The organism is Streptomyces sp. NBC_00005, assembly GCF_045160215.1.
Lineage (GTDB): Bacteria > Actinomycetota > Actinomycetes > Streptomycetales > Streptomycetaceae > Streptomyces.
Genome location: NZ_CP108316.1, coordinates 8,443,331 through 9,366,076 on the forward strand (window position 1 = coordinate 8,443,331; position 922,746 = coordinate 9,366,076).

At 70.7% G+C, this 922,746-nt stretch carries 807 protein-coding genes, 8 tRNA genes, 3 rRNA genes, 14 pseudogenes and 3 riboswitches (2 of these 835 only partly in view); of the genes and pseudogenes, 516 read left to right on the plus strand and 316 right to left on the minus strand.

Annotated features, from left to right (window positions below; all coding sequences use genetic code 11):
* A protein-coding gene (locus OG303_RS38605; protein ID WP_405874447.1) for an ABC transporter permease subunit crosses the window boundary here: on the minus strand, positions 1-2,002 show its 5' portion. The gene continues 1,322 nt to the left of window position 1, outside the view; the window shows 2,002 of its 3,324 coding nt (coding positions 1-2,002); the start codon lies at positions 2,000-2,002; its stop codon lies beyond the left edge, outside the window.
* Positions 2,002-2,478, minus strand: a complete 477-nt coding sequence (locus OG303_RS38610; RefSeq protein ID WP_405874449.1) for a hypothetical protein — start codon at positions 2,476-2,478, stop codon at positions 2,002-2,004. The genes OG303_RS38605 and OG303_RS38610 overlap by 1 nt, the downstream gene beginning before the upstream one ends.
* A 135-nt stretch (positions 2,479-2,613) precedes the next feature.
* Here OG303_RS38610 and OG303_RS38615 point away from each other — a divergent pair, with 135 nt between their 5' ends.
* The 4 genes from OG303_RS38615 (at position 2,614) to OG303_RS38630 (ending at position 6,495) form a co-directional block, all read left to right on the plus strand.
* The gene (locus tag OG303_RS38615; protein WP_405874450.1) at positions 2,614-3,192 is read left to right on the plus strand and encodes a hypothetical protein; all 579 of its coding nucleotides are present in this window, start codon (positions 2,614-2,616) and stop codon (positions 3,190-3,192) included.
* The gene (locus OG303_RS38620) at positions 3,161-4,486 is read left to right on the plus strand and encodes an ABC transporter substrate-binding protein (RefSeq protein WP_405874452.1); all 1,326 of its coding nucleotides are present in this window, start codon (positions 3,161-3,163) and stop codon (positions 4,484-4,486) included. The genes OG303_RS38615 and OG303_RS38620 overlap by 32 nt, the downstream gene beginning before the upstream one ends.
* Positions 4,487-4,575: 89 nt before the next feature.
* Positions 4,576-5,385, plus strand: a complete 810-nt coding sequence (locus OG303_RS38625; protein WP_405874454.1) for a hypothetical protein — start codon at positions 4,576-4,578, stop codon at positions 5,383-5,385.
* A gap of 69 nt (positions 5,386-5,454) precedes the next feature.
* On the plus strand, positions 5,455-6,495 hold the full coding sequence (locus OG303_RS38630) for a helix-turn-helix transcriptional regulator (RefSeq protein ID WP_405874456.1): 1,041 nt from the start codon (positions 5,455-5,457) through the stop codon (positions 6,493-6,495).
* A gap of 43 nt (positions 6,496-6,538) precedes the next feature.
* Here OG303_RS38630 and ctaD read toward each other — a convergent pair.
* Positions 6,539-8,065, minus strand: a pseudogene (ctaD, locus tag OG303_RS38635) (cytochrome c oxidase subunit I); the annotation flags it as partial.
* A gap of 448 nt (positions 8,066-8,513) precedes the next feature.
* Between ctaD and OG303_RS38640 the strand changes: the two are divergent.
* Entirely contained in the window at positions 8,514-8,729 is a 216-nt protein-coding gene (locus OG303_RS38640) for an I78 family peptidase inhibitor (protein ID WP_405874457.1), read from the plus strand.
* 134 nt (positions 8,730-8,863) lie between these two features.
* Here the strand turns inward: OG303_RS38640 and OG303_RS38645 are convergent, their stop codons facing one another.
* The gene (locus OG303_RS38645; RefSeq protein ID WP_405874459.1) at positions 8,864-9,886 is read right to left on the minus strand and encodes a phosphatase PAP2 family protein; all 1,023 of its coding nucleotides are present in this window, start codon (positions 9,884-9,886) and stop codon (positions 8,864-8,866) included.
* Between the two features lie 238 nt (positions 9,887-10,124).
* Complete coding sequence (locus OG303_RS38650) at positions 10,125-11,435, minus strand: hypothetical protein (protein ID WP_405874461.1); 1,311 nt, start codon at positions 11,433-11,435, stop codon at positions 10,125-10,127.
* 262 nt (positions 11,436-11,697) lie between these two features.
* Between OG303_RS38650 and OG303_RS38655 the strand changes: the two genes are divergently transcribed.
* Entirely contained in the window at positions 11,698-13,302 is a 1,605-nt protein-coding gene (locus OG303_RS38655) for an MFS transporter (protein ID WP_405874463.1), read from the plus strand.
* A 116-nt stretch (positions 13,303-13,418) separates the two neighbouring features.
* Positions 13,419-14,609: an acyl-CoA dehydrogenase family protein gene (locus OG303_RS38660; RefSeq protein WP_405874464.1), complete on the plus strand. Its 1,191-nt coding sequence runs from the start codon at positions 13,419-13,421 to the stop codon at positions 14,607-14,609.
* 37 nt (positions 14,610-14,646) lie between these two features.
* Here the strand turns inward: OG303_RS38660 and OG303_RS38665 are convergent, their stop codons facing one another.
* Positions 14,647-15,087 (minus strand): cell division protein SepF, encoded by a 441-nt coding sequence (locus OG303_RS38665; RefSeq protein ID WP_405874465.1) that lies wholly within the window; start codon positions 15,085-15,087, stop codon positions 14,647-14,649.
* Between the two features lie 302 nt (positions 15,088-15,389).
* On the opposite strand from OG303_RS38665, the gene OG303_RS38670 reads away from it, so the two are divergent.
* Together OG303_RS38670 and OG303_RS38675 are read left to right on the plus strand one after the other, a co-directional pair.
* Positions 15,390-16,556 (plus strand): DUF5685 family protein, encoded by a 1,167-nt coding sequence (locus OG303_RS38670; RefSeq protein WP_405874466.1) that lies wholly within the window; start codon positions 15,390-15,392, stop codon positions 16,554-16,556.
* A gap of 131 nt (positions 16,557-16,687) precedes the next feature.
* Positions 16,688-17,284 carry a GTP-binding protein gene (locus tag OG303_RS38675; protein ID WP_405874467.1) on the plus strand — a complete coding sequence of 199 codons (597 nt, stop codon included), beginning with the start codon at positions 16,688-16,690 and terminating at the stop codon, positions 17,282-17,284.
* A gap of 93 nt (positions 17,285-17,377) precedes the next feature.
* Here the strand turns inward: OG303_RS38675 and OG303_RS38680 are convergent, their stop codons facing one another.
* Positions 17,378-18,340, minus strand: a complete 963-nt coding sequence (locus tag OG303_RS38680; RefSeq protein WP_405874469.1) for an ABC transporter substrate-binding protein — start codon at positions 18,338-18,340, stop codon at positions 17,378-17,380.
* A gap of 420 nt (positions 18,341-18,760) precedes the next feature.
* Here OG303_RS38680 and OG303_RS38685 point away from each other — a divergent pair, with 420 nt between their 5' ends.
* The 9 genes and pseudogenes from OG303_RS38685 (at position 18,761) to OG303_RS38725 (ending at position 28,523) form a co-directional block, all read left to right on the plus strand.
* On the plus strand, positions 18,761-19,618 hold the full coding sequence (locus OG303_RS38685; protein WP_405874470.1) for an amino acid ABC transporter permease: 858 nt from the start codon (positions 18,761-18,763) through the stop codon (positions 19,616-19,618).
* Positions 19,615-21,369 carry an FAD/NAD(P)-binding protein gene (locus OG303_RS38690; RefSeq protein WP_405874472.1) on the plus strand — a complete coding sequence of 585 codons (1,755 nt, stop codon included), beginning with the start codon at positions 19,615-19,617 and terminating at the stop codon, positions 21,367-21,369. Before OG303_RS38685 ends, OG303_RS38690 begins: the two co-directional genes overlap by 4 nt.
* A 34-nt stretch (positions 21,370-21,403) precedes the next feature.
* Positions 21,404-22,165, plus strand: coding sequence for an amino acid ABC transporter ATP-binding protein (locus tag OG303_RS38695; protein WP_405874473.1), 762 nt, complete (start codon positions 21,404-21,406; stop codon positions 22,163-22,165).
* A 13-nt stretch (positions 22,166-22,178) separates the two neighbouring features.
* Positions 22,179-23,258, plus strand: a complete 1,080-nt coding sequence (locus OG303_RS38700; RefSeq protein WP_405874474.1) for an LLM class flavin-dependent oxidoreductase — start codon at positions 22,179-22,181, stop codon at positions 23,256-23,258.
* A gap of 29 nt (positions 23,259-23,287) precedes the next feature.
* The gene (locus OG303_RS38705; RefSeq protein WP_405874476.1) at positions 23,288-24,610 is read left to right on the plus strand and encodes an NtaA/DmoA family FMN-dependent monooxygenase; all 1,323 of its coding nucleotides are present in this window, start codon (positions 23,288-23,290) and stop codon (positions 24,608-24,610) included.
* Positions 24,611-24,634: 24 nt separating this feature from the next.
* Positions 24,635-24,971 (plus strand): annotated as a pseudogene (locus tag OG303_RS38710) (hypothetical protein); the annotation flags it as partial.
* A gap of 229 nt (positions 24,972-25,200) precedes the next feature.
* Complete coding sequence (locus OG303_RS38715) at positions 25,201-26,097, plus strand: S1 family peptidase (protein ID WP_405874477.1); 897 nt, start codon at positions 25,201-25,203, stop codon at positions 26,095-26,097.
* A 189-nt stretch (positions 26,098-26,286) separates the two neighbouring features.
* Positions 26,287-27,210, plus strand: a complete 924-nt coding sequence (locus OG303_RS38720) for a slipin family protein (RefSeq protein ID WP_405874479.1) — start codon at positions 26,287-26,289, stop codon at positions 27,208-27,210.
* 230 nt (positions 27,211-27,440) lie between these two features.
* Complete coding sequence (locus tag OG303_RS38725) at positions 27,441-28,523, plus strand: S1 family peptidase (RefSeq protein WP_405874480.1); 1,083 nt, start codon at positions 27,441-27,443, stop codon at positions 28,521-28,523.
* A 190-nt stretch (positions 28,524-28,713) separates the two neighbouring features.
* On the opposite strand, the gene OG303_RS38730 is transcribed toward OG303_RS38725, so the two are convergent.
* A complete protein-coding gene (locus OG303_RS38730) occupies positions 28,714-29,748 on the minus strand; it encodes a DUF3533 domain-containing protein (RefSeq protein WP_405874482.1) in 1,035 nt (344 codons plus the stop codon).
* 498 nt (positions 29,749-30,246) lie between these two features.
* On the opposite strand from OG303_RS38730, the gene OG303_RS38735 reads away from it, so the two are divergent.
* From OG303_RS38735 to OG303_RS38745, 3 genes are all read left to right on the plus strand, one after another.
* Positions 30,247-33,699 carry a DNA polymerase III subunit alpha gene (locus OG303_RS38735; protein WP_405874483.1) on the plus strand — a complete coding sequence of 1,151 codons (3,453 nt, stop codon included), beginning with the start codon at positions 30,247-30,249 and terminating at the stop codon, positions 33,697-33,699.
* Positions 33,696-34,676 (plus strand): DNA polymerase thumb domain-containing protein, encoded by a 981-nt coding sequence (locus tag OG303_RS38740; RefSeq protein WP_405874485.1) that lies wholly within the window; start codon positions 33,696-33,698, stop codon positions 34,674-34,676. The genes OG303_RS38735 and OG303_RS38740 overlap by 4 nt, the downstream gene beginning before the upstream one ends.
* Positions 34,677-34,912: 236 nt before the next feature.
* A complete protein-coding gene (locus OG303_RS38745; RefSeq protein WP_405874487.1) occupies positions 34,913-36,736 on the plus strand; it encodes a glycoside hydrolase family 15 protein in 1,824 nt (607 codons plus the stop codon).
* 164 nt (positions 36,737-36,900) lie between these two features.
* Here the strand turns inward: OG303_RS38745 and OG303_RS38750 are convergent, their stop codons facing one another.
* The 3 genes from OG303_RS38750 to OG303_RS38760 all read right to left on the minus strand — a co-directional run bounded on the left by OG303_RS38750 (position 36,901) and on the right by OG303_RS38760 (position 41,851).
* Positions 36,901-38,217, minus strand: coding sequence for a DUF2254 domain-containing protein (locus OG303_RS38750; RefSeq protein WP_405874488.1), 1,317 nt, complete (start codon positions 38,215-38,217; stop codon positions 36,901-36,903).
* Positions 38,214-39,971, minus strand: a complete 1,758-nt coding sequence (locus OG303_RS38755) for a cation:proton antiporter (protein WP_405874489.1) — start codon at positions 39,969-39,971, stop codon at positions 38,214-38,216. The genes OG303_RS38750 and OG303_RS38755 overlap by 4 nt, the downstream gene beginning before the upstream one ends.
* Positions 39,972-40,486: 515 nt before the next feature.
* Positions 40,487-41,851: a glutamate decarboxylase gene (locus OG303_RS38760; protein ID WP_405874491.1), complete on the minus strand. Its 1,365-nt coding sequence runs from the start codon at positions 41,849-41,851 to the stop codon at positions 40,487-40,489.
* A 680-nt stretch (positions 41,852-42,531) separates the two neighbouring features.
* Between OG303_RS38760 and OG303_RS38765 the strand changes: the two genes are divergently transcribed.
* From OG303_RS38765 to OG303_RS38780, 4 genes are all read left to right on the plus strand, one after another.
* On the plus strand, positions 42,532-43,368 hold the full coding sequence (locus OG303_RS38765; protein WP_405877686.1) for an SDR family oxidoreductase: 837 nt from the start codon (positions 42,532-42,534) through the stop codon (positions 43,366-43,368).
* 6 nt (positions 43,369-43,374) lie between these two features.
* Complete coding sequence (locus OG303_RS38770) at positions 43,375-44,703, plus strand: NAD(P)/FAD-dependent oxidoreductase (protein ID WP_405874493.1); 1,329 nt, start codon at positions 43,375-43,377, stop codon at positions 44,701-44,703.
* A 97-nt stretch (positions 44,704-44,800) separates the two neighbouring features.
* Positions 44,801-46,285, plus strand: coding sequence for a cytochrome ubiquinol oxidase subunit I (locus tag OG303_RS38775; RefSeq protein WP_405874495.1), 1,485 nt, complete (start codon positions 44,801-44,803; stop codon positions 46,283-46,285).
* Complete coding sequence (locus OG303_RS38780) at positions 46,285-47,325, plus strand: cytochrome d ubiquinol oxidase subunit II (RefSeq protein ID WP_405874496.1); 1,041 nt, start codon at positions 46,285-46,287, stop codon at positions 47,323-47,325. Before OG303_RS38775 ends, OG303_RS38780 begins: the two co-directional genes overlap by 1 nt.
* 35 nt (positions 47,326-47,360) lie before the next feature.
* Here the strand turns inward: OG303_RS38780 and OG303_RS38785 are convergent.
* Positions 47,361-47,678, minus strand: a pseudogene (locus OG303_RS38785) (dehydrogenase); the annotation flags it as partial.
* Between the two features lie 358 nt (positions 47,679-48,036).
* Between OG303_RS38785 and OG303_RS38790 the strand changes: the two are divergent.
* The 6 genes and pseudogenes from OG303_RS38790 (at position 48,037) to OG303_RS38815 (ending at position 55,812) form a co-directional block, all read left to right on the plus strand.
* A complete protein-coding gene (locus tag OG303_RS38790; protein WP_405874497.1) occupies positions 48,037-49,080 on the plus strand; it encodes an aldose 1-epimerase family protein in 1,044 nt (347 codons plus the stop codon).
* Between the two features lie 692 nt (positions 49,081-49,772).
* Positions 49,773-51,146: a chloride channel protein gene (locus OG303_RS38795; protein WP_405874499.1), complete on the plus strand. Its 1,374-nt coding sequence runs from the start codon at positions 49,773-49,775 to the stop codon at positions 51,144-51,146.
* Between the two features lie 430 nt (positions 51,147-51,576).
* A complete protein-coding gene (locus tag OG303_RS38800) occupies positions 51,577-51,969 on the plus strand; it encodes a hypothetical protein (RefSeq protein WP_405874501.1) in 393 nt (130 codons plus the stop codon).
* 29 nt (positions 51,970-51,998) lie between these two features.
* Entirely contained in the window at positions 51,999-52,217 is a 219-nt protein-coding gene (locus OG303_RS38805) for a hypothetical protein (protein WP_405877688.1), read from the plus strand.
* 306 nt (positions 52,218-52,523) lie between these two features.
* Positions 52,524-52,921: pseudogene (locus OG303_RS38810) on the plus strand (SDR family NAD(P)-dependent oxidoreductase); the annotation flags it as partial.
* Between the two features lie 254 nt (positions 52,922-53,175).
* Positions 53,176-55,812: an alpha-L-rhamnosidase C-terminal domain-containing protein gene (locus tag OG303_RS38815; RefSeq protein ID WP_405874503.1), complete on the plus strand. Its 2,637-nt coding sequence runs from the start codon at positions 53,176-53,178 to the stop codon at positions 55,810-55,812.
* 100 nt (positions 55,813-55,912) lie between these two features.
* On the opposite strand, the pseudogene OG303_RS38820 reads toward OG303_RS38815, so the two are convergent.
* Positions 55,913-56,152 (minus strand): annotated as a pseudogene (locus OG303_RS38820) (aminoglycoside phosphotransferase family protein); the annotation flags it as partial.
* A 420-nt stretch (positions 56,153-56,572) separates the two neighbouring features.
* Between OG303_RS38820 and OG303_RS38825 the strand changes: the two are divergent.
* Complete coding sequence (locus tag OG303_RS38825) at positions 56,573-57,709, plus strand: NADAR family protein (protein ID WP_405874504.1); 1,137 nt, start codon at positions 56,573-56,575, stop codon at positions 57,707-57,709.
* On the opposite strand, the gene OG303_RS38830 is transcribed toward OG303_RS38825, so the two are convergent.
* Complete coding sequence (locus tag OG303_RS38830) at positions 57,687-58,061, minus strand: cupin domain-containing protein (protein WP_405874505.1); 375 nt, start codon at positions 58,059-58,061, stop codon at positions 57,687-57,689. The genes OG303_RS38825 and OG303_RS38830 overlap by 23 nt on opposite strands.
* Positions 58,062-58,258: 197 nt before the next feature.
* On the opposite strand from OG303_RS38830, the gene OG303_RS38835 reads away from it, so the two are divergent.
* Positions 58,259-58,705, plus strand: a complete 447-nt coding sequence (locus OG303_RS38835; protein ID WP_405874506.1) for a MarR family winged helix-turn-helix transcriptional regulator — start codon at positions 58,259-58,261, stop codon at positions 58,703-58,705.
* A gap of 172 nt (positions 58,706-58,877) precedes the next feature.
* A complete protein-coding gene (locus OG303_RS38840) occupies positions 58,878-59,750 on the plus strand; it encodes an esterase/lipase family protein (protein WP_405874507.1) in 873 nt (290 codons plus the stop codon).
* A 59-nt stretch (positions 59,751-59,809) separates the two neighbouring features.
* On the opposite strand, the gene OG303_RS38845 is transcribed toward OG303_RS38840, so the two are convergent.
* Positions 59,810-60,790, minus strand: a complete 981-nt coding sequence (locus tag OG303_RS38845) for a lytic polysaccharide monooxygenase (RefSeq protein ID WP_405874509.1) — start codon at positions 60,788-60,790, stop codon at positions 59,810-59,812.
* 179 nt (positions 60,791-60,969) lie between these two features.
* Between OG303_RS38845 and OG303_RS38850 the strand changes: the two genes are divergently transcribed.
* Positions 60,970-61,419: a GNAT family N-acetyltransferase gene (locus OG303_RS38850; RefSeq protein ID WP_405874511.1), complete on the plus strand. Its 450-nt coding sequence runs from the start codon at positions 60,970-60,972 to the stop codon at positions 61,417-61,419.
* A 6-nt stretch (positions 61,420-61,425) separates the two neighbouring features.
* Here OG303_RS38850 and OG303_RS38855 read toward each other — a convergent pair whose 3' ends face one another.
* Entirely contained in the window at positions 61,426-61,560 is a 135-nt protein-coding gene (locus OG303_RS38855) for a hypothetical protein (RefSeq protein WP_123964172.1), read from the minus strand.
* Between the two features lie 139 nt (positions 61,561-61,699).
* Between OG303_RS38855 and OG303_RS38860 the strand changes: the two genes are divergently transcribed.
* Positions 61,700-62,350: a class I SAM-dependent methyltransferase gene (locus tag OG303_RS38860; protein ID WP_405874512.1), complete on the plus strand. Its 651-nt coding sequence runs from the start codon at positions 61,700-61,702 to the stop codon at positions 62,348-62,350.
* Positions 62,351-62,363: 13 nt separating this feature from the next.
* Here the strand turns inward: OG303_RS38860 and OG303_RS38865 are convergent, their stop codons facing one another.
* Together OG303_RS38865 and OG303_RS38870 are read right to left on the minus strand one after the other, a co-directional pair.
* Positions 62,364-62,864 carry a DUF402 domain-containing protein gene (locus tag OG303_RS38865; protein WP_405874514.1) on the minus strand — a complete coding sequence of 167 codons (501 nt, stop codon included), beginning with the start codon at positions 62,862-62,864 and terminating at the stop codon, positions 62,364-62,366.
* Positions 62,845-63,774, minus strand: coding sequence for a GNAT family N-acetyltransferase (locus OG303_RS38870; RefSeq protein WP_405874515.1), 930 nt, complete (start codon positions 63,772-63,774; stop codon positions 62,845-62,847). The genes OG303_RS38865 and OG303_RS38870 overlap by 20 nt, the downstream gene beginning before the upstream one ends.
* Before the next feature lie 84 nt (positions 63,775-63,858).
* Between OG303_RS38870 and OG303_RS38875 the strand changes: the two genes are divergently transcribed.
* Positions 63,859-64,227: a GntR family transcriptional regulator gene (locus OG303_RS38875; RefSeq protein WP_405874517.1), complete on the plus strand. Its 369-nt coding sequence runs from the start codon at positions 63,859-63,861 to the stop codon at positions 64,225-64,227.
* Between the two features lie 24 nt (positions 64,228-64,251).
* On the opposite strand, the gene OG303_RS38880 is transcribed toward OG303_RS38875, so the two are convergent.
* Both OG303_RS38880 and OG303_RS38885 read right to left on the minus strand, forming a co-directional pair.
* Positions 64,252-65,022 (minus strand): DUF72 domain-containing protein, encoded by a 771-nt coding sequence (locus OG303_RS38880; RefSeq protein ID WP_405874519.1) that lies wholly within the window; start codon positions 65,020-65,022, stop codon positions 64,252-64,254.
* 23 nt (positions 65,023-65,045) lie between these two features.
* Positions 65,046-66,140: a DUF5925 domain-containing protein gene (locus OG303_RS38885; RefSeq protein ID WP_405874520.1), complete on the minus strand. Its 1,095-nt coding sequence runs from the start codon at positions 66,138-66,140 to the stop codon at positions 65,046-65,048.
* Positions 66,141-66,319: 179 nt separating this feature from the next.
* On the opposite strand from OG303_RS38885, the gene OG303_RS38890 reads away from it, so the two are divergent.
* On the plus strand, positions 66,320-67,741 hold the full coding sequence (locus OG303_RS38890; RefSeq protein ID WP_405874521.1) for a GH39 family glycosyl hydrolase: 1,422 nt from the start codon (positions 66,320-66,322) through the stop codon (positions 67,739-67,741).
* A gap of 77 nt (positions 67,742-67,818) precedes the next feature.
* Here the strand turns inward: OG303_RS38890 and OG303_RS38895 are convergent, their stop codons facing one another.
* From OG303_RS38895 to OG303_RS38920, 6 genes are all read right to left on the minus strand, one after another.
* Entirely contained in the window at positions 67,819-71,658 is a 3,840-nt protein-coding gene (locus tag OG303_RS38895) for a lipopolysaccharide biosynthesis protein (protein ID WP_405874523.1), read from the minus strand.
* Entirely contained in the window at positions 71,651-72,451 is an 801-nt protein-coding gene (locus tag OG303_RS38900; protein WP_405874525.1) for a polysaccharide deacetylase family protein, read from the minus strand. Before OG303_RS38900 ends, OG303_RS38895 begins: the two co-directional genes overlap by 8 nt.
* Positions 72,444-73,451, minus strand: coding sequence for a glycosyltransferase family 2 protein (locus tag OG303_RS38905; protein WP_405874526.1), 1,008 nt, complete (start codon positions 73,449-73,451; stop codon positions 72,444-72,446). The genes OG303_RS38900 and OG303_RS38905 overlap by 8 nt, the downstream gene beginning before the upstream one ends.
* Positions 73,448-74,299, minus strand: coding sequence for a glycosyltransferase family 2 protein (locus OG303_RS38910; RefSeq protein ID WP_405874528.1), 852 nt, complete (start codon positions 74,297-74,299; stop codon positions 73,448-73,450). Before OG303_RS38910 ends, OG303_RS38905 begins: the two co-directional genes overlap by 4 nt.
* Positions 74,300-74,646: 347 nt before the next feature.
* A complete protein-coding gene (locus OG303_RS38915; protein WP_405874529.1) occupies positions 74,647-74,946 on the minus strand; it encodes a hypothetical protein in 300 nt (99 codons plus the stop codon).
* A gap of 306 nt (positions 74,947-75,252) precedes the next feature.
* A complete protein-coding gene (locus OG303_RS38920; RefSeq protein WP_405874531.1) occupies positions 75,253-76,464 on the minus strand; it encodes a S8 family peptidase in 1,212 nt (403 codons plus the stop codon).
* Positions 76,465-76,779: 315 nt separating this feature from the next.
* On the opposite strand from OG303_RS38920, the gene OG303_RS38925 reads away from it, so the two are divergent.
* A complete protein-coding gene (locus OG303_RS38925) occupies positions 76,780-77,586 on the plus strand; it encodes an SGNH/GDSL hydrolase family protein (protein ID WP_405874533.1) in 807 nt (268 codons plus the stop codon).
* On the opposite strand, the gene OG303_RS38930 is transcribed toward OG303_RS38925, so the two are convergent.
* The 4 genes from OG303_RS38930 to OG303_RS38945 all read right to left on the minus strand — a co-directional run bounded on the left by OG303_RS38930 (position 77,587) and on the right by OG303_RS38945 (position 84,651).
* Positions 77,587-79,200 (minus strand): serine/threonine-protein kinase, encoded by a 1,614-nt coding sequence (locus OG303_RS38930; RefSeq protein ID WP_405874534.1) that lies wholly within the window; start codon positions 79,198-79,200, stop codon positions 77,587-77,589.
* A 63-nt stretch (positions 79,201-79,263) separates the two neighbouring features.
* Positions 79,264-81,006: a sulfite exporter TauE/SafE family protein gene (locus tag OG303_RS38935; RefSeq protein ID WP_405874536.1), complete on the minus strand. Its 1,743-nt coding sequence runs from the start codon at positions 81,004-81,006 to the stop codon at positions 79,264-79,266.
* Positions 81,003-82,859 (minus strand): tetratricopeptide repeat protein, encoded by a 1,857-nt coding sequence (locus OG303_RS38940; RefSeq protein ID WP_405874538.1) that lies wholly within the window; start codon positions 82,857-82,859, stop codon positions 81,003-81,005. Before OG303_RS38940 ends, OG303_RS38935 begins: the two co-directional genes overlap by 4 nt.
* Positions 82,860-83,118: 259 nt before the next feature.
* Positions 83,119-84,651: a DUF4331 domain-containing protein gene (locus OG303_RS38945; protein WP_405874540.1), complete on the minus strand. Its 1,533-nt coding sequence runs from the start codon at positions 84,649-84,651 to the stop codon at positions 83,119-83,121.
* A gap of 229 nt (positions 84,652-84,880) precedes the next feature.
* Between OG303_RS38945 and OG303_RS38950 the strand changes: the two genes are divergently transcribed.
* The 3 genes from OG303_RS38950 to OG303_RS38960 all read left to right on the plus strand — a co-directional run bounded on the left by OG303_RS38950 (position 84,881) and on the right by OG303_RS38960 (position 86,640).
* Entirely contained in the window at positions 84,881-85,423 is a 543-nt protein-coding gene (locus OG303_RS38950) for a sigma-70 family RNA polymerase sigma factor (protein ID WP_405874541.1), read from the plus strand.
* Positions 85,420-86,244 carry an anti-sigma factor domain-containing protein gene (locus OG303_RS38955; RefSeq protein ID WP_405874543.1) on the plus strand — a complete coding sequence of 275 codons (825 nt, stop codon included), beginning with the start codon at positions 85,420-85,422 and terminating at the stop codon, positions 86,242-86,244. Before OG303_RS38950 ends, OG303_RS38955 begins: the two co-directional genes overlap by 4 nt.
* Before the next feature lie 126 nt (positions 86,245-86,370).
* Positions 86,371-86,640, plus strand: a complete 270-nt coding sequence (locus OG303_RS38960; protein WP_405874544.1) for a hypothetical protein — start codon at positions 86,371-86,373, stop codon at positions 86,638-86,640.
* A 214-nt stretch (positions 86,641-86,854) separates the two neighbouring features.
* Here the strand turns inward: OG303_RS38960 and OG303_RS38965 are convergent, their stop codons facing one another.
* Both OG303_RS38965 and OG303_RS38970 read right to left on the minus strand, forming a co-directional pair.
* On the minus strand, positions 86,855-87,637 hold the full coding sequence (locus tag OG303_RS38965) for an ABC transporter permease (protein WP_405874545.1): 783 nt from the start codon (positions 87,635-87,637) through the stop codon (positions 86,855-86,857).
* Entirely contained in the window at positions 87,634-88,638 is a 1,005-nt protein-coding gene (locus tag OG303_RS38970; RefSeq protein ID WP_405874546.1) for an ATP-binding cassette domain-containing protein, read from the minus strand. The genes OG303_RS38965 and OG303_RS38970 overlap by 4 nt, the downstream gene beginning before the upstream one ends.
* A 63-nt stretch (positions 88,639-88,701) precedes the next feature.
* Between OG303_RS38970 and OG303_RS38975 the strand changes: the two genes are divergently transcribed.
* Positions 88,702-89,415: a TetR/AcrR family transcriptional regulator gene (locus tag OG303_RS38975; RefSeq protein ID WP_405874547.1), complete on the plus strand. Its 714-nt coding sequence runs from the start codon at positions 88,702-88,704 to the stop codon at positions 89,413-89,415.
* An 87-nt stretch (positions 89,416-89,502) separates the two neighbouring features.
* On the opposite strand, the gene OG303_RS38980 is transcribed toward OG303_RS38975, so the two are convergent.
* Genes OG303_RS38980 through hmgA form a run of 3 tightly spaced genes read right to left on the minus strand, consistent with a single transcriptional unit; the run spans position 89,503 to position 92,852 of the window.
* The gene (locus OG303_RS38980; RefSeq protein WP_405877690.1) at positions 89,503-90,663 is read right to left on the minus strand and encodes a type ISP restriction/modification enzyme; all 1,161 of its coding nucleotides are present in this window, start codon (positions 90,661-90,663) and stop codon (positions 89,503-89,505) included.
* A gap of 26 nt (positions 90,664-90,689) precedes the next feature.
* On the minus strand, positions 90,690-91,439 hold the full coding sequence (locus OG303_RS38985; RefSeq protein ID WP_405874548.1) for a GntR family transcriptional regulator: 750 nt from the start codon (positions 91,437-91,439) through the stop codon (positions 90,690-90,692).
* A 27-nt stretch (positions 91,440-91,466) separates the two neighbouring features.
* Positions 91,467-92,852 carry a homogentisate 1,2-dioxygenase gene (gene hmgA / locus OG303_RS38990; RefSeq protein ID WP_405874549.1) on the minus strand — a complete coding sequence of 462 codons (1,386 nt, stop codon included), beginning with the start codon at positions 92,850-92,852 and terminating at the stop codon, positions 91,467-91,469.
* Between the two features lie 161 nt (positions 92,853-93,013).
* Here hmgA and OG303_RS38995 point away from each other — a divergent pair, with 161 nt between their 5' ends.
* From OG303_RS38995 to OG303_RS39045, 11 genes are all read left to right on the plus strand, one after another.
* Positions 93,014-93,628, plus strand: a complete 615-nt coding sequence (locus OG303_RS38995) for a hypothetical protein (protein ID WP_405874551.1) — start codon at positions 93,014-93,016, stop codon at positions 93,626-93,628.
* Positions 93,625-94,242, plus strand: coding sequence for a TetR family transcriptional regulator (locus tag OG303_RS39000; protein WP_405874552.1), 618 nt, complete (start codon positions 93,625-93,627; stop codon positions 94,240-94,242). Before OG303_RS38995 ends, OG303_RS39000 begins: the two co-directional genes overlap by 4 nt.
* A 125-nt stretch (positions 94,243-94,367) precedes the next feature.
* A complete protein-coding gene (locus OG303_RS39005) occupies positions 94,368-96,620 on the plus strand; it encodes a molybdopterin oxidoreductase family protein (protein WP_405874554.1) in 2,253 nt (750 codons plus the stop codon).
* Positions 96,621-96,754: 134 nt separating this feature from the next.
* Positions 96,755-98,170, plus strand: coding sequence for a CitMHS family transporter (locus tag OG303_RS39010; protein ID WP_405874556.1), 1,416 nt, complete (start codon positions 96,755-96,757; stop codon positions 98,168-98,170).
* 70 nt (positions 98,171-98,240) lie between these two features.
* Positions 98,241-99,485, plus strand: coding sequence for an MFS transporter (locus tag OG303_RS39015; protein WP_405874557.1), 1,245 nt, complete (start codon positions 98,241-98,243; stop codon positions 99,483-99,485).
* 102 nt (positions 99,486-99,587) lie between these two features.
* A complete protein-coding gene (locus OG303_RS39020; RefSeq protein ID WP_405874558.1) occupies positions 99,588-100,280 on the plus strand; it encodes a hypothetical protein in 693 nt (230 codons plus the stop codon).
* Entirely contained in the window at positions 100,270-100,980 is a 711-nt protein-coding gene (locus OG303_RS39025; protein ID WP_405874560.1) for a class F sortase, read from the plus strand. Before OG303_RS39020 ends, OG303_RS39025 begins: the two co-directional genes overlap by 11 nt.
* Before the next feature lie 181 nt (positions 100,981-101,161).
* Complete coding sequence (locus OG303_RS39030; protein ID WP_405874561.1) at positions 101,162-102,505, plus strand: ABC transporter ATP-binding protein; 1,344 nt, start codon at positions 101,162-101,164, stop codon at positions 102,503-102,505.
* Between the two features lie 144 nt (positions 102,506-102,649).
* Positions 102,650-104,038, plus strand: coding sequence for an aldehyde dehydrogenase family protein (locus OG303_RS39035; RefSeq protein WP_405874562.1), 1,389 nt, complete (start codon positions 102,650-102,652; stop codon positions 104,036-104,038).
* A gap of 11 nt (positions 104,039-104,049) precedes the next feature.
* Positions 104,050-105,132, plus strand: coding sequence for a zinc-binding dehydrogenase (locus OG303_RS39040; RefSeq protein WP_405874563.1), 1,083 nt, complete (start codon positions 104,050-104,052; stop codon positions 105,130-105,132).
* Between the two features lie 195 nt (positions 105,133-105,327).
* A complete protein-coding gene (locus OG303_RS39045; protein WP_405874564.1) occupies positions 105,328-106,650 on the plus strand; it encodes an MFS transporter in 1,323 nt (440 codons plus the stop codon).
* Here OG303_RS39045 and OG303_RS39050 read toward each other — a convergent pair.
* The 3 genes from OG303_RS39050 to OG303_RS39060 form a co-directional block, all read right to left on the minus strand.
* On the minus strand, positions 106,642-107,607 hold the full coding sequence (locus OG303_RS39050) for a DMT family transporter (protein WP_405874565.1): 966 nt from the start codon (positions 107,605-107,607) through the stop codon (positions 106,642-106,644). The two genes, OG303_RS39045 and OG303_RS39050, sit on opposite strands and share 9 nt — an antisense overlap.
* A gap of 179 nt (positions 107,608-107,786) precedes the next feature.
* Positions 107,787-108,497 (minus strand): ArsR/SmtB family transcription factor, encoded by a 711-nt coding sequence (locus OG303_RS39055; protein WP_405874566.1) that lies wholly within the window; start codon positions 108,495-108,497, stop codon positions 107,787-107,789.
* 46 nt (positions 108,498-108,543) lie between these two features.
* Positions 108,544-109,185 (minus strand): TetR/AcrR family transcriptional regulator, encoded by a 642-nt coding sequence (locus OG303_RS39060; RefSeq protein WP_405874567.1) that lies wholly within the window; start codon positions 109,183-109,185, stop codon positions 108,544-108,546.
* A gap of 115 nt (positions 109,186-109,300) precedes the next feature.
* Here OG303_RS39060 and OG303_RS39065 point away from each other — a divergent pair, with 115 nt between their 5' ends.
* The 3 genes from OG303_RS39065 to OG303_RS39075 all read left to right on the plus strand — a co-directional run bounded on the left by OG303_RS39065 (position 109,301) and on the right by OG303_RS39075 (position 111,456).
* The gene (locus tag OG303_RS39065; RefSeq protein WP_405874568.1) at positions 109,301-110,452 is read left to right on the plus strand and encodes an acyl-CoA dehydrogenase family protein; all 1,152 of its coding nucleotides are present in this window, start codon (positions 109,301-109,303) and stop codon (positions 110,450-110,452) included.
* 59 nt (positions 110,453-110,511) lie between these two features.
* Positions 110,512-110,757: a YiaA/YiaB family inner membrane protein gene (locus tag OG303_RS39070; RefSeq protein ID WP_405874569.1), complete on the plus strand. Its 246-nt coding sequence runs from the start codon at positions 110,512-110,514 to the stop codon at positions 110,755-110,757.
* Positions 110,758-110,829: 72 nt separating this feature from the next.
* Complete coding sequence (locus tag OG303_RS39075) at positions 110,830-111,456, plus strand: TetR/AcrR family transcriptional regulator (RefSeq protein ID WP_405874571.1); 627 nt, start codon at positions 110,830-110,832, stop codon at positions 111,454-111,456.
* Positions 111,457-111,484: 28 nt separating this feature from the next.
* Here the strand turns inward: OG303_RS39075 and OG303_RS39080 are convergent, their stop codons facing one another.
* On the minus strand, positions 111,485-111,946 hold the full coding sequence (locus OG303_RS39080; protein ID WP_405874572.1) for a MaoC family dehydratase: 462 nt from the start codon (positions 111,944-111,946) through the stop codon (positions 111,485-111,487).
* 180 nt (positions 111,947-112,126) lie between these two features.
* Between OG303_RS39080 and soxR the strand changes: the two genes are divergently transcribed.
* A complete protein-coding gene (gene soxR, locus OG303_RS39085; RefSeq protein ID WP_405874573.1) occupies positions 112,127-112,612 on the plus strand; it encodes a redox-sensitive transcriptional activator SoxR in 486 nt (161 codons plus the stop codon).
* 46 nt (positions 112,613-112,658) lie between these two features.
* Here the strand turns inward: soxR and OG303_RS39090 are convergent, their stop codons facing one another.
* Complete coding sequence (locus tag OG303_RS39090) at positions 112,659-113,726, minus strand: RNA ligase (ATP) (protein WP_405874574.1); 1,068 nt, start codon at positions 113,724-113,726, stop codon at positions 112,659-112,661.
* Positions 113,727-113,882: 156 nt separating this feature from the next.
* Between OG303_RS39090 and OG303_RS39095 the strand changes: the two genes are divergently transcribed.
* Positions 113,883-114,614: a hypothetical protein gene (locus OG303_RS39095; protein ID WP_405874575.1), complete on the plus strand. Its 732-nt coding sequence runs from the start codon at positions 113,883-113,885 to the stop codon at positions 114,612-114,614.
* Here OG303_RS39095 and OG303_RS39100 read toward each other — a convergent pair.
* Positions 114,560-115,297 (minus strand): 3-keto-5-aminohexanoate cleavage protein, encoded by a 738-nt coding sequence (locus OG303_RS39100; protein WP_405874576.1) that lies wholly within the window; start codon positions 115,295-115,297, stop codon positions 114,560-114,562. The genes OG303_RS39095 and OG303_RS39100 overlap by 55 nt on opposite strands.
* Positions 115,298-115,443: 146 nt before the next feature.
* Complete coding sequence (locus OG303_RS39105) at positions 115,444-116,046, minus strand: hypothetical protein (RefSeq protein WP_405874578.1); 603 nt, start codon at positions 116,044-116,046, stop codon at positions 115,444-115,446.
* 221 nt (positions 116,047-116,267) lie between these two features.
* On the opposite strand from OG303_RS39105, the gene OG303_RS39110 reads away from it, so the two are divergent.
* A complete protein-coding gene (locus OG303_RS39110; RefSeq protein ID WP_405874579.1) occupies positions 116,268-119,051 on the plus strand; it encodes a penicillin acylase family protein in 2,784 nt (927 codons plus the stop codon).
* A gap of 74 nt (positions 119,052-119,125) precedes the next feature.
* Here the strand turns inward: OG303_RS39110 and OG303_RS39115 are convergent, their stop codons facing one another.
* Positions 119,126-120,454 carry a serine-threonine protein kinase gene (locus OG303_RS39115; protein ID WP_405874581.1) on the minus strand — a complete coding sequence of 443 codons (1,329 nt, stop codon included), beginning with the start codon at positions 120,452-120,454 and terminating at the stop codon, positions 119,126-119,128.
* Between the two features lie 82 nt (positions 120,455-120,536).
* Positions 120,537-121,775 (minus strand): exo-beta-N-acetylmuramidase NamZ domain-containing protein, encoded by a 1,239-nt coding sequence (locus OG303_RS39120; protein ID WP_405874583.1) that lies wholly within the window; start codon positions 121,773-121,775, stop codon positions 120,537-120,539.
* 165 nt (positions 121,776-121,940) lie between these two features.
* Between OG303_RS39120 and OG303_RS39125 the strand changes: the two genes are divergently transcribed.
* Genes OG303_RS39125 through OG303_RS39135 form a run of 3 tightly spaced genes read left to right on the plus strand, consistent with a single transcriptional unit; the run spans position 121,941 to position 125,010 of the window.
* A complete protein-coding gene (locus tag OG303_RS39125) occupies positions 121,941-122,714 on the plus strand; it encodes an SDR family oxidoreductase (RefSeq protein ID WP_405874584.1) in 774 nt (257 codons plus the stop codon).
* Positions 122,711-124,390 (plus strand): class I adenylate-forming enzyme family protein, encoded by a 1,680-nt coding sequence (locus OG303_RS39130; protein ID WP_405874585.1) that lies wholly within the window; start codon positions 122,711-122,713, stop codon positions 124,388-124,390. Before OG303_RS39125 ends, OG303_RS39130 begins: the two co-directional genes overlap by 4 nt.
* A gap of 26 nt (positions 124,391-124,416) precedes the next feature.
* On the plus strand, positions 124,417-125,010 hold the full coding sequence (locus OG303_RS39135; protein WP_405874586.1) for a TetR/AcrR family transcriptional regulator: 594 nt from the start codon (positions 124,417-124,419) through the stop codon (positions 125,008-125,010).
* Between the two features lie 81 nt (positions 125,011-125,091).
* Here the strand turns inward: OG303_RS39135 and OG303_RS39140 are convergent, their stop codons facing one another.
* The 3 genes from OG303_RS39140 to OG303_RS39150 all read right to left on the minus strand — a co-directional run bounded on the left by OG303_RS39140 (position 125,092) and on the right by OG303_RS39150 (position 127,841).
* Positions 125,092-126,306 (minus strand): acyl-CoA dehydrogenase family protein, encoded by a 1,215-nt coding sequence (locus OG303_RS39140; protein ID WP_405874588.1) that lies wholly within the window; start codon positions 126,304-126,306, stop codon positions 125,092-125,094.
* Between the two features lie 6 nt (positions 126,307-126,312).
* Positions 126,313-127,335: a phosphotransferase family protein gene (locus tag OG303_RS39145; protein WP_405874589.1), complete on the minus strand. Its 1,023-nt coding sequence runs from the start codon at positions 127,333-127,335 to the stop codon at positions 126,313-126,315.
* Between the two features lie 209 nt (positions 127,336-127,544).
* On the minus strand, positions 127,545-127,841 hold the full coding sequence (locus OG303_RS39150; protein ID WP_405874591.1) for a hypothetical protein: 297 nt from the start codon (positions 127,839-127,841) through the stop codon (positions 127,545-127,547).
* A gap of 113 nt (positions 127,842-127,954) precedes the next feature.
* Between OG303_RS39150 and OG303_RS39155 the strand changes: the two genes are divergently transcribed.
* The gene (locus OG303_RS39155) at positions 127,955-128,902 is read left to right on the plus strand and encodes an NADP-dependent oxidoreductase (protein ID WP_405874592.1); all 948 of its coding nucleotides are present in this window, start codon (positions 127,955-127,957) and stop codon (positions 128,900-128,902) included.
* On the opposite strand, the gene OG303_RS39160 is transcribed toward OG303_RS39155, so the two are convergent.
* The 4 genes from OG303_RS39160 to OG303_RS39175 form a co-directional block, all read right to left on the minus strand.
* Complete coding sequence (locus OG303_RS39160; protein ID WP_405874593.1) at positions 128,899-129,222, minus strand: DUF202 domain-containing protein; 324 nt, start codon at positions 129,220-129,222, stop codon at positions 128,899-128,901. The two genes, OG303_RS39155 and OG303_RS39160, sit on opposite strands and share 4 nt — an antisense overlap.
* The gene (locus tag OG303_RS39165) at positions 129,219-129,611 is read right to left on the minus strand and encodes a YidH family protein (protein WP_405874594.1); all 393 of its coding nucleotides are present in this window, start codon (positions 129,609-129,611) and stop codon (positions 129,219-129,221) included. Before OG303_RS39165 ends, OG303_RS39160 begins: the two co-directional genes overlap by 4 nt.
* A 69-nt stretch (positions 129,612-129,680) precedes the next feature.
* Complete coding sequence (locus OG303_RS39170; protein WP_405874595.1) at positions 129,681-130,214, minus strand: NUDIX hydrolase; 534 nt, start codon at positions 130,212-130,214, stop codon at positions 129,681-129,683.
* A 23-nt stretch (positions 130,215-130,237) separates the two neighbouring features.
* On the minus strand, positions 130,238-131,131 hold the full coding sequence (locus tag OG303_RS39175) for a DMT family transporter (RefSeq protein ID WP_405874597.1): 894 nt from the start codon (positions 131,129-131,131) through the stop codon (positions 130,238-130,240).
* Positions 131,132-131,519: 388 nt separating this feature from the next.
* Here OG303_RS39175 and OG303_RS39180 point away from each other — a divergent pair, with 388 nt between their 5' ends.
* The 4 genes from OG303_RS39180 (at position 131,520) to OG303_RS39195 (ending at position 135,540) form a co-directional block, all read left to right on the plus strand.
* Positions 131,520-132,470 (plus strand): hypothetical protein, encoded by a 951-nt coding sequence (locus OG303_RS39180; protein ID WP_405874598.1) that lies wholly within the window; start codon positions 131,520-131,522, stop codon positions 132,468-132,470.
* 33 nt (positions 132,471-132,503) lie between these two features.
* Positions 132,504-134,045: an APC family permease gene (locus OG303_RS39185; RefSeq protein ID WP_405874600.1), complete on the plus strand. Its 1,542-nt coding sequence runs from the start codon at positions 132,504-132,506 to the stop codon at positions 134,043-134,045.
* Positions 134,046-134,177: 132 nt separating this feature from the next.
* A complete protein-coding gene (locus OG303_RS39190) occupies positions 134,178-134,930 on the plus strand; it encodes a molybdopterin-dependent oxidoreductase (RefSeq protein ID WP_405874601.1) in 753 nt (250 codons plus the stop codon).
* A complete protein-coding gene (locus OG303_RS39195; RefSeq protein WP_405874602.1) occupies positions 134,914-135,540 on the plus strand; it encodes a cytochrome b/b6 domain-containing protein in 627 nt (208 codons plus the stop codon). The genes OG303_RS39190 and OG303_RS39195 overlap by 17 nt, the downstream gene beginning before the upstream one ends.
* Here OG303_RS39195 and OG303_RS39200 read toward each other — a convergent pair.
* The 5 genes from OG303_RS39200 to OG303_RS39220 all read right to left on the minus strand — a co-directional run bounded on the left by OG303_RS39200 (position 135,478) and on the right by OG303_RS39220 (position 140,436).
* Positions 135,478-136,542, minus strand: coding sequence for a hypothetical protein (locus OG303_RS39200; RefSeq protein WP_405874604.1), 1,065 nt, complete (start codon positions 136,540-136,542; stop codon positions 135,478-135,480). The two genes, OG303_RS39195 and OG303_RS39200, sit on opposite strands and share 63 nt — an antisense overlap.
* A gap of 101 nt (positions 136,543-136,643) precedes the next feature.
* Positions 136,644-137,672, minus strand: a complete 1,029-nt coding sequence (locus OG303_RS39205) for an L-idonate 5-dehydrogenase (RefSeq protein WP_405877692.1) — start codon at positions 137,670-137,672, stop codon at positions 136,644-136,646.
* A 23-nt stretch (positions 137,673-137,695) separates the two neighbouring features.
* Positions 137,696-138,454 (minus strand): SDR family oxidoreductase, encoded by a 759-nt coding sequence (locus tag OG303_RS39210; RefSeq protein ID WP_405874605.1) that lies wholly within the window; start codon positions 138,452-138,454, stop codon positions 137,696-137,698.
* 10 nt (positions 138,455-138,464) lie between these two features.
* Positions 138,465-139,862, minus strand: a complete 1,398-nt coding sequence (locus tag OG303_RS39215) for a gluconate:H+ symporter (RefSeq protein WP_405874606.1) — start codon at positions 139,860-139,862, stop codon at positions 138,465-138,467.
* Between the two features lie 46 nt (positions 139,863-139,908).
* On the minus strand, positions 139,909-140,436 hold the full coding sequence (locus OG303_RS39220; RefSeq protein ID WP_405874607.1) for a gluconokinase: 528 nt from the start codon (positions 140,434-140,436) through the stop codon (positions 139,909-139,911).
* A gap of 141 nt (positions 140,437-140,577) precedes the next feature.
* On the opposite strand from OG303_RS39220, the gene OG303_RS39225 reads away from it, so the two are divergent.
* Positions 140,578-141,279 carry a FadR/GntR family transcriptional regulator gene (locus OG303_RS39225; protein ID WP_405874609.1) on the plus strand — a complete coding sequence of 234 codons (702 nt, stop codon included), beginning with the start codon at positions 140,578-140,580 and terminating at the stop codon, positions 141,277-141,279.
* Positions 141,280-141,294: 15 nt separating this feature from the next.
* On the opposite strand, the gene OG303_RS39230 is transcribed toward OG303_RS39225, so the two are convergent.
* A complete protein-coding gene (locus OG303_RS39230) occupies positions 141,295-141,720 on the minus strand; it encodes a YchJ family protein (RefSeq protein WP_405874610.1) in 426 nt (141 codons plus the stop codon).
* 370 nt (positions 141,721-142,090) lie between these two features.
* Here OG303_RS39230 and OG303_RS39235 point away from each other — a divergent pair, with 370 nt between their 5' ends.
* The 20 genes from OG303_RS39235 to OG303_RS39330 all read left to right on the plus strand — a co-directional run bounded on the left by OG303_RS39235 (position 142,091) and on the right by OG303_RS39330 (position 171,984).
* Complete coding sequence (locus OG303_RS39235; RefSeq protein WP_405874611.1) at positions 142,091-143,956, plus strand: phage tail sheath family protein; 1,866 nt, start codon at positions 142,091-142,093, stop codon at positions 143,954-143,956.
* 33 nt (positions 143,957-143,989) lie between these two features.
* Positions 143,990-144,514: a phage tail protein gene (locus tag OG303_RS39240; protein ID WP_004003113.1), complete on the plus strand. Its 525-nt coding sequence runs from the start codon at positions 143,990-143,992 to the stop codon at positions 144,512-144,514.
* Positions 144,515-144,558: 44 nt separating this feature from the next.
* A complete protein-coding gene (locus OG303_RS39245; protein WP_405874612.1) occupies positions 144,559-145,293 on the plus strand; it encodes a hypothetical protein in 735 nt (244 codons plus the stop codon).
* Positions 145,286-146,008, plus strand: a complete 723-nt coding sequence (locus OG303_RS39250) for a hypothetical protein (RefSeq protein ID WP_405874613.1) — start codon at positions 145,286-145,288, stop codon at positions 146,006-146,008. Before OG303_RS39245 ends, OG303_RS39250 begins: the two co-directional genes overlap by 8 nt.
* A 60-nt stretch (positions 146,009-146,068) precedes the next feature.
* Entirely contained in the window at positions 146,069-146,899 is an 831-nt protein-coding gene (locus OG303_RS39255) for a Pvc16 family protein (protein ID WP_405874615.1), read from the plus strand.
* 33 nt (positions 146,900-146,932) lie between these two features.
* Positions 146,933-148,888 (plus strand): ATP-binding protein, encoded by a 1,956-nt coding sequence (locus OG303_RS39260; protein ID WP_405874617.1) that lies wholly within the window; start codon positions 146,933-146,935, stop codon positions 148,886-148,888.
* Entirely contained in the window at positions 148,879-149,175 is a 297-nt protein-coding gene (locus tag OG303_RS39265) for a hypothetical protein (RefSeq protein WP_405874619.1), read from the plus strand. Before OG303_RS39260 ends, OG303_RS39265 begins: the two co-directional genes overlap by 10 nt.
* Positions 149,172-155,669, plus strand: a complete 6,498-nt coding sequence (locus OG303_RS39270; RefSeq protein ID WP_405874621.1) for a DUF4157 domain-containing protein — start codon at positions 149,172-149,174, stop codon at positions 155,667-155,669. The genes OG303_RS39265 and OG303_RS39270 overlap by 4 nt, the downstream gene beginning before the upstream one ends.
* Positions 155,666-156,898 (plus strand): hypothetical protein, encoded by a 1,233-nt coding sequence (locus OG303_RS39275; RefSeq protein ID WP_405874623.1) that lies wholly within the window; start codon positions 155,666-155,668, stop codon positions 156,896-156,898. The genes OG303_RS39270 and OG303_RS39275 overlap by 4 nt, the downstream gene beginning before the upstream one ends.
* Positions 156,899-156,915: 17 nt before the next feature.
* Complete coding sequence (locus tag OG303_RS39280) at positions 156,916-157,602, plus strand: hypothetical protein (RefSeq protein ID WP_405874624.1); 687 nt, start codon at positions 156,916-156,918, stop codon at positions 157,600-157,602.
* 10 nt (positions 157,603-157,612) lie between these two features.
* Positions 157,613-157,966, plus strand: a complete 354-nt coding sequence (locus OG303_RS39285; RefSeq protein WP_405874626.1) for a LysM peptidoglycan-binding domain-containing protein — start codon at positions 157,613-157,615, stop codon at positions 157,964-157,966.
* Positions 157,959-159,098 (plus strand): hypothetical protein, encoded by a 1,140-nt coding sequence (locus OG303_RS39290; RefSeq protein ID WP_405874628.1) that lies wholly within the window; start codon positions 157,959-157,961, stop codon positions 159,096-159,098. The genes OG303_RS39285 and OG303_RS39290 overlap by 8 nt, the downstream gene beginning before the upstream one ends.
* Positions 159,099-159,170: 72 nt before the next feature.
* Entirely contained in the window at positions 159,171-159,707 is a 537-nt protein-coding gene (locus tag OG303_RS39295) for a phage baseplate assembly protein V (RefSeq protein WP_405874630.1), read from the plus strand.
* Between the two features lie 21 nt (positions 159,708-159,728).
* Complete coding sequence (locus OG303_RS39300) at positions 159,729-160,064, plus strand: hypothetical protein (RefSeq protein ID WP_405874632.1); 336 nt, start codon at positions 159,729-159,731, stop codon at positions 160,062-160,064.
* Positions 160,061-160,450, plus strand: a complete 390-nt coding sequence (locus tag OG303_RS39305; RefSeq protein ID WP_405874634.1) for a GPW/gp25 family protein — start codon at positions 160,061-160,063, stop codon at positions 160,448-160,450. The genes OG303_RS39300 and OG303_RS39305 overlap by 4 nt, the downstream gene beginning before the upstream one ends.
* Entirely contained in the window at positions 160,447-163,560 is a 3,114-nt protein-coding gene (locus OG303_RS39310; RefSeq protein ID WP_405874635.1) for a putative baseplate assembly protein, read from the plus strand. Before OG303_RS39305 ends, OG303_RS39310 begins: the two co-directional genes overlap by 4 nt.
* A complete protein-coding gene (locus OG303_RS39315; RefSeq protein ID WP_405874637.1) occupies positions 163,557-167,321 on the plus strand; it encodes a putative baseplate assembly protein in 3,765 nt (1,254 codons plus the stop codon). Before OG303_RS39310 ends, OG303_RS39315 begins: the two co-directional genes overlap by 4 nt.
* Positions 167,321-169,483 (plus strand): hypothetical protein, encoded by a 2,163-nt coding sequence (locus tag OG303_RS39320; RefSeq protein WP_405874639.1) that lies wholly within the window; start codon positions 167,321-167,323, stop codon positions 169,481-169,483. The genes OG303_RS39315 and OG303_RS39320 overlap by 1 nt, the downstream gene beginning before the upstream one ends.
* Before the next feature lie 54 nt (positions 169,484-169,537).
* Positions 169,538-171,088, plus strand: a complete 1,551-nt coding sequence (locus OG303_RS39325) for a DUF6519 domain-containing protein (protein ID WP_405874640.1) — start codon at positions 169,538-169,540, stop codon at positions 171,086-171,088.
* Positions 171,088-171,984: a peptidoglycan-binding protein gene (locus tag OG303_RS39330; RefSeq protein ID WP_405874641.1), complete on the plus strand. Its 897-nt coding sequence runs from the start codon at positions 171,088-171,090 to the stop codon at positions 171,982-171,984. The genes OG303_RS39325 and OG303_RS39330 overlap by 1 nt, the downstream gene beginning before the upstream one ends.
* A 19-nt stretch (positions 171,985-172,003) precedes the next feature.
* Here OG303_RS39330 and OG303_RS39335 read toward each other — a convergent pair whose 3' ends face one another.
* The 3 genes from OG303_RS39335 to OG303_RS39345 form a co-directional block, all read right to left on the minus strand.
* A complete protein-coding gene (locus OG303_RS39335; RefSeq protein WP_405874643.1) occupies positions 172,004-173,389 on the minus strand; it encodes a M1 family metallopeptidase in 1,386 nt (461 codons plus the stop codon).
* A gap of 77 nt (positions 173,390-173,466) precedes the next feature.
* Positions 173,467-177,333 (minus strand): Pls/PosA family non-ribosomal peptide synthetase, encoded by a 3,867-nt coding sequence (locus OG303_RS39340; protein WP_405874645.1) that lies wholly within the window; start codon positions 177,331-177,333, stop codon positions 173,467-173,469.
* A 295-nt stretch (positions 177,334-177,628) separates the two neighbouring features.
* Positions 177,629-177,716, minus strand: a tRNA-Leu gene (locus OG303_RS39345).
* 186 nt (positions 177,717-177,902) lie between these two features.
* Between OG303_RS39345 and OG303_RS39350 the strand changes: the two genes are divergently transcribed.
* The 3 genes from OG303_RS39350 to OG303_RS39360 all read left to right on the plus strand — a co-directional run bounded on the left by OG303_RS39350 (position 177,903) and on the right by OG303_RS39360 (position 180,554).
* Positions 177,903-179,228, plus strand: a complete 1,326-nt coding sequence (locus OG303_RS39350) for a M20/M25/M40 family metallo-hydrolase (RefSeq protein WP_405874647.1) — start codon at positions 177,903-177,905, stop codon at positions 179,226-179,228.
* A 174-nt stretch (positions 179,229-179,402) separates the two neighbouring features.
* Complete coding sequence (chpH, locus tag OG303_RS39355) at positions 179,403-179,636, plus strand: chaplin ChpH (protein ID WP_061921333.1); 234 nt, start codon at positions 179,403-179,405, stop codon at positions 179,634-179,636.
* A 132-nt stretch (positions 179,637-179,768) separates the two neighbouring features.
* Positions 179,769-180,554, plus strand: coding sequence for a chaplin (locus OG303_RS39360; RefSeq protein ID WP_405874648.1), 786 nt, complete (start codon positions 179,769-179,771; stop codon positions 180,552-180,554).
* 113 nt (positions 180,555-180,667) lie between these two features.
* Here the strand turns inward: OG303_RS39360 and OG303_RS39365 are convergent, their stop codons facing one another.
* The gene (locus OG303_RS39365) at positions 180,668-180,856 is read right to left on the minus strand and encodes a DUF5703 family protein (RefSeq protein ID WP_005485166.1); all 189 of its coding nucleotides are present in this window, start codon (positions 180,854-180,856) and stop codon (positions 180,668-180,670) included.
* A 47-nt stretch (positions 180,857-180,903) separates the two neighbouring features.
* On the opposite strand from OG303_RS39365, the gene OG303_RS39370 reads away from it, so the two are divergent.
* Positions 180,904-181,617 carry a hypothetical protein gene (locus OG303_RS39370; protein WP_405874649.1) on the plus strand — a complete coding sequence of 238 codons (714 nt, stop codon included), beginning with the start codon at positions 180,904-180,906 and terminating at the stop codon, positions 181,615-181,617.
* 94 nt (positions 181,618-181,711) lie between these two features.
* Here the strand turns inward: OG303_RS39370 and OG303_RS39375 are convergent, their stop codons facing one another.
* Entirely contained in the window at positions 181,712-184,000 is a 2,289-nt protein-coding gene (locus tag OG303_RS39375) for a helix-hairpin-helix domain-containing protein (RefSeq protein WP_405874651.1), read from the minus strand.
* A complete protein-coding gene (locus OG303_RS39380) occupies positions 183,997-184,989 on the minus strand; it encodes an aldo/keto reductase (protein WP_405874652.1) in 993 nt (330 codons plus the stop codon). The genes OG303_RS39375 and OG303_RS39380 overlap by 4 nt, the downstream gene beginning before the upstream one ends.
* Before the next feature lie 194 nt (positions 184,990-185,183).
* Here OG303_RS39380 and OG303_RS39385 point away from each other — a divergent pair, with 194 nt between their 5' ends.
* The gene (locus OG303_RS39385) at positions 185,184-186,239 is read left to right on the plus strand and encodes an LLM class F420-dependent oxidoreductase (RefSeq protein WP_405874653.1); all 1,056 of its coding nucleotides are present in this window, start codon (positions 185,184-185,186) and stop codon (positions 186,237-186,239) included.
* Positions 186,240-186,480: 241 nt separating this feature from the next.
* Complete coding sequence (locus OG303_RS39390) at positions 186,481-187,269, plus strand: ferritin-like domain-containing protein (RefSeq protein ID WP_405874654.1); 789 nt, start codon at positions 186,481-186,483, stop codon at positions 187,267-187,269.
* A gap of 18 nt (positions 187,270-187,287) precedes the next feature.
* On the opposite strand, the gene corA is transcribed toward OG303_RS39390, so the two are convergent.
* Positions 187,288-188,286: a magnesium/cobalt transporter CorA gene (gene corA / locus OG303_RS39395; protein ID WP_405874655.1), complete on the minus strand. Its 999-nt coding sequence runs from the start codon at positions 188,284-188,286 to the stop codon at positions 187,288-187,290.
* A 62-nt stretch (positions 188,287-188,348) separates the two neighbouring features.
* Between corA and OG303_RS39400 the strand changes: the two genes are divergently transcribed.
* From OG303_RS39400 to mshC, 4 genes are all read left to right on the plus strand, one after another.
* A complete protein-coding gene (locus OG303_RS39400) occupies positions 188,349-189,035 on the plus strand; it encodes a histidine phosphatase family protein (protein WP_405874657.1) in 687 nt (228 codons plus the stop codon).
* A gap of 111 nt (positions 189,036-189,146) precedes the next feature.
* Entirely contained in the window at positions 189,147-189,737 is a 591-nt protein-coding gene (locus OG303_RS39405; RefSeq protein WP_405874659.1) for a DUF3090 domain-containing protein, read from the plus strand.
* Positions 189,701-190,528: an SCO1664 family protein gene (locus OG303_RS39410; RefSeq protein ID WP_405874660.1), complete on the plus strand. Its 828-nt coding sequence runs from the start codon at positions 189,701-189,703 to the stop codon at positions 190,526-190,528. Before OG303_RS39405 ends, OG303_RS39410 begins: the two co-directional genes overlap by 37 nt.
* A 94-nt stretch (positions 190,529-190,622) precedes the next feature.
* A complete protein-coding gene (gene mshC / locus OG303_RS39415) occupies positions 190,623-191,852 on the plus strand; it encodes a cysteine--1-D-myo-inosityl 2-amino-2-deoxy-alpha-D-glucopyranoside ligase (protein WP_405874661.1) in 1,230 nt (409 codons plus the stop codon).
* 72 nt (positions 191,853-191,924) lie between these two features.
* On the opposite strand, the gene OG303_RS39420 is transcribed toward mshC, so the two are convergent.
* The 11 genes from OG303_RS39420 to OG303_RS39470 form a co-directional block, all read right to left on the minus strand.
* Positions 191,925-192,542, minus strand: coding sequence for a hypothetical protein (locus OG303_RS39420; RefSeq protein WP_405874663.1), 618 nt, complete (start codon positions 192,540-192,542; stop codon positions 191,925-191,927).
* A gap of 61 nt (positions 192,543-192,603) precedes the next feature.
* The gene (locus OG303_RS39425) at positions 192,604-194,325 is read right to left on the minus strand and encodes a S8 family peptidase (RefSeq protein WP_405874664.1); all 1,722 of its coding nucleotides are present in this window, start codon (positions 194,323-194,325) and stop codon (positions 192,604-192,606) included.
* 319 nt (positions 194,326-194,644) lie between these two features.
* Entirely contained in the window at positions 194,645-195,625 is a 981-nt protein-coding gene (locus OG303_RS39430; RefSeq protein WP_405874665.1) for a PAC2 family protein, read from the minus strand.
* Between the two features lie 178 nt (positions 195,626-195,803).
* A complete protein-coding gene (locus OG303_RS39435; RefSeq protein ID WP_405874667.1) occupies positions 195,804-196,475 on the minus strand; it encodes a FadR/GntR family transcriptional regulator in 672 nt (223 codons plus the stop codon).
* 93 nt (positions 196,476-196,568) lie between these two features.
* Complete coding sequence (locus OG303_RS39440) at positions 196,569-197,870, minus strand: amidohydrolase (RefSeq protein ID WP_405874668.1); 1,302 nt, start codon at positions 197,868-197,870, stop codon at positions 196,569-196,571.
* Positions 197,867-198,619 carry a nucleoside phosphorylase gene (locus OG303_RS39445; protein WP_405874670.1) on the minus strand — a complete coding sequence of 251 codons (753 nt, stop codon included), beginning with the start codon at positions 198,617-198,619 and terminating at the stop codon, positions 197,867-197,869. Before OG303_RS39445 ends, OG303_RS39440 begins: the two co-directional genes overlap by 4 nt.
* Entirely contained in the window at positions 198,616-199,482 is an 867-nt protein-coding gene (locus OG303_RS39450) for an ABC transporter permease (protein ID WP_405874672.1), read from the minus strand. Before OG303_RS39450 ends, OG303_RS39445 begins: the two co-directional genes overlap by 4 nt.
* Positions 199,482-200,552 (minus strand): ABC transporter permease, encoded by a 1,071-nt coding sequence (locus OG303_RS39455; protein WP_405874673.1) that lies wholly within the window; start codon positions 200,550-200,552, stop codon positions 199,482-199,484. The genes OG303_RS39450 and OG303_RS39455 overlap by 1 nt, the downstream gene beginning before the upstream one ends.
* A 1-nt stretch (position 200,553) precedes the next feature.
* Positions 200,554-202,194 carry an ABC transporter ATP-binding protein gene (locus OG303_RS39460; RefSeq protein ID WP_405874674.1) on the minus strand — a complete coding sequence of 547 codons (1,641 nt, stop codon included), beginning with the start codon at positions 202,192-202,194 and terminating at the stop codon, positions 200,554-200,556.
* Positions 202,175-203,227 carry a BMP family ABC transporter substrate-binding protein gene (locus OG303_RS39465; protein WP_405874676.1) on the minus strand — a complete coding sequence of 351 codons (1,053 nt, stop codon included), beginning with the start codon at positions 203,225-203,227 and terminating at the stop codon, positions 202,175-202,177. Before OG303_RS39465 ends, OG303_RS39460 begins: the two co-directional genes overlap by 20 nt.
* An 80-nt stretch (positions 203,228-203,307) precedes the next feature.
* On the minus strand, positions 203,308-203,436 hold the full coding sequence (locus OG303_RS39470; RefSeq protein WP_405874677.1) for a hypothetical protein: 129 nt from the start codon (positions 203,434-203,436) through the stop codon (positions 203,308-203,310).
* 81 nt (positions 203,437-203,517) lie between these two features.
* On the opposite strand from OG303_RS39470, the gene mtnA reads away from it, so the two are divergent.
* Positions 203,518-204,549 carry an S-methyl-5-thioribose-1-phosphate isomerase gene (gene mtnA, locus OG303_RS39475; RefSeq protein ID WP_405874679.1) on the plus strand — a complete coding sequence of 344 codons (1,032 nt, stop codon included), beginning with the start codon at positions 203,518-203,520 and terminating at the stop codon, positions 204,547-204,549.
* Positions 204,550-204,623: 74 nt separating this feature from the next.
* On the opposite strand, the gene mtnB is transcribed toward mtnA, so the two are convergent.
* Genes mtnB through OG303_RS39490 form a run of 3 tightly spaced genes read right to left on the minus strand, consistent with a single transcriptional unit; the run spans position 204,624 to position 206,559 of the window.
* On the minus strand, positions 204,624-205,232 hold the full coding sequence (mtnB, locus tag OG303_RS39480) for a methylthioribulose 1-phosphate dehydratase (protein WP_405874681.1): 609 nt from the start codon (positions 205,230-205,232) through the stop codon (positions 204,624-204,626).
* The gene (gene mtnC, locus OG303_RS39485) at positions 205,229-205,948 is read right to left on the minus strand and encodes an acireductone synthase (protein WP_405874682.1); all 720 of its coding nucleotides are present in this window, start codon (positions 205,946-205,948) and stop codon (positions 205,229-205,231) included. The genes mtnB and mtnC overlap by 4 nt, the downstream gene beginning before the upstream one ends.
* On the minus strand, positions 205,945-206,559 hold the full coding sequence (locus OG303_RS39490) for a 1,2-dihydroxy-3-keto-5-methylthiopentene dioxygenase (protein WP_405874683.1): 615 nt from the start codon (positions 206,557-206,559) through the stop codon (positions 205,945-205,947). Before OG303_RS39490 ends, mtnC begins: the two co-directional genes overlap by 4 nt.
* Before the next feature lie 527 nt (positions 206,560-207,086).
* On the opposite strand from OG303_RS39490, the gene OG303_RS39495 reads away from it, so the two are divergent.
* From OG303_RS39495 to mtnK, 4 genes are all read left to right on the plus strand, one after another.
* Positions 207,087-208,184 (plus strand): substrate-binding domain-containing protein, encoded by a 1,098-nt coding sequence (locus OG303_RS39495; RefSeq protein WP_405874684.1) that lies wholly within the window; start codon positions 207,087-207,089, stop codon positions 208,182-208,184.
* Positions 208,185-208,287: 103 nt separating this feature from the next.
* On the plus strand, positions 208,288-209,763 hold the full coding sequence (locus tag OG303_RS39500) for a sugar ABC transporter ATP-binding protein (RefSeq protein ID WP_405877694.1): 1,476 nt from the start codon (positions 208,288-208,290) through the stop codon (positions 209,761-209,763).
* Between the two features lie 65 nt (positions 209,764-209,828).
* On the plus strand, positions 209,829-210,875 hold the full coding sequence (locus OG303_RS39505; protein WP_405874686.1) for an ABC transporter permease: 1,047 nt from the start codon (positions 209,829-209,831) through the stop codon (positions 210,873-210,875).
* Between the two features lie 23 nt (positions 210,876-210,898).
* Positions 210,899-212,065: an S-methyl-5-thioribose kinase gene (gene mtnK, locus OG303_RS39510; protein WP_405874688.1), complete on the plus strand. Its 1,167-nt coding sequence runs from the start codon at positions 210,899-210,901 to the stop codon at positions 212,063-212,065.
* A 13-nt stretch (positions 212,066-212,078) separates the two neighbouring features.
* On the opposite strand, the gene OG303_RS39515 is transcribed toward mtnK, so the two are convergent.
* The 5 genes from OG303_RS39515 to OG303_RS39535 form a co-directional block, all read right to left on the minus strand.
* Positions 212,079-212,618 carry an SMI1/KNR4 family protein gene (locus tag OG303_RS39515; protein ID WP_405874690.1) on the minus strand — a complete coding sequence of 180 codons (540 nt, stop codon included), beginning with the start codon at positions 212,616-212,618 and terminating at the stop codon, positions 212,079-212,081.
* An 86-nt stretch (positions 212,619-212,704) separates the two neighbouring features.
* Positions 212,705-214,321, minus strand: coding sequence for an FAD-dependent oxidoreductase (locus OG303_RS39520; RefSeq protein ID WP_405874692.1), 1,617 nt, complete (start codon positions 214,319-214,321; stop codon positions 212,705-212,707).
* 8 nt (positions 214,322-214,329) lie between these two features.
* Positions 214,330-215,868, minus strand: coding sequence for a glycerol kinase GlpK (gene glpK / locus OG303_RS39525; protein WP_405874694.1), 1,539 nt, complete (start codon positions 215,866-215,868; stop codon positions 214,330-214,332).
* A gap of 76 nt (positions 215,869-215,944) precedes the next feature.
* Positions 215,945-216,739 carry an MIP/aquaporin family protein gene (locus OG303_RS39530; protein WP_405874695.1) on the minus strand — a complete coding sequence of 265 codons (795 nt, stop codon included), beginning with the start codon at positions 216,737-216,739 and terminating at the stop codon, positions 215,945-215,947.
* A gap of 364 nt (positions 216,740-217,103) precedes the next feature.
* A complete protein-coding gene (locus OG303_RS39535; RefSeq protein ID WP_405874696.1) occupies positions 217,104-217,868 on the minus strand; it encodes an IclR family transcriptional regulator in 765 nt (254 codons plus the stop codon).
* A 294-nt stretch (positions 217,869-218,162) separates the two neighbouring features.
* Between OG303_RS39535 and metH the strand changes: the two genes are divergently transcribed.
* The 4 genes from metH (at position 218,163) to OG303_RS39555 (ending at position 226,276) form a co-directional block, all read left to right on the plus strand.
* Positions 218,163-221,678, plus strand: coding sequence for a methionine synthase (gene metH, locus OG303_RS39540; RefSeq protein ID WP_405874698.1), 3,516 nt, complete (start codon positions 218,163-218,165; stop codon positions 221,676-221,678).
* Between the two features lie 204 nt (positions 221,679-221,882).
* The gene (locus OG303_RS39545; protein WP_405874699.1) at positions 221,883-222,578 is read left to right on the plus strand and encodes an HAD family hydrolase; all 696 of its coding nucleotides are present in this window, start codon (positions 221,883-221,885) and stop codon (positions 222,576-222,578) included.
* A 443-nt stretch (positions 222,579-223,021) separates the two neighbouring features.
* Positions 223,022-224,626: an ABC transporter substrate-binding protein gene (locus OG303_RS39550; protein ID WP_405874701.1), complete on the plus strand. Its 1,605-nt coding sequence runs from the start codon at positions 223,022-223,024 to the stop codon at positions 224,624-224,626.
* Between the two features lie 69 nt (positions 224,627-224,695).
* Positions 224,696-226,276 carry an ABC transporter substrate-binding protein gene (locus OG303_RS39555; RefSeq protein ID WP_405874702.1) on the plus strand — a complete coding sequence of 527 codons (1,581 nt, stop codon included), beginning with the start codon at positions 224,696-224,698 and terminating at the stop codon, positions 226,274-226,276.
* Positions 226,277-226,352: 76 nt separating this feature from the next.
* On the opposite strand, the gene OG303_RS39560 is transcribed toward OG303_RS39555, so the two are convergent.
* On the minus strand, positions 226,353-227,024 hold the full coding sequence (locus tag OG303_RS39560) for a response regulator transcription factor (RefSeq protein WP_053748983.1): 672 nt from the start codon (positions 227,022-227,024) through the stop codon (positions 226,353-226,355).
* A 77-nt stretch (positions 227,025-227,101) separates the two neighbouring features.
* Positions 227,102-228,118, minus strand: coding sequence for a RecB family exonuclease (locus OG303_RS39565; RefSeq protein WP_405874704.1), 1,017 nt, complete (start codon positions 228,116-228,118; stop codon positions 227,102-227,104).
* A gap of 175 nt (positions 228,119-228,293) precedes the next feature.
* Here OG303_RS39565 and OG303_RS39570 point away from each other — a divergent pair, with 175 nt between their 5' ends.
* The 3 genes from OG303_RS39570 (at position 228,294) to OG303_RS39580 (ending at position 231,637) form a co-directional block, all read left to right on the plus strand.
* The gene (locus OG303_RS39570) at positions 228,294-229,904 is read left to right on the plus strand and encodes a site-2 protease family protein (RefSeq protein WP_405874706.1); all 1,611 of its coding nucleotides are present in this window, start codon (positions 228,294-228,296) and stop codon (positions 229,902-229,904) included.
* Between the two features lie 38 nt (positions 229,905-229,942).
* On the plus strand, positions 229,943-230,845 hold the full coding sequence (locus OG303_RS39575; protein WP_405874708.1) for a tRNA (adenine-N1)-methyltransferase: 903 nt from the start codon (positions 229,943-229,945) through the stop codon (positions 230,843-230,845).
* A 222-nt stretch (positions 230,846-231,067) separates the two neighbouring features.
* Complete coding sequence (locus OG303_RS39580; protein WP_405874709.1) at positions 231,068-231,637, plus strand: hypothetical protein; 570 nt, start codon at positions 231,068-231,070, stop codon at positions 231,635-231,637.
* Between the two features lie 58 nt (positions 231,638-231,695).
* On the opposite strand, the gene OG303_RS39585 is transcribed toward OG303_RS39580, so the two are convergent.
* Positions 231,696-232,001, minus strand: coding sequence for a ferredoxin (locus tag OG303_RS39585; RefSeq protein ID WP_405874710.1), 306 nt, complete (start codon positions 231,999-232,001; stop codon positions 231,696-231,698).
* A 245-nt stretch (positions 232,002-232,246) separates the two neighbouring features.
* Between OG303_RS39585 and arc the strand changes: the two genes are divergently transcribed.
* From arc to prcA, 6 genes are all read left to right on the plus strand, one after another.
* Positions 232,247-234,013, plus strand: coding sequence for a proteasome ATPase (arc, locus tag OG303_RS39590; protein WP_405874712.1), 1,767 nt, complete (start codon positions 232,247-232,249; stop codon positions 234,011-234,013).
* A gap of 234 nt (positions 234,014-234,247) precedes the next feature.
* The gene (dop, locus tag OG303_RS39595; protein ID WP_405874713.1) at positions 234,248-235,759 is read left to right on the plus strand and encodes a depupylase/deamidase Dop; all 1,512 of its coding nucleotides are present in this window, start codon (positions 234,248-234,250) and stop codon (positions 235,757-235,759) included.
* A 155-nt stretch (positions 235,760-235,914) separates the two neighbouring features.
* The gene (locus OG303_RS39600) at positions 235,915-236,133 is read left to right on the plus strand and encodes a ubiquitin-like protein Pup (protein ID WP_405874715.1); all 219 of its coding nucleotides are present in this window, start codon (positions 235,915-235,917) and stop codon (positions 236,131-236,133) included.
* A gap of 234 nt (positions 236,134-236,367) precedes the next feature.
* Positions 236,368-236,586: an endonuclease VII domain-containing protein gene (locus tag OG303_RS39605; RefSeq protein WP_405877696.1), complete on the plus strand. Its 219-nt coding sequence runs from the start codon at positions 236,368-236,370 to the stop codon at positions 236,584-236,586.
* Positions 236,538-237,383, plus strand: coding sequence for a proteasome subunit beta (prcB, locus tag OG303_RS39610; RefSeq protein ID WP_405874716.1), 846 nt, complete (start codon positions 236,538-236,540; stop codon positions 237,381-237,383). Before OG303_RS39605 ends, prcB begins: the two co-directional genes overlap by 49 nt.
* Positions 237,384-237,445: 62 nt before the next feature.
* Positions 237,446-238,183, plus strand: a complete 738-nt coding sequence (gene prcA / locus OG303_RS39615) for a proteasome subunit alpha (protein WP_405874718.1) — start codon at positions 237,446-237,448, stop codon at positions 238,181-238,183.
* A gap of 69 nt (positions 238,184-238,252) precedes the next feature.
* Here the strand turns inward: prcA and OG303_RS39620 are convergent, their stop codons facing one another.
* Positions 238,253-239,269 carry a LacI family DNA-binding transcriptional regulator gene (locus tag OG303_RS39620; RefSeq protein ID WP_405874720.1) on the minus strand — a complete coding sequence of 339 codons (1,017 nt, stop codon included), beginning with the start codon at positions 239,267-239,269 and terminating at the stop codon, positions 238,253-238,255.
* Positions 239,270-239,374: 105 nt separating this feature from the next.
* Here OG303_RS39620 and OG303_RS39625 point away from each other — a divergent pair, with 105 nt between their 5' ends.
* The 12 genes from OG303_RS39625 to OG303_RS39680 all read left to right on the plus strand — a co-directional run bounded on the left by OG303_RS39625 (position 239,375) and on the right by OG303_RS39680 (position 251,563).
* Positions 239,375-240,634: an MFS transporter gene (locus OG303_RS39625; RefSeq protein WP_405874722.1), complete on the plus strand. Its 1,260-nt coding sequence runs from the start codon at positions 239,375-239,377 to the stop codon at positions 240,632-240,634.
* A 9-nt stretch (positions 240,635-240,643) separates the two neighbouring features.
* The gene (pafA, locus tag OG303_RS39630; protein WP_340382033.1) at positions 240,644-242,005 is read left to right on the plus strand and encodes a Pup--protein ligase; all 1,362 of its coding nucleotides are present in this window, start codon (positions 240,644-240,646) and stop codon (positions 242,003-242,005) included.
* Positions 242,006-242,132: 127 nt separating this feature from the next.
* Complete coding sequence (locus OG303_RS39635) at positions 242,133-243,134, plus strand: FKBP-type peptidyl-prolyl cis-trans isomerase (protein WP_405874723.1); 1,002 nt, start codon at positions 242,133-242,135, stop codon at positions 243,132-243,134.
* A gap of 60 nt (positions 243,135-243,194) precedes the next feature.
* Positions 243,195-243,566: an FKBP-type peptidyl-prolyl cis-trans isomerase gene (locus OG303_RS39640; protein WP_405874724.1), complete on the plus strand. Its 372-nt coding sequence runs from the start codon at positions 243,195-243,197 to the stop codon at positions 243,564-243,566.
* Between the two features lie 131 nt (positions 243,567-243,697).
* A complete protein-coding gene (locus OG303_RS39645) occupies positions 243,698-244,651 on the plus strand; it encodes a helix-turn-helix transcriptional regulator (RefSeq protein ID WP_405874726.1) in 954 nt (317 codons plus the stop codon).
* A gap of 18 nt (positions 244,652-244,669) precedes the next feature.
* Positions 244,670-245,707: a helix-turn-helix transcriptional regulator gene (locus tag OG303_RS39650; RefSeq protein WP_405874728.1), complete on the plus strand. Its 1,038-nt coding sequence runs from the start codon at positions 244,670-244,672 to the stop codon at positions 245,705-245,707.
* The gene (locus tag OG303_RS39655; RefSeq protein WP_405874729.1) at positions 245,704-245,997 is read left to right on the plus strand and encodes a hypothetical protein; all 294 of its coding nucleotides are present in this window, start codon (positions 245,704-245,706) and stop codon (positions 245,995-245,997) included. Before OG303_RS39650 ends, OG303_RS39655 begins: the two co-directional genes overlap by 4 nt.
* A gap of 10 nt (positions 245,998-246,007) precedes the next feature.
* Entirely contained in the window at positions 246,008-246,202 is a 195-nt protein-coding gene (locus OG303_RS39660; protein WP_405874731.1) for a hypothetical protein, read from the plus strand.
* A 260-nt stretch (positions 246,203-246,462) separates the two neighbouring features.
* The gene (gene tatA / locus OG303_RS39665; protein ID WP_405874733.1) at positions 246,463-246,750 is read left to right on the plus strand and encodes a Sec-independent protein translocase subunit TatA; all 288 of its coding nucleotides are present in this window, start codon (positions 246,463-246,465) and stop codon (positions 246,748-246,750) included.
* 47 nt (positions 246,751-246,797) lie between these two features.
* Positions 246,798-247,748, plus strand: a complete 951-nt coding sequence (tatC, locus tag OG303_RS39670; RefSeq protein WP_405874734.1) for a twin-arginine translocase subunit TatC — start codon at positions 246,798-246,800, stop codon at positions 247,746-247,748.
* Positions 247,749-247,779: 31 nt separating this feature from the next.
* On the plus strand, positions 247,780-248,670 hold the full coding sequence (locus tag OG303_RS39675; protein WP_405874736.1) for a diacylglycerol kinase: 891 nt from the start codon (positions 247,780-247,782) through the stop codon (positions 248,668-248,670).
* A gap of 40 nt (positions 248,671-248,710) precedes the next feature.
* The gene (locus OG303_RS39680) at positions 248,711-251,563 is read left to right on the plus strand and encodes a DEAD/DEAH box helicase (RefSeq protein WP_405874737.1); all 2,853 of its coding nucleotides are present in this window, start codon (positions 248,711-248,713) and stop codon (positions 251,561-251,563) included.
* Between the two features lie 89 nt (positions 251,564-251,652).
* Here OG303_RS39680 and atzF read toward each other — a convergent pair whose 3' ends face one another.
* Genes atzF through OG303_RS39700 form a run of 4 tightly spaced genes read right to left on the minus strand, consistent with a single transcriptional unit; the run spans position 251,653 to position 258,312 of the window.
* The gene (gene atzF, locus OG303_RS39685; RefSeq protein WP_405874739.1) at positions 251,653-253,314 is read right to left on the minus strand and encodes an allophanate hydrolase; all 1,662 of its coding nucleotides are present in this window, start codon (positions 253,312-253,314) and stop codon (positions 251,653-251,655) included.
* A gap of 14 nt (positions 253,315-253,328) precedes the next feature.
* Positions 253,329-256,844 carry a 5-oxoprolinase/urea amidolyase family protein gene (locus OG303_RS39690; protein ID WP_405874741.1) on the minus strand — a complete coding sequence of 1,172 codons (3,516 nt, stop codon included), beginning with the start codon at positions 256,842-256,844 and terminating at the stop codon, positions 253,329-253,331.
* Positions 256,841-257,491 carry an urea amidolyase associated protein UAAP2 gene (locus tag OG303_RS39695; protein ID WP_405874743.1) on the minus strand — a complete coding sequence of 217 codons (651 nt, stop codon included), beginning with the start codon at positions 257,489-257,491 and terminating at the stop codon, positions 256,841-256,843. The genes OG303_RS39690 and OG303_RS39695 overlap by 4 nt, the downstream gene beginning before the upstream one ends.
* Complete coding sequence (locus tag OG303_RS39700; RefSeq protein ID WP_405874745.1) at positions 257,488-258,312, minus strand: urea amidolyase associated protein UAAP1; 825 nt, start codon at positions 258,310-258,312, stop codon at positions 257,488-257,490. The genes OG303_RS39695 and OG303_RS39700 overlap by 4 nt, the downstream gene beginning before the upstream one ends.
* A gap of 168 nt (positions 258,313-258,480) precedes the next feature.
* On the opposite strand from OG303_RS39700, the gene OG303_RS39705 reads away from it, so the two are divergent.
* From OG303_RS39705 to OG303_RS39730, 6 genes are all read left to right on the plus strand, one after another.
* Positions 258,481-259,116 (plus strand): TetR/AcrR family transcriptional regulator, encoded by a 636-nt coding sequence (locus tag OG303_RS39705; protein ID WP_405874746.1) that lies wholly within the window; start codon positions 258,481-258,483, stop codon positions 259,114-259,116.
* A gap of 341 nt (positions 259,117-259,457) precedes the next feature.
* Positions 259,458-261,053 carry a sensor histidine kinase gene (locus tag OG303_RS39710; protein WP_405874747.1) on the plus strand — a complete coding sequence of 532 codons (1,596 nt, stop codon included), beginning with the start codon at positions 259,458-259,460 and terminating at the stop codon, positions 261,051-261,053.
* Positions 261,050-261,457, plus strand: a complete 408-nt coding sequence (locus tag OG303_RS39715) for a roadblock/LC7 domain-containing protein (RefSeq protein ID WP_016434374.1) — start codon at positions 261,050-261,052, stop codon at positions 261,455-261,457. The genes OG303_RS39710 and OG303_RS39715 overlap by 4 nt, the downstream gene beginning before the upstream one ends.
* Complete coding sequence (locus OG303_RS39720; protein WP_405874748.1) at positions 261,454-261,867, plus strand: DUF742 domain-containing protein; 414 nt, start codon at positions 261,454-261,456, stop codon at positions 261,865-261,867. Before OG303_RS39715 ends, OG303_RS39720 begins: the two co-directional genes overlap by 4 nt.
* Positions 261,848-262,468: a GTP-binding protein gene (locus OG303_RS39725; RefSeq protein ID WP_405874750.1), complete on the plus strand. Its 621-nt coding sequence runs from the start codon at positions 261,848-261,850 to the stop codon at positions 262,466-262,468. The genes OG303_RS39720 and OG303_RS39725 overlap by 20 nt, the downstream gene beginning before the upstream one ends.
* A 54-nt stretch (positions 262,469-262,522) precedes the next feature.
* The gene (locus tag OG303_RS39730; protein WP_405874751.1) at positions 262,523-264,004 is read left to right on the plus strand and encodes a cytochrome P450; all 1,482 of its coding nucleotides are present in this window, start codon (positions 262,523-262,525) and stop codon (positions 264,002-264,004) included.
* On the opposite strand, the gene OG303_RS39735 is transcribed toward OG303_RS39730, so the two are convergent.
* On the minus strand, positions 263,998-264,963 hold the full coding sequence (locus OG303_RS39735; protein ID WP_405874752.1) for an RluA family pseudouridine synthase: 966 nt from the start codon (positions 264,961-264,963) through the stop codon (positions 263,998-264,000). The genes OG303_RS39730 and OG303_RS39735 overlap by 7 nt on opposite strands.
* A 39-nt stretch (positions 264,964-265,002) precedes the next feature.
* On the minus strand, positions 265,003-266,547 hold the full coding sequence (locus OG303_RS39740; RefSeq protein WP_405874753.1) for an amino acid permease: 1,545 nt from the start codon (positions 266,545-266,547) through the stop codon (positions 265,003-265,005).
* A 240-nt stretch (positions 266,548-266,787) separates the two neighbouring features.
* Here OG303_RS39740 and OG303_RS39745 point away from each other — a divergent pair, with 240 nt between their 5' ends.
* From OG303_RS39745 to OG303_RS39755, 3 genes are all read left to right on the plus strand, one after another.
* The gene (locus OG303_RS39745; protein WP_405874754.1) at positions 266,788-267,408 is read left to right on the plus strand and encodes a PadR family transcriptional regulator; all 621 of its coding nucleotides are present in this window, start codon (positions 266,788-266,790) and stop codon (positions 267,406-267,408) included.
* A gap of 169 nt (positions 267,409-267,577) precedes the next feature.
* A complete protein-coding gene (locus OG303_RS39750; protein WP_405874755.1) occupies positions 267,578-268,594 on the plus strand; it encodes an ATP-binding cassette domain-containing protein in 1,017 nt (338 codons plus the stop codon).
* Positions 268,591-269,367, plus strand: a complete 777-nt coding sequence (locus OG303_RS39755; RefSeq protein WP_405874756.1) for an ABC transporter permease — start codon at positions 268,591-268,593, stop codon at positions 269,365-269,367. The genes OG303_RS39750 and OG303_RS39755 overlap by 4 nt, the downstream gene beginning before the upstream one ends.
* Positions 269,368-269,419: 52 nt before the next feature.
* On the opposite strand, the gene OG303_RS39760 is transcribed toward OG303_RS39755, so the two are convergent.
* On the minus strand, positions 269,420-270,268 hold the full coding sequence (locus tag OG303_RS39760; protein ID WP_405874757.1) for a siderophore-interacting protein: 849 nt from the start codon (positions 270,266-270,268) through the stop codon (positions 269,420-269,422).
* 101 nt (positions 270,269-270,369) lie between these two features.
* Positions 270,370-271,302 carry a 5'-3' exonuclease H3TH domain-containing protein gene (locus OG303_RS39765; RefSeq protein ID WP_405874758.1) on the minus strand — a complete coding sequence of 311 codons (933 nt, stop codon included), beginning with the start codon at positions 271,300-271,302 and terminating at the stop codon, positions 270,370-270,372.
* Positions 271,303-271,501: 199 nt separating this feature from the next.
* Here OG303_RS39765 and OG303_RS39770 point away from each other — a divergent pair, with 199 nt between their 5' ends.
* The 4 genes from OG303_RS39770 (at position 271,502) to OG303_RS39785 (ending at position 277,342) form a co-directional block, all read left to right on the plus strand.
* Positions 271,502-272,587: a glycine betaine/L-proline ABC transporter ATP-binding protein gene (locus OG303_RS39770; protein WP_405874759.1), complete on the plus strand. Its 1,086-nt coding sequence runs from the start codon at positions 271,502-271,504 to the stop codon at positions 272,585-272,587.
* Positions 272,580-275,189: an ABC transporter permease/substrate binding protein gene (locus tag OG303_RS39775; protein WP_405874760.1), complete on the plus strand. Its 2,610-nt coding sequence runs from the start codon at positions 272,580-272,582 to the stop codon at positions 275,187-275,189. The genes OG303_RS39770 and OG303_RS39775 overlap by 8 nt, the downstream gene beginning before the upstream one ends.
* Before the next feature lie 840 nt (positions 275,190-276,029).
* Positions 276,030-276,608 carry a helix-turn-helix domain-containing protein gene (locus OG303_RS39780; protein ID WP_405874761.1) on the plus strand — a complete coding sequence of 193 codons (579 nt, stop codon included), beginning with the start codon at positions 276,030-276,032 and terminating at the stop codon, positions 276,606-276,608.
* A gap of 5 nt (positions 276,609-276,613) precedes the next feature.
* Positions 276,614-277,342, plus strand: coding sequence for a helical backbone metal receptor (locus OG303_RS39785; RefSeq protein WP_405874762.1), 729 nt, complete (start codon positions 276,614-276,616; stop codon positions 277,340-277,342).
* Here the strand turns inward: OG303_RS39785 and OG303_RS39790 are convergent.
* Complete coding sequence (locus OG303_RS39790) at positions 277,254-278,426, minus strand: TDT family transporter (RefSeq protein WP_405874763.1); 1,173 nt, start codon at positions 278,424-278,426, stop codon at positions 277,254-277,256. The genes OG303_RS39785 and OG303_RS39790 overlap by 89 nt on opposite strands.
* Positions 278,427-278,496: 70 nt before the next feature.
* On the opposite strand from OG303_RS39790, the gene OG303_RS39795 reads away from it, so the two are divergent.
* Positions 278,497-279,480 (plus strand): LysR family transcriptional regulator, encoded by a 984-nt coding sequence (locus tag OG303_RS39795; RefSeq protein WP_405874764.1) that lies wholly within the window; start codon positions 278,497-278,499, stop codon positions 279,478-279,480.
* A gap of 110 nt (positions 279,481-279,590) precedes the next feature.
* Here OG303_RS39795 and OG303_RS39800 read toward each other — a convergent pair whose 3' ends face one another.
* Together OG303_RS39800 and OG303_RS39805 are read right to left on the minus strand one after the other, a co-directional pair.
* Complete coding sequence (locus OG303_RS39800) at positions 279,591-280,286, minus strand: gamma-glutamyl-gamma-aminobutyrate hydrolase family protein (RefSeq protein ID WP_405874765.1); 696 nt, start codon at positions 280,284-280,286, stop codon at positions 279,591-279,593.
* An 86-nt stretch (positions 280,287-280,372) separates the two neighbouring features.
* The gene (locus OG303_RS39805; RefSeq protein ID WP_405874766.1) at positions 280,373-281,107 is read right to left on the minus strand and encodes a FadR/GntR family transcriptional regulator; all 735 of its coding nucleotides are present in this window, start codon (positions 281,105-281,107) and stop codon (positions 280,373-280,375) included.
* Positions 281,108-281,192: 85 nt separating this feature from the next.
* Here OG303_RS39805 and OG303_RS39810 point away from each other — a divergent pair, with 85 nt between their 5' ends.
* The 4 genes from OG303_RS39810 to OG303_RS39825 all read left to right on the plus strand — a co-directional run bounded on the left by OG303_RS39810 (position 281,193) and on the right by OG303_RS39825 (position 285,832).
* Positions 281,193-282,563 carry a glutamine synthetase family protein gene (locus OG303_RS39810; RefSeq protein ID WP_405874767.1) on the plus strand — a complete coding sequence of 457 codons (1,371 nt, stop codon included), beginning with the start codon at positions 281,193-281,195 and terminating at the stop codon, positions 282,561-282,563.
* A gap of 12 nt (positions 282,564-282,575) precedes the next feature.
* Positions 282,576-283,949, plus strand: coding sequence for an aldehyde dehydrogenase family protein (locus OG303_RS39815; protein ID WP_405874768.1), 1,374 nt, complete (start codon positions 282,576-282,578; stop codon positions 283,947-283,949).
* Complete coding sequence (locus tag OG303_RS39820) at positions 283,946-284,728, plus strand: 3-oxoacyl-ACP reductase (RefSeq protein WP_405874769.1); 783 nt, start codon at positions 283,946-283,948, stop codon at positions 284,726-284,728. The genes OG303_RS39815 and OG303_RS39820 overlap by 4 nt, the downstream gene beginning before the upstream one ends.
* Positions 284,729-284,920: 192 nt before the next feature.
* Positions 284,921-285,832, plus strand: a complete 912-nt coding sequence (locus OG303_RS39825) for a DUF2510 domain-containing protein (protein WP_405877698.1) — start codon at positions 284,921-284,923, stop codon at positions 285,830-285,832.
* 20 nt (positions 285,833-285,852) lie between these two features.
* On the opposite strand, the gene OG303_RS39830 is transcribed toward OG303_RS39825, so the two are convergent.
* Positions 285,853-287,055 (minus strand): amino acid deaminase/aldolase, encoded by a 1,203-nt coding sequence (locus OG303_RS39830; RefSeq protein WP_405874770.1) that lies wholly within the window; start codon positions 287,053-287,055, stop codon positions 285,853-285,855.
* Positions 287,056-288,865: 1,810 nt separating this feature from the next.
* On the opposite strand from OG303_RS39830, the gene OG303_RS39835 reads away from it, so the two are divergent.
* Positions 288,866-289,714: a hypothetical protein gene (locus OG303_RS39835; protein ID WP_405874771.1), complete on the plus strand. Its 849-nt coding sequence runs from the start codon at positions 288,866-288,868 to the stop codon at positions 289,712-289,714.
* A complete protein-coding gene (gene mycP, locus OG303_RS39840) occupies positions 289,714-290,931 on the plus strand; it encodes a type VII secretion-associated serine protease mycosin (protein ID WP_405874772.1) in 1,218 nt (405 codons plus the stop codon). The genes OG303_RS39835 and mycP overlap by 1 nt, the downstream gene beginning before the upstream one ends.
* A 15-nt stretch (positions 290,932-290,946) precedes the next feature.
* On the opposite strand, the gene OG303_RS39845 is transcribed toward mycP, so the two are convergent.
* On the minus strand, positions 290,947-291,954 hold the full coding sequence (locus OG303_RS39845; RefSeq protein ID WP_405874773.1) for a serine hydrolase: 1,008 nt from the start codon (positions 291,952-291,954) through the stop codon (positions 290,947-290,949).
* 149 nt (positions 291,955-292,103) lie between these two features.
* Between OG303_RS39845 and OG303_RS39850 the strand changes: the two genes are divergently transcribed.
* A complete protein-coding gene (locus OG303_RS39850) occupies positions 292,104-292,883 on the plus strand; it encodes an SseB family protein (protein WP_405874774.1) in 780 nt (259 codons plus the stop codon).
* A gap of 31 nt (positions 292,884-292,914) precedes the next feature.
* Here OG303_RS39850 and OG303_RS39855 read toward each other — a convergent pair whose 3' ends face one another.
* Positions 292,915-293,274 carry a DUF1844 domain-containing protein gene (locus OG303_RS39855; RefSeq protein ID WP_405874775.1) on the minus strand — a complete coding sequence of 120 codons (360 nt, stop codon included), beginning with the start codon at positions 293,272-293,274 and terminating at the stop codon, positions 292,915-292,917.
* Between the two features lie 351 nt (positions 293,275-293,625).
* On the opposite strand from OG303_RS39855, the pseudogene infC reads away from it, so the two are divergent.
* The 10 genes and pseudogenes from infC (at position 293,626) to OG303_RS39905 (ending at position 304,844) form a co-directional block, all read left to right on the plus strand.
* Positions 293,626-294,370: pseudogene (gene infC, locus OG303_RS39860) on the plus strand (translation initiation factor IF-3).
* Positions 294,371-294,481: 111 nt separating this feature from the next.
* Complete coding sequence (gene rpmI / locus OG303_RS39865; RefSeq protein WP_007829094.1) at positions 294,482-294,676, plus strand: 50S ribosomal protein L35; 195 nt, start codon at positions 294,482-294,484, stop codon at positions 294,674-294,676.
* 101 nt (positions 294,677-294,777) lie between these two features.
* Positions 294,778-295,161: a 50S ribosomal protein L20 gene (gene rplT, locus OG303_RS39870; RefSeq protein ID WP_232654097.1), complete on the plus strand. Its 384-nt coding sequence runs from the start codon at positions 294,778-294,780 to the stop codon at positions 295,159-295,161.
* Between the two features lie 97 nt (positions 295,162-295,258).
* On the plus strand, positions 295,259-296,107 hold the full coding sequence (locus tag OG303_RS39875; RefSeq protein WP_405874776.1) for a TrmH family RNA methyltransferase: 849 nt from the start codon (positions 295,259-295,261) through the stop codon (positions 296,105-296,107).
* Between the two features lie 53 nt (positions 296,108-296,160).
* The gene (locus OG303_RS39880) at positions 296,161-297,312 is read left to right on the plus strand and encodes an ATP-binding protein (protein WP_405874777.1); all 1,152 of its coding nucleotides are present in this window, start codon (positions 296,161-296,163) and stop codon (positions 297,310-297,312) included.
* A gap of 129 nt (positions 297,313-297,441) precedes the next feature.
* A complete protein-coding gene (pheS, locus tag OG303_RS39885) occupies positions 297,442-298,587 on the plus strand; it encodes a phenylalanine--tRNA ligase subunit alpha (RefSeq protein WP_405874778.1) in 1,146 nt (381 codons plus the stop codon).
* Positions 298,587-301,100, plus strand: coding sequence for a phenylalanine--tRNA ligase subunit beta (gene pheT / locus OG303_RS39890; RefSeq protein ID WP_405874779.1), 2,514 nt, complete (start codon positions 298,587-298,589; stop codon positions 301,098-301,100). Before pheS ends, pheT begins: the two co-directional genes overlap by 1 nt.
* Positions 301,101-301,431: 331 nt before the next feature.
* Positions 301,432-302,505 (plus strand): PP2C family protein-serine/threonine phosphatase, encoded by a 1,074-nt coding sequence (locus tag OG303_RS39895; RefSeq protein ID WP_405874780.1) that lies wholly within the window; start codon positions 301,432-301,434, stop codon positions 302,503-302,505.
* Positions 302,506-302,850: 345 nt separating this feature from the next.
* Entirely contained in the window at positions 302,851-304,191 is a 1,341-nt protein-coding gene (locus OG303_RS39900) for a transcriptional regulator (protein WP_405874781.1), read from the plus strand.
* A gap of 113 nt (positions 304,192-304,304) precedes the next feature.
* On the plus strand, positions 304,305-304,844 hold the full coding sequence (locus OG303_RS39905; RefSeq protein WP_405874782.1) for an NUDIX hydrolase: 540 nt from the start codon (positions 304,305-304,307) through the stop codon (positions 304,842-304,844).
* A 31-nt stretch (positions 304,845-304,875) separates the two neighbouring features.
* Here OG303_RS39905 and OG303_RS39910 read toward each other — a convergent pair whose 3' ends face one another.
* Together OG303_RS39910 and OG303_RS39915 are read right to left on the minus strand one after the other, a co-directional pair.
* Positions 304,876-305,133: a hypothetical protein gene (locus OG303_RS39910; protein WP_405874783.1), complete on the minus strand. Its 258-nt coding sequence runs from the start codon at positions 305,131-305,133 to the stop codon at positions 304,876-304,878.
* A 209-nt stretch (positions 305,134-305,342) separates the two neighbouring features.
* Entirely contained in the window at positions 305,343-306,203 is an 861-nt protein-coding gene (locus OG303_RS39915) for a 3-hydroxybutyryl-CoA dehydrogenase (protein WP_405874784.1), read from the minus strand.
* A gap of 188 nt (positions 306,204-306,391) precedes the next feature.
* On the opposite strand from OG303_RS39915, the gene OG303_RS39920 reads away from it, so the two are divergent.
* Entirely contained in the window at positions 306,392-307,663 is a 1,272-nt protein-coding gene (locus tag OG303_RS39920; protein WP_405874785.1) for a glycoside hydrolase family 10 protein, read from the plus strand.
* A gap of 11 nt (positions 307,664-307,674) precedes the next feature.
* Here OG303_RS39920 and OG303_RS39925 read toward each other — a convergent pair whose 3' ends face one another.
* Positions 307,675-307,869, minus strand: a complete 195-nt coding sequence (locus OG303_RS39925) for a DUF1918 domain-containing protein (RefSeq protein WP_405874786.1) — start codon at positions 307,867-307,869, stop codon at positions 307,675-307,677.
* A gap of 93 nt (positions 307,870-307,962) precedes the next feature.
* A complete protein-coding gene (locus OG303_RS39930; RefSeq protein WP_405874787.1) occupies positions 307,963-308,880 on the minus strand; it encodes a DMT family transporter in 918 nt (305 codons plus the stop codon).
* Here OG303_RS39930 and OG303_RS39935 point away from each other — a divergent pair.
* The 3 genes from OG303_RS39935 to OG303_RS39945 all read left to right on the plus strand — a co-directional run bounded on the left by OG303_RS39935 (position 308,879) and on the right by OG303_RS39945 (position 311,590).
* Complete coding sequence (locus OG303_RS39935; protein WP_405874788.1) at positions 308,879-310,342, plus strand: PLP-dependent aminotransferase family protein; 1,464 nt, start codon at positions 308,879-308,881, stop codon at positions 310,340-310,342. The genes OG303_RS39930 and OG303_RS39935 overlap by 2 nt on opposite strands.
* Before the next feature lie 87 nt (positions 310,343-310,429).
* On the plus strand, positions 310,430-310,867 hold the full coding sequence (locus OG303_RS39940; RefSeq protein ID WP_405874789.1) for a GNAT family N-acetyltransferase: 438 nt from the start codon (positions 310,430-310,432) through the stop codon (positions 310,865-310,867).
* Positions 310,868-310,996: 129 nt separating this feature from the next.
* Positions 310,997-311,590 (plus strand): histidine phosphatase family protein, encoded by a 594-nt coding sequence (locus OG303_RS39945; protein ID WP_405874790.1) that lies wholly within the window; start codon positions 310,997-310,999, stop codon positions 311,588-311,590.
* Here the strand turns inward: OG303_RS39945 and OG303_RS39950 are convergent.
* A complete protein-coding gene (locus tag OG303_RS39950) occupies positions 311,572-312,060 on the minus strand; it encodes a DUF6314 family protein (protein WP_405874791.1) in 489 nt (162 codons plus the stop codon). The genes OG303_RS39945 and OG303_RS39950 overlap by 19 nt on opposite strands.
* 133 nt (positions 312,061-312,193) lie before the next feature.
* Between OG303_RS39950 and OG303_RS39955 the strand changes: the two genes are divergently transcribed.
* Positions 312,194-314,680, plus strand: coding sequence for an alpha-L-arabinofuranosidase C-terminal domain-containing protein (locus tag OG303_RS39955; protein ID WP_405874792.1), 2,487 nt, complete (start codon positions 312,194-312,196; stop codon positions 314,678-314,680).
* On the opposite strand, the gene OG303_RS39960 is transcribed toward OG303_RS39955, so the two are convergent.
* Both OG303_RS39960 and OG303_RS39965 read right to left on the minus strand, forming a co-directional pair.
* Positions 314,667-315,110, minus strand: coding sequence for a carboxymuconolactone decarboxylase family protein (locus OG303_RS39960; RefSeq protein WP_405874793.1), 444 nt, complete (start codon positions 315,108-315,110; stop codon positions 314,667-314,669). The genes OG303_RS39955 and OG303_RS39960 overlap by 14 nt on opposite strands.
* Before the next feature lies 1 nt (position 315,111).
* On the minus strand, positions 315,112-315,534 hold the full coding sequence (locus OG303_RS39965; protein WP_405874794.1) for a MerR family transcriptional regulator: 423 nt from the start codon (positions 315,532-315,534) through the stop codon (positions 315,112-315,114).
* 271 nt (positions 315,535-315,805) lie between these two features.
* On the opposite strand from OG303_RS39965, the gene OG303_RS39970 reads away from it, so the two are divergent.
* The 3 genes from OG303_RS39970 (at position 315,806) to OG303_RS39980 (ending at position 319,905) form a co-directional block, all read left to right on the plus strand.
* Complete coding sequence (locus tag OG303_RS39970) at positions 315,806-318,442, plus strand: YfhO family protein (RefSeq protein ID WP_405874795.1); 2,637 nt, start codon at positions 315,806-315,808, stop codon at positions 318,440-318,442.
* Between the two features lie 21 nt (positions 318,443-318,463).
* Positions 318,464-319,414 (plus strand): glycosyltransferase family 2 protein, encoded by a 951-nt coding sequence (locus tag OG303_RS39975; RefSeq protein WP_405874796.1) that lies wholly within the window; start codon positions 318,464-318,466, stop codon positions 319,412-319,414.
* A gap of 146 nt (positions 319,415-319,560) precedes the next feature.
* On the plus strand, positions 319,561-319,905 hold the full coding sequence (locus OG303_RS39980) for a GtrA family protein (RefSeq protein WP_405874797.1): 345 nt from the start codon (positions 319,561-319,563) through the stop codon (positions 319,903-319,905).
* Positions 319,906-319,929: 24 nt separating this feature from the next.
* Here OG303_RS39980 and rox read toward each other — a convergent pair whose 3' ends face one another.
* Entirely contained in the window at positions 319,930-321,357 is a 1,428-nt protein-coding gene (rox, locus tag OG303_RS39985; RefSeq protein WP_405874798.1) for a rifampin monooxygenase, read from the minus strand.
* Between the two features lie 287 nt (positions 321,358-321,644).
* Here rox and argC point away from each other — a divergent pair, with 287 nt between their 5' ends.
* The 5 genes from argC to OG303_RS40010 all read left to right on the plus strand — a co-directional run bounded on the left by argC (position 321,645) and on the right by OG303_RS40010 (position 326,662).
* On the plus strand, positions 321,645-322,673 hold the full coding sequence (argC, locus tag OG303_RS39990) for an N-acetyl-gamma-glutamyl-phosphate reductase (RefSeq protein ID WP_405874799.1): 1,029 nt from the start codon (positions 321,645-321,647) through the stop codon (positions 322,671-322,673).
* Positions 322,670-323,821 carry a bifunctional glutamate N-acetyltransferase/amino-acid acetyltransferase ArgJ gene (argJ, locus tag OG303_RS39995; RefSeq protein ID WP_405874800.1) on the plus strand — a complete coding sequence of 384 codons (1,152 nt, stop codon included), beginning with the start codon at positions 322,670-322,672 and terminating at the stop codon, positions 323,819-323,821. Before argC ends, argJ begins: the two co-directional genes overlap by 4 nt.
* 162 nt (positions 323,822-323,983) lie before the next feature.
* Positions 323,984-324,925, plus strand: coding sequence for an acetylglutamate kinase (gene argB / locus OG303_RS40000; RefSeq protein ID WP_405874801.1), 942 nt, complete (start codon positions 323,984-323,986; stop codon positions 324,923-324,925).
* Positions 324,922-326,115: an acetylornithine transaminase gene (locus OG303_RS40005; protein WP_405874802.1), complete on the plus strand. Its 1,194-nt coding sequence runs from the start codon at positions 324,922-324,924 to the stop codon at positions 326,113-326,115. The genes argB and OG303_RS40005 overlap by 4 nt, the downstream gene beginning before the upstream one ends.
* 7 nt (positions 326,116-326,122) lie before the next feature.
* On the plus strand, positions 326,123-326,662 hold the full coding sequence (locus tag OG303_RS40010) for an arginine repressor (RefSeq protein ID WP_405874803.1): 540 nt from the start codon (positions 326,123-326,125) through the stop codon (positions 326,660-326,662).
* 70 nt (positions 326,663-326,732) lie between these two features.
* On the opposite strand, the gene OG303_RS40015 is transcribed toward OG303_RS40010, so the two are convergent.
* The 5 genes from OG303_RS40015 to OG303_RS40035 all read right to left on the minus strand — a co-directional run bounded on the left by OG303_RS40015 (position 326,733) and on the right by OG303_RS40035 (position 331,652).
* The gene (locus tag OG303_RS40015) at positions 326,733-327,473 is read right to left on the minus strand and encodes an FAD:protein FMN transferase (RefSeq protein WP_405874804.1); all 741 of its coding nucleotides are present in this window, start codon (positions 327,471-327,473) and stop codon (positions 326,733-326,735) included.
* A gap of 55 nt (positions 327,474-327,528) precedes the next feature.
* Positions 327,529-328,335, minus strand: a complete 807-nt coding sequence (locus tag OG303_RS40020) for an FMN-binding protein (RefSeq protein ID WP_405874805.1) — start codon at positions 328,333-328,335, stop codon at positions 327,529-327,531.
* A gap of 28 nt (positions 328,336-328,363) precedes the next feature.
* Positions 328,364-329,746 carry a ferric reductase-like transmembrane domain-containing protein gene (locus tag OG303_RS40025; protein WP_405874806.1) on the minus strand — a complete coding sequence of 461 codons (1,383 nt, stop codon included), beginning with the start codon at positions 329,744-329,746 and terminating at the stop codon, positions 328,364-328,366.
* A 75-nt stretch (positions 329,747-329,821) separates the two neighbouring features.
* Positions 329,822-330,289 (minus strand): FMN-binding protein, encoded by a 468-nt coding sequence (locus OG303_RS40030; protein WP_405874807.1) that lies wholly within the window; start codon positions 330,287-330,289, stop codon positions 329,822-329,824.
* 10 nt (positions 330,290-330,299) lie between these two features.
* Positions 330,300-331,652 carry a ferric reductase-like transmembrane domain-containing protein gene (locus OG303_RS40035; protein WP_405874808.1) on the minus strand — a complete coding sequence of 451 codons (1,353 nt, stop codon included), beginning with the start codon at positions 331,650-331,652 and terminating at the stop codon, positions 330,300-330,302.
* 150 nt (positions 331,653-331,802) lie between these two features.
* Here OG303_RS40035 and OG303_RS40040 point away from each other — a divergent pair, with 150 nt between their 5' ends.
* Complete coding sequence (locus tag OG303_RS40040) at positions 331,803-332,543, plus strand: response regulator transcription factor (RefSeq protein ID WP_405874809.1); 741 nt, start codon at positions 331,803-331,805, stop codon at positions 332,541-332,543.
* Complete coding sequence (locus OG303_RS40045; protein WP_405874810.1) at positions 332,540-333,997, plus strand: sensor histidine kinase; 1,458 nt, start codon at positions 332,540-332,542, stop codon at positions 333,995-333,997. The genes OG303_RS40040 and OG303_RS40045 overlap by 4 nt, the downstream gene beginning before the upstream one ends.
* Here the strand turns inward: OG303_RS40045 and OG303_RS40050 are convergent.
* The 3 genes from OG303_RS40050 to OG303_RS40060 all read right to left on the minus strand — a co-directional run bounded on the left by OG303_RS40050 (position 333,984) and on the right by OG303_RS40060 (position 336,283).
* Positions 333,984-334,682 (minus strand): L,D-transpeptidase family protein, encoded by a 699-nt coding sequence (locus OG303_RS40050; protein WP_405874811.1) that lies wholly within the window; start codon positions 334,680-334,682, stop codon positions 333,984-333,986. The two genes, OG303_RS40045 and OG303_RS40050, sit on opposite strands and share 14 nt — an antisense overlap.
* Before the next feature lie 3 nt (positions 334,683-334,685).
* Positions 334,686-335,273 carry a pyridoxamine 5'-phosphate oxidase family protein gene (locus OG303_RS40055; protein ID WP_405874812.1) on the minus strand — a complete coding sequence of 196 codons (588 nt, stop codon included), beginning with the start codon at positions 335,271-335,273 and terminating at the stop codon, positions 334,686-334,688.
* Between the two features lie 134 nt (positions 335,274-335,407).
* A complete protein-coding gene (locus OG303_RS40060; protein ID WP_405874813.1) occupies positions 335,408-336,283 on the minus strand; it encodes a hypothetical protein in 876 nt (291 codons plus the stop codon).
* 214 nt (positions 336,284-336,497) lie between these two features.
* Here OG303_RS40060 and OG303_RS40065 point away from each other — a divergent pair, with 214 nt between their 5' ends.
* The 5 genes from OG303_RS40065 (at position 336,498) to OG303_RS40085 (ending at position 342,672) form a co-directional block, all read left to right on the plus strand.
* Complete coding sequence (locus OG303_RS40065) at positions 336,498-337,691, plus strand: argininosuccinate synthase (protein WP_405874814.1); 1,194 nt, start codon at positions 336,498-336,500, stop codon at positions 337,689-337,691.
* Between the two features lie 100 nt (positions 337,692-337,791).
* A complete protein-coding gene (argH, locus tag OG303_RS40070; protein WP_405874815.1) occupies positions 337,792-339,219 on the plus strand; it encodes an argininosuccinate lyase in 1,428 nt (475 codons plus the stop codon).
* A gap of 176 nt (positions 339,220-339,395) precedes the next feature.
* Positions 339,396-340,367, plus strand: coding sequence for an aldo/keto reductase (locus tag OG303_RS40075; RefSeq protein WP_405874816.1), 972 nt, complete (start codon positions 339,396-339,398; stop codon positions 340,365-340,367).
* Between the two features lie 104 nt (positions 340,368-340,471).
* A complete protein-coding gene (locus OG303_RS40080) occupies positions 340,472-341,068 on the plus strand; it encodes a TetR/AcrR family transcriptional regulator (protein WP_405874817.1) in 597 nt (198 codons plus the stop codon).
* Positions 341,065-342,672, plus strand: a complete 1,608-nt coding sequence (locus OG303_RS40085) for an MFS transporter (RefSeq protein ID WP_405874818.1) — start codon at positions 341,065-341,067, stop codon at positions 342,670-342,672. Before OG303_RS40080 ends, OG303_RS40085 begins: the two co-directional genes overlap by 4 nt.
* Before the next feature lie 95 nt (positions 342,673-342,767).
* On the opposite strand, the gene OG303_RS40090 is transcribed toward OG303_RS40085, so the two are convergent.
* Complete coding sequence (locus tag OG303_RS40090; protein WP_405877700.1) at positions 342,768-343,439, minus strand: lysophospholipid acyltransferase family protein; 672 nt, start codon at positions 343,437-343,439, stop codon at positions 342,768-342,770.
* A 422-nt stretch (positions 343,440-343,861) separates the two neighbouring features.
* Here OG303_RS40090 and OG303_RS40095 point away from each other — a divergent pair, with 422 nt between their 5' ends.
* The 3 genes from OG303_RS40095 to OG303_RS40105 all read left to right on the plus strand — a co-directional run bounded on the left by OG303_RS40095 (position 343,862) and on the right by OG303_RS40105 (position 346,150).
* Positions 343,862-345,025 carry a glycerophosphodiester phosphodiesterase gene (locus tag OG303_RS40095; RefSeq protein ID WP_405874819.1) on the plus strand — a complete coding sequence of 388 codons (1,164 nt, stop codon included), beginning with the start codon at positions 343,862-343,864 and terminating at the stop codon, positions 345,023-345,025.
* A gap of 74 nt (positions 345,026-345,099) precedes the next feature.
* Entirely contained in the window at positions 345,100-345,606 is a 507-nt protein-coding gene (locus tag OG303_RS40100) for an RNA polymerase sigma factor (protein WP_405874820.1), read from the plus strand.
* A gap of 46 nt (positions 345,607-345,652) precedes the next feature.
* Positions 345,653-346,150, plus strand: coding sequence for a GNAT family N-acetyltransferase (locus OG303_RS40105; RefSeq protein WP_405874821.1), 498 nt, complete (start codon positions 345,653-345,655; stop codon positions 346,148-346,150).
* A 91-nt stretch (positions 346,151-346,241) separates the two neighbouring features.
* Here OG303_RS40105 and OG303_RS40110 read toward each other — a convergent pair whose 3' ends face one another.
* Both OG303_RS40110 and OG303_RS40115 read right to left on the minus strand, forming a co-directional pair.
* Complete coding sequence (locus OG303_RS40110; protein ID WP_405874822.1) at positions 346,242-346,673, minus strand: hypothetical protein; 432 nt, start codon at positions 346,671-346,673, stop codon at positions 346,242-346,244.
* Between the two features lies 1 nt (position 346,674).
* Positions 346,675-347,034: a hypothetical protein gene (locus tag OG303_RS40115; protein WP_405874823.1), complete on the minus strand. Its 360-nt coding sequence runs from the start codon at positions 347,032-347,034 to the stop codon at positions 346,675-346,677.
* Positions 347,035-347,103: 69 nt separating this feature from the next.
* Between OG303_RS40115 and OG303_RS40120 the strand changes: the two genes are divergently transcribed.
* From OG303_RS40120 to OG303_RS40165, 10 genes are all read left to right on the plus strand, one after another.
* Positions 347,104-347,754, plus strand: a complete 651-nt coding sequence (locus OG303_RS40120) for an HAD family hydrolase (protein WP_405874824.1) — start codon at positions 347,104-347,106, stop codon at positions 347,752-347,754.
* A gap of 320 nt (positions 347,755-348,074) precedes the next feature.
* Entirely contained in the window at positions 348,075-349,106 is a 1,032-nt protein-coding gene (locus OG303_RS40125) for a methionine ABC transporter ATP-binding protein (protein WP_405874825.1), read from the plus strand.
* On the plus strand, positions 349,103-349,840 hold the full coding sequence (locus OG303_RS40130; protein ID WP_405874826.1) for a methionine ABC transporter permease: 738 nt from the start codon (positions 349,103-349,105) through the stop codon (positions 349,838-349,840). The genes OG303_RS40125 and OG303_RS40130 overlap by 4 nt, the downstream gene beginning before the upstream one ends.
* Before the next feature lie 71 nt (positions 349,841-349,911).
* Entirely contained in the window at positions 349,912-350,748 is an 837-nt protein-coding gene (locus OG303_RS40135; protein WP_405874827.1) for a MetQ/NlpA family ABC transporter substrate-binding protein, read from the plus strand.
* A 160-nt stretch (positions 350,749-350,908) separates the two neighbouring features.
* Positions 350,909-351,547, plus strand: coding sequence for a GNAT family N-acetyltransferase (locus OG303_RS40140; RefSeq protein ID WP_405874828.1), 639 nt, complete (start codon positions 350,909-350,911; stop codon positions 351,545-351,547).
* A 123-nt stretch (positions 351,548-351,670) separates the two neighbouring features.
* Complete coding sequence (cbiE, locus tag OG303_RS40145; RefSeq protein WP_405874829.1) at positions 351,671-352,891, plus strand: precorrin-6y C5,15-methyltransferase (decarboxylating) subunit CbiE; 1,221 nt, start codon at positions 351,671-351,673, stop codon at positions 352,889-352,891.
* A gap of 391 nt (positions 352,892-353,282) precedes the next feature.
* Positions 353,283-357,692 carry a nicotinate-nucleotide--dimethylbenzimidazole phosphoribosyltransferase gene (gene cobT, locus OG303_RS40150; protein ID WP_405874830.1) on the plus strand — a complete coding sequence of 1,470 codons (4,410 nt, stop codon included), beginning with the start codon at positions 353,283-353,285 and terminating at the stop codon, positions 357,690-357,692.
* A 145-nt stretch (positions 357,693-357,837) separates the two neighbouring features.
* Positions 357,838-359,070, plus strand: coding sequence for a uroporphyrinogen-III C-methyltransferase (cobA, locus tag OG303_RS40155; protein WP_405874831.1), 1,233 nt, complete (start codon positions 357,838-357,840; stop codon positions 359,068-359,070).
* Between the two features lie 64 nt (positions 359,071-359,134).
* Positions 359,135-359,953, plus strand: a complete 819-nt coding sequence (locus OG303_RS40160; protein WP_405874832.1) for a TrmH family RNA methyltransferase — start codon at positions 359,135-359,137, stop codon at positions 359,951-359,953.
* 8 nt (positions 359,954-359,961) lie between these two features.
* A complete protein-coding gene (locus OG303_RS40165) occupies positions 359,962-360,354 on the plus strand; it encodes an NUDIX domain-containing protein (protein WP_405874833.1) in 393 nt (130 codons plus the stop codon).
* Positions 360,355-360,358: 4 nt separating this feature from the next.
* On the opposite strand, the gene OG303_RS40170 is transcribed toward OG303_RS40165, so the two are convergent.
* On the minus strand, positions 360,359-361,795 hold the full coding sequence (locus tag OG303_RS40170; RefSeq protein ID WP_405877702.1) for a protein kinase domain-containing protein: 1,437 nt from the start codon (positions 361,793-361,795) through the stop codon (positions 360,359-360,361).
* A gap of 196 nt (positions 361,796-361,991) precedes the next feature.
* Between OG303_RS40170 and OG303_RS40175 the strand changes: the two genes are divergently transcribed.
* The 4 genes from OG303_RS40175 to OG303_RS40190 all read left to right on the plus strand — a co-directional run bounded on the left by OG303_RS40175 (position 361,992) and on the right by OG303_RS40190 (position 364,531).
* Positions 361,992-362,267 carry a hypothetical protein gene (locus OG303_RS40175; protein ID WP_405874834.1) on the plus strand — a complete coding sequence of 92 codons (276 nt, stop codon included), beginning with the start codon at positions 361,992-361,994 and terminating at the stop codon, positions 362,265-362,267.
* Between the two features lie 199 nt (positions 362,268-362,466).
* Positions 362,467-362,661, plus strand: a complete 195-nt coding sequence (locus OG303_RS40180; RefSeq protein WP_405874835.1) for a hypothetical protein — start codon at positions 362,467-362,469, stop codon at positions 362,659-362,661.
* Between the two features lie 551 nt (positions 362,662-363,212).
* Entirely contained in the window at positions 363,213-364,148 is a 936-nt protein-coding gene (locus tag OG303_RS40185; protein WP_405874836.1) for a phosphotransferase family protein, read from the plus strand.
* An 80-nt stretch (positions 364,149-364,228) separates the two neighbouring features.
* Positions 364,229-364,531: a zf-TFIIB domain-containing protein gene (locus OG303_RS40190; protein WP_405874837.1), complete on the plus strand. Its 303-nt coding sequence runs from the start codon at positions 364,229-364,231 to the stop codon at positions 364,529-364,531.
* 62 nt (positions 364,532-364,593) lie between these two features.
* On the opposite strand, the gene OG303_RS40195 is transcribed toward OG303_RS40190, so the two are convergent.
* The 5 genes from OG303_RS40195 to OG303_RS40215 form a co-directional block, all read right to left on the minus strand.
* A tRNA-Val gene (locus OG303_RS40195) sits at positions 364,594-364,665 on the minus strand.
* A 34-nt stretch (positions 364,666-364,699) separates the two neighbouring features.
* Positions 364,700-364,771: transfer RNA gene (locus OG303_RS40200), tRNA-Val, on the minus strand.
* Positions 364,772-364,791: 20 nt separating this feature from the next.
* Positions 364,792-364,863, minus strand: a tRNA-Val gene (locus tag OG303_RS40205).
* 1 nt (position 364,864) lies between these two features.
* Positions 364,865-364,938 (minus strand) — tRNA-Cys (locus OG303_RS40210).
* Between the two features lie 39 nt (positions 364,939-364,977).
* Positions 364,978-365,050: transfer RNA gene (locus OG303_RS40215), tRNA-Gly, on the minus strand.
* Between the two features lie 178 nt (positions 365,051-365,228).
* On the opposite strand from OG303_RS40215, the gene OG303_RS40220 reads away from it, so the two are divergent.
* The 3 genes from OG303_RS40220 to OG303_RS40230 are packed head-to-tail and all read left to right on the plus strand — an operon-like array spanning position 365,229 to position 367,972.
* Positions 365,229-366,275 carry a chorismate-binding protein gene (locus OG303_RS40220; RefSeq protein WP_405874838.1) on the plus strand — a complete coding sequence of 349 codons (1,047 nt, stop codon included), beginning with the start codon at positions 365,229-365,231 and terminating at the stop codon, positions 366,273-366,275.
* Positions 366,272-367,093: an aminotransferase class IV gene (locus tag OG303_RS40225; RefSeq protein WP_405874839.1), complete on the plus strand. Its 822-nt coding sequence runs from the start codon at positions 366,272-366,274 to the stop codon at positions 367,091-367,093. Before OG303_RS40220 ends, OG303_RS40225 begins: the two co-directional genes overlap by 4 nt.
* 54 nt (positions 367,094-367,147) lie before the next feature.
* Positions 367,148-367,972, plus strand: coding sequence for a GNAT family N-acetyltransferase (locus tag OG303_RS40230; protein ID WP_405874840.1), 825 nt, complete (start codon positions 367,148-367,150; stop codon positions 367,970-367,972).
* Between the two features lie 3 nt (positions 367,973-367,975).
* Here the strand turns inward: OG303_RS40230 and OG303_RS40235 are convergent, their stop codons facing one another.
* Positions 367,976-368,497: a DsbA family protein gene (locus OG303_RS40235; protein ID WP_405874841.1), complete on the minus strand. Its 522-nt coding sequence runs from the start codon at positions 368,495-368,497 to the stop codon at positions 367,976-367,978.
* 230 nt (positions 368,498-368,727) lie between these two features.
* On the opposite strand from OG303_RS40235, the gene OG303_RS40240 reads away from it, so the two are divergent.
* Both OG303_RS40240 and OG303_RS40245 read left to right on the plus strand, forming a co-directional pair.
* Positions 368,728-369,183, plus strand: a complete 456-nt coding sequence (locus OG303_RS40240; RefSeq protein WP_405874842.1) for a hypothetical protein — start codon at positions 368,728-368,730, stop codon at positions 369,181-369,183.
* A 154-nt stretch (positions 369,184-369,337) separates the two neighbouring features.
* Positions 369,338-369,490, plus strand: coding sequence for a hypothetical protein (locus OG303_RS40245; RefSeq protein ID WP_405874843.1), 153 nt, complete (start codon positions 369,338-369,340; stop codon positions 369,488-369,490).
* Between the two features lie 58 nt (positions 369,491-369,548).
* Here OG303_RS40245 and OG303_RS40250 read toward each other — a convergent pair whose 3' ends face one another.
* Both OG303_RS40250 and OG303_RS40255 read right to left on the minus strand, forming a co-directional pair.
* On the minus strand, positions 369,549-370,109 hold the full coding sequence (locus OG303_RS40250; protein WP_405874844.1) for a CGNR zinc finger domain-containing protein: 561 nt from the start codon (positions 370,107-370,109) through the stop codon (positions 369,549-369,551).
* 242 nt (positions 370,110-370,351) lie between these two features.
* The gene (locus OG303_RS40255) at positions 370,352-370,765 is read right to left on the minus strand and encodes an SsgA family sporulation/cell division regulator (protein ID WP_004002642.1); all 414 of its coding nucleotides are present in this window, start codon (positions 370,763-370,765) and stop codon (positions 370,352-370,354) included.
* A gap of 191 nt (positions 370,766-370,956) precedes the next feature.
* Here OG303_RS40255 and OG303_RS40260 point away from each other — a divergent pair, with 191 nt between their 5' ends.
* The 7 genes from OG303_RS40260 (at position 370,957) to OG303_RS40290 (ending at position 378,517) form a co-directional block, all read left to right on the plus strand.
* A complete protein-coding gene (locus OG303_RS40260) occupies positions 370,957-371,409 on the plus strand; it encodes a TIGR02611 family protein (RefSeq protein ID WP_405874845.1) in 453 nt (150 codons plus the stop codon).
* An 88-nt stretch (positions 371,410-371,497) separates the two neighbouring features.
* Positions 371,498-371,569 (plus strand) — tRNA-Val (locus tag OG303_RS40265).
* A gap of 333 nt (positions 371,570-371,902) precedes the next feature.
* Positions 371,903-373,192, plus strand: a complete 1,290-nt coding sequence (locus tag OG303_RS40270; protein WP_405874846.1) for an ABC transporter substrate-binding protein — start codon at positions 371,903-371,905, stop codon at positions 373,190-373,192.
* A gap of 32 nt (positions 373,193-373,224) precedes the next feature.
* Positions 373,225-374,181, plus strand: coding sequence for a carbohydrate ABC transporter permease (locus OG303_RS40275; RefSeq protein ID WP_405874847.1), 957 nt, complete (start codon positions 373,225-373,227; stop codon positions 374,179-374,181).
* Positions 374,178-375,062, plus strand: a complete 885-nt coding sequence (locus OG303_RS40280) for a carbohydrate ABC transporter permease (RefSeq protein WP_405874848.1) — start codon at positions 374,178-374,180, stop codon at positions 375,060-375,062. The genes OG303_RS40275 and OG303_RS40280 overlap by 4 nt, the downstream gene beginning before the upstream one ends.
* A 10-nt stretch (positions 375,063-375,072) precedes the next feature.
* Positions 375,073-375,663 carry a hypothetical protein gene (locus OG303_RS40285; RefSeq protein WP_405874849.1) on the plus strand — a complete coding sequence of 197 codons (591 nt, stop codon included), beginning with the start codon at positions 375,073-375,075 and terminating at the stop codon, positions 375,661-375,663.
* Positions 375,664-375,781: 118 nt separating this feature from the next.
* Positions 375,782-378,517, plus strand: a complete 2,736-nt coding sequence (locus OG303_RS40290; protein ID WP_405874850.1) for a Tat pathway signal sequence domain protein — start codon at positions 375,782-375,784, stop codon at positions 378,515-378,517.
* Positions 378,518-378,593: 76 nt separating this feature from the next.
* Here OG303_RS40290 and OG303_RS40295 read toward each other — a convergent pair whose 3' ends face one another.
* The gene (locus OG303_RS40295) at positions 378,594-380,957 is read right to left on the minus strand and encodes an SCO7613 C-terminal domain-containing membrane protein (RefSeq protein ID WP_405874851.1); all 2,364 of its coding nucleotides are present in this window, start codon (positions 380,955-380,957) and stop codon (positions 378,594-378,596) included.
* 103 nt (positions 380,958-381,060) lie between these two features.
* On the opposite strand from OG303_RS40295, the gene OG303_RS40300 reads away from it, so the two are divergent.
* Both OG303_RS40300 and OG303_RS40305 read left to right on the plus strand, forming a co-directional pair.
* Positions 381,061-381,507: an SRPBCC family protein gene (locus OG303_RS40300; protein WP_405874852.1), complete on the plus strand. Its 447-nt coding sequence runs from the start codon at positions 381,061-381,063 to the stop codon at positions 381,505-381,507.
* A 39-nt stretch (positions 381,508-381,546) separates the two neighbouring features.
* A tRNA-Val gene (locus OG303_RS40305) sits at positions 381,547-381,621 on the plus strand.
* 173 nt (positions 381,622-381,794) lie between these two features.
* On the opposite strand, the gene OG303_RS40310 is transcribed toward OG303_RS40305, so the two are convergent.
* Positions 381,795-382,520, minus strand: a complete 726-nt coding sequence (locus OG303_RS40310) for a 3'-5' exonuclease (RefSeq protein ID WP_405874853.1) — start codon at positions 382,518-382,520, stop codon at positions 381,795-381,797.
* A gap of 168 nt (positions 382,521-382,688) precedes the next feature.
* Between OG303_RS40310 and OG303_RS40315 the strand changes: the two genes are divergently transcribed.
* The 3 genes from OG303_RS40315 (at position 382,689) to thrS (ending at position 386,576) form a co-directional block, all read left to right on the plus strand.
* A complete protein-coding gene (locus OG303_RS40315) occupies positions 382,689-383,255 on the plus strand; it encodes a DUF4365 domain-containing protein (protein WP_405874854.1) in 567 nt (188 codons plus the stop codon).
* The gene (locus OG303_RS40320) at positions 383,252-384,478 is read left to right on the plus strand and encodes a hypothetical protein (RefSeq protein ID WP_405874855.1); all 1,227 of its coding nucleotides are present in this window, start codon (positions 383,252-383,254) and stop codon (positions 384,476-384,478) included. Before OG303_RS40315 ends, OG303_RS40320 begins: the two co-directional genes overlap by 4 nt.
* Positions 384,479-384,599: 121 nt before the next feature.
* The gene (thrS, locus tag OG303_RS40325) at positions 384,600-386,576 is read left to right on the plus strand and encodes a threonine--tRNA ligase (protein ID WP_405874856.1); all 1,977 of its coding nucleotides are present in this window, start codon (positions 384,600-384,602) and stop codon (positions 386,574-386,576) included.
* Positions 386,577-386,623: 47 nt separating this feature from the next.
* Here the strand turns inward: thrS and OG303_RS40330 are convergent, their stop codons facing one another.
* A complete protein-coding gene (locus OG303_RS40330) occupies positions 386,624-387,277 on the minus strand; it encodes a potassium channel family protein (RefSeq protein ID WP_405874857.1) in 654 nt (217 codons plus the stop codon).
* 67 nt (positions 387,278-387,344) lie between these two features.
* On the opposite strand from OG303_RS40330, the gene OG303_RS40335 reads away from it, so the two are divergent.
* Positions 387,345-387,905 carry an HIT family protein gene (locus tag OG303_RS40335; protein WP_405874858.1) on the plus strand — a complete coding sequence of 187 codons (561 nt, stop codon included), beginning with the start codon at positions 387,345-387,347 and terminating at the stop codon, positions 387,903-387,905.
* A 105-nt stretch (positions 387,906-388,010) separates the two neighbouring features.
* Here OG303_RS40335 and OG303_RS40340 read toward each other — a convergent pair whose 3' ends face one another.
* Positions 388,011-389,672 carry a hypothetical protein gene (locus tag OG303_RS40340; RefSeq protein WP_405874859.1) on the minus strand — a complete coding sequence of 554 codons (1,662 nt, stop codon included), beginning with the start codon at positions 389,670-389,672 and terminating at the stop codon, positions 388,011-388,013.
* Positions 389,673-389,893: 221 nt separating this feature from the next.
* Positions 389,894-392,089 (minus strand): elongation factor G-like protein EF-G2, encoded by a 2,196-nt coding sequence (locus tag OG303_RS40345; protein ID WP_405874860.1) that lies wholly within the window; start codon positions 392,087-392,089, stop codon positions 389,894-389,896.
* 228 nt (positions 392,090-392,317) lie between these two features.
* On the opposite strand from OG303_RS40345, the gene pgsA reads away from it, so the two are divergent.
* From pgsA to OG303_RS40420, 15 genes are all read left to right on the plus strand, one after another.
* The gene (gene pgsA, locus OG303_RS40350) at positions 392,318-393,061 is read left to right on the plus strand and encodes a phosphatidylinositol phosphate synthase (protein WP_405877704.1); all 744 of its coding nucleotides are present in this window, start codon (positions 392,318-392,320) and stop codon (positions 393,059-393,061) included.
* Positions 393,058-394,011, plus strand: coding sequence for a phosphatidylinositol mannoside acyltransferase (locus tag OG303_RS40355; protein ID WP_405874861.1), 954 nt, complete (start codon positions 393,058-393,060; stop codon positions 394,009-394,011). The genes pgsA and OG303_RS40355 overlap by 4 nt, the downstream gene beginning before the upstream one ends.
* Complete coding sequence (locus tag OG303_RS40360; RefSeq protein WP_405874862.1) at positions 394,008-395,177, plus strand: glycosyltransferase family 4 protein; 1,170 nt, start codon at positions 394,008-394,010, stop codon at positions 395,175-395,177. The genes OG303_RS40355 and OG303_RS40360 overlap by 4 nt, the downstream gene beginning before the upstream one ends.
* A gap of 133 nt (positions 395,178-395,310) precedes the next feature.
* On the plus strand, positions 395,311-395,862 hold the full coding sequence (locus OG303_RS40365) for a hypothetical protein (protein ID WP_405874863.1): 552 nt from the start codon (positions 395,311-395,313) through the stop codon (positions 395,860-395,862).
* Positions 395,863-395,978: 116 nt separating this feature from the next.
* Entirely contained in the window at positions 395,979-396,890 is a 912-nt protein-coding gene (gene pdxS / locus OG303_RS40370) for a pyridoxal 5'-phosphate synthase lyase subunit PdxS (RefSeq protein WP_405874864.1), read from the plus strand.
* A 6-nt stretch (positions 396,891-396,896) separates the two neighbouring features.
* Positions 396,897-397,502 carry a pyridoxal 5'-phosphate synthase glutaminase subunit PdxT gene (gene pdxT, locus OG303_RS40375; protein WP_405874865.1) on the plus strand — a complete coding sequence of 202 codons (606 nt, stop codon included), beginning with the start codon at positions 396,897-396,899 and terminating at the stop codon, positions 397,500-397,502.
* Positions 397,503-397,550: 48 nt separating this feature from the next.
* Complete coding sequence (locus tag OG303_RS40380) at positions 397,551-398,303, plus strand: YebC/PmpR family DNA-binding transcriptional regulator (protein WP_164434277.1); 753 nt, start codon at positions 397,551-397,553, stop codon at positions 398,301-398,303.
* Between the two features lie 146 nt (positions 398,304-398,449).
* Positions 398,450-398,998 (plus strand): crossover junction endodeoxyribonuclease RuvC, encoded by a 549-nt coding sequence (ruvC, locus tag OG303_RS40385; protein WP_405874866.1) that lies wholly within the window; start codon positions 398,450-398,452, stop codon positions 398,996-398,998.
* Complete coding sequence (gene ruvA / locus OG303_RS40390; RefSeq protein ID WP_405874867.1) at positions 398,995-399,600, plus strand: Holliday junction branch migration protein RuvA; 606 nt, start codon at positions 398,995-398,997, stop codon at positions 399,598-399,600. Before ruvC ends, ruvA begins: the two co-directional genes overlap by 4 nt.
* Positions 399,601-399,632: 32 nt before the next feature.
* Positions 399,633-400,703 carry a Holliday junction branch migration DNA helicase RuvB gene (gene ruvB / locus OG303_RS40395; protein ID WP_405874868.1) on the plus strand — a complete coding sequence of 357 codons (1,071 nt, stop codon included), beginning with the start codon at positions 399,633-399,635 and terminating at the stop codon, positions 400,701-400,703.
* Positions 400,704-400,893: 190 nt separating this feature from the next.
* Complete coding sequence (yajC, locus tag OG303_RS40400; RefSeq protein ID WP_405877706.1) at positions 400,894-401,385, plus strand: preprotein translocase subunit YajC; 492 nt, start codon at positions 400,894-400,896, stop codon at positions 401,383-401,385.
* Positions 401,386-401,517: 132 nt separating this feature from the next.
* On the plus strand, positions 401,518-403,293 hold the full coding sequence (gene secD, locus OG303_RS40405; RefSeq protein WP_405874869.1) for a protein translocase subunit SecD: 1,776 nt from the start codon (positions 401,518-401,520) through the stop codon (positions 403,291-403,293).
* A gap of 1 nt (position 403,294) precedes the next feature.
* Entirely contained in the window at positions 403,295-404,419 is a 1,125-nt protein-coding gene (gene secF, locus OG303_RS40410; RefSeq protein WP_405874870.1) for a protein translocase subunit SecF, read from the plus strand.
* On the plus strand, positions 404,416-404,955 hold the full coding sequence (locus OG303_RS40415) for an adenine phosphoribosyltransferase (protein ID WP_405874871.1): 540 nt from the start codon (positions 404,416-404,418) through the stop codon (positions 404,953-404,955). The genes secF and OG303_RS40415 overlap by 4 nt, the downstream gene beginning before the upstream one ends.
* 633 nt (positions 404,956-405,588) lie before the next feature.
* Positions 405,589-408,144, plus strand: coding sequence for a RelA/SpoT family protein (locus OG303_RS40420; RefSeq protein WP_405874872.1), 2,556 nt, complete (start codon positions 405,589-405,591; stop codon positions 408,142-408,144).
* 82 nt (positions 408,145-408,226) lie between these two features.
* Here the strand turns inward: OG303_RS40420 and OG303_RS40425 are convergent, their stop codons facing one another.
* Both OG303_RS40425 and OG303_RS40430 read right to left on the minus strand, forming a co-directional pair.
* Positions 408,227-409,456 carry a DUF349 domain-containing protein gene (locus OG303_RS40425; RefSeq protein ID WP_405874873.1) on the minus strand — a complete coding sequence of 410 codons (1,230 nt, stop codon included), beginning with the start codon at positions 409,454-409,456 and terminating at the stop codon, positions 408,227-408,229.
* Between the two features lie 156 nt (positions 409,457-409,612).
* Positions 409,613-410,458, minus strand: coding sequence for a peptidylprolyl isomerase (locus OG303_RS40430; protein WP_405874874.1), 846 nt, complete (start codon positions 410,456-410,458; stop codon positions 409,613-409,615).
* Positions 410,459-410,649: 191 nt separating this feature from the next.
* Between OG303_RS40430 and OG303_RS40435 the strand changes: the two genes are divergently transcribed.
* Entirely contained in the window at positions 410,650-411,357 is a 708-nt protein-coding gene (locus OG303_RS40435) for an MBL fold metallo-hydrolase (protein WP_405874875.1), read from the plus strand.
* A gap of 11 nt (positions 411,358-411,368) precedes the next feature.
* Positions 411,369-412,631: a histidine--tRNA ligase gene (gene hisS / locus OG303_RS40440; protein ID WP_405874876.1), complete on the plus strand. Its 1,263-nt coding sequence runs from the start codon at positions 411,369-411,371 to the stop codon at positions 412,629-412,631.
* 147 nt (positions 412,632-412,778) lie between these two features.
* On the opposite strand, the gene OG303_RS40445 is transcribed toward hisS, so the two are convergent.
* Genes OG303_RS40445 through OG303_RS40460 form a run of 4 tightly spaced genes read right to left on the minus strand, consistent with a single transcriptional unit; the run spans position 412,779 to position 416,303 of the window.
* Positions 412,779-413,402, minus strand: a complete 624-nt coding sequence (locus tag OG303_RS40445) for a response regulator (RefSeq protein WP_405874877.1) — start codon at positions 413,400-413,402, stop codon at positions 412,779-412,781.
* Positions 413,399-414,598: a sensor histidine kinase gene (locus OG303_RS40450; RefSeq protein WP_405874878.1), complete on the minus strand. Its 1,200-nt coding sequence runs from the start codon at positions 414,596-414,598 to the stop codon at positions 413,399-413,401. The genes OG303_RS40445 and OG303_RS40450 overlap by 4 nt, the downstream gene beginning before the upstream one ends.
* A complete protein-coding gene (locus tag OG303_RS40455; RefSeq protein WP_405874879.1) occupies positions 414,595-415,440 on the minus strand; it encodes an ABC transporter permease in 846 nt (281 codons plus the stop codon). The genes OG303_RS40450 and OG303_RS40455 overlap by 4 nt, the downstream gene beginning before the upstream one ends.
* Positions 415,437-416,303 carry an ABC transporter ATP-binding protein gene (locus OG303_RS40460; protein WP_405874880.1) on the minus strand — a complete coding sequence of 289 codons (867 nt, stop codon included), beginning with the start codon at positions 416,301-416,303 and terminating at the stop codon, positions 415,437-415,439. The genes OG303_RS40455 and OG303_RS40460 overlap by 4 nt, the downstream gene beginning before the upstream one ends.
* Before the next feature lie 146 nt (positions 416,304-416,449).
* Between OG303_RS40460 and OG303_RS40465 the strand changes: the two genes are divergently transcribed.
* The 3 genes from OG303_RS40465 to rpsD all read left to right on the plus strand — a co-directional run bounded on the left by OG303_RS40465 (position 416,450) and on the right by rpsD (position 419,428).
* The gene (locus tag OG303_RS40465; protein ID WP_405874881.1) at positions 416,450-417,112 is read left to right on the plus strand and encodes a vitamin K epoxide reductase family protein; all 663 of its coding nucleotides are present in this window, start codon (positions 416,450-416,452) and stop codon (positions 417,110-417,112) included.
* A 44-nt stretch (positions 417,113-417,156) separates the two neighbouring features.
* Entirely contained in the window at positions 417,157-418,512 is a 1,356-nt protein-coding gene (locus OG303_RS40470; protein WP_405874882.1) for a replication-associated recombination protein A, read from the plus strand.
* 301 nt (positions 418,513-418,813) lie between these two features.
* The gene (gene rpsD / locus OG303_RS40475; RefSeq protein ID WP_095754424.1) at positions 418,814-419,428 is read left to right on the plus strand and encodes a 30S ribosomal protein S4; all 615 of its coding nucleotides are present in this window, start codon (positions 418,814-418,816) and stop codon (positions 419,426-419,428) included.
* 24 nt (positions 419,429-419,452) lie between these two features.
* On the opposite strand, the gene OG303_RS40480 is transcribed toward rpsD, so the two are convergent.
* Positions 419,453-421,606: an ATP-binding protein gene (locus tag OG303_RS40480; RefSeq protein ID WP_405874883.1), complete on the minus strand. Its 2,154-nt coding sequence runs from the start codon at positions 421,604-421,606 to the stop codon at positions 419,453-419,455.
* A gap of 153 nt (positions 421,607-421,759) precedes the next feature.
* Here OG303_RS40480 and OG303_RS40485 point away from each other — a divergent pair, with 153 nt between their 5' ends.
* The 13 genes from OG303_RS40485 to nusB all read left to right on the plus strand — a co-directional run bounded on the left by OG303_RS40485 (position 421,760) and on the right by nusB (position 434,746).
* Entirely contained in the window at positions 421,760-422,215 is a 456-nt protein-coding gene (locus OG303_RS40485) for a DUF948 domain-containing protein (protein WP_405877708.1), read from the plus strand.
* Between the two features lie 7 nt (positions 422,216-422,222).
* Positions 422,223-422,582: a hypothetical protein gene (locus OG303_RS40490; RefSeq protein WP_405874884.1), complete on the plus strand. Its 360-nt coding sequence runs from the start codon at positions 422,223-422,225 to the stop codon at positions 422,580-422,582.
* The gene (alaS, locus tag OG303_RS40495) at positions 422,582-425,254 is read left to right on the plus strand and encodes an alanine--tRNA ligase (RefSeq protein ID WP_405874885.1); all 2,673 of its coding nucleotides are present in this window, start codon (positions 422,582-422,584) and stop codon (positions 425,252-425,254) included. Before OG303_RS40490 ends, alaS begins: the two co-directional genes overlap by 1 nt.
* Before the next feature lie 2 nt (positions 425,255-425,256).
* On the plus strand, positions 425,257-425,721 hold the full coding sequence (gene ruvX, locus OG303_RS40500; RefSeq protein ID WP_405877710.1) for a Holliday junction resolvase RuvX: 465 nt from the start codon (positions 425,257-425,259) through the stop codon (positions 425,719-425,721).
* A 121-nt stretch (positions 425,722-425,842) separates the two neighbouring features.
* Complete coding sequence (gene mltG, locus OG303_RS40505) at positions 425,843-427,606, plus strand: endolytic transglycosylase MltG (protein ID WP_405874886.1); 1,764 nt, start codon at positions 425,843-425,845, stop codon at positions 427,604-427,606.
* Positions 427,606-428,424, plus strand: coding sequence for a shikimate dehydrogenase (locus tag OG303_RS40510; RefSeq protein WP_405874887.1), 819 nt, complete (start codon positions 427,606-427,608; stop codon positions 428,422-428,424). The genes mltG and OG303_RS40510 overlap by 1 nt, the downstream gene beginning before the upstream one ends.
* A gap of 166 nt (positions 428,425-428,590) precedes the next feature.
* The gene (gene aroC / locus OG303_RS40515; protein WP_405874888.1) at positions 428,591-429,775 is read left to right on the plus strand and encodes a chorismate synthase; all 1,185 of its coding nucleotides are present in this window, start codon (positions 428,591-428,593) and stop codon (positions 429,773-429,775) included.
* Positions 429,772-430,287, plus strand: a complete 516-nt coding sequence (locus OG303_RS40520; protein ID WP_405874889.1) for a shikimate kinase — start codon at positions 429,772-429,774, stop codon at positions 430,285-430,287. The genes aroC and OG303_RS40520 overlap by 4 nt, the downstream gene beginning before the upstream one ends.
* On the plus strand, positions 430,284-431,375 hold the full coding sequence (gene aroB / locus OG303_RS40525; protein WP_405874890.1) for a 3-dehydroquinate synthase: 1,092 nt from the start codon (positions 430,284-430,286) through the stop codon (positions 431,373-431,375). The genes OG303_RS40520 and aroB overlap by 4 nt, the downstream gene beginning before the upstream one ends.
* 165 nt (positions 431,376-431,540) lie before the next feature.
* The gene (locus OG303_RS40530) at positions 431,541-432,407 is read left to right on the plus strand and encodes a Pro-rich N-terminal domain-containing protein (protein WP_405874891.1); all 867 of its coding nucleotides are present in this window, start codon (positions 431,541-431,543) and stop codon (positions 432,405-432,407) included.
* Positions 432,408-432,584: 177 nt separating this feature from the next.
* Entirely contained in the window at positions 432,585-433,691 is a 1,107-nt protein-coding gene (locus OG303_RS40535; protein WP_405874892.1) for an aminopeptidase P family protein, read from the plus strand.
* A 51-nt stretch (positions 433,692-433,742) separates the two neighbouring features.
* Complete coding sequence (efp, locus tag OG303_RS40540; protein WP_020128856.1) at positions 433,743-434,309, plus strand: elongation factor P; 567 nt, start codon at positions 433,743-433,745, stop codon at positions 434,307-434,309.
* Between the two features lie 2 nt (positions 434,310-434,311).
* Positions 434,312-434,746 carry a transcription antitermination factor NusB gene (nusB, locus tag OG303_RS40545; protein WP_405874893.1) on the plus strand — a complete coding sequence of 145 codons (435 nt, stop codon included), beginning with the start codon at positions 434,312-434,314 and terminating at the stop codon, positions 434,744-434,746.
* Between the two features lie 176 nt (positions 434,747-434,922).
* Here the strand turns inward: nusB and bldD are convergent, their stop codons facing one another.
* Complete coding sequence (gene bldD, locus OG303_RS40550) at positions 434,923-435,423, minus strand: transcriptional regulator BldD (protein ID WP_030946861.1); 501 nt, start codon at positions 435,421-435,423, stop codon at positions 434,923-434,925.
* A gap of 253 nt (positions 435,424-435,676) precedes the next feature.
* Between bldD and pyrR the strand changes: the two genes are divergently transcribed.
* From pyrR to OG303_RS40620, 14 genes are all read left to right on the plus strand, one after another.
* On the plus strand, positions 435,677-436,267 hold the full coding sequence (gene pyrR, locus OG303_RS40555; RefSeq protein WP_405874894.1) for a bifunctional pyr operon transcriptional regulator/uracil phosphoribosyltransferase PyrR: 591 nt from the start codon (positions 435,677-435,679) through the stop codon (positions 436,265-436,267).
* Positions 436,268-436,348: 81 nt separating this feature from the next.
* Positions 436,349-437,326 (plus strand): aspartate carbamoyltransferase catalytic subunit, encoded by a 978-nt coding sequence (locus OG303_RS40560; RefSeq protein WP_405874895.1) that lies wholly within the window; start codon positions 436,349-436,351, stop codon positions 437,324-437,326.
* A gap of 5 nt (positions 437,327-437,331) precedes the next feature.
* On the plus strand, positions 437,332-438,618 hold the full coding sequence (locus tag OG303_RS40565; RefSeq protein ID WP_405874896.1) for a dihydroorotase: 1,287 nt from the start codon (positions 437,332-437,334) through the stop codon (positions 438,616-438,618).
* On the plus strand, positions 438,615-439,175 hold the full coding sequence (locus OG303_RS40570; protein ID WP_405874897.1) for a hypothetical protein: 561 nt from the start codon (positions 438,615-438,617) through the stop codon (positions 439,173-439,175). Before OG303_RS40565 ends, OG303_RS40570 begins: the two co-directional genes overlap by 4 nt.
* Positions 439,172-440,329 (plus strand): glutamine-hydrolyzing carbamoyl-phosphate synthase small subunit, encoded by a 1,158-nt coding sequence (gene carA, locus OG303_RS40575; protein WP_405874898.1) that lies wholly within the window; start codon positions 439,172-439,174, stop codon positions 440,327-440,329. Before OG303_RS40570 ends, carA begins: the two co-directional genes overlap by 4 nt.
* A complete protein-coding gene (gene carB / locus OG303_RS40580) occupies positions 440,322-443,630 on the plus strand; it encodes a carbamoyl-phosphate synthase large subunit (RefSeq protein WP_405874899.1) in 3,309 nt (1,102 codons plus the stop codon). Before carA ends, carB begins: the two co-directional genes overlap by 8 nt.
* 75 nt (positions 443,631-443,705) lie before the next feature.
* Positions 443,706-444,812 (plus strand): quinone-dependent dihydroorotate dehydrogenase, encoded by a 1,107-nt coding sequence (locus OG303_RS40585; RefSeq protein WP_405874900.1) that lies wholly within the window; start codon positions 443,706-443,708, stop codon positions 444,810-444,812.
* Positions 444,813-444,868: 56 nt separating this feature from the next.
* Positions 444,869-445,711, plus strand: coding sequence for an orotidine-5'-phosphate decarboxylase (gene pyrF / locus OG303_RS40590; protein WP_405877712.1), 843 nt, complete (start codon positions 444,869-444,871; stop codon positions 445,709-445,711).
* A 299-nt stretch (positions 445,712-446,010) separates the two neighbouring features.
* Positions 446,011-446,334, plus strand: coding sequence for an integration host factor (locus tag OG303_RS40595; protein ID WP_003977346.1), 324 nt, complete (start codon positions 446,011-446,013; stop codon positions 446,332-446,334).
* A gap of 58 nt (positions 446,335-446,392) precedes the next feature.
* Positions 446,393-446,950, plus strand: coding sequence for a guanylate kinase (gene gmk, locus OG303_RS40600; RefSeq protein ID WP_405874901.1), 558 nt, complete (start codon positions 446,393-446,395; stop codon positions 446,948-446,950).
* A gap of 72 nt (positions 446,951-447,022) precedes the next feature.
* Positions 447,023-447,295 carry a DNA-directed RNA polymerase subunit omega gene (gene rpoZ / locus OG303_RS40605; RefSeq protein ID WP_003977348.1) on the plus strand — a complete coding sequence of 91 codons (273 nt, stop codon included), beginning with the start codon at positions 447,023-447,025 and terminating at the stop codon, positions 447,293-447,295.
* 122 nt (positions 447,296-447,417) lie between these two features.
* Positions 447,418-448,620 carry a bifunctional phosphopantothenoylcysteine decarboxylase/phosphopantothenate--cysteine ligase CoaBC gene (gene coaBC / locus OG303_RS40610; protein ID WP_405874902.1) on the plus strand — a complete coding sequence of 401 codons (1,203 nt, stop codon included), beginning with the start codon at positions 447,418-447,420 and terminating at the stop codon, positions 448,618-448,620.
* 240 nt (positions 448,621-448,860) lie between these two features.
* On the plus strand, positions 448,861-450,069 hold the full coding sequence (gene metK / locus OG303_RS40615; protein WP_405874903.1) for a methionine adenosyltransferase: 1,209 nt from the start codon (positions 448,861-448,863) through the stop codon (positions 450,067-450,069).
* 139 nt (positions 450,070-450,208) lie between these two features.
* Positions 450,209-452,362: a primosomal protein N' gene (locus OG303_RS40620; RefSeq protein WP_405874904.1), complete on the plus strand. Its 2,154-nt coding sequence runs from the start codon at positions 450,209-450,211 to the stop codon at positions 452,360-452,362.
* A gap of 662 nt (positions 452,363-453,024) precedes the next feature.
* On the opposite strand, the gene OG303_RS40625 is transcribed toward OG303_RS40620, so the two are convergent.
* On the minus strand, positions 453,025-453,567 hold the full coding sequence (locus tag OG303_RS40625) for a hypothetical protein (protein ID WP_405874905.1): 543 nt from the start codon (positions 453,565-453,567) through the stop codon (positions 453,025-453,027).
* A gap of 247 nt (positions 453,568-453,814) precedes the next feature.
* Here OG303_RS40625 and fmt point away from each other — a divergent pair, with 247 nt between their 5' ends.
* Both fmt and OG303_RS40635 read left to right on the plus strand, forming a co-directional pair.
* Positions 453,815-454,747 carry a methionyl-tRNA formyltransferase gene (gene fmt, locus OG303_RS40630; RefSeq protein ID WP_405874906.1) on the plus strand — a complete coding sequence of 311 codons (933 nt, stop codon included), beginning with the start codon at positions 453,815-453,817 and terminating at the stop codon, positions 454,745-454,747.
* 64 nt (positions 454,748-454,811) lie between these two features.
* Positions 454,812-456,230, plus strand: coding sequence for an RsmB/NOP family class I SAM-dependent RNA methyltransferase (locus tag OG303_RS40635; RefSeq protein WP_405874907.1), 1,419 nt, complete (start codon positions 454,812-454,814; stop codon positions 456,228-456,230).
* Here the strand turns inward: OG303_RS40635 and OG303_RS40640 are convergent.
* Positions 456,211-458,379 carry an MMPL family transporter gene (locus OG303_RS40640; RefSeq protein ID WP_405874908.1) on the minus strand — a complete coding sequence of 723 codons (2,169 nt, stop codon included), beginning with the start codon at positions 458,377-458,379 and terminating at the stop codon, positions 456,211-456,213. The two genes, OG303_RS40635 and OG303_RS40640, sit on opposite strands and share 20 nt — an antisense overlap.
* Before the next feature lie 134 nt (positions 458,380-458,513).
* Between OG303_RS40640 and rpe the strand changes: the two genes are divergently transcribed.
* From rpe to OG303_RS40705, 13 genes are all read left to right on the plus strand, one after another.
* Entirely contained in the window at positions 458,514-459,200 is a 687-nt protein-coding gene (gene rpe, locus OG303_RS40645) for a ribulose-phosphate 3-epimerase (protein ID WP_405874909.1), read from the plus strand.
* A 78-nt stretch (positions 459,201-459,278) separates the two neighbouring features.
* Complete coding sequence (locus OG303_RS40650; protein ID WP_405874910.1) at positions 459,279-460,322, plus strand: sugar-binding transcriptional regulator; 1,044 nt, start codon at positions 459,279-459,281, stop codon at positions 460,320-460,322.
* A 40-nt stretch (positions 460,323-460,362) separates the two neighbouring features.
* Positions 460,363-460,734, plus strand: coding sequence for a ribonuclease domain-containing protein (locus OG303_RS40655; RefSeq protein WP_405874911.1), 372 nt, complete (start codon positions 460,363-460,365; stop codon positions 460,732-460,734).
* Positions 460,731-461,048, plus strand: coding sequence for a barstar family protein (locus OG303_RS40660; protein ID WP_405874912.1), 318 nt, complete (start codon positions 460,731-460,733; stop codon positions 461,046-461,048). The genes OG303_RS40655 and OG303_RS40660 overlap by 4 nt, the downstream gene beginning before the upstream one ends.
* Positions 461,049-461,222: 174 nt before the next feature.
* On the plus strand, positions 461,223-461,771 hold the full coding sequence (locus OG303_RS40665; RefSeq protein ID WP_405877714.1) for a YciI family protein: 549 nt from the start codon (positions 461,223-461,225) through the stop codon (positions 461,769-461,771).
* A 189-nt stretch (positions 461,772-461,960) separates the two neighbouring features.
* A complete protein-coding gene (locus OG303_RS40670; protein ID WP_405874913.1) occupies positions 461,961-463,427 on the plus strand; it encodes a GuaB1 family IMP dehydrogenase-related protein in 1,467 nt (488 codons plus the stop codon).
* 73 nt (positions 463,428-463,500) lie between these two features.
* Complete coding sequence (locus OG303_RS40675) at positions 463,501-464,025, plus strand: GNAT family N-acetyltransferase (RefSeq protein WP_405874914.1); 525 nt, start codon at positions 463,501-463,503, stop codon at positions 464,023-464,025.
* 15 nt (positions 464,026-464,040) lie between these two features.
* Positions 464,041-464,421: a hypothetical protein gene (locus OG303_RS40680; RefSeq protein WP_405874915.1), complete on the plus strand. Its 381-nt coding sequence runs from the start codon at positions 464,041-464,043 to the stop codon at positions 464,419-464,421.
* A gap of 247 nt (positions 464,422-464,668) precedes the next feature.
* Positions 464,669-466,153 carry an amino acid permease gene (locus OG303_RS40685; protein ID WP_405874916.1) on the plus strand — a complete coding sequence of 495 codons (1,485 nt, stop codon included), beginning with the start codon at positions 464,669-464,671 and terminating at the stop codon, positions 466,151-466,153.
* Positions 466,154-466,163: 10 nt separating this feature from the next.
* Positions 466,164-466,616, plus strand: coding sequence for an Lrp/AsnC family transcriptional regulator (locus tag OG303_RS40690; protein WP_405874917.1), 453 nt, complete (start codon positions 466,164-466,166; stop codon positions 466,614-466,616).
* A gap of 162 nt (positions 466,617-466,778) precedes the next feature.
* Entirely contained in the window at positions 466,779-467,996 is a 1,218-nt protein-coding gene (locus OG303_RS40695; RefSeq protein WP_405874918.1) for an MFS transporter, read from the plus strand.
* Positions 467,997-468,055: 59 nt separating this feature from the next.
* Positions 468,056-470,017: a nitrate- and nitrite sensing domain-containing protein gene (locus tag OG303_RS40700; RefSeq protein WP_405874919.1), complete on the plus strand. Its 1,962-nt coding sequence runs from the start codon at positions 468,056-468,058 to the stop codon at positions 470,015-470,017.
* Positions 470,014-470,385 carry a DUF742 domain-containing protein gene (locus tag OG303_RS40705; RefSeq protein WP_405874920.1) on the plus strand — a complete coding sequence of 124 codons (372 nt, stop codon included), beginning with the start codon at positions 470,014-470,016 and terminating at the stop codon, positions 470,383-470,385. Before OG303_RS40700 ends, OG303_RS40705 begins: the two co-directional genes overlap by 4 nt.
* A gap of 25 nt (positions 470,386-470,410) precedes the next feature.
* Here OG303_RS40705 and OG303_RS40710 read toward each other — a convergent pair whose 3' ends face one another.
* Positions 470,411-470,953 carry a hypothetical protein gene (locus OG303_RS40710; RefSeq protein WP_405874921.1) on the minus strand — a complete coding sequence of 181 codons (543 nt, stop codon included), beginning with the start codon at positions 470,951-470,953 and terminating at the stop codon, positions 470,411-470,413.
* 295 nt (positions 470,954-471,248) lie between these two features.
* Here OG303_RS40710 and OG303_RS40715 point away from each other — a divergent pair, with 295 nt between their 5' ends.
* The gene (locus OG303_RS40715; protein WP_405874922.1) at positions 471,249-472,037 is read left to right on the plus strand and encodes a carbon-nitrogen hydrolase family protein; all 789 of its coding nucleotides are present in this window, start codon (positions 471,249-471,251) and stop codon (positions 472,035-472,037) included.
* 44 nt (positions 472,038-472,081) lie between these two features.
* Positions 472,082-473,797: a flavin monoamine oxidase family protein gene (locus OG303_RS40720; protein ID WP_405874923.1), complete on the plus strand. Its 1,716-nt coding sequence runs from the start codon at positions 472,082-472,084 to the stop codon at positions 473,795-473,797.
* A gap of 41 nt (positions 473,798-473,838) precedes the next feature.
* Here the strand turns inward: OG303_RS40720 and OG303_RS40725 are convergent, their stop codons facing one another.
* Positions 473,839-474,768 carry an LLM class F420-dependent oxidoreductase gene (locus OG303_RS40725; RefSeq protein WP_405874924.1) on the minus strand — a complete coding sequence of 310 codons (930 nt, stop codon included), beginning with the start codon at positions 474,766-474,768 and terminating at the stop codon, positions 473,839-473,841.
* A 79-nt stretch (positions 474,769-474,847) separates the two neighbouring features.
* Positions 474,848-475,543, minus strand: a complete 696-nt coding sequence (locus tag OG303_RS40730) for a DUF5995 family protein (RefSeq protein ID WP_405874925.1) — start codon at positions 475,541-475,543, stop codon at positions 474,848-474,850.
* A 183-nt stretch (positions 475,544-475,726) separates the two neighbouring features.
* Between OG303_RS40730 and OG303_RS40735 the strand changes: the two genes are divergently transcribed.
* Entirely contained in the window at positions 475,727-476,836 is a 1,110-nt protein-coding gene (locus OG303_RS40735) for a glycoside hydrolase family 6 protein (protein WP_405877716.1), read from the plus strand.
* A 34-nt stretch (positions 476,837-476,870) separates the two neighbouring features.
* On the opposite strand, the pseudogene OG303_RS40740 reads toward OG303_RS40735, so the two are convergent.
* Positions 476,871-477,395: pseudogene (locus OG303_RS40740) on the minus strand (solute carrier family 23 protein); the annotation flags it as partial.
* A 137-nt stretch (positions 477,396-477,532) separates the two neighbouring features.
* Here OG303_RS40740 and OG303_RS40745 point away from each other — a divergent pair.
* A complete protein-coding gene (locus tag OG303_RS40745) occupies positions 477,533-478,795 on the plus strand; it encodes an alginate lyase family protein (protein WP_405874926.1) in 1,263 nt (420 codons plus the stop codon).
* A gap of 437 nt (positions 478,796-479,232) precedes the next feature.
* On the opposite strand, the gene OG303_RS40750 is transcribed toward OG303_RS40745, so the two are convergent.
* Entirely contained in the window at positions 479,233-480,447 is a 1,215-nt protein-coding gene (locus tag OG303_RS40750) for an MFS transporter (protein WP_405874927.1), read from the minus strand.
* A 154-nt stretch (positions 480,448-480,601) separates the two neighbouring features.
* Here OG303_RS40750 and OG303_RS40755 point away from each other — a divergent pair, with 154 nt between their 5' ends.
* Entirely contained in the window at positions 480,602-481,813 is a 1,212-nt protein-coding gene (locus tag OG303_RS40755; protein WP_405874928.1) for an ROK family transcriptional regulator, read from the plus strand.
* 483 nt (positions 481,814-482,296) lie between these two features.
* Here the strand turns inward: OG303_RS40755 and OG303_RS40760 are convergent, their stop codons facing one another.
* Complete coding sequence (locus OG303_RS40760; RefSeq protein WP_405874929.1) at positions 482,297-483,037, minus strand: SDR family oxidoreductase; 741 nt, start codon at positions 483,035-483,037, stop codon at positions 482,297-482,299.
* 93 nt (positions 483,038-483,130) lie between these two features.
* Positions 483,131-484,018, minus strand: coding sequence for an RNA polymerase sigma-70 factor (locus OG303_RS40765; RefSeq protein WP_405874930.1), 888 nt, complete (start codon positions 484,016-484,018; stop codon positions 483,131-483,133).
* 228 nt (positions 484,019-484,246) lie between these two features.
* Positions 484,247-484,377, plus strand: a riboswitch (FMN riboswitch).
* 145 nt (positions 484,378-484,522) lie between these two features.
* Between OG303_RS40765 and OG303_RS40770 the strand changes: the two genes are divergently transcribed.
* The 9 genes from OG303_RS40770 (at position 484,523) to OG303_RS40810 (ending at position 491,894) form a co-directional block, all read left to right on the plus strand.
* The gene (locus tag OG303_RS40770) at positions 484,523-485,128 is read left to right on the plus strand and encodes a riboflavin synthase (protein ID WP_405874931.1); all 606 of its coding nucleotides are present in this window, start codon (positions 484,523-484,525) and stop codon (positions 485,126-485,128) included.
* Positions 485,125-485,766 (plus strand): nicotinamide riboside transporter PnuC, encoded by a 642-nt coding sequence (pnuC, locus tag OG303_RS40775; RefSeq protein ID WP_405874932.1) that lies wholly within the window; start codon positions 485,125-485,127, stop codon positions 485,764-485,766. Before OG303_RS40770 ends, pnuC begins: the two co-directional genes overlap by 4 nt.
* Entirely contained in the window at positions 485,763-487,052 is a 1,290-nt protein-coding gene (locus OG303_RS40780; RefSeq protein WP_405874933.1) for a bifunctional 3,4-dihydroxy-2-butanone-4-phosphate synthase/GTP cyclohydrolase II, read from the plus strand. Before pnuC ends, OG303_RS40780 begins: the two co-directional genes overlap by 4 nt.
* Before the next feature lie 47 nt (positions 487,053-487,099).
* Positions 487,100-487,585, plus strand: a complete 486-nt coding sequence (ribH, locus tag OG303_RS40785; RefSeq protein WP_405874934.1) for a 6,7-dimethyl-8-ribityllumazine synthase — start codon at positions 487,100-487,102, stop codon at positions 487,583-487,585.
* A gap of 34 nt (positions 487,586-487,619) precedes the next feature.
* Positions 487,620-487,892: a phosphoribosyl-ATP diphosphatase gene (locus tag OG303_RS40790; protein ID WP_030946750.1), complete on the plus strand. Its 273-nt coding sequence runs from the start codon at positions 487,620-487,622 to the stop codon at positions 487,890-487,892.
* A gap of 51 nt (positions 487,893-487,943) precedes the next feature.
* On the plus strand, positions 487,944-488,801 hold the full coding sequence (hisG, locus tag OG303_RS40795; protein WP_405874935.1) for an ATP phosphoribosyltransferase: 858 nt from the start codon (positions 487,944-487,946) through the stop codon (positions 488,799-488,801).
* Positions 488,802-488,828: 27 nt separating this feature from the next.
* Complete coding sequence (locus OG303_RS40800) at positions 488,829-489,284, plus strand: PH domain-containing protein (protein ID WP_405874936.1); 456 nt, start codon at positions 488,829-488,831, stop codon at positions 489,282-489,284.
* 202 nt (positions 489,285-489,486) lie between these two features.
* Positions 489,487-490,812, plus strand: coding sequence for a hemolysin family protein (locus OG303_RS40805; RefSeq protein ID WP_405874937.1), 1,326 nt, complete (start codon positions 489,487-489,489; stop codon positions 490,810-490,812).
* A complete protein-coding gene (locus OG303_RS40810) occupies positions 490,809-491,894 on the plus strand; it encodes a hemolysin family protein (protein ID WP_405874938.1) in 1,086 nt (361 codons plus the stop codon). Before OG303_RS40805 ends, OG303_RS40810 begins: the two co-directional genes overlap by 4 nt.
* Before the next feature lie 158 nt (positions 491,895-492,052).
* Here OG303_RS40810 and OG303_RS40815 read toward each other — a convergent pair whose 3' ends face one another.
* Complete coding sequence (locus OG303_RS40815; RefSeq protein ID WP_405877718.1) at positions 492,053-493,918, minus strand: AAA family ATPase; 1,866 nt, start codon at positions 493,916-493,918, stop codon at positions 492,053-492,055.
* Between the two features lie 426 nt (positions 493,919-494,344).
* Positions 494,345-494,998, minus strand: a complete 654-nt coding sequence (locus tag OG303_RS40820) for a uridine kinase (protein ID WP_405874939.1) — start codon at positions 494,996-494,998, stop codon at positions 494,345-494,347.
* Positions 494,999-495,217: 219 nt separating this feature from the next.
* Between OG303_RS40820 and OG303_RS40825 the strand changes: the two genes are divergently transcribed.
* The 5 genes from OG303_RS40825 (at position 495,218) to OG303_RS40845 (ending at position 500,397) form a co-directional block, all read left to right on the plus strand.
* Positions 495,218-496,168, plus strand: a complete 951-nt coding sequence (locus OG303_RS40825) for a hypothetical protein (protein WP_405874940.1) — start codon at positions 495,218-495,220, stop codon at positions 496,166-496,168.
* A 130-nt stretch (positions 496,169-496,298) separates the two neighbouring features.
* On the plus strand, positions 496,299-497,753 hold the full coding sequence (locus tag OG303_RS40830; RefSeq protein ID WP_405877720.1) for an amino acid permease: 1,455 nt from the start codon (positions 496,299-496,301) through the stop codon (positions 497,751-497,753).
* Between the two features lie 214 nt (positions 497,754-497,967).
* Entirely contained in the window at positions 497,968-499,320 is a 1,353-nt protein-coding gene (locus OG303_RS40835; RefSeq protein ID WP_405874941.1) for a peptidase C39 family protein, read from the plus strand.
* Positions 499,321-499,476: 156 nt separating this feature from the next.
* The gene (locus OG303_RS40840) at positions 499,477-499,617 is read left to right on the plus strand and encodes an SCO1431 family membrane protein (RefSeq protein WP_405874942.1); all 141 of its coding nucleotides are present in this window, start codon (positions 499,477-499,479) and stop codon (positions 499,615-499,617) included.
* 120 nt (positions 499,618-499,737) lie between these two features.
* Complete coding sequence (locus tag OG303_RS40845) at positions 499,738-500,397, plus strand: TetR/AcrR family transcriptional regulator (protein ID WP_405874943.1); 660 nt, start codon at positions 499,738-499,740, stop codon at positions 500,395-500,397.
* Positions 500,398-500,448: 51 nt separating this feature from the next.
* Here the strand turns inward: OG303_RS40845 and OG303_RS40850 are convergent, their stop codons facing one another.
* Positions 500,449-501,690 carry a glycoside hydrolase family 18 protein gene (locus OG303_RS40850; protein WP_405874944.1) on the minus strand — a complete coding sequence of 414 codons (1,242 nt, stop codon included), beginning with the start codon at positions 501,688-501,690 and terminating at the stop codon, positions 500,449-500,451.
* 349 nt (positions 501,691-502,039) lie between these two features.
* Between OG303_RS40850 and OG303_RS40855 the strand changes: the two genes are divergently transcribed.
* Entirely contained in the window at positions 502,040-503,212 is a 1,173-nt protein-coding gene (locus OG303_RS40855) for an acyl-CoA dehydrogenase (protein WP_405874945.1), read from the plus strand.
* On the opposite strand, the gene OG303_RS40860 is transcribed toward OG303_RS40855, so the two are convergent.
* A complete protein-coding gene (locus OG303_RS40860; protein ID WP_405874946.1) occupies positions 503,175-503,423 on the minus strand; it encodes a hypothetical protein in 249 nt (82 codons plus the stop codon). The genes OG303_RS40855 and OG303_RS40860 overlap by 38 nt on opposite strands.
* A 140-nt stretch (positions 503,424-503,563) precedes the next feature.
* Here OG303_RS40860 and OG303_RS40865 point away from each other — a divergent pair, with 140 nt between their 5' ends.
* Positions 503,564-504,664 (plus strand): hypothetical protein, encoded by a 1,101-nt coding sequence (locus OG303_RS40865; RefSeq protein ID WP_405874947.1) that lies wholly within the window; start codon positions 503,564-503,566, stop codon positions 504,662-504,664.
* 12 nt (positions 504,665-504,676) lie between these two features.
* Entirely contained in the window at positions 504,677-505,771 is a 1,095-nt protein-coding gene (locus tag OG303_RS40870; protein ID WP_405874948.1) for a phosphotransferase family protein, read from the plus strand.
* A gap of 29 nt (positions 505,772-505,800) precedes the next feature.
* On the opposite strand, the gene OG303_RS40875 is transcribed toward OG303_RS40870, so the two are convergent.
* A complete protein-coding gene (locus OG303_RS40875) occupies positions 505,801-506,232 on the minus strand; it encodes a hypothetical protein (protein ID WP_405874949.1) in 432 nt (143 codons plus the stop codon).
* A 267-nt stretch (positions 506,233-506,499) separates the two neighbouring features.
* On the opposite strand from OG303_RS40875, the gene OG303_RS40880 reads away from it, so the two are divergent.
* The 4 genes from OG303_RS40880 to fxsA all read left to right on the plus strand — a co-directional run bounded on the left by OG303_RS40880 (position 506,500) and on the right by fxsA (position 510,609).
* Entirely contained in the window at positions 506,500-506,940 is a 441-nt protein-coding gene (locus OG303_RS40880; protein WP_405874950.1) for an Lrp/AsnC family transcriptional regulator, read from the plus strand.
* 78 nt (positions 506,941-507,018) lie between these two features.
* Entirely contained in the window at positions 507,019-508,629 is a 1,611-nt protein-coding gene (locus OG303_RS40885) for an amidohydrolase (protein WP_405874951.1), read from the plus strand.
* Positions 508,630-509,166: 537 nt separating this feature from the next.
* The gene (locus OG303_RS40890; RefSeq protein WP_405874952.1) at positions 509,167-509,961 is read left to right on the plus strand and encodes a polyprenol monophosphomannose synthase; all 795 of its coding nucleotides are present in this window, start codon (positions 509,167-509,169) and stop codon (positions 509,959-509,961) included.
* Positions 509,962-510,054: 93 nt separating this feature from the next.
* Positions 510,055-510,609 (plus strand): FxsA family membrane protein, encoded by a 555-nt coding sequence (fxsA, locus tag OG303_RS40895; RefSeq protein WP_405874953.1) that lies wholly within the window; start codon positions 510,055-510,057, stop codon positions 510,607-510,609.
* A 119-nt stretch (positions 510,610-510,728) separates the two neighbouring features.
* On the opposite strand, the gene OG303_RS40900 is transcribed toward fxsA, so the two are convergent.
* The 4 genes from OG303_RS40900 to OG303_RS40915 form a co-directional block, all read right to left on the minus strand.
* Positions 510,729-511,103: an RNA polymerase-binding protein RbpA gene (locus OG303_RS40900; RefSeq protein WP_003977404.1), complete on the minus strand. Its 375-nt coding sequence runs from the start codon at positions 511,101-511,103 to the stop codon at positions 510,729-510,731.
* A 267-nt stretch (positions 511,104-511,370) separates the two neighbouring features.
* Positions 511,371-512,705, minus strand: a complete 1,335-nt coding sequence (locus OG303_RS40905; protein ID WP_405874954.1) for an MFS transporter — start codon at positions 512,703-512,705, stop codon at positions 511,371-511,373.
* 61 nt (positions 512,706-512,766) lie between these two features.
* Positions 512,767-513,534 (minus strand): glycerophosphodiester phosphodiesterase, encoded by a 768-nt coding sequence (locus tag OG303_RS40910; RefSeq protein ID WP_405874955.1) that lies wholly within the window; start codon positions 513,532-513,534, stop codon positions 512,767-512,769.
* On the minus strand, positions 513,531-514,184 hold the full coding sequence (locus OG303_RS40915; protein WP_405874956.1) for a YitT family protein: 654 nt from the start codon (positions 514,182-514,184) through the stop codon (positions 513,531-513,533). Before OG303_RS40915 ends, OG303_RS40910 begins: the two co-directional genes overlap by 4 nt.
* Positions 514,185-514,284: 100 nt before the next feature.
* Between OG303_RS40915 and OG303_RS40920 the strand changes: the two genes are divergently transcribed.
* Complete coding sequence (locus OG303_RS40920; protein ID WP_405874957.1) at positions 514,285-515,784, plus strand: PLP-dependent aminotransferase family protein; 1,500 nt, start codon at positions 514,285-514,287, stop codon at positions 515,782-515,784.
* A 68-nt stretch (positions 515,785-515,852) separates the two neighbouring features.
* On the opposite strand, the gene OG303_RS40925 is transcribed toward OG303_RS40920, so the two are convergent.
* Positions 515,853-517,532 carry an ATP-binding protein gene (locus OG303_RS40925; protein ID WP_405874958.1) on the minus strand — a complete coding sequence of 560 codons (1,680 nt, stop codon included), beginning with the start codon at positions 517,530-517,532 and terminating at the stop codon, positions 515,853-515,855.
* A 40-nt stretch (positions 517,533-517,572) separates the two neighbouring features.
* Positions 517,573-517,767 carry a hypothetical protein gene (locus OG303_RS40930; RefSeq protein ID WP_266677874.1) on the minus strand — a complete coding sequence of 65 codons (195 nt, stop codon included), beginning with the start codon at positions 517,765-517,767 and terminating at the stop codon, positions 517,573-517,575.
* Between the two features lie 260 nt (positions 517,768-518,027).
* Here OG303_RS40930 and OG303_RS40935 point away from each other — a divergent pair, with 260 nt between their 5' ends.
* From OG303_RS40935 to OG303_RS40955, 5 genes are all read left to right on the plus strand, one after another.
* Positions 518,028-518,420: an ankyrin repeat domain-containing protein gene (locus tag OG303_RS40935; RefSeq protein WP_405874959.1), complete on the plus strand. Its 393-nt coding sequence runs from the start codon at positions 518,028-518,030 to the stop codon at positions 518,418-518,420.
* A 300-nt stretch (positions 518,421-518,720) separates the two neighbouring features.
* Complete coding sequence (locus OG303_RS40940; protein WP_405874960.1) at positions 518,721-520,139, plus strand: HEAT repeat domain-containing protein; 1,419 nt, start codon at positions 518,721-518,723, stop codon at positions 520,137-520,139.
* A 186-nt stretch (positions 520,140-520,325) separates the two neighbouring features.
* Entirely contained in the window at positions 520,326-521,471 is a 1,146-nt protein-coding gene (locus OG303_RS40945) for a glycosyltransferase family 4 protein (protein ID WP_405874961.1), read from the plus strand.
* Positions 521,468-522,625: a glycosyltransferase gene (locus OG303_RS40950; RefSeq protein ID WP_405874962.1), complete on the plus strand. Its 1,158-nt coding sequence runs from the start codon at positions 521,468-521,470 to the stop codon at positions 522,623-522,625. The genes OG303_RS40945 and OG303_RS40950 overlap by 4 nt, the downstream gene beginning before the upstream one ends.
* On the plus strand, positions 522,622-523,470 hold the full coding sequence (locus OG303_RS40955; RefSeq protein ID WP_405874963.1) for an SGNH/GDSL hydrolase family protein: 849 nt from the start codon (positions 522,622-522,624) through the stop codon (positions 523,468-523,470). Before OG303_RS40950 ends, OG303_RS40955 begins: the two co-directional genes overlap by 4 nt.
* Positions 523,471-523,587: 117 nt before the next feature.
* Here OG303_RS40955 and OG303_RS40960 read toward each other — a convergent pair whose 3' ends face one another.
* From OG303_RS40960 to OG303_RS40980, 5 genes are read right to left on the minus strand one after another with little or no spacing between them, the layout of a single operon-like run.
* Positions 523,588-524,457, minus strand: a complete 870-nt coding sequence (locus tag OG303_RS40960) for a biotin-dependent carboxyltransferase family protein (protein WP_405874964.1) — start codon at positions 524,455-524,457, stop codon at positions 523,588-523,590.
* Positions 524,454-525,071 carry a 5-oxoprolinase subunit PxpB gene (gene pxpB, locus OG303_RS40965; RefSeq protein ID WP_405874965.1) on the minus strand — a complete coding sequence of 206 codons (618 nt, stop codon included), beginning with the start codon at positions 525,069-525,071 and terminating at the stop codon, positions 524,454-524,456. Before pxpB ends, OG303_RS40960 begins: the two co-directional genes overlap by 4 nt.
* Entirely contained in the window at positions 525,068-525,826 is a 759-nt protein-coding gene (locus OG303_RS40970; RefSeq protein ID WP_405874966.1) for a LamB/YcsF family protein, read from the minus strand. Before OG303_RS40970 ends, pxpB begins: the two co-directional genes overlap by 4 nt.
* A 19-nt stretch (positions 525,827-525,845) precedes the next feature.
* Positions 525,846-526,667 (minus strand): putative hydro-lyase, encoded by an 822-nt coding sequence (locus OG303_RS40975; RefSeq protein WP_405874967.1) that lies wholly within the window; start codon positions 526,665-526,667, stop codon positions 525,846-525,848.
* A complete protein-coding gene (locus tag OG303_RS40980) occupies positions 526,664-527,959 on the minus strand; it encodes an MFS transporter (protein WP_405874968.1) in 1,296 nt (431 codons plus the stop codon). The genes OG303_RS40975 and OG303_RS40980 overlap by 4 nt, the downstream gene beginning before the upstream one ends.
* A 173-nt stretch (positions 527,960-528,132) precedes the next feature.
* Here OG303_RS40980 and OG303_RS40985 point away from each other — a divergent pair, with 173 nt between their 5' ends.
* From OG303_RS40985 to OG303_RS41000, 4 genes are all read left to right on the plus strand, one after another.
* The gene (locus OG303_RS40985) at positions 528,133-528,828 is read left to right on the plus strand and encodes a GntR family transcriptional regulator (protein WP_405874969.1); all 696 of its coding nucleotides are present in this window, start codon (positions 528,133-528,135) and stop codon (positions 528,826-528,828) included.
* A gap of 102 nt (positions 528,829-528,930) precedes the next feature.
* Positions 528,931-530,457, plus strand: a complete 1,527-nt coding sequence (locus OG303_RS40990; RefSeq protein ID WP_405874970.1) for a hypothetical protein — start codon at positions 528,931-528,933, stop codon at positions 530,455-530,457.
* 52 nt (positions 530,458-530,509) lie between these two features.
* Entirely contained in the window at positions 530,510-531,400 is an 891-nt protein-coding gene (locus OG303_RS40995; RefSeq protein ID WP_405874971.1) for a hypothetical protein, read from the plus strand.
* Between the two features lie 37 nt (positions 531,401-531,437).
* On the plus strand, positions 531,438-536,060 hold the full coding sequence (locus OG303_RS41000) for a hypothetical protein (protein WP_405874972.1): 4,623 nt from the start codon (positions 531,438-531,440) through the stop codon (positions 536,058-536,060).
* Between the two features lie 10 nt (positions 536,061-536,070).
* Here the strand turns inward: OG303_RS41000 and OG303_RS41005 are convergent, their stop codons facing one another.
* A complete protein-coding gene (locus OG303_RS41005; RefSeq protein ID WP_405874973.1) occupies positions 536,071-536,676 on the minus strand; it encodes a hypothetical protein in 606 nt (201 codons plus the stop codon).
* Between the two features lie 419 nt (positions 536,677-537,095).
* Between OG303_RS41005 and OG303_RS41010 the strand changes: the two genes are divergently transcribed.
* The 5 genes from OG303_RS41010 to OG303_RS41030 are packed head-to-tail and all read left to right on the plus strand — an operon-like array spanning position 537,096 to position 545,108.
* Positions 537,096-540,029 carry a nitrate- and nitrite sensing domain-containing protein gene (locus OG303_RS41010; protein WP_405877722.1) on the plus strand — a complete coding sequence of 978 codons (2,934 nt, stop codon included), beginning with the start codon at positions 537,096-537,098 and terminating at the stop codon, positions 540,027-540,029.
* Entirely contained in the window at positions 540,026-540,463 is a 438-nt protein-coding gene (locus tag OG303_RS41015; protein ID WP_405874974.1) for a roadblock/LC7 domain-containing protein, read from the plus strand. Before OG303_RS41010 ends, OG303_RS41015 begins: the two co-directional genes overlap by 4 nt.
* Positions 540,464-540,472: 9 nt before the next feature.
* On the plus strand, positions 540,473-540,868 hold the full coding sequence (locus OG303_RS41020) for a DUF742 domain-containing protein (protein ID WP_405874975.1): 396 nt from the start codon (positions 540,473-540,475) through the stop codon (positions 540,866-540,868).
* Between the two features lie 24 nt (positions 540,869-540,892).
* Positions 540,893-544,522, plus strand: coding sequence for a hydantoinase B/oxoprolinase family protein (locus OG303_RS41025; RefSeq protein ID WP_405874976.1), 3,630 nt, complete (start codon positions 540,893-540,895; stop codon positions 544,520-544,522).
* Positions 544,503-545,108, plus strand: coding sequence for a GTP-binding protein (locus OG303_RS41030; RefSeq protein ID WP_405874977.1), 606 nt, complete (start codon positions 544,503-544,505; stop codon positions 545,106-545,108). Before OG303_RS41025 ends, OG303_RS41030 begins: the two co-directional genes overlap by 20 nt.
* Before the next feature lie 74 nt (positions 545,109-545,182).
* On the opposite strand, the gene glpK (OG303_RS41035) is transcribed toward OG303_RS41030, so the two are convergent.
* The 5 genes from glpK (OG303_RS41035) to OG303_RS41055 form a co-directional block, all read right to left on the minus strand.
* Complete coding sequence (glpK, locus tag OG303_RS41035) at positions 545,183-546,694, minus strand: glycerol kinase GlpK (RefSeq protein ID WP_405874978.1); 1,512 nt, start codon at positions 546,692-546,694, stop codon at positions 545,183-545,185.
* Positions 546,695-546,733: 39 nt separating this feature from the next.
* A complete protein-coding gene (locus tag OG303_RS41040; RefSeq protein ID WP_405874979.1) occupies positions 546,734-546,931 on the minus strand; it encodes a hypothetical protein in 198 nt (65 codons plus the stop codon).
* A gap of 335 nt (positions 546,932-547,266) precedes the next feature.
* Complete coding sequence (locus OG303_RS41045; RefSeq protein WP_405874980.1) at positions 547,267-548,919, minus strand: EAL domain-containing protein; 1,653 nt, start codon at positions 548,917-548,919, stop codon at positions 547,267-547,269.
* Between the two features lie 172 nt (positions 548,920-549,091).
* A complete protein-coding gene (locus OG303_RS41050) occupies positions 549,092-550,282 on the minus strand; it encodes a lipid-transfer protein (protein ID WP_405874981.1) in 1,191 nt (396 codons plus the stop codon).
* Positions 550,279-550,704, minus strand: a complete 426-nt coding sequence (locus OG303_RS41055; protein WP_405877724.1) for a Zn-ribbon domain-containing OB-fold protein — start codon at positions 550,702-550,704, stop codon at positions 550,279-550,281. The genes OG303_RS41050 and OG303_RS41055 overlap by 4 nt, the downstream gene beginning before the upstream one ends.
* A gap of 246 nt (positions 550,705-550,950) precedes the next feature.
* Here OG303_RS41055 and OG303_RS41060 point away from each other — a divergent pair, with 246 nt between their 5' ends.
* Positions 550,951-551,766, plus strand: a complete 816-nt coding sequence (locus tag OG303_RS41060; RefSeq protein ID WP_405874982.1) for a M15 family metallopeptidase — start codon at positions 550,951-550,953, stop codon at positions 551,764-551,766.
* A 47-nt stretch (positions 551,767-551,813) separates the two neighbouring features.
* On the plus strand, positions 551,814-552,350 hold the full coding sequence (locus OG303_RS41065) for an NUDIX domain-containing protein (protein ID WP_405874983.1): 537 nt from the start codon (positions 551,814-551,816) through the stop codon (positions 552,348-552,350).
* Position 552,351: 1 nt separating this feature from the next.
* Here OG303_RS41065 and OG303_RS41070 read toward each other — a convergent pair whose 3' ends face one another.
* Positions 552,352-554,718: a glycoside hydrolase family 31 protein gene (locus tag OG303_RS41070; RefSeq protein ID WP_405874984.1), complete on the minus strand. Its 2,367-nt coding sequence runs from the start codon at positions 554,716-554,718 to the stop codon at positions 552,352-552,354.
* Positions 554,719-554,932: 214 nt separating this feature from the next.
* Between OG303_RS41070 and OG303_RS41075 the strand changes: the two genes are divergently transcribed.
* Together OG303_RS41075 and OG303_RS41080 are read left to right on the plus strand one after the other, a co-directional pair.
* Entirely contained in the window at positions 554,933-556,900 is a 1,968-nt protein-coding gene (locus tag OG303_RS41075) for an acetoacetate--CoA ligase (RefSeq protein WP_405874985.1), read from the plus strand.
* 476 nt (positions 556,901-557,376) lie between these two features.
* Positions 557,377-558,270, plus strand: a complete 894-nt coding sequence (locus tag OG303_RS41080) for a hypothetical protein (RefSeq protein ID WP_405874986.1) — start codon at positions 557,377-557,379, stop codon at positions 558,268-558,270.
* A 78-nt stretch (positions 558,271-558,348) separates the two neighbouring features.
* On the opposite strand, the gene ptsP is transcribed toward OG303_RS41080, so the two are convergent.
* A complete protein-coding gene (gene ptsP / locus OG303_RS41085) occupies positions 558,349-560,019 on the minus strand; it encodes a phosphoenolpyruvate--protein phosphotransferase (protein ID WP_405874987.1) in 1,671 nt (556 codons plus the stop codon).
* 78 nt (positions 560,020-560,097) lie between these two features.
* On the minus strand, positions 560,098-560,547 hold the full coding sequence (locus OG303_RS41090; RefSeq protein WP_405874988.1) for a PTS glucose transporter subunit IIA: 450 nt from the start codon (positions 560,545-560,547) through the stop codon (positions 560,098-560,100).
* Between the two features lie 558 nt (positions 560,548-561,105).
* Here OG303_RS41090 and OG303_RS41095 point away from each other — a divergent pair.
* The 13 genes from OG303_RS41095 to OG303_RS41155 all read left to right on the plus strand — a co-directional run bounded on the left by OG303_RS41095 (position 561,106) and on the right by OG303_RS41155 (position 576,442).
* Positions 561,106-562,633, plus strand: a 16S ribosomal RNA gene (locus OG303_RS41095).
* Positions 562,634-562,948: 315 nt separating this feature from the next.
* Positions 562,949-566,070: ribosomal RNA gene (locus OG303_RS41100) — 23S ribosomal RNA — on the plus strand.
* Between the two features lie 93 nt (positions 566,071-566,163).
* Positions 566,164-566,280 (plus strand): 5S ribosomal RNA (rrf, locus tag OG303_RS41105).
* The 16S, 23S and 5S rRNA genes sit together here, the layout of an rRNA operon.
* Before the next feature lie 109 nt (positions 566,281-566,389).
* The gene (locus tag OG303_RS41110; RefSeq protein WP_405874989.1) at positions 566,390-566,998 is read left to right on the plus strand and encodes a CDP-alcohol phosphatidyltransferase family protein; all 609 of its coding nucleotides are present in this window, start codon (positions 566,390-566,392) and stop codon (positions 566,996-566,998) included.
* A 115-nt stretch (positions 566,999-567,113) separates the two neighbouring features.
* Positions 567,114-569,609: a sugar phosphate nucleotidyltransferase gene (locus tag OG303_RS41115; RefSeq protein WP_405874990.1), complete on the plus strand. Its 2,496-nt coding sequence runs from the start codon at positions 567,114-567,116 to the stop codon at positions 569,607-569,609.
* A gap of 107 nt (positions 569,610-569,716) precedes the next feature.
* Positions 569,717-570,622 carry a DUF881 domain-containing protein gene (locus OG303_RS41120; protein WP_405874991.1) on the plus strand — a complete coding sequence of 302 codons (906 nt, stop codon included), beginning with the start codon at positions 569,717-569,719 and terminating at the stop codon, positions 570,620-570,622.
* Entirely contained in the window at positions 570,619-570,951 is a 333-nt protein-coding gene (locus OG303_RS41125; RefSeq protein WP_003988855.1) for a small basic family protein, read from the plus strand. Before OG303_RS41120 ends, OG303_RS41125 begins: the two co-directional genes overlap by 4 nt.
* A gap of 5 nt (positions 570,952-570,956) precedes the next feature.
* Positions 570,957-571,787, plus strand: a complete 831-nt coding sequence (locus OG303_RS41130) for a DUF881 domain-containing protein (RefSeq protein WP_405874992.1) — start codon at positions 570,957-570,959, stop codon at positions 571,785-571,787.
* A 64-nt stretch (positions 571,788-571,851) separates the two neighbouring features.
* Positions 571,852-572,757 carry an FHA domain-containing protein gene (locus OG303_RS41135; RefSeq protein WP_405874993.1) on the plus strand — a complete coding sequence of 302 codons (906 nt, stop codon included), beginning with the start codon at positions 571,852-571,854 and terminating at the stop codon, positions 572,755-572,757.
* A gap of 43 nt (positions 572,758-572,800) precedes the next feature.
* A complete protein-coding gene (locus OG303_RS41140) occupies positions 572,801-573,538 on the plus strand; it encodes a MerR family transcriptional regulator (protein WP_405874994.1) in 738 nt (245 codons plus the stop codon).
* A gap of 85 nt (positions 573,539-573,623) precedes the next feature.
* Positions 573,624-574,097: a bifunctional nuclease family protein gene (locus OG303_RS41145; protein WP_004002801.1), complete on the plus strand. Its 474-nt coding sequence runs from the start codon at positions 573,624-573,626 to the stop codon at positions 574,095-574,097.
* Between the two features lie 259 nt (positions 574,098-574,356).
* Positions 574,357-575,001 carry a MerR family transcriptional regulator gene (locus tag OG303_RS41150; protein WP_405874995.1) on the plus strand — a complete coding sequence of 215 codons (645 nt, stop codon included), beginning with the start codon at positions 574,357-574,359 and terminating at the stop codon, positions 574,999-575,001.
* A 79-nt stretch (positions 575,002-575,080) separates the two neighbouring features.
* Positions 575,081-576,442 carry a DNA polymerase IV gene (locus OG303_RS41155; protein ID WP_405874996.1) on the plus strand — a complete coding sequence of 454 codons (1,362 nt, stop codon included), beginning with the start codon at positions 575,081-575,083 and terminating at the stop codon, positions 576,440-576,442.
* A 219-nt stretch (positions 576,443-576,661) separates the two neighbouring features.
* Here the strand turns inward: OG303_RS41155 and OG303_RS41160 are convergent, their stop codons facing one another.
* Positions 576,662-577,039 carry a PRC-barrel domain-containing protein gene (locus tag OG303_RS41160; RefSeq protein ID WP_405874997.1) on the minus strand — a complete coding sequence of 126 codons (378 nt, stop codon included), beginning with the start codon at positions 577,037-577,039 and terminating at the stop codon, positions 576,662-576,664.
* Positions 577,040-577,152: 113 nt separating this feature from the next.
* Positions 577,153-577,248: riboswitch (glycine riboswitch) on the plus strand.
* Positions 577,249-577,425: 177 nt separating this feature from the next.
* Here OG303_RS41160 and gcvP point away from each other — a divergent pair.
* Positions 577,426-580,311, plus strand: coding sequence for an aminomethyl-transferring glycine dehydrogenase (gene gcvP / locus OG303_RS41165; RefSeq protein WP_405874998.1), 2,886 nt, complete (start codon positions 577,426-577,428; stop codon positions 580,309-580,311).
* Positions 580,312-580,389: 78 nt separating this feature from the next.
* Here gcvP and OG303_RS41170 read toward each other — a convergent pair whose 3' ends face one another.
* The 4 genes from OG303_RS41170 to OG303_RS41185 form a co-directional block, all read right to left on the minus strand.
* Positions 580,390-581,586 carry an ABC transporter ATP-binding protein gene (locus tag OG303_RS41170; RefSeq protein ID WP_405874999.1) on the minus strand — a complete coding sequence of 399 codons (1,197 nt, stop codon included), beginning with the start codon at positions 581,584-581,586 and terminating at the stop codon, positions 580,390-580,392.
* Between the two features lie 25 nt (positions 581,587-581,611).
* Positions 581,612-582,469, minus strand: a complete 858-nt coding sequence (locus OG303_RS41175) for an ABC transporter permease (protein ID WP_405875000.1) — start codon at positions 582,467-582,469, stop codon at positions 581,612-581,614.
* The gene (modA, locus tag OG303_RS41180) at positions 582,466-583,293 is read right to left on the minus strand and encodes a molybdate ABC transporter substrate-binding protein (RefSeq protein ID WP_405875001.1); all 828 of its coding nucleotides are present in this window, start codon (positions 583,291-583,293) and stop codon (positions 582,466-582,468) included. The genes OG303_RS41175 and modA overlap by 4 nt, the downstream gene beginning before the upstream one ends.
* A 185-nt stretch (positions 583,294-583,478) precedes the next feature.
* Positions 583,479-583,874: a molybdopterin-binding protein gene (locus OG303_RS41185; protein WP_405875002.1), complete on the minus strand. Its 396-nt coding sequence runs from the start codon at positions 583,872-583,874 to the stop codon at positions 583,479-583,481.
* Positions 583,875-583,978: 104 nt separating this feature from the next.
* Between OG303_RS41185 and OG303_RS41190 the strand changes: the two genes are divergently transcribed.
* Positions 583,979-584,599 carry a DUF1707 domain-containing protein gene (locus OG303_RS41190; RefSeq protein WP_405875003.1) on the plus strand — a complete coding sequence of 207 codons (621 nt, stop codon included), beginning with the start codon at positions 583,979-583,981 and terminating at the stop codon, positions 584,597-584,599.
* Here the strand turns inward: OG303_RS41190 and OG303_RS41195 are convergent.
* The 3 genes from OG303_RS41195 to OG303_RS41205 form a co-directional block, all read right to left on the minus strand.
* Positions 584,577-585,095 (minus strand): hypothetical protein, encoded by a 519-nt coding sequence (locus OG303_RS41195; protein WP_405875004.1) that lies wholly within the window; start codon positions 585,093-585,095, stop codon positions 584,577-584,579. The two genes, OG303_RS41190 and OG303_RS41195, sit on opposite strands and share 23 nt — an antisense overlap.
* 480 nt (positions 585,096-585,575) lie before the next feature.
* Positions 585,576-587,525 (minus strand): amino acid transporter, encoded by a 1,950-nt coding sequence (locus OG303_RS41200; protein WP_405875005.1) that lies wholly within the window; start codon positions 587,523-587,525, stop codon positions 585,576-585,578.
* 561 nt (positions 587,526-588,086) lie between these two features.
* Positions 588,087-589,679 carry a Na+/H+ antiporter gene (locus OG303_RS41205; RefSeq protein ID WP_405875006.1) on the minus strand — a complete coding sequence of 531 codons (1,593 nt, stop codon included), beginning with the start codon at positions 589,677-589,679 and terminating at the stop codon, positions 588,087-588,089.
* 183 nt (positions 589,680-589,862) lie between these two features.
* Between OG303_RS41205 and OG303_RS41210 the strand changes: the two are divergent.
* The 3 genes and pseudogenes from OG303_RS41210 to OG303_RS41220 all read left to right on the plus strand — a co-directional run.
* Positions 589,863-592,316 (plus strand): annotated as a pseudogene (locus OG303_RS41210) (ATP-binding protein); the annotation flags it as partial.
* 728 nt (positions 592,317-593,044) lie between these two features.
* Positions 593,045-593,887, plus strand: a complete 843-nt coding sequence (locus OG303_RS41215; RefSeq protein WP_405875007.1) for a DUF4118 domain-containing protein — start codon at positions 593,045-593,047, stop codon at positions 593,885-593,887.
* Between the two features lie 97 nt (positions 593,888-593,984).
* The gene (locus OG303_RS41220; RefSeq protein ID WP_405875008.1) at positions 593,985-595,901 is read left to right on the plus strand and encodes an NAD-binding protein; all 1,917 of its coding nucleotides are present in this window, start codon (positions 593,985-593,987) and stop codon (positions 595,899-595,901) included.
* Between the two features lie 58 nt (positions 595,902-595,959).
* On the opposite strand, the gene OG303_RS41225 is transcribed toward OG303_RS41220, so the two are convergent.
* Complete coding sequence (locus OG303_RS41225) at positions 595,960-596,517, minus strand: hypothetical protein (protein WP_405875009.1); 558 nt, start codon at positions 596,515-596,517, stop codon at positions 595,960-595,962.
* Between the two features lie 275 nt (positions 596,518-596,792).
* On the opposite strand from OG303_RS41225, the gene OG303_RS41230 reads away from it, so the two are divergent.
* The 7 genes from OG303_RS41230 to OG303_RS41260 all read left to right on the plus strand — a co-directional run bounded on the left by OG303_RS41230 (position 596,793) and on the right by OG303_RS41260 (position 606,829).
* Complete coding sequence (locus OG303_RS41230; protein ID WP_405875010.1) at positions 596,793-598,634, plus strand: APC family permease; 1,842 nt, start codon at positions 596,793-596,795, stop codon at positions 598,632-598,634.
* A gap of 242 nt (positions 598,635-598,876) precedes the next feature.
* Complete coding sequence (gene kdpF / locus OG303_RS41235) at positions 598,877-598,966, plus strand: K(+)-transporting ATPase subunit F (protein ID WP_016434100.1); 90 nt, start codon at positions 598,877-598,879, stop codon at positions 598,964-598,966.
* Positions 598,967-598,974: 8 nt separating this feature from the next.
* Positions 598,975-600,639 (plus strand): potassium-transporting ATPase subunit KdpA, encoded by a 1,665-nt coding sequence (kdpA, locus tag OG303_RS41240; protein ID WP_405875011.1) that lies wholly within the window; start codon positions 598,975-598,977, stop codon positions 600,637-600,639.
* Entirely contained in the window at positions 600,636-602,768 is a 2,133-nt protein-coding gene (kdpB, locus tag OG303_RS41245) for a potassium-transporting ATPase subunit KdpB (protein ID WP_405875012.1), read from the plus strand. The genes kdpA and kdpB overlap by 4 nt, the downstream gene beginning before the upstream one ends.
* A 5-nt stretch (positions 602,769-602,773) precedes the next feature.
* Positions 602,774-603,481: a potassium-transporting ATPase subunit C gene (locus OG303_RS41250; protein ID WP_405875013.1), complete on the plus strand. Its 708-nt coding sequence runs from the start codon at positions 602,774-602,776 to the stop codon at positions 603,479-603,481.
* Between the two features lie 118 nt (positions 603,482-603,599).
* Positions 603,600-604,283: a response regulator gene (locus tag OG303_RS41255; protein WP_405875014.1), complete on the plus strand. Its 684-nt coding sequence runs from the start codon at positions 603,600-603,602 to the stop codon at positions 604,281-604,283.
* A gap of 2 nt (positions 604,284-604,285) precedes the next feature.
* Positions 604,286-606,829, plus strand: a complete 2,544-nt coding sequence (locus tag OG303_RS41260) for a DUF4118 domain-containing protein (RefSeq protein ID WP_405875015.1) — start codon at positions 604,286-604,288, stop codon at positions 606,827-606,829.
* A gap of 71 nt (positions 606,830-606,900) precedes the next feature.
* Here OG303_RS41260 and OG303_RS41265 read toward each other — a convergent pair whose 3' ends face one another.
* Complete coding sequence (locus tag OG303_RS41265; protein ID WP_405875016.1) at positions 606,901-607,461, minus strand: universal stress protein; 561 nt, start codon at positions 607,459-607,461, stop codon at positions 606,901-606,903.
* 374 nt (positions 607,462-607,835) lie between these two features.
* On the opposite strand from OG303_RS41265, the gene OG303_RS41270 reads away from it, so the two are divergent.
* From OG303_RS41270 to OG303_RS41295, 6 genes are all read left to right on the plus strand, one after another.
* The gene (locus tag OG303_RS41270; RefSeq protein WP_405875017.1) at positions 607,836-608,216 is read left to right on the plus strand and encodes an SAV_915 family protein; all 381 of its coding nucleotides are present in this window, start codon (positions 607,836-607,838) and stop codon (positions 608,214-608,216) included.
* 5 nt (positions 608,217-608,221) lie between these two features.
* Positions 608,222-609,688: a glycoside hydrolase family 43 protein gene (locus tag OG303_RS41275; RefSeq protein WP_405875018.1), complete on the plus strand. Its 1,467-nt coding sequence runs from the start codon at positions 608,222-608,224 to the stop codon at positions 609,686-609,688.
* Positions 609,689-609,869: 181 nt separating this feature from the next.
* On the plus strand, positions 609,870-611,165 hold the full coding sequence (locus OG303_RS41280; protein ID WP_405875019.1) for an extracellular solute-binding protein: 1,296 nt from the start codon (positions 609,870-609,872) through the stop codon (positions 611,163-611,165).
* A 6-nt stretch (positions 611,166-611,171) separates the two neighbouring features.
* On the plus strand, positions 611,172-612,179 hold the full coding sequence (locus tag OG303_RS41285; RefSeq protein WP_405875020.1) for a carbohydrate ABC transporter permease: 1,008 nt from the start codon (positions 611,172-611,174) through the stop codon (positions 612,177-612,179).
* Positions 612,180-612,238: 59 nt separating this feature from the next.
* On the plus strand, positions 612,239-613,003 hold the full coding sequence (locus tag OG303_RS41290) for a carbohydrate ABC transporter permease (RefSeq protein ID WP_405877726.1): 765 nt from the start codon (positions 612,239-612,241) through the stop codon (positions 613,001-613,003).
* 52 nt (positions 613,004-613,055) lie between these two features.
* Positions 613,056-614,108 carry an endo-1,4-beta-xylanase gene (locus OG303_RS41295; protein WP_405875021.1) on the plus strand — a complete coding sequence of 351 codons (1,053 nt, stop codon included), beginning with the start codon at positions 613,056-613,058 and terminating at the stop codon, positions 614,106-614,108.
* A gap of 94 nt (positions 614,109-614,202) precedes the next feature.
* On the opposite strand, the gene OG303_RS41300 is transcribed toward OG303_RS41295, so the two are convergent.
* From OG303_RS41300 to OG303_RS41310, 3 genes are all read right to left on the minus strand, one after another.
* On the minus strand, positions 614,203-615,255 hold the full coding sequence (locus OG303_RS41300; protein WP_405875022.1) for a LacI family DNA-binding transcriptional regulator: 1,053 nt from the start codon (positions 615,253-615,255) through the stop codon (positions 614,203-614,205).
* A 237-nt stretch (positions 615,256-615,492) separates the two neighbouring features.
* A complete protein-coding gene (locus OG303_RS41305; RefSeq protein ID WP_405875023.1) occupies positions 615,493-615,699 on the minus strand; it encodes a DUF5999 family protein in 207 nt (68 codons plus the stop codon).
* Between the two features lie 388 nt (positions 615,700-616,087).
* The gene (locus OG303_RS41310; RefSeq protein WP_405875024.1) at positions 616,088-616,672 is read right to left on the minus strand and encodes a hypothetical protein; all 585 of its coding nucleotides are present in this window, start codon (positions 616,670-616,672) and stop codon (positions 616,088-616,090) included.
* Positions 616,673-617,223: 551 nt separating this feature from the next.
* On the opposite strand from OG303_RS41310, the gene OG303_RS41315 reads away from it, so the two are divergent.
* Positions 617,224-618,741 (plus strand): glutamate-cysteine ligase family protein, encoded by a 1,518-nt coding sequence (locus OG303_RS41315; RefSeq protein ID WP_405875025.1) that lies wholly within the window; start codon positions 617,224-617,226, stop codon positions 618,739-618,741.
* A 19-nt stretch (positions 618,742-618,760) separates the two neighbouring features.
* Here OG303_RS41315 and OG303_RS41320 read toward each other — a convergent pair whose 3' ends face one another.
* On the minus strand, positions 618,761-620,524 hold the full coding sequence (locus tag OG303_RS41320) for a substrate-binding and VWA domain-containing protein (RefSeq protein ID WP_405875026.1): 1,764 nt from the start codon (positions 620,522-620,524) through the stop codon (positions 618,761-618,763).
* A 186-nt stretch (positions 620,525-620,710) separates the two neighbouring features.
* Here OG303_RS41320 and OG303_RS41325 point away from each other — a divergent pair, with 186 nt between their 5' ends.
* Complete coding sequence (locus OG303_RS41325) at positions 620,711-621,511, plus strand: CPBP family intramembrane glutamic endopeptidase (RefSeq protein WP_405875027.1); 801 nt, start codon at positions 620,711-620,713, stop codon at positions 621,509-621,511.
* A gap of 7 nt (positions 621,512-621,518) precedes the next feature.
* Here the strand turns inward: OG303_RS41325 and OG303_RS41330 are convergent, their stop codons facing one another.
* On the minus strand, positions 621,519-622,328 hold the full coding sequence (locus OG303_RS41330) for a PhzF family phenazine biosynthesis protein (RefSeq protein WP_405875028.1): 810 nt from the start codon (positions 622,326-622,328) through the stop codon (positions 621,519-621,521).
* Positions 622,329-622,481: 153 nt separating this feature from the next.
* Here OG303_RS41330 and OG303_RS41335 point away from each other — a divergent pair, with 153 nt between their 5' ends.
* The 3 genes from OG303_RS41335 (at position 622,482) to OG303_RS41345 (ending at position 625,691) form a co-directional block, all read left to right on the plus strand.
* Positions 622,482-623,267, plus strand: coding sequence for a cyclase family protein (locus tag OG303_RS41335; protein WP_405875029.1), 786 nt, complete (start codon positions 622,482-622,484; stop codon positions 623,265-623,267).
* Positions 623,264-624,904 (plus strand): thiamine pyrophosphate-binding protein, encoded by a 1,641-nt coding sequence (locus tag OG303_RS41340; RefSeq protein WP_405875030.1) that lies wholly within the window; start codon positions 623,264-623,266, stop codon positions 624,902-624,904. The genes OG303_RS41335 and OG303_RS41340 overlap by 4 nt, the downstream gene beginning before the upstream one ends.
* A 148-nt stretch (positions 624,905-625,052) precedes the next feature.
* A complete protein-coding gene (locus OG303_RS41345) occupies positions 625,053-625,691 on the plus strand; it encodes a PadR family transcriptional regulator (RefSeq protein ID WP_405875031.1) in 639 nt (212 codons plus the stop codon).
* Between the two features lie 77 nt (positions 625,692-625,768).
* Here the strand turns inward: OG303_RS41345 and OG303_RS41350 are convergent, their stop codons facing one another.
* A complete protein-coding gene (locus OG303_RS41350; protein ID WP_405875032.1) occupies positions 625,769-626,197 on the minus strand; it encodes an SRPBCC family protein in 429 nt (142 codons plus the stop codon).
* A gap of 127 nt (positions 626,198-626,324) precedes the next feature.
* Positions 626,325-626,513: a hypothetical protein gene (locus tag OG303_RS41355; RefSeq protein ID WP_405875033.1), complete on the minus strand. Its 189-nt coding sequence runs from the start codon at positions 626,511-626,513 to the stop codon at positions 626,325-626,327.
* A gap of 197 nt (positions 626,514-626,710) precedes the next feature.
* On the opposite strand from OG303_RS41355, the gene OG303_RS41360 reads away from it, so the two are divergent.
* From OG303_RS41360 to OG303_RS41370, 3 genes are all read left to right on the plus strand, one after another.
* Positions 626,711-627,256: a Clp protease N-terminal domain-containing protein gene (locus OG303_RS41360; protein ID WP_405875034.1), complete on the plus strand. Its 546-nt coding sequence runs from the start codon at positions 626,711-626,713 to the stop codon at positions 627,254-627,256.
* Between the two features lie 83 nt (positions 627,257-627,339).
* Positions 627,340-628,344: an EamA family transporter gene (locus OG303_RS41365; protein ID WP_405875035.1), complete on the plus strand. Its 1,005-nt coding sequence runs from the start codon at positions 627,340-627,342 to the stop codon at positions 628,342-628,344.
* A 171-nt stretch (positions 628,345-628,515) separates the two neighbouring features.
* A complete protein-coding gene (locus OG303_RS41370; RefSeq protein ID WP_405875036.1) occupies positions 628,516-629,460 on the plus strand; it encodes a DMT family transporter in 945 nt (314 codons plus the stop codon).
* A 43-nt stretch (positions 629,461-629,503) separates the two neighbouring features.
* Here the strand turns inward: OG303_RS41370 and OG303_RS41375 are convergent, their stop codons facing one another.
* On the minus strand, positions 629,504-630,151 hold the full coding sequence (locus OG303_RS41375) for an FMN-binding negative transcriptional regulator (protein WP_405875037.1): 648 nt from the start codon (positions 630,149-630,151) through the stop codon (positions 629,504-629,506).
* The gene (locus tag OG303_RS41380) at positions 630,151-630,834 is read right to left on the minus strand and encodes a pyridoxamine 5'-phosphate oxidase family protein (protein WP_405875038.1); all 684 of its coding nucleotides are present in this window, start codon (positions 630,832-630,834) and stop codon (positions 630,151-630,153) included. The genes OG303_RS41375 and OG303_RS41380 overlap by 1 nt, the downstream gene beginning before the upstream one ends.
* A 79-nt stretch (positions 630,835-630,913) precedes the next feature.
* On the opposite strand from OG303_RS41380, the gene OG303_RS41385 reads away from it, so the two are divergent.
* A complete protein-coding gene (locus OG303_RS41385) occupies positions 630,914-632,245 on the plus strand; it encodes an aminotransferase class I/II-fold pyridoxal phosphate-dependent enzyme (RefSeq protein ID WP_405875039.1) in 1,332 nt (443 codons plus the stop codon).
* Between the two features lie 21 nt (positions 632,246-632,266).
* On the opposite strand, the gene OG303_RS41390 is transcribed toward OG303_RS41385, so the two are convergent.
* Positions 632,267-633,292, minus strand: coding sequence for a DMT family transporter (locus tag OG303_RS41390; protein WP_405875040.1), 1,026 nt, complete (start codon positions 633,290-633,292; stop codon positions 632,267-632,269).
* Positions 633,293-633,367: 75 nt separating this feature from the next.
* Between OG303_RS41390 and OG303_RS41395 the strand changes: the two genes are divergently transcribed.
* Positions 633,368-634,270: a LysR family transcriptional regulator gene (locus tag OG303_RS41395; protein WP_405875041.1), complete on the plus strand. Its 903-nt coding sequence runs from the start codon at positions 633,368-633,370 to the stop codon at positions 634,268-634,270.
* A 1-nt stretch (position 634,271) separates the two neighbouring features.
* Here OG303_RS41395 and OG303_RS41400 read toward each other — a convergent pair whose 3' ends face one another.
* On the minus strand, positions 634,272-634,739 hold the full coding sequence (locus tag OG303_RS41400) for a pyridoxamine 5'-phosphate oxidase family protein (protein WP_405875042.1): 468 nt from the start codon (positions 634,737-634,739) through the stop codon (positions 634,272-634,274).
* A 142-nt stretch (positions 634,740-634,881) separates the two neighbouring features.
* Here OG303_RS41400 and OG303_RS41405 point away from each other — a divergent pair, with 142 nt between their 5' ends.
* Positions 634,882-635,538 (plus strand): cysteine hydrolase, encoded by a 657-nt coding sequence (locus OG303_RS41405; RefSeq protein ID WP_405875043.1) that lies wholly within the window; start codon positions 634,882-634,884, stop codon positions 635,536-635,538.
* Here OG303_RS41405 and OG303_RS41410 read toward each other — a convergent pair.
* Positions 635,525-636,031 (minus strand): Rieske (2Fe-2S) protein, encoded by a 507-nt coding sequence (locus tag OG303_RS41410; RefSeq protein WP_405875044.1) that lies wholly within the window; start codon positions 636,029-636,031, stop codon positions 635,525-635,527. The genes OG303_RS41405 and OG303_RS41410 overlap by 14 nt on opposite strands.
* Before the next feature lie 191 nt (positions 636,032-636,222).
* Here OG303_RS41410 and OG303_RS41415 point away from each other — a divergent pair, with 191 nt between their 5' ends.
* From OG303_RS41415 to OG303_RS41445, 7 genes are all read left to right on the plus strand, one after another.
* Positions 636,223-636,987 (plus strand): HipA family kinase, encoded by a 765-nt coding sequence (locus OG303_RS41415; protein WP_405875045.1) that lies wholly within the window; start codon positions 636,223-636,225, stop codon positions 636,985-636,987.
* Positions 636,984-637,433 carry a DUF3037 domain-containing protein gene (locus OG303_RS41420; protein ID WP_405875046.1) on the plus strand — a complete coding sequence of 150 codons (450 nt, stop codon included), beginning with the start codon at positions 636,984-636,986 and terminating at the stop codon, positions 637,431-637,433. Before OG303_RS41415 ends, OG303_RS41420 begins: the two co-directional genes overlap by 4 nt.
* 126 nt (positions 637,434-637,559) lie before the next feature.
* Positions 637,560-638,321: a 3-oxoacyl-ACP reductase FabG gene (gene fabG, locus OG303_RS41425; protein ID WP_405875047.1), complete on the plus strand. Its 762-nt coding sequence runs from the start codon at positions 637,560-637,562 to the stop codon at positions 638,319-638,321.
* Between the two features lie 15 nt (positions 638,322-638,336).
* Entirely contained in the window at positions 638,337-639,107 is a 771-nt protein-coding gene (locus tag OG303_RS41430) for an SDR family oxidoreductase (protein WP_405875048.1), read from the plus strand.
* Between the two features lie 212 nt (positions 639,108-639,319).
* Positions 639,320-640,903: an ABC transporter substrate-binding protein gene (locus tag OG303_RS41435; RefSeq protein ID WP_405875049.1), complete on the plus strand. Its 1,584-nt coding sequence runs from the start codon at positions 639,320-639,322 to the stop codon at positions 640,901-640,903.
* Between the two features lie 117 nt (positions 640,904-641,020).
* Positions 641,021-641,704, plus strand: a complete 684-nt coding sequence (locus OG303_RS41440) for a uracil-DNA glycosylase (protein WP_405875050.1) — start codon at positions 641,021-641,023, stop codon at positions 641,702-641,704.
* Between the two features lie 117 nt (positions 641,705-641,821).
* Positions 641,822-642,343, plus strand: a complete 522-nt coding sequence (locus OG303_RS41445) for a hypothetical protein (protein WP_405875051.1) — start codon at positions 641,822-641,824, stop codon at positions 642,341-642,343.
* 39 nt (positions 642,344-642,382) lie between these two features.
* Here the strand turns inward: OG303_RS41445 and OG303_RS41450 are convergent, their stop codons facing one another.
* The 3 genes from OG303_RS41450 to OG303_RS41460 all read right to left on the minus strand — a co-directional run bounded on the left by OG303_RS41450 (position 642,383) and on the right by OG303_RS41460 (position 644,189).
* The gene (locus tag OG303_RS41450) at positions 642,383-642,871 is read right to left on the minus strand and encodes a hypothetical protein (protein WP_405875052.1); all 489 of its coding nucleotides are present in this window, start codon (positions 642,869-642,871) and stop codon (positions 642,383-642,385) included.
* A gap of 112 nt (positions 642,872-642,983) precedes the next feature.
* Positions 642,984-643,496 (minus strand): DinB family protein, encoded by a 513-nt coding sequence (locus OG303_RS41455; RefSeq protein ID WP_405875053.1) that lies wholly within the window; start codon positions 643,494-643,496, stop codon positions 642,984-642,986.
* A 42-nt stretch (positions 643,497-643,538) separates the two neighbouring features.
* Complete coding sequence (locus tag OG303_RS41460) at positions 643,539-644,189, minus strand: TetR/AcrR family transcriptional regulator (protein ID WP_405875054.1); 651 nt, start codon at positions 644,187-644,189, stop codon at positions 643,539-643,541.
* Positions 644,190-644,305: 116 nt separating this feature from the next.
* Between OG303_RS41460 and OG303_RS41465 the strand changes: the two genes are divergently transcribed.
* On the plus strand, positions 644,306-645,493 hold the full coding sequence (locus OG303_RS41465; protein ID WP_405875055.1) for an FAD-dependent monooxygenase: 1,188 nt from the start codon (positions 644,306-644,308) through the stop codon (positions 645,491-645,493).
* 13 nt (positions 645,494-645,506) lie between these two features.
* Positions 645,507-646,412, plus strand: coding sequence for a Gfo/Idh/MocA family protein (locus OG303_RS41470; RefSeq protein ID WP_405875056.1), 906 nt, complete (start codon positions 645,507-645,509; stop codon positions 646,410-646,412).
* Here the strand turns inward: OG303_RS41470 and lnt are convergent.
* Together lnt and OG303_RS41480 are read right to left on the minus strand one after the other, a co-directional pair.
* Positions 646,336-647,910, minus strand: coding sequence for an apolipoprotein N-acyltransferase (gene lnt, locus OG303_RS41475; RefSeq protein ID WP_405875057.1), 1,575 nt, complete (start codon positions 647,908-647,910; stop codon positions 646,336-646,338). The two genes, OG303_RS41470 and lnt, sit on opposite strands and share 77 nt — an antisense overlap.
* A 71-nt stretch (positions 647,911-647,981) precedes the next feature.
* The gene (locus OG303_RS41480; protein WP_405875058.1) at positions 647,982-648,467 is read right to left on the minus strand and encodes a nuclear transport factor 2 family protein; all 486 of its coding nucleotides are present in this window, start codon (positions 648,465-648,467) and stop codon (positions 647,982-647,984) included.
* 158 nt (positions 648,468-648,625) lie between these two features.
* On the opposite strand from OG303_RS41480, the gene OG303_RS41485 reads away from it, so the two are divergent.
* Entirely contained in the window at positions 648,626-649,606 is a 981-nt protein-coding gene (locus OG303_RS41485; protein WP_405875059.1) for an LLM class flavin-dependent oxidoreductase, read from the plus strand.
* Between the two features lie 21 nt (positions 649,607-649,627).
* On the opposite strand, the gene OG303_RS41490 is transcribed toward OG303_RS41485, so the two are convergent.
* A complete protein-coding gene (locus tag OG303_RS41490) occupies positions 649,628-650,239 on the minus strand; it encodes a TetR/AcrR family transcriptional regulator (protein WP_405875060.1) in 612 nt (203 codons plus the stop codon).
* Between the two features lie 131 nt (positions 650,240-650,370).
* On the opposite strand from OG303_RS41490, the gene OG303_RS41495 reads away from it, so the two are divergent.
* The gene (locus OG303_RS41495; RefSeq protein WP_405875061.1) at positions 650,371-651,288 is read left to right on the plus strand and encodes an alpha/beta fold hydrolase; all 918 of its coding nucleotides are present in this window, start codon (positions 650,371-650,373) and stop codon (positions 651,286-651,288) included.
* A 21-nt stretch (positions 651,289-651,309) separates the two neighbouring features.
* On the opposite strand, the gene OG303_RS41500 is transcribed toward OG303_RS41495, so the two are convergent.
* The 3 genes from OG303_RS41500 to OG303_RS41510 form a co-directional block, all read right to left on the minus strand.
* Positions 651,310-651,513, minus strand: coding sequence for a hypothetical protein (locus OG303_RS41500; RefSeq protein WP_405875062.1), 204 nt, complete (start codon positions 651,511-651,513; stop codon positions 651,310-651,312).
* Positions 651,514-651,581: 68 nt separating this feature from the next.
* Positions 651,582-651,761 carry a hypothetical protein gene (locus OG303_RS41505; protein ID WP_405875063.1) on the minus strand — a complete coding sequence of 60 codons (180 nt, stop codon included), beginning with the start codon at positions 651,759-651,761 and terminating at the stop codon, positions 651,582-651,584.
* A gap of 112 nt (positions 651,762-651,873) precedes the next feature.
* On the minus strand, positions 651,874-652,152 hold the full coding sequence (locus OG303_RS41510) for a winged helix-turn-helix transcriptional regulator (protein WP_405877728.1): 279 nt from the start codon (positions 652,150-652,152) through the stop codon (positions 651,874-651,876).
* A gap of 193 nt (positions 652,153-652,345) precedes the next feature.
* Here OG303_RS41510 and OG303_RS41515 point away from each other — a divergent pair, with 193 nt between their 5' ends.
* A complete protein-coding gene (locus OG303_RS41515) occupies positions 652,346-652,906 on the plus strand; it encodes a carboxymuconolactone decarboxylase family protein (protein WP_405875064.1) in 561 nt (186 codons plus the stop codon).
* Positions 652,907-652,972: 66 nt separating this feature from the next.
* Here OG303_RS41515 and OG303_RS41520 read toward each other — a convergent pair whose 3' ends face one another.
* On the minus strand, positions 652,973-653,848 hold the full coding sequence (locus OG303_RS41520) for an undecaprenyl-diphosphate phosphatase (protein ID WP_405875065.1): 876 nt from the start codon (positions 653,846-653,848) through the stop codon (positions 652,973-652,975).
* 295 nt (positions 653,849-654,143) lie between these two features.
* Here OG303_RS41520 and OG303_RS41525 point away from each other — a divergent pair, with 295 nt between their 5' ends.
* Genes OG303_RS41525 through OG303_RS41535 form a run of 3 tightly spaced genes read left to right on the plus strand, consistent with a single transcriptional unit; the run spans position 654,144 to position 657,000 of the window.
* Entirely contained in the window at positions 654,144-655,340 is a 1,197-nt protein-coding gene (locus tag OG303_RS41525; protein ID WP_405875066.1) for a Gfo/Idh/MocA family protein, read from the plus strand.
* Positions 655,337-656,263 (plus strand): PmoA family protein, encoded by a 927-nt coding sequence (locus tag OG303_RS41530; protein WP_405875067.1) that lies wholly within the window; start codon positions 655,337-655,339, stop codon positions 656,261-656,263. Before OG303_RS41525 ends, OG303_RS41530 begins: the two co-directional genes overlap by 4 nt.
* Entirely contained in the window at positions 656,257-657,000 is a 744-nt protein-coding gene (locus OG303_RS41535) for a cupin domain-containing protein (RefSeq protein WP_405875068.1), read from the plus strand. Before OG303_RS41530 ends, OG303_RS41535 begins: the two co-directional genes overlap by 7 nt.
* 12 nt (positions 657,001-657,012) lie before the next feature.
* On the opposite strand, the gene OG303_RS41540 is transcribed toward OG303_RS41535, so the two are convergent.
* The 3 genes from OG303_RS41540 to OG303_RS41550 form a co-directional block, all read right to left on the minus strand.
* Positions 657,013-658,266 (minus strand): MFS transporter, encoded by a 1,254-nt coding sequence (locus tag OG303_RS41540; RefSeq protein WP_405875069.1) that lies wholly within the window; start codon positions 658,264-658,266, stop codon positions 657,013-657,015.
* A 116-nt stretch (positions 658,267-658,382) separates the two neighbouring features.
* Positions 658,383-658,991 carry a DUF4328 domain-containing protein gene (locus OG303_RS41545; protein WP_405875070.1) on the minus strand — a complete coding sequence of 203 codons (609 nt, stop codon included), beginning with the start codon at positions 658,989-658,991 and terminating at the stop codon, positions 658,383-658,385.
* A gap of 113 nt (positions 658,992-659,104) precedes the next feature.
* Positions 659,105-659,620, minus strand: coding sequence for a winged helix-turn-helix transcriptional regulator (locus OG303_RS41550; protein ID WP_405875071.1), 516 nt, complete (start codon positions 659,618-659,620; stop codon positions 659,105-659,107).
* 94 nt (positions 659,621-659,714) lie between these two features.
* Between OG303_RS41550 and OG303_RS41555 the strand changes: the two genes are divergently transcribed.
* Positions 659,715-660,884, plus strand: coding sequence for a thiolase family protein (locus OG303_RS41555; protein ID WP_405875072.1), 1,170 nt, complete (start codon positions 659,715-659,717; stop codon positions 660,882-660,884).
* A gap of 25 nt (positions 660,885-660,909) precedes the next feature.
* On the opposite strand, the gene OG303_RS41560 is transcribed toward OG303_RS41555, so the two are convergent.
* Positions 660,910-661,683: a TVP38/TMEM64 family protein gene (locus OG303_RS41560; protein WP_405875073.1), complete on the minus strand. Its 774-nt coding sequence runs from the start codon at positions 661,681-661,683 to the stop codon at positions 660,910-660,912.
* Between the two features lie 49 nt (positions 661,684-661,732).
* Here OG303_RS41560 and OG303_RS41565 point away from each other — a divergent pair, with 49 nt between their 5' ends.
* From OG303_RS41565 to OG303_RS41575, 3 genes are all read left to right on the plus strand, one after another.
* Entirely contained in the window at positions 661,733-662,455 is a 723-nt protein-coding gene (locus OG303_RS41565; protein ID WP_405875074.1) for a DNA alkylation repair protein, read from the plus strand.
* A 269-nt stretch (positions 662,456-662,724) separates the two neighbouring features.
* On the plus strand, positions 662,725-663,894 hold the full coding sequence (tuf, locus tag OG303_RS41570) for an elongation factor Tu (RefSeq protein WP_405875075.1): 1,170 nt from the start codon (positions 662,725-662,727) through the stop codon (positions 663,892-663,894).
* A gap of 116 nt (positions 663,895-664,010) precedes the next feature.
* Positions 664,011-664,856 (plus strand): spermidine synthase, encoded by an 846-nt coding sequence (locus tag OG303_RS41575; protein WP_405875076.1) that lies wholly within the window; start codon positions 664,011-664,013, stop codon positions 664,854-664,856.
* Positions 664,857-665,013: 157 nt separating this feature from the next.
* Here the strand turns inward: OG303_RS41575 and OG303_RS41580 are convergent, their stop codons facing one another.
* Together OG303_RS41580 and OG303_RS41585 are read right to left on the minus strand one after the other, a co-directional pair.
* Positions 665,014-666,057, minus strand: coding sequence for a hypothetical protein (locus OG303_RS41580; RefSeq protein WP_405875077.1), 1,044 nt, complete (start codon positions 666,055-666,057; stop codon positions 665,014-665,016).
* A gap of 76 nt (positions 666,058-666,133) precedes the next feature.
* Positions 666,134-667,090, minus strand: coding sequence for a hypothetical protein (locus OG303_RS41585; protein ID WP_405875078.1), 957 nt, complete (start codon positions 667,088-667,090; stop codon positions 666,134-666,136).
* Positions 667,091-667,176: 86 nt separating this feature from the next.
* On the opposite strand from OG303_RS41585, the gene OG303_RS41590 reads away from it, so the two are divergent.
* Positions 667,177-667,614 carry a DUF4442 domain-containing protein gene (locus OG303_RS41590; RefSeq protein ID WP_405877730.1) on the plus strand — a complete coding sequence of 146 codons (438 nt, stop codon included), beginning with the start codon at positions 667,177-667,179 and terminating at the stop codon, positions 667,612-667,614.
* A 57-nt stretch (positions 667,615-667,671) separates the two neighbouring features.
* Here the strand turns inward: OG303_RS41590 and galU are convergent, their stop codons facing one another.
* On the minus strand, positions 667,672-668,637 hold the full coding sequence (gene galU, locus OG303_RS41595) for a UTP--glucose-1-phosphate uridylyltransferase GalU (protein ID WP_405875079.1): 966 nt from the start codon (positions 668,635-668,637) through the stop codon (positions 667,672-667,674).
* A 359-nt stretch (positions 668,638-668,996) separates the two neighbouring features.
* Here galU and OG303_RS41600 point away from each other — a divergent pair, with 359 nt between their 5' ends.
* The 4 genes from OG303_RS41600 to OG303_RS41615 all read left to right on the plus strand — a co-directional run bounded on the left by OG303_RS41600 (position 668,997) and on the right by OG303_RS41615 (position 675,889).
* Entirely contained in the window at positions 668,997-670,856 is a 1,860-nt protein-coding gene (locus OG303_RS41600; protein WP_405875080.1) for a ricin-type beta-trefoil lectin domain protein, read from the plus strand.
* Between the two features lie 272 nt (positions 670,857-671,128).
* Positions 671,129-673,594, plus strand: a complete 2,466-nt coding sequence (locus OG303_RS41605; protein ID WP_405875081.1) for a beta-glucosidase — start codon at positions 671,129-671,131, stop codon at positions 673,592-673,594.
* Positions 673,591-675,153, plus strand: a complete 1,563-nt coding sequence (locus OG303_RS41610; protein WP_405875082.1) for a carboxylesterase/lipase family protein — start codon at positions 673,591-673,593, stop codon at positions 675,151-675,153. The genes OG303_RS41605 and OG303_RS41610 overlap by 4 nt, the downstream gene beginning before the upstream one ends.
* Positions 675,154-675,244: 91 nt before the next feature.
* Positions 675,245-675,889 carry a DedA family protein gene (locus tag OG303_RS41615; RefSeq protein WP_405875083.1) on the plus strand — a complete coding sequence of 215 codons (645 nt, stop codon included), beginning with the start codon at positions 675,245-675,247 and terminating at the stop codon, positions 675,887-675,889.
* Between the two features lie 87 nt (positions 675,890-675,976).
* On the opposite strand, the gene OG303_RS41620 is transcribed toward OG303_RS41615, so the two are convergent.
* Entirely contained in the window at positions 675,977-676,504 is a 528-nt protein-coding gene (locus OG303_RS41620) for a gamma carbonic anhydrase family protein (protein WP_405875084.1), read from the minus strand.
* Between the two features lie 116 nt (positions 676,505-676,620).
* On the opposite strand from OG303_RS41620, the gene OG303_RS41625 reads away from it, so the two are divergent.
* Positions 676,621-677,385, plus strand: a complete 765-nt coding sequence (locus OG303_RS41625; protein ID WP_405875085.1) for an acyltransferase — start codon at positions 676,621-676,623, stop codon at positions 677,383-677,385.
* A 7-nt stretch (positions 677,386-677,392) separates the two neighbouring features.
* On the opposite strand, the gene OG303_RS41630 is transcribed toward OG303_RS41625, so the two are convergent.
* Positions 677,393-678,250, minus strand: a complete 858-nt coding sequence (locus OG303_RS41630; RefSeq protein WP_405875086.1) for an EamA family transporter — start codon at positions 678,248-678,250, stop codon at positions 677,393-677,395.
* A gap of 116 nt (positions 678,251-678,366) precedes the next feature.
* On the opposite strand from OG303_RS41630, the gene OG303_RS41635 reads away from it, so the two are divergent.
* On the plus strand, positions 678,367-678,939 hold the full coding sequence (locus OG303_RS41635) for a helix-turn-helix domain-containing protein (RefSeq protein ID WP_405875087.1): 573 nt from the start codon (positions 678,367-678,369) through the stop codon (positions 678,937-678,939).
* Positions 678,940-678,971: 32 nt separating this feature from the next.
* Positions 678,972-679,529, plus strand: coding sequence for a YbaK/EbsC family protein (locus OG303_RS41640; protein ID WP_405875088.1), 558 nt, complete (start codon positions 678,972-678,974; stop codon positions 679,527-679,529).
* 238 nt (positions 679,530-679,767) lie between these two features.
* On the opposite strand, the gene OG303_RS41645 is transcribed toward OG303_RS41640, so the two are convergent.
* The 5 genes from OG303_RS41645 to OG303_RS41665 all read right to left on the minus strand — a co-directional run bounded on the left by OG303_RS41645 (position 679,768) and on the right by OG303_RS41665 (position 684,992).
* Positions 679,768-680,367, minus strand: coding sequence for a DUF1353 domain-containing protein (locus OG303_RS41645; RefSeq protein WP_405875089.1), 600 nt, complete (start codon positions 680,365-680,367; stop codon positions 679,768-679,770).
* Between the two features lie 105 nt (positions 680,368-680,472).
* The gene (locus tag OG303_RS41650) at positions 680,473-681,693 is read right to left on the minus strand and encodes a 4-hydroxybenzoate 3-monooxygenase (protein WP_405875090.1); all 1,221 of its coding nucleotides are present in this window, start codon (positions 681,691-681,693) and stop codon (positions 680,473-680,475) included.
* A gap of 74 nt (positions 681,694-681,767) precedes the next feature.
* The gene (locus OG303_RS41655) at positions 681,768-683,405 is read right to left on the minus strand and encodes an APC family permease (protein WP_405875091.1); all 1,638 of its coding nucleotides are present in this window, start codon (positions 683,403-683,405) and stop codon (positions 681,768-681,770) included.
* A 135-nt stretch (positions 683,406-683,540) separates the two neighbouring features.
* Positions 683,541-684,530 (minus strand): formylglycine-generating enzyme family protein, encoded by a 990-nt coding sequence (locus tag OG303_RS41660; RefSeq protein WP_405875092.1) that lies wholly within the window; start codon positions 684,528-684,530, stop codon positions 683,541-683,543.
* Positions 684,531-684,584: 54 nt separating this feature from the next.
* A complete protein-coding gene (locus tag OG303_RS41665; RefSeq protein WP_405875093.1) occupies positions 684,585-684,992 on the minus strand; it encodes a CoA-binding protein in 408 nt (135 codons plus the stop codon).
* Between the two features lie 167 nt (positions 684,993-685,159).
* Between OG303_RS41665 and OG303_RS41670 the strand changes: the two genes are divergently transcribed.
* From OG303_RS41670 to OG303_RS41695, 6 genes are all read left to right on the plus strand, one after another.
* On the plus strand, positions 685,160-685,492 hold the full coding sequence (locus OG303_RS41670) for a DUF190 domain-containing protein (RefSeq protein WP_405875094.1): 333 nt from the start codon (positions 685,160-685,162) through the stop codon (positions 685,490-685,492).
* Between the two features lie 147 nt (positions 685,493-685,639).
* The gene (locus OG303_RS41675) at positions 685,640-686,404 is read left to right on the plus strand and encodes a hypothetical protein (RefSeq protein WP_405875095.1); all 765 of its coding nucleotides are present in this window, start codon (positions 685,640-685,642) and stop codon (positions 686,402-686,404) included.
* Complete coding sequence (locus OG303_RS41680; protein ID WP_405875096.1) at positions 686,401-686,958, plus strand: SixA phosphatase family protein; 558 nt, start codon at positions 686,401-686,403, stop codon at positions 686,956-686,958. The genes OG303_RS41675 and OG303_RS41680 overlap by 4 nt, the downstream gene beginning before the upstream one ends.
* A 128-nt stretch (positions 686,959-687,086) precedes the next feature.
* Positions 687,087-687,713, plus strand: a complete 627-nt coding sequence (locus OG303_RS41685; RefSeq protein WP_405875097.1) for a YigZ family protein — start codon at positions 687,087-687,089, stop codon at positions 687,711-687,713.
* A gap of 107 nt (positions 687,714-687,820) precedes the next feature.
* The gene (locus OG303_RS41690) at positions 687,821-688,984 is read left to right on the plus strand and encodes an exonuclease SbcCD subunit D (protein WP_405875098.1); all 1,164 of its coding nucleotides are present in this window, start codon (positions 687,821-687,823) and stop codon (positions 688,982-688,984) included.
* Positions 688,981-692,199 carry an AAA family ATPase gene (locus OG303_RS41695; RefSeq protein WP_405875099.1) on the plus strand — a complete coding sequence of 1,073 codons (3,219 nt, stop codon included), beginning with the start codon at positions 688,981-688,983 and terminating at the stop codon, positions 692,197-692,199. Before OG303_RS41690 ends, OG303_RS41695 begins: the two co-directional genes overlap by 4 nt.
* Before the next feature lie 10 nt (positions 692,200-692,209).
* On the opposite strand, the gene OG303_RS41700 is transcribed toward OG303_RS41695, so the two are convergent.
* A complete protein-coding gene (locus OG303_RS41700; RefSeq protein ID WP_405875100.1) occupies positions 692,210-692,656 on the minus strand; it encodes an Lrp/AsnC family transcriptional regulator in 447 nt (148 codons plus the stop codon).
* A gap of 171 nt (positions 692,657-692,827) precedes the next feature.
* Here OG303_RS41700 and OG303_RS41705 point away from each other — a divergent pair, with 171 nt between their 5' ends.
* Positions 692,828-693,310, plus strand: coding sequence for a rhodanese-like domain-containing protein (locus OG303_RS41705; RefSeq protein ID WP_405875101.1), 483 nt, complete (start codon positions 692,828-692,830; stop codon positions 693,308-693,310).
* Positions 693,311-693,343: 33 nt separating this feature from the next.
* Here OG303_RS41705 and OG303_RS41710 read toward each other — a convergent pair whose 3' ends face one another.
* Positions 693,344-694,135, minus strand: coding sequence for an ATP-grasp domain-containing protein (locus tag OG303_RS41710; RefSeq protein ID WP_405875102.1), 792 nt, complete (start codon positions 694,133-694,135; stop codon positions 693,344-693,346).
* Positions 694,136-694,213: 78 nt separating this feature from the next.
* Between OG303_RS41710 and OG303_RS41715 the strand changes: the two genes are divergently transcribed.
* Positions 694,214-694,726 carry an immunity 21 family protein gene (locus OG303_RS41715; protein ID WP_405875103.1) on the plus strand — a complete coding sequence of 171 codons (513 nt, stop codon included), beginning with the start codon at positions 694,214-694,216 and terminating at the stop codon, positions 694,724-694,726.
* A 141-nt stretch (positions 694,727-694,867) separates the two neighbouring features.
* Entirely contained in the window at positions 694,868-695,713 is an 846-nt protein-coding gene (locus tag OG303_RS41720; RefSeq protein WP_405875104.1) for an SDR family oxidoreductase, read from the plus strand.
* A 45-nt stretch (positions 695,714-695,758) separates the two neighbouring features.
* Here the strand turns inward: OG303_RS41720 and OG303_RS41725 are convergent, their stop codons facing one another.
* Positions 695,759-697,450, minus strand: coding sequence for a DUF885 domain-containing protein (locus tag OG303_RS41725; RefSeq protein WP_405875105.1), 1,692 nt, complete (start codon positions 697,448-697,450; stop codon positions 695,759-695,761).
* Between the two features lie 32 nt (positions 697,451-697,482).
* The gene (locus tag OG303_RS41730; protein ID WP_405875106.1) at positions 697,483-697,974 is read right to left on the minus strand and encodes an Lrp/AsnC family transcriptional regulator; all 492 of its coding nucleotides are present in this window, start codon (positions 697,972-697,974) and stop codon (positions 697,483-697,485) included.
* Positions 697,975-698,034: 60 nt separating this feature from the next.
* Between OG303_RS41730 and OG303_RS41735 the strand changes: the two genes are divergently transcribed.
* A complete protein-coding gene (locus OG303_RS41735) occupies positions 698,035-699,279 on the plus strand; it encodes a trans-sulfuration enzyme family protein (RefSeq protein WP_405875107.1) in 1,245 nt (414 codons plus the stop codon).
* Between the two features lie 14 nt (positions 699,280-699,293).
* On the opposite strand, the gene OG303_RS41740 is transcribed toward OG303_RS41735, so the two are convergent.
* From OG303_RS41740 to OG303_RS41760, 5 genes are all read right to left on the minus strand, one after another.
* The gene (locus tag OG303_RS41740; protein ID WP_405875108.1) at positions 699,294-700,637 is read right to left on the minus strand and encodes a GNAT family N-acetyltransferase; all 1,344 of its coding nucleotides are present in this window, start codon (positions 700,635-700,637) and stop codon (positions 699,294-699,296) included.
* Between the two features lie 152 nt (positions 700,638-700,789).
* Entirely contained in the window at positions 700,790-703,450 is a 2,661-nt protein-coding gene (locus tag OG303_RS41745) for a DUF6493 family protein (protein WP_405875109.1), read from the minus strand.
* A complete protein-coding gene (locus OG303_RS41750) occupies positions 703,447-704,853 on the minus strand; it encodes an SWIM zinc finger family protein (RefSeq protein ID WP_405875110.1) in 1,407 nt (468 codons plus the stop codon). The genes OG303_RS41745 and OG303_RS41750 overlap by 4 nt, the downstream gene beginning before the upstream one ends.
* 141 nt (positions 704,854-704,994) lie before the next feature.
* Positions 704,995-706,578, minus strand: a complete 1,584-nt coding sequence (locus tag OG303_RS41755) for an alkaline phosphatase D family protein (protein WP_405875111.1) — start codon at positions 706,576-706,578, stop codon at positions 704,995-704,997.
* A 186-nt stretch (positions 706,579-706,764) separates the two neighbouring features.
* Entirely contained in the window at positions 706,765-708,246 is a 1,482-nt protein-coding gene (locus OG303_RS41760) for a PLP-dependent aminotransferase family protein (RefSeq protein ID WP_405875112.1), read from the minus strand.
* A 47-nt stretch (positions 708,247-708,293) separates the two neighbouring features.
* Between OG303_RS41760 and OG303_RS41765 the strand changes: the two are divergent.
* A pseudogene (locus OG303_RS41765) lies at positions 708,294-709,082 on the plus strand (DMT family transporter); the annotation flags it as partial.
* A 93-nt stretch (positions 709,083-709,175) separates the two neighbouring features.
* Here the strand turns inward: OG303_RS41765 and OG303_RS41770 are convergent.
* Together OG303_RS41770 and OG303_RS41775 are read right to left on the minus strand one after the other, a co-directional pair.
* Entirely contained in the window at positions 709,176-710,006 is an 831-nt protein-coding gene (locus tag OG303_RS41770) for an alpha/beta fold hydrolase (RefSeq protein ID WP_405875113.1), read from the minus strand.
* Between the two features lie 111 nt (positions 710,007-710,117).
* Complete coding sequence (locus OG303_RS41775; protein ID WP_405875114.1) at positions 710,118-710,771, minus strand: NADPH-dependent F420 reductase; 654 nt, start codon at positions 710,769-710,771, stop codon at positions 710,118-710,120.
* A gap of 111 nt (positions 710,772-710,882) precedes the next feature.
* Between OG303_RS41775 and OG303_RS41780 the strand changes: the two genes are divergently transcribed.
* Positions 710,883-711,767 carry an RNA polymerase sigma-70 factor gene (locus OG303_RS41780; RefSeq protein WP_405875115.1) on the plus strand — a complete coding sequence of 295 codons (885 nt, stop codon included), beginning with the start codon at positions 710,883-710,885 and terminating at the stop codon, positions 711,765-711,767.
* Positions 711,768-711,958: 191 nt separating this feature from the next.
* Positions 711,959-712,720 carry a GntR family transcriptional regulator gene (locus OG303_RS41785; RefSeq protein ID WP_405875116.1) on the plus strand — a complete coding sequence of 254 codons (762 nt, stop codon included), beginning with the start codon at positions 711,959-711,961 and terminating at the stop codon, positions 712,718-712,720.
* A 120-nt stretch (positions 712,721-712,840) separates the two neighbouring features.
* On the opposite strand, the gene OG303_RS41790 is transcribed toward OG303_RS41785, so the two are convergent.
* From OG303_RS41790 to OG303_RS41800, 3 genes are all read right to left on the minus strand, one after another.
* Entirely contained in the window at positions 712,841-713,998 is a 1,158-nt protein-coding gene (locus OG303_RS41790) for an ROK family protein (RefSeq protein WP_405875117.1), read from the minus strand.
* 124 nt (positions 713,999-714,122) lie between these two features.
* Complete coding sequence (locus tag OG303_RS41795) at positions 714,123-714,785, minus strand: response regulator (RefSeq protein ID WP_405875118.1); 663 nt, start codon at positions 714,783-714,785, stop codon at positions 714,123-714,125.
* Between the two features lie 14 nt (positions 714,786-714,799).
* Positions 714,800-715,966 (minus strand): sensor histidine kinase, encoded by a 1,167-nt coding sequence (locus OG303_RS41800; protein ID WP_405875119.1) that lies wholly within the window; start codon positions 715,964-715,966, stop codon positions 714,800-714,802.
* A gap of 108 nt (positions 715,967-716,074) precedes the next feature.
* Between OG303_RS41800 and OG303_RS41805 the strand changes: the two genes are divergently transcribed.
* Positions 716,075-716,995, plus strand: coding sequence for an ABC transporter ATP-binding protein (locus OG303_RS41805; RefSeq protein ID WP_405875120.1), 921 nt, complete (start codon positions 716,075-716,077; stop codon positions 716,993-716,995).
* Between the two features lie 2 nt (positions 716,996-716,997).
* Complete coding sequence (locus OG303_RS41810; protein ID WP_405875121.1) at positions 716,998-717,720, plus strand: ABC transporter permease subunit; 723 nt, start codon at positions 716,998-717,000, stop codon at positions 717,718-717,720.
* Between the two features lie 116 nt (positions 717,721-717,836).
* Here OG303_RS41810 and mug read toward each other — a convergent pair whose 3' ends face one another.
* The 10 genes from mug to OG303_RS41860 all read right to left on the minus strand — a co-directional run bounded on the left by mug (position 717,837) and on the right by OG303_RS41860 (position 728,497).
* The gene (gene mug / locus OG303_RS41815; RefSeq protein ID WP_405877732.1) at positions 717,837-718,385 is read right to left on the minus strand and encodes a G/U mismatch-specific DNA glycosylase; all 549 of its coding nucleotides are present in this window, start codon (positions 718,383-718,385) and stop codon (positions 717,837-717,839) included.
* Complete coding sequence (purB, locus tag OG303_RS41820; protein WP_405875122.1) at positions 718,382-719,824, minus strand: adenylosuccinate lyase; 1,443 nt, start codon at positions 719,822-719,824, stop codon at positions 718,382-718,384. Before purB ends, mug begins: the two co-directional genes overlap by 4 nt.
* 73 nt (positions 719,825-719,897) lie before the next feature.
* Positions 719,898-720,242 carry a DUF4326 domain-containing protein gene (locus tag OG303_RS41825; RefSeq protein ID WP_405875123.1) on the minus strand — a complete coding sequence of 115 codons (345 nt, stop codon included), beginning with the start codon at positions 720,240-720,242 and terminating at the stop codon, positions 719,898-719,900.
* A 9-nt stretch (positions 720,243-720,251) separates the two neighbouring features.
* Positions 720,252-721,034, minus strand: a complete 783-nt coding sequence (locus OG303_RS41830; RefSeq protein ID WP_405875124.1) for an SGNH/GDSL hydrolase family protein — start codon at positions 721,032-721,034, stop codon at positions 720,252-720,254.
* 67 nt (positions 721,035-721,101) lie between these two features.
* Entirely contained in the window at positions 721,102-722,115 is a 1,014-nt protein-coding gene (locus tag OG303_RS41835; protein ID WP_405875125.1) for a hemolysin family protein, read from the minus strand.
* Positions 722,112-723,458 carry a hemolysin family protein gene (locus OG303_RS41840; RefSeq protein WP_405875126.1) on the minus strand — a complete coding sequence of 449 codons (1,347 nt, stop codon included), beginning with the start codon at positions 723,456-723,458 and terminating at the stop codon, positions 722,112-722,114. The genes OG303_RS41835 and OG303_RS41840 overlap by 4 nt, the downstream gene beginning before the upstream one ends.
* A gap of 156 nt (positions 723,459-723,614) precedes the next feature.
* Positions 723,615-724,040, minus strand: a complete 426-nt coding sequence (locus OG303_RS41845; RefSeq protein ID WP_405875127.1) for a GNAT family N-acetyltransferase — start codon at positions 724,038-724,040, stop codon at positions 723,615-723,617.
* 60 nt (positions 724,041-724,100) lie between these two features.
* Positions 724,101-724,991: an LLM class F420-dependent oxidoreductase gene (locus OG303_RS41850; RefSeq protein WP_405875128.1), complete on the minus strand. Its 891-nt coding sequence runs from the start codon at positions 724,989-724,991 to the stop codon at positions 724,101-724,103.
* 46 nt (positions 724,992-725,037) lie between these two features.
* A complete protein-coding gene (locus tag OG303_RS41855) occupies positions 725,038-727,605 on the minus strand; it encodes an ABC transporter permease (protein ID WP_405875129.1) in 2,568 nt (855 codons plus the stop codon).
* 4 nt (positions 727,606-727,609) lie between these two features.
* Positions 727,610-728,497 carry an ABC transporter ATP-binding protein gene (locus OG303_RS41860; RefSeq protein ID WP_405875130.1) on the minus strand — a complete coding sequence of 296 codons (888 nt, stop codon included), beginning with the start codon at positions 728,495-728,497 and terminating at the stop codon, positions 727,610-727,612.
* 196 nt (positions 728,498-728,693) lie between these two features.
* On the opposite strand from OG303_RS41860, the gene OG303_RS41865 reads away from it, so the two are divergent.
* Entirely contained in the window at positions 728,694-728,936 is a 243-nt protein-coding gene (locus OG303_RS41865; protein WP_405875131.1) for a toxin-antitoxin system HicB family antitoxin, read from the plus strand.
* 4 nt (positions 728,937-728,940) lie between these two features.
* Positions 728,941-729,315 carry a fic family toxin-antitoxin system, toxin component gene (locus OG303_RS41870; RefSeq protein WP_405875132.1) on the plus strand — a complete coding sequence of 125 codons (375 nt, stop codon included), beginning with the start codon at positions 728,941-728,943 and terminating at the stop codon, positions 729,313-729,315.
* A 14-nt stretch (positions 729,316-729,329) separates the two neighbouring features.
* Here OG303_RS41870 and OG303_RS41875 read toward each other — a convergent pair whose 3' ends face one another.
* Both OG303_RS41875 and OG303_RS41880 read right to left on the minus strand, forming a co-directional pair.
* Positions 729,330-730,031 carry a class I SAM-dependent methyltransferase gene (locus tag OG303_RS41875; protein WP_405875133.1) on the minus strand — a complete coding sequence of 234 codons (702 nt, stop codon included), beginning with the start codon at positions 730,029-730,031 and terminating at the stop codon, positions 729,330-729,332.
* A 74-nt stretch (positions 730,032-730,105) separates the two neighbouring features.
* A complete protein-coding gene (locus OG303_RS41880) occupies positions 730,106-730,792 on the minus strand; it encodes an esterase/lipase family protein (protein ID WP_405875134.1) in 687 nt (228 codons plus the stop codon).
* A 116-nt stretch (positions 730,793-730,908) separates the two neighbouring features.
* Between OG303_RS41880 and OG303_RS41885 the strand changes: the two genes are divergently transcribed.
* Positions 730,909-733,602 carry a LuxR C-terminal-related transcriptional regulator gene (locus tag OG303_RS41885; protein ID WP_405875135.1) on the plus strand — a complete coding sequence of 898 codons (2,694 nt, stop codon included), beginning with the start codon at positions 730,909-730,911 and terminating at the stop codon, positions 733,600-733,602.
* Between the two features lie 4 nt (positions 733,603-733,606).
* On the opposite strand, the gene OG303_RS41890 is transcribed toward OG303_RS41885, so the two are convergent.
* Both OG303_RS41890 and OG303_RS41895 read right to left on the minus strand, forming a co-directional pair.
* Positions 733,607-734,638, minus strand: coding sequence for a lipase (locus OG303_RS41890; RefSeq protein WP_405875136.1), 1,032 nt, complete (start codon positions 734,636-734,638; stop codon positions 733,607-733,609).
* Positions 734,623-734,817: a hypothetical protein gene (locus tag OG303_RS41895; protein ID WP_405875137.1), complete on the minus strand. Its 195-nt coding sequence runs from the start codon at positions 734,815-734,817 to the stop codon at positions 734,623-734,625. The genes OG303_RS41890 and OG303_RS41895 overlap by 16 nt, the downstream gene beginning before the upstream one ends.
* A gap of 378 nt (positions 734,818-735,195) precedes the next feature.
* On the opposite strand from OG303_RS41895, the gene OG303_RS41900 reads away from it, so the two are divergent.
* From OG303_RS41900 to pqqE, 6 genes are all read left to right on the plus strand, one after another.
* Complete coding sequence (locus OG303_RS41900) at positions 735,196-736,326, plus strand: PQQ-dependent sugar dehydrogenase (protein ID WP_405875138.1); 1,131 nt, start codon at positions 735,196-735,198, stop codon at positions 736,324-736,326.
* A 93-nt stretch (positions 736,327-736,419) separates the two neighbouring features.
* The gene (pqqA, locus tag OG303_RS41905; RefSeq protein WP_405875139.1) at positions 736,420-736,560 is read left to right on the plus strand and encodes a pyrroloquinoline quinone precursor peptide PqqA; all 141 of its coding nucleotides are present in this window, start codon (positions 736,420-736,422) and stop codon (positions 736,558-736,560) included.
* 8 nt (positions 736,561-736,568) lie between these two features.
* A complete protein-coding gene (gene pqqB / locus OG303_RS41910; protein WP_405875140.1) occupies positions 736,569-737,468 on the plus strand; it encodes a pyrroloquinoline quinone biosynthesis protein PqqB in 900 nt (299 codons plus the stop codon).
* A gap of 2 nt (positions 737,469-737,470) precedes the next feature.
* On the plus strand, positions 737,471-738,202 hold the full coding sequence (gene pqqC, locus OG303_RS41915) for a pyrroloquinoline-quinone synthase PqqC (RefSeq protein WP_405877734.1): 732 nt from the start codon (positions 737,471-737,473) through the stop codon (positions 738,200-738,202).
* Entirely contained in the window at positions 738,199-738,471 is a 273-nt protein-coding gene (gene pqqD / locus OG303_RS41920) for a pyrroloquinoline quinone biosynthesis peptide chaperone PqqD (RefSeq protein ID WP_405875141.1), read from the plus strand. The genes pqqC and pqqD overlap by 4 nt, the downstream gene beginning before the upstream one ends.
* On the plus strand, positions 738,468-739,694 hold the full coding sequence (gene pqqE / locus OG303_RS41925) for a pyrroloquinoline quinone biosynthesis protein PqqE (RefSeq protein WP_405875142.1): 1,227 nt from the start codon (positions 738,468-738,470) through the stop codon (positions 739,692-739,694). The genes pqqD and pqqE overlap by 4 nt, the downstream gene beginning before the upstream one ends.
* 15 nt (positions 739,695-739,709) lie before the next feature.
* Here pqqE and bioD read toward each other — a convergent pair whose 3' ends face one another.
* From bioD to bioB, 3 genes are read right to left on the minus strand one after another with little or no spacing between them, the layout of a single operon-like run.
* The gene (gene bioD, locus OG303_RS41930) at positions 739,710-740,426 is read right to left on the minus strand and encodes a dethiobiotin synthase (protein WP_405877736.1); all 717 of its coding nucleotides are present in this window, start codon (positions 740,424-740,426) and stop codon (positions 739,710-739,712) included.
* A gap of 2 nt (positions 740,427-740,428) precedes the next feature.
* A complete protein-coding gene (locus tag OG303_RS41935; protein WP_405875143.1) occupies positions 740,429-741,709 on the minus strand; it encodes an adenosylmethionine--8-amino-7-oxononanoate transaminase in 1,281 nt (426 codons plus the stop codon).
* Entirely contained in the window at positions 741,702-742,919 is a 1,218-nt protein-coding gene (gene bioB, locus OG303_RS41940; RefSeq protein WP_405875144.1) for a biotin synthase BioB, read from the minus strand. The genes OG303_RS41935 and bioB overlap by 8 nt, the downstream gene beginning before the upstream one ends.
* Positions 742,920-743,066: 147 nt before the next feature.
* On the opposite strand from bioB, the gene OG303_RS41945 reads away from it, so the two are divergent.
* On the plus strand, positions 743,067-744,194 hold the full coding sequence (locus OG303_RS41945) for an 8-amino-7-oxononanoate synthase (protein WP_405875145.1): 1,128 nt from the start codon (positions 743,067-743,069) through the stop codon (positions 744,192-744,194).
* Between the two features lie 41 nt (positions 744,195-744,235).
* Here OG303_RS41945 and OG303_RS41950 read toward each other — a convergent pair whose 3' ends face one another.
* Positions 744,236-744,463, minus strand: a complete 228-nt coding sequence (locus OG303_RS41950) for a DUF397 domain-containing protein (protein ID WP_405875146.1) — start codon at positions 744,461-744,463, stop codon at positions 744,236-744,238.
* Between the two features lie 9 nt (positions 744,464-744,472).
* Entirely contained in the window at positions 744,473-745,333 is an 861-nt protein-coding gene (locus tag OG303_RS41955) for a helix-turn-helix domain-containing protein (RefSeq protein ID WP_405875147.1), read from the minus strand.
* Between the two features lie 213 nt (positions 745,334-745,546).
* Here OG303_RS41955 and OG303_RS41960 point away from each other — a divergent pair, with 213 nt between their 5' ends.
* Positions 745,547-746,005: an ATP-binding protein gene (locus tag OG303_RS41960; RefSeq protein ID WP_405875148.1), complete on the plus strand. Its 459-nt coding sequence runs from the start codon at positions 745,547-745,549 to the stop codon at positions 746,003-746,005.
* Positions 746,006-746,116: 111 nt separating this feature from the next.
* Here the strand turns inward: OG303_RS41960 and OG303_RS41965 are convergent, their stop codons facing one another.
* The 3 genes from OG303_RS41965 to OG303_RS41975 all read right to left on the minus strand — a co-directional run bounded on the left by OG303_RS41965 (position 746,117) and on the right by OG303_RS41975 (position 748,094).
* Positions 746,117-746,590, minus strand: a complete 474-nt coding sequence (locus tag OG303_RS41965; RefSeq protein ID WP_405875149.1) for a C40 family peptidase — start codon at positions 746,588-746,590, stop codon at positions 746,117-746,119.
* Positions 746,591-746,593: 3 nt separating this feature from the next.
* Positions 746,594-746,805, minus strand: a riboswitch (cyclic di-AMP (ydaO/yuaA leader).
* 337 nt (positions 746,806-747,142) lie between these two features.
* Entirely contained in the window at positions 747,143-747,451 is a 309-nt protein-coding gene (locus OG303_RS41970) for a hypothetical protein (protein WP_405875150.1), read from the minus strand.
* A gap of 7 nt (positions 747,452-747,458) precedes the next feature.
* Complete coding sequence (locus tag OG303_RS41975; protein ID WP_405875151.1) at positions 747,459-748,094, minus strand: ATP-dependent Clp protease proteolytic subunit; 636 nt, start codon at positions 748,092-748,094, stop codon at positions 747,459-747,461.
* Between the two features lie 63 nt (positions 748,095-748,157).
* Here OG303_RS41975 and OG303_RS41980 point away from each other — a divergent pair, with 63 nt between their 5' ends.
* The 8 genes from OG303_RS41980 to OG303_RS42015 all read left to right on the plus strand — a co-directional run bounded on the left by OG303_RS41980 (position 748,158) and on the right by OG303_RS42015 (position 755,264).
* On the plus strand, positions 748,158-748,436 hold the full coding sequence (locus tag OG303_RS41980) for a type II toxin-antitoxin system Phd/YefM family antitoxin (RefSeq protein WP_405875152.1): 279 nt from the start codon (positions 748,158-748,160) through the stop codon (positions 748,434-748,436).
* A gap of 351 nt (positions 748,437-748,787) precedes the next feature.
* On the plus strand, positions 748,788-749,090 hold the full coding sequence (locus OG303_RS41985) for an urease subunit gamma (protein ID WP_405875153.1): 303 nt from the start codon (positions 748,788-748,790) through the stop codon (positions 749,088-749,090).
* Positions 749,091-749,100: 10 nt separating this feature from the next.
* The gene (locus OG303_RS41990) at positions 749,101-749,412 is read left to right on the plus strand and encodes an urease subunit beta (RefSeq protein WP_405875154.1); all 312 of its coding nucleotides are present in this window, start codon (positions 749,101-749,103) and stop codon (positions 749,410-749,412) included.
* Positions 749,405-751,126 (plus strand): urease subunit alpha, encoded by a 1,722-nt coding sequence (locus OG303_RS41995; protein ID WP_405875155.1) that lies wholly within the window; start codon positions 749,405-749,407, stop codon positions 751,124-751,126. The genes OG303_RS41990 and OG303_RS41995 overlap by 8 nt, the downstream gene beginning before the upstream one ends.
* A 53-nt stretch (positions 751,127-751,179) precedes the next feature.
* Positions 751,180-751,854: an urease accessory protein UreF gene (locus OG303_RS42000; RefSeq protein WP_405877738.1), complete on the plus strand. Its 675-nt coding sequence runs from the start codon at positions 751,180-751,182 to the stop codon at positions 751,852-751,854.
* A 236-nt stretch (positions 751,855-752,090) separates the two neighbouring features.
* The gene (gene ureG, locus OG303_RS42005; protein ID WP_405875156.1) at positions 752,091-752,774 is read left to right on the plus strand and encodes an urease accessory protein UreG; all 684 of its coding nucleotides are present in this window, start codon (positions 752,091-752,093) and stop codon (positions 752,772-752,774) included.
* Positions 752,762-753,529: an urease accessory protein UreD gene (locus OG303_RS42010; RefSeq protein ID WP_405875157.1), complete on the plus strand. Its 768-nt coding sequence runs from the start codon at positions 752,762-752,764 to the stop codon at positions 753,527-753,529. Before ureG ends, OG303_RS42010 begins: the two co-directional genes overlap by 13 nt.
* Positions 753,530-753,668: 139 nt before the next feature.
* Complete coding sequence (locus tag OG303_RS42015; protein WP_405875158.1) at positions 753,669-755,264, plus strand: alpha/beta hydrolase; 1,596 nt, start codon at positions 753,669-753,671, stop codon at positions 755,262-755,264.
* 77 nt (positions 755,265-755,341) lie between these two features.
* Here the strand turns inward: OG303_RS42015 and OG303_RS42020 are convergent, their stop codons facing one another.
* The 6 genes from OG303_RS42020 to OG303_RS42045 form a co-directional block, all read right to left on the minus strand.
* The gene (locus OG303_RS42020) at positions 755,342-756,073 is read right to left on the minus strand and encodes a lysophospholipid acyltransferase family protein (RefSeq protein WP_405875159.1); all 732 of its coding nucleotides are present in this window, start codon (positions 756,071-756,073) and stop codon (positions 755,342-755,344) included.
* 262 nt (positions 756,074-756,335) lie between these two features.
* Positions 756,336-757,565: a PP2C family protein-serine/threonine phosphatase gene (locus tag OG303_RS42025; protein ID WP_405875160.1), complete on the minus strand. Its 1,230-nt coding sequence runs from the start codon at positions 757,563-757,565 to the stop codon at positions 756,336-756,338.
* A gap of 70 nt (positions 757,566-757,635) precedes the next feature.
* Positions 757,636-760,098, minus strand: a complete 2,463-nt coding sequence (locus tag OG303_RS42030; protein ID WP_405875161.1) for a SpoIIE family protein phosphatase — start codon at positions 760,096-760,098, stop codon at positions 757,636-757,638.
* Positions 760,099-760,296: 198 nt separating this feature from the next.
* On the minus strand, positions 760,297-761,523 hold the full coding sequence (gene rocD / locus OG303_RS42035) for an ornithine--oxo-acid transaminase (RefSeq protein ID WP_405875162.1): 1,227 nt from the start codon (positions 761,521-761,523) through the stop codon (positions 760,297-760,299).
* Positions 761,520-762,332, minus strand: a complete 813-nt coding sequence (ddaH, locus tag OG303_RS42040) for a dimethylargininase (protein ID WP_405875163.1) — start codon at positions 762,330-762,332, stop codon at positions 761,520-761,522. The genes rocD and ddaH overlap by 4 nt, the downstream gene beginning before the upstream one ends.
* 154 nt (positions 762,333-762,486) lie before the next feature.
* Positions 762,487-762,972: an Lrp/AsnC family transcriptional regulator gene (locus OG303_RS42045; protein WP_405875164.1), complete on the minus strand. Its 486-nt coding sequence runs from the start codon at positions 762,970-762,972 to the stop codon at positions 762,487-762,489.
* Positions 762,973-763,049: 77 nt separating this feature from the next.
* Here OG303_RS42045 and OG303_RS42050 point away from each other — a divergent pair, with 77 nt between their 5' ends.
* From OG303_RS42050 to OG303_RS42065, 4 genes are read left to right on the plus strand one after another with little or no spacing between them, the layout of a single operon-like run.
* Positions 763,050-763,799: a LytR/AlgR family response regulator transcription factor gene (locus OG303_RS42050; RefSeq protein WP_405875165.1), complete on the plus strand. Its 750-nt coding sequence runs from the start codon at positions 763,050-763,052 to the stop codon at positions 763,797-763,799.
* 2 nt (positions 763,800-763,801) lie between these two features.
* The gene (locus tag OG303_RS42055) at positions 763,802-764,164 is read left to right on the plus strand and encodes a hypothetical protein (protein WP_405877740.1); all 363 of its coding nucleotides are present in this window, start codon (positions 763,802-763,804) and stop codon (positions 764,162-764,164) included.
* Between the two features lie 19 nt (positions 764,165-764,183).
* Complete coding sequence (locus tag OG303_RS42060; RefSeq protein ID WP_405875166.1) at positions 764,184-765,896, plus strand: cation acetate symporter; 1,713 nt, start codon at positions 764,184-764,186, stop codon at positions 765,894-765,896.
* Positions 765,893-767,104: a sensor histidine kinase gene (locus OG303_RS42065; RefSeq protein ID WP_405875167.1), complete on the plus strand. Its 1,212-nt coding sequence runs from the start codon at positions 765,893-765,895 to the stop codon at positions 767,102-767,104. Before OG303_RS42060 ends, OG303_RS42065 begins: the two co-directional genes overlap by 4 nt.
* Positions 767,105-767,107: 3 nt before the next feature.
* On the opposite strand, the gene OG303_RS42070 is transcribed toward OG303_RS42065, so the two are convergent.
* The 7 genes from OG303_RS42070 to OG303_RS42100 all read right to left on the minus strand — a co-directional run bounded on the left by OG303_RS42070 (position 767,108) and on the right by OG303_RS42100 (position 774,898).
* Complete coding sequence (locus tag OG303_RS42070) at positions 767,108-767,278, minus strand: hypothetical protein (RefSeq protein ID WP_405875168.1); 171 nt, start codon at positions 767,276-767,278, stop codon at positions 767,108-767,110.
* A 14-nt stretch (positions 767,279-767,292) separates the two neighbouring features.
* On the minus strand, positions 767,293-769,137 hold the full coding sequence (locus tag OG303_RS42075; RefSeq protein WP_405875169.1) for a protein kinase domain-containing protein: 1,845 nt from the start codon (positions 769,135-769,137) through the stop codon (positions 767,293-767,295).
* A 37-nt stretch (positions 769,138-769,174) separates the two neighbouring features.
* Complete coding sequence (locus tag OG303_RS42080) at positions 769,175-770,554, minus strand: DUF6777 domain-containing protein (RefSeq protein WP_405875170.1); 1,380 nt, start codon at positions 770,552-770,554, stop codon at positions 769,175-769,177.
* A gap of 67 nt (positions 770,555-770,621) precedes the next feature.
* Complete coding sequence (locus tag OG303_RS42085) at positions 770,622-771,572, minus strand: cytochrome c oxidase assembly protein (protein WP_405875171.1); 951 nt, start codon at positions 771,570-771,572, stop codon at positions 770,622-770,624.
* 125 nt (positions 771,573-771,697) lie between these two features.
* Positions 771,698-772,723, minus strand: a complete 1,026-nt coding sequence (locus OG303_RS42090) for a 6-phosphofructokinase (protein WP_405875172.1) — start codon at positions 772,721-772,723, stop codon at positions 771,698-771,700.
* Positions 772,724-772,913: 190 nt separating this feature from the next.
* Positions 772,914-773,642 carry a type 1 glutamine amidotransferase gene (locus OG303_RS42095; RefSeq protein ID WP_405875173.1) on the minus strand — a complete coding sequence of 243 codons (729 nt, stop codon included), beginning with the start codon at positions 773,640-773,642 and terminating at the stop codon, positions 772,914-772,916.
* A gap of 17 nt (positions 773,643-773,659) precedes the next feature.
* Positions 773,660-774,898: a MurT ligase domain-containing protein gene (locus tag OG303_RS42100; RefSeq protein ID WP_405875174.1), complete on the minus strand. Its 1,239-nt coding sequence runs from the start codon at positions 774,896-774,898 to the stop codon at positions 773,660-773,662.
* 147 nt (positions 774,899-775,045) lie between these two features.
* Between OG303_RS42100 and def the strand changes: the two genes are divergently transcribed.
* A complete protein-coding gene (gene def, locus OG303_RS42105; protein ID WP_405875175.1) occupies positions 775,046-775,585 on the plus strand; it encodes a peptide deformylase in 540 nt (179 codons plus the stop codon).
* A 37-nt stretch (positions 775,586-775,622) separates the two neighbouring features.
* On the opposite strand, the gene OG303_RS42110 is transcribed toward def, so the two are convergent.
* Positions 775,623-776,267 carry a TetR family transcriptional regulator gene (locus OG303_RS42110; RefSeq protein ID WP_405875176.1) on the minus strand — a complete coding sequence of 215 codons (645 nt, stop codon included), beginning with the start codon at positions 776,265-776,267 and terminating at the stop codon, positions 775,623-775,625.
* 172 nt (positions 776,268-776,439) lie between these two features.
* Between OG303_RS42110 and OG303_RS42115 the strand changes: the two genes are divergently transcribed.
* A complete protein-coding gene (locus OG303_RS42115) occupies positions 776,440-777,669 on the plus strand; it encodes an acyl-CoA dehydrogenase family protein (RefSeq protein WP_405875177.1) in 1,230 nt (409 codons plus the stop codon).
* 109 nt (positions 777,670-777,778) lie between these two features.
* Here OG303_RS42115 and OG303_RS42120 read toward each other — a convergent pair whose 3' ends face one another.
* The 3 genes and pseudogenes from OG303_RS42120 to OG303_RS42130 form a co-directional block, all read right to left on the minus strand.
* Complete coding sequence (locus OG303_RS42120; RefSeq protein WP_405875178.1) at positions 777,779-778,300, minus strand: cupin domain-containing protein; 522 nt, start codon at positions 778,298-778,300, stop codon at positions 777,779-777,781.
* 7 nt (positions 778,301-778,307) lie between these two features.
* Positions 778,308-779,522, minus strand: coding sequence for a cytochrome P450 (locus OG303_RS42125; RefSeq protein WP_405875179.1), 1,215 nt, complete (start codon positions 779,520-779,522; stop codon positions 778,308-778,310).
* A 7-nt stretch (positions 779,523-779,529) separates the two neighbouring features.
* Positions 779,530-780,603, minus strand: a pseudogene (locus tag OG303_RS42130) (type III polyketide synthase); the annotation flags it as partial.
* Between the two features lie 190 nt (positions 780,604-780,793).
* Here OG303_RS42130 and OG303_RS42135 point away from each other — a divergent pair.
* Positions 780,794-781,456, plus strand: a complete 663-nt coding sequence (locus tag OG303_RS42135) for a transcriptional regulator (protein ID WP_405875180.1) — start codon at positions 780,794-780,796, stop codon at positions 781,454-781,456.
* A gap of 34 nt (positions 781,457-781,490) precedes the next feature.
* Here OG303_RS42135 and OG303_RS42140 read toward each other — a convergent pair whose 3' ends face one another.
* From OG303_RS42140 to OG303_RS42160, 5 genes are all read right to left on the minus strand, one after another.
* A complete protein-coding gene (locus OG303_RS42140) occupies positions 781,491-781,727 on the minus strand; it encodes a DUF6213 family protein (RefSeq protein WP_405875181.1) in 237 nt (78 codons plus the stop codon).
* 25 nt (positions 781,728-781,752) lie between these two features.
* Entirely contained in the window at positions 781,753-783,147 is a 1,395-nt protein-coding gene (locus tag OG303_RS42145; RefSeq protein WP_405875182.1) for an NADP-dependent succinic semialdehyde dehydrogenase, read from the minus strand.
* Between the two features lie 76 nt (positions 783,148-783,223).
* Positions 783,224-783,691, minus strand: a complete 468-nt coding sequence (locus tag OG303_RS42150; RefSeq protein ID WP_405875183.1) for an NUDIX domain-containing protein — start codon at positions 783,689-783,691, stop codon at positions 783,224-783,226.
* Complete coding sequence (locus tag OG303_RS42155) at positions 783,688-785,226, minus strand: ATP-dependent DNA ligase (RefSeq protein WP_405875184.1); 1,539 nt, start codon at positions 785,224-785,226, stop codon at positions 783,688-783,690. The genes OG303_RS42150 and OG303_RS42155 overlap by 4 nt, the downstream gene beginning before the upstream one ends.
* A 127-nt stretch (positions 785,227-785,353) precedes the next feature.
* A complete protein-coding gene (locus OG303_RS42160) occupies positions 785,354-786,286 on the minus strand; it encodes an NAD(P)/FAD-dependent oxidoreductase (protein WP_405875185.1) in 933 nt (310 codons plus the stop codon).
* A gap of 64 nt (positions 786,287-786,350) precedes the next feature.
* Between OG303_RS42160 and OG303_RS42165 the strand changes: the two genes are divergently transcribed.
* The 6 genes from OG303_RS42165 (at position 786,351) to OG303_RS42190 (ending at position 791,598) form a co-directional block, all read left to right on the plus strand.
* Complete coding sequence (locus OG303_RS42165) at positions 786,351-786,926, plus strand: helix-turn-helix domain-containing protein (protein WP_405875186.1); 576 nt, start codon at positions 786,351-786,353, stop codon at positions 786,924-786,926.
* A 95-nt stretch (positions 786,927-787,021) separates the two neighbouring features.
* The gene (locus tag OG303_RS42170) at positions 787,022-787,999 is read left to right on the plus strand and encodes an NADPH:quinone oxidoreductase family protein (RefSeq protein WP_405875187.1); all 978 of its coding nucleotides are present in this window, start codon (positions 787,022-787,024) and stop codon (positions 787,997-787,999) included.
* Positions 787,996-789,177: an acyl-CoA dehydrogenase family protein gene (locus tag OG303_RS42175; RefSeq protein ID WP_405875188.1), complete on the plus strand. Its 1,182-nt coding sequence runs from the start codon at positions 787,996-787,998 to the stop codon at positions 789,175-789,177. Before OG303_RS42170 ends, OG303_RS42175 begins: the two co-directional genes overlap by 4 nt.
* Positions 789,174-790,259 (plus strand): acyl-CoA dehydrogenase family protein, encoded by a 1,086-nt coding sequence (locus tag OG303_RS42180; protein ID WP_405875189.1) that lies wholly within the window; start codon positions 789,174-789,176, stop codon positions 790,257-790,259. The genes OG303_RS42175 and OG303_RS42180 overlap by 4 nt, the downstream gene beginning before the upstream one ends.
* A 171-nt stretch (positions 790,260-790,430) precedes the next feature.
* Positions 790,431-791,294 carry a phosphatidylinositol-specific phospholipase C/glycerophosphodiester phosphodiesterase family protein gene (locus tag OG303_RS42185; RefSeq protein WP_405875190.1) on the plus strand — a complete coding sequence of 288 codons (864 nt, stop codon included), beginning with the start codon at positions 790,431-790,433 and terminating at the stop codon, positions 791,292-791,294.
* A 109-nt stretch (positions 791,295-791,403) separates the two neighbouring features.
* Positions 791,404-791,598, plus strand: coding sequence for a hypothetical protein (locus OG303_RS42190; protein WP_405875191.1), 195 nt, complete (start codon positions 791,404-791,406; stop codon positions 791,596-791,598).
* A gap of 3 nt (positions 791,599-791,601) precedes the next feature.
* Here OG303_RS42190 and OG303_RS42195 read toward each other — a convergent pair whose 3' ends face one another.
* The 4 genes from OG303_RS42195 to OG303_RS42210 all read right to left on the minus strand — a co-directional run bounded on the left by OG303_RS42195 (position 791,602) and on the right by OG303_RS42210 (position 796,424).
* Positions 791,602-792,810, minus strand: coding sequence for a phosphodiester glycosidase family protein (locus OG303_RS42195; RefSeq protein ID WP_405875192.1), 1,209 nt, complete (start codon positions 792,808-792,810; stop codon positions 791,602-791,604).
* A 135-nt stretch (positions 792,811-792,945) separates the two neighbouring features.
* Positions 792,946-793,305: a DUF779 domain-containing protein gene (locus tag OG303_RS42200; RefSeq protein ID WP_405875193.1), complete on the minus strand. Its 360-nt coding sequence runs from the start codon at positions 793,303-793,305 to the stop codon at positions 792,946-792,948.
* Positions 793,306-793,383: 78 nt separating this feature from the next.
* Positions 793,384-795,735, minus strand: coding sequence for an FtsX-like permease family protein (locus OG303_RS42205; protein ID WP_405875194.1), 2,352 nt, complete (start codon positions 795,733-795,735; stop codon positions 793,384-793,386).
* Entirely contained in the window at positions 795,732-796,424 is a 693-nt protein-coding gene (locus OG303_RS42210) for an ABC transporter ATP-binding protein (protein WP_405875195.1), read from the minus strand. The genes OG303_RS42205 and OG303_RS42210 overlap by 4 nt, the downstream gene beginning before the upstream one ends.
* Positions 796,425-796,698: 274 nt before the next feature.
* Between OG303_RS42210 and OG303_RS42215 the strand changes: the two genes are divergently transcribed.
* Both OG303_RS42215 and OG303_RS42220 read left to right on the plus strand, forming a co-directional pair.
* Entirely contained in the window at positions 796,699-797,865 is a 1,167-nt protein-coding gene (locus OG303_RS42215) for a sensor histidine kinase (RefSeq protein ID WP_405877742.1), read from the plus strand.
* On the plus strand, positions 797,862-798,548 hold the full coding sequence (locus OG303_RS42220; RefSeq protein WP_405875196.1) for a response regulator: 687 nt from the start codon (positions 797,862-797,864) through the stop codon (positions 798,546-798,548). Before OG303_RS42215 ends, OG303_RS42220 begins: the two co-directional genes overlap by 4 nt.
* On the opposite strand, the gene OG303_RS42225 is transcribed toward OG303_RS42220, so the two are convergent.
* Positions 798,517-799,071, minus strand: a complete 555-nt coding sequence (locus OG303_RS42225; protein WP_405875197.1) for a GNAT family N-acetyltransferase — start codon at positions 799,069-799,071, stop codon at positions 798,517-798,519. The genes OG303_RS42220 and OG303_RS42225 overlap by 32 nt on opposite strands.
* Positions 799,072-799,083: 12 nt before the next feature.
* A complete protein-coding gene (locus OG303_RS42230) occupies positions 799,084-803,163 on the minus strand; it encodes a discoidin domain-containing protein (RefSeq protein WP_405875198.1) in 4,080 nt (1,359 codons plus the stop codon).
* 368 nt (positions 803,164-803,531) lie between these two features.
* Here OG303_RS42230 and OG303_RS42235 point away from each other — a divergent pair, with 368 nt between their 5' ends.
* Genes OG303_RS42235 through OG303_RS42290 form a run of 12 tightly spaced genes read left to right on the plus strand, consistent with a single transcriptional unit; the run spans position 803,532 to position 816,226 of the window.
* Positions 803,532-805,574, plus strand: a complete 2,043-nt coding sequence (locus tag OG303_RS42235) for a glycoside hydrolase family 27 protein (protein WP_405877744.1) — start codon at positions 803,532-803,534, stop codon at positions 805,572-805,574.
* 14 nt (positions 805,575-805,588) lie between these two features.
* Positions 805,589-806,878, plus strand: a complete 1,290-nt coding sequence (locus OG303_RS42240) for an ABC transporter substrate-binding protein (protein ID WP_405875199.1) — start codon at positions 805,589-805,591, stop codon at positions 806,876-806,878.
* A 1-nt stretch (position 806,879) separates the two neighbouring features.
* Positions 806,880-807,815, plus strand: a complete 936-nt coding sequence (locus OG303_RS42245) for a carbohydrate ABC transporter permease (protein ID WP_405875200.1) — start codon at positions 806,880-806,882, stop codon at positions 807,813-807,815.
* Complete coding sequence (locus OG303_RS42250) at positions 807,815-808,663, plus strand: carbohydrate ABC transporter permease (protein ID WP_405875201.1); 849 nt, start codon at positions 807,815-807,817, stop codon at positions 808,661-808,663. Before OG303_RS42245 ends, OG303_RS42250 begins: the two co-directional genes overlap by 1 nt.
* A gap of 14 nt (positions 808,664-808,677) precedes the next feature.
* The gene (locus tag OG303_RS42255; RefSeq protein WP_405877746.1) at positions 808,678-810,729 is read left to right on the plus strand and encodes an alpha-galactosidase; all 2,052 of its coding nucleotides are present in this window, start codon (positions 808,678-808,680) and stop codon (positions 810,727-810,729) included.
* A gap of 51 nt (positions 810,730-810,780) precedes the next feature.
* Positions 810,781-811,557, plus strand: a complete 777-nt coding sequence (locus tag OG303_RS42260; RefSeq protein ID WP_405875202.1) for an SDR family NAD(P)-dependent oxidoreductase — start codon at positions 810,781-810,783, stop codon at positions 811,555-811,557.
* 43 nt (positions 811,558-811,600) lie between these two features.
* A complete protein-coding gene (locus OG303_RS42265; RefSeq protein ID WP_405875203.1) occupies positions 811,601-812,335 on the plus strand; it encodes a FadR/GntR family transcriptional regulator in 735 nt (244 codons plus the stop codon).
* On the plus strand, positions 812,332-813,477 hold the full coding sequence (gene dgoD, locus OG303_RS42270; RefSeq protein WP_405875204.1) for a galactonate dehydratase: 1,146 nt from the start codon (positions 812,332-812,334) through the stop codon (positions 813,475-813,477). The genes OG303_RS42265 and dgoD overlap by 4 nt, the downstream gene beginning before the upstream one ends.
* A gap of 2 nt (positions 813,478-813,479) precedes the next feature.
* A complete protein-coding gene (locus OG303_RS42275) occupies positions 813,480-814,283 on the plus strand; it encodes a hypothetical protein (RefSeq protein ID WP_405875205.1) in 804 nt (267 codons plus the stop codon).
* Between the two features lie 55 nt (positions 814,284-814,338).
* Positions 814,339-814,971: a bifunctional 4-hydroxy-2-oxoglutarate aldolase/2-dehydro-3-deoxy-phosphogluconate aldolase gene (locus OG303_RS42280; protein WP_405875206.1), complete on the plus strand. Its 633-nt coding sequence runs from the start codon at positions 814,339-814,341 to the stop codon at positions 814,969-814,971.
* Positions 814,968-815,246 (plus strand): hypothetical protein, encoded by a 279-nt coding sequence (locus tag OG303_RS42285; protein WP_405875207.1) that lies wholly within the window; start codon positions 814,968-814,970, stop codon positions 815,244-815,246. The genes OG303_RS42280 and OG303_RS42285 overlap by 4 nt, the downstream gene beginning before the upstream one ends.
* Complete coding sequence (locus OG303_RS42290; protein WP_405875208.1) at positions 815,243-816,226, plus strand: sugar kinase; 984 nt, start codon at positions 815,243-815,245, stop codon at positions 816,224-816,226. Before OG303_RS42285 ends, OG303_RS42290 begins: the two co-directional genes overlap by 4 nt.
* Before the next feature lie 3 nt (positions 816,227-816,229).
* Here OG303_RS42290 and OG303_RS42295 read toward each other — a convergent pair whose 3' ends face one another.
* Positions 816,230-817,495 carry a YhgE/Pip domain-containing protein gene (locus OG303_RS42295; protein WP_405875209.1) on the minus strand — a complete coding sequence of 422 codons (1,266 nt, stop codon included), beginning with the start codon at positions 817,493-817,495 and terminating at the stop codon, positions 816,230-816,232.
* 293 nt (positions 817,496-817,788) lie between these two features.
* Between OG303_RS42295 and OG303_RS42300 the strand changes: the two genes are divergently transcribed.
* From OG303_RS42300 to OG303_RS42315, 4 genes and pseudogenes are all read left to right on the plus strand, one after another.
* The gene (locus tag OG303_RS42300; protein ID WP_405877748.1) at positions 817,789-819,864 is read left to right on the plus strand and encodes a molybdopterin cofactor-binding domain-containing protein; all 2,076 of its coding nucleotides are present in this window, start codon (positions 817,789-817,791) and stop codon (positions 819,862-819,864) included.
* 44 nt (positions 819,865-819,908) lie between these two features.
* Positions 819,909-820,367 carry a (2Fe-2S)-binding protein gene (locus OG303_RS42305; protein ID WP_405875210.1) on the plus strand — a complete coding sequence of 153 codons (459 nt, stop codon included), beginning with the start codon at positions 819,909-819,911 and terminating at the stop codon, positions 820,365-820,367.
* A gap of 95 nt (positions 820,368-820,462) precedes the next feature.
* Positions 820,463-823,837: a pyruvate carboxylase gene (locus OG303_RS42310; RefSeq protein WP_405875211.1), complete on the plus strand. Its 3,375-nt coding sequence runs from the start codon at positions 820,463-820,465 to the stop codon at positions 823,835-823,837.
* Positions 823,838-823,949: 112 nt separating this feature from the next.
* Positions 823,950-824,962 (plus strand): annotated as a pseudogene (locus tag OG303_RS42315) (VOC family protein).
* On the opposite strand, the gene OG303_RS42320 reads toward OG303_RS42315, so the two are convergent.
* From OG303_RS42320 to OG303_RS42335, 4 genes are all read right to left on the minus strand, one after another.
* Positions 824,943-825,914, minus strand: coding sequence for an ABC transporter substrate-binding protein (locus tag OG303_RS42320; protein ID WP_405875212.1), 972 nt, complete (start codon positions 825,912-825,914; stop codon positions 824,943-824,945). The pseudogene OG303_RS42315 and the gene OG303_RS42320 sit on opposite strands and share 20 nt — an antisense overlap.
* 61 nt (positions 825,915-825,975) lie before the next feature.
* The gene (locus OG303_RS42325) at positions 825,976-826,779 is read right to left on the minus strand and encodes a formylglycine-generating enzyme family protein (RefSeq protein ID WP_405875213.1); all 804 of its coding nucleotides are present in this window, start codon (positions 826,777-826,779) and stop codon (positions 825,976-825,978) included.
* An 83-nt stretch (positions 826,780-826,862) separates the two neighbouring features.
* The gene (locus tag OG303_RS42330) at positions 826,863-829,223 is read right to left on the minus strand and encodes an arylsulfatase (protein ID WP_405875214.1); all 2,361 of its coding nucleotides are present in this window, start codon (positions 829,221-829,223) and stop codon (positions 826,863-826,865) included.
* A gap of 191 nt (positions 829,224-829,414) precedes the next feature.
* Positions 829,415-830,308, minus strand: a complete 894-nt coding sequence (locus OG303_RS42335) for a LysR family transcriptional regulator (protein WP_405875215.1) — start codon at positions 830,306-830,308, stop codon at positions 829,415-829,417.
* A gap of 182 nt (positions 830,309-830,490) precedes the next feature.
* On the opposite strand from OG303_RS42335, the gene OG303_RS42340 reads away from it, so the two are divergent.
* From OG303_RS42340 to OG303_RS42360, 5 genes are all read left to right on the plus strand, one after another.
* The gene (locus OG303_RS42340; protein WP_405875216.1) at positions 830,491-831,576 is read left to right on the plus strand and encodes an S-(hydroxymethyl)mycothiol dehydrogenase; all 1,086 of its coding nucleotides are present in this window, start codon (positions 830,491-830,493) and stop codon (positions 831,574-831,576) included.
* Positions 831,576-832,205: an MBL fold metallo-hydrolase gene (locus OG303_RS42345; protein ID WP_405875217.1), complete on the plus strand. Its 630-nt coding sequence runs from the start codon at positions 831,576-831,578 to the stop codon at positions 832,203-832,205. The genes OG303_RS42340 and OG303_RS42345 overlap by 1 nt, the downstream gene beginning before the upstream one ends.
* Before the next feature lie 200 nt (positions 832,206-832,405).
* On the plus strand, positions 832,406-832,768 hold the full coding sequence (locus OG303_RS42350; RefSeq protein ID WP_405875218.1) for a bifunctional 3-phenylpropionate/cinnamic acid dioxygenase ferredoxin subunit: 363 nt from the start codon (positions 832,406-832,408) through the stop codon (positions 832,766-832,768).
* Complete coding sequence (locus OG303_RS42355) at positions 832,765-833,925, plus strand: NAD(P)/FAD-dependent oxidoreductase (RefSeq protein ID WP_405875219.1); 1,161 nt, start codon at positions 832,765-832,767, stop codon at positions 833,923-833,925. Before OG303_RS42350 ends, OG303_RS42355 begins: the two co-directional genes overlap by 4 nt.
* A 172-nt stretch (positions 833,926-834,097) precedes the next feature.
* Positions 834,098-835,225: an aromatic ring-hydroxylating dioxygenase subunit alpha gene (locus tag OG303_RS42360; RefSeq protein ID WP_405875220.1), complete on the plus strand. Its 1,128-nt coding sequence runs from the start codon at positions 834,098-834,100 to the stop codon at positions 835,223-835,225.
* Positions 835,226-835,310: 85 nt separating this feature from the next.
* On the opposite strand, the gene OG303_RS42365 is transcribed toward OG303_RS42360, so the two are convergent.
* Positions 835,311-836,057, minus strand: coding sequence for an IclR family transcriptional regulator (locus OG303_RS42365; protein ID WP_405875221.1), 747 nt, complete (start codon positions 836,055-836,057; stop codon positions 835,311-835,313).
* Positions 836,058-836,259: 202 nt separating this feature from the next.
* Here OG303_RS42365 and betA point away from each other — a divergent pair, with 202 nt between their 5' ends.
* Together betA and OG303_RS42375 are read left to right on the plus strand one after the other, a co-directional pair.
* Positions 836,260-837,936 (plus strand): choline dehydrogenase, encoded by a 1,677-nt coding sequence (gene betA, locus OG303_RS42370; protein ID WP_405875222.1) that lies wholly within the window; start codon positions 836,260-836,262, stop codon positions 837,934-837,936.
* A gap of 3 nt (positions 837,937-837,939) precedes the next feature.
* Positions 837,940-838,776, plus strand: coding sequence for a 5,10-methylenetetrahydrofolate reductase (locus OG303_RS42375; RefSeq protein ID WP_405875223.1), 837 nt, complete (start codon positions 837,940-837,942; stop codon positions 838,774-838,776).
* A 184-nt stretch (positions 838,777-838,960) separates the two neighbouring features.
* On the opposite strand, the gene purU (OG303_RS42380) is transcribed toward OG303_RS42375, so the two are convergent.
* On the minus strand, positions 838,961-839,833 hold the full coding sequence (purU, locus tag OG303_RS42380) for a formyltetrahydrofolate deformylase (protein ID WP_405875224.1): 873 nt from the start codon (positions 839,831-839,833) through the stop codon (positions 838,961-838,963).
* Positions 839,834-840,051: 218 nt separating this feature from the next.
* Here purU (OG303_RS42380) and OG303_RS42385 point away from each other — a divergent pair, with 218 nt between their 5' ends.
* The 10 genes from OG303_RS42385 (at position 840,052) to OG303_RS42430 (ending at position 855,649) form a co-directional block, all read left to right on the plus strand.
* Positions 840,052-841,521, plus strand: coding sequence for an aldehyde dehydrogenase family protein (locus OG303_RS42385; protein ID WP_405875225.1), 1,470 nt, complete (start codon positions 840,052-840,054; stop codon positions 841,519-841,521).
* A 19-nt stretch (positions 841,522-841,540) separates the two neighbouring features.
* Entirely contained in the window at positions 841,541-842,629 is a 1,089-nt protein-coding gene (locus OG303_RS42390; RefSeq protein WP_405875226.1) for a glycine betaine/L-proline ABC transporter ATP-binding protein, read from the plus strand.
* Entirely contained in the window at positions 842,629-844,629 is a 2,001-nt protein-coding gene (locus OG303_RS42395; RefSeq protein ID WP_405875227.1) for an ABC transporter permease, read from the plus strand. Before OG303_RS42390 ends, OG303_RS42395 begins: the two co-directional genes overlap by 1 nt.
* Before the next feature lie 14 nt (positions 844,630-844,643).
* Positions 844,644-845,606, plus strand: a complete 963-nt coding sequence (locus OG303_RS42400) for an ABC transporter substrate-binding protein (RefSeq protein WP_405875228.1) — start codon at positions 844,644-844,646, stop codon at positions 845,604-845,606.
* A gap of 244 nt (positions 845,607-845,850) precedes the next feature.
* Positions 845,851-848,289 (plus strand): FAD-dependent oxidoreductase, encoded by a 2,439-nt coding sequence (locus OG303_RS42405; RefSeq protein WP_405875229.1) that lies wholly within the window; start codon positions 845,851-845,853, stop codon positions 848,287-848,289.
* Positions 848,290-848,433: 144 nt separating this feature from the next.
* A complete protein-coding gene (locus tag OG303_RS42410) occupies positions 848,434-849,294 on the plus strand; it encodes a bifunctional methylenetetrahydrofolate dehydrogenase/methenyltetrahydrofolate cyclohydrolase (RefSeq protein WP_405875230.1) in 861 nt (286 codons plus the stop codon).
* Positions 849,291-850,586 carry a serine hydroxymethyltransferase gene (gene glyA / locus OG303_RS42415; RefSeq protein ID WP_405875231.1) on the plus strand — a complete coding sequence of 432 codons (1,296 nt, stop codon included), beginning with the start codon at positions 849,291-849,293 and terminating at the stop codon, positions 850,584-850,586. Before OG303_RS42410 ends, glyA begins: the two co-directional genes overlap by 4 nt.
* Entirely contained in the window at positions 850,583-851,815 is a 1,233-nt protein-coding gene (locus OG303_RS42420; RefSeq protein WP_405875232.1) for a sarcosine oxidase subunit beta family protein, read from the plus strand. Before glyA ends, OG303_RS42420 begins: the two co-directional genes overlap by 4 nt.
* Before the next feature lie 11 nt (positions 851,816-851,826).
* The gene (locus tag OG303_RS42425) at positions 851,827-855,054 is read left to right on the plus strand and encodes a sarcosine oxidase subunit alpha family protein (RefSeq protein ID WP_405875233.1); all 3,228 of its coding nucleotides are present in this window, start codon (positions 851,827-851,829) and stop codon (positions 855,052-855,054) included.
* On the plus strand, positions 855,047-855,649 hold the full coding sequence (locus OG303_RS42430) for a sarcosine oxidase subunit gamma (protein WP_405875234.1): 603 nt from the start codon (positions 855,047-855,049) through the stop codon (positions 855,647-855,649). The genes OG303_RS42425 and OG303_RS42430 overlap by 8 nt, the downstream gene beginning before the upstream one ends.
* A 67-nt stretch (positions 855,650-855,716) precedes the next feature.
* Here the strand turns inward: OG303_RS42430 and OG303_RS42435 are convergent, their stop codons facing one another.
* The 4 genes from OG303_RS42435 to OG303_RS42450 form a co-directional block, all read right to left on the minus strand.
* Complete coding sequence (locus tag OG303_RS42435; RefSeq protein ID WP_405875235.1) at positions 855,717-856,199, minus strand: thioesterase family protein; 483 nt, start codon at positions 856,197-856,199, stop codon at positions 855,717-855,719.
* Positions 856,196-857,170, minus strand: coding sequence for a 3-hydroxyacyl-CoA dehydrogenase NAD-binding domain-containing protein (locus OG303_RS42440; RefSeq protein ID WP_405875236.1), 975 nt, complete (start codon positions 857,168-857,170; stop codon positions 856,196-856,198). Before OG303_RS42440 ends, OG303_RS42435 begins: the two co-directional genes overlap by 4 nt.
* 37 nt (positions 857,171-857,207) lie before the next feature.
* Complete coding sequence (locus OG303_RS42445; protein WP_405875237.1) at positions 857,208-858,095, minus strand: 3-keto-5-aminohexanoate cleavage protein; 888 nt, start codon at positions 858,093-858,095, stop codon at positions 857,208-857,210.
* Positions 858,096-858,229: 134 nt separating this feature from the next.
* Positions 858,230-859,063, minus strand: coding sequence for an IclR family transcriptional regulator (locus OG303_RS42450; protein WP_405875238.1), 834 nt, complete (start codon positions 859,061-859,063; stop codon positions 858,230-858,232).
* 251 nt (positions 859,064-859,314) lie between these two features.
* Between OG303_RS42450 and OG303_RS42455 the strand changes: the two genes are divergently transcribed.
* The 15 genes from OG303_RS42455 (at position 859,315) to OG303_RS42525 (ending at position 875,162) form a co-directional block, all read left to right on the plus strand.
* On the plus strand, positions 859,315-860,859 hold the full coding sequence (locus OG303_RS42455) for an ABC transporter substrate-binding protein (RefSeq protein WP_405875239.1): 1,545 nt from the start codon (positions 859,315-859,317) through the stop codon (positions 860,857-860,859).
* A complete protein-coding gene (locus tag OG303_RS42460) occupies positions 860,840-861,874 on the plus strand; it encodes an ABC transporter permease (protein WP_405875240.1) in 1,035 nt (344 codons plus the stop codon). Before OG303_RS42455 ends, OG303_RS42460 begins: the two co-directional genes overlap by 20 nt.
* Positions 861,874-862,752, plus strand: a complete 879-nt coding sequence (locus OG303_RS42465) for an ABC transporter permease (protein WP_405875241.1) — start codon at positions 861,874-861,876, stop codon at positions 862,750-862,752. Before OG303_RS42460 ends, OG303_RS42465 begins: the two co-directional genes overlap by 1 nt.
* A 185-nt stretch (positions 862,753-862,937) precedes the next feature.
* Positions 862,938-863,306: a hypothetical protein gene (locus tag OG303_RS42470; RefSeq protein WP_405875242.1), complete on the plus strand. Its 369-nt coding sequence runs from the start codon at positions 862,938-862,940 to the stop codon at positions 863,304-863,306.
* A complete protein-coding gene (locus tag OG303_RS42475; RefSeq protein WP_405875243.1) occupies positions 863,303-865,222 on the plus strand; it encodes an ABC transporter ATP-binding protein in 1,920 nt (639 codons plus the stop codon). The genes OG303_RS42470 and OG303_RS42475 overlap by 4 nt, the downstream gene beginning before the upstream one ends.
* The gene (locus OG303_RS42480) at positions 865,222-866,298 is read left to right on the plus strand and encodes a serine hydrolase domain-containing protein (protein ID WP_405875244.1); all 1,077 of its coding nucleotides are present in this window, start codon (positions 865,222-865,224) and stop codon (positions 866,296-866,298) included. Before OG303_RS42475 ends, OG303_RS42480 begins: the two co-directional genes overlap by 1 nt.
* Complete coding sequence (locus OG303_RS42485; protein ID WP_405875245.1) at positions 866,295-866,918, plus strand: thioesterase family protein; 624 nt, start codon at positions 866,295-866,297, stop codon at positions 866,916-866,918. The genes OG303_RS42480 and OG303_RS42485 overlap by 4 nt, the downstream gene beginning before the upstream one ends.
* 31 nt (positions 866,919-866,949) lie before the next feature.
* On the plus strand, positions 866,950-868,110 hold the full coding sequence (locus OG303_RS42490) for an acyl-CoA dehydrogenase family protein (protein ID WP_405875246.1): 1,161 nt from the start codon (positions 866,950-866,952) through the stop codon (positions 868,108-868,110).
* 11 nt (positions 868,111-868,121) lie between these two features.
* Positions 868,122-870,287, plus strand: a complete 2,166-nt coding sequence (locus OG303_RS42495; RefSeq protein ID WP_405875247.1) for an acetate--CoA ligase family protein — start codon at positions 868,122-868,124, stop codon at positions 870,285-870,287.
* Complete coding sequence (locus OG303_RS42500; protein WP_405875248.1) at positions 870,265-871,086, plus strand: enoyl-CoA hydratase-related protein; 822 nt, start codon at positions 870,265-870,267, stop codon at positions 871,084-871,086. Before OG303_RS42495 ends, OG303_RS42500 begins: the two co-directional genes overlap by 23 nt.
* Before the next feature lie 196 nt (positions 871,087-871,282).
* Positions 871,283-871,471 carry a hypothetical protein gene (locus OG303_RS42505; protein ID WP_405875249.1) on the plus strand — a complete coding sequence of 63 codons (189 nt, stop codon included), beginning with the start codon at positions 871,283-871,285 and terminating at the stop codon, positions 871,469-871,471.
* A 22-nt stretch (positions 871,472-871,493) separates the two neighbouring features.
* Complete coding sequence (locus tag OG303_RS42510) at positions 871,494-872,213, plus strand: hypothetical protein (RefSeq protein ID WP_405875250.1); 720 nt, start codon at positions 871,494-871,496, stop codon at positions 872,211-872,213.
* The gene (locus tag OG303_RS42515) at positions 872,210-873,136 is read left to right on the plus strand and encodes a DUF6895 family protein (protein ID WP_405875251.1); all 927 of its coding nucleotides are present in this window, start codon (positions 872,210-872,212) and stop codon (positions 873,134-873,136) included. The genes OG303_RS42510 and OG303_RS42515 overlap by 4 nt, the downstream gene beginning before the upstream one ends.
* On the plus strand, positions 873,133-874,053 hold the full coding sequence (locus tag OG303_RS42520; protein WP_405875252.1) for a DUF6895 family protein: 921 nt from the start codon (positions 873,133-873,135) through the stop codon (positions 874,051-874,053). The genes OG303_RS42515 and OG303_RS42520 overlap by 4 nt, the downstream gene beginning before the upstream one ends.
* On the plus strand, positions 874,050-875,162 hold the full coding sequence (locus OG303_RS42525; RefSeq protein ID WP_405875253.1) for a serine hydrolase domain-containing protein: 1,113 nt from the start codon (positions 874,050-874,052) through the stop codon (positions 875,160-875,162). Before OG303_RS42520 ends, OG303_RS42525 begins: the two co-directional genes overlap by 4 nt.
* A 62-nt stretch (positions 875,163-875,224) precedes the next feature.
* On the opposite strand, the gene OG303_RS42530 is transcribed toward OG303_RS42525, so the two are convergent.
* The 4 genes from OG303_RS42530 to OG303_RS42545 all read right to left on the minus strand — a co-directional run bounded on the left by OG303_RS42530 (position 875,225) and on the right by OG303_RS42545 (position 880,773).
* Positions 875,225-876,601: a carbohydrate-binding protein gene (locus OG303_RS42530; protein ID WP_405875254.1), complete on the minus strand. Its 1,377-nt coding sequence runs from the start codon at positions 876,599-876,601 to the stop codon at positions 875,225-875,227.
* Positions 876,602-876,678: 77 nt separating this feature from the next.
* The gene (locus OG303_RS42535) at positions 876,679-878,856 is read right to left on the minus strand and encodes a glycoside hydrolase family 36 protein (protein ID WP_405875255.1); all 2,178 of its coding nucleotides are present in this window, start codon (positions 878,854-878,856) and stop codon (positions 876,679-876,681) included.
* A 184-nt stretch (positions 878,857-879,040) separates the two neighbouring features.
* The gene (locus OG303_RS42540) at positions 879,041-880,273 is read right to left on the minus strand and encodes a PP2C family protein-serine/threonine phosphatase (protein ID WP_405875256.1); all 1,233 of its coding nucleotides are present in this window, start codon (positions 880,271-880,273) and stop codon (positions 879,041-879,043) included.
* Positions 880,270-880,773 (minus strand): zinc-binding dehydrogenase, encoded by a 504-nt coding sequence (locus OG303_RS42545; RefSeq protein ID WP_405875257.1) that lies wholly within the window; start codon positions 880,771-880,773, stop codon positions 880,270-880,272. The genes OG303_RS42540 and OG303_RS42545 overlap by 4 nt, the downstream gene beginning before the upstream one ends.
* Positions 880,774-880,791: 18 nt before the next feature.
* On the opposite strand from OG303_RS42545, the gene OG303_RS42550 reads away from it, so the two are divergent.
* Both OG303_RS42550 and OG303_RS42555 read left to right on the plus strand, forming a co-directional pair.
* Positions 880,792-881,415, plus strand: coding sequence for a DUF6629 family protein (locus OG303_RS42550; RefSeq protein WP_405875258.1), 624 nt, complete (start codon positions 880,792-880,794; stop codon positions 881,413-881,415).
* A gap of 79 nt (positions 881,416-881,494) precedes the next feature.
* Positions 881,495-882,292 (plus strand): VOC family protein, encoded by a 798-nt coding sequence (locus tag OG303_RS42555; RefSeq protein ID WP_405875259.1) that lies wholly within the window; start codon positions 881,495-881,497, stop codon positions 882,290-882,292.
* Positions 882,293-882,334: 42 nt separating this feature from the next.
* Here OG303_RS42555 and OG303_RS42560 read toward each other — a convergent pair whose 3' ends face one another.
* Both OG303_RS42560 and OG303_RS42565 read right to left on the minus strand, forming a co-directional pair.
* Entirely contained in the window at positions 882,335-882,589 is a 255-nt protein-coding gene (locus tag OG303_RS42560) for an EF-hand domain-containing protein (protein WP_405875260.1), read from the minus strand.
* Between the two features lie 95 nt (positions 882,590-882,684).
* Positions 882,685-884,751: a SpoIIE family protein phosphatase gene (locus OG303_RS42565; protein ID WP_405875261.1), complete on the minus strand. Its 2,067-nt coding sequence runs from the start codon at positions 884,749-884,751 to the stop codon at positions 882,685-882,687.
* Positions 884,752-884,953: 202 nt separating this feature from the next.
* Here OG303_RS42565 and OG303_RS42570 point away from each other — a divergent pair, with 202 nt between their 5' ends.
* The 4 genes from OG303_RS42570 (at position 884,954) to folP (ending at position 890,156) form a co-directional block, all read left to right on the plus strand.
* Complete coding sequence (locus tag OG303_RS42570; protein ID WP_405875262.1) at positions 884,954-887,425, plus strand: SpoIIE family protein phosphatase; 2,472 nt, start codon at positions 884,954-884,956, stop codon at positions 887,423-887,425.
* Between the two features lie 258 nt (positions 887,426-887,683).
* Complete coding sequence (locus tag OG303_RS42575; protein WP_405875263.1) at positions 887,684-888,064, plus strand: bifunctional 3-phenylpropionate/cinnamic acid dioxygenase ferredoxin subunit; 381 nt, start codon at positions 887,684-887,686, stop codon at positions 888,062-888,064.
* Positions 888,061-889,254 carry an NAD(P)/FAD-dependent oxidoreductase gene (locus tag OG303_RS42580; protein ID WP_405875264.1) on the plus strand — a complete coding sequence of 398 codons (1,194 nt, stop codon included), beginning with the start codon at positions 888,061-888,063 and terminating at the stop codon, positions 889,252-889,254. Before OG303_RS42575 ends, OG303_RS42580 begins: the two co-directional genes overlap by 4 nt.
* Positions 889,255-889,259: 5 nt before the next feature.
* A complete protein-coding gene (gene folP, locus OG303_RS42585; protein ID WP_405875265.1) occupies positions 889,260-890,156 on the plus strand; it encodes a dihydropteroate synthase in 897 nt (298 codons plus the stop codon).
* 66 nt (positions 890,157-890,222) lie between these two features.
* Here folP and OG303_RS42590 read toward each other — a convergent pair whose 3' ends face one another.
* Positions 890,223-891,023, minus strand: a complete 801-nt coding sequence (locus tag OG303_RS42590) for an IclR family transcriptional regulator (RefSeq protein ID WP_405875266.1) — start codon at positions 891,021-891,023, stop codon at positions 890,223-890,225.
* A gap of 29 nt (positions 891,024-891,052) precedes the next feature.
* Positions 891,053-891,238: pseudogene (gene purU, locus OG303_RS42595) on the minus strand (formyltetrahydrofolate deformylase); the annotation flags it as partial.
* Here purU (OG303_RS42595) and OG303_RS42600 point away from each other — a divergent pair.
* Complete coding sequence (locus OG303_RS42600; protein ID WP_405877907.1) at positions 891,182-891,376, plus strand: hypothetical protein; 195 nt, start codon at positions 891,182-891,184, stop codon at positions 891,374-891,376. The pseudogene purU (OG303_RS42595) and the gene OG303_RS42600 overlap by 57 nt on opposite strands.
* 45 nt (positions 891,377-891,421) lie before the next feature.
* On the plus strand, positions 891,422-892,972 hold the full coding sequence (locus OG303_RS42605) for a protein kinase domain-containing protein (RefSeq protein ID WP_405875267.1): 1,551 nt from the start codon (positions 891,422-891,424) through the stop codon (positions 892,970-892,972).
* Between the two features lie 45 nt (positions 892,973-893,017).
* Here the strand turns inward: OG303_RS42605 and OG303_RS42610 are convergent.
* Positions 893,018-893,197: pseudogene (locus OG303_RS42610) on the minus strand (dehydrogenase); the annotation flags it as partial.
* Positions 893,198-893,538: 341 nt separating this feature from the next.
* Here OG303_RS42610 and OG303_RS42615 point away from each other — a divergent pair.
* The 4 genes from OG303_RS42615 (at position 893,539) to OG303_RS42630 (ending at position 897,247) form a co-directional block, all read left to right on the plus strand.
* Positions 893,539-894,513 carry a hypothetical protein gene (locus OG303_RS42615; RefSeq protein ID WP_405875268.1) on the plus strand — a complete coding sequence of 325 codons (975 nt, stop codon included), beginning with the start codon at positions 893,539-893,541 and terminating at the stop codon, positions 894,511-894,513.
* A 150-nt stretch (positions 894,514-894,663) separates the two neighbouring features.
* Positions 894,664-896,070 carry a rhodanese-like domain-containing protein gene (locus tag OG303_RS42620; RefSeq protein WP_405875269.1) on the plus strand — a complete coding sequence of 469 codons (1,407 nt, stop codon included), beginning with the start codon at positions 894,664-894,666 and terminating at the stop codon, positions 896,068-896,070.
* Positions 896,067-896,447: a rhodanese-like domain-containing protein gene (locus OG303_RS42625; RefSeq protein ID WP_405877750.1), complete on the plus strand. Its 381-nt coding sequence runs from the start codon at positions 896,067-896,069 to the stop codon at positions 896,445-896,447. Before OG303_RS42620 ends, OG303_RS42625 begins: the two co-directional genes overlap by 4 nt.
* A complete protein-coding gene (locus OG303_RS42630) occupies positions 896,444-897,247 on the plus strand; it encodes a sulfite exporter TauE/SafE family protein (protein WP_405875270.1) in 804 nt (267 codons plus the stop codon). The genes OG303_RS42625 and OG303_RS42630 overlap by 4 nt, the downstream gene beginning before the upstream one ends.
* 111 nt (positions 897,248-897,358) lie before the next feature.
* Here OG303_RS42630 and OG303_RS42635 read toward each other — a convergent pair whose 3' ends face one another.
* Positions 897,359-897,646: a metal-sensitive transcriptional regulator gene (locus OG303_RS42635; RefSeq protein WP_405875271.1), complete on the minus strand. Its 288-nt coding sequence runs from the start codon at positions 897,644-897,646 to the stop codon at positions 897,359-897,361.
* A 125-nt stretch (positions 897,647-897,771) separates the two neighbouring features.
* On the opposite strand from OG303_RS42635, the gene OG303_RS42640 reads away from it, so the two are divergent.
* The 5 genes from OG303_RS42640 to OG303_RS42660 all read left to right on the plus strand — a co-directional run bounded on the left by OG303_RS42640 (position 897,772) and on the right by OG303_RS42660 (position 902,722).
* A complete protein-coding gene (locus tag OG303_RS42640) occupies positions 897,772-898,359 on the plus strand; it encodes a rhodanese-like domain-containing protein (RefSeq protein WP_405875272.1) in 588 nt (195 codons plus the stop codon).
* 83 nt (positions 898,360-898,442) lie between these two features.
* Positions 898,443-899,675 (plus strand): 4-hydroxybenzoate 3-monooxygenase, encoded by a 1,233-nt coding sequence (locus OG303_RS42645; RefSeq protein WP_405875273.1) that lies wholly within the window; start codon positions 898,443-898,445, stop codon positions 899,673-899,675.
* Positions 899,676-899,800: 125 nt separating this feature from the next.
* Positions 899,801-900,196, plus strand: a complete 396-nt coding sequence (locus OG303_RS42650) for a VOC family protein (RefSeq protein ID WP_405875274.1) — start codon at positions 899,801-899,803, stop codon at positions 900,194-900,196.
* A 52-nt stretch (positions 900,197-900,248) separates the two neighbouring features.
* Positions 900,249-900,767 carry a GNAT family N-acetyltransferase gene (locus OG303_RS42655; RefSeq protein WP_405875275.1) on the plus strand — a complete coding sequence of 173 codons (519 nt, stop codon included), beginning with the start codon at positions 900,249-900,251 and terminating at the stop codon, positions 900,765-900,767.
* A gap of 233 nt (positions 900,768-901,000) precedes the next feature.
* Complete coding sequence (locus tag OG303_RS42660) at positions 901,001-902,722, plus strand: hypothetical protein (RefSeq protein WP_405875276.1); 1,722 nt, start codon at positions 901,001-901,003, stop codon at positions 902,720-902,722.
* Positions 902,723-902,813: 91 nt separating this feature from the next.
* Here the strand turns inward: OG303_RS42660 and OG303_RS42665 are convergent, their stop codons facing one another.
* From OG303_RS42665 to OG303_RS42675, 3 genes are all read right to left on the minus strand, one after another.
* A complete protein-coding gene (locus OG303_RS42665; protein WP_405875277.1) occupies positions 902,814-903,455 on the minus strand; it encodes a cutinase family protein in 642 nt (213 codons plus the stop codon).
* Positions 903,456-904,208: 753 nt separating this feature from the next.
* The gene (locus OG303_RS42670; RefSeq protein ID WP_405875278.1) at positions 904,209-904,979 is read right to left on the minus strand and encodes an isocitrate lyase/phosphoenolpyruvate mutase family protein; all 771 of its coding nucleotides are present in this window, start codon (positions 904,977-904,979) and stop codon (positions 904,209-904,211) included.
* A 138-nt stretch (positions 904,980-905,117) separates the two neighbouring features.
* Entirely contained in the window at positions 905,118-905,393 is a 276-nt protein-coding gene (locus OG303_RS42675) for an SRPBCC domain-containing protein (RefSeq protein ID WP_405875279.1), read from the minus strand.
* Positions 905,394-905,614: 221 nt separating this feature from the next.
* Between OG303_RS42675 and OG303_RS42680 the strand changes: the two genes are divergently transcribed.
* From OG303_RS42680 to OG303_RS42720, 9 genes and pseudogenes are all read left to right on the plus strand, one after another.
* Positions 905,615-906,103 (plus strand): MFS transporter, encoded by a 489-nt coding sequence (locus tag OG303_RS42680; RefSeq protein ID WP_405875280.1) that lies wholly within the window; start codon positions 905,615-905,617, stop codon positions 906,101-906,103.
* Entirely contained in the window at positions 906,100-906,279 is a 180-nt protein-coding gene (locus OG303_RS42685) for a hypothetical protein (RefSeq protein ID WP_405875281.1), read from the plus strand. Before OG303_RS42680 ends, OG303_RS42685 begins: the two co-directional genes overlap by 4 nt.
* Positions 906,280-906,437: 158 nt before the next feature.
* Positions 906,438-907,472, plus strand: coding sequence for a sigma-70 family RNA polymerase sigma factor (locus tag OG303_RS42690; protein ID WP_405875282.1), 1,035 nt, complete (start codon positions 906,438-906,440; stop codon positions 907,470-907,472).
* Positions 907,469-907,753, plus strand: a complete 285-nt coding sequence (locus tag OG303_RS42695) for a hypothetical protein (protein WP_405875283.1) — start codon at positions 907,469-907,471, stop codon at positions 907,751-907,753. Before OG303_RS42690 ends, OG303_RS42695 begins: the two co-directional genes overlap by 4 nt.
* 89 nt (positions 907,754-907,842) lie before the next feature.
* Positions 907,843-908,112 (plus strand): hypothetical protein, encoded by a 270-nt coding sequence (locus OG303_RS42700; protein ID WP_405875284.1) that lies wholly within the window; start codon positions 907,843-907,845, stop codon positions 908,110-908,112.
* Positions 908,113-908,312: 200 nt separating this feature from the next.
* Positions 908,313-909,044, plus strand: a complete 732-nt coding sequence (locus OG303_RS42705; protein ID WP_405875285.1) for an SDR family NAD(P)-dependent oxidoreductase — start codon at positions 908,313-908,315, stop codon at positions 909,042-909,044.
* Between the two features lie 5 nt (positions 909,045-909,049).
* Positions 909,050-910,507 (plus strand): MFS transporter, encoded by a 1,458-nt coding sequence (locus OG303_RS42710; protein WP_405875286.1) that lies wholly within the window; start codon positions 909,050-909,052, stop codon positions 910,505-910,507.
* Positions 910,508-910,840: 333 nt separating this feature from the next.
* Positions 910,841-911,206: pseudogene (locus OG303_RS42715) on the plus strand (transposase family protein); the annotation flags it as partial.
* 25 nt (positions 911,207-911,231) lie between these two features.
* On the plus strand, positions 911,232-911,534 hold the full coding sequence (locus tag OG303_RS42720; protein ID WP_405875287.1) for a DUF2625 family protein: 303 nt from the start codon (positions 911,232-911,234) through the stop codon (positions 911,532-911,534).
* Positions 911,535-911,541: 7 nt separating this feature from the next.
* On the opposite strand, the gene OG303_RS42725 is transcribed toward OG303_RS42720, so the two are convergent.
* The 6 genes from OG303_RS42725 to OG303_RS42750 all read right to left on the minus strand — a co-directional run bounded on the left by OG303_RS42725 (position 911,542) and on the right by OG303_RS42750 (position 921,946).
* Positions 911,542-912,789, minus strand: coding sequence for a PucR family transcriptional regulator (locus tag OG303_RS42725; RefSeq protein WP_405875288.1), 1,248 nt, complete (start codon positions 912,787-912,789; stop codon positions 911,542-911,544).
* A 122-nt stretch (positions 912,790-912,911) separates the two neighbouring features.
* The gene (locus OG303_RS42730) at positions 912,912-913,853 is read right to left on the minus strand and encodes an alpha/beta hydrolase (RefSeq protein WP_405875289.1); all 942 of its coding nucleotides are present in this window, start codon (positions 913,851-913,853) and stop codon (positions 912,912-912,914) included.
* A gap of 9 nt (positions 913,854-913,862) precedes the next feature.
* On the minus strand, positions 913,863-917,873 hold the full coding sequence (locus OG303_RS42735) for an acyltransferase domain-containing protein (protein ID WP_405875290.1): 4,011 nt from the start codon (positions 917,871-917,873) through the stop codon (positions 913,863-913,865).
* Complete coding sequence (locus tag OG303_RS42740; protein WP_405875291.1) at positions 917,870-919,636, minus strand: fatty acyl-AMP ligase; 1,767 nt, start codon at positions 919,634-919,636, stop codon at positions 917,870-917,872. Before OG303_RS42740 ends, OG303_RS42735 begins: the two co-directional genes overlap by 4 nt.
* A 69-nt stretch (positions 919,637-919,705) precedes the next feature.
* The gene (locus OG303_RS42745; RefSeq protein ID WP_405877752.1) at positions 919,706-921,175 is read right to left on the minus strand and encodes an acyl-CoA carboxylase subunit beta; all 1,470 of its coding nucleotides are present in this window, start codon (positions 921,173-921,175) and stop codon (positions 919,706-919,708) included.
* A gap of 240 nt (positions 921,176-921,415) precedes the next feature.
* The gene (locus tag OG303_RS42750; RefSeq protein WP_405875292.1) at positions 921,416-921,946 is read right to left on the minus strand and encodes a CGNR zinc finger domain-containing protein; all 531 of its coding nucleotides are present in this window, start codon (positions 921,944-921,946) and stop codon (positions 921,416-921,418) included.
* A 26-nt stretch (positions 921,947-921,972) separates the two neighbouring features.
* Here OG303_RS42750 and OG303_RS42755 point away from each other — a divergent pair, with 26 nt between their 5' ends.
* Positions 921,973-922,455: a GNAT family N-acetyltransferase gene (locus OG303_RS42755; protein WP_405875293.1), complete on the plus strand. Its 483-nt coding sequence runs from the start codon at positions 921,973-921,975 to the stop codon at positions 922,453-922,455.
* A gap of 264 nt (positions 922,456-922,719) precedes the next feature.
* A protein-coding gene (locus OG303_RS42760) for an MFS transporter (protein ID WP_405877754.1) crosses the window boundary here: on the plus strand, positions 922,720-922,746 show its 5' portion. The gene runs 951 nt beyond the window's last position; the window shows 27 of its 978 coding nt (coding positions 1-27); the start codon lies at positions 922,720-922,722; its stop codon lies beyond the right edge, outside the window.

Below are 922,746 nucleotides of genomic sequence, written 5' to 3' on the forward strand. Positions count from 1 at the left end.
CCCCCTGTCGCCCATCGGTCGTCCCGCCCGGCAGCCCGGCCACCCCCCTTTCCTCGCCCTGCCCGTACCGGACTGTTGCCCCGGCGTGTGGCGTTGCGGTTGCGGCCGCCAGGGCCGGCTGTAGGGGTGCGGCCTGCTGTTTCACCGAAGCCAGTTTCTGGCGCGCGCGTGCCCCCACCGGCGTCAGTCCCGCGTTCCGGCCGAGCCGCAGCCGCAGGCGTACCGCCGCCGTCCGCAGGGCTTCGTACGGTCCTCCGGGGAAGCGTCCGACGAGCACGGCCAGTACCCCGATCAGTGCCGCCGCCACCCCGCCCCGTGCGCCCGCGTCGAGGCCCACCAGGAGTGCGGCGGCGGCCAGTGCGCCCAGGGTGCTGTCGGCGCCCAGTACCACCACCGCGGCGAACCACAGCAGGCCGCGGACGGGGTCGTAGGCGCTCGGGTCGAAGGCTCGCAGGCCCATGCCGAGCATGCCGCCGCCGAGGGCGGCGAGCGCGGCGCCCGTGACGAAGGCCAGGAGTTTGAGCGACGGGACCTGGACACCTGCCGCCGACGCACCCGACTCGTGGTCCCGCATGGCGGCCAGGGACCGGCCCGTGCGGCCCCTGCGCAGTGCCCGTGTCGCCAGCAACGCGGCGGCCAGCAGAGCGAGTTCGAGGACGTAGTACGCGCGGTCGCCGTCGAAGCCCGCCGGGCGGTCCAGCGAGAGTCCGGACGTGGCGTACGGCTGGGCGAAGACGAAGCGGCTCACTCCGACGCCCACCGCGAACGTCGCCAGCGCGAGGGCCAGGCCCCGGCGGCTGATCGCCGGCCAGCCGGTCAGGAGGCCGAGCGGGGCCACCAGGACGACCGCCACGGCGAGGGCGGCCAGTTCGGGCAGGCGGGGCAGGCCCGGGAAGCGGCCCGCCGCGAGCAGCGCCGTGAACAGGGCGCCCAGACCCGCGTATGCCGCCTGGCCGAGGGAGATCTGTCCGCCCCGGCCCGTGACGACCACCAGGGAGAGCAGGACCACGCCCAGCGCCGGCACCTGGACCGACGTGTGCAGATCCGAGCCCGCGAAGCCCAGCGGCAGCAGGAACAGCACCATCGCCACGATCCAGGCACCCTGCGGAGTCGGCACGCGCGCGGTGGCCGTGCGCGGGAGCGCGTCGCGCGTGCCGATCCGCGGCAGCACCAGCGCCGCCACCAGCAGGGCCACCACGAACAGGTTCGCGCCCACCGCCTGCAGCAACGGCTCGCCCCAGCCCGACGGATGCAGCCGCGTCAGCTGGCTCTGCGCGACCCCGATGCCCAGCGCCACGACGACGGCCACCGGCAGGCTGCGCATCCGCGCCGCCACCGCGACCGCCACCACCTCCATGACGAGCAGCGGCAGCCCGTACGGGTCCAGGCGGACGTACGGCGCCAGCAGCACGCCTGTCAGGCCCGCCGTGAACGAGCCGAACGCCCAGCCCGCCGCGGCCACCCGGTCCGCGTCGATCCCGCCCAGCACCGCGAGTTGCCGGTCGTCGACCACGGCCCGCAGCTCCCGCCCGAACCGCGTCCAGCGAATCACCGCGCCGACTCCCACCGCCAGCACGAGCGCCACTCCCAGTTGCCCCCACGGATCCGCCGACACCAACTCCGGCGCGTCGTCCCGCGCTCCCTGCCCCCACACCAGCGCCGCCCCGCCGACCAGCAGCACGAACACCCCGATGGAGGCCACGAGTGTCTGCGCGGGGTCGCCGCCCAGGACGGCGAGCGGCCGGAAGACGAAGCGTTCCAGTGCCACGCCGATCGCCGGGGCCAGGACGAGTAGTGTCACCGTCGCCCCCAGCCACAGCGGCCAGCCCCACTCGACCAAGCACTGCCGCAGCACGTACGCGCACACCATCGCGATCGCGCCGTGCGCGAAGTTGAGCACGCCGGTCGCGCGGTACGTCACGATCAGGCCGATCCCGGTGAGCGCGGCCGCGCTGCCGACCGAGAGACCGGCGAGCGTGAGGTCGTACGTCAGCGAGGACATCAGTCGGTTTCGTCGGCGGGCTCGCAGATCGGGCACGGACCCAGTTCGCCGCTCGTCAGCAGCTTCGCGTCCACCGGCACCGCCTCCACCTTCCCGGAGACCAGCGGGCAGTCCGCGCGGTGCCACAGCGTGCCGCCCGGCACCATCAGCAGATCCCCGCTGACCGCGAGGGGCAGTGCCGCCACCGGCAAGGACTCCTCGGCGTCGGCGGATTCGGCGGCCACCAGGAGGCCGTACAACTCCTCCACGCGCGCGGCGGCGAGCGCGTTGCGCCCGTGGGTGAGCAGGACCGACCCGGCGATGATCAGCGCGGCGCCGGGCACCGTGCAGGAGGCGAGATAGGGCAGCTGGCGCTCGGCGTAACGCTCGCCGGAGATGCCGTACCAGCCGATGACGCACAGCACCGCGCCCGCCGCGAGCGCTGCCCAGCCGGCCCACAGGACGGGGTGCACGGTCCGCAGTCGACCTGTCCGCATCGCTGGCTCCCACACGTCGCGTATCTGTGCATGTGCCTGTCCATGTCAGCCAATGGCTTGCACTATGCCTTCTGGAAGCTGACCCTGAAAGCACCGGGCGCACCTTGCCCGGACCGACACCCGGTGGTGAGCCAGATGGTTCTCGGGAGCGACCTCACGCGGGGGAAAGCACGAAGGGGGCGCGGCCCAAGGGCTGCGGGACGGGGCACGGCGGCGTTGTCCGCCCTCGTTCTCATCCTGGCCCCGGTCCTCGCGGCGTGCAGCGACGACAGCGGCGGCGGCAGCGAGAGCACACCCCCGACTCCGTCCGTTGAGAAGACGACGACGAGCGCCCCGGCCACCGCGCCCGCGGATCCGGCGGCGGCGAAACAGGAGATCACCCAGAACTGGGCGAAGTTCTTCGACCCGAAGACGTCGCTTGCGGACAAGCAGAAGGTCCTGGAGAACGGCGACGAGATGGCCCCGGTCCTGAAGGCCTTCAGCGGTGACAAGCGCGGCGGACAGGTGCAGGCGAAGGTCCAGAAGATCGAGTTCACCAAGGCGACCGAGGCGACCGTGACGTACGCGCTGACCCTGAACGGCGCCACCGCCCTGCCGAACGCCTCCGGGACCTCGGTCGAGCAGGACGGCACCTGGAAGGTGTCCGTCAACACGCTGTGCGCGCTGGTCCAGCTGAGCGGCGATGCGTCGGGTTCACCGGCCGCGGGCTGCTAGCGCACCAGGGGCACGAGGTGCCGCGGCCGCGGTGCTGATGCTCCTGGTGGGCACGGCCTGCGGCAGCCGTCTGCCGGAGAGCGACTTCGAGCACGACGGCCGCACGAACGCGCCCGCGTCTTCGCACAACGGCGCCCCGGTCCGCATCGGCATCGTCACCAGCGCCACCAGCCCGGTCGGCGGCAACACCTTCACGGGCCCGCGCGACGGAGCCAAGGCCTGGTTCGACCGTCTCAACGCGCGCGGGGGCATCGACGGCCACCCGGTCGAGGTGCGCGAGTGCGACGACGGCGGCAGCGGCGTCGGCAACAACACCTGTGTGCACAAGCTGATCGACGAGGACAAGGTGGTCGCGCTGGTCGCGACCACCTCGCTGGACTACGCGGGCGCCTCCCGCGTCTCCCACGCGCGCGTGCCCGACATCGGCGGCCAGCCCATCGGCGCCGCCTACGACACCTGGCCGCACCTGTACGGCATCTACGGCAGCCTGGCCCCGAGGAACGGCACGCCCGGCTGGGGCGGGAAGCTCTACGGCGGCACGGAGGTCTACCGGTACTTCAAGCGCGAGAAGGGCGCCCGCACGGCCGCCGTCGTCTCGTACAACCAGGCCGCGTCCGCCGCCTACGCCCGGCTCGTCCAGCAGGGCCTGAAGGCCGAGGGCTACAAGGTGGTCACCGAGCAGGTCGACTTCGCCCTGCCCAACTTCCGTGCCGCCGCGGCGGACTTGAAGGAGCAGGGCGCCGACCTGGTCTTCGACGCGATCGACACCCACGGCAACGCCCAGCTGTGCAAGGCGATGGACGAGGTCGGCGCCAAGGTCATCGCCAAGGTCACCAACGTGCAGAACTGGACGTCCACCGTCCCCGACGACTACAAGGACTCCCCGCGCTGCCGCAACGCCCTCTGGGCGACCGGCTCCAGCCGCGACTACGAGGACACGGACAACGCGGCGGTACGGCAGTTCCGGGACGCCACCAAGGGCCTGAAGACGCACTCCCAGTGGCAGTTGGAGGGCTGGGCGGCCGCCATGTGGTTCACGGACGCGGCGACGTCCTGCGCGAAGGCGAACACGGGCATCACGCGCGCGTGCGTCGACGACTTCATGAACCGCAGCGAGAACTACACCGCGGACGGCCTCCTGGTCCCCGTCGCGTTCGAGCGGCTGGCCGAGCCGCCGAAGGACCGCAGGACCTGTCTGTCGGTCGCCCGCTGGCAGGACGGCCGGGGCTGGGTCGCCCAGGGCGACATGAACAGCACCTGTTTCGACGTGCCGCAGCTGCCCTATCAGCCATAGGTCCGGGTAAAGCGCAACCAAAGTGCCTGTGCGCAGGTCTAACCGGGCAGTACAGGCCGAGACGGGAAGGGAAAGGGATCCGTAACCGCATGACGACGTTGGCTCCGCAGTCCACGCCGCCGCGCGCCGACTGCATCGCCGACTCCGCGGGCGGACTGACCTTCGACGTCACCGCGGGCGGCGAAGCCGGGTCGGCGCACCTCGTGCTGCGCCGCCGCGAGGGGCGCGAGGAGGTCTGCCTGCCGCTGGCTCCGGCCGCGGACGGCCGGCTGCGCGCTGCGCTGCCCAGCATCGTCGCCCTCCCCGAGGGCCGCTGGGACGCCTACGCGCGCGTGGACGCCGGCGAGCCGCGCCGCCTCGTGCCCGGCGTCACCGACCTGCGCTCGCTCGCCGCGCGGATACCCAGCGGCTCCCGCGGCCACGTCGCCGTCCGCATTCCGTACGCGACCCGGCAGGGCAACCTCACCGTCCGCAGCTGGCTGCGCGCCCCGCACGCCGAGGCGGGCGAACTGCGCATCAAACAGGGCGTGTTGACCGTGCAGGGGCGCGTCTACGGCACCGGGCTCGACCCGCATGCGTACGCCGAGGTCCGCGGCCGGCACGCGCAAGTCCCGGTGCTGCGTTCCGAAGTCCTCGCCGACCAGACCGAGTTCCGCTTCAAGGTGGTGTACGGCGCCCTGGAGCCGGGCGTGTGGGACCTGTGGCTGCGGCCCGCGGGGGAGACGGGACCGGCGGTGCGGATCGCGCGGCTGCTCGACGACGTGGCCGACAAGAAGCCCGTGTTCACCTACCCACGCGTGCGCGTGGACGCCTCGTACGGCCCGGTCGAGGCCGGGCCGTACTACACGCGGGACAACGACCTGTCCGTGTCCGTCACACTGTGTCCGCCGCCGCAGTGACCGGAAGAACTCCCTGACGCCACCCGTCAGCAGGCCGGGGACCCAGGACCGTGCTGGAGACTCGAGACCATGTTGGAGACCTCGGCACGACTGCTGCGCCTGCTCTCGCTCCTCCAGGCGCACCGCGACTGGTCCGGCGCCGACCTCGCCGACCGCCTCGGCGTCACCCCTCGCACCGTGCGCCGGGACGTCGACCGGCTGCGTGAGCTGGGCTACCCCGTCAACGCCAGCCCCGGCACCGGCGGCGGCTACCAGCTGGGCGCGGGCGCCGAGCTCCCGCCCCTGCTGCTCGACGACGACGAGGCGGTCGCCGTGGCCGTCGGGCTGCGCACCGCCGCCGGGCAGGGCATCGAGGGCATCGGCGAGACCTCCGTACGGGCCCTCGCCAAGCTGGAGCAGGTCCTGCCCAGCAGGCTGCGCCGCCGGGTCAGCGCCCTGAACACCTTCACCGTGCCGATGCTGCGCGGCCCGCAGCCCTCCGCCGTCGACCCGGCCGTCCTCACCGAGCTGGCCAACCTGTGCCGGGACGCGGAACGCCTCCGCTTCGAGTACAGCGACCACGGCGGCACTTCCACCCGCCGCACCGTCGAACCGCACCGCCTGGTGTGCACCGAGCGCCGCTGGTACCTGGTCGCCTGGGACCTCGACCGGGACGACTGGCGCACGTTCCGCGTCGACCGCATCACCCCCAGACCGCCGCACGGGCCGCGCTTCGCCCCGCGCACCCCGCCCGCCGAGGATCTCGCCGCGTACGTCTCGAAGGGCGTCTCCACGCGCGCGTACGCCGCCCACGCTGTGGTCCGACTGCTCGTGCCCTTGGAGGAGGCCGCCCAGCGCATCTCGCCCTCGGCCGGGCAGCTGGAGGCCGAGGGGCCGGACTCGTGCATCCTGCGCACGGGCGCCGCGAGCCTCGACGTGATGGTCATTCACGTGATGCTGATGGGCTTCGAGTTCGAGGTGCTGGAGCCGGCCGAGCTGACCGAGGCGATCAGGACCGCTCGGGACCGGCTGTCTCGCGCTCTGCAGCGGGGCCTTCAGGCACCGCCCCGTACTCGGGATGGTGCAGGTCGAACGCCGGGGACTCGGAGCGGATCCGGGGCAGCGTCGTGAAGTTGTGCCGCGGCGGCGGGCAGGACGTCGCCCACTCCAGGGAGCGCCCGTAGCCCCAGGGGTCGTCGACCTCGACCTTCTCGCCGTACTTGGCGGTCTTCCAGACGTTGTAGAGGAACGGCAGCGTCGACATGCCGAGCAGGAACGCGCCGATCGTCGAGATGGTGTTGAGGGCCGTGAACCCGTCCGCCGCGAGGTAGTCGGCGTACCGGCGCGGCATGCCCTCCGCGCCCAGCCAGTGCTGCACCAGGAACGTGGTGTGGAAGCCCACGAACAGCGTCCAGAACTGGATCTTCCCCAGCCGTTCGTCGAGCATCTTGCCGGTGAACTTGGGCCACCAGAAGTAGAACCCCCCGAAGATCGCGAAGACGACCGTGCCGAACACGACGTAGTGGAAGTGCGCCACGACGAAATAGCTGTCCGAGACGTGGAAGTCCAGCGGCGGCGACGCCAGGATGACCCCGGTCAGACCGCCGAACAGGAAGGTCACCAGGAAGCCCGTCGCCCACAGCATCGGCGTCTCGAAGGACAGCGAGCCCTTGATCATCGTCCCGGTCCAGTTGAAGAACTTGACGCCCGTCGGGACGGCGATCAGGAAGCTCATGAAGGAGAAGTACGGCAGCAGCACCGCGCCGGTGACGAACATGTGGTGCGCCCACACGACCACCGACAGTCCGGTGATCGCCATCGTCGCGCCGATCAGCGTCAGATAGCCGAAGAGCGGCTTGCGGCTGAAGACCGGGAGGATCTCCGTGATGATGCCGAAGAACGGCAGCGCGATGATGTACACCTCGGGATGGCCGAAGAACCAGAACAGGTGCTGCCACAGCAGCGCCCCGCCGTTGGCCGCGTCGAAGACCTGCGCGCCGAACCGTCGGTCCGCCTCCAGACACAGCAGCGCCGCCGCGAGCACTGGGAACGCCATCAGGATCAGGATCGACGTGAAGAGCGTGTTCCACACGAAGATCGGCATCCGGAACATCGTCATGCCGGGGCAGCGCATCCCGATGATGGTGGTGATGAAGTTGACCGCGCCCAGGATCGTGCCGAAGCCGGCCAGCGCGAGCCCCATGATCCACAGGTCGGGGCCCACACCGGGCGAGCGCACCTCGCTGTTGAGCGGCGCGTAGGCGAACCAGCCGAAGGCGGCCGGACCGCCGGGCACGATCAGTGAGCCGAACACGATCAGAGCGCCGAACAGGAAGAACCAGTACGACAGCATGTTCAGGCGCGGGAACGCGACGTCGGGCGAGCCGATCTGCAGGGGCATCAGCTCGTTGGCGAAGCCCGCGAACATCGGGGTCGCGAAGAGCAGCAGCATGACCGTGCCGTGCATCGTGAACAGCTGGTTGAACTGGTTGTTGTCCATGATCTGCAGCCCCGGCCGGGCGAGTTCGGCACGCATCAGCAGCGCCATCACCCCGCCGGCCAGGAAGAAGACGAACGAGGTGATCAGGTAGAGGTGCCCGATCTTCTTGTGGTCGGTGGTCGTCAGCCAGTCGACGATCAGTCGCCCCTGCTGATCGGGCCGCACGGGTCGCGCCGCCGTCTGCACGGTCTGGGTCCCCATCGTTCGCTCGCCCCTTCGCTCGTCGCGCCCCGGGTCCGCCGAAGCCCACGCGCGCGTGCCCGCGAGCTCACGTCATGATGCTCGCGTCGCCGCGCGCTCGGACAGGGGGCGTACGGGGGTTCTGTGCTGGAACCGTGTATTTCTTATGCGGCGTCAGCTCCCGCGAACCCGCCCGGAATCGGACGGGAAAGAAGTCCGGGGCAGTTCTCACGGCACTTTCCGACGGGCTATTCGGAGAGCCGTCGCGACACGCGGGAATTACGTTCGATTGCCTGCGGAAGGCGTACGGAACCGCTCGTACGTGTGACGTCCCGGGGGCGGCAGTCGGTGCCGCCGCGACCGGAACGCGTGTCGTGATCCTGTGACAGAAGTGTGACCGGAGGGGGACTCGTGACCCCGGTGCCGGCCCGGCCTTCCCCGTCCGCCGGGGAAGGCCTAGCGTGGCGGCATGGCACCGATTCCCACTCCTCCAGCGGAGCCCCAGGACAGTCCGGACGGGTACGTCGGCCTCGATGCGGGCAGGGCCGAGCGGCTCGCGCGCGAGAAGGGCTGGTCGACGGTGCGCTCGCTGCCACCGGGCGCGATCATCACCATGGAGTACCGCGTGGGGCGGCTGAACTTCGAGGTCGACGACGGCAGAGTGGCCCGCGCCTGGAAGGGCTGAGCAGGACCTGTCCGGGCTCGTGGGGCTGAGCAGGGCCGATACGTGACGAAGGCCCCGGTTCCTGGACGGGAACCGGGGCCTTCGCTGTGCGGGGATGGTGGTGCGTACCGACCCCGCCGGCCGTGTGTCGGCGGTCAGCCGCCCGTCAGGGGGCGGGCCGTCGAGGCCGTGGCGCCGCGTGGGACGCGGTCGGAGTGCGGCGGTCTTCGGCTGCCGACGGGAGTGACCGGTGTGCGCTCCGAGCGGGTCGTGTGCGGGCCCGGGGCCAGGTAGACGGGCGCCCGGGCCGAGCGGGCCGCGGAGGCGACCGTCTCGCGCGCCGCAGCCTCGTCCTGCTGGGTCGCGCACGGCTGGAGCAGCACCGGAGAGCCGACGGGAGCGGCCGGCGCGGTGGCGCCGCCACGGGCGCGCCAGCGGTCGCGCAGGTCGAAGAGCCAGACCTCGGCGTGGGCGATCAACGGCTCGCACCACGGGAGGGCGAGCAGGACCAGCAGGCCCGCTGCCCAGCCGAGGAGCACATCGCTCAGCCAGTGCGTACCGAGGTAGACGGTGGCCAGGCCGACGCCCAGCGCGGTCACCGCGGAGAGGGCGGACAGCCAGCGGCGGGCTCTCGGGGTGGAGGCGAGGTAGGCGAGGATTCCCCAGGTCACCACGGCGTTGGCGGTGTGGCCGCTGGGAAATATATCGCCGCCCAGGCCCATCTCGTTCGAGCCGATGGTGGTCGCGTAGTGGGGGCCGAGACGGCCCATGCCGAGCTTGGCGGCGCCCACGGTGATGTTCAGCAGCAGCAGTGAGGCGCCCAGCGTCAGCATCGGGCGCAGCGTGTGCTGCCGCCAGGAGCGCCAGGCCAGCCAGGCCGCGACCATCACGGCGGTCGGGCCGCGCTGGCCGAGGACCACGTAGTAGTCCACGAACCAGTGGATACCCGCCCACTGCTGGTACGGCCGGAAGAACATGACCTGCCAGTCGAAACGGACAAGCCACGACGTGGTCACGACGGCCCACACGATCGCCAGGTAGAAGGCCAGGGTCCCGGTCAGCAACGCGACCCGGTGCCTGCTCATCTTCGGCACATCGATGTGGGCCGGTCGTTCCGGCTCCCGGTCCAGCCTCGTGAACACCCGGTCCAGACGGGTGAGGTTTCGTTCGGTACGCACCCAATCGACGTTACAGCGAGTGAGCTCAGTTCTCCGTCGAATCAGCTGCTTTGTGATGACGATGTGATGTGGGATTCCTCTCAGGAGGGCGTTTATTTCCAGGGAATCCGTAATGCCGGGCGGCCGCTCCCTTCAATTCCTTTGATCATTCCGCGAATCAGTTTTATGGGACTTATGAATTCGTTCACCGAATGCTGGAGCGGATTTTTCCGGATGCTCACCGGGCGCCCGGGGTGGATCATGGAGGGCCGGAGCCGTTCAGCCAGAACGCTCCGTACACGGCCGACGCCACCGCGACACCGCTCACCACCAGCGCCGACCTGGACGTACGCAGCCGGGCCAGGGCCAGGGCGAGGGGCAGCAGCAGGGGGAAGGCGGGCAGCAGCAGGCGCGGTTTCGAGCCGAAGTAGCTCGACGCGCACAGGGCGAGCGCGGTGACCACACCCGCGTAGACCAGCAGCGGGAGCGGCTGGCGCTGCCGTACGCAGACGACGTACAGCCACACCACCAGGGCGACCCCGACGATCAGCCCGACGCCCGCGAGGGCCGACGGGAACGACGTGAACTTGTCGGCGACGAAGCGGGCGAAGGCCTGGCCGCCGTCGAAGCCGTTGCGCCAGCCCGCCTGGACGTGCAGGTACCCGAGCGGGCCCCTGTCGGTGCGGTGGCCGACCCACAGGACGTAGCCGGCGGCGCCGAGCGGGGCCACGAGCATGGCCAGCGCGCGTCGTACGGCGGAGGGGGCGCGCGGTGCGTCCGGCGCGCTGTCGGGCGCCGCAACGCGCTCTGCGGGCTCGTCTCCGGACGCGGAGGGGGCGCGTTCGCCCATACGGGCGACGCCCGTGTCCGCCGTGCTTCGCTTCCGCACGAACGAGGCGATCCCGGCGGCCCACACGGCCGCGACGACGGCGAGCCCGACCGGCCGGGTCAACCCCGCCAGCGCGGCCAGCGTGCCCGCGGTGAGCCAGCGGCCGGTCAGGACCGCGTACAGCGACCAGGCGGCGAGCGCGGTGAACAGCGACTCGCTGTACGCCATCGACTGCACGATCCCGACGGGCAGCACGGCCCACAGCAGCACCGCGCAGACGCCCACCCGTCTCCCACCACCACCCTTCCAAGGCCGCGCTTCGCGCCTTTCTTCTTTCCTGCGGCCGTACACATGGTCCGCGACCGCGAAGATCCCCCAGGCCGCCGCGAGCGAGGCGAGCAGGCTGACGACGAAGCCGGCGTCGGCGTACGACAGCGGGGTCACCGCCGCCAGGCCCCGCTCCAGCCAGGGCAGCAGCGGGAAGAAGGCCAGGTTCGAGTGCACGTCGCCGTTGGGCAGACGCACCTCGTAGCCGTACCCCAGCTCGGCGACCCGCGTGTACCAGAGCGCGTCCCAGCGGGCCGTCAGCAGCGTGTACGCGCTCTTGTCGCGCGCGGCGCTCCAGAGCGCCAGGGCGAGCAGGCCCAGGGCACGCACCGCCGCGTACCCGAGGAGGGCGGGGGCCGCACGGCGCAGGGCCGCATCGCGGGCCGGTGCCACGCGCGTCGCAAGATCGGTCACGGGCTCGATTATCGACGGCCGGCGGAACCGGGTGGCCGGACGGGGGCGTGGTCGCAGGCGAGGGGGAGTGGCGTACGCCACACGAGTCCGTGCGAAGTCTGAGAGGTCCGCCACGTGACCGTGGCGCGAACTCGCGTACATTGACGTGTCACTCGCCTTCGTTGCGCGGGCCGGAGACCACCGCTCCTCTCCGGCCGAGATCACGGGGAGTCCCCAACCCGTGTGCCCGCCGATCGCGAGGGAACATCTGGGAGGTACGTGCATGTCCGGGACGACCACGGCCGCCGCTGCGCTGCGCCGTCGGGCGGCCGGGGCCGGTGCCAACCGCTGGGTCGTCCTCGTCGTCCTGTGCGTGAGCCTGCTGCTGGTCGCGGTCGACGCGACCGTGCTGCATGTGGCGGTGCCCGCCGTCACCGAGGACATCAAGCCCGACGGCATAGAGCTGCTCTGGATCGTCGACGTCTACCCTCTGGTCTGCGCCTCGCTGCTGATCCTCTTCGGCACGCTCGGCGACCGGGTCGGCCGCAGACGGATCCTGCTGCTCGGCTACACCCTCTTCGGCGTCGCGTCCGGCCTCGCGGCCCTCGCCCACGACCCCCAGGTCCTGATCCTCGCGCGGGCGCTGCTCGGCGTCGGCGGCGCGATGATCATGCCCGCGACGCTCTCGATCCTCCGCCAAGTCTTTCCCGACCGGCGTGAGCGGGCGCTCGCGATCGGCGTCTGGAGCGCGGTCGCCGCGGTCGGCGCGGCGGTCGGCCCGCTGCTCGGCGGCTTCCTGCTGGAGCACTTCTGGTGGGGTTCGGTCTTCCTCGTCAACATCCCGCTGATGCTGGTCAGCCTCCCGGTGGGACGCCTGCTGCTGCCCGAGTCGCGCGGCGCAGGTGACGGTCCCTGGGACGTGGTCGGCGCGCTGATGGCCGCGGCCGGCCTGTTCGGCGTGGTGCTGGGCGTGAAGCGGCTCGGCGGCGGCGAGCTGGGTGTCTTCACCGTGGCCCCGCTCGTCGTGGGTGCGCTGCTGCTTTTCCTTTTCGTACGACGTCAGCGGCGCCGTACGCATCCGCTCGTGGACCTCGCGATGTTCGCGCGCCCTGCGTTCAGCACGGCCGTGGGCTGCATCGTGCTGGCGATGCTCGCGCTGGTCGGGCTGGAGCTGATCGCGGCGCAGTATCTGCAACTGGTGCTGGAGATGTCGCCGCTGGAGACGGGGCTGCGGCTGCTGCCGCTGACGTTCGCCGCGATGGCGGCCGGGCTGGCCGGGGCGCGGATGCTCCGCCGTTTCGGCCCGCGCCGGATGGTCTGCTTCGGGTTCTGCCTCACCGCCGTGGCCGTGCTGCTCCTGACGGCGATGGGCGGGACGGACAACACGGGGCTGCTGCTGGTCGGGTTCCTCCTGCTGGGCTTCGGTCTGGAGACGACGCTCTTCGGCGCGTACGAGTCGATGCTGAGCGAGGCCCCGCCCGCGCAGGCGGGCGGCGCGGCGGCGATCGGGGAGACGTCGTACCAGCTGGGGGCGGGGATCGGAATCGCGCTTCTCGGGAGCGTGATGAACGCGGCCTACACACCGGGGCTGTCCTCCGTTCCCGGTGTCCCGGCGTCCGCCTCGGCCGCGGCGGGACATTCGCTGGGTGAGGCCTACGAGGTGGCCGCACAGCTGGGCGGCCCCGTCGGAGTGGCTCTGCGGCGGGCGGCCCGGGACTCCTTCGTGCACGGGCTGCATGTGACGTTGCTGGTCAGCGCGGGGCTCTTGCTGCTGGGCGCGGTGATGTCCCTGCGGCTGCCGCGGATCATGCACTGCGGGGAGCAGCCCGCGGCGGCGGTGGAGCTGCCGGCGCCCAGGGAAGTCGCCCCGTCCAGGGTGTCGGCCTGACCGACGGGACACTGCCCGACCGGCGGGATACTGGACGGGCGGGACAGTGCGTCGTAACGTCGCTCCGAAATCGTAATTAGCGCTGCTAGTTTTCGTCGTGTGCCGGAGGGTGTCCCATGTCCGCGTCCTCGAAACTGCCCCCGTTCGATCCGGCCGACCCCCTCGGCATCGACGACCTGCTGGAACCCGAGGACCTGGCCGTGCGGGACACCGTGCGGGCCTGGGCGGGCGACCGGGTGCTGCCGTTCGTCGCCGAGTGGTACGAGAAGGGGGAGCTGCCCGGGATCCGCGAGCTCGCGCGGGAGCTGGGCGGGATCGGCGCGCTCGGCATGTCGCTCAGCGGGTACGGATGCGCGGGGGCGAGCGCCGTGCAGTACGGGCTCGCCTGCCTGGAGTTGGAGGCCGCCGACTCCGGGATCCGGTCCCTCGTCTCCGTGCAGGGCTCGCTCGCGATGTACGCCATCCACCGGTTCGGCAGCGAGGAGCAGAAGCAGGCCTGGCTGCCGCGGATGGCCGCCGGCGAGGTCATCGGCTGCTTCGGGCTGACCGAGCCGGACCACGGGTCCGACCCCTCCGCGATGCGGACGTACGCCAAGCGCGACGGCGGCGACTGGGTCCTGGGCGGGCGGAAGATGTGGATCACCAACGGGTCCGTGGCCGGTGTCGCCGTCGTCTGGGCGCAGACCGATGACGGGATCCGCGGGTTCGTCGTGCCCACCGACAGCGCCGGCTTCTCCGCACCCGAGATCAAGCACAAGTGGTCCCTGCGGGCCAGCGTCACCAGCGAACTCGTCCTCGACGACGTGCGGCTGCCCGCCGATGCCGTACTGCCGGAGGTCGTCGGGCTCAAGGGCCCGCTGAGCTGTCTCTCGCACGCCCGTTACGGCATCGTCTGGGGAGCCATGGGCGCGGCACGCAGCTGTTTCGAGGCGGCCGTCGACTACGCGAAGTCGCGGGAGCAGTTCGGGCGGCCCATCGGGGGATTCCAGCTCACCCAGGCCAAACTCGCCGACATGGCGGTCGAACTGCACAAGGGGATTCTGCTCGCCCACCACCTGGGGCGGCGCATGGATGCCGGCCGCCTGCGTCCCGAGCAGGTCAGCTTCGGCAAGCTCAACAACGTACGAGAGGCGATCGAGATCTGCCGCACGTCACGGACGATCCTCGGTGCCAACGGGATCTCGCTCGAATACCCCGTCATGCGGCACGCCACCAACCTCGAGTCGGTGCTGACGTACGAAGGCACCGTCGAGATGCACCAGCTCGTACTGGGCAAGGCGCTCACCGGATTCGACGCCTTCCGGTAAACCCTGCGCGGGGGCAGGGCCGGTGAGCGGCCCTGCCTCAGCTCTGGTTGAAGAAGCCGTCCGAACGGTGCGGCGCCGGCTCCCCGCTCACGATCTCCGTGTCGGCCGGGCTGAGCAGGAAGACGCGGTTGGACACGCGGTCGATCGAACCGCGCAGGCCGAAGATGAGCCCCGCCGCGAAGTCGACGACGCGCTTGGCGTCGCCCGCCTCCATGGCGGTGAGGTTCACGATGACCGGAACGCCCTCACGGAACAGCTCGCCGATGGCGCGGGCGTCCCGGAAGCTGTCCGGGGTCACCGTGCCGATGCGACGGCCCTTTTCCTCCGCGGTGTCCGAGGCCACCTTGACCCGAGGGTCGGTGACCCAGGCATCCCCGGGCTGCTCGGTCCCTTCGGAGTAGTCGTCGTCGTAGTAACGCTCGTCATCGTTGTCGTCAACGAGGCCAAGCCAGGCACTTGCCTTGCGTACCGATCCCATGGACGCCTCCTCTCACAGCGGTCCTTCTTGCTTTCCGCATCCCTATGGTCATCCATGATGCGGTTGGCGCGCCAAGTGGATAGACGCCGCGCGGGGGGTTTGTGACGGTACTGGTGCAGAGCGAATCCGTCGAGAGCCCGCGTTTCCCAAGGGTCTTGCTGTACACGGATGCTGACTGTGAGTGAAATATGATTCTTCACGGCACATGGGTGACGCGTGGGGCGTACGGGTGAACGGGGTGGTGGATACGATGCGGCACCTCAACACCGCAGCACAAGTCACATACGCCACGGGGGGTCGTCGTGTTCGGAATCGTCAGGCCGTGTCGACATCGGCTCGGTGAGAGTCTCAAGTCCCAGTGGATGGCGCATTTGTGCGGACTTTGTCTCGCACTGCGCAAGGATCACGGGCAGTTCGCGCGGGTCGTGACCAACTACGACGGGCTGCTCATATCGGTTCTGACGGAGGCTCAGGCGCAGCGGGCCGGGGAATGGCGGCGTCAGGCGGGCCCTTGTCCGTTGCGCGGGATGCGCACCGCGTCCGTCGCGCAGGGGGAGGGAGCGCGGCTCGCGGCCGCCGTTTCGCTGGTGCTCGCCTCGGCCAAGGTGCGGGACCACGTCGCCGACGGGGACGGGCTGCTGGCGCGGAAGCCGGTGGCGCTCGCCGCCCGCCGGGTGGCCTCGAGCTGGGGTGCGGCGGGGGCCCGTACGGGATCTGACGTCGGGTTCGACACGGCGGTTCTCGTGGACGCCGTGGACCGGCAGATCGGGATCGAGGCGCTCGCCGGGCCCGGAACGCCGGTTCTGACGGTCACCGAACCGACCGAGACGGCGACCGCCGCGGCCTTCGCACACACCGCGGTCCTGGCGGGGCGGCCGGGCAACGCCGAGCCGCTCGCCGAGGCCGGGCGGCTGTTCGGGCGGCTCGCGCATCTCCTGGATGCCGTGGAGGACAAGGAAACTGACGCCGCGTCGGGTGCGTGGAATCCGCTCACGGCCACCGGCACCTCGCTCGCCGAGGCGCGGCGGCTCGCCGACGACGCCCTGCACGGGATACGGCTCGCGCTGCGCGAGGTCGCGTTCGAGGAAGCGAAGCTGGCGCACCGGCTGCTCGTGCACGAACTGCGCACCTCCGTCGACCGCGCCTTCGGTACGGCCGCCTGCGCGCACGGGGCGGCGCCGTCGCTGGCGGGGCCGTACGCGCCGCCCGGCGGTCCCGGTGGCCCGCCGCTGCCCCCGGGGCCGCCGCGGCGCGACCGGCGCGGGCTGCTGGCGGGCTGTGCGGTGTGGGCCGGGCTGGCCTGTACGTGCCAGATGTGCTGCGGCGAGTACGACGACCCGTGGAGCCGTGAGCGCAAGGACGGCCTCTGCAAGGACGTGGACTGCGGCGACTGTTGCGATTGCTGCAACTGCTGCGATTGCGACTGCTGTGACGGGTGCGACTGCTGCGACTGCGGCTGCGACTGCTGATCCGGTTGCCGTAGGTGTGACGGACGTTACTGCGCTGAACGCTGAAGTGCCCATGTGCGTAAAGCCTGTTGAGGACGCGACGTTCGTACGGCCGAGCTGTCGTCCCGGATGCTCGAAAGGATTCAAGGACCATGTCCAGGCGCTCTGACACGATCGTGCCGATCCCCGTGAAGATCGTGGTGAGCGGCGGGCTCGGCGTGGGCAAGACCACGTTCATCGGGGCGATTTCGGAGATCGAGCCGCTGGACACGGAGGCCGCGATCACGCAGGTTTCGGTGGGCGTCGACTCGCTCGACGGGATCGAGTCGAAGACCACCACGACCGTTGCCCTGGACTTCGGGCGGATCACGCTCGATCCGGCGATCGCGTTGTACCTGTTCGGGACGCCTGGGCAGCGTCGATTCTCGTTCCTGTGGGACGAGTTGGTGGAGGGGGCGCTGGGAGCGGTCGTCCTCGCGGACACCCGGCGGATCGAGGACTGCTTTCCGGCCGTCGACTACTTCGAGGCCCGGGGCGCGCCGTTCGTGCTCGTGGTGAATCGGTTCGACGGTGCGGAGCGGGTCGAACTGGGGGACGTGCGGGAGGTGTTGGGGCTTGGTGCGGGGGTTCCCGTGCTGGAGTGTGATGCTCGGGAGCGGGCGTCTGTGCGGGATGTTCTGGGCGCGTTGATGGATCGGGTGGTGGGGGTTCGGTCTGCGCCCAAGAGGCAGGCGGTGATGGTGCGTTAGCGGCTGCGGGTTGGTTGTGGCTGATCGCGCTCACGCGGCGGAGCCGCATATCGATACGGCCCCGCGCCCCTTTGGGGCGCGGGAAAGCGGCCGTCAGTTTTTCAGTTCGGGTGGGGAGATCTGGGATTTCTCTATTGCCGAGCCCGTCGTTCCCCACTTCTTGAGGATCTTGGTGTAAGTGCCGTCCGCTATCAGCTTGTTCACCGCCGACTGGAAAGCGGGGGCCAGGTTTGTGCCCTTCTTGAAGGCGAAGCCCACGTCCAGGCGGTGGTACTCGTTGAGGAATTTCACGCCCTCCTGATGCGCCACCGCGTAACGCAGGCCGTTGATGGTGGACATCACGACATCGCTGCGGCCCTGCTGGAGCGAGGACCAGATGGCGCCCGTCTCGCTGTACGTCTGCACCTTGTACGCCTTCTTGCCGGCGTCCGTGCAGACCTTCTTGCTCTCCTCCAGCGTGGCTTCGAAGGTGGTGCCCGCTCCGGTGGCGACGTTCAGGCCGCACAGTTGTTTGAGGTCTGTGACCTTGGACAGCTTGCTGTCCTTGCGGGTGGCGAAGCCCTGGCCGTCGTTGATGTAGGTGACGAAGTCGATGGTCTTGCGGCGTTCGTCCGTGACGCCGAAGTTGCTCGCGCCGAAGTCGTACTTGCCGCTGTCGAGGGCCGGCAGGATCGCCTCGAAGCCGGCCTGTTCCGTCTTGAGCTTGATCCCGAGCACCTTGGCAACGGCGTCCGCGAAGTCGACGTCCTGACCGGTCAGGGTCTTGCCGTCGTCCAGGTAGGTCGTGCCGGGCGGGGTGCCGCCGACGCTGATGGCGACCGTCAGGCTCTTGACGCCCGAAGGCAGCAGCTTCGCCGACGCCTCGTCCTTCCGGACGGCGGAGACGACGTCAGTGGTGGGGATCTTGTCGGCCTTGGCCGCCGCGCCCACGGCGTCGGTGGCGTCGCCCGAACCCGAGCCGCACGCCGTGAGGAGCAGCGTCGCCGAGGTGATCAGAGCAAAGGGCGTAAAGGGCGCAAAATTGGTCTTACGGGTACGTGTCGACGTACGGCGCATGGTGTGCGGTCTCCTGGGAGCAAAGGCGAAAAGAGCGCGAGGGGAGGGGTGCGCGTGTGAAGGCGGAACTGGCGGAGCAGGGAGAACGCGAAAGACGCCCAGCCGGATCGGGACGATCAGGGATTACGGGCGCGCAGTGGGTCGGCTCAACAGGAAGAGGACCACACTCGACCGAAGTCGATGTGGGAGCGCTTGACCAGCCACTGCTGTGGATGCATGGGCCAAGTGGAACAGGCATCCGGTTCTGCGTCAACTGACTTGAGACGTGCGGCTCACATGATGGACGGCCTTGACAGTGAGGGGAAACGGCCCCGTACAGTCGATGGACGGCCCTGCTGAGGGGCTCGGCCGTAGCGCGCCGTACGCGGCGCGTCCGTGTGAAGGCACCACCGTGTTCGACCTACGTCACGGAGCCTTCGCATGTCCTCCGACACCCTCGCCAAGATTCCCGCCGCCCCGGACATACCGGAGCGTGCGGACGCCCTGCAGATCGTTCCGCAACGCCGGTTCGGGCAGTGGACCGCCGCCGTCGTCGTGCTGGCGCTCCTCGGGCTCGCCGTCAACTCCGTTGTGCGCAACAAGGCGTTCCAGTGGGACGTCGTCGCCGACTACTTCACCTCGGACTCCGTCCTGCGCGGGCTGTGGCTCACGCTGTGGCTGACCGCGGTCGTGATGGTGCTCGGCTTCGCGCTGGGTACCCTGCTCGCCGCGTTCCGGCTGTCCGCCAACCCCGTTCTGCGGAGCGTGAGTTGGGGCTATGTGTGGCTGTTCCGGTCGATCCCGATCCTGGTGCAGCTGCTGCTGTGGTTCAACATCGGGGCCCTGTACCCGGAGTTGTTCGGGGTGAAGACGGTCAATCTGCTCGGGCCGGTCGAGGTCGCCATCGTCGGGCTGACCCTGCACGAGGCCGCGTACGCCGCCGAGGTGGTGCGCGGCGGCATCCTGTCCGTCGAGCGCGGGCAGATCGAGGCCGCCCAGGCGCTCGGCCTGAGCCGGTGGCGGCGCTGGCGGCGGATCGTGCTGCCGCAGGCGATGCGCTCCATCGTGCCGCCCGCCGGGAACATGCTGATCGGCACCCTCAAGGGCACCTCCATCGTCAGCGTCATCGCGGTGAGCGATCTGCTCTTCTCCGTGCAGCTCGTCTACCACCGCACCTACCAGGTCATCCCGCTGCTGATGGTGGCCACCGTCTGGTACACCGTCGTCACCTCGGTGCTCGGCGTCGGGCAGTACTTCGTGGAGAAGCACTACGCCCGCGGTTCGGAGCGCGCGCGATGAGGCCCTCTCTGGTGATCGTCGGGGCCGGGCCGCGGGGGACCGGTCTCATCGAGCGGATCGCCGCCAACGCGCCCCAGCTGTACGCCGGTTCGGGCCTCGACATCCACCTCGTCGACCCCCACCAGCCGGGCGCCGGACGCATCTGGCGTGCCGCGCAGTCGCCGCTGCTGTGGATGAACTCCCACGCCGAGGACGTCACCATGTTCACCGACGAGACGGTGGCCATGGAGGGCCCGGTGCGCGAGGGCCCCACGCTGCACGAGTGGGCCGGCATCGACGGCCGCGTCTTCGCGGACCGGCAGCTGCAGGGGTCGTATCTGCGCTGGGTCCACGAGCGGGCCGTCGCCGCCCTGCCCCCGGACGTCACCGTCCACCACCACCCGCGGCGCGCCCTGCGGGTCAGCGGCTCGCGCGAGGGCCACCAGCAGGTGTGGCTGGAGGGCCGACCGCGCCCGCTCCTCGCCGACCTCGTCGTCCTCGCGCTCGGCCATCTCGACGCCGAACTCGACGACCAGCAGGACCAGTTGGCCGCGTACGCCGAGGCTCACGGCCTGGTTCACCTCCCGCCCGACTTCACCGCCGACAGCGACCTGTCCGCGCTGCAGGCCGGCGAACCCGTCCTCGTGCGCGGGTTCGGGCTCGCCTTCGTCGACCTGATGGTGCTGCTGACCGAGGGGCGGGGCGGGCGCTACGAGGGCGACACGTATGTGCCGTCGGGGCAGGAGCCGATGCTGTACGTCGGCTCGCGGCGCGGAGTGCCGTACCACTCGAAGATCGGCTACGACTGGAGTGGTGAACGGCCGCCGCTGCCAAGGTTCTTCGGTCCCCCGGAGGTCGAAGCGCTGCTCGCGCGGCCCGCCGGGTTCGACTTCCGGCGGGACGTGTGGCCGCTGGTGGAGAAGGAGTTGGGGTTCGCCCACTACCACCGGCTGTTCACCGTGCATCCCGAGCGGACCGCCATGCCCTGGGCCGACTTCGAGGAGAAGTACGCGGCCGGGAGCGGCGCGGACCTCCAGGTCCTCGTGGCGTCCGCCGTGCCCGACCCGGCGGACCGGCTGGATCTGGACGCGCTCGACCACCCGCTGGACGGGGTGCGGTACTCCTCGTTCGAGGAGTTCCAGGAGGGGCTGCGCGGCTATGTCGAGCAGGATCTGAGCAGACGTCATGATCCGCGGTACAGCCCGGACTTGGCGGTGTTCCTCGGGCTGCTCTCCGTCTACGGCCAGCTGGTCCGGCTCGGTGGCATCGGCCCCTGGTGGCACGGCTTCTTCAGCTATCTGGCCTCCGGACCGCCCGGGCCGCGGCTGCGGCAGATGCTGGCGCTCTCCCGCGCCGGTGTCCTGAAGTTCCTGGGCGCCGACATGACCGTCCGTGCCGAGGACGGAGTGTTCCGGGCATCCAGCGCCACCGTGCCGGACTCCTTCGTCGAGGCGCGGGCGCTGGTCGAGGCACGGCTGCCCGAGCCCACCGTCGGGCGTGCCCGCGACACCCTGCTGCGCGAGCTGCACGCCGACGGCGCCGCCGAGACCCCCGACGGGCTCCTCCGGGTGAACCCCGGCGACGGGCGGATCCTCGACCGGGCCGGGCGGCCGCATCCCCGCCGGTTCGCGCTCGGGCCCTACACCGACGGACGCACGCCCGGTGCCTTCACCCGGCCGCGCACCGGCGGTCCCGCGTTCCGCCAGAACGACGCCACCGCGCGGGCGGCGCTGCTGTTCCTGCGCGAGCAGTCCCGCAGCGCGGCCGCATGACATGCCTCCCCAACTACCGCAAGGAAGCCCCGCGATGAGCGTCATGGTCGACATCAGATCCGTCCACAAGAGCTTCGGCCCGCTCGAGGTCCTCAAGGGCATCGATCTGGAAGTGCGCACCGGTGACGTGACCGTCGTCCTCGGCCCGTCCGGCTCCGGCAAGTCGACCCTGCTGCGCACCATCAACCACCTGGAGAAGGTGGACCACGGCGCGATCAGCGTGGACGGCACGCTGGTCGGCTACCGGCGCTCGGGCGACAAGCTGCACGAACTGCCCGAGCGCGAGGTGCTGAAGCAGCGCACCCAAATCGGCTTCGTCTTCCAGAACTTCAACCTGTTCCCGCACCTCACCGTGCTGGAGAACGTCATCGAGGCACCGGTCTCGGCGTTGAAGCGGCCGCGCAAGGAGGCCGTCGAGAGCGCGCGCCGGCTCCTCGACCGGGTCGGCCTCGCCGACAAGACCGACGCCTATCCCAGGCAGCTGTCCGGCGGACAGCAGCAGCGGGTGGCCATCGCGCGGGCGCTCGCGCTGGAGCCGAAGCTGCTGCTGTTCGACGAACCGACCTCCGCGCTCGACCCCGAGCTGGTCGGCGAAGTCCTCGACGTCATACGGGACTTGGCCCATCAGGGCACCACGATGATCGTCGTGACCCACGAGATCGGCTTCGCCCGCGAGGTCGCCGACACGGTGGTGTTCATGGCCGACGGAAGGATCGTCGAGCAGGGCCCACCCGGTGACGTGCTGGACGCTCCCCGCCACGAGCGCACGCGAGCGTTTCTCTCCAAGGTTCTCTGAAAGGTTCTCCGACATGACCTCATCGCACGGCCGGGGGCTCTTGCACCTGGCCGCCGCCATCGACCAGGAGGCGGCGTACGACGTCGGCTCCTACGTCGAGTCGGCGCGGCTCGCCGAGCGCGGCGGACTCGACTTCGTGACGCTCGGCGACACCTTCACCCGCCCGGGGCCCGACGCGCTCGCCGTCCTGTCCGGCGTCGCGCCCGCCACCGACCGCATCGGCCTGGTGCCCACCGTCACGACGACGCACACCGAGCCCTTCCACGTCCAGGCCGCCGTCGCCACCCTCGACTGGGTCAGCCGCGGCCGGGCCGGCTGGCGGATCGACGTGTCGACCACCGAGGGCGAGGCCCGTCTCTTCGGCCGCCGGCACGCGGCACCCGCCGACGAACTGTGGCGCGAAGCAGGCGAAGTCGCCGATGTGGCGGCCCAGTTGTGGGACAGCTGGGAGGACGACGCCGAGATCCGGGACCTGGCGACGGGCCGGTTCATCGACCGGGACAAGCTGCACTACGTCGACTTCACCGGCAGCGCCTTCTCGGTGAAGGGCCCCTCGATCGTGCCGCGCCCCCCGCAGGGCCACCCCGTCCGCGTGGCCGACGCCACCGAGGGGCACGCCCGGCGCACCGCGGCCCGGTACGCCGACGTGGTCCTCGTCCGGGCGTCGAGTGCCGCGCAGGCCGCCGCCGTACGGGAACAACTCCGCGGGAGCGCCCAGGAGTTCGGACGCGACCCCGACTCCCTGCGCGTCTTCGCGAGCCTCCTCGTCGACCTCGGCGACGGCGAGCACGCGGCCGAGCCGGGGCACGGCGGGGGCGGCCCCCGGCAGACCGTGCAGGGCCCGCTGTACCGGGGCGGCCCCGTGGACCTCGCCGAACTGATCGCCACCTGGCACACGAACGGCATCGTCGACGGCTTCCACCTCACGCCCACCGAGCCGCGCCGCGACCTGGAGCGGCTCGTCAACGGCACCGTCGCGCTGCTTCAACACCGCGGCCTGTTCCGCACCTTCTACCCGGGCAGCACGCTCCGGGAGCACCTGGGCCTCGCCCGGCCCGCCAACCAGTACGCCGTGACCGGGGGAGCGTCATGACCGTACGGACTCGTACGTCCCGTAGGAAAATGCATCTCGCCGCGCACTTCCCCGGCGTCAACAACTCCACCGTGTGGGCCGATCCGCGCTCGAAGTCGCAGATCGACTTCTCGTCCTTCGAGCACCTCGCCCGCACGGCCGAACGCGGTCTCTTCGACTTCTTCTTCCTCGCCGAGGGGCTGCGGCTGCGCGAACACAAGGGCCGTGTCCACGACTTGGACGTAGTCGGGCGACCCGAGTCGCTCACGGTCCTCAACGCGCTCACCGCCGTCACCGAGCGGCTCGGCCTCGCCGCCACGGTCAACGCGACCTTCAACGAGCCCTACGAACTCGCCCGCAGGCTGGCCACGTTGGACCACCTCAGCGGCGGCCGGGCGGCCTGGAACGTGGTGACCTCCTCCGACGCCTTCACCGGCGAGAACTTCCGCCGCGGCGGCTACCTCGACCGGGCCGACCGCTATACGCGGGCCGCCGAATTCGTCGAGGTGGCACGGAAGTTGTGGGACTCCTGGACCCCCGACGGCATCCCCCGGCCCTTCGCGCACCGCGGGCAGCACTTCGACATCGCCGGCGAGTTCACCGTGCCGCGCTCACCGCAGGGGCACCCGGTCGTCATCCAGGCGGGGGACTCGGACGAGGGGCGGGAGTTCGCCGCCGCCACAGCCGACGTGGTCTTTTCCGGCCGGGGGTCCGGGGGTTGTCCCCCGGGAAGACACAGCACGCGGCACGGCTCGCTTGAGGCGGGGCGCTCCTTCTACGCCGACGTGAAGCGCCGTATGGACAAGTACGGCCGCACCCCGGACGACCTGAAGATCATGCCCGGCGTCAGCGTCGTTCTCGGTGACACCGCCGCCGAGGCCCAGGAGCGGGCCACCGAGATCCGGCGCCAACAGGTCTCCCCGCAGAACGCGATCCTCGCGCTGGAGCAGATCTGGGGCACGGACCTTTCGTCGTACGACCCCGACGGGCCGCTTCCCGACAGCGACCCGGTGGCGGACTCCGCGATCACCCAGGGCCGGACCCGGCGCGGCGACACCGTCGCGATCGCCGAGAAGTGGCGGGCCCTGTCGAAGGAGAAGGGGCTGTCCATCCGGCAGACCGTGATCGAGGTGGGCGGCCGGCAGTCCTTCAGCGGCACCGCGGAGGCGGTCGCCACCGAGCTCGACGAGTTCGTGCAGCGTGACGCCGCCGACGGCTTCATCCTCGTACCGCATCTGACGCCCGGCGGACTCGACGAGTTCGTGGACCGGGTGGTGCCGCTGCTCCAGGAACGCGGCGCGTTCCGCACGGAATACCGCGGCGCCACTCTGCGCTCCCACCTCGGGTTGTCCGAGCCGGAGTGGAGGGGCTGATCGCATGACGGCGAGGCCGATCTCATGACTTCGGACGCGTACGACGCGTGGAAGCAGTGGCAGGAGCACCGCGTCGAGACGGTGTCGGCGCCCTACGGGCGGGCGACTTCCGGACATCCCCGGGATCTGGGCGGCCGACGGCGACGGCGTGGTGCTGACGGCCGCCGCGGCGGACGGGCTGACCGTGGACGGGCGGCCCTTCGACGGTGAGGTGCGGCTCGCGGCCGACACCGGACCGGTGGGCACCGCACGGGTCGCGCTCGGCGGGCGGCGGCTGGTCGTGCTGGTGCGCGAAGGCGTGTGGGGCGTAAGGGACTTCGACACCTTCTCCGACCTGACCCCGAGGTCGCGATCGAGGCGGGGGAGCGCAACTTGGTCCGAAGCAGGGCACAGTGGCCAGATCTCATAGCTTGTTCAAAGGTTGACGGCCGAAAGGCGCCCTTGCGCCTACCGGTCGTTCGGCCGAATACTCCCGGCAAGCGCTTGTCAGGGGCACGGCGTGTCCGGAAACCGGACGATCAGAGCCCTGGCTGCGCCTCACGGGCCCCGACCCCACGCGGGCCCCCGACTTCCCCTTGGGAGGAACGAACGTGAGGATCAAGCGCACCACCCCCCGCAGCGGCATTGCGAGACGGACCCGGCTCATCGCCGTCACCACCGGACTCGTGGCCGCCGCCGCGATCGCGGTCCCCAGCGCGAACGCGTCCACTGCCACCCCCTTCAGCACCACCCAGCTCAAGAGCGCCAACGCCTCGGTCCTCAAGGCGGATGTCCCGGGCACCGCCTGGGCCGTCGACAGCAAGACCAACCGTGTCGTCGTCACCGTCGACAGCACGGTCTCCAAGGCCGAGATCGCGAAGATCAAGAGCCAGGCCGGCAGCAATGCCGACGCCCTCACCATCAAGCACACCGCGGGTCAGTTCAAGAAGCTGATCACCGGTGGCGACGCCATCTACGGTGGCGGCTACCGCTGTTCGCTCGGCTTCAACGTGCACAGCGGGAGCACCTACTACTTCCTGACCGCCGGCCACTGCGGTGAGGTCGCCTCGACCTGGTACTCCAACTCGGGCCAGAGCACGACGCTGGGTACGAACGTCAGCTACAGCTTCCCGACCAACGACTTCGCGCTGGTCCGGTACACCGGGTCGGCCGCGCACCCGAGTCGAGTCGGCAGCCAGACCATCTCCAGTGCCGCCACGCCGAGCGTGGGCACGACGGTCTACCGTCGCGGTTCCACCACCGGCACCCACAGCGGCCGGGTCACCGCCCTGAACGCCACCGTCAACTACGGCAGCGGCGACATCGTCTACGGCATGATCCAGACCACGGTCTGCGCCGAGGGCGGCGACAGCGGCGGTCCGCTGTACGGCGGTTCCGTGGCGTACGGTCTGACCTCCGGCGGCAGTGGCAACTGCACCTCCGGCGGCACGACCTTCTTCCAGCCGGTCACCGAGGCCCTGAGCTACTACGGCGTGAGCGTCGGCTGACGAGCCGGCTCACACAGGCGCAGCCAGCAGCAGACGAGCCCCCGCACGCAACTGCCGTGCGGGGGCTCGCCCTTGTCCGTGCCCCGGAGTTACCTTCGAAGTACAGGCGGTACGCCTCTGTAATGACTCATCCGTAATAACTCCTCTGTAATACGCCCATACGCCCACTTCGGACCCTGGGGGGCCGGCATGGTCGAGGAGCTGGTGGCTGCGGGAGTGACCCTCGCGTCGGCCGGTGTGGTGTACGTGATGTCGGCGGCGCGGGTCGTCAAACAGTACGAACGAGGCGTGGTGTTCCGGCTCGGCAAGCTCCGCTCCGAGGTGCGCGAGCCCGGGTTCACCATGATCGTTCCGTTCGTGGACAAGCTCCGCAAGGTCAACATGCAGATCGTGACGATGCCCGTGCCTGGGCAGGAGGGCATCACCCGGGACAACGTCACGGTGCGGGTGGACGCCGTCGTCTACTTCAAGGTGACCTCGCCGGCCGAGGCGATCGTCCGGGTCGAGGACTACCGGTTCGCGGTCGCGCAGATGGCGCAGACCTCACTGAGGTCCATCATCGGCAAGAGCGAGCTGGACGATCTGCTCTCCAACCGCGAAAAGCTCAACCAGGGCCTGGAGTTGATGATCGACAGCCCGGCCGTGGAGTGGGGCGTCACCATCGACCGCGTCGAGATCAAGGACGTCTCCCTGCCCGAGACCATGAAGCGCTCCATGGCCCGGCAGGCCGAGGCCGACCGCGAGCGGCGCGCCCGGGTCATCAATGCGGACGCCGAACTCCAGGCGTCGAAGAAACTCGCCGAGGCCGCCAAGGAGATGTCCGAGCAGCCCGCCGCGCTGCAACTGCGGCTGCTGCAGACGGTGGTGGCGGTCGCCGCCGAGAAGAACTCCACGCTCGTCCTGCCCTTCCCGGTCGAACTGCTGCGGTTCCTGGAGCGGGCGCAGCCGACGATGCCGGCGGCTCCTCAGCAGCCGGTGCAGCAGGCGCAGTCGCCGATACAGCCGCCGCAGCCACAGGTGCAGCCGTCGCAGCAACCGGTGCAGGAGCAACTCCTGCCCGCCGAACCCCGGATGGATCCGGACCCCGAGGGGTCGAATTTCGGACAGGAGTAGACCTCACAGAGTGCGCACAGGCTACTCGCTCGTAGTGTTTGCAGAGCGAAGACGTGGGGTGACCGTGGACTGTCAAAAGGTAAGGGGCGCGCAAAGCGCGTTCTACGCGCGTCCTGAAGACGCCCTTGTGTGCTCCCTGTTGACCTCGGAATAGTGGGCGCTGTTCAACGCCCTCCGGTTCGTGAGGTCCCCACAACCTCTCGGACCGACCCCCCACAGGAGGACCCGAGTTGAAGCACCGACGCATACCCAAGCGACGTGCGGCCGTGGCAGGTGCGGGCATCACCGCGCTGATCGCCGCGGCAGTCACCTTCCAGACTGCGAACGCCAGTGAGGCCCCGAAGACCGCCGCGCCCGAGACCCTGTCGGTCACAGCGGCCGGAAAGCTCGCCTCGACCCTCGGCAAGGACCTCGGCACCGACGCGGCGGGCACGTTCTACGACGCGAAGGCCAAGAGCCTCGTCGTCAACGTGCTGGACAAGACCGCCGCCAAGACCGTCGAGGCGGCCGGCGCCAAGGCGAGAATCGTCGAGAACTCCCTCGCCGAGATCAAGAGCGCCCACACCACGCTCAAGAAGGACGCGACCATCCCCGGCACCTCCTGGGTGACCGACCCGACGACCAACAAGGTCGTCGTCACCGCCGACCGCACGGTCTCCAAGGCCGAGTGGACCAAGCTGACCAAGGTCGTCGACGGCCTCGGCTCGGTGGCCGAAGTCCAGCGTACGAAGGGGGAGTTCAAGCCCTTCATCGCGGGCGGCGACGCGATCTCCGGCTCGGGCGGGCGCTGCTCGCTCGGCTTCAACGTGGTCAAGGGCGGCCAGCCGTACTTCATCACGGCCGGCCACTGCACCGAGGCCATCTCCACCTGGTCCGACTCCAGCGGCAACGAGATCGGCACCAACGAGCAGTCCAGCTTCCCGGACAACGACTTCGGCCTGGTCAAGTACACGTCCGACGTGGACCACCCGAGCGAGGTCGACCTCTACAACGGCTCCTCGCAGGCCATCACCCACGCCGCCGACGCCACGGTCGGCGAGAAGGTGACCCGCAGCGGCTCGACGACCCAGGTGCACGACGGCACGGTCACCGGCCTGGACGCCACCGTGAACTACGGCAACGGCGACATCGTCAACGGCCTCATCCAGACCGACGTCTGCGCCGAGCCCGGCGACAGCGGCGGCTCGCTCTTCGACGGCGACGCGGCGATCGGCCTCACCTCCGGCGGCAGCGGCGACTGCACCTCCGGCGGCGAGACCTTCTTCCAGCCGGTCACCGAGGCCCTCTCGACCTTCGGCGCCGAGATCGGCTGACCTGACCGGCCATCACACCGGTTCCGGTTCTGTTTCGTGAAGTCCCGCCCCGCGCGCGAGGGGCGGGACTTTCGCGTGCGGGTTATTCACGTACGCGTGATTCTCATACGAGAGCTCCACGTACGGGAGCTCCACGTACGAGGGATCCATATACGAGGGATCCGCGTACGAGGGAGAGGTCTTCCGGGGCTCACGGCACCCCGCCCGGAAGGGCCGCCTCCGAGCGCCGCCGGCGCAGTCCCGCCGCCAGCAGCGTGATCACGATCCCGGCCGCCGCCCATGCCGACAGCACCAGCAGAGCGGCGGTCGTGTCGTTGCCCTTGAAGTACGCGATCGAGCGCGCCGCCCACGTCCCGGCACCCGGTGGCAGCGCCGGCCCGATCGCCTTCCAGAACGGCGGCAGCATCGGCAGCGGGAAGGCGCCGCCCGCGCTCGGGTTGCCCGCGATCACCACGAGCAGGATCGCCAGGCCGATGCCGACGATCCCGAAAATGCCCTGGAGGGCGAGCGTCGCCGCTCCCACCGCGAAGGTGACGAGCGCGCCGAGCCCCCAGAAAGCCATCACGCTGCCCGGCAGGGCGCCCAGGATCGGCCCCACGATGACCGCGCCGCCGAGCCCGCCGACGATCGAGACCAGCGCCATCACGAGCAGGCGGATCACCGCGCGGCGCGGGTTGGCCGGCCTTGCGCCCGTACTGATCGCCAGGATCGAGGCGCACAGATAGCCGCCGACGCACCAGCCCACGACCAAGTAGAAGGAGGACAGCCCGTCGAAGTCCTGGTCCGAGGCCGGGGCCACGTCCAGCGTCCTGATCGTCCGCTGCTCCGCCTTCTCCAGCGTGGTGACGAGCGTGTCCAGGGCGGTGGCGAGGACAGTGCCTCCGCCCGAGGCGACCAGGAGTGTGTCGGTGGTCCCGCGCGGGTCGATGATCAGTGCTCCGTCGATGTCCCGGTTCAGGATCTGCTTCTGGGCCGTCGCGACGTCGGCCACCGTGCGCGGGTCCAGCGGCGAGCCGGGCAACTGCTCCAGCCGGGCCACCGCCTGCTGGGCCACGGCCTGGGGCGCCACCACCCCGAAGGGCACGTCCTTGGGCTTGGGGTCGTGCAGCGCGCCCACATAGGAGGCGATGAACAGCAGCTGAAGGGTGATCACGCCGATGACCAGCAGCGTGGCGCGCGGGGTGACCGCGTCCTTCACCTCGGCGAGAAAGCTCCTCTGCGTCATGTCCTCACGGTCCGGGGCCACGGACGTTTCCGCAGGTGGGAGAGGGCCGAAAGGTTGTCGCACGGGCATTCGATCGTTCGGCGCGGACCTGGCGGCGGAGCGGCCCGCACGCGTACAGGTTCCTCGCCCGGGACGGCGCCCGCGGCCGGGCCGACCTGTGCCGCCTCGTCACGGCGACGCATTCCGACGAGGCCGGCCGGCATGCACCGTCACGAAAAGTGTCGATCGCGCTGCATTCCGTTACTTGTGAGCCGTCTCGGCCTGCCGAATTGCCGCGATGCGGCGAGTGCTCTGAAGTGATTGCCCTCAACTGCTCTGCCCTGCCGGGGAGCTGACGGAATGCTGCCTGTTTCGGACGCTGTCCACCTCCCCGAAGAATCGGTCATGTGTTTGAACGTGGTCGCCGACCGGGGCTGATGGGGTTAGAGTAATCGAACGGACGTACGATGAACGTATCGGACATATGGTTGAAAAGGGGTGGAGTGATGGAGGTGCGGCATGGCGGGCTTCGCCCATCTGCACGTCGCGTCCGGTTACTCCGCTCGCTACGGCGCCGCCCACCCCGAGCAGCTCGTCCGGCGGGCGGCCGAGCGGGGCATGTCCGCGCTCGCGCTCACCGACCGGGACACGGTCACCGGAGCTGTTCGATTCGCCCAGGCCTGCATGAAGGACGGGGTCCGGCCGCTCTTCGGCATCGATCTGGCGGTGCAGGCCCTGGCGCCTCCGCCGCCCGCTCAGCGGCACCGCACCCCGGCGCGCGGTGGTGCGCACGTCGTCGAGCCGCCGCTGCGGTTCGTGCTGCTCGCACAGAACCGGGCGGGCTGGGCGCGGCTGTGCCGCATCACATCGGCGGCCCATGTCGGTGCCCTGTCCGGTACGCCGCCGGTGGTGCCGTGGGAGGCGCTGCGCGAGTACGGCGGCCCCGGGCTGACCGTACTGCTCGGACCGCTCTCGGAACCGGCGCGGGCGCTGTCGGTGGGCCGGGAGGACGTCGCGATGAAGCTGCTGGCGCCCTGGAAGGAGATCTTCGGGAGGCAGGTCCGGCTGGAAGTCGTTGCGCAGAAACGTTCCGGCACTGGTCCCGGATCCCTGCGCCTGGCCGCCCGCACCCTCGCCCTGGCCGACCGTACCCGCACCACCGCCGTGCTCTCCAACGCGGTCCGCTACGCCGACCCCGACCAGCACCGGCTCGCTGATGTCCTGGACGCCGCACGGCTGTTGCGGCCGATCGACCGGCGCCGCCTGGACAGCGGGCAACGCTGGCTCAAGAACGAGAGGGCAATGACGGTCATCGCGCGGATGGTTGCCGAGTGCGCCGGAACGGATGCCCGGCGGGCACGCCGCCTGGTGGCGGACACCGCTGCCACGGCGGCCATGTGCGCCATCGACCCCGAAGCCGACCTCGGCCTCGGCACACCGCACTTCCCGGAACCGGCGCTCTTCGGCGCCGAGCCCGGATCGGGAGGAGCCGGAGAGCTGCTGCGCCGGCAGTGCGAGGCCGGCATGGCCCGACGTGGTCTCGACCGCGACCGGGCGGCGCTCGACCGGCTGGGCGAAGAGCTGAACGTGATCTCCAAGCTGGACTACAGCTCGTACTTCCTTGCCGTCGGCCAAGTCGTGGCCGACATCCGGGAGAAGGGCATCCGGGTCGCGGCCCGCGGCTCCAGTGCCGGGTCGATGGTCTGCCACGCCCTCGGCATCGCCACCGCCAACCCGCTGGACCACCGCCTGCTGTTCGAACGCTTCCTGAACCTGCGCCGGAAAACACTGCCCGACATCGACATCGACGTGGAGTCCGCCAGACGCCTGGAGTGCTACGACACGATCTTCGAACGGTTCGGCAAGGAACGGATCGCGGTCACCGCCATGCCCGAGACCTACCGTGCGCGCAGGGCACTGCGGGATGTTGGCCTGGCCCTCGGTATCGCGCCCTCGGACGTCGACCGGATCGCCAAGAGCTTCCCTCACCTGCGCGCCTCCGACATCACGAGCGCCCTCGCCGAACTGCCGGAACTACAGCAGCTGGCGGCGGAGGCAGACCGCTACGGCCCCCTGTGGGAACTCGCCGAGGGCCTCGACTCCCTGGTCCACGGCATGGCCATGCACCCCTGTGGCGTGGTCATCAGCAATGCCACCCTCCTGGACCGGCTGCCGGTGCAGCCCACCCCGCAGGGCGACTACCCCATGGCCATGGCGGCGAAGGAGGAGATCGAAGCGCTGGGCAACATCAAGCTCGACGTCCTGGGCGTGCGGATGCAGTCCGCGATGGCTCACGCGGTCACCGAGATCGAACGGACCACCGGCAACCACATCGACCTGGACGACCCCCAACAGGTGCCGCTCGACGACGTCTTCGCCTTCAAGCTCATCCAGGAGAGTCAGACCCTCGGCCTTTTCCAACTGGAGTCCCCCGGCCAGCAGGACCTCCTCTCCCGGCTCCAGCCCCGCGACCCCCAGGACGTCATCGCCGACATCAGCCTCTTCCGGCCCGGCCCGGTGGCCGGCGGCATGCCCGAGCGCTACATCGCCGCCCGCCACGGCGGCACACCCTCCTACGCCCACCCGGACCTCGAACCGGTGCTTTCCGACACCTACGGCGTGACCATCTGGCACGAGCAGATCATCGAGACGTTCTCGGTGATGACCGGCTGCGACCCGGCCTTCGCGGAGTTCACCCGGCGGGCGCTCGGCGACAAGGACCAACTGCCCAGGATCAGGGACTGGTTCCACGAGCTGGCACGCGCACGCGGCTACAGCGCGGCCGTCCGGGACGAGGTCTGGAAGACCGTCGAGGCCTTCGGTGCGTACGGCTTCTGCCGGGCACACGCGGTCGCCTTCGCCGTGCCGGCCCTGCAGAGCGCCTGGCTCAAGGCGCACTATCCGGCGTTCCTGTTGGCGGGCCTGCTCGAACACGACCCCGGGATGTGGCCCAAGCGCGTGCTCGTCGCCGACGCCCGCCGGGGTGGCGTGCAGGTCCTGCCTGTCGACGTCAACCGCTCCCAGGTGAGGCACACCGTGGAGAAGGGCGACGGAGACCAGTGGGGTGTGCGGCTGGCGTTGTCCGCGGTGCACGGCATCAGCGAGGACGAGTGCGCGCGGATCGAGGAGAGCCAGCCGTACGGATCGCTGTCGGACTTCTGGCAGCGGGCCCGTCCCAGCAGACCGATCGCCGAACGGCTCGCCGAGATCGGCGCGCTCACCTGCCTGCACGACGGCCGCCTCACGCGCCGCGATCTGCTGCTCCAGATCGCCGAGTTGCATCGGCAGTCCCGCAGCCGGACCGCGGGTTCAGGTCAACTGCCCATCGTTGCGAGCGCCGTTGGGGGAGTGGAGCCGAGCGGGCTGCCGGAGATGACCGGACGCGAAGCCCTGAGCGCCGAGTTGAGCACCCTCGGCATCGACGTCTCCAGGCATCTGATGGAGCATCACCATCGGCTGCTGCGCGAGATCGGCGCGACCGACGCCGCCCATCTGGCGGGTATGCGGGCCGGTCAGCAGGTCCTCGTCGCAGGCGTACGAGCCTCGACCCAGACCCCGCCGATCGCGAGCGGCAAGCGGATCATCTTCGTCACCCTGGAGGACGGGTCCGGCCTGGTAGACCTGGCCTTCTTCGAGGACTCCCACCCGGCCTGCGCGCACACCGTCTTCCACAGCGGGCTGCTGCTGGTGCGCGGCACGGTCCAAGTCCGAGGCACCCGCCGTACCGTCGTCGGTTCCATGGCCTGGGATCTGGACGAGATCGCCGCCGCCCGCCGCGACAACGGCCCCGAAGCCGCCCTCGCCCTGCTCGGCGCCGACCGCCCGCACCCGACCCCCGCCCAGCCGCAGCGCACGCTGGCCAACGGCACCACCGGCGCACGGCTGCATCCGTACGCCGACCTCCAGCCGGCCGGCACCCGCTCGGCCGACCTGAAGAAATTCGGCCACCGAAGCCCCGGGAGCGCGGGATGAGCGCACGTCAGCGGCACATCGCCCACCTCCATCTGCACGCTGGGCTGACCGAGGACCAGCTCGGCAGCGTGATCGAACTGATGTCTGGTATTACTCCTCACGTCCAAGCTGTCCCGCCAGGCGCCGTCCAACTCGACCTGACTTCGGCACTCAGATACTTCGATCTGTCCGCCTACGACGTCGTACAACTGGCGAAGCTCAGGTTGAAGGCTCTCTACGGCATCGACAGCAGCGCAGGGCTTGCGGGCAATCGCATGCTGGCGGCCATGGCGGCCGACGCGTCCGCGCCGGGCGAGACCACCTGGGTCCCCGCCAATCACGTGGCCGACTGGCTGTACCCGCGGCCCGTCACCGCGCTGCCCGGAGTCGGGCGCACCATGGCGGAAACGCTTCACAGATACGGCCTGCACACCATCGGCCAGATCACCGACCTGCCTTCGGTCGCCTTGCAGCGGCTCCTCGGCGTCGGCCAGGCGCGGCTGTTGGTCGAGCGTGCCCGCGGCCACGACCCTCGTCCGGTCGTCCCCGCAGAACCGGCAGCGCATCTGATCGCCGACCGTGTGCTGGAGCGGGACTGCCTCGACCCCGCACAGCATCACCGCGCAGTTCTGGGACTTGCCGACCAGATCGGCCAACGCCTGCGAGGCGAAAGCCAGATTGCGAGCCGACTCACCCTCACGGTGCGGTACGCCGACCGCAGCTCCACGACACGCACGCGCGCCCTGCCGGAACCCACCAACCACTCGCCCGCCCTCGCCGCGGCTGTGCTGAGCCTGCTGGCCGGTCTCGGATTGCAGCGAGCGCGAGTACGCGCCTTCGCGATCCGCGCAGACAACCTGCTGCCAACCGGCAGGGCCTATCGCCAGCTCTCTTTGGACCCCGGCGATGCCCGCGCCCGCGCGGCTGAAGCCGCCGCAGACCGCGCCCGTCGGCGCTTCGGACCGGAGGCTGTACGTCCAGCCGCTCTGGCGAACTGACCGCTTGTACCAAGAACCACCGGTTTGGCGAAGGCGGTCATGTGAGGCATGGCGTTCCCGTCCCTGTCGGCGGGGCGTCGTCGCCCCGCTTGCCGTGGTTGGAATCAGGGGCGTGATGTCTGCCTCCGTTCGGGCTGCGGCTTTCGGTCCGATTGGGCCGTCCGAGGTTCCGAGAGGCGGCCGCATATGGCCTGTCAGATAGTGGATCACGCCGAAACTTCCCTGATTGGACACTCATGGACCGCTATCCACCCATCGCCGACCACGGTCTGGTGGGCGACCTGCAGACCGCCGCCCTGGTGTCCTCTGAGGGCGTGGTGAACTGGTTCTGCTCGCCGAGGTTCGACTCGCCGAGTGTCTTCGCCTCGCTGCTCGATCACGACCACGGCGGGTATTTCCGGCTTGCACCGGAGCACTCGAACGTATCGTGCAAACAGCTCTACTACCCGGACACCGGCGTGCTGGTCACGAGGTTCATGTCGCCGGAGGGCGTCGGCGAGGTCATCGACTGGATGCCGGCGAACACCAGGCGCGTCCCCAGCGACCGCCACAGCCTGATGCGGGTGATTCGCGTGGTGCGCGGCACCGTGCGATTCGTTCTGGAGTGCAGGCCGCGGTTCGACTACGGCCGGGCCGACCACGAGCTCGACCTGCGGCCGCAGGGAGCAGTGTTCCGGGGTCCCGGTATCGCGGGTCATCTGCAGGCCAGCTTTCCGCTGGTACGGGATGGCCAGGACGTGAAGGGGGCAGTCACTCTCGGAGTCGGCGAGTCGGCCGTCGCCGTGTTCACCACGTGCGACGTGGACGGTGAGGCGCCGCCTCCGCTCACGGTCGAGAGCGTGACTTCGAGTTTGTGGCGTGAGGTGGACTTCTGGCAGAAGTGGCTGCACACCTCCCACTACCGGGGGCGCTGGGCCGAAATGGTGAACCGCTCTGCCATCACGCTCAAACTCCTGACCTACCACCCGACCGGTGCGCCGGTCGCCGCCGCCACCATGGGTCTTCCGGAGCAGGTCGGCGGTGAGCGCAACTGGGACTACCGGTATTCGTGGGTGAGGGACGGGGCGCTGTCGGTGAGGGCCCTGCTCGACCTCGGGTTCGCCGAAGAGGCGTCGGCGTTCACCAAGTGGCTGGGTGAGCGGATGCGCGACCGGGCGGATCTGCCCGGTGAACGCCTACAGATCATGTATCGGGTCGACGGGGACCCGCACCTGAGCGAGGAGATCCTCGACCACTGGGAGGGCTACCGCGGCTCGTACCCGGTTCGCGCCGGGAATGCGGCTGCCGACCAGCTGCAACTCGACATCTACGGCGAGGCCCTCTACGCGATGGCCGAGGGCATGGATGTCAGTGAGGAGCTTGGATACCACGGCTGGAAGGGGCTCGCGCGGACCCTGGACTGGCTTTCCGACAACTGGGATCGTCCGGACGAGGGAGTCTGGGAGACGCGCGGGGGCCGCAACGACTTCACGTTCAGCCGGGTGATGTGCTGGGTTGCCTTCGACCGGGGCCTCCGCCTGGCGACCGAACTGAGCCGGCCGGCCGACATTCTGCGCTGGCGCAACGCCCGTGACAGCATTCTCGAACAGGTGATGGACAAGGGCTGGAGCCAGGCCGAGCAGGCCCTGGTGCAGCACTACGGAGGGGACGTCCTGGACGCCTCCCTCATGCTGATCCCGCGTGTCGGGTTTCTCCCCGCGAAGAGCCCTGGCTGGCTGTCCACCCTGGACGCCATGGAGCGCAAGCTCGTATCGGACAGTCTTGTGTACCGGTACGACCCGGCCGCCTCCCCGGACGGTCTGCGCGGCTCGGAGGGCACCTTCAGCCTCTGCACCTACCTCTACGTCGACGCCATGGCCCGGGCCGGGCGGATCCGTCCGGCCCGCTACACCTTCGAGAAGATGCACACCTACGCCAACCATGTCGGCCTGTTCGCTGAGGAGATCGGCCCAAGTGGCGAGCAACTCGGCAACTTCCCACAGGCGTTCACCCACCTGTCGCTCATCATGGCGGCATCGACCCTGGACGAGGCCATTAACCGGCAGCGGCAGCGTGACTGAGCCGGAGCACGGGCAGCCGGGTCCGGGCGCGCCGAACCCTGCCGGCCGCCCGCAGAGCCGGGCCGCTTTCGGTGCTCTGTAAGCGCGCCCGCGGCAGCAGGCGGACACCGCCGGATCCCGCCATCAGGGCTCTACGTCGCCGACATCAGCGCTCTCTAGATGTCCTACGGGCCGGGCCGGCCGGGCGGTGAGGCGTCGGGGTGCGCGTCCCGGCGGCGCCGTCCCCCGATGCCCTGGGGGTCGGCCGTGCGTGCGTCGGCGCGGCGAGGGGCGTCGCCGAACTCTCTTTCTACCGCGTTGTCGAGGAGGCCGAGTTCGGCACGGAGCGCGGGCCTGCACTCCTCCGGCATCGTTGAGAGGAGACCTTCGAGGAGGGCCCGGAGCCGTCGGCAGACCTGGACGGAGGTTGCACCGTAGTCGCGGATCTCGGTGACGGCGAGTTCCAGGTAGCTCTCCCAGGGCCGGCCGGGCAGCACGACGCGTGGCCTGCCACGGTCGTCGGCGAGCACGTACTGACTGCGGGTTCCGGCACGTCCGATGGCGTGCAGGAACGCCTCGATGTGGTTCAGCACCTGGACGGCTGTGGTGGGGTCGTTGACCGCGGGCGAGAGGGCCCTGATGGCGATGTCGACCAGGATGCGCAGGGCGAAGGCCGGGTCCTGCTCGATCGTCCGCTCCGGACCGAGGGCGAGGAGTTCGGTCACGTGGCGCGGGGCAGGGGTGGACGTACCGCCGTGGATCTCGACGACGGTGCCGCTGGGCGGCACGAAGTCTCCGACGGAGGCGGCCAGCACGAGCACGCATTCGTGCCGCGCCGCGAGCGAGACCATGCCGGGTGCGTCGAATGCCTGGATGACACCGCCGCGTTCCGACCGGATGCGGGTCACCGGGCCGGCCGCCAGTGGCACCCCGGCGGGCGCCGCGGTGCTCCGTACATGTGCCGCGATGCGGTCGAGGACCTGTTCGCCCTGGCGTCCCACGATGTCGGCGATGGCCACGGGCCGCAGGTTGTGGGTGAAGCGGTTGAGGTAGATCAGCAGGAGCAGGAGGCTCACGGACACGGCGATGCCGGCCAGGGTCACACCGAGGTTGGGCACTGAGTTGGTCTCGATGCTCCGCAGCAGTGTGTAGGCGAACGAGAAGGTGCCGGTGAAGGTGGCCAGCACGGCCTTCTGCAACCGGTCGCGGTACCAGAGCCGCATGTAGCGCGGTGAGAGGGTGCCGGTGGCCTGTTGGATGACGAGGACCCCGATGGTGACGACGAAGCCGAGCAGCGCGATCATCGCGCCGACCACGGAGCTGAGGACGTTGCTTGCGGTCGACGCGGAGTAGTCCCAGGTCTTCGGCAGCCAGGAGGCCCCGTCCATGGCGGACGTCGCTTCGGCGAGGGCGACACCGAGCAGGAGCCCGAACAGGGGGACGATCCACAGACTCGCCTTGGCGTACTGCCGTAGTCGGAAGCGTGCGGCCCACGAGGTCATACGGAGCCCATCAGTACGGCGGTGTCGCCCGGCTTGGGTGTGATCGTCTGCGACCCGGTGACCGGGGCCAGTTGGCCGTCGGCCCGGACCACGAACAAGATGTCGTAGTCCGAAGGGATCGGCTTGGATCCGGGCTGCACGTGGAAGCGGGCGCCCTGCTCATAGCGGGCCGCCAGGCGGTGCCGGACGAGCGCGCGGCCGAAGAGGATGTCGCCGCCGGTGTAGGGGGCGACCACGCCGTGGCTGTCCCGCGGTGGCCCGACCCGGTAGACGGGCCCTTGCACGTTGTCCTTGATGACGACGGAGGCGAGGGCGTTGAAATCGTCGTCGTCGGTGAGCAGGAACACCGCCGATACGCCCTCCAGGCGGGCTCGGGGGTTGGTCGCGGTCGCCAGCATCTCTCCGTGAGCGAGTTCGATTCCGGCTGTGGTGATTCGCTTGCGTTCCGCGTCGAGCCCAGCCCACATCAGGACGTCGAGCCCGGCAGTCTTCAGAGCCTTCCCCAGGCCGATCACCCACGGGGCTCCGCCCACCAGGAGAGGCCGCGTCCGCGCCGATCGGACGACGCCCAGCTTCCGGGCCACGGGCGCGGCGGTCAGGGCGTAGAGCAGGACCGTCCCCACGATCACGAGAAAGGTGATGGGAAGGATCTTGGACGCGCCGGGCAGTCCTTTCGCCACGAGGGTGGCGGAGAAGGCGGACGCGGTTGACGCCGCGACGATGCCGCGCGGCGCCATCCACCCGATGAAACCCCATTCGCCCACCGTCAGGTCAGAACCCCAGGCCGCGGCGAATGCGATCAGCGGCCGGACAACGAGGACGAGCACGGCGATCAGGATGAGCGAGGGAACCAGGACGGGAACAACGGACGCAGGAGTGACCGCGGAGGAGATGGAGATGAACAGCAGGCCGATGATCATCTGTACGAGCGTTTCGAGGAAGGGTCGGCGAGCCGGCATGTCCATCGCCGGGAGGTTGGCGATGGCCAGTCCAGTGACGATGGCGGCGATGAGACCGGTGTCGTCGCGGACGATGTCGCAGGTAGCGGAAACGAGGATCACCGTCGCCAACTGGGCGAGGGTGCCGAGTGTCTCGCCGAGTCGCAACTTGTGCAGCGTCAGCCAGAGGATGGCGGTGCCCACCGCGCCGCCCGCGAGGCCGACGCCCATGCTGATGAGGAATTGCCCGATCTGGTAGCCCCGGCCGATGTCGATCCGGTGAGAGGTCGCGACGGCGTGGAAGGTGACGGCTCCGAGGATGCCGCCGATCGGGTCGGTCAGCGTTCCTTCCCAGATCAGGATGCGCCGCAGTTTGTCCGTCGGCCGGACATACTCCAGCAGGGGGCCGACCACTGTGGGACCGGACACGACGAGGATCATGCCGATCATCGCGGCCACCCGCAGCGGGATGTCGAACAGAGCCGGCCCGATACTCCCCACGGCGAAGAAGGTGACCAGGATGCCGATGATCAGCAGTCGCGTGACGGTTCCGCGGGTACGGCCGGTCAGGTTGCGCAGGTTCAGCCCGAGGCCCGCGTCGTAGAGGATCACGGCGACGGACAGCGAGACCAGCGCGGAAAAGTCCGGGCCGATGAGCCGCTCGGGGTGAATGATGTCGGTCAGGGCGCCCGCCGTGAAGCCGACCGGCAACAGGATGATCAGCGCGGGGACGCGCAGCTTGTTCGCCAGGATCTGCGAGCCGGTGGCGAGGGCGACGGTCAGGGCGATGCCCAGGAGGATGTCCTCGTCGGTCATGGCGGTCGTCCTCCTTCCACCGCTCGGTGACGTGGGATTTCAAGCGCGTCCACAAGTCCTGCGCCCCGTCTGGAGGGGGATCTTGGAATCCAGTTGCGCCCGACTCGACGCCGATGAGGGTTGCCTTCAGGACATCCGCCGAGCACGCCCGTACCCAGACCGACCGTGGGCATGAGGCGGTTACGTCGAGGTCCACTCCACTGCACCTGCGTACGGCACGCACCGCCGCAAAGCCGTCTGGGTGACCCGGCCGTCCGCGCCGTTGCTGGGCAAGCACGTTGACCCCCCGGGCGACGACGAGTCCGAGGATCAGCAGAGAGACGAGGGACTGAACCCCCATGACGATCTTTGCCCAGGGGGCCACGACCCGCAGGACTGCCGAGCGTCGGCTGCTCCTCAGCGACCGTGCGTCTCTACGACGGAACGCTCGAACTCGGTGGGATCCAGCCCAGCAACGTTCTGCCGGCCAGGAGAGACCGGTTCTGTCGCTCGTCCTGAAGGTGCCGGTTGCTGCGTCAGAAGCCGGTGCTGCGGTGAACCTGAGCCAGCTCGACCTCGGTGATCGCACCCTTGTGGTCCAAGGTGCTGCACGCGTCAGCGATGTCCTGAGTCAGACGCTCGATCTGCTCACGACTCAAGGTCTCCTTGACCAGGGCTCGCAGGATCTTCACCCGCTCGGCATTGGGCGGGAGCGTGTACGCCGGCACCATCCAGCCGCGCTCGGCCGAGAGCTGCCAGGCGATGTCGGACTCGTCATAGGCGTGCTTGCCGGCGAGGCGGAAGGCGACCAGCGGCAGCTGCTCGAGGTCGCTGCCAATCACTTCGAAGCGACCGCTGTTACGGAGGTTGTCCGCCAACGCGCGGGCGTTCTTCTGCATCGTCTCCATGACGTAGGTGTAGCCCTGGCGACCCAGCCTCACGAAGTTGTAGTACTGCGCGAGCACCATTGCCGAGCCGGTCGAGAAGTTCAGCGTGAAGGTCGCGTCGGTCTTTCCCAGGTAGTTCTCGTAGAACACGAGGTCCTCGGCCAGGTCGGACTCCTCACGGAAGACCAGCCAGCCGACGCCGGGGTAGACCAGGCCGTACTTATGGCCCGAGACATTGATGGAGCGGACCTGCTCGAGTCGGAAGTCCCATTTCGAATCCGGGTAGAGGAAGGGCCACACGAAACCGCCGCTGGCGCCGTCGACATGAATCGGGATGTCGAGGTCCCGTTCCTTACGGATTTCCCGCAGGAGCTTGTTGATCCCGACAACATCATCCATGTGACCGGTGAACGTGGTGCCGACCACGGCGACGACACCGATCGTGTTCTCGTCGAGGTGGGGTTGAACGTCCTCCGGGCCGATCGTGTACTTGTCCTCGGCAAGCGGCACGATCCGCGGCTCGACGTCGAAGTAGCGGCAGAACTTCTCCCACACGACGTGGACGTCACCGCCGAAAACCAGATTGGGCCGGTCGACCGACAGGCCGGCCGCCTGGCGGCGTTCCCGCCACTTCCACTTCAGCGACAGCGCACCGAGCATGATCGCCTCGGACGAGCCCTGGGTCCGACATCCCGTGGTCTTGCCCGGTGCGTGGAAGAGGTCGGCGAGCATGCGCACGCAGCGCTGCTCGATCTCGGCGGAGATGGGGTACTCCGCGTGGTCGATGAAGTTGCGGTGGAGGTTCTCGGCGATGACGCGTTGCGCCTCCGGCTCCATCCAGGTGGTCACAAACGTGGCGAGATTGCGCTGCGGGTCGCCTTCCATGACGAGGTCCTCATCCAGCAGCCTCATGGCATCCGTCGCCGGCATCCCCTTCTCAGGGAATTTCTCCGACGGGGCAGGCACGGTCAGGAAACGGTTACCGAACAGGTCCGCGACGTCTCTCTTGGTCATGCCTACGATTCAACCAGTTCCAGAGCTTTACTCTGGGAAGTACACGCCGACGAAGTGCAGCGATCCACGGCTTCCTTCACATCCACCACTATTACCGCAACCAATATTGGAGCCTCTTTACGCCTGGCCGTTCGCGGCCCTCAATCGCCGGAGATTAGCTACAAGGCGTAAATCGACCTTGCCTGTTGACTCCCAGAGACTTTTGCCTCACGTCGACCTGACCTGGACGCGAGGTCATGGTCGATATCCGGGCCGTGCAAGGCTCCGGCATTCCATATTTCGCGCGGCGCAGAAGGAACCTCGATTGAAATCGACCACCACTCGGTCATCCATTTGATAAATCGCCGCTCCCAGGCATGCCGATAATGAAATGGAGCGGGAACGGTTGCACCTGCCCAACGAGCACGGATTCATCCCATGTCCCTCGGCGTGCCCGCACGACTCCGGCCGGGGAAGGGCCCGGGCGGCTCGTAGCCCGACCGTGTGACAGGCCCGCCGGAATCGGCGGCACCGCGTGCCGGTCGGACTCGCCCGCGCCGCAGGGTGCTTTCGTCTGGGGGGCCGGGTGTGCGACGGCTCCTGTGTCTGTCCTGGCGGGCCGGCTGAGTCCCGGCCTTCCTCACGTGCGCCGCCCGTTTCCTTGAGGGCGTGCCGTCCGAAACGCCCAAGGAGAGATCGTGGTGGCAGCGAAAGTCGAGAACCGCGGGACGACGTCCGCGCAGCTCCTCAAGGGCCAGAAGGCGTTGGTGACCGGCGCCAACTCGGGCATCGGCCTGGCGACCGCCGTTGCCCTGGGGCGGGCCGGAGCGGACGTCGTGGTGAACTACGTCGTCGGTGCGCATGAGGCAGAGAACGTTGTGAAGGAGATCGAGGGCTTCGGGGTCCGCGCCTACGCCCATGAGGCCGACGTGTCCGACGAGGACCAGGTGACGGCCATGGTCGCGCGGATGGTCGAGGAGTTCGGCACCATCGACATCATGGTGGCCAACGCGGGCCTCCAGCGGGACGCAGCCGTGACGGAGATGACGCTCGCACAGTGGCGGAAGGTCATCGATGTCAACCTGACCGGCCAGTTCCTGTGCGCGCGGGAGGCCGCCAAGGAGTTCATCCGGCGCGGTGTGGTGGAGGAGGTGTCCCGTTCGGCGGGAAAGATCATCTGCATGAGCTCGGTCCACCAGATCGTCCCGTGGACGGGCCACGTGAACTACGCCTCGTCCAAGGGCGGTGTGGGCATGCTGATGCAGACCCTCGCCCAGGAGCTGGCCCCTCAGCGGATCAGGGTCAACGCGGTCGCACCCGGCGCCGTCCGCACGCCGATCAACCGCGACGCCTGGTCCACCCCGAAGGCCGAGGCCGAGCTGTTGCGACTGATCCCGTACCACCGGGTGGGTGACCCGGACGACATCGCCAACGCCGTCGTCGCCATGGCGTCCGACCTGCTCGACTACGTCGTCGGCACCACCCTCTACGTCGACGGCGGAATGACGCTTTTTCCCGGCTTCGCCACCGGAGGCTGATCTCCGATGCAGGATCACATCACGCCTCGCCGGGTGGTGATCCTCGGCGGGGGGTTCGCCGGGCTGTTCGCCGCCCGCGCCCTGCGGAAGTCACCGGTCGCGGTGACCGTGGTCGATCGTCGTGCCCACCACCTCTTCCAACCGTTGCTGTACCAGTGCGCCTCCGGGATCTTGTCCGAGGGGCAGATCGCCCAACCGCTGCGCGGGGTCCTGCGGCGCCACTACAACGTGAGCTGCGTGCTCGCCGAAGCCACCGACGTGGATGCCGGTGCCCGGCTGGTCCATGCCCGGCGGCCCGAGGGGGGAGCCGTCGTGCTGCCGTATGACGATCTGATCGTCGCGGTCGGCATGCGCCAGTCCTACTTCGGGCACGACGAGTTCGCCGCGCACGCCCCCGGAATGAAGACCCTGGACGACGCGCTCGATATCCGCCGACGGATCTACCGGGCGTTCGAGATGGCCGAAACGGCCGTAGACGACCGGGAACGGCAGCAGTGGCTCACCTTCGCGCTCGTCGGTGGTGGGCCGACCGGCGTCGAACTCGCCGGACAGATCCGGGAGATCGCCGGCCACACGCTCGACCGGGAGTTCCAGACGATTGATTCCGCCAGGGCCCGGGTGCTGCTCTTCGAGGGGTCCGACGCGGTGCTGGGCGCGTTCGGCCCGCCGCTCGCCCACCGTGCGGCCCGAACCCTGCAGGGCCTCGGCGTGGAGCTTCACCTGGGCACGATGGTCACCGACATCGACGCGCACGGCCTGACAGTACGAGATCACGGCGGTGCGACGACCCGGTACGACGCACGCACCGTGCTGTGGACCGCGGGTGTCGAGGCGCCGCCGATCGCGGCCGCGCTGGCCCGGGCGACCGGTGCCGAGCAGGACCGCGCCGGACGCATCCTGGTCGAACCCGACCTCACCGTCCCCGGCCATCCGGAGATCCGCGTCACGGGCGACGTGATGAGCCTGAACAAGCTGCCGGGCCTGGCCGAGGTCGCCATGCAGTCGGGGGCGTACGCGGGCCGGAGGGTGCGCCACGCCGTCGAAGGCAGGACGAAGGAGCCGAAGCCCTTCAAATACCTGGATCTCGGCAGCGCCGCCTACATCGCCCGCGGCCGGGCCGTGGTCAAGGCCGGCCCTCTGCATCTGTCGGGCTTCACTGGCTGGCTGGCCTGGCTCTTCATTCACCTGGCCTTCCTGACCGGCTTCCGCAGCAGGCTGGGAGCGGTGCTGAGCTGGTCAGTGGCCTTCGCCACCGGTTCGCGTCGCGAGCGCGCCTTCACCATGCCCGACTCGGATGCGTCGGCGGCCCAGGCGCCTCCGTCTCCGTCTCCGTGAGGAGGACCCCGGCCGACCCTCTACGGCCGCAATCTCTCCACGTCCTGTCCCTCCTCAGTCCCACCACCCCCGCGCGGGGCAGACCATCGAGGCGCACATGCTCAGCACCGCCGTCCTTCTGGCGAACAGCACCCCGCCCCAACTCCTGCCGGCCCGAGAGCTGATGGCCTTCACCCTGGCCTCGCACATCCTGCTGGTCCCGTTCGGTGTGGCACTGCCGTTCATCACCCTGCTGATGCACCACCGGGGACTGCGTCGCAACGATCCCGTCGCCCTTCAGCTCGCCCGGCGCTGGTCGGCGGTGATGGCCGTCCAGTTCGCCATCGGCATCATCACGGGCACCGTGCTGTCCTTCGAGTTCGGTCTGCTGTGGCCCGGCATGATGGGCCGTTGGGGCGACGTCTTCGGCCTCGGGTTCGGCGTCGAGGCATGGGCGTTCTTCCTGGAGGCCGTCCTGATCGCGATCTATCTCTACGGCTGGCGCCGGCTCAAGCCCTGGACCCACTTCTGGCTCGCCGTACCGCTGCCGTTGGCCGCCCTGATGGGGGCGTTCGGCATCATCGCGGCCAACTCCTGGATGAACACCCCGCAGGGATTCAGCCTCGACGCCCAGGGCAAGCCGATCCACGTCAACGTGCAACAGGCGATCTTCACACCGATCTTCGGCCCGGAGTACTGGCACTTCGTGGTCGCGATGCTCCTGACCGCCGGCTACGTGGTCGCCGGCGTGTACGCGGTCGGCTGGCTGCGCGGGCGCCGCGACCGCTACCACCGGCTCGGCTTCACCGTGCCTTTCACGGTCGCCGCGATCCTCACACCGGTCCAGTTCATGCTCGGCGATTCAGCCGCTCGCTCCGTCTTCCACAAGCAGCCGATCAAGTTCGCCGCCATGGAGTTCGTCTGGAAGACCGACACTCACGTACCGGAATACATGTTCGGACGGCTGAACAGCGACGGCACGGTCTCCGGCGGATTCAAGATCCCCCAGCTGGACTCGATCCTCGCCGGCTTCAAGCCCAGCACGCAGGTGACCGGGCTGACGTCGGTATCGGCCGCCGACCGCCCCACCGTTGTCCAGGCCACCATCGCCCACTGGGCCTTCGACATCATGGTCACCATCGGCAGCGTGCTGATCCTGCTGGCGCTCTGGTACGCCTGGTCCTGGTGGAGGCATCGGGACAACCCGCACAGTCGTTGGTTCTACCGCTGCGCCGCGCTCGCCGGGGTCGCGTGCCTGGTCACCGTGGAGTGCGGCTGGATCACCACGGAGGTCGGCCGTCAGCCCTGGATCGTCTACCACCACATGAGGGTCTCGGAGGCGGTGACCAGCAGGAGCGCCGGATCGCTGTGGGCGGTGCTCGGCATTGTCGTGGTCGTGTACGTGGCCGTTTTCGGCGCGTTCCTCGCGGTCGTCCTGAAGATGCGCACCCGCTGGCGCATCGCCGACGAGGGCTCGGCCGCCGCGCGTGCCGAGGAGCCCCCGGAGACCGACACCCCCTACGGGCCCAGGAGCGAGCCCGAGCCCGCAGCCGCCGGCGCCACGCCCGGCGGGTCCGATCACACCCCCGGCGGTGCGTTGTAATGGCCGAATTCATCGCATGGGTACTGGTGATCGCGATCGCCGCCTACGCCTGCGCCGGAGGCACCGACTACGGCGCGGGCTTCTGGGACCTGCTGGCCGGCGGCGCGGAGCGCGGCAAGCGGCCCCGCTGGCTCATCGACCACGCCATGGCGCCGGTCTGGGAGGCCAACAACGTCTGGTTGATCTTCGTTCTGGTCATCATGTGGACCGGTTTCCCGACGATGTTCCAGGCCGTGTTCGACGCGATGTGGCTGCCGCTCGCCCTCGCCGCCGCCGGCCTGGTGCTCCGCGGCGCGGGGTTCGCCCTGCGCAAGCCGACCCGCCGCCTGGCCCAACAACGGATCTACGGCGCGATGTTCGCCGTCTCGTCACTGGTGACGCCGTTCTTCCTCGGGACGGTGCTCGGCGGCATCGCCTCCGGTCGGGTCGAGGTCGGCACCACCGCCTCCGCGGACGCCTGGGCCAACGGAACCTCCGTCCTCACGGGTCTGCTGGCCATCGCAGCCACCGCATTCCTGGGGGCGGTGTTCCTCTGCTCCGATGCCCTGCGGTTCGACGCGCCCGATCTCGTCGACTACTTCCGCCTGCGGGCGCTGATTGCCTTCGGCGCCGTCGTGGTTCTCGCGTTCATCGCCCTGCCCGTCACCCACGACGAGGCCCGGTACGTCTGGGACGGCCTCACCGGAGGCTGGGGACTGGTGCTGGTCATTCTGGCCGCGGTCTGCGGTCTGGCCACGGTGCTGCTTCTGCTGCGCCGGTCCCACGGCTGGTCCCGTTACACCTCGGTGGCGAGCGTCGCCCTGGTCGTCGGTGCCTGGGGCTTTGCGCAGCGGCCCTACCTGCTGCCCACCTCGCTGACGGTGGCCGAGGCGGCCGGGGCCCCGCACACCCTGCGCTGGCTGGTGATCGTCACGGGCATCGCGATCGTGCTGGTCGGCCCGGCGCTGGTCGTGCTCTACCGGCTCGACACCATGGGTGAGTTGGAGGAGCTCACCGACGCCGACACCAGTGCCGCCAGAGCACCCGGCGACAACCTGTAGCTGCGTTCAACCGGTTCACAGAGTGACGGGCCCCGTCAGCTCAGCCGGGCGGCGATGTGGTCGCCCACCCGCAAGGCGCTGGCGATGGCGGTCAGGGACGGGTGCGCGGTGGCGCCGATCGGCATGCCCTTGTGCAGGTAGATGCTGTGATCCAGCAGGTGGTGCTCGTGCATGCCCAGGTGTCCGAGCATTCCCCGCAGCTTGTGCTGGAGGCGCTTCAACCCGGCGATGTTGTTCTTCTCGTCGAGAGCCAGGTGGATGGCGTCGTCCTTGTCGAGGGTGACCCGGCTTTCGGGCAGCGGCAGGTCTTCCCCGCACAGCCAGAAGTCGACGGTGTGGTGGGCGAGTACCTCGTGGGTCGACTGGCGGCGACCCGGCAGAGTCGATCAGGCGCCCAGTCATTTCACGGCCTGGACAGAGTGCACCGTCTGGTCGACGAGGGCCTGGGAGGAGGTCGAAGCGCGGATTCGCCATGAGGGCACCCCTCTGCGGTGACGCCGCCATCCGGGAGCCGGCACGAGCGCCCTTGCGTCGACCGCCGCCCGCTCCTGTGGCCTCAGTGGGCGAACCTGCCCTGCGATCGCGCCGACAGGAACGTGTCGTGCTTGACCGGGCCCATGAGGAGCCGCACGCTCCCGACGGGAGGCCGGTATCGCAGGCCACCACTACGCAGACGTCCGAGGACGGCCGGGCGGACCCAGGAGGCCACGCGTGCAGGAGAGCCGCACCGGACGGCAACTGACCCTTCGGCATGGCACGCACCGTGCCGTTGTCGTTGAGCTGGGCGCGGCCCTTCGGTCGTACGCGGTCGGTGAGCGCACCGTGATCGACGGATTCGCCGAACAGGACCGGATCACCGGCGGACGCGGCCAGATCCTGGTGCCGTGGCCCAACCGGATCCGCGACGGCCGCTACTCCTGGGAAGGGCAGGATCTGCAGCTGCCGCTCACTGAGCCGACCCGAGGCAACGCCATCCACGGGCTGCTCCGGTGGGTCGCGTGGCAGGTAGTGGAGGCGAGCGACAGCCGCGCCGTCCTGGAGGTCTCGCTGTGGCCGCAGCCGGGCTACCCGTTCCACCTCCACGTCCGCGCCGAGTACACCCTGGGTGAGAGAGGGCTCGAAGTCGCCGTCACCGCGCGCAACCTTGACGCGAGCGCCGCGCCGTACGGCTTCGGCCAGCATCCCTACGTCACCGCGGGCACCGCCGTCGTCGACCAGGCGGTGCTGACCGTCCCCGCACGCACGTGGCTGCGCACCGATGAGCGCGGCCTGCCGGTCGCCGCCGAGCCGGTCGCCGGGAGCGAGTACGACCTGCGAACGCCCCGAGCTGTCGGTGCGCTCCGGCTGGACACCCCTTTCGGCGACCTCGACCGAGACGCGGACGGCCGGGCCGTGGTGCGCCTGGCCCACCCGTCGGGTGCGTTCGGCACGGACGTGTGGCTTGGTGAAGGCGCCGACTACGTGCAGCTCTACACCGGCGACACCCTCCCGCCGGGGGAGCGTCGTCGTGCGGTCGCCATCGAGCCGATGACCTGCCCGCCCGACGCCTTCCGCAGCGGCACCGGGCTCGTCAGCCTTGGCCCCGGCGAGGAGCACACCGTCCGCTGGGGGATCACCCCGTGGGGGAGTGACGACGCCGTCACGGCGCCCGACAGTCACACAGCACTCGGCGGGGGTCTGACCCGGCCGGCCACGCAGCCGCTCGGCAAGAGCACCCGCTCGTCCCACCACGCCGCACCGAAGGGCCGAATGTGACGACGAACCAGGTACTCATCGGCGTGGGCGTGATCCTGGCCCTGGCCGTCGGATCGCAGATCCTGGCCGGCAGCACGCCACTGCCTGAGCCAGGAGACAGACACCTGGTCCTCCTGGCTCCCGCCGAGGGCGGTCGGTCATCGGAAGCAAGGGGGCTATGAGGGGGCCGACCTCGTAAGGCGAGACAACCAGTCCGCCCGCACCTTCACCTCGCCCTGCGCTACCGACAGGCGATCCTCGGCACGCATATGCCGTGATGCCGAACGGGGCAACGGCCACCATGATCGGTCTTGAGGGTGAGCGCGTGGGCGGGACCAGAGTCCGCGCTGTGTGCCCGGATCGTCCTGTAGTGGTCACCACCCCAGGGCGATCACGGATCAGCGTCCATTGACCCGGAGGGTAGTGATGTCGCAGAGGGCAGCCGCTGCTCCACGCCCGGCGGGGCGCTCGTCGCTGATTTTCTCGGCCCAGCCACGCAGAGTACGAACCGTAGGAGGAGCGCACCGGCCCCTTGCGGATTCCGTAGGAGCGGCCCGCCCACCGGATCCCGGAACCCGTACCGATCCCTTTCGGCCCAGTGAGTCCCCATCATTTCGGTTCCACCGAGGCGCCGCGGCGATCATGGCCGGTTGCCCCAGCTCCGGAATCATGGCCAAGTCCTGCTGTGACGCGCGCATGTCTGAGGTCTCGGCGTGACCTCTCCGAACCGTCCGAGCAAGCCTGACGGACAGCCTCCTGCAGCCACCACGGACCCACTCTCACTCGTCCGCAGCCGCGGTTACGCGGTTCTCCTTTTGATCGCGGCGGTTCTCGGTGTCCCGATCTCGGCGGCGGCTTTCGGTTTTCTCGCACTCGTCAACGAGCTCCAGTCGCTCACCTACACCGACCTGCCCAAAGCCCTGGGCTTCCATGGCACGCCCAGCTGGTGGCCGGTACCGCTGCTGGCCGTGGCCGGGCTCCTCGTCGGCCCGATCGTCCGATACCTCCCCGGCAACGGTGGACACGAGCCGGCCCACGGATTCGTACCCTCGGGCCCGACCCCAACAGCCAATCTGCCTGGCGTGGCGCTCGCCGCGCTGGCCTCACTCGGCCTCGGGGCTGTCATCGGGCCGGAGGCCCCGCTCATCGCCCTGGGCAGCGGCCTCGCCGTGGCCGCGCTGCGACTGACGCGGAAGTCGTTCCCGAAGCAGGCAACCGCCGTCGTGGGAGCCTCCGGGAGCTTCGCCGCGATCAGCACCCTGCTCGGCTCACCGCTGCTCGGAGCATTCCTGCTCATGGAAATGTCCGGCTTCGGTGGAGCGATGCTCGGCGTCGTCCTGGTACCCGGATTGCTCGCCTCCGGCATTGGTGCGCTCATCTTCACCGGCCTGGGCTCGTGGACCGGCCTGGGCACCTACTCGCTGACCCTGCCGAACGTCCCCCATGCCGCCACGCCGGACGCCGCCGGGTTCGGCTGGGCGCTCCTGATCGGGGTAGCGGCGGCTCTGCTCGGCGTCGGGATTCGGTGGCTCGCCCTCTCCTTGCTGAAACTGGTCAAACGGCGACGGCTGACGGCCACCGTACTCGCGGGCGTCGTCGTCGGTGTGATCGCGCTGCTCTACGAGGTGTGGACCGGCCACCCGGCATCGGGAGTCCTGTACTCGGGACAGAGCGGCCTCGGTCCCCTTCTCACTGAGAACGCGCAGTATTCGGCAGGCGCCCTTGTGGTGCTCGTCGCCTGCAAGGCAGTGGCGTACTGCGTGTCCATGGCAGCGTTCCGTGGCGGCCCGGTGTTCCCCTCCATGTTCGTGGGCGCAGCCGGAGGCATCGCACTCTCCCACCTGCCCGGGCTCGGTGTGACCGCCGGGCTCGCGATGGGCGTGGGTGCGATGTCGGCGGCGATGCTCAAGTTGCCCATGACCTCCTTGCTGCTGGCCACCCTGCTTCTGGGCCAAGAGGGGCTTACCGTCATGCCTCTGGTGATCGTGGCGGTCGTGACCTCCTACGTCCTCACGCTCAGGCTGACCCCGCCGCCGACCACCGCACCCGCCACCGAGCAGGACGCAGCCGTGCCGCGGGGCGGCTGAGCTGCCAGGGGTGCGGTCCGCAGCTCGTAACCTCTCGTCGGAGGCCACGCCCGCCATCGCAGGTTCGGCTGGGCAGAGCCACGTCTTCGGCCGGCGCTGCGCCCTGCGCGGCGCAGCAGCCGGCGCTGCTGGCACCAGGGCGGCGGTCTACAGATCGTCCACCAGGCCGTGGTTGGCGATGGGGACAGCGGTCCATGAGCGTCCCATCCCAAGGTTCCGACGCCATCCACTGTCCGGCAGGCCACATACGGGCGCCTGTCGTAGCCGCGGACAGGGCCATCGTCCCGCGGTACCCACGAGCCGGTTCCCCGAAAGCACATGCGACCGCGCAACACTCCTGGGTCACTACCGATTGCGGGCTGCGGTGGTACTGCGTCTCATGGATTCCATGCAGCACCAAACCTCTCCACCAGACGGTGCCGTGCCTCCGATGGAGCGATCGCACTGGGTGGCCTTCGCCGGAATCCTGCTCTTGGTCAGCGCCCTGTTCAACCTGCTCAACGGATTTGTGGCGATTTTCAATCACGGCTACTACTCGACCGTCTATTCCGGAGGCAACCGGCTGCTCATCTTCAACTACACGGCTTGGGGCTGGATCTGGGTCGCCATCGGCATCGTGATGGCTCTGGCGGGTATCGGCGTGCTCGTGGGCTCCAGAGCGTCGCGGCTGACGGGCATCGGTCTGGCAGCGCTCTGTCTCGTCGGGCAGATGATCTTCCTTCCGGTCTACCCATTCTGGTCTCTGTTCACGATGCTGGTGTCCGTGCTGGTCATCTACGGTCTGCTGGCCGAGCCGCGACACGTGCACGGCGCGCGCGTATAGAACCAGTGGCGCACCTGAACGCCGACCTCGTGCTAGAGCGGGACTGCCTCTACCCGGCACAACACCACCGTGCGGTCCTGGGACTTGCCGACCGGATCGGCCAACGCCTGTGCGGGGTAAGCCAGTTCGCCGGCCGGCTCACCCTCACAGCCCGGTACGCCGACCGCAGCTCCACGACACGCACGCGCGCACTGCCGGAACCCACCAACCCTCACCCGCCCTCGCCGCGGCTTCCCTGGGACTGCTGACCTCCCTAGGACTGCAACAGCGAGAGTCCGCGCCTACGCGATCCGTGCTGACAACCTGCGGCCGACCGGCAGCGCCTACCGTCAGCTCTCCCTGGATCCGGCCGACGTCCGCGCCCGTGCGGCCGAAGCCGCCGCCGACCGCGCCCGCCGGCGCTTCGGACCGAGGGCCGTACGTCCAGCCGCTCTGGCGGACTGACCGCCTTCGCCAAGAATCAGCAGTACCGCGTCGGTGAAAACTGCCCGTCCTGGCGTGGCGGAGCGGTGACCGCGGGAGCCCCGGCCGGACGGGGGAGCCGGCCGGGCAGTCTGGTCAGCAATGCGGGGCGCACCCTCGACAAGCCGATCACGGAGACGGCGGCGGAGGACTGGGACGCCATCATGGCGGTCAGCGCCCGGGGTTCCTTCTTCTTCTTCTTCTTCGCCCGTGAAGCGTTCCGCGCGATGCAGAACCGAGGCGGTGGAGCCATCGTGAACACGGGCTCCTGCGCCGGCACCGTCGCGCTCCCGGAGGGCGTCGCGTACAGCGCGTCTAGGGTGCTCCGGCCCAGCTGACCAAGGTCCTCGCCGTTGAGGGCGGACCAGTGGGCATCCGGGCCGACATCGTGGCCGCGGGGGTCATCGAGACTGACTTCCTCGCTTCGCCGCGTTCCACCTTCGTCACGGGCGCCGTGGTCGCGGCGGACGGCGGCTTCGCCGCGGTCTGACCGGCAGAACCGCACCCGCGGCCGAGGCCCCGGTTGAAGCCGATGGGCGCAGTCGGGCAACAGGCGGACAGCGGTGGGTGTTTGCGCAGCGTGCGGCAGCGCGAACGCCCACGGAGTCCGGAATCGGCCCCTGCTCCCCTGTCGAGCGGGTGGTGTGAGAAGTCTGTACGGAGAGCGGGTCCTGAGATAGCGTCACCTCGCCCGGTCGATTTGAATCGATTCAATCGAGTGATCGCTGAGGAATGAGGGGCGTCATGACATCGAGCAGCACACCCGGGAATGTCTCCCAACCCGGTCCTCACCGCCGGGCGGTCCTCGCCGCAGGCGCCGGAGCCGTGGCCCTGTCCGCGACCGGACTCCCGCTGGCAGGAACGGCGTTCGCGGCCCCGAGACCGGACGGCGCGGCCACGAGAGCGCCTCGCCCCGGGACCGGCTGGCAGCGCTACGTGCAGGCCCCCGCGTCCCGCACCGTGCGGCCCGTACGCGTCCTCGCCCCGACCGGCGACGTGCGCACACCGGAGGGGCTGTTGAAGCCTGGCGGATCCCGCACCGTCCTGCGCCGTCCGCAGCCGGCCCCGGCACCCAGGTGGCCCGAAGGGACCGTGGCCGAAGCCTCGTCGGCGCACGCGGGCAACAACGGAAACGACGGCCAGCCGCGCACCTACGACGCCGCCAACGCCATCGACGGCAACCCGGACACCTTCTGGAACGACGACACGCTCGGCGTGTTTCCCGACACGCTCACCGTCACGGTCCTTGCCGCGCGGGAGTTCTCCGGGATCACGCTGGTCTCCAACAGCGACGGCGTGCCGACCGACTTCACCGTCGACGTCTGGACGAACGGCGCCTGGCAGTTGGCCGCCACGGTGTCCGACAACGATGTCATCCAGCGCGCTGTGGCGTTTCCGACGCCGGTGTCCGGTACCAAGGTCCGCATCACCATCACGGCAGTGCAGGACACACCCAGAGGAGCCTTCAGCCGTATCAACGAAGTGTGGCCCGAGGCTGTCGCACCGGTCGAACTGCCCAGCGTCACCGTGGACTTCGGCAAGGTCGTGGTCGGGTACCCGCGGATCCGGTTCACCTCCGCATCGGACAACCTCCCTGGGGTGAGGGTCGCTTTCTCCGAGACGCAGCAATTCCTCACCGACCGCTCGGACTTCACACGCTCCGACCAGTCCGGGGTGCCCGCCCAGGGAACGGACCAGTTCGCCGTACCGGCCAAGGGTGCCGACTGGACCGACCGCAAGGGCTACCTGACGGGCAATCAGGTCTACGCGGACGGGCTGCACGGCTTCCGCTACCTCAAGATCACCCTGGACGCCCTGGCGTCGGACGCCCCGGCGGCACAGCCCTGGGGAACGGTCGAGATCGACTCCGTCAGCCTGGACTTCACCGCCTACTTGGGTACGCCGGCCACCTATCGCGGCTGGTTCCTCTGCTCCGACGACGACCTCAACCGCTACTGGTACGGCGCCTCGTACACCAACGAACTGGTCACCGACACCTTCCGCCAGGACGACGTCGACCCGCGCAACGCCTGGACCTCGTCGCTGGAGGGCAAGCTGGTCCTGCAGGACGGGGCGAAGCGCGACCGCGATCCCTACGTCGGCGACCTCGCGGTGTCCGCCCGGACCCTCTACCTCACCCACGACGACGCCGCCGCGGCCGCACGCAACGTCCTGGCCGACCTGGCCGAGCACCAGCGCGCCGACGGCTGGATCCCCCCGGCGTCCATCGCCAACTACACCCTCCCGCTGTTCGACTACCCGCTGTGGTGGGTGACGTGCAGCTGGGACTACGTCCTGTACACCGGGGACCGCGCCTACGCCGAGCGCTACTACCCGAATCTGCTGAAGGTGCTGGACGCCTGGTACCCCAGCGTCACGGACGACGCCGGCCTGCTCAGCAAGGGGCTCAACGGTACGGGTGGCTACGGGGATTACGCATTCCTCAACCGCACCGGAAGGATCACCTACTACAACGCGAACTACGTCCAGGCCCTCAACGACGCCGCGCAGATCGCCCGTTGGCTGGGCCATGCGGCAGACGCCGCGCGCTGGACGAAGCGAGCCGGCACGGTCAGCGACGCGATCAACGCCAACCTGTGGGATGCGTCCGCCGGTGCCTATCTCGACTCTGCCACCGGATCGGTGCGGCACGCGCAGGACGGCAACTCGATCGCCATCACCGCCGGTGTCGCCGACGCCGACCGCGCGGCATCTGCGCTGTCCCACCTCGACGCCACCACGCAACGGCCGTACGGCAACGCGTTCATGGACAACGACACGATCTTCGGCGGCGCCTCGCAGCGGGTGTACGCCTTCACCTCGTACCCCGAGATCGTGGCCCGGTTCGAGACCGGCCGGGCCGACTCGGCGCTCGACCAGATACGGCGCACCTACGGGTGGATGGACAGCCACGACCCCGGCATCACCCACTGGGAAGGCATCGGCCCCGACGGATCCCTCTACGAGGACGCCTACACCAGCATGGCCCACGGCTGGTCCACCGGCGTACTGCCGGCGCTGACGCATCAACTCCTCGGCGCCAGGCCGACATCACCGGGATACGCCACGTGGGAAGTCCGGCCCCGCACCGGGAGCATCGCCTGGGCACAGGGCCAACTGCCCACACCGCACGGCCCTTTGCCGGTCGCCTGGGAGCAGAACCGCTCAACTTTCAAGCTCACCGTCCATGCCCCGCACGGCACTCGCGGCTCGGTCGCGCTCCCCGGCGACAGCCGCCGACTGACCATCCGCAGGGACGGGCACCTGCTCTGGAACGGGCAGCGGGCCTTGGACCGTGACGTGCGTGTGGCCGAAGGCCGTGTCACGATCTCGGGTCTGGGACCGGGAACGCACACCTTCACGGCTGTGCAGGCCAGTTAAGAGAACGCCTGGCTTTTCAACTGGCGGGGCGTCGGTGGTGGCGCCAGGGAGAAGCGGCTGCGGCGCGCCGAACGTGGCAGCCGGGCTCGGCGCCCGCCACCGTGCCCGCGCCCGCCTCCCTGTCCAGCCAGTCCTCGGCGTGCTCCACGTCGACGAAGCTTCGCAGCACCAGGTCACGGGTGCCGCCGTCTCGTGTGCGGATGGTCAGCCGCCGCATTTCGGCAGTGATGCCGCCGTGCAGCGCCTCGGTTCTGACGATCCGTTCGCCGACCTCCAGGTGCCGGCCCACCCAAGCCAGTGTCAACGGTCGGACGGCTCCCGCCTCATCGTGGTGGGGCACGGTGCCACCCCATCATCCGGACCGCGGCACGCGCGAAGGTTTTGTTGGAGGCGATGGCCATGCTGCTCTCGCCCTGCCGGGCGAGTTCGTCGTGGTTCGTTCATGCCTTGGGCGTCGAAGCCGGAGGCTCCCCGCCCACCGACGCCTGTCCCGGAGCGTCGGCCGAAGCCTGGCCGGTCGGGCGGCTGCCAGACCACCTTCGACCCGGCGGACGAGAAGGTCGCCGTATGGAGAAGGCCGCCGTATGGAGAAGGCCGCCGTATGGAGAAGGCCGCCGTATGGAGAAGGCCGCCGTATGGAGAAGGCCGCCGTATGGAGAAGACCCGCCGTATGGAGAGACCGCCGTATCGAGCAGGCCGCGGACCGGGTACGGGCGAAGTTCGGACCGGGGGCGCCGGTGGCGTGAAATAGGGTGCCCGCATGACATGGCGGGGGCCGACTCACCGGACGGTGGACGGGGAACGGATCGACGGGGTCTGGTGCCACGTCTGGCGACGGCACTGGCGGGGCGAATACTCCGTTGACGACCTGTTCGTCTACGCCGACGGGGCGGTCCTGTGCGAGAAGCTGACCGACCTGGCGGGACTGGAGCGGATGCTGGACTCGGGGCTGATCGCGGTCACGGATCCCACGGCACCCGGTCCCGAGGAGCAGCCCCGCACCTGGCGCTCCCGCAGCAGCGGGCCGCTCACCCCGCGGAACTTCCTCCTCGAAGTCGCCGACCGTGTCGAGGAGTTGGCCGGTCGGCCGACGACCGTCCAGCGCTGCTGGGAGGCGATCAGTCGCTTCGGGGAAGAGCGGAGCGAGGCCAACCGGGAGCTGCTCCGGGAGGCGTACCTGGCGATCCCGGCCCATCTGCGCATCTTCGTCCTCGGTGACATGGACCTCCAGGACCGGCCCCTGCGGATGCTGCTCACCGACCTCGGCGAACCCGTCGGCGGGGACGGGCCGCCCGCGACGACCGAGATGCACGAGTGGGCGCTCGAGTACTTCCGCAAGGGCGACGAGGGAGTCGCTCGCAGTCGGGAGAGGCGTTCCGCCCTGCACGCGGACGACCCGGCCGGGGCCGGTCGCCCGCCGGTCGTCCTGCGTGACGTGGTGTATCCGCAGGGCTGGCCCGAGCGGCTCGGGGACTTCGTGCTGCGCAACGACTATCCCGCGCGGATCCGGTTCGCGGGCGACGTCCACCCCTCCGTCCTGCACGGCTATTGGGCGCTGTCGACGGCCGAGGACACCGACCGCGTCCGTGTCCGCAACGCCCCGACCGCCCGCGAGGCCCACGAGTTGGGCAGTCGAGCCGCGCGCAGGAACGACTGGCCCGCCGTACGCCTCGCCGTCATGGCGGGCCTGCTGCGCGCGAAGTTCACCCAGCACCCGGACCTCGCGCAGATCCTGCTCGCCACCGGGGACGCCGCGATCAGCTACACCGGTGGCTGGGAGTCCCCGTACTGGACGGACGCCTTCGACGACCGCGGCCGCAACTGGATGGGCCGCCTGCTGGAGCTGACCCGCGCGGAACTCCTTACGGATCGCCTCAGTTGGCCCACAGCGGAGTGATCCGCGTCCCGTCGGTCAGTGTCGCCTCCAGGCCGATGGACGTGGTGACCCAGGAGATCGCCGTCTGATCGGTCGGATTCTCGACGCCCAGGGTCGCGCCCGGGTTGACGATCACGGTGTCGCCCGCGGTGATGCGGTCGGTTCGGCCGTCGAGGGTGATGAGCAGTTCGCCGATGAGGAGATGGAAGATCTCCTCGCGGCTGACCGTGTGCTCAGGGGCCTTGGTACCCGGCGGGATCTCACCGCGCCAGGCGCAGAGCTCCTTGCTGCCGCTGAGGGGAGTGGCGTACGAGACGAAGCGGGCGCCGTGGATCTCGTGGGTGACGGCGTCGGATGTGCGGATGACGGGCATGGGATGCCTCCGGTGATCGGGATCGGGATCGGGATCGGGATCGGGATCGGGATCGGGATCGGGATCGGGATCGGGATCGAGGTCGGGGTCGAGGTCGGGGTCGAGGTCGGGGTCACTTCATATGGTCAAGTTGCTTGACTATACGCACCCATGGTCAAGCTGCTTGACCGATCCGTCAAGGGTGTTTCAATGCCTCCGTGCAGAACTCCGAGGCCATGGCCCTGTCCGCCGCCCTGCTCGCCGTCGCGGGTGAGCTGACGCAACGTATCCACGAGGGTGTTGTCGCCCGCGGCTTCGAGGGGATCAGGCCCGCGCACGGATTCGCCTTCGCGCGGCTCGCTCCGGACGGCGCGACGGCGACGGACCTCGCCGCCCACCTCGGCGTGACCAAGCAGGCCGCGAGTCAGCTCGTCGACGAGATCGTGCGCAAGGGGTATGCGGAGCGCCGGCCGCATCCCGGCGATGCGCGGGCCCGGCTGGTCGTGCTGACCGAGCGGGGGTGGGCGTGCACTCGGGCCGCGGAGGAGGCCGCCGCGGAGGTGGTGCAGGCGTGGGGCGATGTGCTCGGGGAGAGTGAAGTGCGAGTGTTGCGTGATCAATTGGCGCGCATTGCGCCCTATGGTCCCATCAGGCCCGCCTGGTGACGGTTCATCATGAGCTACTGCCGAGTCAGTTACCACTGGAAGTTTTTACTGACGCGTAACTTCACACTCGCGCTACTCGCCCGTAACTTGACGAGTGAACAGCATCCTTCGTGATCCGGATCACAGGGCGTAAGGCCATCGCAACTCCCTTGAGCCGCAAGGAGATCACACGATGCTGCCCTGGAAACGAGTGCTCAGACCCCTGGCCGCGCTGCTGCTGACAGCCGCGGTCCTCACCGTCCCCGCCGCCACTGCCGCACAGGCCGCAGACACCGCCGCGGCCTCGTCGAGTGGCTGGAACGACTACTCCTGCAAGCCGTCCGCCGCCCACTCCCGACCCGTCGTCCTCGTCCATGGCACCCTCGCCAACTCCGTCGACAACTGGCTGGTCCTCGCGCCCTATCTGGAGGACCGCGGCTACTGCGTCTTCTCCCTCGACTACGGGCAGCTCTCGGGCGTTCCCGTCTTCTACGGCCTCGGTCCCATCGACAAGTCGGCAGAGCAACTCTCCGCCTACGTCGACAAGGTGCTCTCCGCGACCGGTGCTTCCAAGGTCGACCTCGTCGGTCACTCGCAGGGCGGCATGATGCCCCGCTACTACCTCAAGTTCCTCGGCGGAGCCGCCAAGGTGAACGCCCTCGTCGGCATCGCGCCCAGCAACCACGGCACCGACCTGGACGGCCTGACCAACCTGCTCCCGTACTTCCCGGGCGCCGGGGACCTGCTGTCCGAGAACACGCCCGCGCTGGCCGACCAGATCGTCGGATCCGCCTTCCTCACCAAGCTCAACGCCGGCGGAGACACCGTTCCCGGCGTCCACTACACGGTCATCGCCACCAAGTACGACGAGGTGGTCACGCCGTACCGCAGTCAGTTCCTGAGCGGTTCCGACGTGCACAACGTGCTGCTCCAGAACCTGTGCGCGGTCGACCTCTCCGAGCACGCCCTGATCGGCCTGACCGACCGGATCGCCTTCCACGAGGTGGCCAACGCCCTGGACCCGGCGCATGCCACCGCCACCACCTGCGCGTCGGCCCTGAGCTGACGCACCTCGGGGCCTGTCCGACCTGAGCCGCCGGACAGGCCCCGCGCTTTTTGCCCGGATCAGCGGGCGTCGCGGCCGCCGTCGCCGGTCGCGCGGCGGCGGACCGAGGCGAACAACATCGCCGCGCCGAGGGCCAGGGCGGCCGCGCCGCCGATGGCGATGTACGGGGTGCTGTCGTCGGTGCCCGTCTCGGCGAGGTTCTCCGAAGTACCGGCCGCATTGGGCTCGTTGGCCGCGGCGGCGGTCGTCGGGTCCGCCGACGTGCTCGCGTCGGCGTCACCGTGCCCGTGGTGCTCGACCGTCGACTTGTCGGCACCGTCCTCGATCTGCTCGTCGGAGGGCGCCGAGGCGGTCGGGGCCGGGGACGCGCTGCTCGTCGTACCGCCACCGTCGCTGTTGCCGCTTGTGCCGAAGCTGACGTCCGAGCAGGAGTAGAAGGCCTCCGGGCTGTCCGAGCGCTGCCAGATCGCGTACAGGAGCTGCTTGCCGGAGCGTGCGGGCAGCGTGCCGGAGAAGGTGTAGAAGCCGCCCGACGCGACCGGGTCGGTGGCCGTCGCCACCGGGTGCTCCAGGTCCAGGTCGGACCAGGCGAGCGGCTGCGACGGGTCATAGCCGGACTTCGTGACGTACACCTTGAAGGTGCCCTTGTGCGGGGCGGTCACCCGGTACCTGAAGGTGTACGACCCGCTGCTCACGCTCGTCGCCGGCCAGTCCGCGCGGGCCAGGTCGAGCCCCTTGAACTCCTCGCTGTTCGCGCTGCACAGCTTGCCGTCCGGGATCAGCGCCTGGTGCTGCCCGTTCGCGTCGCCGATGCGGATGCCGTTCCAGTCGTAGAGCGCCTGGGTGCCGCCCGCCGCGACCGCCGCCCTGCACGCGTCCGACTTCGGGCTCTCCGGGCCCTCCGCGTAACACTGCGCGACCCGGCTGACCGGGTCGCCCATCGTGCCGTGCGCCGACGCCGGGGCGGCGGCCAGGGCGGTCAGGGCGAGCGGGGCGACACCGAGGGCGGCGACGGTGGCGACCTTGCGGCGTGCGGGCATGCGGGAACTCCTCGGAACGGTCACTGGAAGCGCGGCTCGAAACCCGTGGGGGCGATCAGCAAGCTAGCCCCAAGAAACCGTGAAATCGCCTGCTGGAGGCGGGTGATGGAGATCCTTATGGTCGCGTTAAGGGAGTGCTCAGACTGGGATCAGGTAAGCCGGGTAATACCGTGCGGGGCATGACCGACGAGGAGATCCGGGCGGCCGTCGCCGCCGACGTGCCGGCCGTGAAGGCCGTGACCGACGCCGCGTACCACCACTACATCGAGCGCATCGGGCTCGTGCCGCAGCCCATGGAGGCGGACCACGCGGCGAACGTGGCCGCGGGGAAAGTGTTCGTGACGGGAGACTCCGTCATCGGCCTGGTCGTGCTCGAGGAGCACGAGGACCATCTGTACCTCGACAACATCGCCGTCCACCCCGACGCGCACGGCAAGGGCGTGGGGCGACGGCTGCTGCAGTTCGTGGACGCACGCGCGCGTGCGCTCGATCTGCCCGAGGTCAGGCTCTACACCAACGCGATGATGTGGGAGAACCAGAAGATCTATCCGAAGTTCGGCTACGAGGTCGTGGAGCGCCGGGTGGACGGCCCGTACGACCGCATCCACTACCGCAAGCGGCTGGACTGACCGCGGTCAGCCGTCCGGCCACCACGTGCGTGCGATGTCCTTTCGGACCTCCGGGCGCCCGGCAGGACGCTCGTCGGCCTCCTCACGCACCTTGCGGGAGTCCGTCTTCCTCAGGGGCTTCTGCACAGTGGTCCGGCGCATGGCTGCCTCCTTCAGAGTCCACCGAGTTCCGCGTTCTCACGGAGGCAGACCCTTTCCGGGAGGGTGACTCATCGGTCCGGGTCTGTCAGTGGCGGCTGTCACGATTCGACTGTCAGTGGCGGGTGTCACTCTTGGGTGCATGACGGATGACAGCAAGGGCCTGACCGGGGCGGATGCCGACCCGCACGACTGGGACGCGGCGGCCGCCTCCTTCGACGACGAGCCGGATCACGGGCTGCGCGACCCGCAGGTGCGCCGCGCCTGGGCCGACCGGCTCGCCTCCTGGCTGCCCGAGCGGGCGAGCGACGTCCTCGATCTCGGCTGCGGCACCGGCAGCCTGTCGCTCCTCGCGGCCGAGCAGGGACACCGCGTCACCGGCGTCGACCGCTCGCCGGCCATGGTCGACCTCGCGAGAGCGAAGCTGGCCGGGCGTGACGCCGCGTTCCTCGTCGGTGACGCGATGGCACCGCCGGTGGGCGAGCAGCGCTTCGACGTCGTCCTCGTACGGCACATGCTGTGGGCGCTGCCTGATCCCGGCCGTGCCCTGCGGCACTGGCGGGACCTGCTCCGCCCCGGGGGCACCCGGGCTTTCGGCGGTGGGGGAGGCCGGCTCGTGCTGATCGAGGGCGTGTGGGGCACAGTCGACCCGGCCGGCATCCCGGTCGGCGTGCTCACCGACCTCCTGACCCCGCTGGCGAGGGACGTGCGCGTCGAGCGGCTGTCGGAGGAGGCGCTGCTGTGGGGGAAGGAGGTGGCGGACGAGAGGTATGCGGTGGTGGCGACGATGTGAGACCGGGCCCGGCTCAGGCAAGGAGCGCGTCGAAGCCGCCCCCGACGGCCAGGCGCTCCAGGTGGTCCAGGGCGGCCACCGCGGCGGACGCCGCCTCCGGGTCCCGCTCCCGCAGGCCGCTGTCGGCGAACTCGTCCTCGTCGAGGCGGCGTACGTCCTTGCCGTCGGCGGAGCGCCACAGGTCCAGGTCGAGGTCGTCGACGATCAGCTCGGTGCCGGAGAGCGTGGCAGGGCGGGTGATGTCGCAGTACCAGCCCTTCAGGACGCCCGCGGAGTCGCGGACCTCCTTCACCGCGTACCAGCGGTCCCGCCAGTAGTACTCGGTGAAGACGTCGCCGGCCTCGAAGCGCACGAAGCCGAAGTCGCGGGTCTCCTCGCCCGCCCAGGGAGCGCGGACGGCGATGCGCGTGCCGTCGTCGCCGAGCAGTTCGGCCGCGTAGCGTCTCTTCGTACGCCCCGCCTTGACCAGGACGACGTCCAACTGGCGTGCCTCCTCAGCCGAGTTCGCGGACATACCGCACCTCCGTCCCGCAGACCTCGTACCCGAACCACTTGTTGATCGCGAGCATCGGGCCGTTGCCGGTGTCGTTGCCGGTGAGCGCCTCCGTGAACCCGGCGGCGCGGGCGCGGTGCAGGGAGTCGTTCTTGGCGAGTTTGGCCAGGCCGCGGCCGCGGAAGGCGCGGCCGGTGCCGGTCATGGCCGTCCCGTAGGACGTGCGGCCGTCCGTGCGGGCCAGGGTGAAGGCGGCGGGGCGGCCGTCGACCAGGACCACCGAGGTCAGCTCGGGGCTGAGCTGCGGATGCCGCCAGGTCTCCTCGAGCCAGGCCTCGTAGTCCGTGAACTCGACGTCGACGTCGCTCGGTTCGTCGGCCATCGTCTCCGAGTCCACAGCGAACAGCGGGCGCGGATCGTCCGCGAAGTCGGCGCCGGTGCGCAGCTCGACGCCGGACGGCGGGTCCTCGAGCGGTGGCAGTGTGCCGTTCGCCAGGTCGAGGCGGAGGAAGTGGGCGGAGCGGCTGGAACGGTAGCCGTGGTGCTCGGCGAAGGCGCGGTTGGCCGGCTCGTCGATGGCCCAGGCGAACAGCTTGGTCGCTCCCCGCGCCGCCAGGTGCTCCTCGGAGGCGCGGACGAGAAGTCGCCCGGCGCCGCGGCCGGTCCGCTCCGGGTGCACGTAGATGTTGAGGAAGCCCTGACCCGGCTCCGGACTGTCGTGCACGAGGCCGATCTGGGCCGTCCCGAGCACCTCCCCGTCCTCCTCCGCCACGAGGGACCGGAAGTGGGCCTCGGGGGGAGTGCGGGTGAGGGCGTGGAGGATGGCCTCCGGCGTCCACAGGATGAACGGGAGGGCCAGGCGGCGGACATGGGCGAAGGTCTCCACGTCGGCCCGGTCGTCGGTCCGCAGGTCGCGCACGGTCACAGTCATGTAGGCGCACGCTACGGGGGAGATGAGCCGGGATGCCTCTCATTTTCCGGGGGCGATCCCCAGCTGGTGCGGGACAATCGTGACGTGACCTTGAAGATCCACATCGACGACAGTGCGGCGCCCTACGAGCAGGTGCGGGCGCAGATCTCCGAGCAGGCGCGGGCGGGGGTGCTGCCGGTGGGATACCGGCTGCCGACCGTGCGGGGGCTGGCCGAAGCGCTCGGGCTCGCGGCGAACACGGTCGCCAAGGCGTACCGCGCGCTCGAGAGCGACGGGGTGATCGAGACACGCGGGCGCAACGGCACGTTCGTCGCCGCCGCCGGCTCGGCGGCGGAGCGGGAGCTGGCGTCGGCCGCCCAGGCCTTCGCGGAGCGGGCCCGCCGGCTCGGTCTCACCCAGGCCGACGCGTCGGCGGCCGTACGGGACGCACTGCGGGCGGCTTACGAGGGGTAGTCGGAGGGGCGTTCGGAGCGCTGGTCAGCGGTGTGCGGCGAACTCCGGTGTGCGGGTCACCGTGAGTCCCGCCCGCGTCGCCGTCCGCCCGAAGGCCACCGCGTCCTCGACCGCCGCCCCGCCGGGGTCGTTGTTGAAGTACGTGTACACATCCCGGGTGTCGGACCAGGTGGTCGCGATCCGGTCCACCCACGTCTCCAGGGACCGCCGGCCGTAGCGCGGCCACGGACGCGCACGGCCCTCATGGAAGCGGACGTAGCCCCAGTCGGCCGTCCGCCACAGCGGGGTCACGGGCTGGGCCCGGACGTCGGCCCAGCACAGGGCGGCACCCCGGGACTCCAGGACCTCTCGGATCCCAGGCGTCCACCAGGAATCGTGGCGGGGCTCCACCGCGATCCGCGTGCCGGAGGGGAAGCAGGCCAGGCACCGGTCCAGCAGGTCCGCGTCGGCCCTCAGCGTGGGCGGCAGCTGCAGGAGCACCGGGCCCAGCCGGTCGCGGAGGCCGGCCGCATGGGTCATCAGGCGGTCGACGGGTTCCTCGGGGTCCCGCAGGCGCTTGATGTGGGTGAGATAGCGGCTCGCCTTCACCGTGACCACGAAGTCCGGCGGCACCCGCTCCCGCCAGTTCCCGAAGGTCTCCCGCGTCGGCAGCCGGTAGAACGCGTTGTTGATCTCGACCGTGGCGAAACGCGCCGCGTACTCCTCCAGCCAGAGCCGGGTGGGGCACCCGGCCGGGTAGAGCACGCCCCGCCAGTCCTTGTACTGCCACCCCGACGTCCCGACGAACAGGGTCATACGGCCATCAAAGCACCGGACGGCTACAGATACAGCCCGGCGTCCGCACCCTCGCGCGGCTCCGGCAGCATCGTCGGCGACGTGCCCCGCCGCAGCGCGTACAGCTCGGCCAGCGTCGCGCCCTCGCGGCCCACGCCCTCCTCCGTGCCCAGCCAGTTCACCGCCTCCTCGCGGGTCAGCTGTCCCACCTCGATGCGGGCCAGACATCGGCCCGGGCGGACCACGGCCGGGTGCAGGCGCTCCAGGTCCTCGTTCGTCGTCACGCCCACCAGGACGTTGCGGCCCTGGCCGAGCAGACCGTCGGTCAGGTTCAGCAGCCGTGACAGCGCCTGGCCCGCCGTGTGCTTCGCCTCGCCGCGGATCAGCTCGTCGCAGTCCTCCAGGAGCAGCAGCCGCCAGCGGCCCTTGCCCGTCCCGTCCTCCTCGCCGATCGCGATGTCCATCAGATAGCCGACGTCGGAGAACAGGCGCTCGGGGTCGAGTACGCAGTCCACCTGGCACCAGTCCCGCCAGGAGCGGGCGAGGGTGCGCAGGGCCGAGGTCTTGCCCGTGCCCGGCGGGCCGTGCAGCAGGAGGAGACGGCCCGCGATGTCCTCCGGAGTCGTCTTCATCAGGGTGTCCATCGCGTCCGCCACCGGGCCCGTGTAGTTGGCGCGGACCTCCTCCCACGTACCCGCGGAGATCTGCCGGGTGGTGCGGTGCGGGCCGCGCCTGGGGGAGACGTACCAAAAGCCCATGGTCACGTTCTCCGGCTGGGGTTCGGGCTCGTCCGCCGCGCCGTCCGTCGCCTGGTCGAGGACCTTCTGCGCCAGCTCGGCGCTGGTCGCCGTCACCGTGACGTCGGCGCCCCGGTTCCAGCGGGAGACCAGCAGGGTCCACCCGTCGCCCTCCGCCAGCGTCGCGCTGCGGTCGTCGTCCCGGGCGCTGCGCAGCACGCGGGCGTCCGGCGGCAGGAGCGTCGCCCCGGACCGGACGCGGTCGATGTTCGCCGCATGCGAGTGCGGCTGCTCGCCCGTCGCGAAGCGGCCGAGGAACAGCGCGTCGACGACGTCGGACGGCGAGTCGCTGTCGTCGACGTTGAGCCGGATCGGCAGAGCGTCGTATGGGTTCGCAGACATGGCGTCCATGATCCGACACGAGCGCGCCCCGTGCACCCAGTTTCCGTAGTGCGTCGGGTGTGTCGGCCGTGCTCCGTTCACTGCGTGTATCTCCCTCTGTATCCCCTCCGTCCTGTTACAGAGCTGTGCAATCACAACATCTGCCCTACCAGCCATGCACGCGGTTACTGTTGCCCACAATGGGACGTCATGAGTGGACTTCGGGGGCACGACGGTGGCGGCTCACCGCGTTGCTCGGCGTAGGTGTGGCCGCACTCGCCCTGATCGTGACCCTGATCAACACGCTTCCCGGGGGCGGCGGAAGCACCGCGGGCACCTCGCGCAACGGCGACACGGTGCACGGCACTCCGGTGACCCCGCCCGACGAGGACAAGCCCGAGGTGGGCTGGGGTTTCACGCACACCCAGTTCAGCGCCGACGAGGGCAGCTCCGCCGCGACCGACCGGGTCGAGGGGCTGATCTCGGACGCCGGGGGGATGCCGCAGGACCAGGCGATCATGGGCTGGGGCGCCGACAACCCCGAGCCGGTGAAGGGGCGTTACGACTTCGGCGCGATGGACCGCCGTATCGACTTCATCCGCAAGTCCGGCGGCACCCCCGTCGTCACCCTGTGCTGTTCCCCGGACTGGATGAAGGGCGGCAAGGCCGGCGTCGACAACACCGACTGGAGCCAGTCCGCGCTGGAGACGGCCCCGCAGCCCGAGCACTACGCGGACTTCGCCGCGCTCGCCGCGACCGTCGCCAAGCGCTATCCGGACGTCCACCACTTCATCGTCTGGAACGAGTTCAAGGGCTTCTGGAACGACGCCAAGGGCCGCTGGGACTACGAGGGTTACACCAAGCTCTACAACCTCGTCTACAAGGCCCTGAAGAAGGTCGACAAGGACATCATGGTCGGCGGGCCGTACCTGGTGATGGACAGTGTCGACCCGCGCGCGGACGAGGCCTCCTCGACCTTCAAGGGCCCCTGGGGCGCCATGGACCAGCGCATCCTCGACGCCTTCGACTACTGGAACAAGAACAAGGTGGGCGCCGACTTCGTCGTCGTGGACGGCTCCAGCTACACGAACGACGACGAGATGCTGCCGAACGAGTTCGCCGCGACCGACAAGTTCACCGCCGTCGGCAAGTGGGTGCGGCAGCAGACGGACGACCTGCCGCTGTGGTGGGCCGAGTACTACGTCGAACCCGCCGACGGCAACGACGAGCGCAAGGGCTGGTCCGAGGCCCGCCGCGTCGCCGTCCAGGCCGCCGGAATGATCGCCATGGTCAAGGGCGGCGCCTCCTCCGGCTTCTACTGGAGCCCGGAGGACGAGAAGGGCACCGACTGCCCCGGCTGCCTGTGGACGCCGACCGACAGCGCGAGCGGCGGCAAGAAGCTGCCGATGTTCGACCTGGTCTCCCGCTTCCACCAGGAGTTCCCACCCGGCACGAAGTACGCGACCGTGTCCGTCGCCGCGGACGACCAGCCCAACGTCCGGGTCCTCGCCAGTGACAAGACCGTCCTGGTGGTCAACACCCTCGACCGGTCGATCAGCGCGAAGATCGACGGCAAGCGGTTCGGGATGCAGGCGTACGAAGTGAAGTGGCTCAACCGGTAGGCCGGTCGAGCCACTTCACGGGTCGAGCCACTTCACGGCACGCGAACTTACTTCATCCGAACTCGCCTCGTCCGAACTCACTTCATCGTCACGAACCGCTGGATCAGCGAAGCCAGCAGGACCGCCAGCAGAGGCAGCGAGAACCAGAAGCTGCTCTGCAGCCACCGCAGTTGCCGCACCCTCGGCCGCATCGCGACCCGCACGACCTCGCGCGCCGTCAGCATCAAGATCAGCGCGAGGGCGGCCAGGGCGCCGACGATCGACCACGGTGTCCAGGTGATCTGCGGTCCGATCGGGCCCGGGTCCGGCTTCGGCACCTTGCCCTCGGGCTGCTTCTTGAGGGTGTACAGCATGGCGTCGCTGTTGACGTAGACCCTCTTCAACTCGGGCCGCTGGTCCAGGTTCTGGATCAGCCGGGGCTCCCAGGTGTCCGAGTAGCCGACGTCCATCCGGAGATAGGTCATCTGGCTTTCGTTGATCATCAGGTACGAGTTCGGGCCCGCGTCCTTGAGCGCCTTGACCAGGCCCGACACCAGTACCGGGTCGGCCGGCGCCAGCGTGGGCACGTAGTTGACCCGCTCCATGTCCTTCGCGCCCCACGGCATCGCCGGCGTCACGTCGTTGACCGTGTCGTTGCTCAGCCACAGCACGCGGACGGTCGGCTTGTCGTGGGCGTACACGTAGTCCATGGCCGCGACTTCGCCGGGCCGGACCCGCTCGAACGGTTCGTTGCCCCAACGGGCCACCAGGAAGCCGCCCATGAGGACCAGTCCCGCCATCAGCGCGGCCAGCGGGGCGAGGCTCACCCGGTCCTTGTCGCGTTCCTCGGCCGTGACGCCGGTGCGCGGGAACAGGGCGAGCCCGGCCAGCAGCGCCGCGCCCGGCACCGCGAACATGAAGACGCGCAGGGCCATTTCGCCGCCGTACGACTGCATGCCGAAGCCCAGGAACGGGACGAACGTCAGCACCATCAGCGACCGCTCGCGGTACTTGTGGTCGCGTCTGCGCCACCAGCCCCAGCAGGCGAACGCCATCACGCTGCCGGCCAGCGCCACACGCGTGTACAGGACGAGCTTGTGGGTCGAATCGCCGCCCTGGATACGGCCGGAGACGGATGTCGAGACATTGCTGCCGACGCCGCCGACCCCGCCGAACAGGTCGTTGAAGTGCCCGGACCAGTACGGCTCGGCCATGAAGCCCAGCCAGACCGCGACCAGGACACCGAACAGGATGGGCAGGCCGCGCAGTTCGGACCGGCCGATCATGACGAGCACCGCGAGCACGCCCAGCATCACGAACGGGGTGAGCTGGTGGGCCGGGACGCTCGCCGCGAACAGGCCGATCAACACCCCGAGCAGGACGGCCTGTTGGCGTCGACTGGTCGGTTCGACCTCCGCCTCGCCGGGCCGCCGCTTCGTCCAGACCACCCGCGGCGCCCGGAACCACACCAGCAGGATCGCCACGAACGCCAGGTAGAGGAGGAACGTGAAGCCCTGCGGTGAGAAGTAGTCCTGGCCCACCCAGCCGCTGAGCACGAAGATCCAGATGCCGGTCCACTTGGCGCGCCAGCTCGCCCGCATCGAGCGCACCAGCAGGAACATCGGTGCCAGATAGAGGAGTTGGATGGTCAGCGGCCACCAGCGGATGACCTCGGTGAGGTCGGTGACCCCGCAGGCCTTGGTGACGAACGCGGCCACCGCGAAGAAGCCCGGCCAGCTCCAGCGCGCGTCCAGGTCGGGCACGGCCGAGCCGGTGCGGTCGATGTAGTCGAGGAACCCGAGGTGCTGCCAGGCCGTCGGGAACCGCGGCTCGGTCTCGATCACCGCGGGCAGCGCGTGCAGGGACACCACGGTCGCGAGCAGGGTGACCAGCAGCAGCGTCTTGTGCTCCCGGCCCAGCCAGAGCAGCGAGGCGAACACCGCGACCAGCAGCGCCGCCCCGACCAGCGTCGGCAGCGGCAGGATCGAGATGAGGCCGAGCCCGCCCATCTCGTTCAGATCGGCCTCGCCGAGCCGCAGCGCGGGCACCCAGTACAGCAGCAGCGCCGCCACCAGCAGACAGCCGAGAACCACACCGAGCCGGGTGGGCTGCAACCGCTCGCGCCAGGACGGAGAGGGTGGATCAGGTACTCGTACGGGCGTCTCTTCGCGTACGAGCGACGCCTCCGCCTCCTGTACGACCTTCTCGCCCGAGGCGAAGTCGGCCTCGAACTCGGCGGCTTCGAACTCGGCCGCCTCGAACGGCGCGTCCACCTCCAACTCGGCCGGCCCCAAGGACGCCTCCGTACCCGGCTCCCGCTCCTCGACGGGCAGCCCCAGCTCCGGGTTCTGCGCCCAGGTCGGCCGGTGGTCGGCGCGCGCCACGGGCGTGCCGGTGGGCGGGGTGCCGGGCCCCGGGCGGACGTCGGGGCGGCGCTCCTGGTGGTCGAAGTCGACGTGGATGCCGAGCGCGAGGGTGTCGCTGTCCAGCGCCCAGGCCGGCCCGCGCTTGCGTGACTTCTCCGTGGTCGGGACCTCGCGCGCCCCCAGGTCGGCGAGGTCCCCGTCGGGTGCCGCGTCCTCGGGGACGGCGGCGGTGGGCGCGGCCCTGAGCGTCCGGTACAGCTTCGGCGCGGCGATGACGACGATCACCGCGAGCGAGGAGATCTCGGCGACGCCGGCGCCGGTCAGCCCCATGCGGGGGAGCAGCAGCAGCGTCAGGCCGAGCACCAGAACGCACAACAGGCCCTGCAGCCAGGCGAGTCCGGACGTACGGCTCTGCGCGCGCAGGACGGCGAAGTACGTCTCCATGACGACCCGCAGCAGTGCGCCGACCGCGAACCAGCGCAGCAGCGGGGTCGCCGCCTGCGCGTATCCCGCGCCGAACACACCGAGGATCCATGGCGCCCCGATGAACAGCAGCCCGCAGATCGGCAGCATGATCCGCGCCATGCGCTTGAGCGCCGCCCGGGTGTTGGCGGACAGCCGGCCCGGGTCGTGCGAGCCTTCGACGGTCAGCGAGGCGCCCATGTTGATGGCGAGCAGGTTGACCGTGCCGCCGATCGTCGTGGTGATGTAGAAGTACGCGTTGTCCTCGGAGCTGACCTGCGAGGCGATGATCACCGGGATCAGGTAGACCACGGCGAGCGAGAACAGCGAGCCGGTGTAGTCGCCGGCCAGGAACCTGCCGATCTCCTTCAGCGTCGGCGGCTTCGCGTGGTCCGCCGTGGCCTCGATGTGCCGGGGAACCAGCTTGCGGAACACCAGGATGCCGAGCGGCACCACGGAGGTGGCGATCGCCAGGCACCAGGAGACGAAGACACCGGTCGTCGGCATGCTGACGGCGAGCCCGACCAGCAGCGCCAGCTTCACCGCCGAGAACACCGTGTTGCCGACCGGCACCCACGGCGCGCTGCGCAGCCCGGTCAGCACCCCGTCCTGCAGGGTGAGCAGGTTCCAGGAGGCGACGGCCATGATGAAGCCGAGCCCCTTGATCGACCCGTGCAGGAAGCTGTACGAGGGCCCCCAGGAGTCGAGCGTCAGCAGGAAGATCCCCGCCGCGAACGACACGACGACACAACTCGCCGCGTACGTACGGAAGATGAGGCGCCCGGTGGCACGCCCGGCGACCGGGATGAAGCGGGCCAGGGCGCCCGTCAGGGCCACCGCCGTCAGACCGGCCAGGAACTTCATCGCGGCGATCGCGGCCGAACCCTGCCCCACCGCGGACTCGGAGTAGTAGCGGGCGGCGATCAGCCAGTACCCCAGGCCCAGCACGGCGGAGATGCCGGTGTTGAGCATCAGGGCGTACGCGTTGCGGAACAGCGGACTGCCGCCCTTGGACCTGCCCATCCCGGGCAGCCGAAGGCGGCGCCCCGACTGCTCGGGCGCCTCGGTCGCGGACTGCGAGGCCTCGGTCGTGGTCGTCGTGTCAGACACGGGAGCTGATGGCCTTCCGGCGGACCTGTCGTGCTCTGCGGACCATGGCGTACCCCTTGGTGAGGACACGGTCCCTGGCGAAGTTGCGGGCGATCGCGCGGCCCTCGACCAGCATCTCGAACTCCTCGATGCCCGTGCCGCGGCGCACGGTCACCCGCTGCAGGGCGTACGGCCCCTGCCGGCGGCGCGCGAGGCCGTTGCCGACGGCGAGCGCCTGGGTGTACCCCGTCTCGCGCACCGTCTCGCGCACCCGGCGGCTGGAGTAGCCGTACGGGTAGGCGAACGAGGCCGGGACGGTGCCCAGTTCGTCGGCGACGATCTCCTTGCAGTGGATCAGCTCGTGCCGCAGCGTCGTGTCGTCGAGCTGGTCGAGCTGCGGGTGGGTGTGGCTGTGCCCGCCGATCTCGACCTCCGCGGCGGCCAGTTCGCGCACCTGGTCCCAGTCCAGCATGGTGTCGAGGCCGCCTCCGGTGTCGTACGCGCCCTTGATCCAGCCGGTGGAGACGAACAGGGTGGACGCGAAGCCGTGCTTGGCGAGCACGGGCAGGGCGTGCCGGTGCACGCCCTCGTAGCCGTCGTCGAAGGTGATCAGGACCGGGTGGGCCGGCAGCGAGCGGCCCGATCGCCAACTCGCCGCCAGATCAGCCGTGTTGACCGGGGTCAGGCCCCGGTCGCCGATGAGTGCCATCTGCTCGGCGAACGCCTCCGGTGCCACCGACAGTTCCCGGGTGGCGTCGTTCGGCGCGGTCGCGACCGAGTGGTACATGAGAATCGGCACGGGCGCTTCAGCCATGAGATCCCCCCTGATCCCCAGCACTGATCTCCACCACGGAGAACGTTGCGCCGCCCTTGCGGGCACGGACGCTCCCCACCACGTACCCTCCGGCCGCCGTGAGCACCCCGGCGACGATCGCGCCCGCCCGGCCCGCGCCGCCCGGACGGGCCAGCACGGCGTCGCGCAGCCCCCGCGCCACGCCCGCCGGCAGTACCCGGGTGGTGTACCGGCGCTCGGACTCAAGTCCCTTGTCCGCACCGACACTTCGCGCCACCAGCGCCTTGGACAGGCCCTCGGCGTACGCCCGCGTGCGGAAGTACCGGAAGTGCTCGCGCGCCTCGGGCACCCGGTGGTGGATCACCGCACGGTCGTCGATGAGCAGGATCGCGTCCGGTCTGGCGCGGGTGAGACGGATGCACAGCTCCGTCTCCTCGCAGCCCAGCGGGCGCTTGTCGCCGTCGCGCCCGATACCGGTCGCGAAACCGCCCGCGGCGTCGAACGCCGTACGACGGAACGAGGCGTTGCCGCCCAGGACGTTGCGCACCCGGACCAGGCCGGGCGGCAGCCCCTTGTACGTGCAGCCCACCACCCAGTCGAACTCCTCGGGGAACCACGCCGGACGGCGGCCCGACGCCCAGATCGGCATCGTACGGCCGCCGACGGCCATCACCCGCGGATCGGCGTACCCCTCGGCGAACCGCCGCAGCCACTCCCGCTCGGCCACGGCGTCGTCGTCGAGGAAGGCGATGACCTCGCCGCGCGCCGCCGCGATGCCCGTGTTGCGGCCGGCGGACAGACCGCGGGGGCCCGCGTTGGCGAGCACCCTTACGTCGGCGTCGTCGACTTCCTTGTATTCCTTGGCCAGTCGGTCCAGCAGAGCCGGGTTGTGGTCGACGACCAGCAGGGTCTCCAGAGCGGGGTGTGACTGCGCCCGCACCGAGGAGACCGCCGCGAGGATGTCCTCCCAGCGGTCCTCGGTGTAGACGCAGATCACGACGGAGATGTCGAGATCGCTCAAGACGCCTCTCCCTGGACCGAGTCGAGCGGGACCGGGTCGAGCCGGCCCGTGTCGAGCATCGGCGAGTGGTGCTCCTGGCGGCGCAACTCCCGTCGGTTGGACCGCTCCTTGAGGATCACCTTGAGCACCCGGATCCCGTCCCGCACGGCCCGCAGATTGCTGGTGCCGTGGATGCGGAGGTACTCGTGGCTGGGTATCTCCTGCACCTTCAGCCCGGCCTTGACCACCCTGATGTTGATGAGTGTCTCGATCTCGAAGCCGGTGCAGTCGAGGTCGATCTTGTCGAGGCAGTGCCGCCAGAACGCGTTGTATCCGTAGCAGAGGTCGGTGTAGCGGGCGCCGAACTTGCGGTTGACGATCGTGCACAGCGCCCAGTTGCCGAGCTTCCGGATGAACGTCATGTCGTCCGTGCCGCCGCCGTTGGCGAAGCGGGACCCCTTGGCGAAGTCCGCGCCGGAGACCAGGGCGGAGACATAACTGACGATCTCGTTCCCGTCGGCCGAGCCGTCCGCGTCGACCATCACGATGATGTCGCCGGTGCACGCCTCGAAGCCGGTGATGAGCGCGTCGCCCTTCCCCTTGCCGCGCTGCTCGACGACCTTGACCTTCGGCCACAGCTCGCGGGCCACTTCGACGGTGTCGTCCGTGGAGTTGCCGTCCACCAGGACGACTTCGTGTATCCAGTCCGGAAGTGTCTTGAACACGTAGGGGAGATTCTCCGCCTCATTCATGGCGGGGATCACCACACTCACCGGCGGCGTGATGGCCAGGTGAGAAGAGATCGGTCGGTATTTGCTGGCTATTGACGGATCTTCGCCCGTGGTCGCCGGGCGCAGAACAGAACTCATGAGTCTCTGATCCCTCTCGTCCGGTGGACCGCCCGCCCCCGGGCGGCCCGGTTATGTGTCCGGTTCGAAAGGGGGGTTCACGCCTGTGGCATGACGAAATGGATCTCCGTGCACGCCGAGGCGAGCTGGCAAAGCTGGCCGTCTGCCGCAAAGCGGCAGCCGGTCGCGCGGCACGACTCGGTCACCAGTGCGGTCACCGAGCACGGCACCCCCCTACCGCGCCCCGCTTCGGAAGCCATCGCGGTTCTTGAGCCCTCCCCTAGAGCCGCTCGATGATGGTCCGATGCGGGTGAGATGTACGACGGTATTGATGATTGAACCTGTATGGCAAGACCTGGAACGAGGCCTCACGTTTTTGTTGGTTTGACCGTTACACAGCCCAGAAGAAGGAGAAAACTGATCACGGTCACGGCGATGATTCCCCCGCGCACCGACCAGCGGTGAACGGCCAACATGCCCTGCGCCACCAGCATGTTGAGGACGACCGCGCCGGCCAATGCGGCGAGGATGCGGCCGAGGGGTTCCAGCCCGCGCAGCGCGACCGCGATGGCGGTGGCGGGAGCGGCGAGCAGGAAGAACAGGGTGAACGGCCCGCGCAGGGGTGAATCCGAGTCGACGAGCGCCAGAAGCGCGCCGAATCCCCCCACGGCCGTAGCGGCGCCCGCGAGCAGTGGCGACAGGTCCCTCCCCGGTCCTGGTCGCGCTCGCTGTGTGCCGTCGGTTGAAGGTCTCTTGATACGGATGGTCTGCATTGGCGACTATGCCCCCCAGCGCGCCGGATGCCGGACTTCAATGTCGCGCAGCGCAAGAGCGGCCGTCAAGATGCGGAAGCAGTCCATAGCTGTTCTTGTCAATTCTTAAACATGCGTTCCCCGGAGGCGCCGGCTGCCTCCGGGGAACGGTCGTTCGGGTCGTTCGGGCCCAGCAGGTGGAGCGGGTCGAGCGGTCCGGTACTACGGGACGAGCTTGAGGAGCTTGTTCGGCGAGCCGGTGCCCGCGCTGGTGACCACGCCGGACGTGGCGCCGTTCACCAGGGCCGTGGCGACCTGGGCCGGGGTGGACGAGGTGTGGCCCGCGAGATAGACCGCCGCGGCGCCCGCGACGTGCGGGGTGGCCATCGAGGTGCCGGAGAGCGTGGCGGTGGCGGTGTCACTGGTGTTGTAGCCCGCGGTGATCGAGGAGCCGGGCGCGAAAATGTCCAGAACCGAACCGTAGTTGGAGTAACTGGCCTTGGCGTCCGCACTGGTGGTCGCGCCGACCGTGATCGCCGTGGCGACACGGGCCGGGGAGTACGAGGAGGCGCTGGCACCGTTGTTGCCCGCCGCTACCGCGTAAGTCACCCCGCTGGATATGGAGTTGGCGACCGCGGTGTCCAGCGAGCTGGACGCGGTGCCGCCGAGCGACATGTTGGCGACCGCCGGGCTCGTGTGGTTCTCGGTGACCCACTCGATGCCGTCGATGACGCCCGCCGTGGTGCCGGAGCCGCTGTTGTCGAGCACCCGGACCGCCACGATGTCCGCCTTCTTGGCGACGCCGTAGGTGGTGCCCGCGATCGTCGTGGCCACGTGGGTGCCGTGGCCGTTGCCGTCGGAGGCGGTGGTGTCGCCGTCGACCGCGTCGTAGCCGTAGGAGGCACGGCCGCTGATCTGGGTGTGGGTGATGCGGACACCGGTGTCGATGACGTAGACGGTCACGCCGCTGCCCGCGGTGTCCGGGTAGGTGTACGTGCCGGAGAGCGGAAGTGCGGCCTGGTCGATGCGGTCGAGGCCCCAAGGGGCGCTGGACTGCGTGGTGTCGGCCAGTCGGACGCGCTGGTTCTGCTCGACGGAGGCCACCGACGGGTCGGCGGCGAGTCTCCTGGCCTCCGCCGCCGAGAGGGTGGCGGTGTAGCCGTTCAGCACGGTGTCGAAGGTCTTCTTGACCGTGCCGCCGTACTCCTTGATCAGGCCCTTGCCCGCCGTCGAGGCCGCCTTGAGGCCGGCGCCCTTCTTCAGCGTGACGATGTAGCTGTCCTTGACCGCCGTGGGGGAGCCGGCGGCCAGCACCTTGCCCTCGGCCGGGGTGGCGGCCAGGGCGGGGACGGCGGTGAGCCCGCCCACGAGAGCGGCGGTCGCCAGGCCGGTCGTCGCGGCGAACCGGAACTTCTTGCTACGCAGTTGTGCCATACGAGGGAGTCCTCCTCCAGGCTGCGCGCGCCTGGGTCGGGCGCGCGACTGTGGGGGGTGCGCGCGTCATCGCGCACACGGCCCGGAACGACGCGTTCCCGTCCCAAGCTGGAGTAAAGAATGAGTGATCTACGCACGTAGAACAAGGGAGTTGAGGGGCTGTCAACAAATCTGTCATGGGCACGTAATCAAACGCATGGCGAACCCACAGTGTGGGAGTCGGTGAGAGCGGAAAAGTATTGACATGGACACTTCCGATCAACACGCGTAGTTGGTACGACAGTTATGGCAGAGATCCTGCTATAGGGAGGTTCCATGAGACGTTCCCGAATTGCCGTTTTCGTGAGCTCGATCCTCCTCGCCGCCGGCACGGCCCTTACCGGGGCCACGGCGGCGCAGGCGTCCCAACAGGCCGCAGCCACCGGCTATGTGGCCCTCGGTGACTCCTACTCCTCCGGGGTCGGAGCGGGCAGCTACATCAGCGCCAGCGGTGACTGCAAGCGCAGCACGAAGGCCTACCCCTACCTCTGGGCCGCCGCTCACGCGCCGTCCACGTTCGACTTCACGGCCTGCTCGGGCGCCCGAACGGGTGATGTTCTGGCAAGTCAGCTGGGCCCGCTCAGCACCGCCACCGGCCTCGTCTCCATCAGCATCGGAGGCAACGACGCAGGTTTCGCCGACGTCATGACGACCTGTGTGCTCCAGTCCGACAGCGCCTGCCTGTCACGGATCAACACCGCGAAGGCGTACGTCGACTCGACGCTCCCCGGACAGCTGAACAACGTCTACTCGGCGATCAGCAGCAAGGCCCCGAACGCGCACGTGGTCGTCCTCGGCTACCCCCACTTCTACAAGCTCGGCGCCACCTGCGTCGGCCTCTCCGAGACCAAGCGGAAGGCGATCAACGACGCGGCCGACTACCTGGACACCGCCACCGCGAAGGCCGCCGCCGACCACGGCTTCACCTTCGGCGACGTCCGCACCACCTTCACCGGCCACGAGATCTGCTCCGGCAGCTCCTGGCTGCACAGCGTCAACTGGCTCAACATCGGTGAGTCGTACCACCCGACCGCGGCCGGCCAGTCCGGCGGCTATCTGCCCGCCCTGACCAGCGGGGCCTGATCACTCGGAGGGTGACGGCGAAGTACTGGGGGAGGCCCCGCCCGTCGGGGTCTCCGCCACACAGGTCACCGAGAACGGAACCGAGTTGGACGTCGTGTGCACCGGCGAGCGCACCTCGACGCTGATCTCGTTGCGGAAGGTCCCCGTGCTGTCGTAGGTCGTCACGAACGCCCTGTCCTGCTTGGTCTTCGAGCCGCCCTGCGGGAAGGACAGGGTCTTCCATCCCTGATCCATGACCTGGCCGTCCTTCGACAGCCAGCGGTAACTGACCTGGGCCGGCAGCTTCCCCACCGTGAACGTCGCCGTGAAGCCGGGCGCCTGGCTGCTCGACGGCGGACAGGTGCCGGAGTACTCGGTGTTCGCGCCCGCGACGGTGACCTTCACGGACTGGGGCGCGGTCGAACGACTGCTGCTCGGGGTCGGCGTGGGGCTGACGGCTCCGCCGCCCGACTCGGTGTCGGTGGCGGTCGGTGAAGTCCCGCTCCCGGAACGGGTGTTGGCGTTGTTGTCGCCACCGTCGCCGTTGTCGCGGTTCAGCAGCGCGTACGTCAGCCCGGCCAGCGCCAGTGCGAGCACGACCGCGCCGACGACCAGGACGGCGGCGGCCCGGCGGTTGCGCGGCGCGGTCGTGGCCGTCGTCGCGGGGGTCGGAGCAGGCTGCGTCGGTGTGGTCGGGTACGGCCTCGGCGGGGTCGGCGGCCCCTGCTCCGGGTGACCGGCGATCGTCGGCGTGTAAGGGGTGGTCTGTACTCCGTCAGCACGGGGTGTGCCTCCCCCAGAGGGGGTACCCCCAGCTGCGATGATCCGCAGGTCCTGCTCGGCCCGGTCGGCCGGCAGCCGCTCGGCCGGGTCCTTGCGCAGCAGCCCCTCGATGACGGGGGCGAGCGGACCGGCCCGCAGTGGTGGCGGCAGCTCCTCGTCGACGATCGCGCGCAGGGTGTTCAGGGGCGTGGCCTGGCGGAAGGGGGAGTTCCCCTCGACCGCCGCGTACAGCAGCACGCCGAGCGACCACAGGTCGGACTCCGGACCCGGCGTGCGGCCCAGCGCCCGCTCCGGCGCCAGGAACTCGGGCGAGCCGATGACCTCGCCGGTCATCGTCAGCGCGGAACTGCCCTCCACCATCGCGATACCGAAGTCGGTGAGCACCACCCGGCCGTCGTTCGACAGCAGCACATTGGCCGGCTTCACGTCCCGGTGCAGCACCCCGGCGTCGTGCGCGGCCCGCAGCGCCGCGAGCACCTCGGCGCCGATGTGCGCGACCCGCTGGGGCTCCAACGGGCCCTCGGCGTCGAGCAGTTCGGCCAGCGAAATGCCGCGGACCAGCTCCATGACGATCCATGGGCGGCCGTCCTGCGTGGCCACGTCGTACACCGTGACAACGTTGCGGTTGGCGACCCGGGCGGCCGCCCACGCCTCGCGCTCCAGACGGGCGTACATCCGCTCGATGTCAGCGGTCGGCAGTCCGGCGGGCGCGCGCACCTCCTTGACGGCGACCTCGCGGTGCAGCACCTCGTCACGGGCGCGCCACACGGTTCCCATGCCGCCCTCGCCGAGGGGGGACAGGAGTCGGTAGCGGCCCGCGATCAGACGTTCACTGCCCGGTTCTTCGGACACGGGCGTCCCCCATTCGCATCCGTGCGTTTTCTCCACTCCGCGTGATTTCTCCACAAACGTAGCTCAGCCGAGTGCGGATGCCGCCCCCTTGAGCACCAGTCCGACCCCGAGGGCCACGACGAGGAACGCCGATCCCAGCGGAGCGGTCCTGCGTACGAGGGTCGCCATCGGGTGGGTGGTCCAGCGAGGGCGCCTGTCCAGCACACGGTTCATCCCTGTACCCAGCTTGACGACGGCGAATCCGGCGGCGGTGAGGGTGAGGGCGAGCCCGATGCCGTACGCGACGACGAGCAGCAGCCCGAACCAGGCCTGACCGAGCGCCGCCGCGCCGACGAGCACGACGACGGCGGAGGGACTGGGCACGAGGCCGCCGGCGAAGCCGAGCAGGATCGTGCCGCGAAGGGTGGGGGCGGTGGAGTGGGTGTGCGTGAAGCCGCCGTGCGTGTGCTCGACGGTGTCGGGGTGGGTGTGGCCGTGCTGGTGGTCGTGATCATGACTGTGGCCGTGATCGTGGGTGTGCGCGTGGCTGCGGTCGTGATCGTGGCTGTGCGGGTGGTCGTGATCGTGTGTGTGGCCGGAGGTGTGCGGGTGGGGATGGGCCTCGGTGGTCGCCGAGGCGGCCTCGGTGTGCGCGGCGACCAGGACCAGCGCGCGTTCCTCGGGCTCGTCGGTCTCGTGCGTGTGGGTGTGCCCGCCGGGGCCGTGCGGGCGCGGGTGGTCGTGGTCGTGCTTGTGTCCGGGCCCGTGGCCATGGGTGTGCCCCTGTCCGGGGCCGCGCTGGCGCCAGGCCCGGCGTACGAGGGTCGCGCCCGCGCAGGCCACCATGACGCCGCTCGCGATGCCCAGCCAGGCGATCACCGAGGGTGCCGCCGCCGAACCGGCCGTGACCAGGAGGCCGAGGGCGACCACGCCCAGGGTGTGGGTGACCGTCACCGAGGCGGCCAGGGGCATGACGTCCTTGAGACGGGCGCGGCCGCCGCGGGCGGCTGCGGTCGCGGCCATCAGGGTCTTGCCGTGCCCCGGGGCGAGCGCGTGCATCGCGCCGAGGACGACCGCGATGAGCAGCGAGAGCGCGGCGAAGCCGACGGTGAGGTCGTGGCGGGCGACCAGGTTGTTCAGGGCCTGTGTCCAGCGGTCGGCGCCGCGCGGCAGGACAGAGGCGGCGGGGGCGTCCTGCTGCTCCTCGACCAGGGCCGGTCCGCCCGCGCGCACGCGCAGCGAGGCGGACGAGGTGTCGGCCGGGGAGGAGAGCAACTCCTTGGGGTAGCTGGTGAGTTCGTGGGACACCGACGTCTTCGGTACGTCCGTCGCGGTGAGCGTCATGCGGTCGCCGCGCGCGGTGATCTCCCGCCAGCCGGGCCCGGAGGTCGCGCCCTCGCTGTGGAAGCCGAGCTTCACGGTGTCGCCCTTGGGGAGCGGCGCGGTCAGCCTGCACTCCACCCGGAGCGTGTTCAGTCCCGCCTGCCCGGGCCGTAGGTGCGCCTGGCTGCTGCCGACGGTCAGGGCGGTGGCCCGTCCGTCGACGGTGACCTTGCTGCCGTCGGCCGCCTTCTCGCACCGCTCCCGCGCCCACTCGGTCATGCCGAGCCGCTTGATGTCGGGCTTGGCCTGGGTCGCCGGGATCTCGGCGAGGTCCTCGACGTGGTCGACGCGGAGCTTGCCGGGGGCGGCGACGAGGCCGTCGTAGCGGTTGACGGTGAAGTTGCCGAGGGGGTGCGCGCTCGCGCTGGCAGAAGGGATCAGCGCGAGCGCGCAGGCCGCCGTGAGGACGGCCCCGGTGGAGGCGAGCAATCGACGTGGATTCACTTCGCCGCCCCCAGGTCCTTGAGTGCCTTACGGGCCTCGCCGGCGCCCAGCGGCGAGAAGCCGGGGTTCAGCTTCAGCGCCGCCTTCAGCCAGGTGCGGGCGTCCTTCTCGTGGCCGGTGGCCCGCTCGATCATGCCGCGGTGGTAGAGGAACGAGGCGTTGCGGTACCCGGTGGCCGTCGCCCGACGGGCGTACGGGAGGGCTTCCTCGTCCTTGCCGTTGACGTGCAGCGCCCAGGCCAGGGCGTCCGCGGTGTGCACGGTGTGGCGGCGGGCCCACTCCGCGCGGGCGGCGCGCAGGGCGGAGGCCTTGTCGCCGTGGTCGGCGGCGGCGAGCGCGGTGTCGAGGTCGGCGTTGACGCCGTTGGCGCGGGCCAGCGCGATCCAGGCGTCGACCAGGGCGTACTGGTCGCGGGCCTTCGCCTTGTCGCCGTCGGCGCCGCGGTCCTCGTACAGCTCGCCGAGTTCGACGAGCGGCTGCGGCAGCGGGTAACGGGCGACGACCTGCTCCATGCCCTTGATCGCGCCGGCCCGGTCACCGCTGGCGTACTGGGCGCGGGCGCGGCCCTCGAGTGCCGGGAGGTAGTTCTCGTCGGCGGCGAGGGCGCGCGCGTAGTAGGTGAGGGCGCTCTTGTAGTCGCCCTGGTTCCAGGCGAGTTGGCCGAGCTGGGCGGCCACGTACGAGATGTCTCCGGGCGTGGAGGAGGTGTCGAGGGCCTGTTCCAGGACCCGCCGGGCCGTCTTCACGTCGCCGCGCAGTTCGTGCACGTACGCGTACCGCGTGAAGACCGGGACGCCCGGACGCCGGGAGTCGGCGGTGTCGGCGGCCTTGGACGCCTCGGCGTAGCGGCCGAGTTCGACGAGGGCGTCGATGCGGGAGGAGAGCGCGTTCTGGCTGTAGGGGATCTCCTTCAGGACCTGGTCGGCGTACTTCAGGGCGTCCGTGAAGTCGTGCCGGGCCGCGGCGAGGGCGGCCTGGCCGGTGACGGCCTGTTCGTTGCCGGGCTTCAGGTCGAGGGAGCGCTTGAGGGCCTTCTCCGCCTGCGGGTAGCGGGAGGGGTCGCCCTTGGTGCGGGCCTGCTCCACATACGCGAGACCGAGCGTGGCCCAGCTGCCGAAGTCCTTGGGCTGGGCGCGGAGTTGGGCCTGCAGGGAGACGATGCTCGCGTCGAGGCTGCCGCTGGAGAGCAGCGCCGGTGACATGGCGCTGGGCGCGGACGCGACGGTCGTACCCCCGTCCCGGAGAGCGCCGACGGCGATGGAACCGGAGGTGAGCGCGATGGCCAACAGGACGACGGTCCCGCCGAGTTGGAGCCCCCGCAGCCGACGGCCGGCTGCCCCCACCCGGCGAACGGCGGCGACCCGCTGGTCGTCCGACGCGCTCTCGGGGTGCGTGCGCCCGCCGGGGCGAGACGGCTTCTCCTCCGCCGTACCCTCGGCGGCCGCCGCACGGGACGCCACGTCGGCGACGGGCTCGCCGGCCCGCCCCGAACGCGACCCGCTGCTGGGCCCCTCTGCGGGGCCGTCTCCCGGGTCGCCGGTCGTCTGCCGGGGAACCGTGGTGGGTGCGGTGGCGGTCGCGGGCGTGGTGTCTTCGGTGTCCGTCTCGCGGGGTGCTGCTCCGGTGCTGGGCCCCTGCGCGGGGCTGTCCACCGGGCCGCGGGCCGTTGTCGTCCGGGCGCCCGCGTCGGGCCCGGTGTCGCCCGTGGTGGTGGAGGGCTCTGGCTCGGGGGCCGCCCGTCCGGGCGTGTCCCCGGCTTCCTCGGCGGCCTGCGCGACCTCGGGGTCCGGTGCGGTGAGGGGCGTGCCGCCGCTCTCCTTCTCCGGCTCGGTGTCGTTCGTACGCGGGGCCATGCCCTCTCCTCAATCGACGCGCTGTGAAAGGAAGTTGTGGGGGTGCGTGGGCGGCGCGGCCCGCGCCGTGGGGGATGGGTACGAGCGGGCCGCGCCAGTCGGTGGGGCGGGCAGGAATGCGCGGACCGGGCGGCGCCGCTCGGATGTGCCGCCCGATCCGCAGTTCACCCGGGCCCCGGTATCTGCCCGGCGGACCGGTTCGGCGGCGCGGCCTGTAGGAAGCCGTTGTTCGCCGCCGACCCGATCCGCCGGTCAGGCCTCAGTACGCCCGGCCCCGCATCCGGCGCCACCACATCAGGGCGGCACCGATCAGGGCGATTCCGGCCGCGCCGGCGCCCGCGGAGGCGGCGATCAGCGTCTTGTTGTCGGACCCGGCGGAACCCGCCGGCTGCAGGGCGTCGCCCAGCTGGTTGCGGACGTCGTTCCCGCTGGTGACACCCTTGGCGGTGGCACCACGCGAACCGGCCGTCGGGTTGGCCAGGTACGGGAAGGAGTGGCCGAAGTTCTTGTCGTTCTTGTCGACCGCGTCGCCCAAGTCGTTCTTGGAACCGACCAGTTCACCCTCGACGACCTGCAGCGCCTCGTCGATCACGTCGTCGGTGAGGCGACGGCCGTTCGGGAAGCCCGCGTTGTCACCGTCGAGGACGCCCAGCCGCTTCGGGTCGGCGGCCGGCTTGATCGAGGTGTTCAGGCGCAGTTCCTCCGCCGGCCGCACCTTCGGCGGCTGGTTGAGGCCCTTGACGCCCTTCAGGAAGACGTCGACCAGGTCGTTGCGCGGCTCGGCGGGGGCCTTGATCTTGTAGATCCCCTCGATGAGCTTCGGCAGCTCCGGGTTGGTCACGTTCTTCAGGAACTGCGCGTCGTCCCACGGCGAGGACGCGTTGAACTTGTCCTTGTCCTTCAGCGGGTTGACGACCTCGTTGACCAGCGGGTTGCCCAGGCGCGAGACCTGCTCGTAGTAACCCTGCGCGTTCTTGCGCTGCGTGGTCGACCAGATGCCGACGATCGGCTGGTCCTTCGACTCCGTGATCATGTCGGTCGGGATCTGCAGGGCGATCGAGTTGACGTTGTAGCCCTTGAGGGTGTCCCGGCCGACCTCGGAGAGGTTCCCGCCGTACAGCAGGTCGAAGACGCGCAGGTCCAGGAAGAACGGGTCGTCGGCCTGCCCGGCGAACGTCTGGGTGCCGTTCGCGAGCTTGTAGATGGCCTGCTTGCGCAGCGTGTTGTAGTCCGGCATCGACGCCTTGCCGACGTTCGACGGAGCCACCGGCACATCGTCGGCGAGCTTCGTCTTGTACGTCACCTTCTGGTTGTGCAGCTTGATCAGCTCGATGTCGTACGTCTGCGTGACGTTCAGGTCGGGGTCGTCCAGACTGGTGACCGCGCCCGTGTTGTAGAGGAACGTCTTCTTGTTCTTCGTGTGGGTCTTGAAGGTGTAGCGCAGCAGCAACTCGCCCTGCGCGTCACCGTTGTTGTCGATGTGGACGTCGTACTGGGCGTCGTCGGCGAACGTGTAGAAGTTCGGACCGCCCGCCGGGTCCTCGAAGGGGATCCAGTTGGCGATGATCGTCGTCGTGTCCGGCTTGTCCGGGCTGACGAACGCGTACACGTCCGTGTTGTCGTACTGGGGCTGCCCCGAGATGAGAGGGGCCTCCCGGTGGCTGGAGGCGGAGGCCGCCCCCGGTTCCAGCGTGGCCACGCCGGCGGCTGCGAGCCCCCCGGCGGCCAGCGCGCCGGCTATCAGGGTCGCGATACTCCTGCGTCCCGTACCGCTCCTGGAATTAGGTGTCATGCCGTCCGTCCTCAGTCCCAACTTGCCTGACGAACGCTGATTCGGAGCGGTCGGCAGGGTGGATTGGTCGAATCCCAAACGTTCTTACGGCGAACTTGGAATCTTGTTTCATCGAGGACCGACCCGCGTTTTCGGGCACGCTGATCCGTAACCCCATCCGGAGGTGCGTTCGTTGCGAATGCCTGGTGTGACAGGACGGGGCCCATGCGGGCGGGGAGAGGGGAACCGAGTGGAGGCGGACGAGCTTCTGGTGCTCGTGGCTGGGGGCGACCAGAAGGCATTCGAGGAGCTGTACGGGCTGGTGTCCGGTCCGGTGTTCGGACTGGTCCGACGCGTCGTACGGGATCCCGCGCAGTCGGAGGAGGTGGCCCAGGAAGTGCTCCTCGAACTCTGGCGGTCCGCCGCGCGGTTCGACCCCGGACGAGGCAGCGCGCTGTCCTGGGTCCTCACCCTCGCCCATCGCCGGGCCGTGGACCGGGTGCGCAGCGCCCGCGCGGCCGGCGAGCGCGAACAGCGCGAGGCACGCCGGGCCCACCACACAGCTTTCGACCAGGTCACCGAGGAGGTCGAGGCGGGCCTCGAACGCGAGTGGGTACGCCGCTGTCTTGACCGTCTGACGGCCCTGCAGCGCCAGTCCGTCACCCTCGCCTACTACGACGGCTACACGTACCGTGAAGTGGCCGAGCGGCTCTCGCTGCCGCTGGGCACCGTCAAGACCCGTATGCGCGATGGACTCACCCAGCTGCGCAAGTGCCTGGGAGGTGTCGCATGAGTCTCCTCGACCGACTGCTGCGCCGCGGGGACCTGCACTCGCTCGCCGCGCCCTACGCGCTCGACGCACTGGAGCCCGCCGAGCGGGTCCGCTTCGAGCGGCACCTCAAGAAGTGCGACCGCTGTGCCGCCGAGGTGCGCGCCCTGTCCGAGGACGCCGTCCGGCTCGCCTGGTCGACGGCCGCTGCGCCGCCGCTCGCGATGCGCGACCGGGTGCTGGCCGCCGTACGCGCCACTCCGCAGGCACCGGGGCCGATGCGGGAGCGGGAGCACACGCCCCAGCTGCCGCCGCACGTGTGGGGCACGCAGCCGCCGCCTGGACGCTCCCGTGCGCCTCGCGAGCGCCGCCCCCTCTTCGTCCCGTTCGCCACCGCGACGGCAGCCGCGGCCCTCGTCGTCGCCTCGCTCTTCGCCGTGCAGGCCAACGAGGCCCGGGACAAGCTGGACGCCGCACAGGCTCAGTCACGTGAGATCGCCCACGTTCTCGCAGCTCCCGACGCACGCGCGACCGCCGGGAAGGACACCCGGGGCCGAAGTATCGGAGTGGTCGCCTCCGCATCGGAGGGGCGGGCCGTCGTCACCCTGAGCGGATACGGCGCCCTGCCCAGCGGACGGGTGCACCAGCTGTGGCTCATGCGCCCCGATGCGCAACCGCGCTCCCTGGGGCTCTTCAAGGAGGGCGACACGCCCCTGGTCGCCACCGGCCTCAACAAGACGGCCACATCACTCGCTGTGACCGTCGAGCCCGACGGGGGCTCACCGCAGCCCACCAGCCAGCCGGTTGTCCAACTCGCCCTGAAATCGGTTGGATTCGGAGAGTGACCATGGACGCTTCGTCAACACCCTTACGGGGAAGGTGAATCCTGTGACCGCGATACACGAGTGCCCCGAGGGAGCGATAGGGTTACCCTGCCCGGGCCGGGTGGACTCGTACGGGTGGGGAGTGACATGGAACAGATAACAGTGCGCAGCAGGGCGAGGGTCCCTGCGATCACCTACGGGAGCAGCGCGACCAGTTCGCGCCTCGACCGCCATCTCTCAGTGCTGGGTGGTCCTGCCGTCCCGCAGCGGGAGGCGGCTGAGGCGACCTTGCTGATGCGTGAGCTGACCGCGCGTGACACCCCGCGTGAGCGCAGCGCCAGGGGAGCGCGCATCAGCCGTGTTCTGCTCTTCGCGCCGCTGCGTCGGCTGCGCCGTTCGCTGTTCGGCGGGCGCTGAGCGACAGGCGCACTTCGCGGGCCCGTGCTCGGGTGACCGCACCGTCCCGGCGCATCGCTGCGAACTCGGCGTCCGTCATCCCCACGGCACTGCAGCGATGTCCAGGTGCGACACCCGGGCGCGGGCCCGCGTTCCCTTCCCTGCCGCGTCCCCGCCCGGCAGTGAAGGGTCTCCATCCCCCTCGGACCCCAACTCCCCTCGAAGGGGGGAGCGTTCATCCCTCGCCGCGCGTGTACCTCCGTACCGCGAGCGGCAGGAACACGGCGATCAGCACGGCGCACCACATCAGTGACCCGGCGACCGGGTGTGCCACCGGCCAGGCAGCGTCCCCCGGCACCGACGCATTGCCGAACAGCTCCCGCAGGGCCGTCGTCACCGCACTGATCGGATTCCACTCGGCCACCGTGCGCAGCCAGCCCGGCAGACCCTCGGTGGGGATGTACGCGTTGGACAGCAGCGGCAGCATGAAGGTCGCCCCGCCCAGCTGACCGGCCGCCTCCTCGCTCCGGGTGAGCAGGCCGAGGAAGATCCCGATCCACGTCGTCGCGAACCGGAACAGCAGCAACAGGCCCACGGCGCCCACCGCTTCGAGCGCGCTGCCCTCGACCCGCCACCCCACCGCGAGTCCCACCAGCAGGAACGGCACCATCCCGGCTGCCGTGACCAGGACGTCCGCCACGGCCTGGCCGAGCGGTACGGCCGCCCGGCTGATCGGCAGCGTCCGGAACCGGTCCATGACGCCCCGGTGCGCGTCCTGGGCGGCCTGGAACATGCCGGTCATGATCCCGTTCGCGGCCGTCGCCACCAGCAGCCCCGGCACCAGGAACGACCGGTACTCCCCGCCCGGCATCGCCAGCGCGCTGCCGAAGACGTAGCCGAAGAACAGCAGCATGGTGATCGGCATCGTCTGGGAGAGGATCTGCAACCCCGGGTTGTTCCGCATCCGCCGCAGCTGACGGCCCAGCAGCGCGGTGCCGTCGTACGCCAACGTGCTCATGCCGCACGCTCCTTGTCGTCGATGGAGTCGATGGAGCTCGTGGAGCCGGTGGAGTCCGTGGAGTCGGCCGGGTCGCCGGCGGTGAGTCGGATGAAGACGTCGTCGAGTGTCGGCGGTCGCAGGCTCGCGTCGAGCAACGGCACACCCGCGGCGTCGAGTTCGCGCACCAGCCGGGGCAGCGTGAGCGTGCGGTCCCTGGTGATCGCGCCGACGGCGTGCCGCTCGTGGTCGAACGACGGCTCGGCGCCCGTGAGTTGGTCCACAACCCCCGCCGCCTTCGTCATCACGTCCGCATCCGCGACGACGACTTCGACATACGTCCCGATGAGCGCCTTGAACTGCGCCGGCGACCCCGTGTGCGCCACCCGCCCCCGGTCCACCAGGGCGATGTCGTCGGCGAGTTGGTCGGCCTCCTCCAGGTACTGCGTGGTCAGCAGCACCGTCGTGCCCTCGGCCGTCAGCGCGCGCACGGCCTCCCAGATCAGACCGCGGCTGACCGGGTCGAGCCCGGTCGTCGGCTCGTCCAGGAACAGCACGTCGGGACGGCGGATCAGGCTCGCCGCCAGGTCGAGGCGGCGGCGCATCCCGCCCGAGTAGGTGGACGCGGGCCGGCCCGCCGCCTCGGCCAGGCCGAACCGGTCGAGGAGCTCGTCGGCGCGCCGCCCGGGCGCCCGCACCCGGTGCAGCCGCGCGAACAGCTGCAGGTTCTCGCGGCCCGTGAGGTCGCCGTCGACCGACGCGTACTGCCCCGTGACGCCGATCCTGCGCCGTACGGCCGCGGGCTCCCGGACGAGGTCGTGCCCCGCGATCCGCGCCGAGCCCGCGTCCGGCCGCAGCAGCGTCGTCAGCAGGCGTACGGCCGTCGTCTTGCCCGCGCCGTTCGGGCCGAGGATGCCGCAGACCGTGCCCTCCGCGACCGCGAGATCCAGGCCCTGGACGGCACGGACGTCCCCGAACCGCTTCTCCAGGCCTTCACTAAGTACAGCGTACGTAGTAGTCATGGGTCGACCATAGCGCACTACGTACGCTGTACGTAACTAGGATGGAGGCCGAGGTGATGATCCATGGCGGGCCGAGCGGCCGTACCCGAAGTGATCTGGGCTCGTCCCGAGCGGGCGGGCCGGGGGCCGAGGCCGGCGTACACCCGCGCCGACATCGCGGCGGCGGCGGTGAGGATCGCCGACGCGGACGGGCTCGACGGGGTGTCGATGCGGCATGTCGCGGCCGAACTGGGCTGCGGGACCATGTCGCTGTACAACTACGTCCCCCGTAAGGAGGACCTGTACGAGCTGATGGTGGACGCGGTCAGCGGCGAGCACGAGGAGTGGGAGCCCAGCGGGGACTGGCGGGCCGACATGCGCCGGGTCGCCCAGCAGACACGGGCGTTGATGCACCGGCATCCGTGGATGACGCGGCTGATGTCACCGGTCTACGGCTTCAGCCCGAACGCCCTGCGCTACCTGGAGCACTGCCTGGCCTGCCTGGATCCGCTCGAGGCGCGCTACGGCATGAAGATGCAACTGGTCGGGATGCTGAACGGGTGCGTGACCTCGTTCGCCGCGACCGAGCTGGCCGCCGCCGAGCGGACGCATTCGCTGCCGTGGTCGGCGGAGGAGGAGAACGCCGTACGGATCGCCTACCTCGGCAGCCAGGTCGCCGGTGGGGCCTATCCGAGGATGGCCGCGGCGTTCACGGAGGACCCGGGGCCGATCGATCTCGACGGGGCCTTCGATTTGATGCTGGACCGGATGCTGGACGCGTTTGCGCCGCCGGGGTGAGCTTTCGTCGGCGGGCGGGTTCGTTGCGGCTGGTCGCGCTCGCGCGGCGGAGCCGCAGATCGACACGCCCCGCGCCCCTGAAGGGGCTCACAGCAGCGCGAACTGGCCTTCTGGACCTTCCTCGTGGTGATCCAGGACCGACGCCGGTCTGCGGGCCGTCTCCGGCACCGGGAGCACCCCCGCCTTGTGCAGCTCGGACGCCGTGACGGGAGCCGTCACCGTCAACTCCTCCTGCTGCGGGCGCAGTTCCGCCAGCAGGGCCAGGACCGTGATCAGCGCCAGCAGCTCCGAGGTCCACGACTGCGGCCAGGTCACCGGACGGATCGCCGCCAGGACTCCCGGCTCGGCCTCGGCCGCGCGGGTGGCGAACCACTGCTCCAGGACCCGGACGCCGGCCGCCTCGAAGTCCCAAGCCTCGGGCGGCACGGGGGAGATGCGGCCCTCGTCCAGCAACAGGGTCTCCTCGTCACGGTCGTAGTCGATCGTGAAGGGGCGTGAGGGCAGTGGGGTGCGGACGTACGGGCGGCGGCCTCCCGGCAGCTTGGGGCGGTCGCCGTCCCGGCGCATCAGCCAGAGGATGCGTCGGCCCAACTCCACGCCGTGCGACCAGAGTTCCGCGTCCTCGGTGAGCGGGACCGTGAGGTCCGGCCGTACTGTCGCCATGGTCCAGGCGAGGAGGTCCGAGGGGGCGGGGGAGTGGCCGAGACGGGTGCTCAGGTGGTCCACGAGGCCCGGGGCCAGATTGGGTTCCGTGCCGCCGGGGCGGCGGTAGAGGGGGCGGATGCGGCCGGGGCGCAGCAGCGGGAGGTGGGACGTGGCGAGGAGCTGCGGGCCACCCGTCTGTGAGGGCGTCTCCACGACGAAGACCTGCTGTTCGTCCGCCACCCGCCACAGCTCCGGGCGGGCCGCGTCGATCAGCCGGTGATCCGGGATCAGCCACTGCTCGTCGAAGGGGGCGTGCAGGACGCGCACCGGCTGCGGGCAGGAGCCCGAGGCGCGGATCAGCTTGTCCGTGCCGCTCGACTGGCCCGGCAGCTGGCTGACCGCCGAGTGCAGCGTGCGCGAGCGGGTCGGCTCGAACAGGGCCTCCCGGTCCGGGCCTTCGGCCTTCAGCAGGGCGTCCCAGCGGGCTTTCAGGGATGCCGCGTCGGGACCCGTCGGCCACCCCCGGCCGAGCCGCGGCGGTGCGACGGACCACGGCATGAGGTCCGCCAGCAGCGGAGCGTCGTCGTGCGTCACGCTGGGCATCGTAACGTCGGGCACGGACAGTGGTCTCAGGTGGCGTCCAGGGTCACCGTGAAGGAGAAGCGGTCGCCGCGGTAGTGGATCACCGCCGCGTCCAGGACTCGTCCGGCCGCGTCGTACGTCACGCCCGTGTAGTGCAGGATCGGGCTGAGCAGCGGGACTTGGAGCAGACGTGCCGTCTCCGGGTCGGCCAGGCGGGCCTCCACCGTGTCCGTGATGCGGCTGATGTCCGCCCCCACGACGTCCCGCAGCACCTTGGTCATCGGCCAGCGCACCAGGTCGTCCGGGTCGATGCGCGCGGCCAGTTCGGGACGGACGTAGTTACGGGCGTGGTTGGTCGGCTCGCCCGTCTTCTCGTCGCTGCGCAGGCGGTGGTACGTGGCCACCTCCTCCATCTCCGGGAAGTACTCGGCGAGTTCGGGCGGCACGGGTGCCTCGCCGTGCTCCAGCAGTTCCGTCACCATCCCGGACTGCTGGGCCACGATCGCGTCCACCGAGCCGAGCAGGCGGACCGGGGCGCCCCGTCGCGCCTGCGATTCGATGAACGTGCCCCGGCGGCGGTGCCGCGTGATCAGGCCCTCTTCCTCCAGCTCCTTCAGTGCCTGCCGCATGGTCAGCACGCTCACGCCGTAGTGCCCCGCCAACTGCTCCTCGGTGGGCAGCCGCAGCGGGTCCCGGGGCGAGCGGCCGAGTATCGAGGCGCGCAGCGACTGCGACACCTGGTACCAGAGCGGCAGCTTGCGGTTCAGGACGATCGAGTCGGGGGCGAAGGAGGTCACGGGGCCATCCGTACCGGTAGTGAATCTTCAGTGCAAGGGGCGGAAGTGCCGCTCGAGGCCCTGCCAGACGTCGTCGTAGCGCTGCTGCAGGTGGTCCGCGTGCGCCGCGTGCGGGGTGAGCGTCACCGGCCAGCGCGTCTCGAACATGAACGCCAGACCGTCGTCCACCCTCTGCGGCTTCAGCTCGGCCGCGCTCGCCCGGTCGAACGTCTCCCGGTCCGGACCGTGCGCCGACATCATGTTGTGCAGCGAACCGCCGCCCGGGACGAAGCCTCCCTTTCCGGCCGTCTTCGCGTCGTACGCGCCCTCGATCAGGCCCATGTACTCGCTCATCACGTTCCGGTGGAAGTACGGCGGCCGGAAGGTGTCCTCGCCCACCAGCCAGCGCGGCGCGAAGACCACGAAGTCGACGCCGGCCAGGCCCGGGGTGTCCGACGGGGACGTCAGCACCGTGAAGATCGACGGGTCGGGGTGGTCGTAGGAGATGGTGCCGATGACGTTGAAGCGGCGCAGGTCGTAGACGTACGGCACATGGTTGCCGTGCCAGGCGACCACGTCGAGCGGCGAGTGTTCGTACGTGGCCGTCCAGAGGTTGCCGCAGAACTTGTTCACCACCTCCACCGGGCCCTCGACGTCCTCGTACGCGGCGACAGGAGCCTGGAAGTCGCGAGCATTGGCGAGGCCGTTGGCGCCGATCGGGCCGAGGTCGGGGAGCTGGAAGGGAGCGCCGTAGTTCTCGCACACATAACCGCGGGCGGTCGGGCTCTGCCCGCCATCGGACCCAGCGTCCAGGAGCTCCACACGGAGGCGCACCCCACGAGGAATCAGCGCCACATGTCCCGGCTCCACATGTAGCAGCCCGAACTCGGTGCGCAGCAGCAGCCCGCCGTGCTCCGGGACGATCAGCAGTTCGCCGTCCGCGTCGCTGAAGACGCGGTCCATCGAGGAGTCCGCGTGATACAGGTGCACCGCCATGCCGGTGCGCTGGGTCGCGTCGCCGTTGCCGCCCAGGGTCCACAGGCCCGCGAGGAAGTCCGTGCCGGCCGGCGGCGCGGGGAGCGGGTTCCAGCGCAGGCGGTTCGGGTCGGGCACCGATTCGGTGAACGGGGCCGTACGGATCGCGCCGTTGTCCGTGCGCGTGAACGCCGGGTGCGCGGCCGACGGGCGGATGCGGTAGAGCCAGGAGCGGCGGTTGTGGGCCCGCGGCTCGGTGAACGCCGTACCGCTGAGCTGTTCCGGGTACAGCCCGAGAGGAGCGCGCTGCGGCGAGTTGCGGCCCTCGGGCAGGGCGCCGGGCACGGCCTCGGAGCTGTGCTCGTTGCCGAAGCCGGAGAGGTAGGTCAGCCCCTCGGCCGTCTTGCGCGCTCCCTCACGCTCGAACCCGCTCGCGCGGGAGGCACCCCCATCGCTCATGATCGCTCCCTTGCGCACTGATGCGGTCCTATTCCTATGCATCACCGTAGGATTGCGGTTTCCCGCGCGCAAGGGGGCCACCGGACCTCCTCACCAGGGAGGAACGAGAACCAGACTCCAGGGGGATCCGGCTGTCGGACCGGTGTTCTAGTCTCCCGGGCATGTCGTGGACGCGGGGCCTCCTTGCCGCGCTCGCGGTCTGTGTCCTGCTGCTGACCGGATCCGCGAGCTGCGGCTCCAGTGATGCGCACGAAGGGACGGGCGGGAAGAACGGGGAGTCGTCCTCGCCGGTGGGCAAGCTCCTGGACGACACGGACAAGGAGGGGCGGCACTACCGCGAGGTGGAGAAGAAGGGCGCGCCCGAGGTCGGCATCGAGGTGCAGCCGGACGTCCACGACACCTGGGACGTCCGCCTGACCGTCCACAACTTCCGCTTCTCTCCCGGCGGCGCCAAGCCGCGGGCGGTGGCAGGCCGGGGCGTCGCCTACCTCTTCGTCGACGACCGCCTCGTCGCCCGGCTCCGCGGCCTCACGTACCGCCTCCCCGCCAAGCTCGTCCCGCGCGGCACCCACCACGTCACCGCCCGGCTGTACGCCGACGACGGCACCGTGTGGGCCGTGAAGGGCGACCCCGTCGAGAGCACGGCCGACATCACCGCGTCGGAGGCGGCGGGGACGCCGGGAGCCACCGCGGACACGACCGCACTGAGTGCACCTGACACCTATTCGCGTACCGGGGGGCGAGGTTCTCCTGGCCGCGCCGGAGAGGCATCATGAAGCCCGTGCCCCACGCGACATCGCTACGCCGAGCCCCCGTGCAGCGACGCAGTGCAGAACGGCTCACCAGGATTCTCGACGCCTGCGCCGACCTCCTCGACGAGGTCGGCTACGACGCTCTGAGTACCCGGGCCGTGGCCCTGCGCGCCGGAGTCCCCATCGGCTCGGTCTACCGATTCTTCGGCAACAAGCGGCAGATGGCCGACGCGCTCGCGCAGCGCAACCTCGAACGCTTCACCGAGCAGGTCACCGCGCGGCTGGGGTCGGCGGGCGAGGGTGGCTGGCGCTCGGCGATGGACGCCGTCCTCGACGAGTACCTGGCCATGAAGCGCACGGCGCCCGGCTTCTCCCTCGTCGACTTCGGCAACCAGATCCCGGTCGGCGCCCGCAGTGCCGAACCCAACCACCGCGTCGCCGACCGCCTCACCGGCCTGCTCTCCGGCCATCTCGACCGGGAGCCGGACGACGATCTGCGCCGCACCTTCCTCATCGCCGTGGAGACCGCCGACACCCTGGTCCACCTGGCCTTCAGGGTGGCGCCCGACGGCGACGCGAAGATCATCGAGGAGGCGCGGGAGCTGCTGCGGGCGTATCTGGCGCGGGTGCTGGACTGAGAGCCGCCCGCGCGCCACGGCTCGCGGATTTCCGACCTCACCCCCGAAGAGGCCTCCCCTCCGTCCATACCGGTCGGTATGCTCGGTCGCACGAGCGTCACCGTCGTCGCCCACCGGGAGGACCCGTGTCCCGCACCGCCCTGCGTATCTGCCCTCTGTGCGAGGCCACCTGCGGGCTGACCCTCACCATCGAGGGGACCCGTGTCACCGGTGCCCGCGGTGATCGCGAGGACGTGTTCAGCAAGGGGTTCATCTGTCCCAAGGGAGCGTCCTTCGGCGCCGTCGACGGCGACCCCGACCGGCTGCGCACCCCGCTCGTGCGCAAGGACGGCGAGCTGCGCGAGGCCACCTGGGCGGAGGCCTTCGACGCCGTCGCCGCCGGCCTGCGCCCGGTCGTCGAGCGGTACGGCCCGAACTCCGTCGGCGTCGTCCTCGGCAACCCCAACGTGCACACCATGGCCGGCGCCCTCTACCCGCCGGTGCTGCTCGCCGGCCTCGGCACCCGCAGCGTCTTCACCGCGTCCACGGTCGACCAGATGCCCAAGCACGTCTCCAGCGGACTGCTCTACGGCGATGCCAACGCCATCCCCGTGCCGGACCTGGACCACACCGACCATCTGCTCCTCATCGGTGCCAACCCCCTTGAGTCCAACGGGAGTCTGTGCACCGCCCCCGACTTCCCGGGCAAGCTCAAGGCCCTCAAGGCCCGCGGCGGCACCCTCACCGTCATCGACCCGCGCCGCACCCGCACCGCCAAGCTCGCCGACCGGCACCTCGCGATCCGCCCCGGCACCGACGCGCTCCTCCTCGCGGCGATGACGTACGTCCTGTTCGAGGAAGGCCTCGTGGATCCGGGGGAGTTGACCCCGCACCTCCAGGGCCTCGACGAACTGCGCGAAGCGGTACGGGACTTCACTCCCGAGGCCGTCGCCGCGGCCTGCGACGTGGACGCCGGCGTGACGCGCGCCCTCGCCCGCGAACTCGCCGCCGCACCCACCGCCGCCGTATACGGCCGCATCGGCAGCTGCACCGTTCCGTACGGCACCCTCGGCAGCTGGCTGGTCGACGTCCTGAACATCCTCACCGGCAACCTCGACCGTCCCGGCGGTGCCCTCTTCCCGCAGGCGGCCACCGACCGGACGCCCCGCCCGGCCGGCCCGAGCCACGGCTTCACGCTCGGCCGCTGGCACTCCCGGGTGAGCCAACATCCCGAGGCCAAGGGTGAGTTGCCGCTCTCCGCGCTCGCCGAGGAGATCGACACCGCGACAACGGAGGGCGAACCGGTCCGTGCCCTCATCGCCGTCGCCGCCAACCCCGTGCTGTCCGCGCCCGACGGCGACCGGCTCGACAAGGCCCTGGACTCCCTGGACTTCATGGTCAGCGTCGACCCCTACCTCAACGAGACCTCGCGCCACGCGCACGTCGTCCTGCCGCCGCCCCCGCCCTCCCAGAGCCCGCACCACGACTTCGCCTTCAACACCCTCGCCGTGCGCAACCAGGTCCGCTACAACCGCCCCGCCGTACCCCTGGAGCCCGGCCGCATGGCCGAGACCGAGATCCTCGCCCGGCTGACCCTGGCGGCGACCGGCATGCACGGCACCGACCCGTCGGCCGTCGACGAGCTGGTCATCGGCCAGACCCTCGGCAAGGCGGTCAAGGATCCGCATTCCCCGGTGCACGGCCGCGACCCGAAGGAGGTCGCCGCACAGCTCACCGGCGTGAGCGGTCCCGAGCGGCGGCTCGACATGATGGTGCGCCTGGGCCCCTACGGCGACGGCTTCGGCGTACGGCCGGACGGGCTGAGCCTGGAGCGCATGCTCGCGCACCCGCACGGCATCGACCTCGGGCCGCTGAGGTCCCGCCTCCCGCAGCCGCTGAAGACCAGGAGCGGCAAGGTCGAGCTGCTGCCGCAGCCGATCGCCGACGACCTGCCCAGGCTGAGGTGTGCCCTGGACGAGCTCCCCGACGGACTCGTCCTCGTCGGCCGCCGGCACCTGCGCTCCAACAACAGCTGGATGCACAACGTCCCCGCCCTCACCGGTGGCACCAACCGCTGCACCCTGCACATCCACCCCGAGGACGCCGAGCGGCTCGGAGTGCGGGACGGGGCCGCCGTGCGCGTGAAGGGCGCCGGGGGAGAGGTGACCGCCCCCGCGGAGGTCACCGACGGGGTGCGCCCGGGCGTGGTGAGCCTGCCGCACGGATGGGGCCACAACCGGCCCGGCACCCGGATGAGCCACGCCGCCACCGACCCCGGCGTCAACGTCAACCAGCTCCTCGACGGCAGCCTGCTCGACCCGCTCTCTGGCAACGCTGTCCTCAACGGAGTGCCGGTGGAAATCACCCCGGCGGCCGAAATGGTCATGCCGCTGACCTGAGCAAAGCCCTGACCTGGAGTATTGCGCTTATTGCTCGCGCGTCAACGTCTTGTTAACGCCGTTTGAACGGACCTAACGTCATCGGACCGCCTGCCCCGGTGGGATGTTCAAGGGCGAACGTTAGGTATCCACTCATGCTGACCATCCTCGGCTTCGCCATGATCGCGACCTTCCTGGTCCTGATCATGCTGAAGAAGATGTCGCCGATCGCGGCGCTCGTGCTGATCCCGGCACTGTTCTGTGTCTTCGTCGGTAAGGGCGCCAAGCTCGGCGACTACGTCATCGACGGCGTCACCAGCCTCGCCCCCACCGCGGCGATGCTCATGTTCGCGATCGTCTACTTCGGTGTGATGATCGATGTCGGCCTCTTCGACCCGATCGTTCGGGGAATCCTGAAGTTCTGCAAGGCCGACCCGGTCCGCATCGTCGTCGGTACGGCCCTGCTCGCCGCGATCGTCTCGCTCGACGGCGACGGCTCCACCACCTTCATGATCACCGTCTCGGCGATGTACCCGCTGTACAAGCGCCTGAAGATGAGCCTGGTCGTGATGACCGGTGTCGCCGCCATGGCCAACGGCGTGATGAACACCCTGCCGTGGGGCGGCCCGACCGCCCGCGCCGCCACCGCGCTCAAGCTCGACGCGAGCGACATCTTCGTCCCGATGATCCCGGCGCTCGCCATGGGCCTGGTGTTCGTGATCGCCCTCTCGTACGTCCTCGGGCGCCGCGAGCGCAAGCGGCTCGGCGTGCTGACGCTGGACGAGGTGCTGGTCGAGGAGAAGGAGACCGAGACGGTCCTCGTGGGCGCCGGCTCGGGTTCGGGTTCGGGCAAGGACGCCAAGCGCACCACCGGCGGTTCGGGCTCCGGCACGGACGCCCCTGCCGCGGACGACGACGAGGACGAGGGCTTCCAGGGCCTCGACCCCCACCGGGCCACCCTGCGCCCCAAGCTGTACTGGTTCAACGCGCTGCTCACGGTGGTCCTTCTCACCGCCATGATCATGGAGTGGCTGCCGATCCCGGTGCTGTTCCTGCTCGGCGCCGCGACCGCGCTCACCGTCAACTTCCCGCACATGCCCGACCAGAAGGCCCGCCTCGGCGCGCACGCCGAGAACGTTCTGAACGTCTCCGGCATGGTCTTCGCCGCCGCCGTCTTCACCGGCGTCCTGCAGGGCACCGGCATGGTCGACCACATGGCCAAGTGGCTCGTCGACAACGTCCCCGACGGCATGGGCCCGCACATGGCCTTCGTCACCGGCATCCTGAGCATCCCGCTCACGTATTTCATGTCGAACGACGGCTTCTACTTCGGCATCCTCCCGGTGCTCGCCGAGGCCGGCCAGGCCCACGGGGTCTCCTCGCTGGAGATCGCCCGCGCCTCCCTCATCGCCCAGCCGCTGCACATGTCGAGCCCGCTCGTCCCGGCCGTGTACGTCCTGGTCGGCATGGCCAAGGTCGAGTTCGGCGACCACACCAGGTTCGTGGTGAAGTGGGCCCTGCTCACCTCACTCGTGATCCTGGGGGCAGGAATCCTGTTCGGCATCATCTGACCTTCCGGACAAGGGAGTTCGGCCGGACAGGGGAGTTCGGCCGGACCAGGGAACTCAGGAGGACTTCACCATGAGGCCCGGTGGGAACCGCGGCTGGCTGCTCCGCCTCGTCATCGCCTTCGGCTTCGCGCAGGGGGCGGTGTCGATGGCCCGGCCCGCCGTCTCCTACCGGGCCCTCGCGCTGGGCGCCGACGAGCGGGCGGTCGGCGTCATCGCGGGCGTCTACGCCCTTCTCCCGCTCTTCGCCGCCGTACCGCTGGGCCGCCGCACCGACCACGGCCGCTGCGCACCCCTGCTGCCGGTCGGCGTGGTCCTGATAGCGGGCGGCTGCGCACTGAGCGGCATGGCGGGCTCCCTCTGGGCGATGGCGGTCTGGAGCGGGGTGATGGGCCTGGGGCACCTCTGCTTCGTGATCGGCGCCCAGTCGCTCGTCGCCCGCCAGTCCGCCCCGCACGAACAGGACCGCAACTTCGGCCACTTCACCATCGGTGCCTCGCTCGGCCAGCTGGTCGGCCCGATCGCGGCGGGCGCGCTGATCGGCGGCCCGGACATGGCGGGCACCAGCGCGCTGGCCCTCGTGGTGGCGGGCGCGGGCGCCGCGGTCGCGTTCACCTCGCTGTGGCGCATCGAGGACCGTACGGCGGTCAAGTCCCGTACCGCACAAGGCGACCGTGTCCCGGTCGGCGGCATCCTGCGCGCCCGGGGCGTGCCCGCCGGCATGCTCATCAGCCTCTCGGTGCTGTCGGCCACCGACGTCCTCACCGCTTATCTGCCGGTGGTCGGCGAGCACCGGGGCATCGCGCCGTCGGTGGTCGGTGTGCTGCTCAGCCTGCGCGCGGGGGCCACCATCGCCTGCCGCCTGGTCCTCACGCCGCTGCTGCGGCTGCTCGGCCGGCCGGCCCTGCTCACCGTGACCTGCCTGCTGGCGGCCGTGCTGTGCGCCGGGGTCGCGGTGCCGATGCCGGTGTGGGCGCTCGGCGTGCTGCTGGCCGCCCTCGGGTTCTGCCTCGGCGTCGGCCAGCCGCTGTCCATGACGACCGTCGTCCAGGCCGCGCCCGACGGCGCCCGCTCCACGGCCCTCGCCCTGCGTCTGACCGGCAACCGCCTCGGCCAGGTCGCCGCGCCCGCCGCCGCGGGGCTGGTCGCGGGCGTCGCGGGAGTGGCGGCACCGTTCGTGATGCTCGGGGCCCTGCTGTTGCTCTCGGCGGGCAGCGCTCTGCGGGCGCCGGCCGCCCCCGGCGGCGGGCAGGTGGCCCGGACCGCTTCCGACGGGCGCCCGGCCGGAGCGCCGTTGCGCCGGTCGAGCGATATCTGACGGCGCGTCGGGCGGAGCTGCCGCAGGGCACCGCGTGGATGTGAAAGAGAGTCAGGTGAAAGAGCGATTTGTATGAAAATCGTCTGACTCGGAGGAACGTCCATGCCCAGCTTGATGCCCCCGTCCGCCGGCGCCCGTCTCGGAGCCGCGGCCCTCACCGTACTCACCGCGGCCGGAGCCTCCTGGTTCACGACGTCGGCCGCTGTGGCCGCCCCCGGCGACGGTGCCGACATCAGGATCCACAATGAGCGGGTGCCCTACGGTGTCTCGAAGGACGACCCCAACGTCTGCAGGTTCTACCTCGACGCCGTGAACTTCGGCACGCTGACGAGTGTCGAATACACCATCACGGCGCAGCCCCCGCTGCCCACTGCCGCCACCGTGAGCGGCACGATCTCCCTCGCCGGCGGCGCCGGTCACACCGACACGCTGGGGCTGGCCGACGGCAGATACACGCTCCAGTGGATCATCCCGCCGACCGTTCCGCCCACCACGCCGGTCGCCCCGCCCAGGGTGAAGGTCTTCACTGTCGACTGCCACAGCAGGCAGGACCAGGACAGGGGGCAGCAGGGCCCCAACCGTACGATCGAGGACCACGGCCGCCAGGACGGCGCCGCGGGTGGCCACGAGGGCGGCGGGCCGAAGGGCGGCGTCCACGCCGGCGGCGGCGGCCTCGTCGACACCGTGCAGGCGTACACCCCGCTGAGCGCGGCGGCGGGCGTCGGGCTGGTCGCGGTCGGCGGCGCCATCTACGTCCGCACGCTGCTGCGCCGCCGCTCGCACGGTGCCGCGTAGACGCAGACGCAGGCCCTGGTACCGGACCCGCGCCTACCGCCTCACCAGGACGGCCCTGATCGTGGCCGTCCTGGTGACGGTCGTCCGGTGCGGGGGGCACCACCACCCGGTCGCGCCCGTCCAGGCCGGGGGTCCGGCGCCCGCCGAGGCGCCTGCCGACCCGGCCCCCGGCGCCGCCGACGGGCGCCCCCGGGCCGCCGAGCGGACCCCGTCGGCCAAGCCCGCCCCGCCGCCCCGGCCACTGCCCCGGTCGCCGGCGACCACCCTGCGCGTACCGTCTCTGGGCATCGACTCGCCGGTCATCGGCGTGCGGGTCGGCGCCGACCGGCAGCTCGGCACCCCGCCGCTCGACAAACCCAAGCTCGTCGGCTGGTACCAGGACGGGCCCTCGCCCGGCGAAACCGGCACCGCCATCGCCGTCGGCCACCGCGACACGAGGACCGGCGCCGCGGTCTTCGCCGCCCTCGCGCAGGTGCGCGCGGGCAAGACGATCGAGGCCCGGCGCGCCGACGGCCGCACCGCGGTCTACACCGTGGACCGCGTACGGGTCTTCGACAAGGCCCGCTTCCCCGACAAGGAGGTCTACGGGCCCAGCAAGCGCCCCGAGTTGCGGATGCTCACCTGCGGCGGACTGTTCAACCGCAGGACGGGCTACACCAGCAACGTCGTCGTGTTCGCCCATCTGACCGCGACCCGCTGACCGGCTGAATCGGCGCATCCGCTTTCTCGCTGGGCGGAACGCGGGGCCCGATTCCGTCGTGTGTCTTCCCCCGAGTGCGCACGGTCCGTTAACTTCCGTGACTCACAGCCCGTACGACCCGCACGGGCCATTCGACCGCGGAGCATCAACCTTCGCGGAGTACGCCCCCGGGGGCAGTGCCATGACACGCGCCATCTCTCTGCACGACGTGAGCAAGACCTACACGCGAGGCGTTCGCGTGGTGGACCGGCTGTCGTTGGACATCCGGCCCGGTGAGTTCCTCGTGCTGGTCGGGCCTTCCGGCTGCGGCAAATCCACCGTGCTCAGAATGATCGCCGGGCTGGAGGAGATCACGGAGGGCCGGCTGCTGCTGGACGACGACTACTCCAACGACCTGCTCCCGTCCGAGCGGAACATGGCGATGGTGTTCCAGAACTTCGCCCTCTATCCGAACATGACGAGCCGCGGCAACATCGGCTTCCCGCTGCGCGTCGAGAACCCCGGCGAGGACCCGCGCCCCCGCGTGGACGCTACCGCCCGCATGCTCGGCATCGAGGACCTCCTCGACCGCTTCCCCAGCCAGCTCTCCGGCGGCGAACGCCAGCGCGTCGCCATGGGCCGGGCCATCGCCCGCCATCCCTCCGCCTTCCTGATGGACGAGCCGCTGTCCAACCTCGACGCCAAGCTGCGCAACCACCTGCGGGCCGAAATCTCCAGACTCACCCGCGAGTTGGGCGTCACCACGGTGTACGTCACCCACGACCAGGCCGAGGCCATGTCGCTCGGCGACCGGGTCGCCGTGCTGCGCGGCGGCGTGCTCCAGCAGCTGGGCACACCGCGCGTGGTGTACGCCCTGCCCCGCAACGTCTTTGTCGCCGCCTTCATCGGCACCCCGCGCATCAACCTGCTGCGCGGTCTGGTCCGGGCCCCGCTCGACGGCGCGATGACCATCAGCCTCGGCAAGCAGTACCTGCGGCTGCCCGAACCCCTTTCCCTGGACCACCAGTTGCTGCGCGTGCAGCAGGGCCGGGAGGTGATCGTCGGGCTGCGCTCGGAGGCCGTCCGCATCGCCAAGCGCTCCTCCGCCCGGCCCGGCGAGGTGCCGATCACCGGCCTGGTGGAGCACGTGGAGTTCCAGGGTCACGAGGTCCTCGTCCACTTCAACACCGGCTCCCAGCCCGCCGTCGTACCGGATCTCGAGGCCCCGCACCCCGCCTCCCGGCCCTCCCGGCGCCGCCGCAGGGAGGGCGGCCCGACCGTCCTGGAGCGCATCCGGGAGCGGGCGGGAGCCCTGCGCGCCGGTCCGGTGGTGGTCATGGACGACCCGGCGGACGGCCATGCCGAGTCCGCCTCCGCCGAGGTCCGCCTCCCGGGCGACCTGGTGGTCCGCACCACCCCCGACATCGAACTCCGCCACGGCATGCAGGTCCCCCTCCTCGTCGACATCGCCCACCTGTTCGTCTTCGATCAGCACGGCGAACGCATCTGCCCGTCCCCGGCACGGCTGCCGGACCTGGAGCAGTAGGGGCCCGCCGCCCGCGAGGCCCCTGTGGTTCTCCGCGACGCCCCTGGCGAGGGGGCGTCTGGCGTCCGAAAACTATCGCCGCTAGTTTGTGTGGCTGTCGGTAGGTTGTCACGCGGACGACGCACCCCGCCCCGGAGGAGCACGATGAAGGCACACGACGGCATGTACATCGACGGCGCCTGGCGCCCGGCCGCGGGCAGCGACACGATCGAGGTCCTCAACCCCGTCGACGAGCAGGTCGTCGGCCGGGTCCCGGCGGGTACCGCCGAGGACGTCGACCACGCCGTACGGGCCGCTCGCGCCGCCCTCCCGGCCTGGGCCGCGACGCCTCCCACCGAGCGCGCCGCCCGCCTGTCCGCCCTCCGGGACGGCCTCGTGGCCCGCCAGGACGAGATCGCCGAGACGGTCACCGCCGAGCTCGGCTCGCCCCTGAAGTTCTCGCAGAACGTCCATGCCGCCGTACCGATCGCGGTCGCGGGCTCGTACGCCGAGCTGGCGGCGACGTACGCCTTCGAGGAGAAGGCCGGCAACTCCACCGTCCACCTGGAGCCGGTCGGTGTGGTCGGAGCGATCACGCCCTGGAACTACCCCCTCCACCAGATCGTCGCCAAGGTCGCCCCGGCGCTCGCCGCGGGCTGCACGGTGGTGCTGAAGCCCGCCGAGGACACCCCGCTGGTCGCCCAGCTCTTCGCCGAGGCGGTCCACGAGGCGGGTGTCCCCGCAGGGGTGTTCAACCTGGTCACCGGCCTCGGCCCGGTCGCCGGCCAGGCCCTCGCCGAGCACCCGGACGTCGACCTGGTCTCCTTCACCGGCTCCACGGCGGTCGGCCGACAGATCGGCGCGACGGCGGGCGCCGCCATCAAGAAGGTCGCCCTGGAGCTGGGCGGCAAGTCGGCCAACGTCATCCTGCCGAGCGCCGACCTGGCCAAGGCGGTCAACGTCGGCGTCGCCAACGTCATGTCCAACTCCGGCCAGACGTGCAGCGCCTGGACCCGGATGCTCGTGCACCGCGACCAGTACGAGGAGGCGGTCGAACTGGCCGCCACCGCCGCCGCCAAGTACGGCGACCGTATCGGCCCGGTGGTGAACGCCAAACAGCAGGCGCGGGTGCGGAGTTACATCGACAAGGGCGTGGCGGAGGGCGCGCGGCTGGTCGCCGGCGGCCTCGAATCCCCGCGCGAGCAGGGCTACTTCGTCTCCCCGACCGTCTTCGCCGACGTCACCCCCGACATGACGATCGCCCAGGAGGAGATCTTCGGCCCGGTCCTGTCCATCCTCCGCTACGAGGACGAGGAGGACGCCCTGCGCATCGCCAACGGCACGGTCTACGGCCTCGCGGGTGCCGTCTGGGCCGGCGACCAGGCCGAGGCCGTGGCCTTCGCCCGCCGTCTGGAGACCGGCCAGGTCGACATCAACGGCGGCCGCTTCAACCCCCTTGCCCCCTTCGGCGGTTACAAGCAGTCGGGCGTCGGCCGCGAACTCGGCACGCACGGCCTGTCCGAGTACCTGCAGACCAAGTCCCTTCAGTTCTGAGGAGCCTTCCCATGGTTCGCGCAGCAGTCCTTCCCGCCGTGGGCGCCCCCTTGGAGATCACCGAGATCGACCTCCCGGACCCCGGCCCCGGCCAGGTCCGCGTCCGTCTCGCCGCCGCCGGGGTGTGCCACTCCGACCTGTCCCTGACCAACGGCACCATGCGGGTACCGGTCCCCGCCGTCCTCGGCCACGAGGGCGCCGGCACGGTCGTCGCCGTCGGCGAAGGCGTCACCCATGTCTCGCCCGGTGCCGAGGTCGTCCTCAACTGGGCTCCGTCCTGCGGCAGTTGCCACGCCTGTTCGCTCGGCGAGGTGTGGCTGTGCGCCAACGCCCTGAACGGCGCCGCCGACGTGTACGCCCACCGCTCCTCGGACGGCTGTGACCTCCACCCCGGCCTGAACGTCGCCGCGTTCGCCGAGGAGACGGTCGTGTCGGCGGGCTGTGTCCTGCCCCTGCCCGAAGGCATCCCGCTCACCGACGCGGCCCTCCTGGGCTGCGCGGTCCTCACCGGCTACGGCGCCGTCCACCACTCGGCGCAGGTCAGGGCGGGCGAGACGGTCGCCGTGTACGGCGTCGGGGGAGTGGGCCTGGCGGCGCTCCAGGCGGCCCGGATCGCGGGGGCCGCGCGCATCGTCGCCGTCGATGTCTCCCCGGAGAAGGAGGAGTTGGCGCGCGGCGCGGGCGCCACGGACTACGTCCTCGCCTCCGAGACGACGGCCCGCGAGATCCGGGGCCTGACGGACAAGCAGGGTGTCGACGTCGCGATCGAGTGCGTGGGCCGTGCGTCGACGATCCGCACGGCCTGGGACTCCACCCGCCGCGGCGGCCGCACCACGGTGGTCGGCATCGGCGGCAAGGACCAACAGGTCACCTTCAACGCCCTGGAGATCTTCCACTGGGGCAGGACCCTGGCCGGCTGCGTGTACGGCAACTCGGACCCGGCGACCGACCTGCCGGTCCTGGCCGAACACGTACGGGCGGGCCGCCTGGACCTGGGCGCACTGGTCACGGAGCGGATCGGCCTGGACGGGATCCCGGCGGCGTTCGAGAACATGCTGGCGGGGAAGGGCGGCAGGGCGCTGGTGACTTTCTGACCGGCCGGCCCTTTCAGCGGCCGGGTTTTCTCAGCCCGTCCGGCGCTTGAGGACGAGGCCGTTCAGGCCGATCGGGCACCTGGGCGTGGAGCCCCCAGGTGCCCCGTACAACCACCGTGCACACCCGTTGACCCCATACCGTCTGGTCAGTATGTTCCCGGGAACGTCCCCACGCACCCACCGGAGTGTGCACGCATGGACATGGCCCCCTCCGCTCACCCCGCCACAACGACCGCCCTCCCCACGGTCAACCGGCGCCGCGTCGCCACGACGGCGGCCCTCGCCTCCGCCGTCGAGTGGTACGACTACTTCGTCTTCGGCATAGCCGCCGCCCTCGTCCTGGGCGACCTGTATTTCCCGGCCGGCAGCTCCACCGCCGGAGTGCTGGCCGCCTTCGCCACCTTCGCCGTCGGCTTCCTGGCCCGCCCGATCGGCGGCATCGTCGCGGGTCAGCTCGGCGACAAGCGGGGCCGCAAGCCGATGCTGGTCCTCGCGCTCACGCTCATGGGCGTCGCCACCACCGGCATCGGCCTGCTCCCGACGTACGACACGATCGGCGTCGCCGCCCCGATCCTGCTCGTCCTGCTGCGCGTCGTGCAGGGCGTCGCGGTCGGCGCGCAGTGGGGCGGCGCGATGCTGCTGGCCACCGAGTACGCCCCCGAGGGCAAGCGCGGTGTCTACGGCAGCTTCGTCCAACTCGGCGTCCCCATCGGCGTGGTGACTGCCAACACGGTCTTCCTGCTGGCCGGGGCGTTCACCACCGACGCCGAGTTCGCCGCCTGGGGCTGGCGTCTGCCCTTCCTGGTCGGCCTGTTCGTCCTCGTCCTCGCCTGGTACATCCACCGGCACGTCGAGGAGACCCCCGAATTCCGGCAGGCCGAACGGGAGTTGGCCGAGAAGGAGAAGACCGAACAGAACTCGCCCCTGCGCACGATCCTGCGCGAGCACCTCGGCACCGTGTTCCTCGCCGGCGGCTCCTTCGCCGTGAACACCGCGACGTTCTACATCCTGATCACCGGAGTCCTCGACTACACGACCCGTGACCTCGGCATGAAGCGGGACGCGGTGCTCACCGTCTCCCTCTGCGTCAGCCTCACCCAGCTCGTGCTGATCCCGGCCGCCGCCGCCCTCTCCGACCGCGTCGGCCGCATCCGGATCTACGCGTTCGGCGCGGCCGGCATCGCCCTGTGGGCCGTACCGATGTTCTTGCTGATCGACACGGGCTCACTGCTGTGGCTGGCGGTCGGCACGTTCGTCGCCGGCTGTTTCCTCAGCATCATGTACGGCCCCCAGGCCGCCCTGTTCGCCGAGCTGTTCACGCCCGAGATGCGCTACACGGGCGCCTCCCTCGGCTACCAGATCGCGGCGGTGCTCGGCGGTGGCCTCGCACCCTTCGTGATGGTGCTGCTGCTGGAGGCGACGGGCACCTCGATGGCGGTCTCCGGCTACATCATCGCCCTCGCGGTGATCGCCCTGCTGTCCATCAAGGTCCTTGCGGGCAGGGTGGGTTCACGCTGATTCCGGCGCGCCCTCGGGTTGCGGCTCCGGAGCCTGATCCGGCGCCGCGACCCGGGCGGCGGCCCTCGGCCGGGACCGCGACACCGCCACACCCGCCAGGCACAGCACACCGCCCGCCAGCGTGAGCAGACCCGGCACCTCGCCGAGCGCCAGCCACGACATCAGGACGACCAGCGCGGGCACCGCGTACGTGGTCGCGCCCATGCGGCTTGCGGTCGTACGGGCGAGGGCGTACGCCCAGGTGGTGAAGGCGAGGGCGGTGGGGAACACGCCCAGATAGACCATGTTGAGGGTCGCGGAGGCCGGAGCGTGACCCGCCTCGCTCACGAGCTGCCCGGCGAACGGCAGACAGCCCACCGCCCCGACCAGACACCCGAACGTCGTCACCTGCAGCGCACTCGCCCTCCCCAGGGCCGGCTTCTGCGCGACGACTCCCGCGGCGTAACCGACCGCGGCGAGCAGGCACAGCACCACTCCCAGCACCGACGAGCCGCCGCCCCCCGACATCGACAGCCCGACCGCCACGGCCCCCGCGAACGACACCGCCATCCCCGCCAGCAGCCGGGGCGGCATCGGATCCCCGAGCAGCCGTGCACCGAGCAGGGCGATGAGGACGGGGCCGATGTTCACCACCAGGGCGGCGGTACCGGCGTCCACCTGCTGCTCGGCCCAGTTCAGGGCCACCATGTAGAAGCCGAACCACAACACCCCGGATATCGCGATCCCCCGCCAGGCGGCCTTCGGCGGCACCCCTTCCCGCCGTACGACACAAATGATCCCCAGCGCCAACGCCCCGGCCAGCAACCGACCGAGTGCCAACGCCCCCGGCGAGTACGCGTCCCCCGCACTGCGGATCGACACAAAGGCAGAGGCCCACAACACGACAGTGACCACAGCAGCACCGGCGGCCAGCAGTTCAGCACGGCGGGCGGGCCCGGTCGGGGAGACGTTCATCATGCTCCAGAGGCTAGGAGGGGAGGGAGAACGAGGCTCGCGATTTTCGGACGCGGCACTGGCAGCGCCCCTTCAGGGGCGCGGGGCTGTATCGATGTGCGGCTCCGCCGCGTGGGCGCGCCCACCCTCAACCCACCCGCACCAGGCACACCACACCCCCCCCACCCCCGTAGCCACCCACCTCACCGCAACACCCCCGCCGAAATGCCCAGCAGCTCCCCCAACACCCGCTCCCCCGACGGAGTCACCTTCACGGCCCGCCCCGACCCGATCCGCGCACACCACCCCGCGTCCAGCGCATGCCGGCAAAACGCCGCCCCCGCGACCCCGGCGAGATGCGGCCGCCGCTCGGTCCAGTCGAGGCACCCCCGGGCCAACGGCCGCCGCCCCGTGCGCCGAAGCCCGATACCGGCGGTGTCGAACCACCGCACCCCCGTGTCCGTCAGCGCGAACCCCGTGTCCTGACGCAGCAGTCCGCGCAGCGTCAACGCATCGGTGACCGCGATCCCGAGCCGCCCGGCCAGGTGGTCGTAGCACGTACGACCCCGCGCCATCGCCGCCCCGGCGCTCGACTCCCGCAGACTCCGCGGCCGTACGACCTCACCGGGGTTCACCTGCGCGGCCAGGTCCTCGACCAGCTGGGCGATCCGTGCGTCGGCGAGGCGGACGTAGCGGTGCCGGCCCTGCCGTTCCTGGGTGAGCAACCCGCCTGCGACGAGCTTGCTCAGGTGCTCGCTCACCGTCGACACGGCGACCCCCGCGTGGCGCGCCAGTTCAGTGGCGGTCCACGCCCGCCCGTCGAGCAGTGCCAGCAGACACGAAGCCCGCGTCTCGTCGGCGATCAGCCCGGCGAGCCGGGCCAGCTGCGGTGCCTGCGGATCGCTGGTGGTCATGCGTCCCAGCATGCGCCACGGACACTTCGGCGCCCGCCGAACCGTCCTACGAGGTCCGCCGAGCCTGCTCGTACTGCTGCACCAGCCCGTCGAGGAGCGCCGTGAGGCCCGTCTCGAAGGCCCGCTCGTCGATCTTCTCCTGCTGTTCCGAGAGCAGGTGGGCCTGTCCGAGGTGGGGGTAGTCGGCGGGGTCGTAGGCGCTCTCGTCGTCCACGAAGCCCCCGGCGAAGGAGCCGAGCGCGGAGCCCATGATGAAGTACCGCATCAGCGCGCCGATGGAGGTGGCCTGCGCGGGCGGCCAGCCGGCGTCGACCATCGCGCCGTACACCGCGTCCGCGAGGCGCAGCCCGGCCGGGCGGCGGCCGGGCCCGCTGGCGAGGACGGGGACGATGTTCGGGTGGTCGCGCAGGGCGCTTCGGTAGGAGACGGCCCAGTCGTGCAGCGCGGTCCGCCACTCCCTGCCGTCCTCGAACATCGACAGGTCGACCTGCGCACTCACCGAGTCGGCGACCGCCTCGAGGATCTCGTCCTTGGTGCTGAAGTGGTTGTAGAGCGAGGGCCCGCTCACCCCGAGCTCCGCGGCGAGCCGACGCGTGGAGACGGCCGCGAGACCCTCCGCGTCCACCAGCGCGCGTGCCGTCTCGACGATGCGGTCGGTGCTGAGCAAGGGCTTGCGCGGTCGGGCCATGGCGCACATAGTAGGGCTGCGACTGGAAACTAGCAGTGCTAATTTAAATGTACGGCATTCAATCGGCATTCGATGTGCGGTCTTCGAAGTCCGCTGTCCTGTGGGGTGACTCGGCATGAACCTGGAACTCAGCGAGGAGCAGACCGCCGTCCGGAAGCTCGCCCGGGACTTCGTGGACCGCGAGATCGCCCCGCACGTCATCGCCTGGGACCGGGCCGAGGACGTCGACCGGTCCCTCGTGAAGAAGCTCGGCGAGGTCGGCTTCCTCGGCCTGACCGTCGACGAGGAGTACGGCGGCTCGGGCGGCGACCACCTCGCGTACTGCCTGGTGACGGAGGAACTCGGGCGCGGTGACTCCTCCGTGCGCGGGATCGTGTCCGTCTCGCTCGGGCTGGTCGCCAAGACGATCGCGGCCCGGGGGAGCGAGGAGCAGAAGCGGCGGTGGCTGCCGGGGCTCACCTCCGGCGCGTACGTCGGCTGCTTCGGCCTCACCGAGCCCGGCACCGGCTCCGACGCGGGAAACCTCTCCACGCGCGCGGTGCGCGACGGCGACGACTACGTCATCAACGGCACCAAGATGTTCATCACCAACGGCACTTGGGCCGACGTCGTCCTCCTCTTCGCCCGCTCCACCGACGCCCCCGGCCACAAGGGCGTCGCCGCCTTCCTGGTCCCGACCGACACCCCCGGACTCACCCGCCATGCCATCCACGGCAAGCTCGGCCTGCGCGGCCAGGCGACGGCCGAACTGGTTCTGGAGGACGTCCGGGTCCCCGCCTCCGCGATGCTCGACGAGGAGGGCAAGGGATTTTCCGTGGCCATGTCGGCCCTCGCCAAGGGGCGGATGTCGGTCGCGGCGGGGTGTGTCGGCATAGCCCAGGCCGCGCTGGACGTGGCGGTGCGGTACGCCGGCGAGCGCGAGCAGTTCGGCAAGCCCATCGCGCAGCACCAGCTGGTGCAGGAGCTGATCAGCGACATCGCCGTCGACGTGGACGCCGCCCGCCTGCTGACCTGGCGGGTCGCCGACCTGATCGACCGCGGGCAGCCCTTCGCGGTCGAGTCCTCCAAGGCCAAGCTCTTCGCCTCGGAGGCCGCCGTCCGCGCCGCCAACAACGCCCTCCAGGTCTTCGGCGGCTACGGCTACATCGACGAGTACCCGGCGGGCAAGCTGCTGCGCGATGCCCGCGTGATGACCCTCTACGAGGGCACCAGCCAGATCCAGAAACTGCTCATCGGCCGTGCGCTGACCGGGGTTTCGGCCTTCTGAGTACGTCCTAGGTAGTTCGGCGGATGTGGCGCGGGCCACGTCCGCCGAAGCTGTTCCCCATGAGTGACACATCGGGCAAGCAGCAGAACACTGCCGCCTTCTACGGCCAGGCCGTCGCCTCGTTCGCGATCGCCATGGCCGCCACCGCCATCGGCATCTTCAAGCTGAACGCCGACGCCTGGGTGCGGGCCTTCCTCGGGATCGCCGTCCTGTATCTCGTCACCTCCGCCTTCACCCTCTCCAAGGTGATCCGGGACCGGCAGGAGGGGGCGGACCGCGCATACCACCCCTTCGAGAAGCTCTGAGCGGCCACACTAAGCGCTCGCTCAGCTTCGGCGGTATGGTGTTCTCCTTGTCGGTGAGAGGGGCAGCGAGCGATGAGTACGGCGGAGGAGACGACCGGCGGCGAGACGTCGGCGTGGGGCGAGGTCACGCCCGACGCGGCGCGGCGGCTGCTGATCGCCGCGGTGGAGGCCTTCGCCGAGCGGGGCTATCACGCCACGACGACCCGTGACATCGCGGGCCGCGCGGGCATGAGCCCGGCCGCGCTCTATATCCACTACAAGACCAAGGAAGAGCTGCTTCACCGGATCAGCCGGATCGGTCACGAGAAGGCCCTCGAGATCCTGCGGACGGCGGCCCGGCGCGAGGGCACCGCGGCCGACCGGCTCGCCGACGCGGTGAGCTCCTTCGTCCGCTGGCACGCGGGCGGACGTACGACCGCCCGGGTCGTGCAGTACGAGCTGGACTCGCTCGGTCCGGACGCCCGCGAGGAGATCCTCGCGCTGCGCCGGCAGTGCGATGCCGAGGTGCGGGCGATCATCGAGGACGGCATGGCGGCCGGCGAGTTCGACGTGCTGGACGTGAAGGGCACCACCCTCGCCGTCCTCTCGCTCTGCATCGACGTGGCCCGCTGGTTCAACGTCGACGGCCCCTGGACGCCGGACGAGGTCGGCGCGCTCTACGCCGACCTCGTGCTGCGCATGGTGGGGATGCCCAAGTAGCGCCGAAGCGCTACCGGGCCCGCGGCGCCTACAGGTAGTACCGGGACACGGACTCCGCTACGCAGACCGGCTTGTCCCCGCCGTCGCGCTCCACGCTGAAGCCGACGGTGACCTGGACGCCGCCGGTCACGTCCTCGACGCCGTTGATCACCGCGGTGGCGCGCAGCCGGGAGCCGACCGGTACGGGCGCGGGGAAACGGACCTTGTTGGTCCCGTAGTTGACGCCCATCTTCACGCCCTCGACCTTGATCAGCTGCGGCCCGAACAGCGGCAGCAGCGACAGCGTGAGATAGCCGTGCGCGATGGTCGTGCCGAACGGGCCGGCTGCGGCCTTCTCCGGGTCGACGTGGATCCACTGGTGGTCGCCCGTCGCGTCCGCGAACAGGTCGATCCGCTTCTGGTCGACGTCCAGCCAGTCCGTGTACCCCAGCTGCTCGCCCACCGCCGCCCGTAGGTCGTCGACGGACGTGAAGATCCTCGGCTCTGCCATGTTCCCGGCCTCCCGCATCGCGAAGTTGCTCGCTCAGTCTCTACTGCACTGCGTCTGTGTGGACTGCACTGCGTCCCTACGGCGTCTGCGCCGCCTGGTCTAAGCAACTGCTTAGCATGGTCGGCCTCGAAACCAATGTCAACGGACGGCGACGGAGACGGGGTGGGTAGGCTTCGAGAGGTGCCCCAGATTCCTGAGAAGATCCACGAGCTCACGGTCGGCCAGCTCGCGGCGCGTAGCGGCGCCGCCGTCTCCGCCCTGCACTTCTACGAGTCGAAGGGCCTGATCAGCAGCCGACGGACCACGGGTAACCAACGCCGCTACCACCGCGACGCGCTGCGCCGCGTCGCCTTCGTACGGGCCGCACAGCGCGTCGGCATCCCCCTGGCCACGATCCGGGAGGCGCTCGCCGAGCTCCCCGAGGAACGCACCCCCACCCGGGAGGACTGGGCCCGTCTCTCCCAGGCCTGGCGTTCCGAACTCGACGAACGCATCAACCAGCTCAACCGCCTCCGCGACCATCTCACCGACTGCATCGGCTGCGGCTGCCTCTCCCTCGACACCTGCGTCCTGTCCAACCCGGACGACGTGTTCGGCGAACGGCAGGCGGGGTCGCGCCTGATGGTCGAGCGGGGCGGTAGCCGGAGCAAGCAGGCGCAGAGCTAGCCCGGTGGCAGGCCCGCGTCCAACCGGCCACCGGGCACCCCCCCGTTCACTCGTACTCGGTGCCGCCCTTCCGGGTCAGATACGCCGGACTGACCGCCTTCGCGATCGCCCTGCCCCCGGTCACCGTGCTGTACCGCTCCACCGCCGGACGGATCACGACCCCCTCGCGCAGATGCAGCTCCCGCCCGGACACGGTCTCCCGCCCGCTCGCGACCTCCAGCACCCGTTCGATGTCGTACGGCCCCTGATGCAGCCGCGGCACCAACGGCAGCTCCCCGTCGAGCAGTTCGGCCGGATCCAGCCACCGCACCGTGCCGTCGATCTCCGCGCTGACGTCGAACACGGCGTACCCGAGGGTCTCGCGTCGCCCGTCGGCGCCGTAGGCCAGGTCCTGGACCCCCGCGCCGTACACCTCGCCGAAGATGCCGACCCGGCGCGCGCCCAGCCGCTCGGCGAGCCGGGCCGCGGTCCGGGCGACGCCGTGGCCGTGCACCGCCCGCCAGTACAGATTGCGCGGATCCTCCTTCAGGGCAAGGGACTTGGCGCCGAAGCCCTTCGAGGAGACGTGCACGCGGTCCTCGCCGGCGAGGTAGGTCAGCAGGCAGGCCGAGCCGTGCAGCTTCTCGGTCAGGACCACAGCCTCGCCCGGTGTGAAGATGTCCGGAAACCGCTGGATGTTCTCGATGTCGACCCAGGGCAGCAGATCGGGCGCGGACTCGACCTCGCCGCTCATGGTGGGCGGGATCGGCGGCACCCACTTGGTGATGCCGAGCCGCTCGGCGAAGTCCGTCCCGTCCAGGGCGGCCCGCGCCAGATCGACGTCCGCGAGCGCCTTCGGCAGGCACACGATGCCCTGCGAGAGCTCACCGCGCAGCCGCACCGCCTTGACCCGGTCGGAGTTGCTGCCCGCCAGCCGCCCGGTCAGCCCCAGCTCCTCGATCAGTTCGGTGGGCAGCACGGACTGCTCGGGGATGTAGACGGCGGTCTCGCCGGTGCGGTACGCGCCCTTGGCGACGACGGCCCGGTACAGGCCCACCTGGGCCAACTCGAGCGCATCGGCGTTCGGATGCTCGTGGACGGTCAGCACTTCGGCGGTGACGCGCAGCGTCGACATCGGGACTCCTCGGTTCCTGGGTCGCTCAGTTCGGTTTCATCGCCTCCCAACTCTCCGGACGGGAAACGGGTGGAGCGAGTGGATTAGCGGCTGGTAACGTCGCGATCTTCGGCCGGCCCACACGCCCGGCACGGAGTCCCGACAGGACCAACTCCCATGTCCTCAGCCGACCTTGACGCCGCCCTCGCGGACATCGACACGGTCTTCAACGGTTTCGCCAGTCCGAACGAGACAGGCTGCGGCCGCTGTCATCTGCCCGAGGAGACCGCCTACCTGCGCACCCCGTACACCCGCGTGCCCTTGGACGTGCTGCGGATGTATCTCTTCGAGGTGTCCGACCACTTCGACGACCATGCCGCCGCCATGCGACGACTTCTGCCGCAGGGCGCGCGGGCGATGGCCGAGAGCACGCTGGACGGCGTCGGATGGGGTTTCCACGGGCTGAGCCGCGTCGACTGGCGCTCCTGGCCCGCCGAACAGGCCACTGCCGTCGAGGCGTTCGTACACGCCTGGTGGCAGGACGTCCTCGCGACGCCGGAGCCGCCGTATGCGGTGGCGGAGGTCTTCGAGACCTGCGCCGCCATCGTCCGCTCGGTCACCCCGCTGCTCGACCGATGGCACGCGGCGCCCGTCGCCGACGTCCACCTAGCGCGGTGCGTCGACCGGTGGCTAGAGAGTCTGCTCGTCGATCGGTCGCCGTTCTTCTGGTTCCTGTACGGCGAGGAGGCCGCCGTGCCCGAGCTGCAGTCCTGGCTCGCCCGCCACGCCCCCGCACGTCTCGGTGCCCAAGGCGAGCCCGGCCTGGCGATCCAGGCCGAACTCCTCGCCCTGCCCTACGACGAGCGCTGGGCGCACCCGTACTGGGACAGTGCCTCGGCGACCAACTGAGCGTTGGACGAGGCCCGTTCACCGTCCGGCAGGATCAGTGTGTCCTCCAGTCCCATGCGGGTCGCGAGCCCGAGCCGCCCCGCCAGCCGCAGCACCGGCCATGCGGCGCCGTCCTCGCCGTGCAGCAGCACAGGGCGGCCGTGTGCCGGGCCCAGGTCGGCCAGGAGGGTACGCGCGGTCCCGTCCGCCGTGTCCGCCGAGGTGTCCGTCACTTCGGCGAGCACCCGCAGCACCTTCGGGCCGAGCGGTGAGGCCGTGAACCGGGCCGCGCCGTCCGTCCCGGACCAGAGGCCCGCCTCGACCCCCACGCCGAGGTCGATGAGGGCGGCGGCGATCTCCTCCGCGCCCTGCTCGTGCCAGTTGACCGAGGCGTGGTCCGGGAGTGCGGACAGCGTGGCCCAGCTCCGGACGCGTGCCAGTCGCGCCGCCGGGTCCGGTTCCGCCCAGGCGCCCGTGGTCACGCCGACCGGCACCGACACCCGTGCCCGGATCGCCTCGAGCGTCGGCGCGAGCACCCGGGGCGACAAGGAGTCGTGGCCGCAGGGATTCTTGGGGTGGACATGGATGTCCGTGGCCCCGGCCGCGACCGCCCGCGCCGCGGACTCGGCCATCGCTCCCGGCGTCAGCGGCACCACCGCACCGTCGACGGACCCCCGAGGTCCGTTGAGACACACCTGCACCATGCCTCGATGGTGCCAGTCACCACTGACAACGCGGCAGTGCGGCAGTGCGCCCATCCAGCAGTGAAGTCATGAGGGACAAGTGTCATGAGGGATGAAGAGGAGGGACAAATAGGGGGTGCGGCATCCCCGGCGCACCCCCGTCGTGCTCAGGCCGAGACGAGCAGCCTTCCGCGCCTTGCGTCCGCCAGAGCCTCGGCCTTGAGCACGGGCCGCGGCACGAGAATTCCGCAGTGCGTGCAGACCGGACCCGCCGAGGGTTCGTGGTCCAGGTCGTACTTCCAGATCAGGCGCTCCGCGCCGCACACCGGGCAGCCGGCGCCCGGTTCGTGCTCCAGGCCGGAGATCAGCCGGCGCAGCACCTCGCCCAGGGACTCACGGGGGTGCACCCGTGGGTCGTCGCACCAGGCGACGCCGAAGCCGCCCCAGGTCAGCCGGTGCCAGTCGTCCACGCTGCCCGGGCGGCGCAGACCGTCGTGCTTCTCCTTCTTGCGCCGCTCGGCGAATTCGACCTCGTAGGCCAGCCAGACCGAACGCGCTTCTTCCAACTCCTCCAGTGCGGCCACGAGCCGCACTGGGTCGGGGGAGCGGTCTTCGGGACCGAACCCTGCCCGGGAGCACAAATGGTCCCAGGTCGCCCTGTGCCCGTAAGGAGCGAACCGCTCAAGGCACTTGCGCAGTGAGTAGCGCCGCAGTGCCAGATCGCACCGCGGGTCGCGGACCTGTCTCGCCAGACTCCGAAAACCGGCCATCGCCCTGCACCTCCGTCACACCTGCACCTGTACTTCGGTCACTTCGGCGTCGTCGTACGGACGTCGCCGAATAGACGTATCGACAAGCGATTCGGCTCCATCCGATTTCGGATGACCTCCATAAGCCGCCGTACCCACTCCAAAACTTGACGCATGTTCATCTTCACTCCCGGGGATACCGGCGGTAACGTCCCGGCTCACCCCCGTCGGTAGGAGCTGCCATGCCACGGCGCACCTCACGCATCACCGTTGACAGACTGAGAACTCCCGGCAGACTCTCCGGGTTCCTGAAGGGCGCATCCATATGCGTCCTGATTGCTGGCCTTTTGTCCCCACTCGCGCAGTCGACGGCCTCGGCGGCGACGGCCTCCAACGACTACTGCGGCGGCCAGTGTTCCGACATCCTGCCCCCCGGTGAGAACGGCAACGCGACCCTGGCCCAGATCCTCCTCAACCAGGCGTTCGGCACCCAGCCCGACCACGCCGAGGACCAACTCGGCCCCTACTCCAACCTGGCCACGGGCTACTCCACGCTCACCGACGCGAAGATCAACACGTTCTTCAACGACGCGTCCTTCGGAGTCTCTTCCGATCAAGTCGCCTCCACCGAGAAGCCTGCGGGCCGGACCGACGTGACGATCGTCCGCGACAAGAAGGCGGGCATTCCCCACATCACCGGTACCACCAGATACGGCACGGAGTTCGGCGCCGGGTATGCCGCGGCTGAGGACCGCCTGTGGCTCATGGATGTCTTCCGTCACGTCGGACGCGGCCAGCTGACCACGTTCGCGGGCGGCGCCGCCTCCAACCAGGGCCTGGAGCAGGAGTTCTACCGCAACGCCCCGTACACCGAGGCCGATCTGCAGGCCCAGATCGACAACGCCGTCGCCAACAACGGCACCCGCGGCCAGCAGGCTCTCACCGACGCCAACGCCTACCTCGACGGCATCAACTCGTACATCGACGCCTCCGACAGCGGCCGCTACTTCCCCGGCGAGTACGTCCTCACCGGACACAAGGACTCCGTCACCAACGCCGGCACCATCGACCACTTCAAGATCACCGACCTGGTCGCGCTGGCCTCCGTCATCGGCTCGCTGTTCGGCTCCGGAGGCGGTGGTGAGGTCAACAACGCGCTCTCACTGCTCGCCGCCCAGTCCAAGTACGGCGTGGAGGAGGGCACCAAGGTCTGGGAGTCCTTCCGGGAGCGCAACGACGCCGAGGCCGTCGTCACCGTCCACAACGGCGAGAGCTTCCCCTACGGCACCAAGCCGGACACCGCCCAGGGCGAGGCCCTCCCGGACGCCGGCTCGGTCAGCACCGAACCACTGGTCTACGACGCCACCGGCACCGGGGCCAGTCAGAGCGCCACCGCCGCCTCCGAGACGGCGACCGCCACCGCCCTCAGCTCCGCCAGGCGCGGCATGTCCAACGCCCTGGTGGTGAGCGGCAAGTACACCGCCAGTGGCCATCCCGTCGCCGTGTTCGGCCCGCAGACCGGCTACTTCGCACCCCAGTTGCTGATGCTGCAGGAGATCCAAGGTCCGGGCCTCAGCGCCCGCGGCGCGTCCTTCGCCGGACTGAGCATGTACGTCGAACTCGGCCGCGGCCAGGACTACTCGTGGAGCGCCACGACCTCCGGCCAGGACATCATCGACACCTACGCCGTCGAGCTCTGCCAGGACGACTACCACTACCTCTACCACGGCACCTGCACGGCCATGGACAAGGTCGAGCAGAAGAACTCCTGGTCGCCGACCACGGCCGACGGCACGGCCGCGGGGTCGTACACCATGCGGGTCTGGAAGACGAAGTACGGACCCGTCGAGTACCGGGCGACGGTCGGCGGCAAGAAAGTCGCCTACACCACCCTGCGCTCCTCCTACATGCACGAGGCCGACTCGATCATCGGCTTCCAGATGCTCAACGACCCGGACTACGTGAAGAGCCCGCAGACCTTCCAGAGCGCGGCGCAGCACATCAACTACACCTTCAACTGGTTCTACGCCGACTCCCAGCACACCGCCTACTACAACAGCGGCAACAACCCGGTGCGCGCCACCGGCGTCGACCCCGAGTTCCCGATCTGGGGCCAGGCCGCCTACGAGTGGAAGAACTGGGACCCGACCACCAACACCGCCGACTACACGGCGGCGTCCGCCCACCCCAACTCCATCGACCAGGACTACTACATCTCCTGGAACAACAAGCAGGCCAAGGACTACACGACCGCGTCCTGGGGCGACGGATCCGTGCACCGCGGCAATCTGCTGGAGGGCCGGGTGAAGAAGCTGGTCGCCGCGGGCGGAGTGACAAGATCGTCGCTGGTCAAGGCGATGTCGGATGCCTCGCTGGCCGATCTGCGGGCCGAGGACGTCGTCCCCGACCTCCTCAAGGTCATCAACAGCTCGACGGTGACCGACACCACGGCGGCGGACGCGGTGAGCAAGCTGCAGACATGGCTGTCGGCCGGCGGCAAGCGCACCGAGACGTCGGCGGGCTCGAAGAAGTACGCCAACGCCGACGCGATCCGCATCCTGGACGCGTGGTGGCCGCTGCTGGTGAAGGCCGAGTTCGAACCGGGCCTCGGCAGCGACCTGTACACGGCCTTCGGCAACAACCTGCCGATCGACGAGTCCCCGTCGGCCGCGCACGGGCCCACCGGCTCGCACGCGGGAAGCTCCTTCCAGTACGGCTGGTGGAGCTATGTCGACAAGGACATCCGGGCCGTGCTCGGTGAGTCGGTGCAGGGACCGCTGGCGGAGAAGTACTGCGGCGGCGGCAGCCTGAGCTCCTGCCGGGACATCCTGATCAGCACCCTCAAGACGGCGGCCGGCACGTCCGCGTCCACCGTCTACCCCGGCGACGACCTGTGCTCGGCGGGCGACCAGTGGTGCGCCGACTCGATCGTCCAGCGCACACTGGGCGGCATCAAGCACTCCAACATCAGCTGGCAGAACCGGCCCACGTTCCAGCAGGTGGTGGAGTACACGTCGCATCGGTGACGGGTGACATGGCACTGCTCCGGTGGTATGTCACATGCCACCGGAGTGCCATGTGACATACCGCTGGCGGCGGGTCAGCCGATGCGGCCCGCCGCCAGCACCATTTGCGCCAGTTCCCGGTGCACGATGTCGCTGTGCGCCCCGGTCGGCGGCCCGCCCTTCTTGACGACCCCGGCGGCGTCGATGTTGACGCAACCCGAGGCGGGCAGCGCGCTGTTGAGGGCGTCCGCGAGCTTGTACGCGCGCGTGCCGGGCACCGCCTGTACGCCGTCGTGCCCCATCGCCCCCCACTTGGCGCCCAGCATCCTGGCGACGTCCAAGCCCTCCGCCACGCCCTGCGCGTCGTTCGCCATGCGGGAGGCCAGCGGGTAGATCGAGCCGAGCGCCGAGTCGAAGCGGGAGTAGCAGCACACCAGAGGACCGTCGATACGGTTCTGCTGGCCCTGCAGCACGCCTCCCGCGTGCGTGTCGTGCGGCAGCCGGGCCGCGAACGCGTAGTGCGAGAAGGCCCCTTGGAGCAGCGTCACCGACTTCACCGTGTGCACGCCCTCGGGCAGGCCGCGCAACGCGAACGACACCAGCCGACCGCCGAAGCTGTGCCCGACGAGATGCACGCGTACGTCCGGTGCCGTCGAGGCGAGCTGCCCGACCACGCGGCCGAGCCCGCGCTCGCCGACCGTTCCCGCGCGCCGCTTCATCGCGTAGTACGTGGCCTGCCGCAGCAGTTCGTGCGCACCGTCCCACGGGTTGGGCAGCGAGAACCCCTGCGCGTCCGCCGTGCCGTCGGGGGACTCGAGCTGCGCCAGCGCCCGCGCGAACTCCTCGCAGACCGTCGCCGCGGGCGCCGAGAACATGTCGGGTTCGCTCTGCGGCGCCCCGTTCGCCAGGGTGTCCGCGGCGAACAGCACCTGTGGCCCCGGCGGCACGACCTCCACCAGCAGCCGTACCAGCCGCCCGAACTCCTCCAACTCGGCCTCCTCGCCCGTGTGCTGGTCCAGCAGCCGGGCGAGCTGGTCGATCACGGTGGCCCGGCCGGGGAAGGTCTCCAGCAGTGCGTGCCGGGTGTCCTTGTCGAGCGCCGGACGCGCGGGCATGTCGGCCGCCACGGACCGCGGGAAATCCGGGATGGGCTCGTCCGAGAACCGCATCGACGGCCATACGATTCCCACGTACCCGATCCTGGCCGCCGGCGCGAGGTCGGGGATCGGCGCGAAGAAGCGGCTGTAGAGGCGGGTCGCGCCGGAGCGGTCGTTGTTCCAGCCGTGTGCGAAGACGATCAGGTCATGGACACCGCGCGCGGTGACCTCGGCGAGCAGCCGGTCCCGTTCCGGCCCGTCGACGTCCCCGTCCGCGTCGAAGGTCAGCTCCCAGTAGGGAGTCACGCTCATTGCCGACTGTGCCATGACAGGCCCCCCTCGTCCCCCGTAGTGGTGCGATGTGGGCGCATCGTCCTGCTACCGGGCAAGGTTGGCCATACGCCATGAGTCACTTGTAGAGGAGGTATTCCTTTCGAATCCGCCGGAACGCGGCCAGCTCCTGCTGCCAGCCCGCCACCACCTCGTCGATGCTCGCGCCCGCGTCGATCGCGGTACGCACGCGCGTGGAGCCCGTGAGCTTGTCGATCCAGTTGTCGGAGCGCCAACTGAAGCCGCTCCACACCTTCTTGGCGGTCACCAGGAGCGCGATCCCGGTCCGTACGGGGTCGTACGCGGCCCGGTCGTGCACATGGATCTGCACGCCGCCGATCGTCTTGCCCTGGAACTTGGAGAAGGTCGGCGCGAAGTACGCCTCCCTGAAGTGCACGCCGGGCAGGCCGAGTTCGCCCGCGGCCGCGGCCCAGCGCCCGTCGATGTCCTCCGCGCCGAGCAGCTCGAACGGGCGGGTCGTGCCGCGCCCCTCCGACAGGTTCGTGCCCTCGAAGAGGCAGGTCCCCGAGTACACCAGGGCGGTGTCGGGCGTCGGCATGTTCGGGCTCGGCGGCACCCAGGGCAGCGACCAGGCGTCGTAGAACTCGGACCGCTTCCACCCCGTCATCAGTACGGTCTCCAGCGGCACCGGCGCGGTCAGGAACTCCTTGTTGAACAGCCGCGCCAGTTCGGCCACCGTCATGCCGTGCGCCTGGGAGATCGGCTGTCGTCCCACGAAGGTCGCGAACTCCTTGTGCAGCACCGGCCCTTGGGCGGAGCGCCCGGTCACCGGGTTCGGCCGGTCGAGGACGACGAACCGTTTGCCGGCGAGCTGGGCGGCCTCCATGCAGTCGTACAGCGTCCAGATGTACGTGTAGAAGCGCGCGCCGACGTCCTGGATGTCGAAGACGACGGTGTCGACGCCGGACGCGGTGAAGATGTCGGCCAGCGGCCGGCCGCTCTTCAGGTACGTGTCGTAGACGGGCAGGCCCGTGGCCGGGTCGTCGTAGCGGCCCTCGGAGCCGCCGGCCTGTGCGGTGCCGCGGAAGCCGTGTTCCGGGCCGAAGACGGCGACCAGGTTCACGCGGTGGTCCGCGTGCATGACGTCGACGATGTGGCGGACGTCCCGGGTGATGCCGGTGGGGTTGGTGACGATGCCGATTCGCCGGCCGCGGAGTTGTTGGTAGCCGTTTGCGGCTAGGCGTTCGAAGCCGGTACTGAGAGGGTTGTGGCGTGGGGACGCGGTGGCCGGCGGGGCCGCGGAGAGGGATGCTGCTGCCGTTGTCGCTGCGAGTAGGGCTCGTCTGGATAGGCGCATGAGGTGCACGTTATTGCTCCCGCAGGTTGTGGGGAAGCTGCGAGTCCGTTGTGGCTCGTCGCGCCGTTCCCTGCGCCCCTGACGGGGGCGCGGTCACCCCTTTCCTGTTACATACCGACCGGTTAGTCTGGTCCTCGCCAGTGGGGCCGCAGTCGAAGGAGACCGATGGTGGGAGCCGTGCAGGATGCCGGAGTGGTCGTCACCGGGGCGGGAGGCGGGATCGGGGCTGCCCTGGCCCGGCGGTTCGCTGCAGAGGGAGCCCGGGTCGTCGTCAACGACCTGAACGGCGAGCGGGCCAAGGCGGTCGCCGACGAGATCGGTGGCATCGCGGTGCCGGGTGACGCCTCCGCGATCGTGGCCGACGCCCGGGACGCGCTCGGTGGCACGGTCGACGTGTACTGCGCCAACGCGGGCGTCGCCTTCGGGGACGGGGCCCACGGGCTGTCGGCCGACGAGAAGTCCTGGGCCGCGGCCTGGGACGTCAACGTCATGGCCCATGTGCGTGCCGCCGATGCGCTGCTTCCGCAGTGGCTGGAGCGTGGCAGTGGCCGCTTCGTGTCCACCGTCTCCGCCGCCGGGCTGCTGACGATGATCGGCGCGCCCTCCTACAGCGTCACCAAGCACGGTGCGTACGCCTTCGCCGAGTGGCTGTCGCTGACGTACCGCCACCGTGGTCTCAAGGTGCACGCCATCTGTCCCCAGGGCGTCCGTACCGACATGCTGGCCGCCACCGGCAGCGCGGGCGACCTGGTCCTCCAGCCGAGCGCGATCGACCCGGCGGACGTCGCGGACGCCCTGTTCAAGGGCATCGAGGAGGACCGCTTCCTGATCCTCCCGCACCCCGAGGTCGCCGGGTACTACCAGGCCAGGGCCACCCACCCCGACCACTGGCTGACGAACATGAACCACCTTCAGCAGAAGTGGGAGGAGGTGCGGTGACCGGCTCCCGTTACGCCGCCCAGCCCTGGCTGGACCTCCTCAACGAGGTCCAGCGCGGCCCCATAGACCCCGCCGACTCCCTGGTGCACGCGCTGCGCCGGTCCGTCGCCGAGGCCCCGGACCGCGACTTCCTCGCCTACTTCGACGGGCGGCTGAGCTACCGCGAGATCGACGAGCTGAGCGACTCGGTCGCCGGGTACCTCGCCGGCCGCGGCCTGGAGCGCGGCGACCGGGTGGCGATCCTGCTGCAGAACTCCCCGCACTTCGTGCTCGCCCTGCTGGGTGCGTGGAAGGCGGGCGCGACCGTGGTGCCGGTCAACCCCATGTACAAGTCGGGGGAGGTCGCCCACGTCCTGCGGGACGGTGAGGTGGCGGCGCTGATCTGCTCCGACCGGGCGTGGGAGTCGTATCTGCGCGACACGGCCGCGGCCTCGCCGGTGCGGATCGTGCTGACCGGCTGCGAGTTGGACTTCCAAACGCGCGACGACGCGCGCGTGCTGACCTTCGAGCGGCTGCCGCAGGCCGCCGACGCCGACGACCTGGTGGCCGTGGCCCGTGCGGGACACAAGGCGCCGGACGGCCGTGACCTCGGACCTTCCGACGTCGCGCTGATCAGTTACACCTCGGGCACCAGCGGCACCCCCAAGGGTGCCATCAACACGCACGGCAACATCATGTACAACGCCGAACGGCAGCGGACGGGCCTCGCCCTGCCGGACGCGCCGGTCTACTACGCGTTGGCGCCCCTGTTCCACATCACCGGAATGGTCTGCCAGCTGGGCGCGTGCCTCAACAGCGCGGGCACGCTCGTGCTGACGTACCGCTTCGAGCCGGGTGTCGTGCTGGCGGCGTTCGCCGAGCACCGGCCGCACTACACGGTCGGTCCGTCGACCGCCTTCATGGCCCTTGGCGCCCACCCGGACGTCACCCCGGACCACTTCTCCTCCTTCGTGAACATCTCTTCGGGCGGCGCCCCCGTGCCCCCCGCCCTGGTGGAGAAGTTCCGGTCGGGCTTCGGGCCGTACATCCGCAACGGCTACGGGCTGACGGAGTGCACTGCCCCCTGTGCCTCCGTACCGCCCGGCCTGGAGGCGCCCGTCGACCCGGCCTCCGGCACGCTGGCCGTGGGCGTGCCGGGCCCGGACACGGTCGTGCGCATCGTCGACGACCAGGGCGAGGAGGTGCCCTTCGGCGAGCAGGGCGAGATCCTCGTGCGCGGGCCGCAGGTCGTGCCCGGCTACTGGCGGCGGCCGGACGCGACCGCCGAGACCTTCCCGGACGGCGAACTGCACACCGGCGACATCGGCTTCATGGACCCCCAGGGGTGGCTGTACGTCGTCGACCGCAAGAAGGACATGATCAACGCGTCCGGCTTCAAGGTGTGGCCGCGCGAGGTCGAGGACGTCCTGTACACGCATCCGGCGGTCCGCGAGGCGGCCGTCGTCGGGGTTCCCGACGGCTACCGCGGGGAGACCGTCAAGGCGTACATCAGCCTCCGGCCGGGCAGCGATACGGACCCGGATGAACTTGCGATGTACTGCAAGGAGAGACTGGCCGCCTACAAGTACCCGCGGCAGGTGGAGATCCTGCCCGAGTTGCCCAAGACGGCGAGTGGGAAGATCCTCCGTCGGGAGCTTCGTTCCCAACCGCAGGACAACGATCAGAACCAGGCCTAGAGCCTCGGAAGGCAGGTGGCGGCACAGTGCCCAGGACGACGGACGGTGACGGTACTCCCGTCCCGCAGCGGCTGCTGGCCGCCGCCACCCGGCTCTTCGCCGAGCAGGGCTACGACCGTACCTCCGTGCAGGAGATCGTCGAGGCGGCCGGCGTCACCAAGGGGGCGCTGTACCACTACTTCGGTTCCAAGGACGACCTCCTGCAGGAGGTGTACGCGCGCGTGCTGCGCGTCCAGCAGGAACGCCTCGACGCCTTCGCGGACGCGGACGAGCCGATCGAGAAGCGGCTGAGGGGCGCGGCGGCCGACGTCGTCGTCACGACGATCGACAACCTCGACGACGCGATGATCTTCTTCCGCTCCATGCACCACCTGAGCCCGGAGAAGAACAAGCAGGTGCGGGCCGAGCGCCGCCGCTACCACGAGCGCTTCCGCGCCCTGGTGGAGGAGGGGCAGGAGGCCGGCGTCTTCTCCAAGGCCACCCCGGCCGACCTGGTCGTGGACTACCACTTCGGGTCGGTCCACCACCTGTCCACCTGGTACAGCCCCGACGGCCCGCTCAGCCCGCAGGAGGTCGCCGACCATCTGGCGGACCTGCTGCTGCGGGCGCTGCGGCCCTGAAGACGACGTCGTAAGGGGCGGCCGCAAGAGCGGCCGCCCCTTACCCGTGCTGTCTTCGGAGGTACGTCTTCGCCTCCCGGCTCAGAGGTACTTCTTCAGCTCCCGTCGCGCCAGCGAGCGCTGGTGGACCTCGTCCGGGCCGTCGGCGAGCATCAGGGTGCGGGCACCGGCGTACAGCTCGGCGAGCGGGAAGTCCTGGCTGACGCCGCCCGCGCCGTGGAGCTGGATCGCGCGGTCGAGGATGTCGACGACCGCGCGCGGAGTGGCGATCTTGATGGACTGGATCTCCGCGTGGGCGCCCTTGTTGCCGACGGTGTCCATCAGCCAGGCCGTCTTGAGGACCAGGAGGCGGAGCTGCTCGACGGCGACCCGCGCGTCCGCGATCCAGTTCTGGACCACGCCCTGCTGGGCCAGTGCCTTGCCGAAGGCCGTGCGGGAGACGGCTCGTCGGCACATCAGCTCGATCGCCCGCTCCGCCATGCCGATCAGCCGCATGCAGTGGTGGATACGGCCGGGACCGAGGCGGGCCTGGGCGATGGCGAAGCCGCCGCCCTCCTCGCCGATGAGGTGGGTGACCGGCACGCGCGCGTGGTCGAAGATCACCTCGGCGTGACCGCCGTGGGAGTGGTCCTCGTAGCCGAAGACCTGCATCGCGCGCTTCACGGTGACGCCCGGGGTGTCGCGCGGGACCAGGACCATGGACTGCTGGCGGCGGATGTCCGCGCCGTCCGGGTCCGTCTTGCCCATCACCATGAAGATCTTGCAGTCCGGGTTCATCGCCCCGGAGATGTACCACTTGCGGCCGGTGATGACGTACGCGTCGCCCTCGCGCCGGATGTGCGTGGTGATGTTGGTGGCGTCGGACGAGGCCACCTCCGGCTCGGTCATCGCGAACGCCGAGCGGATCTCACCGGCGAGCAGCGGCTCCAGCCACTGCTTCTTCTGCTGCTCGTCGCCGAACTGCGCGAGCACCTCCATGTTGCCGGTGTCGGGCGCAGCGCAGTTCAGCGCGGTCGGCGCCAACTGCGGGCTGCGGCCGGTGATTTCGGCGAGCGGCGCGTACTGGAGGTTGGTCAGTCCGGCGCCGTGCTCGGCGTCCGGCAGGAAGAGGTTCCACAGGCCCTGCCTGCGCGCCTCGGCCTTCAGCTCCTCCACCACGGCCGGGGTGTCCCACGGGGACGCCAGCGCGGCCCGCTGCTCCTCCGCCACCGCCTCGGCCGGGTAGACGTACTCGTCCATGAAGGCGAGGAGTTTGGCGCGCAGTTCCTCGGTGCGCGCGTCGAACGCGAAGTCCATGGTGTGTCAGCCTTCCTGAAGAGTGGTCAGGCCGTGCCCGATGAAGACGGGCACCAGGTCGCCGATGCGGTCGAAGCCCTGACCGACCGTCTGGCCCAGCGTGTAGCGGTAGTGGATGCCCTCCAGGATCACGGCGAGCTTGAACCAGGCGAACGCCGTGTACCAGGAGACCGAGGAGACGTCGCGCCCCGAGCGCGCGGCGTACCGCTCGATCAGCTCGGCCGGGGCCGGGTGGCCCGGGGCCTCGGCGGTCGTGGAGACGGGGGAGTCCGGCATCCCGAGCGGCAGGCTGTACATCACCAGCAGGCCCAGGTCGGTCAGCGGGTCGCCGAGCGTCGACATCTCCCAGTCGAGGATCGCCTTGATCTTGTCGTCCTCGCCGATCAGGACGTTGTCGAGCCGGTAGTCGCCGTGCACCACGGCCGGCGCGGGGGACCGGGGGAGCTGACGGCCGAGCGCCGCGTGCAGCTCGTCGATGCCGGCCAGGTCGCGGTTGCGGGAGGCGTCCAACTGCTTGCCCCAGCGGCGCAGTTGCCGGTCCAGGAAGCCCTCGGGGCGGCCGAAGTCCGCGAGGCCCACCTCGGCGGGGTCCACCGCGTGCAGCTCGACCAGGGTGTCCACCAGGGACAGCACGGCGTCCCGGGTGCGCTCCGGGCCGAGCGGGGCGAGCTGGTCGGCCGTGCGGTACGGCGTGCCTTCCACGAACTCCATGACGTAGAACGGCGCCCCGAGCACCTCCTCGTCCTCGCACAGCACCACTGTGCGCGGCACCGGGACGCCCGTCGGGTCCAGGGCGCTGATCACCCGGTGCTCGCGCTTCATGTCGTGCGCGGTGGCCAGGACATGGCCGAGCGGCGGCCGCCGTACGACCCACTTCGAGGTGCCGTCCGAGACCGCGTACGTGAGGTTCGACCGTCCGCCCTCGATCAGCCGGCCGGTCAGGGGGCCGTGCACCAGGCCGGGCCGCTCCTTCTCGAGCAGGCCGCGCAGCCGGTCGAGATCGAGACCTGGCGGGTGGTCGGGGCTCATCGGTGCTCCTTACTGGCGCATGGAAGGGGTCCCCGACCATGATGCCGACCGGTCGGTATGTCGTCCAGTGCGCGGGGCGAACGTGATCTGAGCCACGATATGTCGACGGCTCCCCACCGGGTGCGGCGGGGAGCCGTCGTGCTGTGCTTTTAGGCCGTTTTCGGTGCCAGAGCCCGTCAATGGTCCCTCGATGGCCTCTCAGTGACCCGTCAGTGGTCGTCCCAGTGGCCGTTGTGCGGGGCGTGCCGATGACCGTCGTGCAGGTAGTCGACGTGGTCGCCGTGCAGCACGCTCCGGTGCCCGCAGCCCTCGCCGTGCTGGTGGTCGTGGCCCTCGTGGGCCGTGTGCCCGTCCGGCTCGCACTCGTCCCAGTGGCCGCCGTGCTCGCGGTGCAGATGCCCGTCGTGCGCGTAGTCGACGTGATCTCCGTGCGGCACCTGCGTGTGTCCGCAGTCGGGGCTGTGCGTGTGCGTGTGGGTGGCGTGTTCCAGGTGGAGGGTGGTCATGGGGCTCACCTTCGGGAAGGGCGGTTGATGACGTCGGAAAGGCTGCCACGCGAACAGCGCATATCCGGTCATTCCACTTGCGTGGCGTACGCGTACCCCGGAGGGTCGAACCCATGAAGGGCATCAGTTACGCGCGCTACGGCGGACCCGACGTGCTCGAGTACGGCGAGCTGCGCGACCCGAAGATCGGCCCCGACGGCGTGCTGGTCGAGGTCCGTGCGGCCGCCGTCAATCCCGTCGACTGGAAGTGCCGCGAGGGCTATCTCGACCCCATGCTCGACGCGGTCTTCCCGGTCGTGCCCGGCTGGGACCTCGCGGGCGTCGTGGTCCAACCGGGCGTCTCCGTCACGGAGTTCGCCGCCGGGGACGAGGTCATCGGGTACGTGCGCGAGGACTTCCTCTCCCGCGGCACCTTCGCCGAGTACGTCGCCGCCCCCGTGCGCACCCTCGCCCGCAAGCCGCGCAACCTCAGCTGGGAGGAGGCGGCCGGGCTGCCGCTTGCAGGGCTGACCGCCTACCAGGTCCTCTTCAAGGCGCTTCAGGTCAAGCGGGGCGAGACCGTCCTGGTGCACGCGGCGGCGGGCGGCGTCGGCTCGATCGCCGTCCAGCTGGCCCGGCATCTGGGCGCCCGGGTGATCGGCACGGCGAGCGGGCGCAACCACGACTTCGTCCGGGAGCTGGGCGGCGAGCCCGTGGAGTACGGCGAGGGGCTGGCCGAGCGGGTGCGCGGGCTGGCCCCCGAGGGCGTGGACGCCGTGTTCGACACCGTCGGCGGCGAGGCCCTGAAGGCCTCGGCCGACCTGCTGGCCCGGGAAGGGCGGCTGGTGTCGATCGCCGACGGTGCCGTCCTCGGCTACGGCGGCCTGTACTCCTGGGTGCGCCCGGACGCCGAGGACCTGCTGCGACTGACCGAACTGGCGGAGCAGGGGGTCGTCTCCGTGCACGTCTCGGAGACGTTCCCGCTGGAGCGCGCGGCGGACGCGTACCGGCTCAACCAGGAGGGGCGGACGCGCGGGAAGATCGTGGTGACGGTGGCGGAGAAGGCGCAGCCGGCCGGTTAGAAGACCAGCGCCGCCCCGCACGCGGCGATGGCCACCGTGCACAGGACCGCCGCCGTGGCGTGCCGGGGGGCGAGCGCCAGGGGGCTGTCGCTCGACGCCAGGGCACGGATGCGGCGGTGGGCGACGAGCAGGAAACCCAGCCACAGGGCGCAGCACAGGGCGCACCCGATGATCCCGACCGGGGAGACATCGCCGTGCAGTGCGGTCTTCGTGGCGAGTACGGCGGCGACGGTGCTCGCCAGTGTCGTACGCCGCCACGCGAGCCGGGTCCGCTCCGGCTGCAGCCCGGGGTCGCGCTGCCGGCCCGCGTCGGCGCTCATCCCTCCCACCCGACGAGCACGACGACGACCATCGCCACGGCCACGACGGCGACGACGACGCTCAGCACCGCCGGGAACCGTGAGACCGGCAGGTCCTCGCCGCGGCGCATGGCCTGTTCGCAGCGCATCCAGTGGTTGACCGCGCGCAGGGAGCACAGCACGCCCGCCCCGAGCAGCGCGAGCGCGAGCCCGACGCGCCAGGCCCAGCGCAGGTCCGGCAGAAACTGGTCCACCGCGAAGCCACCGCCGATCAGGGCGAGTGCGGTGCGCAGCCAGGCCAGGAAGGTGCGTTCGTTCGCCAGGGAGAAGCGGTAGTCGGGGGTTCCGCCCTCTTTTCGGATCTCCTGGGGGGCGAACCAGAGCCGGACGTTCCGTGCGAATGCGATCACGGGGCGACTTTACCGAGCCCGGGGGATGCCGCTCCCAGACCCCGCTTCGGCCCTTGAGGGGCCTCGTCGTCAAACGCCGGACGGGCTGGTTCCACCTCGGTACGCCTTCAACCTCTCGTACGCCGCCAACCCGTCCGGCACCCACTCCCACTCCGTCAACCGGCGTTCCACCTCGGCCTCCGGCAGGAAGTCGTGCCAGGCCACCTCCTCGACCTGCGGGTCCACCGGCAGGTCGCAGCGGACCTCGTACACCGCCGACCACCAGGTCCGGCCGGCGCCGTCGTCGTAGAGGAACTTGAAGAGGAAGCGAGGGCTCGGGAGGCCGGACACGCCGAGTTCCTCCTCGGCCTCGCGCAGCGCCGCGTCGTCGTAGGACTCGCCCGCGCCGACCACTCCGCCGACGAACATGTCGTAGAGGGAGGGGAAGACCAGTTTGGTCGGGGTGCGGCGGTGGACGAAGAGGCGGCCGGCGGCGTCCCGGGCCTGGATGAAGACGCAGCGGTGGCGCAGGCCCTCGGCGTAGGCCTCGCCGCGTGGGGACTGGCCGGTGACCTGGTCGTTCTCGTCGACGATGTCGAGGATCTCGTCTGCTGGGCTCGTCATGCGGCCATCCAAGCAGGACGGCGTCAGTTCGGCTGCAGGTCCCGGACCCGCTCCGGCTTGGCCGCGCCGCTCGGCATGCACGGGTGCAGGCCGAGGAGGACGATGCCGACGACGATCGCCGCGAGACCGGCCGCCTCCCAGGCGAGCGCCCCCGTGTCGGTGCGCAGGCGGTCACCGAGGAAGCCCACTCCGCAGGCGATGCCGGCGAGCGGCTGGGCCGCGGTGAGGGCGGGCAGCGACATGCGCAGGGGCGCCGTCTCGAAGGCGCTCTGGACCAGGACCAGGCCGGTGATGCCGAGCACCACGACGCCGTACGGCTGCCAGCCGGTCACCAGCTCGGTGAGGCCGCCCTCGGTGAAGCGCTGGCCGCTGACCCGGGTCAGGGCGTCCTGGACGCCGTAGAGGAGACCCGCGGCGAGGGAGAGGAGGACCGGGCCGGAGCTGAGGCGCGAGCGCTTCGCGTAGGTGGTCAGGAGGAGCGCGAGGCCGATCATGGCGCCGATGATCAGCCAGTGGCGGAACGGGTCGGTGACCGCGGTGCCGCCGCGCGGCTCGCCCGCGACGATGAAGGCGGTGACGCCGCCCGCGAGCAGTGCGAGTCCCGTCCAGCCCTGGCGGCCCAGCGGCTGTCTGGTCTGCTTGCGGGACAGCGCGAGGGCGAAGAGGAGGTTCGTGGCCAGGAGGGGTTCGACGAGGGAGATCTCGCCGTGGGCCAGCGCGACCGCGCCCAGGACCATGCCGGCCACCATGAGGCCGATGCCGCCGAGCCAGCGCGGCACCCGCATCAGGTCGATGAGCAGTCGCGGCGAGAGGAAGTCGCTGAGGGGTGCCTGCTGGGCCGCGTTCTGCTGGAGCACGAATCCGAAGCCCAGACAGCAGGCAGCGCTCACGGCGAGAATCAGAACCAGAAGGGACACGCTGCGTACCTCGATCGTTGGGCCGGGCCACGGGGTGCGTTTGGGTGACTGTAGCGTCCCAGCGCCCGGCATGCGCCTGGGAGTACCCGGATCCGGGCAGTCGACTCGGTCACTCCGCCCGGACGATCAAGGACGGTGACGCGGCCGTTCCGCCATGGTGCGGTGCAGGGGCCCGGGGCGCCATGGCGTACGCCACAGGCGTGACCGGACGCACAGCGGCCGCGACGGGCCGGTTGATCACAAGTGCCCCTCCAGTAACGGAAGTTGACGCGTGTAACACCTGCCCATCCCTTGACGCAAAGCCTTGGTGGGGGGTTTGCTGTGCGTGATCAGTCGACGGCAAACCGATACCAGACGACGAGCCGCGTCGCGTGAGGAAGTTCCCGCGGTGTCACCACCCCCGCCACCCCTCGGCCGGGGCCGCAAGCGCGCGGCCCAGACCCACGACGGGGCACTGGACGACGCCGAACTCATCGGCGCCCGGGCCGCGTTGGCGCAGGGCCGGTGGCAGGCCGCGCGGTCGCTGCTCGTTCATACGGGGGACGACTGGGACCGCCGTGGACACCGGGTCACCGTGCTGGCGCTGGAGCCCTACAGCGCCGCCTGGGCCCGGGACTGGTTGCTCGCCGAGCCCGATTCCGCCGACGCCGCCGTGCTGCTCGCGCTCGCGCTGGTCCAGCGCGCCTTACGGCGCAAGGAGAGACCCGGCCGGGCCCAGGAGGCCTGCCGGGACGCCGCCGCCCTCGTGCCCGGCGACCCCACCCCGTGGCTGGGTCTGCTCATGCTGGAGCGCGACTCGGGCACGGCGGAGGAGACCACGCGGCTCTTCGGCGAGGTCCGCAGCCGGTACGCCGACCACCACCACGCCCACCACCTGATGGTCGCCGGCCTCGCCGAACTGCACGCCGACGCCGGCCAGGACCCGCTGCACGAGGTCTACGACTTCGCCAACTGGGCCGCCGAACAGGCCCCCGCCGACTCCCCGCTCGCGATCCTGCCGGTCGTCGCCCACGCCGAGCGCTACCGCGTACTGGCATCCGCCGGGCACGAGCCCGCGGACCCCGCCGCCTCCGGCCACTGGACCGGACGCCGGGCCCGGCAGGTGATGAAGGCAGCCTTCGACTGGTGGCTGGAGTGGGAGCACGAGGGCCACCCGCGCCGCCTGGTCGACCTCAACTTCCTGGCCCACGCCAAGGTCTGCGAGGGCCGGGGCGCCGAGGCCGCCGCCCTCTTCCACCGCATCGGCGAGCACGCCACCCCGGCCCCGTGGTCGTATCCGGACCGCGATCCGCACTCCGCCTTCCGTGCCGCGCGCGCCGCCGCGCTCGGCACGGCATGACACTCCCGACTCCGACAGAAAGACGGTCCCTCGATGACCACGGGCAGTTCCAGCGCGAGCAGATCCACCACCGACGGCATCAGTACGTATCTGGGGCAGGAGCGCGCCCTGCGCGCCGACCGCCTCGGCACGGGGGGCCTGCTGCTCTCCGTGCTCGCCGCGACCGCCCCGCTCATGGTGGTCGCGGGTGTCATGCCCACCACATTCGCGGTGATGGGCATCGTCGGACAGCCGCTGCTGTTCGTCGTCCTCGGCGTGGTCCTGATCCTGTTCAGCGTCGGCTACGCCGAGATGAGCCGGCACGTCCACAACGCGGGCGCCTTCTACGCGTACATCTCCCGTGGACTCGGCGGCACAGCGGGCGCGGCCGCGGCCCTGGTGGCGCTCGTCGCGTACAACGCCCTCCAGGTCGGCATCTACGGCATCTTCGGCTTCGAGGTGTCCGGCCTGTTCTCCACCTACGCCCATCTCCAAATCGCCTGGTGGATACCGGCGTTGGTGGCCGCGCTCGTCGTCGGCGCGCTCGGCTGGCTGAAGATCGACGTCAACGCGCGCGTGCTGGGCGTGCTGCTGGTGATCGAGGTGGCCCTCGTCGTCATCTTCGACATCGCGGCGATCGGCGACCCCGCGAAGGAGGGCCTGTCGCTGCACGCCTTCAACCCGGACACGCTCACCGGCGCCGGCGTGGGCACCGCGCTGTGCTTCTGCATCGCGGCCTTCCTCGGCTTCGAGCAGGCCCCCGTGTACGCCGAGGAGACCAGCCGCCCGCACATCCTGGTGCCGCGCGTGATGTTCCTCGCCGTCGGCGGTGTCGCCGTCTTCTTCGCGATCAGCTGCTGGGCGCTCACCGTCGCCGCCGGACCCTCCGCGATCGTCGGCACCTCGCAGAAGCAGAGCGCCGGGCTGCTGTTCTTCCTCACCGAGTCGAGACTCGGCGGCACGTTCACGGACGTCCTGCACGTCCTCTTCGTCACCGGGATGTTCGCGGCGATGCTCAGCTTCCACAACGTCGTCGCGCGGTACACGTTCGCCATGGGCCGCGAGGGCCTGCTGCCCGCCTCCTTCGGCCGCACCGCGGGCGCGAGCGGCGCCCCCGGCACGGGCTCGCTCCTGCAGTCCGCCGTGGCGCTCGTCGTCGTGATCGCCTTCGCCGTGGCCGACGACAAGCCGACCGGCGACCCGACCGCGCCGGTGCTGCACCTGTTCACCTGGGGCGGCAACATCGGCGCGCTCGGCGTGATCCTGCTGATGGCGGCGGCCTCCGTGTCCGTGATCGTCTTCTTCGCCCGGCGCGGCGCCCTGGGCGCCCAGTCCTGGCGGCTGATCACCTCCGCGCTCGCGGCCGTCGCCCTGCTCGTGATCGCCGGCTACACGGTCAAGGACTTCGACGTCCTGGTCGGCGCCGGCCCGGACTCGGCCCTCAGCTGGGCGCTGCCCGGCATCGTCGTCCTCGCCGCGCTCATCGGCCTCGTCCAGGGCCTGGTCCTACGCTTCCGCTCGCCCGAGGCCCATGCCCGCATCGGGCTCGGCAACGAGGCGTTCCAGCTGGACAAGGCGGCACAGGAGCCGTCGTAGGAGTCGCAGGACCGGCTTTCGGACCGGCTGTGAGCGCGGGTTTCTGAGAACGCCGTAAGAACTGATTACCAAATCCTGACGAGCACCCGCGATTCCTGGCCCCTATGGGGTCGCGGGTGTTCGAATGGATACGTGAACCCTGGACAACCCGAGGAGCCGGGCGAGCCGACGGCGCCCGAGGAACGCGGCACACCGATCGGGCGCCGTGTCCTGCTCGGCACCATCGGCGTGGGCGCCCTCGGCGTGTTCGCCGCTCCCACCCTGCAGCGCGCCCTGGAGGGCTTCCTCGGTGCGGCGGCCGACAAGGACCCCACCGGTCTGACGGGCCTGCTCCCCAACGGCGGCGGCTTCCGCTACTACTCGGTCGCGTCCTCCGTACCGAACAAGAACGCCACCAACTATCGCCTCACCGTCGACGGCCTCGTCGACCGCCCGAAGACCTACACGCTCGACGACCTGCGCGCCCTGCCGCAGACCCGGCTGGTCAAGGACGTCCAGTGCGTCACCGGCTGGCGGGTCCCCGACACCCCCTTCGAAGGGGTGCGCCTGTCCCGGCTCCTGGACGCCGCGGGAGTGCGCGCCAAGGCCGGGGCGGTGCGCTTCACCTGCTTCGACGGCACGTACACCGAGAGCCTCACCCTCGACCAGGCCCGCCGGTCCGACATCCTGGTCGCGCTGCGCATGCAGGACAAGGACATCGGCCATGCCCACGGCGGCCCGGTCCGCCTCTACGTGGCACCGATGTACTTCTACAAGTCGGCCAAGTGGCTCTCCGGGATCACCGTCACCGAGGACGTGAAGCCCGGCTACTGGGAGCACCTGGGCTACGACGTGGACGCCTGGGTCGGCAAGTCGAACGGGCGGGACGATGACCCTACGAGCTGAGGCGCACACCCCGCAGGTCACCCACGTCCGCCGGTTCGGCCCCGTCCAGCGCTGGGTGCACCGCACGACCGCCGCGCTGATGGGCGTGTGCGTGGTGACGGCCGCGTTCCTCTACATCCCGCAGTTCGCCGAACTCGTCGGCCGCCGCGAGCTGGTGGTCCGGATCCACGAGTGGGCCGGGCTCGCCCTGCCCGTACCCGTGCTGCTCGGCCTGGGTTCCCGCTTCTTCCGCGCCGACCTGGGGCACCTGAACCGCTTCGGCCCGCACGACAGGGTCTGGCTGCGCGCCGCCCTGCACCGGGACAAGCGGCAGTCGTCGCGTCCGGCGGCCAAGTTCAACGCCGGACAGAAGGTCTACGCGGCCTGGATCGCCGGGGCCACGCTGGTCATGCTCGGCACGGGGCTGATCATGTGGTTCACCCACCTCACCCCGATCATGTGGCGCACCAGTGCGACCTTCGTCCACGACTGGCTGGCCCTGACGATCGGCATCGTCCTCGCCGGGCACATCGGCATGGCGATCGGTGATCCGGAGGCGCGCGGCGGGCTACGGACGGGGAAGGTGAGCCGCGAGTGGGCCGAGCGGGAACATCCCCTGTGGCGTCCCTGACGGGCCGCCCGGCGACGGGACCACCGCGGGTGCCAGGACCGTGAAGGCGTCCTTGAGGCGAGCCTCGGTGCTCCCGTACCGGACGACCACGTCGACGGACCGCGGGTAGCCGCCCAGCGACGGCACCACGGCGGAGAGCACCAGCGTGTCACCCCTCTCCGACCGCAGCACGGGCGGCCCGGCGAGCTGCTGCCCGCCGATGAACACACTCCCGAACCGCAGCAGTTCGGCGTGGTCGAAGTAGGTGCCCCGCAGCTCGATCGCGACGGTGTCACCCGGCTGCGCCCCGCCGTCGCCGCCGGTGTCCACGCCGGCGATCCGGTACGCGCATGCGGGCGTGCCGCCCGAGGAGGCCTTCAACCGCACGGTGGCGCCCGGTTGCCGCCGGTGGAAGTCCAGCAGCCCGCCGAGCACGGCGTAGGCGGCACGGTCCTTGCAGGTGTCGGCCTTGCCCGCCAGGTCGGCGTACTCCTTCGCCGCCGTGTCCCAGCTGCCGCCCCGGCCCTGCACGGCGAGGCAGGCCGTGGCGAGGGCGCGCAGCAGCCGCCATTCCGGGTCGGTCGACGTCGGAGGGATTACATCCAGGGCGGCCCGGCACTGGCCGGGGGCGCGGAGCCGGTCGTAGACGCTCGACGGGTCGGGGGTGGAGTCGGCGTCGGGCGAGGCGGGGCCGGGTGGGAGCCAACTGGGGCTCACCAGCGGCCTGTTGCCGGAGGAAGGCGTGGGGGAGGTGCTCGGCGGTGGGGTGGTGGTGCGGGTGTGGCCCGGACCGCTCGGGCGTACGGTGACGCGCGCCTCGCCGTCGGGCGACTGACGGGGTGCGGGGGACTTCGGTGCCGTCCGGGAGTGGGCGCTGTCCGACGGTCCGGCGGTCACGATCGTGCCGCCCCCGCCCCCTCTGTCCGGCGTGCCACTCCCGTCACCGGTGAAGGCCGCGAGGGCCACCGCCACCGCTCCGGCCACGAGCAGCCCCGAGACACGCATCCCGAGGGAAACCCCCATGACGCCCCCCCGACATGATCGGCCCCCGGAGGGTCCGGCCCGGGGGTCCCCTCATCATCGGGCCGAGCGCGCCGCCGGGGAAGCGGTTCCCGGCAGATCGTTCAGGTAGCGAAGTCCAGCAGCACCTTGCAGGAACGGCCGCGGTCCGCGGCGAGGGCGAACGCCGACTCCGCGTCCGTCACCGGGACCACCGCGCTGACCAGCCCGTCGAAGGCGGGCTCGGCGGCCAGGAGTCGCAGCGCCTCGTCGAACTCCGTGTCGAAGCGGAACGCTCCCCGCAGCTCGATCTCCCGGCTCACGACCAGGTTTCCCGCGAACGGACTCGGGCCCGGCGGCAGCATCCCCAGCTGGACCACGACCCCGCCGCGTCGCACGAGACGCAGACAGGTCTCGAGACCGGCGGCCACCCCGGACGCCTCGACGGCCACGTCCACCTCGGACGGCCACCCGGCGTCGTCCGGCTCGTCGGCCCGTACGAGGGTGTCGGCGCCCGCGAGACGCGCGTACTCCAGGGCCGCCGGGAGGAGATCGGTGACCGTGACGTGTGCGGCGCCCGCCGCCTTCGCGGCCGCGACCACCAGGCACCCGATGGGACCGGCGCCGGTGACCAGGACGTGCCGTCCGGACACCTCCCCGGCCCGCCGCACCGCGTGCAGCGCGACGGACAGCGGCTCGGCGAGCGCCGCCCGGCGCAGCTCCAGGCCCGCCGGGAGTCGCCTCAACTGCTCGGCCGGTACGACGACTTGGGCCGCGAACCCGCCCTGTACGTGCGGGAAGCGCGCCGCGCTGCCGAGGTACCGGGTGTCCCGGCAGACGTTCCGCCGTCCGTCCACACACTCGGGGCAGACGCCGCACGGCGTCGCGGGGTGCACCGCAACGGCCGTACCCACGGCGGGACTCGAGGCATCAGGGGAGCCGTACGAGACGACCGTGCCGACCACCTCGTGTCCGAGCAGCATCGGCTCCTTCAGGCGGAAGTCGCCGACCCCGCCGTGCCGCCAGTAGTGCAGGTCGGAGCCGCAGACGCCGCCGTAGCGGACGGCGACCAGCGCCTGGCCGGGGCCCGGCTCCGGAACCGTCAACTCGTCGACGCGCAGGTCTCCTTGACCGTGGATCACACAACCGAGCATCACCGTCATATCGGAAGGTCCCCTCACAGCACGCTCGTCATTCCGCCGTCGACATACAGCACCTGCCCGCTGACGAAGTCCGCGGCGGGCGAGGCGAGGTACAGCACCCCGCCCACCAGGTCCTCGGTACGGCCCCAGCGGCCGGCCGGGGTGCGGCGGCGCACCCAGGCGCTGAACTCCTCGTCGTCCACGAGGGGTTGGGTCAGTTCGGTCTCGATGTAGCCGGGGCCCAGCCCGTTGACCTGCACGCCGTAGGGGCCCCAGTCCGCGCACATGCCCTTGGTGAGCATCTTCAGGGCGCCCTTGGTGGCCGCGTAGGGCGCGATGCCGGGGCGGACCACCTCGCTCTGCAGCGAGCAGATGTTGACGATCTTGCCGTGGCCGCGTTCCGTCATCCGGCGGGCCGCCTCGCGGCCGACCAGGAACGCGCTGGTGAGGTTGGTGTTCAGGATGCGGTGCCAGTCCGTGTCCGTGAACTCCAGGAGCGGGGCGCGCAGTTGCATGCCCGCGTTGTTGACCAGGATGTCCAGCGGGCCGACCCGCTCCTCGACATCCGCTATTCCGGCGGCCACGGACGGGCCGTCGGTCACGTCGAACACGGCCGTGTGGACGTCGCCGGGCAGTTCGCCGGCCGCCTTGGCGAGGCGGTCGGCGTCCCGGCCGTTGAGGACCACCGTGCAGCCGGCCTCCGCTAGGCCGCGGGCGAGGGCGAGCCCGATGCCGCGGCTGGAGCCGGTGACCAGGGCCCTGCGGCCGCTGATGTCGAACAGAGGGTGACTCATTCCCGTACCCCTAGATGACCAGTGAGAGGAGGAGGACCAGACCGCCCGCGACCACCGAGATGATCGTCTCCATGACGGACCAGGTCTTGAGGGTGTCGCCGACACTCAGGCCGAAGTACTCCTTCACCAGCCAGAATCCGGCGTCGTTGACATGGCTGAAGAAGAGCGAACCGGCGCCGATGGCGAGGACCAGCAGAGCGGTGTGCGTGGTCGACATGTCGGCGGCGAGCGGGGCGACCAGACCGGCCGCCGAGACCGTCGCCACCGTCGCCGAGCCGGTCGCGAGGCGGATGCCCACCGCGATCAGCCAGGCCAGCAGCAGCGCCGGGATCGACCAGTCCTTGGAGATGTCCAGGATCATCTGGCCCACGCCGGAGTCGATCAGCGTCTGCTTGAAGCCGCCGCCCGCGCCGACGATCAGCAGGATGCCGGCGATGGGCGCGAGGCCGTTCTCGACGAGCGGGGTGAGCCGCTCCTTGCTGAACCCGGCGGGCCTCAGCAGCGTGAAGATGCCGACGAGCACGGCTGCGAGGAGGGCGATCAGTGGATTGCCGATGACGTCGAAGACGCGCTGGGTGAGGTTGGCGGGGTCGTCCACGACGATGTCGACCAGCGCCTTGGCGAGCATCAGGACGACCGGCAGGAGGATGGTGGCCAGGGTGGCGCCGAAGCCGGGACGGTTCTCCAGTTCCTCGGAGGCGCGTGGCGGCAGCATCCGGTCGGGGACCGGGGCGTCCACCCAGCGGGCAGCGACCTTCGAGAACAGCGGACCGGCGATGATCACTGTCGGGATGGCGACGAGGATGCCGAGCGCCAGCGTGACACCGAGGTTGGCGCCCACCGCGTCGATCGCGACCAGCGGGCCGGGGTGCGGCGGGATCAGGCCGTGCATCACGGACAGGCCCGCGAGCGCCGGGATGCCGATGCGCATCAGGGAGTAGTTGCCGCGCTTGGCGACCATCAGCACGACCGGGATCAGCAGCACGATGCCGACCTCGAAGAACAGCGGCAGACCGATCACCGAGGCGATCAGGACCATCGCCCAGGGCATGGCCCGTCCGCTCGTCTTCGCGAGGATCGTGTCGACGATCTGGTCGGCCCCGCCCGAGTCGGCGAGCATCTTGCCGAGGATCGCACCGAGGGCGATCAGCACGCCCACGCCGGCGACCGTGGCGCCGAGCCCGGTGCTGAAGCTGAGGATGACCTTGTCGAGCGGCGCCCCCGCGACGGCGCCGAGCACCAGTGACCCGATGGTCAGGGAAAGGAAGGCGTGGAGCTTGAACTTGGTGATGAGCACGACGATGACGGCGATGCCCACTACAACGGCGATGCCCAGCTGAGCGTGGCCGGCCGAGGTGATCGGCTCGGGTGCGTCCACTGCCAGCATCTCGACGCTGAGTCTGGTCACGGTGGTGTCCTTGTAGGTACGGGGATGGGGGAGGGGGTGCGGGGGGTTACTGAGCCGGGTGGGGAAGGGCGTCCAGCGCCTTCACGGCCCGTTCGGTGATCTCCTCGGGGCTGCCGGTGACATCCACCGCGACGCCCGCCTCGTCCGGCTGGAGCGGCTGGAGCGTGGCGAACTGGGAGTCGAGCAGAGCCGTGGGCATGAAGTGGCCCTGCCGGTGCGACATCCGGTCCTCGATGAGGGCACGGTCACCCGTGAGGTGCACGAAGACGACACCGGGAGCGGCGGCCCTGAGCCGGTCGCGGTACGACCGCTTCAGCGCCGAGCTGCTGACCACCCCGCCGAGCCCGGCCCGCCCGTGCGCCCAGGCGCCGATGGCGTCGAGCCACGGCCAACGGTCCTCGTCCTGGAGCGGGATCCCGGCCGACATCTTCGTGATGTTGGCCTCCGGGTGGAAGTCGTCGCCCTCGGCGTACGGAACGCCGAGCCGGGCCGCGAGCAGGGGACCGATGGTGGTCTTGCCCGTGCCCGCGACACCCATGACCACGACGACATGGGGGGTGCGCAGTTGCTGCATGGTGCTCTCGCTGTCTTCTTCGACATCTGGACGCCATTCGGCGTCGACGACACTGAAACCGATTAGGTACGACGAATTCAAGAGGCTGTGACGAATAAGTCTGACTTTTTATTGCCGTGATGTCCCCCGTACGCTGAGTGCATGAGCACATCGGGCCGGGGGCTGCACGGCCGTGTACTGGAGTCCCTGGGCCCCGCGATCACCGCGGGCGAGTACCCGCCGGGCAGTGTTCTGCGCACCGACGAGCTGGCTCAGCGTTTCGACGTGTCACGGTCGGTGATGCGGGAGGCGGTCCGGGTGCTCGAATCCATGCACCTGGTGGAGTCGCGCCGGCGGGTGGGCGTCACGGTGCGCCCGAAGGCCGAGTGGAACGTGTACGACCCGCAGGTCATCCGCTGGCGGCTGGCCGGCGCCGACCGCCCGCAGCAGCTGCGCTCACTGACCGTCCTGCGCTCGGCCGTCGAGCCGGTCGCCGCGGGCCTGGCCGCCAAGCATGCGACCGCCGAGCAGTGCGCCGAACTCACCGAGTGCGCGCTCGGTATGGTCGCCAACTCCCGCGGCCACAGGCTCGAGCAGTACCTCGTCCACGACATGGCCTTCCACCGGGTGATCCTCGTCGCGTCGGGCAACGAGATGTTCGCCCGGCTCGGTGACGTCGTCGCCGAGGTCCTCGCGGGCCGTACCCATCACGAGGTCATGTTCGAGGACCCCGACCCGGCGGCCGTGACGTTGCATGTCCAGGTCGCGGAGGCGGTGCGGGAGGGCGACGCGATCCGTGCGGAGGAGCTGACCCGGGAGATCACGGTGGGCGCCCTCCAGGAACTCGACATCCTGGCGCCGTAGCCCCGCCCGGCGGTCCTACTCGCCGGGGAAGTCCCCGTCGACGTACACCCACGCCCCCTCGACCCGCTCGAACCGGCTGCGCTCGTGCAGCGAACCGCCCTTGAACGAGGCGCGGAAGGTCACCGTGCCGGTGGAGTGGAAGGCCGAGCCGTCGCTCGTGCCGAGGATCTCCAGGCCCGCCCAGCGCATCCCCGGATCGAACTCGACCTGTGCGGGCCGCGTTCGCGGGTGCCAGGTGCGCAACAGGTAGGCCTCGTCGCGCTTCACGAAAGCGCTGTACCGCGAACGCATCAGCGTCTCGGCGGTCGGTGCCGCGGCCGCACCCCGGTGGAATCGGCCACAGCACTTCTCGTACGTCTCCGCAAGACCGCAAGGGCAGGAGGGGTTGTGAACTGGGGCGGAGCCGTGCTGCCGCCGGGATTGCGAGGTACGTCGGGACATGGGCTCCATTCTGCTGCACCATCGACTGTGTGAAATCTGTGAACTAGCTGATCCGACACGTGCACATCGTGTGCCGGTCGTACGCGGTCTCCTTCATCGAACCTCCTTTCGATCTGGCGTGAACCTGCCTTGTTCAAGAATCCGTCAACTCGCCAAGGTGGATTGAGCACTTGAGCATCAGGAGTCACAAGCGTGTGTGCTTGACCCGGGCGGCCGTCCGTCCGGGGCACTGACGGGGGAACTGATACGGGGTGCGCGAGCCGGCGCGAACAGGGCGTGCCGGCAGGCTGCCGCGCGCCGTGAGCGAGACCTCTCCCTCTGCCGCCTCTTGGTGCCTTGACCCGGTGCCTGAAAAGGGATAGGAGGGGGAATGCCGACGAATGCCGTGAGCGCCGCGAGGCCGACTTATCCGGGCGTCTACGTCGAAGAGCTTCCCAGCAGCACCCGCGCCGTCTCCGCCGTGACCACTTCGGTGACCGCGTTCGTGGGGCACACCCGGCGCGGCCCGCTGAACGAGCCGGTGCGCGTCACCGGATTCGCCGATTTCCAGCGGCGTTTCGGCGGGCTGAGCGCGCAGAGCCCGCTCGCCTACGCGGTGCACCAGTTCTTCGGCAACGGCGGCTCCGTCGCCGTGATCGTCCGGGTCGCCAAGGCGGGCAGCGGCAAGGCCGCGTGCGTCGTCCTGGAGTCCACCGAGGGCCACAGCGAGAGCCGTGTGCTCGAGGTCCACGCCAAGGAACCCGGCGTGTGGGGCAACGGTCTGCGCGTCGCCGTCGACTACGACACCCCGGACTGCGACGAGACCTTCAACCTGCGGGTCTACGACGCCAAGGGCGACGCCCGCGAGAGCTTCGCCGGCCTGTCCATGGACGCCGGCAGCGGGCGCTACGCCCCGACCGTGATCAACGCCGGCTCCCGGCTGATCCGCGTCGAGGCCGTCGGTGAGGGGCGCCCCGATCCGTCGGGCACCGTCTCCAAGCCGTTCGGCCACGAACTGCCGGACCTGGCCGTCGACCTGACGGTGAAGATCGGCGACGTGGAGCGCGAGTTCAAGCTCTACGACGCCGACTGCGACGGCGAAGTCCCGTCCTCTGTCGCCGAGTTGGCGCTGCTCCTGGAGCGCAAGCTGCGGGCGCTGCCCGACGCGCCGGGCAAGCACGCCTTCGCGGGCGTCGAGGTCACCGCGTTCGGCCGCCGTGTGCAGGTCGTCGCGGGCTCCACCGACCCCGAGGACGTCGTCCGCTTCCTCGGCGAGTGCGCCAACGACCTGGGCCTGGAGGCCTCGGTCAACCCGCCGGTGTTCCCGCTGGAGGGCGGTGAGGACGGCGAGGCCCCCGGCCCGCGCGACCTCATCGGCTCCGAGGCCGACAAGACCGGCATCCAGGCGCTGCGCGGGGTGGCCGACGTCAACCTGCTGTCGCTGCCCGAGCTGGCCTCGTACGAGAAGACCGAGGACGCGCTCACCGTCGTGTCCGCCGCTCAGCGGCTGTGCGAGGAGCGGCGGATCTTCCTGCTGGTCGACGCGCCCAGCACCTGGGTGAGCGTGGACTCGGCACGGGCGGGCCTGTCCGCCTTCGACCCCGTGCGCGGCAACCACGCCGGCCTGTACTTCCCGCACATCCAGCTCACCGACCCGCTCACCGGTCGGCTGCGCGCCTTCCCGCCGTCCGGCGCGGTCGCCGGCGTCATCGCGCGCACCGACTCCGAGCGCGGTGTCTGGAAGGCACCGGCCGGTACGGAGGCGCAGCTCGTCGGAGTGCACTCACTGACCGTCGACCTGACGGACCGTGAGACGGGGCTGCTCAACCCGCTCGGCGTCAACTGCCTGCGCACCTTCCCGGTCACCGGCCCGCTGGTGTGGGGCGCGCGCACCCTGGAGGGCTCCGACGCCCTCGACAGCGCGTGGAAGTACGTGCCCGTGCGGCGGCTCGCGCTGCACGTGGAGGAGAGCCTGCAACGCGGCCTGCAGTGGGTCGTGTTCGAGCCCAACGACGAGAGCCTGTGGCAGCAGATCCGGCTGTCCGCCTCCTCGTACCTGCACACGCTCTTCCGCCAGGGGGCCTTCAAGGGCAGTACCCCGCGCGAGGCGTACTTCGTCAAGTGCGACAGCGAGACCACGACGGACGAGGACGTGGCGAACGGCATCGTCAACGTGCTCGTCGGCATCGCGCCGGTCCGCCCGGCCGAGTTCGTGGTCGTCAAGATCCAGCAGACGTCCGGTCAGTTCGCGCTCTAGCGGCTCGGAATCTGGGAGAGCTGAAGGAAATCGATGGCTGAGTTCACGGTCAACGCGCATCGCTTCGACCCCTACAAGAACTTCAAGTTCCTTGTGCTGTGGGACGGTCGGACGGTCGCCGGCATCAGCAAGATCAGTCCGCTGAAGCGGACCACGGAGGTCGTCAAGCACCGCCACGGCGGCGACCCGTCCTCCCCGCGCAAGTCGCCCGGGCGCTCCGAGTTCGAGGGCATCACCCTCGAACGCGGGGTCACCCACGACCCCGAGTTCGACCGCTGGGCCAACAAGGTCTGGCAGGTCGGCGCGGGCCTCGGTTCCGAGGTGTCCCTCGCGGACTTCCGCAAGGACATCGTCATCCAGGTCCTCAACGAGGCCGGTCAGGTGGCCGTCTCGCACAAGCTCTACCGGACCTGGCCCAGCGAGTACCAGGTCCTCGGCGAACTGGACGCCAACGCCAACGCGGTGGCCATCCAGTCGCTGAAGCTCGAGTGCGAGGGCTGGGAGCGGGACTACGAGGTGCCCGAGCCGGAGGAGCCCTCGTTCCTCAACCCGGCCTGAACAGCCGGTAGTTGAGGAAACGGGGGAGGAGAGCGGGGAGGGACATGGCGATCACCGGGGCGGCCGAACTACTGGCCGCCTGGGAAGCGGGGCTCGGCGAGGCACCGGTCGGGCGCGCGCTGCTGCTGCACCGTACGGCGCGACCCGAGGTCGACACCGGGAGGCTGCCGCAGCTTCCGGTGGGCGAGCGCGAGGCGGACCTGTTCGCCCTGCGCCGGGCGCTGTTCGGCGAGCGGATGCAGGTCCGGCTGGCGTGCGCCGCGTGCGGGGCGGACATGGAGTTCGACCTGGACGCCGGTCAACTCGCCGGCTCGCTCGGCGGGCGCCCTTCGGCCGAGTCGGTCCTGCGGGTCCAACTGGACGGCTGGGACGTTGAGTTCAGGCTGCCCGGCGTCGCTGACCTGACGGCGGCGGCCCGGGCGGCCGACCCGCGTACCGCCCTGCTCGCCCGGTGCCTGGTCTCGGCGGCGCACGACGGGACGGCCGCACTGGCGGGGGAGTTGCCCGCGCCGGTGCAGCGCCGGATCGCCGAAGCCGTCGAGGCGGCCGACCCGGGCGCCGACCTGGCGCTCAACGTCGCCTGCCCCGAGTGCGGCGAGGCCACCCGCGCCGAACTCGACATCGCCTCCTACCTCTGGACCGAACTGGACGCCTGGGCACGGGACGTGCTGCTCGACGTCCATCTGCTCGCCACCGCCTACGGCTGGAGCGAGCCGGAGATCCTGGCGCTCAGCCCGACGCGGCGCCGCTACTACCTGGAGCTGTGTGCGGATGTCTGAATCTCCGGACGCACCGGACTTCCTCGACCGGCTGATCGCCCGGCACACTGCCCCGCAACCGGCCGCGGTACGGGTGCGGCCCCGGCTGCCCGGCCCGTTCGAGCGGGTCGAGGCGGTACGGGCGCAGGCGCCGGCCTCGGACGAGGACGCGCTGCTGTGGCCCGCCACCATGCCCTCGGCCGTACCGCCGCCGGACGCGCCGCGCCCGGCGGCCGTTCAGACGCGCACGCACACGGAACGGGAGCGGACCGTCGTACGCACCGAACGGGAGCCCGTCGACCCGGCGCCGCGCCCGTCCGGGCCGGCCCGCGCCGAGGTGCCCCTACTGCGGCCCGCCACGCCCGTCGTACCGGGGCCGCGGCCTCCGGCCGACGCCGGGCGGCGGGCGGCGGGGCGCGGGCGTGCGGAGCCGGAACTCTCACCGACCATGGCGTCCGGGCCCATCCCCCCGGGTACGGACGCCGTCCCCCACGCCGTGTCGGCGGCGCTGCGACCCAGCGCCGCCGACACGGCGGCAGCACGCGACGCCGTACGGCAGGCCGCGGCCCGGCGGCCGGCCCGGGCTGCCGAACAGGTGGTGCAGGTGCAGATCGGGCGGCTCGAAGTGACGGCCGGCGGGACACCGGCCGGCGGCGGGCGGCAGCGCACCCCCGCCAAGGAGCGGGCCGGGACGACCCTGAGCCTCGCGGACTACCTGGAGCGGGGGCGCGAGTGAGCCGCGCACAGGGATCAGCACGACGACCAGCAGGCCGAGAAGAACCGAGGAACTGACGCCATGAGCAACGCACTTGCCCTCGCGCATGTCACCCAGGCCCTCGCCCTGCTGCTCGAGTCCAACCTCGGGCCGGAGATCGACATGGCCGTCAAGGTCGAGCCGCGCAAGCCGCCGGCCGACCCGCCGACCGAGCCCACCATCTCCGTCTTCCTCTACCAGGTCACGCCCGACACCTCGCTGCGCAACAGCGACCTGCCTACGCGCGCGGCCGACGGCACGCTGGTCAAGCGGCCCGTCGCGGCGCTCGACCTGCACTTCCTGATCACCGCGTACGGCGACGAGACGGAGCTGGTCGGCCAGCGGCTGATCGGCTCCGTGGTGCGCACCCTGCACGAGATCCCGATCCTGCCGAAGGACGTCATCGAACAGGCCGGAGAACGGCCCTACTTGGCGGGCAGCAACCTCGCCGAGTCGGCGCAGCGCGTGCGGTTCACGCCGACGGTGATGGACGTCGACGAGACGTCGAAGCTGTGGGGGATGCTCTACCAGACGCCATACACCCTGTCGGTGGTCTATCAGGCGGCCCTCGTCCTCATCGACGGCCGGGAGACTCCGGTGGCGGGCAAGCCCGTGGAGCGCCCGGAGGTACGGGTGCTGCCGTTCGGGGCGCCGGGTGCGCCGGTACCTCCGGGTGCGGAGCCGCAGTCTGACGGACCGTCACCCGACGAGGCTTCCGGGGACGCGGTGAAGGAAGAGACCGCGCCGCCCGCGCAGCCCAGCGCCAAGAAGGCGGCCAAGACCCCCGCGAAGACCGTCGCGAAAACCGCGGCCAAGGCACCGGCGCGCACCCGCAGGACAGCGCCCCGGGCGACCAAGCCCACACAGGAGTGACCCGGCATGGCGACGAGGGGGGCAGGTGAGGACATGGGGACGACCGAACCGAGCGCGGCGGACGCCGACTTGGGCAGCGCGACGCTGACCGCGGAGATCCGGCGCGTCCTGGCCCGCGTCGACGCACACGCGGCGCGCGTCACGCAGGGCGGCGGCACAGCCCCCGGGGCCGAACTCGCCCCCGTGCCCGGCCCCGCGCCCCTCGACGCCCTCGCCTCCTGCTTCAGCATCACCCCCTTCGAGCGCGACCTCGTACTCCTCGCCGCAGCCCACGAGTTGGAGCCGACCGCGGCCGCGCGGTGTGCCGCGGCGGCCGGTGACCGGGAGCGGGCGTATCCGACCTTCTCGCTGGCGCTCGCCGCGCTCGCCGAGCCGCACTGGAGTGCGCTGACGCCCGTGGCACCGCTCAGGCGCTGGCGGATCCTCGAACTGGACGACGAGTCGCGGCTGACGACCTCACGGCTGCGGCTCGACGAGCGCATCCTGCACTTCCTGCTGGGCTCGCCCTATCTGGACGCGCGGCTGCACGGCCAGTTGCGCCGCACCCCGGTGCCACAGGCGCTGACGCCCGCCTACGACCTGGCGGCGACCCGGCTCGCCGAGGGCTGGGCGACGGGGGCGAGCACCGACGCCCCGCTCGTCGAGGTGACCGGCGGCGACCTGCGCAGCCGGGCCGACATCTCCGCCGCGGCGGCCGCACGTTCGGGGCTCGGGCTCTACTCCATGAGCGCCGAGGACGTGCCGTCCGACCCCGTCGAGCGCGACCGGCTCGCCCGGCTGTGGCAGCGCGAGGCGATCCTGCTGCCCTCGGCGCTGCTCGTCGAGGTGGCCGAACTGGAACGCGACCAGCGGGCGGCGACCGAATCGTTCCTGGCCGGGGCGGCCGTACCAGTGGTGGTGTCGAGCGAGGACCCGCTGCGTTCGGAGCGGTCCTACGGGGCCCGGGTGGTCGTGCCGCGGCTGGACGACGAGGAGCAGTTCGGGCTCTGGGGCGACGCGTTCCGGGACGTCGCCGATCTCGGTGACGGTGAACTGCGGTCCCTGGTCGCGCAGTTCCAGCTGCCGCCGCACGTCGTGCGTTCCGCGGCAGCCGCCGTACGCCGTCGTCTTCCGCACGAGGACGAGCTGGACGCCGCCGAACTCGCCTGGCAGGCCGGGCTCGACGAGGCGCGCATCGGCATGGACGAGCTGGGGCGGCGGATCGCACCGCAGGCCGGCTGGGACGACCTCGTACTGCACGAGCGGCAGACGAGCGTGCTGCGGGAGATCGTCGCGCATGTGCGCCAGCGGGCAACCGTCCACCAGGAGTGGGGATTTGCCGCCACCCTGCGCCGCGGCCTCGGCGTGACCGCGATGTTCGCGGGCGGCTCCGGCACCGGCAAGACCCTCGCCGCCGAGGTCATGGCGAAGGAACTCGGCCTCGACCTCTTCGTCATCGACCTCTCGCAGGTCGTCAGCAAGTACATCGGCGAGACCGAGAAGAACCTCCGCCGGGTCTTCGACGCCGCCGAACGCGGCGGCGCGCTCCTCCTGTTCGACGAGGCCGACGCACTGTTCGGCAAGCGCAGCGAGGTCAAGGACAGCCACGACCGGTACGCCAACCTCGAGGTCAGCTACCTGCTGATGCGGATGGAGGCCTACCGGGGCCTCGCCGTCCTCACCACCAACATGAAGAACGCCCTCGACACGGCGTTCCTGCGCCGCATCCGCTTCGTCGTCGATTTCCCCTTCCCGGCCGAGCACGAGCGGGCGGAGATCTGGCGCCGTGTGCTGCCGCCGCAGGCCCCGGTGAAGGACATCGACGCCGCGCTGCTCGCCCAACTCACCGTCGCCGGCGGCTCGATCCGCAACATCGCCCTGTCCGGGGCCTTCCTCGCCGCCGAGGAGGGCGACCGGCTACAGATGCGGCACATGCTCGCCGCCGCGCGCACCGAGTACCTGAAGCTGGAGCGCTCGCTGACGCCCACGGAGGTCCGCGGATGGGTGTGAGCACGTCCAAGGACCGGGAACCCTCGGCGATCCGCGTGGAGATCTCAGAGCTGGTGCTCGACGGCTTCCGGGCCGACCCGGAACGCGTCTCGGCCGCCTTCGAGAGCGAACTGACCCGTCTGGTACGGCTGCACGGTGTGCCGCTCGCGACGGACGGCCCCCTCGCCCTCGACGCACTGTCCGGGCTGCCGCCGCTGCCCGCCGGGCTGTCCGCGCGGCGGCTCGGGCAGGAGCTGGCGCGTGCCGTGCACGAGGGACTGAGCGGTCACGGGGAGGTGAGCCGGTGAGCTCGCAGACCCAGGACTCCCGTGCGGAGCAGTCCGCCGAGCAGCGGCGCCGCAAGCGCAAGGAGCGGGCCGCCAAGTCCCGTGCGCCCGAGCCGAAGAACATCGTCAGCGGCGCCGGACAGCCTCTCGACCCGGGCCTGCGACGGGAGTTGGAGGAGCAGCTCGGTCACGATCTCGGTCGGGTACGGCTGCACACCGGCCGGGACGCCGGGCAGCTGACCGAGCTGCTCGGCGCGGACGCGGTCGCCGTCGGCCAGGACGTCTTCTTCCGCGAGGGCGCCTTCCGGCCCGGCACCGACGAGGGCCGCCGCCTGCTCACCCACGAGCTCCAGCACACGGTGCAGAACCCGCACGGCCTCGGCGCCCTGCGGGCAGGCCGCGAACTCGGCGCGGTGAGCCTGCCGCAACAGGCCATCGAGCGGGAGGCCGAGTCGGCCGCCCAGGCTCTCGTGCAGCCTGATGTCTCTTCGGAGGCCCCGCAGGTCGAAGAGGGGCAGGCCACCCCCGGCTGGCTGCGCTACGCCACCGTGGACGCCGACCGGATGCGCGCCGAGGCCGTCGACCCGGCGACCCTCGTGGACCGGCTCGCGGTCAACGTGCTGCGCTCCCTGCGCGGCGACCCGACCGACGCCTCCGGCCGCGTAGGGCTCCAACTGGCCCGTATGTCCGAGGAGTTGGAGGACGCAGTCGTCGAGCGGCTGGAGGACCGGCTGCTCACACCCGAGTACGACCGCCTCCTGGAGATCGCTGACGAGGCCCGCCCCGGGCCGGTCGAACTCCAGCCCGCCGAGGCGCCGTTGCCCGAGATCGACCTCTTCGAAGAGCTCGGTGTCGAACGCACCCAGTGGCAGAAGAAGCAGGAGTCCGACCGGGGTGCGAACGAGAAGCGCGCCGCTGACGCCCGCGAGGAAACGCAGGACGCCAAGGCCCGCGACGAGAAGAGCGGCAGCGACCGCAGCCGGGCCCGCTCGGACGCCGCCACCGAGGAGCAGGACACCGCCCAGCGCACCGAGCAGGAGGACGCGCGCAACGCCTCCCGGCAGCAGGCGCGCGAGGAGGAGCAGCAGGACGACGAGCAGGCCGCCACCGACCGCGAGCGCACCGACCAGGCCTCCGACGAGCACGCCCAAGGGCAGCAGGAGGGCACCGAACAGGCCAAGGAGGAGCGCAAGGAGCAGCGGGAGCGCGAGGAGGCCGACCCGCAGCAGGCGAGCGCGCCGGGCGCCGACAAGCGCAAGCAGCGCGACGACCAGACCCAGCCGGGCGCCGGGTCGAAGAACGAGCAGCCGGACCCGAAGCAGAAGGCCCAGCCCGGCCCCGTACGCCCCGAGAAGGTCGACGAGCGGGCCGAGCAGCCCGACTCCGCGCTGTCCGAGCACGGCCTGAACGAGAAGGACGAGGACGGCGGCGCCGACGCCGAGCCGCGCGAGGAGGAACGGCCGCTCGGCCTCGAAGCCGGCGCCGACCAGGAACTCGCTGGCGGCGAGGACGACGGCGACCGGGCGCCGGGCGGCGAGCCCGAGCCCGTGATCAAGCCCGAGGACTATTTGCCCGAGGCCGACCTCGACCTGTCCGCCGTACCGACCGCGGACAAGCTGGAGCCGGGCGCCGCCGAACCCTCGGTGCCCTCCTTCCCCACCCCGCCGCCGACGAAGGCCGAGAAGACCGAGCAGGAGCGGGAGAAGAACGAAGGGGAGCAGGACGAGGAGGACGCCGGGCCCGAGGCGAAGGCCCCCGGCCAGGACGAGGGGCCCGTCGAGGGTGAGGCCCCGCAGCCCGAGAACGGGCCCGCCGCGCAGGCCCAGGACCGTAACACCAAGGACCTCCAGGAGACCGACAAGCCGCTCGACCAGGAGGTCGGCCAGGATCCCGCGACCCAGGACAAGGAGCGGCCCGAGCCCGAGGCCGAGAAGCCCGACCCGGAGCAGCAGCAGGAGAAGGAACAGAACAAGGAGGCCGACGGCTCCGACGACTCCGACGCGGCGGGGGCGGACGGCGACGAGCAGCCGGACGCCAAGGACGCGCAGGAGGAGAAGAAGGAACAGCAGGACCGTACGACCGCGGAGTCCCGGTCGGCCGCCGGTCCGGCGTCGACTGCCGCGGGCCCGGCGCCCTCCGTGGTGAGCCCGGTGGCGGCGGCCGTGTCCCGGCCCGCCGGCGCTCAGACACCCAGGACCGCGGTAGAGGACCGCGACCCCTCGCCCGCCGCCCGGCGCGGTGCCGAACCGCCCCGGTCCGAGCGTGAGGCGCCGGCGGCCAAGAGCCAGGTGCCCAAGGAGAGCGGGCCCGGCGCCGTGCCGCGCGGACCGGTCGGTGGCGCGGAGAAGACGGGGCCGAAGGTCGCCGCGGGACCCGGCGCCGCGCCCTCCGTCGCTCAGGCGGCGGTCAGCCCGGCCGCCGAGCAGACCGACGCGCCCGGCCAGACCGCTGCCGACACGGACGCGCCCCGGCCCGAGGCGTCGCTGGAGAAGGACGGCGGTGGCTGCGCGCCGCCCGCGCCCGCGCCCGAGAAGGACGAGGGCGGGCAGGGCAGTTGCGGAGGCGGCGGGGAGGCCGCGCCCGAGGAGAAGCAGGAGGAACCGCCGGACGTCTCCGGGCAGGACCCCAAGGCCGCCATCCAGACCGTGAGCAAGCTGGCGCCCGACCAGGCGGCCGCCGCCATGCCCGGGGTCGACCAGGCCGCGGACAAGAAGATCGGCGAGGAGCAGAAGCGGCTCGATGCGGCCCCGCCGACGCGGGAACGTCCCTCGGGGGCGCCGCAGACGCGTTCGGCGCCGCCCCAGGCCGCTCCCGCGGCGGCCCAGGTCACCGGCAAGGTGGAGAAGGTCGGCCCGGAGGACCAGGGCGAGAAGCAGAAGGCCAAGGGCGGAGTGAAGGCGGAGGGCAAGGAGCCCACCGCCAACGTGTCCACGCCGCCCGCGCCTGCCGTGCCCGACAAGGGGCTGAGCGAGGCCGAGGCGCAGAACGTCGAGGCCGCGGCCGACGCCGTACCGACCACCGACCCGGAACTCGAGAACAAGACCGTCGGCCCGGCGCCCAAGATCCGGCTGGAGGGCGCCAGCGATCCCAAGCGCACCGACGACCAGGCCAAGGCGCTCAAGGACAAGCAGTCCGACCTGCAGACGACCGGCCGCGAGGACGCGGCCAAGCCCATGGGCGAGGACCAGGTCTTCCCCAACGCCCCCGCGGAACAGCTCACCGGCAAGGCGTCCGGCGGTTCCGGGGGCGGCAAGGGCAGCGCCCTGGAGCCCACGCCTGCGCCGAAGGCCGGCGTGGGCGCGGTGGCCAAACAGGAAAAGGGCTCCGAGATCACCGGTGCCGCGGGCAAGGCGCAGGGCGACCTCGGTACGAAGGAGAAGGAACAGCAGCAGGGCGAGCAGCAGGCCAAGCACGACAAGCAGGCCGAGATCGACCGCGAGGTCGACCGCAACACCCAGCAGCAGACCGCCGAACGCGGCCGCGTCGCGCGCGAGACCCAGAAGCAGCGCGAGGACTGGCGGGGCGAGCAGGACAAGAAGGTCGAGGACGCGGACAAGAAGTCCGACGACGAGCACGGCAAGAAGAACAAGGAGATCGTCAAGGCGCGCGACGACAAGGACAAGGAGGTCGGAGCGCGCAAGGACCAGGACAACGGGAAGATCGACACCGAGCGGGAGAACGCCGAGAAGGAGGCCAAGAAGAAGAAGGAGGAGAAGAAGCCCTCCGGAGGCCTGCTCGGGTGGATCGCCGACAAGGTCGCCGACTTCTTCAAGGGCCTGCTCGCAGCGGTCACCGCGGTCTTCGACGCCGCCCGCAAGGCCGTCAACGGGATCATCGACCAGTTCAAGGAGTGGGCCAACCAGGCCATCGACTTCGTACGCGACCTGGCGATCAAGGCGATCAACGTGCTCGCCGATGTCCTGATCGCGATCGGGGACGTGCTGCTGTCGGCCTTCCCGGAACTGCGGGACAAGTTCCGCAAGGCGATCGAGGGTCTGCGGGACGCGGCGATCGCGACGGTGAATCAGCTGGCGGACGGCCTGAAGAAGGCGGTCAACAGCCTGCTGGACGCGCTGGCGGCGGGCCTGAACAAACTGCTGGACGTCCTCGAAGCCGGGGTCAAGGCGGTCATCAAGGCGTACCAGGCCATCATCGTGGGCGCGATCAAGTTCGCGCAGGCGGCGATCGAGGCGCTGGGGAAGTTCGCGGCACTGGTCGCCGACATCGCCCCGGACCCGGGCGGCTGGATCTCCAAGGCGGGCAGCGCCGCCAAGACCGGCATCACCGACCACCTCTGGGGTGCCATCAAGGTGGCGGTCAAGGGGTGGTTCGACACGAAGGTCGAGGGCATCCTCGGCCTCGGCAAGGCCGTCATCGACGTGCTGGTCAAGGGCTGCGTGTCGATCAAACAGATCGGCAAGATGGCCTGGGACGCGATCATCGCGTCGCTGCCGATGATGATCGCGTCGCTCGTCATCGAGAAGGTCGTCTCGATGATCGTGCCCGCGGCCGGGGCGATCCTGACGATCGTCCAGGGCCTGATGGCGGCGTGGTCGACGGTCAGCTCGATCCTGTCGGCGTTCTCGAAGTTCTGGGCCTACCTGAAGGCGGTGAAGGCGGGCCCGGCGGCGTGTCTCTTCGCGGAGGCGGTCGCGGCAGGTGTCGTTGCCTTGCTCGACTTCATCACCAACTTCCTTCTGCAGAAGCTGTCTTCGGCGACCAAGGGCGTCGGCAAGCGGCTCAAGGGCATGGCGCAGAAGATCATGGACGGTCTGAAGAAGGTGGGGGGCGGGGCGAAGAAGGCTGCGGGGGCGGCGGTCAACTCGGCTCGGGGGGCGGTGCGGAAGGCCAGGCAGGCCTTGGGCCGCCCCGGCACCGAGCGTAGGCCGAAGGGCGAGCCGTCACCGGAACCGAAGTCTCCCGTCAAGCCGAAGGACCACGCGACCCCCAAGGGACCGGCGAAGAAGCCGGATGGTGCGGAGGCGAAGCCGAAGGAGAAGGCGCCCGAGAAGGAGCAGGGTCCCGCCAAGGACCGGACCCCGGACAAGGACAAGACTCCCGAGTCCGCTCCGAAGAAGAAGCAGAAGGAGATCGAGGGCCCCAAGCCGACCAAGCCCAAGAAGCCCAAGTCCCCCGTGGGCAAGGCCCTCTCGAAGGCCAAGGGCGCCGTCAAGTCCGCCCTGAAGAAGGTCGGCAACGCGGCCAAGACTCTCGGCCGCAAGCTGAAGAAGTCGAAGCTCGGCAAGGCGCTCAAGAACGGTGCGTCGAAGCTGCGGAACTTCTTCAAGAAGAAGAAGGACCAGCTGCGGGACCACAAGAGGCGGCAGCAGGAGCAGAAGAGGCGGAAACAGGACCAGCACAGGAAGGACGAGAAGTCTAGGGAGTCGAAGGAGGCGCGGCTGCAGAAGATCGTGGCCCGCATCCGGCCCAGGCTGAACGGGTTGCTGGACCGAGGAGTCCATCGGGGTGTCATGACCGGCACCTTGCTGGGAATCCGTGTCTGGTACCGGCTCACCGGCCTCGAACTGAGGGGCGCGGAGACATTCGAGATCGTCGCACGACTCAATCCGGAGCAACGGGTCACCGACGGCGTGGAGAACGATCCCGATGACGTAGCCGACGAATCCGGGAGGGCGACGGCAGAGTCGCAACGCACACCCTCCGCGCAGACTACGGAAAGGCAGCGGCAGTCGGAGGGGGCTGCCGAGCGGCAGTCGCAGGTGTCGGAGGACGGGCAGGCCCCCGCCCAGCAGACGGCGGCGACACCGACGCAATCCGGAACCGGTCAGCAGGCGCAAGCCACGAATCGGCAGAACGGATGGCCCGCCAGTTCTCCATTGAATGCAGTGCTGGAAGCAGTCCCCTTCCCTGATGTCTACGAGGACGACGAAGACATCCAGGTCGGAGAGACTCAAAGTTACAGTGCCGCGAGCAAGCGACGGGTGGCCAGTGAGAAACGCCATCCTGATAATTTCGCAGGTGACAAGCGGCTGACTGCCGATCACATTCCTTCTGGACGGGCCATCAAACAGAAGGCGGAGAACGAGGCCTTGGCCGAAGCGGCCCTTTCGAACCCGGAGCTTCAGGAGGCTCTGAACGCCAGGGACCAAGGGCTGATGACGGAGGAACAGGAAAGTCTCCTCGTTGATGAGCGGGAAAAGATCCTCACCAGGAAGAAGCTACATCCCAGCGGTAGAGGGAAGAAGAAGACCGAGGCCAATCGTAAATATCAGCAAGCATTGACGATCTTCCTGCCGCAGACGCTGCATGAGCGAGGGCGGACATACCAGAACGACAACAAGCCGCTCTTCCGTGCAGATGCCAAGGATCTCACCCAGGCTGCGCGCTTGGACTTCGAGAGATATCTGGAGATATTGGAGGCCGACGGGGATCTGACAAAGCAGTATGTGGCCCACTTCACGCGACACTACAAGAAACTTGTGGAGGCGCAGGTCGTCGACTACTCTGCCGAGATCAACAGCATGCTGCTCCGCTACTGGGAGAAGGCGAAGTGACCCATATCGAAGAGGCCGTAAGAATCGTCTCCGATCCCGATCTTCAGGGATTGGCAAAGAGGGGAACGCTCTTCGAGTATCTCTCAGGACAATCTGATCGCGGTCTGGCAGCCAGTGTTGAATGCCTGCTCGAAACCGATGACTATCGTATTGCTGAATATGTCGGGCAGTACCTTGAAGTCACACCGAACGCGTCGGCCGAGAAGGAGCGCGCAGCAGTGAGGCTCCGTCAGGAGCCGAAACTCGCCCGTGGAGCGGCGCGATTGGTTCCGTGGCTTTCGACAGCCACCCTGAACGGTTTCATTGCCGACTACGTGAATGACGCGGAATTGAAGGCGCACCTCTCAAGCGTCATCTTCAGTATTGGGGCCTTCCGGCCGGAGTTGCTGCGGCCCTTCGCGGACCTCGACCATCCGATGGCCGCGAAGGCCATGTTGGCGGGTGCGCCGGACGAGGTGGCCGATTCTCTCGCGCGGAAATGGCGCTCCGATGAGGACGATGAGGACGACCCCTGGGACACGCTGGTCTCCCTGGCGTTGATTCGTACGGATCATGCGCTGGAGATCATCGGTTCACTGCGGGACGAACTCGATGACCCCGCTGACTGGATCACGCTGGTGGAATTGGCCGGGGGATTGCCGGATTCCGAGCAGAAGGCCGGGTATTGGCCTGCGCAGTTGGCTTTTCTCGCGGAAGGCGGAAAATCGGAGCATAAAGTCGGTGGTAGCACATCCGGAGATGTGCCTATCTGTCATATCTGCTCGGTGCCCGCTGTTCACCTCCTGACGCTTTCTGCGAGCGCTCTGCCTTTCTCGTTGTCCAACAACCCATCCTTCTACTGGTACGCGTGCGACTGCGGGGAAATGGATTCGGCAACTGTTCGGATCGCTGACGGTGAGCGCACCGTCTACTACGGGCCCAAGGGGCCGGCGGACCCTGCGATCAGCCTCACGCCAGGACAGCTTTCCCTGACGCTCGAAAAGCATCCGAATCAGGTGGGAGTAAGCCTCAAGGCGGCGCCCTCACAGTCCTTGAACCAAGTGGGCGGTCTACCCCGATGGGTCGATCCCGATATTCACCCCCGTTGCCCCGAGTGCGGACTTGCCATGCCGTTCGTCGCCTCGGTCGGCGGCCGTGACACTCCGGTCGGCCGCATTGCGGTCGAGGGAATCGTCTATTGCTTCTGGTGCGACGGCTGCTGCGTCTCCAGCACCAAGTTCCAGGAATGACTCCTTTAGGTGGACCAGTGACCCGTTACGCAGACATCCCCAAACCCATCCGCTCCGGCATAGTCGTAGTCGACCCCGACCGCGGCACCCCCCAGCGGGTCATCGTGCTGCAGTTCAACCCCGACACCCTGGAACGCAGCATCGCCCCCCAGTCCGCCGGAGACAGCAGCGACGGCGGCGGTGGCGGCAGCGGCGGCGGGGACAGGAACGAGGCGCTCCGCCTCAAGGGCCCCGCCGAGGAGACCTGGAAGTTCACCGCCGAGATCGACGCCACCGACCAGTTGGAGATCGCGGCGCCCGATGGCATTCACCCGCAGCTCGCGACCCTCGAGATGCTGGTGCAGCCGACCACCGCGCAGCTCCGTGCCGCGAGCCGGCTGTCGCAGAAGGGCACCATCGAGATCAGCCCGATCGAGATGCCGTTGACCCTGTTCACATGGGGGAGCAAGCGGGTCATGCCCGTACGGCTCACCGAGTTGTCCGTCAATGAGTCCGCCTTCGACGTCAACCTCAACCCCATCCGCGCCTCCCTCGGCATCGGCATGAAGATCCTCACCGTCAGCGACCTGCCCGCAGGACACCGCGGTGCCGACCTCTACATGGCGCACCTCGCGCAGAAGGAGCGGCTCGCCGCGGCCGCGCGGGGCGGCAGCCTCGGGGCCCTCGGGCTGCCGGGCGCGGACGTACTGAGCGGAAGGGGCTGAGCAGCACACCATGGCCGACATCGAGCCGTACGAGAGCGCCCTCGGGGCGATACCCGGCGCGCACCCCTATCCGCGCACCAGCCGCTACCACGACGCGGAGATCGGCGTGCACCGTCTTCCCGACGGTACCGAAGTCCGTTACGCCAAGCGCCGGTTGCTGCCCCCGCTCGACGCGCAGGAGACGCAGGAACATGTCGTGGGGGCAGGGGAGCGCCCCGACTTGCTCGCCCAACGCTTCTTCGGCGACCCCGGTCAGTGGTGGCGGATCGCCGACGCCAACCCCGTACTCGATCCGAGGGAGTTGACGGACGAGGCCGGGCAGGTCATCGACATCCCCGAGCCCGGGGGGCACCGGCGTGTCTGAACAGCCCGTGGGGCAGGGCCCCGTCCACATCACGCTTCTCATGGGGCCGAAGCTCGCCCGCCCCGTCCCGGCCGAGGTGACCGAGGCCCTGCTGTCCGCGCAGATCACCGCCACGGCCGGCGAACGCAGCGGCTTCCAGTTGGCCTTCGACCTCACCAAGACCGGCATCATCAACCAGCGGCTGCTGCCCGAGGGGTTCTTCGACCCCAAGACGCGGCTCATCGTCACCGTCAGCGTCCGGGGTACCCCCGACGTGCTCTTCGACGGGCTCATCGTGCGGCAGGAGGTCGGCGCCAGCAACCAGCCCGGCCACTCCACCCTCACCGTCACCGGTGAGGACCTCACCCTGCTCATGGACCTGGAGGAGCGCACCGCCCGGTACCCGAATCTCCCGCCCTCCGAGCGGGTGCTCGCCATCCTGCGCCGGTACTCCGACTACGGCATCCGGCCCGACGTGTACGCCGAGAAGATCGCCCAGCCCCCGCACCAGGATCTCCGCGTCCACTACCAGACCGGGACGGACCTGCAATACGTCACCGATCTCGCGCGCGCCAACGGCTACACCTTCTATCTCGAACCAGGGCCCAACCCCGGTCAATCCTCCGCCCGTTGGGGGCCCGAGGTCCGGCTCGGCATCCGGCAGCACGCCCTCAACGTCAACATGGACGCCAACACGACCGTGGACCAGCTGACGTTCGCCTACGACGGGACCGCGAGGGAAGAGCCGCAGGCACGGTGGCAGGATCCGGGGACGCGCGTGTCCACGCTGTTGCCGCAGCCGCCGATCAGTCCGCTGCGCCCGCCCCTGGGCCGCCGCCCCACCCCGGCCCTCAAGCGCAAGACCCTCTCCGGCACCGCCAAGCAGCAGCGCGAGCAGGCCGAGGCCGAACTCCTGGCCCGCGCCGCCGTCTCCGCCGACGTGGTCTCCGGGTCCGGATCGCTCGACGTCAACCGGCACGGCTACATCCTGCAGCCCCGCCAACTGGTTGGCGTGCGCGGCTCGGGACGGGCATACGACGGCGACTACTACGTCAAGTCCGTCACGCACAACCTGCGACCGGGGTCGTTCCAGCAGAACTTCACCCTCTCCAGGGAGGGGCTGGAGGCGCGCAGCGACTACGTCCGGCCGTAGCACAAAAGCCCTAACGCCCCGACACCCCAACGCCCCGACGCCCAACGACCCACCGATCAGGAGCAGTTCAGCATGGCGGCAACCGGCAATCGCTACCTCGGCAAGTTCCGCGGCCGGGTCGTGAACAACAACGACCCGCTGCGCATCGGCCGTATCACCGTCGAGGTGCCCGACGTCCTCGGTGACGAGCCGTCCACCTGGGCGCTGCCCTGCCTGCCGTTCACCGGGCCCGAGTCCGGACAGTTCGTGGTGCCGCCGCCGGGCGCTGGTGTGTGGGTGGAGTTCGAGCAGGGAGACCCCAGTTTCCCTGTGTGGACCGGGTGTTGGTACGGCGCCGCCGAGGAGCTGCCGCCCGACGCGCGCCGCGAGCTGCAGGCGAACTCGCCGAACAAGCCGGTCGTCGTGCAGACACCGGCCGCGCACAAGATCGTCATGAACGACACCGCCGGGGCCGAGCAGGGAATCCTGCTCCAGGCCCAGGGCGGCGCGTACATCCGCATCACCAAGGAAGCCGTGGTCATCGCGACCGGCGCAGGCGCCGAAATCGTGCTCCGCGGCAAGGAAGTAACCATCAACGAGGGCCAGTTGACCGTGCTCTCGAAGCGATAAGAAGACGGGGGACGCACCAAGTTGTCCGGGAGTCTGCTCGACGCCGGCGCCGTGATCGGCTGCCCGCACGGCGGCCGGGTCACCGCCGCCACCACACCCTCCGGCGGCGTGCGCATCGGGGGCGTCGCGATCGCGACGGCCACGCACGCGTACGTCGTCACCGGCTGCCCGCACACCGTCGCCGGTGTGCCCACGCCCTGCGTGTCGGTCCGCTGGACCGCCGACGGCACCGGCATCACGGTCGACGGCGCCCCCGTGCTGCTCGACACCTCGGCGGCCCAGTGCTTCAGCGCGGCCTTCGTGCCGCAGGGGCCGCCCGTCGTCCAGGCCGCCCAGCGAAAGGTCACGGTCCGATGAGCCGCCGAACCAGCCAACGCCCTCGCAGCGACATCGCGTTCCCCTTCCGCGCCGACCGCCGCGGACGCACCGCGCACGCGCCCCACGGCGAGCACGTCCACGACCTGATCGAGCAACTGCTGTTCACCAGCCCCGGCGAGCGCGTGATGCGCCCCGACTTCGGCTGCGGGCTCCTCGATCTGGTCTTCGCTCCGAACAGTCCCGAACTCGTCAGCACCCTCGAACTGTCCGTGCAGGCCTCGCTGCAGCGCTGGCTCGGCGACCTCATCGACGTGGTGGCCCTCGACATCGTGAGCGACGAGAACACCGTGCGCGTCTACCTGTCCTACGTACTGCGCGCCACCGGCACCCGTACGGACGACGTCTTCGAGGGGAGGGTCGCATGACCACCGGCACCACCACGTCCCGCCGCGCCAAGGTAAGGGCCGCTCAGCTCAACGGAGTTGACGCGGTGGAGGTGAGTGACGACGGGCTCCTGCTCACCGTCACCTTCCTCGGCAAGGCCCCGCACGGCCTCGGCCCGGAGAACGTCCGTATCGACGGCGGCCGCCGCATCACCGGCATCACGGCCGTCGACGTCAGCGTCGAACGCGAGGAGGACCCGGAACTCGACGACCGGCTCTACGTCACCCTCGACCGGGCCGGCGACACCTCGCGCTACGTGTTCGCGCTCGTCGAGACCGACCCGTACGGGCGCCCCGGCACCGAACCCTTTCGCGGCTTCGACCAGCGCTACCACCGCGCGTCCTTCTCCTTCCGGCCGGACTGCCCGACTCCCTTCGACTGCAAGGACGATGGCGAGGAGGTGCCGGACTTCCCGGACGCGCCCGTCGTCGACTACACCGCCCGCGACTACGACACCATCCGCAAACTGCTCCTCGACCGGCTCGCGCTCACCACCCCCGACTGGGTCGAGCGCAACCCCGCCGACCTGGGCGTCACGCTCGTCGAGCTGCTCGCCCACACCGGCGACCAGATCAGCTACCAGCAGGACGCGGTGGCCACCGAGGCCTACCTGGACACCGCACGCCGCCGGGTCTCCGTACGCCGTCACGTGCGGCTCATCGACTACGCGATGCACGACGGCTGCACGGCGCGTGCCTACGTCACCGTCCGGACCACCGGCGACACCACCCTCGCGCCGGGCACCTTCCGCTTCGCCTCCGTCGACGTGCGCACCCTCGACCCGCACGACCGGCCCGAACCGGGCACGGTGATCGACGAGATCGACCTCGGCGACCTGGACGAGCGCGGCTCGGTCGAGGTCTTCGAACCGGTCCTCGCCGCCGACCCGTTGGAGCTGAAGGTCGCGCACAACGCGATCCGTCTGTGGACCTGGGGAGGCGAGGTGTGCACCCTGCCCAAGGGCGCCACCTCGGCCACCCTGCGCGACGAGTGGGACGACCCGGAGACCTGTCGGGACCGTCGACTCGCCCTGAGTCCCGGCGAGTTGCTCGTCCTGGAGGAGGTGAAGGGCCCGCGCACCGGCACCCCCGGTGACCGGGACCCCAGCCACCGCCAGGCCGTACGCCTCACCTCCGTCACCCCCGGCATCGACCGCATCGAGGACCAGCCGGTCCTGGAGGTCACCTGGGCCGCCGAGGACGCCCTGCGCTTCCCCCTCTGCCTGACCACGCGCGGCGGCCGCGACTGCCTGCCCGTCGACGACGTGACCGTGGCCCGCGGCAACGTCGTCCTCGTCGACCACGGCCGCACCCTCACCGGACTCCCCGAGACGGCCACCGTGCCGCCCGAGCCGGCCGTCGTCGCCCCCTGCGACCCTCCCGCCTTCGGCTGCTACGACCGCGAAGAGGGCAACGCCCCTGCTCGTCTCATCAACTCCCTTACGGACAAGGCGGAGAGCGGGGAAGCACTCGTACCCGACGACGTCCGCGAACTGTTCGAGGTGGTCGGCGAGCCGGCGACCGTACGCTCCGGACTCGGTCTGGAGCGCGCCGGGCAGCGGCACGAACGCGTGGTGCCCGGCACGGCGTACGCCCAGGCGGCCGCCCTGCGCACGCTGCTCGCGCAGTCCGTGTATCCGGGCATCGCACCTCGCTTCCGCCCGGTGCTCGGCCGTTCCCCGGTCGTCCAGGCGGTGCCGTTCCCGGATGCGCGGATCGTGGCTTGTGGGCAGGCCGAGCGCATCGCCGCTATCCCGGGGCGGGTGCGGCAGCGGCTCGTCGAGCTGTGGCGCAGCGCCCGCGACCGCGACGGACTCGCCGACGAGGAAATCGACGAACTGACCGTCATCTACGGCCTGAAGGTCATCGAGCGGTTCGAACTCCGTACGCATCCCGTCCGCGCCCTGCGTGAACTCCTGCACAAGAACGACGAGTTGCTCGACACGAAACTGCGCCGGGTGGAGATCCTCGCCTCCCGGGCCCGCGCGGGCACGGTCCTCGACGGGCACATCGCCTGGGAGATCGCGCACAGTTGGGGCCCGGCGTACGCGGCCGGACTGCACCCCGACGAGCCGGTGCTCCGAGGTTCCGCGAGCGCCGCGCTCGGCCAGGACCCACGCGAGGCGCTCCCCGCCGTACGCGTCGAGGACGGCGACCTGACCTGGGTGCCGCGCCCCGACCTGTTCCACAGCGGTCCCCGCGACCGGCACTTCGTCGGCGAACTGGAGGACGACGGCCGCCTCGCCCTGCGCTTCGGCGACGCCCGGCACGGCGCGAAGCCCGCACCGGGCCACCGGCTCGCCCTGCACTACCGGCTCGGCGGCGGCATCGCGGGCAACGTCGGCGCGGAGGCCATCAACCACCTGGTCATCCAGAGCGACTGCGACCATCCGCCGGCCGCCGTGGTCCGCAACCCGCTGCCCGCCACCGGCGGTGTCGAGCCCGAACCCGTCGAGCAGGCACGCCAGTTGGCCCCGCTCGACCTGCGCCGCACCCGCCTTCGTGCGGTCACCGCCGAGGACTACGCCGCCCTTGCCGCGGAGCTGCCCGGCGTACAGCGCGCCGCCGCGGAGATCCGCTGGACCGGCAGCGCCCAGGAGGCGCACGTCGCGATCGACGCTTACGGCAGCGCAGAGCCGTCGCCCGAACTGCTCGCCCAGGTGGGGCAGTCCCTGGAGGCGTACCGGCGTATCGGCCACGACCTGGTGGTCGGCCCCGCCCGCCTGGTGCCGCTCGACATCGCGCTGAGCGTGTGCGCCGCGCCCGGCCATCAGCACGGGCAGATCCTGGCCGAGCTGTACCGGGTGCTGGGCAGCGGCCGCCTCGCGGGCGGTCGGCTCGGGTTCTTCCACCCGGACGCGCTGACCTTCGGTGAACCCGTACGGCTGAGCCGACTGGTCGCCGTCGCCGCCGCGGTACTGGGCGTGCAGAGCGTGCAAGTCACCCGCCTGCGGCGGCTGTTCGAGCAGGACCGAGGAGAGAGGGAGGACGGCGTGCTGCGGCTCGGCCCGCTGGAGATCGCCACCTGCGACAACGACCCGGACCGGCCGGAGAACGGCCAGCTGGCGATATCCCTGGGAGGTGCCCGATGACCGCGACCGACGCATGCACGTGCGGCGGCGCCTGCCGCGGCGGCCACGACGAGCGCCTCGCGCCCGCCCCGCTGCACAATCCGCCCGGCCGCACCGCCCTCGACTACCGCGTCGGCCAGTACGGCTCCTTCCTGGCGGCCCTGCTCGACCGGCTCGCCTCACCGGCGTACCCGGCACTCGACCGCCTGACCGTCCGCACGCCCGACGACCCGGCGATCGGCCTGCTCGACGCCACGGCCGTCCTCGGCGACCTGCTCACCTTCCACTCGGAGCGGATCGCCGACGAGGCCTACGTCCGTACGGCGAACGAGCACCGCTCACTGGTGCTGCTCGGTCGGCTCGTCGGCCACCGCCCGCGGCCGGGTGTCGCCGCCGCCACCCACCTCGCGTACACCCTCGAACGCGACCCGCGCGCCGAGGCGTTGCCCGTGCTGATCCCACGCGGCGCGCGCACCCACAGCGTGCCCGCATCCGCCGACGAGGAGTCCCTGACCTTCGAGACCAGCCGGGACCTCACGGCCCGCTGGGACTGGAACGAGCTGAAGGTGCGCAGGCGCCGCCCGTCCCTGGTCACGCCCGAGGATCTGGAGCGCCGCTCCGAACTCTTCGTCGAGGGCACCACCAACTCCCTGCAGACCGGCGACCAGTTGCTGTTCGTCTTCGGTGAACAGGCGGGCGGGGAGCGCAAGTTGCTGCCCGTATCGGGCGTACGCATCGACCGGGACGACGACATCACGGCGATCACCCTGCCGAAGTCGGCCCCGGCCACGCTGAAGGAGCTCGTCGACGAGGTGCAGCGGTGGATCGCCGAGCCCACAGCACCCGGCGAGCCGGGCGATGAGCCGCCCACGCCCGAGGTGCCCAACCCGCGCCCGGTCAGCCGGCTGATCGAGGACTTCGAGGACCAGGTCCTGACTCCGCTCGGTGCGGCTCTGGACGAGGTGAAGACACCCGAGAGCCTCGCGACCTGCCTAGCGGAGCCCGTAGCCCGCCTCGGCGAGGCGCAGGTGCTTGCCACGCCGTGGGAGGACGTCGCTGGCTGGTTCGAGCAGCTGCAGGCGGTACTCGCCGAACTCGCCGAGCGTGCGCTGGAGTTGGCGCCCGCACGGACCACGGACACGGTCAGTGCGAAGGCAGCGGTGGCCACCGACCCCCGTGACGCCGCCTTCCGTGCCTTGGCCGCAGTCCTCCCCGCCCTTGGCGCCCAGACCCCCGCCCCGCCGTCCGGCACCGGCGCCCAGCTCCCCGGCACGGACACCGCCCGCCTCCTCGCGGCCCTCAACCCCGGCCTCGCGGGCCTCTACCCGGCCTGGCGCAAGGCGGCGGCCGCCGCCCCCGGCACCGCCCAGCTCCTCCGCGACCTGCTCGCGATGCGGGTCACCGCCGCCCCCTTCGGCGCCACGGCCCCGCTCAAGCCGGTCCAGGACGACAAGGGCCGCGTCATCCGCAGCGCGGACTGGCCGCTCACGGGGGCCGAGCTGACCGGCATGCGGGTCGTCTACGACACCGCGGGCAAGGCGCCGGTCCGGGCGGAGTTCCAGTACGTCGAGGGCAACAGCTCCGACCAGCGGGCGGTGACCCTGCCGCTCACCCAGCAGGTCAGCTTCGCGCTCGGACCGGGCCAGGTCGACCTGTCGACCCGCGCCGCCCAGGACCGCGACCTGAGCTGGCTCACCCGACGCCCCGCCGATTCCCAGGAGCCGGGCGTCACCGTCCGCCTGCGCGACGGACTGCCCGACCGCACCCTGTTCGTGTCCCGTCCCGACGACGACGGCCTGATCCACATCGGCATCAACAACGGCACGGCACAGGAGATCTCCCTGCGGCCGGGCGCCACCGAGCAGTTCACCCACGGCGAGTACGAGGTGAGCCTGCGCTACACGGTGGGCAGCACCGAGCCCAACGTCGAGATCGTCATCGCCAGCAAGCCCGCGCCCGTCAACCGGCGCGTGCTGCAACTCGACACCGTGCACACCGGCATCACCGTCGGCAGCTGGGTCGCCGTCCAGCGTCCCGCCAAGGGCGCCCAGGACGGCATACCCGGCGACGCCAAGCTCGCGTTCGTCACCACCCAGGTCGTTTCGGCGCGTACGGCGGCGTACACCAACTACGGCATCACCGGCCGCGGCACCGAACTCACCCTCGCCGACCCCTGGTTGGACGAGTTCGACGTCCTGCTGTCGCACATCCGCGACACCACCGTGTACGCGGCGGGCGAGCCACTGCGCCTGGCGGACGAGCCGCTCGGCGAGGAGGTGCACGGCAACGAGATCGAACTCGCCGAGCTGTACGACGGGTTGGGCGTCGGACGCCTCCTCGTCGTCACCGGCGAGCGCAGCGACATCCCCGGGACGACCGGCGTCACCGCCACCGAGGTCGTCACGATCGCCGCCGCCGACGCGACCGTGGACCCGCAACTGCCCGGGGACCGCGTCCACACCCACCTCACCCTGACCACCGACCTCGCCCACCGCTACCACCGCGAGACGGTCCGCATCCTGGGCAACGTGGTCGAGGCCACCCACGGCGAGAGCCGCGAGGAGGCCATCGGCAGCGGCGACTCGGACCGCACGAACCAGACCTTCGCGCTCTGGCAGTCCCCGCTGACCTGGCTCGCCGACGACAACCCCCTGGGCGCCACACCGGTGTTGGAGATCCGCGTCGACGGCGTGCTCTGGCACGAGGTCGACAGCCTCGCCGGACGCGGCCCGCGCGAGCGCGTCTACATCACCGGCACCGCCTCCGACGCCCGCACGACGGTCACCTTCGGCGACGGCATCCACGGCGCCCGCCTGCCCAGCGGTCACGAGAACGTCCACGCCCGCTACCGCTTCGGCACCGGCAAGGCCGCCAACGTCCCCGCCGACCGCCTCACCCAGCCCCTCACCCGCCCGCTCGGCGTCACCGCCGTCACCAACCCCCGCCCGGCGACGGGCGGCGCGGACGCGGACGGTCCCGGTCTGACCCGCCGGACGATCCCACTGGCCGTCTCCGCTCTCGACCGGCTCGTCTCGGCGGCCGACTACGAGGACTTCGCCCGCTCCCGGGCCGGCATCGGCCGGGCCGCCGCACGCGAACTCTTCGACGGGCGGCGGCGCGTGCTGCACGTGACGGTCGCGGGCACCGATGACGTGCCCCTGGACGGCGACTCGGACACCCTGCGCGCCCTGCGCGGGGCGCTCACCGAGTACGGCGACCCCAACCTGACCGTCCGCGTGGACGTACGCGAACTGGTCCTGCTGCTCGTCGCCGCCAAGGTGAAGGTCGCTCCTGATTACTCCTGGGAATTCGTCGAGCCGAGGCTGCGGCAGGCGCTGCGCACCCGACTCGGGTACGAGGGACGGGAGCTGGGGCAACCCGCCCGCCTCTCCGACCTCCTCGCCACGGCCCACACCGTGCCCGGCGTCGACTACGTGGACGTCGACGTCTTCACCGGCGTCCCCGCGTCCGCCACCCCGGAAGAGCTCGCCGCGCTGCTCACCGACCCCGGCGCCCCGAAGGCCTCCGTACCGGCCCACCAGGCGACGTACGACGAGAAGGTCCACACCGTCCGCGACGCGAACGGCGAGACCCTGTCGGCCGTCTGCGCTCGCTACGGCATCCCGCTCGCCGAACTCCTGCGCCTCAACCCCGACATCACCGACACCCGGCGCCTGGCGAAGGGCCGGACGGTGTTCGTCTTCCGCGGCATCCGCCCCGCCCAGCTCGCCCTGCTGTCACCCCGGGCCGCCGACACCCTCATCCTGACGGAGGTCAAGTGATGTCTGTGCATTTGACGGATGTCCAGTTCGACACCCAAGCCCCCGCGACATCCCGGGAACCCGACGGCCTCGCCGCCCTGCTGCCTCGCTGGCACCTCCTGCGCGACGCCGAGGAGGGCGAGCCGCTGCGCGCGCTGCTCGCCGTGATCGCCGAGCAGCTCGACCGGGTCCGCGACGGCGTCGAGCAGGGCTACGAGGACCTGTTCGTGGAAACGGCGGCCCCCTGGGTGCTGCCGTACCTCGGCGATCTCGTCGGCTACCGCACCCTGCCCGGCTACGAACGCGTCCTCACCACGGGCCTGCACGAGGGCGGACGTGCCGCGCTCGCCGAGGCCGTCGCGCCGCGCGCCGACGTGGCGGCCACCGTCGCCAACCGCCGCCGCAAGGGCACGCTGCATCTCCTGGAGGAGATCTCCGAGCAGGTCGCCGGCTGGCCCGCGCGGGCCGTCGAGCTGTCGCACCTCGTCGCCCACAACCAGTCGGTGAAGCTGTACCGGGACTCGGACAGGGGCCGCACCCTCGACCTCCGGGACGGCTCCGCGCTCGCGCTGACCGGCACGCCCTTCGACACGGGTGCCCGCACGGTCGACATCCGCCGCGCCAACTCGGCCAGGAAGCAAGGCGGTTGGACCCCGGCGGGAGTCGCCCTCTTCGTCTGGCGGCTCAAGGCGTACGCGCTGACCTCCTCCCCGGCGTACTGCATCGACCGCGCCCGCAACCTCTACACGTTCTCGATCCTCGGCAACGACAGCCCCCTCGTCACCAAGCCGGTCCCGGAGCCGTCGCCGACCCACATCGCCACCGTCGACAACGTCCCCGCCTTCATCACCCGCCGCCTGCTCCACGACCGGCTCCTCGACTACTACGGCCCCGGCAAGAGCTTCGTCATCCGCCGCGACGGCGAGGACAAGCCCGTACCGCCGTCCGACATCGTGGTCACCGACCTGTCCGACTGGCGCTACCGGCCGCGGCGCGGCCAGGTCGCCGTCGACCCCGAGCTCGGACGGATCGCGTTCGGGGCACGTTCGGCGCCCCGGCAGGGTGTGTGGGTGGACTACCACTACGCGTACGGCGCCGACATGGGCGGCGGCGAGTACGAGCGGCCGGACCGAGTGGACCGGCCCGACGCCGCGTTCTACCGGGTCGGACCCAGGCAGCCGTACCGCCAGATCATGGACGCCTACCGGGCCTGGCAGCACGACCGCCGGGCCGACCGCACCGGCCCCGACGGCATCATCGAGATCACGCACAGCGGCGCCTACCAGGAGCAGCTGGACTTCGACCTCGACCCCGGCGACCGCCTGGAGCTGCGGGCGGCCGAGGGCACGCGGCCGGTGATCCGCCTGCTCGACTGGTACAGCAACCGGCCCGACGCCCTCAACATCCGTGCGGTGAACGACGATTGTGCCCCGCACGAGCGGCCCCGCATCGTCCTCGACGGACTGCTGGTCGCGGGGCGCGGCATCAACGTCACCGGCCCGATGGGGGCCGTGGTCCTACGGCACAGCACCCTCGTCCCCGGCTGGTCCCTGGAGCCCGAGTGCGAGCCGCACTCGCCCGACGAACCCAGCATCGTCCTGGACCGCACCACCGCCTGCCTGCAGATCGAGCACAGCGTCCTCGGCACCATCGAGGTCATCGGCGACGAGGTGAGCGAGGACCCCCTCGACATCCACCTCCGCGACAGCATCCTGGACGCCACAGGACACGACCGCGAGGCGCTGTCCGCCCCGGACTGCCGCCACGCCCACGCCGTGCTGCACGTGCACCGCACGACCGTCATCGGCGAAGTCCACACCCATGCAGTGGAGATCGCCGAGAACTCGATCTTCACGGGCAAGCTGCACGTGGCCCGGCGCGGCATCGGCTGCCTGCGCCACTCGTACGTCCCCGCCGGCTCCCGCACGCCACGAAGGCACCGCTGCCAGCCCGATCTCACACCGGGCGTACGGCCGTTGTTCGCCGCCGTGCGCTACGGGACGCCCTGGTACGGGCAGTTGGCCGATCGCGGCCCGGAGGAACTCCGGCGCGGCGCGGACGACGGTGCCGAGATGGGCGCCTTCCACGACCTCTACCGGCCGCAGCGCGAGGACGGTCTGCGCGCGCGGCTCGCCCAGTACACGCCCGCGGGCGCCGACGCCGGGATCTTCTTCGTGACATGAGCAGTGCCGCCGTACGACTCACCCGCACTTTCCTGAACCAGGGGGACCCCCTTCATGCACGCTGATCTCTCCCGTCTCACGTTCCACCCGGAGCGGCACTACTCCGCGGTCGTCGCCCAGCAGGGCCGCGTCCAGCTCGACGCCGACGCCAACGAGCAGACCGCGATCCAGCTCCACCAGGCCCGCACCCTCGCCGCCGACCTGATCGGCCGCTACGGCGGTCCGCGCGACGCGGCGGGCTTCCGCATCGAGTACGTGGGCGGCAAGCACGACATCGACACCCTCTACATCCACGGCGGCCGCTACTACGTCGACGGCATCCTGCTCGACGCGGACCGCCCGGCGCCGGGTACGCCCGTGCCAGATGAGGACGCGGAGGAGACCGAGGACACCGCCACCCCGCCCTCGTACTGGACCTACTGGGACCAGCCCGACGCCTTCCGCGACCCGGAGAAGCCCGGCGACCGCCTGCCGTCGCCCGCGCAGTCGCCGTTCGTGGTGTACCTCAACGTGTGGGAGCGCTCGGTGAACGCGGCCGAGGACCCGGCGCTGCGCGAGGTCGCACTCGGCGCGGCGATGCCGGACACCGCGGCCCGCGTCAAGGTGCTCTGGCAGGTCCTGCCGCTGTCCCTCACCGAGCTGGCGATAGAAGACGCCGACCCGTCGAAGGAAGTGGTCCGCGCCGCCTTCGAGAAGTGGGCGCAGCGCCAGACGGCGGACACCGCCCGGCTCGCCGCCCGCAGCGAGCGGCCCGACCACGCCGACGAGGACCCGTGCCTGGTCAAGCCGGACGCCCGCTACCGCGGACCGGAGAACCAGCTGTACCGGGTCGAGGTCCACGCCGGCGGCGCGCTGAAGGACGCCACCTTCAAGTGGTCCCGCGAGAACGGCTCCGTCGTCTTCCCGGTCGACGAACTCGACGGCACCTGGGTGCAGTTGGCGTCGCTCGGCCACGACGACAAGCTGGACCTGGACGTCGGCGACCACGTCGAGTTCACCGACACCGCGTACTCCTCCCGCCTGGAAGCCCTGCCCCTGCTGCGAGTTGAAGAACTCGACCTGCCGGGCCGCCGCGTCCGCCTGTCCGCCGAGCCCGACGAGAGCGTCGGCCGGCTGCCCGACCTGAACCCGTTCCTGCGTCGCTGGGACCACCACGAGGGTCCGAAGCGCAAGGGCCGTACGGCAGCCCTGAAGGGCGGTGCCGTCCCCGTCACGGAGGGGGAGTGGCTGCCCCTGGAGGACGGCGTGGAGGTGTACTTCGCCAAGGGCGGCGCGTACCGCACCGGCGACCACTGGCTGATCCCCGCCCGCACCGCAACCGGCAGCGTCGAATGGCCGGCCGACCCGGCACGCCGCCCGCTGCTCCGGGGCCCCGCCGGCATCGTCCGCCACTTCGCCCCGCTGGCCCTGGTCAAGGGCGAGGAGAGCGCCGTCGACCTCCGCCTCGCCTTCGGCCCGCTGGCCAGCAGCATCCCGGCCGCGGACGAGAAGACCCTCGCGGCGGAGGAGCAGGCACGCCGTGAGGAGCTCGCGGCCGAGGACCCCTCGCACGGGAGGTCACAGACCACCGCGGAAGCGGAGGCCGCCGTGGAAGGAGACGAGTGATGGCGACACCCCTGAGCGCGTCCAAGCTCCTGGAGATCCTGCGCAAGGAGGGCCTGACGGTCCACGAGGTGCGCAACTGGCGCAGCCACAACCGCAATACGAAGGGCCCGTGGGGCCCGGTGAACGGCGTGATGATCCACCACACCGTCACCTCGGGCACGGACGCCTCCGTGAACATCTGTTACAACGGCTACTCCGGCCTGCCGGGACCGCTGTGCCACGGCGTCATCGACAAGAAGGGCGAGATCCACCTCGTCGGCAACGGCCGTGCCAATCATGCGGGGTTGGGCGACAGCGACGTCCTGCGCGCCGTCGTCGACGAGTCGAAGCTGCCGCACGACAACGAGGCCGACACCGACGGCAACCGGCACTTCTACGGCTTCGAGTGCATCAACCTCGGTGACGGCAAGGACCCTTGGCCCGAGGCGCAGAAGGAGGCCATCGAGAAGGTGTCCGCCGCGATCTGCCGCCACCACGGCTGGAGCGAGCGGTCCGTCATCGGCCACAAGGAGTGGCAGCCGGGCAAGCAGGACCCGCGCGGCTTCACGATGGACGGGATGCGCAAGCGGATCGCCGAACGGCTGGCCGGCAAGGGCGGCGGGGGCGGCGACAAGGACCCCGACCCGAAGCCCACGCCGACCAAGCCCTCGTACGCGCCGTTCCCGGGCGCCGGCTTCTTCCACGACGGCCAGAAGTCCCCGGTCATCACGGCCATGGGCCGGCGACTGGTCGCCGAGGGGTGCAACCACTACGACGAGGGGCCGAGCCCCGAGTGGACGGACGCCGACCGCGACTCCTACAAGGCCTGGCAGCGCAAGCTCGGCTTCAAGGGCAAGGACGCCGACGGCATCCCGGGCAAGGTCAGCTGGGACAAGCTGAAGGTCCCGGCGTCCTGACGACGGCCGGCCCGCCCGCCTACGCCGGCCCGGCGTTGGTGGGCGGGTGCGTCGGACGGGCCGGAAACCGGGCCTCCGGCTGCGGCTGCGGCAGGGGCGGCAGCGCCGCGCCGTACACCCAGGCGGCGAACACGTCGTCCAGCGACTCGTCCGCGAACCGGTTGGCGTGGGCGATGAGCGTCGAGGTCGTCACGGCCCCGCTCCGGTGCAGCCCCGCCCAGGCGCGCAGCATGCGGAAGAAGGCGTCGTCGCCCATCGCGCAGCGCACCGCGTGCAGGGTCAGACCGCCGCGCTCGTAGAGACGGTCGTCGAACATCAACTTCCGCCCCGGGTCGGCCAGTCGGAGATCCTGCGGCTGCGAGGACAGCAACCGGTGGGCGGCGGCGGCCCGTTGCTGCGCACTGCGCCCGCCGGACCGCTCCGACCACAGCCACTCGGCGTACTTGGCGAACCCCTCGTTCAGCCATATGTGCCGCCAGTCCGCGATGGACACGCTGTTGCCGAACCACTGGTGCGCCAGCTCGTGCGCGACCAGCCGCTCCGAACCCCGGGCCCCGTCCACGTGATTGGCGCCGAACAGCGACAACCCCTGTGCCTCGACGGGGACATCGAGCTCCTCGTCGGTCACCACGACCGCGTACTCATCGAACGGGTAGGGGCCGAACAGCTCCTGGAACAGGTCCATCATCTGCGGCTGCCGCGCGAAGTCGCGGGAGAACTCCGGCAGCAGGTTCGCCGGGATGTGCCCGTGCTGCGGCACCCCGCCCGGCCCCGGGTCGCCCAGCAGCACCGTCTGGTACTTGCCGATCGCCAGCCCCACCAGATAGCTCGACGTGGGCGCCGACTGCTCGTACACCCAGGTCGTGGTGGACGCCTTCGTCGTACGGGTCAGCAGCCGGCCACCCGCCACCACCGCGTACGCGGACGGCGTGGTGATCGAGATCTGGTACGACGCCTTGTCGGCGGGCCGGTCGTTGCACGGGTACCAGGACGGCGCCCCGATCGGCTGGCTCGCTACCAGCGCGCCGTCCTCCAGCTCCTCCCAGCCGAGCCCGCCCCAGGGACTGGAGACCGGCTTGGGATTGCCCGACCAGTGCACCTCCACCGTGAAGGCGGCACCGGGGCGGACCGGCTTGGCCGGACGGATCCGGAGCCGGCCGCCACGGTGCGTGTAGTGCGGCTGTCTGCCGTCGACCCGGACCCGCCCGATCTTGAAGTCGGACAGGTTGAGCGTGAACTCGGTGAGCGGGGACCGGCCCGCGATCGCGTTGATGCGGGCGCTCCCGGCCAGCCGGTTCGGGCCCGGGCGGTAGTCGAGCGTGAGCTCGTACCGGTGCACCCGGTAGCGGGCATCACCGTGCTCCGGGAAGTACGGGTCCGACCCCGCCGACTGCTGAACTGCCACTGCCGTTTCTGCTCCCTGCGCTGTCTCGCCACTCCCTGTCGCCGGTGCGACGCCCACCGACTCCGAGTGGCCCGCGCTCAGGGGCGCCATGCCTCGATCGGGTTGCCGAGCCAACGGGTGTCGTCGGGGACGGACTCCGCGGCCATGACGAGCGACGCGGGACCCAGCGTGGTGCGGGCCCCGATCGTGCTGCCGGGCAGCACGATCCCGCCAGGGCCCAGCGTGGCACCCTCACGGAGAACAACAGTATCCGTCCGCAAGATCCGGTCGTGGAAGAGGTGGGTCTGCAGGACGCAGCCGCGGTTCACGGTGGCCGCGTCCTCCAGGGTCACCAGGTCGGTCTCGGGCAGCCAGTAGCTCTCCACCCACACGCCCTTGCCGATCTTGGCGCCCAGGCCGCGCAGCCACGCGGTCATCACCGGCGTACCCGGCACGGAACCGGCCAGCCAGGGCACGGCCACGACCTCGACGAAGGTGTCCGCGAGCTCGTTGCGCCACACGAAGCTGCTCCACAGTGGGTGCTCACCGGTGCGGTGCCGCCCGACGAGCAGCCACTTGGCGACGAACGAGACGACAGCGGCCGCGGCGCCCGTGCTGAGCAGCACCAGACCGGAGAGCAGGGGAGCCCAGGGCCCGAGCAGGCACAGTGCCGCCACCGTCAGCACGGCAAGACCGGCCGAGCAGAACACCGGCACGATCCGGAACAGCTCCACAAGACCGCGCGCCCACAGCAGCCGCGCCGGCGGGTCGTACGTCAGACTCTGGTCGCCCGTCTCGGCGCTGCGCGGCAGCTTCACCGGCGGCAGCCCCAGATACGAGCTGCCCTTCTTCGCCTTCTTCGGCGTCGCCGACAGCACCCCGACGAGCCCGCCGTCCGGCACGCTCCGCCCCGGCGCCGTCATCCCGGAGTTCCCGAGGAACGCCCGCCGCCCGATCTCCGCACGCCCGATCCGCATCCAGCCGCCACCGAGCTCGTACGGCGCCGTCAGCGTGTCGTCGGCCAGGAACGCGCCCTCGCCGACCGTCGTCAGACTCGGCAGCGCCAGCACCGTGGACACCTCGGCGCCCCGCCCGATCCGCATCCCGAGCAGCCGCAGCCACACCGGCGTGACCAGCCCGGCGTACAGCGGGAACAGCGTCTCCCGCGAGCGGTCCATCAGCTGCGTGACCGTCCAGGCCTGCCAGCCGATCCGGCTGTGCGTGGGGTGCGTACCCTCACGCAGGCCGAGGCTCAGCAGTCGTACGGCGACCAGGATCAGCAGCGCGTACGCCAGCCCGAACGCCAGCGTCGCCGGAATCAGGGCGAGCGCGACACCGCGCACGGGCGCGTCCGCGTCGATCAGGGCGTACGCCACGAGGAACGCGGCGGCGCCCGCCAGCAGCGGCAGCGCGGAGAGCGCGAGGCCCGTCAGGCCGTACATCACGCGCCAGTACGTGCCGCGCTGCGGGCGCTCCTTGGGCCAGTTCCGCTTGGCCTTGCCGAGCTTGACCGCGGGCGCGCCGGCCCAGCGCTGACCGGTGGGAATCTGCCCGGTGACGGCGGAACCGGGGGCCACTTCGGCCCGCTTTCCGACACGGGAGCCCGGGAAGAGGATGCTGCGGGTGCCGACGGTGGCATGCCCGCCGACCCGGACGGTGCCGATCTCCAGCCGGTCGCCGTCCAGCCAGTACCCGGACAGGTCGACCTCGGACTCGACGGCCGCGCCCCGGCCCAGCCTGAGCAGGCCGGTGACCGGCGGCAGCGAGTGCAGGTCCACGTCCTGTCCGACCTTGGCGCCCAGCGCCCGCGCGTACCGCTCCAGCCAGGAGCCGGTCAGCGAGGTCGCCCCGCTGAACTCGGCCAGCCGCTCGGCGGTCCACAGCCGCAGATGGACGCTGCCGCCGCGCGCGTACTGGCCGGGCCCGACACCCCGCAGCAGCAGCCGCGCCCCGCCCGCGGCGATCGCGAGCCTGCCGGGCGGGCTGAACAGCAGGACGGCACCGGCCGCGACCAGCCACCAAGGGGCGGTCGGCAGCCAGGAGTAGGCGGGCAGCAGGTTCCCGAGGGCGGCCAGCGCGACCGTCCAGCGCAGCCCGAGCAGGGTGAACAGGGGGACGAGCACCAGGAGTTGGATCACCTTGGCGCGCGTCGGCACCGGGGCGATCACGCGAGTGGCCCCGTCGCCCTGGGACGACTCCTCCAGGTGGCGGGCCAGCTTGCGCAGGGTGGGCTTCTGGTAGATGTCGACGACGGCGGCGCTCGGGTAGCGGGTGCGCAGCCTCGTCGTCAGCTGGGCGGCGGCCAGGCTGCTGCCGCCGATCGCGAAGAAGTCGTCACGGGCACTGGAGACGGGGATGCCGAGGACTTCCGTCCACTGCTCGGCCAGCCACGCCTCGGTGCCGTAGAGCTGCTCGGCCGGACCGCCGGTCTCCAGGCCCTCCAGGGGCCAGGGGAGAGCGTTGCGGTCGACCTTGCCGGACGTGCGGGTCGGGAGGTCCTCGACCGGCGCGATCAGCGGGACGAGGGCGGCGGGCAGCGCGGCGCGCAGCTTCTCCACCGCGGTCGCCCGGTCCCAGCCGTCCTGGGTGACGACGTAGCCGACGAGCAGCTGGTTGCCGCTGCGGGCGGTGCGCACGGCGGCGGCAGCACCCGCGACTCCGGGCAGCCCCTGCAGCGCGGCATCCACCTCGCCGAGCTCGATCCGGCGCCCGCCGAGCTTGATCTGCTCGTCGGCGCGCCCGAGGAAGACCAGTCCTTCCGGCTCGGCCTTGACGAGGTCACCACTGCGGTACGCCCGCTCCCAGCCCAGCGACTCCAGCGGCGCGTACTTCTCAGCGTCCTTCTCGGCGTCGAGGTATCGCGCGAGCCCCACGCCACCGATCACCAACTGCCCACTGGCGCCCATCGCCACGGGCTCGCCGGCCTCGTCGACGACGGCCAGCTCATAGCCGTCCAGCGGCAGCCCGATCCGGATGGGCTCCTCGCCGGACATGAGCGAGGCACAGGCCACGACGGTGGCCTCGGTGGGCCCGTACGTGTTCCAGACCTCACGCCCCTCCGTCACCAGCCGCTGCACCAGCTCGGGCGGGCAGGCCTCACCGCCGAAGATCAGCAGACGTACGTCGTTGAGGGTCTCCGGCTCCCACAGGGACGCCAGCGTGGGCACCGTCGAGACGACGGTGATCTCCTGCTCGACCAGCCAGGGCCCGAGGTCGGCCCCGCTGCGGACCTGCGACCGGGGCACAGGCACCAGACAGGCCCCGTACCGCCACGCCAGCCACATCTCCTCGCAGGACGCGTCGAAGGCCACGGACAGCCCCGCCATGACCCTGTCACCCGGACCGATCGGGTCCTCGGTCAGGAACAGCGCGGCCTCGGCGTCCACGAACGCGGCGGCACTGCGGTGACTGACGGCGACGCCCTTGGGCTTCCCGGTGGAACCGGAGGTGAAGATGATCCACGCGTCGTGCTCCACGCCGGGCCGGGCGGCGGGGACATCGCTGCGCCCGTTGAGGGTGAGTCCGTGCCCCGTGCCGATGACAGCCCGGACGTCCGCTTCCCCGAACACCAGCTCGGCCCGCTCGTCCGGGTCCTCGGCGTCCACGGGCACATAGGCGGCACCGGCGGCCAGTACGGCGAGGATCGCGACGTACAGCGCATTGGTGCCGGACGGCACGCGCACGCCCACCCGGTCACCGAGCCCGACCCCGGCCGCCCCGAGCCGCCGCCGCAGCTGCTCCACCTCGGCGGCCAGCGCACGATACGTGAGCCGCGTGGTGCCGTCGTCCAGGGCGAGCTCGTCCGGGTACGACCGCACGGACGCATCGAAGATGTCCACGAGCGTGCGCGGAGAGGCCGCCTGACCTCCGGAAAAACGTGCGGTGTCGCCGAACTGCTGGTGGATCTCTGCGCTGAGCTCTACGTCGAGCAGACCGAGAGCACTGCTCTCGTGTATGGCTGCCATCCGGTCCTCGCGTCTCGATCCCGGAAGCCTCCGGGGCGCTGGCGGGCCCGCAGGTCTGCCTGGGGTTGTCCGGGTCCAGCTCCGTAACAAGCCGGAAATTTTAGTACGACGCTAGGTTCCGGGCGGCTGATCGGCCACTCGGGACGTTTGTCCGGGGCGGTGGGGAGTGGGTGCGGGCCGCTGTGACCTGCGGTTTTCACTCCGGGGAGAGATGCCCCACACGGTGCGTGAAGAGAGCTCCGCGGCTCGGAAACGACGAAGATCCCCGACCGCTGAGCGGCCGGGGATCTTCGGCTGGTGTCCGAGGGGGGACTTGAACCCCCACGCCCGTTAAAGGGCACTAGCACCTCAAGCTAGCGCGTCTGCCATTCCGCCACCCGGACAAGGTGTCTGTCGTGCGGGGTTTCCCCGCGGCGACGAGGGAAACATTACCAGGCTTTCCAGGGGCCCCTGGTCACCCCCCGTGCGGCGTGAACGGCGTGTGACGGGCCGGGTCCGGTCTTGGGGTGCGGCCGGGGAGAGAGGGAGGATGAGGGGAACCACCAGCAGTGACAGCGGGAGGAAGCAGCGTGAGCGAGACGGACACGGCCAGGGGCATCACCGGCGAGGACGAGGTCGTGGACCTCTGCCGCGAGCTGATCCAGATCGACACCAGCAACTACGGCGACCACTCGGGTCCCGGTGAGCGCAAGGCGGCCGAGTACGTCGCCGAGAAGCTCGCCGAGGTGGGTCTCGAACCGAAGATCTTCGAGTCGCACCCGGGCCGGGCCTCCACGGTGGCCCGCATCGAGGGCGAGGACCCGTCGCGGCCCGCGCTGCTCATCCACGGCCACACCGACGTCGTACCGGCCAATGCCGACGACTGGACCCACCACCCCTTCTCCGGCGAGGTCGCCGACGGGTGCGTGTGGGGACGGGGCGCCGTCGACATGAAGGACATGGACGCGATGACCCTGGCGGTCGTGCGTGACCGGCTGCGCAGCGGGCGCAGGCCCCCGCGGGACATCGTCCTCGCCTTCCTCGCCGACGAGGAGGCGGGCGGCAAGTTCGGCGCCCGGCACCTCGTCGAGAACCATCCCGACCTCTTCGAGGGCGTCACCGAGGCGATCAGCGAGGTGGGCGGCTTCTCGTTCACGGTCAACGAGCAGCGGCGGCTCTATCTGATCCAGACGGCCGAGAAGGGCATGCACTGGATGAAGCTGACCGTGGCCGGCACGGCCGGGCACGGGTCGATGATCCACCGCGACAATGCGATCACCGAGCTGTCGGAGGCCGTCGCACGGCTCGGGCGGCACAAGTTCCCGGTCCGCGTGACCAAGACGACCCGGGCTTTCCTCGACGACCTCGGCGACGCGCTCGGCACCGAGCTGGACCCGGAGGACATGGAGGGGACCCTGGCCAGGCTCGGCGGCATCGCCAAGCTGATCGGCGCGACCCTGAGCAATACGGCCAACCCCACCCAGCTCGGCGCGGGCTACAAGGTCAACGTCATCCCGGGCGAGGCCACGGCGCACGTCGACGGGCGCTTCCTGCCCGGCTTCGAGGAGGAGTTCCTCGCCGACCTGGACAAGATCCTCGGACCCAAGGTGAAGCGCGAGGACGTCCACTCCGACAAGGCCCTGGAGACCTCCTTCGACGGGGCGCTGGTGGACGCCATGCAGTCCGCGCTGGTCGCCGAGGACCCGGCCGCCAGAGCGGTCCCGTACATGCTCTCCGGCGGCACGGACGCCAAGTCCTTCGACGACCTGGGCATCCGCGGCTTCGGCTTCGCACCGCTCAAGCTGCCCCCCGAGCTGGACTTCGCGGGCATGTTCCACGGTGTCGACGAGCGGGTGCCGGTGGACGGCCTGAAGTTCGGTGTGCGCGTGCTCGACCGTTTCATCGACGCGTCCTGAACGCTTTTGGCGTCCGGTATTCGCCCAGTGAAACGAAACTTCAATAATCGGGCGCCCGTGCGGTATTGACTGAAAAGAGTGAATGCGACGATAAGCTCGTAGCCTCATTACTCCCTCCTCGTTACATCTCATGTGATCCGCTACTTGGGATCGCATTGCCAACAAGGAGGAATAATGATCAAGAAGGTCGTCGCCGCTGCGGCTGCCACTGGTGGTCTGGTTCTCGCGGGTGCGGGCCTGGCCGTCGCCGACTCGGGTGCTCAGGGTGCCGCGGTGCACTCCCCGGGCATCGTTTCCGGCAACGTTGTTCAGGTGCCTGTTCACGTCCCGGTGAACGTCTGCGGCAACACGGTCTCCGTGATCGGGCTGCTGAACCCCGCCTTCGGCAACACCTGCATCAACAAGTGACGTCGACCCGCTGAGGGTCGCTCACGCCCGTCGGCTCCGGAGCGCGCGCCATGCGCCCCGGGGCCGACCGGCCTTTGTCGCGAATTTCTTCGCGAGGTTCCAGGTCACTAACGAAGGCAAGGGAATTCAGTTATGCGACAGGTCACCCGCAAGGGCCTGATGACCGTGGCCGCGGCGACCGGGGTGCTCGCCGCCGCGGGCGGCTATGCCCACGCCGACTCGGGCGCGAGCGGCTCCAGCTCGGACTCGCCCGGCGTGCTGTCCGGCAACACGGTGCAGGTGCCGGTGCACGTGCCGGTGAACGTCTGCGGCAACACGGTCAATGTCGTCGGGATCCTCAACCCGGCGATCGGCAACACATGCGCCAACAAGGGCGGCGGCAGCGGCTCGTCCGGCGGACACGGGGGCTCCGGTCACGGAAGCTCCGGCGGTGGGTCCCAGGCCGGCGGGCACGCCAGTGACTCGCCCGGTGTCGGCTCGGGCAACCACGTCCAGGTCCCGGTCGACGTGCCGGTCAACGTGTGCGGAAACAGCGTCGACATCGTCGGCGTCGGCAACGCCGCCAAGGACAACGACTGCACCAACGGCGGCAGTTCGGGCGGCGGGCACACGACGCCTCCGGGAGGTGGCGGCGAGACGACGCCGCCCGGCAACCCCGGCACTCCCGGCCACCCGGGCAAGCCCACCGAGCCCGGTCACCCCGGCACCCCGAGCACGCCGCCCAGCACGGGTGGCGAGACGCCGGGCGGTTCCTCGCACGCCAACCACCCGGGTGCCCAGTCGGTCACCCAGCCCCAGGGCACCGCGCAGCTCGCGCACACCGGCAGCGAACTGCCGCTGGGTCTCATGCTCCCCGTGGGTGCGGGGGCGCTGCTGGCGGGCGCGGTCATGTACCGCAAGGCGCGCGCTTCGGCGTAAACCGCCCACATCGACGTGAAGCACCGCGAACTTCCCCCGCGGTGCGCAGAACGGAGCGGGCCCCGCCCTGGCGGGGCCCGCTCCGTTTCCGTCGTCTCCGTCGTCGCCTCAGCTCACCACGTGGCTCGCACCTGGCGGATGATCCGCCGGCGCAACCGCACCCTGCGGCTACCGTCGCGCAGCAGGCTCAGACGGTCCAACTCCCAGTGTCCGTACTCGGCATGGTCCGTCAGCAGGCGTGTGGCGTCCTTGCGGGAAACCCCGCGCGGTACGTACACGTCGACAAATTCGTATTCCGGCATCGCATCTATTGTGCGGGCTGGGGCCCGGTACGGATAGCGTCTGCACTATGTCTGATGCTGCGCAGCCCACCGCTGCCGAGGTACGAGCCGCCGCCGAGGCGGTCAAGACCGCGCTCGACCGCCACCTGGCCGCGGTCGAACGCAGGTCCGGGGAGGACGACCCGGCTGTCTACGAAGCGTTCAACGAGCTGGCCGCGGCCGCCGAGACGTACGACGAGCTGCTTTACGACCGGTACGACGAGGTCACGCCCTTCGAGATCCCCGGCGCGGAGGACACACTGCCGCCGTACACGGGCCCCGAGGAGCCGAACGCGCTGAGCGTGCTGCTCCGCCGTGACTACGCCGTCGTGGAGCCGCAACGGCTGCTGGCACAGGCACAGCGGGTGGAGGCGGCGGACTCCGAGGACGGCGCGGGCGCGGAGGCCTCGGCGACGGTGCACGGGGCGCTGGGCATCCTGTTCGGCGAGTTCGAGCCGGACGAGATCGCCTCGCGGCACAAGGAGTTCGGGCTGGAGGAGGGCGACTCCACGCTCTGGGTGACGGCCACGGACGAACCGGCCGATCCCGGCGAGTGGCTGGAGGCGCCGTTCGACCAGATCGATCCGCAGCGGGTGGTCTGCCGCTTCGACGTCAGCGCGGTCTTCGACGACGAGATCGACGACGGGCGCCTCGCCGGCGTGGACGACGACGACCTCGAGGACGACCTCGACCCGGAGCTGGACGGCGACGAGGAGTTGGAGCCGCTGGACGCCGACCGCTGACGCGGAGCATCGACGGACGGTACGGCCGAGACGGAGGCGGCCCCGGGGAGAGAACCCCGGGGCCGCCTCCGTCGTCGTTCTTGCAGTGCCGGACTCAGCCGGTGGTCGGCACCTGTGTCGCCAGCAGGAGCGGCAGGCGGGTGGTGCGGGGCTTGGCCGGGACCTCGGCCACGGCTCGGGGGAGTGCCTGTTCCACGCCGTGGACCACGGACAGGTGGCGGTCCGCCCTGCCGAACGCCGTGTAGACCCACGGACGGCTCAGGGTCTGCGCCGCGTCCCCGGGCAGCACCGCGACCACCGCGGGCCACCGGTTGCCGACCGCCTGGTGCGCGGTCAGCGCCCACCCGTGCCGCACGGACTGCTCCACCCGCTCCTTCGGTACGACGACGGGGGCGCCCGAGCACGACAGGTGCAGCCCCTCGGCGTCGGCCGTCACGACGTTGCCCGGCACCGTACGGCCCGGTGCGGGGGAGTAGGCGATCCGGTCGCCGGGGTCGAACCCGCCGAAGCGGCCGGGGCCGGGGTTGAGGCGTTCCTTCAGCGCCACGTTGAGCGCCCGCGTGCCCGCCGCGCCGCCGTGGCCCGGGGTGATCACCACGGTCTGCTCGGGCGGGACGCCGATCGCCCGGGGCACCGAGTCCGCGACGAGCTGCACGGTCCGGTGCACGGCCTCGCCCGCGTCCCGCACGGGGACGATCACGACCTCCTTGCCGGGGGCCTCGACCTGGTTGAGCTCGCCGATGCCGATACCGGAGACCAGCTCGCCCAGGGGCCCGGGATCCGGCAGCCGGGAGGCGACCTGGGGGCAGATCCGAGCCGCCATCAGATCGGCGAACACCCGCCCGGGCCCGGCCGACCACAGCACCGCCGGGTCACCCGTCGCCACCAGTCGGGCACCGTCGGGCAGGGACTCGACGAGCAGAGCCGCCGTCTCGACGTCCAGCTGGGGCGCGTCGAGCAGGACGAGGAGATCCAGATCCAACGCACCGTCCGCGTCCCGACCGGGACCCTCGGCGCCGGAGAGCAGACCGGCGAGGGTGGCGACGGAGGCCGCGCCGGACGCGGCACCGTCCACCACAGGGCCGTCGGCCGTAGGACCGCCCGGTGTGCGGCTGTTGGGGATGGCGTCGTCCGCTCGGCCCTGCCCGGACCGCAACGCCGCGAATCGGTCGCGCCCGACCGGGGTGTGGGTGGCGGCCCAGGCGCGCAGGCCGAGGCCGGCTGCTGCTCGCAGCAGTGCCGCCGGTTCGGCCAGGGACGCCTCGCCGCCGGTGTGCAGCACCAGGCCGTGGCCCGCGACCGCGCGGATGAGTTCGGCGGTGGAGGCCTGCGCGGAGGTGGCGGCCCGCTCCCAGTCCTCGGCCGAACGGTCTTCCTTCGGCACCGAGTTGATCAGCCGGGCCAGGCCGTCGGCGAGGCTCTCCTCCGCCAGCGCGTACCGCTCCAGGCCGACCAGGATCCGCACTGGGCGCTCCTCGGCCTCCTCGCCTTCCTCGCTCGCCTCCGGTGCCGGAGCGGTCGGGTCCAGGGCGTCCTGGAAGACCAGGGCCTCGCCCTCCGCGACGGCACTCTGCACGGCCTCGTCGGCATCGGGCACGCCCCGCTGGGCCAGCGCCGCGGTGAGCGCCGGCAGCTCCAGGGCCGTGTGCCCGGCGAGGGCCGCCTGCTCCAGCAGCCACCCCGTCAGCGCCCGGCCCCGCCGCTCGTCGTCCGGCCCGCATTCCGCGCCGAGCAGCGCGCGAGCGAACCCGTCGGCCTGCTCGGGCCGTACGCCGCCGACGCGCAACAGCAGCCAGGGATCTGCCCGCAGGAGGTCGTCCGCACCCTCGCCGAGGGCGGCGGCAACCTGCGGCGCGAGCGTGTCCGGTGCGCCGCCGTCGGTCAGCACGCGCTGTACCGCGTCGACCGCCACCGGCGCGGGAGCCGCGGCCGCCGGCATCGGCTGCGGACGCCGTACCGGTTCGGGGGCGGCGCGGCGCGGAGCGCGCTCGGGCTCGCTGAACACGGTGGCCACGGGCTTCTCGCCGCTCTCCACGGCCCGGACGGCGGCGAGCAGATCGGCCGCCTTTCCGCTGAGCTTCGCACCGGCCTCGACGGGCCCCGCCTTCTCGGCCTTCCGCCGCTCGATCCGCTCCCGCTCCAACCGCTGAGCGGCCAACTCGGCCTCGGCCTCGGACAACTGAGTGGCGGCCTCACCCTCACCGCCCGCCGCGGCAGGCGCAGCCGTGGCCTCCTCGGGGCTCTCGTCCCCCGCCTCCCCGGCGTCGTCCTCCGCTGAGGCCGATCGGGCCGGGACGTCCGGCTCGCCGCCCCGTGTCGCGGCGCCCGGCGTCCCCGGCTCGGCGTTCTCGGCTTCCTCGGTGGGCTCGGGCTCCGTGCTCACAGCGTGCTCCAGTCGTGATCGGGATAGCGGTGCACGGGCGCCGACACGTCGTCGAGCGCCCGGCAGATCTCGTCAGGAAGACTAAGGGCCTCCACTGACAATGCCGCCGTGAGCTGCTGCGAGTTGCGCGCGCCGACGATGGGCGCGGCCACGCCGGGCCGGTCGCGGATCCACGCCAGGGCGACCTGGAGGGGCGTCACGGCGAGCCCGTCCGCCGCGGTTTGCACGGCGTCCACGATGCGGCTCGCCGTGTCGTCGAGGTACGGCGCGACGAAGGGCGCCAGGTGTTCCGAGGCGCCGCGCGAGTCGGGAGGCATGGCGTCGCCGCGGTACTTGCCCGTCAGGACCCCCCGGCCCAGCGGCGAGGACGGCAGCAGGCCGATGCCCAAGTCCAGCGCGGCCGGCAGCACCTCGCGCTCCACACCGCGCTGCAGCAGCGAGTACTCGACCTGCGTGCTCGCCAGCCGCGTCCGCATGCCGGGAGCCGCGAGCTGCCACGTCGCCGCCTTGGCGATCTGCCAGCCGCAGAAGTTGGAGACGCCGGCATAGCGGGCGCGACCGCTGCTGACCGCCAGGTCGAGGGTCTGGAGGGTCTCCTCGAGCGGGGTGTACGGGTCGAAGGCGTGGATGTGCCAGACGTCGACGTAGTCCGTGCCGAGCCGGGCGAGTGAGGCGTCCAGCGCGGAGAGCAGGTGCCCGCGCGAGCCGTCGACACGGCGGTCCGGGTCCGGGTCCGGCACGCTGCCGGCCTTGGTGGAGATCACCAGGTCCCGCCGCGGGACCAGGCCTTCTATGAGGCGTCCGAGCAGGTACTCGGCCTCCCCGTCGCCGTACACGTCCGCCGTGTCGACGAGGCTCCCGCCCGCCTCCCAGAACGTCTTCATGAGGTCCGCGGCGTCGTGCTCGTCGGTGTCCCTGCCCCAGGTGAGGGTGCCGAGTCCGATGCGGGACACGCGAAGGCCGGTACGGCCGAGATACCTCTGCTCCATGAACGCCGAGATTACTGGCCTGAACCTGTGGTGTGGGGGCCTGTGGACAACCAGTTTCCGTGATCGGCACGGGTGTTGATGCCGACGCCGTCCCGGCCCGGTCCGCCGCTGTGCGCAACGCGACTGCCCGCCGCCCGGCGCCGCGCGCTACTGTCTCCGGAACAGGGACGTTACTGATCGGTAAGGGGATCGCCATGCAGCTCGGGATCAACCTCGGCTACTGGGGTGCCGGAATGGACGCGGACAACCTGGCGGTCGCGCAGGAGGCCGATCGTCTCGGGTACGCCGTGTGCTGGGCCGCCGAGGCCTACGGGTCGGACGCGGCCACGGTGCTCAGCTGGGTCGCCGCCCAGACCGAGCGCATCGACGTTGGCTCGGCCATCTTCCAGATCCCGGCCCGCCAGCCGGCGATGACCGCGATGACGGCCGCCACTCTCGACTCGCTCTCCGGCGGCCGCTTCCGCCTCGGCCTCGGCGTCTCAGGCCCGCAGGTCTCCGAGGGCTGGTACGGCGTCAAGTTCGACAAGCCGCTGGCACGCACGCGTGAGTACGTCGAGATCGTACGCAAGGCGATGACGCGCGAGCGGCTGTCCTACGACGGTCAGCACTGGACGCTGCCGCTGCCCGGCGGCCCCGGCAAGCCGATCAAGCTGACCGTGCACCCGGAGCGCGAGCACATCCCGCTGTACATCGCCGCGATCGGCCCGAAGAACCTCGAGCAGACCGGTGAGATCGCCGACGGCGCCCTGGTGATCTTCCCCTCCGCCGAGCACCTGGAGGACACCACGATCAAGTACCTGCGCGCCGGGCGCGAGAAGGCGGGCAAGACCCTCGACGGCTTCGACGTCTGCCCGACGCTCCCGCTCGCCCTCGGCGAGGACAAGGACGTGTCCACGCTCGCCGACGCCTTCCGTCCCTACACCGCCCTGTACGTCGGCGGCATGGGCAGCGCCAAGCAGAACTTCTACAACCAGCTCGCGCAGCGCATGGGCTTCGAGGCCGCGGCCGCCGAGATCCAGGAGAAGTACCTGTCCGGCGACAAGCAGGGCGCCGCCGCCGCCGTCCCGCACGACCTGATCGACAAGACGACGCTGCTCGGCTCCGTGGACCGCATCGCGGACCGGATGAAGGAGTACGCGGCGGCCGGAGTCACCACCCTGAGCCTGAACCCGGCCGGCTTCACGCTCGACGAGCGGATCGCCTCGCTCCGCGCCGGCACCGAGGCCCTGGAGCGGGCCGGGCTGGCGTAACAGGAGCGGACGAAAGAGGTTTCTGCGGCCGTGGTGGGGGCTCGGGGGGTCTTCCCCGCCACGGCCGTCACGGAGAACAACGCGCCTGGGCCCGCGTGGTTACGCCCCCGAAGTGACCCCGTGGGTCCTCCTTTTGGCGGAGTTGTCCGACACAGCTGTTGCAGCACCTCTCAAGCCGCATTTGACTCGTTTTTTGCGGAGTCCGGCGGAATTCTGCGAGTCCTGCAGAGAGGTGCCCACGATGCTTTCGGCAAAGAGCCTGTTCCAGGAGATCCTCGACGACGACGAGTCCTTCGCCCTCTTCTGCTCCATCGCGGCCAGCGGGGAGTCGCAGGGCGGCTGGGAGAACGCCCGCATCGCGGCGCTCGTACCGGAGAGCGAACGCGCTCTCGCCCCCAAGATCACCAGGCACGGCGCCGACGAGGACAAGCACGGGCGGATCTTCCGGGCCCTGATGAAGAAGCGCGGCCTGGAGTCGGTGCCCGTACCGACCGACACCGACTACACGATGCTCCTGGAGAGGCACGGCATCGGTCTCGCCCACGAGAAGCTCAAGAGCGACGATCCCCTGACCGTCCAGGACATCGTCACCTACCTGTCCCACAGCCGGGTCACCGAACAGCGCGCCTCCGAGCAGATGGAGCTGCTGCGCCGGCACTTCGCCGACCATCCCGACGTCGGCCGCGCGGTGAAGATGATCTCGAACGACGAGGACAACCATCTGGCCTACTGCCACGAGGAGTTGCTGCGTTTCGCCCACGCCGGGCACGGCCGGGCCATCCAGCGGACGCTGCGGGAGTGCGCGCTCGCGGAGATCCGCATCTACCGGGACGTCAGCCTCGCCGTCATGGACCACATGGGACGCATCCTCGGCTGGCCCAGGGCCAAGTCGGCCGTGCTCGCCGCCGGTATCCACGCCGTCTACGCGTACGAGCGGTCCGCCGGCTGGCGGCGGATGGTGAGCCTCGAGATGCCACAGCGGCGCGACGCGCTCGGCGAGCCCGCGACGACCGCGCCCGAGTTCGCCTGAAGCCCGGACGGCCGGTCCCTACAGCCAGCCCCGGCGCTTGAACTGCCGGTACAGCAACACCTCCAGGCCGGCCATCGCCAGGATCACCACCGGGTACGCCCACAGCCAGTGCAGCTCCGGCATGTGGTCGAAGTTCATGCCGTAGATCCCCGCGATCATCGTGGGGACCGCCGCCATGGCCGCCCACGCGGAGATCTTCCGCATGTCGTCGTTCTGCCGGACACTCATCTGCGCGAGATGGGCCGAGAGCACGTCCGAGACCAGTCGGTCCAGGCCCTCCACGGACTCGTTCACGCGCGTGAGGTGGTCACTCACGTCCCGGAAGAACGGCTGTGCCTTCTCGTGGACGAAGGGCACCCGGACACCGAAGAGCCCGTTGCCCGCGAGCCGGGTCAGCGGCTGCGCCAGGGGGCCCGTGGCCCGGCGGAACTCCAGGACCTGCCGCTTGAAGGCGTAGATGCGGGACGCGGTGTGCCGCGAGCCCCCGCCGGTCGGCGAGAACACCTCCGCCTCCAGCTCCTCCAGGTCGGTCCCCAGCTCGCCCGCCACCTCCAGGTAGTGGTCGACCACCGCGTCGGCGATCGAGTACAGCACCGCCGTGGGTCCGTGCCGGAGCATCTCGGGCTCGTCCTCGAGCCGGTGCCGCACGGCGGCGAGCGGCGCCTCCTCGCCGTGGCGAACGGTCACCACGAACGAGTCGCCCACGAAGACCATCACTTCGCCCGAGGTGACGATGTCGCTCTTCGCCTCGTACCCGACCGGCTTGAGCACCATGAACAGCGAGTCGTCGTACACCTCGAGCTTGGGGCGCTGATGCGCGTTCAGGGCGTCCTCGACGGCCAGCGGATGCAGCGCGAACTCCTCCGTGACCCGGTCGAACTCCTTCTCCGTCGGCTCGTACAGGCCGATCCAGACGAAGGCGTCACCCCCGCGACGGCACTGTGCGAGGGCGTCGGAGAGGTCCGCGGGCCCCTCGGTGCGACGCCCGTCCCGGTAGATGGCGCAGTCGACGATCACGGAGCGTATTCTCCCGCCGTCCGCCCGTGGATGCACCCGGGCGTGCGCCTACCCTTGGCCGCATGCCCACGCTGATCCTGGTCCGGCACGGACGTTCCACCGCCAACACCGAGGGGGTGCTCGCCGGCTGGACGCCCGGTGTCGCCCTCGACGAGCGCGGGGCCGCGCAGGCCGCCGCACTGCCAGGGCGGCTCGCCGAGCTGCCGATCTCCGAGATCGTCACCAGCCCGCTGCAGCGCTGTCAGGAGACGATGCGGCCGCTCCTTGACGCCCGGCCGGAGCTCAGCGCCCACACCGAGGAGCGGATCGGGGAGTGCCACTACGGCGACTGGTCCGGCCGCAAGCTCGCCGAGCTCAAGGACGAGCCGCTGATGCAGGTCGTGCAGGCGCACCCGTCGGCAGCCGCGTTCCCCGGCGGCGAGTCGATGCGGGCGATGCAGACCCGGGCCGCCGAAGCCGTACGCGAGTGGAACGCGCGCGTGGAGCGCGACCACGGCGCCGATGCCGTCTTCCTCATGTGCTCACACGGCGACATCATCAAGTCCCTCGTCGCGGACGCACTCGGACTTCATCTCGACCTCTTCCAGAGGATCTCCGTCGAACCGTGTTCCATCACCGCGATCCGTTACACACGTCTGAGGCCGTTCCTCGTACGCCTTGGTGACACCGGTGATTTCGGGTCTCTGGCGCCGCGCGAGGAGCCCCCGGCCGACGACGCCACGGTAGGGGGCGGTGCGGGCGCACCGTGATCGTCGGGCGCAGTAGGGTGAAGCGGTCGCAGTAGCGCCGCTTTCGTCCGCGGAACGCAGCCGCTGCGGCCATCGGTCCGATGTCGATCCACGATTTCCAGGAGACAGGACGTGTCCCGTCAGGTGTTCCTCTACGACCCCCCGGACCGCTTCGTGGCCGGTACGGTCGGTATGCCCGGACGCCGTACGTTCTTCCTCCAGGCCATCGCAGGCCCCCGAGTGACCAGCGTTGCCCTGGAGAAGACCCAGGTCGCCGCCCTTGCCGAGCGCATGGACGAACTGCTCGACGAGGTCGTACGGCGCAGTGGCGGCAGCGCCGCCGTCCCGGCCGTGGCCTCCACCGAGGTCTCCGACACCGACCCGCTGGACACCCCCGTGGAGGAGGAGTTCCGGGTTGGCACCATGGCCCTCGCCTGGGACGGCGACGAACAGCGCATGATCGTCGAGGCGCAGGCCCTCGTGGAGCTCGACGCCGAGTCCGAGGAGGACCTGGCCGAGGCCGAGGAACGCCTGCTCCAGGACGAGGAGAACGGGCCCCCGATGCTGCGGGTCCGGCTGACCGGCGTGCAGGCGAGGGCCTTCGCCAAGCGCGCCCTCGACGTCGTCAACGCCGGGCGGCCGCCGTGCCCGCTGTGCAGTCTCCCGCTCGACCCGGAAGGACACGTATGTCCGCGCCAGAACGGATACCGCCGCGGAGCGTGACGCCCGTCGAGCTGCTCGCCGACGGCGAGCTCACCGTGCGCGGCCGTATCCGTGAGGCGTCCAACGCCGCGCTGTACTGCACGATCTCCCACGAGGGCCAGGAGGCGGCCTGCATCTACAAGCCCGTCGCCGGTGAGCGGCCGCTGTGGGACTTCCCCGACGGGAACCTCGCCCGGCGCGAGGTGGCCGCCTACGAGGTCTCCGAGGCGACCGGCTGGGGGCTCGTCCCGCCCACCGTGCTGCGGGAGGGGCCGTACGGCGAGGGGATGGTGCAGCTGTGGATCGAGGTGTCCGCAGAGGGAGACGCGGCCGAACTGCTCGCCCTGGTGGACGGTGAGGAGCCGGAGCCCGGCTGGAAGGCGATCGGCCTCGCCGAGGTGGGCGAGGGGCGGACGGCACTGCTGGTGCACGCCGACGACGAGCGGCTGCGCCGGCTGGCCGTGCTCGACGCCGTGATCAACAACGCGGACCGCAAGGGCGGCCATCTCCTGCCGACGGCCGAGGGCCGGTTGTATGCGATCGACCACGGAGTGACCTTCAACACCGAGAACAAGCTCAGGACGCTGCTGTGGGGGTGGGCGGGGGAGCCGCTGGAGCCGGAGGCGGTCGACGTCCTCAAGACCCTCCAGGAAGCCCTGGGAACGCAAGGAGCGCTGGCCACGCGGCTGGCCGGGCTGATCACCGGCGCCGAACTCGAGGCCACACGCGCGCGTGTCGCCGTACTGCTGGAGTCCGGCAGGCACCCGGAGCCCAGCGGGGAGTGGCCTGCCATTCCCTGGCCACCCGTCTAACGGCACACTGTTCCTTATCGCGCAAGGACGCCTTACCGGCCATCCGGCCCGGTCCGGTTCGTATACGGAACTTCCGTCCGGTTAGGCTCATGACATGCATGCCTGGCCCGCTTCCGAGGTCCCCGCCCTGCCTGGTCAGGGCCGCGACCTGAGGATCCACGACACCGCGACCGGCGGTCCGGTCTCCCTGGACCCCGGTCCCGTCGCCCGTATCTACGTCTGCGGCATCACGCCGTACGACGCGACCCACATGGGTCATGCGGCTACCTACAACGCGTTCGACCTCGTTCAGCGCGTGTGGCTCGACACCAAGCGGCAGGTTCAGTACGTCCAGAACGTGACCGACGTAGACGATCCGCTCCTCGAGCGGGCGCAGCGCGACGGCATCGACTGGGTCGCCCTGGCCGAGCAGGAGACGACCCTCTTCCGCGAGGACATGACCGCCCTGCGGATGCTGCCCCCGCAGCACTACATAGGCGCGGTCGAGGCGATACCCGGCATCGTGCCGCTCGTCGAGCGCCTGCGGGACGCGGGCGCCGCCTACGAACTCGAGGGCGACGTCTACTTCTCCGTCGAGTCCGACCCCCACTTCGGCAAGGTCTCGGGCCTCGATGCCGCCGCCATGCGGCTGCTGTCCGCCGAGCGCGGCGGCGACCCGGACCGTCCGGGCAAGAAGAACCCGCTCGACCCGATGCTGTGGATGGCCGCCCGTGAGGGCGAGCCGAGCTGGGACGGCGCATCGCTCGGCCGCGGCCGGCCCGGCTGGCACATCGAGTGCGTCGCCATCGCCCTCGACCACCTCGGTATGGGCTTCGACGTCCAGGGCGGCGGCTCCGACCTCGCCTTCCCGCACCACGAGATGGGCGCCTCGCACGCCCAGGTGCTGACCGGCGAGTTCCCCATGGCCAAGGCGTACGTCCACGCCGGCATGGTCGCCCTGGACGGCGAGAAGATGTCCAAGTCCAAGGGCAATCTGGTCTTCGTCTCCAAGCTGCGGCGCGACGGGGTGGACCCGGCCGCGATCCGCCTGGCGCTGCTCGCCCACCACTACCGGTCCGACTGGGAGTGGACCGACCAGGTGCTCGAGGACGCCGTGGCCCGCCTCGGGCGCTGGCGTGCCGCTGTGTCCCGCCCCGACGGGCCGCCCGCCGAGGCCCTCGTCGAGGAGATGCGCGAGGCCCTGGCGAACGACCTGGACGCCCCCGCCGCGCTCGCCGCGGTCGACCGCTGGGCCGCGCGGCAGGACGCCGAGGGCGGCACGGACATCGGCGCACCCGGTGTCGTATCGCGGGCTGTGGACGCTCTGTTGGGCGTCGCTCTGTAGTCGCTGAGGCACGGGAAAGGGGCGCTTCCTCCCCGCGGGTGGAAGCGCCCCTTTCTGTTGCTCAGGTGCCGGTCAGATCCGCTGGATCCGTATGCTGCGCAGGACGTTCGGCGAGCCGGAGTCCCAGACGCCGATCACCTGGTGCCCGAAGGCGAAGGCCTCCTGGATCTGCTGGTGGATCTGCGGGGTCGGGTTGTTGAAGACCCGGAACTGGTTGTTGATCCGCAGGAAGATCTGCTGCGGCTGCCCCGGGAGCGGCTGCACGATGTCGACGAAGCCGTTCGCCACACCGGCAGCGAGAACCTGTGCCTGGACCTGCTGGACGGCCTGCTGGAGCACGGTCTGCGCGAGCTGCTGGAGCTGCTGTTGCGTCTGCTGCTCCTGCTGCTGTGCCTGCTGGTCCTGCTGCTGCATCTGCGGGTTCTGCTGTGGCTGACCGAACGGCTGCTGTTGCTGCTGCTGGCCGAGCTGCTGCAGCAGCTGCTGGAAGGGCTGTTGCTGGCTGAGCTGCTGGAGCTGCTCCAGAGAGCCGCCGCCCATCCCCATGGGCTGCTGCTGGCCGAACGGCTGCTGCTGACCGACGCCCTGCTGCCCGAACGGCTGCTGCTGGTACTGCTGGTAGGGCGACGTGCTCGGGAACTGCTGGCCTTGCTGCTGTCCCAGTTGGCTCATCTGCGGGGTGGTGCTCATGCGGGTGCCACCTTCCCTTGCTGGAGACTTGCCTTGATGGGTCGTTCCTGCGGTGGACAGGTCAGCCCGTGACGACCAGGCCGACGATCTCGTCGTCCGAGAACCACACCCGGACGTCGGGCCGTCCCCCCGCGAAGGCGGTGTGCACCGCCTGGCGGATCTCGGGGGACGGGTGGTTGAGGTTGCGCCAGGCGCCGGCCACGAACAGCCGTAGCCTCGGCGGGAGTTCACGGGGGTAGGGCAACAGCTCGTCCCAGTACCGTTCGGCCTGGCCCGAGCCGACCGCCTGCGGCAGCAGATGGGTGACCGCCGCCTTGATGTCGGGCCGGCTGCCGATCCGCTGCGAGGCGGGCCGACCGGGCGCGTCCTGCTGCGGGGAGCCCGTGGCCCGCAGCACCGTGCGCGCACGCTCCGGGGACATCGGCTGCTGGGCGGCCGCCTTGAGCATGCCCTGCAGCGCGGCCAGCGCGCCGACCACCACCGGGGAGGCGGAGGAGGTCCCGGAGAACGTGTCCGTGTACCAGGCGATCTCCTCGGGTCCGCCCTGCAGATCGCCGGGCTTGTCCCAGAAGCCGCCGGTGGTCGTCACCTCGCGCCCCCAGCCCTGGGCGTCGAGGCGGGCGCCGTAGTTGGAGAACGAGAGCCTCGACCGGTCCGGGCCGTGGTCGCGGCCGTGCGTGCCGGGCGGCGGTGCGCCCGCACCGACCAGGACGGCGCCGGAGGACTGATTGGACGGGTTGAACGGGTTGCGCCACCACTCCGGGAACTCGTCGGGGCGGCGCTCGTAGACCGCGTCGTCCAGCGATTCGCTGCCGTTGCCTGCCGCCTCGACGACGAGGACGCCCTTGGCGGTGGCGTACCGGATGGCCGCGAAGTCGTCAGGCCACCACTCGATCGCGACGTAGCCGCGCTGGTCGTCGCGCTCGGCGTACTCGAACTGCGGTCCGGGGCGGTGGAGTTCGATCAGTACGACGTCGCCGGGGGCGAGGCGGTCGGCCGCCGCGTGGATCGCGGCCGCCGTGCCGATGCCCTGGAAGGACGCGGCCGCGGTCACCGCTTCCGGCACGATGCCGTTGACCCCGTACTCGTTGCGGTCGCCGCCGATCACGCCGATCACGGCGGTGCCGTGGTTGCGCCAGGCGAGGTCGGTCAGCGGGGTGCCGACCACGACGCCGGCAAGCTTGGCGGCCAGGTCCTCGTGGCCCAACTGCCAGGCGCCCTCCACGTCGATGACCGTCACCCCCTGACCCGATCCACCGGGCCGCTGCCATGCCCAGTGGGCGTCGATCCCCTCGGGTGCCGCCCGCAGATAGCCCTGGCGGCTGCTGAAGTCGGGGGTGACCGGGGCGCCTTCCTTCAGCCGGCCGCTCTCCTGAGCCAAGGACGCCGGTACGGCGCCGGACTTGATGTACGCCGTCTCGATCCCCGGCAGTGCGGCGATCCGCGAGCGCAGCTCCTCGGCGCGGGTCTCCCCGCCGCGTACCCGGTAGAACATCGCGAGGTCGGGCACATTGCCCTCGCCCGGGGCGGCGGACTGCTGGAGCCGCTCCTCGCTGCCGAACAGCGGCTCCAGCGCCAGCTGTTCGTCGCTGAGGAACATGTTGAGAGCCGAGACGTCGGCTCCCGCGGCCGAGCGGACGCCCTCGGTCTGGGCGCGCAGCCGGGCCTCGGGGCGGGCGACGACGATCAGTTCCCGCTCGGCTCCTCGATAGGTGAATCCTGCTCCGTCGGGCCCCGGACCGGACGTTCCCGGTCCCTGTGGCGACTGTGCCTGGTCGGTCATCGGGTGTCGCTCCCTTCGGTCCGTGCGGGTGCGCCATCGCTGCACAACCAAGCACGCCCGGGGCGAGGCGTCCAGAGCGTCGTCGCCAACTCGGTTTGAAACAAGTTGAATTGGGTACCGTGTGCAATCCGTCCTGAAACAGATGTCACCCCTCAATCGGGCCAAAGGCTGACGAGGTGACTGTCATGTGCTGGGGCGACAGCGCCAGTTGGCCGCTCGGGCGGATATCGAGGCAACCCGAGCGGATGGAGACACAAGGAGGGCGGTGCGCTTCCCGCGCACCGCCCTCACCTGGACTCACTCGTTCATACCCGTCCGGTCATTCCTCCGACGACTCCTCGTCGTCGCTACCCGGCTTGGGCGGTTTCGGCGGCTTCGTACGGCCGCTGGGGTTGTCCCGCAGATAGGACGAGCTGTCGCTGCCGTCCGCGGTCGCATGTCCGCCGCTCGACGGGCCCGACCCGTCCCGGCGCCGCAGATACCGCTCGAACTCGCGGGCGATCGCCTCGCCCGACGCCTCCGGCAGCTCCGCGGTGTCCCGTGCCTCCTCCAGCGTCTGGACGTACTCGGCGACCTCGCTGTCCTCGGCGGCCAGCTGGTCCACGCCGACCTGCCAGGCGCGCGCGTCCTCGGGCAGCTCGCCCAGCGGGATGCGCACGTCGATCAGGTCCTCCAGGCGGTTGAGCAGGGCCAGCGTCGCCTTCGGGTTCGGCGGCTGCGACACGTAGTGCGGCACGGCGGCCCACAGCGAGACCGCCGGCACGCCCGCGTGCGTACAGGCCTCCTGCAGGACGCCGACGATGCCCGTGGGCCCCTCGTACTTGGTCTCCTCCAGGTCCATGCGCTGCGCCAGGTCCGCGTCGGACGTGGTGCCGCTGATCGGGACCGGACGTGTGTGCGGGGTGTCGCCGAGCAGTGCGCCCAGCACGACCACCAGCTCCACACCCAGCTCGTGCGCGAAGCCCAGCAGCTCGTTGCAGAACGAGCGCCACCGCATCGACGGTTCGATACCTCGGACGAGTACGAGGTCGCGTGGCTTCTCGCCGCCGACCCGGACCACCGAAAGGCGGGTCGTCGGCCACGTGATCTTGCGCACGCCGCCGTCCATCCACACCGTGGGGCGGTTCACCTGGAAGTCGTAGTAGTCCTCGGCGTCCAGCGCCGCGAACACCTCGCCCTTCCATTCCCTGTCCAGATGCGCGACCGCGGTGGAGGCGGCGTCGCCGGCATCGTTCCAGCCCTCGAACGCGGCCACCATGACCGGGTCGATCAGCTCGGGTACCCCCTCGAGCTCGATCACCCAGGCCTCCTTCCGACGTGCCCTCGCTTGACCACCCAACCTTACGGCGTGCGGCGGGGGCGCCCGCAGCCCCCTTGCACGGGGGAGTGAACGGATCACTGCCCCGAACGCCACCGCGGAACACCCCCCGGTCGAAGGAGTGGAACCGGTTGCCGTCCGGGACTTCACGCCCTGGAGCTCACAGCGTCGAGCGCAACCACTGCTCCACGCTCGCGATGTGCACCGTCGCCCAGGACCGCGCGGCCTCCGCGTCCCGGTCGCGCAGGGCGGCCAGGATCGCCCGGTGCTCGTGCAGGGTGCGGCTGACCGCGTCCTCCTGCGTGAGACCGCGCCAGATGCGGGCGCGCGTGGTCGGCCCCGACAGACCGTCCAGCAGCGAGCAGAGCACCGAGTTGCCGGAGCTCTGCACGATGCCGCGGTGGAAGTCGAGGTCGCAGGCGACGAGCTCCTCCACCGAAGGGGCCTTGCCGAGCTTGTCCAACTGCGCCGAGAGCGCGTCGAGTTGCTGCTCGCTGATCTTGGAGGCGGCCATCGCCGTCGCGGCCGGCTCCAGGATGCGGCGCACCGCCAGGAACTCCAGCACCGTGTCGTCGCGGTGGAAGTCGACGACGAAGCTCAGCGCCTCCAGCAGCAGCTGCGGATCGAGGCTGGTCACATAGGTGCCGTCGCCCTGCCGCACGTCCAGGATGCGGATCAGCGACAGCGCGCGCACGGCCTCCCGCAGGGAGTTGCGGGACAGTCCGAGCTCGGCTGCCAGTTCGCTCTCCTTGGGCAGCCGGTCGCCGGGGCGCAGCGCGCCGGAGACGATCATTCCCTTGATTTTCTCGATCGCCTCGTCGGTGACTGCCATGGCCGGCCTCCCTGTCGTTCAGACCTGTCGTTCAGACATCCGATGTCTCAGGACATTATGGGGGTTCAGTGGGCTGAACGGGGCACCGAACGCTCAGCTCAGGGTGAGAATCTCCAGGTCGGCGAGGACCGCGGCCTCGTCGAGGGTCCGCAGCGCGCGGTCCCGCATCAGCACCCGCCCGTCCACGACCGTGTCCCGTACGTCCGCCGAGTGCGCCGCGTAGGCGAGCGTCGACCAGGGGTCGTGCAGCGGCCGCAGATGCGGGGCGCCCAGGTCGAGCACGATCAGGTCGGCCCGCTTGCCCGCCTCCAGCGAGCCCAGCTGCGCACCGAGCCCCAGCGCCCGCGCACCCTCGATCGTCGCCATGCGTACGGCCTGCTCGGCGCCGACCGCCGTGGGGTCGCCGCCCGCCTTGTGCACCAGCGCCGCCTGCCGCACCGCCCCCAGCACGTCCAGCGTGTTGGAGCTGACGGCCCCGTCCGTGCCGAGCCCGACGGTCACCCCGGCGCTCAGCAGCCGCGGCACCGGGGCGATCCCGCACCCCAGCTTCAGGTTCGACACCGGGCAGTGCGCGACCGATGTGCCGGTGCGGGACAGCGCCGCGATCTCGGGCCCGGTGAGGTCCACGGCGTGGGCGAGCAGCACGTCCGGGCCGAGCACCCCGAGGGAGTCGAGCAGCGCGACCGGCCGCTTGCCGTACCGCGCCTCGACGGTGGCGACCTCGGTGCCGTTCTCGGCGGCGTGGAGGTGCAGCAGCGCGCCGAACTCCCTTGCCAGGGCGGCGATTTCGGTCAGCTGGTCGGGGGAGAGGGTGTAGGTGGAGTGCGCGAAGAGGACGGGGCGCCGGCCGGGGCGGGCCGTTCCGCGGGCCTCCAGGTCCCGCCGCGCCCACTCCAGTCGGTCCTCGTATGCAATGCCGTCGGCCGGATCCGGTACGTCCATGAAGGTGGGCCCGGTCAGCAGCCGCCACCCCGCCTCGCGCGCCGCCTGCTCGGCCGCCTCGTGGAACCAGTACATGTCGAGCGCGGACGTCACCCCCGCCCGTACGCTCTCCGCGGCCGCCAGCCGCACCGCCGCCGCCACGTTCTTGGGTGAGAGCAGTTCGGCCTCCCACTTCAGCACCCGCTCCAGGAAGCCCTGCAGGGTGACGTCGTCGGCGCGGCCGCGCAGCAGGGTCATCGCGAGGTGGGTGTGCGTGTTGACGAGCCCGGGCAGGACGAGACAGCCCGTCGCGTCAAGGGATTCGTCCGCCGTGAACCGCGCCTTCAGCTCCCCGGCCGTCCCCACGGCGACGATCTCGCCCTCGTGGACCGCAACTGCCCCGTCCCGTACGACGGTTCCGGCCTCGTCGACGGTCAGTACGTCACCGCCGTGCACCAACAGGTCGATACTCACGCCGGATGCGCCTGAGCCAGCAGTCGCAGCGCCTCCAGCGACACCACCGCACCCCGCTCGACACCCGCCGCGACGACGTCCCGATGCGGGTTGTACCCGCCGGTGGTCTCCTCGTCGACGAGTTGGTCCGCGTTCGCCCCGTCGATGACGAGCACACCGCCCGCGACCAGCCCCCGCAGCGAGGCAGTCACCAGCAGCGCGGACAGCTCCATCTCGATGGCGGCGAGCCCGGCACCGTCGTAGGAGAAGAACGGGATGAGTCCGGGCTGGAAGGCCGCCCGTGTCCAGACGATGCCCCGGTGGTGCGGGGCGTTCGCCTCGCGCGCCGCGCGTTGCAGCGCAAGTACCGCCTCGGGGGAGGAGATTGCCGGGTACTCGGGCGGCAGCAACTGGTGCGTGACCCCGTCGTCCCGTACGGCCGCCTCCGCGATGACCAGGTCGCCGTCGCCGATGCCCGCCTTCATCGCGCCCGCCGTACCGAACCGCAGAATCGTGCGGACCCCCGCGTCCGCCAGCTCCTGGAACAGCAGGATCGCGCCCGGGCCGCCCACCCCGTGCGAGGCGACGGCGACCGGCAGACCCTTCCAACTCCCCCTGAACACACGGTATTCGCGGTGGTACGACACCTCTTCCGCGCCGTCCAGCAGCGCCGCCACGGCAGCCGCGCGCGCCGGGTCGCCGACGACGACCGCATGCTCCGGCAGGCCCGTGCGGGGTATGCGGGTGACGGGCAGCAGGTCCTGCGTCATGAGGCGACTCCGGAGGAGGGACGGGTACGGCGACGGCGGGCCGTCGTGAGGAAGAGGGCGCCGAGGGTGACGACGTACGGTGCGGCGTCGGTCGCCTGCTGCGGCAGACCGAGGCCCTGCAGCCGGAAACCGGCTGCCTCGGCGAGGCCGAACAGCAGCGCGGCGAGCAGCACGCCGACGGGTGCGGCACGTCCGAGCATGACCGCCACCACCGCGATCCAGCCCCGGCCCGCCGTCATGTTCTCGGAGAACAACGTGACGTTCCCCAGGGCGAGTTGGGCACCGGCGAGACCGCACAGCACGCCCGAGACCAGCACGGCCGCGTACTTGTACTTCGCCGGGCTCACCCCGAGCGTCGCCGCCGCGTCCGGCGCCTCGCCGACCCCGCGCAGCCTGAGCCCCCACACGTGCCGGGACAGCAGCACAGCGGCCACGCCGACCGCCACCCATGACAGGTACGCGAGCGGCGTGAATCCACCGGCCAGCGGCAGCCCCGCGAGTGACGGATCGTCAAAAGTGCCCTGCACACCGAAGACCGTACGGAGCAGGAAGCTGGTCAGGCCGACGGCCAGCAGGTTCATGGCGATGCCCAGAACCACCGCGTCCCCGCGCAGAGTTACCGCGCCCACGGCGAGAATCAGCGAGTACGCGGCAGCGGCCAGCGCCGCCGCCAGCACGCCCAGCCACGCACTGCCCGTGAACCAGCTGGTCGCCACGGACGTGAAACAGCCCATCAGCATCATGCCTTCGAGGCCGATGTTGAACACCCCTGCCCGCTCGCACAGAGCGCCGCCGAGCGCGGCCAGCAGGATCGGGGTCAGCGCGCGCAGCGCCGACATGAGGAGATCGGAGTCGAGGAACATCAGACCGTCTCCCTTTCTACTTCTACCGTTTCTACTTCTACCGGGCGACGGTTGAACCACCGGCTGGGAAAGCGCAGTCGGGCCGCCAGGAACACGATCACGACGGCCTGCAGCACCTGCGTCAGCTCGCGCGGCACCTCGGTCGTCCGCTCCATCGCGAGCCCGCCGACCTGGAGGACGGCGAAGAAGAAGGACGCGACGACCGTGCCGAGCGGCGCCGCGGTCGCCAGCAGCGCGGCGGTGAGTCCCGTCCAGGTGTAGCCGGGTGCGGTGAGCGAACCGTCGACGAAGCGGTACGGGAAGCTCAACACCCCGATCGCGCCCACGAGTCCGGCCAGCGCGCCCGAGACCGACATCAACTTCAGTGTCAGGCCCCGGCGTTCCACGCCCGCGTACGCGGAGAAGCGCGCGTTCAGACCCGTCATCCGTATCTCGTAGCCGACGGCGGTGCGGCGATCCGTGAACCAGTACACCGCCGCCGCCAGGGCGACGAGGACGAGTCCGAGAGTGACCGTCGAGTCGCCGAACGCGGGCAGCGCCACCCCGTCCGGCAGCGCGCGGGTCTGCGGGAGACTGGAGCCGGGCTCCTTGAGCGGGTAACGCGCCAGGTAGGAGGCGAGCGACACCGCCGGATAGCTGAGCAGCAGGCTGCTGACCAGCAGCGGGACACCGAGGTGGTTCTCGCAGAGGGCGGCCAGCGTGGCGTATGCGGCGCCCGCCGCCATCCCCGCCAGCAGGGCGAGGACGACGGTGAGGGGCGCGGGCAGCGGGGAGTACAGGCCGGTCACGGCGGCGGTGATGCCACCGAGCACTATCTGCCCGTCGCCGCCGAGGTTGATCAGCCCGGCACGCAGCGGGATCGCCAGCGCCAGCGCCATGCCGAGGACGCTGGTGCCGGTGGTGAGGGTGGAGCCGATGCCGTCGCCGCCGAGCGAGCCGGTGAGGACCGCTTCGTAGGCCGCGATCGGGTCGGCGCCGGTGCCGAGGAGGAAGAGGGCGCCGATGAGGACGCCGGCGAGGACGGAGAAGGTGATGGGGGAGCGGAGGGCTCCGGAGATTCGCTGGGGCATGTCAGTCGTCGGCCTCCACGGCGGTGGTGGTAGGTGACACGCCACTGGCGCCGGGTGGTGGGGTAGTGGTGTGTGACATGTCACCGGATGCGGAGACGGTGGTATGTGACATGTCACTGGGAGGTGCGGCCGCACCTGCCATGGCCAGCCCCAGCACCCGCTCGTCCGCCTCGTCCTTCCCGTACGACGCCGTGATCCGGCCCTCGTACATCACCAGCACCCGGTCGGCGAGCCCGCGGATCTCGCTCAGCTCGGCCGAGACGAGCAGGACCGCGTGACCGGCGTCGCGGTAGGCGATCAGCTGGTCGTGGATGTTCTGGATCGCGCCGATGTCGACACCGCGCGTGGGCTGCTCGACGAGCAACAGCGGTGCGTCGTGGGCGAGTTCGCGGCCGATCAGCAGCTTCTGCAGATTGCCGCCGGACAGCGCGGAAGCGGGTACGTCCGGGGTGGCCGCCTTGATGCCGAACCGCTCGACGAGCCGCTCGGCGTGCGCTCGGACCGCCGTCGGCGGCAGCAGCCCGCGGGACGACAGGCTCGTACGGTGGTGGCCCATCGCGAGGTTGTCCGCGACGGACGCCGCAGGTGCCGTACCGACCGCGTGGCGGTCCTCGGGCACGTACGCCAGCCCACGCGCTCGGCGCTCGGTGGCCGACGCATGGGTGATGTCCTCGCCGGTGAGCGTGACCCGGCCCGCCGTGACCGGCCGCAGCCCGGCCAGCGCCTCGACCAGCTCGCTCTGCCCGTTCCCGGCGACGCCCGCGATACCGACGATCTCCCCGGCCCGGACGGCGAGTTCGACCTCGTGCACGGCGTCGGTGGCCAGACCGGAGACGTCGAGGACGACGTCACCCGGCGTGCCCGGCGCATGGATACGGTCCAACTCGAGCGCGCGGCCCGTCATCGCGGCCGCGATCTCGTCGGCGGAGGTGTCCGCGGTGACCAGTCGGGCCACGACCCGGCCGTCCCGCAGCACGGTCACATGGTCGCTGCCCTCCAGCACCTCGCGCAGCTTGTGCGTGACGAGGATGACCGAACGCCCCTGTGCGGCAAGGGACTTGAGCACCGCGAACAGGGCGTCCGCCTCGGCGGGCGTGAGGACGGCGGTCGGCTCGTCGAGGATGAGCGTACGGGCGCCGCGGTGCAGCAGCTTGAGGATCTCCACGCGCTGCCGCAGGCCCACCGGCAGATCACCGACTCGGGCGTCCGGGTCGACGGCGAGGCCGTGCTCCTCGGCGAGTTCACGCACCCGGCGCCGGGCCGCACCGCGGTCCAGCAGGCCGAAACGGCGCGGCTCGGCGGCGTACACGACGTTCTCGGCGACCGTCAGCGAGTCGAACAGCTTGAAGCTCTGGTGGACCATGCCGAGCCCGGCGGCCATGGCGTGGGCAGGGCTGGCGAAGGTCACCTCCCGCCCGTCGATGCGGATCGAGCCCGCGTCGGCGCGCTCCATGCCGTAGAGGACCGACATGAGCGTGGACTTTCCGGCGCCGTTCTCGCCCATCAGGGCGTGGATCTCGCCGCGGCGGACGGTCAGGTCGACGGCGTCGTTGGCGAGCGTGCCGGGGAACCGCTTGGTGATTCCCCGGAGTTCGACCGCGACGTCCGCGACGTCCCTGGCGTCAGCTCGCGGCGGGGTCATCGACCTTCAGCTTCCCGGCGACGATCTGGTCGCGCAGCGCCTCGACCTTCTTCAGCACGTCCTTGTGGTCGGCGATCACGCACTTCGACGAGTCGACGCCGGACTCCAGGCCGGTCAGGCTGATGCCGCCCTCCTTCAGGCCGTACGAGACGGTCGTGCCCGCCTTGCCGCCGAGGACCTGCTCGATGCCCTTCTCCACGGCGACATCCGTGCGCTTGATCACATTGTCGACGACCGTGCCGGGCGAGGACGGGCACTGGTTGACGTCGACGCCGTACGCGAAGGCGCCCTTGGCCTTCGCGGCCTCGAAGACGCCGTAGTTGCCGGCCGCGGCCGCCGCCATGATCTGGTCGTAGCCCTTGGAGAGCAGCGAGTTCGCCTGCTCCTTGGCGCGGGCCGAGTCGTCGAAGGGGGACTGGCCGCCGACGAAGCGGGTCGAGGTCTGCGTCTTGGCGGCGACCTTCTTGGCGCCGGCCGCGAACGGGTCGCTGTAGCGGCGGAACTGGGGCGTGTCGAGCACGTCCACCGCACCTACCTTGCCGGACTTGCTCAGCAGACCGGCCTCCGCGCCCGCGAGGTACACGCCCTCGTGCTCCCGGAAGACCGCGCAACTGACGTTCTTGAACGTCTTCGTCGTGCACGCGTCGATCATCAGGAACTGCTGCTTGGGGTGCTCCTTGGCCTGCTGCGCCACCAGGTCGGCGAACTCGAATCCGACCAGCACGATGACGTCCGGCTTCGCGTCCACCGCGGCCTGCACGTTCTGCTGCTGGGAGGCGGTGTCCGTCGACTCGTACACCTTCTGCGACCCGTCGTGCTGCTTCGCCGCGGCCTTGACGCCCGTGACGGCGAGCTTCAGGAACTCGTTCTGGCCGACGGCATCGGGGGTCACGAGGGTGAAGGACTTGCCGCCGGAGCCGCTCGCGCTGTCCGAGGCGTCGTTCTTCGCGGCGGCGTTGCACGCCGTGGCCGCGGTGACCAGGAGCGCGGTGGCGGCGGCGATCTGGACGGTACGGCGGGATCTACGGTGCATCGGAGGGGACCTTCCGGATACGGCGATACACGCTCCGGCAGGAGCGTGTGAGCGTGGATGGAGGACGCTGCGGGGACGGGTCAGCGTCGACAGCCGTCGCCGGCACACCGGCCGAAGTCGAGGAAGCGGCGCTTGGTCAGCAGCACGCTCTCCTCCTTCGTCTCGGTCTGCGGACTGGATGCCGGACAGTACCATCCGGTTCCGGACACCTGCGCGACTGTCTCGAACTGTGGTTCTCCCAGGTCATGTACCGTGACCGGACACCACCGGAACATCAGGAGTGTCCCGATATGCCCCAGGAATTGCGTGCTGTCGACTGGACCGGAAACGGCCTCGCCCTCATCGACCAGACGCTTCTCCCGCACCGCACCGAGACGATGCATGTCCGCGATGTGGACACTCTGGTCGACGCGATCCAGCGTCTCGTGGTGCGCGGCGCGCCGGCGATCGGGGCGGCGGGGGCGTACGGCGTGGCGCTGGCCCTCCTCCAGGGGGAGCGGGAGGGCTGGACGGACGGCGGGATACGCACGGCCGTCGCCCGCATACGCGAGGCCCGGCCCACCGCCGTGAACCTCATGGTGTGCGTGGACCGGGTCATGAAGCGCTTCGACGAGGGGCTCGACGCGGTGCTGGAAGAGGCCGCGGCCGTCCAGCGCGAGGACGTCGAGGGCAACCGCGCGATGGGCGCGTACGGCGCGGACTGGCTGCTCGAAAAGGTCGGCCAGGAACGGCCGTTGCGGATCCTCACGCACTGCAACACTGGCGCGCTCGCCACCGCAGGCTGGGGCACGGCCCTCGGTGTCATCCGTGAACTCCACGCGCGCGGACGCCTCGAGGTCGTCTACGCCGACGAGACGCGCCCCCTCCTCCAGGGATCCCGCCTGACCGCCTGGGAGTTGGTGCAGGAGGGCATCCCGCACTACATCCAGGCCGACGGTGCCGCGGCCGGCACGATCCTGCGCGGCGAGGTCGACGCGGCGATCGTCGGCGCCGACCGCATCGCGGCCAACGGCGACACCGCCAACAAGGTCGGCACTGTGGGCGTGGCCCTGGCCTGCGCCGACGCCGGCATCCCGTTCCTGGTGGCGGCCCCCACGACCACGGTCGACCTGGCCACCAGGACCGGCGACGACATCCACATCGAACTCCGCGGCGAGGCCGAGGTGTTGGAGTGGGGCGGCATACGGACGGCTCCCGCCGAGTCGCGCGGCCACAACCCGGCGTTCGACGTCACGCCGGGGCGGCTGGTGACGGGGTTGGTGACGGAGCGCGGCGTGCTGGAGGTGGCGGCGGGGGAGCTGCCCGGGGACCGGTTGCGGTGAGAGGGCACCGATGGCGGTGAGCACGGCGAAGGCCGCGGTCGACCGACCGCGGCCTTCGCCGTGTTCGGGCGTGCTCAGCGCTGGGTCAGTTCCAACTCCAGCAGCCACTCCACGACTTCGGTGTGATGCCGGGCCTGCCGCGGATCGGCGCCCCACACGTACAGCCCGTGCCCGGCGACCACCACCGCGGGCATCCGAGGATCGCGCGCCGCCTCCAGGCGGTCCCCGAGCACCTTCATGTCCTGGCTGTTGGCGATGACGGGCAGCGTCACCTCGACGTCGTGCGCGGGCTGTCCGACCCCCTTGAGCATCTCCACGTCCTTGAAGACGATCCCGCCGGGCTCCCGACGCCCCATGGCGACGGAGGCGACCGTGTGCACGTGCACCACCGCACCGGCGCCGGTCAACGCGGCCACGCGCGCGTGCAGCTCGGCCTCGGCGGACGGCTTGCCGCCCCCTACGGCGGCGCCCTGCCCGTCGACCAACACCACGTCGGCGGGCGTCAGTTCACCCTTGTCGTGACCGCTCGCGGTGACGGCGAGCCGCAGCGGCTCCCGGGACAGCACCACGGACAGGTTCCCGGACGTGCCGCGCATCCAGCCGAAGGACGCGAAGCGGGCGGATTCGGCGGCGAGGACCGCCCCCGCCTCCTCGAGGTCGAGTGGGGTGATGTCGGCGGTCACGTGGTGCTCCTCGAAACGGTGATCTCGTCGAACGTCCCCGCCTGTGCGTGGTCGCCGACGCCTTGCTCGTAGTACGGCTCCCCGGGCCGCCGGATCCCGACCGTGTGCCAGCCGGCCGCGCGGGCCGCGTCCAGCTCGCCGGGCCGGTCGGAGAGGAAGAGGAGGCGCGCGGCCTCGACGCCGGTCGTCGAGGCGATACGGCGGTACGACTCCGGCTCCTGCTTGGGCCCCGCGTTCTCGGTGTCGTACAACCCCGAGACCAGCGGCAGCAGATCGCCCTCCGGGCTCGACGCGAACCACGCCCGCTGGGCGGCCACCGAACCGGACGAGTAGACGTACAGCCGTACGCCCGCCGTGTGCCAGGCACGCAGCGTCGGCACGACGTCGTCGTAGAAGTGCGAGACGAGGTCGCCGCGCGCGAAGCCCTCCGACCAGATGACGCCCTGGAGGGTTTTCAGCGGTGTCGCCTTGCGGTCCTCGTCGAGCCAGGCGTTGAGCGCCTTCTCGATGCGTACGGCGTCGGCGTCGGGCTCGCCGATCTCCGCCCGCACCTGCGCAACCGCCCGCGCCACGTCCGGATCCTCACTCCGCTCGGTGAGCAGCGTGGCGAAACGGGAGCGCGAGTACGGGTACAGCACGTCGACGACGAACCCTGTGGCGCTCGTGGTGCCCTCGATGTCGAGGACCACGGCGTCCACGGCGTAGTGCAATGTCACACTGCACCCTTGTCTGCCGCACCCTTGTCCGCCGAGTACCCCGCCGCGATCGTGTCGTAGTCCGGGAACCGTGAGGCGATGGTCGACCCGGTGAAGTTGCCGATCCAGCCGTCCTCCTCGTGGAAGAAGCGGATCGCGGTGAACGACGGGTTCGTGCCCATGTCGAACCAGTGCGTGGTGCCGCGCGGCACGCCCAGCAGGTCGCCCTTCTCGCAGAAGACCGCGTGCACCTCGCCGTTCACGTGCAGGTAGAAGATGCCGGAGCCGGAGACGAAGAAGCGCACCTCGTCATCGTCGTCGTGCGTGTGCTCCTGCAGGAACTTCTCGCGGGCCGCCTTCGCCTTCGCCGGGAACTCCGGGTCGTCGCTGGGGTGCAGGCCCAGGACGTCGACCGTGGTGAAGCCCTCCTCGGCGTTCAGCTTCTCGATCTCCGGGCCGTAGGCGGCGAACACCGTCTCGCTGCCGGCGTCGAACGGGACGTCCTCGCGGACCGGCCACTGCTCGTAGCGCACACCGAGCGGCTTGAGCGCGTCGGCGATCTCGGCGGGGTCAGCGGTGCGGCGTACGAGGCTCTCGGGGCCGGACTCGGACCAGGTCGTCAGCAGGGTCATGGGAGCAACTCCAGGAGGCTGGAAGGGAAGTCCGGATACCGAGACAAGCACCGGACGGGCGGGGAGGAAAGGGCGACTTCGGCGGACGGTGCTTCAGCCGCGACACAGCGCGCCGGGACAGCGGCGCATGCAGGGCATGAGCAGCGCGGTCGCGCGATATGTCGTCATCAGGGCCTCACGGTGCCGGGTCGGGTGCCGGTCCGTCGATGGTAACTCCAGGGGCCGCGGTCACCTGGTGTGACGTAGTCGTTGTCTCAGCTGATGAGAAACCGCTTACAGCGCTTTGACGCCTGGCTGAAATCGTTCCCATGATCTATGCATGAAGACGCTGCTGCTCGTGCGGCGGCTGTACGTGGACTTGCTCCGGTCGACCACAGCCAGCTGTCGCTGACCTCATCCGGAGCCCCGACGCGCCCCGATCCGCCGGGCGTTCGCCGTCCACCGCGCGGTGGCGCATTCCTGTCCCTGCTCCGGGCCGAGCATTCCCCCTTCATCGCCGCAGCACCACCCGTACCTGGAGCCCCCTCATGTCCCGCACCCGCGTCCCCCTCGCCGCGCTCTCGCTGGCCTCCGTCTCCGCCCTCCTCCTCGCGGGCTGCTCGCAGTCCACGGACGCCTCGAAGAGCACGAGCGACACCGCGGCCTCGGCCTCCGCCGCCACCGGCAAGAAGCCCGCCCCCTTCAGCAAGGGCACGGTCAAGGTGGCCCTGGTCCGGCAGAGCGGCGCCGGCGACTACTTCGAGCAGTGGGGCAACGGCGCCAAGGCGCAGGCCAAGGCCCTCGGCATCGACCTGACGACGTACGACGCCCAGGCCGACAACGCCAAGCAGGCCACCGACCTCTCCTCGGCGATCAACTCCGGCGCGCAGGCGATCATCGTCGACCACGGCTTCCCGGCGACCATCCAGCCGGAGATAGACAAGGCCGTGAAGAAGGGCATCAAGGTCGTCGTCTACGACGTGGAGACCAAGACCAAGGGTGTCGTCTCCACCGAGCAGGACGACGCGAGCATGGCCCAGGCCGTCCTCGACGTGATGGCCAAGTCGGTCGGCAAGAACGCCAAGGTCGGCTACGTCAACGTGGCCGGTTACGCCGCCCTCGACAAGCGGAACACCGTCTGGAAGAAGACGGCCGACGCACAGGGCTGGAAGCAGGAGTTCAAGGTCGGCAAGGTCACCGACTCCACGGCCACCGACAACGTCCCCCTGGTCTCCGCCGCGCTCACCCAGCACTCCGACGTGACCGGCATCTTCGCCCCCTACGACGAGCTCGCCAAGGGCACCGTCCTCGCCGTCCAGAACAAGAAGCTGCAGGGCAAGGTGAAGGTCTTCGGCGCGGACGTCTCCAACGCCGACATCCAGAACATGACCGCGGCGAACAGCCCGTGGGTCGCCACGGCGGGCACCGACCCGTCCGCGGTCGGCGCCGCCGTCGTCCGTACGACCGCCCTGGAGCTGGCCGGTCAGCTGAACAAGGACACGGTCTCCTTCCCGGCCGTCGCCATCACCCAGGACTTCCTGCGCAAGAACAAGATCGAGAACATGGACCAGCTGCGCGAGGCCCTGCCCGCGCTGAACCTCTCCAAGGTCAGCACCGCGGACTGGATCTCCAATGTCGCCCACTGAGCCTTCCGAAGGAGCTCCGGCGGCCGGCACTCCGGCCGCCGGAACACCCGCTGGAGGGGCCGCCGTTGACGGGGCTCCCGCGGTCGGTCTGCGCGACGTCAGCATGGCCTTCGGCGGCAAAACGGTGCTCGCCTCCGTCTCCCTCGACATCGCCCCGGGCAGCGTGGTCGCGCTGCTCGGCGCGAACGGCGCCGGCAAGTCCACCCTGATCAAGATCCTTTCGGGCGTGCACACGGACCACGGCGGGGAGGTACGGGTCGCAGGGGAGCCCGCGGCACTCCAGTCGCCGCTCGCCGCCCGGCAGTTGGGCATCCAGACGGTGCACCAGCGGATCGGCGAGGGCATCGTGCCCGGCCTCACGGTCGCCGAGAACCTGGTCTTCGAGGAACTGGCGCAGAGGCGCGGCAACCCTTTCCTCAACTCGAGTCGGCTGCTGGCGCGCGCCCGTGAGATCCAGGCGGGCCTCGGCCTCGACTGGACCGACGCTCTCCTGAAGAAGGACGTCACCGAACTCGGCATCTCCGACCGCCAGTTGCTCATCCTGGCCCGCGCCCTGGCCACCCGCCCCCGCCTGCTGATCCTCGACGAGCCGACCTCGGCGCTCTCCGCGGCCGAGGCGGAGCGGCTGTTCGCGCTCGTCGAGAGGATGCGGGACGAGGGCATCGCGGTCCTCTACGTCTCCCACCGCCTCGGCGAGATCGACGCGCTCGCCGACCGCCTGGTCGTCCTGCGAGACGGCCGTCTCACCGAGGACCAGGTCAGGCCCTTCGACTGGGACGCCGCGCTGCGCGCCATGCTGGCCCAGGCCCAGGAGGCGGCCACGGCCCGCCCGGTCAGGGAAGGGGCTTCGGGGGACGTCGCGCTGTCCCTGCGAGGAGTACGCCTCTTCGAGGGCCGGGCACCGCTCGACCTCGACATCCGCACCGGCGAAGTCACCGGTGTCGTAGGCCTGTTGGGCGCGGGGAAGACCGAGCTGGCCCGCGGCCTGTTCGGTGCCGAGCCCTTCACCACCGGCACCGTCGAACTGGACGGCAGGGCGTACGCGCCGCGCCGCCCCGCCGACGCCATCCGAGGTGGCGTCCACCTGGTGCCGGAGGACCGGCACGCCGACGCCCTCGTGCCCGGCTGGTCGGTGGCGCAGAACATCTCGCTGCCGTTCCTGAAGTCCCTCTCCAGGGCCGGACTCATGCACCGCTCCCGCGAGGACGCCCTGGGCCGCGAGGCCATCGACGCCCTCGGTGTCGTCACCCGCGACGAGCACAGCACCGTCGAGGAACTGTCCGGCGGCAACCAGCAGAAGGTCGTCGTGGGCCGCTGGCTCGCCGAGACACCCCGCGTCCTCATCCTGGACGAGCCGTTCCGAGGTGTGGACATCGGCGCCCGGCGCGACATCGGCCGCCGCGCCCGCTCGCTGGCCGCCGAGGGCGCCGCCGTCCTCGTCCTGTCCGCCGACGTCGACGAGGTACTGGAGGTCGCCGACCGGGTCGTCGTGCTCGCCGCCGGTGAGATCCACCTCGACGCGTACGGCGAGGACGCGGAGCGCGACCGCGTCATCCAGACCATCGCCGTGTCCGTCTGAGCCCCTCTGCCCGAGCCCGCCCGACTGAGCCTTCTGACACCGGCCGCCGAAGGAAGCACGTACCCATGACCACCACCCAGAGCACCGAGGTCCCCACCAAGGCGGCGATTCCGCCCGCGACCTCCACCGCCGTGCGCGTCCAGAACGCCGTGATCAAGTACGGCTTCATCTTCGTCACGGTCGCGCTCTTCCTCTACTTCGCGCTGAGCGAGGGCTCCTTCCGCGAGTCGGCGACCCTCCTCGACACCCTCCGGTACGTGTCGGTCGCCGCCATCCTCGGCCTCGGTGTCACCCTCACCATGGCCGTCGGCGGAATGGACATGTCGGTCGGCGCGGTCGCCGGCCTCGGTGTCTCGGTCGCCGCCCAGACGATGGTCGTCTTCAACCAGGTCGGCACGGTCGCGATCATCGCGGTGCTGGCGGCGGGCGCCCTCGCGGGACTGCTCAACGCACTCCTCATCGTCGTACTGAAGATCCCCGACATGCTGGCCACCCTCGGCACCATGTTCGTGATCCAGGGCAGCAAACTCATCCTGGTCGACGGCCAGTCCATCACCCCGGGCATGACGATGGACGACGGCTCCACCGCGCCCGGCAAGTTCACCGCGGGCTTCCTGAAGATCGACCGAGGCACGGTCCTCGGCATCCCCGTCTCCGTCCTGATCTTCGGCGGCCTCACGGTCGCCGCCTGGGTCTTCCTGGCCCGCACCCGCTGGGGGCGCATCCTGTACGCCATCGGCGCCAACCCCGAGGCCTCCCGTCTGGCCGGCATCCGCGTCGGCGCCTATCGTGCCCTCGCCTACGTCATCTCCGGCGTCCTCGCCTCGGTCGGCGGCCTGATCCTGGCGTCCCGCATCGGCCAGGGCGACGTCTCCGCCGGCACCTCCCAGCTGCTGGAGGCGGTCGCGGTCGCGCTGGTCGGCACGTCGGTCCTCGGCAAGGGCCGCCCGAACGTCTGGGGCACGGCCCTGGGCGCGGTCCTGATCGGCATCATCACCACCGGCCTCACCATCAAGGGCCTGCCCTACTACACGCAGGACGTCGTCGAGGGCGCGGTGCTCATCCTCGCCCTGGTCTTCAGCTTCACCTTGTCCAAGCGCCGTACCGCATAAGGAAGTTCGAGGAGTTTTCTGCGATGGGCTACCGCATCCTGGAGACCGACGACATCCCCGGCTACCTGCACGAGCGGGGCCACTGGGAGGACGTGACAGACATCCGCGTCCGCGAGGTGTCGGACGGCAACATGAACCGCGTCTTCCTCGCCTCGTCCGCCGACGGCACCCGCAGCGTCGCCGTCAAGCAGGCCCTGCCCTGGGTCCGGGTCGCCGGCCCCTCGTGGCCGATGAACCCGGACCGCGCCGACGCGGAGGCCCGGGCCTACGAGCGGATCGCCGAGGTCGCCCCCGACAAGATCCCCGCGATCCACGGCTACGACCCCGAGAACTACGCCCTCGTCATGGAGGACATGTCGGACCTGGAGGTCCTGCGCACGCTCCTCAACGAGGGCGCGGCATACGGCCCCCACACCTCCGCCCGGATCGGTGAACTCGTCGCCCGGCTCTCCTTCACGACGAGCGACTTCGGCATGCCGTCCGCCGAACGCAAGGCCCTGATCGCCGCCTCGGTCAGCCCCGAGCTCTGCAAGATCACCGAGGACGTGGTCCTGTCCGAGCCGTACGTCGAGCACGAGCACAACCACTGGCACGAGGGCCTGGACGACCTGGCGGCCACCTTCCGCGCCGACGCCCGGCTGCGCACCGAGGTCGCCGACCTGCGCCACACCTTCATGACCGGCGCCCAGGCGCTCCTTCACGGAGACCTGCACACCGGCAGCATCATGGTCGGCACCCGCGAAGGCGCCCCCGTGGTACGGGTCTTCGACCCCGAGTTCTCCTTCGTCGGCCCGATCGGCTTCGACCTCGGCCTGTACTGGGCCAACGCGCTGGTCTCGGAGGAACGGGCGCGCGCCCTCGGCACGCTCTCCGACCACGCCGACCAACTCCGGCTCTCCTGGGACGCGTTCGAGACCGAGTTCCGCCGTCTGTGGCCGACCCGCGTCGACACGTTCTTCGACGACGCCTACCTCGACCGCTTCCTGCACCGCGTCTGGACACAGTCGCTGGGCTACGCCGGCACGGAGATCGTCCGCAGGATCATCGGCTTCGCGCACCTGACGGACCTGACGACCCTGCCGGACCCCGTACCGGCGTCCCGGCGGGCTCTGCTGCTGGGCCGTGAACTGATCGTGCGGCGCGAGGAGTTGACGGACGTGGCAGCCGTGCGGGCCATCGTGGAGCCGTAGCCCCGAGCTGCCCTCACTCCAGTTCGAACCAGTCGTTGCCGTCCGACCAGTGCCGCACCCAGCCCGCGAAACCGGGCTCGGCCGCCGTGTCGCCGAACACCGCGCCGAAAGGGAGGGCGCCCTCACCGGTGACCAGCCAGAGATGGCCCCGGTGGGGGCCGGTGACGACGAGATGCCAGTTCATGCCGCAGCCGTCCGTGCCCAGCACCAGCGAACCGTCGTGGACCACCTGCTCGATGACCGCGTCGGGGTCCTCGTGGAGCCCGCGGTCCTCCTCCCACAGCCACGCCCGTGTGAGCGGGAACGGCTTGCCGAGGTCCTGCTTGGCCGCGCTCTCGACCAGCCCCGCCATCCCGTACTGCGGCGGCCCATGGGACGACCCGTCGGATATCTCCGCCACGAACGACCGATAGGGCTCCGGCAGCACCACTCCGTGCTCGGCCTCGAAGGCGCCCACGGCGGCCCAGCCGAGTGCGGACTCTGCGCCGTCGGCCACGGCGAACGCCTCGCGCAGCGCGGCGAGTTCCCCGGGGACGGCCCGTTCGATGTCCATGTGCCCATGAAAACACCCGGCACTGACAACCGGGCACGCGAAAGGGGCGGCTCCGTCGGCCGGCGCCGCCCCTGTCACCCAGCAGGTCACTTCTTGTCGAGCAGGTCCTGAACCTTCCCCCGAACCTCATCCGTGGCCAGCCCACGAATCGTCAGGGTCGTACGGCGGCGCAGCACGTCGTCCTGCGTCTCGGCCCACTCGTTGTCCCGGGCGTAGACGACCTGCGCCCAGATCTCCGGCGCGTCCGGGTGCACTCGCTGGCCCAGCTCCGGGTTGTCGTTCGCCAGCCGGGCGATGTCGAAGGCCAGCGAACCGTAGTGCGTGGCAAGGTGCTTGGCCGTGTCGGCAGCCATGCGCGGACCCGGCGCGGGGTTGTCGACGAGCAGCCGGTGGGCGACCGCACGCGGGTTGGCGACACCGGGCAGCGGCAGCTTCTTCGGCAGCGACGAGATGGGCTCGAAGTCGTCACCCAGCGGTGCGCCCGGCAGCGCCTCCAGCTTCTGCATCACCGTACGGCCGATGTGCCGGAAGGTCGTCCACTTGCCGCCCGCGACGGACAGCATGCCGCCCTTGCCCTCGGTCACGACCGTCTCGCGCTTGGCCTTCGCGGTGTCGCCGGGGCCACCCGGCAGCACGCGCAGACCCGCGAAGGAGTAGGTGATCAGGTCACGGGACAGCTGCTGGTCACGGATGGAGAACGCGGCCTCGTCGAGTATCTGGGCCGTGTCCTTCTCGGTGACCGCGACGTCCGCCGGGTCGCCCTCGAACTCCTCGTCGGTCGTACCGAGCAGCAGCATGTCCTCCCAGGGGAGGGCGAAGGTGATGCGGTACTTGTCGATGGGGGTGGCGAGCGCGGCCTTCCACTGCGACGTCCGCTTCAGGACCAGATGCGCGCCCTTCGACAGACGGATCGACGGCGCGGCATTCGGGTCCTCCATCTTGCGCAGGTGGTCGACCCACGGGCCGGTCGCGTTGAGCACCAGACGGGCGCTGACGCCGAACTCGTCACCGGACTGGCGGTCGCGTAGCTCGGCACCGGTCACCCGGCCCTTGGTGAACCGCAGTCCGGTCACCTCGGCGTGGTTGAGCACCACGGCGCCCGCCTCGACGGCCGCACGGACCGTCATCAGCGCCATGCGCGCGTCGTTCATCTGGTCGTCGCCGTACACGGCCACGGCCTTGAGGTTGTCGGTGCGCAGCTCCGGCACGTCCCGCGCGGCCTTGGCCGGCGACAGCAGGTGTCCGACGCCGTCACCGAACGCGGAGAGCGCGGAGTAGGCGAAGACGCCCGCCCCGAGCTTCGCAGCGCCGTGCGGCCCGCCCTTGTACACGGGGAGGTAGAACGTGAGCGGGTTCGCCAGGTGAGGTGCCACCTGGCGGGAGACCGCACGGCGCTCGAAGTGGTTCTCCGCCACCAGCTTCACCGCGCCGGTCTGCAGATAGCGCAGACCGCCGTGGAGAAGCTTGGAGGAGGCGGAAGACGTGGCGCCGGCGAAGTCGCCGGCATCGACCAGCGCCACCCTGAGCCCGGACTGCGCGGCGTGCCAGGCGGTGGAGATGCCCAGAATGCCGCCGCCGATCACAAGAAGGTCGTACGACGCCTTGGCGAGCTGCTCCCGGGTCTCGGCCCGGCTCGGGTTGGAGCCGGAGGCCGGGCGCGTACCCAGGGCAGGCACGGACTGCAGGGTGGACTGACTGGTCATTCTGGTTCTTACTCCTCGTCCTCGAGCCAGCCCATGGTCCGCTCGACGGCCTTGAGCCAGCTCTTGTACTCACGGTCGCGCTTCTCCGCGGCCATGTTGGGGGTCCACTCGGCGGCCCGGCGCCAGTTGGCACGTAGGTCGTCGGTGCTGGTCCAGAAGCCGACGGCGAGACCGGCGGCGTAGGCGGCGCCGAGGCAGGTGGTCTCGGCGACCATCGGGCGCACCACGGGGGCGTCCACGAAGTCCGAGAGGGTCTGCATCAGCAGGTTGTTGGAGGTCATGCCGCCGTCGACCTTGATCGCCGCGAGCTCGACGCCGGAGTCCTTCGTCATGGCGTCGGTGATCTCACGGGTCTGCCAGGCCGTGGCCTCCAGGACGGCGCGCGCGAGGTGCGCCTTGGTGACGTACCGGGTCAGACCGGCGATCACACCGCGGGCGTCGGAGCGCCAGTACGGGGCGAACAGACCGGAGAAGGCCGGCACGAAGTACGCGCCGCCGTTGTCCTCGACCGTGAGCGCGAGCGTCTCGATCTCGGCGGCGGTGGAGATCAGGCCCATCTGGTCGCGCATCCACTGCACCAGCGAACCGGTGACCGCGATCGAGCCCTCCAGGGCGTAGACCGCCTTCTGGTCGCCGATGCGGTAGCCGACCGTGGTCAGCAGGCCGTTGTACGAGTTGACCGGCTTCTCACCGGTGTTCATCAGCAGGAAGGTGCCGGTGCCGTACGTCGACTTGGCCTCGCCCTCGGAGAAACAGGTCTGGCCGAACAGGGCCGCCTGCTGGTCGCCGAGCGCGGACGCGACGGGGATGCCACCGAGGATGTCGCCGAGCCTGCCGCCCGTGACCTCGCCGTAGACCTCGGCGGAGGAGCGGATCTCCGGCAGCATCGCCAGCGGGACGCCGATGGACTCGGCGATCTTCTCGTCCCACTCCATGGTGTGCAGGTTCATCAGCATGGTGCGGGAGGCGTTGGTGACGTCGGTGACGTGCTTGCCGCCGTTGACACCGCCCGTCAGGTTCCAGATGACCCAGCTGTCCATGGTGCCGAAGAGGATGTCCCCGGCCTCGGCGCGCTCGCGCAGACCCTCGACGTTGTCGAGCAGCCAGCGGGCCTTGGGGCCGGCGAAGTACGAGGCCAGGGGGAGGCCGGTCTCGCGGCGGAAGCGGTCCTGGCCAACGTTGCGCCCGAGTTCCTTGCAGAGGGCGTCGGTGCGGGTGTCCTGCCAGACGATGGCGTTGTGGACGGGCTCACCGGTGTTCTTGTCCCAGAGGAGAGTGGTCTCGCGCTGGTTGGTGATGCCGATGGCCTTGATGTCGTCCTTGGTGATGCCGGCCTTGGAGATGGCCCCGGCGACGACTTCCTCGACGTTGGTCCAGATCTCGGTGGCGTTGTGCTCGACCCAGCCCGGCTTCGGGAAGATCTGCTCGTGCTCCTTCTGGTCGACGGAGACGATACGTCCGTCGCGGTCGAAGACGATGCAGCGGCTGGAGGTGGTGCCCTGGTCGATGGCGGCGATGAAGGGGCCGGCGGTGTGCGCGTCGGTCACTGTGTGCTCCTGGGGTTCCGTGGATAAGAGGTCGGTACGGCGCGGTGCTCGCTAAGTGCGGTGAAGCCTGGTGCTCTTAAGCAAAAGCGACGTTGTAGATGCCTGCAGCGATGGCGCCGCCGATCAGTGGACCGACCACCGGGATCCAGGCGTAGCTCCAGTCCGAACCGCCCTTGTTGGGCAGGGGAAGCAGTGCGTGCACGATGCGCGGACCGAGGTCACGGGCCGGGTTGATCGCGTAGCCGGTCGGGCCGCCGAGGGACAGACCGATCGAGACGACCACGAGGGCGGTGATCAGGGCGCCCAGGGTGCCGAGGCCGTTGCCCTTGTCGTTCAGGCCCTGCGTGAGGACGGCGAGGACCAGCACGACGGTGCCGATGATCTCCGTGGCGAGGTTCTGCCAGACGACCCGGACCTCCGGACCGGTGGAGAAGATGCCGAGCACCGGGCCGGCGCCGGTCTCCTGGGCCTCGACGGCCTTGACCTTCGTGGCCTGCGCACCCGGACCGCCGACGATCTCCTTGTCGGTGAGGTGCGCGTGGAACTGACCGTAGTAGGCGACCCAGACCAGGGTCGCGCCGATCGCGGCGCCGAGCAGCTGTCCGGCCCAGTAGACCGGAACGTTGCTCCAGTCGCCGTCCTTGATCGCGAGTGCGAGCGTCACGGCCGGGTTCAGGTGGGCGCCGGAGAGCGGTGCCGACGTGTAGACCGCCGTGAGGACCGCGAAGCCCCACCCGAAGGTGATGGCCAGCCAGCCGGCGTTACGGGCCTTGGAGGCCTTCAGCGTCACGGCGGCGCAGACGCCGCCGCCGAGCAGGATGAGTATGGCGGTACCGATGGTCTCGCCGATGAAGATGTCGGAGCTGGACACCCGCGACTCCTTTGTCCTTCGTCCAGGGGACCGAACCCCGGGTCCCTCCGGGAGTTCGAGCTGCCCTCGGGGGTGAGAGCGATGCCGGCCCTTGGCGTTGTCACACTCTAGCGCGTATTGCCGGTAGGTGTTCGACAATGCCGACCGATGGACGGGAGTCTTGCTCCGGCGTCACGTGTGCGTCAAGAGTCCCGTTGGCGAAAATGCGATCGTTATTGATTGCTGTGAGCTGTCGATCTTGCAGGTCAGGTGCGTACGGGCGAGTAACAAGCACGGTGGGTACCGACTGGGCGGTTTGCGCCACTGCGCCGAGGTACGCCCGGAGCCGGAACGTCGTCCGACGCCCCGGCCTTCGCGTTGGCCCTCAGAACCGCCCGCCACCCAGGTCGCGCGAGACCGCACGGGCGCAGTCCCGCACCGCGGCGATCAGCTCGGGGCGCAGCTCGCCGTCCCGGCACAGCCGCTCCACGGCGCCGGTGATGCCGACCGCCCCCACCGGCATCCGCCGCCGGTCGTGGATCGGCGCGGCGACGGAGGCGACGCCCTCCCAGGTCTCCTCGACGTCGGCGGCGTACCCGCGCGCGCGGGACATGTCGAGGATGTGCTCGAAGTCCTCCAGCTCGCACACGGTCCGCTCGGTGAAGGGCTTGCGGTCGGCCTCGATCACCTCGCTGTGCGCGACCGGGTCGTACGCCGACAGGACCTTGCCCAGGGCCGTGGAGTGCAGGGGCTGCATGGCCCCGATCTCCAGCACCTGACGGCTGTCGTCGGGCCTGAAGACGTGGTGCACGATCAGTACGCCCTGCTGGTGCAGGACGCCGAGATAGACGCTCTCCCCGCTGGACCGGGCCAGGTCGTCCGTCCACACCAGGGCACGCGCGCGCAGTTCGTGGACGTCGAGATAGGTGGTGCCGAGGCGCAGCAGCTCCGCGCCCAGCTGATAGCGCCCGGAGGCGTCGTCCTGCTCGACGAAACCCTCCTGCTGGAGGGTGCGCAGAATCCCGTGGGCCGTGCCCTTGGCGAGGCCCAGTGACGAGGCGATGTCCGAGAGGCCGAGCCGACGCTCGCCGCCCGCGAGCAGCCGCAGCATCGCGGCCGCCCGTTCGAGCGACTGGATGTTCCGTGCCATCGCCGTGCTGCCTCCGTCCCCTTCGACCGTCGACGCGCGACGTCGCTGCCGCCGTTCGGCAATGTCGAACACTACCGGTCGATGTCGACCTCCCGCTAATGGTCGGTCGTCATCCGTCGGGATCTGTTGTGCCACTCGTATCCCGTGAGTGACCTGCCCGTCACCCTCGTCCGCCCCGTGGACGCCCCGACCATCCCGGTGCGGACCCGGTTACCCTGGCGAGGTGCGCCCACCGCGGGGAGATCCGCGGGTGGGCGCAAAGCCGACAGCCGTCGCACTCTAGGGAGCCCTTTCATGGCCTCGTCGCCACTGACCCCTTCCGCCGACAGCCGGACCCGTGCGTCCGCGCTCCGTGAGGCGCTCGCCACCCGTGTGGTGGTGGCCGACGGAGCGATGGGCACCATGCTGCAGGCGCAGGACCCCACGCTGGACGACTTCCAGCAGCTGGAGGGCTGTAACGAGGTCCTCAACGTCACCCGCCCGGACATCGTCCGCTCGGTGCACTCCGCCTACTTCGACGCGGGCGTCGACTGCGTCGAGACCAACACCTTCGGCGCCAATCTCACTGCACTGGGCGAGTACGACATCCCCGAGCGCGTCGCCGAGCTGTCCGAGGCCGGTGCCCGCATCGCCCGCGAGACGGCGGACGAGTTCGCCGCGCGCGACGGCCGGCAGCGCTGGGTGCTCGGTTCGATCGGGCCCGGCACCAAGCTGCCCACCCTCGGCCACACCACCTTCCGCGCCATCCGTGACGCGTACCAGCAGAACGCGGAGGGCCTCCTCGCCGGCGGCGCCGACGCGCTTCTGGTGGAGACCACCCAGGACCTGCTGCAGACCAAGGCCTCCGTCCTGGCCGCCCGCCGGGCGATGGAGACCGCCGGGTACGAGGTCCCGCTGGTCGTGTCGGTGACGGTGGAGACGACCGGCACCATGCTGCTCGGTTCCGAGATCGGCGCGGCCCTGACCGCCCTCGAACCGCTCGGCATCGACATGATCGGCCTGAACTGCGCCACCGGCCCCGCCGAGATGAGCGAGCACCTGCGCTATCTGGCCCGCCACTCGCGCATCCAGCTGTCCTGCATGCCCAACGCGGGCCTCCCGGTCCTCGGCAAGGACGGCGCCCACTACCCGCTCACGGCGCCGGAGCTCGCCGACGCCCAGGAGACCTTCGTACGCGAGTACGGCCTCTCCCTCATCGGCGGCTGCTGCGGCACCACCCCCGAGCACCTGCGCCAGGTCGTCGAGCGGGTCCGCGACCTCGCGCCGACCGAGCGTCACCCGCAGCCCGAGCCGGGCGCGGCCTCCCTCTACCAGACCGTGCCGTTCCGCCAGGACACCGCGTACCTGGCGATCGGCGAGCGCACCAACGCCAACGGCTCGAAGAAGTTCCGCGAGGCCATGCTGGCGGGCCGCTGGGACGACTGCGTGGAGATGGCCCGCGACCAGATCCGCGAGGGCGCCCACATGCTGGACCTGTGCGTGGACTACGTCGGCCGCGACGGCGTCGCCGACATGGAGAAGCTGGCCGGCCGCTTCGCCACGGCCTCCACCCTGCCGATCGTGCTGGACTCCACCGAGGTCGACGTCCTCAGGGCGGGCCTGGAGAAGCTCGGCGGCCGCGCGGTCATCAACTCGGTCAACTACGAGGACGGCGACGGCCCGGAGTCCCGCTTCGCGAAGGTCACCGAGCTCGCGCAGGAGCACGGCGCCGCGCTCATCGCGCTGACCATCGACGAGGAGGGCCAGGCCCGTACGCCGGAGAAGAAGGTCGAGATCGCCGAGCGGCTGATCGACGACCTGACCGGCAACTGGGGCATCCACGAGTCGGACATCCTCATCGACACCCTGACCTTCACCATCTGCACCGGCCAGGAGGAGTCCCGCAAGGACGGCGTCGCCACCATCGAGGCGATCCGCGAACTCAAGCGCCGCCACCCGGACGTGCAGACCACGCTGGGCCTGTCCAACATCTCCTTCGGCCTCAACCCGGCCGCGCGCATCCTGCTCAACTCCGTCTTCCTGGACGAGTGCGTCAAGGCGGGCCTCGACTCGGCGATCGTGCACGCGTCGAAGATCCTGCCGATCGCCCGGTTCAGCGAGGAGGAGGTGCAGACGGCTCTCGACCTGATCCACGACCGCCGCGCCGAGGGCTACGACCCCCTGCAGAAGCTGATGGCCCTGTTCGAGGGCGCCACCGCCAAGTCCCTGAAGGCGGGCAAGGCCGAGGAGTTGGCCGCCCTCCCGCTGGAGGAGCGCCTCAAGCGCCGCATCATCGACGGCGAGAAGAACGGCCTGGAGGCCGACCTCGACGAGGCCCTGCAGGATCGTCCCGCTCTCGACATCGTCAACGAGACGCTCCTGGACGGCATGAAGGTCGTCGGCGAGCTGTTCGGCTCCGGCCAGATGCAGCTGCCGTTCGTCCTCCAGTCCGCCGAGGTCATGAAGACCGCGGTGGCCCACCTCGAACCGCACATGGAGAAGTCCGACGACGAGGGCAAGGGCACCATCGTCCTCGCCACCGTCCGCGGCGACGTCCACGACATCGGCAAGAACCTCGTCGACATCATCCTGTCCAACAACGGCTACAACGTCGTCAACCTTGGCATCAAGCAGCCGGTGTCCGCGATCCTGGAGGCCGCCGAGGAGCACCGCGCCGACGTCATCGGCATGTCCGGGCTCCTGGTCAAGTCCACGGTGATCATGAAGGAGAATTTGGAGGAGCTCAACCAGCGCGGCCTGGCGGCGGACTTCCCGGTCATCCTCGGCGGCGCGGCCCTCACGCGCGCGTACGTCGAGCAGGACCTGCACGAGATCTACGAGGGCGAAGTCCGGTACGCCCGCGACGCGTTCGAGGGTCTGCGCCTGATGGACGCGCTGATCGGCGTCAAGCGGGGCGTGCCCGGGGCCAAGCTGCCCGAGCTCAAGCAGCGCCGGGTGCGGGCGACTTCGGCCGTCGAGGTGGAGGAGCGCCCGGAGGAGGGCCACGTCCGCTCCGACGTCGCCATCGACAACCGCATCCCCACCCCGCCGTTCTGGGACACCCGCGTCATCAAGGGCATCCAGCTCAAGGAGTACGCGAGCTGGCTGGACGAGGGCGCGCTGTTCAAGGGCCAGTGGGGCCTCAAGCAGGCCCGCACCGGCGAGGGACCGACGTACGAGGAACTCGTCGAGACCGAGGGCCGGCCGCGGCTGCGCGGTCTGCTGGACCGGCTGCAGACCGACAGCCTCCTCGAAGCGGCCGTCGTCCACGGCTACTTCCCGTGTGTCTCCAAGGACGACGACCTGATCATCCTGGACGAGCACGGCAACGAGCGCACCCGCTTCACCTTCCCGCGCCAGCGCCGCGGCCGCCGTCTGTGCCTCGCGGACTTCTTCCGCCCGCAGGAGGCGGGGGAGACCGACGTCGTCGGTCTGCAGGTCGTCACCGTCGGCTCGCGGATCGGCGAGGAGACGGCGCGCATGTTCGAGGCGAACGCCTACCGCGACTACCTCGAACTGCACGGCCTGTCCGTCCAGTTGGCCGAGGCCCTCGCCGAGTACTGGCACGCGCGCGTGCGTTCGGAGCTGGGCTTCGCCGGTGAGGACCCCGGCGAGATGGAGGACATGTTCGCCCTGAAGTACCGGGGCGCCCGCTTCTCCCTCGGCTATGGCGCCTGCCCCAACCTGGAGGACCGCGCCAAGATCGCCGACCTGCTCCAGCCGGAGCGCATCGGAGTCCACCTCTCCGAGGAGTTCCAGCTGCACCCCGAGCAGTCCACGGACGCGATCGTGATCCACCACCCGGAGGCGAAGTACTTCAACGCCCGCTGAGCCTCCGGCACCCGCTGCGCACCGGCCCGTCCCGAGGGCACATCGACGCACGTCAGGGCCTGCCCCGGCGGTATTCACGGTGTGCCCCGGAGCACGCCGATTAAACGAGGCGCTTCGGCGGCGAGCGACGTACACTGGTCGGTCCATTGCAGGCCGGTTCCCGCGCGGGAACCGGCCTGATCGTCCCCCAGGAGGTGTGCCCGGATGACCAGTACGGTCCCCGCACTCGCAACCCGTACGGCCGAAGGCTCAGCCCTGCAGGCCGTGCTCCTCGACATGGACGGAACCCTGGTGGACACCGAGGGGTTCTGGTGGGACGTCGAGGTCGAGATCTTCGCCGGCCTCGGTCACATCCTCGACGACTCCTGGCGTCATGTCGTGGTCGGCGGCCCGATGACCCGCAGCGCGGGGTTCCTGATCGAGGCCACCGGCGCCGAGATCCCCCTCGCCGAGCTCACGGTGCTGCTCAACCAGGGGTTCGAGGACCGCATCGCCTGCGCCCTGCCGTTGATGCCGGGCGCCGCCAGGCTCCTCGCCGAACTCTCCGAGTACGAGATCCCCACGGCCCTGGTCTCCGCCTCGCACCGGCGCATCATCGACCGGGTGCTCAGTTCGCTCGGCCCTCAGCACTTCGCCCTGTCGGTGGCCGGCGACGAGGTGCCGCGCACCAAGCCGCACCCCGACCCCTACCTGGTGGCCGCCGCCGGACTCGGCGTGGATCCGGCCAGATGCGCGGTCATCGAGGACACCGCGACCGGCGTCGCGGCGGCCGAGGCCGCGGGCTGCCACGTGGTCGCGGTGCCCTCGGTGGCCCCCATCGCCCCCGCCACCCGGCGCACCGTCGTCACGTCCCTCGAAGACGTCGACCTGGCATTTCTGCGCGGACTGATCGCCGCCTGATGACGGAAATGCGCCGAGCGTTCACCCAGCGTGCGACGCCGATAGGACATTGAATTCCCAAGATCGGTGCGCGAAAGAATTCGAAGTACGGCGGGACGGCCGAATTCCGGTACTGATCCCCACGGTTGGCCGTGTGACGTTCCCCACCTGCCTGGCGCTCGACACATCGGGCAGGGTGTGCTGTTCACCCCCTTTCGGGAGGCGACGGCGTGCCCTTGTGTCCCGATTGGTGAAACGCTGCACTAATCCTTCCCCCGTCGGGTTTTCGGTCTGTCCGCAGCCGGTTTCGCTGCGTGATGGGCGCCCAACTCCGGTGGCTGCGAACCCTCGTACTGGTGCGGACTAATCTCGTTGCGAGACCCATCGCCCCTACCCCCGTGATCCGCTGCGACACCCCTGCATGCCGGGTACACGGACCTGAACAGCTCTGGAGAAACACGAGCATGAACCGCAAGATTCTGGTGCTGCCGGCGGTGGTCGGTCTGCTCGCGCCCGTGCTCGCCGCTTGTGGGGGTTCCGACAGTGGCAGCAGTAGTGGGGACGCGATCGCGGTAGGCACCACCGACCGGTTCACCGCCACGAAGGACGCCCCGGCGCCGCTCGACCCGGCGTACGCGTACGACGTGGGCACCTGGAACATTCTGCGCCAGACCGTCCAGACCCTGATGATCCAGCCGAAGGGTGAGGGCGACCCGGTGCCCGAGGCCGCCCAGAGCTGCGGTTTCACCGACTCGGGCAACGAGCGCTACGCGTGCAAGCTCCGCGACGGCCTGAAGTTCGCCAACGGCGACAAGATCACCGCGGCCGATGTGAAGTACTCCATCGACCGCGCCCTCGCGCTCAAGGCCGACTCCGGCGTGTTCGCCCTGCTGTCCACCATCGACACCGTCGAGACCCAGGGCGACAACGAAGTCATCTTCCACCTCAAGACCGCGGACGCCACCTTCCCGTACAAGCTGTCGACCCCGGTCGCGGGCATCGTCAACCCCGACGACTACGAGAAGAACAAGCTGCGCGACGGCTTCGACGTCGACGGTTCCGGCCCGTACACCGTGCAGACCGAGGTCAAGAACGACGAGATCGTCAAGGCCACCTTCACCAAGAACCCCAACTACAAGGGGACGTTGAAGGTGAAGAACTCCAAGGTCGACATGATCTCGTACCCGGACGCCGCCGCGATGGGCAAGGCCCTCGACAAGGGCGACATCGACGTGATGACCCGGACGATGTCGCCGGCTCAGATCCAGAAGCTGTCCGACAGCACGGACAACGACGAGGACTTGGTCGAGATGTCGGGTCTGGAGATCCGCTACCTCGCCTTCAACACCAACGCCCCCTCCGTGAAGAGCAAGGCCGTCCGCCAGGCGATGGCCCAGTTGATCAACCGCGGCGAGATCGTCTCCAAGGTGTACGGCACGCAGGCCGAGCCGCTCTACTCGCTGGTGCCGGCGAGCATCACCGGCCACTCCAACTCGTTCTTCAACAAGTACGGCGAACCGAGCAACGCCAAGGCCAAGGCCCTGCTGACCGCGGCCAACATCACCACCCCGATCAAGCTGACGCTGCACTACACGACCGACCACTACGGCTCGGCCACCAAGAAGGAATTCGAGATCCTTCAGAAGCAGCTCAACGACAGCGGCCTGTTCGACGCCACCATCGAGGGCTCGCCCTGGGCGACGTTCCGCCCGGCCGAGCAGAAGGGCAAGTACGACGTCTACGGGATGGGCTGGTTCCCGGACTTCCCCGACGCCGACAACTACCTTGCGCCGTTCCTCGACAAGGACAACTTCCTCGGCTCGCCGTACCACAACAGCAAGATCAGCAACACGCTGATCCCGGCGTCGCGCCGAGAGGCCGACCGCATCGCGGCCTCCCCCGACCTCACCGCGATCCAGGACATCGTCGCGAACGACGTGCCCGTGCTGCCCCTGTGGCAGGGCAAGCAGTACGTCGCCGCCCGCGACGACGTCACGGGGACCGCGTACGCGCTCAACTCCTCCTCGACCCTTCAGCTCTGGGAGCTCAGCCGTGGCGTGAGCGGCTGATCTCTCTCGTGCCCGGGGCCCAGGGACGGCGGCCCCGGGGTCCCGAATCCCGACGAGAAGGCACCTGCAGTGAATATGCGTAACCAGTGGCCGGTCCTGCCCGTAGTGGCGGGGCTGGCCTCCGGCCTTTTGACCGGCTGCGGATCGGAGAGCGGTGATTCCGGGGGGACCGGTTCCTCCGTGGTCATGGGAATGTCGGACGACGTCCTGGCCACCGACCCCGCCTCCGGTTACGACCCCGGCTCCTGGCTGTTGTTCAACAACGTCTTCCAGTCGCTGCTCAGCTTCCCCAACGGAGGCACGGAGCCCGAGCCGGAGGCCGCCAAGTCGTGCGACTTCACCGACACGTCGACCAAGGTCTACACGTGCACGCTCAAGGACGGCCTCAAGTTCAGCAACGGTGACTCGCTCACCTCCGAGGACGTCAAGTTCTCCTTCGACCGCATGCTCAAGATCAACGACGCTGCCGGTCCGGCGATCATGTTCCCCATGCTGGACAAGGTGGAGGCGCCGGACGAGAAGACCGTCGTCTTCCGGCTGAAGGTGCCCGACGCCACCTTCCCGAGCAAGGTCGCCTCCGGCGCGGGCTCCATCGTCGACCACACCCAGTACGACGCGGAGGGACTGCGCAAGGACGGCAAGGCCGTCGGCTCCGGCCCGTACAAGCTCGACTCGTTCGGCGACGACAAGGCCGTCTTCTCGGTCAACGAGAACTACAAGGGCAACGCCGACGTGAAGAACTCCGGCGTGACGCTCAAGTTCTTCCACGGCGACCAGTCCGCCCTGAAGAAGGCACTGCTGGGCGACAAGATCGACATCGCCTACCGAGGCCTCAGCGCGGGCGACATCGCCGACATCCAGAACGCCGACAACAACTCGAAGGTCGAGGTCGTCGAGGGCAGCAGCGCCGAGGTCCAGCACCTCGTCTTCAACATGGACGACCCGGTCGCCGGAAAGCTCGGCGTGCGCAAGGCCATCGCCTACCTGATCGACCGCGACGCCCTCATCAAGGACGTCTACCAGGGCACGGCCACCCCGCTGTACTCGATCATCCCGGCGGGCATCGCCGGCCACAACACGGCCTTCTTCGACACCTACGGCTCCAGCCCCTCTCCGGCGAAGGCCGCCGCCGCCCTGAAGAGCGAGGGCATCACCGGCAAGGTGAAGCTGACCCTGTGGTCGACCCCCTCCCGCTACGGCCCGGCCACCGACCAGGAGTTGAAGGCGATCGCCAAGCAGCTCAACGCCAGCGGCCTCTTCGACGCCGACGTGAAGTCCGTCGCCTTCGACCAGTACGAGAAGGACGTCGCCAAGGGCAAGTACGGCGTGTACGTGAAGGGTTGGGTGCCGGACTACCCGGACGCCGACAACTTCACGTCCCCCTTCTTCGGCCAGGGCAACGTGCTGAGCAACAACTACAGCAACAGCACCATCACCGGCACCCTCATCCCGCGCACCGCCGCCGAGAGCGACCGCGCCGCGACCGACAACGACTACGACCGTCTGCAGGACATCGTCGCCGACCAGCTGCCCGTCCTCCCGGTCTGGCAGGCCAAGCAGTACGCGGTGACCCGTGAAGGCGTCTACGGCCTCGAGTACTGCCTCGACGCCTCGACGGTCTTCCGCTTCTGGGAACTCAGCAAGGACTGATCGGTACACACACCAGGGGCGCTGCTTCCTCCTCGGGAGAAAGCAGCGCCCTCTGGTTTCGCTCTGTGTACGACGGCTACTGCGCGCCGGGACGCACCAGCCCGCTCTCGTACGCGTACACCGCGGCCTGCACCCGGTCGCGCAGCCCCAGCTTGGTCAGCACATGACCGACGTGCGTCTTGACGGTGGTCTCGCTGACGAAGAGATCGGCGGCGATCTCGGCGTTGGACAGCCCGCGGGCCACCAGCTTCAGCACCTCCACCTCGCGCTCGGTGAGCGTGTGCAGCGTGTCCGGCACGGGCTCCTCGCCGGAGGGCAGGTGAGTGGCGTACTTGTCGAGCAGCCGCCGCGTGATGCTCGGCGCGAGCATGGCCTCGCCGCCGGCGACGACCCGGATCGCCTGCACCAGCTCATTGGCGGGCGCATCCTTCAGCAGGAAGCCACTGGCACCCGCCCGCAGCGCCTCCACCACGTACTCGTCGAGGTCGAACGTGGTCAGCACCAGCACCTTCGCCGGGCCGTCCCGCCCGGGCCCGGTGATCTGCCGGGTCGCCTCCACCCCGTCCATGCGGGGCATACGGATGTCCATGAGGACCACGTCGGGCTGCAGCGCCCGCACCTGGTCCAGAGCCTGGAGGCCGTCTCCGGCCTCGCCGACGACCGCGATGTCCTGCTCGGCCTCCAGAATCATCCGGAAGCCGGTGCGCAGCAGCGGCTGGTCGTCGACCAGTAGGACGCGGATGGCCACGTAAGTCTCCTTCGCTAGTCCGGCCCCATTCTGCCCTGCTCGACGGCACCGGACTCGGCCGCCCTCACCGGCGGCGTCTACGACTCCCCGGGGACGGTGTCTTCGATCGGGTCCGCCCCGCGGGCCGGACCCCCGGCCGATTCGGGGCCGGCCCCGGCCACGGGCAGCGGATAGGGCGGGGGAGTGCCCCCGAATTCCGGGCAGTGCGCCTGGTGGTCGCACCAACCGCACAGCTTCGTGGGGCGCGGCCGCCAGTCCCCGGACTCCGTCGCCTCCCGGATCGCCTCCCACAGCGCGAGCAGCTTGCGCTCGACGCGCTCCAGGTCGGCGAGGACGGGATCGTAGGTCAGCACGTCCCCGCTGCCGAGATACACGAGCTGGAGGCGGCGCGGGACGACGTTCTTCAGGCGCCACACCACCAGCGCGTAGAACTTCATCTGGAACAGCGCGCCTTCGGCGTACTCGGGACGGGGCGCCTTGCCCGTCTTGTAGTCGACGATCCGCACCTCGCCCGTGGGCGCCACATCGACCCGGTCGATGATCCCGCGCAGCATCAGCCCCGAGTCCAGCTCGGCCTGGACGAACAACTCCCGCTCGGCGGGTTCGAGGCGGGTCGGATCCTCGAGCGAGAACCAGCGCTCGACGAGCCGCTCCGCCTCACCCAGCCAGCGCGCCAGCCGCTCGCCCTCGGGATCGTCCTCGAACAGCTCCACCACTTCCGGGCGGCTCTCGCGCAGCCGGTCCCACTGCCCAGGGATCAGGGACTTGGCGCGCGGCGCGGTCCGCTCCGCGGCCGGGGCGTCGAAGAGCCGCTCCAGCACCGCATGCACCAGCGTGCCCCGGGTCGCCGCCTCGCTCGGCTTCTCGGGCAGCCGGTCGATGACGCGGAACCGGTAGAGCAGCGGGCACTGCATGAAGTCACTGGCACGCGACGGCGACAGACTGGCGGGCGCTATGGCGACCCGCGGTGTCGTGCTCACCGTGTCGACCGCCGTCACCGTCGCCGCTGCCGCCACTTCCGCCACGACCGGCGAACCCGCCTGCGCCGTACCGCTGCTGTGGGCCTCCGCCGCGCCCTCCGTGCTCGTCTCCATGACCCCAGACCTTACGGCCCGCCACTGACAGTGACCCAGCCGCGGCCGCAACGGGTGCGACGCCTGGGAAAACACAGGGGGTGCCGGGGCGGAACGCGTCGCTACTGCCGCATACCATCGACCCCAGACCCTTCCGCCCGGCAGGCGCGGGAGATGCTTCGAACGAGGGGACATCGTGGACGAGAGCGGCGGGAGCGGGCAGCCGCGGTCCGGCACCGACGAGCCGGCCGAGCACCACGCAGGGTCTGCGGCCCCGGCCGCCCCCTCACCCACCCCGGCCGACGAACAGCCCACGAAGGCCGAAGCGAGGGACACCGAGCCGGGCAACGGCACGGACCCCAAGACCCCCCGTCCGGCGGCGGACGGGCAGGTCTCCCGCGAGGACGGCAACGGCCCCGCCGAAAGCGACACGGGCGGGCAGGACAAGCCCCAAGGCGCCGAACCGCAAGCAACCCCCGAGGGCAGCCCCGCGGACAAGACCCCCGCGGACAAGACCCCCGCGGACAAGACCCCCGCGGACGACAGCTCTGCGGACGACCGCACCTCCGGCGACCACCCGGCCCCCTACGCCCACGGCGACCGCCCCTTCGCCCACTCCGGCACCGCCAAGAACCGTCCGCCCAAGCGCCCCCGGGAACCCGGCGGCGGCCTGCTCATGGGCCGCCCCTTCGGCGTGCCCGTGTACGTCGCGCCCAGCTGGTTCCTCGTCGCCGCCCTGATCACCTGGGTGTTCGGCGGCCAACTCGACCGCGTGCTGCCCGAACTCGGCGCCGCCCGCTACCTCGTCGCCCTCTTCTTCGCGGTCGCCTTCTACGCCTCGGTCCTCGTCCACGAGCTGGCCCACACGGTCGCGGCCCTCCGCTTCAAGCTCCCCGTCCGCCGTATCCAGCTCCAGTTCTTCGGCGGCGTCTCCGAGATCGAGAAGGAGGCCGAGACCCCCGGCCGGGAATTCGTCCTGGCCTTCGTCGGCCCCCTCCTCTCCCTCGTCCTCGCAGGCCTCTTCTACGTCGCGCTGCAGCCCGTGGAACCCGGCACCGTCCCCGGCGTCCTGCTGGCCGGCCTGATGATCTCCAACCTCATCGTCGCTGCCTTCAACCTCCTGCCCGGCCTGCCCCTCGACGGCGGCCGCATGCTCCGCGCCGTCGTCTGGAAGATCACCGGGCGGCCGATGAGCGGGACCATCGCCGCCGCCTGGGTCGGCCGCGCCCTCGCCGTCTCCGTCCTGATCGGCCTCCCGCTGCTCACCCAGTCCGGCGCCCTCGGCTCCACCGCCGAGGACAGCGTCGGCATGGACACCGTCACCGACGCCCTGCTCGCCGCGATCCTCGCCGCCATCATCTGGACCGGCGCCGGCAACAGCCTGCGCATGGCCCGCCTGCGCGAGCACCTCCCCGACCTGCGCGCCCGCAACCTCACCCGCCGCGCCGTCCCGGTCGAGACCGACACCCCCCTCTCGGAGGCACTGCGCCGGGCCAACGCCGCCGGCGCTCGCGCCCTTGTCGTCGTCGACCCCGAGGGCACCCCCCTCTCCCTCGTCCGCGAGGCCGCCATCGTCGGCGTACCGGAACACCGCCGCCCCTGGGTCGCCGTCAGCGGCCTCGCCCAGGACCTCACGGACGGCATGCGCGTCTCCGCCGAACTCGCGGGCGAAGACCTCCTCGACGTCCTGCGGGCCACCCCGGCCACCGAATACCTGGTGGTCGAGGAGACCGGCGAGATCTACGGAGTCCTGTCCGCCGCCGACGTCGAGCGGGCCTTCGTGAAGGCCATGGCCAGACCCTCCTAGTGGTCGGCGGCCCCCACAAACCCCGGTAGTCTGTTCACATGTCCGAACCGACCGGTGCAGCCCGCAGGCGCGGGCCCTTCAAGGTCGGGGACCAGGTTCAGCTGACCGACCCCAAGGGCCGCCACTACACGTTCACGCTCGAGGCCGGGAAGAACTTCCACACCCACAAGGGTTCCTTCCCGCACGACGAACTGATCGGTGCACCCGAGGGCAGCGTTGTCCGCACCACCGGGAACGTCGCCTACCTCGCGCTGCGCCCCCTGCTCCCCGACTACGTCCTGTCCATGCCCCGCGGCGCCGCCGTGGTCTACCCCAAGGACGCGGGGCAGATCCTGGCCTTCGCCGACATCTTCCCCGGCGCACGCGTCGTGGAGGCCGGCGTCGGCTCCGGCTCGCTCAGCAGCTTCCTGCTGCGCGCCATCGGCGACCAGGGCATGCTGCACAGCTACGAGCGCCGCGAGGACTTCGCCGAGATCGCCCAGCAGAACGTGGAGCGCTACTTCGGCGGCCCGCACCCCGCCTGGCAGCTCACCGTCGGCGACCTCCAGGACAACCTCTCCGACACCGACGTCGACCGCGTCATCCTCGACATGCTCGCCCCCTGGGAATGCCTCGAGGCCGTCTCCAAGGCGCTCGTCCCCGGCGGCATCCTCTGCTGCTACGTCGCCACCACCACCCAGCTCGCCCGGACCGTCGAGTCCATCCGAGAGATCGGCTCCTTCAACGAGCCGACCTCCTGGGAGTCGATGATCCGCAACTGGCACGTGGAGGGCCTGGCGGTTCGCCCGGACCACCGGATGATCGGCCACACCGGCTTCCTGCTCACCGCCCGCCGCCTCGCCGACGGCGTCGAGCCGCCCATGCGCCGCCGCCGCCCCGCCAAGGGCGCCTACGGCGAGGACTACACCGGCCCCAACGCCGGCGGAGGCACCGGCCGCTAGCGCGGTCCGTACCGCACTCAACGTATGGGCGCTGCGGCCGAGTTCCCGGAAACCCTCCGGAACTCGGCCGCAGCGCCTTTCTGTTGACACGACGCCACAAAACGAACAATCCCGACGGGATCTTGTCGAGGAACCGAACACCCCGCCGTTCCCCCGCACTGTGACGTGTGGCACGATGCTGGCCATCCCCACCGGCACAGCCCTCACAGGAGACACTTCCTAGTGCAGCAATCCGCCGTCCCGGAACTGGCACACACGCACACCCGCCCGATCCACTGGGTCGCCACCGCCACGGCCATCTCCGGCGTGATGGCCCTCTCCTCGCTCCTGCAGCCCAACCCGGCGACGGCGGCCCAGGCGGCCGGCCCCCGGACCACCCACGCGGCCACCGCCCCCAGCACCGTGGGCATCGACTTTCCGATCACCTGCGGCCCGGTGAAGGCAGTGGTACAGAAGAAGACCTCCGGGGACCTCGACGGGGACGGCAACCCGGAGACCGTGGCCGTGGTGCACTGCGACGCCCCCATGGGCACCCCGCCCGACGGCGTCTACGTCATCACGCGCGCGTCACACGCCGACAAGCCCCGCGTGGTGGCCACGCTCATCGCCCCGAAGTCCGGCGACACGGTGAGTGACATCGCGGTACGCGACGGAGCCGTCCTCGCCACACTCCGCGGCTACTCGTCGAGCGACGTTCCCCGCTGCTGTCCGGACGTCACGGACAGCGCGAAGTGGCAGTGGAAGAATGGCGCGTTCATGCGCTCGACACCCGCGGGCGCACACAGCGTCTGAGCCGCGCAACCCGAGAGTGTGACCCATCAGACAGTGGTAACAGGAAGCACCCGGACGCTCACTCCGCGTCCGGACCGTAGACCTCGACCCTGTCCGAAACCCGCCGTACATGGATGCAGTCGCCCGGACACTCCTTCGCCGAGTCCACCACATCCGTGAGAAGCGGCAGCGGTACGGGCGTTGTGGCGCCAGTGGCCTGCAACAGCTCGTCGTCCGCGCCCTTCACATAGGCCAGCCCGTCGATGTCCAGCTCGAACACCTCCGGGGCGTACTGGGCGCAGATGCCGTCGCCGGTACACAGGTCCTGATCGATCCAGACCTCCAGCGCCTCACCGCCGGTCCCGGCCTCCTGCTGCACGCTCATGTCTCCTGCCGTTGAGAAGTCGAGCCGAACCGGGAATCCGGCCAGCTCTGACGGGTGTTGAACACTTCGACCCTACCTCCGGCGGCTTCCCAATCATGTTCGGTGGGTATTCCCCTGGCGTGAGGGAGAGCGCAAGGGTGAAGATCGGACACACCTCGACCGTCTTTGTGATCTAGGGGTTTCAATCGACACCCACCCAGGTAGGGTCTGGAAGCGTCCAGCTCCCCTTGGAGGAGGTGAGGACCGTGGCAGCCCACGACGACGACATGAACCGCGGCATCCGCCCGGGACGAGGGTCCGACGACCCGGCCGGGCAGATTGCCTACCTTGAGCAGGAGATCGCCGTCCTGCGACGCAAGCTCGCCGACTCTCCGCGACACACGAGGATTCTCGAAGAGCGGATCGTCGAGCTGCAGACCAATCTGGCCGGCGTGTCCGCCCAGAACGAGCGACTCGCCAACACGCTCCGTGAGGCCCGCGACCAGATCGTGGCCCTCAAGGAGGAGGTCGACCGGCTCGCACAGCCACCGGCCGGCTTCGGCGTCTTCCTCACGGCGAACGAGGACGGCACGGCCGACATCTTCACCGGTGGCCGCAAGCTCCGGGTGAACGTCAGCCCGAGCGTCGAGCTCGAAGAGCTCAGGCGCGGCCAGGAAGTGATGCTCAACGAAGCGCTCAACGTGGTCGAGGCCATGAAGTACGAGCGCGTCGGGGACATCGTCACCCTCAAGGAGATCCTCGAGGACGGCGAGCGCGCTCTGGTGCTCGGGCACACCGACGAGGAACGGGTGGTACGGCTCGCAGAGCCACTGCTGGACGTCAATATCCGTCCCGGCGACGCCCTGCTGCTCGAACCCCGTTCCGGCTATGTCTACGAAATCGTCCCGAAGAGCGAGGTCGAGGAACTCGTCCTCGAAGAGGTTCCCGACATCGGCTACGAGCAGATCGGTGGTCTGGGCGGCCAGATCGAAGCGATCCGCGACGCGGTCGAGCTTCCTTACCTCTACCCCGACCTGTTCAAGGAGCACGAACTGCGGCCGCCCAAGGGCGTCCTGCTCTACGGGCCCCCCGGATGCGGAAAGACGCTCATCGCCAAGGCCGTCGCCAACTCGCTGGCCAAAAAGGTCGCCGAGGTCACCGGCCAGGCCGCCGGCAAGAGCTTCTTCCTCAACATCAAGGGTCCCGAGCTCCTCAACAAGTACGTCGGTGAGACCGAGCGGCAGATCCGCCTCGTCTTCCAGCGAGCACGCGAAAAGGCGAGCGAGGGCACACCCGTCATCGTCTTCTTCGACGAGATGGAATCCCTCTTCCGCACCCGCGGCTCCGGTGTCAGCTCGGACGTGGAGAACACCATCGTCCCCCAGCTGCTCGCCGAGATCGACGGTGTCGAAGGCCTGCAGAACGTGGTCGTGATCGGCGCCTCGAACCGCGAGGACATGATCGACCCCGCCATCCTGCGCCCCGGCCGCCTCGACGTGAAGATCAAGATCGAGCGCCCGGACGCCGAAGCGGCCAAGGACATCTTCGGCAAGTACCTCACCGAGCGCCTCCCGCTGCACCCCGAGGACCTCGGCGAACACGGCGGCAGCAAGACGACCACCGTCGAAAGCATGATCCAGACGGCCGTCGAGCACATGTACACGGAATCCGAGGAGAACCGCTTCCTGGAGGTCACCTACGCCAACGGTGACAAGGAAGTCCTCTACTTCAAGGACTTCAACTCCGGCGCCATGATCGAGAACATCGTGGGCCGCGCCAAGAAGATGGCCATCAAGGACTTCCTCGACAACAAGCAGAAGGGCATCCGCGTCTCGCACCTCCTCCAGGCGTGCGTGGACGAGTTCAAGGAGAACGAGGACCTGCCCAACACCACCAACCCGGACGACTGGGCCCGAATCTCCGGAAAGAAGGGCGAACGGATCGTCTACATCCGCACCCTCATCACCGGAAAGCAGGGCGCCGACACCGGACGCTCCATCGACACGGTGGCGAACACCGGTCAGTACCTGTAAAAAACAGGGCGGCTGCGGGTGCCCTCACCGGGTACCCGCAGCCGACTGTTTTTCAGGCCACGGCTGGAGCAAGGCAATGACGCAAATGATCTCCCCACCAGCGCAAAGCCGTTCTAGGCTCTTCGGTACCGCCGAGTCGCGCAGTGCGGGGACGGGCACCGCACACGCACCGGAGCGCCAGCGGTACTTGAGCGCCGCCCCCGACCGAGGGCAGCGCCGGGCAAGGAGGGCCGCATGACCGTACGGCGAGTAATGGGCATCGAGACGGAGTACGGCATCTCCGTCCCCGGCCACCCCAACGCCAATGCCATGCTCACCTCATCCCAGATCGTGAACGCCTACGCAGCGGCGATGCACAGGGCCCGCCGGGCCCGCTGGGACTTCGAGGAGGAGAACCCGCTGCGGGACGCGCGAGGCTTCGACCTCGCCCGCGAGGCCGCCGACTCCAGCCAGCTCACCGACGAGGACATCGGCCTCGCCAACGTCATCCTCACCAACGGCGCACGCCTCTACGTCGACCACGCACACCCCGAATACAGCGCTCCCGAGGTCACCAACCCCCGCGACGCCGTCCTCTGGGACAAGGCCGGCGAACGCATCATGGCCGAGGCCGCGGAACGCGCGGCCCAGCTCCCCGGCGCCCAGCCGATCCACCTCTACAAGAACAACACCGACAACAAGGGCGCCTCCTACGGCACGCACGAGAACTACCTGATGAAGCGGGAGACCCCCTTCTCGGACATCGTGCGCCACCTCACGCCCTTCTTCGTCTCCCGCCAGGTCGTCACCGGAGCGGGCCGCGTCGGTATCGGCCAGGACGGACACGAACACGGCTTCCAGCTCAGCCAGCGCGCCGACTACTTCGAGGTCGAGGTGGGCCTCGAGACCACCCTCAAGCGCCCGATCATCAACACGCGCGACGAGCCGCACGCCGACGCCGAGAAGTACCGCCGCCTGCACGTGATCATCGGCGACGCGAACCTCTCGGAGATCTCGACCTACCTCAAGCTGGGCACGACGGCACTCGTCCTGTCCATGATCGAGGATGGCTTCATCGCCGTCGACCTGGCCGTGGACCAGCCCGTCCGCACCCTCCACCAGGTCTCCCACGACCCGACACTCAAGCGCCTGGTCACCCTCCGCAGCGGCCGGACCCTCACCGCGGTCCAGCTCCAGATGGAGTACTTCGAGCTGTCACGCAAGTACGTGGAGGAGCGCTTCGGCTCCGACGCGGACGACCAGACCAAGGACGTCCTCGCCCGCTGGGAGGACACCCTCAACCGACTCGAGAACGACCCGATGAGCCTGGCCGGCGAGCTGGACTGGGTCGCCAAGCGGGAACTCATGGAGGGCTACCGGCGCCGCGACGACCTCGACTGGGACGCCGCCCGCCTCCACCTGGTCGACCTCCAGTACGCCGACGTACGCCCCGAGAAGGGCCTGTACAACCGTCTCGCGGCCCGAGGCCGCATGAAGCGACTCCTGGACGAGAACGAAGTCGAGCGAGCCCGTACGAAGCCGCCGGAGGACACACGCGCGTACTTCCGCGGACGCTGTCTGGAGCAGTACGCGGACGACGTCGCGGCGGCCTCCTGGGACTCCGTGATCTTCGATCTCCCGGGCCGGGACTCGCTCCAGCGCGTCCCAACCCTGGAACCGCTTCGCGGAACGCGAAATCACGTCAAGGAGCTCCTGGACCGGTGCCGCACGGCAGAAGACCTGGTCAGGGTGCTGTCGGGCAACTGACGGGGTACCGGGATCGACCCGGCCCGACAGGGTGGAAATGTCGGTGTCCGGGAATCATCGAGGTGGTCCCCGTACGTTGAGGGAACTGCGGGGCCGATGTCAGACCCTGCTTGTAGGGTCTGATCAAGAACGTCGAACCGAGCGGGGTGAGGGTTATGGCGACCAAGGACACCGGCGGCGGCCAGCAGAAGGCGACGCGCTCCACGGAAGAGGTCGAGGAGCAGACAGAGGATGCGCAGGCATCCGACGACCTCAAGGAGCGCCAGGAGAAGCTGAGCGACGACGTGGACTCCGTCCTGGACGAGATTGACGATGTCCTCGAAGAGAACGCTGAGGATTTCGTGAGGTCCTTCGTGCAAAAAGGTGGGCAGTAAGCCCCCTGTTCCTTCGAATCGAAGGTTCGGTGCTGCGAGGGCTTTGAGTGCCGGAGGAAGTGGACGTGAAGCGCTGTTCGCGGTGCAAGGAGGTCGGGCCGCGGACAGCCTTCGCGAGAAACAAGGCGATGCGCGCGACGGGTTGCAGGCTTGCCTCCGGGAGCGCGCGGCGGCCCATTGAAGCGGCATTGCGGCCTCACCGAAGCTGAACGTGACGAGATGATCGCCTCTCACATGGGGCTCTGCGGGATCTGCCTGAAAGCCCCGGCCATCCATGTGGATCACTGCCACAAGACGGGTAGGGTCCGAGGCGTACTGTGCTTCAACTGCAATTCGGCCATCGGCAAGTTGGGAGATGACCCCGACGCCGTCCGTCGGGCCGCCGCTTACTTGGAAGGAATCGCGTGGAAGCCAACACTCGTAGCACCGGGCGTCTACCAGCTGCCTTCCTGACGCCTGGGTCGTCGTCCTTCATGGACTTTCTGTCCGAGCACCAGCCGGAGATGTTGCCCGGCAAGCGGCAACTGCCGCCCACCCAGGGCGTGATCGAGGCGCCGCACGGCACCACGATCGTCGGCGTCACGTTCCCTGGTGGTGTCGTACTCGCCGGTGACCGGCGAGCCACGATGGGCAATGTCATCGCGCAGCGGGACATCGAAAAGGTGTTCCCCGCGGACGAGTACTCGGCCGTCGGAATTGCCGGTACCGCCGGCCTCGCCGTCGAGATGGTCAAGCTGTTCCAGCTGGAGCTGGAGCACTTCGAGAAGGTCGAGGGTGCGCAGCTCTCCCTGGAGGGCAAGGCGAACCGCCTGTCGACCATGATCCGCTCCAACCTCGGCATGGCCATGCAGGGCCTGGCTGTGGTCCCTCTCTTCGCCGGTTTCGACGTGGACCGTGCGAAGGGCCGCATCTTCTCCTACGACGTGACGGGCGGTCGCTCCGAGGAGCACAACTTCGCCGCCACGGGTTCAGGGTCGATCTTCGCGCGCGGTGCCATGAAGAAGCTGTTCCGTGGCGACCTGACCGAGGCCGAGGCCACGACCCTTGTGGTGCAGGCCCTCTATGACGCGGCAGACGACGACTCGGCGACCGGTGGTCCCGATGTCGCCCGCCGGATCTATCCGATCGTCACCGTGATCACCGAGGACGGCTTCCGTCGGCTCACCGACGAGGAGTCCTCCGAGATCGCCCGCTCGATCCTGGAGCGGCGCCTCGAGCAGCCCGACGGCCCGCGGGCCGCGCTGCTGTAGCGGCGGCGGACTTCTGTTAGCAGGGTGATCCAGTGACTTCGACAGAAAGGGACGGATAACCGGTGTCGACGCCGTTCTATGTCTCACCCCAGCAGGCCATGGCCGACCGGGCGGAGTACGCCCGCAAGGGCATCGCCCGTGGCCGCAGCCTGGTCGTGCTGCAGTATGCCGACGGCATCGTGTTCGTCGGCGAGAACCCGTCCCGTGCGCTGCACAAGTTCAGCGAGATCTACGACCGGATCGGCTTCGCGGCCGCCGGCAAGTACAACGAGTACGAGAACCTCCGGATCGGCGGTGTGCGGTATGCCGATCTGCGTGGTTACACCTACGACCGTGACGACGTGACGGCCCGCGGTCTCGCCAACGTCTACGCCCAGACCCTGGGCACGATCTTCTCCAGTGCGGCCGAGAAGCCGTACGAGGTGGAGCTGGTCGTGGCGGAGGTCGGTGAGACGCCCGAGGGCGACCAGATCTATCGGCTGCCGCATGACGGTTCGATCGTGGACGAGCACGGCTCGGTCGCGGTCGGTGGTAACGCCGAGCAGATCAGCAGCTATCTCGATCAGCGTCACCAGGACGGCATGACGCTGGCCGAGGCGCTCACGCTGGCCGTTCAGGCCCTGTCCCGTGACACCAATGGCACACAGCGGGAGATTCCCGCCGAGCGCCTGGAGGTCGCGGTCCTGGACCGTACGCGTCCGCAGGCGCGCAAGTTCAGGCGCATTGTCGGCAGCCAGCTCTCCAGGTTGCTGGAGAGCGACGGTGCGGCCACCGAGGCGGAGAGCTCCGAGGAGGAGTAGTCCCGGCTCGCCTCAACCCCTTGGCCCCTTCTGTGCCCCGGTCGACGACACGGCCGGGGCGCAGGGCGTTCAGGAGCGGCTTGGCGGGGCCGTGGAGCCCCGTACGACCAATTCGACGGGGATGTCGCCTGCCTCGGGCGTTCGGCCCTCCAGGACCGCGAGCAGCGCTCGCATGCCCTGTTCGCCGAACAGCTCGGCGTCCAGGCGGACCGTCGTCAGTTCGGGGTCGAGCGCGGTGGCGAGGGCGAGGTCGTCGAGGCCGGTGACGGAGATGTCGTCGGGGACGCGCAGGCCGAGGCGGCGGGCGGCCTTGTAGGCGCCGGCCGCGAGCTTGTCGTCGTCGCACACCAGCGCCGTGGGCCGGGGTCCGGGTGCCGCCAGCGCTGCTTCGGCGGCGGTCAGGGCGTCCTCGATGGAGATCGGCGCACGGGTGGTTCGCACGGACGTGCCGGGGACTGTGCCGACCCGGGTGGCGAGTTCGCGCGCGCGTACCTCGAAGGTCCAGGACGCGATGTCGGCCGCCAGGTGCAGGAAGTGGCGGTGGCCGAGGGCCAGGAGGTGGTCGGCGACCTGGCGGACGCCGTCCGCGATGTCCAGGTTCACCGTCGCCGCGCCGAGGCTGCCCTCGGGGTCGCTGTCGAGCATCACCAGGGGCAGCTGGTCGCCGCGGATGGCGGTGAGGGCGTCGGCGGCCATGGAGGAGGCGATGACGCCGTCCAGGGCGGCTTGGGCGGAGGCGAAGGGGTCCCTGGCCGGGCCGATGCCTTCGGGGGAGGGGTAGAGGACGACGCCGAAGCCGTGGTCGGCGGCTACCCGGGCGGCGCCGGTGTAGACGCCCGCGAAGAACTCCGTCGTGAGGGCGGGGACGACGAGGAGGACGGTGCGGGTGCGTCCCAGGCGCAGGTTGCGGGCGGCGAGGTTGGGGCGGTAGCCGAGGTCGCGTGCGGCTTCTCGTACGCGTTCGGCTGTGGCCTCGGAGACGCGGCCGCGCCATTTGTCGCCGAGGACGAGGGAGACCGCGGCCTGGGAGACGCCGGCGGCCTGGGCGACGTCACGGCTGGTGGGGCGGGTGCTGCCTCGTGCCACCGTGGGCCTGCTCTTTCGTCTGGACTCGTGAACAGCGCACATGGTACGTATGAGAGAGGAAGTTATACGTAAAACTTCCGGCGGTGCGGGTGAGGGGAAGCGGACATGGCTGCGGGATACGTGGAGATCCTCCGGGCTAGGCACGCCGTGCGTCTGCTCGCGGGCACGCTCGTGGGGCGGTTGCCGTGTGCCGTCGCCGCGATCGCCATCGTGCTGTTCGTCCGTGCGGAGGGCGGCAGCTACAGCCTCGCGGGCGGGCTCGCCGCCGTGTACGGGGTCGCCAACGCAGTGGGGCAGCCGCTGCTGGGCCGGCTCGTGGACCACTACGGGCAGCCGCGTGTGCAGCTGCCCGCCGCGCTCGCGTCGGCGCTCGCCATGTCCGCCTTCGCCTTCACCGGCACGGATCCGCTGGGGCTCGCCTACGCGTGCGTGGCGCTCTCCGGACTGTTCACCCCGCCGCTGGAGGGTGGTCTGCGGGCGCTGTGGTCCTCGGTGCTGCGCAGCGAGGGTCAGGTGCAGACGGCGTACGCGATGGACGCTGTCGCTCAGGAAGTCCTGTTCACGGTCGGGCCGTTGCTGGTGACCCTGTGCGTGTCGCTGTGGTCGGCGCAGGTGGCGCTCGTGCTCGTGAATGTCGTCGGTGTGCTGGGCGCGGTGTCGGTGGTCGTGTCGCCGCCTTCGCGCGCGTGGCGTTCGGCGCCGCGCGAGGCGCACTGGCTCGGCGCGTTGCGCTCGCCCGGGCTGCTGGTGCTGCTCGGTGCGTTCCTGGCGGTGGGGATGGCGCTCGGCTCCATCGCGGTCGCCGCCGTCTCGTATGCCGACGGGCACGGTGGGGACGCGGTGTACGGGTGGCTGATGTCGGCCATCGGTCTCGGGGCGCTCGTCGGCGGTGCGGCGTACGGTGCGCGGCAGTGGAGTGGTCCGCCGGAGCGGCGACTGCGGGTGCTCGTGGCGCTTCTGGCGGTGTGTTACCTGCCGCTGACTCTGATGCCGGGTCCGGTGGCCATGACGGCGCTCGCGGGTGTCGCCGGTCTCTTCCTGGCGCCGTGCCTCGCCTGTGCGTTCGTGCTGGTCGACCGGCACGCGCCGCGTGGCACGGTCACCGAGGCGTTTTCCTGGATTGTGACGACGTTCACGGTGGGTTCGTCGGTGGGAACGGGCCTGGCGGGCCCGGTCGTCGAGTGGGGCGGGGCGGTGTGGGGCTTCGCCGTGCCGGGTGCCGCCGGGGCCGTGTCGCTGCTGGTTCTGCTGGCCACCGGGCGCGTCCTCGCAGCTCCCGGAGGGGGCGCGGTGGTTGCGGCTTCATCGGAAAATGATCCAAACCGTGCCGTCGAACCCCGTTTCAGCTCGGGGGATCGGGCGTAATGTTCACTCATGGACCGCCGCATTTTCGGGCTGGAGAACGAGTACGGCGTCACGTGTACGTTCAGGGGACAGCGGCGCCTGTCTCCCGACGAGGTGGCGCGGTACCTCTTCCGCCGTGTCGTGTCATGGGGCCGCAGCAGCAATGTCTTTCTGCGAAACGGCGCACGCCTCTATCTCGACGTGGGCTCACATCCGGAATACGCGACACCCGAATGTGACAACGTGACCGAACTGGTCACCCACGACAAGGCCGGCGAGCGCATTCTCGAAGGACTCCTGGTGGACGCCGAACGACGCCTGCACGAGGAAGGAATCGCGGGCGACGTCTACCTCTTCAAGAACAACACCGACTCGGCGGGCAACTCCTACGGCTGCCACGAGAACTATCTCGTCGCGCGCCACGGGGAGTTCTCCCGGCTCGCGGACATTCTCATTCCCTTCCTGGTCACAAGGCAGCTTCTGTGTGGTGCCGGCAAGGTGCTGCAGACCCCGCGTGGCGCGGTGTACTGCGTCAGTCAGCGGGCCGAGCACATCTGGGAGGGCGTCTCCTCGGCGACGACCCGCTCGAGGCCCATCATCAACACCCGCGACGAACCGCACGCGGACGCCGAGCGCTATCGCCGTCTGCACGTCATCGTGGGCGACTCGAACATGTCCGAGACGACCATGCTGCTCAAGGTCGGCGCCACCGACCTGGTGCTGCGCATGATCGAGGCGGGCACCGTGATGCGCGACCTGACGCTGGAGAACCCGATCCGGGCGATCCGCGAGGTCAGCCACGACATCACCGGTCGGCGCAAGGTGCGCCTGGCCAGTGGCCGCGAGGCCTCCGCCCTGGAGGTGCAGCGCGAGTACTACGAGAAGGCCGTGGACTTCTGTGAGCGCCGCGGCATCCGCACGGGCACCGTCGAGCAGGTCCTGGAGCTGTGGGGCCGCACGCTCGACGCGATCGAGGCCGAGGACCTCGACCGGATCGGCACCGAGATCGACTGGGTCATGAAGTACAAGCTCATCGAGCGGTACCGGGCCAAGCACAACATGACCATGTCGCATCCGCGGGTCGCGCAGATAGACCTCGCCTACCACGACATCCACCGCCGTCGTGGTCTCTACTACCTTCTCGAGAGGAAGGGTCAAGCCACCAGGATCTGCAACGACTTGAAGATCTTCGAGGGCAAGTCCGTTCCGCCGCAGACCACTCGGGCCCGGCTGCGCGGTGACTTCATTCGCAGGGCCCAGGAGCAGCGTCGGGACTTCACCGTCGACTGGGTGCACCTGAAGCTCAACGACCAGGCGCAGCGCACGGTGTTGTGCAAGGACCCGTTCCGTTCGGTGGACGACAGGGTGGAGAAGTTGATCGCCGGAATGTGAGCAATGCGTTTCGAGTGACGAACCGGAACGCAACACGGGCGCCGTACGTTTCCCGTACGGCGCCCTTCTCACGCCGTAGAGTTGCGCGCACGCCATCAACAAGATCGACCGATACGAGGCCTTAACCGTGCGCCGACGCTCCCTTCTCATCGCCGTACCCGCAGGACTGGTCACGCTCGCCGGATGCGGCGACGACAAGTCCGACTCCAGCGAGGCTAAGGCGAGCCCGTCGCCCTCCGCGTCGGCCACGTCCGCCGCGCCACCGCCGAAGATCGTCGACGGTCCGCTGCCGGCCATCACGGCGGGTACGAAGTTCGGTGAGAAGCCGACGATCGCCAAGGGCACCGGCGACCCGTCGAAGAACATGGCGGTCAGGACGGTCATCGCGGGCGGAGGCCAGACGGTCGCGGAGAACGACTACGTGCAGGCCCACTACGTCGGTCAGATCTGGAACACGGCGAAGGTCTTCGACAACTCCTACGACCGCAAGGCCCCCCTGGTCATCCAGCTCGCCCAGGGCAGCATCATCGACGGCTGGCGGTACGGCCTGACGGGCAAGAAGGCCGGCAGCCGCGTCGAGATGTCCGTCCCGCCGACCTGGGGGTACGGCACGGAGGGCAACTCGCAGGCGGGCATCAAGGGCACCGACACCCTGGTGTTCGTGGTGGACGTGCAGGCCACGTTCAACGGCAAGAGCTCTGCCAAGGGAGAGGACGTCGCGCAGAACGACGCGGCCCTGCCCAAGGTCGGCACCAACACCGACGGCGCGGCGCCCTCCATCGACATCCCCAAGAAGGACGCGCCGACCAAGCTGGTGGCGAACTACGTCATCGAGGGCGACGGAGACGTGGTCACTGCCAAGGACAGCGTGCTCGTGCAGTACAAGGGAGTGTTCTGGGACTCCGGCAAGGAGTTCGACTCGACGTACAGCCGCAAGGCGCTGACGTCGTTCGGGCTCTCGCAGGTCGTCAAGGGCTGGGCGCAGGGCCTGACGGGCAAGAAGGTCGGCAGCCGGGTCCTCATCGTCATCCCGCCGAAGCTGGGCTACGGCGACAAGCCGCCGGCCGGCAGCGGCATCAAGAAGGACTCCGTGCTGGTCTTCTCGGTCGACATCCTCGCCAAGATGTAACGGCCCGGTGATGTAAGACTGTGCGTGTTGCCTTTTCGCAGACAAGCAGGAGCTAGAGACGTGAGCATCGAGAAGCCCGAGATCGACTTCCCGGGCGGCGAGCCCCCGGCGGACCTCGAGATCAAGGACATCTGGGAGGGCGACGGCGCGGTGGCGCAGGCGGGCCAGACCGTCACCGTCCACTACGTGGGCGTTGCCTTCAGCACCGGCGAGGAGTTCGACGCCAGCTGGAACCGCGGTAACCCGTTCCGCTTCCCGCTCGGTGGCGGTCGTGTCATCAAGGGCTGGGACCAGGGCGTGCAGGGCATGAAGGTCGGCGGCCGTCGCCAGCTGACCATCCCCGCGCACCTCGCCTACGGCAACCAGAGCCCGACCCCGGCGATCAAGCCGGGCGAGACGCTGATCTTCGTGGTCGACCTCGTCGCCGTCTGACCGTCGGATCCGACCGGACCCGATCACCTGGGGCCCATGCCTGTCCGGGCATGGGCCCTCGGCTTTTGCACCGCCACTTCGGGGCGGTACGGTCAACGTCCGTAAGCACCATAGGGAGGCGAAGGGCGTCGATGGCCATTGCCAAGGCCGAGCGGCTGATGAACCTGGCGCTGTGTCTGCTCGGGACGCGGCGGCCGCTCAGCAAGCGCGAGCTGCGTGAGTCCATCGAGGCCTATCTGGAAGCCAACTCGGACGACTCCTTCAGCCGGATGTTCGAGCGCGACAAGGACGATCTGCGCGAACTCGGCCTGGTCATCGAGACCGTGGAGAACCTCGACGGTGAGATGGGCTATCTGGCCCGCCGTGACAGCAACCGCCTCCCGCCCGTCACTCTCGACGCCGAGGAGGCCGCCGCTCTCGGCCTGGCCGCGAAGGTCTGGCAGCAGGCTCGGCTCGCCGGTGCGGCCAGCGGTGCGCTGCAGAAGCTGCGCGCGGCCGGGATGCCCGAGGACGTGGACCCGTATGAGGCCCATGGGGCGTTGGAGCCGCGGATCCCGGTGCACGAGGCGGCGTTCGAGCCGCTGATGCTGGCCTGCCGCGACCGCCGCCCGGTCGTCTTCGACTACCGCAAGGCGACCGCCGCCCACCCCGAGCCCCGGCATGTCGAGCCGTGGGCGCTGGAGTGCTGGCGCGGCCACTGGTACCTGGCCGGCTGGGACCGCGACCGTGGCGCGGAGCGGGTGTTCCGGCTGTCCCGGATCACCGGCAAGGTGCGCAGCCGCAATGGCCTGTTCACCGCCGAGATTCCCGACGTGGTCACCGTCCGGGAGACCGTCGCGAGCTGGGCGGGGGAGACCGCCGACCGTTCCGCGCTGATCCGGCTGCGCTCGGGGGCGGGGTACCCCCTTCGGGCGAAGGCCACCGCGGTGCGGGAACTCGGCGACGGCTGGGACGAGTTGGAGATTCCGTACGGGCACGGGCTGGACGCCTGGCTGGTGGAGTTCGGGCCGGACGTGGTGGTGCTGGAGCCGGCCGAGCTGCGTGCGGACGTGGTCGACCGGCTGCGGGCCGTGGCCAAGGGCTGAGGGGGAGCGGACAACACTGTGGCAGGCAAACCGGTCAGGCCCGTCAACGCCATCGACCAGACCAGGCGGATGCTCTCCCTGGTGACGTATCTGAGGGAGCGGCCCGGGGCCCGGGTCGAGGACGTCGCGCGCGCCTTCGGCATCACCGAGGACGAGCTGGTCTCCGACCTCGACGTGCTGCCCATGTGCGGCACCAGCTTCCGCGGTGGCGACCTGCTCGACATCGACACCGACGGCGAGCGCATCTGGTGGCACAACCCCGACGACGTGGCGGAGCCGCTGAGGCTGGCCGCCGACGAGGCGACGGCCCTGCTGGTGGCCGCCCGCGCGGTGTCCACCCTGCCCGGGCTGCGGGAGAGCGACCGGCAGGCGCTGCTGCGGGCCAACGCGAAGCTGGAGGCGGCGGCCGGTGAGGCGGCGGGCGCCAGCTCCCGGCTGTCCGTGACCTTCGAGTCCGAGGGCGGTGTCTTCGCCGACGTCGACCGCGCGATCTCGGAGCGCCGCCGCCTGTGGATCCGCTACTACTCGCCCGCGCGTGACGAGCTCTCCGAGCGCGAGATCGACCCCATCCGGCTCGTCAGCGTCGGGCACACGTACGTGGAGGCCTGGTGCCGCCGCTCCGAGGCGCGCCGTACCTTCCGGCTGGACCGGGTCGCCGAGATCAGGATCCTGGACGAACCTTCCGCGCCGCCCGAGATCGAGCTGCGGGATCTGTCGGAGGCCCTGGTGCAGCCCGCCGCCGAGGACCCGGAGGTCGTCGTCGAGGTCGGCCCGGGCGGCCGCTGGGTCGCCGAGTACTACCCGCACGACAGTGCGGATGAGCTTGCCGACGGCGGGCTGCGTATCACCCTGCGGACCCCGGATCCGACGTCCCTGCGGCGGCTGGCGCTGCGCCTCGGGCGCGACGGCCGGATCGTCGCCCCGGGCGAGCTCGCCGACAGCGCCCGGCAGGCGGCCAGGGAGGCGCTAGCGGCGTACGACGGGGTCGCGGCGGGACCGCACGGAGGGCATGCGGTTCACGACGGGCAGTACGACAGGCAGGAGCAGGAGCTTTGAGCGAGTCGTCGGTGTCTGGTGTCCAGGACATGTCGGTGGCATCGGCCTTCGCCGGGATGAGAAGCGTGTCCCCGGTCGCCTTCAGAGCGGGCTGCCCGGACTGTCGCGGCAGCTTCGAACTCGCCGCCTGCGCCCTGCGCCTCGTCATCGGAGCCACGAGCCGCACCACCTTCTACTCCTTCACCTGCCCCGACTGCGGCTCCTCCGTCCGCAAGCCGGCGGGGGAGCGGATCGTCGAGCTGCTGACCGGCGGCGGGGTCAGGACCTTGCGGCTGCACTCCACCCTCTAGGCTCGGCCTCATGTTCTGGCCGATGTTCGCGGTAGCTGTGGGTTTCCTGGGTCTCGCCGTCCTCGGGGTGTTCGCTGTGCGTGTGTTCCTGGAAGCGCAGCGTCTCGGCAGGCAGGTGACGGACTCCGCGGCCCGTATCAACAGGGCCGCCGAGGACCTCGAGCGGGCGGCTGTGAGTACCGCCCGCGCTGTGGACTCCCTCTGAGGACTGCTGTGCGAGGCATGTGAGTCATGTGCCCCAGGCGGTTTGGGTCACTTCGACCTGTCACCCGGGCCACCCCGGCAGGTACGCTGCTGGTCGCGGCCCGGAGAACGAGGCCCGGACCGCGGACCGGGAGTACGCACGGGGATTGCCTGACGTTTACCCCTGAGCGTTACGATCGCTGTCATACGGTCGATCGGACAGTTGTCCGACCGGTCGGACAGCACCCCACCCCAGTTGCCTCGGTGAGAAGGTAAAGACTTATGTTCGGAAGGCTCGGCGCCCCCGAGATCATTCTCATCCTCGTCGTCGTCATCCTGCTGTTCGGCGCCAAGAAGCTTCCCGACATGGCGCGCTCGCTCGGCAAGTCCGCTCGCATCCTCAAGAGCGAGGCCAAGGCGATGAAGGATGAGGGCAGCAGCACGGCCACCCCGGCCGGCCCGCCCAACAACGACGAGCAGCCCCCGGCTCAGCGCACCATCCAGGCTTCCCCCGGCGACGTGACGAGCTCCCGCCCGGTCACCGAGCCCACGGACACCACCAAGCGCTGACGCAGGGCCGGACACCCCCGGCCTGCCGCATGAGATGAGGACGTGGGTTGCTCAAGTCTGCCCGCAAAGAGGAGAAGGATCCCGAGGGGAGGATGCCCCTCGCGGATCACCTTCGTGAGCTCCGCAACCGGCTCGCGAAGGCCATGCTGGCCATCATCGTCATCACGGCCGTGGCCGCCTTCTTCTACAACGACATCATCAACATCATCACCAAGCCGGTGCTGGACTCGGTGGGCTGCGGCAAGACGTTCGAGCAGCTGGCGAACTCGAACGAGAAGTCCCACCAGTGTGCGCAGATCACCATCAACGGTCTGCTCACGCCGTTCACGCTGGCGCTGAAGGTGTCCCTGATGGCCGGTGTGGTGCTGGCCTCTCCGATCTGGCTGTACCAGCTGTGGGCCTTCGTGGCGCCCGGCCTGCACCGGCACGAGCGCAAGTACGCCTACGCGTTCGTCGGCACCGGCGCCCCGCTGTTCTTCGGCGGCGCCTACTTCGCCTACCGGGTGCTCCCCACCACGGCGAAGGTCCTGATCGGCTTCACGCCGAAGGACGTCAACAACCTGCTGCCGCTTGACGATCTGCTCGACCTCGTCCTGCGCATGGTGCTCGTCTTCGGCCTCTCCTTCGAGCTGCCGCTGCTGCTGATCATGCTCAATCTCACCGGGGTGCTGAGCGGTAAGCGCATGCTCGGCTGGTGGCGCGGCATGATCATGGGCATCACGGTGTTCGCGGCGATCGCGACGCCGAGCACCGACCCGCTGACCATGCTGGCGCTCGCCGGACCGATCTGGGTGCTGTACTTCGGCGCGGTCGCCTTCTCGCTGACGAACGACCGGCGCAAGCGCCGCCGCGAGGCCGAGGGGCCGGACGACGACGAGGCCTCGGATCTGGACCTCACCCCCGAGGACATCGGCGAGATCGAGACGGTCTCCGCCAGCCGGGCGCTGCCCGAGCAGGCGAGCGGGGACCGGGTCAACGGTTATGACGACGTGACCTGACAAGCGGGCCGAGGCTCGTAGGGTCACTTCCGTGACCAGCGAGATCACCCTCTTCGTCAACCCCACCGCGGGCCGCGGCCGGGGCGCCCACGCGGCGCAGCCGGCCGCTTCCGCTTTGCGGGCGGCCGGTTTCGCGGTGCGCACGGTCTTCGGTGAGAACGCCGAGGACGCCCTCACGCGCGCGCGTGCCGCCGTCGCGGACGGCACCGGCGCCCTGGTCGCCGTCGGCGGCGACGGGATGCTGAACCTCGCCCTGCAGGCCGTCGCGGGCACCCGCACCCCGCTCGGCCTGGTCGCCGTGGGCACCGGCAACGACTTCGCGCGCACCCTCGGCCTTCCCCTGCGGGACCCGGCCGCCGCGGGCCGCGTGATCGCCGAGGCGCTCAAGGACGACCGGCTGCGGGACATCGACCTCGGACAGGCCGACGGCCACTGGTTCGGCGCCGTCCTCGCCTCCGGCTTCGACTCCCGCGTCAACGACCGCGGCAACCGCATGAGATGGCCCAAGGGCCGTCTCCGCTACGACCTCGCGATGCTCGCCGAACTCGCCGCCTTCCGGCCCTTCCCGTACCGGATCACGCTGGACGACGGCGCCGTCCAGGAGACCGAGGCGACCCTCGTGGCCGTCGGCAACGGGCCCTCGTACGGCGGCGGGATGAGGATCTGTCCGGGTGCCGACCTCACCGACGGCCTGTTCGACGTCACGGTGGTCGGGGACTGCGGCCGGGCCACGCTGCTCAAGGTGTTCCCCTCGGTGTACAAGGGGACCCACGTTGAGCACCCGAAGGTCACCGTGTTCCGGGCCGCGAAAGTGCAGCTCCAGGCCGAGGGCATCACCGGGTACGCGGACGGGGAGCGGCTCGGGCCGCTGCCGCTGACCGCGCGCTGCATACCGGGCGCGGTCCGGGTCGTAGGCCCTTGAACTGCGTAAAGCCCAGGTTTCAGAGGGTCTGATCCGGATAATGATCGTCCTGTTGTCAGTGGGGCCCGGTACGCTCGAAAGCACGATGACAGAGGACCTCTCACCGGCCGAGCGGTACGCGGCAGCCCGCCTGCGGGCAGCCGAGCAGGCCACCGCGCTCGCGGGCTTCCGCGAGATGTACGACTTCGGCCTCGACCCCTTCCAGATCGAGGCCTGCCAGGCACTCGAAGCCGGCAAGGGCGTGCTGGTCGCGGCGCCCACCGGCTCAGGCAAGACGATCGTGGGTGAGTTCGCCGTCCACCTCGCCCTGCAGCAGGGCAAGAAGTGCTTCTACACGACACCCATCAAGGCGCTGTCGAACCAGAAGTACGCCGACCTGTGCCGCCGTTACGGCGCGGACAAGGTCGGTCTGCTCACCGGCGACAACAGCGTCAACTCCGATGCCCCGGTGGTCGTGATGACCACCGAGGTGCTGCGGAACATGCTGTATGCGGGCTCGCAGACCCTCCTCGGCCTCGGGTACGTGGTCATGGACGAGGTGCACTACCTCTCCGACCGCTTCCGCGGCGCCGTCTGGGAAGAGGTGATCATCCACCTGCCCGAGTCGGTCACGCTCGTCTCGCTCTCGGCGACCGTCTCCAACGCCGAGGAGTTCGGCGACTGGCTCGACACCGTCCGCGGCCACACCGAGGTGATCGTCTCCGAGCACCGCCCCGTGCCGCTGTTCCAGCACGTGCTCGCCGGGCGGCGGATGTACGACCTGTTCGAGGAGGGCGAGGGCAACAAGAAAGCCGTCAACCCCGACCTCACGCGCCTGGCGCGGATGGAGTCCCAGCGTCCGTCGTACCAGGACCGCAGACGTGGCCGGGCGATGCGCGAGGCCGACCGGGAGCGGGAGCGCAGACAGCGGTCGCGGGTCTGGACCCCGGGACGCCCGGAGGTCATCGAACGGCTCGACGCCGAAGGCCTGCTGCCGGCCATCACGTTCATCTTCAGCCGCGCCGCCTGCGAGGCCGCCGTACAGCAGTGCCTGTACGCCGGGCTGCGGCTCAACGACGACGAGGCGCGGGGGAAGGTGCGCGCCCTCGTCGAGGAGCGCACCGCCTCCATCCCGACGGAAGACCTGCACGTCCTCGGCTACTACGAGTGGCTGGAGGGCCTGGAGCGCGGTATCGCGGCCCACCATGCGGGCATGCTGCCGACGTTCAAGGAGGTCGTCGAGGAGCTCTTCGTCCGCGGCCTGGTGAAGGCGGTCTTCGCGACCGAGACACTCGCCCTGGGCATCAACATGCCCGCCCGTTCGGTGGTGTTGGAGAAGCTCGTCAAGTGGAACGGCGAGCAGCACGCCGACATCACCCCCGGCGAGTACACGCAGTTGACCGGCCGTGCGGGCCGGCGCGGCATCGATGTCGAGGGGCACGCGGTCGTGCTCTGGCAGCGCGGCATAAGCCCCGACCACCTCGCGGGCCTGGCCGGCACGCGCACCTACCCGCTGCGCTCCAGCTTCAAGCCGTCGTACAACATGGCGGTCAACCTGGTGGAGCAGTTCGGCCGGCACCGTTCGCGTGAGCTGCTCGAGACGTCCTTCGCGCAGTTCCAGGCCGACAAGTCGGTCGTCGGGATCTCCCGGCAGGTGCAGCGCAACGAGGAGGGCATCGAGGGTTACAAGGCCTCCATGACCTGCCACCTGGGCGATTTCGAGGAGTACGCGCGACTGCGGCGTGAACTCAAGGACCGCGAGACCGAGTTGGCCAAGCAGGGGGCGTCCGAGCGACGGGCCGAGGCGGCCGTCGCGCTGGAGAAGCTCAAGCCGGGGGACGTCATCCACGTACCCACGGGGAAGTACGCGGGTCTGGCGCTGGTGCTGGATCCCGGGCTGCCCGCGGGCCGGTCCAACGGCCACCGCGGCTTCGAGCACCACGACGGGCCGCGCCCGCTGGTCCTGACCGCCGAGCGGCAGGTCAAGCGGCTGGCGTCGATGGACTTCCCGGTGCCGGTCGAGGCGCTGGAGCGGATGCGCATCCCGAAGTCCTTCAACCCGCGTTCGCCGCAGTCCCGTCGGGACCTCGCCTCGGCGCTGCGCACCAAGGCCGGGCACATCCCGCCGGAGCGGGCCCGCAAGAAGCGGTCCCAGGCGGCCGACGACCGCGAGATCGCGCGGCTGCGGACCGCTATCCGCGCGCACCCCTGCCACGGGTGCAACGACAGGGAGGATCACGCCCGTTGGGCGGAGCGGTACCACCGGCTGCTGCGGGACACCTCGCAGCTGGAGCGTCGTATCGAGGGCCGGACGAACACGATCGCGCGGACGTTTGACCGGATCGTGGCGCTGCTGACCGAGCTGGACTATCTGCGCGGCGACGAGGTCACCGAGCACGGGAAGCGGCTCGCGCGGCTGTACGGCGAGCTCGATCTGCTGGCGAGTGAGTGCCTGCGGGCGGAGGTCTGGGAGGGGCTTGCTCCTGCCGAACTGGCTGCCTGCGTCTCGGCGTTGGTGTACGAGGCACGGGTGAGCGACGACGCCATGGCGCCGAAGCTGCCGTCCGGCAAGGCCAAGGCGGCCCTCGGGGAGATGGTGCGGATCTGGGGGCGGCTGGATGCCCTCGAGGAGGACTTCCGGATCACGCAGACCGAGGGTGTGGGGCAGCGTGAGCCGGATCTCGGGTTCGCCTGGGCCGCGTACATGTGGGCCAGCGGGAAGGGGCTCGACGAGGTGTTGCGGGAGGCGGAGATGCCTGCCGGGGACTTCGTGCGGTGGTGCAAGCAGGTGATCGATGTGTTGGGGCAGATCTCGGCGGCTTCTGCTGCGGAGGGTTCCACTGTGGCCAAGGCTGCGCGTAAGGCTGTTGATCTGTTGCTGCGGGGGGTTGTGGCCTACTCGTCGGTGGGGTGAGGGTTCGTTGGCGGGCGCGGGTTGACTGTGGCTGGCCGCGGCCACGCGGCGGAGCCGCATTTCGATACAGCCCCGCGCCCGTAAGCGAACTATCCTCGTCGGCGATTCAGATAGGACCGCCAGCTGCCGTGTGACGTGATGTCCTCGGCGGTCGTCAGGGCCGCCGGCTCGCACAGGAAGCCCGGGACGCGGCTTCTGTCAGCCAGTTCTACGCTGCCCAGCGTCATCGGGCGGGGGAGTGCCGTCAGCAGGCGGCCCAGGCCCTCCGCCGGGAGGCGCCACACCTCCGCCTCGATCTTGGCTCCGCCTTCGCCCACATGCACCAGGCCCGGCTTGGGCGGCTCCGTCGCCAGTGCGTGCAGGCGGTAGACGGGGGCCGTTGTGGTCGTACGGTCCAAGCGGGCGCCCAGAGCCAGGAGTTGGGGGTTGAGGGGCTGGCCCGTGAGGTGCGCGCCCACCACCGCCAACCGCGCTTCCGGCTGGAGCAGTGCGGCGATCCTGGCCAGGCGTTCGTCTGTGAACGCCGGGCCGATCAGCATCACGCCGAAGGGCAGGCCGCTCGCCTCGCCTGCCGGGACGGCGACCGCGGCCAGGTCGAAGAGGTTGGTGGAGTTGGTGAAGCGGCCCAGGCGGGCGTTGGCGCCCAGGGGGTCGGCGGCCACCTCCGCGAGGGTCGGGTGGCCCGGGGTCGTGGGCAGCAACAGGGCGTCCGCGTCGGCCAGTTCGGCCAGGGCGCGGGTGCGCAGGGCCGCCAGGCGGTCGGTGTCGGCGTAGAGCCGGTGGGCCGGGATGTCGCGGGCGCGGGTGATGATGCCGGCGACGGTGGGGTCCAGGCCTTCGGCACCGTCTGCGATCGCCTTGTCGACAAAGGTGCCCACCGCTGTGTAGCGCTCGGCGACGAACGCGCCCTCGTAGAGCATGGCGGCGGCTTCGGTGAACGGGGTCAGGTCGAGGGTGCGGATATCGGCGCCCGCCGACCTGAGCTGCTGCACGGCCGCCTCGTACGCCTCCGCCCAGCCCTCGTCCAGTTCGCCGAGCTGGTCGCGCGGCGGGACCGCGATGCGCCATGGGCCGGGAGCGCGCTGGGGGAGCGGGGGCAGGTCGCGGTCCGGCGGGGCCGTCATGAAGGACAGCGCCTGCTCGGCCTCCGGGAGGGTGCGGGCGAACACCGTCACGCAGTCGAGGGAGGCGCAGGCCGGGACCACTCCCGCCGTCGGGACCAGGCCGCGGGTCGGCTTGAGGCCGACGATGCCGTTGAACGCGGCCGGGACCCGGCCCGAGCCCGCGGTGTCGGTGCCCAGGGCGAGGTCGACGATGCCCAGGGCCACGGCGACGGCCGAGCCGGAGCTGGAGCCGCCGCTGATGCGCGAAGGGTCGTGTGCGTTGCGCACGGCTCCGTGCGGCGAGCGCGTGCCCACCAGGCCCGTGGCGAACTGGTCCAGGTTCGTGGTGCCGAGGGCGATGGCGCCGGCGGCACGGAGGCGGGCCACCACCGGTGCGTCGACTTCGGGGTCGTAGGCATACGAGGGACAGCCCGCCGTCGTGGGCAGACCGGCCACGTCGATGTTGCCCTTCGCCGCGAACAGGCGCCCGGCGAGCGGGAGTTGCTCACCCGCTGCGACGCGGGCGTCGATCGACCGGGCCTCCGCCTCGACCTCCGCCTGCGGGCGCAGGTCGATCCAGATCTCGGGGCGGTCCACGGCCTCGACGCGGGCGTAGGCGGCGCGGACACGGGAGAGGGTGGTGGACATTTCTCGTTCCTCTTTCAGTTCGCTGCGGGGGCCAGGACGACCAGTGCCGTCCCTGCCTCCACCTGGTCGCCCGGCCTGGCCAGGATCTCGGCCACCACGCCGTCGACGGGCGCGTGCACCCTGGACTCCATCTTCATCGCCTCCAGGGCGAGGAGCGGTTGTCCGGCTGTCACCTCGTCGCCCGGCTCGATGTTCAACTGCCAGACGGACGCGGCGAATTCGGCCTCGATCAGACGACCGCCCGTCGGGACCGTCACCTCGGCCGGGGGAGCCGCAGGTGCGACCGCCGCCTCGGCCCGGGCGAATTCGCCCGCCGCCTCCCAGGCGTCCCGTTCCGCGGCGAAGGCCGTCTGCTGCCGGGTCCTGAACTCCGCGATGGGCCTGGCGTTCTCGTCGAGGAAGGACTGGTACGCGGCCAGGGAGAAGGTGCCCTCCTCGATGCGCGGCACGAAGCGGCCGGACGTGATGTCGGCGCGCAGGTCGAGGAGTTCGTCCGCGTCCACCGGGTACCACTTGATGCGGTCGAAGAAGCGGAGCAGCCAGGGCGAGCCCGGCTCGAAGGCGCCGCGCTGCTGCCAGCCCGACCAGACCTGGGTCGTGCGGCCCACGAACTGGTAGCCGCCGGGGCCCTCCATGCCGTAGATGCACAGGTACGCCCCGCCGATGCCGACCGAGTTCTCGGCCGTCCAGGTGCGCGCCGGGTTGTACTTCGTGGTTACCAGGCGGTGCCGCGGGTCCAGCGGGGTGGCCACGGGGGCGCCCAAGTACACGTCGCCCAGGCCGAGTACGAGGTACTCCGCGTCGAAGACCGTGTCGTACACGTCGTTCACCGAGTCCAGGCCGTTGACCCGGCGGATGAACTCGATGTTCCACGGGCACCAGGGTGCGTCGTCGCGGACGCCCGCCATGTAGCGGGCGATGGCCTCGCGGGTCGCCGGGTCGTCCCAGGAGAGGGGGAGATGGACGGTGCGCGAGGGAACGACGAGCTGGTCCGTGGGCGGGAGCGTCGCCGTGATCTCCCGTACCGCGGTGAGGAGTTCGTGTTGCGGCAGGCGGGTGGGGTCCGTCTGGATCTGCAGGGAGCGGATGCCCGGGGTGAGGTCGGTGATGCCCTCGGGGCCTTGTGCTGCCACCGCCTCCATCAGTGCGTGGACACGCATGCGGAGCGCCAGGTCGAGCTGCATGGGCCCGAATTCGACCAGCAGGTTGTCGTCGCCGCTGCGGCGGTAGGTGATGTCGCCGTCCCGGGCCAGCACGCCGCCGTCCACGATGTCCGCGCGGGGCGTGCCCTCGACGGTCACCGGCGCGAAGCGCACCGTGTCGCCCGGGCGCAGCTGGCCCAGTTTCCACCGCTCGCCGCTCAGGACCGTCGCGGGGCAGACGAACCCGCCGAGCGAGGGCCCGTCCGGGCCGAGCAGCACCGGCATGTCCCCGGTGTAGTCGACGGCGCCGACGGAGTAGGGGGTGTCGTGGATGTTGGACGGGTGCAGGCCCGCCTCGCCGCCGTCGGTGCGCGCCCAGCGCGGCTTGGGTCCGACCAGCCGCACGCCGGTGCGGGCCGAGTTGAAGTGGACCTTCCAGTCGGCGGCGTAGAAGTCCCGGATGTCGTCCTCGGTGAAGAACTCCGGTGCCGCATGGGGCCCTTCGACGGCACCGACATGCCAGGTCGAATGGAAGGACGGGCGGTCCGGCACCGGAACAGGGCCGCCCGACGAGGCGACCGTCCCGCCGTGCAGTACGTCGCCTGTACGCAGCGCCCGGCCGCCGTGCCCGCCGAACCGGCCCAGCGTGAACGTGCTCGCGCTGCCCAGGAAGGCCGGCACGTCGAGGCCGCCGGCGAGCAGCACATAGGTGCGCAGGCCGTGCTGTGTCGGTGCGCCGACCTCCAGTACGGCACCCGCGGGCACCGTCACCGGCTCCCACTGGGCGACCGGCGCGCCGTCGAGGGTGACCTCGGCCGGAGCGCCCGTGACGCACACGGTGGTGGGGTGGGTGAACCTCAACGCCGGTCCCTGAAGGGTGCATTCGAGCCCCGGTGCGCCCTCGTCGTTGCCGAGCGCCCGGTTGCCGAGCCGGAAGGACCGGTCGTCCATCGGGCCGCACGGAGGCACACCGACCTGCCAGTAGCCGGTACGGCCGGGCCAGTCCTGCACGGTGGTCAGGGTGCCGCCGGAGACGACCTCGATGCGCGGGGTCGGGTCGCTCACGCGGGACAGCGTCGCCGTGGAGTGTGCGGCCCCGGCGAAGTCCCGGTCCGCGAGCGCCGCGCGCACCAGGCCCAGGTTGGTCTCGATGCCGTCGACGCGGGTGCGGGCCAGCGCCTCGTCCAGTCGGCGCAGGGCGTGGGCGCGGTCGGGGCCGTACGCGATGACCTTGGCGAGCATCGGGTCGTACGACGTGGTCACCTCGGTGCCGGTCTCCACCCAGCCGTCGACCCGGATGCCCGGCGGGAACTCGACCCGCGTCAACAGGCCCGCGCTGGGCCGGTGTTCGCGCGAGGGGTCCTCGGCATAGATGCGGGCCTCGACGGCGTGGCCGCGGGGTGCGCCCGGTTCGCGTACGACGTCCCTATCGCCGCGCGCCAGGCGCAGCATCCAGGCGACGAGGTCGACGCCGTAGATCTCCTCGGTGACCGGATGCTCCACCTGGAGGCGGGTGTTGACCTCGAGGAAGTAGGCCTCCTCGCGGGCGGCGTCGTAGACGAACTCGACGGTTCCGGCGGAGCGGTAGCCGACGGACGCGCACAAGTCGCGGGCGGAGGCGGTGAGTTGGTCGCGGACGCGGGTGGGCAGGCCCGGTGCCGGTGCCTCCTCCAGCACCTTCTGGTTGCGGCGCTGGAGGGAGCAGTCGCGGTCGCCGAAGGTGACGACCCGGCCCGTGCCGTCGCCGAAGACCTGCACCTCGACATGGCGGGCGTGCTCGACGAGCCGTTCCAGGAAGACGCCGGCCAAGGAGAAGGAGGCGGCGGCGACGCGCTGCACGCGCTCCCAGGCGTCGGCCAGTTCGTCGGCGGAGTGACATGCCGACATACCGATACCGCCGCCACCGCCGGTCGCCTTGAGCATGACGGGATAGCCGATGACCGCGGCCTGAGCGAGCGCCTCGTCCAGAGATCCCAGCAGCCCGGTCCCCGGCGCCAGCGGCACCCCCGCCGCCTCGGCCGCCGCCCGCGCCGTGTGCTTGGCGCCGAACAGCTCCAGCTGCTCGGGCGTCGGGCCGACGAACACGATCCCGGCGTCCTCGCAGCGGCGCGCGAAGGCCGCGTCCTCGGACAGGAAGCCGTAGCCGGGGTGGATCGCGCCCGCGCCGGTGTCCTTGGCCGCCTTCAGCACCAGGTCGGCGTCGAGATACGACTCCTTCGCGGGCGCCGGGCCCAGCCGCACCGCCTCGTCGGCGAGCCGGACATGGGGTGCGGAGCGGTCCGGGTCGGAGTACACGGCGACCGTGCGCAGGCCGAGTTCGCGGGCGGTGCGGATGATCCGGACCGCGATCTCGCCCCGGTTGGCGACCAGCAGCGTGTCGAAGGTCATGCGCCGCTTCCTTCGACGGCGCCGGCCCCGGTGATCGTCATCTCCACCGCCGTCGGCTCGAAGCCGTTGCAGGGGTTGTTGATCTGGGGGCAGTTGGAGACCAGGACGAGGACGTCGCGCTCGGCGCGCAGGGTCAGTTTCAGACCGGGCGACGAGAGGCCGTCGACGATGCCGAGGGTGCCGTCCTTCTCGACCGGCACGTTCATGTACCAGTTGATGTTGGAGACGAGGTCGCGCTTGCCCAGGCCGTAACGTGCGCCCTCCGCGAGGAAGTTGTCCACGCACGCGTGCTGGGACCAGGTGTGGTGGCCGTACCGGAGGGTGTTCGACTCCTTGGAACAGGCGCCGCCCACCGTGTCGTGGCGGCCCACCTCGTCGTCGACGACCGTCATCAGCGGGGTGTGCTCGTTGCTCATGAGCACGCTGCCCGTGGTCAGGAAGATGTTGCCCTGCGCGTGGATCGTGTCGGGGGCGCTGTAGCGGACCGACGTGTCGTGGGCGTCGTAGACGAGGAAGTCGACGGCCTGGTTGCCGTGCAGGTCGGTGATGGTGAGCGTCTCGCCCTCGCGGACGACGGACGACCAGGCGGCACGTGCGGGAACCACGGCGGTGTGCGTGGCCGACGGCGTGCTTGTGCTCGTGCTCATGCGAGCCCCCTCGCGGCAAGGAATTCGGCGGTGTTCAGGAAGGCGCGACGGCCCTCGGGCGTGGCCTCCCACAGCGGGTCGCCCGGTGCGGTCGGCGCGGCGCGCCAGGCGAGGACCTCCAGCGGGGTGCTGACGTAGTCGGGGCGCGGGTCGGCCGGGTGCGGCACGTTGGCGATCAGTACGGTCAGGTCCTGCTCGGCGCGGAGCGTGACGCTGCCGCCGGGGCCGGTGGAGCCGGTGAAGTCCAGGGCGCCGTCCTCGCGCACCTCGACGCCCTGGAAGAAGGACAGCGACGGCGGCAGGTCGCGCGGCTCGAGGCCGTTCTTCGCGGCCGCCAGCGTGAACAGCTCGCGGCCCGCGGGGGAGCCGGACTGCGGGGTGCCGTCGCCGTACCGCTCGGTGTTGCGTACGAGCGTGGAGGTGCCGCACAGCGTGTCGTGCCGCCCGGAGGTGTCGGCGACGACCGAGGCCAGGACCCGGCCCTGGTCGGACAGCAGGAGCCGGTCCTCGCCGAGGTACGCGTTCCACTGGACCTTCACCGTGTCGGCGACGTTCAGCCGCTCCCACGGCCGGTCCGCCACGTACAGCAGCAGGTGGGCGCAGGCGTCGCCGCGCAGGTCGGTCAGGCGCAGCTCCGTGCCGCGGGCCAGCACCCGGTGGGTGTAGTTGCCGCCCGCCACCGACTCGGCCCAGACCAGGTGGCCCGCCTCGCAGGGCGGGTTCGGCCAGTCGGCGGACGGGACGACGGGCATGGCCTCGGCGCGTGTGCCGTCCTGGGCCCGTGCGTGGTCGCGGGCTCCGTATGTGGTCGCTGTCGCCATCGCGGGACCTCCGGCTCCTGGGTTATTTCTGTCGCTCGACAGAAATTAGGAGGCGGGCGGGTCGCGGGCGTTGCCCGCGTGTTGCCGGTCGGTTACCGAGCCCTCACGGAGATCGCCCGGAGGTCACTCGGAGATCGCTGTGCACGGCCGTGTGCGAGGATCGAACGCATGGGAACAACGGGTGGACCGGCGGGCCGCCGGGTCGGCAGGCCGCGGGCCGCGCAGCGGCCCGACAGCGGTCTGCAGCCGCGCGACGAACTGCTCACGGCCGCCGCCGAGTTGTTCACCACCCGCGGCTACGCGGCCACCACCACCCGCGCGGTCGCCGAGCGCGCGGGTATGCGCCAGGCCTCGATGTACCACTACGTCTCCGGCAAGGAGGAGCTCCTCGCCGAGCTCCTGGAGTCCACGGTCACGCCCTCGCTGACGTACGCCCGAGGGCTCCTCGCCGACGACGCGACCCCGCCCGAGGGCCGGCTGTGGGACCTGTGCCGGACGGACGTGGAGCTGCTGTGCGGCGGCCCGCACAACCTCGGCGGCCTCTATCTGCTGCCCGAGGTGCGCGCCGAACGGTTCGCCGGCTTCCATGCCGTGCGCGCCGAACTCAAGGACGCCTACCGGCAGTTGCTCGCTGCCACGGCCGCCGGCGGTGCGCTCGCCAAGAGCGAGCTGGATCTCCGTACGGACCTGTTGTTCGGTCTGATCGAGGGCGTGATCCTGGTGCACCGCTCCGACCCCGAGCGCCCGGTGTCGGTGTTCGCGGAGGCCACGGCGGACGCGGCCCTGCGGATCGCGGGCGTCTGAACAAGCCCTGCCGGAGCCGGACTTCACCCGGGTCCGGACCCGTCTCTTCACTCGTCACGGTGAGTGGTTTTCGTATGCCTGTACGCCGTCACGGGCCGTGTTCGAACGAAGCCTGAGCGTGCAAATGGGGCCGAGGGTACTCCTTGGTCCGGGCCCATTTCAGGTGCTTGCTGAATATGACACGGCGATGATCCGGTCGGACTAAGCTCGCCCGCAGCGCACCGAGTTGAGGTGTATTCGTGCGCTTGTTCCCAAAAATACCGAAGAATCCAGTGCAATCCCATGCGTACCCCACTTGCAAGCTCCCCAGACACCCAGCCGATCTTTTTCAGAGGGCCTACATGGTGAGTGTTCAATCCCCTCCCCAGCGCCGTGAACTTCCTTACGCGCGCGTGCTGTTGCTGCCCGCCATAGTGATGGCCGCCGCGACCGGAGCGGCTGTTGCCGTGGTGACCGTGCCGGCCCGGGCGGCCGTCGTCTGGTGCGGCGCCGTCGCCACGCTCCTCGTGATCGCGACGGCGGCCGAAGCGGTACGACGCGGCCGCACCCTGCGGACCCTGCGCGAGGAGACCGCCCGTCACAGTGCGTATCTGGAACGACGCATCGCCGGACACGACCAGGAGATGCAGCGACTCGCGTACGAGATCACGCCGACCGCCATCCACTACCTGCGCGGCGGAAATTCCCCCCGAGAGGTGATTCGCCAACTCGGCGACATCGACCCGTCCTACCGCGAACTGTCCGAAGCACAGGTGGCGTTGCTCCAACGGGTGCTCGACATCATCGACACCGAGGAAGTCCTGCGGGACTCCTCGCAGCGCTCCTTCGTCAGCATCGCCCGGCGCGTCCAGGCGATCGTGCACCAACAGGCCAAGGAACTCCGGGAGATGGAGGAGGACCACGGCCGCAACCCCGAGGTCTTCGACGACCTGTTGCGCATCGACCACGGCACCGCGCTGATCGGCCGGCTCGCCGACTCCATCTCCGTGCTCGGCGGCGGCCGCCCCGGACGCCAGTGGCCGCAGCCCGTACCGCTCTACAGCGTGCTGCGCGGTGGCATGTCCCGGATCCTGGAGTACCGGCGCATCTCGCTGGACAACATCGCCAAGGTCAACATCCGCGGCATCTCCGTCGAGCCGGTCATCCACGCCTGCGCCGAACTCCTCGACAACGCCACGCGCTACTCGCCGCCGCAGACCAAGGTGCACGTCACCGCGACCGAGGTGCAGACCGGCATCGCCATCGAGATCGAGGACGCCGGCGTCAGCCTCAGTGAGGAGGCGCGCGCCAAGGCCGAGTCCATGCTGGAGCGCGCCAAGGCCGGCGTCGACCTCCAGGACCTCGGTGAGTCCCCGCGCCTCGGCCTCGCCGTCGTGGGCCGCCTGTGCAAGGCGTACGACATGCAGATCTCGCTGCGCTCCTCGGCGTACGGCGGTGTCCGTGCCGTACTCGTCGTGCCGCGCATCATGATGACCAACGACCCCGCGCCCGGCCTCGCCCACGGCGTCGGAGCCACCGCGGCGCCCAAGCTCGACATCGGCGTCGAAGGTCCCCAGCGCGCCCCGAAGCGACGCCGTCCCACCAGCCCGCGTATCCCCGCCGGGGTCTCCATGGAGGACGAGATCCCCGAGGTCACCGAGTGGACCGCGGGTGGTCTGCCGCAGCGCCGCAGCCGGGTCAAGATCCCGCTCAGCCAGCGGCTCGCCGAACAGGCCGCCGCCGAACGGGCCGAGCGGGAGGCGCGTGCGACCCGGCCCGCCTGGGCGGCGCCGGTGCCCGAACCGGAGCCGGAGCCGGAGACGAAGGAGCCCGAACCCGGGCTGTGGGTCGAGGCGTTCTGGGAGGGACTCAAGGGCGATCCGGAGCCGACCGCATTCACCCAGCCGACCACCGAGCCGGCCCGCATCGAGGCCGACGACGAGAGGGACCACAAGTGATCCAGCAGCGAGCCAACTTCGACTGGATGCTCAAGGATCTCGCCGACGGAGTACCGGGCATCGAGATGATCGTCGTGCTCTCCGCCGACGGCCTGCGCATCGCTCGCTACGGGGGCGATCCGGACGCCGCCGACCGCGTCGCAGCGGCCTGTGCGGGACTGCAGAGCCTGGCGGGTGCCGTCGCCCACGAGATCCCGGGCAGCGACGGCCGGATGAAGCTGGTCATCATCGAGATCAACGGCGGCTACTTCTATCTGATGGCCGCCGGAGCCAACGCCTATCTCGCGGTGCTCTCCGACGTGGTCGCCGAACCCGGCCTGATGAGCAACCGCATGCGCGATCTCGTCGTCCGCATCGGTGCCCATCTCACCAGCCCGCCGCGGCGCAACGGGCAGACCGTATGACTCCTCCGCAACGCCGGCGGCGACACCCCAGTCAGGAAACCGCGGAACCTCACCCCCCACCTGCCAAACCCGCCCAACAGGGCGACGGGAAGGCCCCGGAGCGGCTCTACGTGGTCGCCGGGCCCGACGGGGAACGCGCCGACATCGACCTGGTCACGTTAATCGTGGCGCGCGCCGACCCTCCGCCCTCCGCCACCCCGGAGCAGTCGGCGATGCTCCGGCTCTGCACGGCCCCCCTCTCGGTGGCCGAGCTCTCGGCCTATCTGAGCCTGCCGTTCAGTGTGGTGACCGTGGTGCTCACCGACATGCTGACGGCAGAACTGGTGCAGGCGCGCGCCCCGATCGTCCGTCAGGCGCTCCCCGACCGTTCCCTTCTCGAAGCGGTGATGCATGGACTTCAAAGGCTCTGACACCATCCCCGGACCACGCACAGAGGATCATCTGCCGCACTCGGCCCAGGCCGCGGTGAAGATCGTGATCGTGGGCGGCTTCGGAGTCGGCAAGACGACGATGGTCGGCTCGGTCAGCGAGATCAGGCCGCTGACCACCGAGGAGACCATGACGCAGGCCGGCGTCGGGGTCGACGACAACTACGGCTCCGAGTCCAAGACGGCCACCACCGTGGCCATGGACTTCGGCCGCATCAGCATCACCGAGCAGCTGGTGCTCTACCTCTTCGGCACCCCCGGCCAGGAGCGCTTCTGGTTTCTGTGGAACGGGCTGTTCGAGGGCGCGCTGGGCGCGGTCGTGCTGATCGACACCCGCCGGCTCGAAGTGAGCTTCGACGTCATAGGACGACTGGAGGAGCGCGGTGTGCCCTTCGTGGTCGCCGTCAACTCCTTCCCGGACGGGCCGCGTTACCCCATCGCCGACCTCCGCACCGCGCTCGACCTGGCCGAGGAGATCCCGATCATCGAGTGCGACGCGCGCCGCCGGGCCTCCAGCCGGGACGTCCTGATGACCCTGATGCGCTTCCTGCACTCGCTCGCCATGACGGGCGCGCTCACCTGACCCCCTGAACCCGTCCCCTTCCCCAGACACCGGATCCACTTCGGAGCGACCAACGTGACGCCTGAACCCCACTCCCTGACCGGTACGGACCCCACGTTCGGCCCGCCGCCCGGCTGCCCCGCCCACGGCCGTGGCGCCGGGGGACTGCACCGGCTCTACGGCCCCGAGGCGGAGGACCTGGACGCCCTGTACGAGCGCCTGCGCGACGAGCACGGCCCGGTGGCGCCCGTTCTGCTCCACGACGACGTGCCGATGTGGGTGGTGCTCGGCCACACCGAGAACCTGCACATGGTGCGCTCGCCCTCGCAGTTCTGCCGGGACAGCCGCATCTGGACCCCGCTCGCGGAGGGCATGGTCAAGCCCGACCACCCGCTGATGCCGCACATCGCCTGGCAGCCGATCTGCTCCCACGCCGAGGGCGACGAACACCTGCGCCTGCGGGCGGCGGTCACCGGCGCCATGTCGACCATCGACTTCCGCGGCCTGCGCCGCCACATCAACCGCCACACCCAGCGCCTGGTCAACCGCTTCTGCGAGGAGGGCTCGGCCGACCTCGTCGGTCAGTTCACCGAGCACCTGCCGATGGGCGTGATGTGCGAGATCCTCGGCATGGGCGACGAATACAGCGACCGGCTCGTGCAGGCGGCCCGCGACGCGCTCAAGGGCACCGAGACCGCGATCGCCAGCCACACCTACGTCATGGACGCGCTGAGCCGGCTCACCGCCCGCCGCCGCGCCCAGCCGGACGAGGACTTCACCAGTCACCTCATCACCCACCCGGCGGGACTGACCGACGACGAGGTCAGGGAGCACCTGCGTGTCGTGCTCTTCGCCGCCTACGAGGCCACGGTCAACCTCCTGTCCAACGTGCTGCGCGTGATCCTCACCGACCCGCGCTTCCGGGCCCAGCTCAGCGGCGGCCAGATGACCGTGCCCGAAGCGGTCGAGCAGTCCCTGTGGGACGAACCGCCGTTCAGTTCCGTCTTTGCCTACTTCGCCAAGCAGGACACGGAGTTGGGCGGCCAGCACATCCGCAAGGGCGACGGACTGCTCCTCGGTATCGCGCCGGGCAACGTCGACCCGCGGGTACGCCCCGACCTCGCCGCCAACATGCAGGGCAACCGCTCCCACCTCGCCTTCGGCGGCGGCCCGCACGAGTGCCCCGGCCAGGACATCGGCCGTGCCATCGCCGACACCGGTGTCGACGCACTGCTCATGCGGCTGCCCGACGTCCAACTCGACTGCGACGAGGACGAGTTGGAGTGGCGGCAGTCGATCTCCTCACGGCATCTGGTGCAGCTGCCGGTGACCTTCGAGCCGAAGGCGCAGCAGGACGTGAAGGCCAAGCCCGGCCACGCCCCCGTCCCGCCGCAGCGCAGCACCGACTGGCAGATCGGCACCCCGCAGCCCGGGCCCGCCGTGGCCCCTGCCCCCCAGCCGGTCGCACCGCCCCAGCCGCCGGCCCCGGCACCCCAGGAACCGGCCCGCCCGATGGGCGCCTGGCGGCGCTTGTTGCGCTGGTGGCGCGGTTACTGACCGGCCCAGTCGGCGTGGGAGGACCAGGCTTCGAGTGCTCCGGCACTCCGGAACCGGTGCTCCACTCCCGTGACCGGATCGGTGAACTCCAGTGCCCGCGCGAGCAGTTGGAGCGGTCGCCGGAAGTCGCCGGCCGGCACGGGGCCGGTCACCACGGGATACAGCGGATCGCCGAGGATGGGTACGCCGAGCGCGTTCATGTGGACGCGCAGCTGATGCGTCTGCCCGGTGCTCGGCACCAGCCGGTATCGACCCAGGCGGCTCGCTGTGTCCAGGTGGTTCGCTCTGGACTCGATCAACTCGACCCGACTCACGGCGTTCGGCTCGCCCGCCACCTCGTAGGCGGCCAGCACGCCACGCTCCTTCACGATCCGGCTGCGCACCGTCCGGGGAAGGGCGAGCCCGGGATCGTACGGGGCCACCGCCTCGTACTCCTTGAAGACCAGCTTGTCGCGGAACAGCGACTGGTAGGCGCCGCGCTCCTCGGGCCGCACGGTGAACAGCACCAGCCCGGCGGTGAGCCGGTCCAGCCGGTGCGCCGAGCCGAGCGACGGGATGTCCAGCTCCCGGCGCAGCCGCGCGAGCGCCGTCTCGGTGACGTGGCTGCCACGCGGGGTGGTGGCCAGGAAGTGCGGTTTGTCGACGACGACGATGTGCTCGTCGCGATACACGATCCCCAGCGGGAACGGCACCGGCACCTCGGCGGGCAGCTCGCGATGGAACCACACGAACATCCCCGGCTGGTACGGCGCGTCGGCGGCCACCGACCGCCCGTCCGCCCCGACGACCTGCCCCGCGGCGAACATCCCGTCGACGATGCCGGTGCCCGCCGTGAGCCGCTCCACCAGATGCTCGCGCACGGTGGCCCACGACCCCTCGACGGGCAGCCGCACCCGCACCGCGTCCACCCCCTCGCGCTGCGGCAGGGGGGAGGGCGGGATGCGGGGCTTGCGTCTCATCGGGATCAAGCCTAAGCGCTCACCCCGCGACCGCTCGGATCACGCGGGAACCGCCTCGGGAGCCTCTGCGACGGCCGTACGGGACTTGTACACGCGGTAGGCGGCGCCGCCGACGAGCGTCACGCCCAGGAACAACACCGTGAACCACTGGAAGTACCAGTGCCCGCCCGTCGGGTCGTACACCGCCGCCCTCGGCCAGGCCAGGTTGACCGTCATGAGCAGGCCGTAGAGGAGGGCGAGGGCGTTGACCGGGATGCCCCAGCGGCCGAGGGAGAAGAGTTTCGCGCCCGTCTCGTCGGTCCCCTCGCTGCTGAACTCGCCGCGCAGCCGTCGTACCAGCAGGGGGCCGGTGACCATCGCGTACGCCAGGTACAGCATCACGATGCAGGTGGTGCCGATGGCCAGGAAGGCGTCCGGGGAGGCGAAGTTGAGCAGCAGGAGGGCCGCCGCCAGGACGCCGACCACCAGGGCGGGGGCGTTCGGCATGCCTGTGCGCGGGTTCACGCGTGCGAGGCGGTGGGAGAAGGGGAGTTGGCCGTCGCGGGCCATGGAGAACAGCATCCGGCAGGCCGCCGTCTGGATGGCGAGGGTCGCCACCGCGATCGCCACCACCACGTCGGCGAGCAGCGCCCTGCCGACTCCGTCGCCCAGGCTGCTGGTCAGGACGTAGCTGAGGCCGTCGACCCCCAGATGGCCGTCGGTCAGGCTGGGCGCGGCGAGCAGGCCGCCGAGGATGACCAGGCCGCCGAGCAGGCCCGCGGCGCCCAGTGCGGTGAGGATCGTACGGGGCGCGGTGCGGCGCGGGTTGTGGGTCTCCTCGCTCATCTCGCCGGCGCTGTCGAAGCCGATCATCACGTACGCCGCCGTGAACGAGCCGATGAGCAGTGCCCCCAACAGGCCTGAGCTCGCGGCGCCTTCGGTGTGGAAGGTGATGCCGGGGGAGCGCTTCGAGTGGGTGAGCAGGAGTACGACGATCAGGACCGCGCCGATGATCTCGGCCGTGACGCCGACGCGGTTGATCACGGACATCACGCGGTTGTCCACGATGTTCACGAGCGTGGTGAGGACCAGCAGGATCACACCGAGGACGGCCGCGTTCGCCGCGCCGTCGGGCGAGGTGGGGGCGGGGTCGGTGCCCACCAGCTGGAAGCCGGACCAGATCGCCGGCAGCACCATCTGCAGCGCCAGCGCGGCCGCCGCGACCACCACGATCTGCCCGATCACCATGATCCAGCCGGCGAACCAGCCGAAGGTGAGGTTCGAAAGGCGCGAGGACCACTGGTAGATGGCGCCCGAGATCGGATAGCGCGCCGCCAGCTCCGCGAAGCACGCGGCCACCAGCAACTGCCCGACCAGCACCGCCGGCCAGGCCCAGAAGAAGACGGGGCCGCCGAACGCGTACCCGAAGGCGAAGAACTGGAAGACCGTCGTCAGGACGGAGATGAAGGAGAACCCGGCCGCGAAGGAGGCGTACCGGCCCAGGCTGCGGTGCAGCTCCTGGCGGTAGCCGAACTCGGCGAGGGAGCGGTCGTCGGGGGAGTGGGGCGGGTCGGGGCGTATGTCGGACGGGGCGGTTGTCGTCACGGCGGCACCTGCCTTCGGCGCGAGGAGCGGGGAGTGGTGCGGAGGATGCTGCGGAGTTCCTGTCAGGCGACAGAAATTAGGGACGGGCTGTTTCGTACGCGTCACGCCGTCGTGTCCGGTGCGGGCCCAAGTCCTCACGCCCTTGCGTCGCGTCCTCGATCGCGATACATCGTGTGTATTGACGCCCGCACGCACTCGCGATATGTTCGGCTACGGATATTCGGGAGCGAGGTACTGGTCATGGCGATGAAGCGCCGCAAGCTCAGCAATCCCTTGGCGCTTGCCGTGCTGGTGACCCTCTGGGAGAAGCCGATGCATCCGTACGAGATAGCCCAGACGCTGCGCCGCCAGGGCAAGGACACCAGCACGAAGATCAACTACGGCTCGCTCTACACGGTCGTACAGAGCCTCGAGAAGCACGGCTTGGTCGAGGTCACCGACGTGGAGCGGCAGGGCAACCGGCCCGAGCGCACGGTGTACGGGCTCACCGAGGCCGGCCGCGAGGAGATGACCGAGTGGTTGTCGGACCTCGTCGCGGTCCCGGCCAAGGAGTACCCGATCTTCGAGACCGCCCTCTCCCTGGTGGGCGCGCTGCCTCCGGACGAGGCGGTGCGGCTGCTGGAGGAGCGGCTCAACTCCCTCGAGGTGCAGGCGGCGAGCGCGCGTGGAGCGCTGGCGAAGCTCTACGAGACGCTGCCGCGGCTCTTCCTGGTCGAGACCGAGTACCAACTGCACATGGTCGAGGCGCAGGCGGAGTGGGTCCGCGGCTTCCTCGAGGAGATCAGGAAGGGCTCGCTGCCCGGCGTCGAGGGGTGGCGGCACTTCCACGAGACAGGGGAGCTGCCACCCGAGTTCAGATGAGAAAAAAGACCCCGGCGGGGCTGTTGGAGCAGCCCTGCCAGGGTCTCGAACCCCGAGCTGAATCCGCCGTGAGGCAGCTCCAGGCGATCGAGGTGCGGCACACCCAGGATAGCCCGGCGCTCTTTCCACGGACGGATCAGCTGTCATCCGCTCATTCAGGAGAGCTGTCGTGAGTGTTACCCGTGCGCCCGCAGTGGAGGCGCGCCAGCTGATCAAGACCTACGCCGGTGATGTGACCGCCCTGCGCGGCATGGACGTCACCGTCGAACCGGGCACCGTCTTCGGGCTCCTCGGGCCCAACGGCGCCGGCAAGTCCACCACCGTCAAGATCCTCACCACCCTGGCCCGCTCCGACTCGGGCTCGGCGACCGTCGCCGGGCACGACGTGCTGCGCCACCCGGACCGGGTGCGCCGGGCGATCGGCGTGGTCGCCCAGAGCTCCGGCGCCGACCCGGTCGCCACCGGCCGCGAGAACCTTCAACTGCAGGGCAGGCTCTACGGGTTGAGGGGCGCCGCACTCGACTCGCGGGTGTCCGAACTGCTCGACCGCTTCGGCCTCACCGATGCCGCCCGGCGTCAGGTCAAGGGCTACTCCGGCGGCATGCGGCGCCGCCTCGACGTCGCCCTCGGCCTGGTGCACCGGCCCGAGGTGCTCTTCCTCGACGAGCCCACCACCGGCCTGGATCCCGAGGCCCGCACGGCGATGTGGGACGAGATCGACCGGCTCGCCGGCGAGGAGGGTCTGACCATCCTGCTCACCACGCACTACCTCGAAGAGGCCGACCGGCTCGCCGAGCGCATCGCCATCGTCGACCGCGGCAGGGTCGTCGTCGAGGGCACACCGGACTCCCTCAAGGGTGAACTCCGCGGCGACGCGGTCCACTTGGAGCTGCGTGAAGTGGTCGGCGAAGCCGGTCGTACGCTGCTCAAGGGCGCCCTCGGCTCACTGCCCGGCATGCACGAGGTACTGATCGACGGGCGCCGCGTCAGCGTCCGCGCCGACGACGGGGCGGCCGCCGTACCCGCACTGCTCGGGGCTCTCGAGCGTGCCGGAGTCGGAGTCGCCGCAGCGACCGTCGCCCGCCCCTCCCTCGACGACGTCTACCTCCGCTATGCGGGCCGCCGTTACTCCGAGGCCGACGCCGAAGCCACCGAGAACCTCGTCCTCGCCGGAGGTGCGCGATGAGTACCGCTGTTTCCCAGACCTGGTACATGACCCAGCGTCAACTCATGGTGTTCACCCGGCAGCCGGCGTACGCGATCATCACCCTGATCCAGCCGGTGATCTGGCTGTTCCTGTTCGGCAGCCTCTTCAAGAAGGTCGTCGAGCTGGGCGGCTTCGGGACGACCACCTACCTCGACTACCTGGTCCCGGGCGTCGTGGTGATGAGCGCGCTCAGCTCCAACATGTGGGCCGGCATGGGCACGTTGGAGGAGATCCAGCGGGGCACGCTCAACCGCTTCCTGACCACCCCGGTCAGCCGGGCCGCGCTGATGAACGGCAACGTCGTCAACAACGGCCTGGTCACCGCGTTCCAGTCGGTCGTCATCGTGCTGCTCGCGCTGGCGGGCGGCGCCGACTACCCGGGCGGCATCGGCGGCATCGTGATCCTGGTCCTCGCCTCCGTGCTGCTCGGCACGATCTTCGGGGCGCTGTCCAACGCGCTGGGCATGCTGGTGCGCGAGCGGGAGTCGATCATCGGCATCAACACCTTCCTGCTGCTGCCGCTGACCTTCCTGTCCTCCGCCTTCATGGCACCGTCCCAGATGCCCTCCTGGATGCGGCACATCGCCGACTTCAACCCGCTCAACTGGGCGATGGTCGCGGGCCGTTCGGCACTGTCCGAGCATCCCGACTGGGGTGACGTGCTCAGCCGCGGCGGGGCACTGCTGGTGCTCGCGGTGGCGGCGGTGTGGCTGTCGATCCGGACGTTCCGGTCCTACCAGCGGTCGGTGTGAGCGCATGAAGAAGCGGTGACACCTCGACGAGGTGTCACCGCTTCTCGACGTGTCATGCGGCGGACGCCGAGCTCTCCTGCTCCGCCTCGATCCGCGCGTTCCAGTCCCGCTTGGAGGCCTGCCAGCCGTCCTCGTTGTGGCCGAGCCGCCAGTAACCGGAGATCGACAGGTCCTCGCGCGGGATCTGCAGGTCGACGCGGAACAGCTGGCGCAGCTCCTTCACGAAGTGCGCCTCGCCGTGCACGAACGCGTGCATCCGCCCCTCGGGGAACTCCAGCGACCGTACGGCCTCGGCCAGCGCCTGGCCGACGGGCCGGTCCCCGCGGTGCAGCCAGACGACCTCCACGTCGGAGTCGATCTTCTGCTCCTCCTCGGGGCCCGAGACCTCGATGAAGGCGTGCGCCTCGATGCCGTCGGGCAGCGCCTCCAGGGAGCAGGCGATGGCGGGCAGGGCGCTCTCGTCGCCGACGAGCAGGTGCCAGTCGGCGCTCACGTCGGGGGCGTAGGCGCCACCGGGGCCGCTGAAGTGCACGGTCTCGCCCGGCTGGACGCGCACCGCCCACGGGCCGGCCAGGCCCTCGTCGCCGTGGATCACGAAGTCGAGCGTCAGCTCGTGCTCCACCGGGTCCCAGGCCCGCACGGTGTACGTCCGGGTCACCGGCCACTGCTCACGCGGAAGTTCCTCGCGGATGCGCTCCACGTCGAAGGGCTCCGGATAGGTCACGCCCTCGCTCGGGGGGAACAGCAGCTTCACGTAGTGGTCAGTGCAGGTGTCGGCCGTGAAACCGGCCAGCCCCTCGCCACCGAGGATCACGCGCTGCATGTGCGGGGTCAGCCGTTCTGTGCGGACGACCTGCGCGGAACGGGGCTTCCGCGGCTTCCGAGCCGGACGTTCTGCCATGACGGCCTCCCATGCTTTCTTGCTTAGGCTTACCTAAGTTAGCACCTTCCCCATGGACGACGCCCTCTTGAGATCGGCATGACCGAAAACGAGAACATTGTTTACGCGCCGAGAGTGCTCAGCAGCCGCTGCAGCGACCCGCCCAGCCCCCACCGCACCGCCAGCTCCTCCAGTGCCGCCGGGTCGCGCGGGGCGTGCGGCAGGGCCGTGTCGACGACCGGCAGCGGGACGTCGTCGGCGACCTTGACGACCTTCGGCGCGACCGCGACATACGGCCGCGACTCGTCGAGCCGCTTGCGCTGCGACGGCGTGAGCTTCGCCTCCGGGTCCTCGACCGCGGCCATGATCCCGGCCAGGTCCCCGAACTCGGCGAGCAGCTTCGAGGCCGTCTTCTCGCCGATACCGGGCACGCCCGGCAGGCCGTCGCTCGGGTCGCCGCGCAGCAACGCCAGCGCCGCGTACCCCGGCCCGTCGACCCCGTACTTCTCGCGCAGCCATGCCTCGTCGGTGAGCTGCAGCGTGCCGACGCCCTTGAGCGGGTAGAGCACGCGCACCCCGCGCGAATCGTCCACCAGCTGGTACAGGTCGCGGTCGCCGGTGACGATGTCGACCGGGCCCACCGCGCGCGCGGTGAACGTGCCGATCACGTCGTCCGCCTCGTACGGCTCGACGCCCACGCGCGCGATGCCGAGCGCGTCGAGGACGGCCTCGATGACGGGCACCTGCGGTGAGAGCGTGTCCGGCACCTCCTCCTCGTCGGGTCCCGCCGAGCGCACCTCGGCGACGCGGTGCGCCTTGTAGGAGGGGATGAGGTCGACCCGCCACTGGGGGCGCCAGTCGGCGTCCATGCACGCCACCAGGTGGTCGGGGCGGTGGTCCTTGACCAGGCGGTCGATGAATTCGAGGAGCCCGCGCACGGCGTTCACCGGTGTGCCGTCCGGGGCCTTCACGGACTCCGGCATGCCGAAGTAGGCGCGGAAGTAGAGCGAGGCGGTGTCGAGGAGCATCAGTCGTCCGGTCACGCCTCGCATCATGCCGCACGGCACTGACAGTCACCCTTCGACGTTCGCCGCGTGGCACTTGTAAATGCCTTGTGAGCTGGACCACCGGTGCGTTTGGCGCGAACCGGGCGGGGCAGGCGCTGCCGCGGAGCGATCCCGGTTGCACCTTCAACTGTTTTGACGGTTTGCGGCTTTTCGTCTCCCTTCCTTGCTGTCGAGACGAGAGGTACGCGTGTCATCCAGGCTTGAAGCCGAGCATCTCTACAAGGTGTTCGGCAGACGACCCGACGAGGCAGTCGAGAAGCTCCGCAAGGGAGCCGACCGGGAGGAGCTGCGCGCCGACGGCACCACCGCGGCCGTGATCGACGCCTCCTTCACCGTGGAACCCGGCCAGATCTTCGTCGTCATGGGCCTGTCCGGTTCCGGCAAGTCGACGCTGCTGCGCATGCTCAACGGTCTGCTGGAGCCGACCGCCGGACACGTCCGCTTCGACGGCGACGACCTGACCGCGCTCGGCGACCGCGAACTGCGCGCGGTCCGCGCGAGGAAGATCAGCATGGTCTTCCAGCACTTCGCGCTGTTCCCGCACCGCAGCGTTCTGGAGAACGCCGCCTACGGCCTGGCCGTGCAGGGCGTGCCCCGCGCCGAGCGCGAGAAGCGCGCCGGCGAGGCGCTGGCCCTGTGCGGTCTGGCCGGCTGGGAGAAGTCCTGGCCCGACGAACTCTCCGGCGGCATGCAACAGCGCGTCGGCCTCGCCCGCGCCCTCGCCACCGACGCCGACCTGCTCCTCATGGACGAGTCGTTCAGCGCGCTCGACCCGCTGATCCGCCGTGACATGCAGGACCAGCTGTTGCAGCTGCAGCAGACCCTGAAGAAGACGATCGTCTTCATCACCCACGACCTCAACGAGGCCATGCGCCTGGGCGACCGCATCGCCGTCATGCGCGACGGCCGCATCGTCCAGATCGGCAGCGCCGAGGACATCCTCATCCGCCCGGCCAACGACTACGTCGCCTCCTTCATCCAGGACGTCGACCGCTCCCGCGTGCTGACCGCGTCCGCCGTGATGGACGAGGACGTGCGCGGCGACGAGGCCGACTGCGGCTGCGAGACCGCGACGCCCGACACCCCGTTCACCGAACTCTGCGCGATCAGCGCCCGGTTGACGCACCCCGTCGCCGTCCTCGACGCGAAACGGAAACTCGTCGGCGTCGTACCGAGCAGGCGCCTCGTCGCCTTCCTCGGCGACGAACAGTCGGCACCCGAGGCCTGCGACTCCCCGCGGGACAAGGACGAGAAGGCGGTGACCCGTGCCTAGGATTCCGCTCGGTGACTGGGTCAACGACACCGTGGACTGGCTGCTCGGCCATGTGTCCTGGCTCTTCGACTTCCTCAAGACCGTCTTCACGGGCACCTACGACGGCATCAACGCCGTCCTCCAGGCCCCCGAACCCCTGCTGCTCGCCGGCATCTTCGCGCTGCTCGCGTTCTGGCTGCGCGGCACGCTCGCCGGTGTCCTCACCTTCGTGGGATTCGCCTTCATCGACTCCCTCGAACTGTGGGACGACGCGATGGTGACCCTGTCGCTCGTCCTCGTCGCCACGATCATCGCGCTGGTGATCTCGGTGCCGGTGGGCATCTGGGCCGCACGCTCCAGCCGGGTCAGCGGCGTCGTACGGCCGGTCCTGGACTTCATGCAGACGCTGCCCGCGATGATCTACCTCATCCCGGCGATCCTGTTCTTCGGCACCGGCGCCTCCGCGGGCATCGTCGCCACCCTGATCTTCGCGCTCGCTCCCGGCGTGCGCATGACGGAGCTGGGCATCCGGCAGGTCGACAAGGAACTGGTCGAGGCCGCCGAGGCGTTCGGCACCACTCCCCGCGACACCCTGCTGCGCGTCCAGCTGCCGCTCGCGCTGCCGACCGTCATGGCCGGCGTGAACCAGGTCATCATGCTCGGCCTGTCCATGGCCGCGATCGCCGGCATGGTCGGCACCGGCGGCCTCGGCGGCGACGTCAACGAGGCCATCGGCCAGCTCAACGTCGGCCTCGGCTCGGAGGCCGGCGTCGCCATCGTGATCCTCGCGATCTACCTCGACCGCATGACCAGCGCCCTGGGCACCCATGTCTCCCCGCTGGGCCGCCGCGCCGCCGCCAAGGCCCGTGCGGCCCAGGGCCTGAAGATCTGGTCCTACCGGCCCCGCCCGCAGGTCGCCGTCGTCGGCATCGTGATCCTTGGCCTCGTTGCGGGCGGCATGGGGATCTTCGGCAGCGGCGGCGGCTCCACCGACGTCGCCGCCGCCAAAGACGTCGGCCAGGGCAAGAAGATCTCCATCGGCTACATCCCCTGGGACGAGGGCGTCGCCTCCACCTACCTGTGGAAGGAGATCCTCGAACAGCGCGGCTACCAGGTGGACGCCAAGCAGTTCGACGCCGGACCGCTCTACACGTCCCTCGCGCAGGGCTCCGTCGACTTCCAGACCGACGCCTGGCTGCCGACCACGCACGCGCAGTACTGGAAGAAGTACGGCAGCAAGCTCGACGACCTCGGCGCCTGGTACGGCAAGACGTCTCTGGAGCTGACCGTGCCGTCGTACATGAAGGACGTCAATTCGCTGGCGGACCTCAAGGGCAAGGCCTCGACCTTCGGCGGGAAGATCACCGGCATCGAGTCCAGCGCCGGCGAGATGGCCCTGCTGAAGAGCAAGGTGCTGAAGGCGTACGGCCTCGACAAGGAGTACAAGGTCGTCGACAGCTCCACGCCCGCCATGCTGGCCGAGCTCAAGCGCGCCTACAGCAAGAAGGAACCGATCGTCGTCACGCTCTGGTCGCCGCACTGGGCGTACAACGACTACCGGCTCAAGAAGCTGAAGGACCCCAAGGACGCCTGGGGCAAGGGCGACGGCGTGCACACGCTGGCCCGCAAGGGCTTCGCGGACGACAACCCGGTCGTCGGCAAGTGGCTGAAGAACTTCAAGCTGACCGAGAAGCAGCTCACCAGCCTCGAGGCCGAGATCAACAAGGCGGGCAAGGGCAAGCAGCAGGACGCCGTGCGTGCCTGGCTGAAGGACAACCCGGGGCTCGTCGACAAGCTGGCCCCGGTCCAGAGCACCACGGCCCCGGCCGAGGCCAAGCGGCCCGTGAACGTGGCCTGGTTCCCCTGGGACGAGGACATCGCCGTCACCTACCTGTGGAAGAACGTCCTGGAGCGGCGCGGCTACAAGCTGAACCTCAAGCAGATGGACGTCGGCCCGGTCTACACGGGCCTGGCCTCCGGCGACCTCGACGTCAACTTCGACGCCTGGCTGCCGTACGCGCAGAAGAACTACTGGGACAAGAGCAAGGACAGACTCAAGGACCTCGGCACCTGGTACCAGCCGACCTCGCTCGAGGTCGCCGTGCCGTCGTACGTGAAGGGCGTCAAGTCCCTCGAGGACCTCAAGGGCAAGGCGAGCACCTTCGACGGGAGGATCATCGGTATCGAGCCGGGGACCGGCGAGATGAACCTCCTCAAGACGAAGGTCCTGCCGGGCTACGGCCTCGACAAGGAGTACAAGGTCGTCGACGGCTCCACACCGGCGATGCTGGCCGAGCTCAAGCGCGCCTACGCCAAGAAGGAGCCCGTCGCCGTCGTCCTGTGGTCGCCGCACTGGGCGTACAGCAAGTACGACCTGACCAAGCTGAAGGACGACAAGAAGCTCTTCGGCGAGGGCAACACGATCCGCACGATCTCCCACGAGAAGTTCCCCGAGCAGTACCCGCAGCTCACCAAGTGGATCAAGGGTTTCCACATGAGTGAGAGCGAGCTCGGGAGCCTGGAGGCCGAGATCAACAAGCAGGGCCAGGGCCATGAGCAGGAGGCGGTCGCCGCCTGGCTGAAGGCGCATCCGGACATGGTCGGCCGGATGACACCGCAGTAGCAGTAGCAGCAGGTGCAGTAGGCAGCACGCGCGCGTGGGCGGTCCGTTTCGCGACGGGCCGCCCACGCGCGCGTGTGCAGGGCGCACGAAAAGGATCCGGCCAACCACATAGCGCTACGTCATCGCCAGAGCCGTACCGCCCTCCGGACCGGAATTGCCGCCCGCACATGCAGCGCGGAACGAGGCGGGTCCCGCGCGCCGAAGGCACCCCGTACATCGCCTCGGTGGCCGGCGACACCGGCGAACCGACCGGCCGCCACCGGGCCGACCGCGACCCCGACCCCCAACTGGGCGCCGTACGAACGAACTTCACGACCTGGAGCGCAACGCCTGATCACAGGCATGATCGCGTCGTGCGGGCCCGGGGGACGGGCGGGAACACACGGGACCGTCCGCGCATTGAACTGAAGGGCAGGAGTCTCGTGCCGGCCGAGGTACAGCGGTGGCGCGGGGACTGCGGCAGCGGGCCGTCGTGTGCCTGCGATCCGGTCACCGGACGGTCCGGCCGTACGGCGGTCCGATCGCCCGGAGACGGTGGCGTGCGCGCCGACCCGTCGCCGGCCCCCGGCACCGCTCGGGACGGTGGTCCGGCCCTCCTGGTCAGCTTCTTCGTCCCTAAGGAGGAATCCACGCCGGCAGAGTCCGAGGAGCTCATCCACCGGCCAGAGTTGGCGAATTGACCGCACGCGCTGTTTACGAGGATGTGACGGGCGCATGAAACGGTTTGCCGAACCTGCGTAAGGTGCAGAGAACTCATCAGAAGCACCGCACCCGAACGGCGGTGCACGGAACGCGGGACGACGCAAGCACGGACCACGAGCGAAGGAGGGAGCCGAAGCGATGGGCGACCACAAAGACGACCAAAAGGAACAGCGCCTGCGAGTGGGCGCGGCCGTGCGGCGACGGCGCCGGGCGCTGCAGCTCACCCTCGCCGTCGTGGCCGAGCGCAGCGGCCTGTCGGTTCCCTTCCTGAGTCAGGTCGAGAACGACCGGGCGCGGCCCAGCAGAACGTCCCTGGAGAAGGTCGCCGACGCCCTGCGCACCACTGCCGTCGAACTCCTCGCCGCCGCCGACCCGGCGTGCAGCGTGGACGTCGTGCGCGCCGAGGCCCCCGAGCCGGCGGCGCAGCCGCGGGTGCGTTCCCTGGTGCGGGGTCATCACCAGATGCACGCCTCGGAGTTCACCGGGGACCATGACGCGGGCCGCGAATTCCAGTACCGCAACGACCAGTTGATGTACGTCGCCGACGGCGCGGTGGAGATCGAGGCGGAGGGCCGCGCCTACCGGCTCGGCCGCGGAGACACGCTGTACCTGACGGGCGGCGTGCGCCACCGGTGGCGGGCGACGGTGTCGGACACGCGCGTGGTCGTCGTCGCGGTGGCCGAGCACGTCGAGGCGGTCCAGAACCGGTCGCGGTAGTGCCGGTGCGCGTCGTCTCCCTCGTCCCGTCGCTGACCGAAGCGGTGGCGGTCTCGGTACCGGGCGCCCTGGTCGGCGTGACGGACTGGTGCACCCACCCCGCGGAACTCGCCGACCTCGGGGTCTCCCGTATCGGCGGCACCAAGAACCCGAAGGTCGAGCGCATCCTCGACCTTGCGCCCGACCTGGTGATCGCGAACGTGGAGGAGAACCGGGAACCGGATCTGGCGGCCTTGTGGGAGGCGGGCGTCGAGGTTCTGGTGACGGTGGTATGTGACATACCACAGGCCTTCGCGGAGCTCACGCGGGTGCTGGACGCCTGTGGCGCCACGTCCCGCCCCCGCTGGCTGGACGAGGCGGAGACGGCCTGGTCCGACCTGCCGCCACCCGAGCGCCGTACGACGGCCGTCGTGCCGATCTGGCGCCGGCCCTGGATGGTGCTGGGCCGGGACACCTTCGCGGGCGACGTCCTGTCCCGCCTCGGCGTCGACCACCTGTACACGACCCACGCCGACCGCTACCCCCGCGTCCCGGTCGAGGAGCTGCGCGCGGCCGCCCCGGACGTCGTCGTACTCCCGGACGAGCCGTACCGCTTCACGGCCGAGGACGGCCCGGAGGCGTTCCCCGGCCTGCCCTGTGCGCTCGTCAGCGGACGTCATCTGACGTGGTACGGACCGTCGTTGGCCGAGGCCCCGCGAGTGCTGGGCGAGGCGCTGCGAGCAGCTCGCCGCTGACCAGACCGCGCGCCGTGTGCAGGGCGGCGGTGGCCCAGGCGGCGACGAGGACGACGTACAGCCCGACCGCGAGCCAGTCGTAGGCGACGAGTCCGGTGTGCCGGGCGAGAGCCTCGGCACCCGTGACGCACGTCCCCACGGGGAAGGTGAACGCCCACCACGTCATCGCGAAGCCCATGCCGTGCCGACGCGCCCGCACCACATGGGCGGTGGCGAGCACGAGCCACAGCAGCGCGAAACCCATGACGGGCACCCCGTACAGGACGGCGAGGAGGCCGAATCCCTCGCTGTACGGCGCCGGTACGACACCGGGTGCCACGTCCGCGAACTTGCCGACGGCGGTGGTGGACTGGCCGAGCGGCCCGAGCACCAGGAACAGCGTCGGAGTCAGGGCGAGGGGCAGGGGCCCGCCGGTGATCAGCCGGGCGAAGACCAGCGGCAGCATCAGCAGGGTCGCGAGAAGGCTGAGCCCGAACATCGCGAAGCAGGCGAGCAGAAGGGTCTCCCGCGGCTGCCCCGGCGGCAGGTGCGGCACCAGGAGCGGCCCGAGCGCCGCGGACACCATGGGTGCGACGACGGGCAGCAGCCACACGGGGGTGGCCTGCCCCGGCTCGACCTTGTGCCGTACGGCCATGAGGTACGGCACCGCGACGGCGGCCGCCAGTCCCACGACCGTCCCGGCGGTGAACAGCACGGCGTCGATCACGAGCGCGTTGTGCAGCCCGATCCAGTCCCGGCCGACGACGACGGCACCGCCGCCGACGGCCAGCAGGGCCATGGCGAGACACCCGTAGAACGGTGCCGTCGCCGGGTCGAGGAGGTGGGCGCGGGCCTGGTCGCGGTGGTGCGTCCAGTGCAGGGCGCGGGCGGCGAGCAGGGTGACGAGGAGGCCGAAGGAGAGGGCCCACACGGCCGCGCAGAAGGTGCGCAGTCCGGGGATGTCGAGGGGGAGTGCCGCCCCCGCGGTGCCGACGATGGCGGTGCCCATGACGGAGGCGTACCAGTTGGGCCCGAGGTGACGGACCGCGATGGCGCGCGGAGCGCGTGCGGTGGCACGCGGGAGGGGTTGGGCTGCGGTGACCATGCCTTCACGGTCCCGCTGCCCGGGACTTGCGACCAGGGAGTACGTCTCTATGAGGGCATAAGCTGGGGTTATGAGCAACGTGGAGGAGCAGGGTCAGGGGCAGGGGCGGGGTCAGGTGAATCCCCGGCCCGTGACGGCGACGGGGGCCGTGACCGGTTCCGGGGGGCCGCTGGCGCATCGGGTACCGGATCTCGGGGCGCTGGAGTTGCTGCTCGCGGTGGCGCGGCTCGGCAGTCTGGGCGGGGCGGCGCGGGAGATGGGGATCACGCAGCCGGCGGCGAGCAGCCGGATCCGGTCGATGGAACGCCAGTTGGGGGTGGCCCTCGTCGACCGTTCACCGCGCGGCTCCCGTCTCACGGACGCCGGCGCGCTGGTCACGGACTGGGCGCGGCGGATCGTGGAGGCGGCGGAGGCCTTCGACGTGGGGGCGCAGGCCCTGCGGGACCGGCGTGACTCCCGGCTCCGGGTGGCGGCGAGCATGACGATCGCCGAATACCTGCTCCCGGGCTGGCTGCTCGCACTGCGCGCCCAGCGGCCCGACACTGCGGTGTCCCTGCTCGCGGGCAACTCGACGGTGGTGGCGGAGCGGCTGCTGTCCGGCGAGGCGGACCTGGGCTTCGTGGAGGGGGTCAGCGTCCCGCCCGGCCTGGACTCGGCGGTCATCGCCCACGACCGGCTGATCGTGGTGACGGCACCGGGGCACCCGTGGGCTCGCCGCCGGCGTCCGCTGGAGGCCTCGGAACTCGCGGCGACCCCGCTGATCCTCCGCGAGAAGGGGTCGGGCACCCGGCAGGTGCTGGACTCGGCGCTGGGCGGGCTGGCGCGGCCGCTGATCGAACTGTCGTCGACCACGGCGGTGAAGGCGGCGGCGGTCAGTGGTGCGGGGCCGGCGGTGCTCAGTGAACTGGCGGTGGGGGAGGAGTTGGCGATGCGGCGGTTGGTGCGGGTGCCGGTGGAGGGGGTTGCCCTGGCGCGGGATCTGCGGGCCGTGTGGCCGACGGGGCACCGGCCGACGGGGCCGGCACGGGAGCTGTTGTCGCTGACGCGGGGGTAGGAGGGTTTCGCCCCCGCCGCCCCTGCCCGTCCCGTCACGGGGGCCGGCCCCCGGACCCCCGCTCCTCAAACGCCGGAGGGGCTGGTTTTCGCCGGCCGGGGCTTGATCATTCAGTCGGATCCGGCGGCCTCGACCAGTGCCCGCATCACCCGCACGTCGTCCCCCATCTCCGGATGCCACTGCACGCCCAGCACCCAGCCCTCGGCGGGCGGCAGTTCCACCGCCTCGACCGTGCCGTCGGCCGCGTGGGCCGACGGGAGCAGGCCGGTGCCGAGTCGGTCGACGGACTGGTGGTGGTACGTCGGTACGGACGTCTCCTCCGGGACGGCGGCGGCGTACCGCGTGCCGGGCACCGGCTTGACCGGATGGCGGCCGAAGACGCCGACGACCTCCGCGTGGCCGTCGAGATGCTGGACCAGGGTCCCGCCCAGGGCGACGTTCAGGAGCTGCATGCCCCGGCAGATGCCCAGGAGGGGGACGCGCGCGGTCAGGGCCGCCTCGATCAGCGCCAGCTCCCAGGCGTCCCGGGCGCGGGCCGGCGGGCCGGTCCGCGGGTCGGGTTCCGCGCCGTAACGGACCGGCTCGACGTCCGGCCCGCCCGCGATCACCAGACCGTCGAGCCGGGCGACGGCCGCCGCGGCCTGCTCCGGCGCGTCCGGCGGCAGCATCGCGGCCAGTCCGCCCGCCCGCTGCACGAGCCGCGGATAGCCGGCCGGCAGCAGAGCGGCCTCCAGCTCCCACACGCCCCAGCGCGCCTGGGCCTCCAGATACGTACTGATGCCGATCAGCGGCAGCCTGCCCGCCATGTGCACCCTCCCGCTCCCGCAATGGACTTTCTACGTACCTTTGCCGAGGATCCCCTCCCAGGGCAAGACCGGCCGACAGGTCCGCGTCATGCCAGGAACCCTCTGAGCAGCGCCGCCGTCCCGGCGCAGTGCTCCCGCATCATCTCCCGCGCCCCGTCCGCGTCCCCGTCCAGGACCGCCTCCACCAGCGCGACGTGCTGCCGCTGCGAGTGCTCCAGGTTGCGCACGAGGAGCGGGATGCAGTCGAGTAGGTCGTTGACCGTCGCCCGCACCGCTGCGTACTGCGCGGCCAGCGTCGGCGAACCGCACAGCTCGGCGAGCGTGAGGTGGAGCAGGGTGTCCAGGCGCCGGTAGTCGGCCAGGGGCGCGTCGCCGGTGCGGGTCAGCGCCTCGCGCAGCCGGTCCGCCTGTTCCTCGGTCAGGCCGTGCGTCGCGCACAGACCCGCCGCCCCGACCTCCAGGACCTCCCGGAAGCGCAGGACGTCCTCGATGTCGACCTCGGTGATCCGGCGCCGCAGCTCGTCCTCGCCGCCCGCGTCCGTGCGGGGCAGGACGAACGTCCCGCCGTAGCGCCCGCGCCGGGACTCCACCAGACCCTGGTCCTGGAGCACCTTGAGCACCTCCCGCAGCGTCACCCGGCTGATCCCGAGCCGCTCCGCCAGCTCCCGCTCGGCCGGCAGCCGCTCGCCCCCCGGCACCAGGCCCAGTCGTACGACCTGCAGGATCTGCTCCAGTGCCTCCTCGAAGCCGTTGCCCGCCCGCACCGGTCGTAGCACCGGCGTCAACCGGTCCTCCAGGCTGCCGTCCGGATCCAGCGACATCCCGCCGCACCCCCTTCCCAAGCAATGGTTCTCCGCAATACCTTATGGCTTCCGGCTGACCGAAGAAGCCGAAGGAGGCTTTCCAGTGGCAGACCGCACACCCCCGCTGAGCGTCGAGGAGCTGCACGCCCTCGTCGCCGGCGGTGAGATCGACACTGTCGTCCTGGCCTTCCCCGACATGCAAGGGCGGCTCCAGGGCAAGCGGTTCGCCGCACGTTTCTTCCTCGACGAGGTCCTCCACCACGGCACCGAGGGTTGCAACTACCTCCTCGCCGTCGACACCGAGATGAACACGGTCGACGGATACGCCATGTCCTCCTGGGACCGGGGCTACGGCGACTTCGCCATGCACCCCGATCTCAGCACCCTGCGCCGCGTGCCGTGGAACGCGGGTACGGCCATGCTGATCGCCGACCTCGCCTGGAACGACGGCTCGCCCGTGGTCGCCGCTCCGCGGCAGATCCTGCGCCGCCAGCTGGAGCGCCTCGCCGAGCACGGCTTCACCGCCCAGGTCGGCACCGAGCTGGAGTTCATCGTCTTCAAGGACACCTACGAGCAGGCCTGGGACGCCAACTACAGAGGGCTGACGCCGGCGAACCAGTACAACATCGACTACTCGGTGCTCGGGACCGGTCGTATCGAGCCCCTGCTGCGCCGTGTCCGCAACGAGATGGCGGGCGCCGGTCTGACCGTCGAGTCCGCGAAGGGCGAGTGCAACCCCGGGCAGCACGAGATCGCCTTCCGCTACGACGACGCCCTGGTCACCTGCGACCAGCACGCGATCTACAAGACCGGCACCAAGGAGATCGCCGCCCAGGAGGGTGTGTCGATCACCTTCATGGCCAAGTACAACGAGCGCGAGGGCAACTCCTGCCACATCCACCTCTCGCTCGCGGACGCGGCCGGCAACAACGCCATGGCGGGCTCCTCCGAAGACCCCGGCGGCATGTCGGACGTCATGCGGTACTTCCTCGCCGGACAGCTTGCCGCCCTGCGGGACTTCTCGCTCCTCTACGCCCCCAACATCAACTCCTACAAGCGGTTCCAGCCGGGCTCCTTCGCCCCGACCGCCGTCGCCTGGGGCTACGACAACCGCACCTGCTCCCTGCGGGTCGTCGGCCACGGCCGCTCGATGCGGTTCGAGAACCGGCTGCCCGGCGGTGACGTCAACCCGCACCTCGCCGTCGCCGGACTGGTGGCGGCCGGGCTGTACGGCATCGAGCAGAAGCTGGAGCTGCCCGAGGCCTGCGCGGGCAACGCGTACACCGCCGAGTACGAGCACGTCCCGACCACCCTGCGCGAGGCCGCCGAGCTCTGGGAGAACAGCCCGATCGCCAAGGCCGCCTTCGGCGACGAGGTCGTCGCGCACTACCGCAACATGGCGCGCGTCGAGGTCGAGGCCTACGACGCCGCGGTCACCGACTGGGAGCTGCGCCGCTCCTTCGAACGCATGTGAGAGGTTCTTTCGTTGTCGTACGAGCATGAGCTGAAGGTCCTCAATCCGGCGACGGAAGAGATCGTCGCGACCGTGCCCGCCGCCACCGCGGCCGACGTGGACGCGGCCGTCGCGCGGGCCACGAAGGCACAGGCGAAGTGGTCCGGAGTCGCGCCCGCCGACCGGGCCCGGCTGCTGCGCCGGTTCGCGGCGGTCGTGGACGAACACGTCGAGGAACTGGCCCGGTTGGAGGTCCGCGAGGCCGGCCACCTCCTCGGCAACGCCCGCTGGGAGGCCGGCAACGTCCGCGACCTGCTCACCTACGCGGCCGGGGGAGTGGAGCGGCTGAACGGCCGCCAGATCCCGGTGCCCGGCGGCATCGACATCACCATCCTCGAACCGCTCGGCGTCGTCGGAATCATCGCGCCCTGGAACTTTCCGATGCCCATCGCGGCCTGGGGCACCGCCCCGGCGCTGGCCGCCGGCAACGCGGTGATCCTCAAGCCCGCCGAGACGACCCCGCTGACCGCCCTGCGGCTCGCCGAACTCGCCCTGGAAGCCGGACTGCCGGAGGGCCTGTTCCAGGTGCTGCCCGGCCATGGTCCGGTCGCGGGCAACGCCCTGGTCGAGCACCCCGGGGTCGCGAAGATCGTCTTCACCGGCTCCTCCCGCACCGGCCGCGCGGTCATGGAGCAGTGCGCCCGCCAGGTCAAGCCGGTCACCCTCGAACTCGGCGGCAAGAGCCCCAACATCGTCTTCGCCGACGCCGACCTCGAGAGCGCCGTCGATCCCTTCTCCTTCCTGGACAACTCCGGCCAGGACTGCTGCGCCCGCACCCGGATCCTGGTCCAGGAGTCGGTCTACGACGAGGTCCGCGAGCTGCTCGCCGACGCGCTGGCGTCCGTGGTCGTGGGCGACCCCGCCGACGAGAAGACCCAGATGGGCCCGCTGATCAGCCGTCAACAGCTGGACCGCGTACGGTCGTTCGTGCCGGACGACGCCCAGGCCCTGCGCGGCAGCGCCCCCGACGGGCCCGGCTTCTGGTTCCCGCCGACCGTCCTCACCGGAGAGCGGCCCGACTCCGAGGCGGCCCGCGAGGAGATCTTCGGGCCGGTCGCCGTCCTGCTGCCCTTCACCGACGAGGCCGACGCGATCCGCCTCGCCAACGACACCCCGTACGGCCTCGCCGGCTCGCTGTGGACCCGCGACCTGGGCCGCGCCCTGCGCGTCTCGCAGGCCGTCCGGGCCGGCAACCTCTCCGTCAACTCCCACTCCGCCGTCCGCTACTGGACCCCCTTCGGCGGCTTCAAGCAGTCCGGCCTCGGCCGCGAGCTCGGCCCGGACGCCCTGACCGCCTTCACCGAAACCAAGAACGTCTTCATCAGCACGGAAGGCCCCGCACAGTGACCGAACAGACTGTCTGCCGCCGCCTGGTCGGCCGCACCGCCGTCATCACCGGAGCCGGCAGCGGCATCGGCCTCGCCACCGCCCGCCGGCTCGCCTCCGAGGGTGCGCACATCGTCTGCGGCGACGTCGACGAGGCCCGCGGCAAGGCGGCCGCCGAGGAGGTCGGCGGGATCTTCGTCAAGGTCGACGTCACCGACCCCGAGCAGGTCGAGACCCTGTTCAAGACGGCGTACGACACCTACGGCAGCGTCGACATCGCCTTCAACAACGCGGGCATCTCCCCGCCCGACGACGACTCCATCCTGGAGACCGGCCTGGAGGCCTGGAAGCGCGTCCAGGAGGTCAACCTCACCTCCGTCTACCTGTGCTGCAAGGCCGCCATTCCCTACATGCGGCAGCAGGGCAAGGGCTCCATCATCAACACGGCGTCCTTCGTGGCGCGGATGGGCGCCGCCACGTCGCAGATCTCGTACACCGCGTCCAAGGGCGGCGTGCTCGCCATGTCCCGCGAACTGGGCGTGCAGTTCGCCCGCGAGGGCATCCGCGTGAACGCCCTGTGCCCGGGCCCGGTCAACACCCCGCTCCTCCAGGAGCTGTTCGCGAAGGACCCGGAGCGGGCCGCCCGCCGCCTCGTCCACATCCCCGTCGGCCGGTTCGCCGAGGCCGAGGAGATCGCCGCCGCCGTCGCCTTCCTGGCGAGCGACGACTCCTCCTTCGTCAACGCCACCGACTTCCTGGTGGACGGCGGAATCGCGGGCGCGTACGTCACCCCGCAGTAGCGGCGAAACGGTACGGCCCACGCGTATGCGAGACCCTCTCGCGTGGACCCTGGTCGCGGCCGCCGCCCTGGCGGCCGCGACCACCGCACCCGGCGCTCGCGGCCGGGGACCCCGGCACCGACGTCACGTTCGCCGACCGACCGGAGACCGTGTACTGACCCTCCGGGCCCGTCCTAGAGTGCCGGGATGAGCATGTCGCCCCCGCCCGGCTGGTACCCCGATCCATCCGCCCCTCACCTGCAGCGCTGGTGGGACGGCACGGCCTGGACCGAGCACTGGAGCGCACCCGGGACCCCCGGACAGCCGCCTTCCGGTGGCGGCGGTTCCGGACGGTCGAAGGTCGTCGCGCTCACCGCGGCCGGGGCCGTGCTCGTCGCGGCGATCGTCACGGGGGCGGTCTACCTCGGACGGGACGACGGCGGCGGCGCGGACGTGCAGACCGTCCCGAACCCCGTGACCTCCAGCGCCGCACCGACGACCGAGGGCCCCTCGCCCTCGGCGTCCACCTCGGAGCCCTCCGCCGACGACCCGGCCGTCGTCGTGGACCAACTCAACGGCATCACACTGCCGTTGCTCGACGGCTGGGTGAGGCCGCAGTACGTCACCGAGGACGATGTCGTCATGACCACGGACGGCACCTACGACTGCCCGGGCGACTCCGGCGTGTGCCGGCACGGCCTCGTCATCTCCCGCACCGTGACCGAGAACGACGAGAGTTCCCCCAAGTCGCTCGCCACGCAGGACATCTCCGACGCGGCCGACGCCGCCTACGACCGCGACCTCGTCGGCCGGCGTCCCTTCGGCGGCATCGAGTCCCACCAGCAGGTCAAGTCCGGCCAGATCGCGGTGGCGGGCCGCGCCGGGTACTTCGTGCGCTGGCGGGTCAGGACGGCCAAGGGGCCCGGCGGTTACGTGGAGTCGCTCGCCTTCCCCTCCAGCGTCGGTACGGAGTCGCCGGTCATCGTCCGGTTCGTCTTCGACGCCGGTGAGGACGGCCCGCCGCTCGCCGACATGGACCGGATCACCAAGGGCATCCGGTCCGTCGACGACGCGGCCACGGGCGGCGGAGTGGGCAGCAGCATCGGCCCGACGGACAGCCCCTAGAGGAAGCCCGACGGACAGCCCTAGAGGAAGGTGTGGCCTTCCCCGCGGTACGTCGGGACGGTCGCCGTCACGGCGTCGCCCTCGATCAGATGCAGCACGTCGAACCGCTCGCACAGCTCACCGGCCTTGGCGTGCCGGAACCACACCTTGTCGCCGATCAGCAGATCGTCGGCAGGGGAGCCGAGCAGCGGCGTCTGCACCTCGCCGGGTCCCTCCTGGGGGTCGTAGCGCAGCCCTTCCGGCAGGTGGGGCACGGGGAGCCGGTCGCGCCCGGGCGCACCGGAGGCGGGGTATCCGCCACCCAGAACGGTCACGACCCCGACACCGGGCCGCCGCACGACGGGCTGCGCGAACAGCGCGGCGGGGCGCCCGCTGAACGACGTGTAGTTGTCGAACAGCCGCGGCACGTACAGCCCGGACCCGGCGCCGATCTCGGTGACGGCGTCCTCGGCGGCGGTGTGCTGCACGCTGCCGGTACCACCGCCGTTGACGAACTCCAGGTCGGGCACGACGGCCCGCACCGCCCGCACGACCTCGCCGCGCCGCTCCGCGAGCTCCCGGCGGGCGGTGGCCTGCATGAGCCGTACGGCACGCGACCGAAGGGGGTGCCCGGCGACGGAGTCACCGACGCCCGCGATGTGCCCCTCGTACGCCATGATCCCCACGACCTTGAACCCCGGGCGCCGTGCGACGGCCCGGGCCAGGTCGGCGACCTGGGCGGGGGAGTGCAACGGCGAACGACGCGCCCCGACGCGGACCCGTCCCCCGAGCAGCTTCAGCGAGGTGTCCAACTCCAGGCAGACGCGGACGACTTCACGCCCGCCGTCGCGTGCCTCGTCGATCAGCCGGAGCTGCGCCGGGTCGTCGATCATGACGGTCACGGCGGCGGCCAGCTTGGGGTCGGCGGCCAACTCGGCGAAGGCGGCGCGGTCGGCGGACGGATAGGCGAGAAGGACGTCCTCGAACCCGCCCCGCGCCAGCCACAGCGATTCGGCCAGCGTGAAGGACATGACACCCGCGAACCCGTCCTTCGCTAGGACCCGTTCCAGCAGGGCCCGGCAGCGTACGGACTTGCTGGCGACGCGGATCGGCTTTCCGGCCGCGCGGCGGAGCAGGTCCTCCGCGTTGGCGTCGAAGGCATCCAGGTCGACGATCGCGAGAGGAGCGTCGAGGTGGGCGGTGGCCCGGTCGTAACGGGCCCGGTCGGCGGCGCGCGCAGTCATGAACGAAGCCTGCCAGAGAGGATTACCGCAGGGTAGGGGGACGTTCCGGGCAGATGCCCCGGGCTCGTGGACTGGTTCCCGTTCCGACAGGGGCAACCCGTAGAGTGACGCGCATGTACGGCGGAACGACGTCGGCTGCATCCCCTGCACCTGGATGCCGGTCCGCCCGTACGGGTATGCGTGCCCGGGACGGACTGGCCCGGCGTCGATCGATTGAGCGCAAGGACGACGGCCCGCGTACAGGTAGACGGCCCGGGCGCGAGGAAACGGGGGGTGCATGAGCACGGAAGCGCAGCATGCCTCGATCCCGCCGCGCCCACCCCAGCCTCCTACGGCCGGCCCGGGGTCGGCGGACCCGCTGCCGTCGCACGCGGACGCGGAACCCGCACGGGACACGGACGAGGCCGCTCCAGGTCACCGCGCACCGGCGGCCGGGGGCGAGTCCGGTGGCGTCTGGTCGCCGTGGCGAGGCGGCGAACCGTTCGACGCTTTCGGCCACCGCAAACTCCCCACGGCTCCGCACGCCGAACCCGACGCCACCCCGCCACCCAAGGACGAGCGGTCGTCGCTCCCGCCGTCCGGCCCCGGAACCGGGTCCGAGGCGGTCATGCCACCTCGGGCTGCCCGTGGGTCCGATGCGATCCCGTCATTCGGGCGTCGTTCCGAATCCGACGCGGACTCGTCGCGTCGCTCCGGCACCGAGGCCGACGCGGCCTCCGCCCCGATCGACTTCCCGGACACCCGCCCTCAGTTCCCGAGCCTGCGCGCGCCCTCCGCACGAGACGCCGGCTCGCCGCCCCCGCCTCCGCCGCAGGCCTCGGCCCGCTTCCCGGACGCCCCTCCGTCGGCCGGCCGCGAGACAGCACGCGACAACGCCGATACGACCGCGCCGGCCACCGCCGTACCACCACGCCCGAGCCACAGTCCCGCCCCGCCGCCCGGCCGCACGAACGCCCCCGCGGAGACGGCAGCGGAGACCACCTGGCGCCTGCGCCCGATCCCCCCGGCCACCCCACCCGGCGCACCCGCTCGCCCGACCACGCCGCCCACACATCCCGGACGGCGCCCTGACGCCACCACCCCGGACACCGACCGGACGCGCACGCCGGCCGATTCCGGCCACCGCCCCGGCTCGCCGACCCCGCCGATGCCGGGCGTCCGCCCTGGGTCTGCGTCTTTCGATTCCGGTCGTGGTCCGGGTTCGGCTGTTCCGTCCTTGCCTGCTGCGGGTCCTGGTGCGGCGAGTCCGCCGGTGTCGGGCGTCCGTCCCGGGTCTGCGTCTTTCGATTCCGGTCGCGGTTCCGGCTCGGCCGCCCCGTCCGCGCCTGCTGCGGGCCCTGGTTCGGCGACCCCGCCGATGCCAGGTGCCCGCCCCGCGGCTGCGCCCGCCGAGCCCGGTCGTCGTCCCGGCTCGGCTGTCCCGCCGACGCCGGAGGTCCGCGCCGGTTCGGCCGCGCCCCCGGTGAATCCGGGTCCTGCACCGGCTGATCCGCCACGGCACCCCAACTCGGCCGCTCCGTCCGCGCCTGCTGCCCGCCCCGGCACACCCACGCCGCCGATCCCGGGCGCCCGGCCGGGCTCTGCGCCCGCCGATCCGGTCACCCGCCCCGGCTCGGCCGTCCCGCCTGTGCCGGCCGCGCGTCCAGCTTCCCCCTCGGGCACGGGCACCCCGCCCATGCCGGACGCCCGCCCGAGTTCCGCCCCCAACGAATCCCCAGAACGTCCCGGTTCCGGTACGTCAGTGGCGGGGAGCCGGTCGGGAGGCGAGGGCACGGGGCCTGATCCGGCGCTTTCGTGGAGCGCCTCGGCGGTGCCCGGTGGGACGCTCGGGGCCGGGCGGCCCGTCGTGTCGTTCGGGGAGCCCGAGGGGTATGACGAGCGGGCCCGGCCGCGGCCGCTCGGCGGGCGGGTGCGGACGCGTACCGCTGCCGTCGCCGCTTGTCTTGTGCTCGGGCTCGGGCTCATCGGCGGGGCTGCGACCGGGAGTTGGCTGGTCGGCGACTCGGGGGACGAAGGCGCGCGGGACACGTTTGTCTCGGCCCGGAGTCTGTGGCACAGCGTGCCCGTGGATCAGCTGTTTCCGCGCACCGTGCAGGGCAACGGCGCGGGCCCCGGTGGCGCCGACCGGACCTGGACCCGCGTCGCCGTAGCCCCGGACAGCGGATGCAAGAACGCCTTCGACCCGCTGCTGAGCAAGGCCCTCGCACCCGTCGGCTGCCAACGGCTCCTCCGCGCCACCTACACCGACGCCACCCAGAGCTTCGTCACCACCGTCGGCCTCCTCTTCACCAAGGCCGACGCCGCCTCCATGGACGCCCTCGCCAAGCGCTTCCAGAGCGAGGGCCTCGGCAACCGCACCGACCTCATGCCCCGCCCCTACGCCGAGAAGGACACCGCCGCCGCCCGCTTCGGCACCAAGCAGCGCGCCTCGTGGACCGTCTCCGTCCTCACCGACGCCCCCGTCGTCGTCTACACCGTCTCCGGCTGGGCCGACGGCCGTACCGTCGACGCCCCGCAGTCCGCCGAGCAGGCCATGCAGTCCGGCGCCACCTCGCCCCCCGCCCAGGCAGGCCTCGGCAACGAGTCCCAGGGCCTTGCCGACCGCATCGAACGGGCCCTGCGCAAAGACGTCACCTCGCCCACGGAGAAGCCCTCGTGATGCGCCGCACCGGAGCGAACGACCGTACGGGAGCCAACGGCCGCACCGGAGCGAAGCACCGCATCGGAGCGCTCAGCGTCCTCCTCGCCGCCTCCCTCGCCCTCGTCCCGTCGACCGTCGCGCACGCCGACGGCATACGTGCCCAGCAGTGGGCCCTCGATGCGATGCACACCCAGCAGGCCTGGCAGACCACCAAGGGCAAGGGCATCACCGTCGCCGTCCTCGACACCGGCGTCGAGGCCGACCACCCCGACCTCGTCGGCAACGTCCTGCCCACCAAGGACATGATCGGCTTCGGGGCCGAGCGAGGGGACCGGGCATGGGCCCGGCACGGGACCGCGATGGCCGGGATCATCGCCGGGCACGGACACGGCCCCGGCGACGACGAAGGCGTCATGGGCATCGCCCCCGAGGCGAAGATCCTCCCCGTCCGCGTGATCCTCGAGGACGGCGACTCGGCCCGCGGCAAGGCCCGCAGCACCCGTGGCAACGCCCTCGCCCAAGGCATCCGCTGGGCCGCCGACCACGGCGCCGACGTCATCAACCTCTCGCTGGGCGACGACTCCGCCTCCGCCCACCCCGAACCCGCCGAGGACGAGGCCGTCCAGTACGCCCTGAAGAAGGGCGTGGCCATCATCGCCTCGGCCGGCAACGGCGGCGAGAAGGGCGACCACGTCTCCTACCCGGCCGCCTACCCGGGCGTCATCGCCGCGACCGCCGTCGACCGCTTCGGCGCCCGCGCCTCGTTCTCCACCCGCCGCTGGTACGCCACGGTCAGCGCCCCCGGCGACAAGATCGTCATCGCCGACCCCGACCACAAGTACTACGAGGGCTGGGGCACGAGTGCCGCCTCCGCCTTCGTCTCGGGCGCGGTCGCCCTGATCAAGGCCGCGCACCCCGGGCTGACCCCCGCCCAGATCAAGAAGCTCCTCGAGGACACCGCCCGCAACCCTCCCGCCGGCGGCCGCGACGACTCCCGGGGCTTCGGCCTCATCGACCCGGCAGCCGCCATCAAGGCGGCCGGCCACCTCAAGCCGGAGGGCCTGCAGGCGGCGTCGTACGGCGACAAGTACTTCGGCTCCGGACCGGACGCGGCCCAGTCCGACGACGACTCCAACAGCTGGGCGGCCCCGCTGGCGGGCAGCTTCGGCGGTGTCCTGCTCGTCGCGGCGTTCGTCCTGTGGCGCGGCCGCCGCCCACGCATCGACGACTTCTAGACGCCGGCCCCGCCACTAGGAGGCAGAGGCAGAGGCGGAAGCGGAGGCGGACGCAGAGGGTGAGGCCGAAGCCGACGCGGACGACGTCGCGGTGTCCCCGGACAGTGCCGAAACCGCCGCCTCGGCCGCCGTCTCGATCAGCGAAATCCCCTTCGCCTTGGTCGAGTTGCCCTTCGACAGTGTGGCCACCAGATAGTCGTGGCCGTCCACCGTCACGCGCCCGATGCTGTTGATGTCCCACAGCCCGGTGGTGCTGCGAGGCAGCCAGCCGTTCTTCAGCGCCCACTTCGAGCCGTCGGCCACCGCCGACACACCCCAGTGCTGGTCTTCGGCTATCTGCCCCATCAGCTCCCGCAGATACGTCCGCGAGGCCGCGCTCAGCTCCGAGTCGTCCCCGAACACCTGCTGCAGCAGGGTGAGTTGATCGGTCGCGGTGGTCTGGGTCAGCCCCCACAGCATGCCGTCGCCGCCCGTGGTGTCCGTGAGCCCGAGGCGCTCGTTCGCGGCGTCGAGACCGTCCGCCTTGCCGATGATCCGCCACAGGGCAGACGCGGAGACGTTGTCGCTGTTCTCGATCATCGTGGTGGCGTACGACTTCTCGCTCGCCGTGAGGAGCCGGTCCGCGTCCTGCGCCTGCAGCAGCAACGTCGCCAGGATGTCGACCTTGACGATGCTCGCCGTGTCCAAGGAGCCGTCCCCGTACGAGGCGCTCGCACCGGAGTCCAGGTCCAGCACCGCCACCGACACGTCCGCGCTGTCCTCGGTCGACACCGACTTCATGGCCTTGGCCAGCAGCGCGTCGTGGTCCACCGTCGGCTGCGCCACAGGTTCCACGGATTCCTCCCCGTCCGCCGTGGTCGCCGACGATACGGGGCTCGCACCGGAGTGCGCCTGGGCCTTCACGAACACGGTCCCGGCGGCCGTACCGCCCACGATGACCACGGTCGCCAGGGCGGCGTAGAGCAGGGGACGCGTCCCGGACGGACGAGCACGGCGGCTTCGGCTGGCTCTGGAGGACTCCATCCCGCGATGCTGGGGGCGGCGACTGTGTGCCCCGTTAGACGAAAGTTAGATGTGTGTCAGGAGAATCTGAAAAACCCGTGAAGCCTGTGAACCAGCGGTTTCCGGGGCCGCACAAGCCCAGCAGCATCCCCCCTATAGGGTCGGGGACCGTGGCGAACAAGAACATTCCCGACTCCGGCTTCTCCGACGACGACGGCACCGCCGACCCCCGGCTGAGCGCCGCGCTCACCGCCTGGGCCGAGGACCGCACCGCAGTGGGCCCCGTCCTGGAGGCACTCAAGGGCGCCCGGCTGCTCGTCCCCGTGGTGGCCGTCCTCGGCGAGGTGGAGGAGGACAGTAAGGAGGGGCGCGAAGCTCCTTGGAAGGGCGGTGGTGGGAGACGGGAGGGCGGGCTGCGTCACGAGAAGACCAGCGACATGGCCGTCCCGACCCTGAAGGCCGGATCCCGCACCGCCCTGCCGGCCTTCACCTCCACCGACTCCCTGGCCCGCTGGGACCCGGCGGCCCGCCCCGTCGCCGTACCCCTGCACCAGGCGCTGCAGGCCGCGGCGCACGAGAAGGCGGACACGATCGTGCTGGACCTGGCCGGACCCGTGCCGTACGAGCTGACGGGGTCGGCGCTGCTCGCGCTCGCCGAGGGCCGTACGACGGCCGATCCGCTCGCCGACCCGGCCGTACAGGAAGCGGTACGGACCGCGGTGGCCGCCGAGCCCGCCGTCCTGCGCGCCCACCTCGGCCCCGGCCACGCCGACGGCACCCTCGCGCTCGTACTCGACCCGGCCGCCGCGCCCGCCGAGGCCGCCCGCTCGGTGGCCGAGCGCCTCGCCGCCGACGAAACGCTGAGGGCCCGCCTGGTGCGCGGCCTCGACCTGGCACTCCTGCCGGCCGGGGCGACGCCTCCGGGCGAGCCCTTGTACGTACGCGGATGAAGCGGATGAATCAGTCGCTGACCTGGTGGATCTAGCCGTAGATCGGGCCGGTGTACTTCTCGCCCGGACCCTGCCCCGGCTCGTCCGGGACGAGGGACGCCTCGCGGAAGGCCAGCTGCAGCGACTTCAGGCCGTCGCGCAGGGGGGACGCGTGGAAGGAGCTGATCTCGGTCACGCTGGCGTCCAGCAGACCGGCCAGCGCGGTCACCAGCTTGCGGGCCTCGTCCAGGTCCTTGTACTTGTCGCCCTCCTCGGTCAGGCCGAGCTTCACCGCGGCGGCGCTCATCAGGTTGACGGCGACCGTCACGATCACCTCGACCGCGGGGACCTCGGCGATGTCGCGGGTCATGGCGTCGAAGTCGGCGGGGGACTCAGGAGGGGTCTCACTCATGCCCCACACGATAGGCCCCGGTGCACGCCGGTTAGCACCACCCCCGGGTAGCTGCTAACCTTGTGTGATGACCGGCCGGACACGCCTGAGCAGGACTGCGTGACTGGCCCACAAGTGGAGGCTCCGATCTCCCACCTGACTGTCCCCCGGGACGGCGGGTCACCCCGGTCAGGCGGCCACCATCGTTCCGTACGGACGATGGAGTCGCCCGAAAGCGCGCCCCGCGACTCATCGCGGCGGTGCTCCGGTAGTGCTTTGGAGCCCCGCCTGTGATCGTCCGGGGCATTTTTTGTGCTTCGGCGCGGTTAGGTCTGTCTAAAAGAGACATACGCGGCTGTCCGCCAGACCGCCGTGTGGTGCTAACCGAGGAGGATCCATCAGCGCCGAGCCCCGCATCAACGACCGGATTCGCGTTCCCGAGGTGCGACTTGTCGGTCCCAGTGGCGAGCAGGTGGGCATTGTCCCGCTGGCCAAGGCACTGGAGCTTGCGCAGGAGTACGACCTGGACCTGGTCGAGGTCGCGGCGAACGCCCGTCCGCCCGTGTGCAAGCTCATGGACTACGGGAAGTTCAAGTACGAGTCGGCCATGAAGGCCCGTGAGGCGCGCAAGAACCAGGCGCACACGGTCATCAAGGAGATGAAGCTCCGGCCGAAGATCGACCCGCACGACTATGACACCAAGAAGGGTCACGTCGTCCGGTTCCTCAAGCAGGGCGACAAGGTCAAGATCACGATCATGTTCCGTGGTCGCGAGCAGTCCCGGCCGGAGCTCGGCTACCGACTGTTGCAGCGTCTCGCGGAGGACGTCCAGGACCTCGGCTTCGTGGAGTCGAATCCGAAGCAGGACGGCCGAAACATGATCATGGTTCTCGGTCCGCACAAGAAGAAGACCGAGGCGATGGCCGAGGCCCGCCAGGCGCAGGAAGCCCGCAAGGCAGAAGCGAAGGCCAACCCCGGCAAGTCGCAGAACGCCGCGGACGGCGAGATCGCCGCGGACGGTGAGATCGCCGCGGACGGTGAGATCGCCGCGGACGGTGAGATCGCCGAGGACGTAGTGGAGACCGAGGCTCCTGCCGAGGCTTCCGCGGAGGCGTGATCCCGGGGGACACCAGTCCCCAGGATGTAACCGAAACCAGAACGACGCTCCACCGTGCCCGGTTTTCACGACCGGGCACCGGAGCGCCACCGACGAGGAGAGAACGGCGCTATGCCGAAGAACAAGTCGCACAGCGGTGCCAGCAAGCGCTTCAAGGTCACCGGCTCCGGCAAGGTGCTCCGTGAGCGCGCCGGCAAGCGCCACCTGCTCGAGCACAAGTCGTCGCGCCTGACGCGTCGCCTCACCGGCAACGCCGAGATGGCCCCGGGCGACGCCAAGAAGATCAAGAAGCTTCTCGGCAAGTGATGTCAGCGGCGCATGAGTTGAGCGCCGTACGTCTGGACCGGGACCCAATCGTTTCCGGGCCGTGTGAGTCCAACCACGGCCCCGCTACAAGGAGTTAACAAGTGGCACGCGTCAAGCGGGCAGTCAACGCCCACAAGAAGCGCCGGGCGATCCTCGAAGCCGCCTCCGGCTACCGCGGTCAGCGTTCGCGTCTGTACCGCAAGGCCAAGGAGCAGGTCACCCACTCGCTGGTCTACAACTACAACGACCGCAAGAAGCGCAAGGGTGACTTCCGCCAGCTGTGGATCCAGCGCATCAACGCCGCTGCCCGCGCGAACGGCATCACGTACAACCGCTTCATCCAGGGTCTGAAGGCCGCGAACGTCGAGGTCGACCGCAAGATCCTGGCCGAGCTGGCCGTCAACGACGCCACCGCGTTCGCCGCGCTGGTCGAGGTCGCCCAGAAGGCGCTGCCGGCGGACGTCAACGCGCCGAAGGCTGCGTGACGCTGCGCTGGGCTCAGCCCGACGTGACTGAAGGACCCGCAGGCCGGTGAGGTCTGCGGGTCCTGTTGTGTCAGCAAGTCTTCGAAAGAGAGCTCCCATGCCCCCCGTCACCCCCGAGCTGATCTCCCCCCGTTCCCCGCGCGTCTCGGCCGCACGCCGGCTCGCCAGGCGGAACTTCCGGGGCAAGGAGCGGCTGTTCCTCGCCGAGGGGCCGCAGGCCGTGCGCGAGGCCGCGGGGTACGGGAACACGCTCGTCGAGCTGTTCGCCACGGTCGAGGCCGCGGAGCGGTACGCCGACATCGTGGGGGAGGCCCGGGAAGCCGGGGTCCGGATCCATCTCGCGGCCGACGACGTGATCGCCGACATCTCGACGACCGTCACGCCGCAGGGGCTCGTCGGGATCTGCGGGTTCCTCGACACGCCCTTCGAGGAGATCCTCGCCGCCCGGCCCCGGCTCGTCGCCGTACTGGCGAACGTGCGGGATCCCGGGAACGCCGGGACCGTGCTCCGGTGCGCCGACGCGGCCGGCGCCGAGGCCGTCGTACTGACCGACGCGTCCGTCGATCTCTACAACCCCAAGGCCGTACGGGCCTCCGTCGGCTCTCTTTTCCATCTCCCCGTCGCCGTTGGCGTCCCCGTGGAGGACGCGGTCGCGGGTCTCCAGCGGGCCGGTGTCCGCATCCTCGCCGCCGACGGCGCGGGAACGGACGACCTGGACGACGAGCTCGACAAGGGCACCATGGGCGGGCCGACCGCCTGGGTGTTCGGGAACGAGGCCTGGGGGCTTCCGGAAGAGACCCGCGCGCTCGCGGACGCCGTGGTGCGCGTTCCGATCCACGGGAAGGCCGAGAGCCTGAACCTCGCCACCGCGGCCGCCGTATGTCTCTATGCGTCGGCCCGTGCACAGCGCGCCTCCGGAGGGTGCCGCTCCGTCACCGAGAGCTAGTAGGGTGACCAGCTCGGGGGCCACCTGCGCCGTCTGAGAGGTGGGGTACGGGGATGAGTGTCGGCACGGGCGGTGCGAAAAAGGCACTGCGAGCACGGGACGTGCACCGCACACACGCGCCCCGGCACGGCGACCTCACCGAGCTCGGCGTCGACCCCGACGAGCTGCCCGACGGCCTCGTCGTCGCCGACGAGCACGGCCACGTCATCTGCTTCAACGCCGCCGCCGAGCGCATCACCGCCGTCCCCGCCGAGGAAGCCCTCGGGCAGCGGCTGGAGAAGGCGCTGCCGTTAGAGGACCTGGAAGGTCGGCGCTGGTGGCAGCTGACCGATCCGTACGGCGGTCTCGCCACCCGGGTGCGCCAGCCCGAGCGGAACCTGCTGCTGCCGGGTGGGCGGGAGGTCCTCGTATCGGCTCGATACGTCCGCAGTGAACCCACCGGCCCCGTCCGCCGCCTCGTCGTCTCCCTGCGTGACACCGAGGCCCGCCGGCGCACCGAGCGCAGCCATGCCGAGCTGATCGCCACCGTCGCCCACGAGCTGCGTTCGCCGCTCACGTCGGTCAAGGGCTTCACGGCCACCCTGCTCGCCAAGTGGGAACGCTTCACCGACGACCAGAAGCGGCTCATGCTGGAGACCGTCGACGCCGACGCCGACCGGGTCACCCGGCTCATCGCCGAACTGCTGGACATCTCGCGGATCGACTCGGGGCGGCTGGAGGTCCGGCGCCAGCCCGTCGACATAGGCGCGGCCGTGGGACGGCACATCCAGGCGTACGTCGCCGCCGGGCAGCCCGCCGACCGGTTCCTGCTGCGCATCGAGCAGCCCCTGCCCGATCTGTGGGCCGACCCCGACAAGGTCGACCAGGTGCTCAGCAACCTGCTGGAAAATGCCGTGCGGCACGGCGAGGGAACCGTCACGATTGACATCACGCCCTCGGCGTCCCCGCGTGAGGAGGACGGCGAGAACACAGCCACGTCGGTCACGGTGAGCGACGAGGGGCCCGGCATCCCGGAGGAGTCCATGAACCGCGTCTTCACCCGCTTCTGGCGGGGCAGCAAGCGCGGCGGCACCGGCCTCGGGCTCTACATCGTCAAGGGCATCGTCGAGGCCCACGGCGGCACCATCACGGTCGGGCGCGCCCCCGAGGGCGGCGCCGAGTTCCGATTTACGTTGCCCGTGAGCACGCCGGCCTATCTGAGCTGAGCGGCCCGCGGGCGCATTCGTATATCTCCACCCCGTTAGACTCGGCCTTTGGCACCTTTGTGTCCTTCACACGGCCGTCGGAGTCGGTGACGGGGACCTTCAGCCAGCCAATCGGAAGCACGGGAAGAGATGTCGGCACCGAATAAGTCGTACGACCCTGTCGAGGTCGAGGCGTTGAAACCGGAAGAGATCGAGCGCATGCGGGACGAGGCGCTCGCCGCCTTCGCCGCCGCGGACTCCCTCGACGCGCTCCAGGAGGCCAAGGTCGCCCACACCGGGGGCACCTCACCGCTGGCCCTCGCCAACCGCGAGATCGGCGCCCTGCCCCCGCACGCCAAGGCCGCGGCCGGCAAGCTGGTCGGTCAGGCCCGCGGCGCCGTGAACAAGGCGCTCGCCGCCCGCCAGGCGGAGCTGGAGGCCGAGCGGGACGCGCGCGTGCTGGTCGAGGAGTCGGTGGACGTCACGCTGCCGTACGACCGCGTACCGGCCGGCGCCCGCCACCCTCTGACCACGCTCTCGGAGCGCATCGAGGACGTCTTCGTGGCCATGGGCTACGAGGTCGCCGAGGGCCCCGAGATCGAGGCCGAGTGGTTCAACTTCGACGCCCTGAACATCGGCCCGGACCACCCGGCCCGCGGCGAGCACGACACGTTCTTCGTCCAGGCTCCATCCACCGGCGGCTCCGCCGCGGGCTCGGGCGGCACCGAGTCCGGTGTCGTGCTGCGCACGCACACCTCGCCGGTCCAGATCCGCTCGCTCCTGGGCCGTGAGCTGCCGGTCTACGTGATCTGTCCCGGGCGCGTGTACCGCACGGACGAGCTCGACGCCACGCACACGCCCGTCTTCCACCAGGTCGAACTGCTCGCCGTGGACGAGGGCCTGACCATGGCCGACCTCAAGGGCACCCTGGACCACATGGTCCAGTCGCTGTTCGGGGAGGGTATGAAGACCCGGCTGCGGCCGAACTTCTTCCCCTTCACCGAGCCGTCCGCCGAGATGGACATGGTCTGCTACGTCTGCCGCGGCGAGTCCGTCGGCAACCCCGACCGGCCCTGCCGCACCTGCTCCAGCGAGGGCTGGATCGAGCTCGGCGGCTGCGGCATGGTCAACCCCAAGGTGCTGACCGCCTGCGGCGTCGACCCGGAGAAGTACAGCGGGTTCGCCTTCGGGTTCGGTATCGAGCGGATGCTGATGTTCCGCCACAACGTCGAGGACATGCGAGACATGGTCGAGGGTGACGTCCGGTTCACCCGGCCGTTCGGGATGGAGATCTGATGCGGGTCCCGCTTTCTTGGCTGCGGGAGTACGTCGACCTGCCGGCGACGGAAACCGGCCGCGACGTACAGGAGAAGCTCGTCTCGGCGGGGCTCGAGGTGGAGACCGTCGAGCACCTCGGCGCCGACCTCAAGGGTCCGCTCGTCGTCGGCCGGGTGCTGACGATCGAGGAGCTGGAGGGCTTCAAGAAGCCGATCCGGTTCTGCACCGTCGACGTCGGCCGGGCTAACGGCACCGGCGAGCCCCAGGAGATCGTCTGCGGCGCCCGGAACTTCGCCGTCGGCGACAAGGTCGTCGTGGTCCTGCCCGGCGCCACCCTGCCCGGCGGCTTCTCGATCTCCGCGCGCAAGACGTACGGCAGGACGTCCCACGGCATGATCTGCTCCAGCGACGAGCTGGGCATGGGCGACGACGGCACCAAGGGCATCATCGTCCTGCCGCCGGAGGCCGAGATCGGCAAGGACGCCATCGAGCTGCTCGAACTGGTCGACGAGGTGCTGGACATCGCGGTCACCGCCAACCGCGGCGACTGCCTGTCCATCCGTGGCGTCGCCCGCGAGACCGCCATCGGCTACGGCCTGCCGCTGCGCGACCCGGCGCTGCTCGACGTACCGGGCCCGAACGCCTTCGGCTACCCGGTGCAGGTCTCCGACCCCGTCGGCTGCGACCGGTTCACCGCGCGTACGGTCACCGGGCTGAGCTCCGAGGCGCGCTCCCCGATCTGGCTGCGGCGCCGGCTGCAGAAGGTCGGCATGCGCCCGATCTCCCTCGCCGTCGACGTCACCAACTACGTGATGATGGAGCTCGGCCAGCCGCTGCACGCCTACGACCGCGCGCTGGTCCAGGGCACGATCGGCGTGCGCCGGGCCGAGCAGGGCGAGGAACTCGTCACCCTCGACGGCGTCACGCGCACGCTGGACGCCGAGGACCTGGTGATCACAGACGAGCGCGGCCCGATCGGGCTCGCGGGCGTCATGGGCGGAGCCAACACCGAGATCGCCGACCACGACGATCTCGAGAACGCGACGAGCGACGTGGTGATCGAGGCCGCGCACTTCAACGCGGTCTCCATCGCCCGCACCGCCCGCCGCCACAAGCTGTCCTCCGAGGCGTCCCGCCGCTTCGAGCGCGGCGTCGACCCGCAGGCCTCGTCCGCCGCCGCACAGCGCACGGTCGACCTGCTGGTGCTGCTCGCGGGCGGCTCCGCCGAGGCCGGCGTCACCGAGGTCGTCGCGCCGTCCGCGCCGCACACCATCAGCGTTCCGGCCAACCACCCGGACCGGGTGGCGGGCGTCGACTACGGCCGCGAGACCGTCGTACGGCGGCTGCAGGAGATCGGCTGCGACGTGTACGGGCAGGACGAGCTGATCGTCACCGTCCCGTCCTGGCGGCCCGACCTCGCCGAGGTCAACGACCTGGCCGAGGAGGTCATCCGCCTGGAGGGCTACGAGAACCTGCCCTCCACGCTGCCCAAGCTGCCCTCGGGCCGCGGACTGACCCACCGTCAGCGGCTGCACCGCCGCGTCGGCCGGGCCCTGTCCGGTGCCGGATACGTCGAGGCGCCGAACTACCCGTTCATCGGCGAGCAGGTCTTCGACCAGCTGCTGATCGAGGCCGACGACCCGGCACGCCGCGTCGTGAAGCTGACCAACCCGCTGAACGACGAGGAGCCCGCGCTCCGTACGTCGCTGCTGCCGGGTCTGCTGGGTGCCCTGCGGCGCAACAACGGCCGGGGTTCGCACGACCTGGCCCTGTTCGAGACGGGCCTGGTGTTCCACCCGCGCGAGGAGCAGGGCGTCGCCGTCACCCTGCCCGTCGACCGGCGTCCTACCGACGAGGAGATCGCCGAGCTGGACGCCACGCTGCCCGAGCAGCCGCGCCATGTCGCCGTCGTCCTCGCGGGCGCCCGCGAGCAGGCCGGCTGGTGGGGCAAGGGCCGGCCGGCGGACTGGGCCGACGCGGTCGAGGCGGGGCGGTTCGCCGCGCGGGAAGCCGGCGCCGAACTCATCGTCCGCAAGGGCCAGTACGGTCCCTGGCACCCCGGCCGCTGCGCCGAGCTGGTGGTCGTCGTCGACGGCACGGAGACGGTCGTGGGCCACGCCGGTGAGCTGCACCCGCGCGTGGTGAAGGCACTCGGCCTGCCCGAGCGCACCAGTGCGATGGAGATCGACCTGGACGTGCTGGAGGAGGTCGGCAACGACACTCCCCAGGCGCCGAGCATCTCCACGTTCCCGGTGGCCACGCAGGACGTCGCGCTGGTCGTCGACAAGTTCGTGCCGCATGCCGATGTGGAGGCTGCGCTGCGGGACGGTGCGGGTTCGCTGCTCGAGGGGATCCGGCTGTTCGACGTGTACCAGAACGCCGATCAGCTCGGGGAGGGGAAGAAGTCGTTGGCGTATGCGCTGCGGTTCCGTGCGGGGGATCGGACGTTGACCGTCGATGAGGCTTCTGCCGCTCGGGATGCGGCGGTTGCCCTTGCGGGCGAGCGTACGGGGGCGGTTCTGCGGGGCTAGTGCCCCAACAGGCAACGTTCGCCCGGTCGCGACGGGGCACGAGTTCGCCCAAGGGGCGGGGAGCTGTTGTTGGTTGGCGGCTGCGGGTGTGTTCGTGGCCTGTCGCGCCCACGCGGCGGAGCCGCATATCGATACAGCCCCGCGCCCCTTCGGGGCACTACCTGAATATGCGCCCTACCTGCATAAATGCAGGTGTCCGGTGAGTGCTCACTCATTCGGGTGACATGTCCGGGTGATCTGGCCCTGTCGGGTCATGCGGTCGACAGAATCGGACCGGCCTTTCGGGGTCGGTCCGTCTGTGCTGTCAGGCCTGAATGGGGGGCCCATCGGCATGATCCGCATCAAGGCTGGGGTTTCCCGCGGGGCAGGGAGGCGGCCGCTGCGGCGGGTGCTCGCGCTCGGGTTGCCCACCGTGTGGGGCGCCATGGCGATCACGTTCAAACTGGCCTGTCCGCTCGCCCGGCAGAACGGGCTGGAGGCGCGCATCGTCACCAGTGCCGTCTTCTTCGCCGTGGGGACCGGGCTGATACTCCACGTCCGGCACGCGCTGCTGCGTGAGCTCAGGGAGGCCCGTCGGGTCGCGGGCGCCGCGCAGAGCGTGCTGCTGCGGCCATTGCCGCCGCGGATCGACGGACTGAACATCGCCGCCGCGCAGGTGTCCGCGGACCGCGGTGCGGCCATCGGCGGCGATCTGTACGACGTCATCGCCACCGAGCACGGCGTGCGGGTCGTGATGGGTGATGTGCGCGGGCACGGGCTCGCCGCCATCAGTACCGTCGCCGCCGTCCTCGGCAGCTTCCGCGAGGCCGTGCACGACGAGGCCGAACTCGGCTCTGTGCTGCGGCGGTTGGAGCGGGCGCTGGCCCGGCATCTGCGGGAGCGGGCCCGCGCCGAGCATCCGTCGGTGGGACCCGGGCCGGACAGCCCGGTCGCCGAGGAGTTCGTCACCGTACTGCTGTTGGAGATCGGGCCGGACGGAGAGGTGCGCGGGCTCAACTGCGGGCACCCCTGGCCGTATCTGCTGGGTCCTGCCCGGGCCGAACCGCTGGCCCGGGCCGAACCGATGCCCCCTCTCGGGCCGTTCCCGCTGCCTGCCGAGCTGCCTCCCGTGCGCTGTGGTCAACTCCTGCCCGGCGAGGCGCTGTTCCTGCACACGGACGGTGTCGAGGACGCCCGTGACGGACGTGGCCGGTTCTTTCCGCTGGCCGCCGCGCTCACCGAGGCCGTCGCCGCCGGGCCGGTCTCCCCGCAGTCGGTGCTGCGCACCGTCTTCGCCGGGCTGCTGCGGCACGCCGGGGGACGGCCCGCCGACGACGTCGCGGTGCTCGTGCTGCGCAACGACCGGCGCCATGTCGTACGACAGAGCGGTGAGCCGGTCGGACACCGGGCGCACCGCCTCACGTGACGTCGAGGCCGCGAATCGCCACGCTCCCCCGCGGTGCGCCCGGCGCTCCCGCGTGGTCCGGGCGGGCCCCAGTCATGGTGTGTCGTGTGTCCTGTCTGCGCGGCGCGCCGTCCGCCCCGCCACGGAGTGTCGGGCAGGCAGCTGGGCGGACGGCGCGGAAGCGGGCCGCCGCACTGTACGAGGGGGAGCCGGCGGCCCGGCCGGCCTCTTGCGAGGCATTTCAGTCAACCGGGCGGAAACTCTCCGCGACAGCGCGCGTACGCTGCGGATTCGGGCACTCCGTTCACACCCCGTGTGAAGGCGTTCGCACTACTCTGGCGGCACCGAGGCACCCGGGGGGCATATATGCAGCCCAACACTCTGCTCGACGCGATCCTGGACGAGGCGGGGATCTCGCACGCGGGGCTGGCAGCACACGTCAATGGGGCGGGGCGGGCGCGCGGCCTGGCGCTCCGGTACGAACACACCGCCGTGGCACGGTGGTTGAAGGGGCAGCGGCCGCGCGGTCAAGTGCCCGACCTGATCTGCGAGGTGCTCGCGGGACGGCTCCAACGGCCGGTCACGCTCGACGACATCGGCCTGGGTGTCCCGGGTGAGCCGTCCACCCCGCACGGAACCTCCCTCTCCGGCTTCGTCGAGCGGGCCACCGCCCTGTGGCGCTCCGACGAGCAGCAGCGCCCGCACATCCTGGGCGCGCCCGCGGTCACCGGCACGCCCGCGGTGATGCCCGTGTGGGAGTGGGAGAACCCGCCCGAGGACGTGGACGTCTCGCGCGGCGGCCGGCACCGGGTCACCCCGGGCGACCTCGAGATGCTGCGTGCCGCCCGCACCCACTACGAGCAGATGTACCGCAAGGCCGGCGGCATAGCGACCCGTACCCGGATCGTCGGCTTCCTCAACGCCGAGGCCGCCCCGCTGCTCCGAGGCAGCTACACCGACGCCACGGGGCGTCAACTGCACCGGGCGACCGGCGGGTTGGTGGCCGTCGCCGGCATCTGCGCCTACGACTCCGACGCGCACGGCCTCGCCCAGCGCTACTTCCACCAGGCGCTCAGGCTGGCGAAGGCCAGCGGCGACCGGGGACTCGGCGCCTATGTGATCGCGCTCCTGGTCAACCAGGCCCTGTTCATGCGGGAGTTCCGCCAGGCGGTCGCCTTCGCCGAGGCCGCGCTGCGCGCCGCCGGCAAGCACATCACACCCGCCCTCGCCTCGGACCTGTACGCGATGCAGGCCAAGGCGTACGCACACCTGGGCGACGCGACGAGTGCCCTGTCCTGCATCCGGCGTGCCGAGCAGGCCGCAGAACGTATCCGGCGCGGGTACGAACCCGACGAAACCGGCTATGTCCAGCCGGGGTTGGTCAACGTCCAGGTGGCGGAGGCGCTGCTCAGCCTCGGCGAACTCGTGGCCGCGGGAGAACACGCCGCCGCGGCCGTCGACAATCCCGCGCACGACCGCGGCCGGGTGCACCGGCTCGCCATGCTCAGCACGATCGAACTGCGCCAGGGCAACGCCGACAAGGCCGTGGCCACAGCGGTGCAGATGGCCGAACAGGCCCGCGGAATGGAGTCCCAGCGGCTGCGCGACAGACTCCGGGCGGTACGCGAACACCTGGTGCGCAACGGCTGTGCGGGCACCGCCGAAGCCGCCGAGCTCATCGACGGAGCACTGCGCGTACCGCTGTAGACATCACAGAGTCACTGCGCCTACCGCTGCGCTGCGAGCGGCCTCCTGTGCGCCTGCTGAGGGACCGCTCCTGCTGCGATATTGCCACTTACTCGGCGGAAGGTGGCAGAACCGTGCAGTGGACGAAACAGAGCGAACAAACTGTGTACTCAAACCGCTGGTTCAGCGTCAATCTCGCGGATGTCGAGCTGCCGGACGGCCGGCATCTCGATCACTTCTTGATACGGCTGCGGCCGGTGGCCGTGGCGACGGTGGTGAACGAGGCCAATGAAGTCCTCCTCCTGTGGCGCCACCGCTTCATCACCGACAGCTGGGGGTGGGAACTCGCGGCAGGTGTGGTCGAGGACGGCGAGGACATCGCGGTCGCGGCCGCCAGGGAACTCGAGGAAGAGACCGGCTGGCGACCGGGACCCCTGCACCACCTCATGAGCGTGGAGCCGTCCAACGGCCTCACCGACGCCCGGCATCACATCTACTGGGCCGACGAGGGCGAGTACCTCGGACACCCCGTGGACGACTTCGAGTCGGACCGCCGGGAATGGGTCCCCCTGAAACTCGTCCCCGACATGGTCGCCCGCGGTGAGGTCCCGGCCGCCAACATGGCGGCCGCGTTACTGCTCCTGCATCACTTGAGGCTCGGGCAGGACGCCTGACCCTGATTCCCCCACCGCGTCCTGGTTCGTCTCAGTGGCCCAGGACTTGCCATACCGTCACGACGAGCGCGCCCACGGCTGCCAGCGCCGCGATCGCGGGCAGCGGCCAGCGGGCGTGCTCCAGTGCGACGATCCGTGTACTCAGGTCGTCCAGTTCCTTGTCCGTCTCCTCAGTGCGATGAGTGAGCAGAGCCAGTCCTCCCTCGACGCGCGCGTACGCGACATCGAGGCGGCGACGTAACTCTGCGAGTTCTCCATGGACCACGGGATGCTCCGGGTCGGCGGTCACGAGTCCGCTCCTTTCCGTAGTCGTCACATCCCTTGCATGCGCATGAAGAGTCAACTCGCCTGGTGGACAGGTGGGGAGAGTGTGCGAGGGGCATATGCGAGCCCGGCGCGCACACGGTGTGTGAATGACGCGGGCCCGGCACCATCAAAGGTGCCGGGCCCGCGTTCGTCGCACTGTGTCATCGGCACCCTGGAACGGGCACTGTGCACTCAGTCGTAGGTGTAGAAGCCCGAACCGGACTTCCGGCCGAGGCGGCCCGCGTCGACCATGCGCTGCAGCAGCGGGGGAGCGGCGTACAGCGGCTCCTTGTACTCCTCGTACATGGAGAACGCGACCGAAGCGACCGTGTCCAGGCCGATCAGGTCGGACAGCTTCAGCGGGCCCATCGGGTGGGCGCAGCCCATCTCCATGCCGTTGTCGATGTCCTCGCGGCTGGCGATGCCCGACTCGAACATCCGGATCGCGGACAGGAGATAGGGAATCAGCAGCGCGTTGACCACGAAGCCCGAGCGGTCCTGGGCGCGGATGGCGTGCTTGCCGAGCGCCTTCTCCGCGAACAGCTGGGCGCGGCCGAGCGTGCCCTCCGAGGTGGTGAGCGCCGGGATCAGCTCGACGAGCTTCTGCACCGGGGCCGGGTTGAAGAAGTGGATGCCGACGACCTGGTCGGGGCGCGAGGTGGCGACCGCGAGCTTCACCAGCGGAATGGAGGAGGTGTTGGAGGCGAGGATCGCGTCGGGCCGGGTCACGACCTGGTCGAGCACCTGGAAGATCTCGGTCTTGACCTGCTCGTTCTCGACGACGGCCTCGATCACCAGATCGCGGTCGGCGAACTCGCCGAGATCGGTGGTGAAGCTGAGCTGCGCCTGCGTCGCGTCGAGTTCCTCCGCGCTGATCTTGCCGCGCTCGGCCGCCTTGGACAGGGAGTTGAACAGCCGGGTGCGGCCGATCTCCAGGGCCTCGCCGGTGGTCTCGGCGACCTTCACGTCCAGTCCGGAACGGGCGCACACCTCGGCGATGCCGGCTCCCATCTGGCCGCAGCCCACGATTCCGACGCGCTCGATGTCCGTCACATCGTTCCCTTCACTGTTCCCTGCTGGTGCGGCAGGACCCCCGGTGGTCCGGTGCCTGCTCCGAACCTGCACGTTACCTCCGGCGATCGTTGATCGATCGTTCGGGTACCGCGTGGCAGTCTGACGCGGGACGTCACCCGGGTCGACAATCGCGCGGGTCAGGCGCATCGGCTCTTGGAGGTAGGGGAATGCTGCACGGGAAGTCTCGGCTGTCGCGGCGGGCGTTCGCGGTGACGGCCCTGTCGGCGCTCGTGGCGGGAGGCGGCGCGGTGGCGGCCGGTGCGGCGATGGCGGGCGGTTCGGACAGCGCAGGCCCGGGGCGAAGGCGGCCGTACGGCGAGATGCGGGGCGTGTGGGTGGCGACCGTGGCCAACCGCGACTGGCCGTCCAGGCCGGGGCTGACCGCCGCCGAGCAGCGCGCCGAGCTGATCGCGCATCTCGACCGGGCGGTGCACGACCGCCTCAACACCGTGATCTTCCAGGTCCGTCCGACGGCCGACGCGCTGTGGCCCTCGCCGTACGAGCCCTGGTCGGAGTTCCTCACCGGGACTCAGGGCAAGGACCCGGGCTGGGACCCGCTCGGCACCGCGGTCCAGGAGGCCCACGCCCGCAGCCTGGAACTGCACGCCTGGTTCAACCCGTACCGCATCGCCACCCACACCGACCCGACGAAGCTGGTCGCCACGCACCCCGCGCGCAGGCACCCGGACTGGGTGGTGACGTACGGCGGGAAGATGTACTACAACCCGGGGCTGCCCGAGGTGCGGGCCTTCGTGGAGCGGGCGATCCTCGACGCGGTGAGGAAGTACCCCTTGGACGCCGTGCACTTCGACGACTACTTCTACCCGTACCCGGTGGCCGGCCAGACCTTCGACGACGACGCGGCCTACGACAGCTACGGCGCCGACTTCCCGGACCGGGCCTCCTGGCGCCGCGACAACATCGACAGGCTGGTGCGCGAGACGGCGTCCCTCATCAAGCAGACCCGTCCCGCCACGCGGTTCGGGATCAGCCCCTTCGGCGTGTGGCGCAACGAGGCCACCGATGCGCGCGGCTCGGACACGCAGGCCGGCGTGCAGACGTACGACGACCTGCACGCGGACACCCGCAAGTGGGTGCGGGAGCACTGGATCGACTACATCGCCCCGCAGATCTACTGGAACATCGGCCTGTCCGCCGCCGACTACGCCAAGCTGCTGCCCTGGTGGGCGGAGGTGGCGAAGGGGACGGCGACGAAGCTGTACATCGGTGAGGCGCTCTACAAGGCCGGCGACCCGGCGCAGCCCGCGGCCTGGCAGGACCCGGCCGAACTCTCCCGGCACCTCACCCTGGCCAAGGAGCACCCGCAGGTGCGCGGGCACGTCTTCTTCGCCGCCAAGGACGTGGCGACGGACCGGATCGGCGCGATGGCACGGGTGGTCGCCGACCACTACCGGCGGCCGGCGAGGCCCCCGCGCTGACGCGCGCCGATCTACTGCTGCGTTTCCTTGTGCCGGATCTCGGTGTCGGGGCCGGGTGAGCACACACCCACGTGCCCGTCCTCGAAGCGGACGCGGAACGGAGGGTTGCCCTCCGTGCCCAGTACTTCGACGATCTCGCCGATCTTGTCGTGCTGTCCGACCACCCTGCCGTGCTGCACAAGCTGGTCGCCCACGGTTGCATGCATGTGAAGGGCCTCCTCACCAAATGCGGGAGCAGCGGTCCGTGGCCCCGAGTTTACGGGGCGGGGCCCCGGTTGGAACCGGCGCGTGCGCGCCGCTCAGCCCCACGCCCGCTGGGTGACGGCGATGCACACGAGTACCGCCGCGGCCGTCAGCGGGGCGGCCACCGTCAGGTGCTCGCCCAGCAGCAACACCGACCACACCAGTGTGAGCAGGGGCTGGGCCAACTGCAACTGGCTGGCCTTGGGGATGCCGATGGCCGCCATGCCCCGGTACCAGACGACCAGGCCGAGGAACTGCGAGCCGACCGCAACCCACAGCAGCCCGGCCACGCTGTGCGCGGTCAGCGTCACGGGCTCGTACGACACCGCCAGCGCGGCGGCCGGAACGCTCAGCGGCAGGCACAGCACCAGCGCCCAGCCGGTGACCTGCCAGCCCGGCATGACCCCGGCCAGCCGACCGCCCTCGGTGTAGCCGGCCGCGCACACCAGCAGCGCGGCGAACAGGTACAGGTCGGCGGTCGTCAGCGCGCCGCCGCTCTGCTGCACCGTGAAGGCGACGACCGCGGCCGCCCCCGCGCAGGCCGCCGCCCAGAAGGTGCGGGAGGGGCGGGTGCCCATGCGCAGGGCCGAGAACAGGGCGGTCGTCAGGGGCAGGAGACCGACGACGACCGCGGCGTGCGCGGTGGTCGACGTCTGCAGGGCGAGCGTGGTCAGCAGCGGGAATCCGACGACGACACCGGCGGCGACGACCGCGAGGCCCGCCAGGTGCCGGCGGTCCGGCAGCGGGACGCGCAGGGCCAGCAGCCAGGCGCCGGCGATGACGGCTGCCAGAGAGCTCCGCACGGCGACCAGGGACCAGGGCCCGAAGCCCTCCAGACCCCAGGCCGTGGCGGGGAAGGTGAGGGAGAAGGCGGTGACGCCGAGGGCGGCCAGGACGGTGCCGGTGCCGGTCGCCTTGGCCCCGGTGTCCACCGCTATCCGCGTCGGGTCAGTAGCGCTACTCTGTGCTGTCATGCAAGAGCGTAGCAGTGTCGGTGTACTGGCCATTCAGCTGCGGCGAGAGCTTGACCGCTACTCTCCCGGTGGAAAGCTCCCGTCGAGCCGGTCCCTCGTCGAGCGGTTCCGGGTGAGCCCGGTGACCGTCTCGCGTGCCCTGGCTCAGCTGGCCGCAGAGGGCCTGGTGGTGACCCGGCCGGGAGCCGGTGCCTTCCGGGCGGAGCCGCGCGGTACCACCACGCCCGCCGGTGACACCTCCTGGCAGGAGGTCGCCCTCAGCGCGGACGGCGCCGCCGACCTCGTACCGCGTTCCGTGGACGCGTCCGGAGTCACGGTCTCGCTCGCCGCCCCGCCGCCCGGAGTCGTCGAGTTCAACGGCGGCTATCTGCACCCGTCACTGCAGCCGGAACGGGCGATGGCGGCGGCCCTGTCCCGGGCGGGCCGTCGCCCCGGGGCCTGGGGGCGGCCGCCGATGGAGGGGCTGCCGGAGCTGCGGGAGTGGTTCGCCCGCAGCATCGGCGGCGGGGTCACGGCCGCCGGAGTGCTGATCGGCGCGGGCGGCCAGTCCGCGCTGACCACCGCCCTGCGTGCGCTCGCCCCGCCCGGAGCGCCGGTGCTCGTCGAATCGCCCACGTATCCGGGCATGTTGGCGATCGCGCGGGCGGCGGGGCTGCGGCCGGTGCCGGTCCCGGTGGACGCGGACGGAGTGAAGCCCGCCCTGCTCGCCGACGCGTTCCGGGCGACCGGCGCGCGCGTCTTCGTCTGCCAGCCGCTGTTCCAGAACCCGACGGGTGCCGTGCTCGCCCCCGAACGGCGTGGGGAGGTGCTGCGGATCGCCCGCGAGGCCGGCGCGTTCGTCGTCGAGGACGACTTCGTACGACGGCTCGTGCACGAAGACGCGGGACCGCTGCCAAGCCCTCTTGCAGCCGACGACCCCGACGGTGTCGTCGTCCACGTCAACTCCCTCACCAAGGCGACCTCGCCCAGCTTCCGGGTGAGCGCGCTGGCCGCCCACGGCCCGGTACTGGAACGGCTGCGCGCCATCCAGGTCGTCGACACCTTCTTCGTCCCCCGCCCGCTCCAGGAGGCCGCGCTCGAACTTGTCGGCTCGCCCGCCTGGCCACGCCATCTGCGCGCGATCTCGGCGGAGTTGAAGATCCGCCGCGACACGATGACGGCGGCCCTGCGACTGGAGCTCCCCGAACTCGCCCTCCCGCACATCCCGTCCGGCGGCTACCACCTGTGGCTCCGCCTCCCCGACGGCACTGGGGGCACCTCCCAGGCCTTCGGCTCCGGGGGAGAAACCGCTCTGACGGAGGCGGCCCTGCGCGCGGGGGTCGCCATCACCCCGGGCCGCCCGTACTTCAGCGCCGAATCGGCCGCCCCGCACGTGCGGTTGAGCTTCGCGGCGGTGGCGGGGACGGGGGAGATCGCCGAAGGGGTGCGGCGGTTGCGTTCGGCGTGGGCCGAGCTGCTCTAGCACTGCCCCTGCGGGGACCGGTGGACACCGCCCGCCCGGCGGGAAATTCGCTCGACGCCCCGCCTCCCGACCTGCAAGTCTCCCGCCATGACCGACACCCCCGGCCTCCCCGACGGCTACGAGATCTCCACCGACCCCGAGCGCATCGACGTCGAGCGCGTGCACCGCTGGCTGTCCACCGACGCGTACTGGGCGCTCGGGCGGTCCCGCGAGACGCAGGACCGGGCGATCGCGGGGTCGCTGAACTTCGGTGTGTATGACGTGGTTTCGGGGAATCAGGTCGCTTATGCGCGAGTCATCACCGATCGCGCCACCTTCGCCTGGCTCTGCGATGTGTACGTCGACCCGTCGGTGCGCGGCAAGAGCGTCGGTACGGCGATGGTCGCGGCCGTCCGCGAGCACCTGCGGCCGTACGGAATGCGTCGCATCCTGCTTGCCACCCACGATGCGCACGGGGTGTACGAGAAGCTCGGGTTCCGGGAACTGGCGAGGCCCGACCAGTGGATGGCGCTCCTCTTCGAGTGAGGGTCGGGGCGGGGGTTTGGGGTGAGTTGTCCGCCGGGTCCCGACCGTTGACGTAAGGTTTCGGCAACCCTCGGTGACTCGTAGGCGGCACCTCTTGACCTGCGTACTTTCACGATTCACCATCACCGCATGCAACTTAGGGTCACATTCGTCGCCGCCGCGCGCAGCTCCCCACTGCTCGCCGAGCGCTTCGAGGACGACCGCCCCCTGGACCAGGCCGGCTGGGACGAGGTGCAGCGTGCCGCCCACGGCCTGGTGCCGCTCGCGGCGGCGGAGCTGCGCTACTGCTCGCCCACGCCGCGCAGCCGTACCACCGGCGACGCCCTCGGCTACGCGCCGCTGGTGCAACTCGCCCTGCGGGACTGCGGCATGGGCCGCTGGCGCGGGCTGACGCTCGGCGAGGCGATGGCCCGCGAGCCGGAGGCGGTGGATGCCTGGCTCGCCGACCCGCGGTCCACCCCGCACGGCGGCGAGTCACTGCTCGCCTTCGTCTCCCGGGTCGGGGGCTGGCTCGACACCCGGCCCGTCGAGGACGGCGGCCGCGTCGTCGCCGTCGCCGAGCCGTCCGTGATCCGTGCCGCCCTGGTGTATGCCCTGAAGGCGCCTCCGTCGACGTACTGGAACGTCGACGTGCGCCCCCTGTCGACGATCACCGTCACGGGCCGCGCGGGGCGCTGGAACCTCCGCTTCGACGGGGCTTCGGCTCAGCCCACGCGGGCGTAGTCGGTGGTGAGCACGAGATCCTTGGCGGGCCCGCCCACCCGCCAGACCGACCGCCAGTGGTCCGCGTCCAGGACGGTGAACTCGCCCCGGTAGAGATCCGCCGCGCAGGGATGGTCGGCGACGTGGTGCCCGGTGGTCAGGTCCAGGCCGTGGAAGGGACGCCCGTCGGCGAAGCACACGTCCGCCGTGCCCGGTGAACTCCCCGGCAGGAAGCGCAGCGTCCGCTCGGCGGGGCGCGCGACGCCCTGCCAGGTGAACGTGCCGGACTCCTCGTGCAGCAGGCCTCCTTCGGCCAGGCCGCCTTCGGTCAAGCCGTCTTCGGTCAGGGGGCTGAAGACCGTGATGCCCTCGAAACGGCCCTCGTCGCCGCTCGCGAGGTCCCGCACGTCGCGCTCCACGCGCCAGCGCCCGGCCAGATGGGCCAGCACGTCGGGCACGGGCCAGGGCTCGCCCGTCATCGCCGCATCCATGCCCTCGACCTTATGTCGCCCACGCGGGCCCCATTGACGTGCTCACACCCCTTCCCTATCTTGCCGTTCGAAGTGCTGACCGCTGTCTGATATTTCGAACGCCGCAACAATTCCCCAGAGCCGCGGAGTATTCATGTCACGCACCACCCGCAACCGGCTGAGACTTGGCCTAGGAGCAAGCGCTTTCCTGCTGGCCGTCGGTCTCGTCCCGGCCCCCGCTCACGCCGACGACGTCACCGACTACGCGATCACCGTCGACCCCGGCACCAAGGGCGCGAAGATCGACGACACGATGTACGGCGTCTTCTTCGAGGACATCAACCGCGCCGCCGACGGCGGCATTTACGCCGAGCTCGTGCAGAACCGGTCCTTCGAGTACTCCACCGACGACAACAAGTCGTACACCCCGCTGACCGCGTGGACGGTCGACGGCACGGCCCAGGTCGTGAACGACGACGGGCGGCTGAACGCCCGCAACCGCAACTACCTCTCCCTGGGCGCCGGTTCGTCCGTCACGAACGCCGGCTACAACACCGGTGTCCGGGTCGAGGAGGGCAAGAAGTACGACTTCTCGGTGTGGTCCCGCGCCGAGAGCGGTACGACGCTCACGGTCTCCCTGCAGGACGCCGACGGTTCACTGGCCACCGCCCGCCGGGTGGCCGTGCGCAAGGGCGGCTGGGCCCAGTACAAGGCCACCTTCACCGCCACACGGACGAGCTCCAACGGCCGCCTCACCGTGGGCACTTCCGCCGCGACCGCGCTCGACATGGTCTCCCTCTTCCCGCGCGACACCTACAAGCACGAGCCGAACGGCCTGCGCAAGGACCTCGCCGAGAAGATCGCCGCCCTGCACCCGGGCTTCGTGCGCTTCCCCGGCGGCTGCCTGGTCAACACCGGTTCCATGGCGGACTACAGCGAGGCCTCCGGCTACCAGCGCAAGCGCTCGTACCAGTGGAAGGACACCATCGGCCCGGTCGAGACGCGCGCCACCAACTCCAACTTCTGGGGCTACAACCAGAGTTACGGCCTCGGCTACTACGAGTACTTCCGCCTCGCCGAGGACATCGGCGCCATGCCGCTGTCCGTGGTCCCGGCCCTGGTGACCGGCTGCGGCCAGAACAAGGCCACCGACGACGACGCGCTGCTGAAGCGGCACATCCAGGACACCCTCGACCTCATCGAGTTCGCCAACGGACCGGTGACCAGCGAGTGGGGCAGGAAGCGCGCGCAGATGGGCCACCCGAAGCCCTTCCACCTCACCCATATCGAGGTCGGCAACGAGGAGAACCTGCCCACCGAGTTCTTCGCCCGCTTCAAGCAGTTCCGCGCCGCCATCCAGGCCGAGTACCCGCACATGCAGGTGATCTCCAACTCCGGCCCGGACGACTCCGGTACGACCTTCGACACGGCCTGGCAGCTCAACAAGGACGCCAAGGTCGACATGGTCGACGAGCACTACTACAACAGCCCGCAGTGGTTCCTGCAGAACAACGACCGCTACGACTCGTACGACAGGAACGGGCCGAAGGTCTTCCTGGGCGAGTACGCCTCCGGGGGCAACGCCTTCAAGAACGGTCTCGCCGAGGCGGCGTACATGACCGGCCTCGAACGCAACGCGGACGTCGTCAAACTCGCCTCGTACGCACCGCTGTTCGCGAACGAGGACTACGTCCAGTGGAGTCCGGACATGGTGTGGTTCAACAACCATGCCTCCTGGGGTTCGGCGAACTACGAGGTCCAGAAGCTGTTCATGAACAACGTCGGTGACCGGGTGGTGCCTTCGACCGCCACCGGCACGCCGTCGCTGCTCGCCCCCATCACCGGCGCCGTCGGCCTGTCGACCTGGGCCACCAGTGCCGCGTACGACGACGTGAAGGTGACGGACGCCGACGGCGGCACGCTGTTCAGCGACGACTTCTCCGGTGACGCCTCGAAGTGGACGCACACCGGCGCCGGCAGCTGGAGCATCCAGGACGGGCAGTACGTCCAGACGGACACCGCCGCCGAGAACACCATGGTCTCCGCCGGCGACACCTCCTGGCACGACTACGACCTGCACGCGAAGGCCACCAAGAAGTCCGGCAAGGAGGGCTTCCTCGTCGCGTTCGGCGTCAAGGACACCGGTAACTACTACTGGTGGAACCTGGGTGGCTGGGGCAACACCCAGTCCGCCGTCGAACAGGCCGTGGACGGCGGCAAGTCGACGCTGATCGCCAAGGCGGGATCGGTCGAGACCGGCCGCACCTACGACATCGACGTCAAGGTGCGCGGCCGCCAGGTGACCCTGTACCTCGACGGCCGGCAGTGGGGCAGCTTCACCGACGACAAGCCGGCCGAGCCGTTCCGCCAGGTCGTCACCAAGGACCAGAAGACCGGTGACCTGATCGTCAAGGTGGTCAACGCCCAGGCGTCGGCGGCCCGTACGGCGATCGACCTCGGTGGCGCGAAGGTCGTGTCCAAGGCCAGGGTGACCACGCTGGCCGCCGCGCCCGACGCGGTGAACACCGAGACGTCCACGGCGGTCACCCCGGTGACATCCACCTTCGCGGGCGTCGCCGACACGTTCTCGTACACCTTCCCGGCGAACTCGATCACCTTCCTGCGGATCAAGCAGAGGTAGTCGCCGGTGCCGAGTCGGCGGGCTGCTGTCCGAGCGGCAGCAGCCCGCGCTCGGCGAAGACCTTCTTCGCGGCGAGGGTCGCGTTCAGGGCCTTCGGTATCCCGCAGTACACCGCCGAGTGCGTCAGCGCCTCGATGATCTGCTCGGGCGTGAGGCCCACGTTCAGTGCCGCGTTGACGTGCACGTCGAGCTGGGCCTCGCAGCCGCCGAGCGCGGTGAGCATGCCCAGCGTCACCAACTGGCGGTCGCGCGGGGCGAGTCCGGGCCGGTCGTAGATCTCGCCGAAGGCCCAGGCCACGACCTGGTGGCCGAGTTCGGGGTTGATGTCGGCGAGCGAGTCGACGACCCGCTCCCCGGCCTCGCCGTCGACCCTCTTGAGGACCTCCAGGCCGTGGGCGAAACGCTCTTCACGGGTGGTGCTCTCGCTCATGTCAGGCTTCCGATCCGGGCTGCTCGGGCGATTCGCCGAGGAGCCACTCGTAGTGGTCGATCTTGTCGTCCAGTGCACGGGCGTTGCGGCGCAACGCCCTGATCCGTTCGGCCAGTTCGGCGCGGTGCTCGCGCAGCATCGCCAGCCGGTCGGCGACCGAGACGTTCCCCTTCGCCCGCAACTGCGCGAACCGCTGCATGTCGGCGATCGCCATACCGGTCTCGCGCAGCCGCAGCAGGAACTCCAGCCAGGCCAGGTCGGCGCCGTCGTAGCGGCGCTGGTTGCCGGTGGTCCGGCCGACCCGCTCGATCAGGCCGGCCTTCTCGTAGTAGCGCAAGGTGTCGTGCGAAAGGCCGGTGCGCTCGGCGACCTCGGCGATGGTGAGGGCCTCGCGGTCCTGCGGGAGGGGCTGTCCGCTGGTCATGAACAGAACCGTAGAACCTGGAGTGCGCTCCAGGTCAAGCCTCCCACCCTCAACTCCGCGCTCGCCGCGTATGCGGCCCGCAGGACACGATGAAATTCACCCCTGAATAACGCACAGGGAGAGTTCTGTTTCCCGGGTGTTCACCCTTTCCTTCCATAAACCCGTGTCCGCATTCGGAGTTGGCTTTGTCACTTTTGGTGGACGGCACAACCAATCGGAAAGACGGTCCGTCTAAGCGGGCGAATCGATAACCCGCGGGGAGTGCCAAGGAATGGATCGCTCGACCCTGTCCACAGCCGTTTCGAGCGGCCATTTCTCACCGAAGAAGGCCGCGGCCCTGCTCGCCGCGGTCATCACCGTCACCGCGTTCTGCGCCGCTGATGCCGTCGCCCGCAGCTATCCCTTCGGACCCCGTACCCGGAGCGTCAACGACCTGGGCAACCAGTACGTGCCGTTCCACGCACACCTGTGGGACCTGCTGCACGGAAGGGCCGACGGTGGCCTGTTCATCAACTGGCAGTCCGGATTCGGCTCCAGCTTCCTGCCCGATCTGGGCACCTACCTCAGCAGCCCGTTCGCCCTGCTCGTCGCGGTGTTCCCGCGGGACGAGATCGACCTCGCGGTGTATGTGATCACCGTGCTGAAGACGGCGTCCGCCGGTGCTGCCATGGCCTGGCTGCTGCTGAGCCTGCGCCCCGGACGCTGGTGGGTCGCGGGGCTGCTGGGCGCCTCGTACGCCTTGTGCGGCTGGAGCGTTGCGGTCGCCTCCTACAACCCGATGTGGCTCGACGGACTCGTCGCCCTGCCACTGCTCTGCCTGGTGGGCGAGTGGGCGCAGCACGGACGGCGCCCGCTCCTCGGTGTCGTCATCGTGGCCCTGGCCTGGATCGCCAACTTCTATACCGCGTACATGGCGACCATCGCTGCCGGGCTGGTGCTGCTGCTCCGGCTGTGGCTCTCCGGTCTCCCGACCCGGCGGCGACTCCAGGCAGTCGGCCGCGGTGCCGTCACCGTCCTGCTGGGCGTGGGCCTGGCCGCGCCGCTGGTGACCGTCGTGTACTTCGGCACCAAGCACGCCCATCCCGGCAGAGCCGTGCAGTTCGCGCCCGTGCCGACGGAGGACCTGCTGGCCCGTCTGCTGCCGACGACGTACAGCTTCGGCAGTCCGGCCGTCTATGTGGGCACCACGGCGCTGCTGCTCGCGCTCTGCCTGCCCTTCCACCGGGCCGTTCCGCGGCGGGTGCGCGTCGGCTGGACGCTGCTGGTCGCCGGCGTGGCCCTGTCGCTGCAGTGGGGGCCGACGCACCTGGTCTGGCATGCCTTCGCCACACCACAGGGCAGCGTCTACCGCCAGGCCTTCGTCCTGTGCGCGCTGCTGGTGATCGCCGCGTGGCAGGCGCTGTCGTACGGCCCACCCGACCGGCGCGCCCTCGGGGCGGCAGCCGGGCTGCTCGTACTGATCAGTGCCGCCGCGAGCCGGAGTGCTCTGGTGCACCCCGTCGGATGGGCGGTGCTGCTGCTCGCCGTCGTCGGCGCGCTCGGCGGACTGGTGCTGTTGCGACGCACCGAAGGCCCGCGCCGTACCGTCCTGGCCGGGCTCGCCGTAGTCCTGCTGTTCGGCGGCCAGTTTGGCGAGACGGCCGCCACCTCCGCCGTCGCCACCCGGCTCCGCCTCGGCCACATGGACGACTACGCGCCCTGGGGAGCCCGCCAGGAGGCGCAGGCGGCGGCGATCGCGCAGGCCGACGACTGGCCCCGGTACCGCACCGACCCGGGCCGGGAACAGACCGTCGGCAACGACCCGATGCTGGTGGGCGGCGAGGGCGCCCAGTACTACAGCAGCCTCACCTCCGACGTCCTCAGCCGCACACTCACCGCCCTCGGCGGCGGCTGGACCTCGCGGGGCCGCAGCCCGCAGAGCCTGGACAACGACGTCACGGACGCGATCTTCTCCATCGGCGCGCGCGTGCACTCACCGCCGGACCCGCACCAGAACTGGTTCGCGCAGGACGGCACCGTGCCGACCGTGTCCCGGCAGGACGTACCGCCGCTGGTCACGCTCCGACCGTCCGGCGCGTCCTCGACCGGCTTCGGCCCCTCGCCGTACCGCAACCAGGAACTCCTGCTGGGCGCCCGCGTGTACACCGTGCCTCGCAGTACGGTGCGGACCGCCACCGGGAAGCCCCCGCGCGCCGGAGACGCCGCGCATCCCGGGATGCTCGTCACCGCATCCGCCCCCGGAAGCGAGCGGAAGCCGACCGTCACGGCCCGGTGCCCGGCCGGCAGCGAGGTCTATCTCTGGGCACCCCACTTCTCGGGCACCGCGCAACTTCCCGACGGGCCGACCGGCCGGTTCAGGTCCGACGCCCGCGTCACCAAGATCGCCGCCATGCAACGGCTCGGCAGGACCCCGGCCTCCGGCCGCCTCACGATCGACCTGACCCCCGACCGCCCCGGCCGCGTCCCGGACGGCGCGGTCGGCTGCCTGGACACCGCCCGTCTGCACGACGCCGTCGCGCAGCTGAGGACCACCGGCGCCACCCACGTGACCGTCTCCGACAGCACGATCCGCGCCGAACTCCCGGCGGGCAGCAGGGGAACCGCGGTCGTGGCGGCTCCGCGCATCGCGGGCTGGCGCTGTGCCGCGGGCGACGCCGCGGCCGTACCGGCACGGCAGTTCCACGGCCTGATCGCCGTCCCCCTCGACGGCACCTCCACCACCGTCTCCTGCACGTTCCACCCGCCCGGACTGCGCCTCGGCACGACCGTCGGGGCCGTATCGCTCCTGGCCCTGATCCTGCTCGGCGCCCTCACCGCCGTACGCCGACGGCGTGCCGCACCGCCACAGCCACCGGCGCCATCGACCACGACCACCCGCCCGCGCGAGCCCGTGACCGGCGCTCTCTGACCGCGTCCCCAGGGGGAAACCATGCTCATATCGATCGTCGCACCCTGCTTCAACGAGGAAGACGTCATCGAGCGCTTCCACGACCAGGTCCAGAAGGTCGCCGACGAGCTGTTGCCGCTCGGCCACGACATGGAGTTCGTCTACGTCGACGACGGCAGCCGCGACCGTACGCTCGCCGCCCTGGAGCGTCTTGCCGACCGCGACGCGCGCGTGCGGTACGTCTCCTTCAGCCGCAACTTCGGCAAGGAGGCGGCACTGCTCGCCGGCCTGCGCCACGCCTCGGGGGACTCCGTGGTCGTCATGGACGCGGACCTCCAGCATCCACCGGAACTCATCAAACGCATGGTGGACCTGAGCAAGGAGGGCTACGACCAGGTCGTCGCCAAGCGCACCAGGACCGGCGACAGGATGACCCGCACCCTCACCGCCCGCCTCTACTACCGGCTCATCAACCGTCTCGTCGACGTCGAACTCGTGGACGGCGTCGGCGACTTCCGGATGATGTCCCGCCGCGTGGTGGACGCGATCCTGGACCTCACCGAGTACAACCGCTTCTCCAAGGGCCTGTTCGCGTGGGTGGGCTTCCCGAGCACCACCTTCGAGTACGAGAACGCCGCACGCGAGGGCGGCCGCAGCTCCTGGACCTTCCGGAGCCTGCTCAACTACGGCCTCGACGGGCTGCTCTCCTTCAACAACAGGCCGCTGCGCGCCGCCCTCCATCTCGGCATGGGCCTGCTGCTGTGCGCCGGCCTGTACACGGCCTGGATCGTGGGCGCTGCACTCGTCAACGGAGTGCAGACACCCGGCTACGTCACGATCATCACCGCCGTCACCGGTGTCGCCGGAGTGCAGATGATCATGCTCGGGGTCATCGGGGAGTACACCGGCCGCATCTACTACGAGGTCAAGGGGCGCCCGCACTTCCTGGTGAAGGCGACCAATGTGAAACGAGCGAAGGACCTCATTCCCTGATGCCTCATTCCCCGACACCGAGACCCCTGACACCGAGACCCCCGATACCGACACCCCCGATACCGGCACCTTTGGAACCGAAATCACCGGAGCCGAATTCACCGGAACCGAAATCCCCGGTACCGAGTTCGCTGATTTCCCGGCAGATGGTCACCTTCGCTGTGATCGGCGTCGTCAACACGGGCACGTACTACGGTCCGTACCTGCTGTTCCTCACCCGTTTTCCCTATCTCGTCGCCCATGTTCTGGCGACCGTCCTCAGCATGACCGGATCCTTTTTCCTCAATGCGCGGTTCACCTACCGGACACGTCCGACCTGGCGGAAATTCCTGCTGTTCCCCCTCACGAACGCCGCGAACTTCGTCATCACGACGGCAGGCGTCTACGTGCTCGTCGACCTCCTCCATTTCGGCAGCCGCTACGCCCCGCTGCTCGCGTCCCTGGCGGCGATTCCGGTGACCTTCGTCGTCTCCCGCCGGATCATGTTGTGAGAGGGGCGTCAGGGACCGCGAGCCTCAACCGGCCGCGGCGCCGAACCACTTGGGCAGCAGGCCGAACAGCTCCTGCTGGTCCTCGCCCACCCACGCCACATGACCGTCCGGCCGCAGCAGCACCGCGGGCGCGTCCAGTTCCTCGCTGACGTCGACGACATGGTCGACCCGGTCCGCCCAGCCCGCCACCGTGAGTCGGCCGGTCCGGTCGAGGAGCAGCCCGCGGCCGCCGTGCATCAGCTCGTAGAGGCGCCCCTTCTTCAGCGTCACGTCCCGCAGCCGCCGGCCGAGCAGTTCGTGGCCCTCGCCGAAGTCGTAGCGGATCCCGATCGCGATGATCTTCTCGGTGAGGTACCGGTTCACTTCCTCGAAGGCCATCAGTTCCGTCAGCAGCCGACGCACCGCCTGGGGACCGGGCTCCGTGGACAGCAGCTGCATCTGCGCGCGGGTGTTGTCCAGCACGTCGGCGGCCACCGGGTGCCGTTCGGTGTGGTAGCTGTCCAACAGCCCTTCCGGCGCCCAGCCGTTGACCTCCGCGGCGAGCTTCCAGCCGAGGTTGAACGCGTCCTGGATGCCGAGGTTGAGGCCCTGCCCGCCGACCGGCGGGTGGATGTGCGCCGCGTCGCCGGCCAGTAGCACGCGGCCGGTCCGGTAGCGCTCGGCCTGCCGGGTGGCGTCGCCGAAGCGGGACAGCCAGCGCGGTGAGTGCACGCCGAAGTCCGTGCCGGAGAACTTCCGCAGCTGCTGCTTGACCTCCTCGAGGGTCGGCGGGAGTGAGCGGTCCCCGGCCACCCCCTCGGCGGGCACGACGACGCGATACACCCCCTCCCCGAAGGGACCGAGGCCGAACCGCTTCTCGGTCCTGCGGACCTCGGCCACCACGGCGGCCAGCTTCTCCGCAGACACGGTCACCTCCATCTCCCCGATCAGCGTCTCGACCCGGGAGGGCTCACCGGGGAAGCCGACGCCGAGCAGCTTGCGCACCGTGCTGCGCCCGCCGTCGCAGCCGACGAGATAGCGCGAACGCAGCCGCGAGCCGTCGGCCAGCTCGGCGGTCACCCCCTCGTCGTCCTGGCTCAGCCCGACCAGCTCGCAGCCGCGCCGGATCTCCGCACCGACCTCGGTGGCGTGCTCGGCCAGCAGACGGTCGGTGATGGTCTGCGGGATGCCGAGGACGTAGCCGTGCGCGGTGTCCAGCCGGTCGGGCGCGGGCTTGGGGATGCCGGCGAAGAAGCCGCCGACCGGGTACTGCCGGCCCTGCTCCAGGAACCGCTCCAGCAGGCCGCGCTGGTCCATCACCTCGATGCTGCGCACATGCAGGCCGAGCGAGCGGACGAACAGGGTGGGCTCCACGTCCTTCTCCAGCACGACCACGTGCACACCGTGCAGCCGCAGCTCGCCGGCCAGCATCAGGCCGGTCGGTCCACCGCCGGCGACGATCACGTCAATCATGGATCCCCCATCGAACGAGAGTGGTCTTCGGCCAGCACGCCGACAAAGGCGCATGTACGTCGCGAAACGCTTATTTCCGCAGGTTCTGGCCCAGGCAGGAGATTCTGCAGCACGACCCGGGTCTTGCCGCAAGACCCCCCGTGCGCTATAGCTTGAGAGTGGCAAGGAGTCGCTGAACTCCTTGCCTTTTTCATTTCCCGTCCCTGTGCCGCATGAGGCGGACACCGGCCCAGATTGCATAAACGTGCAGCGAAACGTATAGTCATGCCATCCAGGAGGAGGATGACATGGCGGTACGTGCGGCAGTGGCCGGTGCGAGCGGATACGCGGGCGGAGAGCTCCTGCGGCTGCTCCTGGCGCACCCCGGGATCGAGATCGGGGCCCTGACCGGCAACTCCAACGCGGGCCAGAAGCTCGGTGCGCTCCAGCCGCACCTGCTGCCGCTGGCCGACCGCGTGCTCCAGGAGACGACCCCCGAGGTCCTCGCCGGGCACGACGTCGTGTTCCTCGCCCTGCCCCACGGCCAGTCCGCGGCTGTCGCCGAGCAGCTCGGCCCGGACGTGCTCGTGGTCGACATGGGCGCCGACTTCCGGCTCAAGGACGCGGCCGACTGGGAGAGGTTCTACGGCTCCGCGCACGCCGGGACCTGGCCCTACGGCCTCCCCGAACTGCCGGGTGCCCGTGCCGCGCTGGAGGGGTCCAAGCGCATCGCGGTACCCGGTTGCTACCCCACGGCCGTCTCGCTGGCCCTCTTCCCGGCCTACGAGGCCGGGCTCGCCGAGAACGAGGCCGTGATCGTCGCCGCGTCCGGGACGTCGGGCGCGGGCAAGGCGCCCAAGCCGCACCTGCTGGGCTCCGAGGTGATGGGCTCGATGACCCCGTACGGCGTCGGCGGCGGCCACCGGCACACCCCCGAGATGATCCAGAACCTCAGCGCCTCGGCGGGGGAGCGGGTCTCCGTCTCCTTCACGCCCACCCTCGCGCCCATGCCCCGCGGCATCCTCGCCACCTGCACCGCGAAGGCGCGCCCCGGTGTCACGGCGGAAACCGTCCGCGCCGCCTACGAGAAGGCCTTCGCCGACGAGCCCTTCGTCCACCTGCTCCCCGAGGGCCAGTGGCCCGCCACGGCGTCCGTCTACGGTTCCAACGCCGTTCAGGTGCAGGTCGCGTACGACGAGGCGGCGGGCCGCATCATCGCGATCAGCGCCATCGACAACCTGACCAAGGGCACCGCGGGCGGTGCCGTCCAGAGCATGAACCTCGCCCTCGGACTCGACGAGTCCACGGGGCTTTCCACGATCGGAGTCGCACCGTGAGCGTCACGGCAGCCAAGGGATTCACGGCGGCCGGCATCGCCGCCGGAATCAAGGAGAACGGCAACCCGGACCTGGCCCTCGTGGTCAACAACGGTCCGCGCCGCGCCGCCGCGGGCGTCTTCACCTCCAACCGTGTGAAGGCCGCGCCGGTGCTGTGGTCCGAGCAGGTCCTCAAGGGCGGCCAGGTGTCCACGGTCGTCCTCAACTCCGGTGGCGCCAACGCCTGTACGGGGCCGAAGGGCTTCCAGGACACGCACGCCACCGCGGAGAAGGTCGCCGAGGTCCTCGGCCGCGGTGCCATCGAGGTCGCCGTCTGCTCCACCGGACTGATCGGCGTCCTGCTCCCGATGGACAAGCTGCTCCCGGGAGTCGAGACCGCGGCTCAGCAGCTGTCCGAGCACGGCGGCGAGAAGGCCGCCATCGCCATCAAGACCACCGACAGCGTCCACAAGACGTCCGTCGTGACCAAGGACGGCTGGACCGTCGGCGGCATGGCGAAGGGCGCGGGCATGCTCGCTCCCGGCCTCGCCACCATGCTGGTCGTCCTCACCACGGACGCGGTCGTCGAAAGTGACGTACTGGACACGGCACTTCGGGCCGCCACGCGGACGACCTTCGACCGCGTCGACTCCGACGGCTGCATGTCCACCAACGACACCGTGCTGCTGCTGGCCTCCGGTGCCTCCGAAGTCACCCCGGAACACGCGGAGTTCGCCGAGGCGGTACGGGCCGTCTGCGACGACCTCGGCCAGCAGCTGATCCGTGACGCCGAGGGCGCCAGCAAGGACATCAAGGTCGAGGTCATCAACGCCGCGACCGAGGACGACGCCGTCGAGGTGGGCCGCTCCATCGCCCGCAACAACCTCCTCAAGTGCGCGATCCACGGCGAGGACCCCAACTGGGGCCGTGTGCTCTCCGCGATCGGCACGACTCAAGCCACCTTCGAGGCCGACCGGTTGAACGTCGCCATCAACGGCGTCTGGGTCTGCAAGAACGGCGGCGTCGGCGAGGACCGCGAGAAGGTCGACATGCGCTACCGCGAGGTCCGCATCACGGCGGACCTCGCGGCAGGCAATGAGTCTGCGGTGATCTGGACCAACGACCTGACAGCCGATTATGTGCACGAGAACAGCGCGTACTCCTCTTGACGTGCCCGCTTGGTTGTCACGGGTCCTCGCCGTCGCCGACGAGGGTTCCTGTTTCACCGGCGACCGCTCGCCCCGGACAAGTCCGGGATGAGTCTTACATCGCCTCCGCAGGCCAACACCGCCCGCCCGGCGGCTGATCCGAGATCTTTCCGAAAGTCGGTTATGACGGTCAATCACTCAGAAGAGGGAAAGTCCCCGACCCGTAAGCACACCGCCCTGCCCAAGGCCCAGATCCTCATCGAGGCGCTGCCCTGGCTGACGAGGCACAACGGCAAGATCGTCGTCATCAAGTTCGGCGGCAACGCCATGATCGACGAGGACCTGAAGGCCGCGTTCGCCCAGGACGTCGTGTTCCTGCACCACGCCGGCCTCAAGCCGGTCGTCGTGCATGGCGGCGGCCCGCAGATCAGCGCCGCCCTCGACCGGCACGGCATCGTCAGCGAGTTCAAGGCCGGCCTGCGTGTCACCACCGAGGACGCCATGGACGTCGTACGCATGGTGCTCGCCGGACAGGTCCAGCGCGAACTGGTCGGACTGCTCAACCAGCACGGCCCGCTGGCCATAGGCCTCACCGGCGAGGACGCGCACACCATCACCGCCACCAAGCACCAGCCCGAGATCGACGGGGAGTTGGTCGACATCGGGCGGGTGGGCGAGATCACCGAGATCGACACGGGCGCGATCGAGGCACTGCTCGCCGACGGCCGGATCCCGGTCGTCTCGTCGATCGCCCGTAGCCAGGACGACGGACATGTCTACAACGTCAATGCTGATACGGCGGCTGCGGCACTCGCTGCTGCTCTTGGCGCCGAAACCCTCATGGTTCTCACGGACGTGGAGGGCCTCTACGAGGACTGGCCGAACAGCGACGAGGTGATCAGCCGCCTCACGGCTTCCCAACTGGAGAAGCTGCTGCCGGAGTTGAGCTCCGGGATGGTGCCGAAGATGGAGGGCTGTCTGCACGCCGTGCGGGGCGGCGTGAACACCGCCCGCGTCATCGACGGCCGGGTCGAGCACTCGATCCTGCTGGAGATCTTCACCGACGAGGGCATCGGCACGATGGTCGTGCCCGACGAAATTCCGGACGTACAGGGGGAGTCGTGAGCAACCAGGATCTGACCGCGCGGTGGCAGGGCGCGCTCATGAACAACTACGGCACCCCGCTGCTGCCCCTCGTGCGCGGCGAGGGCGCCAAGGTGTGGGACGCCGAGGGCAAGCAGTACGCCGACTTCGTCGGCGGCATCGCGGTCAACGCGCTCGGACACGCCCACCCGGCGATCGTCGAGGCGGTGAGCCGACAGATCGGCGCCCTCGGCCACATCTCCAACTTCTTCATGTCCGAGCCCACCGTGACGCTCGCCGAACGGCTGCTCCAGCTCTTCGGCCGGGACGGCAGGGTCTTCTTCTGCAACTCGGGCGCCGAGGCCAACGAGGCCGCCTTCAAGATCGGCCGGCTGACCGGGCGGACCCATGTCGTCGCCACCGAGGGCGCCTTCCACGGCCGCACGATGGGTGCCCTCGCGATGACCGGTCAGCAGGGCAAGCGGGAGCCTTTCCTGCCGTTGCCCGGCGAGGTCACGCACGTGCCGTTCGGCGACGCGCAGGCCCTGGCGGCCGCGGTCACCGAGGAGACCGCGCTGGTCATCCTGGAGCCGATCCAGGGCGAGATCGGCGTCGTCACCCCGCCGCCCGGCTACCTCAAGGCTGCCCGCGCGATCACCGCTGCGACCGGCGCGTTGCTGGTCCTCGACGAGGTACAGACCGGAATCGCCCGTACCGGGCACTGGTTCGAGTACCAGGCCCACGAGGGCGTCCTGCCGGACGTCGTGACGCTGGCCAAGGGTCTCGGCGGCGGACTGCCGCTCGGCGCGACCGTCGCCTTCGGGCGCGCCGCCGAACTGCTCCAGCCCGGGCACCACGGCACGACCTTCGGCGGCAACCCGGTCGCCTGCGCCGCCGGACTCGCCGTCCTCGACACCATCGAGAACGAGGGGTTGCTGGAGAACGTCAAGCGGCAGAGCGAGAAGTTGCGGAACGGAATCGAGTCACTGGGCAATCCGTTGATCGCCCATGTCCGGGGCGCGGGCCTCCTCCTGGGTATCGTGCTCACCGAGCCGCTCGCGCCCCAGGCGCGGCAGGCGGCTCAGGAGGCCGGATTCCTGGTGAACGCGCCCGCGCCCGACGTCGTACGGCTGATGCCGCCGCTGAATCTCGGCGACGACGAGGTGGACGCCTTCCTCGGGGCGCTCCCCGGCATCCTGGACCACGCCAACGGGGACGGATCCGGAGAATGAGACGACGATGAGCCACGCGCAGGACGACGCACAGCACGCCGGGCCTGCCGTGCCGCAGACCCGCACCGCACGCCACCGCCGGATCGTGGACATCCTCAACCGGCAACCGGTGCGGTCCCAGAGCCAGTTGGCGAAGCTGCTGGCCGACGACGGCTTGAACGTCACCCAGGCGACGCTGAGCCGGGACCTCGACGAGTTGAACGCGGTGAAGATCCGCAACAACGACGGCGACCTGATCTACGCGGTGCCGAGCGAGGGGGGATTCCGCACCCCCCGGGCGCCGCTGGGGGAGTCGGCGAAGGAGGAGCGGATGCGGCGGCTGTCCCAGGAGCTGCTGATCTCCGCGGAGGCGTCGGCGAATCTGGTGGTGCTGCGGACGCCTCCGGGGGCTGCGCAGTTCCTGGCGTCGGCCATCGATCAGGCCGAGCTGCAGGACATTCTCGGCACGATCGCCGGTGACGACACGTTGCTGTTGATCAGTCGGGATCCGACGGGCGGCCAGGCGCTGGCGGAGCACCTGCTGCGGTTGGCGCAGAACGGCCACTGAACGGCCCACTGACGCGAACGAGTCCGGGGCGCACGGGAGTTCCCGTGGCGCCCCGGACTCGCATGGGGGTTCATCCCAGGCGGGCCGCCAGCCCTCCCGTGCAGCGCACCTCGTCACCCGCCGTGATCAGCAGCGCCTCCACGTCGGGCAGCGACTCCAGCCAGCGCAGCCCCTGGCCCGAACCCATCGCGAAGGCCGCCGTGGCCCAGCAGTCCGCCCAGGTCAGCTTCGGGGCCACCACGGTCACCGCCACCAGGTCGGTCACCGCGGACCGGCCCGTGCGTGGGTCGACGATGTGGGCGCCCCGCTCGGCGGTGCCGGACGTGGCCACCGCCAACTCGTCCGCGCCCGCCGCGGAGACGACCGCCGCGAGCCCTCCCGGACGCAGCGGGTCCGCGACCCCGACCCGCCAGGGCCGGTGCTGCTCGGGCGACCCGAGCAGCTGGACGTCCCCGCCGCCGTTCATGCTCACCCCGTGCACGCCGGGGGTCGCCGCCAGCCGCCGTGCCGCCCGCTCGGCGGCCCAGCCCTTGACGATCCCGGTCGGGTCCAGCTGCCCTTCGTAGCGCATGCTGAACCAGCCGTCGCTCACCCGCTCGGCCTCGGCGCCCAGTTCGAGCACCTCGGCGACCTCGGGAGTGCACTGCTCGACGGTCAGCTCACCCCGGGCGAGCCGGGAGACCTGGCTGTCGTCGCGGTACGTGCTGAACACCTCGTTCACCCGGTGCAGTCCGGCGATCGCCTCCTCCAGCGCCGCCTGCACCGCACCGGGTTCCCCGCCGCGGACGTCGAAGGAGAAGACGGTCCCCATGACCTCCTCCGCATGACGCACCGCGGCGGGAGCTTCTGCCGATTCGGCCACCGCCTCAGCCACCGGCCTGGTCCAGCGCCGACTGCAGCGACTGCTTGTAGCCGTTGCTCGTGTACGTGGCAGTCGACACCGTGTCGATGTTCGCGCTGCCGGCCGCCACGGCCTCCTGGTTGAGCTTGGGGACGGCCAGGGCGGTCTTCTGGTCGCTGGTGCCGCCCTTGGGCGCCTGCACCGCCTCGGCCTTGGTGATCTTGCCGTTGGCGACGGTGATACGGACCTGGACGGTTCCGTACTGGGTCTGGACCGCACTGCCGGTCACGGTCTTGGCCTGGGCGGCGCCACCGGAGCCCTGCGAGGAGCCGCTGGAAGAGCCGCTCGACGACCCGCTGCCCTGCGAAGACCCCGCACTCGCCTTCATCTTGTCGATCGCCGACTGCAGCGACTGCTTGTATCCGTTGCTGGTGTACGTCGCCCCGGACACGGTGTCGATCTGCGCACTCTGCGCGGCGACCGTCTCCTGGGTGAGCTTGGGGATGGACAGGGCGGTCTTCTGGTCGCTGGTGCCGCCCTTGGGCGCCTGGATCGCCTCGGCCTTGGTGATCTTGCCGTTGGCGACGGTCAGTCGTACCTGGACGTTGCCGTACTCGGTCTGGGCCACATTGCCGTCGACCGTGCCGGAGCCGGTCGCCGCGGCACCGCCCTGGGGCGACTCCTGCGCGGCGGCGGTCTGCTGGGGGGCGGCGCCCGCGGCGGCCTCTGCGTTCGGGTCGGACGCCGGTTTCAGCGACAGCAGCAGTACGACGCCCGAAACGGTGGCGGCGGTGGCCAGCACGACACGCCGGATGGGGTGACTCTTCCTCATCGCTTCTAGAGCTCCTGAATCCCGTCGCTCACATCTCGAACGACTCGTGATGGATGCGGCGGGCGGGCACTCCCGCGCCGCGCAGTGCTTCGTACACGGTCTGCGCGAACCCGGCGGGCCCGCACATGAAGACGTCGTGCTGTTCGATGTCCGGCAGCTTCTGCCGCAGCCGCTCCGCCGAGATGTCCGGGCGCTCCCCTTCCGGACTGTTGACCGCGTACATCAACCGGGCGCCGCGGTCGTCGGCGATGGCGGCGAGCTCGTCCCACAGGGCCAGGTCCTGGGTGGTGTTGGCCCGGTAGAGGAGCGTGATGTCGCCGGAGGCGCCGGGCAGCGTCTCGAACAGCGCCCGCATCGGCGTGATGCCGACGCCGCCCGCGACCAGCAGCACCTTGCCGCGGCTGCGGCGCTGCGCGGTGAGCGCCCCGTACGGGCCCTCGGCCCACACCTTGGTGCCGGGCGTCAGTTCGCGCAGCCGGGCACTGTGGTCGCCGATCGCCTTCACGGTGATCCGCAGCATGTCGGGGCGGGGTGCCGCCGACAGCGAGTACGGGTGCGAGCTGAACCGCATGCCCGGCGCCAGGAACCGCCAGCGGAAGAACTGCCCCGCCTCGGCACCCATCCGGTGCAGCTTCCGCCCGCCGATCAGCACCGACACGATGCCCGGCGTCTCCTCGATGACGGCCTCGACGCGCATCCGGTGCCGCATGTTCAGCCGGATCGGAACGAGGATCCGGAACCAGACCACCAGCGCGGTGACCGACCCGTACAGCGCGTACCAGAAGGTCTTCGCGGTCGGCTCGACGGCGAAGTCGTTGCCGGTGGTGATCTGGTGCCAGAAGGTCAGGAAGACCGCCGCGTACGTCAGCAGGTGGACGTGGTACCAGGTGTCGTACGGGATCCTGCGGCGGACCGGGCCGATCGAGGTCAGCCCGATGAGCACGAACAGGCCGGTGCCGATGGCCGCCTTGCCCATGTCCGGCAGCTGGTTGATGGAGTCGATCGTCTGCTGGACGATGTCGCCGAGCGACTTGCCCGCCTGCAGCGCATAGCCCCACATGATGAGGAAGACGTGCGCGAAGACCAGGCAGAGCGTGTAGCGGCCGCTCATCGCGTGCCAGCGCGCCACCCGGTCGGAGCCCACCCGGCGTTCCAGGGCGGGCACCCGGGCCATCTGCAGCACGACCAGTGCCATCAGGTATCCGGCGAGCAGGCCGGTGATCCGGCCCGCGTTGAGGATCTTGCCGTTGTTGTCGGCGATGTTCGGCGTGTTGTGCCACCACAGCCACAGCACACCGACCGCGCCCGCCCATACGGCGAGCAGCAGGACGGTCGCCGGGGAGCGGCGCGGGCGGATGCGGCGCATCGTCTGGCGGCGGGCGGCGCGGCCGCCTGCGAGCGTGGTGGTCACTGTTCCTCCGGGGCGGGGGCAAGGGGGTTGGCGTGGTCCCTTGGCCCAGAGATACGTGCCGCGACGCCAGTGTGTTCAGCCGCTCGCCGAGTCCAGTGCGGACTGGAGTGACTGGCGGTAACCGTCACTTGTGTACGTGGCCCCCGAGACGGTGTCGATGTTCGCGCTCTGCGCCGCGAGGGCCTCGGTGCGCAGCCGCGGGACGGCGTAGCTGTTGATCTCCTGGTCGTGTGGGTTCTCCTGCGGGTAGGTCACGGCAGTCACCTCGGTGAGCTTGCCGTTCTTGAGGGTGATGCGGACCTGGACGGGGCCCCACCGGGTCTGCACCGAGTCGCCGGTGACGGTCTTCGTGCCGGTGGTCGATCCGTTCGACCCGCTCGATCCGGTTGACGCGCTCGAACTGCTCGACGGCGCGGGCACGGCCAGGGCGACCGTCGGCGTGGAGTGCGGTTTGAGCGACAGCAGCATCACCATTCCGGAGACAGTGGCGGCACTCGCCAGCACGATGCGGCGCAGGGGACGGTTCTTCTTCAACGCGTGCACGTCTGTTGCCTCACAGCTCGAACGATTCGTGGTGGATACGGCGGTCCGGTACACCGGCGGTGCGCAGCGCCTCGTACAGATCGCGGGCGAAACCGTGCGGGCCGCAGAGGTAGACGTCGTGGCCGGCCAGGTCGGGGAAGGTGGCGAGCAGGGACTCGGCGGTGAGACTCGGGCGCCGTCCGTCCGGTCCGTTGAGGGCGTACAGCACCTTCGCACCGCGCCAGCGCGCGATGGCCTCCAACTCCCCGCCCAGGGCGAGCTCTTCGGCCGTGCGGGCACGGTAGAGGAGGGTCACCTCTCCGGGCAGTGTCTCGAACAGCGCCCGCAGCGGTGTGATGCCCACGCCGCCCGCGATCAGCAGGGACTTCGGCGCGGTCTGCCGGTCCTGGGTCAGCGATCCGTACGGGCCCTCCGCCCACACCCGCGTGCGCGGCCGCAGCAGGGAGACGGCCGCGCTGTGGTCGCCGAGCGCCTTGACCGTGATCCGCATCAGGTCCTGGCGGGGCGGTGCGGACAGGGAGTACGGCGTCGACGTCCAGCCCATGCCCTCGCCGAGGAACCGCCAGCGGAAGAACTGCCCCGCCCGCGCGCCCATCTCGTCCAGCCGGTGCCCGCGCACGACGACCGAGTACACGCCGGGCGCCTCCCGGTGCACGGACTCGACCCGCAGCCGGTGCCGCAGATTCAGCCGCACCGGAGCGAGGATCCGGAACCACACCACCAGCGCCGCGACCCCGAGGTACAGCGCGTACCAGGCGGCCGTGGCCCCGGTGTGGCCGTTGAACTCGTTGCCCAGCGTCAGCTGGTGGAAGAAGGCGAGGAAGACGGCGACGTACGTCAGCAGGTGCACGTAGTACCAGAACTCGTGGCTGAGCCGGCGGCGCGCGGCGCCGGCCGAGGTGATGCCGACCGCGAAGAGGACGATCGTGCCGAAGGTGGCCTTGAGCATGTCCGGGTAGTCCAGGACGACCGTGGCCGTCTCGTGCCAGAGGGAGGCGCGGTCCTGGGCGGCGTAGCCGAGGAGGATCAGCGTGATGTGCGCGACCAGCAGGCAGACCGTGTAGCGGCCGGCCATCGCGTGCCAGCGCGCCACCCGGTCGGAGCCGATCCGCCGCTCCAGCAGCGGAACGCGCGCCATCAGGCCGACGAGCACCGCGCAGGCGTATCCGCACAGCAGCCCGGCGATCCGCCCGGCCCCCGTCAGCCAGCCCGCCGTGCCGACCACCGAACCGGTGTCCGTCCACCACAGGGCGACCACGGCCGCCGCCCCGGCCCACAGCAGGGCGAGCACGGGGCCCGCGGGGGAGCGCCGCGCGGCCGGCACCACGGCCGGTGCCGTCCGCCGCTCGTACACGGTGGTCATGTGTGCGTCCTTTCGCCTGTCCGGGACGCAACTGTGCAGCGGGAACCTCTCAGCACGCTCTGAACGGGCACCTCACCCAGCCGACTCAGAGGAAACTCAGAGCATCGGACGCCGCCCGCGACCCGCGCGAGGGGTGATCCTGGTACAGCCATGAACACCACCCGCTCCGGCCGACCCGCCCTCACCCGCCCCGACGGCACCCCGCTGCGCGTCCTCGTCGTGGACGACGACCCGGACCTCGCCGAGGTGCTCTCGGGGGCCCTGCGCTACGAGGGCTGGCAAGTCCGCTCGGCCGGCGACGGCGCCTCCGCACTGACCGAGGCCCGGCAGCTGATGCCGGACGCCGTCGTCCTGGACGTGATGCTCCCGGACACCGACGGTTTCGCCGTCCTGCGCTCCCTGCACACCGTGAAGCCCGACGTGTGCGTCCTCTTCCTGACCGCGCGGGACGCGGTGGAGGACCGCATCGCGGGCATCACGGCGGGCGGCGACGACTACGTCACCAAGCCCTTCAGCCTGGAGGAGGTCGTGGCCCGGGTCCGGGGACTGCTGCGCCGCGCCGGCATGGCCCGGCAGCTGGACGAGGGCCCGCGGCTGACCGTGGGCGACCTGGTCATGGACGAAGAGGCCCGCGAGGTGACCCGGGCAGGCGAGTTGATCGAGCTGTCCCCGACCGAGTTCGAGCTGCTCCGCTTCCTGATGCGCAATCCGCGCCGCGTGCTCAGCAAGGCGCAGATCCTCGACCGGGTCTGGTCCTACGACTTCGGCGGCCGCGCCCACGTCGTCGAGCTCTACATCTCGTACCTGCGCAAGAAGGTGGACACCGGCCGCGAGCCGATGATCCACACCGTGCGGGGGACCGGGTACGTGCTCAAGCCGGCCACCTCATGAGGCTCCTACGGCGACTGCCCCGCCCGCACACCCTCCGCGCCCGCCTCACCGTCGGCCTGGTGGTGCTGCTGGCCGTCAGCTGTGCCGCGGTCGGCATCGCCGCGGTCGTCGAGCTGAACGGCTTCCTCACCAGCCGCCTGGACGAACAGCTCGGCGAGGTCGGGCCCCGTTTCGCGGCGAGCCTGGAACACGGCGGCAAGCTGCCCGACGACCACGACGGCGACGAACGCGGCGACGACCGCAGGCAGGCCACGGGCACCTTCGGTGCCCGTCTCGTCGACGGTACGGCCACCAATGCGGCAGTCGTCCGCTCCGCCGGCATCATCGACGTCACCCTGACCGCGCGGGACAAGAAGCAGCTCGCCGCCGTCCCGGTCGACGGCACGGGCCACAGCGTCGACCTCTCCACCTTGTGCGACTACCGGGTCCTCGCGTCCAAGGGCCTCGACGGCGACGTCCTGATCACCGGCCTGCCCCTCGAGCCCGTGCAGGCCACCGTCCACCGCCTCGAACTGGTCGCCGGGATCGTCTTCGGCGCCGCCCTCGCCCTCGCGGGCGTCGCGGGCGCCCTCTGGGTGCGCTGGTCGCTCAGGCCGCTGAGCCGGGTCGCCGCGACGGCCACCCGGGTCAGCGAACTCCCGCTGGCCAGCGGCGAGGTGGCCCTGCCGCCGCGCGCCCCGGAGACCGACCCGCGCAGCGAGGTGGGCAGGGTGGCCGGTGCCTTCAACCGCATGCTGGGCCACGTCGAGGACGCGCTCACCAAACGGCACGCGAGCGAGGAGCGGCTGCGCAGCTTCGCGGCCGACGCCAGCCACGAGCTGCGCACTCCGGTCGCCTCGGTCCGCGGCCACGCCGAACTCGCCCTGCTGCACCCGGGCCCGGTGCCGCCGGAGGTCACGCGCGCCCTGGAGCGCATCGCCGCCGAGTCGGGCCGCATGGGCGCGATGGTCGACGACCTGCTGCTCCTGGCCCGCCTGGACGCGGGCCGCCCGCTCGAACGCCTCCCCGTCGACCTGACCCGCCTGGTCCTCGACGCCGTCACCGACGCGCGGGCCGCGGGCCCCGGCCACCGCTGGACCCTGGAGCTGCCCGAGGAGCCGGTCACGGTCACCGGCGACGAGCACCGCCTTCACCAGGTGCTGGCCAACCTGCTGGCCAACGCGCGGGTGCACACGCCCGTCGGCACCAAGGTGACGGTGACCCTGGAGTCCGACGGCCCCACCGCCGTCCTCAAGGTCCACGACGACGGACCGGGCATCCCCGAGGACATCCAGCCGGGCGTCTTCGAACGCTTCACCCGGGCCGAACACCGCCGCCGCGCCGACGCCCCCGGCGGCGGAGCGGGCCTGGGCCTGTCGATCGTGGTGGCGGTGGCGGAGGCGCACGGCGGAAGCATCGCCCTGGAGAGCCGCCCGGGGTCGACCACGTTCACCGTGCGGCTCAATACCGTGTGATCGCCGTGGATCCGCTCGCCGTACCGATCGCGAAGTGCGGTTGGCTCCAGGGACGGACCCACTTGAGAATCCGCTGCATCGAATCACTCGGCACCGACACACAACCGGCAGTCGCCCCATGCCCGTTGACATGCAGGAAGATGCCGGCCCCGCGCCCGTGCACGCGCTGGTGGTAGTTGAAGCCGATGACGAGCGCGTACGCGTACTGCGTCCGGTAGGAGACGAGGTGCTCGGACTCCGAGGCACGGCAGTCGGACGGCCGTGGCTGGGTCCAACGGTTGTACGAGCGGGAGGCGTTGTCCTCGCACCACCACGAACTCTGGTGCACGGGGCGGTACTTGTAGCGCGTGCCGCTCGGCGCGGCCTCGATGCCGAAGGCGAAGGGGAGGTCGTAGAGCCCGGTGGGCGTGGTGTTCGTGTTCTGCTTCCGGGCGACGCCCTCGACCAGCCCCTTCGCCCCGAACCGGGCGGACGCCGAACCGGCCTTCACCCAGCGGCCGCCCCGGAGGTCCCACCAGGTGAGCGTGCCGGTCGTCGAGCTCGTCCTCGAGGCCATGGCGGTGATCAGCTGCGTACCGCCCCCGGTGTACGCCATCCGCGCGGGCAGCGGCGGCGTGCCTGCGGGCGCGGCACCGAGCAGGAGAAGGGACACGGAGGCGAGCACTGCGGCGACGGCTGGGCGCATGGCTCAGACCGTAGAGGGCGGGAGCGGCAACGGCAGCCCGGGTAGGCCATCCAGGCTCGTCGCGACGTGCTCCTTCTTGGTGAAGTACTCGCCGAGCGAGGCGTCGTCCTCCCGCGCGAAGCGCTTGCCGTGCAGGTCGCGGTCCTCGTCGTACGACATGAAGGGGACCGCGTAGCCGCAGGTGTCGCGGACGAGTTCGGCCGTGACGACGATGACCGCCCGCAGTCCGTGCGGGGTCGGATCGATGTCCGGGAAATGGGTGAGCAGTTCCTTGAAGCGCGGGTCGTCACGGAAGACCGGCTCGCCCTGCCCGTGCACCCGCACGATGTTCGGCGGGCCCTGGAAGGCGCACCACATCAGAGTGATCCGCCCGTTCTCCCGCAGGTGCGCGATCGTCTCCGCGTTGGAACCGGCGAAGTCCAGGTAGGCCACGGTGAGTTCGTCGAGCACCACGAAGGAGCCCTTGAGGCCCTTGGGGGAGAGGTTGACCGTGCCGTCGCCCGACAGGGGCGCGGTCGCGGTGAAGAAGATCGGCTGCGCCTCGATGAACGTGCGCAGCCTGCCGTCTATGCGTTCATAAGTCTTTCCCACGCCTCACGATTATGCGCGCAAACCTTTCGCCTGTCTAAGGAATTGCGGTAAGGAATTGCGGTGTCGATGTGCCGACTCCGGCCGTGGCCGCCCCGGCCGGCGCTTGAATCGGGGCGGCCACAGTGCCTGTCACGTCACTTGGTGAGCGTGCAGGCGGCCAGGGAGTCGAGGCCGGTCGGCTTGTCGGCCGTACGGCCGATGGCGATCGCGATGCGGTCAACGGTCGACTTCCGCTTGTCGGCCAGCGGGCCGAGGATCGCGTTCTGCACGAAGTTCGGGCCGCCCTGGCCGACCGTCGCCGCGAGCCGCTTGTTGGCCTCGTCGATCTGGGTGTTGAGGAGCGCCAGGTTGCGGTCCACCTCGGCCTGGGCGGAGGCCGGGATCTCGGGCAGCTGCGAGGCGACGTCGGGGCAGGTGATGGTGCCGGCGCCGGCGTTCTGGGCATCGCCCGCGGCGTCGTCCGCGCCCTGCGACGCAGAGGCCGTCACGCTCGGCGTGGCCGTGGCCTCCGCGCCCGCTTCGTCTCCCGTGCCCGCCGCGTCACCCGCGCCGGCGGCGGCACCGTCGGCGTTGAGGGTGCAGGGTGCGAGGGCGTCCAGGCCCTGGGGCTTGTCGGCCGTGCGCCCGATGGCGGTGGCGATGCGGTTCACGGTGGCGATCCGCTTGTCCTCCAGGGGCCCGAGGATGGCGTTCTGCACGAAGTTGGGCCCGCCCTGACCGACCGTGTCGACGAGCCGCTTGTTGGCCTCGTCGATCTGGGTCTGCAGCAACGCCACGTTGCGGTCCACCTCGGCCTTGGCCGAGGCCGGGATCTCGGGCAGCTGCGAGGCGACGTCCGGGCAGGTGATGGTGCCGGGGGACGCCAGCGTCCGCGCGGTGGTCCCGCTGCTCTTGGACGGCGTCCCGGCGAGGGCGGAGCCGGCGATCACCGCGCCGGACAGCGCCACGGCGGCAGCGCCACCGATGATCGCGACGCGGCGCTTGTTGTACTTCGGAAGAGCCCTGGACATGCGGATGCCTCACTCGGGTCTGGGGTGACGGATGTGTCACTGGTGTGTGGCCGGTGTGTACAAACGCGGCGCCTGCGTTCGGCGAGAGGTACGGGAAAGCGGTTGCTGGTGTTCAAGCGCCCCCGGGATTGATGCGTCGCCCCCCTGGATTGACGAATCATGCAGAGTCCTGCATACTCATGCATGTCAGCGAATGCACCATGAGGAGAAACCCGTGACCGAGCGCGTCGTACTCGCCTACTCAGGCGGTCTGGACACCTCCGTCGCCATCGGCTGGATCGCCGAGGAGACGGGCGCCGAGGTCATCGCCGTGGCGGTCGACGTCGGCCAGGGCGGCGAGGACCTGGACGTCATCCGCAAGCGCGCCCTCGCGTGCGGTGCCGTGGAGGCCGAAGTGGCCGACGCCAAGGACGAGTTCGCCGAGGAGTACTGCCTCCCGGCGATCAAGGCCAACGCCCTCTACATGGACCGCTATCCGCTGGTCTCCGCACTCTCCCGGCCGACGATCGTCAAGCACCTCGTCGCCGCCGCCCAGAAGCACGGCGCCACCACGGTCGCCCACGGCTGCACCGGCAAGGGCAACGACCAGGTCCGCTTCGAGGCCGGCATCGTCGCCCTCGCCCCCGGCCTCAAGTGCATCGCCCCGGTCCGCGACTACGCGATGACCCGCGACAAGGCGATCGCGTTCTGCGAGGCGAAGAACCTCCCGATCGCGACCACCAAGAAGTCCCCGTACTCCATCGACCAGAACGTCTTCGGGCGCGCGGTCGAGACGGGCTTCCTGGAGGACATCTGGAACGCCCCGATCGAGGACATCTACGAGTACACCTCCAACCCGGCGGCGGCCCGCGAGGCCGACGAGGTGATCATCACCTTCGAGGCGGGCGTCCCGGTCGCGATCGACGGCAGGCAGGTCACCGTCCTGCAGGCGATCCAGCAGCTCAACGAGCGCGCCGGCGCCCAGGGCATCGGCCGGATCGACATGGTCGAGGACCGGCTCGTGGGCATCAAGTCCCGTGAGGTGTACGAGGCCCCGGGCGCGATCGCGCTCATCACGGCCCACCAGGAGCTGGAGAACGTCACCGTCGAGCGCGAACTCGCCCGCTACAAGCGGCAGGTCGAGCAGCGCTGGGGCGAACTGGTCTACGACGGCCAGTGGTTCTCCCCGCTCAAGCGCGCCCTGGACGGCTTCATCGACGAGGCCAACCAGCACGTCAACGGCGACATCCGGATGACCCTGCACGGCGGCCGTGCGGTCGTCACCGGCCGGCGCTCCCAGACCTCCCTGTACGACTTCAACCTGGCGACGTACGACACGGGCGACACGTTCGACCAGGCCGCGGCCAAGGGCTTCATCGACATCTACAGCCTGTCGTCGAAGATCGCGGCACAGCGCGACCTCGCGTGAGCGGTCGCGATCCTGCGCAAGCAGTAGCGTGACTTCCGCCTCCCCACACATGGCGTGGGGAGGCGGTGGCACATCCACTCCCTCTCTAGGAGCAGAGCAAGTGAGCAGCAACAGCGGTGACGTACGGCTCTGGGGCGCCCGTTTCGCCGACGGTCCCGCCGAGGCCCTGGCGAAGCTGTCCGCGTCCGTCCACTTCGACTGGCGGCTGGCGCCCTACGACCTCGCCGGCTCGCGTGCCCACGCGCGCGTGCTCCACAAGGCGGGCCTGCTCACCGAGGACGAGCTCACGCGGATGACCACGGGCCTCGACCAGCTCGAGGCCGACGTCGCGGACGGCTCCTTCGTCGGCACCATTGCCGACGAGGACGTCCACACCGCCCTGGAGCGCGGCCTGCTGGAGCGCCTCGGCCCGGACCTCGGCGGCAAACTGCGCGCGGGCCGTTCGCGCAACGACCAGGTGGCCACCCTCTTCCGCATGTACCTCCGGGACCACGCCCGCGTCATCGGCGGTCTGATCGCCGACCTCCAGGACGCGCTGGTCGGCCTGGCGGAGGCCCACCCGGACGTGGCGATGCCCGGCCGCACCCACCTCCAGCACGCCCAGCCGGTCCTGTTCGCCCACCACGTCCTGGCCCATGTGCAGTCCCTGTCCCGGGACGCGGAGCGGCTGCGTCAATGGGACGAGCGGACGGCCGTCTCGCCCTACGGCTCGGGCGCCCTGGCCGGCTCCTCCCTCGGCCTCGACCCGGAGGCGGTCGCCAAGGACCTCGGCTTCGAGCACGGCAGCGTCGGCAACTCCATCGACGGCACCGCGTCCCGTGACTTTGTCGCCGAGTTCGCCTTCATCACCGCGATGATCGGCGTGAACCTCTCCCGGATCGCCGAGGAGATCATCATCTGGAACACGAAGGAGTTCTCCTTCGTGACCCTGCACGACGCCTTCTCCACGGGCTCGTCGATCATGCCGCAGAAGAAGAACCCGGACATCGCCGAGCTGGCGCGCGGCAAGTCGGGTCGCCTGATCGGCAACCTGACGGGCCTGATGGCGACCCTCAAGGCCCTCCCGCTCGCGTACAACCGCGACCTCCAGGAGGACAAGGAGCCGGTCTTCGACTCCTGCGACCAACTCGAGGTCCTGCTCCCGGCCTTCACCGGCATGATGGCCACCCTCACCGTCCACCGCGAGCGCATGCAGGAGCTGGCCCCGGCCGGCTTCTCGCTCGCCACCGACATCGCCGAGTGGCTGGTGAAGCAGGGCGTGCCGTTCCGCGTGGCGCACGAGGTCGCCGGTGAGTGCGTGAAGGTCGCCGAGGCCGAGGGCAAGGAACTGGACGGCCTGACGGACGAACAGTTCGCGAAGATCTCCGCCCACCTGACGCCGGATGTGCGGTCCGTCCTCAACGTCCCCGGCGCCCTGGCCTCCCGCAACGGCCGAGGCGGCACGGCACCGAGCGCGGTCGCGATCCAGCTGGCAGAGGTGAAGGCGGACGTGAAGGCACAGCACGACTGGGCCACCGCCAAGCAGTGACGCCCCAGCGGTGCGGGGCTGTATCGATATGCGGCTCCGCCGCGTGGGCGCGACCAGCCACGAACAACCCGCACCCGCCGAGCCACCGCACGAACCGGGCTCTGAGGCAGAAACCAAAGGTCATCGCGGGTTACGTTGGTCGGAAGCCGTACCGGAGCCGACCAACGGAGCCCGCGATGCCCTTCGCCCGACTGGCCACAGCGACAACCCCCACCTGCCACATCGGACTGGGCCTCGCCGCAGTGGGCCGCCCCGGCTACATCAACCTCGGCCGGGATCAGGACCTCCCGGAGGGCCGCAGCGCCGAGGCGATGCGCCGCCGCACGCACGAACTCCTCGACGCCGCCTACTTCCAGGGCGTCCGCTACTTCGACGTGGCCCGCTCCTACGGCCGCTCCGAGGAGTTCCTCGCCGACTGGCTGAACGCCCGACCCGACATCGACGACATCGTCGTAGGCAGCAAGTGGGGCTACACCTACACCGCCGGCTGGACCACCGACGCCGAGCAGCACGAGGTCAAGGACCACACCGTCCAGACGTACGAGCGGCAGCGCGCCGAGACCGCCGGGCTGCTCGGTGACCGCCTGGACCTCTACCAGATCCACTCGGTGACCCAGGACAGCCCGGCCCTCACCGACAAGGAACTCCACGCCAAACTGGCGGAGGCCGCGGACCGGGGCACCACCATCGGCTTCTCCACCAGCGGGCCCGCGCAGGCCGAGGCCATCCGCGCCGCCCTCGCCGTGACGGTCGACGGCGAACCCCTCTTCCGTACCGTCCAGTCGACGTACAACGTCCTGGAGACCTCGGCCGCTCCGGCCCTCGCCGAGGCGCACGACGCGGGGCTCACGGTGATCGTCAAGGAGGGCATGGCGAACGGCCGGCTGGCGGACGCGTACGCACCGGACGCCCTGAAGGCCGTGGCCGCGCAGACGTCACTCGGCTGCGACGCGGTGGCCCTCGCCCTGGTCCTGCGCCAGCCCTGGGCCGGGGTCGTCCTCTCCGGCGCGGCGACCGTCACCCAGCTCGCCTCCAACCTGCACGCAGCGGTCGTGGACCTGGACGAGGACCAGCTCGCCCGGCTCGCGACGCTCGTGGAGGAACCGGTTGCCTACTGGGAGCAGCGCGGCCGGCTGCCCTGGCACTGACTGACCGGCAGACACTCTCGATCAGCGACCCCGTCCGTCAGGACCTGTGAGTCACGCGCGCCCACAGTGAGACATGAGTGTCTCATATGGGTTACCCTCGTCTCATGGCTGTCGACCGTGACCATGTACTCCGCACCGCCGCGGCCCTCCTGACCCGGAAGTCCACCGCGACGATGGACGAGGTCGCCAAGGCGGCCGGGCTCAGCCGGGCCACGCTGCACCGGCACTTCGCCGGCCGCGACGCGCTCGTGCGGGCGCTGGAGTCGCTCGGCATCGCGGAGTGCGAGGCGTCGCTGGACGCGGCGCGCCTGGAGGACGGGCCGGCCGCCGACGCCGTACGCCGCCTGGTGCGCGAGATCGAGCCGGCCGCGGGTCTGCTGGCCTTCCTCTACACCGAGAACCAGCTGTTCGAGGGCGAGGAGCAGAACGCGGGCTGGACCAGGATCGACGACCGCATCGCAGCCCTGTTCCGACGCGGTCAGGCGACCGGCGAATTCCGCATCGACCTCACCCCGGCCTGGCTCACCGAGGCGCTGTACGGCCTGCTGGCCTCGGGCGCCTGGGCGGTGTCGGAAGGCCGCGTGGCCTCCAAGGACTTCACCCACATGATCGTCGAGCTCCTGCTCGGCGGCGCACTGCGGCACCAAGCACCGGAGCAGCAAGCATCACAGCATCGAGCACCACAGAGAGAGGAATCATGACCAGCACCCCGCAGCCGGTGACCACGACCGAGGCGGTGAAGCGCCCGGGCCGTTGGCTCGCGCTGTCCGTCCTCGTGCTCGCCGTGCTGCTGGTGGCCGTGGACGCGACCGTCCTCGGCCTCGCGACCCCTTATATCAGCGAGGACTTGAAGCCCTCCGGCACCCAACTCCTCTGGATAGGCGACGTCTACTCCTTCGTCATCGCCGGCCTGCTGGTGTCGATGGGCAGCCTCGGCGACCGCATCGGCCGCAAGCGGATCCTGCTCGGCGGCGCCACGGCGTTCGGCGCGATATCGATCCTCAACGCCTACGCGACGACACCGGAGTTGATGATCCTGGCCCGCGCCCTACTCGGCGTCGCGGGCGCGACCCTCATGCCCGCCACCCTCGCCCTGATCCGCAACCTCTTCCACGATCCGCGCGAGCGCAGCCTCGCGGTGGGAATCTGGGGCGCGACGGCTTCCGCGGGTACGGCCATCGGCCCGATCGCCGGTGGCTTCCTGCTCGAACACTTCTGGTGGGGCTCGGTCTTCCTGATCAACCTGCCGGTGATGGCGGTCCTGGTCCTCGTCGGCATCCGCACGCTGCCCGAGTCCCGTAACCCGAACCCCGGCCCGTGGGACCTGATCAGCGTGGTCCTCTCCCTGGTCGGTGTGATCGGTGTCGTCTACGCGGTCAAGGAGGCCGCGACCCACGGCGTCGAGTGGCCCGCGCTCGCCGCGGGCGCACTGGGCGCGGCGGCCCTTTACTGGTTCGTGCGCCGCCAACTCAGGCTCCCCGCACCCCTGTTGGACATGCGCCTGTTCCGCAACCGCGGCTTCAGCGCCGCGGTCCTGGCCGATCTGCTGACCATCCTGGGCCTGTCGGGCCTGGTGTTCTTCCTCTCCCAGTACCTGCAACTCGTCCAGGGCCGGCGTCCGTTCGAGGCGGGGCTGGCCGAACTGCCCGCCGCGGTGGGCGCGGTGGCGGCCGGCCTGATCGCCGGCCGTGCGGCTCGCCGCTTCTCGGTACGGTCGGTGGTGTCGGGCGGACTGGCAGCGGTGGGCCTCGCCCTGGCCGTACTGACGACGCTGGGTCAGTCCACCGGCTACCCCGTGCTGGGTGCGGCGCTCCTGGTCGTCGGCATCGGCGCAGGCTTCTCCTTCACGGTGACCGCCGACGTGATCCTCTCCTCCGTACCGAAGGAACAGGCGGGCGCGGCCTCAGCGGTCTCGGAGACGGCGTACGAACTGGGCGCCGCCCTGGGCATCGCCGTACTGGGCTCGATCGTGACGGGCATGTACCGGGGCTTCGCCGCTCCGGCGGGCACTCCGGCAGGGGCGCACGAGTCACTGGGTGGAGCGGTGGAGGCGGCGTCGGGGATGCCGGCAGACGCGGCACGGAACATGTTGTCGTCGGCCCGGGAGGCCTTCGTCGACGGCCTCTCCCTCGCGGCAGGTGCGGGCGCCGTGGTCCTGCTGGCGACGGCGGTGGCGGCGTGGTTCCTGCTGCGCGGCCAGCGTCTTGACGAGGGCTCTCCCCATCCGTCGACCGTCGTGGCGGGGGCTGCGACCGGGAAGTCCCACCAAGAGACCTCCGGCCGAGAGCACAGCGTCAGTCATTGACCCAGGCCACTGTCCGCCACGCGTTTCCCCGAGAGCCGAACAAAAGAGCCGTACGCACCCTCGCAGGTGCGTACGGCTCCGGAAAACCCGTCGGTTCAGGCGGCCTTGGCCTTGGTGGCGTACATGTCCACGTACTCCTGGCCGGACAGCCGCATGACCTCGGCCATCACGGAGTCGGTCACCGCCCGCAGCACGTACCGGTCGCGGTCCATCCCCTCGTACCGCGAGAACTCCATCGCCTCACCGAACCGGACGGTGACCCGCCCGGGACGGGGAATGCCCGCACCGCCCGGCTGCAGCTTGTCCGTGCCGATCATCGCGAAGGGCACGACGGGCGCACCCGTCATCAGGGTCAGCCGGGCGATACCGGTACGGCCCCGGTACAGGCGCCCGTCGGGAGACCGCGTGCCCTCCGGGTAGATGCCGAAGACCCTGCCCTCCTCGAGCACTCGACGTCCGGTCATCAGGGCGGCGACACCGCCGCGGCCGCCGTCGCGGTCCACCGGGATCATGCCGACGCCGGTGAAGAACCAGGCCATGAGCCGGCCCTTGAGGCTCTTGCCGGTGACGTACTCGTCCTTGCCGATGAAGAAGACCTGACGGTCGCAGACCAGGGGCAGGATCATCGAGTCGATGAAGGTCAGATGGTTGCCGGCCAGGATGACGGGACCGTCGCCCGGGATGTGCTCCGCGCCCTCCACCTGTGGGCGGAACATCAGGCGCATGATCGGTCCGAGCACTGCCTTGATGAGCGCGAAGCGGGACAACAGGCCCTCCGGTGTCAAGCGATTCGGTATAAGTCTGTGCAGGTGAGGACGATACTCGCGGTCCCCGGGGTCTTGCACATCGGGTTCACCGAGGTCTTACGCACTGTTGACGTGGGTTCACCTGGGGTGACACCGCGTTTCCTGCCCGTAACCAGGGCGGAACCATGTGACGGAAGTCGCGCGGCGCTGAAAGATCGCCGCGTGCCGCCGAACGGAGTTCGCCGGCCGCCAAAGGGGGGAGCCGGTATGGACCGTCTACCCCGCTCCCCGGCCTCGATGCCGACGGCCCGTCAGACATTCGTTCCCATACGACATCCCGAGTCACCCGCGTGTTCCGGCCGGGGCCTCCCTCACGTCATGTCCACGCCCCTACGATCGGCCCGCTGGACGAAGAGATCGAGCCGACGTCAGGGGAGGCGCTCATGGGAACGCAGGAGAACGAGCAGACAGGCGGTACCGGGCGACGCGCGCTTCTCGGCGCGGCGATGCTGGGCGCTGGCGGAGCCGTACTGGGTCTGACCGGTACGGCGAGAGCCGCGGGCGCCGGGCACGGGGGCGGCGGGCTGCGGAGCCTGCCCACGCCGACGATCATCGGCCACCGCGGCGCCAGCGGCTACCGTCCCGAGCACACCTTCGGCTCCTACAACCTGGCCCTCGACCTGGGCGCCGACATCGTCGAGGCCGGCGACCTGGTCCCGACGAAGGACGGTCATCTGGTCTGCCGGCACGAGCCGGAGATCGGCGGCACCACGAACGTCGCGGACCACCCGGAGTTCGCCGGCCGCAAGACCACCAAGGTCCTGGACGGTGTCTCCACCACCGGTTGGTTCACCGAGGACTTCACGCTCGCCGAGTTGAAGACGCTGCGCGCGATCGAGCGCATCCCGGCCAACCGCCCGCACAACACCCTCTACAACGGCCGCTGGGAGATCCCCACCTTCGAAGAGGTCCTGAAGTGGCAGGACGAGCAGACCCGCAAGCGCGGCAAGCAGGTCTGGATCTACCCCGAGACCAAGCACCCCACCTACTTCCGCAAGCTGGGCCTGGGCCTGGAGGAGCGGGTCGCCAAGTTGCTGCACAAGTACGGCAAGGACAAGCGGAACTCGGCGGTCATCCTGCAGTCCTTCGAGCCGGGCAGCATCCAGCGCCTGAACAAGCTGGTCGACAACCCGTTGGTCGTCCTGCTCTCCACCGCCGATAGCCGCCCCTGGGACTTCGTCGAGGCCGGCGACCCGCGCACCGTCGCCGACCTGATCACCCCGAAGGGGCTCAGGGAGATCGCCGGCTACGCGCAGGGTCTCGGCCCGACCCTCGACCTGGTCATCACGAAGAAGGCGGACGGCAGCCTCGACAAGCGGACCACCCTCGTCGCCGACGCGCACAAGGTCGGGCTGATCCTGCATCCGTACACCATGCGCAACGAGAACCCCTTCCTGCCCACGGAGTACCGCAAGGGCACCGACGCGGATGCCTACGGCGACGCCTTCGGCGCGTTCAAGACGTACTTCGCGACCGGCATCGACGGCGTCTTCTCCGACAACGCGGACACCGCCGTGCTGGCCCGCGAGGACTTCGTCAACAGCTGAGCGCCCGGCCCCGGTTGGGGTGATTGTCGGCCGCCCGGGCAACCTCGAGCCCGGGCAGCCGTGTCATGCCGCATATGACGCACGATCTGGTTGCCGCCCTGCACCCCTTACTCACCGCCGAGGCCTCCGCGGAGGCACATGCCTCCGGTACCGAGCCCGGCGATCTGGAACAGGCGGTCTGGCTCCGCCTCCTGGAGCGCCTGGAGGTGGACGGCCCGCCTCTCGACCCCCAGCGCTGGCTGCGCAGCGCCGTCCGCTCCGAGGCGCGCCGCACCCGCCGTACGACCCGTCTCGAGCGGCCGTACGACATCGAGCCGGTCGACGACATCGACCGCGACCCCGAACACCTGGCCCTCGCGGCGGCCCGCCGCCGGGCCCTGCGCGACGCGGTGCGCCGCCTCCCCGGCCGCTGCCCCCGGCTGATGGAGGCGCTGCTCTCCCCGAAAGACCTGACATACCGGGAAATCGCGGGGGAGTTGGGTATCTCACAGGGCAGCCTCGGTCCGGAACGTTCCAGATGCCTGGGATGTCTCCGTCGTTTGCTCCCGCCGGAGGTTGCGGGCGGCGAAGCGCGGGGATAGGAGTGAGGGACAACGTGGCGATCAGGTGAGCGGGAGGCGTGCGCACATGGGCATGAGCGTGACCATCTCGGTGGCGACCGAGCAGGACGCAGAGCAGATCTTCAAGCTCCAGTACCTGTGCTTCCAGAGCGAGGCGGCGCTGTACGGCAACTACCGCATCGACCCGCTCGTCCAGAGCCTCGACTCGGTCCGTCAGGAGGTGGCCGCGGACTGCGTGTTCGTGGCACGGCTCGGCGAAGAAGTGGTCGGCTCGGTGCGCGGCCGGATCACCGAGGACGGCTCCGCCGCCATCGGCAAGCTCTGCGTCCACCCCCGTCTCCAGGGGCACGGCATCGGCGCGAGGCTGCTGCGCGCGGCCGAGTCGGCGCTCGCGGAGGAACGCGGCGCGAAGGTGTTCCGCCTCCACACCGGCCACCGCAGCGAGGGCAACCTGCGGCTGTACCGGCGGGTGGGTTACGAGGCGGTCGGCACGTCCCAGGGCAACGACGGGGTACCGATGATCGTCCTGGAGAAGCCGGCCAACACGTACGCGACGACGGCCTGACGGCGCCCAAAGGGGCGCGGGGCTGCACCGATACGCGGCTCCGCCGCGTGGGCGCGACCAGCCATGGCGGGCACGCTGCCGCCTGACGGCGTCAGGCGGCATCCCCCTGCGGCGCACGCGACTTACGCAACCAGTACATCGCGGTCAACGGCAGGAGCACGGGAATGAAGACGTATCCCATCCCGTAGTCCGACCACACCGTGGCGTCGGGAAACGCCGACCGGTCGACCAGCGTCCAGGTGCCGACCGTCAGGACACCCACCAGCTCGGCCGCGCAGCAAAACAGTGCCGCCCTGCGGGCCCGCTCGCCGCCGCGCACCAGCGAGTACGTGATGAAGCCGTAGACGACACCGGCGACGGCCGACAGTGAATAGGCGAGCGGTGCCCGGTCGAACTCGGTCGCGATCTGGTAGACGGACCGCGACACGGCCCCGACGACCATCACGCCGTAGAACCAGACGAGCAGCATGCCCGGCCCGCTGATCAGTCGCGTCCTCGTGGGCTTCTCCTGCACCGAGGTCACCTCAGCCTCCCCAGATGTCATAGAGCCGCACTTCGAGAACGGCCAGGACGATACCGCCGGCGGCCACCGTCACCGAGCCCCAACGGGTGCGCTCCGCCAAGGACATGAAGCCCGCCGCCGGCACGCACGCGAACGCGCCCAGCAGATACGCCACGAAGATCGTCGTGCCCTGTTCCGCCTTCTCGCCCCGCGCCAGCTGCACGATCCCGATCACCAACTGCACCACGGCCAGCAGCGACACCACGGCCATACCGATGAAGTGCCAGTCCTTCGTCGGCTGATCACGGTAGGCGGCCCAGCCGCACCAGGCGGCGAGCAGCAGCGCGGCGACGCCGGTCACCAGCGTCAGGGCATCAAGCATGCCGCGAGCCTATTACGGGCCAAACGACCGGATGCGGTCGCCCCCGTCGCGCACCGTAGGGTCGGGATCATGAAGATCCACGCACGAGCCCTCCTGTTCGACAACGACGGCACCCTCGTCTCCTCCCTCGACTCCGTCGACCGCTGCTGGACCCGCTGGGCAGGCGAGTACGGCATCACGGCCGAGCAGTTCCGGAGCGTCGAACTGCACGGGCGCCCGGCCGTGGAGATAGCCGCCGACCTGCTGCCCGCGGACGTCGTACCGGAGGCCGTTGCGCGGATCGAGCTGCTGGAGGTGGAGGACGTGCCCAACGGGGGAGTCCGTCTGCTCCCCGGCACGAAGGACCTCCTCGACGCGCTGCCCGGCGAGCGCTGGGCCGTCGTCACCTCGGCCACGCGGCGCCTCGCCGAGGCCCGCCTCGACGCCGTCGGCATCCTGCCCAAGACCCTCGTCGCCGCCGACGACATCACCCGCGGCAAGCCCGACCCCGAGCCCTACCTCCTCGCCGCCCGCCGACTCGGCGTCGACCCGGCCCACTGCGTCGTCTTCGAGGACGCCCCGGCCGGACTCCAGGCCGGCCGCGCCGCGGGCATGACCACCGTGGCCTTGGCCACAACGCACGAGGCCCACGAGCTCGACGCCGACCTCGTGGTCACGGACCTCTCGGCCCTGTCCGTGCTGGTCACCGACGGGGGAGTGGAGATCTCCGTCCGCGGCTGACCCCCGTCCACCGCTGTCCGTCATGCGGACAGCAGGTTCTTGGTCACTTCGATACGTCTGCTTTACTGATCGCATGACCACCACGAGCAGCCGCACCTTTGCGACCGAGGCGACCATGACGCCCGGTGCTCGTTGTATGTGTCGAATGCGCGCCTTCTAGAGGGCCCCCGCACCACCCTGAGCCTCGCGCCCCGAAGCGAGCCGCCGTGGCATGTCCGTACGCCGTGAACGCCGTACGTGACCCATGTGCCCGCGCACGACTTACCTCCCGTACCCGGGCACACCCACGCCCGCGTACTCGACAGTGACGGAAACCCCCAGTGATCACGACATCAGGCCTGACCAAGGTCTACCGCTCGCGCGGCCGTGAGGTCACCGCTCTGGACGGCGTCGATCTGCACGTGCGCGAAGGCGAGGTGTACGGCGTCATCGGCCAGTCCGGCGCCGGCAAGTCCTCGCTCATCCGCTGCGTCAACCTGCTGGAGCGGCCCACCGCCGGCACGGTGACCGTCGCCGGGCAGGACCTCACCGCCCTCGCGGGACGCGGTCCCCGGGCCGGCAAGGAACTCCGCCTGGCGCGCAGCCGTATCGGCATGGTCTTCCAGCACTTCAACCTGCTGTCCTCGCGCACGGTCCAGGACAATGCCGAGCTGCCGCTCGAGATCCTCGGCAGGTCGGGCAAGGAGCGCTCCCGCAAGGCGCTCGAACTCCTCGACCTGGTGGGCCTCGCGGACAAGGCCAAGGCCTACCCGGCCCAGCTCTCCGGCGGCCAGAAGCAGCGCGTCGGCATCGCCCGCGCCCTGGCCGGCGACCCCAAGGTCCTCCTGTCCGACGAGGCCACCAGCGCCCTCGACCCGGAGACCACCCGCTCCATCCTCCAGCTGCTGCGCGACCTGAACCGGCAGCTGGGCCTGACCGTCCTGCTCATCACCCACGAGATGGACGTCGTGAAGTCGATCTGCGACTCGGCCGCGCTGATGGAGAACGGGCGCATCGTCGAGTCCGGGACGGTGAGCGAGCTGCTCGCGACGCCCGGCTCCGAGCTGGCCGCCGCGCTGTTCCCGGTGGGCGGCGAGGCCACCGACGCCGACCGCACCGTCGTCGACGTCACCTTCCAGGGCGAGGCCGCCACCCAGCCCGTCATCTCGCAGCTCTCGCGCACCTACAACATCGACATCTCGATCCTCGGCGCCGCCATCGACACCGTCGGCGGCCTCCAGGTCGGCCGGATGCGCATCGAACTGCCCGGCCGCTACGAGGACAACGTCGTACCGATCGGCTTCCTGCGCGAACAGGGCCTGCAGATCGACGTCGTGGGCGAGCCCCTGCTGGTGAAGGAAGGTGCCAAGTGACCTGGTCCGAGATGCAACCGCTGCTGTCCCAGGCGTGTTGGGACACCCTCTACATGGTCGGCTGGTCCACGCTGATCGCCGTCGTCGGCGGGCTGCCGCTCGGCATCCTGCTCGTGCTGACGGACCGGGGCGGACTGCTCCAGAATGTCGTCGCCAACAAGGTCATCGGGCAGATCGTGAACGTCGCCCGCTCGATGCCCTTCATCATCCTGATGGTCGCGCTGATGACCTTCACGCGCTGGATCACCGGGACGACCATCGGCCGTGAGGCCGCCATCGTGCCGCTCGCCATCGGGGCGATCCCCTTTTTCGCGCGCCTGGTCGAGACGGCCGTCCGCGAGGTGGACGGCGGGCTCGTCGAGGCCGTGCAGTCGATGGGCGGCAACATCTGGACCGTCGTCCGCAAGGTCCTCGTACCCGAGTCGCTGCCCTCGCTGATCTCCAGCACCACCACCACGATCGTCGCCCTCATCGGCTACTCCGCGATGGCCGGCACGGTCGGCGCCGGCGGTCTCGGCGACATCGCCATCCGCTACGGCTACCAGCGCTTCGAGACCGAACTCATGTGGATCACCGTGGCGATCCTCGCCGTCGTCATCTCGGTCATCCAGTTCGCCGGCGACTACGCGGCCCGCTCCCTGCACCGGCGCGGCGGGCGTTCCGGCGCGGCGCCGAGGCTGCGCCTGCTGAAGGCCGAGGAGCCCGCGACCGGCGACGTCGGCAAGGTCGCCTGACGGTTCCCCTGCCCTGAACTCCCCGCACACCCAACGCGGGGCCGCTCCACCCATATGGAAAGGCACTTTTCGTGCGTAACACCACCAAGATCACCACCGCCGTCCTCGCTGCCGGAGCCCTCACCTTCGGGCTCACCGCTTGCGGCTCGGGCTCGGACTCCGCCTCGAGCTCCTCCGACTACAGCGGACCGCTGGTCGTCGCCGCGAGCCCGACCCCGCACGCCGAGATCCTGAACTTCGTCAAGAAGAACCTGGCGAAGAAGGCCGGACTCGACCTGGAGGTCAAGGAGTTCCAGGACTACATCGTGCCGAACACGGCGACCGAGGACGGCTCGGTGGGTGCCAACTACTTCCAGAACCAGCCGTACCTGGACGACTTCAACAAGAAGCGCGGCACCCACATCGTGCCCGTTGTCACGGTGCACCTGGAGCCGCTCGGCCTCTACTCCCACAAGATCAAGAAGGCCGACGCGCTGAAGAGCGGCGCGACGATCGCCGTCCCGAACGACGCCGTGAACGAGGCGCGCGCCCTGAAGCTGCTCGCTGCCAACGGACTCATCACGCTCAAGGACGGCGCGGGCAACGAGGCGACCCCGCAGGACATCTCCAAGAACCCGAAGAACCTCAAGTTCAAGGAGGTCGAGGCGGCCCAGACCGCGCGCTCCCTGGACGACGTGGACGCCGCTGTCGTCAACGGCAACTACGCGATCTCCGCCGGCCTCAAGCCCGCCAAGGAAGCCCTGATCCTGGAGTCCGCGAAGAACAATCCGTACGGCAACTTCCTCGCGGTGAAGAAGGGTAACGAGAAGGACCCGCGCGTGAAGAAGCTCGCGAAGCTCCTCACCTCGCCCGAGGTCAAGAAGTTCATCGAGGACAAGTACCAGGGTTCGGTCATCCCGTCCTTCTGACGCCTTTCGGCAAGCTGACGGGGCGTATACCGCGTATCGCCACGCACGGGGTCCACTCGCTCACCAGGAGTGGACCCCGTGGTGCGGTTGGGTGCTTTCATGCTGCATGCTGGGCAGTTCAGCAGGCCCTGAACATTTTCCAAAGGTTACGGAGCGGCGCATGGCTAGCACCTTCCCCAACATCTCCATCAGCACGGAGCGGTTGGTGCTGCGTCCCCTCGATGAGGACGACGTGCCCGCGCTGGCCGAGATGATGAACGACGAGCAGGTCGGCGCCTGGACCGACGTCCCTCAGCCCTACACCGAGGACAGGGCCCGCACCTGGATCAGCGAGTACGCCCCCGCGGAACGCACCGCCGGCCGCGGACTCGACCTCGCCGTCACCGAGTTCCTCACCCAGCGTCTGGTCGGCATCGTCCAACTCGCCAAGACCAACTGGCATGTGCGGTCCACCGAGATGTCGTACATCATCGCCCCCTGGGCCCGCGGCGAGGGCTACGCCTCGGAGGCGGCGCTCGCCACCGCCCAATGGCTCCTCCGCGACCAGAAGTTGGAGCGCATCGAGCTGCGCACGGCGGCCGACAACACCGCCTCCCAGCAGGTCGCCCAGAAGATCGGCTGCATCAGCGAGGGCGTCCTGCGCAACGCGTGCATAGCGCACGTCCGGGCCGAGGACGGCACCTGGACCGACGTACGCACCGACTTCATCGTGTGGAGCCTGCTGCCCGAGGATCTGGACGGCGCGGGCGAGCAGCTGGCCGACAGTAATGGTTTCACGGCATTCCCCGACTGGAACTGACCCCGGGACTTCTGGGACGGCACCACCGCCGAGCGCCCCCGCCCGCTCCACCAGGTACCCTCACGGAGCCCGCCCGGGCTGCCTCCGACGACCTGCGCAGAAACCCCCTGGAGACTGACGACGATGGCCGACCGCGTCACGGTGATCGGCTGGGACGGCTCGCCGCTGACCGCCGCGGCACGCTCCGCCCTGGGCGCCGCCACGCTGGTGGCCGGTGCCGCCCACCACCTGGCGCTCCCCGAGGTGCCGCCGACAGCCGAGCGCATCCGCCTCGGCAGCGCCGCCCTCGCCGCCCGCCGGATCGCCGGCCACCGCGGCTCCGCGGTCGTGCTGGCCGACGGCGACCCGGGCTTCTTCGGCGTCGTACGGACCCTGCGCGCACCCGAGTTCGGCCTTGAGGTCGAGGTCGTTCCCGCTGTCTCCTCCGTGGCCGCGGCCTTCGCGCGCGCCGGCATGCCCTGGGACGACGCCCAGGTGGTCGTCGCACACCGCCGCACGCTGCGACGCGCGGTGAACGTGTGCCGCGCCCACGCCAAGGTCGCCGTTCTCACCTCACCCGGCGCCGGTCCCGCCGAACTCGGCCTGCTCCTGGAGGGCGTCCACCGCACCTTCGTCATCTGCGAGGAACTCGGCACCGAACGCGAACAGGTCACCGTCGTCACCTCCGACAAGGCCCCCGACCACACCTGGCGCGACCCGAACCTCGTCATCGTCATCGGCGGACCCGCCGGACCGGGTGCCTCCGGGGAGGGCGGCGGCTGGCTCGCCGGAGGTGACCCGGGCGCCGGACCGCGCGGCTGGGCACTGCCCGCCGAGGCGTACGACGGCCCGCTCGGCGAGGGCGAGACGGATCTGCTCCGCGCCGCCCAACTCGCCCGGCTGGGACCGCGGGTGGGAGACCTCGTCTGGGACATCGGCTGCGGCAGCGGCGCCTTCGCCACCGAGGCCGCGCGCGCCGGAGCCGGCGTCATCGCCGTCGACCGCGATCTGCAGGCCTGCACCCGCACCGACACCGCCGCACGCCGCTTCGGCGTCCAGCTGCAGATCGTGCACGGCACCGCCCCGCACGTCCTGGAGAACCTCCCCGAGCCGGACGTCGTCCGCGTCGGCGGCGGGGGAGCGGCCGTGGTCTCCGCGGTCGCCGACCGCCGTCCGCAGCGCATCGTCACGCACGCCGCGACCCGTGACGCGGCCGAACTCGTCGGCCGGGACCTGACGGAGCACGGCTACCGGGTCGAGTGCGCCCTGATCCAGTCCGTCGAACTCGACACCCGGGCCTGGACGGAGAAGGAGCGGAGCGTGGCGTTCCTGCTCAGCGGTGTGCTCCCGGAGCGCACACAGTGACCCCGTTCGGCGTCCCAGTGATCCTGTTTTCTCCGTACCGGTGATCCTGTAGTCGTACCGCTCGCGGTAGGCTGGCCGACCGTTGTACCGCACCGGGTGGCCCGGCACTTCGTTCGCCAATGTCCGGAAAACACGCCCCTTTTGGGGTGGGTGTGGTACGGCAGAACCGGAGGACGCGCAACGTGGCGCAGTCCACAGCGGGCCGTCGCGGATCAAGCTGTCGTGGCGGACGAACGGCCGGGACAATGCCACTGAATGGCTTTGTCGCCTTTTACGGGCGGGTCGTTCGTGCCGCTGGGCATACACGCTCGTTCTTCACTACGGGGGCGGTCGGTGCGCCGTTCCCGGTGGGCTGGACGTAGAAGCACTAACCGATGGGCGAGGGGTACGCATGACGGACACCGGCCAGGTCCCGGGCGAGGGACTGCCGGAGAGCGCAGGCATGGTGGAGCAGCCGGGCGTCCCCGCGCACGGTGCGTACACCTACCTCTCCGAGACCACCGCCGAGGACGAAGACCTGTTGCTGCTGCCGGGCGCCCAGAGCCCGTGGGGCAACGAGGTCGCCCCGCCCGCGCCGGAGCCGGTCGTCGAGACCCTCCACGAGCCGGGCCCGCACGAGACGGCGGGCCGCGACAGCGGTTCGGTCGATCTCGGCGGCGTCCGTCTGCCCAGTCCCACGCCGCCCTCGGCGCCGGTCCCGCCGCGCCGCCCGCTGCACCTCGGCCCGCCGATCCCCGACGCGTCGGCGAGCCCGGTCCGCTCCCTCGCCGACCGCGGCCCCGCGGGCGCACCGGTATGGCAGTCCGGCCCGCCGACGACCGGCCCCGAGTACTTCGACGCCCCCCAGCTCCGCGAGATGCCCCTGCAGGGCGCGGCCCCGTGGGATGCCCAGGCGCAGGCCGCGGTGCAGGTGCCGGTGAGCACCGAGGCCCCGGCTGCCGAAACGGTTGTTCCGGAGGCTGAGCTCAACACGGAGCCGGCGGGCCCGGCTGCCCAGGACGCCATGGCCCACCTCGCGGCCGTGGCCGCACCGCCGGCGCCGGCACAGCACGGCGAACTCGCTCACGGCGCGCAGCCGGTGCAGAGCGTTGAGAGCATGTACGGGGCGCAGGCAGCGGACGCTGCCGACGTGGCGTACGGCCCGGACGGCGGGCAGGTTCCGGTGGGGGTGTCCGCGGCGGAGGGCGGACATGTCGCCGGAGCCGGGGCCGCCGCGGGTGGGCTGCCGGCGGACGGCGGGCACGTTTCCGGGGGTGGGTTCGCCGCGGACGGTGGGCCCGTCGCTCCGGCGGGGGTTGCTGCCGACGGCGGCCACGTGACTCCGGGTGGGTTCGTCCCTGAGACAGGCGCCGCTCCGGCCGAAGGGCACGCTACGCCGGGCGAGTTCGCCGCGGACGGCGGGTCCTTTGCCGCAACGGGGGCCGCCGCGGAGCCGGAACAGGGTGCTGTTCCCTTTGCTGCTCCCGACGCCGGGCAGGGCGATGCGTTCGGTTCTGTTCCGGAGGCAGGGCTGACGCCCGGCGCCGGAATCGCCCCGGAGGGCGACCAGCCCGATGTGGCCGCGGCCGGTTCGGAAGCTGGGCCGACTCCCGGAGTTGAGCCTGTGCCGCAGGCCTGGCCGGCTCCTGGGGCGCTGCCCGTGCCGGAGGCCGGTCAGGTTCCGGAGGCGGCGCACACCCCGGACGGCGCGCCGGCGGCTGAGGGCACACCGGTCGCCGAGGGTTTTACGGCAGACACGGCGCCGGTCGCCGATGCTGCTCCGTCCGAGGGCGCGCCGATCGCCGAAGCGGTTGCGCTCGGGAACGGGCAGGCCGCCGCGGCGGTGGCACCCGAGGGCGCGCAGTTCGTGGACTCGGTGGTGCCGAAGAACTGGCAGTTGCCCGAGGCGGTCGCACCCGAGACCGGACCGACCCCCGAGGCGGTCGCACCCGAAGCCGAGCACACCCCCGACGCGGTGGCGCCCGGGAACGAGCAGTTGTCCGAGGCGGTCGCGCCCGAGACCGGGCCATCCCCCGACCTCGTCGCGCCCGAGACCGCTCAGGCTCCGGAGACGCCGGCAGTTCCGGCACCGGACGCCGTTCAGGTCGCTGCCGGTGCCGCTGCCGCTGCCGCCGAGTCTCTCGACGCAGCCCAGCCCGTGTCCCTCGACCCCGCCCAAGCCGGCACCGTCGAGCCCCTTCAGGCCGCCGACGTCGAGCCTGCCCCGACCGCCGAGACGGCCGTGCCCGCGCACGCGCCCGGCGCTGAAGAAGTCGCCGGTGCCACCGCCTTCCCGTCGGCCCCGGACGCGGCACACAGCGCGCATCCCGCGGACGCCTCCGCAGCACCGGCCGTGGACACCACCGTCGCGCCCGAGCCGTCGCTCCAGCTGGTGGACGCCTGGCACGCGCCCCAGAGCCAGGACCAGGACCAAAGTCAGGACCAGGAACAGGACTTGAGCGGGCACCCAGTCCAGTCCGCGCCGGACGCACCGTCGCCCGCCGCCACGGACGCCGACGCGCACGTCGCCGCGGATGCCACCCCACAGCCCGTGGCCGCTGCCGCCCCCGTCGCGTCTCCCATCTCCCTCGACCCGGACGCCGTGCAACCGGCGGATGGCGGCTTCCCGATGGACCAGGCGAACGCGGGCTCCCCGACGGACCAGGCGAACGCCGCGGAGGCACTCGCCCCCGAGACCGCCGCAGCCCCCGCCGAGGCCACGCCCGCACTGCCGACCGATGCCGCCGCTGCCGACCCGGCCCCTTCCGCGCCCGGCACGGACACACCTGGCACGGACACCCTCCAGCCGCTCGCCGCGGCCCCTGCGGAGCACCACCCGGACGAGTCCGTGGGCCAGTTCGTGCCCGTCGAGGGCTCCGTGCCGACCACCCCGCGCCTCGCCCCGATTCCGTCGCACGCCCTCACCCTCCTCCCGGAGGAAGGGCAGGCGCCGGAGCCGATCGCCACGGTCCCCGCCCCGCGGGAGGCCGACTCCGAACTCGTACAGCACGCGGAGGACCTGGACACCAGGGCCGCCGACCAGGAAGAAGAGAGCACGGCCGCAGTGGAAGAAGTACGACAGTCCACCGGCCCGGCCGCGCCCGCCTACGACGAGGCCGAGCGCGAGGCGGTCCTCAAGGTCATGCGCGAGCGCCGCGACATCCGCAACGGCTTCCGCAGCGACCCGATCCCGCACGAGGTGCTGCTCCGTGTCCTGGAGGCCGCGCACACCGCCCCGTCCGTCGGCCACTCGCAGCCCTGGGACTTCGTCGTCATCCGCTCCGCCGACACCCGGCGCAGCATGCACGAACTGGCCATGCGGCAGCGCGACGCCTACGCCAAGTCCCTCCCCAAGGGCCGGGCGAAGCAGTTCAAGGAACTGAAGATCGAGGCCATCCTCGACACCCCGGTGAACATCGTCGTCACCGCCGACCCGACCCGCGGCGGCCGCCACACCCTCGGCCGCCACACGCAGCCGCAGATGGCCCCGTACTCCGCCGCCCTCGCCGTCGAGAACCTCTGGCTCGCGGCCCGCGCCGAGGGCCTCGGTGTCGGCTGGGTCAGCTTCTTCGACGAGCGCGAGATGGTCCGCGCCCTCGGACTGCCGGAGCACCTGGAGGTCATCGCGTACCTCTGTGTCGGTTACGTCGACGAGTTCCCGGACGAGCCCGAGCTGATGCAGGCCGGCTGGTCCAAGCGCCGCCCGCTGTCGTGGGTCGTGCACGAGGAGACGTACGGCCGCCGCGCGCTGCCCGGCGAGGAGCCGCACGACCTGCTCGCCGAGACCGTCGCGCAGATCCGCCCGCTGGACGCCAAGGCGCTGGGCGAGGCCTGGGAACGGCAGAAGCGGATGACGAAGCCGCCGGGCTCGCTCGGCATGCTGGAGATCATCTCCGCGCAGTTGTCGGGCCTGTCCCGCCAGTGCCCGCCACCGATCCCGGAGCCCGCGGCTGTCGCGATCTTCGCGGGCGACCACGGTGTGCACGCCCAGGGCGTGACCCCCTGGCCGCAGGAGGTCACCGCCCAGATGGTGGCCAACTTCCTCGGCGGGGGAGCGGTCTGCAACGCCTTCGCGGGCCAGGTCGGCGCCGAGGTCTGCGTCGTGGACGTGGGCGTGGCCGCGGATCTCCCCGCGACCCCCGGCCTCCTGCCCCGCAAGGTCCGCGCGGGCACGTCCGACATGACCACCGGCCCCGCGATGAGCCGCGAGGAGGCCAAACAGGCCATCGAGGTGGGCATCGAGACGGCCCGCGACCTGGTGGCGGCCGGCAACAAGGCCCTGCTCACCGGTGAGATGGGCATCGCGAACACCACCGCGTCCGCCGCCCTGATCTCGGTCTACACGGACACCGACCCGGCCGAGGTGACCGGCCGCGGCACCGGCATCAACGACGAGACCCTGGCCCGCAAGACCGAGGTCGTCCGCCGCGCCATCGAGGTCCACCAGCCGGACCCGGCCGACCCCATCGGCGTACTCGCCGCGATCGGCGGCTTCGAACACGCGGCGATGGTCGGCCTCCTGCTGGGCGGCGCCTCCCTGCGTACGCCGGTGATCCTGGACGGCGTCAGCGCCGGCGCCGCGGCCCTGGTGGCCCGCGCGATCGCCCCCGAGGTCCTCGCGGCCTGCATCGCGGGCCACCGCAGCGCCGAGCCCGGTCACGTGGCCGCTCTCAACAAGCTGGGCCTGCGCCCCCTGGTCGACCTCGACCTCCGCCTGGGCGAGGGCACGGGCGCCCTCCTGGCCCTCCCGCTGGTCCAGAGCACGGCACGGGCGATGCACGAGGTGGCGACGTTCGACTCGGCGGGCGTCACCGAGAAGTAGACCCGGGCCGGGGGTGGGGTCGGCACGCGCACCGTCGCGGCCACCCCACCCCCGCCGTACGCTGAACGCAATCCAAAATCCGCACGTCAGGGCCGCTCCAGAGCCGTAGCGCCCATCGCAAGCCCCTACGAGGAGCCGCACCCTCATGGCCGAACACCCCGCCTACCCCGTAGGCCTCCGACTCACCGGCCGCAAAGTGGTCGTCCTCGGCGGCGGCCAGGTGGCACAGCGCCGCCTCCCGGCACTCATCGCGGCAGGCGCGGACGTCCTCCTCGTATCCCCCGAAGCAACCCCCTCCGTCGAGGCCATGGCGGACGCGGGCGAGATCGCCTGGCAGCGGCGCCCGTACCAGGAAGGCGACCTCGCGGACGCCTGGTACGCCCTGATCGCCACCAGCGACACGGAAGCGAACAACCGGGCCTCCGCCGAGGCGGAGCAGAGCCGCGTCTGGTGCGTCCGCTCCGACAACGCCGACGCCGCCACGGCCTGGACCCCCGCCACCGGCCACAGCGAAGGCGTCACCGTCGCCGTCCTCACGACCGAGGCCCGCGGCCGCGACCCCCGCCACACCGCCGCCATCCGCGACGCGGTCGTCGAGGGCCTGCGTGATGGCACCCTCGTCGCGCCGCACCACCGCACCCGCACCCCCGGCGTCGCCCTCGTCGGCGGCGGCCCCGGCGACCCGGACCTGATCACGGTCCGCGGCCGCCGCCTGCTCGCCGAGGCCGACGTCGTCATCGCCGACCGCCTCGGCCCCCGCGACCTCCTCGCCGAACTCCCGCCGCACGTCGAGGTGATCGACGCGGCGAAGATCCCGTACGGCCGTTTCATGGCGCAGGAGGCCATCAACAACGCGCTCATCGAGCACGCCAAGCAGGGCAAGTCGGTCGTACGACTGAAGGGCGGCGACCCCTACGTCTTCGGCCGTGGCATGGAGGAGCTGCACGCACTCGCCGAGGCCGGCATCCCCTGCACCGTCGTCCCCGGTATCTCCAGTTCGATCTCGGTCCCCGGCGCGGCCGGAATCCCTGTCACCCACCGGGGCGTGGCGCACGAGTTCACCGTGGTCAGCGGCCACGTCGCCCCCGACGACGAGCGTTCCCTGGTCGACTGGCCGTCCCTCGCGAAGCTCACCGGCACCCTCGTGATCCTGATGGGCGTCGACAAGATCGGAAAGATCGCCGAGACCCTGGTCGCGCACGGCAAGCCGGCCGAGACCCCCGTCGCCCTGGTTCAGGAGGGCACCACGGCCGCCCAGCGCCGCGTCGACGCGACCCTGGCGACGGTCGCCGAAAGGGTGCGTACGCAGGAGGTCAGGCCGCCGGCGGTCATCGTCATCGGCGAGGTCGTCACCGTAGGGCCGCAGGTGTCCGCGTAACCCCGGGTAACCCAACCCGTTCCCAGCCGTTGGCAGCACACCCAGGACAAGGCAGTATCACCCTGTGGCCGATCTCATCACCGTTGAGGACCCCGACGACCCGCGTCTGCGCGACTACACGGGCCTGACCGACGTCGAGTTGCGCCGCAAGCGCGAACCGGCGGAGGGCCTGTTCATCGCCGAGGGCGAGAAGGTGATCAGACGGGCGAAGGAAACCGGCTACGAAATGCGGTCGATGCTCCTCTCCGCCAAGTGGGTCGACGTCATGCGCGACGTCATCGACGAACTCCCGGCCCCGGTGTACGCGGTCAGCCCGGACCTCGCCGAGCAGGTGACGGGCTACCACGTGCACCGCGGCGCCCTCGCCTCCATGCAGCGCAAGCCCCTGCCCATGGCGGCCGACCTCCTCCAGGCCGCCCACAGGGTCGTGGTGATGGAGTCGGTCAACGACCACACCAACATCGGCGCGATCTTCCGCTCGGCCGCGGCCCTCGGCATGGACGCGGTCCTCCTCTCCCCGGACTGCGCCGACCCCCTCTACCGCCGCAGCGTCAAGGTCTCGATGGGCGCGGTCTTCTCGGTCCCCTACGCCCGCCTCGACACGTGGCCCAAGGGCCTGGAGTCGGTCCGCGAGGCCGGCTTCACCCTCCTCGCGCTCACCCCCGACGAGAAGGCCAGGTCCCTCGACGAGGCCGCCCCCCACAAGATGGACCGGGTCGCCCTGATGCTCGGCGCCGAGGGCGACGGCCTGTCCACCCAGGCGCTGGTCGCCGCCGACGAATGGGTCCGCATCCCCATGTCCCACGGCGTCGACTCCCTCAACGTCGGTGCGGCAGCAGCGGTCGCCTTCTACGCGGTGGCCACGGGCCGCCCCCAGGCCTAGGAGCCCGGATGCCCCAGCGCGAGGCGATCGTCGCGGTCCTGCGCCGGGCCGACCGGGTGCTCGCCATCCGGCGCGGCCCCACCGTCTCCCGCCCCGGCTACTGGCAGCCCCTCAGCGGCAAGATCGAACCGGGAGAGACCCAGGAACAGGCCCTGGTCCGCGAGGTCCACGAGGAGGTCGGCCTCACCGTCTCCCCGGGCGCCAAGGTCTGGGAGTCGGAGACCGACGACGGCCACTTCCGCCTCCACTGGTGGACGGCGGACGCGAACAGCGGCGAGGTGGTCCCCGACCCCGTCGAGGTCGCCGAGGCCCGCTGGGTCACCCCCCAGGAGTTCCTGGCCCTCACGCCGGTCTTCGAAGGCGACAGAGAGTTCTTCGAACGAATCCTGCCGACCCTCTGACGCTCTACTCCGCCGAGCCGCCCGCCTGAGCGTGCGCCCGCACCTGCGTCTGTGCATGTCCTGTATGCGTCTGTCCTGTATGCGTCTGTACGAAGTCACGGTCGCCGCCGATCCCCCGTGCCGGCCCCTGACAGCCCTGGGCCGCGGCGATGCCGAGCGCCACGAGCAGCGTCACGACGACGAACACGAACAGCCGCTGCCGCAGCAGCCGCGGATTGGCCGGCCGCCGTCCCGTCCCGGTGGTCCTGGGCCCCGGACGACCGGGACCGCTGCGCGGCGCGGGCCGGTTCCCGGCCCCCGAGCGGGTCGTGTTCCGCGAGGCCGGCGTGGGCCGGGACCCCGAGCGCTGGGACGGGGCGGGGCCACCGCGAGAGGCGCTGCCGCCCCGCGAAGGAGCAGCACCGCCTCGCGAAGGAGCAGCCCCGCCCCGCGCCGGAGCGGGCCCACGCGGCCCGGCGGAAGCACCCCGTGGCGGCGGGGTCCCCTGCGAGCCTTGCGGGCCTTGCGGGCGACGCTGTTCGCGCTGCTGCTCCGGATAGGTGTCGGCGAGCCGCCCGGTGGGCCGGTCCGCCTCACCGGCACGCGGCGCGGGCGGACGCGAGTCGGCGAGCCCCTGCGTCTCGCGGGCGGCGATCTCCTTGAGGCGCAGCGACAGTTGGAGCGTGCTGGGCCGCTCTTCGGGGTCCTTCGCGAGGCACGCGCGCACGAGTGGAGCCAGCGCGTCCGGCACACCGTGCAGCTGCGCCTCCTCGTGCACGACGCGGTAGAGCATCACCTCGGAACTGCCGTGCCCGAAGGGCGAGTCGCCCATGGACGCGTACGCCAGGGTCGCCCCGAGAGAGAACACGTCCGTCGCCGGGGTGACGGCGGCGCCCCGCACCTGCTCGGGCGCGAGGAATCCCGGCGACCCGACGGCCGTACCGACATGCGTGAGAGTGGAGGCCCCGGTCGCCCAGGCGATACCGAAGTCGATGATCCGCGGCCCCTTCGGGGACAGCAGGATGTTGGACGGCTTGAGATCCCGGTGCACGACGCCCGCCTCGTGCACGGCGACGAGCCCCTCAGAGAGAGCGGCGCCCACAGCAGCGACGTCGGCCGCACCCAGCGGCCCCCCGTCGGCCACCTTGTCGTGCAGCGAGGGCCCCGGCACGTACTGCGTGGCGAACCACGGCCGGTCGGCGTCGAGGTCGGCGGCGACGAGCCGTGCCGTACAACCACCGCGAATCCGCCGTGCTGCCGAGACCTCCCGCGCGAACCGCGACCGGAACTCCTGATCCTCCGCCAGATCCGGCCGGATGACCTTCAGCGCGACCCGCTGCCCCTTCTTGTCGGAGCCCAGGTACACGACGCCCATTCCGCCCGCGCCGAGCCGTCTGTGAAGCCTGAACGAGCCGACGACGCGCGGGTCCTCGCGCCTCAGGCGCATCATCGCCATGTTCATCCCCGCTGCCCGGTCCGTGTGACGTGGCACAGCTTACGTTTCCACGGCCGCCCGCGCGCAGAGGCCGCGCCCTCTCGCCCAGATCGATTGTCAGTGCCGGGTGGGAGACTTGAAGGGTGGTCAGGGAGCCCGTGAGCAGGCGGACTTTGCCCCGTCTGCGACCCCAACCATCCATCACAGAAGGGGGATTGAACACGTGAAGGGTGATCGCGTGGAAATAGTCGTGGACGCCGGCGACACGACACGGACGTACGAGGTGGTGGCGAGCCGAGCAGGCCGCCGAGTGGAGACAGCGGTACGCCGAGGTGTCGTGGAAGTGAGCGAAGTCACCCGCAGCGGCTCCGTGGTCCGCACGGCCCGCTTCATGGCGACCCGGGTGCTGGCGCTGGTCGAGCAGCCGATCCCCAGGGAGGACAGCTCGGAAAAGGCAGGGCACACCGGGCGCCCCCTCCGGGAAGACCCTGAGACCTAGGTCCACGTCTCCACCCAGGGGAGTACGCCCCAGCTCACGGCTCATCCTCCGGGAGGCCCGGCAATCGGTACGAGGGCATGACGTGCGACAAGCGCCGGACGCCTAGATTTTAGGTCAAGCGGCGGGTGCAGCACTCGTCCCCCGAGGTCAGACACCCGCCGCTGCCAGACGACAACTGAGTTCGGTCAGGAGAGGGACCATGGCCCACACGGCACCGCGGACACTGATCCGCACGGAGCGGCACACAGCACTCCGCCGCCGCACGGGCCGCCGCCACCCTTTGGTGGCGACACTCATGGCCCTTCCCCTGGCGGCCCTGCTCTTCTTCGTCTTCGACGGCTGGGAGACCGTGGCCACACAAGCGTCGTCCGTGGGAGTGATGCTGGGGCGCTGAGCGGCGACCCCAGGCCCGGAAGAGCGGTCCGGGCGGGGACATCCACCCATGAAACCCCGTGGGGACGGGGGTGCGGCGGACGGCAAAAAATGCCGGCGCAGCTGGGGAGCTGCGCCGGCATTGCCATGCCCGCACACACCCACTGGCGCCCCCCATCTGCAGAGGCTGAGCCTCTCGCGTCCGGTCACCCGATCCGGCCTGTGGGGCGTTCGAAGACGAGGACCGTCGTCCTGATCGCCCACCCACCCGCAGGGAGACTCTCGGCACGGGCCGGCACTCTCAGCCCGTCCGGCGTTTGAGGACGAGACCGTTCAGGCCGATCGCGCTCCGGGGCGGAGCCCCGGGAGGGGTGCAGGAGACGCAGTCCCCGCGGGGGTGCAGGGGCGGAGCCCCTGGCGGGGTCGAAGGGGCAGCGCCCCTGGGGACGGGACGGGTAAGGGCGGCGGGGGCGAAACTCCCCATAGCCCGCACCAACGCCGGGACCGCCGCACCCCCACCTCACCCCCCGCCGTACCCTCACCACCAGACCCGCCCCGCCCCCAGGGAGCCCCGTGACCACCCCTTTGCTCTCCGCCCTGACCGCCCGAGCCAAGGCCAAGGCCCACTCCCGCACACAAGCGTGCCCCTGCGGGGCGACCACCCTCGCCGACCGCCCCGACGCCACCGTCGTCCGCCACGCAGACACGGTCGCCAAGGCCCACGCCCCGGACACAATCCCCACCGACCTCACCCCCCGCCTCACCACCGCCACCCACCTGCCCGCCCTCCTCCTCCCCCCACTCAGCCCGACGCCCGTCGACCTGCACGGCCGCCTCGTCACGTTCTGGCCCTACGGCACCCCCGTCGACCCGGACACCCCCGACGCCGCCCCCTGGGAGCCCGCGGCCACACTCCTCGCCCGCCTCCACCGCACCCCCGCCCCAACACCCCTGCCCCCCATGCGCGGCCCCGCCAAGGCCGCCCGAGCCATCGCCCGACTCAGGACGGCAGCCCCCGCCCACCCCGCCGCAGCACCCGTCCTGGAGGCCTGGGCCACCCTGCCCGCCTGGGCCCGCGCCGAGACCCCCATGCCCGACACCACCACCCTGTGCCACGGCGACCTCCACCTCGGCCAGCTCGTCCGCCACCCCGCTCCCGACGGCCCCTGGCTGCTCATCGACGTCGACGACCTCGGCACCGGCGTCCCGGCCTGGGACCTGGCCCGCCCGGCGGCCTGGTACGCCTGCGGCCTCCTCCCGCCCGACGAGTGGACCCGCTTCCTGACCGCCTACCGCGCGGCCGGCGGCCCGGCCGTCCCCGCCGACGGCGACCCCTGGCCCGCCCTGGACGTCCCGGCCCGCGCCCTGACGGTGCAGACGGCCGCCCGAGCGATCGCCAAGGCGGTGACGGAGGACCGCCCCCTGGACGAGGTCGAAGTGTCCGTGATCGACGCATGTGCCCGAATGGCTTCCCTCCCGCAGGAGTTGAGCGCGGGAAGTGCGAAGTAAGGTGCAACCGACCGCAGCCTGACAGAGTCTGTCCTGGCGAAACGCGAAGCAGGACCGACCGGCGAGGAGTTGAGCCGACCATGCAGTGTCCGAAGTGCCATGCGCCGATGCACACGTACAACCGCAACGGTGTCCAGATCGAGCAGTGCAGCGGCTGCCGCGGGATATTTCTCGACTACGGCGAGCTGGAGTCGCTGACCCGCCTGGAGTCCCAGTGGCAGCAGCCCGCCCCGCCGCCCCCGGGCGCCCCGCAGGCCTACCCGGCCCCGCCCGCGCCCGCCTGGGGCGCCCAGCACGGCGGTCACGGAGGTGGCCACTACGGCGGCCATCACGGCGGTCACCACCGCCAGAAGAGCTTCGGCCACATGCTGTTCTCCAGCTGACGGCCGACAGCCGACCGGCAGACGAAGAAGCCCCCGGCCGCAGGGCCGGGGGCTTCGGTGTGTGGACGATACTGGGATTGAACCAGTGACCTCTTCCGTGTCAGGGAAGCGCTCTCCCGCTGAGCTAATCGTCCTCGGGATCACAACCCGCAGGTCGCGGGCACTGCGTGCGCGATACTGGGATTGAACCAGTGACCTCTTCCGTGTCAGGGAAGCGCTCTCCCGCTGAGCTAATCGCGCGGGGGGATCCGAAGATCCAGTGGACGATACTGGGATTGAACCAGTGACCTCTTCCGTGTCAGGGAAGCGCTCTCCCGCTGAGCTAATCGTCCTTGGAGGTGGAGACGGGATTTGAACCCGTGTAGACGGCTTTGCAGGCCGTTGCCTCGCCTCTCGGCCACTCCACCAGGAGTGCAGGGGTTCGGGAAGATCCCCTGTTTCCATCGAGCGGACGACGAGGTTCGAACTCGCGACCTCAACCTTGGCAAGGTTGCGCTCTACCAACTGAGCTACGTCCGCCTGTCGTTTCGGTCCGCTCTCGCGTCCCGGCGACGAGTTGAACTCTAGCGGATTCCGGGGCCAGCACAAAAACGCGTTTGCGCAGCGTGCTGCGCTGCACTTGCTCGCGTACGTGGTCGGGGCCCCCGAAGAGACGTGGCAGGGCCACCTTCCTGACACCCGCCCTAGACTCGACTGCGTGCTCGACCTCCCTCCTCTCGCCCGCTTCGGTGACCGCGTCGCCACCGGACTCCTCGACGTCACCAGCGATCCCGCGGCTCTCGACTCCACCGGCTTCTGGGCCGTCGTGGCGGACTTCGAGGGCCGGCTGACCTGCGCCCGCTTCAGGGACGTACGAGAAGAGCCGGTGCCCGCGCCGGTGCCGGGGCAGTGGCGGGGGCCGGCGACCTGTGACTGGACGTCCTCGCTCGATCGCGGCGCGTACACGGCGGGTGTGCGCCGGATCCGCGAGCACATCGCCGCCGGTGAGGTCTACCAGGCGAACCTGTGCCGCGTGCTCTCGGCGCCCGTCGCACCCGACGCCGACGTGGACGCCCTGACCGCTCTGTTGGCCCGCGGCAATCCGGCGCCGTATGCAGGAACGATCCGGCTGCCCGGGCACGGGGTCGAGACAGCCACCGCCTCGCCCGAGCTCTTCCTCCGGCGCGACGGCCGTGTCGTCGAGTCCGGGCCGATCAAGGGGACCGGGCGCACCGAGGCGGACCTTCTGGACAAGGACTACGCCGAGAACGTGATGATCGTGGACCTGGTCCGCAACGACATCGGGCGTGTCTGCGCCACCGGCAGTGTGAGCGTCCCCGATCTGTGCGCCGTCGAGAAGCATCCGGGGCTGGTCCATCTCGTGTCGACGGTCCGCGGCGAGCTGCGCGCGGACGCCGGCTGGCCCGAGCTGCTCGACGCGTCCTTCCCGCCCGGTTCGGTCACCGGCGCGCCCAAGTCCAGTGCCCTGCGGATCATCGACGCCCTGGAGACGGCACCCCGCGGCCCGTACTGCGGTGGCATCGGCTGGGTCGACGCGGACCGGGGAACCGCCGAGCTGGCCGTCGGCATCCGCACCTTCTGGATCGACCGCGCGGAAGGTGTCCTGCGCTTCGGCACGGGCGCCGGTATCACCTGGGGTTCCGACCCCGAGGCGGAGTGGCGGGAGACCGAGCTGAAGGCGGCCCGGCTGCTCGCGGTAGCGTCGGGGACGTACGCGGCGAGTGGAGAGGGACAGCAGACGTGAAGATCTGGCTCGACGGCGGGCTGCAGGACACCGAGTCCGCCCGCGTCTCCGTCTTCGACCACGGGCTGACCGTGGGCGACGGCATCTTCGAGACGGTGAAGGCGGTCGACGGGAAGCTGTTCGCGCTCACCCGACACCTCGACCGGCTGACCCGCTCCGCGCGCGGCCTCGGCCTGCCCGACCCCGACCACGACGAGGTCCGCCGCGCCTGCGCCGCCGTCCTCGAGGCCAACCCGATGCCCCTCGGCCGGCTGCGCATCACCTACACCGGCGGCCACGGCCCCCTCGGCTCCGACCGCGGCGAGCACGGCCCGACCCTCGTGGTCGCCCTGGGCGAGTCCACCCGCCGCCCCGACACCACGGCCGTGATCACGGTCCCGTGGACCCGTAACGAACGCGGCGCGCTCACCGGCCTGAAGACCACCTCGTACGCCGAGAACGTCGTCGCCCTCGCGCGTGCCCGCCAACAGGGCGCCTCCGAGGCGCTGTTCGCCAACACGGTCGGTCGGCTCTGCGAGGGCACCGGCTCGAACGTCTTCGTCGTGCTTGACGGCGAGATCCACACCCCGCCGGTCGCCTCCGGCTGCCTCGCGGGCATCACGCGCGCGTTGGCCGTCGAGTGGACCGGCGCCAAGGAGACCGACCTGCCGCTCGATGTCCTGGAGCGCGCGGACGAGGTCTTCCTCACCTCCACCCTGCGGGACGTCCAGGCCGTGCACCGCGTCGACGACCGCGAACTGTCCGGCGCACCGGGCCCGGTGACCGCCAAGGCCATGCGGATCTTCGACGAGCGGTCCGGGCACGACCAAGATCCGTAAGTACCCGGAAAAAACGAGCTGACATGGGTCGGTACGGCGGGTAGAACACCCCTGATGACCACGACCCTGCGGCCGACCGAGCCGCTCCAGCACCATGCCGACGGGACGCGCTCACGCCACTACCAGGTGTGCGTGAACAGCCGCTCCGTGGGCGGGATACGCCTCGCCACGCACCCCGACTACGGCCCCACCGTGGCCCGCCTCACGGAGTTGCACATCGAGGAGCCCGACCGTGGACGGGGCCGCGGCACGGTGGCCGCCCTCGCCGCCGAGGAAGTCGTACGGGGCTGGGGATGCAAGCGCATCGAGGTGTCCGTGCCCGGTGACGCCGAGGCCGCCCTCCGGCTCACCACGGCGCTCGGCTACGTCCTGCGCAGCCGCAACATGGCCAAGCGGCTGGACGGGCCTCCGCCCGGGCTGCCCGCCGGCAGTGTCGCCCGGCCCATGACCGAGACCGAGTTCGGCCCCTGGCTGGCTGAGGAGCGGGACCGCTTCGCGCAGAGCCTGATCGAGCGGGGCGTGCCCAGGGCAGAGGCCTATGTGAAGGCGGACCAGGGGCACGCCCGGTTTCTGCCGGACGGCCTGGCGACCGAGAACACCCTGATCAGCGTCCTGGAGCAGGGAGGCATCCCGGCCGGCATCCTGTGGCTGGGGCTGTGGCCCGAAACCGCGTACGTGCTCAATGTCGAGGTCCATGCGGACCAGCGGGGCCACGGTCACGGTCGCACGCTGATGCTCCTGGCCGAGGCGCAGGGGGCCGGGGGCGGAAAGGACCGCATCGCCCTGCACGTCTTCGCTGACAACGCCCCGGCCGAACGGCTCTACGAGTCGCTGGGTTACGAGACGACCGACCACAACATGTTCAAGGACCTGCTCTGAGGCTCACGCACCCGCGGCCAGCAGCCCGTCCACGATCTCCTCGATCCGCTCCCGCAGCCCCTCCTGGCTCTTGCCGCCGTCCAGGCGCTCACCGCCGATGACGTACGTCGGGGTGCCGGTCACGCCGATCGCCTTGCCCTCGGCCTGGTCGGCGTCGACGATCAGGATGTGCCGGCCGTCGATCAGCGCGGTGTCGAACTCCTCGGCGTCCAGGCCGAGTTCACCGGCCACCTCGACCAGGAAGGGTTCGCCCTTACGGTCCAGCTCCTCGACCCGGGCCAGCACGGCCTCGACGTAGGCCCAGCCCTTGCCCTGCTCGAGGGCCTCCTCGGCGGCCTGCGCTCCGGCGAAGGCGTGCTTGTGCTTCTCCAGCGGGAAGTGCCGCAGCCGCAGCTCCAGCCGGTCGCCGTAGCGGGCCCGTAGGGCGCGCAGGTCCTCCAGGGCGCTCCGGCAGTCGGAGCACTGGAGTTCGCACCAGACGTCGAGAACGGGCACGGCGGGAGGCACGGGGGAGGAGTCGCTCATGCGCACAGTCTCCCAGTCCGTGCCCGGCCGACCCAATCGGACCCGGGCGGGCACCGGCTCGTCCGACCCCGATCCGCACCCGGGGGTGCGCCTGCGACCGGCACCTGCGGAGGAGCCGACCCGGAGATGTCCCTGATGTCCGCCCGGACCATGGCCTCGCGGGGGCCGGGCGGTGCAGGATGGAAGGGACGAAGTGCCCCTGCCCGATCGACCCTGCCCTGGAGGACCGGATGATTGCCGAGACCGTCTGTTCCGCCGTGTCCGCGGCCGGCCTGGGCATCGCGGTGGTCACGGCGTACCGCAAGCGCTTCCTCGCGGCCGCCCGCATCGCCGCCTACTCGCTCGTGCCCATCGGCCTGGCGATGACCGGCATCGTGCAGTGGCTCGCGGACACCGCCTTCAGCCCGACGGCCTGGGCGGGGTTCGGTGTGCTCGGCGCCGCCTGGCTGCTGTTCTCCACCACACGCGCGGTGGAGCGCCGACGGGGTGGCACCCGCAAGGAGCGCAAGGAGGCCCGTAAGGAGGCCAGGGCCGCCGGGCAGCAGGAGGCGGTCGCGCCGCAGGCTTCGGCGCCCTCCCTCGGTCCGGGGACCCGTGCGGCGACCCGGCCCGCGAGTGCGCCCCGCACCGAGTCGGCGGAGGACTTCAGCGACATCGAGGCCATTCTGAAGAAGCACGGCATATGACCGGTGCATGACGGCTGAAACGACACAGTGGATCAAGGCTGTGCCGCGAAGCGATCACGACCGGGACCGTACTTCACGTAATCCGGCGAACTGCCGCTCAATCCGTGCGTGTTGATCGCGCCGGAGGCGCAGTCTGCGTCATCATCGCGGCGAGATGCTGGACACGACACAGAGCGATACCGCGCCGCCGAAGGAAGAGCCGCGCGGATGCCTCTTCGCCCTTTCCCAGCCACCGCTGATGATCTTTCTTGCGGTGATCGGGTGTCTGCTGCTCATGGCCTCGTTGCACGACCTGCTGATGCTGTGAGCCGTACGCGTGGTCCCCGGCGTCACCCGCCGGGGACCGCGTCGACACCACTGTCCGGTTAGCCCGCCGCTTCCTTGCGCCGTGCCCGGTACGCGGCCACGTGCAGACGGTTTCCGCAGGTACGGCTGTCGCAGTACCGCCGCGAGCGGTTGCGGGAGAGATCCACGAAGGCGCGCCGACAGTCGGGGGCCTCGCAGCGGCGCAGCCGCTCCTGCTCACCCGCCACCACGAAGAACGCCAGCGCCATCCCGCAGTCGGCCGCCAGGTGATCGGCGACGGAGGCACCGGGTGCGAAGTAGTGCACATGCCAGTTGTAGCCGTCGTGGTCCGTGAGGCGGGGGGTGGTGCCCGCGGCGGCGACCAGTTCGTTGATCACCGCGGCTGCGGTCCGGGCGTCCGGCGCCGCGAAGACCGAGGCGAACCGCCCGCGGATCTTCCGCACGGCAGAGAGGTCGAGCTCCGAGAGCGTCCCGACCTCGCTGATTTCGTGCTTTTCTACGAAAACCTCGAGAGCGGCGACATCCGGCAGTCCGTCCGGCGTCGCGTCGTCCTCCGGCGCGGTGTTCACCAGATCCACCACGGTGTCGAGCGCGCACCCCGTGTCGTGGGTGATCAGCACGTTTCGCTCCCTGGCCTGGGGGTCGGGCGGACGCCCGCCTCATGCTGGCCGATGTTAGTGGCTGCCGCCCGGCTGCGGGCGGTCGTGCCGCCAGGACGGCTTCCCAGGACCTCGGGCACGCACACCGGCGCCGCCCCCGCGACGAATCGCGGTGACGGCGCCGGTGCGTACCGTATGCAGTTGTTCTGGCCCGAGCCGTCACCCCGAGTCGACGGCGCCGGGCGGCTTCGTGGGGCCTCGCCCTAGCTCTCCGCCAGGATGTGCGAGAGCTCCTGATCGAGGTCGAAATGCCGGTGTTCCGTGCCGGGAGGCACGGCGGCGTCGGTTCGCTTCAGGAAGGACTCCAGCGCCCGCGCCGGGGCCTCCAGGAGGGCCTCGCCCTCCGGAGAGCTCAGGGCGATGCACACGACGCCCTGACCGTGACTGCGCGACGGCCAGACGCGGACGTCGCCGGTGCCAGTGGGCCGGTGGAGGCCTTCCGCGAGGAGGTCGCGGGCGAACACCCACTCGACGGTCTCCTCGGCTCCGGTGTGGAAGGTGGCGTGCACGGCGTAGGGGTCGGCCGTGTCGTACCGCAGGCCTGCGGGGACAGGCAGGGAGGACTCGCTCGACACAACGAGGCGCAGGTGCAGCTCGCAGCTGACCGTGGTGTTCATAAGCGCCAGGGCCTTTCGCTCAGTGTGCGCTCGGGGATTCGCACGTCGGCGAAATCGACATGCCACCTACGGTGCCGTTGTAAACCCCTCTGAGTGTTTTGCGTGCCTTTACGTAACTCTTCCGGCCGACACCCCGTTCGCGCGGTACGGCCATTCCGGTGACTGGTTTCCCTCGGGTAAAGTTTGGCTGCATGAATACGGGGAGTGACGAGCCGGGCGAGGTTGCCGTGGCATCGGACGAGGCAGGGTCGGACGGGGCGAAGGACGAGCAGGGGCTCGGTTCCAAGGCGCCGGCGTTCATCAAGGCGCGACGTGCGCTGCATCTGAGCTGGCAGGTCGGCGTCTTCGTGGTCGGGCTCGCGGTCGTGGCCGCCGGCATCGTCATGCTGCCGCTGCCCGGCCCGGGCTGGGTCGTGATCTTCGGCGGCATAGCGATCTGGGCAACCGAGTTCGTGTGGGCCCAGCTGGTGCTCCGCTGGACGAAGCGCAAGGTCACCGAGGCTGCCCAGAAGGCCCTCGATCCCAGAGTGCGACGCCGCAACATCACGCTCACGGTGATCGGTCTCGTGATCGTGGGTGTCCTGGTCGGCATCTACCTCTGGAAGTTCGGCGTCGTGATGCCCTGGAAGATCAAGGACCAGTGACCCGCGCGAGCGGCGCGGGTACCGGTCGGTGCGGGTTCGCGCTGGTCACAGGCACCCTCTGACATGGGGTAATGTTCTCCCTGCGTCCGGGCGATTAGCTCAGTGGGAGAGCGCTTCGTTCACACCGAAGAGGTCACTGGTTCGAACCCAGTATCGCCCACCGGATCGGCGGCCCGTCTGCGAGAGCAGACGGGCCGCCGTCGTATGTGCCCCTGGTGGTGAACGCCCCCGCTCCGATGAGTTTCGGCCGGGCAACTTCCGTGTGCGGACGGCCAGTTGATGTTCGGTCGGTCGATCGCGCGTGTCTCACCTGCGGTAACGCCCCTCTTGCGGTCGGCCCCGACGCTGAGGCGCCGTCAACTCGCACAGGCGCCTCCCAAGAAATTCCTGTCCGAATCATTGACGCACCCCGAGGCCCTCCGTAACTTGTGCCAGCAAGCGCTTACTTGAAACGATTCATGCAGGCGGCAACGACGCCGGGGAGGGCCCGACTGTGGGAACCAGCAGGAATGTTGAGAGGCGTACGATCCTGAAGGTCGCGGGGGCATCGGCGGCCACGCTGGGGCTGGCCGCGACGACGGGCTGTGGTGGCGACAGCGGCACGTCGGCCGACGGGACGGTGACGATCCGTTACTCGTGGTGGGGAGCCGACGAACGGGCCAAGAAGATCAACCAGACCATCAAGCTCTTCGAGAAGAAGTATCCGAAGATCAAGGTGAAGACGGACTTCCAGGACTATGTGTCTTTCTGGGAGAAGTTCCAGACGCAGGCGGCCGGTGGAAATCCTCCGGATGTTTTCCAAAACGCCGTCACTTTCCTTCGGAAGTACGACAAGAGAAGCGTTCTGCTCGACCTCAAGTCCCAGATCGACGCGGGAAATCTGAGCCTGGACAACTTCCGGGCGGGTGTCACGAAGGTCGGTGAGGTCGACGGCAAGCAGCTCGGCATCCCCGTCGGCTCCAACACCATGGCGCTGGTCATCGACAAGAAGGTCTTCCAGAAGGCGGGCGTCGAGCCGGAGACGGGCTGGACCTGGGACGACTACTTCAAGGCCCTCAAGACCATCTACGACAAGACCAAGGTCCCCGGGGACACGGGCTACTTCAGCATCATGTATCTGTACGACCTCTACCTCCGGCAGAACGGAAAGGCCTTCTACACCAAGGACGGACTCGGTTTCGACAAGGCCGATCTGACGGAGTGGTGGCAGGACGGCTACAACCGGGTGAAGGCCGGCATCATCACCGACCCCAAGACGGTCGCGCAGGACCGCCCCAAGTCCTCGCTGTCCGCCGCGCACGGGGCATCGGAATTCACCTGGGACAACTTCACCGTCCGCTACTCGGCGGAGGGCGACAGCGAGTACGGCCTCGCCCCGATCCCCACCATGGACGGCAAGGACACCGGCCAGTACCTGGCCTCCCTGATGCTGAGCGGCTCCGCGCGCACCCAGCACCCCAAGGAAGTCGCCCAGTTCATCGACTTCATGGTCCACGACCCCGAGGTCGGCAAGATCATGGGGTACGACCGCGGCATCCTCGCGAGCACCGAGCAGTACGACGCCTTCAAGCCGACCGACACGGTCAGCAAGGAGATCGCGCAGTACGAGACCGACACGGCCAAGGCCGGTGTCCTCGGCACGATCACCCCGCACCCGTCCGGAGCCGACACCATCGAGGCCGCGTTCCTGCGCATCGGCGGCGACCTCGGCCTGGGCAAGGTCAAGACCGCCGACGCGGTGAAGCAGTTCTTCGACGAGTCGCAGGCCGCCTTCCAGGCCTGACCGGACCTGACCGGAACCGATGGGGAAGCACCGTGACGCTCGTCAAGGACTCACCGCCCGCCACCCGGAAGGCCCGCTCCGCAGCCCCCGCCGCCGTCAAGCGGCGGGGCCGCCGGGAGAACCTCGCCGGTTATCTCTTCATGTCCCCGTGGATCGCGGGCTTCCTGCTCCTGACCGCGGGTCCCATGGTCGCCTCGCTCTACTTCGCGTTCACCGACTACAACCTCTTCAACACCCCGAAGTGGATCGGCTTCGACAACTTCACCAAGATGTTCGACGATCCGCGGTGGCAGAAGTCCGTCGAGGTGACGGCGAAGTACGTCATCATCGGCACGCCCCTCAAGCTGCTGCTCGCCCTCGGGGTCGCCCTGCTGCTCGCGCAGAGCCGGCGCGGACAGGCCTTCTACCGGGCCGCGTTCTACGCCCCCTCGCTCATCGGCGCGAGCGTCTCCGTCGCCTTCGTCTGGCGGTCGCTCTTCTCCGACAACGCCATCGTCGACCGTACGATGTCGGTCTTCGGCTTCCATGTCGGCGGCTGGGTCGGTAACCCCGACTGGATCCTCTACTGTCTGGTCGCGCTCACCGTCTGGCAGTTCGGCGCGCCCATGGTCATCTTCCTGGCCGGGCTCAAGCAGGTGCCGAAGGAGTTGTACGAGGCCGCGGAGATGGACGGAGCCGGACCGTTCCGCCGCTTCTGGAGCATCACGCTGCCGATGATCTCCCCGGTGCTCTTCTTCAACGTGCTGCTGGAGACCATCCACTCGTTCCAGATCTTCGGCTCCGCGTACGTCGTCTCCAACACGTACTGCGGTCCGGCCGACGCCACGCTCGTCTACACCTGCTACCTCTACCAACAGGGCTTCAAGAACGCCCAGATGGGCTTCGCCTCCGCGATGGCCTGGATGCTGCTGCTCGCCGTGGCCCTGGTGACCGCCGTCCTGTTCTGGTCGCAGAAGAAGTGGGTGCACTACGAGGAGGACGCCCGATGAGTGCCACCACACCCGCCACCCCCAAGCCGCTCAGTGGCCTCGGCCGTAAGCGCGCCGGCTCGCTCGTCTGGCACATCGGCTCGCTGCTGGTCCTCGCGGTCGTCCTCTATCCCGTCGTCTGGGTGATCGGCGCGTCGTTCAAGCCGAGCAAGGACATCATCAACAACCTGCAGCTGTTCCCGGCCCATCCCATCCTGGAGAACTTCAAGGGCCTGGCCGACGGCATTGCCGACATCTCGATCTGGACCTTCTTCCAGAACTCCCTCCTCTACGCGGGCGGCGCGGTCGTCGGCATCCTGATCTCCTGCTCGCTGACGGCGTACGCCTTCGCCAAGATCAGGTTCGCGGGCCGCAACCTGCTGTTCTCGCTGATGATCGGCACGCTGCTGCTGCCGTACCACGTGCTGCTCATCCCGCAGTACGTGATGTTCCAGAAGCTCGAGCTGATCAATACGTACGTGCCGCTGCTGCTGGGCAAGTACCTGGCCACGGAGGCGTTCTTCGTCTTCCTCATGGTGCAGTTCATGCGGAACCTGCCGAGGGAGCTGGACGAGGCGGCGCGCATCGACGGCTGCGGACACTTCCGTATCTACTGGTCGATCGTGCTGCCGCTGTGCCGGCCCGCGCTCATCACCAGCGCCATCTTCACCTTCATCAATGCCTGGAACGACTTCATGGGTCCGCTGATCTACCTCAACGAGCCCGGCAAGTACACCGTCTCCCTCGGCATGATGATGTTCCGCGACTCCGACGGCGTCGCCGCCAACTACGGCGGCCTCATTGCGATGTCGCTGGTCGCGCTGCTTCCCGTACTGCTGTTCTTCCTCGCCTTCCAGCGCTATCTGATCGACGGAATGGCGACCTCCGGACTGAAGGGCTGAGGCGGTCACCATGGCCGAAGTGCGGGTGAAGGCGCGCAAGGAGTCGGTGTTCGCGGAGCGGTTCGGTGTCTTCGCCGAGTGTCTGCTGACCGGGGTGTGGATCGCGGTGGCCTCGCTCGGCGTGGTGACCTACCCGGCGGCCTTCGCCGCAGGCGCTCGGCATCTGCGCCGCCGTACGGCCCATGAGGGCGGCGGCTGGCGGGAGTTCGTCGCCGACTTCCGTACCTCCGTGCGGGGTGGGTGGGTCGTCGGGCTCGCCGGATGGGGCGCGGCGGGCCTGGCCTGGGTCGACGTCCAGGCCGTGCGCGCCGGGTTGCCCGGGGGGCCGCTCGTCGGGGCCGTCGGCCTGTTCGCGCTGATCGGCGTCGCCGTGGCCGGGCTGAGGGCGGCGGCGGTGTGGACGCCGGGGGACCGGTGGCGGGTGCTGCTCGCCGAGGCCGGCCGGCGTACCGTCCTCGACCCCGCTGGATCGTTCCTGCTCGTCGGCGGAGTGGTCCTCGTCGTCTGTTCCGCCCTGCTCATCGCGCCGCTGGCGGTCCCCGTCCTGGGTGCCGTCGCGGCCGCGGCCGTCGCCGTGGAGGAGCGGTACCGGCACCGCTGACGGGCGGTGTCCTCGCACCAGGTCGGCGCGCCCCGGGCGCCGTTCCTCTCACTGTCATGCCCCTGACCAGCTGCACGGAAAGAAAACTTCCCGCACGGAAAGGAAAGGCTGAACTCTCATGTCTCCCATCCTGCGCAGGTCCCTTCTGAAGGCGGCCGCCGTCGCCGGAGCCGCCGCGCAGTTCAGCTGGGCGCTAGGAGCCAAGGACGCGCAGGCCGCGCCCAGAGCCGAGGCGGCCGATGCCGATCCCGTGACCCTGGACTGGCTGGAGGACGGCGGTCTCGGTGCCGCGCCGGGCTCCACCGTCGGCGTCCCGTGGCCGAAGGGCGCGTACCAGGCCGACCAGACGTTCGCGCTGACGGACGCGGACGGCAAGGCCGTGCCCGTGCAGTCCTGGCCGATCGCCTACTGGCCGGACGGCTCCCTCAAGTGGTCGGCCCACGCGGTGAGTTCGGGCTCCGGCAAGCTCACCCTCGCCGCCGGTGACGCGGCCGCCCCCGCCAAGAAGGTGACCGTCGACAAGAGCGGCGGCACCATCGACGTCTCGACCGGCGTCATCACCGCGAAGATCGGCAAGAACGGCTCCACGCTCATCAAGTCGGTCACCCGCGGTTCGACGGAGATCGCCAAGAACGGCCGGCTCGTGCTGATCCGCCAGCCCGAGATCGAGGACGAGGACCAGGGCGCGGTCAGGACCGAGCGCTTCGACGGCGCCATCGGCGAGGTCACCGTCGAACAGGACGGCCCGGTCCGTGCGGTCGTCCGTATCGACGGCAAGCACCGCAAGGGAAGCCGGAGTTGGCTGCCGTTCTCCATCCGGTTGTACTTCTACGCCGGTGCCGACTCCTTCCGCATGGTGCACACCATCACCTACGACGGCACACAGGAGCCGGGCAAGGCGAGCGGCGACTTCATCCGCGGGCTCGGGGTCCGCTTCACCGTGCCCATGCGGGACCAGTCGTACGACCGGCACATCCGGATCGGCGGCGAGGGCACCGGTTTGCTGCGCGAGGCCGTGAAGGGGATCACCGGTCTGCGCCGTGACCCGGGGGCGGCCGTGCAGGCGGCGCAGTACGCGGGGCAGAAGCTGCCGGACCCCTCCACCTGGGATCAGCGGGTCACCAGCCGCCTCCAGTACATCCCCGAGTGGGGCGACTACACCCTCTCCCAGCTCTCCGCCGACGGCTTCACGCTGCGCAAGCGGACCAAGAAGGGGTATGGCTGGATCGGCGCCGGCGGCGGCAAGCGGGCCTCCGGCTTCGGCTACGTCGGTGGCGTCAGCGGCGGATTCTCCTTCGGGCTCAGGGACTTCTGGGAGAAGCACCCCGCCCAACTCGACATCCGCGACGCCCAGACCGACGAGGCCGAGGTCACCCTCTGGCTCTGGTCGCCCGAGGCGCAGCCCATGGACCTGCGCTTCTACCACGACGGCATGGGCCAGGACACATACGCGAAGCAGCTCGAAGGCCTGGAGATCACCTACGAGGACTACGAGCCCAAGTTCGGTACCCCGTACGGCATCGCCCGCACCTCCGAACTCCTCTTCTGGGCCAACGAGTCGACGCCTTCGGCAAATGCCCTGGCTCAACAGGTCGACGCCGTACGGGTGTTGCCGCAGCTCGCCGCCCCGCCCAAGCAGCTCATCAAGGCCAAGGTCTTCGGCCCGGGCCTGTACTCCGAGCCCGACCGCTCCACGGCCGCCAAGGCGAAGATCGAGGACCACCTCGACTTCCTCTTCACCTACTACAAGGACCAGGTGGAGCAACGCCGTTGGTACGGCTTCTGGGACTACGGCGACTTCATGCACTCGTACGACACCGTGCGTCACCAGTGGCGGTACGACATCGGCGGGTACGCCTGGGACAACTCCGAGCTGTCGCCGGACCTCTGGCTCTGGTTCGCCTACATCCGCTCCGGGCGTTCCGACATCTTCCGCTTCGCCGAGTCGCTCACGCGGCACACCGGCGAAGTGGACGTCTACCACCTGGGCGACTGGGCCGGCCTCGGCACCCGGCACGGCGTACAGCACTACGCCGACAGCGCCAAGCAGCAGCGCATCGCCAACACCACCTACCGGCGCTACTACTACTTCCTCACCGCCGACGAACGCGTCGGCGACCTCATGCACGCCAACGTCGACTCCGACGAGACATTCCTCGTCCTCGACCCGATCCGCAAGATCCGCACCGAGCCGTACACACCCGACCGGCACGCCCTGTCGATCGGCTTCGGCACCGACTGGAGCGGACTGGTCTCGGCGTGGCTGACCGAGTGGGAGCGCAAGGGCCCCAAGTGGGAGAAGGCCAAGGCGCGCGTGCTGTCGACGATGGAGACGATCGCCGCCCAGCCCAACGGCTTTGTGCAGGGCAGCGGGTTGTACGACCTCGACACGGGCAAGTTCGCGATCGCCGACAAGCCCGTGGTGTCCGTGTCCCACCTCTCGGCCGTCTTCGGCCTCAACGAGCTGTGCGCCGAGCTCATCGACCTGGTCGACATGCCCGAGTTCAACGAGGCGTACTTCGACTACTGCCGCTACTTCAACGCCACCAAGGCCGAGCAGGCGGCCCGTTACGGCACCAACTTCGGCACCCTGCTGCTCTTCCAGGGCCACTCGCGTCTCGACGCGTACGCCGCCGTCCAGACCGGCGACGCGACGCTGGCCAAGCGCGCGTGGACGAAGTTCTACGACTCCGACGGCTACAAGGAGTCCTCGCCGTGGAAAACGGAGAAGCTGAGCGGCCCGGTCACGCTGGTCGCGGGCAGCGAGGCCGCGTGGGTGTCGTCGAACGACACCGCGCTGTACGGCCTCGCCGCCATCGAGAACCTGTCGCTGTTGGGCGACAAGATGCCGTGACGCTCCGCCAGGAGGGCCGGGGAACTGCGCTCGTCTGCGGTCGGCTGCGTAGTTCCCCGCGCCCCTTACGCGGCGCTCAGCGCATCGTTCCCAAGAGGTCTCGTACCCGACGGACATCCCTGATGCGTCGTTCGTACGTCGCACCGAGTGCGAGCAGCAGGAGTCCGGCGAGGGCGGGAGGTACCCAGCGGGGGAGTGCGCCGGTCATCTGGACCAGGTACGGGGCGAGTTCGTGCAGCGCGTCCAGGACGAGCACCGAGCCGCCGAGCACGAGGGGCGCCTGGAGGCGGTGCCGGGCGCCCAGCAGGGTGACCACCAGGGCCGCCGCGCCGAGCAGCAGCGGGCGGGTGAAGTGCGGGTCGTTCCAGGCCGCGGCGAGGCTCGGCAGCAGCGTGGCGGCGAGCCCGGGGCCGTACGCCGTCCAGGACGAGGCCAGCGGATCGCGGTTCCGGCGCAGGGCGCCGACGCACAGGGCCGGGACGGTGACCGGGAGCGTGTACGCCTCGACGGTGCCGACGTCCCAGGCCGCCAGCCTTACCCAGGTGGCCAGCAGGAACAGGACGGCGGCCGCGTACTGGACCCGGCGGCGTTCGGGGCGGACGGCCGTGCCGGCCGCGATGACTGCGCACAGGGCCAGCACCAGGGCGAGCATCGGCGGGTCGGCGACGGCGAGGCCGATGGCGAGGAGTCCGGCGGCGGCGCCGGTCACTTCGATCGGCACGCGCGCGTGGCTCTCGCCCAGGCGTGCGGCGAGCAGGGCCGCGGCCACCGGGACCGCCAGCACCAGCAGCGCCGTGTGCTGCTCCTGCCAGCCCGCGGCCGCACCCGTGGCGCAGGCCAGCGCGGCGGCGTACACGAGCGAGGCCGGTGCTGTGACGGGCGCGAGGTGCGGCCGGAGCGAGGCCGCGGCGAACACGGCGGTCAGGGCGGCCAGCACGGTGAGGGTGGCCGTCTGGGAAGCCAGGGAGAGGAAGGCCAGGGAGGCGGAGGCGCCGAGGGCCAGGACGGTCGGGGGCAGTGGCAGGGGGCGGAACGCGGCTGCCGCGAGGGCGGTGACGATGGCCGCGCCCTGGATCAACAGCGCGGTGACATAGGGGAGTTGAAGGACCGCAGGCACGGCCATGACGGTGGCCCAGGCGAGCACCGTGGCGCCGATCAGCGCCCGCGGCCGCCAGACCGGTTCGCGCACCAGGAGGGCCAGTACGGCGGCGACGACGACCGGGCCGAGGAGCAGTTGGCCGGGGTAGGACGGCCACGGCGTGTGGACCGTCACCGCGGCACGCGCGTCCGACGGCACACCGGACCACGGCCCCGACGCCCAGCCCAGCGGACCCAGCAGCGCGACCGCGACCAGCGGCAGCGCACAGGCGACGGCGGCCGCCTGCACGGCACCCGAGGCCTGGACGACACCACGCCGTACGGGCTCGGGCAGCCGTACCCGCACCGCCGCCAACAGCGCGACGCCGCACGCCAGATACGCCGGTACGGTCCATCCCTCGGGCAGCGTCACGCGCAGCACGCCACCGGCCGCCGCGACCAGGAACAGGCAGCCCGCCACCGCGTTGCCCGTCGCCATGGCCGGCTTCGGCAGCCGCCAGGCGGCGCCCAGCGCGATCGCCGCCGCGAGGATGAAGAGCGCCGCCGCACGGGCGGCGGCGCTCGGACCGGCTGCGCCCCAGGAGAGCCAGCCGGCCGCCAATGCGCCCCAGGCACCCATGCCGTACGCGCCGAGAGCGGCGAGAACGCGTACGGCATGGGTGCTCACCCGGAGCGCCACACCTGTGTCGAGCCCGGCCGTCACCAGGAGCGCGGCCGTGATCCCGTACGGACCCGCGTCGGCCGCGATCGCCCAGAGGAGCAGCGGGAGTTGGGCCGCGGCCAGCGCGGCGGGCAGCGGCAGACGCAACTCGGCAGCACGCGGCAGCAGGCCGTACGCCGACCAGAGCGCCGCCAGCAGCGCCGAGGCGATCGCCGCGTATCCCGCGCCGTCCGTCCCCGTGAACGCGACCTGCTGCACCGCGTACGCGTCCAGCACCGTCAGAGCCAGCCCCAGGCCGGCCACCGACTCGGCCGTCGAACGCAGCCCCCGCTTCAGCAGGAGCAGCGGTGCGCCGAGCGCGGCCAACGTGACGGCGCCGAGCACCAGTGCCCGCCCCGCGATCCCCAAATGCCCCCAGCTGACCAGGGTGAACACCATCGCCGCGACAGTGAGCAGGACACCGCCGAGCAGCAGGAGAACGTTCTGCACGCTGGGCGTCGTGGCCTCCGGGCGGGGCGGCCCGACGGGTGCCTTCCACTCCGGGTCGACCGGGCGCACCTGCTGGAGCGCGGTGACCAGCCAGGCGCGGCGATGCAGCAACTGGGCCCGGCGGGCGTCCAGTTGCCAGAGCTCGGCGTCGAGGAGTCGCAACTCCTCGGCCGGGGGCGGAACATGGGTCATGCCTCGGAGTGTGGTCCGCGTCACGTCGCCACGGCATGAGTGCGGGTACTCAGAACGTACTCAGATCCCGGGGAAACGCGCTGCGTACGGGCACACTCCCCCCATGGACTGGACGCGGTACCACTTCCGCACCCTCTGGACGCTGCCCGCCTCACCCGCCACCGTGTACGAGGCGCTGTCGCAGGCCGAGGAGTACCCCCGGTGGTGGCCCCAGGTACGGGAGGTCACCCGGCTCGACGACACCACCGGCGTCATCCGGATCCGGGCGCTCCTCCCGTACGACCTGCGCTTCACCGCCCGCGAGACGCGCCGGGACCCCGTCGCCGGGGTCCTGGAGATCGACATGTCCGGCGACCTCGAAGGCTGGGCGCGCTGGACGATCACCGCGGCCGGCACCGGCACCCTCGCCCGCTACGAGCAGGTCGTCGACGTGCACAAGCCGCTGCTCAGGAAGCTCGCCGTACCGGGGCGGCCCGTGTTCCGCGCCAACCACCGGCTGATGATGCGGGCCGGACGGCGAGGGCTGACCGCTTACCTGGAAGCGGTTTGAAGGAAGCCCGCAAGCACCTGTATTGTTCAGTCCGTTCCCGGGCGATTAGCTCAGTGGGAGAGCGCTTCGTTCACACCGAAGAGGTCACTGGTTCGAACCCAGTATCGCCCACCATGTCGATGGCGGCTCGTGCCTGTAAACAGCGCAGGCCGAGTCGCCATCGTTGTGTTCTGCGCGGCTTCGCCGCGCGCGGCGGGGGCTTCGCCACCCGCACCCCCGCGAGGCCGGTCCGCAGCAGCGGACCGGCCTTCGTCATGCACGAGTCCGTTGTCATACACGGTTCTTCGTCATGCCGCGGCCGGCAGATCCGGCCGTAGCGGCCAGTGCGGGTTCACTGTCTCCGCCGTGCCGCTCTTGGTGAACCACGCCTGCAGGCCACGCGCCTGGGCCGCGTGCCATGTCGTCTGCAGGGTGTGCAGTTCGGCGGGGGAGAGGCGTTCCAGCCGGGCGGCGAAACGGCGCCCGAGTGCCCGTACGACGTCCAGTGCGGCCAGTGCGTCCGCTCCCGCGTCGTGCGCACCCTCCAGCGTGACGCCGTAGTGCGCGCACAGGTCGGTCAGCGTGCGGCGGCCCTTGCGGTAGCGGTCCAGGTGTTTGTCGAGGACGCGCGGGTCGAGCACGCGCAGCGCCGACGCCTCGAACCAACGGTCGAGCGACGAGGCGCGATGGCGGCGCAACTCGCGGTCCAGGAGCGTCAGATCGAACGGCGCGTTCATCACCACGAGCGGACGGCCCATCGCCGCCTGCTCGGCCAGCACCTCCGCTATCTCGTACATCACCGGCGCCGGCCAGCGGCCGTTGCGCGCCAGGTGTTCGTCCGTCAGCCCGTGCACCGCCGTCGCCGCCTCCGGCACCGGCATACCCGGGTTGACCAGCCAGCGGGACACCCGGGGCCGAGCACCCGGGGCGTCCTGGACGACGACGGCGGCCGACACGATCCGGTCGGTCTCGACGTCGACACCCGTGGTCTCCGTGTCGAAGGCGGCCAGGGGCCCCTCGTACCAGCACGTCATGCCTACACAACTCCTCGTTCACCCACGGCAGCTGACGTCCCGTCTTCTGCCTGTTTGGTGATACCCGGGCTGTTTGCGCCGTACGCCGGAAGGACACAACAGGAGTACGGGTCTTTGCAGTTCAGCGGCCCGTCGCGGGGAAACTCTTGGCGTGGAAGGCTGTTGGTCATGGCGATAGCGCAGCCCGAGCGGGGCGGGCTGCTGCCCGAACGCACGGGCCCCCTTCGCGGCACACTCGCCACCACCGCCTGCATGGAGACACTGCAGGTGGGCTATCTGCACGCCGTCGCCGCGGCGGCCGGCTGCTCGCTGTCGCAACCCTTTCCGGACAACGGCATCGACTGGCACGTCAGTCACGGCTCACCCGGTCACACCGTCGACGACGAGGTGACCATCAAGGTGCAGCTGAAGTGCACGTACCAGGTCCCGCCGAACCCACCGGGGCGCTTCTTCTCCTTCACGCTCGACAACGACCATCTGCGCAAGCTCGCGCGCACGCCCGTCTCGGTGCACAAGATCCTGGTCGTGATGCTCGTCCCGAGAACCCAGGACGACTGGCTCAGAGCCAGCCACGACCGGCTGGACCTGCGGCACTGCTGCTACTGGGTCAACCTCGCCGGGCACGCGATCACCGGCCGGACCCGGACCACCGTGCGGATACCGACCTCACGCATCTTCGACGACCGGGCGCTGTGCGAGATCATGACGCGGGTCGGGACGGGAGGCAGACCATGACGCACCGCCCCCTGGAGGAGCCACTCCGGCCGGTGAGGCCGCACCCTGTGGATGCGGCCTGGCACCGTCCCCCCGAGCCCGACCAGGTCGACCCCGCCGTGCTCAGCGCCCTGCTGCTCCGGCACGGCTGGCAGCGCCGCGGCGGAGCCGCCGGACGGTACGGCCGCTGGACCCCGCCAGGCCCCGGAGGCGGCGGGACCAGCCTGCTCGTGCCGGAGAGCCGCGCCTTCCCCGACAGCGACGACCTGCTCGGCGAGGCGCTCCTCGCACTGACTCGCAGCGGCACGCCCTCCGCGCGCGAGGTGCTGGTCGGTCTCGCCGTGCCCAGCGACGAGATCCGCTGGTGGCGGGACGTGCCGACCGGCCCCGCGGACTCCGCGCCCTGGACTGTCGACGAACAACTGCGCACCGCCGCCCGCCAGATGCTCCTCGCCGGAGCACTCGCCACACGCGCGCGTGCGGGCTATTACGGCGCTCGGCACCGTCGCGCCGCCGCCGCACTCCTGGAGAGCGTCCTCGTCGGCTCCGCGGTCGGCGGAGGCCTGCTGACCGCCTTCGTGCCCGTCGGTGCGGGGCGGCCGCTCGCCGTACGCCTGCATCAGGCCCTGTACGCCGCCCGCGAGGCCATCGACTACCAGCGGGCCACCGGCGGCATGGACGCCTTCGACGGCGCGGTCGAAGCGGGCGTCAGCCGGGAGCTCACCGAGGCGCTGATCGCCCTCGTGCGCGGCACCGAGGGAGCCAGGATCGGCGTGGAGTGGGCCCCGGCGGCCGGGGTCCCCGAGGACTGCGCGGCCACCGCCGAGCCCGTCGGGTTCTCACCGGGCGACCTGCCCGTGCTGCGCGAGGCCGGGGCCCGCTATCTGCGCGAGGAGCCCTCCGTGCCCGTCCGGATCACCGGCACGGTGGTGCGGATGCACAGGTCGGGGCCGCGCGGCGAGGGCAGCGTACGGCTGCGCGTGATCGCGGGGGCCGAGATCCCGCACGTCCGGATCATGCTGGACGAGGAGGACTACCGCATCGCCGGGCACGCCCACCTCGTAGGACTGCCGGTGCGGCTGCACGGGCGGCTGGAGAGCCGGGGCGGTTTCCGACGGGTGACGGGGGCCTCCGGGGTCGCACCGGTGCAGGTGGAGGAAGCGGAGCGGGACCGGTTGATGAAGTCGCTGCAGGAGAATCTCGACTTCTTCGAGGAGGCGTGCAGCGGGGAGGACTGCGGCTGATCCCGGACTGATCTTTCCCAAAGGCAACCGTTTCGCGGTCGGAGGGTCGGGGTCGGTACGATCCCCTATTGCGCGCGCCCTTGGTATGGCGCCGCACTCCACCTTCAGTCAGGAGAGACCGGTGTCAGACGTCCGTGTGATCATCCAACGCGATTCCGAGCGGGAAGAACGCGTGGTGACGACGGGCACTACGGCCGCCGAGCTCTTCGCCGGCGAGCGCTCGATCGTCGCCGCGCGCGTGGGCGGCGACCTCAAGGATCTGGCGTACTCGCCGGCCGAGGGCGAGGTCGTGGAGCCGGTGGAGATCTCCTCCGAGGACGGTCTGAACATTCTGCGCCACTCCACCGCGCACGTGATGGCGCAGGCCGTGCAGGAGCTGTTCCCCGAGGCCAAGCTGGGCATCGGCCCGCCGGTCAAGGACGGTTTCTACTACGACTTCGACGTCGAGAAGCCGTTCACGCCCGAGGATCTCAAGGCCATCGAGAAGAAGATGCAGGAGATCCAGAAGCGGGGGCAGAAGTTCTCCCGCCGTGTGGTCACCGACGAGGCCGCTCGTGAGGAGCTCGCGTCGGAGCCGTACAAGCTGGAGCTGATCGGCCTCAAGGGCTCGGCGTCGAGCGACGACGGCGCGGACGTCGAGGTGGGCGCCGGCGAGCTGACGATCTACGACAACCTCGACGCCAAGACCGGTGACCTGTGCTGGAAGGACCTCTGCCGCGGTCCCCACCTGCCCACCACCCGGAACATCCCGGCGTTCAAGCTGATGCGCAACGCGGCCGCCTACTGGCGCGGCAGCGAGAAGAACCCGATGCTCCAGCGCATCTACGGCACCGCCTGGCCCTCCAAGGACGAGCTCAAGGCGCACCTCGACTTCCTCGCCGAGGCCGAGAAGCGCGACCACCGCAAGCTGGGTTCCGAGCTCGACCTGTTCTCCATCCCGGAGCAGATCGGCTCCGGTCTCGCGGTCTTCCACCCCAAGGGCGGCATCATCCGCCGGGTCATGGAGGACTACTCGCGGCGCCGTCACGAGGAGGAGGGCTACGAGTTCGTCTACACCCCGCACGCGACGAAGGGGAAGCTCTTCGAGACGTCCGGGCACCTGGACTGGTACGCCGACGGCATGTACCCGCCCATGCAGCTCGACGAGGGCGTGGACTACTACCTCAAGCCCATGAACTGCCCGATGCACAACCTGATCTTCGACGCGCGCGGCCGCTCCTACCGTGAACTGCCGCTGCGCCTCTTCGAGTTCGGGACCGTGTACCGGTACGAGAAGTCGGGCGTCGTGCACGGTCTGACCCGGGCCCGCGGCTTCACCCAGGACGACGCGCACATCTACTGCACCCGCGAGCAGATGTCGGAGGAGCTCGACAAGACGCTCACCTTCGTCCTCGGCCTGCTGCGCGACTACGGCCTGACCGACTTCTACCTGGAGCTCTCCACCAAGGACCCGGAGAAGTTCGTCGGCTCCGACGAGGCCTGGGAGGAGGCGACCGAGACCCTGCGCCAGGTCGCCGAGAAGCAGGGCCTGCCCCTCGTGCCCGACCCGGGCGGCGCCGCCTTCTACGGTCCGAAGATCTCCGTCCAGACCAAGGACGCCATCGGCCGCACCTGGCAGATGTCGACGATCCAGCTCGACTTCAACCTGCCCGAGCGCTTCGACCTGGAGTACACGGGTCCGGACGGTGCCAAGCAGCGCCCGGTCATGATCCACCGCGCGCTGTTCGGCTCGATCGAGCGGTTCTTCGCGGTGCTCCTGGAGCACTACGCGGGCGCCTTCCCGGCATGGCTGGCCCCCGTCCAGGCGGTCGGCATCCCGATCGGCGACGGGCACGTCGAGTACCTGGAGAAGTTCGCCGCGGCCGCGAAGAAGCAGGGCCTGCGGGTCGAGGTCGACTCCTCCTCCGACCGTATGCAGAAGAAGATCCGCAACGCCCAGAAGCAGAAGGTGCCCTTCATGGTCATCGCGGGCGACGAGGACATGTCGAACGGTTCGGTGTCCTTCCGCTACCGCGACGGCTCGCAGGAGAACGGCATCCCGTTCGACGAGGCCATCGCGAAGATCGCGAAGGTCGTCGAGGAGCGGGCGCAGGTCTGATCCTTCGTCTCGTACGGAGGCGGTCGTTGACGGAGGCCCTCGGGAGGTCAGCCCGGGGGCCTTTCGTCGTCCTCGCGCGAGAAGACCTCAAGCAGCCACGAGGCGAACGTGCCCGTCACCGCGCCGAGCAGCGCCAGACCGATGCCCATCATCCCGACCGCGATCAGCCGACCCCGCTCCGTCACCGGGGTGATGTCTCCGTAGCCGACGGTCGTGAGGGTCTCGCAGGTCCACCAGAGGGCGTCGCCGAACGTCCGCATGGTCGCGCCCGGCGCCCCGCGCTCCTGCTGGTAGACGGCGAGGGCACCGGCGAAACCGAGCAGCGTGGTGGCCAGCCCGGAGTACACGATCACGCGCCCGTACAGCGCGAGCCGGGGCTTGCCGTGCCGCCGCTGCACGGCCTCGTAGACCTTGACGATCCGTAGCGGGCGCAGCAGCGGAAGCACCAGCACCACCGTGTCCAGCCAGTGCGTCCGTACGAAACGCAGCCGCTGCCCGCTCAGCCGCCAGCACACCGCGTAGTCGACGGCGAACAGCGCCCAGGCGCCCAGCAGCAGCGCGAGACACAGGTCCTGCCACGCGTCGTGCAGGCCGGGAGCCAGGACCAGGACCGCGTACGAGGCGAGGAAGACCAGCGACGCCAACGCCAGCGGAAGCTCCGTGCGCTGCCGCCAGCGGGTAACGCGACTGTCATCGTCCACCGCCCCAGCTTCGCCCGGCGGGCCGTTCCTGCAACCCCCTCGACACGCCGCGAACGGGCGACGCAATATGCTGCACTGCATGACGAGTGAGCCGGAGCAGCAGTGGGGAGTGGGGACCCAGGACGCGTTCCAGCGTCTGTGGACGCCCCACCGGATGGCCTACATCCAGGGCGAGAACAAGCCGACCGGCCCGGGCGCCGACGACGGCTGTCCCTTCTGCTCCATCCCGGCCAAGTCCGACGAGGACGGGCTGATCGTCCGGCGCGGCGAGCAGGTCTACGCCGTGCTCAACCTCTACCCGTACAACGGCGGCCACCTCATGGTCGTGCCCTACCGCCATGTCGCCGACTACACGGACCTCACGGACGCCGAGACCGCCGAGCTCGCCGCCCTGAGCAAGCAGGCGATGACGGCCCTGCGTACCGCCTCCGGAGCGCACGGGTTCAACATCGGCATGAACCAGGGCACGGTCGCCGGCGCGGGCATCGCGGCCCACCTCCACCAGCACATCGTCCCCCGCTGGGGCGGCGACACGAACTTCATGCCGGTCGTCGGCCACACCAGGGTGCTGCCTCAACTGCTGGCGGACACGCGGAAGATGCTGGCGGAGGCCTGGCCGACGCCGTGAGCGCGGTGCATTTCTCGGCGCCGGTCGGCACAACCAGCCCGTCCGGCGCTTGAGGACGAGGCCGCAAGGCCGAAGCGGGGGTCCGGGGGCGGCAGCCCCCAGGACCTAGGCGTCGTAGACGTCGGCTTTGCGAGGCGTCGGGTCCTGCACCGCCGTGGACAGGAAAGCGGACCTCGTGCCGAACTTCTCCGTGTCCACGCCGTTCTCGTCCAGCACGCGTATCGCCGCGGCGTGCACCACCCGCAGTACCGGTGTGGCGGCACGCAGGGCGTCGTCGGCCATGAAGCGGTGGCGCCAGGGCTGGTCGGCCCAGGAGTGCCGGAGGCCGAAGGGCTCGGGCAGGGTTATCGTGCCGCCGAGCCAGTTCAGCAGGGGCGGGTACCAGCTGATCGGGGCGCGCACGGCCAGCCGTACCACCTCGTCGCTGTCGACCAGCGGAAGGCTCACCTTCCGGGTCTCCCACGGCTTGAACGACTTCTGGACCTCCTTCGTGGGCGCCTCGGGCTTGCTGGTGAACAGCGAGTTCACGGGGCCCAGCGCATGCCCGGTGACCTCGATCCGCAGCGTCTTGTGCAGTACGGTCACCGTGATCATCATGGTGATGACCAACTGCCCGTCCCACAGCGTCCACTGCACGCCCAGGTAGTGCCGGTCACCCGCGCCGAACTGCTGCTTGTTGCAGATGTCCTGTATGGCGTGCGACTTGACCTGGAACGCGTCCACGTCGGTGCCCTCGGGCCGGGACACCGCCTTCGCGCCCTCCCCGATCGGCGTGACGATCCAGTGCCGTATGGACGCCTTCGGGAAGCCGCCGGTGTTGAGCGTGTTCCGCTCCAGCATGCGCAGCTCGTCGTGGATCACCTTGATGACGTCCCAGCTGCGGAAGGGGTGGATCTCCCGGGTGGGATCGGCCTGTACCAGGTCCTCCGCGAGCTGCCAGCTGCCCCAGCGCGTGCCCATGCCGAGGATGCCCTTGGGCCCGGCGTAGAACACGGCGTTGGACTGCTGCTCGGCGCTGAGCTTGGCCAGCGACTGGCGCAGCTGGTCCGCCTTGGTCTCGCCGGGGCTGGTCGGCACCGCCTCGGGCACCTTGGCCCCGATGCTGCTGCCCGAGAGCAGGCTGTCCCAGCGCCCACGCAGGTCCTTCGCGGTGCGCTCGCATATCTGCTTGGCCCAGAACCAGCCGATCACGGGCATGACCACGGAGGCTCGCGCATACCAGGCCCAGAATCCCGTGAAGGGCATCCGGATCAGGAAGATCACGGCCAGCGCACCCACGCCCACCAGCAGCGTGGTGGCCAAGGCCCCGGCCCGCTTGTCGTCCCGCTTGGCGATGGTCGTACGGATCGAGAAGACCAGCAGCCAGATCAGCAGCCCCGGCAGGAACAGCACACCGCACAGCACCGTGACGATGGACAGCATCTGGTCGCGGCTCTTGCGGATGTTGTTCGCCGCGAGGCAGTGCTCGACGGTGACCTGCGGCTCGGCACCGAAGGACTGGACGAGTGGCTTGCGGCCGGGGCCCACCATGCGGTCCACCACCGCCCGGGAGAAGGCCTCACCCAAATTGGGCCGGAATATCTTCGACCACTTCAGGCCGGGTTTGACGGTGGTCTCGTGCCACTCGTTGTCAGCCTTCTTGATGTCCGCGACCGGGTTGTCCCGGTAGGCCGCCGAGGCCAGCGCGAACGTCGCCGTCTGGCCCTCGTCGCCCGTGCGCGGCACCTGTGGACCGAAGATGTCCCCGTAGCCGCTGTCAACGGTCATTACCGCCCCCGATCGCCGCCCAGTGTCGCCTCTGCGGCTTTTCCCGACTTCCGTGCTCCGCACACCTGTTGATCAGGTCATCGCCGTGATCCAGTGACAACTTGATCAGGTCATCAGCGTATCCGCAGCCACTGACATTCGTCGGCGGACGGCCGAAGCCGCCCGCCGACGCGGAGGGGAGCGTTCCACAAAAGCGACTTGGAAGCGCCCGGCGCCAACTGCTAGGCGTCGCGCGCCTCTTCACGGATCCTTTCGGCGATCTGAGGAGGCATCGGCTCGTGCCGGGCGTACGCACGGTTGAAGCGCGCGGTGCCGTGCGAGAGCGAGCGCAGGTCCACGGCGTACCGTCCGATCTCGATCTCGGGCACCTCGGCCCGTACGAGTGTCCGGTTGCCCGTGGTCTGTTCCGTGCCCAGCACCCGGCCGCGCCGTCCGGACAGATCGCTCATGACGGCGCCCACATAGTCGTCGCCGACCAGGATGGTCACCTCGGCCACCGGTTCCAGCAGGTGGATCTTCACGTCGGACGCCGCCTCCCGCAGCGCCAGCGCGCCGGCCGTCTGGAAGGCGGCGTCCGAGGAGTCCACGGAGTGCGCCTTGCCGTCCAGCAGGGTCACGCGCACGTCGATGAGCGGATAGCCCGCGGCAACTCCCTTGACCGCCTGGGCCCTTACGCCCTTCTCGACCGACGGGATGAAATTCCGTGGCACCGCGCCGCCGACCACCTTGTCCACGAACTCGATGCCCGAGCCGCCGGGCAGCGGTTCCACCTCGATCTCGCAGATGGCGTACTGCCCGTGCCCGCCGGACTGCTTCACGTGCCGGCCACGGCCGGCCGACTTGCTCGCGAACGTCTCCCGAAGGGAGACCTTGTGCGGTACGACGTCGACCTGGACGCCGTAGCGGTTGCGCAGCCGTTCCAGGGCGACGTCCGCGTGCGCCTCGCCCAGGCACCACAGGACCACCTGGTGGGTGTCCTGGTTCTGTTCGAGCCGCATGGTCGGATCCTCCGCGACCAGCCGGGACAGCCCCTGGGAGAGCTTGTCCTCGTCCGCCTTGCTGTGCGCCTCGATGGCGAGCGGCAGCAGCGGGTCGGGCATCTCCCACGGCTCCATCAGGAGCGGGTCGTCCTTGGCGGAGAGGGTGTCGCCGGTCTCCGCGCGGCCGAGCTTCGCCACGCACACCAGGTCGCCCGCGATGGCGTGCGTCACCACGCGCTGCTGCTTGCCGAAGGGGGTGGACAGCGCACCGACGCGCTCGTCGACGTCGTGGTCCTCGTGCCCGCGGTCGGCCAGACCGTGGCCGGAGACGTGCACCGTCTCGTCGGGGCGCAGCGTGCCGGAGAAGACGCGGACCATGGAGACGCGGCCGACATAGGGGTCGGAGGCCGTCTTCACGACCTCGGCGACCAGCGGACCCTCCGTGTCACAGGGTTTGATCTCGCGCGGCTTGCCGTTGATGGTCGTGACCCCCGGCGTGGGGTGCTCGAACGGCGTCGGGAACCCGCCGGTGACCAGCTCCAGCAGCTCGACCGTGCCGAGCCCCTGCCGGGCGCCGTCGGCCGCGGGGGCGGCGGCCAGGACCGGGAAGAACACGCCGCGCGCGACGGCCCGCTCCAGGTCGTCGACGAGCGTCTTGACGTCGATCTGCTCGCCGCCCAGGTAGCGGTCCATGAGGGTCTCGTCCTCGCTCTCCGAGATGATCCCCTCGATCAGCCGGTTGCGGGCCTCGTCGATCTCGGGCAGCTGGTCCTCGCCCGGCTCGGACTCCTTGCGCTCCCCGGACGCGTAGTCGAACAGTTTCTGCGACAGCAGCCCGATCAGTCCGGTCACGGGCGCGTGCCCGTCGGACGCCTGCGGGCCGTGCAGCGGCAGATACAGCGGGAGCACGGCGTCGGGGTCGTCCCCGCCGAAGGCCTCCGCGCAGATCCGCGTCATCCCCTCGAAGTCCGCGCGGGCGGATTCCAGGTGGGTGACGACGATCGCCCGGGGCATCCCGACGGCCGCGCACTCCTCCCACACCATGCGCGTCGAGCCGTCCACGCCGTCGGACGCCGAGACCACGAAAAGGGCCGCGTCCGCCGCTCGCAGACCGGCCCTGAGTTCCCCGACGAAGTCGGCGTATCCGGGAGTGTCGAGAAGATTGACCTTGATGCCGTCCCATTCGACCGGCACCAGGGAGAGCTGTACCGAGCGTTGCTGACGGTGCTCGATCTCGTCGTAGTCGGAGACGGTGCCGCCGTCCTCCACACGGCCCGCCCGGTTCACTGCTCCCGCCGTCAGCGCGAGAGCTTCCACCAATGTGGTCTTGCCCGATCCGGAGTGGCCGACCAGCACCACATTCCGTACGGACGCGGGGTGGTCGGCCGCTGTTGCCCTGCCGGCGGCTCCGGGGTGTGTGTTCGCCTTGTCGCCCATGGACTTGCCTCCCGTGCACGGTGAGGTCACTGTGGGCGCGGGCGTGCCGGGCCGCGTGCGGTGGCGGCTCCGATGACGCCCGCGGTTCTTCGAGCTTTCCACTCCCGTCACGGTGCGTCCATACAGAGGACGTGATCGCGCCGCCCACCGTCGGTTGCGGGCCATCCGCCGGATCTCCGTACAGACGTCCGGGTGCCCGGCCGTCGCACAAGCGCACGCGTGGCTACGATGGGCCAGCCGGTGGCCAGCAGGGGCCGCTCGGCGACACCGACCCTCGGGAAGGCCATGCTGAACAAGTACGCGCGTGCATTCTTCACGCGTGTCCTCACACCGTTCGCCGCGTTTCTGATCCGGCGGGGCGTGAGCCCCGACGCGGTCACGCTCCTCGGCACCGCCGGAGTGGTCGCGGGCGCGCTGGTCTTCTACCCCATGGGCGAGTTCTTCTGGGGCACGGTCGTGATCACGCTGTTCGTGTTCTCCGACCTCGTCGACGGCAACATGGCCCGCCAGCTCGGCCGCTCCAGCCGCTGGGGCGCCTTCCTGGACTCCACGCTCGACCGGGTCGCCGACGGCGCGATCTTCGGCGGCTTCATCCTCTGGTACGCAGGTGGGGGCGACGACCTCGTCCTGTGTGCCGTCTCGATCTTCTGCCTGGCGAGCGGCCAGGTGGTGTCGTACACCAAGGCCCGGGGCGAGTCGATCGGCCTGCCGGTCGCCGTCAACGGTCTCGTCGAGCGTGCCGAGCGCCTGGTGATCTCGCTGGTGGCGGCCGGGTTGGCGGGACTGCACAAGTTCGGCGTGCCGGGCATCCAGTACCTGCTCCCGATCGCCCTGTGGATCGTCGCCGTCGGCAGCCTCGTCACGCTGATCCAGCGCGTCGTGACCGTCCGTCGCGAGTCGGCCGAGGCCGAGGCCGCGGCGGACGCCCAGGAGAGCGAGAATGCCTCCCAGGGGAGTGAGGCGGCGAAGTGAGTGCCCGCGATCAGCTGACGGACTCGCTGTACGGACTCGGCTGGAGCACGATCAAGAAGCTCCCCGAGCCGGTGGCCGTACGGCTGGGCCGGACCATCGCCGATATCGCCTGGAAGCGGCGCGGCAAGGGCGTACAGCGCCTGGAGAGCAACTATGCGCGCGTGGTGCCCGACGCCGGCCCGGAGCGCCTCGCCGAGCTCTCGCGCGCGGGCATGCGTTCGTACCTGCGCTACTGGATGGAGTCCTTCCGCCTCCCGGCGTGGAGTGCCGAGCGCATAAAGGGCGGCTTCGACCCCAAGGACGTGCACTACCTGACCGACGGGATCGCCTCCGACCGTGGCCTCATTCTGGCGCTCCCGCACATGGCCAACTGGGACCTCGCCGGCGCCTGGGTCACCACCGCGCTCGAGACGCCGTTCACCACGGTCGCCGAGCGCCTCAAGCCGGAGACGCTGTACGACCGCTTCGTCGCCTACCGCGAGGGCCTGGGCATGGAGGTCCTGCCGCACAGCGGCGGCACCGCCTTCGGCACGCTGGCCCGGCGGCTGCGCGACGGTGGCCTGGTCTGCCTGGTCGCCGAGCGCGACCTGTCCGCCTCGGGCGTCGAGGTCGAGTTCTTCGGCGAGGCCACCCGGATGCCCGCGGGCCCGGCCCTTCTCGCCCAGCAGACCGGCGCCCTGCTCCTGCCGGTCACGCTCTGGTACGACGACTCACCCGTCATGCGGGGGCGCGTGCATCCCCCGGTCGAGGTGCCCGAGACAGGTAGCCGCGCCGAAAAGACGTCTGTCATGACACAGGCGCTGGCCGATGCCTTCGCCACGGGGATCGCCGACCATCCGGAGGACTGGCACATGCTCCAGCGCTTGTGGCTCAAGGACCTCGATCCTGCGAGGAAACCCTCCGGGAAAAGCTCGGCGGACCCCCTGGATCCCGAGATGGGGCCCTCGTGAGAATCGGCATCGTCTGCCCGTACTCCTGGGATGTGCCCGGCGGCGTCCAGTTCCACATCCGTGATCTGGCCGAGTACTTCATCCGTCTCGGCCACGAGGTCTCCGTCCTCGCCCCCGCCGACGACGACACCCCGCTGCCGCCGTACGTCGTCTCGGCCGGCCGCGCGGTCCCGGTGCCGTACAACGGCTCGGTGGCCCGGCTCAACTTCGGCTTCCTGAGCGCCGCCCGCGTCCGGCGCTGGCTGCACGACGGCGAGTTCGACGTCGTCCACATCCACGAGCCGACGTCGCCGTCACTGGGCCTGCTGACGTGCTGGGCGGCGTCGGGCCCGATAGTGGCCACCTTCCACACCTCCAACCCACGCTCGCGGGCGATGATCGCCGCCTACTCGATCCTCCAGGCGGCCCTGGAGAAGATCAGCGCCCGGATCGCGGTGAGCGAGTACGCGCGCCGCACGCTGGTCGAACACCTCGGCGGCGACGCGGTCGTCATCCCGAACGGCGTCGACGTCGACTTCTTCGCGCGGGCCAAGCCCAAGGCGGAGTGGCAGGGCGACACCATCGGCTTCATCGGCCGCATCGACGAGCCGCGCAAGGGTCTGCCGGTCCTGATGAAGGCCCTGCCCAGGATTCTTGCCGAGCGGCCCCGGACCAGGCTCCTGGTCGCCGGCCGCGGCGACGAGGAGGAGGCGGTCGAGTCGCTGCCTGCCGAACTGCGCTCGCGCGTCCAGTTCCTCGGCATGGTCAGCGACGAGGACAAGGCCCGCTTCCTGCGCAGCATCGACCTGTACGTGGCGCCGAACACCGGCGGCGAGAGTTTCGGCATCATCCTCGTCGAGGCCATGTCGGCAGGGGCCCCCGTGCTCGCCTCCGACCTGGACGCCTTCGCCCAGGTCCTCGACCAGGGCGCGGCGGGCGAACTCTTCGCCAACGAGGACCCCGAGGCGCTGGCCGAGGCGGCGCTGCGACTGCTCGCGGACCCGGCACGACGGGCCGAGCTGCGGGAGCGGGGCAGCGCACACGTACGGCGCTTCGACTGGTCGACCGTCGGGGCGGACATCCTGTCGGTGTACGAGACGGTGACGGACGGGACAACGGCGGTTGCGGCGGCGGAGGACGACCGGGGGCCGGGGCTGCGAGCGCGGTTGGGGCTGGCCCGGGACTGATGGCGGCTGTCCGGTGCCGGTCACGGTTTTTCAGCCCGTCCGGCCTTCGAGGACAAGGCAGTTGAGGCCGAAGCCGGCGTCCGGGGGCGGCAGCCCCCGGGCACGATGAGGCGCCCCGGTAACGTAACGGCCCGTGACCGCAACCCTCATCTGGATCCTCGTCGTCCTCGTCGCGATCGGCCTGTACCTGAGCTGGACGGCGGGCCGCCTGGACCGGCTGCACGCCCGGATCGACGCCGCCCGTGCCGCGCTAGACGCGCAGTTGCTGCGCAGGGCCTCCGTGGCGCAGGAACTCGCCACGTCCGGCGTCCTCGACCCGGCCGCCTCGATCGTCCTGTACGAGGCGGCCCATGCCGCCCGGCAGGCCGAGGAGGAGCAACGGGAGGTTGCCGAGAGCGAGCTGAGCCAGGCGCTGCGGGCCGTGTTCGCGGAGGCGCAGCAGGTGGAGGTGGTGCGCGAGGCACCCGGCGGAGACCAGGCCACCCGCGAACTGACCGAAGCCGTACGGCGGGTACCGATGGCTCGGCGCTTCCACAACGACGCGGTGGGCGCGGCACGCAGGCTCCGGGAACACCGCAAGGTGCGCTGGTTCCGGCTGGCCGGACACGCCCCCTTCCCGATGGCCTTCGAGATGGACGACGAGCCGCCGGGGGCGCTCGCCGACCGGGTCGCCCAGCAGCCATAACCCCACGCCGGCCCGGAAAAGGATCCACCGCGTACCCATTGGCCCTTGCCGTGGCCTGGTCCACTCGCGTTTCCTCGGTGACTGCAGAAACCCTCTTTCACCGAGTGAGGTCACCCGTGTCCAGCACGCTCTCCGAAAACCAGGCCCCCGAGACCGGCACCGCGCGCGTGAAGCGCGGCATGGCCGAGCAGCTCAAGGGTGGCGTGATCATGGACGTCGTCACGCCGGAGCAGGCGAAGATCGCCGAGGACGCGGGCGCCGTCGCCGTCATGGCCCTCGAGCGGGTCCCGGCCGACATCCGCAAGGACGGCGGCGTGGCCCGTATGTCCGACCCGGACATGATCGAGGGCATCATCGAGGCCGTCTCGATCCCGGTCATGGCCAAGTCCCGCATCGGCCACTTCGTCGAGGCCCAGGTGCTGCAGTCCCTCGGCGTGGACTACATCGACGAGTCCGAGGTTCTCACCCCGGCCGACGAGGTCAACCACAGCGACAAGTTCGCCTTCACGACCCCGTTCGTCTGCGGCGCCACCAACCTCGGCGAGGCCCTGCGCCGCATCGCCGAGGGCGCGGCGATGATCCGCTCCAAGGGCGAGGCCGGCACCGGCAACGTGGTCGAGGCCGTGCGCCACCTGCGCCAGATCAAGAACGAGATCGCCCGGCTGCGCGGCTACGACAACAACGAGCTGTACGCCGCCGCCAAGGACCTGCGCGCCCCGTACGAGCTGGTCAAGGAGGTCGCCGAGCTCGGGAAGCTCCCGGTGGTCCTCTTCTCCGCCGGTGGCGTCGCCACCCCGGCCGACGCCGCCCTGATGCGCCAGCTCGGCGCCGAGGGCGTCTTCGTCGGCTCCGGCATCTTCAAGTCCGGCGACCCGGCCAAGCGAGCCGCCGCCATCGTGAAGGCGACCACCTTCTACGACGACCCCAAGATCATCGCGGACGCGTCCCGCAACCTCGGCGAGGCCATGGTCGGCATCAACTGCGACACCCTCCCCGAGGCCGAGCGCTACGCCAACCGCGGCTGGTAACCACTGATGAGCACTCCTGTCATAGGCGTCCTGGCCCTCCAGGGCGACGTCCGGGAGCACCTCGTCGCCCTGGCCACGGCTGATGCCGTGGCCAGGCAGGTGCGGCGCCCCGAGGAACTCGCCGAGGTGGACGGCCTGGTCATCCCCGGCGGCGAGTCCACCACCATCTCCAAGCTGGCCGTCCTGTTCGGCGTGATGGAGCCCCTACGCGCGCGCGTGCGTGCCGGCATGCCTGTCTACGGCACCTGCGCGGGCATGATCATGCTCGCCGACAAGATCCTCGACCCGCGTTCGGGCCAGGAGACCATCGGCGGCATCGACATGATCGTGCGCCGCAACGCCTTCGGACGTCAGAACGAGTCCTTCGAAGCGGCGGTCGACGTCCGGGGCGTCGAGGGCGATCCTGTAGAGGGCGTCTTCATCCGCGCCCCCTGGGTCGAGTCCGTCGGCGCCGAGACCGAGGTGCTCGCCGAGCACGACGGCCACATCGTTGCGGTCCGCCAGGGCAACGCGCTCGCCACGTCGTTCCACCCGGAACTGACCGGCGACCACCGCGTGCACTCCCTGTTCGTCGACATGGTGCGCGCCAACCGGACGGCGGAGTCCTTGTAGGATCTCTGGCGTTCGTATCTGGATGGGTTACGCGAAGGAGACAGGCAGATGTCCGGCCACTCTAAATGGGCCACGACGAAGCACAAGAAGGCCGTGATCGATGCCAAGCGCGGCAAGCTCTTCGCGAAGCTGATCAAGAACATCGAGGTCGCTGCGCGTATGGGCGGCGTCGACATCGAGGGCAACCCGACGCTCTACGACGCCATCCAGAAGGCGAAGAAGCAGTCGGTCCCGAACAAGAACATCGACTCCGCGGTCAAGCGCGGCGGTGGTCTCGAGGCCGGCGGTGCCGACTACGAGACGATCATGTACGAGGGCTACGGCCCGAACGGCGTCGCGGTGCTCATCGAGTGCCTCACCGACAACCGCAACCGCGCCGCCTCCGACGTGCGCGTCGCCATGACCCGCAACGGCGGCAACATGGCCGACCCCGGCTCGGTGTCGTACCTGTTCAACCGCAAGGGCGTCGTCATCGTCCCCAAGGGCGAGCTCAGTGAGGACGACGTCCTGGGTGCCGTCCTGGACGCGGGCGCCGAGGAGGTCAACGACCTCGGTGAGTCCTTCGAGGTGCTCAGCGAGGCCACCGACATGGTCGCCGTCCGCACCGCCCTCCAGGACGCCGGGATCGACTACGACTCCGCCGAGGCCAACTTCGTCCCGACCATGCAGGTCGAGCTGGACGAGGAGGGCGCCCGGAAGATCTTCAGGCTGATCGACGCGCTGGAGGACAGCGACGACGTGCAGAACGTCTTCGCCAACTTCGACGTCAGCGACGAGGTCATGGAGAAGGTGGACGCGTAGCGCTGCCGCGAACCGAGCGGACCAAGTGGCTCAACGGGCCGACGGGACACACCCGTCGGCCCGTCGCTTTGCCGGGAGTGGATGCACGGCCTTGTCGGTGGCACCCGATAGCCTGCACAAACAGGCGATCGAAGGGAGGGGTTGGCGTGCGTGTACTCGGGGTGGACCCCGGACTGACGCGGTGCGGTGTGGGCGTCGTCGAGGGGGTCGCGGGCCGGCCGCTCACCATGGTGGGCGTCGGGGTCGTACGGACGCCCGCGGACGCCGAGTTGGGACAGCGCCTCGTCGCCATCGAGCAGGGCATCGAGCAGTGGATGGACGAGCACCGGCCCGAAGTCGTCGCCGTGGAGCGGGTGTTCAGCCAGCACAACGTACGGACCGTGATGGGCACCGCCCAGGCCAGCGCCGTAGCCATGCTCTGTGCGGCCCGCCGTGGCCTCCCCGTCGCCCTGCACACTCCCAGTGAGGTCAAGGCCGCGGTCACCGGCAGCGGCCGCGCCGACAAGGCCCAGGTCGGCGCCATGGTGACGCGCCTGCTCCGGCTCGACGCGCCCCCGAAGCCGGCCGACGCCGCGGACGCCCTCGCGCTCGCCATCTGCCACATCTGGCGCGCCCCCGCCCAGAACCGCCTCCAGCAGGCCGTCGCCCTGCACGCGGCCAAAGCACCGATCACTTCGAAAGGCCGTACGGCATGATCGCCTTCGTGAGCGGCACCATCGCAGCACTCGCCCCCGACGCCGCCGTCGTCGAGGTCGGTGGTGTCGGCATGGCCGTGCAGTGCACGCCGAACACCCTGTCCACGCTCCGCCTCGGCAAGCCGGCCAAGCTCGCCACCTCCCTCGTCGTACGGGAGGACTCGCTCACCCTGTACGGCTTCGTGGACGACGACGAGCGCCAGGTCTTCGAGCTGCTCCAGACCGCCAGCGGCGTGGGGCCGCGGCTGGCCCAGGCCATGCTCGCCGTGCACGCCCCGGACACCCTGCGCAGGGCGGTTGCCACAGGGGACGAGAAGACACTGATCGCCGTCCCCGGCATCGGCAAGAAGGGCGCCCAGAAGCTGCTCCTCGAACTGAAGGACCGGCTCGGCGAGCCGATCGGCGCCCCAGCCATCGGTACGGCGATCACCTCCGGCTGGCGCGACCAGCTGCACGCCGCCCTGATCGGCCTCGGGTACGCCACCCGCGAGGCCGACGAGGCCGTGTCCGCCGTAGCACCGCAGGCCGAGGCTGCCGAGGGCACGCCCCAGGTCGGTCAGTTGCTGAAAGCGGCCCTGCAGACCCTCAACCGCGCCCGCTGACCCACCTGCGCCACCCCAGCTAGGAGATCTCAGTGAACTGGGACGACCCGACCGACGACTCCGCCGCGGAGCGGCTCGTGGGCTCTGTCGCCGACCGCGAGGACCAGGCCGTCGAGGCCGCCCTGCGTCCCAAGGACCTGGACGAGTTCATCGGTCAGGAGAAGGTCCGCGAGCAGCTCGACCTCGTTCTGCGAGCCGCACGCGCGCGTGGCGCCACCGCCGACCACGTGCTGCTATCCGGCGCCCCGGGCCTCGGCAAGACCACGCTCTCGATGATCATCGCGGCCGAGATGGGCGCCCCCATCCGCATCACCAGCGGCCCCGCCATCCAGCACGCCGGCGACCTCGCCGCGATCCTCTCCTCCCTCCAGGAGGGCGAGGTCCTCTTCCTCGACGAGATCCACCGCATGTCCCGGCCCGCCGAGGAGATGCTGTACATGGCGATGGAGGACTTCCGCGTCGACGTCATCGTCGGCAAGGGCCCCGGCGCCACCGCCATCCCGCTCGAACTGCCCCCGTTCACGCTGGTCGGCGCCACCACGCGCGCGGGCCTGCTGCCGCCCCCGCTGCGCGACCGCTTCGGCTTCACCGCACACATGGAGTTCTACGAGCCCGCCGAGCTGGAGCGCGTCATCCACCGCTCGGCGAACCTGCTCGACGTCGAGGTCGAGGCGGACGGCGCGGCCGAGATCGCCGGCCGCTCCCGCGGCACGCCCCGTATCGCCAACCGTCTGCTGCGCCGCGTGCGCGACTACGCCCAGGTCAAGGCGGACGGGTTCATCACCCGCGAGATCGCGAAGGCCGCCCTGAAGGTCTACGAGGTCGACGCCCGCGGTCTCGACCGCCTCGACCGCGGTGTCCTCGAGGCCCTGCTCAAGCTGTTCGGCGGCGGCCCCGTCGGTCTGTCCACGCTCGCTGTCGCGGTGGGGGAGGAGCGTGAGACCGTGGAAGAGGTCGCCGAGCCCTTCCTCGTCCGGGAGGGACTGCTCGCCCGTACCCCGCGCGGACGGGTCGCCACCCCAGCCGCATGGGCGCATCTCGGCCTCACCCCGCCCCGCTCGGCGACTGCGGGAAACGGACAACAGGACCTGTTCGGGACGTGACGCCATCGTGACGGCGCGGGCATTGGCCGGGCCAGGAACCCAGGTGCCATGCTGAGCGTTGTTCCTTGCGCGCGGACTCGCTTAGACTCCGCCGATGCCGCCTTTGTCGGCGGTATACATACCCCCATCCATGAGGCCGCTCTCCATCGCGGTCGTGCGAAGGAAATTCCGTCCCGTGAATAACATCGGCATGCTCCTCCCCTTCATCGTGCTCATCGGGGCCATGTTCCTCATGACCCGCTCGGCCAAGCGCAAGCAGCAGAAGGCCGCCGCGATGCGCAACGAGTTGCAGCCCGGCAGCGGCGTCCGCACGATCGGGGGCATGTACGCGACGGTCAAGGAGGTCAACGAGGACACGCTCCTCCTCGACGCCGGCCCGGGCGTCGAGCTCCTCTTCGCCAAGAACGCCATCGGTTCCGTGCTCTCCGATGACGAGTACAACCGCATCGTGCACGGCATCGAGCACGACCTGAAGTCCGACTCCGACGTGGTCCCGGACGACGCCTCCTCCCTCACCGAGTCCGACGACTCCGCCGACGAAGCTGCCGCCGCCTCCGACGACAAGTCCGTCGACCTCGGCAAGAAGGACGAATCCGAGGAGCCGGCCGAAGGCACCGTGGCCGCCGAGGCCAAGTCGGACGACGAGCCGAAGAAGACCGAGGGCGACTCCGGCGTGAAGTAGGCGTCCTCCGGGGTGCGCGGGCAAGGACCGCGCATCCCGGACGATGCGCAGCTCGCACGGAATCCCGACACCATGTCATGGCCGCCCGCCCCGCAACCCGGCGCGCGGTGGCCCGAGAGGGAGTACGAGAAGGTGGCAGCACCTAAGAGGGGCCGGAGCGCGAGCGCCCAGAGCAAGCCGGGGCGCTCGCTGGCCCTCATCCTGATCGCCATCGTGGCGCTCACCGGCGGAATGTTCGCTTCCGGACACACGACTCCGCGTCTCGGTATCGACCTGGCCGGTGGTACGAGCATCACGCTCCGCGCGGTCGCAGAGCCGGGCCAGGAAGCCGCGATCAACAAGACCAACATGGACACAGCGGTCGACATCATGAACCGCCGTGTCAATGGTCTTGGTGTCTCGGAGGCCGAGGTTCAGACCCAGGGCAACAAGAACATCATCGTCAACATCCCCAAGGGCACGAACTCCAAGGAGGCGCGGGAGCAGGTCGGCACCACCGCCAAGCTCTACTTCCGGCCGGTGATCACCACCGAGATCTCCGGCAGCGCCGCGACGGCCACCCCGTCGCCGAGCGCCTCCAGCAGCGCCTCGGGCAAGGCCACCGACAAGGCCACGGACAAGTCGACCTCGTCGTCCTCCGCGACCCCTTCGGCGACCGCCACCTCCCAGGGCCGCGCGGTCACCGACGCCCTGAAGGCAGACGCGACGCCGAGCGCCACCGCCTCCTCCAGCGCGAAGGCCTCCGCCTCCCCGTCCGCGAGCAGCAGCTCCTCCAGCGACGCCGCGACCACCAAGCTCCAGGCGCAGTACGCCGCTCTCGACTGCACCAAGAAGGCGCAGCGTGCCACGGCCGGTAAGGGCACCAAGGCCACCGACCCCACCGTCGCCTGCGGCCAGAACTCGCAGGGTCAGTGGCAGAAGTACGTGCTCGGCCCCGCCGAGGTCGACGGCACCGACGTCAAGAAGGCCCAGGCCGTCTACAACACGCAGACCGCCGCCGGCTGGACCGTCACCATGGACTTCACCGGCAAGGGCACCTCGAAGTTCGGTGACATCACCGGCAAGCTGGCCAAGAACCAGCCCCCGCAGAACCAGTTCGCCATCGTCCTCGACGGCGACGTCGTCTCCGACCCGTCCGTCAGCCAGGCGCTGACCGGCGGCAGCGCGGAGATCTCCGGCAGCTTCACCCAGGAAGAGGCCCAGAGCCTCGCCAACATGCTGTCGTACGGCGCCCTGCCGCTGTCCTTCAAGGAGGACAGCGTCACCACGGTGACCGCCGCGCTCGGCGGTGAGCAGCTGCACGCCGGTCTCATCGCGGGTGCGATCGGCCTCGGACTGGTCGTCATCTACCTGCTGATCTTCTACCGGGGCCTGTCGGTCATCGCCATTCCCTCGCTGCTGGTCTCCGGAATCCTCACGTACGTGATCATGGCGCTGCTCGGTCCGGGCATCGGCTTCGCGCTGAACCTGCCGGCCGTCTGCGGTGCGATCGTCGCGATCGGTATCACAGCGGACTCGTTCATCGTGTTCTTCGAACGCATCAGGGACGAGATCCGCGAGGGCCGCTCGCTGCGCCCCGCCGTCGAGCGCGCCTGGCCGCGCGCGCGGCGCACCATCCTGGTCTCCGACTTCGTGTCGTTCCTCGCCGCCGCGGTGCTGTTCATCGTCACCGTCGGCAAGGTCCAGGGCTTCGCGTTCACGCTCGGTCTGACCACCGTGCTCGACGTGGTCGTCGTCTTCCTCTTCACCAAGCCGCTGATGACGCTCCTGGCTCGCCGACGGTTCTTCTCGAGCGGCCACAAGCTGTCCGGCCTCGACCCGAAGGCACTCGGGGCCAAGCCTCCGCTGCGCCGCACCCGTCGTCCCGCCCGTCCCGCCGCCGGCCCCGTCGACCCGAAGGAGGCGTGAGATGTCGAAACTCGGCAGCCTCGGCGCCCGACTGCACCGCGGCGAGGTCGGCTACGACTTCGTCGGCAACCGCAAGATCTGGTACGGCATCTCGATCCTCATCACCATCACGGCCATCGTCGGCCTGGCGGTGCGCGGCCTGAACATGGGCATCGAGTTCCAGGGTGGTGCGGTCTTCACCACCCCGAAGAACATGTCCGCCTCGGTCACCGCCGCCGAGGGGTACGCGCAGGACGCGTCCGGGCACGACGCGATCGTCCAGAAGCTCGGCGACGGCAGCCTGCGCATCCAGATCGCGGGCATCGACACCGACAAGTCCGACACGATCAAGGACAAGCTCGCCACCGACCTGAAGGTCAACTCCGAGAACATCAACGCGGACCTGGTCGGCCCGAGTTGGGGTGACCAGGTCGCCAACAAGGCCTGGCAGGGTCTGGCGATCTTCATGGTCCTGGTCGTGATCTACCTGGCGATCGCCTTCGAGTGGCGCATGGCGTTCGCAGCGCTGGTCGCGCTGATCCACGACATCACCATCACCACCGGCATCTACGCCCTCGTCGGCTTCGAGGTCACGCCGGGCACGGTGATCGGTCTGCTGACCATCCTCGGTTACTCGCTCTACGACACGGTCGTCGTCTTCGACAGCCTCAAGGAGCAGACGAAGGACATCACCAAGCAGACCCGCTGGACATACAGCGATGTCGCCAACCGCTCGATCAACAGCACCCTGATGCGGTCCATCAACACGACCGTCGTCGCACTGCTGCCGGTCGGCGCCCTGCTGTTCATCGGTGGCGGCTTCCTCGGTGCCGGCATGCTCAACGACATCTCGCTGTCGCTGTTCGTCGGCCTCGCGGCCGGTGCGTACTCCTCGATCTTCATCGCCACGCCGCTCGTCGCCGACCTCAAGGAGCGCGAGCCGCAGATGAAGGCGCTCAGGAAGCGCGTCCTGGCCAAGCGGGCCCAGGCCGCGGCGCAGGGTGAGCCGGTGGAGCCCGAGGCCGTGGACGGGACGTACGAGGACGACGACGAGCCCGAGGACGCGGCTCCCGCGGTCGTCGGCCCGCGCAACCAGCCCGCGTCCCGCAACCGTGGCCGTGGCCGTCCTTCGGGGAAGCGCCGATGACCGACGTCAAGGAGCTGCTGCTCAGCCGCATCCGTGATGTGGCCGACTACCCGGAGCCGGGTGTGATGTTCAAGGACATCACCCCGCTCCTGGCGGACCCGGCGGCGTTCACGGCGCTCACCGACGCACTCGCCGAGATCGCCGAGCGCACCGGCGCCACCAAGGTCGTCGGCCTGGAGGCCCGGGGTTTCATCCTCGGCGCCCCGGTCGCCGTCCGCGCCGGCCTCGGCTTCATCCCCGTACGCAAGGCGGGCAAGCTCCCCGGAGCCACGCTCAGCCAGGCGTACGACCTGGAGTACGGCTCCGCGGAGATCGAGGTGCACGCCGAGGACCTGAGCGTCGACGACCGCATCCTGATCGTCGACGACGTCCTCGCCACCGGCGGCACCGCCGAGGCCTCGATCCAGCTGATCCGCCGGGCGGGCGCCGAGGTCGCCGGCCTTGCGGTCCTGATGGAGCTCGGCTTCCTCGGCGGCCGCACCCGCCTGGAACCGGCCCTCACCGGCGCCTCGCTGGAGGCCCTGCTCGTGGTGTGACCACGATGGCAAGACCCCACGACGAACGGCCGCTCCCGACTCTCGGGGACGGCCGTTCGTCCGTGACCGGGCCCTACGGGATCGGAACTCCCTCCCGCCGCAGCACTTGCCCACCCGCGCTACGGGCAGTCCTGGGCCGGTGCTTCACGCAACCGCAGAGGCCGCGCCGGGCGAACAGGTACGAGGCCCGCCCAGGTGCCGGGGCTGCGCCCCGTGCAAGCCGGCCTGCGCGCGGACAGCGGGTAGCCCGGGCTAGCCACGCCTGGCGCAGGTGCAGGGGTTGCAACCCGCGCAAGCCCGCGCCATGGGAACGGACCCGCGCCCGACACCACCGCCCAGCCCGCACCGCACCCACAGATGCGAGCCCCGCCCAAGCGCCCGCCCCCGCACCCCGCGCAAGCCGGCTCACGCCCGCACGGCCAGCCCCCCGCATACGCCCCGTCACCCCCAGGTCACCCCTGGATCACCCCCGGATCACCCCGAATCCGCCCCCAGGAATCCGGCGGCAGCCCCTCGTGTTCCTTCGGTAGACGGCCCTCACATTGGCCTGAAGGCGATCCTGCGGCCCAGGATCGCTACCATGGGGTCTCCGGAGCCTGACCGGGGGACCCGGATCGCGCACGAGGAGTCCTCTTGCCAGACGAGGCCCAGCACCTGACCGCCGCCAAGCCCGAGTCCGTCTCGGAGGCCGCGGCCAAGCCCGCACCGAACGCGCCGCACGCGAAGAACGACGCCCGCGGCCCGGTCGAGCACGCCCAGTCCGCGCCCGTCGACAAGTCGGCCGAGGAGTCGCGCCCCAAGCCTTCCCCCGCTCCCGACTCGGGCGGAGCCCCGTCGGCCGAGCGATCCACGCCGCCCGCGGTCCGTCCGAACACCGGCCAGCCCGCCCGTTCCGGCTCCTCCAACCGCGTCCGCGCCCGCCTCGCCCGCCTCGGTGTCCAGCGCTCCAACCCGTACAACCCGGTCCTGGAGCCGCTGCTGCGGATAGTGCGCAGCAACGACCCGAAGATCGAGACGGCGACGCTGCGGCAGATAGAGAAGGCCTATCAGGTCGCCGAGCGCTGGCACCGCGGCCAGAAGCGCAAGAGCGGCGACCCGTACATCACGCACCCGCTCGCCGTCACCACCATCCTCGCCGAACTCGGCATGGACCCCGCCACCCTCATGGCCGGCCTCCTGCACGACACCGTCGAGGACACCGAGTACGGCCTCGACCAGCTCCGCCGCGACTTCGGTGACTCGGTCGCCCTGCTCGTGGACGGCGTCACCAAGCTGGACAAGGTCAAGTTCGGCGAGGCCGCGCAGGCCGAGACCGTGCGCAAGATGGTCGTGGCGATGGCCAAGGACCCGCGCGTCCTGGTCATCAAGCTCGCCGACCGCCTGCACAACATGCGCACCATGCGCTACCTCAAGCGCGAGAAGCAGGAGAAGAAGGCGCGCGAGACCCTCGAGATCTACGCGCCGCTCGCCCACCGCCTGGGCATGAACACCATCAAGTGGGAGCTGGAGGACCTCGCCTTCGCGATCCTCTACCCCAAGATGTACGACGAGATCGTACGGCTGGTGGCCGAGCGGGCACCGAAGCGTGACGAGTACCTGGCCATAGTGACCGACGAGGTCCAGACCGACCTGCGGGCCGCCCGCATCAAGGCCACCGTCACCGGCCGCCCGAAGCACTACTACAGCGTCTACCAGAAGATGATCGTCCGCGGTCGCGACTTCGCGGAGATCTACGACCTGGTGGGCATTCGTGTCCTCGTCGACACGGTCCGCGACTGCTACGCCGCCCTCGGCACCGTGCACGCGCGATGGAACCCGGTCCCCGGCCGGTTCAAGGACTACATCGCGATGCCCAAGTTCAACATGTACCAGTCGCTGCACACGACGGTCATCGGCCCCAACGGCAAGCCCGTCGAGCTGCAGATCCGCACGTTCGACATGCACCGCCGCGCCGAGTACGGCATCGCCGCGCACTGGAAGTACAAGCAGGAGGCCGTCGCAGGCACCTCCAAGGTGCGCTCGGACGCGCCGAAGAGCACCGGCAAGGACGACCACCTCAACGACATGGCGTGGCTGCGCCAGCTGCTCGACTGGCAGAAGGAGACCGAGGACCCGGGCGAGTTCCTGGAGTCCCTGCGCTTCGACCTCTCGCGCAACGAGGTCTTCGTCTTCACGCCGAAGGGCGACGTGATAGCGCTGCCGGCCGGTGCCACGCCCGTGGACTTCTCCTACGCGGTGCACACCGAGGTGGGCCACCGCACGATAGGAGCACGGGTCAACGGCCGCCTCGTACCGCTCGAATCCACCCTGGACAACGGCGATCTGGTGGAGGTCTTCACTTCCAAGGCGGCCGGTGCCGGCCCGTCCCGCGACTGGCTGAACTTCGTCAAGTCGCCGCGTGCCCGCAACAAGATCCGGGCCTGGTTCTCCAAGGAGCGCCGCGACGAGGCGATCGAGCAGGGCAAGGACGCCATCGTCCGCGCGATGCGCAAGCAGAACCTGCCGATCCAGCGCATCCTCACCGGCGACTCGCTGGTCACGCTCGCGCACGAGATGCGCTACCCGGACATCTCCGCGCTGTACGCGGCCATCGGCGAGGGCCATGTCTCCGCGCAGAACGTCGTGCAGAAGCTCGTCTCCGCGCTCGGCGGGGAGGAGGCGGCCACCGAGGAGATCGACGAGTCGGTCCCGCCGACCAGGAGCCGCAGCCGTAAGCGCCGGTCCAACGCCGACCCGGGCGTCGTCGTCAAGGGCGTCGACGACGTGTGGGTCAAACTGGCCCGCTGTTGTACGCCGGTCCCGGGCGACCCCATCATCGGTTTCGTCACGCGCGGTAGCGGAGTATCGGTTCACCGCAGCGACTGCGTGAACGTGGAGTCACTGTCCCGCGAGCCCGAGCGCATCCTCGAGGTCGAGTGGGCGCCCACCCAGTCCTCGGTCTTCCTGGTCGCCATCCAGGTCGAGGCACTGGACCGCTCCCGGCTGCTCTCGGACGTCACCCGCGTCCTGTCCGACCAGCACGTCAACATCCTGTCCGCGGCCGTCCAGACCTCCCGCGACCGCGTGGCCACCTCACGCTTCACCTTCGAGATGGGCGACCCGAAGCACCTCGGACACGTCCTGAAGGCGGTGCGGGGCGTGGAGGGCGTGTACGACGTGTACCGGGTGACGTCGGCCCGGAGGTCGTAACCGACGCACTGGCGCCCGGGCCTGAACATGCCGGTGGCCCGGCGGTACGAGACCGCCGGGCCACCGGAAAAGCAGGGGAAGGTCAGCCGCCGAACTCCTGCAGGCCCTTCAGCGCCTGGTCCAGGAGTGCCTGGCGGCCCTCCAGCTCCCGCTCGAGCTTGTCGGCCCTGGCGTTGTTGCCCTGGGCACGCGCCTGCTCGATCTGGCCGCTCAGCTTGTCCACGGCCGCCTGGAGCTGGCCGGTCAGACCCTCGGCACGCGCGCGTGCCTCCGGGTTCGTCCGGCGCCACTCGGACTCCTCGGCCTCCTGGATCGCCCGCTCGACCGCGTGCATCCGGCCCTCGACCTTCGGACGCGCGTCGCGCGGCACGTGGCCGATGGCCTCCCACCGCTCGTTGACCGAACGGAACGCGGCGCGCGCCACCTTCAGATCCCTGATCGGGAGGATCTTCTCGGCCTCGCCGGCCAGCTCCTCCTTCAGCTTCAGGTTCTCCGACTGCTCGGCGTCCCGCTCCGCGAAGACCGAGCTGCGGGCGGCGAAGAACACGTCCTGGGCGCCGCGGAAGCGGTTCCACAGGTCGTCCTCGTGCTCGCGCTGTGCGCGGCCGGCGGCCTTCCACTCCGTCATCAGCTCGCGGTAGCGCGCGGCCGTCGGACCCCAGTCCGTCGAGCCGGACAGCGCCTCGGCCTCGGAGACCAGCCGCTCCTTGGCCTTGCGGGCCTCCTCGCGCTGCGCGTCGAGCGACGCGAAGTGGGCCTTGCGGCGCTTGGAGAACGCCGACCGGGCGTGCGAGAAGCGGTGCCACAGCTCGTCGTCCGACTTGCGGTCCAGACGCGGCAGGCCCTTCCAGGTGTCCACCAGCGCACGCAGCCGCTCACCGGCCGCCCGCCACTGATCGGACTGCGCCAGCTCCTCCGCCTCGACGACCAGCGCATCCTTGGCGTGACGCGCCTCGTCGGACTGCTTCGCGCGCTGCTGCTTGCGCTCCTCACGGCGTGCCTCGACGGTTGCGACGAGCTTGTCGAGGCGCGTCCGCAGAACGTCCAGGTCGCCGACCGCGTGGTGCGCGTCGACCTGCTCGCGGATGTGGTCGATGGCGGTCTGCGCGTCCTTCGCGGACAGGTCGGTGGTCTTCACTCGCTTCTCGAGGAGGCCGATCTCGACAACCAGGCCCTCGTACTTGCGCTCGAAGTAGGCCAGAGCCTCCTCGGGGGAGCCGGCCTGCCAGGAACCGACGACCTGCTCGCCGTCGGCCGTACGCACGTACACGGTCCCCGTCTCGTCGACGCGGCCCCACGGGTCGCTGCTCACAGCGCCTCCTCCACATGATGCCTGCGAGGGCCTCAGTGCCCCCGGGCATCGTCCACAGTTTCGTCACGGCCAACATAGGCGACCGGCGGGTTGCCTGTCCGCATCCCGCGCGACCGAAATTTCGCACCTCGGAGTCCGGATGCGGTCCTCAAGTGATCAGGATTTCGTGACCGTCGCCTTGTTGATCACAACGGTCGCGTTGGGTGCCGTGTTGCCCGTCGTGGGGTCCGCGGCCTGGGCACCTGCGGCGGCGATCTTCTTGAGGATCTTCATGCCCGCCTTGGACACCGTGCCGAACGGGGTGTAGTCGGCCGGCAGCGGACTGTCCTGGTAGACGAGGAAGAACTGGCTGCCGCCGCTGTTGCGGCCCTTCTTCGTCTGCGAGTTGTACTGGTTGGCCATCGCGACCGTACCCGCCGGGTACACCTGTCCCTTGAGGCTCTTGTCCTTGAGGTTCTCGTCCGGGATCGTGTAGCCGGGACCGCCGGTGCCGGTGCCCGTCGGGTCGCCGCACTGCAGCACGTAGATCCCCGAGGGGACCAGCCGGTGGCACTTGGTGTGGTCCAAGTATCCCTTGCCGACAAGGAAGTTGAACGAGTTGACGGTGTGCGGCGCCGCCGACGCCTTCAGCGCGATGCCTATGTCACCGCACGTCGTGGCGAGATTCATCGTGTACTTCGCCGACTTGTCGATGGTCATCGCCGGCTCCTTCTTCCAACTCAGCTTCTTCACCGAGCCCTTGGCCGCCTTCTCGCACGGGTCCGGAGCCTTGCTGGTCGCCGCGGCGCTGGGTGTCGTCTCCGAACTCGCGTTGGCCTTGTTGTCGTCCTTGAGGACCCCGGTCGTGTACAGCGCCACGCTGCCGATGATGACCACGCCGAGCGTCGACGCGATCACGGAGTTCCGCATGCGCGCCTTGCGCCGCGCGGACGTGCGCCGCTGCTGCTGCCGCAAGAACTTCTCCCGCGCGAGCTGCCGCTTCCGCTGTTCCTGGGTGACCACGGGGTTTTCTCCTCATGCGTCTCGTACGTCGACTGGGACGCGTGCGTCTGGTGAGCCGACCGCCTGCGTGTGCCCCGTACCGTATATGGGTTCGCTGAGGATTCGGCAGCGCCGGTAGGCTCTGACGGCAGCTGTATCCATTCGTTGACAGCAGCTGCAGCCGCCTGTAATCGACACTACGAAGGACGATCGTGCTCATTGCCGGGTTCCCCGCCGGGGCCTGGGGGACGAACTGTTATCTCGTCGCCCCCGCCGCCGGTGAGGAGTGCGTGATCATCGACCCGGGCCATCAGGCCGCCCAAGGAGTCGAGGAAGCGCTGAAGAAGCATCGGCTCAAGCCCGTCGCCGTCGTCCTCACCCACGGCCACATCGACCACGTGGCCTCGGTCGTCCCGGTGTGCGGCGCGCACGACGTGCCCGCCTGGATCCACCCCGAGGACCGCTACATGATGGCGGACCCCGAGAAGGCGCTCGGCCGCTCCATCGGCATGCCGCTGATGGGCGAGCTGACCGTGGGGGAGCCCGACGACGTCAAGGAGCTGACCGATGGTGTCCGGCTGGAGCTGGCGGGTCTGGAGCTCTCCGTCGCGCATGCGCCCGGCCATACCAAGGGGTCGGTGACGTTCCGGATGCCCGAGACCACGGAGATCCCGTCCGTGTTCTTCTCCGGGGATCTGCTCTTCGCCGGCTCCATCGGACGCACCGACATGCCCGGCGGCGACATGGCCGAGATGCTCGACTCGCTGGCCCGCGTGTGCCTGCCGCTCGAGGACTCGACCGTGGTGCTGTCCGGCCACGGCCCCCAGACGACCATCGGCCAGGAGCGCGCCACCAACCCGTATCTGCGGCAGGTGGCCGCCGGCCTCGGGAGCACGGACGCTCCCCGACGAGGAATGTGACGAGACCTTCCGTGAGCACCTTCAAGGCCCCCAAGGGCACGTACGACCTGATCCCGCCGGACAGCGCCAAGTACCTGGCGGTCCGCGAGGCGATCGCCGCCCCGCTGCGCAACTCCGGCTACGGCTACATCGAGACCCCCGGCTTCGAGAGCGTGGAGCTCTTCGCGCGCGGTGTCGGCGAGTCCACCGACATCGTGACCAAGGAGATGTACGCCTTCGAGACCAAGGGCGGCGACCAGCTGGCCCTGCGCCCCGAGGGCACCGCGTCCGTGCTGCGCGCGGCGCTGGAGGCCAACCTGCACAAGCTGGGCAACCTGCCGGTCAAGCTCTGGTACTCGGGCTCGTACTACCGCTACGAGCGCCCCCAGAAGGGCCGTTACCGCCACTTCTCGCAGGTCGGCGCCGAGGCGATCGGCGCGGAGGACCCGGCCCTCGACGCCGAGCTGATCATCCTGGCCGACCAGGCGTACCGCTCGCTGGGTCTCAGGGACTTCCGGATCCTCCTCAACAGCCTGGGCGACAAGGAGTGCCGTCCGGTCTACCGGGCGGCACTGCAGGACTTCCTGCGCGGCCTGGACCTGGACGAGGACACCCTGCGCCGTGCCGAGATCAACCCCCTGCGCGTCCTGGACGACAAGCGGCAGGACGTCCAGAAGCAGCTGACCGACGCCCCGCTGCTCCGCGACTACCTGTGCGACGCCTGCAAGGCGTACCACGAGGAGGTCCGTGAGCTGATCACGGCGGCGGGCGTGGCCTTCGAGGACGACCCGAGGCTGGTGCGGGGTCTCGACTACTACACGCGCACGACCTTCGAGTTCGTCCACGACGGTCTGGGCTCCCAGTCCGCGGTGGGCGGTGGCGGCCGCTACGACGGTCTGTCCGAGATGATCGGCGGCCCCGCGCTGCCGTCCGTCGGCTGGGCCCTCGGCGTCGACCGTACGGTCCTGGCGCTGGAGGCGGAGGGCGTCGAGCTCGAACTCCCCTCCACGACCAGCGTGTTCGCGGTCCCGCTCGGCGAGGAGGCGCGCCGCGTCCTGTTCGCCAAGGTCACCGAGCTGCGCAAGGTCGGCATCGCAGCGGACTTCTCCTACGGCGCCAAGGGGCTCAAGGGCGCCATGAAGAACGCCAACCGCAGTGGCGCCCGCTACACGATCGTCGCCGGCGAACGCGACCTCGCCGAGGGCGTCGTCCAGCTCAAGGACATGGAGTCCGGCGAGCAGGCGGCGGTCGGGGTGAACGAGATCGTGGCGGAACTGGAGTCCCGGCTCGGCTGAGTCGGACCCCGCTCCTCAAACGCCGGAGAGGCTGATTTTCGATCTTTCAGCCCGTCCGGCGTTTGAGGACGAGGCCGTTCAGGCCGACACGGGGGTCTGGGGGCGAAGCCCCCAGGGGACGGGAAGGGGCGGCGGGGGCGAGGAAACTCAGTCGAGCAACCCGAACCGCATCGCACTGGTCACCGCGGCCGTCCGGTCGTCGACCCCCAACTTGCCGAAGGCCCGCAGCAGATGGGTCTTCACGGTCGACTCGCCGATGAACAGCCGGCGCCCGATCTCCGCGTTCGTGCACCCCTCCGCCACCAGCCGCAACACCGCCGTCTCCCGCTCCGACAGCCGTGGCCGCTCCGGCTTCGTCCGCAGCTGGTCGACCAGCCGGGCCGCCACCGAAGGCGCCAGCACCGTTTCGCCCCGCGCAGCGGCCCGCACCGCCTCCGCCAACTCACTCCGCGGCATGTCCTTGAGCAGATAGCCCGCCGCCCCGGCCTCCACCGCCCGCAGAATGTCCCGGTCCGTCTCGTACGTCGTCAGGACGATCACCCGGCACGGCAGCCCCGCCTCGCCCATCCGCACGATCGAGTCCACGCCCCCGCCGTCCGGCATCCGCAGGTCCATCAGCACGATGTCGGGCCGGAGTTCGGCCGCCAACGCCTCCGCCTGCGGCCCGCTCGCTGCATCGGCGACGACGTCCAGGTCCGGCTCGGCACTGAGCATCGCCCGCAGACCCTCCCGTACGACGGGATGGTCGTCGGCCAGGATGATCCGGATCACGAAAAGCTCCTCGAAGGGGACACGGGAAGGCTGACCGTCACTGTCGTGCCGTCGCCCGGTGTGCTGCGGATCTGTGCTGTGCCGCCGACCTCGGTGGCCCGGGCGTGCAGCCCCGCAAGGCCGTAGCCGTCGTAGGGGGTGCCGGTGTCGAAGCCGCAGCCGTCGTCCCGTACGGACACAGTGAGCGTGTCGGCGGCGTAGTCCAGCTTGATGCCCACCGTCGCCGAACTCCCGGCGTGCTTGCGGGCGTTGGCCAGTGCCTCCTGGCAGGAGCGCAGGGCCACGACCTCGGCGGCGGCGGGCAGCGGGCGTACCGGGCCGATCACGTCCAGCGTCGCCTGGTGGCGGGCGGCGAGGCGGCGCAGGGCGTCGGGGAGGGAGGTGCCGTCAAGGTCGGCGGGGGCGCCGCCGGCGACCAGGGCGCGGGCCTCGGCGAGGTTCTGCCGGGCCGTCTCGTCCATCAGCGCCAGATGGCGGCGGGCCTGCGGGAGGTCGTCGTCGAGCTCGGCCTCGACCGCCTGGATCAGCATCAGCAGGCTGGTGAAGCCCTGCGCGAGGGTGTCGTGGATCTCGCGGGCCATCCGCTCCCGCTCGGCCAGCGCACCGTGCGCGGACGAGAGACGGGAGATCTCGTGCCGGCTGGCGTCCAGTTCGGCGATCAGCTCCGCGCGCTCCTGGCTCTGCTCGATGATCCGGATCACCCAACTGCCCACGGCCACCGAGAAGATGAGGGTGACCACGGCGAACAGCCCGTTGAAGAACACGTCCTGGTCGCTCGGCCACCACAGCAGCGCCCAGCCGACCACAGGGGCCAGGTTGATCACGGCCACCGTCGTGATGGCCCACCGCATGCGCAACGTCATGAAGCACTGGGGGACGAGCGCGAAGGTCATCAGCCGCGTCTCGCCCACCAGGATCGCCGAGGGCAGGAACAGGGCCGTCATCGCCACGAGGTAGCCGAGGGCCTGGCGTTCGGGAGGCGGATCGCCCTTCAGCAGGGGGCGCCCCACCCATACGAACAGGGGGATCAGCGGCACCAGCAGCGCAGCCGCGACCACCCGGACCGGCCACCCCGGGTGTTGCGTGCCGAGCACGAACGCCAGGGTGGCCAGCCAGATGAGGGCGAAGTAGGTGTCCCACAGCCGGAACGAGCGGTCCCAGGTGTAGGCGCCGGTCGCCCCCGCCACGTCCGTCATCCGTCGCGCCGGTTCTTCCACCGGAAGGTCAGCAGACACAGCACCAATCCTCCGACGCACCACGCCCCGAGCACCAGTGCGACCCTCCCGAGCTCCCAACTGCCGGTCTGCTCAAGGACCTGCGCCGAGTCCGGCAGGAACACCCCGCGCAGCCCCTGGCACATCCACTTCAGCGGGAACAGCGCGCCGATGTTCAGCATCCAGTCCGGGATGGTGTCGATCGCGATGTACACGCCCGAGATGAACTGCAGCACCAGGAACGGCAGGACCACCACGGAGCTCGCGCTCTTGCCCGACTTCGGGACCGAACTGATCGCGATGCCGAGCAGCGCACATGCCGTCAGTCCGAGGACGAAGATCCAGGCCAGGTCGAACCAGCGGCTCGCGTCCGAGGGCAGCTCGACGTCGTAGAGAGTCGTGCCGACGAGCAGCAGGATCGCCGTCTCCAGCAGACCGGTGACGAGAACAAGCCAGATCTTGCCGAGGAAGTACGCGGCCGCCGGCATCGGCGTTCCACGCAGCCGGCGCAGCACCTTCTCGTCCCGCTCGATGGCGATGGAGATGCCGAGCGACTGGAAGCTCGTCGACATGATGCCGGCGGCCATCATCGCCGGGACGTACAGCTGCGAGGCGGTGATGCCCGCGCCCTTCACGTCGTCGCTGAAGATCGACGCGAACAGGAACAGGAACACGACCGGGAACGCGAACGTGAAGACCACCTGGTCGCGCTGCCGGAAGAACTGCTTGATCTCCAGGGCGCCCCGCTGAAGTCCCAGCCCCCACGCCCCGGGCAGCCGCTCGGCGGCCGCCTCGGTCCTGGTCCGTACGGCGGTCGTGGTCATCGCGCGTCCTCCTGTCCGGTCAGCCGGAGGTAGACGTCCTCCAGCGTGGGGCGGGTCACCTTCAGGCCCGGGATCTCGCCGTCGAAGCGGTGCATCAGTTCGGCGACCGTCCTGGTCGGTGTGTCCGTGCGCTCGGTGCGCGTGGCTCCGTCCGGCTCGGTCCACTCGACGGTGGCCCCGGTGCCGTACCGCTCCCGCAGGACGGCGGGCTCGCCCTCGGCGACAACCTGCCCCTGGGCGACGACGGCGAGCCGGTCGGCGAGCGCCTCCGCCTCCTCCAGGTAGTGCGTGGTCAGCAGGATGGTCGTGCCCTCGTGGGACAGCAGCCGGATCAGGTCCCAGAACTGGCGCCGGGCGGCCGGGTCGAAGCCGGTGGTCGGCTCGTCCAGGAGCAGCAGCTCGGGGTCGCCGATCACGCCGAGTGCCACGTCGAGACGCCTGCGCTGGCCGCCCGACAGCGCCTTGATCCGACTGCCGGCCTTCGCCTGAAGACCCACCAGTCCGATGACCTCCTCCGGGTCCCGCGGCCGCGGGTAGTAACGGGCGAAATGCCGCACGGTCTCGCGGACCGTCAACTCGGCGGGTGCGGATTCGTCCTGCCAGACGATTCCGACACGTGAGCGCCACGCGCGTGTGCCGCGCGACGGGTCGGAGCCGAGCACCGACACCTCGCCCGCGTCCCGGGTGCGGTTGCCCTGGAGGATCTCCACCGTGGTGCTCTTGCCCGCTCCGTTGGGTCCCAGCAGGCCGAACACCTCGCCCTTGTGGATGCCGAGATCGATGCCGTCCACCGCGGTCACGTCCCCGTACTGCTTGCGCAGCCCCCGTACGTCCACCGCGAGTTCGTTCGCGTGTGTTGTCATGCCGTCGAGCATCGTCCGGAACCGAACGCTCAGGGACGACCGTGCGTACCTCCTTATGTCCACCGAACGGTGGACAGAGGGCCGAGTGCGGCACAATGGCCCCTGCCCGAAGAAGGTCCAACTCTCAAGCAGGCGGAATCGGCGTGATGAGCAAGACCACAGTCAAAGACGTCTCCACCGAGCCCGAGTCCGCTCCGGAGCACGACTCTGCCGGACCGCGGACCGTGGGCGGCAGTCGTGCGTTCGCGCTGCTGCTGGTGATCACGGGCGCGGCCGGTCTGCTTGCCGCGTGGGTCATCACGATCGACAAGTTCAAGCTGCTCGAGGCGAAGGTCGCGGGCAAGACCTTCACCCCCGGCTGCAGTCTCAACCCGGTCGTCTCCTGCGGCAGCGTCATGGAGTCCAAGCAGGCCGCCGCCTTCGGCTTCCCCAACCCGATGCTCGGCCTGGTCTGCTACGGCATCGTGATCTGCGTCGGCATCAGCCTGCTCGCCCGCGCCCGCTTCCCGCGCTGGTACTGGCTCACCTTCAACTTCGGCACGCTCTTCGGTGTCGCCTTCTGCACCTGGCTGCAGTTCCAGTCGCTGTACCGCATCAACGCGCTGTGCCTGTGGTGCTCCCTGGCCTGGGTCGCGACGATCACCATGTTCTGGTACGTGACCTCGTTCAACATCCGCAACGACTTCCTGCCCACCCCGCGCTGGCTGAAGAGCTTCTTCGGCGAGTTCACCTGGGTCGTGCCCGTGCTGCACGTCGGCATCATCGGCATGCTGGTCCTGACCCGCTGGTGGGACTTCTGGACCAGCTGACGGTCCCGGAGGGATTGTCAGTGCGGTGATTTAGGGTTCATGACGTGGAGCCCGACCTGTTCACCGCAGCCGCAGAAGAACGCCAGGAGAAGGATCCGGCAGGAAGCCCCCTGGCCGTGCGGATGCGTCCGCGCACCCTCGACGAGGTCGTGGGCCAGCAGCACCTGCTCAAGCCGGGCTCGCCCCTGCGCCGGCTCGTCGGCGAGGGCGCGGGCGGCCCGGCCGGACCGTCCTCCGTGATCCTCTGGGGCCCGCCCGGCACCGGCAAGACGACACTGGCGTACGTCGTCTCCAAGGCCACCAACAAGCGCTTCGTCGAGCTCTCGGCGATCACCGCGGGCGTCAAGGAGGTCCGCGCGGTCATCGACGGCGCCCGCCGCGCAACCGGTGGGTACGGCAAGGAGACCGTCCTCTTCCTCGACGAGATCCACCGCTTCAGCAAGGCCCAGCAGGACTCCCTCCTCCCGGCCGTCGAGAACCGCTGGGTGACCCTGATCGCGGCGACGACGGAGAACCCGTACTTCTCGGTGATCTCCCCGCTCCTGTCCCGCTCCCTCCTCCTCACCCTCGAACCCCTCACCGACGACGACCTCCGCGGCCTCATCAGGCGTGCCCTCACCGACGAGCGCGGCCTCAAGGAGGCCGTCACCCTCCCCGAGGACACCGAGAACCACCTCCTGCGCATCGCCGGCGGCGACGCCCGCCGTGCTCTGACCGCTCTGGAGGCGGCAGCCGGGGCCGCCCTCGACAAGGGCGAGACCGAGGTCCTGCTGACGACCCTGGAGGAGACGGTCGACCGGGCCGCGGTGAAGTACGACCGCGACGGCGACCAGCACTACGACGTCGCCAGCGCCCTCATCAAGTCCATCCGCGGCTCCGACGTCGACGCCGCCCTGCACTACCTGGCCCGCATGATCGAGGCCGGCGAGGACCCCCGCTTCATCGCCCGCCGTCTGATGATCTCGGCGAGCGAGGACATCGGCCTGGCCGATCCGAACGCCCTGCCCACAGCCGTGGCCGCCGCCCAGGCCGTCGCCATGATCGGCTTCCCCGAGGCCGCCCTCACCCTCAGCCACGCCACCATCGCCCTCGCCCTGGCCCCGAAGTCGAACGCCGCGACGACGGCGATCGGCGCCGCCCTGGACGACGTACGAAAGGGGCTGGCCGGACCCGTACCGCCGCATCTGCGCGACGGGCACTACAAGGGCGCCGCCAAGCTCGGTCACGCGCAGGGGTACGTGTATCCGCACGACCTGCCCGAGGGCATCGCCCCCCAGCAGTACGCCCCGGACGCGATCCAGGACCGCGAGTACTACACCCCCACCCGGCACGGCGCCGAGGCGAGGTACGCGGACGCGGTCGAATGGACCAGGAAGCACCTCGGTCGAAAGCGGTCCTGAGCACCCTGTAGACTCGCCGGAGCGCTGCGTCCTGTGCAGTCAGATCAGGACAGTCAGCCGGAGTCCCGGTCCTCGGACCGGCTCCAGGAGCGTCGCGCACCGTTCGCACGGTGTCGCGGGCAGCCCACCACCACTCGGATTCCCGGGACCGGTCGGTGGGCCACTCGCGTGCTGCACGTATGTGCCCAGACCAGGGGAGCGGCTGCCCGACAGGTCCCATGCGGACCCGGCGGGTTTCCCCGGCTGCGGATGCGACCTCCCTCAACCCTGACAAGCCGAAAACCAGAAACGGAAACAGACAGTGGCGAATCAGTCCCGCCCCAAGGTCAAGAAGTCGCGTGCCCTCGGCATCGCGCTGACCCCGAAGGCCGTCAAGTACTTCGAGGCCCGCCCCTACCCGCCGGGTGAGCACGGCCGTGGCCGCAAGCAGAACTCGGACTACAAGGTCCGTCTGCTCGAGAAGCAGCGTCTGCGCGCGCAGTACGACGTGTCCGAGCGCCAGCTCGTCCGCGCCTACGAGCGTGCCTCCAAGGTCCAGGGCAAGACCGGTGAGGCCCTGATCATCGAGCTCGAGCGCCGTCTCGACGCCCTGGTCCTGCGTTCGGGCATCGCCCGCACCATCTACCAGGCCCGTCAGATGGTCGTGCACGGCCACATCGAGGTCAACGGCCAGAAGGTCGACAAGCCGTCCTTCCGCGTCAAGCCCGACGACGTCGTGATGGTCCGTGAGCGCAGCCGCGAGAAGACCCTCTTCTCCATCGCCCGCGAGGGTGGCTTCGCCCCCGACGGCGAGACCCCGCGCTACCTCCAGGTGAACCTCCGCGCCCTGGCCTTCCGCCTGGACCGTGAGCCGAACCGCAAGGAGATCCCGGTGATCTGCGACGAGCAGCTCGTCGTCGAGTACTACGCCCGCTGATCACCAGCAGGCGGTAGCACCACCTCAGCCCGCCGTCGCCCCGCCCTTACGGGTGCGGGAGGCGGCGGGTTCGTGCATGTTCACGCTCGCCGTCGCATGCCGAACCGGCCCCCGCGGCGACGGCACGGCGCCCAGCGGCCGCTCCAGAGCCCTGGACACGGCTGCCTCCCGGACCAGCCGTGCCCCTTCCTCCACGCACTCCGCGTACCGCTCGTCGCCCAGCCGCTCCCGGGCCATCGCCTCGCACAGCTCGTGCGGGGCGTTGTAGTAGGCCGAGCCGAACAGCGGCAGGCCCACCGACGGCCACATCCGGGCCGCCGCGCCCTGCAGCACCGCCGCCTCCGCCGCGTCGCCCTGCACCGCCGTGACCAGGGCCAGCAGCTCCACCGCCAGCACCGAGCCGAGCAGGTCGTGGAAGGCGTGGGCGCCGGTGAGGCAGTCCGTCAGCAGGGCGCGGGCCGCCGCCGGGTCGCCCTCGGCCCAGGCCGCGTACGCCAGGACGTACAGCGCGTAGGTGCGGGTCCATCGCTCGCCGTGGTCCTCGCACACCCGCCGCACGTCCTCGCACAACCGCACCGCGTCCGGCAGATCGCCCTGGAACGCGCGCGCCATCGCCAGCTCGACCTGGCCCATCAGCACGTTGCTGTTGAGCTCACCGATCTCGTGGTAGCGGTCCAGCGCCGAGCGCAGCAGTGTTTCCGCACGCGCCATGTCGTCCGTGACCAGGGCCAGACATCCGGTGCGGTGCTCCGCGTACGCGACCGCCGTCGGGTCGCCGGAGCGTTCGGCCTCCTCGCGGCACTCGTGCAGCGCCGCCAGCGCGGACACCGTGTCGCCCTGCAGGATCGCCACGTAGCCGAGCACCCACAGCGCCTTCAGCCGGGACCGCTCGTGGCCGGAGTCCACCTGCACGACCTGCTCCAGCCAGCGCCGCCCCTCCGACAGCCGCCCGCAGCCCACCCAGTAGAACCACAGCGAGCCCGCGAGGTACTGGCCCAGATGTGCGTCGTCCGGCTCGCCGAGGCAGTGCTCCAGTGCGGAGCGCAGATTCGGCAGCTCCGCCTCCACACGCGCGGCCACCTCGTCCTGGCGCGGCGAGAACCAGTCCAGCTCGCACCAGGTCGCAAGCCCCAGGTACCAGTCGCGGTGCCGCCGCCGCAGCCGGGCCGCGTCCTCCGTCGCCTCCAGCCAGTCGGCGCCGTACGCCCGGACCGTGTCCAGCATCCGGTAGCGCACGCCCGCCGGCGTCTCCTCGCGCGCGATCACCGACTGCGCGAGCAGCTCGGTGAGCACGTCGAGGACGTCGTCGGCCTCCAGACCGTGTCCGCTGCACACGTACTCGACGGCCTCCAGCTCGAACTGCCCGGCGAACACGGACAGCCGCGACCACAGCAACCGCTGCTGGGGCGTGCACAGTTCGTGGCTCCAGCCGATCGCCGTGCGCAGGGTCCGATGGCGGGGCAGCGCGTCCCGCCCGCCGCCGGTCAGCAGCCGGAACCGGTCGTCCAGCCGCTCCAGCAGCTGCCCCGGGGACAGGACCCGCAGCCGTCCCGCGGCCAGCTCGATCGCGAGCGGGATCCCGTCCAGGCGCCGGCACACCTCCCGTACGTCCGGGCCGTCCTGCACCGCCGGCCCCTGCTCCACCGCCCGGTTCAGCAACAGCTCGGCCGCCTCGTCCTCGTCCAGCGGCGCCAGCGGGAACACCCGCTCGCCCGCCACGGCCAGCGGCCTGCGCCCCACCGCCAGCACCCCGAGCCCGGGCACGGCATGCAGCAACTCACTCACCAGCTCGGCACACGCACCGACCAGATGCTCGAACCCGTCCAGAACCAGCAGGAGTTGACGCTCGGCGAGATGCGCGAGCAGCGTCTCCCGCGGCAGCCGCGTCGTGTGATCCGTCAGACCGAGAGCTTCTACGACGGCGTAGTCCACGAACTCCGGATCGCGCACCGGGGCCAGCTCCACCCGCCACACCCCGTCCCGTGGCGCGCACCGCGCGGCCGCCCGCGCCGCGAGCCGTGACTTGCCGACCCCGCCCGCTCCCGTCACCGTCACCAGACGCGAGGAGCCGAGCACCCGCGCCAGCCCGGCGAGTTCGGCCGAGCGCCCCACGAACGCGTTGAGCTCCAGGGGGAGATTGCCGTCCACGGAACTGCCGCCGCGCTGATGATCCCGCATAGAACACGGAGCGTACTGAACCGTATTCAGTCCGTACAATCGCTTCGCGCAACTCGGCCGCGTGCGGAGGGTAATCCGGTGCGGAGCCCCATCCTCGGCGCGATAGGCTCGCCGCACGACTTTTTCGATGTTCAGGCACGTATACGGGAGCGGGTGCACGCGGTGTCCGGTGGAGAGGTGGCCGGGATCCTGGTGGCCGTCTTCTGGGCGATCCTGGTCTCCTTCCTCGCCGTCGCGCTGGCGAGGGTGGCCCAGACGCTCAAGGCGACCACCAAGCTGGTGGCGGACGTGACCGACCAGGCCGTCCCGCTGCTCGCCGACGCGTCGGCGGCCGTGCGCTCCGCGCAGACGCAGATCGACCGGGTCGACGCGATCGCGACGGACGTCCAGGAGGTCACGTCGAACGCGTCGGCGCTCTCCACGACCGTCGCCTCCACCTTCGGCGGCCCCCTGGTCAAGGTCGCGGCCTTCGGCTACGGCGTGCGCCGGGCCCTGGGCGTCCGCAAGGACGACGTGCCCGCCAAGACGTCCAGGCGTACCGTGATCGTGGGCCGGACGGTCCCGGCCGCGCGCCGGGAGAAGCGGAACGCCCGCGGAAAGAAGGACTGACCGAGCGATGTTCCGCCGTACCTTCTGGTTCACCACGGGCGTCGCCGCCGGTGTGTGGGCCACCACCAAGGTGAACCGCAAGCTGAAGCAGCTGACCCCCGAGAACCTCGCCGCGGCCGCGGCCAACAAGGCTCTCGACGCCGGTCACCGGCTCAAGGACCGAGCGGTCGGCTTCGCGCTCGACGTCCGCGACAACATGGCCCAGCGGGAGGAGGAACTGGGCGACGCGCTCGGGCTGAACGCCCCCGTCGACCCCGAACTCCCCGCACCCCGGCGCTACGCCGCCATCGAGAACCGCAACAACCCGAAGTACGTCGAGGGCTCGACGTACCAGACGCACCCGTACAACCGGAATGAGGACCACTGATGGAGTCGGCCGAGATTCGCCGCCGCTGGCTGAGCTTCTTCGAGGAGCGCGGGCACACCGTCGTCCCTTCGGCGTCGCTCATCGCGGACGACCCGACTCTGCTCCTGGTCCCCGCCGGCATGGTGCCCTTCAAGCCCTACTTCCTCGGTGAGGTCAAGCCGCCCTTCCCGCGCGCCACCAGCGTGCAGAAGTGCGTGCGCACGCCCGACATCGAAGAGGTCGGCAAGACCACGCGGCACGGCACGTTCTTCCAGATGTGCGGCAACTTCTCCTTCGGCGACTACTTCAAGGAAGGCGCCATCAAGTACGCCTGGGAGCTGCTCACCAGCCCCCAGGACAAGGGTGGTTACGGCCTCGAGCCGGAGAAGCTCTGGATCACCGTCTACAAGGACGACGACGAGGCCGAGCGCATCTGGCACGACGTCGTCGGTGTGCCGAAGGAGCGCATCCAGCGCCTCGGCATGAAGGACAACTACTGGTCCATGGGCGTCCCCGGCCCCTGCGGCCCCTGTTCCGAGATCAACTACGACCGTGGCCCCGAGTTCGGCGTCGAGGGCGGCCCCGCCGTCAACGACGAGCGGTACGTGGAGATCTGGAACCTCGTCTTCATGCAGTACGAGCGCGGCGAGGGCATCGGCAAGGACAACTTCGAGATCCTCGGCGACCTCCCGAGCCAGAACATCGACACCGGCCTCGGCCTCGAGCGACTCGCCATGATTCTGCAGGGCGTGCAGAACATGTACGAGATCGACACCTCCATGGCCGTCATCAAGAAGGCCACCGAGCTGACCGGTGTCGAGTACGGCGACGCCCACGGCTCGGACGTCTCCCTGCGCGTGGTCACCGACCACATGCGTACGTCCGTGATGCTCATCGGCGACGGCGTCACCCCCGGCAACGAGGGCCGCGGCTACGTCCTGCGCCGCATCATGCGCCGCGCCATCCGCAACATGCGCCTGCTCGGCGCCACCGGCCCGGTCGTCAAGGACCTCATCGACACCGTCATCGGGATGATGGGCCAGCAGTACCCCGAGCTCGTCACCGACCGCGAGCGCATCGAGAAGGTCGCGCTCGCCGAGGAGAACGCCTTCCTCAAGACGCTGAAGGCCGGCACCAACATCCTCGACACCGCCGTGAACGAGACCAAGGCTTCCGGCTCCGCGGTCCTGCCCGGCGACAAGGCGTTCCTGCTCCACGACACCTGGGGCTTCCCGATCGACCTCACCCTGGAGATGGCCGCCGAGCAGGGCCTTTCCGTGGACGAGGACGGTTTCCGCCGCCTGATGAAGGAGCAGCGGGAGCGCGCCAAGGCCGACGCCCAGGCCAAGAAGACCGGCCACGCCGGTACGGGCGCCTACCGCGAGATCGCCGACAAGGCCGGCGCGACCGACTTCACCGGCTACACGGACACCGAGACCGAGTCCACGATCGTCGGCATCCTCGTCGACGGCGCCTCCTCCCCGGCCGCGACCGAGGGCGACGAGGTCGAGATCGTCCTCGACCGCACCCCCTTCTACGCCGAGGGCGGCGGCCAGATCGGCGACACCGGCCGGATCAAGGTGGGCTCCGGCGCCGTCGTCGAGATCCGTGACTGCCAGAAGCCGGTCCCGGGCGTCTACGTCCACAAGGGCGTCGTCCAGGTCGGCGAGGTGACCGTCGGCGACCTGGTCCACGCCACGATCGACTCCCGCCGGCGCACGGCCATCGCCCGTGCCCACTCGGCCACGCACCTCACCCACCAGGCGCTGCGTGATGCCCTCGGCCCGACGGCCGCCCAGGCCGGCTCCGAGAACCAGCCCGGCCGCTTCCGCTTCGACTTCGGTTCCCCGTCCGCCGTACCCACGGCCGTGATGACCGACGTCGAGCAGAAGATCAACGAGGTGCTGGCCCGCGACCTCGACGTCCGTGCCGACGTCATGGGCATCGACGAGGCCAAGAAGCAGGGCGCCATCGCCGAGTTCGGCGAGAAGTACGGCGACCGGGTCCGCGTCGTGACCATCGGCGACTTCTCCAAGGAGCTGTGCGGCGGCACGCACGTCCACAACACCTCCCAGCTCGGCCTGGTCAAGCTGCTCGGCGAGTCGTCGATCGGCTCGGGTGTCCGCCGTATCGAAGCCCTCGTCGGTGTGGACGCCTACAACTTCCTCGCCCGCGAGCACACGGTGGTCAACCAGCTGACCGAGCTGCTCAAGGGCCGCTCGGAGGAGCTGCCGGAGAAGGTCTCCTCGATGCTCGGCAAGCTGAAGGACGCCGAGAAGGAGATCGAGAAGTTCCGCGCCGAGAAGGTGCTCCAGGCCGCCGCCGGTCTCGTCGAGTCCGCCAAGGACATCAGCGGCGTGGCCGTCGTCACCGGCCAGGTCCCGGACGGTACGACCCCCGACGACCTGCGCAAGCTGGTCCTCGACGTGCGCGGCCGTATCCAGGGCGGACGGGCCGCAGTGGTCGCCCTGTTCACGGTCAACAACGGCAAGCCGCTGACGGTCATCGCCACCAACGACGCTGCCCGCGAGCGCGGTCTCAAGGCCGGCGACCTGGTCCGCACGGCCGCCAAGACCCTCGGCGGCGGCGGTGGCGGCAAGCCGGACGTCGCGCAGGGCGGCGGCCAGAACGCGGCCGCGGTCGGCGATGCCGTCGACGCCGTCGAGCGGCTGGTCGCGGACACCGCGAAGTGACGATGCGCAGAGGCCGTCGACTCGCGATCGACGTCGGGGACGCCCGCATCGGGGTCGCCTCGTGCGACCCCGACGGGATCCTCGCCACCCCGGTGGAGACGGTCCCCGGCCGGGACATCCCCGCGGCTCACCGGCGGTTGAAGCAACTCGTCGAGGAGTACGAGCCGATCGAGGTCGTCGTCGGTCTCCCTCGCTCCCTCAAGGGGGGCGAGGGCCCCGCCGCGGTAAAGGTTCGCGGCTTCGCGCAGGAGCTCGCGAAGGGCATCGCCCCCGTCCCGGTCCGGCTCGTCGACGAGCGGATGACCACGGTGACGGCCAGTCAAGGACTGCGCGCCTCGGGCGTGAAGGCGAAGAAGGGCCGCTCGGTCATCGACCAGGCAGCGGCTGTCATCATCCTCCAGCAGGCCCTCGAATCCGAACGGGTGTCAGGTAAAGCACCCGGCGAGGGCGTCGAAGTGGTCATCTGATCGCGATACGGTAACGTTCCGCGCGATGCGGCGGTGTTCGAACAGCCACCGCACAAAGAGAGGCGGATCGGATATCCGGCCACGAGCCGCGTGACCGCCGCCTCGCGGCTCTAGGGGATCGATGACTGAGTATGGCCGGAGCCCAGGCTCCGAACCGTGGCATCCGGAGGACCCGTTGTACGGGGACGACGGATGGGGAGGGCAGCAGGCCCCGGTGGGCCGGCAGTCCCCCTACGGCGGCCAGCCGCAGCACTATCCGGAGCAGCCGCAACAGCCCCAGCAGCCGCACTACGGCGACTGGAGCGACGGCGGGCAGACCGCATACGGTCAGGCGCAGCAGCAGCACTACCCCCAGTACGACCAGCAGTACATGCAGCAGTACGGCAACCAGGGACCGCAGAACTACGCAGGTCAGGGGCAACAGCCGTACGACAACGGCGGTCAGGGACAGCAGCAGTACGACGGGCAGCAACAGTACGACGGGCAACAGCAGCAGTACGACAACGGTGGCTGGGCCACCGGCTCGCACGCGCAGGCCCAGTACCCGGACCCCTCGGATCCGTACGGGCAGCAGTCCGCCTCCTACGGCAGCGAGCAGCCCGACTACTACAGTGCGCCCGACGCCTACCCGCCGCCCGAGCCGCCCACCCGCAGGCGCGCGGAGCCGGAGCCGCAGACCGACTGGGACCCCGGACCCGACCAGGGTGAACACGCCTTCTTCGCAGGCGGGAACGAAGACGAGGACGAGGACGACGACGACGACCCCCGCGCCGCCCGCAAGGGCCGTGGTGGGAAGAAACCGAAGAAGCGCCGCAGCGGGTGCGCCTGCCTCGTACTGGTGGTGCTCTTCGCCGGAGGCGTCGGCGGAGTCGGCTATTTCGGCTGGCAGTTCTACCAGGATCGGTTCGGCCCTTCGCCCGACTACGCGGGCGAGGGGAACGGCCAGCAGGTCACCGTCGTCATCCCCCAGGGGGCCGGCGGCTATGTGATCGGTCAGAAGCTGAAGGACGCCGGGGTCGTCGAGAGCGTCGACGCGTTCGTCTCCGCACAGCAGGCGAATCCCGACGGCAAGAAGATCCAGGACGGCGTCTACACGCTGCAGAAGCAGATGTCGGCCGCGAGCGCGGTCGAGTTGATGCTGAGCAACAAGAGCCGCAGCAACCTGATCATCGCCGAGGGGTCACGCAACACGGCGATCTACAAGCTGATCGACACGCGTCTCGGCGTCGCGGACGGCACCACGGCGAAGATCGCGAAGAAGGACTACAAGAAACTCGGCCTGCCCGACTGGGCGCTGGACCACCCGAATCTGAAGGATCCGCTGGAAGGATTCCTCTACCCCTCCAGCTACGCGGCCGCGAAGGGTCAGAAACCCGAGGCCGTTCTGAAGGACATGGTCTCCCGGGCCAACGACAAGTACGAGGAACTCGGTCTCGAGAAGAAGGCGAAGAGCCTCGGACTCGACGGTCCCTGGCAGCTGCTCACCGTGGCGAGCCTGGTGCAGGCCGAGGGCACGAGCCACGACGACTTCCGCAAGATGGCCGAGGTGGTCTACAACCGCCTCAAGCCCGGGAACCCCGAGACCTACGGCTCGCTCGAGTTCGACTCCACGTACAACTACGTGAAGAACCAGAGCAAGATCGACCTGAGCATCGCCGAGCTGCGGAAGTACAACAACCCGTACAACACGTACTACATCAAGGGGCTGCCCCCCGGTCCCATCGACAACCCGGGTGAGGAGGCGCTCAAGGGCGCGCTCGCCCCGACGCACGACGGCTGGTACTACTTCATCTCGCTGGACGGCAAGACCAGCAAGTTCACGAAGACACTCGCCGAGCACAACAGGCTGGTCGACGAGTTCAACGCGTCGAGGAACAAGGACTGATGACCACGACCCGCAGGGCGGCCGTGCTGGGCTCGCCCATCGCCCACTCCCTGTCCCCGCAACTGCACAACGCGGGGTACCGGGCCCTCGGCCTGGAGGGCTGGTCGTACGACAGGTTCGAGATCGACGAGGCCGCGCTGCCCGGGTTCCTCGCACAGCTCGGTCCCGAGTGGGCGGGGCTCTCCCTCACCATGCCGCTGAAGCGCGCGGTGATCCCGCTGCTCGACGAGATCACCGACACGGCGGCCTCGGTGGAGGCCGTGAACACCGTGGTCCTCCGGCCCGACGGGCGACGCGTCGGCGACAACACCGACATCCCAGGCCTGGTGGCCGCGCTGCACGAACGCGGCGTGGAGAAGACCGAGTCGGCGGCGATCCTGGGCGCCGGGGCCACCGCCTCGTCTGCCCTCGCGGCGCTTGCCCGGATCTGCACCGGCGAGGTCACCGTGTATGTGCGCAGCGAGCGGCGCGCGGACGAGATGCGGCAGTGGGGCGAGCGGCTCGGCGTCCAGGTCCGCCCGGCCGACTGGGCCGACGCCGTACGCGCCTTCGAGGCACCCTTGGTGATCTCCACGACGCCCGCCGGGGGCACCGACGCGCTGGCCGAGCAGCTGCCCGCGCACGTCGGCACGCTCTTCGACGTGCTCTACGAGCCGTGGCCCACGCCCCTCGCCGCGGCCTGGGAGGCCCGGGGCGGGCAGGTGCTCAGCGGCCTCGACCTGCTCGTGCACCAGGCGGTCTTCCAGTTCCGCCAGTTCACCGGCGACCCGCGCTCCCCCCTGACCGCGATGCGCGAGGCCGCCGTACGGCGGGGCTGATCGGTCCGCGCCGGCCTGTCCGTCTGCCGGACTCGGATCGGAGCCGCCTCCCGGACGTGGGAGGATCGGGGGTGGCGGGCCAGGGCCGCGCACCTGGTCGAGCCGTCGCCGTACGCGAGGACGCGCGTGCGCAGCAGTACGAGGGCGCGAGCACTGAGGAGCACCGTTGAGCAGGTTGCGCTGGCTGACCGCGGGGGAGTCCCACGGTCCCGCACTCGTGGCGACGCTGGAGGGTCTTCCCGCCGGCGTGCCGATCACCACGGAGATGGTGGCGGACCACCTGGCCCGGCGCCGGCTCGGCTATGGACGCGGTGCGCGCATGAAGTTCGAGCGCGACGAGGTCACCTTCCTCGGCGGCGTCCGGCACGGCCTCACCCTCGGTTCCCCGGTCGCGATCATGGTGGGCAACACCGAGTGGCCCAAGTGGGAGCAGGTCATGTCGGCCGACCCGATCGACCCGGAGATCCTCGCCGGCCTCGCCCGCAACGCCCCGCTGACCCGCCCGCGCCCCGGCCACGCCGACCTCGCGGGCATGCAGAAGTACGGCTTCGACGAGGCCCGGCCGATCCTGGAGCGGGCGTCCGCCCGGGAGACCGCGGCCCGTGTCGCCCTCGGCGCCGTCGCCAGGTCGTACATCAAGGAGACGGCCGGCATCGAGATCGTCTCGCACGTCGTGGAGTTGGCTTCCGCGAAGGCGCCGCAGGGTGTGTACCCGACCCCGGCGGACGTCGAGAAGCTGGACGCCGACCCGGTGCGCTGCCTGGACGCGGACGCGTCGAAGGCGATGGTCGCGGAGATCGACCAGGCCCACAAGGACGGCGACACCCTCGGTGGTGTGGTCGAGATCCTGTCCTACGGGGTGCCGGTGGGTCTGGGCTCGCACGTGCACTGGGACCGCAAGCTGGACGCCCGGCTGGCGGGTGCGCTCATGGGCATCCAGGCCATCAAGGGCGTGGAGATCGGCGACGGCTTCGAGCTGGCACGGGTGCCGGGGTCGAAGGCGCACGACGAGATCGTGAACACCGACGAGGGCATCCGGCGCACGTCGGGCCGCTCCGGCGGCACCGAAGGCGGGCTGACCACCGGTGAGCTGCTGCGGGTGCGTGCCGCGATGAAGCCGATCGCGACCGTGCCGCGGGCCCTGCAGACCGTGGACGTGGCCACCGGCGAAGCGACGCAGGCGCATCACCAGCGCTCCGACGTGTCCGCGGTTCCGGCCGCCGGAATCGTCGCCGAGGCCATGGTGGCCCTCGTCCTCGCGGACGCGGTGGCGGAGAAGTTCGGCGGCGACTCGGTGACCGAGACCCGCCGCAACGTGCAGTCGTACCTCGACAACCTGGCGATCCGATGATCGCTCCCCAGGTGGTTCTCGTCGGCCCGATGGGGGTCGGCAAGTCGACCGTCGGGCAGCTGCTGGCCGAGCGTCTCGGCGTCGGCTACCGGGACACGGACGACGACATCGTCGCCGAGCAGAGCCGCACGATCGCCGAGATCTTCGTCGACGAGGGCGAGCCCGCCTTCCGTGCGATCGAGAAGGCCGCCGTGCACAAAGCACTGGCCGAGCACGACGGGGTACTCGCCCTGGGCGGCGGCTCCATCCTGGACGCGGACACGCGCGCCCTGCTGGCCGGGCGGCGGGTCGTCTACCTCTCGATGGATGTCGAGGAGGCGGTCAAGCGCACCGGGCTGAACGCGGCTCGTCCGCTGCTGGCCGTCAACCCGCGCAAGCAGTGGCGGGAGTTGATGGAGGCGCGCCGCTCGTTGTACGAGGAGGTCGCCACGGTGGTCGTGGAGACCGATGGCCGTACGCCCGAAGAGGTCGCCCAAGTCGCCCTCGACGCTTTGGAGTTGAAGGAAGCATGAGCGAGGCAGTCACCCGGATCCAGGTGGGCGGTACCGCGGGCAGCGACCCGTACGAGGTCCTGGTGGGTCGTCAACTGCTGGGCGAGCTGGGCGGGTTGATCGGGGAGAAGGCCAAGCGGGTGGCCGTGATCCACCCCGAGGCGCTCGCCGAGACCGGTGACGCGGTGCGCGCCGACCTGGCCGGGCAGGGCTTCGAGGCCGTCGCCATCCAGGTGCCGAACGCGGAGGAGGCCAAGACCGCCGAGGTCGCCGCCTACTGCTGGAAGGCGCTGGGGCAGTCCGGGTTCACCCGCTCCGACGTCATCGTCGGCGTCGGCGGCGGCGCCACCACGGACCTCGCCGGCTTCGTGGCCGCCACCTGGCTGCGCGGGGTGCGCTGGATCGCGATCCCGACCACCGTGCTTGCCATGGTGGACGCGGCGGTCGGCGGCAAGACCGGCATCAACACCGCCGAGGGCAAGAACCTGGTGGGCTCCTTCCACCCGCCCGCCGGTGTGCTGTGCGACCTGGCCGCTCTGGAATCCCTCCCGGTCAACGACTACGTCTCCGGGCTCGCCGAGATCATCAAGGCCGGCTTCATCGCCGACCCGGTGATCCTGGAGCTGATCGAGGCCGACCCGCAGGCCGCCCGCACCCCGGCCGGCCCGCACACCGCCGAGCTCATCGAGCGCTCCATCCGGGTCAAGGCCGAGGTCGTCTCGTCCGACCTGAAGGAGTCGGGCCTCCGGGAGATCCTCAACTACGGCCACACGCTCGCGCACGCCATCGAGAAGAACGAGCGCTACAAGTGGCGGCACGGCGCCGCGGTCTCGGTCGGTATGCACTTCGCCGCCGAACTCGGCCGTCTCGCGGGCCGGTTGGACGACGCCACGGCCGACCGGCACCGCGCCGTCCTGGAATCCGTGGGCCTGCCGCTGCACTACCGCTACGACCAGTGGCCCAAGCTGCTGGAGACCATGAAGGTCGACAAGAAGTCCCGCGGCGACCTGCTGCGCTTCATCGTCCTGGACGGCCTGGCCAAGCCGACCGTCCTGGAGGGCCCCGACCCGGCCGTCCTGCTCGCCGCGTACGGCGAAGTGGGCGAGTAAGTCCGCCGGAGCGCCATCCGTCCGATTTGCCTTACGGGCATGGGCACTTCGGGCCGTCCCCGGCCGTTCACCAAACGGCGGCCGGGGAAGGTACCGTTCGGTAGCGAGCGGGATTCGCACCCCGCTGCCAGCGCCAATTGCCTGTACGAGACGGAGTGGCACCGGATGCAGCACGCAGTGGGTTCTCCGCTGCCGCCGCCCCACGAGCCGGGGCACGGACCGGCCGCCGGCTGGTCGCCGGCCGCGCACCACCCGGGCCCGCATCAGGCGGGCCCGCCCCAGGGCTCGGCACCCGCGCCCCCGCCACCCCCGGCGCCGGGCTACCCCCAAGTGCCCTCGACACCGGGGCCGCCCGCACCGCAGCACACTCCGCCCCCGCCGGCACCGGACACCACCGGCCACGTCCCGCTGCCGCCCGGCGGCCCCGTCGCCATGCCCAGCGCACCGCCGGCCACGACAGCGCCCGACCCGACGAGCACGACCCTCGCGGTGCTGCTCATCGGCCCCGCGGGCGCCGGCAAGACGAGCGTCGCCAAGTACTGGGCGGGCCACCGCCGGGTCCCCACCGCCCACATCAGCCTCGACGACGTACGCGAATGGGTCCGCTCGGGCTTCGCCGACCCGCAGTCGGGGTGGAACGACAACTCGGAGGCGCAGTACCGCCTGGCCCGTCGCACCTGCGGCTTCGCCGCGCGCAACTTCCTGGCCAACGGCATCTCCTGCATCCTCGACGACGCCGTCTTCCCCGACCGCCCGGTCGTCGGCCTCGGCGGCTGGAAGCGCCACGTGGGCCCCGGCCTTCTCCCGGTCGTCCTCCTCCCCGGCCTGGAGATCGTCCTGGAACGCAACGCGGAACGCTCAGGAAACCGCCGCCTCACCGACGAGGAGGTGGCCCGCATCCACGGCCGCATGGCGGGCTGGTACGGCTCGGGCCTCCCGATCATCGACAACTCCCAGCTGGACGTACCGCAGACGGCGAGGGTCCTGGACGACGTACTGGCACGGTCGATAGCGAGCCCGCCTCAGTGGTGAACGCAGGGGACTGACCCGCACTGAAGCGGCGCGGGGCCGTGGCGATGTGCGGCTCCGGCGCGCGGGCGCGACAAGACCCCACCGACCGGCACCCGGCGCACGACATCTAGGGGCACCCCCGTCCCCCGATCGGCACCAGAACCGGCACAAATCGCCCAAGCCTCCTACGCTCATCTCATGTCAGAGGTGTACGCGACCCGCCGAGCTCGGCTGAGGGCATGCTGCAATGCCGGCGGCAGCCAAGCCGCCCTGATCTCCCGCCCCGCCAACGTCCGCTACCTGGCGGGAGCCGCCCCGCACGGCGCTGTCCTGCTCCTGGGCAGGGCCGAGGACCTGATGTTGCGCGCCGGTCCGCCCGACGACCCCCCGACCGAGGGCCGCCCGGACGAGGCACTGCGCGTGCAGACCCTCCCCGGCAGCGAAGGCGACCCGGCCGTCGCCGCGGCCGGCCTCGCCGTGAGCCAGGGCGCCGAATCCCTCGCCGTGGAGGAACACCACCTCACCGTGGCCCGGCACCGGGCGATCCGCTCCGTCGCGCCCCGGATCCGCATCGCGGACACCGGCGGAGCCGTCGAGCAGCTCAGGGTCGTCAAGGACGAGGAGGAGATCTCCTGCCTGCGCATCGGCGCCGAGATCGCCGACCAGGCCCTCGGTGAACTCCTGGAGTCCATCCTCGTCGGCCGCACCGAACGGCACCTGGCCCTCGAGCTGGAGCGGCGCCTCGTCGACCACGGCGCCGACGGCCCCGCGTTCCCGACCTCCGTCGCCACCGGCCCCAACGCCGGAAGGCGAGGCCACCGGCCCACCGACCGCCGTGTGGAGGAGGGCGACTTCCTCTCCGTCTGCCTGGGCGCCGCTTACCGCGGCTACCGCTGCGAGATCGGCCGCACCTTCGTCATCGGCACGTCTCCCGCGGACTGGCAGATCGACCTCTACGACCTCGTTTTCGCCGCCCAGCGCGCCGGACGGGAGTCGCTGGTGCCCGGCGCGGCCTGCCGCGATGTGGACCGCGCGGCACGTCAGGTACTGGACTCCGCGGGGTACGCGGAGGGGCTCCCGGCACTGACGGGGCACGGTGTGGGGCTCGAAATCGACGAGGAGCCGCAGTTGGCCCCTGCGGCCATGGGTAAACTGGACGCTTGCGTGCCGGTCACCGTCGAACCGGGGGTCCACCTCCCGGGCCGGGGCGGCGTCCGGATCGATGACACGCTCGTCGTCCGCCCCGAGGCGGACGGCGGACCCGAGCTACTCACCATCACGACCAAGGAGCTGCTCGCACTCTAGGCAGGTGCGTGCGCCGGGGTCGTCCACGTCAGTCCAGGAGATTCCGCAACCGTGGCTTCCACGAACGACCTCAAGAACGGCCTGGTGCTCAAGCTCGAAGGCGGCCAGCTCTGGTCCGTCGTCGAGTTCCAGCACGTCAAGCCCGGCAAGGGCCCGGCCTTCGTGCGCACCAAGCTGAAGAACGTGCTCTCCGGCAAGGTCGTCGACAAGACGTTCAACGCCGGCGTCAAGGTCGAGACGGCCACTGTCGACAAGCGCGACATGCAGTTCTCGTACATGGACGGCGAGTACTTCGTCTTCATGGACATGGAGACCTACGACCAGCTCATGGTCGACCGCAAGGCCGTCGGCGACGCCGCCAACTTCCTCATCGAGGGCTTCACGGCCACCGTGGCGCAGCACGAGGGCGAGGTGCTCTTCGTCGAGCTGCCGGCCGCCGTCGAGCTCGTCGTCCAGGAGACCGAGCCGGGCCTGCAGGGTGACCGCTCCACCGGCGGCACCAAGCCCGCCACCCTGGAGACCGGCCACCAGATCAACGTCCCGCTCTTCATCACCACCGGTGAGAAGATCAAGGTCGACACCCGTACGAGCGACTACCTCGGCCGGGTGAACAGCTAACCGTGGCTGCCCGCAACACGGCCCGCAAGCGAGCCTTCCAGATCCTCTTCGAGGGCGATCAGCGCGGCGCCGATGTCCTGACCGTCCTCGCGGACTGGATCCGGCTCTCCCGGGGCGACACCCGGCAGCCGCCGGTGAGCGAGTACACGATGCAGCTGGTCGAGGGCTACGCGAAGCATGCGAAGCGCATCGACGAGCTGATCGCGCAGTACTCGGTCGGCTGGACGCTCGACCGGATGCCGGTCGTGGACCGCAACATCCTGCGCCTCGGCGCCTACGAGCTGATCTGGGCCGACGAGACCCCGGACGCCGTCGTGCTGGACGAGATGGTGCAGCTGGCGAAGGAGTTCTCCACGGACGAGTCGCCCGCGTTCGTCAACGGCCTGCTGGGCCGATTCAAGGAGCTGAAGCCCTCGCTGCGCCGGGACGAGGCGTAAGCCGAGGCGTAGGAGGCAGACACTGCCAGGGGGCCCGCAGCGTGACTGCTGCGGGCCCCCTGGCGTTCCCGTACCTCCGAGGCCCCCGAAGGCCGCAGAAAGCCGCCGGGGTGGCCGGAACCGTGAAGTTCCGGCCACCCCGGCGGCACGTTTCTGCTGAAGACTGTCAGGCCGTGTCAGACCTCTTCATGGGCGACCGCGCGGCGCGCGTCCGCGTCCAGCACGCCCCAGCTGATCAGCTGCTCGGTGAGAACCGAGGGGGACTGGTCGTAAATGACGGCGAGTGTGCGCAGGTCGTCCTGGCGGATCGACAGCACCTTGCCGTTGTAGTCACCGCGCTGCGACTGGATCGTGGCCGCGTACCGCTGCAGGGGGCCTGCCTTCTCGGCCGGCACGGTCGCCAGCCGCTCCAGGTCCAGGACCAGCTTCGGCGGCGGCTCGGCGGCACCGCCCGGGGTGGTGCCGGGCAGCAGCTCCTGCACCGGGACCCCATAGAAATCCGCCAGTTCGGCGAGGCGCTGTACGGTCACGGCACGGTCGCCGCGCTCGTACGAACCGACCACGACCGCCTTCCAGCGTCCCTGGCTCTTCTCCTCGACACCGTGGAGGGAAAGGCCCTGCTGGGTGCGGATGGCCCGGAGCTTGGCCCCGAGCTGTTTGGCGTATTCGCTGGACATATAGCTCCCCGGACACTGTGTCGACGCGGCCGCAGCGTTTCCGAGCCGCGCGTCTGGTAACTCACTGTGAGGTTACGCAGCGTGACTCTTGTGCGTCAAGCCGAATGGTCCACACCGACGCTTCCGTGGCCGCGGTGGCCGATTACGCCAAGGGGGTGATCAGGGGTGTCGTCCGGGCCTGCTACCGTGGATGGCGCAAATCCGACGTCCTTTAAGGTCCGTCCCGTGAGGCGGAGAAGGGGGTCCGTTTCGTATGGACAAGCAAGACAAGCAGGACACGCAGGCGTCCGATGCCCGGCCCGTTCTCGAAGGCCCCGACATCGCGCGGGTGTTGACCCGCATCGCCCACGAGATCGTCGAGCGCGCCAAGGGCGCCGACGACGTGGTGCTCCTCGGCATTCCGACCCGAGGGGTCTTCCTCGCCCAGCGGCTCGCCGCCAAGCTCGAGGAGATCACCGACCGGAAGATCCCGGTCGGTTCGCTCGACATCACCATGTACCGCGACGACCTGCGCATGCATCCGCCGCGTGCGCTGGCCCGCACCGAGATCCCCGGTGACGGCATCGACGGCCGCCTGGTCGTCCTCGTCGACGACGTGCTCTTCTCCGGCCGCACCATCCGCGCCGCCCTCGACGCCCTGAACGACATCGGGCGTCCGCGCGCGGTGCAGCTCGCGGTCCTCGTCGACCGCGGCCACCGCGAACTGCCCATCCGCGCCGACTACGTCGGCAAGAACCTCCCCACGTCGCTGCGGGAGACGGTCAAGGTCCAGCTCGCCGAGGAGGACGGTCGCGACACCGTGCTGCTCGGTGCCAAGCCGGCCGCTCCGGGCGCGCAGCAGTAGCACTCAGCCGTACGCCCCTGAGTGCGCTCACGCGCGCACGTATGCCCGAATTCTCCTGAACTGCCTTACGGAGCCTGACAGATGCAGCGTCATCTCATCTCGGCCGCCGACCTCACCCGCGACGACGCCGTCCTGATCCTCGACACCGCCGAGGAGATGGCTCGGGTCGCCGACCGGCCGATCAAGAAACTGCCGACCCTGCGAGGCCGCACCGTCGTCAACCTCTTCTTCGAGGACTCCACGCGCACGCGTATCTCCTTCGAAGCCGCCGAGAAGCGCCTCTCCGCGGACGTCATCAACTTCACCGCCAAGGGGTCGAGCGTCTCCAAGGGCGAGTCCCTGAAGGACACCGCCCAGACCCTCGAGGCCATGGGTGTCGACGCCGTCGTCATCCGGCACGGCGCCTCCGGAGCGCCGTACCGGCTCGCCACCTCGGGCTGGATCGACGCCCACGTCATCAACGCCGGCGACGGCACCCACCAGCACCCCACGCAGGCCCTGCTCGACGCCTTCACCATGCGGCGCCGCCTGGTCGGCCGGGACGCCGGGATCGGACAGGACCTGGCGGGCAAGCGGATCACGCTCGTCGGGGACGTCCTGCACAGCCGGGTCGCCCGCTCCAACGTCGACCTGCTGCACACGCTCGGCGCCGAGGTCACCCTCGTCGCGCCGCCCACCCTGGTGCCGGTCGGCGTCGAAACCTGGCCCTGCGAGGTCTCGTACGACCTCGACAGCACCCTTCCCAAGTCCGACGCGGTGATGATGCTCCGCGTCCAGCGCGAGCGCATGAACGCCGCGTTCTTCCCGACCGAGCGCGAGTACTCGCGGCGCTACGGCCTCGACGGCGACCGCATGGCGCGGATGCCCGAGCACGCCATCGTGATGCACCCCGGCCCGATGGTCCGCGGCATGGAGATCACCGCCGAGGTCGCCGACTCGGAGCGCTGCACCGTCGTCGAGCAGGTCGCAAACGGAGTCTCCATCCGGATGGCCGTTCTGTACCTGCTGCTGGGCGGAAACGAGCCCGCCGTCACCCACACCCGTACCGAGGAGAAGTAAGACCCATGAGCAAGATCCTGATCCGTGGTGCGAAGGTGCTCGGCGGCGAGCCGCAGGACGTGCTGATCGACGGCTCGGTCATCGAGGCGGTCGGTACGGGGCTTCCGGCGGAGGGCGCGGAGGTCGTCGAGGCCGGTGGCAAGGTGCTGCTGCCGGGGCTCGTGGACCTGCACACCCACCTGCGGGAGCCGGGCCGCGAGGACTCCGAGACCGTCCTGACCGGCACGCGCGCGGCGGCCTCCGGCGGCTACACCGCCGTGTTCGCCATGGCCAACACCTTCCCGGTCGCCGACACCGCCGGCGTCGTCGAGCAGGTCTGGCGACTGGGCCGGGAGCACGGCTACTGCGACGTACAGCCCATCGGAGCCGTCACCGTCGGCCTGGAGGGCAGGAAGCTCGCCGAGCTGGGCGCGATGCACGAGTCGGCGGCGGGCGTCACCGTCTTCTCCGACGACGGCAAGTGCGTCGACGACGCGGTGATCATGCGGCGGGCGCTGGAGTACGTGAAGGCCTTCGGCGGTGTCGTCGCCCAGCACGCGCAGGAGCCGCGGCTGACCGAGGGCGCCCAGATGAACGAGGGCATCGTCTCCTCCGAGCTGGGGCTCGGGGGCTGGCCGGCGGTGGCCGAAGAATCGATCATCGCCCGGGATGTCCTGCTCGCCGAGCACGTGGGTTCCCGGGTGCACATCTGCCACCTGTCGACCGCCGGGTCCGTCGAGATCGTCCGCTGGGCCAAGTCCCGCGGCATCGACGTCACCGCTGAGGTCACCCCGCACCACCTCCTGCTCACCGACGAGCTGGTGCGCACCTACAACCCGGTCTACAAGGTCAACCCGCCGCTGCGCACCGAGCGGGATGTGTTCGCCCTGCGCGAGGCCCTGGCGGACGGCACGATCGACATCGTCGCCACCGACCACGCCCCGCACCCGCACGAGGACAAGGACTGCGAGTGGGCCGCGGCCGCCATGGGGATGGTGGGCCTGGAGACCGCGTTGTCAGTGGTGCAGGAGACCATGGTGGACACCGGGCTCCTCACCTGGACCGGGGTCGCCGAGCGCATGTCCGCCAAGCCCGCCGAGATCGGGCAGGCGCAGGGGCACGGGCGTCCCGTCTCGGCTGGTGAGCCCGCCAACCTCACGCTCGTCGACACGGAATACCGTGGGTCCGTGGACCCCGCGGGCTTCGCCTCGCGCAGCCGCAACACTCCGTACGAGGGGCGTGAGCTGCCGGGCCGTGTCACGCACACGTGGCTCCGGGGCAAGGCCACGCTCGTCGACGGGAAGCTCACGTGACACCTGTAATCCTGCTGGCGGCCGAGAAGAAATCGGCCGAGGTCACCGACTGGGCCGCCCGCGTCGGCTGGCTCGTCGGACTCGGCCTCTTCATCGCGCTCGTCTACTGGCTGATGCGCGAGGGCTGGAAGTGGCGCGGCACGCTCCAGGGCGACCTGCCCGAGCTGCCCGGCGCGCCGGACGACCCCGGTCCGGTGAAACTGAGCATGAGCGGCCGCTACCACGGCTCCACCACCGCAGGTCAGTGGCTGGACCGCATCGTGGCGCACGGCCTCGGCACCCGCAGCCGGGTCGAGCTCACGCTGTCGGAGGCGGGACTGGACGTCGTACGCCCCGGTGCGGCCGACTTCTTCGTCCCGGCCGCGCAACTGCGTGAGGCCCGGCTCGACAAGGGCATCGCCGGCAAGGTCCTGACCGAGGGAGGCCTGCTCGTGGTGACCTGGGCGCACGGGGAGCGGCTGATCGACTCGGGCTTCCGCTCCGACCACGCGGCCGAGCACACGGAGTGGGTCGACGCCCTGAACCACATGATCAACAAGACGGAAGGCGCACGATGACAACCTCCATCCAGGGAGCTACCTCGCAGAGGTACAAGGCAGTTCCCGCCGTACTCGTCCTGGAGGACGGCCGGATGTTCCGCGGCCGTGCCTACGGGGCCGTGGGGGTGACCTTCGGCGAGGCCGTGTTCTCCACCGGGATGACGGGTTACCAGGAGACCCTCACCGACCCGTCGTACCACCGCCAGGTCGTCGTGATGACCGCCCCGCACGTCGGCAACACCGGCGTCAACGACGAAGACCCCGAGTCGAAGCAGATCTGGGTGGCCGGTTACGTCGTGCGCGACCCCGCGCGCGTGCCGTCCAACTGGCGCTCGCGCCGCTCCCTCGACGAGGAGCTGCGCAACCAGGGTGTCGTCGGCATCTCCGGCATCGACACGCGCGCGTTGACGCGCCATCTGCGCGAGCGCGGCGCCATGCGCGTCGGCATCTTCTCCGGCAACGCGCTGCCCGACGACGGCACCATGCTCGCCGAGGTGCGCCAGGCGCCCGAGATGAAGGGCGCCGACCTCTCCGCCGAGGTCGCCACCAAGGAGGCGTACGTCGTCCCCGCGGTCGGTGAGAAGAAGTTCACCGTGGCCGCCGTCGACCTCGGCATCAAGGGCATGACCCCGCACCGCATGGCCGAGCGCGGCATCGAGGTGCACGTGCTGCCCGCCACGGCCACCGCCGAGGACGTGTACGCCGTGCAGCCCGACGGCGTGTTCTTCTCCAACGGCCCGGGCGACCCGGCCACCGCCGACCACCCGGTCTCCGTCATGCAGGCGGTCCTTGAGCGTGGCACCCCGCTCTTCGGCATCTGCTTCGGCAACCAGATCCTGGGCCGCGCCCTCGGCTTCGGCACCTACAAGCTGAAGTACGGCCACCGAGGCATCAACCAGCCGGTGCAGGACCGTACGACCGGCAAGGTCGAGGTCACCGCGCACAACCACGGCTTCGCCGTCGACGCCCCGCTCGACAAGGTCTCCGAGACCCCCTTCGGCCGTGCCGAGGTCTCCCACGTCTGCCTGAACGACCAGGTCGTCGAGGGCCTGCAGCTCCTCGACCGCCCGGCCTTCAGCGTCCAGTACCACCCCGAAGCGGCAGCAGGCCCGCACGACGCCGCCTACCTGTTCGACCGCTTCGTATCCCTGATGGAGGGCCAGCGTGCCTAAGCGCACCGATATCCAGTCCGTCCTGGTCATCGGCTCCGGCCCGATCGTCATCGGCCAGGCCGCCGAGTTCGACTACTCCGGCACCCAGGCGTGCCGCATCCTGCGCGCCGAGGGGCTGCGCGTCATCCTGGTCAACTCCAACCCGGCGACGATCATGACCGACCCGGAGATCGCCGACGCCACGTACGTCGAGCCGATCACCCCGGAGTTCGTCGAGAAGATCATCGCCAAGGAGCGCCCGGACACCCTGCTGCCCACCCTGGGCGGTCAGACGGCCCTCAACACGGCGATCTCGCTGCACGAGGCGGGCACCCTCGACAAGTACGGCGTCGAGCTGATCGGCGCCAACGTCGAGGCCATCAACAAGGGCGAGGACCGCGACCTCTTCAAGGACGTCGTCGAGGCCGTCCGCCAGAAGATCGGGCACGGCGAGTCCGCCCGCTCGGTCATCTGCCACTCCATGGATGACGTCCTGGGCGGCGTCGAGACGCTCGGCGGCTACCCGGTCGTCGTCCGCCCGTCCTTCACCATGGGCGGCGCCGGCTCCGGCTTCGCGCACGACGAGGAGGAGCTGCGCCGCATCGCCGGCCAGGGCCTCACGCTCTCCCCGACCACCGAGGTGCTCCTGGAGGAGTCCATCCTCGGCTGGAAGGAGTACGAGCTGGAGCTGATGCGCGACAAGCACGACAACGTCGTGGTCGTCTGCTCCATCGAGAACTTCGACCCCATGGGCGTGCACACCGGCGACTCGATCACCGTCGCCCCCGCGATGACGCTGACCGACCGCGAGTACCAGATCCTGCGCGACATCGGCATCGCCGTCATCCGCGAGGTCGGCGTCGACACCGGTGGCTGCAACATCCAGTTCGCGGTGAACCCCGAGGACGGTCGTGTGATCGTCATCGAGATGAACCCGCGCGTGTCGCGCTCCTCGGCCCTCGCGTCCAAGGCGACCGGCTTCCCGATCGCCAAGATCGCGGCCAAGCTCGCCGTCGGCTACACGCTGGACGAGATCCCGAACGACATCACGCGGGAGACCCCGGCCTCCTTCGAGCCGACGCTCGACTACGTGGTGGTGAAGGCCCCGCGCTTCGCCTTCGAGAAGTTCCCGCAGGCCGACTCCACGCTGACGACGACCATGAAGTCGGTCGGCGAGGCCATGGCGATCGGCCGCAACTTCACCGAGGCCTTCCAGAAGGCGCTGCGCTCCCTGGAGAAGAAGGGCAGCCAGTTCACGTTCGTGGGCGAGCCCGGCGACAAGGCCGCTCTCCTGGAGGAGTCCGTCCGTCCCACCGACGGCCGGATCAACACCGTCATGCAGGCCATCCGCGCGGGCGCCACGCAGGAGGAGATCTTCGAGTTCACGAAGATCGACCCCTGGTTCGTCGACCAGCTCTTCCTGATCAAGGAGATCGCGGACGAGCTCGCCGAGGCGCCGAAGCTCAACCCCGACCTGCTGGCCGAGGCCAAGCGGCACGGCTTCTCCGACCAGCAGATCGGCGAGATCCGCGGCCTGCGCGAGGACGTCGTGCGCGAGGTGCGGCACGCCCTGGGCATCCGCCCGATCTACAAGACGGTCGACACCTGCGCCGCCGAGTTCGCGGCCAGCACGCCGTACTTCTACTCGTCCTACGACGAGGAGACCGAGGTCGCCCCCCGCGAGAAGCCCGCGGTCATCATCCTGGGCTCCGGCCCCAACCGCATCGGCCAGGGCATCGAGTTCGACTACTCGTGCGTGCACGCGTCCTTCGCGCTGAGCGACGCCGGGTACGAGACCGTGATGGTCAACTGCAACCCGGAGACCGTCTCCACGGACTACGACACCTCCGACCGCCTGTACTTCGAGCCGCTGACGCTGGAAGACGTGCTGGAGATCGTCCACGCGGAGCAGCAGGCCGGCCCGGTCGCGGGTGTGATCGTGCAGCTCGGCGGCCAGACCCCGCTGGGCCTCGCGCAGGCGCTGAAGGACAACGGCGTGCCGATCGTGGGCACCTCGCCGGAGGCCATCCACGCGGCCGAGGACCGCGGCGCCTTCGGGCGGGTCCTCGCGGAGGCCGGGCTCCCGGCCCCCAAGCACGGCACCGCCACCACTTTCGCCGAGGCCAAGGCCATCGCCGACGAGATCGGCTACCCGGTCCTCGTCCGGCCGTCGTACGTCCTCGGCGGGCGCGGCATGGAGATCGTCTACGACGAGACCCGGCTGTCGTCCTACATCGCCGAGTCGACCGAGATCAGCCCGTCGCGGCCGGTCCTCGTCGACCGCTTCCTCGACGACGCCATCGAGATCGACGTCGACGCGCTCTACGACGGCACCGAGCTCTACCTCGGCGGCGTCATGGAGCACATCGAGGAGGCCGGCATCCACTCCGGCGACTCGGCGTGCGCGCTGCCCCCGATCACCCTGGGCGGCTTCGACATCAAGCGCCTGCGGGCCTCGACCGAGGCCATCGCGAAGGGTGTCGGCGTCCGCGGCCTGATCAACATCCAGTTCGCGATGGCGGGCGACATCCTCTACGTCCTCGAAGCCAACCCGCGCGCGTCCCGCACCGTCCCCTTCACCTCGAAGGCGACCGCGGTGCCGCTGGCGAAGGCCGCCGCCCGGATCTCGCTGGGCGCGACCGTCGCCGAACTGCGCGCGGAGGGGCTCCTTCCGGCGAACGGCGACGGCGGTGAACTCCCGCTCGACGCGCCGATCTCCGTCAAGGAGGCCGTCATGCCGTGGTCGCGCTTCCGTGACATCCAGGGGCGTGGCGTCGACACGGTCCTCGGCCCGGAGATGCGCTCCACCGGCGAGGTCATGGGCATCGACTCCGTCTTCGGCACTGCCTACGCCAAGTCGCAGGCGGGCGCCTACGGTCCGCTGCCGACCAAGGGCCGAGCGTTCATCTCGGTCGCCAACCGCGACAAGCGCTCGATGATCTTCCCGGCGCGCGAGCTGGTCGCCCACGGCTTCGAGCTGCTCGCCACCTCCGGCACCGCCGAGGTCCTCAAGCGCAACGGCATCAACGCCACCGTCGTGCGCAAGCAGTCCGAGGGCACCGGCCCGAACGGCGAGAAGACCATCGTCCAGCACATCCACGACGGCGAGGTCGACCTCATCGTCAACACCCCCTACGGCACCGGTGGCCGCCTCGACGGCTACGAGATCCGAACGGCGGCCGTGGCGCGGTCCGTGCCCTGCCTGACGACGGTGCAGGCGCTCGCCGCCGCCGTCCAGGGCATCGACGCCCTCAACCACGGTGACGTGGGCGTCCGTTCGCTCCAGGAACACGCGGAACACCTGACCGCGGCCCGCGACTAGCAGCCCTTGAGGGGGACACCGGAAACGGTGTCCCCCTCTTCATGAGGTCACCTGCGACTTCAAGAGGACACTGAGATGTACAAGCTTTTCTTCCGTCTGGTTTTCCAACGGATGGACCCCGAGCAGGCCCACTACCTGGCCTTCCGCTGGATCCGCCTTGCCGTCCGCATCCCGGTGCTGCGCACCTTCGTCGCCGCGGCCCTGGCGCCCCGCTACAAGGAGCTGCGCACGGAGGCCTTCGGGCTGCGCATGCACGGACCGTTCGGGCTCGCCGCCGGCTTCGACAAGAACGCGGTCGCCATCGACGGGATGTCGATGCTGGGCTTCGACCATGTCGAGATCGGCACGGTCACCGGGGAGGCGCAGCCGGGCAACCCCAAGAAGCGGCTGTTCCGGCTCGTGAAGGACCGGGCGCTGATCAACCGCATGGGCTTCAACAACGAGGGCTCGCTGGCCGTGGCGGCCCGTCTCGCGTCCCGTGAGCCGGTCTTCAGGACCGTCGTGGGCGTGAACATCGGCAAGACCAAGGTCGTGCCCGAGGACGAGGCCGCCGCGGACTACGTGAAGTCGACCGAGCGGCTGGCGCCGTACGCCGACTACCTGGTTGTGAACGTCTCCTCGCCGAACACGCCGGGCCTGCGCAACCTGCAGGCCACCGAGGCGCTGCGCCCGCTGCTGAGCGCCGTCCGCGAGGCCGCCGACCGCACGGTGACCTCCCGCCGTGTCCCGCTGCTCGTGAAGATCGCGCCGGACCTCGCCGACGAGGACGTCGACGCCGTCGCCGACCTGGCCGTCGAACTCGGCCTCGACGGGATCATCGCCACGAACACCACCATCGCGCGCGAGGGACTGGGCCTGAAGTCCGACCCCTCCCTCGTGAAGGAGACCGGCGGACTGTCCGGCGCACCCCTGAAGGCCCGCTCCCTGGAGGTGCTGCGCCGCCTCTACGGGCGCGTGGGCGACCGCATCACCCTCGTGGGCGTCGGCGGCATCGAGAACGCCGAGGACGCCTGGCAGCGCATCCTGGCGGGCGCCACGCTGGTCCAGGGCTACAGCGCCTTCGTCTACGAGGGTCCCCTCTGGGGCCGCGCCATCCACAAGGGCCTGGCCGCCCGTCTCGGCACCAGCCCGTACGCCACCCTCGCCGACGCGGTCGGCGCCGACGTAAGGAAGACCGCATGAGTGCCCTCCCGTCGCCCGACCACCACCCCTCAACGGGGCCCTCCGGGCCGCAGCGAATTTCCGGAGAACCCTTCGGCACCCGCCTGCGCCGCGCCATGGACGAGCGCGGGCCGCTCTGCGTCGGCATCGACCCGCACGCGTCCCTGCTCGCCGAGTGGGGCCTGAACGACGACGTCGCCGGCCTGGAGCGGTTCAGCCGCACGGTCGTCGAGGCGATGGCCGACCGGGTCGCCGTCCTGAAGCCGCAGAGCGCGTTCTTCGAGCGCTTCGGGTCCCGCGGCATCGCCGTGCTGGAGAAGACGGTCGAAGAGGCTCGGGCGGCGGGTGCGCTGGTCCTGATGGACGCCAAGCGCGGCGACATCGGCTCGACCATGGCCGCGTACGCCGAGACCTTCCTGCGCAAGGACTCCCCGCTCTTCTCGGACGCGCTCACCGTCTCGCCCTACCTCGGCTACGGATCGCTCTCCCCGGCCGTCGCGCTCGCCCGGGAGAGCGGCACGGGCCTGTTCGTGCTCGCGCTGACCTCCAACCCCGAGGGCGGTGAGGTGCAGCAGGCGGTGCGTGCGGACGGGCGGAACGTCGGAGCGACGATGCTGGCGCACCTCGCTGCCGAGAACGAGGGGGAAGAGCCCCTCGGTTCCTTCGGCGCTGTCGTAGGCGCCACGCTGGGCGACCTGTCGTCGTACGACCTGGACATCAACGGGCCGCTCCTCGCGCCCGGCATCGGCGCCCAGGGCGCCACCGCGGCCGACCTTCCCGGCGTCTTCGGGGCCGCGGTGCGCAACGTCGTGCCGAACGTCAGCCGGGGGGTGCTGCGGCACGGTCCCGACACCGGGGCGCTGCGCGCGGCCGCGGACCGCTTCGCGGAGGAGGTCAGGACCGCCGTGGCGGCCGTATGAGGCTTTCGCGACGGTCGTCGCAGGCGTTCGAGCAGCTCGCTCGAGTCCTCCGATGAGTGGTCCGCGCTCCGCTTGAGGCTGAATACATCCTCAAATCCGGGGCATTATGTCCTAAATGTCAGGCCTGACGGAGGCTGACCAGGACTTTTCCGCTGTTCTCGCTGACTCCGGCGGACTTGCCCGCTAGTCTCCGACGAGAGTCAACGGGCAAGCGTGTTGCTCGTGGCTCCCCAGGTGTGGGGCGACTAGGTTCCTCACCGGTCCGTATCCGACAGTTCGACATCCGAGGTGACGTAGGCGTGGCTCTTCCGCCCCTTACCCCTGAACAGCGCGCAGCCGCGCTCGAAAAGGCCGCCGCGGCTCGCCGGGAGCGGGCCGAGGTCAAGAATCGACTCAAGCACTCCGGCGCCTCCCTGCACGAGGTCATCAAGCAGGGCCAGGAGAACGACGTCATCGGCAAGATGAAGGTCTCCGCGCTGCTCGAGTCGCTGCCCGGCGTGGGCAAGGTCCGCGCCAAGCAGATCATGGAGCGACTCGGCATCTCCGAGAGCCGCCGCGTACGCGGCCTCGGTTCCAACCAGATCGCTTCCCTGGAGCGTGAGTTCGGCAGCACCGGCTCCTGAGTCCGGATCTCCGGACCGGGAGTCCCGGGCACTCCGGGATTGCTGGAATAATCGCTGCATGAGTGAACGTCCGCGGCTGACCGTGCTCTCCGGCCCCTCCGGGGTCGGCAAGAGCACGGTCGTCGCCCATATGCGCAAGGAACACCCCGAGGTCTGGCTCTCGGTGTCGGCGACGACCCGCAAGCCCCGCCCCGGCGAGAAGCACGGAGTCCACTACTTCTTCGTCACCGACGAGGAGATGGACAAGCTGATCGCCAACGGGGAGCTGCTGGAGTGGGCCGAGTTCGCCGGCAACCGCTACGGCACGCCGCGTGCGGCCGTGCTGGAGCACCTGGAGGCCGGTGTGCCGGTCCTCCTGGAGATCGACCTCCAGGGCGCCCGGCAGGTCCGCGAGACCATGCCGGAGGGCCGGCTGGTGTTCCTGGCTCCGCCCTCCTGGGAGGAGCTCGTGCGCAGGCTCACCGGGCGGGGCACCGAACCGCCCGAGGTGATCGAGCGCCGCCTTGAGGCGGCGAAGATCGAGCTGGCGGCCGAGCCGGAGTTCGACGTGACCTTGGTCAACACCTCCGTCGAGGACGTGGCTCGCGAGCTGCTAGCCTTGATGGACGTTGTGTGATCGTGTCAGCGTGAGTTCATACGCCGAGTGATCACACCGCCCGATTCTTTCCCATCCATCGGAAGGTAGAGCGTGTCCTCTTCCATCTCCGCGCCCGAGGGCATCATCAACCCGCCGATCGACGAGCTCCTCGAGGCCACCGACTCGAAGTACAGCCTCGTGATCTACGCGGCCAAGCGTGCCCGCCAGATCAACGCGTACTACTCGCAGCTCGGCGAGGGCCTCCTCGAGTACGTCGGTCCGCTGGTGGACACCCACGTCCACGAGAAGCCGCTCTCCATCGCCCTGCGCGAGATCAACGCCGGTCTGCTGACGTCCGAGGCCATTGAGGGCCCCGCGCAGTAGTACTTTCAGATTGCAGTTGGCTTTTCCACAGGCCCGGCAGCGCGACTGTCGGGCCTGTGGTGTGTGATGGAGTCGTGCGTCGGGAGCCGCGGCGCACGCGATATCGAGTGCGGGGAGGCCCGGTGGACAAGCCGAAGGTCGTGCTGGGGGTCAGCGGCGGCATCGCCGCGTACAAGGCCTGTGAACTGCTGCGCAGACTGACCGAGTCGGGACACGACGTCCGTGTCGTCCCCACCGCCTCCGCGCTGCACTTCGTCGGTGCCGCCACCTGGTCCGCCCTCTCCGGCCACCCCGTCTCCACCGAAGTCTGGGACGACGTGCACGAGGTCCCGCACGTCCGCATCGGGCAGCACGCGGACCTGGTCGTCGTCGCCCCGGCGACCGCGGACGTCCTCGCGAAGGCCGCCCACGGCCTGGCCGACGACCTGCTCACCAACACGCTCCTCACCGCCCGCTGCCCGGTCGTCTTCGCACCCGCCATGCACACGGAGATGTGGGAGCACCCGGCCACCCAGGAGAACGTGGCGACGCTGCGCGGCCGCGGCGCCGTCGTCATCGAACCGGCCGTCGGCCGCCTCACCGGCGTCGACACCGGGAAGGGCCGACTGCCCGACCCGACGGAGATCTACGGCATCTGCCGCCGCGTGCTCTCCCGCGGGGTCACCGAGCCGGACCTCAAGGGCCGGCACGTCGTCGTGAGCGCCGGTGGAACCCGCGAGCCCCTCGACCCGGTGCGCTTCCTCGGCAACCGCTCCTCCGGCAAGCAGGGTTACGCCCTCGCCCGCACCGCCGCCGCGCGCGGCGCCCGCGTCACGCTCATCGCCGCGAACACCGGCCTGCCCGACCCGGCGGGCGTGGACGTCGTCCGGATCGGCACCGCCGTCCAGCTGCGCGAGGCGGTGCTGAAGGCCACCCCGGACGCCGACGCCGTCGTGATGGCGGCCGCCGTCGCGGACTTCCGCCCGGCGGAGTACGCGGCCGGAAAGATCAAGAAGAAGGACGGACGCGACCCGGACCCCATCGTGCTGGTGCGGAATCCGGACATCCTCGCGGAGATATCGGCGGAGCGCGCCCGCCCCGGGCAGGTGATCGTCGGCTTCGCCGCCGAGACCGACGACGTCCTGGCCAACGGCCGCACCAAGCTGGAGCGCAAGGGCTGCGACCTCCTCGTGGTGAACGAGGTGGGGGAGCGCAAGACCTTCGGCTCCGAGGAGAACGAGGCCTTGGTGCTGGGCGCCGACGGCACCGAGACACCCGTGCCGCGCGGTCCGAAGGAACATCTGGCCGAAACCGTCTGGGACCTGGTGGCGGAACGCCTCGGGTGAATGTTTCAGTCACTTCTCGGTCCCCTCAAACCTCTGCCACGAGGGTGTGGCGAGCCTGGCCAACGGCGCTCGGAATTGTGCAGAATGCCCGTGCCGCAGGTCACAGCACTCCCGAGAGTCGAGACAGGGAGGCCGTTGGCCGAGTGCGACCGATAAACTGTTCTCGGACGATGCCGGGCGCAGCCCCCGGGCCCGTCCGCCAATGATCAGCCAGCAGCCGCTGCAACCCCAGGGAGCGTTGTGTCCCGTCGCCTGTTCACCTCGGAGTCTGTGACCGAGGGTCACCCCGACAAGATCGCTGACCAGATCAGCGACACCATTCTCGACGCGCTTCTGCGCGAGGACCCGACCTCCCGGGTCGCCGTCGAGACTCTGATCACGACCGGCCTGGTTCACGTCGCCGGTGAGGTCACCACCAAGACCTACGCGGACATCGCGACCCTCGTCCGCAGCAAGATCCTCGAGATCGGCTACGACTCCTCGAAGAAGGGCTTCGACGGCGCCTCCTGTGGCGTGTCGGTGTCCATCGGCGCGCAGTCCCCGGACATCGCGCAGGGTGTCGACACGGCGTACGAGAACCGGGTCGAGGGCGACGAGGACGAGCTGGACCGCCAGGGCGCCGGCGACCAGGGCCTGATGTTCGGCTACGCGACCGACGAGACGCCCACGCTCATGCCGCTGCCGATCTTCCTGGCGCACCGCCTGTCGAAGCGTCTGTCCGACGTCCGCAAGAACGGGACCATCCCCTACCTGCGTCCTGACGGCAAGACGCAGGTCACCATCGAATACGACGGCGACAAGGCCGTCCGTCTCGACACCGTGGTCGTCTCCTCGCAGCACGCCTCGGACATCGACCTGGAGTCGCTGCTGGCGCCCGACATCCGGGAGTTCGTCGTCGAGGCGGAGCTGAAGGCACTCCTGGACGACGGCATCAAGCTGGACACGGAGAACTACCGACTCCTGGTCAACCCGACCGGCCGCTTCGAGATCGGCGGCCCGATGGGCGACGCCGGCCTCACCGGCCGCAAGATCATCATCGACACGTACGGCGGCATGGCCCGCCACGGCGGCGGCGCCTTCTCGGGCAAGGACCCGTCCAAGGTCGACCGCTCCGCCGCGTACGCCATGCGCTGGGTCGCGAAGAACGTCGTCGCCGCGGGCCTCGCCTCCCGCTGCGAGGTCCAGGTCGCGTACGCCATCGGCAAGGCCGAGCCGGTCGGCCTCTTTGTCGAGACCTTCGGTACCGCCAAGATCGACGCCGAGAAGATCGAGAAGGCCATCGACGCGGTCTTCGACCTGCGCCCAGCCGCGATCATCCGCGACCTCGACCTGCTCCGCCCGATCTACGCCCAGACGGCGGCGTACGGCCACTTCGGCCGCGAACTCCCCGAGTTCACCTGGGAGAGGACGGACCGCGTGGACGCGCTGCGGAAGGCGGCGGGTCTGTAAGGCCCGGTTCCACGGTTGGCTCAACAGCTTTGCACGAGGCCCGGTTCCCGGTGGGAGCCGGGCCTCGGCGTTCGTGATGCGCGACCGGGCTGCTCCCGGGCGCGGTCGGTTGTCAGTGGCGTTTGGTAAGAATGCAAGCGTGAGCAGCGAGAACGGGTCGGTGGACGGTGGGGCCGAGGGGGCGCCGCCCGAGCAGCTTGCGCTGATTCGAGAGAGCGTGCGCAAGGCCGAGGTGCCCAGGGCCAAGCCGCGGACGTGGCGGGGGGCCTCGCTGGCCAAGGAGCTGCCTGTCGCGCGGGTGCTGGTCGACAAGGGTGTGCTGCATCTCGATCGGTACTTCGACTACGCCGTGCCCGAGGAGCTGGATGCCGATGCGCAGCCCGGGGTGCGGGTGCGGGTGCGGTTCGGAGCCGGGCGGCATCGGGTGCGGGACGGGCGGCGTGAGGGCGGGGGACTGATCGACGGGTTCCTCGTCGAGCGGCTCGCGGAGTCCGACTATTCCGGGCCGCTGGCCGCGTTGGCCCAGGTCGTTTCGCCTGAGCGGGTGCTGAGCGAGGAGTTGCTGGGGCTGGCCCGGGCCGTCGCCGATCGGTACGCGGGGAGTCTCGCCGATGTGCTCCAGCTCGCCGTGCCGCCGCGCAGTGCTCGGGCCGAGCAGCGGCCCTCGCCCGAGCCGCTGCCGCCGCCGGGGATGCCGGAGATCGGGTCCTGGGGGCGGTACGAGCAGGGGGCCGCGTTTGTGGAGTCGCTGGCGGCGGGGGGTGCGCCACGTGCGGTGTGGAATGCGCTGCCCGGGCCCGAGTGGAGCGACGAGCTGGCGCGGGCCGTGGCGGCGACCCTGGTGTCCGGGCGCGGCGCGCTCGTCGTGCTGCCCGACGGGCGGGCGGTCGCGCGGCTCGACGCCGCGCTGACCGCGTTGCTGGGGGAGGGGCGGCATGCCGTGCTCACCGCCGACGCGGGGCCCGAGAAGCGCTACCGGGAGTGGCTCGCGGTGCGGCGGGGAGCCGTACGGGCCGTCATCGGGACCCGGGCCGCGATGTTCGCACCGGTTCAGGATCTCGGCCTGGTCGCCATCTGGGACGACGGGGACGACAGCCACAGCGAGCAGCACGCGCCCCAGCCGCATGCCAGGGAAGTGCTGCTGCTGCGGGCCGCCCTGGACAAGTGCGGGTTCCTGCTGGGCAGTTGGAGCTGCACGGTGGAGGCCGCGCAGCTCGTCGAGACCGGCTGGGCCCGACCGCTGGTCGCCGTACGCGAACAGGTGCGGGGGGCCGCGCCGCTCGTACGGACCGTCGGGGACGGGGATCTCGCGCGGGACGAGGCCGCCCGGGCCGCCCGGTTGCCGACCCTCGCCTGGCAGGCCGTCAGGGAGGGGTTGCGGCACGGGCCGGTGCTCGTGCAGGTGCCCCGGCGGGGATACGTCCCTCGGATGGCGTGCGCCAACTGCCGGGCGCCCGCGCGGTGTCGGCACTGCTCCGGGCCGATGGAGGGTCAGGAAGCGGGGGCCGCACTGCGGTGCGGATGGTGCGGGCGGGACGAGACCGGCTGGCACTGTCCCGAGTGCGGTGGGTTCCGGTTGCGGGCGCAGGTCGTGGGGGCGCGGCGCACGGCCGAGGAGCTGGGGCGGGCGTTTCCCGCCGTTCCGGTGCGGACCTCCGGGCGCGAGCACGTGCTCGACACCGTGCCGGGCGCGCCCGCGCTGGTCGTGAGCACCCCGGGTGCCGAGCCCGTCGCCGAGGGCGGGTATGCGGCGGCTCTGCTGCTGGACGGCTGGGCGATGCTCGGGCGACCTGATCTGCGCGCAGGTGAGGACGCGCTGCGGCGCTGGATCGCGGCCGCCGCGCTCGTTCGGCCGCAGGGTGCCGGGGGCACCGTGGTCGTCGTCGCCGAGCCGACGCTACGGCCCGTGCAGGCGCTGGTGCGGTGGGATCCCGTAGGCCATGCGGTACGGGAACTCGCCGAGCGGGCCGAGCTCGGCTTTCCGCCGGTCTCGCGGATGGCCGCGGTGTCGGCAGAGGGGGAGACGGTCGCCGAGTTCCTGCGGACGGTCGAACTGCCGCGGGAGGCCGAGGTACTGGGCCCCGTGCCGCTGCCGGTCACGACGGCGGGGCGCCCGCGGCGGGTGGGCGCGCCGCCCGCCGGGGAGCACTGGGAGCGGGCCCTCATCCGGGTCCCCCCGGGGAGCGGAGCCGCGCTGGCGTCTGCGCTGAAGGCCGCGCAGGCCGCGCGGATGGCGCGGGGGGCTGGGGAGACAGTGGTTCGGGTGCGGATTGATCCGCCTGACATCGGGTGAGGTGCCCGGGTGTTGGGTGGGGTGGCCGGCCGTTGGCTGCTGGGTGTCGGGTGTCGGGTGTCGGGTGTCGGCTGCCGGGTGAGGTGGCCGGAAGGTGGAGAGTCGCCGAGTGGCGGTTGAGGCCGTCGGGTGTCGGTGATGAGGCTGGGCCTGGGGGTATGCCGTCGTGCATCGGGTGGGGTGGGCTGGATGCTGGGGAGCCACCGGGTGTTGGGTGGAGTGGCCGTCCGCTGGGTGAGGCTGCTGGCTGCTGGCTGCCGGGTGAGGTGGCCGGACGGTGGGGAGCCGCCGAGTGGCGGTTGAGACCGTCGGGCGTCGGTGACGCGGCTGGGCCTCGGGGCGGGCCGTCGTGCATCGGGTGGGGCGGGTCGGATGCTGGGGAGCAACCGGGTGTTGGGTGGGGCGGTCGGCCGTTCGGTGAGGCTGCTTGCTGTCGGGTCAGGGTGCCGGCTGCCGGGTGTCGGGTGAGGTGGCCCGGTGGTGGGCAGTCGCCGCGTAGCGGTTGAGGTCGTCGGACGGTGGGTCAGATCTCTGGCAGCCCAATGAGATCGCCGGACCGTACGTGCGGTCCGCTGCGTCGCGTCGAGGGTGGGCGGGTCAGGTGTGCGACGGCATGCGTCTGCCCTCCCGGTTCGTTCCGGGAGGGCAGGGGGGAAGGTGGCTCAGCCGTTGCGAGGGCCGGGGAAAGCTGTTGGCCTGACCTCGTCGCGGAGGGCGGGGCTGCCGGCCGTCGGCTGGGTCGGCATGGAGCGGGCGGCGGGGACCGTCGGCACCGTCGGGAGGCTGGTGTTCACGTTGACCGTCAGGGACGAACTCGACTCGGCGGTCCGTTCGGTCTCGGCGGCTGCCTGGGTCGCGGCACGGCGGGCGCCGTAACGGCGGTGCACCGCCTGCTTGGTGACCCCCAGTGCGGAACCCACCGCGTCCCAGGAGAAGCCGAGGGAGCGGTCGAAATCGACCGCGGCCGTGACCAGGGTCTCGACACTGTCCCGCAGCTCCTGCGCGAGACGGACCGTCGGGGCGGGAGCGCGTCCGTAGACGACGAAGCCCGTTGAGGGGCCGGAGCGGCGCGGGCGGTAGACGTTGCCCAACTGGGCGGTGAGCGTGCGCAGTGCGTCCACCTGCCGGCGGACCCGCTCGATGTCCCGCACCAGCAAGTGCAGGCTGGCCCGAGCCTGGGCGTCGTGGGTTGCGTGGTCGGCCATGAACAAGCCTCTCGAACCGGCGTTGAAAAGGATCCGGGCCGCGCGATTGCGGCCCGTTGTGGTCAACTCTTTCTTGACCAACGTGTTTTTGCTTCGGGGGTCACGGTCTGGGGGCGTAGGGGCATATGCGTACGCCCCCGCGAGCTGGATGTGCGCCTTGGATTCAGGGCCGTCGGCGGCTTTTCCCACGTGGTCATAGACTTGTGCGTCGCCCGCTGCCATCCCGCCCGAGAGGCCCCGCCCACCCATGAAGCTCGTCTTCGCCGGTACCCCCGAGGTCGCCGTTCCCGCTCTGGACGCTCTCATCGCCTCCGGGCGGCACGAGGTGGCCGCCGTCGTCACGCGGCCCGACGCGCCGGCCGGGCGGGGGCGCAGGCTGGTCGCGTCCCCCGTGGCGCAGCGGGCGGCCGAGGCCGGGATCGAGGTGCTGAAGCCGCTCAAGCCGAGGGACCCGGAGTTCCTCGAGCGGCTGCGGGAGATCGGCCCCGACTGCTGTCCAGTCGTGGCCTACGGCGCCCTGCTGCCCCGTGTCGCCCTCGACGTCCCCGCCCACGGCTGGGTCAACCTGCACTTCTCTCTGCTGCCCGCCTGGCGCGGTGCCGCGCCCGTGCAGCACTCCATCATGGCGGGGGACGAGATCACCGGAGCGGCGACCTTCCTGATCGAGGAAGGGCTCGACTCCGGGCCCGTCTACGGCACCGTCACCGAGGAGATCCGGCACACCGACACCAGCGGTGACCTGCTGACCCGGCTCGCGTTCGCCGGTGCCGGGCTGCTCGCCGCGACGATGGACGGCATCGAGGACGGCACGCTGAAGGCCGTACCGCAGCCGACCGAGGGCATCACCACGGCACCGAAGATCACCGTCGAGGACGCCCAGGTCGACTGGGCCACCCCGGCATTGCGGGTCGACCGGGTGGTGCGCGGCTGCACACCGGCGCCCGGTGCCTGGACCACCTTCCGCGGCGAGCGGCTCAAGCTCATCCACGTCACGCCCGTCCCGGACCGGACCGACCTCGCGCCCGCGCAGCTGTCCGTCGGCAAGAACAGCGTTCACGTCGGCACCGGTTCGTACGCCGTCGAGCTGCTGTGGGTGCAGGCCCAGGGCAAGAAGCCGATGCGGGCGGCGGACTGGGCGCGCGGTGTGCGGATCACCGACGAGGAGACCCTCGGCGGGTAGTGGGGCGATGGGTGGGACGTAGGCTTGGTGCGTAGTCCGACCAGACATCCGGAGCACCTTTTTCGTGAGCGACACCTCCCGCAAGCCCGGTAAGCCCTACCGGCGGCCCAAGAAGGACCCCGTCCGCATGCTCGCCTTCGAGGCGCTGAGGGCCGTGGACGAGCGGGACGCGTACGCCAACCTCGTTCTGCCGCCGCTGCTGCGCAAGGCGCGGGAGAAGGAGGGACCCGACAAGTTCGACGCGCGGGACGCTGCGCTCGCCACCGAGCTGGTGTACGGGACGCTGCGGCGGCAGGGGACATACGACGCCGTCATCTCGGCCTGTGTGGACCGGCCGCTGAGAGAAGTCGATCCGCCTGTGCTCGACGTGCTCAGCCTCGGTGTGCATCAGCTGCTCGGGACGCGGATCCCGACCCACGCCGCCGTCTCCGCCTCTGTCGAGCTCGCCCGGGTCGTACTCGGCGACGGGCGGGCCAAGTTCGTCAACGCCGTGCTGCGCAAGGTCGCGCAGGACGATCTGGACGGGTGGATCGAGAAGGTCGCGCCGCCTTACGACGACGACCCCGAGGACCATCTCGCCGTCGTGCACTCGCACCCGCGCTGGGTCGTCTCCGCGCTGTGGGACTCCCTCGGCGGCGGTCGGGCCGGCATCGAGCAGCTGCTGGAGGCCGACAACGAGCGGCCCGAGGTGACCCTGGTCGCGCGGCCAGGACGGGCCACGACCGAGGAGTTGCTCCAGGAGGAGGCCGCGGTCGCGGGGCGCTGGTCGCCCTATGCCGTGCGGCTCACCGAAGGTGGCGAGCCCGGTGCCATCGGGGCCGTACGGGACGGCCGTGCGGGCGTACAGGACGAAGGCAGCCAGCTCGTGGCGCTGGCGCTCGCCAACGCTCCCCTGGACGGGCCGGACGAGAAGTGGCTCGACGGGTGTGCCGGGCCCGGCGGGAAGGCGGCGCTGCTCGCCGCACTCGCCGCCGAGCGCGGGGCGATGCTGCTCGCCTCCGAGAAGCAGCCGCACCGGGCGGGCCTGGTCGCGAAGGCCCTGCACGGCAACCCCGGGCCCTACCAGGTCATCGCCGCCGACGGCACCCGCCCGCCGTGGCGGCCCGGCTCCTTCGACCGGGTGCTGATGGACGTGCCCTGCACGGGGCTCGGCGCCCTGCGGCGGCGGCCCGAGGCGCGCTGGCGGCGCCGTCCCGAGGACCTGGACGGCTTCGGGCCGCTGCAGCGCTCCCTGCTGCGCACCGCGCTGGACGCCGTGCGGGTCGGCGGCGTCGTCGGCTACGCCACCTGCTCGCCGCACCTCGCCGAGACCAGGGCCGTCGTCGACGACCTGCTCAAGCAGCACCCCGACGCCGAACTCCTCGACGCGCGCCCCCTCCTGCCGGGCGTACCGGACCTCGGCGACGGCCCCGACGTACAGCTGTGGCCGCATGTGCACGGGACCGACGCCATGTATCTGGCGCTCATTCGGAGGACTGGCTGATCCGCTCGGCCTCGGTCAGTACGGGCGCGTTGCCGTCCTCCCGCGCCAGTCGGTGCGGCCACCACACGTTCGGGCCCACGTCCAGGAACAGCGACGTGACCAGCACCGACCGTACGACGAAGGTGTCCAGCAGGACGCCGAGCGCGACCGCGAAGCCGATCTCGGCGAAGGCGACCATCGGCAGGGTGCCGAGGGCGGCGAAGGTGCCGGCCAGGACCAGGCCGGCGGACGTGATGACGGCGCCCGTCGCCGCGAGGCCCGTGACCACGCCGGGGCGGGTGCCCTGGCGGCCGGCCTCCTCGCGGATGCGCGTGGTCAGGAAGATGTTGTAGTCGATGCCGAGGGCGACCAGGAACACGAAGACGAACAGGGGGAAGTCCGTCGCCTCGCCCGCGTAGTCGAAGATGTGCCGGAACGCGAACGCGCTGGCGCCGAGTGCCGCCGCGAAGGACAGGACGACCGTCCCGATCAGCAGGAGCGGGGCGATCAGGGCCCGCAGCAGGGCGCACAGGATCAGCAGGACGACCACCAGGACCGCCGGGATGATCACGAGGTTGTCGTGCGTCGTCGCCGCGTCCATGTCGAGCAGCGCCGCGGTGCCGCCGCCCACCTGGGCGTCGGCGTCCGGCACGTCGTGCACGGCGTCCCGGACCCGCTCGACCGTGTGTTTCGCGGCCTCGCTGTCGGACGGATCGGTCATCGTCGCCTCGAAGAGGACCTTGCCGTCGTGCGACGGTTTCGTCCCGGGTGGGACGGTGAGGCTGTTCGGCACCACGCCGTCGGTGGAGGCGACCGCGCCGCGGACCTGTTCGCCCTGGGCCTGGTTCGACACGATCACCAGCGGATCGCCGCTGCCGGCCGGGAAGTAGCGTTCCGAGACCTCCTGACCGGTGATCGAGTCCGGTTTGCCGGTGAAGGCGTCCGCGTTGCTGATGCCCGCGGCGCGGAGCTGGAGGAGGCCCAGGGAGACCACGGCAAGGGCGAGCGCCGTGGCGGCCCAGGTGATCCTGGGCTGCCGGGCCATACGGCGGCCCATGCGGGCCCACTTCCCGCGCTCGGTCGGGTCCTGGGAGCCGAAGCGCGGGATGACCGGCCAGAAGATCCAGCGCCCGAAGACCAGCAACAGGGCGGGGAACAGGGAGAGCATGACCAGCAGCGCGACGGCCACGCCGATCGCGGCCACCGGTCCCAGGCCACGCGTCGAGTTCATCTCGGCGGCCAGCAGCACCAGCATGCTGACCACGACGGTCGCGCCGGAGGCCAGCACGGCCGGGCCCGCCCGGTGCAGGGCCAGGGCCATCGCCTCGTGGCGGTCCTCGTGGCGGCGCAGCTCCTCGCGGTAGCGGGCGACCAGCAGCAGGGCATAGTCCGTCCCCGCGCCGAAGACGAGCACCGTCAGAATGCCCGCACTCTGGCCGTTGACCGTCAGGCCCGCGTGTTTGGCGAGGAGATAGACCAGTGCCTGGGCCGTGAAGAGGGAGACGACCACGCCGACCAGTGGGACGAACAGCAGGGTCGGGCTGCGATAGGTCAGCAGGAGCATCACGATCACGACGCCCATCGCCGCGAACAGCAGCGTCGAGTCGATGCCCTCGAAGGCCTTGGAGAAGTCGGCGGAGGTGCCGCCCGGGCCGGTGATGTGGACGGCGAGCCCGTCCGTACTCTTGCCGGTCTGGTCGCGGATGGAGTCGACGGCGGGCGAGATCTCCTCCCAGCCCTTCTCGTCCATCGTGATCGGCACATAGATCTGCGCCGCTTCGGGTGCCGACTGGTTGTTGTAGACGGGACCGCGCGTCTCGTCACCCCGGATGCCGTGCGCGGTCAGCTTCTTGATCTGGTCGGCGTCCTGCGCGATCTTGTCCTTGTCCTGGGCGGTGAGCCCGCCCTCGCGCGCGTAGACGACGACGGCCGGGATCTGCTCCGGCCGGAACTCGTTGGAAGTGTCCAGAACCTGGGTGGACTCCGCGGAACCCGGCAGCCACGAGGCCGCGTCGTTGTCCTGGGCGTCGGTGAGTTTCGAGGCGAGCGGCGCCGCGACCACGAGGATCACCAGCCACAGGGCCACGATGACCCACTTGCTGCGGTGCCCGGTCAAGAATCCGATGAGCCCCTGGCGCACATGGCGCCCATGCCCTTTCCCGTCCGTCATGGCAGCCCCCGAGGACTTACGTGGTGCCGGTCGGCCGCCCAGCATGGCACGCGCCGTGCGCGGACAACATCCGATGAACGTCTTAGGTCTGGACCGGCGCGAACAAACGTGCCCGGACATGGCAGGCTTGGGGCATGGCCGCGCAGATCAACCCCAGCATCCTGTCCGCCGACTTCGCCCGCCTCGCGGACGAGGCGAAGGCGGTCGACGGAGCCGACTGGCTCCATGTAGACGTGATGGACAACCATTTCGTCCCGAACCTCACGCTCGGTGTGCCGGTCGTAGAGTCCCTGGCCCGTGCGACGGACACCCCGCTGGACTGCCATCTGATGATCGAGGCCCCCGATCGGTGGGCACCCCAGTACGTCGAAGCGGGGGCTTCGTCCGTCACCTTCCACGTCGAGGCGGCGGCCGCTCCCGTGCGACTCGCCCGGGAGATCCGGGCCAAGGGCGCCCGTGCCTCCATGGGGCTGAAGCCCGCGACGCCCATCGAGCCGTACGAGGACCTGCTCCCCGAGCTCGACATGCTGCTGATCATGACGGTCGAGCCGGGCTTCGGCGGGCAGGCGTTCCTCGACATCATGCTCCCGAAGATTCGCCGCACCCGCGAGTTGATCAGCAAGCACGGCCTCGAGCTGTGGCTTCAGGTCGACGGCGGAGTCTCGGCTTCCACCATCGAGCGCTGTGCGGAGGCCGGCGCGGACGTCTTCGTCGCCGGGTCCGCGGTGTACGGGGCGACGGACCCGGCCGCGGCGGTACGTGCACTGCGCAACCAGGCCGAGGGGGCGACCGCCAAGGCGTCGTGGGCGTGCGACCACTGAGCCAAGACAACGTGAACGGCGCCCATCAGGGCGGATCAAGCGCGCCGGATCTGCAAGGATGAACGGCGAGTCCAGAGTGTGAACAGCAGTGAGGAGAACGCCGTGTCGGGTATGTCGGCGGGCCGGTCAGCAGTGCGGATGGGACCCGCTGAGCTGGTGCAGGCGGCGGCCATGGCCCGCCGCTTCTACCTCGAGGGCAAGTCCAAGATCCAGATCGCGGAGGAGTTCGGCGTCAGCCGCTTCAAGGTGGCCAGGGTCCTGGAGACCGCTCTCGAACGGGATCTCGTACGTATCGAGATCCGCGTCCCGGCCGAGCTGGACGCCGAGCGCTCGGACGCGCTGCGCGCCCGCTACGGTCTCAGGCACGCCGTCGTGGTCGAGTCCCCGGCCGACGCCGAGGAGTCGCCCGACCCCGAGAACCTCGGTGAGGTGGCCGCCGACCTGCTCGGCGAGCTCGTCAACGAGGGCGACGTGCTCGGCCTTGCCTGGGGCCGCTCCACCATCCACATGGCCGCCGCCCTCGACCGGCTTCCGCCGTGCACGGTGGTGCAGTTGACGGGCGTGTACGACGCCGGGACGGCCGAGCGCGGCTCCGTCGAGGCCGTGCGCCGCGCCGCCCAGGTGTCCGGCGGCGACGCCCATCCCATCTACGCGCCGATGCTGCTGCCGGACGCGGCCACCGCGGCGGCGCTGCGCAACCAGACCGGGATCGCCCGGGCCTTCGAGTACTTCGACAAGGTCACGGTCGCCTGTGTCTCCATCGGCTCCTGGGAGCCCGGCATCTCGACGGTGCACGACATGCTCAGCGACGAGGAGCGGGGGCACTACGCCTCCCTCGGTGTCGCCGCCGAGATGTCCGCGCACCTCTTCGACAGCCAGGGCCGCCGGGTCGGACGGGACCTCGGTGAGCGGTGCATCACGGTCAAGGCCGACCAGCTCCGCCGTATCCCCGAGGTCGTCGCGATCGCGGGCGGGGCGCGCAAGGCGTCCGCGATCGACGCGGTGCTGCGCTCCGGGCTCGTCACCAGCCTGGTGACGGACACCTCGGCGGCGGACGTCCTGATGACGGCGGGTCAGACGCCGAGGCCGGCGCTCAACAGGACTGACCCCGACGGGCCCTGACAGCACGTCAGAAGGGGGCGGCCGTGGCAGCATCGGCGACATGGTGCTGCGGTTCGTCCCCCGGGTGCTCGCCGGGCTGCTGGTCTGTCTCCTCGTACTGCTGACGGGCTGTTCGTCCCCGACGGGCAGTCGGGCGATGGCCACGGTCCGGGAGTCCCAACTCCCCGCCGAGGCACGGCAGACACTCGCGCTCATCGACCACGGCGGGCCATTCCCGTACGCCAGGGACGGCATCGTCTTCGGGAACTTCGAGGGGCTGCTGCCCAAGCGCCAACGGGGCTACTACCACGAGTACACGGTCCCGACGCCGGGCTCGAGCGATCGGGGTGCCCGGCGCATTGTCACCGGGCGGGCCGACGAGATCTACTACACCGATGATCACTACAACTCCTTCAGGGCGGTGCTGAGATGACGGAGCTCGTCGTCACGCTGGACCTCGACGGGGTCACGGACAAGGCGGGCCTGATGGACCGCTGTGCCCGTGCCCTGCAGCTGCCCGACTGGTTCGGCCGCAACTGGGACGCCCTGGCCGACAGCCTCTCCGACCACACGGTCTGGCCCGAAGACGCCGTGGAGAAGGGGCTGTTGGTCGTCGTGCGGAACTGGCAGGCGTACGCGAAGGCCCGCCCGCAGGAGTGGGAGACCGCGCAGGAGGTGTTCGCCGAGGCGGCGGACCGGACACCGGCACTCTCCGTGGCGCTCGCTCTCGGAGGCGCGGCGCGATAGCGCGGTTCAAGCTGTACGCCTGGATTCAGACGTCCGGCAATGGACGATCGAGGACGTCTTCGCCCCGGAACTGCTCGACAGGTATGGGTGCGAGGGCGTGTGCAGGCCGTGCTCGGCGGGTGGCGCTCCAAATGACGTTGAGACCTTGCCGTGCGTCGGGGAGAGTCTGTGCGCATGGAGTTCTTCTGCTTTCACCGCGATCGGCCCGGCTCCGTCCCGTTGCGCGACAAGCTGTTGGAAGATCACTGGTCCTACATGGACGGGTACGCGGCGGAGTTGATCGCTCGCGGCCCGACCTTCGCCGCCGACGGGGAGACGCCCACCGGCAGCGTGCACATCGTCGACCTGCCGGATCCGGCTGCCGCCCGGGCGTTCGCCTTCGACGAGCCCAACTATCAGGCCGGGGCGTACCGGGACGTGCTTCTGCGCCGGTGGCGCAACCTGCTGGGGCGCACCATGTGGGACTTTCCCGGTGGCCGGACCGGTGGCAACCGGTACCTGGTGCTCGGCCTCGGCTCGGGGGAGGCCGTCGACCTCGCCGTGCCGTCCGACCGGGACGGCCTCATTGCCTACGGACCGCTGCTGTCCGACGACGGCGCCACCTGGCTGGGTACGGCGGCACTGGTCCGGGCCGCGGACCCTGACACGGCACGAGCCGTCCTGACCCCTGGCCGGTACGCCGACATCGAGGTCCACGACTGGGAGTTCGGCGGGCGAAGGTGACGAGCCGGGGCCCGGGACCGTCCTCGGCTCGCCGACCGTACAACTGCTCGGGTAACGTTTTGTTGCAAGGCAGGTTCCTGCCCGGCACGGGAGCCCCCGTACCTCCTTGGAGGATTCGATGATCGCGGGGGCGTTTCGCTGTGTCTTCGTGGGAGTGACCTGCATCATTTCGCGTGAAATTGTGGGTCTATGCGTTTCATCGAGGCCAGCACAGGTCGCTACGTAGAGTCGTCCCCGGTTCCCTACGACCTGACGTACGACGACGTCTTCATGGTCCCGAGCCGCAGTGCGGTCGGCTCGCGGCAGGGCGTGGACCTCAGCTCCCCGGACGGCACGGGCACCACGATCCCGCTGGTCGTCGCCAACATGACCGCCATCGCCGGCCGCCGCATGGCCGAGACGATGGCCCGGCGCGGTGGCCTCGTGGTCATCCCCCAGGACATTCCGATCGAGGTCGTCACCGACGTCGTCTCCTGGGTGAAGAGCCGCCACCACGTCCTGGACACCCCGATCGTGCTGGCCCCGCACCAGACCGTCGCCGACGCGCTGGCCCTGCTGCCGAAGCGCGCGCACAACGCCGGCGTCGTCGTCGACGAGGACAGCCGGCCCGTCGGTGTCGTCACCGACCAGGACCTGACCGGCGTCGACCGCTTCACCCAGCTCGAAGTGGTCATGTCGAAGGACCTGCTGCTGCTCGACGCGGACATCGACCCGCGCGAGGCCTTCCACCGGCTGGACAACGCCAACCGCCGTTACGCGCCCGCCGTCGACAAGGACGGCCGTCTCGCCGGCATCCTCACCCGCAAGGGCGCCCTGCGCGCCACGCTGTACACCCCGGCCGTCGACGCGCAGGGCAAGCTGCGCATCGCCGCCGCCGTGGGCATCAACGGCGATGTCGCGGGCAAGGCCAAGCAGCTGCTCGACGCGGGCGTGGACACGCTCGTCATCGACACGGCGCACGGTCACCAGGAGTCGATGATCAGCGCGCTCAAGGTGGTGCGCGCCCTCGACCCGCAGGTCCCGATCGTGGCCGGCAACATCGTCGCCGCCGAGGGCGTGCGCGACCTCGTCGAGGCGGGCGCGGACATCATCAAGGTCGGTGTGGGCCCCGGCGCCATGTGCACGACCCGCATGATGACCGGCGTGGGCCGGCCGCAGTTCTCCGCGGTTCTGGAGTGCGCGGCCGAGGCCAGGAAGTACGGCAAGCACGTGTGGGCCGACGGCGGTGTGCGCCACCCGCGCGACGTCGCCATGGCGCTCGCGGCCGGTGCGTCCAACGTGATGGTCGGGTCGTGGTTCGCGGGCACGTACGAGTCCCCGGGCGACCTGCAGCAGGACGCGGGCGGCCGCCTCTACAAGGAGTCGTTCGGCATGGCGTCGGCGCGTGCCGTGGCCAACCGCACCTCCGACGAGTCGGCCTACGACCGCGCCCGCAAGGCACTGTTCGAGGAGGGCATCTCCACCTCCCGCATGTTCCTCGACCCGGCCCGTCCCGGCGTCGAGGACCTGATCGACTCGATCATCGCGGGCGTCCGCTCCTCCTGCACCTACGCCGGCGCGGGCTCCCTGGAGGAGTTCGCCGAGAAGGCCGTCGTCGGCATCCAGAGCGCCGCCGGCTACGCGGAGGGCAAGCCGCTGCACGCCAGCTGGAACTGACGCAACTCCCTCGCGTACGGCCCCTGTTGAAAATCGGGGGCCGTACGCGTACCCGCGCCCTACCCTCGGCTGCATGGAGATCACCGTCTGCAGCGCCGGCGACGTCGCGCTGCTCGACCAGTACATCGCCTCGCCCGGAGCCACTTCGTTCCACGCCCGCCGGTTCGCCCGGCAGGAGGCGGGGGAGTGCACGTACCTCGTCGCCTGGCTGGAGGGTCGGCCCGTCGGGCACATGGAGATGCGCTGGATCGGCTGCGCGGCGCCCGAAGTCACCGTGGGCTGCCCCGAGATCGGCGGCCTGGGCGTCTGGCCGGAAGAACTCCGCTCGCGCGGGATCGGCACGGCGCTCGTCCGCGCCGCCGAGGACCTGGCCGGCGGGCGGGGCCTGACCGTCGTGGGCATCGGCGTCGGGAAGGACAACTCCCGCGCGGCCGCTCTCTATGCGCGGCTCGGCTACCGCCCGCTGGTCGACTACCTCGACCGCTACTCGTACGAGGACCAAGACGGCACCATCCGCGAGTGCGTCGACGCGTGCACGTTCCTCGTCAAGGACCTGCCCCCACATGCGTCAAGCCCTCTTGACGTCAAGCAGGCTTGACGCAAATCTGGAGTCATGACGACACCACAGAGCATCGAGCCGCAGCACACGCTCCTCACCGCCGTGGCCCGTCTCGACGAGCTGCGCATCCGCGAGTCCCTCGCCGTGGAGACCCTCGACCGCGGCGAGCTGCTCGAACTCCTCGCACTGAGCGAGGTCGTGGCCCAGAAGGCGGCGTACGGGCGGCAGTTGACCGTCCGTGCGGCCCGCGAGACGGGCGCCTCCTGGTCGCAGATCGGGGCCGCGCTCGGCACCAGCAAGCAGGCCGCCTGGGAGGCGCACTCGCGATGGATCGACGCCCAGGCCGCGGCGCACGGCAAGCCCGGGCAGATGGGGTTCGACGCGGCCGACGAGGCCGAGGCCAGGGCGATTGCGGGGGAGCCCGACGCGGGGTGACGCGGTGGCCCGAGTGGCGCCTGCGCAAGGGTCCGCAGCCCGCGCGCAACGAATGGACACCCTCCCGCCAGGAACGCAACGATCTTGCGGGAACATGCAAGGTTGCTGCATTACGCGCGTGAAGGCCTGGCCCGTAGGGTCATGCGCTGTACGTGGCGTGGCGGGGACCCCGCTCGGTGGGTTCCTGCTCGCGCAGGGGTGCCGCCGGTTCCCGCCGCCCTGACCGCAGCGACGAAGGAGTCCGCGCGTGCTCGATCAAGGCGCACCACCGCACAAGCGCACCACCTCAGCCCCACCGTCCCCGGGACTCGGTGCGCGCCTCATGCGGCGCAAGCCTGTGGAACGCCTGGTCGCGGAGGGTGGCCAGGGCGAGGGAGGCACCCTCCGCCGCTCCCTCGGGCTGTGGCAGCTGACCATGATCAGCATCGGCGCCACCCTCGGCACCGGCATCTTCGTGGTCCTGGGCGAGGCCGTCCCCAAGGCCGGCCCGGCGGTGACCCTCTCCTTCGTGATCGCCGGCATGACGGCACTCTTCTCGGCCCTCTCGTACGCCGAACTGGCGGGCACCATTCCGGTCGCCGGGTCCTCGTACTCGTATGCATACGCAACCATGGGCGAGCTGATCGCCTGGATCTGCGGCTGGTGTCTGGTCCTGGAGTACGGCGTCTCGGTCGCCGCCGTGGCCGTCGGCTGGGGGGAGTACCTCAACGAGCTGCTCGACGGGACCATAGGCGTCACCATCCCGGACGCCCTGTCCGCCCCGCCCGGCGACGGCGGCATCTTCAACCTGCCCGCGCTGATCGTGGTCCTGCTGGCCATGGCGTTCCTGCTGGGCGGTGCCCGGGAGTCCGCCCGCGCCAACACGATCATGGTCTGTGTGAAGATCGCCGCGCTGGTGCTGTTCTGTGCGATCGGAATCCAGGGGTTCCGGTCCGGGAACTACGAGCACTTCATGCCGCTCGGAATGGCCGGGGTCAGCGCGGCCGGTGCCACGCTGTTCTTCTCGTACATCGGCTTCGATGCCGCCTCCACCGCCGGTGAGGAGGCGAAGAACGCGCAGCGCGACCTGCCCCGCGCGATCATGCTGTCGCTGGTCATCGTGACGGCGCTCTACGTGCTCGTCGCCGCCGTCGCCGTCGGAGCGAAGCCCTGGCGGCGGTTCAACGACTCGGAGGCCGCGCTCGCCCAGATCATGCGCGACGTCACCGGTCAGAGCTTCTGGGGCACCCTGCTCGCCGCCTGCGCGGTCGTCGCCATCGCGAGCGTCGTGCTGACCGTGCTCTACGGCCAGACCCGTATCCTCTTCGCGATGTCCCGGGACGGCCTCGTCCCCAAGGTGTTCGCGAAGGTCCACCCGAAGACCGGTGCGCCCCGCGCCAACACGGTCATCGTGTCTCTGTTCTGCGGTGTCCTCGCCGCCGCGATCCCGCTCGGCCAGCTCGCCGACGCCACCAGCATCGGCACGCTCTTCGCCTTCGGGCTGGTCAACATCGCGGTGGTCGTGCTGCGCCGGACCCGCCCGGACATGCCCCGCACCTTCCGCGTCCCGCTGTCGCCGGTCCTGCCCGCCCTGGGCCTCGCGTTCTGCGTCTGGATGATGGGCAGTCTGTCCGCCGTCACCTGGGTCGTCTTCGGGGTCTGGATGGCGGTCGGGCTCGTGGTCTACTTCGGGTACGGCCATCGCCGCTCCCGTCTTGCCACGCGAGAAGCTCTCGCAACTCCAGAGAAGTGAACCACCAGCAGTGCTGAACGATCTCGACGAACGCATCGTGCACGCCCTCGCCGAGGACGCCCGCCGCTCCTACGCGGACATCGGGCAGCTCGTCGGCCTGTCCGCGCCCGCCGTGAAACGGCGCGTGGACCGGCTGCGCGCCACCGGGGCCATCACCGGCTTCACCGTACGGGTGGACCCGGGCGCCCTCGGCTGGGAGACGGAGGGGTTCGTCGAGATCTACTGCCGGCACAACACCTCGCCGGACACCATCCGGCGGGGCCTGGAGCGCTACCAGGAGATCGTGGCCGCCTCGACGGTCACCGGCGACGCGGACGCGATCGTCCAGGTCTTCGCCTCCGACATGCGGCACTTCGAACGGGTCCTGGAGCGCATCGCCGGGGAGCCGTTCGTCGAGCGCACCAAGTCCGTACTGGTGCTGTCGCCGCTGCTGCGGCGCTTCTCCTCCGGTTCGCCGACCTAGACCCGCGGTCGAACGCGTCAGGAAAATCTCTCGGCCGACCACGCCGGGTCCGCCTACCATCGGTGACATGACCTGGCGACATTGATCCACCAGCCGTGCCTCCCGAGGGCCACCTCGGACGCCGTACCCCCAGCGTCCGAACTGTCCCTGCGGGAAGGCCTCATGACACTCTCACCTGCGCGTGTGCCCGTCGCCACCGGCGTCAGGCGGCTCACGGCCACGCTGTACGGCTACGCGTTCCTCGACGACTTCGTCCTGCTCTACCCGGTGTACGCGCTGCTGTTCAGCGACACCGGTCTGTCCGTCTGGCAGATCTCCTCCCTCTTCGCCCTCTGGTCCCTCACCGGCGTGCTGCTCGAGGTGCCCTCCGGTGCCTGGGCCGACGCCGTCTCCCGGCGGCTGCTGCTCTGGCTCGGCCCGCTGCTCACCGCCGCCGGCTTCGCCCTGTGGGTGCTCACCCCCTCGTACTGGGCCTTCGCCGTCGGCTTCGTCCTGTGGGGCGCACGCGGGGCGCTCGGCTCCGGCGCCCTGGAGGCGCTGGTGTACGAGGAACTGGAGCGGCTCGGCGCGGCCGGGCGGTACGCCGAGGTCATGGGCCGGGCCCGGGCCGCGGGGCACGTCGCGGTCATGGCGGCGCTGGGGCTCGCAGGACCCGTGTTCGCATGGGGCGGCTACCCGGCCGTGGGGGCGGCGAGCGTGCTGGCCTGTCTGGCGAGCGCCGCGACGGCGACCCGGTTTCCGGAGGACCGGGTGGTGTCGAAGGCCGGGGGCGACGGCTGGGCCGCGACGCTGCGGGACGGGCTCGCCGGGGCCCGCCGCGACCGCTCGCTGCGCGGAGCGCTCCTGCTCGTTCCGGCGGTCGGCGCCGTGTGGGAGGCGCTGGACGAGTACACGCCGTTGCTGGTGCGGGACACCGGGGTGGCGGACACGACCGTCCCCTACCTGCTCCTGCTGATCTGGGCGGGAGCGACCGCCGGGAGCCTGCTGGCCGGAAGGTGCGAACGCCTGGGTACGGCGGGACTGGCGGCGGTCCTCGTGGCTGCCGCGCTCGCGCTGGCCGTGGGCGCCGCGGCCCGCACCCCCGTCGCCCTCGGCCTCGTGGCCCTCGCCTTCGGAGGCTTCCAGCTGGCGACGGTGCTGGCCGACGTCCGGCTCCAGCAGCGCATCGACGAGACCGGTGGCACCCAACGGGCCACGCTCACCTCGGTCGCGGGCCTGGGCAGCGACCTGGCCACCGTCGCGGCGTACGCCGTCTACGCGGCCATCGAGACGCGGGCCGCCCACAGCACCGCCTTCGCGCTGCTCGCGGTGCCCTATCTGATGACGGCGGTGCTGCTGATGCTCAGGAGGCCATTGCGGTCCCGGCGGAGCATCCCGTAGGTTGTGCGGCGTTCGCTACCGACGGGTAACACTGGCGAGTAACACTCCAGGGGGAGAGCATGCGCCGGCTCATCGGCCGTCCCGCCACGGTCCGCGCCCGGATCGTGGCGCTCGCGCTGGCTCCCGTACTCGCCCTGCTGGTGCTGTGGAGCTTCGCCATGGTGTCCGTCACGGGCGAACTGCGCGCGCTCGTCCGGGTGCAGGGGGTCTACGAGGACTTCGGCACCCCCGTCGACACGGCGATCGGGCAGATCCAGATCGAACGGCGGCTCGCGGCCGCCTACTTGGGCACGGGCCGGCGTACGGCGAACGTCGTCGGCCTGATGGAGCAGCAGCGCCGCACGGACAAGGCCGTGAACGCCATGCGCGACGCCATCCGCTCCGGGGACCGGGACCGGCTCTCCGCGCGGCAGCGGCAGGCGCTGGACACCATGGTCACGACCGTCGGCAGGCTGGAGGAGCTGCGGCAGCGCGTCCTGTCCCGGGACATCACCTGGGACCGGGCGGTGAGCGAGTACAGCGCCCTGGTGGAACCCGGCTTCGACGTCGAGTCGACGCTCACCGCGCTGCAGGCCGGGCAGCTGGCGCGGGAGGCCCAGGTCGTCGTCGAGCTGGTCCGGGTACGGGAGTTCGTGTCACGGGAGGACGCGCTGGTCGCCGGTGCGCGGGCCGCCGGGACGCTGACCGACCGGCAGTACGACACCCTCACGGCGACCGTCGAGGACCGGCGGGTCTTCGAGCGGACGTATGTGCCCGACCTGCCGGACGACTCGCGGACGTTGTTCGAGGACTTCCAACGCGGTGAACTGCACCGGGAGTTGGTGAGCGGCGAGGACGTGTTGCTGCGGGCGGGGGCCTCGCGCGCGGGCGACGCCGTCGCGGCCGGCTCCTGGCGCTCCACGGCCGACCGGGCCGTCGAGCGGTACATGCTGCTGTGCACCCGCTCGGCCGAGAACTCCGCCAGGCGCGGGCGGGAGTTCGCCCACCGGGAGCTGGCCAAGGCCGCCGTCGTGGCGGTGCTCGGGCTGACTGCCGTAGCGCTGTCGTTGTGGTTCGCGGTGCGGGGTGCGCGCCGGATCTCGCGGCGGCTGGAGACGCTGCGGGATGCCGCCGATCTGCTGACCACCCGTCAACTGCCAGATGTCATAGCACGGTTGAGTGCCGGTGAGAACGTGGACGCGGTCGCCGAGGCGCCGCCGCTGGCGGACGGGGAGGCGGGTGCCGACGAGATCGGCGACGTGGGGCGATCCTTCAACAGAGCCCGGCTCGCGGCCGTCGAGGCGGCGGTCCGGCAGGCGACCCTGCGCCGTGGGCTCTCCGCGGTGCTGCTCAACATCGCCCGCCGCAACCAGTCGCTCGTACACCGGCAGTTGAAGCTCGTCGACACGCTGGAGCGACGCACGGACGACTCGGACGTCCTCGAGCAGCTCTTCCGCATCGACCACCTCACCACCCGGATGCGGCGCCACGCCGAGAGCCTGATCATCCTCTCCGGCGCGGCGCCCGGCCGCAGATGGCGGCGCCCGGTGCCGGTCGCCGACGTCGTCGCCTCCGCGGTCGGCGAGATCGAGGCGTACGCCCGGGTCGAGGTGCCGCCGATGCCGCAGGTGGGTGTCGCGGCGGACGCCGTCGCCGATGTCGTCCACCTGATCGCCGAACTCGTCGAGAACGCCACGGTGTTCTCGCCGCCGAAGACCCGCGTGACCATGCGCACCGCACGGGCCGACGGCGGCTTCGTCCTGCAGATCGACGATCGGGGGCTCGGTCTCGACGCCGAGCACCTGGAGGAGGCGCAGCGGACGATCACGACCCCGGACGACTTCGACCCGACCCGGCACGACCGGCTCGGCCTGTACGTCGTCGGCCGCCTCGCCGCACGGCACGGGATCGAGGTCACGCTGGGCCCGTCGCCGTACGGCGGGACGACGGCGGTGGTGTCGTTGCCGGAGGGAGTGCTGGCGCCGGAGGGCCGCAGCGCCGACGGGGCGCAGGACGTGTCCGCACGGGCGTCCCTGCCGTGAGCGACGAGCACTGGTACGAGGACGAGACCGGGGCGCTGGTGCGGCCGTACACCGTCACGCGGGGGCGCACCCGGCCCTCCGACCAGTACCGCATCGACCTGATGTCGCAGGTCACAGCCCTGCGGACCGGTGAGGCGGCCTCCGGCGTGGATCATGCCGGTGCCTCGCTGCTCGCCTTGCTGCGCCGCCGGGCCCGGCCCGTGGTCGAGCTTGCCGCCGACGCCGACCTGCCTCTGACCGTCGTACGTGTACTGCTGGGTGATCTGGCCGGTGCGGGGCTGATACGGATCGACGCGGCGGGGCGGATTGAGCCGGCCGCCGACCCGGAGCTGTTGCGGGAGGTCCTCGAGAGGTTGCGGGAGTTCTAGCGATCCGCGGGACGTGCCGCCTCGCTCAGAAGCCCGGCTGCCAAGGCACCACCCTGAAGTCGCCCGTGCCCTTCTTGACCTTCTCGAACGGGGCCGCGCTGATGCACTTCGGCAGGTCCTTGGGGCCCATGTCCTCGCTCGCCGCCCAGCTGTAGCCGAGCCGGTCGACGCCGCCGGTGTCGTGGACGCTGATGCCGACCCGGTGCCCCTTGACCCCGGTCAGATCCGTGTCCGTGATGACGCCGGAGACGACAGCCACCCTGCCGCCGGTGAGCAGGCAGTCGACCTTGGCCTTCGCCCAGCCGCCCTCGCTGTTCGCCGCGTAGTGGCTCCACCGGAAGGTGCCGGTCGCCTTGAGAGGGTTGGCGTTGTCCTTCGCCGCCAGGTGCGCGTCGAAGGAGAAGGTGATGTCGTCCCCGGCGACGCGGTACAGCTTCGCGGTGCCGGTGAGGGCGGCGGCCTCCCGGTGCGGATGGCTGTCGGTTCCGTACGCCATGGCGGACCCCGTCGCCCCGGTGACGAGCAGGAGCACGGCCCCGAGCACGGCGATCTTCGTACGACGCTGCATGACGGTCCTTTCTGCAGGTGAAGCGGACGGTCACCACTGTCCCGGCGCCCCGCCGCCGCCACATCGCGCCCGAGGCTGCACCCCGCCTCCGCCGCCCGGCGGGGATCCGCCCGTGATCTGCGTCTCGGGGAGGACCGGAGCTACGCCCGAAGGCGCGCAACGAATCGCCGCGGGACGGATGGTGTACGCAACGATCCGCTCACCGGCGCGCAACGGCTCCTTCTTGTCCGGCCGAGCCCCCCGCCCGTACCGTCTAATTGGCCCCCGAACCCCTTCGTACCGGTGAGGAACACGCATGCGCACCGCCCTGCTCCAGAGCTCCGGCCGCCCCCGCTCCGTCGCCGAGAACCTCAAGGTCCTCGACGCGGCAGCGGGCCGTGCCGCCGCCGCGGGCGCCGCGCTGCTGGCCGCGCCGGAGATGTTCTTGACCGGGTACGCGATCGGCGACGACATCGCCCGCCTCGCCGAGCCCGCCGACGGCGATTCCGCGGACGCGATCGCCGACCTCGCCTCCCGGCACGGCCTGGCGATCGCCTACGGCTACCCGGAGCGCGACGGAGAAGCCGTCCTCAACTCCGCCCAGCTGATCTCCGCCGACGGCGACCGCCTCGCGAACTACCGCAAGACCCACCTCTTCGGCTGCTTCGAGCGCGATCACTTCACGCCGGGCGATCAGCCGGTGATCCAGGCCGAGCTGGGCGGACTGACCGTCGGCCTCATGATCTGCTACGACGTCGAGTTCCCGGAGAACGTCCGCGCCCACGCCCTGGCCGGCACCGACCTCCTCGTCGTGCCGACCGCGCAGATGCACCCCTTCCAGTTCGTCGCCGAGTCGATGATCCCGGTGCGCGCCTTCGAGAACCAGATGTACGTCGCCTACGTCAACCGGGTGGGCCAGGAAGGGGAGTTCGACTTCGTCGGCCTCTCCGCACTGGCCGGACCCGACGGGGTCGCCCGTGCCCGCGCCGGACGTGGCGAGGAGCTCGTGTTCGCCGACGCCGACCCCGCCTTCCTCGCCGCCTCCCGCGAGGCGAACCCGTACCTGAAGGACCGCCGCCCCGGTCTCTACCGGTCCCTCGTCTGAGCAAGCCCTCACCCCGAACTTTCTGTGCAAGGAGTCCGTACCCCATGACGTCCAACGTGCCCAACACCGTCGAGCACGCAGACGAGCAGCAGCAGCCGCCGATCACCATGTTCGGCCCGGACTTCCCGTACGCGTACGACGACTTCCTCGCCCACCCGGCGGGCCTCGGCCAGATACCGGCGACCGAGCACGGCGCCGAGGTCGCGGTCATCGGCGGTGGACTGTCCGGCATCGTGGCCGCCTACGAGCTGATGAAGATGGGCCTGAAGCCGGTCGTCTACGAGGCCGACCGGATCGGCGGACGGCTGCGGACCGTGGGCTTCGACGGGTGCGACCCGTCCCTCACCGCCGAAATGGGCGCGATGCGCTTCCCGCCCTCCTCCACGGCGCTCCAGCACTACATCGACCTGGTGGGCCTGGAGACCCGGCCCTTCCCCAACCCCCTTGCGGAGACCACTCCTTCGACCGTCGTCGACCTCAAGGGCGAGTCGCACTACGCCGAGACGGTCGACGATCTGCCACAGGTCTACCGGGACGTCGCCGAAGCCTGGAACAAGTGCCTCGAAGAGGGTGCCGACTTCTCCGACATGAACCGCGCCCTGCGCGAGCGTGACGTGCCGCGCATCCGCGAGATCTGGGCGAAGCTCGTCGAGAGGCTCGACAACCAGACCTTCTACGGCTTCCTCTGCGACTCCGAGGCCTTCAAGTCCTTCCGGCACCGCGAGATCTTCGGCCAGGTCGGCTTCGGGACGGGCGGCTGGGACACGGACTTCCCGAACTCCATCCTCGAGATCCTGCGGGTCGTCTACACCGAGGCCGACGACCACCACCGCGGCATCGTCGGCGGCTCCCAGCAGTTGCCGCTGCGCCTGTGGGAGCGCGAGCCGGAGAAGATCGTCCACTGGCCGTACGGCACCTCGCTCAAGTCCCTGCACGTGGACGGCGAACCGCGCCCGGCGGTGACCCGGCTGCACCGCACCGCCGGCGACCGGATCACCGTGACCGACGCGAACGGCGACATCCGTACGTACCAGGCAGCGATCTTCACCGCCCAGTCCTGGATGCTGCTGTCGAAGATCGCCTGCGACGACTCGCTCTTCCCGATCGACCACTGGACGGCGATCGAGCGGACCCACTACATGGAGTCCAGCAAGCTCTTCGTGCCCGTCGACCGGCCCTTCTGGCTGGACAAGGCCGTCGACGACAAGGGAAACCCGACCGGCCGGGACGTCATGTCGATGACGCTCACCGACCGTATGACGCGCGGGACCTACCTCCTCGACGACGGTCCGGACAAGCCCGCCGTCATCTGCCTCTCCTACACCTGGTGCGACGACAGCCTGAAGTGGCTGCCGCTGTCCGCGAACGAGCGGATGGAGGTCATGCTGAAGTCGCTCGGCGAGATCTACCCGAACGTCGACATCAGGAAGCACGTCATCGGCAGCCCGGTGACCGTCTCCTGGGAGAACGAGCCCTACTTCATGGGCGCGTTCAAGGCCAACCTGCCCGGCCACTACCGCTACCAGCGGCGCCTGTTCACGCACTTCATGCAGGACCGGCTGCCCGAGGACAAGCGCGGCGTCTTCCTCGCCGGCGACGACATCTCCTGGACGGCCGGCTGGGCCGAGGGCGCGATCCAGACCGCGCTGAACGCGGTCTGGGGCGTCATGCACCAGTTCGGCGGAGCGACCGACGCGACCAACCCCGGGCCGGGCGACGTGTTCGACGAGATCGCGCCGGTCGAGCTGCCGGAGGACTGAAGCCCGCAACGCTCAACACTCGTAGAGATCGTGACGGTGGCTCAGATCCCTGCGGCCCGTACCGCCTCGTAGATCTCGGCGGCCACGTCCTTGAGCTCCCGGGCATCCCGCATGTGGCCCTGGAGTTCCAGGAAGAACGTGGGCAGGCCGCTCTCGGCGTGGGCCGCCAGGTCCTCGACGATCTGGGCGGTACTGCCCTGGAAGGGGGAGCGGTCGGCGCCGTCGTACGTCTTGGGGGTGTACTCCGCGTTCACCCGCACCACTGACTCGATCGGCTCGGTACGCCCGCGCTCGGCCGCCAGGTCCTGCAACTGCCGCCACTGCATGGCCAGTTGTTCGGCACCCATGGCGATGGGCATCCAGCCGTCGGCGCGGTCGACGAGCCGGATCATGGCCTTCCTGCTGTGCGTGGGCAGCAGGATCGGGATCGGACGCGCGGGCTTGGGGCCGACCACCGCCGAGGCGATCTTGGTGATCCGGCCCTCGTACGTCACCGGGTCCGGACCCCACACCGCCCGGCACACGTCGATGACCTCGTCCAGAACACGGCCCCGCTCCTGGAACGGTGCCACGCCCGCGGCCGCGTACTCGTCGAGCGACCAGCCCGTGCCCAGGCCCGCCACCACCCGGCCGCCGCTCGCCGCGTCCAGCGTGGCGAGGGCCTTGGCCAGCTGGAAGGGGCCGTGCAGCGGGGCCACCAGGACGCTGGTGCCGAGGCGGGCGCGTTCCGTCGCCGCGGCGGCCAGGGTCAGCGTCACCAGGGGGTCCGGCACGCCGCGGTACGCATCGGGCCACGGGAGCCCCTCGATGCCGTACAGGCCCTGGGTCGCGGGCTCGGGGAACAGGGCGCGCTCGTACACCCACAGGCTCTCGTAGCCGATCTGCTCGGCGGTGCGTGCCACGTCGGGGACATCGCGTCCGATGTCGTACTGCCGCGCTTGGGGAAGGCTCAGGCCCAGCCGTATGGCCATGGGTACGCTCCTTTGCGTCGGTTCAATCCTGAACCTAACGCGGATGCGGGGATCCGGCGCGGCTCGGCGCGTGGCTGGATCAGTCCGGCAGCGGCGTGAGCAGCATCCGTCCCGCGAAACCCACCGCGGTGTCCAGCCGCTCGCTGAACTCGGCGGCGACATCGGGCAGCCCACGCAGCGCCCACAGCGCCCGGGCCGCGGTCCACGTGGCGTCCCGGGCCCGCTCCAGACTCCACGAGCCGAGCAGGTGGGTGAGCGGGTCGGCGATCTGGAGGAGGTCGGGGCCCGGCATCAGATCCTCGCGGATGCGCTCCTCCAGCGAGACGAGGAGATCACCCACGCGTTCGAACTCGTCCTCCAGGTCCGTGGGTTCGCAGTCCAACGTACGGCAACTGTCCACGACGGCGAGCGCCAGGTCGTGGCCGATGTGCGCATTGATGCCCGCCAGCGCGAACTGCAGCGGACGTACGCCGGGATGGCGGCGGAACTGGAAGAGGGGTCGCCAGCAGGCCGGTGGACGCCGCCCGTCGGCGACCCTGTCGACGGCGGCGAGATAGCGCTCCGCGAACCGCACGTCCAGCGTGATCGCGGCCCGCGCGTCCGTGAACCGCCCGGCGTCGATGCGCCGGTCGACCGCCTCGGTGACGGCGAGGTAGACGCGGTTGAAGACGGCGATGCCGTCGCGCTCCGGCAGGGCCGCGTCCAGGGCGCGCATGCGGGAGACGACGGTGTCGACTCTGTCTACGGTTTCGGTGATCTGTTCCAATTGCGCCATGGGGGAAGGGTCCCAGTCATAGGGTGACCGGAGTGTCGGCGGGCCCGGTGCTTCCCCAGAACGGGGGAACGCACGGGTCGCGCGGGACCGAGAAGTGGGGGGAAGAGCACTGTGTCAGGCTCACGCGCGCAGCGCCTGGCCGCACGGAAGGCCGAGCGCAGGCGTGCCACCAGGCGCAGCGCCATGGTCGCGGCGGCCTCCGTGGTGGTCGCCGTCGGCACCGCGACCGGCGTGGTCTCGGCGCTCGACGACGGACGCGACTCCGACCGGGCCAGGCCCGAGGTGACCAGCTCGCCGCTGCTGGACCAGCTGCCGGTGGTGCCCTCGCCCTCGGCCACGGTCACCAAGTCCGCTTCCATCGAGCCGAGTTCGTCGAAGAGGGCCAGTTCCTCGCCCACGAAGACGGAGAAGAAGCAGAGCTCCGGGGTGTCCACCGCCCTCTACCGCCACCCCGACTCCCAGGTCCTGGACTGGGTCGACTCCCACCACAACGATCCGCGCGCGTCGGTCATAGAGTCCCGCATCGCCGACCAGCCGGCCGCCGTGTGGTTCGCCGACTACACGCCGGCGACCGTTGCCTCCCGAGTCCGCGCCGTCACCTCGGGCGCCGCGGCGAAGGGCCGGGTGCCGGTCGTGGTGGCGTACGCGATACCCGGACGCGACTGCGGGGGCGCCTCCGAGGGCGGGGCACCGGACCTCTCCGCCTACGACAGCTGGATCGACAAGTTCGCGGCAGGACTCGGCTCCGGCGAGGTCGTCGTCGTCCTGGAGCCCGACTCCATCGCCCAGGCCGACTGCCTCTCCGACGGTGAACGCGCCGACCGCTTCGCCTCGTTGGCCCGTGCGGGACGTGTCATGAAGGCCGCGAACCCGAAGACGCGGGTCTACTACGACGCCGGCCACTCCGGCTGGAACAGCGCCGGCAAGCAGGCAGCGCTGCTGAAGCGGGCGGGTGCCGCCTCGGCCGCCTCCTCCGACGGGATCTTCAGCAACGTCTCCAACTTCCACACCACGACCGCCGAGATCGCCTACGACCGCCAGGTCCTCGCCGCCCTGGGCGGCCCCGCGAGCCTGGGCGCCGTCATCGACACCAGCCGCAACGGCAACGGCGCCCCGGCCGACGGCGAATGGTGCGACCCCTCCGGCCGCAAGATCGGCCGGGCGCCCACGCTCAACACCGGCGAGGCCCGGATCGACGCCTACCTCTGGGTGAAGCTGCCGGGGGAGTCGGACGGCTGCAAGGGCTCACCCGGCACGTTCACACCGTCGTACGCCTACGAGTTGGCGCGCTGAGCCCCTTCGCCGTCAGCCACTTCGCCGTACGACGAAGTGCTTTCAGCAGGGCGGTCCACTGGTCCTGCGGCCAGTACGTGGACGCGGTGACCGGCGCGAGGTTGAAGCCGATCAGCATCACGACCGCGCCGGTGACGATCGGCGGCATCGCCGCGTGGATGATCCGGGCGCCGAAGCGCTGCACGGCGAGCCCCACCAGGAACAGCGCGACGCCGACGACGAGGACCGCGCCGGTCACCGTGGCGCTCGTACCGCCCTGGGCGCGGATCACGGCGGCCACGCCGACGAAGGACAGTGAGCAGCCCAGGTAGCTGGGCACCCGGCCGCGGGTCGCGAGCAGGAAGATCACGGTCGCCACGCCCGACATCATGATCGCGAGGTTGGGGTCCAGGCCCATCAGTACGGGGGCCACGAAGGACGCGCCGAACATGGCCACCACGTGCTGGGCGCCGAGACCGACCGTGCGGGGCCAGGACAGCCGTTCGTCGGGGCGTACCACCGCTCCGGGCGCGGGCGTTCGCCCGTCTCCGTGCAGCTTCCAGCGCACGCCGAGGTCCATGGTGAGGTTCGCTTTCTCTGTACATGAAAACTGTCCGGACCATTGTCACGGGTACCAGGCAGTCCTACGCTCGCACGGTCTTGTTCATGAACTGCGTTCACATTCCTGACCATTCGTTCGATGGATCGGAGTGCCAGATGAGTGGAAGATCCCGCGCGGCCGTTCTGCTCGCCGCGGTGGTGACCATCGGAACCGCCCTCGTCCCCTCCGCGCACGCGGCACCGCCCAGGGCCCCGGACACGGCCGTCCTCGACGGCGGCCGGTTGCAGCAGACGAAAGTCCGCCTCGACCGCGGTGATCCCCAACTGCGCCGCGCTCTGCGGAACTTGACCTCCCGCGCCGACAACTGGCTGGACCAGGGCCCCTGGACGGTCGTCGACAAGCCGAAACCGGCACCCGGCGGCGACGTCCACGACTACCTGAGCCAGGCCCCCTACTGGTGGCCCACCACGACCCCCACGACCGACAACCCCTGGGGCTGCCCGTACGTCCAGCGGGACGGCGAACGCAACCCCGAGGTCGACTCCGGCACCGACCGCCAGGACGTCGAGAAGGTCTTCGACTCGACGTACGACCTGTCCCTGGCCTGGTACTACACCGGCAAGCGGCAGTACGCCGAGAAGGCCGCGCAGGTGCTGCGCACCTGGTTCCTGGCCCCGGCCACCCGCATGAACCCGAACCTGAACCACGCGCAGTTCATCCCGTGCAAGTACGACGGCCGCGCGATCGGCATCATCGACTTCTCGCAGTCGTACACGAGCGTCGTCGACGCCCTCGCGATCCTCGGCACGGGCGCGCCCGGCTGGACGAAGACCGACCGCACGTCGATGACGAAGTGGAACAGCGACTTCCTCGGCTGGCTGAAGAACAGCGACTTCGGCAAGGAGGAGGGCGCCGCGGCCAACAACCACGGCACCTTCTACGACATGCAGCTCGCCGCTCTCGCGTACGCCACGGGCGACCGGGCGCTGGCCCGGCGGACCGTGCTCGACGCGCGCGCCAAGCGCATCGACCCGCAGATCGCCGCCGACGGCAGCCAGCCGCAGGAGCTCACGCGCACCAGGAGCTGGCACTACTCGACCTTCGACCTGGTCGCGTACACCCGTCTCGCGGCCATCGGGCGGCACGTCGACGTGAACCTGTGGGCATATCAAGGGCCTGACGGACAGGGGCTGTTCAAGGCGGTGAACTATCTGCTGCCGGCGGCGACGGGGGCTGCCGCCTGGCCGCATCCGGAGCTGGAGTTCGACCGGTACGCGGCGAGCGATGTCGTGCACGCGGCCGCCGATGCGGGAGACGCGGCAGCGAAGAAGGCGGTACCGCATCTGGAGACCCCACCCGGCGGCGACCTCTGGGCGCTGCGGCCGGCGGCGGAGCAGTTGGACTCGATAGCGGGCTGACTGGGGTGTCTGCGGAGGGCCGTGCTGTGGAGCGGGACTTCAGGGGTGCGGGTTGGGGCTTGCTACGGCCGGAGGGCGCGGGAGACAGGGCGGCTCGGGCGGCCGTTCCGAAGCTCCACGCACCCCAGGGCGGTGACCTCTGGGTGCTGAGGATCGACGGCCGAGCGGCCGGACTCGACAGCGCGCTGACCAAGGCCTCTCCGCAGGCCTTCCCGACCGGGACCCGGAGCGTGACGTGCGTGCACGGCACTCGGGTCCCGGTCCGGCCGGAGGCGATGGCGATGTGATCCGCGCTGTGGGGCGACCGCTGCAGGGCGCGGGGCACATGCCCGGCCGGGCGCGCGACACTGGCACGCATTCCGCAACGCGCGGTTGCCCTATGGGAGTTGGACCTGTGTGGCGCCGCGCGCTGATCCGACCGGGATGTGGGCAGGTTCTCAGGGGCGCGGCTCGGGAACCGCTGCCGCCGGTGGGCCGACCTCGGCGCGGTCCTTGCGGCCGCCGGTGCGTAGCACGCCCGCGAAGGCCATGAGCCCGCATGCCAGCGCTGTCACCAGGCCGAACGACACCACCAGGCTGGTCGCCTGGGCCACCCCGCCGATCAGGCTGGGTGCGATCAGACCCGCGGTGTACGTGATGGTCGCCACGCCGGCGATGGCCTGACTCGGGTTCGGGCCGCTGTGGCCCGCCGCCGCGAAGCACAGCGGTACGACCACGGCGATGCCCAGACCCAGCAACGCGAACCCGGCCATGGCCACCGCCGGATGGCCGGCGACGACGATCAGCAGTCCGCCCAGGACGGCGAAGCCGCCTCCGGCCCGGACGGTGCGGACCGCGCCGAAGCGGTTGACCACCACGTCGCCCACGAGGCGGGCCAGCGCCATGGTGAGCATGAAGCCGGTCGTGCACGCGGCGGCGAGGCCGGCCGAGGTGTCGAGCTGGTGGCGCAGGTAGACCGCCGACCAGTCGAGGCTGGCGCCCTCCGCGAACACCGCGCAGAAGCCGACCGCGCCGATCAGCAGCGCGGACTTGGGCGGCAGCGCGAACCTCGGCGGCGGCTCCTCGTCCTCGGCCGGCTGCAGGTCGAGCACCCAGCGGCAGGCCAGCACGCCGAGGACGGTGAGGGTCGCCGCCGCCAGCGCGAAGTGCACGCGGGCGTCCGCGCCGAGATGCGCGGCGAGCGTGCCGCCCGCCGAGCCGACCAGGGCGCCCGTGCTCCACATTCCGTGCAGGCTGGAGATGATCGACTTGTCGAGCAGCCGCTCGATCTCGATGCCGAGCGCGTTCATCGCGACATCGGCCATGCCCGCGCTCGCCCCGTACGTGAACATCGCCAGGCACAGCGTCAGCAGGTTCGGCGCGAGAGACGGCAGGACGAGGGCCAGCGTCCACAGGGCGATCAGGCCCCGCAGAGCCGTACGGCTGCCGAAACGGTGACTGATGCGGCCGGCCAGCGGCATGGAGCAGGCGGCGCCGAACGCGGTGAAGGCGAGGGCGAAGCCGAGCTGCCCGGGACTCAGCGAGGCATGGTCCTGGATCCACGGCACGCGGGTCGCGAAGGTGCCGGTGACGGCGCCGTGCACGGCGAACACGGCGGCCACGGCGTACCGGGCCCGCCTCACCTCGCGCAGGTCGTAGACCACGTCGCCCATTCTCGGCCCCTCCCGAATTCCCACAGTTCTCTCTGGCGTCGCGTAAACTATCAGGGACCCTGCCTGATAGATAGGGGATTTATGGCCGTGCGGTCCGGAGCCGGGTTACCCGGCCACGTGCCGCGCGCCTCGGCCGATCTGGAAGGATCCCGGCATGCCCGCATCCCCGAGCACCGCCCGGGCCATCAACGACCGGCTCGCCCTGCGTCTGCTCCAGCAGGAGGGCCCGTTGACGGCAGGGCAGTTGAAGCAGCTGACCGGCTTGTCCCGGCCGACGGTGGCCGACCTCGTGGAGCGCCTCACGGCGTCCGGTCTGATCACCGTGGTCGGGGAGGCGGGGGAGCAGCGGCGCGGGCCGAACGCGAAGCTGTACGGGATCGTCGCGGACCGCGCCCACCTGGCGGCGCTGGACGTGCGCACCGAGGGCGTCTCCGTGGCCGTGTCCGACCTGGTCGGCCGCGTGCTCGCCGAGGCGTCCGTGCCGATCGGCGGAGACACCGGGACGGGACCGGCGGTGGAGCAGGCGGTCACGCTGGTCGAACGCGTGGCGAAGGAAGCCGGGGCCGACCGTCTCCACACCGTCGGGATCGGCGCCCCGGGTCTGATCGACCCGTCCACCGGCGAACTCCGCGACTCCTCGGGCCTCCCCGAGTGGCACCGCCGCCTGGTCGCGGCGCTACAGGAACGCTTTCCCGAGGCCCGCATCAGCGTCGAGAACGAGACCAATCTCGCCGCCCTCGCCGAACAGCGCGACGGCGCCGCCCGCGACCGTGACACCTTCGTCCTGCTGTGGCTCGGCCACGGCACCGGCGCGGCCGTGGTCCTCGACGGTGCGTTGCGCCGCGGGGCCTCCGGCGGTACCGGGGAGATCGGCTTCCTGCCGGTGCCCGGCACGGCTGTGCTGCCGTCGGCGACGGACTGCGAGGGCGGATTCCATTCCCTGGCGGGGTCGGTGGCGATCGCGGAGCTGGGAGAGGAGTACGGCGTGACGGCGGAGGCGGCGACACACGAGCCGCTCGCGGCCGGTGTCGTGCGCGCGGCGGTGGCGCTGGCTTCGGGGGAGAGCGGGGAGACGTCGGCGCCGGGCGCGGCCCGTTTCCTCGACGCCCTCGCCGATCGCCTCGCCGTCGGTGTCGTCTCCGTGGTCGCGATTCTCGACCCCGGCCGCCTCGTTCTCGGCGGCGAGGTCGGACAGGCCGGCGGCGACGAACTCGCCGCCCGCGTCGCCGAACGCGTCCGGCGCATGTCACCGCTGCCCACCGAGGTCACGGCGAGCGTCCTCGGCGGGGGCGCCGTACTCCGCGGAGCCCTGCTCACGGCACGGGACCGAGCCCAGGACGAACTGTTCGCACCTCCGGAGCGGTAATCGGCGCCTCTGGAGAGGGAGTTCGCGCCTGGTGGGCGCGGATCCGCGTCTTCAGAGGGGGAGTTCCCTCCTGAGCTGTAATCCGCTTCTGCGGAGGGGGAGTTTGTGCCGCGCGGGCGGTGATTCGCGACTCTGGAGGGGGGAGTTCGTGCTTCTGGGGTGGTGATCCGCCTCCTGGGAGGGGGAGTTCGTGCTTCCCGGGCGGTGATCCGCGCGTCTGGAGGGGCAGTTCGTGCCTCCCTTCGAGCAGCGATCCGCGCCCCCGGAAGGCGAGTTCGCGCCTCCCCAGCCGTAACTCACCCCTACGGATGGGCAGTTCGCACCCACCCGAGCGGCGACCCGCCCCCAGAGAGCGAGTTCGTGCCCCCTGGCCGCGAATCGCCTCGCCCGACCGTCACGCGACGAATTCCTCGCCCGACCGCTACGCGACGAACCCGTCGCCCAACCGTCACGCGACGAACTCCGACCCGGTGGAGGACCGGTTCAGCCGCGCCGCCCCGCGAGGTACTCCTTGAACTTCCCCTTCCCGACGGCGTGTTCCGGTGCGAGGTGGCCGCCGTTGCGGAACTCCCGGTAGGCCTTGCCCCACAGCGGCACGTTCAGCACCGCCCGCCGACGACCCGTCGCCTTGAGATACGTGCGGGCCAGCGACTCGAACGTACGGATCTCGGGCCCGCCCATGTCCTTGGCCCGTCCCGCGGGTGCCCCGACGGCCAGTTCGGCCAGCCGCGCCGCGACCTCAGCCACCTCGATCGGCTGGTCCCGGACACCGGCCGGCAGCAGCACGACCGGCAGCTTGGCCAGCCCCCGGAACAGCCTCACCAGCAGGTCGTGGAACTGGGTGGCGCGCAGCACGGTCCAGCCGAGGCCCGACTCCTCGATCAGCTTCTCGACGGCGAGCTTGGTCCGGTAGTACGGGAACGGCACCCGGTCGACGCCGACGATCGAGATGTAGACCAGGTGGCCCACCCCCGCCCGCCGCGCCGCCGCGACCAGGTTCCCGGCCGCCTTCTCGTCCCCGCCGGTCTGTGTGGTCGCACAGTGCACGATCGTGTCCACGCCCGCGACCGCCGTGTCCAGCGCGGCCCCGCCCGCGCGCAGGTCGACGCCGTACGGACGGCTGTGCCTGCTGAGCACCCGCACCTCGTGCCCGTCCGCCCGCAGCCGCTCGGCGACGAGCCGGCCGAGGGTTCCGGTACCGCCGGTCACCAGGATCGTGGTCATGCTGTTCAGCCCCTTCGGACGCCGGGCGCTCCCGGGTGGAACGCCCTACGCCAGCTGAGACCGCGTACCCCACGCGGGATGTGACACAGGCGGCTACGGCCGCGCCAGCTGACGTCGTACGAAGTCCAGCTTGTCCGGGTTCACCACGACCCGCACATGGGAGATCAGGCCGTCCCGTACATCGAACGCGACCATGCCCATCAGCCTGTCGCCCGCCCAGGCCGCCAGCCCGGGCGCGCCGTTGACCTCGGTCGTCGTGAAGTCCAGGCCGGCCGCGAACCGCTCGGCGCCGCCCGCCGCGAGCCGCGCCACCTTGTCCAGTCCCTCGACCGGTCGCCGGGCCGCGCTGACCTTGCCGCCGCCGTCGCTCGACCAGGTCACATCCGCCGTCAGCAGCTTCTCCAGACCGGCCAGATCGCCGTCCCGGGCCGCCGTGAGGAACGACCTGACGAGCTCCTCCTGCCGCTCGGGCGCCGGCTCGAACCGGGAGCGGCCCTCGCCGACCCGCTGCACCGCCCGCCGGTACAGCTGACGGGAGTTGGCCTCCGTCAGGTTCAGGACGCCGGCGATCTCCCGGTGTCCGTATCCGAACGCCTCCCGCAGCACGTAGACCGCCCGCTCGGTCGGCGTCAGCCGCTCCAGCAGGACCAGCATCGCCATCGACACGGCGTCGCGCTGCTCCGCCGACTCCAGCGGCCCGAGTGTGCCGTCCGAGGTGACGACGGGCTCCGGCAGCCAGGGTCCGACGTAACGCTCACGCCGGGCCCGCGCCGAGGTCAGACGGTTGAGGCAGAGGTTGGTGACGACCTTGGCGAGCCAGGCCGCCGGGTACTCGATGCCCTCGCGGTCGGCGCCGTTGAAGCGCAGATAGGCGTCCTGGACCGCGTCCTCGGCCTCGTCGGCCGAGCCCAGCAAGCGGTAGGCCAGGCCGAACAGTCGCGGGCGGTGCGTCTCGAACTCGTCGGCGATCGCGCTGCTCATGCCTCTCACCCTGCCAGAGCTCGACGGCGTGCGGCCGGGGAGACCCGGCGGCGGGCAAGGGCCGTCGTCACCGCCGCCGGGTCGGTCTGTCGGCAGGAAAGGACTAGACCAAAGGATCCGGCAGGTCAGGCCAGTTGAGAAGTCCAGCGGCACATCCTGTGAGCCACCCCACACCGTTCGCCCGTATGGACCTCGATCAGGCGTGGCAGACTGGCTCTGTACCAGAAGCAGCGCACTCCGGGGTCGGTGAAATTCCGAACCGGCGGTTACAGTCCGCGACCCGACCGCTTCCAGCGGCCGGTTGACCAGGTGAAATTCCTGGACCGACGGTTAAAGTCCGGATGGGAGGCAGTGCGCGGTGGGCGGGCATTCGTGCGCGCCGCCGTATCCGCTCGTCCTGTGGGACGAATGCGTCCGGCGTCGCCCCCGGAGTCCTCGCTCGCTCAGTCTGTCGTCATCGACAGCCCCGGAGTCCGTGCCCGAAGAGGCAGGAGGACCCGGGAAGTGTTCACCGGAATCGTCGAAGAGCTGGGCGAGATCACCGCCGTCGAGAACCTCGGCGACGCGTGTCGCTTCCGTCTGCGGGGCCCAGTCGTCACCGAGGACGCCAAGCACGGCGACTCAATCGCGGTGAACGGCGTCTGCCTCACCGTGGTCGACCACGAGGGCGACGAGTTCACCGCCGACGTCATGGCGGAGACCCTCGACCGCTCCAGCCTCGGCGCACTCGCCGTAGGCTCCCGCGTCAACCTCGAACGCCCCATGGCCGTGGGCGCCCGCCTCGGCGGTCACATCGTCCAGGGGCATGTCGACGGCACGGGCACGGTCATCGAGCGCAAGCCTTCCGACAACTGGGAGATCGTGAAGGTCTCGCTCCCCGCGGACCTCACCCGCTACGTGGTCGAGAAGGGCTCCATCACGGTCGACGGCATCAGCCTGACCGTGGTCGACGCCGGCCCCGACTACTTCACCGTCAGCCTCATCCCGACCACCCTCGCCCTGACCACGCTCGGCCTCAAGCAGCCCGGCGACCCGGTCAACCTCGAGGTCGACATCGTCGCCAAGTACGTCGAGCGGCTGCTCGCCTCCGGTCAGGGGGCGGCCCGGTGAACTGGCTGAACTCCGAGGCGTTCACCCTCCTCGACCAGCGCATCATCTGGTCGGACATGATCGGCAACATCCTCGGTCTGATCACCCTGGCCCTCGGCTGGCGCCGCTCGCTGGCGACCTGGCCGGTGCAGTTCCTCTCCGGCCTGGTCCTCTTCATCGCCTTCTACGGCCACCTGGCCGGCAGCGCGGGCAAGCAGGTCGTCGTCATGGCCGTCGCCCTGTACGGCTGGTGGCAGTGGAACCGCAACAAGGGACAGTCGGCGGACGGTCACATCACCCCGCGGTTCGCCACCTGGCGCGAGCGCGGCGCGATGATCGTCGCCGCCGCCGTCGGCACGGTCGCGGTCGCCCTGCTCTTCAAGGCCTACCCGTCCCTGTCCTGGGACCCGTGGCCGGACGCCTACATCTTCGTCGGCACCATCGTCGCCATGTACGCCCAGGCCCGCGGCATGGTCGAGTTCTGGATCGCCTGGCTCCTCGTCGACCTCGTCGGCGTCCCCCTCAACTTCGCCAACGGCTACGCCTTCTCCGGCTTCGTCTACGTCATCTACGGCGCACTCGTCCTGTGGGGCATGCGCGACTGGTGGCTGCGGTCCCGCAGGACGTCGCAGCCCGTCCTGGAAGGAGCGCCGGCATGACCGCAGCACCGATTCTCTACAGCACGGACGGCATCGAGGACTGGTCGCTCGACCCGATCGAGCAGGCCATCGCCGACATCGCCGCCGGCCGCCCGATCGTCGTCGTCGACGACGAGGACCGCGAGAACGAGGGCGACCTCGTCATCGCCGCCGAGAAGGCCACCCCCGAGATCGTCGCCTTCATGATGAGCGAGTGCCGCGGACTGATCTGCGCGCCCATGGAGGCCGAAGAGCTGGAGCGGCTGAAGCTCCCGCAGATGGTCGAGGACAACACCGAGTCGATGAAGACGGCGTTCACCGTCTCCGTGGACGCCTCCGCCGCGCACGGCGTGAGCACCGGAATCTCCGCCTCCGACCGCGCCACCACCCTCCGGCTGCTCGCCACCGGTGCCGCCGGGGCCGACGACTTCGTCCGCCCCGGGCACATCTTCCCGCTGCGGGCCAGGTCCGGCGGTGTGCTCGTGCGCAACGGCCACACCGAGGCCGCCGTCGACCTCGCCCGCCTCGCGGGGCTGCGCCCGGCCGGCGCGATCGTCGAGATCGCCGGCGAGGACGGCCGCATGCTGCGCCTGCCCGAGCTGATCCCGTTCGCCCGCAAGCACGGCCTGACGATCATCTCCATCGAGGACCTGATCGCCTACCGCCGCACCGCCGAGCCCACCGTCCGCCGCGAGGCCGAGACCCATCTGCCCACCGCGCACGGCGAGTTCAAGGCCTACGGCTACCGCTCCACCGTCGACGGCGTCGAGCACGTCGCCCTCGTCCACGGAGAGATCGGCGACGGCGAGGACGTCCTGGTCCGTATCCACTCCGAATGCCTGACCGGCGACATCTTCGCCTCCCTGCGCTGCGACTGCGGCCCCCAGCTGGACACCTCCCTGAAGCGCATCCAGGCCGAGGGCAGGGGAGCGGTGGTCTACCTGCGCGGCCACGAGGGCCGCGGCATCGGCCTGCTGTCCAAGCTGCGCGCCTACGAGCTCCAGGAGCGCGGCCGCGACACCCTCGACGCCAACCTCGAACTCGGCCTGCCCGCCGACGCCCGGGACTACGGCGCCGGCGCGCAGATCCTGGAGGACCTCGGCGTGCACAGCGTGCGCCTGATGACCAACAACCCCGACAAGACCGACGCGCTCGTCCGGCACGGACTCAAGGTCACCGGCCGCGAGCCGATGCCCGTACAGGCGGGCGAGCACAACCTCCGCTACCTGCGCACCAAGCGGGACCGGATGGGACACGACCTGCCCTGGCTGGACACGGCCCCCGTGTCCACCTGCAGCAACCAGTAAAGAGCCGTCGAAAAAGCACTGAGAAGTCACAGAGGAGATTCGAGAACGTGAGCGGCAAGGGTGCACCAGAACTGTCCGTACGCAACGTCGGAGACCTGCGGGTCGCCGTCATCGCGGCGCAGTGGCACGACAAGGTGATGGACGGTCTGGTGGACGGCGCCCTGCGCGCCCTGCACGAGCTGGGGATCGACGAGCCGACCCTGCTCCGGGTCCCCGGCAGCTTCGAGCTCCCGGTGGTCGCGAAGGTCCTCGCGGGCCGCGGCTACGACGCGATCGTCGCCCTCGGCGTAGTCATCCGTGGCGGCACCCCCCACTTCGAGTACGTGTGCCAGGGCGTGACCCAGGGCCTCACCCAGGTCTCGATCGACACCGGCGTCCCCATCGGCTTCGGCGTCCTCACCTGCGACACCGAGGAACAGGCCCTGGACCGGGCCGGGATCGAGGGCTCCCACGAGGACAAGGGACACGAGGCGGTGACGGCGGCGGTGGCGACCGCCGCCACGCTCCGCTCAGTATCCGAACCGTGGCGCTAGGCCGGTCGGCACACCGCGTAAAGTGAGCGCCACCATGTCCAATAAGACGTTCGAGGAGCTCTTCACCGAGCTCCAGCACAAGGCAGCCCACGGCGACCCCGCCACTTCCCGCACCGCAGAACTGGTCGGCAAGGGCGTCCATGCCATCGGCAAGAAGGTCGTCGAGGAGGCCGCCGAAGTCTGGATGGCCGCCGAATACGAGGGCAAGGAGGCGGCGGCCGAGGAGATCTCGCAGCTGCTGTACCACGTTCAGGTGATGATGGTCGCCCGCGGCATCTCCCTGGACGACGTCTACGCCCACCTCTGAGCCGTACCCCGCACCCCGCCCCGTACGAAACGAACAAAGGAAGCCGACCTCATGCTGCGCATCGCCGTCCCCAACAAGGGTTCCCTGTCAGGCCCTGCGGCGGAGATGCTGCATGAGGCCGGCTACCGGCAGCGCCGCGAGTCCAAGGAGCTGCGGATCGTCGACCCGGCCAACGAGGTCGAGTTCTTCTACCTGCGCCCCCGCGACATCGCGATCTACGTCTCCTCCGGCAAGCTCGACATCGGCGTCACCGGCCGCGACCTGCTGATCGACTCCGGCGCCGACGCCGAGGAGATCCTCCCGCTCGGCTTCGCCCGCTCCACCTTCCGCTTCGCCGCCAAGCCGGGCACCGCCAACGGCGTCACGGACCTGAAGGGCAGGACGGTCGCCACCTCCTACGAGGGCATCGTCGCGGGACACCTCGCCGACAACGGCATCGACGCCTCCGTGGTCCACCTCGACGGTGCCGTCGAGACCGCCATCGAACTCGGCGTCGCCGAGGTCATCGCGGACGTCGTCGAGACCGGCACCTCGCTGCGCAACGCGGGCCTGGAGGTCTTCGGCGAGCCGATCATGAAGTCCGAGGCCGTCGTCATCCGCCGCACGGGAGCGGAGTCCGACGAGAGCACCGAGCCCAAGGTGCAGCAGTTCCTGCGCCGTCTGCAGGGTGTCCTGGTGGCCCGGACGTACGTGATGATGGACTACGACTGCCGGGTCGAGCAGTTGGAGAAGGCCGTCGCCCTGACCCCCGGCCTGGAGTCCCCGACCGTCTCCCCGCTGCACAACGAGGGCTGGGTCGCCGTCCGCGCGATGGTCCCGGCCAAGGAGGCCCAGCGGATCATGGACGACCTGTACGACATCGGCGCCCGGGCCATCCTGACCACGGCCATCCACGCCTGCCGTCTCTGAGACACACCGAAGCCGAGAGACACAGAGATGTCCGACCTGCCCGCCCTCCCCGTCACCTTCCGGCCCGGCCGCACCCGGGCCGTGCTGCTCAGTGCCGCTGTCGTGATCTTCGTCGTCATCACGACGGTCGCGTTCCTGCTCGAGCAGCTCACCCCCGGCGAGCGCCTGAGCTTCGTCTTCACCGCGGCGGTCCTCGTCGGAGTGCTCGCCCTCCTGGCCCGGGTGAAGGTCGTCGCTGACGAGTCCGGCGTCACCGTGGTCAACATCGCCAGCAGGCGGCGCCTGGAGTGGGCCGAAATCCTGCAGGTGAACCTCCGCCCCGGCGACCCCTGGGTCTTCCTCAACCTCAGCGACGGCACCAGCCTGCCCGCGCTAGGCATCCAGCCGGGCATCGCCAAGGAACGCGCCATCGCCGACGCGCGCACCCTGCGCGCGCTCGCCGAGGCCCGGTCCATCCGGGATCCCGAGCAACATCAGGGCTGACTCAGTGCCTTCCACCCTGCCGTACTGGCCCATGTCTTGATTAATCTGTTGGCGGAGGCGTTTTCGTTGCGCCTCCGCCCCTGATGTTCCCGCCGGTCTTCAGAGGCCCCCTGCTACCCGAGGAGTGACTCCTTCCAGCGATGGACGGATCGTCCTGTAGTACCTGCGCCGCCCCCTCACGAGATATCGAGGCGGCGGCATCATGACCACCCCCCTGCTGCTCCTCGGAGCGGCCTTCCTGCTGATTCTGGCCAACGGCTTCTTCGTGGCCGCCGAGTTCGGCCTGGTCACGGTCGAGTCGACGGACGCCGAGAAGGCCGCCGCCGAAGGCGACAAACGCGCCCTCCGGGTCGCCGAGTCGCTCAGGGAGCTGTCGTTCCAGCTCTCCGGCACCCAGCTCGGCATCACCATCACCTCCCTCGTCGTCGGCATGCTGGCCGAACCCGCGCTCGCGGAGCTGCTGCACGGCCCGTTCACCGCGATCGGCATCCCCGAGGGCGCCGCCTCCGGTGTCGCGGTGATCGTCGGCATGCTCGCGGCCTCCGCCGTGCAGATGGTGATCGGCGAGCTCGTGCCCAAGAACTGGGCGGTGTCCAAGCCGATGCAGGTCGCGCGCTTCGTCGCCGGCCCGCAGCACGCCTTCGCCGGCCTGTTCCGCCCGGTCATCGCCGCGTTGAACGCGGTCGCCAACCGTCTCGTCCGTGCCCTGGGCGTGGAGCCCGCCGAGGAGCTGGCCTCCGCCCGCACCCCCGGCGAACTCGTCTCCCTGGCCCGGCACTCCGCGCAGGCCGGCGCCCTGGAACAGGACACCGCCGACCTCTTCGTACGGACCCTGTCGCTCGCCGAGCTCACCGCGCAGCACGTCATGACCCCGCGCGTGAAGGTGAGCGCGCTGCAGTCGTCGGCGACCGCCGAGGACGTGGTCAACCTGACCCGCGCCACCGGCCTGTCCCGCTTCCCCGTCTACCGGGAGCGCATCGACGAGGTCGTCGGCATGGTCCACCTCAAGGACGCCCTGGCCGTCCCGGTGCACGAACGCCTGCGCACCCCCGTCGTCCGCATCGCCCGCCCGGCCCTGCTCGTCCCCGAGACCCTGCCGGTCCAGCCCCTCCTCGCCCAGCTGCGCAGCGAGCAGCCCATCGCCGTCGTCGTCGACGAGTACGGCGGCACGGCGGGCGTCGTGACGCTGGAGGACATCGTCGAGGAGATCGTCGGCGAGGTCCGCGACGAGCACGACGGGCAGGACGTGCCCGAACTCGCCGCCGCCTCGCCGGAGGACGGCAGGCCCGCCTGGGACGCCGACGGCAGCTGCCGCGTCGACATCCTGCAGCGCATAGGCCTCGACGTGCCCGAGGGGCCGTACGAGACCGTCGCCGGACTGGTCGCCGACCGGCTCGGCCGGATCCCTGCCGTCGGCGACAAGGCCGAACTGCCGGGCTGGCGGCTGACCGTGCGCCGCGTGGGGCACTACCGCGCCGAGCGGGTCCGTCTGGTCAGGACCGGCTCCGTCGTGGAGGTCGCGCGATGAGCGTCCTCCAACTCCTCTTCGCCGGGCTCCTCGTGCTCGCCAACGGCTTCTTCGTCGGCGCCGAGTTCGCGCTCGTCTCGGTCCGCCGCAGCCAGATCGAACCGCTCGGCACGGCCCGGGCCCGCCAGGTCCTCTACGGCCTGGAGCGGCTGCCGCAGATGATGGCCGCGGCCCAGTTCGGCATCACCGTCTGCTCGCTGACCCTGGGCGCGGTCGCCGAACCGACCGTCGCGCATCTGCTGGAACCGGTCTTCGAGTGGATCCACCTCCCGGACGGGATGATCCACCCCCTGGGGTACGTCATCGCGCTCGCCGCCGTCGTCTTCTTCCACCTCGTCATCGGCGAGATGGTCCCGAAGAACCTCGCGATGGCGGCTCCGGAGAAGGCGGCGATCTGGCTCAGCCCGGGTCTGGTCGCCTTCGCCCGCCTCTGCAAGCCGATCACGATCGCCCTCGGCGCGTGCGCGCAGGCGATCCTGCGGCTCTTCCGCGTCGAGCCGAAGGACGAGATCGAGGCCGTCTTCACCAGCGAGCAGCTCAACCGCCTGGTGGAGGACTCCGGTCAGGCGGGCCTGCTGGACCCCGAGGAGCAGGAACGCCTCGAGGACGCCCTGGAACTGGGCTCCCGCCCGGTGACGGACGTGATCCTCAAGAGCGAGTCCCTGGTGACGATCCCCCCGTCGGTCACGCCGGGCCGAATCGTCGAGCTCACCGCCCGCACCGGGTACTCCCGCTTCCCGATCGCCGCGGAGAACGGCGCCTTCATGGGCTACCTGCACGTGAAGGACGTACTGGACCTGGAGGACTCGGACCGGGCGGTGCCGCAGCAGCTGTGGCGCCCGATGACCACGCTCCGGTCGGAGCTGCCGTTGGACGACGCCCTGACGGTCATGCGCCGCGCCGCCACGCACCTGGCCCAGGTGGCCGACGCGTCCGGCAAGGTGCTGGGACTGGTGGCGCTGGAGGACGTACTGGAGCTCCTGGTCGGCGAGGTCACGGACCCGGCGCACCGGGAGGTCCCGCAGGTGCGGGTGACGGAGCCCAGGGGGAGCGGGGAGCCGGAGGAAGTGTTGGCGAATTAGGCGGGGTTGGGTGGGGGCGGGGGTCAGTGGTATGTCACATGCCACTGGCTCCCGGCTCGTGTAGGCAGTGCGATGTGACATGCCACTGGCTCCCGGCTCGTGTGGGCAGTGGCATGTGACATACCACTGCTCCCCGTCCGTGGCGGCCCAGTGCCATGTCACATGGCAGACGGATCCTGCGGCCCCCGCCCCGACAGCACTTCCCCATACGCCTGCATCAGATCCGGCAACCGCAAAGTCGACAAGTCGTCCCGCGACAACGCCCCGGGATACATCGACAACCGCAGGTCCCGATACGCGCAGCTCTTCTCGTACAGCGTTCGCAGGAAGCGCCCGTTGCCGAGCTCGTCGATCCATCCCTGGTCCACCACGTGCCCGGCGATCGAGCGCAGCTCGTCGAGGGCCTCCTCGTCCCACACGTCACCGTTCTCGGCGGCCAACACCTCGCCGATCGAGGTGAGTTCGAGGGGCCGGTAGGACGGGAAGTCGACGCGAGTCGTGAAGCGGGACGACAGACCGGGGTTGGCGGCCAGCAGGCGGTCCATGCCCTCCGGGTAGCCGGCCAGGATGACCACCAGGTGGTCGCGGTTGTCCTCGGCCCGCTTCAGCAGCACCTGCAGGGCCTCGTCGCCGTACGCGTCGCCCTTGCCGTAGCCGGAGTTGGAGAGCGAGTACGCCTCGTCGACGAAGAGCACGCCGCCGATCGCGGAGTCGATCAGCTCGTTGGCCTTCACGGCCGTCTGGCCCAGGTACTCGCCGACCAGGTCGGCCCGTTGCGCCTCCACGAGGTGATCGCCGCCGAGCAGCCCGAGGGCGTAGAAGACCCGGCCCAGGATGCGGGCCACCGTGGTCTTGCCCGTGCCGGAGGGGCCGGAGAAGACGAAGTGCCGCTTGGGCGGCTGGACCGGCAGGCCCTGCCCCGCGCGCAGCCGCGCCATGTTCAACTGGGCCGACAGCGCCTTGACTTGGCGCTTGACCGGTTCCAGGCCCACCATGCGCTCCAGTTCGGCGAGCGCCTCCTCGAGCAGTGCGGGGTCGGTGGGGCCGGCGGGCAGCGGGGATCCCGGCGCGCCGACGGTCTTCTCGCGCACCGCCGGGTCGATCGCCGACGGCAGCGGCCCGACCGGCGGGAGATCGGACTCGGTGAGCCTCAGATCCCGGCCCTCGGCGCCGAAGAGCGGGTCCAGGGCGTCAGGTCCCTCCAGGGCGTCCTGACCGCCGGAGAGCGCGATCGCCGCGAGGTCGGTGGCCTCGTCGTACCCGTCGCCCTCGGCGATCGCCGCGAGCCGGGCCGAGGTGTCCATGAAGGCGGGGTCGACGCGGTGCACGGCCCGGTACAGGGGGAGCGCGGCGGCGGAGCGGCCCGTCCCCTCGTGGGCCCGCGCCAGCCAGTAACGCAGCTCCTTGCGCTGCGGCTGCTCGCTGCGGCAGCGCATCAGGGCGGCCGACAGGAGCGGTTCGGCCTGTCCGTACATCTCCAGGCGGACCCGCGCCATGCCGCCGAACAGGCCCGCCTCGATGCCGAGCAGCGCGTCGTCGATCAGCGGGTCGGTGTGGCGGACGAGCTGGTCCCAGTCCTTGACGAGATAGGCACGGCAGGCGTGCAGAAAGCGGACCTGCGCGTCGGTGTCCACGGGCGGGAGGCCGGCGAGCGCCCGGTCCAGCTCCGGGACATGGCGGCCGTCCAGCCAGTGGGAGGCGTGCGCGAGCAGCAGATCGCGCGGGTTCTCCAGTACGGGCTGGACCCACCAGCCCAGCCAGTACCAGGAGTTGAGGGCGCGGCGGTGCCGGGCGCGCTGTTCGCCGAAGCGATCCCGGTGCCGGAACATCCGTAACAGCGCGGTCGTCGTGTCGACGCGCAGCGCGTGCAGTCCGAGCCAGCCGTCGGCCATCCCGGGATCCATCCGGACCGCGGCCCGGAACTCCTCCTCCGCCTGCGGATAGGCGCCCATCGTGTAGGCGTCCACACCCCGCAGCCAGGCGAGGTCGGCCGGGGCCTCGGGGCCCTGCGTGCCGAAGTCCATCACGTCCCCCACAAACCGTGCCCCCGTCGGTTGACCGCCGGACCCGTCGCCGTCGGCCGCCTTGATCGAACCGCCGTGCCGCGGACCGGAGTTGCGGTGCGCGCGGCTGTCCGAAGGTCGCACCGAGGGCATCGTACCTGCGGTGGTGTCGCCCACCGAAGGGTGCCGCACGGGCCGTTTGGCGAGGTGGGAGCAGACGGGGCGCACTTCGGACGGTGACCGTGGGTGAGCGAAAGGCGCCGCAAAGCGTCCGAAGAATGGGACGCGGGCAGAACGAAGCCCCCGATCACGGGGGAACAACCGGGGGCTTCGAGACATTGGGCGGCTTCAAATAGCCGCACATTGAGAACGTAAGTCCTGTACGGCCCCCCGGTCAAGCCGAGTTGAGGCACTCCGGGAAGTTCTCCGACGGGCGTCTTCACAAGTTCAGCACACTGCGGATGGTCCGTCACCGTGCGTGAGCGTATGGTCCGGTCCAACTGTCTTCGCGGGCCCCGGGAGCACCTCGTAACCCGTCTCCAACTGCCGTACCAGAAGATCGGCGAACGGCCGCGAGGGATCTTCGGCGAAGTGTCGTCGTTCCGCTGTGACCCACCCGGCCCAGAACTCCCGCTGCTCCTCCCCGTCCCGCTGTTGTCCACGCGTCCAGGACTCCTCGTACGGCAGCTCCATCCACAGCAGTGCCGCCAGGTGCGGGCGCAGTGCGCGGCGGCCGGCGCCGACGCCCTCGATCAGGATCACCGGGGCGGGCGGCAGGGCTCGGGGCGGTCCGAAGCGGCGGGTGTGCCAGTCGTAGAGGCCGTAGCGTGCGCTCTCGCCGCGGCTCAGCGGTTCGATCACCTGGGTCAGCAGCCGCCCGGTCCACTCGAACAGCTCGTCGTGGCTGGCGATGTCGTCCAGGCGCAGCACGGGTGCCCCGCCCAGTGCCCGGGCCAACTGCCCGGCGAACGTGGACTTTCCGGAGCCGGCATGCCCGTCGACCCCGACCAGGCGGACCGGGCCGCAGGACGGAGGGAGGCGACGGAGCCGGGAGGCGAGGTCGTGAATGGTCGATTCCTTGCGTGGTGCGGGGTTGGGCATATTCGACGGGAACATTCTAGTGGCGGGCGAAATCGGGGCGAATGGACGGGTCGGCGAATGGTGCCGTATTGAACCAGTCGTCGGTCGGCTGTCGACCGCTGTCATTTTCTTCCTAAAAGTTTGGCCTACCACCTTGATAACCACGTTCCGGTTGCGCTCGTCGCTGAGTAAGGTGCCAGGTGCACAACTGCGAGGCGTCGTACGGGGAGACTGGAGCAGATGGCCGCTGGGTTATTCGAAGGGCAGTATGTCTGGCATCCGGCGGCCGACGACCGCTTGCTCGCGAGCGTATGCGTGGACGTCCGCGCCGGCCGTTACCGCAGCGCCCGCGAAGCACTCGCCGAAACGCGCGGCGACTTCGGGCTGCGCGCCCACCGCTCCCTGGTCCTCGCCTCGGAGGCCGCCGACTCCGACCTCACCGAGCGCTGGCTGGCCGAGGAGCCGACCGCCGAGGCCGCGCTGCTGTGGGCGCGGGTGGCGGTGCTGCGGGCACTGCGCGCGGCCGACACGCAGGACGAGCGGGCCGAGGCCCTGGAACGGATAGCACTGACGGCCTGCGACCGGGCGGCGGCGGCGAACCCGGCCGATCCCACGCCCTGGGCGGCCCGGCTGGCCATGGCCCGGCTGCACCGGCTGAGCGACCCCGCCCCACGGGGGCTGCTCACCGCGCCACCCGGACCGTGGCGGCTGTTCGCGCACGTCCTGTCCCTCGACCCGTGGCACCGCGAGGCCCATCACCGCTTTCTGGCCTGCTTCTTCACCCGTCACGGCGGCTCCGTGAACGCCGCCTGGGACGTCGCCGCCTTCCTGGGGCAGCGTGCACCCGTCGACTCCTCCCTGCGACTGCTGCCGCTCGTCGCCCTCGTGGAGAGCTACAACCCGACCCAACTGCTCGCCGACCGCGCCTGGGAGCAGCCGCAGTGGCGCTCCACCACCCTCGCGATCTACCAGAACTGGCTGCCCGCGGTGGCGAGTCGGCGCTTCACCCCGGTGCTCGACCTGGCCTACCTCGCGCATGCGCTGGTCATGGGCAAGCGCGAGTTCGAGGCGCGGGCCGTCTTCGCGGCGATGGGGCCGTACGCCTCCCGCATGCCGTGGTCCGCCTTCGGCGAGCCGGCCGACCAACTGTCCCGCGCCCGCCGCGCCTGCGGCCTCCCGGTCCCCCCATAGAGACCCCCAATGAGGATCCCCGGACCCCCGGATCCCCGGATTCCCAAAGGTCTTCCCCCCAGAGGTCCCCCCAGAGAAAGGCCGATTCGTGAAAGACACCGCGCTCGACGACGACGCCACACTCCATGCGATGGGTTATCCGAGAAAACTCACCCGCCGCTTTCAGGCCTTCGACAATTTCGCCATATCCTTCACCATCATCAACATCCTCTCGGGGATATTCTCCGGCTTCGGATTCGGCATGAGCGCCGGCGGCCCGCGCATTCTCGTCTTCGGCTGGATAGGCGTCTCCGTCATGGTGCTCCTGGTGGGTGCCGCCATGGCGGAAGTCGCCTCCGCCTATCCGACGAGCGGTGCGCTGTATTTCTCCGCCGGGAAACTCGCCAAACGGCACAAGGGCGCCTGGTCCTGGTACACGGGCTGGCTGAACTTCGTGGGCCAGGTCGGCGGCACGGCCGCCACCGGCTACGCCGCGGCCACCTTCATCCAGGCCTTCATCGCCCTGCAGTGGTCCTCGTACGTGCCGACCGCCCACCAGACGGTGCTGATCACGGCACTGCTCATCGTGCTGCAGGGCCTGGCCAACACCTACACCGTCCAGCTGGTCGCCGTCCTCAACCGGATCTCCGTGTGGTGGCTGCTGATCGGGCTCGTGGTGATCGTGGGCGCCCTGATCGTCGGACCCGATCAGCACCAGTCGGCGTCGTTCGTCACGCATTTCGCGAACAACACCGGTTTCACGAGCGGGCTTTACGGCGGGATGCTCGGCCTGCTCGTCACCAGCTGGACCTTCACCGGCTTCGACGGCAGCTTCCACATGTCCGAGGAAACGGTACGGGCCACGGTCAACGCACCGAAGGGGATCATGCGCGCGATCGGCTACTCGGCGATCACCGGCCTGATCCTGATGCTCGCATTGGTCTACAGCATTCGCGACTACGGCCATGTGGCGAGCGCATCCGCTCCGCCCGTCCAGATTCTCATCGACGGTCTCGGCCTCGGCACCGCCAAGGTGCTCCTGCTGATCGTGATCGGCGCGATGCTCTTCTGCGGTCTCGCCAATCTCACCAGCAACACCCGGCAGATCTTCGCCTTCTCCCGGGACGGCGCCATGCCCGGTTCCCGGCTGTGGCACTCGGTCTCGCCGCGCACCCGCACCCCCGTCAAGGCCGTCTGGCTCGCGGTCGGCTGCTCGCTGGCCCTGGTCCTGCCCGGCTGGTGGTCGCACACGGCGTTCACCGCCATCGTCAGCGTCAACGTCGTCGGACTCTTCCTCGCCTACGCCGTGCCGATCCTGCTCCGGCTTCGTCTGGGCGACGAGTTCCAGCCGGGGCCGTGGCACCTGGGCCGCTGGAGCCGGCCCGTCGGCGTGGTCGCCGTGGCCTGGATCGTGCTCAGCAGCGTCCTGTTCATGCTCCCGCAGGCCTCGCCGATCACCGTCGACTCCTTCAACTACGCGCCGATCGCCCTCGCCGTCGTGCTGGTCGTCGCCACGGTCTGGTGGTTCGCCACCGCCCGCCGCCGCTTCCAGGGACCGGTCAGCTACGGCCGCCCCGACGAGGTGGCGGCGATGGACCTGATCTGAGTCCCGGGCCCGGCGTACCCCGATGTGCGCCGGGCCGGACCGCCGTGCAGGTCATGCCAGTGGTGAAGACCAATATTCGTGGGCGTGGCATGGGCCGAAGTGCTGGCAGGACGTTGCGCCTGCGGCCATAGTTGGCGCACACGCAGCACAACGGTGCAGCACACGCGTGCCTTTGGACCCGCCCCGACTCGGACACTTGGGGGTCATTCCGCCCATGAGCAGAGCCGAACAGCCGTCCCGCAGAACCGTCCTGGCCGCCGCGGTCGCCGCGGCAGTGGTGGGCCCGGTGGTCACCGCCGGCGTCGCCGACGCCGGGGACGCCGCGAAGGCCCCGGCCCGCCCGGTCGACTACCGCGCCTGGACCACGTTCCCCGACTGGCGCACCGGCGCCGCGAAGGGCACCCGCGCCGTCGCCGGCGCCCGCCCAGGCGTGGTGATCGCCACCGCCGCCGGCAAGACCGACTACACGGACCCGCACACCGGCACGACCGCCACATGGGAGTACGCGACCTGGACGTCCCCCGTCCACAAGCTCTCCGTCCCCGCAACCGAGGTGATCGCCTCCTGGAACGCGCACACCCCGGCCGGCACGTGGCTCCAGGTCGAGCTGCACGGCACGTACTCCGACGGCACCCAGACGCCCTGGTACGTGATGGGCCGCTGGGCGGCCGGCGACCAGGACATCAAGCGGACCTCGGTGGACGACCAGGCCGACGACAAGAGCACCGTCTGGACGGACACCTTCGCCATCGACGACGCGACGACCGGCCTGCGCCTGGTCTCGTACCGCCTCCGGCTCACCCTCTACCGCAGGCCCGGCACCCGACGCACCCCCATGGTGTGGCGGCTCGGCGCCATGGGATCGGACATCCCCGACCGCTTCACGGTTCCGGCCTCCACGCCTGGCCTCGCCCAGGAACTGAGCGTCCCGCGCTACTCGCAGGAGATCCACAAGGGCCAGTACCCCGAGTACGACAACGGCGGCGAGGCCTGGTGCAGCCCAACCTCCTCGCAGATGATCATCGAGTACTGGGGCGGCCGGCTCACCCCCGAGCAACTGGCCTGGGTGGACCCGACGTTCGCCGACCCGCAGGTGTGCCACGCCGCCCGCTTCACCTATGACTACCAGTACGAGGGCTGCGGCAACTGGCCGTTCAACGCCGCCTACGCGGCCACCTTCAAGGGCCTGCAGGGCGTGGTCACCCGGCTCGGCTCGCTCACCGACCTGGAGACGCTGATCGCGGCCGGCATCCCGGCCATAACGTCCCAGTCGTTCCTCAAGGCGGAGCTTACGGGGGCGGGTTACGGCACGTCGGGGCACCTGATGACCGTCATCGGCTTCACCGCGGACGGCGACGTGATCGCCAATGACCCCGCCTCACCCAGCGACGACGCGGTGCGGCGCGTCTACAAGCGGCGCGAGTGGGAGAACATCTGGCTGCGTACCAAGAGGTACAACGCCGACGGCAAGGTCGTCTCCGGCACCGGAGGCGTCTGCTACCTGTACTTCCCGGCGCGTCCGACGGCCCGCCAGTGCAAGGCGCTCGCGGCGGTCGGTGTGCGCTGACTCGGCCGAGTCGTCGGATGTGTGCAGGGGAAAGGCCCCGGGAAACCGGGGCCTTTCCCCTGTGACCAACCTCTCTGCCGCAAAAGCCGCTCCGGATGGCAAGGTGGACAGGGCCGTGGGGGGAGTCCACCGCACGCCCGACCTCAGCGAGACGCCATGACCGCACACTCAGCCAGCGCCACCCGTACCCGCACCGGCGGGCCCAAGGACGACGGTCCGAAGCTCCTCGAGCACGTCATGGGCTGGACTCTCGTCGTGGTCGTCGCGATGCTCGTCGCCCAGCTCGGCCTGCTGTGATCTGACCCACAGCGACCCCGGATCCTCCGCTTCCACTCGTCGATCGGACTCGAACGAGTGGGCGTTGTCGTTCTGACATACTGCGGATGTCCCGCCGCCCGCTGGAGACCAGGGTCCACATTGAAGATCAGCCAACAGAGCGACTCCGCACGCCCCCGGGCGCGCGGCACCGAGCGCTCGCTGGCGCGCCGCGCCGAACTCATCGCCATCGGGCGGAAGTTGTTCTCCGACACGTCCTACGACGCGCTCTCGATGGACGACATCGCCCGGCAGGCGCACGTTGCCAAAGGGCTGATCTACTACTACTTCCAGTCCAAGCGCGGCTACTACCTGGCGATCATCCACGACTCCGTCGCGGACCTGATCACCTACGCGGCGAGCGGCCTCGAACTGGAGCAGTTGGACCGGGTCCACCGCACCATGGAGGGCTATCTGCGCTACGCCGAGGACAACCAGGCGGCGTTCCGCGCGATCGTCAGCGGCGGCGTCGGCTTCGACGCCGAGGTGCACGCCATCCGGGACGGGGTGCGCGAGGCGATCGTCGCGACCGTCGCCGAAGGCGCCTACGGCCGCACCGACATCGCCCCACTCGCCCGCATGGGCCTGTTCGCCTGGGTGTGCAGCGTGGAGGGCGCCACGCTCGACTGGATCGACCGCCCCCAGCTCTCCCGCGACCAGATGCGCGAGCTCCTGGTCAAGACGCTCGGCGGCGCCATGCGCGCCATCGAGGAGATAGACCCGGCCTACCCGACTCCGGCCCCCGCCCGCCGGGACACCTGAAGAAGGGGCGGAGGCTCCCGCGCCCCCGCCCCAATCACCGTACTCCCGCGGTCAGTTGATGGCCTTGATCAGCTCACCGCTCGCGGTGTCCCCGCTCAGCTCCCAGAAGAACGTGCCGCCCAGGCCCTGCTGGTCCTTGTACGTCATCTTCGTCCCGATGGTCGCGGGCGTGTCGTAACTCCACCAGTCGTTCCCGCACTTGGCGTACGCGGTGCCGCCCACCGTGCCGGTCGCCGGGCACTTGGACTTGAGCACCTTGTAGTCGTCGATGCCCTGCTCGTACGTCCCCGCGGCCGGGCCGGTCGCGGTGCCGCCGGGCTCCGTCTGCGTGACACCGGTCCAGCCGCGGCCGTAGAAGCCGATCCCGAGCAGCAGTTTCGAGGCCGGGATGCCGAGGCCCTTGAGCTTGGCGATGGTCGCCGAGGTGTTGAAGTCGGCCTTGGGGATGCCGGAGTAGGAGTCCAGGGGCGAGTGCGGGGCCGTCGGCCCCGTCGCGTCCCAGGCGCCGAAGTAGTCGTACGTCATCGGGTTGTACCAGTCGACGTACTGTGCCGCACCCGCGTAGTCCGCCGCGTCGATCTTGCCGCCGCTCGTGGCGTCGGCGGTGATGGCAGCGGTGACCAGCGAACTGCTCCCGAACTTCGAACGCAGCGCCGCCATCACGTTCTTGAAGGCGTCCCTGCCGCTGGTGTCGCAGCTGTTGCCGCAGGCGTTCGGGTACTCCCAGTCGATGTCTATGCCGTCGAAGACGCCCGCCCACTTGGAGTTGTTCACCAGGTCGTAGCAGGACTGGGCGAAGGCGGCCGGGTTCTGCGCGGCCTCGCCGAAGCCGCCGGACCAGGTCCAACCGCCGAAGGACCAGAGGATCTTGAGGCCAGGGTGCTTCTTCTTCAGCTTCAGCAGCTGGTTGAAGTTGCCCTTCAGCGGCTGGTCCCAGGTGTCGGCGACGCCGTCCACCGACTCGGCCGCGGTGTAGGCCCGGTCGGTCGCCGCGTAGGAGTCGCCCATCGCGCACTTGCCGCCGGTGACGTTGCCGAAGGCGTAGTTGATGTGCGTGAGCTTGTCCGCCGACCCGGACGTATCGATGTTCTTGACGTAGTACTTGCGGTCGTAGGTGCCCCATTCGGTGAAGTAGCCGACGACCTTCGAGCCGGCGGCCGCCTGCCCGGAAGGCGCCGAGGGCTTGGCGCTGGCCGTGCTCGCGCCGGCCAGCAGTCCGGCGCCGAGGACCGCACAACACGCGGCGGAGACGAGCGCCCGGAACCGGACGCGGGGGTGGTGGGGGGAATGCATCGGGTGTCACCTCGTGGGGGAGAGGGAAACGCGCGCCGATTGGCATGAACGCGGTAAAGCGTTGGTCATGAACAGTAGGAGGACTAGACCAGTACGGTCAATGGTGCGGACCAATTTCGCGGGTATCCGCTACGGCTTTCCGGCGGTCCGGGATATTCTTGAAGTGAGCGGTCGTTAACTGGTGACGGGATGTCTCGGATCGGGCATACTCACAGCGCACAGCCGCTGGTCAGCAGCTTCCGAGACCCGGGAGAGCGAGCATCGGCCAGGCTCAGTACGACCCGGCGGAGCGGCCCCCACCCAGGGCGCGCACCCGCCGATGTGCCCGAACAGGGAGGAGAGCGTCGCCATGCCCGACCGCGCCCCGCAGCCGGTGGATCGTCAACTGCCCACGGACGAGGCCCGGGATCTGATCTCGCTCGTCCGCGACATCGCACAGCGCGAGATCGCCCCGAAGGCGGCCGAGGAGGAGGACGCCGGACGCTTCCCGCGCGAGGTCTTCACGCTGCTGTCGGAAGCGGGTTTGCTCGGCCTGCCGTACGACTCCGAGTACGGCGGCGGCGACCAGCCCTACGAGGTCTACCTCCAGGTCCTCGAGGAACTCGCCGCGGCCCGCCTCACCGTCGGCCTCGGCGTCAGCGTGCACACGCTCGCCTCGTACGCGCTCGCCGCCTACGGATCCAAGGAGCAGCAGGTCGAGCACCTGCCCGCGATGCTCGGCGGCGGCCTGCTCGGTGCCTACTGCCTGTCCGAGCCGTCCTCCGGCTCCGATGCCGCCTCCTTGCGTACGAAGGCCGTCCGTGACGGCGAGGAGTGGGTGATCGCCGGCACCAAGGCCTGGATCACGCACGGCGGCATCGCCGACTTCTACACGGTCATGGCCCGCACCGGCGAGGAGGGCCCGCGCGGGATCACCGCCTTCCTGGTGCCCGGCGACGCCGAGGGTCTGAGCGGCGCGGTGCCCGAGAAGAAGATGGGCATGAAGGGCTCACCGACCGCGCAGGTCCACTTCGACGGAGTGCGGGTGCCGGACGAGCGGCGCATCGGCGAGGAGGGCCAGGGCTTCGCGATCGCCCTGTCCGCGCTCGACTCCGGCCGGCTCGGCATCGCGGCCTGCGCGATCGGCCTCGCCCAGTCGGCACTCGACGAGGCGGTCGGGTACGCCACCGGGCGGCAGCAGTTCGGGCGCCCCATCGCCGACTTCCAGGGGCTGCGCTTCATGCTCGCCGACATGGCGACGCAGATCGAGGCGGGCCGGGCCCTGTATCTGGCGGCGGCTCGACTTCGCGACGCGGGACGGCCGTTCGCCAAACAGGCGGCCATGGCCAAACTGCACTGCACGGACACCGCGATGAAGGTGACCACGGACGCCGTCCAGGTCCTCGGTGGGTACGGCTACACCGCGGACTTCCCGGTCGAGCGCTACATGCGCGAGGCCAAGGTCCTCCAGATCGTCGAGGGCACCAACCAGATCCAGCGGATGGTCATCGCCCGTCACCTCGCGGGTCCTGAAACCCGCTGAACTGTCCCGGTGCGACCTGCGGGGCCGCCAGCCTGACCCACTCCGGGTCGTGGCGGCCCGGCAGCGTGCGGCCCCGGTCGGCCCAGGCGCGCATCAGATCGCGGTAGATCGGCGGGTCCTGCGGCTGCGGCGGCGCCGGCGGAACCGTTCCTGCGGGCGGCGGAACGAACGCGCGGCGCTGACGCCCGATCGCGGAGGAGGTGGGGGTCATACCCGGGCAACGCGGAGGTAGCCGGACAGGTCACCCAACGGCGGAATCGAGCGTGAGTTCGCGGGCCGTCCGGCCCCCTCTCTGGCCACCTCCAGCTGTCTGACGTACCGTCAGCCCAGCCGTCTCCAGGGAGGTTTGGCGTGGCCGACGACCGCCCCGTGCCACTCGACGAGTACCCCGTGCACCAGGTCCCCCTGTCCATGAAGCACGTGGCCACCGGGGACCGGAACGCCTACGACCGCTGCATCTTCCACGTCCTCGACCACGAGGGGCGCGCGCTGCTCATCATGGGCCTCGGCGTCTATCCCAACCTCGGCGTGATCGACGCGTACGCGACCCTGCGGACCGGAGACGCACTGCACGCGGTGCGGGCCTCGGACGCCCTCGGCGAGGACCGCATGCGGCTCGCCGTCGGCCCGCTCCGGATCGAGGTCGAACAGCCCCTGCGGCGACTGCGGCTGGTGTCCGACGACGACCTGCTCTCGTACGACCTCACCTGGACCGCCGACTTCCCCGCCCTGTGGGAACCCCACCACCTCCAGCGCCGCGGCGACCGACTCACCCTCGAAGGGCGCCGCTTCGTCCAGGCGGGCGGCGTGGAGGGCGTCGTACGCGCCGCAGGCGAGGAGTTCCGGGTCACCGCCACCGAGTGGACCGGCACCCGCGACCGCAGCTGGGGCGTGCGGCCCATACCGGGGGAGGAGGGCGGCCGGCTGGCGGAGGAGCACCCGACCGAGGGCTTCCACTGGCTGTGGTGCCCGGTCCGCTTCGAGGACCGGTTCCTGATGGTGATCGTCCAGGAGGACGCGGACGGATACCGCTCCCTGAACGACGCCACCCTCGTCCGGCCAGGCCACCGCGACCGCCAACTCGGCTGGCCCCAGCCCGAGATCACCTACCGCTCCGGCACCCGCCACCCGGACCGCGCCCTCATCCACCTGGGCGACGTCCGCAAACCGCAGGAGCTGGAGGTCGAGATCCTCACCTCGTCACCGCTGGCCGTCGGTGCCGGCTACCCACCCGCCGACGACTGGCAGCACGGCACCTGGCGCGGCCGCGGCTGGACGGATCGTCGTACCTACGACCTGTCGCAGCCGCACGCCCTTGCCGCCTATGGCGTCACCGACCATGCCGCCCGTTTCCGGCTGGACGGCCGGATCGGTCACGGCATCTTCGAGCACGGCTCGTTCGGCCGGCACGACCCGAGCGGCTTCACGGACTTCAACTCGACGGCACCGTAGGGGGCTTGCGACATGGCCACGGCACCCCGCCCGCGCACCACCACCCGCGACCCGGAGGAGATCGCCCGCCGCCTCACCGCCTGGCTCGGCACCCGCCTGCCCGGCGCCAAGGCGGTCGGGGTCACCGTCCCGGAGTCCAACGGCATGTCCAGCGAGACCCTGCTCTTCGACATCGAGCACCCCGAACCACCTGTGCGGGCCTGCGCGTTGAGGCTCGCGGCGGACCCGGCGGCCTACACCGTCTTCCCGGTGTACGACATGCCGCGCCAGTACCGCACGATGCGCGTCGTGGCCCAGCACTCGGACCTGCCGGTGCCGAAGGTGCTGTGGCTGGAGGAGGACCCCGGCCCGCTCGGAGCGCCGTTCTTCGTGATGGAGCGCGTCGAGGGGCGCGTGCCGCCCGACGTGATGCCCTACACCTACGAGGGCAACTGGCTGCACGCGGCGAGCGACGCCGAGCGCGCGCACCTGGAAGCGGCCTCGATCGGACTCCTGGCCCGACTGCACGACCAAGTGCCGCCGAAGGAAGCCGAGTTCCTCGCACTCCCGGGCGAGGGCGACGCCCTGCGCCGCCACGTCACCGCCCAACGCGCCTACTACGACTGGGTCGTCGACGGACGAGCCCGCTCACCCCTCATCGAGACCGCGTTCGACCGGCTGGAGGTGCTCTGGCCCCGCGACCCGGGCACGCCGGTGCTCAACTGGGGCGACGCGCGCATCGGGAACGTCGTCTACGACGGGTTCGAGCCCGCGGCCGTCCTGGACTGGGAGATGGCGGACCTGGCCCCGCGCGAGGTCGACCTCGGCTGGACCGTCTATCTGCACCGCTTCTTCCACGACCTGACGGTCGCCTTCGGCCAGCAGGGCCTGCCGGACTTCCTGCGCCGCGACCGGGTGGAGGCCCGCTACGCCCAACTCACCGGCCACACACCGCGCGACATGGACTTCCACACCCTGTACGCCGCCCTGCGGCACGCGATCGTCATGCTGCGCGTCGCCTACCGGCAGGTGCACTTCGGCGAGGCCGACGTCCCGGCGGACCCGGACACACTGATCCTGCACCACGGCAGTCTGCGGGCCATGGTGCAGGGCAGTTACTGGGGTTGAGCGACGGCCCCTGTGCGAGCGAAGGCCGCTCAGGCGGCGTGGCGCCGCATCACGGGGACCCTGATCGGGCGCGAGCCCGGGCCGCCGACATGCGAGAACGGCTGGGTACGCCAGTCGAGTCCCTGGGGGAGTGTCAACAGGAGGGCCGTGACCTGCTCCTGGGGCTCGGCCGACTCGTCCGCGGACCGGGCCTCGGCCGCCCTGCGACCGGTACCGGCGCAGACCGTGAGGCCGAACGGGTTCCACGGCGAGGCGCACAGCGCGTGTTCCGGCAGGACCTCTTCGTCCGCCAGCAGGGCGATGGGCTGCGCGCAGTCCGGGCAGATCACCCGGTACATCTCGAAGGTGTCGTACGCGTCGAGTTCGTCCTCGGCGTCGCGTTCGACGCCCTCCGGCTCGGGCTCGACGACCGCCTGGAGCCGCTTGGGTGCGGTACGACCAGGGCGCTTAAGACTCTGCATGGGTTCTCCCCCTCGGGCTGGGCCGTTCAGGCACTGCGGCCTCGACCACAGCAAGCACTTCCCGCCCCGTCTCGGCGGTAATCACGAGAACATCACGGAGACGTCGCGGCGGCTGTGGCGTTCGTCACATGCCGCCCGCAGGTGCCCGTGGAAGCCTCTTCGTCGCCCGGACGGCGCACAGGCCGTTCTCGGCCACATCACAAACCGGGTATGACCTGGGCCGCTCAGGTATCCGTGGAGATCAAGGGCACTGTAGGTTCTTGCGCCATGGAGGAGCTGGACCGTCAAATCGTGCAGCTGCTCGTCAAGGACGGGCGGATGAGCTACACAGACCTGGGCAAGGCCACAGGCCTGTCCACGTCGGCCGTGCACCAGCGGGTGCGCCGGCTGGAACAGCGTGGCGTCATCCGCGGCTATGCCGCGGTGGTCGACCCCGAGGCCGTCGGGTTGCCCATGACCGCGTTCATCTCGGTCAAACCCTTCGACCCCAGCGCCCCCGACGACATCGCGGACCGCCTCGCCGATGTGCCCGAGATCGAGGCCTGCCACAGCGTCGCGGGCGACGAGAACTACATCCTCAAGGTGCGCGTCGCGACCCCGCACGAGCTGGAGGAGCTGCTGGCACGCGTGCGGACGCTGGCGGGCGTCTCCACGCGGACGACGGTGGTCCTGTCGACGCCGTACGACGCACGGCCACCGCGGATCTGAGTCGGCTCGAGGGCAGGGCGGCCGGTGAAGTCCGACCTGCGTACAGGGCGGCCCCGGTGAGGCGCGAGACTGTTCCCCATGAGTGAGCGCACCCCCGAGCCGAAGACCGTCCTGCTCCGCCGCGGAGAGGTCCACAGCCCTGCCGACCCGTTCGCGACCGCGATGGTCGTGGAGCGTGGCCAGGTCGCCTGGGTCGGCTCGGAGGGCGCCGCCGACGCCTTCGCGGACGGTGTCGACGAGGTGGTCGACCTGGACGGCGCCCTCGTCACCCCGGCGTTCACCGACGCCCATGTGCACACCACGTCCACCGGCCTCGCGCTCACCGGCCTCGACCTGTCCGACGCGCCCTCGCTGGACGCGGCTCTCACTCTCGTACGGGACTTCGCCGCTGCTCACCCGGGCGACCGCGTCCTGCTCGGCCATGGCTGGGACGCGGCCCGCTGGCCCGGCGGCCGCCCGCCGACGCGCGCGGAGCTGGACGCGGCCACCGGCGGCCGCCCTTTGTATCTGAGCCGGATCGACGTCCATTCGGCGGTCGTGACGACAGCGCTGCTCGACCTGGCTCCCGGTCTGGGGCCGGTGGACGGCCCGCTGACCGCCGACGCCCATCACGCCGTACGCGCCGCCGCGTTCGCAGCAGTGACGCCTGCCAAGCGCACCGAGGCCCAGCGCACCGCGCTCGCGCACGCCGCCTCCCTCGGCATCGGTTCGGTCCACGAGTGCGCCGGCCCGGACATCTCCTCCGAGGACGACTTCACGGATCTCCTACGCCTCGCCGCCGAGGAGCCGACCCCGAGGGTCGTCGGCTACTGGGCCGAGCAGGCCGACGCGGGGGTCGCCAAGGCGCGCGGGCTGGGTGCGGTCGGTGCGGCCGGCGACCTCTTCGTCGACGGCGCCCTCGGCTCGCACACCGCCTGCCTGCACACGCCGTACGGCGACGCCGACCACACCGGCACCGCCTACCTGGACGCCGCCGCCGTCGCCGCGCACACCACGGCCTGCACCGAGGCGGGCCTGCAGGCGGGCTTCCACGCGATCGGGGACGCCGCCGTGACCACCGTCGTCGAGGGCGTGCGCGCCGCCGCCGAGAAGCTCGGCCTGGCCCGCGTCCGCGCTGCCCGCCACCGCGTCGAACACGCCGAGATGCTCACCCCGGAGACGATCGCGGCCTTCGCCGAGCTGGGCCTGACCGCCTCCGTGCAGCCCGCCTTCGACGCGCTGTGGGGCGGCGAGGACGGCATGTACGCCCAGCGCCTTGGCGCCGACCGGGCCCGCACCCTGAACCCCTTCGCGGCTCTTCTCAGGGCGGGCGTCCCGCTCGCCTTCGGCTCCGACAGCCCGGTCACGCCCCTCGACCCGTGGGGCACGGTCCGCGCCGCCGCCTTCCACCGCACACCCGAGCACCGAGTCTCGGTGCGTGCCGCGTTCACGGCCCACACGCGTGGGGGCTGGCGGGCGATCGGGCGGGACGACGCGGGCGTCCTGGTGCCGGGCGCACCCGCCGACTACGCCGTGTGGCGCACCGACGAGCTCGTGGTCCAGGCCCCCGACGACCGGGTGGCCCGCTGGTCCACCGACCCCCGCTCCGGCACCCCCGGCCTGCCCGACCTCACCCCGGGCCACGACCTCCCGGTCTGCCTGCGGACTGTGGTGGGCGGGCAGACCGTGTTCGTAGGGCCGGGCGAGTGATCTCCCGGGGTGGCGCGACGCCGATCGTCGCCCGACGCGCCGTCGCACGACCTGCATATCCGCTGCTCTGACCAGGGAGTTAAGGAAAGAACCGCAGGTCAAACGGCTGTTGACAGCCGATGGCAGGGGGCCGGTAGGTTCGGCCGAGTCCACCACCGGACGCCCGACCGGGGAACGTCCGCCCACTCGTCGCAGCGCCGCTGCGTCAGGGACGGTGTGCCGCACCGGGGCACCGCCACTGGGAGCCAGGCTCAGCGCCCGCGCCGCGACGAGGGAACGTTCCGGCCGGTCGGGGAGGTGTGACCCGGGTGGGGCCCGGGCGCTCAGTAGACAACGGCTTTCGGTCGACCCGCAGCCAGCGGGTCCCAGGTCGGCCCGAAGGGCGCCGGGCCCCCATCCGTAGTTCGCGAAGGTGTCCGAAAAAGCGCTCTTACCCCGCTCTTGCGGAATCGACACCACCATACGAACGTGCTGTCGCGTCATTGCAGGCCGCGGCCACTATGGTGGACGTCTGCGTACGGACACGAAGGGGCAGTAGTGAACGACGGCGACGGGACCCTCGCGGCACAGGCCCAGGGGAGGCAGTTCGGCCCGCTCGGCACGGCCTTGGTGATCATTCCGACCTACAACGAGGCGGAGAACATCAAGTCCATCGTCGGCCGGGTGCGCAAGGCCGTCCCCGAGGCGCACGTGCTCGTGGCCGACGACAACAGCCCCGACGGCACCGGCAAGCTCGCGGACGAGCTGGCCGCCGAGGACGACCACGTCCAGGTCCTGCACCGCAAGGGCAAGGAGGGCCTCGGCGCCGCATACCTCGCGGGCTTCCGCTGGGGCCTGGACAAGGGCTACGGCGTCCTGGTCGAGATGGATGCCGACGGCTCCCACCAGCCCGAGGAACTGCCCCGGCTGCTCACCGCGCTCAAGGGCGCCGACCTGGTCCTCGGCTCCCGTTGGGTGCCCGGCGGCCGGGTCGTGAACTGGCCCAAGAGCCGCGAGGTCATCTCCCGTGGCGGCAGCCTCTACTCCCGCCTCGCGCTCGACCTGCCCCTCAAGGACATCACCGGCGGCTACCGCGCCTTCCGCCGCGAGACCCTCGAAGGCCTCGGCCTCGATGAGGTCGCCTCGCAGGGCTACTGCTTCCAGGTCGACCTCGCCCGCCGCGCGGTCAGGGCCGGGTACCACGTCGTCGAGGTGCCCATCACCTTCGTCGAGCGCGAACTGGGCGACTCCAAGATGAGCCGCGACATCCTCGTGGAGGCCCTGTGGCGGGTCACGGCGTGGGGCGTGGGGGAGCGGGTCGGCAAGGTCACGGGCCGCGGCAAGAAGTCCTGACCGCCCTGCCTTCACAGGCCCGCGTACGGTTTCACAGGCCCTGTTGATCATTCGCTTATCCCGCACTGAGCCGGGCCCAGGCACACTGGACGCATGACGACTGGTGCTCCGACCCCCACGCATCCCGCCCGGCCCCGGCGCTCCCGGCTGCGGACCTTCCTGCCGCTGGGCGTCGCGGCCTGGCTGGTGCTGGAGATCTGGCTGCTGACGGTGGTCGCGGGGGCGTCGAGCGGGTTCACCGTGTTCCTGCTGCTGCTCGCGGGCTTCGTGCTCGGCGCGGCGGTGATCAAGAAAGCCGGCCGGCGCGCCTTCCAGAACCTGAACGAGGCGCTGCAGCGCGGCGGCACCCCGCAGAGCGGCGGCGGCAACGGCCTGCTGATGCTCGGTGGCCTGCTGCTGATGATCCCCGGCCTGATCTCGGACGCGGTGGGTCTGCTCCTGCTGATCCCCCCGGTCCAGAAGGCCCTGAGCCGCTTCACCGAGCGCACCCTCGAGCGCAAGCTGCGCGAGGCCACCCCGGGCACCTTCGGCGACGCCTTCCAGCAGGCCCGCATGCACCGCCCCGACGGCAAGGTCGTCCAGGGAGAGGTCATCAGGGACGAGCCGGGCGACGCCCCGCAGGGCCCGCGGCCCCCGCTGACGAGCTGAGAACGCCGTACGGCATGTGGCTGCGGCCGTACGACACACGACTGCGGGCGTCTACGTGAATCCACGTAGACGCCCGCAGTCGCTTGCGTGCGTTGTTTGTCCGTCCGACCCCGGCGGGACTAAGCCGACTTGCGGCTGTCCCGAGGGTGAACCGCGATGTTCATCGCGCCCGAACGGAGAACGGCCAGGCGTTCCTCGAGGACCTCTTCGAGTTCCTCGCGGGTGCGCCGTTCCATCAGCATGTCCCAATGTGTACGCGCGGGCTTGGCCTTCTTTTCCTCAGGGCCGTCGCCGTCAACGAGGAGTGCCTGGGCCCCGCAGACCTTGCACTCCCACTCCGGCGGGATCTCCGCCTCGACCGAGAAGGGCATCTCAAACCGGTGCCCCTTCTCGCATGCGTACTCCACGGCCTGGCGCGGGGCCAGGTCGATGCCGCGGTCCGTCTCGTAGCTGGTCACCACGAGGCGCGTGCCGCGAAGAGCTCGCTCACTCATGAATCGTGCCTCCCGGGCTTGTCGCCCACAGGACAGGTGTCGCTGTCGTCGTCATCCGGTCAACGTCCGGTCGGCGGTAAAGATTCCCGTTCCGTGTCCCGTTCCGGGTCATGCGTCGCCGTCGTAGCCGCCCCTTGTTGTACCCACCAGCGACCGGTTTGTCACATCTGCTAGCAGATGTCACCCAGCGTTTCGGCATCTTTGACGCGCAGTAACGGTACGCCTGGCAGGCCAAACGCGTACACTACAGCCCTTTCGCCCGGAGTGCTAAATCCTCTCGGGAACCGGATTGCCCGCATCGGAGATCGCCTGCCGCACCGGAACCCGTGCGAGCAGGGCGAATCCCATGACGAAGAAGGCCACGAGCGAGATGATCGCGTCGCGATAACTTCCAGTCAGCTGGTAGGTGATCCCGAACAGAAGCGGTCCCAGCCAGCTCATGCCCCGGTCGCTCATCTCGTACGCGGAGAAGTACTCGGCCTCCTTGCCGGGCGGGACCAGATGCGAGAACAGGGAGCGGGACAGGGCCTGGCTGCCGCCCAGCACGAGGCCGATCCCGGACGCCAGGACGAAGAACCACACGGGCGCCCCGGCCGGCAGGAAGTACCCGGCCCCCAGTGTCGCCGTCCACGCCACCAGCGAGCCGAGGATCGTGCGCTTGGCCCCGTAGGTCCGGGCCAGCCTCCCCATCCCCAGCGCGCCCGCCACCGCCAGCACCTGGACCATCAGCACGGCCGTGATGAGCGTGGACTGGCTCAGGCCAAGCTCCTCGGAGCCGTACACCGACGCCTGTGAGATCACGGTCTGGATGCCGTCGTTGTAGATGAGGTAGGCGAGGAGGAAGGAGAGGGTGAGCGGTTTGCCGCGCATGTCGCGGACGGTGGACGCCAGCTGCCGCCAGCCGTGGACCGCAGGTGCCGCGGACGTCTTGTGGCGGTCGCGCAGGCGCGCCAGCGGTACGAGGGTGAAGGCGCCCCACCACAGGCCCGCGGAGGCCAGGCAGATGCGGACGGCCGTCGACTCGGAGACACCGAAGGAGTCGTGCCCCGTGAACAGGATCAGGTTCACGATGAGCATCGCCGAGCCGGCCGCGTAGCCGAACGCCCAGCCGCGGGACGAGACGCGGTCGCGCTCCTCGGGCGGGGCGATCTGCGGCAGGTAGGAGTTGTAGACGACCATCGAGACGGCCACGGACGCGTTGGCGACGATCAGCAGCAGGCCGCCCAGCAGATAGCGGTCACCGGACAGGAAGAACAGGCCGGTCGTGGCCGCCGCCCCCACGTAGGCGCAGGCGGCGAGCATGGGCTTCTTCCGTCCTGTGCGGTCGGCGGCCGCGCCCACCAGCGGCATCACGAAGATCGACACGATCACGGACGCGGAGACGCAGTAGGCGAAGAACGAACCGGCTCGCACCGGGATGCCCAGCGGATGGACGAACCCGTCCGCGTCCGCCGCGGACTTGGCCACGGAGGTCAGGTAGGGGCCCAGGAACACGGTGAGCACGCTCGTCGAGTAGACGGAGCAGGCCCAGTCGTAGAAGTACCAGCCGCGTTGCTCGCGTTTCCGGTCGAAGACTTCCGTCCGCACGGTGTCGGCGCTCACCCGTGCCCTCGCTTCCCCGCTGAAGTGCCGTGCGAAGGATCGGGGGAGGGCCGTCGGGTGCTCAGACCCAGACGCCGCGTTCTTCCATGACCTTGCGCAACGTGTCGATGTGATCGGTCATGATGCCATCGACTCCCAGGTCCAGGAGACGGTGCATGCGATCGGGCTCGTTGATGGTCCACACGTGCACCTGCAGCCCGCGCGCGTGGGCGGCGCGGACGAAGCGGTGGTCGACGACCTGGATGCCGGACTGGGACTCGGGCACCTGGGCCGCGACCGCGGAGCTGCGCAGCGCGGCCGGGACGCCCCAGGAGCGCAGCCGCAGGTTGAGCACGCCACGCGTGCCGTACGACGTCGCCAGGCGCGGTCCGGCCAGCCGCTGGGCGCGCACCACGCGCGCCTCGGAGAACGAGCCGACGCAGATGCGGTCCCACGCGTGCGTGCGCTCGATCAGGTCGAGGAAGGGGTGCAGCGAGGCCTCCGCCTTGAGGTCGACGTTCCAGCGCACCTCGGGGAAGGTCTCGAGCAGTTCCTCGAACAGCGGCACCGGCTCCTTGCCCGCCACGCGCGCCTGCCGTACTTCTTTCCACGGCAGGTCCCCTATGCGTCCCGCGCCGTCGGTCACCCGGTCCAGGGTCGAGTCGTGGAAGGCGACCAGCTTGCCGTCCGTCGTGGTGTGGACGTCGGTCTCGATGTACCGGTAGCCCGCCTCCACCGCCCGGCGGAACTGGAACACGGTGTTCTCCAGACCGTCCGCGGCCCCGCCCCGGTGGGCGAAGGCGATCGGGCCGGGATGGTCGAGATAGGGGTGGCGTATCCGCGTGGTCACGGTCGCAGTATCGCTCCCTGCGGTTGCCCTTCGGCAACGACCGTGCTGCCTTGCGATGCCGACGGGACGTCGAACATCCGCAGGAAGAGCTGGGCGAGCGGGCCGATCGCGACCGCGTACAGGACCGTGCCGATGCCGACGGTGCCGCCGAGGGTGAAGCCGGTCGCGACGACGACAATCTCGATCGCCGTCCGCATCAGGCGGATCGAGCGGCCGGTGAGCCGGTGCAGGCCGGTCATCAGGCCGTCGCGCGGGCCGGGGCCGAAGCGGGCGGCGATGTAGAGCCCGGTGGCCACGCCGTTGAGCAGGATGCCGGCCAGGAGGAGAGGGATCCGTACGGCCAGGGAGTGCAAGTCCGGGACGAGGGCGAGCGTGCCGTCCATGGCGATGCCGACCACGAAGACGTTGGAAACCGTGCCGAGCCCCGGGCGCTGGCGCAGCGGGATCCACAGGAGCAGCACCGCCGCGCCCACGATGATCGACACGACACCGATCGTCAGGCCCGTGAGCTCGGCCAGGCCCTGGTGCAGCACCCCCCAGGGTTCGAGTCCCAGGCCCGCCTCGACGAGGAGCGCGGAACTCGCGCCGTACAGCGCGAGGCCGACGTACAGCTGGATCAACCGTCGCCCGAGACGGCTCTTCGTGGACAAGAGGTGCCCCCCTGTGGTGGTAGTGGCCTGGTTCGTGACACCCTGTGGCTTGGGTGGAAGCATCATCCAGGGCCAATTCGGGGAAGGTGGACTGATTTCCATGGCGCAGTGGACCTCGGCGATGGGTGCGGCGCAGCTGGCCAGGCTGCTCAACTCCCAGCAGGACCGCCCGGCGGGCCCCGGCACGCGCCGTCCACCTGCCTACCGCGCGCTGGCCGACGGCATCCGGCTGCTGGTGCTGGAGGGCCGCGTCCCGGTGGCCGCCCGGCTGCCCGCCGAACGTGAACTGGCCCTGGCCCTGTCCGTCAGCCGTACGACGGTCGCGGCCGCCTACGAGGCGCTGCGCACCGAGGGATTCCTGGAGTCCCGGCGCGGCGCCGGCAGCTGGACCGCCGTACCGGCCGGGAACCCGCTCCCCGCGCGCGGCCTGGAACCGCTTCCGCCCGAGGCGCTGGGCTCGATGATCGACCTGGGCTGCGCTGCGCTTCCCGCGCCCGAGCCGTGGCTGACCCGGGCCGTCCAGGGCGCCCTGGAGGAGCTGCCCCCGTACGCCCACACGCACGGGGACTATCCGGCCGGTCTGCCCGCGCTGCGCTCGATGATCGCCGACCGGTACACCGCGCGCGGGATCCCCACGATGCCCGAGCAGATCATGGTGACCACGGGAGCCATGGGCGCGATCGACGCGATCTGTCACCTCTTCGCGGGCCGCGGTGAGCGCGTGGCCGTCGAGTCGCCGTCGTACGCCAACATCCTCCAGCTGATGCGGGAGGCGGGGGCGCGGCTGGTGCCCGTGGCGATGGCCGAGGGGCTGGCCGGCTGGGACCTTGATCGCTGGCGGCAGGTGCTGCGGGACGCCGCCCCCCGGATGGCGTACATCGTCGCCGACTTCCACAACCCGACCGGCGCGCTCGCGGACGACCACCAGCGGCGGCAGCTCGTGGACGCTTCCCGGTCGGCGGGGACGGTGTTGATCGCCGACGAGACGATGAGCGAACTGTGGCTGGACGACGGCGTCGAGATGCCACGGCCCGTGTGCGCCTTCGACCCCGCCGGGTCCACGGTGATCACCGTCGGGTCGGCCAGCAAGGCCTTCTGGGCCGGGATGCGCATCGGCTGGGTGCGCGCGGCACCGGACGTGATCCGCAGCCTGGTCGCCGCGCGCGCGTACGCCGATCTGGGCACGCCGGTGCTGGAACAGCTCGCCGTGAACTGGCTGTTCAGTACGGGCGGCTGGGAGCAGGCCGTGGAGATCCGCCGCGCGCAGGCCCGGGAGAACCGGGACGCGCTGGTCGCGGCGGTGCGGCGGGAGCTGCCCGACTGGGAGTTCGCGGTGCCGCAGGGCGGGCTCACGCTGTGGGTACGGACCGGAGGGCTGTCGGGCTCGCGGCTCGCCGAGGTGGGGGAGCGGGTCGGGGTGCGGGTGCCTTCGGGGCCGCGGTTCGGGGTCGACGGCGCCTTCGAGGGGTATGTGCGGCTGCCGTTCACCGTCGGCGGCGCGGTGGCCGAGGAGGCGGCGGTGCGGTTGGCCGCGGCGGCGCGGTTGGTGGAGAGCGGGGCGTCGGGGGGCGGGGAGACGCCGCGGACGTTCGTGGCGTAGCTGCCGTGGCCGTGCCCCCCGATGTCGCTGCGGCCGGGCGGGCGCAGCGACATCGGGGGCGCCGAAACCTACGGGGCCTCCGCCACCACGGCTTCTGCCGGCACCGGCTCCGCCTTGACCTGCTCCTCGTCGAGAGATTCCGCTTCGAGAAGCTCCAGGTCGGCAGATCCCAGGCCGACAGATTTCACGTCGATGGATTTCGCTTCGACGGGTTTTGTTTCGACCGGCTCCGCGTCTGCCGGAGTGGTCCGCGGCGGCAGTAGTGCCAGCACCGCCTTGCGGTCCGCCTCGCTCGTCGCGTCGTCGTACGGGTCCGGGGTCGACGGAACCTGAAGCCGGTGCACCGGCCCGGCGCCGAGGCGGGCGTAACCGCGGCCGGCGGGGACAGCGGCGGCCGGAGTCGTGGACGGAAGGGCACCCAGGGTCCCGGCCAGCTGCTCGGCCGTGGCGGGGCCGAGGACGACACGCGCGCGCGTGTGCTGTCGTACGGCATCGCTCAGTGCTTCGGCGCTGTCGAGATGGTCGGCCACCACCACCGTCACGTTCGCCGCGCGGCCGTGCCGCAGCGGGACCTGGAGCAGGGACTGCGGGTCCTTGCGGCCGTCCGCGGCGGCGAGGTGGGCGAGGGCGGTCGGGCGGTCCAGGAGGATCCACAGGGGGCGCTTGGTGTCCTCCGGCGGTGGGTGGCCGGCCTGGCGGGCCCGGTTCGCCGCGATCAGGCGGCGCTCCGTCTCGTGGGCGGCCCACTCCAGGCTCGCCAGAGCCCCGGTCAGGCCGCACTCGACGGCCAGGACGCCAGCCCGGCCGGTCAGGCACGCGTACTCGCCGGTGCCGCCCTCGATGATCACGACATCGCCGTGCTGGAGCGCCTGGAGGGCGATCGAGCGCAACAGGGTCGTGCTGCCGCTGCCCGGCTGGCCCATGATCAGGAGGTGCGGCTCGGTGGAGCGGATGCCGGTGCGCCAGACGACCGGCGGAACGTCGCGCTTCTCCTCGCCGTAGGAGAGGGGAAGCGTGCGCTGGACCTGGGTGGGGTCGGTGAAGCCGAGGACCGTCTCGCCCGGCGTCGTGACGAATCGCTGGGCGGCGATGTCGGTGGGCAGCGGGGACAGGACGGTGACCGTGAGCCGGTTGCCTTCTTCGTCCCACTCGAAGTGGTACTCGCGGCCGCGGCCCGACTTCGCGTGCAGCAGCTGCTCGATCCGGGTGCGGGAGTCGATCTCGCCGTCGGTGAAATACGCCGGGTAGCGGATCACGAGGTGGGCCACACGGCCCGATGCGTCGAACTCGTACGCGGGGAACGCCTTCGCCCACTCGCCGCCGTGGGCGTAGAGGGGGGAGGGGTCCCCGGCGAGCGAGAAGTACGGGACCAGGGCCTCGTACAAGGACTGCAGGCGCTCCGTCTGGGACTCGTCGGGCCCTTCGGGCTTCGGCGGTTCGCGGTCCCGGCCCTGCCAGGCTGCCGCCGCCATCAGGGTGATGACGGCGAGCAGCGGCCCGTACGGCACGAGTGCCACGACCAGGATCACCGAGGCCACCAGGAACAACAGCGGCCCGCGCCTGTCCTTGGGTGTGTCGGCCCACCTGCGCCGCCCGGCCGCTGCCAGCCGGCGCATACCGCGGGTGATCGTGATCAGCGGTTGGAGGACGTCGGTGGCGCTGTCGGCCGCCGTCCGGGCCAGCTCCCGGCTCCGGGCGATCTGCGCGCTGCCTGTGCTCAGGATGCGGGGGAGGGGGCGCCGAGCCACTGCTGTCTCCTGTAGGTGCGTACGGACGGGAGGGGCGGCGTCAGAACTTGATGCCGCCGAGGAGGCTCGCGAGGCTCTCGCCCCCGGCCTTGATGCTCGGGGCGATCGCCGTGCTCGCCAGGTAGAAGCCGAACAGGGCCGAGACCATGGCGTGTGACGCCTTGAGCCCGTCCTTGCGGAAGAAGAGGAAGACGATGACGCCGAGCAGGACGACGCCTGAGATGGACAAGATCATTTCTGTTCTCCTGGTTCACGGGGACAGTCACCATGAGTACTTCCAGGATCACAGCATGTATCCATACTATAAAAGGTGCAACTGAGTGAATTTCGGCTGATTTCCCCCGGACGGTCGATCCGGCCCGGTCGGCCGAGGTGCGATCTTGCGTCCGACCTGGGCTGTGGTGATCTTTACCGCTGGCGTGTCGGGTCATGTGCGGCGGGAGCCAGTACCCTGGCGATTCACCTGAACGGTTGTATGGAGAGGCGGTCCGGCCGATGACAGAAGCCCCCGACCCGGAGGTCGTGGAGCTGGCGACCAAGATCTTCGATCTGGCCCGCAAGGGACAGACCGAGGCGCTCGTGGCGTATGTCGACGCGGGTGTTCCGGCCAACCTCACCAACGACCGCGGCGACTCGCTCGTGATGCTCGCCGCCTACCACGGGCATGCCGAGGCGGTGCGCGCCCTGCTCGCCCGTGGCGCGGAGGGTGATCGGATCAACGACCGGGGGCAGACCCCGCTCGCCGGAGCCGTCTTCAAGGGTGAGACGGAAGTCATCAAGGCCCTCCTGGAGGGCGGTGCCGATCCGGCCGCGGGGACCCCCTCGGCCGTCGACACGGCGCGGATGTTCGGCAAGACGGAACTGCTCGAGTTGTTCGGCGCACACTGATCCGAATGTTCTGACCAGCAAAAACACGGAAAACGGGGGAGGCGGTACAGGGCCGCCGAAATTTCGGTCGCGGCAGGTCGAAGTGCCGAGTCATCATGACGTCGTGATTCACGGACGCGATGGCTGGGCAGGTGTTGCCGCACCGCGCGGGCCGTGATGCGGTCCGCATGGGCCACAGACGAGAGGCAGAGGAAGATGGCTTACAGCAAGCAGGAAACGGCGGGCGCCCCGACGTGTTGTCACGCGGCCAGGTAATGCACGTCCCCGGTTGCGTCGACGCTTGATGTGAGGCTGTTTCCCATGTTCGATCCGGTCATAGCGCCCAGCGGTACGCTGCTCGGCCTGCTCCAGCGGGGCCGCGGCGACGGCACGCTGCACGCGCTCACCGCCCCGCGCGCCGAGGCGCTCGCGGCGCTGAACCACTGTGTGCTGCGCGACCCCCGCCACGACTGGCAGGTGGAGAACCGCTCCCTCTACTACGCCCGTCTCTACCTCGACCTGAACGGCGAGCTGGACGAGATCGAGGCGCATCTCTTCGACGTCGAGGACGTCTTCGACACCGAGGAGTCCCGCACGGGGCTGGCCCTGGCCGTCCTCGGCCACCTCGCCTCGTACGGCAGGCGGGACGCGCTCGCGCTGCTGCGCAGGTACGCGGCCTCCGGCTCCAACTGGGCCTGGGCGCTGGACGAACTGGCGCTCAGGGACGACGACGCGGGGCTGCGTGCCCTGGCCTCGCCCGTCCTGGCCCGCTTCTCCACCGACGCCGAGGGCGAGGCCGAACTGGCCGCCGTCGTACGTGACGCCTTCGAGCCCCGGCCGTGGCGGCTGTGGGCCGAGGATCCACGCGAATCGATCGCCACGCGTGTGCGTGCCGCGCACGAGAGCGGCTGTTTCGACCGCTGGCAGCGGCAGATGCGACCATCCGGGCCCCGTCCGGGGTGGAGCGTGCAGGCCGTGTTCGAGTGGGCCCAGCAGGGCGTCGAACGTGGCGCCGCGCTGCACGTCCCGGCCGCCCGCTGTCTCACGGCCGTGGCCGGCCCCGAGGACCGCCCCGAGATCGTGCGGGCCGCCAAGGACGGCACCGACGGAGCCCGCTGCACCGCGCTGCGCTATCTCGCCGACGGCAATGATCCCGAGGCCCTCGACCTGATCGAGGGCGCCCTGGTCACCGGCTCCCCGGCGGTCGTGGAGGCCGCCGTCGACTCCTTCGAACGGATGCGCAGTGTCGCCGCCGTCGACCGGGCCCGCGGCTGGGCCCACCGGCCCGACCCCTTGGGTGCCGCCGCCGGCCGCATGCTCGCCTGCCGGGGCGGAATCGAGGACAAGGACCTGGTTCTTGGTGCGCTGCGCGAGGCCGTACGAGGCGAGGGGCCGGACGCCCCGACCCTGTGGACCCTCGTCGACGGCACCGGCCGGCTCGGCATCGCCTGCGCCGCTCCCGTGCTCCGCCATATCTACCGCGAGACCGCCTCCTCCCATCTCCGCGGCCGGGCGGCCCGCGCCCTCGCCGCCACCGATCCCTCCTTCCCGGCGGGTTTCGCCGTCGAGTGCCTCTGGGACTGCGAGGAGACCACCCGCGAAATCGCCGCCCGGCACGCCGAGACCGGTGACGCCCGGGTCGTCGAACAGCTCCGCCGGCTTGCCGCCGATCCGGCCGAGGAAGCCGAAGTGCAGACGGCCGTACGGAGTCGGATCGCACCCGACGGGCCCGCCGTTTGAGCGGGCCACGCACACGTCCTTCGGGCGGCGGCACGGCCGCCGGATGAACAGCGGGTGACCCGCGGGTCAGGTGGTCATGGACACGGCCTGACCTGCTCGGGTGCGCGGAGGAACGCTCACGGGACGTTCATCGTTCGCAAAGATCCACGTTGACGCGACCACGTCCAGTGCGGCGAGAACGTCGGTATGCGTGTCGTCATCGTGACCGAATCCTTTCCCCCCGACGTGAACGGCGTGGCCCACTGCGCGCTTCAGACCGCCCGGCACCTCGTAGATCGCGGTCACTCTCCGCTCGTTGTCGCCCCGGCCAGTACCGCCCTCATGGGCAAGGCCGGGCTCGGGCCCGACGCCCAGGCGCCGTGCCCCGTCGTCCGTGTCCCCTCCCTCCCGCTCCCTGGCTACCCCCAGGTCCGTGTCGCCCTGCCCAGCCGGCGTCTGGCCGCGGCCGTCGTCGAGCACCGGGCCGACGTCGTGCACCTGGCCAGCCCCTTCGTCCTCGGTGTCCGCGGCATGGCGGTCGCCGCCCGTCTCGGCGTGCCCGCCGTGGCCGTCTACCAGACCGACCTCGCCGGATACGCCCGCACCTACATGGGCGCCGGTGAGGCCGCGGCCTGGCGGCGCATCCGTTCCGTCCACGCCGCCGCCGACCTGACCCTCGCCCCCTCCAGCGCCTCGATGCAGGACCTGGAGGCCCATGACGTGCCCCGTCTCAAGCTGTGGCAGCGCGGCGTGGACACCGCCCGTTTCCGCCCCGACCTGCGCGACGAGGCCCTGCGCCGCGAACTCGCCCCGAACGGCGAGGTGATCGTCGGCTACGTCGGGCGGCTCGCCCCCGAGAAGCACATCGAGCTCCTGGCCGGCGTGTGCGGCCTCGAAGGGGTGAAGGTCGTGGTCGTGGGCGACGGCCCCAGCCAGCCGAGCCTCAGTGAAGCGCTGCCCGGCGCGGTCTTCCTCGGCCGCCGCACCGGCGACGAACTCGCCCGGATCTACGCCTCGTTGGACGTCTTCGCGCACACCGGCCCGTTCGAGACCTTCTGCCAGACCGTGCAGGAGGCCATGGCCAGCGGCGTCCCCGTCGTCGCACCCGCCGTCGGCGGTCCCCTCGACCTGGTCGCCCACGGGCGCACCGGGCTGCTCGTACCGCCCCGCGACGCGGACGCCGTACGGGATGCCGTGCAGTCCCTGGCCGCCGACCCGGGACGGCGGGCCGCCTTCGGCGCCACAGCGCGCGCCACCGTCGAGGGACGGACCTGGGCGGCCGTGGGCGATCAACTCATCGGGCACTACACGGACGTGCTCGCCGCGCGGAAGAAGACGGCGGTGGCGGCATGACCTCGCTCAGGATCGTGCGACTCGCCAACTTCGTCGCTCCCTCTTCCGGCGGCCTGCGCACCGCCCTGCGCGAGCTGGGCAAGGGCTTCAAGGCGGCAGGGCACGACCCCGTGCTCGTCATCCCCGGCGAGCGTGCCGACGACCGCGACACCGAGCAGGGGCGCGTCATCACCCTGCCCGGGCCGCTGTTGCCCGGCACCGGCGGGTATCGGGTGCTCACCGACAAGCGGCGCGTGGCCCGGCTCCTGGAGGAGCTGGCGCCCGACCGCCTGGAGGTCTCCGACCGTACGACTCTCAGGTGGACCGGCAAGTGGGCGCGGCGCGCCCGGGTCCCCGCCGTGATGGTGTCCCACGAGACCGCCGACGGAGTCCTGCGCACCTGGGGCCTGCCGGAGGGGGCGGCCCGGCGCGCCGCCGACGCCCTCAACGTGCGTACGGCACACACGTACGCGCGCGTGGTGTGCACCACCGAGTTCGCCGAGCGTGAGTTCGTGCGGATCGGCGCCCGCAACGTCGTACGCGCCCCGCTGGGCGTCGATCTGGTCGAGCGGCACCCCGCGCTGCGTGATCCGGGGCTTCGCGCACGGTACGCGCGCGTGGACGAGTCGCTGCTCGTCACGTGCACCCGGTTGTCCGTGGAGAAGCGGCCCGGCACGGCGCTGGACGGCCTGGAGGCGCTGCTTCGGCGTGGCAGGCGGGCGGTGCTGGTGGTGGCCGGGGACGGGCCGCTGCGCCCGCGGCTCGAACAGCGGGCGCGGGAGCGCGGGTTGCCCGTCACCTTCCTCGGTCACGTCTCCGACCGCGGCGCGCTCGGCACGCTCCAGGCCTCCGCCGACGTGTGCCTGGCACCCGGGCCCGCCGAGACGTTCGGGCTGGCCGCCCTGGAGGCGATGGCCTGCGGCACGCCCGTGGTGGTGAGCAAGTCGTCAGCGCTGCCCGAGGTGATCGGATCCGCCGGAGCCGTGGCGGCGGACCACGGGGACGCCTTCGCGGACGCCGTCGAGATGCTGCTCGAACTCCCCGAACGTGAGCGGCGGGAGGCCGCACGCGCGCGTGCGGAGTGCTTCGGGTGGGGTGCGGCCGTCGACGCGTTCCTCGCCGCACACGACGCCTCGGTGCCGGTACGGCGCTTCGTGCCCGGGGGCGTCGCATGAGAGCCGTGCGTTTCGTGGCCCTCGGCGACTCGCTGACCGAGGGCGTGGGCGATCCCGTCGCCGACGGGTGGCGCGGCTGGGCCGCGCTGCTCGCCGGCGGGCTCGCCGAGGAGCCCGTGGAGTTCACCAACCTCGCCGTCAGCGGTGCCCAGACCCGGGAGGTACTGGAACTGCAGACGCCGGCCGGGCTCGCCCTGCGGCCGGATGCCGTGTCCGTGGTCATCGGCGTCAACGACACCCTGCGGTGCACCTTTGACATCCACGCCGTGGCCGAACGGCTCGACAAGGTGTACGCCGCCTTCACCGGGCAGGGCGCGGTCCTGCTCACGGCGTGTCTGCCCGACCCCGGCGCGATGCTCGGCCTGCCGGGCGCGCTGGCCCGACCGCTGGCCCGGCGGCAGCGGGCGGTCAACAGGGTGGTCCACGCGCTCTCCGACCGCTACGGGGCCGTACACCTGCATGCGGCCGAGGAGGCCTGGATCACGGATCGCGCGATGTGGAGTGCGGACCGCCTGCATCCCGGCGAGCGGGGGCACCGGCAGCTGGCCGTGCGTTTCCACTCGCTGCTGGCGGAAGCGGACCGTGCGACCGGCCCCGCGCCTTCGCCCGAGGCGGAGTTCCCCGTGCCCACCAAGTCGGCGAGTCTGCTGTGGATGGCCACGGCGGGCATCGCCTGGGTCGCCCGGCGGTGCACCGACCTGCTGCCGCAGTTGCTGCGGCTCGCCGCGGACGAGATGCGGCACCGGGCGCGCGGCACGAGCGCGCGGCTGGACGTGCGGGCCGCTGCGGCGGTGTCGGCGGCGTTGGCGGCGGTGTCGGTGGCGGAACAGCCCGATGCGGCGTAGCGCTCCGCGGGCAGGCCGGGGGATGGAGGCCGGTGGGTCGCTGCGGGTCCGTCGTGGCTGTTCGCGCCCGCGCGGCGGAGCCACATGTCCATACAGCCCCGCGCCCTTACAGGGGCTTCAGCGGATGCGTGTCCTCACGAAGCGGACCGGCGTGCCGGGTGCCGCTTGGGCGACGGCCGGCAGGTCTTGTGCGCGGACTACGCCGATCACCGGGTAGCCCCCGGTGGTCGGATGGTCGGCCAGGAAGACGACCGGTCTGCCGTCCGGAGGCACCTGGACCGCGCCCAACACCATGCCCTCGCTGGGGAGTTCGCCCGGCAGAGCCCGGTCCAGGGCGGGTCCCTCCGTGCGCAGGCCGATGCGGTTGCTGGCGGGGGAGACCCGGTATGTAAGGGAAGTGAAGGTGCGTACCGCTTCCGGCGTGAACCAGTCGTCGCGCGGGCCGAGGGTCACCCGGAGGACGAGCTCGGACGGCGGTGCCGGCTGCGGGGCGACGTCCACGCGCGCGTGGACGGTTTCCGGTGTCCCCAGAGGCAGTACCGTGCCGTCCGTGAGGGGTGCCGGGCCGAGGCCGGACAGGAGGTCCGTGGAGCGGCTGCCGAGCACCGGCTCGACGGCGATGCCGCCGGAGACGGCCACGTAGCCGCGTACTCCGGAGACGACCGTTCCTACGTTCAGGAGCGCACCCGCGGGCACGCGCACCGGCGCTCCCCAGGCGACCGGACGGCCGTCCACCGTGACCGGGCTGGGGGCGCCCCCGACCGCGATCGTGACCGTCGAACGCGGCCGTACGGCACAGCCGTTGACCGTGGTCTCCAGGACGGCCGCCTCGGGCGGGTTGCCGACCAGCCGGTTGACGAGCGCCGCAGCGGGGCCGTCGAGCGCACCGGAGCGGGGCACACCGAGATGTGCGTGCCCGGGGCGTCCCCGGTCCTGCACGGTGGTCAGTGCTCCGGCTCGTACGACGACGAGCGCCCGGTCCGTCATGAGTGCCCCACCGGGACGAAGCGCACGCGCGTGCCGGGCGACAGCAGCGCGGCCGGCACGCGCGCGTGGTCCCACAGCACGGTGTCCGTGTGGCCGATCAACTGCCAGCCGCCCGGCGACGAACGCGGGTAGACGCCGGTGTACGAGCCTGCCAGCGCCACCGAACCTGCCGGGACGGCGGTGCGCGGCGTGGCCCGGCGCGGGACGTCGTAGCGCGTCGGCAGGCCGGTGAGGTAGCCGAAGCCGGGGGCGAACCCGCAGAAGGCGACGCTGAATTCGGTGGCTGCGTGGATCTGAGCCACCTCCTGTTCGCGGACGCCCCAGAGGGCGGCGACGTCGGCCAGATCGGGACCGTCGTAGTGCACCGGGATGTCCACGACCGCCTGTTCGCGACGGGCCGCGGTGGGCACTTCGGTGGCGGTCAGTTCGGAAGCCAGACGGACCGGGTCGTCGAGGCCGTCGAGCAGGACGGTGCGGGCCGCGGGGACGATCTCGTGCACGGTGAGCAGGCCCTCCGCCCGGCGGCGCAGCAGCTCCGCGTGCAGGGCCTGTGCCTCGTCTCCGGAGGACACCTCGACGAGCAGGGCACTGCCCCCGACGGGCAGCACCCTCATGCGAAGGCCTCCACCCGCACGCCCGACTCCTGCAGGCGGTCGCGGACCAGCCGGGCCAGTTCGACGGCGCCCGGCGTGTCCCCGTGCAGGCACAGCGAACGCGCGCGTACGTCGACGCGCTCACCGGAGTGGGCGGTGACCGTACCGAAGCGAGCCAGACCCACCGAGCGCTCCACGACCGCCTCCGGGTCGGTGAGCACGGCACCGTCGTGGCCGCGCGGCACGAGCGTGCCCTCCGCCGTGTACGCGCGGTCCGCGAAGGCCTCCGTGACCGTCGGGAGGCCCGCCTTCTCGGCGAGCTCCAGCAGACGCGAGGCGGGCAGGCCGAGCACGGGCAGCGTGGCGTCGGCGAGCCGCACTCCGTCCACGACCGCGCCGGCCTGCTCCTCGTCGTGCACGACGCGGTTGTAGAGCGCGCCGTGCGGTTTGACGTACGACACGCGCGTGCCCGCCGCGCGCGCGAAGACCTCCAAGGCGCCGATCTGGTACGCCACTTCGGCCGAGAGCTCGGCGGGCGGCACATCCATCGCGCGCCGCCCGAACCCCGCCAGGTCCCGGTAGGAGACCTGGGCGCCGATCCGGACACCGCGCTCGGCCGCGAGCTCGCACACCCGCCGCATGGTGGCCGCGTCCCCGGCGTGGAAGCCGCAGGCCACGTTGGCGCTGGTGACGACGGACAGCAGCCGCTCGTCGTCGGTCAGCCGCCAGCGGCCGAAGCCTTCGCCGAGGTCGGCGTTCAGATCGATCGAGGTCATGGTTCCTTCGCGTTTCGTCTCAGGCCACGCGGTACTGCTCGTCGCGGGCGTCGGTCAGGAACATCTGGCCCGGTGCGTGCGTGATGGCGAAGGGCGGCAGCGAGGCCATCACCGCCGCCTGCGGGGTCACTCCGCAGGCCCAGAACACCGGAATGTCGTCCGGCTCGACGTCCACCGGGTCCCCGAAGTCGGGGCGGCCGAGGTCGTCGATGCCCAGCCCCGAGGGATCGCCGCAGTGTACGGGGCTGCCGTGCACCGCCGGGAGCAGGCTGCTCTCCCGGATCGCCGCCGCCAGGTGCTCCGGCGGCACCGGCCGCATGGACACCACCAGGGGCCCGTGCAGCCGTCCCGCCGGGCGGCACTGACGGTCGGTCACGTACATCGGGACGTTGCGGCCCTGCTCGACGTGGCGGATCGGGACGCCCGCCCCGGCCAGCGCCCACTCGAAGGTGAAGCTGCAGCCGATCAGGAACGACACCAGGTCGTCGCGCCAGTACGCGCGTGCGTCCGTCGGCTCGTCCACCAACTCGCCGTCCTGCCACACCCGGTAGCGCGGCAGGTCGGTGCGCAGGTCCGCGCCGTCCGCGAGGACCGTCGTGACGGCACCGGCGTCCGTGACGTCGAGCACCGGACACGGCTTGGGGTTGCGCTGGCAGAACAGCAGCATGTCGTACGCCCAGTCGGCGGGCACCGAGATCAGGTTGACCTGGGTGTGGCCGGCCGCGACTCCGGCGGTGGGGCCGGCGAGCCCCTCCCGGAAGCGGTCCCGGGCGGTTTTCGGGCTCCACGCGTGCGCGTGCTCGTCGACGACGGTCAGGGGGCGGTCTTCCGTACGGTTCACGCGAGTTCCCTCCCACGCGTCTCCGGCAGCCCGAACAGCGCCAGCGCTGCGATGCCGTATCCGATCGCGCCGAACACCAGCGCGCCGCCCACACCCCAGCTGTCGGCAAGGAAGCCGACCGTGGTGGGGAAGACGGCGCCCACGGCCCGCCCTGTGTTGTACGTGAAGCCCTGGCCCGTGCCGCGCACGGCCGTCGGGTACAGCTCGCTCAGGTAGGACCCGAAGCCGCTGAAGATCGCCGACATGCAGAACCCGAGCGGGAAACCGAGCACCAGGAGCAGGGTGTTGGCGCCGCTCGGGATGTTCGCGTACGCCAGGATGCAGACCGCCGACAGCAGGGCGAACAGCCAGATGTTGCGCTTGCGCCCCAGCCGGTCGGTGAGGTAGCCGCCGGTCAGATAGCCGAGGAACGCGCCGGAGATCAGGAACGTCAGGTAGCCGCCCGTGCCGACGACCGACAGGCCGCGCTCGCTCTTCAGATACGTCGGCACCCAGGTGGCGAGCGTGTAGTAGCCGCCCTGGACACCGGTGGACAGCAGCCCGGCGAAGATCGTGGTGCGCAGCAGGCCGGGCTTGAAGATCTCCGTGAACGAGCCCTTCTTCGTGCTCTGTTCGCGTACGGCGGCCGCCTCCGGGGCGTCCTGCACCCGGCGCCGCATCCAGACCACCAGGAGGGCCGGCAGCGCGCCCGTCCAGAACATGATGCGCCAGGCCAGGTCGTCACCGGCGAACGAGAAGACCAGCGTGTAGACGACGGCGGCCAGCGCCCAGCCCACCGCCCACGAACTCTGGACCGCACCGAGGGTGCGCCCACGGTGTTTCGCGCTCGCGTACTCGGCGACGAGGATCGCGCCGACCGCCCACTCACCGCCGAAACCGAGGCCCTGGAGGGCCCGGAAGACCAGCAGCGTCTCGTAGTTGGGTGCGAAACCGCAGGCCACGGTGAAGACCGCGTAGGTGATCACCGTGATCATCAGCGCCCTGACCCGGCCGAACCGGTCCGCCACCACCCCCGCGACGGCGCCGCCCACCGCGGAGACCACGAGCGTGACGGTCGTGAAGAGCCCGGTCTGGCCGCTGTCCAGGCCGAAGTACGCGGCCAGCGCGACCATGCTCAGGGGCAGCGTGAAGTAGTCGTACGAGTCCAGGGCATAGCCGCCGAACGCGCCGGCGAAGGCGCGGCGGCCGCGCGGACCCAGGGCGCGGAGCCAGCCCAAGGCCCCGTCGTGGTCGGTGAGTTCATCTGCTCGCGGGTCGGCGGTCAGGGCCTGCGGTGGAGGGGTCGTGCTCATGGGCACCTCGCAGTAGGAGGACGAAGGGTGCTTGAGGAGTGAGCCGTGCCGTGCGGAAGCGGTTGGCGCCGAGGTGCGGGAGACGGCGCCGTGCGTAGCAAGGTAGAGGATCGTTGAACGATCCTTCAATACCCCTGTTGTTTCGTTCTTGTATCTGCGATTGAATTCCGGGCATGGCAGAGCAGCTGACAGGACTGGCCGACGACCGGGCTCTCCTGGGGCGTACCAGCACCGCCGAGCGCGTCTCGGACATCCTCAGAGGGCGCATCGCCGAGGGGTTCTTCCCGCCCGGGACCCGGCTGTCGGAGGACAGCATCGGCGGCGCACTCGGGGTCTCCCGCAACACCCTGCGCGAGGCGTTCCGGCTGCTCACCCATGAACGTCTGCTCGTCCACGAGCTGAACCGGGGCGTGTTCGTCCGGGTCCTGACCGTCGAGGACGTCGAGGACATCTACCGCACCCGCTGCCTCGTGGAGTGCGCCGTCGTGCGTGGGCTCGGCGAGCCGCCGTACGGCCTGGACGCGCTCGCCGAAGTCGTCGAGGACGGGCAGCGGGCGGCCCGCGAAGGTGACTGGAAAGCGGTGGGTACCGCCAACATCCACTTCCACCGGGAGCTGGTGGCCCTCGCCGGCAGTGCCCGCACCGACGAGCTGATGCGCAGCGTCTTCGCCGAACTGCGCCTGGCCTTCCACGTCGTGGACGACCCGCGACGGCTGCACGAGCCCTACCTCGCGCGCAACCGGCAGATTCTGCAGGCCCTGCAGGCGGGGGACCGGCCGGAGGCCGAGAAGATGCTGGAGGTCTACCTCGAGGACTCGCTGGAGCGGGTCGTCGAGGTGTACCGGCGGCGGGTCGGCGAGGACGGATAGCGGTACGGAAGAGTGCTGGTCCTGTCGGCGTGACAACCGTGACGCCTGGTCGCATCTGCGTCGTTTGGGTCGTTGTCAGACCGAGGACCTAGTCTGTGCACCGTGACTTCGCCTGCATCGACGGACCGTGTTCCGCCCCAGCTCAGCGCGGGGCCGCGCCCAGCACCGGGCCCGGCCGCCGACGAGGGACTGGCGCGGCGCCTGCGTGCGCTCGCCTGCACCGCGCCGCTGCACGACCTCGACGTGCGCAAGGCCAACCTCGCGGGCGAGTACTCGGTGTACGGCATGGCGGAGGTGGCCCTCTCCGCCATCGACCTGGTCACCCTGAACATGGACTTCGACACGGGCGCCGACCACGACCAGATAGTCGCCCGGCTCATCCCGCGCATCGCCGCCCAGGCCACACAGCGCCCGGTCGCCGAGCACGAGCGCGTGGCCCGGTGGGTCCTGGAGAACCTGATCAACGTCGGCAGCGTCGACCGCGGCTTCCGGGCCGTCTACGGCACGTTCGCGACCGACGGCAGCTATGTCCGCCGTGACTACGACTTCAAGCTGATCGAGGAGGTGCCGGGTCCGGGCGGCACCGTCTACCTCCGTACGACCGACGAGGCGGTCAACGTCCTGGTCGGCGCCCTGGACACGGACGTCACCAGCGCGCAGATCGCCGCCGAGGTCAAGCTGGAGGTCCTGATCAACCGGGGCCGCCTCGCCGACGCCCAGCTCGCGGCCGAGCAGGCCCGGTACCGGACGGTGCAGTACTCGGAGACGCTCCGCAGGGCTCTGGACGCGACCCGGCGCAACGTCCGGGCGGTGGACTGGCTCAACTCCGTGCCCGACATGATCGCCGAGGCGCTGGACCACGTCGCCGACCGGTACCGGCACGAGAACGCGATCCTCACCAACATCCGCAAGGCGCGCGACGAGACGGAGGATCCCGAGCACAAGCGGCGTGCCGCCGAGCTGGTCGACATCGTCAAGGACTGCATCCGGCGGCACACGCAGCTGCAGTCGCGCCTGCTGGAGGCGGGGCCGCTGTTCCGCGCCGAGCAGGACCGACAGGCCTTCGCCACGCCCATGACGTCGTCGGGGATCGACCTGTACGGGCATCTCGTCGCCCCCGTCCTGCCGCTGCCGCTGGAGCAGGCCGTGCGGGTCACGGAGGCGTTCTTCGCGCGCGGGACCGGTCTGCGCACGCCGGTGTCCGTCCGGGTGTCGGACCTCGTCGACATCCTGTTGACGCCTCCGGTGGAGCGGGAGCACCTCGGTGCGGAGATGCCGGAACCGGACCTCATCGCCACACCGGACGACAGCCGGTTCAGCGAGGAGCAGTTGGTCGCGGCGACGGAGTTGCTCGATCTGCCTGCCGACGCGCCGCGGCGGCTCTCCGGGCTGCTGGCCGAGGCTCGCCGACAGGATCCGGATCTGCCGTATCTGGTGGCCCTGTTGGCGGTTCACGCGGCCAGCCCGCCGGTGGGGACCGCCTACCGGCAGGGTGAGGAGAAGCTGCTGTTCGCCGTGGACGACGGGACGGAGCTGGACGACCCGGAGTTCGGTGGGGCCGACCTGATCGTGGGGACGGCGTTGCTGGACGCGGTGGGGATGGCGGCCGACAGGACGGAGGCGGCGTGAACGGGGCCGACCGGCGTACGTACGAGCGTGAGTGCAACAAGGAGCGACAGCCGTGACCGAGCACGTCGAATGGAGTGAGCCGGAGGTCGCCGCACCTCCGGCGACCGCCGCCGTCACGCCCGCCGACGCCGCCGACGCGGCGCGGCTCGTCGCCTTCGGGCTGCAGCCCAAGTTGCAGCCCGCGCGCGACCAGGAGTACGCCGAGCTGCTGCGCCGGTATCGCGAGGACTCACCGTTCGCGCGGCTCGCGGACGCCGTGGCCGCCGGGCTCGGGCTCGTGGTGCTGGAGGTGTCCCCGCGCGCGGGGATGGCCGTGACGGCTGCCGAGGACTCGGTGTTCGCCGTCCGCATGGGCGACTACGCGCGTCGTACGTCCGCCGACGGCGGCGACCGCTTCCTGCACGGGCTGGCCCACCTCGCCGTCGCCGCCATGGCGTTTCCGCGCCCCGAGGACCTCGCCGACGACGGATACATCGGGCGCGTGACGGTCAACGGCGTCGACGCGTTCGTACGGCAGGCCTGCCGCCGCCTGGAGGAGCGCGCCGAGGAGCACGGCGACAACACCGACCCGGCCACCGAGGCACCCGGCCTCGAGGCCGCGTGGCGGATCTGGGCGAGACGCAGCGCGACCGGTGCCACCAAGGACGCACGCAGACTCGCCGGTTCGACGACCGGCATCGTCGGCAAGGCGGCCGTCTTCCTCACCGACTCCGGGTTCCTGCAGCGCACAGGCGACGACAACGGCGGTACGTACCGCACGACGGCCCGCTACCAGCTCCAGGTGCGCGACATGGCGGGCAGTGCCGCGATGGCCGAGCTGCTGGAGCTGGGCGTGGTCCCGGTGACCGACGGCACGCCGACGCTGCTGCCCGCCGAGAACACCGACGACCTGGAGCTGGCGGCCGACGCCGGGCTGCCGTTCCACGCGCCGTCCTCCTCCTGAACTTCCCCGACCTGCCGAAGACTTACGAGAGTCCGCCATGTACGAGCTGTCCCGGGTCCGCCTCTACTCGATCGGTCCCGCCGGTGCGCGCTATGCCGACACCGTGCTTGACCTGCGCGGCGTGGGCGAGCCCGTGCCCGACCCCGCGCCCACCCAGGCGGAGTTCTTCGAGGAGGAGCCCGTCGGCCCGCCGCGCCGCCCCGCGCCCGCCGGCGTGCTCTTCCTGGAGAACGGCGGTGGCAAGTCCGTCCTGCTGAAGCTGATCTTCTCCGTGATGCTGCCGGGTCACCGCAACACCCTCGGCGGCGCCAGCTCAGGCGTGCTGCGCAAGTTCCTGCTTGCCGACGACTGCGGGCACGTGGCCCTGGAGTGGCAGCACACGCTGACCGGCGAGTGCGTCGTCGTCGGCAAGGTCAGCGAGTGGCGCGGGCGGCAGGTGTCTAACGATCCGCGGAAGTTCGCCGAGGCCTGGTACTCCTTCCGGCCCGGCCCCGGGCTTTCCCTGGACAATCTGCCGGTCGCCGAGGCCACCACGGTGCGGCCGTCCGTCGAGGGGCAGTCGGGCGCGCAGGGCCGCCGGCGCACCATGAAGGGTTTCCGGGACACCCTCACCGAGGCGGGCAAGGCGTATCCGCATCTGGAGGTCCACTGGGAGGAGATCCACGACCGGTGGATCGAGCACCTCGGTGACCTCGGGCTCGACCCCGAACTCTTCCGCTACCAGCGGGAGATGAACGCCGACGAGGGAGAGGCGGCCGGCCTCTTCGCGGTCAAGAAGGACTCCGACTTCACCGACCTGCTGCTGCGCGCCGTGACCGACACGCGGGACACCGACGGGCTCGCCGACCTGGTCAGCGGCTTCGGCAACAAGCTGGGCCGTCGGGCCGAGCTGATCGCCGAACGGGACTTCACCGCCGGTTCGGCGGACCTGCTCGGGCGCATCGTCGAGGCCGCCGAGGCACGCTCACACGCGCGTGACATCCACGCCGGTGCCGAGCGCCGCACCCGCACGCTGGCGCGCCGGCTGTCGGCACGGGGCGTGCAGGAGCGCGTCCGGGCCGCCGACCTCGCCCAGCGCGTCACCGCGGCCGCGTACGCGGTCACGCACTCCGAGGCGGGCCGTGAGCGCAGTGCGCTGATCGCCGCCGAACTCGCCTACCGCAACGCCTCGTTGGCGCTCGCCTCGGCCGAGAAGTCCGCCGCCGGGCAGAAGCGCGAGCTCGCCGACGGCCGCACCCTGCACTCCGCCTGGCAGGCCGCCGAAGCCGCGCTGCGGCACCGGGCCGCCGCCGACCGCGTCGCGCGCGTGGCCGCAGCGATCCAGGAGGCCGAGCGGGACGCCGCTCCCGCACTCGCCGCCCGGGCCAAGGCCGCCGTGGATCTCGTACGAGCCCTGCACGCGGCCGCGGAGGGCGCCGAGTCCCTCGCGAACGAGGAGGAAGAGCGCTCCGCCGCGCTGCAGGAGGTCGGCGAGGTCGCCTACCGGGACTCCACCGCCGCCGCCACGGACGCGCAGCGGGCCCGCAGCGAGGTCGGGCATCTGCGGCAGCGCCTCACCGAGGTCGAGCAGGAGACCGCCGAAGCGGTGCGCGCGGGATGGCTCGACGACAGCGCGCCCGACGCCGACCCGGCCCGCGCCGCCCTCGCGGCCAGCGACGCCGAGAAGACGGCGGTCGCCGCCTGGGACATGGCGCGTGAGGCGTCTCGCAAGGCCACGGAGCACGCGCGCGAGGCGGGCTCGGCGGAATCCCGCGCCGAGCTGACGGCGGCTCGCGCGGCGGACGCGGCCACCGCGACCCAGCGGTCCCACGAGGCCGAGCACCGCATCGCCGAGGCGCTGGCAGCGGAGGAGCGGCTGGCGGAACTGCTGAGCGTCTCCGGCAGCGATTCGCGGCCCGTGGTCCCGCAGCCCCGGAACGAGACCGAGAGCGAGCAGCCTGCCCTCACCCCCGAGGAACTCGACCGCTTCGCCGACGAGTTGCGCGAGCTGCTCGACGACTCCGTCTCGTCTGCCGAGCGGCAGCTCTTCGAGCTGCGCACCGCGGCGGCCGACGACTCCCGGATCCTCGGCGCGCTCGGTGACGGCGGTCTGTTGCCGCCAGGGCCCGACGTGCTGGCCACCGTGGAGTTCCTCGGCGAGCACGGCATCCCGGCGCTGCCCGGATGGCGCTATCTCGCCCAGGCCGTGGACCCCGCCGACCACGCACGCGTGCTGGCCGCCCGGCCGGAGCTGGTCGACGGCGTGATCATCACCGATCCCGACACGCACGCCCGTGCCCGCGAGACCCTCAACGAGGCGGCGCTGCTGCCGCGGTCCGCCGTGGCCGTCGGCACGGCCGCCGCGCTGCTCGCACCCACCCCGGCCGCCGACGCGGGTGACAGCAGCGTCTTCCTCGTACCGCCGAACCCGGCCATGCACGACGAGCACGCCGCCGACGAGGAGCGGCAGGCGCTGCGCGCGCGGGCGACCGAGCGGGACGAGGAGATCAGGACGCTCGCCGCGCGCCTCGGCAAGGACCGGGAGCTGGCGGCGCGGCTCGCCTCCTGGCGCACCGGCTGCCCGGCGGGACGGCTCGTTGAGCTGGCCCAGGCTGTCCACGAGGCGCGCGCCTTCGCCGAGGATGCCGAAGCCGAGCTGACCGAGGCGCGTACGGTCCGGGCCGAGGCCGACGAGGTCGCCGCCGAGGCCGGGCAGGTGCGGGACGAGCGGCAGGAGGCGGCACAGAAGGCCCGACGCGCGGCCGACGCCCTCGCCGGGCTTGCCTTCCGGCTGCGTGAGCGGGCCGGCTGGCAGGTCAAACTGCGCGAACTGGCCGACGAGGGCGCCGAGTCGGAGGCCCGCGCCCAGGCCTGTCTGGAGCGCGCTCGCGCCGCCGACGAGGACCGCCGCGGCGCCCAGCGCGCCGCCGACGACGCCCGCCGCACCGCACGCGCCCTGCGCGCCGAACGCGCGGAGATCGCCGGTGCCCCCGACGACGTACCGGAGGCCGACGAGGCAGACCCGAGGTCCTCGCTGCCCGCCCTTCGCGAGGCCTACCGCGCCGCTTCCCAGCTCTACGAGCAGGTCGGCGTCGGCGCCGACCTGCGGGCCGAGCAGGCCCGCGCGGAGAGCGACGAGAGCGCGGCCCGCGCCGAGTTGGACCGGCTCAGCAACAAGGTCCGTACGCGCGCGGAGCAGCTGCTGCAGTCGCCGGACGGATCCGACGGGCCCTCCCGGCAGGCGGCCGCCGCGCGCGCCGAGGAGCTGGTGCAGCTCCTGGAGACCCGGATGTCGACCGCGAGCGAGCAGCTCGGACGGCTGCGCGCCGAGGCCGAACGCCACGCGCCCGAGGACGGCGAGGCACACACCGAGCTGCCCGAGGAGCTTCAACCGCGCGACGCCGAGCACGCACAGGCACTGCTGCGCACGGCGACCGCCGAACTGGCCTCCCGTACCGAGGCGTTGAGCCAGGCCCGGGAGGCGCACGCCGAACTCCTCGACGCCCACCGCGCGGCCGAGGACGCGGCCGGCGGCATCGAGGAGATCGCCGCGATGCTCCGCGACCTGCTGCGCGAACACGCCTTGGACGAGGAGCAGGAGGAGCCCGAGCCGTACCCCGGCAGCCTGGAGGAGGCCCGTCACGCCGCCGCGGAGGCCCGCCGCTCCCTGCGCGGCTGCGCCGCCGACCTGTCGGCCGCCGAAGCCGCCGTGCGAGAGGCGAGCGATGTGCTGGTCCGGCACGCCAACTCCACGCGCTACGAGCAGGTCCGCACCCCGGCACGGCAGCAGATCCGCGAGCTGCCCGCCTCGGCACTGCCCGAGCACGCCCAGAAGTGGGCGGACGCGTTCGCGCCCCGACTCCGTGTCCTCACCGACGAGTTGGCGCAGCTGGAGCGGAACAGGGACTCGATCGTGGACCGGCTGCGCGGGCTCGTGGAGTCGGCACTGGCGACCCTGCGGTCAGCCCAGCGGCTCTCCAGGCTGCCCGAGGGGCTGGGCGAGTGGTCCGGGCAGGAGTTCCTTCGCATCCGCTTCGAGGAGCCCGACCAGGCCACGCTCACCGAGCGGCTCGGCGAGGTCATCGACGAGGCGACCCGAGCGGCCGTGAAGAAGAACTCCGACCTGCGACGCGACGGCATGTCTCTCCTGCTGCGGGGCGTGGGCGCGGCACTTCAGCCCAAGGGTGTCGCCGTCGAGATCCTCAAGCCGGACGCCGTGCTGCGCGCCGAGCGCGTGCCCGTCGGGCAGATGGGCGATGTGTTCTCCGGCGGCCAGCTGCTCACCGCGGCCATCGCCCTGTACTGCACGATGGCCGCGCTGCGCTCCAACGACCGGGGCCGCGACAAGCACCGGCACGCCGGCACGCTGTTCCTCGACAACCCCATCGGACGCGCCAACGCCACCTACCTGCTGGAGCTCCAGCGGGCCGTGTCCGACGCGCTCGGCGTCCAACTCCTGTACACCACCGGCCTGTTCGACACGACCGCGCTGGCCGAATTCCCGCTGGTCATCCGGCTGCGCAACGACGCCGACCTGCGGGCGGGTCTGAAGTACATCAGCGTGGAGGAACACCTCCGTCCGGGTCTGCCGCAGCAGACCCCGGCCGGAGAAGGAGAAGCGGTGCACAGCGAGATCACGGCGACACGGATGTTCAAACGGCCGGCGCCCAGCGCCCCGTGAACGGCGCGGCTCAGGAGTGTGACAACTGCCCGGCCCCGCCCCGCCGGCGTATCCGCTCCTGCGCCCGCTCGGTGGCCCTCGCCTGACGTCGGGCCCGGCGTCGCTCGCGGCGCAGGGCCCGGGCGGTGCTGCTCGGTGTCGACACCACGCCGTTGCGCTGGTTCCAGACCTGGCGGGTCACCCAGACGTCGAGTGCGCCCCAGGTGGCCACGACCGTACTGACCACGCTGCTGATGACCATGGGGAAGGCCAGCCAGGATCCAGCCATGGTGCACAGGAAGGCCACCATCGCCTGGACCAGCGTCACGGCGATGATGATCACCGCCCTCACCGCCGCCGTACGCACAGGATCGGGCATCCGACGCCGCTGCACCGACTCCTCGATCCACAACGGCCGGTAGGACGACTGCGCTTCGTCCATACCCGGTGCAACGGCCTCGGCCGTGCCTCCGTACTCCGCTGCCCCGTCAGCCGCACCCGCCGGAACGTCCTGTCCGCCCCGCACCTCACGCGCTTCTGCTGGAATGTCGCGATCCGGTGCCTCAGCGTCCCGCTGCACCGTCAGCTGCGCCACCAAGCCGTCCCCGGGCGCCTCGCGCCGCTCCGCCGTGCCCATCAACGTGTCACTCCCCACCGCCAGCAGACCACTCGCCCCGTGCCCGATGGCACGGCTCCCCAGTGGTTGCCCGGCTTGCGCTGTTTTACGCCGCCGGGGTGCGGGATACGGCTCCTGTGGCCGATTCCGCCCCCAACTCCCGTAGAGAAGGACGAACGAGGCGAGCTGAAGATTCCCAAGGAGCGTAAATTTCCGGCCAACTGACTGGCCGGGCAGGTCGGATGGGTTGCAGCGGTCGTCAAAGGAATCAGGGAGGCAATCTCCCCCAATGGCAGGACAACTCCCCATGTCTCGCGGCCCGCGCGGAAGTTCAGCTTCCGGACGGCTCTTCGAGTTACCTGTGCGTCGGTAGTAGGCTCGCGCCGTTTGTTGACGTACATGTGTACCCCCGGTCGATGGGGGTCGAGCTGGGGGAGGCCATGCGCTTTCGCGGGAAGTCGATCCGCCGGAAGATCGTGGCGCTGCTTCTCGTGCCGCTGGTGTCCCTGACGGCGATCTGGGGTTTCGCCACGGTACTCACGGGACGCGAGGCACAAGATCTGTTCAACGTGTCGGACGTCGTGGAGAAGGTCGCCTATCCGATCGAGGACACCGTCCGCGTCCTGCAGCAGGAACGGCGCCAGACCCTCGTCTACCTCGCCGACCCCCGGGCCTCGGACGGGCTGGCCGACCTCCGGCGCAGCCGGACTGCCACGGACAAGGCCGTCACCGAGATCCGGCAGAACGCCAAGAACCCCGATGTCCGCGACGCGATGGGCGAGGGCACGGGCGAGCGCCTGACCGCCGTGCTGGACGCATTCGACGGTATCGACGCCCTGCGCCGCAGCGTGGAGGAGGGCACCGTCACCCGCGCCCAGGCCCTCGACCACTACAACAGCCTGGTCGACCCTTGCTACGTCCTGCTCGGCAACCTCCACGTCGTCGACAACGTCGAGATGGACAAGCAGTACCGCGCACTCGTCAACCTCGCCCGCGCCCGCGAACTGCTCTCCCGCGAGGACGCCCTCCTCGGCTCCTCCCTGATCGTCGGCAAGCTCACACGCGACGAGATCCGAGACGTCTCCGACCTCGTCGCGCAGCGCAGTCTGATGTACGACGTCAACCTGCCGCTGCTGCCGTCCTCGGAACGCGAACGCTATGAGCAGTTCTGGAAGAACGCCGCCACCGCCCCGCTGCGCGTGGCCGAGGAGTCCGCCCTCTCCTCCGGCTCCGGCGCGCCCCGCGAGGTCACCGCGCAGAGCTGGGACACCTCCGCCGGGGACGTGCTCGACGAGCTCCGCACTCTCAACGACCAGGCGAGCGACCGCTATCAGGACCGCGTCCGCCCGGTCGCCATGGGCGTCATCGCCAAGGCGGCCATCGCCGGCGTCCTCGGTCTGCTCGCTCTGCTGTTCTCGCTCTTCCTGTCCGTGCGCGTCGGCCGTGCTCTCATCCGTGACCTGCGCCAACTGCGCCTTGAGGCCCACGAGGCGTCCGGCATCCGGCTGCCCAGCGTCATGCGGCGCCTGTCCGCGGGCGAACAGGTCGATGTGGAGACCGAGGTCCCGCGCCTCGAGTTCGACAAGAACGAGATCGGCGAGGTCGGCCAGGCCCTCAACACCCTGCAGCGCGCCGCTGTCGAGGCCGCCGTCAAGCAGGCCGAACTGCGTGCCGGGGTCTCCGAGGTGTTCGTCAACCTCGCCCGCCGCAGCCAGGTCCTCCTCCACAAGCAGCTCACCCTGCTCGACACCATGGAACGCCGGACCGAGGACACCGACGAACTCGCCGATCTGTTCCGCCTCGACCACCTGACCACCCGCATGCGACGGCATGCCGAGGGCCTTGTGATCCTCTCCGGCGCCGCACCTTCCCGGCAGTGGCGCAAACCAGTCCAGCTGATGGACGTCGTCCGGGCCGCCGTCGCCGAGGTCGAGGACTACGAACGCATCGAGGTCCGCCGTCTGCCGCGGATCGCCGTCACCGGTCCCGCCGTCGCCGACCTGACCCACCTCGTGGCCGAACTCCTGGAGAACGCCACGGTGTTCTCTCCGCCGCACACTGCCGTCCAGGTCCTGGGGGAGCGGGTCGCCAACGGGTTCACCCTGGAGATCCACGACCGTGGCCTCGGCATGGCGGCCGACGCTCTCCTGGACGCCAACCTCCGGCTCGCCGAGACACCGGAGTTCGAGCTGTCCGACACCGACCGGCTCGGCCTGTTCGTGGTCAGCCGGCTAGCCCAGCGGCAGAACGTCCGAGTCTCCCTGCAGCCGTCCCCGTACGGAGGCACCACCGCGGTCCTCTTCGTCCCCGACGCCCTGCTCACGGACGATGTCCCGGACACGAACGGCATCGGCTTCCGCCTCGACCGGCCCCACCCCACGAAGGAGGCCGAGCTGGAGGAGAGCCGCCGGGCCGCGCTCTCCCACATGCCCATGCAGCTTCCCGGTCTGCCCGCCGCCCTTCTGGACGGGCCGGTCGAACTCGAGGCACCGGTCGACCTCGACGCCGTCGAGGGCTTCCCGGGCGCGCTCGACGACGAGGACAGCGAACGCGGCGGGATTTTCCGCCCCCGCCGCTCCATCGCCCTCGCGGAGGACGAGACGACCGGCTCCGGCAACGGTCAGCTCCATGACGACCCCGCTGTCCGCGAACCGGGCCACGTCGACGCAGCCGAGGACAGGGGCGCACCGGTCCCACTGCCCCGCCGCCGCACACCGAAGCTGGTCAGCTCGCACGGACGTCCGGTCAGCGAGCAGCGATCACGGGGCGAGGACGCCGCCGAGGAGACGTCGACGGGCCCGGGCCGACCCGAGTCGGAAGCCGCCGCACCGTTGCCGTCGCGTCGTCGGGGAGAGGAGCCTTTGGTCGGCCGTGATCCGGGCCGACCCGACCAGGAGGCCGCACCACCGCTGCCGACCCGCCGGCGTGGAGCCTCACCGCTGCGCCCGGGTTCGGGCGGGCCGGACCGGCCGGGAGAGCGTGCCGCATCCCCGGCAGCCGAGCGACGGGGCCCCGGCGAGAGCTCCCAGCCCCCCGCCCTCCCCATGCGCAGCCGCCCCGCCGCGATCGCACCGAGCGGCGAAGGCACCACCGCCGGTCGGCGCCCGGGCACGGCACCGCAGGAGGCAGCCCCCGGCACGGGCCCGCTGCCCCGGCGCGTACGGCAGGCCAACCTGGCTCCCCAGCTGAAGCAGAGCACCCAGCGACGCACGGAGGACAGTGCGGAGCCCGTGGAGCGGGACGCCGACGAGGTACGCAGCCGGATGGCCTCGCTCCAGCGCGGCTGGCAGCGCGGCCGCGACGAGAACGCCGCAGGCGACAACGCCGACAGCGGCACAGCACCACAACGAACGACAAAGGGGGACGGTCGATGACCGCACCGAAGGCGACCGGCCACACCGCGACCAACAAGTCCGGGGAGCTCAACTGGCTCCTGGACGACCTGGTGGATCGTGTCGCGAGCATCCGCAAGGCCATCGTGCTCTCCGGCGACGGCCTGGCGACGGGGGTGTCCACGGATCTGACCCGGGAGGACGGCGAGCACCTCGCAGCCGTCGCCTCCGGCTTCCACAGCCTCGCCAAGGGCGTGGGCCGTCACTTCGAGGCCGGCAACGTCCGGCAGACCGTTGTCGAACTGGACGACGCCTTCCTCTTCGTGACGGCCGCCGGCGACGGCAGCTGCCTCGCCGTCCTCTCGGACGCCGACTCGGACGTCGGCCAGGTCGCGTACGAGATGACGCTCCTTGTGAAGCGGGTCGGTGTGCATCTGGGAGCGGCTCCGCGCACCGATCTGCCCGCAGACGGGTAGTGGGATGTCATGAGCGCTGACGGTCAGGGAAGAAGCCACTGGTTCGACGACGAAGCCGGACCGGTCGTCCGTCCGTACGCGATGACGCGCGGCCGCACCACCAGTGAGGGCCAGCACCGCCTCGACCTGATCGCGGTGGTTGTCACGGAACCCCAGGCGGACGACCCGGACGCCGACTCGACGCTGTCCCCGGAACACGTGGACATCGTCGATCTGTGCCGCGACGCCCCCCAGTCGATCGCCGAGCTCGCCGCGGAACTCGATCTGCCCATCGGAGTGGTACGGGTCCTCATCGGAGACCTCGTCGCCGGGGAATTCGTCCATGTGACGCGGCCCGTACCCCCTGCCGAACTGCCGGACGAGAGTATTCTGCGCGACGTGATCAACGGCCTCCGGGCTCTGTGAGCGGCGCGGAAGCGGGGTACTGACGTGGCAGGTTGGCAGTTCTGGGTCGATCGAGGCGGCACCTTCACCGACATCGTCGCGCGTCGCCCCGACGGCCGCCTGCTGACACACAAGCTGCTGTCGGAGAATCCGGCGCGCTACTCCGACGCGGCGGTCGCGGGCGTACGCGAACTGCTCCACGGCTCCCAGGACCCCATCGAGGCCGTCCGCATGGGGACGACGGTCGCCACCAACGCGCTCCTGGAACGCAAGGGCGAACGCACCCTGCTGGTCGTCACCCGAGGCTTCCGTGACGCCCTGCGCATCGCCTACCAGAACCGCCCGCACATCTTCGCCCGACGCATCGAACTCCCCGAACTGCTCCACGAGCGCGTGGTGGAGGTCGACGAGCGCATCGCCGCGGACGGCACCGTCCTTCGCACCCCCGACCTCGACGCTCTCGTCGGCCCTCTCCAGGAGGCGTACGACGAAGGCATCCGCGCCGTCGCCGTCGTCTGCATGCACAGCCATCTGTACCCCGCCCACGAGCAGGCCGTGGGAGAGCTGGCCGCCCGCATCGGCTTTCCGCAGATCTCGCTGTCCAGCGAGGTCAGCCCGCTGATGAAGATCGTCCCCCGCGGGGACACCGCGGTCGTCGACGCGTACCTCTCGCCCGTGCTGCGCCGCTACGTCCAGCACGTCGCCGACGAACTCCACGGCGTGCGGCTGATGTTCATGCAGTCCAACGGCGGGCTCGCCGAAGCCGGGCAGTTCCGCGGCAAGGACGCGATCCTCTCCGGGCCCGCCGGCGGCATCGTCGGCATGGCCCGCATGTCGCAGCTCGCCGGCTTCGACCGTGTCATCGGCTTCGACATGGGCGGCACCTCCACCGACGTCTCGCACTTCGCGGGCGAGTACGAACGCGTCTTCACCACGCAGATCGCCGGCGTCCGGCTGCGCGCGCCCATGCTGGACATCCACACCGTCGCAGCCGGCGGCGGCTCGATCCTCCACTTCGACGGATCCCGCTACCGCGTAGGGCCGGACTCGGCGGGCGCGGACCCAGGGCCCGCCTGCTACCGCGGCGGCGGCCCGCTCGCCGTCACCGACGCCAACGTGATGCTCGGCCGGATCCAACCCGCCCACTTTCCCAGGGTGTTCGGCCCGGACGGCGACCAGCCTCTCGACGCGGTCCTCGTCCGCGACCGCTTCGCCGCCCTCACGCGCGAGATCCGCAGAAGTACCGGAGACGACCGCACGCCCGAGCAGGTGGCCGAGGGCTACCTGCAGATCGCCGTCGCCAACATCGCCAACGCGGTCAAGCGGATCTCCGTCCAGAAGGGCCACGACGTCACCCGCTACGCCCTCACCACTTTCGGTGGTGCGGGCGGCCAGCACGCGTGCATGGTCGCCGAATCGCTCGGCATCCGCACCGTCCTCGTCCCGCCCATGGCCGGCGTCCTGTCCGCGCTCGGCATCGGGCTCGCCGACACCACCGCCATGCGCGAACAGTCCGTCGAGGCACCCCTTGAGCCCGCGTCCATGCCCGCCGTCCTCAAGACGGCCGACGACCTGGAGGCTGCGGCCCGGTCGGAACTCCTCGCCGAGGACGTCCCCGAGGACCACATCCAGGTCACCCGCCGCGCCCAACTGCGCTACGACGGCACCGACACCACGCTCATCGTCGAGCTGACCAGGCCCGACACGATGCGGCACACCTTCGAAGAACGTCATCGCGCCACGTACTCCTTCACCCTCGACCGACCGGTCGTCGTCGAAGCCCTCTCCATCGAAGCCACTGGCATCACAGAACCCCCCGATCTCTCCGCTCTCGCCCCTTACGAAGCCGCCCGAACAGGCAGCCCTGCCGCACCCGTGACCGTCCGCCTCCACACCGGCGGCGCCTGGCGCGACGTACCCCTCCACCGCCGCGAGGACCTCCCTCCCGGCGACACCGTCACGGGCCCCGCGATCATCACCGAGGCCAGTGCGACGACCGTCGTCGACGACGGCTGGCAGGCCGTGGCACGAGACGACGGGCATCTGGTCATGGAACGCGCGGCGATTACGGAGAGTTCCGATCTCGACACGGAATCCGATCCGGTTCTCCTCGAGGTCTTCAACAATCTCTTCATGTCGATCGCCGAACAGATGGGCGCCCGGCTGGAGTCCACGGCCCAGTCGGTCAACATCAAAGAGCGCCTCGACTTCTCCTGCGCCCTCTTCGATCCGGACGGAAACCTGGTGGCCAACGCGCCGCACATCCCCGTCCACCTGGGCTCCATGGGCACGAGCGTCAAGGAAGTCATCCAGCGCCGGGGCACCTCGATGCGGCCCGGCGACACCTACGCCGTCAACGACCCGTACCACGGCGGAACCCACCTGCCCGACGTCACCGTGATCACCCCTGTCTTCGACACGCAGGGTGACCGAATCCTCTTCTACGTCGCCTCCCGCGGCCACCACGCCGAGATCGGCGGCATCGCCCCGGGCTCCATGCCCGCGAACAGCCGCACCATCGAGGAGGAAGGCATCCTCTTCGACAACTGGCTGCTCGCCGAGGACGGCCGCTTCCGCGAGGAGGAGACCCTCCGCCTGCTCACCGAGCCGCCCTACCCGTCGCGCAACCCCAGGACCAACCTCGCCGACCTGCGCGCCCAGATCGCAGCCAACCAGAAGGGCGTCGACGAAGTCGCCCGCATGATCGGGAACTTCGGCCTCGACGTAGTCCAGGCGTACATGAAGCACGTCCAGGACAACGCCGAAGAGGCGGTGCGCCGGGTCATCGACGCCATGGACGACGGCGAGTACTCCTACGAGACCGACGCGGGCGCCGTCATCCGCGTACGCGTGCGCGTGGACCGCGAAAACCGCTCCGCGACCGTCGACTTCACGGGCACGTCGCCCCAGCTGGACAGCAACTTCAACGCCCCGTTCGCCGTGGTCAACGCGGCCGTCCTGTACGTGTTCCGCACCCTCGTCGCCGACGACATCCCGCTCAACGACGGTTGTCTGCGCCCCCTGAACATCGTCGTGCCGCCCGGCTCCATGCTCGCGCCCGAGCCGCCGGCCGCGGTGGTCGCAGGCAACGTCGAGACCTCCCAGGCCATCACCGGCGCCCTCTACGCCGCACTCGGCGTCCAGGCCGAGGGCTCCGGGACCATGAACAACGTGACCTTCGGGAACGAGCGGTACCAGTACTACGAGACCGTCGCCTCCGGGTCCGGCGCGGGCGAGGGCTTCCCCGGCGCGCCCGTCGTGCAGACCCACATGACCAACTCGCGGCTCACCGACCCCGAGGTCCTGGAGTGGCGACTGCCCGTACAGCTCGACGAGTTCGCCCTCCGCTACGGCAGCGGCGGTGCCGGACGCTGGCACGGCGGGGACGGCGCGGTGCGTCGCATCCGCTTCCACGAGCCCATGACGGTCTCCACGCTGTCCCAGCACCGCAGGGTCCCGCCGTACGGCATGGCGGGGGGCGAGCCCGGCGCGCTGGGCGCCAACCGCGTGGAGCACGCGGACGGCACGGTCACCGCGCTCGGCGGAAGCGACTCGGCGGATGTCGGCCCCGGCGACGTACTCGTCATCGAAACCCCCGGCGGCGGAGGCTACGGCCCGCCGTCGTCCCACCCCCATCAAGCAGGAGAAGAGATCGATGATCTTCGGGCGTTCTGAGCGTGGGAAGCCTCCGGTCGAGCCCGTCACGCTCAAGATCCTGGTGGCCGGCGGCTTCGGCGTGGGCAAGACCACCCTCGTCGGCGCGGTCAGCGAGATCAGGCCGCTGCGCACCGAGGAACTGCTCACCGAGGCCGGCCGTCCGATCGACGACACGAGCGGCGTGGAAGGCAAGCACACCACCACCGTGGCCATGGACTTCGGTCGCATCACGCTGCGCGAGAACCTCGTGCTGTACCTCTTCGGCACGCCCGGGCAAGAGCGGTTCTGGTTCATGTGGGACGAGCTCTCGGAGGGCGCCCTCGGCGCCGTCGTGCTTGCCGACACCCGCCGCCTGGAGGACTCCTTCGCCGCCATCGACTACTTCGAGCGGCGCTCCATACCCTTCGTCATCGGCGTCAACTGTTTCGAGGACTCGGCCCGTTACCCTGCGGACGACGTTCGCCAGGCCCTCGACCTGGACGACGACGTACCGCTTCTGCTGTGCGACGCCCGCGACCGGGAGTCCGTCAAGCAGGTCCTCATCGGCGTGGTCCAGCACGCGATGGCGTACGCGGCCGACCACCGTCAGACCATCACCACCTGAACCGCCGTACGGCCCGTACCCCCGCCGACCGGGGTACGGGCCGCGACCAACGGCTCACGCACGCGCGCGTGTGCCTAGTTCTCGCCGTCTTCCTCCCAGCCGAAGCTCTTCTCCACGGCCTTGCGCCAGTTGTGGTACTCGCGGTCACGCACGGACGCCTCCATGGAAGGTGTCCACTCGACGTCCTTCTGCCAGTGGGACTTCAGCTCGTCGAGGTCGTTCCACACGCCGGTGGCGAGCCCTGCGGCGTACGCGGCGCCCAGACACGTGGTCTCGGAGACCTTCGGGCGGACCACCGGAACGTCGAGCACGTCTGACTGGTGCTGCATGAGCAGGTTGTTCTTGGTCATGCCGCCGTCCACCTTCAGGGTGGTGATGTGCACCCCGGAGTCCTGGTACATGGCGTCCACGACTTCGCGCGTCTGCCAGCTCGTCGCTTCGAGCACGGCCCGGGCGAGGTGCGCCTTGGTGACGTAGCGGGTGAGGCCCGTGATGACACCGCGCGCGTCGGAGCGCCAGTACGGTGCGAAGAGGCCGGAGAAGGCGGGCACGATGTACGCGCCGCCGTTGTCGTCGACACTCGCCGCCAGGGGTTCGATGTCGTCGGCGGCACGGATGATGCCCAGCTGGTCGCGGAACCATTGGACGAGGGCGCCCGTTATGGCTATCGACCCCTCCAGGCAGTAGACCGGCGCCTCGCTGCCGATTTTGTAACCCATCGTCGTCAGCAGCCCGCTCTTCGAGGCCACCGGCCGGTTGCCCGTGTTGAGCAGGAGGAAGCTGCCCGTGCCGTACGTGTTCTTCGCTGTACCCACGTCGTAGCAGGCCTGCCCGAACACGGCCGCCTGCTGGTCACCCAGGGCCGAAGCGACCGGCACGCCGGCCAGCTGGCCGACGGCCGTGCCGTACACCTCGGCCGAGGACTTGATCTCGGGGAGGACGGCTTCGGGGATGTTCATCGCGGAGAGGATGGACGGGTCCCACTGGAGGGTTTCCAGGTTCATCAGCATGGTGCGCCCGGCGTTGGTCACGTCGGTGACGTGCTGTCCGCCGTCGGTGCCGCCCGTCAGGTTCCAGATGAGCCAGGAGTCCATGGTGCCGAAGGCGATCTCACCGTTCTCGGCGCGATCCCTGAGCCCGGGCACGTTGTCGAGCAGCCAGGCGGCCTTGGGGCCGGAGAAGTAGGTGGCCAGCGGCAGTCCGGTCTGCTCGCGGAAACGGTCCTGCCCGTCCGAGCCGCCCAGCTGGTTCACCAGCCCCGCGGTGCGGGTGTCCTGCCACACGATGGCGTTGTGCACGGGCTTGCCCGTCGCGCGGTCCCACAGGAGCGTGGTCTCGCGCTGGTTGGTGATACCGAGCGCGCTGAGCTGGTCGGCGCGCAGGCCGGCCTTGGCGATCGCTCCGGCGACCACAGCCTGCACCTTGGACCAGATCTCGGTGGCGTCGTGCTCCACCCAGCCGGGCTTCGGGAAGATCTGGCGATGCTCGCGCTGGTCGACGGCGACGATCGCGCCGTCCTGGTTGAAGACGATGCAGCGGCTGGAGGTGGTGCCCTGGTCGATCGCGGCGACGAACTTGTCCGTCATGACGTCCCCTTCGTCGTTCCTTCGGAAGGCTGCTTCGAATCAGAAGGCTGCTGTGAAGATGAGCCCGGAAAGCACCCCGCCGACAGGCGGTCCGACCACCGGGATCCCTATGTACGTCCAGTCCGAGCACGGTCCCGCGTCACGGGCCGGGTGGATGGCGTGGCCCGGCGGCCCACCGAGCGCCGGACCGGTGACGACGCAGCCGCGGCCTTCGCCGTGGATGTCTCCGTTGCTCATGGCGGCTCCTAGGCCCTGTCCCGGGGCGATCGACCCCGGTCCTCCGTGCAGGGTGCGTTTCCCATGGCGACTTCAGCCGAAGGCGGGAGGTCCCGCGCCCAGCCCGGCGTCCGTGACGAGCGTGCCGTCGCAGCCGAATCGCCCGTGGGGGAATGGGCCTGTTCTTCAGGCGGGGCCCGCGCGGCGCGTGCCTGGATACACCGTGTATGTACGGCGATGTCGACTGACACCGGAAGTGTTCACCGGCGCCCACAGAGCGTCAAGGTCGCCGACGGCAACGGTGACAGCCGCCGGTGTGTCCGTACGAAGGAGGGACGGTCGGTCGGTTACGACGATTAGCCTAAGCCGGGTTCCGCCACCGCGCACCCGGCCTGGGCGGGCGCCGTCCCCGAACCGCGCCGGATCTCGTGGCCCGGCAGGCCCGCCCGGCCCAGCACCCAACTCGCCCCGTGCAGGGATTTCGCGGCCTTCTTGAGCGGCGCCAGACAGGCGGCGGCCTGCCGGTGGTCCGTCACACTGCCCGGCGGGCACAGGACGGTGGCCAGGGACAACGTGACGGGACGCCCGCCGGCCGACCAGGGAGCGTCCAGCACCGAGGCGGCCAGTGGATCCAGCCACTCCGGTTCGGCGAGCACCAGGAAGTCGTCCCCGCCGATGTGACCCACGCGGGTGCTTCCGGACGCCGCGTGTTGCAGAGCCCGCCCCACGGACCGGATCAGCTCGTCACCCGCCGCGAATCCGGCCCCGTCGTTGACCTGCTTGAAGTGATCCACGTCCAGCCAGCTGAGCGCGAAGGTCCGGCCGTCAGTGATACGGCGGTCCACCTCGCCGGTGATCGCGTCCGAACCGGGCAGCCGCGTAAGCGGATTGAGCCCGGCCGCCTCTTCGACCCGGTTCTCGGCCAGCGCGCGCACGAGGTCGGCGAGCCGTACGACACCCACGCACCGCCCGTGCCGGTCCACCACCGCCACATCGTCCGACGTGCGGCTGCGGCCGCCGACGGCCACCACGTCCAGGACCTCCCAGGCGGTGGCGTCGATGCCCACGGTCCGTGGGGGATCCCCGAGCTTGGCGGCGGGCCGGTCGGCGTACAGCGCATGTCCATAGCGCCCCGACATCGACAGCAGAAACCGCGAGCGGTGCACCGACCGCAGCGGGAGCCCGTGTGGGTCCACGAGCAGCACGCCGGACACCTCCGGCGACCCGGTCAGCAGCGCCCGCACCTGACCGGCCGAGGCGGTCGCGGGCAGCAGCGCGGCGGGCCGCACGAACTCCCGCACTGAAGGCCCCGACCTCGGCGCTGTCACGGCGCCGGGGGAGCGGGGCGGAACGTATACGTCCGCTGCGGGCAGCCGGGCCGGCGGTGCGAACAGCTCGCCCTGGGCCAGCTGGGCACCGGCCGAGATCGCGGCCGCGCACTGCAGTTCCGTCTCCACGCCCTCGACGGACAGGAGCGCTCCCAACTGGTCGCACAGCGTCCGCATGGCCTTGACCGCCGCAGGCCGCGCCAGCAGCGACGCGTCCAGTTTCACCAGGTCGGGCTCCATGTCGGTGAGCAGCCGCAGGGGTAGGTCCCCGTCCCCGACGCCGTCCGCGCTGATCCGGAAGCCCTGGTCCCGCAGTGCGCGCACCGCCTCCAGCAGCGCCTGCTGGGGGACGTGCGTGTACGGCGGCCCGATGTCGATCGTCACCTCCCACGGCAGCCGTCCCGCCTCGCGCACGGCGGCGTGCAGCGGGGTGAGGCCGCCGAGGTCGGCGAGGGTGCCCGCGAACACGTTGACGTGCAGCGGCAGCAGCGTCTCCTTGCGAGCCGCCGCACGGAGCGCCAACACCGCCAGCCTGCCGTCGAGTTCGGGATCCCGACGGGCCTCGGCCAGGATGTCGCCGGTCTCCGGGCGAGCGAGTATCTCCAGCCCCGCGACTCCTCCGGTGGTCAGGTTGACCACCGGTTGGAAGGCGAAGCGGAGAGTATCCGTCCAGGAGTGCACGGCAGCATGATGACCCCGCCGGCGCACGCCCAGGCCCAGTTCATGAGACGTTCACGCAGGATTCCTGGTTGATCACGCAGCGTACGAGAAAGGGCTTGCATCGCATGCTCGGGGGAGAGGGCTCATGCTGCGCTACGGCTCCGCCGGCCCGGCCACGATGACGGCCCGCGCCTCACCGGAAGGCGATCACTGCCGACCCGTGTCCGAACAACCCCTGGTTCGCCGTGATCCCCACGCGCGCGCCCGCGACCTGCCGTTCACCCGCCTCCTCTCTCAACTGCCAGGTCAGCTCGCAGACTTGAGCGATCGCCTGAGCCGGAACCGCCTCACCGAAGGAGGCCAGCCCACCGCTCACGTTCACCGGTATTCGCCCGCCCAGGGTCGTCGCCCCCTCCCGTAGCAGCTTGGCGCCCTCGCCCTGCCCGCACAGTCCCAGATCTTCGTACCACTGCAACTCGAGGGCGGTGGACAGGTCGTATACCTCTGCGAGGGAGAGGTCGTCCGGCCCGAGGCCCGCCTCCTCGTAGGCCGCCCGCGCTATCGACGCGCGGAACGTGTCGGCGGCAGGCTCCGCCGCCACTGCCGAGTCCGTCGCGATGTCCGGCAGATCCAGCACCGTGTTGGGGTAACGCGGCGTCACCGTGGACACCGCCCGGATCCGCACGGGCCTGCTTGTCGCGTGCCGACGGGCGAACTCCATGCTGGACAGCACCAGGGCCGCGCCTCCGTCCGACGTCGCGCAGATGTCGAGCAGTCGCAGCGGATCGGCCACCACGGCAGAGGCGGCGACGTCCTCGGCCGTGACCCGCTTGCGGTAGCGCGCGTTCGGATTGAGCGCCCCCAGCGCCGAGTTCTTCACCTTGACCTGTGCGAAGTCCTCCACTGTGTCGCCGTGCACGGCCATGCGGCGGCGCGCGTACAGCCCGAAGTACGTGGGATTGGTCGCTCCCAGAACCCGGAAGCGCAGCCAGTCCGGATCGTCGGGCCGGTCTCCGCCCGCCGGCCGGAAGAACCCCTTGGGTGCCGCGTCCGCGCCCACCACCAGCACCACGTCCGCGAGGCCCGAAAGGATCTGCGCCCGCGCGGTGTTGACGGCCTGCGCTCCGGACGCGCACGCCGCGTACACGCTCGCCACCCGGGCCCCCTGCCAGCCCAGCGCCTTTGCGAACGTCGCACCGGCCACATATCCCGGATAGCCGCCGCGCACGGTGTCCGCGCCGACGACCGAGCCGACGTCCCGCCACTCCAGCCCGGCGTCGGCGAGCGCCGCACGGGCCGCCGCGGTCCCGTACTCGACGAAACTGCGCCCCCACTTGCCCCACGGGTGCATGCCCGCGCCGAGCACCGCCACGTCACCCGTCATGCCCTCACCCCCGTCGGCCGCCAGTGCCAGGTCGTCCAGATCGTCTCCGCGTCCTCATGGAGCACTCCGGGGACGACCTTCACCTCCATGCCCACCGCCAGATCGGCGACGGTGACCCCCGGAGCCGCCTGCCCCAGCACCACGATCCGCTCGGACTCCAGCTCCACAGCGATCAACGCGTAAGGCTCCCAGGGAAGTTCCGGATCGGTCACATAGGGTGACGGAGGTCGATACCGGCTGTCCGTGTACGACCAAACGCGCCCACGCCGCGAGAGGGGCACCTCCTCCAGGTCTCCGCCGGGACATCCGGGATTGCGGCAGTGGGCGTCCTCACGGGGAAAGAAGACCGAGGAGCACGCCGCGCAGCGCGTGCCGAGGAGTCTGAAGTCGTCCCCGTCGCCGGCGAACCACCGGTCGACCACAGGCGTGCGTGTACGCGACAAAGCCCCTCCCCACTACGGAATCTGACGGAACGTCAGAAGTCTGCCACGGGCATCGGGAAATGGGCAGGGCGTTCGATCGAACCGGACAGCCCCTTGCTGCGTCGTCGTAACGGTAGGGACGGCCGGGGCCCACGGGGGTGGTTCCGGTCGTCCCTACTTGCATCTGAGGTGAACTGCATCCGATCGCTTCCCGCGCGGAACTCCCAACTGATAGATGCAGGAGACATGACACGTCTCTCCAGCGCAGTACGCGGTCTGATCACCGCACTCGCCGCCCTGCTGGCCGTGACCGCCGGCACCGCTACCGCCACCGCCCAGGCGAAGACGGAGCCCAATGCGCCAAAGGACTTCGTGGCCCTGAGAACCGTGGACCCGACGATCATCCAGGAGATGCGCTACTTCACCCCGCACAACTTCGTCGGCGAGCGCATCGACGGCTATCAGCAGCCGCTCTGCATCCTCACCCGGCCGGCCGCCGAAGCGCTCCACAAGGCCCAGCTGAGGCTGCTGCGCAAGGGCTACACCCTCAAGGTCTACGACTGCTACCGGCCGCAGCGCGCCGTGGACCACTTCGTCCGCTGGGCCGAGGACCTCGACGACCAGGCGATGAAGGGCGAGTTCTACCCGAACGTCGACAAGACCCGTCTGTTCGAGGACGGTTACATCGCGGAGAAATCCGGCCACAGCCGCGGCTCGACCATGGACCTCACCATCGTGAAGCTCCCCGCGAAGCCGACCCGGCCGTACCACCCCGGGGAGCGCCTCGTGCCCTGCTACGCGCCCAAGGACGAGCGCTTCCCCGACAACTCCGTGGACATGGGCACAGGGTTCGACTGCTTCGACACGCTCGCCCACACCCTCGACCCGCGTATCCAGGGCGAACAGCGCGCCAACAGGTTGCTCCTCAAGAGCACCCTCGAGGGTCTCGGTTTCGTGAATCTCGCCGAGGAATGGTGGCACTACACATACAAGCCCGAGCCCTACCCGGACACCTACTTCGACTTCCCCGTGTCCTGGAAATCGCTCACCGGCCGCCGCTGAACAGCCCCCGGAAGACGCCCTTCCAGTGATCGGATACATTCCGCTTCGTGTCCGAAACTCAAGCCTCCATCCCCAACTCCGCGCCCGACTCCCACTGTTCGAGCTGCGGAGCGCCCTACGGAGAGGGCGTCTCCGGCTGGCCCCGCACCTGTCCGGCCTGCCGCGCCGTGGCCTACCGCAACCCGCTGCCGGTGGCGATCGCGCTCCAGCCCGTGTACGACACGAAGGGCACTGCCCTGGTCGTCATCACCCGAACCGTCGCCCCCGCGCGCGGGGGCATCGCGTTGCCCGGCGGTTACGTCGACGACCGCGAGGACTGGCGGCACGCCGTCGTCCGGGAGCTCAAGGAAGAGACCGGTATCGATGCGGCCAGCCGCGACGTACGGCTCGTCGACGCCCTGAGCTCCCCCGACGGACATCTGCTGCTGTTGGGCGTCCTCCCGGAGCGCCCGGCCGAGGGCCTCCCGCCGTCCGCCGCCACGGACGAGACGGAGGGCTGGCACCTCCTGCGCAGGCCGGAGGAGCTCGCCTTCCCCCTGCACACGCTGGCCGTGCGCGCCTGGTTCGAAGGCCGGTACCTCTGAGTCAGGCCTCCTTCAGACCCCGCACGCGCACCGGGTAGGGCGGCTCACTCATGCCGCCCTCGCCTTCCCGCTCGACCACCAGCCGCCGTCCCATCCAACGGGCGACGTAACGCTCGAGTTCCGGCTCGTCCCAGCCGTCACCCGCGTCCTGCACCACGAGTCCACCCCCCGTCCGTCCCCGGGCAGGCGCCCACACCTCCAGCTCCAACCCGCCGTCGTCCCCGCGTACGGGGACGACGGCACCCGCGCGTGCCAGCACCGGAATCCGCGACAAGGGGGCGTCGAGGAGCACCTGAGCCGGCCCCTCGTACACCTGCTCCGTCACCGTGTCGTACCAGCGTCCCCGGGGCAGCTGCACCGCCCGCCGGTTCGCGCCCGGGTCGAGTACCGGCGCCACGAGCAAGCAGTCGCCCAGCATGAAGGCGTCCTCGCAGTCGCGCAGCGCACGGTCCTCGGGTGCCGCCCACCACAGCGGCCGCACATAGGGCGCTCCCGTGCGCCGGGCCAGATGCGCGAGCATCATGAAGTACGGCAGCAGCCGCCGGCGTTCGACGAGTGCCACGCGCGCGTGCTCCAGCACCTCGGTACCGAACTCCCAGGGCTCCCTGCGCCCTGCCCGCAGACTCGCGTGCGTGCGGAACAGCGGCAGGTACGCACCCAGTTGGAGCCATCGCAGATACAGCTCGGGTGACGGACTCCCGTCGAAGCCGCCCACGTCCGGCCCCGAATACGGCACCCCGCACAACCCGAGCCCCATGACCAGTGGCAGCGAGGCCCGAAGTCCGGGCCAGCCCGTGGCCACGTCACCGGACCACGTGCCCCCGTAGCGCTGCATGCCGGCCCAACCGGAGCGCGAGAAAATGAACGGCCGTTCCTTGGGAGCCAGTTCGCGCAGCCCCTCATAGCCAGCCCTGGCCATGCACAGCGCGTAGACGTTGTGCGCCTCGCGGTGGTCCCCGCCCCGTCCTTCCAACGAGTGCCTGGCGGAACGCGGCAGCGTCGACTCCCCGAAGGCGGTGAAAGAGGTGGGTTCGTTCATGTCGTGCCAAAAGCCCGAGAACCCCTGGGCGAGTCGCTCCTCGTACAGGCCTCCCCACCACTCACGCACACGGGCGTGCGTGAAGTCCGGGAACACGGCCTCCCCGGGCCACGCGACCCCCTGCACGAGCTGCCCCGAGGCGTCCCGCACGAACGCGTCCTGGGCTGCCCCGCTGTCGTACACCGTGTTGCCGTCAGCGGCCCTGACCGCAGGATCGACGATCGACACCAGCCGGATCCCGTCCCGCCGCAACTCCTCGGCCAGTACCGGCAGCTTGGGGAACTGCTCGTGGTCGACGGTGAACACCTGATGCTCGTCGTAGTGGTCGATGTCCAGATGGACGGCGTCGAGAGGCAGCCCCCGCTCCTGATAGCCCGAGACGATCCGCCGCACCTCCTGCTCACTGCCGAAGCCCCAGCGCGCGTGGTGATAACCAAGCGCCCACGCTGGTGGGAGCGCAGGGGCACCCGTCAGCGACGCCCAGGCAAGCAGCACGCGCGCGGGGGTGCCCACCATCACCCAGCAGCGCAACGGACCGCCGTCCATCCGCAGTTCGCACGTCCCCGCCCTGTCGTGCCCGGAACCCGCGCCCTCCTCGCCCTCCCGCAGGGTCACCGTGCCGTCCCACGAGGTGTCGTGGAACATCAGATGCGTCGCGGCATCGGCCACCACCAGCTGCACCGGCATCGTGATGTACAGCGGGTCGTCCCCGGGGCCGAACGCCCGGCCCGGGTCCGTGTTCCACAAGCGGTACGTTCCCTCGCGCAGCCGCGGGCCTGATGCCCGGCCGCCGAGCCCGAAGAACCGCGCGTCCGCCGCCACCTCGGACCGCTGCATCCAGCGCGCGGCACCACCCCCGGCCGGCTCCCACCACCGGGGCGGCAGATCGCGGCGCAGGGTCACACCTCCGGGCGTACGCACCTCGACCGCCCCGTGCCGCGAGACGACGACCGTCACCCGCTCGGCCACAACGCGCCAGCCACCGTCCTTGTCCGGCTCCAGCACGGCTCGGGGATCCGGCTCCGGGCAGCGGCCCGCGAGCGCGTACGACGGCTCGGGAGAGGCCCCGTCCCAGCCCCAGAAGACGGCTCCGTTGACAGCCACGATGATGCGCAGCTCGGACCGGCTGAACCGGAGGATGCCACCACCCGGACCGGGCTCCACCTCCTGCACGGGCCCGGGCACCCGCGCGCGCTCGGCGCCTCGCGACGGCAGCGCGGAGGCGTCCGCACGCCTCCTGCGCCATGCGGCTCGCACGGTACGCAACCTCTGGGCCGCCCCCGCAGAACCGACAGCCCTTATCGAACGCACCAGGTCACGACCGTCCATGCTGCTCACCCTGCCATTGACCGCCCCACGCGTGCGTGTCGTTCAACTTCCGTTCACCCGTGCCGGGACCACATCTTCACGACACGGACTATGTGGGGCGCGCCCTGGTGTGGAAGTCGATCACATGGCATCGTCCGTGTCAGCCGCGTCACGCGCACACCCCCAGCACGTGCGCGCCCGACGCACACGACGCGCACAGTCCGGGAGCCGCCCCATGTCGATCGTGAACCCCCAGCCGCTCTGGCAGCCAGATCCGGAACGCATCGCCCAGGCGCAGGTCACAAAGTTCCAGAGCTGGGCGGCCGAACACCACGGTGCCCCGGCCGAAGGCGGCTATGCGGCTCTGCACCGCTGGTCCGTCGACGAACTGGACACGTTCTGGAAAGCCGTCACGCAGTGGTTCGACGTACGGTTTTCGACACCCTACGCGTGCGTACTCGGCGACCGCTCGATGCCGGGTGCCCAGTGGTTCCCCGGTGCGACGCTGAACTACGCCGAGCACGCCCTGCGCGCGGCCTCGACCCGCGCGGACGAACCGGCCCTCCTGTGCGTGGACGAGACACACGAGCCGCGCCCGGTGACCTGGTCCGAGCTGCGCCGCCAGGTCGGCTCCCTGGCCGCCGAGCTGCGCGCCCTCGGCGTACGCCCCGGAGACCGCGTCAGCGGCTACCTCCCGAACATCCCCCAGGCCGTCGCCGCCTTCCTCGCCACGGCCGCCGTGGGCGGTGTCTGGACGTCCTGCGCCCCCGACTTCGGCGCCCGCAGCGTCCTGGACCGATTCCAGCAGGTCGAACCGGTCGTCCTGTTCGCCGTCGACGGCTACCGCTACGGCGGCAAGGAGCACGACCGCCGCGACATCGTCGCCGAACTGCGCCGCGAACTGCCCACGCTGCGTGCCGTCGTTCACATCCCCGTCCTCGGCAGCGAGGCCCCCGAAGGCGCGGTGGAGTGGTCGGCCCTGACGAGCGCGGCGGCGGAGCCCGTCTTCGAGCAGGTCCCCTTCGACCACCCTCTCTGGGTGCTCTACTCCTCGGGCACGACCGGCCTCCCCAAGGCCATCGTCCAGTCCCAGGGCGGCATCCTGGTCGAGCACCTCAAACAGCTCGGCCTGCACTGCGACCTGGGCCCCGAGGACCGTTTCTTCTGGTACACGTCGACCGGCTGGATGATGTGGAACTTCCTCGTCTCCGGCCTCCTCACCGGGACGACGATCGTGCTCTACGACGGCAGCCCCGGTTTCCCGGACACGGGCGCCCAGTGGCGCATCGCCGAACGGACCGGAGCCACCCTCTACGGCACCTCGGCGGCGTACGTCATGGCCTGCCGCAAGGCCGGCGTCCACCCGTCCCGCGACTTCGACCTCTCCCGGGTGCAGTGCGTCGCCACCACCGGATCTCCGCTGCCCCCCGATGGGTTCCGCTGGCTGCACGACGAGGTGCGTGACGATCTGTGGATCGCGTCCGTCAGCGGCGGCACGGATGTGTGCTCCTGCTTCGCAGGAGCAGTACCGACCCTCCCGGTGTATGTCGGCGAGCTCCAGGCACCCGGCCTCGGCACCGACCTGCAGTCCTGGGACCCGAGCGGCAAGCCCGTGATCGACGAGGTCGGCGAGCTGGTGGTCACCAACCCCATGCCGTCGATGCCGATCCACTTCTGGAACGACCTCGACGGCAGTCGCTACCACGACAGTTACTTCGACACCTACCCTGGCGTGTGGCGTCACGGCGACTGGATCACCGTCACCTCCCGCGGCTCCGTCGTCATCCACGGCCGCTCCGACTCGACGCTCAACCGCCAGGGCGTCCGCATGGGCTCGGCCGACATCTACGAAGCCGTCGAGCGCATCCCCGAGATCAGGGAATCCCTCGTCATCGGCATCGAACAGCCCGACGGCGGCTACTGGATGCCCCTCTTCGTGCACCTGGCCCCCGGCGCCGCCCTGGACGAGGCCCTGCTGGGCCGCATCAAGCAGACCATCCGAGAACAGCTCTCACCGCGCCACGTCCCCGACGAGATCATCGAGGTGCCCGGCATCCCGCACACCCTCACCGGAAAACGCATCGAGGTCCCGGTCAAGCGCCTCCTCCAGGGCACCCCACTGGAAAAGGCCGTCAACCCGGGCTCCATCGACAACCTGGACCTGCTGCACTTCTACGAGGACCTCGCCCGCAAGCGCGCCTGACCGGGCTCTCAACCACCGCAAGCGGCCTCGGACTCACCGAGCACTGCGGCGAAGCCGGGGCCGCCCGCGTCGCGCCGGCCGACCATGTCTCGCCCGCGTCCTGCTAGCCGTCCAACTCCTGCGCCACTGGCCCCCTTGACCTTCCTCACAAGGCAAGTGCGGTCACGCCCGGATTTTCGCTTGCTGGCTTGCCTGCGTCACTGCCGAAACCGTCCACCTACTCGGCGACGCTGTATTCAAGGTCGGCCTACCCGGCAGGCCCGGCCGGACCCAGCGCTCCTAGCGCAGCTACCGGACCACTCGCCGTCACTGCGACAGGCGCCACCGGCCCGGTCGGCTGGTCATGCTCCAGCGCTTCCATCGCTCTGACCTGTACGTTTCAGCGCCTCCCAGTCCCGATCGTCTCGCTCGGACGCCATTGTCAGTGCCGCCAGTTACTGTGAGTGAGCATTGATCGACCGTGTACAGGGGGAAAGATGGCGCACACCGACCACCAGACCATGCGACGCGTCCTGCGCCGCGAAATCGCAGGCACCATCGGCCTGCTGACAGACGAGCACGACTTCCGTGCCATGCGGCGCTACCGCAGCTTCGCCTTCGACAACCACACGAGCTACCTCCAGCAGGTGGAAGCGCTCCTCAAGACACGCGCCTCCCAGGGCAGCCACACCACAGTCGCCCTCTTCGACCCGCAGGAGTACGCCGAATTCTGCGCGGACAAGGGCCTGGACCCCGACGTCCAGTCGAACCGCACACGTTTCACCGCCGAACTGGCGACCACAGGACCCGTCCTTCTCTACGATGGCCAGCCCCTGGCCGACCTCGTCCCCGCGCTCGTCGACGAAGCCGTCCGACAGGCCACCTGGGAATACGCGTCCACACTCCTCGCCCGCCTCGGCGCCTGCGCCTCCTGTGGCGAGGACATCGGCCGCGCCGCGTTCACTCGCGCCTCTCACCTCCTCGTACGCATCCTCGACACAGCGGGGACAGGCAACCGCCACATGGTCTGCAGCGTTTCGGCACCGCCGGAAACACTCGTCTCCGTCCTCCACGCCGACGAGGACGACCACGGAGCCGTCCAGCTCGACGAGGCCGAAGCTCTCGAATTCACCACGGTTGTGGCACTCGGCATCGCCACCCAGAGCCCAGGCGGACTCGTCATGCGCACGAGCGCTCCCGGGGCAACCGACCGCGTCTACGGCTGGCGCCTGCGCGGAGAAGGCCTCGAACCCCTCACTGCCGGCGAGGTGTTCGACGCCTACTGCACCGACATCGAATCCGGCGACCTGATCTCCCCGGAATCGGACGTCGACTACTGCGTACCGCCCGACCTCGGGCAGGAAGGACTGGCACCGGGCCACCATCACTGAACGCAAAAGGGGCGCTCCACCGGCAGGTGGAGCGCCCCTCAAGAGCAGTCGGCGAAACGACAACCGACGTCGGTCCGACTACTCGCCGGACAGCACCGCCTGTGCCGCGTTGCGCGCCTCCTCGGCGCTCTCCGCAGCCCGGGCCGCCGCCGCAGCACGCTCACACTGTGCCAGCGTGTACTTGCCCAACGTCGTCCGTACATATGGAATCGACGCCGCACCCATGGACAGGGAGGTGACACCTAGACCGGTCAGCACACACGCGAGCAGCGGGTCGGACGCGGCCTCACCGCAGACACCACAGCTCTTGCCCTCGGCCTTCGCCGCCTCAGCGGACAGCGCGACCAGGTCGAGCAGCGCAGGCTGCCACGGATCCTGCAGACGGGACACCGCACCCACCTGACGGTCGGCGGCGAACGTGTACTGCGCGAGGTCATTGGTCCCCAGCGACAGGAACTCGACCTCCTGCAGGATCGACCGAGCCCGCAACGCGGCCGAAGGAATCTCGACCATCGCACCGAACTTCGCCCGCAGCCCCGCATCACGGCAAGCATCCGCGAACGCCTTGGCGTCGGCACGGTCTGCCACCATCGGGGCCATGACCTCGAGGTAGACCGGCAGTCCTTCGGCAGCCTTCGCGAGCGCCGTCAGCTGGGTGCGCAGAACATCAGGGTGGTCGAGCAGCGTCCGCAAGCCGCGCACGCCCAGTGCCGGATTCGGCTCGTCTGCCGGCGTGAGGAAGTCCAGCGGCTTGTCCGCGCCCGCATCAAGCACACGTACGACGACACGGCCCTCGGGGAACGCCTCGAGAACCTGACGGTAGGCCTCGACCTGCTTCTCCTCCGACGGAGCGTTCTTGCTGTCGTCCAGGAAGAGGAACTCAGTGCGGAAGAGACCGACACCCTCGGCCCCGGCCTCGACGGCGGCCGGCACGTCCGCGGGACCGCCGACGTTGGCCAGCAGCGGCACCTTGTGACCGTCGGAGGTGGCGCCCGGACCGGTCGAGGCAGCGAGCAGTGCCCTGCGCTCAGCAGCTGAGGCCTCGAGCTGTGCCTTCTTCTCCTCGCTGGGGTTCACGAAGATCTCGCCGGTGCTGCCGTCGACGGCGATCACGGTGCCCTCGGCCAGCTCACCGGCGCCCGGCAACGCCACCACGGCCGGGACGCCGAGCGCCCGCGCCAGAATCGCGCTGTGGCTGGTCGGCCCACCCTCCTCGGTGACGAAACCGAGAACCAGGGTCGGATCCAGCAGCGCCGTGTCGGCAGGCGCGAGGTCTCGGGCAATAAGAACGTACGGCTCGTCACTGTCCGGTACACCCGGCATCGGCACCCCGAGCAGCCGGGCGACGATACGATTCCGCACGTCGTCCAGGTCGGCCACACGACCGGCGAGGTACTCGCCGGCACCGGCCAGCAGGGCGCGGTACGCGGCGAACGCGTCGTACACGGCGCGCTCGGCCGTGCTCCCGACCGCGATACGTCGTTCGACATCTGCCATCAGTTCGGGGTCCTGGGCCATCATGGCCTGGGCTTCGAGCACCGCCTGGGCTTCGCCCCCCGCCAGATTGCCGCGCGCCATCAGGTCGGCCGCCACAGCTTCCACGGCCTGGCGGGCGCGCCCCTGTTCACGCTCCGCGTCCTCCGTCGGAATCTGCTTGGCAGGCGGCTCCAGCACCGCCGTTCCCATGTGCCGAACCTCGCCGATCGCCACACCGTGGCTCACACCGACGCCTCGCAGCGTTGTCTCCATCTCACCCGTCTCCGATAGTGCGGCGGGTCCCGCCGCCGCGGTGGTTGTCCTACTTGCCGTCATACGACGGCACTAACGTCACTTCCAGAGGAAGAGACTGTCGCCGGCCTTCACATCGCCGTTGTCACGAAGATCGGAGAGAGCCTCGGCAGTGGCCTCGAGCGCGACGATCGGGCACACCGCAGACTTGCCGGCGGCCTCCACGGCAACCGGGTTCCAGCGCACCACGCCCTGTCCCCGCGTCACGGTGTCGCCCTTGTTCACGAGCAGCTCGAAGCCCTCGCCATTGAGCTGCACGGTGTCAATGCCGAGGTGGGTGAGCACTCCATGTCCCTGCTCGTCTACTACGACGAAAGCGTGCGGGTGGAGAGAGACGATGACTCCGTCTACGGGAGCGACGGCCTCGGAGGGCTCACGCACGGGGTCGATCGCGGTACCCGGGCCGACCATGGCCCCGGAGAAGACAGGATCCGGCACTGCTGCCAGTCCGATGGCGCGTCCTGCGATCGGGGACGTCACGGTGGTCATGGGAAGCCTCCCAGGAGTGGAGATCCATGTGGGCCGTCACTGCCTGTACCGGACGGCGCACTCTGGAGCAGGTTATGTCATATGAAGAACGGGTTCCGCACGAAAGATACCGGAAAGTGGTCTAGACCACCACCCCAATCGATTTGCACCCGCTTCCCGGCCCCCTGTACAGTCGTACTCCTGCTTGAGGCCGAGCGACGCGACCAAGCGTCGTTGCTCAGCAGTACCCATGCTCGTCGGATCCTATCTCGGGGTCACCTTCTGCATGCCCGCAGGATGGTGGTCAGGGGGACGGAAAAACACTGATAGAGTTTGGACATCGAAGGGAAGCGCCCGGAGGAAAGCCCGAGAGGGTGAGTACAAAGGAAGCGTCCGTTCCTTGAGAACTCAACAGCGTGCCAAAAATCAACGCCAGATATGTTGATACCCCGTCTCCTGCCGGATATCCGGTGGGGGCGAGGTTCCTTTGAAATAAAACACAGCGAGGACGCTGTGAACGACCGCCTTATTCCGGTGGTTGTTCCGCTCTCGTGGTGTCGACCCGATTACGGGTAAACATTCACGGAGAGTTTGATCCTGGCTCAGGACGAACGCTGGCGGCGTGCTTAACACATGCAAGTCGAACGATGAACCACTTCGGTGGGGATTAGTGGCGAACGGGTGAGTAACACGTGGGCAATCTGCCCTTCACTCTGGGACAAGCCCTGGAAACGGGGTCTAATACCGGATAGCACTTCTGCTCGCATGGGTAGGGGTTGAAAGCTCCGGCGGTGAAGGATGAGCCCGCGGCCTATCAGCTTGTTGGTGAGGTAATGGCTCACCAAGGCGACGACGGGTAGCCGGCCTGAGAGGGCGACCGGCCACACTGGGACTGAGACACGGCCCAGACTCCTACGGGAGGCAGCAGTGGGGAATATTGCACAATGGGCGCAAGCCTGATGCAGCGACGCCGCGTGAGGGATGACGGCCTTCGGGTTGTAAACCTCTTTCAGCAGGGAAGAAGCGCAAGTGACGGTACCTGCAGAAGAAGCGCCGGCTAACTACGTGCCAGCAGCCGCGGTAATACGTAGGGCGCAAGCGTTGTCCGGAATTATTGGGCGTAAAGAGCTCGTAGGCGGCTTGTCACGTCGGGTGTGAAAGCCCGGGGCTTAACCCCGGGTCTGCATTCGATACGGGCTAGCTAGAGTGTGGTAGGGGAGATCGGAATTCCTGGTGTAGCGGTGAAATGCGCAGATATCAGGAGGAACACCGGTGGCGAAGGCGGATCTCTGGGCCATTACTGACGCTGAGGAGCGAAAGCGTGGGGAGCGAACAGGATTAGATACCCTGGTAGTCCACGCCGTAAACGGTGGGAACTAGGTGTTGGCGACATTCCACGTCGTCGGTGCCGCAGCTAACGCATTAAGTTCCCCGCCTGGGGAGTACGGCCGCAAGGCTAAAACTCAAAGGAATTGACGGGGGCCCGCACAAGCAGCGGAGCATGTGGCTTAATTCGACGCAACGCGAAGAACCTTACCAAGGCTTGACATACACCGGAAAGCATTAGAGATAGTGCCCCCCTTGTGGTCGGTGTACAGGTGGTGCATGGCTGTCGTCAGCTCGTGTCGTGAGATGTTGGGTTAAGTCCCGCAACGAGCGCAACCCTTGTTCTGTGTTGCCAGCATGCCCTTCGGGGTGATGGGGACTCACAGGAGACCGCCGGGGTCAACTCGGAGGAAGGTGGGGACGACGTCAAGTCATCATGCCCCTTATGTCTTGGGCTGCACACGTGCTACAATGGCCGGTACAATGAGCTGCGATACCGTGAGGTGGAGCGAATCTCAAAAAGCCGGTCTCAGTTCGGATTGGGGTCTGCAACTCGACCCCATGAAGTCGGAGTTGCTAGTAATCGCAGATCAGCATTGCTGCGGTGAATACGTTCCCGGGCCTTGTACACACCGCCCGTCACGTCACGAAAGTCGGTAACACCCGAAGCCGGTGGCCCAACCCCCTTGTGGGGAGGGAGCTGTCGAAGGTGGGACTGGCGATTGGGACGAAGTCGTAACAAGGTAGCCGTACCGGAAGGTGCGGCTGGATCACCTCCTTTCTAAGGAGCACTTCTTACCGATCCCCACGGGGTGAGGTCAGAGGCCAGTACATCGGCGTACGTCCGATGCTGGTTGCTCATGGGTGGAACGTTGATTATTCGGCACACTTGATCGTCTTCTCCTTCCAGTACTGCTCGTCAGAGCGTGGAACGTTGAGGGAAGCGGGGAGTGGGCCGGGCACGCTGTTGGGTGTCTGAGGGTTCGGCCGGTTTTCGGCTGCCTTCAGTGCCGGCCCCAGTGAACTCGCCCGTGAGGGTGGGGTGATGGGTGGCTGGTCGTTGTTTGAGAACTGCACAGTGGACGCGAGCATCTGTGGCCAAGTTTTTAAGGGCGCACGGTGGATGCCTTGGCACCAGGAACCGATGAAGGACGTGGGAGGCCACGATAGGCCCCGGGGAGTCGTCAACCAGGCTTTGATCCGGGGGTGTCCGAATGGGGAAACCCGGCAGTCGTCATGGGCTGTCACCCTTGCCTGAACACATAGGGCAAGTGGAGGGAACGCGGGGAAGTGAAACATCTCAGTACCCGCAGGAAGAGAAAACAACCGTGATTCCGGGAGTAGTGGCGAGCGAAACCGGATGAGGCCAAACCGTATACGTGTGAGACCCGGCAGGGGTTGCGTGTGCGGGGTTGTGGGATCTCTCTTTTACGGTCTGCCGGCCGTGAGACGAGTCAGAAACCGTTGATGTAGGCGAAGGACATGCGAAAGGTCCGGCGTAGAGGGTAAGACCCCCGTAGTCGAAACGTCAACGGCTCGTTTGAGAGACACCCAAGTAGCACGGGGCCCGAGAAATCCCGTGTGAATCTGGCGGGACCACCCGCTAAGCCTAAATATTCCCTGGTGACCGATAGCGGATAGTACCGTGAGGGAATGGTGAAAAGTACCGCGGGAGCGGAGTGAAATAGTACCTGAAACCGTGTGCCTACAAGCCGTGGGAGCGTCGGGCAAGCACTTGTGCTTGCCTCGTGACTGCGTGCCTTTTGAAGAATGAGCCTGCGAGTTTGCGGTGTGTTGCGAGGTTAACCCGGGTGGGGTAGCCGTAGCGAAAGCGAGTCCGAATAGGGCGTTTTTAGTAGCACGCTCAAGACCCGAAGCGGAGTGATCTAGCCATGGGCAGGTTGAAGCGGAGGTAAGACTTCGTGGAGGACCGAACCCACCAGGGTTGAAAACCTGGGGGATGACCTGTGGTTAGGGGTGAAAGGCCAATCAAACTCCGTGATAGCTGGTTCTCCCCGAAATGCATTTAGGTGCAGCGTCGTGTGTTTCTTGCCGGAGGTAGAGCACTGGATAGGCGATGGGCCCTACCGGGTTACTGACCTTAGCCAAACTCCGAATGCCGGTAAGTGAGAGCGCGGCAGTGAGACTGTGGGGGATAAGCTCCATGGTCGAGAGGGAAACAGCCCAGAGCATCGACTAAGGCCCCTAAGCGTACGCTAAGTGGGAAAGGATGTGGAGTCGCAGAGACAACCAGGAGGTTGGCTTAGAAGCAGCCACCCTTGAAAGAGTGCGTAATAGCTCACTGGTCTAGTGATTCCGCGCCGACAATGTAGCGGGGCTCAAGCGTACCGCCGAAGTCGTGTCATTCATACAATAGGGCCAACGCCTGTATGGATGGGTAGGGGAGCGTCGTGTGCCGGGTGAAGCCGCGCCGGAAGGCAGTGGTGGACGGTTCACGAGTGAGAATGCAGGCATGAGTAGCGATTCACACGTGAGAAACGTGTGCGCCGATTGACTAAGGGTTCCTGGGTCAAGCTGATCTGCCCAGGGTAAGTCGGGACCTAAGGCGAGGCCGACAGGCGTAGTCGATGGATAACCGGTTGATATTCCGGTACCCGCTGTGAAGCGTCAAACACCGAACCTATTGATGCTAAGGCCGTGAAGCCGTTCCGGACCCTTCGGGGAAAGGAAAGTGGTGGAGCCGCCGGACCAAGGTGGTAGTAGGTGAGTGATGGGGTGACGCAGGAAGGTAGTCCAGCCCGGGCGGTGGTTGTCCCGGGGTAAGGGTGTAGGACGTCAGGTAGGCAAATCCGCCTGACACATAGTCTGAGACCTGATGCCGAGCCGATTGTGGTGAAGTGGATGATCCTATGCTGTCGAGAAAAGCCTCTAGCGAGTTTTATGGCGGCCCGTACCCTAAACCGACTCAGGTGGTCAGGTAGAGAATACCGAGGCGTTCGGGTGAACTATGGTTAAGGAACTCGGCAAAATGCCCCCGTAACTTCGGGAGAAGGGGGGCCATCACCGGTGATTGGATTTTCTCCATGAGCTGGGGGTGGCCGCAGAGACCAGCGAGAAGCGACTGTTTACTAAAAACACAGGTCCGTGCGAAGCCGTAAGGCGATGTATACGGACTGACGCCTGCCCGGTGCTGGAACGTTAAGGGGACCGGTTAGTGCGCTTTCGGGCGTGCGAAGCTGAGAACTTAAGCGCCAGTAAACGGCGGTGGTAACTATAACCATCCTAAGGTAGCGAAATTCCTTGTCGGGTAAGTTCCGACCTGCACGAATGGCGTAACGACTTCTCGACTGTCTCAACCATAGGCCCGGTGAAATTGCACTACGAGTAAAGATGCTCGTTTCGCGCAGCAGGACGGAAAGACCCCGGGACCTTTACTACAGTTTGATATTGGTGTTCGGTTCGGCTTGTGTAGGATAGCTGGGAGACTTTGAACTCCGGACGCCAGTTCGGGGGGAGTCGTCGTTGAAATACCAGTCTGGTCGTGCTGGATGTCTAACCTGGGTCCGTGATCCGGATCAGGGACAGTGTCTGATGGGTAGTTTAACTGGGGCGGTTGCCTCCTAAAGAGTAACGGAGGCGCCCAAAGGTTCCCTCAGCCTGGTTGGCAATCAGGTGTTGAGTGTAAGTGCACAAGGGAGCTTGACTGTGAGACCGACGGGTCGAGCAGGGACGAAAGTCGGGACTAGTGATCCGGCGGTGGCTTGTGGAAGCGCCGTCGCTCAACGGATAAAAGGTACCCCGGGGATAACAGGCTGATCTTCCCCAAGAGTCCATATCGACGGGATGGTTTGGCACCTCGATGTCGGCTCGTCGCATCCTGGGGCTGGAGTCGGTCCCAAGGGTTGGGCTGTTCGCCCATTAAAGCGGTACGCGAGCTGGGTTTAGAACGTCGTGAGACAGTTCGGTCCCTATCCGCTGCGCGCGCAGGAATATTGAGAAGGGCTGTCCCTAGTACGAGAGGACCGGGACGGACGAACCTCTGGTGTGCCAGTTGTTCTGCCAAGGGCATGGCTGGTTGGCTACGTTCGGGAGGGATAACCGCTGAAAGCATCTAAGCGGGAAGCCTGCTTCGAGATGAGTATTCCCACCCACTTGATGGGGTAAGGCTCCCAGTAGACGACTGGGTTGATAGGCCAGATCTGGAAGGCGGGTAACCGCTGGAGGTGACTGGTACTAATAGGCCGAGGGCTTGTCCTCAGTTGCTCGCGTCCACTGTGTTGGTTCTGAAACCACGAACAGCCCCACGTTTCACAGAGCGTGGTGTGGCATGGTTCGACAGTTTCATAGTGTTTCGGTGGTTATAGCGTGAGGGAAACGCCCGGTTACATTCCGAACCCGGAAGCTAAGCCTTACAGCGCCGATGGTACTGCAGGGGGGACCCTGTGGGAGAGTAGGACGCCGCCGAACTCCTTTTAGAGCTCCGGCTCTTGGGCATACAGCCCGAGAGCCGGAGCTTTTTTGCGTTGAGGTAAGGTCAGGGGGCATCGTTGGCACGTTTCCCACAGGAGGCCCCCGGGTGGAGGTCCAGGAGACCCGCGTCCAGACGGACCGGGTGCTCACCATCCCCAACATCCTCAGCATGGCGCGCCTCGTCGGCGTGCCGGTCTTTCTGTGGCTGATTCTCAGGCCTGAGTTCGGGGGCCCCAAGAGTGACGGGTGGGCGCTGCTGGTACTGGCTCTGAGCGGGGTCAGTGACTACCTGGACGGCAAGCTCGCGCGGCGTTGGAACCAGATCAGCAGCCTCGGCCGGCTCCTCGACCCCGCGGCCGACCGTCTCTACATTCTCTCGACACTAGTCGGCCTCACCTGGCGCGAGATTCTGCCGATCTGGTTGACCGCTGCACTTCTGGCGCGTGAGCTGGTCCTACTGGTGATGGTGGGTATCCTCCGGCGGCACGGCTATCCGCCGCCGCAGGTGAACTTCCTGGGGAAGGCAGCTACGTTCAACCTGATGTACGCTTTCCCGTTGCTCCTGCTCAGTGACGGAACTGGATGGATCTCGTCACTCGCTGCTATTTTCGGATGGGCGTTCGCTGGATGGGGTACAACGCTCTACTGGTGGGCAGGAGTCCTCTACGTGGTACAGGTCCGCCGCCTGGTCCGTGCGGACGCCATGGCCGATTGAACCCGTTGGTTGCTGCGGCCGAAGTGGCTCGATGGCCCTCGGCGGAAAAGTGCGGGACAATCAGGACGGGTGAAGTCGGCTAGACCGTCATCTCTTTGAGGAGGACGCTTCCGACATGAAGGCCGTCGTGATGGCCGGAGGTGAAGGCACACGCCTTCGCCCCATGACCTCAAGCATGCCCAAGCCGCTCCTGCCCGTGGTCAACCGCCCGATCATGGAGCATGTGCTTCGGCTGCTCAAAAGGCATGGGCTGAACGAGACCGTCGTAACTGTCCAGTTCCTGGCCTCATTGGTCAAGAACTACTTCGGTGACGGCGAAGAGCTCGGAATGGAGCTCTCCTATGCCAACGAGGAGAAGCCGCTCGGTACCGCCGGAAGCGTCAAGAACGCCGAAGAGGCGTTGAAGGACGATGCTTTTCTCGTCATTTCCGGTGATGCCCTGACCGACTTCGACCTCACCGAGTTGATCAACTTCCACAAGGAAAAGGGTGCCCTCGTCACTGTGTGTCTGACGCGGGTGCCCAATCCGCTGGAATTCGGTATCACGATCGTCGACGAAGAAGGCAAGGTCGAACGCTTCCTCGAGAAGCCGACCTGGGGCCAGGTCTTCTCCGACACCGTGAACACGGGTATCTATGTCATGGAGCCCGAAGTCTTCGACTATGTCGAGCCCGATGTGCCCGTCGACTGGTCGGGGGATGTTTTCCCGCAGTTGATGAAGGAGGGCAAGCCGATCTACGGCTATGTCGCGGAGGGCTACTGGGAGGACGTCGGCACGCACGAGAGCTACGTGAAGGCGCAGGCGGACGTCCTGGAGGGCAAGGTCGACGTCGAGATCGACGGCTTCGAGATTTCTCCGGGTGTGTGGGTGGCGGAGGGTGCCGAGGTGCATCCCGACGCCGTGCTCCGCGGTCCGCTCTACATCGGCGACTACGCCAAGGTCGAAGCCGATACCGAAATTCGTGAACACACTGTCGTCGGCTCGAACGTCGTCGTGAAGAGCGGTGCCTTTCTGCACAAGGCCGTTGTCCACGACAACGTGTACGTAGGACAGCACAGCAATCTGCGTGGCTGCGTCGTCGGAAAGAACACCGACATCATGCGTGCCGCACGGATCGAGGACGGTGCGGTCATCGGCGACGAGTGTCTCATCGGTGAAGAATCGATCGTTCAGGGCAACGTGCGGGTCTACCCGTTCAAGACCATCGAGGCCGGTGCCTTCGTCAACACCTCTGTGATCTGGGAATCCAGGGGGCAGGCGCACCTCTTCGGTGCTCGCGGGGTCTCCGGGATCCTGAACGTGGAGATCACACCCGAGCTCGCCGTGCGTCTGGCCGGCGCCTACGCGACGACGCTCAAGAAGGGCTCCACCGTCACCACGGCCCGCGACCACTCCCGTGGCGCCCGTGCGCTGAAGCGGGCGGTCATCTCGGCTCTGCAGGCCAGCGCCATCGACGTACGCGATCTGGAGAACGTCCCGCTTCCCGTCGCCCGCCAGCAGACCGCGCGGGGCAGTGCCGGCGGGATCATGATCCGGACCACGCCCGGGGTGCCGGACTCCGTGGACATCATGTTCTTCGACGGGAACGGTGGCGATCTGTCGCAGGGCAGCCAGCGGAAGCTGGACCGGGTGTTCGCGCGGCAGGAGTACCGGAGGGCGTTCCCCGGTGAGATCGGGGATCTGCACTTCCCCGCCAGTGTCTTCGACTCGTACACCGGGTCGTTGCTGCGCAACGTCGACACGACCGGGATCAAGGAGTCCGGGCTGAAGGTCGTCGTCGACGCGTCGAACGGCAGTGCAGGTCTGGTCCTGCCCAGCCTGCTCGGCAAGCTCGGCGTGGACTCGCTGACCGTCAACCCCGGGCTCGACGAGTCTCGGCCCACGGAGTCCGCCGATGTCCGGCGGTCGGGGCTGCTGCGGCTCGGTGAGATCGTGGCGTCGTCGCGGGCTGCCTTCGGGGTGCGGTTCGATCCTGTTGGCGAGCGGTTGTCGCTCGTCGACGAGAAGGGGCGGATCGTCGAGGACGACCGGGCGTTGCTCGTCATGCTGGATCTCGTGGCCGCGGAGCGGCGCAGCGGGCGGGTGGCGCTGCCGGTGACCACGACGAGGATCGCCGAGCAGGTGGCGGCGTACCACGGGACGCAGGTGGAGTGGACGACGACTTCGCCCGACGATCTGACACGGGTCGGGGGCGACGATGCGACCATCTTCGGTGGTGACGGCAAGGCCGGCTTCATCATCCCGGAGTTCAGCAGTGTCTTCGACGGTACGGCGGCCTTCGTAAGGCTGATCGGGCTGGTGGCGAGGACGCAGCTCACGCTCAGCCAGATCGACGCCCGGATTCCGCGGGCGCACGTCCTCAAGCGGGATCTCGCGACTCCCTGGGCAGTCAAGGGACTTGTGATGCGGCGCGTGGTCGAGGCGGCCGGAGACCGCTTCGTGGACACCACGGACGGTGTGCGGGTCGTGGAGACCGACGGGCGCTGGGTGATGGTGCTGCCCGACCCGGCCGAGGCGGTCACCCACCTGTGGGCGGAAGGGCCGGACGACGCCTCCGCTCAGGCCCTGCTCGACGAGTGGTCGGCGGTCGTGGACAGCGCCGGCCGCTGAGAAGCGCTGCACGCGTGCGTGCCGGACAGGTGTCCCCAACGGGGCCTGTCCGGCACGCCGGTGGGGCCATTCGGAGGTAGTGGGCGCGACGTGCGACGATGTGCGGCATGTCGCAGCAGCCCCCCGTTCGGAGCACACCTACGCGACCCTCGCGCCCGGACGCTTCCATGTCGCTGCTCACCAACGTCATGGATCACAGCCTCGACGACGGCTATGCCGAGGCGGCAGCCAGGAAGAAGGCCGAGGGTGCAGGCGGTATGCCGAAGACCCTGCGGGCCAAGCTCGGCTTGGCCGCCGGACTGGTGCTCGCGGCCCTCGTAGTGACCCTCGGAGCGGCACAGGCGCGCGTGGCGGCTCCGGTCGTCGCCAAGGAGCGCGAGGAACTGATCGACCGCATCGACCGGGAGACGACGGCGGCTGACAAGCTGGAGGGCTCCGTCGACAAGCTGCGCGACGACGTGAGCGCGCGGCAGCGTGAGGCCCTGAAGAAGAGCGGCGGCGGGGACAAGAGCGAGCTGGTCGGCATTCTGTCGGGTGCGGTCGCCGTGCACGGCCCCGGCGTGAAACTGGTCGTGAACGACGCCAAGGAAGCCACCAGCGGTGGCAATGGCGACCCGCGCGAGACCTCGGACTTCTCCGACACCGGTCGGGTGCGAGACCGCGACATGCAGCGCGTGGTCAACGGGCTGTGGGAGTCGGGGGCCGAGGCCGTCTCCATCAACGGGCAGCGGCTGACGGCGCTGTCGGCGATCAGGGCCGCGGGGGACGCGATACTGGTCGACAACAAGCCACTGGTTCCGCCTTATACGGTGCTGGCCGTGGGGAACGGCAAGCAGCTCAGCACCAGGTTCCAGAACAGTGCCGACGGGTTGTATCTGCACGCCCTGCAAGAGAACTACGGCATCCGGACCAGCATCTCCGTGGAGGGCGACCTCCGGCTGCCGGCCGCACCGAGTGTGATCGTACGTACTGCACAGCCGAACACCGAGAAATCCGAGAAGGGCACATCGTGATCGCCGTACTGGGCCTCGTCGTGGGAGTCGTGGCCGGACTGTTGGTCCGGCCTGAGGTTCCGGCGGTCGTCGAGCCTTATCTGCCGATCGCCGTCGTCGCGGCGCTCGACGCCGTCTTCGGTGGTCTGCGGGCCATGCTCGACGGGATCTTCGACGACAAGGTCTTCGTGGTGTCGTTCCTGTCCAACGTTGTCGTGGCCGCGCTGATCGTGTTCCTGGGCGACAAGTTGGGTGTGGGCGCTCAGCTGTCCACCGGTGTCGTCGTGGTCCTCGGCATCCGCATCTTCTCCAATGCCGCGGCGATCCGTCGCCACGTGTTCCGGGCGTGAGGCCGATGAGCGACAAGGAAGAGACGCCGGAGAACAGGCTGCGCAAGGAGCTCCCGGAAGAGGTCTCCGCGACGGCTCCCGACGCCGAGGAAGCCTCGGAGGAGAAGCAGCCGGGGCAGACCGGGCGGCAGAGGCTGGTGAAGGGCCTCTGGCCGCCGCGCGTCACCCGCGCCCAACTCATCGTCGCCGTCCTGCTGTTCGGCCTGGGCTTCGGTCTGGCCATCCAGGTCGCCTCGAACAGCAACAGTGACAGCGCGCTGCGCGGCGCGCGTCAGGAAGATCTTGTTCGCATCCTGGATGAACTCGATGACCGTACGCAACGTCTTGATGACGAGAAGCAGGGACTGGAGAAGCAGCGCGACGAGTTGGAGAACAGCTCCGACCAGGCGGAGGAGGCCCGCAAGCAGACTGTCGAGAAGGAGAAGCAACTCGGCATTCTGGCGGGCACGGTGGCCGCACAGGGGCCCGGCATCACGATGACCATCGAGGACACGAAGGGGACGGTCGAGGCGGACATGCTGCTCGACGCGATCCAGGAGCTGCGCGCGGCCGGCGCGGAGGCGATCCAGGTGAACGGCGTGAGGGTGGTCGCCGGCACCTACCTCACTGACTCCGGCAAGAGCGTGAGCGTCGACGGGAACAAGATCAACGCCCCCTATCGTTTCAAGGTCATCGGCAAGCCGGAGGACCTCGAGCCGGCGCTCAACATCCCTGGAGGTGTGGTGCAGACTCTTGAGAAGGAGCAGGCCACCGTTGCCGTCCAGCGGTCGAGCAAGATCGTCGTGGACGCCTTGCGAGCGGCGAAGCGGCCTGACTACGCTCGGTCGTCCTCCTAGTGAACCGGCGGTGCATGGGGGACGTCCGGCGGGGGCATGAGGTTGCGGGGGGTCGGCGCACCGAATGGGTGGTGCGTGGTGGAAACTGTCTGGTGGATACGGACGTTGTGAGGATGTCCGGGTCGGCCGGTGTATGCAATCAGGGTTCGTCCTGCCCCACGGGCGGGTCTGTTTCGGTCAAGGGGAATCGCCCGTGAAGTTGTTTGCGAAGTTGTTCGGCAAGAGCGCGCGAGAGGGTAGCGACAACGCGACCGCTCGTCATCGCGCACAGCCCGACGCAGAGGGCCAGCGCCCGCTGTTCCGGGACCAGGTCGGTGGTCCCGGCGGGGACATTTCCGGAGGTCAGGGCGCGCCGTCTGTTGACCCTGCGCAGTCCGGCGACATAGGTTTCGGGCAACCGTCAACCTCAAGTACGGGTGGAGGGTTTTCCCCTATGTCGGCCCAGGTGTGTACGAGGTGCGGTAACCGCAACGCGGAGAACAGCCGCTTCTGCTCCAACTGCGGCGCTCCGCTGCGGGCCGGGGCCACGGCTGAGCGGCCGTCCGAGACGACGTCCACGATCTCCATTTCCGGCCTCGAGGCCTACGACGCCGAAGTCACCGGTCAGACGCAGATGCCGGCGCTCTCTCCAGAGGCGCAGGCTGCCGTTGACGCGCTGCCGCTGGGCTCCGCCCTCCTGGTCGTGCGCCGTGGGCCGAACTCTGGCAGCCGCTTCCTTCTGGACGGCGACCTGACCACGGCCGGGCGTCATCCGCAGAGTGACATCTTCCTGGACGACGTGACGGTCTCGCGCCGGCACGTGGAGTTCCGCCGCGGTGGGGACGGTTCGTTCACGGTGGCCGACGTGGGCAGTCTGAACGGCACGTACGTCAACCGCGAGCGGATCGACCAGGTCGCCCTGAACAACGGTGACGAGGTGCAGATCGGCAAGTACCGGCTGGTCTTCTACGCGAGCCAGCGGGGCTACTGACCCCTCCCCAGACTCCGTCCGGGGGGACCCCCAGGGAATGCCCATGCTTCGAACACCGAGCGGCGGTGCCGGGCACGGCACCGCCGCCACGGACAGTGGACTGATGAGCATCGGCACGGTGCTGAACGTGCTGCGCGACGAGTTCCCCGAAGTCACCATCTCCAAGATCCGCTTCCTGGAGTCGGAGGGGCTCATCGAGCCGCAGCGCACCCCCTCGGGGTATCGCAAGTTCAGCGCGGACGACGTCGAGCGCCTCGGCCATGTGCTGAGGATGCAGCGGGATCACTATCTGCCCCTCAAGGTGATCCGCGAGCACCTGGACGCCATGGAGCGCGGTGAGGCCGTACCACTGCCCGCCCTGGGGCGTCAGCGGGACGGCGAGCCACTCCTGGAGCCGCCCGAGGGGCCCACAGCGGCTCGGATCGGGCGGGCCGAGCTGCTGGCGGCTGCCGGGATCGGCGAGCAGGAGCTCGAGGAGTGGGAGTCGTACGGGCTTGTCGTGCCGTTGCCGGAGGGGGTGTACGACGCCGAGTCCGTGACCGTGGCGTCGCTCGTCCTGGAGCTCGGGCGGTTCGGGATCGAACCGCGGCATCTCAGGGCCATGAAGGCCTCCGCCGAACGAGAGGCCGGGCTCGTGGACCAGGTGGTGGCCCCGCTCAAGCGCCACCGCAATCCGCAGACCAGGGCGCATGCGGAGGCGCGTACGAAGGAGCTGGCGGCGCTCACGGTGAAGCTGCACGCCGCACTCGTGCAGACCGCCCTCGGCGTGCGACTGCCCTGATTCCGGCGCGTCTGCGGAGGCCGGATCGACCCCCCGTTCTCTGCCCGACTACCCAAACGTCCCGGCCACGTCCTAGGGTTGCTGTGTGAACGAGCTCGATGTCGTAGGTGTCCGGGTCGAAATGCCCTCCAACCAACCGATCGTGCTCCTGCGCGAAGTGGGAGGCGACCGCTACCTCCCCATCTGGATCGGGCCGGGGGAGGCGACGGCGATCGCCTTCGCCCAGCAGGGCATGGCCCCCGCGCGACCGCTGACCCACGACCTGTTCAAGGACGTGCTGGAGGCCGTCGGTCAGGAGCTCACCGAAGTCCGCATCACGGACCTGCGTGAGGGCGTCTTCTACGCGGAGCTGGTCTTCGCCAGCGGGGTCGAGGTCAGCGCCCGTCCGTCCGACGCCATAGCGCTCGCCCTGCGCACCGGAACGCCGATCTACGGCAGTGACGGCGTGCTCGACGACGCGGGCATCGCGATTCCGGACGAGCAGGAGGACGAGGTGGAGAAGTTCCGCGAGTTCCTCGACCAGATCTCGCCGGAGGACTTCGGGACCAGCAGTCAGTGAGGTGCGGTCGGCCCGGCGGATCCGTGGTCCGCGGCGGGCCGGTTCCCCGCTGTTCACGGTCAAATGCAGGCAATTGCCAGCGGCGAGTGAGAGCGTCCTGCGGCCCCCTCCGAGGGCATTCGGCTAGCCTTTCCCCGCGGGTGGGTGCGGGAAACCACTCCTAGGGTGATTATCACTCGGCGTGCCGAGTGTGGCGGTCGTTGACGCACCCCGGGTGGCTGCCTACCGTCGAGGAGGCAGGTCAAGGACGGAGGTCGGCGTGAGAAGCAGCGGCGACGGTACGGCTGGGGGTGCCCCCGGACGCAGTCTGGGGGAGAGCGGTCCGTACCCGCTTCACGGCAGCGAGGCTGATCACGCTCCGCAGCGACCGGCGGCCGTGCCGAGCAGCGGAGGGGCGACGTCCATGGCGTCCGAGCAGATCGGCTACCGGGGTCCGACGGCCTGTGCGGCCGCCGGTATCACGTACCGGCAACTGGACTACTGGGCCCGCACCGGGCTCGTCGAGCCGAGCGTGCGGCCCGCCTACGGGTCGGGGACGCAGCGGCTGTACAGCTTCCGGGACGTCGTCGTCCTGAAGATCGTCAAGCGGTTCCTGGACACCGGTGTATCGCTGCAGAACATCCGCACCGCGGTGGTGCACCTGCGGGAGCGCGGCTTCCGGGACCTCGAGCGCATGACGCTGATGAGCGACGGTGCCACGGTCTACGAGTGCACGTCGCCCGACGAGGTCCACGCGCTGCTCCAGGGCGGGCAGGGGATCTTCGGGATCGCCGTCGGTGTCGTGTGGCGGGACGTCGAGAGCGCGCTCTCGCAGCTGCACGGTGAGCGGATCGACACCGGCGAGACCCTGGTCGGGCCCAACCCGGCGGACGAACTGGCGCGACGGCGCAACCGGGCGGTCTGAGAGCTTCCCCCGCGGCTCAGCAGGGCGCTCGGGCGGTCGTACGACGGCATTGTCAGTGGCGTAGGGCAGCATCGGAGATGTGAGAAACGCGCCCACGATCCTGCATCTCGACATGGATGCCTTCTACGCCTCGGCGGAGCAGGCATCCAAGCCGAGTCTGCGCGGGAAGGCCGTGATCGTGGGCGGGCTCGGGCCGCGTGGGGTGGTCGCGACGGCTTCGTACGAGGCACGGGTCTTCGGGGTGCGGTCGGCGATGCCGATGGCCCAGGCGCGGCGGCTGGCGCCGAACGCCGCGTATCTCGTGCCGCGCTTCGGGTTCTACCGGTCGATCAGCGAGCAGGTCATGGAGTTGCTGCACTCGCTGTCGCCGCTGGTGGAGCCGCTGAGCCTGGACGAGGCCTTCGTGGACCTGGAGGCCGGGAAGGCAGCCTGGGACGCGGCGTCGGCGCGGCTGGTGGGGGAGAAGCTGCGCACCGACATACGGGCCGGCACGGGGCTCACCGGGTCCGTGGGCCTCGCCGCGTCCAAGATGATCGCGAAGATCGCCTCCGAGGAGGCCAAGCCGGACGGGTTGGTGCTGATCGATCCCGGGACCGAGCGGGCGCTGCTCGGGCCGATGTCGGTGCGGACGCTGCCGGGGGTGGGGCCTGCGACGGGGGACCATCTGCGGCGGGCCGGAATCACCACGGTCGACGAGATCGCCGAGGCGGGCGAGGACGAGCTCGTCCGGCTGCTGGGCAAGGCCCACGGGCACGCGTTGCACGCCATGGCGCTGGCGCACGACGACCGGCCCGTGGTTGCGGAGCGGGAGACCAAGTCGGTGTCGGTCGAGGACACCTACGACGTGGACATCCACGACCGGATCCGGGTGGGCCTCGAGGTGCAGCGGCTGGCCGAGCGGTGCGTGCGGCGGCTGCGCGGCGCGGGGCTTTCGGGGCGGACCATCGTGCTGAAGGTGCGGCGGTACGACTTCTCGACGCTGACCCGTTCCGAGACGCTGCGTGGGCCCACGGACGATCCGGCGGTGGTGCGGGAGGCTGCCGCCCGGCTGCTGGAATCCGTGGACACGACGGGGGGTGTGCGGCTGTTGGGGGTGGGGGTGAGCGGGCTCGCCGACTACACGCAGGAGGATCTGTTCGCGCAGGCCGCGGGGGAGGAAGCGGAGCATGCGGCGGAGGAGGGCGACGAGGAGGTCGTCGAGGAGCAGCAGGCGCCCGTCGAGCGGCGGTGGCCCTCGGGGCACGATGTGCGGCATGCCCAGTTCGGGCACGGGTGGGTGCAAGGGAGCGGGCTCGGGCGGGTGACTGTGCGGTTCGAGACGCCGGTCTCCGAGCCGGGGCGGGTGCGGACTTTTCGGACCGACGATCCTGAGCTGGAGCCGGCGGATCCGTTGCCGTTGGTGGCGAGACCTGGGGCTTCGGTGGACGGGATTCGTGGCTGACCGGGGCTGGTGCTGGGGTGGGCCGCGCGGCTCGGCATGAGCGGGGTGCCGCTCTTCTTTGGGACGGATGGCGCCCGGCAGCACGGCTGCCCCGCAGACTGCGCGGATAGCTGCCCGCGGCCGCGCAGGCCGGGTCGGAGGGCGTTGGGCCCCGGCGGCGCGACTGTCCGCGGGCTGCGCGGGCTGGAACCGGCGGCCCCGCAGGATGGGTGGGGTGGGTCAGGCCTCTGCGTCCTCCGTGCCTGCGAGTCTGCCGAAGTCGCGGTCCGGGACGGAGGGGGGAGTGGCGATGTCGAGGCCGTAGTGGTGGTAGAGCTGGAGCTCCTGCTCGGGGGAGAGGTGGCGGCCGACGCCGAAGTCGGGGGCGTCCTTGATGAGGGAGCGTTCGAAGGGGACGTGGAGGGTGCCCTCGACCAGTTCGCTCGGCTCCAGGGGGACGAAGGCGTCCCGGGAGAACAGGCCGGTTCGTATGGCCGCCCACTCCGGCACGCCGGTGGCGTCGTCGAGGTAGACCTCGTCGATCGTGCCGAGCTTGGTGCCGTTGCGGTCGAACGCCTTGCGGCCGATCAGGTTGCGCGGATCGATGTCGGTCTGCACGGGCCCTCCACTTGGTCGCAACTCATCCGTAAGCACTACAAAAGAGCACATCGGCGAAGGCGGCCACTCGAAAGAGCGGGTGTCGCGCTCGCTGGTAGGCTGACATCGGCTGCTGACCCCGTGCGGGAGAGTCCTCCGGACACCATCGGAGGCGCCGAAGGAGCAAATCCTCCCCGGAATCTCTCAGGCTCACGTACCGCGCGGACGAGGTCACTCTGGAAAGCAGAGCGGGTGTCCCACGACTTCCGCTCTCACCGACGGTGAAAGCCGGACACCCTCGGGTGATCCGGTGAAGCTCTCAGGTTGTGATGACAGAGGGGGAGGCCGTCCGGGTACCCGCGCCATGGTGCCCCTCGAAGGTCGTGTCAGACCAGGAGGCCTCCGCAATGACCGCCCATCGCATTCCGCTCTCCGAGCTCGAGAAGGGGATTCCCTTCGAGCAGCGCCATATCGGCCCTGACCTCGAGGCCCGGGCCAAGATGCTCGCGCAGGCCGGATACGGCTCGCTGGACGAGCTCACCACCGCCGCGGTCCCGGACGTGATCAAGAACGCCGACGCGCTCGAGCTGCCGGGTGCGCGCACCGAGGCCGAGGTGCTGGCCGAGCTGCGTTCGCTGGCCGACCGCAACCAGGTGCTCGACTCCATGATCGGGCTCGGGTACTACGGCACCTTCACCCCGCCGGTCATCCTGCGGAACGTGATGGAGAACCCGGCCTGGTACACGGCCTACACGCCGTATCAGCCGGAGATCTCGCAGGGGCGGCTCGAGGCGCTGCTGAACTTCCAGACGATGGTCGCCGACCTCACCGGGCTGCCCACCTCCGGTGCCTCGCTGCTCGACGAGGGCACGGCGGCTGCCGAGGCCATGGCCCTCTCCCGGCGCATGGGCAAGAACAAGAAGGGCCTGTTCCTGGTCGACGCGGACGTCCTGCCGCAGACCATCGCCGTGATCGAGACCCGTGCCGAGCCGACGGGGGTGGAGGTCGTGGTCGCCGACCTCGGCGGCGGCATTCCGGCCGACCTCGCCGGGCGCGAGATCAACGGCGTGCTCGTCCAGTACCCCGGCGCCTCCGGTGTCGTACGCGACATCAAGGCGCTGATCGACCAGGCGCACGAGCTCGGCGCGCTCGTGACCGTCGCTGCCGACCTGCTCGCGTTGACGCTGCTGAAGTCGCCCGGTGAGCTCGGCGCGGACATCGCCGTCGGTACGACGCAGCGCTTCGGTGTGCCGATGGGCTTCGGTGGGCCGCACGCCGGCTACATGGCGGTGCACGAGAAGTTCGCGCGCAGCCTGCCCGGGCGGCTCGTGGGGGTGTCCGTGGACGCCGACGGGCACAAGGCCTACCGGCTCGCGTTGCAGACCCGCGAGCAGCACATCCGGCGGGAGAAGGCCACCAGCAACATCTGCACCGCGCAGGTGCTGCTCGCCGTCATGGCGGGGATGTACGCCGTCTACCACGGGCCGGACGGGCTGAAGGGCATCGCGCAGCGCACCCACCGGTACGCCACGATCCTCGCCGCGGGGCTCAGGGCCGGCGGCGTCGAGGTCGTGCACGGGTCGTACTTCGACACACTCACCGTGCGTGTGCCGGGCCGCGCCGCAGAGGTCGTCACCGCCGCGCGTGAGAACGGCGTCAACCTCCACCTCGTCGATGCCGACCACGTGTCGATCGCCTGCGACGAGACCACCGCGCGGGCCCAACTGGGCGCCGTATGGACCGCGTTCGGGGTCGAGAGCGACATCGAGGCGCTGGACGCGGCCGCCGAGGAGGCGATCCCGCAGGCACTGCTGCGCAGCGACGCCTACCTCGCCCACCCCGTCTTCCACCAGTACCGCTCCGAGACCGCGCTGCTGCGCTACCTGCGCAGGCTGGCCGACCGCGACTACGCGCTCGACCGCGGCATGATCCCGCTCGGCTCCTGCACCATGAAGCTCAACGCGACCACGGAGATGGAGCCGGTCACCTGGCCGGAGTTCGGGCAGCTGCACCCGTTCGCGCCCGCCGAGCAGGCGCAGGGCTACCTCACGCTCATCCGTGAGCTGGAGGAGCGGCTCGCCGAGGTCACCGGGTACGACAAGGTGTCCCTGCAGCCCAACGCCGGATCACAGGGCGAACTGGCCGGGCTGCTCGCCGTACGCGGATATCACCGCGCCAACGGCGACGAGCAGCGGACCGTGTGCCTGATCCCCTCGTCCGCGCACGGCACCAACGCCGCCAGTGCGGTGATGGCCGGCATGAAGGTCGTCGTCGTGAAGACCGCCGAGGACGGCGAGATCGACGTCGAGGACCTGCGGGCGAAGATCGAGCAGTACCGCGAAGAGCTGTCGGTGCTGATGATCACGTACCCCTCCACGCACGGTGTGTTCGAGGAGCACGTCGCCGACATCTGCGCGCAGGTGCACGAGGCGGGCGGCCAGGTGTACGTCGACGGCGCCAACCTCAACGCCCTTGTGGGGCTTGCCAAGCCGGGGCACTTCGGCGGTGACGTCTCGCATCTGAACCTGCACAAGACCTTCTGTATCCCGCACGGCGGTGGTGGTCCGGGCGTCGGGCCCGTCGGCGTGCGCGAGCACCTGGCGCCGTATCTGCCGAACCACCCGATGCAGCCCGCGGCCGGTCCTGAGACGGGTGTCGGACCGATCTCGGCGGCTCCGTGGGGTTCCGCGGGCATCCTGCCGATCTCGTGGGCGTACGTCCGGCTCATGGGCGGGGAGGGGCTGAAGCGTGCCACGCAGGTGGCGGTCCTCAGCGCCAACTACATCGCCAAGCGGCTCGAGCCGCACTACCCCGTGCTCTACACCGGCCCCGGCGGGTTGGTCGCGCACGAGTGCATCATCGACCTGCGGCCGCTGACCAAGGCGACCGGGGTGAGTGTCGACGACGTCGCCAAGCGGCTGATCGACTACGGCTTCCACGCGCCGACGATGTCGTTCCCGGTGGCCGGCACGCTGATGATCGAGCCGACCGAGTCCGAGGACCTGACCGAACTGGACCGGTTCTGCGAGGCGATGATCGCCATCCGCGCGGAGATCGAGAAGGTCGGGACGGGCGAGTGGCCCGCGGAGGACAACCCGCTGCGGAACGCGCCGCACACCGCGGGCGCGCTCGGCGGCGACTGGGAGCACGCGTACTCGCGCGAGGAGGCCGTCTTCCCGGCCGGTGTCTCGGCCGCGGACAAGTACTGGCCGCCGGTGCGCCGGGTCGACCAGGCCTTCGGCGACCGCAATCTGGTCTGCTCGTGCCCGCCGATGGACGCGTACGAGGACTGAGACAGTGCGAAAGGGCCCCGCTTCGGCGGGGCCCTTTCGCGTCACGCGGTCGTCACCCACCGGAATGGGGGAGGCGGGTCAGGCCGGGTAGGCGTGGGTCTGCGTTGCCTTGACCGTCGCCCAGACCGGGGCGCCCGGGTGCAGGTCGAGTTCGGCCGCGGCGACCGTGGTGAGGTCGGCGGCGAGGGGGAGTTCGCCGGAGAGGTCGGCGCGGATCTGGTCGCCGTGGGTCTCCAGGCCGGCGACCTCGCAGCGCCAGTGGTTGCGGGCGCTGGAGCCGGTGGGGCGGTCGCGGTAGAGGGTCACGGCGCTCGGCGGGAACGCCACGAAGACCGGGCCGGACAGGATCTCCGTGGTGGTGATGGCGGGGCCCGCGTCGAGGCGCACGGTGTGGCCGTCGGCCTGGCCCTTGTAGAGGTTGAGGCCGACCAGTTGGGCGATGTAGTCCGTGCGCGGGTGGCGGGCGATGTCGGACGGCGTGCCGTCCTGGACGACGTGGCCGTTCTCGATGACCACCAGTCGGTCGGCCAGCACCATGGCGTCCAGCGGGTCGTGCGTGACCAGGACCGCGACCGCCTCGAACTCGGCCAGGTGGCGGCGGAGTTGGGCCCGTACGTCCAGGCGGGTGCGGGCGTCCAGGGCGGCGAGGGGCTCGTCCAGGAGCAGGAGCCGGGGATGGGTGGCCAGGGCCCGGGCGAGAGCGACGCGCTGGGCCTGGCCGCCGGAGAGGCGGCGCGGTTTGGCGCCGGCGTGCTCTGCGAGGCCCATGCGGTCGAGCCACTCGGCGGCATGGGCGCGGGACTCGGCCTTGCCGGCGCCCTGGCAGCGGGGGCCGAAGGCCACGTTGTCGAGGGCGGTGAGGTGGGGGAAGAGCAGGTAGTCCTGGAAGACGACGCCGACGGGGCGGGACTCGGGAGGCGTACGGTCCAACGTGGCGCCGTCCAGCCGGAGATGGCCGCCGGTGAGCGGGACGAGACCGGCGAGGGCGCGCAGGGCGGTGGTCTTGCCGGCGCCGTTGGGGCCGAGCAGGGCGACCACGTCGCCGGGGGCCGCGGTGAGGGCGATGTCGAGGCGGAAGGTGCCGCGCTCCACGTGCAGGTGGGCGTCGAGGCCGTCGGTGATGTGCGTTTTGGGGTGCGGGTCCGTTGTGGGTGCCGGGACTTCGGCCGGGTTCGGGTTCCCGCCCGCACCGCCCGTGCCACTTTCATTCCCGGGTGCGGATGGCCCCTGTGAGGGCTGAGCGTCATCGGCTGCTGCCGGTTGTGCCTTCTTCATCAGACTGGCTTCCCGTGGGTCTGCGTCATGACGCCGTCATCCAACGGTCCCGCAAGCCCGCCAGCACCGCGATCGACACCGCCAGCAGGACCAGGCTGAGGGCGATCGCGGCCTCCGGGTTGTTCTGCAGGGCCAGGTAGACCGCGAGTGGCATGGTCTGGGTGCGGCCCGGGAAGTTGCCCGCGAAAGTGATCGTCGCGCCGAACTCGCCCAGGGCCCGCGCCCAGGCCAGCACGGCGCCCGCCGCGACGCCCGGCGCGATCAGCGGCAGGGTGACCCGGCGGAACGCGGTGAAGCGGGAGGCGCCCAGGGTGGTGGCCGCCTCCTCGTAGCGCGGGTCGGCGGCGCGCAGCGTGCCCTCCACACTGATGACGAGGAACGGCAACGCGACGAAGGTCTCCGCGACGACGACCCCCGCGGTGGTGAAGGGGAGCGTGATGCCGAACCAGGAGTCCAGCCACTGGCCGACCACGCCGTTGCGGCCGAGGGCGAGCAGCAGGGCCACACCGCCGACCACCGGGGGCAGCACGAGCGGCAGGGTCACCAGGGCGCGTACGAAGCCGCGTCCCGGGAAGTCCGTGCGGGCCAGCAGCCAGGCCAGCGGCACGCCGATGACCAGGCACGCCGCGGTCGCCGCCGTCGCGCACACCAGCGAGAGCCGCAGGGCCTGCCACACCTCGGCGCTGGTCAGCTGTTCCGGCATGGTGCTCCACGGAGCCCGTACGAGAAGGGCGACCAGTGGCAGCAACAGGAACGCCAGGCCGATCAGCGCCGGCACCAGCAGGGGCAGCGGAACCCCGCGCCGGCCCGTCCGGACACGCCCGCGCCGCGGGCCGCCCTGGAGGGTGTCGGCCGCGGCGTCGGACTTCTCGGTCGGGGTCACGGCTTGAGGAACCCGGCCTCGCTCAGGACCTTCTGGCCCTCGGCGGACTGCACGAGCGCGATGAACGCCTTGGCGGCCTCCGGGTTCTTCGCGTTCTTGAGCAGGGCGATCGGGTAGTCGTTGATGGCGCCGGCGGACTCGGGGAACTCCACGCCCTCCACCTTGCTGCCCGCGGCCTTCACATCCGTCTTGTAGACGACGGCGGCGTCGGCCTCCTTGAGCACCACCTTGTTCAGGGCGCTCTTGACGTCCTCCTCGTAGGAGACCGGGGTGAGCTTCAGCTTGCTGGCATCCAGTGCCTTCTGGGCGGCGGCGCCGCAGGGCACCGTCTTGTCGCACAGGACGACCTTCAGCGAGGACTTGGTGAGGTCCTTCAGGGAGGCGACCTTGTCGGGGTTGCCCGGCAGGGTGGCGATCTCCAGCTGGTTGCGGACGAAGGTGGCCGGCTCGGTGGCGTTGTCCTTCTTGTCCGTCACGATCGCCATCGTCTTGGGGCTGGCGGAGGCGAAGACGTCGGCGGGGGCGCCGCCGGTGATGCCGGCGGCGAGGCTGTCGCTGCCGCCGAAGCTGAAGGTGACCTTCGTGCCGGGATGGGCCTTCTCGAACTCCTTGCCCAGGGTCGTGAAGCTCTCCTGGAGGGAGGCCGCGGCGAAGACCGTCACGGTTCCGGACAGCTTGGGCGACGAGGACGCCGACGCCGAGGAGTCCGACTTCGTGGAGGAGGAGTCGTCGGACGAGGAGCAGGCGCTCAGGGCCAACAGCGCTGCGGCTCCTGCACCGGCCGCCTGCAGGGTCCGGCGGGTCCGGCGCGCGGAACGGGTCATCAAGGGTCCACTCCCTCTGTTTCTTCGTGGAGGAGACCGTCGGGCTCCTCCCGTGCGCCGATCATACTGGCGCATATGCGAGGTGTAAGTCTCCTGTCGCATCGCATGAGCTGGGCCGTAAGGCGATACGTGCCGCATGTGCGTTCGTACGGGAGTGGCGTCCGGGGCGGGAGCGGTGTCCCGGGTCAGGTGCGGTCGATGTGTACGTTTGTCGACTTCACTCGGGCGGTGGCCTCCATGCCGACCTCAAGGCCCAGCTCCTCGACGGCCTCGCGGGTCAGCAGCGAGACCAGGCGGTGCGGGCCGGCCTGGATCTCGACCTGGGCCGCCACGTCGCCGAGTTTGATCGCGGTGACGATTCCGGGGAACGCGTTGCGGACCGAGGTGTAGGAGGTCTCCTCCTCGGCGTTGCCCGCCTTGGCGAGTTCGACGGAGAAGGCGGCCAGGTCCCGGCCTTCGATGAGCCGCCGCCCGCCCTCGTCGCGATGGGTCGCCACCCGGCCGGCGTCCGCCCAGCGGCGCGCGGTGTCGGGGCTGACGCCGAGCAGTCGTGCTGCCTGGCCGATCGTGTAGCTCTGCATGCGGATCACGATAGGGCCGGGAACGGGCCCTGGCGGACGTGGGGTTGAGCGTTGGGTATAACGCGATATAACGTTAGTCCGTCGCGTGGGAGGGGAGTGAGGACATGTCCGGTGAGCTGTCGCGGGGTGGCGGGGCGTCCGGTGCTGCCGCCTCGCTCGAGCTGAGGGCTTCGCACGCGGACCGGGACCGGGTCGTGGACGTGCTGCGCATCGCCGCCGGGGACGGTCGGCTGACCTCGGAGGAGCTCGACGAGCGCGTCGAGGCCGCGTTGTCGGCGCGCACGATGGGGGAGTTGGCCGTGCTCACGGCGGACCTGCCATCCATTGCCGGCGGAGTCGTGGCCGAGGTGAAAGATGTCGTGCGTATCGAGCAGCGCGGCGGATCGGCCCGGCGTGGGGACGGGTGGGTGGTGCCGAGGCGCCTGGAGATCGAGTCGGAGTGGGGCGATGTGACGCTCGACTTCACGAACGCGGTGATCGCGCACGACACGCTGCACATCGACCTCGACATGCGCGGGGGTGCCCTGCGGCTGGTGACCCGGCCGGGCGTGGTCGTGGACACGGACGCCCTGGTGATCGGATACGCCAAGATCAAGTCGCGTCCGGCCGGTGATCCGGGCGTCCCGGTGGACCTGCGGGTGGAGATACACGGCCGGATGGACTTCGGCCGGGTGGTGGTACGTCCGCAGCGGCGTGGGTTCGTCAGGAAAGCCCCGACGCTCTGAGCACCGCCTGAGCGGTCTCGCCGTCGATCCGGTGGCCGAGCCGCAGGAGTACCTCCGTGCCCTGGCGCAGCGTGCCGCGTTCGACCGAGCGGCGTACGCCCGTGTCCAGTTCGTGCCACAGCAGCGGGTCGGCGACCAGGACGCGGGGGTCGAGTTCCAGTTGGTGGCCGTGGGCGTCGCGCAGAACCAAGTGCGAGGAGGCGCCGCTGAATTGGCGTACGGCGACCAGGGCGTCCGTACGGACCATGTGCCGGCGGACGGGGCCGCGCACCGCGAGCCAGCCAGGGCCCGCCGTGACCCTGGGCGGGAGCAGGATGGCGAAGACGCCCGCCGAGAGCGTGAGCCACAGCAGGGCGCGCGGCGGGGTCAGGGTCTCCGCGTCCCAGTCGACCAGCAGCGTCATGGCACAGAAGACCAGGGCGCAGCACGCCGCCAGTCGGGCGCTGCCCCGCCAATGGCGGTCGCCGGCCGGGTTCGGCGGTCTGCTCCGTTGCATGAGGCGAACGTAGGCCGCCCGGGGCGGTCGGTCGCCGCCGCTGACGGTGCTCTGACGCCGTAGGGCCGGATCTTGACGGGATCCTGACGCGCGTGGGCGGGGGTCGACCGGCGGCTGGTGGCTCGCCTGGCGCTGCCGCTCCGACAGGCAGCTGTCGGGACAGGCAGGCGCCCCTGGATGCAGCCGTTCCGACAGACAGTCGTCCGGACAGGCAGCCGTGCGGACTGACAGTCGGCCCCATAGGCAGCCGCTCCGATAGGCAGCCGTGCGGACAGGCGGTCGCTCCGGCAGACGGCCGTCCGGACAGGCAGTCGCCCCGATAGGGAGCCGCTCCGGCATGCAGCCGCTCTCACAGAGGGACGCCCCAACAGGCAGCTGTTCCAAGACAGTCGCCGTATCGGAGGATGCCGTATCGAGAGATGCCGTATCGAGGGACGCCGTATCGAGGGATGCCGTTCCGCGGAGGCCGGGCCGCCCCGCTCAGCCCGTGTGGACGCGCGGGCGGCGTTCGCGGTCCGGTTCTGCCTCGCGCAGGACCTCGCGGGTGACCGGGGCGACCTCGCCCTGGCCGAAGAGGAAGAAGCGCAGGAAGTTGGTGAAGGGGTTGCCCTCGGTCCACTCGAAGTACATGTGCGGCGTGCAGTTGGTGGAGTCGCGGACGTGCAGGAGCAGGGCGGCGAGCGCGTTCGGGATGGAGGAGGACTCCAGGGTCAGGACGCGGTAGCGGTTGTGGAGGACCTCGCCGCGGACCGTCAGACCCGCCTCGAACTCGGAGGGGTCGAGGACCGTGACCTCGACGAAGACGAAGTCCTCGCCGGGGATGTCGTTGTCGTTCTGGATCTGCTCGATCTTGTCGCGGTACTCGGCCTTGTCCCGCTGGTCGGGCTCATTGGCGATGAACCGGATCTTGCGGCTGGACATGTCTCGGATGAAACGTTCCGCCATGTCGTCCAGCGTCACGCTGGTGACGCGGAGCTCGAAGGCACGGGCCAGCCGCGACAGCAGGGAGACCAGGATGATGCCGGCGATGAAGCAGGCACCGATCTTGACGCCGTCGGGGCGCTCGATGACGTTGGCCACGGTGACGTAGAGCAGGACCGCCGAGACCGTGGCGAAGCCGATCGTCCAGCCCTTCTGCTGGGCGCGGCGGGCGGCGATGGTCACCGCGATCGCCGCCGAGGACATGAGCACCAGGACGCCGGTCGCGTAGGCGCCGCCCTGGGCGTCGACGTCGGCGTTGAAGATCCAGGTGACCAGGAAACCGATCAGCGTGAAGACGATCACCATCGGGCGGACGGCGCGGGCCCAGTGCGGGGCCATGCCGTAGCGGGGCAGATAGCGGGGCATCAGGTTGAGCAGGCCGGCCATGGCGGAGGCGCCGGCGAACCAGAGGATCGCGATGGTCGAGACGTCGTAGACCGTGCCGAAGGCGTTGCCCAGGTACTCGTGCGACAGATAGGCGAGGGCGCGTCCGTTGGCCTGGCCGCCGGGCTCGAACTCCTTCTCCGGGATCAGCACGGTGGTGATGAAGCTCGTCGCGATCAGGAACACGCTCATGATCAGGGCGGCGGCCGTGAGGAGCTTCTTCGTGTCCCGGATGCGGCCCTTCGGGTTCTCCTCCGTGTCGTCCGGATCGCCCTGTACGTGCGGCATGACCGCGACGCCGGTCTCGAAGCCGGAGAGGCCGAGCGCGAGCTTGGGGAAGACGAGGAGGGAGACACCGATCATGGCGAACACGTTGCCGTGCTCGGCGGTGAGGGCGTTGGACCAGTCGGTGACCAACTGGCCCTCGGTGAGCACGTGGTACATGCCGACGGCCACGACGACGACATTGAGGCCGAGGTAGACCACCACGAGGGCGACCGCGACGCCGATCGCCTCCAGGAAGCCCTTGAGGAACACCGCGCCGAGCAGGGCGACGAGGATCAGGGTGATCACCATCTGCTTGTCGTGCAGGGTGCTGGTCAGGTGCGGGTTCTCGACGAGGTGGGTCGAGGCGTCCGCCGCCGAGAGCGTGATGGTGATCAGGAAGTCGGTGGCGGCGAAGCCGAGGAGGGTCAGCACGAACAGCTTGCCCTGCCAGAACGACAGCAGTCGCTCCAGCATCGAGATCGAGCCCTCGCCGTGCGGGCTCTCCTCGGCCACCCGCCGGTAGACCGGCAGGGCGCCGGCGAGCGTCACGATCACGAGGACGACGGTCGCCACCGGTGAGAGGAGGCCGGCGGCCAGGGCCGCGATGCCCGGCTGGTAACCCAGCGTCGAGAAGTAGTCGACACCGGTCAGGCACATCACGCGATACCAGCGCTGCCCCTTGTGCACGGGCTCCGGCTCGGCGCGCGGGGCCTGCTGGACACCCTTGCCCATGTCGGACAGGCCCTCCAGCATCCAGGCGCGCAGGCGACTGGGCGGAGGGTGTTCGGTCGTGGCCATCGGCGTGCTCCTGATGTGCGGCTCAGCGTGTGGGATCCGGCCATCACGCGGACGGCGGCACCAGCGTAAGCGGAGCGTGACGCCTGGGCCCACGGATCATGGGGCCGTGGGCGTCAAGCTTCCGTTAAGACTGGCCTTGTCCGCGTTGGCCGCGCATCAAGGAAGGAACAGCGAGTCACTTCGGACGTCGGCTGGGCTGTATGGACGGCGGGGATGGCGGTCAGGGTGGCCATGGCGGTCGTGGCAGCCCGCAGGGGGCGGCGGTTCGGAGGGGGCACCCAGCGTGACGTCGAGGGGGACACTCAGCGTGATGTCGTACGAGGTCGTCCGGGCGGCTCGGCGAAGAGTGCGGCCGGTGGGGCGACGAGGAGGTCGCCGGCTTGTTGCGGGCTTGTTCGGGTGCCTGACGTAGGAGTAGGGGTACGTGGGCAGCGGCGCCGGGAGCAGCGACGGGCCGGGTGGTTGGGGCGGGACCGCTGGAGGGAGGCCGTGCGGGCCAGGGGCGAGGGGCTGGAACTCCGGTCGCGGTCGGTCGAGTTCCGCTGCTGAGTGCCCTGTGACTCACGCGTCCGCGAGCCGTGCCTCTTCCAGGTCCAGGGATCGCTGGAGTCGGCGGCGGGTCGTGTCGCTGATGGCGTGGTCGTCGTACAGGCGCTGCAACTCGGCTGCCTCGACCCCTATCAGGTCCCGGCGGAGCTGGCGGTAGACCAGGTCGGCGGACTCGGTCGGTACGCCGTGGCCGTGGCCGTGGCCGTGGCCGTTGCTGTCGGCGAGGCGGTCGCGGGCGTCGTCGAGGCGGGCGTTCAGGCCCCGGCGGAGGCGGTCCAGGACCACGCTCGGCACGGCCTCCAATTCCGACAGTTCCTCGAGCCGTTTGATGCCCGCGCCGGCCAGGCTGCAGCGTGCGGCGGCCTCCTCGCGCTCAGTGTGGTCGGGCTCCAGGGCGATGCCGGAGCGGCGGACGACGGGCGCGAGCGTGAAGCCCTGGACGACGAGCGTGACGACCACGACCGAGGTGGTCAGCACCAGCACCAGGGGCCGTTCCGATAGGGGGGTCCCGTTGCGCGTGGCCTCCGGGATGGACAGCGCGGCGGCCAGCGGTACGACGCCCCGGGTGCCGGCCCAGGTCAGCACCATGGGCACCCGCCAGTTCATCCGCTGGATGCCGCCCTTGCGCTGCACCACCGCCGACAACGGCGCCAGCCACAGCAGTCGTACGGCGATCAGGGTGCCCGCCACCGCCAGTGCGTACAGGGGCCATGCCTTGTCGCCGTCGGACAGCGCCTTCACCTGAGCGGGCAGGGCCAGCCCTATGAGCGAGAACACCACGCTCTCCAGGAGGAACACCACCGTGCCGTAGACGGCGTGGAGTTGGAGCCGTATCCGGGCGTTGGTGAGTTTCTCGCCGCGGCCGCCCAGCACCACGCCGGCCACCACGACCGAGGTGACGCCGGAGGTGTGCGCGGCCTCTGCCAGGACGTAGGCCGCGTAGGGCGTGACCAGGGCGATCACCGTCTCCAGGACCGGGTCCTCGGTGCGCCGGCGGATCAGTGCGACGACGCCTGCGACGGCGGCCCCGATGAGCGTGCCGCCGCCCGCGAGCAGCAGGAACTCGCCGCCCGCCGCTCCCCAGTCGGCGGCCGCCGAGGCCACCGCGACGCTCACCGCGACCCGAAAGAGGACCAGTGAGGTCGCGTCGTTGAACAGGCTCTCGGCCTGGACCATGACCTGCACCTTCGGCGGCAGGGCGAGCCGTCTGCCCAGGGCGGTGACCGCCACGGGGTCGGTGCTGGCCAGGACCGCGCCCAGGACGAGTGCCATCTGCCACGACAGCGGCGTCACCAGCGAGGCCACCGCGCCCACGGCCGCCGCGGAGGCCAGCACGAGGCCCACCGCGAGTACCCCGACGGGCCGCCACACCACCCGCAGTTCGCGCCAGGACAGCTCCTCGGCGCTGGCGTAGAGCAGGGGCGGAAGTACGACGAGGCCGATGATCTCGGGGCTGATCTCGATCTGTGGGGTGCCGGGCAGCAGGGCCACGGCGAGACCGGCGACGACGAGGAGAGAGGGGGCGGGAATGCGCCACCGGCGCGCGAACGTCGCGACCACCGTGGCCAGCACCACGAGTGCGAGAACCGTTCCGACGCTGCGCATGCCGTCTCCCTGGACTTCGAGAGGAGCCACCGCGGCTCCCTGCCGACCAGACTTCCCGGCACACCGCGTTCACCCTATCCCGGCCGCGGCCCGTCAAGACAGTGTCAACGTCCCTGCCGGCAGCGCCAGGGACGCGTCAAGACGACTGACCTGTGGGCGTGCGGAGCGTTTCGCTTGGGGGTGATGAATGACGTACGGCGCGGACGGTTGAAGGTCTACCTCGGGGCGGCCCCCGGGGTCGGCAAGACGTACCGCATGCTCGACGAGGGGCGCCGCCGGGCCGGCCGCGGCGCCGATGTCGTCGTGGCGTTCGCCGAGTGCCACGGGCGGCCGCGGACCGAGGCGATGCTCGACGGCCTCGAGACGGTGCGGCGGACCGAATGCACCTATCGGGGCGGGCGGTTCGAGGAGATGGACCTCGGCGCGGTGCTCGCGCGCCGGCCCGAGGTCGCGATCGTCGACGAGTTCGCCCACACCAACGTCCCCGGCGGCGGCCGGAACCCCAAGCGCTGGCAGGACATCGAGGCGCTGCTGGCCGCCGGAACCGACGTGATCACCGCGGTCAACGTCCAGCACCTGGAGTCCCTCAAGGACGTCGTCGAGAAGATCACCGGGGTGCCGCAGCACGAGACGGTGCCCGACGAAGTCGTCCGCCGGGCCCGGCAGATCGAGCTCGTCGACATCCCGCCCGAGGGACTGCGCCGCCGTATGGCGCACGGCAACATCTACGCCCCCGAGAAGATCGACGCGGCCCTCGCCAACTACTTCCGGCCCGGCAATCTGACCGCGCTGCGTCAACTGGCGTTGCTGTGGGTGGCCGACCGGGTCGACGAGGCGCTCAACAGCTACCGGGCCGAGCACGCCATCGGCACCGTGTGGGAGACGCGCGAGCGGGTGGTGGTCGCCCTGACCGGCGGGCCGGAAGGGGACACGCTCATCCGGCGGGCCGCCCGGATCGCCGACCGGTCGGCCGGCGGCGAGCTGCTCGCGGTGCACGTGGCCCGCAGCGACGGGCTGGCCGCCGGTGTCTCGCATGCGTCGCTGGCTCGGCAGCGGAGGCTTGTCGAGGACCTCGGGGGCAGCTATCACTCGGTGGTCGGGGACGACGTCGCCGCCTCGCTGGTGGAGTTCGCCCGTGCCGAGAACGCCACTCAGCTCGTCCTCGGCGCCAGTCGGCGCGGACGCCTTGAGCGGTTCCTGACGGGACTCGGCACGGGGGAGACCGTCGTCGCGCTCTCCGGCGACATCGACGTCCACCGGGTCACGCACGAGCAGGCCGGCCGCGGCACCCTGCTGCCGTCCCGGCGCCGTACGCTCTCCACGTCCCGGCGGATCGCGGGGCCGGTCGCCGGACTGGTGCTGCCGTTCCTGCTCACGGCGGGCCTGGCGCAGGTGCGCGGGACGCTGAACCTCACCAGCGAGGCCCTGCTGTTTCTGCTCTCGGTGGTGGGCGTGGCCTGCATAGGCGGCGTGGTCTCCGCGGTGATCGCCTCCGTCACGGCGTCCCTGCTGCTCAACTACTGGTTCATCCCGCCCATCGGCCAGTTCACGCTGGACGATCCCAACGCGCTGATCGCACTGGCCGTCTTCGCGGTGGTGGCCGCCACGGTGGCCGCCGTCGTCGACCGCTCGCTGCGCCTGTCGCGCCGCGCGGCGCGGGCCACCGCCGAGGCCGAGACGATGTCCTCGCTCGCCGGGAGCATCGTGCGCGGCGGCCAGACCATCCCCGCGCTGCTGGAGCGGACGCGTGAGACGTTCGGGATGGAGTCGGCGGAACTGGTCGACGAGCCGCCGGATACCGAGGGCGCGACCGTCGTCCCGGCAGGGCCGGGAGCTTTCCTGGCGTTGCGCGGGCGCACCCTGTCCTCGTCCGAGCGGCGCGTCCTTGCCGCCTTCGCCGCGCACGTCGGGTCGGCCGTGGAACGGGCGCGGCTGGCCGAGGCCGCCGCCGAGATAGAGCCGGTCCGCGCCGCCGACCGCATGCGTACGGCGCTGCTGCGGGCCGTGGGCCACGACCTGCGCACCCCGCTCGCCGCGGGCTGGGCCGCGGTCACCTCGCTGCGCAGCCGTGACGTCGAGTTCTCCGCCGCGGACCGGGACGAACTCCTCGCCACCGCCGACGAGTCCATGGCCAAGCTCAACCGCCTGGTCGAGAACCTCCTCGACCTCAGCCGCCTGGAAGCGGGCGTACTCAAGCTCAACCTGCGTGCCACGGCCCTGGAGGAGGTCCTCCCGGCCGCTCTGATGGACACGCCCGATGTCGAGGTCGGGGATGTGGAGGCGATCCCCGCGGTGCTGGCCGACCCGCCCTTGCTGGAGCGCGTGATCGCCAACCTGGTGGGCAACGCGGCCCGCCACACCGCGGCCGGGGCCAAGGTGCTGGTGACCGCCAGCGCGCTCGCGGGCCGGGTCGAACTACGCGTCGTGGACCGTGGTCCAGGCCTCCCGTCGGCGGGCCGGGACCGCCTGTTCGAGCCCTTCCAGCGCCTCGGCGACACCGACAACTCCACCGGCCTCGGCCTGGGCCTCGCCCTGTCCCGCGGCCTGACCGAGGCGATGGACGGCACGCTGACCCCGGAGGACACACCGGGCGGCGGGTTGACGATGGTGGTGTCACTGCCGTTGGCGGAACGGACCGGACGGGCCGGACAGGTTGAGCAGGTCGCTACGGCTGAGGGGGGCGTGCGAGGCGAACTGGCCGAGGAAGGCGTGCGTGCCGAGTCGGCCTGGCGGGTGGAGCGTGCCGAGACGGCTGAGCGGGTGGAGCGCTTCGACGGGGCCGAGTCGTCCGAGCGGGCGGCGGGGGTCGAGTGCACCGGGCGTATCGACGTGTCCGAGCGTGCCGAGCGGGCGGGGCGCCGCGGTTCGGCCGAACCGTCCGGGTGCGCCGGGCGGGTGGAGCGTGGCGAGCCGGCCGAGTCGGCCGAGCCAGCCGCGGAGGCCGAGCGACCCGGACGCACGGAAGTGTCCGGCCCCGCCGAGCGGGCAGGGCTGCGCGGACCCGTTGAACTGTCCGAGCGCGCCGAGCAGTTGGAGGGGGTGGAGCCAGCCGCGGAGGCCGAGCGACCCGGACGCACGGAAGTGTCCGGCCCCGCCGAGCGGGCAGGGCCACGCGAACCCGCCGAAGTGTCCGACCCCGCCGCGCAGGCGGGGCCACGCGGACCCGTTGAACCGCCCGCCCTCGCCGCGCAGGCAAGGCCACGCCAACGCGCTGAACCATCCGACCGCGACGCGCAGTTGGAGAGATCCGAGCGCGCCGAACCATCACAGCGAATCGCGGAGGCGGAGCCCCGCGCCCCCGTCGACCACATCGCCCTCACCGAACAACAGCGCCCAACCGGCGCCAGGAAAGCGGGAGGTGTCCCATGAGTGCCGAGACCAGTCTGTTGAGTACCGCCGCCAGGCGGTGGCGGCCGCACCGCTCCACCGACGGAACGCGCGCGGCAACCTGGCCGGCGCGGGACCGGGTCGCTCTGGCCGTCGGCCTCGTCGTCCCGTTCCTGGTGGCGCTCGCGCTCGTGCCGTTCCGGACGAACGTCTCGCACACCAACGCCGCCCTGATCCTCGTCCTCGTCGTCGTCGCGGTCTCCGCGCTCGGCAGCCGGACGGCGGGGGTGCTGGCCGCCCTGTCGGCCGCGGCATGGTTCGACTTCTTCCTCACCCGGCCGTACGAGACCTTCGCCATCACTGCGAACGGCGACGTCGAAACGGCGGTGCTGCTGCTGGCCGTCGGTCTGATCGTGTCCCAACTCGCCGCACGGGCCCGCCGGTTGGAAGTCATCACCGTGACCGACGCCGGTTACCTCAGCCGGATTCACGCCACCGCGGACCTCGTGCAGTCCGCCAAGTCGGCCGACATGGTGGTCGATCACGTGCGGCGCGAACTGACCGGCCTTCTCGGGCTGCGTGGCTGCCGCTTCGAGTACGGCACGCTCATGGGGCAGCCGCCGCGCCTCCAGCCCGACGGCGGCCTGACCGTGGGCTCGCGGTACTGGGACATCGACGCGAGCGGTTGGCCCGAGGGCGAGATCGAGCTGCGGGCGTACGGCAGCGGGCACTACCTCGGCCGCTTCATGCTCACCCCGGGACCGGGGCCGGGACCGGGACCGGGACCCGTGCCCGAACTGCAGGCCCGGCTGGTCGCCGTGACGCTGGCCGACCAGACCGGAGTCGCCCTCGACACCGCGCGGACGGTGCGTGAGGGCTGATCCCGCCTGCCGGTCTTGGCGTGATCTTGACGCAATCTTGGACGCTGTCAGGTACACGGCCGGAACCGGTTTCCCGGCGCCCGCCGTTCTGCCTGGTGTGACGTCAACCCTCCCCCTCCGCACGGACCCCGCGCAGCGAGCGCAGCACATGGTCATCTGCGGCGACGACGGACTCGCGCACCGGCTCGCCGTGGAACTCGACGGCGTGTGCGGCGAGATCGTCACCGTCGTGCTGCCCTCCGCGAGCGACGAGCACGGTGCCCGGATCGCCGCGCTGCACCACGACCCGGACTCGCCCGTCGAACTGCACGTCTCCGCGCGCCCCGACGAGCGGACCCTGCGCGCGGCGGGCGTCGAGCGGGCCGCCGCCCTCGCCCTCACCTACCGGGACGACCAGGTCAACATGACCGCCGCCCTGCTCGCCCGTACCGTCAACCCCTCGGTCCGGCTGGTCGTCCGGATGTTCAACCGCGAGCGCGGCCGCCATCTGGAACGGCTGCTGGACCGGGCGGCGGGCCTGTGCGACGACCCCGCCCACGACACCTCCACCACGGTGCTCTCCGACGCCGACACCGCCGTACCGGAACTGGTGGCGGCCGCCGCCGTGGGCCACGGACACACCCTCCAGATCGAGGGCAAGGTCTTCCGCGGCGTCGTACGGGCGGCGCGGACGCCGTCGCAGGTCACCGACCTGGCCACCCTCGCCGTCCTGTCCGGCGCGCACCGGGACGACCCGGCGAGCCAGGACAGCGCGGAGACGGCCGGCGAGGACGGCACCCAGCTCCTGCCCGACACCCGGACCTCGTACCACCGGCAGTTCACGCACGGCCGATTGATGCTGGAGGAGATCACCCACCTCGCCGCCGAACCGATCGCCCGCGCCCGGCGCGTCCGCCCCCGCGCCTGGCTGCGGGCCCGGCTCGCCCACCTGCCGTGGAAGGTCCTCCTCTCGCACCAACTCGCCGCCGTCTACGGGGCATTGGCGGCAGTCGTGGTCGGCCTCTCCACCGCCACCGCGCTCTTCGCCGACGAGCATCCCTGGTGGAAGAACGTCTATCTGCCGCTGCTGGACATCTTCACCATGGGCGACCCGGCCACCGAGGAGTCGGTCGCCCGCCGCATCCTCCAACTGCTCGCCGGTTTCGTGGGGTTGGCCGTCCTCCCGCTCGTCATCGCCGCGACCGCGAACGCCACCGGGGCCTTCCGCACCGCCTCGGCGAGTCATCCGCCCGAGGACGACGTGAACGGGCACATCGTCCTGGTGGGCCTCGGCATGGTCGGCACCCGGGTGCTGGACCGTCTGCACGCCACCGGCCACCAGGTGGTGGCCATCGAGCGCGACCCGCTCGCCCGCGGCGTCGCCCTCGCCCGCCAGCTCGGCATACCCCTCATCCTCGAGGACGCCACGGCCCCGGGAGTGCTCCAGCTGGCCCGCGTCCGGCAGAGCGGATCGCTGCTCGTCCTCACCCGCGACGACGGCCAGAACCTCGACATCGTCATGGCCGTCCGGGAGACCAACCCCGAAGTGCGCGTGGTGGCAAGGCTCTACGACGACGACTTCGCGGCAACCGTCCAGCGCACCCTGCGCGCCTCCTATCCGGACGCCCTCACTCGGAGCAGAAGCGTTTCCGCGCTGGCCGCGCCCTCGTTCGCCGCCGCGATGATGGGCCGGCATGTGCTGGGGGTGATGCCGGTGGAGCGGGGCTCCCTGCTGTTCACGTGCGTGGACGTGGCCGGGCACCCCGAACTGGAAGGGCGCTCGGTGCACGAGACGTTCCGGGAGAACGAGTGGCGGGTGCTGGCCGTCGGGGCCGCCGAAGGGCCGCTCCCCGGGGCGGTTTCGGTCGTGGACGGACCCGCCGGATTCCGCGCCGACCGGGTGGACTTCGACTGGCGCCCGCCACAGGGCCGGATCCTGCGCGCCGGTGACCGGGTGGTCCTGGCGACGACGCGGCGCGGCCTGGACATCCTGATGACGGGCGTGCAGCCGCACCCGGGAGACCGGCGGGGCTGAATCCGAGGGACCGGTGGCGCTGAGCGCAGGCTTTCTGATCAGTCCTGACCGGTCGCCGTCAGTTCAGGTCGGACACCTTGAACACCGTCTGCGCCGTCTCGCGCTCCACCCGCTCCGCGACCCGGTCCAGCGCGGTGGCCCCGCACAGCAGGGTGCCGAGGGCCAGCGACCTGCGGGCGTCCTTGTGGAGCCGTTGCCAGAGATCGGGGTTGTCGACGAGGAGCTGAGGGTCGATTGCGACCCGCTCGCCGAAGACGTCCCGCAGCACCAGGCGTTGGGTGATCCCGTCGAGGCAGCGCACCGAAACCAGCAGGTCGGTGCGGATCGTCCGGGTGCGCAGCAGACGGCGCGAGGTCAGCCGGCCCTCGCCGACCGAGACCCGGTCGGGACAGAGCACGAGGAAGAGCAGCACCGCGAGCGCCGACCACAGCGCACCGCGCCGCGGGGACAGGGTGTCCGCGCCCCAGTCGATCAGGAGCAGCAGGACGAGGAGCACGGCGGCGCAGCGGATCGCACCGAACAGATCCCCCGCCCAGCGGCGGTCGTGGACCACGGGTCCGAATCCCGGTGCGGAGGTGCCGAGTCCGCGTCGTCGCGGGTCGTCGCGGTGTCCCATACCGACGACGGTAGAGACCGTACGACGTGGTGGAACGGACCTTGACGGGACCCATACGGCCCCGCGTCCCTTCTTGACGCCGCCGCAGCGACCGGCCGTCGGTCGTCCGGATCACACACCCGTCAAGGACGCGTCAAAGACGGCGGGTTCGGCGCGAAGAACGCGCAAGGGCCGCTCTGCCGTCCGGAGATCGGGACAGAACCTTGGTGCACCGGACGCGATGGCCGCGCACGGCTGTCCACCCGCATGCGGGTTGCACGAAGGAGCACGTACCCATGTCCGTTCTGACCACCGAACCGGGCGCCGTCCCCGCAGGTGAGGAACCGCCGGATACCGGCGAAACCCATCGGCTCACCGCCGTCACCGGCCTCGCGGCCCTCTCCCTGGACGCCATGGCGTCGGTGGCGTACGGCCCCGAGGCGATCGTCCTGGTGCTGGCCGCGGCCGGCGCCCACGGGCTGGGTTTCACCCTGCCGGTGACCCTGGCCATCGCGGGCCTGCTGGCGGTGCTGGTCGCGTCGTACCGGCAGGTGATCGCGGCCTTCCCGGATGGCGGCGGGTCGTACGCCGTGGCCAAGACGCATCTGGGGGCGCGGACCAGCCTGGTGGCGGCGGCCTCGCTCGTCCTGGACTACGTGCTCAACGTCGCGGTCGCGGTCACGGCCGGCGTCGCAGCCCTCACCTCGGCCTTCCCGGCGCTCTACGCCGACCGGCTGTGGCTGTGCCTGGCGGTTCTCGTGCTCATCACCGCGGTGAACCTGCGCGGCATCGTGGAGTCCGCCAAGGCCTTCATCGTGCCGACCGTCGTGTTCGTCGGCTCGATCTTCGTGCTGATCGTCGTCGGGCTGTTCCGTTCCGAGCCCGTGAGCACGGCCACCGCGGCCGGCCACGCCTCGGCACTCGCCGACAACGCCACCACGGTGGGCGTCCTTCTGCTGCTGAAAGCTTTCGCTTCGGGTTGTGCGGCGCTGACCGGCGTGGAGGCGATAGCCAACGCCGTCCCCTCCTTCCGGGTCCCGCGCGCCAAGAGGGCCCAACGGGCGGAGATCGCGCTCGGCGCCGTGCTCGGAGTGATGTTGATCGGCCTGGCGGTGCTGATCTCCCGCTTCCACCTCCAGCCGGTCGAGGGCGTCACCGTCCTCGCCCAGCTCGCCGACGCCTCGCTCGGCCACAACTGGGCTTTCTACGTCATCCAGTTCGCGACGATGATCCTGCTGGCGCTGTCCGCGAACACCTCGTTCGGCGGCCTGCCGGTGCTGCTGAAGCTGCTGGCCCGTGACAACTACCTGCCGCACGTCTTCGCACTGAAGGCCGACCGCCAGGTGCACCGGCACGGCGTCCTCGCCCTGGCCGCGGTCTCCGCCGCGCTGCTGGTCTTCTCCGGCGGCGACACCAACACCCTGGTGCCGCTGTTCGCGATCGGCGTCTTCGTCGGCTTCACCATCGCCCAGGTCGGCATGGTCCGGCACTGGCGGCTCGAACGCGGGCCCGGCTGGAAGGGCAAGGCGCTGCTCAACGGGTTCGGTGCCGTCCTCACCGGCGTCGCGACTGTCGTCGTGACGGCGTCCAAGTTCGAGGAGGGCGCCTGGCTGATCGTGATCACCCTGCCGCTGCTGGTCGTGGCCTTCGAGATCGTGCATCGCGCCTACGGCCGGATCGGCGAGCGGCTGGGCCTGGGCCGCATACCGGAGCACCCGCACCGCGACCGCTCGGTGGTGATCGTGCCGGTGTCGTCCATCTCCCGCCTCACCTCGGAGGCGCTGACAGCCGCCGCCTCCCTCGGCGACGAGGTCCGCGCGGTCACCGTCTGCTACCCCGACCCCGAGGACCGGGTAGCGCTGCACGCCCTGGAGCGGGCCTGGGCGGAGTGGGACCCGGGCGTGCCGCTGGTCCGGCTGGCGTGCGAGCGCCGCAGCCTGGGCCGTCCCATCGCCGCCTACGTCCGCGAGGTGTCGGTGTCGGAGCCGGCCATCCGGGTCACCGTGCTCATCCCGGAGGCGGAGCCCGAGCGGCTGTGGCAGCGGCTGCTGCAGAACCAGCGGGGCGCGGTCGTCGCGCACGCGGTGCGCCGGGAGACGGACGCCGTGATCTGCCGACTGCGGTTCCGTCTGTTCTGACCTTGGCGCGCTTTTGACCTGCGGAGATCGCGGTGCCGTATGAGTTCCGTCAAAGGCGCGCAGTGCGCCGTATGGGACCCGTCAACGGCGCTCGATTCCGGCCACGAAGGCTGTTTCCTCTAAGCGTCCCTGTCCGATCGAACCCAACTCCAGGAGCTCACGATGGCCGATCTGGCCTTCGTCGTCACCACGATCGCGTGCTTCGCGCTGGTGGCCCTCGTCGCCAAGGGGGTGACCAAGCTGTGACCGCCGAGAACATCGTCGGCCTCGTCGTGGCCGTCGCCCTGCTGGGCTATCTCGTCCTCGCCCTGATCTTCCCGGAGAGGTTCTGAGACAAGACATGGGTCCCGTACTTGCCGGTGTGCTCCAGCTGCTCGCTCTGATAGCGGCACTGGCACTCGCCTACGTCCCCCTTGGCAACTACATGGCCAGGGTCTACTCCTCCGACAAGCACCTGCGCGTCGAGAAGTGGATCTACAAGGGCATCGGTGCCAACCCGAACACCGAGATGCGCTGGCCGGCGTACCTGCGCGGCGTCCTGGCCTTCTCGTTCGTGAGTGTCCTCTTCCTCTATCTGCTGCAGCGGCTCCAGGGTCACCTGCCCGGCTCGCTGGGCTTCAAGGCCATCGACCCGGACCAGGCGTTCAACACCGCCGCGTCCTTCGTGACCAACACCAACTGGCAGTCGTACTACGGCGAGCAGGCCATGGGCCACGTCGTGCAGACCGCCGGTCTGGCCGTGCAGAACTTCGTTTCCGCGGCCGTCGGCATCGCGGTGGCGGTGGCCCTCGTACGAGGGTTCGCGCGCTCCCGTACCGGTGAGCTCGGCAACTTCTGGTCGGACATGGTGCGTGGTGTCGTACGCATCCTGCTGCCGCTGTCCGTCGTCGCCGCGATCGTGCTGGTCGCCTGCGGGGCCATCCAGAACTTCTCCGGCATTCACGAGGTCGGGCAGTTCATGGGCGGGCACCAGCAGTGGAACGGCGGTGCGGTCGCCTCGCAGGAGGCCATCAAGGAGGTCGGTACCAACGGCGGCGGCTACTTCAACGCCAACTCCGCCCACCCGTTCGAGAACCCGACCCCGTTCACGAACCTCTTCGAGATCTTCCTGCTGCTGGTCATCCCGTTCGCGCTGACCCGCACGTTCGGCATCATGGTCGGCTCCATCAAGCAGGGCTACGCGATCCTCGCCACGATGGCCACCATCTGGCTGGGCTTCATCGCCCTGATGATGTGGACCGAGTTCAACCACCACGGCCCGGCGTTCGACATCGCGGGCGGTGCGATGGAGGGCAAGGAGACCCGCATCGGTGTCGGCGCCTCGTCGATCTTCGCGGTGTCGACCACGCTCACCTCGACCGGCGCGGTGGACTCCTTCCACTCCTCCTTCACCGGTCTCGGCGGCGGTATCACCATCCTGGGCATGCAGCTGGGCGAGATCGCGCCCGGTGGTACCGGTTCCGGTCTCTACGGCATGCTGATCATGGCCGTCATCGCGGTGTTCATCGCCGGTCTCATGGTCGGCCGTACGCCCGAGTACCTGGGCAAGAAGATCGGCACCCGCGAGATCAAGTTTGCGGCCTGCTACATCCTCATCACGCCGGCGCTGGTGCTCATCTTCACCGCCGCCGCGATGGCCCTGCCCACCCCGGGCAACTCGATGACCAACAGCGGGGCGCACGGATTCTCCGAGATCCTCTACGCCTACTCCTCGGGCGCCAACAACAACGGTTCGGCCTTCGCCGGTCTCAACGCCGACACGCAGTGGTTCAACACCACCATCGGGCTCGCGATGATCCTCGGCCGTTTCCTGCCGATGGTGTTCGTGCTGGCGCTGGCCGGTTCGCTCGCCGAGCAGAAGCCGGTGCCGGAGACCGCGGGCACCCTGCGTACCGAGAAGCCGTTGTTCACCGGCCTGTTGGTGGGCGCGATCCTGATCATCACCGGTCTGACCTACTTCCCGGCCCTCGCGCTGGGTCCGCTGGCCGAGGGGCTGGCGTCATGACCACTCGTATAGACAACCAAGAGGACTCGATGTCCACAGCCACCCCGACCAGGGCGCCGCACAGCGACGTACCCACCGGGCACAAGCCCGCCGAAGGACGTGTCGGCGCGGGTCTGTTCGACCCCAAGCAGCTGCTGAAGTCGCTGCCGGACGCGTGCCGCAAGCTCGACCCGCGGGTGATGATCAAGTCGCCCGTGATGTTCGTGGTCCTCGTCGGCTCGGTCCTGACGACCGTCTTCTCCTTCAAGGACCCGGGCGACTGGTTCGGCTGGGCGATCAGCGCCTGGCTGTGGCTGACCGTGATCTTCGCCAACCTCGCGGAGGCCGTCGCGGAGGGTCGCGGCAAGGCGCAGGCCGACACGCTGCGCAAGGCCAAGACCGACACCGTCGCCCGCCGGCTCGTGGGGGAGAGCGAGGAGCAGGTACCGGGCACCGAGCTGAGGATCGGCGACCTGGTCGTCTGCGAGGCCGGCGACATCATCCCCGGTGACGGCGACGTCGTCGAGGGTGTCGCGTCGGTCGACGAGTCGGCGATCACGGGTGAGTCGGCCCCGGTCATCCGCGAGTCCGGCGGCGACCGTTCGGCCGTCACCGGCGGTACGAAGGTGCTGTCCGACCGCATCGTCATCAAGATCACGACGAAGCCGGGCGAGACCTTCATCGACCGGATGATCGCCCTGGTCGAGGGCGCCGCCCGGCAGAAGACGCCGAACGAGATCGCGCTGAACATCCTGCTGGCGTCCCTCACGATCGTCTTCCTGCTCGCCTGCGCCACCCTCCCGCCCTTCGCGGACTACGCGGGCACGCACCTGACGATGGTCGTGCTGGTCGCCCTGCTGGTGTGCCTCATCCCTACGACGATCGGCGCTCTGCTCTCCGCCATTGGCATCGCGGGCATGGACCGCCTGGTGCAGAGGAACGTCCTGGCCATGTCCGGCAGGGCAGTTGAGGCGGCGGGCGACGTGTCGACCCTCCTCCTCGACAAGACCGGCACGATCACGCTCGGCAACCGGCAGGCGTCGGAGTTCGTCCCGGTGAGCGGCACCACCGAGCCCGAACTCGCGGACGCCGCCCAGCTGTCGTCGCTGGCCGACGAGACGCCCGAGGGTCGCTCCATCGTCGTACTGGCGAAGGAGAAGTACAGGCTGCGCGAGCGTCACCAGGGTGAGCTCAAGGGCGCCGAGTGGATCGCCTTCACCGCGCAGACCCGGATGTCCGGCGTGGACGTCGACGGGCGCAAGATCCGCAAGGGCGCGGCCGGTTCGGTCATCGCCTGGGTCCGGGAGCAGGGCGGTGCGGTGTCCGAGGACGCCGACACCCTCGCCAACCGGATCTCCGAGGCGGGCGGTACGCCGCTGCTGGTGGCCGTCGAGGACACCGAGGGCGCACGGATCCTGGGTGTCATCCACCTCAAGGACGTCGTCAAGGAGGGCATGCGCGAGCGGTTCGACGAGCTGCGCCGCATGGGCATCAAGACCGTCATGATCACGGGTGACAACCCGCTGACGGCCAAGGCGATCGCCGAGGAGGCGGGCGTCGACGACTTCCTCGCGGAGGCCACTCCCGAGGACAAGATGGCGCTCATCAAGCGGGAGCAGGCGGGCGGCAAGCTCGTCGCGATGACCGGTGATGGCACGAACGACGCTCCGGCGCTCGCGCAGGCGGACGTCGGCGTGGCGATGAACACCGGTACGTCGGCCGCCAAGGAGGCCGGCAACATGGTCGACCTCGACTCCAACCCGACCAAGCTCATCGAGATCGTCGAGATCGGCAAGCAACTCCTCATCACCCGGGGCGCGTTGACGACGTTCTCCATCGCCAACGACGTCGCGAAGTACTTCGCGATCATCCCGGCGCTGTTCCAGGCCGTGTACCCGGGCCTGGGCAAGCTCAACGTCATGGGCCTGTCCTCGCCGGACTCCGCGATCCTTTCCGCGGTCATCTTCAACGCGCTGATCATCATCGCGCTGGTGCCGCTGTCCCTGCGGGGCGTGCAGTACCGGCCGGTGAGCGCGGACAAGATGCTCCGGCGCAACCTCACGATCTACGGCATCGGCGGACTGATCGCGCCCTTCATCGGCATCAAGCTCATCGACCTGCTCATCTCCCTCATCCCCGGAATCGGCTGATCCCCATGAACAACTCGGTTACGAACACGGCCCGGTTGCTGTGGGCGGGGCTGCGCGCCCTCCTCGTACTGACCCTGGTGACGGGAGTCGTCTACCCGCTGGTGATCACCGGCATCGCCCAGGGGCTGTTCAACAACAAGGCGAACGGCTCCGAGATCAAGTCGGAGGGCAAGGTCGTCGGCTCCTCACTGATCGGCCAGGCGTACAACCTGCCGTTGAAGAAGGGCCAGACGACCCCGGAACCCGACCTGAAGTGGTTCCAGGGCCGTCCGCAGAACGGGCTCGGCACCAACAGCGTCAACACCCAGTACAAGCTGATCCTGTCCGGCGCCACCAACCGCTCCGGCGACAACGGCGCGATCGACGGCAAGTGCACCGCGAAGTCCGAAGCGGGCACGCTGTGCAACTGGGTGCTGGCCGCCCGCGCCGCCGTCATCAAGGACAACTCGACCGCCGACTACAAGGTCAAGGCTTCCGCGATCCCCGCCGACGCGGTGACCTCCTCGGGCTCCGGCCTGGACCCTGACATCTCCCCGCAGTACGCGGAGATCCAGGTCCACCGGGTCGCCGACAAGAACGGTCTCCCGGCCGCCCAGGTGGAGAAGCTGGTCAAGGACCACACCGAGGGCCGCACGCTCGGCTTCATGGGCGAGCCCCGGGTGAACGTCCTCGAGCTCAACATCGCGCTCAAGGCACTCGTGGCCAAGAGCTGATGGCGTTACGTGACCCGAGCGGGAGTCGGCGGCCGGAGACATCCGGACCCGCCGACTCCCGTCGCCGTGAAGCCGGTTGCGAGGCGGCCGGCGCGCAGGAGAGGAATGGCGCCCACCCATGACAAGGGTGCTGGTGGTGGAGGACGACCCGCAGCTCGTGCGGGCCCTCGTGATCAACATGCAGGTGCGCCGGTACGGGGTGGACGCCGCCCCCGACGGGGCGACGGCCCTGCGGCTTGCGGCCGCACGGCAACCCGACGTGGTGCTGCTGGACCTCGGACTGCCCGACATGGACGGCGTCGACGTCATCAGGGCCCTGCGCGGCTGGAGCCGGGTTCCGGTCCTGGTGCTGTCCGCGCGCCAGGCCTCCGACGAGAAGGTCGCCGCGCTCGACGCGGGCGCCGACGACTACATCACCAAGCCCTTCAGCATGGACGAGTTGATGGCCCGGCTGCGTGCGGCCGTCCGCCGCGTCGCGGAGACCCCGCTCGGCCCCGAGACGACGCTGGTCGAGACCGACGAGTTCACCGTCGACCTGCTCGCCAAGAAGGTGGTCCGCGGACGGTACGACGTGCGGCTCACGCCTACGGAATGGCACCTGCTGGAGATCCTGATCACCAATCCCGGGCGGCTCGTCACACAGAAGTACCTGCTCCAGGAGGTCTGGGGGGTGTCCCAGAGCAACAAGACCAACTACCTGCGGGTCTACATGGCCCAGCTGCGCCGCAAGTTGGAGGCGGACCCCTCGCACCCCCGCTACCTCATCACCGAACCCGGCATGGGTTACCGCTTCGAAGGGTGAACATGGCACGCGGCAAGCTTCGGATCTACCTCGGCGCGGCACCCGGCGTCGGCAAGACGTACGCGATGCTGTCGGAGGCGCACCGGCGCATCGAACGCGGCACCGACTGCGTGGTCGCGTTCGTGGAGCACCACGGCCGGCCGCGCACCGAGGTGATGCTGCACGGTCTCGAGGAGATCGCGCGCAAGGAACTGGAGTACCGGGGCACCACGTTCACCGAGATGGACATCGACGCCGTCCTGGCCCGGCGCCCCCAGGTGGCGATGGTCGACGAGCTGCCCCACACCAACATCCCCGGCTCCCGCAACACCAAGCGCTGGCAGGACGTGGAGGAACTGCTCGCGGCCGGCATCGACGTCGTCTCCACCGTCAACATCCAGCATCTCGAATCGCTCGGCGACGTCGTCGAGTCGATCACCGGCGTACGGCAGCAGGAGACGGTCCCCGACGAAGTGGTGCGCAGGGCCGACCAGATCGAGCTGGTCGACATGTCGCCACAGGCGCTCAGACGTCGGATGGCGCACGGCAACATCTACCAGCCGGACAAGGTCGACGCGGCCCTGTCCAACTACTTCCGGCCCGGAAACCTCACAGCCCTGCGGGAGTTGGCCCTGCTGTGGGTGGCCGACCGGGTGGACGAGTACCTCAACGCGTACCGCAGCGAGCACCAGGTGTCGAAGATCTGGGGTTCGCGCGAGCGCATCGTGGTCGGGCTGACCGGCGGTCCGGAGGGGCGGACGCTGATCCGGCGGGCCGCACGCCTGGCGGAGAAGGGCGCCGGCGGCGAGGTCCTGGCCGTCTACACAGTCCGCAGCGACGGGCTCACGGCCGCGTCGCCGAAGGAACTCGCCGACCAGCGCACGCTCGTGGAGGACCTGGGCGGCACCTTCCACCAAGTCGTCGGTGACGACGTCCCGGTGGCCCTGCTGGACTTCGCCCGCGGGGTGAACGCCACCCAGATCGTGCTCGGCGTCTCCCGGCGCAAGAGCTGGCAGTACGTCCTCGGGCCGGGCGTCGGCGCCACGGTCGCCCGGGACTCGGGACCCGACCTCGACGTCCACCTCATCACCCATGACGAGGCGGGCAAGGGGCGCGGGCTGCCCGTCAACCGGGGTGCGCGACTGGGGCGTTCACGGATCATCTGGGGCTGGCTCGTCGGCGTTCTCGGTCCCGTCCTGCTCACCCTGCTGCTGACCGGCGCGGCCCCCGACGTCGGGCTCGCCAACGACATGCTGCTGTATCTGACCCTGACGGTCGCGGCGGCACTGCTCGGCGGACTGCTGCCGGCCCTGGCCTCGGCGGCGGTGGGTTCGCTGCTGCTGAACTGGTACTTCACGCCGCCCGTGCACACGTTCACCATCGCCGACCCCAAGAACATCGTCGCCATCGCGATCTTCGTCGGCGTCGCCGTGTCCGTCGCCTCCGTCGTCGACCTGGCGGCGCGCCGCACCCACCAGGCGGCCCGGTTGCGCGCCGAGTCGGAGATCCTGTCCTACCTCGCGGGCAACGTGCTGCGCGGGGAGACCAGCCTGGAGGCCCTGCTGGAGCGGGTGCGGGAGACCTTCGGGATGGAGTCCGTGGCGCTGCTGGAGCGGGAGAGCGAGGTGGCGCCCTGGACCTGCGCGGGCAGCGTGGGGCCGCGGCCCGCGCAGTGCCCCGAGGACGCGGACGCGGACATGCCCGTCGGGGACACCATGGCGCTGGCGTTGTCCGGGCGGGTGCTGCCGGCCGCCGACCGACGGGTGCTGGCCGCGTTCGGCGCGCAGGCAGCCGTCGTCCTCGACCGCCGGCGGCTGCAGAGCGAGGCCGACCGGGCCAAGGAACTGGCCGAGGGCAACCGCATCCGCACGGCGCTGCTCGCCGCCGTCAGCCACGATCTGCGCACCCCGCTCGCGGGCATCAAGGCCTCGGTCTCGTCGCTGCGTTCGGACGACGTCGAGTGGTCCGAGCAGGACCGGGCGGACCTGCTGGAGGCGATAGAGGAGGGTGCCGACCGCCTCGACCACCTGGTGGGCAACCTCCTCGACATGTCCCGCCTGCAGACCGGCACGGTCACCCCGATCATCCGGGAGATAGACCTCGACGAGGTCGTGCCCATGGCGCTGGGCGGGGTACCCGAGGACAGCGTCGAACTGGACATCCCCGAAACCCTGCCGATGGTCGAGGTCGACAAGGGGCTGCTGGAGCGGGCGGTCGCCAACGTCGTGGAGAACGCGGTCAAGTACAGCCCCGCGGGCACGCCGGTGCTGGTCTCTGCGAGCGCCATCGCCGACCGCGTCGAGGTCCGGGTCGTGGACCGGGGCCCGGGCGTCCCCGACGACGCCAAGGAACGCATCTTCGAACCGTTCCAGCGCTACGGCGACGCCCCGCGCGGCGCGGGCGTCGGCCTGGGCCTCGCAGTCGCCCGCGGCTTCACCGAGGCCATGCACGGCACGCTGACCTCAGACGACACACCGGGCGGCGGCCTCACGATGGTGCTGAGCCTGCGGATGGCCTCGGGCGGGCGGCCCGAGCAGGCGGATGCCTCGGCTTCGGTTGTCTCGTAGGCGACCGACCGTGTCGGGCCCGGCGCGGCGTGTGCTCACGCGTTCGGCCCGGCCCGGTGAGTGGCGTGTGGTCATGCCTCCGGCGGTGCCGTCCCCTCGAGCAGGTCCCCGGTGTCCAGTCGCAGTCGCCAGGTGTTGCGGCGGTGTACCGCGGTCAGTTCGGAGTTCAGCGGGGACGGTGGCACCGCGAGGACCGGGCAGGTGGCGTGGGCCAGGCAGTAGCGGCTCGTGGAGGAGAGGAACGCGCGGTGCAGCAGGCCGCGGCCGCCGGTGCCGACGACCAGCAGGTCGCTCTGGCGGTCGGCGGTCTCGACCAGGGCACGGCCCGGAACGCCCCGGACGACGAGTGCGCGCATCGGGACGTCCGGGCCGGCGTCGCCGAAGACGTCCCCGAGCGCGGCCAGCAGCCTCTCCCGGGCCAGGCGCTGCCACTGACCGACCATGAGGGACGAGGCGGGCGACCGGCGTGCCGCGAGTTCCCCGCCGGGCGGCTCCCAGGCCAGTACCGGCCACAACGCGGCGCTCCGCCGCCGGGCCTCGTCGGCCGCGCGGCGCAACGCGGTGCGGCTGCCCAGGGAACCGCTCACTCCCACCAAGACCCGGGCGGGCACGGGACCTTCGGGATCAGACATCGCTCCACCGTTCTTCGTATGCGCCCACGGGAGGCCCCGGCGGGCAGTCCTTCGAGGCCCGTGCGACGCGTCCTCCAGGGGGCGCCGTGCTGCGAGCCCGGTCCCCATCTCACTCCTGGTCCGCGGCCCGCAGCCACTCCGTACGCGACTTTTTGGCGCCCTCCTGACGGCCGTTTCGGGCACCGGTCGTCCGCCGCGTCAGCGTCCCGTCAGCGTCCGCCCGATCGCCGTCAGCATCGCGTCATGAGCAGGACGAACCCCCGGGGCGGCGGGCATAACGTCGGTGACGAGCCCCGGCCCGCCTCCCCGCGTCCGGGGCGCACATGTCCGTCCCACGCAGGACTCGTCCCCCGCACCCTCCCGGAGGCACCCCCATGACAGACATCCTGAGCGGCGAAGACCCCGAGCCCGCCGATCGGCTCCCGGCCGGACCCCTGTTCGTTCCGGTCCGGCCGGGACCCTCGGGCTGCGCGGCCCGGCTCTTCCGCACGCCCCTCGGCGAGCGCACGGCCGTCGCCTTCACCTCCGTACGCACCCTGACCTCGACCCTCGGCCCCGACCAGGCGTGGATCAGGCTCGCCGAGCCCGCGCTGCGCGCGCTGACCACCTCCGGGCGAGTGACGGCCCGGCCCTTGCCCGGAGGTGCCCCACCCCCGTCGTCCGACGCCTTGTCGGCGCCCGGGCAGCCTCGTACAGTCCGCTTCGTAATGTTCGTTGACGGGATCGAATGTTTCGACTCCCAGTCGGAGGGCTGACGCACATGCGGATGTACGAGAACCCGGTCATCGGCGGCTTCCACCCCGACCCCAGCGTCTGCCGGGTCGGCGAGGACTACTACCTGGTCTGCTCCAGCTTCGAGTACTTCCCGGGCGTCCCGCTGTTCCACAGCCGCGACCTCGTGCACTGGCGGCAGATCGGCAACGTCCTCGACCGGCCCGGCCAGTTGGACCTGCCCGACGGCACCCGGCCCTCCGGCGGCATCTACGCGCCCACGATCCGGCACCACGGCGGCCGCTTCTACATGATCACCACCAATGTCGACGGCGGGGGCAACCTCCTCGTCAGCAGCGAGCGGCCGCAGGGCCCGTGGTCCGACCCGGTGCCGATCGACCTGCCGGGCATCGACCCCGACCTGGCCTGGGACGAGGACGGCTCCTGCTGGGTCGCCTTCTCCGGGATCCAGGTGGCGCGCATCGACACGGCCACGGGAAAGGTGCTCGAAGGGCCGCTTCCGGTGTGGTCCGGCACGGGGATGCAGCACCCGGAGGCCCCGCACCTCCACCGCATCGGCGACTGGTGGTACCTGATGCTCGCCGAAGGCGGCACCGCCCACGGCCACAGCGTGTCCGTCGCCCGCGCCCGCTCGCCCCGGGGCCCCTACGAACCGGCGCCCGCCAACCCGATCCTCACGCACCGCAGTACCGACCTGCCCATCCAGTCCACCGGCCACGCCGACCTGGTCCAGGCACCCGACGGCACCTGGTGGATGGTGCTGCTGGCCACGCGCCCGCGCGGATATTTCCCCGGCTTCCACGTCCTGGGCCGGGAGACCTTCCTGACGCCCGTGGAGTGGGCCGACGGCTGGCCGACGGTGGGCCCGGTGCTGGAGAGCCACCCGGCGCCCGCCGCCTGGCACCCCCTCGAACCCGAGCCCGCGCGCGACGACTTCGACGCCGCCGACCTGGCCCCGTACTGGATCTCCCCGCGCCGCAGGCCACGGCACTCCTGGTCGCTGAGCGAGCGTCCGGGCCGGCTGACCCTGCACGCGACCGGCAGCACCCTCGACCTGCCGGGCCACACCTTCGTCGGGCGCCGGCAGCAGCACCCGGACTGCCGGATCGCGGCCCGCCTCGACCCCGGAACGGGCCGCGGCGGCCTCTCGGTGCGCATGGACGAGGCCCACCACTACGACCTCGAGGTCGCCGGGGGAGAGGCGCGCGTGATCGCCCGCATCGGCCCGGTACGGCAGGAACTCGCGCGCCGTCCACTGCCGTTGGGGCCGCACACGCTGGTCGTCGACATCCGTACGGCCGCCGACGCGCCCGTCACCGGTCCCGACACGATCGCCTTCTCGATCGAGGGCGGCGAGCCGCTCGCCGAGCTCGACGGCCGCTATCTCTCCACCCAGGTCGCCACCGGCTTCACCGGCCGCGTGATCGGCATGTACGCCACCGAGGGCAGCGCGGCCTTCGACTGGTTCGAGTACGTCCCGGCGCACAGCGCCTGAACCGTCTCAACGCCCGGCCGGACCGCGCCTGTTGGCCGCAGATTCACCGCGTTCAAGGGGTTGCCACCGTTTGGGAGCTGTCTCTAGGGTGCGGCAACAACGCATCTTTCTGGATCGACTCCGAAACTTTCGGTCCCAGCGGACGGTCGTGAACGCGCCGTCCCTACCCAAGGAGCGCATGATGGGCGACCGGGCACTGTCCCGCCGCGGCTTCCTGGCGGCCTCCGCCGCGGCCGGTCTTGGCGTGACGGCACTGAGCGGGTGCGGCGGCGACTCGGACGGAGGATCGTCGGACGGGACGACCACCATCGAATGGTGGAACATCTCCACCACCGAGCCCACGAAGACCGTCTGGGCCGGTCTGGCCAAGAAGTTCGAGGCCCAGAACCCCAAGGTGAAGATAAAGATCGTCCAGCTCGAGAACGACGCCTACAAGTCGAAGATGACAGCGCTGACCGCCTCCGGGAAGCTCCCCGACATCTTCCACACCTGGGGCGGCGGCGTCCTCAAGCAGCAGGTCGACGCCGGGCTCGTCGAGGACATCACCGACCGGACGAAGCCGTGGGCGGGCAGCCTGCTGCCGGTGGCGAAGCAGCCGTATCTCCTCGACGACAAGGTGTACGGCATCCCGTTCGACATCGGCATGATCGGCTTCTGGTACAACAAGGCGCTCTTCAAGAAGGCCGGCATCAGCGAGCCCCCCACCACCTGGGGCGGCTTCCTCGAAGCCGTGAGCAAGCTGAAGTCGAAGAACATCACCCCCATCGCCCTCGCGGGCAAGGAGAAGTGGCCCGGCATGTACTACTGGGCCTACCTCGCGATGCGCACCGCCGGCATCGACGCCCTCCAGAAGGCCAGCGACGACAAGGACTTCACCGCCCCCGGACTCGTGCAGGCCGGGCAGCACCTCAAGGACCTGGTCCAACTCCAGCCGTTCCAGAAGGGGTTCCTCGGCGCCGCGTACTCCACGCCCACCGGGCAGGCCGCCACCATGGGCAACGGCAAGGCGGCCATGGAGCTCATGGGCCAGTGGGCCCCGGTCGTCGAGGCGGACTCCGGCAAGGGACTCGGCAAGAACCTCGGCTTCTTCCCGTTCCCCGCGGTCGAGGGCGGAAAGGGCGTCATCACCGAGGTGTTCGGCGGGGGCGGCGGACACGCCCTGCGCAAGGGCGCCCCGCAGGCGGCCGTCGACTTCCTGAAGTTCTTCGCCTCCGAGTCCACCGACCTCCAACTCGTCAAGAAGACCGGCGTCCTCCCCGTGGTCCCGGCCGCCGAGAGCGCCATCACCGACCCCAACACCAAGGCCGTACAAGCCCAGTTGAAGGGCGCCACCGGCTTCCAGCTCTACCTCGACCAGGCGTACGCGCCCGCCGTCGGCCAGGAGGTCAACGACAGCGTCGCCGCGCTCATCGCCGGCTCCAAGTCCCCCGCGCAGGTCACGCAGTCGATCACGAAGACCGCGAAGGAAGAGCAGTAGCCGCAGATGACCTCCACGTCCTCCACGTTCCTCCCGGACAGACGGAGCGGCCCCGACGATGAACTCCCGCCCCCGACCGCGGACTTCGCGCGGGGGCGGGCCCGGCGACGCCTGCTGAACTGGCTCACCGCGGTCGGCTTCCAGGTGCCCGCCCTGGTGCTGTTCATCGGGCTGGTCCTGCTGCCGATGCTGTTCGCGCTGTACGCCGCGTTCTTCCGCTGGGGCGGCTTCGGCATGCCCTCCGACTACACGGGCACGGACAACTTCACCCGGCTCTTCCAGGACCCGGTCTTCCTGGGCGACCTGTGGCGCTGCCTCGTCCTGGTGCTGCTGTCGCTCGCGCTGCAACTGCCGTTCGCGCTGGCCATGGCCGTCGCGCTCAACCAGCGGCTGCGCGGCCGGGCCGTGTACCGGATGCTGTTCTTCGCGCCGTACGTCCTGTCCGAGGCGATCACCGGCGTCCTGTTCGGCATGGTCTTCGCCCCGGACGACGGGCTCGCCGACCACGTCCTGGGCAGCATCGGCCTCGACGGTCTGGGCGGGGAGTGGTTCGCCGACCCCTCCTACGTCATGGCGACCCTCTTCCTGGTCATGACGTGGAAGTACTTCGGCTTCCACATGATGCTCTACCTGGCCGGACTCCAGTCCATCCCGGCCGAGTTGACGGAGGCGGCGCTGATCGACGGGGCCAACGCCTGGCAGCGGTTCCGCAACGTCACGCTGCCGCTGCTCGCGCCCACCCTGCGCATCAGCGTCTTCCTGTCCGTCATCGGGTCGATCCAGCTCTTCGACCTGGTGTGGGTGGTCACCCAGGGCGGCCCCGACCACCACTCCGAGACGATGGCCGTGACCATGTTCCAGTACGGCTTCAAGCGCTACCAGGTCGGCTACGCCAGCGCGATCAGCGTGGTCATGTTCGGCATCTGCCTCGTCTTCGCCCTCGCCTACCAGCGGTTCGTGCTCCGCCGCGATCTCGAAGGGGCCACCACGACGATGAGGGGGGACGGCAAGTGACCCGGAAGACCGTACGCACCCTGCCGCTGCACCTGATCCTCCTCGCCGTCGGCGCGGTGATGGTCGTTCCTCTCGTGTACGCCGTCCTGTCCGGTTTCAAGTCCACCGACGAGCTCTCCCGCAACCCGTTCGGGCTGCCCGACCACTGGCTGACCGGCAACTACACCGACATCCTCGGCTCCGGCGACTTCTGGCGGCTGCTCGGCAATAGCACGCTGATCGCGGTGGCGACGACCGTGCTGGTGGTCGCCGTGTCCGCGCTCGCGGCCTTCTCCTTCGCCCGATTCGCCTTCCGTGGGCGGGAGTTGCTGTTCACCTTCTTCACGATGGGGCTGATGTTCCCCTTCGCGGTGGCGGCCCTCCCGCTGTTCCTGCTGCTGCGCTCGCTGGACCTGCTGGACAACCCGCTGGGCGTGATCCTTCCGCAGGCAGCCTACGGACTGCCGATGACCATCATCATCCTGCGGGGCTTCTTCCGGCAGATCCCCGGCGAACTCGAGGAGGCCGCCACTCTCGACGGCTGCAGCCCCTTCGGGTTCTTCTGGCGGGTGCTGCTGCCCATGGCGCGTCCCGCACTCGGCACCGTCTCCGTGCTCGCCGTGGTCACCAGCTGGAACAACTTCTTCCTGCCGCTGCTGGTGTTCACCGACAACACCTGGTGGACCCTCCCGATCGGCGTCCAGCAGTTCCAGGGGCAGTACTCGGCGGAGTACGCCCGCGTCTTCGCCTATCTCGTGCTCGCGATGGTCCCCGCCCTCGCCTTCTACTCGGTCGCCGAGCGCCAGCTCGTCGGCGGCCTCACCGCCGGCGCCACGAAGGGATGAGGCGCACCGACGGACGTACGGCCCCACACCACCCACCGTGAGGAGTCGCACCATGCGCAGGACAACCCGCCTCAGACTCGCCGGAGCGGTCGCCACCGTCCTGGTCGCGGCCGGCATCGCCACCGGCCCGGCCGCCCAGGCGAGCCCGAAGCAGCCGACGCTCGCGGAGCTGGCCCAGCGCCACGGCCGCTACTTCGGCAGCGCCACCGACAACCCCGAACTCACCGACACCGCCTATACGGCCCTGCTCGGCAGCGAGTTCGACATGATCACCCCCGGCAACGGCATGAAGTGGTACGCCACCGAACCCCAACAGGGCGTCTTCGACTGGACCAACGGCGACGAGATCGTCGACCTCGCCCGCAAGAACCACCAGAAGGTCCGCGCCCACACCCTCGTCTGGCACAGCCAACTGCCCAGCTGGCTCACCGGCCGCGAGTGGACGGCGGACGAGCTGAGGGCCGTCCTGAAGAAGCACATCCAGACGGAGGTACGGCACTACCGCGGCAAGGTCTACTCCTGGGACGTCGTCAACGAGGCGTTCAACGAGGACGGCACCTACCGCGAGACCCTCTGGTACAAGACGCTCGGCCCCGGCTACATCGCGGACGCCCTGCGCTGGGCCCACCAGGCCGACCCGCACGCCAAGTTGTATCTCAACGACTACAACATCGAGGCGGTGGGCCCGAAGTCCGACGCCTACTACCAGCTGGCCAAGGACCTCAAGGCACAGCACGTACCGCTCGACGGCATCGGCCTCCAGGCCCACCTCGCTCTCCAGTACGGCTATCCGACGACCCTGGAGGACAACCTCCGCCGCTTCTCCCGGCTCGGGCTCGACACCGCGCTCACCGAGGTCGACGTACGCATGCTGCTGCCCGCGGACGACGCCAAGCTGGTTACGCAGGCCGAGTGGTACCGGGACTTGACCGAGGCGTGCCTCGCGGTGCGGCGCTGCGTCGGCATCACCGTCTGGGACTACACCGACAAGTACTCGTGGATCCCGGCGTTCTTCCCCGGACAGGGCGCCGCGCTGCCCTGGGACGAACAACTGGCGCCCAAGCCCGCCTACTTCGCGATCAGGCAGGCGCTGGGCGGCAAGTAGGGGATCCGAGAACGCCCCGGCGGGTGCTTAGGGGAGCGCCGGGGAGAGGCCCGGCCCGGTGGTGGGTTCGCCCCACCACCGGGCCGGTGCACGGTCAGCCCGCCTCCGCGACCGGCGCCGTGCTCGCCCGCACCACCAGCTCCGTGCCCAGCTCCACGCGCGGCGAGTCCGGCTGTTCGTCGCGCGCCATCCGCAGGACGGTGCGGACCGCCAACTTGCCCATGTCGGCCAGCGGTTGGCGGACCGTGGTCAGCGGCGGGGCCGACCAGCGGACTTCCGGAAGGTCGTCGAAACCGACCAGGCTCATGTCCTCCGGCACCCGCAGCCCCCGCCGGCGCAGTGCCTCGATCGCACCGAGCGCCATCTGGTCGCTGGCCGCGAACACGGCGGTCGGCGGCTGGGGCAGGTCCAGGAGCGCGTTGCAGCCGGTGAACCCGGACTCGGGGTGGAAGTCGCCGGGCACGACGAGGATCTCGTCCACCGAGAGGCCCGCGCCCTCCAGAGCGGCGCGATAACCGTCGAAGCGGGCCCGTGAGCACAGCAGCCTGGGCGGGCCCGCGATCAGGCCGATCCTGCGGTGGCCCAGGGACAGCAGATGCTCGGTGGCCGCCATGCCGCCCGCCCAGTTGGCGGCGCCGATGGTCGGGACGTCGAGGGCGGGGGAGCCCGCCGGGTCGACGACCACCAGCGGGACGCCGAGGGCGCGCAACTCCTCGTGCAGGACCGGCTCCAGCGCCGAGGTGACGAGGATGACCCCGTCGGAGGCGCGGGCCCGCAGGTTGCGCATCCACTCACGGGCGTCGCCCGAGCGGCCGTGGATCGCCGACACGACGGTGCCGACCCCGGCCGCGTGCGCGACCTCCTCGACGCCCCGGATGATCTCTACCGCCCAGGGGCTGTCGAGGTCGTTGAAGACCAGGTCGAGCAGGGCGGCACGGGTGCCCGAGGCGGCGGCGCGCTTGCGGTAGCCGTGCCTCAGCAGCAGGTCCTCGACCCGGGCACGGGTCCGTGGCGAGACGTCGGACCGGCCGTTGACGACCCGGGACACGGTCGGCACCGAGACCCCGGCCTGCCGGGCGATCTCCGTGATCGTGACCTTGCCGCGGGCCTCGGACGCCTCCTCGGCGCCGGCCTCGTCTGCTGCCAATTCCCCCACCTCCGTCGACACATGCCTCGAAACTTCCAGAAGTCTTCCGGAAAGCGGGCGCCCATGGGAAGGGAGATCGCGACGAGGAAGCGTCGGGGAAGGAGGACGTGACCGCGGTACGCATGAGTAACTACGGGGAGTGATCACCCCCGGACATGCGTCGGGGCCGGTTCGCAGCGCGTCCTCGCGACCGGCCCCTCAAGTCTCCGGGCGGTGGGTCGCACCGCCCGGCGCCGCTCAGGCGGCGGTCATCACCTGGCTGCCGCCCTGCGGGCGGTGCGGGGCGATGATCTGCCCGTCGGGCAGGAGCTCACCGGTGTCCTCGAAGAGCAGAACGCCGTTGCACAGCAGGCTCCATCCCTGCTCCGGGTGGTGCGCCACAAGGCGGGCGGATTCCCGGTCGGCGGATTCGGCTGTCGGACACGGTGGCTGGTGCTGGCACATTGATGGGATCTTTCGCTCTGTCGTGATGTGTGAGATGGCTGGTGTGTCTGTCCCGCGGCTTGAAGCTCCGTTCATGGCCGCCCCCCGTAGTGATAAGTCGGTCCAGTCCCCAGTGTTGCCCCACGGGCGTCGATCCGCAGGGATTTAGCAGCACCGCTCCTCACAGGTTGAGGACGCATCACCCGCGCGGACGGTTCAGTCCAACTGCACTGTCAATTCGGGTGGTTCCAGGTGGCCGGATGGGGCTAGTCCGTACTGGTCAGACGGCATTTTCGGCTCGTACGAGCAGTCAATGGCTCGTACGAGCGAAATGGGTGCCGGAAAAGCCTCGTACCCCGCTACCCGGAATTCCGGGGCGGGGTACGAAAGGCGTCGCTACGGGGGTCGGTCAGGCGGGCGAGCTCAGGAGCGGGGCGGGAGTCACCCGATGGGTCAGGACCGGGAGCAGCTCGGCGACGCGGTGCGGGCGGTGGGCCGCGATGCCGGGTGGCGCCGGCGCCAGCGGGACGAGCAGGTCCGTGGCGGCGGGGTGGCCGGTGGCGCCGTCGGCGGTGCAGTCGCCGTGCAGCCACAGCGTGAGCATGTACAGGCTGGGCACCGAGAGCAGCCGCGGCTGGTAGGGCTGTTTCATCGTCTCGGCCTGGCGCAGGGCGCGCTCGGTGGAGTCGATGTAGGGGCCCTCGAAGAACCGCGAGAAGGCCCAGCCGTCGGGAGTCAGCATGGTGTCGGCCGCGGCCACGGAGCGTTCCCCGGAGCGGATCAGGAAGCGCCACCCTGCCAGCCGGGTGGCGGACACGCCCGCGGGGCTGAGATGGTCCAGTACATGTACGGGTAGCGGGAGTTCGGGTGTGACGGGGCCCTGCGAGCGCAGCAGCGAGGGAGTTCGGGCCTCGCGGACCGCGGTGGGAGAACCGAGTGCGGTGAGAACGGTGCGAAGGGCGGGCGCGGGAGCCGGGGGTACATGCAGCGGCATGGTGGGTCGCCTCTCATTCGACAGGCACGGTGGCGCGAGGGCGGGGGCGGACGGCGCTGTCTGCTCACGGGGCCGGAGGGTCGGAGGCCAGGGCCTGGGAACGAGGAGTGTGGGTGAGGCCTGCCGCACGTCACCTCGACGGCAGGTTCCATGACCGCAGGCGCCAACCCTCCGCCTTGTTCGCGGAGTTTATACGAGATGTGTTCAGACGGTGTTTCGTCTAGCCGTATCCGGTGCACCCGGCAAGGGTCAATCCGGTCGGCGATACGTGGGAATCATCCCGATTCCGGTCCGGCATTGCACCGGTGACCTCGGAAAATACCTGGGAAGCGGTCGGCCAATTCTCGTCGGCGTTTTTCACGAGTTCGTCGACGGCCCGAAACTGCGCCATGCTTCATGCCCGGTGAATGTGCCACCGGTCACATTCACCAGAGTAGCGGGCGGCGGGCCCGCGTGGGGACGTTATCGATCGCCGCGGCTGGGCATCATCCCACGTGACCCGACACCGGCGGCCGGATCTTCGGGCCGCTCACTCGAGGAGGGACGCTTCGATGGGGGAGAAGGTCGTGGCAGGGCAGTTCGACCTGTCCGATCGCCAACGCTACCGCGACAAGCTCCGCAAGTGCCTGACGGGGCTGGAGCGGCTCCTGGACCAGAAGCGGTTCGATCGCCCGCAGAACCTCATGGGGTTGGAGATCGAACTGAATCTGACCGGCGGCGACGGCATGCCGAAAATGCTCAATGCGCAAGTTCTCGAGCGGATCGCAAGTCGTGATTTCCAAACAGAACTCGCCATGTTCAATCTGGAAGTCAACATTGCCCCACATCGATTGGGTGGGCGGGTATTCGACCGGCTCGCGGAGGAACTGAGGACCTCGCTGGCATATGCCCATCGAAAAGCGGGTGAGCTCGACGCGGGAATCGTGATGATCGGCATTCTGCCGACCCTCGACCGGGACGACCTGGTCTCGTCCAATCTCTCCGACGTCGACCGCTACGCCCTGCTCAACGACCAGATCGTGGCCGCCCGCGGAGAGGACTTCGCCCTCGACATCGACGGCGTGGAGCGCCTCACCTGCACCTCGAAGTCCATAGCGCCGGAAGCCGCGTGCACCTCCGTGCAGCTGCATCTCCAGGTCACCCCGGGCCGTTTCGCCGACGTCTGGAACGCCGCGCAGGCCGTCGCCGCCGCGCAGATCGCCGTCGGCGCCAACTCGCCCTTCCTGTTCGGCCGTGAGCTGTGGCGCGAGTCCAGGCCCCCGCTGTTCCAGCAGTCCACCGACACCCGCCCGCCGGAGCTGCAGGCCCAAGGGGTGCGCCCGCGCACCTGGTTCGGGGAGCGGTGGATCTCCTCGGCGTACGACCTCTTCGAGGAGAACCTGCGCTACTACCCGGCCCTGCTGCCGATCTGCGACGAGGAGGACCCGCTGGAGGTCCTCGACGCGGGCGGCGTTCCCAAGCTCGCCGAACTCGTCCTGCACAACGGCACGGTGTACCGCTGGAACCGCCCGGTCTACGGCATCGCCGACGGCGTCCCGCACCTGCGCGTCGAGAACCGCGTCCTGCCCGCCGGGCCGTCCATCACCGACGTCATCGCCAATGCGGCCTTCTACTACGGCCTCGTCCGGGCCCTCGCCGAGGAGTCGCGGCCCGTCTGGACCCGGCTGCCGTTCGAGGCTGCCGCCGCCAACTTCGACGCCGCGTGCAAGCACGGCATCGACGCCCGCCTCCAGTGGCCGCGGCGCGGACGGTACGGCGGCACCACGCAGGTCGACGCGGTGACCCTCGTACGCGACGAACTCCTGCCGCTCGCCGCGGCCGGCCTGGACGCCTGGGGGGTCGAACCCGCCGACCGGGATCTGTACCTCGGCGTCATCGAGGAGCGCTGCCGGCGCCGGGTCAACGGCGCGTCCTGGCAGGCGGCGACCTTCCACCGGGCCCTGGAGGCGGGCCTGACACGGGATGCCGCGCTGGCGGCCACGACACGGAGGTACTCCGAGCTGATGCACATGGGGGAGCCGGTGCACACGTGGCCGGTGGGGCTGCCCGAGCCCGCGCCGCTGGGGTGAGCGGCCGTAGGACGGTGCTCTAGTCGTCGCCCTGCGACCCTGCCGCCACGATCGCCTTCAGCATCACCGACTGGATCTGTGAGGGGTTGCTGACCGACTGGCCCGAACCGCCCGTCGCCTCGGCGATCTCCTTGGCCTCGTCCCGGTCGGCGTCGGGACCCACGTCGATCATGATGAGCGGTACCGGACGCTCGGGGTTGGTGAGCTTCTGCAGCTGGGTGATGAGGGTGGTGCGGGAGATGCTGCCCGGGTCCTGGTTGACGCCGTCGGTCAGGACGACCAGCGCGTTGAACTTCCCCTTGACGTACGACGAGGTCGCCGCCTTGTACGCGGCGAGCGTGGTGTCGTAGAGCCCGGTTGCCCCGTTCGGGACCGGCTCGAGGCCGTTGAACGCCGCCGAGAGCTTCTCTCGCTGGGTGCCGCTGCCCTTCTGGTCGCCGAGTCGCTCGGTCGGCACGAGGACCCGGTAGTCCTTGTCGCCGTCCAGCTTCGTGGAGAACTCCCACAGGCCGATCTCGTCCTCGGGCGTGAACGTGGAGAGAGCCTGGAGCAGGGACCCCTTGGTGACGTCCATGCGCGACTGCCCGGTCCCCGGCACCGGCTCCGACATGGACGAGGAGGCGTCCACGACCGTGGTGAGCCGGGCGCTCTGCACGGTGATCGTCCACATCCCCAGGGCCTCCTGCACCGCGACGTCCGCGGCCGGCTGGAGGGCGGGCTCGGCGTACGGCTGCGGGCTGCTGCCGCCGGCCTTGGCGACCACCGCCGCCGGCGCCCCTTCGTCGGAGGTGCGGAAGCCGTACTTCTGCAGCAGCCGCAACTGCCCCGGCTGCCGCAGGTAGTTCATGAACCGCAAAGCGGCCCGGCTCTGGTCGGTGGTCAGTTGCCCGACCATCGCGTACGGGTAGTCCAGCTCGGGCGAGCCGTCCTTCGGGTAGAACATGTCCACGCTGCCGCCGCTGTCGGCCGAGGAGTTGTACGCGTACGCCGCCTGCTCGGACAGGACCAGCGCCTGGTTCCGCTTCGGATTGCCCAGTTCGGTGCCCGAGGAGTCGCGGGGCAGGGTGTCCACGACCTGGCTGTCGCTGTCCGAGGTGCGCTGCGACAGCGTCTTCATCATGGCCGCGGCCTGGGTGTCCCCGCCCTTGATCTTGGCGGCGGCCGTGCTGAGCTGGGTGAGCGCGAGCAGCCCGGTGGCACTGCGCGCGGGGTCGGCCGCGCCAAGCTTGAGCGAGTCGTCCTGCAAAGTGGCGCCGGCCAGCTCGATCCAGCTGTACGTCTTCTTCGGCCACCCCAGCGACTTCGCGGCCGTCGGCACCATGGCCACGCCGATCGGCGTCGAGGCGATCGCCCCCGCCGGAGTCACGTCGACCGCGCTGTTGTTCGCCGTGATCCGGTCGACCCACATGTCCGAGTCCGGCACCCACAGCTGCGCATCGGTCTCGTTGCCCGCGGCCAGCGTGCCCGCGACCTTGTACGAGTCGCGCGCGGTCACGGTGACCGCGAGGCAGCGCCCGTCGGAGGTGATGTTGTGGGCACGGGCCTGCTGGGCCGCGGCCGTGAGGGCGGGGGCGATGTCGGGCGAGGCGGTGAGGCGCAGGCGCACCGGGTCGTCCTGGCAGGAGGAGCCGAACGACAGCAGTCCGCTCCGGACGGCGGCCGCCGTGCCGCCGGCGACGGTGAGGACGAGAACTGTCGCGATGGCCACCGTGCGGCGGCGCGCGCGTGGGCGGGGGTCGCTGCCGCCCGCCCCATACTGATCGGGCAAGCTGTGACGTCCCATGACGGTGGTGCCCCTCCCTGTTGAACCCCGTGCCGGATGACGGCCGTACGGCATGGAAAAGGGGAGGTACGCCCCGTACGGCGTCCGTCCCCCCAGACGGCCAAGCGCACGATCTTCGTAACTTCTTTCGAGACACTAGCGGGGCTGCGGTGGGGATGAGGCTGGATTACTCAACTGGAGGCAGGTGTGCAGGCAGAGGCGGGCCCGGTGGCCGATTCTTTTCCGCCGGAGCGGCTCTCGCGGCGGATCTTCCGTGACGAGACGCTGCTTGTTCTGGGGCTTTCGCTCGGTGCGAGTGGTTTGTCCGCGCTGATCAGCTTCGTCGGATCGGTCACCAAACCGGGGGGTCTCAAGGACCAGGCGGCCACCCTCAACGCCTCGGCCGCGCCGGGCCGCCCCTGGCTCGATCTCGCATGGCAGCTGTTCGGGATCGCCACGGCCCTGGTGCCGGTCGCCCTCGTCGCGCACTTCCTGCTGCGCGAGGGCCAGGGCCTGCGCACCCTCGGCTTCGACCGCACCCGCCCGTGGCCCGATCTCGGTCGCGGGGCGGGGATCGCGGCGGTGATCGGCAGCACCGGAATCGCCTTCTACCTGGCCGCACGCGGCCTCGGCTTCAACCTCACCGTGGTGCCGGAGGCGCTGCCCGACGTGTGGTGGAAGTACCCCGTGCTGGTCCTCTCGGCGATGCAGAACGCGATCCTCGAAGAGGTCATCGTCGTCGGCTATCTGCTGCGCCGGCTGGGGCAGTTGGGCTGGACGCCCGGCACCGCCCTGGTGGCCAGTTCCGTACTGCGCGGCTCGTACCACCTCTACCAGGGCATCGGCGGCTTCGTCGGCAACATGGTGATGGGCGTGGTGTTCGTGTACCTGTACCGGCGCTGGGGCCGGGTGGGTCCCCTGGTGGTGGCGCATTCCCTGCTCGACATCGGGGCGTTCGTCGGCTACGCGCTGCTGGCCGGGAAGGTGGGCTGGCTGCCGACGGCGTGAGGCACGTTCACGCCAGCAACTCGCCCTCGATGACGGTGACCGCGCGGCCGCTCAGCAGCGTGCGGTCGCCGCGCAGCTCGGTGCGGACGCGGCCGGAGCGCGGCGAGGCCTGCAGCCCGGTGAGGTCGGGGCGGCCCAGGCGCTCGGACCAGAAGGGGGCGAGGGCCGTGTGGGCGCTGCCGGTGACCGGGTCCTCGTCGATGCCGGCGTTCGGGAAGAAGCAGCGGGAGACGAAGTCGTAGCCCCGGGCGGGGTCCTCGGCGCGGGCGGTGGCGATGATGCCGCGCGCGGAGTAGGCGGCGAGCGCCTTGAGGTCGGGGGTGAGGGCGTGGATCGCCTTCTCGTCGGCGAGTTCGACGATCAGGTCGCCGACGTTCGGCCCGGTGTCGACGGCGGCGCGCGGCCTGGCGCCCAGCGCTTCGGCGACCCCGGCCGGGATCTCGACCGGCGTGAGCGGCGCGGTCGGGAAGTCCAGGGTGATCGTGCCGTCCTCCTGGGGCGTCGCGACGAGGACGCCGCTGCGGGTGGCGAACCGCACCGTGCCCTCGTGGGCGCCGGTGGTGTGCAGGACGTGGGCCGTGGCGAGCGTCGCGTGACCGCACATGGTGACCTCGGTGGTCGGTGTGAACCAGCGCAGCGCCCAGTCGGCCTCCCCGCCCCCGGGCAGCGGGTGGGCGAACGCCGTCTCGGCGTGGTTGACCTCCAGGGCGATCTTCTGCAGCCGATCGTCGTCCGGGAAGGCGTCGAGGAGCAGCACCCCGGCGGGGTTGCCGGCGAAGGGACGGTCGGTGAAGGCGTCGACGATTCGGATGCGCATGGCTCCGACGCTAGGGCGGCGTGGCCCTTGCGACCAAGGCCAATTCGCGGACGCTGGACTGATTTCGAGGGCGCGTGCCTCGGCGAAGCGGCCACCGGCTGACACCCTGTACACGCAGGCGTTGACAGTCCAGCACCGCCCCAGGAGGCCGTCATGTCCCAGCCGTCCGTGCTCGCCGCCCTGCTGTCCGGGCTGCGGGGTGGCTCGATCGAAGTCGTCGACCTCACGTCGCCGCTGTCGTCGTCCACACCGGTGATCCAGCTGCCGCCCCAGTTCGGCCAGACCCAGGTCTTCGAACTGGAGGAGATCAGCCGGTACGACGACCGGGGACCGGCCTGGTACTGGAACAACTTCCGCAGCGGCGAGCACACCGGCACCCACTTCGACGCACCGGTCCACTGGGTCACCGGAAAGGACCTCACCGACGTGGCCTCGGTGCCGGCCGGCCGGCTGATCGCCCCGGCGGTCGTGCTGGACTTCTCCGCGGCGGCCGCGAAGGACCCCGACTTCCTGGTCGAGGTGGACCACATCAAGGCCTGGGAGGCCGACAACGGGCCCTTGCCCGAAGGGGGTTGGCTGCTGCTGCGCACCGGCTGGGACGCCCGCTCCCAGTCGCAGGAGGAGTTCCTCAACGCCGACGAGAACGGACCGCACACTCCCGGCCTGTCGCCGGAGTGCGCCCGCTGGGTGGCCGAGGAGTCACCGGTGCTCGGCTTCGGCACGGAGACGGTCGGCACCGACGCGGGGCGGGCACACTCCTTCGATCCGGCGTTCCCCTGCCACTCCTACCTCCTGGGCGCCGACAAGTACGGGCTGACCCAGCTGCAGAACCTCGCAGCCCTGCCCCCGACCGGCGCCGTCGTCATCGCGGGACCGCTGCCCATCGTCTCGGGATCCGGCGCCCCCGCGCGCGTGCTCGCCCTGGTGGAGCGGTCGTGAAGGTTGCCGAAGCCGTCGGGCGGGCGCTGACCGCGGCCGGGGTCGACCACGTCTTCGGCGTGGTGGGCTCGGGCAACTTCCACCTCACCAACGCCATGGTGGCGGCGGGCGCGCGGTTCGTCGCCGCACGGCACGAGGGCGGCGCGGCGACCATGGCGGACGCGTACGCCCGCACGAGCGGGGCGGTGGCCGCGCTCAGCGTCCACCAGGGACCCGGCCTGACCAACGCCCTGACCGGCATCACCGAGGCGGCCAAGAGCCGTACGCCCCTGCTCGTGCTGGCCGCCGAGGCCACCGCGCAGCGCTCCAACTTCCGTATCGAGCAGGCGGTGTTGGCGCACTCCGTCGGCGCCGTGACCGCGCGCGTGACGACCGCGCACGACGCGGTCGAGCAGGCACTCGCCGCCCTGCGCCGGGCACGGCACGAACACCGGACGGTCCTGCTCAACCTCCCGCTGGAGGTCCAGGCCCTCGACGTCCCCGACGGCGGGACGCTCGACGCCGAACCGCCGCCCGGACCGGAGCAGGTCGAACCGTCGGACACGGCGGTGGCGGACTTGGTGCGGGCGCTCGAACGCTCCCGGCGACCGGTCTTCGTGGCCGGCCGGGGCGCCCGCACCCCCACCGCACGCGACGCCCTCACCGCGCTCGCCGAACGGCACGGCGCCCTGCTCGCCACCTCCGCCGTCGCCCGCGGCCTCTTCCACGGCAGCCCCTGGTCGCTCGACGTGTCCGGCGGCTTCGCCTCACCCCTGGCCGTCGAACTGATCCGGGGTGCCGACCTGATCGTCGGCTGGGGCTGCGCGCTGAACATGTGGACCATGCGGCACGGCAGCCTGATCGGCGCCGATGCGACCGTCGTCCAGGTCGACGACGACCCGGAGGCGCTCGGCGCCCATCGTGCGATCGGCCTCGGCGTCACCGGCGACGTGGAACGCACCGCGCGACGGGCGCTGGAGGCGGGCGGCGGGAGCCACGAGGGGTACCGGACGCCCGACACCGCCTCGGCCCTGGCCGCGCGCGTGCGGTGGCGGGACGTGCCGTACGAGGACGAGGGCACTCGCGAGCGGATCGACCCGCGGACGCTGAGCATCGCACTCGACGACATCCTCCCCGCCGAGCGGGTCGTCGGCGTCGACTCCGGCAACTTCATGGGCTACCCGAGCGCGTACCTCTCGGTGCCGGACCACAACGGGTTCTGTTTCACCCAGGCCTTCCAGTCGATCGGCCTGGGCCTCGCGACCACGATCGGCGCGGCCCTGGCACAGCCGGACCGCCTGCCCGTCGCAGCCCTCGGCGACGGTGGCGCCCTGATGAGCGCCGTGGAACTCGACACCGTGCGCCGCCTCGGCCTGCCGATGGTGGTCGTCGTCTACAACGACGAGGGCTACGGAGCGGAGGTGCACCACTTCGGCCCCGACGGCTTCCCGCTCGACACGGTCACCTTCCCGGAGACGGACATCGCCGCCGTGGCCCGCGGCTACGGCTTCGAGGCGGTGACCGTCCGCACCCCGGCCGACCTCAAGCCCGTCCAGGACTGGGTCGCCGGACCGCGCTCGGCCCCTCTGCTCATCGATGCCAAGGTGACCCGCGACCACGGCGCCTGGTGGCTGGAGGAGGCGTTCCGCGGCCACTGAGCCCGCAACCGACCCGCACCTGGCCCGGCCCTGACCTGGGGCCGGGCCCTTCTTTTCCGCTTTTCTTCGACCGAGCCTTGTCGTGCGAGCTATTCCGATATATCGTTGACGCATCGCGACAGATCAACGATGGAATGGAGTGATTGCGATGCGTTCCCATGGATTCGAACATGGACACGGTGGACCCGGCTCGCGTGGCCGGGGTGGTTTCGAGGGACGGCGTGGCGCCTTCGGCCCCTTCGGGCCGGGCGGCCCCGGCGGCGGTCCCGGTCCCGGCTTCGGTTTCGGCGGACCCGGCTTCGGTCCGGGCCCCTGGGGCCCACGAGGGCGGGGCGGACCGCGGGGGAGGGCGCGGCGCGGCGACGTACGCGCGTCGATCCTCGCCCTGCTGAAGGACCGGCCCATGCACGGTTACGAGATGATCCAGGAGATCGCCGAGCGCAGCGGCGGGGCGTGGAAGCCCAGCCCCGGCTCGGTGTACCCCACCCTCCAACTGCTGGAGGACGAGGGCCTGATCACCAGTGCGTCCGAGGGCGGCAAGAAGCTGTTCTCACTCACCGAGGCCGGCCGCGTCGCGGCCGACGAGGGCCCGGACGCGCCCTGGGAGGAAGCCTCCCGCGGCATCGACTTCGAGGCGCTCGGTGAGATCCGCCAGGCCGGCTTCGGTCTGATGGAGGCCTTCGGCCAGGTCTGGAAGACCGGCAGCAAGGAGCAGCGCGAGAAGGCGCTGGCCGTCATCAACGAAGCCCGCAAGAAGCTGTACCTGATCCTCGCCGACGAGGACTGACGGCACAGCTGTACGGCAGTGAAGAGGCGCCCCGTGGAGCGATCCGCGGGGCGCCTCTTCGTGTGTCCCGTCCCTGCTCAGGACACCAGGCCGGCCAGTTTGCGCAGCGACTCGTTGAGCGCGGCGGTCCCCGAGTCCTTGAGCTTGCCCGCCATCAGCGAGACGGCGGCACCCGTGAACTCGCCGTCGATACGGACCGTCGTGGCATCGCCGTCGGGGGTCAGCGAGTACCGCGTGGCCACGCTCACCGCCATCGGGCCCTTGCCCCGGATGGCGAACACCCGGGCCGGCTCCAGCTCCTCGATGGTCCACTCGACCTCGGCCGGAAAGCCCATGAGCTTCATGTTCTCCTGGAAGGTCCGGCCCACTTCGAGGCTCTCGGGACCCCCCTTGGGGAAGCTGGTGTGGGTCGCGTTCCACTCGCCGTACGCGGACCAGTCCGTGAGCTGGGCCCACACCTTCTCGGCGGGGGCCCCGATGCGAGCCTCCGCGCTGACTTCGGCCATGCGACCACCCCTTCATGTCGGGCTACGGTGTCGCGGAACGTAACCCCAGGGCCTGGAACATTCAATACTGATGAACCGTCAGAAAATGTGAGCGTTCTCCGGGCGTTCCTCGTGCGCTGGTCCGTCGTCAGCCGGCCCGGCGTATCACCGCCGCGTCGAAGAGATCCCACGCGCGCGGGAAAGTGCTCTCGTCGTGGCAGTGCCAGGCGTCCCAGAACAGGTCGGCGAGCAGTGCGTCCTCCGGGGCGTACACCCGGTACACGTACTGCTTGCCGTCGACGGCCGGCAGGGACACCAGCCAGGACCTGCTCTCCATGCACCTGTTGGACGTGCGACGGAGCGCTGTGGTTGCGCGCGAGGAGCACGGCAGGACGGCGCGCGCCCCTGCGGGTAAAACGGCCAGATCTCATCCGTAAGGAGGAGATTCCGGCCCGCCGAGTCCACTCTGTGTGGGACGCCAAGATGCGCCCCCTCGGGGATGACCGGAGGCGAGGGGGCTGATGGGGTAGGGATGTGCAACCCCGTATCCCCCGGCAGTCGGTCGGCGAGCAGGCCGTCGGTCCTCGCGCGGACAACGATGCCAGGCTCACTGCCGAGCTGGCAGCGGTCGTTTCCGGCGCCCGCCGCCGGGCGGTGCGCGACGGGGACCGGCAGATCGACACGGCCCATCTGCTGCACTCGCTCCTGGAGCACGACCCCGAGGTGCGGGCCGTGTTCGACGACGGGCCCGAGAGTGCCCGGCTGCTCGGCTACCTCGTGCAGCGCAGCATCGGCTACGGCCTGCGCTGGCAGGGCTCCGTCGAGGACTCCGGCGCCGTACCCGTGGTGGCGGAGACCCAGGGCTTCTCGCCGCTGGCCGCGGGCGCGATGGAGTACGCCTGCGAGCGCGCCGCCTCCCGCGGCACCGAACCGGCCCGCGGAATCGACCTGTTGGCGGCGATTGTCGTCGACCCGCAGGCGCGGGCCGTCGAGGTGCTGGACCGGGCCGCCATCGAAACGGGCGCCGTGCTCGAGCGCGTGGAGAGGCGGCTGGCGCAGACGGGGTGGTCCGGCCGCTGAGCCACGGCGGGGCCGCCGGGGCGCGTCCAGCCGTTGAGACAGGTGTCAACAGGGGTGACGCTCATGTCGTCGCCTGTCATCATGTGCCGGTGCATACGTCTGAGAGCCGCCAAGTCAGCAGGGGCAAGGGCGCCGGACTCGGCCTCGCCCTCGTCTCCGCGGTCGCCTTCGGAGGATCCGGGGTCGCGGCGAAGCCACTGATCGAGGCGGGACTCGACCCGCTCGACGTGGTGTGGCTGCGCGTGGTGGGCGCGGCCCTGGTGATGCTGCCCATCGCCGTGCGCCACCGTGCGCTGGTGCGCCGCCGACCGGCGCTGCTGGCCGGGTTCGGACTGTTCGCCGTGGCCGGTGTGCAGGCCTGCTACTTCGCGGCGATCTCCCGCATACCCGTCGGGGTCGCGCTCCTCGTCGAGTACCTCGCGCCCGCCCTCGTCCTCGGCTGGGTGCGGTTCGTGCAGCGGCGACCGGTGACGCGGGCCGCCGCGCTCGGCGTGGTCCTCGCGGTCGGCGGGCTCGCCTGCGTCGTCGAGATCTGGTCGGGACTGAGCTTCGACGCCGTCGGCCTGCTGCTCGCGCTCGGCGCCGCCTGCTGCCAGGTCGGCTACTTCGTCCTGTCCGACCAGGGCAGCGACGCGGGCGACGACGCACCCGACCCGCTCGGCGTCATCGCGTACGGCCTGCTGATCGGCGCCCTCGTCCTGACCGTGGTGGCCCGCCCCTGGACCATGGACTGGTCCGTGCTGACGGGCACCGCGCCGATGAACGGCACCCCCGTCGCCGCCTTCTTCCTGCTGGCCTGGATCGTGCTCGTCGCCACCGTCCTCGCCTACGTCACGGGTGTGCTGTCGGTGCGCCGGCTCTCACCGCAGGTCGCGGGCGTCGTGGCCTGCCTCGAAGCGGTCATCGCGACGGTCCTGGCCTGGGTGCTGCTGGGCGAGCACCTGTCGGCGCCGCAGATCGCCGGTGGTGCGGTGGTCCTGGTGGGCGCGTTCATCGCCCAGTCGTCGGCACCCGCCAAGGGCTCCGAGGAGCCGGTGGCGAGCGGCGGCCCGGAAAGGGAGTTGTCCTCCCGCGAAACCGCTGCGTAGGCTGCCGATCATGCCTTCGACGCTCGTTCTTCCCCCTCCCGCCGCCTGACGGCGGGAGTTCCGGAACCACGCCCGACCCCGTGTCGGGCTGAACGGCGCTGCCCGCAGAAGAAGTCCACGGCCTGGTGACCCCGGGCCCTTCCGAACTTCTGCACTCTGCGGAGATCCTTCGTGTCGAATGCTGCTTTCGGCCTGCCCGTCGGGCGAGGCCTGCTTTTCCTGATCGTCGCCGGTGTCGCCTGGGGGACCGCCGGCGCGGCCGCCTCCCTGGTCTACCGGACCAGTGACATGGGCTACGTCGCCCTCTCCTTCTGGCGCTGCGCGGCCGGCCTCGTCCTGCTGCTCGCCGCCCGCCTCCTGCGCCCGCGCGTGCGGAGGGCCGTACGCGAGCCGCTCAGGCGCAGGGCGCTGCGGGTCGGTGCCACCGGTGTCGGGCTCGCCGTGTTCCAGACGGCCTACTTCGCGGCCGTGTCCGCCACCGGACTCGCCGTCGCCACCGTCGTCACGCTCGGCGCCGGTCCCGTGCTCATCGCTCTGGGCGCCCGGCTCACCATGGGGGAGCGGCTCGGCCGTGGCGGCGTGGCCGCCGTCGCCGGTGCGCTGGCCGGGCTGGGGGTGCTCGTGCTCGGCGGCGGGGACGCGACGGTGCGCCCGTCGGGTGTGCTGTTCGCCCTGCTGTCGGCGGCCGGGTACAGCGTGATGACCCTGCTCACGCGCTGGTGGGGCAGGGACGGCGGGGCGGACACGTCCAGTACGACGGTGGGGGCGTTCGCGGTCACCAGCCTGTGCCTGCTGCCGTTCGCCCTGGCCGAGGGCCTCGTCCCGCACACCGACCACCCCGCCCGCACCCTGTGGCTGCTGGTCTACATCGCCACGGTCCCCACGGCCCTCGCCTACGGCCTCTACTTCGCGGGCGCGGCCGTGGTCAGGTCGGCCACCGTGTCCGTGATCATGCTGCTGGAGCCGGTGGGCGCCGCGATCCTGGCGGTCGTCGTGCTCGGTGAACGGCTCACCGAGGCAACCCTGTTGGGCACCCTGCTGATGCTGGGATCGGTCGCGGGGCTGGCGCTGGCGGAGGCGCGCGGCGCGGCGGCGGAGGATCCGGTGCTCGTGTGAGGCCCCGGGTGCGGGGCCCGGCACCGGACCCCGCACCCACGGCTCACCGAGCCGCCGACCACACCCCGCGCCGCCGCAACTGTTGCTCCCGCGCCGCCGCGTCCCCGGCGCCGCCCCGTCCGGCAAGCCCGGCCGCGATCCGGTCCTGCACCTCCTCCGGTTTGTGGCTCGCGTACTTGAACTTCGCCCGTACGTCGACGACTTCGAGCCGCAGCCCACGGATACCGGAGAGGAACCGGCCGTACGGCGCCTCGCCCGCCGCCGCCCGCGCCGAACCGCCCTCCGGCTGGAAGTGGCCCACCTGGCGGTTCAGCAGCTCGGCCTTCCCGGCCGGGTCGTCCACCACGTGGGCCCGGCACCGGAGTTGGACGGCCGCGTAGAAGCTGGTCGGCACACCGTGCTCGGACGGGACGTCCGGCGGTGCCTGCCAGGGGCCGGGCACGTACACGTAGTCGTCCACCACGCTCAGCAGCACGTCCGGGTTCGCCTCCAGCGCGGGCCACAGGGGGTTGGGCCGGGCGAGGTGCGTGACGACCTCGGCGCGCTCGGCGTCGTAGGCGAAGTGGAGTGGCTGGACGTGGGGCGGCTCGCCCGGCAGGCCGTTGACGGCGAGCTGCCCGAAGTCGTGTGTGCCGAGCCACTGTTGCCACTCGGTGTCGTCGCGGGGCGCGTCCCAGGGGTGGATCAGCATCACGGCACCGCCAGGTAGTCGGGGAGCCCGATGCCGGGAGTCAGGTCGTCGTCCGCGACCGGGGTCTCGTAGCCCTTGCGGAGCGGGACGACGCCGGCCCAGTGCGGCAGGGAGAGGTCCTCGGGCTCGTCGTTCACGCCACCCGTACGGAGCTTGGCGGAGACCTGGTCCAGGTCGATGCGGATCACGGCGGTGGCGGCCAGCTCCTTCTTGTTCGCGGGCCGGGAGTCGGCGGCCCGGCCCGGTACGACGTGGTCGACCAGCGCGTCCAGGGCCGCCCGCTTCTCCTCGGGGTCCGTCACGTCGTGGGCGATGCCGTGCACCACCACCGACCGGTAGTTGATCGAGTGGTGGAAGGCCGAGCGGGCCAGGATCAGCGCGTCGACGTGCGTGACCGTCAGGCACACCGGCAGGCCCGGATCGGCCTTGCCGGTCATCCGCAGCGGGCGCGAGCCCGTCGAGCCGTGCACGTAGAGCCGCTCGCCGACCCGGCCGTACAGCGTGGGCAGTACCACCGGCGTCCCGTCGCGGACGAAGCCGAGATGGCAGACATAGCCCTCGTCGAGTATCGCGTGCACCAGGTCCTTGTCGTACGACGCGCGGTCCGGGGAACGTGTGGGGACGGTGCGGTCGGTCGGCGTGTAGGCGGCGGGCGGCGACGTCGGCTGGGCGGTCCCCTGCATGGCGATCTCCGTGGGTGTGAGCGGTGCTGGCTTCGTTCTGTCCTTGCGAAGCAGAATGCACTAGTGCATAATCTGCTTTGTGCTAGAAGGATATCGGATCGAAGGGCGACGCGCAGCAGAGATTGCGGCGAGCGTCGAGGGTGCGGTGGGCTCCGGCGAGCTGGAGCCGGGGCAACTGCTCCCGCCGATGCGGGAGTTGGCGGTCGAGCTGGGCGTGAACGCCAATACGGTCGCGTCCGCCTACCGGATCCTGCGGGAGCGCGGGGTCATCGAGACGTCCGGGCGCCGGGGCAGCCGGGTGCGGTCCAAGCCGGCCACCACGGGGCGTGAGTACGTCCGGATGGATGTGCCGGAGGGCGTGCGGGACGTGGCGAACGGCAACCCCGACCCGGCGCTGCTGCCGTCGCTGGCGAAGGCGTTCGCGGCGGCGGGCGAGCAGGGCGACCGGGCGCCCGTGCTGTACGGAGATGCCCTCGTGGAGCCCGAGTTGGCGCGGATCGCGCGCGCGGAACTGGACGCCGAAGGGGTGCCGGACGGGCCGCTGACCGTCGCCTCCGGCTCACTGGACGCCATCGAGCGGGTGCTCGCGGCGCATCTCAAGCCTGGGGACACCGTCGCCGTGGAGGACCCCGGATGGGGCAGCCTGCTCGACCTCGTCCCGGCACTCGGGCTGCGCACGGCTCCGATGGGCGTGGACGACGAGGGGCCGCTCCCGGACGACGTACGGCGGGCCCTGGCGGCCGGGGCGCGCGCCCTGATCGTCACCGACCGCGCGCAGAACCCGACCGGCGCCGCGGTGACCGCCACGCGTGCGCGTGCCCTGCGCGCCGTGCTCCGGGAGCACCCGGAGATCCTGCTCGTCGAGGACGACCACGGCCACGGCATCGTCGACCTCCCCCTGCACCCCCTGGCCGGCGTCACCCGGCACTGGGCCTTCGTCCGCTCGGTCGCCAAGGCGTACGGCCCCGACCTGCGCCTCGCCGTCCTCACCGGCGACACCACCACCGTCGACCGGGTGAGCGGCCGGCACCGGCTCGGGCCCGGCTGGGTCAGCCGGATCACGCAGCGGGTGGTGGTGCGGCTGTGGGCCGACGACGCGCTGGACCAGCGCGCGGTGGCGGCGGCGTACGGCAGCCGCCGCGACCTGCTGATCGACGCGCTCGCGGAACGAGGTGTGGAGGCCCACGGCCGCAGCGGCCTCAACGTCTGGATCCCGGTCCCCGACGAAACCGGCGCCGTCGCCCGGCTGTTGCACGCCGGCTGGGCGGTGGCCCCCGGCGCCCGCTTCAGGATGAGCGCACCCCCGGGCATCCGCATCACGGTCTCGACGCTCACACCGGAAGAGACGGTCCCGCTGGCGGACGAGGTGGCCAAGGCTCTGGACCCGGACCCGACCCGGAACTACGTATAGGCCGGGGACGGCATCCCCCCGTCAGGGGCGCGAGGCTGTATTTCGATCGGCGGCTCCGCCGCGTCGGCGCGGTTGGTCACCGACGACTCGCACGCGCGTACGCTCCTGGCGCCCCTCCCCATGGGGCGCACTTCGGCCACGAGCAGGCCGCGGCCTGGCCTGCGTCAACGCGGCCCCCGCCAGAACGATCACCGCACCGACGGGCGTCGACCAGCTCAACGACTCCCCGAGGACAGCCACGCCCGCCACCGTGGCGATGACCGGAATGAAGTACGTGACCATCTGCGCCGTGGTCGGCCCGACTTCGGCGACCAGGCCGTACTGGATGAGGACGGCCAGCCCCGTGCCGAGCGCACCCAGTGCGGCGATCGCCAGCAGCGGGACGACGGGAAAACGGTCCGGGAAGGTGGTGAACAGCGGTGTGACGACGGCCAGTTGCACGGTGGCCAGCAGCAACTGCGCGCCCGTCATGGACAGATGGGAGTTGCCGGAGCCCGCCAGCGTGCGGCGGACGTAGATCCAGCCGATGGGGTAGCTGAGCGAGGCCAGCAGGGCCATCGCCGTGCCCGTGGCGTCCAGGCCGTGGAAACCCTGCCAGGCGCCGAGGACCGTCAGGACGCCCAGGAAACCGAGGCCGAGGCCCGCGACGCGGAGCCGTGTCGGCCGGTCCTCGGAGAGGGCGACCAGGGACAGCGCCATGCCCCACAGCGGTGAGGACGCGTTGCAGATCCCCGCCAGGGTGGACGGGATCGTCAGCTCCGAGTAGGCGAAGAGCGAGAACGGCAGGGCGTTGAGCAGAAACGCGGCGACGGCAAGATGCCCCCACGTGCGCGCCCCGCGCGGCAGCCGCTCCCGCTTCGCCGCCATCGCGACGGCGAGCACCGCCGTACCGAACACCAGCCGCCCGAGCGTGACTTGGAAGGGCGCGTACCCGTCGGTGCCCACCTTGATGAGCAGGAAGCTGAATCCCCAGATCAGCGAGAGGACGCCGAAGCGCAGGCGCCAGTCGAGGGCGGGGCGGGTTCGGGGCGCGGTGACGGTGCTCATGGGCGTAACCATGCGGCAAGCGAACCTCGTAGCACAATCGAGATTTCGCGCCCGGTATCTCGTAGCATTGCTTATATGTTGAACCTGGAGCGCCTGCGCACCCTCGACGCCCTCGCCCGGCACGGCTCGGTCAGCGGGGCGGCCGAGGGGCTGCACGTCACGACGTCGGCCGTGTCCCAGCAGATGGCCAAGCTGGAGCGGGAGGTCGGCCAGCAGCTTCTCGCCAAGAACGGTCGGGGCGTGCGGCTCACCGACGCGGGCCGGCTGCTCGCCGAGCACGCGGCACGCATCCTGTCGCAGGTCGAGCTCGCCCAGTCCGACCTGGAGGCGCACCGCGGGCAGGTGGTCGGCGAGCTCAGGCTGTCGGCGTTCCCGACCGCCGCGCGCGGGCTGTTCCCCACCGCGCTGGCCGCCCTGCGCGCCGAACACCCCGCGCTACGAGTGCGCTCCAGTGAGCTGGAGCCGGAGGCCGGCATCGCCGGGGTGGTCCGCGGCGACCTCGACCTCGCGGTGGTGCTCGACTGGTACAACAAGCCGATGCCGCTGCCCGACGGCCTGGTGAAGGCGCCGATCCTGGACGACCCAGCCGATGTGGCGATGCCGGCCCGCCACCGGCTCGCCGGGCGGGACGAGGTGGACCTCGGGGAGTTCGCCGAGGACGAGTGGATCACCTGGGGGGAGGGCGAGTTCTGCCACGAGTGGCTGATGTTCACGCTCCGCTCGCGCGGCATCGAGCCCATCGTCGGTCACCGCGCAGCCGAGACCCACACCCAACTGGGCCTGGTCGAAGCTGGGTTGGGCGTCTGTATCGCCCCCCTGCTGGGCCGGCACCCGATGCCCGCCGGCGTCGTCACCGTCCCCCTCAAGCAGCGCGTGCGCCGGCACGTCTACGTCGTCTGGCGCGCGGACGCCGACCGCCGCCCGTCGATCCGGGCGGCGGTACAGGCGCTTCAGGACGCGGCGCGGAAGCTGGGATGACTCACGCGCCGCCCAGCTTCCGGAAGTCCCAGGACACGATCTTGTCCGGCGTCAGCCGTACCCAGGCGTGCCGGCCGTCGTGCGGCATCTCCTCCAGGTTGAAGTTCTTGCGGGCGAACAGGGTCTCCGGGACGTCGAGTTCGGCGCACAGCTCGCCGGTGCGCGGGAACTCGCCCACGAACTCGACGCTCCCGGACAGCTCGACGCCGCGCAGCTCGTCGTACTCCTCGCCGGTGTCGACCACGATCGCGACCCGGGGGTCGCGCCGCAGGTCGGTCCAGCGCTTGCTGCGCACGACGGAGTACAGCCACATCGAGGTGCCGTCCCAGGCGAACCACAGGGTGCTCACGTGCGGAGCACCGCCCGCCGTGACGGTGGCGACCCGGCAGGTGCGCTGCGTGACGAGGAACTCGTCCAGCTCACCGGGCGTCATCATGATCTTCCGGCCCCGGCGTTGAGTGACGGTCATGCGGCCCCCTCTTTCTCTCACGTCGTGTCAGAGGAACTCCAGTGATCCTCTGACATCACGTCAGAAAAGGATGGGTCGTCTTCCTTCCGTGCGCAATGGTGGCTAGCCTGCCCGCTCCGGACCGCCGCCGACAGGGGGACCCGTGCCGTCGTACGAACAGCTCAGCGAACTCCTCGACCCGGCGGCCACCGTGCTGCTGACCGTCGAGTGCCAGCAGGGGGTCGTCGGACCGGACAGTGCGCTGCCCGAACTGGCCCACCAGGCCCGCTCCTCGGGAGCCCTCGCCAACGTCGCCCGGCTGGTGGCGGCCGCGCACGAGACCGGGATCCAGGTCGTCCACGCGATCGCCGAGCGCCGCCCGGACGGCCGCGGCGCGAACCACAACGCCCGCCTCTTCCGCGCCGCCGAACGCCTCCCCGTCCAGCAGCTGTCCGGCACCGCGGCCGTCCGCGTGGCGGCCCCGATCGAGGTCGCCGAGGAGGACTTCGTCGTACGACGTCTGCACGGACTGTCCCCGATCCAGGGCACCGACGTCGACGCGCTGCTGCGCAACCTGGGCTGCCGCACGCTGGTCGTGACCGGTGTCTCGGCCAACGTGGCGATCCCGAACGCCGTCTTCGACGCCGTCAACCGCGGCTACACCGCCGTCGTGCCCGCCGACGCCATCGCGGGGGTGCCCGCCGAGTACACCCCCGCGATGATCCGTCACACCCTCGCATTGGTCGCTACGGTCGCGACCACGGACGAGGTGCTGGGCTGTTTCAAACGGCCCCGGCGTGCACGGGTCACGCCAGCGTGATCGAGTCCCCGCTCACGGTGACGTTCTGGGCGGTGAGCCCGGACGTCGCCGGACCCTTCTTCACGCTGCCGTCCTCGACCGAGAACTGGCTGCCGTGGCACGGGCAGACTATGGCGCCGTTGGCGATGCTGCTCACGGCGCAGCCCGCGTGCGGACACTTGGTCGAGAAGGCCTTGAAGCTCCCCGACGCGGGCTGCGTGACCACCACGGCCGGGTCCTTGAAGATCTTTCCGCCGCCCTCGGGGATGTCGGAGGTCTTCGCCAGGGCCGTGCCGCCGCCGGAGCCGGAGGAGGCACTGCTGCTCGCACTCGCTCCCGAGTCGCCGCCGGTCGACGCGTTCGCGCCGGCCTGGGTGTCCGAGGTGCCGGAGGAGGAGTCGTCGTCCGAGGATCCGCACGCGGTCAGCGCGACGGCGAGTCCCGCCGCGCCCACCGCCGCCATGACGGTACGGCGTGCCGGTTCCCCGGTGGGCTGAAGCGATTCGCTGGTCATGCGACGTTCCCTTCCATGGCATGTTTCGTGGATCTGTACAGGGGTACGGGCGCCGGGCACCCGGTGTTCAGACGTGGTCGAGAGCCTGGTCCGTCAGAGCCCAGAGGTGGGTAAAAGCACGCTGTCGCTTTGCTGTCGATGTCGGCGCACCGCGCGCCCTGGGGCCGCCGGTGCCCCAGTAACCTGGGGCGATGCTCAAGGAAGTGATCGCGACCCGCTACATCACGCCCCTGCGTGAGGGCGGCTCGCTGCCGGGACTCGTCGAGGCGGACGACTTCGGGACATACGTCATGAAGTTCACCGGCGCGGGACAGGGCCGCAAGACACTGGTCGCGGAGGTCGTCTGCGGTGAGCTCGCGCGCCGGCTCGGCTTCCGGGTGCCGCGCCTGGTGACCCTCGACCTCGACCCGGTGCTGGGGCTCGGCGAGCCGGACCAGCAGGTGCAGGAACTGCTGAGGTCCAGCGGCGGCACCAACCTGGGCATGGGCTTCCTCTCCGGCGCCCTCGGCTTCGACCCGCTCGCCTTCGCGGTGAGCCCCGAGGAGGCAGGCCGGATCGTCTGGTTCGACGCGCTGGTGAACAACGTCGACCGCTCCTGGCGCAACCCCAACCTGCTGATGTGGCACGGCGATCCGTGGCTCATCGACCATGGCGCCACCATGATCTGGCACCACAACTGGCCCGGCGCCGAGGCCTCCGCGGGCCGTTCCTACGACGCCTCGGACCACGCACTCGCCCGCTTCGGCCCCGAACTCGCGGGCGCCGCCGCCGAGTTGGCCCCCCGCATCACCGAGGAGCTCCTCACCGAGGTCACCGCCGAGATCCCGGACGCCTGGCTGGCCGACGAGCCCGGCTTCGACACACCGGACGACCTCCGGCGGGCCTACGCCCGCCCACTGCTGGCACGGGCCGCCGTCGTCCACGAGCGCGTCACCGGAATCGAGGAGGGCAAGTGAGCGAGCGCCACATCCACATGGCCGGCTCCGTGGTCGAGCGGCACATCATCCGCGGCGGGCAGGGCGGCGACCGGGACGTCTACGAGTACGCCCTCCTGCGCGTCGTACCGCGTGTCGAGCGCGGCGAGTGCATCAACGCCGGCGTGCTCGTCTACTGCCGCGCAAAGGCCTACGTCGGCGCCCGGACCCATCTCGACGAGGAGCGGCTCCTGGCCCTCGACCCGGAGGCGGATGTCGCGGGTGTCCGGGCCGCCCTGCGGGCCGTCGAGAGCGTGTGTGGCGGCGGGGAAGCGGCGGGTCGGGCCGCGGGCGACGACGCCGGACGGCGCTTCCGCTGGCTGATTGCGCCGCGCTCCACGGTCGTCCAGCCCGGACCGGTGCACACTGGGCTCACCGCCGATCCGGCGGCCGAGACGGAGCGCCTGCTCGAGCTGCTGGTGAGGTAATGGATCACACCCGCGCCGCGTGCCGTTGACACCGAGTGCCAGGCCTTCTAGCGTCACGTCTGCCGAAGGTACTAAGCGGTCGCTCACCAAGCGGGCGTACTTTCTCAAGGGCGAGGAGAACGAGCAATGTCCACCACTGAGCAGCGGGTCGCCGTGGTCACCGGCGGTGCGCGGGGCATCGGCGCCGCCACCGCCGTACGACTGGCCGCCGAGGGCCGTGCGGTCGCCGTGATCGACCTCGACGAGGCCGCCTGCAAGGACACCGTGGAGAAGATCACCGCGGCGGGCGGCAAGGCCCTCGCGGTCGGCGCGGACGTCTCGGACGAGGCGCAGGTCGAGGCCGCCGTCGCGCGCGTGGCCGCGGAGCTGGGCGCGCCGACGATCCTCGTCAACAACGCGGGCGTGCTGCGCGACAACCTGCTGTTCAAGATGAGCGTCGCCGACTGGGACACCGTCATGAACGTCCACCTGCGCGGTGCCTTCCTGATGTCGAAGGCCGTCCAGAAGCACATGGTCGACGCGGGCTTCGGCCGTATCGTCAACCTCTCCTCGTCCTCGGCCCTCGGCAACCGCGGCCAGGTCAACTACTCGGCCGCCAAGGCCGGTCTGCAGGGCTTCACCAAGACCCTCGCCAAGGAACTCGGCAAGTTCGGCATCACCGCCAACTCCGTCGCCCCCGGCTTCATCGCCACCGACATGACCGCTGCCACCGCCGCGCGCGTGGGCATGGGCTTCGAGGACTTCAAGGCCGCGGCCGCCACGCAGATCCCGGTGGCGCGGGTCGGCGAGCCGGACGACATCGCCAACGCGATCGCCTTCTTCACGGGCGAGGCGGCCGGCTTCGTCTCCGGCCAGGTGCTGTACGTGGCCGGCGGACCGCTCGACTAGGAGATCACGAACCCCATGACCGAACTGCCTGAACTGCCCGCACTCTCCGGCAAGGTCGCCGTCGTCACCGGCGCCAGCCGCGGCATCGGCTACGGCGTCGCCGAGGCGCTGATCGCCCGCGGCGACCGCGTCGTCATCACCGGCCGCAACGAGGACGCCCTCAAGGGGGCCGTCGAGAAGCTCGGCGCCGAGCGCGCCATCGGCGTGGCCGGCAAGGCGCACGACCTGGACCACCAGACCGAGGTCGTCGCGCGCACCATGGAGGCCTTCGGCCGCGTGGACTACCTGGTCAACAACGCCGGTACGAACCCGGTGTTCGGGCCGATCGCCGACCTCGACCTGGACGTCGCGCGCAAGGTCTTCGAGACCAACGTGATCTCGGCGCTCGGTTTCGCCCAGAAGACCTGGCACGCCTGGCAGAAGGACAACGGCGGCGCGATCGTCAACATCGCCTCCGTGGCGGGCCTCGCGCCTTCGCCCTTCATCGCCGCGTACGGCGTCAGCAAGGCCGCGCTGATCAACCTGACCCAGCAGCTGGCGCACGAGTTCGCGCCCAAGGTGCGGGTCAACGCGATCGCCCCGGCCGTGGTGAAGACCCAGTTCGCCAAGGCCCTCTACGAGGGCCGGGAGGCGGAGGCCGCCGCCGGCTACCCGCTCGCGCGTCTCGGTGTGCCCTCCGACATCGGCGGGGCCGCCGCGTTCCTCACCTCCGGGCAGTCCGACTGGATCACCGGCCAGACGCTCGTCGTCGACGGCGGCATCTTCCTGAACGCCGGCGTCGGCTGACGCGACCCGTTGCGACCGTAACGATCGGGCACACAAGGGCGCCGTTTCCTTGACGGAAACGGCGCCCTTGTCGTCGTACAGGAGACGCTCAGACAGATGACAACGTCGTCATAAACGAGCTGATCACGCCCTGGGTGCGAGCAGGGTCCAACCGCCGCGGCACTGCGGTATGGTCTGCCGACCCTTGGTACGGCAGATCGAGGAGCGTGCGCGTGTTCAACCGGAACCGATGCCTGCGGCAAGTGGCGGCCATCGCGTCCATATCGTCGCTGGTGGCCGGATGCGGCGTCCTCTCGTCGGACTCCTCCGACGACAAGGGACCCATCGTCGTCGGGACGACCAGCGCGCCCAGCACGCTGGATCCCGCCGCCTCCTGGGACCAGTCCTGGGAACTGTTCCGCAACATTTACCAGACGCTGCTCAATTACCCCTCCGGAGCGACCACACCGCAGCCGGACGCAGCGGACAACTGCCGCTTCTCGGACAGCTCCAACACGACGTACCGATGCGAGCTGCGCTCGGGCCTGAAGTTCTCCGACGGGCACGTGCTCGACGCCAAGGCGGTCAAGTACTCGATCGACCGGATCCGGAAGATCAACGTCAACGGCGGGCCCGTCGGTCTGCTCGGCAGCCTCGACCGGGTGCAGGCGCTGGGCGACCGGGAGATCGTCTTCCACCTCAACAAGCCCGACGCGACCTTCCCGTTCGTCCTCGCGACGCCCGCCATGTCGATCGTCGACCCCGACGAGTACCCGGCCGGCTCCCTGCGCAAGGACGACAAGGTCAACGGCTCCGGGCCGTACACGCTCCAGGCGTACGACGACGGCAAGAGGGCCGAACTCGTCAAGAACGACAACTACAAGGGCTACGCCCAGCGCAAGAACGACGCGGTGACCATCCGCTACTTCCAGGACTCGTCCACGATGGTCACCGCGCTGAAGGACAAGAAGCTCGACGTCGCCTTCCGCGGCCTCAACGCCGACGACATCGTCGACCTCCAGAAGCACGACGCGGGCGGGAACCTCCAGCTCATCGAGGGCTCCGGCACCGAGATCAACTACCTGGTGTTCAACCCCAAGGACCCGTGGTCCGACAAGGCCGCCGTTCGCAAGGCCGTCGCCCAGGTCATCGACCGCGGCGCGATCGCGCACAAGGTCTACCGGGACACCGTCGAGCCGCTGTACTCCATGGTCCCCAAGGGACTGACCGGCCACACCACCGACTTCTTCGACGACTTCGGCAGCCCCAGCACCACCAAGGCCCGCAAGTTCCTCACCGAGGCCGGCATCACCCAGCGCGTGCCGCTCACGCTCTGGTACACCACCGACCGCTACGGCTCCTCCACCAAGCTGGAGTTCGCGGAGATCAAGCGCCAACTGGAGGCCTCCGGTCTCTTCACGATCACCCTCAAGAGCCGTCCCTGGAAGACGTATGTGACGGGCTACCAGAAGGGCGAGTACCCGGTGTTCGGGCGCGGTTGGTCCCCCGACTTCCCGGACCCCGACAACTTCATCGCACCGTTCGTCGGCAACCAGAACGCGCTCGGCACGCCCTATCCGGCGCCCGAGATCACTGGGGTGCTGCTGCCCCGTTCCCGCAGCGAGAGCGACCGCGCCAACGTGGTCTCGGACTTCGAGCAGGCCCAGCAGATCCTCGTCAACGACGCGCGGCTGCTGCCGCTGTGGCAGGGCAAGCAGTTCGTGGCCGCGAGCGAGGAGATCTCCGGGGCGGAGCAGGCGCTGGATCCGTCGACGATCATGACGATGTGGTCGCTGTCCCGAAAGACCAGCTGGTAGCGGCGGGTTGTGCGGTGGCCGGACCGATTGTCAGTGGCCGCCTGTAGGTTCTGAGGCCTGGACCTGACCACACATCATCCAGTGCCACCGTTCACCGCACATCGTAAGGAAGTCGACGTGACCGACATCGCCATGCTGCCCGAGTCCTGGCGCGGGGTCCTGGGCGACGAGCTGCAGCAGCCCTACTTCAAGGAGCTGACGGAGTTCGTCGAGGAGGAGCGGGCAAAGGGTCCCGTCCACCCGCCGCGCGAGGAGGTCTTCGCCGCGCTGGACGCCACGCCCTACGACCGGGTGAAGGTCCTGATCCTCGGCCAGGACCCGTACCACGGCGAGGGACAGGGGCACGGGCTGTGCTTCTCGGTCCGGCCCGGCGTGAAGACCCCGCCCTCCCTGCGCAACATCTACAAGGAGATGAAGGAGGAGCTGGGCCTGCCGATCCCGGACAACGGATATCTGCTGCCGTGGGCCCAGCAGGGCGTGCTGCTGCTCAACGCGGTGCTCACGGTGCGCGGCGGCGAGGCCAACTCGCACAAGGGCCGGGGCTGGGAGAAGTTCACCGACGCGGTGATCCGCGCGGTGGCCGACCGGCCCGACCCGGCGGTCTTCGTGCTCTGGGGCAACTACGCGCAGAAGAAGCTCCCGCTGATCGACGAGACCCGGCATGTGGTCGTCAAGGGCGCGCACCCCTCGCCGCTGTCCGCGAAGAAGTTCTTCGGCTCCCGCCCGTTCACGCAGATCAACGAGGCGGTCGCGAGCCAGGGCCACCAGCCGATCGACTGGACCGTCCCGAACCTGGGCTGACCGCCGCCGGGCCGGTTCCGCACCGAACCGGCCCGGTGCCGCCTGACGGGGATTGCCCCAGGCGGCGGCTAGCGTCGGTCAGGACAGCCGACCAGCCGGCGAGTGTGCGGAGGACGCGTGGCCAAGGGACAGGAGCAGGCGGCGCCGGATGCCGTGATGACGCGGATCGGACAGGTCGTGATGTTGCATCACGCGGGCGACCGCGAGGAGGCCCGGCACCGCTACCTCCAGCTGTGGGCGGAGATCGGCGAGGACGGCGACCCGCTGCACCGCTGCACCCTGGCCCACTACATGGCCGACGCCCAGGACGACCCCGCGGACGAACTGTCATGGGACCTGCGGGCGTTGACGGCCGCCGAGGAACTCACCGACGACCGCCTCGCCGAACACGAGGGCACGCTCGCGGTGCGCGCGCTGTACCCCTCGCTGCATCTGAACCTCGCGGCCGACTACGTGAAGCTCGACCGCAACGGCGCCGCCCGCACCCATGTGCGCCGCGCCCGGGACGCGGCCGAGGCGCTGGGGGACGACAGTTACGGGGACGGGGTGCGGGCGGCCATCGCGCGGTTGGAACTGCGGCTGGGGGAGGACGGTCGAGACGGCGACGGGCGGTGGGGCCCGCCCCGCCAGCGGCCCTAGCCGGACGGGCCGGACAGGGCAGGAGGGGCTACAACCGCCTCAACGCCCGTACGTCTGCTCGCAGATGGCCGCCTCCGGACTGCCCGCCTGCCAGCCCCCGTACGTCCTGCCGAGGGCGCACACGTCCGTGTCCTTCGGCACCGACCCGGACAGGTCCGGGACGTCGACGAGTGGCTGCCCGTGGTGCCCGGACTTCGGATGCCCCGCCCGGGGACGGGACCGCTGACCGGAGTGAGGCGACGTCGGCTGCTCGGCCGGGGCGGGAGCCGTGGCAGCGGCCGACGCACCGTGCCGCTGCGGTGTCCTCGGCTCCGCCGGCCGGGACGGGCCGATCATCTCCAGCGCCTCGTGGACCGGCGCCTGCACGATCTGCGGCTCCCCGTCACGGTCCGCGCGCGGCGCCGACGGCCGGGACGGTGTCGCCGGTGGCGGGCCGGACACGGGCGGGCGCTGGACCGTCACACAGCCGGAGAGGGCCGAGACGGCCACGGTGACCAGGAGCGTTGCGGTGGTCGTCGTTCGATGCACCCGCGCAACAATGTCGGGTCCGGCGGCCCGGGGGACAGCGGACAAGCGGAGGATGCCCCGCACGGGTGATCTCCCGCCCCGTACGGAGGCCGCGCACCCGGTGCGGGTGACGTCAGTCGCCCGTGGCGCCGTCGATGCCCTCGCGGAGCAGGTCTGCGTGGCCGTTGTGGCGGGCGTACTCCTCGATCATGTGGGTGTAGATCCAACGCAGGTTGAACCGCTCACCGGTGCGCCGGCTCTTGCCCTCGGAAGTGTCGTCCAGACCGAAGCGGGCCGCGTTGGCCCGGGCGACGTCGATCTCGGCCTGCCAGGTGGCATACGCCTCGTCCCAGGTGTCCGCGTCCGTGAGATGGAACTCGCCGTCCGGGTCCTCGTCGCTGTAGTAGATCGGGCCCGGGTCGTCGTTCACGAGGACCTTGCGGAACCAGCCCCGCTCGCACTCCGCCAGGTGCCGCACGAGCCCCATCAGGGACAGTGACGACGGCGGCACGGAGGCGGTTCTGAGCTGGGCGTCGGTCAGTCCCTCGCACTTGAGCGCGAGAGTCTGCCGGTGGTAGTCGAGCCAGCCCTCCAGCATGGTGCGCTCGTCGGCGTCGGTCGCGGGTTCACGGCGTTCGGTGGTCATGACTGCATCCTTTCCCGACGCATCCGATCCCACCAGGAGTTTTCAGCCGCCGAGCATCCCGTCCAACAGCTCCCGCAGCCCTGCCCGTACGTCCTCCAGGCTCGGAGCCTGTGTGCTGAACGACCCGGCCACGCAGGAGAACATCAGCCCGTCCGCCCAGGCCACCAGCGACAACGCGTGCCGTGCCGGGTCGGTCGAGCCCATCGCCGTGACCATGCCGGTGAGCTGGTCGCGGAAGCGGGCACCGGCCGCGTCGAAGTACGCGCGCAGCTCGGGGCGTCGGGTCGCCTCCAGGGCCAGTTCGTAGCGGGCGAGCGTCAGTTCGCGGTTGCGGGTCAGGGCGCGGTGCGTCGCCAGCGCGAGTGCGTCGACGAGGGAGGCGAGACCGGCCGCCGGGTCCGGCATCTCGTCCAGCGCCAGCACCCGCGCCTCGCGTTCGGCCAGCCGTCGCACCGCCAACTCCAGGAGCGCCTGCCGGGTCCGCGCGAGGTTCGACGTGGAGCCCTGGGGGAGCCCGGCCACCTCGTCGACCGCCCGGTGGGTGAGGCCGCGCATGCCACGTTCCGCGAGCAGGGCGAGGGCGGTGTCGGCGACCAGGTCGGTGCGGGAGGTGGTGGTGGTGGTGGCGGTGGAGGTCGTGGCGGTGGTGGAGGCGGTGGCGCCGGCGGAGCGGTCGGGTGGGGAGGTCGGCATGGAAGTCAATCTATCGGGTGTACTACGGCTGTAGTACGGTGGTGGGGAGCGGCACTACATGTGTAGTGAGTCAGGTGGCGAGAGGGAGTGCCATGTCACATACCACCGCAAGTGCCATGTCACATTCCACTGAACGAGCCGTCGTGATCGGCGGCGGAATAGGCGGCCTGACCGCCGCAGTAGCCCTGCACCAGCGCGGCCGCCAGGTCACCGTGCTGGAACGAGCGGGCTCTCTGGACCCGGTCGGCGCCGCCATCTCGCTCGCCCCCAACTCCCTGCGCGCCCTGGACGTCATCGGGCTCGGCGACGAGATCCGCGACCTCGCCGCCTGGCAGGGGGACGGCGGACTGCGCACCCCGGGCGGGCGCTGGCTCTCCCGCTCCAGTGCCGACGCGGCGGCCGAGCGCTTCGGCGGCCCGATCGTCCTGCTGCACCGGGCCACCCTCGTCGCCGCCCTCGCCGCGCAGCTCCCGAAGGATGCCGTCCGTACGGCCGCCGCCGCGACCCTCGTCGACCCCGGCGACGCCGACCGGCCCGCCCGCGTGAGCACGCCCGACGGCGAGTGGGAGGCCGAGCTCGTCGTGGCGGCGGACGGCATCCACTCCGCCGTACGCCGGTCGCTGTTCCCGGAGCACCCGGGGCCCGTCTACTCCGGGTTCACCACGTGGCGGGTCGTCATCCCGGTGCCCGGCGTCGAGTTCGCCCCGCACGAGACCTGGGGGAGGGGCAGACTCTGGGGCACGCAACCCCTCAAGGACGGCCGCATCTACGCGTACGCCGCTGCCGTCGTCCCGGCCGGCGAGCGGGCGGCCGACGACGAGAAGGCCGAACTGCTGCGCCGCTTCGGCGACTGGCACGACCCGATCCCCGCCGTCCTCGCCGCCGCCCGCCCCGAGGACGTCCTGCGCCACGACGTGCACCACCTCGCCGAGCCCCTGCCCGCCTTCCATCGCGGCCGGGTCGCCCTCCTCGGCGACGCCGCGCACGCCATGCCACCCATGCTGGGGCAGGGCGGCAACCAGGCCATCGAGGACGCGATCGTGCTCGCCCACCACTGCGACGACCTCGCCGCCTACACGGCGGCCCGCCTGCCTCGTACGACCGCGGTCGCCCGGCAGTCCGTCAAGGCGGCCCGTCTCAACATGACGGGCAACCGCGCCGCGATCGCCGTACGCGACACCGCGATCGCCGCACTGTCCAAGGCGGTACCCGCGCTCCTCCTGCGCAGCTTCGATTCGGTCGCCGGCTGGCGGCCCCCGCAGCGGCCGTATGCTTCCGACAGGACCCCGGCAGGCAACCCCTAGAGGAGAACACCCCGTGAAGGTCGGCTGCATCGGACTCGGCGACATCGCGCAGAAGGCCTACCTTCCGGTGCTCGGCGGACTGGCCGGGGTCGAGCTGCATCTGCAGACCCGCACGCCGGCGACGCTCGACCGGGTCGGCGACAACCTCCACCTTCCGGCGGACCATCGGCACGCCACCCTGGACGCGTTGCTCGCCCAGGACCTCGACGCCGCCTTCGTGCACGCGCCCACCGCCGTGCACCCGGAGATCGTGAGCCGGCTCCTGGAGGCGGGCGTGCCGACCTACGTCGACAAGCCGCTCGCCTACGAACTCGCCGACTCCGAGCGGCTGGTGACGCTCGCCGAGGAGCGCGAGGTCTCGCTCAATGTCGGCTTCAACCGCCGATACGCCCCCGGGTACGCGCAGTGCGCCGAGCATCCGCGCGAGCTGATCCTCATGCAGAAGAACCGGATCGGGCTGCCGGAGGAGCCGCGCGCGATGATCCTCGACGACTTCATCCACGTCGTGGACACGCTGCGCTTCCTGGCGCCCGGGCCCGTCGACGACGTGACGGTACGCGCGCGCGTGCAGGACGGGCTGCTGCACCACGTCGTGCTGCAGCTGGCCGGGGACGGCTTCACCGCGCTGGGTGTGATGAACCGGCTCAGCGGTTCGGCCGAGGAGATCCTCGAGGTGTCCGGGCAGGACACCAAGCGTCAGGTGCTCAACCTCGCCGAGGTGATCGACCACAAGGGCCAGCCGACCGTGCGGCGGCGCGGCGACTGGGTGCCGGTGGCCCGGCAGCGCGGCATCGAACAGGCGGTGCTGGCCTTCCTCGACGCCGTGCGCGCGGGCAAGGTGCTCAGCGCCCGGGACGCACTGGCGACTCACGAACTGTGCGAGCGGGTGGTGCGTGCGGTTCAGGACCGGCCCGCCTGAGCCGGACGGCCCGTACGCCCTCGCTCGCGCACCACGCGGCGAGGATCAGCAGCGCGCCTTGCACCGGCCAGTCGCCGTAGCGGACGTACGGAGTGGTGCCGTGGGCCAGTGGTATGTCATACACCACCGCGGCGCTGGAGTCCGTGCCGAGCCACTTGCCGAGGCGCTGCCCGCTCGGCCCGTAGACGGCCGAGACGCCCGTCAGCGTCGCGTGCACCATCGGCCGACCGGTCTCGGCGGCGCGCAGCGCGGCCAGTGAGGCGTGCTGCTCGGGGGCCCAGGTGTGCTGGAACGTCGAGGTCGACGACTGGGCGATCAGTACGTCGGCGCCGTCCTCGGCGAGATGGCGGCTCATGTCGGGGAACGCGGTCTCGAAGCAGACCATCGGCCCGACGCGCAGTCCGTGACCGACGTTCATCACGACCTGCTCCGAGCCGCGCCTGCGGTCCTCGCCGGCCGCCTTGCCGACGGAGGTCGCCCAGCCGAGCAGCGAGCGGGCCGGGATGTACTCGCCGAAGGGCACGAGCCGCATCTTGTCGTAGCGGTCGCCGGTCAGGCCGTCCGGGCCGACGAGGATCGAACTCTTGTATATGCCGGGCTTGTCGGAGCGCCGGGCGTCCACGTTGACCAGGATGTCGGCCCCCGTCGCGCGCGAGAGGGCCGCGATCCGCCTCGCGAGGTCGGGCCGGTCGCCGAGGTCGAATCCGACGCTGCTCTCGCCCCACACGATCAGGTCGACGTCCCGTCCGACGAGCTGCCGGGTGAGCTGTTCCTCGCGGTCGAAGCGTTTGTCGGCGCTGGCCATGCCGTCGACGATGCCCGGCTGCACGATCGCTATCCGCGTCCGGCCGTCGACGTCGGGCCGCGGTGACCACACCCAGGCCGCCGAGGTCGCGGCGGCGGTCGCGACCAGGCCCGCCACGGCCGGAACCCGCGCCTGACGGACCGAAACCAGCACGGCGACCGAGATGTTGACGGCCACCAGCAGGAAGCTGAGCAGCCACACCCCGCCGACCGAGGCGAGCCGCAGTGCGGGCTCCACCTGCCACTGACTGGAGCCGAGCATGCCCCACGGACCGCCCAGTCCCTGCCAGGAGCGGACGAGCTCGACCGCCAGCCACGCCGACGGCAGCACGAGAAGGGCGGCCACGCCCCGGCCGGGCCCGGGTATCCCGCCGAGGAAGCGCCGCACGAGCCAGCCCCACGGGGCCCACAGGGCGCCCAGCAGCGCGGCTATCAGGAAGATGAACACGTTCAGGCTCGGCAGCAGCCAGTGGTGCACGGCCACCAGGTAGCCGAACCCGCCGCACCAGCCGTCGTAGGCCGCTCGTCTCCCGGTCGGCGCGGAGCGGATCAGGACGATCCACGGGACCAGGGCGACGTAGGCGAACCACCACAGCGACGGGGCGGGAAACGCGAGCACGGGAAGGGCGCCCGCCAGTGCGGCGATCGCCGAGCGCCGCCATGGGGAGGCGAGCCAGTGACCGAACGTCTTCACACGGCGCCTCCCAACGCAGCGGCTGTCTCCAGTGTGCGTGCTTTCGATGATCGTGGACAGAGGGTCCCGGATCAGTCGGCCACGGGAGCCGCGTGCGGCTCGGGGAGGCGGCGCCACTTCTCCTGTACGACGACCTCGCGCAGCCGCCAGCCGTCGTGCGTCCGCAGCAGCCCGAAGGCGTAGCGGCCGCCGCACACGAAGTCGGGAGCGGCTGATTCGTCTCCGTCCGACGCGAACCGCATGGGATTGACGTAGTCGGCCTGCACGCGCGCGGTGTCGCCGGTGTCCTGCTCCAGGCTCCCGAACCGCACCCGGCGGTTGACGATCAGATGCTGCCGCATCGGAAACAGCCGCATGCTCTCGGCGAGCCACTCGGCGACCGTCCCCGCGCCGCCCTCTATGCCGCCGGCCGAGCGGTAGTCCGCGCGCCCGTCGGGCGTGAACAGCCCCAGGTACGCCTTCCAGTCACCGTCGTCCACGGCCACCGCATAGTCGGTGACCACTTCGTCCACGGCCAGCCGGTCCATCACGGTCGCGAGCTCCACACGCTGCGTCATTGGATCAGTGTTGGGCATGGGACGTGCCGGGCCAAGGGGGTATGCGGCGTCAACCCGACTTCCGTGACCCACTTCCGCGGCCCAACTTCCGTGTCAGCGCCCGCTGTTCGAAGCCCGTGGTGCCCGGCCGGCCGACGTCCGCTTCTTATACTGACCGGATGATCACCGTTCCGATCGGCGCGCTCGAAGTGGCCATGGTCCAGTCGGGAGCACGGGCCGCAGACACGTTGCGGGACACCACCGAGTTCGCCCGGCGTATCGAGGACCTCGGCTACCTGCGGCTCTGGTACGCCGAGCATCACCATTCCCCGGCCATCGGAGCGTTTCCGCCTGTGGTCCTGACCGCGCACGCGGCCGCGTCGACGTCGTCCGTCCGCCTCGGTTCCGGGGGCGTTCTCGCCCCCAACCACGCCCCGATCATGCTCGCGGAGCAGTTCGGCACGCTGGCCGCACTGCACTCCGGCCGGATCGACCTGGGCATCGGCCGTGGCCCGGGCACCTTCGACGAGCCGACGGCGCGGGCCCTGCGCCGTGGGGCCGGACCGACGACGGACGACGAGTACCGGGACGACGTGTCGGCGATCCTGCGTCTCCTGGTGGACGAGGTCGCGCTCGGCCCGCTCCCGGAGCCGTGGCTGCTGTCCTCGAGCACGGCCGGTGCGGCGCTCGCCGCGGAACTCGGACTTCCGATCGCCTTCGCCCATCACATCCGTCCCGAAAACACCCTCGCCGCGCTCGATCACTACCGAGAGCGTTTCTCCCCCTCCCGCTGGTGCGCGCGCCCCCGCGTGCTGATCGGCGTGGAAACCGTGTGCGCCGAGACGCAGAAGGAGGCGGCCTGGCTCGCGGGCCCGATGGACGTCGTCAAGGTCGGCCTCCTCAAGGGGCGCGGTGACTTTCCCTTCCCCACGCCGGAAGAGGCAGCCACCCACCCGTTCACCGCGCAGGAGACGCGGGCGCTGACGAGCTTCCGCGCCCACCAGGCACACGGCTCGCCCGACACCGTCGCGCAGCACCTGACGGACCTGGTGGACCTGACCGGCGCCGACGAACTCATGCTGGTGACGCCGGTCCACGCGCTGGCCGAGCGCCTGCGGTCGTACGAACTCGTCAAGCAGTACGCCGTCCCTGCCGGCTGAGCAGCGAACGGCACCGAACGGTCAACGAGCCGTGCCCTGGAAGATCCGGTCCAGTTGGTGGCGCAGCACTTCGCCGGCCGCCTCCGGGCTGCGCTGACCGACGAGGACGCTGCTGCCGAGCCCCGCGGAGATGGCGAGCAGGCTGACCGCCTCCAGCCGCGCCTCGGCACCGGGGTACAGGAGGCCTGCTTCCTCGGCCTGTCGCAGAAGCGCGGTCAGGGCCTGCTCGGCGGCATCCGGGTTCCTGATGAAGGGCTGGGCGGCCAGCGCCTCGTCCGTCATGGCCAGCACGGCGTACGAGGTGTAGAGCAGGTGGAAGGTGCGGCTCTCCTCGTCGGTCGGCAACGCCTCCATGAGCAGCGCCTCCACCACCGCGCGCGGGTCCGGGCCGTCCCCCGCCGCAGCGACTCGCGCGGCGACCCGCTCGCCGAACCTCTCCGCCAGCAGCTGGAGGCCGAAGAGCAGCAGCTTCTCCTTGGTCTCGAAGTAGTACTGCACCAGCCGCAGCGACACATCGGCCTCGGCTGCCACATCGCGCATCCCCACGGCGTGCAGCCCGCGTCGCCCGGCGACCCGGACGAGCGCCTCGGCGATCTCGGTACGTCGTTCTGCGTGGTCCACGCGCTTCGGCATGGGTCCTGCCTCGCCCTCGGTCCGGTCGACCGGGCCTCTCGCCGGGCCGCGCCAGGGTCATGGTACAGCTGTATCAATTAAGTGATACGGTCGTACCACGAACAGGGGATCACTTCTGGAGGTGGCCGCCCGTGCCCGAGACCACGACCCGCGACCGTGCCCGGCCCGACGTCGGGCGGTACGTCGACGACGAGCTGCGCGACCGCTACTTCGCCGCCTGCGACGCCGTGTACGCCATGGGGGCGCGGGCCGCCGAGGAAACGGACGTGGAGACCGGCTTCGGTACGACGCACGTCTACCGGTACGGCCCCGCCGACCCGGCGGGCGAGTCCCGCACCCCGGTCGTCCTCGTGCACGGCGCCGGCAGCTGCTCCGCCATGTGGTACCCGAACACCGCCGCGCTCGGCGCCGAACGGCCCGTCTACGCCATCGACACCCCCGGCGATCCGGGCCGCAGCGTGCAGCGCGAGCCCCTTCGCCAGCCGGAACACGCCGCGCAGTGGCTCGACGAGACACTCGCCGAACTCGGCCTGGACCGCGTCCACCTCGTCGGTTCCTCGTACGGCGGATGGCTCGCCCTGAACCAGGCGCACCGCAGGCCCGAACGCCTCGCCTCGGTCACCCTGCTCGACCCCGGCGGTCTGGAGAAGGTCGGACTGCGTTTCTTCGCCTGGATCTTCGTGAGCCTGTTCGCGACCTCCGCTCCCAAGGCGCTGCGTCCGCGACTGGCCCGCTGGCTCGAGCAACCGGTCCTGATCGTGCCGGAACTGCGCTCGATGATCAGGCTGGCCGTGCGCGCCTACCGCATCCGACGCCCGGCTCCGCTGCCCCTGTCCGGCGCCGAACTGTCCACCGTACGCACCCCGCTCTATCTGGTGCTCGGCAGGCGAAGCCTCATCCTGCATCCGCAGCGGCAGGTGGAGCGGGTGCCGCGCCTGGTGCCGGGCGCCCGGGCCGAGATCGTCTCGAACACCGGCCATGGACCGCAGATCGATCACGCGGACGAAGTCAACCGGCGGATGCTGGACTTCATGAACACGGTCGGCTGACGAGCGCCGGAGGGTGTGAGCTCAGCGGGCGGATCGGAGTCGTCCGAACGCGGTCGGTCGGGGGTGGCCGGGCAGGAACTCCCTGATGTACAGGGCGCATTCGCGAGCGCTGGAGCGGATGGTGTCGCACTCGGCGTCGTAGCGGCCGTGCGCGTGCACCCGCTTCAGCCGGCGGGTGGCGAGCCCGGTCGGCCGGTTGCCGCGTGCGCGTTCCCGGCGCTCCAACTCCCCTGGCCGCGCTGGGCGGGGACGCTGTCCCGGTGCTCCGCGCGGAGGTCCTGGACCGCGCCCCTTCAGGCCGCCTTGATGACGCCGGCCCGGATCGCGGCTGCCCACTCGACGACCAACAGCTCGTACTCCACGCGCTCCTGGGCCGTAAGGGAACCGCCGGCGCGCATCCACAGCGCACGGATCTGCTCGTTCACCTCGGTGGCGGAACGCACGGAACCAGGGGTTAAGGAATCCGGGGACATGCGCACAAGCCTAGGGGCAAGGACTGACACTGCGCTACCGGACGGCTACTGAGGCCGTATGCGATTGGTCACGGATTTTTTGCGGCGGGGCACCGGTGCTCGTATCCGGCGCTCATTTCTGCTGGTCGGCCCACGTGCGGGACCAGTCCAGCAGTGGCCCCATCGCCGTGACCAGGTCGGTGCCGAGTCGTGTGAGATGCCAGGTCGTCCCGGAGGTCGGGGCGGCGATGCCCGCCTCGTGCAGTTCGGTCAGGCGGGTGGACAGGACGCTGGAGGACATGGCGTCGCACCGGCGTTGGAGGTCGCGGAAGCCGACCGGTTCGCCGTGCTGGTGGAGTTCCCAGATCACACGCAGCGTCCAGCGCCGGCCCAGCAGGTCGAGCGCCGCCATGACGGGGCGACCGGTGCTGGATCCGCGGACGGGGCGGCCGGGGGTGGGTGCCGATCCCAAGGTGCCCTCCTCTCGGCGGTGTTCGTCGTCTCCGAGGTCTTCGTCCTCGTTCTACGTCATCGGTCCTCGTTCTCGTTCCTCGCTCTCCGCGCACCCTTGCGCTTCGATTTCAGAAGCGCAAGGGTGGAGGACCATGAAGCAGCGCATCGACGGCGTCGCGCCGCCCTACCCGCCCGAAACCGACCGTGCGTTGCACCGGTGGATGCCACCGGGCGTCGCCCACGAACCCCTGATGCTCTTCAAGGTCCTGGAACGTCACCCCGAACTCGCCTCCCGCATGCGGGCGTTGGGTTCCGGCCTCCTCGTCCACGGCACACTGTCCGACGCCGACCGCGAGCTAGTGATCGCCCGCGTCTGTGCCCAGTGCGGCTGCGCCTACGAGTGGGGCGTCCACATGGCGGCGTACGCCGAAGCGGCCGGTCTCACGCGACGACAGGTCGCCCTGACCGTGACCGGCACCCCCGACGACCCCGCCTGGTCACCCCGACAGGCGGCGCTGCTCCGTGCCGTCGACGAACTGCACGCCACCTCGCGGCTCACCGACGCCGTGTGGTCCGGCCTGCGCGACCACCTCGACGAGACCGAAGCCCTGGAGTTCCTCGTCCTGGCCGGCTGGTACCGCACGATCGCGTACGTGGCCAACGGCGCGGAGATCGAGCCCGAACCGTGGGCGCTCGCCCTGCCCGAGCGCTAGGTGGGCATCTGCCGGAGCCGGGTTGCGCCAGGGTGTGGGTCTTTTGCTTGAGGCGTTCGCAGGGGGTCAGCCCGCCGACTCCGCCGCGTGCGGGCTCAGCGCGCCCGTCGTGACCAGGGCGATGATGACGATGCCGAGCGCGATGCGGTACCAGACGAACGGCATGAAGCTCTTGTGGGAGATCCACTTCATGAACCACGCGATGACGGCATACCCGGTCGCGAAGGCGATCGCCGTCGCGAACAGGGTCGGCCCCCACGAGACATGGTCGCTCTCCAGCGCGTCCTTGGTCTCGAACAGGCCGGACGCCAGCACCGCGGGGATGGCGAGGAGGAAGGAGTAACGGGCCGCGGACTCGCGCTTGTAGCCCATGAACAGGCCGCCGCTGATGGTGGCGCCGGAGCGGGAGACGCCGGGGACGAGCGCCGCCGACTGGCACAGACCGAAGATCAGGCCGTCCTTCACGCCCAGGTTCTCGAGGGTCTTGCGCTGCTTGGGCGCCCGGTGCCGGCCGCCCGTCTCGTCGCGTGCCGCCAGCCGGTCGGCGATGCCGATGACCACACCGACGACGATCAGCATGGTCGCGGTGATCCGCAGATCGCGGAACGGCCCCTCGATCTGGTCCTTGAACAGCAGCCCCAGCACACCGATCGGGATCGAGCCGACGATCACCAGCCAGCCCATCTGCGCGTCGTGGTTGCTGCGCATCTCCTTGTTGCCCAGCGAGCGCGCCCACGCCGAGATGATCCGCCCGATGTCCTTGCGGAAGTAGATCAGCACGGCGGCCTCGGTGCCGATCTGCGTGATCGCCGTGAACGCCGCTCCGGGGTCCTTCCAGCCCGAGAAGGCCGCGGTCAGCCGCAGGTGCGCGCTGGAGGAGACGGGAAGGAACTCGGTCAGCCCCTGGACGAGTCCGAGGATGAGGGATTCAAACCAAGACATGAAGTTACGGAGTCCAAGTGCTGATCGAGGAAGGGGCGCCGGGCGCACCGCGCCGCCGGCGCGGGAATCTCGTGGCAGCGTAGCGTCCCCGGCCGACAGGCCCGGCACAGGGGTTTCGCAGGGCGGCCCGCGGCCGTGGCCATCCGACGGTTGACCAGGCACGGGGGCGGAGCTTACGTTTCATCGGAGGAGAAAGCGCTTGCTGCTCGTGGCCCGCTGTTTTGAGGCTTGCCGTTCGAGGCCTGCTGTTCCTCCTCGTCGGCTCGTTGTCCCCGGAGGAGCACTGATCACGTCCATGTCCACGTCCGAGACCCGCCCCGGGACGTCCCAGCCTCCCCTCGCCCCCCTCGCCGGCCGGCGCATCCGGGCCGCCGTCATCGGCACCGGCGCCATCGGGCGGGGCTCGCACCTGACCGCGCTGGCCAAGCTCGCCGAAGAGGGCGAGACGGAGGTCGTCGCCGCCGTCGACATCGATGCCACCGCGGTCGAGGAGTTCTGCCGGGCGACCGGGATCCCGCACGCGTACACCGACCTGGACCGGATGCTCCGCGAGCAGCGGCCCGACCTGGTCAGCATCTGCACCCCGCCGACGCTGCACCGCGAGCAGACGATCGCCGCCCTGCGCGCCGGGGCGTGGGTGTGGTGCGAGAAGCCGCCGGTGCCGACGCTCGCCGACTACGACGCCGTCGAGGCCGAGGAGGGTGCGGACGGCGGCCCGTACGCGTCGATCGTCTTCCAGCACCGCTTCGGCTCCGGCTCCCGGCACGTCCGACGCCTGCTGGCCGAGCGCGCCATCGGCCGGCCGCTCGTCGCGCACTGCCAGACCACCTGGTATCGCGACACCGCCTACTACGCCGTCCCTTGGCGCGGGCGCTGGGCGACCGAGGGTGGCGGCCCCGCCATGGGCCACGGCATTCACCAGATGGACCTCCTGCTGGACCTGCTCGGCCCGTGGAGCGAGGTGCGCGCCATGGCCGCGCGTCTGGTGCACGACGTGGAGACGGAGGACGTCTCCACCGCCCTGGTCCGCTTCGAGAGCGGTGCGATGGCGACGATCGTCAACAGCGTCCTGAGCCCCGACGAGGTCAGCCGCATCCGCATCGACTGCGAGCGCGCCACGGTCGAGCTCACCCACCTCTACGGCCACAGCAACGCGAACTGGCGCATCACCCCGGCCCCGGACGTCCCGGGCGAGGAGGTCGCCGCCTGGCAGGACTTCGGCGTCGACGTGCCCAGTTCGCACCTGGAGCAGCTGCGGGAGCTGGTCGCGAGCATGCGTGCGGGGGAGCGGCCGCGCAGCAGCGGTGCCGACGGGCGCACCAGCCTGGAACTGGTCGCCGCGCTGTACAAGTCGGCGTTCACGGACACGACCGTGAAGGCCGGCGAGATCGGCCCCGGCGACCCGTTCTACACGGCGATGCACGGGGACGTGCCCGGCTGGGCACCCGCCGCTCCTGCCGCTCCCGTCGTCGCGGAGGAGGTGTCCGCATGACCGGCCTGCGCCTCGTCCACGCCCACGGCGACCGCATCACGATCACCGAACCGGCAGGCGGCGTAGAGCTGTTGAGCTACGTGTACGCGCCCGAAGCCGCCTGGGAGTCCCCGAAGCCGTACATCCACCCGCTCAGGACCCTGGCGGGTGACGTCGTCACCGACTACCGGCCCAACGACCACCGCTGGCACAAGGGACTGCAGCTGACGGCCTCACACCTGTCGGGCGCCAACCTGTGGGGCGGCAACTCCTACGTCCACGGCGAGGGTTACCTCGAACTCCCTGAGCGCGTCGGCTCGATGGCGCATGTCGCCTTCGACGAGGTCGCCGTGCACGACGACCGCGTGGTCATCGCCGAACGGCTGACCTGGCACCCGTACAGCGGGGCGCTGTGGGCGGAGGAGGAACGGCGGATCGAGGTGCACGACGTCGACCCGGAGTCCGGCTCCTGGGCACTGACATGGACGAGCGCCGTCACCAACCGGCGCGAAGAGCCGCTGCGCTTCGGCAGCCCGACCACCGCGGGACGCGAAATGGCGGGCTACACCGGCCTGTTCTGGCGCGGCCCCCGGGCCTTCCGCGACGGCCGGATCATCGGCCCCGACGCCGAGGGTCCCGGCCTGATGGGCGAGCAGTCGCCCTGGCTCGCCTTCTCCGGCGAACACGACGGCACCGACGGCCACGCGACCCTCGTCTTCAGCCACGCCCCCGAGAACGACCACCTCGGCGCCGAAGACACCCACCCCGCCCACTGGTTCGTACGCAACGAGCCGTTCGCCGCCGTCGCCCCCTCCTGGGCGTTCTACGACGAACTGGAACTCGCCCCCGGCGACACCCTCACCCGCCGCTACCGGATCGTCGTGGCCGACGGGTCCTGGGAGCGGGAGGAGATCGCGAAGTACCTGGAGGAGCACCCGTGGTGAGCGCGGGTGGGTTCACGGGACTGCCGGGCGGTGTCGCCGTCTCGCACCTGTCCGTCTACGACTGGCCCGCCGCCGACGGCGTCTGCGGTGGAACTCCCCATATGCACCTGACCTGTTCGGAGGCGTACGTCGTCGTCGGCGGCCGCGGCGCGGTGCAGACCCTCACCACGGCCGGGTACGAGGTCACGCCCCTCGTACCCGGCACGGTCGCCTGGTTCACACCGGGCACCATCCACCGCCTCGTCAACGAGGACGACCTGCGCATCACGGTGCTGATGCAGAACAGCGGCCTGCCGGAGGCGGGCGACGCGGTCCTGACGCTGCCGCCGCGGTACCTGACCGACGCGGAGACGTACGCCGCGGCGACCAGGATCCCGACGGACGCACCGGAGGCGGAGCAGGAGCGCCTCGCCCGCACCCGCCGGGACCTCGCCCTGGAGGGCTACCGGGCACTGCGTGACGCCGACGGTCCCGAGGCGCTGGCCGCCTTCCAGCGCGCCGCCGCGGCACTGGTACGACCCCGGCTCGCCGAGTGGCGCGAGCGCTGGCGCCGGGGTGCCGAGGCGGCCGCCGCAGCCACGGGGGAGCAGCTCGACCGCCTCGAACGGGGCGACGCCGGCCACCTTGCGAACGCCGCCGTACGGGCCGAACTGCCGTCGTCGTACGGGAAGTTCGGGATGTGCGGGCGGTTGGACGTGTACCAGGGCGACCAGGGCTTGGCCGGTCAGGGCCGGTAGCCGTCCGGTGCGTCACGCGTGCGTGGCCGCTGCCTCCACTTCCTGCAGGCGGGGTTGCTGGGCCCAGCGGACCACCGGGGGGCCGACGAGGCCCGCCGTGAGGAAGACGAGGCCCAGCAGGATCCAGCCGGGAGCGCCCTCGTCGAGGCACAGCCAGGCCAGGACGGAGGGTGCGGCCACGCTCGCCAGGCCGCTGCCGAGGAGGAACACGCCCGTGTACTGGCCCTGCGCGTCGGCCGGGGCGAGGCTGTAGCGCAGCTCGAACGAGCCGGCCGCGTGCAGGAGTTCGCCGAGCGTGTGGACACCCACCCCGAGCAGGATCAGCAGGGCGGCACCCCAGGCGGGCAGGCCGGAGGCGAGGCCGATGAGGGACGTGCCGACCAGGAAGGCGTATCCCGCGCGACGCCAGGCGCCCGCGGCCGCGGCGTTGTCGTCGACGCCACGACTCGCCCTGACCTGCAGGAGGATCACCATGACGGTGTTGACCAGGACGCTCGTTCCGACGAACCAGCGCGGTGCCTGGGTGTGTCCGACGATCCACAGCGGCAGGGCGAAGACCAGCACGGCACCGTGCATCGACATGATCCCGTCGAGCGCGGTGATCACCATGTACCGGTGGTCCTTGAGCGCCGACCTGCGTCCGGCACCGGGAGGAGCCGGGACCGGCGCCAGGCAGGGCAGGCGGCTGACGATCGCGGCCGTCGCCAGGAAGCTGACGGCGTTGCCCAGGACGAGGCACACGTACGCGGTGTGCGTGTCCAACTCGACCACGAGCGCCGCCAGTAGGGCGCCGATGCTGCCGGCCAAATTGACGGCGGCGCGCATGTAGGCCCGGAACCGGGCGGGTCGCGGGCCGGCGAGGCCGCGCACGATCGGCCCGCGGGCCGCCTGGCTGGCCGAGCCGGCGAGTTGGGTGAGGCAGACCACCGCCATGAACAGCCAGAACGAGTGGACGAGGACCAGCAGCGCCATGGCGACGGCCTGAAGGGTGAGCGTCACGATGTAGACCTCGCGCGGTCCGCGCCGGTCCGCGATCCGTCCGACCGGGACCCCCGAGACCAGCCCCACCAGAGCGCCCACGCCCATGCCGAGGCCGACTTGAGGCACCGAAAGCCCGACGGAACGGGTGAAGAAGACAGCGGCACTGAGCATGAACACACCGCTGCCGAGCATGTTCACGAAACTGGCCGTCGCCAGTGTTCGCCGCGGTCCCTTTTCGAGCAGGACGCCCCGCGAGACGAGCCACGATTTTCGCGTTTCCACCATTCCCCCAATGCCTGATCACACTGCCGACCAGGGAGTATGAGGGGATGCGGACGGCCCCGGAAAGGTGTGGCGGCGGGGGGAAGAGTCACATGGAAATCGGGAACGATTCCGTCAACTCACGGCGTTCCAATAGGTGTTGGTGATGCGGTGGGGAGCGCCGCGCTCTGCAGCCCGGTGATGCGCTGGACCACGAAGATCGCAAGGACCGCCGCGGCGAGGTTCAATGCTTCCGAGGCCATGAGCAGGGGCATCGAGGTCGAGGTGCCGCCGCCGAACTGTGAGCCCGCGGCGATCACCCCGTGCGCGGCCCACGCGACCCACCAGGCGTTCACCAGGAGGTCGTCGCGTCCCTTGTCCGTCGCCGGGGCGCTGCTCGCGCGCTGGATCTCGAGGACGAAACGACGCGGAACCCACAGGTTGACCACCGGTACGAGCCAGGAGCAGACGGGCCAGACGCCGGACCCCTCGACAGTGCCGGGGGAGAGCACCTGCGCATTACGGCGGCAACGGCTGAACCACATCAGGAAGAAAACGGCCGCCGCGGTCATGAGGTACACGAACACCATCGATATGGAGCCCGACTTGTTCAGCGATGCGTTCGTCGGGTGCAGGTCATGAGCCCTTACGGCCAGAGCCCGGAACACGTCCGTGACGGATGCCGCGGCTATCGCGGCCTGAGCGAGGCGGGCAAGGAGCCATGGCGCCTTGGTGGCGGGGCTGGTCACAGCGGGAGACCTACTTCTCGGGGGCAGCACGCACTGTGGCAGCGCAGCAAGGGGGAACGGGCGCCTCGGATCATAGAGCGGCCCGTGCTCGCGCGGCCCGGAATTACGCAATATCAGCAGCCGCGAGGCAAGGGCTCGTTGATCTCGGTTGGTTCGGCTCGGGCCGCCGTCGGGCCGGTGACCGTCCAGCCGTGCGCCTGGGGGTGGGCGGTGAGGTCCTCGTGGTGTACCGGCTTGCCGCAGGCCTGGCAGGTGACGACCGGGACGAGTTCGTTGCCGCAGATGTGCTCGATCACCATGGGGCGGTCGTCGTCCTTGTGGAGGTGGCGGTCGCCCCACTCCATGAGGGTCATCAGGACCGGCTCCAGTTCGAGCCCCGCCTCAGTGGGCCGGTACTCGAAGCGCTGCGGCCGCTCGCTGTAGACGCGCCTCGTCAGGATGCCGGCGTCCACGAGGCGGCGCAGGCGGGTCGCCAGGACGTCGCGCGGGGCGCCGATGTTGCGCACGAGCTGGTCGAAGCGGCCGTTGCCCAGGCACACCTCCCGCAGGACGAGCAGGGAGTACTTCTCGCCCACCAGTGCCAGGGCATCGGCGATGGAACAGGGGCGGGGGTCTTTGGGGGCGGCCATGACGCCCAGTCTAGGGGAGGGTTTGTTTTTCAAACCGTCAGCGTTATGGTGAGTTTGGATTTCCTACTCACTTGTAGTCGTGGAGGCCCGCACCATGCGTGACGCAGTCATCGTCGAAGCCGTACGCACCCCGATCGGCAAGGGCAAGCCAGGCGGCTCCCTCGCGCACGTCCACCCCGTCGAGCTGCTCGCCCACACCCTGCGCACCCTCGTCGACCGCTCCGGCGTCGACCCGGCACTGATCGACGACGTCATCGGCGGCACCGTCGACCAGGTCGGCGAGCAGGCCATGAACACCACCCGCTACGCCGTCCTGTCGGCGGGCTTCCCGGAGTCGGTCCCGGCGACCACCGTGGACCGCCAGTGCGGCTCCTCCCAGCAGGCCGTGCACTTCGCGGCGCAGGGCGTCATCTCGGGCGCGTACGACCTCGTCGTGGCCTGTGGCGTGGAGTCGATGAGCCGGGTGCCGATGTGGTCGAACGTGCCGCCCGGCAAGGACCCCTTCGGCCCCGGCGTCGCCGAGCGCTACCCCGAGGGCCTGGTCCCGCAGGGCATCAGCGCCGAGCTCATCGCCGCCAAGTGGTCGATCACGCGCGACCAGATGGACGCCTTCGCGGTCAACTCGCACCACAAGGCCGCCGAAGCCTGGAGCAAGGGGCTCTTCGACGCCGAGGTCGCGCCCCTGGAAGGCGTCACCCGCGACGAGTGCGTACGGCCGAACAGCACTCCGGAGATCCTCGCCGGTCTCAGGCCCGCCTACCACGACCCGGCCTTCGCCGAGCGCTTCCCGCAGATCGAGTGGAACGTCACCGCGGGCAACGCGAGCCCCATCAACGACGGCGCCTCCGCGGTGCTCATCACATCCAGCGAGACCGCGGCCCGCCTCGGCCTGCGCCCGCTCGCCCGGCTGCACAGCTTCGCCGTCACCGGCTCGGACCCGCTCCTGATGCTCACCGGCGTCATACCGGCGACCGAGAAGGTGCTGCGCAGGGCCGGCCTGACCCTCGACGACATCGACCTGTTCGAGATCAACGAGGCGTTCTCCAGCGTCGTGCTGGCCTGGCAGCAGGAGACCGGTGCCGACCTCGCCAAGGTCAACGTGCACGGCGGCGCGATCGCCATCGGCCACCCGCTGGGGGCCAGCGGGACCCGCCTGACGACCACCCTCGTGCACGCCATGCGCGCGCGTGGAGCCCGTTACGCCCTGCAGACGATGTGCGAGGCGGGCGGACTGGCCAACGCGATGGTCCTGGAAGGCGTGTAGCCGATCCTGGGCGTGGCGGGACGGGTCACTGCCCGCGCAGGTGGTGCCGCTTGCGCCAGGCCACCACCGCGGCCACCAGGGCCGGTACGGCGATACAGGCCATGGCGATCAGGAAGGCGGGGGACGTCGGCGAGGAGGCGCGGGCGCCGGCGACGGCGTAGGCGGCGGTGTTCGGGATCGAGCCGAGCGCCGTCGCGACCACGAAGGGCATCCATCCCATGCGGGAGACGGCGGCGCAGTAGTTCGCGGCCCAGAACGGCACCCCCGGGAAGAGCCGGGCGGCCATCATCGAGCGGAAGCCGTGCCGGCTGAGCTGCCCGTCCGCGGCCGTCAGCAGCCGGCCCCGCAGGAGTGGGCGCAGCGCGTCCTGCCCGAGCATCCGGCCCAGACCGAAGGCGATCCCGGCGCCGAGCACCGTGCCCGCCAGGGCCGTCCCGGTGCCGAGCTGGGAGCCGAAGAGCGCGCCCGCCGCGAGGTTCAGCAGCGGCCGTGGCACGAACGCCACGGTGCACAGCCCGTACGCCGCCGCGAACACCACGGCCGCCGCGGCTCCGCCGAGCTGCGGCGGCCAGCCGTGCGCCAGCAGCCGCTGCGGCTCGAAGAGCAGCACGGTGCTCGCGGCAGCCGCGAGCAGGACGACGAGCAGGGACAGCCGCGACCACGGCGAGAGCAGTACGCGCGTGCAGCGCGCGCTCAGGCCCGGCGGTGCGGGGACGGGTACGGCGACGGCGAGCTCCGTGGCGGCGGCCCGGGGAGTGGCCGTGGCGGTGCCCCCAGAGCGGGTGGTGGCATCGAGCATCCGGTGACACTAACCGACAAATGTGTGTGATCGCCGTATGGTTCGTCTCATGAGCGTCACAGGCGAGGTCACTTCGGACGTGCCGTTCAGCACACTCGCCGATACCGTGCTGGAGCGGCTCACGGCCACGTACGCCGCCGCGGCCGACCCGGAACGCGCCGTGTCCATGCGCGCGTACATGAAGGACGTGGCCCCCTTCCTGGGCCTCACCACACCCGTGCGCCGCGCCCTGTCCCGCACCGTCGTGGAGGGCCTGCCCCGCCCCGCCGAGGCCGACTGCACCGCGATCGCCCTGCGCTGCTGGCAGCTGCCCGAACGCGAGTACCACTACTTCGCCGTCGACTACCTGCGCCGCCACGCGCGCGCGTGCTCCTCCGGCTTCCTGCCGGTGACCCGGCACCTCGTCGCCACCGTCTCCTGGTGGGACACCGTCGACGCGCTCGCCGCCCACGTCGTGGGCGCGCTGGTCGAGGCCGACCCCAAGCTGACGGCGGACATGGACGCCTGGATCGGCGACGACGACCTGTGGATCGCCCGCACCGCCCTCCTCCACCAACTCCGCTACAAGGAACGCACCGACACCGAACGCCTCTTCACCTACTGCCTGCGCCAGTCCGGGCACCCCGACTTCTTCATCCGCAAGGCGATCGGCTGGTGTCTGCGCGAGTACGCCAAGACCGACCCCGAGGCCGTACGGACGTTCCTGGAGCGGGAGCGCGGGCGGTTCGCGCCGCTGTCCGTCCGTGAGGCGCTGAAGAACATCGGGGCCTGAACACGCCCTTCCCGAACCGCCGTCGGGGAAAAACCATTCGACGTCGGGCAAAGCGTCGGCAATGATCGGCGTCATGTTCCGGTACGCCTTCCACCTCGCAGCATCCGCGGTCGCGGATGCCCCGAAGGCTGCCGTTCCCACACTCGTCGCCGCAGTCGACGGCGCCCGAAGCTGACCCTCTCCGGATCGTCCGGCGGACCCCGCAGGGGGAGGGTCGGCGAGTCCTCGGGGTCCCCATCTCTCCTACGAAGAGGCTTCGAGGTATCGCCATGCCCAAGACGGCATACGTGCGCACCAAACCGCATCTGAACATCGGCACCATGGGCCACGTCGACCACGGCAAGACCACGCTGACCGCCGCCATCACCAAGGTGCTGGCCGAGCGCGGCACCGGCACGTTCGTGCCGTTCGACCGCATCGACCGGGCTCCGGAGGAGGCCGCGCGCGGTATCACCATCAACATCGCGCACGTCGAGTACGAGACCGACACCCGCCACTACGCGCACGTGGACATGCCGGGTCACGCCGACTACGTCAAGAACATGGTCACCGGCGCCGCGCAGCTCGACGGGGCGATCCTCGTCGTCTCCGCGCTCGACGGGATCATGCCGCAGACCGCCGAACACGTCCTGCTCGCCCGGCAGGTGGGCGTGGACCACATCGTGGTCGCGCTCAACAAGGCCGACGCGGGCGACGAGGAGCTCACCGACCTCGTCGAGCTGGAGGTCCGCGAGCTGCTCACCGCACAGGGCTACGGCGGCGACGCCGTACCCGTCGTACGGGTCTCGGGGCTGAAGGCCCTGGAGGGGGACCCGCGGTGGACGGCGTCCATCGAGGCGCTGCTCGACGCGGTGGACACGTATGTGCCCATGCCCGAGCGGTACTTGGAGGCGCCATTCCTGATGCCCGTCGAGAACGTGCTCACCATCACCGGCCGGGGGACCGTGGTGACGGGCGCGGTCGAGCGCGGCACCGTCCGCGTGGGCGACCGGGTCGAAGTGCTCGGCGCCGGGCTGGAGACCGTCGTCACCGGCCTGGAGACCTTCGGCAAGCCCATGGAGGAGGCGCAGGCCGGGGACAACGTGGCGCTGCTGCTGCGGGGCGTTCCACGGGACGCGGTCCGGCGCGGTCACGTCGTGGCGGCGCCCGGCAGTGTGGCGCCGAGCCGCCGCTTCTCCGCGCGCGTCTACGTGCTGTCGACGCGCGAGGGCGGGCGCAGTACGCCGGTGTCGAGCGGCTACCGACCGCAGTTCTACATCCGCACGGCGGACGTGGTCGGTGATGTCGACCTGGGCGAGGTGGCCCTCGCGCGGCCCGGGGAGACGGTCACCATGATCGTCGAGCTGGGACGTGAGGTGCCGCTGGAGCCCGGGCTCGGGTTCGCCATCCGTGAGGGTGGGCGGACCGTCGGGGCCGGGACGGTGACCGCCCTCGTGTGAGGGCGGCGGAGGTGTGTGGGGGACTGCGGGCCGGTTGTGGCCGGTCGTGCAGTTCCCCGCGTCCCCTACGGGGCATCTCGCTGCCGGTGTCTTCTCGCACCGGAGACAATGGGGAGGTGAACGAGCCCATACCCGTGACCCGCGATGTCGATCACGGCACCGCCAAGTTGATGCCCGACGTCGACCGGAAGCGGGCCTGGCTGCTGACGGTGGACGGGGCACCGCAGTCGTACGTGGACCTGGACGAGCCGGATCATCTGGAGTTCGAGTACGCGCGGCGGCTCGGGCATGTTCTGGACACCGTCGCCGAACCGGGCGGTCCGCTGGACGTGCTGCACCTCGGTGGGGGCGCGCTCACCCTGCCCCGGTACGTGGCCGAGACCCGGCCCGGCTCGCGGCAGGACGTCGTCGAGGCGGACCGCGCGTTGCTGGAGCTGGTCGTGGAGCACATGCCGCTCCCGGACGGCGCGGCCGTCACCCTGCACACCGCCGACGCCCGCGCCTGGCTGGAAGCGGCCGCCGCGGACTCGGCGGACGTGCTGATCGCCGACGTCTTCGGCGGCTCACGCGTCCCGGCGCACCTCACGTCCGTCGCCTACGCCCGCGAGGCCGGACGGGTGCTGCGCGACTCAGGGGTCTACCTGGCCAACCTCGCCGACGCCACGCCCTTCGCCTTTCTCCGCTCCCAACTCGCCACCTTCGCCACGGTGTTCGAGGAGCTCGTGCTGATCGCCGAACCGGCAGTCCTGCGCGGGCGCCGCTTCGGCAACGCCGTGCTCGTCGCCGCGCACCACGCTCTCGACACGGCCGCCCTGGCCCGGCTCACGGCAGGCGACGCCTTCCCGGCACGCGTCGAGTACGGCCCGGGAATCCGGACCTTCATCGCCGGCGCGCAACCGGTACGGGACGAGGACGCCGTACCGTCCCCCGAGCCCCCCGACGGAACATTCGGCATCGGATGAGCCGTCCCGGGCACCCGGCGGGCCCGCCATCACCGGCCCCGCCCACCACCGCGTTCGCGATCGAGAACCACCGCGGCGGCAGCGGGGGCCACCGGGCGACTGTCGCCGCCGGAACCCCCGCCTGCCCAACGGTTTCCGCACCAGGCGCGGGCCCCGCTCAGCTCCCCGTCGGCTCCCCGGAGAGCCGTACCGTGCTCATGATCTTCAGGATCGTCTTGTCCGGGACCTCGCCCTTGACGCCGGTCGCGCCGTAGAGGTTCCAGGCCACGAAGTCACCCGCGGAGTTCTTGAAGCCGAACGTGATGGCCTTGCCGTCACTGGAGCACTTCGACTTGCCGATCTCCGGGCTGTTCTTCGACCGGGCCCAGGCGTAACTGCCCGTGATGCCCGCGGTCGTCGTGAACTTCTTGGCCTTCTTGTCGAAGGTGATGCTCTTCTTGTCCGGCTGTGTGTAGCCGCCGAAGACCCACCACGGAACCTGGTTCACGGCGACCTCGTCGGTGTTCTTGGCGCCGTCCGCACCCTTGGTGCCCACGGCGGCGAGCGCGGTGTCGTCCGACTTGCCGTCCTTGTCGTCGTCGGACGTGCACCACTTGGACTTGTAGTAGGCCGGTGCCGACATCACGATGAGCGGCTTGCTGCCGGCGTCCTTGCTCTTGTCCTCGAAGCCGATGGACATGCCGGGGGAGTCGACCTCCCAGTCCGCCGGCACGTCGAACGCGGTGCCCCACTTGGGGTTCACGACGACCTTCCAGCCGGCGATCGTCGCCTTCGCGCTCTCGCCGCCGCGCGGGTTGTCGTCGGAGCCCGACGCCGACGCACTCGGGTCGGCCGACGCCGTGGGCGACTGCCTCGTCTTCTTGCCCGGGCTGCTGTCCGCCTTGTCGTCGTCCTTGCCACCGCTGAGGATCAGGAAGCCGGTGACGCCGGCGGCCACGACCACGGCCGTGGCCGCCACGATCGCGATCAGCTTCGTCCGGTTGCCACCGCCCCCGCCACCGCTCGGCGGCTGGGGCGCACCCGCCTGGCCCGGCGGCCCCCATTGCGGTTGCTGCGCATAGGAGTTGGGCTGCTGGAATCCGGGCTGCTGATACGGATTCGGCTGCTGGTACCCCGGCTGCTGGTACGGGTTGTTCTGCCCTTGCGGGTTCTGCCCCTGCGGGTTCTGCTCGCCCCCGGGCGGCTGCTGTCCTGGCCACATGGGCAGCCACCCTAGTGCCGCCCGGGACACGATTTGGTCACTGCGGCTTGTCAGGGCCGTAGCAAATCGGGAGTCGTCAGGAGTCCTCGGGCGGTGTGTAGAGCCGTACGGTGCTCAGGATTTTCCTGACCGTGGCGTCCGGGACTTCATCACCGACGCCCCTGACGCCCACGAACGACCAGGACGCGAAATCGCCCGCGGAGTTCTTGAAGGCGAAGGTCGTCGCCTTGCCGTCCGAGTCGCACTTGTGCCGCTTCGTCACGCCCGACGACCGCGAGGTGGCGACGCTGCCGGTCAGCCCCGATCCGCTGGTGAAGGAGGTGACCGCACCGGTGGTGACCTTCTTGTGGTCCGGCTGGGTGTACAGGCCGTAGACCCAGTTCGCGGAGTCCGTACGCGCTATCTCCGCGGTGCTCCTGGCACCGTTGTTCGCCCTGCTTCCCGCGCTGGCCAGGGGCGTGTAGTCGAGTTGACCGTCCTTGTCCTCGTCACTCCCGCACCACTTCTCCTTCAGGACCGCGGGAGCCTTCATGGCGACCAGGGGTTTGTCGTCGGGGTCGTCGTTCTCCGAGACGTACGACACCCAACTCGGCGACTGCGGAGCCCAACCCGCCGGAACGTCGAAGGCGATGCCCGCCTGGGGGTTCGCCACGACCTGCCAGCCGGCCACGGTGGGCTTCTGGTCCGCTCCGGTCCGCGGATTGTCCGACGCGGTCGGCGACGCCGAGGAAGGGGAAGCGGTCGGCCCGGGATCGACCCTGTCGTCGCTGCCGCCGCCCAGCAGTGCGGCTCCGGTCACCGCGGCGGCCACGACGACGACCGCGGCCGCCGTGACGGCGATCACTTTGGTACGGCGTCCTCCGCCCGGGCTCCCGGGAGCCGTGCCGCCCACCGGGTGCGTCGGGACGGTCGGCGGCTGCTGGGCATAGGGATTCGGTTGCTGGTATCCGGGCTGCTGGTACGGATTGCCGTGCGACGGCTGCTGCTGCTGCGGATTCTGCTCGCCCCCGGGCGGCTGCTGTCCTGGCCACATGGGCGGTAAGGATACGGCGATCATCACAGGGATCTGGTCAGCTGAGGCTACCGATGGGTAACATGCTCGTCATGAGCGCAGATCAGATGTCCGTCGGCGAGCTGCTTGCCGCGACGGTGCCCACGGTCCGGACCTTGAAACTCGAGTTCCTGGAGACCACGCCGGAGAAGGCAGTGGTGTCCCTGCCGGACCAGGGCGAGTATCACAACCACGTGGGCGGGCCGCACGCCGGCGTGATGTTCACGCTCGGGGAGTCCGCGAGCGGGGCGATCGTGCTGGCCGCGTTCGGGGACCACCTTGCGCGGGCCGTGCCGCTCGCCGTGAGCGCCGAGATCGCGTACAAGAAGCTGGCGATGGGAGCCGTCACCGCCACCGCGACCCTCGGCCGCCCGGTCGCCGACGTCGTCGCGGAACTGGACGCGGGGGAGCGCCCCGAGTTCCCGGTGTCCATCGAGATCCGGCGCGGTGACGGTGCCGTCACCGGCGAGATGACGGTCGTCTGGACGCTGCGTCCCAACGCCTGAGCGGCGCTGTCGTGAGGGGCCCGGGGTGCATGCCGTCCCCGGGCCCTCGCTGTGTCGTCAGGCCGCCAGTCGTCGGCGCTCGTCGGCCGCGCCGCCTTCCAGGTCCGCGACGAACTCCTTGAGCCAGGCGACGAATTCGGGGCCCAGGTCGTCCCGGTCGCAGGCCAGCCGGACCACCGTGCGCAGGTAGTCGGCCTTGTCGCCGGTGTCGTAGCGCAGTCCGTCGAAGACGACTCCGTGCACCGTGCCGCCGGTGGCCATCTCCTGCAGGGCGTCGGTGAGTTGGATCTCGCCGCCCCGGCCGGGCGGGGTGCGCTCCAGGGTGTCGAAGACTGCCGGGTCGAGGACGTAGCGGCCGATCACCGCGTACGCGCTCGGCGCGTCCTGGCGCCGCGGCTTCTCCACCAGGCCGGTGACCCGGACGACGCCGTCCTCGCCGGTCGGCTCGACGGCCGCGCAGCCGTACAGATGGATCTGCTCCGGCGGGACCTCCATCAGGGCGACGACGCTTCCCGCATGCCGGTCGCGGACGTCGAGCATCTGGCTGAGCAGGGTCTCGCGCGGGTCGATCAGGTCGTCGCCGAGCAGGACGGCGAAGGGCTCGTCGCCGACGTGGCGGCGGGCGCACAGGACGGCGTGGCCGAGGCCGAGGGGCTCGCCCTGGCGGATGTGGTGGATGTTGGCCAGCCGGGCCGGGTCGCGTACGGCGTCCAGGCGTACGGCATCTCCCTTGGCCGCGAGGGCCTGCTCGAGCTCGACGGCGTTGTCGAAGTGGTCCTCGATGGCCCGCTTGTGCCGGCCGGTGACCATGAGGACGTCGTCGAGCCCGGCCGCGGCCGCCTCCTCGACGACGTACTGGATGGCCGGCTTGTCGACGACCGGCAGCATCTCCTTGGGGGTGGCCTTGGTCGCGGGCAGGAACCGCGTGCCGAGTCCGGCCGCCGGGACGACCGCCTTGCGGACGGTGCGGGCGGGAGTGGGGGTGGTCGGGGCGGGCTTGTTCGAAAGGTGGGGGGCGATCATGCGGCCCATGCTGGCGCACCTGGATGAGAGCTCGCCGAGAGAAACTTCGGAGCTCCCTGTGGGTCCGGTGGGCAGTGGAGATTTCGTGTGCCAACTGTCCTGGGGTGCACACAAGTTGGTGGGCGCCCTACGGTTATTTCGAATGCGGGTGCGGATACCGTCGGTAACTTATCTGAAGTTTCTGCGTTTTGAACATGAGTCACTCGAACTCCTTGTTTCCTGTGCGTCAATTGTGCGAAAGTGAGCGGCCCTATAGCGGTCCGCATCTGACACGACATAGGTATGCACCAATCAGGCACCCGCTTTCCGGTGGATGCGCATTCCGCACGCCGTCCTGCGGCTTGGAAGGAAATGGTTCAGTGCAATCCCCCTACCCCCCGCGACCGCCGTACCAGCCGCGTCCCGGATCGGGGCCGGCCGAGTCCGACCGCAATCTCGTCGCGCAGCTCGGACCGGGTACGGCGGGCGCCCGTGCGGGCGCGTTGCTGCTGGCCCGGCACTGGCGCGCGACGTACGACTACGCGGTCATCTGCCTTGCCTCCGGGGAGAGTCCGGCGTCCATGGCCGCGGCGGCCGCCTTTCACCGGGTCCTCGACAGGCCGGCCGGCGGCGCCCTGCGACCGCAGCTCCTCATGGCCGTACGGGACACGGTCAAGGAGTGGGCCGCGGACGACAGAATTTCCGTTCTACTTCCGGAACTCCGCAAACCGACCGGCGGGCGCGGGCTGCGTGCCGCGCGGTCCATGACGCCCGAAAGGCGGCAACTCGCCGAGCGGGCATTCCGGGCTCTTCCGGGGGCTTCACAATGTCTGCTGTGGCACTCGGAGGTCGAGGCCGAGCCCATATCCGTACCGGCTGGTCTGTTGGGGGTGGACGAGTCCACCGCGTCGGCCGCCCTCGACCAGGCGCGCGAGCAATTCCGGGTGGGCTGTGTGCGCGCCCATCGGGAACTCGCGCCCGGCAAGGAATGCCGCTTCTACAACCGTCTCCTCGACGTTCCGATACGCCGCGGCGGTGCCCTGCTCCCTGATGTGCAGCAGCACCTGATGGAGTGCCGGTACTGCCGTCACGCCGCCGAACAGCTCAGCCATTTCGAGGGCGGCCTGGAGGTGCTGCTCGCGGAGACCGTGCTCGGCTGGGGCGCCCGGCGCTATCTCGACTCCCGGCCTCGCCGAGGCGGCGACACGGCGCTGATGCCCGGGCGCGGCGCCGCACGTCCCGGCGGCGGCGGCCGCCACCGCCCCGTCTCGGCGAGACGACACACCAAGGCCGTCGTCCTGGGCGTCGGTGTGGCGGCCCTCGCCCTGCTCGCCACCGTGCTCGTCACCAAGGGCTGGTCCGACGACAACGGTGTCCCCGACCCCGGGGCCACCTGGGGGGCGCCGAGCGGCAGCTCCCTGCATCCCTCGCACCCGGCCGACGACACCTCGTCGGCCGGTTCCCCGTCGGCCGCCTCCGCGGGACAGCCCGTCGAGATCGGCCGCGGCCGGCTCCGCAATCCCGACACCGGCCTCTGCCTCGACATCGACGGCGGCAGGGCCGCGTCCGGTGCCGCGGCCGTACTGGCGGCCTGCTCCTCCGCCGGGTCGCAACAGTGGTCGTACCAGGACGACGGGTTGCTGCGCAGCGGCGCGGACCCCACCCTGTGCCTCGACTCCGACGCCGACAAGCGCTCGGTGGTCCTGGCCGGCTGCGTGATACACGCCGGCGAGGTGCGCTACGACCTCACGGTCCGAGGGGAGCTCCTGCTGCGCGGCGGCAAGGGACTGCTCGTCGCGCCGGGCAAGGGGACCGACGTCGTCGTGACCGCACGGGACGGCTCCGCCGGGCAGCGGTGGGCGCTCGAAGCCGACAGTGACGGCACGGGTCGCACGGAGAAGAACGGCGGAGCGCAGGAGAGCGGCCGCCCGGAGGGTCAGGATTCCCCGAGCGGTACGCCGAAGCCGTCCGACGCCCCCTCCCCGCAGCGGGAGTCGGAGGACGGGCCGTCGGTGGACGGGCAGTACGAGGAGCGGTTCGCCCAGGTCGGCAGTGAATCCGCGCCTCCCGCACGGCAGGCGCCCCTCGACGGAGTGCGTACCCTCCCCGTCGACGTACTGGGCACGGTCACCTCCGTGGCGGACACGGTCACGACAACGGCCGCCACGGTCACGACGACGACCACCAGGGTGGTGACGGTGGACGTGCTCGCGGCACCGCTGGGGTCCGCCCTGCACTGATCCGCGGACCTACGCAGTCATGGGAAGTCAGCCGGGGCCACTCAGTCGGGGTGGCCCCACCTTCGGTTCTTGTCGGCATTCGGCCGTTTCTTGTTCGGTTCATTGACACGAGTCACTCGCGGTCATAGTTTTCCCGCCGCGCCCATGGTGCCCAACGGTGTCTCAACTCGGCTTTGACGAAAGGTGCGTTCAGAGGCCGAACGCGGACCGGGACGCCGGGGCGCGACTGCGGTTCACATCGTCGTGCCCGCACACAGAAGGAGTGACGGCTCATGACCGACACTGTCTCCCGGAGATCCGCACTGCGACTGCTCGGCGGCGCGATCGTCGTCGCCATGGCGGCCACCGGCGATCTCACGCCTCCCGCGCACGCCCTGGACAGACCCGAGGCGGGGGCCGGCCCCCGCGTCGAAGGCCTCGTCGCCAAGCTCACGCTCGACGAGAAGATCTCCCTCCTCCACGGCTCCACCGACCCGAACTCGCTCGGCCAGGCGGGCTACGTCCCCGCGGTCGAGCGCCTCGGCATCCCCCGAATCCGCCTGGCCGACGGCCCCGCCGGAGTCCGCGTCACCCAGCACGCCACCGCCCTGCCCGCCCCCGTCCTGCTGGCCTCCGCCTTCGACCCGGACCTCGCGCGCCGCTACGGGCAGGTCATCGGACGCGAGGGCCGAGCCCTCGGCCAGGACGTCCTGCTCTCCCCGATGGTCAACCTGATCCGCACCCCGTACGCGGGCCGCAACTTCGAGACCTTCAGCGAGGACCCGCTGCTCGCCTCCGGCACGGTCGCCGCCGAGATCGAGGGGATCCAGGGCGAGGGCCTCATCGCCACCGTCAAGCACTACGCGATGAACAACCAGGAGCAGGACCGCAATTCGATCGACGTGCGGGTCGACGAGCAGACCATGCACGAGCTCGAACTGCGCGCCTTCGAAGCGGCCGTCGACGCCGGCACCGGCGCGGTGATGGGCGCCTACAACAAGGTCAACGGCACCTTCTCCTGCGAGAACAAGACGCTGCTCACGGGCATCCTGCGCGACCAGTGGGGCTTCGAGGGCTGGGTGATGACCGACTGGTTCGCCGCGCACAGCACCGTCGAGGCGATCACCGCCGGTCTCGACATGGAGATGCCCGACGGCACCTATTTCGGTCCGGCGCTCAAGTCGGCCGTGCAGAACGGCAGTGTGCCCGAGCGCTACGTCGACCGTGCCGTGCGCCGCATCCTCGCGGTCATGGACCGCTTCGGTCTGCTCGACGGCAGCGCCCCGCCGCGTCCGGACCGCGACGCACCGGCGGGCGCGGCCGTCGCCCTGGAGGTCGCCAAGGCGGGCGCGACCCTGCTGCGCAACGAGCACCGCACCCTTCCGCTGACCGCGGGCGGCAGCGTCGCGGTGATCGGCCCGACCGGCACCCTGCCCTTCGTCAGCGGCGGCGGCAGCGCGCACGTCGTGCCCGACCACGCCGACAGCCCCCTGGACGCCATCAAGTCCCGTGCCGCGAAGGTCACTTACTCGCTCGGCGAGGACCTGTTCGGCAAGGCGATCCCGGCGGACGCGCTCACCCCGTCCTTCGACTCCGAGGGCCAACAGGTCGGCATCGGCAAGATCTGGACGTACGACGGGACGCTCACCGTCCCCGAAGCCGACGAGTGGACCTTCGTCCTGCACTTCTCGTCCGCACCCACGGCTCGCCCCAAAGTCCTCCTGGACGGCGCGGAGTTGTTCCCGCAGGCCGCCGGATACGGCGAGTTCTTCACCGGCGGACTCGTCTCGGCCGCCCCCGACGGGCTGTCCGTGCGCCGCAGGACCCTGAACCTCACCAAGGGCTCCCACACGCTGCGGATCACCGCGCAGGGAGGGGCGCCGGGTCTGACCTTCCGGCTGCGGCGGAGCACCGGCGCGACCCGCGCCCAGGACATCGCCGAGGCCGTCGCCACCGCACGGGCGGCGCGGGACGTGGTGCTGTTCGCCTACGAGGACGCCACCGAGGGCCTGGACCGCACCACGATCGCCCTCCCCGGCCACCAGACCCAGCTGATCGAGGCGGTCGCGGCGGCCAACCCGCGCACCACGGTCGTCCTCAACACCTCGTCCTCGACGTCGATGCCCTGGCTCCGGCGCACCGGCGCCGTGCTCCAGATGTACTACCCGGGCCAGGAGGGCGCGGCCGCCACCGCCGCCGTCCTGTTCGGCGACTGCGATCCCGGCGGCCGCCTCACCCAGTCCTTCCCGGTCGACGACGACCACCACCCCGTCGCCGACGACCCGCTCCGCTACCCGGGCGTGGACGGCACCGAGGAGTACTCGGAGGGCATCCACGCCGGCTACCGCTGGTACGACGCCGAGGGCGTACGGCCGCTGTTCCCCTTCGGGCACGGACTCTCCTACACCTCCTTCTCGTACGAAGACGTCCGCGCCCGCCGGACGAAACGTGGCATCGAGGTGTCCTTCACCGTCCGCAACACCGGCAGGCGGAACGGCGTCGACGTGCCGCAGGTGTACGTCGGGCCCTCTCCGCGCCTCCAACTGGACCAGGCGGTACGGGTGTTGGGCGGCTACCGGCGGCTGACCCTGCGGGCGGGGGAGCGGCGGCGGATCACCGTGGACGTCACCGCACGCACCTTGTCCTCATGGGACCGCAAGCGTCACGACTGGGTGCTCGGCACCGGCCGCCGCACCGTGTGGGTCGGGGCGTCCTCACGTGATCTCCGGTTGCGTACGAACGTGGAGGTGGGCAAGTGATCCGGCGCATCCTCATCGGCCTGACGGCCCTCGCGGCGGCACTCGTCGCACCGCTCCCGGCCGCGCAGGCGGCCGCACCCTCGGGCGGCGCCCCCGTCGTCCGCACTGACTCGGGTCTGGTAAGCGGCGAAATCACCGCCGAGGGACGGCAGTTCCTCGGCATCCCGTACGCCGAGCCGCCGGTCGGGAAACTCCGCTGGCGCGAGCCGCACCCCGTACGGCCCTGGCACGGAGTGCGCTCCGCGCGGGACTTCGGCAACAAGTGCGTACAGACGTCGAGTTGGGACCCCGGCTACGACCAGCCGTCGTACACCGAGGACTGCCTCGACCTGAACGTGTACGTCCCCGAAGGCTCCGCCCGGCGCTCGGTCCTGGTCTGGTTCCACGGCGGTGGACTGACCGCCGGCGCCGGTCAGGACGTCGTCCCCGACACGTTTGCACGGCAGACAGGGACGGTCGTCGTGACCGTCAACTACCGCCTGGGCGCGATGGGTTTCCTCGCCACGGCCGGTCTCGACGGCCAGAGCCACGACGGGGTCTCCGGCAACTTCGGCATGCTCGACCAGCAGGCCGCGCTGCGCTGGGTGCGCGCCAACATCGGCCGCTTCGGCGGTGATCCGGGCCGGGTCACCATCGCGGGCGAGTCGGCGGGCGGCCGCTCGGTCTGTACCCAGCTGGCCTCACCGACGGCCAGGGGCCTGTTCCGCGCGGGCATCATCGAGAGCGGCGCCTACGACGACTGCAGCGCCCGTACGCACCAGGACGCGGTGGCGCAGGGAGCCGACTTCGCCAAGAAGCTCGGGTGCACGACGGCCGCGTGCCTGCGCGGCAAGTCGGCCCGCGAAATCCTCGAAGCCCAGGGCGACTTCGACTGGGGGCCGGTGGTCGGCGGCGCCTTCCTGCCCGTGCAGCCCGAGCAGGCCGTCGCGAACGGGACGGCCTCCCGGGTGCCCGTGATCAACGGCTCGAACAAGGACGAGGGACGGCTGTTCGCCTTCTCCTCCTTCGACCTCAACGGCACACCGCTCACGGCCGAGCAGTACCCGGAGGTCATGCGCGACGACTTCGGCGACCAGGCCCTGCGGCGCTACCCGCTGTCGGCCTACCCGACGCCGACGATCGCCTACGCCACCGCCCTGGGCGACACGCTGTTCAGCTGCTCGGCGCTGCGACTCGACGGCCTGCTCGCCGCCCGCGGCCCGGTCTACTCGTACGAGTTCGCCGACCGCACCTCCCCACCCTTCGCCTCCCTGCGCAACCTGCACACGGACTTCGACTTCGGCGCGACCCACGTCAACGAGATCCAGTACCTCTTCAAGCACTTCGGACTGGAGTCCCCGCTGAACGCCGAGCAGAAGGTGCTGGCGCGGCAGATGGTCCAGTACTGGGGGTCCTTTGTGCGCGACGGTGTGCCGCGTGCCGCGGGGCAGCCGGTGATGCCCACAGGGCCGGGCGTGATCCTTTCTCTGAAGACTGCGTCCAAGGGCGGGAACACCCTGAGCACCTCTGTCCACGAGGAACACCAGTGCGATCTGTGGGACGGCGCCTCGGCAGGCTGACCCGGTAGGCTTCCCGGCGTGCGCCCCCGTGCGCGTGCGGCGCACGCCGGGAACGCGGCGACACAGGGTCACGAATCGGAAGGAACCGGCTTTGCACGTCCAGGAGTGGCTCGACACGGTACCCGCGGCAGTGGTCTACGTCGTGGTGGGACTGGTCATCGGTCTCGAGAGCCTGGGCATCCCGCTGCCGGGCGAGATCGTCCTGGTCTCGGCGGCCCTGCTGTCCTCCCAGCACTCCGGCATCAACCCGATCGTGCTCGGCGTGTGCGCGACCGCCGGTGCGGTCATCGGCGACTCCATCGGCTACGCGATCGGCCGCAAGGGCGGGCGTCCGCTGCTGGCCTGGCTGGCCGGGAAGTTCCCGAGGCACTTCAGCGAGGGGCATGTCGCCACCGCCGAGCGGTCCTTCGAGAAGTGGGGCATGTGGGCCGTCTTCTTCGGCCGCTTCGTCGCCCTCCTGCGCATCTTCGCCGGCCCCCTCGCGGGCGTGCTGCACATGCCGTACTGGAAGTTCCTGATCGCCAACGTCCTCGGCGGCATCTGCTGGGCCGGCGGCACCACGGCCGTCATCTACTACGTGGGCATCGTCGCCGAGGACTGGCTGAAGAGGTTCTCGTACCTGGGCCTGGTGGCGGCGGTCCTGATCGGCCTGGCGTCGATGCTGATCATCAAGCGCAAGGCCAAGAAGGCGCAGGCGGCACACCAGGAGCCGGAACCGGTTCCTGCCGGGGAGTAGCGCCCTTCAGCGGCGCGGGGCCGTGTCGCTGTGCGGCTTTGCCGCGTGGGCGCGAACAACCCCCACGACCCGCACCCGCCGTACGACCTACTCGTGCGCCTCGCGATGCGCCTTCGCCAGCTCCGCGTACAAGGTGCCGTTCAGCGTGACCCCCTGCCGCTCCTCCTCCGTGAGCTCCCGCCTCACCTTCGCCGGCACCCCGGCGACCAGCGACCCCGGCGGCACCTGCATCCCCTGCGGCACCAGTGCCTGCGCGGCAACCAGGGATCCCGCGCCGATGACCGCGCCGTTCAACACCGTCGCGCCCATCCCGATCAGGCAGTCGTCCTCGACGGTCGAACCGTGCACGACCGCGTTGTGCCCCACGGACACCCGCTCGCCGATGCTGACGGGGAACCCCGGGTCGGCATGGAGCGTGCAGTTGTCCTGGATGTTGGCCTGAGCCCCGACGGAGATCCGCTCGACGTCACCCCGCAGCACCGCCCCGTACCAGACGCTCGCGCCGGCCTCCAGCGTCACGTCCCCGATCACGGACGCGGTGGGCGCCACGAACGCCTCCCCGTCGATCTTCGGTTCCCTGCCGCCGATCCCCGTGATCAACGCCTTGTGCGTCATCGCCCTCGCTCCTCTTGCCGGTCCTCGACTCAGAACGCACCGTACGCCACCCGGTAGGGCGAAGATCACAAGCCCTCGACCTCATCAGGGCGCCGCACCCTCAGTACGGTGAGCTCGTGCCGAAGAGCAAGAACACGTTCTCATCCTGGCGGCGAAGCCTCATGCAGCGCGCCGTCCACGCGGGCTGGGCCTGGGTGCAGCGCACGGGCTCGGTGACGGCCGACAGCCCCGGCCGCTTCCACTTCGGCTCGATCGGCGAAGCCACCCGGCTCGCCTTCCCGCTCGGCACCGTCTTCGGCGAACCCTGGATCCACCTGGGCTCCCACTGCATCGTCGGCGAACAGGTCACCCTCACCGCCGGCCTCATGCCCGACCTCGACCTCGGCCCGGACCCGATCCTGCGCATAGGGAACGGCGTCGTCCTGGGCCGCGGCAGCCATGTCATCGCCGACACGACGGTCACCATCGGCAGCGACTGCTACTTCGGGCCGTATGTGTACGTGACGTCCACGAACCACTCGTACGACGATCCGCACGAGCCCATCGGCAAGCAGTGGCCGCGGATGGAGCCGGTGGAGATCGGGTCCGGCTGCTGGATCGGCACCGGTGCGGTGATCCTGCCGGGCGCGCGGATCGGGCGGAACGTGGTGGTGGCCGCGGGTGCGGTGGTCCGGGGGGTGGTGCCCGACCACGCCGTGGTGGCGGGGGCGCCCGCCCGTGTCGTACGGCGCTGGACGGCCGGTGAGGGCTGGCAGCCGCCGCTCAGGACGCCCCCGCCGGTGCCGATCCCCGACGGTGTCACCCCCGAACAGCTGCTGGCGCTCTCGGAGTTGGACGAGGAGACGGTGGCGAAGCTGGCCCAGCTGGACGCCGAGGCGTAGTCCGGGGTCAGCCCGTCGCCAGCAGCAGGGTGCCCACCAGGGCGAGGCCCGCGCCCGCCGCCTGGATGCCGCGGAGGCGCTCGCTGAGGAAACCGCGGGCGGCGAGCGCGGTGACCACCGGGTAGAGCGAGGCGAGTACGGCGGCCACCGTGACGGGGCCGTGCTGGGCGGCGACCGAGTACGTGCCGTTCGCGGCGACGTCCGCGAGGCCGACGAAGGCGAGCGCCGGGAGCGAGGCCCAGGGGAAGCCGCCCGCGGGGAGGGCCTTGCCGCCCCTCTTCACCGAGACGTAGAGCGCGATGCCGCCTGCGGTCACGTTCGTCACGCGCTGCACGAAGAGCGCGAGGAACAGGCCGGTGACGGTCGTCGACGCCTCCGTGATCAGCGCGAACACCGTGCCGAAGCCCAGGGCCGCGACGAGGGTGAGCAGGATGGCCTGCCGCTGCACGGCGGCGCCCTTCAGCTGCGGCCCGCCCGCGAGGACGACGCCGGTGACGGCGACCGCGATCCCCGCGACCTGCGTCAGGCCGGGACGCTCACCGAGGAAGAGCCCCACGCCGACCGGAACGGCCACGCTCAGCGTGGCGAGCGGGGAGACGACGCCCATCGGGCCCAGCGCGAGGGCCTTGTAGAACGAGAGCAGCGCGACCGGCCCCACCAGACCGGCGGCGACCGCGAACCACAGCCGCGGGCCGGTCTCGCTCCAGCCGCCCGTGGCCACCACGATCGCGCCGAGCACCACCGTCGCGATGCCCTGCGAGACGACGACCACCGTGAGCGCCGGGGTCCGCCGGGTCAGTAGTCCGCCGCCGAAGTCGGCCAGCCCCCACAGAAGGCTGGTGGCCAGGGCGAAGAATGCTGTCACGGGTCGCCTCGCAGTACAGTTCGGTGAACGATCGGGTGCACCACACCGTAGTTCAGTGAACTGAACTCTGTCATCCAGAATATTGCTCTTGAGAGCTCTGAAGAGTTGGACGGAATGTGTCGGACCTCGACCTGCTGACCCAGTCCCTGGCGCGCAACGTCAAGCACTGGCGCGCCGTGCGCGGCTTCACCCTCGACGTGCTCGCCGCCCGCGCCGGAGTCAGCCGGGGCATGCTCATCCAGATCGAGCAGGCCCGCACCAACCCGAGCATCGGCACGGTCGTCAAGATCGGCGACGCGCTCGGGATCAGCATCACCACGCTGCTCGACTACGAGCAGGGCCCCAAGGTCCGTATCGTCCCGGCCGAGCAGGCCATCCGGTTGTGGCACACCGACGCGGGCAGCTACAACCGGCTGCTCGCCGGCACCGAGGCCCCCGGCCCGCTGGAGATGTGGGACTGGCGGCTCATGCCCGGCGACCGGAGCCCGTCCGACCCGCACCCCACCGGCACGGTCGAGCTCGTGCACGTCACGGCGGGGGAGCTGACCCTCACCGTGGACGGCGAGAAGTACCGCATCCCGGCCGGCGCGAGCGTAGGCTTCGAGGCCAACACCTCGCACGTGTACGGCAACGAGGGCGACGAACCGATGGAGATGGTCATGGCCGTCTCGGTCCCGCCCGTGCACTGAGCGGCCACGGGCGCCCTGTTAGCGTGCGGAGCATGCGCGCACCCATCGGACACTTCGACCACGCCACCCCCGCTCCCGACGCCCTCGACGAGCTGACCGGCCCGGTCGCCGACGCCGTACGGCACTGGAGCGGCAGCGTCCCCGCCGACCAGATCGTCTACGTCGACACCGACCCGCAGTGGGCCGACACCGCCGTCTTCGTGGAGCACTACGGGCAGGAACTGCTCGAGCAGTCGGCGAACTGCGTGGTGGTGGCCGGCAAGCGGGGCGGCGAGACGACCCTCGCCGCATGCATCGTGCTCTCCACCACCCGGGTCGACGTCAACGGAGTCGTCCGCCGCCAACTCGGCGCCCGCAAGGCCTCGTTCGCGTCCATGGACACGGCGACGGGCGAGAGCGGCATGGAGTACGGCGGCATCACCCCGATCGGACTGCCCGGCGACTGGCCGGTGTTGGTGGACTCGGCCGTCGTCGACCTCCCGTACGTCCTGGTGGGCAGCGGACGCCGGCGCGGCAAACTGCTGGTGCCGGGCAAGGCGTTCGCGCAGCTGCCGGGTGCGGTGGTGCTGGAGGGGCTCGGCGTCGCCTGACCCCGGGCCGTCGTGTGAGCGGCGAGGACCAGGTGCGAGTCCTCCTGCCCCCGCCAGTGGTGCCGGGTCCGCGTGGATCAGGGCTGCGGTGAGGCGCGGTACGGCGGTCGGCGCGTCCGTGGCGTTGTGCATCGGGTCGCCGCGCGGGGCCACCGGCCCGGACGCGGCGGTGGCTGGTGGACGAGGCCCCGGAGATGGCCGAACAGCGGCTCAGTGACCGGCCGTTGAGCCGCTGAGGTCACGCCGGTTTCGGCTCTCCCGCAGCGCGCGGATCGGGCTCGTCCGGCGCGGGGCCGGGCAGTCCGCCCGCGTTCGACTCGCCCTCTGCGCTCGGCGCGCCCGAGAAGTGGGGCCTGTTCGCCGGAGGGGCGATCCGGGGCGGAGCGGCGGCGTAGACGAGCCATTCGGCGACCAGGAAGAGGGCCAGCCAGATGGTCACGACCAGCGTGGGTACCGCGAGGAACGCCAGGGCCGGAACCGCCACGAGCAGCCACAGTGCCCACTGCCCGGCCCCGGCGCCGGACCAGTGACCGCCTGCCCGGACGGCCGCCCACATGATCCACCGGCGCAGCACCGAGACGCCCAGTTCGCGCAGGGCCCGACGGAAGATGCCGTCGGCGTCCTTGCGGCTCACGGGCCGCGTCGCGCACAGGTAGTCGTGCAGGATCGCGGCCTTGGTGTAGACGCCGTATCTCGGAATCAGCCAGACGAAGACCGTCGGGACCGAGGCGAAGTCGGTGCGGAAGCCGCTCGGGACGGTGAACGGCTTGTCCCTGCCCGCGTAGACCACGGGCTCCATCAACTGCCATTGCTTGGCGTCGATCTGCTTGACGTTCACATCTCCTTGCAGGAAAGGCATGGTGACCACCCGCCCGTGCTGTGGGCGTCCCCCGTTGGATGCCCTATGGACGGTTTAGCGCGATTGGCGTGTTCTGTCGCCCCGTCAGGAGGCGGAAATTTTGCCGAGATACTGCTCCGCGAACGAGGCCGCCGCCGAGGGTGAGGCGAAGAGGCGGCTCAGCCGGGCCAGCGTCGTGCCCGCGCGGTACGCGTCGCCCGACGACGTGCCGTGGTACACCTCCGACAGCCATTGCGAGAACTCCTGGTAGTCCCACACGCGCCCGAGGCAGGCCTCCGAGTAGCCGTCGAGGACGCCCTTGTCGCCCTTCGTGAGGTACTCGACGAACCCGTCGCCCAGCAGGAAGGCGTCGTGCAGCGCCAGGTTCATGCCCTTGGCCGCGATGGGCGCGGTGAGGTGGGCCGCGTCGCCGGCCAGGAACAGGCGGCCGAACACCATGGGTTCGACCACGTAGTTGTGCATGTCGAGGACGCGCTTCTCGATCAGCCGCCCCTCCGTGAGCGGCGGCCTGTCGGCCGCGCCGAGCCGCTCCTGCAGTTCGGCCCAGACGCGTTCGTGCGACCAGGTCTCCGGGTCGTCGCCCGGCGGGCACTCCAGGTAGTAGCGGGTGACCTCGGGGCTGCGGGGCATGTGTCCGGCGAACCCGCGCGGATGGATGCCGAACATCACGCAGTCGGAGGAGGGCGGTGCCTCGGCGAGCAGCGCCAGCCAGCCGATGCCGTAGTCGTGCCGGGCGATCCTGGCATGCTGCGGCAGCACGGTCCGAGTGACCCCGCGCGCCCCGTCGCAGCCGGCCACGAACTCACAGTCCACGAGCTCCCGTTGACCGGTCTCGGGGTCGATGTACGACACCGTGGGACGCTCCGAGTCCAGGCCGTGCAGCTGGACGTCCCGCACGCCGAACCGTATGGCCCCACCGCGCACGTCTGCGTACTCGCGCACGAGATCCGTCACCAGCAACGGCTGCGGGTAGATGAAGTGGTGATGCCCCGTCAGTTCGGTGTAGGACAACCGGTGTCGCTGCCCACCGAAGCGGAACTCGCACTGGGTGTGCAGCTCGGCCCGCTCCAACAGGTTGGCGGCCAGGCCCCGTTGTTCGAGCCCGCGCACGGCCCACTCCTCGATGACGCCGGCCCGGGGCCTTTGCTCGATGAACTCGCGCGTCTCGACCTCCAGGACCAGGCAGTCGACCGAGGCGGCCCGCAGGATGTTCCCGATGGTCAGACCGGCGGGCCCGGCGCCCACGATCACGACCGGAAAGCGTTGCGGGGACGGGGAGTTGGGGTGGGGGGCGGTGGAAGTCACCCGGACATTATGACGGTGGCCCGTCGGCCGCGGCAGGGGAGCCGCGGCCGACGGGCCATGTCAGAGGTGCTCGGTCAGTGCGCGGGAGCGTCCGTGACCACGACCTCCTCGATGCTCCGCTCGATGTCCTCGGGCCGGGATGCCGTCGCCCGGGCCCAGTAGTAGATGACGAGCGAGAAGGCGGCGATGACGACGATGTCCCACCACAGGCCGATGTTGCCCGTGCCGCCGAAGCCGCCCTGCGCGGAGATGACGCCCATGCCCAGCAGATAGACGGGGAGCCACTGGGCGGCCTTGAAGTCCATCCGGGGCGCGTCGGGCTGGTGGGTGGCGTTGGCCCACCAGGCGTAGCCGCCGAGGAGCAGATAGCCGAGGACCACCGCGATGCCGAGCCGCCACAGGATGTCCCAGCCGGCCCAGTAGATGATCAGGTTGGCCACGATGAACGACAGCGGCGAGAGCACCTTGCCCGCGGGGAGCCGGTAGGGCCGCTCGTGGTTCGGCAGCCGGTCGGCGAAGACGCCGTATGCCAGCGGTGCGCCCGCGTACATCAGGACGCTCGCCGAGGTGATGAAGCCGACCAGCTGCTGCCAGCTCGGGAAGGGCAGGAAGCAGACCACGCCGGTGACGAAGGAGATGATCAGGCCGAACCACGGCACGCCCCGGCGGTCGGTGCGGGCGAAGATCTTCGGTGCGTACCCGTTCTTGGCCAGACCGTAGGAGACGCGGGAGGTGGCCGTGGTGTAGATCAGGCCGGTGCCGCCGGGGGAGATGATGGCGTCCGCATAGAGGATGATGGCGAGCCAGCCCAGGCCCACCACGGTCGCGAGGCCCGCCCAGGGGCCGCTGATGCCGGGGAAGTCCAGCTTGGCCCAACCGTGCGCGAAGGTGCTGTGCGGCAGCGCGCCGATGAACACGATCTGCAGCAGGACGTAGATGACCGCGCCGATCGCCACCGAGCCGAGGGTCGCCCGGGGCAGGTCCCGCTTCGGGTTGCGGCTCTCGCCCGCCAGTTGGATGGCCTGCTCGAAGCCCAGCAGGGCGAAGATGATGCCGCTCTCGCTGATCGCGCTCAGCACGCCCTTGGCGCCGAACGGGGCGAAGCCCTCGGAGTGGAAGTTGCCCGGGTGGAAGTTGCCCACGGCGATGACGAAGATCGCGCCCAGCGGGACGGCGATCTTCCACCAGGTGGCGGCGCTGTTGGTGTGCGCCAGGACCCGGACACCGAAGAAGTTGACCGCGACGAAGACGGCCATGAGGACGATGGCGATGACGAGACCGCTGGGCGTCAGCGTCTGGTCCTTGTGCTGCAGACCCTGTGCCCAGCTCCAGTGACCGGCGTAGCCGATCATGGCCTCGACCTCGATCGGGGCCACGGTGGCCGCCTGCAGCCAGGAGAACCAGCCGAAGGAGAGCCCGGCCAGGCCGCCGAACGCGTAGTGCGGGTAGCGGGCGGTGCCGCCCGCCACCGGGAACATGCCGCCGAGCTCGGCGTGCACGAGGGCCAGCAGGACGATGGCCACCGCGCCGATCACCCACGAGATGATCGCCGCGGGACCGGCCGCCGTGACCGCCTTCTCGGCGCCGTACAGCCAGCCGGAGCCGATGATGGAACCGACGGAGGCCCACATCAGACCGATCAGTCCGACGTCGCGCCTGAGCCCGCTCGGGCCCTGGACGTCTGCCTTGGAAGCGTGATCGACGCTCACCATATTTTCAGGAGCCTCTCATGAAGTGAATAGACTTTTTCATCGTGTGAGAGGTCGCAGATTAGGAATCAACCGGGGTCCGGCAGAAGACCAGTTGCGAAGTTTTGACCAATGCCCGGGACGTTCCTGGACAGCCCTTCAAAGGCTCTGTACGCAGCGGAAACCTGTGTGACCACTGGAGCTTTCCACGGTGTTCGCGCTGCGCGCCGCCACGCGGTAGCGATTGCAGTACGACCTGTGGCACATGTGGGAGCCGCCGCGGATGACCTTCGCGGTGCCGGTGGCGGGGCCGACGGGATTGCGCAACGGGCGCGCGGTGCCGTGGTCGGTGGTCCACCAGTCGGCGCACCACTCCCACACGTTGCCCGCGGTGTTGTACAGCCCGAAGCCGTTGGGTTCGAAGGCGTCGACCGGAGCGGTGCCGCGATGTCCGTCGGCGGCGCTGTTCTTGGTGGGGAACGTGCCCCGCCAGATGTTGCAGCGGTACTCGCCGTCGGGGTCGAGCTCGTCGCCCCACGGGTAGCGCTTCTGCTCCAGGCCGCCGCGCGCCGCGTACTCCCACTCGGCCTCGGTGGGCAGCCGCTTGCCGGCCCACGCCGCGTAGGCCGCGGCGTCGCTCCAGGACACGTGCACCACCGGATGGTCGCGGCGCCCGTCGAGCGTGCTGCCCGGCCCCTCGGGACGGTCCCAGGCCGCAGCCGCGACACCGCACCACCAGGGCGTGGCCTCGGGCCGTGGGGCGCCGCGCCGCAGGGCGCCGGGCAGGAAGCCCGCGAAGACGTACGACCAGCCGAGCCGCTCGGCGTCGGTGACGTGACCGCTGTCGGCCACGAACGCGGCGAACTGTTCGTTCGTCACCGCGCGGGCGTCGATACGGAAGGGGTCGAGCCGTACGGCCCGTACCGGCCCCTCACCGTCGGCCGGGAACCCTTCGCTGTCCTCGGCCCCCATCAGGAACTCGCCGCCGGGCAGCGGCACCATGCCCTCCGGGCTCGGCTGCCGACGGCCCCCTGCCGGCTGCGGCGGCGACAACCGCACCGGCTCGGCGGAGCCGCCGCCTGACGGCATGCAACAGGGGGCGGGCGAACCGGGCTCGTGCATCGGGTGTTCCTCGGGTGCGGACGACATGGTGGACGGTCACCTGTCTACGTCACGCCCCTGTGGCCGTCCCTCCCGCCCCGGTCAGCGGAGGCGAGGTATCTCGATGGCGGGGCAGCGGTCCATCACCATGTCGAGGCCCGCCGCGCGCGTACGGTCGTACGCCGCCTCGTCGATCACGCCGAGCTGGAACCAGACGGCCTTGGCACCCTTCGCCACGGCCTCGTCGGCGATCGGCCCGGCCAGGTCGCTGTTCACGAAGACATCGACGACGTCCACGTCGAAGGGGATGTCGGCGAGGGAGGCGTACCCCTGCTCGCCGTGCACCGTCTGCGCCTTGGGGTGGACGGGCACGACACGCTTCCCGAAGCGCTGCAGCACCCGGGCGACGCCGTATGCGGCGCGCCCCTCGTTCGACGACAGGCCCACCACCGCCCAGGTGTCGCCGGACTCGGTGAGGATCTTGCGAACCGTTGCCTCGTCGCCGTACACCGCGGGCCTCCCTGCGCTCGTGGACCTGCTGTCCTGTCCCACCCGTCCTGTCCGACAACGGCCGGGATCGCGGGATGATTCCCCGGCATCTGCCTCGCCCTGAACGCCTGTTCGGCGGCCCGGCGCCGCTGTACCGTCGGGACAGTCCCCACGGCAGGGGGTGGCCGATGCCCGGGTACGACCTGCTCGCCGCACGCCTCACCATCCACCTCGACGCGGCCGTCCTGTGGCACCACAGACCGGCCTACGCCGAACTCGTCCACAGAGCGCGGCGCGAGGGCCTCACCGGGGCGAGCGTCTTCCACGGAGTCGCCGGCTTCGGGGCCGGCGATCCCAAGCGGTCCCCGCTCGCACCGAAGGGACCGTGCGCCGTGGTCATCGTCGACGAGGAGCCGCGCCTGCGGGACTTCCTGCCGCACGTCGCGGACGTCCTGGGGGAGACCTCGGCGGTGGCGGTGCTCGACCGGGTGCGGATCCACACGCCGCGCGTACATGAGTGACATCGGTGAGAGGTACGACGGTGTGGGGATCGGCCGCGCGCGCGTGTGTGTCACGTGTACGCGAGGACCGCGGCACGCGTACGCGTGCGCCACGAGGCCCCGCGCACCTGGTCCAATCCCGCCACCCGCGTCCGGAAATCGCGCCGGATGCCTGCGCATGGCCGCCCACCCGCCTACGCTCACCTCGTGCTGCGCATCTCCGACGCCCGAACCGGCGAGTCCGTCGACGCCGCCCCCGTCCGCCGAGGTCTGACCCGGGTCGAAGTCCATCTGGCGGGCTTCGACACCGGCGCCCTGCGTGTGCTGCTGGTCGCCGACCTTCTCGTGCGTGCCCTGGAGCTCGGCAGCACTCCGGTGTGGGGCGTGCTGACCGGTGAGCGGGAGCAGGCGGAACTGCGGGCCGGGGCCGCGGCGCTCGGCATCCGGCCCTTCGAGGACCGGCGGGACGTCGGTCCCGGGCTGGGCGAGGCGCAGGTCCTGCACGTCGTGCCGGAGGGCGGTGCGACACCCGACGGCATCCGGGTCGCCGTCGCCCCCGTCCACGCGGAGGCACCCGGCATCCCGGAGGGCGCCGACCCGGCCGTCCTGCGCCTGGCCCTGATCTCCCCACGCCGGGACGCGCCCGTGCGGCTCGACGCGGCAGCCCTGACCGAGGCCCGGGCAACCCTCGCGCGCTGGCGCCGCAAGGTCGCCGCCTGGGCGCAGCAGCCGTCCCGACCGATTCCCGACGAGGCGCGCGCCCGCCTTCGTACCGCCTGGGAGGACGACTTGGACGTTCCCGCGGTGCTCGACGTGCTGACCTGGATGGAGACCGCGGCCGAGCCGCCGGACGGTGCCCGCTTCGAGACGTACGCCTACGCGGACCGGCTGCTCGGCCTCGACCTCACCCGCGACATCGGAGCCCCGGCGTGATCGCGCGCACGGGAGCGGGCCCGCTGCGCCGCCTGGTGGTCCTGCGGCACGCCAAGTCGGCCTGGCCGGCGGGCGTCGCGGACCACGAGCGTCCCCTCGCGCCACGCGGCCGCCGGGACGCGCCCGCCGCCGGCCGGGCGCTCGTCGAGGCCGACTGCCTCCCGGACCTCGCCCTGTGCTCCACCGCCGTACGCGCGCGCCAGACCTGGGAACTCGCCTCGGCCGAGTGGGGCACACCGCCGCCGGTACACCGTGACCCACGGCTGTACGCCGCCGAGGTGACCGACCTGCTGACGGCCGTGCACGAGGTGTCCGCCGAGGTCGAGACGCTGCTCCTGGTCGGGCACAACCCCGGCCTCGAGGAACTCGTCCTCGAACTGGCCGGTGACGGTCTCGACGGCGCGCTGGACGAGGTGCGGGTGAAGTTCCCGACCGCGGCGATCGCGGTACTGGCCTGGCACGGGAGCACCTGGGACGCGCTCGCCCCGGGCACGGCGCTGCTGACGACCATGATCGTGCCGCGGGGCAGGAAGGACGGAAAGAAGAAGGGCTGAGCCGGCACCACCTGCCCTCCTGCTGAAGGGGGCGGTGCGGGACCGCCCTGTGCGGTCGCCCGGCCGGCGGCATCGCCGCCCGTACCTCCGGCGGAAGCGCGTGCACCTGGGCCGCATAGGCTGGCCGGATGCAGGACGAGTACCGCACGGTCGCCCACGCGGGCGTGCACGAGACCGAGGTCAACCGCTCCCGCTTCCTGTGCACCCTGGCACCGGCGGCCACCGAGCAGGAGGCCCAGGACTTCGTCGCCGGCGTGCGCAAGCGGCACGCGGACGCCAGCCACAACTGCTGGGCCTACGTCATCGGTGCCGACGCCTCGGTCCAGAAGGCCAGCGACGACGGCGAACCGGGCGGCACCGCGGGCGTCCCCATGCTCCAGATGCTGCTGCGCCGCGACATGCGATACGTCGTCGCCGTCGTCACCCGCTACTACGGCGGGGTCAAGCTCGGCGCGGGCGGGCTCATCCGGGCCTACGGCGGCGCGGTCGGTGAGGCCCTGGACACCCTCGGCACCCTCACCCGCCGAAGGTTCCGGCTGGCCACGGTGACGGTCGACCACCAGCGCGCCGGCAAGGTCCACAACGACCTGCACTCGACGGGACGCGAGGTGCGCGACGTGCGCTACGGGGAGGCGGTCACCATCGAGATCGGCCTGCCGGACGCCGACGTGGACGCCTTCCGGGCCTGGCTCGCGGACGTGACCGCCGGGACGGCCGGGTTCGAACTGGGCGGAGAGGCCTACGGGGACGCATGACGTTCGGTAGGAAACGGGCGTAACGGAACGGTACGGGACGGTTCATGACGGGCCGATACGGGAGTAACCGCCCGTGGTGTCAGACCCGGCCGTTAGTCTCGGGGATCATGCGACTGCTGCACACTTCCGACTGGCATCTCGGCCGGGCGTTCCACCGGGTCACCATGCTCGGGGCCCAGGCCGAGTTCATCGGCCACCTCGTCACGACCGTGCGTGAGCGCGGCGTGGACGCGGTGGTCGTGTCGGGGGATGTGTACGACCGGGCGGTGCCGCCGCTCGCCGCGGTCGAGCTGTACGACGACGCCCTGCACCGCCTCGCCGACCTCGGTGTGCCCACGGTGATGATCTCCGGGAACCACGACTCGGCCCGCCGGCTGGGCGTCGGCGCCGGCCTCATCGGGCGCGCGGGCATCCATCTGCGGACCGAGCCGTCGGCATGCGGGACACCGGTGGTGCTGTCCGACGCACATGGCGATGTGGCCTTCTACGGGCTGCCGTATCTCGAACCGGCCCTGGTGAAGGACGAGTTCGGTGTGGAGAAGGCCGGGCACGAGGCCGTGCTCGCCGCCGCCATGGACCGGGTCCGTGCCGACCTCGCCACCCGCGCGAGCGGTACCCGCTCCGTCGTCCTCGCGCACGCCTTCGTCACCGGGGGCGAGGCCAGCGACAGCGAGCGGGACATCACCGTCGGCGGGGTCGCCGCCGTGCCCGCCGGGGTCTTCGACGGCGTGGACTACGCGGCGCTCGGCCACCTGCACGGCAGCCAGACCATCACCGAGCGCGTGCGCTACTCCGGCTCCCCGCTGCCGTACTCCTTCTCGGAGGCCGACCACCGCAAGACCATGTGGCTCGTCGACCTCGGCGCCGACGGCTCCATTGCCGCCGAGCGCCTCGACTGCCCGGTGCCGCGCGCGCTCGCCCGGATCCGCGGGTCCTTGGAGGAGCTGCTGGCCGATCCGGAGCTCTCGCGCCACGAGGAGGCATGGGTCGAGGCCACCCTCACCGACCCGGTCCGCCCGGCCGACCCCATGGCCCGCCTCACCGAGCGCTTCCCGCACACCCTCAGCCTGGTCTTCGACCCCGAGCGGGCACCGGACGACCCCGACGTGTCGTACGCCAGGCGGCTCGCGGGCCGCAGCGACCAGCAGATCGCGGAGGACTTCGTCGCCCATGTGCGCGGGGCCGGACCGGACGAGCGCGAACAGGCCGTCCTGCGGGACGCGTTCGACGCCGTACGCGCGGACGAGGCCGTGCGGGAGGTGGCGCGATGAGGCTGCACCGGATGGACATCACGGCCTTCGGGCCGTTCGGCGGATCCCAGACCGTCGACTTCGGCGAGTTGTCGGCGGCCGGCCTCTTCCTGCTGCACGGACCGACGGGAGCGGGCAAGACGTCCGTCCTCGACGCCGTGTGCTACGCGCTCTACGGCTCCGTCCCCGGCGCCCGCCAGAGCGGCCAGGGCCTCGCCCTGCGCAGCGACCACGCCGCGACCAGTACGCGCACCGAGGTGACCCTCGAACTGACCGTCGCCGGACGCCGGTTGGAGGTCACGCGGCAGCCGCCCTGGGAGCGCCCCAAGAAGCGCGGCTCGGGCACGACGCTGGAGAAGGCCCAGAGCTGGCTGCGCGAGTACGACGCGACGGCGGGCGCCTGGAAGGACCTCAGCCGCTCGCATCAGGAGATCGGCGAGGAGATCACCCAGCTGCTCGGCATGAGCCGCGAGCAGTTCTGCCAGGTCGTGCTGCTGCCCCAGGGCGACTTCGCGCGCTTCCTGCGCGCCGACGCCGAGGCGCGCGGCAAGCTGCTGGGCCGTCTCTTCGACACCCACCGGTTCGCCGAGGCCGAGAAGCGCCTGGTCGAGCGGCGTCGCGCGGCCGAGGCCCAGGTGCGCGAAGGGGACGCCGCGCTGCTGGCCGACGCGCACCGCATGCAGCAGGCGGCGGACGGCGCCCTGGAGCTGCCGGAGCTGCAGCCGGGCGAGCCGGGGCTGACCGAGGCGGTGCTGACCGCGGCCGCCGTCGCCCGCAGCACCGCCCGCGAACAGCTGACCATCGCCCACTGCCGCCGCACGGCCGCCGAGTCCGCGCAGGCGGCGGCCGAGCGAGCGCTGGGCGACGTACGCGAAGTGGCCCGGCTGCAGCGGCGGTTCGCGGAGGCGAGGGAGCGTGCCGCGCGCCTGGAGGAACATGCCGACGCGCACCGGGAGGCACAGGCGCGCATGGAGCGGGGCCGCAAGGCCGAGGCGGTCGCGCCGGCTCTCGAACTGCGGGAGGCCGCCGAGGCGGAACACCGCAGGGCCGCGCAGGCGGAGGCACGCGCGCGTGCGCTGCTGCGGGGCGTCTTGGGCGACGGACAGGCCGGGGCCCGGCCGAAGGGTGCCGGTGCGGGTGCGACCGGGCTCGCCGAGCCGTGGGGCGCGTGCACGGACAGTGGTGAAGCGGGGCTCGGGGGAGCGCGGGGCGCGTTCATCGAGGCTGGTGCGGAGGAGCCTGCGGCCGAGGCCCGGGGCGCTGTGGTCGACGCCGACACGGCCGGGTTCGAGGGCTTGCAAGGCAGCCTCGCGGACGCGGGTGCCGCCGGGCTCGCGGCCGCCGCGCGTCGGACCGCCGAAGAGCTGGGTGGCCTGGAGTCCGCCCGCCGCGCCGAACAGCGACTGGCTCAACTCCTCGCGGAGCGCGCCGACTTGGACCGGCAGGAGCGCGCCGACGAGGACGTGCTGCAGGAGGCCGAGACCTGGCTCGCGGACTGGGACACGACCCGCGCCGGACTGCAGGCCCGCATCGAGTCCGCGCAGGAGGCCGCGACGAGGGCCGAGCAGCTCGGCGTGCAGCGCGAGCCCGGGCAGCGCAGGCTCGGCGCGGCCCGCCAGCGCGACCAGTTCGCCCGCGACACCGACGAGGCCCAGGCGCGCGTCCTCGCCTCCCGCGAGCGTGCCACGGAGGCCCGCGCCCACTGGCTCGACCTCAAGGAACAGCGGCTGAACGGCATCGCGGCCGAGCTGGCTGTCGGCCTCACCGACGGCGAGCCCTGCTCCGTCTGCGGAGCCACCGAACACCCCGCCCCCGCGCGCAAGGTCGCCGGGCACGTCGACCGCGAGGCGGAGGAGCGCGCCCTCGCCGCCTACCAGCGCGCCGACGAACAGCGGGCCGAAAACGAGCGGCGCCTCGGTGTCGTACGAGAGGCGCTGGCCGCTGCCACCGCCGAGGCGGGAGACACGCCCACGGCCCGACTGGCCGAAGAAGTCGAGGAGTTGGAGCGGCTGTACGCGCGGGCACGCGCAGCCGCCTCCGAGCTGCACCCGGCGAGCGAGGAGCAGCGGCGGGCGGAGCAGGAGCACGAGCGGCGGACCGAGGTGCGGCAGCAGGCGGCGGTCAGAGCCGCCTCGCGGGTGGGTCACCGTGAGCGGCTCGACCGCGAACGGACCGTCCTGGAGCAGGAGTTGACGCAGGCGCGAGGCGCCGCCGACAGCGTGGCCGCGCGGGCCGCGCAGCTGGAGCGGCAGGTCGCGCTGCTCACCGAGGGCGCCGACACCGCGCGGGCCGCCGAGGACACCGCCCAGCGGCTCAAGGACGCGGACGCCCGCCTCGCCGACGCCGCCTTCCGTGCCGGATTCGACACCCCGCAGGCCGCGGCCGCCGCACTCCTCGACGACGCCTCCCACCGCCGGCTCCAACACCGGCTGGACGCCTGGCAGTCCGAGGAAGCGGCCGTGCGTGCCGTCCTCGCCGAGGCCGACACCGCGGCCGCCGCCCAGCAGCCGCCCGTAGACCTCACGTCGGTGGAACGGGCCGCCGCCGTCGCGGCACAGCGGCTGCGCGACGCCGCGTCCGCGCGCGACGCGGCGGCCCGCCGCTGCACCGAACTCGACCGGCTCTCCGCCCGGTCGGCCGCGGGCGTACGACGTCTGGCCCCGCTGCGCGACGAGTACGACCGGGTGGCCCGCCTGGCCTCCCTCGCCGCGGGCACCTCGGCGGAGAACGAGCGGAAGATGCGCCTGGAGTCGTACGTGCTGGCTGCCCGCCTGGAACAGGTGGCCGCCGCGGCGACCGTACGGCTGCAGCGCATGTCGTCCGGCCGTTACACCCTCGTCCACTCGGCCGACCGGGCCGGACGTGGCCGCAGCGGTCTCGGACTGCACGTCGTCGACGCCTGGACCGGACGCGAGCGGGACACGGCGACCCTGTCCGGCGGCGAGACGTTCTTCGCCTCGCTCGCCCTCGCCCTCGGCCTCGCGGACGTCGTCACCGACGAGGCCGGCGGAGTCCGCCTGGACACGCTCTTCATCGACGAGGGCTTCGGCAGCCTCGACGACCAGACCCTCGACGAGGTCCTCGACGTGCTCGACTCCCTGCGCGAGCGCGACCGCAGCGTCGGCATCGTCAGCCATGTGGCAGACCTGAGACGCCGCATCCACGCCCAACTGGAGGTCGTGAAGGGGAGATCCGGCTCCGTGCTGCGGCAGCGAGACGCCGGACGAGCCGGATGAACCGGCTGAGTCAGTGGCCCAGGGGGCGCCGGGGCAGCGGGGACGAGTAGACGACGCTCGTGGTCACCGAGCCGAGCGTGCCGATCTTGCCGGACACCTCTTCCAGGTGGCGCATCGAGCGAGCGGCGACCTTGATCACGAAGCAGTCGTCGCCCGTCACATGGTGGGCCTCGAGGATCTCGGGCGTCACGGCGACCAGGTCGTGGAAGGGCTTGTAGTTGCCGTTCGGATACCGCAGCCGGACGAACGCGAGGATCGGCAGGCCCAGCCGGTCGGGGTCCACGACGGCGGCGTACCCCTGGATCACGCCCGCCTCCTCCAGGCGGCGCACCCGCTCGGTGACCGCGCTCGGCGACATGGAGACGGCACGTGCCAGCTCCGCGAAGCTCGCGCGGCCCTCGCGCTGGAGGACATCGAGGATGCGCCAGTCGGTGGCGTCCGGGGAAAACACGGTCATGGTCGAGGAATAGCAGGGGAATCCCCGGCCGGGCAAGGGTCCTGCCGGGGAACGCCCCTTCTGGGAGGTGATCTCCAACCGTAGATTTCTGGTCGTAGCGAAGTCGATGAAGTGGAAGAAGTCCCAGAAGTCGAAGAAGTCGAAGTCGAACCGTCGGCGAAAGGCCAGATCATGAGCAGCACCACGACCGCCGTCAACCCCGTCCTGCGCGTCGCCCCGGCGGCCCCGGCCGAGGCCGCCGCCTACTTCCGCGCGAGCCTCGTCTTCCACGCCGACGTGTCGGACGTCGCTGCCGCGCTCGCCGCGGGCGGCGACCTCGGGTTCGTCGTCCTGGACTCCCGGTCCACCGAGTCCTGGGACCAGGGCCACGTCCCCGGCGCGATCCACCTGCCGACCGCGCTCATCCCCGAGCAGGCCGAACAACTCCTCGACAGGTCTGTGCCGGTGGTCACGTACTGCTGGGGCCCCGGCTGCAACGGCGCGAGCCGGGCCGCGCTCGCCCTCGCCGAACTCGGCTACCAGGTCAAGGAGATGCTCGGCGGCTTCGAGTACTGGGCGCGCGAGGGCTTCGCGTACGAGACCTGGGAGGGCCGCGAGCGCCGCGGCGCCGACCCGCTGACGGCGCCGGTGGACGCGGAGGACTGCGGCTGCTGACAGCGCGGTCCGCAGCCGCAACCGGCGTCCCGTTCAGTCCCGTACGACGTCGGGCACCGGCCGCAGGAAGCGCCGGTCCGCCGTGGCGAACTCCGTCGCCGGGCGCGCCGCGCGCAGCACCACGTCCAGCGCGGCATCCTCGTCGCAGGCGTAATGCCCGCTGGCCCAGGCCGCGTTGGCCTCGACGACGGCCCAGCCGGCGCCGTCGATCAGACCGACGTCCACCACGATCGCGCTCGGCAACTCCGACGAGGCCAACTCCCCGGCGAACGCCAGTACTTCACGATGGCTCGGGTCCTGCTCCAGCGGTACGACGTCGAGGCCGCCGCGGGTCGCGTACCGGCTGCCGGTGCGTACCTCGCCGTCGAGGAGGAACAGCCGGTACTCGACGGCGAACGCCACGATGTCGCTCACCAGCACCGGTTCGCCGTCGTCGACCGCGTCGGAACCCGGCAGCCCGCTCCCGTCCGGATACACGCGCGCGGGGAAGCTCTTGTCGTTGGGCGGCTTCACGAAGGCGGGGCGCCGCAGCTGCCGCGCCTCGGCGACCGTCGTGAACTCGATGTCCCTGCGGGTGAGTTCGTACGGCAGCCGGGCGAGCCAGTCCGCCGGGGCCTCCAGCAGCCCGAGCGCCAGTTCCCCCGCCACGGTGTCCGCGAACAGCGGACCGGCGTACAGCGACGCTCCGGGCGCTGAACGCCACTGCTCCGGCACCCGCCAGTCCCGCAGCGTCTCGACGTGCATGGCGCGCCGCCGTGCCGCCCGGGCCAGGGCGTGGCCGGTCGCGGTGACGCGCGGGGAGAGGAAAAGGGTCCGGATGGTCATGGTTGTCGAGGGTGGCGCATGGGGAGGGAAGGGGGACAGCGAATTTGCGGGTTCGCTGTGCGTGTACGGTTCTGCGCCATGGTGCGATACGCGGAACCCGGTGCGGTGGAGTGGGTCGAATCGGGCGGCGGGCCGCTCATAGCGGTGCCGGAGGCGGTTCTGTCGTTCTGGGCGGGCGCCGACGGCGAGGAGAACGCCTCCGACTACGACCGGGCCTGCGAGGTCGACGGTTTCGTCGGGCTGCTCCCGGTCGGCGACTCGGCCGCCCTGGTCCTGGGCGACGAACCCGCCTCCACCGCCTTCCTGCCGGAACACGGCACCTTCGTACGGTGGTGGGCGGCGCACTCCGAGGAAGAACTCCTGGCCGGCGTCCCGGCGGCCCTCGCCACGGCGGACTGGGAACGCGAGATGTGCTGGGAAGTGCCCGGCACGGTCGTCCTGTTTGACTCGGCCTGGCCCGGCACCGAAACGGACCGGACCGACCGCCTCCGCGTCGAACTGGAACCCGGGAAGTACGCGGTGCGCGCGGCCAACGTCCAGCCGGGACCGGAGACTTGGCTCGGCCTCGTACAACTGCGGCGGATTCCTTAGCACTTGGGGCGGGCTTCTTAGCACGTGCGACGACTTCGGCAGCCGTGCGAGGACGTCCGTGGTGCGTGTGACGACTTCCGCGGCAGCCTCGCGGGGATAATCGCGTGCGTCGGGTCGGAGCGTTCCCCATCATGGTCGTCCATGCCCCGACTCCCGCACCCCGCGCCCGAAGACCTGCGCCGTGACCCCCTGCCCCTGCGCGGCCGTACCGCCCTGGTGACCGGGGCCAGCAGACGCGCGGGCATCGGACACGCCGTGGCCCGGCGGCTCGCCGCCTACGGGGCGAGCGTCTATCTGCACCATCACGTGCCGCACGACGCCGCCATGCCCTGGGGAGCCGACCGCGGCGAGGACGTGATCGCCTCCGTGCGTGCGGCACTCGGCGATCCCGCGGCCCGGGTCGCCGCGGGCCCCGGTGACCTCGCCGACCCGGCCACGCCCGCCGAACTGATCGCCACGGCCGCCACGGCACTCGGCGGCCGGCTCGACATCGTCGTCGCCAACCACGCCCTCAGCGGCAGCGACGGCACCCTCGACACGATCGACGCCGCGATGCTCGACGCGCACTGGGCGGTCGACACCCGCTCGGTGCTGCTCCTCGTCCAGGCCTACGCCCGGCACCGCGCCGGACTGCCGGCGCGCACTCCAGGCGGACGTGTCGTGATGATGACCTCCGGTCAGGACATCGCGGGCGGCATGCCGGACGAGATCGCCTACGCCCTCCAGAAGGGCGCCCTCGCCTCGATCACGCGCTCCCTGTCGACCACGCTCGCCGAGCACGCGATCACGGTGAACACCGTCAACCCCGGTCCGGTGGACACGGGTTACGCGACCGGGGAGACGTACGAGGCGATCGCCGACCGCTTTCCCGCAGGCAGCTGGGGCATGCCCGACGACCCGGCCCGCCTCATCGCGTGGCTCGCCACGGACGAGGCGGACTGGATCACCGGTGAGGTCATCAACTCGGAAGGAGGGTTCCGGCGTTGATCAGTTCCGCTCTGATCACAGGGGCACTGATCAGAGCGGCATGGCTCACAGCTGCGAGAGCTCGTCCACCAGATCGTCCAGGCCCAGCGAGCCCTGGGAGAGAGCGGCCATGTGCCAGGTCTTGAGGTCGAACGCCTCGCCCTGCCGCTCGCGCGCCTTCTCCCGGCCCAGCAGCCAGGCACGCTCGCCCAGCTTGTAGCCGATGGCCTGGCCCGGCATGGACAGGTAGCGGGTCAGCTCGCTCTCCACGAAGTCCGCGGGACGGCTGCTGTGCGCGCCGAAGAACTCCTGCGCCAGCTCGGGCGTCCAGCGCTCCCCGGGGTGGAAGGGGGAGTCGTCCGGGATCGTCAGCTCCAGATGCATGCCGATGTCGATGATCACCCGCGCGGCACGCATCATCTGGGCGTCCAGGTAGCCCAGCCTGCGCTCCGGATCCGTCAGGAAGCCCAGCTCGTCCATCAGCCGCTCCGCGTACAGCGCCCAGCCCTCGGCGTTGGCACTGACCATGCCCACGCTCGCCTGGTAACGGGAGAGGTTCTCGGCCACGTGCTTCCACTGCGCCAGCTGGAGGTGGTGGCCCGGCACGCCCTCGTGGTACCAGGTGGACACCAGGTCGTAGACGGGGAAGCGGGTCTGGCCCATGGTGGGCAGCCAGGTGCAGCCCGGGCGCGAGAAGTCGTCCGACGGGGGCGTGTAGTACGGCGCCGCCGCGCTGCCGGGAGGGGCGATCCGGGACTCGACCCGCCGTACCCGTTCGGCAAGGTCGAAGTGGGTGCCGTCCAGCCTGTCGATCGCCTCGTCCATCAGGGACTGCAGCGAGCGCTGCACCTCGTCGACGCCCTCGATGTGCGTGCCCTGCTCGTCCAGGTGCGCCAGCGCCACCCATGGGGTGGCCGCGCCGGGCAGGATCTTCTCGGCCTCGGCCTTCATCTCGCCCAGCAGGCGGTGGTACTCGGACCAGCCGTACGCGTACGCCTCGTCCAGGTCGAGATCCGTACCGTTGAAGTAGCGGACCCAGCAGGCGTACCGCTCGCGGCCCACCACGTCCGGCGTGCCCTCGACGGCCGGCGCGTACACGTCCCGCATCCAGTCGCGCAGCCTGACGACGGCCGCCGTGGCGGAGCGGGCGGCCGTGTCCAGCTCCGACCTCAGCGAGTCCGGCCCGGCGATCGCGTACTGCTCGAACCAGCCGTGCCCTTCACCGTCCGCGTCGGCCCACTGGCCCAGCTGCTCGACGAACGTGGCCGTGGCGCGCGGGCCGCCGTACAGCTTCCGCTCCAGGCCGAGGGCCAGGGACTCCTGATAGCCCTCCAGCGCGGCCGGGACCGCGCGCAGCCGCTCGGCGATCGCCGTCCAGTCCTCCTCGGACTGCGCCGGGGTCACCGTGAACACCTGACGTACCGCATGGGCGGGGGAACTCAGATTGCTGACGGCGCGCAGGCCCTCCTCGGCCTCGTGCACGGCGAGACCTGCGGTGAGCCGCTCGCGCAGAAGGCGCGCGCACCGGCGCTCGACGTCGCTGTCCGCGCCGGGCTGTCGCTCTGCCTCGTCGAGCCGGGCCAGCGTCCGGCGCCCCAGTTCCGCGAGCGCCTCCTCGCCCGCCGGCGAGGTGTCGGGCAACCTGCTCGAACTCTCCTTCACGCCGAGGAAGGTGCCGGTGATCGGGTCCAGGGCGACGAGCTCGTCGACATACGCGTCGGCGACCTCGCGGGGCAGCGGGTTCGTGGTCTGTGACATGCGGCCATCCTCGTACGACGGCCCGCCGCACGTCACCCGGATTGAGCCGACGGCGTAGGCGGGAGGAGCGGTCCGCAGTCCCACTGCTGGAAGATCAACCGGGTCTCCACGCGGGCCACTTCGGGCCGCGACGTGAACCCGTCCAGGACCAGCCGCTGCAGGTCCGCCATGTCCGCGACCGCGACATGCACGAGGTAGTCGTCGGGGCCGGTCAGATGGAAGACGGTACGGGACTCCGGCAATGCCCGGATCCGCTCCACGAACGGGCCCACCAACTCCCGCCGGTGGGGCCTGACCTGCACGGAGAGCAGGGCCTCGAGACCGCGCCCGAGTTTGGCCGGATCGAGCCGTAGCTGATGCCCGAGGATCACGCCCGAGCGGCGCAACCGGGTCACGCGGTCGAGGCACGTCGAGGGCGCCACGCCGATCTGCGCGGCGAGGTCGCGATAGGTGGTCCGGGCGTCGTTCTGCAGCAGGCGCAGCAGATGGAGATCCACCGGATCCAGTGCGACAGATTCGGCCATTGGCCGAACGTAGCACGGTGTTGTGCCTCCGTGCCCCGGTGGTTGTTCATTCTTCCGACCATGGACTCCCACTCCACGAGAGCACTGGCCACCGAAGCCGTCCATGCCGGACGCGACGACCTCGCCCGGCAGGGACTGCACGCCGCGCCCATCGACCTGTCGACCACCTATCCCTCGTACGACAGCCGTGGCGAGGCCGCCCGCATCGACGCCTTCGCCACCACCGGTGCCGAGCCCGAGGGCCCGCCCGTCTACGGGCGTCTCGGCAACCCGACCGTCGCCCGCTTCGAGACCGCGCTGGCCCGCCTCGAGGGCACCGAGTCCGCGGTGGCGTTCGCCAGCGGCATGGCCGCCCTGACCGCCGTCCTGCTGGTACGGGCGTCGGCGGGCCTGCGCCACGTCGTCGCCGTACGCCCTCTGTACGGCTGCAGCGACCACCTGCTGACCGCCGGACTGCTCGGCTCCGAGGTGACGTGGACCGACCCGGCCGGCATCGCGGACGCGCTGCGCCCCGACACCGGCCTGGTGATGGTGGAGTCCCCGGCCAACCCGACCCTGGCCGAAGTCGACCTGCGGGCCGTCGCCCACGCCTGCGGCTCCGTCCCGCTGCTCGCCGACAACACCTTCGCCACGCCGGTGCTGCAGCGCCCCGCCTCGCTCGGCGCCCGGCTGGTGCTGCACAGCGCCACCAAGTACCTCGGTGGGCACGGGGACGTGATGGCGGGCGTGGTGGCCTGCGACGAGGAGTTCGCCGGGCGGCTGCGGCAGGTGCGGTTCGCCACGGGCGGTGTCCTGCACCCCCTGGCCGGCTACCTGCTGCTGCGCGGCCTCGCGACGCTGCCGGTGCGCGTCCGGGCCGCCTCCGCGAACGCCGCCGAACTCGTCCGCCGCCTCGCCGCCGACCCGCGTGTCACCCGCGTCCACTACCCGCGCATCGGCGGCGCGATGATCGCCTTCGAGGTGGCCGGCGACCCGCACGAGGTCATCGCCGGCGTCCACCTGATCACCCCGGCGGTCAGCCTGGGCAGCGTCGACACCCTCATCCAGCACCCGGCCTCCATCAGCCACCGCATCGTGGACGCGGAGGACCGCAGGGGCGCCGGGGTGAGCGACCGGCTGCTGCGGCTGTCGGTGGGGCTGGAGGACGTCGACGACCTGTGGGCCGACCTGGACGGGGCGTTGGGGACGCCGGCGGTGCGCCCCGAAAGGGGCGCGGGGCTGTATCAATACGCGGCTTCACCGCGTGATCCATACGCGGCTTGGCCGCGTGGGCGCGACCAGTCGCAGCCCACCGGCAGCCGCTGACCGATCCGCAACCTCTACGGCGCCTCGCCCTTGCCGACCTCACCCGCACTCGACAGCCGGCCGGTGACCCCGACCGCGTCCTCCGGCCGAACCGGCAGAGCGTCTAGGCGGGCCGTGATGACCAGGGTGCCCTCCTCGATCTGGTAGTCGAGGGGGAGCCCCAGGCCACGCATGGCCGCGACCATGCCGGTGTTGGACGCCTGCGTCACGGCGTACACGCTGGCGCAGCCCGCCTCGACCGCCATCGCCACCAGGCGTTCCAGCAGTTCACCGCCGACGCCGCGGCGCTGCCACTTGTCCTCGATCAGCAGCGCGACCTCCGTCTCGTCCCCGTCCCACAGCAGGTGGCCGAGGCCGACGACTCGCCCCGACGCGGACTGTACGGCGAGGGTGCGGCCGAAGCGCGGGCTGAGCAGGTGGTTGAGGTAGCGATCCGCGTCGCCGACCGGCCCGTGGTAGCGCATGCCGAGCGTGCGCGCCGAGCACCGCTCCTGCATCGCCTTCGCCGCCTCCAGGTCGCGCGCGTCGGCCCGGCGCATGGTGATCTCGTTGCCCTCGGGCAGCGTCAGTACGTCCTGGCTGTGCGGCACGCGCGGCCCGAGCCGGGCGTCCAGCTCCACCAGCGCCCGCGCCCGCGCGAACTCGGTCGGGGTGAACGGCAGATACGGCCGCTCCACGGTGATCACTCCGCCGTCCGGCGCCCGCAGTCGCATCATGGTCTCCTCAAGAGCTCCCTCCACCGGCACCCCCTCCGGGCGCCGGCCGCCGCCTACCGGCGCGGCGGGCAGCTGGCGGATGGTGCACCGGCCCAGCAACTGCCGTAGCGCGAGCGGCAGTTCCGCCGCGTCCAGGGCGGTGCGGGCGGCCAGGCCCAGGACCCGGGTCGGCGCGTCCACCAGATCGTGGGCATCGGCCCGCTCGATCCAGGTGTCGAAGCCCCCGGCCAGCGAGACCACCCGGGCGAGCTCGGACGCCATCAGCTCACCGGGAGCCCGCAGCAGGAACTCGTCCACCGTGCCCTCGGCGAGCGGATGCGTCTGCAGGCTCAGGATGTCGACCCGTCGTCCGGCCAGCGCCGTGCACAGCGCGGCCAGCGAGCCCGGTTCGTCCTTCACCGTCGTCCGCATCCGCCACAGCGCGCTCTCCACGGGCACGGCCTCCGGCCTCGCCGACGACTCGTCGGACGGCCCGGCCTGCTGCTCCTCCGACAGCGACCGGGCGTCGGTATCGCCTGTCGGAGGTGCATGACCGTGGCGGCGTGTCCACCATGTGTGGAACCCCTCCACGGAGCCCCGGACGACCGCCCACACGGGGCGGCCTTGCTTCGCACGTGTCACTTCAGACATGTCTCGACTCATGCGACCACTGTGAAGGAAGGGTGTTGCGTGATCACGAACGCTTTGTGACCGATGGGTAAAGCATGGCTATGCGGCTTTTGTTGAGTTCTTGACGGTTGTGTCGCGGAGGGCAGGAGCTTGGGCGGTACGGCTGGTCAGGGCCCTGTGCGGGGTCAGGCGGCCGCCTCCAGGGTCAGCGCGCTGCGCAGCCGGCGGGCCTGCGACACCAGCCGGGACGAGCCGCGGCGCTGTGCCGTCTGCGCCAGGTGCGGCAGCTCGCCCCGCGCTCCGGAACGTTCCGCGCACTCCGCGGCCACCTCCAGCAGATCGCCGAGCCCGCGGGCCGACGCTGTCCGGCTGTTCGTCGCGAGCTCGGCGAGCAGGACGGGCAGGGTGTGCCGCAGCATCTCCCAGATCGTGGCGTTCGCCCCCGTGGTCGCCGCCGTCCGCGCCGACTCGGCGAGCCGCAGCGGCTTCACCGCCCCGCGCCGGACCAACTGGCCGAGATCCGTGCCCAGTCGGGCCGCGTCGAGCTGACCACGTGCCGCCAGCGTCAGCAGCGCGTCCACGGCGGCGAGCCGGTCCTCCGGATGCCGGGCGCCGAGCCCGTACGCCAGGCACAGGTGCACGGCCTCGCCCGCCTCACCGCCGGACTCGGCCAGCGGCGGCAGGAAGGCGGCGGCGCCCCGGGCGTCGTCCACGGCCACGGTGGACAGATCCCGCAGCATCCGCATGGCCACCAGCTCGCGCCTCTCGGGCAACACCGCGAGCCAGTGCTGTCGTATGCCCTCGTCCCAGTGATGGCAGTACCAACGCGTCCTGTCGACGCTCACCGGCCGGCCCAGCGGCCGGAACTCCGGCGGGAAGTCCTCCTGCAGCTCCGGGAGTTCACCGCATTCGACCAGGATGCGGTCGCCCGAGGTCCGGCTTCGGTTCGCCGGCAGGTCGGGGCCCTGATGGGTCAGCCATCGGGCGAGCCGTGCGCCCTCCGTCGTGCCGAGCGCCGTAGCGCGCTCGGCGGCTTCCGCGGCCGCCGCCCGGTCCGTGCGCCGCACCCGCAGCAGTGCCTGCGCGAAGTCCGCCGCCGAGACCCGTGCGCCTAGTCGCCGGTACTCGTCGAGGCGGGCCACCAGCTCGTCCGGCTCCAGGAGGCCCGTGCTCCACGTGGGCGTCGACAGCAGGAACGGCAGCGGTTCGGTCTGCAGCCGGTACGCCACCTCCCACAGGCGGGCGTCGAAGGCCCGGGAGAGCGCGCTGTGCACACAGCCCTGGACCGTCCTCCCGCGCTGGACCGACCCCAGGAGCGTCGCGGTGCGCACGCGTCCCCGGAGAGTCGCAAGGAGGAGATCAAGACCGTCCGCCGCGTTGAAGACGCCGTTGACGCGGCTGAAATGGTCGTCCGGGTGAAGGACGTACTCGGTGTCCGTGCTGTTCCACCAGCGGCGCGTGACCACGGCGGTGAGCGCATCGAGGAGCGCACCCCGATCCCGGTGGGCATGCCGCACCAGGCCGTCCAGCGCCCGCTCGAACGTGGGCACGTCCCCCTCGGACGCCATGAGCACCCCCACCTCCTCGGCGAGCTCCACCACCGACTCCGGCGCGGGCGCCGACCGCACCGGCTCCGGGGCCGGAGGCAGCACCTCCTCGTACACCAGAGGTTCGGGCGCCGCCTGCTCGGCGCCCAGTGACTGGACCGCCCGGGCGCGGAGCGCAGGGATCAACTGACCGGCAGCGGCCGCCAGTTCGGCCCGTACGTCCGCCGACTCGGCCTTCTTCAGATGGCGCTCCACCAGCTTGAGCGCCCGCTCCTGTATGTCGGAGTCCTCGTGCCCGAAGGCCTGCGCGACGGCGGGCAGCAGCTCCTGAGCCGAGGAGGCGTCTCGGGTGAGGATCTTCCCGAGCAGCACGAGCTGGGCGCGTACCAGCTTCTTCTCGGTGCGGAAGAGCACCGCGCCCGACATCTCCGCCAGTTGACCCGACGTCAGCTCGCCGTCGAGAGCCAAGGAGCCCAGCACGGACTGGGCGTGCGAGGCCACCGGGGAGACCGCGTCGGAGGCCAGCGCCTGCCAGTCGCCGATCCGCTCCCGCTCCTCGCCCCGACTGAGCTCCAGGAGCTTCAACAGCCGCAGGAACAACCGGTGATCGGCCGCCGTGCCGCCCCGAAGCAGGCGGGACACGCACGCGTCGACCATCACCTTGCGGTCGAGGACGCCCTCGGCGGTGAGCCCGGCCAGCGCACCGGTCCAGCTGTCCGGACCCTCGGCGGCCCCCCACTCCAACCGGCCGCCGATGTCGTGCGTCTCGAAGAGCGCGGCCACGAGCTGTGCCAGATGCGGGTCCGGGCGCAACCGGCCGAGCACGGTGCCGCCGCGCTGCCAGGTGCGGTCGGTGTACTCCACCCAGCCCCGCACATACGCTTCCGTCGTCGGCACGGGGCAACCCGAGAGCCGTACCAGACCGGCCATCAGCTCGAACGGCACCCCCGAGGAGGGCGGGCGCTGCGCGAGCCGGTGGGTCACGTCGGCGATCCACTCCGCAGGACGGTCGCCCAGCAGGCGGAGCAGCAGGGCCGGAGACGTCGGCGCCCAGCCCATGTCGCTCGCGGCGATCCAGGCCGCGACACCGGCCGCACCGGTCTGGCACGCCACCCCGGCCGCATACAGCGGCGGGTGGGCGCGGCGGGACTCCGCCTCCCAGGGAGCCGTCCTCAGTTCCTTGCGAAGTGCCTTCAACTCCGGGAAGAGAGACCGCCGTTCGGCATCCGTCATCTCGTCGAGGAGGCTCACCACCTCGGCCGTCCGCCCCGCCCGTACCGAATCCATCAGTGAGCTCATCGCACACCCCCGTCGACTCGTGTCCTGTCCTGCTGCACCGCGGCGCCACCCCGCCGCACCATCCGCACCGCCAGCGCGTGCTTGCACGGCCCGCGCCCGCCCCGGTACTTCGCCCACCACAGACAGCTGCAGCTCAGCGTCCCCGCCTCGTCCCGCACACGGTGCACGTGACCGTCCTGCGCCGTCACCGTCCCGAGCGCACGGTCCAGGGCGACCGCGCCCGCGGCCACCAGCGCTCGCGCCGACCGCAGTCTCGGGTTGTGGCGCTCCACGCGCTCGGCGTCGTACGGCAGTTCACGGTGGAAGTAGGCCGCCTCCGCCGTGTCGTATCCGACGCGGCCCGACGTGCCCAGGCGGACCAGGGCGGCCCGGACCCGCTCGGAAGGCAGGCCCGAGGAGGCGGCGAGGTCGGCGACGTCGATGCGGGGCTCCCATGCGAGGAGCACCGAGATCAGCTCCGCGTCCTCGGCGGCCTCGTCGGTGGCGAGAGCGTCGAGGACACCGCCCTCTCCGGAGAACCCGCGCGAGGCGTCCGGCGACAGCGTGAGCGTCAGCCGCATCCCGGGCAGGACGGCCTCCCAGGCACTGGCCGCGGAGGCGGCACCGGCGGCCGCGGGGCCGTAGACGCGCAGGGCCGTCGCATGCCGCAGTACGCGCTGGAGGGCGATCAGCCGCTCCGGGCCGGGCAGGCACACCGCGCCCGGCACCGGCCGAGTGGTCGGCCGCAGGGTGCGACCCGCGGGCACCACCCACCGCGGACCCACCGAGGCGCCGCGCCCTCCGCCGCGCGGCAGCGCGCGCAGGAACCGCACGGCCTCGGCCGCGGGCAGCTCGGCCCGCAGATCGAAGCCGGCCGCGATCACCTGGGCCTCCGCGAACCCCCGCAGCCACCGGTCCGGCAGCGGCACCTTCTTCTCCACGACCGGACCGTCCAGCGTGGTGACGGCCAACTCCTCGGGCCCGACCCGCAGATGGAGCGGATCGTCCGAGCCGATTCGGGAGAGGGCCTCGCGCAGAGGGTTGTTGACGTCGACGTTCGTCGTGCCGTGCCCCACCTCGCCGCCGTCGAGGCCCTGCTCCAGCACGTCCAGGCGGGCGTACACCCCGCCGCAGCCCGAGAAGGACTCGAAGCGCAGCCGGTCGCCGTTGCCCGTCACCACCGGGTCGAGCGAGGCGCGCAACTGTCGCTGGTAGTACCGCGCGGCGGCCACGTCAGCCACCGCGAGCAGTCCGGCGGCAGCCGTCTGAGGGGACGTCAGGAACCCCGCGAAGAAGCGGGGATGGTCCTTGACGCCGGAGGGAGTCGCACCCCGTGAGGTCTCGAGTCCCAGGCGTTGTTCACCCGCCGAGGACTCCAGCGCGGAGGGTCGGCGATAGGCCACGGCCTGCAAAGATCGCGTCATGGAAAAACCGTAGAGGCGACCACTGACAATCGGCCCTGACCTGCGAAAACGCTGGTGGGCAGGGCGAGTTCGGGGGCGCGGAAAGGTGCCGCGCACCGGGGGATGACGCCGGTGCGCGGCTCCGGAGAAAGCGTACGGGAGTTACTGGCCGACCCGGCCCGGCTGCAGCACCTGCGTGAACAGCAGGGTGCCGTCCTGCTCGCGCAGACGCACCGTCAGCTCCCCGCTGTCCCCGTCGATGTCGACCTCGCCGAAGAACTGGTAGCCCTCGGCCGGCGAGACGTTCGAGGCCGTCGGCGCCTTCACGAACACCCGCTCCGGGCCGAAGGTGCCGTCGAGCGCGTTGGCCGGGAAGGCGCCGGCGTTGAGCGGACCGGACACGAACTCCCAGAACGGCTCGAAGTCCTTGAACGCGGCCCGCGACGGGTCGTAGTGCTGCGCCGAGGTGTGGTGCACGTCGGCCGTCAGCCACACGGTGCCGGTGATCCGCCGGTGCTTGATGAACCGCAGCAGTTCGGCGATCTGCAGCTCGCGCCCGAGCGGCGCGCCCGGGTCGCCCTGCGCGACGGCCTCGAAGTTCGGCTTGCCCTCGTTCGCGTCGGGCACGACCAGGCCGAGCGGCATGTCGTTGGCGATCACCTTCCACATGGCGCGTGACTTCGACAGCTCCCGCTTGAGCCATTCCAACTGCTCGCGGCCGAGGATGCCCACCGGGTCCGTCGTCTGGTCGTCCGCCGAGTTCGCGTTGCGGTAGGTGCGCATGTCGAGCACGAACACGTCCAGGAGCGGGCCGTGGTTGACGACGCGGTAGATCCGCCCGTCCGGGCGGCGGCTGATGGTGGAGATCGGGAAGTACTCGGAGAAGGCCTGCCGGGAGCGCACCGCCAGGTCGTCGAGCTTCGTGCCGGCCGGGTAGGGCGTGCCGGTGCCGATGACCTCACCCGGGTACCAGTTGTTGCGGACCTCGTGGTCGTCCCACTGGATGATGTTCGGCACCTGCGCGTTGAACCGGCGCAGCGCCCGGTCCAGCAGGTTGTAGCGGAAGTTGCCCCGGTAGTCGTCCAGGGTGACGGCGACGTGCGACTTCTCCTCGGTGGTGACGCTCCGGTACACGCTGCCGTCCGGAAGCGTGGCGGTGGCGGAGATCGGGCCGTCGGCGTAGATGTTGTCGCCGCTGCACAGGAAGAAGTCCGGGTCCAGCTTCGCCATGGCGTCGAAGATGCGGTAACCGCCGATCGACTCGTTGATGCCCCAGCCCTGGCCCGCCAGGTCGCCGGACCACACGAACTTCACGTCGTGACGCCGCTTCGCGGGCGCCGTACGGAACGTGCCGGTGACGGGCTCGCCGGTGCGACGCGGGTCGTCCGGGTCGGCGAGCAGGACGCGGTAGTGGATCTGCTCGCCGGACGGCAGTCCGCGCAGCCGGGTCGTGCCGGTGAAGTCCGTGTCCGCGCCGAGCAGCGGACCGTGCCACCTGTGCGGGTTGCTGAACGAGTCGGTCGCGGACGTCTCGACGATCATCCGGGCCGGACGGTCGGAGCGCACCCACACCAGCCCGGAGTCGGACGTCACGTCTCCCGCCTGTACACCCCAGCCCGCCTTGGGGCGCCCCGAGAGGGCGAACGCCGGTGCCGCGCCGAGGGCGGTGGGCAGAGTCAGGGCCGCCGACGCGGCGAGGGAGCCGCGCAGCACGCTGCGGCGGCCGGGGAACGGACGGTGTGACATGGATGCGCCTCCAGGGACGGGATCCGGCCAGTGTGCGATGCCACAACTACTGGTGCGGCGCAGCGCACACGGAAACCACAAGTGAACAACTGACCGCAGGGACAAGGGAACCGGTGTGCGAAGGGAGCGACAGCGGCGGCGAAAGGGATGAGCCACCCGTCGTTCGCCGGGCGCGTCGTCCCGCCGTCACCCGTCCGTGGCCTGGGCCATCAGCCGTACGCCCGCCCGGATCCGCGCGGGTGAGAGATGCGCGTACCCGAGGACCAGCCGTACGCCCCGCTCCTCGTCGTGCTCGCCCCGCGCGTGCGTGTAGTCCGTCAGCGGGCGCACGGCGACGCCGGCCGCGGCCACGCGCGCGAGGAAGCCGTCCTGCGGGCCGTACCGGGGCGGGAGCGCGGCGATGACGTGCAGTCCCGCCGCGATCCCGGCGACCTCCGCGCCCGGGAAGTGCTCCTCCAGCGTGGCCACGAGCGCGTCGCGCCGTTCGCGGTACGCGCGTTGGCAGCGGCGCAGTTGGCGGTCGTAGTCGCCGCGCTCCACGAAGCGGGCGAACAGCGCCTGGTCGAGGGTGGGATGGCCGAGGTCCATGGTTCGCTTGCGCTCGACGACCTCGTCGGCCAGGGACTCCGGGACGAGCAGCCAGCCGAGCCGCAGACCCGGAGCGAGTGACTTGCTGACCGAACCCGTGTAGGCCACGTGTTCCGGGTCGAGTCCTTGCAGGGCGCCCACGGGAGCGCGGTCGTAGCGGAAGTCGCCGTCGTAGTCGTCCTCCAGGACGAGCCCGTCCACGGACCGCGCCCAGTCGAGCAGTTCGGTGCGGCGGTGCGCGGAGTACGCGATGCCGGTGGGGAACTGGTGCGAGGGCGTCGTCACGACGGCCCGCACACCCGAGTCCCGCAGCGGTCCGACCACGAGTCCCTCGTCGTCCAGCGGCAGGGGCACGGTGGTGACCCCGGCCGAGGCGTAGAGGGCGTCGTGCTGGGGGCTCCCGGGATCCTCGACTCCCACGGTGTGCAACCCGCGCGCGTGGAGCACGAATCCGAGCAGCGTGGTCGCCTGCGCCACCCCGGAGACGATCACGATCCGCTCCGGGTCCGCGACCACACCGCGACGGCGCGCCAGCAGCTCCGCCAGCGCGGTACGCAGCCGGGGCAGCCCGCGCGGGTCGGGATAGCCGAGGTCCTGGTGCGGCATCTCCGCAAGGACTCCGCGCTGCGCCGCGGACCAGGCCGCGCGCGGGAACAGCGACAGATCCGGCGTGCCGGGCACGAAGTCGGCGCGCGTACCGGGGGAGCGCGGGGCGAGATCACGCGCGCGTGGGGGCGCTGCCCGTACGGCGCCTCCCACCCAGGTGCCCGCTCCTCGCCCGCTGCGCAGATAGCCCTCCGCCGTCAGCTGCTCGTACGCCTCGGTGATCAGTCCCCGCGACACCCCGAGGTCGGCGGCGAGATCCCGGCTCGACGGCAGCCGGGTGCCCGGCGCCAGCCGCCCCGTCCGTACCGCCTCGCGCAGCGCCGCCTGCAGCGAACGTCCACGCGTGCGTGCCGGCGCGGAGGCGGCCGGCAGGAGCAGTTCCCAGGCGGGGGAGCCCGCATGACCGGGATCCGCACTCCGGGCCGGACGGGCCGGATCAGGCGTCCCGTCCCGATTGGTCTCCGATGGCGTCATGGAAATGGACCTTAAACCGGACCGCCCCGCTGCCTAGCGTCGCTGCCATGAACGCCACCACCGCGCGCGGGGCCCTCCTCGCCGCGCTCGCCTGTGTCCTCGTCGGAGGGTCCTTCACCGCGAACAGCGTCCTGGGCCACTACCCGTACGCGGGCGGCCAGTTCCTGCGCTACGGCCTCGCCTTTCTGCTGCTCCTCCCGCCGGCCGGCGCGGGAGCGAGGGCACGGCTGCGGCGGCTCTCGCCCCGTCACTGGCTCCGCCTCGCGCTCCTCGCAGCCGTCGGCATGGTCGGCTTCAACCTGGCCGTGATCGCGGCCGAGCGCTCCGCGGAACCGGCGGTGCCCGGCGTCTTCGTGGGATGTGCACCCGTGGTCGTGGCTGTGGTGGTCCCGGCCCTGGACGGCCGCCGGCCCCAACGCACGGTCCTGTACGGGGCGTTGCTGGTCGCCTTCGGCGCCTTCACGGTCCAGGGGTGGGGGCGTACGGACGGCACGGGGATCGCCTTCTCCGTCTGCGCGCTGGCCGGGGAGGTCGGCTTCGCCGTACTCGCCGTGCCCGTCCTGCGGCCCCTGGGCCCCCGGCTGCTGTCCGCCACCGTGTGCGGCGTCGCGGCGGTCGAGTCCGCGGCGGCCGGGTTGCTCGTGGACGGGACGGCATGGCTGCGGCGGCCCGACACCACCGAGGCCGCCGCGCTGCTGTGGCAGGCGGCGGTCGTCACCGTGGTCGGCTTCGTCTGCTGGTACATGGGCATGCAGCGGATCGGAGCGGAGCGCGCCACGCTGTTCTCCGGCCTCATCCCGGTCGCCGCGGCCTGCACCGCCCCGCTCGTCGGAACGGGCTCCTACGGGGCCGCCCAGGCCGTCGGCAGTGCTCTGGTCGGCACCGGAGTCGCCCTCGGATCCGGCGCGTTGACCCGGAGGCGTGCCGAGTCAGTGGCTGCCGTCGAGGAGGACGCGGGCGATGAGCGCGGGGTCGTCGTTCATCGGGCAGTGCCCGCAGCCGGGCAGCCGCACCAGCCGGGCCTTGGGGATGAGCTGCTTGGCGCGAACCCCCTGACGGCGCAGGAGCAGCATGTCCCTGGTGCCCCAGGCGACGGTGACCGGCATGGAGGGGATGTCGTCGGTGAACCGGACGGCGCTGCCGGCCCGGAGAGTCGCGTCGAACCCCGTCGCCTGCACCAGGGCCAGCGTCTCGGCAACCACGGCCTCGGGTGAACGGCGGCCCGGGCGGGCGTAGATCGTGCTCGTCAGCATCGTCCGGCCGGCCGCCGAGCGCGAGAGCTGCTCCACCAGGGGCAGCGGCAGTCGCCGGGCGATCTGCCGCATGGTGACCAGGATGCCGAAGGCGTAGCGCCGCTCGGCCTCGGACCAGAACCCCGCGGGGGACAGGGCGGTCACGGACCGCACGAGCTTCTCGCGACCGAGCTCCAGGGCGAGCAGACCGCCGAGCGAGTTGCCCGCCACATGCGGACGGTCGAGCTCCAGCGCCTCGCAGAAAGCGCCGAACACGGCGGTCGTCGTGGGCAGGTCGTAGGCGAGTCCGTCCGGCAGGCCCGGGGAGGCGCCGAACCCGGGCAGATCCACGGCGATCACGTCGCGCTCGGTCGCGAGGATGTCCACCACCGGGTCCCAGGCCTGCCGGTGGTGACCGATGCCGTGCAGCAGGAGCAGCGGTTCGCCGCTGCCCACGCGCGCGTAGGAGACGGTCACGGGCTGAGGGCCGCGCGGAGAGGGGACCTTGAAGGAGACGGTGGCGGACATGGAGGTGCTCCTCGTGTGGGGCTCGCTGATGGACGCCGTGTAGACAGCTTGTCAGCAATTGCTACCGACGGGTAGCCCCCTGATGCGGCCGACCGCGCGGCCGTACGGCCCTCAATGCCCCCTGCGCACCTCGAAGTTGAACTCCGAGTGCCCGAAATGACCGAAGAGGTCGACCCACAGCGGCAGCAGCATCTCCACGCTGCGTGCCGACCGGATCCCGCCCAGGTCGAGCACCCGGTGCGGCGGCCACCCGAACTCCCCGAGCAGGCCCCTGACCTGTTCCTTGGCGCTCGTGTCCTCCCCGGACACGAAGACCTGGTGCTCGCCCGGCACCAGCGAGGGATCCACCATCACCGCGCAGTTCACGGTGTTGAGGGTCTTCACCACGCGCGCGTGCGGGAACGCGCGCTGGATCTGCTCGCCCACGCTGTCCGACTCGACGGGGGACAGCCGCAGTTCCCCGTCCTCGAACGCCATCGGGTTGGAGACGTCGACGACGACCTTCCCGTCCAGGTTCTCCGCCCCGGCCGCCTCCAGCGCGGCGAGCGCCACCCGCCCGCCGACGGCGACCACGACCACCTCGGCGGAGGAAGCGGCCTCCGCGAACGTACCGGCCCGTGCTCCCCCGCCGACGTTCCGCGCCCACTCCAGGGCGGTGGGATTGTCCTTCGTGCGGGAACCCAGAGTCACCTCGTGGCCCATTTCCGCCAGCTTGCCGCCGAGCGTACGGCCGACGTCGCCCGTGCCCAGAACCGCGTACCGCATGGCCACCTCCGCGAACCCGGCCGCCGACCGCCGGCGGCCCGCAGGTCATTCTGCTCCCGGACACGTGGATTTCTCCTGGACATGTCCGGACGCGTCGCATGGGATGGAGCCGTGACCACCGAAACCGAGACCGATGTCTTCGAAGAGCACCGCCCCGTCCTGCTGGGGGTCGCCTACCGCATGCTCGGGCGGGTGGCCGATGCGGAGGACGTGGTCCAGGAGGCCTGGCTGCGCTGGTCCGGCGCCGACCGCGGCGACGTGCGCGAACCGCGCGGTTACCTGGTGCGCATCACCACCCGCCTGGCCATCGACCGACTGCGCCAGGTCAAGGCGCGCAAGGAGGCGTACGTCGGCCCGTGGCTGCCCGAGCCGTATGCGACCGACTTCGGGGAGGCCGTCCCGGACACCGCCGAGCGTGCCGCGCTCACCGACTCCGTCTCGCTGGCCGTCCTCGTCGTCCTGGAGTCGCTGTCACCACTGGAGCGGGCCGTGTTCGTGCTCAGGGAGGCCTTCGGCTACCCGTACGCGGAGATCGGCGCCATGCTCGACCGCGGTGAGGCGGCGGTGCGCCAGCTCGCCGGGCGGGCCCGCAAGCATGTCGAGGAGCGAAGGCCGCGGTACGAGGTGGATCCCGACCGGCGCCGTGAACTCACCGAACGGTTCCTCGCCGCCGCGGGCGACGGGGACCTGGAAGGTCTCATGGCGCTGCTCGCGCCCGACGTGCGGCTCGTGGGCGACAGCGGCGGCAAGTCCAAGGCGCCACTGCGGATCCTGGAGAGCGCCGACAAGGTGGGCCGCTTCCTCGTCGGAGCCGCCCAGAAGGGCGTGCCGGACCAGTCCTACCGCTTCATGGAGCTCAACGGCGGCCTCGCGGTCGTGGTGCTGTCGGAAGGCAAGCCCGACAGCGTCTTCCAGGTGGACGTCTTCGAGGGCCGCATCCAGGCGGTCTACATCATCCGCAACCCGGACAAGCTGCTTTCGCTGGCCACTCCCTAGGCGGGAAAGGGCGGCCCTGTACGAACCCTGTGTGAACGCTGCGCGGCAAGTGTCCTGTGCCTTGCGTATCGGATCCAGGATTGGTCTTGACCAAGGGTTTGGGCCGCCCTATGGTCGCAGATAAGTGCAACAACCTTTAATAAACAAGGGCGCTAAAACGCCGCCGGACCACGGCGATTGCGGAGGACAGGGTGGGGACCACGCAGCTGGAATCGGTACCGGAACCGAAGTACAGGCATCTCAAGACCGTGCTCAGTGAGGCATTGGACTCCGAGTTCTCCGTGGGCGAGATCCTGCCGAACGAACGCGACCTCGCCGCCCGCTTCGGCGTCGCCCGCGCCACGCTCCGCCAGGCACTGGAGCAGCTCGAGCTGGAAGGCAGGCTGCAGCGCCGCCGAGGTGTCGGCACGACCGTCGCCCCGCCGCGCGTGGGCGTCGCCGTCGGCCCGGAGCAGCACGCCTGGCCGGGGGCGGCCGACGACGTCTGGCAGGCCGTCGACTGCACGCCGGCGGCCCCGCCCGTGGCCGTCGCCGCCGCGCTCGAGCTGGGCCCGGACGAGACGGTGTACACGGTGCGCCGCTCGCGCGTCTCGCACGGCCAGCCCGTCGCCGCGGAGCTGCTCTACATCCCGGAGTCGTCGGTGCCCGACCTCTCCGCCATCGACGCGCCGTCCGGACCGGCACGCGCGCGTGCGGTGCTGCGCGAACTGCACCGGCTGGAGCTGGAGGGGCGCGACAGCTCCGTGGAGCTCGGCTCCGCGCGCGCGGACGACGCCAAGGAACTGGACCGGCTCCCGGGCGCGCCCGTCCTCGTCGTCACCACCCGCTTCCTCGCCGACGGCCGCACCGCGGCACTCTCCGTCGCCACGTACCGCGCGGACACCTGCCGTCTGACCTTCGGCGACTCGGGAGGCGTGGAGATCCACCAGGGGCCCGAGCGTCAGGCGTCCTGAGAGCGGTACTCGCCGGGTGTCCTGAGACCCGAAGCCGCCGGGTGTTCTGAGACCCGGACTCGCGCAACGTGCTGTGCCCCGGAGGAGTTCCGGGGCACAGCACGTTGCGGTGTCACCGTCTCAGCGCCGCGCCGTCACCGTGCCCTCCACGGCGAACAGTTGCTCCTCCACGTGGTCCAGGGCGAGCCGGAGCGCGCCCGTCGCCACCGCGGCCTCGCCGAGGAGGGACAGGGCGACCTTCGGCGGGCGCAGGCAGTAGCGCGCCAACTCGCGGCGCAGCGGCTCCAGTACGCCGTCCAGGCCGGCCGCCCAGCCGCCGACGACGACGAGTTCCGGGTCGAGGGCCAGGACCAGTGCGGCCACGTCGTGGACGAGCCGCTGGATGAAGCGGTCGACGGCCGCGCGAGCCCGCTGGTCGCCCTCGCGGGCCTGCGCGAAGACCTTGGCGACGGCCTGTTCGTCGAGCGGGTGCAGCGGTTCGTCGGTGGTGGACAGGAGCGTCTCGGGCGTCACCTCGCTGCCCAGCAGATGCAGCGCGCCGATCTCGCCGGCCGCCCCGCCGTACCCCCGGTGCAGCTGTCCGCCGATCAGCGAACCGGCCCCCGGGCTCAGCCCGGCCAGCACGAACACGACATCGTCGGACTCCGTGGCCGAACCCTTCCAGTGCTCCGCGACGGCCGCGGCGTTGGCGTCGTTCTCGACCAGCACCGGGCACTTGAAGGACCGGCTCAGCCGTTCACCGAGGCGCAACCCCGTCCACTCGGGGAGCGCGGCGCACAACCGCACCGTGCCGTCCGCCTCGACGATCCCGGGTGAGGCGACCCCCACGGCCCGCAGCGAGCCGCGTGCGACCCCGGCCCGGCGCAGCAGTTCGGCCACCGCGGTGCGCAGCCGCTCCAGGCGCTCGTCGGCGGGAGCCGTCTCGTCGACGTCCTTGGCGACCGAGCCGAGCACCCGGCCGTCGAGGTCGGCGAGGAGCGCGGCGACCCGGTGGGACCCGATGTCCAGGCCCAGCAGATGCCCGGCCTCGGCCCGGAACCGGAAGCGCCGCGCGGGCCGCCCCTGGCGTCGTACGACGCTCTCGTCGGCCGCCTTCTCGACGACGTAGCCCGCCTCGATGAGCCCCTCGACGACACCCTCGACGGTCGGCCGGGACAGCCCGGTCACCCGGGTGATCTCCGTCAGTGTCGCCGCGTCCGTGGCACGCAGCGCGTGCAGCACCACCGCGGAGTTGATCCTTCGCAGCAGCGAGGGATCCCCGCCGGTCAGCTGCCCCAACGTCCCGTCCTCCCAGCTCGTGCGCGTGTTGGCCGGATCGTACTCGGCGCGGCGGACCCCGGCGAGTGCCAGGGCACGTCAGGTCCACCGACCGGTCCGTCCCGCACCCGGCGCGGCGGGCGGGTCAGCCCGGTGCCACGAACCCCGACTCGTACGCGGCGATCACGGCCTGCGTGCGATCCCGGGCGCCGAGCTTCGCCAGTACGGCGCTCACGTGCGACTTCACCGTCTCCGTGCCGACGACCAGGCGGGCGGCGATCTCCGCGTTCGACAACCCCCGGGCCATCAGCCGCAGCACCTCCGCCTCCCGCTCGGTCAGCCGGGCCCGCTCCATCGCGTCACGGGCGGCCCGGTTCCCGCCTTCGTCGCCGTACTCGGCGGCCAACTGCCGTACGGAGGCCGGAAAGAGCAGCGACTCCCCTTCGGCGACCAGACGCACCGCGTGCACGATCTCGGCCGGCCGGGCCCGCTTCAGCAGGAACCCGTCGGCGCCGGCCCGCAGCGCCTCGTACACGTATTCGTCGTTCTCGAAGGTCGTCACCACGAGGATCTTCGGCGGATCGTCGATCGTCCGCAGCACCGCGCGCGTGGCCTCGATGCCGTCCAGCAGCGGCATCCGTACGTCCATGGCGACCACGTCGGGCCGCAGCTGCCGGACGAGCGGGATGACCGCCGCCCCGTCAGCAGCCTCCCCGACGACCTCGATGTCGGGTTGTGCCTCCAGCACGGCCCGCAGACCGGCGCGTACGAGGGGTTCGTCGTCGACGAGGAGAACGGTCACCGGCATCCGGCCAGCGTAGATCAGCCGAGCGGCAGCTCCACATGTACCTGCCAGTCGCCTTCGTCCGGTCCGGTTCGCGCGCGGCCGCCCAGCAGGGCCGCGCGCTCGCGTATGCCGCGCAGACCGCTGCCCCGGCCGGGCCCCGGTATGTCGGCCGTCAGCGGATTGCGGACCTCAAGACCGAGCGTGCCGTCCGCGACCTCGATACGGACCCGGACCGGAACGCTCCCCGCGTGCCGCAGCACGTTGGTCAGCGACTCCTGGAGGATGCGGTAGCCCTCCCGCGACACCGGACCGGGCACGGTCTCCACGGGACCCGTCACCTCCGCGTCGACCTTGGCTCCGGAGCTACGCGCCGACTCCAGGAGCCGGTCGGCCTCGCTCAAGGTGGGGCGACTGCTCGCGGGGCGCTCCGCCTCTCGCAGGATGCCCAGCACCCGGTCCAGGTCTTCCAGTGCGGCCCGGCCGGTGTCCTCGATGGCGCCCAGGGCCCGGTCGGTGAACGCGGCGTCGCCGGCTGCCCGTGCCGCGCCCGCCTGGACCACGGCGACCGTCAGCGCGTGACCAATCGTGTCGTGCAGCTCACGGGCGATGCGGCTGCGCTCCAGGAGTTGCTCGGTGCGCTCCTCCAGGGCGGCGAGCCGCTCGGTGGGGGAGGGGCCCAGGAGCCGGCGCGCGAGCACCGTGATCAGCTCGCCGAGGCCGACCACCGCGCCGTAGAAGGCGAGCAGCGGCAGTGGGACAAGTAGCGCGTAGGCCCAGTGCGGCTGCACCGTGAACGTCACGAGCGGAGTTTCGACAGATGCCGGGCCGAACACCGCCTGAACCAGGATGACGGCTGCCGCCGGCAACCAGACGGTGAGGGGACCCGCCACCCACCCGAGGACCATCCGTACTTCCAGCCAAAGGACGGTCCGCCACCGGTCCCGCCAGGTGAGCGAGGGAGTGACCGAGAACGCCGTGTCCCCGCCGCCCCGCTCGCCCGGCGCCAGCATGAACCGCGCCTGCACACCCTCGCCCCGCCGCACGGCAGGGATCAGCCCCAGCGGAATCAGCAACACCGCGGGCACCCACGGCTTCGACATGTCGATGAACAGCCACACGCTTTCGAACAGCATGGGCACCCACAGGTGCAACCAGCGCGTGTACGTCGTCCCCCGGACCAGCGGGCGCAGAAAGCGGGCCATTGCCTCATCGTGCCAGGCACCACTGACAACGAGCCTCCCCCGAGCGAGGGAGACGATCTCCACCCGCGGGGGAGGTGCCGTTCCCTCAGCAACGGCCAGGCTGGGGCCATGACCAGCATCGACGTCCAAGACCTGACCAAGGAGTACGGCAGCAAGCGAGCCGTGGACCACCTCACCTTCAGCGTCCTGCCTGGCCGTGTCACCGGTTTCCTCGGCCCCAACGGCGCCGGAAAGTCCACCACCATGCGGCTCGTACTCGGCCTCGACCGGCCCACCTCCGGCGCCGCAACGGTCGGCGGCCGCCCCTACGTCACGCTCCGCGAACCCCTGCGCCACGTGGGCGCCCTGCTCGACGCGCAGGCCGCGCACGGATCCCGTACCGGCCGGGACCACTTGCGCACGCTCGCCGCGAGCAACCGCATTCCCGAACGCCGCGTGGACGAGGCGCTGGAGGAGGCGGGGCTGGCGTCGGTCGGACGTCGCCGGGTGAAGACGTACTCCCTGGGGATGCGGCAGCGGCTGGGCATCGCCGCCGCCCTGCTCGGCGACCCCGAGGTCGTCCTGCTCGACGAGCCCTCCAACGGTCTCGACCCCGAAGGCATCATCTGGATCCGCGAGTTGGTGCGCCGGCTCGCGGGGGAGGGGCGCACGGTCCTCGTCTCCAGCCATCTGATGAACGAGACCGCGTCCTTCGCCGACCACCTCGTCGTCCTCGGCCGGGGGCGCCTGCTCGCCGACACACCCATGCGGGAGTTCATCCACGCGCGCGTGCAGCCCCGCGTCCGGATCCGCACGACGGACGCCGTCACCCTCAAGGACGCCCTCGCCCGGCACGGTCACGATGCCGTGGAGCACGAGCTCGGGCACTGGACCGTGCAGCACGCGCGCGTGGACGACATCGGCCGCATCGCCTCCGCCGCGGGGGTGCCGATCCTCGAACTGGCCGCAGAGGAGGGCACGTTGGAACAGGCCTACCTCGATCTGACAGCCGCAGAAGTCGAGTTCGCCGCACAGCACCAGGAGGCCTGACCATGGAATTCACGCCCGTACTGCACTCGGAGTGGCTCAAGATCCGTACGCTGCGGTCGCTCCTCGGCGGCCTGGCCGGGGTGCTGCTCGCCACCAGCCTGTTCTCCGCGCTCGCCGCCGCAGACAGCGACGGAGCGGACTTCGACCCGCTGTTCTCGGTCTTCTTCGGCGTCAGCTTCGGACAGATCGCGGCGATCGCGTTCGGTACGACCGCTGTGTCGTCCGAGTTCCGGGGCGGCGCCCTGCGCGTCACGCTCGCCGCGGTGCCGCGGCGCGGGCGGTGGTTCGCCGCCAAGGCGGTGGCCATCGCCGTACCCGTGCTGGTGGTGGGGCTGTTCGCGGGATGCGTGAGTGTGGTGGTCGGCCGGGCCGTCCTCGGGGCGAAGGCGGACGGGCTCACGTTCGGTGAGGAGCTGCGCGGAGTCGTCGGCTGCGGGGTCTATCTGACGCTGATGGCGTTGCTCGCGGCAGGCGTCACTGCCCTGCTGCGCAGCGGCGTCGCCACGCTGAGCATCCTGATCCCGTTCCTGCTCATCGTCTCCTTCGTCATCGGAGACATGTCCGGCACTGTCGCGGACGTCCTGCCGGACAGGGCGGGCCAGGTGGTGCTCCACGAGACGTGGGACGGCGCGCTCGGGCCGTGGACAGGACTCGCGGTGACGGGGCTGTGGGCGGGAGTCGCACTCCTGGCGGGGGCCTGGAGCGTGCGGCGCCGGGATGCCTGACACCTCACCGAATGGTCAGCGCCGGCCACTGGGTCGCCGTGGCCGCCGCCGACCGGGACGAGACGGACAAGGTCCAGCTCGTCGCCATGGTCACCGAAACGGATCCCCGTGAACCGCTAGGAACCCTCCGCCGCCACCCGCAGCCGCCCGTACTCCTCCGCCATCGTCGCCGCCGTCCAGTGCGCGTTCAGCCCGCTCGGATTCGGCAGCACCCACACCCGCGTCCGACCGAACGTCCGCTCCTGCGGCCCCACCTGGGCCTTGCGGTCGTCGAAAGCCGCCCGATACGCGGTCACCCCCACCACCGCCAGCCAACGCGGCCGCAGCCGCGCCACCTTCAGCGCCAGCAGTCGCCCACCCTCGCGGTACTCCTCCGCGCTCAGCTCGTCGGCCCGCGCGGTCGCCCTCGCCACGACGTTCGTGATGCCGAGGCCGTACGACAGCAACTCGCCCTGTTCCGACGGCTTCATGAGCCTGGGCGTGAAGCCCGACAGGTGCAGCACCGGCCAGAAGCGGTTGCCGGGTCGGGCGAAGTGGTGGCCCGTCGCCGCCGTCATCAGCCCGGGGTTGATGCCGCAGAACAGAACACCGAGGCCGTCCGCGGCCACGTCGGGGACGAGGCGGTCGCGGGCGGCCTCCAGTTCCGCCGGAGTGAAGCGGGTCAGAGGATCGCCCCCGGCGTGTAGCCCGCGGCCTCCGGGTGCTGCTTGACGATCTCCTCGATGTGGCCGACGACCGCGGCGACCTGGTCGGCGGCAGCGCCCGTGAAGGACAGCTTGTCGGCCATCAGCGCGTCCAGCTGCGCGCGGTCGAGCGGGATGCGCTCGTCGGCCCCCAGCTTGTCGAGGAGCTCGTTGCGCTCGGCGCCCTGCTCGCGCATCGCGAGCGCGGAGGCGACGGCGTTCTCCTTGATGGCCTCGTGCGCGATCTCACGGCCGACGCCCGCACGCACCGCGCCCATCAGTACCTTGGTGGTGGCGAGGAACGGCAGGTAGCGGTCCAGCTCGCGAGCCACGACGGCCGGGAAGGCACCGAACTCGTCGAGGACCGTCAGGAAGGTCTCCAGCAGACCGTCCAGCGCGAAGAACGCGTCCGGCAGCGCGACCCGGCGCACCACCGAGCAGGACACGTCGCCCTCGTTCCACTGGTCGCCGGCCAGCTCGCCGGTCATCGACGCGTAGCCGCGCAGGATGACCATCAGGCCGTTGACACGCTCGCAGGAGCGGGTGTTCATCTTGTGCGGCATCGCGGAGGAGCCGACCTGCCCCGGCTTGAAGCCCTCGGTCACCAGCTCGTGCCCGGCCATCAGCCGGATCGTCTTGGCCACCGAGGACGGAGCCGCCGCCAGCTGTACCAGCGCGGTCACGACCTCGTAGTCGAGGGAGCGCGGGTAGACCTGGCCGACGCTCGTGAACGCCTGCGCGAAGCCCAGGTGGGCGGCGATCCGCTGCTCCAGATCCGCGAGCTTCGCCGCGTCCCCGCCCAGCAGGTCCAGCATGTCCTGCGCCGTACCGACCGGGCCCTTGATGCCGCGCAGCGGGTAGCGGGCGAGGAGCTCCTCGACCCGGCCGTGGGCGACGAGCAGTTCGTCGGCCGCCGTCGCGAAACGCTTGCCCAGGGTGGTGGCCTGCGCCGCCACGTTGTGCGAGCGGCCGGCCATGACCAGCTCGCCGTACTCGCCCGCGAGCTTGCCCAGGCGCGCCAGGACGGCCACCGTACGGTCGCGCATCAGCTCCAGCGAGAGCCGGATCTGCAGCTGCTCGACGTTCTCGGTGAGGTCGCGGGAGGTCATGCCCTTGTGTACGTGCTCGTGCCCGGCGAGGGCGTTGAACTCCTCGATCCGCGCCTTCACGTCGTGCCGCGTGACCTTCTCGCGCTCGGCGATGGAGGCCAGGTCGACGGTGTCGAGGACACGCTCGTAGTCGGCGATCGCCGCGTCCGGCACCTCGATCCCGAGGTCCTTCTGGGCCCGCAGCACGGCGAGCCAGAGCTGCCGCTCCAGCTTCACCTTCTGCTCGGGCGACCAGAGCGTGGCGAGCTCGGCGGAGGCGTAGCGTCCGGCGAGGACGTTCGGGATGCGGGGCTTGGCGGGCGCAGAAGTCACGTGGACGGATTCTACTGGCGATTCGTGCAGGCCAGCGCCACGGTCCCCTTCGTCGGAAGCTACGAGACGTGCGTCACGGCAGCTCGGAATCGGCGAGCCCGGCCAGAACGCCGGCGTGACACAGCTCGGGCGCGCACCAGCAGGCCAGCGTCCGCCCGCGCAACGCCGGTACCAGATCGAGCAGTTCGGGACGCTCCAGCAGATACGCCCGGTACATCGCCATGACCTCGGCGCGCGTACCGTCCCGCCGGCGCATCGGGGTGTCGTATGCGAAGGGGTTGTACAGCGGGTGGCGGGGCAGGTCCCAGCCCCCCATGGTCCAGCGGCGGCCGACGTAGACGACCTCGGCGGGGGCGTTTTCGAGCCGGGGGCCGTACTCGTGGATGCGGCCCCTGACGTTGATCACGCGGGTGGTCACGGGACGACGCTACGCCGCCGGCCCCTCGTAGGGCAGCAGCTCGGGTCGCTTCGGCGGGAGGCCGTCGCCCGAGGACCGGCCCGTCACGCGGCGGGCGATCCACGGCAGCAGGTGCTGCCGGGCGAAGCGGACGTCGGCGACCCGCCGGGTGGCCCACCCCGGAGGCGGTGTCACCGCCATCGGCGTGCGCCACTCGGCGTCCGCGGGGTCGTAGCCGAGGATCTGCCAGACAGCCTCCGCGACCCTGCGGTGCCCCTCGGCCGTCAGGTGCAGCCGGTCCACGTCCCACAGGCGCGGGTCGCTGAGCGACGGGGCCCCGTACAGGTCGACGACCACCGCGCCGTGCTGTGCGGCGAGCTCGTCGACGACGGTGAACAGCTCCTCCATGCGCGGCCGGAAGCGCTCCAGGACCGGACCCTGGCGGCCCGGGCTGCGCATCAGCACCAGCTGCTTGCAGGACGGGGCAAGCCGCTCCACGGCCTCGGTCAGCAGCCCTCGTACCCGCCCCATGTCGCACTTGGGACGCAGGGTGTCGTTGAGCCCGCCGACCAGCGTGATCACGTCGGGCCGCATGGCCGCGGCGACGTCGACCTGCTCGTCGACGATCTGTCCGATCAGCTTGCCGCGCACGGCGAGGTTGGCGTACCGGAAACCGGGGGTGACGGCGGCCATCCGCCCGGCGAGGAGATCGGCCCAGCCTCGGTACGAGCCGTCCGGCAGCAGGTCCGACATGCCCTCGGTGAAGGAGTCGCCGACCGCGACCAGGCTGGTGTGTGTGGGGTTCGTCTGCATGGCGAAAGAGATGGTAACGCGGTCCCATACCCGTCGGTCGGTCGGCCCGGTTCCTGCGCCGGAAGGCTCACGTCCGCTGCCCGAAAAGCTCCCGCAGCACGTCCTCCATGGTGACCAGTCCGGCCAGCCGGCCGTCGTCGCCGAGCGCGGCCGCCAGGTGCGTACGACTGCCCCGCATCGCCGTGAGCACGTCGTCCAGCGGTGTGTCCTCCCGTACGCGCGCGATGTGCCGCATGTCCCGCACCCGGAACGGCACGTCCCTGGGAGAGGCGTCCAGCGCGTCCTTGACGTGCAGGTAGCCGACGATGCGGCTCCCCTCGTCCACCACCGGGAAGCGGGAGAAGCCCGACTCGGCCGACAGGCGCTCCAGCTCCTCCGGCGTGACGTCCACGCGCGCGTGGACCACACGTTCCACCGGCAGCACCACGTCGCGCACCGGACGGCGGCCCAGTTCCAGCGCGTCGTGCAGCCGCTCCAGCGCCCGGTCGTCGATCAGGCCCGCCTCGCCCGAGTCCCGCACGATCCGGGCCAGCTCGGCGTCCGAGAAGGTGGCCGCGACCTCGTCCTTGGTCTCCACCCGCAGCAGCTTCAGGAGGGTGTTCGCGAAGGCGTTGATGGCGAAGATCACCGGGCGCAGCGCCCGGGACAGGGTGACCAGCGGCGGACCGAGCAGCAGCGCGGTGCGCACCGGCTCCGCGAGCGCGACGTTCTTCGGCACCATCTCGCCGAGCAGCATGTGCAGATACGTCGCCAGGGTCAGCGCGATCACGAAGGACACCGCGTGCCCCGCGCCCTTCGGCACACCCAGCGCGTGGAACACAGGCTCCAGCAGATGCGCGATGGCCGGTTCCGCGACCACACCCAGGACCAGCGTGCACAGCGTGATGCCGAGCTGCGCGGCCGCCATCAGCGCGGACACGTGCTCCAGACCCCACAGCACGCTCTTGGCCCGTCGGTCGCCGTCCTCGGCATGCGGTTCGATCTGCGAACGCCGTACGGAGATCAGCGCGAACTCGGCGCCGACGAAGAAGGCGTTGACGACCAGGGTCGCAAGGCCGATCAGCAGCTGTACGGCGGTCATCGGGCGTCCCCCTGCTCGTGCTTCATGTCGGCCTCGTCGTCGAGCGGTGCGTGCAGCAGCACCCGCGCGGCCCGCCGCCCCGAGGCGTCCACCACGTCGAGCCGCCAGCCGGCGACCTCGACGCGGTCACCCACGGCCGGGATACGGCCCAGCTCCGTCGCCAGGAGACCGGCCAGCGTCTCGTACGGTCCGTCGGGCGCCCTGAGACCCACGCGCGCGAGCTGGTCCACCCGCGCCGAACCGTCGGCCGAGTACAGCGCGCGGCCGTCGTCGTCGCTGCCCGCCGCGGCCAGGTCGGGCGTCTCGTGCGGGTCGTGCTCGTCCCGCACCTCGCCGACGACCTCCTCGACGATGTCCTCCAGCGTGGCCACGCCCGCGGTGCCGCCGTACTCGTCGATGACAACGGCCATGGTGCGCTTGCCGGACAGCCGGTCGAGGAGCCGGTCGACGGTGAGGGTCTCCGGGACGAGAAGGGGCTCGCGCATCAGCTCGGAGACGCGGGTCCGGGTGCGGCGGTCGGCGGGTATCGCCAGGACGTCCTTGATGTGCGCGGTGCCCACGACCGAGTCGAGGTTGCCGCGGTAGACCGGGAACCGGGACAGCCCGGTCGCCCGGGTCGCGTTCGCCACGTCCTCGCAGGTCGCCTGGACCTCCAGGGCGATGACCTGGACGCGGGGCGTCATCACGTTCTCCGCGGTCAGGTCGGCGAGGTTGAGCGTCCGTACGAACAGCTCGGCGGTGTCCGCCTCGAGGGCGCCCTCCTTGGCGGAGTGCCGGGCCAGCGCCGCCAGCTCCTTGGGGCCGCGCGCCGAGGCCAGTTCCTCCGCGGGCTCCAGGCCCATGCGGCGCACCACGCGGTTCGCCGTGTTGTTGAGATGCGTGATGAAGGGGCGGAAGGCCGAGCTGAACAGGCGCTGCGCGTTGCCCACCCGTTTGGCCACGGCCAGCGGCGAGGAGATCGCCCAGTTCTTGGGCACCAGCTCGCCGACGACCATCAGGAAGACGGTCGACAGCGCCGTACCGAGCACCAGAGCGAGCGAGCTCGCCGCGGAACGCGAGATGCCGAGCGCCTCGAGCGGGCCCGCGATCAGCTTGGCGATCGACGGTTCGGAGAGCATGCCGACGACCAGATTGGTGACGGTGATGCCGAGCTGGGCGCCGGAGAGCTGGAACGTGAGGCTCCGTACGGCCTTGAGGGCGCCCGGCGCGCCTCGCTCGCCTCGCTCCGCCGCCCGCTCCAGCCGGCCCCGGTCGACCGTGGTCAGCGAGAACTCGGCCGCGACGAAGGCACCACAGGCGAGCGAGAGCAGGATCGCCACCAGCAGGAGGAGCACTTCGGTCATCGGGTCACCTCCGTCCCATCGTCGGACAGGGTGGGGAGGAACGCGCGATGTCGTGCTGTGCGCGTACTACTGGGAGGCTCGCCCATGGGCGGACGCTCACACCTTTCCTTGGAGGACCGAAATGGTCCACCAAGAGTAAAGGATCGGCAAAGGTGGTCAATGCGTGAGGTGCTTCACCCAGCGCCGCCACTGCTCCTCCGGCGCGTATCCGGCCGCCCGCCAGGCGTGCTGGCCCGTCTCGTTGCGCACCAGCACCATCGCGTCCCCGCGCCGCCCCCCGAGCCGTACGAACCGCTCCTCGGCAGCGGCCAGCAGGGCCGAGCCGATGCCCTGCCGACGCCGCTCGGGGTGCACCGCCAGTCGGTACAGGTGGCAGCGCCAGCCGTCGAAGCCGGCGATCACCGTCCCGACCAGTTCGCCGCCCCGCTCGGCCAGGATCAGCGCCTCGGGGTCGCGGTCGACCAGGCGCTCCACGCCGCCCCGGTCGTCGCTGATGCTCGTGCCTTCGGCCGCCACCTTCCAGAAGGCGAGGACGGTGTCGAGGTCGGCGGGCGTCGCGGCCCGTATCCGCAGATCAGTCATGCGGTGATCACATCACCTGCGGCCGTCGTGAACGTGTGATTCCAGCATCCGGACGGACCGTCAGCGGCCGGCCAGCTCCGCGACGACCGGCGCGAACGCCTCCATGTACGGCTCCAGGACCGTCAGATACGAGAAGCCGTACCGCTCGCGCCGGTCCAGCACCTGGGCGACGATCCTGTCCAGCGTGCCGACCAGCAGGATCGGCAGCTCCAGTGCCTGCTCCACCGTCGTGTCGGGCACCCGCTCCACCAGCGGCCGGACGGCGGCTGCGCGGTCGTCGGTGACGGCCACCAGCTGGACGAGCAGGTTCAGTTCGGCCGGTTCCTTGCGGCCCTCGGCCAGCCGCTGGTACCGCGCCATGCTCTCCTCGAGCTCCGCGGCCGTCAGCGGCAGCAGTCGGCCCGTCGTGCTCCCCGGTGCGAGGCGCATGCCCGTGAACGCCGCGATGTCGGCGTGCTCGGCGGTGAGCCTGAGCATCCGGTCGCCGTTCCCGCCGATCATCAGCGGCACGCGCGGTTGCTGCGCCGGCCGCGGCTGGTGCTGGTCCGAGCCGAGCAGGCGGTCCAACTCCTCGACCGTGCGCCGCAGATGGTCCACGCGCTCGCGCGGAGAGCCGAACGGCAGCCCCGCCGTGTCGTGCTCCGCCTCCACGTAGCCGGTGCCGAGGCCGAGTTCGAGGCGGCCGCCGGTCAGGGCGTCCGTCGTGGCCACCTCACGGGCGAGCAGCGTCGGATTCCAGAAGCCCGCGTTGAGCACGAACGTGCCCAGCCGCGGCCGCTCGGTGACCGCGGCCGCGGCGACCAGTGCCGGGAACGGCGCGACCATGCCGAGGTGGTCGGGCACATGGATCACGTCGTAGCCGAGCTCCTCGGCCCGTCGGCACTTGGCCCGCCACTCCTCGGCGGGCGCGGGGGTGATCAGGCTGGCACCGAAGCGGAACGGACGCGGCATGAACTCTCCTCACCTACAAGCGACTTGAGTACCCACCGCGATTCCATCACTCGTGCGCGATGGCCGCCAGCACATTCATGCGGGATGCACGCAACGCGGGCAGCAGCGCCGCCACGATGCCCACCACCGCCGAGCCGATCACCACCGCGACGATCGTGGTCCACGGGATCGCGAGCGCCTTCATGCCCTGCAGCGCCAGCACCTGCTGGGTGCACACGCCCCAGATCAGCCCCAGCGCGAGCCCCAGCACCGCGCCGAAGACCGCGATCACCACCGACTCCAGCCGGATCATCCGGCGCAGCTGCCGCCGGGCGAGCCCGATGGCCCGCAGCAGCCCGATCTCCCGGGTCCGCTCCACGACCGACAGGGCAAGGGTGTTGACGACGCCGAGTACCGCGATGATGATCGCCAGCCCGAGCAGCGCGTACACGAGGTACAGCAGTACGGCGATCTGGTCGTGCACCAGCTTCTTGTAGTCGGCCTGGTCGCGGACCTGGACCTGCGGGTACGGCTCCAGTGTCTTGTCCAGCCGGGAGCGCAGCTGGTCGGGGCTGGTGCCGGACGCGGCGTTGACGTAGAGCGCGGAGTCCTGGCCGCCGGGCACGTACTTCTCGACCGTCGCGATCCCGAAGAACAGCCCGCCTTCCATGCCGAACCCCTCGGAGCCGTCCTGGTCGGTGAGGGCCCCCACCTTCAGCTCGGTCTTGCGGCCGGCGGGGAACTCGACGGGGATCGTGCTGCCGAGGGTGACGTCGTGATCCTTCGCGAAATCGACGTCCATGGCGATGCTGCCGTTCGCCAGCGCCGCCGCCGTGTCCCCCTCCGCATACGTCACGTGTGCGACGTCGTCGACCTGGTTGCCGTAGCCCGCGGCGGTGCTCTTGATCCGCTTGCCGTCCGGAAGACGCAGCGCGATGGGCGTGAAGCGCTGCCGCACCACGACACCCACGCCCTCGGTGCCGCGCACCTTGTCGGTGACCTCCTTCGGGAACGGCACGAAGTTGCTGTTCTGGACGATGAAGTCGGCGCCCAGGGTCTTGTCGATCTGCTGGTCGAAGGACTTGGACATGGAGGCGCTGGCCACCGACATGCCGCCGACCAGGGCGAGGCCCACCATGAGGGCGGCCGCGGTGGCGCCGGTACGGCGCGGGTTGCGCAGGGCGTTGCGCTGGCTCATGCGGCCGACCGAGCCGAAGAGCGCGGGGAAGGCCCCGCCGAGGACCCGGATGACGGGGCGGACGAGCAGCGGGCCCGCGATCACGGTCGCGATCAGCGTCAGGACGACGCCGAGGCCCAGCAGGGAGGCCGCCGAGGACGTCTTCGACGACGTGACACAGCCGACGAGGGCCGCCGCGCCGAGCGCGCCGACCACCGAGCCCACGATCGCCCGGTTCCTCAACGGCCGTCCCACACCGGCGATTTCGGCGTCCGCGAGGGCCGCCATCGGCGAGACGACGGCCGCGCGCCGGGCCGGGAGGTACGCCGCCACGAAGGTGACGCCGATTCCGACGACGTACGCCGCCACGGGAGTTCCCCACCCGATGACCATCTCCGTGGTCTTGAGGTTCATCCCGAACACGCTCATGAGCTTGATCAGCCCGGCGGCGAGCCCGATGCCCACGGCGAGACCCAGCGTCGAGCCGACCAGGCCCAGCAGGACCGCCTCGGTGAGCACGGACCGCCGCACCTGCCGCCGGTCGGCACCGAGGGCCCTGAGCAGCCCGAGTTCACGGGTGCGCTGCGCGATCAGCATGGAGAACGTGTTGACGATCAGGAAGACGCCGACCAGGACGGCGATCCCGGCGAAGCCGAGCATCACGTACTTGATGACGTCGAGGAAGCCGCCGAGGTCCGCCGCGGCCGACTTGGCCTGTTCGTCGGCGGTCTTGATGTCGTAGCGGCCGGTGCCGACCACGGCGGCGACACGGCTCTTGAGCTGCGCGTCGCTCACCCCCTTCGCCGCGTCCACCGAGATGCTCGTGGCCTTGGCGGCCGAGCCGAGCAGCTGGGTCGCGGCGGTCTTCGGGTCGAGGAAGACCAGGGCCGCGCCCGGGTTGGTGGTGGTGAAGGTGGCGATGCCGACGATCTTCACCTTGAAGATGCCCGGCTGGGCGAGCACGGTCAGGGTGTCCCCGATCCTCACGTGCATCTTGTCGGCGGTGTCGGCGTCCAGGAGCGCCTCGCCCCTGCCGTGCGGGGCGTGGCCCGAGGTCAGCTTCACGGGGCTGCGGGCGGTGAGAAACCAGTCGGAGGCGATGGTGGGCGCGCCGGTGGTCGGTCCGACCGACTTGTTCCTGCTGTCGACGACCGTGATGTTCTCGACGCTCACGTCCGGATGGGCCAGCGCGACGCCGTCGACCTTCGCCACCCGGTTCACGAGCGAGGCGGGCACGGTCTCGACCGCCCCTGTCGGCACCTGCGAACTGAGGCCCTCCTTCGGCTCCACCGTCACATCGGCGGACGTCGAGGCGAACAGCCGGTCGAAGGTGCGCGTGACCGTGTCGGAGAAGATCAGACTCCCCGCGACGAACGCCACGGACAGGACGATCGCCAGCGCGGAGAGAAGCAGCCTGCCCTTGTGCGCGAGGAAGCTCCTGAGCGTTGCCTTGAGCACGGATTCAGTCCTTGTCGAGGTCTACGTCGCGACGGGTGACGTCGTCGGAGGCGGCAGCGTCGGAGGAGGCGCCGGAAAGCGCGGCGTCGGAGGGTGCGTCGTCGCCCTCGAACTGGCTGCGGATCACGTCGAACCGCTTCATCCGCTCCAGCACCGCCTCCGCCGTGGGCCGTTCCATCTCGTCCACGATGCGCCCGTCCCCGAGGAAGAGCACCAGATCGGAGTGGGCCGCGGCGCCCGGATCGTGGGTGACCATGACGACCGTCTGCCCCAGCTCGTCCACGGCCTCCCGAAGGAAGCCGAGGACCTCGAGGCCGGCCCGCGAGTCGAGGTTCCCCGTCGGCTCGTCGGCGAAGATCAGCTCGGGCCGGGAGGCCAGCGCCCGTGCGCACGCCACGCGCTGCTGCTGGCCGCCGGACAGCTGCGCGGGCCGGTGCTTGAGCCGGTCGCGCAGCCCCAGCGTGTCGATGACCTGGTCCAGCCATTTCTCGTCGGGTTTCTTGCCCGCGATGTCCATGGGCAGGGTGATGTTCTCGACCGCGTTCAGCGTCGGGATGAGGTTGAAGGACTGGAACATGAAGCCGATCCGGTCCCGGCGCAACTGCGTCAGCTCGCGGTCCTTCAGCCCCGTGATCTCGGTGTCGCCGAGCCACACCTGGCCGGCCGACACCGTGTCGAGCCCCGCCAGGCAGTGCATCAGCGTGGACTTCCCGGAACCCGAGGGCCCCATGACCGCGGTGAAGCGGCCGCTCGCGATGTTCACGTCCACCGAGTCGAGGGCGAGCACGGTCGTCTCGCCCGTGCCGTACGCCTTGGTCAGACCGCGGGCGCGGGCCGCGATCCCGTCGGCCGACGCATGGCCTCGGGCGTGCTCCGCAGCAGGTGTGGACAAGGCTGCCTCCTCGCATGGACGTGCCGACTCCGTCGTCCTGGCCGAGCGTAATGTGATCCCGCCCACACCTGAAATCCTTCGTGAGTGCAGGAGAGTCTCCACCCCAGGTCGTGCCCCTGACACCCGTGTAAGGGGCACCCTCCACCCGCGGGAGGACCTCTTGCCGATGCTAGCGCCTTGGCGCTAGCTTCTAGGTATGGCGAAGACCCAGCTGAACGTGCGAGTGGACGAGGGCACCGCCCGCGCTGCCCGCGAACGCGCCCTGGCCCGCGGCATGAGCGTCAACCGCTACATAGAAGAGCTGGTCAGACAGGACACCGGAGAGGTGGGCCACACGTTCGTCGAGGCCGCCGCCGACTTCATGAAGCAGTACGAGGCGGTCTTCGCGGAGGAGTTCGACACCGAGCGCGAGGCCGGACGCGGCGAAGGTCGTCACTGATCTCTTGAGCCATCTCAGAATCGACCTTGCCTGGCTCCTCATGCTCGCCGAACAGAACACGCCCGGGGACCCCCAGGTCACCGACTGGGGTGCCCTGGTTGCGGCCGTCGCGCGCCACGAGGCCGAGATATTCGACATCCCCGTCTACGACAGCCCGCACGCGCGCGCCGCCGCGCTGCTCCAACTCCTCATCCACGTCCCGGCGTTGGAGCGCACCAACGCCCTGTTCGCCTCCGCCGTCGCCTACGCCTACCTCGTCGCCAGCGGCCTCAAGGTGGCCACCTCGCCCGAGCAGGTCCGCGAACTGGCCCGCCTGGTCAAGAGCGGCGAGGCCTCGGTCCACGACATCGCGGAGGAACTGCGTCAGTGGACGGTGTGATCACTTCGCCGTCATCATTTCGTGGCGGCCGATTCCGTGGCCTCCGGTCGCCATGCCGTGCCCAGCACGCAGTACGAGGTGGGCAGCTTCGGTCCCGTCGCAGGCATCAACGTCCGCCGGTAGGGGCCGAGTTCGAAGCCGGCGTCCCGCAGCGCGGCGATCGGGTCGCGGGCCAGATGGCAGCCGCCGTTGAGCGGCGGCCACAACGTGCGGTCCAGCGTGCGCTGGGTGAACAGCATCGCCGGTCCGCCGCCCCGGCCGTGTTCGAAGAACCGCACGACACCGCCGGGCCGCAGCACTCGCCGTACCTCGGCGAGCGCGCGCGGCACGTCCCGCACGCTGCACAGCACCAGCGAGACCACCGCCGCGTCGAAGGCCTCGCTCTTGACGGGCAGGGCCTCCGCGGCACCCGGTACGACGTCGACCGGCACCTCGGACCGCAGGGCGGCCTCGACGGCCAACTGCCGCAGCCGGCGCTCCGGTTCGATGGCCACGATCTCCGAGACGGTGCTCGGGTAGTGCGCGAAGTTCAGTCCGTTGCCCGCGCCGATCTCGATCACCCGCCCGGACAGCCCGGACAGGAGCCGGGCGCGGACCTCGCCCATTCCCATCCGGGTCTCGGCCTTCACGCTGATCCGGGCGTAGTAACGGGCGAACAGCGGGTGGTGCACGGGATCCCGCGCCACCTTGGTGGCGCCGGGGGACCGCAGCGGCATGGGGACCTCCCTCGCGGACGGGTCTCAGGCCCTACCGCGATTGTCCCCCGTACGGGCCCCGCGCACCCCCGCTGTCAGGCGATGAAGTTCCGCACCTGCTCGTACACGCCGTAGTCGTTGTTCATGTCGGTGTGCGAGATGCACCCGACCTCGACGTTGGTCGCACCGCTCAGGATCGCGGTGGTGTCCGGGGTGAGGGCGTCGTCGCAGTTCGACCAGTAGCTGGCGTACGAGACGCTGCCCGGTGTCTCGTCGCCGGAGTTCAGGGAGGTCAGGAAGGAGCTGCCGGTGTACATCTCCGCGCAGGACGTGTAGAGCCACTTGCACCACGAGGCGGTCGTCGTGCCGTGGTTCACGCCTGCGGCCGAGACGAAGTCGTCGACATACGCGGTCCCGCCGAGGTTCTTGAGGTAGTAGCGGGAGCTGAGCGCGCCCATCGAGTGGACGACCAGGTCGACCTTCGAGGCGCCCGTCTGCGAGAGCACGCTCTGGACCTCGGTGGCCAGTTCCTGGGCTGTGGTGACGTTCGACTGCGTCCAGTCGTACGACCAGGCGAACAGCTCCGAGGACGAGTAACCGTCGGCCTCGAAGTCGGCGATCCAGTCGTCCCAGCTGCCGGCCGAACTGCTCAGGCCGTGCACGAAGACGACGGGGTTGTGGGTCGCCGCGTGAGCGGGCGCGGCGGAGAGGGAGAGAGACAGAAGGAGCGACGAGAACACGGCCGACACGACCGTGACGATGCGACGCTTGACGCGCTGCATGATGCCTCCTGAAGCGGGTGGGGTTCGCCAGGAGTGTCAAGGCGGGTCTACGCGCGACGCATCGGCGAAATCGCCGGTCTTTACGTCTCAATTAACTCGCCAGTAACGTCAATTGTGTGGCGACTCCGGTGAACCCCCAGCCCCTGCTCCGCGATGCGTCGCAGCAGCGCGTGGCTTCCGCGCTCCCCGAAGGCGTGCGGGTACGGGTGCTGCACGCCGTGTACGGCGATCCGCGTGCCGCCGCCGAACTCGTACCGCTCCTGAGCGACCGCCAGTCGGCCGGCCTCGACCCCCTCCCGACGGAGCCCGCCGAACTGGCACCCGAGCTGCTGCGGGCGCACCGCACGGAGATCCGAGCCCTCCCGGACGACACCCGGCTGCTTCTTCTGCTGGCCGCCGCGGACCAGTACCCGGTCGCCACCCACGCTTTTCTGCGCGCTGTGGCGGCCGTCGGCCTGGACACCCGCCCGCTGGAAGCCGCCGAGGCGGCAGGTATCGCGCACGCGGGGGCGGGGGGCGTCGTCTTCCGCGACGCGTGGACGCGGATCGCCGCGTACGAGACCGGCTCCACGGCGGACCGCCGCGACGTCCACCGTCTGCTGGCCCGCGTGTTGCACGGCGCCGGTGAGACGCCCCGCCGTTCCTGGCACCGGGGAGCGGGTGCGCTCGGCCCGAGCGGCCGCCTGGCGGCGGAGCTGTGCGGCGCGGCGGAGCAGGCTCGTGCCGCGGGTCAACTCGCCCTCGCCCGAGCCCTGTTGGAACGCGCCGCCACGCTCTGCCCCGACCCGCCCGAACAGTCCCGCCTCCGCGCCCGCGCCGCCACGGACGCCTGGCAGTCGGGCGACGCCGACCGCGCCCTCCGCCTGGCGGCCACGGCGACCCCCGACGATGCCCTGACGGGCCTGCTCGCCCTCCGCGCGGGAAACGCGACGGAGGCCTTCGACGCACTGCTGACGGCGGCGGCCCAGACGGGGACGAGGGTGAGGGGGAACGGTTCTGCAGATGGCCGTGAGGGGCGGAGGGCGGCTGCCGTGGGGGAGGGGGAGCGAGCTCGGGACGGGGTGAGTGCGTGGGACGGCGCGGGAGTTGGGGGTGCGGGGGTTGGCGGTGTGCGGGGCGACGGAGGGATGGTCGGCGGTGCTGGAGCATCGAGCGGTATGGGGGTGCGGGATGGTGCGAGGGAGTCAGACGGTGTGGGAGTGCGGAATGGTGCGAGGGGGCCGGACGGTGTGGGGGAGCCGGACGGTGTGGGGGTGCGGGACGGTGTGACGATGCCGGGCAGCGCGGGAGCCGTTTGCGGACCCGCGACGCCCACCCCCCGTGCTTCTGACGCCTCTGCGCCCGGCACCTCTGGGGCTACGACCTCTGCCTCCGCGGCCCCCGCCTCCACTGCCACGACCGCCGCCTCCATCACCTCCGCCCCTGCCCTCACCGCCTCATCCACCACCGCCGCACCCCTCACCACGGCACCCGCCACCACCGCACCCCCCACAACCTTCACCCCCACCGCCCACCTCCTCGCCCGCGCCACCGAAGCCGCCATCTACACCGGTGACCTGCGCCGTTGCCGGGAGGCTGCGCAGGTTGCGGAGGGGATGGGGGTGGGGATGCCCGGAACGTTGGGCGGGCTTGCTGCTGCCTTCGAGGGGCGGTACGAGGATGCGCGGGATCTGCTGGAAGCGGCGGCCGGGCGGTGCGGGCCGGGAGGGGATCCCACCCTGCTCGTGCATGCCGGTATCGCAGCGCTCATGCTCGGCGACCACACCCGCGCCGCCACCGCCACCGTCCGGGCGGCCGCCTCGGCCCGGGCGCGGGGCGCGACCGCCACCGTGACGCAGGCCCTGGAGTTCCGGGCCTACGCCGACTTCTGGACCGGCCGCCCGCAGGCCGGCGCGGCCACCGCCACGGACGCCCTGCGGCAGGCGTACGCCACCGGCCAGGGCAACGGCGCCTGCCATCTGCAGGCCGCCCTCGCCATGTTCGCGGCGCTCACCGGCGACGGGGACACCTGCCGCGAACGGGCCGCGGCGGCACGGTCGTACGCCCTCGCCCACGGACTGGGTCTGCCCGCCGCGCTCGCCCAGTGGGCGCTCGCCTTCCTCGACCTCGCGGACGGCCGCTTCGCCGGCGCCGCGGCCCGGCTGCGTGCGCTGGCCGGCTTCGGACCGGGCCACGGCCACCGCGCCATCCGCCACCTGGCCACCCCGCACTACGTCGAGGCCGCCGTCCGCACCGGCGACACCCGCGTCGCCCGGGCCGCCCACGCCGACTACGACCGCTGGGCGACCGCCGTGCGCAGCACCGACGAACTGGCCCTCAGCGCCCGCTGCCGCGCCCTGCTGGCCCCCGGCTCCGAGGCCGTCGAGCACTACCGCACGGCACTCGACCTGCACGCGCGCGGAACCCGCGACTTCGAACGCGCCCGCACGGAGTTCCTGTTCGGCAGCGCACTGCGCCGACTGCGGCACCGTACGGAGGCCCGCGACCGTCTGCACAGCGCCCTGGAGGCGTTCGACAGTTTCGGCGCCCCGCACTGCGCGGCACAGGTCCGCGCCGAACTCCGCGCGCTGGGCGCCCCTGCCACCCCCGCGCGGCGCACTACCGACGAGCCCACCGCACGGCTGACCGCCCAGCAGCTCCTGATCGCCCGTATGGCCGCCGAGGGCGCCACCAACCGCGAGATCGCCGGCCGCCTCGCCCTCAGCCCCCGCACGATCGACCATCATCTGCGGGGCGTGTTCAGCCGGTTGGGCATCCGCTCACGGATCGAGCTGGTACGGCTGCTGGGCGACAGCGGCGCCACCCGATGAGACGCTATCCGGCCACGTAGCGGACTTCCGGGTAGCGCGGCGAAGCGCCCGTCAGGACGTGTGAGGTGTCCGGGCGCCCGCGCAGGTGGGCGTCGAAGAAGGCCCGCACCGTGGCCCGTGCGGCCGCCACCGCCGCGTCGGCGGGGATCGTGCCGAGCGGCAGGGGCAGCGAAACCGCCAGCTGCGGAACGATGGCCACGATGTCGGTGAAGGAGAGGTGCTCCGCGTCCGCGAGCCGCAGACACCGCCGCCGGCCACGCAGGTGCTTCCAGAGCGTGGGCCAGTTCGGGTCCTTGTTCAGGTTGTCGTGGACCGCCGTGTCCATCAGCAGGAACGGCCGGTCGAGACCGCGCTCGACGACAGGCCCGAACACAGTGCCGTCCAGGTCGAGGCCGGCCCGCACCCGAGCGTCCACGTCCATGACGGCCGCTGCCGCCGCGCCGCCCCGGGAGTGTCCGAAGGCCCCTGTTCGTGCGAGGTCGAAGGTGCCGGGCAGACCGCGCGGGATCGGGCGCCGCCGCGCGTCGGGGTTGCCGCCCCGGTTCAGGACGGCCAGGCAGTCCAGCACGAAACGCAGGTCCGCGGCCCGCACCGCGACCGCCGCCGCGCGGGCGGCGTCGTCATCGTCGCCGGTGGGTCGAAAGACCACGACCCGGCCGTCGGGGAACTCCACCTCGCCCGAGTCGTAGGGGTGGTCGACCGTGACCACGACATAGCCCCACGACACGAGCTCCTCGACGACGAGCGTGTGGAAAGTGCGGTCCGACTGGTAGCCCGGCGAGTAGAGGAGCACGGGGCGGCGGCCCCGCCGGGCCGGCGCGGAGTCCGTGCTGTGTGTCGCCGGTAGCGCGTATGCGTCCAGCGCGCCCCCGTAGCGGGCCTTGAGCGCCCGCTCGGCGCCCTGCGGCAGCCACGGCAGCATCGTGCGGCCGCGGACGTTCTCCGGTGGGTAGGTCACGGTCACCATCAGCTCGCGCGGCTGCCCGGCACCGGACCACGGATCGGTCCTCGACCGGTCGATCAGATGCAGCTCCACCGCACCCACGGTGCGGGGCCGGTCGGCCCGGCCAGGTGCAGCGGGACGGAAGCGGTCGCCGCCGAAGTGGACTGCCTCGACAGGGGGTTGGCGACAGCGCCGGGGGATGCGACGACGGTGGCGACCGCTCCGAGGCCACCGGCCAGCAGGACACGGCGAGTTGGGCGAACGGGAGGCATCGTGCTCCTTTCGCAGCCGGACACGCGGCCCGTGGAAAGGCACCCTTTGCCCAGCCTGATCGTCTTCAAGTCCCTTGCACTGTAGATCAGTTGCTCGACGCAAACCCGGCGGCGCTCCTCTCGTCGCACAGGGCAGGGGTCGGTCCCTCGCCTTCGTCCAGAGCCGCGCGGTGGGCGGTTCGGTCAGCACCTCCCGGCCACGCCTCGAAGGGGGCGCTCGCCCTCACCCCCCTGGCTCACCCGAGTGGCAGGCCGGTTGCTCATCGTCGAGATTGCATTGCAGAGCGGAGCGGTCCTCAAGAGATCCGCTGCTCTTCACCGGCGTGTGGCCACGCCGCGCCACGACGGCTCACTCGAGCAACGACGAAGGGTGTCCACGTGACAGATTCACGCCGCTCGCTGCGGCATTCATCACGGTTCGGCATAGCCGCGGTCGCCGCGGCTGCCGCGCTGCTGGCCGGCGGCCTGTCCCAGTCGGCGCTCGCCGCCGCGGAGTCGTACACCGCGGTCGCGGCCCCGACCTCCGACGGCGGTGAACCGAAGGGCGTCACCGCGTTCTCCACGGGATGGCAGACCCCCTGGGGCATATCGTTCCTGCCGGGCCGGGACTCGGCGCTGGTGACGGAGCGGCTGTCCACCCAGGTCTACCGCCTCGACAGCGACGGCACCAGGGAGTGGGTCGGCGAGGTACCGGGCACGGTCCCCGAGCCGTACGAGGAAGGCGCGGGCGGGCTGCTGGGAGTCGCCCCGTCACCCACCTGGGACGGTGACAAGGACAAGCAGGTGTTCTTCGTGCACACCACGGCGACCGAGACCCGGGTCGCCAGGATGGACTACGACGGCACGTCCCTCAGCAACTACACCCCCATCCTCACCGGAATCAGGCGGGGCGGGGACCACAACGGCGGCAGGATCGCCTTCGGTCCCGACGGGTACCTCTACGTCGCGACCGGCGACGGCCTGCAGCCGAAACTCGCGCAGGACAAGAACTCGATCAACGGAAAGATCCTCCGGATCACCAAGACCGGCGCTCCCGCCCCCGGCAACCCGTTCGGCAACCACATCTACAGCTACGGCCACCGCAATCCGCAGGGCCTGGCGTGGGACCGCAAGGGCCGGCTGTGGTCGGTGGAGATCGGCAACCAGACGCACGACGAGCTCAACCTGATCAAGCCGGGCGCCAACTACGGCTGGCCCACCTGCGAGGGCTCCTGCGACACCAAGGGCATGACCGGCCCCAAGACCACCTTCACCCCGGAGACGGGCGTGCCCGCCCAACTCGCCGTCGTGCGCAACGTCATCTACGTGTCGTCGCTCCGCGGCCAGCGGCTGTGGCGCATCCCGATCGACGGCGACAGCGAGCGCGTCGGCACGAAGACCGCCTTCTACTCCGGCGACTACGGCCGGCTGCGCGCCATCGCCAAGGTCCCCGGCGCGGACGAACTGTGGCTCGGCACCAGCGACCTCGGCTACGGCAAGGACAAGGTCCTCCGCGTCCCCATCAAGTAGCCCACAAGATCAAGTAGCCGACGAGAGACCCCAGCAGGCCTCGTAGACCACAGCAGACCCCCAACACCCCTCTGCAGAAAGGACCTACGCCCCATGAACGAGACCAAGGAACAGACGAAGCCGATCGAGTGGACTCCCTCGAAGGAGACGGACAAGGCCACCTGGCAGGCGCCCTCCTACGAGGTCGTCGACACCGCACTCGAGGTCACCGCCTACTCCCTCAGCTCCCGCTAGCCGGCGCCATGCTGCTGCTGGTACTCGGCACCGCCGCCGGCGGCGGCATCCCTCAGTGGAACTGCGCGTGCCCCGGATGTTCCGGAGCACGCGCACATCCGCGTCGGAGCCGCCGTCACGCCTCCCTCGCCGTACGGACGGACGACGGCCGCTTCTACCTCGTCAACGCGACACCCGACATCGGCGACCAGATCGAAGGCCGGCCCGAACTCCACCCGGGACCCGGCCCCCGTCAAACACCCCTCGCCGGACTGGTCCTCACCGACGCCGAGCTCGACCACACCCTGGGCATCGCCCGGCTGCGCGAGGCCGACGGCCTCGAAGTGATCACCACGGCCCCGGTCCGCCAGGCGCTCCTGGACCGCCTGCACCTCGGGGACGTGCTGGCGCCGTACACCTCCCTCACCTGGCGGGAGTTGCCGCGGCGCGGCGCCGAACCGCTGGACCGCGGCGCCCCGGGCCTGCAGATCAGCGGCATCCCGGTGTCGGGCAAGCGCCCGCGGTACGCCGCCGACGCCCCGGACGACGACGCATGGGTCGTCGCGCTGCGCCTGTACGACCCCGCTTCCGGGGCGACCGCGCTCTACGCCCCGGCGCTCGCCGCCTGGCCGGACCGTCTCCAGCAGGCCGCCGCCGAGGCCGACTGCGTCATCGTGGACGGCACCTTCTGGGACGACGAGGAGCCCCGCCGCACCGGCATCTCCGACCGCACCGCCACCGGCATGGGCCACCTGCCCATCGAGGGACCGAACGGAACCGCCGAACGTCTCGCCGGCCTCTTCGCCCGGTGCCTCTACACGCACCTCAACAACACCAACCCCCTCGTCGACCCGGCAGCGCCTCAGCACAAGCGGCTCGCACGGCTGGGCGTCGAGGTGGCGTACGACGGGATGGTGATCGAGCTGTGACCATGACAGCCGTCAACACAAAACCCGCTCCGCTCGCGGAGCCCTGGAGCCCCGCGGAGTTCGAGACACGACTGCGTGCGGTGGGGGAGGAGCGGTACCACGACAGCCACCCCTTCAACCTCCGTATGCACAGCGGAGATCTCAGCCAGGACGAGCTGCGCCGCTGGATCGTCAACCGCTTCCACTACCAGCGCCACATCCCCGTCAAGGACGCTCTGATCACCGCCAAGCTGGACACGTCCGCGCTGCGCCGGATGTGGCTGCGCCGCATCCAGGACCACGACGGGCAGCAGGACGGCGAGGGCGGCATCGAGCGGTGGCTGCGGCTCGGTAAGGCGGCCGGCCTGGACCGGGAGGCAATGCAGCGCGCCGACACCGTGCTGCCGGGCGTACGGCTGGCGGTCGACGGCTACGTCAACTTCTGCCGACTGCGCCCGACCCTCGAAGCCGTCGCCGCGTCGCTGACCGAACTGTCGGCCCCGGACCTGATGCGCACCCGTATCGACGCCTTCGAACGCCACTACACGTGGATCGAAGCCGATGGACTCGCCTACTTCCGGACCCGTGTCTCCCAGGGGCGGCGCGACAGCCGTGAGGCACTCGACCTCGTGCTGAACTGGGCTCGTACGCGCGACGACCAGGAACGGGCCGTGGCCGCACTGCGCTTCAAATGCGATGTCCTGTGGTCGCTGCTCGACGCCGTGGACCAGGCGGACGGCCGGGAGCAGGTGTGAGGGCCGCGGCGGTGACCGACTGGCGGCCCGCGCTGGCGCCCGCCATCCTCCGGCGGCACGACCACGCGCGCGACGCGGACCTGCTGCTCCTCCCCGAACGCGTCGTCGTTCTGAGGGGCGCGGCCGGAACGGTCGTCGGCCTGTGCGACGGCACCCGCAGCGTGGACGACATCGTCGACGAACTGGCCGAACGCTTTCCCGGCTCCCCCGTGGCCACCGACGTCCCCCCGTTCCTCGAACGGCTGCGCAAGGAGGGCTGGCTCCGATGACGACCGCCGATCCGACACCCGTCGTCGATCCGACGCCGACTGCCGATCCAATTCCCGTCGCCGATCCGGCGATTGCTGCCGCTCCGGCGCCCGCGCCCGCCCGCCCCTGGGCCCTGCTGGCCGAACTCACCCACGCCTGCCCGCTGCACTGCGGGTACTGCTCCAACCCACTGGAGCTGACCCGGCGTTCGCGTGAGCTGAGCACCGAGCAGTGGACGGACGTGATGCGCCAGGCGGGCGAGTTCGGCGTGGTCCAGACCCATCTCTCGGGCGGCGAGCCGCTGTTGCGCCCGGACCTGGAGCAGATCATCACCGCGGCCGAGTCCGCCGGGATCTACACCCAGCTGGTCACCAGCGGCGTGGGCCTGGACCGGGCCCGGCTGTCCGCGCTCGCCGCCGCCGGCCTGCGCAGCGTCCAACTGTCCGTCCAGCACGCCGACCCGGCCGCCTCCGACCGGATCGGCGGACGCAAGTCCTTCGCCGAGAAGGAACGCGCCGCCGCGCTCGTACGGGACGCCGGCCTCCCCCTGGGCCTCAACGTCGTCCTGCACCACGAGAACCTGGACGCCGTCGACGACCTCATCGAGCTCGGCCTGTCCTGGGGCGTGGACCGCATCGAACTGGCCAACGCGCAGTTCTACGGCTGGGGACTGCTCAACCGCACCGCGCTGCTCGCCACGCGCGACCAGCTCGCCCGGGCACGGGACGCCGTCGAGCGGTGGCGGGAGCGGCTGGGCGGCGGCCCCGACAGCGAAGAGAGACCCGCGGGCGCGCCCGAACTCGTGTGGGTCGTCCCCGACTACTTCGACGGGGTGGCCAAGCCGTGCATGGGCGGGTGGGGAGCGGTCTCGCTCACCGTCACCCCGGACGGTACGGTCCTGCCCTGCCCGGCCGCGGCCTCGCTGCCGGGGCTGGACCCGCCGAACATCCGCGACCGTCCGCTGGCCTGGATCTGGGACCACTCCCGGGCGTTCGGCCGCTACCGGGGGACCGACTGGATGGCCGACCCCTGCCGCAGCTGTGCCCAGCGCGACGAGGACTTCGGTGGCTGCCGCTGCCAGGCATACGCCCTCACGGGGGACGCCGCCCGCACGGACCCCGCCTGCCGGCTGTCCCCCGACCACGGACTGATCCGGGCACTGGCCGACGACAGCACGGACGGGAGGCCGGCGATCACACGGCGGGCACCGGTCCGGGCCGAGCGCGTCGGAAAGCTGTCCTGATCCGCGCGGTCTGCCCTACGGCGCTTCCCGCACCCGGAACGCCTCCGCGTCCCACGTCCCGTCCAGCCGTGGCGCCAGCCAACTCGGCGCCACCGCACGGAAGTCGGCGGGCGTCAGCGCTCCCGCCCCGGCGGGCAGCGCTCCCAGCAACGGCGCGTCGGCCACCTCCGGCAGGTCCGCCACGTTGCAACGGGAGGCGAGGTCGGGGGAGTCGGGCCAGCTGCCGATCACCAGCCCGGCCAAGTCCAGCTTCCTGGACCGGAGTTCACGGGCCGTCAGCTCCGTCGTGTTCAGCGTGCCCAGGCCGGCCGGCGCCACGACCAGGACCGGGGCCCGCAGCAACTGTGCCGCGTCCGCCAGTGTCCCGCCCGCCGGGTCGAACCGGACGAGCAGTCCGCCCGCCCCTTCCACCAGCACCAGGTCGTGCTCGGTGGCCAGCTTGGCGGCGGCCTCGGCGACGTCCTGCGGACGCACCGGTGTCATCCCGGCCCGCCGCGCCGCCGTCCCCGGCGCCAACGGCTCGGGATAGCGGGCGAGTTCGGTCGCCGTGACGTCACCCGCGAGCCGCGCGACCTCTTCGGCGTCCCCGGGCTCGTCCGGCCGTACGCCCGTCTGCGCGGCCTTCAGCACGGCCACCGAACGGCCGGCGGCGACCGCGGCGGCGGCGACCGCGGCGGTCGTCACCGTCTTGCCGACCTCCGTGCCCGTGCCCGTGATCACCAGGATCGGCATGCTCATCCCTCCCGCGCCGCCGCGCACACCGCGCGGGCGATCCGTGCCAGGTCCGCGTCCCCGGTGACGTAGGGCGGCATCGTGTAGATCAGGTCGCGGAACGGCCGCAGCCACACGCCCTCGCGTACGGCGGCCTCCGTGGCGGCCTTCATGTCCACGGCATGGTCGAGTTGTACGACTCCGATGGCGCCGAGGACGCGTACGTCCCGCACGCCCGGGATCTCCCGTGCGGGCGCCAGCCCGTCCCGCAGCCCCGCCTCGATCCGCTTGACCTCCCCGAGCCAGTCCTGGCCGAGCAGCAGCTCGATCGAGGCGCAGGCGACGGACGCTGCAAGGGGGTTGCCCATGAAGGTCGGGCCGTGCGCCAGGACCGGTACCTCGCCCTGCGAAATCCCGTCGGCCACCTTCGAGGTGCACAGCGTCGCCGCCATCGTCAGGTAGCCGCCGGTCAGCGCCTTGCCCACGCACATCACGTCCGGCGTCACAGCCGCGTGCTCCGCCGCGAACAGCGCGCCCGTACGCCCGAACCCGGTCGCGATCTCGTCGAACACCAGCAGCACGTCATGCGCGTCGCACGCCTCGCGCAGCACCCGCAGATAGGCGGGCGAGTGGAACCGCATCCCGCCCGCGCCCTGCACCACCGGCTCGACGATCACCGCGGCCAGTTCACCGGCGTGCCGCTCGATCGCCGAGCGCAGCTGCTCCGCGTACGACTCCTCGTACTCGACCGGAGGCGGGTCCACGAACACCTGGCGGGGCAGGACCCCGGTCCACAGGTCGTGCATCCCGCCCTCGGGGTCGCAGACCGACATGGGCTGCCAGGTGTCGCCGTGGTAGCCGCCGCGCCAGGTCAGCAGCCGCTGCTTCGCACTCCGGCCCAGCGAACGCCAGTACTGCAGGCACATCTTGACCGCGACCTCGACCGACACCGAACCGGAGTCGGCGAGGAAGACATGCTCCAGGCCGTCGGGCGACATGTCGACAAGGTGCTTCGCCAGGCGCACGGCGGGCTCGTGCGTGAGCCCGCCGAACATCACGTGACTCATCCGGCCGAGCTGCTCGCGGGCGGCCTCGTTGAGCACCGGGTGGTTGTAGCCGTGGATGGCCGACCACCAGGACGACATGCCGTCGACCAGCTCGCCCGAGCCGTCCGCCATCCGCAGCCGCACTCCGCTCGCCGACTCGACGACGAGCGGTTCGACCCGGCCGGGCATGGGCCCGTACGGATGCCAGACGTGCCGCCGGTCGAGCTCCAGCAGCTCGGAGACGGGCAGGTCAGGCATTGGGCGCGAGGTCCGTTCCGGCACCGCGACGGCGTACGGCGACCAGGTCGGTACGGGCGTCGTTGGCCGCGGGCGCGGCGGCGGAACCACAGACACCGCCCCCCTCGTGCGACCCGCATCCGCCACCCTCGTGGGACCCGCACCCGGCACTCTCGTGGGATCCGCAACCCGCGCTCTCGTGCGAGCCGCAGCCGCCCCCGGCCGTCGCCCGGTGCTCCGGCAGCGTCACCTGGCCGGTGCCCTCCACCTCGAACCCGGCGTCCGCGATCATCTCCAGGTCGGCCTTGCCGGCCTGGCCCTCGGTGGTCAGGTAGTCGCCAAGGAAGATCGAGTTGGCGAGGTGCAGCGCAAGGGGCTGCATCGTGCGCAGATGGACCTCGCGGCCGCCCGCGATCCGCACCTCGACGTCCGGGCAGACGAACCGCACCATCGCCAGGATCCGCAGGCACCGCTGCGGGGTGAGGTTCCACTCCTTGGCCAGCGGGGTGCCCTCGACCGGGATCAGGAAGTTCACCGGCACCGAGTCCGGGTCCAGCTCGCGCAGCGAGTAGACGACGTCGACCAGGTCCTCGTCGCTCTCGCCCATGCCCGCGATCAGGCCGGAGCAGGCGGACAGCCCGGCCGCGTGCGCCTTCTGCACGGTGTCCACCCGATCGGCGTACGTGTGCGTGGTCGTGATGTCCCCGTACGTCCCCTCGGACGTGTTCAGGTTGTGGTTGTAGGCGTCCGCGCCCGCCTCGCGCAGCCGCTCCGCCTGGCCGTCCGAGAGCAGACCGAGACAGGCGCACACCTCGACGCCCTCGTTCTGGTCCTTGATCGCCTTGATGGTGCCCGCGACCCGGTCCACGTCACGGTCCGTCGGCCCGCGCCCGGACGCCACCAGGCACACCCGCTTGGCGCCTCCCGCCAACCCGGCCGCCGCGGCCTGCGAGGCCTCGTCGGGCTTGAGCCAGGTGTACTTCAGGATGCCGGTGGTGGAGCCGAGCCGCTGGGAGCAGTACGAACAGTCCTCGGGACACAGCCCGGACTTCAGGTTGACGAGGTAGTTGAGCTTCACCCGTCGGCCGAACCAGTGCCGGCGCACCTTCCCGGCCGCGGCCACCACATCGAGCACGTCGTCGTCGGAAGTGGCGAGGACGGCCAGAGCTTCCTCGCGGGTCGGCAGCTCGCGCCGAAGCCCCTTGTCCACCAGCGTGTTCAGCAGGTCCATGAGGCCCGATCCTGTCTTACGGAAGCGCTCCCGGCCAAGGAGAGATTGAACAACAGAGGCACTTCGTCGTGTGGGTATTGCCACATCATGGGGTGTGGCCCGTCCGGCTAGTGTCTGTCCACTGCCTACAAAAGCCCCGGAGGAGCCATGGCGTTCGGCTGGATCGACGAGCAGGCGGAGCTGCGCCGCCGCGCCGGACTCGTACGGACCCTGCGGCCGCGCCCGGCACACTCCCCGCTCCTGGACCTCGCGAGCAACGACTACCTGGGTCTGGCCCACCATCCCGCCGTCGCCGAGGGCGCGGCGGTGGCCGCGCGGACCTGGGGCGGCGGCTCGACCGGATCCCGGCTCGTCACCGGCACGACGGAACTCCACACCGAGCTGGAGCGCGAGCTGGCCGACTTCTGCGGCTTCGAGGCGGCACTCGTCTTCTCGTCGGGTTACGCGGCCAATCTCGCCGCGGTCACCACGCTCGCCCCGCACGGCTCGCTGATCGTCTCGGACGCGGGCAACCACGCCTCGCTGATCGACGGCTGCAGGCTGGCCCGCGGCACCACACAGGTCGTCGGACACACCGACCCGGAGGGCGTGCGCAAGGCGCTGCGGACCCACGAGGGCACGGCGGTCGTCGTGTCCGACACGGTCTTCTCGGTCGACGGCGACGCCGCCCCGCTGGCCGAACTGGCCGCCGCCTGCCGCGAGCGCGGCGCGGGACTGCTCGTCGACGACGCCCACGGCCTCGGCGTCCTCGGTGACGGCGGCCGCGGCGCCGCGCACGCCGCGGGACTCGCGGGCGCCGACGATCTCGTCGTGACGGTCACGCTGTCCAAGTCGCTCGGCAGCCAGGGCGGAGCCGTCCTCGGCCCCGCGCGGGTCATCGACCACCTCGTCAACGCGGCCCGTACGTTCATCTTCGACACGGGCCTTGCCCCCGCCGCGGCAGGGGCGGCCCTGGCGGCCCTACGACTGCTGCGCCGCGAGCCGGAGCGTGCGGCACGCGCGCGTGCGGTGGCCGCCGAGCTGCACGCACGCCTGACCGCCGCGGGTCACGAGGCGGTACGTCCGGACGCCGCGGTGGTCTCCGTGCGCGCGCCGTCCCCGGAACAGGCCGTGCAGTGGGCGGCCGACTGCCGTACGGCAGGCCTCGCCGTGGGCTGTTTCCGTCCTCCCTCCGTGCCCGACGGCATCTCACGGCTGAGGCTGACCGCCCGCGCGGATCTCTCCGAGACACAGATCGAACGCGCTGTGGATGTGATCGGCGAGACGCGACCATGAGTCGGCGTGACACGGCCGTGTACCGCACGATGCGGAACTGATCAGGCCTTGAACGCGGCGGTGAAGTGCGTCCAGCTCTCCGGGGAGACGAGCAGGGCGGGGCCGGCCGTGTCCTTGGAGTCGCGCACGGCGAGCAGCCCGGCCCATGGACCGGAGCGCGGCAGTGCCGTCTCGACGCAGTTGTTCGCACCCGTGCTGTAACTGCTGCGCAGCCACCGCACGCCGTGCAGATCGGTACTTGAAGATACGTTCCGAGGCAGTGCAGACATGGTGCCTCCTTACGCGCCGTCACCTATCCCGGCGATGTAATCCAACGAGTCCTCGGGCGAAAGGGCGTGGAACTGAAGGGCGTTGAAGGCCTCCGTATAGGCCTGGAGGTCTTCTTTCCGTTCGAGGTAGAGGCTACTCGTCAAGTGGTCGAGAACAACCACGTCCAGATCAGAAGTGCTCGAAAACGAGAAGATTACGAAAGGCCCGGTGACGCCGACATGCGCACCGGCAGCGAACGGCAGTACCTGAAGCCGCACTTGAGGCAAGTGCGCCGTGTCGAGGAGCCGTTGGAGCTGGTGCGCCATGACGTCGGGGCCGCCGATCTCCCGGCGCAGCACCGCCTCGTCCAGCACCGCGCTCAGCTCCAGCGGCGGATCCGAACGCAGTACGTCCTGCCTGGCCAGCCGCACTTCGACCAGGGCGTCGAGCCGCTCGTCGTCCAGCCCGCCGGCCGCTGCCCGGGTCACCGCACGTGCGTAGTCGGGTGTCTGCAGGAGACCGGGTACGACGGACGTCTCCAGCGTGCTCATCGCGCTCGCCTGGGACTCCAGACTGATGAAGTCCCGGTAGGTCGGCGGCAGTACGCCGCGATAGGCGTGCCACCAGTGATGCCGTCCGCCTCCCTCGTCGGAACCCGCCAACACCAGTACCAGCTCCCGGAGTTGGGCGTCGGAGACGGCGTAGGCGTCCAGGAGTAACCGCACATCGGCCGGTTTCACCCCGCTGGCGCCCGTCTCGATCCGGCTCACCTTCGACTGGTGCCAGCCCACGAGCCGGGCCGCCTCACCACTGGTGAGCCCCACACTCGTGCGCAACGCACGCAGTTCGGCGCCCAGCTTCCGGCGGCGCACCACGGGACCGTGCTGCATGCGCTTCTCCTTACTCCTTCCGGGCCACCCAAATACGGTCTCCCGTCGCAGAGTTCACCGCTTTGAGCGACAGATATATGCATATCTTGGTGGATCGCCACCCGTGACCGGTGCGCTAATGGCACTCTGGCGACGAAGCACCAGTCCGGGACCGTACTCGAACCATCCGCTCCGTGTCGGACTCCGGTCCCGTGGGAAAGGGACGACCGCGCCATGGCAGACCATCTGGAAGCATCCGTCACTCTGCCGAGCGAACCCGCCTCGGTCGCCGCGGCCCGCGGTTACGTGGTCACAACTCTGGCCGAATGGGGGCTGCCCGCGGACACGGAAACGGCCGACACCATCCGGCTCATCGTCTCAGAACTCGCCACCAATGCCGTACAGCACACCTTCGGGCAGTCACCCACCTTCACGGTGGACATCGAGCTGCGCCGTGACGAACAGCTGCGCATCGGTGTGACCGACAGTCACCCCCGCTTCCCGAAACGGCTGCCGGCCGCCGTCCAGCAGGACAACGGCCGAGGCATGGTGATCATCCGCTGGCTGGCAGCCGAGTGCGGCGGCAGACTCCGGGTGCGGCCCACCCGGGAGGGCGGCAAGACGGTCTCCATCGAACTGCCGTGGACCGTGCAGGCGGAGCCCGTGACGGCAGCGGGGCAGCAGGAGCCGTAGAAGGGGCCGACGGAGGGGCGCAGAGGGGCAGCACCCCGTCCGGGTGCCTGGCCCGGGTCGGGACCCGCGAGGGCGACGGCCTGTCAGGTCGCCGCCGCCCTCACGGGAGAGTCAGCTGACCCGGCCGTACCAGACGCTCTTGGTCCAGATCTTCTGGAGCTTCACGACGTCCCCGGTCTTCGGGGCGTGCCAGATCTTCCCCTTCCCGGCGTAGATGCCCACGTGGTAGACGCTGGAGCCCGAGTGGAAGAACACGAGGTCTCCGGCCTTGCGGCTCTTCGACGAGATGTGGTGGGTCTTGTTGTACTGCTGGGCCGCCGTGCGGGGCAGTTTCTTGCCCGCCTTCTTGAACGAGTACAGCGTGAGCCCGGAGCAGTCGAACCGGCGCGGTCCTGTGGCGCCCCACTTGTACGGGGAGCCTTTTTTGGAGGCCGCGATCTGAAGTGCCTTCGTCGCTGACGTGGCGGCCGCGGCGTCGGAAGCGACGCCCGGGACCACGATGGAGCCGCCCACGGCGGCGATGGTCAGAGCCGAGGCCGTACCGGCCCGGGCCATCAGCGACGGGACACGATTGAGCGCAGTCATGCGCAACCCTTCGTCAGCCGCCTGTGAAGGATGACCTGTCGGATTCGGGCTGGCGAAGTTGCCCGGCCGCTGCTGCGGCTTCACCCCAAGGGCTGCTCGACCCGGCCATGGCGTGACCGTTCCGGCGACCCGTCGTGCTTGGGTCCTCCACTCCTGCCGATCCACTCCTGTCGACCGGTCATCCGGGCGGCGGCAGGACTCGGCGTCCGCCCGGATCGCCCCGCCGTTGTGGCGGGGTCTTGTCGTCAGACAGGGATCTTGGCTCACGGATGTCCGAATTTCCCAACGGAACCGGGGGTTTGTGTTGTTACTCACCACTCACCCGTTCGGGTGGACACCCCCGTGTTCGAACGGGCGTTGAGGCCCCCGAGGAGGCTCGGACCTGCGGCGGAACACCTCATTCCGCCCTCGGACCACGCGCGTTGCGCAACCCTGACGGTCGCGAAAAAGGAGCCGCGTCTACTCCAAAAGGCGGTACATCATTTGGTCCGTTTGAACGCCGGTCCGGACGCTTCGCCGCCGGGGGAGGCGTCCGGACCCGTCGCCGGTACGTCAACTGTCGGACTGCGGCGGCACGGTGACCCGGGCCGTGCGCCGCTCCCCGTCCAGGACCCGCAGGGCCCGCCCCAGCGTCGGGGCGTGCACCTCGGTCTCGCCCCGCTGGTGCATCAGCGCCAGGGCGTCGCGCAGCTCGGCCGCCTTGCTCACCAGCGCCTGCGCGGCGCGCAGCCCGCGGTACGTGTCCCCGTGGTGCGCCGGGTTGATGCGGCCGAGCAGGTCGACCACGTCGAGATAACGGTCGATCAACTCGCCCTCGGCGCGCGTCAGTGCGGGCAGCGGCGGAAGTTCGGGTGGGAGCACCGGCCGCTCACCGCCCGGTGGGCGGGGCGAGGGTGGCCCTGCGGCTGGGGATGATCCGGTCCACCAGCCCGTAGTCGACCGCTCCTTGGGCGTCCAGGATCTTGTCCCGCTCGATGTCCGCGCTCACTTGCTCCGGGCTGCGCCCCGTGTGCCGTACGAGCATCTCCTCGAGCCGGGTCCGCATCCGGCCCAACTCCTCGGCCTGGATGGCCAGATCGCTCGCCTGCCCCTGCACCGGCTCGGCCAGCGCCGGCTGATGGATCACCACGCGCGCGCCCGGCAGCGCGAACCGCTTGCCCGGCGTGCCCGCCCCCAGCAGCACCGCGGCGGACGAACCGGCCTGGCCCAGGCAGATCGTCTCCACGTCGCAGCTGACGAACTGCAAGGTGTCGTAGAGCGCCGACATGGCGGTGAACGAGCCGCCGGGGGAGTTGATGTAGAGCGAGATGTCCCGGTCGGGGTCCTGGTACTCGAGGTGCATGAACTGCGCCATCACGTCGTTCGCCGAGGTGTCGTCGATCTGCGTCCCGAGGAAGACGATCCGCTCCTCCAGCAGCTTCGAGTACGGATCCATCGTCCTGCTGCCGAAGCTCGTGCGTTCGGTGAACTCGGGCAGGACGTAGCGGGCGGACGGTCGGGTCATCGGTACCCCTCCTTCTGCGTCTGTAAGAAATGTACAGGACGTACGTGACGTTATGATGGGGGCATGGCCTACGAGATTCCGGTGACGCAAGCCAGGGCTGAGCTCGCCGACCTGATCAACCGGGTGGTGTACGGCGGCGAGCGCGTCGTCGTGACACGACATGGCAAGCCCCTTGTCGCCCTTGTCTCCGCCGCTGACCTGGAACGGCTCGAGGAGCTCCAGGAGCCCGCCGAGGAGCAGGTGATCGCCGCGGTCTCCACCGTCCGCGAGGTGGCGTCCGCTCCCCGCGAACAACAGCGCTTCGGCATCACGGCGCACCATCGGGGGACCGGCGCCTCGTAGGAAACGGCGGGGGCGAGCTCTCCGGTGCGGCGGCGTCACGACGACCTCGCCGTATACGGCTCGGTCCTTCTGCGGTTCGGTCCTCCACGGCGTCCCGGGTGGCTCTCCAGTCGGCCCGAGGTCGATGGTGCAGGTGCCGATGGCGACGTATGGACCGAGCCCATGAGGGGAGGCCTGCGCGCGCTGACCGGTATGCGGGAGTCACGCGGCGGAGTCCGATTCGATCACAGCTCGGTTAACTTGCTTGAAACCCGGTCCAACTAGCCTGCCGATCCACGCCACCAGGGACTTTGCCCGGGGCTGAGGCAACCGGACCCCGCACGGTCCGGAGCGAGGACTGTGAGGTGGGACGTGCAACTGACCCCGCACGAGCAAGAGAGGCTGCTCATCCACGTGGCGGCCGACGTGGCCGAGAAGCGCCGGGCCCGCGGGCTCAGGCTGAACCACCCCGAATCGGTCGCTCTCATCACGTCGCACATCCTCGAGGGCGCCCGTGACGGCCGTACCGTCGCCGAGCTCATGGCCTCCGGGCGCAAGCTGCTCACCAGGGACGACGTCATGGAGGGCATCCCCGAGATGATCCACGACGTCCAGGTCGAGGCGACCTTCCCCGACGGCACCAAGCTCGTCACCGTCCACGACCCGATCGTCTGAGGGGGCCTCGATGATTCCCGGCGAGATCCTGTTCGCGGATGAGCCCGTCGTGTACAACGAGGGCCGCGAGGTCACCCGGCTGACCGTCCTCAACGCCGCCGACCGGCCCGTCCAGGTCGGCTCCCACTACCACTTCGCCGAGGCCAACCCCGGTCTGGACTTCGACCGCGCCGCCGCGCGCGGCAAGCGGCTCGACATCGCCGCCGGTACGGCCGTGCGCTTCGAGCCCGGGATCCCCGTCGACGTAGAACTCGTCCCGCTCGCCGGTGCCCGTGTGGTGCCCGGGCTGCGCGGGGAGACCGGAGGTGCCCTCGATGCCTGAGATCTCGCGTGCCGCGTACGCCGACCTGTTCGGCCCCACCACCGGCGACCGCATCCGGCTCGCCGACACCGACCTGCTGATCGAGATCGAGGAGGACCGTTCCGGCGGCCCCGGGCTCGCCGGTGACGAGGCCGTGTTCGGCGGCGGCAAGGTCATCCGCGAATCCATGGGCCAGTCGCGTGCTACGCGCGCAGACGGCACCCCGGACACGGTCGTCACGGGTGCGGTGATCGTCGACCACTGGGGGATCGTCAAGGCCGACGTCGGCATCCGCGACGGCCGGATCACCGGCATCGGCAAGGCCGGCAACCCCGACACCATGGACGGCGTCCACCCCGACCTCGTCATCGGTCCCGAGACCGAGATCATCGCGGGCAACGGGCGGATCCTGACCGCCGGCGGCGTCGACGCCCACGTCCACTTCATCTGTCCGCAGATCGCCGACGAGGCGCTGTCCGCCGGTGTCACCACGCTGGTGGGCGGTGGGACCGGGCCGGCCGAGGGGTCGAAGGCGACGACCGTGACGCCCGGCCCGTGGCACCTCGCGCGGATGCTGGAGGCGATGGAGCAGTACCCGCTCAACATCGGCTTCCTCGGCAAGGGCAACACGGTCTCGCACGAGGCGATGCTGTCGCAGATCCGCGGCGGGGCACTCGGGCTCAAGCTGCACGAGGACTGGGGCTCGACGCCCGCCGTCATCGACGCCTCGCTGACCGTCGCCGAGCGGACCGGCGTCCAGGTCGCCATCCACACAGACACGCTCAACGAGGCCGGGTTCGTGGGCGACACGCTCGCCGCCATCGCGGGGCGCGGCATCCACGCGTACCACACCGAGGGTGCGGGCGGCGGGCACGCGCCGGACATCATGACCGTCGTCTCCGAGCCGCACGTGCTGCCGAGCTCGACGAACCCGACACGGCCGTACACCGTCAACACCGCCGAGGAACACCTCGACATGCTGATGGTGTGCCACCACCTCAACCCGGCGGTGCCGGAGGACCTGGCCTTCGCCGAGTCGCGGATCCGGCCGTCCACCATCGGGGCGGAGGACATACTGCACGACCTGGGCGCCATCTCGATCATCTCGTCGGACGCCCAGGCCATGGGGCGCGTGGGCGAGGTCATCATGCGGACCTGGCAGACCGCTCACGTCATGAAGGGGCGGCGGGGCGCGCTGCCGGGGGACGGGCGCGCCGACAACCATCGGGTACGGCGGTACGTCGCCAAGTACACGATCAACCCGGCGCTGGCGCAGGGGCTCGCGCGGGAGGTCGGCTCGGTGGAGACCGGCAAGCTCGCCGACCTCGTGCTGTGGGAGCCCGCGTTCTTCGGGGTCAAGCCGCATCTGGTCATCAAGGGCGGGCAGATCGCCTATGCGCAGATGGGCGACGCGAACGCGTCGATCCCGACGCCGCAGCCGATCCTGCCGCGGCCGATGTACGGGGCGATCGGGCGGGCACCCGCCTCGAACTCCTTCAACTTCGTGGCGCCGCTCGCCATCGAGGACGGGCTGCCGGAGCGGCTCTCGCTCGGGAAGCGGTTCGTCGCCATCGAGTCGACGCGTGGGGTCACCAAGGCCGACATGCGCGAGAACGACGCACGGCCGCGGGTGCGGGTCGATCCCGACAGCTTCGCCGTGCACATCGACGGGGAGCTGGTGGAAGCCACTCCTGCCGCCGAACTGCCCATGGCCCAGCGGTACTTCCTCTTCTGACGGGGTGGGTTCGATGCTGAGGGTGTGGGTTCGATGCTGATGGCGTGGTTGTGATGTCGCGGGCAGCACTGCTGATTCTGGCCGATGGGCGCTTTCCCGCCGGAGGGCATGCGCACTCCGGCGGGGCCGAGGCGGCCGTCAAGGCCGGGCGGATCAGCGGGGCCGCGAGCCTGGAGGACTTCTGCCGGGGGCGGCTGCACACGGCGGGACTGGCGGCCGCCTCGCTCGCCGCCGCCGCCGTACTCGGCGTGGATCCCGTGGAGTTGGACGCTGCCGCGGATGCCCGTACGCCGTCGCCGGCGCTGCGGGTCGCTGCGCGGAAGCTGGGGCGGCAGTTGATGCGGGCCGCTCGGGCCACCTGGCCCTCCGGCGAACTCGACGCCCTGGCACGGGAGTTCCCCAAGGGGGCACATCAGCCGGTCGTGTTGGGGCTGGCCGCTCGTGCGGCGGGGCTGGAGGCCGTGGACGCGGCCTACTGCGCGGCGTACGAGAGTGTCAGTGGGCCGGCGAGTGCGACGGTGCGGTTGCTGAGTCTTGATCCCTTCGATGCGACGGGGGTGTTGGCTCGGCTGGCGCCGGAGCTGGATCGCGTCGCGGATCGGGGGGTGGAGGCGGCGCGGGTCGTTGTCGACGAGGGGGTGGGTGCGTTGCCCGCGGCAGCGGCTCCGTTGCTGGAGATCTCCGCCGAGTTGCATGCCGCCTGGGGGGTTCGGTTGTTCGCCTCGTAGGAGCCCTCCCGTCCCGACCCTGGGGGCTCTGCCCCCAGACCCCCGTTCGGCCTGAACGGTCTCGTCCTCAAACGCCGGACGGGCTGAGAGTGCCTGACCGGCGCTGAGAGTGCACCGCAGAAAAACACCGAGAGTGCGCCGCAGGAAGACACACGAGAGTGCTCCGCAGCAGGACGCGAGAGCGCCCCCTGGCAAGACACGAGAGCGCACGTAGAAAGACATTAGGAGCCGCCGCCATGCACCTCGACCACTCCCACACCCACGACGGCCCCGCCGCCCTCAGCGCGGACGCCCACCGCCCCGACGGCTCGCGTCGCGCCCTGCGGATCGGGCTCGGTGGGCCCGTCGGGTCGGGCAAGACCGCCACCGTCGCCGCGCTGTGCCGTGCCCTGCGCGACGAGCTGTCCCTCGCCGTCGTCACCAACGACATCTACACCCGCGAGGACGCCGAATTCCTGCTCCGCGAAGCCGTGTTGCCGCCCGAGCGGATCACGGCCGTGGAGACGGGGGCCTGTCCGCACACCGCGATCCGGGACGACATCTCCGCCAACCTCGAGGCGGTCGAGGACCTGGAGGACGAGGTCGGGCCGCTGGATCTGATCCTCGTCGAGTCCGGTGGGGACAATCTCACCGCGACCTTCTCCAAGGGGCTCGTCGATGCACAGGTCTTCGTGATCGATGTCGCGGGCGGCGACGACATTCCCCGCAAGGGCGGGCCCGGGGTGACCACGGCCGACCTGCTCGTCGTCAACAAGACCGACCTCGCGCCGTACGTCGGCTCCGACCTCGGGCGGATGGCGGCCGACGCCAAGGCGCAGCGAGCCGAACTGCCCGTCGTCTTCCAGTCGTTGCGGAGCGAGCCCGGGGTGAAGGACGTCGCCGACTGGGTGCGGGCGCAGCTCGCCGCGTGGACGGCGTGACCGTGAGCGGGGTGCGGGCCACCGCTCGGATCGTCGCCCGGGAGGACGGAAGGGGCGGTACGGCCCTGCCCGTGCTGGAGGGGGACGGGCCGCTCGCGCTGCGGCGGACGCGGGGGAGTGGTGCCGAGGCCCGGGTCATGCTCGTCGGGGCGATGAGCGGGCCGCTCGGCGGGGACGAGTTCGCCGTCGAGGCGGAGGTGGGGAGCGGGGCGCGGCTGCGCGTCGGGTCGGCCGCCGCCACCATCGCCCTGCCCGGGCAGGCGAAGGGGGAGGCGCACTACGACGTGCGTCTCGACGTCGCCGACGGGGGCGAACTGGAGTGGCTGCCCGAGCAGTTGATCTCCGCGGGCGGGAGCGATCTGTACGTCAGGACGCGAGTCGAGCTCGGCGTTGCCGCTCGGCTCGTGCTGCGCGAGGAACAGGTACTCGGGAGGGTCGGGGAGGAACCCGGGCGGCTGACCAGTCGTCTTACGGTGCGTGTCGAGGGGCGCGCCCTGCTCGACCAGGAGCTGGCCTGCGGGCCCGGAGCGCCGGGCGGGTGGGACGGTCCCGCCGTGCTGGGCGGGCATCGGGCCGTGGGGCAACTCGTCGTCGTACGGCCCGAGTTCGGGGCCGAGCCCGTGCCGGCTCGGGTGCTGGGGGAGGGCGCCGTGGTCATGCCGCTCGCCGGGCCCGCCGTGCTCGTGAGCGCGGTGGCCGCCGATGCCCTGCGGCTGCGCCGGGTGCTGGACGAGGCGCTGGCCGCCCTCGGGTGAGTCTCCGCTGAGCGGGATCGCCGTCTCCGTTTATCGGATTGGTAAAGAAGGTCAACGACCCCTGTTCTCAGGGAGTTCACAGCCGAAAGGATCCCCCTACCATTCGCAACGACGCAGGGGGAGGTCCCACTTGAGGGATATGAGAGCGAACAGGCGGGTTGCGGCGCTCGGCTCGGCAGGGGTGCTCGTCACGGCGACGCTCATGGCGGGGGCCGTCGCGGCGCCGAGTGCCAGCGCGAGTGCGGACTCGCGGCACGGGCAGGACCGGGAGGCGCGCGGTGCCGCCGTCGCGGCCCTGCGGGCCTCCGCGACCGGCATCGACTGGCAGGACTGCCCCGCCGACTGGGGGCTGGCGAAGCCGATCCAGTGCGGCTGGGTCAGCGTCCCGCTCGACTACGCCAAGCCGTACGGCAAGCAGATCAAGATCGCCGTCGACCGCATCGGCAACACCGGGACCACGGCGGAGCGCCAGGGCGCCCTCGTCTACAACCCGGGCGGCCCCGGCGGTTCCGGTATGCGCTTCCCGACCCGGGTCACCAACAAGAACCCGATCTGGGCCAACACGGCCAAGGCGTACGACTTCGTGGGCTTCGACCCGCGCGGTGTCGGCCACTCCGCGCCCATCTCCTGCATCGACCCGCAGGAGTTCGTGAAGGCGCCCAAGGCCGACCCGGTGCCGGACAGCGAGGCCGACAAGCTCGCCCAGCGCAAGCTGGCCCGCGAGTACGCGGACGGCTGCGCCGAGCGCACCGGCAAGGCGATGCTGCAGCAGATGACCACGCCGAACACCGTGCGCGACCTGGACGTGATCCGTGCCGCGCTCGGCGAGAAGAAGCTCAACTACCTGGGCGTCTCCTACGGCACGTACATCGGCGCCGTCTACGGCACGATGTTCCCGGGCCACCTGCGCCGCATGATCGTGGACAGCGTCGTCAACCCGTCGAAGGAGAAGATCTGGTACCAGGCCAACCTGGACCAGGACGTCGCCTTCGAGGGCCGCTGGAAGGACTGGGAGGACTGGGTCGCCGCCAACGACGCCGCCTTCCACCTCGGCACCACCCGCGCCGCCGTCCAGGCGAAGTGGCTCGAACTGCGCGCCACCGCCAAGAAGAACCCCATCGGCGGGGTCGTCGGCCCGAACGAGCTGATCGGCTTCTTCCAGAGCGCCCCGTACTACGACTCCTCGTGGGTGCCGGTCGCGACGGTCTTCAGCAAGTACTTCGCCGGCGACACCCAGGCGCTGGTCGACGCGGCCGCCCCGGACCTGTCCGACACCGCGGGCAACATCTCCGCGGAGAACGGCAACGCCGTCTACACGGCCGTCGAGTGCACCGACGCCAAGTGGCCCACCAGCTGGAAGAAGTGGGACAAGGACAACACCGAGCTCAACAAGAAGTACCCGTTCATGACCTGGGCCAACGCCTGGCTGAACCTGCCGTGCGCCACCTGGCCGGTCAAGCAGCAGAACCCGGTGAACGTCAAGACGCACAAGGGTCTGCCGCAGGTCCTGATCGTGCAGTCCACGAGGGACGCCGCCACCCCGTACGACGGCGCCGTCGAACTGCACCAGCGCTTCAAGGGCTCCCGCCTGATCACCGAGAAGGACGCGGGCTCGCACGGCGTGACCGGCCTGGTCAACCCGTGCATCAACCAGCGGGTGGACACCTACCTGCTCACCGGCAAGCTGGACGCCAAGGACGTGACCTGCACCCCGCACGCCACGCCCAAGCCGTAACCCGCAGCCGTACGAAGTGCACGAAGTGAGGGGCGGCCGGAACACTCCGGCCGCCCCTCATCGCTGCTCAACTCGCCCTATCCCAACGGCATTCGGGGGAACCGGCGCTCCTTCTCGGCGGCTTTGGCCGCCTCGGCCTGCTCCGCCTTGGCGACGGCCGCGTACTGGTCGACGTACTCCTGCTCGGACAGCGTCAGGATCGCGTACATGATCTCGTCGGTGATGGCCCGCAGGATCGCCTTCTCGTTCTCCATGCCGGCGTAGCGGGAGAAGTCGAGGGGCTTGCCGAAGCGGATGACGACGGGGTGGAGGTTCGGGATGACCTTGCCGGGCGGCTGCGCCTCGAAGGTGCCGATCATCGCGCAGGGGATCACCGGGACCTGGGCCTTCAGCGCCATCACGGCGACGCCGACCTTGCCCTTGTAGAGGCGGCCGTCGTGCGAGCGGGTGCCCTCCGGGTAGATGCCGAGCAGTTCGTCCTTGCTCAGCACGCCGAGGCCTTCACGGATCGCGGCCTGGCCCGCTTCCTTGCCCGTGCGGTCGACCGGGATCTGCCCGGCGCTGCGGAAGAAGGCCGCGGTGAGGCGGCCCCTGATGCCGGGACCCGTGAAGTATTCCTTCTTCGCGAGGAAGGTGATGCGGCGCTTGAGGATCGCGGGCATCAGGAAGTGGTCCGAGAACGACAGATGGTTGCCGGCGACGATGGCCGCACCTGTCTCCGGTACGTGTTCAAGGCCTTCGATGCGAGGCCGGAAGACCAGTCTCAGCAGAGGTCCCAACAACACGTATTTGAGCACGTAATAGAACAAGGGGTCGCTCCTCACTCCGGCGGATCGCCTGTGCCGCCGCGTTCCAGCAGGTCAACCGGCGTGTCGTGGGGCTGCCAGTGTATGTGCAGGCGCAGTTCACCGGAACACGGCGGGGCACCGCGTCGCGCGCGTGGGGACAACTGCCGCACCAGCCTCCATTTACCGACCGGTAGACAGCAACCCGATGCCGCATCATGGCGCGATCACGCTCAACTGCTGGCGGGCGCACGGCCCTTGTGCATGTGCCGCCCCGTCTGCTCGCTCACAGCCGCACGATGACCAGGGCGGTGTCGTCGGTGGCGCCCCCCGGTGGCAGCAGCTCCAGGAGCACGGCGTCCGCGAGGGTCTCGGGGTCCTTCGCGCGGTGGCGGGCGAGGGCGTCGGCGAGGCGGGCAAGACCGGTGTCGATGTCCTCGCGTCTGCGTTCGATCAGGCCGTCGGTGTAGAGGACGAGGGTGGCGCCGTCGGCGTAGGTGGTGGAGGCCTGGGGTCTGGGGGACGGGTCGGGGCGGGCGTCGAGCGGCGGGTCGGTGGCGCGGTCGAGGAACTCGATACGGCCGTCGGCGTGGACGAGGACCGGCGGGAGGTGGCCGGCGCTGCTGTAGGTGACGGTGTGCTCGTCGAAGTCGATGAACGTCGTGACGGCGGTGGCGGATTCGGCGCCGTCCACGACGTGCGCGTACCGGCCCAGGACGTTCAGTGCCTCGGCCGGCCCCCCGGCGACGCGCGAGGCGGCGCTCAGCGCGCTGCGCAGCTGGCCCATGACGCCGGCGGCCTCCAGGCCGTGCCCGACCACGTCGCCCACGGCCACCCCGATGCGGTGGCCGCCCACCAGGTCGACGAGGTCGTACCAGTCCCCGCACACGTTCAGCGCGCCCACCGCGGGCCGGTAGCGCACGGCGGCGCGATGGTGGCCCACCTGACGGCCGGCCGGCAGCATCGCCTCCTGGAGGGCGAGGGCCACCTCGCGTTCGCGGGCGTGGGCCTGCCGCAGCCGTTCGTTGAGCTCCTGCAGTTCGCGGGCCCGGGTGTACAGCTCGGCCTCGAGCACCCGGGCCCGGCCGCCGGTCGGTCCGCCGCGGGCCTTGATCAGCTCGGTGACCTCCTCGACACGGTGCACCAGCAGCACCACCTTCCCGTCGGGGCCGAGCACCGGCGCGTTGACCGGGCTCCAGTAGCGCTCCTCCCACTCCCCGGGCCGGTCGGGGCGCTCGACGTCGTAGCGCTGCAGGGCCATGGCGTCGCGCTCGCCGGTCTCCAGCACCCGGGCCAGCGAGGCCGCCAGGTTGCGCATGCCGGATGCGGCGGAGTCGTGCGGGTTGTCCGGGAAGACGTCGAACAGATAGCGGCCGACCACCTGCTCGCGGGTACGGCCGGACATGCGCAGGAACTCCTCGTTCGCGTCCGCGTACACCAGGTCGGGCGTCAGCAGCGCCACCATCCCCGGCAGGCCCTGAAACACCCCCGCGTAGTCGACCGCCGCATCGTCCATGGCTACCGCCTCACCGCCTGGTTTGACCCATTTTCACACGCCGTACGTCGGTTGTGCCGACCCCGTCGTGTCAGCCCGGAGGATCCGTCAGGGACTGCTCGGCCCAGATGACCTTCCCCTCGGGTACGAAACGGGTGCCCCAGCGCTGGGTGAGCTGGGAGACCAGCAGCAGTCCGCGGCCGCCCTCGTCCGTGGTGCGCGGGTGGCGCAGATGGGGTGCGGTGGCGCCGCCGTCGGAGACCTCGCAGATCAGGGCACGTTCTCTGATCAGGCGCAGCCGGATGGGGCCCTCGGCGTAGCGGATGGCGTTGGTGACCAGTTCGCTGACGACGAGTTCCGTGGTGAAGACCAGCTCCTCCAGGTCCCACTCGGCTAGCTGCCGGGCGGCCTCCTTGCGGGCGTCGGCGACGACGGCCGGGTCGGCGGGCAGGTCCCAGTCGGCGACCTGGTCGGCGCCGAGGAGCCTGGTGTGGGCCATCAGCAGGGCCACGTCGTCGTGCGGGCGGGCCGGGACCAGCGCGTCGACCACGGCCCGGCAGCGCAGGTCGAGCGAGGGCTCCATCCGCTCCAGGGCCCGGCGCAGCCGGTCACGGTCCGCGTCCACGGCCCAGTCGTCGTCCTCGCGGGCCAGCAGGCCGTCCGTGTGCAGGGCGAGCGTGCTGCCCTCCGCGAGGGCCAGCTCCACCGCCTCGAAGGGCGGACCGCCGACGCCCAGTGGCGACCCCTGCGGAAGGTCCACGAAGCTGACGGTGCCGTCGGGCATGACGACGGCGGGCGCGGGATGGCCCGCGGCGGCCATCGTGCACTGCCCGTCGACGGGGTCGTAGATGACGTACACACAACCGGACCCGGCGACCTCGATGCCGTCGTACTCCGCCGTGTCCGGATCCACGCCCTCCTCGCGGGCCGTCTGCGCGACCAGGTCGTCGAGGTGCGCGAGCACCTCCTCCGGCGGCAGATCGAGCGCGGCGAGGGTGCGTACGGCGGTGCGGAGGCGGCCCATGGCCGCGGCGGCGTCGATGCCGTGGCCAGGGACCTCGCCCACGACGAGGGCGACGCGCGCGCCGGACAGCGGGATGAGGTCGTACCAGTCGCCGCCGAGGCCGGTCAGCTCGTCGGCCGGCCGGTAGCAGGCGGCCACCTCCACCGCGTTCTGCTCGGGCAGCCGGTGCGGGAGCAGACTGCGCTGCAGTACCAGGGCGGCATTGCGCTCGCGGGTGTAGCGGCGGGCGTTGTCCACGCAGACCGCCGCCCGCGAGACGAGGTCCTCGGCCAGGTTCAGGTCGTCCTCGTCGAACGGCTCCTGCCGCCCGCGCCGGAAGAACGTGGTGACGCCCAGCGTGACGCCCCGCGCGCGGATCGGCACGATCATCACGCTGTGCAGCCCCAGCTCCAGGAAGGTCGCCTCCCGTCCACCCGGTATGTCCGCGGCCCACTCCTTGGCGAGCGGATCGAGCCGCTCCTCGCGCCAGGAGGTACCCGTGGTCAGCGAGCGGATCGGGGGTGACCCGGCGAGATACGTGGCCACCGCGCCGATCTCGACGACGGCCTCCGGCATCCCCGGGTTCACCGACTGGTGCCCGGCGCGGCGCAACGGCACGAGGTCCGTGGCGCTCTGCGGCCCGGGCGCGAGCTCCGCGCCCCGCAGCACCGTCTCCAGCAGGTCCACGGAGACGAAGTCGGCGAACCCCGGCACGGACACGTCGGCCAGCTCCTGCGCGGTGCGCACGATGTCGAGCGTGCGGCCGATGCGTTCGCCGGCCCGGTCGAGCAGGGCCAGCCGCTGCCGGGCGCGGTGCCGCTCGGTGATGTCGACGACCGTGTAGTACACGCCCATCGGGTGGCCGTTGTCGTCGTCGAGCCGGGTGAACGACAGCACGTGCGCCGTCTCCCGGTGCGGTGCCGACCGCACCTGGCCCACCTGCTCGTAGCCGACGACCGGTTCACCGGTCTCCAGTACGTGCCGCATCTGCGCCTCTATGGCCTCGGCGTCCAGGCCGGGCTGGATCTCCGCCAGCCGCCGCCCCAGCCGCTCACTGGCGGCGCCGCCGCCGAACTGCTCCAGTGCCGCGTTCGACCACACGCACCGCAGGTTCGCGTCCACGATCGCTATGCCGACGGGCGATCCCGTGACCATCTGCTCCAGCACCGAACGGCTCATGTCCCAGCCCGGCGCCCCGGCCATGTCCGACAGCAGCACCAGCCAGCGGGCCGCGTCGCCCGGCTCGGCCGCCGGAGTGATCCGGACCATGACCTTGACCTGCTGTCCGTCCTTGCGCCGCGCGGTCACCATCCCCGCCCAGCCGCCGTCCCTGCGGCACCGCTCGGCCAGCTCGGGCACGCGCGCGGCGTCCTCGTCGGCGAGCAGCCCCGTCACCTCGGTGCCCACCACCTCGGCGGCCGTGTACTTCAGCAGCCTCTGGGCATCCTGCGTCCAGCTGGTCACCACGCCTCGTGCATCGAGCAACAAGGGCGCGGCATCGGCCACGTCGAACCGCTGCCGGGCGACGTCCTGCTCCTCCTGAGTGCCCACGGCCGACCTCTCTGTCGCTGAGAGTGGTCTACCACCTCTTGACTCAATCTTCACCCTTCGGGCGCTGGGTGGTGCTTTGGGCGGACCCGGGGGTAATGCAGAGGTGTGGTGGGTGGGGCAGGTTCCCGGCACCTCGCCGGTGCCGGGAACCCCCGTGCCAGGGCCCTTGTGTCAGGTCCCTTGTGTCAGCCCGTTGCGTCAGGCCCCTTGTGTCAGCACCCGCTCCAGAGCCCTGAGCGCTCCCTGCAGCTCCTCGCCCGTGATCGTCAGCGGGGGCGCCAGCCGGATCGTGGAGCCGTGGGTGTCCTTCACCAGAACCCCTTCCCGCAGCAGCCGCTCGCCGATCTCGCGCCCGGTGCCGATGGACGGGTCGATGTCGACGCCCGCCCACAGGCCGCGGGCCCGGAAGCCGGTGACACCCCTGCCGAGGAGGGAGGTCAGGCCGCCGCGCAGGACCAGGCCCAGCTCGGCGGCCCGGCGCTGGTACTCGCCCGTCTCCAGCAGCTCGACGACGGCCGTGCCGACCGCGGCCGCCAGGGGGTTCCCGCCGAACGTCGAGCCGTGCTCGCCCGGCCGCAGCACGCCGAGCACGTCCCGGCGGGCGACCACCGCGGAGACCGGGACGATGCCGCCGCCCAGCGCCTTGCCCAGCAGCAGGACGTCCGGCACGACCGCCTCATGTTCGACGGCGAGGGTGCGGCCCGTGCGGCCGAGGCCCGACTGGATCTCGTCCGCGATGAACAGGCAGCCCTTGCGGCGGGTCAGCTCGCGCACACCGGTCAGATAGCCGTCGTCCGGGATGACGACACCCGCCTCGCCCTGGATGGGCTCGAGGAGCACGGCCGCCGTCGTCTCGTCGACCGCCGCCTCCAGCGCCGCCAGGTCGTTGTACGGCACGATCCGGAAGCCGGGGGTGAAGGGGCCGAAGCCCGCCCGTGCCTGCTCGTCCGTGGAGAAGCTGACGATCGTCGTCGTACGGCCGTGGAAGTTCTCCGCGGCGACCACGATGGTCGCCTGGTCGGCCGGGACGCCCTTCACCTCGTACGCCCACTTGCGGGCCACCTTGATGCCGCTCTCGACGGCTTCGGCGCCCGTGTTCATGGGCAGCACCATGTCCAGGCCGGTCAACTCGGCCAGCCGCTCGGCGAATTCGGCCAGGCGGTCGTTGTGGAAGGCGCGCGAGGTGAGGGTGAGGCGGTCCAGTTGCCGGTGGGCCGCCTCGGTCAGCGCGGGGTGGCGGTGGCCGAAGTTGAGGGCCGAGTAACCGGCCAGCAGGTCGAGGTAGCGGCGGCCCTCGACGTCCTCCACCCAGGTGCCCTCGGCACGGGCGACGACCACGGGCAGCGGGTGGTAGTTGTGCGCCAGGACCGGTTCCTCGGCGCGGATCAGGTCGGCGGAGGTACGCGTGGTCACGGGAGCGGTCATGAACGGATCTCCTGAGTGCAGCACTTGATGCCACCGCCTGCCTTGCGGAACTCGGACAGGTCGACGGGGACGGGGACATAGCCGCGGTCGGCGAGGGCGGAGGCGAGCGCCTCGGCCTGGGGCGCGATGAACACGTTGCGGCCGTCGGAGACGGAGTTGAGGCCGAAGGCCAGCGCGTCGTCGAGGGTGGCGAGCACGGCGTCCGGGTACAGCCGCGCGAGCACCTCCCGGCTGCCCGGAGAGAACGCCTCCGGGTAGTAGGAGACGTTGTCGTCGTCGAGGACGAACAGCGCCGTGTCCAGGTGGTAGAAGCGCGGGTCCACCAGCGTCAGGCTGATCACCGGGTGGCCGAAGAACTCCTGCACCTCGCGGTGCGCCTCGCGGGTCGTACGGAATCCGGTGCCCGCCAGGACGTAGCGGCCCGTCCAGACGAGGTCGCCCTCGCCCTCGCAGACGGACTCGGGACGGTGCACGTCGAATCCGGCCGACTTGAACCACGTGTCGTAGTGCGTGGACTCCGGGCGCCGCTCCGGCGCGTGGAACAGGGAGCCGAAGACGCGGCCGTCCACGACGACCGCCGAGTTCGCGGCGAAGACCATGTCCGGGAGACCGGGGGTCGGCTCCAGGGCGTCGACGGTGTGACCGTGGGCCCGGTAGGCGGAGATCAGCGCCTGCCACTGCTGCTGGGCCAGGTCCACATCGAGATGGACATTGGGATGCATCCAGGGATTGATCGCGTACTGCACGGCGAAATGTCTGGGTTCACAGACGAGGAAGCGCCGTCGGCGCGGCACACGGGAGTCGGGCACAGAGGGGTTCCTCCGCTTCCTGCGGTGTCGACTGAGGGTTGACACCAAGGTAGGAAGTGACGGAGACGCGCGACAAGCAACCAGAATTGCGTGTCTGCGCAGGAATGCTGCGTCTTTTGCCGTTTCCACGCAGCTCTGCTGCGTAACCGGACGTTTATTCGGGAGCGGGCTGGCTGGCGCCCGCTTCCGGGCTTTCCGGGAGCAGATGGGACAACACCATCACGCTGATCGTTTTCCGGATGAAGGGTTCGACGCGGATCCGCTCCAGCACCTCCTCGAAGTGCTCCACGTCCCGCGCCCGCACGTGCAGCAACGCGTCCGCGCCGCCCGTCACCGTCATCGCCGCCGTGATCTCCGGATGGTTGCGGACCACCTCCGTCAGCCGCCGCGGCGGGGCCGCGCCCTCGCAGTACACCTCGACGTACGCCTCCGTGCTCCAGCCCAGCGCCGACGGCTCCACCGTGGCCGTGAACGCGGTGATCACCCCCGTCTCGCGCAGCCGGTCCACGCGCCGCTTGACCGCCGTCGACGACAGCCCGACGGCCGCGCCGATCTCGGCGAAGCTCGTCCTGGCGTTGGCCATCAGCGCGGTGATGATCTTCCGGTCGATATCGTCGAACGGCTCGGGCCTGCTGTTCATGTCGGCACTGTATCCAGCAGGGACGTCCATGCCCGGCACATGTCCAGACGTACTGAATCCACCTACACTCCGGGTTCATGCTGCGCGCCCTCGCCGTCGACGACGAACGCCCCTCGCTGGAGGAACTGCTCTATCTCCTGAACGCGGACCCCCGCATCGGCAGCGCGGAGGGCGCCGGCGACGCCACCGAGGCGCTGCGCCGCATCAACCGCGCGCTGGAATCCGGTCCCGGCGGCCCCGAGGCGATCGACGTCGTCTTCCTCGACATCCACATGCCCGGCCTCGACGGCCTCGACCTGGCCCGGCTGCTGACCGGGTTCGCCCAGCCGCCGCTGGTCGTGTTCGTCACCGCCCACGAGGACTTCGCCGTCCAGGCCTTCGACCTCAAGGCCGTCGACTACGTCCTCAAGCCCGTCCGCAAGGAACGGCTCGCGGAAGCGATCCGCCGGGCCGCCGAGCTCACCGGCAGCGCCCCGCGCATCCCCGTGCACGAGCCCGATCCGGACCACATAACCGTCGAACTCGGCGGCGTGACACGCTTCGTGGCCGTCGACGACATCACCCACGTCGAGGCCCAGGGCGACTACGCCCGCCTGCACACCGACAAGGGCAGCCACCTCGTACGGATCCCGCTGTCCACCCTGGAGGACCGCTGGCGCTCCCGCGGGTTCGTCCGCATCCACCGCCGCCACCTGGTCGCCCTCCGACACGTCGGCGAACTGCGCCTGGATGCGGGCACGGTGAGCGTGCTGGTCGGCGAAGAGGAACTCCAGGTCAGCCGCCGCCACACGCGCGAGCTGCGGGACCTGCTGATGAGGAGGCCGTGACCGTGCCGAACCAGGACCCCGCCGAACGCCGCGTCGTCGTCACCGGCCCGCCCCGCCGCACCCGCCGGGCCTCCGGCTACTACCGCCCGCGCACCGAGATCGACGAGCAGACCACCCTCGGCCACACCTACGTCCGCTCCCTCATGCGCAGCCAACTCCGCGCCGCCCTGGCCGTGTTCGCGTTCCTCGGCCTGCTGATCGGCCCGCTGCCGCTGCTGTTCGCCGCCATGCCGGACGCCGACCGCCTCGAATGGCTGATCCTCGGCTTCTGCCTCTACGCCCCGCTGGTCCTGCTCGCCCTGTGGTACGTACGGCGCGCCGAGCGCAACGAACGGGACTTCGTACGCCTCGTCGAGGACCGATGAACCCGAGCGATGAGGACCGATGAACTCCAGCTACGCCGTCCCCGCCGTCGCCCTCGTCGTCGTGGCGACCGTCCTGGTCGGCGCGTTCGGCCTGCGCATATCCCGCACCACCTCCGACTTCTACGTCGCCTCCCGCACCGTCGGCCCCCGCCTCAACGCGGCCGCCATCAGCGGCGAATACCTCTCCGCCGCCTCCTTCCTGGGCATAGCGGGCCTGGTCCTGGTCCAGGGCCCCGACATGCTCTGGTACCCGGTCGGCTACACCGCCGGCTATCTCGTCCTCCTCCTGTTCGTCGCCGCCCCGCTGCGCCGCTCCGGCGCCTACACACTGCCCGACTTCGCCGAGGCGAGGCTCTCCTCGCATGCGGTACGGCGGCTGGCCGGGGCGTTCGTCGTCGGGGTCGGCTGGCTGTACCTGCTGCCCCAACTCCAGGGCGCCGGGCTGACGTTGACGGTACTGACCGGCGCTCCCCAGTCGCTCGGCGGGATCATCGTGGCCTTCGTCGTGGTCGCGACGGTCGCCGCCGGCGGAATGCGCAGCATCACCTTCGTGCAGGCCTTCCAGTACTGGCTCAAGCTCACCGCCCTGCTCGTCCCCGCCCTCTTCCTGGTCCTCGCCTGGCAGGGCGACGGGGCGCCCAGCCACGCCTTCGAGGAACCGGCGACCTTCCGCGAGCAGCGCGTCGTACGCGTCGACGACAGCCTCGACCTCACCCTCGACCGCCCGCTGACCGTGACGGCGAGCGGCACCATCGACGGCCGTACGCATGACGACCGGAAAGTCCGACTCCCCGCCGGCACGCACCACATCGAGAGCGGCACCCGGCTGACCTTCGCCAAGGGCGCCCCCGTCCCCGCGGCCGACCGGGGCAGCAACGGCGGCATGTCGACCTCCCTGGCGGCGGGCCGCGAGGAACGTCCGCTGTACGCCACGTACGGGCTGATCCTCGCCACCTTCCTCGGCACGATGGGCCTGCCGCACGTCGTCGTGCGCTTCTACACCAGCCCGCACGGCGTCGCCGCCCGCCGCACCACGGTGGCCGTGCTCGGCCTGATCGGTGCGTTCTACCTGCTGCCGCCCCTCTACGGCGCCCTCGGCCGGCTCTACACCCCCGAACTCACGCTCACCGGCAACGCGGACGCCTCCGTCCTGCTGCTGCCCGACCGCATGATCGGCGGCCTCGGCGGCGACCTGCTCGGCGCGCTGGTGGCGGGCGGCGCCTTCGCCGCGTTCCTGTCCACGGCGTCCGGACTGACCATGGCCGTGGCCGGCGTGCTCACCCAGGACGTCCTGCCGACGCGCGGCGTACGGCACTTCAGGCTCGGGACGGTGCTCTCCATGGCCGTGCCCCTCGCCGCCAGTGTCATCGTGGGCGGGCTGCCGGTTGCCGACGCCGTGGGGCTGGCCTTCGCCGTCTCGGCCTCGTCCTTCTGCCCGCTGCTCGTCCTCGGCATCTGGTGGCGGCGGCTGACCCCGCCGGGCGCGGCCGCCGGGATGCTGATCGGGGGCGGCTCCGCGTTCCTGGCCGTGGCCGCCACCATGGCGGGCTTCCCGGGCTCCGGCCCGCTGCACGCCCTGCTCGCCTGGCCCGCCCTCTGGTCGGTGCCGCTGGGCTTCCTCACCATGGTGCTGGTGTCCCTGGCCACCCCGGGGCGGGTCCCGACCGGGACCGAGGCGATTCTGGCCCGGTTCCATCTGCCGGAGGATCTGAGGGCGGAGGTGAAGGCATGAGCGGCTTCCTCGCCGGGCTGTGCGTGGCCGTCCTGCCGCTGCTGGCCGCCGGCTTCTGGCTCGGCAGGCGCACGGCCCGCCCCGAGAGCCTCGGCGGCCTGGGCACCCCCGTCGAGCACGCCACCTTCGAGACCCTGCACACCGCCTCCCTCGCCGCGCCCCCGCTGCGTGCGGGCCTGACCGAGGAGACCGCGCGCAAGTCCGCCCGCAGACTGCGCACCCTCCTCGGCACGGACGCGCTGTGCCTCACGGACCAGAAGGACGTCCTGGTATGGGACGGCGTGGGCAGCCATCACCGCGCCGAGGTCATGGAACGCCTCGCCGGACCGCTGGAGACCGGCCGCGGTGAGGCCTTCCGTCTCAAGTGCGACACCCCGGACTGCCCGGTGCGCTGGGCGGTCGTCGCCCCGCTCACCGTCGACGACCGTGTGCACGGAACGCTCGTCGCGTGTGCGCCCCGCGAGTCCGCCGTCCTGGTCCGGGCCGCCGGGGAGGTCGCCCGCTGGGTCTCCGTCCAGTTGGAGTTGGCGGATCTCGACCAGTCCCGCACCCGGCTGATCGAGGCCGAGATCAAGGCACTTCGGGCCCAGATCTCCCCGCACTTCATCTTCAACTCGCTGGCGGTGATCGCCTCGTTCGTCCGCACCGACCCCGAGCGCGCCCGTGAACTCCTCCTGGAATTCGCCGACTTCACCCGCTACTCGTTCCGCAGGCACGGCGACTTCACCACCCTCGCCGACGAACTCCACGCCATCGACCACTACTTGGCGCTGGTGCGGGCACGCTTCGGCGACCGCCTCTCCGTCACCCTGCAGATCGCCCCCGAGGTGCTGCCGGTCGCCCTGCCCTTCCTGTGCCTGCAGCCGCTCGTCGAGAACGCCGTCAAGCACGGCCTGGAGGGCAAGGCGGGGGCAGGCAAGAGCCACATCAGCATCACCGCGCAGGACACCGGCGCCGAGGCGCTGGTCGTCATCGAGGACGACGGCGCGGGAATGGACCCCGTCCTGCTGCACCGCATCCTCGCCGGCGAGGTCAGCCCCTCGGGCGGCATCGGGCTGTCCAACGTCGACGACCGGCTCCGCCAGGTCTACGGCGACGACTACGGGCTCGTCATCGAGACCGCCGTGGGAGCGGGCATGAAGGTCACCGCCCGGCTGCCGAAGTACCAGCCGGGCGTGCACTCCGCCGGACGGATGACCGAGGAGTGAGCGTCACGAGCTGCGGGTGGCGACCATCCCGAGGGTGAGCAGGCCCAGCACCACCCACCCGAACCACAGCCAGCCGTTGGAACCGAGCGCCACCGTGTAGGCGGTCACCACGACCAGGCCGCCGACGGTGATCGCCCCCATTGCCTTCGTAGAACTGTCCGCAGAACCGGGCATCGCAACACCCTCCTTCAGGATTCGTCCCCCTCCATGGTGCCCCCGTTCTGCTTCCGGACGGTGCAGACGACGAAATGAGTGCCCGACTTCCAGGCACCCTGGCTGGTCCAGGAGCCGGAGGCGTACACCGACGGGTCGAAGCCGTAGTCGCGCGGCGGCACATCCTTCGCACACGCCCCGTCCGACTCCGTACGGGCCTCGGTCAGCGTGACGTCCTTGCCCAGCCGGGTGAAACCGAGCACCTGCTCGTCGTGCGGGCCGCTGCAGGACACCAGGCCGGCGGCGCGGTTGGAACGGGCCTGCAGGCAGTCCCGCCGCTGCATGTTCGCCGTGTCGGCGAAGGCCGAGCCGATCTTCCGGTGATCGCCCAGCGGCCCGTACACCGGCCCGTGCGCGCCCAGCACCAGACAGGCGGTGCGCCGTCCCGCGGCCTCGAAACCGGCCTCAGTCGGCACGACGGCGACACTGCGCACGTCCGCCAGCCGCTCCCGGATCTCCTGCGTCCGCTCCTCGCACCGGGCCGGCCCCAGCCGGCGCGCCGCGTCCGCGGACGCGGCGGTCACGAACGCCATCACCTGCCCGTCCGGAGCCGTGTCCCGGCAGGTGGGGTCCGGCGTCAGCCGGGGCACACCCTGGAAACGGGCCGAGCCCGGCCAGTCGGCGAGCACGCACTCCCCGTCCTTGAGCGGCGCGGCCAGCCCGACAGCCGAGCCGTACGGTGACGCCTCGCCGCCCCCGGTCGTGTCGTCACGATTCGCCATGGCGTACCAGACGCCCCCCAGCGCCAGCACCAGACCGAGACAGGCGGCGAGGGCGGCACGCAGGGCCCGCGGGAGCTCACGGCGGCGGTGGGCGGGCCCGGCGGACACGACGACGGGCCCGAAGCCGTCCGGCCCGGGCCGGGGCCCCGGCGGCGGAGGAGCCGGCGCCACGCCGGCCCAGGGCGGCTGCGAACCGAGGTCGGTCTGCGTGCGGGCGTACGCCTCGGCCTGCGGCGTGACGATCCGCGACAGCGCCGCCTCCGCCTCCGTCGCGGACGGCCGCCGCCCCGGATCCTTCACCAGCAGCGCCTGCAGTACGGGGCCCAGCGCGCCGGCGCGCACGGCCGGACGCGGCTCCTCCATGACCACCGCGGTGACCTCGGCGAGGTTCGACTCGCGCTCGAAGGGACCCCGGCCCTCGACGCCGTGGTACAGCGTGCAGCCCAGTGAGAACAGGTCGGCGGCCGCGGTCGGCGGCCCGCCCGTGGCCCGCTCCGGCGCCAGATAGCCCGAGGTCCCCACCAGCACGGACGCCATCGTGTACCGGGTCTCGCCGCCCTCGGGCCGTACCGAGATGCCGTAGTCGGTCAGCAGCACCCGGCCGTACGGCGCCCCGGTGCGGTCCGGCGCGAGCAGGATGTTCGCCGGTTTCACGTCCCGGTGCATGACGCCCCGCTCGTGCCCGGCGGTCAGCGCGTCGAGCACGGCGAGCCCGAGGCGGGCGCACTCCGCGGGCGCGAGCGGGCCGCGCGTGTCGACCAGCTCCTTCAGGTCCACGGCGCCCGCCACGTACTCCATGACGATCCACGGCAGCCCCTCGTGCTCCAGCACGTCGTGCACCGTCACCACGTGCGGATGGCCGCGCAGCCCCGCCGCGTACCGGGCCTCCGCGCGGGCGCGGGCGACCCGGGCCTCCCGCTCGTCGTCGGCCGGGTCCAGGTCCCGGAACACGATCTCCTTGAGCGCGACCTCGCAGGCGAGTCTCTGGTCGTGGGCGAGCCACACATGGCCCATGCCGCCGCTGCCGAGCTGGTGCAGCAGCAGATAACGGCCGGCGATGACCCGGCCCACTCCCGACGTCGATGATCCTGAATGCATCCGGTGACTCCCGGGTTCTGCGGATTCTGCGAGGGCGCTATGTGATCGCGGTCGAGGCCGACCCGGAGGTCGCGGGCTCACTTGTGGCGGGCGCGCTGCTCGCCGGCTCGCCGGTGGCCGGAGCGCTCGTCGTCCCGGGCGGCGGGGCGCTCGTGGTGACCGGGTCGCTGGGCGGGGGCGCGCTGCTCGTCACCGGGTCGCTGGGCGGCGGCGCGCTGCTGGTGACCGGGTCGCTGGTCGGCGGTGACGCGGTCGTGGGCGGCGGCGAGCCGGGGGGCGCATTCGACGAGGGCGGCTTGGAACTGGGCGGCGCGCTCGACGGGGGTACGGAGGACGACGACCCGGACCCGCCGCTCGACGGCGAGGACGGTGACGAAGGCGAGGTCGGCGACGAAGGCGGTGCGGTCGACGGTTCGGAGGTCGTGGGCGCCGGGGGAGTGGTCGACCCGCCCGACGTCCCCCCGGCCACGCTCAGCGTCACGTACTGCCCGAACCGCAGCTCGGTCCCCGCCGGTGGGTCCGAGGCCGTGACCCGCGCGTCGTCGGGCGGCCGCGCCTTCCCGTCGTAGCCGACCGCCAGCCCCTTGTCGGCCAGCCGCCTGCTCGCGTCCCCGAACGTCATTCCTGCGAGGGCGGGCACCGCACGCTGCTTGCGCGTGTTGAAGGTCTTGTCCTGGGCGCCCGTCGTGCCGACCGGCCGGTCGATGCCCCGGCTCGAATCATCTACGTCGACCAGTGCGAGCCGCTCCATTTTCCGGCTCGCCGGCCGCACGGCGACCACGGAAGAACGTTCGTATCCCCGCCACTTCTTGTTGCCGTCCTTGAACTTGACCGAAATCCGGTTCGTGTCACCCGTGAAGGGACGGAGTGGATTTCCGCACGAACACTTCACAGCCGGAAGTCCCTGTTCGTCGACGAGAACGGCGATTCCCGCCTGGAGCAAGGAGTTGTAGGGGACGGCTTTTCCCTTCTTGTAGTCGTGGTTCTGCACGAGGGTGTCGTGACGCAGGAGAACAGGAGTCAGCCGGTCCAGATATTCCGGAATCTCGGCCGTGCCGATGTCAAAGGCGGTCGCCCACGCCTGTGCCTTCTGCCGGTTCGCGGGGTCCGTGAGGAATGCCTTGAGCTGCTTGACGTCGCAGATGGTCGGCTTCCTCGTGCCCCCGTACAGCCCAGGTGTGTCCCCTTGCTGCAGACTCCCGTGCACGGCCTGCGGCCTGACCACGGCGTCATGGCCCAGCCCGCTGCCCTCGTCGAAGAAAGGTGCGAGAGAAGGAACTCCCGCAGCCACCGCCTTCACGACTTGCAGTGGCGTACTTCGATCACACCCACTGAGCACCAGAACGAAAACGAGCAGGACGGCGATCCTGTGAATCACCGATTTCCCGGCCCCTTGCATAAATGCGCGAAGTGTCATCACCGCTCCCCCCGGCGGTTCCCCCAATGCACTTCATGCTACTGAATGCTTCCGAAGGGCGAAGCCTTCAACGCCCGCGTGCGTTCAATGAGGCCAAATAGGCGTTGTATGCCTGGAGTTCCTTGTCGCCGTCACGGTCGGCGGCCCGGTCCTGGCGCTTGGCCTGCCGCTGCTCGGAGCCGTACCACTGGAACAGCAGGGCGAGCAGCACCAGCACGGACGGCACCTCACTGAACGCCCACGCGATGCCGCCGGCCGCGGTCTGGTCGGAGAGCGCGTCGATGCCGAGCGAGGCGGGCGGGTTCTTGAACGTCTGCACCATCGGCGTCGACGCCATCATCAGCGCGATGCCGAAGAACGCGTGGAACGGCATGCCCGCGAACAGCTCCAGCATCCGCATCAGATAACCCGGGCGCTGCGGACCGGGATCCACGCCGATGATCGGCCAGAAGAAGACCACGCCCACGGCGAGGAAGTGCACCATCATCGCGATGTGCCCGGCCTTCGACCCCATCAGGAAGTCGAACAGCGGCGTGAAGTACAGCCCGTACAGGCTCGCGATGAACAGCGGGATGGTGAACGCCGGGTGCGTGATGATCCGCATGTACCGGCTGTGCAGCAGCATCAGCAGCAGTTCGCGCGGACCCTTGCGGCCCTTGCCGGCGGTCGGTAGCGCGCGCAGGGCGAGCGTGACGGGGGCGCCCAGCAGGATCAGGATCGGCGACAGCATGCTGATGATCATGTGCTGCACCATGTGCACGCTGAACATGACCATGCCGTAGTCATTCAGCTTGGTGCACATCACGAGCCCGATGGTCAGGACACCGAGGACGAACGACACCGTCCGCGCCGCCGACCACTTGTCACCGCGCCGCCGCAGCCGTACGACGCCGTACGCGTACAACGCGAGCCCCACCAGGCAGGCCACGAGGAAGAACGGGTCCGCCGACCACTGAAGACCCCGCCCCAGCGTGAACGGCGGCAGATCCATGGTCATGCCGTGCCCGCTGTGATCCATCCAACGGCTCCTGATTCGTGGGGGTTGTGCAAGTCTGTCCGCCACACAGACTAGAACCGCCCCCGGCCGCTGCTGCGACCGGGGGCGGATTCCTCAGTTTCGTACGACGTTCCCTACGACCTGATCTAGAGGACGCATTCGGCCTCGTCGTAGCGCTCCTCGGGAACCGTCTTCAGCGTCTCCACGGCTTCCGCGAGCGACACCATCACGATGTCCGTGCCCCGGAGCGCCGTCATCTTCCCGAACTCCCCGCGGTGCACGGCCTCCACCGCGTGCCACCCGAAGCGGGTGGCGAGCACCCGGTCGTACGCGGTCGGCGTCCCGCCGCGCTGGACGTGCCCGAGGATCACCGGCCGGGCTTCCTTCCCGAGCCGCTCCTCCAGCTCGATGGACAGCTGACGGGCGATCCCGGCGAAGCGCTCGTGGCCGTAGATGTCCTTGCCGCCCTCGTCGAACTCCATGGAACCGGCCTTCGGCTTGGCGCCCTCGGCCGCGACGACGATCGCGAACCGCTTGCCCGCCTCGAACCGCTCGCCGACCTTCGCGGCCAACTCCTCGATGTCGAAGGGCCGTTCCGGTACGACGATGGCGTGGGCGCCGGCCGCCATGCCGGAGTGCAGCGCGATCCAGCCGGTGTGGCGGCCCATGACCTCCACGACCAGGACGCGCTGGTGGGACTCGGCGGTGGTCTTCAGCCGGTCCAGGGCCTCGGTTGCGACACCGACGGCCGTGTCGAAGCCGAAGGTGACGTCCGTGACGGCGATGTCGTTGTCGATGGTCTTCGGTACGCCGACGATCGGCAGCCCGCTGTCGTACATCAGCCGGGCCGCCTTGAGCGTGCCCTCACCGCCGATGGGGATGATCGCGTCGAGGCCGAGCTCCTCGACATGGCCCTTGGCCCGCTCCACACCGTCGCGCAGATGCGAGGGCTGGACCCGGGAGGAGCCGAGGATCGTGCCGCCGCGGGCCAGGATGCCGCCCACCGCGTCGAGGTCGAGCTTGAGGTAGTCGCACTCCAGGAGGCCTTTCCAGCCGTCCCGGAAGCCGATGACCTCGTCGCCGTGGTCCACGACGGCGCGGTGCACGACGGACCGGATGACGGCGTTCAGGCCGGGGCAGTCGCCGCCGGACGTGAGGACACCAATGCGCATAGCCCGAAAGAACCTTCTCAACGTGGACCGGGACCGGACCACGTTGTCCGGTATGAACCCCGCCACCCTAGCGGCAGAAGGGGGCGGGGCAGCACCTTGCGTCCGCCTGCTGGACGGCCCCGCTCAGGTGGGCGCGCACCCCGTCAGACGGGCTGGTGGAACCAACCTGGAGTTCAGGTGAACAACCAGGTCAGGCAGGCTGCTGAGCAGACGCGATGCGCTCGTTGCGCAATGCCTCGTACCAGCGGTCGTCGGTCGGCGGCAGCGCGTTCACGTCCAGCGCCAGCTTCAGCAGCAGGTCGGCGATCTGCGGATTGCGCGCGAGCACGGGGCCGTGCATGTACGTACCGAAGACCGTGTCGTTGTACGCGCCCTCCGTACCGTCGCCCGTGCCGTTGCCGTTGCCCAGGCGGACGTTGGCGAAGGGGCGGGCGGTGGGGCCGAGGTGGGTGACGCCCTGGTGGTTCTCGAAGCCGGTCAGCGGGGGCAGACCGAGGCGCGGGTCGATGTCGGCGAGGACGTCACCGACGCACCGCGCGCCCTCGCCGCGCGCCGAGACCACGTCGAGCAGACCGAGGCCCGGTTCGCGCTGGCCGAGGTCGTTGATGAACTCGTGGCCGAGGATCTGGTAGCCGGCGCAGACCGAGAAGACGATCGCGCCGTTCTCGACGGCCCGGTGCAGATGGCCGTCCCGGCGCAGCCGCTCGGCCGCGAGCCGCTGCGGACGGTCCTCGCCGCCACCGATCAGGTAGATGTCGCCGGAGGTCGGGATCGGCTGGTCGCTGCGCACGTCCAGGCGGGCCACGTCGAGGCCGCGCTGCCGGGCCCGGCGCTCGACGACCAGGACGTTGCCCTGGTCGCCGTACGTGCTGAGCAGGTCGGGGTAGATCCAGACGACCCGCAGGCTGTTGTCGCTCACAAAAGTCCCCTGAGTTGTCAGTTGCCGACGCGGCGGCGCAGGTCCTGGAAGGCGGTGTAGTTGGCGATGACCTCGATCCGGCCCGGCGGGCTCATCTGCACCGCCTGGTCGAGGTCCTCGCAGACCTGGAAGTGCTGGTTCGCGACCTCGAGACGCACCGCGAGGTCCAGCTTCCGGTCGCCGATCACGCAGATCGGGTGGCCAGTCAGTCGCGTGTAGTCGACGTCCCACAGCCAGGAGGTGTCGGTGCCGTCGGCGCCGCGCGCGTTCACCGAGAGGATCACCGGCGTGGGCGGAGGATCGATCAGGCTGAACGTTTCGAGCCAGCCCGCCGGGTTCTTGGCGAGCAGGAGCCGGAGGTCGCGCTGGGCGAACTGGACCACGTCGTAGCGTCCGGCGACGGCCTGCACCTGGTACATGCGTTCCAGGGCGACCTGCGGCGGCACGCCGAAGACGGCGGCCACGGCGGCGGAGCTGGCGGCGTTCGCCTTGTTGGCGCGGCCGGGCAGCTGGAGGTGGATGGGCCAGGCGGATCCGTGTGGATCCAGCACGTGGTCACCGGACAGCGCCCAGCTGGGCGTCGGCCGACGGAAGCCGCACTCACCGCAGAACCAGTCGTCCCCCGGCCGCTGCATCACGCCACCGCACGACGGGCAGGACCAGGCGTCGTCCTTCCACATCTGCCCGGCGGCGACCCAGATCACATTGGGGGAGGACGACGCGGCCCACACCACCAGCGGGTCGTCGGCGTTGGCCACGATGACGGCCTTCGAGCCCGCGAGCCCCTCGCGCCAGTTCTCCGCGAGCATGCGGGTCTCGGCGGCGCGGTCGAGCTGGTCGCGGGAGAGGTTCAGCAGGGCGATGCACTTCGGGTCGGTGTCCCGGGCGACGCCGGCCAGGTACTTCTCGTCGACCTCGATGACGCCGAACCGGGCGTCCGAGCTGCCGGCCAGGGCCGAGGTGATGCCGGCGGGCATGTTGGCGCCGAGCGCGTTGGAGACGACCGGGCCGGCGGCGCGCAGGGCCTCCGCGATCAGCCGGGTGGTCGTGGTCTTGCCGTTGGTCGCCGAGACCAGGGTGACGTCAAGGTGCTGGGCGAGCCGCGCGAGGAGGTCCGGGTCGAGCTTGAGTGCCACCCGGCCACCGATCACCGAACCGCTCCCGCGCCCCGCGGCGCGCGATGCCGCCGCGACCGCCTTGCCCGCGGTCACGGCCAGCTTGGCCCGCGGCGTGAGCGGGTCCGAGTTGCCTGCCATGAGTTCTCGATCCTCCTTGCGTACGCGCCGCGCCTCTGCCTGACGGCAACGTGGTGTGGACCTCAGCCTATCGAGATCTGTTCACGCTCCCGAACCGCGGCCCGGCTGCGGGCGGGCGTGAGCCGACCGGACCGTACTCTTGCCGCCATGCGACACGTCTCCATCCCGGGTGCCCGCGGGCGCGTCCGGCCCCTCACGCTGCTCGGGGACCCGGTCCTGCACCAAGAATGCGGCGAAGTCACCGATTTCGGCCCCCAACTGGCGGCCCTGGTGGAGGACTTGTTCGCCACGATGTACGCGGCCCAGGGGGTGGGCCTGGCAGCGAACCAAGTCGGTGAATCTTTGCGCGTGTTCGTGTACGACTGCCCGGACGACGAGGATGTCCGGCACTTGGGGCACCTCGTGAACCCGCGGCTCGTCGAGGCCGACGGCGTGGTGATCCGCGGCCCCGAGGGCTGTCTGTCCCTGCCGGGTCTGGAGGCGGGGACGGAGCGGTACGACCACGCGGTCGTCGAGGGCTTCACGGTGACCGGAGAGCCGGTGACGGTGCATGGAACGGGGTTCTTCGCCCGGTGTTTGCAGCATGAGTGCGACCACCTCGAAGGCAGTGTGTACGCGGACAGACTGAGGGGCCGGCGCCACCGCCGCCTGATGCGACAGGTGGCGCGAGCTTCCTGGCGCCGGTGAGCGCAGGTCTTCAGGGGCGCGAGGGACCGCGCACCGGTCAGAACCCCGGACCGCCCACCTTGTCCCCCGCCGCGGCGAGCCGCCCCCACAGCAGGTCGGCCAGACTCCGCACCAACTCCGCCCGCGAACAGGGCCGTTCCCCCAGCCACCAGTCCCCGGCGGCATGCATCATGCCGACTATCCCGTGCCCCCACACCCGGGCCAGCTGCTGACCTCCCGGGCCGAGATCCAGCCGGTCCTCGATGACCTGCGCCAACTCCTCGCCCATGCGCCTCAGCAGCGGAATCGCATGCTTGCCGACGTCGAAGCCCTGGTCGCCCGACGGGCTGCCCTCGGCGGGATGCATGAGGAACCGGTACACCTGCGGACGCGCCTCGATCGCCGCGAGGTAGGTGTCGAGCGTGGCCTCGACCCGTTCCCGCCGGTCCGCCGGGGCGTCGAGCGCCGCCCGGAGCGAGTTCAGCAGGGCGTCGGTGTGCCGCTTCGCCAAGGCCGCGTAAAGTCCGCTCTTGTCGCCGAAGTGGCGGTACAGGATCGGCTTCGTGATGCCGGCCTCCGCGGCGATGGCGTTCATCGAGGCCTGTGGGCCGTCGCGCAGCACCACTCTGTCGGCGGCCTCCAGCAGCTCGCGCCGACGTCGGTCGGCGGACCGCTGTTGCTCGGTCCGCTGCGTGGTGTCCATGAGCTCTCCCCACCCGTGCTTATTCGGTGACGCCTGCGCAAACTAACACTCAACATGCCCTCTGCATCGAACGGGCTGCCGACCCGTCATCAGGAGTTGACTTTTCCTACCCGTGGGTAACAAACTAGGGTTACCGTTAGTAACAGGGAAGTGCGCCGCCGCTGGAGGGGACATGACCGAGTTCACCATGGAGCTCAACGACGAACAGAGGGAGGTCAGGGACTGGCTGCACGGCTTCGCCGCAGACGTCATCCGCCCCGCGGCCGCCGAATGGGACGAGCGTGAGGAGACTCCCTGGCCGGTCATCCAGGAGGCCGCGAAGGTAGGCATCTACTCCCTCGACTTCTACGCCCAGCAGTACTTCGACCCCACCGGTCTCGGTATACCGATGGCCATGGAGGAGCTGTTCTGGGGCGACGCGGGCATCGCCCTGTCGATCGTAGGCACCGGTCTGGCCGCCGTGGGCGTTCTCGCCAACGGAAGTGAGGAACAGATCGGCACCTGGATTCCCCAGATGTACGGCGACGCCAACGATGTCAAGGTCGCCGCCTTCTGCTCCTCCGAGCCCGACGCCGGTTCCGACGTGGCCTCCATGCGCACGCGTGCCGTGTACGACGAGGCCAAGGACGAGTGGGTGATCAACGGCACGAAGACCTGGGCGACCAACGGCGGCATCGCCAACGTCCACGTTGTCGTGGCCGTCGTCGACCCGGAGCTGGGCTCCAAGGGCCACGCGTCCTTCATCATTCCGCCGAACACGCCGGGCCTGTCCCAGGGGCAGAAGTTCAAGAAGCACGGCATCCGCGCCTCGCACACCGCCGAGGTCGTCCTGGAGAACGTCCGCGTTCCCAGTTCCTGCCTCCTCGGGGGCAAGGAGAAGCTGGACCAGCGTCTGGCGCGTGCCCGCGAGCGGGCGAAGGCCGGCGGCGGCGAGCGGGTCAAGAACGCGGCGATGGCCACCTTCGAGGCTTCGCGGCCGGCCGTGGGTGCCATGGCCGTGGGCACCGCGCGGGCCGCGTACGAGGTGGCCCTCGACTACGCGAAGACCCGCGAGCAGTTCGGGCGTCCGATCATCGACAACCAGGGTGTCGCCTTCCAGCTCGCGGACATGCGCACGGCCATCGACGCCGCTCGTCTGCTGGTCTGGCGCGCCTCGTGGATGGCGGTCAACGGCAAGCAGTTCACCGCCGCCGAGGGCTCGATGTCGAAGCTGTTCGCCAGCGAGACCGCCAAGAAGGTCACCGCGCAGGCCGTGCAGATACTTGGCGGCAACGGCTACACGCGGGAGTACCCGGTGGAGCGTATGCACCGTGACGCTGCGATCTACACCATCTTTGAGGGTACGAGCGAGATTCAGCGGCTGGTGATAGCGCGGACCCTGTCGGGGATGCCGATTCGGTAGCGCCGTGGGGGTTCCGTGTGACTCGGTCCGCAGGTTGTTCGTGGCTGGTCGCGCCCGCGCGGCGGAGCCGCAAATCGATACAGCCCCGCGCCCTTTGGGGGCGCCAGGCTCACCGGTGCTTCAAAGGCGTCAGTTGTTCGATGTCGTAGCGGCGGCGTAGTTCTTCGATCGCCTCGTGGTCCGGCGGTCCGCCCGCCCCCAGGATCTCCAGCAGCTCCTCGAAGTAGCGCTCGTGGTCCGGGGGCGGGGAAGCCTGGAAGAACATCCTCGCGGGGGTGTCCGTCGGGTTGGCGAACGCGTGTGGGCAGCCCGGTGGGACGACGATGACCGTGCCCGGTGTCGCCCGGACCACCCGGTTGCCCGAACTCGACTGCCACTTCTGCCAGTTGTCGGCGGTGCGGATGCGGGGCTCGAAGGCGAGAACGTCCAGTTCGCCTTCGAGCACGTAGAACAACTCCTCGCTGCGCGTGTGCACATGGGCGCCGACGTCGAAGCCGGGCGGTACCTCCACCTCGAACGTGGACGCCGTGCGCGAGTGCGTGCCGGTGACCTTGAACGTCACGCGCTGGGCCGGGGTCTGGACGACCCGGCCGTGGCCCGGCGGTACCAGCAGGCCCTCCGTCGCCGTCACCGGCCGCTCACCACGTGACCGGCAGGGCTTCGGGACCGCGGATCAACGCGCCCTTCCTGAAGGGCACTTGGTCGGGCGGTACGGCAAGCTTCAGGCCCGGCACCCGGTCCAGCAGCGCGTCGACGAGCAGTTCGGACTCCAGCCGGGCCAGCATGCCGCCCGGGCAGTAGTGCGGGCCGAAGCCGAAGGACACATGCGGGTTCGGGGCGCGGCTGAAGTCGATCGCCTCCGGGTCCGGGAAGACGTCCGGGTCGCGGTTCGCGGCCAGGTACGACACATAGATGGGGTCGCCCGCCCGGATCCGCACGCCTTGGATGTCCACGTCCTGCGTCGCGATGCGCGACAGGCCGACCGCGTTGCGGTGCGGGATGTAGCGCAGCAGTTCGTCGATGGCCCTGGGGCGGATCTCCGGCTCGGCGCGCAGCCGTTCGGCCAGGTCCGGGCGGGTCAGCAGCAGATAGAACATCTGGCCGCTGTTGTTCGTGACCGCCTCGCCGCCGATCTGGAGGAGCACCGCGAGACCGACGGCCTCCTGCAGGGTGATCTCGCCGCGGCCGACGGCGGCGCCGAGCAGGGACGTGACGTCCTCGCCTGAGCTGCCCTCCCTGAGCCCGATCAGGTCGGAGAAGTAGGCGGCCATCTCCTTGTTGGCCTTCTCGCTGACCTTCGCGCCGTGCGAGGAGGACAGGATCAGCTGGGTCCAGGTGTGCATGCCGTGCCGGTCGGCGGCCGGGACGCCCATCAGCTCGCAGATCACCGCGATGGGGAAGGGGGTGAGCACGGTCGCGGTGAGGTCCGTCGGCGGGCCGTCCTGCAGCATCTCGTCGACCAGTTCGTCCAGCATCCGCCGCGACCGCTCGCGCACCCGCTCCACGCCCTTCGCCGTGAAGGCGGCCGCCACCGAGCGGCGCAGCCGGGTGTGGTCCGGCGGGTCCAGGAAGCCGACCGCGCCCCGCTGCGGGATGAAGTGCGGGGCGAGCCGGGTGACCGGCTGGTCCATGACCGCCTCGCGGCTGAAGCGGGGGTCGTTGGTCACCATGCGTACGTCGTCGTAGCGCGTGACCAGCCAGGCCCAGCCCTCGCCGTTGGGCAACTGGATGCGGGTGACGGGGCCTTCGCGCATCAGCTCGGTCAGCACCGGGTCGAAGTCGATGCCGGTCAGGTCGAGGGCCGGCCAGTGCCGGACCGGGGGAAGGGTCTCGGTGAGCGTTTCTTCAGTCATGCCGTCCTCATGCCGTCAGTTCGGCCGGGCTGTGCCAGCGGCCCAGGGCCATTTCCGCGGTGATGCCGGGACCGAACCCGGCGAGCAGCCCGCGCGCCCGGTGCTGGGCGCCGCCCTCGTCGAACAGCCGGCGCAGCGCGTCGAGGACGACGGCGCTGGCGATGTTGCCGTACTCGGTGAGCGTGGCCCGGCTGAACCGGAAGGCGTGCGGGTCGACCTGCAGGAACTTGCTGAGGTCGTCGAGGATGCGCGGGCCGCCCGCGTGGATGATGTAGAAATCCAGGTCGGCGGCGTCCCAGCCGTGCAGCCCGGCCAGTTCCTGCAGCGCCGGGGCCAGCGGCTCCATCGTGCCCGGCACCCGCTTGTCCAGCAGGAAGTGGAAGCCGGTCGCGCGGACGTCGTACATGATCCACTCTTCGGTCTTGGGGATCAGGTAGGAGCCGTTGCGCTCCAGCTCGATGCCCTCGCCGCCCCGGCCGCGCACCACCGCGGCGGCGATCCCGTCGCCGAACAGGCCGTTGGACAGCAGGGATCCGACGCCCAGGTCGGTGGGCTGGTAGCACAGCGAGCAGAACTCGCAGGCCACGATCAGCACGTTGGCCTCGGGGTAGGCCGAGCAGAAGTCGTGCGCCCGGTTGATCGCCGCACCGCCGGCCGCGCAGCCCAGCTGGGCGATGGGTATCTGGCGGGTGGTGCTGTCGAAGTCCATCTCGTTGATCAGCCAGGCCGTGAGCGAGGGCATCATGAAGCCCGTGCACGACACGTAGATGATCACGTCGATGTCGGCGGTGAGGAGCTGGGCGTCGTCGAGCGCCCGCTGGACGACGGCGGGCACCCGGGCCTTCGCCTCGGCCTGGTAGACCTTGTTGCGCTCCTCGAAACCGGGGTGCTTCAGGGTCTCTTCGATCGGCTGCACGATGTGCCGGGTGAGTACGCCCGTGTTCTCGATCAGCCGGAGGGCCAGCGGCAGTTGGGGATGGTCGGCGTGGTGGGAGCGCGCCAGCTCCAGCGTCTCCTCCATCGTGATCACGTGCTCTGGGACGGACACCGAGGGTCTGCACAAAGTCGCCATGAACCGCGCCTGCTTTCGCCGTCCGGAAGGCTTTCGGCCCCCCGGTCAGAAAGTGGTTCACCTCTGGGGGTGGTGAATCCACGATCACCCGACGGAGCGACGATCTCGCGTCGGACTACTCCATTTCAGGGACCCCGTGCCAGGGTCGAAGGCGGGAGCCCGGCATCCGGACCCACGATCCGAACCCACGGAGGACGCGATGACGCGTACGGCGGCGGAACTGGTCGAGACGACCACGGCAAAGCTCGCCCCGGACCCGCAGGCCAACCCCCTCGTGCCCCTGATCGCCCGGGGCGAGGCCTCCCGCGACACACTCGCGACGCTGGCTCTGGAACAGCACTGGGTGATCCCGGCGGACCGCCGCGCGTTCCTGCATCTGGCGCAACGCGCGAAGGAGGAGCCGGAGGCCGCCGCCTTCTTCGAGACGCTCGCCGAGGGCGAGGCGCTGGCGGGGCCGAAGCTGGAGGCGTTCGCCGCGGCGTGCGGCGTCGACGCGCCGCGGACGGAGGCCTACGAGCCGCTGCCGGGCTGCCAGGCCTACCCCGCATACGTGGCCTGGCTGGCCCTCAACGCCTCCCCGACGGACACCGTCCTGGCGATCACCGCCAACTTCTCGGCGTGGGGAGGCTATTGCGAGCGGATCGCCCGGGCCCTGCGCGCCCACTACGGCTTCAAGGACGAGGCCTGCGCCTTCTTCGACTTCTTCGCCAAACCGGCCCCCGAGCTGGACCGGAAGGCGACGGCAGCGATCCAGGCGGGCCTGGACACGGGGTTCCTGAACGAGGAACTCGCGCACGGATACGGCCGCTTGCTGCAGAACTACGAGGCGATGTTCTGGGCGACGCTGGGACAGCTCGCCTGATCGCGATCCCTACGGCGCACCCCTGCTGCTGTCCCTACGGTGCGCCCCCGCTGCTGTGCGCGATGCACGCCACATCGATGCGATCGGCCAGCTTCGCCAGCTCGATCGTCAACGCCGCCACCGTGTCCTCGTCGAGCCCGCCCTCCCCGGCCTCGACCAGGTGCAGCCACCTTCCGCCGACCGTCCGCAACAGCTTGCTCACGTCGGACGCAGCCACCTGCAAGGTACCGCGGTCATCGACGATCAGAGGGAGAGTCACTTCGCGGTTCACAACCGGGATGTTAGTCGCGCAGCGCTCACGCACCGTGCCAAACCGTCGTGATGTTGCAGAACTCGCGGATTCCGTGCCCGGACAGCTCACGCCCGTACCCGGACCGCTTGACCCCGCCGAACGGGAACGCCGGATGGGAGGCGGTCATGCCGTTGAAGAACACGCCACCGGCCTCCAGATCCCGTACGAACCGGTCGACCTCCGCCTCGTCCCGCGTCCACACGTTCGAACTCAGGCCGAACGGTGAGTCGTTGGCGATGAGCACGGCCTCGTCGAGACCGGACGCGCGGTACAGCGTGGCGACGGGCCCGAAGGCCTCCTCGCGGTGGATCCGCATCTCGCGCGTGATGTCGGCGAGAACAGTCGGCGGGTAGTACCACCCGGGCAGCTCGGGCCGGCGGAGCCGATGGCCGCCGCACAGCACCGTCGCCCCGCTGCGCGTGGCGTCGTCCACCAGCTCCTCCAGGTCGTCCCGCCCCTGCTCGCTGGACAGCGGCCCGACGTCCGTCTCCTCCTCCATCGGGTCGCCGACCTTCAGCGCCTTCATCCCCGCCACGAACCGTTCGGCGAAGGCGTCGTAGACGTCGGTGTGCACGATGAAGCGCTTGGCGGCGATGCACGACTGCCCGTTGTTCTGCACACGCGCGGTGACCGCGATCTGTGCCGCCCGGTCGATGTCGGCGGACGGCATGACGATGTACGGGTCGCTGCCGCCCAGCTCCAGCACCGTCTTCTTGACCATGTCCCCGGCGGTGGACGCGACCGCCCGCCCGGCGGGTTCACTGCCCGTGAGGGTGGCCGCCTTGACGCGTTCGTCGCGCAGGATCTCGTCGACGGCGCCGGAGCCGACCAGCAGGGTCTGGAAGCAGCCCTCCGGGTAGCCCGCCTGGTGGAACAGGTCCTCCAGGAAGAGGGCGGTCTGCGGGACGTTCGAGGCGTGCTTGAGCAGGCCCACATTGCCCGCCATCAGCGCGGGCGCCGCGAACCGGACGACCTGCCAGAGCGGGAAGTTCCACGGCATCACCGCGAGCACGGGGCCGAGCGGCCGGTAACGGACCAGGACGCGGGAGCCGCCCGAGTCCTTCACGTCGAACTCCGCGGGCTCCTCGTCGGCGAGCAGTTCCTCGGCGTGGTCGGCGTACCAGCGCATCGCCTTCGCGCACTTGGCGGCCTCGGCGCGGGCCTGCTTGATGGGCTTGCCCATCTCGGTGGTCATGACCCGGCCGATGTCCTGCTCCATCCCGGCGAGCAGGTCGGCGGCCCGGTTCAGCAGGCGGGCGCGCTCGGCGAACGACGTCGTCCGGTACGTCCGGAACGTGGCCTCGGCGAGCTGGAGCCGGCGCTCGAGCTCCTCCTCGCCCATGGCCTCGTACGTCTTGAGCGTCTCGCCGTTCGCCGGGTTCACCGTCGCGATGGGCATGGCTGACCTCCTGATGGCGGCTCTGTGCTACGACCTTCCCGCGCGCGGCGGGCGACCGCAACGCGTGTGCGTCTGCTCAGGGCGAGTGTTCGGCCAGCCGGTCGAGAAACGCGGCCTGTGCCTTGACGATCACGTCCCGGGCGCGATCGAGGCCGAACCACTCGACGCGGTCCAGTTCGGGGAACTCCTGGGTCCGGCCGGACCTCGGCGGCCACTCCATCCGGAACGTGCCGGGGGTGATCGTCGCGGGGTCGAGGCCGGCCTCGATCGCCCAGGCCGTGACGGTCTTGCCGCCCGTCTGCCGGATCTCGCCGAGCGGTACGGCCTCGCCGTCGGGCGGCGGCAGACCGAGTTCCTCCTGGAACTCACGCCGGGCGGCGTCCCAAGCGGTCTCCTCCGTGGGCTCGTACTCGCCCTTCGGGACGGTCCACGCCCCGGCGTCGCGCTTGGCGAAGAAGGGGCCGCCCATGTGGCCCAGCAATACTTCAAGGCCGCTGTCCGTGTGCCGGTACAACAGCAGGCCGGCACTCCGCTTCCCGGTCACGGGTGCACCTCCGGGTGGGCCGCGAGCAGGGTCTCGACCGTGTCCGCCTCCTCGGGGCGCTTGTCCTCGCGGTAGCGGACCACGCGGGCGAAGCGGAGGGTGACGCCAGCCGGGTAGCGGGTGGACTTCTGCAGGCCGTCGTAGGCGATCTCGACGACGAGTTCGGGGCGTACGGTCACCACGTGGCCGTTGCTGTCCACGGCCAGCTCCTGGAGGCGCTCCGTCTGCCAGGTGAGCATCGCGTCGGTCATGCCCTTGAAGGTCTTGCCGAGCATCGCGAAGCCACCGTCCGCCGTGCGAGCGCCCAGGTGGAGGTTGGAGAGTTTGCCGGTGCGGCGGCCGTGGCCCCATTCGGCGGCCAGGACGACGAGGTCCAGCGTGTGCACGGGCTTGACCTTCAGCCAGGACGCGCCGCGGCGGCCCGCGCTGTAGGCGGCGTCGAGCCCCTTGACGACGACCCCCTCGTGGCCGCGCTCCAGGGTCTTCGCGAGGAAGGCCTCGGCCTCGCTCACGTCCTCGGGCCCGGCCACCAGCGTGCGCCGCACCCGCATCGGCTCGGGGACCAGCCGGGCCAGCTCCGCGTGCCGTTCGGCGAAGGGCAGGTCGAGCAGGTCGCGGTCGTCGACGGAGAGGGCGTCGAAGAAGACGGGGGAGACGGGCACCGTCTCGGCGGCACTCGCCACGTCCACGCGCGAGCCGACCCGCCCGGCCGTCTCCTGGAAGGACCGGGGCCGTCCGTCCTCGCCGAAGGAGATCACCTCGCCGTCCAGGATGAATCGCCTCCCCTTCAACTCCAGTGCGGCGGCGGTGAGTTCGGGCAGGCGGTCGGTGATGTCGTCGAGGGTGCGGGTGTAGATCCGTACGGTGTCGCCGTCCCGGTGGATCTGGACGCGGATACCGTCCAGCTTCTCCTCGACCGCGCAGGCGCCGAGCTTGTCGACCGCCTCGGCCACCGAGGAGGCGCTGTGCGCGAGCATCGGCAGGACCGGACGGCCGACGGTGAGCCGGAAGCGGTCCAGGGCCGCCGGGCCGTCCGCGAGCAGCGCCTGCGCGACCGTCTGCAGGGAGCCCGCGAGCATCACCGCCCGGCGCACGTCCACGGGCGGCGCCTGAGTCGCCTGCGCCAGGCCCTCGACGGCGACGGCGTCCAGGGCGCCCTGCCGCACCTCGCCGGTGAGCAGCCCGAACAGGAACCGCTGCTCTTCCTCCGTCGCCGCACCCATCAATTCCCCGACGAGCCGGGCCCGTTCGGCCTGGGAGCCGGCGCCCGCGACCTTGCCCAGTTCGCTGAGGAGGGCGTCCACCTCGCGCACGGTGAGCGTGGGTTCGTTGGCCGGGGCGACCGGGTGGCTCAGTACCTTCCAGCCGACGCCGAGGCGTCCCTGCGGCAGCCGTCCCGCCAGATACGGGATCACGATCGGCACGTCGTCCGCCTCGGCGTCCCGGAACAGCTCGGCGAGCAGAGCGATCTTCCGGGACCGCGCCGAGGTGGCGGCGACCTCCTGGGACACATGGGCCAGCCGGGCAAGCAGCATGCAGCCATGGTGCATCGCGCTCCGCTGGTATACACCCGGACGAACGGGTCGTCTGTCGTCTGCGGGTCCGTTGTGGCTGGTCGCGCCCACGCGGCGGGAGCCGCATATCGATACGGCCCCGCACCCCTCAAGTTGCTGCGTCGAGGTCGGCCATCAGCAGCTCCCCGTTGATCGTGGCGCCCGCGCGGTAGCCGCCGGCCGCCGCGTTCACGACCTGCTCGGCGAAGCCCATCGCGTTGCCCACCGCCCAGACGCCGGGCACGGTCGTCAGGCCCGTCGGGTCGACCACGGGATACGAGCCGAACGGCGTCTCGGTCAGCTCGGCGCCGAGCCGCCGCAGCAGATCCGTCTGCGGGACGGCCCGGGGCGCGGTGAACACGATCTCGCGCGCATGCGTCGAGCCGTCCGTCAGGCGTACGCCGGTGAGCCGGTCGTCCTCCACCACCAGCTCCGCGACCTCGCCGGGCACCACCTTCACACCGGCCGCCGCGAGCCTGCGCAGATCGTCGTCCGACAGCTCCTTCTCGGCGACCGCGTGCAGGAAGAACGTCACGTCCTTCGACCACTGGGACACGATCAGCGCCTGGTGCACGCTCATCGGGGTGGTGGCGAGCACGCCGAAGGCCCGGTCGCGCACCTCCCAGCCGTGGCAGTACGGGCAGTGCAGCACATCGCGGCCGAAGCGCTCCGCGACACCGGGTACGGCCGGGAGCTCGTCCTTGAGACCGGTGGCGATCACCAGGCGACGGGCGTGGACGGTGCGTCCGCTCCCGAGGGCCACCGTGAAGTCCTCGCCCGCGGTGACGTCCACCGCCCGGTCCCGGACCAGCTCGACGCCGTACCGGGCGATCTCCTCGCGGCCGATCGCCAGGAACTCGGCCGGTGACATGCCGTCCCGGGACAGATAGCCCTGCATATGGGCGGCGGGCGCGTTGCGCGGCTCGCCCGCGTCGACGACCAGAGTGTGGCGCCGGGCCCGGCCCAGGACGAGTGCCGCGGACAGACCTGCCGCGCCGCCGCCGATCACGATCACTTCGTATGTCTCGGTTGTCTCGGTCATGCCGCCACGGTCACTCCAGGGCGCGGGATTGACAAACTTCGTTGCCGATTCTGCAATACGACTCATGACTACCGATGACGTGCTGGCGGAGGTCGGGCCCCGGCTGCGGCGGATCCGGAAGGACCGGGAGGTGACGCTCGCGGCCCTGTCCGAGTCGACCGGGATCTCCGTGAGCACCCTGTCCCGGCTGGAGTCGGGGCTGCGCAAACCCAGCCTGGAGCTGCTGCTGCCGATCGCGCAGGCCCACCAGGTGCCGCTGGACGAGCTGGTCGGGGCGCCCCCGGTGGGAGATCCGAGGGTGGCCCGGGGCAAGCCGCTCGTCCGGCACGGGCGCACGTTCTGGCCGCTCACCCGGCAGCCGGGCGGCCTCCAGGCCTTCAAGGTGCTGGTGCCGCAGGCCGACGAGGAGCCCGAACCGCGTATCCATGAGGGCTACGAGTGGTTGTACGTGCTGTCCGGACGGCTGCGGGTGGTGCTGGGCGAGCACGACGTGGTGCTCGCGGCCGGGGAGGCGGCCGAGTTCGACACGCGGGTGCCGCACTGGTTCGGGTCGACCGGGGAGGGGCCGGCGGAGTTCCTGAGTCTGTTCGGGCCGCAGGGGGAGCGGATGCACGTACGGGCGAAGCCCCGGCAGTCGTGACGCACGCTACTGTTCCCTCCCGGGCAAGCGACCGCTTAGTATGCGAGGGACCCCGGTCAGACGACGTAGTCGACGCAGTCCCGTGGAGGCACCGCATGCAGGCATGGCAAGTGCACGAACTCGGCGAGCCGAGCGAGGTGATGCGGCTCGAGGAGGTGGAGCGGCCCACGCCCGGCGAGGGCCAGGTGCTGCTGAAGGTGCGTGCCGCGAACATCAACTTCCCGGACGTGCTGATGTGCCGGGGCCACTACCAGGTGCGCCCGCCGCTGCCGTTCACGCCCGGCGTGGAGATCTGTGGCGAGACCGAGGACGGCCGCCGGGTGCTGGCCAACCCCGCGCTGCCGTACGGCGGTTTGGCCGAGTACGCCGTCGCGGACGCCGCCGGCCTGCTGCCCGCTCCCGACTCGCTGGACGACGCCGAGGCCGCCGCCCTGCACATCGGCTACCAGACGGGCTGGTTCGGACTGCACCGTCGCGCCCACCTGGAAGCCGGCGAGACGCTGCTCGTCCACGCTGCCGCTGGAGGGGTCGGCAGCGCGGCCGTGCAGCTCGGCAAGGCGGCCGGCGCCACGGTCATCGGCGTCGTGGGAGGCGCCGAAAAGGCCGCCGTCGCCCGGGAGTTGGGCTGTGACGTCGTCATCGACCGGCGCGCCGAGGACGTCATCGCCGCCGTCAAGGAGGCGACCGGCGGCCGGGGCGCCGACGTGATCTACGACCCGGTCGGCGGCGAGGCCTACACGCAGTCCACCAAGGTCGTCGCCTTCGAGGGGCGGATCGTGGTGGTCGGCTTCGCGAGCGGGACGATCCCCAGCCCGGGGCTCAACCACGCGCTGGTGAAGAACTACTCGATCCTCGGCCTGCACTGGGGCCTGTACAACACCAAGAACCCGAAGCTGATCCAGCACTGCCACGAGCAGCTCACCGAGCTGTCGGCACGGGGCGCCATCAAGCCGCTGGTCAGCGAGCGCGTACCGCTGGCCGGGGCCGCGGCCGCCGTGCAGCGGGTCGGCGACGGGGTGACGACGGGCCGGGTCGCCGTAGTGCCGTCGCTGGAGAGCGGAGCCGCCCGATGACCGACGCAGCCGAACTGGGCCGCCGCACAGCCGAGTTGCTGGCCGCGCACCCGCCCGCCACCACCAACCGCCTGGACTTCCTCAAGGCTCGCTTCGACGCGGGACTGTCCTGGGTGCATTACCCGGAGGGCCTCGGAGGGCTCGGTGCCCCGCGCTCCCTCCAGGCCGTCGTGGACGCCGAGTTGGAGGCCGCGGGCGCCCCGGACAACGACTCCCGCCGCAACGGCATCGGCCTCGGCATGGCCGCGCCGACCATCCTGAAGTACGGCACCGAGGAGCAGAAGCAGCGCTATCTGCGGCCGCTGTGGGTGGGGGAGGAAGTCTGGTGCCAGCTGTTCAGCGAGCCGGGTGCCGGCTCCGACCTGGCCGCGCTCGGCACCCGCGCCGTCCGGGAGGGCGACCACTGGGTGGTCAACGGGCAGAAGGTGTGGACGTCCGGCGCGCACAACTCCCGCTGGGCCATCCTCATCGCCCGCACCGACCCGGACGTGCCCAAGCACGCCGGCATCACGTACTTCATCTGCGACATGACCGACCCGGGTGTCGAGGTCCGTCCGCTGCGGCAGATCACCGGTGAGGCCGAGTTCAACGAGGTGTTCCTCACCGACGTCCGTATCCCCGACTCCCGCCGCCTGGGCGAGATCGGCGACGGCTGGCGGGTCGCGCAGACCACGCTGAACAACGAACGCGTCGCCATCGGCGGCATGCGGCTGCCCCGCGAGGGCGGCATGATCGGCCCGGTCGCCAAGACCTGGCGCGAGCGACCGGAGTTGCGCACCCACGACCTGCACCAGCGGCTGGTCAAGCTCTGGGTCGACGCCGAGGTCGCCCGGCTCACCGGCGAACGCCTGCGTCAGCAGCTCACCGTCGGCCAGCCCGGCCCCGAGGGCGCAGGCATGAAGCTCGCGTTCGCCCGCCTCAACCAGGAGATCAGCGGGCTGGAGGTCGAACTCCTCGGCGAGGAAGGCCTGTTGTACGACGACTGGACCATGCGCCGCCCCGAACTGGTGGACTTCACCGGCCGCGAGGCCGGCTACCGCTACCTCCGCTCGAAGGGCAACAGCATCGAGGGCGGGACCAGCGAGGTCCTGCTGAACATCGTCGCCGAGCGCGTCCTGGGCCTGCCCGCCGAGCCGCGCACCGACAAGGACGTCGCCTGGAAGGACCTGGCCCGATGACCGACCTGCTGTACTCGGAGGAGGAAGAGGCGCTGCGCGCCGCCGTCCGGGACCTGCTCGCCGACCACTGCGACGCCCCCGGTGTCATCGCGCGCACCGAGTCCGACGCCCCGCACGACCTCGCGGCCTGGAAGGCCCTGGCGGACGGCATGGGCCTGGCCGGCCTGCTGGTGCCCGAGGAGAAGGGCGGCCAGGGCGCCACGCATCGCGAAGTCGCCGTCGTCCTGGAGGAGTTGGGGCGGGCGGTCGCTCCCGTGCCGTACCTGACGAGTGCCGTCGTCGCCACCGAGGCGCTGCTGGCCTGCGGCGACGCCGACGACCTGCTCGCCGAGCTGGCGTCGGGGCGCAAGATCGGCGCGCTCGCCGTCGCACTGAACGTCGCTCCGGGCGGCGCCTTCAAGACCGTACGAGTCGAAAAGGGCACCCTGCACGGCGAGTTGACCGCCATCGCGGACGCCGCGGCGGCCGACGTGCTGCTGGTGCCGGCCGAGGACGGCGGGCTGTACGCCGTCGACGCGGACGCCGTGACCGTCACCCCGCAAACCGCCTTCGACCTCACCCGGCCCCTCGCGACCGTCACCCTCGACGGGGCGGCGGCTCGCCGGCTCGGTGCGGCCGAGCCCGCCGTACGACGGGCCCTGCGGGCCGGTGCCGGGCTGCTCGCCTCGGAGCAACTCGGCCTCGCCGAGTGGACGTTGACCGAGACCGTGCGCTACCTCAAGGAGCGCAACCAGTTCAACCGGCCCGTCGGCGGCTTCCAGGCGCTCAAGCACCGCCTCGCCCAGCTGTGGCTGGAGGTCGTCAGCCTCCGCGCGGCCGCCCGCAACGCGGCCGACGCGCTCGCGACCGGAGAGTCCGACGAGGAGGTGGCCGTGGCGGTCACCGTCGCCCAGGCGTACGCGGCGCCGGTCGCCGTCCGCGCCGCCGAGGAGGCGCTGCAACTGCACGCCGGTATCGGTATGACCTGGGAACATCCCATCCATCTCTACCTGAAGCGGGCCAAGGCCGACTCGATCGCCTACGGCACGACCGGCGCCCACCGTGCCGCCGTGGCCGAACTCGTCGACCTGCAGGCCCCCTGACCGTCACCTGGTGAAGCCCGCCCCACCTGGGGCGGGCTTTTCCGTGCGGCTGCGCGGAAGGAGTGAACAAGCAGCGGCAGTCCGGCCAACTCCTGGCATGTACAGGTTCATTGGAGCCCAATCCGCCTCATACTCCCTGTGGTTCGAACCCGCCCCACAGGGAGACAGCAGATGGCACTCATGACCCGCCGCAGAGCCCTCACCGCCTTCGGCGCCACGCTCGCGGCAGTCCTCGCTCCGCCCGCCGGCAGCGCGTTCGCCAACGAACGCGGGCGCGGCCCCCGCCCGTTGTGGCGCGCCCACGCCCACAACGACTACGACCACCCGCGCCCCCTCTTCGACGCCCTCGACCACGGCTTCGGCAGCGTCGAGGCCGACATCTTCCTCGTCGGCGACCAGCTCCTCATCGCCCACGACGCCTCCGAGCTCGACCCGACCCGCACCCTCGAGTCCCTCTACCTCGACCCGCTGGCCGCGATCGTCAAGGCCAACCGCGGTTCCGTGTACCGGGGTTACCGCAAGCCCCTGCAACTGCTCATCGACATCAAGACCGAGGGCTCGTCGACGTACCTCGAACTCGACCGGCATCTCCAGCGTTACAAGCACCTGTTCACGACGTACGCCCACGGCCGCGTCCTCCCCGGCCCGGTCACCAACGTGATCTCCGGCGACCGAGCCGCCCGCACGCCCATGGAGGCCCAGACCGTACGGCGGGCCTTCTACGACGGCCGGCTCACCGACCTCGGCACCTCGGCGCCCGCCTCCTTCGTCCCGCTGATCAGCGACAACTGGCGGCTCAACTTCACCTGGCTCGGCGAGGGCGCGTTCCCCGACGCCGAGCGGCAGAAGCTGCGCGGCATCATCGGCCAGGCGCACGCGCGGGGCCAGAAGGTGCGCTTCTGGAACACCCCCGACCTGGCGGGCCCCGCCCGGGACGCGCTGTGGACCGAGCTGCTCGCCGCCGGCATCGACTACTTCAATACCGACGATCTCGCCGGTCTCGAAGCGTTCCTGAAGGCCCACCGGGCCGCGTAGAACCACACGTTCGGAGGACAGGTCAGCAGCCCGGGCGAACCCTCCGCTACGCCACACTTACGGCCGAACGCCGCGAACCGGACGTGGCGGCGTGGCGGAGGAGTTGACGATGGCGATTTCCATCTCTGTGGTGCTGCTGCTTCTGATCCTGGCGGTGATCTTCCTGCGCAACGGCGGGCTCAAGGTCTCCCACGCGCTGGTGTGCGCGCTGCTCGGCTTCTATCTGGCCAGCACGAGCATCGCGCCCACCATTCACAGCGGCGTCACGGCCACGGCGGACATCGTCAGCAGTCTCAGGCCGTGAGGATCACGACGTCGAGAACACCCCGATGCCGTTCGGGACCGGGCGTTCCGCGTTGCCGGACGGGTGGTTGCGTACGGACACCGCGGCTGCCCCCGGCGCACGGGCGACCAGGGTCGTCGATCCGCCGCCGTCCAGACTGAAGGCGTCGACCGAGCCCAACGACCGCATGGCGGTGGCCACTTCGGCGATCGTCAGACCGCTGCGGTACGCGGGTGCACCGTCCAGCGCGAACAGCAGCAGCCGCTTCCCGCCGTCCGCGATGCCGACGGCCGTGCGCACGGCCGCGGCCGTGTCGTCGAGGCCGGCCGGCGGGCGGCCGCCCTTCAGGACCGGATAGCCGCCGAGCGCGAAGCTGTACGCGGTCCGGGAGGTCGCGGCGACCAGCCGGTGCGACACCGTCACCGGCTCGCCCTTGAAGAACTTCCGCAGCTGCCGGGCGCCCGCCTCCCGGCCGACGAGCACCGTGGTTCCCGCGGCGATGGCGCCCTTGCCCGGAGCGGCGGCCTTGGAGACGACCCGGTTGCCCCGGACCGTCACCTCGTAGGTGTCCGAGCTGCAGGCGGCGCCCCGGTCGGTGTCCGTGCCGCAGGTGGCGCGGACCCGGGAGACGCCGCCCCAGTCGGAGGTGAAGGCGCCGACAGAGTTCACCGGCAGCGCGTACTGGTTGAGCCCGCCCAGCGGCAGCCGCCCCACCGGCGTGCGGATCGACCCGCTGAGGGCGAGGCTGTCCAGCCGGGCCCTGCGGTCGACGCCCACGCCGATCACGTCCCGGGTGGTGGTGCCGGGTGGCAGCTCCGGCCCGAAGCGCTGACCGTCCGGCACCGACGCCTTGAGCACACGACCCCGCGCGATCGCCGGTCCGTCGGTGGAGCCCGTCGCCTCGACGCCCGGGTGCTGGGTCTCGGTGATGTTGAAGAAGTCGCCGTTGATGCCCGCCACGGCGCCCTGCGCGTCGGCCATGGTGGAGACCGCGGCACGTGCGGCCACGGCTCCCGGATACAGCAGGCCGAGGCGTGTGTGCGTGTTGCGCAGGTTCACGGTGAGCACATGGGCGTGTGTCAGCCCCCTGGCCCCCTGGATGTCGAACTGCTTGTAGGTGACTCCCGGCGCGACCGCGGTGGCGCTCTGCACACCGCTGGCCGGTGCCGCCCCCACCAGGGCCGCACCGGCCAGCGCGCCGAATGCCGTGAGGAACGCCAGTGCCGATCTCACCGACGCCCGAACCGTTCTGTCGGATCTGCCTGTTACGAAACGCTTCTGACGATGCGTCACAGTTCCCCCTGGGGGATCGTCAAATGTCTCGGATCTCAGGGGAAGTGCACCAGACGACGGTGGCCCGCGGGGTGGCTATGCGCCGACTACGCGAGAACGGATGAGAAAACGCACCCCCTCGGGTGCTTCCAGCGAGAAACCGCTGCCGCGTCCCGCCACGACGTCCACAATCAGCCGCGTGTGGCTCCAGACCTCGTACTGGCTGCGCGACATCCAGAACGACACCGGCTCCGCCACCCCCTCGACCTCCAGTTCCGCGAGCAGCACGTCGGAGCCGCCGGTGCGGAACTCGCCCTCCGGGTAGCACATGGGCGCGCTGCCGTCGCAGCAGCCGCCGGACTGGTGGAACATCAGCGGGCCGTGCATCGCGCGCAGACGGCGCAGCAAGTCGGCGGCCGCAGGGGTGATTTCGACGCGCTGGGTCTCCTCGGGCATGCGTCCAGGGCAGCACGGGCAAGGTTGCGAGAGGGTTGCACGAGCGGGGTCGGAAGGAGATCGCACCCGCACGCCCGCTCACTCGGCGCGCAGCGCGGTCGCCGTGCGGATGCGGGCCGCCCAGCCGGCCGGCAGGAGCGAGCCCAGGACGGCGACGGCCGTGCCCGCCAGGGCGAGCAGGACCAACTCGGGTGTGCCGTAGACGGCGATGACCGACTCGGGCAGCCGCATACCGCTGCTTCGGCCCATGACCGGCATCACCGCGTCGTGCACCGCCACCCCGAGCGGCACGCCCAGCGCGCCGCCGACCAAGCCGGGCAGCACGACCGAGGTGACGACCATCGTGACGGTCTGGCGGGGCGTCATGCCGAGGGCCTTGTGGACGCCGAGGTCCCGGATGCGTTCGTGGGTGTCGAGGACGACGCCGCCCAGCACGCCGAGCGCGGCCACGCCGACCAGCAGCGCGGTGAGGAACGCGGTCAGGGCGTCGATGACGGTGACGGTGTCGCTGCCGTTGACGTACTTGTCGCTGGTCGCGTCGGTGCCCAGCGGCTTCAGTTCGGCGTTGAGCGCCTTCACGTAGGCGTCCGTGTCGGTGCCGGCCTTGAGATCGACGGCGTATGCCGTGGACTTCAGGTCCGGTACGGCGGACTTCAGCGTCGCCGCGTCGGTGAAGACGCGGGTGCCCTCGTCGCCGGTGTCGAAGACCTCGCCGACGATCCGCACCGGCACCGGCCTGCCGTGCACCTTCAGCGTGATGGTGTCCCCGACCTCGGCCGACGCGGCGGTCAGGACCGGTGTCGCGACCACGACTTCGCCGGCCCGATGCATCCACCGCCCCGAGACCATCCGGAAGCCGCCCCAGGACGCGTCCCCGTCGTAGGCGACGAGGCTGATCTCTCCGGACACGCCCGACAGGGCCGCCGGCGTTGTCGCGGTGCCGTAGTACCTGCGGGTGCCGGCCTGGTCCTCGATCGCCTTGGTGACCGCCGCGGGATCGGCGACCGTGGGCGGGCCGCCGCCGGGACCGATGTGCACGCCGCCGGTCGGGCCGGCCTCGCCGACGGTGACGTCGGCGGCGTTGTGGTTCTTGGCCGCGATCACCTCGCCCAGCGAGGCGGACAGACCGGTGGCGAGGGTGACGGCCGCCGCGCCGAACACCACCGCGGCCACCATCGAGGCGGTGCGCGCCGGGCGGGCGAAGGGACGGGCCAGGCCGAGGCCCACCGGCCGCGGCAGCGGAAGCCGGGCGGCCAGCCGCGCCGCACGCCGGCCCCGGCCGGGAGCGGGCGTGCGGCCGAGGGCCAGCGCGTCGACCGTGCGCAGCCGCCCGGCCCGCCAGGCGCTCGCGCACGCCGTCACCGCGACCACGCCCAGCACCCCGCCGACCACCATGACGTCCAGCCACACCTCGACGCCCAACCCCGCAGTGCCGTACACGTCCTCCGTCCGGGACAGCAGCGGTACGGCCAGCAGATGACCGGCGACCGTGCCGAGCACCACCCCCACCGCCGCCGGAAGCAGCGCCTGGCCCGCGCAGGCCCGTACGACCTGGCCCGGCGTGCAGCCGACCGCCTTGAGGACGCCGATGCGTCGCAGGCCGGTGGCCACCGCGCCGGCGACCACGTTGCCGACGATCAGTACCGACATGACCAGGCCCAGGACGCCGAACGCGACCAGGAAGGGCACGAACAGCGATGTGTCGCGGGTGGCGACCTTCTTGACGGACAGCCAGGACTGCGCGCCGGACAGCGACCCGGCGGGGACGGCCGAGGCGACCGCGGTCCGGTCCCGGGCGACCTCGGTCGAGGTGGCCGCGTGCGTGAAGCGGTAGAGCATCTGGTAGCCGCCCGCCTCGCCGGATGCGGTGAGCGCCGGGATCTGCGAGGGCAGCACCCAGCCGTCCGCCGTACGGCTGACCGAGCGGGCCACGCCGACCACCGTCAAGGAGGGGCTGCCGGGCAGGTCCGGGAAGGTGAGCTCCCGGCCGAGGCCCACGGCCGGTTCGGTGTCCGCCGACAGCACGATCTCGCCGGCCTTCCGGACCCAGCGACCCTTGGTCAGGTCGACCCGGTCGACGGCTCCGCCGGGAGTCGGGCGCCCGACGAGGGACAGCGTCGCGACCGACTGTCCGCTGATGCCCATGACGGGGGAGGCGGTCGGGAACGGGCCCGCCGCGGCGTCGGCCCCGGCGGCGTGCGCCGATGCCTCGACCTGTGCCCGCGTGGCCCTGCCCGCGTCGAACTGCGCGGCCAGATGCGCCCCGTGCTGCCGCGCGAAGGCCTTCTCGAACGGCGCCTCGGACGCCACCAGCAGCGAGCCGCCCAGCACGGACGCCGTCACCGCCAGCAGCGTGGCCAGGCCGATCACCAAGGTCTGCACCCGGCGGCGGGCCATGCCCGCGCCGACGACCCGGACGAGCGCGCTCATCGGACGGGCTCCGTCTCGGCGTCGGCGGCGATCCTGCCGTCAGCGAGGCGGACCGTGCGGCGCGTGCACGACTGGGCCAGAGCCAGGTCGTGGGTGACGATCACGAGGGTCTGGCCGTCGTCGTTGAGCTCCTTGAGCAGGCGGCTCACGTCGTCGCCGGACGCGGAGTCCAGTGCTCCGGTCGGCTCGTCCGCCAGCAGCAGCGGCGGACGGTTCATCAGAGCCCGGGCCACCGCGACGCGCTGCCGCTCGCCGCCGGACAGCCGGCCCGGGAAGGCACGGGCGTGACGGCTGATGCCGAGCGACTCCAGCAGACCGTCCGCACGGCGCTGCGCCTCGCGCTGCCCGAGGCCCGCCAGCCGGGCGGGCAGGACCACGTTGTCGGCGACGGTCAGGTCGTCCAGCAGGTTGAAGAACTGGAACACCATGCCGATCTTCGCCCGCCGGTAGCGTGCCGCGGCGGCCTCGCCGAGCCGGTCCACCCGTACGCCGTCCACGGTGACCGTGCCGGTGTCCGGCCGGTCCAGGCCGGCGACCAGGTTCAGCAGCGTCGACTTGCCGCTGCCCGACGGGCCCAGGACGGCCACCGCCTCCCCGGTCCGCACGGTCAGGGACGCGTCGTCCAGGGCGGGCGGTCCGGCGTCGTAGCGGCGGCTCACGTCCCGCAGTTCGATCAGTGGTGTCGTCATGACGGCTCCTCGGTCGGGGCATCCGACGCTAGGAACGACACCGGGAACGGACGACGGCCGGCGGGGGTAATCGCCGTACCGCATCGGGACGAGGGACCGCGGAGTCATCCCTGAGATGTACGCGCCGGATGTACACGGGCAGGCCTGCGGAGGGATTCCCGGCGCCGCGGCCGCCCGGGAGAATGGGCCGGTGACGGTGTGGCAGCACGCGAGAGAAGGAACCCCGGGCCGGCTGCGCGGGGCGGCCGGAGCACTGCTGCGTCCGACCGGTCCGATGCCCGAACCGACGCGGCGCGGGCGGCTCTTCGACGCCGGACTGGCCCTCGCCCTCGCCGCCGCCTCGACCGACTACACGATGGGCGACGGGTACGAACAGGCCCATGTGCACAGCATCGTGGGCCTGTGGGACCTGGCGTTCCTGGCCTCGGCGGCGCTGGCCTGGCGGCGCCGGTACCCCCTCGCGGTGCTGTGGACCGTGATGGCCGCGACCGCGCTGACCCCGGACAGCGTCGCCCGGATCACCTTCTACCACTGTGTCATCGCCGCCTACTCCGCCGCGGCCTACAGCCCCTACCGGGTGGCGACACTGGCAAGCCTGGCCGGCACGGTGGTTCTGATCGGACGGCCCGACACACCGCGCCACCCCTACGCGTACTTCGAGCCCACCGTCCCGACCCAGTACGTACCGTTGCTCGTCTCCGTCCCCGTCGTCGTGGCCGCCATAGGACTGCGCACATGGCGACGGCGGGCCGCCGATACGCGGACGCGGCTGACCGCGGTGGAGCGCGAGCAGAGTGAGGCGCTGCGCCGGGCCGTGGAGCACGAACGCGCCCGGATCGCACGGGAGTTGCACGACGTCGTCACGCACAACGTCAGCGTGATGGTGATCCAGGCCGGGGCCGCCCGCAAGATCATGGACAGGTCGCCCGACCAGGCGCGCGAGGCGCTGCTCGCGGTGGAGGCGGGCGGCCGGGCGGCGATGGGGGAGCTGCGGCAGGTGATGGGACTGCTCACGCCGGACACGGACGACGCGGAGTGCCTGGCCCCGCAGCCGGGCCTCGGTCAACTCGAGGCACTCGTGGGCCGGATGCGCACCGCCGGGCTGCCCGTCGAGCTGACGGTGACGGGCCCGGCGGCCCAACTGCCCTCACCAGGAGTCGAACTGGCCGCCTACCGCGTGGTCCAGGAGGCCCTGACCAACATCGTGAAACACGCGGCCGGGGCCAAGGCGAGCGTCCGGGTCTCGTACGGCGACGAGGACCTCCGCGTCGAGGTCACCGACACCGGCGGCCCGCCCGGCCCCGCCGCGGCCACCGGCAACGGGCGCGGACTGATCGGCCTGCGCGAGCGGTTGGCCGTCCACGGCGGCACCCTGCGCACCGGTCCACGCCCGCTCGGCGGTTTCCGCGTCCACGCCCTGATCCCCCTGGAGCTCCCGTGAACCCACCGCTGCGCGTCGTGGTCGCCGACGACCAGGCTCTGGTGCGCACCGGCTTCCGGCTGATCCTCGGCGCCGACGGCATCGAGGTGGTCGCCGAGGCGAGGGACGGCGCCGAGGCGGTCGCCGCGGTCCGGCGCACCAGGCCCGACGTGGTGCTGATGGACATCCGGATGCCGGACATGGACGGCCTGGAGGCCACACGACGCATCCTCGCGGGCACCGGTGCGACGGACGCCCCACGCGTGGTCATGCTCACCACCTTCGACCTCGACCACTACGTCTACGCGGCGCTGTCCGCCGGAGCCAGCGGCTTCCTCCTCAAGGACGTCACCCCCGAACACCTCGTCGCCGCCGTCCGCACGGTCCGCGCGGGCGACGCGCTGCTCGCCCCGGCCATCACCCGCCGCCTCGTGGAGCGCTTCGCCCGTACCGGCGCGGAATCCGCGGTCCTCCACCGCGACCTGGCAGCCCTGACACCCCGCGAACTCGACGTCCTGGGGCTCCTCGCGCAGGGCCTGAGCAACGCCGAACTCGCGGCCCGCCTCCACCTCTCCGAGGCGACCGTCAAGACGCATGTGTCCCGCATCCTCACCAAACTCTCCCTGCGCGACCGCGCCCAGGCCGTGGTGGTGGCGTACGAGACGGGTCTGGTCAGCCCCCGGTCGAGTGCGACGGAGGACTGACCGGGCCGGGCGGGGCCGCGTAGCAACGGACGGACACCACCTGGTCCGGTGCCCAGCGTTGCTCCACGACGTCCAGCAACTCCCAGCCCAGCCGCTCGTAGAGGGCCGCGGCCGCCCTGTCGGAGGCGACGACGTCGAGCACGGGGTGCAGTCCGCGCGCCCGCGCCTCCTCGACGGCCCGTGCCATCAGCGCGGCGCCGAGCCCGTGCCCGCGTGCGGCGGGCGACACGAACAACCGGCCGACGACGGCGGTGCGTTCGACGCCGAGGCCCGCGCGGGCGCCCCACAACCCGGGTGCCACGTCTCCGTCGGCGGCCCGGGACAGGCCGAGATGACCGACCACGCGGCTGTCGACCTCGGCCACCCAGGCCGCCAGCTGGGAGGACGGCGTCAGCCAATCGGCCGGGCCCGCGGGCCAGTTGACGGGGTAGCCGCTGTGCCGGTGCACGGCGGCGAGGACCTCGACGCAGGGGTCGAGGTCCCGGTCGGTCCGCTGCCGGACCCGTGGCTCGTTGGTGCTCATGATCAGCCAGTATCACGGCTCCACGGCGACCGAGGGCACGTTGTACCCCTCGACGAGGAGCTTCGGCCTCGTCGCGCCCGCCGCGGTCGCCGGCCAGGACGTGGTCACGTTCCTGGTCTCACCGGGCAGCAGCCACAGGTAGTTGTCGCTGTACAGGGTGGGCAGCACCCGGCGACCGGTCTTCGCGTCGACGAGCGAGACGCGGACCATCGCCGCCACCGACGAACCGCGGTTGCGCAGCCGTGCCGTGAGCCCGTGGCGCGGGCCCGAGCGGTCCGTCGCGGTGATGTCGACGGACACCCGGGACCGATCCACGCTGTTCAGCGCCCGCATGTCCTGGGCCTCCCGGTAGCGCCAGTACGTGTTCTCGGACAGCAGCCCGCCACGCGCGTCCGTCAGGCGCAGCCGCAGCAGGTGGAAGTCCGGCAGACCGTCCGTCCCGTCGTCCAGGGTGAACGCGTCCGTGGTCGAGGAGGGCGCGATGTCCACGGCCCTGTGCCGCTCGGGGGCGAGTCCGCGGCCGGAGAGGTCGAAGCGGCGGGCCGACACCGTGGCGCCGGTGATGGGCCGGGGCGTGTGGTTCACGGCGATCACCCGGCCGTCCTGCGCACCGGCCTGGACGTGGACGGGCTCACCGGCCTTGCGGGCGCCGTAGTAGGCGCCGTTGACGTCGAAGTCGTAGTCGTACGTCTGCCACACCGTGCTGTACCAGGCGGGATGGGACATCCACAGCATGAGCCCGCTCGCGTCGTCCCAGAGGTTGGCGTTCCAGGCCTCGAACATGGCTCGGTGGTTCTCGTAGTTGACGAACTGCGCCTTGCGGCAGAAGTCCTCGAGGTCCGCGGCGGTGTCGAGCCGGGTCTCGATGGCCGCCCGGTAGTTCTGCGGTGCCTGATTCCCCTTGGTGCTCCAGTCGTGGTAGTACCAGGCGCCGCCGACCGGCCACTCGGGCTCGTCCCCGACCAGGCCGCGCATCGTCTCAACCGTCGGTACGACCGGCATGCCGATCTCGGTGTGGAAGCCGAAGCTGCCGCTGCCGTAGGTGGTGGGGGAGGAGTAGCGCTCGGGCTCCACCCATCCGTACGGCCCGCCGCCGGAGACGATCCCGCCCGCCGAGTTGTTCTGGTAGAACACGTCCGGCGCCTCGGCGCGCACCGCCGCACGCATGCCGTCGTCGACCGGGCCCGGCGGGTTCCCCTCGTTGGCGCCGCACCACACGACGACGCAGGGGTGGCTGCGGTACCGGCGCACCGTGTCCCGCGCGAGGTCGAGGAAGGCCTTGTGGTCCGGCGGGTCCATGGCCCAGGCGTTGGGGAAGTCGTTCCACACCAGCAGCCCGTGCTCGTCGCAACTGGCGTAGAACTCCTCGCGGTTGCTGCTGCCCACCCAGTTGCGGATCATCGTGAAGTTCATGTCCCGGTGCATCCGCACCGCCGTGTCGGTGCGCGCGGCCGGCATGCGGCGCAGCAGCTCGTCCCAGCCCCAGTTGCCGCCGCGGCAGAAGACGCGCACCCCGTTGACGCTGATCTTCAGCGGGACGGGTGTGTTGTCGACGGACTTCACGTCCATCCAGTCCTCGCCGTCGTCCGAGACCTGGATCGTGTACGTCTTCGGGTAGGCCGTCTCCCAGAGGACGGCCACGCGGTCGAAGGTCACCGAGGAGCCCAGGTCGACCCGGATCCACTGGTCGTCCTCGTAGGCGGAGGACCAGCGGGTGTTCGGGTCGCCGTCGGTGGCGTTGCCGGGGTCGTTGGAGCCGTCCACCGAGGAGGACGTCGCCTTCTTGTGCAGGGCCAGATCGGTGTCCGGCGAGCCGCTGTCCAGAACCGACAGGCTCCACACCGAAGAGCCCCAACTCGTGGCCCGGGTACGGCAGAAGACCCGCAGATACCGGGCCTTCCGCGCCGCGAAGTCCACGTTCTGCAGGCTCGCCGCACCACTTGTCCCAAACGGCAGCGGTACCGCCGTGTTGTCGACGGCGGCCGCGTCCGTCCAGTTCTCGTCGTCGTCGGACACCTGGATCGTGTACGTCTTCGCGTACGCCTGCTCCCAGGTGATCACCAGCCGGTCGAAGGAGACCGAGGAGCCCAGGTCGACCCGGATCCACTGGTCGTCCTCGAAGGCGGACGACCAGCGCGTACCCGCGTCACCGTCGGTCGCGTTGCCGGGCCCGTTGGCCGGGTCGTCCACGGAGGAGGACGTGGCCGTCATGCCTAGCGCCAGGTCGGTGTCCGGGGCGGCGCTGTCGGCGACCGTGAGCGACCACAGGGACGAGCCCCAACTCGTCGCCCGCGTACGGCACATGATCCGCACGTACCGTGCCTTGCGGCGGGTGAAGTTCACCGTCTGGGCGTACGCGTCGCTGCCGGACTGGAACACGAGGGGTATGTCGTACTCGTAGCCGAACTGGCGTATCCCGAAGCGGGTGGTGCGCCGGTCGCTCTCCTCGTCGGCGATCGTGGCGGTGAGGGTGAGGTGGTGCAGTGCCGGGTCGCCGTAGCCGTTGGGCCACCACAACTTCGGGTTCCGGAGCTTGAGTTGGGGGTGGTCGGCGGGTGTGAAGGTGGCGTCGGCCGTCTCGCCGCCGGGGATCGTGACCGTCCGGGTCAGGCGAACGCCGTCGAAGGCCGCGGAGACGGTGACGCGTCTGTCGTCGGAGGCCGCGTTCCGCACCGGGACCACGATCGTCAGCTCGGCCGTGCGGGTGTCGGGCAGATCGGGCAGCCGGGTGTCCACGCGGGGATCGCCCAGCACCGCGGCGCCCGTGGAGCGCAGCCGTACGTGGTTCCAGATGCCGGCCGCCCGGTCCCGCACCGCGGGCATCCAGTCCCAGCCCGAAGAGGCCAGATACGTCGGTGAGTTGCGGTTCATCATGTTCGCCCCGGCGTCGACGAACGCCAGGCCCGCCGGGCCCTTGTCGCCGGGGCTGCCGGGGAACGGCATGGGAGTGATGCGGACGGCGAGAGCCTGTGCGTCGGCATCGCCGATCAGGCTGGTCACGTCGTGGGCGGCGCGGGCGAAGGGGAAGGTCAGGTCGCCGACCCTGCTGCCGTTGAGCCATGCCTCGGCCTTGTGGTTGACCCCGTCGAACTCCAGCCAGACGTGCCGTCCCGCGCCGGTGCGCAGGCCTTCGGGGAGGCGGAACTCGCGCCGGTACCACCAGGCGTGCCGTGAAAGCGCCTCCGGGACATGGAGGTTGTTGAAGCCCGAGACCGGGTCGGGCAGCTTCCCCTGGTCCACCAGCGAGGTCAGCACCGTGCCGGGGACCGTCGCCGGCAGCCAACGGCTCGTGTCCACCCCGGACTTCGACAACTCGGCGCCGTCACCGCCGTCTGCGCCGGCCCAGTCGTCCATGGTCAGGTCCCAGCCGGATTCCAGCGGTACGGTGCCGTCCTCGGCGACCTTCAGCGCCGGGGGCGTCCGGTGGTGGGAGCCCCAGTCCGTCCAGCCGGTGACATCGGGGCGGGCCGTGCGGCAAGTTCCGTACACCTGGAGGCCGTTGAGGCCCAGCGGGTTCGCGTTCGACCGCTTGTGCACGGTCATCCGCAGCCAGCGTGCGGTGACGGGTTCGGGCAGGGCGATCTCCACCGCCCCGCCCTTGCCGGAGTCGGTGCGGTACACGGCGGTCCACGTCCTGTGGTCCCGTGACGTCTCGATCACGAAGGCGACCGCGCAGCTGGAGAGGATCTCCTGCCCCGTCGTGTCGTTGCGCGGATTGCCCCCGGGGGCGTCGACGTACGGCGGGTCGTCCGCCGTCGCCTCGAAGGTGAGGTGGAGCGAGGAGACCTCGCACAGCGCCTGGAGATCGACGGAGATCCACTGCGGGTCACCGGGCGCGGCCCGCCATCCCGTGCCGCGCACTCCGACAGTGCTGAGTCCGTCGACCGCGAACTCGGCCGGGGTGGGCGCGTAGTCGGTGGAGGAGACGGACACGGGGCGGTGGACGGCGAGCTCATCGGGCCGGCTCGGTTGTCCGGAACCGGATGCCAGGGCATCGGCGGGGAAGGCCATGCCGAGGCCGAAACCCGCGAGGAGCGTGGACCCGGTGGACAGGACGGTGCGGCGCGACGGTCTGGGCGGCTGATCCGACATGAACTGCGGCTCCGATCAGGGATGTTCGCGGAACGGGAGAGATCTGGGCGGCCAGCGGACAACGTTGCCAAGCGGGCTCTGACAACGTTGCCGAACACTGCCCCCGGGTCGGAAAGCTGTCAAGGTCTCCGGCAGCTCACCGGCGGCTGTTTAGATAAATTAGGAATTAATATTGACAAGGTTTCGGCCGCGCGCCACAGTCGTCGCCGTGACGCCGTCGGCCCTCCGCACGGAGCGGCCCGCGCCACGCCCTCCTGCTTCCCAACCACCCGGAGAGGCACGTGACCTCACACCCGCACGGCCGGAAGGCCAAAGGCCACAGACTCGGGCGCCACACCACGACGGCCGCGATCGCGACCGTCCTCGCCGTGACCGCCGCCCCCACGGCCACCGCGCGGAGCGCCGAGGACCAGGGCGCCCCCGCGTACTACGACAGCGGCCTGGCACCGACGCCCTACATGGGCTGGAACACCTACTACGGGCTCGGCGCACCCACCGAGAAGGAGGTGCGCGCCGTCGCCGACAAGCTGGTCTCCAGCGGGCTGCGCGACAGCGGCTACGACATCGTGTGGCTCGACGGCGGCTGGCAGGCCGACAACCCCCGTGACGCACAGGGGCGGTTGGTGGCCAACCCGGACCGCTTCCCCTCCGGCATCCCCGCCCTCGTGTCCTACCTGCACCAACGCGGACTGCGGGCGGGCATCTACACCGACGCGGGTACCTACGACGGCGGCAAGAGCTGCGGACTCGGCAGCCGTGGCTACTACGACCAGGACGCGCGGCAGTTCGCGGGCTGGAAGGTCGACGCGATCAAGGTCGACTTCCTGTGCGGGATCGGCGCGAAGCTCGATCCGGGGCCCGCGTTCAAGGAGTTCAGCGACGCGGTCGCCAAGTCCGGCCGCACAATGCTGCTGAACCTGTGCAATCCGCTCACCGACGACTGGGGCCTGCCCCACACCCCCGAGCAGGACGCCCACAACACCTACGTCTACGGCCCGACGACCGCCGACTCCTGGCGCACCGGCACCGACATCGCCTGGGGCACCCCGAGCCCCGGCCAGTGGCCCAACGTGCTGCGCAACATGGACGCCAACGCCTGGCATCCGGAGGCGCAGGGCCCCGGCCACTACAACGACCCGGACTACCTCATCCCCATGCGCCGGATGACCGACGGGTCGTACGAGCTGACGCAGGAGGAGTCGACCAGCCAGTTCGTGATGTGGGCCGAGATGGGCTCGCCGCTGATGCTGGGCTCCGACCCGCGCACTCTGTCCGACTCGATGCTCAAGACGCTCCGCAACCCGGAGATCATCGCCGTCGACCAGGATCCCCTGGCCGTCCAGGGCGTACGGGTGGTGAACGACTCGACCGGCGACGTCTACAGCAAGGTCCTGCAGGGCAACGGCCGCCGTGCCGTCGTCCTCCTCAACCGCTCCGACCGACCCGCCGAGCGCACCGTGCAGTTCGCCGACAGCGGCCTCGGTGGCCCGGTGCAGGTCCGCGACCTGCGGGCACGCACCGACCGCGGCACGCACACGGGGTCGTACACGGTTGAGGTCCCCGCGCACGGCACCGCGTTCTTGAAGCTGACCGGAGCCGAAGCCCTGCCCGGAACCAGCCTGGGCGAGAAGACCACGGCCAGTCCGGCAGTGGTCCGCGACGGCGACACGCTGACCACATTCTTCCGGGGCGCGCACGGCTCGCTCGTCCAGCAGACCGACGGCAGGCGGAAGGACCTCGGCGGCCCCGCGCAGGGGAAGATCCTGGGCCAGCCGGCCGCGTACGCCTCCGCGGGCGGCCGCACCGACGTCTTCGTGCGCGGCGCCGACTCCCGGGCCTACCGGCGGGTCTTCGCCGACGGCCGCTGGGGTCAATGGCAAAGCCTGGGCGGGCAGTTGACCGACGCGCCGTCCGTGGCGTTCACCGACCCGACGCACTGGACGCTGTTCGCGCGCGGTGCCGACGGGCGGATCGTGCAGCGCGGGCCGGCGACCGGCTGGACGTCGCTGGGCGCGCCCGGTGACCGGCCGACCTACGGCCGTCCGTCCGCCGTCGTCGACAGCCAGGGGCGCGTCCATGTCGCCGTACGCACCGCGGCGGACGACGTGTGGACGCGGTCGCGGGACACGTCGGGGGAGTGGTCGGCGTGGACCTCGCTCGGCGGGACCGTCAGCGGCAGTCCGACCCTGGTCGCCGTGCGGGACGAGGTGGTCCTGTACGCGCGGGCCGCGGACTACACGCTCTGGCAGCAGCGGTACGCCGACGGTGCCTGGCAGGGGTGGAGCAAGCGGCAGGAGTTCCCGAGTGCCGCCTTCGACGGTGCGCTCGGCGCGGTCGAAGGCCCGGGCGGAGTCGTCGACGCGGTGTTCCGCGGTGTCGACGGCCATGTGCACCGCACCCAATTCAAGTGAACGAGGAAACAGTCATGATCAACCTTCAGCCAGGCCGACGCCGGTTCCTCGCCGGGCTCGGTGCCGCCGGGACGACGGCACTGCTCAGCGGGTGCGTCACCTCCACCTCCTCCGGCAAGAGCTCCTCGAAGGGCGCGGTGACGCTCCAGTCCAACCTCTCCGCCCCGCAGGCCAAGGCCGCGATGGAGGACATCGTCGCCGACTACGGCAAGCAGGGTTCCGGCAGGGCGAGCCTCAACACGGTCGCCGCGGAGACCTTCCGCACCCAGCTGCCGACGTATCTCACCTCGGCCAACCCGCCGGACGTGTACACCTGGTACCCCGGCTCGGTCGCCGACGCCTACGCCAAGAAGAAGCTGCTGCTCGACCTCGACGAGGCGTGGACTTCCTCGCCCGACCTGAAGAAGTACTCCAAGGCGCTGAACTCGCTCTGCACCGCGAGCTCCGGCAAGAAGGTCTTCGTGCCCACCACCTACTACTGGTGGGGGATGTTCTACCGGAAGTCCAACTTCGCCAAGTGGGGCGTGAGCGAGCCCAAGAGCTGGGACGACTTCCTCGATCTGTGCGACAAGCTCAAGAGCAAGGGCGTCGCCCCGATCGGGCTCGGCGCGGGCGGCAACACCGCCTGGGTGGCGTCGGCCTGGTTCGACTACCTCGACATACGGATCAACGGCGCCGACTACCACCGTCAACTCCTCGCCGGGAAGCACCGGTTCGACGACCCCGAGGTGCGCAAGGTCTTCGACCGCTGGCAGGAGGTGCTGCCGTACTTCGACCCGAACGGCGCCGCCGTCCCCTTCCAGGACGCCACCACCGCCCTGCTCAACGGCCGCAGCGGCATGATGCTCATCGGCACCTTCTTCGCCGACGCGGCGCCGAAGAGCGCCCTGGACGACATCGACTTCTTCCGCTTCCCGGTCATCGACTCCAAGGTCCCGCTCGCCGAAGAGGCGCCCACGGACGGCTACTTCGCGAGCGCCCGCACCGGCCGCCGCGACCAGGTCCTCGACCTGATGAGCTACCTCGCCACCGCCGAGGCGCAGGAGACGTACATCAAGGGCTCGTCCGGGACCGTCCTGCCCTGCAACCCGGACGCGAAGGACGCCGGGACCGCCCTGGTGAAGAAGGGACGGGAGCACATCGAGGCGGCCGCCGAGATCACCCAGTTCTTCAACCGGGACTCCAGCGACGCCCTCCAGCCCACCGCGGACACCGCGTTGACCAAGTTCCTGGCCAAACCCAAGTCGATCGGCAGCATCCTCACCGACTGGCAGCGCGAGGCCGAGAAGATCTGGAACGCCTGACATGGCCGTCCTGACCGCGCCCGAACGCAAGTCCCCGGCCCGCACGCCGCTCAGCGGCAAGCGGGTCCGGGGTCCCCGGCGCACGCCACCCCTGGTCCTGGCCTTCGTCCTGGTCCCGCTCCTCGCCGAGGCGGTTTGGGTGTTCTGGCCCGCCCTGCAGGGCTTCTACCTCGCCCTCACGCGCTGGGACGGCGTCTCGGCACCGCAGTTCATCGGCCTGGACAACTTCCGGGAGATGGCCCACGACGACGTCTTCCGCAGCGCGGCCGGCCACACGGTGCTGTGGCTCGTCCTCTTCGGCGGTCTGTCCGCCCTGCTGGGACTGGCCGCAGCGCTCCTCCTCCAGCAGGAGCGACGGGGCGTCGGCTTCTACCGGGCCGCCCTGTTCCTGCCCGTCGTCTTCTCCCTGGTAGCCACCGCCCTCGTCTGGCAGGCGATCTACCAGCCCGACGGCGTCCTCAACCAACTCCTCGCATCCGTCGGCCTCGACAGCCTCCGCCACGCCTGGCTCGCCGACCAGGACACCGCCCTGTACGCGGTGATCGTGCCCGCCCTGTGGCGGCAGATCGGCTACGTCATGGTCCTGTACCTGGCCGGCCTCAAGGGCATCGATCCCGCCCTGTACGAGGCGGCCAAGGTGGACGGCGCGACCGCCCGGCAGCGCTTCCGGCACGTCACCCTGCCCCAACTCCGCAGCGTCAACGCGGTCGTTGTGTCGGTCATCGTCATCGACTCGCTGCGCTCCTTCGACGTCGTGTGGTCGCTGACCCGCGGCGGCCCCTACCACTCCTCCGAGCTGCTGAGCACATACATGTACTCAACTGCCTTCCAGTCCCTGCGACTCGGCTACGGCTCCGCACTGGCCGTCGTCATCTTCGTACTGGCCTTCGGCGTGATCTGCTCCTACCTCGTCCGCGCGTTCCGGGAGGCCGACTGATGTCCGCCACCTCCACCGCCCTGCGCCGCAAGAGGGCCGCGACCGCCGGATTCCACCTGGGCGCCGGGGCGTTGGCCGTCCTGTGGCTGCTGCCCATCGCCCTGGTCCTGGTGACCAGCCTGCGCTCCTTCGACGACATCGCCGCGCACGGGCTGGGCAGTTGGCCCCACTCCTTCACCCTCGGCAACTTCCGCCAGGCCTGGGTCGACGGCGGCCAGCAGCGCGCCCTGATCAACAGCCTGCTCGTCACCGTGCCCTGCGTCCTGGTGACCCTCGCCCTGGCCGCCATGGCGGCGTTCGCCCTCAGCCGCTACGAACTACCCTTCCGCCGCTCCCTGTTGCTCCTCATGCTCGGCGGCAACCTTCTCCCACCGCAGATTCTGCTCATCCCGGTGTCCAAGCTCAGCGAACTGATGGGCGTCTACGACACCCTGCCCGCGCTGATCGGCGTGCAGATCGGTTTCGGCGTCGGCTTCTACGTCTTCGTCCTGCACGGCTTCATGCGGTCGATACCGGTGGAGATCCAGCAGGCCGCGGTCGTCGACGGCGCCGGACCCTGGCAGATCTTCTGGCGGATCATCCTCCCGCTGACCCGCCCCGCCCTGGCCGCCCTCAGCGCCCTGTCCTTCACCTGGATCTTCAACGACCTGCTCTGGGCGATCACCGTCCTGCGCAGCGACACCAAGATGCCGATCACCGCCGCCCTCATCGGACTTCAGGGGCAGTACGTGTCGATGTGGAACGTGATCGCCGCCGGTTCCGTCATCGCCGCCGCGCCCACGGTCGCCGTGTTCCTGCGGTTTCAGCGGCACTTCGTGGCCGGGCTCAACCTGGGAGCGGTCAAGTGACGTACGACCGCTGGATGTTGCGGACGGAGAACACCAGCTACACCGTGCGTCTGTCCCCGGACGGTCCATGGGCCGAACTCGACGCCTGGGGTCCGCTCGGCGTCGAGGAGGGCCCCTCCGCCCTCGACTGGTCGCGGCGTACGCACTTCATCACGCCTGCCGACGCCGCCCCCGCCGAGTATCTGCCGTACGGACTGAGGCCGTTCACCGGCGCCGACTTCGTGGCGGCACGCCCGGGCGAGGAGCGGGGCGTGTGGTGGGAGTTCGACGGGGCGGAGGAAGGGGAGGGGGCCTTGCGGCTCGCCTTCACCGACGACGTGCTCGGTCTCCGCACGGTCCTCTGCTACGAGACCGTGCCGGGCACGGACGTGATCCTCCGCTGGACCGAGCACACCGGCCGGGAGGAACTGCGCCTGGAACGGTTCGACTCCGCCGCCGTGAACATTCCGGTGACGGGCGCGGCCCGGCTCACCTACCTCACCGGCCAGTGGTCGCAGGAGTTCCAGCGCACCCAACTCGACCTGCCCAGAGGCACGTTCGGCATCGGCAGCCTCCAGGGCGTGCCCGGACACGCGTACGCGCCCTGGCTCGCCGTGCAGGACGGGGACGCGGAGGCCGCGTACGGCATCGCGCTCGAATGGCCGGGCAACTGGCACATCACCGCCGAGGCCGAGCCGGGCCGTTCGCTGCGCGTGCGCGCCGGGCGGGTCCCGCACGAGGGCGCGGTCGTCCTCGTGCCGGGAGACACCCTCACCACTCCCCGCCTCGCCTGCGCCTTCAGCCCGGACGGACTCGACGGGCTCTCCCGCGTCTGGCACCGCTACGAACGCCACCTCGCCGGCGACCGGCTGCGCCGCCCCCGCAAGGTGCTCTACAACTCCTGGGAGGCCACCGGCTTCGACGTCGACGCCGCCGGGCAACTGGAGCTGGCCAAGTCGGCCGCCGACATCGGGGCCGAACTGTTCGTCGTGGACGACGGCTGGTTCACCGGGCGGGCCGACGACACCGCGGGCCTCGGCGACTGGTACCCGGACCCGACGGCGTTCCCGCAGGGTTTCGGCCAATTCGTCGAGGACATAAGGGGGTTGGGGCTGGACTTCGGCCTGTGGGTCGAACCCGAGGCCGTCAGTCCCGCGAGCCGCCTGTATGCCGAACACCCGGACTGGGTCTACCGGATCGACGGCCGTCCCACCCGTCTGGTCCGCAACCAACTTCTGCTCGACCTGGGCCGCACCGACGTCCAGGACTTCGTCATCGGCACACTCGACCGACTGCTGACCGCGTACGCGGTGAGCTATCTGAAGTGGGACATGAACCGGCCGCCCACCGAACGCGGCCGACCCGGCGCCGGGCCCGCCGACCGCCTCGACCTGGACGCGGAGCACGTCGCCGGATACCTGCGCGTCCTCGACCACCTGCGCACCGCCCATCCCGACGTCACGGTGGAGGGCTGCGCGGGCGGCGGCGGACGGATCGACCACGCGACCCTCGCCCGCACCGACGTCGTCTGGCCCAGCGACAACACCGCCCCGCTGGACCGGCTGTCCGTCCAGTTCGGCTTCCTGCACGCGCACGCCCCGCACGTCATGAGCTCCTGGGTCACCGATGCCCCCGGCATCTTCGACCCGCGCCCGCGCAGCCTCGCCTTCCGCTTCGTCAACGCCATCTGCGGAGTCCTGGGCGTGGGCGCCGACCTGCGCGCCTGGACGCCGGAGAAGCGGGCCGAGGCCACGACGTGGATCGCCCGGTACAAGGAGGTGCGGGACGTCGTCCACCACGGAGAGGCCCGGCTCCTCGGCACCCCGGAAGACAGCACCTGCGGTGTGCAGTACGACGCCGGCGGGCGCACGGTCGTCGCCGCGCTGAGCACCGGCCGCCTCGACGGCGCCCCGCTGCTGCCCGGACGCCCCGACCGGCTCCGGCTGCGGGGGCTCGACCCGGCGGCGCGCTACCGGGACACGGCGACGGGGACGTCGTACGGCGGAGCTCATCTGCTCCACCACGGGTTGCCGTTCGTCTGGAGTGCCGATCACGACGCCGACCTGGTCGTGCTGATACGTGCCTGAGCCCCTTATGTTTCGAGCAAGCCCTTTCCCGCGAAGGAGTCGAACCCCACGATGGACCAGCCCGCACGACCGCACGGCGGCGCCCGATTCACCGGCCGCACGGCCGTGGTCACCGGAGCGGCCTCCGGCATCGGAGCCGCGACCGCCGTACGCCTCGCCGAGGAGGGAGCCGCCGTCGTACTCGTCGACGTCGCCGAGGAGCGGGGCGAGGCCGTGGCGGAGCGGATCGGCAAGGACGGCGGCCGGGCCAGGTTCGTGGCCGCCGATGTCGCCGTCGAGGAGGACTGGGCGCTGGTCGTCGCCGCCGCGCAGGCCTTCGGCCCCGTGGACGTCCTCGTCAGCAATGCCTTCACCGTCGACGTCACGCCCGCCCATGAGATGTCCCTGCCGTCGTGGCAGCGGCAGCTCGACGTGAACCTGACGGGGAGCTTCCTGGGCTTCCGCGCGGCCCTGCCCGATCTGCGGGACCGGCGGGGCGCCGTGGTGCTGACCTCGTCCGTCCACGCCCACAAGGGCATCCCCGGACATCCCGCCTACGCCGCCTCCAAGGGCGCCCTGCTCTCCCTGTGCGGTCAGCTCGCCGTCGAGTACGGGCCCGAGGTGCGCGTCAACGCCGTCGTACCGGGGCCGATCCTGACCGCGGCCTGGGGCAGGGTGCCCGAAGAGGAACGGGTGCGGAGTGTCGCCGAGACGGCCGCCCGGCGGTTCGGCACCCCCGAGGAGGTCGCCGCGGCCGTTGCCTTCCTCGCCGCCGACGAGGCCTCCTACATCACCGGCACGAGCCTCGTCGTGGACGGCGGCTGGAGCGTCGTGAAGGCCTCGGCATGACCGCGCCCCTCGTGAACCCGTCGAAGCAGAAAGGCTGTACGACATGACGCCCTACGCCCGCCGCGGCGTCCACGGCCAGACCGTGGAAGCCCTCGCGCGCCGCATCCTGGGCGGCGACATCCCCGAGGGGGCCACCCTCGACCTGGTGGCGCTGCAGAGCGAGCTGGACGTGAGCCTCACCGCCCTGCGCGAGTCCCTGAAGGTGCTCGCCGCCAAGGGGATGGTCGACGCCCGCCAGAAGCGCGGCACTTTCGTCCGCTCCCGCGCCGACTGGAACCTGCTCGACGCCGACGTGCTGCGCTGGCAGTTCGAGGGCGGTCGCACCGGCGACGCCGACCAGGCACTGCTGCACAACCTCGCCGAGGTGCGCGCGATCATCGAACCCGCCGCCGTCCGCCTCGCCGCCCAGCGCCGCACCGACGACGACCTGGCCGCCCTCGACGGCGCCCTCGCGGCGATGGGGGAGGAGGACGCCGGGGCCGCGCACGCCGTCGAGGCCGACCTCGCCTTCCACCGCGCGCTGCTCGCCGCGACCCACAACGAACTCCTCGAACGCATGGAGATGGTGATCGAGTCCGGCCTCGCCCACCGCGACCGCATCGTGCACAGCTCCCCGCACAGCGAGGACCCGATACCGGCCCACCGCGCCGTCCTGGACGCCGTGCGCGACCAGGACCCCCTGGCCGCGGAGGCCGCCATGCGTGCCCTGCTCGACCAGGCCGGCCGCGACCTGGACCGGATCGGCACCGACGAGACGGAAGGCTCCCGCCCCCAGTGAAGATCACCCGTATCGAAACCTTCCTGGTCCCGCCGCGCTGGCTGTTCTGCCGCGTCGAGACCGACGACGGCGTGGTCGGCTGGGGGGAACCCGTCGTCGAGGGGCGCGCCGAGGTCGTCCGGGCCGCCGTCGACGTCCTGGCCGAGTACCTCGTCGGCCAGGACCCGCTGCGCATCCAGGACCACTGGCAGGTCCTCAGCAAGGGCGGCTTCTACCGCGGCGGCCCGATCCTCTCCAGCGCCGTCGCCGGGCTCGACCAGGCGCTGTGGGACATCGCGGGCAAGACGTACGGCGCTCCCGTGCACGCCCTGCTGGGCGGTCCCGTGCGCGACCGGGTCCGGGTCTACGCCTGGGTCGGCGGCGACGAACCCGCCGAGCTCAGCGAGCAGATCGCCGCCCAGGTGGAGGCCGGCTTCACCGCCGTGAAGATGAACGGCGCCGGAGCCACCTCCCCGGTCGCCACCCTCGCCGAGACCGCGGCCGTCGTCGCCCGGGTGGCCGCCGCCCGCGAGGCACTCGGCCCGGACCGCGACGTCGCCGTCGACTTCCACGGCCGCTTCACCGCCGCCAGTTCCCGCCGCGTCCTTGCCGAACTGGCCCCCCTGCACCCGCTGTTCGTGGAGGAACCCGTCCTCCCGGAGCAGAGCCATCTGCTGCCGGGCCTCGTCACCTCGACCTCCGTGCCGCTCGCCACCGGTGAACGCCTGTACGGACGCGCCGAGTTCCTGCCCGTGCTGGCCGCGGGCGTCGCCGTCGCCCAGCCCGACCTCTCGCACGCCGGCGGCATCTCCGAGGTGCACCGCATCGCCTCGCTCGCCGAGACCTACGGCGCCCAGCTCGCCCCGCACTGCCCGCTCGGCCCGATCGCGCTGGCGGCCAGCCTCCAAGTCGCCTTCGCCACACCGAACTTCCTCATCCAGGAGCAGAGCCTCGGCATCCACTACAACAAGGGCGCCGACCTGCTCTCGTACGTCGTCGACCCCGAACCGTTCCGGTTCGTGGACGGGCACGCGCCCCGCGGCGACGCCCCCGGCCTCGGTATCACCGTGGACGAGGCCGCCGTACGCGCTGCCGACCGCACCGGGCACGCCTGGCGCAACCCGGTGTGGCGGCACGCCGACGGTTCGTTCGCGGAGTGGTGACGGTGGGGTCGTCGGAGACGGTGGGGTCGGTGGAGATCGTCACCGACCCGGCCCACGGCGGCCGTTGGACCTCCCTGCACTCGGGCGCACGCGAGTGGCTGTGGCGACGGGAGGGCACGGGGCGCGAGCACGTGTCCCCGGGTGACGCCTTCGTGGACGCGGGCGGGCTCGAGGAGTGCGTGCCGACGGTCCGCGGCACGCCGGACCACGGTGACGCCTGGTCGCGGGCCTGGACGAGCGAGGGCGACGGCACGGAGAGCGTGCGCTGCGAGCGGTTCTCGCTGACCCGGACGGTCGGGAGCGCACATGAGGGGGCCCGGGGCGATTACGTCCTTGCGGCCGACCCCGGTTTTCGGTTCGTGTGGGCCGCGCACGCCCTGCTCGACCTCTCCGAGCGGGCGACGCTGCACCTGCCCGAGAGTGCGGACACCCGTCTCTACCCGTCCGCGAACGGCCCGTGGACGGAAGGGAGTTGGCCCGCACCCCGAGGGGCACGTCTGGACCGCTTCGGACCGGACGACGGCACCGCGGTCGGAGCGGTCGTCGACGCCTCCCGCGCCTGCGTCCACGACGACGAGGACCGCCTGGCCTTCTCCCTCGAAGCCGACGGCCAGCCGCTGTCCATCGCCGTGTGGCGCAACCTCGGCGGCTTCCCGGTCACGGGCCCCTACCGCAGTACGGGCGTCGAGCCCATGCTCGGCCGCGTCTTCGACCTCGCCGAGGCGGGCCCCGGCGACGCCGCACGGGTCCCGGCGTCCGGCGAGCTGCGCTGGCGGCTCACGGTGAGCGCGGACTGCACCTGCTGACTTCAACTGAACACTTCAACTGTCCCTGAAACCAAGCGAATTGGAGCGACCGTTCATGGATCTGCGAGCGGCCCTGACCACCCACCGCCTCGTCGCCATCGTGCGCGGAGACAACCCCGCCGCCGCCCTGCGCACCGTACTGACCCTTGCCGCCGAAGGCATCGAGCTGATCGAGGTGTCGCTGACCGGCAAGGACGCCCTCGGCGTCATCGAGCAGGCGCGGCAGGCCCTCGGCCCGGACCGCCCCCTCGGCGCCGGCACCGTCCTGACGGCCGACGACGCCCGGGCCGCCCACCGGGCCGGCGCGGACTTCGCAGTCACCCCCGCACTGGGCGAAGGGGTCGGCGCCGCACGGGAGTTGGGCATGCCGGTCCTGGCGGGCGTGCTGACACCGACCGAGATCGTGACCGCCCGTGGCCTCGGCGCCGCGGCGCTGAAGATCTTCCCGGCCGCGGAGGCCGGCGGGCCCGCCTACCTCAAGGCGTTGCGCGGCCCCTTCCCGCACGAACCGTTCGTGCCGGTGGGCGGTGTCGACGAGGCCGCCGCCCGCGGCTACCTGGCCGCCGGGGCGGTCGCGGTCGGCGTCGGCTCACCCCTCATCGGCGACGCGGCCGACGGCGGCAGTGTCAGCGAACTGCGCGCCCGGGCCCGCGCTTTCAGGGCCGTCGTGGCGGAGTTCGCGCAGTGAGCGGTGACTTCACGGAGGGCGACCCGACCACTGAACTCCGCCCCACTCACCCCGACCGCCTGGAACTCGGCGAGGGTGTCCGCTGGACCGCCGACGGGTGCCTCGTGCTCGTCGACATCCTCGCGGGCCGGTTCCGCACGGCGCCCGACGAACCCGCCGCGCCCCTGCAGGAACTGGCCCAACTGCCCGTCCCCCTGGGCGCCCTGTTCACCGCCCGCGTCTACGGACCGGGCTCACCGGCCACCGCCCACCGCCCGTCACTGGCGGCGTCATGAACAGCATCCGGTTTCCGGCCGACGGGCCGGTCGTCTGTGTCGGCGAGACCATGGCGGCCCTGGCCCCAGATCCGCCCGAGTCTCTCGACAGTGCCCAGGACCTGCGTCTGTCGGTGGCCGGTGCCGAGTCCAACGTGGCCATGTACCTGGCGGATCTGGGCCGTTCCGTGTCCTGGCTCTCCGCCCTCGGCGACGACGCGTTCGGGCGGCGGGTGCGCGCGGCCGTGGCCGCCGCGGGCGTCGACGTCACCGGCGTACGCACCGACCCGGAGCGGCCGACCGGCCTGCTCGTCAAGGATCCGGGCCGCGACCGCACCCGCGTCCACTACTACCGCAGCGGTTCGGCGGCCTCGGCCCTGGGACCGGGCGTGCTGGACGACGCGAGGGTGCGGTCCGCGTCGCTCGTGCACCTCACCGGGGTGACCCCCGCGCTGTCCGCGTCCTGCCGGAACCTGGTGGAACAGGCGCTCGGCACTCCGGTGGACGAACGGCCGTACGCGATCAGCTTCGACGTCAACCACCGCCCCGCGCTGTGGCCGCACGGCACGGCCGCCGAGGTGTTGCGCGAGCTGGCCGACCGCGCCGACATCGCCTTCGTCGGCCTCGACGAGGCACAGGACCTGTGGGGCGCCGACCTCGAACCAGCCGACGTACGGCGGCTGTTGGGGCGACCGCGCATCCTGGTCGTGAAGGACGGCGGTCGGGCCGCACACGCCTTCGGCGACGACGGCGTGTGCACCGTGCCGGCGCTGCGTACGGACGTCGTGGAGCCCGTCGGCGCGGGCGACGCCTTCGCCGCCGGTTTCCTGGCGGGGTCGCTGCGCGGCTACGACACGCTGCGTGCCCTGCGCCTCGGCCACATCACGGCGGCGTCCGCGCTCAGGGTGACCGGGGACCACGGTCCGCTGCCGGACGCCGCCACGATCGCGGGACTCCTCGACCTCACCGACGAGGAGTGGTCGGCACACGCGGGCCGTTGAACCTCAAGCAGGCTGCGGCGTCAGGCGTTCGTGGCCCTTGCGGTCGTAGTACCGGGTCATCGCGAAGCCGAAGAGCAGGCCCAGGGCCGCACCGATGGCGATCATGATCCAGGAGCGGGTCAGGCCGGCGTCGCCGCGGGCGTCGAAGTAGAGGATGGCGCGGACGCCGTCGCTGAGCTGGCGCATGGGCTCGAAATTGGAGAGGAAGCGGTAGAAGCCGGGGACGGCCTGGAGGGGGACCGTGGCGCCGGAGGACGGCAGGCCCAGGACGATGAACACGAACATGGAGACCAGCTGGCCGACCCCGCCGAAGGCGGCGTTGATGGCCTGCACGCCCAGGCCGACGGCGAGGGCCGCGCAGTAGGAGTAGATCCACAGCAGCGGGATGTGGGTGGCGTCCATGCCGAGGAGGGTGATGGTGGCGAGCATGATCAGGGAGACGCTGATGACCGTGATGCCCGCGGTCATGGCCATCTTCAGCAGCAGCGTCTGGGTGCGGGTGATCGGCACGGTGGGGCGGCGGGTGTGCCAGGGGCCGATCTCGTTGTCGGCGTAGCCGAGGGCGGTGTCGACGCCGTTGCTGATGACGTTTCCGCCCATGAACCCGGCCAGCACGAGCAGCAGCGTGTAGTAGAAGGCGCTCAGCCCGAGGCCGCTGTGGCTGCCGATCGGGTGGCCGACCTGGGTGACGACGTTCACCGGGTCGCCGAGCAGCAGTTTGGCCGTGGAGTTCGCCTGCGTGCCCGCGGCCGCGGTGAGCTGCTTGCCGATGTTCTGCGAGGCCTGGTGCGCCGTCGCCGTGGTGATCTGACTGGCGAGGGAGGAACCCAGGCTGCCCTTGCCGGGGTTGGTGAGCACCGTCATCGTCGGCCGTGCGGTGGCGTCCGTCGTGGTGAGCGCGGTGAGGGACGCGGTGAAGTCGGACGGGATGACCAGCGCGCCGTAGACCTTGCCGGAGTCCAGCTCGTCCTGGGCCTGCGCGAGGGTGAGCTTGCGCCACTCCGCCTTCTCGCTGGAGGTGTCGGAGGTGATGGCCGCGGTGATCTGTGTGCCCGCGTTCTGCCGCTGCCCGGCCGGCGGCTTGCCGGTGTCGGCGTTGACCAGGGCGATGGGCAGATGGCGCAGTTCGCCCTGCGGGTTGACGATGCCGCCCATGTAGAGCAGGGCCAGCAACAGGGCGAGGAGTCCGGTCACGACGGTGGGCATGAGCCACAGCTTGGGGCGGCCCAGCAGTGCGACGGCACGGGCCTGGGGGCTGGCGTCGGCCATGGCTCTCCGTAGGTTGTGGGGACGGTCGTCTGCCGCATGCATCTCACTGCGCACCCAGAGCCTACGGACGACCAGGGGCAGATGGGGTCAACCTGCCCGCGACCGGCCTGAATCGGTCGGCACTCCGGCAGCTCTCAGGGAACCCACAGGACGCCCGGCACCTCATACCGGTTGACCCACTGGGCGACGCACGCGAGGAGTGTTCGTTGGACGGCATCGAGTCCCCGGCCGCCGGCACCGGCCCGGCGCCGGACGCGGGCACACCACCCAACGGGGTGTCCCGCCGCAGGTTCATGGTCTACTCCCTGTCCGCCGCCACGCTCACCCTCGCCGCCCCGCTCGCCTGTGACAGCTCGAAGGCGGAGGGGTCCGAGCCCGCCCGCGGACCCTCCGACGTGCTGGTGACCGGCGCCGACGACGAGATGCTCGTCCTGGAGGTGACCCCGGCCAACAAGGTCGTCGTACGACTGCCGCGGGTCGAGGTCGGCCAGGGCATCACGACCGCCGTCGCCATGATGATCGCCGAGGAACTGGACGCCCGCCTCGCCGACGTCGACATCCCCCTTGCTGACGCCCGCACCAAGGGCAACCAGTCCACCGGCGGTTCGAACTCGGTCAGTTCGCTGTACGACCCGGCCCGGCAGCTGGCCGCCACGGCGCGCGCCAGGCTGGTCACCGCCGCCGCGAGACGCTGGCACGTCCCCGCCTGGAGCCTGCGCACCAGGGACACCATGGTGATCGCACCGGACGGCCGCACCGCCACCTTCGGATCCCTGACCGCGAGCGCCGCCAGGATCCGCCGTACGGCCGTGTCCGCCAAGCCCAAACCGGCGTCCCAGCACAAGGTGATCGGCCGGCCGACGACCCGCATCGACGCCCGGGACATCGTCACCGGCAAGGCGAAGTACACCGGCGACCTGTCCGTGGCCGGGGTGAAGCCGACCGTGGTGGCGCGGCCGCCGACGATCGGCGGCAAGGTCGTCTCGGTCGACGACCGGGCGGCCCGCGCCCTGCCCGGCGTGCATGCCGTCGTCCGGGTCCCGGGCGGGGTCGCCGTGGTGGCCGAGTCCTTCCACCACGCCTTCAACGCCCGCGACGCCCTCAAGATCAAATGGGCACCGGGACCGTCGGCCTCGGTGTCGGACGCCCAGATCCGCTCCCGGCTGCGGGCGGCCGTCCCGTCGCTCGGCACTCCGCCGCGGGGGTCGACGCAGGTCCAGGGCGAGTTCGAGTTCGCCTTCGTCAGCCACGCCCCGATGGAGGTGCTGACCGCGATCGCGGACGTACGCGCCCACAAGGCCGAGATCTGGTTCTCCTCCCAGACGCCGATGGACGCACGGGACAGCATCGCCTCGGCGATCGGGCTGCCGGCCTCCAAGGTCACGGTCCATGTCCTGCGCGGCGGCGGCTCGTTCGGACGGCGGCTGAACTTCGACGCCGCCATCGAGGCGGCCCTGATCTCGAAGGCGGCACACCGGCCGGTCAAACTGATGTGGAGCCGCGGCGACGACACCCGGCACGGCAGGATGCGCCCCGCGAGCCACCACCGGATCCGGGCCAGCCTCGCGGGCGGCCGGGTGGTGGCCTTCACCCATGCGACGGCCTCGGTGAACGAGTCGTACGGGAAGAAGGGGACCGCGAACCAGGCCGCCTTCGTACGGCCGGCGGCCGCCCCGCTGCCCAGCGACTCCGGCCTCTACAACTTCGGCCGTGTCTCCGGCGACTCGGGCGGCGTCGACCTCGCGATGCCGCTCGGCGCCTGGCGGTCGGTGGACTCCGGGACGATGCGGACCGCGGAGGAGATCGTCGTGGACGAGGTCGCCCGGAGCCTGGGCCGGGACCCGGTCGCCTTCCGCCGTACGACGCTGCGGAACAAGACCGTCACCGCCGTACTGGACAAGGTCGCCGAGGCCGGGAGCTGGGGGCGGACGATGCCCGAGGGGCACGGGCAGGGCGTCGCCGTGCACGAGGAGTACGGGTCCTGCGTGGCCTGCCTCGTCGAGATCGACGCCACCGACCCGAAGAAGCCCCGGGTGACCAAGGTGGTGATGGCGGCCGACGTCGGCACCGCCGTCAACCCGCGCGGTCTCGAGGCCCAGCTCATGGGCACCGCGATCGACGGGATCTCCACCGTGCTGCAGGCCGGGCTGCACATCGACCGGGGCGCCGTGCGCGAGGGCAGCTTCGCCGACTTCCGGTGGGCCCGCCAGCGGCACGCCCCGCTGCACTTTGAGGCGCACATCCTGCCGTCCAAGGGGGAGCCCGGCGGCGCCGGCGAACTCGGCGTGCCGGCCGCCTCCGGAGCCGTCGCCAACGCCTACGCACGGGCCACCGGCACCAAGCCCCGCCGCTTCCCCCTGAATTTCTGAGCCCGAGGCTGAACCGCTGAGCCCGAACTTCCGAGAAGGTGCCGATGCCCTCCTACTCCTTCACCCTCAACGGCGAGAAGGTCACCGTCGAGGCCCCCGCCGACATGCCGCTGCTGTGGGTGCTGCGCGACCTGCTGCACGTCACCGGCCCCAAGTACGGCTGCGGCGTCGGCGTCTGCCGCGCCTGCACCAGCCATCTCGACGGCGAGGAGATCCAGCCCTGCGTCGTGAAGGTCGCCGACTGCACGGACCGCGAGGTCACCACCATCGAGGGACTGGCCGGCGGCGACACCCTGCACCCGGTGCAGCAGGCCTGGCTGGAGTGCGACGTGTCGCAGTGCGGCTTCTGCCAGCCCGGCCAGATCATGGCCGCCGCGGCCCTGCTGAAGAAGACGCCCCACCCCAGCGACGAGGACATCGACGGCATCGAGAACGTGTGCCGCTGCGGCACCTACTCCCGCATCCGCGAGGCCATCAAGAAGGCGGCCGACATCACTCTGTGACGCGACACACCCGCAGAGTGGCTCGCCTCACATGGCCATACCGGCACGTCACCGACACCATGGGGGGCGTCATCGGCAGGCTGAAGGGAGCGGCGATGTTCCGCAAGGTACTGGTCGCCAACCGTGGTGAGATCGCGATCAGGGCATTTCGTGCCGGCTATGAGCTGGGCGCGAGGACCGTCGCCGTCTTTCCCCACGAGGACCGTAATTCGCTGCACCGGCTCAAGGCCGACGAGGCCTACGAGATCGGTCAGCCGGGTCATCCGGTGCGGGCGTATCTCTCCGTGGAGGAGATCGTCCGTGCGGCCCGCCAGGCGGGCGCGGACGCGGTGTACCCGGGCTACGGGTTCCTGTCCGAGAACCCCGAGCTGGCGAAGGCCTGCGAGGAAGCGGGCATCACCTTCGTCGGGCCGAGCGCGCAGACCCTCGAACTGACCGGCAACAAGGCGCGTGCGGTGGCCGCCGCCCGCGCGGCCGGCGTCCCCGTGCTCGGTTCCTCCGCGCCCTCCACGGACATCGACGAACTGGTCCGTGCGGCCGAGGAGATCGGCTTCCCCGTGTTCGTCAAGGCGGTCGCGGGCGGCGGCGGGCGCGGTATGCGCCGTGTCGAGGACCCGGCCACGCTGCGCGAGTCCATCGAGGCGGCGTCCCGCGAGGCGGCCTCCGCGTTCGGCGACTCCACGGTCTTCCTGGAGAAGGCCGTCATCGAGCCCCGCCACATCGAGGTGCAGATCCTCGCCGACGGCGAGGGCAACGTCATCCACCTCTTCGAGCGCGACTGTTCGGTGCAGCGCCGCCACCAGAAGGTCGTCGAGCTCGCCCCCGCGCCCAACCTCGACCCGGCCCTGCGGGACCGGATCTGCGCCGACGCGGTGCGCTTCGCCCGCGAGATCGGCTACCGCAACGCGGGCACCGTGGAGTTCCTGCTCGACCGCGAGGGCAACCACGTCTTCATCGAGATGAACCCGCGCATCCAGGTCGAGCACACGGTCACCGAGGAGGTCACCGACGTCGACCTCGTCCAGTCCCAGCTGCGCATCGCCGCCGGCGAGACCCTCGCCGACCTGGGCCTTTCCCAGGAGACGGTGAAGCTGCACGGCGCGGCACTGCAGTGCCGTATCACCACCGAGGACCCCGCCAACGGCTTCCGCCCGGACACCGGCCGGATCAGCGCCTACCGCTCGCCGGGCGGCTCGGGCATCCGTCTCGACGGCGGTACCACCCATGCCGGTACGGAGATCAGCGCGCACTTCGACTCCATGCTGGTGAAGCTCACCTGCCGGGGCCGGGACTTCAAGTCCGCGATCGGCCGCGCCCGGCGCGCCGTGGCCGAGTTCCGCATCCGCGGTGTGGCCACGAATATCCCGTTCCTGCAGGCCGTCCTCGACGACCCGGACTTCCAGGCCGGGCGGGTCACCACGTCGTTCATCGAGCAGCGCCCGTACCTGCTCACCTCCCGCTCCTCCGCGGACCGCGGCACCAAGCTGCTCACCTACCTCGCCGACGTGACGGTGAACAAGCCGCACGGCGAGCGCCCCGAGCTGATCGAGCCGACCACCAAACTGCCCGCGCTGCCGGCCACCGAGCCGCCCGCGGGCTCCCGGCAGAAGCTCGTCGAGCTCGGCCCGGAGGGCTTCGCCCGCGCACTGCGCGAGTCGCCGACCATCGGCGTCACCGACACCACCTTCCGCGACGCCCACCAGTCCCTGCTGGCCACCCGCGTCCGCACCAAGGACCTCCTGGCCGTCGCCCCGGTGGTGGCGCGGACCCTGCCCGAGCTGCTGTCCCTGGAGTGCTGGGGCGGTGCCACCTACGACGTCGCCCTGCGCTTCCTCGCCGAGGACCCGTGGGAGCGCCTGGCCGCCCTGCGCGAGGCCGTCCCCAACATCTGCCTGCAGATGCTGCTGCGCGGCCGCAACACCGTCGGCTACACCCCGTACCCGACCGAGGTGACCGACGCCTTCGTGCAGGAGGCCGCGGCCACCGGCATCGACATCTTCCGCATCTTCGACGCGCTCAACGACGTCGGCCAGATGCGCCCCGCGATCGAGGCCGTACGGGAGACGGGCACGGCGATCGCCGAGGTCGCCCTCTGCTACACCTCCGACCTGTCCGACCCGAACGAGCGCCTGTACACCCTCGACTACTACCTGCGCCTCGCGGAGCAGATCGTCGAGGCCGGCGCGCACGTCCTGGCCGTGAAGGACATGGCGGGCCTGCTGCGCGCCCCGGCCGCCGCCACGCTCGTATCGGCGCTGCGCCGTGAGTTCGACCTGCCGGTGCACCTGCACACCCACGACACGGCGGGTGGTCAGCTCGCCACCTACCTCGCGGCGATCCAGGCGGGCGCGGACGCGGTGGACGGTGCCGTGGCCTCCATGGCGGGCACGACCTCGCAGCCGTCCCTGTCGGCGATCGTCGCCGCGACCGACCACTCGGACCGGCCCACCGGCCTCGACCTCCAGGCCGTCGGCGACCTGGAGCCGTACTGGGAGAGCGTCCGCCGGATCTACGCCCCCTTCGAGGCGGGTCTCGCCTCCCCGACCGGGCGCGTCTACCACCACGAGATCCCCGGCGGTCAGCTCTCCAACCTGCGCACCCAGGCCGTCGCGCTCGGACTCGGCGACCGCTTCGAGGACATCGAGGCGATGTACGCCGCGGCCGACCGGATGCTGGGCCGCCTGGTCAAGGTCACCCCGTCCTCCAAGGTGGTCGGCGACCTCGCCCTGCACCTGGTGGGCGCCGGGGTGGCACCGGCCGACTTCGAGGCGACCCCGAACCGGTACGACATCCCCGACTCGGTCATCGGCTTCCTGCGCGGTGAGCTGGGCACCCCGCCCGGCGGCTGGCCGGAGCCCTTCCGCACCAAGGCACTTGAGGGCCGCGCCGAGCCCAGGCCTGTCCAGGAGCTGACCACGGAGGACCGCTCCGGCCTCGCGAAGGAGCCGCGCGCCACGCTCAACCGGCTGCTGTTCCCCGGCCCGACCCGCGACTTCGAGACCCACCGCCAGACCTACGGCGACACCAGCGTGCTGGACAGCAAGGACTTCTTCTACGGGCTGCGTCCGGGCAAGGAGTACGCCGTCGACCTCGAACCCGGCGTCCGGCTCCTCATCGAGCTGGAGGCCGTCGGCGAGGCGGACGAGCGCGGCATGCGGACCGTGATGTCCAATCTGAACGGCCAGCTCCGGCCGATCCAGGTGCGCGACACCTCCGCCGCCTCCGACATCCCGGTGACCGAGAAGGCCGACCGCGCCAACGCGGGCCACGTGGCCGCACCGTTCGCCGGCGTCGTCACCCTCGCGGTCGCCGAGGGCGACGAGGTGGATGCCGGGGCGACGGTGGCCACCATCGAGGCGATGAAGATGGAGGCCGCGATCACCACCACGAAGGCGGGGCGCGTCAACAGGCTGGCCATCAACCGCATCCAGCAGGTCGAGGGCGGTGACCTGCTCGTCGAGATCGGGTGAGCCCACGCCCGACCCACACGTGGCGGGCCCGGTACGGCGAAAGTCGTACCGGGCCCGCTCGTGTCTCACCGGGGGCGCCGCGGACAAGGTCAACCGGCCGTCCGGGGGCCGTATGCTCGCCGAACACCTCGGCTACCTCGGCTACTTCGTCACCGAGACCGACCGCTTCACCGACTGGCGCCGCTTCGGCACCGACGCCATCGGCATGCACCACGACGCGCTCTCCCGCGACCTGATGCGCTTCCGCCTCGACGACCAGGAGTGCCGGTTCCTCGTCCGGCGCGGTCCGGCCGAGGACGTCGTGGCCACCGGCCGGCACATCGCGACCACCGCAGCTTCGAAGAGATCGAGGCGCGGGTACGAGCCCACGGAGTGCCCTGCGTCGAGGGCAGTGCCGAGGACGCGGCGCTGCGGGGCGTCGAACGCCTCCTGCGCTTCCCCGGCCCCAAGGGCATCACCCAGGAGATCTACACCACCCCGGTGAAGTCGGCCGCACCGCTGACCATGCTGGCCTCGGGCTTCGTCACCGGTGACGCCGGCCTGGGCCATGTCGCGATCACGTCCACCCAACCGGCCCGGCTGCACGGCTACTTCGACACGGTCTTCGACGCCCGCCTCACCGACCTCATCGACGAGACCATCAGCGGCGTCAAGCTCAGGATCCGCTTCCTGCGCGTCAACGAACGCCACCACTCCCTCGCGATCGCCGCCGTCCGGGGCCCGCCGATCGACCCGGTCCGCACCCGCGTCCAGCACCTCAACATCCAGACGGCCACACTCGACGACGTGGCGCAGAGCTACCAGCGCGTGTGCGAACTCGGCTTCGACATGGCCCTCTCCGTCGGTCAGCACACCAACGACAAGGAACTCTCCTACTACGCCCGCACCCCCTCGGGCTTCGAGTGGGAGGTCGGCTGGAACCCGATCGTCATCGACGAGACCACCTGGCAGCCCAGCACCCACCAGGGCATCAGCGTCTGGGGCCACACCCCGGTCGGGCAGACCATCGTCGACAGACTCAACCGGTTCCGTCTCGCCGCCCGCTCCCTCACCCGGCCCGAGGCCACGGTGCCGGCGCTCAGCGGCGCCGGCACTCCCGACGGGTCTAGCCGAGCCAGGCCTTGACCTTGTCCGGGTTCGCGTCGACCCACTTCTTCGCCGCCGCGTCCGGGGTCATCCTGTCCACCGCGATGTACTTGGCCACGACGTTCTGGTCGGTGTTGGTCCACTTGAAGTTCTTCACCAGGTCGTAGGCCGGGCTTCCGGACTTCGCGAACCTGGTGCTGACGATCTTGTCGAGGTCGAAGACGGGGTAGTCGCAGGCGACCTTCGCCGGATCGGCGTCACAACCCTTGGTGTACTGGGGCAGCTTGACGTGGACCAGCGGTATCTCCGAGAAGAACCACTGCGGCTCGTAGAAGTAGCCGATCATCCACTTCTTGTTGCGCTCGGCGTCCCGGAAGGCCTGGATGAGCGCGGTCTCGCTGCCCGCGTACACCACCTTGAAGTTCAGCTTCAGGTTCTTCGCCAGCGCCTCGTCGTTGGTCTGGTACGACGGGTCGCCGTCCAGGAGTTGGCCCTTGCCGCCCGACTCGGACGTCTTGAAGTGGGACGCGTACTTGTTGAGGTTCTTCCAGTCGGTGATGTCCGGGTACTTCTTCGCGAGCCACGGCGGGATGTACCAGCCGATGATGCCCTTGTTGCCGGTCGAGCCGAGGTCGACGGCGGTCTTCTGCTCGGTGATGTACTTCTTCTTCAGGTCGTCGTGGCCCCAGTTCTCCAGGATGGCGTCGACCTGGCCCGTCTCGAAGCCCTGCCAGCCGATCTCCGCCTTGAGGTCCTTCTTGCTGACGGTGCAGCCGAGCCGGTGCTCCGCGACATAGCCGACGACCGCCGCATCGGCCTCGTAGCCCACCCAGGGGTTGTCGGCGAGGTTGAAGGTGCCGCACGTGCCCGAGCTGCCGCCCGCACCGGCGGCGGTGTCACCGACCTTCGCGCCACCGCAGGCGGTGAGGGTGAGACCGAGTACCGCGATGCCCGCCGAGACGGTGCGCCACTGTCGTGCTCTCTTTGCCATGGTCCTGCTCCTTGTGCGGCGACATGTGGCGCCGTTGTCTGAGTGAGGGGGTCGAACGGGATCAGGCCAGGTCCAGAGCGCACCGGAATCCCACGTTGCCGGTCGCCGAGTCCGGGGGCAGGCCCTGCCGCGCGGCGACCCGGTAGCGGCGGCAGTAGGAGGCGTGGCACAGGTAGGAGCCGCCCTTGGTGACGCGCTGCTGCCCGCCGCGGGACGGGGAGAAGGGGTCCTCGCACCATTCCCATACGTTGCCGGTGGCGTTGTACAGGCCGAAGCCGCCCGGTTCGAAGGCGTTGACGGGGCATGTGCCGTACCAGCCGTCGACCGTCGGGTGCCGTTCGGGGAAGTCGCCGTGCCACACGTTCATCCGGGGGCGACCGCCCGGCTCCAGCTCGTCGCCCCAGGGGAACACCTTGCCGGGCAGCCCGCCCCGGGCGGCGCGTTCCCATTCCGCCTCGGTGGGCAGGCGCTTGCCGGCCCACGCGCAGTAGGCGTGGGCATCGTCCCAGTCGACGTGGACGACCGGATGATCCGCCCGGTTCTCCCAGGTGGACTGCGGTCCGTCGGGACGGCGCCAGTCGGCCCCCTCGACCTGCCGCCACCAGGGCGCACCCACCACGCCGCGGGTCGGCGGGAAGTCGTCCGGCAGCAGACCGGCGAAGACGAACGACCAGCCGATCCGCTCGGCGGAGGAGAGGTATCCGGTGTCCTCGGCGAAGCGCGCGAACTGCGCGTTGGACACCGTGCAGGCGTCCATCCGGAAGGCGTCGACGGACACCGCCCGCACCGGGCCCTCGCCGTCGGCGGGGTAGGCGAGCGCGTCCTCGCTGCCCATCAGGAACTCGCCGGCGGGGACGGACACCATGCCCTCGGTGCTCGCTCGGCGGAGCGTGGTCCGCCCGGGCGACGGCCGGTCCGCCGCCCGGCCGCCCGACGGCGTGCAGCAGCTCACTGGGCCCCCATGACACGGCGGTGCAGTCCGCCGTCGAACTCGGTCGATTCGGTGGCCGCGCCGTCCAGGTCGATGCGGACCGTGTGGATGGTCCCGGTGAACTCGTTGTCGAGGGCGGGATAGTCGTCGGTCACCGGAGTGCTCAGATCCACCCCGACGTCGAGGGTCTCGTCGAAGGAGAAGTAGTACGGGATGGTGCGGTCGACCCGTCCTGACGCCTGCTCGGCACCGTCGACCATGAGCACGGCGGTGCCGCCCTTGCCGAGTCCTCCGCCGTCGTAGTCGAACTCGAGCCGGATCTCGTGCCGTCCCGGCGTCAGGGGCTCGCCGCCGCGCACGGTGTACAGGCTCATCCCGAAGTAGTTGTAGACGTAGGCCGGCTGTCCACCGGTGACGTACAGGGCCCAGCCGCCGAATCGGCCGCCCTGCGCGATGAGCACGCCCTCGGCCGTGGTCCTCGGCACGTCGACGTCCGCGGTGATGCTGTGCGAGCGGTTCTTGATGTTCGGGGTGGTCTCCTCGGTGAACCGCCGCATTCCCGCGCGGTAGGTCACGGACGTCCGGTCGCCGAGCAGATCGATGCGGCCGGCCACGGCGGGGTTCTCCCGCTCGGTGACCCGGTCGTCCAGCGGGAAGACCTGGTATTTCGCCGCTTCGATGAGGAACAGGTCCTGCAGCCGGCGCAGCTTCTCGGGGTGCTCGGCCGCGAGGTCGTGCGCCTGGCTCCAGTCGTGGTCGAGGTCGTAGAGCTCCCAGACGTCGTCGGCGAAGCTCCGGCCCTGTTCCGGGACCATCTCCCAGGGGATGCCGTGCCGGGTCACCGCCATCCAGCCCTCGTGGTAGATGCCGCGATTGCCGCACATCTCGAAGTACTGCGTACGGCGATGCTCCGGTGCCCGGGGGTCGGCGAGGGTCCGCCACATGCTGGTGCCCTCGACGGGCTGCTGCGTCACCCCGTCGACGCTGAACGGCGCCGGCACCCCGACACAGTCCAGGATCGTCGGAAGGACGTCGATCACATGGGAGAACTGGTGACGGAGACCGCCGCGCTCGGGGACCCCTCCGGGCCAGTGCAGGATCATGCCGTCACGGGTGCCGCCGAAGTGCGAGGCGACCTGCTTGGTCCACTGGTAGGGCGTGTTGAGGGCCAGGGCCCAGCCCGCCGGGGCGATCGGGTAGCTGTACGGGCCGCCGATCTCGTCGAGGTGGTCGATCATCTCGTCCGGGTCGTCCACCAGGCCGTGCCCGAGCCGGTGCTCGACGACGGTTCCCTCGATGCCGCCCTCTCCCGAGGCGCCGTTGTCACCGAGGATGTAGAGGACAAGGGTGTTGTCCAGCTCGCCGAGTTCCTCCAGCGCGTCGATGAACCTGCCGACCTGCACGTCGGCGTGTTCGGTGAAGGCGGCGAACGTCTCCATGAACCTGGCGGACAGCCGGCGCTGGTTGTCGCTCAGCTCGTCCCAGTGCGGAACACCTTCCGCCCAGGGCGCCAGTTCCGCGTCCGGGGGCACGACGCCGAGTTCCTTCTGCCGCCGCAGGGTCGCCTCGCGCTGCTGGTCCCAGCCCTCGTCGAAGCGCCCGCGGTATTTCTCCTGCCATTCCCGGCCGACGTGCAGAGGAGCATGTGCGGCGCCGAGCGCGAGGTAGGTGAAGAACGGCCGGTCCGGGGTGAGCGTGCGCTGGGTACGGACCCAGTCGACGGCGTGGTCGACGAGGTCCTCGGAGAGGTGGTAGCCGTCCTCGGGGCGCCGGTCCGGCTCGACCGGGGTGGTGCCCTGGTACAGCAGCGGGTACCAGTGGTTCATCTCGGCGCCCATGAATCCGTAGAAGGTGTCGAACCCCTCTCCGGTGGGCCAGCGGTCGAACGGGCCGACCGCGCTGATCTCGCGCGGCGGGGTCTGGTGCCATTTGCCGAACGCGGCCGTGCTGTAGCCGTTGCCCTGCAGGATCTGGGCCATGGTCGCCGCGCTGCGCGGCCGGAAGCCGTTGTATCCGGGGGCCGCGGTGGTCATCTCGGTGGTGCCGCCCATGCCGACCGAGTGATGGTTGCGCCCGGTCAGCAGGGCCTGCCGGGTCGGCGAGCACAGGGCCGTGACGTGGAAGCGGGTGTAGCGCAGGCCGCCGTCGGCCAGGCGCTGCGCGGCCGGCATCTCGCACGGTCCGCCGAAGGCGCTGGAGGTGCCGAACCCGAGGTCGTCCACGAGCACGATCACCACGTTCGGTGCGTCCTTCGGGGGAGGGACCGGACCGATGGGGGTGAAGGCCGTCTGCTGGTCGTGGACGTCCATCGCCGTCGTCAGGGGCCGGCGCGTGTCCGGCCGGGGGAGTATGTGCCGTCCGGCGTCGAAGTCGGTCATGTATTTCTCCGTTGGGGTACGCCGCGGAAATGTCACACGCTTTTTTCATCGCCGAATTGTCGGCGGGCTTCAGCTGGACTTCCGGCCGGTCTGCCGGCGGTTGAGTAAAAGTGGCATTCGCCACCGAAGCCGGTCAACAAGAGAGCTCGAATTCGCCCGAACCGGTTTTGAATGAAGGCGGTAGAAGGTTTCTATGCCTGCAGAGCCGGCGGGGCGGGCGAGGACGCCAGGTCCACGAACGCCTGGGCGGCGGGCGACAGCGGGCCCGAGCGCCAGACCAGTCGGCCGTGGCGCAGCAGGCGCGGACGGTTGGACAGCATCCGGGCCCCGCGGAGTGTGGCGTCCTGGGCCATGGAGGTGGGGAGCAGCGAGGCGCCGACGCCGGCGAGGACCAGCGGCACGATCATCGCGCGGTGCGCGGTCTCCACCACGATCCGCGGTGCGACGCCGAGCGCGGTGCACACGTCGTCCACCGCTGCCCGGGTCTCGGTGCCCGGTGGTGTCACGATCAGGTCCAGCGCGGCCAGTTCGCGCGAGGTGATGGTGCTGCCCGTGGGATGCGGGTGGTCCGGGGGCAGGACGACGTGCATCTCCTGCGCGGGCAGGTCGATGCCGCTGAGGTCCGTGGTGGTCACCGAGGCGTCCACCAGACCGAGTTCGCACCGGCCTGCCGCGACCATGTGCGCCACGGCGGCTCCCCGCTCCGGATCGACCACGCGCACGGAGACCTTCGGGTGCGCGCGATGGAAGCGCCCCAGCATGCCGGCCAGCGGATCGACGGACAGAGTGGTCTGCGAAACGATGTCGAGCCGGCCGCCGCTGAGCCCGAGACCCTCGCGGACCAGCGAGCCGGCCGTGGACAGGTCCCGAAGGACCTGCTGGGCCGGCTGAACCAGCGCCTCTCCCGCCGCGGTGAGTACGACGCCGTGCGGGAGTCGGTGGAAAAGGCTGCCGCCGAATTCGCGCTCCAAGGACCGGATCGCATGCGACAGTGAGGGCTGTGCGACATGGAGTGCAATGGCCGCGGCTGTGAATCCGCCATGCTCGACCACGGCGATGAAGTATTCCAGCTGGCGTCGTTCCATCGGGTCTCCATTGAATTCCGGGCCACGCTATCACCCGTGGGGCTGCGCTATCGCCGGTCAGCCAGCCCTTCCGAGAGCCTTGACCGCTGGTCGGCGCTCCACGATGCTGTGTTGCGGCACACGAGATGTGTGCCGTATTGAGCAACATCTGACTGAGGTCTCGTACCAGCCGAGGAGTGGCCATGACGCACCAGGTCCGTGGAGTCGTCGCACGGGGCAAGGGCGCCCCCGTCAGCCTGGAGACGATCATCGTGCCCGATCCCGGTCCGGGCGAGGCCCTGGTGAAGATCGAGGCCTGCGGGGTCTGTCACACCGACCTGCACTATCGCGAGGGTGGCATCAACGACGACTTCCCCTTCCTGCTCGGTCATGAGGCCGCGGGCGTGGTGGAGTCGGTGGGCGAGGGCGTCACCGACGTCGAGCCCGGTGACTTCGTGATCCTCAACTGGCGTGCGGTGTGCGGTCAGTGCCGTGCCTGTCGGCGTGGCCGGCCGCAGTACTGCTTCAACACGCACAACGCCAAGCAGAAGATGACCCTGCTCGACGGCACCGAGCTCTCCCCGGCGCTGGGTATCGGCGCCTTCGCGGAGAAGACGCTGGTGGCCGCGGGCCAGTGCACGAAGGTCGACCGCTCCGCGTCGGCGGCCGCCGCCGGCCTGCTGGGCTGCGGCGTGATGGCGGGCATCGGCGCCGCGATCAACACCGGCAACGTCGGACGCGGTGACACCGTCGCCGTCATCGGCTGCGGTGGCGTCGGCGACGCCGCGATCGTCGGGGCGAACCTGGCGGGCGCCGCGAAGATCATCGCGGTGGACCTGGACGACCGGAAGCTGGCCACCGCCAGGAAGCTGGGCGCGACCCACAGCGTCAACTCCAAGGAGACCGACGCGGTGGAGGCGATCCGCGAGCTGACCGGCGGCTTCGGCGCCGACGTCGTCATCGAGGCGGTCGGCCGCCCGGAGACGTACAAGCAGGCCTTCTACGCCCGCGACCTCGCCGGCACCGTCGTCCTCGTCGGGGTCCCCACCCCGGAGATGAAGCTGGAGCTGCCGCTGCTGGACGTGTTCGGACGTGGCGGCGCGCTGAAGTCGTCCTGGTACGGCGACTGCCTGCCCTCCCGCGACTTCCCCATGCTCATCGACCTGTATCTGCAGGGCCGCCTCGACCTGGACGCCTTCGTCACCGAGACCATCGCGCTGGACGACGTCGAGAAGGCCTTCGAGCGGATGCACGGCGGCGACGTGCTGCGCTCGGTGGTGGTGCTGTGATGACCGCACGCATCGAACACCTCGTCACCTCGGGCACGTTCTCGCTGGACGGCGGCACCTGGGACGTCGACAACAACGTGTGGATCGTCGGCGACGACCACGAGGCCGTCGTGGTCGACGCCGCGCACGACGCCGAGGCGATCGCCGCAGCGCTCGGTGGTCGTACCCTGCGGGCCATCGTGTCCACCCACGCGCACAACGACCACATCGACGCCGCGCCCGAACTCGCGGCGCGCACCGGCGCCCCGATCCTGCTGCACTCCGACGACCTGCCGCTGTGGAAGCAGACCCACCCCGACCGCGCGCCCGACGGTGAACTCACCGACGGGCAGGTCCTGACGGTGGCCGGCGTCGAGCTGACCGTGCTGCACACCCCCGGTCACGCCCCCGGCGCGGTCTGCCTGTACGCGCCGGACCTGTCGGCGCTGTTCAGCGGAGACACGCTCTTCGCGGGCGGGCCGGGGGCGACGGGACGGTCGTACAGCGACTTCCCGACCATCGTCGAGTCCATCCGGGAGCGGCTGTTGACGCTGCCGGGCGACACCGTCGTGCACACCGGTCACGGGGACGCGACCACCATCGGCACCGAGGCGCCGCATCTCCAGGAGTGGATCCAGCGCGGTCACTGACCTCCTGACCTGCTCAAAGTCGCTACCACCGGTGTCGACCCCTGCCCCGAACGTGTTGCTCATTGTGCCTTAAGTTGCATGAGAAGCAACGATTGGCAGGGGTCATCGAGGCCCCTGAACGGCTTGACAAGGGTTCTGGGCCGACCTCAAACTGATGTTGCGCTTACCGCAATCCGTTTCGCTATACGCACCGAGGTGTCATGATGATTCCCGCGTGCCGTCTCGCGGATCTCCCGCGAGGTGAGGCCTTCCGGCTCGACATCGATCCGCCGGTCTCGGTGTTCCATACCGATGACGGCGAGCTTTTCGCCATCGATGACACCTGCACCCACCAGGACGCCTCGCTCGCCGACGGCTGGCTGGAGGGCTGCGAGGTGGAATGCCCGCTGCATGCTTCGAAGTTCGATCTGAGGACCGGCGCCGTCGACGCTCCGCCGGCCAAGCTCCCGGTCCGGACGCACGAGGTCCTCATCGAGGACGGCATGCTCTACGTCCGGGTGTCCACGGACGCCCCCAACCTGCCGCCGTGCATCGCGTCCCGGCTCGCCGGAGGTCCCGCGTGAGGACAGTGGCTGTGGTGGGCGCCTCGCTGGCGGGTCTGTCGGCGGCGCGCTCACTGCGGAAGCAGGGCTACGACGGGCGGCTGGTCATCGTCGGTGACGAGCTCCACCGCCCGTACGACAGGCCCCCGTTGTCCAAGGAGTTCCTGGCCGGCACGATCGGCGCAGCGGATCTCGTGCTGGAGACGGACGACGAGGACCTGCGGGCGGAGTGGCTGCTCGGCGCCCGCGCCACCGGACTCGACCGGACGCATCGCGCCGTCCGGCTGGCGGACGGCGGTGAACTCCGCGCCGACGGCATCGTCATCGCGACCGGTGCCGCCGCGTGCAACCTGCCGGGAGCCGAGGGTCTGGCCGGGGTGCACACGCTGCGCACCCTGGACGACGCCGTCGCCCTGCGGGACGAACTGGCCCGCGGCGGACGGCTCGTCGTGATCGGCGGCGGCTTCATCGGCGCCGAGGTCGCCTCCACCGCGTACGCCCTCGGGCTCGAGGTGACGGTGGTCGAGGCGGCTGCGACGCCGCTGGCCGGCCCACTCGGCGAGACCATGGGTGGCATCGTCTCCGCGCTCCATGCGGACCACGGCGTACGGCTGTTGTGCGGCGTGGGAGTCAAGGGGCTGAGCGGGGAGCGGAAGATCGACGCCGTCCTGCTGGAGGACGGTCGCAGCATTCCCGCCGACATCGTCGTCGTCGGTGTGGGTGCCCGCCCGTGCGTCGAGTGGCTGCAAGGCTCCGGCATCGCGCTCGACAACGGCGTCAAGTGCGGCGCCGACGGCCGCAGCAACCTGGCCGGTGTGGTCGCCGTCGGCGACTGCGCCAACTGGTACGACCCCCGAGCGGGCGCCCATCGCCGCGTCGAGCACTGGACCGGTGCGCGCGAGCGACCCGACGCAGCGGTCGCCACGCTGCTGGCGGGGGGTGCGCTGGAACCGGGTGTGCCCCGGCCGCCGTACTTCTGGTCCGACCAGTACGGCGTGAAGATCCAGTTCGCCGGGCATGCGGCTGGCGCCGACAGCGTGACGATCGAGGAAGGCGCCGCGGACGATCGCAACGTCCTGGCCGTCTACCGGCGCGCCGGGAATCCGGTCGCCGTGCTCGGGATGAACCAGCCGCGGTTGTTCACGCGCTGGCGCAAGCAGCTCAGCGCTCCGCTGTGAGCACCGTGATGGGTCGTTGTCGTTCCGCGGCGCCATCGTGGCTGGTCGCACCCCGCGGCGGAGCCGCTGATGTCACAGCCCTGTGCCCCCTGCCGGGGCGCTCCCAAGTCTTGCTGCGCACGCCTGTGGCTCGCAGCATTGCCCCTCCACGACGTCCTCCGAGGAGTGCACCGTGACCTCGACCAGCCTGCCGGACAGCCTGATCGCCACCCTCCCCGGCTCCTCCTATACGGATCCGGCGATCTTCGCCCAGGAGCAGGAGCGCATATTCGAGACCATGTGGTTCTGCGTCGCGCGCGCCGGTGAACTGGCGAAGCCCGGCGCCTTCCGCACCGTCGACGTGGGCCGCGAGAGCATCCTCGTCACCCGCGCAAGGGACAACAGCATCCGTGCGTACTTCAACGTCTGCCGGCACCGCGGCGCCAAGCTCTGCACCGAGGAGACCGGTGAGGTCAAGCGGGCCTTCCAATGCCCGTACCACGCCTGGACGTACGGCCTGGACGGCAAGCTCGTCGCCGCGCCCAACCTCACCAAGATGCCCGACATCGGCCGCACCGAGTACGGCCTGGTGAGCGTGGCCGTCCGCGAATGGCTCGGCTACGTCTGGGTGTGCCTGGCGGAGAACCCGCCCTCCTTCGAGGAGGAGGTCATCGGCGAGGTCGTCGCGCGCCTCGGCGACGTGGAGTCGATCGAGCGCTACGACATCGACAACCTCTCGGTCGGCAAACGGATCGTCTATGACGTCAAGGCGAACTGGAAGCTCATCATCGAGAACTTCATGGAGTGCTACCACTGCGCCACGATCCACCCCGAACTCACCGAGGTGCTCCCCGAGTTCGCCGACGGCTACGCCGCCCAGTACTACGTCGGGCACGGCGCCGAGTTCGGTGAGGAGGTTCAGGGCTTCACCGTCGACGGCTCCGAGGGCCTGGACCGCATCCCCGGCGTCGCCGAGGACCAGGACCGCCGGTACTACGCGATCACCGTCAGGCCGCAGGTCTTCATCAACCTCGTCCCCGATCACGTGATCTTCCACCGGATGTACCCGGTGTCCGAGGACCGCACGATCGTCGAGTGCGACTGGCTCTACCTTCCGCACGTCGTCGAGAGCGGCAAGGACGTCAGCCGGTCCGTGGAACTCTTCGACCGGGTCAACCGCCAGGACTTCGACGCCTGCGAGCGCACACAGCCCGCAATGAGTTCCCGGCTGTACGCCAAGGGCGGCGTGCTGGTACCCAGCGAGCACCACATCGGTGCCTTCCACGACTGGGTCAACGAACGCCTGGGCGCGGGGCTGTGACATCAGCGGCTGCGCCGCGGGGCGCGACCAGCCACGACGGCGCCGCAGACGACCGATGGCACATCGCGCACTTCCAGCGGGATGCTCAGCCCAGGTACCCCATCCGGTGACTGATCTCCTCCGCACCCTTGATCAGCACCGGGGCGAGCGCGCGCATCCGCTCCTCCGTGAACCGGTACGAGGGCCCGGAGGCCGTGACCGCCGCGATGACCTCTCCGTCCCGGTCGAGGACCGGCGCGGCCATGGCGTGCAGGCCGAGTTCCAGCTCTTCCTTGGTCCAGGCGTAGCCGGCCTCCCGCACCTCGGCGAGGTTCTTCTCGAGCTTCGCCTTCGAGGTGTAGGTGTGCGGCGTGACCTTCTTGAGGCCGGCCTCGGCCAGCAGCGTGGCGCGCTCCTTGGCGGGCAGGTACGCCAGCAGGACCTTGCCGCTCGACGTCGCGTGCAGCGGGGTCAGCTGGCCGACCCAGTTGTGCGCGGTGACCGCTCCCGGGCCGCGCACCTGGTAGAGGTTGATCGCGTAGTGCTCCTGCAGCACCGCGATGTTGACCGTCTCGCCGAGTTCCTCGGCCAGGCGCTCGCAGACCGGGCGGCCCTGCTGAGTGATGTCGATCCGTCCCGTGACCCCGCCGGCCAGGCGTACGATGCCGAAGCCGAGCCGGTACTTGCCGCGCTCGCCCGCCTGCTCCACCAGACCGCGCGTCTCCAGGGCGCCGAGCAGACGGAACGCGGTGGATTTGTGAACATCGATCTCGGCGGCCACCTCGCTGACGCCCGCCTCGCCCCGCTGGGCAAGGATCTCGAGGACGCTGATGGCGCGGTCGACCGACTGCACTCCGCCGGTCTGTGAATTTGACGTTTCGGTGTCTGTGCTGTGGTTGCTCACAGCGAAACTATACGCGCAGTAAACAACACCAGTGCAAGTAACCGAGTCGAAACGAAGGCCACGTAAGTTGCGTGGCTCGCAACCTAGTGCGTATAGCGCTACTAGTACTAGCATGCGTCGCGTATCTACGGCGCGAGCGAGACGAGGCACCATGGCTCCCCTGCAATACGACTTCGTCATCGTCGGCGGCGGATCGGCCGGCAGCGCACTGGCGAACAGACTCTCCGCGGACCCGGCGAACCGGGTCCTGGTCCTGGAGGCCGGCCGGTCCGACTATCCGTGGGACGTCTTCATCCACATGCCGGCCGCGCTGACCTACCCGATCGGCAGCCGCTTCTACGACTGGAAGTACGAGTCCGAGCCGGAGCCGCACATGGGCGACCGGCGCATCTACCACGCACGTGGCAAGGTGCTCGGCGGCTCCAGCAGCATCAACGGCATGATCTTCCAGCGCGGCAACCCCATGGACTACGAGCGCTGGGCGTCCGACCCCGGCATGGAGACCTGGGACTACGCGCACTGTCTGCCGTACTTCCGCAGGATGGAGAACTGTCTCGCGGCCGACCCGGACGACGAGTTCCGCGGCCATGACGGCCCCCTCGTCCTCGAACGCGGCCCGGCCAGCAACCCTCTCTTCGGCGCCTTCCTCAAGGCCACCGAGGAGGCGGGCTACGCCCCCACGGACGATGTCAACGGCTATCGGCAGGAGGGCTTCGCCAAGTTCGACCGCAACGTCCACCGCGGACGCCGGCTGTCGGCCTCGAAGGCGTACCTCAAGCCCGCGAAGAAGCGTCCCAACCTCACCGTCACGACTCGTGCCCTCGTCACCCGCGTCCTCTTCGAGGGCAAGAAGGCCGTCGGTGTCGAGTACCAGCGCGGCAAGGGTGCGCTCCAGCAGGTCCGCGCCAAGGAGGTCATCCTCTGCGGCGGCGCGATCAACTCCCCGCAGCTGCTGCAGCTTTCCGGCGTCGGCAACGCCGAGGAGCTGCGCGCCCTCGGCATCGACGTCGTGCACGACCTCCCCGGCGTCGGCGAGAACATGCAGGACCACCTGGAGGTGTACATCCAGTACGCCTGCAAGCAGCCCGTCTCCATGCAGCCGTACCTGGCGAAGTGGCGGGCGCCCTTCATCGGCCTCCAGTGGCTGTTCCGCAAGGGCCCGGCCGCGACGAACCACTTCGAGGCAGGCGGCTTCGCCCGGAGCAACGAGGACGTCGAGTACCCCAACCTGATGTTCCACTTCCTGCCGATCGCGGTCCGCTACGACGGCTCCGTGCCGGCCGGCGGCCACGGCTACCAGGTGCACGTGGGGCCCATGTACTCCGACGCCATCGGCTCGGTGAAGATCAAGAGCAAGGACCCGCGCGAGCACCCGGCGCTGCGCTTCAACTACCTCTCCACCGAGCAGGACCGCCGTGAGTGGGTCGAGGCGATCCGTGTGGCCCGCAAGCTCCTCAACCAGCCCGCGATGGCCGCGTACAACAACGGCGAGGTCTCGCCCGGCCCGTCCGTGGAGACGGACGAGGAGATCCTCGACTGGGTCGCCAAGGACGGCGAGACCGCCCTGCACCCGTCCTGCACCTGCAAGATGGGCCCCTCCGCAGACGAGAGGGCCGTCGTCGACCCGGCCAGCATGCGGGTGCACGGCGTGGAGGGCCTGCGCGTCGTGGACGCCTCCGTCATGCCATACGTCACCAACGGCAACATCTACGCACCGGTGATGATGATCGCCGAGAAGGCCGCCGACCTGATCCTCGGCAAGGAGCCGCTGCCCGCCTCCAAGGCCGCGTACTACCGCCACCGGGACGCCCAGAAGCAGGCCGGGTAGACGTTGGGCGCCGCAGGACTCCGGGCGTTGCTGGAGAACGTCCGCTACGAGGTGCTGCCCGCGAAGGCGACCGAGGACAAGGTCCTCGCCCATGTCCCGAGCGACGTCGTGGTCACGATCACGGCGTCGCCGGTCAAGGGCCTGGAACCGACCCTCGATCTCACCGCCCGGCTCGCGGCGCACGGTTACCGCGTCGCCCCGCACGTGCCCGCGCGGCTGCTGCGGGACGAGGTGCACCTGAAGGAGGTCGTCGAGCGGCTGCGTGAGGCGGGCGTGGACGACGTCTTCGTCCCGGCGGGCGACGCCGACCCGCCGGCCGGGGCCTACGACGGCGCTCTGCCCGTGCTGCGCACGCTGAGCGAGCTGGGCAGCCCCTTCACCCACGTCGGCGTCACCGGCTATCCCGAGAGCCACCCCCTCATCCACGACGACGTCACCATCCAGGCCATGTGGGACAAGCGCGAGCACGCCACGTACATCGTGAGCAACCTCTGCTTCGACGCGCGCGTGCTGGGGGAGTGGGTGGCTCGGATACGGCGCCGGGACGTCGCTCTGCCCGTGTACCTGGGCGTCGCCGGACCCGTGCAGCGGACGAAGCTGCTCGCGATGGCGACGAAGATCGGGGTGGGGGAGTCGACGCGCTTCCTGACCAAGCACGCCTCGTGGTTCCTGCGGTTCGCGGCCCCCGGCGGGTACTCCCCCGAGAGGCTGCTGACCCGCACCGAGGAGGCCCTCACGGCGCCTTCGGCGGGGGTGACAGGGCTGCACCTGTTCACGTTCAACCAGATCGCCGAGACGGAGCGGTGGCGCTGCGCTGTGCTGGAGCGGCTTGGGGGCTGAGGGTGTGCGGCGCGCCCTGCCGGGGGCTGCCACCCCCGGCCCCCGCTTCGGCCCTTGAAGGGCCTTGTCCTCAAACGCCGGACGGGCTGAGATAGGCCGACCGGCGCTGAGAATTGCCGGCCGATGTCCGTATACGACTGCGGGGCGGGTCCGAGTCCGGACCCGCCCCGCAGCCACGTCCTGCTCAGCGGAAGACCACCGTACGGTTGCCGTCCACCATCACCCGGCTCTCGCTGTGCCACTTCACCGCGTGCGCGAGTACCTGTGCCTCCACGTCCCGGCCGACCGTGACCAGCTCGCCGGGGTCGAGCGAGTGGTCCACCCTGACCACGTCCTGCTCGATGATCTGCCCCTCGTCCAGGTCCGGTGTCACGTAGTGCGCCGTCGCGCCGACGAGCTTCACTCCGCGGTCATACGCCTGTACGTACGGGCGCGCGCCCTTGAAGCTGGGGAGGAAGGAGTGGTGGATGTTGATGGCGCGGCCGTCCAGCTGCTTGCACAGGTCGTCGGAGAGGACCTGCATGTAGCGGGCCAGCACCACCAGGTCGACGTCCAGCTCGCCAACGAGCTCCAGCAGCCGTGCCTCGGCCTCCGGTTTGGTGTCCTTTGTCACCGGGATGTGGTGGAAGGGGATGCCGTAGGTCTCCGCCAGCCCTTCGAAGTCCCGGTGGTTGGAGACGATCGCCGGGATCTCGATGTTGAGGGCGCCGGTGCGCCTGCGGAAGAGCAGATCGTTGAGGCAGTGCCCGAACTTGGACACCATGATCAGCGTCCGGGTCGGGGTCGAGGCGTCCCGTAGGCTCCAGGAGATCCGGTAGGCCTCGGCGACCGGTCCAAACCGGTAACGCAGATTTTTCAGGTCCGCGTTTGGATCGGAAACATCGAAGTGGACCCTCATGAAGAAACGGCCCTGGAGTCGATCATCGAACTGCTGGCTTTCCAGGATGTTGCCCGAGTTCCTGACGAGGAAGCCGCTCACGGCGTGGACCAGTCCCGTGCTGTCGGGACACGAGAGAGTGAGGACGTACTCACGGCCGGGCTGCGGACGAGGGGACATGATGGCCTCCGTCGGTGCGTATTGCACAACTAGGTGAGCGATACGCAACATGGTCGGCTCGCCGCCCGCTTGCGGTCAAGGGTGGCCGCGCAACTGCTCGCATAGCGAAATCGTCATCCGCCAACCACTTGACGTATGTCTGCACATTCGCCAGGGTGTTCCACCACAAGCAATTGGATGCACGATGCGCAACGAATTTCTGTTGAAAGGCTTGGCGCGTGGCAGACCTGTATGTGGACGGAGAATGGCGGGAGCCGGTGGCCGGTGGTCACCGCGAAATCCGCTGTCCCGCTGACGGCACGCTCTCGGCGACCGTAGCGGAAGGGACGCGTCCCGACACGGAGGCGGCGATCGCCGCGGCCCGCCGAGCCTTCGACGAGGGGCCCTGGCCCCGCACCTCCGAGCGGGAGCGCGGAGCGCTGCTCCTGCGCACCGCCGACCTCATCGAGCGCGACGCCAAGGAGTTCGCCCGCGCCGAATCGCTGGACACCGGCAAGCGCCTGGTGGAGAGCGAGTACGACATCGCCGACATCGTCTCCTGCTTCCGCTACTACGGCGGGATCGGCGGCACCGACGCCGGCCGCGTGATCGACACCGGCCGCGACGACGCCGTGAGTCGTGTCGTGTACGAGCCCATCGGCGTGTGCGGGCTGATCACTCCATGGAACTACCCACTGCTGCAGGCCAGTTGGAAGGTCGCTCCGGCCCTCCTGGCGGGCAACACGATCGTCCTCAAGCCCAGTGAGCTCACCCCCTCCACCTCGATCCTGCTCATGAAGGCACTCGAGGAGGCCGGGCTCCCGGCCGGCGCCGCCAACCTCGTCCTGGGCACGGGCCCCGAGGTGGGCGCACCGCTCTCCGAGGACCCGGCCGTGGACATGGTCTCCTTCACCGGAGGCCTGGAGACCGGCAAGCGGATCATGGCCACCGCCGCCTCCACCGTGAAAAAGGTGGCGCTGGAGCTCGGCGGGAAGAACCCCAACGTCGTCTTCGCCGACGCCGACTTCGAAACGGCCGTGGACTTCGCGCTCACAGCCGTCTTCCTGCACTCGGGACAGGTCTGCTCGGCGGGTGCCCGGCTGATCGTCGAGGACTCGCTGCACGACCGATTCGTCGACGAGGTCGTCCGCCGCGCCCGGCAGATCCGCCTGGGCGGGCCCTTCGACCCCGAGGCCGAGACCGGAGCGCTGATCTCGGCTCAGCACCGGGAGAAGGTCGAGGCGTATGTCGCGGCCGGTGTCGCCGAGGGCGCGGTACTGCGTTGCGGCGGCGAACGGCCCGCCGACCCGGCGCTGGCGAACGGCTACTACTACCCGCCGACCGTCCTCGACGAGTGCCGGCAGGACATGAGCGTGGTGCACGAGGAGTCCTTCGGGCCCGTGCTGACCATCGAGCGTTTCACCGGCGAGGACGATGCCGTCCGCATCGCCAACGACACCGAGTACGGACTCGCCGGCGCCGTCTGGACGCAGGACGCCGGCAAGGCCCAGCGGGTCGCCCGGCGGCTGCGCCACGGCACGGTGTGGATCAACGACTACCACCCCTACGTGCCGCAAGCGGAATGGGGTGGCTTCGGACACTCGGGCGTGGGTAGGGAGCTGGGACCGACCGGCCTGGACGAGTACCGAGAGCCCAAGCACATCTGGCAGAACATCCAACCCCGGCCGCAGCACTGGTTCCGCGGCTGAACGCCGAAAGAGGTCGATCGTGACCCCAACGCAGACCGAAGTGGCGCAGCGCCGCGGCACGCCCCAGGACTCGGACGGCACGCCCGTCATATCCGTGCGCAATCTGTGGAAGGTGTTCGGGCCGAAGGCCGACCGGGTACCGGAATCGGAGGAGCTCTGCGGGCTCAGCCGCCGCGAGCTCATGGACCGCACCGGATGCACCGCCGCCGTACGCGACGTCAACTTCGAGGTCGCGCCCGGCGAGGTCTTCGTCGTCATGGGCCTGTCCGGCTCCGGCAAGTCCACGCTGGTGCGATGTCTGACACGGCTGATCGAGCCCACCGCGGGTGAGATCGTCTTCGAGGGCGAGGACATCCGTGACGCGGACGACAAGCGCCTGCGCGATCTGCGCCGCCGCAAGTTCTCCATGGTCTTCCAGCACTTCGGGCTGCTGCCCCACCGCCGGGTGGTGGACAACGTGTCCTTCGGCCTGGAGATCCGCGGCATGAGCAAGGCCGAGCGCACCAAGCGGGCCCTGGAGGTCGTCGAGCTGGTCGGCCTCTCCGGTTACGAGAACTCCTACCCCGACCAGCTCTCCGGCGGTATGCAGCAACGCGTGGGCCTGGCAAGGGCGTTGGCCGGCGACCCGGACGTTCTCTTCTTCGACGAGCCGTTCTCCGCGCTCGACCCGCTGATCCGCCGGGACATGCAGAACGAGGTCATCCGGCTGCACCACGAGGTCGGCAAGACCATGGTGTTCATCACGCACGACCTCTCCGAGGCGCTCAAGCTGGGCGACCGCATCCTGATCATGCGCGACGGCAAGATGGTCCAGTGCGGCACCGGCGACGAACTCGTGGGCGCCCCCGCCGACGACTACGTACGCGAGTTCGTGAAGGACGTGCCGCGCGGCGACGTCCTCACCCTGCGGTGGATCATGCGCGAGCTGGAGGACGGCGACGCCCTGGACGGCCCCGAGCTGGGCCCGGACGTCGTGGTGAAGGAGGCCACCCGGGCCGTGCTGGCGGCCGACAAGCCGGTCAAGGTCGTGGAGAACGGGAAGTTGCTCGGCATCGTCGGCGACGAGGAGATCCTCGCGGTGGTCGCCGGGCAGGAAGGCGGCGCGTGATGACCGTCGCCATGGAGAAACCCGAGAAAACAGAGGCCGCGGAACCGGTCGCGCCCGCCAAGGGCGCGCGCAAGGTCAGCCGGCCCGTGGTCATCGGCGCGATCCTCGTCGTCTGGCTGGTGCTGTTCGCCGTCCTGCGCGGCAAGCAGACCCTGTCCCTGGCGGTGGCCGATCTGACCGACCTGCACCGGTGGATCAACGACTTCAACGACTCCATCGGCGCCAACCGCAACTCCAACCCGCTCTTCCTGTACTTCTTCAACGAGATCCGGCTGGTCATCGACAACCTGGTGACCTTCGTCCAGCATCTGATCTCCCAGCCGTCCGGGGCCCGCCCGGTTCCGGAGATCGGCTGGCTCGGCGTCGTCGGCCTCGTCGGATTCGTCTCCTGGGCCGTGGGCAACTGGAAGGTCGCCCTGCTGGCCGTGGCCGGCTTCACCTTCTTCGGGCTGCAGGGCCTGTGGCAGGAGTCCATGGACACCCTCGCGCTGATCCTGGTCGCGGTGTTCGTGGCGCTGCTGTTCGCCATCCCGCTGGGCGTGTGGGCGGGGCTGTCCGACCGGTTCAACCGGATCATGACGCCCTTCCTGGACTTCATGCAGACGATGCCGACCTTCGTCTACCTGGCGCCGCTGACCCTGTTCTTCCTCATCGGCGGTGCGTCCGCCACGATCGCCACCGTGATCTACGCGGCCCCGCCGACGATCCGCATCACGGCGCACGCCATCCGCAACGTGTCGAAGACGACGGTCGAGGCGGCCGACTCGCTGGGTGCCACGCGCCGCCAGTCGCTGCTGAAGGTCCTGCTGCCGATGTCCAAGCGGACCGTGGTGATGGGCGTCAACCAGACCATCATGGCCGCCCTGGCCATGGTGACCATCGCGGCCCTGATCAACGCACCGGGCCTCGGCGTGAACGTCCTCCAGGCGCTGCAGTCGCTCGACGTCGGCACGGCCTTCAACGCGGGCCTCGCCATCGTGATCATGGCGATCGTGCTGGACCGGGTCACGACCGCGGCCAGCGTACGCGAGGAGTTCGCACGCAACTCCAAGAACCGCTTCGAGAAGTGGCGCAGGCCCCTCCTCGGTGCCGGCGTCGTGGTCACGGCGGTCCTGATCTACCTGTCGCACACCTACCTGTGGGCGGCCGACTTCCCCGGTGACGGCGCCGTCGGCAGCCATATCGCGAGCGCGACGGACACCGCGGCCAACTGGGTACAGGACAACCTGTCGGGCTTGACCAACGCCTTCCGTGACGCCATCACCAACGGTCTGCTCAACCCGTTCCAGACGCTGCTCACCGACTCCCCGTGGTGGCTCGTCGGCGCGGTGCTGGTCGCGCTCGCCGTGGTGCTCGGCGGCTGGAAGTCCGGAATCACCACGGGCGTGTGCGTGGGCCTGCTGGTCGCCACCGGCGTGTGGTCGGACGCCATGACGACGATGGCCTCGACGATCGTCGCGACGGTGCTCGTGATGATCCTCGGCATCGTCTTCGGGGTGTGGATGGGCCGCAGCATGATGGCCGACCGCATGTTCCGGCCCACATTGGACGCGGCCCAGGTCATGCCGCCGTTCGTCTATCTGGTGCCGTTCCTCGCGCTGTTCGGTGCCACCCGCTTCACGGCCATCGTCGCCGCGATCGTCTACGGGGCGCCCGTCGCCATGAAGATCATCGCCGACGGGATCCGGGCCGTGCCCGAGACCACCGTGGAAGCGGCCACCTCCGCCGGGTGCAACACCTGGCAGATCATCACCAAGGTTCAACTGCCGATGTCACGCAGTGCCCTGACGCTCGCGACCAACCAGGGCCTGATCTACGTGCTGTCGATGGTTGTTGTGGGCGGCCTGGTAGGCGCGGGCGCCCTCGGCTACGACGTCGTGGCCGGATTTTCGCAGGGAGAGCTGTACGGCAAGGGGCTGGCGGCAGGGCTCGCCATCGTACTGCTCGGAGTCATGTTCGACCGGATCACTCAGGCAGCGGCGCGACGCGCGGGCGCTTAAAGGAGCAGGACACCATGGCAAGACACTGGCGAGCCGGCGCGGCCGGCCTGGCCGTCCTCGGCCTCACCCTCACCGCGTGCGGAGGCGCGAAGGTCGGCGACTCCTCCTCGGGCTCCGACAGCAGCTCGGGCAAGTGCGGCACGTTCAACCTCGCGGTCAACCCCTGGGTGGGCTACGAGGCCGACGCGGCGGTCGTCGCATACGTCGCGCAGCACAACCTCGGCTGCACGGTCAACAAGAAGAACCTGAAGGAAGAGATCGCCTGGCAGGGCTTCGGCACCGGCGAGGTCGACGCCGTCCTGGAGAACTGGGGCCACGACGACCTGGTGAAGAAGTACATCACCCAGCAGAAGACCGCCGTGGACGCCGGCCAGACCGGAAACAAGGGCATCATCGGCTGGTACGTGCCGCCGTGGCTGGCCAAGGCGCACCCCGACATCCTCGAATGGAAGAACCTCAACAAGTACGCGTCGAAGTTCAAGACGTCCGAGTCGGGTGGCAAGGGCCAGCTTCTGGACGGCGACCCGTCGTATGTCACGAACGACGCGGCGCTGGTGAAGAACCTGAACCTGAACTTCAAGGTGGTGTACGCGGGCAGTGAGGCCGCGCTCATCACGGCCTTCCGGGACGCCGAGAAGAACAAGAAGTGGGTGATCGGCTACTTCTACGAGCCGCAGTGGTTCCTGTCCGAGGTGCCGCTGAAGAAGGTCTCCCTGCCCGCGTACAAGACGGGTTGTGACGCCGACGCGGCGAAGGTCGCCTGCGACTACCCGGTCTACAACCTGAACAAGATCGTCAGTACGAAGTTCGCCAAGTCGGGCAGCCCCGCCTACAACCTGGTGAAGAACTTCAACTGGACGAACGAAGACCAGAACACCGTCGCCAAGTACATCGCCCAGGACAAGCTGTCCGACGAGGCGGCGGCGAAGAAGTGGGTCGAGGCGAACAAGGACAAGGTCGACGCCTGGATCAAGTAGTCCCGGGCGGCAACCGGCCCGAGCGGGCCCGATGGGAAACGCCGGTCGAACATGCCCGGCGAGCGGTGCGTGCAGGTACGCGCCGTTCGCCGGGCATTGCCGTGTTCCTGGGCGTGTTTCGGGCTGTTTTCCGACGTCACGGACCCCTTGACACCCCCTCCCCACGGCAGGCACATTGAGTTGCGCAACCTGAATCACGTTGCGTAGAAAGCAACTCGACGGTTTTGATTTCGGAGGTGCGGCGATGGCGGGACCGCGAGTGGTGATCATCGGGGCGGGAGTCGTGGGAGCGGCCCTCGCGGACGAGATCTCCGCGCGAGGCTGGAGTGACGTGACCGTGGTCGACCAGGGCCCGCTGCCCGCCACGGGGGGCTCCAGTTCACACGCCCCCGGCCTGGTCTTCCAGACGAACTCCTCCAAGACCATGACCGAGCTGGCCCGCTACACCGTCGAGAAGTTCTGCTCTCTCGACGTCGACGGCAAGCCCTGCTTCCTCCAGGTCGGCGGCCTCGAAGTGGCGACCACTCCCGAGCGCCTCGCGGAGCTGCAGCGCCGACACGGCTGGATCAGCGCATGGGGCATCGAGGCCCGGCTGCTGACCGCCGACGAGTGCGTCGAGCAGCACCCGCTGGTGAACCGGGACCGGGTCCTCGGCGGCCTCCTCATCCCGACCGACGGTCTCGCCAAGGCCGTCCTCGCCGTCGAGGCGCAGATCCGCCGGGCCACCGAGCGCGGCGTCCGGTTCCTCGCGCGCCATGAGGTCCTCGACGTCCAGCAGGCCGACGGCCGTGTCACCGGTGTCCTCACCGACCAGGGCGAGCTGCCCGCCGACATCGTCGTGTGCTGCGCCGGCATCTGGGGCCCGAAGATCGCCCGCATGGTCGGCATGAACCTCCCGCTGACCCCGCTCGCCCACCAGCTCGCCTGGACCGGCCCGATACCGGCGCTCGCGGGCCAGACGGAGGAGGCGGTGCGTCCGATCCTGCGCCACCAGGACGCCGACCTCTACTACCGCGACCGCTTCGACGGCATCGGCATCGGCTACTACGGCCACCGCCCGATGCCCATCACCGCCGACGAGATCCTCTCCGTCGACGAGGCCGACGAGATGCCGTCGGTCCTCAAGTTCACCGAGGACGACTTCGCCGACGCCTGGACCGAGACCCAGTCCCTGCTCCCCTCGACGCAGGAGGCCAAGGTCGAGGAGGGCATCAACGGACTGTTCTCCTTCACCACCGACAACTTCCCGCTGCTCGGCGAGTCCCCGGACGTCAAGGGCTTCTGGGTCGCCGAGGCCGTCTGGGTCACCCACTCGGCCGGCGTCGGACGGGCCGTCGCCGAATGGCTGGTCGACGGCTACTGTTCCTCCTTCGACCTGCACGAGTGCGACGTCAACCGCTTCGAGCAGCACCAGCTGTCCCCCGAGTACGTCCTGGCCCGCGACTGCCAGAACTTCGTCGAGGTCTACGACATCCTCCACCCGCTCCAGCCCTCGGGGGACCCGCGCCCGATCCGCACCAGCCCCTTCCACGCCCGACAGCAGGAGCAGGGCGCCTTCTTCCTGGAGGCGACAGGGTGGGAGCGCCCGCAGTGGTACGAGGCCAACGCGAAGCTGGTCGAGGGCCGCAACATCGCCACCCCCAACGACTGGGCGGCGCAGTTCTGGTCGCCGATCGTCGGCGCCGAGGCACAGGTCACCCGTGAGACCGTCGCGATGTACGACATGACGGCCCTCAAGCGCCTCGAGATCAGCGGCCCCGGTGCCGCCGAGTTCCTGGAGGGGCTGGTCACCAGCAAGGTCGCCAAGTCCGTCGGCTCGGTGACGTACACCCTGCTCCTCGACCACGACGGCGGCATCCGCAGCGACATCACCGTGGCCCGCCTGGCCCGCGACCTCTTCCAGGTCGGCGGCAACGGCAACCTGGACCTCGACTGGTTCAGCCGCCACCTCCCCGCCGACGGCACGGTCCAGGTACGCGACATCACCCCCGGCACCTGCTGCATCGGCCTGTGGGGCCCGCTGGCCCGCAAGGTCCTGCAGCCGCTCACGGACGAGGACTTCTCCAACGACGGCCTGAAGTACTTCCGCGCCAAGCGTGCCTACATCGGCTCGGTGCCCGTCACCGCGATGCGCCTGTCGTACGTCGGTGAGCTCGGCTGGGAGCTCTACACCACCGCCGACCAGGGCCTGAAGCTGTGGGACACCCTGTGGCAGGCGGCCGAGCCGCTGGGCGGCATCGTCGCCGGGCGTGGCGCCTTCAACAGCCTCCGCCTGGAGAAGGGCTACCGCTCCTTCGGCACCGACATGACCTACGAGCACGACCCCTACGAGGCCGGCGTCGGCTTCGCGGTCAAGCTCGACAAGGGCGACTTCATCGGCAAGGCCGCACTGGAGCGCCGCAAGGCCGACGTACGGCGAAAGCTGACCTGCCTCACCATCGACGACCCCGAGTCGGTCGTCATGGGCAAGGAGCCGGTGTACGACGGCGACCGCGCCGTCGGCTACGTCACCAGTGCCGCGTATGGCTACACGATCGGCAAGGGGATTGCTTACGCGTGGCTGCCGGCCGAACTCGCCACCCCCGGCACGGCGTTGAGCATCGGTTACTTCGACCAGCGTGTCGAGGCGGTGGTCGCCGAGGAGCCTCTGTTCGACCCGACGATGTCCCGTCTTCGTGGCTGAGCGGTTTGGAGGGGGTGCCGCGATGGGTCGTCATTCGTCTTCGGGTGCGTTGTGGCTTGTCGCGCCCCGCGGCGGAGCCGCATATCGACACAGCCCCGCGCCCCTCAAGAACCTGCAGGTCCTCTATGGGAAGGAGTGCCGTCGGTGACCGCACAGCTGCTTGACGGTAAGGCGACCGCTGGCGACATCCGCCGTGAACTCGCCGAGCGCGTGGCCAAGTTGACCGCCACCGGCGGGCGGCCGCCCGGCCTCGGCACCGTCCTGGTCGGCGAAGACCCCGGCAGCCGTGCCTACGTCGCCGGCAAGCACCGCGACTGCGCCCAGGTGGGCATCGCATCCCTTCGCCGGGACCTGCCCGCCGACGCGTCGCAACAGCAGGTCGAGGACGTCATCGACGAACTCAACGCCGACCCGGCCTGCACCGGCTACATCGTCCAGCTCCCGCTTCCGCGCGGGCTCGACGCGGGCGCCGTACTGGAACGTATGGACCCGGCCAAGGACGCCGACGGCCTGCACCCCGTCAACCTGGGTCGGCTCGTCCTCGGCGTGGAGGCCCCGATGCCGTGCACCCCGCGCGGCATCGTCGAACTCCTGCGCCGCTACGAGGTGCCCGTCGCGGGCGCGCGGGTGTGCGTCATCGGACGCGGCATCACGGTCGGACGTCCCATCGGACTGCTGCTGACCCGCCGCTCCGAGAACGCCACCGTGACCCTCTGCCACACCGGCACCAAGGGCCTGTCCTGGCACGTACGCGAGGCGGACATCGTCATCGCGGCCGCCGGCTCACCCGGACTGATCACCAAGGACATGCTGCGCCCCGGCGCGGCCGTCCTGGACGTCGGCATCACCCGCACCGACCACGGGCTGGTCGGCGACGTCCACCCGGAGGCCGCCACGGTCGCCGGATGGCTCGCGCCGATGCCCGGGGGCGTGGGCCCCATGACCCGGGCCATGCTGCTCGCCAACGTCGTCGAAGCCGCCGAGAGGAACCAGAACGCCGTATGAACGCGCTGAACACGCCGCTCGCGGAGCTGGACCCCGAGGTCCACGCCGCCCTCGCCGCCGAACTGCACCGTCAGCAGTCCACCCTCGAGATGATCGCCTCCGAGAACTTCGCCCCCTCCGCAGTGATGGAGGCCCAGGGCTCGGTCGCGACCAACAAGTACGCCGAGGGCTACCCCGGCCGCCGCTACTACGGCGGCTGCGAACACGTCGACGTCACCGAGCGGTTGGCCATCGAGCGGATCAAGTCCCTCTTCGGCGCGGGCTTCGCCAACGTCCAGCCGCACTCGGGTGCCCAGGCGAACACCGCCGTCTTCTTCGCGCTGCTCCAGCCCGGCGACACGATCCTCGGTTTGGACCTCGCGCACGGCGGCCACCTCACCCACGGCATGCGCCTCAACTACAGCGGCAAGATGCTCAACGTCGTGCCGTACCACGTGGCCGAGACGGACAACCTCGTCGACATGGACGAGGTCGAGCGGCTCGCCAAGGAACACCGCCCCAAGATGATCATCGCGGGCTGGTCGGCGTACCCCAGGCAGCTGGACTTCGCGGCCTTCCGCCGGATCGCCGACGAGGTGGGCGCCCTGTTGATGGTGGACATGGCGCACTTCGCGGGACTGGTGGCCGCGGGGCTGCACCCCAACCCCGTGCCGCACGCCCACGTCACCACCACGACGACCCACAAGACGCTCGGCGGCCCGCGCGGCGGCGTCATCCTCACCAATGAGGCCGACCTCGCCAAGAAGATCAACTCGGCGGTGTTCCCCGGGATGCAGGGCGGCCCGCTGGAGCACGTCATCGCCGCGAAGGCGGTCTCCTTCAAGGTCGCCGCGTCACCGGAGTTCGCGGAGCGCCAGGTCCGCACGCTGGCCGGCTCCCGCATCCTCGCCGAACGCCTCACGCAGCCCGACGCGGCGGCCGCAGGTGTGAAGGTGCTGACGGGCGGCACGGACGTCCACCTCGTCCTGGTCGACCTGCGCGAGTCGGAACTGGACGGCCGGCAGGCCGAGGACCTGCTCCACGAGATCGGCATCACGGTCAACCGCAACGCGGTGCCCTTCGACCCGCGACCGCCCATGGTCACCTCGGGCCTGCGCATCGGCACCCCGGCGCTGGCCACCCGCGGCTTCACCGAAGAGGACTTCACCGAGGTCGCCGACGTGATCGCGCTGGCCCTCCAGCCCGAGCCCGACACCGCGGCCCTGCGCTCCCGCACGGAGGCGCTGGCAGCCAAGCACCCGCTCTACCCGCACCTGTCACAGGCAGAAACAGAAGCCGGAGACACCCGATGAGCCCCCGCACCCCCGGCGCCGAGCTCCCCGAACACCCCGACTGGCTGTGGCGCACACCCGAGCCGAAGCGCTCGTACGACGTCGTCATCGTGGGCGGCGGCGGCCACGGCCTGGCCACCGCCCACTACCTGGCGAAGAACCACGGCATCACCAACGTCGCGGTGCTGGAGAAGGGCTGGCTGGCGGGCGGCAACATGGCCCGCAACACCACGATCATCCGCTCCAACTACCTGTGGGACGAGAGCGCCGGCATCTACGAGCACTCGCTCAAGCTGTGGGAGGGACTGGCGGAGGAGCTCGACTACCCGATCCTCTTCTCCCAGCGCGGCGTGCTGAACCTGGCGCACAGCCTCCAGGACGTCCGCGACAGCGTCCGCCGCGTCGAGGCGAACCGCCTCAACGGCGTGGACGCGGAGTGGCTCGACGCCGAGCAGGTCAAGGAGGTCTGCCCGATCGTCAACATCTCGCAGGACGTGCGCTACCCGGTCCTCGGCGGCACCTACCAGCCGCGCGCCGGTATCGCCAAGCACGACCACGTCGCCTGGGGCCTGGCCCGCTCCGCGGACGCCGCCGGTGTCGACATCATCCAGAACTGCGAGGTCACGGGTCTGGACGTGGTCGGCGGCCGGGTCGTCGGCGTACAGACGAACCTCGGACCGATCGCGGCCGGCAAGGTGGCCCTCTGCTCGGCCGGCCACTCGTCCGTGCTGGCCGCCATGGCGGGCATCGAACTGCCCGTGCAGAGCCACCCGTTGCAGGCCCTGGTCTCCGAGCTCCTCGAACCGGTGCACCCGACGGTCGTGATGTCCAACGCGGTCCATGTGTACGTGAGCCAGGCGCACAAGGGCGAGCTGGTCATGGGTGCGGGCATCGACTCGTACAACTCCTACACCCAGCGTGGCGCCTTCCACATCATCGAGGAGCAGATGGCGGCGGCCCTCGAGCTCTTCCCGGTCTTCGCCCGCGCCCATGTGCTGCGCACCTGGGGAGGCATCGTGGACGTCAGCCCCGACGCCTCGCCGATCGTCGGCCTCACCCCCGTCGACAACCTCTACCTCAACTGCGGCTGGGGCACGGGCGGTTTCAAGGCCACCCCGGGCGTCGGGTGGGTCTACGCCCACACCATCGCCCACGACACCCCGCACGCCCTCAATGCCCCCTTCTCGCTCGACCGTTTCACCACCGGCGCGCTCGTCGACGAGCACGGCGCTGCCGCGGTGGCCCACTAGGGAGCCGAACCATGCTGCTCATCCCCTGCCCGTGGTGCGGGCCCCGCGACGAGGCCGAGTTCCACTACGGCGGCCAGGCCCACGTGCCGTACCCGGACAACTCGGCAGAACTGACCGACGAGGAGTGGGCCCGGTACCTGTTCTTCCGCGACAACGCCAAGGGTCCCTTCGCCGAACGCTGGAGCCACTCGGCGGGCTGCCGCCGCTGGTTCAACGCGGTACGGAACACCGCGACGAACGAGATCCTGTCGGTGTACCGCTCGGGCGAACCGCGTCCGGAGTCCGTCGAGTCACGGACGGCCACTTCTGAGCCGAGCCCGGCACCATCGGCCCGTCCGGCGTCCGCGGACGAGGCCCCTTCAGGGCCGACCGGAGGCCCGGAGGCAGAGCCCCCGGTCACGGGAACGGACGGGGCGGGGGACAACCAGCCCTTCCGCCTGCGCACCCGCGGCCGGATCGACCGCGACGCGCCACTCACCTTCGTCTTCGACGGCACCGAATACCAGGGTTACCGAGGCGACACCCTCGCCTCCGCCCTTCTGGCCAACGGCGTCATCCAGGCCGGCACCAGCATCAAGCTGGGCCGCCCCCGCGGAATCTTCTCGGCCGGCGCCGAAGAACCCAACGCCGTCATCCAGATCGAGGCCCCCTTCCCGGAGCCGATGCTCCCCGCGACGACCGTGGAGCTCTACGACGGCCTGGTCGCGACCAGCCTCCCCGGACAGGGCCGCCTCGCCACCGAGCCCGACCCGGCCCGCTACGACGCGGTCCACGCCCACTGCGACCTGCTCGTCGTGGGCGCAGGCCCGGCAGGTCTCGCGGCCGCCGCGGCGGCCGCGAACACCGGCGCCCGCGTCGTCCTCGTCGACGACCGGTCCGAGCCGGGCGGCAGCCTGCTGGGCACGGGAGAGCACCTCGACTGGGTGGAGGAGACCGTCGCTCGGCTCGAAGCCGCCCCCGAGGTCCGCGTGCTGCGCCGCACCACCGCGTTCGGCTACTACGACGACAACCACATCCTGGCCGTCGAGCGCCGCACCAACCACCTCGGCGCCGCGGCCCCGGACAACGTCTCCCGCGAGCGCGTCTGGCGCATCCGGGCCCGCCGCGTCGTCCTCGCCACCGGTGCCCACGAGCGCTCGCTGGCCTTCGCGGACAACGACCGCCCCGGCGTGATGCTGGCCGCCTCGGCCCGCACCTACGCCAACCGCCACGGAGTCTTGCCCGGCCGCCACGCCGTCGTCTTCACCACCAACGACAGCGCCTACGCCGCCGCCCTGGACCTCGCCACGGCCGGTGTGGACATCGCCGCGATCGTCGACACCCGCCCCGAACCGGGCGAGTGGGCCGACCGTGCCCGGGCGGCGGGCATCGAGGTCCTGTCCGGCCACGCCGTCACCGGAACCGAGGGCGAGGCACGCCTCACCGCCGTGACCGTCGCCCCGTACGGACAGACCGTGGCGGAGCGGGAGTTCGTCGCCGACCTGCTGCTGGTCTCCGGCGGCTGGAACCCGGTCGCGCACCTGTACAGCCAGGCGGGCGGCAAGCTGCGCCACGACGACACGCTCGGCACCTTCGTCCCCGAGAGCTGCCGCCAGGCGGTCGAGGTCGCGGGCAGCGCGAACGGCGTCCTCGACCTGGCGGGCGTCCTCGCGCAGGGCGCGGCCGCGGGTACCCGCGCCGTCGAGGCCGAGGGCCACACCCCCGACGCACCTCGTCTCCCGCAGGTGAGCGCGCAGTCGCAGACGCCGCCCATGCAGGTCTTCACGGTCCCCGGCCGGGAAGGCGCCCCGCGTTTCGTCGACCTCCAACGCGATGTCACCGTCGGCGACCTGACCCGCGCGACCAGTGCCGGCATGCGCTCGGTCGAGCACACCAAGCGCTACACCACGGCCGGCACCGCCAACGACCAGGGCAAGACCTCCGGCGTCCTGGCCAGCGGCGTCGTCGCCGAACTGCTCGGCGTCGACATCTCGGCCCTCGGCACGACGACCTTCCGTCCGCCGTACACACCGGTCTCCTTCGCGACCCTCGCCGGCCGCGACCGGGGCGCGATGCTCGACCCGATCCGCACGACCCCCCTCCACGACTGGCATGTCCTGCAGGGCGCCCTGTTCGAGAACGTCGGCCAGTGGAAACGCCCCTGGTACTACCCGCAGGACGGCGAGGACATGGAGACGGCCGTGCTGCGCGAATGCGCCGCCGCCCGCGAGAGCGTCGCCTTCATGGACGCCTCCACCCTCGGCAAGATCGACGTCCAGGGCCCGGACGCCGCCGCCTTCCTGGACCTGCTCTACACGAACATGATGAGCACCCTGAAGGTCGGCATGATCCGCTACGGCGTCATGAGCCGCCTGGACGGCATGATCTTCGACGACGGCACGGTCATCCGCCTCGCCCAGGACCGCTTCCTGGTCACCACGACCACGGGCAACGCGGCCGCCGTACTGGACTGGATGGAGGAGTGGCTGCAGACGGAGTGGCCCGAGCTGCGGGTGCACTGCACGTCCGTCACCGAACAGTGGGCCACGGTCGCCCTGGTGGGCCCGAAGTCCCGCGAGGTCCTCGGCTCGCTCGCACCCCAACTGGCCGTGTCCAACGACGACTTCCCGTTCATGGCATGGCGCGAGACGACCGTCGCGGGCATCGACGCCAGGGTCTGCCGGATCAGCTTCTCCGGTGAACTCGCCTACGAGATCAACGTGTCGCCGTGGGAGGCCCTCGCCCTGTGGGAGGCGCTGTACGAGGCCGGAGCCCCGTACGACATCACCCCGTACGGCACCGAGACCATGCACGTCCTGCGCGCCGAGAAGGGCTACCCGATCATCGGCCAGGACAGCGACGGCACGGTCACCCCGCAGGACCTCGGCATGGGCTGGGCGGTGTCGAAGAAGAAGCCCGACTTCATCGGCAAGCGCTCCTACGCCCGTGCCGACACCGTCCGCCCCGACCGCAAGCACCTGGTCGGCCTGCTCCCCGAGGAACCGGGCACCTTCCTCCCCGAGGGAACACAGCTGGTCGCCGACAGCGTGCTGCCGGCGCCGCCCGTCCCGATGCTCGGCCACGTCACTTCCAGCTACCGCAGTGCCGTCCTCGGCCGGACCTTCGCGCTGGCGCTGATCAAGGGCGGGCGGGAACGCATCGGCGAGCGGCTGTACGCACCCGTGGGTGACCGGCTGGTCCCGGTGACCGTCGCAAGCCCCGTCCTCTACGACCCCGAGGGAGCCCGCCGCGATGGCTGACACCGCTCTTTCCGCCCCGCCGCGCAGCCCCCTGTCGCGCGAGGCGGGCCGCCTGGCCGCCGTGACGCGCACCTCCCAGGGTGCGGTCCGGCTGGCCGAACTCCCCCTCCTGGCCCAGCTCGACGTCCGCCTCGACGTGAAGGGCGGAGCGGCGGACGCGGTCGGTCTCGCACTGGGCCTTCAACTGCCGCTCGAACCCAACACGGTCGTCCACGCGGGGGAGTTGGCCGCCCTGTGGCTCGGCCCCGACGAATGGCTCCTGGTGGGCCCGCCGGGCAGTCAGAGCGACCTGGAGGCCCGGATCCGGGCGGCCGTCGGAGACGAGCCCGTCTCCGTCACCGACGTCTCCGCCCAGCGCACCACGCTGCTCGTCGCGGGCCGCCGAGCCCGCGACCTGCTGGCCCACGGCTGCGCGCTCGACCTGCACCCGCGTGCCTTCGGCGCCGGGCGCTGCGCCCAGACGACCCTGGGCCGCACCCAGGTCGTACTGGTCGCCCGGGACGAACCCCGGGCCGGGTTCTGGGTATTGGTCCGTTCGTCCTTCGCCGGTTATCTGACGGACTGGCTGCTGGACGCCGCGACCGAATACGTCTGAGCCCGCACAGGAACGCCTGATGCCGCCGACCAGGATGTCCGGTCGGCGGCATCACGCTGTGCCGTTCTCAGGGCGCCGTGATCGAGCGCCCCGCCCACCCGGGCGGCTGTTCCGTCAGTTCCGTGAGGCGCTCGCGGACGGCGTCGGGGAACGGCGTCGCACGTCCGGCTTCCTGGTCGACGTGGAGGGCGAGCAGTTCGATGGTGGCGACCGGGACGGCATCCGCCTCCGGCTCGGCCTGCGGGCCCGTGACGACGTACATCTCGTGGGTGAACCGCGCCTTCTTGCCGGCCGCACCCAACATGCGTGTGAGCACGGCCAGTTGGGCCTCCTCCGGCACGTCCCGCAGATAGCGGACGTGGGACTCGACCGTGTACATCGAGCAGCCGGTGCTCTTGCGGTAGGCGGCGTCCATCCCCGTACGTTCCATCAGCGTGTCCGTCGCGAAGCCGAAGACCAGGACGTAGAACGCCTCGCTCAGGTGCCCGTTGTAGTCGATCCACTCCGGGCGCACCGTCTCGCGGAACAGCGGCAGGCGTGGCCGGCTCACTCGGCAACCGCCCCGGGCAGCCGGCCGGTGGCACGCAGGACGGCGATGACGCCCCGGTCGCGTTCGGCGACCAGATCGGCGATCGTACGGCCGGCGGCGGCGTCGTCGCAGCCGGAGACGACCGAGTCGTACAGCGCCCTGTCGAGTTCCGGTGCCTCCAGCCGGGTCCACGGGGACTTCAGCGACGGACCGAAGTGGTCGAGCATATGGGCCATTCCGCCTTCGCCGCCCGCGAGGGCGAAGGTGAGCATCGGCCCCATGACCGCCCAGCGCAGGCCCGGGCCCTCGGTGATGGACAGGTCGATGTCGCGGACCGTCGCCTCACCACTGGCGACCATGTGCAGGGCCTCCCGCCACAGCGCCTCCTGGAGACGGTTGGCGATGAAGCCGGGGACCTCGCGGTCCATGGTGATGACGGACTTGCCCGCCACCTCGTAGAAACGGGCCGCCCACCGCACCGCCGCCGGGTCCGTGCCCTCCCCGCCGACGACCTCGACCAGCGGAATGAGATACGGCGGGTTGAACGGGTGGCCGACCACCAGCCGACCGGGGGTCACCGCCTCGGTCTGCATGTCGGTCATCGGATAGCCCGAGGTGGAGGAGGCGATGACGACCCCGGCGGGCGTCGCCGCATCCAGCTTCGCCAGCAGCTCACGCTTCAGGTCGAGTTTCTCCGGGGCGCTCTCCTGCACGAACTGCGCCTCGGCCACCGCCTCTTCGAGCGTCGCGGTGACCGTGAGACGGTCCGCCGAGGCGCCGGGGGCGAGACCGAGCTGTTCGAGCGCCGGCCATGCGGCCTCCACGAGCCGCCGCAACCGGGCCTCGGCATCGGGGGCCGGGTCCCAGGCGGTGACGTCGTAGCCGCGGGCCAGGAAGTGGGCGACCCAGCCGCCACCGATCACTCCGGCACCCACGCAGGCCACACGCCGTACGTCTTCGGGGGAGGGCAGGGGGGCGGAAGTCTCCGTCATCTGGGGCTCCTTGAAGAGGGGGAGGGGCGAGTACGGCTCAACCGCGGGGCTTGAGCCCGAGCTTGAGACGGGCCTCGTCGGGAGTCGCGACCCGCGCCCCCAGTGCCTCGACGATCGTCACGGCACGCTCCACCAACTGGGCGTTGGTCGCCTTGACGCCCTTGCCCAGATAGAGGTTGTCCTCGAGACCGACCCGCACGTGTCCGCCGAGCAGGATCGACTGCGCCACCCACGGCATCTGCATCCGGCCGAGAGCGAAGCTGGCCCACTGGGCGCCTTCCGGCAGGATGTTCACCATCGACTGCAGCACTCCGGGGTCCGCGGGCGCGCCCCACGGAATGCCCATGCACAGCTGGAACACGGTCGGATCGTCCAGCAGCCCCTCGGCGTGCAACTGCTTGGCGAACCACAGGTGTCCGGTGTCGAAGATCTCCAACTCGGGCCGTACGCCCAGTTCCTGGATGCGCCTGGCGCCGGTGCGCAGCATGTCGGGCGTGGAGACGTAGAGGTTCGATCCGTCGCCGAAGTTGAGCGAACCGCAGTCCAGGGTGCAGATGTCGGGCAGCAGGTCCTCGACGTGCGGCAGCCGCTCCAGGCCGCCGACCAGATCGGTGCCGGGCAGCTGCCTGAGCGGCTGCTCCGGGTCGATGACCAGGTCGCCGCCCATGCCCGCGGTGAGGTTGATGACGACGTCGGTACCGCTCTCCTTGATGCGCTCGACGACCTCGCGGTACAGGCGCGGGTCGCGGGAGGGCGCTCCGGTCTCGGGATCGCGTACGTGGATGTGGACCGCGGCGGCACCGGCCTCGGCGGCCTGAACTGCGGCGGTGGCGATCTGCTCGGGGGTGACGGGCACGTGCGGGCTCTTGCGCACGGTGTCACCGGCGCCGGTGAGGGCGCAGGTGATGATGACGTCCTGGTTCATGGTCGCGCGGGTTCCTCTCGGGACGGAGGCGGGGCGACGGACGGGTCCCGACACTAACCGCGCAGGGGCGGAAATCTCAAGACCCTCGTTTCATAATGCGTGCACCCGTCGCACGAAATGAACACCCGGGTGTGTCAGAGCGTCTCCGCCGCCTTCGCGATCTCGTCCGCCGCCGCCCGCGCGAGCGGCCCCAGCGCCGCGAACCGCGACTCGGGCACCCGGTCCTGCGGTCCCCAGATGCTCACCACGGCGAACGGCCGGCCGCGGCTGCCGAGCACCGGTGCGGAGACGCCGTAGAGATTCCGCTCCATCTCGCCCAGGCAGACGCTGTATCCGCGCTCCCGGGTCTCGGTCAGCTCGGCCCGCAGGCGGGCCCGGTCCGTGATCGTGGTGTCCGTGTACGCCTCCAGCGTTCCCTCGAGCAGAGCCTGAGCCTCCTCCGCGGGCAGCCAGGCCAGCAGCGCCTTCCCCGTCGACGTGGCATGGATGGGCACCTGCCGGCCCAGCCACTTGGCGGCCAGGACCACCGGCGGGGTCACCTCGTCGACATACGTCAGCCCGAGCTGCTGCACCACCGCGAGGTTGGCGGTCTCGCCCGTCTGCTCGCTGACCCGGCGCAGTGTGCCGTGCGCACGGCGGATCAGGCCGTCGAAGCCGGCCACCGACGCCATCCGGGCGACCGCGAACCCGATCGTGTACCGGTTGGTGACCGGGCTGCGCTCCACCAGGCCGTACTGCTCCAGGGTGGACAGCAGCCGCCAGGCCGTGGCGCGGTTGAGCCCGGTCCGCGCGGCCAGGTTCGAGGCCGTGTCGCCGTCCGGCGCGCTGTCGGCCGTCGCATGCAGCAGGGTGATCGCCCGCTCCAGCGACTGGACCTTGCCCGACGCCGATGTTGAAGCCGACGTCCCGCCCGGCTCGGTGATTTCGGGGGCCTCGCTGTCGTCGGTGGTGCGCTCGGACTTCGACATACGCATCTCTTCCTCGGCTTCTGACGGTTCGCGTGCGGTGCCGGGCGGTGCCTGGGCCGCCGCCGGCCGGTGATCGACGGTCTCATGCCGCGAACGTCACCCCTTGACCTACCTGGCCGTCGTCTCTATCTTCTCACCATCCGTGCGGCCATCGCGTCATATGAACGTCTCGAACGTCTTGCGATCTCTCGAACGCCTGCGATCCGAAGGCGAGACCAGCCATGCCCGACACCCATTCCCCTCCTCACGCGATGACACGCAGGGAGGTCCTCCGTGGCGGCGCCCTCCTCGCCGCCTCCCTGCCGGCCGCCTCCCTGCTGTCCGCCTGCTCCGCGAACCGTGTCACCGCCTCCGACGGCAAGCCCGTACGCGGCGGCGCCCTCCGCGTCGGCGTGAGCGGCGGCAGCGCCAAGGACACCCTCGACCCGCACAGCCCGCTGTCCTATCCCGACCAGGCGCGCGTGGTGAACCTCTACGAACCGCTCTTCACCCACGACGCCGACTACCGCCTGAAACCCTTCCTCGCCGAGTCGATCGAACCGTCGAAGGACGGAAGGACCTGGCTCCTGAAACTGCGCTCCGGCGTCGAGTTCCACAACGGCAAGAGCCTCGACGCCCGCGACGTCATCGCGACCCTGCGCCGCATCGTCGACCCCAAGGCGCCCACCGCCGGCGCGACCAGCCTCTCGGTGATCGACGCGAAGGCCCTGCGCAGGGTCGACGCCACCACCGTGAGCATCCCGCTGAAGCACCCGTACGCCCTGCTGGAGGACCTGCTGGCGCAGTACAGCCTCGGGATCGTGCCGGAGGACTTCGACCTGAAGCGGCCCGTCGGCACCGGGCCCTTCGTGTGCAAGTCGTTCGCACCCGGCGACCGGTCCACGTTCAGTCGGTTCGCCGGCTACTGGCGGCGCCCCGCCTACCTCGACGAGCTGCACATCCTCGACTTCCCCGACGACACCGCGAAGATCAACGCCCTGCTGAGCGCGCAGATCGACGCCATCGACAACCTCCCGCCCGCCTTCATCGGCATGATCAAGAAGCAGGGCGGCCAGGTCCTCGTCTCCCAGACCGGCTCCTGGAACCCGATCACCATGCGCGTCGACACCGCCCCGTTCAACGACGTGCGGGTGCGCCAGGCCTTCCGCCTCATCGTCGACCGGCCCCAGATGGTCAAGCAGGTCCTCGGCGGTCAGGGCCGCATCGGCAACGACCTCTACGCCCCCTTCGACATCGCCTACGACCGTGAACTCCCGCAGCGGGTCCAGGACTTGGGGCAGGCGAAGGCGCTGCTGAAAGCGGCCGGCCACGAGCGCCCCACCGTCGAGCTGGTCACCTCCGGCGGCATCGGTTCGGGCTCCATCGAGGCGGCCCAGCTCTTCGCCGAGCAGGCCAAGGGCGCAGGAGTGAAGGTCAAGGTCCGCATCACCGACTCCGCCACCTTCTACGGCGACCGCTACCTCAGCTGGCCCTTCGCCCAGGACTACTGGTTCACCCGCAACTACCTGCCCCAGGTGGACGCCGGGTCCCTCAAGACCTCCCCGTACAACGAAACGCACTGGAACGATGCGGAGTTCAACACCCTCATGGACCGGGCCCGCCGCGAATTCGACGCGAACAAACGCAGTGAACTCCTGAAGGCCGCCCAGAAGATCGAGTACGAGCGGGGCGGCCACATCATCTGGGGATTCAAGAACCAGGTCGACGCCTACGCCGCCAACGTCACCGGCTTCACCCCCAACCGCAACCTGCCGCTCTCCAACTACGAGTTCCGCAATGTCTCGGTCAGCGGCTGAGCCCGCGGCGCTGCCCGCGACGGTCGGGTCCACCCGCCGCGACCAGGCTCATTCCCCCGTACGCACCTGGACCCTCTGGCTGCTGCGCCGAGCCGGAATCGCGCTGCTCACCCTCTGGCTCATCTCGCTGCTCGTCTTCACGGCGACCCACCTGCTGGGCGATCCCGCCGAGGCCATCCTCGGCCGCTCGGCCACCCCCGAACGTCTCGCCGCACTCCGGGCCCAACTCGGCCTCGACGACTCCGCCGTGCACCAGTACTTCTCCTGGCTGGGCGGCGTCCTCACCGGGGACTTCGGCACCTCGCTCGCGACCAAGGGACCGGTGTCCACGCTCATCGGCGGCAGGATCGTCAACAGCACCGTGCTGGTCGCCGTCTCCGCCGTGATCATCGCCCCGCTGTCCGCCCTGATCGCCCTCTTCTCCGCCCGCCGCCGCGACCGGGCCGCCGACCACGTCATCCAGGTCGCGCTGCTCGGCACGGCCGCGCTGCCGGAGTTCGTGATCGGCATCCTCCTGGTCACCCTGTTCTCCACCGTCGTCCTCACCTGGCTGCCCTCGGTGGCCGTGTCCTGGACGGGCAGTCCCTGGTCGGACCCGGTGGTCATGATCCTGCCGGTGGCCACGCTGACGCTCGCCGTCGTCCCGTACGTGGCCCGCATTCTGCGCGCGAGCCTCATCGAGGTCCTGGAGAGCGACTACGTGGAGATGGCCCGCCTCAAGGGCGTGCCCGAGTGGCGGGCCGTCGGCCGGCACGCCCTCGGCAACGCCGTCGTCCCCGCCATCCAGGTCATGGCGCTCCAACTCGCCTGGCTCGCCGGGGGAGTTGTCGTCGTCGAGAGCCTCTTCCTCTACCCCGGGATCGGCACCGCACTGGTCGACGCCGTACGCAACCGCGACGTGCCGGTGATCCAGGCGCTCGCCCTCCTCATCGCCGCCGTCTACGTCGTCGTGAACCTGATCGCCGACATCCTGACCATCCTGGTGACGCCCAAGCTGCGGACGGGGGTGCGGTGATGACTGCCGCAGTGCTCGAAGTGCCGGTTCCCGCACGCCGGTTCCGGTTGCGCGGAGCCTTTGCCTCCGGCCGTACCTGGGTCGGCATCCTGCTCACCGTGCTGGTGACGGCGGTCGCGTTCCTGGGCCCGCTGCTGAGCCCGCACGGCGAGAACGACATCGTGGGAGCGCCGTACTCGGACTCCGCACCCGGCGCCCTGCTCGGCACCGACTACCTCGGCCAGGACGTATGGAGCCGGCTGCTCGCGGGCGGCAACTGGGTCGTGATCACGGCGGTGTTGGCCACCTTGCTGGGCATGGTCCTCGGTGTCGCGGCCGGCCTCGTCGCCGGATACGCACGCGGTTGGGTGGACGAGGTCGTCATGCGAGTGTGCGACGTGGTGCTCGCCTTCCCGCAGATCGTCCTCGTCCTGGTACTCCTGTCGGTGGCCGGCCCCAAGCGATGGCTGGTCGTCGTCGTGGTGGGCGTCTCGCACGCGCCGCGCGTCGCCCGGCTCACCCGAGGCATGACGACCGGCCTCGCGACCCGCGAGTTCGTCCAGTCCGCAGAGGCGCTGGGCGAAAAGCGCTCCCGCATCCTGTTCGCCGAGCTCCTGCCCAACATGACGGCACCGCTGCTGGCCGAACTCGGACTGCGCCTGACGTACTCGGTGGGCCTGGTCGCTTCGATCGGCTTCCTCGGCTTCGCCTCCGACCCCAGCGCGGCCGACTGGGGCCTGATGATCAACGAGAACCGCCTCGCCCTCGCCGTCCAGCCCTGGGCGATCCTCGGCCCGGTCCTCGCCATCGCCGTCCTCGCCCTGGGCACCAACCTCATCGCCGACGGCATCGCCCGCGCGGCGACCGGGGCGGATCTGAGCAAGGGAGCGGATTCATGACCGCGGGACGCATCGACATGGCTGTCGCCGGGGGCGGCCCGGGCAAGGGGAGTGGCCTGGTGAGGGTCGCGCACTTGGAGGGGGCTGTCGCCGGGGGTGCCCTCGGGTGGGGGAGTGATGTGGTGGGTGGCGGCTGCCTGGAGAGGGCTGTCGCTCGTGCCGGCCTCAGTAGGAGGCGAAGCTTCATGAGTGCCGGGCACATGGGCGGGGCTCTCGCCGGGTGGCGCCCGGGCAGGGGAAGGGCAATCGCCGTGGCCGGTCTCGGCACGAAGAGCGGCTCCATGAATGCGGGGCGCCTGGACAGGGCTCCCGCCGTGGGCGGCCCCGGCCGCGGGAGCGACGTCGTGCGCGCCGCGCACATCGACACCGCTTCTGTCGGAGTCGGCCTCGGCAAGGTCGACCCGGCTTCTGTCGGAGTCGGCCTCGGCAAGGTCGACCCGGCTTCTGTCGGAGTCGGCCTCGGCAAGGTCGACCCGGCTTCTGTCGGGGCCGGCCTCGGCAAGGTCGACCCGGCTCCCCTCGGATCCGAACTCGGCAAGGGAGTCCAGTCATGACTGCCTCGACCACCGGCACGGCACGTCCCTCCTGTTCCGTTTCCGGGCTGCGGGTGGTGCTCGGTCGCGGCGGCCCCGACGTCGTCGACGACATCGCCTTCGACGTCGCCGAGGGCGAGATACTCGCCCTGGTCGGCGAGTCCGGCAGCGGCAAGACCACCATCGCCACCGCCCTGCTCGCCCACACCCGGCGTGGCGCCCGCATCGACGCCGGCGCCGTCGTCCTCGACGGCCGCGAACTCCTCGCCGCCGCACCGGGCGAGGCGAGGAAGCGCCGCGGCTCCGAGGTCGCCTACGTCCCCCAGGACCCGGCCGCCTCCCTCAACCCCGTGATGCGGATCGGCCGGCAGATCCGCGAGGTGCTCGACGTCCACCACGCGGGCACTCCGGCCGAGCGCGACGCCCGCGTCCGCGAGGTGCTCGCCGAGGTCGCCCTGCCCGACGACGGCGAGTTCCTCAAGCGCTACCCGCACCAGTTGTCCGGAGGCCAGCTGCAACGCGTGGCCATCGCGATGGCGTTCACTCTGCGGCCCCGGGTGCTGGTCCTCGACGAGCCGACCACCGGCCTCGACGTCAGCACCCAGGCACACGTCCTGTCCACGGTCCGCGACCTGTGCGCCCGGCATGCCGTGGCCGCCGTGTACGTCACCCACGACCTCGCGGTGGTGGGCGAGTTCGCGCACCGTGTCGCGGTGATGTACGCGGGCCGGATCGTCGAACTCGGCCCGCGCGAGCGGGTCTTCGAAGCGCCGGCGCACCCCTACACCCGGGCCCTGCTCGCGGCCGTGCCCAGCGTCACGGAGCCGCGTGTCCTCAAGGGCATACCCGGCAGCGCGCCGTCCCCCGGCCGGCGCCCCTCCGGCTGCCGTTTCCACGACCGGTGCGCCTTCGCCGAGCCGGAATGCGCGGAGCGGGAACCGGAACTGACCGAGACCGGCGCGGGGCGACCACCCGCGTCGACCGCGACCGGTGCCGGACAACAGCCCACGTCGACCGCGGCCGAAGCAGGGCTCGTGCTGGCCCGCTGCCGCCGCGCCGACCACGTCCGCGCCCAGCCGCTGGAGTTCACCGTGGCCGCCCCGGCCGGCACCGCCCGCCGCCCCGAACCGGTGCTCACGGTGCAGGACTTGACCGCCCGTTACGGCTCCCACCCCATCCTGCACGGCATCGACCTGGAGGTCGGCCACAACGAGTGCGTGGCCGTCGTGGGCCAGTCCGGCAGTGGAAAGTCGACCCTCTCGCGTTCCATCGGGGGGCTCCACGAGGACTGGAGCGGAAGCGTGGCCTTCCACGGCGATCCGCTGCCGCCCGGCGCGCGGCAGCGAAGCCGCGAGCTGCGCAAGGCGATCCAGTACGTCTTCCAGAACCCCTACCTCGCCCTCAACCCCCGGATGACGGTGGGACGGATCGTCCGCAGGCCGCTGGAGCTGTTCGGCCTGGCGCACGGTGCGGAAGCCGCCCGGCGCGTGCACGAACTCCTCGACCAGGTCATGCTCTCGTCGGCCGTCCACGACCTGCGACCGGACCGGCTCTCCGGCGGCGAACGCCAACGGGTCGCCATCGCCCGCGCCCTGGCCTGCGAACCCGAGCTGCTGATCTGCGACGAGGTGACCTCCGCCCTCGACGTCTCCGTCCAGGCGTCGATCGTGAGCCTCCTGGAGGAACTTCGGGCGAGCCGCGGCCTGTCGATGCTGTTCGTCACCCACAACCTCGCACTCGTCCGCTCCCTCGCGACCCGCGTCGCGGTCCTCGCCGACGGCCGGATCGTGGAGGAGGGCCCGACGGCCGACGTACTGGACCGGCCGTCTGCGGCGTACACACGCCAGTTGCTGGCGGACACACCGGGACGAGCCGAGAGGCCTGCTGAAGACCTTGCCGAGGAGTCTGCCGAGGAGCCTGTCGGGGAGGGCCGCTGATGACGGACACCCTTCTCGAACCCCAGCGCTGGTACCCCTGCTCCAGGGAGACCACGGCTGCCGCGACATGCCACCAATGGCCCACTGCCGTAAGGTCGTTGACCGTCCGCATCACCGGCGCCGGCCGGACCATGGACCTGGAGGAGTTCCTCCCCCTCACCCACACCACCGCGCTCGTCGTCGTCGCGGACGGCACCCTCGTCCACGAGTGGTACGCCCATGGCGTTGAACCCGAAGACCGTCTGCTGGGCAACTCGGCCACCAAGTCGGCGCTCGCGCTGCTGGTGGGCCAGGCGAGGGACCTGGATGTCGATTCCCTCGCGATCGACTACGTGCCGGAGCTTGCGGGCAGCGGCTATGAGCGGGTGACGGTACGTCAACTCCTCACGATGACAAGCGGGGTGGCCTGGGAGGAGGACCACCGTGACCCGCTCTCGCCCGCTTCCCGGCTCGTCGCCTGCGTCCGCGAGGGAAACGGCGACCTGCGCAAACAGGTCCTCCAGATCCCACCGGGCCGGGAGCCGGGCACCTGCTTCACCTACTGCACCGCCGACTCGCTCGTCCTCGACTGGGTTCGCGAACGCGTGACCGGCCTCGACTTCACCACCCATCTCTCCCGCCTCTGGCAGTCCCTCGGCGCCGAACGCCCCGCCGTCGTCGGCCTCGACGCGGTCGGCGTTGCCATGGCCGGGGGAGCGGTCGCCGCGACGGCGCGCGACTGGGCCCGCCTCGGCCTGCTCCAGATCGACGGCAGTCGGGGCTCCCGACAGCTTGTGCCGCACGACTGGGTGGAGGCCTCCGGTCGTCCGTGGCAGCCGTTCCTCGAGCCGGGCCGGCTGCCCAGCACGATCACCACACATGCCGGCTTCGGCTACCACTGGTGGCCCCTCGACCGCACCGGGCAGCGCGTCACCGCCGACGGCATGCGAGGACAGTTCGTCTACGTCGACCGGGCACGGCGCGTGGTGGTGGTGAAGACGTCGGCCTGGCCGCACGCGGACGCCTGGGCGGACCGCCAGTACCGAGACCTGTGCTATCTCGCCCTTCCGGCCATCGCGGAGGCGGTACGTCCATGAACCCCCGGGACACGAACTCCACGAACACGAAGTCCACGAACACGACCCACACCAACACGAACCCCACGAACCACGGCATCGTCACCCCGTACGAGGGCCGGGAACACGGCGGCTGGGACCCCCAGGCGCCGATCCCCGCCCCGCTCGCCCTGCACCGGACCGCCGTCCCCCTGGCCTGGGTGGACTACAACGGCCACCTCAGCGAGTCCTGCTTCCTGCTCGCCTTCGGCGACAACTCCGACGCCTTCTTCCGCTGGATCGGCGTGGACGAGGCCTACCGGGCGGCCGGTCACTCCCTCTACACCGCGGAATCCCACCTGCACCACCTCGGCGAGGCGGGCGAAGGGAACCTCCTGCGTCTCACGCTGCAGATCCTCGACGTCGACGACAAGCGTCTGCACCTCTTCCACACCATGTACCGCGACGACTCCGGTGCACCGATCGCCACCGCCGAACAGATGCTGCTGCACGTCGACACGGAAGCCGGCCGCGTCGCACCCTTCCCCGGCTTCCTCGCCGAGCGGCTGGCCGCCACCCGCCTCGCACACGCCCGCCTGCCCGTGCCCGCGGCCGTCGGCCACGTCATGGGAATCCCCCGCAAGCCCGATCAACCCGCCTGAGTCACAGCAGAGTGGAAAGGCAGGACGCTCCATGGACTTCGGGCTCACCCCCGAGCAGGACCTCGTCGTCGACACCGTCCGCGCGTTCGTCGAGGCCGAGCTGTATCCGTACGAGGACGAGGTCGAACGCCTCGACGACGTGCCCGCCGAACTCGCCGCGCAGATCCGCGGGAAGGCCCTGGACGCCGGCCTCTATGCCCCCAACATGCCGCAGGACCTGGGCGGTGGCGGTCTGGACCCCATCGCCCTCACCCTCGCCGAGCGCGAACTCGGCCGCGCCTCCTACGCGTTGCAGATGCTGGTCGCCCGCCCCAGCAACATCCTCCAGGGCTGCACCGGCGACCAGATCGACACGTATCTCCTGCCCACGATCCGGGGCGAACGCCACGACTGCCTCGCCATGACGGAGCCCGGCGCCGGCTCCGACGTCCGCTCCATGCGCACCCGCGCGCAGCGGGTCGACGGTGACTGGGTCGTCAACGGCACCAAGCACTTCATCAGCCACGCCGACACCGCCGACTACGTCATCCTCTTCGCCGCCACCGGCACGGAACGAACGGCTCGCGGGGACCGCAGCCGGATCAGCGCGTTCCTCGTCGACAAGTCAACCTCCGGCTTCGAGGTGCGCCGCGGCTCGGCCTGTGTCTCGCACCGCGGCTACCACCAGTGCGAACTGTCCTTCACCGACTGCCGCATACCGGCGGGGCAGCTCCTCGGCGAGGAAGGAAAGGGCTTCGAGCTGATGGCGGAGTGGCTGGGCGCGAGCCGGCTCACCGTGGCCGCCACCAGCGTCGGTCGCGGCCGGCGGGTGCTGGAGGCCGCCGTGCGCTGGGCCGCCGAGCGCGAGCAGTTCGGGCAGCCCATCGGCCGCTTCCAGGGAACCGGCTTCAAACTCGCCGACATGGCCACCGAGTTGGCGGCGGCCGAGCTGCTGACCCTCTCGGCGGCCTGGAAACTCGACCGCGGCAGGATGGCCGACCAGGACGCGGCGATGGCCAAACTCCACGCCTCGGAGGCGCTCGGCCGCATCACCGACCACGCCGTCCAGATCTTCGGCGGCATGGGCCTGATGCAGGAGACCGCCGTCGAACGCCACTGGCGTGACGCCCGGGTGGAACGCATCTGGGACGGCACCAGCGAGATCCAACGGCACATCATCTCCCGGGCGTTGCTTCGCCCGTACGGTGCTTGAGGGGGAGCGGGATGACGTCGGCCGCTCTCGGCACGGACACGCCCGTGTCCGACCGTGCCCGCAATCTCCAGCGCCTCCTCGCGCCCCGGCACATCGCCGTGTTCGGCGGACGGCACGCGGCGGAAGTGATCCGCCAGTGCCGGCGCATCGGTTTCGACGGCGCCGTCTGGCCGGTACATCCGACCCGCCGGACAGTGGCCGGACTGCGGGCCTTTCCCGACGTGGACGCCCTGCCCGAGGCGCCCGACGCGACCTTCGTCGCGGTGCGGCGGGAGCCTACCGTCGACGTCGTCGCGGCCCTCGCCCGGCGCGGCGCCGGCGGAGCGGTGTGCTACGCGTCCGGCTTCGCCGAAGCCGGCGGCACCGAACTGCAGCACCGACTCGTGGCGGCCGCCGGCGACATGGCCGTCGTCGGGCCCAACTGCTACGGCATCCTCAACTACCTCGACGGCGCCGCTCTTTGGCCCGACCGGCACGGCGGGGTGCGCACCGCCCGCGGCCCCGCGATCATCACCCAGAGCGGGAACATCGGCCTCAACCTGACCATGCAGCGCCGCTCGCTTCCCCTGTCGTACCTGATCACGGTCGGCAACGGCGCGGCCCTCCGGCTGCACGAGCTCGTCGAGGGACTCCTCGACGACCCACGGGTGACGGCCATCGGCCTGCACATCGAGGGCCTGGAGGATGTGGCGGCCTTCTCCCGCGCCGCGCTGAAGGCCCTGCACCGGCGCGTCCCCCTGGTCGCGTTGAAGGCCGGCAGCTCACCGCTCGGCGCGCAGGCGGCACTCAGCCACACCAGCTCGCTGAGCGGGTCGGACGCGTTGTACGACGCACTGTTCCGGCGCATGGGAGTGGCCAGGGTCCGGGATCTGCCCGAGCTGCTGGAGACGCTGAAGTTCCTGACCGTGCACGGTGTGCTGCGGGGCACGCGGATCGCCTCCATGAGCTGTTCCGGCGGCGAGGCGTCCCTGGTGGCCGATCTGGCCCTGCCGCGTGGCGTGACTCTTCCGGAGTTCCCGCCACGGACGGACGAGCGACTGCGGTCGGTCCTCGGCGAACGCGTCACCGTCGCCAATCCCCTCGACTACCACACCTACATCTGGGGCGACGGACCCGCGCTGACGGAGTGTTATGAGGCCGTGCTGGGGGCCGACTTCGACGCGCACCTGCTGGTCCTGGACGTGCCGAAGCCGGACTCCGGCACCGGCACCGGCAGTGACGGGACGGCCGTCTGGGACACCGCGGTGGACGCCCTCGTCGCGGCGCACCGGAGAACGGCCCCACGGCCCGCCACCTGCCTGGTCAGCTCCCTGCCGGAAGGGCTCCCCGAGGAGACCGGCGCAAGGCTGCTGGCCGAGGGCATCGCCCCCATGCAGGGGTTGACCCATTGCCTCGACGCCCTCGCGTCCGCCGCGGCCGTCGGCGCCGCACAAGCGGGCGTCGGCAGCATCCGCCCGCTCGTGAACCGCCCGCCGGCCCACAGCGGCACGCCGTACACGCTGGACGAATGGCAGGGCAAACGCGCGCTCGCGGCCCGAGGCCTGCGCACACCCGACGCGGCCCTGGCCACCGGCGCCGACGAAGCGGCCCGGCGCGCCCGTGAGCTCGGCTTTCCCGTCGTCCTCAAGGCCGTCTCCGCCTCTCTCACGCACAAGACCGAGGCCGGAGCAGTGCGCCTCAACCTGACCGATGCCACACAGGTGCAGGAGGTGGCGGCCGACATGCTGCGCCGGGGCCTGCCCGAAAGCCTCCTCGTCGAACGGATGGTGCAGGACCCGGTCGCGGAGCTGATCGTCGGAGTGCGCCGGGACCCGCAGTTCGGCCCGGCGCTGACCATCGGTGCGGGCGGCATCCTGGTGGAACTGCTCCGTGACACCGCCACCGTCCTCCTCCCGGCCACCGCCGAGGAAATCCGTGCGGCGCTCACCTCGCTGCGCACCTGGCCGCTGCTCGACGGCTACCGGGGCCGCCCGAAGGCCGACGTCCGAGCCGTGCTCGACGCCGTGACCGCCATCGCCGACTACGCGCAGGACCATGCCGCGGACCTGATCGAGATGGACATCAACCCCTTGCTGGTACTGCCGCAGGGCCGCGGGGCACTCGCCGCCGACGTACTGATCCGACTGACCCACCCCGTGCCGGAGGAGCCGTCCCATGACCAGCCGCCCCATGACTGAGTACGACGTCGCCGCCGACCCCGCGGTGCGGCTCTCCGCCGCCGAAGGCATCCTCGTCATCACCCTCGACCGCCCCAAGGCCAATGCCGTGGACGTCGCTACCAGCCGCGCCCTCCATGCCGCCTTCGAGCGGCTGCGCACCGATCCCGAGCTGAGGGTCGGGGTCGTCACCGGCGCCGGAGAGCGGTTCTTCAGTGCAGGCTGGGACCTGAAGGCCGCGGCTGCGGGCGAGGCGGTCGACGCCGATCACGGGCCGGGCGGCTTCGCGGGCCTGACCGAGTTCTTCTCCCTCGACAAGCCGGTCGTCGCCGCCGTCAACGGCCTTGCGCTCGGTGGCGGGTTCGAACTCGCCCTGGCCGCCGATCTGATCGTGGCCGCCGAGCACGCCGAGTTCGCCCTCACCGAGGCCACGCTGGGCCTGGTGCCGGACTCCGGCGGCGTACTGCGGCTGCCGCGACGCCTCCCCCCGGCGATCGCCACCGAACTGCTGCTGACCGGCAGGCGCATGACCGCCTCCGAAGCGGCCCGCTGGGGGCTCGTCAACCACACCGTCCCCGCCGACGACCTCCTGCACAGCGCCCTGGCCCTGGCCCGGCAGATCTGCCGCAGCGCCCCCTTGGCGGTCTCGGCGATCAAGGAGCTCACGCGCACGACGGAGGGCCTGCGGCTCAAGGACGCCTTCGCGGCGATGCGCGGGCCCGGAATGCCCTCCTACCGCGCGGTCCTCGCCTCGCAGGACGCCAAGGAAGGACCAGCCGCCTTTGCCGAGAAGCGCCGACCGGTGTGGACGGGGAGTTGAACCCTCACCGGCCCAATTCGGCCCAGCGCAACGGGAGTTGTGGAGACGCTTCTGCCGTTCAGCGCCCGGCCGGGCACCGTACGTCTGAAATGTTGAAGGAGTTACTTAATGCGAGCTATGTGACAGTTTGCGTGCTCTGTATGGATGTGGTGATCTGAATGACGAAGGCTGTTGGGCAACCAGAGGAGATGGTCGTATGCCTTCGACGGACAAGACGGTCGAGGAACTCATCGGGATCCAGAGCGTCGACATCGAGGCGGCCCTCGACCCGGTGGAGCCCGACGGCGTCTATCGAGACAGCCGCGAATGCGGAGCCCTCCTGCTGATCAGCGGAGAAGGCTCGCTGCTGCTGTCCCCGCCGACCCCCCGCCCCAAGAAGCGCTGACCGAGTACACGGGAGCAGCTGAATGGAGCAGTCTGGCACTTCGGCCCTCTTGCAGGGCGCGGTGCAGGACCTCTCGTCCGACGTGGTCTCCGCCCTCCGCGGCGGGGACCACGTCCGAGTGTCCGGCACCGGCGCAGCCGACGGCCCCGAGGGCGGCATCGCCGCCGCGGCCGTACGCGTGTTGGGAGCAGACCTGCTGCTGCCGCACGTCCTTGCCCGCACCCCGCCCGCCCCGGAGGCACTCGGTGTGTTCCGGCAGACCGTGGAGACCTTCCCGCCCCGCGCCGACGCCGCCCCCACCGTCGCATGGAGCCACTGGGCCATGCGTCGTACACTGCGCCGGCTCGACGCGTCCCCGACCGGCTCACCCGGCTCGCCCGCAGGTGAGGAGGGTGCGGAGCCCGACGCCGGCTGGCTCGACGGGACGAGCTGGCAGGTCCTGACGCACCAACTCGCCGTCCTGGCCCCGCTCGCGGTGCCCGGTGAGGACTGCGCGGTGGCCCGCGCGGCCCGGCGCCGCCCGGTCGATGTCGCCCGGGGCTTCGTACGGGCGGTTCGCCGCAGGGACTGGCAGCAGGCCGCCGGGGCCGGACGCTGGCTGACGTTGCTGGACGGCGTGCCGGACACCCTCGGTCTGGAGAACGGCCTCGACTTCGTGGAGCTGATGGGCGGCAGCGACCCGCGCGTCGCCCTGCAGGTGGAGGCGGCACGGGCGATGCGGTTCGCCGGAGCCCTCGTATGACCGCTGTGGACGTCCGGACGATCCTGGAGGTGCGGTCCGCCGCGTTCGCCTGGGTGTCGGCGCACCGCGGCGACTTCGCGCTGGGGGACGAAGCGCTCACCGCCGACGGCCACGCCGATCGCACCTGGAAACCGCTCGGGGAACTCGCCCTGACCTGCGCGAGCGTGCGTCAGTACACCGCGCCGTCGGACCCGCTGCACGCGTGCGTGTCCGAACTGCTGGACTTTGCCTGGCAGCAGACGGGCCGGGGTGAACTGTTCCTGCACCTCCAGCAGTTGGAGCCGTTCGCGACGTACCCGCTGGAGGTGTACTCCGTATTCGCCGGAGCCGGACTGCGGCATGCCGGGTACGAGGCGGCCGCCGCCACGGTGGCCAGCACCCGCGGCTGGCGGCTCACCGAGCAGGAACCGACCCGCCGGCTCGGCATCCTGGGCGCCGAACGGCACAGCGGCATCCACCGGCCGGAGCCGGCCGAACAGGCGCTGGGCCGCACCTGGTTGGGCGGACTGCCGGAACCCTGGACGTTGGAGCGCTCCTCCGGGTACGCGCTCACCCACGTGGTCTTCCACCTCACCGACTGGGGCCGCACCGCCGATAGAGTCCCCGCCGACCTGGCCGCCTATCTGACCCACTGGCTGCCGTCGTGGCTCGACACCTGCCTGGACGCCGGTATGTGGGACCTCGGCTGCGAGCTGCTGATCGTGGCGGCAAGCCTGCCCGGCCCGCTCGACGAGGCGATGCTCCAGGACGCCTGGCCCCGGATCGCGCGGGCGCAACACGACTCGGGCGCGCTCCCGGTGGAGGGCCCGGGCCCCGGAGCTGGCTTCGAGCCGGACTTCCCGCACAGCTACCACTCCACCCTGATGGCCGCCTTCGCCGCGGCACTGACGGTCGAGCGCCTCGGACAAGGAGTGCCCGGATGACCGACACCCGCCTGATGCACACCGTCGGCGTCCGTGCCCTTCAGTGGCTGTGGGCCCACCGCGACGGATTCCGCCTGGAACCCGACGGCGATCCCGAAGAGGGCTTCCTGGAGCGTTTCAAACCGGTCGGTGAACTCGCCCTGATCTGCGGGGTCCTGTTCCGCGAGGGCGTGGCCGGGTCCCAACAGGCCGAACTGGCACGGCGGTTGGTGGACCACACCTGGCGGCACACGCTGGACGGCGGCCGCATGCTGGTACGCGGCCAGCGCATCGAGCCGCTGTCACCCATCCCGTTCGAGGTGTACCTCCCCTACAAGGAACTCGGGTACAGCGAGCCCGAGGTGGAGCGTGCCACCGTCCTCTACCACCGGCTGGGCAGCTGGGGATCCATCGAGCTGGCCCCGACCCGACGCCTCGGACTGTCCGCGTTCCAACGCCGCTTCGGCCTCACGCCCCGCCCTCCCGAGGCGGACCTCGCCGGCGCGACCTGGCTGGCCCGCACACCCGAGCCCTGGACGGTCGGCGGGCGCATCGCCTACGACATCACCCACGCGGTGTTCCACCTCACCGACTGGGGAGCGAACCCCGACGGCCTGCCGCCGGACATCGCCGACTACCTCGCCACCTGGCTGCCGGTCTGGATCGACGACTGGTCGGACCTGAAGCGCTGGGACCTGCTCGGCGAACTCCTCGTCGTCGACGCCTGTCTGCCCCGCCCCACCCTCGACGAGCGGGCCTGGGCGGACTTCGCCGCCGCACAGCAGCCCGACGGCGCCATGCCTGCCGTGCGGGGCATGCCCGAGGGCGATCCCGACGAGGTGTTCGACATCGTCTACCACCCGACGCTGGTCGCCGCCTTCGCCTCCGTACTGGCCACCTCACGCGCCCTGACCGCGCTGGCGCACGCCTCCTCATGACCGGCCGGACCGCGTTGTGGCCGGGGGAGTCGCACGACGGTGACGAACTCCGCGACACCGTCGACTTCCGTACTCCCGGCGGGCCTTCGACGGCCACCGGCCCCGACGACGAGGACCTGCGCAGGCAGCTGGAAGCGGCCGTCGACGCAGTCGACGCACCCGACGCCGTCGTCGCCGTCTCCCGGCACGGCCGCCGCGTCATCCACTGCGGCGGCACCGCCCCGCCCCCGCCGACGCCCCGTCAGGACCTGCGCTACGAACTCGGGTCCGCCTCGAAGACGTTCACCGGGCTGCTGCTGGCCCAGCTGATCCGGCGCGGTCTGCTGACCGGCGGCGAAGCGGCCACCGCCTGCCTGGACGCGGTCCGGCGGTCCGAGGCCGCCCCGGTGACGCTCGCGCATCTCCTCACCCACACGTCCGGACTGCCCTCGCTGCCGGCCGACTTCTACGTCCGGGCCCTGCCCGCGTGGCGCACCAGTCCCTACGCCCGCTACCCGGCCGCGCGAGTGATCGACGCCTTCCTGCACCATCGCCCGAGGCGCCGGCCCGGCACCCGGTGGCGGTACTCCAACTTCGGCGTCGCCGTGCTCGGTCACGCCCTCGCGGCGGCGACGGGCACCGTGTGGGAGGACCTGCTCACCGACCACGTCCTGCGTCCGCTCGCCCTGAGCGACACCGCACTTCTGGCCCGTGGCCCGGACACCGACGCCGTCGGGCACGGCAAGGACGGCCGCACACCCGTCCCCGCCTTCGACGCCGGCGGTTTCCAGGCGGCGGGTGCCGTGCGGGCCACCCCGCACGACCTGCTCACCTTCCTCGAAGCCCACCTCGACCCGTCCGGCTCACCCCTGGCCGGTGCGCTGCGGTCGGTCCGCACGCCGGTGCTGCGCCGTGGTCCGGGGCACCAGCACGTACACACCATGGCCTGGTTCCGGCACCCCACCGCCACCGGTCCGATGTACTTCCACGGCGGGGCCACCCTCGGCCAGCAGGCGTTCCTGGGCTTCAGGCCCGACACCGGCACGGCCCTGGCCGCACTGTGCACGCGCCGCTTCCGCGCGCACGACCCGTTCGTCACCACCGCGTACGAGCTCCTCGCGCAGGAGTAGCGGGAGAACGGGAGCGGACGGTGCGGGAGCCGCGCCCCCGCACCGGACATGCCGTACGACTCCTAGATCCGCTGCCAAAGCGCCGGAGTGCCGTCCGGCGACCAGGCTCCCTGCGCCTGATGGGTCTGCAGGCACTGGTAGCGCACACCCGCGTGGGTCACCGTCGCCCCCACCTCGTAGACGTGACCGGCGGACCACGCGTCCGTCGCCGCGGGGTCCTGCGGAGCGGGCGTGCCGGCCTGCGCGGCCGCGGTCTTCAGGGTGAGCCCGAAGTCGCTCAGCAGCGGGTTGACCGGCTGGAAGAAGGTGGTCCCGCCGGTCGTGCAGTCGCCCGAGCCGCCGGACGTGACGCCCTGGGCCTGGGCGCCGGAGACGAACGGGCCGCCGGAGTCACCCGGTTCGGTGCACACGTTGGTCCCGGTCAGGCCGTTGACGGTGCCCTGGGCGTACCGGACGGTCGCGCCCTGCTGCTGGATGGTGCCGCAGTGCCAGCCGGTGGTGGAGCCGGAGCGGCAGACCGCAGACCCGACGAGCGCCTGGACCGACCCCGCGACCTGCACCCTCTGGCCGCCCGCCCCCTTGATGTCGGGCGTGGCGGTCCAACCGCTGTTGACGCCCACCCAGGACATGTCCTTGCCGGGGAACATGGACGCCTGGAACGTGCCCTGGTCGGCCTTGTTGAAGCCCGTGGTCCGGTCACCGGGCCCGCCGCAGTGACCCGCGCTGGCGAAGCCCTGCTGCTGGCCCTTGGTCACGGAGAAGCCGATGGAACAGCGGGCGCTGCCGTTGATGTAGTAGGCGTCGCCGCCGACGATGTCCTCCATCAACCGGGGCTGGTTCGCGGACACCTGGACGGCGACGCCGCGCCCCTCGACGCCCGCGGCCTTGATGAAGGCGGTGGCGGCCGACTGCTTCGTCGTCTGGACGACGACACGGTTCGTCGGCACGTCGACGTACCAGATGGGGCTGTCGAGGGTCCGGATGCGGGCGGCGGCCACGTCCAGCTTCTTCTTGACGGTCTGAAGGGTGCTCAACGGCGTCTTGACGACCGTGGCCTGCGCGCCCTGGGCCCGGATGGCGGGCACGTCCGACGCCTGGGTGGTCGCGACGGTGAGCTCGGCGGAGGTCGCCCCGCGCACCCAGGCTCCGGCGAAGCGCCCGCCCAGAGCGTTGCGGAGGCGGCCCGCGCGGGTGCCCGCCTCGGCCTCGTTGACCAACCGGGTGACCGCCTGCGCCCGCGTCAGTCTCAGGTCGCGCTGCATCGCACGCAGCACCTGCGCCGACGGTCGGTCGGCGCCGAGGGTCCGGGCGGCGGTGGACGGGGGCCCCGGCGCGGGTGGCGGCGCGGCCGCCGCTGCCACGGGGACCGCGGTGAGTACGAGGGTGCCGAGTGCGGTCAGGGCGGTGCGGCGGGTGCCCGCGACATGTCTGCCGACCATGCGGTGTACCTCCTTCGAGTACGGGTGGGACTGTGGCGAAGCCATGGGCGGCCTTGCCGCAAACGCCCGGAACGATGTCAAAGGAGGAGGTCTTTCGCGCTTTGGGGGACGCCAGAGGTGCCATGTGCAGTACGGCGGGGGACACCGCCGCCGAGGCGGACGAGGACGGCCGTGCCGGGGCGGGGCAACGAAACGGTGAGGTGCCCCTCGGCCGCGTCCCAGGTCGTCGTCGCACCTGCGCCGACCGGGTAGAGCACCTCGGGGCGCAGCGGAACGCCCGTGAGGTGGGGGATCGGGAGGGTACGGCCGGCGCTGCCCGGGCCCTCCTCCCGTCGCCACAGCGCGACGTACGTAGCGGAGTCGGTGCGCAGGCCGTGGGCGGGCCAGTCGTCCTCCCACGAGGGCAGGCCCAGGGGCCAGAAGGGAAGCGCGCCGCCGAGCTCCGGCCGGATGCGCTTGTAGACGTCGACGGCCGAGCGGACGAGTGCGGACCGTACGTCGTCCATGCGGTCCAGGAAGCCGGACAGGTGCACGCGCCCGAGCAGGGCCGTGGTCATGGTGAACGCGATCTCGTCGAGGTCGAAGTGCGGCTGGGGATAGGCCCACACGGCTGCCTGCTCGGGCGTCACCGCCGTGGCCGCCGACGCCGCGATGGGCGGGTAGCGCCGGGGATCCTGCTGGTCGCTGGTGGACTGGAGCTGGGCCACGGCCAGTTGCGCGTAGTCCATGCGCAGGCCGCCCGACCCGCAGTTCTCGAGGACCAGGCCGGGGTACCGGTCCAGGAGTGAGCCGAGCCAGTCGAGGTGGGCGCGATGGTGGCCGAGCAGGCCGGCGCCGGCGCTTTCCGTGCCGTTCTCGGTGCCGGGGCCGACGTTGACGTTGTAGTCGAGCTTGAGATAGCCGACGCCCCATTCGCCCACGATCCGGTCGACGACACGGTCGAGGTGGGCGCGGGCCGCGGGGTGACGCAGGTCGAGGTGGTGGCGGCCGTGCTCGGTCACCCGGACCCCGCACCGTTGGAAGAAGGCCTCCGGCGGCAGGGTGTCGGCCAACGGGCTGCGCACACCGACGACTTCGGGCTCCAGCCACAGTCCGGGCGTCATGCCGTGCTCCCTGATGGCGTCCAGAACTTCCTGGATGCCGCCCGGGAAGCGCCCCCCGGCGGGCTCCCACGCGCCCACGGCGTCCCACCAGCCCTGGGCGTCGTCGTCGTACCAGCCGGCGTCGACGACGAAGACCTCCGCGCCCGCGGCACCGGCCGCCTCGATGAGCGGCAGGAGCTTCTCGGTGGTGGGGTCGCCCATCAGGGTGTTCATGTAGTCGTTGTAGATCACCGGCAGTGCTTGGTGGTCGGGGTGGGCGCGGCGGATGCGGCGGCGGTAGGCGGTGAGTTCGCCGAACGCCGCGTCCAGGCCGCCGGTCTCGGCACGGACGAGGACGGCGGGCACCGTGGTGAACTCCTCGCCCGGGGCCAGCGTCTGCCGCCACTGGTGATGCGCGTCGTCGGGCCCGAACAGGGCGACATAGGCGGCGCCTTCGCGTTCCGCGGTCTCGTAGCGCCAGCCCGCACTGGATTCGATCTGCCAGAGCCAGGCACCTCCGTCCTCGCCCTCGTCGCCGTCGGTGAGGGCGGCGAGGGGCAGATGCCGGCCGGTCGACCAGGAGCCCTGGGAGTACCGCTCGAAGCAGCCGCGGCCCTCGTGGCCGTGGGCCGCTCGGTTCAGCGGGACGACGTGGTCCCGGAACGCGGCCTGCCGCCAGCGGCACTCGGCGAGCCAGTCGTTGTCCGCCCAGTGCAGGGTCAGGCCGTCCACACCGCCCGCCCGGTCGACGATGCCGCCGAGGGCGAGGGTGGACACGCTCTCCACGTGCACGGGGGTGTCGCCCTCGTTGACCAGCCGCACCTGCGAGCGCACGAAGGCCGCGCCCTCGACCGTGCTCAGGGTGAGGTCGGCGGCGAGGCCGGTCTGCGGGTCGGTCAGCCGGATCGTCGTGTGCCGCCACTCCCCGTCCTCGGCCGTCTCATGGCCGCCGAGCACCAGGCGGCCGCCGACGGTCGTGTCGATGAAACGCTCCCCGGACCAGGTACGTCCGTGCCCGGTGAGGACGACCTCGACGACGGGGACGAGGGAGTCCCAGGCCCGGTCGACGGTGGTGAGCCGGACCGACCCGGCAGGGTCCGCGACGGCGCGCAGCCCGAGGGCTCGATGAGTCCACAGCACGGACTCCTGGACGACTTCAGCGGCAGCTGCCAACGCGATTTCCCTTCTGGGACCTGACTCTTGACGCCTGAGATGTGACCGTTCGCCATCCTCCCCCGCCTCAAGGTCATCAACGACCACGCGAACGTGAAGGAAGAGACAGCGGGCGCACACGGCTGCGCAGCCACCCTGCGGGGACGGGAGGAGGCTGCCTGCGCCAGGCGCTACCGGCGGTGGGTCACAGGCCGACGACCACCAGTGCGGTGTCGTCGGTGTTGCCGGTGGAGGGGAGCAGGTCCGCGAGCAGGGCGTCGGCCAGGGTTTCGGGAGCGGTACGGCGGTGGCGCGTCAGGCAGTCGGCGAGGCGGCCCAGGCTGGTGTCGACGTCCTCCGTACGGCGTTCGATCAGGCCGTCGGTGTACAGCACCAGGGTGTCGCCCTCGGCGAAGGGCACGCGGGCCTGGGGGCGGGCGACGCGGTCGGGGCGGGCGTCGATCGGCGGGTCGGTGGCCCGGTCCAGGAAGGTCACCGTGCCGTCGGCGCGGAGCATGGCGGGCGGAGGGTGGCCGGCGCAGCAGTAGGTGATGGTGTGGCTGTGCCAGTCGATGAAGGTCGTCGCCACCGTGGTCGACTCGGCCCCGTCGACGGAGCAGGCGTACATGTCGAGGGCTTCGAGAGCCTGGGCCGGGCCTTCGGCGACGCGGGTGGCCGCACTCAGGGCGCTGCGCAGCTGTCCCATGGCGCAGGCGGCTGCCAGACCGTGGCCGACGACATCGCCGACGGCGACCGCCATGCAGCCGGCGGGCAGGTCGACCAGGTCGTACCAGTCGCCGCACACGTTCAGGTCACCGATGGCGGGCCGGTAGCGCACGGCCGCCTGGTGGTGTCCGAGATGCCTCGGGGCGGGCATCATCGCCGTCTGCAGGGCCAGCGCGACCTCGCGTTCGCGGGCGTGGGCCTTGCGCAGGCGCTCGTTGACCGTCTGCAGTTCCCGGGCGCGGGTGTAGAGCTCGGCCTCCAGCACGCTCGACCGGCTGTTGTCGGTGTGGCTGCCGTGGGCACGCAGGAGTTCGGTGACCTCCTCCACCCGGTGCACGACCAGCTCCACCTGCCCGTCCGGGCCGAGGACGGGGGCGTTGACCGGGCTCCAGAAGTGTTCCTTCCAGTGGCCGGGCCGCTGGGCGTCCTCGATGTCGTAGCGGAGCACCGCCATGGTGTCCCGTTCGCCGGTGGCCACCACGCGCAGCATCGACTCCTGCGTCTCCCGCATGCCCGCCGCGGCCGGATCGTTCGGGTTCTCGGGAAAGGCGTCGAAGATGTAGCGGCCCAGCAGCTGCTCACGGGGGCGCCCGGCCAGCTGGGCGAAGTCGTCGTTGACGTCGACATAGACCAGCTCGGGGGTGAGCAGTGCCACCATGCCGGGCAGGGCCTGGAAGACCGCCGCGTAGTCGATCTGGTGCGGTTTCCTCATGTACTGCCTGCCTCGGCGCCAGCCATCAGTGTGCTGTTCCCACCATAGAAGCGAATGCGGCGGGCGGCCCGGGCTTGCTCTCTCTCCGGACGGCGGCCCGGCCCTTCGGACGCGTCAGGTCCGGATGACCGTCTTGCCGCGGACGTGGCCGGCGCGGGCCCTGGCCACGGCCCCGGGGCGTCCATCAGGGGTATCTCGGCGTCGATCGTGATGCGGAGCTTTCCGGCGGCGGTGAGGTCGGCGAGGGCCTCGAGTTCTGCCCGGCGGGGGTCGTTCACGAGGTTGACGCCGTGGACCTCGCGGGCGGCCGGCGCGTCGGGGTCCGCCGCGTGGTTGGTGCTGACGAACCTGCCGCCGGGCTTGAGCAAACCGGCCAGGGCGTCGATGTCGCCGCCGGGCAGGGTGATCAGGCCGAGGACGGCGTCGATGCCGTCGGGGTGGGCGGCATTGTGCCTGCCGAGCCGCTTGCCCTCGCCGTGTTGCCGGTGGAATTGCCTCATGGACGTCATGGTGGTGCCATGTGCTGGAGTGCGACGGCCGATCTCGTCGCGGGTGCCGGGATCGCCTGTATCGGTGTGGCCTGCGTGGCGCGGGTGCACCGGATCGGTGATCTCCCGCTCGCCGCGCTGCCGTTGCTGCTCGGCGCGCATCAGCTGGTCGAGGCCCGGGTCTGGCAGGTCCAGGGCGGCACCGGGCCGGCCACCGTCGCCTGGGCCGTGATCGCCCTTCCGCTCCTGGCGGTGTGGGTGCCGGTGGCCGTGTTCTGCGCCGTTCCGCGGCAGGCCCGGGCGCGTCTCGCGATTCCCCTGGCCTGCGGTGTCGCGACCGCCGCCGTGCTGACGTACGGCATCGTCACCAGTCCCGTGCGGGCCGAGATCCGCGGTCACACCGTCGGCTACGCCATCGGGCTGCCGCACGCGGCCGTACTCGTCGCGGGCTATCTCCTGGCCACGATCGGCGCGATGCTGCTGTCCGGCGACGACTGGCTGCGGGGGTTCGGCCTGCTGGCCGCCGTGGGCGCGCTGGTGTGCTGGGCGCTGTGGCGGCTGGAGTTCGTCTCGACCTGGTGCGCGTTCGCGGCGGTGTGCTCGGTCGTCGTGTTCGGGTGGGTGGTGCGCCGGCGGCCGAGGGACTCCCGCTGACCGTGGTGGCTTCCGGCGCGCGCGGGTCAGGACTCGGTGTCAGGCTGAATCCATCCGAAATCAGCGGAAGGGTATCGCCGTGATCACCACTGACTTCGCTCCCGGTTCTCCTTGTTGGCTCGACCTCGGCGCTCCGGATGTGCGGGCCGCCGCGGCCTTCTACAGCTCCGTGCTCGGCTGGACCTACGAGTCCATGGGCGAGGGCGGGGAGAGGGAAGGCGGGATGTTCCGGAAGGACGGCAAGATCGTCGCCGGACTGGGCAAGCTGAGCGAGGAGGGCGCGCGCCCGGCCTGGATGATCTACTACGGCGTCACCGACGCGGACGCCACGACACAGGTCGTCGAGCGCCTGGGCGGCACGGTGCGGGTGGCGCCGATGGACCTCGACGACTGGGGCCGGATGGCACAGTACAGCGACCCGCTGGGAGGCCAGTTCGCCGTATGGCAGCCGGGGACGAACAAGGGCGCCGAGCTGGTGGACGAGCCGGGCTCGCTGTCCTGGACCGAGCTGTACACGAGCGATGCCGCGGCCGCGAAGGAGTTCTACGGCGGGGTCCTCGGCTGGCAGTTCAGTGACATGCCGCTGCCGGGCGGCGGGGGCACGTACACCCTCATCACCCCCGCCGGGCTGCCCGAGGAACGCATGCACGGCGGGCTCATGGAGGTCACCACCAAGGACCTGTCCCTGGCGGACGGACGACCGTACTGGCACCCGGTGTTCGCCGTCGCCGACTGTGACGCCGCCGTCGCCAAGGTCACCGAGAACGGCGGCAGCGTGCAGATGGGGCCGGCGGACGCGGAGGGCGTGGGCAGGCTGGCGGTCTGCCTGGATCCGACGAATGCGGACTTCGTGGTGCTCACCCCGGCTCAGAGCTGAACCCGAGGCTCGACGCAGAGCTGAGCCCCCTGCCGCCCGTCGTCAGTGCCAGCCGAAACGGCGGTCCACCAACGCCGCGAACTCCTCCAGAGTCAGCATCGAGTCCCCGTTCTGGTCGGCGGCGTCGAACAGGGCGGAGGACGCGTCGGCGTCTCCCAGCGCCCAGAACGGCAGATCCCCCGACGCGGCGAGCGTCGGCCCCTTCGTCCGCAATGCGGTGATGACCTCTTCGCGGGTCAGGGTCCCGTTGTGGTCGAGGTCGAGTGCCTCGAACAGTTTGCGGGCCTTGTCGCTCATGATGTCCCCCTCGTTCCTTTCACCGGCGGGCAGGCCGGCCTGCCCCGCTTACGAACTCACGAACGAAAACGCCACTTCCGCCACGCTGGTTCCCCCTACAGGGCCCGGGCGACGAGAAGGGCGACGTCGTCGTGGTCGTCGGGGTGGCGCAGACCGTAGAGCAGGAGGTCACAGGTTTCCTCCAGAGGTCGGCCGGGCTCGTCGAGGAAGCTGAGCAGGACGTCCAGGCGGTCGTCGATGGGGTGGAGCCGGGTCTCGACGAGGCCGTCGGTGTAGAGGACCAGCAGGTCGCCGGGGTCGAGACGGGTCGTGGTGGTCTCGAAGGGGATGCCGCCGACGCCGAGCGGGGCGCCGGAGGGCAGGTCGAGCAGCTCGGGAGGGCGGCCGGGACCGGCGAGCGCCGGCGGCATGTGTCCGGCGTTGGCGATCTGGCACCGCCTGGTGTGCGGGTCGTACACCGCGTAGAGGCAGGTCACGATGTAGTGCTCCAGGTCGCAGGTGATCTTGTCGAGGTGCTGGAGCACGGCGCCGGGCGCGAGGTCGAGGTCCGCGTAGGCGCACGTCGCGGTGCGCAGCCGGCCCATGGTGGCGGCGGCGTCGATGCCGTTGCCCATCACGTCGCCGACGACCAGGGCGGTCCGGTCGTCGGCCAGCGGGATGACGTCGTACCAGTCGCCGCCGACCTCGCTGGTGGCCTGGGCGGGCTGGTAGCGGGAGGCGAGCTCCAGACCCTCGTGGTGGGGCGGGTGGTCGGGCAGCAGGCTGCGCTGGAGGGTGAGGGCGGTGTTGCGCACGCTCTGGAACCAGCGGGCGTTGTCAATGGCCACCGCCGCGCGGCCGGCCAGCTCACTGGCGAGGACGACGTCGTCCTCGTCGAACGGAAGCGGATTCTGGGTGCGCTTGAGGTCGAGGGCGCCCAGCACCTCGCCGTGGGCGATCAGCGGTACGGCGAGGTACGAGTGGACGCCGGCGCGGGCCAGCAGCGAGCCGGCCTCGGCGTCCCGGGCGATGCGCGGCAGATCCTGGTCGCCGACGTGGCGCACCAGCACCGGCCGGCCGGTGTGGACGCACATCGTGACCAGGCGGTCCCCGTCGTAGGCCGCGATACCACCGGGCGGGTCGGCGGCGCGCAGCGCCACGGTCGGATGGGCCGCCTTGAGCGCGAGGGCGCGGAACAGCTCCGGGCCGTTGTCCGGTCTGCGCGAGCGGCGGCAGGCCAGGGCGGCGTCGAGGATGTCCACGGCGACCACGTCGGCGAGCTGGGGGACGGCGATCTCGGCCAGCTCACGGGCGGTCTCCTCCACCTCCAGCGTGGTGCCGACGCGCACGGACGCGTCGGCGATCAGGGCCAGGCGACGCCGGGCCCGGTCGGCCTCGGCGGCCGCGCGGTGCCGTTCGGTGACGTCGACGACCGAGGCGGCCGCGCCCAGGACCCGCCCGCCGGGGTCCTCCAGCCGGTAGAAGGAGAGCGACCAGGCGTGTTCGTGGTCGGGGTCGGTCGGGGGGCGGCCCACGTGGTACTGGTCGAGCAGCGGCGTGCCGGTGGTGAGCACCTGACGCAGCGCGGACTCGACGGTGTCGACGTCGGGCAGCGGCATCGTCTCCCGGAGGTCCCGGCCCACATGGTCCTCGGCGGGGATGCCGTCGATACGCTCCAGCGCGGGGTTGACCAGGACATACCGCAGGTCGGGGTCCAGGAGGGCCAGGCCGATCGGGGACTGGTTGATCAGCCGCTCGCACAGGGCCAGATCGGTCTCGACGCGCTGGAGCAGGGTGTGGTCGGCCGCGATGCCCAGGGCGTAGACGTCCCCGCGATCGTCCTGGAGCCGCATGTTGCGGAACTCCATCAGACGGCTGCTGCCGTCCTTGTGCCGGATGGGGAAGGCGCCGGCCCAGCTCCGCCCGGTCTCCAGCACCTCCGTGAACAGCCCGACCACCGCCTTCAGATGCTCGGGGTGGATGAACAGCCGGGCCGCGTACTTGCCGAGCGCCTCCTGGGCGGTGTACCCGAACAGATCCTCCGCCTGCGGGGTCCAGAACACGATCCGTCCATCCGTGTCGACGACCATCGCTGCCACGCTCAGGACATCCAGCAGACCGGTCGGCGGGGACGACTCGGGGCCGCGCGCATTCCCTTCGGACCTGAAGGATCCGGTTGTCATCGCGGAACCACCTCCACCGTTCGGCGGGATCGGGCCGGCCCTGCCGGCGTCGCCGCACACCTGGGTTCCGACCAGCGGCACCTTCCATGTTCCCTCCGGTCTCGTCGGGGCGGAAGCGGAGCGGCCACGGCAGGGTCCCCGCCGGAGCCGTGCACATCCGGCGGACAAGCAGGAACATGGTCCTGTAAAGGACGGCATCCGGATGGCACCCATGGATCCTGCGCGAGAAGCATCCGACGGGCCGACGCCCGCAGGACCGAGCGAACTCCTCGACGCGTCCACCGACGCCGCGGCGATCGTGTCCGCTCGGGGCGTCGTGGTCGGCTGGACCCGGGGCGCCGAGGCACTGCTCGGCCACCCGGCGTCCGAAGTGGTCGGCCGCTCCGCCGCGCGCCTGCTGGCGATGCCCGGGGACCCGGCACGGGTGGCCGGCGTGGCGCAGCGGTGCCGCGGGGGAATGGGATGGAACGGCCTGATTCCCGTACGGCACCGAGACGGCCGAGCCGTCGACATCGACCTGCGGGTCTCCGCATCGTTCCGCGTGGGCGAGGACGAGTGCTTCCTGATGTCGGCGCGGGAGCAGAGGCAGCAGTGGACGGTCGGCCAGTCCGTACTCGACGGGTTCCTGACCCGCTCACCGGTCGGCATGGCGGTGATGGACCTGGAGCTGCGCTACGTGTGGATGAACGACACCCTGGAACGGTTCGGCGGCGTGCCCCGTGACCAGCGGTTGGGGCGCCGGCTGAGCGAGCTGCTGCCCGGGCTGCAGGCGGTCGCCATCGAGGGGCTGATGCGCAAGGTCGTGGAGAGCGGAGTCCCGGTCACCGACTACGAGTACCTGGGCTGGAGTTGGGCCGATCCCCACCGCCAGCACGCCTACTCCACGTCGTTCTTCCCCCTGGTGGACGGCGACGACGCGAAGACCGGCGTCTGCTACATGGTGCAGGACGTCACCGAGCGGTGGACCGCCCGTCGGCTGCTGTCGCTGGTCAACGAGGCCGGTACCTGCGTCGGCACGACCCTCGACGTGATGCGCACGGCTCAGGAACTCGCCGACTTCGCCGTACCCCGCTTCGCGGACTTCGTCGTCGTCGACCTCCTGGAGCCCGTGCTCAGCACCGAAGGGCACGGCGCGTGGCTGACGGACGCCGGACCGGCGTCCGTCAGCCCGGTGATGCGCCGCTCCGGAATGAGCTCCGTCCGGGAGGGCTGCCCGGAGGCCGTGGCGCGGATCGGGGACAGGGCGGGCTTCATCCCTCCGTCGCACGACGTGAACCTGCTCATCGCGGGCGAGCCGATCCTCCTGCCCGTCCTCGATCCGTCGGACGAGCGATGGGTCGCCGAACAGCCCGAACGAGCGGAGAAGATAAGGGAGTTCGGACTGCACTCCCTCATCTCCGTGCCGATGCGGGCGCGGAACACGGTCCTGGGTCTCACCACGTTCATACGGTCGCTCAATCCCGTCTCCTTCCAGCCCGACGACGTCCTGCTGGCCCGGGAGCTGGTGGCGCGAGCGGCGCTGTGCGTCGACAACGCCCGCCGCTACACCCGCGAACACACGGCGGCGGTGACCCTTCAGCACAGTCTGCTGCCGCAGGCCCTGACGGGCGGGACGGCGCTGGAGGTGGCCTCCGCCTACCTGCCGGCGGACCCCACGGGCGGGGTGGGAGGCGACTGGTTCGACGTGATCCCCCTGTCCGGGGCCCGCGTGGGCCTCGTCGTCGGCGACGTGGTGGGGCACGGCATCACCGCCGCGGCGACCATGGGCCGGCTGCGCACCGCGGTGCAGACCCTCGCCGACATGGAGATGCCCCCCGACGAACTGCTGGCCCACCTCGACGACCTGGTGCTCCGGCTGAGCGCCGAGAAGACCCACGACGGGACGGCCCACCGGAGCAGCACCGCCTTCCTCGGGGCGACCTGCCTGTACGCCGTCTACGACCCGGTCACCGGGCGGTGCACGATGGCGCGGGCCGGACACCCGCCCCCCGTCGTCGTCGCCCCCGACGGGCAGGTGTCCTTCCCGGAGCCCCCGGCCGGGCCTCCGCTCGGGCTGGGCGGCATGGCCTTCGAGGCGGTCGAGATCGAACTCGCCGAGAACAGCCTGATCGGTCTCTACACCGACGGCCTCATCGAGGGCCCCGACCGCGACATGGCGCTGGGCATGTCCCGGCTCGGCGAGATGCTGGCCCGCTCCGACGCCGACCTCGCCACCCTGTGCACGTCCGCGGTGCGGCAGCTCGTTCCCGTGCCGCAGCCCGACGACATCGCCCTGCTCCTGGCGCGCACGCACACCCTGGGCGCCGACGACGTCGTCTCCTGGGACGTGCCCGTGGACCCGGCCGCCGTCGCCGACGTCCGGGCCCGGGCGACCCGCCAGGTGGAGGCCTGGGGCCTGGGCGAACTTGCCATGACGACGGAGCTCGTCGTCAGCGAGCTGGTCACCAACGCGATCCGCTACGCCGAGCCGCCCATTCGGCTACGACTGCTCCGCGACGCGCGCCTGACCTGCGAGGTCGCCGATGCCAGCAGCACGGCTCCCCGGCTCAGGCATGCGCGCAGCATGGACGAAGGGGGTCGTGGCCTCTTCCTGGTGGCCCAGCTGACCGACCGCTGGGGCGCGCGGTACACGGCCGGCGGAAAGATCATCTGGGCCGAGCAGGAGATCCCGTGATCCGCTTTGTGGAGGGCCTGCGGACCTGCGGGCCTGGTGGTTGCAGGTCAACTCGCCTCCAGATCACTTGACTTGGCGCTGCGTGCTCTCCCCTTGGTCCCCACTGCCACAGGCGTCACAGCGGACACGGAATCTTGAGATCTGAAGTTCCATCTCCCTTGCACAGATGCTTCACGGGTGCTTGCCAACCTGGACCGCCGCCTGCACACTGTCGTTGCGCCAAGCGCAATTTGTTTCGTAGTACGCACCGAGGTGGTCATGAAGATTCCCGCGTGCCGTCTCGCCGATCTGCCGCAGGGCGAGGCGTTCCGGCTCGAGTCCGACCCGCCCGTCGCCGTGTTCCACACCGAGGACGGTGAGGTCTACGCGATCGACGACACCTGCACCCACCAGGACGCCTCGCTCGCCGACGGCTGGCTGGAGGGGTGCGAGGTCGAATGCCCGCTGCACGCTTCGAAGTTCGATCTGCGCACCGGCAGCGTCGACGCCCCGCCGGCCAAGCTCCCGGTCCGGACGCACGGGGTCGTGGTCGAGGACGGCATGATCTACGTCGAGCTGTCCGAGGCCCCGCCGAACCTTCCGGCCACCTGCGCCGTCGCCCGGCTCGGAGGGGTCGTGTCCGCCGGGGGAGCCGCGTGAAGAGCGTGGCCGTCGTCGGCGCCTCACTCGCCGGGCTGTCGGCCGCCCGCGCGCTGCGTACGCAGGGCTACGACGGACGGCTCGTCATCGTCGGCGACGAGCCCCATCGCCCGTACGACAGGCCGCCGTTGTCCAAGGAGTTCCTCGCCGGTCAGGTGGCGGAGTCCGACCTCGTGCTCGAGGCGGACGGCGAGGAGCTGGGTGCGGAGTGGCTGCTCGGCGCCCGTGCCGTCGGGCTGGATCGCGTCGATCGCGCGATACGGCTGGCCGACGGCCGCACGGTTCGCGCCGACGGCGTCGTGGTGGCCACCGGGGCGTCCGCCCGCGCCCTGCCCGGAGGCCACGGCCTGCAAGGCGTTCACGTTCTGCGCACGCTCGACGACGCACGCGCGCTGCGCGAGGACCTGGCGCGCGGTGGCCGGCTCGTCGTCATCGGCGGCGGGTTCATCGGCGCCGAGGTCGCCTCGACCGCCCGCGGGCTCGGACTCGAGGTCACGGTCGTCGAGGCCGCCCCGACAGCGCTCGCGGGTCCGCTGGGCACGGCGATGGGTGAGCTCGTCTCCGCCCTCCACGCCGACCACGGCGTACGGCTGTTGTGCGGCGTCGGCGTACAGGCACTCAGCGGTGACAGCGGTGAAGGGGGGAGAGTGCGCGCGGTCCTGCTCCAGGACGGCCGCCGCCTCCCGGCCGACACCGTCGTCGTCGGAGTGGGCGCTCGCCCCTGCGTCGAGTGGCTCGAAGGCTCCGGCGTGGTCCTGGAGAACGGCGTGCGGTGCGATGCCGCCGGTGCCACGAACGTCCCCGGCGTCGTCGCGGTCGGCGACTGCGCGGCCTGGTACGACCCTGCGGTCGGGGCGCACCGACGTGTCGAGCACTGGACCGGTGCCCGGGAGCGGCCGGCCGCGGCCGTGACCACGCTGCTCTCCGGCGGCGCGACCGTGCCCGAGCCGTCTCGGCCGCCGTACTTCTGGTCCGACCAGTACGACGTGCGCATCCAGTTCGCCGGGTGCGCGGCCGGAGCCGACAGCGTCGCCATCGAGGAGGGCGCCGCGGACGACCGCAGCTTCCTCGCCGTCTACCGGCCGGGAGACCGCCCGGTGGCCGTGCTCGGCGTCGACCGGACCCGCCCGTTCATGCGCCTGCGCAAGCAGCTCGCCACGGAGGCGGCGCAGAAGGCCGGATCCCGGTGACCGCCATGGCCCACGCCACCACCGCGGCGCGGCCGGGAACGCCGGAGCTCCATCCGCACGGCCTTCCGCGGCCCGGCCGGACACTGGTCATGGGCGTCGTGAACGTCACCCCGGACTCGTTCTCCGACGGCGGCCTGTCGTTCGCTCCGGAAGCGGCCGTCGCGCACGGCCTCGCGCTGCTGGAGGAGGGCGCGGACATCGTGGACGTGGGCGGCGAGTCGACCCGCCCGGGCGCGGCGCGGCCGCCGGTCGAGGAGGAGCTGCGGCGCGTCCTGCCCATCGTCCGCGAACTCGTCGCGGCGGGCGCGGTCGTCAGCGTCGACACCATGCGGGCCGAGGTCGCCGCCCGCGCGCTCGACGCGGGCGCACGGCTGATCAACGACGTCTCGGGCGGCCTTGCCGACCCCGCGATGCTGCCGCTGATGGCCCGGGCGGATGCGCCGTACGTGCTGATGCACTGGCGCGGCCACGCCGCCGCGATGCAGGCGAACGCCGTCTACGCAGACGTCGTCACCGACGTGCTCGACGAGCTGCGCCTGCGAGTCGAGGCCGCCCTGCAGGCGGGGATCCGGCCCGGCAGCCTGATCATCGACCCCGGGCTGGGCTTCGCCAAGGAGCCCGAGCACAACTGGGAGCTGCTGGGCCGTCTCGGGGAGGTCGGCACGCTGGGCCATCCCGTCCTCGTGGGCGCGTCACGCAAGTCGTTCCTGGGCCGGCTGCTGGCGGATCCGACGACGGGGCGACCCCGCCCCGCGCGGATGCGCGACGCCGCGACCACCGCGGTGTCCGTGCTCGCCGCCGCCCAGGGCGTCTGGTGCCTGCGGGTGCACGATGTGGCGTCGACACTCGACGCGGTCCGGGTCACCGCCCGCTGGGGTGCCGAGGCGGCTCCCCGCCCTTGATCCATTGATCAAGTGGCCGAGTGGCCAAGGTGTTTCGGCCCGTCGGCGCCGATACGGCGGAGGGGCTCAGCCCAGGTAACCCATCCGGTGGCTGATCTCCTCCGCGCCCTTGAGCAGCACCGGTGCGAGCTCGTGGATGCGCTCCTCCGTGAAGCGGTACGCCGGGCCGGAGGCACTGAGGGCGGCGATGACCTCGCCGTCGCGGGACCGGATCGGGGCCGCTATGGCGTGCAGCCCGATCTCGAGCTCCTCCAGCGTCACCGCGTACCCGCGCTCCCGCGCCTCGGCGAGGTCCTTCTCCAGCTTCGCCTTGGTCGTCAGGGTGTGCGGCGTCAGCTTCTTCCACCCGGACGCCGCGAGCACCTCGGCGCGCTCCTTCGTCGGCAGGTGGGCCAGGAGGATCTTGCCGCTGGACGTGGCGTGAACCGGGGTGAGCTGGCCGACCCAGTTGTGCGTGCCGACCGCGCCCGGCCCGCGTACCTGGTAGAGGTTGACCGCGTAATGCTCCTGCAGGACGGCGATGTTGACGGTCTCGCCGATCTCCTCGGCGAGCCGCTCGCACACCGGCCGGCCCTGCCGCGTGATGTCGAGCCGGCCCGTGACCGCGCCGGCGAGACGCACGATCCCGAAGCCGAGCCGGTACTTGCCCCGCTCGCCCGCCTGCTCCACCAGACCGCGCGTCTCCAGCGCCCCGAGCAGACGGAACGCCGTCGACTTGTGGACGTCGATCTCCGCGGCGACCTCGCTGACACCCGCCTCGCCGCGCTGGGCGAGGATCTCCAGGACGCTGACCGCACGGTCGACAGACTGCACCCCGCTCACCGGCGGGTGACCTGATGTCTCGCCGTCTGCCGTGTAGTTGCTCATGGCGCAACTATAGGGGAGTGCTCGTTCCGTCAGCGGAAGACGACCGTGGTGTGGCCGTTGACCAGCACCCGGCTCTCGCTGTGCCACTCCACGGCGCGGGCGAGCACCTGCGCCCCGACGTCGCGGCCCGTCGTGACCAGCTCGTCCGGGGCGCGCGAGTGGTCCACGCGGACCACGTCCTGCTCGATGATCGGGCCCTCGTCGAGGTCGGCGGTGTCACCTTCACCACAGGTGACATCCTGCACGCCGACGAGGACGGGGTCGTACTGCTGCCCGGCACCGCGTGGACCAGGGGAAAGGAACCCTCCGGGCCGGGACGGACGGCGAGCCTGTTCTTCGACGAGGTCGGTTAGTGTGCATGGCTGAGTGACGCAAAGGGGGCAGAGCAGGCGGAGGGCATGGCTGTGTCGGACGAAGGGCGGCTCGTCGCCGGGCGCTACCGGCTCGTCGAGCGTGTCGGCCGCGGCGGTATGGGCACCGTGTGGCGAGCCGAGGACGAGGCACTCGCCCGCCATGTCGCGCTCAAGAGGCTCCACCGGCAGCCGCACCTGTCCGACGGCGACGTCACCACGCTGTACGAGCGCATCCGCCGCGAGGCGCGCAGCGCCGCCCGGGTCGTGCACCCGAACGTGGTGGTCGTCCATGACGTCGTCGACGACGACGGACAGCCGTGCATCGTCATGGAGTACGTCCCCGCCCACACCCTCGGCGACGCCCTCGGCGGCGGCCGTACCCTGCCGCCCGAGGAGGCCGCGCGCATCGGCCTCGGCGTGATCTCCGCGGTACGGGCCGCGCACGCCGTGGGCGTCCTGCACCGCGACATCAAGCCCGGCAACGTCCTGCTCGGCGCCGGTGGCCGGGTCGTCCTGACCGATTTCGGCATCGCGCAGACCGCCGGGACCTCGACACTCACCCGGACCGGGGAGATGATCGGCTCCATCGACTTCATGGCCCCGGAGCGGATCCGCGGCCACAGGCCCGGCCCGGCCTCGGACCTGTGGTCACTGGGCGCGACGCTGTACCAGGCGGTCGAGGGGCGACTGCCGTACCGCCGCGAGACGGCCATGGAGACCGCCTACGCCATCGCGGTCGACCCGCTGGAACCCATGCGCAGGGCCGGTTCGCTGGAACCGCTCATCGACGCCCTGCTGTCGAAGGACCCCGAGGACCGGCCCACGGCCGAGCAGACCGAACGCGCCCTGCGGGCCACCTGGTCCAGCGGCCCGCCGACCGCGCCGTCCTTCACCGTCGCCCCCGAGGGACAGGCCGGCCCGCGGGACGACGATCCGCCCACGTACCGCTCCTCCGGGACGCGGCCGGTCCCACCCGTGCCGCCGGACGGGAGCGCCCCGAGCCCTCGTCGCGGCCGGAAACGCCGGGTCCTCGTGCCGGTCGTGATCGTCCTGGCCGCGGCCGCCACCGCCGTCACGCTCTACGCGTCGCACCGGGGCGACCAGGAGGCGGCCGGCGCGACGTCCACCCCGTCCGCCACGCCCTCGCCCGTCCCCGACGGCTACCACCTGGTCCGAGCGCAGCAGCTCGGCGCCTCCTTCCCCGTGCCGGACGGCTGGAAGGAGAAGAAGGGGTCGAGTGACGACCAGGTCACCTACGCCGACCCGACCGGCCTGGCCGGCATCACCGTCGGCATGGTGGATCCCGCGGGTTCCCAGCCCGTCGGGCACTTCAAGGACGTCGAGGCGAACACCAAGGCCAACTACCCCACGTACCGCAGGCTGCGTATGCAGGAGACCACCTTCAGGGGGCAGTCGGCGGCGGTCTGGGAGTTCACCTTCCGCGGACGGGCCCGCGCCTTCCGCGCCATCGACCTCGGCTACGGCACCGCGGGCGGCCGCGAGTACGACATCTATCTGTCGGCCCCCGAGGCCCGGTGGGCCACCTACCGTCCGGTCTTCGACAAGGTCAGGGACGGGTTCGCCGAACAGAAGTAGTGCGGGACGGGCAGGCCCGGCGCGAGCCGATGTGCGGGGCGCGCGTCAGGCGTCGGTGCGGACGAAGACGGGCTTGAGGTGCTTCTCGGGCAGCGCCTCGGGGAGTTGCTCCCAGTCGATGACGTGGGAGACCACCCGTGCGGGGTCGACCTTGCCGGAGCCGGCGAGTTCGAGGGCGTCTGGGATGTGGCCCCGGACGTTGTCGCGAGCGATGCGCACCCTGACCGGCGTCCGCCGGCAGTCGGCCTCCGATGGCCGTCATGTCCGGCTCGCGCTCCGTGAAGTGCACCTGGAACCCGACCCGGGCGGCGCGAACCGGCCGGCCTCGGGCACGAGCGCCGCGTCCGTCAGCGTCTCGGCCGGCGTGCGGCGCTGCTCGAGGCTCGGACGGCCTTCGGGGCGTTCACGGTGATGACGGTCACTGCGCACCTCCCGTGACGATCGTGACAGGGCGACTCTGCCCCAGCTCTCCAACGGGTGTCATAGGGACGGGCGGCGGCGAGTTCGAGATTTTCGCTCCGCTCCGTGGTGTCCTCGGACATGAACCCATGCGGAGGTGGGGCGTGTTGAGAAGTCCTGGGTGGTCGGCCGGGAGCCTGGCCCGGTTCGCCGTGCGCCGCCACTCTCTTCGGCGGCGGCGCCCCGCCGTGCGGCCGAGGCTCGACCTGTTGGAGCCCTGGGAGCAGGAGGTCGACGAAGAGACGGCACGTGCCCATCTCCTCACCGGAGCCCGAGGGCTGCCGTACCGTCCGCGCTCCGTCGAGGACGTACCAGGCGGCGCGTTCGCGGCACTTCGCGAGGCCGTCGGGGCCGGGGATGCCGAGCACCTGTTCGTCGCCCCCGCCCAGACCCGGCCGGGGCGCCTCGGAGGCAGCCGCCTGCAGATTCTGACGCCCACGCGCGTGCTCGGTTTCGGGCCCGGCGGAGTGGCGTTGTGGGTCGGCGCTCCCGCTCTTCCCGGAGTGCGTGCGGTCCTGCGTCCGCAGCAGGTGGCCGCGATCGAGACCGCGCAGATCCTGCTGTACGCCCGTCTGACGATCCTCGCCGCCGACGCCCGCCTGGACCTTCACTACAGCGCCGTCGCCCAGCACGAACTGCATCCCCTGGTGCGCTCGTTGCGTCGCCGTGCCGCCGCCATCGAGCTGGACCTGCCCGATGCCTCCGACGTGCAGGGCGGACTGCCGTACAAATGGCGGCAGTTGCTCGCCTCGGAGGCCGTGCTCCTCGGCGACGGCGATCCGGTCGCCGCCGTCGCCGGGGCGCTGCCCGTGCCCCGGTGGTCGGCGGCCGCGTACGCCGCGGTCCTCCTCACACCCCGTGAGCTCGTCGTCCGCGCAGACCCCGTGCACGGGGGCCGGACCGGCGACCACCACGGCGTGGACACGCACTTCATTCCGCGCACCAGGATCGAGCAGGTGCGCGCGGAGGGCCCCCTCCTGCGAGTCCGCGTCGGCGAAGCGGACCTGCACCTGCCCTTGGGCGAGGACCTGTCCGCCCGGGTCGTCCATGCCTTCGGGCGGCATCTGCCGGTCGTTCCGTAGCTCCCTGTAGCTCCCCTTAGCTCGTTTCGCCGGCGTTTCCGCTCCCGGTGGCTGGGCGCCTCTCTGCCTTCGAAAATACCCTGGGGGGTACCCGTGCTACTGTCGGCGATATACCCCGGGGGGTAATTCTCCAGCGGAAGGGAGTACCTCGTGTTCTTCGTCGACACGATCGAGGTGGCCGGGCTCGGCAACCGGAGTTATCTGGCGGGCGGTGCGCTGACGGCGGTGGCGGTGGATCCGCCGCGCGACATCGACCGGGTGATCGCGGCGGCTGCGCGACGGGGCGTGCGGATATCGCAGGTGGCCGAGACCCACGTGCACAACGACTACGTCACCGGCGGCCTGGAGCTGGCCCGGGTCACGGGCGCCGACTATCTCGTGCCCGCCGGGGCCAGGGTCTCCTTCGCGCGTGTACCGGTGCGCGACGGGGACCGTACGGAGATCGACGCCGCCGGCGGGCTGGCGCTGCGCGCACTCGCGACGCCGGGCCACACGCCGCACCACACCTCCTACGTGCTGGAAGAAGACGGGGCGGCGGTCGCGGTGTTCACCGGCGGGGCGCTGCTCATCGGTACGGTCGGGCGGCCCGACCTGGTCGAACCGCGGCTGACCGCGCACCTTGCCCGCGCCCAGCACGCCTCCGCGCACCGCCTCGCCGCCGAACTGCCCGACGAGACGGCGGTGTTGCCCACGCATGGGTTCGGCAGCTTCTGCTCCTCGTCCCGGGTGGCGGCCGGGGACGGCGGGGACACGACCATCGGCAAGGAGAAGGCGAACAACGAAGCGCTCACCCGGGATGTGGACACCTTCGTCGCCGATCTGTTGGCCGGACTGGACGACGTCCCGGCCTACTACGCGCACATGGGCCCGGCCAACTCCGCCGGACCCGAGCCCCTCGACCTCACCCCGCCCACCGTCGCCGACGCCGACGAGATCGCCGCACGGCTCGCGGCGGGGGAATGGGTGGTGGATCTGCGCAACCGGGTGGCCTTCGCCGAAGGGCATGTCGCGGGCTCCTTCAACTTCGAGGCCGAGGGACAGCTCGCCACCTATCTGGCATGGCTGATCCCCTGGGGCAGGCCGCTGACGCTGCTGGCCGAATCTGCCGGCCAACTCTTCACCGCCCAGCGCGAGTTGGCCCGGGTGGGCATCGACCGACCGGCCGCCGCGGCCACGGGTGATCCGTCCTCCTGGGTGCGCGCGGGCGAGGCCCCGGTCTCCTTCCCGCGCGCCACGTTCGCCGACCTGGCGGACCGCCGTCGGGACGGGCAGGTGGTCGTACTCGACGTCCGGCGGGACTCCGAACGTGCGGGGGGCTTCGTCGAGGGCTCGCTCCACATCCCCGTCCATGCGCTGCACCGGCGGCTCGCTGAGGTCCCGGGCGGCCAGGTCTGGGTGCACTGCGCCGGTGGCATGCGCGCCGCCATCGCTGCTTCCCTGCTGGACGCCGCAGGCCGCGACGTCGTCGCCGTCGACGACGCCTTCGACGCCGCAGAGAAGGCCGGACTGACCGTCCGGACCGTCAGTGCGGTGGGAGGGGGCGGACCGTGCCGTTGAACCTGTTCAGGCGCGGACCCGGCAGGGTCGGTGCACGGCGGGCCGCCGAGCGCACCGGGCACGTGGACGGTGCCCCGGCGGACGATGACGCCGTACTGCTGGACGTCCGTGAGTCGTACGAGTGGCAGGCGGGGCACGCCCCGGGCGCGGTTCACGTCGCCCTGTCCGCGCTGGCGGCGGGCGCGCCACTGCCCGAGCGGGTGGCGGGTCGGCGCCTCGTGGTCGTCTGCCGGTCGGGCAACCGTTCCCGGCAGGCGGCCGAACTCCTGGTCGCTCGGGGTGCCGACGCGGTCGACGTGATCGGCGGGATGCGCGAGTGGGCGCGGCTGGGGCTGCCGGTGGTGGACCGGCACGGCGCGAGCGGAACGGTCGCGTGAGCGTTCTCCTGCTTGCCCTGGCGTCCGGTGCCGTCATCGGTCTGGCACTCGGCGCGCTCGGGGGAGGCGGCAGTGTCCTGGCCGTCCCCGCTCTGATCTACCTGCTCGGTTTCACTCCGGTCGCGGCCACCACCGCCGCCCTGGTCATCGTGACCGTCACCACCGCCACCGCGCTGCCCGCCCACGCCCGGGACGGTCACGTCCGCTGGCGCACCGGACTGCTGTTCGCGGCCGCGGGCACAGGTCCGGCCATGCTCGGCGGGCTGGTGGCGGCACGGCTGCCTGCGGCGGTGCTCACCGCGGCCTTCGCGCTGGTGGCGCTGGTGGCCGCGGTGCGCATGCTGCGACCGCGGGTCGTGGTGGCCGATGCCGTCCCTGCGGTCGTTGTCGGCAGTGCCGGCACTGCCGACAGTGCCGTTCATACGGTCCATGAGGTCCGGCCCGGTCGGGCGGCCGCGGCGGGGGCCGGGCTCGGTGCGGTCACCGGCGTCCTCGGTGTCGGCGGTGGCTTCCTCGCCGTACCGGCGCTGGTGAGCGTTCTCGGGCTGCGGATGCGGGAGGCGGTGGCGACGAGCCTGCTGGTCATCACCCTCAACTCGCTTGCCGCACTGGCCCTGCGGGCAGGCACGGCACACGGACTGGACTGGGCCGTCGTCGGACCGTTCGCCGGGGCGGCGATCCTCGGCTCCTGGGACGGCAAACGCCTCGCGAAGAAGGTGTCGGGGCAGGCGCTTCAGCGGATCTTCGCCCTGGTGCTGCTGGGCGTGGCGGGCTTCATGCTGATCGGCGCGGCGGTGTGACGACGGCCGACGACGGGTCTCTCGTGTCGGTGTGGCGAAGGGTGCGTCGCCGGCGGCGAGGCAAAAGGTGCTTCACGCCGACGAGACCGGAGACGCTTTGCGCCGGTTGCCTCACGCCAGTGACAGGAACAGCTTCTCCAGGCGGGCGCGCATCTGCTCGACGTCCTCGCCGTTCTTCCGGCCGGACTCGACATCGGTCAGGCACTGCTGCAGACCGGTGGCGATGATGGCGAAACCTGCCCGGTCCAGGGCCCGGGAAGCCGCGGCGAGCTGGGTGATGACGTCCTCGCAGTCGCGTCCTTCCTCGATCATCCGGATCACACCGGCGATCTGGCCCTGAGCGCGACGCAGCCGGTTCAGTACGGCCTTCAGGTCCGCACCCGCGAGCTCCATGTCCACGACTACTCCTCGATCGACTTATACCCCTAGGGGTACTGTACGTCCCGGTTCGGGACGGCGTCGAACCCTCAATGAATCACAAGAGTCCCAAAGCATCACAAGAGCGACAAAGGATCACAACTGCCGTGACTACTTCCCCCGTTCCCTCCGCTCTCGGCGCCGACCAGGCCCGCAGCAGGCTGCACGAGCTGACGGTCATCGACGTGCGCACACCCGGCGAATACGCCTCCGGTCACCTCCCCGGCGCCCTCAACATCCCCCTGGACCAGGTCCGCCGCGCCCTGCCCGACATCGGGCGCGCCGCCGAACGCGGTGACGTCCTGGTCGTGTGTGCCTCCGGGGCCCGCTCGGCGAACGCCTGCAAGCTCCTGGCCGAGCAGGGCATCCCGGCCGCGACGCTCACCGGCGGCACCGGCGCCTGGGCCGCCGCCGGACACGACCTGCACCGGCCGGCGGCCGGCGGGGCGCGGGTCACCTGGGGCATGGAGCGCCAGGTGCGTTTCACCGCGGGGACCCTGGTGCTCCTGGGGCTGGCGCTCGGCCTCCTCGTGCACCCGGCGTTCCAGCTGATCTCGGCGGCGTTGGCGGGCGGCCTGGTCTACTCCGCGCTCACCGACACCTGCGGCATGGGGGCCCTGCTCGGCAAGCTCCCGCACAACCGGCCCCGCACGGCCGACCTCGACACGGCACTCGCGGCACTGCGCGGCCGTTGACGCGTCCGGGTCCGGCGGGCCGACCTCTCGTGACCCGAGGCCTACGGTGATCGCTTCCGCTAGTCTGAGTCGGGGGTGGTCAAGTGGCCGACAACGTACGGGAGTTGCGGAAGTCGCCGGAGGCATCGGAGCAGCGGGAGTCCACAACCGTCGTGGTGGTGGGCGCGGGCCCGGCCGGTCTGACCGTCGCCAACCTGCTGCGGCGCAGCGGCATCGACTGCGTCGTCCTGGAACGCAGGAGTCGCGAGTACGTGGCGCAGCGCCAGCGCGCGGGCATCGTCGAAACCCGCGCCGTCCGGATGTTCGACTCCTGGGGGCTGGCCGACCGGGTCCTCGGCGGTGTCCCGTACGACGGCATCCTGGAGTTCCGGGTGGACGGCGAGCGCCACCTGGTAACCGACGACGACGGCTCCGAGGGCCCGTCGGCCCGCCTCTGCCCCCAGCAGGTCCTGGTCCAGAAGCTCACCGCCGCGTACCTCGCCGACGGCGGCGACCTGCGCTTCGAGGCCGCCGACGTCTCCCTGCACGACCTGGCAGGCGACCGCCCGACCGTCCGTTACCGCACCGCCGACGGCACTCTCCGCGCCATCAGCTGCGCCTTCGTCGCCGGTTGCGACGGTGACCACGGCATCAGCCGCGCCGCCGTCCCCGACGGCGTCCTCACCGCGCACGCCTTCGACCACGGCATCGGCTGGCTCACCGTCCTCGCCGACGCCCCACCTCCGGCCCATCCCCTCCTGGCCGTCAGCCCGCAAGGCTTCGCCGCGCACTTCCCGCGCGGCCCGCACACCAGCCGCTACTACCTCCAGTGCCCGCCCGACGACCAGCCCGACGCCTGGTCCGACAGCCGCGTCTGGGACGCACTGCGCGCGAGGCTCGGCGACCCCGCCCTCACTCCCGGCCCGATCACCGATCGCGAGATCTTCCGGCTCCGCAGCCTGGTCCACGACCCCATGCAGTACGGCCGCCTCTTCCTGGTCGGCGACGCCGCCCACATCGTCTCCCCGATGGGCGGCAAGGGCATGAACCTCGCCCTGTACGACGCCGATCTCCTCGCCCGGGCCGTCCGGGACTTCGTCAGCGATCACGACGAGACCGGCCTGCGCACGTACTCGCAGCGCTGCCTCCGCCGGGTCTGGAACGACCAGGAGTTCTCCCACTGGCTGACCCGGACGCTGCACGACGCAGGCGACGACACCCACACCGGCCCCTTCCACCGCAGCCTGGCCCGCGCCCGCCTCGACCGCCTCTTCACGTCCCCCGCCGCTGCCCGCGGTTTCGCGGAACTCATGACGGGGCCGGATCTCGCCGAGTGAGCAGCCGAGGGCAGGCGGAACCCCAAAGCCGTAGAGCGGCAAGGTTTTTCCGTGCGTCCGTCACATTCTCCCGTCGGGCTCCGTCAGCGAAGTGACGCAGCCCCACGACTGGATCGGACAACACGATGCTGACCAACGTCATGTACGTGACCCTCTATGTCACGGATCAGGACCGCGCGGTGCGGTTCTACACGGAACAACTCGGCCTGGAAAGGCGCGTCGACCACTCGGGTCCTGAAGGACGCTTCCTCACCGTGGGCGTCCCCGGCAGTCCGCTCGAGTTCATCCTCTGGCCGCATGCCGCGGCCGCGGGGCAGCCGGCCGAGGCGGGGCCGGGCACCGCGCCCGGTCCGGTCTTCGTCGAGTCGGACGATCTGCGGAAGGACTTCAAGGTGCTGCGCGACCGCGGTGTGACGTTCGACCAGCCCGAACCCGAGGACTACGCGTTCGGGATCCGCGTCGAGGCCGTGGACCCGGACGGCAACCGGATCTCGCTTCGCCAGCGCAGCCGGGCCGTTTGACCACGTCCTCGGTACGGCGAGCACCCTTCGACCGCGCCGTAGGGTGGCGCACATGAGCATCGACGACGTCGCGTTGCGCCCGGTGGCCGAGGACGACCTGGCCGTCCTGGAACGGTTCCTGACCGATCCGGAGACCGCCGCCCCCTTCCAGTGGTTCGGCTGGTGGGACACCGGGCGCTGGCGGCGCCAGTGGGCGGAGGACGGGCTGCTCGGCGACGACGGGGGGCATCTGATGGTGGTGCGCGGCGCGAAGCGGCTGGGGTTCGTCGCCTGGCGGAAGGTCACGCCCACCCGCACCACCTCCTACTGGAACATGGGCATCGGCCTGCTGGTGGAGGCCCGCGGACGGGGCGTCGGAACCGAGGCGCAGCGCCAGTTGGTCCGCTACCTCTTCGCGCACACCACCGCCGTGCGGATCGAGGCGGACACGGAAGCGGAGAACATCGCCGAACAACGCGCCCTGGAAAAGGCAGGGTTCACCCGCGAAGGCATCCTGCGCAGCGTCGCCTTCCGCGACGGCCAATGGCGCGACGGCGTGCGCTACAGCATCCTGCGCGGCGACCTGGCCTGAGCGCCTGGCAGTTCAGGTCCCGGCGGACCGTCGCGGCACCGGCGTCCGGCCGGTCCACCAGCCCGGCCACGGTGACGGAGCCGCCGAACCGCCGGATCCGCAAGGTGAGTCGATGCCGTGACCGACCGCTGCGGCGCTCGTTCTCTGCGGGCTGGTGACAAGGCCGGCGGCGGGTGCTGCGTTCTTGTGAGCACCTCCTGATCGGGGGCTCCCCGTGGCCCTACGGTCCGGCTATGAACACGAGTCGCAGCAGAGTAGGGACGTGGCGCGGCGCCGCGCTGGCGGTGCTGCTGACCGCGGGAGCGCTCACCGCGGCCGCTCCCCAGGCGCAGGGAGACGGCGCGCGCACCGAGACGCCCGTGGCGTCGACGCATCCGGCCGACGGTGTGTCCGAGTCGGTGGTGCGGGTGAAAGTGCCGTTGCCGCAGTCGTTCGGGGCTCGTCCGGGGGCCTGCGACTGGCTGTCGTATCTGCGCTACCGCGCCGCCGACGGGCCGAGCGCCTCCGCCGATGCCGACCGGATCCTCGTCGCCCAACCGGGGATCCTGGAAGGCGCCGGAGCCTTCGACAGCGTGGCCCGCAACACCGTCGCGCAGGCAGCCGAACACGGGCGGCACATCGAGTTCTGGGCCCTGGACCGGCGCTCCAACTGCCTGGAGGACCCGACCGGCATCGCCTCGGGCGACCAGCACACGGCCGTCGACTACTACTACCGGGGCAAGCAGGTCGGTGGCCGGACCTTCGCCGGGTTCGTCGGCAACGAGCAGCTCGGCTGGATGGCGAAGCTCGGCATCGAGCAGACCGTGCGGGACGAATACGACCTGCTCACCGCCGAGTTGCCCGACCAGGCGGTGCGCAGGAGCAAGGTGCTGTGCGGTGGGCACTCCCTCGGCGGCGTGATCACCGGGTACTTCGCGGCGGCCGACTTCGACGGCGACCCCGCCACCACGGCGGACGCCGGGCAGAACCAGTGCGCCGGGTACTTCGCCCTCGACACGACCATCTCCACCTCACTGGCCGACCTGAGCGGCAGCATGCCGGACGACACCAACCTGCCCGACATCGGACTCGGCTATACGGCGGTGCAGGCAGGGCTCGACAGCGGCGTGCTGTCCCGCTCGCTGTCCGCGCCCGTGCTGCTCAACCCCGAGACCATGACCCTGCTCGCCATCGCCGGCCTGGGGGCCGTGCGCGCCCCGGACGCCGAGGCGGACCTGCCCTCCTATCTGCCCTCCAACGCCAACATCGAGACCACCAACCGCTTCCTGTTCTCCAAGGACACCGCCACGTTCCTCACCGGCTCACCCGCGGTGAAGGACTTCCGGCTCACCAACGCCGCGGTCCTCGGGGCGCTGATGGACGACAACTCCGTACCCCTGGCCTTCCTGCAGAGCAGCGTGGGCCTCTTCGACGGCGGGCCGGTCACCGACAAGAACTTCCCTGCCGCCAATGGTAGTTCGACCCAACCCCAGCTCTTCGGCGTCGAGTACAAGGCCATCCCCGCACAGCCCCACGGACCGCTCTACACCTGGCGCAATTACGACCGTGTCGGCGACGCCGACGACCCCGGGTACCGGTCGGCCGACGGCACCCCGTTCACCAACGCGAGCAAGGAGGTCACCGACATCCACGAACTGGCCCGCAGCATGGGGGAGCAGCCGCTGGACTTCACCGAGCAGTACTTCCCGACCAAGCTGGTCACCGACATCGAGTTCGCGACCTCGCCCCAGGTGAAGCAACTCGTCGTGCACCCCGAGGGGTTGACGGCCAACCCGACGCTCACCGTCCTCGCGGGCGACGGACTGCTGGCGGGCCGCGCCCCCTGGGACCTGCACCCCGTGATCGCGCCCGGCTACCAGCACCTGGACGTACTGACCGCGGCACCCGTGCAGAACGACGGCCGGCCCGAGATCGTGTCCAGCAACCTCGCGGCGTTCGCGCGGACACCCCAATAGCCGTTCCGCAACGGCCGTTCCCCGCACGCACGAAAGGGGCCCGGGAGGATCTCCTCCCGGGCCCCTTCGTGCGTGGTGTCGCCGCCGCGACTCAGACCTTGCCCGCGGCGAACGCAGCCGCCGCGTCGGCGTCGGCGGTGTAGCCGAGGTGCGCCAGCACGTCGTCCCCGCCGTTCTCGCACACGGGGTCACCCTTGGCGCAGTAGTCGATGGTGCGGCTCTGGTAGGTGCCGGTGACGCTCTTGCCCAGGGCCCGGATCGGGTTGCCGAACAGGAGCACGGCGGCGACTCGCGGCTCGAGCGCGGCGGGGATCGTCGCCACGATGGGGCTGCCGACCACGGCGCCGTCGCTGCTGATTCCTATGGAGTTGTCGACGACGTTCGCGCCCTGTGAATAGCCGACGAGAATAAAACGCTGGTTCGGGCAGGCGGCTGCCTGCGCGTTGACATGGTTCACCAGGTCCGCGTTTCCCTGTGCGGCCGAAGTCAGGGAAAGGTCCGCGGGATAGTCGACGGCATAGCTGGACAGATTCTTGCCCGTCAGTTTCTTCTGCAGCGCGGAGTACACCGGGTCGCCGACGATCACGCCGAGCGTGCCCGGTTCGAAGGTGCCGCGTGCCGCCACGACGTCGATGTCCGAGCAGGTGGCGGCCGATGCCGTGGGTGCGGAGAGGGTGGCCAGTCCGGCCCCGCCGGCCAGTGAGAGTGCGGCGAGGCACAAGCGAATACGCATGGGAATCCTTTGAGGGTGGGGCGCTCGACGCGCCTGTGGAAAGGACGGTCCCGAAGGTATTCGCGTTTCCCGGCGGGGTGTTATGGACGGGAATTCAGAGACTCCACCTGTTTTTGTCGAGTAGTGAGCCACGGCCCCGGTCTCCTCGACGCCGGGGCATGTGTGAGCATTCTCGGATGCGGGAGTTCGACAGGGCGGTTGCAAAGTCCCTTGATCTTGTGTGAGTGCTGGTCAGGAGAGGTACCGGGGGTCCAGCGGTCGGCGGAAGCTGTCGTTGGACATTTCGCGGAGTCCGGGCCGCGATGTTTTGTGTGGCCGACGGCTCGCAGCGTGTTGATGGCGAGGCTGCGGCGGGTGGCCATGTTGTCCGGGCCGTGTCCGGTGCGGACCTTGGAGGCGTCCTGGGCGAAGGTGGTTTCGCGGACGAAGTGGAGACGGTTCTCGGTGATCCACTGCGGGCGGACGGTCTCCGCGATGCGCTCGGCGTCCTGAGATCGGCACGACCTCGGGGCAGCCCATCCGGCGCGAGACGTCGCCCGTGCTCGCGAAGGTCCAGATCGTGACGCCGACGGCAGAGGGGGAGTCGTTGCCGCGGGGCCCCTGCCGAGGCCAGCGAGCTCGCGCGTCAGTTCGGCAGCGAGTTCAGCACCGCCGAGCGCACCAGTCTCGGCGATCTTCTCGACCGCTGCCGCGATTCCCGCTGAGAACACCCGGCCCGCGTCGGCTGCCAGGATCGGGTACCGGTCTCTCCGATCACGCGAGCAGGCTCGGCAGAGTCTCGGTCTCGAACCACAAATAGACGTGCCGCTGCAGGCTCGGCCCGAAGGTCACCCGCGCCACGCCTAGGCCGGCTAGTTCCGCAACCGTCATCGGCGACCGTACGCCGCGCGCGACGTTGACCGGTCCGTCGATCGTCTGCACGAGCTTCTCGATGGTCGTCGGCTCACCCGTCCCCAGCGGGTAGACGCAGTCGGCGCCGGCATCCAGGTAACGGTTCCCGCGCTCGACGGAGGCGGCGAGCTGTTCCTCCGGAGTTCCGACGCGACGCAGGAAGGCGTCGGTCCGGGCATTGATCACCAAGTCCAGCCCGGCGGCGACGGCGGCCCCCCGGATGCCGCGGAGGAACTCGACCTGCTCCGAGATCTCGACGATGGCGCCAGTGGCCGGGTCCGAGTCCTCGATGTTGAGACCGACCGCCCCAGTGGCCGCGAATCGCTCGACCAGTTCCTCCGGCGGAAGGCGGTAGCCACGTTCGAAGTCGACGGTCACGGGCACGCTCACTGCTTGGGCCATTCCGCTCGCCGCCGCCAACATCGCCTGGACGGGGGCGGCCTCGCCGTCCTCCCGGCCGAGGCAGGCCGATACGGCGGCACTGCTCGTCGCCACGGCCGGGAAGCCGACCCGCTCGATGATCTTGGCCGACGCAGCGTCCCAGCCGTTGGGGGCCACCAGGGGTCGCCCGGGCACGTGCAGCGCTCTGAGCGCCTCGGCCTTCTCCTTGTTCCCGTGTGCTTCAGCGTCCATGACGTACTCCAGACTCCGTGGTGCCTGTGCACCTGCCAGCATTCCTCTGTCCGTGAGACGTGAGGGGCAGCTCGGACTCATCGGTGCAGGCCGCGCGACGAGCTCGCGAGGCCGGCAGGTGTCGGCGCTCGGACTCGCTCAGTGCCAGTCGCCGATCTGCAGGTCGGCGGGGTCGGGGGTGCCCTGGCCCGTCTCCAGCAGCTGCTTGAGGCTGAGCAGGTACACGGCCCACTTGGTGCTGCAGTGGGACATGAACTCGACCGGCTCGGCCCATCCGCGGTGCGCGAAGAGCACGATGGTGAAGTCGCCCTCCTGGCGCAGGTCGAAGCTCACGTGGGCGCCGATCCACTCGGCAGGACCGTCGACGACCTCCCAGAGCACGCGCTTCCCGGGCATGAGCTCGACAACTTTCATGTCGAATCCGCTTGGCACGAACCGGAAGGCGATCACGCCACCCTCACGGGTCCTGCATCGCTGTGTCCTCTTCTCGAGTACGCCGGGGTGCACGGTTTCCTCGCGCTGCTGGGAGGGGCGGGCTGCTCGGGTGATGTGCGGGTGCGTGCCACGGGTGGCCGACCCTGCTCGGCGGCACCCTGGTCAGCCTGCTGAGCCGGCGGGCCGCTCTGTTCATCAACGTGCCCGTGGCCGTGCTCTTCCTCGCGCTCACGCCGTTCCTGATCCCCGAGACCAGGATCCCGGACCGGACCAAGCTCGATGCGGTCGGCGCCGTCGCCATCACGGGCGGATCGAGTCGCGCGGCCGCGCCGCTCGCCCCACCGGTCGGCATTCTCAAGCGTCCCACCGTCATGTGGGGCAACTTCGCCGGTCTGGTCGTGTTCTCCGTGGAGACCGCGACGAGCTTCATGATGACGCTGCACCTCCAAAACGTCCTCGGGCTCAGCCCGTTCGTTACCAGCCTGATCTTCGGCATCCCCGGTCCGGTGGCCGTGTTCGCGGGCCCGATCGCCGGTCGCCTCATAAGCCGCTCCGGATACCGCACCGTGCTCGCGGCCGGGGTGTCGCTCCAGAGCCTCGCGGCGATCCCGCTCAACTTCCCGAGCAACGACCGCTGGGCCTGTCGGTGCTGGTCCCGGCGATGCTGCTCAGCAGCTTCGGGCACGTGACCTCGATCGTGGCCTACACCAGCACAGGCACCTCGAACCTTCCGAACGAGGAGCAGGACCTGGCCACCGGTCTGACCACGATGGCCCAGAACGTCGCCCTCACGATCGGCATCCCGATCCTGAGCGCGATCGCCGCCACCGGGCACCGGAGCTCTCCGGCATCCATCTGGCCGTGACTGCGGAGGTCATCGTGACTCTCGCCGGCGTGGTGGCCACATGGTCGGGACTTCGCCCGCGCAGCGCCGGGGATGGCGAATCGGCGCCTCTCCCCGACCGGCGGAGCGCCACGGTCGAGCTGCCCGGGACATGAGCACCGATGAGTCAGGAGGCCGGGATGCGTCATACCGACGTGGATGAATCCCTGCTGAAGAAGTCACGCGCGGAAGGCCAGGCGGCCTTCGAACGACTGACCGAACCCCATCGTCGCGAGCTCAACGTGCACTGCTACCGGATGCTCGGCTCGATCGAGGACGCCGAAGACGCGGTGCAGGAGACGTACCTGCGGGCCTGGGCACGGCTGGACAGCTTCGCCGGCCGGGCACCGTTCCGGGCTTGGCTGTACGGCATAGCGACGAACGCGTGCCTGGACATGCTCCGCCGCCGCAAGGCCCGGGCCTGGCCCACTGACGTCGTGGGACCCGCCGAGCCGGGGAGCGAGCCGTCGCCGCGGGTCGACATCCCGTGGCTGCAGCCCTACCCCGACAGCCTGCTGGCCGTCCCGGCGCCCTCGGACGGCGAGCCGGAGGTCGCGGTAGCCGCCAAGGAGACGATCGAGCTGGCGTTCCTGGCAGCCATCCAGCGGCTCCCGGCGCGCCAGCGGGCCGTGCTCATCCTGCGCGACGTGCTCGACTGGTCCGCGAAGGACACCGCACAGACGCTGGAGACATCCACGGCCGCGGTCAACAGCGCCCTCCAACGTGCTCACGCCGGGCTCGCCGCCCATGTGCCGCCGGATCGCGAGGAGTGGCCGACCCGCGACCGCGCGACCGCCGCCGCGGACGAGAAGGCCCTGCTCCAGCAGCTCATGGAGGCATGGGAGCGGGCCGACACGGCCGCGCTGGTCACGCTGCTGCGCGACGACGCGCGGCTGGTCATGCCGCCGCGCCCCACCTGGTACGACGGCCGCGACGCCATCGAGACCTTCCTCCGCATGCACGTCTTCGGGGGACTCCGCGGAGACTGGCGGCTCGTGCCGACCTCGGCCAACCGGCAGCCCGCGTTCGCGCTCTACTGGCGTGCGCCGGACGACACCGAGCTCCGGCGGTTCGCGATCGGCGTGCTCACCGTCGGTGACGCGGCGATCACCGAGCTGGCGATCTTCGTCGACACCCCGCTCTTCGACCGTTTCGCCCTCCCGGTGACGCTGTGACGTACGACGGCGAACCGGTCTCGTTCGTCGGCCGCGGGACCCCACCAGGCCGCCGGGTTCGGACCGTCGTCATACCGCCCGGGGACGTCCTCGACTACGTGCCCGGGGAGTGGACCGACGCCCTCGTGGTGGTCGAGGAGGGACTCCTCGAAGTCGAGTGCAGCAGCGGTGCCCGCGCGCGGTTCGGATCCGGCGCCGTCCTCACCTTCGCGGCCGTGCAGCCGCGGCGCCTCCTCAACCCCGGCGCGACCCCGCTGGTCCTGAGCGCGCTGACCCGGTGACCCTGCGACCTCGCTCAGCTCCGTCGCGCTCGCCGAGTCTCCCAGGTCCTCGTCACCGGATCGGCGCCGGGCCGGTGATGGCTGCGGGCATGGCGATGATCGCGGGCGGGACCCTCTGGGCGACGCAGGTCCCGGTCCGTGGCACCTTCTGGGCCGACCTGGCCGGCGGGCTCATCGTGGCTGGCGCGGGCAGCGCCTTCGCCTTCATCTCCACCTCGGTCGCCGGCCTGACCGGCGTGGGCGAGCGCGACGCCGGCTTCGCCTCGGGCCTGCTCAACATGTCCCAGCAGATCGGCGGCGCGATCGGCGTCGCGGTGACATCGAGCCGTGGCGACCAACCACGGCGGCAGCGGCGCTGACCGGCGGTTTCCAGTGGGCGCTGTGGGCCTGTACGGCGATCGCCGCCGTCGGCGTACCGGTCGGCCGGCGTCGTACGACGCGCGCGGAACCCGTCCTCGAAGCGCGGACATCCGATGAGTGCGGAAGCCCGGGCACGTCATACAGAGGACCGGACGCTGCCCGCCCGGGTCGCACACCACTACGAGAGGACGCCGTCATCGTGACGCGCATCGAAAGCACGACAGTATTGATCACCGGCGCGAACCGAGGCATCGGACAGGCGCTCGTCGACGAGGCGCTGGCGCGGGGCGCAGCCACGGTCTACGCCGGGACGCGTACGCCGCTCGATCACCCCGACCCCCGTGTCCGGCCGGTCACGCTCGACGTCACCAGCAGCGAGCAGATCAAGGCAGCGGTCGACGGGATCGGGTCCCTCGACCTCCTGATCAACAACGCGGGCATCGCCGGGTACGACGATCTCAGCGACCCCGCCGTCATCGCCCAGCACCTGGCGGTGAACCTCTACGGCACCCTCGCCGTCACGCGGGCGTTCACCCCGCTGCTGGCCCGTAGCGGCGGAGCCATCGTCAACAACCTTTCCGTCAACGCGTTCGCGCCACTGCCGCTGATCGCGTCCTACTCCGTCTCGAAGGCGGCGGCGTTCTCCGCAACCCAGTCCCTGCGCACGCTCCTGTCTGGGCAGGGGGTGAGCGTCCATGCCGTCCTCACGGGCATCGTCGACACGGACATGTCCCGGGGCGTCGAGATCCCCAAGGACACCGCTGCCGCCGTAGCGGCGGCCATCCTCGACGGCGTCGAGAGGGGCGAGGACGACATCTTCCCCGACGCCATGTCCCGGCCGATGGCCGACAGCTGGCGCAGCGGCGCAGGCAAGACGCTGGAGGGCCAGTACGCCGCACTGACCGCCGACACGCTGGCCGGTGCCCGGTGACGGCCATGCCCGCGACCACCGCTGCCCGCCGACCCGCATCCCTGGGCCTGGTGCTCGCGCTCACCGTGGTCGGCGCGCTGGTGGTGGCGCTCGACCAGCTTGTGGTGGCCACCGCCCTGCCGACCCTGCAACGCGATCTCGACGCGTCGATGTCCAGCCTTGAGTGGACCGTCAGCGCCTTCAGCCTCAGCCTCGCGGCGCTGATGGTCCCGGCCGCCGAGCTGGGCGACCGGCTCGGTCGCAGACGGACCTACCTGCTCGGCCTGGTCGTCTTCGCGCTCGCCTCGGCCGCGTGCGCCCTCGCCCCGAACATTGGCCTGCTCATCGGCGCCCGGGTCGTCCAGGGCGCCGGCGGGGCAATGATCATGCCTGCGGCGCTCGCCCTACTCACCGCCGCCGCCCCGCCACACAAGCGCGGCGCGGTGATGGGCGTGTACGCCGCCTTCATGGGCCTCGCCGTGGCCGGCGGACCGCTGGTGGGCGGCGCTGTCACCGAAGGTCTCGCCTGGCAGTGGATCTTCTGGATCAACGTCCCGGTGATCGCCCTGGTGCTGCCACTGGCCGCGACCAGGCTCACCGAGATGAAGGGCAGCCCGGTGCGCCCCGACGTGCTGGGGCTTCTGCTCGTGGCGACCTCGACCTTCGGGATCGTGTGGGCGCTCGTGCGCTCCGGGTCGGCCGGGTGGGGCAGCGGCGAGGTGCTCGGCACCCTGATCGGCGGCATCGTCCTGCTGGTCGGTTTCGTCGCGTGGGAGCTGCGGACGGCGTACCCGATGCTGCCGATGCGACTCTTCACGGTGCGCGAGTTCGCGGCCGGTAACGCCTCCGCGCTGATGCTGACCGCGTCGCTGATGAGCACGGTGTTCTTCCTGGCGCAGTATCTGCAGGTGGCCCAGGGCTACTCGCCGCTCGGGACAGGCGTCCGCTTCCTGCCCTTCACCTTGCCGCTGTTCTTCGTCGCGCCGATCGCCGGCCGGCTGCAGGACCGGGTCGGGCCGCGCTGGCTCATCTCCACGGGTCTGACCCTGCAGGCTGCCGGGTTGCTGTGGCTCGCGGTCGACGCCCACCAGCACGACGGCTACGCCTCCTCGATCGCCGCCCTCGTCATCGCAGGAGTCGGTACGACGATGGCCATGCCCGCCCAGCAGAGCTCGGTGATGACCTCGGTGCCGCCGGCGTCGATGGGCAAGGCCGCTGGCACCTTCAGCGCCGTCCGGCAGCTCGGCGGCGCGTTCGGCATCGCGATCCTCGCCGCCGTCTTCGCGGCGCACGGCACCGACCGGTCGCCGCAGGACTTCGCCGACGGGTTCTCCGCCGCGATGGTCGCGGCTGCCGTCCTGGCGATCCTCGGGGCCGCCGCCGGGCTCCTCGCACCGAGCCGTCGGGCAACGCCACCGCCGGCGCCCGCGGCTACCCCGGCCGGTGCGGGTGTGTCGGCCCCCAAGGGAGCCAGTGCCGGCTGAGCCCGGAGAGCCGGGGCGGCGTGTCCGTGGAGCGCGGGCCACTGCTCAGCCGAGTCGACGAGCGACGAGCTCGGCTGCGTGTCCCTGCCGGCCGGACGGCAGGCAGGGACACGCAGCCCAAGATCAGTCCGGGTGCGCCGGGGACCATGCGGTGTGGGAGAGCGGTTCGACGATGACACGGTCGTCGCGGTGAACTGCCCTGGTTTTTGAAGGAGTTTTTGAAGGCCATGAGGGCAGGGCGGTTCAAAGTCCGGTGATCACGTGAGTCTGCAGGTCGCGACGGTATGACGATGCGTGGTCGGGCCGGTCCGTACGCGACGAGAGCTCCGGCTGATGCCGGTGACCGATCAAGTCGCCTGCACCGCCCGGAGCTTCGATGTGCCGTCAGTCTGCCAGCATCTGTCTGATCAAGTCGCCCACCGTCAGCACCGGTTGATCGGGCCGCCGGCCCTGTGGCTGCAGACCCTGGCCGACCCGCGGCATCGGCGCGGGAAGCGTCACTCCTTCGTGAGTGTGCTGCTGATCGCCTGCTCGGCGGTGCTGACCGGGGCACGCTCCATCGCCGCGATCGGCCTGTGGGCACGAAGTGCCCCGCAGGACGCGCTCGCCCGGCTCGGCACTTGCGCCGCGACGGTCTTCGATGTGCGGATCGCACCGGGTGCGGCGACCATCCGCCGGGTGCTGAACGCCGCCTGCCCCGGCGGGCTTGCCGACCTGCTGGGCTGTGACCCGGGCGGGGCCGAGACCCTCGCGGTGGACGGCAACAGCGCCCGCGGTCCGGCTGCTGTCGGGCCGGCTCGGCACCTTCTACGACGGACTGCGATGGCCCGGCCGGCGTGCGGAAGCCACGGCGCTCGGCTTCTCGCAGGGCATCGCGGTGTATCCCTTCCTGTGGTCCGAGGAGGCCCACGAGGATCTCGCGGCCACGACCCGAAGTGCCGTACCGATGCGCGAAGTTCTGGGCGTGGCCGCGGACTTCGCCCGGCAGGCGGGCGCGGCCGATCCGGGGTTCCTCGGCGACGTGTGATCGACTCTCACGGGGCCGGCACGGACGTCGACCCCGACGCGTCCTGATCCCGCGACGACGCCGAGCGCAGGGCCAGGATCAGTTCCAGGCGGGCGTCGGAGTCGTGCAGGGCGTCGCCGAAGAGCTTCTCCAGCTGGCGCAGGCGGTAGCGGACCGTCTGCGGGTGGACGTGGAGCCGGGCGGCGACGTCGGGCACGTTGCTGCCGCTGAGCAACCAGGCCAGCAGTGTCTCCGCCAGTCGCGGACGCTGCCCGTCCGAGGCGGCGTCCAAGGGGGCGAGGACCCGCGCCTCCAGCCGGGCGAGCAGCGGCTCGTCGCTGTGCAGCAACAGGGTCGACAGATGGTCGGCGCACCGCACCGCGCCCTGCCGGGGGAGGATCCCGCGGCCCATCAACCCCAGCGCCCGCGTCGCCCAGTGCAGCGACTGCGCGGCATCGGTGAGCGGGACGGTCGGGCCGATCGCCGCCGGGCGACCGCCCAGGCCGAGCGCGAACGACCGCTCGCCGAACCGGCCGGAGCCCTCCGGGTCCGGCACCAGTACCCGCGGCGGCCGTGAGTCGATGTCCACCAACGCCCCGGGCATCGCGGGCAGTTGCTCCTGCGAGCGCAGGTCCGCGGGGGCCGCCAGCGCGACGACGGCCACCTGCGAGGGCACCCGCCACCGCGCGCCGTGCGCCAGGTCCTGCACCGCCTCCAGGGACACCGGCCCGTCACCCAGCAGCAGATCGAGCAGCCGTCTGCGCCGCCGTTCCAGCTCGTCCGTGCTGCGCAACTGTGCCTCCGCGTAACCGGCGGCCGCCGCCTCCGCGACCTCGTGCACGGTCCGGAACGCCAGTTCCCCCAAGGCGGACACCACCGCCGAGTCCAGCCCGAGTTGCTCCGCCGTACGGCCCATCAGCCGCCAGGCGTGCAGCCCGCCCACCCGTAACGCGGACTGCAGCGCGTCCAGGCTGCGGCCCTCCTGGGCCTCGCCACGCCCGAGTTCGTAGTACGTCGCGGCTATCGCGGCGCCCTGGCCGCGCGGATCGGCGATGTGGTCGACGAACAGCGTGAGCGCCTGAACCACCCCCGCTCTGAGGTGCTCGCGGTAGGTGCCGTCGGCCGGCCGCGCGTACTCGGGAACCTGTCTGCGGACCTCCGCCTCCACCTCGTCGGCGACCTCCTCGAGCTGGGCGCGCAGCAGTCCGGCCAGCTCGGGCGGGACCGGAGCGCCTCCGGGACCCATGGATACGCCGCGTGGGGTGGGGACAGCCACGACGGACACTCCTTTCACCCGGAGGCGGCTCGCCCACGGGCTGGTGCCCACGGGACGAGGGGGACGTCCAGCATTGGACGGACGTCCCCTGCGCTCCGTTCCGTGCCCAGGCTGCACCGACATCACTCCGGCACTCCCAGCGCACCGGCGAGCATCGGCCACGAGGCGGCGAACTCCCCTTTCCAGTAGGCCCAGCTGTGTCCTCCCCCCGAGTAGTAGTGGGTCGTGACCGGGATGCCGAGGAGGGCGAGCGTGTCGGTGAAGAGGTGCGCGGAGGGCCACAGCAGGCTCTCCAGCGCCTCGGGCAGCCAGTCGCCGATGCCACCGGCCACACCGCTGCCGTTGGAGACGTAGAGCGGTGTGCCCCGCAGCCCGGTGGCGCGGGCGCGCGGGTTGAAGTTGCGCCAGACGAAGGCGTCGAAGATCGGGTTGCCCCACAGCGAGGCGGGCGTCAGGTTCTCGCGCGCCACGATCGCGTCCACCAGGGTGGGCACGCCGAGGGCCGTGGTGTCGAGGATGCCGCTGTAGGAGGCCGCGGCGGTGAACGCGCCCGGATGGCGGGCCGCGTGCGCCATCGCGCCGTAGCCTCCGGTGGAGACACCCGCGACGGCCCGCACACCGGACGCCCGGTAGTCGCGGGCGAGCATCGCCGGGACCTCCTGGACCTGGAAGGTCTCGTAGTCGGGGCCGCTGCGCCAGACGCTGGGGATCCCCGTGGGGCCCGCGTCCGGCATCGCGACGATCAGGTCGCGGCCCTCGGTGAAGGCCTCGATGTCCGTCTCCCGGGTCCAGGACGTGTAGTCGTCGTGGGCACCGTGCAGCAGATACAGCACGGGGTAGGTCCGCCCGGTCTGCGCGTCGAAGCCCGACGGAAGGATCAGCCGTACCGGCGCACTGCGGCCGAGTGCGGAGGAGGTCACGGACACGTCGAACGTGCGCGCCGCGACCCGGGTCGCGGCCCGGGCGCGTCCTGCGGCCGTGGCGCCGAACAGGGCGGCCAGGCCCGTAGCCGCCGCGGTCCTGGTGACGGCGCGTCGGGACATTCCGGCGGGGTGGTGCGGCATGGCGGCTCCTCAGTCCTGTTGAGCGGGTGGGCCCGGCGAGCCGAGCGCCCGCCGCAGATGGGCGGCGATCTCGTCGACGTGCGGCGGGTCGAGCAGCGACAGGTGGTGCCCCGCGACCGGAACGACCTCCAGTCGCGGGCACACCTCGTCCCAGCCGAGGGCGTCGTCGTCGCGTTCGTACGCCGGGTCGCGCACCGTGTGCGGAGCCGGTTGAGTGGCCCGGTACAGGACCACCGGACCGTCGTGGCGGCCCGGCCGGTGGGCCTCGCCGATGCGCAGGTCCACGTACGAGGCGCGCTGGTGCTCCAGCGCGGCGGGCGGCACCTCGGCGGCCCCGCGCAGCGAGCGCAGCACGAGGTCGATGCGCTCGTGGTCGTCGTCCGTCGCCACGAGATCGTCGTACGGCAGCCGCAGTTCGACGCCGTACGTGTCGGCGACGTGCCGGGCGAACCCCGTGAGGTGCGCGCGGATGCGGTCGGCCGGCGTACGGCCCGGCTGGGGGAGGGGCCGTACGGAGTCGATGAGCACGACCAGCTCCACGTCCCGTCCTGCGGCAGTGAGTTGTCGTGCCGTCTCCTGCGCGAGGAAGCCGCCGAAGGACCAACCACCCAGTGCACAGGGGCCGTTGGGGTGAACGGCGGCGATCGCCTCGGCGTAGCGGCGCGCCTTGTCCGGCACGCTGCGGGAGTCCTCGACCCGTTCCAGCCCGTACACCGGCCGGTCGTCGCCCAGCCGTTCGGCGAGCGCGCGATAGACGTCGGTGGGGCCGCCGGCCGCGTGGAACAGGAAGAGCGGAGGCCGCGTGCCGGTGGTGCGCAAGGCCCGTAGTGGGGAGGCCTCGTCCAATGCCGTTGCGGAGAGGGCCTGTTGGACACGGTCGGCCACCTCGTCGACCGTCGCGGCGCCGAACAGGTCGCGCAGCGGAAGCTCGATCCGGAACTCCCGTTCCAGGGCGGTGCGGATACGGACCGCCATCAGGGAGTCCAGGCCGAGGTCGGCCAGTGCCGTCGCGGGCGTGACGCGCGCCGCCGGATGACCGGTGACGGCGGCGATGTGGTGACTCAGACGAGCCGCGACCGAAGTGGCGGCCGCCCCCGCGGCTGTGGAGGGCTCGTCCCAACGGTCCGCTGCCGCCGCTGCGGCGGGGGTTCGGCCGTCGGTCCACCAGTGCCGGGTGTGCCGCCAGCGAGGCGTGGGCAGGTCGATGACCCGGCCGGGCGGGATCGGCAGGGACAGGCCCGCCGCGTACAGGGCGCCCAACTCCGCCAGGAACGCGGCAGATCCGTCCGCGTCGCGACGTAGCGTGCCCACGGCCAGGGTGCCGGGCACGGTGTCGGCGACGGACCGGGCCAGGACCGGATGCGGCGAGATCTCGACGAAGGCGGTGTGGCCGTCGGCCGCGGCCGCTGCGAGCGCCTGGTCCAGGCGCACGGGCCGGCGCAGGTTGGCGGCCCAGTGCGCGGCGTCGAACACGCAGTCGCCGCGCGGGTCGTCGAGGACCGTGGAGTAGACAGGGATGCGCGGGCGCCGGCCTCGTATGTCCGACAGGGCCTCGGTCAGCTCCGGCAGCAGCGGGTCCACCTGGGGGGAGTGTCCGGCGCCGACGACCCGCATGGCCCGGGCGGCCTGCCCCCGTGCCTCCAGCGCGTGCACGAGCCGGGTGACCGCGGCCTCGTCACCGGTGACGACCTTCGCCCGGGGCGAGGAGTGGACGGCGACCTGCACTCCTGGGAAGTCCCTTGCCAGGATGGGCAGTTCACTGTCGGCCAGGTCCACGACGGCCATCGCGCCGCCGGACAGTCCGCCCAGCAGCCGGGCCCGTACGGCGACGACCCGCGCCGCGTCCGGCACGTCCAGGGCGCCCGCGCAGACGGCGGCGGCCACCTCGCCCATGGAGTGACCGATGACGGCGACCGGTTCGACACCGTGCGAGCGCCACAGCTCGGCGAGCGCCAACTGAAGCCCGAACAAAGCGGGTTGAGCGACCTCGAGGCGATCAAGATCACCCCCGGAGGCGAGGTGCTCGTGGAGAGAGAAGCCGAACTCGTCGGCGAGTTGCGCGTCCAGCTTCTCCACGGCGGCGGCGAAGGCCGGTTCCTCGGCCAGCAGCCGGCGCCCCATGCCGGACCACTGGCTGCCGTACCCGGAGAACACCCACACCGGACCCCGCCCGACGAGATCACGGTCGCCGGTCACCACCCGGGCATCCGGTTCGCCCCGCGCCAACGCGCCCAGCGCTTCGGACAGTTCACCCTCGTCGTGGGCGACGACAGCCGCGCGCACGGGTCCGCGCCCCGCCCGTCCCGCGAGCGTGCGCGCCACGTCGGCGGGACGTGCGGCGCTTCCTTCCGGCGTACGCAGCCATGTGGCGAGTCGGGCGGCGGTGTCCCGGACCCGCTCGGTGTCGACGTCGGACAGGAGATGGAGGCGAGCGGGCGGCGCCTCGGCCGGGGGCGGTGGGAGGACGGTGGGTCGCCATTCCTCCAGTACGGTATGGGCGTTGGTGCCGCCGAACCCGAAGCCCGAGACCCCGGCGGTGGCCGTGCCGCCGTAGCGGGGCCACGGCTCGGGCTCGGTCACCACGCGCAGCCGTGCGTCGTTCAGGGCGCTGCCGTGGGCGCAGTGCAGCGACGGCGGGATGCGGTCGTGGTGGAGCGCGAGCACCGTCTTCACCAGGCCGGCGATGCCGGCGGCGGACTCCAGATGGCCGAGGTTGCTCTTCACGGAGCCGAGCAGCAGCGGCTGTTCGGGGTCACGGTCCGGGCCCAGCACGGCTCCGAGCGCGCCCGCCTCGATCGGGTCGCCGAGCGGGGTGCCGGTGCCGTGCGCCTCGACGTAGTCGATCCGGGCCGGAGCCAGTCCGGCCCGCGCGTAGGACGTGGCCAACAGGGCCTGCTGGGCAGCAGGGTTGGGCGCCATGAGGCCGTTGGAGCGGCCGTCGGAGTTGACGGCGGTGGCCCGGATGACCGCCAGGACGCGGTCGCCGTCCCGCTCGGCGTCGGACAGCCGTTTCAGCAGGACCGCCGCGCAGCCCTCGCCGCGCCCGATGCCGTCGGCCGCCGCCGAGAACGGCTTGCAGCGCGCGTCCGGTGCGAGCGCGCCCGCCCGCCCGAACGCGACGCCGACGACCGGCGACAGCAGCAGGTTGACGCCGGCGGCGATCGCCGTGTCGCTCTCGCCGGTGCGCAGGCTGACACAGGCGTGATGCACGGCGACCAGCGAGGAGGAACAGGCGGTGTCGACGGCCATGCTCGGCCCGCGGGTGTCCAGGACGTACGCCAGCCGACCCGCCGTCACACCGAGCGCCGCACCCGCCGGCGCCCAGGGATCGACGGCGGCTGCGTCCGCGCCGGTGAGCTGTCCGTACTCCGGGGCCGAGACACCGACGAAGACACCGGTAGCCGTACCGGCGAGGGCGGAGGCCGGGACGGCGGCATGGTCCAGCGTCTCGCGGACGACCTCCAGGAGGATCCGCTGCTGGGGGTCCATCACCGCGGCCTCGCGCGGGGTGATGCGGAAGAAGTCGGCATCGAACCCGGCGATGTCGTCCAAATAGCCGCCGTACGCGGGCGCGTCGCAGGGCGGGAAGGCGGTGAAGTCGCCCCATCTGTCCTCCGGGACGCGTCTGATCGCGTCGACCCCGTCGTCCAGCAGCCGCCAGTAGTCGGCCGGGCCGTGCACTCCGCCGGGCAGCCGGCAACCGACCCCGACGACCGCGACCGGCTCGCCGAGCACCGCCGGGGGAGGCGTCCTGACCGGTGCGGGCGGGTGTTCCGCTGCCGCGGCGCACAGATGCGCCACCAGCGCGTCCCCGGTGGGCGCCTCCCACAGCAGGGTCGCCGGCAGCTCGCGGCCCGTCAGCACGGACAGCTCCCCGGCCAGCACGACCGCGTCCCGCGAGGATATGCCGAGGTCGGCCAGCGGCCGGTCCATCGGGACGTCGGCGCCGGGGGTGCCGTGCCACGCGGCCACGCGTTCCGCGATCAGGCGGCGCACCGCCCTCTCGTCGACGCCCGTCATCCCGCGGTCCCCGCCGCGTAGGCGCCCTCCAGGTACCGGGCCCGGGTCAGGGCCCGCGACACCTTGCCGCTGGACGTCCGGGGCACCGCACCCGGAGCGACGAGGACGACGTCGGCGAGCCGTAGCCCGTGCCGGGCGGAGACGGCCGCGCGCACCGCCCGCGTCAGGGCCGGTACGTCGATGTCGGCGAGCCGCGTGGTCCGCGCGTGCTCGGCCACGACCACCACCCGCTCACCCGCGCCGCCCGGCACACCGAAGGCGGCGAGCCGGTCGCGGCGCACGGCCGCATGCGCGTCCTGGGCGGTGGCCTCCACGTCCTGCGGATAGTGGTTGCGGCCGTCGACGACGATGAGGTCCTTCAGCCGGCCGGTGACGATCAACTGCCCGTCCAGCACGGTCCCCAGGTCGCCGGTGCGCAGCCAGGTGCCCGGCGAGTCACCTCGGCAGTCGCCCGGCGCGTCTTCGGCGAGGGTGGAGCCGAAGACGCGCCGGGTCTGCGGTTCGTTGTTCCAGTAGCCGCGTCCCACGTTGGGGCCCTGCACCCGGATCTCGCCGACCTCGCCCTCGGACAGGACGGCGCCGGAGACCGGATCGACGATACGGACCCGCTGGCCCGCCGGGGTGCCGCAGCCGGCCAGCAGCACGGCTCGGGGATCGTCGGGCCGCGCGGGCAGCGCCTTTCCGGTGGCGAGCGCGTCACGGTCGAGGGCGAACCGGGCGAGCGGCTCGCCGGGCCGGGCGGCGCAGACGAAGACGGTGGCCTCGGCGAGCCCGTACGACGGACAGTGCACCTCCGCGGCCAGCCCCTGGGCGGCGAACGCGGCGTGGAAACGGTCGGCCGTGCCCGGCCGCACCGGCTCACTGCCGTTGATCAACACGGCGACGCCGTCCAGCCGCAGCTCCGCCTTCTGCGCCTCGGTCACCGCGGAGGAGCAGTAGTCGTAGGCGAAGTTGGGCGCGGCGCTCAACGCCCGCGGATGCGCCGCGAGCAGCCGCAGCCAGCGCGCCGGCTCGCGCAGGAACGCGGCCGGGTCCATGAGGACCGAGGGCACACCCCGTACGACCGGGGCCGCGACGCTGAGCACGAGCCCCATGTCGTGGTAGAGCGGCAGCCAGCCCACGCAGGTCACCGGGTGTGCGTCGGCACCGTAGGCGGTCAGCGCCTGGCGGGCGTTGGCGACGACGTTGGCGTGGGTGATCTCCACGCCCGCCGGAGCGCGGGTGGATCCGGAGGTGTACTGCAGATAGGCGGTCGCGGCGGGGTCCGGCACGGGCGCCTGCCAGTCGCGGGCGGCGGCGTCCGGGACCCGGTCCGCCGCCACGACCGGCACACGCGCCCGCTCGCAGAAGTCCGCCACCTCCTCCAGGGCGCCGCTCGTGGTCACCACGATCGCCGGGCGGGCGTCGGCCATGACCCCGACGAGCCGGTCGCCGTGCCCGGGCAGACCGGGCGGATACAGGGGTACGGCGACCATCCCGGCGGCCAGCGCCGCCAGGAAACCGGTGACGTAGTCCGTCCCTTGTGGGCACAACAGCGCGACCCGCGCCCCGGGTTCGGCCTGCTCCGTGAGCCGGGCGGCCAGCGCCCGTACCCGCAGGTCCAGGCGCTGCCAGGTCAGGGTGCGGTGCACCCCGCGCGAGTGCGGGGCGGGGTGGTCGACAAAGGTGAACGCCCGGCGGTCGGGGGTGGTTTCGGCCCAGTGGCGCACGTACTCGGGCAGAGTCCGGTGCGCGGGCGCGAGCGGGGGGCGGCGGCTGTCCATCGGGCGTGCTCCTCACATCGCGGGTTCGGCCGGCGGGACGGCGCGGCCTCGGTCGGCGAGTCGGGGGGATCAGAGCGGGATGTTGCCGTGCCGGCGCTCCGGCATGGGGGCACGCTTGCCGCGCAGCGCGCGCAGCGCACGGCAGAGGTGGGCACGGGTGTCCCGCGGTGCGATGACCGCGTCGACGTACCCGCGTTCGGCGGCGGGGTACGGGGTCCCGTGAGTGCTCTCGTACGCGGCGACGAGGCGGGCGCGCAACGCCACCGGATCGTCCGCGGCGGCGAGTTCACGCCGGTGCAGCAGGCCGACGGCGCCCTCTGCGCCCATGACGGCGATACGGGCGGTCGGCCAGGCGAGGTTGACGTCGGCGCCCAGGTGCTTGGACCCCATCACCGCGTACCCGCCGCCGTACGCCTTGCGCACCACCACGGTGAGCTTCGGGACGGTCGCCTCGGCGTATGCGTACAGGAGTTTGGCGCCGCGCCGGATGATGCCGGCCCGCTCCTGGTGGACACCGGAGAGGTAGCCGGGGACGTCGGCGAAGGTCAGCAGCGGTATGCCGAACGCGTCGCAGAACCGCACGAACCGCGCGGCCTTCTCGGAGGCGTCGATGTCCAGGACGCCGGCCGAGTGCAGCGGCTGGTTGGCGACGACCCCGACGGTGCCGCCCTCGATCCGGGCCAGCGCACAGATGATGTTCGGCGCGAACAGCTCCTGCACCTGCAGCAGTTCACCGTCGTCGACGACGGTCTGCAGGATGTCCCACATGTCGTAGGCCTGCCCGGTCCGGTCGGGCACGACCTCGTCGAGCCCGTCCCCGGCGGGAACGGACCCGGGCGCGTACTGAGGCGGCCGCTCGAGGTTGTTGGCGGGCAGATACGACAGCAGATCGCGTACGACGTCGAGGGCGTCCTCCTCGTCCGCGGCCAGGAAGTGGGCGTTGCCGTTCACGGAGTTGCTGGTGCGGGCGCCGCCCAGGTCCTCGGCGGTGGTGTGCTCGCCGGTGACCGCCTCGATGACGTCGGGGCCGGTGACGAACATGTGCGAGGCGCCGTCCACCATCACCGTGAAGTCGGTGATGGCCGGCGAGTACGCGGCGCCGCCCGCGCACGGCCCCAGGATGACCGAGATCTGCGGGATCACCCCGGACGCCTTCACGTTGCGGCGCACCAACTCGGCGTAGAGGGCGAGCGAGGCGACGCCCTCCTGGATGCGGGCGCCGCCGGAGTCGTTGAGTCCGATCACCGGACAGCCGGTCTTCAGCGCCAGGTCCATGAGGGCCACGGTCTTCTCGCCGAAGGCCTCGCCCATGCTGCCGCCGAACACCGTGGAGTCCTGGGCGAACACACAGACCGTCCGCCCGTCGATGGTGCCGTATCCGGTGACGACCCCGTCACCGCAGGGGCGGTGTGTGCCGTCTCCCGTCGACCGGGCCCGCACGAACAGGCCGGTCTCGCAGAACGATCCCTCGTCGAGCAGCCGCCCGATCCGCTCCCGCGCACCGAGCGCACCCCGCCTCCTCGGCGGGGCCGCGACCATCGCCTCGGCCCTGCGGTGCTCCAGGTCCGCGATGCGTTCGGCGGTGCGGTCCGCCGCGGGTGCCGTCGCCGGCGCCCGGGATGTTGTCGCCTCTCGCGTCACAGCCACCTCCGAAGTTGTTTTCGAATATGGCAGCGATGCGGCAGCGGACCTGGGCGATTGCCGTTCTATTTGCGGGAGTTGAGTCCTGCGGGACGGAGGTTCGTCCGTACGTGACAAGAGGCCGCCGGACCGGAGTCGTCAGGGGCCGGACGGCGTCGCGCGGGCACGGTGACGGCGTACCGCGTCGCGGTTGGCGCAGCGCTGGGAGCAGTAACGCTGCCGTCCGGTGCGGGAGGTGTCGGCGAAGATCCGGGTGCACTCGGTGACGGCGCAGCGCGTCAGACGGTGCATGCCCCGCCCGGCCAGGTGCAGCGCGGTGCCCACCGAGATCAGTGACAACAGCAGTGCGCCGAGGGGCTGTTGGTCGTCGCGGTAGTGCACGTGCCAGCCACTTCCGGAGTGGTTGGTCATCCGCGGGTAGGCGGCGGCCCTCGCCAGCATCCGGTTGAGCAGCTCGGCGCGTTCGTACTCGTCGCCCGCGTCGACCACCTTCTCCCACGCGTCCAACGCCTCCTCGGCATGGGCCAGGTCCTGGGCGGTGACGGGGCCCTCCAGCACCAGTCCGGCCGCCAGGCAACGGTCCGCGAGTTCCTCGGCGTCGGCCGGACGCCGGTTGGCCAGCTCCACGGCCAGATTCACGGCATCCTCGCCGTAAGGGTTGAGATGCATTGGACCATTACACCAGTCTGGTCGGTATGCGACAACGCCCCGGACCCCCATCCGCCGTACGGCAGGCGGTGGAGTACGACCTCGTCGAGCTCCTGCGGCTGCGGGCCCTGCTCTTCGAGGACCACGGCGGCGACTGGCTGGACGCCCTGGCCATGGTGTTGAAGGAACAGCTGACGGCGGACTCCGTACGCATCCTCGTCGTGGACGGCGACGGCGACGGCGACGATGACGGACGCCTCGCGGCCTGCGGCATCGGCACCATCGAGCAACGGCTGCCCGGGCCGCACCTGACCAACGGCCGGGTCGGGCACGTGATCGGCCTGGTCACCGACCCGGCCCACCGACGGCGAGGCCACAGCCGCGCGATCGTGCGGGACCTGCTCGACTGGTTCCGGGAACGCGAGGTCGCCCGCGTGGACCAGTACGTCTCCGCCGAGGCCGAAATCCCCTGTCGCGACCTCGACTTCACCGACCACCCCGACCCCTCGTCGCACGGGCGCCCATGCTGACGCCCGAGGCGGGACCCCAACGCACCCTCGCCGCCTCGAACTTCGTCTACACCGTCGGCAGCGGCCTCTATCTGACCGCAGGAATCCTGTACTTCACCCAGGCGGTGCACCTCCCGGCAGGCCAGGTGGGACTCGGGCTCGGCATCGCAGGACTCGTGTCGCTGGCCGCGGGCATCGTGGTCGGCCATCTCGCCGACAGGCACGGAGCGCGCGGGGTTTACGCCCACTCTGGTCGTCCAGGCGCTGGCGACGGCATCCTTCGTCCTGGTCCACAGCTTCTGGCCGTTCGTC

Bases quoted from the DNA above. Each gene is read 5' to 3' on its own strand.
- OG303_RS38610 (WP_405874449.1), bottom strand. From the start codon at position 2,478: ATGCGGACAGGTCGACTGCGGACCGTGCACCCCGTCCTGTGGGCCGGC.
- OG303_RS38615 (WP_405874450.1), top strand. From the start codon at position 2,614: ATGGTTCTCGGGAGCGACCTCACGCGGGGGAAAGCACGAAGGGGGCGC.
- OG303_RS38620 (WP_405874452.1), top strand. From the start codon at position 3,161: ATGCGTCGGGTTCACCGGCCGCGGGCTGCTAGCGCACCAGGGGCACGA.
- OG303_RS38625 (WP_405874454.1), top strand. From the start codon at position 4,576: ATGACGACGTTGGCTCCGCAGTCCACGCCGCCGCGCGCCGACTGCATC.
- OG303_RS38630 (WP_405874456.1), top strand. From the start codon at position 5,455: ATGTTGGAGACCTCGGCACGACTGCTGCGCCTGCTCTCGCTCCTCCAG.
- OG303_RS38640 (WP_405874457.1), top strand. From the start codon at position 8,514: ATGGCACCGATTCCCACTCCTCCAGCGGAGCCCCAGGACAGTCCGGAC.
- OG303_RS38655 (WP_405874463.1), top strand. From the start codon at position 11,698: ATGTCCGGGACGACCACGGCCGCCGCTGCGCTGCGCCGTCGGGCGGCC.
- OG303_RS38660 (WP_405874464.1), top strand. From the start codon at position 13,419: ATGTCCGCGTCCTCGAAACTGCCCCCGTTCGATCCGGCCGACCCCCTC.
- OG303_RS38665 (WP_405874465.1), bottom strand. From the start codon at position 15,087: ATGGGATCGGTACGCAAGGCAAGTGCCTGGCTTGGCCTCGTTGACGAC.
- OG303_RS38675 (WP_405874467.1), top strand. From the start codon at position 16,688: ATGTCCAGGCGCTCTGACACGATCGTGCCGATCCCCGTGAAGATCGTG.
- OG303_RS38680 (WP_405874469.1), bottom strand. From the start codon at position 18,340: ATGCGCCGTACGTCGACACGTACCCGTAAGACCAATTTTGCGCCCTTT.
- OG303_RS38685 (WP_405874470.1), top strand. From the start codon at position 18,761: ATGTCCTCCGACACCCTCGCCAAGATTCCCGCCGCCCCGGACATACCG.
- OG303_RS38690 (WP_405874472.1), top strand. From the start codon at position 19,615: ATGAGGCCCTCTCTGGTGATCGTCGGGGCCGGGCCGCGGGGGACCGGT.
- OG303_RS38695 (WP_405874473.1), top strand. From the start codon at position 21,404: ATGAGCGTCATGGTCGACATCAGATCCGTCCACAAGAGCTTCGGCCCG.
- OG303_RS38700 (WP_405874474.1), top strand. From the start codon at position 22,179: ATGACCTCATCGCACGGCCGGGGGCTCTTGCACCTGGCCGCCGCCATC.
- OG303_RS38705 (WP_405874476.1), top strand. From the start codon at position 23,288: ATGCATCTCGCCGCGCACTTCCCCGGCGTCAACAACTCCACCGTGTGG.
- OG303_RS38720 (WP_405874479.1), top strand. From the start codon at position 26,287: ATGGTCGAGGAGCTGGTGGCTGCGGGAGTGACCCTCGCGTCGGCCGGT.
- OG303_RS38730 (WP_405874482.1), bottom strand. From the start codon at position 29,748: ATGACGCAGAGGAGCTTTCTCGCCGAGGTGAAGGACGCGGTCACCCCG.
- OG303_RS38735 (WP_405874483.1), top strand. From the start codon at position 30,247: ATGGCGGGCTTCGCCCATCTGCACGTCGCGTCCGGTTACTCCGCTCGC.
- OG303_RS38740 (WP_405874485.1), top strand. From the start codon at position 33,696: ATGAGCGCACGTCAGCGGCACATCGCCCACCTCCATCTGCACGCTGGG.
- OG303_RS38745 (WP_405874487.1), top strand. From the start codon at position 34,913: ATGGACCGCTATCCACCCATCGCCGACCACGGTCTGGTGGGCGACCTG.
- OG303_RS38750 (WP_405874488.1), bottom strand. From the start codon at position 38,217: ATGACCTCGTGGGCCGCACGCTTCCGACTACGGCAGTACGCCAAGGCG.
- OG303_RS38755 (WP_405874489.1), bottom strand. From the start codon at position 39,971: ATGACCGACGAGGACATCCTCCTGGGCATCGCCCTGACCGTCGCCCTC.
- OG303_RS38760 (WP_405874491.1), bottom strand. From the start codon at position 41,851: ATGACCAAGAGAGACGTCGCGGACCTGTTCGGTAACCGTTTCCTGACC.
- OG303_RS38770 (WP_405874493.1), top strand. From the start codon at position 43,375: ATGCAGGATCACATCACGCCTCGCCGGGTGGTGATCCTCGGCGGGGGG.
- OG303_RS38775 (WP_405874495.1), top strand. From the start codon at position 44,801: ATGCTCAGCACCGCCGTCCTTCTGGCGAACAGCACCCCGCCCCAACTC.
- OG303_RS38780 (WP_405874496.1), top strand. From the start codon at position 46,285: ATGGCCGAATTCATCGCATGGGTACTGGTGATCGCGATCGCCGCCTAC.
- OG303_RS38800 (WP_405874501.1), top strand. From the start codon at position 51,577: ATGGAGCGATCGCACTGGGTGGCCTTCGCCGGAATCCTGCTCTTGGTC.
- OG303_RS38815 (WP_405874503.1), top strand. From the start codon at position 53,176: ATGACATCGAGCAGCACACCCGGGAATGTCTCCCAACCCGGTCCTCAC.
- OG303_RS38825 (WP_405874504.1), top strand. From the start codon at position 56,573: ATGACATGGCGGGGGCCGACTCACCGGACGGTGGACGGGGAACGGATC.
- OG303_RS38830 (WP_405874505.1), bottom strand. From the start codon at position 58,061: ATGCCCGTCATCCGCACATCCGACGCCGTCACCCACGAGATCCACGGC.
- OG303_RS38840 (WP_405874507.1), top strand. From the start codon at position 58,878: ATGCTGCCCTGGAAACGAGTGCTCAGACCCCTGGCCGCGCTGCTGCTG.
- OG303_RS38845 (WP_405874509.1), bottom strand. From the start codon at position 60,790: ATGCCCGCACGCCGCAAGGTCGCCACCGTCGCCGCCCTCGGTGTCGCC.
- OG303_RS38850 (WP_405874511.1), top strand. From the start codon at position 60,970: ATGACCGACGAGGAGATCCGGGCGGCCGTCGCCGCCGACGTGCCGGCC.
- OG303_RS38855 (WP_123964172.1), bottom strand. From the start codon at position 61,560: ATGCGCCGGACCACTGTGCAGAAGCCCCTGAGGAAGACGGACTCCCGC.
- OG303_RS38860 (WP_405874512.1), top strand. From the start codon at position 61,700: ATGACGGATGACAGCAAGGGCCTGACCGGGGCGGATGCCGACCCGCAC.
- OG303_RS38865 (WP_405874514.1), bottom strand. From the start codon at position 62,864: ATGTCCGCGAACTCGGCTGAGGAGGCACGCCAGTTGGACGTCGTCCTG.
- OG303_RS38870 (WP_405874515.1), bottom strand. From the start codon at position 63,774: ATGACTGTGACCGTGCGCGACCTGCGGACCGACGACCGGGCCGACGTG.
- OG303_RS38880 (WP_405874519.1), bottom strand. From the start codon at position 65,022: ATGACCCTGTTCGTCGGGACGTCGGGGTGGCAGTACAAGGACTGGCGG.
- OG303_RS38885 (WP_405874520.1), bottom strand. From the start codon at position 66,140: ATGTCTGCGAACCCATACGACGCTCTGCCGATCCGGCTCAACGTCGAC.
- OG303_RS38890 (WP_405874521.1), top strand. From the start codon at position 66,320: ATGGGACGTCATGAGTGGACTTCGGGGGCACGACGGTGGCGGCTCACC.
- OG303_RS38900 (WP_405874525.1), bottom strand. From the start codon at position 72,451: ATGGCTGAAGCGCCCGTGCCGATTCTCATGTACCACTCGGTCGCGACC.
- OG303_RS38910 (WP_405874528.1), bottom strand. From the start codon at position 74,299: ATGAGTTCTGTTCTGCGCCCGGCGACCACGGGCGAAGATCCGTCAATA.
- OG303_RS38920 (WP_405874531.1), bottom strand. From the start codon at position 76,464: ATGGCACAACTGCGTAGCAAGAAGTTCCGGTTCGCCGCGACGACCGGC.
- OG303_RS38925 (WP_405874533.1), top strand. From the start codon at position 76,780: ATGAGACGTTCCCGAATTGCCGTTTTCGTGAGCTCGATCCTCCTCGCC.
- OG303_RS38940 (WP_405874538.1), bottom strand. From the start codon at position 82,859: ATGGCCCCGCGTACGAACGACACCGAGCCGGAGAAGGAGAGCGGCGGC.
- OG303_RS38945 (WP_405874540.1), bottom strand. From the start codon at position 84,651: ATGACACCTAATTCCAGGAGCGGTACGGGACGCAGGAGTATCGCGACC.
- OG303_RS38955 (WP_405874543.1), top strand. From the start codon at position 85,420: ATGAGTCTCCTCGACCGACTGCTGCGCCGCGGGGACCTGCACTCGCTC.
- OG303_RS38960 (WP_405874544.1), top strand. From the start codon at position 86,371: ATGGAACAGATAACAGTGCGCAGCAGGGCGAGGGTCCCTGCGATCACC.
- OG303_RS38965 (WP_405874545.1), bottom strand. From the start codon at position 87,637: ATGAGCACGTTGGCGTACGACGGCACCGCGCTGCTGGGCCGTCAGCTG.
- OG303_RS38970 (WP_405874546.1), bottom strand. From the start codon at position 88,638: ATGACTACTACGTACGCTGTACTTAGTGAAGGCCTGGAGAAGCGGTTC.
- OG303_RS38975 (WP_405874547.1), top strand. From the start codon at position 88,702: ATGGCGGGCCGAGCGGCCGTACCCGAAGTGATCTGGGCTCGTCCCGAG.
- OG303_RS38980 (WP_405877690.1), bottom strand. From the start codon at position 90,663: ATGCCCAGCGTGACGCACGACGACGCTCCGCTGCTGGCGGACCTCATG.
- hmgA (WP_405874549.1), bottom strand. From the start codon at position 92,852: ATGAGCGATGGGGGTGCCTCCCGCGCGAGCGGGTTCGAGCGTGAGGGA.
- OG303_RS38995 (WP_405874551.1), top strand. From the start codon at position 93,014: ATGTCGTGGACGCGGGGCCTCCTTGCCGCGCTCGCGGTCTGTGTCCTG.
- OG303_RS39000 (WP_405874552.1), top strand. From the start codon at position 93,625: ATGAAGCCCGTGCCCCACGCGACATCGCTACGCCGAGCCCCCGTGCAG.
- OG303_RS39010 (WP_405874556.1), top strand. From the start codon at position 96,755: ATGCTGACCATCCTCGGCTTCGCCATGATCGCGACCTTCCTGGTCCTG.
- OG303_RS39015 (WP_405874557.1), top strand. From the start codon at position 98,241: ATGAGGCCCGGTGGGAACCGCGGCTGGCTGCTCCGCCTCGTCATCGCC.
- OG303_RS39020 (WP_405874558.1), top strand. From the start codon at position 99,588: ATGCCCAGCTTGATGCCCCCGTCCGCCGGCGCCCGTCTCGGAGCCGCG.
- OG303_RS39030 (WP_405874561.1), top strand. From the start codon at position 101,162: ATGACACGCGCCATCTCTCTGCACGACGTGAGCAAGACCTACACGCGA.
- OG303_RS39035 (WP_405874562.1), top strand. From the start codon at position 102,650: ATGAAGGCACACGACGGCATGTACATCGACGGCGCCTGGCGCCCGGCC.
- OG303_RS39040 (WP_405874563.1), top strand. From the start codon at position 104,050: ATGGTTCGCGCAGCAGTCCTTCCCGCCGTGGGCGCCCCCTTGGAGATC.
- OG303_RS39045 (WP_405874564.1), top strand. From the start codon at position 105,328: ATGGACATGGCCCCCTCCGCTCACCCCGCCACAACGACCGCCCTCCCC.
- OG303_RS39050 (WP_405874565.1), bottom strand. From the start codon at position 107,607: ATGATGAACGTCTCCCCGACCGGGCCCGCCCGCCGTGCTGAACTGCTG.
- OG303_RS39055 (WP_405874566.1), bottom strand. From the start codon at position 108,497: ATGACCACCAGCGATCCGCAGGCACCGCAGCTGGCCCGGCTCGCCGGG.
- OG303_RS39060 (WP_405874567.1), bottom strand. From the start codon at position 109,185: ATGGCCCGACCGCGCAAGCCCTTGCTCAGCACCGACCGCATCGTCGAG.
- OG303_RS39065 (WP_405874568.1), top strand. From the start codon at position 109,301: ATGAACCTGGAACTCAGCGAGGAGCAGACCGCCGTCCGGAAGCTCGCC.
- OG303_RS39070 (WP_405874569.1), top strand. From the start codon at position 110,512: ATGAGTGACACATCGGGCAAGCAGCAGAACACTGCCGCCTTCTACGGC.
- OG303_RS39075 (WP_405874571.1), top strand. From the start codon at position 110,830: ATGAGTACGGCGGAGGAGACGACCGGCGGCGAGACGTCGGCGTGGGGC.
- OG303_RS39080 (WP_405874572.1), bottom strand. From the start codon at position 111,946: ATGGCAGAGCCGAGGATCTTCACGTCCGTCGACGACCTACGGGCGGCG.
- OG303_RS39090 (WP_405874574.1), bottom strand. From the start codon at position 113,726: ATGTCGACGCTGCGCGTCACCGCCGAAGTGCTGACCGTCCACGAGCAT.
- OG303_RS39095 (WP_405874575.1), top strand. From the start codon at position 113,883: ATGTCCTCAGCCGACCTTGACGCCGCCCTCGCGGACATCGACACGGTC.
- OG303_RS39100 (WP_405874576.1), bottom strand. From the start codon at position 115,297: ATGGTGCAGGTGTGTCTCAACGGACCTCGGGGGTCCGTCGACGGTGCG.
- OG303_RS39105 (WP_405874578.1), bottom strand. From the start codon at position 116,046: ATGGCCGGTTTTCGGAGTCTGGCGAGACAGGTCCGCGACCCGCGGTGC.
- OG303_RS39110 (WP_405874579.1), top strand. From the start codon at position 116,268: ATGCCACGGCGCACCTCACGCATCACCGTTGACAGACTGAGAACTCCC.
- OG303_RS39115 (WP_405874581.1), bottom strand. From the start codon at position 120,454: ATGGCACAGTCGGCAATGAGCGTGACTCCCTACTGGGAGCTGACCTTC.
- OG303_RS39120 (WP_405874583.1), bottom strand. From the start codon at position 121,775: ATGCGCCTATCCAGACGAGCCCTACTCGCAGCGACAACGGCAGCAGCA.
- OG303_RS39125 (WP_405874584.1), top strand. From the start codon at position 121,941: ATGGTGGGAGCCGTGCAGGATGCCGGAGTGGTCGTCACCGGGGCGGGA.
- OG303_RS39140 (WP_405874588.1), bottom strand. From the start codon at position 126,306: ATGGACTTCGCGTTCGACGCGCGCACCGAGGAACTGCGCGCCAAACTC.
- OG303_RS39145 (WP_405874589.1), bottom strand. From the start codon at position 127,335: ATGAGCCCCGACCACCCGCCAGGTCTCGATCTCGACCGGCTGCGCGGC.
- OG303_RS39150 (WP_405874591.1), bottom strand. From the start codon at position 127,841: ATGACCACCCTCCACCTGGAACACGCCACCCACACGCACACGCACAGC.
- OG303_RS39155 (WP_405874592.1), top strand. From the start codon at position 127,955: ATGAAGGGCATCAGTTACGCGCGCTACGGCGGACCCGACGTGCTCGAG.
- OG303_RS39160 (WP_405874593.1), bottom strand. From the start codon at position 129,222: ATGAGCGCCGACGCGGGCCGGCAGCGCGACCCCGGGCTGCAGCCGGAG.
- OG303_RS39170 (WP_405874595.1), bottom strand. From the start codon at position 130,214: ATGACGAGCCCAGCAGACGAGATCCTCGACATCGTCGACGAGAACGAC.
- OG303_RS39185 (WP_405874600.1), top strand. From the start codon at position 132,504: ATGACCACGGGCAGTTCCAGCGCGAGCAGATCCACCACCGACGGCATC.
- OG303_RS39195 (WP_405874602.1), top strand. From the start codon at position 134,914: ATGACCCTACGAGCTGAGGCGCACACCCCGCAGGTCACCCACGTCCGC.
- OG303_RS39200 (WP_405874604.1), bottom strand. From the start codon at position 136,542: ATGGGGGTTTCCCTCGGGATGCGTGTCTCGGGGCTGCTCGTGGCCGGA.
- OG303_RS39205 (WP_405877692.1), bottom strand. From the start codon at position 137,672: ATGCTCGGTTGTGTGATCCACGGTCAAGGAGACCTGCGCGTCGACGAG.
- OG303_RS39210 (WP_405874605.1), bottom strand. From the start codon at position 138,454: ATGAGTCACCCTCTGTTCGACATCAGCGGCCGCAGGGCCCTGGTCACC.
- OG303_RS39220 (WP_405874607.1), bottom strand. From the start codon at position 140,436: ATGCAGCAACTGCGCACCCCCCATGTCGTCGTGGTCATGGGTGTCGCG.
- OG303_RS39225 (WP_405874609.1), top strand. From the start codon at position 140,578: ATGAGCACATCGGGCCGGGGGCTGCACGGCCGTGTACTGGAGTCCCTG.
- OG303_RS39230 (WP_405874610.1), bottom strand. From the start codon at position 141,720: ATGTCCCGACGTACCTCGCAATCCCGGCGGCAGCACGGCTCCGCCCCA.
- OG303_RS39235 (WP_405874611.1), top strand. From the start codon at position 142,091: ATGCCGACGAATGCCGTGAGCGCCGCGAGGCCGACTTATCCGGGCGTC.
- OG303_RS39240 (WP_004003113.1), top strand. From the start codon at position 143,990: ATGGCTGAGTTCACGGTCAACGCGCATCGCTTCGACCCCTACAAGAAC.
- OG303_RS39245 (WP_405874612.1), top strand. From the start codon at position 144,559: ATGGCGATCACCGGGGCGGCCGAACTACTGGCCGCCTGGGAAGCGGGG.
- OG303_RS39250 (WP_405874613.1), top strand. From the start codon at position 145,286: ATGTCTGAATCTCCGGACGCACCGGACTTCCTCGACCGGCTGATCGCC.
- OG303_RS39255 (WP_405874615.1), top strand. From the start codon at position 146,069: ATGAGCAACGCACTTGCCCTCGCGCATGTCACCCAGGCCCTCGCCCTG.
- OG303_RS39260 (WP_405874617.1), top strand. From the start codon at position 146,933: ATGGGGACGACCGAACCGAGCGCGGCGGACGCCGACTTGGGCAGCGCG.
- OG303_RS39265 (WP_405874619.1), top strand. From the start codon at position 148,879: ATGGGTGTGAGCACGTCCAAGGACCGGGAACCCTCGGCGATCCGCGTG.
- OG303_RS39285 (WP_405874626.1), top strand. From the start codon at position 157,613: ATGGCCGACATCGAGCCGTACGAGAGCGCCCTCGGGGCGATACCCGGC.
- OG303_RS39295 (WP_405874630.1), top strand. From the start codon at position 159,171: ATGGCGGCAACCGGCAATCGCTACCTCGGCAAGTTCCGCGGCCGGGTC.
- OG303_RS39305 (WP_405874634.1), top strand. From the start codon at position 160,061: ATGAGCCGCCGAACCAGCCAACGCCCTCGCAGCGACATCGCGTTCCCC.
- OG303_RS39310 (WP_405874635.1), top strand. From the start codon at position 160,447: ATGACCACCGGCACCACCACGTCCCGCCGCGCCAAGGTAAGGGCCGCT.
- OG303_RS39315 (WP_405874637.1), top strand. From the start codon at position 163,557: ATGACCGCGACCGACGCATGCACGTGCGGCGGCGCCTGCCGCGGCGGC.
- OG303_RS39320 (WP_405874639.1), top strand. From the start codon at position 167,321: ATGTCTGTGCATTTGACGGATGTCCAGTTCGACACCCAAGCCCCCGCG.
- OG303_RS39325 (WP_405874640.1), top strand. From the start codon at position 169,538: ATGCACGCTGATCTCTCCCGTCTCACGTTCCACCCGGAGCGGCACTAC.
- OG303_RS39330 (WP_405874641.1), top strand. From the start codon at position 171,088: ATGGCGACACCCCTGAGCGCGTCCAAGCTCCTGGAGATCCTGCGCAAG.
- OG303_RS39340 (WP_405874645.1), bottom strand. From the start codon at position 177,333: ATGGCAGCCATACACGAGAGCAGTGCTCTCGGTCTGCTCGACGTAGAG.
- chpH (WP_061921333.1), top strand. From the start codon at position 179,403: ATGATCAAGAAGGTCGTCGCCGCTGCGGCTGCCACTGGTGGTCTGGTT.
- OG303_RS39360 (WP_405874648.1), top strand. From the start codon at position 179,769: ATGCGACAGGTCACCCGCAAGGGCCTGATGACCGTGGCCGCGGCGACC.
- OG303_RS39365 (WP_005485166.1), bottom strand. From the start codon at position 180,856: ATGCCGGAATACGAATTTGTCGACGTGTACGTACCGCGCGGGGTTTCC.
- OG303_RS39370 (WP_405874649.1), top strand. From the start codon at position 180,904: ATGTCTGATGCTGCGCAGCCCACCGCTGCCGAGGTACGAGCCGCCGCC.
- OG303_RS39380 (WP_405874652.1), bottom strand. From the start codon at position 184,989: ATGGAGCAGAGGTATCTCGGCCGTACCGGCCTTCGCGTGTCCCGCATC.
- OG303_RS39385 (WP_405874653.1), top strand. From the start codon at position 185,184: ATGCAGCTCGGGATCAACCTCGGCTACTGGGGTGCCGGAATGGACGCG.
- OG303_RS39390 (WP_405874654.1), top strand. From the start codon at position 186,481: ATGCTTTCGGCAAAGAGCCTGTTCCAGGAGATCCTCGACGACGACGAG.
- OG303_RS39400 (WP_405874657.1), top strand. From the start codon at position 188,349: ATGCCCACGCTGATCCTGGTCCGGCACGGACGTTCCACCGCCAACACC.
- OG303_RS39410 (WP_405874660.1), top strand. From the start codon at position 189,701: ATGTCCGCGCCAGAACGGATACCGCCGCGGAGCGTGACGCCCGTCGAG.
- mshC (WP_405874661.1), top strand. From the start codon at position 190,623: ATGCATGCCTGGCCCGCTTCCGAGGTCCCCGCCCTGCCTGGTCAGGGC.
- OG303_RS39420 (WP_405874663.1), bottom strand. From the start codon at position 192,542: ATGAGCACCACCCCGCAGATGAGCCAACTGGGACAGCAGCAAGGCCAG.
- OG303_RS39425 (WP_405874664.1), bottom strand. From the start codon at position 194,325: ATGACCGACCAGGCACAGTCGCCACAGGGACCGGGAACGTCCGGTCCG.
- OG303_RS39435 (WP_405874667.1), bottom strand. From the start codon at position 196,475: ATGGCAGTCACCGACGAGGCGATCGAGAAAATCAAGGGAATGATCGTC.
- OG303_RS39445 (WP_405874670.1), bottom strand. From the start codon at position 198,619: ATGACGCAGGACCTGCTGCCCGTCACCCGCATACCCCGCACGGGCCTG.
- OG303_RS39450 (WP_405874672.1), bottom strand. From the start codon at position 199,482: ATGTTCCTCGACTCCGATCTCCTCATGTCGGCGCTGCGCGCGCTGACC.
- OG303_RS39455 (WP_405874673.1), bottom strand. From the start codon at position 200,552: ATGCCCCAGCGAATCTCCGGAGCCCTCCGCTCCCCCATCACCTTCTCC.
- OG303_RS39460 (WP_405874674.1), bottom strand. From the start codon at position 202,194: ATGACCCCGCCGCGAGCTGACGCCAGGGACGTCGCGGACGTCGCGGTC.
- OG303_RS39465 (WP_405874676.1), bottom strand. From the start codon at position 203,227: ATGCACCGTAGATCCCGCCGTACCGTCCAGATCGCCGCCGCCACCGCG.
- mtnA (WP_405874679.1), top strand. From the start codon at position 203,518: ATGCCCCAGGAATTGCGTGCTGTCGACTGGACCGGAAACGGCCTCGCC.
- OG303_RS39490 (WP_405874683.1), bottom strand. From the start codon at position 206,559: ATGACCCTGCTGACGACCTGGTCCGAGTCCGGCCCCGAGAGCCTCGTA.
- OG303_RS39495 (WP_405874684.1), top strand. From the start codon at position 207,087: ATGTCCCGCACCCGCGTCCCCCTCGCCGCGCTCTCGCTGGCCTCCGTC.
- OG303_RS39500 (WP_405877694.1), top strand. From the start codon at position 208,288: ATGGCCTTCGGCGGCAAAACGGTGCTCGCCTCCGTCTCCCTCGACATC.
- OG303_RS39505 (WP_405874686.1), top strand. From the start codon at position 209,829: ATGACCACCACCCAGAGCACCGAGGTCCCCACCAAGGCGGCGATTCCG.
- mtnK (WP_405874688.1), top strand. From the start codon at position 210,899: ATGGGCTACCGCATCCTGGAGACCGACGACATCCCCGGCTACCTGCAC.
- OG303_RS39515 (WP_405874690.1), bottom strand. From the start codon at position 212,618: ATGGACATCGAACGGGCCGTCCCCGGGGAACTCGCCGCGCTGCGCGAG.
- OG303_RS39520 (WP_405874692.1), bottom strand. From the start codon at position 214,321: ATGACCAGTCAGTCCACCCTGCAGTCCGTGCCTGCCCTGGGTACGCGC.
- OG303_RS39535 (WP_405874696.1), bottom strand. From the start codon at position 217,868: ATGGCACGGAACATCCAGTCGCTCGAACGGGCGGCCGCGATGCTGCGG.
- metH (WP_405874698.1), top strand. From the start codon at position 218,163: ATGGCCTCGTCGCCACTGACCCCTTCCGCCGACAGCCGGACCCGTGCG.
- OG303_RS39545 (WP_405874699.1), top strand. From the start codon at position 221,883: ATGACCAGTACGGTCCCCGCACTCGCAACCCGTACGGCCGAAGGCTCA.
- OG303_RS39550 (WP_405874701.1), top strand. From the start codon at position 223,022: ATGAACCGCAAGATTCTGGTGCTGCCGGCGGTGGTCGGTCTGCTCGCG.
- OG303_RS39565 (WP_405874704.1), bottom strand. From the start codon at position 228,118: ATGGAGACGAGCACGGAGGGCGCGGCGGAGGCCCACAGCAGCGGTACG.
- OG303_RS39575 (WP_405874708.1), top strand. From the start codon at position 229,943: ATGTCCGAACCGACCGGTGCAGCCCGCAGGCGCGGGCCCTTCAAGGTC.
- OG303_RS39585 (WP_405874710.1), bottom strand. From the start codon at position 232,001: ATGAGCGTGCAGCAGGAGGCCGGGACCGGCGGTGAGGCGCTGGAGGTC.
- dop (WP_405874713.1), top strand. From the start codon at position 234,248: ATGACCGTACGGCGAGTAATGGGCATCGAGACGGAGTACGGCATCTCC.
- OG303_RS39600 (WP_405874715.1), top strand. From the start codon at position 235,915: ATGGCGACCAAGGACACCGGCGGCGGCCAGCAGAAGGCGACGCGCTCC.
- OG303_RS39605 (WP_405877696.1), top strand. From the start codon at position 236,368: ATGGGGCTCTGCGGGATCTGCCTGAAAGCCCCGGCCATCCATGTGGAT.
- OG303_RS39625 (WP_405874722.1), top strand. From the start codon at position 239,375: ATGGCTGCGGGATACGTGGAGATCCTCCGGGCTAGGCACGCCGTGCGT.
- pafA (WP_340382033.1), top strand. From the start codon at position 240,644: ATGGACCGCCGCATTTTCGGGCTGGAGAACGAGTACGGCGTCACGTGT.
- OG303_RS39645 (WP_405874726.1), top strand. From the start codon at position 243,698: ATGGCCATTGCCAAGGCCGAGCGGCTGATGAACCTGGCGCTGTGTCTG.
- OG303_RS39660 (WP_405874731.1), top strand. From the start codon at position 246,008: ATGTTCTGGCCGATGTTCGCGGTAGCTGTGGGTTTCCTGGGTCTCGCC.
- tatA (WP_405874733.1), top strand. From the start codon at position 246,463: ATGTTCGGAAGGCTCGGCGCCCCCGAGATCATTCTCATCCTCGTCGTC.
- OG303_RS39680 (WP_405874737.1), top strand. From the start codon at position 248,711: ATGATCGTCCTGTTGTCAGTGGGGCCCGGTACGCTCGAAAGCACGATG.
- atzF (WP_405874739.1), bottom strand. From the start codon at position 253,314: ATGTCCACCACCCTCTCCCGTGTCCGCGCCGCCTACGCCCGCGTCGAG.
- OG303_RS39690 (WP_405874741.1), bottom strand. From the start codon at position 256,844: ATGACCTTCGACACGCTGCTGGTCGCCAACCGGGGCGAGATCGCGGTC.
- OG303_RS39695 (WP_405874743.1), bottom strand. From the start codon at position 257,491: ATGAGCACGAGCACAAGCACGCCGTCGGCCACGCACACCGCCGTGGTT.
- OG303_RS39700 (WP_405874745.1), bottom strand. From the start codon at position 258,312: ATGGCGACAGCGACCACATACGGAGCCCGCGACCACGCACGGGCCCAG.
- OG303_RS39705 (WP_405874746.1), top strand. From the start codon at position 258,481: ATGGGAACAACGGGTGGACCGGCGGGCCGCCGGGTCGGCAGGCCGCGG.
- OG303_RS39710 (WP_405874747.1), top strand. From the start codon at position 259,458: ATGGTGAGTGTTCAATCCCCTCCCCAGCGCCGTGAACTTCCTTACGCG.
- OG303_RS39720 (WP_405874748.1), top strand. From the start codon at position 261,454: ATGACTCCTCCGCAACGCCGGCGGCGACACCCCAGTCAGGAAACCGCG.
- OG303_RS39725 (WP_405874750.1), top strand. From the start codon at position 261,848: ATGGACTTCAAAGGCTCTGACACCATCCCCGGACCACGCACAGAGGAT.
- OG303_RS39735 (WP_405874752.1), bottom strand. From the start codon at position 264,963: ATGAGACGCAAGCCCCGCATCCCGCCCTCCCCCCTGCCGCAGCGCGAG.
- OG303_RS39745 (WP_405874754.1), top strand. From the start codon at position 266,788: ATGGCGATGAAGCGCCGCAAGCTCAGCAATCCCTTGGCGCTTGCCGTG.
- OG303_RS39755 (WP_405874756.1), top strand. From the start codon at position 268,591: ATGAGTACCGCTGTTTCCCAGACCTGGTACATGACCCAGCGTCAACTC.
- OG303_RS39760 (WP_405874757.1), bottom strand. From the start codon at position 270,268: ATGGCAGAACGTCCGGCTCGGAAGCCGCGGAAGCCCCGTTCCGCGCAG.
- OG303_RS39765 (WP_405874758.1), bottom strand. From the start codon at position 271,302: ATGATGCGAGGCGTGACCGGACGACTGATGCTCCTCGACACCGCCTCG.
- OG303_RS39780 (WP_405874761.1), top strand. From the start codon at position 276,030: ATGGGCGACCACAAAGACGACCAAAAGGAACAGCGCCTGCGAGTGGGC.
- OG303_RS39790 (WP_405874763.1), bottom strand. From the start codon at position 278,426: ATGGTCACCGCAGCCCAACCCCTCCCGCGTGCCACCGCACGCGCTCCG.
- OG303_RS39795 (WP_405874764.1), top strand. From the start codon at position 278,497: ATGAGCAACGTGGAGGAGCAGGGTCAGGGGCAGGGGCGGGGTCAGGTG.
- OG303_RS39800 (WP_405874765.1), bottom strand. From the start codon at position 280,286: ATGGCGGGCAGGCTGCCGCTGATCGGCATCAGTACGTATCTGGAGGCC.
- OG303_RS39805 (WP_405874766.1), bottom strand. From the start codon at position 281,107: ATGTCGCTGGATCCGGACGGCAGCCTGGAGGACCGGTTGACGCCGGTG.
- OG303_RS39825 (WP_405877698.1), top strand. From the start codon at position 284,921: ATGTCGCCCCCGCCCGGCTGGTACCCCGATCCATCCGCCCCTCACCTG.
- OG303_RS39830 (WP_405874770.1), bottom strand. From the start codon at position 287,055: ATGACTGCGCGCGCCGCCGACCGGGCCCGTTACGACCGGGCCACCGCC.
- mycP (WP_405874772.1), top strand. From the start codon at position 289,714: ATGCGCCGCACCGGAGCGAACGACCGTACGGGAGCCAACGGCCGCACC.
- OG303_RS39845 (WP_405874773.1), bottom strand. From the start codon at position 291,954: ATGGAGTCCTCCAGAGCCAGCCGAAGCCGCCGTGCTCGTCCGTCCGGG.
- OG303_RS39855 (WP_405874775.1), bottom strand. From the start codon at position 293,274: ATGAGTGAGACCCCTCCTGAGTCCCCCGCCGACTTCGACGCCATGACC.
- rpmI (WP_007829094.1), top strand. From the start codon at position 294,482: ATGCCGAAGAACAAGTCGCACAGCGGTGCCAGCAAGCGCTTCAAGGTC.
- OG303_RS39875 (WP_405874776.1), top strand. From the start codon at position 295,259: ATGCCCCCCGTCACCCCCGAGCTGATCTCCCCCCGTTCCCCGCGCGTC.
- OG303_RS39880 (WP_405874777.1), top strand. From the start codon at position 296,161: ATGAGTGTCGGCACGGGCGGTGCGAAAAAGGCACTGCGAGCACGGGAC.
- pheS (WP_405874778.1), top strand. From the start codon at position 297,442: ATGTCGGCACCGAATAAGTCGTACGACCCTGTCGAGGTCGAGGCGTTG.
- pheT (WP_405874779.1), top strand. From the start codon at position 298,587: ATGCGGGTCCCGCTTTCTTGGCTGCGGGAGTACGTCGACCTGCCGGCG.
- OG303_RS39895 (WP_405874780.1), top strand. From the start codon at position 301,432: ATGATCCGCATCAAGGCTGGGGTTTCCCGCGGGGCAGGGAGGCGGCCG.
- OG303_RS39900 (WP_405874781.1), top strand. From the start codon at position 302,851: ATGCAGCCCAACACTCTGCTCGACGCGATCCTGGACGAGGCGGGGATC.
- OG303_RS39920 (WP_405874785.1), top strand. From the start codon at position 306,392: ATGCTGCACGGGAAGTCTCGGCTGTCGCGGCGGGCGTTCGCGGTGACG.
- OG303_RS39925 (WP_405874786.1), bottom strand. From the start codon at position 307,869: ATGCATGCAACCGTGGGCGACCAGCTTGTGCAGCACGGCAGGGTGGTC.
- OG303_RS39935 (WP_405874788.1), top strand. From the start codon at position 308,879: ATGCAAGAGCGTAGCAGTGTCGGTGTACTGGCCATTCAGCTGCGGCGA.
- OG303_RS39930 (WP_405874787.1), bottom strand. From the start codon at position 308,880: ATGACAGCACAGAGTAGCGCTACTGACCCGACGCGGATAGCGGTGGAC.
- OG303_RS39940 (WP_405874789.1), top strand. From the start codon at position 310,430: ATGACCGACACCCCCGGCCTCCCCGACGGCTACGAGATCTCCACCGAC.
- OG303_RS39945 (WP_405874790.1), top strand. From the start codon at position 310,997: ATGCAACTTAGGGTCACATTCGTCGCCGCCGCGCGCAGCTCCCCACTG.
- OG303_RS39950 (WP_405874791.1), bottom strand. From the start codon at position 312,060: ATGGATGCGGCGATGACGGGCGAGCCCTGGCCCGTGCCCGACGTGCTG.
- OG303_RS39955 (WP_405874792.1), top strand. From the start codon at position 312,194: ATGTCACGCACCACCCGCAACCGGCTGAGACTTGGCCTAGGAGCAAGC.
- OG303_RS39960 (WP_405874793.1), bottom strand. From the start codon at position 315,110: ATGAGCGAGAGCACCACCCGTGAAGAGCGTTTCGCCCACGGCCTGGAG.
- OG303_RS39965 (WP_405874794.1), bottom strand. From the start codon at position 315,534: ATGACCAGCGGACAGCCCCTCCCGCAGGACCGCGAGGCCCTCACCATC.
- OG303_RS39970 (WP_405874795.1), top strand. From the start codon at position 315,806: ATGGATCGCTCGACCCTGTCCACAGCCGTTTCGAGCGGCCATTTCTCA.
- OG303_RS39975 (WP_405874796.1), top strand. From the start codon at position 318,464: ATGCTCATATCGATCGTCGCACCCTGCTTCAACGAGGAAGACGTCATC.
- OG303_RS39980 (WP_405874797.1), top strand. From the start codon at position 319,561: ATGGTCACCTTCGCTGTGATCGGCGTCGTCAACACGGGCACGTACTAC.
- rox (WP_405874798.1), bottom strand. From the start codon at position 321,357: ATGATTGACGTGATCGTCGCCGGCGGTGGACCGACCGGCCTGATGCTG.
- argC (WP_405874799.1), top strand. From the start codon at position 321,645: ATGGCGGTACGTGCGGCAGTGGCCGGTGCGAGCGGATACGCGGGCGGA.
- argB (WP_405874801.1), top strand. From the start codon at position 323,984: ATGACGGTCAATCACTCAGAAGAGGGAAAGTCCCCGACCCGTAAGCAC.
- OG303_RS40010 (WP_405874803.1), top strand. From the start codon at position 326,123: ATGAGCCACGCGCAGGACGACGCACAGCACGCCGGGCCTGCCGTGCCG.
- OG303_RS40015 (WP_405874804.1), bottom strand. From the start codon at position 327,473: ATGGGGACCGTCTTCTCCTTCGACGTCCGCGGCGGGGAACCCGGTGCG.
- OG303_RS40020 (WP_405874805.1), bottom strand. From the start codon at position 328,335: ATGAGGAAGAGTCACCCCATCCGGCGTGTCGTGCTGGCCACCGCCGCC.
- OG303_RS40035 (WP_405874808.1), bottom strand. From the start codon at position 331,652: ATGACCACCGTGTACGAGCGGCGGACGGCACCGGCCGTGGTGCCGGCC.
- OG303_RS40040 (WP_405874809.1), top strand. From the start codon at position 331,803: ATGAACACCACCCGCTCCGGCCGACCCGCCCTCACCCGCCCCGACGGC.
- OG303_RS40045 (WP_405874810.1), top strand. From the start codon at position 332,540: ATGAGGCTCCTACGGCGACTGCCCCGCCCGCACACCCTCCGCGCCCGC.
- OG303_RS40050 (WP_405874811.1), bottom strand. From the start codon at position 334,682: ATGCGCCCAGCCGTCGCCGCAGTGCTCGCCTCCGTGTCCCTTCTCCTG.
- OG303_RS40060 (WP_405874813.1), bottom strand. From the start codon at position 336,283: ATGTCCAGGGCTCTTCCGAAGTACAACAAGCGCCGCGTCGCGATCATC.
- OG303_RS40075 (WP_405874816.1), top strand. From the start codon at position 339,396: ATGCCCTTCGCCCGACTGGCCACAGCGACAACCCCCACCTGCCACATC.
- OG303_RS40080 (WP_405874817.1), top strand. From the start codon at position 340,472: ATGGCTGTCGACCGTGACCATGTACTCCGCACCGCCGCGGCCCTCCTG.
- OG303_RS40085 (WP_405874818.1), top strand. From the start codon at position 341,065: ATGACCAGCACCCCGCAGCCGGTGACCACGACCGAGGCGGTGAAGCGC.
- OG303_RS40095 (WP_405874819.1), top strand. From the start codon at position 343,862: ATGGGAACGCAGGAGAACGAGCAGACAGGCGGTACCGGGCGACGCGCG.
- OG303_RS40100 (WP_405874820.1), top strand. From the start codon at position 345,100: ATGACGCACGATCTGGTTGCCGCCCTGCACCCCTTACTCACCGCCGAG.
- OG303_RS40105 (WP_405874821.1), top strand. From the start codon at position 345,653: ATGGGCATGAGCGTGACCATCTCGGTGGCGACCGAGCAGGACGCAGAG.
- OG303_RS40115 (WP_405874823.1), bottom strand. From the start codon at position 347,034: ATGCTTGATGCCCTGACGCTGGTGACCGGCGTCGCCGCGCTGCTGCTC.
- OG303_RS40120 (WP_405874824.1), top strand. From the start codon at position 347,104: ATGAAGATCCACGCACGAGCCCTCCTGTTCGACAACGACGGCACCCTC.
- OG303_RS40140 (WP_405874828.1), top strand. From the start codon at position 350,909: ATGGCTAGCACCTTCCCCAACATCTCCATCAGCACGGAGCGGTTGGTG.
- cbiE (WP_405874829.1), top strand. From the start codon at position 351,671: ATGGCCGACCGCGTCACGGTGATCGGCTGGGACGGCTCGCCGCTGACC.
- cobT (WP_405874830.1), top strand. From the start codon at position 353,283: ATGACGGACACCGGCCAGGTCCCGGGCGAGGGACTGCCGGAGAGCGCA.
- cobA (WP_405874831.1), top strand. From the start codon at position 357,838: ATGGCCGAACACCCCGCCTACCCCGTAGGCCTCCGACTCACCGGCCGC.
- OG303_RS40165 (WP_405874833.1), top strand. From the start codon at position 359,962: ATGCCCCAGCGCGAGGCGATCGTCGCGGTCCTGCGCCGGGCCGACCGG.
- OG303_RS40170 (WP_405877702.1), bottom strand. From the start codon at position 361,795: ATGAACATGGCGATGATGCGCCTGAGGCGCGAGGACCCGCGCGTCGTC.
- OG303_RS40180 (WP_405874835.1), top strand. From the start codon at position 362,467: ATGGCCCACACGGCACCGCGGACACTGATCCGCACGGAGCGGCACACA.
- OG303_RS40190 (WP_405874837.1), top strand. From the start codon at position 364,229: ATGCAGTGTCCGAAGTGCCATGCGCCGATGCACACGTACAACCGCAAC.
- OG303_RS40230 (WP_405874840.1), top strand. From the start codon at position 367,148: ATGACCACGACCCTGCGGCCGACCGAGCCGCTCCAGCACCATGCCGAC.
- OG303_RS40235 (WP_405874841.1), bottom strand. From the start codon at position 368,497: ATGAGCGACTCCTCCCCCGTGCCTCCCGCCGTGCCCGTTCTCGACGTC.
- OG303_RS40240 (WP_405874842.1), top strand. From the start codon at position 368,728: ATGATTGCCGAGACCGTCTGTTCCGCCGTGTCCGCGGCCGGCCTGGGC.
- OG303_RS40245 (WP_405874843.1), top strand. From the start codon at position 369,338: ATGCTGGACACGACACAGAGCGATACCGCGCCGCCGAAGGAAGAGCCG.
- OG303_RS40255 (WP_004002642.1), bottom strand. From the start codon at position 370,765: ATGAACACCACGGTCAGCTGCGAGCTGCACCTGCGCCTCGTTGTGTCG.
- OG303_RS40260 (WP_405874845.1), top strand. From the start codon at position 370,957: ATGAATACGGGGAGTGACGAGCCGGGCGAGGTTGCCGTGGCATCGGAC.
- OG303_RS40280 (WP_405874848.1), top strand. From the start codon at position 374,178: ATGAGTGCCACCACACCCGCCACCCCCAAGCCGCTCAGTGGCCTCGGC.
- OG303_RS40285 (WP_405874849.1), top strand. From the start codon at position 375,073: ATGGCCGAAGTGCGGGTGAAGGCGCGCAAGGAGTCGGTGTTCGCGGAG.
- OG303_RS40290 (WP_405874850.1), top strand. From the start codon at position 375,782: ATGTCTCCCATCCTGCGCAGGTCCCTTCTGAAGGCGGCCGCCGTCGCC.
- OG303_RS40295 (WP_405874851.1), bottom strand. From the start codon at position 380,957: ATGACCCATGTTCCGCCCCCGGCCGAGGAGTTGCGACTCCTCGACGCC.
- OG303_RS40300 (WP_405874852.1), top strand. From the start codon at position 381,061: ATGGACTGGACGCGGTACCACTTCCGCACCCTCTGGACGCTGCCCGCC.
- OG303_RS40310 (WP_405874853.1), bottom strand. From the start codon at position 382,520: ATGACGTGCTGGTACGAGGGGCCCCTGGCCGCCTTCGACACGGAGACC.
- OG303_RS40315 (WP_405874854.1), top strand. From the start codon at position 382,689: ATGGCGATAGCGCAGCCCGAGCGGGGCGGGCTGCTGCCCGAACGCACG.
- OG303_RS40320 (WP_405874855.1), top strand. From the start codon at position 383,252: ATGACGCACCGCCCCCTGGAGGAGCCACTCCGGCCGGTGAGGCCGCAC.
- OG303_RS40335 (WP_405874858.1), top strand. From the start codon at position 387,345: ATGCTGCACTGCATGACGAGTGAGCCGGAGCAGCAGTGGGGAGTGGGG.
- OG303_RS40340 (WP_405874859.1), bottom strand. From the start codon at position 389,672: ATGACCGTTGACAGCGGCTACGGGGACATCTTCGGTCCACAGGTGCCG.
- OG303_RS40345 (WP_405874860.1), bottom strand. From the start codon at position 392,089: ATGGGCGACAAGGCGAACACACACCCCGGAGCCGCCGGCAGGGCAACA.
- pgsA (WP_405877704.1), top strand. From the start codon at position 392,318: ATGGGCCAGCCGGTGGCCAGCAGGGGCCGCTCGGCGACACCGACCCTC.
- pdxT (WP_405874865.1), top strand. From the start codon at position 396,897: ATGAGCACTCCTGTCATAGGCGTCCTGGCCCTCCAGGGCGACGTCCGG.
- OG303_RS40380 (WP_164434277.1), top strand. From the start codon at position 397,551: ATGTCCGGCCACTCTAAATGGGCCACGACGAAGCACAAGAAGGCCGTG.
- ruvA (WP_405874867.1), top strand. From the start codon at position 398,995: ATGATCGCCTTCGTGAGCGGCACCATCGCAGCACTCGCCCCCGACGCC.
- yajC (WP_405877706.1), top strand. From the start codon at position 400,894: ATGCTCCTCCCCTTCATCGTGCTCATCGGGGCCATGTTCCTCATGACC.
- secF (WP_405874870.1), top strand. From the start codon at position 403,295: ATGTCGAAACTCGGCAGCCTCGGCGCCCGACTGCACCGCGGCGAGGTC.
- OG303_RS40415 (WP_405874871.1), top strand. From the start codon at position 404,416: ATGACCGACGTCAAGGAGCTGCTGCTCAGCCGCATCCGTGATGTGGCC.
- OG303_RS40450 (WP_405874878.1), bottom strand. From the start codon at position 414,598: ATGACGGACGTGGCGGGGGCGACCGGCGCCTACACCTGGGACCGCTCG.
- OG303_RS40455 (WP_405874879.1), bottom strand. From the start codon at position 415,440: ATGACCACGACCGCCGTACGGACCAGGACCGAGGCGGCCGCCGAGCGG.
- OG303_RS40460 (WP_405874880.1), bottom strand. From the start codon at position 416,303: ATGACAACACACGCGAACGAACTCGCGGTGGACGTACGGGGGCTGCGC.
- OG303_RS40465 (WP_405874881.1), top strand. From the start codon at position 416,450: ATGAGCAAGACCACAGTCAAAGACGTCTCCACCGAGCCCGAGTCCGCT.
- OG303_RS40480 (WP_405874883.1), bottom strand. From the start codon at position 421,606: ATGCGGGATCATCAGCGCGGCGGCAGTTCCGTGGACGGCAATCTCCCC.
- OG303_RS40490 (WP_405874884.1), top strand. From the start codon at position 422,223: ATGTTCCGCCGTACCTTCTGGTTCACCACGGGCGTCGCCGCCGGTGTG.
- alaS (WP_405874885.1), top strand. From the start codon at position 422,582: ATGGAGTCGGCCGAGATTCGCCGCCGCTGGCTGAGCTTCTTCGAGGAG.
- ruvX (WP_405877710.1), top strand. From the start codon at position 425,257: ATGCGCAGAGGCCGTCGACTCGCGATCGACGTCGGGGACGCCCGCATC.
- mltG (WP_405874886.1), top strand. From the start codon at position 425,843: ATGACTGAGTATGGCCGGAGCCCAGGCTCCGAACCGTGGCATCCGGAG.
- OG303_RS40510 (WP_405874887.1), top strand. From the start codon at position 427,606: ATGACCACGACCCGCAGGGCGGCCGTGCTGGGCTCGCCCATCGCCCAC.
- OG303_RS40520 (WP_405874889.1), top strand. From the start codon at position 429,772: ATGATCGCTCCCCAGGTGGTTCTCGTCGGCCCGATGGGGGTCGGCAAG.
- aroB (WP_405874890.1), top strand. From the start codon at position 430,284: ATGAGCGAGGCAGTCACCCGGATCCAGGTGGGCGGTACCGCGGGCAGC.
- OG303_RS40530 (WP_405874891.1), top strand. From the start codon at position 431,541: ATGCAGCACGCAGTGGGTTCTCCGCTGCCGCCGCCCCACGAGCCGGGG.
- OG303_RS40535 (WP_405874892.1), top strand. From the start codon at position 432,585: ATGTCAGAGGTGTACGCGACCCGCCGAGCTCGGCTGAGGGCATGCTGC.
- bldD (WP_030946861.1), bottom strand. From the start codon at position 435,423: ATGTCCAGCGAATACGCCAAACAGCTCGGGGCCAAGCTCCGGGCCATC.
- pyrR (WP_405874894.1), top strand. From the start codon at position 435,677: ATGGACAAGCAAGACAAGCAGGACACGCAGGCGTCCGATGCCCGGCCC.
- OG303_RS40560 (WP_405874895.1), top strand. From the start codon at position 436,349: ATGCAGCGTCATCTCATCTCGGCCGCCGACCTCACCCGCGACGACGCC.
- OG303_RS40565 (WP_405874896.1), top strand. From the start codon at position 437,332: ATGAGCAAGATCCTGATCCGTGGTGCGAAGGTGCTCGGCGGCGAGCCG.
- carA (WP_405874898.1), top strand. From the start codon at position 439,172: ATGACAACCTCCATCCAGGGAGCTACCTCGCAGAGGTACAAGGCAGTT.
- OG303_RS40585 (WP_405874900.1), top strand. From the start codon at position 443,706: ATGTACAAGCTTTTCTTCCGTCTGGTTTTCCAACGGATGGACCCCGAG.
- gmk (WP_405874901.1), top strand. From the start codon at position 446,393: ATGAGTGAACGTCCGCGGCTGACCGTGCTCTCCGGCCCCTCCGGGGTC.
- OG303_RS40625 (WP_405874905.1), bottom strand. From the start codon at position 453,567: ATGGCCGACCACGCAACCCACGACGCCCAGGCTCGGGCCAGCCTGCAC.
- fmt (WP_405874906.1), top strand. From the start codon at position 453,815: ATGAAGCTCGTCTTCGCCGGTACCCCCGAGGTCGCCGTTCCCGCTCTG.
- OG303_RS40640 (WP_405874908.1), bottom strand. From the start codon at position 458,379: ATGACGGACGGGAAAGGGCATGGGCGCCATGTGCGCCAGGGGCTCATC.
- rpe (WP_405874909.1), top strand. From the start codon at position 458,514: ATGGCCGCGCAGATCAACCCCAGCATCCTGTCCGCCGACTTCGCCCGC.
- OG303_RS40655 (WP_405874911.1), top strand. From the start codon at position 460,363: ATGGTGCTGCGGTTCGTCCCCCGGGTGCTCGCCGGGCTGCTGGTCTGT.
- OG303_RS40660 (WP_405874912.1), top strand. From the start codon at position 460,731: ATGACGGAGCTCGTCGTCACGCTGGACCTCGACGGGGTCACGGACAAG.
- OG303_RS40665 (WP_405877714.1), top strand. From the start codon at position 461,223: ATGGAGTTCTTCTGCTTTCACCGCGATCGGCCCGGCTCCGTCCCGTTG.
- OG303_RS40670 (WP_405874913.1), top strand. From the start codon at position 461,961: ATGCGTTTCATCGAGGCCAGCACAGGTCGCTACGTAGAGTCGTCCCCG.
- OG303_RS40675 (WP_405874914.1), top strand. From the start codon at position 463,501: ATGGAGATCACCGTCTGCAGCGCCGGCGACGTCGCGCTGCTCGACCAG.
- OG303_RS40680 (WP_405874915.1), top strand. From the start codon at position 464,041: ATGACGACACCACAGAGCATCGAGCCGCAGCACACGCTCCTCACCGCC.
- OG303_RS40695 (WP_405874918.1), top strand. From the start codon at position 466,779: ATGACACTCTCACCTGCGCGTGTGCCCGTCGCCACCGGCGTCAGGCGG.
- OG303_RS40700 (WP_405874919.1), top strand. From the start codon at position 468,056: ATGCGCCGGCTCATCGGCCGTCCCGCCACGGTCCGCGCCCGGATCGTG.
- OG303_RS40710 (WP_405874921.1), bottom strand. From the start codon at position 470,953: ATGCAGCGTCGTACGAAGATCGCCGTGCTCGGGGCCGTGCTCCTGCTC.
- OG303_RS40715 (WP_405874922.1), top strand. From the start codon at position 471,249: ATGCGCACCGCCCTGCTCCAGAGCTCCGGCCGCCCCCGCTCCGTCGCC.
- OG303_RS40720 (WP_405874923.1), top strand. From the start codon at position 472,082: ATGACGTCCAACGTGCCCAACACCGTCGAGCACGCAGACGAGCAGCAG.
- OG303_RS40725 (WP_405874924.1), bottom strand. From the start codon at position 474,768: ATGGCCATACGGCTGGGCCTGAGCCTTCCCCAAGCGCGGCAGTACGAC.
- OG303_RS40730 (WP_405874925.1), bottom strand. From the start codon at position 475,543: ATGGCGCAATTGGAACAGATCACCGAAACCGTAGACAGAGTCGACACC.
- OG303_RS40735 (WP_405877716.1), top strand. From the start codon at position 475,727: ATGGTCGCGGCGGCCTCCGTGGTGGTCGCCGTCGGCACCGCGACCGGC.
- OG303_RS40745 (WP_405874926.1), top strand. From the start codon at position 477,533: ATGAGTGGAAGATCCCGCGCGGCCGTTCTGCTCGCCGCGGTGGTGACC.
- OG303_RS40750 (WP_405874927.1), bottom strand. From the start codon at position 480,447: ATGGGCGACGTGGTCTACGACCTGCGCGAGGTGAGGCGGGCCCGGTAC.
- OG303_RS40755 (WP_405874928.1), top strand. From the start codon at position 480,602: ATGCCCGCATCCCCGAGCACCGCCCGGGCCATCAACGACCGGCTCGCC.
- OG303_RS40760 (WP_405874929.1), bottom strand. From the start codon at position 483,037: ATGACCACGATCCTGGTGACCGGCGGTACCGGAACCCTCGGCCGGCTC.
- OG303_RS40765 (WP_405874930.1), bottom strand. From the start codon at position 484,018: ATGAGCAGCGCGATCGCCGACGAGTTCGAGACGCACCGCCCGCGACTG.
- OG303_RS40780 (WP_405874933.1), top strand. From the start codon at position 485,763: ATGACCGCAGCACCGATTCTCTACAGCACGGACGGCATCGAGGACTGG.
- OG303_RS40790 (WP_030946750.1), top strand. From the start codon at position 487,620: ATGTCCAATAAGACGTTCGAGGAGCTCTTCACCGAGCTCCAGCACAAG.
- hisG (WP_405874935.1), top strand. From the start codon at position 487,944: ATGCTGCGCATCGCCGTCCCCAACAAGGGTTCCCTGTCAGGCCCTGCG.
- OG303_RS40800 (WP_405874936.1), top strand. From the start codon at position 488,829: ATGTCCGACCTGCCCGCCCTCCCCGTCACCTTCCGGCCCGGCCGCACC.
- OG303_RS40805 (WP_405874937.1), top strand. From the start codon at position 489,487: ATGACCACCCCCCTGCTGCTCCTCGGAGCGGCCTTCCTGCTGATTCTG.
- OG303_RS40810 (WP_405874938.1), top strand. From the start codon at position 490,809: ATGAGCGTCCTCCAACTCCTCTTCGCCGGGCTCCTCGTGCTCGCCAAC.
- OG303_RS40815 (WP_405877718.1), bottom strand. From the start codon at position 493,918: ATGGACTTCGGCACGCAGGGCCCCGAGGCCCCGGCCGACCTCGCCTGG.
- OG303_RS40820 (WP_405874939.1), bottom strand. From the start codon at position 494,998: ATGCCCAACCCCGCACCACGCAAGGAATCGACCATTCACGACCTCGCC.
- OG303_RS40825 (WP_405874940.1), top strand. From the start codon at position 495,218: ATGGCCGCTGGGTTATTCGAAGGGCAGTATGTCTGGCATCCGGCGGCC.
- OG303_RS40830 (WP_405877720.1), top strand. From the start codon at position 496,299: ATGGGTTATCCGAGAAAACTCACCCGCCGCTTTCAGGCCTTCGACAAT.
- OG303_RS40835 (WP_405874941.1), top strand. From the start codon at position 497,968: ATGAGCAGAGCCGAACAGCCGTCCCGCAGAACCGTCCTGGCCGCCGCG.
- OG303_RS40840 (WP_405874942.1), top strand. From the start codon at position 499,477: ATGACCGCACACTCAGCCAGCGCCACCCGTACCCGCACCGGCGGGCCC.
- OG303_RS40850 (WP_405874944.1), bottom strand. From the start codon at position 501,690: ATGCATTCCCCCCACCACCCCCGCGTCCGGTTCCGGGCGCTCGTCTCC.
- OG303_RS40855 (WP_405874945.1), top strand. From the start codon at position 502,040: ATGCCCGACCGCGCCCCGCAGCCGGTGGATCGTCAACTGCCCACGGAC.
- OG303_RS40860 (WP_405874946.1), bottom strand. From the start codon at position 503,423: ATGACCCCCACCTCCTCCGCGATCGGGCGTCAGCGCCGCGCGTTCGTT.
- OG303_RS40870 (WP_405874948.1), top strand. From the start codon at position 504,677: ATGGCCACGGCACCCCGCCCGCGCACCACCACCCGCGACCCGGAGGAG.
- OG303_RS40875 (WP_405874949.1), bottom strand. From the start codon at position 506,232: ATGCAGAGTCTTAAGCGCCCTGGTCGTACCGCACCCAAGCGGCTCCAG.
- OG303_RS40880 (WP_405874950.1), top strand. From the start codon at position 506,500: ATGGAGGAGCTGGACCGTCAAATCGTGCAGCTGCTCGTCAAGGACGGG.
- OG303_RS40885 (WP_405874951.1), top strand. From the start codon at position 507,019: ATGAGTGAGCGCACCCCCGAGCCGAAGACCGTCCTGCTCCGCCGCGGA.
- fxsA (WP_405874953.1), top strand. From the start codon at position 510,055: ATGACGACTGGTGCTCCGACCCCCACGCATCCCGCCCGGCCCCGGCGC.
- OG303_RS40900 (WP_003977404.1), bottom strand. From the start codon at position 511,103: ATGAGTGAGCGAGCTCTTCGCGGCACGCGCCTCGTGGTGACCAGCTAC.
- OG303_RS40920 (WP_405874957.1), top strand. From the start codon at position 514,285: ATGGCGCAGTGGACCTCGGCGATGGGTGCGGCGCAGCTGGCCAGGCTG.
- OG303_RS40930 (WP_266677874.1), bottom strand. From the start codon at position 517,767: ATGATCTTGTCCATCTCAGGCGTCGTCCTGCTCGGCGTCATCGTCTTC.
- OG303_RS40935 (WP_405874959.1), top strand. From the start codon at position 518,028: ATGACAGAAGCCCCCGACCCGGAGGTCGTGGAGCTGGCGACCAAGATC.
- OG303_RS40940 (WP_405874960.1), top strand. From the start codon at position 518,721: ATGTTCGATCCGGTCATAGCGCCCAGCGGTACGCTGCTCGGCCTGCTC.
- OG303_RS40945 (WP_405874961.1), top strand. From the start codon at position 520,326: ATGCGTGTCGTCATCGTGACCGAATCCTTTCCCCCCGACGTGAACGGC.
- OG303_RS40950 (WP_405874962.1), top strand. From the start codon at position 521,468: ATGACCTCGCTCAGGATCGTGCGACTCGCCAACTTCGTCGCTCCCTCT.
- OG303_RS40955 (WP_405874963.1), top strand. From the start codon at position 522,622: ATGAGAGCCGTGCGTTTCGTGGCCCTCGGCGACTCGCTGACCGAGGGC.
- OG303_RS40960 (WP_405874964.1), bottom strand. From the start codon at position 524,457: ATGACGGACCGGGCGCTCGTCGTCGTACGAGCCGGAGCACTGACCACC.
- pxpB (WP_405874965.1), bottom strand. From the start codon at position 525,071: ATGAGGGTGCTGCCCGTCGGGGGCAGTGCCCTGCTCGTCGAGGTGTCC.
- OG303_RS40970 (WP_405874966.1), bottom strand. From the start codon at position 525,826: ATGACCTCGATCGATCTGAACGCCGACCTCGGCGAAGGCTTCGGCCGC.
- OG303_RS40980 (WP_405874968.1), bottom strand. From the start codon at position 527,959: ATGAGCACGACCCCTCCACCGCAGGCCCTGACCGCCGACCCGCGAGCA.
- OG303_RS40985 (WP_405874969.1), top strand. From the start codon at position 528,133: ATGGCAGAGCAGCTGACAGGACTGGCCGACGACCGGGCTCTCCTGGGG.
- OG303_RS41000 (WP_405874972.1), top strand. From the start codon at position 531,438: ATGTACGAGCTGTCCCGGGTCCGCCTCTACTCGATCGGTCCCGCCGGT.
- OG303_RS41005 (WP_405874973.1), bottom strand. From the start codon at position 536,676: ATGGGCACGGCGGAGCGGCGCGAGGCGCCCGGGGACGGCTTGGTGGCG.
- OG303_RS41010 (WP_405877722.1), top strand. From the start codon at position 537,096: ATGCGCTTTCGCGGGAAGTCGATCCGCCGGAAGATCGTGGCGCTGCTT.
- OG303_RS41015 (WP_405874974.1), top strand. From the start codon at position 540,026: ATGACCGCACCGAAGGCGACCGGCCACACCGCGACCAACAAGTCCGGG.
- OG303_RS41020 (WP_405874975.1), top strand. From the start codon at position 540,473: ATGAGCGCTGACGGTCAGGGAAGAAGCCACTGGTTCGACGACGAAGCC.
- OG303_RS41030 (WP_405874977.1), top strand. From the start codon at position 544,503: ATGATCTTCGGGCGTTCTGAGCGTGGGAAGCCTCCGGTCGAGCCCGTC.
- glpK (WP_405874978.1), bottom strand. From the start codon at position 546,694: ATGACGGACAAGTTCGTCGCCGCGATCGACCAGGGCACCACCTCCAGC.
- OG303_RS41040 (WP_405874979.1), bottom strand. From the start codon at position 546,931: ATGAGCAACGGAGACATCCACGGCGAAGGCCGCGGCTGCGTCGTCACC.
- OG303_RS41050 (WP_405874981.1), bottom strand. From the start codon at position 550,282: ATGACGGGTGACGTGGCGGTGCTCGGCGCGGGCATGCACCCGTGGGGC.
- OG303_RS41060 (WP_405874982.1), top strand. From the start codon at position 550,951: ATGACACGTCTCTCCAGCGCAGTACGCGGTCTGATCACCGCACTCGCC.
- OG303_RS41070 (WP_405874984.1), bottom strand. From the start codon at position 554,718: ATGGACGGTCGTGACCTGGTGCGTTCGATAAGGGCTGTCGGTTCTGCG.
- OG303_RS41075 (WP_405874985.1), top strand. From the start codon at position 554,933: ATGTCGATCGTGAACCCCCAGCCGCTCTGGCAGCCAGATCCGGAACGC.
- OG303_RS41080 (WP_405874986.1), top strand. From the start codon at position 557,377: ATGGCGCACACCGACCACCAGACCATGCGACGCGTCCTGCGCCGCGAA.
- ptsP (WP_405874987.1), bottom strand. From the start codon at position 560,019: ATGGAGACAACGCTGCGAGGCGTCGGTGTGAGCCACGGTGTGGCGATC.
- OG303_RS41090 (WP_405874988.1), bottom strand. From the start codon at position 560,547: ATGACCACCGTGACGTCCCCGATCGCAGGACGCGCCATCGGACTGGCA.
- OG303_RS41115 (WP_405874990.1), top strand. From the start codon at position 567,114: ATGAAGGCCGTCGTGATGGCCGGAGGTGAAGGCACACGCCTTCGCCCC.
- OG303_RS41120 (WP_405874991.1), top strand. From the start codon at position 569,717: ATGTCGCAGCAGCCCCCCGTTCGGAGCACACCTACGCGACCCTCGCGC.
- OG303_RS41130 (WP_405874992.1), top strand. From the start codon at position 570,957: ATGAGCGACAAGGAAGAGACGCCGGAGAACAGGCTGCGCAAGGAGCTC.
- OG303_RS41135 (WP_405874993.1), top strand. From the start codon at position 571,852: ATGGGTGGTGCGTGGTGGAAACTGTCTGGTGGATACGGACGTTGTGAG.
- OG303_RS41140 (WP_405874994.1), top strand. From the start codon at position 572,801: ATGCTTCGAACACCGAGCGGCGGTGCCGGGCACGGCACCGCCGCCACG.
- gcvP (WP_405874998.1), top strand. From the start codon at position 577,426: ATGACCGCCCATCGCATTCCGCTCTCCGAGCTCGAGAAGGGGATTCCC.
- OG303_RS41170 (WP_405874999.1), bottom strand. From the start codon at position 581,586: ATGAAGAAGGCACAACCGGCAGCAGCCGATGACGCTCAGCCCTCACAG.
- modA (WP_405875001.1), bottom strand. From the start codon at position 583,293: ATGACCCGTTCCGCGCGCCGGACCCGCCGGACCCTGCAGGCGGCCGGT.
- OG303_RS41185 (WP_405875002.1), bottom strand. From the start codon at position 583,874: ATGCAGAGCTACACGATCGGCCAGGCAGCACGACTGCTCGGCGTCAGC.
- OG303_RS41190 (WP_405875003.1), top strand. From the start codon at position 583,979: ATGTCCGGTGAGCTGTCGCGGGGTGGCGGGGCGTCCGGTGCTGCCGCC.
- OG303_RS41195 (WP_405875004.1), bottom strand. From the start codon at position 585,095: ATGCAACGGAGCAGACCGCCGAACCCGGCCGGCGACCGCCATTGGCGG.
- OG303_RS41200 (WP_405875005.1), bottom strand. From the start codon at position 587,525: ATGGCCACGACCGAACACCCTCCGCCCAGTCGCCTGCGCGCCTGGATG.
- OG303_RS41205 (WP_405875006.1), bottom strand. From the start codon at position 589,679: ATGCGCAGCGTCGGAACGGTTCTCGCACTCGTGGTGCTGGCCACGGTG.
- OG303_RS41215 (WP_405875007.1), top strand. From the start codon at position 593,045: ATGAGTGCCGAGACCAGTCTGTTGAGTACCGCCGCCAGGCGGTGGCGG.
- OG303_RS41225 (WP_405875009.1), bottom strand. From the start codon at position 596,517: ATGGGACACCGCGACGACCCGCGACGACGCGGACTCGGCACCTCCGCA.
- OG303_RS41230 (WP_405875010.1), top strand. From the start codon at position 596,793: ATGTCCGTTCTGACCACCGAACCGGGCGCCGTCCCCGCAGGTGAGGAA.
- kdpA (WP_405875011.1), top strand. From the start codon at position 598,975: ATGGGTCCCGTACTTGCCGGTGTGCTCCAGCTGCTCGCTCTGATAGCG.
- kdpB (WP_405875012.1), top strand. From the start codon at position 600,636: ATGACCACTCGTATAGACAACCAAGAGGACTCGATGTCCACAGCCACC.
- OG303_RS41250 (WP_405875013.1), top strand. From the start codon at position 602,774: ATGAACAACTCGGTTACGAACACGGCCCGGTTGCTGTGGGCGGGGCTG.
- OG303_RS41255 (WP_405875014.1), top strand. From the start codon at position 603,600: ATGACAAGGGTGCTGGTGGTGGAGGACGACCCGCAGCTCGTGCGGGCC.
- OG303_RS41260 (WP_405875015.1), top strand. From the start codon at position 604,286: ATGGCACGCGGCAAGCTTCGGATCTACCTCGGCGCGGCACCCGGCGTC.
- OG303_RS41265 (WP_405875016.1), bottom strand. From the start codon at position 607,461: ATGTCTGATCCCGAAGGTCCCGTGCCCGCCCGGGTCTTGGTGGGAGTG.
- OG303_RS41270 (WP_405875017.1), top strand. From the start codon at position 607,836: ATGACAGACATCCTGAGCGGCGAAGACCCCGAGCCCGCCGATCGGCTC.
- OG303_RS41275 (WP_405875018.1), top strand. From the start codon at position 608,222: ATGCGGATGTACGAGAACCCGGTCATCGGCGGCTTCCACCCCGACCCC.
- OG303_RS41280 (WP_405875019.1), top strand. From the start codon at position 609,870: ATGGGCGACCGGGCACTGTCCCGCCGCGGCTTCCTGGCGGCCTCCGCC.
- OG303_RS41285 (WP_405875020.1), top strand. From the start codon at position 611,172: ATGACCTCCACGTCCTCCACGTTCCTCCCGGACAGACGGAGCGGCCCC.
- OG303_RS41290 (WP_405877726.1), top strand. From the start codon at position 612,239: ATGGTCGTTCCTCTCGTGTACGCCGTCCTGTCCGGTTTCAAGTCCACC.
- OG303_RS41295 (WP_405875021.1), top strand. From the start codon at position 613,056: ATGCGCAGGACAACCCGCCTCAGACTCGCCGGAGCGGTCGCCACCGTC.
- OG303_RS41305 (WP_405875023.1), bottom strand. From the start codon at position 615,699: ATGTGCCAGCACCAGCCACCGTGTCCGACAGCCGAATCCGCCGACCGG.
- OG303_RS41310 (WP_405875024.1), bottom strand. From the start codon at position 616,672: ATGCCGCTGCATGTACCCCCGGCTCCCGCGCCCGCCCTTCGCACCGTT.
- OG303_RS41315 (WP_405875025.1), top strand. From the start codon at position 617,224: ATGGGGGAGAAGGTCGTGGCAGGGCAGTTCGACCTGTCCGATCGCCAA.
- OG303_RS41320 (WP_405875026.1), bottom strand. From the start codon at position 620,524: ATGGGACGTCACAGCTTGCCCGATCAGTATGGGGCGGGCGGCAGCGAC.
- OG303_RS41330 (WP_405875028.1), bottom strand. From the start codon at position 622,328: ATGCGCATCCGAATCGTCGACGCCTTCACCGACCGTCCCTTCGCCGGC.
- OG303_RS41335 (WP_405875029.1), top strand. From the start codon at position 622,482: ATGTCCCAGCCGTCCGTGCTCGCCGCCCTGCTGTCCGGGCTGCGGGGT.
- OG303_RS41345 (WP_405875031.1), top strand. From the start codon at position 625,053: ATGCGTTCCCATGGATTCGAACATGGACACGGTGGACCCGGCTCGCGT.
- OG303_RS41350 (WP_405875032.1), bottom strand. From the start codon at position 626,197: ATGGCCGAAGTCAGCGCGGAGGCTCGCATCGGGGCCCCCGCCGAGAAG.
- OG303_RS41355 (WP_405875033.1), bottom strand. From the start codon at position 626,513: ATGGAGAGCAGGTCCTGGCTGGTGTCCCTGCCGGCCGTCGACGGCAAG.
- OG303_RS41375 (WP_405875037.1), bottom strand. From the start codon at position 630,151: ATGCTGATCCACCCCTGGGACGCGCCCCGCGACGACACCGAGTGGCAA.
- OG303_RS41380 (WP_405875038.1), bottom strand. From the start codon at position 630,834: ATGCAGGGGACCGCCCAGCCGACGTCGCCGCCCGCCGCCTACACGCCG.
- OG303_RS41390 (WP_405875040.1), bottom strand. From the start codon at position 633,292: ATGAGCACCGTCACCGCGCCCCGAACCCGCCCCGCCCTCGACTGGCGC.
- OG303_RS41395 (WP_405875041.1), top strand. From the start codon at position 633,368: ATGTTGAACCTGGAGCGCCTGCGCACCCTCGACGCCCTCGCCCGGCAC.
- OG303_RS41400 (WP_405875042.1), bottom strand. From the start codon at position 634,739: ATGACCGTCACTCAACGCCGGGGCCGGAAGATCATGATGACGCCCGGT.
- OG303_RS41410 (WP_405875044.1), bottom strand. From the start codon at position 636,031: ATGACCAGCGAATCGCTTCAGCCCACCGGGGAACCGGCACGCCGTACC.
- OG303_RS41415 (WP_405875045.1), top strand. From the start codon at position 636,223: ATGCTCAAGGAAGTGATCGCGACCCGCTACATCACGCCCCTGCGTGAG.
- fabG (WP_405875047.1), top strand. From the start codon at position 637,560: ATGTCCACCACTGAGCAGCGGGTCGCCGTGGTCACCGGCGGTGCGCGG.
- OG303_RS41430 (WP_405875048.1), top strand. From the start codon at position 638,337: ATGACCGAACTGCCTGAACTGCCCGCACTCTCCGGCAAGGTCGCCGTC.
- OG303_RS41455 (WP_405875053.1), bottom strand. From the start codon at position 643,496: ATGACCACCGAACGCCGTGAACCCGCGACCGACGCCGACGAGCGCACC.
- OG303_RS41460 (WP_405875054.1), bottom strand. From the start codon at position 644,189: ATGCCGACCTCCCCACCCGACCGCTCCGCCGGCGCCACCGCCTCCACC.
- OG303_RS41465 (WP_405875055.1), top strand. From the start codon at position 644,306: ATGTCACATTCCACTGAACGAGCCGTCGTGATCGGCGGCGGAATAGGC.
- OG303_RS41480 (WP_405875058.1), bottom strand. From the start codon at position 648,467: ATGACGCAGCGTGTGGAGCTCGCGACCGTGATGGACCGGCTGGCCGTG.
- OG303_RS41485 (WP_405875059.1), top strand. From the start codon at position 648,626: ATGATCACCGTTCCGATCGGCGCGCTCGAAGTGGCCATGGTCCAGTCG.
- OG303_RS41490 (WP_405875060.1), bottom strand. From the start codon at position 650,239: ATGCCGAAGCGCGTGGACCACGCAGAACGACGTACCGAGATCGCCGAG.
- OG303_RS41505 (WP_405875063.1), bottom strand. From the start codon at position 651,761: ATGTCCCCGGATTCCTTAACCCCTGGTTCCGTGCGTTCCGCCACCGAG.
- OG303_RS41510 (WP_405877728.1), bottom strand. From the start codon at position 652,152: ATGGCGGCGCTCGACCTGCTGGGCCGGCGCTGGACGCTGCGTGTGATC.
- OG303_RS41515 (WP_405875064.1), top strand. From the start codon at position 652,346: ATGAAGCAGCGCATCGACGGCGTCGCGCCGCCCTACCCGCCCGAAACC.
- OG303_RS41520 (WP_405875065.1), bottom strand. From the start codon at position 653,848: ATGTCTTGGTTTGAATCCCTCATCCTCGGACTCGTCCAGGGGCTGACC.
- OG303_RS41525 (WP_405875066.1), top strand. From the start codon at position 654,144: ATGTCCACGTCCGAGACCCGCCCCGGGACGTCCCAGCCTCCCCTCGCC.
- OG303_RS41530 (WP_405875067.1), top strand. From the start codon at position 655,337: ATGACCGGCCTGCGCCTCGTCCACGCCCACGGCGACCGCATCACGATC.
- OG303_RS41540 (WP_405875069.1), bottom strand. From the start codon at position 658,266: ATGGTGGAAACGCGAAAATCGTGGCTCGTCTCGCGGGGCGTCCTGCTC.
- OG303_RS41550 (WP_405875071.1), bottom strand. From the start codon at position 659,620: ATGGCCGCCCCCAAAGACCCCCGCCCCTGTTCCATCGCCGATGCCCTG.
- OG303_RS41555 (WP_405875072.1), top strand. From the start codon at position 659,715: ATGCGTGACGCAGTCATCGTCGAAGCCGTACGCACCCCGATCGGCAAG.
- OG303_RS41560 (WP_405875073.1), bottom strand. From the start codon at position 661,683: ATGCTCGATGCCACCACCCGCTCTGGGGGCACCGCCACGGCCACTCCC.
- OG303_RS41565 (WP_405875074.1), top strand. From the start codon at position 661,733: ATGAGCGTCACAGGCGAGGTCACTTCGGACGTGCCGTTCAGCACACTC.
- tuf (WP_405875075.1), top strand. From the start codon at position 662,725: ATGCCCAAGACGGCATACGTGCGCACCAAACCGCATCTGAACATCGGC.
- OG303_RS41580 (WP_405875077.1), bottom strand. From the start codon at position 666,057: ATGTGGCCAGGACAGCAGCCGCCCGGGGGCGAGCAGAACCCGCAGGGG.
- OG303_RS41585 (WP_405875078.1), bottom strand. From the start codon at position 667,090: ATGTGGCCAGGACAGCAGCCGCCCGGGGGCGAGCAGAATCCGCAGCAG.
- OG303_RS41590 (WP_405877730.1), top strand. From the start codon at position 667,177: ATGTCCGTCGGCGAGCTGCTTGCCGCGACGGTGCCCACGGTCCGGACC.
- galU (WP_405875079.1), bottom strand. From the start codon at position 668,637: ATGATCGCCCCCCACCTTTCGAACAAGCCCGCCCCGACCACCCCCACT.
- OG303_RS41605 (WP_405875081.1), top strand. From the start codon at position 671,129: ATGACCGACACTGTCTCCCGGAGATCCGCACTGCGACTGCTCGGCGGC.
- OG303_RS41620 (WP_405875084.1), bottom strand. From the start codon at position 676,504: ATGACGCACAAGGCGTTGATCACGGGGATCGGCGGCAGGGAACCGAAG.
- OG303_RS41640 (WP_405875088.1), top strand. From the start codon at position 678,972: ATGCGCGCACCCATCGGACACTTCGACCACGCCACCCCCGCTCCCGAC.
- OG303_RS41655 (WP_405875091.1), bottom strand. From the start codon at position 683,405: ATGGTGAGCGTCGATCACGCTTCCAAGGCAGACGTCCAGGGCCCGAGC.
- OG303_RS41660 (WP_405875092.1), bottom strand. From the start codon at position 684,530: ATGTCGTCCGCACCCGAGGAACACCCGATGCACGAGCCCGGTTCGCCC.
- OG303_RS41670 (WP_405875094.1), top strand. From the start codon at position 685,160: ATGCCCGGGTACGACCTGCTCGCCGCACGCCTCACCATCCACCTCGAC.
- OG303_RS41675 (WP_405875095.1), top strand. From the start codon at position 685,640: ATGCCTGCGCATGGCCGCCCACCCGCCTACGCTCACCTCGTGCTGCGC.
- OG303_RS41685 (WP_405875097.1), top strand. From the start codon at position 687,087: ATGCAGGACGAGTACCGCACGGTCGCCCACGCGGGCGTGCACGAGACC.
- OG303_RS41690 (WP_405875098.1), top strand. From the start codon at position 687,821: ATGCGACTGCTGCACACTTCCGACTGGCATCTCGGCCGGGCGTTCCAC.
- OG303_RS41695 (WP_405875099.1), top strand. From the start codon at position 688,981: ATGAGGCTGCACCGGATGGACATCACGGCCTTCGGGCCGTTCGGCGGA.
- OG303_RS41700 (WP_405875100.1), bottom strand. From the start codon at position 692,656: ATGACCGTGTTTTCCCCGGACGCCACCGACTGGCGCATCCTCGATGTC.
- OG303_RS41705 (WP_405875101.1), top strand. From the start codon at position 692,828: ATGAGCAGCACCACGACCGCCGTCAACCCCGTCCTGCGCGTCGCCCCG.
- OG303_RS41710 (WP_405875102.1), bottom strand. From the start codon at position 694,135: ATGACCATCCGGACCCTTTTCCTCTCCCCGCGCGTCACCGCGACCGGC.
- OG303_RS41715 (WP_405875103.1), top strand. From the start codon at position 694,214: ATGGTGCGATACGCGGAACCCGGTGCGGTGGAGTGGGTCGAATCGGGC.
- OG303_RS41720 (WP_405875104.1), top strand. From the start codon at position 694,868: ATGCCCCGACTCCCGCACCCCGCGCCCGAAGACCTGCGCCGTGACCCC.
- OG303_RS41725 (WP_405875105.1), bottom strand. From the start codon at position 697,450: ATGTCACAGACCACGAACCCGCTGCCCCGCGAGGTCGCCGACGCGTAT.
- OG303_RS41730 (WP_405875106.1), bottom strand. From the start codon at position 697,974: ATGGCCGAATCTGTCGCACTGGATCCGGTGGATCTCCATCTGCTGCGC.
- OG303_RS41735 (WP_405875107.1), top strand. From the start codon at position 698,035: ATGGACTCCCACTCCACGAGAGCACTGGCCACCGAAGCCGTCCATGCC.
- OG303_RS41740 (WP_405875108.1), bottom strand. From the start codon at position 700,637: ATGAGTCGAGACATGTCTGAAGTGACACGTGCGAAGCAAGGCCGCCCC.
- OG303_RS41745 (WP_405875109.1), bottom strand. From the start codon at position 703,450: ATGAGCTCACTGATGGATTCGGTACGGGCGGGGCGGACGGCCGAGGTG.
- OG303_RS41750 (WP_405875110.1), bottom strand. From the start codon at position 704,853: ATGACGCGATCTTTGCAGGCCGTGGCCTATCGCCGACCCTCCGCGCTG.
- OG303_RS41755 (WP_405875111.1), bottom strand. From the start codon at position 706,578: ATGTCACACCGTCCGTTCCCCGGCCGCCGCAGCGTGCTGCGCGGCTCC.
- OG303_RS41760 (WP_405875112.1), bottom strand. From the start codon at position 708,246: ATGACGCCATCGGAGACCAATCGGGACGGGACGCCTGATCCGGCCCGT.
- OG303_RS41770 (WP_405875113.1), bottom strand. From the start codon at position 710,006: ATGTCCGCCACCGTCTCCTTCAAGGTCCCCTCTCCGCGCGGCCCTCAG.
- OG303_RS41775 (WP_405875114.1), bottom strand. From the start codon at position 710,771: ATGCGGTACGCGGTTCTGGGCACGGGCGACGTCGGCCGTACGCTCGGC.
- OG303_RS41795 (WP_405875118.1), bottom strand. From the start codon at position 714,785: ATGCCGGTGACCGTTCTCCTCGTCGACGACGAACCCCTCGTACGCGCC.
- OG303_RS41800 (WP_405875119.1), bottom strand. From the start codon at position 715,966: ATGGCCCGCTTTCTGCGCCCGCTGGTCCGGGGGACGACGTACACGCGC.
- OG303_RS41805 (WP_405875120.1), top strand. From the start codon at position 716,075: ATGACCAGCATCGACGTCCAAGACCTGACCAAGGAGTACGGCAGCAAG.
- OG303_RS41810 (WP_405875121.1), top strand. From the start codon at position 716,998: ATGGAATTCACGCCCGTACTGCACTCGGAGTGGCTCAAGATCCGTACG.
- OG303_RS41830 (WP_405875124.1), bottom strand. From the start codon at position 721,034: ATGCAGACGAACCCCACACACACCAGCCTGGTCGCGGTCGGCGACTCC.
- OG303_RS41835 (WP_405875125.1), bottom strand. From the start codon at position 722,115: ATGACCGCCGTACAGCTGCTGATCGGCCTTGCGACCCTGGTCGTCAAC.
- OG303_RS41840 (WP_405875126.1), bottom strand. From the start codon at position 723,458: ATGACCGAAGTGCTCCTCCTGCTGGTGGCGATCCTGCTCTCGCTCGCC.
- OG303_RS41845 (WP_405875127.1), bottom strand. From the start codon at position 724,040: ATGACTGATCTGCGGATACGGGCCGCGACGCCCGCCGACCTCGACACC.
- OG303_RS41850 (WP_405875128.1), bottom strand. From the start codon at position 724,991: ATGCCGCGTCCGTTCCGCTTCGGTGCCAGCCTGATCACCCCCGCGCCC.
- OG303_RS41865 (WP_405875131.1), top strand. From the start codon at position 728,694: ATGGCGAAGACCCAGCTGAACGTGCGAGTGGACGAGGGCACCGCCCGC.
- OG303_RS41875 (WP_405875133.1), bottom strand. From the start codon at position 730,031: ATGCCGCTGCGGTCCCCCGGCGCCACCAAGGTGGCGCGGGATCCCGTG.
- OG303_RS41880 (WP_405875134.1), bottom strand. From the start codon at position 730,792: ATGCAGCGCGTCAAGCGTCGCATCGTCACGGTCGTGTCGGCCGTGTTC.
- OG303_RS41895 (WP_405875137.1), bottom strand. From the start codon at position 734,817: ATGCCTCCCGTTCGCCCAACTCGCCGTGTCCTGCTGGCCGGTGGCCTC.
- pqqA (WP_405875139.1), top strand. From the start codon at position 736,420: ATGAACGAGACCAAGGAACAGACGAAGCCGATCGAGTGGACTCCCTCG.
- pqqB (WP_405875140.1), top strand. From the start codon at position 736,569: ATGCTGCTGCTGGTACTCGGCACCGCCGCCGGCGGCGGCATCCCTCAG.
- pqqC (WP_405877734.1), top strand. From the start codon at position 737,471: ATGACAGCCGTCAACACAAAACCCGCTCCGCTCGCGGAGCCCTGGAGC.
- pqqE (WP_405875142.1), top strand. From the start codon at position 738,468: ATGACGACCGCCGATCCGACACCCGTCGTCGATCCGACGCCGACTGCC.
- bioD (WP_405877736.1), bottom strand. From the start codon at position 740,426: ATGCCGATCCTGGTGATCACGGGCACGGGCACGGAGGTCGGCAAGACG.
- OG303_RS41935 (WP_405875143.1), bottom strand. From the start codon at position 741,709: ATGCCTGACCTGCCCGTCTCCGAGCTGCTGGAGCTCGACCGGCGGCAC.
- bioB (WP_405875144.1), bottom strand. From the start codon at position 742,919: ATGGACCTGCTGAACACGCTGGTGGACAAGGGGCTTCGGCGCGAGCTG.
- OG303_RS41945 (WP_405875145.1), top strand. From the start codon at position 743,067: ATGGCGTTCGGCTGGATCGACGAGCAGGCGGAGCTGCGCCGCCGCGCC.
- OG303_RS41950 (WP_405875146.1), bottom strand. From the start codon at position 744,463: ATGTCTGCACTGCCTCGGAACGTATCTTCAAGTACCGATCTGCACGGC.
- OG303_RS41955 (WP_405875147.1), bottom strand. From the start codon at position 745,333: ATGCAGCACGGTCCCGTGGTGCGCCGCCGGAAGCTGGGCGCCGAACTG.
- OG303_RS41960 (WP_405875148.1), top strand. From the start codon at position 745,547: ATGGCAGACCATCTGGAAGCATCCGTCACTCTGCCGAGCGAACCCGCC.
- OG303_RS41965 (WP_405875149.1), bottom strand. From the start codon at position 746,590: ATGACTGCGCTCAATCGTGTCCCGTCGCTGATGGCCCGGGCCGGTACG.
- OG303_RS41975 (WP_405875151.1), bottom strand. From the start codon at position 748,094: ATGACCCGACCGTCCGCCCGCTACGTCCTGCCCGAGTTCACCGAACGC.
- OG303_RS41980 (WP_405875152.1), top strand. From the start codon at position 748,158: ATGGCCTACGAGATTCCGGTGACGCAAGCCAGGGCTGAGCTCGCCGAC.
- OG303_RS41990 (WP_405875154.1), top strand. From the start codon at position 749,101: ATGATTCCCGGCGAGATCCTGTTCGCGGATGAGCCCGTCGTGTACAAC.
- OG303_RS41995 (WP_405875155.1), top strand. From the start codon at position 749,405: ATGCCTGAGATCTCGCGTGCCGCGTACGCCGACCTGTTCGGCCCCACC.
- OG303_RS42000 (WP_405877738.1), top strand. From the start codon at position 751,180: ATGTCGCGGGCAGCACTGCTGATTCTGGCCGATGGGCGCTTTCCCGCC.
- ureG (WP_405875156.1), top strand. From the start codon at position 752,091: ATGCACCTCGACCACTCCCACACCCACGACGGCCCCGCCGCCCTCAGC.
- OG303_RS42015 (WP_405875158.1), top strand. From the start codon at position 753,669: ATGAGAGCGAACAGGCGGGTTGCGGCGCTCGGCTCGGCAGGGGTGCTC.
- OG303_RS42025 (WP_405875160.1), bottom strand. From the start codon at position 757,565: ATGGACGATGCGGCGGTCGACTACGCGGGGGTGTTTCAGGGCCTGCCG.
- rocD (WP_405875162.1), bottom strand. From the start codon at position 761,523: ATGACCGCTCCCGTGACCACGCGTACCTCCGCCGACCTGATCCGCGCC.
- OG303_RS42045 (WP_405875164.1), bottom strand. From the start codon at position 762,972: ATGAACAGCAGGCCCGAGCCGTTCGACGATATCGACCGGAAGATCATC.
- OG303_RS42050 (WP_405875165.1), top strand. From the start codon at position 763,050: ATGCTGCGCGCCCTCGCCGTCGACGACGAACGCCCCTCGCTGGAGGAA.
- OG303_RS42060 (WP_405875166.1), top strand. From the start codon at position 764,184: ATGAACTCCAGCTACGCCGTCCCCGCCGTCGCCCTCGTCGTCGTGGCG.
- OG303_RS42065 (WP_405875167.1), top strand. From the start codon at position 765,893: ATGAGCGGCTTCCTCGCCGGGCTGTGCGTGGCCGTCCTGCCGCTGCTG.
- OG303_RS42070 (WP_405875168.1), bottom strand. From the start codon at position 767,278: ATGCCCGGTTCTGCGGACAGTTCTACGAAGGCAATGGGGGCGATCACC.
- OG303_RS42075 (WP_405875169.1), bottom strand. From the start codon at position 769,137: ATGCATTCAGGATCATCGACGTCGGGAGTGGGCCGGGTCATCGCCGGC.
- OG303_RS42080 (WP_405875170.1), bottom strand. From the start codon at position 770,554: ATGACACTTCGCGCATTTATGCAAGGGGCCGGGAAATCGGTGATTCAC.
- OG303_RS42085 (WP_405875171.1), bottom strand. From the start codon at position 771,572: ATGGATCACAGCGGGCACGGCATGACCATGGATCTGCCGCCGTTCACG.
- OG303_RS42090 (WP_405875172.1), bottom strand. From the start codon at position 772,723: ATGCGCATTGGTGTCCTCACGTCCGGCGGCGACTGCCCCGGCCTGAAC.
- OG303_RS42100 (WP_405875174.1), bottom strand. From the start codon at position 774,898: ATGGCAGGCAACTCGGACCCGCTCACGCCGCGGGCCAAGCTGGCCGTG.
- def (WP_405875175.1), top strand. From the start codon at position 775,046: ATGCGACACGTCTCCATCCCGGGTGCCCGCGGGCGCGTCCGGCCCCTC.
- OG303_RS42110 (WP_405875176.1), bottom strand. From the start codon at position 776,267: ATGGACACCACGCAGCGGACCGAGCAACAGCGGTCCGCCGACCGACGT.
- OG303_RS42115 (WP_405875177.1), top strand. From the start codon at position 776,440: ATGACCGAGTTCACCATGGAGCTCAACGACGAACAGAGGGAGGTCAGG.
- OG303_RS42125 (WP_405875179.1), bottom strand. From the start codon at position 779,522: ATGACTGAAGAAACGCTCACCGAGACCCTTCCCCCGGTCCGGCACTGG.
- OG303_RS42135 (WP_405875180.1), top strand. From the start codon at position 780,794: ATGACGCGTACGGCGGCGGAACTGGTCGAGACGACCACGGCAAAGCTC.
- OG303_RS42145 (WP_405875182.1), bottom strand. From the start codon at position 783,147: ATGCCCATCGCGACGGTGAACCCGGCGAACGGCGAGACGCTCAAGACG.
- OG303_RS42155 (WP_405875184.1), bottom strand. From the start codon at position 785,226: ATGCTGCTTGCCCGGCTGGCCCATGTGTCCCAGGAGGTCGCCGCCACC.
- OG303_RS42160 (WP_405875185.1), bottom strand. From the start codon at position 786,286: ATGACCGAGACAACCGAGACATACGAAGTGATCGTGATCGGCGGCGGC.
- OG303_RS42165 (WP_405875186.1), top strand. From the start codon at position 786,351: ATGACTACCGATGACGTGCTGGCGGAGGTCGGGCCCCGGCTGCGGCGG.
- OG303_RS42170 (WP_405875187.1), top strand. From the start codon at position 787,022: ATGCAGGCATGGCAAGTGCACGAACTCGGCGAGCCGAGCGAGGTGATG.
- OG303_RS42175 (WP_405875188.1), top strand. From the start codon at position 787,996: ATGACCGACGCAGCCGAACTGGGCCGCCGCACAGCCGAGTTGCTGGCC.
- OG303_RS42180 (WP_405875189.1), top strand. From the start codon at position 789,174: ATGACCGACCTGCTGTACTCGGAGGAGGAAGAGGCGCTGCGCGCCGCC.
- OG303_RS42185 (WP_405875190.1), top strand. From the start codon at position 790,431: ATGGCACTCATGACCCGCCGCAGAGCCCTCACCGCCTTCGGCGCCACG.
- OG303_RS42190 (WP_405875191.1), top strand. From the start codon at position 791,404: ATGGCGATTTCCATCTCTGTGGTGCTGCTGCTTCTGATCCTGGCGGTG.
- OG303_RS42200 (WP_405875193.1), bottom strand. From the start codon at position 793,305: ATGCCCGAGGAGACCCAGCGCGTCGAAATCACCCCTGCGGCCGCCGAC.
- OG303_RS42205 (WP_405875194.1), bottom strand. From the start codon at position 795,735: ATGAGCGCGCTCGTCCGGGTCGTCGGCGCGGGCATGGCCCGCCGCCGG.
- OG303_RS42210 (WP_405875195.1), bottom strand. From the start codon at position 796,424: ATGACGACACCACTGATCGAACTGCGGGACGTGAGCCGCCGCTACGAC.
- OG303_RS42215 (WP_405877742.1), top strand. From the start codon at position 796,699: ATGCCCGAACCGACGCGGCGCGGGCGGCTCTTCGACGCCGGACTGGCC.
- OG303_RS42225 (WP_405875197.1), bottom strand. From the start codon at position 799,071: ATGAGCACCAACGAGCCACGGGTCCGGCAGCGGACCGACCGGGACCTC.
- OG303_RS42230 (WP_405875198.1), bottom strand. From the start codon at position 803,163: ATGTCGGATCAGCCGCCCAGACCGTCGCGCCGCACCGTCCTGTCCACC.
- OG303_RS42240 (WP_405875199.1), top strand. From the start codon at position 805,589: ATGATCAACCTTCAGCCAGGCCGACGCCGGTTCCTCGCCGGGCTCGGT.
- OG303_RS42245 (WP_405875200.1), top strand. From the start codon at position 806,880: ATGGCCGTCCTGACCGCGCCCGAACGCAAGTCCCCGGCCCGCACGCCG.
- OG303_RS42250 (WP_405875201.1), top strand. From the start codon at position 807,815: ATGTCCGCCACCTCCACCGCCCTGCGCCGCAAGAGGGCCGCGACCGCC.
- OG303_RS42255 (WP_405877746.1), top strand. From the start codon at position 808,678: ATGTTGCGGACGGAGAACACCAGCTACACCGTGCGTCTGTCCCCGGAC.
- OG303_RS42260 (WP_405875202.1), top strand. From the start codon at position 810,781: ATGGACCAGCCCGCACGACCGCACGGCGGCGCCCGATTCACCGGCCGC.
- OG303_RS42265 (WP_405875203.1), top strand. From the start codon at position 811,601: ATGACGCCCTACGCCCGCCGCGGCGTCCACGGCCAGACCGTGGAAGCC.
- OG303_RS42280 (WP_405875206.1), top strand. From the start codon at position 814,339: ATGGATCTGCGAGCGGCCCTGACCACCCACCGCCTCGTCGCCATCGTG.
- OG303_RS42290 (WP_405875208.1), top strand. From the start codon at position 815,243: ATGAACAGCATCCGGTTTCCGGCCGACGGGCCGGTCGTCTGTGTCGGC.
- OG303_RS42295 (WP_405875209.1), bottom strand. From the start codon at position 817,495: ATGGCCGACGCCAGCCCCCAGGCCCGTGCCGTCGCACTGCTGGGCCGC.
- OG303_RS42300 (WP_405877748.1), top strand. From the start codon at position 817,789: ATGGTCTACTCCCTGTCCGCCGCCACGCTCACCCTCGCCGCCCCGCTC.
- OG303_RS42305 (WP_405875210.1), top strand. From the start codon at position 819,909: ATGCCCTCCTACTCCTTCACCCTCAACGGCGAGAAGGTCACCGTCGAG.
- OG303_RS42310 (WP_405875211.1), top strand. From the start codon at position 820,463: ATGTTCCGCAAGGTACTGGTCGCCAACCGTGGTGAGATCGCGATCAGG.
- OG303_RS42320 (WP_405875212.1), bottom strand. From the start codon at position 825,914: ATGGCAAAGAGAGCACGACAGTGGCGCACCGTCTCGGCGGGCATCGCG.
- OG303_RS42325 (WP_405875213.1), bottom strand. From the start codon at position 826,779: ATGGTGTCCGTCCCCGCCGGCGAGTTCCTGATGGGCAGCGAGGACGCG.
- OG303_RS42330 (WP_405875214.1), bottom strand. From the start codon at position 829,223: ATGACCGACTTCGACGCCGGACGGCACATACTCCCCCGGCCGGACACG.
- OG303_RS42335 (WP_405875215.1), bottom strand. From the start codon at position 830,308: ATGGAACGACGCCAGCTGGAATACTTCATCGCCGTGGTCGAGCATGGC.
- OG303_RS42340 (WP_405875216.1), top strand. From the start codon at position 830,491: ATGACGCACCAGGTCCGTGGAGTCGTCGCACGGGGCAAGGGCGCCCCC.
- OG303_RS42345 (WP_405875217.1), top strand. From the start codon at position 831,576: ATGACCGCACGCATCGAACACCTCGTCACCTCGGGCACGTTCTCGCTG.
- OG303_RS42350 (WP_405875218.1), top strand. From the start codon at position 832,406: ATGATGATTCCCGCGTGCCGTCTCGCGGATCTCCCGCGAGGTGAGGCC.
- betA (WP_405875222.1), top strand. From the start codon at position 836,260: ATGGCTCCCCTGCAATACGACTTCGTCATCGTCGGCGGCGGATCGGCC.
- purU (WP_405875224.1), bottom strand. From the start codon at position 839,833: ATGTCCCCTCGTCCGCAGCCCGGCCGTGAGTACGTCCTCACTCTCTCG.
- OG303_RS42395 (WP_405875227.1), top strand. From the start codon at position 842,629: ATGACCGTCGCCATGGAGAAACCCGAGAAAACAGAGGCCGCGGAACCG.
- OG303_RS42400 (WP_405875228.1), top strand. From the start codon at position 844,644: ATGGCAAGACACTGGCGAGCCGGCGCGGCCGGCCTGGCCGTCCTCGGC.
- OG303_RS42405 (WP_405875229.1), top strand. From the start codon at position 845,851: ATGGCGGGACCGCGAGTGGTGATCATCGGGGCGGGAGTCGTGGGAGCG.
- glyA (WP_405875231.1), top strand. From the start codon at position 849,291: ATGAACGCGCTGAACACGCCGCTCGCGGAGCTGGACCCCGAGGTCCAC.
- OG303_RS42420 (WP_405875232.1), top strand. From the start codon at position 850,583: ATGAGCCCCCGCACCCCCGGCGCCGAGCTCCCCGAACACCCCGACTGG.
- OG303_RS42425 (WP_405875233.1), top strand. From the start codon at position 851,827: ATGCTGCTCATCCCCTGCCCGTGGTGCGGGCCCCGCGACGAGGCCGAG.
- OG303_RS42430 (WP_405875234.1), top strand. From the start codon at position 855,047: ATGGCTGACACCGCTCTTTCCGCCCCGCCGCGCAGCCCCCTGTCGCGC.
- OG303_RS42440 (WP_405875236.1), bottom strand. From the start codon at position 857,170: ATGACGGAGACTTCCGCCCCCCTGCCCTCCCCCGAAGACGTACGGCGT.
- OG303_RS42445 (WP_405875237.1), bottom strand. From the start codon at position 858,095: ATGAACCAGGACGTCATCATCACCTGCGCCCTCACCGGCGCCGGTGAC.
- OG303_RS42450 (WP_405875238.1), bottom strand. From the start codon at position 859,063: ATGTCGAAGTCCGAGCGCACCACCGACGACAGCGAGGCCCCCGAAATC.
- OG303_RS42455 (WP_405875239.1), top strand. From the start codon at position 859,315: ATGACACGCAGGGAGGTCCTCCGTGGCGGCGCCCTCCTCGCCGCCTCC.
- OG303_RS42460 (WP_405875240.1), top strand. From the start codon at position 860,840: ATGTCTCGGTCAGCGGCTGAGCCCGCGGCGCTGCCCGCGACGGTCGGG.
- OG303_RS42465 (WP_405875241.1), top strand. From the start codon at position 861,874: ATGACTGCCGCAGTGCTCGAAGTGCCGGTTCCCGCACGCCGGTTCCGG.
- OG303_RS42470 (WP_405875242.1), top strand. From the start codon at position 862,938: ATGAGTGCCGGGCACATGGGCGGGGCTCTCGCCGGGTGGCGCCCGGGC.
- OG303_RS42475 (WP_405875243.1), top strand. From the start codon at position 863,303: ATGACTGCCTCGACCACCGGCACGGCACGTCCCTCCTGTTCCGTTTCC.
- OG303_RS42480 (WP_405875244.1), top strand. From the start codon at position 865,222: ATGACGGACACCCTTCTCGAACCCCAGCGCTGGTACCCCTGCTCCAGG.
- OG303_RS42485 (WP_405875245.1), top strand. From the start codon at position 866,295: ATGAACCCCCGGGACACGAACTCCACGAACACGAAGTCCACGAACACG.
- OG303_RS42490 (WP_405875246.1), top strand. From the start codon at position 866,950: ATGGACTTCGGGCTCACCCCCGAGCAGGACCTCGTCGTCGACACCGTC.
- OG303_RS42495 (WP_405875247.1), top strand. From the start codon at position 868,122: ATGACGTCGGCCGCTCTCGGCACGGACACGCCCGTGTCCGACCGTGCC.
- OG303_RS42500 (WP_405875248.1), top strand. From the start codon at position 870,265: ATGACCAGCCGCCCCATGACTGAGTACGACGTCGCCGCCGACCCCGCG.
- OG303_RS42505 (WP_405875249.1), top strand. From the start codon at position 871,283: ATGCCTTCGACGGACAAGACGGTCGAGGAACTCATCGGGATCCAGAGC.
- OG303_RS42510 (WP_405875250.1), top strand. From the start codon at position 871,494: ATGGAGCAGTCTGGCACTTCGGCCCTCTTGCAGGGCGCGGTGCAGGAC.
- OG303_RS42515 (WP_405875251.1), top strand. From the start codon at position 872,210: ATGACCGCTGTGGACGTCCGGACGATCCTGGAGGTGCGGTCCGCCGCG.
- OG303_RS42520 (WP_405875252.1), top strand. From the start codon at position 873,133: ATGACCGACACCCGCCTGATGCACACCGTCGGCGTCCGTGCCCTTCAG.
- OG303_RS42525 (WP_405875253.1), top strand. From the start codon at position 874,050: ATGACCGGCCGGACCGCGTTGTGGCCGGGGGAGTCGCACGACGGTGAC.
- OG303_RS42530 (WP_405875254.1), bottom strand. From the start codon at position 876,601: ATGGTCGGCAGACATGTCGCGGGCACCCGCCGCACCGCCCTGACCGCA.
- OG303_RS42540 (WP_405875256.1), bottom strand. From the start codon at position 880,273: ATGAGGAAACCGCACCAGATCGACTACGCGGCGGTCTTCCAGGCCCTG.
- OG303_RS42545 (WP_405875257.1), bottom strand. From the start codon at position 880,773: ATGAGGCAATTCCACCGGCAACACGGCGAGGGCAAGCGGCTCGGCAGG.
- OG303_RS42550 (WP_405875258.1), top strand. From the start codon at position 880,792: ATGTGCTGGAGTGCGACGGCCGATCTCGTCGCGGGTGCCGGGATCGCC.
- OG303_RS42560 (WP_405875260.1), bottom strand. From the start codon at position 882,589: ATGAGCGACAAGGCCCGCAAACTGTTCGAGGCACTCGACCTCGACCAC.
- OG303_RS42565 (WP_405875261.1), bottom strand. From the start codon at position 884,751: ATGACAACCGGATCCTTCAGGTCCGAAGGGAATGCGCGCGGCCCCGAG.
- OG303_RS42570 (WP_405875262.1), top strand. From the start codon at position 884,954: ATGGCACCCATGGATCCTGCGCGAGAAGCATCCGACGGGCCGACGCCC.
- OG303_RS42575 (WP_405875263.1), top strand. From the start codon at position 887,684: ATGAAGATTCCCGCGTGCCGTCTCGCCGATCTGCCGCAGGGCGAGGCG.
- folP (WP_405875265.1), top strand. From the start codon at position 889,260: ATGGCCCACGCCACCACCGCGGCGCGGCCGGGAACGCCGGAGCTCCAT.
- OG303_RS42590 (WP_405875266.1), bottom strand. From the start codon at position 891,023: ATGAGCAACTACACGGCAGACGGCGAGACATCAGGTCACCCGCCGGTG.
- OG303_RS42605 (WP_405875267.1), top strand. From the start codon at position 891,422: ATGGCTGTGTCGGACGAAGGGCGGCTCGTCGCCGGGCGCTACCGGCTC.
- OG303_RS42650 (WP_405875274.1), top strand. From the start codon at position 899,801: ATGCTGACCAACGTCATGTACGTGACCCTCTATGTCACGGATCAGGAC.
- OG303_RS42655 (WP_405875275.1), top strand. From the start codon at position 900,249: ATGAGCATCGACGACGTCGCGTTGCGCCCGGTGGCCGAGGACGACCTG.
- OG303_RS42660 (WP_405875276.1), top strand. From the start codon at position 901,001: ATGAACACGAGTCGCAGCAGAGTAGGGACGTGGCGCGGCGCCGCGCTG.
- OG303_RS42665 (WP_405875277.1), bottom strand. From the start codon at position 903,455: ATGCGTATTCGCTTGTGCCTCGCCGCACTCTCACTGGCCGGCGGGGCC.
- OG303_RS42670 (WP_405875278.1), bottom strand. From the start codon at position 904,979: ATGGACGCTGAAGCACACGGGAACAAGGAGAAGGCCGAGGCGCTCAGA.
- OG303_RS42675 (WP_405875279.1), bottom strand. From the start codon at position 905,393: ATGAAAGTTGTCGAGCTCATGCCCGGGAAGCGCGTGCTCTGGGAGGTC.
- OG303_RS42690 (WP_405875282.1), top strand. From the start codon at position 906,438: ATGCGTCATACCGACGTGGATGAATCCCTGCTGAAGAAGTCACGCGCG.
- OG303_RS42700 (WP_405875284.1), top strand. From the start codon at position 907,843: ATGGCGATGATCGCGGGCGGGACCCTCTGGGCGACGCAGGTCCCGGTC.
- OG303_RS42710 (WP_405875286.1), top strand. From the start codon at position 909,050: ATGCCCGCGACCACCGCTGCCCGCCGACCCGCATCCCTGGGCCTGGTG.
- OG303_RS42730 (WP_405875289.1), bottom strand. From the start codon at position 913,853: ATGCCGCACCACCCCGCCGGAATGTCCCGACGCGCCGTCACCAGGACC.
- OG303_RS42735 (WP_405875290.1), bottom strand. From the start codon at position 917,873: ATGACGGGCGTCGACGAGAGGGCGGTGCGCCGCCTGATCGCGGAACGC.
- OG303_RS42740 (WP_405875291.1), bottom strand. From the start codon at position 919,636: ATGGACAGCCGCCGCCCCCCGCTCGCGCCCGCGCACCGGACTCTGCCC.
- OG303_RS42745 (WP_405877752.1), bottom strand. From the start codon at position 921,175: ATGGTCGCGGCCCCGCCGAGGAGGCGGGGTGCGCTCGGTGCGCGGGAG.
- OG303_RS42750 (WP_405875292.1), bottom strand. From the start codon at position 921,946: ATGCATCTCAACCCTTACGGCGAGGATGCCGTGAATCTGGCCGTGGAG.
- OG303_RS42755 (WP_405875293.1), top strand. From the start codon at position 921,973: ATGCGACAACGCCCCGGACCCCCATCCGCCGTACGGCAGGCGGTGGAG.